This is a genomic window from Nitratiruptor sp. YY08-10 (genome assembly GCF_016629565.1).
Taxonomy (GTDB): Bacteria; Campylobacterota; Campylobacteria; order Campylobacterales; family Nitratiruptoraceae; genus Nitratiruptor.
This window is the reverse complement of record NZ_AP023057.1, coordinates 973,691-1,792,750: the sequence shown is the minus strand read 5'-3', so window position 1 is coordinate 1,792,750 and position 819,060 is coordinate 973,691. Positions and strand designations below refer to the sequence as shown.

Annotated in this window: 835 protein-coding genes, 16 tRNA genes, 3 rRNA genes and 1 other RNA gene (1 of these 855 running past the window's edge); 556 read left to right on the top strand and 299 right to left on the bottom strand. The window is 39.1% G+C overall.

Features of this window, described 5'->3' with window-relative positions; translation table 11 throughout:
• The first annotated feature begins 73 nt into the window (after positions 1–73).
• A complete protein-coding gene (ruvC, locus tag JG735_RS09555; RefSeq protein ID WP_201334832.1) occupies positions 74–550 on the top strand; it encodes a crossover junction endodeoxyribonuclease RuvC in 477 nt (158 codons plus the stop codon).
• Here the strand turns inward: ruvC and JG735_RS09550 are convergent.
• Positions 516–1,511 (bottom strand): tetratricopeptide repeat protein, encoded by a 996-nt coding sequence (locus JG735_RS09550; RefSeq protein WP_201334831.1) that lies wholly within the window; start codon positions 1,509–1,511, stop codon positions 516–518. The genes ruvC and JG735_RS09550 overlap by 35 nt on opposite strands.
• Positions 1,508–2,125 carry an FAD-dependent thymidylate synthase gene (gene thyX / locus JG735_RS09545; protein ID WP_041354085.1) on the bottom strand — a complete coding sequence of 206 codons (618 nt, stop codon included), beginning with the start codon at positions 2,123–2,125 and terminating at the stop codon, positions 1,508–1,510. Before thyX ends, JG735_RS09550 begins: the two co-directional genes overlap by 4 nt.
• Positions 2,126–2,174: 49 nt before the next feature.
• Here thyX and JG735_RS09540 point away from each other — a divergent pair, with 49 nt between their 5' ends.
• On the top strand, positions 2,175–2,729 hold the full coding sequence (locus JG735_RS09540; protein ID WP_201334830.1) for a Uma2 family endonuclease: 555 nt from the start codon (positions 2,175–2,177) through the stop codon (positions 2,727–2,729).
• Complete coding sequence (locus JG735_RS09535) at positions 2,716–3,816, top strand: deoxyguanosinetriphosphate triphosphohydrolase (RefSeq protein ID WP_201334829.1); 1,101 nt, start codon at positions 2,716–2,718, stop codon at positions 3,814–3,816. Before JG735_RS09540 ends, JG735_RS09535 begins: the two co-directional genes overlap by 14 nt.
• Here JG735_RS09535 and JG735_RS09530 read toward each other — a convergent pair.
• Positions 3,806–4,429 carry an HAD family hydrolase gene (locus JG735_RS09530; protein ID WP_201334828.1) on the bottom strand — a complete coding sequence of 208 codons (624 nt, stop codon included), beginning with the start codon at positions 4,427–4,429 and terminating at the stop codon, positions 3,806–3,808. The genes JG735_RS09535 and JG735_RS09530 overlap by 11 nt on opposite strands.
• A 65-nt stretch (positions 4,430–4,494) precedes the next feature.
• Between JG735_RS09530 and typA the strand changes: the two genes are divergently transcribed.
• From typA to JG735_RS09510, 4 genes are read left to right on the top strand one after another with little or no spacing between them, the layout of a single operon-like run.
• Positions 4,495–6,303 (top strand): translational GTPase TypA, encoded by a 1,809-nt coding sequence (typA, locus tag JG735_RS09525; protein WP_201334827.1) that lies wholly within the window; start codon positions 4,495–4,497, stop codon positions 6,301–6,303.
• Positions 6,304–6,315: 12 nt separating this feature from the next.
• Positions 6,316–7,248 (top strand): hypothetical protein, encoded by a 933-nt coding sequence (locus tag JG735_RS09520; protein ID WP_201334826.1) that lies wholly within the window; start codon positions 6,316–6,318, stop codon positions 7,246–7,248.
• Complete coding sequence (locus JG735_RS09515) at positions 7,241–7,849, top strand: NAD(P)H-dependent oxidoreductase (protein WP_201334825.1); 609 nt, start codon at positions 7,241–7,243, stop codon at positions 7,847–7,849. Before JG735_RS09520 ends, JG735_RS09515 begins: the two co-directional genes overlap by 8 nt.
• Before the next feature lie 10 nt (positions 7,850–7,859).
• Positions 7,860–8,033, top strand: a complete 174-nt coding sequence (locus JG735_RS09510) for a helix-turn-helix domain-containing protein (protein ID WP_201334824.1) — start codon at positions 7,860–7,862, stop codon at positions 8,031–8,033.
• Between the two features lies 1 nt (position 8,034).
• Here JG735_RS09510 and JG735_RS09820 read toward each other — a convergent pair whose 3' ends face one another.
• The 7 genes from JG735_RS09820 to secG all read right to left on the bottom strand — a co-directional run bounded on the left by JG735_RS09820 (position 8,035) and on the right by secG (position 13,711).
• Positions 8,035–9,615 (bottom strand): methyl-accepting chemotaxis protein, encoded by a 1,581-nt coding sequence (locus JG735_RS09820; protein ID WP_236584027.1) that lies wholly within the window; start codon positions 9,613–9,615, stop codon positions 8,035–8,037.
• Position 9,616: 1 nt separating this feature from the next.
• Positions 9,617–10,711, bottom strand: coding sequence for an MFS transporter (locus JG735_RS09500; protein ID WP_201334823.1), 1,095 nt, complete (start codon positions 10,709–10,711; stop codon positions 9,617–9,619).
• Positions 10,695–11,171 carry an RDD family protein gene (locus JG735_RS09495; protein WP_201334822.1) on the bottom strand — a complete coding sequence of 159 codons (477 nt, stop codon included), beginning with the start codon at positions 11,169–11,171 and terminating at the stop codon, positions 10,695–10,697. The genes JG735_RS09500 and JG735_RS09495 overlap by 17 nt, the downstream gene beginning before the upstream one ends.
• 7 nt (positions 11,172–11,178) lie before the next feature.
• Entirely contained in the window at positions 11,179–11,787 is a 609-nt protein-coding gene (gene pyrE, locus JG735_RS09490) for an orotate phosphoribosyltransferase (protein WP_201335747.1), read from the bottom strand.
• An 89-nt stretch (positions 11,788–11,876) separates the two neighbouring features.
• On the bottom strand, positions 11,877–12,437 hold the full coding sequence (gene frr / locus JG735_RS09485) for a ribosome recycling factor (RefSeq protein WP_012083210.1): 561 nt from the start codon (positions 12,435–12,437) through the stop codon (positions 11,877–11,879).
• Positions 12,424–13,398 carry a polysaccharide deacetylase family protein gene (locus JG735_RS09480; protein WP_201334821.1) on the bottom strand — a complete coding sequence of 325 codons (975 nt, stop codon included), beginning with the start codon at positions 13,396–13,398 and terminating at the stop codon, positions 12,424–12,426. The genes frr and JG735_RS09480 overlap by 14 nt, the downstream gene beginning before the upstream one ends.
• Positions 13,370–13,711 (bottom strand): preprotein translocase subunit SecG, encoded by a 342-nt coding sequence (secG, locus tag JG735_RS09475; protein WP_201334820.1) that lies wholly within the window; start codon positions 13,709–13,711, stop codon positions 13,370–13,372. The genes JG735_RS09480 and secG overlap by 29 nt, the downstream gene beginning before the upstream one ends.
• 64 nt (positions 13,712–13,775) lie before the next feature.
• On the opposite strand from secG, the gene JG735_RS09470 reads away from it, so the two are divergent.
• Both JG735_RS09470 and JG735_RS09465 read left to right on the top strand, forming a co-directional pair.
• The gene (locus JG735_RS09470) at positions 13,776–14,459 is read left to right on the top strand and encodes a hypothetical protein (protein WP_201334819.1); all 684 of its coding nucleotides are present in this window, start codon (positions 13,776–13,778) and stop codon (positions 14,457–14,459) included.
• Positions 14,447–14,785, top strand: a complete 339-nt coding sequence (locus JG735_RS09465) for a hypothetical protein (RefSeq protein WP_201334818.1) — start codon at positions 14,447–14,449, stop codon at positions 14,783–14,785. Before JG735_RS09470 ends, JG735_RS09465 begins: the two co-directional genes overlap by 13 nt.
• Here JG735_RS09465 and JG735_RS09460 read toward each other — a convergent pair.
• Positions 14,782–15,174 carry a thiamine-phosphate pyrophosphorylase gene (locus tag JG735_RS09460; protein ID WP_201334817.1) on the bottom strand — a complete coding sequence of 131 codons (393 nt, stop codon included), beginning with the start codon at positions 15,172–15,174 and terminating at the stop codon, positions 14,782–14,784. The two genes, JG735_RS09465 and JG735_RS09460, sit on opposite strands and share 4 nt — an antisense overlap.
• Positions 15,167–15,886 (bottom strand): Bax inhibitor-1/YccA family protein, encoded by a 720-nt coding sequence (locus JG735_RS09455; protein ID WP_201334816.1) that lies wholly within the window; start codon positions 15,884–15,886, stop codon positions 15,167–15,169. The genes JG735_RS09460 and JG735_RS09455 overlap by 8 nt, the downstream gene beginning before the upstream one ends.
• Before the next feature lie 367 nt (positions 15,887–16,253).
• Between JG735_RS09455 and JG735_RS09450 the strand changes: the two genes are divergently transcribed.
• From JG735_RS09450 to JG735_RS09365, 18 genes are all read left to right on the top strand, one after another.
• Positions 16,254–17,796: ribosomal RNA gene (locus JG735_RS09450) — 16S ribosomal RNA — on the top strand.
• 173 nt (positions 17,797–17,969) lie between these two features.
• Positions 17,970–18,046: transfer RNA gene (locus JG735_RS09445), tRNA-Ile, on the top strand.
• An 11-nt stretch (positions 18,047–18,057) separates the two neighbouring features.
• A tRNA-Ala gene (locus tag JG735_RS09440) sits at positions 18,058–18,133 on the top strand.
• 174 nt (positions 18,134–18,307) lie between these two features.
• Positions 18,308–21,215: ribosomal RNA gene (locus tag JG735_RS09435) — 23S ribosomal RNA — on the top strand.
• A gap of 128 nt (positions 21,216–21,343) precedes the next feature.
• A 5S ribosomal RNA gene (gene rrf / locus JG735_RS09430) occupies positions 21,344–21,459 on the top strand.
• The 16S, 23S and 5S rRNA genes sit together here with 2 tRNA genes alongside, the layout of an rRNA operon.
• A gap of 284 nt (positions 21,460–21,743) precedes the next feature.
• The gene (locus JG735_RS09425; protein WP_201334815.1) at positions 21,744–23,291 is read left to right on the top strand and encodes a DUF3373 family protein; all 1,548 of its coding nucleotides are present in this window, start codon (positions 21,744–21,746) and stop codon (positions 23,289–23,291) included.
• 41 nt (positions 23,292–23,332) lie between these two features.
• A complete protein-coding gene (locus tag JG735_RS09420) occupies positions 23,333–24,439 on the top strand; it encodes a cache domain-containing protein (RefSeq protein WP_201335746.1) in 1,107 nt (368 codons plus the stop codon).
• 5 nt (positions 24,440–24,444) lie between these two features.
• The gene (locus tag JG735_RS09415) at positions 24,445–25,092 is read left to right on the top strand and encodes a response regulator transcription factor (protein WP_236584431.1); all 648 of its coding nucleotides are present in this window, start codon (positions 24,445–24,447) and stop codon (positions 25,090–25,092) included.
• The gene (locus JG735_RS09410) at positions 25,082–26,236 is read left to right on the top strand and encodes a HAMP domain-containing sensor histidine kinase (protein WP_201334813.1); all 1,155 of its coding nucleotides are present in this window, start codon (positions 25,082–25,084) and stop codon (positions 26,234–26,236) included. The genes JG735_RS09415 and JG735_RS09410 overlap by 11 nt, the downstream gene beginning before the upstream one ends.
• A gap of 73 nt (positions 26,237–26,309) precedes the next feature.
• Positions 26,310–26,861, top strand: a complete 552-nt coding sequence (gene soxX, locus JG735_RS09405) for a sulfur oxidation c-type cytochrome SoxX (protein WP_201334812.1) — start codon at positions 26,310–26,312, stop codon at positions 26,859–26,861.
• On the top strand, positions 26,861–27,331 hold the full coding sequence (gene soxY, locus JG735_RS09400) for a thiosulfate oxidation carrier protein SoxY (RefSeq protein ID WP_201334811.1): 471 nt from the start codon (positions 26,861–26,863) through the stop codon (positions 27,329–27,331). Before soxX ends, soxY begins: the two co-directional genes overlap by 1 nt.
• Positions 27,332–27,349: 18 nt before the next feature.
• The gene (soxZ, locus tag JG735_RS09395) at positions 27,350–27,685 is read left to right on the top strand and encodes a thiosulfate oxidation carrier complex protein SoxZ (RefSeq protein ID WP_012083197.1); all 336 of its coding nucleotides are present in this window, start codon (positions 27,350–27,352) and stop codon (positions 27,683–27,685) included.
• A 3-nt stretch (positions 27,686–27,688) separates the two neighbouring features.
• Positions 27,689–28,459, top strand: a complete 771-nt coding sequence (gene soxA / locus JG735_RS09390; protein ID WP_201334810.1) for a sulfur oxidation c-type cytochrome SoxA — start codon at positions 27,689–27,691, stop codon at positions 28,457–28,459.
• Between the two features lie 3 nt (positions 28,460–28,462).
• Positions 28,463–30,226, top strand: coding sequence for a thiosulfohydrolase SoxB (soxB, locus tag JG735_RS09385; RefSeq protein ID WP_201334809.1), 1,764 nt, complete (start codon positions 28,463–28,465; stop codon positions 30,224–30,226).
• A gap of 15 nt (positions 30,227–30,241) precedes the next feature.
• A complete protein-coding gene (locus JG735_RS09380) occupies positions 30,242–31,750 on the top strand; it encodes an OprD family outer membrane porin (RefSeq protein WP_201334808.1) in 1,509 nt (502 codons plus the stop codon).
• 8 nt (positions 31,751–31,758) lie between these two features.
• On the top strand, positions 31,759–32,502 hold the full coding sequence (locus tag JG735_RS09375; protein ID WP_201334807.1) for a thioredoxin family protein: 744 nt from the start codon (positions 31,759–31,761) through the stop codon (positions 32,500–32,502).
• Positions 32,499–32,930: a DsrE family protein gene (locus JG735_RS09370; RefSeq protein ID WP_012083192.1), complete on the top strand. Its 432-nt coding sequence runs from the start codon at positions 32,499–32,501 to the stop codon at positions 32,928–32,930. Before JG735_RS09375 ends, JG735_RS09370 begins: the two co-directional genes overlap by 4 nt.
• Positions 32,931–32,940: 10 nt before the next feature.
• Entirely contained in the window at positions 32,941–33,846 is a 906-nt protein-coding gene (locus JG735_RS09365) for a DUF302 domain-containing protein (protein ID WP_201334806.1), read from the top strand.
• Here JG735_RS09365 and JG735_RS09360 read toward each other — a convergent pair.
• The 3 genes from JG735_RS09360 to JG735_RS09350 are packed head-to-tail and all read right to left on the bottom strand — an operon-like array spanning position 33,843 to position 35,809.
• Positions 33,843–34,880 (bottom strand): Mrp/NBP35 family ATP-binding protein, encoded by a 1,038-nt coding sequence (locus JG735_RS09360; RefSeq protein ID WP_201334805.1) that lies wholly within the window; start codon positions 34,878–34,880, stop codon positions 33,843–33,845. The two genes, JG735_RS09365 and JG735_RS09360, sit on opposite strands and share 4 nt — an antisense overlap.
• 9 nt (positions 34,881–34,889) lie before the next feature.
• A complete protein-coding gene (locus tag JG735_RS09355; RefSeq protein WP_201334804.1) occupies positions 34,890–35,246 on the bottom strand; it encodes a hypothetical protein in 357 nt (118 codons plus the stop codon).
• Positions 35,243–35,809, bottom strand: coding sequence for a hypothetical protein (locus JG735_RS09350; protein WP_201334803.1), 567 nt, complete (start codon positions 35,807–35,809; stop codon positions 35,243–35,245). The genes JG735_RS09355 and JG735_RS09350 overlap by 4 nt, the downstream gene beginning before the upstream one ends.
• A gap of 271 nt (positions 35,810–36,080) precedes the next feature.
• On the opposite strand from JG735_RS09350, the gene JG735_RS09345 reads away from it, so the two are divergent.
• The 12 genes from JG735_RS09345 to JG735_RS09290 all read left to right on the top strand — a co-directional run bounded on the left by JG735_RS09345 (position 36,081) and on the right by JG735_RS09290 (position 47,279).
• Positions 36,081–37,208, top strand: coding sequence for a sulfurtransferase (locus tag JG735_RS09345; RefSeq protein WP_201334802.1), 1,128 nt, complete (start codon positions 36,081–36,083; stop codon positions 37,206–37,208).
• Positions 37,209–37,220: 12 nt separating this feature from the next.
• Positions 37,221–40,130, top strand: a complete 2,910-nt coding sequence (locus tag JG735_RS09340; RefSeq protein ID WP_201334801.1) for a molybdopterin-dependent oxidoreductase — start codon at positions 37,221–37,223, stop codon at positions 40,128–40,130.
• Positions 40,131–40,141: 11 nt separating this feature from the next.
• The gene (locus tag JG735_RS09335) at positions 40,142–41,269 is read left to right on the top strand and encodes a 4Fe-4S dicluster domain-containing protein (RefSeq protein WP_201334800.1); all 1,128 of its coding nucleotides are present in this window, start codon (positions 40,142–40,144) and stop codon (positions 41,267–41,269) included.
• On the top strand, positions 41,266–42,480 hold the full coding sequence (locus JG735_RS09330) for an ethylbenzene dehydrogenase-related protein (RefSeq protein ID WP_201334799.1): 1,215 nt from the start codon (positions 41,266–41,268) through the stop codon (positions 42,478–42,480). Before JG735_RS09335 ends, JG735_RS09330 begins: the two co-directional genes overlap by 4 nt.
• Positions 42,477–42,881, top strand: a complete 405-nt coding sequence (locus JG735_RS09325) for a hypothetical protein (RefSeq protein ID WP_201334798.1) — start codon at positions 42,477–42,479, stop codon at positions 42,879–42,881. The genes JG735_RS09330 and JG735_RS09325 overlap by 4 nt, the downstream gene beginning before the upstream one ends.
• A gap of 99 nt (positions 42,882–42,980) precedes the next feature.
• A complete protein-coding gene (locus tag JG735_RS09320; RefSeq protein WP_201334797.1) occupies positions 42,981–43,556 on the top strand; it encodes a molecular chaperone in 576 nt (191 codons plus the stop codon).
• Complete coding sequence (locus JG735_RS09315; protein WP_201334796.1) at positions 43,546–44,586, top strand: 4Fe-4S binding protein; 1,041 nt, start codon at positions 43,546–43,548, stop codon at positions 44,584–44,586. Before JG735_RS09320 ends, JG735_RS09315 begins: the two co-directional genes overlap by 11 nt.
• Before the next feature lie 70 nt (positions 44,587–44,656).
• Positions 44,657–45,004, top strand: a complete 348-nt coding sequence (locus tag JG735_RS09310) for a hypothetical protein (RefSeq protein WP_201335745.1) — start codon at positions 44,657–44,659, stop codon at positions 45,002–45,004.
• A gap of 14 nt (positions 45,005–45,018) precedes the next feature.
• Positions 45,019–46,266 carry a hypothetical protein gene (locus tag JG735_RS09305; protein WP_201334795.1) on the top strand — a complete coding sequence of 416 codons (1,248 nt, stop codon included), beginning with the start codon at positions 45,019–45,021 and terminating at the stop codon, positions 46,264–46,266.
• Positions 46,259–46,567 carry a metal-sulfur cluster assembly factor gene (locus JG735_RS09300; protein ID WP_012083179.1) on the top strand — a complete coding sequence of 103 codons (309 nt, stop codon included), beginning with the start codon at positions 46,259–46,261 and terminating at the stop codon, positions 46,565–46,567. The genes JG735_RS09305 and JG735_RS09300 overlap by 8 nt, the downstream gene beginning before the upstream one ends.
• On the top strand, positions 46,564–46,791 hold the full coding sequence (locus tag JG735_RS09295) for a hypothetical protein (protein WP_201334794.1): 228 nt from the start codon (positions 46,564–46,566) through the stop codon (positions 46,789–46,791). Before JG735_RS09300 ends, JG735_RS09295 begins: the two co-directional genes overlap by 4 nt.
• Positions 46,782–47,279, top strand: coding sequence for a DUF1858 domain-containing protein (locus JG735_RS09290; protein WP_201334793.1), 498 nt, complete (start codon positions 46,782–46,784; stop codon positions 47,277–47,279). Before JG735_RS09295 ends, JG735_RS09290 begins: the two co-directional genes overlap by 10 nt.
• Here JG735_RS09290 and JG735_RS09285 read toward each other — a convergent pair.
• Positions 47,276–47,878 carry an FmdE family protein gene (locus JG735_RS09285; RefSeq protein ID WP_201334792.1) on the bottom strand — a complete coding sequence of 201 codons (603 nt, stop codon included), beginning with the start codon at positions 47,876–47,878 and terminating at the stop codon, positions 47,276–47,278. The two genes, JG735_RS09290 and JG735_RS09285, sit on opposite strands and share 4 nt — an antisense overlap.
• 199 nt (positions 47,879–48,077) lie before the next feature.
• Here JG735_RS09285 and napA point away from each other — a divergent pair, with 199 nt between their 5' ends.
• The 9 genes from napA to JG735_RS09240 all read left to right on the top strand — a co-directional run bounded on the left by napA (position 48,078) and on the right by JG735_RS09240 (position 56,717).
• Positions 48,078–50,888, top strand: a complete 2,811-nt coding sequence (napA, locus tag JG735_RS09280) for a nitrate reductase catalytic subunit NapA (RefSeq protein ID WP_201334791.1) — start codon at positions 48,078–48,080, stop codon at positions 50,886–50,888.
• 18 nt (positions 50,889–50,906) lie between these two features.
• Positions 50,907–51,698 (top strand): ferredoxin-type protein NapG, encoded by a 792-nt coding sequence (gene napG, locus JG735_RS09275; protein ID WP_201334790.1) that lies wholly within the window; start codon positions 50,907–50,909, stop codon positions 51,696–51,698.
• Positions 51,691–52,509: a quinol dehydrogenase ferredoxin subunit NapH gene (gene napH / locus JG735_RS09270; protein WP_201334789.1), complete on the top strand. Its 819-nt coding sequence runs from the start codon at positions 51,691–51,693 to the stop codon at positions 52,507–52,509. The genes napG and napH overlap by 8 nt, the downstream gene beginning before the upstream one ends.
• 1 nt (position 52,510) lies before the next feature.
• Entirely contained in the window at positions 52,511–53,092 is a 582-nt protein-coding gene (locus JG735_RS09265) for a nitrate reductase cytochrome c-type subunit (protein WP_201334788.1), read from the top strand.
• The gene (locus JG735_RS09260; protein ID WP_201334787.1) at positions 53,092–53,559 is read left to right on the top strand and encodes a 4Fe-4S dicluster domain-containing protein; all 468 of its coding nucleotides are present in this window, start codon (positions 53,092–53,094) and stop codon (positions 53,557–53,559) included. The genes JG735_RS09265 and JG735_RS09260 overlap by 1 nt, the downstream gene beginning before the upstream one ends.
• 1 nt (position 53,560) lies before the next feature.
• The gene (locus JG735_RS09255) at positions 53,561–54,511 is read left to right on the top strand and encodes a WD40 repeat domain-containing protein (protein ID WP_201334786.1); all 951 of its coding nucleotides are present in this window, start codon (positions 53,561–53,563) and stop codon (positions 54,509–54,511) included.
• Complete coding sequence (locus tag JG735_RS09250) at positions 54,508–54,855, top strand: chaperone NapD (protein WP_201334785.1); 348 nt, start codon at positions 54,508–54,510, stop codon at positions 54,853–54,855. Before JG735_RS09255 ends, JG735_RS09250 begins: the two co-directional genes overlap by 4 nt.
• A 9-nt stretch (positions 54,856–54,864) precedes the next feature.
• Positions 54,865–55,392, top strand: coding sequence for a PAS domain-containing protein (locus tag JG735_RS09245; RefSeq protein WP_201334784.1), 528 nt, complete (start codon positions 54,865–54,867; stop codon positions 55,390–55,392).
• A gap of 89 nt (positions 55,393–55,481) precedes the next feature.
• Positions 55,482–56,717, top strand: a complete 1,236-nt coding sequence (locus tag JG735_RS09240; RefSeq protein ID WP_201334783.1) for a hypothetical protein — start codon at positions 55,482–55,484, stop codon at positions 56,715–56,717.
• A 71-nt stretch (positions 56,718–56,788) separates the two neighbouring features.
• Here the strand turns inward: JG735_RS09240 and JG735_RS09235 are convergent, their stop codons facing one another.
• Both JG735_RS09235 and JG735_RS09230 read right to left on the bottom strand, forming a co-directional pair.
• Positions 56,789–57,337, bottom strand: a complete 549-nt coding sequence (locus JG735_RS09235) for a porin family protein (protein ID WP_201334782.1) — start codon at positions 57,335–57,337, stop codon at positions 56,789–56,791.
• 23 nt (positions 57,338–57,360) lie between these two features.
• Positions 57,361–57,999, bottom strand: a complete 639-nt coding sequence (locus JG735_RS09230) for a Crp/Fnr family transcriptional regulator (protein ID WP_201334781.1) — start codon at positions 57,997–57,999, stop codon at positions 57,361–57,363.
• 153 nt (positions 58,000–58,152) lie between these two features.
• Between JG735_RS09230 and JG735_RS09225 the strand changes: the two genes are divergently transcribed.
• From JG735_RS09225 to JG735_RS09125, 21 genes are all read left to right on the top strand, one after another.
• A complete protein-coding gene (locus JG735_RS09225) occupies positions 58,153–58,485 on the top strand; it encodes a hypothetical protein (protein ID WP_201334780.1) in 333 nt (110 codons plus the stop codon).
• 12 nt (positions 58,486–58,497) lie between these two features.
• On the top strand, positions 58,498–59,175 hold the full coding sequence (locus JG735_RS09220; protein ID WP_201334779.1) for a cytochrome c: 678 nt from the start codon (positions 58,498–58,500) through the stop codon (positions 59,173–59,175).
• Positions 59,162–60,598 (top strand): cbb3-type cytochrome c oxidase subunit I, encoded by a 1,437-nt coding sequence (locus tag JG735_RS09215; RefSeq protein WP_236583991.1) that lies wholly within the window; start codon positions 59,162–59,164, stop codon positions 60,596–60,598. Before JG735_RS09220 ends, JG735_RS09215 begins: the two co-directional genes overlap by 14 nt.
• A gap of 50 nt (positions 60,599–60,648) precedes the next feature.
• Positions 60,649–60,813 (top strand): hypothetical protein, encoded by a 165-nt coding sequence (locus JG735_RS09210; RefSeq protein ID WP_201334777.1) that lies wholly within the window; start codon positions 60,649–60,651, stop codon positions 60,811–60,813.
• 62 nt (positions 60,814–60,875) lie between these two features.
• Positions 60,876–62,537: a nitrite reductase gene (locus JG735_RS09205; RefSeq protein WP_201334776.1), complete on the top strand. Its 1,662-nt coding sequence runs from the start codon at positions 60,876–60,878 to the stop codon at positions 62,535–62,537.
• Positions 62,538–62,641: 104 nt separating this feature from the next.
• The gene (locus JG735_RS09200; RefSeq protein ID WP_201334775.1) at positions 62,642–64,321 is read left to right on the top strand and encodes a cytochrome D1 domain-containing protein; all 1,680 of its coding nucleotides are present in this window, start codon (positions 62,642–62,644) and stop codon (positions 64,319–64,321) included.
• 1 nt (position 64,322) lies between these two features.
• Positions 64,323–65,426: a radical SAM/SPASM domain-containing protein gene (locus JG735_RS09195; protein ID WP_201334774.1), complete on the top strand. Its 1,104-nt coding sequence runs from the start codon at positions 64,323–64,325 to the stop codon at positions 65,424–65,426.
• 9 nt (positions 65,427–65,435) lie between these two features.
• Positions 65,436–65,663: a hypothetical protein gene (locus tag JG735_RS09190; protein ID WP_201334773.1), complete on the top strand. Its 228-nt coding sequence runs from the start codon at positions 65,436–65,438 to the stop codon at positions 65,661–65,663.
• Positions 65,660–66,808, top strand: a complete 1,149-nt coding sequence (locus JG735_RS09185; protein ID WP_201334772.1) for a cytochrome D1 domain-containing protein — start codon at positions 65,660–65,662, stop codon at positions 66,806–66,808. Before JG735_RS09190 ends, JG735_RS09185 begins: the two co-directional genes overlap by 4 nt.
• Positions 66,809–66,825: 17 nt before the next feature.
• On the top strand, positions 66,826–67,557 hold the full coding sequence (gene cobA / locus JG735_RS09180) for a uroporphyrinogen-III C-methyltransferase (RefSeq protein ID WP_201334771.1): 732 nt from the start codon (positions 66,826–66,828) through the stop codon (positions 67,555–67,557).
• A 379-nt stretch (positions 67,558–67,936) separates the two neighbouring features.
• Positions 67,937–70,528 carry a Sec-dependent nitrous-oxide reductase gene (nosZ, locus tag JG735_RS09175; protein WP_370583476.1) on the top strand — a complete coding sequence of 864 codons (2,592 nt, stop codon included), beginning with the start codon at positions 67,937–67,939 and terminating at the stop codon, positions 70,526–70,528.
• A 186-nt stretch (positions 70,529–70,714) separates the two neighbouring features.
• The gene (locus JG735_RS09170) at positions 70,715–71,503 is read left to right on the top strand and encodes a cytochrome C (protein ID WP_201334769.1); all 789 of its coding nucleotides are present in this window, start codon (positions 70,715–70,717) and stop codon (positions 71,501–71,503) included.
• Positions 71,500–72,717, top strand: coding sequence for a nitrous oxide reductase family maturation protein NosD (locus JG735_RS09165; protein ID WP_236583965.1), 1,218 nt, complete (start codon positions 71,500–71,502; stop codon positions 72,715–72,717). The genes JG735_RS09170 and JG735_RS09165 overlap by 4 nt, the downstream gene beginning before the upstream one ends.
• A complete protein-coding gene (locus JG735_RS09160; RefSeq protein ID WP_201334768.1) occupies positions 72,714–73,496 on the top strand; it encodes a 4Fe-4S dicluster domain-containing protein in 783 nt (260 codons plus the stop codon). Before JG735_RS09165 ends, JG735_RS09160 begins: the two co-directional genes overlap by 4 nt.
• 2 nt (positions 73,497–73,498) lie before the next feature.
• Positions 73,499–74,077: a hypothetical protein gene (locus JG735_RS09155; protein ID WP_201334767.1), complete on the top strand. Its 579-nt coding sequence runs from the start codon at positions 73,499–73,501 to the stop codon at positions 74,075–74,077.
• Positions 74,074–74,574, top strand: a complete 501-nt coding sequence (locus JG735_RS09150; RefSeq protein WP_201334766.1) for a c-type cytochrome — start codon at positions 74,074–74,076, stop codon at positions 74,572–74,574. Before JG735_RS09155 ends, JG735_RS09150 begins: the two co-directional genes overlap by 4 nt.
• 9 nt (positions 74,575–74,583) lie before the next feature.
• Positions 74,584–75,495 carry a NapH/MauN family ferredoxin-type protein gene (locus tag JG735_RS09145; RefSeq protein ID WP_201334765.1) on the top strand — a complete coding sequence of 304 codons (912 nt, stop codon included), beginning with the start codon at positions 74,584–74,586 and terminating at the stop codon, positions 75,493–75,495.
• On the top strand, positions 75,492–76,130 hold the full coding sequence (locus tag JG735_RS09140; RefSeq protein WP_201334764.1) for an ABC transporter ATP-binding protein: 639 nt from the start codon (positions 75,492–75,494) through the stop codon (positions 76,128–76,130). Before JG735_RS09145 ends, JG735_RS09140 begins: the two co-directional genes overlap by 4 nt.
• Positions 76,117–76,581: a hypothetical protein gene (locus JG735_RS09135; protein WP_201334763.1), complete on the top strand. Its 465-nt coding sequence runs from the start codon at positions 76,117–76,119 to the stop codon at positions 76,579–76,581. The genes JG735_RS09140 and JG735_RS09135 overlap by 14 nt, the downstream gene beginning before the upstream one ends.
• 2 nt (positions 76,582–76,583) lie before the next feature.
• Positions 76,584–77,411 carry an ABC transporter permease gene (locus JG735_RS09130; RefSeq protein WP_201334762.1) on the top strand — a complete coding sequence of 276 codons (828 nt, stop codon included), beginning with the start codon at positions 76,584–76,586 and terminating at the stop codon, positions 77,409–77,411.
• 11 nt (positions 77,412–77,422) lie between these two features.
• Complete coding sequence (locus JG735_RS09125; RefSeq protein ID WP_201334761.1) at positions 77,423–77,878, top strand: nitrous oxide reductase accessory protein NosL; 456 nt, start codon at positions 77,423–77,425, stop codon at positions 77,876–77,878.
• Here JG735_RS09125 and JG735_RS09120 read toward each other — a convergent pair.
• The gene (locus tag JG735_RS09120; protein ID WP_201334760.1) at positions 77,875–78,249 is read right to left on the bottom strand and encodes a hypothetical protein; all 375 of its coding nucleotides are present in this window, start codon (positions 78,247–78,249) and stop codon (positions 77,875–77,877) included. The two genes, JG735_RS09125 and JG735_RS09120, sit on opposite strands and share 4 nt — an antisense overlap.
• Positions 78,239–78,823 carry a bifunctional precorrin-2 dehydrogenase/sirohydrochlorin ferrochelatase gene (locus JG735_RS09115; protein WP_201334759.1) on the bottom strand — a complete coding sequence of 195 codons (585 nt, stop codon included), beginning with the start codon at positions 78,821–78,823 and terminating at the stop codon, positions 78,239–78,241. Before JG735_RS09115 ends, JG735_RS09120 begins: the two co-directional genes overlap by 11 nt.
• A gap of 107 nt (positions 78,824–78,930) precedes the next feature.
• Here JG735_RS09115 and JG735_RS09110 point away from each other — a divergent pair, with 107 nt between their 5' ends.
• Genes JG735_RS09110 through JG735_RS09100 form a run of 3 tightly spaced genes read left to right on the top strand, consistent with a single transcriptional unit; the run spans position 78,931 to position 80,455 of the window.
• Positions 78,931–79,923: an Lrp/AsnC family transcriptional regulator gene (locus JG735_RS09110; protein ID WP_201334758.1), complete on the top strand. Its 993-nt coding sequence runs from the start codon at positions 78,931–78,933 to the stop codon at positions 79,921–79,923.
• On the top strand, positions 79,913–80,269 hold the full coding sequence (locus JG735_RS09105) for a hypothetical protein (RefSeq protein WP_201334757.1): 357 nt from the start codon (positions 79,913–79,915) through the stop codon (positions 80,267–80,269). Before JG735_RS09110 ends, JG735_RS09105 begins: the two co-directional genes overlap by 11 nt.
• Before the next feature lie 3 nt (positions 80,270–80,272).
• The gene (locus JG735_RS09100) at positions 80,273–80,455 is read left to right on the top strand and encodes a hypothetical protein (protein WP_201334756.1); all 183 of its coding nucleotides are present in this window, start codon (positions 80,273–80,275) and stop codon (positions 80,453–80,455) included.
• On the opposite strand, the gene pyk is transcribed toward JG735_RS09100, so the two are convergent.
• Positions 80,456–81,832 (bottom strand): pyruvate kinase, encoded by a 1,377-nt coding sequence (gene pyk / locus JG735_RS09095; protein WP_201334755.1) that lies wholly within the window; start codon positions 81,830–81,832, stop codon positions 80,456–80,458.
• Between the two features lie 53 nt (positions 81,833–81,885).
• Between pyk and JG735_RS09090 the strand changes: the two genes are divergently transcribed.
• The 7 genes from JG735_RS09090 (at position 81,886) to JG735_RS09060 (ending at position 91,443) form a co-directional block, all read left to right on the top strand.
• Positions 81,886–85,263 carry a hydantoinase B/oxoprolinase family protein gene (locus tag JG735_RS09090; protein ID WP_201334754.1) on the top strand — a complete coding sequence of 1,126 codons (3,378 nt, stop codon included), beginning with the start codon at positions 81,886–81,888 and terminating at the stop codon, positions 85,261–85,263.
• 74 nt (positions 85,264–85,337) lie between these two features.
• Positions 85,338–87,461: a ribonucleoside triphosphate reductase gene (locus JG735_RS09085; protein WP_201334753.1), complete on the top strand. Its 2,124-nt coding sequence runs from the start codon at positions 85,338–85,340 to the stop codon at positions 87,459–87,461.
• Positions 87,458–87,628 (top strand): anaerobic ribonucleoside-triphosphate reductase, encoded by a 171-nt coding sequence (gene nrdD, locus JG735_RS09080; RefSeq protein WP_201334752.1) that lies wholly within the window; start codon positions 87,458–87,460, stop codon positions 87,626–87,628. The genes JG735_RS09085 and nrdD overlap by 4 nt, the downstream gene beginning before the upstream one ends.
• Positions 87,610–88,293 carry an anaerobic ribonucleoside-triphosphate reductase activating protein gene (locus JG735_RS09075; RefSeq protein WP_201334751.1) on the top strand — a complete coding sequence of 228 codons (684 nt, stop codon included), beginning with the start codon at positions 87,610–87,612 and terminating at the stop codon, positions 88,291–88,293. The genes nrdD and JG735_RS09075 overlap by 19 nt, the downstream gene beginning before the upstream one ends.
• A 37-nt stretch (positions 88,294–88,330) precedes the next feature.
• Complete coding sequence (locus JG735_RS09070; protein WP_201334750.1) at positions 88,331–89,536, top strand: M20 family metallopeptidase; 1,206 nt, start codon at positions 88,331–88,333, stop codon at positions 89,534–89,536.
• Positions 89,526–90,983: a GNAT family N-acetyltransferase gene (locus JG735_RS09065; protein ID WP_201334749.1), complete on the top strand. Its 1,458-nt coding sequence runs from the start codon at positions 89,526–89,528 to the stop codon at positions 90,981–90,983. The genes JG735_RS09070 and JG735_RS09065 overlap by 11 nt, the downstream gene beginning before the upstream one ends.
• Before the next feature lie 46 nt (positions 90,984–91,029).
• The gene (locus JG735_RS09060) at positions 91,030–91,443 is read left to right on the top strand and encodes a tetratricopeptide repeat protein (RefSeq protein WP_201334748.1); all 414 of its coding nucleotides are present in this window, start codon (positions 91,030–91,032) and stop codon (positions 91,441–91,443) included.
• A 180-nt stretch (positions 91,444–91,623) separates the two neighbouring features.
• Here the strand turns inward: JG735_RS09060 and upp are convergent, their stop codons facing one another.
• Positions 91,624–92,247: a uracil phosphoribosyltransferase gene (gene upp / locus JG735_RS09055; protein ID WP_201334747.1), complete on the bottom strand. Its 624-nt coding sequence runs from the start codon at positions 92,245–92,247 to the stop codon at positions 91,624–91,626.
• Between the two features lie 100 nt (positions 92,248–92,347).
• On the opposite strand from upp, the gene JG735_RS09050 reads away from it, so the two are divergent.
• From JG735_RS09050 to rgy, 3 genes are all read left to right on the top strand, one after another.
• Complete coding sequence (locus JG735_RS09050; protein WP_201334746.1) at positions 92,348–93,229, top strand: KaiC domain-containing protein; 882 nt, start codon at positions 92,348–92,350, stop codon at positions 93,227–93,229.
• A gap of 61 nt (positions 93,230–93,290) precedes the next feature.
• Positions 93,291–93,956 (top strand): bacterio-opsin activator, encoded by a 666-nt coding sequence (locus tag JG735_RS09045; RefSeq protein ID WP_201334745.1) that lies wholly within the window; start codon positions 93,291–93,293, stop codon positions 93,954–93,956.
• Complete coding sequence (rgy, locus tag JG735_RS09040) at positions 93,953–97,315, top strand: reverse gyrase (RefSeq protein ID WP_201334744.1); 3,363 nt, start codon at positions 93,953–93,955, stop codon at positions 97,313–97,315. Before JG735_RS09045 ends, rgy begins: the two co-directional genes overlap by 4 nt.
• Before the next feature lies 1 nt (position 97,316).
• On the opposite strand, the gene JG735_RS09035 is transcribed toward rgy, so the two are convergent.
• Together JG735_RS09035 and JG735_RS09030 are read right to left on the bottom strand one after the other, a co-directional pair.
• Positions 97,317–99,686, bottom strand: coding sequence for a bifunctional diguanylate cyclase/phosphodiesterase (locus tag JG735_RS09035; RefSeq protein ID WP_201334743.1), 2,370 nt, complete (start codon positions 99,684–99,686; stop codon positions 97,317–97,319).
• Complete coding sequence (locus tag JG735_RS09030; RefSeq protein WP_201334742.1) at positions 99,686–100,624, bottom strand: ABC transporter substrate-binding protein; 939 nt, start codon at positions 100,622–100,624, stop codon at positions 99,686–99,688. Before JG735_RS09030 ends, JG735_RS09035 begins: the two co-directional genes overlap by 1 nt.
• A 197-nt stretch (positions 100,625–100,821) precedes the next feature.
• On the opposite strand from JG735_RS09030, the gene JG735_RS09025 reads away from it, so the two are divergent.
• Genes JG735_RS09025 through JG735_RS09005 form a run of 5 tightly spaced genes read left to right on the top strand, consistent with a single transcriptional unit; the run spans position 100,822 to position 104,680 of the window.
• Positions 100,822–101,511 carry an SDR family NAD(P)-dependent oxidoreductase gene (locus tag JG735_RS09025; protein WP_201334741.1) on the top strand — a complete coding sequence of 230 codons (690 nt, stop codon included), beginning with the start codon at positions 100,822–100,824 and terminating at the stop codon, positions 101,509–101,511.
• Positions 101,512–101,545: 34 nt separating this feature from the next.
• Positions 101,546–102,001 carry a heme-binding domain-containing protein gene (locus JG735_RS09020; RefSeq protein WP_201334740.1) on the top strand — a complete coding sequence of 152 codons (456 nt, stop codon included), beginning with the start codon at positions 101,546–101,548 and terminating at the stop codon, positions 101,999–102,001.
• Complete coding sequence (locus JG735_RS09015; protein WP_201334739.1) at positions 102,001–102,663, top strand: response regulator transcription factor; 663 nt, start codon at positions 102,001–102,003, stop codon at positions 102,661–102,663. Before JG735_RS09020 ends, JG735_RS09015 begins: the two co-directional genes overlap by 1 nt.
• Complete coding sequence (locus JG735_RS09010) at positions 102,657–104,042, top strand: ATP-binding protein (protein WP_201334738.1); 1,386 nt, start codon at positions 102,657–102,659, stop codon at positions 104,040–104,042. Before JG735_RS09015 ends, JG735_RS09010 begins: the two co-directional genes overlap by 7 nt.
• Complete coding sequence (locus tag JG735_RS09005) at positions 104,039–104,680, top strand: lipid-binding SYLF domain-containing protein (RefSeq protein ID WP_201334737.1); 642 nt, start codon at positions 104,039–104,041, stop codon at positions 104,678–104,680. The genes JG735_RS09010 and JG735_RS09005 overlap by 4 nt, the downstream gene beginning before the upstream one ends.
• Here the strand turns inward: JG735_RS09005 and amrS (JG735_RS09000) are convergent, their stop codons facing one another.
• From amrS (JG735_RS09000) to ppk2, 5 genes are all read right to left on the bottom strand, one after another.
• Positions 104,681–105,703, bottom strand: coding sequence for an AmmeMemoRadiSam system radical SAM enzyme (gene amrS, locus JG735_RS09000; protein WP_201334736.1), 1,023 nt, complete (start codon positions 105,701–105,703; stop codon positions 104,681–104,683).
• Positions 105,700–106,722 carry an AmmeMemoRadiSam system radical SAM enzyme gene (gene amrS / locus JG735_RS08995; RefSeq protein WP_201334735.1) on the bottom strand — a complete coding sequence of 341 codons (1,023 nt, stop codon included), beginning with the start codon at positions 106,720–106,722 and terminating at the stop codon, positions 105,700–105,702. Before amrS (JG735_RS08995) ends, amrS (JG735_RS09000) begins: the two co-directional genes overlap by 4 nt.
• A 63-nt stretch (positions 106,723–106,785) precedes the next feature.
• The gene (locus JG735_RS08990; protein WP_201334734.1) at positions 106,786–107,358 is read right to left on the bottom strand and encodes a flavin reductase family protein; all 573 of its coding nucleotides are present in this window, start codon (positions 107,356–107,358) and stop codon (positions 106,786–106,788) included.
• On the bottom strand, positions 107,355–107,672 hold the full coding sequence (locus JG735_RS08985) for a hypothetical protein (protein WP_201334733.1): 318 nt from the start codon (positions 107,670–107,672) through the stop codon (positions 107,355–107,357). Before JG735_RS08985 ends, JG735_RS08990 begins: the two co-directional genes overlap by 4 nt.
• Before the next feature lie 13 nt (positions 107,673–107,685).
• Positions 107,686–108,444: a polyphosphate kinase 2 gene (gene ppk2, locus JG735_RS08980; protein ID WP_201334732.1), complete on the bottom strand. Its 759-nt coding sequence runs from the start codon at positions 108,442–108,444 to the stop codon at positions 107,686–107,688.
• Between the two features lie 63 nt (positions 108,445–108,507).
• On the opposite strand from ppk2, the gene JG735_RS08975 reads away from it, so the two are divergent.
• Together JG735_RS08975 and JG735_RS08970 are read left to right on the top strand one after the other, a co-directional pair.
• On the top strand, positions 108,508–109,848 hold the full coding sequence (locus tag JG735_RS08975; RefSeq protein WP_201334731.1) for an APC family permease: 1,341 nt from the start codon (positions 108,508–108,510) through the stop codon (positions 109,846–109,848).
• A gap of 12 nt (positions 109,849–109,860) precedes the next feature.
• Entirely contained in the window at positions 109,861–110,616 is a 756-nt protein-coding gene (locus tag JG735_RS08970) for a sulfite exporter TauE/SafE family protein (protein ID WP_201334730.1), read from the top strand.
• On the opposite strand, the gene JG735_RS08965 is transcribed toward JG735_RS08970, so the two are convergent.
• The 4 genes from JG735_RS08965 to JG735_RS08950 are packed head-to-tail and all read right to left on the bottom strand — an operon-like array spanning position 110,613 to position 115,146.
• Positions 110,613–111,992, bottom strand: a complete 1,380-nt coding sequence (locus JG735_RS08965) for a chloride channel protein (protein ID WP_201334729.1) — start codon at positions 111,990–111,992, stop codon at positions 110,613–110,615. The genes JG735_RS08970 and JG735_RS08965 overlap by 4 nt on opposite strands.
• On the bottom strand, positions 111,989–112,381 hold the full coding sequence (locus JG735_RS08960; RefSeq protein ID WP_201334728.1) for a hypothetical protein: 393 nt from the start codon (positions 112,379–112,381) through the stop codon (positions 111,989–111,991). Before JG735_RS08960 ends, JG735_RS08965 begins: the two co-directional genes overlap by 4 nt.
• A gap of 9 nt (positions 112,382–112,390) precedes the next feature.
• Positions 112,391–113,845 carry a TrkH family potassium uptake protein gene (locus JG735_RS08955; RefSeq protein WP_201334727.1) on the bottom strand — a complete coding sequence of 485 codons (1,455 nt, stop codon included), beginning with the start codon at positions 113,843–113,845 and terminating at the stop codon, positions 112,391–112,393.
• Positions 113,827–115,146: an NAD-binding protein gene (locus tag JG735_RS08950; RefSeq protein ID WP_201334726.1), complete on the bottom strand. Its 1,320-nt coding sequence runs from the start codon at positions 115,144–115,146 to the stop codon at positions 113,827–113,829. The genes JG735_RS08955 and JG735_RS08950 overlap by 19 nt, the downstream gene beginning before the upstream one ends.
• Before the next feature lie 165 nt (positions 115,147–115,311).
• Here JG735_RS08950 and JG735_RS08945 point away from each other — a divergent pair, with 165 nt between their 5' ends.
• The 5 genes from JG735_RS08945 (at position 115,312) to JG735_RS08925 (ending at position 118,984) form a co-directional block, all read left to right on the top strand.
• Positions 115,312–117,033, top strand: coding sequence for an FIST N-terminal domain-containing protein (locus tag JG735_RS08945; protein ID WP_201334725.1), 1,722 nt, complete (start codon positions 115,312–115,314; stop codon positions 117,031–117,033).
• Between the two features lie 74 nt (positions 117,034–117,107).
• Positions 117,108–117,713, top strand: coding sequence for a TetR/AcrR family transcriptional regulator (locus tag JG735_RS08940; protein ID WP_201334724.1), 606 nt, complete (start codon positions 117,108–117,110; stop codon positions 117,711–117,713).
• Entirely contained in the window at positions 117,714–118,250 is a 537-nt protein-coding gene (locus JG735_RS08935; protein ID WP_201334723.1) for a carboxymuconolactone decarboxylase family protein, read from the top strand.
• A complete protein-coding gene (locus JG735_RS08930) occupies positions 118,251–118,574 on the top strand; it encodes a hypothetical protein (protein ID WP_201334722.1) in 324 nt (107 codons plus the stop codon).
• An 8-nt stretch (positions 118,575–118,582) separates the two neighbouring features.
• Complete coding sequence (locus JG735_RS08925; protein ID WP_201334721.1) at positions 118,583–118,984, top strand: thioredoxin fold domain-containing protein; 402 nt, start codon at positions 118,583–118,585, stop codon at positions 118,982–118,984.
• On the opposite strand, the gene JG735_RS08920 is transcribed toward JG735_RS08925, so the two are convergent.
• Positions 118,985–119,944 carry an NAD(P)-binding domain-containing protein gene (locus JG735_RS08920; protein ID WP_201334720.1) on the bottom strand — a complete coding sequence of 320 codons (960 nt, stop codon included), beginning with the start codon at positions 119,942–119,944 and terminating at the stop codon, positions 118,985–118,987.
• Between the two features lie 97 nt (positions 119,945–120,041).
• Here JG735_RS08920 and JG735_RS08915 point away from each other — a divergent pair, with 97 nt between their 5' ends.
• Entirely contained in the window at positions 120,042–120,899 is an 858-nt protein-coding gene (locus JG735_RS08915) for a hypothetical protein (protein WP_201334719.1), read from the top strand.
• A complete protein-coding gene (locus JG735_RS08910) occupies positions 120,896–123,130 on the top strand; it encodes an EAL domain-containing protein (protein ID WP_201334718.1) in 2,235 nt (744 codons plus the stop codon). The genes JG735_RS08915 and JG735_RS08910 overlap by 4 nt, the downstream gene beginning before the upstream one ends.
• Here the strand turns inward: JG735_RS08910 and JG735_RS09875 are convergent.
• From JG735_RS09875 to JG735_RS08850, 12 genes are read right to left on the bottom strand one after another with little or no spacing between them, the layout of a single operon-like run.
• Complete coding sequence (locus JG735_RS09875; RefSeq protein ID WP_201334717.1) at positions 123,127–123,660, bottom strand: mechanosensitive ion channel family protein; 534 nt, start codon at positions 123,658–123,660, stop codon at positions 123,127–123,129. The genes JG735_RS08910 and JG735_RS09875 overlap by 4 nt on opposite strands.
• Complete coding sequence (locus tag JG735_RS09870) at positions 123,653–124,933, bottom strand: mechanosensitive ion channel family protein (protein ID WP_201334716.1); 1,281 nt, start codon at positions 124,931–124,933, stop codon at positions 123,653–123,655. The genes JG735_RS09875 and JG735_RS09870 overlap by 8 nt, the downstream gene beginning before the upstream one ends.
• On the bottom strand, positions 124,930–125,496 hold the full coding sequence (locus JG735_RS08895) for a DedA family protein (RefSeq protein WP_201334715.1): 567 nt from the start codon (positions 125,494–125,496) through the stop codon (positions 124,930–124,932). Before JG735_RS08895 ends, JG735_RS09870 begins: the two co-directional genes overlap by 4 nt.
• Positions 125,497–126,303, bottom strand: a complete 807-nt coding sequence (locus JG735_RS08890) for a ferritin-like domain-containing protein (RefSeq protein WP_201334714.1) — start codon at positions 126,301–126,303, stop codon at positions 125,497–125,499. It lies immediately after the preceding gene.
• An 11-nt stretch (positions 126,304–126,314) separates the two neighbouring features.
• Positions 126,315–127,238, bottom strand: coding sequence for a DUF3187 family protein (locus JG735_RS08885; protein WP_201334713.1), 924 nt, complete (start codon positions 127,236–127,238; stop codon positions 126,315–126,317).
• A complete protein-coding gene (locus JG735_RS08880) occupies positions 127,239–128,321 on the bottom strand; it encodes an ABC transporter permease (RefSeq protein ID WP_201334712.1) in 1,083 nt (360 codons plus the stop codon).
• Positions 128,318–129,433 carry an ABC transporter permease gene (locus tag JG735_RS08875; protein ID WP_201334711.1) on the bottom strand — a complete coding sequence of 372 codons (1,116 nt, stop codon included), beginning with the start codon at positions 129,431–129,433 and terminating at the stop codon, positions 128,318–128,320. The genes JG735_RS08880 and JG735_RS08875 overlap by 4 nt, the downstream gene beginning before the upstream one ends.
• Positions 129,430–131,046: an ATP-binding cassette domain-containing protein gene (locus tag JG735_RS08870; protein WP_201334710.1), complete on the bottom strand. Its 1,617-nt coding sequence runs from the start codon at positions 131,044–131,046 to the stop codon at positions 129,430–129,432. The genes JG735_RS08875 and JG735_RS08870 overlap by 4 nt, the downstream gene beginning before the upstream one ends.
• Positions 131,033–132,220 (bottom strand): MFS transporter, encoded by a 1,188-nt coding sequence (locus JG735_RS08865; RefSeq protein ID WP_236583962.1) that lies wholly within the window; start codon positions 132,218–132,220, stop codon positions 131,033–131,035. Before JG735_RS08865 ends, JG735_RS08870 begins: the two co-directional genes overlap by 14 nt.
• Positions 132,221–132,240: 20 nt before the next feature.
• Positions 132,241–133,398: an HlyD family secretion protein gene (locus JG735_RS08860; RefSeq protein ID WP_201334709.1), complete on the bottom strand. Its 1,158-nt coding sequence runs from the start codon at positions 133,396–133,398 to the stop codon at positions 132,241–132,243.
• Complete coding sequence (locus JG735_RS08855; RefSeq protein WP_201334708.1) at positions 133,395–134,255, bottom strand: patatin-like phospholipase family protein; 861 nt, start codon at positions 134,253–134,255, stop codon at positions 133,395–133,397. Before JG735_RS08855 ends, JG735_RS08860 begins: the two co-directional genes overlap by 4 nt.
• On the bottom strand, positions 134,252–134,836 hold the full coding sequence (locus JG735_RS08850; protein ID WP_201334707.1) for a TetR/AcrR family transcriptional regulator: 585 nt from the start codon (positions 134,834–134,836) through the stop codon (positions 134,252–134,254). The genes JG735_RS08855 and JG735_RS08850 overlap by 4 nt, the downstream gene beginning before the upstream one ends.
• A 91-nt stretch (positions 134,837–134,927) precedes the next feature.
• On the opposite strand from JG735_RS08850, the gene JG735_RS08845 reads away from it, so the two are divergent.
• The 3 genes from JG735_RS08845 to JG735_RS08835 are packed head-to-tail and all read left to right on the top strand — an operon-like array spanning position 134,928 to position 138,887.
• Positions 134,928–136,043: an HlyD family secretion protein gene (locus JG735_RS08845; protein WP_201334706.1), complete on the top strand. Its 1,116-nt coding sequence runs from the start codon at positions 134,928–134,930 to the stop codon at positions 136,041–136,043.
• A 1-nt stretch (position 136,044) separates the two neighbouring features.
• Positions 136,045–137,601, top strand: coding sequence for a DHA2 family efflux MFS transporter permease subunit (locus JG735_RS08840; protein ID WP_201334705.1), 1,557 nt, complete (start codon positions 136,045–136,047; stop codon positions 137,599–137,601).
• Complete coding sequence (locus JG735_RS08835) at positions 137,598–138,887, top strand: TolC family protein (protein WP_201334704.1); 1,290 nt, start codon at positions 137,598–137,600, stop codon at positions 138,885–138,887. The genes JG735_RS08840 and JG735_RS08835 overlap by 4 nt, the downstream gene beginning before the upstream one ends.
• Before the next feature lie 19 nt (positions 138,888–138,906).
• Here JG735_RS08835 and JG735_RS08830 read toward each other — a convergent pair whose 3' ends face one another.
• Both JG735_RS08830 and JG735_RS08825 read right to left on the bottom strand, forming a co-directional pair.
• The gene (locus tag JG735_RS08830) at positions 138,907–140,622 is read right to left on the bottom strand and encodes a TrkA family potassium uptake protein (protein ID WP_201334703.1); all 1,716 of its coding nucleotides are present in this window, start codon (positions 140,620–140,622) and stop codon (positions 138,907–138,909) included.
• A gap of 2 nt (positions 140,623–140,624) precedes the next feature.
• Entirely contained in the window at positions 140,625–141,005 is a 381-nt protein-coding gene (locus JG735_RS08825; protein WP_012083085.1) for a DUF6394 family protein, read from the bottom strand.
• Positions 141,006–141,066: 61 nt separating this feature from the next.
• Here JG735_RS08825 and JG735_RS08820 point away from each other — a divergent pair, with 61 nt between their 5' ends.
• Positions 141,067–141,501 carry an NUDIX domain-containing protein gene (locus JG735_RS08820; protein WP_201334702.1) on the top strand — a complete coding sequence of 145 codons (435 nt, stop codon included), beginning with the start codon at positions 141,067–141,069 and terminating at the stop codon, positions 141,499–141,501.
• Here JG735_RS08820 and JG735_RS08815 read toward each other — a convergent pair.
• The 3 genes from JG735_RS08815 to JG735_RS08805 are packed head-to-tail and all read right to left on the bottom strand — an operon-like array spanning position 141,493 to position 144,790.
• Positions 141,493–142,716 carry an ArsS family sensor histidine kinase gene (locus JG735_RS08815; RefSeq protein WP_201334701.1) on the bottom strand — a complete coding sequence of 408 codons (1,224 nt, stop codon included), beginning with the start codon at positions 142,714–142,716 and terminating at the stop codon, positions 141,493–141,495. The genes JG735_RS08820 and JG735_RS08815 overlap by 9 nt on opposite strands.
• Positions 142,713–143,375 (bottom strand): response regulator transcription factor, encoded by a 663-nt coding sequence (locus tag JG735_RS08810; protein ID WP_201334700.1) that lies wholly within the window; start codon positions 143,373–143,375, stop codon positions 142,713–142,715. The genes JG735_RS08815 and JG735_RS08810 overlap by 4 nt, the downstream gene beginning before the upstream one ends.
• 8 nt (positions 143,376–143,383) lie before the next feature.
• Entirely contained in the window at positions 143,384–144,790 is a 1,407-nt protein-coding gene (locus tag JG735_RS08805; RefSeq protein WP_201334699.1) for a DegQ family serine endoprotease, read from the bottom strand.
• Positions 144,791–144,872: 82 nt separating this feature from the next.
• On the opposite strand from JG735_RS08805, the gene JG735_RS08800 reads away from it, so the two are divergent.
• A complete protein-coding gene (locus JG735_RS08800) occupies positions 144,873–145,643 on the top strand; it encodes an inositol monophosphatase family protein (protein WP_201334698.1) in 771 nt (256 codons plus the stop codon).
• A 103-nt stretch (positions 145,644–145,746) separates the two neighbouring features.
• Here the strand turns inward: JG735_RS08800 and JG735_RS08795 are convergent, their stop codons facing one another.
• Genes JG735_RS08795 through JG735_RS08785 form a run of 3 tightly spaced genes read right to left on the bottom strand, consistent with a single transcriptional unit; the run spans position 145,747 to position 148,553 of the window.
• Positions 145,747–146,205, bottom strand: coding sequence for a BON domain-containing protein (locus JG735_RS08795; RefSeq protein WP_201334697.1), 459 nt, complete (start codon positions 146,203–146,205; stop codon positions 145,747–145,749).
• Positions 146,189–147,100: a hypothetical protein gene (locus JG735_RS08790; protein ID WP_201334696.1), complete on the bottom strand. Its 912-nt coding sequence runs from the start codon at positions 147,098–147,100 to the stop codon at positions 146,189–146,191. Before JG735_RS08790 ends, JG735_RS08795 begins: the two co-directional genes overlap by 17 nt.
• Positions 147,101–147,137: 37 nt before the next feature.
• Positions 147,138–148,553: a DEAD/DEAH box helicase gene (locus JG735_RS08785; protein ID WP_201334695.1), complete on the bottom strand. Its 1,416-nt coding sequence runs from the start codon at positions 148,551–148,553 to the stop codon at positions 147,138–147,140.
• Positions 148,554–149,000: 447 nt separating this feature from the next.
• On the opposite strand from JG735_RS08785, the gene JG735_RS08780 reads away from it, so the two are divergent.
• The 3 genes from JG735_RS08780 (at position 149,001) to JG735_RS08770 (ending at position 150,611) form a co-directional block, all read left to right on the top strand.
• Positions 149,001–149,207 carry a hypothetical protein gene (locus JG735_RS08780; RefSeq protein WP_201334694.1) on the top strand — a complete coding sequence of 69 codons (207 nt, stop codon included), beginning with the start codon at positions 149,001–149,003 and terminating at the stop codon, positions 149,205–149,207.
• Between the two features lie 439 nt (positions 149,208–149,646).
• Positions 149,647–149,913 carry a YbeD family protein gene (locus tag JG735_RS08775; protein WP_201334693.1) on the top strand — a complete coding sequence of 89 codons (267 nt, stop codon included), beginning with the start codon at positions 149,647–149,649 and terminating at the stop codon, positions 149,911–149,913.
• A 14-nt stretch (positions 149,914–149,927) separates the two neighbouring features.
• Complete coding sequence (locus JG735_RS08770) at positions 149,928–150,611, top strand: SIMPL domain-containing protein (RefSeq protein WP_201334692.1); 684 nt, start codon at positions 149,928–149,930, stop codon at positions 150,609–150,611.
• Here JG735_RS08770 and moaC read toward each other — a convergent pair.
• Together moaC and JG735_RS08760 are read right to left on the bottom strand one after the other, a co-directional pair.
• Positions 150,608–151,084 carry a cyclic pyranopterin monophosphate synthase MoaC gene (gene moaC, locus JG735_RS08765; RefSeq protein ID WP_201334691.1) on the bottom strand — a complete coding sequence of 159 codons (477 nt, stop codon included), beginning with the start codon at positions 151,082–151,084 and terminating at the stop codon, positions 150,608–150,610. The two genes, JG735_RS08770 and moaC, sit on opposite strands and share 4 nt — an antisense overlap.
• Positions 151,074–151,358, bottom strand: coding sequence for a Dabb family protein (locus tag JG735_RS08760; RefSeq protein WP_201334690.1), 285 nt, complete (start codon positions 151,356–151,358; stop codon positions 151,074–151,076). Before JG735_RS08760 ends, moaC begins: the two co-directional genes overlap by 11 nt.
• A 21-nt stretch (positions 151,359–151,379) precedes the next feature.
• On the opposite strand from JG735_RS08760, the gene JG735_RS08755 reads away from it, so the two are divergent.
• On the top strand, positions 151,380–151,832 hold the full coding sequence (locus JG735_RS08755) for a hypothetical protein (RefSeq protein WP_201334689.1): 453 nt from the start codon (positions 151,380–151,382) through the stop codon (positions 151,830–151,832).
• Here the strand turns inward: JG735_RS08755 and JG735_RS08750 are convergent.
• The 15 genes from JG735_RS08750 to leuC all read right to left on the bottom strand — a co-directional run bounded on the left by JG735_RS08750 (position 151,833) and on the right by leuC (position 164,115).
• Positions 151,833–151,908: transfer RNA gene (locus JG735_RS08750), tRNA-Lys, on the bottom strand. It abuts the gene before it with no gap.
• A gap of 11 nt (positions 151,909–151,919) precedes the next feature.
• Complete coding sequence (locus tag JG735_RS08745) at positions 151,920–152,441, bottom strand: NTP transferase domain-containing protein (protein ID WP_201334688.1); 522 nt, start codon at positions 152,439–152,441, stop codon at positions 151,920–151,922.
• Positions 152,442–152,476: 35 nt separating this feature from the next.
• Positions 152,477–153,703, bottom strand: coding sequence for a CsgG/HfaB family protein (locus tag JG735_RS08740; RefSeq protein ID WP_201334687.1), 1,227 nt, complete (start codon positions 153,701–153,703; stop codon positions 152,477–152,479).
• 1 nt (position 153,704) lies between these two features.
• Positions 153,705–155,015 (bottom strand): DUF6844 domain-containing protein, encoded by a 1,311-nt coding sequence (locus tag JG735_RS08735; RefSeq protein WP_201334686.1) that lies wholly within the window; start codon positions 155,013–155,015, stop codon positions 153,705–153,707.
• Positions 155,016–155,036: 21 nt separating this feature from the next.
• Positions 155,037–155,681 (bottom strand): penicillin-binding protein activator LpoB, encoded by a 645-nt coding sequence (gene lpoB, locus JG735_RS08730; RefSeq protein WP_201334685.1) that lies wholly within the window; start codon positions 155,679–155,681, stop codon positions 155,037–155,039.
• A 12-nt stretch (positions 155,682–155,693) separates the two neighbouring features.
• On the bottom strand, positions 155,694–156,071 hold the full coding sequence (locus JG735_RS08725) for a YcfL family protein (protein ID WP_201334684.1): 378 nt from the start codon (positions 156,069–156,071) through the stop codon (positions 155,694–155,696).
• An 11-nt stretch (positions 156,072–156,082) separates the two neighbouring features.
• Positions 156,083–157,471 (bottom strand): COG3014 family protein, encoded by a 1,389-nt coding sequence (locus JG735_RS08720; protein ID WP_201334683.1) that lies wholly within the window; start codon positions 157,469–157,471, stop codon positions 156,083–156,085.
• A gap of 89 nt (positions 157,472–157,560) precedes the next feature.
• Positions 157,561–157,637 (bottom strand) — tRNA-Thr (locus JG735_RS08715).
• Positions 157,638–157,679: 42 nt separating this feature from the next.
• Positions 157,680–157,757: transfer RNA gene (locus JG735_RS08710), tRNA-Pro, on the bottom strand.
• Positions 157,758–157,873: 116 nt separating this feature from the next.
• Positions 157,874–159,067, bottom strand: coding sequence for an ABC transporter permease (locus JG735_RS08705; RefSeq protein WP_201334682.1), 1,194 nt, complete (start codon positions 159,065–159,067; stop codon positions 157,874–157,876).
• Complete coding sequence (locus tag JG735_RS08700) at positions 159,064–160,305, bottom strand: ABC transporter permease (RefSeq protein ID WP_201334681.1); 1,242 nt, start codon at positions 160,303–160,305, stop codon at positions 159,064–159,066. The genes JG735_RS08705 and JG735_RS08700 overlap by 4 nt, the downstream gene beginning before the upstream one ends.
• Positions 160,235–160,897, bottom strand: coding sequence for an ABC transporter ATP-binding protein (locus tag JG735_RS08695; protein WP_201334680.1), 663 nt, complete (start codon positions 160,895–160,897; stop codon positions 160,235–160,237). Before JG735_RS08695 ends, JG735_RS08700 begins: the two co-directional genes overlap by 71 nt.
• Positions 160,887–162,140 carry an efflux RND transporter periplasmic adaptor subunit gene (locus JG735_RS08690; protein WP_201334679.1) on the bottom strand — a complete coding sequence of 418 codons (1,254 nt, stop codon included), beginning with the start codon at positions 162,138–162,140 and terminating at the stop codon, positions 160,887–160,889. The genes JG735_RS08695 and JG735_RS08690 overlap by 11 nt, the downstream gene beginning before the upstream one ends.
• 20 nt (positions 162,141–162,160) lie before the next feature.
• On the bottom strand, positions 162,161–162,853 hold the full coding sequence (gene sfsA, locus JG735_RS08685) for a DNA/RNA nuclease SfsA (protein ID WP_201334678.1): 693 nt from the start codon (positions 162,851–162,853) through the stop codon (positions 162,161–162,163).
• Positions 162,850–164,115, bottom strand: a complete 1,266-nt coding sequence (leuC, locus tag JG735_RS08680; RefSeq protein ID WP_201334677.1) for a 3-isopropylmalate dehydratase large subunit — start codon at positions 164,113–164,115, stop codon at positions 162,850–162,852. The genes sfsA and leuC overlap by 4 nt, the downstream gene beginning before the upstream one ends.
• A gap of 53 nt (positions 164,116–164,168) precedes the next feature.
• On the opposite strand from leuC, the gene JG735_RS08675 reads away from it, so the two are divergent.
• The 7 genes from JG735_RS08675 to tpx all read left to right on the top strand — a co-directional run bounded on the left by JG735_RS08675 (position 164,169) and on the right by tpx (position 170,178).
• The gene (locus JG735_RS08675) at positions 164,169–165,479 is read left to right on the top strand and encodes an NFACT RNA binding domain-containing protein (protein ID WP_201334676.1); all 1,311 of its coding nucleotides are present in this window, start codon (positions 164,169–164,171) and stop codon (positions 165,477–165,479) included.
• A 12-nt stretch (positions 165,480–165,491) separates the two neighbouring features.
• Complete coding sequence (locus tag JG735_RS08670) at positions 165,492–166,241, top strand: phosphatidate cytidylyltransferase (RefSeq protein WP_201334675.1); 750 nt, start codon at positions 165,492–165,494, stop codon at positions 166,239–166,241.
• Positions 166,238–167,302 (top strand): 1-deoxy-D-xylulose-5-phosphate reductoisomerase, encoded by a 1,065-nt coding sequence (dxr, locus tag JG735_RS08665; protein ID WP_201334674.1) that lies wholly within the window; start codon positions 166,238–166,240, stop codon positions 167,300–167,302. Before JG735_RS08670 ends, dxr begins: the two co-directional genes overlap by 4 nt.
• Positions 167,286–168,002, top strand: a complete 717-nt coding sequence (locus JG735_RS08660; RefSeq protein WP_201334673.1) for a hypothetical protein — start codon at positions 167,286–167,288, stop codon at positions 168,000–168,002. The genes dxr and JG735_RS08660 overlap by 17 nt, the downstream gene beginning before the upstream one ends.
• Positions 167,995–168,552, top strand: coding sequence for an alpha/beta hydrolase (locus tag JG735_RS08655; protein WP_201334672.1), 558 nt, complete (start codon positions 167,995–167,997; stop codon positions 168,550–168,552). Before JG735_RS08660 ends, JG735_RS08655 begins: the two co-directional genes overlap by 8 nt.
• The gene (tsaD, locus tag JG735_RS08650; protein WP_201334671.1) at positions 168,549–169,538 is read left to right on the top strand and encodes a tRNA (adenosine(37)-N6)-threonylcarbamoyltransferase complex transferase subunit TsaD; all 990 of its coding nucleotides are present in this window, start codon (positions 168,549–168,551) and stop codon (positions 169,536–169,538) included. Before JG735_RS08655 ends, tsaD begins: the two co-directional genes overlap by 4 nt.
• Before the next feature lie 124 nt (positions 169,539–169,662).
• Positions 169,663–170,178, top strand: coding sequence for a thiol peroxidase (gene tpx / locus JG735_RS08645; protein WP_012083031.1), 516 nt, complete (start codon positions 169,663–169,665; stop codon positions 170,176–170,178).
• Positions 170,179–170,197: 19 nt separating this feature from the next.
• On the opposite strand, the gene JG735_RS08640 is transcribed toward tpx, so the two are convergent.
• Genes JG735_RS08640 through JG735_RS08630 form a run of 3 tightly spaced genes read right to left on the bottom strand, consistent with a single transcriptional unit; the run spans position 170,198 to position 172,864 of the window.
• Positions 170,198–170,971 (bottom strand): UDP-N-acetylmuramate dehydrogenase, encoded by a 774-nt coding sequence (locus JG735_RS08640; protein ID WP_201334670.1) that lies wholly within the window; start codon positions 170,969–170,971, stop codon positions 170,198–170,200.
• Positions 170,955–171,980: a GGDEF domain-containing protein gene (locus JG735_RS08635; protein WP_201334669.1), complete on the bottom strand. Its 1,026-nt coding sequence runs from the start codon at positions 171,978–171,980 to the stop codon at positions 170,955–170,957. The genes JG735_RS08640 and JG735_RS08635 overlap by 17 nt, the downstream gene beginning before the upstream one ends.
• A gap of 20 nt (positions 171,981–172,000) precedes the next feature.
• Positions 172,001–172,864, bottom strand: a complete 864-nt coding sequence (locus JG735_RS08630; protein ID WP_201334668.1) for a menaquinone biosynthesis family protein — start codon at positions 172,862–172,864, stop codon at positions 172,001–172,003.
• Between the two features lie 77 nt (positions 172,865–172,941).
• Here JG735_RS08630 and recA point away from each other — a divergent pair, with 77 nt between their 5' ends.
• Genes recA through JG735_RS08610 form a run of 4 tightly spaced genes read left to right on the top strand, consistent with a single transcriptional unit; the run spans position 172,942 to position 176,010 of the window.
• Positions 172,942–173,976, top strand: coding sequence for a recombinase RecA (gene recA / locus JG735_RS08625; protein WP_201334667.1), 1,035 nt, complete (start codon positions 172,942–172,944; stop codon positions 173,974–173,976).
• Between the two features lie 10 nt (positions 173,977–173,986).
• Positions 173,987–175,252, top strand: a complete 1,266-nt coding sequence (gene eno / locus JG735_RS08620) for a phosphopyruvate hydratase (protein ID WP_201334666.1) — start codon at positions 173,987–173,989, stop codon at positions 175,250–175,252.
• Positions 175,253–175,255: 3 nt separating this feature from the next.
• The gene (locus tag JG735_RS08615; RefSeq protein WP_201334665.1) at positions 175,256–175,525 is read left to right on the top strand and encodes a hypothetical protein; all 270 of its coding nucleotides are present in this window, start codon (positions 175,256–175,258) and stop codon (positions 175,523–175,525) included.
• Positions 175,522–176,010 (top strand): AMIN domain-containing protein, encoded by a 489-nt coding sequence (locus JG735_RS08610; RefSeq protein ID WP_201334664.1) that lies wholly within the window; start codon positions 175,522–175,524, stop codon positions 176,008–176,010. Before JG735_RS08615 ends, JG735_RS08610 begins: the two co-directional genes overlap by 4 nt.
• On the opposite strand, the gene JG735_RS08605 is transcribed toward JG735_RS08610, so the two are convergent.
• Genes JG735_RS08605 through topA form a run of 4 tightly spaced genes read right to left on the bottom strand, consistent with a single transcriptional unit; the run spans position 175,979 to position 180,675 of the window.
• Complete coding sequence (locus JG735_RS08605; RefSeq protein ID WP_201334663.1) at positions 175,979–177,142, bottom strand: cation:proton antiporter; 1,164 nt, start codon at positions 177,140–177,142, stop codon at positions 175,979–175,981. The genes JG735_RS08610 and JG735_RS08605 overlap by 32 nt on opposite strands.
• Complete coding sequence (locus JG735_RS08600; RefSeq protein ID WP_201334662.1) at positions 177,135–177,974, bottom strand: biotin synthase; 840 nt, start codon at positions 177,972–177,974, stop codon at positions 177,135–177,137. The genes JG735_RS08605 and JG735_RS08600 overlap by 8 nt, the downstream gene beginning before the upstream one ends.
• Positions 177,971–178,468 (bottom strand): metallophosphoesterase family protein, encoded by a 498-nt coding sequence (locus tag JG735_RS08595; protein WP_201334661.1) that lies wholly within the window; start codon positions 178,466–178,468, stop codon positions 177,971–177,973. The genes JG735_RS08600 and JG735_RS08595 overlap by 4 nt, the downstream gene beginning before the upstream one ends.
• Complete coding sequence (gene topA, locus JG735_RS08590; RefSeq protein ID WP_201334660.1) at positions 178,465–180,675, bottom strand: type I DNA topoisomerase; 2,211 nt, start codon at positions 180,673–180,675, stop codon at positions 178,465–178,467. Before topA ends, JG735_RS08595 begins: the two co-directional genes overlap by 4 nt.
• Before the next feature lie 65 nt (positions 180,676–180,740).
• On the opposite strand from topA, the gene JG735_RS08585 reads away from it, so the two are divergent.
• The 5 genes from JG735_RS08585 (at position 180,741) to JG735_RS08565 (ending at position 186,772) form a co-directional block, all read left to right on the top strand.
• Positions 180,741–181,535 carry a DegT/DnrJ/EryC1/StrS family aminotransferase gene (locus tag JG735_RS08585; RefSeq protein WP_201334659.1) on the top strand — a complete coding sequence of 265 codons (795 nt, stop codon included), beginning with the start codon at positions 180,741–180,743 and terminating at the stop codon, positions 181,533–181,535.
• The gene (locus JG735_RS08580; RefSeq protein WP_201334658.1) at positions 181,535–182,470 is read left to right on the top strand and encodes a magnesium transporter CorA family protein; all 936 of its coding nucleotides are present in this window, start codon (positions 181,535–181,537) and stop codon (positions 182,468–182,470) included. Before JG735_RS08585 ends, JG735_RS08580 begins: the two co-directional genes overlap by 1 nt.
• A complete protein-coding gene (locus JG735_RS08575; RefSeq protein WP_201334657.1) occupies positions 182,461–182,682 on the top strand; it encodes a hypothetical protein in 222 nt (73 codons plus the stop codon). Before JG735_RS08580 ends, JG735_RS08575 begins: the two co-directional genes overlap by 10 nt.
• Positions 182,682–184,397, top strand: coding sequence for an asparagine synthase (glutamine-hydrolyzing) (gene asnB / locus JG735_RS08570; protein WP_201334656.1), 1,716 nt, complete (start codon positions 182,682–182,684; stop codon positions 184,395–184,397). Before JG735_RS08575 ends, asnB (JG735_RS08570) begins: the two co-directional genes overlap by 1 nt.
• 74 nt (positions 184,398–184,471) lie before the next feature.
• Positions 184,472–186,772 carry a GGDEF and EAL domain-containing protein gene (locus tag JG735_RS08565; RefSeq protein WP_201334655.1) on the top strand — a complete coding sequence of 767 codons (2,301 nt, stop codon included), beginning with the start codon at positions 184,472–184,474 and terminating at the stop codon, positions 186,770–186,772.
• A gap of 18 nt (positions 186,773–186,790) precedes the next feature.
• Here JG735_RS08565 and dcd read toward each other — a convergent pair whose 3' ends face one another.
• Positions 186,791–187,348 (bottom strand): dCTP deaminase, encoded by a 558-nt coding sequence (dcd, locus tag JG735_RS08560; RefSeq protein WP_201334654.1) that lies wholly within the window; start codon positions 187,346–187,348, stop codon positions 186,791–186,793.
• Positions 187,349–187,424: 76 nt separating this feature from the next.
• Between dcd and accB the strand changes: the two genes are divergently transcribed.
• Entirely contained in the window at positions 187,425–187,889 is a 465-nt protein-coding gene (accB, locus tag JG735_RS08555) for an acetyl-CoA carboxylase biotin carboxyl carrier protein (protein ID WP_201334653.1), read from the top strand.
• A complete protein-coding gene (locus tag JG735_RS08550; RefSeq protein WP_201334652.1) occupies positions 187,890–189,233 on the top strand; it encodes an acetyl-CoA carboxylase biotin carboxylase subunit in 1,344 nt (447 codons plus the stop codon).
• 16 nt (positions 189,234–189,249) lie between these two features.
• Here JG735_RS08550 and JG735_RS08545 read toward each other — a convergent pair whose 3' ends face one another.
• From JG735_RS08545 to JG735_RS08535, 3 genes are read right to left on the bottom strand one after another with little or no spacing between them, the layout of a single operon-like run.
• Positions 189,250–189,669 carry a hypothetical protein gene (locus JG735_RS08545; protein WP_201334651.1) on the bottom strand — a complete coding sequence of 140 codons (420 nt, stop codon included), beginning with the start codon at positions 189,667–189,669 and terminating at the stop codon, positions 189,250–189,252.
• Positions 189,653–190,834, bottom strand: a complete 1,182-nt coding sequence (locus tag JG735_RS08540; RefSeq protein WP_201334650.1) for a tetrahydrodipicolinate N-succinyltransferase N-terminal domain-containing protein — start codon at positions 190,832–190,834, stop codon at positions 189,653–189,655. The genes JG735_RS08545 and JG735_RS08540 overlap by 17 nt, the downstream gene beginning before the upstream one ends.
• A 9-nt stretch (positions 190,835–190,843) precedes the next feature.
• Positions 190,844–191,683, bottom strand: a complete 840-nt coding sequence (locus tag JG735_RS08535; RefSeq protein ID WP_201334649.1) for a peptidyl-prolyl cis-trans isomerase — start codon at positions 191,681–191,683, stop codon at positions 190,844–190,846.
• An 88-nt stretch (positions 191,684–191,771) separates the two neighbouring features.
• Between JG735_RS08535 and gltX (JG735_RS08530) the strand changes: the two genes are divergently transcribed.
• Together gltX (JG735_RS08530) and JG735_RS08525 are read left to right on the top strand one after the other, a co-directional pair.
• Positions 191,772–193,160, top strand: coding sequence for a glutamate--tRNA ligase (gene gltX, locus JG735_RS08530; RefSeq protein ID WP_201334648.1), 1,389 nt, complete (start codon positions 191,772–191,774; stop codon positions 193,158–193,160).
• A complete protein-coding gene (locus tag JG735_RS08525) occupies positions 193,157–194,413 on the top strand; it encodes a malic enzyme-like NAD(P)-binding protein (protein ID WP_201334647.1) in 1,257 nt (418 codons plus the stop codon). Before gltX (JG735_RS08530) ends, JG735_RS08525 begins: the two co-directional genes overlap by 4 nt.
• A gap of 46 nt (positions 194,414–194,459) precedes the next feature.
• On the opposite strand, the gene JG735_RS08520 is transcribed toward JG735_RS08525, so the two are convergent.
• From JG735_RS08520 to JG735_RS08510, 3 genes are read right to left on the bottom strand one after another with little or no spacing between them, the layout of a single operon-like run.
• Positions 194,460–196,517 (bottom strand): EAL domain-containing protein, encoded by a 2,058-nt coding sequence (locus tag JG735_RS08520; RefSeq protein ID WP_201334646.1) that lies wholly within the window; start codon positions 196,515–196,517, stop codon positions 194,460–194,462.
• A complete protein-coding gene (locus tag JG735_RS08515; protein ID WP_201334645.1) occupies positions 196,514–197,428 on the bottom strand; it encodes a cytochrome-c peroxidase in 915 nt (304 codons plus the stop codon). Before JG735_RS08515 ends, JG735_RS08520 begins: the two co-directional genes overlap by 4 nt.
• Complete coding sequence (locus tag JG735_RS08510) at positions 197,425–198,075, bottom strand: MqnA/MqnD/SBP family protein (RefSeq protein WP_201334644.1); 651 nt, start codon at positions 198,073–198,075, stop codon at positions 197,425–197,427. The genes JG735_RS08515 and JG735_RS08510 overlap by 4 nt, the downstream gene beginning before the upstream one ends.
• A gap of 49 nt (positions 198,076–198,124) precedes the next feature.
• On the opposite strand from JG735_RS08510, the gene JG735_RS08505 reads away from it, so the two are divergent.
• A complete protein-coding gene (locus JG735_RS08505; protein WP_201334643.1) occupies positions 198,125–198,346 on the top strand; it encodes a MoaD/ThiS family protein in 222 nt (73 codons plus the stop codon).
• Between the two features lies 1 nt (position 198,347).
• Positions 198,348–198,791 (top strand): molybdenum cofactor biosynthesis protein MoaE, encoded by a 444-nt coding sequence (locus JG735_RS08500; RefSeq protein WP_201334642.1) that lies wholly within the window; start codon positions 198,348–198,350, stop codon positions 198,789–198,791.
• On the opposite strand, the gene JG735_RS08495 is transcribed toward JG735_RS08500, so the two are convergent.
• Entirely contained in the window at positions 198,777–201,797 is a 3,021-nt protein-coding gene (locus JG735_RS08495) for an NAD-glutamate dehydrogenase domain-containing protein (protein WP_201334641.1), read from the bottom strand. The genes JG735_RS08500 and JG735_RS08495 overlap by 15 nt on opposite strands.
• A 57-nt stretch (positions 201,798–201,854) precedes the next feature.
• Between JG735_RS08495 and JG735_RS08490 the strand changes: the two genes are divergently transcribed.
• Both JG735_RS08490 and JG735_RS08485 read left to right on the top strand, forming a co-directional pair.
• Complete coding sequence (locus JG735_RS08490) at positions 201,855–203,063, top strand: molybdopterin molybdotransferase MoeA (protein ID WP_201334640.1); 1,209 nt, start codon at positions 201,855–201,857, stop codon at positions 203,061–203,063.
• Positions 203,064–203,073: 10 nt separating this feature from the next.
• On the top strand, positions 203,074–203,634 hold the full coding sequence (locus tag JG735_RS08485) for a TlpA disulfide reductase family protein (protein WP_201334639.1): 561 nt from the start codon (positions 203,074–203,076) through the stop codon (positions 203,632–203,634).
• A 30-nt stretch (positions 203,635–203,664) separates the two neighbouring features.
• Here JG735_RS08485 and JG735_RS08480 read toward each other — a convergent pair whose 3' ends face one another.
• The gene (locus tag JG735_RS08480) at positions 203,665–204,990 is read right to left on the bottom strand and encodes an MFS transporter (protein WP_370583475.1); all 1,326 of its coding nucleotides are present in this window, start codon (positions 204,988–204,990) and stop codon (positions 203,665–203,667) included.
• Positions 204,991–205,067: 77 nt separating this feature from the next.
• On the opposite strand from JG735_RS08480, the gene rdgB reads away from it, so the two are divergent.
• The 36 genes from rdgB to JG735_RS08300 all read left to right on the top strand — a co-directional run bounded on the left by rdgB (position 205,068) and on the right by JG735_RS08300 (position 235,413).
• Positions 205,068–205,655 (top strand): RdgB/HAM1 family non-canonical purine NTP pyrophosphatase, encoded by a 588-nt coding sequence (gene rdgB / locus JG735_RS08475; protein ID WP_201334637.1) that lies wholly within the window; start codon positions 205,068–205,070, stop codon positions 205,653–205,655.
• Positions 205,652–207,487: an invasion protein CiaB gene (gene ciaB / locus JG735_RS08470; RefSeq protein ID WP_201334636.1), complete on the top strand. Its 1,836-nt coding sequence runs from the start codon at positions 205,652–205,654 to the stop codon at positions 207,485–207,487. The genes rdgB and ciaB overlap by 4 nt, the downstream gene beginning before the upstream one ends.
• Before the next feature lie 55 nt (positions 207,488–207,542).
• A complete protein-coding gene (locus tag JG735_RS08465) occupies positions 207,543–207,980 on the top strand; it encodes an Hsp20/alpha crystallin family protein (protein WP_201334635.1) in 438 nt (145 codons plus the stop codon).
• 122 nt (positions 207,981–208,102) lie between these two features.
• The gene (locus tag JG735_RS08460) at positions 208,103–209,209 is read left to right on the top strand and encodes an alanine--glyoxylate aminotransferase family protein (RefSeq protein ID WP_201334634.1); all 1,107 of its coding nucleotides are present in this window, start codon (positions 208,103–208,105) and stop codon (positions 209,207–209,209) included.
• Position 209,210: 1 nt separating this feature from the next.
• Complete coding sequence (locus tag JG735_RS08455) at positions 209,211–210,059, top strand: ATP phosphoribosyltransferase regulatory subunit (protein WP_201334633.1); 849 nt, start codon at positions 209,211–209,213, stop codon at positions 210,057–210,059.
• On the top strand, positions 210,056–211,309 hold the full coding sequence (locus tag JG735_RS08450; RefSeq protein WP_370583474.1) for an adenylosuccinate synthase: 1,254 nt from the start codon (positions 210,056–210,058) through the stop codon (positions 211,307–211,309). The genes JG735_RS08455 and JG735_RS08450 overlap by 4 nt, the downstream gene beginning before the upstream one ends.
• Positions 211,310–211,318: 9 nt before the next feature.
• The gene (locus JG735_RS08445) at positions 211,319–211,879 is read left to right on the top strand and encodes a DUF507 family protein (protein ID WP_201334631.1); all 561 of its coding nucleotides are present in this window, start codon (positions 211,319–211,321) and stop codon (positions 211,877–211,879) included.
• A complete protein-coding gene (gene carA, locus JG735_RS08440) occupies positions 211,876–213,015 on the top strand; it encodes a glutamine-hydrolyzing carbamoyl-phosphate synthase small subunit (protein ID WP_201334630.1) in 1,140 nt (379 codons plus the stop codon). Before JG735_RS08445 ends, carA begins: the two co-directional genes overlap by 4 nt.
• Positions 213,015–213,245: a hypothetical protein gene (locus tag JG735_RS08435; RefSeq protein ID WP_201334629.1), complete on the top strand. Its 231-nt coding sequence runs from the start codon at positions 213,015–213,017 to the stop codon at positions 213,243–213,245. Before carA ends, JG735_RS08435 begins: the two co-directional genes overlap by 1 nt.
• A gap of 151 nt (positions 213,246–213,396) precedes the next feature.
• The gene (locus tag JG735_RS08430; RefSeq protein ID WP_201334628.1) at positions 213,397–215,448 is read left to right on the top strand and encodes a TonB-dependent receptor; all 2,052 of its coding nucleotides are present in this window, start codon (positions 213,397–213,399) and stop codon (positions 215,446–215,448) included.
• A gap of 44 nt (positions 215,449–215,492) precedes the next feature.
• Entirely contained in the window at positions 215,493–217,025 is a 1,533-nt protein-coding gene (locus JG735_RS08425; protein ID WP_201334627.1) for a PAS domain-containing sensor histidine kinase, read from the top strand.
• Position 217,026: 1 nt separating this feature from the next.
• On the top strand, positions 217,027–217,716 hold the full coding sequence (locus JG735_RS08420; protein WP_201334626.1) for a response regulator transcription factor: 690 nt from the start codon (positions 217,027–217,029) through the stop codon (positions 217,714–217,716).
• Positions 217,717–217,827: 111 nt separating this feature from the next.
• Positions 217,828–219,291, top strand: a complete 1,464-nt coding sequence (gene ccoN, locus JG735_RS08415) for a cytochrome-c oxidase, cbb3-type subunit I (protein WP_201334625.1) — start codon at positions 217,828–217,830, stop codon at positions 219,289–219,291.
• 9 nt (positions 219,292–219,300) lie between these two features.
• Positions 219,301–219,984, top strand: a complete 684-nt coding sequence (gene ccoO, locus JG735_RS08410; protein ID WP_201334624.1) for a cytochrome-c oxidase, cbb3-type subunit II — start codon at positions 219,301–219,303, stop codon at positions 219,982–219,984.
• A 3-nt stretch (positions 219,985–219,987) separates the two neighbouring features.
• Positions 219,988–220,197, top strand: a complete 210-nt coding sequence (locus JG735_RS08405; protein WP_201334623.1) for a cytochrome c oxidase, cbb3-type, CcoQ subunit — start codon at positions 219,988–219,990, stop codon at positions 220,195–220,197.
• Positions 220,194–221,039 carry a c-type cytochrome gene (locus JG735_RS08400; RefSeq protein WP_201334622.1) on the top strand — a complete coding sequence of 282 codons (846 nt, stop codon included), beginning with the start codon at positions 220,194–220,196 and terminating at the stop codon, positions 221,037–221,039. The genes JG735_RS08405 and JG735_RS08400 overlap by 4 nt, the downstream gene beginning before the upstream one ends.
• 1 nt (position 221,040) lies before the next feature.
• Complete coding sequence (locus tag JG735_RS08395; protein ID WP_201334621.1) at positions 221,041–221,301, top strand: DUF4006 family protein; 261 nt, start codon at positions 221,041–221,043, stop codon at positions 221,299–221,301.
• A gap of 1 nt (position 221,302) precedes the next feature.
• Positions 221,303–222,739 carry a cytochrome c oxidase accessory protein CcoG gene (ccoG, locus tag JG735_RS08390; RefSeq protein ID WP_201334620.1) on the top strand — a complete coding sequence of 479 codons (1,437 nt, stop codon included), beginning with the start codon at positions 221,303–221,305 and terminating at the stop codon, positions 222,737–222,739.
• A gap of 110 nt (positions 222,740–222,849) precedes the next feature.
• Positions 222,850–223,455, top strand: coding sequence for a TPM domain-containing protein (locus tag JG735_RS08385; RefSeq protein ID WP_201334619.1), 606 nt, complete (start codon positions 222,850–222,852; stop codon positions 223,453–223,455).
• Positions 223,452–223,955 (top strand): FixH family protein, encoded by a 504-nt coding sequence (locus tag JG735_RS08380; RefSeq protein ID WP_201334618.1) that lies wholly within the window; start codon positions 223,452–223,454, stop codon positions 223,953–223,955. The genes JG735_RS08385 and JG735_RS08380 overlap by 4 nt, the downstream gene beginning before the upstream one ends.
• A 69-nt stretch (positions 223,956–224,024) precedes the next feature.
• Positions 224,025–224,444, top strand: a complete 420-nt coding sequence (gene rplM, locus JG735_RS08375; protein WP_012082979.1) for a 50S ribosomal protein L13 — start codon at positions 224,025–224,027, stop codon at positions 224,442–224,444.
• 1 nt (position 224,445) lies between these two features.
• Positions 224,446–224,835: a 30S ribosomal protein S9 gene (rpsI, locus tag JG735_RS08370; RefSeq protein WP_201334617.1), complete on the top strand. Its 390-nt coding sequence runs from the start codon at positions 224,446–224,448 to the stop codon at positions 224,833–224,835.
• A 45-nt stretch (positions 224,836–224,880) separates the two neighbouring features.
• Positions 224,881–225,237, top strand: a complete 357-nt coding sequence (locus JG735_RS08365; protein ID WP_201334616.1) for a rhodanese-like domain-containing protein — start codon at positions 224,881–224,883, stop codon at positions 225,235–225,237.
• Entirely contained in the window at positions 225,234–226,733 is a 1,500-nt protein-coding gene (locus JG735_RS08360) for a peptide-binding protein (RefSeq protein ID WP_201334615.1), read from the top strand. Before JG735_RS08365 ends, JG735_RS08360 begins: the two co-directional genes overlap by 4 nt.
• Positions 226,718–227,377 carry an HAD family hydrolase gene (locus JG735_RS08355; protein ID WP_236583960.1) on the top strand — a complete coding sequence of 220 codons (660 nt, stop codon included), beginning with the start codon at positions 226,718–226,720 and terminating at the stop codon, positions 227,375–227,377. Before JG735_RS08360 ends, JG735_RS08355 begins: the two co-directional genes overlap by 16 nt.
• 144 nt (positions 227,378–227,521) lie before the next feature.
• Entirely contained in the window at positions 227,522–228,079 is a 558-nt protein-coding gene (locus tag JG735_RS08350; RefSeq protein WP_201334614.1) for a pyruvate flavodoxin oxidoreductase subunit gamma, read from the top strand.
• Between the two features lie 10 nt (positions 228,080–228,089).
• Positions 228,090–228,521, top strand: a complete 432-nt coding sequence (locus JG735_RS08345; RefSeq protein WP_201334613.1) for a 4Fe-4S dicluster-binding protein — start codon at positions 228,090–228,092, stop codon at positions 228,519–228,521.
• Between the two features lie 10 nt (positions 228,522–228,531).
• The gene (locus tag JG735_RS08340) at positions 228,532–229,749 is read left to right on the top strand and encodes a 2-oxoacid:ferredoxin oxidoreductase subunit alpha (protein WP_201334612.1); all 1,218 of its coding nucleotides are present in this window, start codon (positions 228,532–228,534) and stop codon (positions 229,747–229,749) included.
• A gap of 12 nt (positions 229,750–229,761) precedes the next feature.
• A complete protein-coding gene (locus JG735_RS08335) occupies positions 229,762–230,760 on the top strand; it encodes a thiamine pyrophosphate-dependent enzyme (RefSeq protein ID WP_201334611.1) in 999 nt (332 codons plus the stop codon).
• 21 nt (positions 230,761–230,781) lie between these two features.
• Complete coding sequence (locus JG735_RS08330) at positions 230,782–231,180, top strand: hypothetical protein (RefSeq protein WP_201334610.1); 399 nt, start codon at positions 230,782–230,784, stop codon at positions 231,178–231,180.
• An 8-nt stretch (positions 231,181–231,188) separates the two neighbouring features.
• A complete protein-coding gene (gene luxS / locus JG735_RS08325; protein ID WP_201334609.1) occupies positions 231,189–231,740 on the top strand; it encodes an S-ribosylhomocysteine lyase in 552 nt (183 codons plus the stop codon).
• The gene (locus tag JG735_RS08320) at positions 231,741–232,037 is read left to right on the top strand and encodes a hypothetical protein (RefSeq protein WP_201334608.1); all 297 of its coding nucleotides are present in this window, start codon (positions 231,741–231,743) and stop codon (positions 232,035–232,037) included.
• Complete coding sequence (locus JG735_RS08315) at positions 232,038–232,778, top strand: tRNA (5-methylaminomethyl-2-thiouridine)(34)-methyltransferase MnmD (protein ID WP_201334607.1); 741 nt, start codon at positions 232,038–232,040, stop codon at positions 232,776–232,778. It begins immediately after the preceding gene.
• Positions 232,762–234,534, top strand: a complete 1,773-nt coding sequence (locus tag JG735_RS08310) for a GGDEF domain-containing protein (RefSeq protein WP_201334606.1) — start codon at positions 232,762–232,764, stop codon at positions 234,532–234,534. Before JG735_RS08315 ends, JG735_RS08310 begins: the two co-directional genes overlap by 17 nt.
• The gene (gene amrA / locus JG735_RS08305; RefSeq protein WP_201334605.1) at positions 234,524–235,108 is read left to right on the top strand and encodes an AmmeMemoRadiSam system protein A; all 585 of its coding nucleotides are present in this window, start codon (positions 234,524–234,526) and stop codon (positions 235,106–235,108) included. The genes JG735_RS08310 and amrA overlap by 11 nt, the downstream gene beginning before the upstream one ends.
• The gene (locus JG735_RS08300) at positions 235,105–235,413 is read left to right on the top strand and encodes a cupin domain-containing protein (RefSeq protein WP_201334604.1); all 309 of its coding nucleotides are present in this window, start codon (positions 235,105–235,107) and stop codon (positions 235,411–235,413) included. The genes amrA and JG735_RS08300 overlap by 4 nt, the downstream gene beginning before the upstream one ends.
• Here the strand turns inward: JG735_RS08300 and thpR are convergent.
• Together thpR and JG735_RS08290 are read right to left on the bottom strand one after the other, a co-directional pair.
• Positions 235,397–235,891 carry an RNA 2',3'-cyclic phosphodiesterase gene (gene thpR / locus JG735_RS08295; protein WP_201334603.1) on the bottom strand — a complete coding sequence of 165 codons (495 nt, stop codon included), beginning with the start codon at positions 235,889–235,891 and terminating at the stop codon, positions 235,397–235,399. The two genes, JG735_RS08300 and thpR, sit on opposite strands and share 17 nt — an antisense overlap.
• A gap of 8 nt (positions 235,892–235,899) precedes the next feature.
• Positions 235,900–236,508 carry a riboflavin synthase gene (locus JG735_RS08290; protein WP_201334602.1) on the bottom strand — a complete coding sequence of 203 codons (609 nt, stop codon included), beginning with the start codon at positions 236,506–236,508 and terminating at the stop codon, positions 235,900–235,902.
• Positions 236,509–236,616: 108 nt separating this feature from the next.
• On the opposite strand from JG735_RS08290, the gene mnmG reads away from it, so the two are divergent.
• The 9 genes from mnmG (at position 236,617) to JG735_RS08245 (ending at position 245,163) form a co-directional block, all read left to right on the top strand.
• Positions 236,617–238,491, top strand: coding sequence for a tRNA uridine-5-carboxymethylaminomethyl(34) synthesis enzyme MnmG (mnmG, locus tag JG735_RS08285; RefSeq protein WP_201334601.1), 1,875 nt, complete (start codon positions 236,617–236,619; stop codon positions 238,489–238,491).
• Positions 238,488–239,366: a hypothetical protein gene (locus JG735_RS08280; protein ID WP_201334600.1), complete on the top strand. Its 879-nt coding sequence runs from the start codon at positions 238,488–238,490 to the stop codon at positions 239,364–239,366. Before mnmG ends, JG735_RS08280 begins: the two co-directional genes overlap by 4 nt.
• 76 nt (positions 239,367–239,442) lie before the next feature.
• Entirely contained in the window at positions 239,443–239,964 is a 522-nt protein-coding gene (gene petA, locus JG735_RS08275; RefSeq protein ID WP_201334599.1) for a ubiquinol-cytochrome c reductase iron-sulfur subunit, read from the top strand.
• Positions 239,965–239,973: 9 nt separating this feature from the next.
• Positions 239,974–241,374 (top strand): cytochrome bc complex cytochrome b subunit, encoded by a 1,401-nt coding sequence (locus tag JG735_RS08270; RefSeq protein ID WP_201334598.1) that lies wholly within the window; start codon positions 239,974–239,976, stop codon positions 241,372–241,374.
• Positions 241,371–242,282: a c-type cytochrome gene (locus JG735_RS08265; protein ID WP_201334597.1), complete on the top strand. Its 912-nt coding sequence runs from the start codon at positions 241,371–241,373 to the stop codon at positions 242,280–242,282. Before JG735_RS08270 ends, JG735_RS08265 begins: the two co-directional genes overlap by 4 nt.
• A gap of 98 nt (positions 242,283–242,380) precedes the next feature.
• Positions 242,381–243,349 carry a GTP 3',8-cyclase MoaA gene (gene moaA, locus JG735_RS08260; RefSeq protein WP_201334596.1) on the top strand — a complete coding sequence of 323 codons (969 nt, stop codon included), beginning with the start codon at positions 242,381–242,383 and terminating at the stop codon, positions 243,347–243,349.
• Positions 243,349–244,107 carry a 7-carboxy-7-deazaguanine synthase QueE gene (locus tag JG735_RS08255; protein ID WP_201334595.1) on the top strand — a complete coding sequence of 253 codons (759 nt, stop codon included), beginning with the start codon at positions 243,349–243,351 and terminating at the stop codon, positions 244,105–244,107. The genes moaA and JG735_RS08255 overlap by 1 nt, the downstream gene beginning before the upstream one ends.
• Complete coding sequence (locus JG735_RS08250; RefSeq protein WP_201334594.1) at positions 244,104–244,685, top strand: 6-carboxytetrahydropterin synthase; 582 nt, start codon at positions 244,104–244,106, stop codon at positions 244,683–244,685. The genes JG735_RS08255 and JG735_RS08250 overlap by 4 nt, the downstream gene beginning before the upstream one ends.
• Before the next feature lie 10 nt (positions 244,686–244,695).
• Positions 244,696–245,163: a c-type cytochrome gene (locus tag JG735_RS08245; RefSeq protein WP_201334593.1), complete on the top strand. Its 468-nt coding sequence runs from the start codon at positions 244,696–244,698 to the stop codon at positions 245,161–245,163.
• Here JG735_RS08245 and glp read toward each other — a convergent pair.
• A complete protein-coding gene (gene glp / locus JG735_RS08240; RefSeq protein WP_201334592.1) occupies positions 245,153–246,370 on the bottom strand; it encodes a gephyrin-like molybdotransferase Glp in 1,218 nt (405 codons plus the stop codon). The two genes, JG735_RS08245 and glp, sit on opposite strands and share 11 nt — an antisense overlap.
• Positions 246,371–246,411: 41 nt before the next feature.
• Between glp and JG735_RS08235 the strand changes: the two genes are divergently transcribed.
• Genes JG735_RS08235 through JG735_RS08155 form a run of 17 tightly spaced genes read left to right on the top strand, consistent with a single transcriptional unit; the run spans position 246,412 to position 262,619 of the window.
• Positions 246,412–246,825 (top strand): hypothetical protein, encoded by a 414-nt coding sequence (locus JG735_RS08235; RefSeq protein ID WP_201334591.1) that lies wholly within the window; start codon positions 246,412–246,414, stop codon positions 246,823–246,825.
• The gene (locus JG735_RS08230) at positions 246,822–247,259 is read left to right on the top strand and encodes a nucleotidyltransferase family protein (RefSeq protein ID WP_201334590.1); all 438 of its coding nucleotides are present in this window, start codon (positions 246,822–246,824) and stop codon (positions 247,257–247,259) included. Before JG735_RS08235 ends, JG735_RS08230 begins: the two co-directional genes overlap by 4 nt.
• Complete coding sequence (locus JG735_RS08225; RefSeq protein WP_201334589.1) at positions 247,207–247,593, top strand: DUF86 domain-containing protein; 387 nt, start codon at positions 247,207–247,209, stop codon at positions 247,591–247,593. The genes JG735_RS08230 and JG735_RS08225 overlap by 53 nt, the downstream gene beginning before the upstream one ends.
• Entirely contained in the window at positions 247,593–248,255 is a 663-nt protein-coding gene (locus JG735_RS08220; protein WP_201334588.1) for a 16S rRNA (uracil(1498)-N(3))-methyltransferase, read from the top strand. Before JG735_RS08225 ends, JG735_RS08220 begins: the two co-directional genes overlap by 1 nt.
• Positions 248,252–251,695, top strand: a complete 3,444-nt coding sequence (locus tag JG735_RS08215) for a LamG domain-containing protein (RefSeq protein WP_201334587.1) — start codon at positions 248,252–248,254, stop codon at positions 251,693–251,695. The genes JG735_RS08220 and JG735_RS08215 overlap by 4 nt, the downstream gene beginning before the upstream one ends.
• Positions 251,692–252,348: a type II secretion system protein gene (locus tag JG735_RS08210; RefSeq protein WP_201334586.1), complete on the top strand. Its 657-nt coding sequence runs from the start codon at positions 251,692–251,694 to the stop codon at positions 252,346–252,348. The genes JG735_RS08215 and JG735_RS08210 overlap by 4 nt, the downstream gene beginning before the upstream one ends.
• Complete coding sequence (locus JG735_RS08205) at positions 252,348–253,250, top strand: prepilin-type N-terminal cleavage/methylation domain-containing protein (protein WP_201334585.1); 903 nt, start codon at positions 252,348–252,350, stop codon at positions 253,248–253,250. Before JG735_RS08210 ends, JG735_RS08205 begins: the two co-directional genes overlap by 1 nt.
• On the top strand, positions 253,247–253,699 hold the full coding sequence (locus JG735_RS08200; protein ID WP_201334584.1) for a hypothetical protein: 453 nt from the start codon (positions 253,247–253,249) through the stop codon (positions 253,697–253,699). The genes JG735_RS08205 and JG735_RS08200 overlap by 4 nt, the downstream gene beginning before the upstream one ends.
• A complete protein-coding gene (locus JG735_RS08195) occupies positions 253,696–254,163 on the top strand; it encodes a prepilin-type N-terminal cleavage/methylation domain-containing protein (RefSeq protein ID WP_201334583.1) in 468 nt (155 codons plus the stop codon). The genes JG735_RS08200 and JG735_RS08195 overlap by 4 nt, the downstream gene beginning before the upstream one ends.
• Positions 254,164–254,167: 4 nt before the next feature.
• Positions 254,168–255,634: a hypothetical protein gene (locus JG735_RS08190; protein WP_201334582.1), complete on the top strand. Its 1,467-nt coding sequence runs from the start codon at positions 254,168–254,170 to the stop codon at positions 255,632–255,634.
• Positions 255,631–256,251, top strand: coding sequence for a hypothetical protein (locus JG735_RS08185; protein WP_201334581.1), 621 nt, complete (start codon positions 255,631–255,633; stop codon positions 256,249–256,251). The genes JG735_RS08190 and JG735_RS08185 overlap by 4 nt, the downstream gene beginning before the upstream one ends.
• A complete protein-coding gene (locus JG735_RS08180) occupies positions 256,248–256,577 on the top strand; it encodes a hypothetical protein (RefSeq protein ID WP_201334580.1) in 330 nt (109 codons plus the stop codon). The genes JG735_RS08185 and JG735_RS08180 overlap by 4 nt, the downstream gene beginning before the upstream one ends.
• Positions 256,574–258,061, top strand: coding sequence for a pilus (MSHA type) biogenesis protein MshL (gene mshL, locus JG735_RS08175; RefSeq protein ID WP_201334579.1), 1,488 nt, complete (start codon positions 256,574–256,576; stop codon positions 258,059–258,061). Before JG735_RS08180 ends, mshL begins: the two co-directional genes overlap by 4 nt.
• The gene (locus JG735_RS08170) at positions 258,061–258,852 is read left to right on the top strand and encodes an ATP-binding protein (protein WP_201334578.1); all 792 of its coding nucleotides are present in this window, start codon (positions 258,061–258,063) and stop codon (positions 258,850–258,852) included. Before mshL ends, JG735_RS08170 begins: the two co-directional genes overlap by 1 nt.
• A 28-nt stretch (positions 258,853–258,880) precedes the next feature.
• Positions 258,881–259,705 carry a tetratricopeptide repeat protein gene (locus JG735_RS08165; protein ID WP_201334577.1) on the top strand — a complete coding sequence of 275 codons (825 nt, stop codon included), beginning with the start codon at positions 258,881–258,883 and terminating at the stop codon, positions 259,703–259,705.
• Complete coding sequence (locus tag JG735_RS08160) at positions 259,702–261,384, top strand: GspE/PulE family protein (protein WP_201334576.1); 1,683 nt, start codon at positions 259,702–259,704, stop codon at positions 261,382–261,384. Before JG735_RS08165 ends, JG735_RS08160 begins: the two co-directional genes overlap by 4 nt.
• Complete coding sequence (locus JG735_RS08155; RefSeq protein WP_201334575.1) at positions 261,381–262,619, top strand: type II secretion system F family protein; 1,239 nt, start codon at positions 261,381–261,383, stop codon at positions 262,617–262,619. Before JG735_RS08160 ends, JG735_RS08155 begins: the two co-directional genes overlap by 4 nt.
• A 91-nt stretch (positions 262,620–262,710) precedes the next feature.
• Here the strand turns inward: JG735_RS08155 and JG735_RS09915 are convergent, their stop codons facing one another.
• Together JG735_RS09915 and JG735_RS09910 are read right to left on the bottom strand one after the other, a co-directional pair.
• Entirely contained in the window at positions 262,711–263,193 is a 483-nt protein-coding gene (locus tag JG735_RS09915; protein ID WP_201334574.1) for a prepilin-type N-terminal cleavage/methylation domain-containing protein, read from the bottom strand.
• A complete protein-coding gene (locus JG735_RS09910) occupies positions 263,193–263,630 on the bottom strand; it encodes a type II secretion system protein (RefSeq protein ID WP_305080208.1) in 438 nt (145 codons plus the stop codon). The genes JG735_RS09915 and JG735_RS09910 overlap by 1 nt, the downstream gene beginning before the upstream one ends.
• Positions 263,631–263,893: 263 nt before the next feature.
• Here JG735_RS09910 and rpmE point away from each other — a divergent pair, with 263 nt between their 5' ends.
• The 14 genes from rpmE to JG735_RS08075 all read left to right on the top strand — a co-directional run bounded on the left by rpmE (position 263,894) and on the right by JG735_RS08075 (position 276,693).
• Positions 263,894–264,094, top strand: a complete 201-nt coding sequence (gene rpmE / locus JG735_RS08140; RefSeq protein ID WP_012082929.1) for a 50S ribosomal protein L31 — start codon at positions 263,894–263,896, stop codon at positions 264,092–264,094.
• Positions 264,094–264,909 carry a 16S rRNA (cytidine(1402)-2'-O)-methyltransferase gene (rsmI, locus tag JG735_RS08135; RefSeq protein ID WP_201334573.1) on the top strand — a complete coding sequence of 272 codons (816 nt, stop codon included), beginning with the start codon at positions 264,094–264,096 and terminating at the stop codon, positions 264,907–264,909. Before rpmE ends, rsmI begins: the two co-directional genes overlap by 1 nt.
• A 24-nt stretch (positions 264,910–264,933) precedes the next feature.
• On the top strand, positions 264,934–265,617 hold the full coding sequence (gene rlmB / locus JG735_RS08130; RefSeq protein WP_201334572.1) for a 23S rRNA (guanosine(2251)-2'-O)-methyltransferase RlmB: 684 nt from the start codon (positions 264,934–264,936) through the stop codon (positions 265,615–265,617).
• Positions 265,610–266,449, top strand: coding sequence for a hypothetical protein (locus JG735_RS08125; protein ID WP_201334571.1), 840 nt, complete (start codon positions 265,610–265,612; stop codon positions 266,447–266,449). The genes rlmB and JG735_RS08125 overlap by 8 nt, the downstream gene beginning before the upstream one ends.
• Positions 266,443–267,240, top strand: a complete 798-nt coding sequence (locus JG735_RS08120; RefSeq protein WP_201334570.1) for a hypothetical protein — start codon at positions 266,443–266,445, stop codon at positions 267,238–267,240. The genes JG735_RS08125 and JG735_RS08120 overlap by 7 nt, the downstream gene beginning before the upstream one ends.
• Positions 267,241–267,250: 10 nt before the next feature.
• On the top strand, positions 267,251–268,462 hold the full coding sequence (locus JG735_RS08115; RefSeq protein WP_201334569.1) for an LL-diaminopimelate aminotransferase: 1,212 nt from the start codon (positions 267,251–267,253) through the stop codon (positions 268,460–268,462).
• Entirely contained in the window at positions 268,459–269,721 is a 1,263-nt protein-coding gene (locus tag JG735_RS08110) for a homoserine dehydrogenase (RefSeq protein WP_201334568.1), read from the top strand. The genes JG735_RS08115 and JG735_RS08110 overlap by 4 nt, the downstream gene beginning before the upstream one ends.
• Before the next feature lie 87 nt (positions 269,722–269,808).
• Positions 269,809–271,851, top strand: a complete 2,043-nt coding sequence (locus JG735_RS08105) for a molybdopterin oxidoreductase family protein (RefSeq protein WP_201334567.1) — start codon at positions 269,809–269,811, stop codon at positions 271,849–271,851.
• Positions 271,851–272,189, top strand: a complete 339-nt coding sequence (locus JG735_RS08100) for a YraN family protein (protein ID WP_201334566.1) — start codon at positions 271,851–271,853, stop codon at positions 272,187–272,189. The genes JG735_RS08105 and JG735_RS08100 overlap by 1 nt, the downstream gene beginning before the upstream one ends.
• Positions 272,190–272,251: 62 nt before the next feature.
• Complete coding sequence (trxA, locus tag JG735_RS08095) at positions 272,252–272,572, top strand: thioredoxin (RefSeq protein WP_012082920.1); 321 nt, start codon at positions 272,252–272,254, stop codon at positions 272,570–272,572.
• 113 nt (positions 272,573–272,685) lie between these two features.
• On the top strand, positions 272,686–273,636 hold the full coding sequence (gene trxB / locus JG735_RS08090; RefSeq protein WP_201334565.1) for a thioredoxin-disulfide reductase: 951 nt from the start codon (positions 272,686–272,688) through the stop codon (positions 273,634–273,636).
• The gene (gene dapB, locus JG735_RS08085; RefSeq protein ID WP_201334564.1) at positions 273,630–274,394 is read left to right on the top strand and encodes a 4-hydroxy-tetrahydrodipicolinate reductase; all 765 of its coding nucleotides are present in this window, start codon (positions 273,630–273,632) and stop codon (positions 274,392–274,394) included. The genes trxB and dapB overlap by 7 nt, the downstream gene beginning before the upstream one ends.
• A 1-nt stretch (position 274,395) precedes the next feature.
• Positions 274,396–275,736: an amidophosphoribosyltransferase gene (purF, locus tag JG735_RS08080; protein ID WP_201334563.1), complete on the top strand. Its 1,341-nt coding sequence runs from the start codon at positions 274,396–274,398 to the stop codon at positions 275,734–275,736.
• Positions 275,737–275,745: 9 nt separating this feature from the next.
• Positions 275,746–276,693: a TIGR01212 family radical SAM protein gene (locus JG735_RS08075; RefSeq protein ID WP_201334562.1), complete on the top strand. Its 948-nt coding sequence runs from the start codon at positions 275,746–275,748 to the stop codon at positions 276,691–276,693.
• Here the strand turns inward: JG735_RS08075 and JG735_RS08070 are convergent.
• From JG735_RS08070 to ilvE, 4 genes are read right to left on the bottom strand one after another with little or no spacing between them, the layout of a single operon-like run.
• Complete coding sequence (locus JG735_RS08070; RefSeq protein ID WP_201334561.1) at positions 276,690–277,346, bottom strand: hypothetical protein; 657 nt, start codon at positions 277,344–277,346, stop codon at positions 276,690–276,692. The two genes, JG735_RS08075 and JG735_RS08070, sit on opposite strands and share 4 nt — an antisense overlap.
• On the bottom strand, positions 277,346–278,020 hold the full coding sequence (gene hisIE, locus JG735_RS08065; RefSeq protein ID WP_201334560.1) for a bifunctional phosphoribosyl-AMP cyclohydrolase/phosphoribosyl-ATP diphosphatase HisIE: 675 nt from the start codon (positions 278,018–278,020) through the stop codon (positions 277,346–277,348). The genes JG735_RS08070 and hisIE overlap by 1 nt, the downstream gene beginning before the upstream one ends.
• A 32-nt stretch (positions 278,021–278,052) precedes the next feature.
• On the bottom strand, positions 278,053–279,105 hold the full coding sequence (locus tag JG735_RS08060; protein WP_201334559.1) for a prohibitin family protein: 1,053 nt from the start codon (positions 279,103–279,105) through the stop codon (positions 278,053–278,055).
• 9 nt (positions 279,106–279,114) lie between these two features.
• Entirely contained in the window at positions 279,115–280,029 is a 915-nt protein-coding gene (gene ilvE / locus JG735_RS08055) for a branched-chain-amino-acid transaminase (protein ID WP_201334558.1), read from the bottom strand.
• 116 nt (positions 280,030–280,145) lie between these two features.
• On the opposite strand from ilvE, the gene JG735_RS08050 reads away from it, so the two are divergent.
• The 7 genes from JG735_RS08050 (at position 280,146) to JG735_RS08020 (ending at position 286,847) form a co-directional block, all read left to right on the top strand.
• On the top strand, positions 280,146–281,567 hold the full coding sequence (locus tag JG735_RS08050) for an aldehyde dehydrogenase family protein (protein WP_201334557.1): 1,422 nt from the start codon (positions 280,146–280,148) through the stop codon (positions 281,565–281,567).
• Between the two features lie 8 nt (positions 281,568–281,575).
• Positions 281,576–282,808: a diguanylate cyclase gene (locus tag JG735_RS08045; protein ID WP_201334556.1), complete on the top strand. Its 1,233-nt coding sequence runs from the start codon at positions 281,576–281,578 to the stop codon at positions 282,806–282,808.
• Complete coding sequence (locus JG735_RS08040; RefSeq protein ID WP_201334555.1) at positions 282,801–283,235, top strand: DUF523 domain-containing protein; 435 nt, start codon at positions 282,801–282,803, stop codon at positions 283,233–283,235. The genes JG735_RS08045 and JG735_RS08040 overlap by 8 nt, the downstream gene beginning before the upstream one ends.
• A gap of 1 nt (position 283,236) precedes the next feature.
• The gene (bcp, locus tag JG735_RS08035; RefSeq protein ID WP_201334554.1) at positions 283,237–283,707 is read left to right on the top strand and encodes a thioredoxin-dependent thiol peroxidase; all 471 of its coding nucleotides are present in this window, start codon (positions 283,237–283,239) and stop codon (positions 283,705–283,707) included.
• A 163-nt stretch (positions 283,708–283,870) separates the two neighbouring features.
• The gene (rpsB, locus tag JG735_RS08030) at positions 283,871–284,671 is read left to right on the top strand and encodes a 30S ribosomal protein S2 (protein ID WP_201334553.1); all 801 of its coding nucleotides are present in this window, start codon (positions 283,871–283,873) and stop codon (positions 284,669–284,671) included.
• Positions 284,671–285,588 (top strand): translation elongation factor Ts, encoded by a 918-nt coding sequence (gene tsf / locus JG735_RS08025; protein ID WP_201334552.1) that lies wholly within the window; start codon positions 284,671–284,673, stop codon positions 285,586–285,588. The genes rpsB and tsf overlap by 1 nt, the downstream gene beginning before the upstream one ends.
• 608 nt (positions 285,589–286,196) lie before the next feature.
• Positions 286,197–286,847, top strand: coding sequence for an ABC transporter ATP-binding protein (locus JG735_RS08020; RefSeq protein ID WP_201334551.1), 651 nt, complete (start codon positions 286,197–286,199; stop codon positions 286,845–286,847).
• Between the two features lie 307 nt (positions 286,848–287,154).
• Here the strand turns inward: JG735_RS08020 and prfB are convergent, their stop codons facing one another.
• Complete coding sequence (prfB, locus tag JG735_RS08015) at positions 287,155–288,261, bottom strand: peptide chain release factor 2 (protein ID WP_201334550.1); 1,107 nt, start codon at positions 288,259–288,261, stop codon at positions 287,155–287,157.
• A 55-nt stretch (positions 288,262–288,316) separates the two neighbouring features.
• Between prfB and panC the strand changes: the two genes are divergently transcribed.
• Complete coding sequence (gene panC, locus JG735_RS08010) at positions 288,317–289,138, top strand: pantoate--beta-alanine ligase (protein WP_201334549.1); 822 nt, start codon at positions 288,317–288,319, stop codon at positions 289,136–289,138.
• Between the two features lie 9 nt (positions 289,139–289,147).
• Complete coding sequence (locus tag JG735_RS08005) at positions 289,148–290,143, top strand: GGDEF domain-containing protein (RefSeq protein ID WP_201334548.1); 996 nt, start codon at positions 289,148–289,150, stop codon at positions 290,141–290,143.
• On the opposite strand, the gene JG735_RS08000 is transcribed toward JG735_RS08005, so the two are convergent.
• Both JG735_RS08000 and JG735_RS07995 read right to left on the bottom strand, forming a co-directional pair.
• The gene (locus JG735_RS08000) at positions 290,140–291,135 is read right to left on the bottom strand and encodes a UDP-N-acetylglucosamine--N-acetylmuramyl-(pentapeptide) pyrophosphoryl-undecaprenol N-acetylglucosamine transferase (RefSeq protein WP_201334547.1); all 996 of its coding nucleotides are present in this window, start codon (positions 291,133–291,135) and stop codon (positions 290,140–290,142) included. The genes JG735_RS08005 and JG735_RS08000 overlap by 4 nt on opposite strands.
• Positions 291,120–292,292 (bottom strand): FtsW/RodA/SpoVE family cell cycle protein, encoded by a 1,173-nt coding sequence (locus JG735_RS07995; RefSeq protein WP_201334546.1) that lies wholly within the window; start codon positions 292,290–292,292, stop codon positions 291,120–291,122. The genes JG735_RS08000 and JG735_RS07995 overlap by 16 nt, the downstream gene beginning before the upstream one ends.
• Before the next feature lie 84 nt (positions 292,293–292,376).
• Here JG735_RS07995 and JG735_RS07990 point away from each other — a divergent pair, with 84 nt between their 5' ends.
• Genes JG735_RS07990 through JG735_RS07950 form a run of 9 tightly spaced genes read left to right on the top strand, consistent with a single transcriptional unit; the run spans position 292,377 to position 302,403 of the window.
• Positions 292,377–294,122, top strand: a complete 1,746-nt coding sequence (locus JG735_RS07990; RefSeq protein WP_201334545.1) for a penicillin-binding protein 2 — start codon at positions 292,377–292,379, stop codon at positions 294,120–294,122.
• A gap of 43 nt (positions 294,123–294,165) precedes the next feature.
• Positions 294,166–296,718, top strand: coding sequence for an alanine--tRNA ligase (gene alaS, locus JG735_RS07985; protein WP_201334544.1), 2,553 nt, complete (start codon positions 294,166–294,168; stop codon positions 296,716–296,718).
• 8 nt (positions 296,719–296,726) lie between these two features.
• Positions 296,727–297,197: a hypothetical protein gene (locus JG735_RS07980; RefSeq protein ID WP_201334543.1), complete on the top strand. Its 471-nt coding sequence runs from the start codon at positions 296,727–296,729 to the stop codon at positions 297,195–297,197.
• An 11-nt stretch (positions 297,198–297,208) separates the two neighbouring features.
• The gene (gene speD / locus JG735_RS07975) at positions 297,209–297,628 is read left to right on the top strand and encodes an adenosylmethionine decarboxylase (protein WP_201334542.1); all 420 of its coding nucleotides are present in this window, start codon (positions 297,209–297,211) and stop codon (positions 297,626–297,628) included.
• Positions 297,625–298,182 (top strand): septum formation inhibitor Maf, encoded by a 558-nt coding sequence (gene maf / locus JG735_RS07970; RefSeq protein ID WP_201334541.1) that lies wholly within the window; start codon positions 297,625–297,627, stop codon positions 298,180–298,182. Before speD ends, maf begins: the two co-directional genes overlap by 4 nt.
• The gene (locus JG735_RS07965) at positions 298,166–298,687 is read left to right on the top strand and encodes an RIO1 family regulatory kinase/ATPase (RefSeq protein WP_201334540.1); all 522 of its coding nucleotides are present in this window, start codon (positions 298,166–298,168) and stop codon (positions 298,685–298,687) included. The genes maf and JG735_RS07965 overlap by 17 nt, the downstream gene beginning before the upstream one ends.
• Positions 298,680–299,738 carry a pyridoxal phosphate-dependent aminotransferase family protein gene (locus JG735_RS07960; RefSeq protein WP_201334539.1) on the top strand — a complete coding sequence of 353 codons (1,059 nt, stop codon included), beginning with the start codon at positions 298,680–298,682 and terminating at the stop codon, positions 299,736–299,738. The genes JG735_RS07965 and JG735_RS07960 overlap by 8 nt, the downstream gene beginning before the upstream one ends.
• Complete coding sequence (locus tag JG735_RS07955; RefSeq protein WP_201334538.1) at positions 299,735–300,439, top strand: ATP-binding cassette domain-containing protein; 705 nt, start codon at positions 299,735–299,737, stop codon at positions 300,437–300,439. The genes JG735_RS07960 and JG735_RS07955 overlap by 4 nt, the downstream gene beginning before the upstream one ends.
• Positions 300,436–302,403: a transglycosylase domain-containing protein gene (locus JG735_RS07950; protein WP_201334537.1), complete on the top strand. Its 1,968-nt coding sequence runs from the start codon at positions 300,436–300,438 to the stop codon at positions 302,401–302,403. The genes JG735_RS07955 and JG735_RS07950 overlap by 4 nt, the downstream gene beginning before the upstream one ends.
• Here the strand turns inward: JG735_RS07950 and JG735_RS07945 are convergent.
• Positions 302,400–303,998 carry a cation:proton antiporter gene (locus JG735_RS07945; protein WP_201334536.1) on the bottom strand — a complete coding sequence of 533 codons (1,599 nt, stop codon included), beginning with the start codon at positions 303,996–303,998 and terminating at the stop codon, positions 302,400–302,402. The genes JG735_RS07950 and JG735_RS07945 overlap by 4 nt on opposite strands.
• 137 nt (positions 303,999–304,135) lie before the next feature.
• Between JG735_RS07945 and glnA the strand changes: the two genes are divergently transcribed.
• On the top strand, positions 304,136–305,581 hold the full coding sequence (gene glnA, locus JG735_RS07940; RefSeq protein WP_201334535.1) for a type I glutamate--ammonia ligase: 1,446 nt from the start codon (positions 304,136–304,138) through the stop codon (positions 305,579–305,581).
• Between the two features lie 22 nt (positions 305,582–305,603).
• Here the strand turns inward: glnA and JG735_RS07935 are convergent, their stop codons facing one another.
• Positions 305,604–306,422 carry a histidinol-phosphatase gene (locus JG735_RS07935; RefSeq protein WP_201334534.1) on the bottom strand — a complete coding sequence of 273 codons (819 nt, stop codon included), beginning with the start codon at positions 306,420–306,422 and terminating at the stop codon, positions 305,604–305,606.
• Positions 306,423–306,483: 61 nt separating this feature from the next.
• On the opposite strand from JG735_RS07935, the gene JG735_RS07930 reads away from it, so the two are divergent.
• The 18 genes from JG735_RS07930 to rplS all read left to right on the top strand — a co-directional run bounded on the left by JG735_RS07930 (position 306,484) and on the right by rplS (position 318,260).
• Positions 306,484–306,966, top strand: coding sequence for an ankyrin repeat domain-containing protein (locus JG735_RS07930; protein ID WP_201334533.1), 483 nt, complete (start codon positions 306,484–306,486; stop codon positions 306,964–306,966).
• Positions 306,953–308,224, top strand: coding sequence for a peptidase U32 family protein (locus JG735_RS07925; protein WP_201334532.1), 1,272 nt, complete (start codon positions 306,953–306,955; stop codon positions 308,222–308,224). The genes JG735_RS07930 and JG735_RS07925 overlap by 14 nt, the downstream gene beginning before the upstream one ends.
• Entirely contained in the window at positions 308,214–308,477 is a 264-nt protein-coding gene (locus JG735_RS07920; RefSeq protein ID WP_201334531.1) for a hypothetical protein, read from the top strand. Before JG735_RS07925 ends, JG735_RS07920 begins: the two co-directional genes overlap by 11 nt.
• 9 nt (positions 308,478–308,486) lie before the next feature.
• Positions 308,487–308,996 (top strand): 5-(carboxyamino)imidazole ribonucleotide mutase, encoded by a 510-nt coding sequence (purE, locus tag JG735_RS07915; protein ID WP_201334530.1) that lies wholly within the window; start codon positions 308,487–308,489, stop codon positions 308,994–308,996.
• Positions 308,980–309,846, top strand: a complete 867-nt coding sequence (locus JG735_RS07910; protein WP_201334529.1) for a DUF89 domain-containing protein — start codon at positions 308,980–308,982, stop codon at positions 309,844–309,846. The genes purE and JG735_RS07910 overlap by 17 nt, the downstream gene beginning before the upstream one ends.
• Before the next feature lie 10 nt (positions 309,847–309,856).
• On the top strand, positions 309,857–310,108 hold the full coding sequence (locus JG735_RS07905; protein ID WP_201334528.1) for a glutaredoxin family protein: 252 nt from the start codon (positions 309,857–309,859) through the stop codon (positions 310,106–310,108).
• Entirely contained in the window at positions 310,105–310,977 is an 873-nt protein-coding gene (gene glyQ, locus JG735_RS07900; protein WP_201334527.1) for a glycine--tRNA ligase subunit alpha, read from the top strand. The genes JG735_RS07905 and glyQ overlap by 4 nt, the downstream gene beginning before the upstream one ends.
• Entirely contained in the window at positions 310,967–311,683 is a 717-nt protein-coding gene (locus tag JG735_RS07895) for a Nif3-like dinuclear metal center hexameric protein (protein WP_201334526.1), read from the top strand. The genes glyQ and JG735_RS07895 overlap by 11 nt, the downstream gene beginning before the upstream one ends.
• Before the next feature lies 1 nt (position 311,684).
• Positions 311,685–312,398 carry a zinc ribbon domain-containing protein gene (locus JG735_RS07890; RefSeq protein ID WP_201334525.1) on the top strand — a complete coding sequence of 238 codons (714 nt, stop codon included), beginning with the start codon at positions 311,685–311,687 and terminating at the stop codon, positions 312,396–312,398.
• A gap of 9 nt (positions 312,399–312,407) precedes the next feature.
• Positions 312,408–313,571, top strand: a complete 1,164-nt coding sequence (gene waaA / locus JG735_RS07885) for a lipid IV(A) 3-deoxy-D-manno-octulosonic acid transferase (protein ID WP_236583952.1) — start codon at positions 312,408–312,410, stop codon at positions 313,569–313,571.
• Positions 313,561–313,848 carry a DUF167 family protein gene (locus JG735_RS07880; RefSeq protein WP_201334524.1) on the top strand — a complete coding sequence of 96 codons (288 nt, stop codon included), beginning with the start codon at positions 313,561–313,563 and terminating at the stop codon, positions 313,846–313,848. The genes waaA and JG735_RS07880 overlap by 11 nt, the downstream gene beginning before the upstream one ends.
• Positions 313,849–314,012: 164 nt before the next feature.
• Complete coding sequence (locus tag JG735_RS07875; protein WP_201334523.1) at positions 314,013–314,741, top strand: RluA family pseudouridine synthase; 729 nt, start codon at positions 314,013–314,015, stop codon at positions 314,739–314,741.
• Between the two features lie 74 nt (positions 314,742–314,815).
• Positions 314,816–316,174, top strand: a complete 1,359-nt coding sequence (gene ffh, locus JG735_RS07870; protein WP_201334522.1) for a signal recognition particle protein — start codon at positions 314,816–314,818, stop codon at positions 316,172–316,174.
• A 70-nt stretch (positions 316,175–316,244) separates the two neighbouring features.
• A complete protein-coding gene (gene rpsP / locus JG735_RS07865) occupies positions 316,245–316,472 on the top strand; it encodes a 30S ribosomal protein S16 (protein WP_012082874.1) in 228 nt (75 codons plus the stop codon).
• 1 nt (position 316,473) lies between these two features.
• Positions 316,474–316,716 (top strand): KH domain-containing protein, encoded by a 243-nt coding sequence (locus JG735_RS07860; RefSeq protein WP_012082873.1) that lies wholly within the window; start codon positions 316,474–316,476, stop codon positions 316,714–316,716.
• A gap of 2 nt (positions 316,717–316,718) precedes the next feature.
• Entirely contained in the window at positions 316,719–317,240 is a 522-nt protein-coding gene (gene rimM / locus JG735_RS07855) for a ribosome maturation factor RimM (protein WP_201334521.1), read from the top strand.
• Complete coding sequence (trmD, locus tag JG735_RS07850) at positions 317,237–317,917, top strand: tRNA (guanosine(37)-N1)-methyltransferase TrmD (protein ID WP_201334520.1); 681 nt, start codon at positions 317,237–317,239, stop codon at positions 317,915–317,917. Before rimM ends, trmD begins: the two co-directional genes overlap by 4 nt.
• Entirely contained in the window at positions 317,907–318,260 is a 354-nt protein-coding gene (gene rplS / locus JG735_RS07845; RefSeq protein ID WP_012082870.1) for a 50S ribosomal protein L19, read from the top strand. The genes trmD and rplS overlap by 11 nt, the downstream gene beginning before the upstream one ends.
• A 2-nt stretch (positions 318,261–318,262) precedes the next feature.
• On the opposite strand, the gene JG735_RS07840 is transcribed toward rplS, so the two are convergent.
• Entirely contained in the window at positions 318,263–318,778 is a 516-nt protein-coding gene (locus tag JG735_RS07840) for a phospholipase D-like domain-containing protein (protein WP_201334519.1), read from the bottom strand.
• A gap of 77 nt (positions 318,779–318,855) precedes the next feature.
• Here JG735_RS07840 and JG735_RS07835 point away from each other — a divergent pair, with 77 nt between their 5' ends.
• The 5 genes from JG735_RS07835 to rsfS all read left to right on the top strand — a co-directional run bounded on the left by JG735_RS07835 (position 318,856) and on the right by rsfS (position 322,664).
• Entirely contained in the window at positions 318,856–319,779 is a 924-nt protein-coding gene (locus JG735_RS07835) for a hypothetical protein (RefSeq protein WP_201334518.1), read from the top strand.
• A 2-nt stretch (positions 319,780–319,781) separates the two neighbouring features.
• Positions 319,782–320,405, top strand: coding sequence for a guanylate kinase (gene gmk / locus JG735_RS07830; RefSeq protein WP_201334517.1), 624 nt, complete (start codon positions 319,782–319,784; stop codon positions 320,403–320,405).
• A 68-nt stretch (positions 320,406–320,473) separates the two neighbouring features.
• Positions 320,474–320,710 carry a twin-arginine translocase TatA/TatE family subunit gene (locus JG735_RS07825; RefSeq protein WP_201334516.1) on the top strand — a complete coding sequence of 79 codons (237 nt, stop codon included), beginning with the start codon at positions 320,474–320,476 and terminating at the stop codon, positions 320,708–320,710.
• 33 nt (positions 320,711–320,743) lie between these two features.
• On the top strand, positions 320,744–322,327 hold the full coding sequence (gene argS / locus JG735_RS07820) for an arginine--tRNA ligase (protein WP_201334515.1): 1,584 nt from the start codon (positions 320,744–320,746) through the stop codon (positions 322,325–322,327).
• 1 nt (position 322,328) lies between these two features.
• On the top strand, positions 322,329–322,664 hold the full coding sequence (gene rsfS, locus JG735_RS07815) for a ribosome silencing factor (protein ID WP_012082864.1): 336 nt from the start codon (positions 322,329–322,331) through the stop codon (positions 322,662–322,664).
• On the opposite strand, the gene nadD is transcribed toward rsfS, so the two are convergent.
• Complete coding sequence (gene nadD, locus JG735_RS07810; RefSeq protein ID WP_201334514.1) at positions 322,642–323,175, bottom strand: nicotinate (nicotinamide) nucleotide adenylyltransferase; 534 nt, start codon at positions 323,173–323,175, stop codon at positions 322,642–322,644. The two genes, rsfS and nadD, sit on opposite strands and share 23 nt — an antisense overlap.
• A 75-nt stretch (positions 323,176–323,250) precedes the next feature.
• Here nadD and gap (JG735_RS07805) point away from each other — a divergent pair, with 75 nt between their 5' ends.
• The 7 genes from gap (JG735_RS07805) to JG735_RS07775 all read left to right on the top strand — a co-directional run bounded on the left by gap (JG735_RS07805) (position 323,251) and on the right by JG735_RS07775 (position 329,821).
• Positions 323,251–324,264: a type I glyceraldehyde-3-phosphate dehydrogenase gene (gene gap / locus JG735_RS07805; protein ID WP_201334513.1), complete on the top strand. Its 1,014-nt coding sequence runs from the start codon at positions 323,251–323,253 to the stop codon at positions 324,262–324,264.
• Positions 324,242–325,444, top strand: a complete 1,203-nt coding sequence (pgk, locus tag JG735_RS07800) for a phosphoglycerate kinase (protein ID WP_370583473.1) — start codon at positions 324,242–324,244, stop codon at positions 325,442–325,444. Before gap (JG735_RS07805) ends, pgk begins: the two co-directional genes overlap by 23 nt.
• The gene (locus tag JG735_RS07795) at positions 325,441–326,139 is read left to right on the top strand and encodes a triose-phosphate isomerase (RefSeq protein ID WP_201334511.1); all 699 of its coding nucleotides are present in this window, start codon (positions 325,441–325,443) and stop codon (positions 326,137–326,139) included. Before pgk ends, JG735_RS07795 begins: the two co-directional genes overlap by 4 nt.
• Positions 326,139–326,960 carry an enoyl-ACP reductase FabI gene (gene fabI / locus JG735_RS07790; RefSeq protein WP_201334510.1) on the top strand — a complete coding sequence of 274 codons (822 nt, stop codon included), beginning with the start codon at positions 326,139–326,141 and terminating at the stop codon, positions 326,958–326,960. The genes JG735_RS07795 and fabI overlap by 1 nt, the downstream gene beginning before the upstream one ends.
• 76 nt (positions 326,961–327,036) lie before the next feature.
• Complete coding sequence (locus tag JG735_RS07785; protein ID WP_201334509.1) at positions 327,037–328,230, top strand: porin; 1,194 nt, start codon at positions 327,037–327,039, stop codon at positions 328,228–328,230.
• A gap of 86 nt (positions 328,231–328,316) precedes the next feature.
• The gene (locus JG735_RS07780) at positions 328,317–328,868 is read left to right on the top strand and encodes a DUF3157 family protein (RefSeq protein ID WP_201334508.1); all 552 of its coding nucleotides are present in this window, start codon (positions 328,317–328,319) and stop codon (positions 328,866–328,868) included.
• Positions 328,865–329,821 carry an ABC transporter permease gene (locus JG735_RS07775; protein ID WP_201334507.1) on the top strand — a complete coding sequence of 319 codons (957 nt, stop codon included), beginning with the start codon at positions 328,865–328,867 and terminating at the stop codon, positions 329,819–329,821. The genes JG735_RS07780 and JG735_RS07775 overlap by 4 nt, the downstream gene beginning before the upstream one ends.
• 3 nt (positions 329,822–329,824) lie before the next feature.
• Here the strand turns inward: JG735_RS07775 and nusA are convergent, their stop codons facing one another.
• Complete coding sequence (nusA, locus tag JG735_RS07770) at positions 329,825–330,940, bottom strand: transcription termination factor NusA (protein WP_201334506.1); 1,116 nt, start codon at positions 330,938–330,940, stop codon at positions 329,825–329,827.
• Positions 330,941–331,098: 158 nt separating this feature from the next.
• Between nusA and JG735_RS07765 the strand changes: the two genes are divergently transcribed.
• From JG735_RS07765 to JG735_RS07745, 5 genes are read left to right on the top strand one after another with little or no spacing between them, the layout of a single operon-like run.
• On the top strand, positions 331,099–331,344 hold the full coding sequence (locus JG735_RS07765; RefSeq protein ID WP_201334505.1) for an HP0268 family nuclease: 246 nt from the start codon (positions 331,099–331,101) through the stop codon (positions 331,342–331,344).
• A complete protein-coding gene (miaB, locus tag JG735_RS07760; protein ID WP_201334504.1) occupies positions 331,341–332,642 on the top strand; it encodes a tRNA (N6-isopentenyl adenosine(37)-C2)-methylthiotransferase MiaB in 1,302 nt (433 codons plus the stop codon). Before JG735_RS07765 ends, miaB begins: the two co-directional genes overlap by 4 nt.
• 5 nt (positions 332,643–332,647) lie before the next feature.
• Complete coding sequence (locus JG735_RS07755) at positions 332,648–333,277, top strand: lysophospholipid acyltransferase family protein (protein ID WP_201334503.1); 630 nt, start codon at positions 332,648–332,650, stop codon at positions 333,275–333,277.
• Between the two features lie 11 nt (positions 333,278–333,288).
• Positions 333,289–334,323: a hypothetical protein gene (locus JG735_RS07750; protein WP_201334502.1), complete on the top strand. Its 1,035-nt coding sequence runs from the start codon at positions 333,289–333,291 to the stop codon at positions 334,321–334,323.
• On the top strand, positions 334,313–334,837 hold the full coding sequence (locus tag JG735_RS07745; protein ID WP_201334501.1) for a hypothetical protein: 525 nt from the start codon (positions 334,313–334,315) through the stop codon (positions 334,835–334,837). The genes JG735_RS07750 and JG735_RS07745 overlap by 11 nt, the downstream gene beginning before the upstream one ends.
• Here JG735_RS07745 and tilS read toward each other — a convergent pair.
• Genes tilS through JG735_RS07710 form a run of 7 tightly spaced genes read right to left on the bottom strand, consistent with a single transcriptional unit; the run spans position 334,788 to position 342,201 of the window.
• Positions 334,788–335,777 carry a tRNA lysidine(34) synthetase TilS gene (tilS, locus tag JG735_RS07740; protein WP_201334500.1) on the bottom strand — a complete coding sequence of 330 codons (990 nt, stop codon included), beginning with the start codon at positions 335,775–335,777 and terminating at the stop codon, positions 334,788–334,790. The genes JG735_RS07745 and tilS overlap by 50 nt on opposite strands.
• A complete protein-coding gene (gene rimO / locus JG735_RS07735; RefSeq protein WP_201334499.1) occupies positions 335,758–337,065 on the bottom strand; it encodes a 30S ribosomal protein S12 methylthiotransferase RimO in 1,308 nt (435 codons plus the stop codon). Before rimO ends, tilS begins: the two co-directional genes overlap by 20 nt.
• Entirely contained in the window at positions 337,062–338,114 is a 1,053-nt protein-coding gene (locus tag JG735_RS07730) for a GGDEF domain-containing protein (protein ID WP_201334498.1), read from the bottom strand. Before JG735_RS07730 ends, rimO begins: the two co-directional genes overlap by 4 nt.
• A 10-nt stretch (positions 338,115–338,124) precedes the next feature.
• Positions 338,125–338,577: an SsrA-binding protein SmpB gene (smpB, locus tag JG735_RS07725; protein WP_201334497.1), complete on the bottom strand. Its 453-nt coding sequence runs from the start codon at positions 338,575–338,577 to the stop codon at positions 338,125–338,127.
• Positions 338,574–339,335: a 4-(cytidine 5'-diphospho)-2-C-methyl-D-erythritol kinase gene (locus JG735_RS07720; RefSeq protein ID WP_201334496.1), complete on the bottom strand. Its 762-nt coding sequence runs from the start codon at positions 339,333–339,335 to the stop codon at positions 338,574–338,576. Before JG735_RS07720 ends, smpB begins: the two co-directional genes overlap by 4 nt.
• Positions 339,332–340,159 carry a tRNA pseudouridine(55) synthase TruB gene (gene truB, locus JG735_RS07715; RefSeq protein ID WP_201334495.1) on the bottom strand — a complete coding sequence of 276 codons (828 nt, stop codon included), beginning with the start codon at positions 340,157–340,159 and terminating at the stop codon, positions 339,332–339,334. Before truB ends, JG735_RS07720 begins: the two co-directional genes overlap by 4 nt.
• Positions 340,156–342,201 carry an ATP-dependent helicase gene (locus JG735_RS07710; RefSeq protein WP_201334494.1) on the bottom strand — a complete coding sequence of 682 codons (2,046 nt, stop codon included), beginning with the start codon at positions 342,199–342,201 and terminating at the stop codon, positions 340,156–340,158. Before JG735_RS07710 ends, truB begins: the two co-directional genes overlap by 4 nt.
• 159 nt (positions 342,202–342,360) lie before the next feature.
• Between JG735_RS07710 and JG735_RS07705 the strand changes: the two genes are divergently transcribed.
• On the top strand, positions 342,361–343,260 hold the full coding sequence (locus tag JG735_RS07705; RefSeq protein WP_201334493.1) for a LysR family transcriptional regulator: 900 nt from the start codon (positions 342,361–342,363) through the stop codon (positions 343,258–343,260).
• Here the strand turns inward: JG735_RS07705 and JG735_RS07700 are convergent.
• The 4 genes from JG735_RS07700 to JG735_RS07685 are packed head-to-tail and all read right to left on the bottom strand — an operon-like array spanning position 343,257 to position 346,432.
• Complete coding sequence (locus JG735_RS07700) at positions 343,257–343,697, bottom strand: hypothetical protein (RefSeq protein ID WP_201334492.1); 441 nt, start codon at positions 343,695–343,697, stop codon at positions 343,257–343,259. The genes JG735_RS07705 and JG735_RS07700 overlap by 4 nt on opposite strands.
• Positions 343,687–344,286 (bottom strand): aminotransferase class IV, encoded by a 600-nt coding sequence (locus tag JG735_RS07695; RefSeq protein WP_201334491.1) that lies wholly within the window; start codon positions 344,284–344,286, stop codon positions 343,687–343,689. Before JG735_RS07695 ends, JG735_RS07700 begins: the two co-directional genes overlap by 11 nt.
• Positions 344,286–345,167 (bottom strand): cysteine synthase A, encoded by an 882-nt coding sequence (gene cysK / locus JG735_RS07690; protein ID WP_201334490.1) that lies wholly within the window; start codon positions 345,165–345,167, stop codon positions 344,286–344,288. Before cysK ends, JG735_RS07695 begins: the two co-directional genes overlap by 1 nt.
• Positions 345,164–346,432 carry an apolipoprotein N-acyltransferase gene (locus JG735_RS07685; protein ID WP_201334489.1) on the bottom strand — a complete coding sequence of 423 codons (1,269 nt, stop codon included), beginning with the start codon at positions 346,430–346,432 and terminating at the stop codon, positions 345,164–345,166. Before JG735_RS07685 ends, cysK begins: the two co-directional genes overlap by 4 nt.
• Here JG735_RS07685 and yajC point away from each other — a divergent pair.
• The 10 genes from yajC to JG735_RS07635 are packed head-to-tail and all read left to right on the top strand — an operon-like array spanning position 346,431 to position 358,286.
• Positions 346,431–346,706 (top strand): preprotein translocase subunit YajC, encoded by a 276-nt coding sequence (gene yajC, locus JG735_RS07680; RefSeq protein WP_201334488.1) that lies wholly within the window; start codon positions 346,431–346,433, stop codon positions 346,704–346,706. The genes JG735_RS07685 and yajC overlap by 2 nt on opposite strands.
• Positions 346,707–346,709: 3 nt before the next feature.
• Positions 346,710–348,272 (top strand): protein translocase subunit SecD, encoded by a 1,563-nt coding sequence (gene secD, locus JG735_RS07675; RefSeq protein WP_201334487.1) that lies wholly within the window; start codon positions 346,710–346,712, stop codon positions 348,270–348,272.
• 1 nt (position 348,273) lies between these two features.
• Positions 348,274–349,248: a protein translocase subunit SecF gene (secF, locus tag JG735_RS07670; protein ID WP_201334486.1), complete on the top strand. Its 975-nt coding sequence runs from the start codon at positions 348,274–348,276 to the stop codon at positions 349,246–349,248.
• The gene (leuS, locus tag JG735_RS07665; RefSeq protein WP_201334485.1) at positions 349,248–351,695 is read left to right on the top strand and encodes a leucine--tRNA ligase; all 2,448 of its coding nucleotides are present in this window, start codon (positions 349,248–349,250) and stop codon (positions 351,693–351,695) included. The genes secF and leuS overlap by 1 nt, the downstream gene beginning before the upstream one ends.
• A 2-nt stretch (positions 351,696–351,697) precedes the next feature.
• Entirely contained in the window at positions 351,698–352,195 is a 498-nt protein-coding gene (gene lptE / locus JG735_RS07660) for an LPS assembly lipoprotein LptE (RefSeq protein WP_201334484.1), read from the top strand.
• Positions 352,192–353,322 carry a folylpolyglutamate synthase/dihydrofolate synthase family protein gene (locus JG735_RS07655; protein WP_201334483.1) on the top strand — a complete coding sequence of 377 codons (1,131 nt, stop codon included), beginning with the start codon at positions 352,192–352,194 and terminating at the stop codon, positions 353,320–353,322. The genes lptE and JG735_RS07655 overlap by 4 nt, the downstream gene beginning before the upstream one ends.
• Positions 353,295–356,213, top strand: a complete 2,919-nt coding sequence (gene mfd / locus JG735_RS07650) for a transcription-repair coupling factor (RefSeq protein WP_201334482.1) — start codon at positions 353,295–353,297, stop codon at positions 356,211–356,213. Before JG735_RS07655 ends, mfd begins: the two co-directional genes overlap by 28 nt.
• A 41-nt stretch (positions 356,214–356,254) precedes the next feature.
• Entirely contained in the window at positions 356,255–356,812 is a 558-nt protein-coding gene (locus JG735_RS07645) for a fumarylacetoacetate hydrolase family protein (RefSeq protein ID WP_201334481.1), read from the top strand.
• Positions 356,809–357,618: a TIGR00282 family metallophosphoesterase gene (locus tag JG735_RS07640; RefSeq protein WP_201334480.1), complete on the top strand. Its 810-nt coding sequence runs from the start codon at positions 356,809–356,811 to the stop codon at positions 357,616–357,618. The genes JG735_RS07645 and JG735_RS07640 overlap by 4 nt, the downstream gene beginning before the upstream one ends.
• The gene (locus JG735_RS07635) at positions 357,615–358,286 is read left to right on the top strand and encodes a 3-methyladenine DNA glycosylase (protein ID WP_201334479.1); all 672 of its coding nucleotides are present in this window, start codon (positions 357,615–357,617) and stop codon (positions 358,284–358,286) included. The genes JG735_RS07640 and JG735_RS07635 overlap by 4 nt, the downstream gene beginning before the upstream one ends.
• On the opposite strand, the gene JG735_RS07630 is transcribed toward JG735_RS07635, so the two are convergent.
• The 4 genes from JG735_RS07630 to JG735_RS07615 all read right to left on the bottom strand — a co-directional run bounded on the left by JG735_RS07630 (position 358,283) and on the right by JG735_RS07615 (position 362,476).
• Positions 358,283–359,827: a DNA polymerase III subunit gamma/tau gene (locus tag JG735_RS07630; RefSeq protein WP_201334478.1), complete on the bottom strand. Its 1,545-nt coding sequence runs from the start codon at positions 359,825–359,827 to the stop codon at positions 358,283–358,285. The two genes, JG735_RS07635 and JG735_RS07630, sit on opposite strands and share 4 nt — an antisense overlap.
• Positions 359,828–359,848: 21 nt before the next feature.
• Positions 359,849–360,610 carry a glutamate racemase gene (murI, locus tag JG735_RS07625; RefSeq protein ID WP_201334477.1) on the bottom strand — a complete coding sequence of 254 codons (762 nt, stop codon included), beginning with the start codon at positions 360,608–360,610 and terminating at the stop codon, positions 359,849–359,851.
• 5 nt (positions 360,611–360,615) lie between these two features.
• The gene (rho, locus tag JG735_RS07620; protein ID WP_201334476.1) at positions 360,616–361,980 is read right to left on the bottom strand and encodes a transcription termination factor Rho; all 1,365 of its coding nucleotides are present in this window, start codon (positions 361,978–361,980) and stop codon (positions 360,616–360,618) included.
• Positions 361,981–362,086: 106 nt separating this feature from the next.
• On the bottom strand, positions 362,087–362,476 hold the full coding sequence (locus tag JG735_RS07615; protein WP_201334475.1) for a hypothetical protein: 390 nt from the start codon (positions 362,474–362,476) through the stop codon (positions 362,087–362,089).
• A gap of 21 nt (positions 362,477–362,497) precedes the next feature.
• Between JG735_RS07615 and JG735_RS07610 the strand changes: the two genes are divergently transcribed.
• The 16 genes from JG735_RS07610 (at position 362,498) to JG735_RS07535 (ending at position 378,193) form a co-directional block, all read left to right on the top strand.
• The gene (locus JG735_RS07610; RefSeq protein ID WP_201334474.1) at positions 362,498–362,980 is read left to right on the top strand and encodes an asparaginase domain-containing protein; all 483 of its coding nucleotides are present in this window, start codon (positions 362,498–362,500) and stop codon (positions 362,978–362,980) included.
• Positions 362,968–365,373, top strand: coding sequence for a heavy metal translocating P-type ATPase (locus JG735_RS07605; protein WP_201334473.1), 2,406 nt, complete (start codon positions 362,968–362,970; stop codon positions 365,371–365,373). Before JG735_RS07610 ends, JG735_RS07605 begins: the two co-directional genes overlap by 13 nt.
• Positions 365,374–365,375: 2 nt before the next feature.
• On the top strand, positions 365,376–365,609 hold the full coding sequence (gene ccoS, locus JG735_RS07600) for a cbb3-type cytochrome oxidase assembly protein CcoS (RefSeq protein WP_201334472.1): 234 nt from the start codon (positions 365,376–365,378) through the stop codon (positions 365,607–365,609).
• A 130-nt stretch (positions 365,610–365,739) separates the two neighbouring features.
• Positions 365,740–366,240 (top strand): D-glycero-beta-D-manno-heptose 1,7-bisphosphate 7-phosphatase, encoded by a 501-nt coding sequence (gene gmhB / locus JG735_RS07595; protein WP_201334471.1) that lies wholly within the window; start codon positions 365,740–365,742, stop codon positions 366,238–366,240.
• A 9-nt stretch (positions 366,241–366,249) separates the two neighbouring features.
• The gene (gene rfaD / locus JG735_RS07590) at positions 366,250–367,245 is read left to right on the top strand and encodes an ADP-glyceromanno-heptose 6-epimerase (RefSeq protein ID WP_201334470.1); all 996 of its coding nucleotides are present in this window, start codon (positions 366,250–366,252) and stop codon (positions 367,243–367,245) included.
• The gene (gene rfaE1, locus JG735_RS07585) at positions 367,242–368,630 is read left to right on the top strand and encodes a D-glycero-beta-D-manno-heptose-7-phosphate kinase (RefSeq protein WP_201334469.1); all 1,389 of its coding nucleotides are present in this window, start codon (positions 367,242–367,244) and stop codon (positions 368,628–368,630) included. The genes rfaD and rfaE1 overlap by 4 nt, the downstream gene beginning before the upstream one ends.
• Positions 368,624–369,187: a D-sedoheptulose 7-phosphate isomerase gene (gene gmhA / locus JG735_RS07580; protein WP_201334468.1), complete on the top strand. Its 564-nt coding sequence runs from the start codon at positions 368,624–368,626 to the stop codon at positions 369,185–369,187. The genes rfaE1 and gmhA overlap by 7 nt, the downstream gene beginning before the upstream one ends.
• A complete protein-coding gene (locus tag JG735_RS07575; protein ID WP_236584420.1) occupies positions 369,187–370,107 on the top strand; it encodes a glycosyltransferase family 9 protein in 921 nt (306 codons plus the stop codon). The genes gmhA and JG735_RS07575 overlap by 1 nt, the downstream gene beginning before the upstream one ends.
• The gene (locus JG735_RS07570) at positions 370,100–370,909 is read left to right on the top strand and encodes a lysophospholipid acyltransferase family protein (RefSeq protein WP_201334466.1); all 810 of its coding nucleotides are present in this window, start codon (positions 370,100–370,102) and stop codon (positions 370,907–370,909) included. Before JG735_RS07575 ends, JG735_RS07570 begins: the two co-directional genes overlap by 8 nt.
• Positions 370,906–371,775, top strand: a complete 870-nt coding sequence (locus JG735_RS07565) for an ELM1/GtrOC1 family putative glycosyltransferase (RefSeq protein ID WP_201334465.1) — start codon at positions 370,906–370,908, stop codon at positions 371,773–371,775. Before JG735_RS07570 ends, JG735_RS07565 begins: the two co-directional genes overlap by 4 nt.
• Positions 371,776–371,780: 5 nt before the next feature.
• Entirely contained in the window at positions 371,781–372,842 is a 1,062-nt protein-coding gene (locus tag JG735_RS07560; RefSeq protein WP_236584410.1) for a glycosyltransferase family 4 protein, read from the top strand.
• A gap of 5 nt (positions 372,843–372,847) precedes the next feature.
• The gene (locus tag JG735_RS07555) at positions 372,848–373,822 is read left to right on the top strand and encodes a glycosyltransferase (RefSeq protein WP_236584408.1); all 975 of its coding nucleotides are present in this window, start codon (positions 372,848–372,850) and stop codon (positions 373,820–373,822) included.
• Positions 373,815–375,518 (top strand): asparagine synthase (glutamine-hydrolyzing), encoded by a 1,704-nt coding sequence (gene asnB / locus JG735_RS07550; RefSeq protein ID WP_201334462.1) that lies wholly within the window; start codon positions 373,815–373,817, stop codon positions 375,516–375,518. The genes JG735_RS07555 and asnB (JG735_RS07550) overlap by 8 nt, the downstream gene beginning before the upstream one ends.
• Entirely contained in the window at positions 375,515–376,147 is a 633-nt protein-coding gene (locus JG735_RS07545) for a GDSL-type esterase/lipase family protein (protein ID WP_201334461.1), read from the top strand. Before asnB (JG735_RS07550) ends, JG735_RS07545 begins: the two co-directional genes overlap by 4 nt.
• Complete coding sequence (locus tag JG735_RS07540) at positions 376,144–377,013, top strand: glycosyltransferase family 9 protein (RefSeq protein WP_201334460.1); 870 nt, start codon at positions 376,144–376,146, stop codon at positions 377,011–377,013. Before JG735_RS07545 ends, JG735_RS07540 begins: the two co-directional genes overlap by 4 nt.
• A 409-nt stretch (positions 377,014–377,422) precedes the next feature.
• A complete protein-coding gene (locus JG735_RS07535; RefSeq protein ID WP_201334459.1) occupies positions 377,423–378,193 on the top strand; it encodes an O-antigen ligase in 771 nt (256 codons plus the stop codon).
• On the opposite strand, the gene JG735_RS07530 is transcribed toward JG735_RS07535, so the two are convergent.
• The gene (locus JG735_RS07530; RefSeq protein ID WP_201334458.1) at positions 378,182–380,689 is read right to left on the bottom strand and encodes an HD domain-containing protein; all 2,508 of its coding nucleotides are present in this window, start codon (positions 380,687–380,689) and stop codon (positions 378,182–378,184) included. The genes JG735_RS07535 and JG735_RS07530 overlap by 12 nt on opposite strands.
• A gap of 94 nt (positions 380,690–380,783) precedes the next feature.
• Between JG735_RS07530 and JG735_RS07525 the strand changes: the two genes are divergently transcribed.
• The 9 genes from JG735_RS07525 to JG735_RS07485 are packed head-to-tail and all read left to right on the top strand — an operon-like array spanning position 380,784 to position 387,789.
• The gene (locus JG735_RS07525; protein ID WP_201334457.1) at positions 380,784–381,122 is read left to right on the top strand and encodes a P-II family nitrogen regulator; all 339 of its coding nucleotides are present in this window, start codon (positions 380,784–380,786) and stop codon (positions 381,120–381,122) included.
• Positions 381,123–381,130: 8 nt separating this feature from the next.
• On the top strand, positions 381,131–382,348 hold the full coding sequence (locus JG735_RS07520) for an ammonium transporter (RefSeq protein ID WP_201334456.1): 1,218 nt from the start codon (positions 381,131–381,133) through the stop codon (positions 382,346–382,348).
• A gap of 8 nt (positions 382,349–382,356) precedes the next feature.
• Positions 382,357–383,730: a phosphomannomutase/phosphoglucomutase gene (locus JG735_RS07515; RefSeq protein WP_201334455.1), complete on the top strand. Its 1,374-nt coding sequence runs from the start codon at positions 382,357–382,359 to the stop codon at positions 383,728–383,730.
• The gene (gene pyrC, locus JG735_RS07510) at positions 383,721–384,728 is read left to right on the top strand and encodes a dihydroorotase (protein ID WP_201334454.1); all 1,008 of its coding nucleotides are present in this window, start codon (positions 383,721–383,723) and stop codon (positions 384,726–384,728) included. Before JG735_RS07515 ends, pyrC begins: the two co-directional genes overlap by 10 nt.
• Complete coding sequence (locus JG735_RS07505; protein WP_201334453.1) at positions 384,718–385,374, top strand: response regulator transcription factor; 657 nt, start codon at positions 384,718–384,720, stop codon at positions 385,372–385,374. The genes pyrC and JG735_RS07505 overlap by 11 nt, the downstream gene beginning before the upstream one ends.
• Positions 385,319–386,191, top strand: coding sequence for a HAMP domain-containing sensor histidine kinase (locus JG735_RS07500; RefSeq protein WP_201334452.1), 873 nt, complete (start codon positions 385,319–385,321; stop codon positions 386,189–386,191). The genes JG735_RS07505 and JG735_RS07500 overlap by 56 nt, the downstream gene beginning before the upstream one ends.
• On the top strand, positions 386,188–386,622 hold the full coding sequence (gene exbB, locus JG735_RS07495; RefSeq protein WP_201334451.1) for a TonB-system energizer ExbB: 435 nt from the start codon (positions 386,188–386,190) through the stop codon (positions 386,620–386,622). The genes JG735_RS07500 and exbB overlap by 4 nt, the downstream gene beginning before the upstream one ends.
• Positions 386,612–386,986 carry a biopolymer transporter ExbD gene (locus JG735_RS07490; RefSeq protein WP_236583939.1) on the top strand — a complete coding sequence of 125 codons (375 nt, stop codon included), beginning with the start codon at positions 386,612–386,614 and terminating at the stop codon, positions 386,984–386,986. The genes exbB and JG735_RS07490 overlap by 11 nt, the downstream gene beginning before the upstream one ends.
• Entirely contained in the window at positions 386,983–387,789 is an 807-nt protein-coding gene (locus JG735_RS07485; RefSeq protein ID WP_201334449.1) for an energy transducer TonB, read from the top strand. Before JG735_RS07490 ends, JG735_RS07485 begins: the two co-directional genes overlap by 4 nt.
• On the opposite strand, the gene JG735_RS07480 is transcribed toward JG735_RS07485, so the two are convergent.
• From JG735_RS07480 to JG735_RS07450, 7 genes are read right to left on the bottom strand one after another with little or no spacing between them, the layout of a single operon-like run.
• The gene (locus JG735_RS07480; RefSeq protein ID WP_201334448.1) at positions 387,761–388,993 is read right to left on the bottom strand and encodes a hypothetical protein; all 1,233 of its coding nucleotides are present in this window, start codon (positions 388,991–388,993) and stop codon (positions 387,761–387,763) included. The two genes, JG735_RS07485 and JG735_RS07480, sit on opposite strands and share 29 nt — an antisense overlap.
• Entirely contained in the window at positions 388,986–389,240 is a 255-nt protein-coding gene (locus JG735_RS07475) for a DUF2249 domain-containing protein (RefSeq protein WP_201334447.1), read from the bottom strand. The genes JG735_RS07480 and JG735_RS07475 overlap by 8 nt, the downstream gene beginning before the upstream one ends.
• Positions 389,240–389,671 carry a hemerythrin domain-containing protein gene (locus JG735_RS07470; protein WP_201334446.1) on the bottom strand — a complete coding sequence of 144 codons (432 nt, stop codon included), beginning with the start codon at positions 389,669–389,671 and terminating at the stop codon, positions 389,240–389,242. Before JG735_RS07470 ends, JG735_RS07475 begins: the two co-directional genes overlap by 1 nt.
• On the bottom strand, positions 389,668–391,182 hold the full coding sequence (locus JG735_RS07465; RefSeq protein ID WP_201334445.1) for a glycosyltransferase family 39 protein: 1,515 nt from the start codon (positions 391,180–391,182) through the stop codon (positions 389,668–389,670). The genes JG735_RS07470 and JG735_RS07465 overlap by 4 nt, the downstream gene beginning before the upstream one ends.
• Positions 391,166–391,735, bottom strand: a complete 570-nt coding sequence (locus JG735_RS07460; protein ID WP_201334444.1) for a phosphatase PAP2 family protein — start codon at positions 391,733–391,735, stop codon at positions 391,166–391,168. The genes JG735_RS07465 and JG735_RS07460 overlap by 17 nt, the downstream gene beginning before the upstream one ends.
• On the bottom strand, positions 391,725–392,777 hold the full coding sequence (locus tag JG735_RS07455; RefSeq protein WP_201334443.1) for an NAD-dependent epimerase: 1,053 nt from the start codon (positions 392,775–392,777) through the stop codon (positions 391,725–391,727). The genes JG735_RS07460 and JG735_RS07455 overlap by 11 nt, the downstream gene beginning before the upstream one ends.
• Entirely contained in the window at positions 392,774–394,324 is a 1,551-nt protein-coding gene (locus tag JG735_RS07450; protein ID WP_201334442.1) for a phosphoethanolamine transferase, read from the bottom strand. Before JG735_RS07450 ends, JG735_RS07455 begins: the two co-directional genes overlap by 4 nt.
• 58 nt (positions 394,325–394,382) lie before the next feature.
• Between JG735_RS07450 and JG735_RS07445 the strand changes: the two genes are divergently transcribed.
• The 8 genes from JG735_RS07445 to JG735_RS07410 all read left to right on the top strand — a co-directional run bounded on the left by JG735_RS07445 (position 394,383) and on the right by JG735_RS07410 (position 402,635).
• Positions 394,383–395,168 (top strand): 3'-5' exonuclease, encoded by a 786-nt coding sequence (locus JG735_RS07445; protein ID WP_201334441.1) that lies wholly within the window; start codon positions 394,383–394,385, stop codon positions 395,166–395,168.
• A complete protein-coding gene (locus JG735_RS07440) occupies positions 395,155–396,063 on the top strand; it encodes a PDC sensor domain-containing protein (RefSeq protein WP_201334440.1) in 909 nt (302 codons plus the stop codon). Before JG735_RS07445 ends, JG735_RS07440 begins: the two co-directional genes overlap by 14 nt.
• On the top strand, positions 396,060–396,674 hold the full coding sequence (gene hisH, locus JG735_RS07435; protein WP_201334439.1) for an imidazole glycerol phosphate synthase subunit HisH: 615 nt from the start codon (positions 396,060–396,062) through the stop codon (positions 396,672–396,674). The genes JG735_RS07440 and hisH overlap by 4 nt, the downstream gene beginning before the upstream one ends.
• Complete coding sequence (gene hisA, locus JG735_RS07430; protein WP_201334438.1) at positions 396,675–397,391, top strand: 1-(5-phosphoribosyl)-5-[(5-phosphoribosylamino)methylideneamino]imidazole-4-carboxamide isomerase; 717 nt, start codon at positions 396,675–396,677, stop codon at positions 397,389–397,391.
• Positions 397,384–398,226 carry a 50S ribosomal protein L11 methyltransferase gene (locus tag JG735_RS07425; protein WP_201334437.1) on the top strand — a complete coding sequence of 281 codons (843 nt, stop codon included), beginning with the start codon at positions 397,384–397,386 and terminating at the stop codon, positions 398,224–398,226. The genes hisA and JG735_RS07425 overlap by 8 nt, the downstream gene beginning before the upstream one ends.
• Complete coding sequence (gene ftsH, locus JG735_RS07420; protein ID WP_236583937.1) at positions 398,216–400,198, top strand: ATP-dependent zinc metalloprotease FtsH; 1,983 nt, start codon at positions 398,216–398,218, stop codon at positions 400,196–400,198. Before JG735_RS07425 ends, ftsH begins: the two co-directional genes overlap by 11 nt.
• A gap of 2 nt (positions 400,199–400,200) precedes the next feature.
• On the top strand, positions 400,201–400,953 hold the full coding sequence (gene pssA / locus JG735_RS07415) for a CDP-diacylglycerol--serine O-phosphatidyltransferase (RefSeq protein WP_201334436.1): 753 nt from the start codon (positions 400,201–400,203) through the stop codon (positions 400,951–400,953).
• 137 nt (positions 400,954–401,090) lie between these two features.
• A complete protein-coding gene (locus tag JG735_RS07410) occupies positions 401,091–402,635 on the top strand; it encodes a 2-isopropylmalate synthase (protein WP_201334435.1) in 1,545 nt (514 codons plus the stop codon).
• Here JG735_RS07410 and JG735_RS07405 read toward each other — a convergent pair.
• From JG735_RS07405 to JG735_RS07395, 3 genes are read right to left on the bottom strand one after another with little or no spacing between them, the layout of a single operon-like run.
• On the bottom strand, positions 402,632–403,558 hold the full coding sequence (locus JG735_RS07405) for an EI24 domain-containing protein (RefSeq protein WP_201334434.1): 927 nt from the start codon (positions 403,556–403,558) through the stop codon (positions 402,632–402,634). The genes JG735_RS07410 and JG735_RS07405 overlap by 4 nt on opposite strands.
• 49 nt (positions 403,559–403,607) lie before the next feature.
• Positions 403,608–404,951, bottom strand: a complete 1,344-nt coding sequence (locus JG735_RS07400; RefSeq protein WP_201334433.1) for an exopolysaccharide biosynthesis polyprenyl glycosylphosphotransferase — start codon at positions 404,949–404,951, stop codon at positions 403,608–403,610.
• Positions 404,948–406,042, bottom strand: coding sequence for a glycosyltransferase (locus JG735_RS07395; RefSeq protein WP_236583927.1), 1,095 nt, complete (start codon positions 406,040–406,042; stop codon positions 404,948–404,950). The genes JG735_RS07400 and JG735_RS07395 overlap by 4 nt, the downstream gene beginning before the upstream one ends.
• 62 nt (positions 406,043–406,104) lie before the next feature.
• Here JG735_RS07395 and JG735_RS07390 point away from each other — a divergent pair, with 62 nt between their 5' ends.
• The 13 genes from JG735_RS07390 to JG735_RS07335 all read left to right on the top strand — a co-directional run bounded on the left by JG735_RS07390 (position 406,105) and on the right by JG735_RS07335 (position 424,194).
• Positions 406,105–407,814 carry a type I secretion system permease/ATPase gene (locus JG735_RS07390; protein ID WP_201334431.1) on the top strand — a complete coding sequence of 570 codons (1,710 nt, stop codon included), beginning with the start codon at positions 406,105–406,107 and terminating at the stop codon, positions 407,812–407,814.
• Positions 407,814–409,100: an HlyD family type I secretion periplasmic adaptor subunit gene (locus JG735_RS07385; RefSeq protein ID WP_201334430.1), complete on the top strand. Its 1,287-nt coding sequence runs from the start codon at positions 407,814–407,816 to the stop codon at positions 409,098–409,100. The genes JG735_RS07390 and JG735_RS07385 overlap by 1 nt, the downstream gene beginning before the upstream one ends.
• The gene (locus tag JG735_RS07380; protein WP_201334429.1) at positions 409,090–410,388 is read left to right on the top strand and encodes a TolC family protein; all 1,299 of its coding nucleotides are present in this window, start codon (positions 409,090–409,092) and stop codon (positions 410,386–410,388) included. The genes JG735_RS07385 and JG735_RS07380 overlap by 11 nt, the downstream gene beginning before the upstream one ends.
• A complete protein-coding gene (locus tag JG735_RS07375) occupies positions 410,369–410,584 on the top strand; it encodes a DUF6447 family protein (protein ID WP_201334428.1) in 216 nt (71 codons plus the stop codon). Before JG735_RS07380 ends, JG735_RS07375 begins: the two co-directional genes overlap by 20 nt.
• Positions 410,559–410,987, top strand: coding sequence for a hypothetical protein (locus JG735_RS07370; RefSeq protein WP_201334427.1), 429 nt, complete (start codon positions 410,559–410,561; stop codon positions 410,985–410,987). The genes JG735_RS07375 and JG735_RS07370 overlap by 26 nt, the downstream gene beginning before the upstream one ends.
• 8 nt (positions 410,988–410,995) lie before the next feature.
• On the top strand, positions 410,996–412,825 hold the full coding sequence (locus JG735_RS07365) for a matrixin family metalloprotease (protein WP_201334426.1): 1,830 nt from the start codon (positions 410,996–410,998) through the stop codon (positions 412,823–412,825).
• Between the two features lie 9 nt (positions 412,826–412,834).
• The gene (locus tag JG735_RS07360) at positions 412,835–414,043 is read left to right on the top strand and encodes an ABC transporter ATP-binding protein (protein ID WP_201335739.1); all 1,209 of its coding nucleotides are present in this window, start codon (positions 412,835–412,837) and stop codon (positions 414,041–414,043) included.
• Positions 414,033–415,268 carry a methyltransferase domain-containing protein gene (locus tag JG735_RS07355; RefSeq protein ID WP_201334425.1) on the top strand — a complete coding sequence of 412 codons (1,236 nt, stop codon included), beginning with the start codon at positions 414,033–414,035 and terminating at the stop codon, positions 415,266–415,268. Before JG735_RS07360 ends, JG735_RS07355 begins: the two co-directional genes overlap by 11 nt.
• Positions 415,265–416,332, top strand: coding sequence for a glycosyltransferase (locus tag JG735_RS07350; RefSeq protein ID WP_201334424.1), 1,068 nt, complete (start codon positions 415,265–415,267; stop codon positions 416,330–416,332). Before JG735_RS07355 ends, JG735_RS07350 begins: the two co-directional genes overlap by 4 nt.
• Positions 416,310–417,404 carry a glycosyltransferase family 4 protein gene (locus JG735_RS07345; protein WP_201334423.1) on the top strand — a complete coding sequence of 365 codons (1,095 nt, stop codon included), beginning with the start codon at positions 416,310–416,312 and terminating at the stop codon, positions 417,402–417,404. Before JG735_RS07350 ends, JG735_RS07345 begins: the two co-directional genes overlap by 23 nt.
• A gap of 164 nt (positions 417,405–417,568) precedes the next feature.
• The gene (locus JG735_RS09805; RefSeq protein ID WP_236583925.1) at positions 417,569–417,715 is read left to right on the top strand and encodes a hypothetical protein; all 147 of its coding nucleotides are present in this window, start codon (positions 417,569–417,571) and stop codon (positions 417,713–417,715) included.
• A complete protein-coding gene (locus JG735_RS07340) occupies positions 417,700–418,665 on the top strand; it encodes a DDE-type integrase/transposase/recombinase (protein ID WP_236583922.1) in 966 nt (321 codons plus the stop codon). Before JG735_RS09805 ends, JG735_RS07340 begins: the two co-directional genes overlap by 16 nt.
• A 39-nt stretch (positions 418,666–418,704) precedes the next feature.
• A complete protein-coding gene (locus tag JG735_RS07335; protein ID WP_201334422.1) occupies positions 418,705–424,194 on the top strand; it encodes an S-layer family protein in 5,490 nt (1,829 codons plus the stop codon).
• A gap of 205 nt (positions 424,195–424,399) precedes the next feature.
• On the opposite strand, the gene JG735_RS07330 is transcribed toward JG735_RS07335, so the two are convergent.
• On the bottom strand, positions 424,400–424,834 hold the full coding sequence (locus JG735_RS07330) for a type II toxin-antitoxin system VapC family toxin (RefSeq protein WP_201334421.1): 435 nt from the start codon (positions 424,832–424,834) through the stop codon (positions 424,400–424,402).
• Positions 424,815–425,096: a hypothetical protein gene (locus JG735_RS07325; protein WP_201334420.1), complete on the bottom strand. Its 282-nt coding sequence runs from the start codon at positions 425,094–425,096 to the stop codon at positions 424,815–424,817. The genes JG735_RS07330 and JG735_RS07325 overlap by 20 nt, the downstream gene beginning before the upstream one ends.
• 266 nt (positions 425,097–425,362) lie before the next feature.
• Here JG735_RS07325 and JG735_RS07320 point away from each other — a divergent pair, with 266 nt between their 5' ends.
• The 7 genes from JG735_RS07320 (at position 425,363) to JG735_RS07290 (ending at position 435,308) form a co-directional block, all read left to right on the top strand.
• Positions 425,363–428,149 (top strand): VWA domain-containing protein, encoded by a 2,787-nt coding sequence (locus JG735_RS07320; protein ID WP_201334419.1) that lies wholly within the window; start codon positions 425,363–425,365, stop codon positions 428,147–428,149.
• Positions 428,150–428,261: 112 nt separating this feature from the next.
• Positions 428,262–429,872 carry a hypothetical protein gene (locus JG735_RS07315; protein WP_201334418.1) on the top strand — a complete coding sequence of 537 codons (1,611 nt, stop codon included), beginning with the start codon at positions 428,262–428,264 and terminating at the stop codon, positions 429,870–429,872.
• Positions 429,873–429,954: 82 nt separating this feature from the next.
• Positions 429,955–430,989, top strand: a complete 1,035-nt coding sequence (gene gmd, locus JG735_RS07310) for a GDP-mannose 4,6-dehydratase (protein ID WP_201334417.1) — start codon at positions 429,955–429,957, stop codon at positions 430,987–430,989.
• Positions 430,989–431,873 (top strand): GDP-mannose 4,6-dehydratase, encoded by an 885-nt coding sequence (locus JG735_RS07305; protein ID WP_201334416.1) that lies wholly within the window; start codon positions 430,989–430,991, stop codon positions 431,871–431,873. The genes gmd and JG735_RS07305 overlap by 1 nt, the downstream gene beginning before the upstream one ends.
• The gene (locus JG735_RS07300; protein ID WP_201334415.1) at positions 431,857–432,963 is read left to right on the top strand and encodes a glycosyltransferase family 1 protein; all 1,107 of its coding nucleotides are present in this window, start codon (positions 431,857–431,859) and stop codon (positions 432,961–432,963) included. The genes JG735_RS07305 and JG735_RS07300 overlap by 17 nt, the downstream gene beginning before the upstream one ends.
• Positions 432,957–433,955: an acyltransferase gene (locus JG735_RS07295; protein WP_201334414.1), complete on the top strand. Its 999-nt coding sequence runs from the start codon at positions 432,957–432,959 to the stop codon at positions 433,953–433,955. The genes JG735_RS07300 and JG735_RS07295 overlap by 7 nt, the downstream gene beginning before the upstream one ends.
• A 42-nt stretch (positions 433,956–433,997) precedes the next feature.
• Positions 433,998–435,308: a hypothetical protein gene (locus JG735_RS07290; RefSeq protein WP_201334413.1), complete on the top strand. Its 1,311-nt coding sequence runs from the start codon at positions 433,998–434,000 to the stop codon at positions 435,306–435,308.
• Between the two features lie 30 nt (positions 435,309–435,338).
• Here the strand turns inward: JG735_RS07290 and JG735_RS07285 are convergent, their stop codons facing one another.
• Genes JG735_RS07285 through serS form a run of 3 tightly spaced genes read right to left on the bottom strand, consistent with a single transcriptional unit; the run spans position 435,339 to position 438,745 of the window.
• Complete coding sequence (locus tag JG735_RS07285) at positions 435,339–436,127, bottom strand: ABC transporter permease (RefSeq protein ID WP_201334412.1); 789 nt, start codon at positions 436,125–436,127, stop codon at positions 435,339–435,341.
• Entirely contained in the window at positions 436,128–437,492 is a 1,365-nt protein-coding gene (locus JG735_RS07280) for a mannose-1-phosphate guanylyltransferase/mannose-6-phosphate isomerase (RefSeq protein WP_201334411.1), read from the bottom strand.
• An 8-nt stretch (positions 437,493–437,500) separates the two neighbouring features.
• Positions 437,501–438,745, bottom strand: a complete 1,245-nt coding sequence (gene serS / locus JG735_RS07275; protein WP_201334410.1) for a serine--tRNA ligase — start codon at positions 438,743–438,745, stop codon at positions 437,501–437,503.
• 128 nt (positions 438,746–438,873) lie between these two features.
• On the opposite strand from serS, the gene JG735_RS07270 reads away from it, so the two are divergent.
• On the top strand, positions 438,874–439,260 hold the full coding sequence (locus JG735_RS07270) for a hypothetical protein (protein ID WP_201334409.1): 387 nt from the start codon (positions 438,874–438,876) through the stop codon (positions 439,258–439,260).
• Positions 439,261–439,291: 31 nt separating this feature from the next.
• Here JG735_RS07270 and JG735_RS07265 read toward each other — a convergent pair whose 3' ends face one another.
• The 10 genes from JG735_RS07265 to JG735_RS09800 are packed head-to-tail and all read right to left on the bottom strand — an operon-like array spanning position 439,292 to position 446,868.
• Positions 439,292–439,945 (bottom strand): gamma-glutamyl-gamma-aminobutyrate hydrolase family protein, encoded by a 654-nt coding sequence (locus JG735_RS07265; protein WP_201334408.1) that lies wholly within the window; start codon positions 439,943–439,945, stop codon positions 439,292–439,294.
• Entirely contained in the window at positions 439,918–440,886 is a 969-nt protein-coding gene (locus tag JG735_RS07260) for an amidoligase family protein (RefSeq protein ID WP_201334407.1), read from the bottom strand. The genes JG735_RS07265 and JG735_RS07260 overlap by 28 nt, the downstream gene beginning before the upstream one ends.
• Entirely contained in the window at positions 440,886–441,116 is a 231-nt protein-coding gene (locus JG735_RS07255; protein WP_201334406.1) for a hypothetical protein, read from the bottom strand. The genes JG735_RS07260 and JG735_RS07255 overlap by 1 nt, the downstream gene beginning before the upstream one ends.
• Positions 441,116–441,502 (bottom strand): fluoride efflux transporter CrcB, encoded by a 387-nt coding sequence (crcB, locus tag JG735_RS07250; RefSeq protein ID WP_201334405.1) that lies wholly within the window; start codon positions 441,500–441,502, stop codon positions 441,116–441,118. The genes JG735_RS07255 and crcB overlap by 1 nt, the downstream gene beginning before the upstream one ends.
• The gene (locus JG735_RS07245; RefSeq protein WP_201334404.1) at positions 441,499–441,846 is read right to left on the bottom strand and encodes a DUF190 domain-containing protein; all 348 of its coding nucleotides are present in this window, start codon (positions 441,844–441,846) and stop codon (positions 441,499–441,501) included. The genes crcB and JG735_RS07245 overlap by 4 nt, the downstream gene beginning before the upstream one ends.
• Positions 441,843–442,226 carry a HEPN domain-containing protein gene (locus JG735_RS07240; protein WP_201334403.1) on the bottom strand — a complete coding sequence of 128 codons (384 nt, stop codon included), beginning with the start codon at positions 442,224–442,226 and terminating at the stop codon, positions 441,843–441,845. Before JG735_RS07240 ends, JG735_RS07245 begins: the two co-directional genes overlap by 4 nt.
• Positions 442,196–442,540: a nucleotidyltransferase domain-containing protein gene (locus JG735_RS07235; RefSeq protein ID WP_201334402.1), complete on the bottom strand. Its 345-nt coding sequence runs from the start codon at positions 442,538–442,540 to the stop codon at positions 442,196–442,198. The genes JG735_RS07240 and JG735_RS07235 overlap by 31 nt, the downstream gene beginning before the upstream one ends.
• A complete protein-coding gene (trpS, locus tag JG735_RS07230; RefSeq protein WP_201334401.1) occupies positions 442,524–443,516 on the bottom strand; it encodes a tryptophan--tRNA ligase in 993 nt (330 codons plus the stop codon). The genes JG735_RS07235 and trpS overlap by 17 nt, the downstream gene beginning before the upstream one ends.
• Before the next feature lie 11 nt (positions 443,517–443,527).
• Positions 443,528–444,913 carry a ribosome biogenesis GTPase Der gene (gene der, locus JG735_RS07225; RefSeq protein ID WP_201334400.1) on the bottom strand — a complete coding sequence of 462 codons (1,386 nt, stop codon included), beginning with the start codon at positions 444,911–444,913 and terminating at the stop codon, positions 443,528–443,530.
• Complete coding sequence (locus JG735_RS09800; protein ID WP_236583920.1) at positions 444,910–446,868, bottom strand: mechanosensitive ion channel family protein; 1,959 nt, start codon at positions 446,866–446,868, stop codon at positions 444,910–444,912. Before JG735_RS09800 ends, der begins: the two co-directional genes overlap by 4 nt.
• Between JG735_RS09800 and JG735_RS07215 the strand changes: the two genes are divergently transcribed.
• From JG735_RS07215 to recG, 12 genes are read left to right on the top strand one after another with little or no spacing between them, the layout of a single operon-like run.
• Entirely contained in the window at positions 446,827–447,660 is an 834-nt protein-coding gene (locus JG735_RS07215; RefSeq protein WP_201334399.1) for a DUF3108 domain-containing protein, read from the top strand. The genes JG735_RS09800 and JG735_RS07215 overlap by 42 nt on opposite strands.
• A gap of 22 nt (positions 447,661–447,682) precedes the next feature.
• Complete coding sequence (locus JG735_RS07210; protein WP_370583472.1) at positions 447,683–448,531, top strand: DMT family transporter; 849 nt, start codon at positions 447,683–447,685, stop codon at positions 448,529–448,531.
• 1 nt (position 448,532) lies between these two features.
• On the top strand, positions 448,533–449,069 hold the full coding sequence (locus JG735_RS07205; RefSeq protein WP_201334397.1) for a Uma2 family endonuclease: 537 nt from the start codon (positions 448,533–448,535) through the stop codon (positions 449,067–449,069).
• Entirely contained in the window at positions 449,066–449,866 is an 801-nt protein-coding gene (gene kdsA / locus JG735_RS07200; protein WP_201334396.1) for a 3-deoxy-8-phosphooctulonate synthase, read from the top strand. Before JG735_RS07205 ends, kdsA begins: the two co-directional genes overlap by 4 nt.
• Positions 449,859–450,230 carry a nucleotidyltransferase domain-containing protein gene (locus JG735_RS07195; protein WP_201334395.1) on the top strand — a complete coding sequence of 124 codons (372 nt, stop codon included), beginning with the start codon at positions 449,859–449,861 and terminating at the stop codon, positions 450,228–450,230. The genes kdsA and JG735_RS07195 overlap by 8 nt, the downstream gene beginning before the upstream one ends.
• Positions 450,220–450,639, top strand: a complete 420-nt coding sequence (locus JG735_RS07190; protein WP_201334394.1) for a DUF86 domain-containing protein — start codon at positions 450,220–450,222, stop codon at positions 450,637–450,639. The genes JG735_RS07195 and JG735_RS07190 overlap by 11 nt, the downstream gene beginning before the upstream one ends.
• Positions 450,640–451,104, top strand: a complete 465-nt coding sequence (gene ribH, locus JG735_RS07185; protein ID WP_201334393.1) for a 6,7-dimethyl-8-ribityllumazine synthase — start codon at positions 450,640–450,642, stop codon at positions 451,102–451,104.
• Positions 451,104–451,523, top strand: coding sequence for a transcription antitermination factor NusB (nusB, locus tag JG735_RS07180; RefSeq protein WP_201334392.1), 420 nt, complete (start codon positions 451,104–451,106; stop codon positions 451,521–451,523). The genes ribH and nusB overlap by 1 nt, the downstream gene beginning before the upstream one ends.
• Positions 451,504–452,046: a Uma2 family endonuclease gene (locus tag JG735_RS07175; protein ID WP_201334391.1), complete on the top strand. Its 543-nt coding sequence runs from the start codon at positions 451,504–451,506 to the stop codon at positions 452,044–452,046. The genes nusB and JG735_RS07175 overlap by 20 nt, the downstream gene beginning before the upstream one ends.
• Positions 452,043–453,089 (top strand): dehypoxanthine futalosine cyclase, encoded by a 1,047-nt coding sequence (locus JG735_RS07170; protein WP_201334390.1) that lies wholly within the window; start codon positions 452,043–452,045, stop codon positions 453,087–453,089. The genes JG735_RS07175 and JG735_RS07170 overlap by 4 nt, the downstream gene beginning before the upstream one ends.
• Positions 453,090–453,130: 41 nt before the next feature.
• The gene (locus JG735_RS07165; RefSeq protein ID WP_201334389.1) at positions 453,131–454,372 is read left to right on the top strand and encodes a pitrilysin family protein; all 1,242 of its coding nucleotides are present in this window, start codon (positions 453,131–453,133) and stop codon (positions 454,370–454,372) included.
• Complete coding sequence (gene recG, locus JG735_RS07160) at positions 454,369–456,162, top strand: ATP-dependent DNA helicase RecG (protein ID WP_201334388.1); 1,794 nt, start codon at positions 454,369–454,371, stop codon at positions 456,160–456,162. The genes JG735_RS07165 and recG overlap by 4 nt, the downstream gene beginning before the upstream one ends.
• Here recG and hpf read toward each other — a convergent pair.
• From hpf to JG735_RS07130, 6 genes are all read right to left on the bottom strand, one after another.
• Positions 456,159–456,701 (bottom strand): ribosome hibernation-promoting factor, HPF/YfiA family, encoded by a 543-nt coding sequence (gene hpf, locus JG735_RS07155; RefSeq protein ID WP_012082726.1) that lies wholly within the window; start codon positions 456,699–456,701, stop codon positions 456,159–456,161. The two genes, recG and hpf, sit on opposite strands and share 4 nt — an antisense overlap.
• A gap of 49 nt (positions 456,702–456,750) precedes the next feature.
• Positions 456,751–457,188, bottom strand: a complete 438-nt coding sequence (locus JG735_RS07150) for a hypothetical protein (protein WP_201334387.1) — start codon at positions 457,186–457,188, stop codon at positions 456,751–456,753.
• Complete coding sequence (locus JG735_RS07145; protein WP_201334386.1) at positions 457,185–458,099, bottom strand: type IV pilin protein; 915 nt, start codon at positions 458,097–458,099, stop codon at positions 457,185–457,187. Before JG735_RS07145 ends, JG735_RS07150 begins: the two co-directional genes overlap by 4 nt.
• Entirely contained in the window at positions 458,096–458,770 is a 675-nt protein-coding gene (locus JG735_RS07140; RefSeq protein ID WP_201334385.1) for a type II secretion system protein, read from the bottom strand. Before JG735_RS07140 ends, JG735_RS07145 begins: the two co-directional genes overlap by 4 nt.
• On the bottom strand, positions 458,767–462,393 hold the full coding sequence (locus JG735_RS07135) for a hypothetical protein (protein ID WP_201334384.1): 3,627 nt from the start codon (positions 462,391–462,393) through the stop codon (positions 458,767–458,769). The genes JG735_RS07140 and JG735_RS07135 overlap by 4 nt, the downstream gene beginning before the upstream one ends.
• A gap of 221 nt (positions 462,394–462,614) precedes the next feature.
• Complete coding sequence (locus tag JG735_RS07130; RefSeq protein WP_201334383.1) at positions 462,615–463,349, bottom strand: pyrroline-5-carboxylate reductase; 735 nt, start codon at positions 463,347–463,349, stop codon at positions 462,615–462,617.
• A 70-nt stretch (positions 463,350–463,419) separates the two neighbouring features.
• Here JG735_RS07130 and JG735_RS07125 point away from each other — a divergent pair, with 70 nt between their 5' ends.
• Both JG735_RS07125 and lon read left to right on the top strand, forming a co-directional pair.
• Positions 463,420–464,058, top strand: a complete 639-nt coding sequence (locus JG735_RS07125) for an outer membrane protein assembly factor BamD (RefSeq protein WP_201334382.1) — start codon at positions 463,420–463,422, stop codon at positions 464,056–464,058.
• A gap of 13 nt (positions 464,059–464,071) precedes the next feature.
• On the top strand, positions 464,072–466,489 hold the full coding sequence (lon, locus tag JG735_RS07120) for an endopeptidase La (RefSeq protein WP_201334381.1): 2,418 nt from the start codon (positions 464,072–464,074) through the stop codon (positions 466,487–466,489).
• 10 nt (positions 466,490–466,499) lie between these two features.
• Here the strand turns inward: lon and JG735_RS07115 are convergent, their stop codons facing one another.
• From JG735_RS07115 to JG735_RS07090, 6 genes are all read right to left on the bottom strand, one after another.
• Complete coding sequence (locus JG735_RS07115; protein WP_201334380.1) at positions 466,500–466,874, bottom strand: PleD family two-component system response regulator; 375 nt, start codon at positions 466,872–466,874, stop codon at positions 466,500–466,502.
• Entirely contained in the window at positions 466,871–470,002 is a 3,132-nt protein-coding gene (locus tag JG735_RS07110) for a nitrate- and nitrite sensing domain-containing protein (RefSeq protein WP_201334379.1), read from the bottom strand. Before JG735_RS07110 ends, JG735_RS07115 begins: the two co-directional genes overlap by 4 nt.
• Before the next feature lie 11 nt (positions 470,003–470,013).
• Entirely contained in the window at positions 470,014–470,421 is a 408-nt protein-coding gene (locus JG735_RS07105; protein WP_201334378.1) for a sel1 repeat family protein, read from the bottom strand.
• Positions 470,418–472,247, bottom strand: coding sequence for an Hpt domain-containing protein (locus JG735_RS07100; protein WP_201334377.1), 1,830 nt, complete (start codon positions 472,245–472,247; stop codon positions 470,418–470,420). Before JG735_RS07100 ends, JG735_RS07105 begins: the two co-directional genes overlap by 4 nt.
• 81 nt (positions 472,248–472,328) lie before the next feature.
• Complete coding sequence (uvrC, locus tag JG735_RS07095) at positions 472,329–474,155, bottom strand: excinuclease ABC subunit UvrC (protein WP_201334376.1); 1,827 nt, start codon at positions 474,153–474,155, stop codon at positions 472,329–472,331.
• On the bottom strand, positions 474,139–474,579 hold the full coding sequence (locus JG735_RS07090; RefSeq protein WP_201334375.1) for a hypothetical protein: 441 nt from the start codon (positions 474,577–474,579) through the stop codon (positions 474,139–474,141). Before JG735_RS07090 ends, uvrC begins: the two co-directional genes overlap by 17 nt.
• Positions 474,580–474,665: 86 nt before the next feature.
• Between JG735_RS07090 and nadB the strand changes: the two genes are divergently transcribed.
• The 11 genes from nadB to JG735_RS07035 all read left to right on the top strand — a co-directional run bounded on the left by nadB (position 474,666) and on the right by JG735_RS07035 (position 487,750).
• The gene (gene nadB / locus JG735_RS07085) at positions 474,666–476,111 is read left to right on the top strand and encodes an L-aspartate oxidase (protein ID WP_201334374.1); all 1,446 of its coding nucleotides are present in this window, start codon (positions 474,666–474,668) and stop codon (positions 476,109–476,111) included.
• Entirely contained in the window at positions 476,112–477,413 is a 1,302-nt protein-coding gene (gene nhaD / locus JG735_RS07080) for a sodium:proton antiporter NhaD (RefSeq protein WP_201334373.1), read from the top strand.
• Positions 477,414–477,422: 9 nt separating this feature from the next.
• Positions 477,423–478,973 (top strand): glutamine-hydrolyzing GMP synthase, encoded by a 1,551-nt coding sequence (gene guaA / locus JG735_RS07075; RefSeq protein ID WP_201334372.1) that lies wholly within the window; start codon positions 477,423–477,425, stop codon positions 478,971–478,973.
• Entirely contained in the window at positions 478,973–479,611 is a 639-nt protein-coding gene (locus JG735_RS07070) for a uroporphyrinogen-III synthase (RefSeq protein WP_201334371.1), read from the top strand. Before guaA ends, JG735_RS07070 begins: the two co-directional genes overlap by 1 nt.
• Positions 479,612–479,917: 306 nt before the next feature.
• Complete coding sequence (gene purD, locus JG735_RS07065; protein WP_201334370.1) at positions 479,918–481,201, top strand: phosphoribosylamine--glycine ligase; 1,284 nt, start codon at positions 479,918–479,920, stop codon at positions 481,199–481,201.
• On the top strand, positions 481,188–483,260 hold the full coding sequence (locus JG735_RS07060; protein WP_201334369.1) for an LPS-assembly protein LptD: 2,073 nt from the start codon (positions 481,188–481,190) through the stop codon (positions 483,258–483,260). The genes purD and JG735_RS07060 overlap by 14 nt, the downstream gene beginning before the upstream one ends.
• The gene (locus JG735_RS07055; RefSeq protein ID WP_201334368.1) at positions 483,260–484,726 is read left to right on the top strand and encodes an MlaD family protein; all 1,467 of its coding nucleotides are present in this window, start codon (positions 483,260–483,262) and stop codon (positions 484,724–484,726) included. Before JG735_RS07060 ends, JG735_RS07055 begins: the two co-directional genes overlap by 1 nt.
• Positions 484,723–484,995, top strand: coding sequence for a J domain-containing protein (locus JG735_RS07050; RefSeq protein WP_201334367.1), 273 nt, complete (start codon positions 484,723–484,725; stop codon positions 484,993–484,995). Before JG735_RS07055 ends, JG735_RS07050 begins: the two co-directional genes overlap by 4 nt.
• A gap of 10 nt (positions 484,996–485,005) precedes the next feature.
• Positions 485,006–487,204 (top strand): polyribonucleotide nucleotidyltransferase, encoded by a 2,199-nt coding sequence (locus tag JG735_RS07045; protein ID WP_201334366.1) that lies wholly within the window; start codon positions 485,006–485,008, stop codon positions 487,202–487,204.
• A gap of 92 nt (positions 487,205–487,296) precedes the next feature.
• On the top strand, positions 487,297–487,602 hold the full coding sequence (locus JG735_RS07040; RefSeq protein ID WP_041354056.1) for a F0F1 ATP synthase subunit C: 306 nt from the start codon (positions 487,297–487,299) through the stop codon (positions 487,600–487,602).
• A gap of 61 nt (positions 487,603–487,663) precedes the next feature.
• Positions 487,664–487,750: transfer RNA gene (locus JG735_RS07035), tRNA-Leu, on the top strand.
• A 295-nt stretch (positions 487,751–488,045) separates the two neighbouring features.
• On the opposite strand, the gene JG735_RS07025 is transcribed toward JG735_RS07035, so the two are convergent.
• Both JG735_RS07025 and JG735_RS07020 read right to left on the bottom strand, forming a co-directional pair.
• On the bottom strand, positions 488,046–488,186 hold the full coding sequence (locus JG735_RS07025) for a hypothetical protein (protein WP_201334365.1): 141 nt from the start codon (positions 488,184–488,186) through the stop codon (positions 488,046–488,048).
• 215 nt (positions 488,187–488,401) lie between these two features.
• The gene (locus JG735_RS07020) at positions 488,402–488,887 is read right to left on the bottom strand and encodes a type II secretion system protein (protein ID WP_201334364.1); all 486 of its coding nucleotides are present in this window, start codon (positions 488,885–488,887) and stop codon (positions 488,402–488,404) included.
• A gap of 51 nt (positions 488,888–488,938) precedes the next feature.
• On the opposite strand from JG735_RS07020, the gene JG735_RS07015 reads away from it, so the two are divergent.
• Positions 488,939–489,241, top strand: a complete 303-nt coding sequence (locus JG735_RS07015) for an SPOR domain-containing protein (protein ID WP_201334363.1) — start codon at positions 488,939–488,941, stop codon at positions 489,239–489,241.
• Here JG735_RS07015 and JG735_RS07010 read toward each other — a convergent pair.
• From JG735_RS07010 to lpxB, 6 genes are read right to left on the bottom strand one after another with little or no spacing between them, the layout of a single operon-like run.
• Complete coding sequence (locus JG735_RS07010) at positions 489,222–489,863, bottom strand: tRNA threonylcarbamoyladenosine dehydratase (protein WP_201334362.1); 642 nt, start codon at positions 489,861–489,863, stop codon at positions 489,222–489,224. The two genes, JG735_RS07015 and JG735_RS07010, sit on opposite strands and share 20 nt — an antisense overlap.
• Complete coding sequence (gene surE / locus JG735_RS07005; RefSeq protein ID WP_201334361.1) at positions 489,860–490,636, bottom strand: 5'/3'-nucleotidase SurE; 777 nt, start codon at positions 490,634–490,636, stop codon at positions 489,860–489,862. The genes JG735_RS07010 and surE overlap by 4 nt, the downstream gene beginning before the upstream one ends.
• 33 nt (positions 490,637–490,669) lie before the next feature.
• On the bottom strand, positions 490,670–491,587 hold the full coding sequence (locus JG735_RS07000) for an AEC family transporter (protein WP_201334360.1): 918 nt from the start codon (positions 491,585–491,587) through the stop codon (positions 490,670–490,672).
• Entirely contained in the window at positions 491,584–492,477 is an 894-nt protein-coding gene (locus JG735_RS06995) for a Gfo/Idh/MocA family protein (protein ID WP_201334359.1), read from the bottom strand. The genes JG735_RS07000 and JG735_RS06995 overlap by 4 nt, the downstream gene beginning before the upstream one ends.
• Entirely contained in the window at positions 492,474–493,580 is a 1,107-nt protein-coding gene (locus tag JG735_RS06990) for a DegT/DnrJ/EryC1/StrS aminotransferase family protein (RefSeq protein WP_201334358.1), read from the bottom strand. Before JG735_RS06990 ends, JG735_RS06995 begins: the two co-directional genes overlap by 4 nt.
• 3 nt (positions 493,581–493,583) lie before the next feature.
• Positions 493,584–494,627, bottom strand: a complete 1,044-nt coding sequence (gene lpxB / locus JG735_RS06985) for a lipid-A-disaccharide synthase (protein WP_201334357.1) — start codon at positions 494,625–494,627, stop codon at positions 493,584–493,586.
• A 47-nt stretch (positions 494,628–494,674) separates the two neighbouring features.
• Between lpxB and greA the strand changes: the two genes are divergently transcribed.
• Genes greA through JG735_RS06970 form a run of 3 tightly spaced genes read left to right on the top strand, consistent with a single transcriptional unit; the run spans position 494,675 to position 496,840 of the window.
• A complete protein-coding gene (gene greA / locus JG735_RS06980) occupies positions 494,675–495,166 on the top strand; it encodes a transcription elongation factor GreA (RefSeq protein WP_012082684.1) in 492 nt (163 codons plus the stop codon).
• On the top strand, positions 495,163–496,170 hold the full coding sequence (gene argC, locus JG735_RS06975) for an N-acetyl-gamma-glutamyl-phosphate reductase (protein ID WP_201334356.1): 1,008 nt from the start codon (positions 495,163–495,165) through the stop codon (positions 496,168–496,170). Before greA ends, argC begins: the two co-directional genes overlap by 4 nt.
• A complete protein-coding gene (locus JG735_RS06970) occupies positions 496,160–496,840 on the top strand; it encodes a UDP-2,3-diacylglucosamine diphosphatase (RefSeq protein ID WP_201334355.1) in 681 nt (226 codons plus the stop codon). Before argC ends, JG735_RS06970 begins: the two co-directional genes overlap by 11 nt.
• On the opposite strand, the gene JG735_RS06965 is transcribed toward JG735_RS06970, so the two are convergent.
• On the bottom strand, positions 496,824–497,717 hold the full coding sequence (locus tag JG735_RS06965) for a hypothetical protein (protein ID WP_201334354.1): 894 nt from the start codon (positions 497,715–497,717) through the stop codon (positions 496,824–496,826). The two genes, JG735_RS06970 and JG735_RS06965, sit on opposite strands and share 17 nt — an antisense overlap.
• Entirely contained in the window at positions 497,701–498,612 is a 912-nt protein-coding gene (locus JG735_RS06960) for a methylenetetrahydrofolate reductase (protein WP_201334353.1), read from the bottom strand. Before JG735_RS06960 ends, JG735_RS06965 begins: the two co-directional genes overlap by 17 nt.
• Before the next feature lie 61 nt (positions 498,613–498,673).
• On the opposite strand from JG735_RS06960, the gene serB reads away from it, so the two are divergent.
• The 3 genes from serB to JG735_RS06945 all read left to right on the top strand — a co-directional run bounded on the left by serB (position 498,674) and on the right by JG735_RS06945 (position 500,538).
• Positions 498,674–499,297 carry a phosphoserine phosphatase SerB gene (gene serB, locus JG735_RS06955; protein ID WP_201334352.1) on the top strand — a complete coding sequence of 208 codons (624 nt, stop codon included), beginning with the start codon at positions 498,674–498,676 and terminating at the stop codon, positions 499,295–499,297.
• A gap of 67 nt (positions 499,298–499,364) precedes the next feature.
• On the top strand, positions 499,365–499,817 hold the full coding sequence (locus JG735_RS06950) for a YbhB/YbcL family Raf kinase inhibitor-like protein (RefSeq protein WP_201334351.1): 453 nt from the start codon (positions 499,365–499,367) through the stop codon (positions 499,815–499,817).
• Positions 499,807–500,538 (top strand): DUF72 domain-containing protein, encoded by a 732-nt coding sequence (locus JG735_RS06945; RefSeq protein WP_201334350.1) that lies wholly within the window; start codon positions 499,807–499,809, stop codon positions 500,536–500,538. Before JG735_RS06950 ends, JG735_RS06945 begins: the two co-directional genes overlap by 11 nt.
• Here the strand turns inward: JG735_RS06945 and JG735_RS06940 are convergent.
• Together JG735_RS06940 and JG735_RS06935 are read right to left on the bottom strand one after the other, a co-directional pair.
• Complete coding sequence (locus JG735_RS06940) at positions 500,515–501,096, bottom strand: class I SAM-dependent methyltransferase (protein WP_201334349.1); 582 nt, start codon at positions 501,094–501,096, stop codon at positions 500,515–500,517. The genes JG735_RS06945 and JG735_RS06940 overlap by 24 nt on opposite strands.
• The gene (locus tag JG735_RS06935; protein WP_201334348.1) at positions 501,089–501,319 is read right to left on the bottom strand and encodes a hypothetical protein; all 231 of its coding nucleotides are present in this window, start codon (positions 501,317–501,319) and stop codon (positions 501,089–501,091) included. The genes JG735_RS06940 and JG735_RS06935 overlap by 8 nt, the downstream gene beginning before the upstream one ends.
• A 134-nt stretch (positions 501,320–501,453) precedes the next feature.
• On the opposite strand from JG735_RS06935, the gene JG735_RS06930 reads away from it, so the two are divergent.
• Genes JG735_RS06930 through JG735_RS06920 form a run of 3 tightly spaced genes read left to right on the top strand, consistent with a single transcriptional unit; the run spans position 501,454 to position 504,814 of the window.
• Complete coding sequence (locus tag JG735_RS06930; RefSeq protein WP_201334347.1) at positions 501,454–501,678, top strand: OadG family protein; 225 nt, start codon at positions 501,454–501,456, stop codon at positions 501,676–501,678.
• A gap of 12 nt (positions 501,679–501,690) precedes the next feature.
• Positions 501,691–503,490, top strand: a complete 1,800-nt coding sequence (locus JG735_RS06925; protein WP_201334346.1) for a biotin/lipoyl-containing protein — start codon at positions 501,691–501,693, stop codon at positions 503,488–503,490.
• A 4-nt stretch (positions 503,491–503,494) separates the two neighbouring features.
• Positions 503,495–504,814, top strand: coding sequence for a sodium ion-translocating decarboxylase subunit beta (locus tag JG735_RS06920; RefSeq protein WP_201334345.1), 1,320 nt, complete (start codon positions 503,495–503,497; stop codon positions 504,812–504,814).
• A gap of 6 nt (positions 504,815–504,820) precedes the next feature.
• Here the strand turns inward: JG735_RS06920 and JG735_RS06915 are convergent, their stop codons facing one another.
• Positions 504,821–505,168 carry a hypothetical protein gene (locus tag JG735_RS06915; protein ID WP_201334344.1) on the bottom strand — a complete coding sequence of 116 codons (348 nt, stop codon included), beginning with the start codon at positions 505,166–505,168 and terminating at the stop codon, positions 504,821–504,823.
• Between the two features lie 48 nt (positions 505,169–505,216).
• Between JG735_RS06915 and JG735_RS06910 the strand changes: the two genes are divergently transcribed.
• Positions 505,217–505,696: an iron-sulfur cluster assembly scaffold protein gene (locus tag JG735_RS06910; RefSeq protein WP_201334343.1), complete on the top strand. Its 480-nt coding sequence runs from the start codon at positions 505,217–505,219 to the stop codon at positions 505,694–505,696.
• A complete protein-coding gene (locus JG735_RS06905; protein ID WP_201334342.1) occupies positions 505,668–506,480 on the top strand; it encodes a hypothetical protein in 813 nt (270 codons plus the stop codon). The genes JG735_RS06910 and JG735_RS06905 overlap by 29 nt, the downstream gene beginning before the upstream one ends.
• Here JG735_RS06905 and JG735_RS06900 read toward each other — a convergent pair.
• From JG735_RS06900 to JG735_RS06875, 6 genes are read right to left on the bottom strand one after another with little or no spacing between them, the layout of a single operon-like run.
• Complete coding sequence (locus tag JG735_RS06900; RefSeq protein WP_201334341.1) at positions 506,446–507,231, bottom strand: alpha/beta hydrolase; 786 nt, start codon at positions 507,229–507,231, stop codon at positions 506,446–506,448. The genes JG735_RS06905 and JG735_RS06900 overlap by 35 nt on opposite strands.
• A complete protein-coding gene (gene nspC, locus JG735_RS06895; protein ID WP_201334340.1) occupies positions 507,204–508,352 on the bottom strand; it encodes a carboxynorspermidine decarboxylase in 1,149 nt (382 codons plus the stop codon). The genes JG735_RS06900 and nspC overlap by 28 nt, the downstream gene beginning before the upstream one ends.
• Positions 508,339–509,112: a DUF4197 domain-containing protein gene (locus JG735_RS06890; RefSeq protein ID WP_201334339.1), complete on the bottom strand. Its 774-nt coding sequence runs from the start codon at positions 509,110–509,112 to the stop codon at positions 508,339–508,341. Before JG735_RS06890 ends, nspC begins: the two co-directional genes overlap by 14 nt.
• Positions 509,109–510,323, bottom strand: a complete 1,215-nt coding sequence (locus JG735_RS06885) for a saccharopine dehydrogenase family protein (RefSeq protein WP_201334338.1) — start codon at positions 510,321–510,323, stop codon at positions 509,109–509,111. The genes JG735_RS06890 and JG735_RS06885 overlap by 4 nt, the downstream gene beginning before the upstream one ends.
• 34 nt (positions 510,324–510,357) lie before the next feature.
• Positions 510,358–510,537 carry a hypothetical protein gene (locus JG735_RS06880; protein ID WP_201334337.1) on the bottom strand — a complete coding sequence of 60 codons (180 nt, stop codon included), beginning with the start codon at positions 510,535–510,537 and terminating at the stop codon, positions 510,358–510,360.
• A gap of 3 nt (positions 510,538–510,540) precedes the next feature.
• Positions 510,541–511,011 (bottom strand): c-type cytochrome, encoded by a 471-nt coding sequence (locus tag JG735_RS06875; RefSeq protein ID WP_201334336.1) that lies wholly within the window; start codon positions 511,009–511,011, stop codon positions 510,541–510,543.
• An 81-nt stretch (positions 511,012–511,092) separates the two neighbouring features.
• Here JG735_RS06875 and trxC point away from each other — a divergent pair, with 81 nt between their 5' ends.
• Positions 511,093–511,524, top strand: a complete 432-nt coding sequence (gene trxC, locus JG735_RS06870; protein ID WP_201334335.1) for a thioredoxin TrxC — start codon at positions 511,093–511,095, stop codon at positions 511,522–511,524.
• A 23-nt stretch (positions 511,525–511,547) separates the two neighbouring features.
• Here trxC and JG735_RS06865 read toward each other — a convergent pair whose 3' ends face one another.
• The 5 genes from JG735_RS06865 to JG735_RS06845 are packed head-to-tail and all read right to left on the bottom strand — an operon-like array spanning position 511,548 to position 514,393.
• The gene (locus JG735_RS06865; RefSeq protein WP_012082663.1) at positions 511,548–511,847 is read right to left on the bottom strand and encodes a c-type cytochrome; all 300 of its coding nucleotides are present in this window, start codon (positions 511,845–511,847) and stop codon (positions 511,548–511,550) included.
• Between the two features lie 30 nt (positions 511,848–511,877).
• The gene (locus JG735_RS06860; protein ID WP_201334334.1) at positions 511,878–512,201 is read right to left on the bottom strand and encodes a cytochrome C; all 324 of its coding nucleotides are present in this window, start codon (positions 512,199–512,201) and stop codon (positions 511,878–511,880) included.
• A gap of 59 nt (positions 512,202–512,260) precedes the next feature.
• Positions 512,261–512,590, bottom strand: coding sequence for a hypothetical protein (locus tag JG735_RS06855; protein WP_201334333.1), 330 nt, complete (start codon positions 512,588–512,590; stop codon positions 512,261–512,263).
• Positions 512,578–513,750, bottom strand: a complete 1,173-nt coding sequence (locus JG735_RS06850) for a HAMP domain-containing sensor histidine kinase (RefSeq protein WP_201334332.1) — start codon at positions 513,748–513,750, stop codon at positions 512,578–512,580. The genes JG735_RS06855 and JG735_RS06850 overlap by 13 nt, the downstream gene beginning before the upstream one ends.
• On the bottom strand, positions 513,728–514,393 hold the full coding sequence (locus JG735_RS06845; protein WP_201334331.1) for a response regulator transcription factor: 666 nt from the start codon (positions 514,391–514,393) through the stop codon (positions 513,728–513,730). Before JG735_RS06845 ends, JG735_RS06850 begins: the two co-directional genes overlap by 23 nt.
• A gap of 44 nt (positions 514,394–514,437) precedes the next feature.
• On the opposite strand from JG735_RS06845, the gene JG735_RS06840 reads away from it, so the two are divergent.
• Genes JG735_RS06840 through JG735_RS06830 form a run of 3 tightly spaced genes read left to right on the top strand, consistent with a single transcriptional unit; the run spans position 514,438 to position 516,760 of the window.
• Complete coding sequence (locus JG735_RS06840) at positions 514,438–514,617, top strand: hypothetical protein (protein ID WP_201334330.1); 180 nt, start codon at positions 514,438–514,440, stop codon at positions 514,615–514,617.
• Positions 514,618–514,620: 3 nt separating this feature from the next.
• Positions 514,621–516,336: a DNA polymerase/3'-5' exonuclease PolX gene (polX, locus tag JG735_RS06835; RefSeq protein ID WP_201334329.1), complete on the top strand. Its 1,716-nt coding sequence runs from the start codon at positions 514,621–514,623 to the stop codon at positions 516,334–516,336.
• Positions 516,308–516,760, top strand: a complete 453-nt coding sequence (locus tag JG735_RS06830; RefSeq protein ID WP_201334328.1) for an NUDIX hydrolase — start codon at positions 516,308–516,310, stop codon at positions 516,758–516,760. Before polX ends, JG735_RS06830 begins: the two co-directional genes overlap by 29 nt.
• Positions 516,761–516,766: 6 nt before the next feature.
• Here the strand turns inward: JG735_RS06830 and JG735_RS06825 are convergent, their stop codons facing one another.
• The 7 genes from JG735_RS06825 to JG735_RS06795 form a co-directional block, all read right to left on the bottom strand.
• Positions 516,767–517,426, bottom strand: a complete 660-nt coding sequence (locus JG735_RS06825) for a PilZ domain-containing protein (protein WP_201334327.1) — start codon at positions 517,424–517,426, stop codon at positions 516,767–516,769.
• Positions 517,401–518,111: a PilZ domain-containing protein gene (locus JG735_RS06820; protein ID WP_201334326.1), complete on the bottom strand. Its 711-nt coding sequence runs from the start codon at positions 518,109–518,111 to the stop codon at positions 517,401–517,403. Before JG735_RS06820 ends, JG735_RS06825 begins: the two co-directional genes overlap by 26 nt.
• A 110-nt stretch (positions 518,112–518,221) precedes the next feature.
• Positions 518,222–518,298 (bottom strand) — tRNA-Asp (locus JG735_RS06815).
• A gap of 3 nt (positions 518,299–518,301) precedes the next feature.
• Positions 518,302–518,377 (bottom strand) — tRNA-Val (locus JG735_RS06810).
• A gap of 6 nt (positions 518,378–518,383) precedes the next feature.
• Positions 518,384–518,459, bottom strand: a tRNA-Glu gene (locus JG735_RS06805).
• Between the two features lie 5 nt (positions 518,460–518,464).
• Positions 518,465–518,540, bottom strand: a tRNA-Lys gene (locus JG735_RS06800).
• A gap of 91 nt (positions 518,541–518,631) precedes the next feature.
• Positions 518,632–519,720 (bottom strand): CinA family protein, encoded by a 1,089-nt coding sequence (locus tag JG735_RS06795; protein WP_201334325.1) that lies wholly within the window; start codon positions 519,718–519,720, stop codon positions 518,632–518,634.
• Between the two features lie 100 nt (positions 519,721–519,820).
• Here JG735_RS06795 and ileS point away from each other — a divergent pair, with 100 nt between their 5' ends.
• The 5 genes from ileS to JG735_RS06770 all read left to right on the top strand — a co-directional run bounded on the left by ileS (position 519,821) and on the right by JG735_RS06770 (position 527,972).
• On the top strand, positions 519,821–522,577 hold the full coding sequence (gene ileS / locus JG735_RS06790; protein ID WP_201334324.1) for an isoleucine--tRNA ligase: 2,757 nt from the start codon (positions 519,821–519,823) through the stop codon (positions 522,575–522,577).
• A gap of 84 nt (positions 522,578–522,661) precedes the next feature.
• The gene (gatA, locus tag JG735_RS06785) at positions 522,662–523,990 is read left to right on the top strand and encodes an Asp-tRNA(Asn)/Glu-tRNA(Gln) amidotransferase subunit GatA (protein WP_201334323.1); all 1,329 of its coding nucleotides are present in this window, start codon (positions 522,662–522,664) and stop codon (positions 523,988–523,990) included.
• Positions 523,991–524,001: 11 nt separating this feature from the next.
• Positions 524,002–525,447: an IMP dehydrogenase gene (gene guaB / locus JG735_RS06780; protein ID WP_201334322.1), complete on the top strand. Its 1,446-nt coding sequence runs from the start codon at positions 524,002–524,004 to the stop codon at positions 525,445–525,447.
• Positions 525,448–525,507: 60 nt separating this feature from the next.
• Positions 525,508–526,716 carry a PLP-dependent aspartate aminotransferase family protein gene (locus tag JG735_RS06775; RefSeq protein ID WP_201334321.1) on the top strand — a complete coding sequence of 403 codons (1,209 nt, stop codon included), beginning with the start codon at positions 525,508–525,510 and terminating at the stop codon, positions 526,714–526,716.
• On the top strand, positions 526,713–527,972 hold the full coding sequence (locus JG735_RS06770) for an O-acetylhomoserine aminocarboxypropyltransferase/cysteine synthase family protein (RefSeq protein WP_201334320.1): 1,260 nt from the start codon (positions 526,713–526,715) through the stop codon (positions 527,970–527,972). Before JG735_RS06775 ends, JG735_RS06770 begins: the two co-directional genes overlap by 4 nt.
• Before the next feature lie 198 nt (positions 527,973–528,170).
• Here JG735_RS06770 and JG735_RS06765 read toward each other — a convergent pair whose 3' ends face one another.
• Complete coding sequence (locus JG735_RS06765; protein WP_201334319.1) at positions 528,171–529,523, bottom strand: cation:proton antiporter; 1,353 nt, start codon at positions 529,521–529,523, stop codon at positions 528,171–528,173.
• Between the two features lie 100 nt (positions 529,524–529,623).
• On the opposite strand from JG735_RS06765, the gene JG735_RS06760 reads away from it, so the two are divergent.
• From JG735_RS06760 to galE, 28 genes are all read left to right on the top strand, one after another.
• Positions 529,624–530,733 (top strand): homoserine O-acetyltransferase, encoded by a 1,110-nt coding sequence (locus JG735_RS06760; RefSeq protein WP_201334318.1) that lies wholly within the window; start codon positions 529,624–529,626, stop codon positions 530,731–530,733.
• A complete protein-coding gene (xseB, locus tag JG735_RS06755) occupies positions 530,730–530,921 on the top strand; it encodes an exodeoxyribonuclease VII small subunit (RefSeq protein WP_201334317.1) in 192 nt (63 codons plus the stop codon). The genes JG735_RS06760 and xseB overlap by 4 nt, the downstream gene beginning before the upstream one ends.
• On the top strand, positions 530,918–531,718 hold the full coding sequence (locus JG735_RS06750) for a carbon-nitrogen hydrolase family protein (RefSeq protein ID WP_201334316.1): 801 nt from the start codon (positions 530,918–530,920) through the stop codon (positions 531,716–531,718). Before xseB ends, JG735_RS06750 begins: the two co-directional genes overlap by 4 nt.
• Positions 531,715–532,389: a ThiF family adenylyltransferase gene (locus JG735_RS06745; protein ID WP_201334315.1), complete on the top strand. Its 675-nt coding sequence runs from the start codon at positions 531,715–531,717 to the stop codon at positions 532,387–532,389. The genes JG735_RS06750 and JG735_RS06745 overlap by 4 nt, the downstream gene beginning before the upstream one ends.
• On the top strand, positions 532,389–533,513 hold the full coding sequence (locus tag JG735_RS06740) for a succinyldiaminopimelate transaminase (RefSeq protein ID WP_201334314.1): 1,125 nt from the start codon (positions 532,389–532,391) through the stop codon (positions 533,511–533,513). Before JG735_RS06745 ends, JG735_RS06740 begins: the two co-directional genes overlap by 1 nt.
• On the top strand, positions 533,495–533,956 hold the full coding sequence (locus tag JG735_RS06735; RefSeq protein ID WP_201334313.1) for a hypothetical protein: 462 nt from the start codon (positions 533,495–533,497) through the stop codon (positions 533,954–533,956). Before JG735_RS06740 ends, JG735_RS06735 begins: the two co-directional genes overlap by 19 nt.
• Positions 533,931–534,248, top strand: coding sequence for a nucleotidyltransferase family protein (locus tag JG735_RS06730; protein ID WP_201334312.1), 318 nt, complete (start codon positions 533,931–533,933; stop codon positions 534,246–534,248). The genes JG735_RS06735 and JG735_RS06730 overlap by 26 nt, the downstream gene beginning before the upstream one ends.
• Positions 534,224–534,793: a hypothetical protein gene (locus tag JG735_RS06725; protein WP_201334311.1), complete on the top strand. Its 570-nt coding sequence runs from the start codon at positions 534,224–534,226 to the stop codon at positions 534,791–534,793. The genes JG735_RS06730 and JG735_RS06725 overlap by 25 nt, the downstream gene beginning before the upstream one ends.
• Positions 534,790–536,100, top strand: coding sequence for a UDP-N-acetylmuramate--L-alanine ligase (gene murC / locus JG735_RS06720; RefSeq protein WP_201334310.1), 1,311 nt, complete (start codon positions 534,790–534,792; stop codon positions 536,098–536,100). Before JG735_RS06725 ends, murC begins: the two co-directional genes overlap by 4 nt.
• Complete coding sequence (locus JG735_RS06715) at positions 536,097–536,372, top strand: nucleotidyltransferase family protein (protein ID WP_201334309.1); 276 nt, start codon at positions 536,097–536,099, stop codon at positions 536,370–536,372. Before murC ends, JG735_RS06715 begins: the two co-directional genes overlap by 4 nt.
• Positions 536,369–536,800, top strand: coding sequence for a hypothetical protein (locus tag JG735_RS06710; protein ID WP_201334308.1), 432 nt, complete (start codon positions 536,369–536,371; stop codon positions 536,798–536,800). Before JG735_RS06715 ends, JG735_RS06710 begins: the two co-directional genes overlap by 4 nt.
• A gap of 2 nt (positions 536,801–536,802) precedes the next feature.
• Positions 536,803–537,171: a hypothetical protein gene (locus JG735_RS06705; RefSeq protein ID WP_201334307.1), complete on the top strand. Its 369-nt coding sequence runs from the start codon at positions 536,803–536,805 to the stop codon at positions 537,169–537,171.
• Positions 537,161–538,021 carry a Dam family site-specific DNA-(adenine-N6)-methyltransferase gene (locus tag JG735_RS06700; RefSeq protein ID WP_201334306.1) on the top strand — a complete coding sequence of 287 codons (861 nt, stop codon included), beginning with the start codon at positions 537,161–537,163 and terminating at the stop codon, positions 538,019–538,021. The genes JG735_RS06705 and JG735_RS06700 overlap by 11 nt, the downstream gene beginning before the upstream one ends.
• Positions 538,012–540,198 (top strand): endonuclease MutS2, encoded by a 2,187-nt coding sequence (locus tag JG735_RS06695; protein ID WP_201334305.1) that lies wholly within the window; start codon positions 538,012–538,014, stop codon positions 540,196–540,198. Before JG735_RS06700 ends, JG735_RS06695 begins: the two co-directional genes overlap by 10 nt.
• A gap of 256 nt (positions 540,199–540,454) precedes the next feature.
• A complete protein-coding gene (wecB, locus tag JG735_RS06690; protein WP_370583451.1) occupies positions 540,455–541,546 on the top strand; it encodes a non-hydrolyzing UDP-N-acetylglucosamine 2-epimerase in 1,092 nt (363 codons plus the stop codon).
• The gene (locus JG735_RS06685) at positions 541,527–543,275 is read left to right on the top strand and encodes a methyltransferase domain-containing protein (protein WP_201334303.1); all 1,749 of its coding nucleotides are present in this window, start codon (positions 541,527–541,529) and stop codon (positions 543,273–543,275) included. Before wecB ends, JG735_RS06685 begins: the two co-directional genes overlap by 20 nt.
• Positions 543,272–543,730 (top strand): adenylyltransferase/cytidyltransferase family protein, encoded by a 459-nt coding sequence (locus JG735_RS06680; protein ID WP_201334302.1) that lies wholly within the window; start codon positions 543,272–543,274, stop codon positions 543,728–543,730. The genes JG735_RS06685 and JG735_RS06680 overlap by 4 nt, the downstream gene beginning before the upstream one ends.
• Positions 543,727–544,314 (top strand): CDP-alcohol phosphatidyltransferase family protein, encoded by a 588-nt coding sequence (locus JG735_RS09945; protein ID WP_201334301.1) that lies wholly within the window; start codon positions 543,727–543,729, stop codon positions 544,312–544,314. The genes JG735_RS06680 and JG735_RS09945 overlap by 4 nt, the downstream gene beginning before the upstream one ends.
• Positions 544,308–544,991, top strand: coding sequence for a CDP-alcohol phosphatidyltransferase family protein (locus JG735_RS06670; protein ID WP_201334300.1), 684 nt, complete (start codon positions 544,308–544,310; stop codon positions 544,989–544,991). The genes JG735_RS09945 and JG735_RS06670 overlap by 7 nt, the downstream gene beginning before the upstream one ends.
• Positions 544,988–546,220: a lipopolysaccharide biosynthesis protein gene (locus JG735_RS06665; protein WP_201334299.1), complete on the top strand. Its 1,233-nt coding sequence runs from the start codon at positions 544,988–544,990 to the stop codon at positions 546,218–546,220. The genes JG735_RS06670 and JG735_RS06665 overlap by 4 nt, the downstream gene beginning before the upstream one ends.
• Positions 546,186–547,247: a glycosyltransferase gene (locus tag JG735_RS06660; protein ID WP_201334298.1), complete on the top strand. Its 1,062-nt coding sequence runs from the start codon at positions 546,186–546,188 to the stop codon at positions 547,245–547,247. The genes JG735_RS06665 and JG735_RS06660 overlap by 35 nt, the downstream gene beginning before the upstream one ends.
• Positions 547,244–548,197, top strand: coding sequence for a glycosyltransferase family 9 protein (locus JG735_RS06655; protein WP_201334297.1), 954 nt, complete (start codon positions 547,244–547,246; stop codon positions 548,195–548,197). The genes JG735_RS06660 and JG735_RS06655 overlap by 4 nt, the downstream gene beginning before the upstream one ends.
• On the top strand, positions 548,194–549,192 hold the full coding sequence (locus JG735_RS06650) for a glycosyltransferase family 2 protein (RefSeq protein WP_201334296.1): 999 nt from the start codon (positions 548,194–548,196) through the stop codon (positions 549,190–549,192). Before JG735_RS06655 ends, JG735_RS06650 begins: the two co-directional genes overlap by 4 nt.
• Positions 549,189–551,318: an STT3 domain-containing protein gene (locus tag JG735_RS06645; protein ID WP_201334295.1), complete on the top strand. Its 2,130-nt coding sequence runs from the start codon at positions 549,189–549,191 to the stop codon at positions 551,316–551,318. The genes JG735_RS06650 and JG735_RS06645 overlap by 4 nt, the downstream gene beginning before the upstream one ends.
• Entirely contained in the window at positions 551,315–551,914 is a 600-nt protein-coding gene (locus tag JG735_RS06640) for a sugar transferase (protein ID WP_201334294.1), read from the top strand. Before JG735_RS06645 ends, JG735_RS06640 begins: the two co-directional genes overlap by 4 nt.
• A complete protein-coding gene (locus JG735_RS06635) occupies positions 551,911–552,981 on the top strand; it encodes an aminotransferase class V-fold PLP-dependent enzyme (protein ID WP_305080207.1) in 1,071 nt (356 codons plus the stop codon). Before JG735_RS06640 ends, JG735_RS06635 begins: the two co-directional genes overlap by 4 nt.
• Positions 552,959–554,704, top strand: coding sequence for a nucleoside-diphosphate sugar epimerase/dehydratase (locus JG735_RS06630; protein ID WP_201334293.1), 1,746 nt, complete (start codon positions 552,959–552,961; stop codon positions 554,702–554,704). Before JG735_RS06635 ends, JG735_RS06630 begins: the two co-directional genes overlap by 23 nt.
• 10 nt (positions 554,705–554,714) lie before the next feature.
• Positions 554,715–555,710, top strand: a complete 996-nt coding sequence (galE, locus tag JG735_RS06625; protein WP_201335736.1) for a UDP-glucose 4-epimerase GalE — start codon at positions 554,715–554,717, stop codon at positions 555,708–555,710.
• Here the strand turns inward: galE and JG735_RS06620 are convergent.
• Entirely contained in the window at positions 555,703–556,440 is a 738-nt protein-coding gene (locus JG735_RS06620) for an EI24 domain-containing protein (RefSeq protein WP_201334292.1), read from the bottom strand. The two genes, galE and JG735_RS06620, sit on opposite strands and share 8 nt — an antisense overlap.
• A gap of 47 nt (positions 556,441–556,487) precedes the next feature.
• On the opposite strand from JG735_RS06620, the gene JG735_RS06615 reads away from it, so the two are divergent.
• Positions 556,488–558,668, top strand: a complete 2,181-nt coding sequence (locus JG735_RS06615) for an IGHMBP2 family helicase (protein WP_201334291.1) — start codon at positions 556,488–556,490, stop codon at positions 558,666–558,668.
• Positions 558,646–558,975 carry a co-chaperone YbbN gene (locus tag JG735_RS06610; RefSeq protein WP_201334290.1) on the top strand — a complete coding sequence of 110 codons (330 nt, stop codon included), beginning with the start codon at positions 558,646–558,648 and terminating at the stop codon, positions 558,973–558,975. Before JG735_RS06615 ends, JG735_RS06610 begins: the two co-directional genes overlap by 23 nt.
• Before the next feature lie 12 nt (positions 558,976–558,987).
• Here JG735_RS06610 and JG735_RS06605 read toward each other — a convergent pair whose 3' ends face one another.
• Positions 558,988–560,076 carry a multiheme c-type cytochrome gene (locus JG735_RS06605; protein WP_201334289.1) on the bottom strand — a complete coding sequence of 363 codons (1,089 nt, stop codon included), beginning with the start codon at positions 560,074–560,076 and terminating at the stop codon, positions 558,988–558,990.
• Positions 560,069–560,260: a hypothetical protein gene (locus JG735_RS06600; protein WP_201334288.1), complete on the bottom strand. Its 192-nt coding sequence runs from the start codon at positions 560,258–560,260 to the stop codon at positions 560,069–560,071. The genes JG735_RS06605 and JG735_RS06600 overlap by 8 nt, the downstream gene beginning before the upstream one ends.
• A 41-nt stretch (positions 560,261–560,301) precedes the next feature.
• Here JG735_RS06600 and JG735_RS06595 point away from each other — a divergent pair, with 41 nt between their 5' ends.
• Genes JG735_RS06595 through dapE form a run of 3 tightly spaced genes read left to right on the top strand, consistent with a single transcriptional unit; the run spans position 560,302 to position 562,275 of the window.
• Complete coding sequence (locus tag JG735_RS06595; RefSeq protein WP_201334287.1) at positions 560,302–560,643, top strand: hypothetical protein; 342 nt, start codon at positions 560,302–560,304, stop codon at positions 560,641–560,643.
• Complete coding sequence (locus tag JG735_RS06590) at positions 560,643–561,194, top strand: YqiA/YcfP family alpha/beta fold hydrolase (protein WP_201334286.1); 552 nt, start codon at positions 560,643–560,645, stop codon at positions 561,192–561,194. Before JG735_RS06595 ends, JG735_RS06590 begins: the two co-directional genes overlap by 1 nt.
• Complete coding sequence (gene dapE, locus JG735_RS06585; RefSeq protein WP_201334285.1) at positions 561,181–562,275, top strand: succinyl-diaminopimelate desuccinylase; 1,095 nt, start codon at positions 561,181–561,183, stop codon at positions 562,273–562,275. The genes JG735_RS06590 and dapE overlap by 14 nt, the downstream gene beginning before the upstream one ends.
• A gap of 9 nt (positions 562,276–562,284) precedes the next feature.
• Here the strand turns inward: dapE and JG735_RS06580 are convergent, their stop codons facing one another.
• A complete protein-coding gene (locus tag JG735_RS06580) occupies positions 562,285–563,118 on the bottom strand; it encodes a DUF2231 domain-containing protein (protein ID WP_201334284.1) in 834 nt (277 codons plus the stop codon).
• 226 nt (positions 563,119–563,344) lie between these two features.
• Here JG735_RS06580 and JG735_RS06575 point away from each other — a divergent pair, with 226 nt between their 5' ends.
• On the top strand, positions 563,345–563,776 hold the full coding sequence (locus JG735_RS06575; protein ID WP_201334283.1) for a hypothetical protein: 432 nt from the start codon (positions 563,345–563,347) through the stop codon (positions 563,774–563,776).
• A 290-nt stretch (positions 563,777–564,066) separates the two neighbouring features.
• Here the strand turns inward: JG735_RS06575 and JG735_RS06570 are convergent.
• The 3 genes from JG735_RS06570 to JG735_RS09905 form a co-directional block, all read right to left on the bottom strand.
• Positions 564,067–564,143, bottom strand: a tRNA-Met gene (locus JG735_RS06570).
• Between the two features lie 7 nt (positions 564,144–564,150).
• Positions 564,151–564,225: transfer RNA gene (locus tag JG735_RS06565), tRNA-Gln, on the bottom strand.
• Between the two features lie 55 nt (positions 564,226–564,280).
• Positions 564,281–565,426: a methyl-accepting chemotaxis protein gene (locus JG735_RS09905; RefSeq protein ID WP_201334282.1), complete on the bottom strand. Its 1,146-nt coding sequence runs from the start codon at positions 565,424–565,426 to the stop codon at positions 564,281–564,283.
• A gap of 178 nt (positions 565,427–565,604) precedes the next feature.
• Here JG735_RS09905 and JG735_RS06555 point away from each other — a divergent pair, with 178 nt between their 5' ends.
• Genes JG735_RS06555 through JG735_RS06535 form a run of 5 tightly spaced genes read left to right on the top strand, consistent with a single transcriptional unit; the run spans position 565,605 to position 569,640 of the window.
• Positions 565,605–566,108: a 3-isopropylmalate dehydratase small subunit gene (locus JG735_RS06555; protein WP_201334281.1), complete on the top strand. Its 504-nt coding sequence runs from the start codon at positions 565,605–565,607 to the stop codon at positions 566,106–566,108.
• Positions 566,105–567,175, top strand: coding sequence for a 3-isopropylmalate dehydrogenase (gene leuB / locus JG735_RS06550; RefSeq protein WP_201334280.1), 1,071 nt, complete (start codon positions 566,105–566,107; stop codon positions 567,173–567,175). The genes JG735_RS06555 and leuB overlap by 4 nt, the downstream gene beginning before the upstream one ends.
• Positions 567,159–568,337: a CCA tRNA nucleotidyltransferase gene (locus JG735_RS06545; protein WP_201334279.1), complete on the top strand. Its 1,179-nt coding sequence runs from the start codon at positions 567,159–567,161 to the stop codon at positions 568,335–568,337. Before leuB ends, JG735_RS06545 begins: the two co-directional genes overlap by 17 nt.
• A complete protein-coding gene (purU, locus tag JG735_RS06540) occupies positions 568,334–569,170 on the top strand; it encodes a formyltetrahydrofolate deformylase (RefSeq protein ID WP_201334278.1) in 837 nt (278 codons plus the stop codon). Before JG735_RS06545 ends, purU begins: the two co-directional genes overlap by 4 nt.
• Entirely contained in the window at positions 569,170–569,640 is a 471-nt protein-coding gene (locus JG735_RS06535; protein WP_201334277.1) for a tRNA (cytidine(34)-2'-O)-methyltransferase, read from the top strand. Before purU ends, JG735_RS06535 begins: the two co-directional genes overlap by 1 nt.
• On the opposite strand, the gene JG735_RS06530 is transcribed toward JG735_RS06535, so the two are convergent.
• Positions 569,621–570,139 (bottom strand): metal-dependent hydrolase, encoded by a 519-nt coding sequence (locus JG735_RS06530; protein ID WP_201334276.1) that lies wholly within the window; start codon positions 570,137–570,139, stop codon positions 569,621–569,623. The genes JG735_RS06535 and JG735_RS06530 overlap by 20 nt on opposite strands.
• Positions 570,140–570,309: 170 nt before the next feature.
• On the opposite strand from JG735_RS06530, the gene glyS reads away from it, so the two are divergent.
• Genes glyS through JG735_RS06495 form a run of 7 tightly spaced genes read left to right on the top strand, consistent with a single transcriptional unit; the run spans position 570,310 to position 578,473 of the window.
• Positions 570,310–572,340, top strand: a complete 2,031-nt coding sequence (gene glyS, locus JG735_RS06525) for a glycine--tRNA ligase subunit beta (RefSeq protein ID WP_236584243.1) — start codon at positions 570,310–570,312, stop codon at positions 572,338–572,340.
• Complete coding sequence (locus JG735_RS06520; protein ID WP_201334274.1) at positions 572,340–573,368, top strand: FAD-binding oxidoreductase; 1,029 nt, start codon at positions 572,340–572,342, stop codon at positions 573,366–573,368. Before glyS ends, JG735_RS06520 begins: the two co-directional genes overlap by 1 nt.
• Positions 573,365–574,294 (top strand): ferrochelatase, encoded by a 930-nt coding sequence (gene hemH, locus JG735_RS06515; RefSeq protein WP_201334273.1) that lies wholly within the window; start codon positions 573,365–573,367, stop codon positions 574,292–574,294. The genes JG735_RS06520 and hemH overlap by 4 nt, the downstream gene beginning before the upstream one ends.
• Before the next feature lies 1 nt (position 574,295).
• Positions 574,296–575,204: a histone deacetylase gene (locus JG735_RS06510; protein ID WP_201334272.1), complete on the top strand. Its 909-nt coding sequence runs from the start codon at positions 574,296–574,298 to the stop codon at positions 575,202–575,204.
• Positions 575,201–576,295, top strand: coding sequence for a multiheme c-type cytochrome (locus JG735_RS06505; protein ID WP_201334271.1), 1,095 nt, complete (start codon positions 575,201–575,203; stop codon positions 576,293–576,295). Before JG735_RS06510 ends, JG735_RS06505 begins: the two co-directional genes overlap by 4 nt.
• A complete protein-coding gene (locus tag JG735_RS06500; protein ID WP_201334270.1) occupies positions 576,288–578,063 on the top strand; it encodes an ABC transporter ATP-binding protein in 1,776 nt (591 codons plus the stop codon). The genes JG735_RS06505 and JG735_RS06500 overlap by 8 nt, the downstream gene beginning before the upstream one ends.
• Positions 578,063–578,473 carry a hypothetical protein gene (locus JG735_RS06495; RefSeq protein ID WP_201334269.1) on the top strand — a complete coding sequence of 137 codons (411 nt, stop codon included), beginning with the start codon at positions 578,063–578,065 and terminating at the stop codon, positions 578,471–578,473. Before JG735_RS06500 ends, JG735_RS06495 begins: the two co-directional genes overlap by 1 nt.
• A gap of 2 nt (positions 578,474–578,475) precedes the next feature.
• Here JG735_RS06495 and JG735_RS06490 read toward each other — a convergent pair.
• Positions 578,476–578,550: transfer RNA gene (locus JG735_RS06490), tRNA-Glu, on the bottom strand.
• Between the two features lie 56 nt (positions 578,551–578,606).
• Here JG735_RS06490 and JG735_RS06485 point away from each other — a divergent pair.
• From JG735_RS06485 to JG735_RS06455, 7 genes are all read left to right on the top strand, one after another.
• Complete coding sequence (locus tag JG735_RS06485; protein WP_201334268.1) at positions 578,607–580,091, top strand: murein L,D-transpeptidase; 1,485 nt, start codon at positions 578,607–578,609, stop codon at positions 580,089–580,091.
• Positions 580,092–580,102: 11 nt separating this feature from the next.
• Positions 580,103–580,642 carry a DUF882 domain-containing protein gene (locus JG735_RS06480; protein WP_201334267.1) on the top strand — a complete coding sequence of 180 codons (540 nt, stop codon included), beginning with the start codon at positions 580,103–580,105 and terminating at the stop codon, positions 580,640–580,642.
• Positions 580,642–581,088: a hypothetical protein gene (locus tag JG735_RS06475; RefSeq protein ID WP_201334266.1), complete on the top strand. Its 447-nt coding sequence runs from the start codon at positions 580,642–580,644 to the stop codon at positions 581,086–581,088. The genes JG735_RS06480 and JG735_RS06475 overlap by 1 nt, the downstream gene beginning before the upstream one ends.
• 10 nt (positions 581,089–581,098) lie before the next feature.
• A complete protein-coding gene (locus JG735_RS06470; protein ID WP_201334265.1) occupies positions 581,099–582,466 on the top strand; it encodes a UDP-glucose/GDP-mannose dehydrogenase family protein in 1,368 nt (455 codons plus the stop codon).
• A 396-nt stretch (positions 582,467–582,862) separates the two neighbouring features.
• The gene (locus JG735_RS06465) at positions 582,863–583,225 is read left to right on the top strand and encodes a hypothetical protein (protein ID WP_201334264.1); all 363 of its coding nucleotides are present in this window, start codon (positions 582,863–582,865) and stop codon (positions 583,223–583,225) included.
• A complete protein-coding gene (locus JG735_RS06460) occupies positions 583,161–583,844 on the top strand; it encodes a nucleotidyl transferase AbiEii/AbiGii toxin family protein (RefSeq protein WP_201334263.1) in 684 nt (227 codons plus the stop codon). The genes JG735_RS06465 and JG735_RS06460 overlap by 65 nt, the downstream gene beginning before the upstream one ends.
• A gap of 89 nt (positions 583,845–583,933) precedes the next feature.
• Positions 583,934–584,140 carry a hypothetical protein gene (locus JG735_RS06455; RefSeq protein WP_201334262.1) on the top strand — a complete coding sequence of 69 codons (207 nt, stop codon included), beginning with the start codon at positions 583,934–583,936 and terminating at the stop codon, positions 584,138–584,140.
• A 58-nt stretch (positions 584,141–584,198) separates the two neighbouring features.
• Here JG735_RS06455 and JG735_RS06450 read toward each other — a convergent pair.
• Both JG735_RS06450 and JG735_RS06445 read right to left on the bottom strand, forming a co-directional pair.
• Positions 584,199–584,275 (bottom strand) — tRNA-Ile (locus tag JG735_RS06450).
• 1 nt (position 584,276) lies between these two features.
• The gene (locus JG735_RS06445; RefSeq protein ID WP_201335735.1) at positions 584,277–585,380 is read right to left on the bottom strand and encodes an FtsW/RodA/SpoVE family cell cycle protein; all 1,104 of its coding nucleotides are present in this window, start codon (positions 585,378–585,380) and stop codon (positions 584,277–584,279) included.
• Between the two features lie 41 nt (positions 585,381–585,421).
• On the opposite strand from JG735_RS06445, the gene JG735_RS06440 reads away from it, so the two are divergent.
• The 12 genes from JG735_RS06440 to JG735_RS06385 all read left to right on the top strand — a co-directional run bounded on the left by JG735_RS06440 (position 585,422) and on the right by JG735_RS06385 (position 598,209).
• On the top strand, positions 585,422–586,381 hold the full coding sequence (locus JG735_RS06440; RefSeq protein ID WP_201334261.1) for an RluA family pseudouridine synthase: 960 nt from the start codon (positions 585,422–585,424) through the stop codon (positions 586,379–586,381).
• Positions 586,332–587,570, top strand: a complete 1,239-nt coding sequence (locus JG735_RS06435) for a fibronectin type III domain-containing protein (protein WP_201334260.1) — start codon at positions 586,332–586,334, stop codon at positions 587,568–587,570. The genes JG735_RS06440 and JG735_RS06435 overlap by 50 nt, the downstream gene beginning before the upstream one ends.
• Positions 587,571–588,749 (top strand): tRNA (guanosine(46)-N7)-methyltransferase TrmB, encoded by a 1,179-nt coding sequence (gene trmB, locus JG735_RS06430; protein ID WP_201334259.1) that lies wholly within the window; start codon positions 587,571–587,573, stop codon positions 588,747–588,749. It abuts the gene before it with no gap.
• Entirely contained in the window at positions 588,742–589,416 is a 675-nt protein-coding gene (locus JG735_RS06425; protein ID WP_201334258.1) for a cell division ATP-binding protein FtsE, read from the top strand. The genes trmB and JG735_RS06425 overlap by 8 nt, the downstream gene beginning before the upstream one ends.
• Positions 589,403–590,218 carry a hypothetical protein gene (locus tag JG735_RS06420; RefSeq protein WP_201334257.1) on the top strand — a complete coding sequence of 272 codons (816 nt, stop codon included), beginning with the start codon at positions 589,403–589,405 and terminating at the stop codon, positions 590,216–590,218. Before JG735_RS06425 ends, JG735_RS06420 begins: the two co-directional genes overlap by 14 nt.
• Positions 590,215–591,384: a murein hydrolase activator EnvC gene (locus JG735_RS06415; RefSeq protein ID WP_201334256.1), complete on the top strand. Its 1,170-nt coding sequence runs from the start codon at positions 590,215–590,217 to the stop codon at positions 591,382–591,384. The genes JG735_RS06420 and JG735_RS06415 overlap by 4 nt, the downstream gene beginning before the upstream one ends.
• Before the next feature lie 73 nt (positions 591,385–591,457).
• On the top strand, positions 591,458–592,186 hold the full coding sequence (gene pyrH / locus JG735_RS06410; protein WP_201334255.1) for a UMP kinase: 729 nt from the start codon (positions 591,458–591,460) through the stop codon (positions 592,184–592,186).
• A complete protein-coding gene (locus JG735_RS06405) occupies positions 592,183–592,395 on the top strand; it encodes a DNA-directed RNA polymerase subunit omega (protein ID WP_201334254.1) in 213 nt (70 codons plus the stop codon). Before pyrH ends, JG735_RS06405 begins: the two co-directional genes overlap by 4 nt.
• A 3-nt stretch (positions 592,396–592,398) precedes the next feature.
• Entirely contained in the window at positions 592,399–594,540 is a 2,142-nt protein-coding gene (locus JG735_RS06400) for a bifunctional (p)ppGpp synthetase/guanosine-3',5'-bis(diphosphate) 3'-pyrophosphohydrolase (protein ID WP_201334253.1), read from the top strand.
• 8 nt (positions 594,541–594,548) lie between these two features.
• Entirely contained in the window at positions 594,549–595,748 is a 1,200-nt protein-coding gene (gene tyrS, locus JG735_RS06395; protein WP_201334252.1) for a tyrosine--tRNA ligase, read from the top strand.
• Positions 595,748–596,842 (top strand): nitronate monooxygenase, encoded by a 1,095-nt coding sequence (locus JG735_RS06390; protein ID WP_305080206.1) that lies wholly within the window; start codon positions 595,748–595,750, stop codon positions 596,840–596,842. The genes tyrS and JG735_RS06390 overlap by 1 nt, the downstream gene beginning before the upstream one ends.
• Before the next feature lie 32 nt (positions 596,843–596,874).
• On the top strand, positions 596,875–598,209 hold the full coding sequence (locus tag JG735_RS06385; RefSeq protein ID WP_201334250.1) for an N-acetylmuramoyl-L-alanine amidase: 1,335 nt from the start codon (positions 596,875–596,877) through the stop codon (positions 598,207–598,209).
• Here JG735_RS06385 and JG735_RS06380 read toward each other — a convergent pair whose 3' ends face one another.
• The 8 genes from JG735_RS06380 to aspS form a co-directional block, all read right to left on the bottom strand.
• Complete coding sequence (locus tag JG735_RS06380; RefSeq protein WP_201334249.1) at positions 598,210–598,626, bottom strand: Rrf2 family transcriptional regulator; 417 nt, start codon at positions 598,624–598,626, stop codon at positions 598,210–598,212.
• Positions 598,626–599,051, bottom strand: a complete 426-nt coding sequence (locus JG735_RS06375; protein ID WP_201334248.1) for a DUF4395 domain-containing protein — start codon at positions 599,049–599,051, stop codon at positions 598,626–598,628. The genes JG735_RS06380 and JG735_RS06375 overlap by 1 nt, the downstream gene beginning before the upstream one ends.
• Before the next feature lie 94 nt (positions 599,052–599,145).
• Entirely contained in the window at positions 599,146–599,664 is a 519-nt protein-coding gene (ppa, locus tag JG735_RS06370; RefSeq protein ID WP_201334247.1) for an inorganic diphosphatase, read from the bottom strand.
• Between the two features lie 50 nt (positions 599,665–599,714).
• Positions 599,715–599,990, bottom strand: coding sequence for a DUF503 family protein (locus JG735_RS06365; protein WP_201334246.1), 276 nt, complete (start codon positions 599,988–599,990; stop codon positions 599,715–599,717).
• Entirely contained in the window at positions 599,981–600,730 is a 750-nt protein-coding gene (locus JG735_RS06360) for a molybdopterin-binding protein (RefSeq protein WP_201334245.1), read from the bottom strand. The genes JG735_RS06365 and JG735_RS06360 overlap by 10 nt, the downstream gene beginning before the upstream one ends.
• Positions 600,717–601,301 carry an adenylate kinase gene (locus tag JG735_RS06355; protein ID WP_012082144.1) on the bottom strand — a complete coding sequence of 195 codons (585 nt, stop codon included), beginning with the start codon at positions 601,299–601,301 and terminating at the stop codon, positions 600,717–600,719. The genes JG735_RS06360 and JG735_RS06355 overlap by 14 nt, the downstream gene beginning before the upstream one ends.
• A 14-nt stretch (positions 601,302–601,315) precedes the next feature.
• Positions 601,316–601,540 carry a FeoA family protein gene (locus tag JG735_RS06350; protein WP_201334244.1) on the bottom strand — a complete coding sequence of 75 codons (225 nt, stop codon included), beginning with the start codon at positions 601,538–601,540 and terminating at the stop codon, positions 601,316–601,318.
• Positions 601,527–603,296 (bottom strand): aspartate--tRNA ligase, encoded by a 1,770-nt coding sequence (gene aspS, locus JG735_RS06345; protein WP_201334243.1) that lies wholly within the window; start codon positions 603,294–603,296, stop codon positions 601,527–601,529. Before aspS ends, JG735_RS06350 begins: the two co-directional genes overlap by 14 nt.
• A 94-nt stretch (positions 603,297–603,390) precedes the next feature.
• Here aspS and JG735_RS06340 point away from each other — a divergent pair, with 94 nt between their 5' ends.
• The 13 genes from JG735_RS06340 to mrdA are packed head-to-tail and all read left to right on the top strand — an operon-like array spanning position 603,391 to position 613,782.
• Positions 603,391–604,233 carry an NAD(+)/NADH kinase gene (locus JG735_RS06340; protein WP_201334242.1) on the top strand — a complete coding sequence of 281 codons (843 nt, stop codon included), beginning with the start codon at positions 603,391–603,393 and terminating at the stop codon, positions 604,231–604,233.
• The gene (locus JG735_RS06335) at positions 604,234–605,757 is read left to right on the top strand and encodes an AAA family ATPase (protein WP_201334241.1); all 1,524 of its coding nucleotides are present in this window, start codon (positions 604,234–604,236) and stop codon (positions 605,755–605,757) included.
• Complete coding sequence (locus JG735_RS06330) at positions 605,754–606,524, top strand: TatD family hydrolase (RefSeq protein WP_201334240.1); 771 nt, start codon at positions 605,754–605,756, stop codon at positions 606,522–606,524. The genes JG735_RS06335 and JG735_RS06330 overlap by 4 nt, the downstream gene beginning before the upstream one ends.
• 19 nt (positions 606,525–606,543) lie before the next feature.
• Positions 606,544–607,755, top strand: a complete 1,212-nt coding sequence (locus tag JG735_RS06325; protein ID WP_201334239.1) for a lytic transglycosylase domain-containing protein — start codon at positions 606,544–606,546, stop codon at positions 607,753–607,755.
• A gap of 22 nt (positions 607,756–607,777) precedes the next feature.
• Entirely contained in the window at positions 607,778–608,521 is a 744-nt protein-coding gene (locus JG735_RS09865; RefSeq protein ID WP_370583468.1) for a septal ring lytic transglycosylase RlpA family protein, read from the top strand.
• Complete coding sequence (gene hisB / locus JG735_RS06315; protein ID WP_201334237.1) at positions 608,514–609,086, top strand: imidazoleglycerol-phosphate dehydratase HisB; 573 nt, start codon at positions 608,514–608,516, stop codon at positions 609,084–609,086. Before JG735_RS09865 ends, hisB begins: the two co-directional genes overlap by 8 nt.
• On the top strand, positions 609,083–609,583 hold the full coding sequence (locus JG735_RS06310; RefSeq protein ID WP_201334236.1) for an HAD family hydrolase: 501 nt from the start codon (positions 609,083–609,085) through the stop codon (positions 609,581–609,583). Before hisB ends, JG735_RS06310 begins: the two co-directional genes overlap by 4 nt.
• Positions 609,584–610,084, top strand: a complete 501-nt coding sequence (lptC, locus tag JG735_RS06305) for an LPS export ABC transporter periplasmic protein LptC (protein WP_201334235.1) — start codon at positions 609,584–609,586, stop codon at positions 610,082–610,084.
• Positions 610,081–610,539: a lipopolysaccharide transport periplasmic protein LptA gene (lptA, locus tag JG735_RS06300; protein ID WP_201334234.1), complete on the top strand. Its 459-nt coding sequence runs from the start codon at positions 610,081–610,083 to the stop codon at positions 610,537–610,539. Before lptC ends, lptA begins: the two co-directional genes overlap by 4 nt.
• Positions 610,536–611,144, top strand: coding sequence for a ribosome biogenesis GTP-binding protein YihA/YsxC (yihA, locus tag JG735_RS06295; protein ID WP_201334233.1), 609 nt, complete (start codon positions 610,536–610,538; stop codon positions 611,142–611,144). Before lptA ends, yihA begins: the two co-directional genes overlap by 4 nt.
• Positions 611,116–611,589, top strand: coding sequence for an N-acetyltransferase (locus tag JG735_RS06290; protein WP_201335734.1), 474 nt, complete (start codon positions 611,116–611,118; stop codon positions 611,587–611,589). Before yihA ends, JG735_RS06290 begins: the two co-directional genes overlap by 29 nt.
• On the top strand, positions 611,535–612,005 hold the full coding sequence (locus JG735_RS06285) for a hypothetical protein (RefSeq protein ID WP_201334232.1): 471 nt from the start codon (positions 611,535–611,537) through the stop codon (positions 612,003–612,005). The genes JG735_RS06290 and JG735_RS06285 overlap by 55 nt, the downstream gene beginning before the upstream one ends.
• A complete protein-coding gene (gene mrdA / locus JG735_RS06280) occupies positions 611,995–613,782 on the top strand; it encodes a penicillin-binding protein 2 (RefSeq protein ID WP_201334231.1) in 1,788 nt (595 codons plus the stop codon). Before JG735_RS06285 ends, mrdA begins: the two co-directional genes overlap by 11 nt.
• On the opposite strand, the gene JG735_RS06275 is transcribed toward mrdA, so the two are convergent.
• Positions 613,760–614,686 carry a calcium/sodium antiporter gene (locus JG735_RS06275; RefSeq protein ID WP_201334230.1) on the bottom strand — a complete coding sequence of 309 codons (927 nt, stop codon included), beginning with the start codon at positions 614,684–614,686 and terminating at the stop codon, positions 613,760–613,762. The two genes, mrdA and JG735_RS06275, sit on opposite strands and share 23 nt — an antisense overlap.
• A 10-nt stretch (positions 614,687–614,696) precedes the next feature.
• Complete coding sequence (ybeY, locus tag JG735_RS06270) at positions 614,697–615,131, bottom strand: rRNA maturation RNase YbeY (protein WP_201334229.1); 435 nt, start codon at positions 615,129–615,131, stop codon at positions 614,697–614,699.
• Between the two features lie 80 nt (positions 615,132–615,211).
• Between ybeY and JG735_RS06265 the strand changes: the two genes are divergently transcribed.
• Genes JG735_RS06265 through queC form a run of 3 tightly spaced genes read left to right on the top strand, consistent with a single transcriptional unit; the run spans position 615,212 to position 618,632 of the window.
• Complete coding sequence (locus JG735_RS06265) at positions 615,212–617,212, top strand: methyl-accepting chemotaxis protein (RefSeq protein ID WP_201334228.1); 2,001 nt, start codon at positions 615,212–615,214, stop codon at positions 617,210–617,212.
• Positions 617,212–617,970 (top strand): protein-glutamate O-methyltransferase CheR, encoded by a 759-nt coding sequence (locus JG735_RS06260; protein ID WP_201334227.1) that lies wholly within the window; start codon positions 617,212–617,214, stop codon positions 617,968–617,970. Before JG735_RS06265 ends, JG735_RS06260 begins: the two co-directional genes overlap by 1 nt.
• Positions 617,970–618,632 carry a 7-cyano-7-deazaguanine synthase QueC gene (gene queC / locus JG735_RS06255; protein ID WP_201334226.1) on the top strand — a complete coding sequence of 221 codons (663 nt, stop codon included), beginning with the start codon at positions 617,970–617,972 and terminating at the stop codon, positions 618,630–618,632. Before JG735_RS06260 ends, queC begins: the two co-directional genes overlap by 1 nt.
• Here the strand turns inward: queC and JG735_RS06250 are convergent.
• From JG735_RS06250 to mobB, 8 genes are read right to left on the bottom strand one after another with little or no spacing between them, the layout of a single operon-like run.
• Entirely contained in the window at positions 618,625–620,196 is a 1,572-nt protein-coding gene (locus tag JG735_RS06250) for an APC family permease (RefSeq protein WP_201334225.1), read from the bottom strand. The genes queC and JG735_RS06250 overlap by 8 nt on opposite strands.
• On the bottom strand, positions 620,189–621,277 hold the full coding sequence (locus JG735_RS06245; protein WP_201334224.1) for a TRAP transporter substrate-binding protein: 1,089 nt from the start codon (positions 621,275–621,277) through the stop codon (positions 620,189–620,191). The genes JG735_RS06250 and JG735_RS06245 overlap by 8 nt, the downstream gene beginning before the upstream one ends.
• 10 nt (positions 621,278–621,287) lie before the next feature.
• The gene (locus JG735_RS06240; RefSeq protein WP_201334223.1) at positions 621,288–622,436 is read right to left on the bottom strand and encodes a calcium:proton antiporter; all 1,149 of its coding nucleotides are present in this window, start codon (positions 622,434–622,436) and stop codon (positions 621,288–621,290) included.
• Between the two features lie 11 nt (positions 622,437–622,447).
• Positions 622,448–623,410 (bottom strand): hypothetical protein, encoded by a 963-nt coding sequence (locus JG735_RS06235; RefSeq protein WP_201334222.1) that lies wholly within the window; start codon positions 623,408–623,410, stop codon positions 622,448–622,450.
• Positions 623,407–625,305, bottom strand: coding sequence for a methionine--tRNA ligase (gene metG / locus JG735_RS06230; protein ID WP_201334221.1), 1,899 nt, complete (start codon positions 625,303–625,305; stop codon positions 623,407–623,409). Before metG ends, JG735_RS06235 begins: the two co-directional genes overlap by 4 nt.
• A 9-nt stretch (positions 625,306–625,314) precedes the next feature.
• On the bottom strand, positions 625,315–625,512 hold the full coding sequence (locus JG735_RS06225) for a hypothetical protein (protein WP_201334220.1): 198 nt from the start codon (positions 625,510–625,512) through the stop codon (positions 625,315–625,317).
• A complete protein-coding gene (locus JG735_RS06220) occupies positions 625,502–626,341 on the bottom strand; it encodes a class 1 fructose-bisphosphatase (protein WP_201334219.1) in 840 nt (279 codons plus the stop codon). The genes JG735_RS06225 and JG735_RS06220 overlap by 11 nt, the downstream gene beginning before the upstream one ends.
• A 1-nt stretch (position 626,342) precedes the next feature.
• A complete protein-coding gene (gene mobB / locus JG735_RS06215; RefSeq protein ID WP_201334218.1) occupies positions 626,343–626,828 on the bottom strand; it encodes a molybdopterin-guanine dinucleotide biosynthesis protein B in 486 nt (161 codons plus the stop codon).
• 78 nt (positions 626,829–626,906) lie between these two features.
• Between mobB and JG735_RS06210 the strand changes: the two genes are divergently transcribed.
• Complete coding sequence (locus tag JG735_RS06210; protein WP_201334217.1) at positions 626,907–627,401, top strand: hypothetical protein; 495 nt, start codon at positions 626,907–626,909, stop codon at positions 627,399–627,401.
• Here the strand turns inward: JG735_RS06210 and JG735_RS06205 are convergent.
• From JG735_RS06205 to gltX (JG735_RS06195), 3 genes are read right to left on the bottom strand one after another with little or no spacing between them, the layout of a single operon-like run.
• Positions 627,340–628,926 (bottom strand): lytic transglycosylase domain-containing protein, encoded by a 1,587-nt coding sequence (locus JG735_RS06205; RefSeq protein ID WP_201334216.1) that lies wholly within the window; start codon positions 628,924–628,926, stop codon positions 627,340–627,342. The two genes, JG735_RS06210 and JG735_RS06205, sit on opposite strands and share 62 nt — an antisense overlap.
• Complete coding sequence (locus JG735_RS06200; RefSeq protein WP_201334215.1) at positions 628,923–629,225, bottom strand: YggT family protein; 303 nt, start codon at positions 629,223–629,225, stop codon at positions 628,923–628,925. The genes JG735_RS06205 and JG735_RS06200 overlap by 4 nt, the downstream gene beginning before the upstream one ends.
• The gene (gltX, locus tag JG735_RS06195) at positions 629,222–630,517 is read right to left on the bottom strand and encodes a glutamate--tRNA ligase (RefSeq protein WP_201334214.1); all 1,296 of its coding nucleotides are present in this window, start codon (positions 630,515–630,517) and stop codon (positions 629,222–629,224) included. Before gltX (JG735_RS06195) ends, JG735_RS06200 begins: the two co-directional genes overlap by 4 nt.
• Before the next feature lie 74 nt (positions 630,518–630,591).
• On the opposite strand from gltX (JG735_RS06195), the gene JG735_RS06190 reads away from it, so the two are divergent.
• The 12 genes from JG735_RS06190 to JG735_RS06135 all read left to right on the top strand — a co-directional run bounded on the left by JG735_RS06190 (position 630,592) and on the right by JG735_RS06135 (position 641,556).
• Complete coding sequence (locus JG735_RS06190; RefSeq protein ID WP_201334213.1) at positions 630,592–631,395, top strand: phosphatidylserine decarboxylase; 804 nt, start codon at positions 630,592–630,594, stop codon at positions 631,393–631,395.
• Entirely contained in the window at positions 631,395–631,673 is a 279-nt protein-coding gene (locus JG735_RS06185; RefSeq protein WP_201334212.1) for a hypothetical protein, read from the top strand. The genes JG735_RS06190 and JG735_RS06185 overlap by 1 nt, the downstream gene beginning before the upstream one ends.
• A gap of 263 nt (positions 631,674–631,936) precedes the next feature.
• On the top strand, positions 631,937–633,100 hold the full coding sequence (locus JG735_RS06180; RefSeq protein WP_201334211.1) for an OprD family outer membrane porin: 1,164 nt from the start codon (positions 631,937–631,939) through the stop codon (positions 633,098–633,100).
• Between the two features lie 8 nt (positions 633,101–633,108).
• Positions 633,109–633,330, top strand: a complete 222-nt coding sequence (locus JG735_RS06175) for a FeoA family protein (RefSeq protein ID WP_201334210.1) — start codon at positions 633,109–633,111, stop codon at positions 633,328–633,330.
• On the top strand, positions 633,327–635,423 hold the full coding sequence (gene feoB, locus JG735_RS06170; protein ID WP_201334209.1) for a ferrous iron transport protein B: 2,097 nt from the start codon (positions 633,327–633,329) through the stop codon (positions 635,421–635,423). The genes JG735_RS06175 and feoB overlap by 4 nt, the downstream gene beginning before the upstream one ends.
• Before the next feature lie 59 nt (positions 635,424–635,482).
• Positions 635,483–635,914 carry a CoA-binding protein gene (locus tag JG735_RS06165; protein ID WP_201334208.1) on the top strand — a complete coding sequence of 144 codons (432 nt, stop codon included), beginning with the start codon at positions 635,483–635,485 and terminating at the stop codon, positions 635,912–635,914.
• Between the two features lie 3 nt (positions 635,915–635,917).
• The gene (gene ilvA / locus JG735_RS06160; protein ID WP_201334207.1) at positions 635,918–637,123 is read left to right on the top strand and encodes a threonine ammonia-lyase; all 1,206 of its coding nucleotides are present in this window, start codon (positions 635,918–635,920) and stop codon (positions 637,121–637,123) included.
• Complete coding sequence (locus JG735_RS06155) at positions 637,123–638,025, top strand: phosphatase (protein ID WP_201334206.1); 903 nt, start codon at positions 637,123–637,125, stop codon at positions 638,023–638,025. Before ilvA ends, JG735_RS06155 begins: the two co-directional genes overlap by 1 nt.
• Positions 638,026–638,064: 39 nt before the next feature.
• Positions 638,065–639,759 carry an acetolactate synthase large subunit gene (locus JG735_RS06150; RefSeq protein ID WP_201334205.1) on the top strand — a complete coding sequence of 565 codons (1,695 nt, stop codon included), beginning with the start codon at positions 638,065–638,067 and terminating at the stop codon, positions 639,757–639,759.
• Positions 639,760–639,761: 2 nt separating this feature from the next.
• Positions 639,762–640,229, top strand: a complete 468-nt coding sequence (gene ilvN, locus JG735_RS06145; protein ID WP_201334204.1) for an acetolactate synthase small subunit — start codon at positions 639,762–639,764, stop codon at positions 640,227–640,229.
• Positions 640,219–641,190: a UDP-3-O-(3-hydroxymyristoyl)glucosamine N-acyltransferase gene (gene lpxD, locus JG735_RS06140; RefSeq protein ID WP_201335733.1), complete on the top strand. Its 972-nt coding sequence runs from the start codon at positions 640,219–640,221 to the stop codon at positions 641,188–641,190. Before ilvN ends, lpxD begins: the two co-directional genes overlap by 11 nt.
• 69 nt (positions 641,191–641,259) lie before the next feature.
• The gene (locus JG735_RS06135) at positions 641,260–641,556 is read left to right on the top strand and encodes a hypothetical protein (protein ID WP_201334203.1); all 297 of its coding nucleotides are present in this window, start codon (positions 641,260–641,262) and stop codon (positions 641,554–641,556) included.
• Here JG735_RS06135 and JG735_RS06130 read toward each other — a convergent pair.
• From JG735_RS06130 to JG735_RS06095, 8 genes are read right to left on the bottom strand one after another with little or no spacing between them, the layout of a single operon-like run.
• Positions 641,529–643,505: a fused protease/ribonucleoside-triphosphate reductase gene (locus tag JG735_RS06130; RefSeq protein WP_201334202.1), complete on the bottom strand. Its 1,977-nt coding sequence runs from the start codon at positions 643,503–643,505 to the stop codon at positions 641,529–641,531. The two genes, JG735_RS06135 and JG735_RS06130, sit on opposite strands and share 28 nt — an antisense overlap.
• 29 nt (positions 643,506–643,534) lie before the next feature.
• The gene (locus JG735_RS06125) at positions 643,535–644,701 is read right to left on the bottom strand and encodes a pyridoxal phosphate-dependent aminotransferase (protein ID WP_201334201.1); all 1,167 of its coding nucleotides are present in this window, start codon (positions 644,699–644,701) and stop codon (positions 643,535–643,537) included.
• A 1-nt stretch (position 644,702) separates the two neighbouring features.
• On the bottom strand, positions 644,703–645,419 hold the full coding sequence (cysE, locus tag JG735_RS06120) for a serine O-acetyltransferase (RefSeq protein WP_201334200.1): 717 nt from the start codon (positions 645,417–645,419) through the stop codon (positions 644,703–644,705).
• The gene (gene speA / locus JG735_RS06115; RefSeq protein WP_201334199.1) at positions 645,412–647,250 is read right to left on the bottom strand and encodes a biosynthetic arginine decarboxylase; all 1,839 of its coding nucleotides are present in this window, start codon (positions 647,248–647,250) and stop codon (positions 645,412–645,414) included. Before speA ends, cysE begins: the two co-directional genes overlap by 8 nt.
• Positions 647,250–648,470 carry a histidine--tRNA ligase gene (gene hisS, locus JG735_RS06110; RefSeq protein WP_201334198.1) on the bottom strand — a complete coding sequence of 407 codons (1,221 nt, stop codon included), beginning with the start codon at positions 648,468–648,470 and terminating at the stop codon, positions 647,250–647,252. Before hisS ends, speA begins: the two co-directional genes overlap by 1 nt.
• 1 nt (position 648,471) lies before the next feature.
• Positions 648,472–649,047 (bottom strand): dTMP kinase, encoded by a 576-nt coding sequence (gene tmk, locus JG735_RS06105; RefSeq protein WP_201334197.1) that lies wholly within the window; start codon positions 649,045–649,047, stop codon positions 648,472–648,474.
• Positions 649,048–649,518: a pantetheine-phosphate adenylyltransferase gene (gene coaD, locus JG735_RS06100; RefSeq protein ID WP_201334196.1), complete on the bottom strand. Its 471-nt coding sequence runs from the start codon at positions 649,516–649,518 to the stop codon at positions 649,048–649,050.
• Positions 649,511–650,035: a UbiX family flavin prenyltransferase gene (locus tag JG735_RS06095; RefSeq protein ID WP_201334195.1), complete on the bottom strand. Its 525-nt coding sequence runs from the start codon at positions 650,033–650,035 to the stop codon at positions 649,511–649,513. The genes coaD and JG735_RS06095 overlap by 8 nt, the downstream gene beginning before the upstream one ends.
• 60 nt (positions 650,036–650,095) lie before the next feature.
• Here JG735_RS06095 and minC point away from each other — a divergent pair, with 60 nt between their 5' ends.
• The 3 genes from minC to minE are packed head-to-tail and all read left to right on the top strand — an operon-like array spanning position 650,096 to position 651,676.
• Positions 650,096–650,623, top strand: a complete 528-nt coding sequence (gene minC / locus JG735_RS06090; RefSeq protein WP_201334194.1) for a septum site-determining protein MinC — start codon at positions 650,096–650,098, stop codon at positions 650,621–650,623.
• Between the two features lies 1 nt (position 650,624).
• Entirely contained in the window at positions 650,625–651,440 is an 816-nt protein-coding gene (gene minD / locus JG735_RS06085; RefSeq protein WP_201334193.1) for a septum site-determining protein MinD, read from the top strand.
• Positions 651,437–651,676, top strand: coding sequence for a cell division topological specificity factor MinE (minE, locus tag JG735_RS06080; RefSeq protein ID WP_201334192.1), 240 nt, complete (start codon positions 651,437–651,439; stop codon positions 651,674–651,676). Before minD ends, minE begins: the two co-directional genes overlap by 4 nt.
• 84 nt (positions 651,677–651,760) lie before the next feature.
• Here minE and JG735_RS06075 read toward each other — a convergent pair.
• The 3 genes from JG735_RS06075 to JG735_RS06065 all read right to left on the bottom strand — a co-directional run bounded on the left by JG735_RS06075 (position 651,761) and on the right by JG735_RS06065 (position 652,287).
• Positions 651,761–651,836: transfer RNA gene (locus JG735_RS06075), tRNA-Gly, on the bottom strand.
• A 2-nt stretch (positions 651,837–651,838) separates the two neighbouring features.
• Positions 651,839–651,925, bottom strand: a tRNA-Leu gene (locus tag JG735_RS06070).
• Positions 651,926–652,011: 86 nt separating this feature from the next.
• Positions 652,012–652,287, bottom strand: a complete 276-nt coding sequence (locus tag JG735_RS06065; protein WP_201334191.1) for an HU family DNA-binding protein — start codon at positions 652,285–652,287, stop codon at positions 652,012–652,014.
• A 191-nt stretch (positions 652,288–652,478) separates the two neighbouring features.
• On the opposite strand from JG735_RS06065, the gene JG735_RS06060 reads away from it, so the two are divergent.
• From JG735_RS06060 to acnB, 3 genes are all read left to right on the top strand, one after another.
• On the top strand, positions 652,479–654,581 hold the full coding sequence (locus JG735_RS06060) for a DNA translocase FtsK (protein ID WP_201334190.1): 2,103 nt from the start codon (positions 652,479–652,481) through the stop codon (positions 654,579–654,581).
• A gap of 109 nt (positions 654,582–654,690) precedes the next feature.
• Positions 654,691–655,197 carry a hypothetical protein gene (locus JG735_RS06055; RefSeq protein ID WP_201334189.1) on the top strand — a complete coding sequence of 169 codons (507 nt, stop codon included), beginning with the start codon at positions 654,691–654,693 and terminating at the stop codon, positions 655,195–655,197.
• A 9-nt stretch (positions 655,198–655,206) separates the two neighbouring features.
• A complete protein-coding gene (gene acnB, locus JG735_RS06050) occupies positions 655,207–657,786 on the top strand; it encodes a bifunctional aconitate hydratase 2/2-methylisocitrate dehydratase (protein ID WP_201334188.1) in 2,580 nt (859 codons plus the stop codon).
• A gap of 27 nt (positions 657,787–657,813) precedes the next feature.
• Here acnB and lolA read toward each other — a convergent pair whose 3' ends face one another.
• Complete coding sequence (gene lolA, locus JG735_RS06045) at positions 657,814–658,326, bottom strand: LolA-like outer membrane lipoprotein chaperone (protein WP_201334187.1); 513 nt, start codon at positions 658,324–658,326, stop codon at positions 657,814–657,816.
• Positions 658,327–658,391: 65 nt separating this feature from the next.
• Here lolA and secA point away from each other — a divergent pair, with 65 nt between their 5' ends.
• The gene (gene secA / locus JG735_RS06040) at positions 658,392–660,983 is read left to right on the top strand and encodes a preprotein translocase subunit SecA (protein ID WP_236584275.1); all 2,592 of its coding nucleotides are present in this window, start codon (positions 658,392–658,394) and stop codon (positions 660,981–660,983) included.
• The gene (locus JG735_RS06035) at positions 660,976–662,175 is read left to right on the top strand and encodes an ABC transporter permease (RefSeq protein ID WP_201334186.1); all 1,200 of its coding nucleotides are present in this window, start codon (positions 660,976–660,978) and stop codon (positions 662,173–662,175) included. The genes secA and JG735_RS06035 overlap by 8 nt, the downstream gene beginning before the upstream one ends.
• Here JG735_RS06035 and JG735_RS06030 read toward each other — a convergent pair whose 3' ends face one another.
• A complete protein-coding gene (locus JG735_RS06030) occupies positions 662,176–664,710 on the bottom strand; it encodes a DUF3971 domain-containing protein (protein ID WP_201334185.1) in 2,535 nt (844 codons plus the stop codon).
• Between JG735_RS06030 and mltG the strand changes: the two genes are divergently transcribed.
• The 12 genes from mltG to JG735_RS05970 all read left to right on the top strand — a co-directional run bounded on the left by mltG (position 664,652) and on the right by JG735_RS05970 (position 675,760).
• Positions 664,652–665,611: an endolytic transglycosylase MltG gene (gene mltG / locus JG735_RS06025; protein ID WP_201334184.1), complete on the top strand. Its 960-nt coding sequence runs from the start codon at positions 664,652–664,654 to the stop codon at positions 665,609–665,611. The genes JG735_RS06030 and mltG overlap by 59 nt on opposite strands.
• Positions 665,612–665,706: 95 nt before the next feature.
• On the top strand, positions 665,707–667,923 hold the full coding sequence (locus JG735_RS06020) for an NADP-dependent isocitrate dehydrogenase (protein ID WP_201334183.1): 2,217 nt from the start codon (positions 665,707–665,709) through the stop codon (positions 667,921–667,923).
• A 40-nt stretch (positions 667,924–667,963) separates the two neighbouring features.
• Positions 667,964–668,920, top strand: a complete 957-nt coding sequence (mdh, locus tag JG735_RS06015) for a malate dehydrogenase (protein WP_201334182.1) — start codon at positions 667,964–667,966, stop codon at positions 668,918–668,920.
• A complete protein-coding gene (locus JG735_RS06010; protein WP_201335731.1) occupies positions 668,920–669,783 on the top strand; it encodes a fumarate hydratase in 864 nt (287 codons plus the stop codon). Before mdh ends, JG735_RS06010 begins: the two co-directional genes overlap by 1 nt.
• 9 nt (positions 669,784–669,792) lie before the next feature.
• On the top strand, positions 669,793–670,347 hold the full coding sequence (locus JG735_RS06005; RefSeq protein WP_201334181.1) for a Fe-S-containing hydro-lyase: 555 nt from the start codon (positions 669,793–669,795) through the stop codon (positions 670,345–670,347).
• A gap of 14 nt (positions 670,348–670,361) precedes the next feature.
• Positions 670,362–671,534 carry an ADP-forming succinate--CoA ligase subunit beta gene (gene sucC, locus JG735_RS06000; protein WP_201334180.1) on the top strand — a complete coding sequence of 391 codons (1,173 nt, stop codon included), beginning with the start codon at positions 670,362–670,364 and terminating at the stop codon, positions 671,532–671,534.
• Positions 671,534–672,406, top strand: coding sequence for a succinate--CoA ligase subunit alpha (gene sucD / locus JG735_RS05995; protein WP_201334179.1), 873 nt, complete (start codon positions 671,534–671,536; stop codon positions 672,404–672,406). The genes sucC and sucD overlap by 1 nt, the downstream gene beginning before the upstream one ends.
• Positions 672,406–672,699: a heavy-metal-associated domain-containing protein gene (locus tag JG735_RS05990; protein ID WP_201334178.1), complete on the top strand. Its 294-nt coding sequence runs from the start codon at positions 672,406–672,408 to the stop codon at positions 672,697–672,699. Before sucD ends, JG735_RS05990 begins: the two co-directional genes overlap by 1 nt.
• 1 nt (position 672,700) lies before the next feature.
• Positions 672,701–673,039, top strand: coding sequence for a 4Fe-4S dicluster domain-containing protein (locus JG735_RS05985; RefSeq protein WP_201334177.1), 339 nt, complete (start codon positions 672,701–672,703; stop codon positions 673,037–673,039).
• Between the two features lie 9 nt (positions 673,040–673,048).
• Entirely contained in the window at positions 673,049–674,197 is a 1,149-nt protein-coding gene (locus JG735_RS05980) for a 2-oxoglutarate synthase subunit alpha (protein ID WP_201334176.1), read from the top strand.
• Between the two features lie 10 nt (positions 674,198–674,207).
• Complete coding sequence (locus JG735_RS05975) at positions 674,208–675,062, top strand: 2-oxoglutarate ferredoxin oxidoreductase subunit beta (RefSeq protein ID WP_201334175.1); 855 nt, start codon at positions 674,208–674,210, stop codon at positions 675,060–675,062.
• A gap of 83 nt (positions 675,063–675,145) precedes the next feature.
• Positions 675,146–675,760, top strand: a complete 615-nt coding sequence (locus tag JG735_RS05970; RefSeq protein ID WP_201334174.1) for a 2-oxoacid:acceptor oxidoreductase family protein — start codon at positions 675,146–675,148, stop codon at positions 675,758–675,760.
• 25 nt (positions 675,761–675,785) lie between these two features.
• On the opposite strand, the gene JG735_RS05965 is transcribed toward JG735_RS05970, so the two are convergent.
• Positions 675,786–676,229: a hypothetical protein gene (locus JG735_RS05965; RefSeq protein WP_201334173.1), complete on the bottom strand. Its 444-nt coding sequence runs from the start codon at positions 676,227–676,229 to the stop codon at positions 675,786–675,788.
• Between the two features lie 89 nt (positions 676,230–676,318).
• Here JG735_RS05965 and rnpB point away from each other — a divergent pair.
• The 21 genes from rnpB to JG735_RS05860 all read left to right on the top strand — a co-directional run bounded on the left by rnpB (position 676,319) and on the right by JG735_RS05860 (position 692,114).
• Positions 676,319–676,665: RNase P RNA component class A (gene rnpB, locus JG735_RS05960), an RNA gene on the top strand.
• A 51-nt stretch (positions 676,666–676,716) separates the two neighbouring features.
• A complete protein-coding gene (locus JG735_RS05955) occupies positions 676,717–678,516 on the top strand; it encodes a menaquinone biosynthesis decarboxylase (protein ID WP_201334172.1) in 1,800 nt (599 codons plus the stop codon).
• Complete coding sequence (locus JG735_RS05950) at positions 678,482–678,967, top strand: methylated-DNA--[protein]-cysteine S-methyltransferase (RefSeq protein ID WP_201334171.1); 486 nt, start codon at positions 678,482–678,484, stop codon at positions 678,965–678,967. Before JG735_RS05955 ends, JG735_RS05950 begins: the two co-directional genes overlap by 35 nt.
• Positions 678,946–679,191, top strand: a complete 246-nt coding sequence (locus JG735_RS05945; protein WP_201332327.1) for an RNA-binding S4 domain-containing protein — start codon at positions 678,946–678,948, stop codon at positions 679,189–679,191. Before JG735_RS05950 ends, JG735_RS05945 begins: the two co-directional genes overlap by 22 nt.
• On the top strand, positions 679,191–680,162 hold the full coding sequence (gene trpD, locus JG735_RS05940; RefSeq protein WP_201334170.1) for an anthranilate phosphoribosyltransferase: 972 nt from the start codon (positions 679,191–679,193) through the stop codon (positions 680,160–680,162). Before JG735_RS05945 ends, trpD begins: the two co-directional genes overlap by 1 nt.
• Complete coding sequence (gene tsaE, locus JG735_RS05935) at positions 680,152–680,550, top strand: tRNA (adenosine(37)-N6)-threonylcarbamoyltransferase complex ATPase subunit type 1 TsaE (protein WP_201334169.1); 399 nt, start codon at positions 680,152–680,154, stop codon at positions 680,548–680,550. The genes trpD and tsaE overlap by 11 nt, the downstream gene beginning before the upstream one ends.
• Positions 680,538–681,260 (top strand): LPS export ABC transporter ATP-binding protein, encoded by a 723-nt coding sequence (lptB, locus tag JG735_RS05930; RefSeq protein ID WP_201334168.1) that lies wholly within the window; start codon positions 680,538–680,540, stop codon positions 681,258–681,260. Before tsaE ends, lptB begins: the two co-directional genes overlap by 13 nt.
• Positions 681,257–681,994, top strand: coding sequence for a TIGR02757 family protein (locus JG735_RS05925; protein WP_201334167.1), 738 nt, complete (start codon positions 681,257–681,259; stop codon positions 681,992–681,994). Before lptB ends, JG735_RS05925 begins: the two co-directional genes overlap by 4 nt.
• 44 nt (positions 681,995–682,038) lie before the next feature.
• A complete protein-coding gene (locus JG735_RS05920; RefSeq protein ID WP_201334166.1) occupies positions 682,039–682,719 on the top strand; it encodes a F0F1 ATP synthase subunit A in 681 nt (226 codons plus the stop codon).
• A 3-nt stretch (positions 682,720–682,722) separates the two neighbouring features.
• Positions 682,723–682,965: a hypothetical protein gene (locus tag JG735_RS05915; RefSeq protein ID WP_201334165.1), complete on the top strand. Its 243-nt coding sequence runs from the start codon at positions 682,723–682,725 to the stop codon at positions 682,963–682,965.
• Positions 682,949–683,512 (top strand): thiamine phosphate synthase, encoded by a 564-nt coding sequence (locus JG735_RS05910; protein WP_201334164.1) that lies wholly within the window; start codon positions 682,949–682,951, stop codon positions 683,510–683,512. Before JG735_RS05915 ends, JG735_RS05910 begins: the two co-directional genes overlap by 17 nt.
• Complete coding sequence (locus tag JG735_RS05905; RefSeq protein ID WP_201334163.1) at positions 683,509–683,886, top strand: YchJ family protein; 378 nt, start codon at positions 683,509–683,511, stop codon at positions 683,884–683,886. The genes JG735_RS05910 and JG735_RS05905 overlap by 4 nt, the downstream gene beginning before the upstream one ends.
• A gap of 54 nt (positions 683,887–683,940) precedes the next feature.
• Positions 683,941–685,371 carry an Asp-tRNA(Asn)/Glu-tRNA(Gln) amidotransferase subunit GatB gene (gatB, locus tag JG735_RS05900; protein ID WP_201334162.1) on the top strand — a complete coding sequence of 477 codons (1,431 nt, stop codon included), beginning with the start codon at positions 683,941–683,943 and terminating at the stop codon, positions 685,369–685,371.
• Complete coding sequence (locus JG735_RS05895; protein ID WP_201334161.1) at positions 685,368–686,948, top strand: potassium channel protein; 1,581 nt, start codon at positions 685,368–685,370, stop codon at positions 686,946–686,948. Before gatB ends, JG735_RS05895 begins: the two co-directional genes overlap by 4 nt.
• Positions 686,941–687,654: a TrkA family potassium uptake protein gene (locus JG735_RS05890; protein WP_201334160.1), complete on the top strand. Its 714-nt coding sequence runs from the start codon at positions 686,941–686,943 to the stop codon at positions 687,652–687,654. The genes JG735_RS05895 and JG735_RS05890 overlap by 8 nt, the downstream gene beginning before the upstream one ends.
• Entirely contained in the window at positions 687,651–688,550 is a 900-nt protein-coding gene (locus JG735_RS05885; RefSeq protein ID WP_201334159.1) for an NAD(P)H-dependent glycerol-3-phosphate dehydrogenase, read from the top strand. Before JG735_RS05890 ends, JG735_RS05885 begins: the two co-directional genes overlap by 4 nt.
• On the top strand, positions 688,543–689,280 hold the full coding sequence (locus JG735_RS05880; protein WP_201334158.1) for an HDOD domain-containing protein: 738 nt from the start codon (positions 688,543–688,545) through the stop codon (positions 689,278–689,280). The genes JG735_RS05885 and JG735_RS05880 overlap by 8 nt, the downstream gene beginning before the upstream one ends.
• A 9-nt stretch (positions 689,281–689,289) precedes the next feature.
• The gene (locus JG735_RS05875; RefSeq protein ID WP_201334157.1) at positions 689,290–690,528 is read left to right on the top strand and encodes a glutamate-5-semialdehyde dehydrogenase; all 1,239 of its coding nucleotides are present in this window, start codon (positions 689,290–689,292) and stop codon (positions 690,526–690,528) included.
• Entirely contained in the window at positions 690,525–691,109 is a 585-nt protein-coding gene (locus JG735_RS05870) for a CheB methylesterase domain-containing protein (protein ID WP_201334156.1), read from the top strand. Before JG735_RS05875 ends, JG735_RS05870 begins: the two co-directional genes overlap by 4 nt.
• 89 nt (positions 691,110–691,198) lie before the next feature.
• Positions 691,199–691,525 carry a zinc ribbon domain-containing protein YjdM gene (locus JG735_RS05865; protein WP_201334155.1) on the top strand — a complete coding sequence of 109 codons (327 nt, stop codon included), beginning with the start codon at positions 691,199–691,201 and terminating at the stop codon, positions 691,523–691,525.
• Positions 691,526–691,532: 7 nt separating this feature from the next.
• On the top strand, positions 691,533–692,114 hold the full coding sequence (locus tag JG735_RS05860) for an ABC transporter ATP-binding protein (RefSeq protein WP_236584285.1): 582 nt from the start codon (positions 691,533–691,535) through the stop codon (positions 692,112–692,114).
• An 8-nt stretch (positions 692,115–692,122) separates the two neighbouring features.
• Here the strand turns inward: JG735_RS05860 and JG735_RS05855 are convergent, their stop codons facing one another.
• From JG735_RS05855 to JG735_RS05830, 6 genes are read right to left on the bottom strand one after another with little or no spacing between them, the layout of a single operon-like run.
• Positions 692,123–692,815, bottom strand: coding sequence for a 1-acyl-sn-glycerol-3-phosphate acyltransferase (locus tag JG735_RS05855; protein ID WP_201334153.1), 693 nt, complete (start codon positions 692,813–692,815; stop codon positions 692,123–692,125).
• Positions 692,796–693,809, bottom strand: a complete 1,014-nt coding sequence (locus JG735_RS05850; RefSeq protein WP_201334152.1) for a hypothetical protein — start codon at positions 693,807–693,809, stop codon at positions 692,796–692,798. Before JG735_RS05850 ends, JG735_RS05855 begins: the two co-directional genes overlap by 20 nt.
• 16 nt (positions 693,810–693,825) lie before the next feature.
• Positions 693,826–694,497, bottom strand: a complete 672-nt coding sequence (purQ, locus tag JG735_RS05845) for a phosphoribosylformylglycinamidine synthase I (RefSeq protein ID WP_201334151.1) — start codon at positions 694,495–694,497, stop codon at positions 693,826–693,828.
• Positions 694,494–694,739 (bottom strand): phosphoribosylformylglycinamidine synthase subunit PurS, encoded by a 246-nt coding sequence (gene purS / locus JG735_RS05840; RefSeq protein WP_201334150.1) that lies wholly within the window; start codon positions 694,737–694,739, stop codon positions 694,494–694,496. Before purS ends, purQ begins: the two co-directional genes overlap by 4 nt.
• Positions 694,736–695,455 carry a phosphoribosylaminoimidazolesuccinocarboxamide synthase gene (gene purC / locus JG735_RS05835; protein ID WP_201334149.1) on the bottom strand — a complete coding sequence of 240 codons (720 nt, stop codon included), beginning with the start codon at positions 695,453–695,455 and terminating at the stop codon, positions 694,736–694,738. Before purC ends, purS begins: the two co-directional genes overlap by 4 nt.
• On the bottom strand, positions 695,452–696,753 hold the full coding sequence (locus JG735_RS05830) for a S41 family peptidase (protein ID WP_201334148.1): 1,302 nt from the start codon (positions 696,751–696,753) through the stop codon (positions 695,452–695,454). The genes purC and JG735_RS05830 overlap by 4 nt, the downstream gene beginning before the upstream one ends.
• 231 nt (positions 696,754–696,984) lie before the next feature.
• Between JG735_RS05830 and JG735_RS09900 the strand changes: the two genes are divergently transcribed.
• Positions 696,985–699,573 carry an ATP-dependent Clp protease ATP-binding subunit gene (locus JG735_RS09900; protein WP_201334147.1) on the top strand — a complete coding sequence of 863 codons (2,589 nt, stop codon included), beginning with the start codon at positions 696,985–696,987 and terminating at the stop codon, positions 699,571–699,573.
• Here the strand turns inward: JG735_RS09900 and JG735_RS05820 are convergent.
• On the bottom strand, positions 699,570–700,865 hold the full coding sequence (locus tag JG735_RS05820; RefSeq protein ID WP_201334146.1) for a GGDEF domain-containing protein: 1,296 nt from the start codon (positions 700,863–700,865) through the stop codon (positions 699,570–699,572). The genes JG735_RS09900 and JG735_RS05820 overlap by 4 nt on opposite strands.
• A gap of 139 nt (positions 700,866–701,004) precedes the next feature.
• Between JG735_RS05820 and rpmH the strand changes: the two genes are divergently transcribed.
• From rpmH to purL, 14 genes are all read left to right on the top strand, one after another.
• Positions 701,005–701,139 (top strand): 50S ribosomal protein L34, encoded by a 135-nt coding sequence (rpmH, locus tag JG735_RS05815; RefSeq protein ID WP_012082253.1) that lies wholly within the window; start codon positions 701,005–701,007, stop codon positions 701,137–701,139.
• Between the two features lie 41 nt (positions 701,140–701,180).
• Positions 701,181–701,465, top strand: coding sequence for a ribonuclease P protein component (gene rnpA / locus JG735_RS05810; protein ID WP_201334145.1), 285 nt, complete (start codon positions 701,181–701,183; stop codon positions 701,463–701,465).
• Complete coding sequence (yidD, locus tag JG735_RS05805) at positions 701,459–701,785, top strand: membrane protein insertion efficiency factor YidD (RefSeq protein ID WP_201334144.1); 327 nt, start codon at positions 701,459–701,461, stop codon at positions 701,783–701,785. The genes rnpA and yidD overlap by 7 nt, the downstream gene beginning before the upstream one ends.
• Positions 701,779–703,365, top strand: a complete 1,587-nt coding sequence (yidC, locus tag JG735_RS05800; RefSeq protein WP_201334143.1) for a membrane protein insertase YidC — start codon at positions 701,779–701,781, stop codon at positions 703,363–703,365. The genes yidD and yidC overlap by 7 nt, the downstream gene beginning before the upstream one ends.
• Complete coding sequence (locus tag JG735_RS05795) at positions 703,362–704,099, top strand: Jag N-terminal domain-containing protein (RefSeq protein ID WP_201334142.1); 738 nt, start codon at positions 703,362–703,364, stop codon at positions 704,097–704,099. Before yidC ends, JG735_RS05795 begins: the two co-directional genes overlap by 4 nt.
• Positions 704,089–705,429 carry a tRNA uridine-5-carboxymethylaminomethyl(34) synthesis GTPase MnmE gene (gene mnmE / locus JG735_RS05790; RefSeq protein WP_370583469.1) on the top strand — a complete coding sequence of 447 codons (1,341 nt, stop codon included), beginning with the start codon at positions 704,089–704,091 and terminating at the stop codon, positions 705,427–705,429. The genes JG735_RS05795 and mnmE overlap by 11 nt, the downstream gene beginning before the upstream one ends.
• Complete coding sequence (gene ruvX / locus JG735_RS05785; RefSeq protein WP_201334140.1) at positions 705,419–705,811, top strand: Holliday junction resolvase RuvX; 393 nt, start codon at positions 705,419–705,421, stop codon at positions 705,809–705,811. The genes mnmE and ruvX overlap by 11 nt, the downstream gene beginning before the upstream one ends.
• Positions 705,801–706,130: a hypothetical protein gene (locus tag JG735_RS05780; RefSeq protein WP_201334139.1), complete on the top strand. Its 330-nt coding sequence runs from the start codon at positions 705,801–705,803 to the stop codon at positions 706,128–706,130. The genes ruvX and JG735_RS05780 overlap by 11 nt, the downstream gene beginning before the upstream one ends.
• Positions 706,131–706,179: 49 nt before the next feature.
• A complete protein-coding gene (gene metE, locus JG735_RS05775; RefSeq protein ID WP_201334138.1) occupies positions 706,180–708,438 on the top strand; it encodes a 5-methyltetrahydropteroyltriglutamate--homocysteine S-methyltransferase in 2,259 nt (752 codons plus the stop codon).
• 37 nt (positions 708,439–708,475) lie between these two features.
• On the top strand, positions 708,476–709,291 hold the full coding sequence (locus JG735_RS05770) for an aspartoacylase (protein ID WP_201334137.1): 816 nt from the start codon (positions 708,476–708,478) through the stop codon (positions 709,289–709,291).
• A 142-nt stretch (positions 709,292–709,433) separates the two neighbouring features.
• Positions 709,434–710,312 carry a protease HtpX gene (gene htpX / locus JG735_RS05765; RefSeq protein ID WP_201334136.1) on the top strand — a complete coding sequence of 293 codons (879 nt, stop codon included), beginning with the start codon at positions 709,434–709,436 and terminating at the stop codon, positions 710,310–710,312.
• A gap of 12 nt (positions 710,313–710,324) precedes the next feature.
• Positions 710,325–710,723, top strand: coding sequence for a hypothetical protein (locus JG735_RS05760; RefSeq protein ID WP_201334135.1), 399 nt, complete (start codon positions 710,325–710,327; stop codon positions 710,721–710,723).
• Between the two features lie 41 nt (positions 710,724–710,764).
• Positions 710,765–711,589 carry a hypothetical protein gene (locus JG735_RS05755; protein ID WP_201334134.1) on the top strand — a complete coding sequence of 275 codons (825 nt, stop codon included), beginning with the start codon at positions 710,765–710,767 and terminating at the stop codon, positions 711,587–711,589.
• 60 nt (positions 711,590–711,649) lie between these two features.
• A complete protein-coding gene (gene purL / locus JG735_RS05750; RefSeq protein ID WP_201334133.1) occupies positions 711,650–713,857 on the top strand; it encodes a phosphoribosylformylglycinamidine synthase subunit PurL in 2,208 nt (735 codons plus the stop codon).
• A gap of 246 nt (positions 713,858–714,103) precedes the next feature.
• Here the strand turns inward: purL and JG735_RS05745 are convergent, their stop codons facing one another.
• From JG735_RS05745 to JG735_RS05725, 5 genes are all read right to left on the bottom strand, one after another.
• Positions 714,104–715,774 (bottom strand): hypothetical protein, encoded by a 1,671-nt coding sequence (locus JG735_RS05745; protein WP_201334132.1) that lies wholly within the window; start codon positions 715,772–715,774, stop codon positions 714,104–714,106.
• Positions 715,758–716,339 carry a hypothetical protein gene (locus JG735_RS05740; protein WP_201334131.1) on the bottom strand — a complete coding sequence of 194 codons (582 nt, stop codon included), beginning with the start codon at positions 716,337–716,339 and terminating at the stop codon, positions 715,758–715,760. The genes JG735_RS05745 and JG735_RS05740 overlap by 17 nt, the downstream gene beginning before the upstream one ends.
• Positions 716,340–716,378: 39 nt before the next feature.
• Complete coding sequence (locus JG735_RS05735; protein ID WP_201334130.1) at positions 716,379–717,014, bottom strand: P-loop NTPase fold protein; 636 nt, start codon at positions 717,012–717,014, stop codon at positions 716,379–716,381.
• Positions 717,015–717,120: 106 nt separating this feature from the next.
• Positions 717,121–717,591 carry a P-loop NTPase fold protein gene (locus JG735_RS05730; protein ID WP_201334129.1) on the bottom strand — a complete coding sequence of 157 codons (471 nt, stop codon included), beginning with the start codon at positions 717,589–717,591 and terminating at the stop codon, positions 717,121–717,123.
• A 77-nt stretch (positions 717,592–717,668) separates the two neighbouring features.
• The gene (locus JG735_RS05725; protein WP_201334128.1) at positions 717,669–719,486 is read right to left on the bottom strand and encodes a TIGR00341 family protein; all 1,818 of its coding nucleotides are present in this window, start codon (positions 719,484–719,486) and stop codon (positions 717,669–717,671) included.
• Positions 719,487–719,525: 39 nt separating this feature from the next.
• Between JG735_RS05725 and JG735_RS05720 the strand changes: the two genes are divergently transcribed.
• Positions 719,526–720,479 carry a 6-phosphofructokinase gene (locus JG735_RS05720; RefSeq protein WP_201334127.1) on the top strand — a complete coding sequence of 318 codons (954 nt, stop codon included), beginning with the start codon at positions 719,526–719,528 and terminating at the stop codon, positions 720,477–720,479.
• Here the strand turns inward: JG735_RS05720 and JG735_RS05715 are convergent.
• The 10 genes from JG735_RS05715 to JG735_RS05670 all read right to left on the bottom strand — a co-directional run bounded on the left by JG735_RS05715 (position 720,464) and on the right by JG735_RS05670 (position 731,590).
• Complete coding sequence (locus JG735_RS05715; protein WP_201334126.1) at positions 720,464–721,612, bottom strand: HAMP domain-containing sensor histidine kinase; 1,149 nt, start codon at positions 721,610–721,612, stop codon at positions 720,464–720,466. The two genes, JG735_RS05720 and JG735_RS05715, sit on opposite strands and share 16 nt — an antisense overlap.
• On the bottom strand, positions 721,593–722,231 hold the full coding sequence (locus tag JG735_RS05710; protein WP_201334125.1) for a response regulator transcription factor: 639 nt from the start codon (positions 722,229–722,231) through the stop codon (positions 721,593–721,595). The genes JG735_RS05715 and JG735_RS05710 overlap by 20 nt, the downstream gene beginning before the upstream one ends.
• Entirely contained in the window at positions 722,206–724,164 is a 1,959-nt protein-coding gene (locus tag JG735_RS05705) for a copper-translocating P-type ATPase (protein WP_201334124.1), read from the bottom strand. The genes JG735_RS05710 and JG735_RS05705 overlap by 26 nt, the downstream gene beginning before the upstream one ends.
• Positions 724,164–724,358, bottom strand: a complete 195-nt coding sequence (locus JG735_RS05700) for an SHOCT domain-containing protein (protein ID WP_201334123.1) — start codon at positions 724,356–724,358, stop codon at positions 724,164–724,166. Before JG735_RS05700 ends, JG735_RS05705 begins: the two co-directional genes overlap by 1 nt.
• A gap of 69 nt (positions 724,359–724,427) precedes the next feature.
• Positions 724,428–727,502 (bottom strand): efflux RND transporter permease subunit, encoded by a 3,075-nt coding sequence (locus JG735_RS05695; protein ID WP_201334122.1) that lies wholly within the window; start codon positions 727,500–727,502, stop codon positions 724,428–724,430.
• On the bottom strand, positions 727,495–728,463 hold the full coding sequence (locus JG735_RS05690) for an efflux RND transporter periplasmic adaptor subunit (protein ID WP_201334121.1): 969 nt from the start codon (positions 728,461–728,463) through the stop codon (positions 727,495–727,497). The genes JG735_RS05695 and JG735_RS05690 overlap by 8 nt, the downstream gene beginning before the upstream one ends.
• Complete coding sequence (locus JG735_RS05685) at positions 728,460–729,632, bottom strand: TolC family protein (protein WP_201334120.1); 1,173 nt, start codon at positions 729,630–729,632, stop codon at positions 728,460–728,462. The genes JG735_RS05690 and JG735_RS05685 overlap by 4 nt, the downstream gene beginning before the upstream one ends.
• 1 nt (position 729,633) lies before the next feature.
• On the bottom strand, positions 729,634–729,993 hold the full coding sequence (locus JG735_RS05680) for a FixH family protein (RefSeq protein WP_201334119.1): 360 nt from the start codon (positions 729,991–729,993) through the stop codon (positions 729,634–729,636).
• A gap of 122 nt (positions 729,994–730,115) precedes the next feature.
• Positions 730,116–731,198 carry an SO_0444 family Cu/Zn efflux transporter gene (locus tag JG735_RS05675; RefSeq protein WP_201334118.1) on the bottom strand — a complete coding sequence of 361 codons (1,083 nt, stop codon included), beginning with the start codon at positions 731,196–731,198 and terminating at the stop codon, positions 730,116–730,118.
• The gene (locus JG735_RS05670) at positions 731,198–731,590 is read right to left on the bottom strand and encodes a cytochrome c (protein ID WP_201334117.1); all 393 of its coding nucleotides are present in this window, start codon (positions 731,588–731,590) and stop codon (positions 731,198–731,200) included. The genes JG735_RS05675 and JG735_RS05670 overlap by 1 nt, the downstream gene beginning before the upstream one ends.
• Before the next feature lie 75 nt (positions 731,591–731,665).
• Here JG735_RS05670 and JG735_RS05665 point away from each other — a divergent pair, with 75 nt between their 5' ends.
• The 5 genes from JG735_RS05665 (at position 731,666) to JG735_RS05645 (ending at position 737,805) form a co-directional block, all read left to right on the top strand.
• Positions 731,666–731,971, top strand: coding sequence for a helix-turn-helix transcriptional regulator (locus tag JG735_RS05665; protein ID WP_201334116.1), 306 nt, complete (start codon positions 731,666–731,668; stop codon positions 731,969–731,971).
• A 347-nt stretch (positions 731,972–732,318) separates the two neighbouring features.
• Positions 732,319–732,615, top strand: a complete 297-nt coding sequence (locus tag JG735_RS05660; protein WP_201334115.1) for a hypothetical protein — start codon at positions 732,319–732,321, stop codon at positions 732,613–732,615.
• Positions 732,612–733,760, top strand: a complete 1,149-nt coding sequence (locus JG735_RS05655) for a TolC family protein (protein WP_201334114.1) — start codon at positions 732,612–732,614, stop codon at positions 733,758–733,760. Before JG735_RS05660 ends, JG735_RS05655 begins: the two co-directional genes overlap by 4 nt.
• Entirely contained in the window at positions 733,753–734,763 is a 1,011-nt protein-coding gene (locus tag JG735_RS05650; protein ID WP_201334113.1) for an efflux RND transporter periplasmic adaptor subunit, read from the top strand. Before JG735_RS05655 ends, JG735_RS05650 begins: the two co-directional genes overlap by 8 nt.
• A gap of 9 nt (positions 734,764–734,772) precedes the next feature.
• A complete protein-coding gene (locus tag JG735_RS05645; protein ID WP_201334112.1) occupies positions 734,773–737,805 on the top strand; it encodes an efflux RND transporter permease subunit in 3,033 nt (1,010 codons plus the stop codon).
• Between the two features lie 18 nt (positions 737,806–737,823).
• Here JG735_RS05645 and JG735_RS05640 read toward each other — a convergent pair whose 3' ends face one another.
• Positions 737,824–738,690, bottom strand: a complete 867-nt coding sequence (locus JG735_RS05640) for a HAMP domain-containing sensor histidine kinase (RefSeq protein WP_201334111.1) — start codon at positions 738,688–738,690, stop codon at positions 737,824–737,826.
• The gene (locus JG735_RS05635; RefSeq protein ID WP_201334110.1) at positions 738,629–739,297 is read right to left on the bottom strand and encodes a response regulator transcription factor; all 669 of its coding nucleotides are present in this window, start codon (positions 739,295–739,297) and stop codon (positions 738,629–738,631) included. The genes JG735_RS05640 and JG735_RS05635 overlap by 62 nt, the downstream gene beginning before the upstream one ends.
• A gap of 155 nt (positions 739,298–739,452) precedes the next feature.
• On the opposite strand from JG735_RS05635, the gene JG735_RS05630 reads away from it, so the two are divergent.
• Genes JG735_RS05630 through JG735_RS05615 form a run of 4 tightly spaced genes read left to right on the top strand, consistent with a single transcriptional unit; the run spans position 739,453 to position 744,909 of the window.
• Positions 739,453–741,501: an EAL domain-containing protein gene (locus JG735_RS05630; RefSeq protein WP_201334109.1), complete on the top strand. Its 2,049-nt coding sequence runs from the start codon at positions 739,453–739,455 to the stop codon at positions 741,499–741,501.
• Positions 741,502–741,514: 13 nt separating this feature from the next.
• A complete protein-coding gene (locus JG735_RS05625) occupies positions 741,515–743,464 on the top strand; it encodes a methyl-accepting chemotaxis protein (protein WP_201334108.1) in 1,950 nt (649 codons plus the stop codon).
• A gap of 18 nt (positions 743,465–743,482) precedes the next feature.
• Positions 743,483–744,064: a CheB methylesterase domain-containing protein gene (locus JG735_RS05620; protein WP_201334107.1), complete on the top strand. Its 582-nt coding sequence runs from the start codon at positions 743,483–743,485 to the stop codon at positions 744,062–744,064.
• A complete protein-coding gene (locus tag JG735_RS05615; RefSeq protein WP_201334106.1) occupies positions 744,058–744,909 on the top strand; it encodes a protein-glutamate O-methyltransferase CheR in 852 nt (283 codons plus the stop codon). The genes JG735_RS05620 and JG735_RS05615 overlap by 7 nt, the downstream gene beginning before the upstream one ends.
• 18 nt (positions 744,910–744,927) lie before the next feature.
• Here JG735_RS05615 and JG735_RS05610 read toward each other — a convergent pair whose 3' ends face one another.
• From JG735_RS05610 to glgP (JG735_RS05470), 29 genes are read right to left on the bottom strand one after another with little or no spacing between them, the layout of a single operon-like run.
• Complete coding sequence (locus tag JG735_RS05610) at positions 744,928–746,205, bottom strand: KamA family radical SAM protein (RefSeq protein WP_201334105.1); 1,278 nt, start codon at positions 746,203–746,205, stop codon at positions 744,928–744,930.
• Positions 746,206–746,255: 50 nt separating this feature from the next.
• Entirely contained in the window at positions 746,256–746,945 is a 690-nt protein-coding gene (locus tag JG735_RS05605) for a 2,3-diphosphoglycerate-dependent phosphoglycerate mutase (RefSeq protein ID WP_201334104.1), read from the bottom strand.
• A complete protein-coding gene (gap, locus tag JG735_RS05600) occupies positions 746,946–747,959 on the bottom strand; it encodes a type I glyceraldehyde-3-phosphate dehydrogenase (protein ID WP_201334103.1) in 1,014 nt (337 codons plus the stop codon).
• Between the two features lie 48 nt (positions 747,960–748,007).
• A complete protein-coding gene (locus JG735_RS05595) occupies positions 748,008–749,396 on the bottom strand; it encodes an MBL fold metallo-hydrolase RNA specificity domain-containing protein (protein WP_201334102.1) in 1,389 nt (462 codons plus the stop codon).
• Positions 749,386–751,785, bottom strand: coding sequence for a phosphoenolpyruvate synthase (gene ppsA, locus JG735_RS05590; RefSeq protein ID WP_201334101.1), 2,400 nt, complete (start codon positions 751,783–751,785; stop codon positions 749,386–749,388). The genes JG735_RS05595 and ppsA overlap by 11 nt, the downstream gene beginning before the upstream one ends.
• A 9-nt stretch (positions 751,786–751,794) precedes the next feature.
• Positions 751,795–753,705 (bottom strand): acetate--CoA ligase family protein, encoded by a 1,911-nt coding sequence (locus JG735_RS05585; protein WP_201334100.1) that lies wholly within the window; start codon positions 753,703–753,705, stop codon positions 751,795–751,797.
• 9 nt (positions 753,706–753,714) lie between these two features.
• Positions 753,715–754,539: a lipoyl synthase gene (locus tag JG735_RS05580; RefSeq protein WP_201334099.1), complete on the bottom strand. Its 825-nt coding sequence runs from the start codon at positions 754,537–754,539 to the stop codon at positions 753,715–753,717.
• On the bottom strand, positions 754,523–755,083 hold the full coding sequence (locus tag JG735_RS05575; RefSeq protein ID WP_201334098.1) for a hypothetical protein: 561 nt from the start codon (positions 755,081–755,083) through the stop codon (positions 754,523–754,525). The genes JG735_RS05580 and JG735_RS05575 overlap by 17 nt, the downstream gene beginning before the upstream one ends.
• Positions 755,083–755,991 carry an aldolase gene (locus JG735_RS05570; RefSeq protein ID WP_201334097.1) on the bottom strand — a complete coding sequence of 303 codons (909 nt, stop codon included), beginning with the start codon at positions 755,989–755,991 and terminating at the stop codon, positions 755,083–755,085. The genes JG735_RS05575 and JG735_RS05570 overlap by 1 nt, the downstream gene beginning before the upstream one ends.
• Entirely contained in the window at positions 755,988–756,908 is a 921-nt protein-coding gene (locus tag JG735_RS05565) for a TIGR00730 family Rossman fold protein (RefSeq protein WP_201335730.1), read from the bottom strand. The genes JG735_RS05570 and JG735_RS05565 overlap by 4 nt, the downstream gene beginning before the upstream one ends.
• Positions 756,908–758,152, bottom strand: a complete 1,245-nt coding sequence (locus JG735_RS05560) for a DUF4010 domain-containing protein (RefSeq protein ID WP_201334096.1) — start codon at positions 758,150–758,152, stop codon at positions 756,908–756,910. The genes JG735_RS05565 and JG735_RS05560 overlap by 1 nt, the downstream gene beginning before the upstream one ends.
• Entirely contained in the window at positions 758,149–760,836 is a 2,688-nt protein-coding gene (locus JG735_RS05555) for a plasma-membrane proton-efflux P-type ATPase (protein ID WP_201334095.1), read from the bottom strand. Before JG735_RS05555 ends, JG735_RS05560 begins: the two co-directional genes overlap by 4 nt.
• Positions 760,836–762,155, bottom strand: a complete 1,320-nt coding sequence (locus tag JG735_RS05550; RefSeq protein ID WP_201334094.1) for an NAD(P)/FAD-dependent oxidoreductase — start codon at positions 762,153–762,155, stop codon at positions 760,836–760,838. The genes JG735_RS05555 and JG735_RS05550 overlap by 1 nt, the downstream gene beginning before the upstream one ends.
• Positions 762,152–763,348 (bottom strand): 2-oxo acid dehydrogenase subunit E2, encoded by a 1,197-nt coding sequence (locus tag JG735_RS05545; RefSeq protein ID WP_201334093.1) that lies wholly within the window; start codon positions 763,346–763,348, stop codon positions 762,152–762,154. The genes JG735_RS05550 and JG735_RS05545 overlap by 4 nt, the downstream gene beginning before the upstream one ends.
• Positions 763,338–764,315, bottom strand: coding sequence for an alpha-ketoacid dehydrogenase subunit beta (locus JG735_RS05540; RefSeq protein WP_201334092.1), 978 nt, complete (start codon positions 764,313–764,315; stop codon positions 763,338–763,340). The genes JG735_RS05545 and JG735_RS05540 overlap by 11 nt, the downstream gene beginning before the upstream one ends.
• A complete protein-coding gene (locus JG735_RS05535) occupies positions 764,302–765,273 on the bottom strand; it encodes a thiamine pyrophosphate-dependent dehydrogenase E1 component subunit alpha (RefSeq protein ID WP_201334091.1) in 972 nt (323 codons plus the stop codon). The genes JG735_RS05540 and JG735_RS05535 overlap by 14 nt, the downstream gene beginning before the upstream one ends.
• Positions 765,266–765,607, bottom strand: coding sequence for a carboxymuconolactone decarboxylase family protein (locus JG735_RS05530; RefSeq protein ID WP_201334090.1), 342 nt, complete (start codon positions 765,605–765,607; stop codon positions 765,266–765,268). The genes JG735_RS05535 and JG735_RS05530 overlap by 8 nt, the downstream gene beginning before the upstream one ends.
• 37 nt (positions 765,608–765,644) lie before the next feature.
• On the bottom strand, positions 765,645–767,543 hold the full coding sequence (glgB, locus tag JG735_RS05525) for a 1,4-alpha-glucan branching protein GlgB (RefSeq protein ID WP_201334089.1): 1,899 nt from the start codon (positions 767,541–767,543) through the stop codon (positions 765,645–765,647).
• On the bottom strand, positions 767,540–768,994 hold the full coding sequence (glgA, locus tag JG735_RS05520; protein ID WP_201334088.1) for a glycogen synthase GlgA: 1,455 nt from the start codon (positions 768,992–768,994) through the stop codon (positions 767,540–767,542). Before glgA ends, glgB begins: the two co-directional genes overlap by 4 nt.
• Positions 768,991–769,767 carry an ROK family protein gene (locus JG735_RS05515; protein ID WP_201334087.1) on the bottom strand — a complete coding sequence of 259 codons (777 nt, stop codon included), beginning with the start codon at positions 769,765–769,767 and terminating at the stop codon, positions 768,991–768,993. The genes glgA and JG735_RS05515 overlap by 4 nt, the downstream gene beginning before the upstream one ends.
• Entirely contained in the window at positions 769,751–770,755 is a 1,005-nt protein-coding gene (locus JG735_RS05510; RefSeq protein ID WP_201334086.1) for a DUF4931 domain-containing protein, read from the bottom strand. Before JG735_RS05510 ends, JG735_RS05515 begins: the two co-directional genes overlap by 17 nt.
• The gene (locus JG735_RS05505) at positions 770,743–772,695 is read right to left on the bottom strand and encodes an alpha-amylase/4-alpha-glucanotransferase domain-containing protein (protein WP_201334085.1); all 1,953 of its coding nucleotides are present in this window, start codon (positions 772,693–772,695) and stop codon (positions 770,743–770,745) included. The genes JG735_RS05510 and JG735_RS05505 overlap by 13 nt, the downstream gene beginning before the upstream one ends.
• A gap of 9 nt (positions 772,696–772,704) precedes the next feature.
• The gene (locus JG735_RS05500) at positions 772,705–774,603 is read right to left on the bottom strand and encodes a glycoside hydrolase family 57 protein (RefSeq protein WP_201334084.1); all 1,899 of its coding nucleotides are present in this window, start codon (positions 774,601–774,603) and stop codon (positions 772,705–772,707) included.
• The gene (locus JG735_RS05495) at positions 774,600–777,125 is read right to left on the bottom strand and encodes a sugar phosphate nucleotidyltransferase (RefSeq protein WP_201334083.1); all 2,526 of its coding nucleotides are present in this window, start codon (positions 777,123–777,125) and stop codon (positions 774,600–774,602) included. The genes JG735_RS05500 and JG735_RS05495 overlap by 4 nt, the downstream gene beginning before the upstream one ends.
• Positions 777,122–777,385, bottom strand: coding sequence for a glycogen-binding domain-containing protein (locus JG735_RS05490; RefSeq protein WP_201334082.1), 264 nt, complete (start codon positions 777,383–777,385; stop codon positions 777,122–777,124). Before JG735_RS05490 ends, JG735_RS05495 begins: the two co-directional genes overlap by 4 nt.
• A 10-nt stretch (positions 777,386–777,395) precedes the next feature.
• Positions 777,396–779,039 carry an alpha-glucan family phosphorylase gene (gene glgP / locus JG735_RS05485; protein WP_201334081.1) on the bottom strand — a complete coding sequence of 548 codons (1,644 nt, stop codon included), beginning with the start codon at positions 779,037–779,039 and terminating at the stop codon, positions 777,396–777,398.
• On the bottom strand, positions 779,036–780,277 hold the full coding sequence (locus JG735_RS05480; RefSeq protein ID WP_201334080.1) for a glucose-6-phosphate isomerase: 1,242 nt from the start codon (positions 780,275–780,277) through the stop codon (positions 779,036–779,038). The genes glgP (JG735_RS05485) and JG735_RS05480 overlap by 4 nt, the downstream gene beginning before the upstream one ends.
• Complete coding sequence (locus JG735_RS05475) at positions 780,274–781,863, bottom strand: phosphoglucomutase (RefSeq protein WP_201334079.1); 1,590 nt, start codon at positions 781,861–781,863, stop codon at positions 780,274–780,276. The genes JG735_RS05480 and JG735_RS05475 overlap by 4 nt, the downstream gene beginning before the upstream one ends.
• Positions 781,860–783,953: an alpha-glucan family phosphorylase gene (glgP, locus tag JG735_RS05470; RefSeq protein ID WP_201334078.1), complete on the bottom strand. Its 2,094-nt coding sequence runs from the start codon at positions 783,951–783,953 to the stop codon at positions 781,860–781,862. The genes JG735_RS05475 and glgP (JG735_RS05470) overlap by 4 nt, the downstream gene beginning before the upstream one ends.
• Positions 783,954–784,082: 129 nt before the next feature.
• Between glgP (JG735_RS05470) and purH the strand changes: the two genes are divergently transcribed.
• The 3 genes from purH to JG735_RS05455 are packed head-to-tail and all read left to right on the top strand — an operon-like array spanning position 784,083 to position 787,967.
• Positions 784,083–785,603 carry a bifunctional phosphoribosylaminoimidazolecarboxamide formyltransferase/IMP cyclohydrolase gene (purH, locus tag JG735_RS05465; protein ID WP_201334077.1) on the top strand — a complete coding sequence of 507 codons (1,521 nt, stop codon included), beginning with the start codon at positions 784,083–784,085 and terminating at the stop codon, positions 785,601–785,603.
• Positions 785,603–786,346: a DUF72 domain-containing protein gene (locus JG735_RS05460; RefSeq protein ID WP_201334076.1), complete on the top strand. Its 744-nt coding sequence runs from the start codon at positions 785,603–785,605 to the stop codon at positions 786,344–786,346. Before purH ends, JG735_RS05460 begins: the two co-directional genes overlap by 1 nt.
• Before the next feature lie 55 nt (positions 786,347–786,401).
• Positions 786,402–787,967, top strand: a complete 1,566-nt coding sequence (locus tag JG735_RS05455; RefSeq protein ID WP_201334075.1) for a nitrite/sulfite reductase — start codon at positions 786,402–786,404, stop codon at positions 787,965–787,967.
• Here the strand turns inward: JG735_RS05455 and JG735_RS05450 are convergent.
• The gene (locus JG735_RS05450) at positions 787,943–789,307 is read right to left on the bottom strand and encodes a dynamin family protein (RefSeq protein ID WP_201334074.1); all 1,365 of its coding nucleotides are present in this window, start codon (positions 789,305–789,307) and stop codon (positions 787,943–787,945) included. The genes JG735_RS05455 and JG735_RS05450 overlap by 25 nt on opposite strands.
• 134 nt (positions 789,308–789,441) lie before the next feature.
• Between JG735_RS05450 and htpG the strand changes: the two genes are divergently transcribed.
• From htpG to JG735_RS05435, 3 genes are all read left to right on the top strand, one after another.
• Positions 789,442–791,247, top strand: a complete 1,806-nt coding sequence (htpG, locus tag JG735_RS05445; RefSeq protein WP_201334073.1) for a molecular chaperone HtpG — start codon at positions 789,442–789,444, stop codon at positions 791,245–791,247.
• 113 nt (positions 791,248–791,360) lie between these two features.
• Positions 791,361–792,260 carry a DnaJ C-terminal domain-containing protein gene (locus JG735_RS05440; protein ID WP_201334072.1) on the top strand — a complete coding sequence of 300 codons (900 nt, stop codon included), beginning with the start codon at positions 791,361–791,363 and terminating at the stop codon, positions 792,258–792,260.
• Positions 792,253–792,633 carry a heat shock protein transcriptional repressor HspR gene (locus JG735_RS05435; RefSeq protein ID WP_201334071.1) on the top strand — a complete coding sequence of 127 codons (381 nt, stop codon included), beginning with the start codon at positions 792,253–792,255 and terminating at the stop codon, positions 792,631–792,633. The genes JG735_RS05440 and JG735_RS05435 overlap by 8 nt, the downstream gene beginning before the upstream one ends.
• A 7-nt stretch (positions 792,634–792,640) precedes the next feature.
• On the opposite strand, the gene murA is transcribed toward JG735_RS05435, so the two are convergent.
• Positions 792,641–793,903 (bottom strand): UDP-N-acetylglucosamine 1-carboxyvinyltransferase, encoded by a 1,263-nt coding sequence (gene murA, locus JG735_RS05430; protein ID WP_201334070.1) that lies wholly within the window; start codon positions 793,901–793,903, stop codon positions 792,641–792,643.
• 70 nt (positions 793,904–793,973) lie between these two features.
• Here murA and JG735_RS05425 point away from each other — a divergent pair, with 70 nt between their 5' ends.
• The 11 genes from JG735_RS05425 (at position 793,974) to hypF (ending at position 805,702) form a co-directional block, all read left to right on the top strand.
• Positions 793,974–794,375 (top strand): hypothetical protein, encoded by a 402-nt coding sequence (locus tag JG735_RS05425; RefSeq protein ID WP_201334069.1) that lies wholly within the window; start codon positions 793,974–793,976, stop codon positions 794,373–794,375.
• Positions 794,372–794,872 carry a bifunctional 2-polyprenyl-6-hydroxyphenol methylase/3-demethylubiquinol 3-O-methyltransferase UbiG gene (locus JG735_RS05420; RefSeq protein WP_201334068.1) on the top strand — a complete coding sequence of 167 codons (501 nt, stop codon included), beginning with the start codon at positions 794,372–794,374 and terminating at the stop codon, positions 794,870–794,872. Before JG735_RS05425 ends, JG735_RS05420 begins: the two co-directional genes overlap by 4 nt.
• 8 nt (positions 794,873–794,880) lie before the next feature.
• Positions 794,881–795,477 carry a TetR/AcrR family transcriptional regulator gene (locus JG735_RS05415; RefSeq protein ID WP_201334067.1) on the top strand — a complete coding sequence of 199 codons (597 nt, stop codon included), beginning with the start codon at positions 794,881–794,883 and terminating at the stop codon, positions 795,475–795,477.
• Positions 795,467–796,324 carry a hydrogenase gene (locus JG735_RS05410; RefSeq protein WP_201334066.1) on the top strand — a complete coding sequence of 286 codons (858 nt, stop codon included), beginning with the start codon at positions 795,467–795,469 and terminating at the stop codon, positions 796,322–796,324. The genes JG735_RS05415 and JG735_RS05410 overlap by 11 nt, the downstream gene beginning before the upstream one ends.
• On the top strand, positions 796,314–797,525 hold the full coding sequence (locus JG735_RS05405; RefSeq protein WP_201334065.1) for a nickel-dependent hydrogenase large subunit: 1,212 nt from the start codon (positions 796,314–796,316) through the stop codon (positions 797,523–797,525). Before JG735_RS05410 ends, JG735_RS05405 begins: the two co-directional genes overlap by 11 nt.
• 109 nt (positions 797,526–797,634) lie before the next feature.
• Positions 797,635–798,861, top strand: coding sequence for a hydrogenase small subunit (locus tag JG735_RS05400; RefSeq protein ID WP_201334064.1), 1,227 nt, complete (start codon positions 797,635–797,637; stop codon positions 798,859–798,861).
• A complete protein-coding gene (locus tag JG735_RS05395) occupies positions 798,861–800,585 on the top strand; it encodes a nickel-dependent hydrogenase large subunit (RefSeq protein WP_201334063.1) in 1,725 nt (574 codons plus the stop codon). The genes JG735_RS05400 and JG735_RS05395 overlap by 1 nt, the downstream gene beginning before the upstream one ends.
• Before the next feature lie 10 nt (positions 800,586–800,595).
• On the top strand, positions 800,596–801,297 hold the full coding sequence (locus tag JG735_RS05390; RefSeq protein ID WP_201334062.1) for a cytochrome b/b6 domain-containing protein: 702 nt from the start codon (positions 800,596–800,598) through the stop codon (positions 801,295–801,297).
• A 1-nt stretch (position 801,298) separates the two neighbouring features.
• Positions 801,299–801,850, top strand: a complete 552-nt coding sequence (locus tag JG735_RS05385; protein ID WP_201334061.1) for a HyaD/HybD family hydrogenase maturation endopeptidase — start codon at positions 801,299–801,301, stop codon at positions 801,848–801,850.
• Positions 801,834–803,591: a hypothetical protein gene (locus tag JG735_RS05380; protein ID WP_201334060.1), complete on the top strand. Its 1,758-nt coding sequence runs from the start codon at positions 801,834–801,836 to the stop codon at positions 803,589–803,591. Before JG735_RS05385 ends, JG735_RS05380 begins: the two co-directional genes overlap by 17 nt.
• Positions 803,591–805,702: a carbamoyltransferase HypF gene (hypF, locus tag JG735_RS05375; protein ID WP_201334059.1), complete on the top strand. Its 2,112-nt coding sequence runs from the start codon at positions 803,591–803,593 to the stop codon at positions 805,700–805,702. Before JG735_RS05380 ends, hypF begins: the two co-directional genes overlap by 1 nt.
• Positions 805,703–805,706: 4 nt before the next feature.
• On the opposite strand, the gene JG735_RS05370 is transcribed toward hypF, so the two are convergent.
• The 3 genes from JG735_RS05370 to JG735_RS05360 all read right to left on the bottom strand — a co-directional run bounded on the left by JG735_RS05370 (position 805,707) and on the right by JG735_RS05360 (position 808,219).
• Positions 805,707–806,402, bottom strand: coding sequence for a YaaA family protein (locus JG735_RS05370; RefSeq protein ID WP_201334058.1), 696 nt, complete (start codon positions 806,400–806,402; stop codon positions 805,707–805,709).
• Positions 806,399–807,586, bottom strand: a complete 1,188-nt coding sequence (locus JG735_RS05365) for an NAD(P)/FAD-dependent oxidoreductase (RefSeq protein WP_201334057.1) — start codon at positions 807,584–807,586, stop codon at positions 806,399–806,401. Before JG735_RS05365 ends, JG735_RS05370 begins: the two co-directional genes overlap by 4 nt.
• Positions 807,587–807,673: 87 nt before the next feature.
• Positions 807,674–808,219 (bottom strand): hypothetical protein, encoded by a 546-nt coding sequence (locus JG735_RS05360; protein ID WP_201334056.1) that lies wholly within the window; start codon positions 808,217–808,219, stop codon positions 807,674–807,676.
• Positions 808,220–808,317: 98 nt separating this feature from the next.
• Here JG735_RS05360 and JG735_RS05355 point away from each other — a divergent pair, with 98 nt between their 5' ends.
• From JG735_RS05355 to hypA, 7 genes are read left to right on the top strand one after another with little or no spacing between them, the layout of a single operon-like run.
• On the top strand, positions 808,318–808,959 hold the full coding sequence (locus JG735_RS05355; RefSeq protein ID WP_201334055.1) for a hypothetical protein: 642 nt from the start codon (positions 808,318–808,320) through the stop codon (positions 808,957–808,959).
• A 9-nt stretch (positions 808,960–808,968) separates the two neighbouring features.
• Positions 808,969–809,706 carry a hydrogenase nickel incorporation protein HypB gene (gene hypB, locus JG735_RS05350; RefSeq protein ID WP_201334054.1) on the top strand — a complete coding sequence of 246 codons (738 nt, stop codon included), beginning with the start codon at positions 808,969–808,971 and terminating at the stop codon, positions 809,704–809,706.
• Entirely contained in the window at positions 809,706–809,999 is a 294-nt protein-coding gene (locus tag JG735_RS05345) for a HypC/HybG/HupF family hydrogenase formation chaperone (protein WP_201334053.1), read from the top strand. Before hypB ends, JG735_RS05345 begins: the two co-directional genes overlap by 1 nt.
• Complete coding sequence (hypD, locus tag JG735_RS05340) at positions 809,983–811,131, top strand: hydrogenase formation protein HypD (protein ID WP_201335729.1); 1,149 nt, start codon at positions 809,983–809,985, stop codon at positions 811,129–811,131. The genes JG735_RS05345 and hypD overlap by 17 nt, the downstream gene beginning before the upstream one ends.
• Positions 811,128–812,120: a hydrogenase expression/formation protein HypE gene (gene hypE, locus JG735_RS05335; RefSeq protein ID WP_201334052.1), complete on the top strand. Its 993-nt coding sequence runs from the start codon at positions 811,128–811,130 to the stop codon at positions 812,118–812,120. The genes hypD and hypE overlap by 4 nt, the downstream gene beginning before the upstream one ends.
• Positions 812,060–813,793: a hydrogenase maturation protein gene (locus JG735_RS05330; protein WP_236583848.1), complete on the top strand. Its 1,734-nt coding sequence runs from the start codon at positions 812,060–812,062 to the stop codon at positions 813,791–813,793. Before hypE ends, JG735_RS05330 begins: the two co-directional genes overlap by 61 nt.
• Positions 813,786–814,133 carry a hydrogenase maturation nickel metallochaperone HypA gene (hypA, locus tag JG735_RS05325; protein WP_201334051.1) on the top strand — a complete coding sequence of 116 codons (348 nt, stop codon included), beginning with the start codon at positions 813,786–813,788 and terminating at the stop codon, positions 814,131–814,133. The genes JG735_RS05330 and hypA overlap by 8 nt, the downstream gene beginning before the upstream one ends.
• Positions 814,134–814,140: 7 nt before the next feature.
• Here hypA and JG735_RS05320 read toward each other — a convergent pair whose 3' ends face one another.
• The gene (locus JG735_RS05320; RefSeq protein ID WP_201334050.1) at positions 814,141–814,764 is read right to left on the bottom strand and encodes a TetR/AcrR family transcriptional regulator; all 624 of its coding nucleotides are present in this window, start codon (positions 814,762–814,764) and stop codon (positions 814,141–814,143) included.
• 203 nt (positions 814,765–814,967) lie between these two features.
• Between JG735_RS05320 and JG735_RS05315 the strand changes: the two genes are divergently transcribed.
• Both JG735_RS05315 and JG735_RS05310 read left to right on the top strand, forming a co-directional pair.
• Positions 814,968–816,026 carry a tyrosine-type recombinase/integrase gene (locus tag JG735_RS05315; RefSeq protein WP_201334049.1) on the top strand — a complete coding sequence of 353 codons (1,059 nt, stop codon included), beginning with the start codon at positions 814,968–814,970 and terminating at the stop codon, positions 816,024–816,026.
• Between the two features lie 2 nt (positions 816,027–816,028).
• Complete coding sequence (locus tag JG735_RS05310) at positions 816,029–816,328, top strand: chorismate mutase (protein ID WP_201334048.1); 300 nt, start codon at positions 816,029–816,031, stop codon at positions 816,326–816,328.
• Here the strand turns inward: JG735_RS05310 and JG735_RS05305 are convergent.
• The 5 genes in view from JG735_RS05305 to dksA are tightly spaced (at most 52 nt apart) and all read right to left on the bottom strand, a layout consistent with a single transcriptional unit that may run on beyond the window.
• Positions 816,322–817,011: a flagellar motor protein MotB gene (locus JG735_RS05305; RefSeq protein ID WP_201334047.1), complete on the bottom strand. Its 690-nt coding sequence runs from the start codon at positions 817,009–817,011 to the stop codon at positions 816,322–816,324. The genes JG735_RS05310 and JG735_RS05305 overlap by 7 nt on opposite strands.
• Before the next feature lie 9 nt (positions 817,012–817,020).
• Entirely contained in the window at positions 817,021–817,725 is a 705-nt protein-coding gene (locus JG735_RS05300; RefSeq protein ID WP_201334046.1) for a flagellar motor protein MotB, read from the bottom strand.
• Positions 817,726–817,728: 3 nt separating this feature from the next.
• Entirely contained in the window at positions 817,729–818,487 is a 759-nt protein-coding gene (locus JG735_RS05295; protein WP_201334045.1) for a motility protein A, read from the bottom strand.
• A 52-nt stretch (positions 818,488–818,539) separates the two neighbouring features.
• Complete coding sequence (locus JG735_RS05290) at positions 818,540–818,794, bottom strand: hypothetical protein (protein ID WP_201334044.1); 255 nt, start codon at positions 818,792–818,794, stop codon at positions 818,540–818,542.
• A protein-coding gene (gene dksA, locus JG735_RS05285; RefSeq protein ID WP_201334043.1) for an RNA polymerase-binding protein DksA crosses the window boundary here: on the bottom strand, positions 818,791–819,060 show its 3' portion. The gene runs 75 nt beyond the window's last position; the window shows 270 of its 345 coding nt (coding positions 76–345); its start codon lies off the right edge, out of view; its stop codon occupies positions 818,791–818,793. The genes JG735_RS05290 and dksA overlap by 4 nt, the downstream gene beginning before the upstream one ends.

Below are 819,060 nucleotides of genomic sequence, written 5' to 3'. Positions count from 1 at the left end.
AAAATATTCTTAAAGTACCGTAAAATCGGGCTTTTTGAAATTTTCACATTTTTTGCTTATGTATGGAGGATATGTGAAAATACTTGGTATCGATCCTGGAAGTCGGAATTTAGGGTATGCAATTATTGAATTGAATAATTCACATATGAAGCTTATTGAGGCAGGACTTGTGAAAATAAAGCCATCAGAATTTCAATATCAGCTTTCCCAGATGATAGAAGGGCTTGATATGGTCTTTTCTTCTCATAGTGTTGATGAAGTAGCGATGGAAGATATCTTTTATGCCTACAACCCTCAAACTGTTTTGAAACTGGCCCAATTTCGAGGAGCTTTAGCTCTTCGAATTATTCAACTGCACGGTAATTTTAGCGAATATACTCCCTTACAGGTCAAAAAAGCCCTGACTGGAAAAGCGAAAGCATCGAAGGAGCAGGTGGCTTTTATGGTAAAAAAGCTTTTGGGAATCAAAAAAGAGATCAAGCCACTTGATATCACAGATGCGATGGCGATCGCTATCACTCACGCTCAGCGTCTTCGTTTGAAGAGATGATGTGGCTGAGCCAAAACTCATTCTTGATGGATTCGATACGAGATTGGCATGCAGGATTTGGATTGATACGACAAGCGTATTGATATTTTTGCAAAGCTTTTTGTTTGTCGCCAAGGGCTTCGAAAATTGCTCCTTGAGCAAAGTATATTTCATAACTGTTGGGATACTTTTTCTTTAGTTGTTGTAACAGTTGCAATGCTTGGGTGTATTTACCCTCATCAGCAAGATCAGCCACTTTTTCCATAGAATCACACTTTTTTCCATTGATTGTCGTTGGAAGCTCGATACTCTTGGAGACAAAATGTGGTGCTATAGCATAATATACTCTTTTCTCGATTCTTTGAAGCAGCTTAGCATAGATTGGATAGGGATCAATACGGTTTTTTGGATAGGAGACTTTATAATTTTTTATCAATACGGTTTCTTTGTTTGGATGAATGGTTTGAATCACTTTTTGTGTATCTAAAATCAGTTTTGGTTCATTGCAAATCTTTTTGGTTTCATACTCAGAAAAATCTCTATCAAACAGTGTTTGTGTAGAACTTAGAAGAACGATATGTACATACGCGGTCAATCGAATAAAAGAGCACTCATAAGGAATATTTTCTGAGGCGATGCATACTTGTTTATTGTTTTTTGTTTTATAAGCAAGGCAGAGATTTTTTGTTCTTGTCTCATTTTTTATGAGTTTTTGTGTTGTGTGAATCGATCCAAGCAGTTTTGTAGGATATGGGCCAATATGAAAAAATGGTTTTCCGTTAATGTATGTCTGTAAAAGATCCTTTTTGAGTTTGGCTCGAAACCCAAATCGATCATTGGCAAAAGGTTTGATATCAAGATATCGTATATCTGGATTTTTTACAGGAACCGAGAGTTCTCGAACGTGAACTTTTTGCGCACAGCCTGTGAGAAAAAGAGGTATGCAAAGGCATAAGAGGTTTGCAATGATTCTTTTATTCATTGGGTATGCATACACTCCTCAAAAAGATATTTATGATCGTTTGGCAAGGCTTCGAAAATTGCTTTTGCAAGATTTCTGATCTCCCAAAGGGCCGATTTACTGCTTCGAAGGTTCAAAAAGTTTTGAAGACTTCTGGCATTGATTGTCCATGTCAGTTCTGTTTTGTAGCACTCTGGCAAGCAGTATTTTGCTATGTCGTTCGAAATCCCTTCTTTCAAAACTTTTTGCAGATTGTTAAGAGCTTTGATGCTCATCGTATCCACTAGCTCATTACCGGTTAAAACGATATATTTACTGGCCCCCTCGAAATCTTTTTCATCGAAAGGCTCTGCATTTTTAAGTTCTTTGAGTGTGTAACGGGTCGATTTTACTGAAAGACTCGCCATACGGTGACGGGCAAGTTCCTGCAGTAAAGCACGACTTATCCCTTGTATGTAAAAGGTGTAGACCAGATGTTCCAATGTGGAAGCGTGTTTATACTTGTTTCCGACTCTGTCGATCAGCTCCTGGTCTTTTGGACCTCCTCCATCGCTTTTGTCAAAACTTTGCCAGCAGGTTCTAATGGCATGAGCTGCCACAGGCAAAGGGGAGTGATGAAGAAGCGTCACTTGCATAGCCATCCTTTTGCTATAATGGTTATAGATTATACCACAAAGGATTCCTATGACAGTCCGCTATATTCCGGAATATACCTATGAGGATTATAAGCAGTGGGAAGGAGAATGGGAACTTATTGATGGTGTGCCAGTTGCAATGGCTCCAAGTCCGGTGAGTGATCATCAGATGTTGCTTTCTCGTATTGCACATGAGTTGGAAAAATCTTTGGAAGAGTGTGATGAGTGTTATGTTTTGGTAGAAGAGGATTGGAAAATAGATGAGAAAAACGTAGTGCGTCCAGATATCAGTGTGGTATGTGGAGAACTTACCGATTTCATCCAAAAAGCCCCCTTAATCATAGCAGAAGTGGTCAGTCCATCAAGCGCTACAAGAGATGAGGATGTAAAATTCGCCATCTATGCTGAGGAGGGAGTGAAGTATTATATCCTTGTTTATCCAAAAGATTACAAAGCGAAAATCTACCGACTTGAAGATGGAAAATATAAAAAAGTTGGCGATTTTTTGAATGAGAAGGCGAAATTGGAAGGAATATGTGCGGTGGAGATAGATTTTGCAAATGTCTTTAGAAAACTCAAAAAGCTTCGCAATGAAGTGCAGTGATCGCTTCTATCCAAGCATCAACGATTTTCGAGACTCTTTTTATAGAGATCGCGATCGAATCATTCACTCCTCCTCTTTTCGCAGGCTTGAATATAAAACACAAGTCTTTATCAACTATGTGGGGGACTATTTCCGGACTCGTCTTACCCACTCTTTGGAGGTAGCTCAGATTTCTAGAACGATTGCGCGAGAACTTGGTCTTAGCGAACCTCTTGCAGAATCCATCGCTCTAGCTCACGATCTTGGTCATACCCCTTTTGGGCATGTAGGTGGGGATGCACTGGATCTTTTGATCAAAAAATCGTTTAGTTCAAACGGATTTGAACACAATTTTCAATCATTTCGAGTAGTTACGAAACTTGAAAAGCGATACAAAGATTTTGATGGACTCAATCTTACTTTTGCTACTCTTGAGGGAATTTTAAAGCACTCCTATCCATACAAAAAGCATTTTTTAAGCAGTTGGTATGATGAGGTATTCAAACTCGATTACCATCCAAGTTTAGAGGCGATGATTGTGGACAAAGCAGATGAAATTGCTTATATCAGTGCTGATATCGATGATGGAATCAAGTATGGATTGATCGATTTTGATACGATTGAGGAAAACGAACTTGTCCAGGAGGTGATGGAGGAAGCACAGAAAGAAGGGTATAAAAAAGAAGAGAAACTGTTTCGATATCGCTTTACTTCACTGCTTATTGCCAAGATGGTTGTCTCTTTGATCAATGAATCCCAAAAGCATATTCCAAGAAGTGATGCGGTATTATGTGCAACGATCCCAGCAAGTGAGCCCCTTCCAATATGCTATCCTTCTTCCATAGCCACACAGATCAAAAAGCTTAAAAAGATTTTGTTTGAAAAGCTCTACAGGCATTCGCAAATATTGCGGAAAATGTATGCAGGCAAAAAGTGTATCGAAGGACTTTTTCAGGCTTTGGTGGAGGAGCCGAGGTTGATGCCGGATGAGTTTTATGAACGGGCAAAAAAAGATAAGGTCTACAGAGTCGTAGCCGATTTTATAGCGGGGATGAGCGATCGGTATGCCATGAGTCTGTATCATGAGATTTATGGCATTAGGCTTTAAGGGATAAAAGAATTTTCCTCAATTCATCCACGCTTTTGATTGCATCCTCGTATTGGCTCCATCCCCAGTTCACTTTTACAAACTCTATTCCAGCAGCTCGTGCTGCCTCTTCATCCGTTTTTCCATCGCCTATAAGCAAAATTTCATCTTTTTTGCATCTAAAAAAATCGATAATTTTTTCTATCATATCTGGAGCCGGTTTTGGATGAGCGACCTCATCACCACAGACGATGATCTCAAAATAGTCATAAATCCCAAGATTTTTAAGAATAAGCTCTGCACTCTCCCTATATGCATTTGTCGCAAGGGAGAAGTGAAAAAATGGTCGTATCTCTTCTAATAGCTCTTTTATTCCGGTATACAAAACTGTCTCTTTGTGATGATTTTTTGCATAGTATTCCCGAAACCACTCCACATGTTCTTTCTTGTATTCTTCTACTCCGTAAAAAAATTTTGGCCGATGAATGGTAGTATCGTTGACCGCTTCTAAAATGACTCTTTTATCCATTGGCGGAAGGCCTAGTTTGCTTCGCACATAGTTGATGGAATTTGAGATGATTGCAGAGCTGTCAATCAGCGTTCCATCCATATCAAAAATCAAGTAGTTGATCATTTAATCTCTCCTTTTGCAAAAGGGTAGTAAAATAAGATAAATTTTAGGTTAAAAAGAGGAAATGGATGCAAAAAATTCGAAATATTGCGGTGATAGCACACGTTGATCATGGAAAAACAACACTAGTTGATGAACTTTTAAAACAATCTGGTACCATCGAAGCGCACAAAGAGTTGGCTGAACGGGCTATGGACAGTAACGATTTGGAGCGAGAGCGTGGTATTACGATTCTTTCAAAAAATACGGCTATTCGTTATGGCGATTTTAAAATCAATATCATCGATACTCCCGGACACGCCGACTTTGGTGGCGAGGTAGAGCGGGTTTTGAAGATGGTAGATGGGGTACTTCTTTTAGTGGATGCACAAGAGGGTGTTATGCCCCAAACAAAGTTTGTTGTGAAAAAAGCGATCAGTTTGGGGCTGAAACCTATCGTGGTAATCAATAAAATCGATAAACCTGCAGCTGAGCCGGAGCGTGTCGTTGATGAGATATTTGATCTTTTTGTGGCGATGGATGCCAACGAAGAGCAGCTCGATTTTCCAATCCTTTATGCAGCGGCAAGAGACGGATACGCCAAATGGAATTTGGATGATGAAAACAAAGATTTAACTCCACTTTTTGAAGCGATCATCGAGCATGTACCTTCTCCAAGCGGAAGTCCTGAAAATCCGACACAGATTCAAGTCTTTACACTCGATTATGACAATTATGTGGGACGCATCGGCATTGCGAGGATTTTTAATGGTCAAGTGAAGCGGGGAGATGAACTGCTTCTTGTCAAAGCCGATGGAGAAGAGCAAAAGGGACGAATCTCCAAACTTATTGGCTTTTTGGGCCTTAATCGAATGGAGATTGACGAGGCTGAAGCTGGCGATATCGTAGCGATTGCCGGGTTTGAGGGAATTGATGTAGGTGATAGTCTTGTGGATCCGGCAAATCCTATGCCACTCGATCCTCTTCATATCGAAGAGCCGACACTCAGTGTCTATTTTAGTGTCAATGATTCACCTTTGGCAGGGCTTGAGGGAAAACATGTGACATCCAACAAGCTTAAAGATCGCCTTTTTAAAGAGACTGAGACAAATATCGCGATGAAGGTCCAAGAGGTTGGGGAAGGACGATTTAAAGTGAGCGGCCGAGGTGAGTTGCAAATCACGATTTTGGCCGAAAATATGCGACGAGAGGGGTATGAGTTCAATATCTCAAGACCCGAAGTGATTATAAAAGAGGAAAACGGCATACGACTCGAACCGTTCGAGTATCTTGTCGTGGATGTTCCGGAAGATTTCAGCGGAACGGTGATCGATAAACTTGGGCGGAGAAAAGCGGTAATGAGTTCTATGACACCAATGGATGAAGGGTATGTGAGAATCGAATTTGAGATACCGGCCCGTGGGCTTATCGGCTTTCGAAGCGAATTTTTGACCGATACGAAAGGAGAAGGTGTTATGAACCACTCCTTTTTGGATTTCCGACCATTTGTGGGAGAGGTGGAACACCGAAAAAATGGTGCACTGATCTCTATGGAGAGTGGAAAAGCTCTCGCTTATGCGCTGTTCAACCTGCAAGAAAGGGGAGTGCTTTTCATTGAACCCGGAACGGAAGTCTATGTCGGGATGATTATAGGAGAGCATTCTCGTCCGAATGACTTGGAAGTCAACCCCATCAAGGGGAAAAACCTGACCAACGTCAGAGCTTCCGGAAGCGATGATGCTATTAAACTGACTCCTCCACGAAAGATGACATTGGAGCGGGCACTGGAATGGATAGAAGAGGATGAGCTTGTGGAAGTGACGCCAAAATCGATTCGGCTTCGTAAACGCTATCTTGATCCCCATGTCCGAAAAAGGATGGCGAAACAGAAGAAATAGAAAGGATGAGCTATGAGTAAAAGTACCAAAATCAAAGAGTTGATCCAAAAGTCAAAAGAGGTTGCCCAAGAGATTCAGCAAAATTTTAATGAAACCGTTGAATCGTATCGATTGGCCAAAGAAAAATTTGAACTATTATTGCAAGAGCTGGAAGTTGGAGTATTGGAGCGAGCAAAAAAGGCTATTGAATCTATAGAGAATATTCCAAAAAGATCTTTTGAAAAAAGTGAGCCTCAAAAACCACAGCTTCCTGATTTTGAGTTTGAGAGTGAATATACGATTGTGGAGCCAAAAAAAGGTAATGCAGGTGCAGTTCTATGGGGCATTATAATATCCATCGTTATTTTTATCGGATTTGGATTGGGTGGTGCTGTATTGAAAGGGCTCAATCTCAGTCCCGATCTATTGGGAAGAACTTTTTTTGAAGAGGCGTACAGCTTTTATAGTTCACTGATCATTGGTTCGTCTCATGCCGCACCAGCTTTAGGTATCGCTGTGAGTGCCACTATTTCTATCTTAATAGGATATGTTGTGTATCTACTTTTGAAACAAAAAGCGGTGTCACAAAATCTTAAAAAAGCACAGCTCATATATGATTCAGCCATGGCGTATACGCAAAACAAGCAAGAGGAAATAGAGAAAATAAGTGCTTTGATGCAGTTTTTAAAAGAGGCTTCTTTTCATTGTGAAGGAGCCAAATGGTTTTTAGAAGAGTATACTGCCAAAGCAAACAGAATCCGGTTTTTTGAAGGGAATGATTTTGCATCATTTTGTGATATCTCCAAGGAAGATGTGAAGACACTTTTGGAATTGATGGAAAAAGTGGATACGACGATTCATACGAATATAATAGACCATGAAGATATATTGCCTGAAGCAAGAAATCAATATGAAGATTTGGGAGATTATGTACTTTCTATAAAAGAGAGGATTTATCATGCATGATCCTTTTTTGGAAGCGATGGAATTTCGCCATGCATGTAAGATATTTGATCATACCAGGAAGATTTCAAAGGAAGATTTTGAGTTCATTTTAGAGTGTGGGCGTTTGAGTCCAAGCTCTTTTGGGATGGAGCCGTGGCGATTTTTGGTTATTGAAGATGAAAAGAAAAAAGAGGCACTTCAGCCTCTTTGCTGGAATCAAAAGCAAATTACCACATGTAGTCATCTTGTTGTTATTAAAGCCAATAAAGCGGTAGTGCAAGATGATACATATATCCAGGCCATGTTTGCAAGAAGGGGATTGGATGAAGCGAGGACAAAAGCTTATATAGAACGTTACAAAAGTTTTTTGGCTGAGCAGGATATAAGTTGCTGGGTGCAAAAACAGTGCTATATAGCAGCGGCAAATATGATGACAGGAGCTGCTTTTCGAAAGATAGACAGCTGTCCGATCGAAGGATTTGAAAAAGCAAAAGTAGAAAATTATTTGGGTCTTGATCCTCAAAAAGAAGAGGTTGCCCTAATTTTGACCTTTGGATACAGACTCAAACCTCAACCACCGAAACATAGATTATCTTTGGATACATTGGTAGAAACCCTATAAAGGAGGCATTATGGAAGAAAAAGTTTTAGAACTTTTAAAAAATTCCGATAAACCGTTAAAAAGCGGTGAAATAGCAGAAGCTTTGGGTGTAGATAAAAAAGAGGTAGATAAAGTGATTAAAAAACTAAAAAGCGAAGGGAAAATCGAGTCTCCAAAACGGTGTTATTACGCTATTAAAGCATGATTTAGACTTTAAATTGCTGGAGAACTTTTTCCAGTTCTTCAGCTATCCCCTCTAGTTCATTGATCATTTTAATGATGGAATCTACACTCTGCAAACTCTTGCTTGAGCTCTCTTTGATTTGATTGATTTTATGGAGTATATTTTCTACTGATTGTGCCAAATTTTTCGATTGTTCATAAGAGGCATTGCTAATCTGGTTGACTTGATCCATAAAGGAGTGGATCTGTGATATATCCTCTTCATTTTTGTGGACTTGATTGTTAATAGCTTGCAATTCTTTGGCATTTTGGGCCATAAGTTTACTCGTTTCCACGATATCTTTCACAATTTCTTCGATAATTTGATAGGACTCTGCAAGACTTCGCTGAGACTGTTCTGCAAGATTGCGTACCTCATCTGCTACAACGGCAAATCCTTTGCCGTGTTCACCGCTTCTTGCTGCCTCAATTGCAGCATTGAGTGCTAAAAGATTGGTTTTTGTTGCAATATCTTCGATCAGATCAAGGACATTACGCACTTCAATGGCTCTTTGTGAGAGTCTTTCGAGACGATTCGCTATTTCAAGACCGTTTTTGGATTGCCTGTTGACCTCTTGGAGAAGATTGGATATCGATTCTTGAACGGCATCGATCCTGTTCTTTGCCTCTTCAACATATTCTTGGGATTTCTTAATGCTTTGCAGACTCTCTTGGAGATCCTTTTGTACTCTATCTCCCTCTTCTACACTTTGATTTACGAGCTCAATATTGTTCAGGAGGGTAGCATGAACTTTTGATGACTCTTTTTTCAATTGATCGGCGATGGTGAAGTTGATATGAGCTTTTTCTTGGATACTTCGAATGATTTGTTGGATTTTTTCGATAAATTTGTCGATCCATTTGCCTACCTGAGCGATCTCATCCTCTTTTTTGAAGTTGAGTCTTTTTGTAAGATCTCCCGATCCTGTGGCAATATCTTTAGCCCTGGCAGCCATAACAGCAAGTGGTTTGAAGACATTTTTGTGAAAAAAGTAGGAAAAAATTCCGATCAACAAAATAATAGCAATGATAATGGCAGTAAAGACGATTTTTGTAAGGCTGTCTATTTTTTCATCAAGATCTTTTTGATCAAGCCCTATCTCAATGACGCCTAGGACGTCACCTGCCTTGGCATTTGTATGGCAGGTTACGCAGCTACTATTTGCAATCAAAGGTTTGTAATAGTCGATTTTACTCTTTCGGGCGAGAATCTTCTTCTTTTTGGTTCGAAAAACTTTTTGAACGATGGGATTGTTACGATTATGTTTTTCAATCTGGCCGAACATTTCATCGATTTTTTGAGAACGATAGATTTCGATATGAGATATTCCTTTTATCTTTTTCAATGAGTGTACCGTTGATTCAATTGCCTCTTTTGAACCTAGATTCATACTTGTACGTAAAGCTATAAATACTGTTTGGGAGAGTGTTTCGATATTTTTGACACCTTGCTGTGTAAAAAGGGACTTTGTATTGTTTAAAAGATAGAGAGAAAAACTTAGCAAAATAAGGACCAACGAGACAATAAGCATAGTAGTAAATTTTGATTTAATAGTTTTGAGCATATCAGTCCTTTTGTGGCCTTTCTAAAATTATAACCAAAAATGATAAAAAAGCGATGCAAGCTGCATATAAGAATAGATATCGTCCATACAAAAGACCTGCTAGAAAGCTTCCTACCATACCTCCAAGACCAAAACTGATTCCTCCAAAAAACTGCTGTGCAAGTGTTTTATTGTTGTAGATATGAAAAAGATAGCTTATTGCTGCAGAGTAATAGAGGGCAAAACTGAATGCATGCAAGGATTGGGAAAAGTATAGAACTGGTAAATTGGTAGGAAAAAGAAAGAGAAGCAACCATCGAAACGCAGTTACAAAGGAGGAGAGTTTCAGTAACGATAAAAGATTTTTTTGCATAAGAGGAGCTTGAAAAAAGAGCATGACAATCTCTGCTAAAACGCCGAACGTCCAAAGATAACTGATTGTTGAATAGTCTAGCCCCTGTTCGCTTTCATAAATCGTAAAAAAGTTATAAAATGGCCCGAAACTCACCTGCATGAAAAAGAGATTGGCCCACAAAGGCCAGTGTTTGAAAAAATCAATGGAGCCTTCACTCATTTTTCTCATCGATTTTTCTTGTAAAAAGAACAAGGAGACCGATACTGTCATGAGAATCGTAACAAAGAGTAGTTTCAAGGCAATATCTGGCTGATGCATGAATTTTGCTAAAATGAGTGCGACTACAATGAAGCCAATGGAGCCAAAAAGCCTGCTTCTGCCATATTTCTCTTTTCCGATTTTTGCAAGAGCGATAGTCTCGACAAAAGGTAGCATCAAGGCAAAAGCGATGCCTATAAAGATGTTTGGAATCAAAAAAAGAAGAAAATGATCGATGGTAATGAAAAAAAGTATCCCAGCAAGGAGTGCCAAAACAAGTGACAAAGCGAATATTTTTTGATCAAGACGAAATTTTTTTAAAAATAAAAAAGGTGTCAAAAACCGCATTAATGGACTCATGGCAAAGACTATCCCAATTTCGTATGAGGAGTATCCTTTGAGCTCCAAAACTTTTGGCATATAGATGACATATACGCCAATAATGGCAAAAAACCAAAAATAAAACGCAGATACAAGGAGAAAGAGCCTATTTTTCGGGAGCATGGATCATTCTGGTTAAAGAGATGAGATCATGAAATGTCGCTTTGTCCTTTCTAAAAAATGCGATTACTACCCCAACTATAGATAATATAGAAAAAGGCATGGCAATGTAGCGGATGGTGGATTGGAAAAAGTTTGGATTTTCTAAACTGTTCCATCTGATGATTTTCATATCGTATGCTCGCATCCCAGGTGTTTCACCCTTAATAGTCCAAAGGAGCGTTACGATGAGATAATGGGGGATGATGATGTAGAGCCATCCTGTCGCCATATGCTCTCGAAAACCTTCACGACTACCCATAATAAGGTAAATAACAATATACATAATAGGCATAGTGATCATAAAAGTATCAGTTAAAAAGGCTTTGAGGCGATCTGAGATAGGCGCAGGGATATAATTTTTTTGTTTTGTTTCGGTTTGTGATTTGTCGATTTTCCCCTGTTTGACATTTCTCCATCTCATATCGGTCTCAATTGCCTCGACTACCAGGTTTGATCGGTTTGCTACCCTCTGCGCACATTGGGCACTCTTGAGATTCATAAATTGGGAATGTGAAATCTGCAAGGGCAAAGAGAGGTTTATTGGATGGGAGTTTGCATTCTGATCTTGATGGAGCATCACTTCCAACTCGTTTACATATTCCTCTATTTGCCAAGGCTGCGAATGCGACAACTTCGGCTCCTCGTTTTTCCATCTCTTTTGCCGCTTCCATAGCACTGCCACCCGTGGTTATGATATCTTCACAGATAAGTACTTTTTCGCCTGGTTCTACTTCAAAACCCCTTCGAAGTGTCATTTTTCCGTCTTTTCTTTCGGTAAAGATAAAACGGACTCCAAGAGCTCGAGCCAGTTCATATCCGGCCAAAAGACCGCCTATGGCAGGAGAGCAGACAGTATCAACTTCAATCCCTGCTGCTTGAATCTGTTTTGCAAGTTCTTTTGCAAGAAGTTCAGCCTTTTTTGGATCTTCTAAAACTTTTGCGCTTTGCAAATAGTTTGGGCTGTGTTTACCAGAAGAGAGCAAGAAGTGTCCTTCTAGCAAAGCACCGCTCTCTTTATATATCTTTTCTATATCCAACATTGCAATCCTTCAACTGTTACAATAGATTTTGATCAAAAAGAGGGCAAGCAAAGCAGTTTGCTTACTCAGCTTATGGCTGGTCTTAGCTACACCTTCATAATCTCTTGCTCTTTTTGTTTGACTAAATCGTCCACTTTTTTGATAAACTCATCGGTAATTTTTTGGACCTCTTCGAGTCCTCGTTTCTCTTCATCTTCTGTGATCGCCTTATCTTTAAAGAGTTTTTTGATCTTGTCATTTGCATCGCGTCGGACATTTCGGATGGCGATTTTTGCTTTTTCACCAAACTGTTTTGCTTTTTTCGCTTCCGCTTCTCTTTGCTCCACTGTCATCGGAGGGAAAAAGAGCTTGATCTGATCGCCGTCATTGTTTGGATTGACACCGATATTTGCTTCTTGAATAGCTCTTTCTATTTCTCCAAGCAGTGATTTGTCCCATGGAGATATAACGATCGTTGTTGCGTCAGCTGCAACCACGCTAGCCGCTTGATTTAGTGGAGTTGGTGCTCCATAATAATCCACTTTGATGTTTTCTACGACAGCTGTCGTTACTCGACCGGTTCGAAGAGTATTGAAATCCTTTTTCAAAACATCCAAACTCTTTTGCATATGATCCCGTGCATATTCATAGATCTCATTCAGTTCCATATCGGCTCCTCACCAAAATTTTTGTACTAATTTTACTATTTTTTACCTTTATTATCACTCTAATACGTTTTTTTGATACCCGAAGGTGCAGTTTTTGATTAATAATGCCATTTGTTACGGCAACTTTTCTCCAACCATATCCTGTCACATAAACAAAAGCGTGTTTATATATCGGATCTATTTGAACATGTACTCTTTCTAAAATCCCATTTTTTGGATAGCTTTTTGGTTCAATCCATACAGCATCCAAATGGTTGAATCGAAGCATTTGAGGGAGAGAGACTTTGCCGACAAGTGCGATTCTGTCAAGATCAAATATACTGCTTGTTTTTGAAATAGCGCCTATGTTTTGGTTGCAAATGGCTGTAAATCCAAAGAATTTGATTACCTTTTTTACCCTCTCATCATATTCGCCATAAGGGTAGGCATAATATTTTGGAGTATATCCAAGCCTTTTTGCAAAAAGCTCCAATCCCATTTTTGTATCGTTTTGAATCTCTTGGTCACTTAAATCCACAAGATAAGGGTGCGCATGGGAGTGAAAAGCGATTTGCCCATATTGAGCTATTTTTTTGAGATCGTTCCAACTCAAATAGTCTGGATAACGGTTTTCTATCGGTTTAGTTGCCAAAAAGAGGGTAAAAGGATAGTGGAACTTACGAAAAAGAGGGAGTGCATTTAAAAAACTTTTAAATCCGTCATCGATTGTCAGTATCACCCAATTTGAAGGTATCTCTTTTCCATTTTGAAGCGCTTGTACCAGCGTTGAAAGAGAAACAACGGTGTAATGGTGCTGTTTAAAATAGGTAAATTGTGCTTCAAGCTCTGCAAGTGATGTGTTTGTGGAAGGATACCTTGGATCGCCGAAACGGTGGTAAACGAAAATATGAGCATCTGCAAAAAGGAATGAACAAGCAAGTAAAAGCGCGGCGCTACTTCGCCGCAGGAGCCTCTGGAACATTCGATTGTGACTTAGTGACAGGAGCTGGTATGGTAGGCACAGGTGCCGTTTTTTGTACTTTGATTGTATCTACCACTGATTTTGTATAATTTTTATTGTACAGATATCCAAGCAAAATGGTATTGAAGACAAAAACGGTTGCCAAAAAGAAAGTCAGTCGTGCCAAAAATCCCTGTGGTCCCTTTGCACCAAAGACAGATTCATTGCTTCCACTGTATGCTCCCAGACCAATGGAAGAACTTTTTTGTAGTAAAATAACAATGGTTAGAATGATGGCAAGAACGATTTGAAGGATAAAAAGAACTTTTATCATCAAGTTTCCTTTTCTATTTTTAGCCCAATTATACCCAAAAAGTTTAAAAATAAGGTAAAGATTTTTGCACCATATCAAAGAGTTCAACCGTTTTGCTTCACAGTATCAGCAATATAAGATTATCCAGTCAAAAGTGGCTCGACATCTCGTTAAAAACTCTAAATATCAAGGAAAGAAAATAGCTGATTTGGGTGCTGGAAGTGGAGAGGTGTACAGGTCTATTTTTTGGGAATTTGAAAAGTTGTATGCATGCGATCTTTCATCTAGTATGTTGGCTTTGCATCCGGAAAAAAGGGTAGAAAAAATTGTTTGTGACTTTGATACGGAAGCGTGTTTTGAAAAGATCAGACAATTAGGTATTGATCAACTATTTGCTTCCTCTTCGCTGCAATGGAGCAAAGATCTGCCAACTCTTTTTTATAGGCTGAGTCAGTTGCAAATACCTCTCTCTTTAGCACTTTTTACAAGTAATACCTTCAAAACGATTCATTCTATGCTCGGAATCGAATCACCTATATATACTGAAGATGAGATTTTGCAACAAGCACGAAACTTTTTTATGCTAAACTATGAGAAAAGGGCGTATAGACTCTTTTTTCCTTCGCCTAAAGCGATGTTTACCTATATTAAAAGAAGTGGAGTAAGTGCAGGAAAAAAAATGGCTTCTGTAGGTGAGTTAAAAAGACTTTTTCGAGAGTATCCTTATTCTTATCTTGAATTTGAAGTGGTGTTTTTATGGGTCGATTGATTGTGCTGCTGATTCCTTTGATGGTATGGGCCAAAGTGATATGTGACCAAGAGGGAGAACGAATTACCTGTGCCTATATGATCAACAGATCGGACAATGCCAAAGGTCTAACTGTTCGATTTCATTGGATTTCGCCAAATGGTAAAGATGATAGAGTTCGAATATTCAAGGTTCCGCCATATTATGGTTCTGTCTATGATTATCGATTTTTACCGGGAAGAGTACCGGGAAAATGGAGAGTAGAAGTAAAGGAGCTGGAGACCAACAAAACTTCTGAAACCACTTTTGATATTAACCAAACTACTGAAGTCTTTTTTGAAGATTAAAGTTTCTTTTCTATATCATAGAGTTCATAACGTATCGTTTTGTATATTTGTGATTGTTTTGTATTAATTAATTTAAAGCACTCTTCTAGAACTCTTGCGGCTTCTTGAGCTCTTTTTATATTTGCTTGCAGCAGAGCTTGAATATTACTTCTTTGTTCTTCACTGGGTATAGATTCTTTTAAAACATCTCCCTTGATATCTCTATATTGTAAAAGTCTTTCATCATCATAAGTGGCTTGATGGCGAAGATTTTTGAGTTGTGAAGCGATATTTTTATTCTCAAATATATACCTTTGGATATCTTCCACAACACGTATACCCTCTTTGAGTCTATTGAGATTTGCATCAATGAGCCGAAAAAGTTTCGGCTCTAAAGCGTTATTATTCATCGCTGCCAAAAATTCCGAGGATTTGTAAGAGAGAAATAAAAAGGTTCAATACATCAAGATAGAGAGCGATTGCTGCTTCTACTGGAGTGGCAAAATTTCCCCGGATGATATTTTGTGTGTCAAACAGTATGAAAATACTAAAGATGATTGCTCCTGCTGCAGCAAGAAGTGTTTGTAATAAAGGACTGCCGAGAAAAATATTGATAAGACCTGCAACAATCATAATAATTAAAGCTATAAAAAGAAACTTGCCCATAGTTGTGAAGTCTTTTTTTGTATTGATAGCAAAAAGGCTCAGCCCTCCAAAAGCAACGCCTGTCAATAAAAGAGCGTTTGTTAAGATATTTGCTCCAGCCGGAAGTGCTAACACAGCGCTGAGCAAAGGTGTCAAGGTAAGTCCTGTCATAAATGTGAAACCAAAAAGCATGAAAAGATTTAAGCCCGGTTTTGACTTTGTCAAATAGACACCAAAGAGCATGATGAACTCTAATATGACAAGCCCCCAGTACCATGTGGCAATAGAGGGTGCCATCTGCATACCGATGTACGCACCTGTTGCCGCAGCCATTAAGCTAGCAGCAAAGAGCTGGTAGGTCTTTTTGATAAAGGTAGCGATATCGAGTTGCTTTGATTGTTCATTGCTAGCAGCGGAAGTTCGTACTTCGTTTGCAACTTTCGTTACAGAGTGAACATTCTTATTGAAATGATCCATCTCCCCTCCTTAATGATTTATCACGGTTAGTATACATAAAAAGTTTTGATATCTGCAATACATTAGCCGCCATCACCCTTGACAACAGGAGAGAAACTTCATATAATTTCGGCCTCAAACAGGGGAGAGTGGACGAGTAGTTCACGAGAGGCTGAGGGGGTTTGGAGAGGCTCTTGACAAGCCTGAAAGATTTTGGCATAATTTCAGTCCTCGAAACGCGGGGAGCTAAAGAGAAAGAATTCAAATGGCTCATCTTGAGTGGAAGATGGGCGAGAGAGTTCTTTAGGGAATTTGATCTTTGACAACTAGACAGAATGAAGAGTCCTTTGAGTTTTAAAGTAGGATTTTAAAACTTCATAAAAGTATTTTTATGGAGAGTTTGATCCTGGCTCAGAGTGAACGCTGGCGGCGTGCCTAACACATGCAAGTCGAGCGAGAACGGCTCAATGATCCCTTCGGGGTGAATTGAGTGTCAGCTAAGCGGCGCACGGGTGAGTAACACGTAGCTAACCTGCCCCATAGCGGGGGATAACAGCCCGAAAGGGCTGCTAATACCCTATACTCCTTCCTGGCACAAGTCAGGTTGTGGAAAGCGTTATGTAGCGCTATGGGATGGGGCTGCGGCCTATCAGCTAGTTGGTGGGGTAACGGCCTACCAAGGCTATGACGGGTAGCTGGTCTGAGAGGATGATCAGCCACACTGGAACTGAGACACGGTCCAGACTCCTACGGGAGGCAGCAGTGGGGAATATTGCGCAATGGGGGCAACCCTGACGCAGCAACGCCGCGTGGAGGATGACGCCCTTCGGGGTGTAAACTCCTTTTGCAGGGGAAGATAATGACGGTACCCTGCGAATAAGCACCGGCTAACTCCGTGCCAGCAGCCGCGGTAATACGGAGGGTGCAAGCGTTACTCGGAATCACTGGGCGTAAAGGGCGCGTAGGCGGCTTAGTAAGTTGGATGTGAAAGCCCACGGCTCAACCGTGGAACTGCGTCCAAAACTGCTAGGCTAGAGTCCGGGAGAGGCAGATGGAATTGGTGGTGTAGGGGTAAAATCCGTAGAGATCACCAGGAATACCCATTGCGAAGGCGATCTGCTGGAACGGTACTGACGCTGAGGCGCGAAAGCGTGGGGAGCAAACAGGATTAGATACCCTGGTAGTCCACGCCCTAAACGATGGATGCTAGTCGTTGTGGTGCTAGTCACTGCAGTGATGCAGCTAACGCATTAAGCATCCCGCCTGGGGAGTACGGCCGCAAGGCTAAAACTCAAAGGAATAGACGGGGACCCGCACAAGCGGTGGAGCATGTGGTTTAATTCGAAGATACGCGAAGAACCTTACCTGGGCTTGACATCCCGAGAACCCTCCAGAGATGGAGGGGTGCCTCCTTTTGGAGGAGCTCGGTGACAGGTGCTGCACGGCTGTCGTCAGCTCGTGTCGTGAGATGTTGGGTTAAGTCCCGCAACGAGCGCAACCCTCGTCCTTAGTTGCCAGCACTTAGGGTGGGCACTCTAAGGAGACTGCCCGGGTAACCGGGAGGAAGGTGAGGATGACGTCAAGTCATCATGGCCCTTATGCCCAGGGCGACACACGTGCTACAATGGCGCGTACAGAGAGAGGCGATACCGCGAGGTGGAGCAAATCTCTAAAGCGCGTCCCAGTTCGGATTGCAGTCTGCAACTCGACTGCATGAAGTCGGAATCGCTAGTAATCGCGGATCAGCCATGCCGCGGTGAATACGTTCCCGGGTCTTGTACTCACCGCCCGTCACACCATGGGAGTTGAGCTCACCCGAAGCCGGGGGACCGACCCGTAAGGGAGGACCCTCGTCGACGGTGGGCTCAGCGACTGGGGTGAAGTCGTAACAAGGTAACCGTAGGAGAACCTGCGGTTGGATCACCTCCTTTCTAGAGTGATGATCCAAAGATTCAATTCTTTGGATGGAAGCCGATGAGACTCACACTCATTGGCTTGAGGGGACTCTTCATTTCTGTCTAGTTGTGAGAGATCGGGTGTTCTTTGAAAGAGAAGGTGGAGGAGAAGAGCTAAGGAGCCCTTATCAGGGGCGAGCTTTAATAATGGGCCTGTAGCTCAGGTGGTTAGAGCGCACCCCTGATAAGGGTGAGGTCAGAGGTTCAAGTCCTCTCAGGCCCACCAGTTTAGTGGATGGGGTCTTAGCTCAGCTGGGAGAGCGCCTGCCTTGCACGCAGGAGGTCACCGGTTCGATCCCGGTAGACTCCACCAGGTTTGGATGAAGTTTAAAATAAGCTCTAAAGGTATTTAGGGTTTATTTTAGACTTTATGGTCTAAGAGATATTTGACAACTCATTGTTCGTAGTAAAAGAGGTAAATACAATAGGCAAGCTGTTTTACTTGACAAAGGTAGTTGAGTAAGGCGGCGGTGCGCTTTAGAAGTAGGTGTAAGCTACAAAGGGCGTACGGTGGATGCCTAGGGTGATGGAGGCGATGAAGGACGTGCTAGGCTGCGAAAAGCCTCGGGGAGCTGCCAAGAAGCGTTGATCCGGGGATTTCCGAATGGGGCAACCCGGCTGGTGGAGACACCAGTCACCTGACTTTGTCAGGGGCGAACCTGGGGAAGTGAAACATCTCAGTACCCAGAGGAAAAGAAATCAACCGAGATTCTCCTAGTAGCGGCGAGCGAACGGGGAGTAGCCCGTCTCTGTGTAGCCTACATTATAGCTGAAGTGTCTGGAAAGGCACACCATAGAGGGTGACAGTCCCGTAAGCGAAATAGTGTAGGTGGGACTAGGCAGAGACCTTGCGAGTAGGTCGGGACACGTGTTATCCTGACTGAAGACGGGGGGACCACCCTCCAAGGCTAAATACTACCATCACACCGATAGTGCACAAGTACCGTGAGGGAAAGGTGAAAAGAACCCCAGTGAGGGGAGTGAAATAGAACCTGAAACCGTATGCCTACAATCATTCGGAGCCCTATGTTCTTCGGAACAGGGTGACGGACTGCCTTTTGCATAATGAGCCTGCGAGTTGTGGTCAGTGGCGAGGTTAAGCGAACGCGAAGCCGTAGCGAAAGCGAGTCTGAACAGGGCGAAATAGTCACTGGCTGCAGACCCGAAGCCGGGTGATCTATCCATGGCCAGGCTGAAGTGGGGGTAAGACCCCATGGAGGGCCGAACCAGTGGAGGTTGAAAACTCCTTGGATGAGCTGTGGATAGGGGTGAAAGGCCAAACAAACTCGGTGATAGCTGGTTCTCTGCGAAATATATTTAGGTATAGCCTCAGGACGTAGCACTAGGGGGTAGAGCACTGATAGGGCTAGGGCCCCACACAGGGGTACCAAACCCTGTCAAACTCCGAATACCTAGTGTGGAATCCTGGGAGTCAGGCGTAGGGTGATAAAATCCTATGTCGAGAGGGGAACAACCCAGACTGCCGACTAAGGTCCCAAAGTTGTGACTAAGTGGAAAACGATGTGGGGCTGCTTAGACAACCAGGAGGTTGGCTTAGAAGCAGCCATCCTTTAAAGAAAGCGTAACAGCTCACTGGTCTAGCGGCCCTGCGCGGAAAATATAACGGGGCTAAGTCACACACCGAAGTCGCAGGTGCATACTGGTGTATGCGCGGTAGCAGAGCGTTCCAGTCAGCGGTGAAGCTGTACCGGTGAGGAGCAGTGGAGCGGCTGGAAGTGAGCATGCAGGCATGAGTAGCGATAAAAGTGGTGAGAATCCACTTCGCCGAAAGCCCAAGGTTTCCTACGCGATGCTCGTCAACGTAGGGTTAGTCGGGTCCTAAGCCGAGTCCGAGAGGGGTAGGCGATGGGAAATCGGTTAATATTCCGATACCTACTTACTACAAGGCGAAGGAGGGACGCTTAGGGCTAGCCGGGGTCACTGATGGAATAGTGGCTCGAAGGGTGTAGGCTGCTGGGTAGGCAAATCCGCCCAGCGATAGGCCGAGACCTGACAGGCCCCCAAAGCCCTTCGGGGCGGCGGGGGAACCGGTGATGCCGTCGAGCCGAGAAAAGCTTCTAAGCCGTTTGAGTAGTAAGTAGCCCGTACCGTAAACCGACACAGGTGGGCGGGATGAGTATTCTAAGGCGCGCGGAAGAACCCTGGTCAAGGAACTCTGCAAACTGGCACCGTATCTTCGGTATAAGGTGTGCCCGTAGTAGGTGAAGGCCCTTGCGGCTGGAGCCGAGGCGGGTCGCAGCGAAGCGCTCCATCCGACTGTTTATCAAAAACACAGCACTATGCTAACTCGTAAGAGGATGTATATGGTGTGACGCCTGCCCGGTGCCGGAAGGTTAAGGGGATTGGTTAGCCCTTTAGGGCGAAGCCATGAACCGAAGCCCCGGTAAACGGCGGCCGTAACTATAACGGTCCTAAGGTAGCGAAATTCCTTGTCGGTTAAATACCGACCTGCATGAATGGCGTAACGAGATGGGGGCTGTCTCGACCAGGGATCCGGTGAAATTGTAGTGGAGGTGAAAATTCCTCCTACCCGCGGAAAGACGGAAAGACCCCGTGGACCTTTACTACAGCTTGGTACTGCCATCGGGATGGGGATGTGCAGGATAGGTGGGAGGCTGAGAAGCCCGGGCGCCAGCTCGGGTGGAGCCGTCCTTGAGATACCACCCTTCCTCATTCTGGTGGCTAACTCGCGTGTGTTATCCACACGGAGGACAATGCCTGGCGGGTAGTTTGACTGGGGCGGTCGCCTCCTAAAGAGTAACGGAGGCTTACAAAGGTTGGCTCAAAGCGGTTGGAAATCGCTTGGAGAGTATAAAGGCATAAGCCAGCCTGACTGCGAGAGAGACAACTCGAGCAGAGACGAAAGTCGGTCTTAGTGATCCGGTGGTTCTGAGTGGAAGGGCCATCGCTCAAAGGATAAAAGGTACCCCGGGGATAACAGGCTGATCTCCCCCAAGAGCTCACATCGACGGGGAGGTTTGGCACCTCGATGTCGGCTCATCGCATCCTGGGGCTGGAGCAGGTCCCAAGGGTATGGCTGTTCGCCATTTAAAGCGGTACGCGAGCTGGGTTCAGAACGTCGTGAGACAGTTCGGTCCCTATCTTCCGTGGGCGTAGGAAGGCTGAGGAGAGCTGACCCTAGTACGAGAGGACCGGGTTGGACGTGCCACTGGTGTACCAGTTGTCCTGCCAAGGGCACCGCTGGGTAGCTATGCACGGAACGGATAACCGCTGAAGGCATCTAAGCGGGAAGCCGACTCCAAGATGAGCCTTCCCTGAAGGACGGTGGAAGACTACCACCTTGATAGGCTGGGTGTGTAAGCGCAGCAATGCGTTTAGCTGACCAGTACTAATAGTCCGTTTGGCTTACACGTTTTATATGCACCGCCGCCTTACTGAGCTACCACTCTTTTGCTGCGAACAATGAGTGATCTTTCAAACAAAACTTGTCAAGAGACAAGAGAATAGAGTCTTTTAACCCCAAAAGCCTCTCTTCTCTTGTCCTGGTGCCTATGGAGCGGAGGAAACGCCCAGATCCATTCCGAACCTGGAAGCTAAGCTCCGCATCGCTGATGATACTGCACCCCTCGGGTGTGGAAAAGTAGGTCGGCGCCAGGCAGAGATTATTTCTCTTCATATTATCTCCAATGTAACTATCATTTTCAATTGTAAAATTCCTAATCAAGTAAAATCATTATACAAATATAATTTTTTTATTAACTCTATTCATATCATATAATTAACAAATCATTAATCTTTCCATGATACAATTTAATGACCAGACTAATAATAAGAATATTTTATAATCACTATTATTTTGTCTTCGCAAAACTTAAGTAATCTTTAAATTCTAATCCACTATAATGTATTTTGTCTTACTCATACTATATAAGGAGAAAAGAATGAAAAAGTGGATTGCCCTGTCTGCTGTTGCTGCGATGGCTACTATGAGTTTTGCAAGTGGTAGTGCAAATAACGATGATCTAAGAGCTGAACTTGAGCAACTCAAACAGCAGATCAATGAATTGAAACAAGCGCAAGCAAAAATCAATCTTAAAGCATTGAAAAAACAGATACGTGAAATCAAAGCACATGATGCTGGTGACAATATCAAATGGAACGTTGATTTCCGTACTGCATATGATGTTATTGGATATAAATACGCATCAGGTACAAGCAGCTGGAATGGCATTTTTACGAACAGGCTTTGGTTAGGTATGGCATTTGCTCCAACAAGTAATTTAGTGTTCAAAGGTCTTATTAGTTATTACAAAATGTACGGTCAATTACCAGCACCTCAGCAAGGATTCAATTACTTTGATTGGATTGTAAATGAGACTCCAAACCCAAGTGGAGAATTGAGACTAAAAGAAGCGTATTGGCTTTACTTTGGCGACAGTTTCCTAGGTGCTGATATTCCATGGACGGCAAGTTTTGGTCGAAGACCGGCTACGGATGGACTATTGGCAAGCTATAGAGAAGATCAAAATCCAAAATCACCACTTGGACATATTATCAATACTGAATTTGATGGAGCAAGTTTCAAGTTTAATCTCGAAAATGTAACAGGTGTTCCTGGTATGTACTTTAAACTTTGCATGGGCCGAGGAATGACAAATGCCAATACGAGATATGCTACTGGTACATTGCCAGATGCTTCATATACAAGAGTGAATGGATGGAGTAATACAGATTTGGCAGGATTTATTTTTGTACCATACGATGATGGACAATATTCCGTTCATACCACAGCTTTTAAAGCATTTAATCTACCAGGATATTTTGCGAATAACTATGTTTGGGATTCTACTTTAAATACTTATATGCCAAACTTTACCAGCATGGGACTTGTACAAGGTGGTGATATGTATGGTGCTGCAGTAAGTCTTTTGGCGCAAGGAATAGGTGATGGTATCAATGATTTTCTAGATGATACAAACGCATTTGTTAGTTTTGCATGGAGCAAAACACTTCCTGGTGGTACACATTCTGCGTCATTTACAGGTGGTCCATATAACGGTGTGACAACAAATGTCTCTAATGCAATGCTTGGATCAACTGATAATAAATCTGGAACATCAATTTATATAGGTGCAAATTTTCCAGTACCTATGATTGATGGCTCACGAATGGGATTGGAATATAATCACGGAAGTAAATACTGGAGAAGCTTTACCTATGCAGAAGATACGCTTGCTGGAAGTAAACTTGCTGCTCGAGGCGATGCATATGAGATTTGGTTTAACAAAGAGTTGATAGGAAGAACATTAACTGCACAACTTCGATATACTTATATTGATTATAAATATGCTGGTTCTCAAGCGTTTTTTGGAGAGGGCGGAATGCCTATGACGATGAATGACATAAGAGGCCTCCAAATGCTAGGATATCCAGTAAATGCTGTTGATAAAGCACAAGATCTTCGACTCTACATACGATATCGATATTAATATCTAGCCGCCTTTGGCGGTTAGTATAAAAGGAAGGAACGATTTTCAAATTTAAAAAATGGCTTATAGCTTCTATCACAATACTTCTTATTGCTTCTTCTATCTTTTTTTATATTTTTTCTCTCAATGTTGAAAAAAACCTACATGAAGAGATAGCAGATACGATCAAGAGCTACTTAGATAAAATCCTCAATAAGCAAAAATCCCAAGCTTTAACGTTAGCAATACTTCTTTCTCAAAATGAAGCTTTGAAGGAAGCCTTACTGGATCTCGATGAAGCAAAGGGGTATGAGATTCTGTCACAATCCCTTCAAACTTTACAACAGTATACCAATATACAAGGGGTGAGGGCTCAAGTCATTGCAAAAGATCTTACCATTTTTGCCAGAAATTGGGATAAAGATTTTGTTGGCATGCCACTAGACGCGTTTCGAAAAGATCTTTCCAGTTTTAAGATCAATAAACCCAAAGTTGCTATTGAGACGGGAAGACTCCTTTCTATTAAAGCAACTGCGCCTATTAAAAAGGGCTATAAAACGATTGGATATATGGAGATTATCTCCCTGTTCGAACCGATGACTACGGAGATGAGGAAATTAGGAATAGAACTTATTGTCTTGATGCATGAGAAGTATCTTGATGTTGCAACACTTATGAGAGACAATCCTGTAATAGGTGCATATGTCATAAGCAATCGAAACTATAACAAATTGATTGCTAATAATTTGACACATAAAAAACTGGAAAAGATCGTGTCACGAGGATATATGTATGATGGGGAGAATCTCTATTTTTATCATCCGATGTTTAATAGCGTTGGTGAAAATCTAGGCATTTTTCTCATTGCCATTAACAAGGAAGGGATAAAGAAATTTCAAAAGTATAAAGACTCTCTTTCATTTTTTCTTGCCTTCGAAAATGATGAATTTAGCGATATTATCGATATATGGGAGCATCCAGAAGGAAGGTTTCGATCGGTGTATGATAGAAGCGTGGCTCTCTTTCTTGGAAAAAATGTGGATGCTAATCTAAAAAAAGATTTCGAAATAGAAATTCGTGATATATTAAAAAATTACAGTAAAGAAGAACTGATCAATATCATTGTTGAAAAATATCGCAGAACGAAAAAACGAGGAGTCATAAAGTGAAAATCATGGTTTTAGAAGATGAGTATGCACTTCGCATGAGTATTGAAGAGTTTTTAATCGATCTTGGGTTTGAAGTGGAGAGTTTTGAACGGGGTGATGAACTTCTCGATGCTTTATACAGTGCAAATTATGACATTTTGTTGTTGGATGTAAAAGTGCCTGGAATCAATGGTTTTGAACTGTTAAAAGAGCTTCGAGAGTCTGGGAATGAAGTGCCTGCAATTTTCATCACCTCCTTAACACATGTGGATGATCTGTCCAAAGGGTTTGAACTCGGTTGTTGTGATTACATCAAAAAGCCATTTGATCTCAAAGAGTTGGAGGTAAGACTGAAAAATGTTCTCAAAAGAGAGTGTTTTGGTGTCAATAAAGAGATAGTTGAACTTCCAAATCACTATACGTATGATTTGGAAAAATTCGAACTGAGGCAAAATAGAGAAGTTGTTTCCCTAACAAAACAGGAAAAAAGGATTTTAGAACTTCTGATCAAACAAAGAGGCAATATTGTAAGCATTGAGCAGTTTTGTGATGAAGTTTGGGGTGAATACGTGGATCCTGCCAATATCCGAGTCCATATAACGAAACTTCGAAAGAAAATAGGTAAAGACATTATTAAAAATGTGCATGGTTTAGGATATAAAATTGATACTTGATGCAAAGAAATACGCCTTTCGATATGCTATTTTATATACTCTCATCATCGGTATTCTTCTTTTCGTTCCACTGTTTGTCTATACCTCTCTTGTTTTAAATATCAATGAAGCAAAAAATGAGCGTGATTTAAAAGAGGTTGCACTTAAAATTGTTGGTAAAATGGAAGAATATAATAATGATGGTATTTTTCAGTATCCACGTTTTGCCGGGTACAAATCAGGATTGTATGATGTTAATTTTCATCCTGTATTTTCTCTTTTAGATTTTACTCCTACCGCTTTTTCAGAAGGATATCATAAACAACGAACAAAGCGATATTATATTGTAGAACTGCCGGAAAATCTTTATTTTGGGGCAAAATATCTGATAGTTTCAAAGGAGTTTGATCCATGGAAGATTTATAGAACGAGCTTTTTGATCGGTTTTGGCATTGTTTTCATTTTGCTTCTTTTTTCCTATATCGTCTTAAAAAATTTCAGTTATCCCTTTGAAAAAGTGAATCAAACTCTTGATAATTTTATCAAGGACTCAATGCATGAAATCAATACACCTCTTTCCATTATCAATGTCAATATCGATCTTTTTACGAGAAAATTTGGTGAGAACAGTTACCTTTCACGTATAAAATCTGCTGCGAAGACTCTGAGCAATATCTACAACGATATGGATTATCTGATCAAAAAGGATAGAATCGAATATAAAAATGAAAAGATCGATTTTAGCTCTTTTTTACAGGAGCGGGTGGACTATTTTCAAGAGATCGCAAACCTTCGAAAAATCTCACTTGTTGCCAAAATCGAAACAGACATTACTATCTACATGAACCGAACAAAACTACAGCGTATTGTAGACAACACATTGTCAAATGCAATTAAATATTCAAAAGAGAGATCTTGCGTAAAAATCTATCTGAAAAAAGTTGGAGATCAAGCGGTTTTAACCATTAAAGACTACGGTATCGGAATAGAGAATCCACAAAAGATATTTGAACGATTTTACCGTGAAGATCATGATAAAGGCGGTTTTGGAATAGGCCTTTGTATCGTTCAAAACATTGTTCAACAAGAAGATATTGGACTTAAAGTTGTTTCCAAACCCGGGAAAGGGACTGCATTTATCTACTACTTCAAACTTTTTGCATAAATCTATAAATTTCTTTTACATTTTTTTTACACTTAATTGTTACCATTTTTTAACCAATCAAGAAGGAGTTGACATGAAAAAGGGTTTGATTGCAGTGGTGCTCTCCTCTTTAGTGCTTACTGGCGTGAGTGCGAAAGATTACAAAAATGCCATTGAGTCGCCTGATGCGACGAAAATTTTAAAGAAGGATAAGTTACCCCCTCCAAAAAAATACACTATGCCAAAGGGCTGTATTACAAAAGATCCTTTGGCAATCGCTCGTGGGAAGTTTATGTTCCATAATCTCAATGGGAAAAAGGCGAAGCAGGCTCCTCCTACTGGACTAACACGATATGTTATCGTCAATGGGAAAAAAAAGCCGAAGCAGTATGGCAACTGTGTCGCTTGTCACAACATCGAAGGTGCTATAGGACCTGGAAATGTCGGTCCAGATTTGCACAACTACAAAAAACTTTTTATCGATACAGGTGTGCGAAGTTATCAACATGTTTACCAGCAGATTGCAGATCCAAGAGTTTTCAATCCAACGACGCATATGACTGTCAATTTGACCACAAAACTTTTTACACCAAAAGAGATTTGTGAAATTACATCCTATGTAGTGAGTGAGAAAAAGGAGAAATAATGGAAAGAAGAAGTTTTTTAAAAGGGTTAGGAGCCGTACCGGCAATAGGTCTTGTGGGCGTTAGCAGTGTCAATCTTTTGGCAGATGCAAAAAAAAGCAAACCAAAAGGAAAGAATGCCATTAATTTTAAAAAAGCGCTTTCTGTGATTACTGATGGAAAGGGAGCCAAAGAGAGTGCAAAAGTAAAACTCACTGTTCCTGAAATCGCGGAAAATGGTGCAGTGGTTCCTGTAAAAGTGAGTGTGGACGAACCTATTGAGAATGTCAAATCGATTCATATTTTATCTACGAAAAACTCAAACGCAAGATGTGCGGATGTTTTCTTGAGTCCAAGAAATGGAAAAGCCTATTTTGCAACACGTATCAAACTGAGTGGAACACAAGAGGTCGTAGCAGTAGCTGTATTGAAAAATGGAAGTGCGATTATGGCAAAAAAACCGGTAAAAGTAACTATCGGTGGATGTGGATAATAAAAAAAGGAGCAACAGATGGCGAAAAGAAAATCAATTATTAAAATCAAACCTAGAAAATATAAAGTTGGCGATATCGTAAAAGTTGATTTTATCGTAATCCATCCAATGGAAACAGGGATGAGAAAAGATAAAAAAACAGGAAAAATCAAACCTTTACACTATATCAATGAGGTGAAGTTCTACTTCAATGATGAGCTATTCACGACAATTCTACCGTGGGAAACTGTTTCGACAAATCCATACTTTTCGATCAATATGAAAGTAACTGGTCCTGGAAAAATCAAAGTGGTGTACAAGGACAATCTTGGTGAAGTACATGAAAAGAGTAAAAAAGTAAAGCCGAAAGGATAAGCCATGAAGAGATTACTATCCTTTGCCCTCTCACTTGCTTTGGCCTCTTCAATGGCCATTGCAGATGAGAAACTGAGTATGACAGAAGCTGATCGCGCCCTTTATCAAGAGATGCTGGAAAACAATCCAGCCGACATTTTCGTGGAAGAGGGTGCAGAAATTTTGGAAGAACTTGGTGGAGAAGAAGCACTCGCGAAGTTTTTGGGTGTGAGTGAAGATGAGCTTCCTAAGTATATCGCCGGATTTCCAAGATATATAGACAAGATAGGAATGGTTGTAAGCATTGATCAAATGCTGCAAGCTTTTATGTATGACCAGGGTAAAAAGCCATATAAACTCAAATCTGCATTGATGGATTCTTTGCAGGCCTATGTAAAATCACTTGCTAATGGAGAGAAGATCAATATCGATGTGAATGCCAATGAGCATATGAAAAAAGCCTATAAACTGGGCAAGCAGATGTTTGAACTCAGACGAGGTAAAAGAGGCCTCTCTTGCTATAGCTGTCATAGCCCAGATGTTGTAGGTTTGCGACTGAGAATGCAGATCCTTCCTGATCTTGGTGCACCAAAAGTGAAAGCTGCTGCCACATGGCCAGCATACAGAATGACAAAAGGCAAGATGTTTACACTGCAAAAGCGATTTCAGCAGTGTATGAAAAACGCTCTTTTGGCCAAAATTCCTCTTGGAAGTCCACAGATGGTAGCGCTTGAGGTATATGTAACAAGCATGGCTCAGGGAGAAGAGATCCATATTCCAGGGTTAAAAAGGTAGATCATGAATATCAATAGACGTGATTTTTTGCATATCGCTGCAGCTTTAGGACTTATGGGTGCAAGTGGTGGGAAACTCCATGCAGCAAAAAGAGCCGATGAGGTGACAGCAAGCGATATTTTAGATTTTGATCCTGTGGGGAAGGTGACACTGCTACATATATGCGATATGCACGCACATTTAAAGCCACTCTACTGGAGGGAGCCATCAACACTTATCAGTGCAAAAAATCTTGTAGGGACTCCGGGCTTTTTATGCGGAAAAGCTTTCATGGACTTTTACGGGATAAAGCCTAATACGTTGGAAGCCTATTTTGATACCTATCTCAATTTTGAAGAGCTTGCGAAAAAATTTGGGAAAATGGGTGGCGTGGCCCACATGAAAACCATCATTGACGAAGTTCGTCGTGACCGAGGCAAAGACAATGTGCTACTTTTAGATAGTGGCGATACCTGGCAAGGTACGGCAGTGGCTTTGAAAACAAAAGGAGAAGCCATCGTAGATGCACAAAACTATCTTGGCGTTGATGTGATGGTTGGACATTGGGAGTTTACCTACGGTAAAGAGCGGGTAATGGAGCTTCTTGATAAACTCAATGCGGATTTTGTATCGCAAAATGTGGTAGATAATGATCCATTTAGTGATACATTTGAAGAAACCGTTTTTAAGCCCTATACCATTAAGGAGGTAGGTGGAGCGAAGATCGGTATTATCGGCCAATCTTTTCCGTTTACATCCACTGCCAATCCAAAACGTTTTACCGAAGGATGGAGTTTTGGTCTGCGGCTTGATTCACTGCAGGGGTATGTGGATGAGCTGAGAAAAGAGAAAAAGGTTGACTGTGTTGTCCTTCTGAGTCACGATGGATTTAGTGTAGATCAGGAGGTGGCCAGGAAAGTGCATGGGATAGATTTTATCCTCAGTGGCCATACGCACGATCCCGGGCCAAAACCGATCACGATTAATGGGACAACGATTATTATAGCAGGAAGCCACGGAAAATTTATAGGAAGACTCGATATCGATATTCAAAAAGGACGCGTGAAGGATTTTCGCTATAAGCTGATTCCTGTTGCATCAAAATTGATTCCAGCAGACAAAAAAGGGATCGAATTGGTTGACAAGTGGTACAGGCCTTACAATAAAGAGCTAAGTCAAGCTATCGGAAAGACAAAGGGAACGCTTTATAAGCGAGACACCTTCTATTCAACATTCGATGCACTCATAGGCGATGCGATTCGTGATACGATGGATTGTGAAATATCTTTTACGCCAGGATATCGATGGGGGACGACACTGTTGCCGGGTGACGATATTTTGGTAGACAATGTCTATGAGATGACTGCGATTACCTATCCGGATGTATACACATTTGAACTCAAGGGTGCAAAAATAGCAACACTTTTGGAAGATATCGCAGATAACGTATTTAATGCCAACCCACTCTACCAGCAAGGCGGTGATATGAGTCGGTTAGGTGGCGTGAGTTATGACATTAAGATATCTGCACCAAGTGGGAAGCGGATACGAAATCTAAAAATTAATGGAAAAGAGCTAGATCCAGACAGAAACTATGTAGTAAGTGCCTGGGGAGGGAACTTACAAAATGCAGGTGAGAACCTAAGAGAAGCAAAAATCAAGCCAGTATACGATGTGGTAGTAGATTATGTCAAAAGAAAAGGGACGGTGGATATTTCCAACAAATCGAATGTGAATATCCTCGATTTTGACTGTGGATGCCCCAAAAAGGGTGGAATCTGTTCATAAATGAAAGGAGAAAATATGAAACTATTGAAATTAAGCTTAGCAGCGGCGGTATGTATAGCAGGAGCGACAGCAACAACTGCAATGGCGAAAGAGAAACGATCTCTCAAAGGAAACATGACACTTAAATACAATGTTTTGCCAGGTGAGGCAAATAGTTTAAGTGAAATGTTTACGAAAGGTGAATGGTACGGAAGATTACGTTTTAACTCTTTTATTTGGGACTGGGATACAGAAGATTATTTAACCGGTGGTAAAAAGAAGGACAACTGGGCAATAGGAATCGGTGGAAGTTTCGAGTATAAAACGGCGTACTGGAACGGATTTGGAGCCACTGCTTCTTTGTATACATCTCAAAACCCATGGCATATGGATAAAAATGAGGTAGGGTATGTTAAAGCTGGAAAAGATACATTTTCAAGGTATAAGGTTAAAACGGAAGGTACATTTGGCATGACGGTTTTGGCCCAAGCATATCTTGAGTATAAGCGAAACAAAACGAGTTTAAAAGTTGGACGCCAAATATTTGAAAGTATGCTTACAAAAAGTAACGATACGAAAATGATCCCAAATACCTTTGAAGGATACAGTCTCACAAGTAAATATTTCAGTGGTACGACTATCAAGTTAGCGTACTTTTTAAAGCAAAAGCTAAGAGATCATACCTCTTTTCACGATGTAATCACTTTTAAAGATGCAAATGGTGAGAGTTGGGCAAACAACGATGACAGTGCAGTGAATAAAGCCTTGAGTTATGCTAATTTCGTTGCTGCTGGAAAAGATCCAAATCATGACTTGATCGTTGCTGAAATTGCAAACAAAAGTCTCATTCCAAATCTAAAACTGAAACTCAACTATACGACTGTTCCAGAAGTTGTAGCACTTGGTGCGATTGAAGCGCACTACAAGATACCTGTAGGTAACTATAACCTTGTACCTGGTTTTCGATATATCAAGCAGTGGGACAGAGGTGCCGATGATGTAGCACGAGCTACTGGTGCGGCTGTTGCAAACTTGAAAGGAAAAAGTGCAGGGTACGATGATCCATACAGTGTCGACAGCTCTGTTTGGATGGCACGCCTTGATCTGAAAGCCAAAAACAAAATCTGGTGGGCAAGGGTTGGTTACTCGAAGGTAGCGGATGATGCAGATATCATCGCTCCATGGAGGGGTTTCCCAACAGGCGGTTTTACAAGAGCGATGGCACAGTACAACTGGTATGCCAATACCAAAACATGGATGGTCCGAGGTGTTGTCAATTTTGACAAAGCGGGTCTCGTTCCTGGACTCAAAGCAAGCCTACGATATGCCATGCAAGATTTTGATGATGACAAGGCAGGAGTACAGGCAGATAGCAACATCGTTCATCTTGATCTTGTTGAGAAAGTCAAATCCATTCCAGGTCTCTATCTCAAGTTTAGAACAGGTATCGTAAATGGAGATGATAATACATATGATATCAATGGAAAACTCAAAGCTGATCCATCCTACAACGAATATCGATTTGAGATCAATTATCTGTTCTAGGGAGTACAATGTTCTACATCGCGCTGTTCTTGTTATCGCTTCCTCTTTTAGCGACTCAAGGGTATGAGGTCTACAAACAAAGATGTGCCTCATGCCATCTTGAACATGTGGATGTAAAAACATTGCAGAAAAATTTTTTACATGACAATGCCATTTTACATCTCAAAGCTCCCTCAATCAACCAGATCTCCTATAGACTCAAAACGAAGGTAGGAGATCCCCATGGGGACAAAGAGTTCCAAAAAATGGAAGCGATAGAGTTTGTCAAAGAGTATGTGAAACATCCTGACAGACAAAACTCTATCTGTTCTAAAACGGTGTTGAAACACTTTGAAACGATGCCAGCTATCAAAGATATCAGCGATGAGGATTTGGAAAAAGTAGCTGCATGGATATATGATCAAAAAAGTGACGTATTGCCGAAAAAAAGAGGATTTGATTTTGACAAAATTTTGCAACAGGCAAAAAAAGAGAATAAAATCATCATTCTTGAAGCGACTTCTCCAACGTGTCACTACTGTAGATGGATGGAGAAGACGACACTCAAAGATAAAGAGGTGCAAGAGAGATTACGTCAACATTTCATATTTATCCCAGTGGATATAACAAAACAGAAACTTCCATTGGGTATAGAGTGGAATCTTACCCCCAGTTTTATCTTCATAACGCCTAAGGGGAAGATTATAAAAACAGTTCCCGGAGCTTGGGAAAAAGAGGATTTTTTGAAGATACTTGATGAGGTGCGAAAATGAGAGCGCTCATGGGCCTATTTCTATTTTTATCTTTTCTGGTTGCAGATACGGAGTTTGCTAAGCCGGAGCCTAGCATTGACAATCCAAGAAAGATTGTCTTTCCTATTACCAAAGGGGATGATGAATCGATCAATCATGTTTTAAGTTCAGCCAATAACGTGATGAAGTTTTATGGACCAGAAAAGGTAATGATAGCGATTATTTGCTATTCAAAAGGTATTCGCACGCTTCTGAAAAAAGAGAAGAAGATTGCTGCAAGAGTGCGAAGTCTCATGACATATGATGTGGAGTTCATCGCCTGTGGCAATACGATGCGAACGAAAAATATAAAAAAAGAGGATCTTATCGAAGGGGTAGAGATCGTGACTGCCGGTATAGTGGAGTTGGTGGAACGAGACCTCAAAGGCTGGATCTATATACGACCATGAAGGAGAATGAATGAAAAAGATAATTGTACTATTGAGTTTTGTCCTTACACTTTTTGCAAATGATCATATCATATTGTTTGCAACAAAGGCAAAAGTGACACCTGCGCACATAGAAGAGGTGTTTCAAAAAGCAGGTTACTCTATACAGCAAAATAGAGATATGAACGGACCATATAAAAAACAGTTTAAACAGACAGATTTCGATATCTACACCTTGATGACTGTCTATTATCCAAAAATTGCAATGGACACAGTGGTACAATATCCAGATAGCGGGATCTTTGCACCCTATAGCATTGTTATTTATAAAAAGAAGGGTGAAGAAAGAACGTATGCGGGCGTACTGAGTGCGAAAGCAAAAGCACATATTTTGGGTACCCATGAACTGGACAGTTATTTTAAGAAACTTGAAAAATTGGATGTTGAAACACTGAAAAAAGCACTGCCCGGAGCAACAAGGGTCACTTTAAATTATCAGCCGCAGCAAGTGAAAGAAAAACTTCTTACGAAATACAGCTTCGAAGTAGATGATGAAGAAGCTTTGGATACAAAAGATGAACTTGAGATGATGATAGAAGATGGCTTGAAACCCATCGGGTTTGTTATGGCGAATTTCAACGATTTCAATTATGACCTCAAAGAGGCAAAAATCAATGATTTCATCTTTTATGATACCTATTCTCTTTGTAAATTGAAAGTGATCTACAATATTTCAAAAGTACGTCCGGAAGCAGGGGTTTTTGCGCCGTGTACAATGGCTGTATATCAAAAAAGAGGAACGAATACAATGAATATAGTTTTTCCAAATATCTATAACTGGATTGCTACACTCAGTCTCAAAGATCCAAAACTGATCAAGATATTAGAAAAAGCGCAAAAGGATATGGTCAATGTGATCGAAAACGCCTTGCCTTAAGAGGCAAGGTTGAATTTTGTGGTTTGCAAAAGGTTGTCTACTATCTCTTGATAATATTTTTTATGTCTTGCTTCTCCCATAGCTACTGGAGGCATACCTTCATCACTTAATTTTCGTATATCCATCTCAAGCGGGATTTGACCAAGGAGTGGGACATTGTATTGAAGGCTTAAAGCTTTGCCTCCATCGCTTCCAAAAATATCGTAGCGTTTTCCAGTATCTGGAGCGATAAAATAGCTCATATTCTCAATCAATCCTCCAATATGCACACCAATATCTTTGAACATCATGATGGCTCTGCTGACATCGTCGGCTGCAACCATTTGAGGAGTGGTTACTAATACTCCTGCTGTAATTGGCAATTCTTGCGCCATAGTGAGCTGAATATCACCGGTACCTGGAGGCATATCAATAACTAAAAAATCAAGCTCTCCCCAGTCGACATCTTCTAAAAATTGAATCAAGGCACTCACAGCCACGCTACTTCTCCATACAAGCGGCGTATCAGGAGATGGGGTGGTGAGGCCGACACTCATGATTTTGATGCCAAAATTCTCACTGGGTATTATCTTGTCATTATCGCCCCAGCGAAGCTTTTCATGCTCGACTCCTACCATCCTAGGGATATCTGGACCGTATACATCTGCATCCAGAAGTCCAACTTTATACCCTTTTTGTGCTAATGAGATGGAAAGATTGGTGCTTACTGTACTTTTGCCAACACCCCCTTTCCCACTGGTAACGGCAATAACATTTTTGGCATATGGCGCTCTGTTGTTTGGTTTTGCAGTTGAGCCGTAATTGATCGATTTTTTTGGTTGAGATTTAAGAGCAACCTCTACATTTTTATCTTTTAAAAGATCTTTGATAGCACCTTCAATGATAGGAAAAGCCTCTTGGTTGGCCATATTGAGTACGATTTTTAGTTTTCCATTTTCCTCTTTGATGGAATCAACGGTACGGAGTTCGACGATATTTTTACTCAGACCTGGATACTGTACATTTTTCAAAAGCTCTAAAATACTTTTCTCCATACTATTCTCCTATTCGTATGGATTTGTGCGAAGTCTTTGCTGAATGAGCATCATTGTACTTCTTGTTTTTTGGATATAGCCGCCGATAATCTCTTTTGACTCTGGAAATTGTTGCAAGAGGTCTTGATATGTTTTTATGCGGTTGTTGAGAAGTTTTGTAAAAGCACCGATGAGTTCCAACTCTTTATTTTTTGCTTTTGCCTGCTGTAAAATCGTTTTGAGCATCTTTTCTCTATCTGCCAAATCCACTTCCAAACCGGCTTCTTTGGCGATTTGCTGAAATTCAAAATTGGTAATATATGTACCATTATAATGCAGTGCCAAAATCTGCTTTTCAAATATGCTGAAACCTTGATCCTGTTTCATGAAAGCTCCTTCAACCGTATCTCAGCCGCTTTGCTTACATCCTTATCCACATCTTCAATCAATTTTTCTAAAATCTCTTTTGGTGTAGATGGATTTTCTGCAACTCTAAGCCGTACCAGTTTATCACTATCTTGGCTGAGTTTTTCTAAAAGTTCTTTTGGTGCATTGGGATTTCCGCTGATGCCATCTCGTACAATTTTTTCATCTTCAAAAAGCGTATAAAGGCATTGTACTGGAGTATTGGGATTGGTTGCAACAAGGGCTCGAACGAGGTTGACGCTGTCTTGAGAGAGTTTTTCCAATATTTCTGCTGGAGTGTGGGGGTTTTTTGCTACAGCCCATCGGCTTCCCATATCCTCAACTTCACTGAGTTCGATAAGTAGTTGTGTCATGATAGGACTTTTTCCTTTTTCTCTATTATAGACACTTGTTCGTAAGCTTAAGTTCATAGCGACCATGCCGACTATTTCCATATCATCCTGGAATGCTTTGAAAATAGCCTGTACCTTTTCTAATGGAAGCTCTTTATTTTCCAATAGTTCCAACGCTTCATCTCTATTCATACAGATTTTCTCCTATTTTTTCTTTATATAGTAGCAAAAAAAAGAAATTTTACAACGTATCATTTTTATTTGGAAATGAGTTAAATTTTTTTGATGCAAAGAGCGAAGTTGCGCAATTATGAGACAGTGATATTTGAAAAGAGCCCTGATATTGGGATATGAAGTATTGTTTAAGTTTCATTTTAACGGTTTGGAAATATAATGGGAATGAGTGCAAGGATGCCCTAAATACGGGTATAAGCGCGTATGATATTATCCATAAGGAGATGCAATGAAGAGGTTGTTGCAAGCCATCTTGATGTTGGCTTTAGTTGCTGGTGCTTCTTTTGCGAAAGAGCAGTTGACAATCAGTGCAAAAGAGGCGTACAAGCTTATAGGCAAACCGGGAGTCATGTTTGTGAGTGGTGACAGTGAAACGGCCTTTGAGAATGGTCATATCAAGGGTTCGGTAGATATGTATGCACACCATTTGCACCACTCCGATATTATGGGGAGAATGCATTGTGCTCCGCTGTTTATGTGTCCGAAAGAGGCAGAACACTATATTGGTGCGCATGGAATTGACAACAATACAATCATAATCGCATACGATAACTATAGAGGTCCAAATGCAACGGGTGTACTGGCATTTTTCAAAAGCTTTGGGCACAAGAAAGTGTATGTTCTTGATGGCGGTGTAGAGCAGATCAAAGCGTTGGATCCAAATCAAAAGAAATATGATGAGCTAAAAGCAGAATCTAGAAAAATTAAAAAAGCATACAAAAAGGCTAAAAAAGCCGGAAATATAGCTGAATACAAAAAATTGAAAGCTGAATACAAAGCTATCAAAAAGAAAATGAAAAAACTTGCAAAGAAACTCATTATCCAAAGAGGTGTGAAAAAAGTTGACCTTGGAAACGGTCACTATGCATACCTCTGCCCAGAAAAAGAGAGAAAAATCAAACCAAAACATTATAGAATCGACCCGAAAAAAGTCGATTTGAGCTGGGTTGCAGGAAAAAACGAAGTGTACCATGCAGTACTTGATAGACTCAAAAAGGGTGATAAAAGTAAATATGTCATTATTGATACAAGAAGTATGATAGAGATCATTGGTGAAAGAAAAATGGATAATGTTGCACGAGGCGGACATATTCCTACGGCAAAATTTATCGAATGGAAAAATATTACCGATTTTAAACGTAAGCTTAGCTTCAGAGACAAAAAAGAGCTGGAAAAGTTGTTTAAAAGAATGGGTGTGACAAAAGACAAAACAATTTATGCATACTGCCAAGTTGGAACCGGACGGGGATCTGATATCATCACAGCCCTTAAATTATTGGGATATCCTAACGCGAAAGTATATAGTGGAAGCTGGGATGAGTGGGGCAACGATATGAATTTACCTATTAGACGATAAGGAGTTGGTCGTATGAGTACAGCAGTGAATAACAAAAGAAGAGACTTTCTGAAAGTATCAGGTGCTACGGCGGCACTGGTAGCAAGCAGCGGAAGCTTGTTTGCAAAAACAGATGTGATTAAAGTAGAAAATGGGAAGCACAACTATCCCAACACGACATATACAGAACAGATGTACAGAAATGAATTCGGGTTTACATACGGAAAAAAAGAGGAACATGGATATGCGTATCACTGTGTAAACTGTCAAGGAAACTGTGCTTGGGAAGTATGGGGTAATAACGGTGTGGTAACTCGTGAAAACCAGAGTGCGCGGTATCCTAGAATCAACCCAAAAATCCCTGACTTCAACCCTCGTGGATGCAACAAAGGGATTCAGCATTCACAAGTAATGTATGAAAAAGACAGAATCCTTTATCCTATGAAAAGAGTGGGCAAACGAGGAGAAGGAAAGTGGAAGAGAATAAGCTGGGATGAAGCGGCTGAAATCGTTGCACAAAAAATTTGGGATGTTATGACGGATCCTAAAAAAGGTCCAGAGAGACTTATGGTTCATGCTGGAACGGGTCTTTTAACAGAAGGTCGACGAGGAGCACCGCTTAGATTCTCTACACAACTTGGTGCATATCGAATCTATCCTGCTTCATACTTAGGAGATATGTTTAGTGGTGCAGCCGTTGCTTATGGCGAGGGTAACCTTGGATGTACGTATGATTTTATGTATACAGTCGATACTGCTGTATTTTGGGGCGGTAACCCAAGTGTCTCAAGAATTCCTGATGCCCATTTCGTTTGGGAAGGAAAATACAACGGAGCAAAAATTATTGTTATTACTCCTGAATTTAACGCTTCTGCAAAATCAGCTGATCTTTGGATTCCTATCAAGCCTGGAACAGACCAGTTCTTGGCAATGAGCGTTATGTATGAGATTTTGAAAAACAAATGGTATAAACCAGGATATATGAAGATCTATACCGATTTACCATTCTTGGTGCGACTAGACAACAAAAAACTTCTTCGAAGAATTGATTTAGAAGAGCCTCATAAAGAAGAGGATCATGAGCATTATGAGGCACAGTTCTATACTATGAACAGAAAAACTGGCAAAATCGCTTTAATGCCTGGAAGCGAAGGTAGCGAACACAAAACTCTTGATATCAGTGAGATGGGCATCGATCCTGAGCTTGAAGGAGAGTGGGAAGTAACACTAAAAGATGGCAAAAAAGTTAAAGTGACAACTGTTTTTGAACTTTTTAAGAAAAATGTAGAGCAGTTTGCACCTGAAAAAACACAAGAAATTACCGGTGTGCATCCTGATACTGTCAAGGTACTTGCAAAAGAGATCGCGCTACCAAAAGTTGTTGAAATCACAACTGGATTTAGCTTGAACAAATACCATAATGGTATCTTGAATATCTGGAATATTGCTTCAATCTGTGGCTTGACAGGTCGACTTGGACCATATGGTGGGCTCAATACCGAAAACGAATTTAGTTTGAGTGGACTCGGTGCACTCTCTGGATTTAGCGGAAAATATAAACCACGATTTGGATCTGGATTTGTCGGTGAGTTTGTATTTGGTGATGGCCTCAAAACATTTGAAGAGTATTTCAGTGATGAAGATGTCAAAAGAGCAACTGGTGGCAAAATCAGTAAGAGCGAATATATCAAAATTATCGAAGAGGCTCTGAAAAACGGAGAAGACGGAAAAGATAGAACAGAAGAAGAGGAGTACTATAAGCCTTGGTGGACTCCAGAAGTGGCACTCATTGTTGCTGATTCTAAATTTAGACGTAACAAAGGAAGCGAGTATAGAAAAGCATTCCTCAAAAAGACGAAATTCTTTGCATATGTTGATTATAAAATGAGTGAGGCAGCAATGTTTGCTGATGTTCTCTTACCTGCGAAATCTCACTATGAAGTGTATGATTTGCGAACAAGTCCGGGATATCACAGATTTACTAACCTTGCTCAGCCAATTGCCAATATGAAGCCAGTTGGTGAAGCAAAAGATGAGTGGAGTCTTTTTGCATTCTTGGCAAAAAAACTTGAAGAAATAGCGAATAGACCAGAAAACAAAGCGAAGGCAAAAGTAAAAGATAGTAAAAAATATGCAAAAACAGGATATAGAGATTTAGCGAACTTTTATAAAGAGTATACGAATACAGACGAAGAGTCTGAAGCGGCGATGGAGCCATACTTGGGAACGGACAAACTTGCCGTTCAAGCTGCACTTGAAAAATGTGAGCAATATGCACCATGGACGATGGAGAAAATGTATGCAGCAGGTGGATTCTTGCAGTTAAATGAAAAAGCTGCAAAAATGAGTCCGCTCTATGCAGATAGGCCATACAACTCTGGTGAATTTACACTATTCAAACTTGAACCGTTCGAGACATTGACAGGTCGACAGACTTTCTATGTTGACCATCCAACATATTTGAAACTTGTAAACGGTACAAACTATGCACTTAAACCGTTGGCACCACAGAACAAAAAGAATCCATTTATGCTGATGACACCGCATGCAAGATGGTCTATCCACTCTAACTGGAAAAACAGTAGAACGCTACAACGACTCCAAAGAGGGGTACCATATGTCGCGGTCAATAAAAAGATTGCCGAAATGAAAGGCATCAAAGATGGTGATACCATCAGAGTTTTTAACGAGCTTGGTGAGTTTTATGCAATGGCAAAGGTGAGCTCATCTGTAGCTCCTGATACGCTGGTTATGGAACATGGTTGGGAACCATACCAATATCTCTTTAACAAAGGGCATAATGAGTGTGTTCCAATGTCATTGAACCTTTTGGAACTCGCTGATGGTTGGGGACATTTGAAGTTTGGTGGTCTTTGGGATGGTAACCAGTATGCGTATGATGGCGCAGTGAATATCGAAAAATCTACGAAGTTTACATATTAATAGGAGTTGGCATGTCTAAAAGACAATTAGCAATGGTAATGGACTTGAACAAATGTATAGGCTGTCAAACCTGTACAGTTGCATGTAAAACTCAATGGACCAACAGAAATGGCCGTGAGTACATGTACTGGAACAATGTTGAAACCTATCCAGGTGACGGATATCCAAAAAAATGGATGGAACTTGGAGGGGGGTTTGATGCCGCTGGCGATCTCCAGCCCGGTATCATTCCAAACATCGAAGCAGATTATGGAGTACCTTGGGATTATAACTATGAGTCACTTGCAGAACAAAACCTGCTAAGTGACAAACCAGAGCCCGGTTTTAGACCTGATCAAAGCCCTACTTGGGGACCAAACTGGGATGAAGATCAAGGTGACGGTAACTTCCCAATGGACAACTATTTCTTTTACCTTCCAAGGATTTGTAACCATTGTTCAAATCCTGGGTGTTTGAGTGCTTGTCCAAGAGATGCTATCTTCAAACGAGAAGAAGATGGTGTTGTTTTGGTTGACCTCGATCGATGTCAGGGATATCGATACTGTATCGCAGGATGTCCTTATAAAAAGATCTATTTCAATCCCAAAATCTCTAAGAGTGAAAAGTGTATTCTCTGTTTCCCAAGGATTGAACAAGGTCTTCCACCAGCTTGTGCGCAAAGCTGTGTCGGGAGAATTCGGTTTGTAGGATTCTTGGATGATGAGGAGAGTCAAGTATATAAACTTGTTCATAAATACAAAGTGGCGTTGCCACTCAGACCGGATTATGGAACACAGCCAAACGTCTACTATGTTCCACCGGTAGATACTCCTCCAAAATTTGATGAGAACGGTAAAATTATTGAAGGAAGTGATCGTATTCCTATGGAGGAGTTGGAAAAACTGTTTGGTCCGGCTGTCCACGATGCGATAAAAACGATTAAAGCTGAAAGAGAAAAACGTAAAAAAACGGGAGAATCTGAACTTATGGATATCTTGATTGCGTATCAACATCAAGATATGTTCAGACTTGACCATAACTATTACGTTGAAGTGGCTAAGAAAAAAGGTATGAAGCCATTACCACTTGTAGATGAACGATATGTGGCTGGTAAACATACAAAACCATCTTCAATATCCCATTTTAAGGTGCACGCATGAAAAGAGTAGTTACGATAGCAGCAGCCCTCAGTCTGGCTGCATCATTCAGTATCGCTGGGAATGTTGTTACTGCGGTTAAAGTGAAAAGTTTGAAACATCTTAAATGTGGTTCCAAACTGATTCGTAAATATGCAAAATTTCAAAAAGTGGTTGTCTATCCTCAAACAACTGTGCATCTTAATGACAAAAAAGCAAACGAGCTGAATAAAGATGCAAAAGCAAAAGTTGTTGAGGTAGCGGCATTTACAGATGGAAAAAATGTAGCCATTGTTACGAGATGGCCAGATAAAACGAAAGATGTCTATAAAGGCTATAAGAGTGATATCTATCCTGATGGCTTTGCCGTCCAATTCGCAAGTGATGCAAGCAAACCTGAAAAACTTCCATATATCGGTATGGGAAGTGATGGAAGACCTGTTGCAATATATCTTAGAAAAGCATATGGACAAGGTGTATACGAGCCAAACGGAAATGGTGACGTTGCGCATCAGGTCAATGAACACAACACAAACAATTTTGGAAAAAATCTCAAAAAATTTAAAAAAGAGGTCAAAAAGTTAGGTGTTCGACCTTACCAAAAAGCATTTGTCAGTGAAGGCTTTCGAAGTATGACAGAGATCAAGGACGACTCTGCCAACTACCGAACCGATATGCACTATGTAAAAAAATATCATAAATGGGGAGGTATGGTAGTACGCCCTATAAAAGATGCATATGCGAAACCTGCAAAAAATGAGTTTGCTGTTGCAATTGCCGTTTGGGATGGTAAAGAGCTACAAAGAGATGGATTGAAAAGACTCTCTAGCTGGATTGCCGTAAAACTGCCAGGTGCAAAAAACAAAGCACTTGAAAAAGTTGTCAGTGAGCGAGTAGGCGGCGATGTGAAGAAGGGAAAAGAGCTTGCTATGACAAACTGTGCAAGCTGCCATAGATGGAAAGGTGCCGAAATGGCTCCAATGTATATGGCTCCAGATTTAAGCAACATTGGTGGCCAAGCAACTGCTGCATACATCAAAGAATCTATTGTTGATCCAAATGCGGTTGTGGTACCTGGATACAATAGAAACTCTCATCCGAACTTTGCATGGTATACAGTGGATGACAAAGGTCACAGAACTTCTGCAATGCCTCCATTCAATTACCTAAAACCACAAGAGATAAATGATTTGGTGGCATATATGCAGACACTCAAAGCGGAGGTTGAAAAATGAAAAAGTTGGTAGTATTGAGCCTCTTTGCTGCTGCAACACTTTTTGCAAGCAGCGGAGAGTTTGAAAAAAAGGGATTTTTGACAACAGAGTGGTGTGCAAAAAATGACCTTTTTGCGGATTGCCGTCTAGAGACGTATCACTGTGGGAGTGAAGGATGCTATAAAAACTGGAATCCAGGGGATCCTGAGAAACGACAAATTGTCCTTTACGTCCACGATGAAAACAAAATCTACTATGTCAAGCCTTCGGGTGTCAATGTAGCAGAATTGATAGAAAAGGGTGGCAATAGAAATGAAGTCACATTGATAGGAACATTGGAAAGTGATAAAAAGACAATCGATGTGAAAGAGTTCAAAGCACCTCCTCCTCCAAAAAAATCTTTCTTTAAAGGTTGTCTCTAATAGAGTTGCCCTTTGGGGCACTCAATTAGTTTTTTTGTATATTTTCTTTTTAGCCTTTGCCTACTATCATAACTCTATCACTATTCGTAAGGATACAACTTGGATAATAAAACCCGTGCATTCGGATACGCTTTTCTTTCGAGAATGTTTGAAAAAGAGCTTGGGGAAAAAGAGATTGAGGACCTTCGAAACAGTCCGGAACTATTAGAAACTATTGGAGAAGATGCCAAAGAATATATCGAAACACACGATCTAGATAAACTTCTTGATGAACTCAATATCGATTTCAATTCTCTTTTTGTCATCAATTCACAACCTGTGGAATCTCTTGTTATAGACAGCACTGGAGAGATTCTTGTAGGTTTGCAAAATCCGGTGATGTTTTTCTACTTTGAAAATGGATATGAAATCGATATGAATCGTACAGAAATTCTTGCTCCAGATCATATCTCTATCGAGTTTGCATTTATGCAAAATCTGGCCTATAGAAACGAAAATAAAACAGCTTTCAAATTTTTGCGAGATCATCTTTTGCAGTGGGTACCACCCTATTTGACGGCAATGAGAGGTGTGGCAAATACTCCTTTTTACAAGGATCTTTGCGACTTTACTATCGATTATATGCTCAACGACTACGAAATGCTCAAGAAGGAGTATCCGATAGATGCACTATAAACAGACAGGGAACCATTTTGAGATAGATTTTTTGAAATGTCTTCGTACCGATTATTACCACAATAACTGCACTGAATGTATAGATATTTGTCCCAAAGAGGCATTTTTTTTCGATAGGGGCAGACTTACCCTTGATGTACAAAAATGTACAAACTGTGGAGTCTGTTTGGGGATTTGTCCAAGTGAAGCTTTGAGTCTTGAATTTTTTGATCCAAATGAATATATCCTCAAACAGCAAGAAAATGAGGTTTTACTCTCCTGCAAAAAAGACATACCTTGTTTGAGTGTTTTTGATACAGAGCATTTTGCAACGTTTCTTCTTAGAAAAGAGAAGGTTTTATGTGATCTGAGTCATTGTGAGGGGTGTGAACTCAATCCAGACAATCGTACATTGCAATCGATTCAAGAACGCATGGATGAAGCGAATGCTTTTATACAAGCCCTTGGTATTACAAAGGAATTGGAAGAAGGGGTCTATCAGGAGGATAGACGAACCTTTTTCAAAACAATTTTCCAAGCTACGAAAGAGATAACGCAAGAAGAACGTTTAAAGGATATGCAAAACGAAAAAGAGCGGCTTCCTATGAAGCAGACTCTTTTAAAAAACAGCCTCAAAACGAAATTGTCCGATATTCCAAATACGATAGTACCTACAACATTCTCTTTTTTAGGAAGCAAGACAATTGATCAAAACTGTACCAACTGTAGAGACTGTGTGCAGTTTTGTCCAACGCAGGCACTTTTTTATGCAAAAGAGGGTACGGCTATCTGGTTTATGAGTGGACGATGTATCGATTGTGATATTTGCAATGATATCTGTAAAGTAAAAGTAGTAAAAGATAAAGAGCAAATCGATATTGTTTCCTGGGCATTTGATAGAGGTGAGGAGCTGATTGAATTTACCTTTGAGACGTGCAGCGAATGTAAGACACCCTTTGTCTATCGTGGTGGTGAGCCTATTTGTGATCGTTGTAAGGATTTTATTGCTAGACGTCAAGATATTTTCAAACTGGCTTGCGATGAGGATTGATATATATCAATGACACACCATTGACACACTGATACAATTCCCCCATATACTTAACAAAGGGGGGGATGTGATGCAACTGATTCCAGAAAATGCCCAAAAAGTAAATGTGGAAGGGGCTACTGTCGATTTTTATAAATTTGAAAAAGATGGTGTAACCTATTATGCCTTTGATACTTCAAGATGTGGACCGCCAGAGCCGATGGTCAATGCAATGGCTGGTTTAAAACTGATTACTTCGCCAAATGTAAAACTTATCATGATCAACCATAAAATGCCAATGGGTTTGCTCAATAAAATAGAAGAAAATTATGATATCGAAAAAGAAGATCTTCCTGATGGACGAGTCAAGCTTGTTTTTAGTTATAAACCAGGAAAGAGCGAAGAAGCGAATTTGAACGATAGTAGCTGTCACGGCTAAAAAGGAGGGGGAGGGTGTTCAATATTTCAAAAGAGTTTGCTCCGCCATTTAAATTGATTGCTCCATTTTTTATATCCGGAGTGCTTTTTTATCTTATTGCTACCGGTGCGCTTCTTTTCTATCCGGCATCCTTTGACTTTTTGGATCTTTCAATTGCCGGATGGGTGCATCTTTTTTTACTTGGATATGTGATGATGGTGATTTTCGGAGCCATGGCACAGTTGGTTCCTGTAGTCTTGGAGACAGGACATTTTAGTGTAGACTGGTTCTATGTGATATTTCCTTTACTGCTTTTGGGGACAATTCTCCTGGTTTTAGGTTTTTGGTTTGATCCTATTTTGATCAGTTTTGGCGGGATTTTGGTACTCGCATCGATGATCATATTTGCTATCGATGTTTTTCTCACTATCAGAAAAACTCAACTCGAAAGTGTTACAGTAAAAGCAGTAAAGCTTTCCAATATCTTTTTACTCGTAGGAATTTTGAGCGGTTTTTTGATGGCATTGACTCTTAGCGGTTTTTGGAGTGTCAATATAGAAAATGTCATAAAAGCTCATGTATTTGCTGTACTTGGTGGATACGTGATGATAACCATTTATGGAATTTCCTTGGTGCTCCTTCCAATGTTTGGTCTTGCCCACGGTTTTGATGAACGACCGGTACATATTGCTCTTACATTGATGGTATGGAGTGTTGCATTTGTATTGATTGGTGCATTTTTGGGATGGACCGTTTTTCGTGTAGTAGGCTACGTTCTTGCTTTCATTTCCGTTGGAGCCTATCTGTATCAGATACTTCTTATTTACAAAGTCAGAATTCGTAAAGAGAGGGATATCTGGTCCAAATCGATGTTTGCAGGGTATGGATTTTTTCTTTATGGTGTTGTGTTGGCTTTTATTTATCTGCTGAGCGGTGGATCGTTATCAAATATTTTGCATACGGCAGTATGGTCCCTCTTTGTCTTTTTTGCTTTTTTGATTAATGGACATCTATATAAAATTATCCCTTTTTTGGTCTGGTTCCATAGATTCAGTGCTTTGGTAGGGAAACAGAAAGTTCCAATGTTGCATGAGATGATTCCAAAAAAACAGGCGGAGTATCAGTTTTGGTTTTCGTTGGCTGGATCCGTTTTTGTTGCATTGGGACTGTTGTTTGAAAATGACATATTGTTGAAGTCGGGAGCCAGTTTTCTGTTTGCAGGGGCTCTCTTTTTGGTAGTAAGTACGCGATGGATGTTGCAATATAGGAGTGAAAATGGCTAAAGTGACGAAAGAACAGGTATATGATGCGATACGAACAGTCATTGATCCAGAAGTTGGTTTCAACCTTGTGGACCTTGGACTTATTTATGATGTGGATATCGATGAAGAGAACAATGTCCATGTAAAAATGACCCTTTCTACAAGAGGATGCCCTCTGCATCAGATGATGCAGCAGTGGGTAAAAGAGGCAGTTGAGAAAATTCCAGGTGTCAAGGATGTGACGGTTGAGATTGTTTGGGATCCACCTTGGAATATCTCTATGGCCAGTGATGTAGTGAAAAAAGCGTTGGGTGCCCAGTGAAAGAGCTCAAAGCTTTTTTCCGACATCTGTATGGGGCAGGCATACTCTTTTTTTACTATCTCAAATGGCCTATTGTCATAGGTCTTCCCATACTCTATTTTTATCTGCATTATCCGCGGAACTGGATCTTGGATATTTTGTGGATCTATTCATTTGTATTGATTATCAAAGATTTTGTCGTGATGTATATACGATATAGGCGAGGAGAGAAGATATGGAGATAACGCTTGATACAAAAATTGCCGATCTTTTAAAGGAGTATCCCTTTTTGGAAGAAGAACTTATCAAAATCAATCCAAAATTTAAAAAGCTGAAAAATCCAATACTTCGAAGAACGGTGGCAAAAATTGCTTCGGTCAAACAGGCTGCTGTAGTCGGTGGCATGGATCCGGTGGATCTTGTCAATCAACTTCGATCTTTGGTGGGTCAGGAACCTTTAGCTGTTGAGGTTCAACGGCAGTCTCAAGAGATTCGGCCTGATTGGAGTTTCGAAACACCATCGATAACCTTGGATGCCGATAAGTTGCTGGATGAAGGGAAAAATCCATTGGCAGAAGTGACAAAGGAGCTGAAGTCTCTACCCAAAGGTTCGGTTCTTGTGCTTACATCAGACTTTAAGCCAGAGCCGCTCATCGATACCCTTAAAGAGAAAGGATATAAAGTTTTTTGTGATGAGTCGACCGATCAAGTGAAGACTTATATCAGCAGTTAATGGACTTGTACGAGTTGACTCCATAACTCCTTACTTAAGAGAATTTTAGCAACCCTTTCTTGCCATAATGTTTGAAATCGTTTTCTCTCTTCTATGCCGCCCCTGCCCATCAAAACTACCTTCATAAGCTCTTTCATTTGGGGATGTGGTGGGATTATAGAAGGGTCATATGAAAGATCAATATGCTCTTTGGTATCTATCCTTTTAAGGCGTACTTGTGCACTAAATCCTTTACCAAAAAAGAGTTTGTTGCTTCGATCGAACTTTGGTCCGATCCCTTTGAAGCCTGATTCATCATTGACACCGCAAATATAGGCAATTGTATTGCCAATGACACCATTAACGCCTTCATCTTTTGCGCCACTAACATGGACTTCTATCTCTCCACGTCTTGGCAAAGTGTCAGGAAAGAGCTTTTGAAGACCGATTTTTGCCATCAGATAGCATCCTGCTACCGTTGGACAAGAGTGTCCTGCGAAAAGGGCGATATCTTTATATTGGATATCTACGACTCCATTTTCAAATGCACCTAAGAAGTCTGCTAATGGGTCATATAACGTGATTGGTTCTACTTGATCAAAAAACTTTGGATATTCCATTTCATTCCTTTGATAAATTTTTTTTATCTTACAAAAATTTCGATTTAAAAAAATTGACCAAAATCAAAATAAGACAAATTTTATCTTAATTTTTTTTATTAATTTTGATTTATATCAATATTCACTTAAGGTTATCGAGGTACAATAGTTATGTTGTGAAATTAATCTTTGCTTATTAGCAAGATAAGAGGAGGCATACATGGCACTGAGTAGAAGGGATTTTCTCAAGAGTAGCGCGGCTGCGGCAGCTGCGAGTGCAGTGGGACTGAGTGTTCCAAAAGAAGTTGAAGCAGCTTCAAATGAAGCGCAAAAGGGATGGCGCTGGGATAAAGCGGTATGCCGTTTCTGTGGTACTGGATGTGGGATTATGATTGCAACGAAAGATGATCGTATCGTTGCAGTAAAAGGGGATCCGCTTGCACCGGTAAATAGAGGACTTAACTGTATTAAAGGGTATTTTACTGCCAAAATCATGTATGGTGCAGATAGACTGAAAACGCCACTCCTTCGAATGAATGACAAAGGTGAATTTGATAAACATGGTAAATTTAGACCAGTTAGCTGGAAACGAGCTTTTGATGAGATGGAGAAACAGTTTAAAAAGGCTTATAACGAACTAGGCCCAACAGGTGTTGCTTTCTTTGGATCCGGTCAGTATACTGTTATGGAAGGATATGCAGCTGCAAAATTGATGAAAGCAGGCTTTAGAAGTAACAACATCGATCCAAACGCAAGACACTGTATGGCAAGTGCAGTTGCGGGATTTATTCAGACATTCGGTATCGATGAGCCTGCTGGATGTTATGATGACATAGAACTTACTGATACCATCGTGCTTTGGGGATCGAATATGGCAGAGATGCACCCGATTTTGTGGGCACGATGTACCGATAGAAAACTCTCCGATCCAAATAAAGTGAAAGTTGTCGTACTTTCAACCTATACACACAGAAGCTGTGACTTGGCAGATGATGTAATCATCTTTAAGCCAAATACAGACTTGGCTATCTGGAACTATATCGCAAGAAGTATCGTTTATGATCATCCAGATGCAATCGACTGGAACTTTGTAAAAGAGTACTGCGTATTTGCTACAGGATATCCAGATATCGGTTATGGAATGCGAAATCCAAAACATGCTGAAGAGCTTGGATACAGCAAAAAAGAGATGGAGACAGTTTGGCATCAAGACCATAAAAAACTTTCAGAAGATGAAAAAAGAGCTCTTGCACCGTTTGGATATGGCAATGCTGATGTTATGAAAATGAAGCATGTCAAAGCTGCCGGAAAGCATTGGGCGATCAGTTTTGAGGAGTTTAAAAAATCACTTGAACCATATACCCTTGATTACGTTGCAAAAGTTGCCAAGGGTGATCCAGATGAAAGTTTAGAGAGCTTCAAAGCGAAACTCCAAAGACTTAAAGACCTTTATGTAGAAAAAGGTAGAAAAGTTGTAAGTTTCTGGACAATGGGTATGAACCAGCATACCAGAGGAACTTGGGATAATGAATTGAGCTATGTTGTACACTTTTTGCTTGGTAAACAAGCGTTGCCTGGAAGCGGAGCATTTTCTCTTACAGGTCAACCAAGTGCATGTGGTACTGCACGTGAGGTTGGTACATTTGCACACAGACTCCCAGCCGACATGGTCGTATTCAATCCAAAACATAGAGCTATTGCAGAAAAGATTTGGAAACTTCCAAAAGGAACAATCAATCCAAAAGTTGGGAGCCATATCGTAAAAATAATGCGAGATCTTGAAGATGGCAAAATAAAATTTGCTTGGGTGCATGTATGTAACCCATGGCAAGATACAGCAAATGCGAACCACTGGATCAAAGCTGCACGCAATATGGACAACTTTATTGTAGTGAGCGACGGGTATCCAGGTATCAGTGCAAAAGTTGCAGATTTGATCTTGCCAAGTGCGATGATCTATGAGAAATGGGGTGCATATGGTAACGCAGAGCGCCGAACTCAACACTGGAGACAGCAAGTAACACCAGTTGGTGATGCGATGCCAGATGTTTGGCAATACACTGAATTCGCAAAACGATTTAAACTCAAAGAGGTATGGAAAGAGTGGAAACTTCCTGATGGCACAGTGCTTCCAAATGTTCTTGATGAAGCGAAAAAAATGGGATATAGTCCAGATGACACACTCTTTGATGTCCTTTTTGCAAATGATTACTACAGAAGCTTCAAATGGCCTGATCCAATTGCTAATGGTCATGGAAATACCACAGCTGAAGGTGATAAACGAAATGTCATCGGTGCCGATGGTAAGCCATGGAAAGGGTATGGATTCTTCCTTGAGAAAGCACTTTGGGAAGAGTATAGAAAATTTGGTGAAGGACGAGGTCACGACTACGCGCCATTTGATGTATACCATAAAGTTCGAGGGCTTCGATGGCCTGTTGTCAACGGTAAAGATACACCATGGCGATTCAATGTCAACTACGATCCATATGCAAAACGAGAAAAAGAGCTTGGTCATGTAAAAGGTGAATTTGCATTCTATGGACATGCACTCAAAGTGATTCCACAAGGATCGCTCACAGGACCTGATAAAAATAAACCAAAAATTCATTTGCCAAACAAAGCAAAAATCTTTGCTAGACCTTACATGGAGCCACCTGAAGTACCTGATAATGAATATGATACATGGCTCTGTACAGGACGTGTGCTTGAACATTGGCATAGTGGTACGATGACTATGAGGGTGCCAGAGCTTTACCGAGCCGTCCCAGAAGCGCTTTGTTACATGCATCCAGAAGATGCGAAAAAACGAGGTGTTAAACGAGGTGATTTGGTTGTTATTGAAAGCCGAAGAGGTAAATGTAAAGCAAGGGTTGAAACACGCGGTCGTAACCGACCACCTCGAGGACTAGTGTTTGTACCTTGGTTTGATGAGCGGGTATATATCAACCTTGTAACATTGGATGCAACCTGTCCAATTTCCAAACAGACTGACTACAAAAAATGTGCGGTGAAAATCTATAAAGCGTGATAGCAAAGGGGAGGGGATATGGATAAAAACCGACGTGCCTTTTTGGTCTCATTAGCACAAAATGTGGCCATCGCTGCAACGGGAGGATTTCTTTGGAGCGCATATGTAGAAGAGGCAAAAGCAGCTCCTCTGATTCTCAGACCTCCCGGTGCAAGAAAAGAGCAAGATTTTATGAGTCTTTGTATCAAGTGCGGGCTTTGTGTAGAAGCTTGTCCGTATGATACATTGATGCTGGCAAAGCCAGGAGACAATAAACCTCTTGGAACGCCATACTATATTCCGAGGAATATCCCTTGCTATATGTGTGATGATATTCCTTGTGTGCCACCTTGTCCGACAGGTGCTTTGGATATAAAAAGCGTAACAAAAGAGCAAGATGGCAAACAGGTCTTTGACATTACGATGATGCGTATGGGTGTTGCCATTGTCGATATAAAAGATTGTATCGCCTACTGGGGAATCCAGTGTGACGCATGTTATAGAGCGTGTCCTTTGCTGGATAAAGCAATCTATATGGAAATGCGTCGCAATGAGAGGACGGGAAAACATGCAAAGCTTTTACCGGTAGTCGATCCAGATTACTGCACAGGATGTGGACTGTGTGAGCATGCATGTGTAACAGAAATTGCGGCTATAAAAGTATTACCACGCGATGTAGCGCTTGGAAAGGTAGGAAACCATTATGTCAAAGGATGGGAAAAGAGCGATGAAGCGAGACTCAAAGGAAGCAGCGGTATTCGAACAACTGTAACACCAAGAAGTGAAAAAAGTGCTGTTGAGTCACTAAATGAAGGATTGAACCTTGAGTAAGATATGGAACAAATACCGCTTTTTGATATTGAGACGCTTCACGCAGATTGCGCTTTTGGTGCTTTATATTGGAGGAAATTATTGGGGTTGGAAGATTTTGCAGGGAAATCTCAGTTCCTCCAAACTGTTTGATACCATCCCTTTGGCAGATCCATATGCGGTTTTACAGATCTTTTCTACTGGTGCAATTGTCGCGATGGATGCACTGATTGGTGCAGTGATTATAGCCGTTTTTTACGCATTGCTGGGAGGGCGAGCTTTTTGCAGTTATGTGTGTCCCGTCAATATGGTAACCGATTTGGCCAACTATTTGAGGCGAAAATGGAATCTTGACAAATTTGAAAAGAAATGGTGGGCAAGTAGAAATATTCGGTACTGGGTTATGGGACTTAGCTTTATCCTTTCCTTTATTCTTGGTACCGCAGTATTTGAGCTTGTCAGCCCTATATCTATGACTCATCGAGGTATCATTTTTGGCATGGGTTTTGGATGGGCAGCGATTGTAACTATATTTTTGTTTGATCTGTTCATCTTGAAAAATGGCTGGTGCGGGCATATCTGTCCTTTGGGAGGTTTCTATTCTCTCATAGGAAGATACAATCTGTTTCGGGTAAAGCATATTCAGCCAAACTGTACACTTTGTATGAAGTGTAAAGAGGTGTGTCCGGAAAAAGAGGTACTTTATATGATAGGGAAAAAGAGCCAGATGGTTGATATGGGGGAATGTACCCTATGTGGTCGATGTGTGGAAGTGTGTGATGATGATGCACTCCACTTTGGAATACGCGATTTTGTGAAAAAAGGAGAGTGAGATGAAATTGAAAAAACTGGTGGGACTATCTGCTACAGTAGCTATCTTTTTAGCAGCTGGATGTGGAGCGGCTTCACAAAAAGTGGTAAGTGAGCATGAATTGAGTTATGGTAGTAGAGGAGTGCCTCCTAAGGTTGAATACAGCAAAGCGGCACCAGGAACAGCAAAGAAATTTCAAAGAAGTTATGAGAACGCACCGCCATTGATTCCACACAGTATTGATGGTTTGGTTCCGATTACGCTCAATAACAATGCGTGTCTTGGATGTCACATGCCAAGTGTTGCAAAAAGTATGGGTGCAACACCATTACCGCCAACACATTTCAAAGATTTCTTCTTTAAAACAAAAGAGAAGTTGATCAAGCAAAAACTCTATGAAGATGTAAAGGCGTATAAACGAAGACTATCGCTTATGGCGAAAAAAGAGGATATTGCACCACAGCGATACAACTGTGTTCAGTGCCATGTTCCGCAAGCAAATGCAAAACCGCTTGTTGCTAATACATTTAAACCGGATTTTCGAGATCCAAATGCGAAACACAGGTCAAAACTGTATAAAAACTTGATGGAAGGCGTCAAATAGTGAAAAGAAGAGAGCTTTTTACTGCTCTATTGGGAAAAAAGAGGGAGCAAAAGGAGCAAAAGCTCCTGTACCCTCCCTATTATAAAGATGTGACCGATTTTGAAAAATGCAAAGAGTGTGGGGCAAAACCTTGTGTTGAAGCATGTGAAGAGAACATTATAGTGATATTCAACAATAAGCCCACTTTGGATTTTTCAGAGTCGGGATGTACATTTTGTGATGCATGTGCCGATGTTTGTGAGAGCGGTGTCTTGGATAGTGAATATAAAAGTACCATCGAGCCACCAAAAATCAATCCTTTGGGATGTTTGGCATGGCAAAAGACAATTTGCAGTATGTGTAAAGACATTTGTGAAGTAAATGCCATCGATTTTATAGCTCTTTTTAATCCTGAAATCAATGAAAAATGTATAGGTTGCGGATTTTGTATTGCAGTATGTCCAACAAAAGCAATGGAGTGGGAGTAAAATGAGATTATTGTTTATTTTTTTAGTGAGTGTCATTACACTGATTGGATCGGATATTCAGCCAATAAAAGGTATCGATATTCAAGCTTCGGTCCTTGATATGGTGATAGATAATTCAAAAATCTACGTTGCAACGGATGCGAGTAAAGTTATTATTTTAGATACGGATCTGAAAATATTGCAAGAATTTAAGGTACGAAAAATCAAAGATTTTATGGGAACTCTCAATGATGCAGATATTTACAGTATTGATGTTTTAAATGGCAATATCCTTTTTCTGGCTCAGGCAGAGGAAGGGTATGCGGAACTGTTTTTGGTGCGGAACGGGAAAGTTGTAAAAGTTCTTGATAAATCATTGAAACTATATGCAAAAGCAGCAAAGTTTGTAGATATGGATCATGCCATTTTGACTTTGATGAGCGATGAGGTAGTGCTTTATGATATAAAAAAACATACTATAGTAAAAAGAGCAAAAGCTGGAGAGTACTTTTATTCTTCCATGGCAATCGATAAACAAAGAGCAAATATTGCTATTGGAGATGAAGGTGGCGAGGTTATTGTTGTTGATGCGAAAACTCTTCAAAGAAAAAAACTGATTAAAGATATTAATAAAGATAAAATTCTCTCTATCGATATTAATGATGGAGTAATAGCAGCGGGAAGTAGAGCAGATAAGACTTTGGCAATATACTATTGGAAAGAGAATCGCCATAAAAAGATACAAAATCCAGACTTTTTCATCTATGTTGTCGGTTTAAGTCCAAAGAATAGATATGTTGTATATGGTGATAATGAAAAATATCATTTGAAAGTATTGGATATTGATCAAATGCGAGTTGTATACCAACTTGTAGGACATAAAAATATAGTGAACGTTGTACGATTCGCTGATGAAAAAACAATTTTTACAGGTAGTGAAACCGGAGAAATCAAAAAATGGAGGTTACCATGAATGTAAGTAGTTGTGTTGTCAGATGTAATCCTAAGGATGTAGAAAATGTTAAAAAACGTATAGAAGAAAGCGGTGTTTGCGATATCCATATTGTGGATGAAAAGGGTTATATCATTGTGACTATCGAAGGTGATGGAATTGAAGAAGAGATTAAGAAACTCAAAACCTTGCAGTTTTTAGAAGGGGTTTTGAGTGCGGAAATGGTTTTTTCTTACAGTGAAGAGGAGTTGGATGCTTTGCGTGATGATCTTGAGATACAAGAGCCTGTACCGGAGATTTTGGAAAAGGATGTACCTGCTGAACAGATCGTATATCATGGCGATTTGAAGAAAAAATATATCTAAAGGTTCAAGATGGATATTACGTGGGATATGTTTATCGAAACGGAGGTACCAAAAGATGAGCTTATCATTTCTAGAACGGATTTAAAAGGGGTTATCACCTACGCAAATGAAACTTTTGCCAAGATAAGTGGCTACACGCCCGAAGAGCTCATCGGAAAACCTCATAATATCCTTAGACATCCAGATATGCCAAAATCTGTATTCCAAGAGCTTTGGCAAACGATACGACAAGAGAAAATATGGAAAGGTTATGTAAAAAATTTACGCAAAGACAAAGGTTTTTACTGGGTGTATGCCGAGGTGAGTGGAGTGTATAAAAATGGTAAATTGGTTGAGTATAAGTCTATGCGAAGCTGGGTTCCAAAAGAAAAACGGATAGAAATGCAAAAGAGATATGATCAGATGCGCTTGGATGCAGGTGAACATGTTCGCTGCGTAAGCTATATCGATAGTGCGACCTATAAAAAATTGTTGGAAAAAGCACAAGAGTTGGGAGAGACTCCAGAAACGCTCATTAAAAATTTGATTTATGCTTGAAAAAATTGATTAAAATCAATTATTTTAAGTATAAATTTAAAATATAATAGGTATCATAAAAAATGATTTACCTCACAAAAGGAGTAAAAATGAAAAAGATTGGATTAAGTATAACTGCTGCAGTATTGTTGGCAGCTGGAATGAGCAGCGCAGCAAGTGCAAGCGCATTGGAAAATATTGTTTCCAATCCAAAGGTCTCTTTGGAAGTGCGACCACGATATGAATATGTGGATCAGGATGGCTTTACTGATGAGGCGAATGCGGTAACGGTTCGAACCGCTCTTGGGCTCAATGCTCAGCTTTTTGGAGTGGATGGTCTTGGAGCACAGTTTCAAGTGATGAATGTGACAGCTTTGGATGATGATTATGCTCCAGAAAACGATTCTGGTAACTATCCAGTGGTTGCCGACCCTGAGCAAACAAGGGTGACACAGGCAAATATCAGCTATTCTGCAAATGGCTTTACTGCGATTGTTGGCCGAAAAATGGTGACTTTGGACAATCACCGATTTATCGGTAATGTTGGCTGGAGACAGATGCCACAAACATATGATTTGGCAGCTGTAATCTATAATGGTATCGAAAACTTGAACCTGCTTGGTGCATATGTTTGGAATGTCAACAGAATCTTCAATAAAAATGGTGATGGTCCAGGAAATAAACATATGAAAACAGGTAGTATTTTACTACATGCATCTTATAAAGTTATGCCAGAATTGACAATTACCGCCTATGACTATATGATTGAAAATCTTATGGATCATATAGGTTTGAGATTGACAGGCAATGTAGATTTCAATGGCGTAAAAGTGAATTATACAGCTGAGTATGCGGTACAAAAAGATCCAAGTTTAGATGATGATGACGACTGGCCATATACAAAATTAAATCAAGATGATCCTACATATTACAATCTTAATGTAACTGCATCATATAATGGATTCATTGGTGGTTTGGGATATGAAGTATTAGGTGATGCGGGAACAGGTGATATGGCCTTCAATACCCCTCTTGCAACTTTACATGCAATGAACGGTTGGGCAGATAAGTTTCTTTCTACTCCTGCTGATGGTTTAGAAGACTTTTCTGTAAAATTGGGATACAATGCAGGAGAGTATGGAAAAATCATAGGTATTTATCATGATTTCAATTCTGATAGAGGAAGCACTGATTATGGTACGGAAGTTGATATAGCATATACCTATAAAATTAATAAGAACATAGGATTGTTACTTAAATATGCTGACTATAATGCTGATCAATATGCAACAGACACAACAAAATATTGGGTACAGCTCGATTACAAATTTAGCGCTGGACTCTAATTTCTCTCCCCTTCGGGGGAAAGAAGCGAAGAGGAGATCAATTTTGCCAGTTTCATTCCCTCCTTCGCTTCTTACAAATCAAAGTTATACATTACACCAAGTGTAATCATATCCCCTTTTGGTCCTTTAATTGTTGATTTTTCATATTCTCCGACTACCTTCCATGTCGAATCTATCGCATATTCGAAACCTGCCGCATAGACCAGTCCAGTATCGTGACTGCTTTCAGTGTCCGTTTTTTCATATTCATACTCATAGCCTACTTTAAATAGGATACCTAAAGACTCGGTTGCTTCGTATGTATAGGCAAAATCAAGAGAGGAGGTCCAGTATTTGATATTTTCACGTACAGATTCTGTCTCTTCGAAAACAGTTACATTTGTCTTTTCATAACTTCCATCAATCTCCACTGCAAAACCGTGACCGAGTCGATAACCCAAGTCTATACCTATTCCGTTACCATGATCACCCTTTTCGTTTCCGTGGTGATCACCATAGTTATGAATACCTTTGATTACGACATAGTACGGTTTTGCAGGTTCATGTACAGGCTCTTGTTTATGTGCGAATGCCGTCATTCCAAGCAATAAACCACTGACAAAGATCGATGCTATTTTCATGATACTCCTTTTGTGTAGATTGGTTATTCAAAGAAAGATCGGAATTCCTCTTTTTTGAGGACTTTGTATTGAGAACGATTTTTTTCAAGAAGTCCCAGCTTTTTAAATTTTGAGATGATGCGAGAAAGGGTTTCTGGCGTGATGTTGAGAAGTGTCGCAATCTCGTTTTTTTTCAGATCCATAAACTCTTCTTCGTGTTCGTAAATAAATTTTGCCACTCTTGCAGTGGAACTTAAGACAAGATCATTGGTGATAACATGTTCAAGATAGCGGATCTTATTGGTTAATGACTTAATTATTGTAAAAGCAATTTCAGGGTTTTTTAAAAATTCTTCTTCAAATATTTTATAATCGATTAATAAAAGTTCACCCTCTGTGAGGAATTCTCCCGATGCGGGATAGGGAATCTGTTCAAAATTGACGATTTCTGCGATTAAATTCGGCGGATAGAAAACATGTAGTACGATTTTATTGCCTTTGTGATCGCTTTTGTAGATCTGTAAAATTCCCTTTGTCAGCAAAATAAGATGTTTAGCGATCTCTCCTTCATAAAAAACGATACTTCCTTTTTTATACTGCTTTAAAACAGAAATCTCTTTCAATCGTTGAAACTGTTTGTCGTCGAGATTGTTAAAGAGATAGAAACTGCGTATTTTTTCCATATATTGGCCTTTTTTATTGGGAGATACAATTATAAATTGCAAAAAATTAAATGGAGCTAAAAAACTAAGTTCAATATTTATTGATCAATATCAAAGTAATGGTTCAAAAAAAGACATACAATAAAAATGTAAATTTATTTTTAGGAGGGATCGATGGAGTATTATATGCACGATATTCCAAGCCAAGACTTTTTACCAATCTTCGTCATTTCTGCCTGGGTCATCCTATTTGGAATGATGTATGCAGGTTTTTTTACATTGGTGAAGCTGAGATTGGTAAAAAAATATTTCATAGTCTTGGCATATCTCTCCTGGGGTGCATTGGTGGCGTGTATATACTATTTAGGTGAGCTGCTACGGGTGGAACCTTATACACAAAAGGTTCTTATAGGTGCGATGGTGGGATATCTTGTATTTCCACACATCGTCTATTTTCTACTCGAAAAGGTCCATAACCGTTTCGAGCATAGTGAAGTTACATCTTAAGAAGGAGGCGATATGGACAATAAGCCATCAGTTTGGACCAGTAACAGGTTCTGGCGGCGATCTGCGACATGGGTAACGGGTGTGTCTGCAGTGCTATTGATACTTTTGACCTTTGATTCAATGGCACAGATGCAGATGGGTACGGCACAAGATATAAAAAATAAAGTCGATAAACGGATACCTTCACCGGTAGTGATTAACTACAAGATCGACTATCAGCTCAATAGAAAAAGAGGGCACGAAGTTCCAATTATAGGTGGAATGGATGCCAATGGCAACAGTAAATATGAGGAAAAAGAGAAATTTTTCGGTCGGGATGATTACAGTGAAAAAGAAGCAAGAGCGCTTATTCACAAAGGAAAGCTCACCATTCAGGCGAAAAACTGTATGGATTGTCATACGCTTCTTGGGAATGGTGCCTATTATGCACCGGATTTAACCAAAGCATGGCTCGATCCAACATGGGAAACTCTTGCTCCTGCATATGGAGGAAAAGAGTATGCAATGGCAAAATTTTTACAAAATCCTCCGGCTATGGCTATGCATGAGCGAAAGATGCCAAATCTTGGTATTACAAAGGATGAAGCAAAAGCGGTTGTTGCGTATCTGAAGTTTATGTCTGCGATCGATACCAACGGATTCCCGAGAAACTTTGGAAAAATCAAAGGAGCGGTCGATGCAAGGAAATAACGGTCAACTCTATGAAGGGCAAAAGTTAGCGCTCAAGTATTTTACAGTTGCGATAGTTTTGTTTGGTGCCCAGCTTCTTTTTGGGCTGATAGCAGCGATACAGTTTTTGTATCCCGGATTTTTGTTTAATACACTTGACTTCTCCATTGCGAGAATTGTGCATATCAATGCACTTGTCGTTTGGCTTTTGTATGCAATGATCGGTGCAGTGTATTGGCTTTTACCAGATGAGGCTGGCAGAGAAGTGGTAGGTGTCAAGCTTGGAAATCTGGCATTTTATGTTTTGACTGCAGCTGTTGCTGTTGTTGTATTGGTCTATCTTTTTATCCAAGTAGGTCCGGGAAATGAGATGACAACATGGCTTATTACGGAAGGCCGTGAATATATCGAAGCACCACGATGGGCGGATATTGGTATCGTTGTCGTAGTACTCATTTTCCTTTATAATGTGTATGCTACTGTTATGAGTGGTAAAAAGACTGGAATATTAGCAGTCTTAATGGCAGACTTGATTGCTTTGGCAGGTTTGTATTTAGCAGGTATGTTCTATACAGACAATATTTCTGTTGATCAATTCTGGTGGTGGTGGGTTGTTCACCTTTGGGTTGAAGCAACATGGGAAGTTTATGTTGCAGCAGTTGGTGGCTATATCCTCATTAAAACGCTCAATGCAAACAGAAAAGTAGTTGAGATGTGGCTATGGATCGAAGTAGCCATGATGTTTGGATCTGGTATCTTGGGTCTTGGTCACCACTACTTCTGGATAGGAACACCAGAATATTGGTGGGAAATTGGAGCGCTCTTTAGTGCACTTGAACCAGTTCCACTCGTAGGTCTTTTTGTTCACGTACTTTATGACTGGGGTAAAGAGCGAGGAAAAGGGAACACTATCAAAAACGTTCCAGCTTTTGCATGGTTGACAGTTGAGACATTTGGAAACTTCCTAGGTGCTGGTGTGTGGGGATTTATGCATACACTCCCTCAAATCAACCTTTATACTCACGGAACTCAGTGGCCAGCAGCTCATGGACACTTGGCATTCTTTGGTGCATATGTAGCGATTATGATTGCTGCTATCTATCTTGGTGTTCAAGGAAAGGCAGGACTCAAAGAGCTTAAAATGACAAAAGCTGGATGGTGGGCGATTACACTTATCACTGTTGGAGTACTTTTGATGACAGTATCTTTAACACTTTCTGCATATGTACAAACGATGGTCGAACGGGGTATGTATGGTGGAACATGGGAAGGATACTTTGTTGCTCAAGCAAATCAATGGTTTGTACAAGGTCTGGGATGGAGACTTGCAACAGGTCTTATGGTAATCGCCGGATATGTTTTCTTAGTATACGACCTTTTGACATGTACAAAAAAACAGCCAGCTGAAGTGTATGAGGCAAGTGGTGCGGCAGCAGCTGCTTAAATAAGAAAATATTAATAATAACTTCAATATAATTGATATAAGGAGCAACTATGTTTGAGCCATGTACCGATGTGGTCTGCAGTTTCTGGTCCATACTCAATCAAGGACCGATGACATTGACCATTACACTCCATACGTTGATCGTCTTACCGATGATCTGGATCTATTTTGATGAGAAGAAAAAGATGGAACATGGAGATATCCCGGAAGAGTAATCCGGGCCTCCTGTGCTCCATGTAATGGAGGGAGAGGGGCAAATCTAGATAAAGGAGTATCAATGAAACTCAAAATTGGAATGAGCGCTGTTCTTGCATTAAGTGCCTTTGCAAGTGGTGCTTTAGCAGCTGGGAATGTTTATCTTAGTCCCGATGAGATGAAAAAAGCGACCCAAATCTATTTCGATCGATGTGCCGGATGTCATGGGATGCTTAGAAAAGGGGCATTGGGTCCTAACTTATTGCCTAAAAAAACAAAACAAATGGGGACTGAAACTTTAGAATATATCATTTATAATGGTACTCCTGGTGGGATGCCAGACTGGGGTGCTTCAGGTGAATTGACAAAAAAAGAGACAGAATTGATGGCTAAGTTTATTCAGCTCCCACCAGTATCGCCACCGGAAAAAAGTATGGCGGATATGAAAAAAACATGGAAAGTTTTAGTACCGCCAGAAAAACGTCCTACAAAGCCTGAAACTAAAAGAAATTGGGAAAACTATTTTGGTATAGTGCTGAGAGATGTTGGCAAGGTGGCAATTGTTGATGGTGATACAAAAGAGCTTGTAAGTATTGTTCCTTCTGGATTTGCTACCCATATCCTAAGAACCTCTAAATCTGGCCGATATATGTATGCAATTGGTCGGGATGGTAAGGCAAGCGTTATCGACTTATGGATGAAAAAACCACAAAATGTTGCAGAAATTAGAGTATGTAACGATGCTCGAAGTATCGATACTTCAAAAGCAAAAGGGTATGAGGATGAGTATGCGGTTGTAGGATGTTACTGGCCTCCTTCAATCGTAACGCTTAAAGGTGATACGCTTGAGCCTATCCAAATCGTCTCAACCGCAAGCTATACCTATGATACAGGTGAATTTACAAGAGAGGCTCGAGTTGCTTCCATCGTTGCGAATCACCATAAACCTGAGTGGGTTATCAACGTCAAAGAGACTGGTCAGGTATGGCTCTATAACTATTCTGATCCAAGAGATCCGAAGATTCATATGCTGATGGCAGAAAGATATCTGCATGATGGTGGTTGGGATTTAACCAAGCGATACTTCCTCGTTGCGGCGAATGCTCGTAACAAAGTAGTTGCAGTGGATACAAAAGATGGTGAAGTTGCTGCAATTATTCCTACTGGTGGTACAAAACCACACCCTGGACGAGGTGCAAATGTAAGCCATCCAAAATATGGTCCAATCTGGTGTACTGGACACATCGGTAGTAACGATGTAGTATGTATCGGAACAGATCCAACATACCATCCGCAATATGCATGGAGAGTGGTTAAAGATATTCATCTACCTGGAGAAGGTGGGGGTAACCTCTTTATCAAAACACATCCAGCATGTAAATATATCATCGCAGATAGACCGGTTAACCCTGACAGAAAACTACAAACACAACTTTACGTAATTGATAAAAATAAACTTAAAGTTGTAAAAACAATTAAAATTCCTAGAAAATATGTAAAAGAACGAACAGTTACAGTTAACGGCAAAAAAATCAAAGTTAAACCAAGAGGACCGGTTCATATCGAATTCAATAAAGACGGTGATGAATTTTGGGTCAGTGTTTGGGGTAACAAGCTTGTACCAAGTGCGATCTTGGTATACGATGCTGAAAAACTCAAACTCAAAAAAGCGATCACAGGAGATTGGGTACGAACTCCGACAGGAAAATTCAACGTCTTCAATACAAAATACGATATCTACTAAGATTGACCGGGCTAAGGCCCGGCTAATCTTTCAGTGTTATAATATCGATGAGTGAGAAGTGCCAAGAGGTCTTGGTAGTTCTTGCTCCTCATAGAGGAGTTATTATGAAACAGGTTGTATTGCTGCTTTTTTTGCTCACTTTTTTACCAGCTTCACCATTGATTCATGAACTAGAAGCAAAGAACTTCAAAAACAAGGGATATGACAGCTATCAGAAATATTGTGCTGTATGCCACGGGAAAGAACGACAAGGCATTTCGGCACCACCCCTTTTACCACAATTTATCAAACGTCTTAATGATAAGAAACTCCATGCCATTATTAAAAACTCTTTACCACAAACACTGATGCCCAAATTCTCATTTTTAAGCGATCAAGAGATCGAAGCCATTGTTCGCTATCTCAGAACACCTGCGAAAAATATTACCTGGTCAAAAGAGGATATCGTACAAAGCAAAAAAGTATTCTCCAATTCTAAAAAAAATCTGGGTATCACAAATATAGAAAATGTCACGTTAGTTGTAGAGCGAGGAGCAAACAGAGTATGGGTGATGGAGAACGAAAAAGTTTTAGACAAATTTACTTTTAAAAATGTGCATGGTGGCCTCAAGTATACATTGGATGGAAAAAACTTCTATATTCCTACACGGGATGGATGGATAGGGCACTATAGCTTGGAACATGGAAGATTGGAAGAAAAAATAAGAGCATGTGTCAACCTTCGCAATATCTCTTTGAGTCGAGACAGTAAATATCTTTTTGCTACCTGTTTGCTTCCTGAGCGGGTGGTCGTATTTGAAAGAAACAATTTAAAACCTGTCAAAATGTATGATGTGAAGGGAAAAATAAGTGCTTTATATGAGTTGTATAGCAAAGATGAAGCGATTTTTACCCTTCGTAACAGTCCAAAGCTTTACAAAGTCGATACGAAATTACTCCGGTTTACTTCTTATAAGCTAGATAAGCCGATCGAAGATTTTTTTATCGATCCCTTTGAAGAGTATATTATCGGTACAACACGACACGGAAAAGATCTTCGGGTTTATGATATTAAAACATTGAAAGAAGTATTTCAAGCACCAATCGAGGGAATGCCACATCTATTTAGCGCAACGTATTGGTATAAAGATGGAAAATTTTACTTTGCTACACCGCATCTTAGAAAACCTTACATTACGATTTGGCAAATGTATGACTGGAAGCTTGTTAAAAAAATCAATGTAGGCGGAGACGGTTTCTTTGTCAAAACCCATCCGCAAAGCGATTATTTGTGGGTTGATAATGGAAGTGATCAGCTTATCCTTGTGGATAAAGCAAAATATACAATTAAAAAAATAGTTCCGAGAAAAAACAAACGATATATCCATACTGAATTTAGCGGAGATGGAAAATATGCCTATTTGAGTATTTATGAACCAAATGGGGATCTGCTTGTATGGCAAACGGATACATTTAAAGAGTTAAAGGATTATAAGGCAAATGTTCCGGTAGGGAAGTACAACTTTATCAATAAAAACAGAAAGTTTTATCCAAGACTTTTTGGGCTCTCCATCTTCAAAGAGAAGTGCTGGGGATGTCATCATCAAACTGCCATGGCTTTTGGGCCGCCATTTGCCCAGATTGCGAAACAAAGAAGTGATGAAGAGATGATGGCACAGATAACAGATCCAGAGCATACTTATAAATATTTGGGATACAAAAGAAATGCGATGCCAGCCTTTCATCTAAGCCCTAAAGAGCTTCGATGCATTGTCGATTACATCAAAAGTTTCAAGGATAAATAAAGTGTTTCGTTTGAGTAATTTGATCAAATCCTCTATTGAAGATCTTCCGCAGCGCTATTTGCATGGTGCCATAGCGATCTGGAATTTCACTAACAGATGCAATCTAAGCTGCTTGCACTGTTACTCAAAAGCCGGACTTGAATCGCAAGACCATCTAACTACCCAAAAGATCATGCAGACGATTCCCCAGCTTAAAAAGGCGGGCGTGAAATTTGTAATATTTAGCGGTGGTGAGCCGTTAACAAGAAAAGACATTTTTGATATAGCTGAAAAAATGAGAGAAGAGGGAATTGCAACCTATCTTTCTACTAACGGACTTTATATCCACCATTCCAATGTAAAGCGTATCATCGATACATTTTCATATATCGGTATCAGTATCGACGGAACACAGGCTATTCATGACAGATTTAGAGGACTTGAGGGAAGTTATACAATGAGCCTCAAAGCGATCGATCTCATTCATGAGCATGGTGGGAGAGTAGGGATCCGTTTTACTATCACAAAAGAGACAGTTGATGCACTTGAACATATTTTTGAGCTGGCTGAGACGAAAGGGATTGACAAGGTGTATATCTCCCATTTGGTCTATAGTGGCAGGGGATTGGATAATCTCAAAATGGATCTGACAAAAGAGCAAAGAAAAAAGGCAGTAGAATATATTATTCAAAAAGCGTTTGAATATTATGAGAGTGGGCAAAATATCGATATTGTAACAGGAAATATGGAGATGGATGCGGTCATGCTTTTGCAGACTTTGGAAAAAAGGGATGCTGATGCTGCAAAAAGACTCATGCAAAGACTGCTTCAATGGGGTGGTAACAGTGCAGGGAGGAATCTGGTCAATATCGACAGTGAAGGAAATGTAAAACCGGATCCATTTTTCCCTGAAACAGTTGGCAACATCTTTGAAAAACCTTTTGATACGATATGGCTAGATGATGGAAATCCACTTTTGCAAAAGCTTCGTCAGTTTCCACGAGGGATCAGCGGAAAGTGCCAAGATTGTGAATGGATAGAGATTTGCAATGGGGGAAGCCGCCCAAGAGCATGGGCGATTCATGGTGATCTGTGGGCGGAAGATCCAAGCTGTTATGTAAAATAGGAATAAGGAATGAGTATTGTTAAGGCAGTAACTAAATACGCTCAACAAGAGTGTAAATTTTATAACGCTACAAAAAAGCTAAAAAGTGCAAACAGCTACGCTGCCCTATGGGTAAAATCCACTTTTTTTAACGCTTTTTCTTCACTAAAATTTACAATTGTTTCGCTTGATTTAGTCAATATCTTTCTTATTCTAATTCCTAATTCCTATTTCCCAGTTCCAAAGGATAAAGTATGAAAATAATTGTAGCTTTTTTATGTATAGTGTTAACGGTTTTTGCTCATGAAAAAGTGTTTGTTGTCGAGCGTGAAAACAGTGCACTGGCTGTGATAGAGAATCATAAGCTAAAAAATGAGATAAAAAACTTGCACAATTTCAATCACGCTGTAGTGAAATTTATTGAAAATGATGGTTATGTCATTACAAGGGATGGATATTTGATCAAATTTGATCCAATTCATGAAAAAAAGATTGCTGAAGTTCAGGCAAGTAAAAGCGCTATCGGCTTTACATTGGCAAAAGATTTTATAGCCGTAGCAAACTATGCAAACAAAACAGTAGAAATCTATGATAGAAATCTTCGACATCTTCAAACTATCGATACTGGTTCAAGAAATGTGGGAATCAAAACCTATAAAGATTATCTTGTTTTTGCCGCAATGGATAGTGATGCAATATGGGTTATGAAAAAGATTGTTGAAAAAATTCCGCTTCGTTGCATCAAACCGGATGGCACACCGATGTATGAGAAAAAAATCCATTTTGAAAAAGTAAAAATCATAAGAAATGCAGGTGAAATGCCCTTTGATGCGATGATTAATAAAAATCTTTATGTAGTAGGGTTTTTCAATTCACCGTTTGTTGGTGTTTTAAATCTTGATACGTTTGAATATAAGCAAGTTCCTTTGAAACTGGAAAAAAGAACGATGGTTCTAAAGGTGCCTCATTTTGGCTTTTGGTCTATTATGAAAGATAAGTTTTTTATACCGGCTGTGGGTGACAATAAGGTTTTTGTATTTGATCAAAACTTCCATTTTCTCAAAGCGATTGAAGTAGAAGGGAATCCTGTTTTTACTTCACTGAGTCCTGATAGACGATATCTGGCTGTGACTTTCAGCGGGAAAAAGTTCCCGATTGTACAGATTGTTGATACGAAAAGCTTACAGGTCATCAAACGGTTTGATTTTGGAGGCATGGTGTTGCATGTGCGATGGAGCAAGGAAGAACCACTCTTATATGTTTCCAATAACGGCCTGAGCAAAGTGATTGGGATGGATATCAAGAATTGGAAAGAGGCTTTTGAAGTAGCCGTGCCAAAACCATCGGGGATTTTTATTTTTGATATGAAGCAAGGAAATAGGCCAAAAGAGGCGCTACAATAAAGAAAAAAAGGCGTAGAATGGGGAAGGTCTATCTAACTGGAGCAGGTCCAGGTGATGTTGAACTGTTAACACTGAAGGCTGCAAGAGTTATCAAAGAAGCGGATATCATCATCTATGACAGACTGGCTAATCCCGAAATTCTGAAAATGGCAAAAGATGGATGCGAATTTATCTATGTGGGGAAAGAGGATGGAAAGCATATTTTGCCCCAAGATCAGATCAATGAGGTGATTTACCAAAGCGCTTTACGGGCTGATGTGGTGGTCCGACTCAAAGGTGGTGATCCTTTTGTTTTTGGCAGAGGAGGCGAAGAGGGTGCCTACCTTCGAGAGCGAGGGATCCAATTTGAGATTATTCCAGGAATAACCTCTTCTATCAGTGTACCAGCGTATGCCGGCATTCCAGTAACGCATAGAGGTATCAGTGTGAGTTTTCGGGTCGTTACAGGCCATGAAGCGCCAAATAAAGAAACGAGTCAGATTCCATGGGAAAATTTTAAAACAGACGATACGATTGTCTTTTTAATGGGATTGCATAATCTTCAAAATATTGCGCAAAAATTGATTGAAATAGGAAAACCGAAGGATTTTCCGGTAGCAGTGATCTCCAAAGGAACCACTCCAGAGCAGAAAACTGTAATTGGTACGCTGGAAAATATCTACGAAAAAGCAAAAAATCTTCCTACCCCTGCACTTATTGTAGTCGGAAAAGTGGTCGAACTTCGAGATAAGCTCAATTGGTTTGAATAAAAATTAAATAACTTTGTATTTTTTGCTTTTTTACAAATTTTAATAATGAGCCCTTTGATTCTTCGAAAAGAGCCAATAAAAAGTGTACCTGTTTCTCTCTAAAATATAATGATAAATTTTAAGTTTTAATCTTGATGAACAACAAAAAAATTTTTTGGCCTTTAAAAAAAATCGTAGCTATCGTCTGTTTTAATTGACAAAAAGTCACAAATTTGCCACGCAAACCTTAAACGAATCCTGTACAACTCATAATCAATACTTCATTTTTTTATAAAATTTTTAAAAAATTAAGCTTCTTTTTAAGTAATGGCTCCTATAATTATTTAATGTTAACCCAGTGTTAATCGCTAATAAAAAGGAGGAACGAATGTATCGAGTCATGAAAAGGCTTATCAGCCTTGTGGCGGCAGCAGGACTGGTTTCTAGCGTTTCACTTGCACAAAGTGAACTAGAAAAGATTATGAAAGAGCGTGGGCTGACGCAAGATGATATTCTTGCAGCTGCTAAAACCTATACCCCATCAGGTGGAAGGGATAAATATATTGTATTTAGCTCCGGTGGACAATCTGGCCAGATAATGGTTTATGGTGTACCATCAATGCGGATTTTGAAATTTATCGGTGTTTTTACACCTGAGCCTTGGCAAGGCTGGGGATATGATGATGATACGAAAAAGGTATTGAAAGAGGGTTGGAGAAACGGTAAAAAAATTACATGGGGGGACACTCACCATCCAGCGCTTTCAGAAACGAATGGTGTATATGATGGAAAATGGCTTGTCATTAACGATAAAGCGAATCCAAGACTTGCCGTTATCGACTTAAAAGACTTTGTAACAAAGCAAATCGTTGTCAACCCTGTTTTTAAGTCGGACCATGGTGGAGCTTTCTTTACACCAAACAGTGAATATATTTTGGAAGCGTGTCAATATGCAGCACCATTTGATAACAACTACCACCCAATGGAAGAGTATGCAGATGTATATAGAGGTGGTGTGACTGTTTGGAAATTTGATCACGAAAATGGACGAATTATTCCAGAAGAGTCTTTTACTATCGAAATGCCGCCTTACATGCAAGATTTGAGCGATGCAGGTAAAGAGCTAAGCTATGGATGGGGATTTACCAACTCATTCAACTCTGAAATGTATACCGGAGGTATTGAAAAAGGGCTTCCACCATTTGAGGCTGGTTGTAGCCGAAACGATACAGACTACTTGCATGTATACAATTGGAGAAAACTAGCTGAGCTTGCAAAAGATCCAAAAAATGTAAAAATTATCAATGGACATAAAGTTATTCCTATCGAAGTAGCGGTAAAAAATGATTGTCTTTTCTTGATTCCAGAGCCAAAATCTCCACACGGAGTGGATGTGAGCCCAGATGGTCGATATATTGTTGTGTGTGGAAAGCTTGATACTCATGCAACTGTATATGACTTTAAAAAGATTATGAAAGCTGTGAAAAATCATGACTTTGCTGGAAAAGATCCATACGGTATTCCAATTATCGATATGAAAAAAGCGATGCATTGTCAAGCAGAACTTGGTTTAGGACCACTACATAACCAATTTGGACCAAAATGGAAAACTGAAGGTGAGATCTATACATCACTCTATGTTGACAGCCAAGTTGTCAAATGGGATTATCTCAATTGTGAAGTCAAAGATAGAGTCAACGTAAACTACAACATCGGTCACCTTTGTGGAATGGAAGGAAAAACAGAAGATCCGCAAGGCGAATATATTATCGCACTTAACAAACTTGCAATCGATAGATTCAACCCAATTGGACCACTTCACCCACAAAACCACCAGCTCATTGATGTTAGCGGTAAGAAAATGAAACTGCTTTATGATATGCCAGTCCCACTTGGTGAACCACACCAAGCAGTAGCGATTCGAGCAAGCAAGCTTCATCCAGAAGTACGCTATCCGATGGGAACAAATCCGTTTACCGGAAAAGTTCATAGAGGAAAAACGCTTGCCGGACAAGAAAAAATTGTTCGAAAAGGGAACCATGTTTATGTCTATGGAACATTGGTGCGAAGCCATATCAATCCTGAGCACGTGACTGTCAATAAGGGCGATATCGTCACATTCTATCTCACAAACCTAGAGCGAGCGGAGGACGAAACACACGGCTTTACAGTAGACTGGTACAATGTACACGCATCACTTGAACCAGGTAAAACTGTGGCTGTAACATTTAAAGCGGATCAAGAAGGGGTATTCCCATACTACTGTACAGAGTTCTGTTCTGCACTTCACCTAGAGATGATGGGTTACTTGCTTGTAAAAGATCCAAATAAAGTTTATAAATCTGTACGTAAAATCAAACTCAAAAAAATGAGCAAAGAAGAGCTCATGAAAGAGTACAAAAAAACAGTTGCTCTCAACGAAGCAACGAAAAAAGTTATTCAAAGTGTTGTGAAATTCCTAAAAGAAAATCACTATGAAAAATTCCCTGTAGTCAAACAGCTTGTTGAAGATGCGATGGATCAATTCAGCAAAGTTCCTGCTGAAGAGAAAAAAGCTGAAGAAGCACTCAAAAAAGGTGATATAGAAACTGCAATCAACTTCCAATACCAAGCATGGCAATATTTGGTTAAAACTGCTGATGTTGGTATCAGAGCTAAAGACCTCCTTGTTAAAAAACTTGCAACTCCTATGAGCGAAGCTGCAAAACGAGGAGAAGTTGCGTTTGCTGAAGGTGGTTGTAACGGATGTCACGTCATCGGTAAAGTAAGTTCTGGACCAGACCTTGTAGGGGTGCTCCAACGACATGAAAATGGTGAAAAATGGGTAGCTGAATTTATCAAAAACCCATCTAAATTCTATAACGATCCATATGTAAAAACATTGATTGACTACTTCAACCTCCGAATGCCGAATCAGCATATGAGTGATCAACAAATCAAAGATATCATCGAATATCTCAAGTGGATCGATCAAAACGCAAACCTCTTCTAATTTTCGAAGCCCTTCTGGGCTTCAACTATAGTTTGGATTATTTTTATTGTTACAAAGTTTGCATTCCTTGTTAAATATAACTATATATAATAATAAAAATAATCCAGACTAATTTTTGATGTAAATCATGTGCTTTTATGCAAAATAGTGTTATGATAAGAATAATTTCTGATGAAGGATGAAACGATGAAAAAATATCAGATCTACGCCCTGATTGCGTTGGCTGTGCTGCTTTATTGGTTCGTTATACCGGCAGTTTTGACACATGATGTTAACTATCTTGCCAAACAGGGGAAAGCAGATAAAATCCCAGAGATCGCTTATAAAGTGTGGGATTATTATATGAAAGGGCGCTATGTGAGTCCAAACACACCTCCCGAAGCGTTGGATAAAAATAAAAATCCTATTTTGAAAAAGATGATAGAGTACAATGCCGAGATAGGCGTTGCAAGTGCACCTATTTGGTATGTATCCTTAGAAGCTCCAAACTATCCAAAAGATGCCTTTCCAGAAGGTATTCCTGTATACTACCATTTTGATGGATTTAGTGGTGATGTGCATGAGATGAATACGATTAATCACTTTATCGGTATGGATCCGATGGAGCGGGGAGCTCCATATCTTAGAATGATGGCTCCGTATGTCCTCGTTCTTTTGGCATTTGCATATGTGCTGTTTATCCTCTATGATTGGAAGTGGTTGAACTATATCATGTGGATTGCTGTAGCGCTGCCACTTATTTTCTTGGGATTTTACGCATACTGGCTCTACTGGTTTGGCCATCATATGCATGACTGGGGAGCATTTAAAATTAAACCATTTATGCCAACGGTATTTGGAGATGGGAAGGTTGCACAGTTTACTACCCACTCCTATCCTACCATCGGTTTTTGGCTGCTATTAGCGATTAGTTTCTTTACGCTTCTAGCCATCATTTCAAAAAACAGATATCTCAAAGAGAGAAATGCTTCATGAAAAAGATGGCCCTTTTGACTCTTTTTGGTTTGATGTTGCAGGCTGGAATCTTGCAAGATGCTATTAATAAAGCAAAACCTGGTTCCAGACTTGATTTACCAAAAGGAGTGTACAAAGGGCCGATTGTTATTGATAAACCGTTGATGCTTGTTGGACATGATACGGTTATCGATGGAGGAGGCGAAGGAACCGTTGTTTCCATCAGAAGTTCAAATGTTATCTTAAAAAAACTTACTATTCGCAATAGCGGTAATGAGCATGAAAAGATAGATGCGGGAATTTCTGTAAAAGATGCTTCTTTTGTGCAAATAGATCACTGTAAAATTGTTAATTGTCTGTTTGGTATAGATTTACAAAATGTAAAAAATTCCGAAATCATACACAACTATATCACTTCAAAACCGTTTCCCTTGGGGATTCGAGGTGATGGTATCCGCCTTTGGTACAGCAACGATAATGTTTTAAAAGAGAACCATCTGTATAAATCGAGAGATTTTGTGGTGTGGTATAGCCATGGCAATAAAATCGTCCATAACAAAGGCGAATATGGCAGATATAGTCTTCATTTTATGTATGCCGGGAGAAATTTTGTAGAAAACAATATTTTCAAACACAACAGTGTCGGGATATTTTTTATGTATTCAAAAGACACTATTGCAAAAAATAATATTATCATGAGTTCCCTTGGAACAACTGGTATCGGAATAGGCCTAAAAGACGCATCCAATTTTACCTTGCAAAACAATACCATTTTGTATTGTGCCAAGGGTTTGTATATCGACCGGAGTCCATTTGAACCGGGACAAATCAACAAAATTGTTGGTAATGAAATCTTATATAACTCTATAGGGATTCATTTTCACTCCCTTAGTACAGATAATCTTATTACGAAAAACGTATTTAAGGGAAATATGGAAAATGTTTATGACGATTCGGGCCAGGGACGAATCCATGCAGTTATGAACAAATGGTATGAAAACTATTGGGACGATTATCAAGGTTTTGATCAAGACGGCGATGGGATTGGCGATGTGCCTTATACGCTTTATTATTATGCGGATAAGTTGTGGCTTCTCAATCCAAATATCAGATTCTTTTATGGATCACCGGTGATTAGCATTTTAAATTTTTTGTATAAGCTGGCACCATTTTCGGAGCCTATTCAACTACTTACCGATCCTAAGCCGCTGATGCATGAAGAGGGGGTATCATGAACGATAAAAAAAGAAGAGATTTTGTGAAGCAGATGGTAGGCCTTGGTGTACTTGGCCTGGCTGCTGCTGGAACGGTGTGGGGAGGAAAAGAGCTTTTACAGCGAGAAGAGTCTCCTCTTCGCCCGCCGGGTGCAATGCCGGAACATCAGTTTTTGGCCCTTTGCATAAAGTGTGGGCAGTGCCTACAAGTATGTCCGTATGATTCGATTATGTTGGAAGATGTAAATGGAAAAGCAGGAGTTGGAACAGCCTATATCGATCCAGATAAAAGGGGCTGTTATCTTTGTAAAGCACTTCCTTGTATTTTAGCCTGTCCAAGCGGGGCGCTTGATCACAGCAAAGCAGACGATGTACGAAAAATACACATGGGAGTGGCTATCATAGCAAACGAGAGTGCATGTTTGGCGCTTTATAATAAGCCAGTTCCCGAAAGTGAAAAAGATCTTATCTATGAACATACGAAAGTTTTGACCCCTGCTGAAAGACGGGAAAAGAAGGTATATGATCTGCCATCACCAAGTGAAAAGAGAGTTTTGCAGACAGAACTTTTGAAAAAAGTAGAAAAGTATGTAGGCAAGCAGTGTACGATATGTGCAGATTTGTGCCCATATCCTGAACCTTCTTTGGCTATAGGAATGGTACGAAAAGGAGCCGGATATATTCCAGAAATCCGAGAAAAATGTGTGGGATGTGGTGCTTGTGTAGAGCTATGTCCTACCGATGTATTAAAAATCATTCCAAGAAAAACCTATGAAGAGGTTTATGGGAAAAAGGCATGAGTATGAAAATAGTAAAGTTGATGATAGCAGTGCTTGTTATTTTAGCTATCGCTGGATGTGGTGAAAAAAAAGAGAAAAAAGAGGCTGAAGTGAATGCTCCAGCAAAGATTACAATTACAGAAGGTGCAGTACAGGAACAAAAAGCAGTCAATAAAAAAAGCGGTGACAATGGGGAGTTCTATTACTCTTACAATAAGGCGCAACAAGCACAAAATCAGGTTGAAGACGAAGGAAAGTATACAGAGCTTGGAGCCTATAGACATATTCTCAACAACTATCAAAAAGTACAAATCTCTTTATGGGCAAATAAATTGAGCAAAGATTTTCTGATCTACTGTTCTGCTTGTCACGATGACTATGCCAATGGAATCATAGGGCCATCTTTGCTCGACAAAGATGGATCCTATATCTATGAACAGCTGCAAAAATTTAAAACAGGAAAACGCAAAAACGTTTTAATGGAGCAGCTTGTGCATAGATTGAGCGATGAAAAACTCAAAGCTTTGTCTGAAGAGATTGCAGCATTCAACAAAAAAGTCAAAAAACTACTCGAGCAACATGGACAAAAGGATAGAAAATGATACGACACATTATTGCAGCAATAGCAGGAGCACTTACGGTGGCAGCCATTTTGTATATGGCAAATCTGGATCGAGAAGTCCATAGACTTCAGATGATTCATGAGATTATCGAAAAAAGCAAGCTCGAAGTTCCTATGAATAAAAAGATACAGGCAGCTTCAAAACAGCAGCAGGTTAAGAAAAAAGAGGAGAATCAGGAAGAGGCTAAGTTAAAAGTACTGAAAGAAAAAGCGGGACGCTTGAGCGCTTTTGAAGTGAGTCCACTGTATCGTAGAAATTGCGCTTCTTGTCATGGTATCAATGGTGAAGGTGCTGTAGGTCCGAAACTCATCGGAAAAAGCAAGGAGTATATCCTTCAAGCGTTGCATGATTTTAAAACAGGTAAACGAAAAAATTATGTGATGTATGGACTTTTGCAAAAACTGGATGATGCGAAACTAGAAGAGTTGGCAACAGAGATCGCCTCTTTTGCACAGAAAATGAATCAATCCAAATAGGGGGGAGTCGTGGATAGATACAACTGGAGTGTACGAGAAATCATAGGTGCTCCCTTATGGTCGACACTCTATTATAAAACAAGAGAAGGAAAGATTCGTCCTACCTGGCGCTTTTGGCGCTGGCTGAGTGTTATCATAATAAATTTAGCATTTTTCCTTTCTTATCATATTGATATACAGTTTCTAGAAGGTACGTTGACAGGCTCAAGACTTTTGGGATTTCATTTGATTGATCCTTTTTCCGCATTGGAAATTTTGGCAGCGGAACACCATGTGCATACCAACATTATCATAGGGGTTTCGACGATTGTGGCTTTTTATTTTTTTGTCGGGGGAAAAGCCTTTTGCGGATGGGTGTGTCCTTATGGGCTTTTAAGTGAAATCGGAGAGTATTTCCATCAAAAGCTTGTGAGCAAACATATCATTAAAGAGCGTAAATTCAATCCAAGAGTGCGCTATATCTTTTGGGCAATTTTTCTAGCGGCTGCAGCCATTGATGGATATATGGTCTTTGAAGTGATCAATCCTGTAGGAATACTCAGCCGTTTCATTGTATATGGGTGGAGTTTGGCAATTGTTTGGGTACTTGTGATTTTACTTATAGAGATTTTCTATTCACGAAGAGCATGGTGTAAATATGTCTGCCCGATTGGTACGACCTACAGCTTTTTGGGATGGGCAAGCCCTATGAAAGTTCAATGGGATATGGACAAGTGCGATCATTGTGCAGCTTGTTTTATCGCTTGTCCTGAAGAGCATGTTCTTGAACGATTCAAAGCGAAATATGATCCAGAGCGTAAAGAAAAAGGGATCACTAAAGAGTTCGTTAAAGATGGCGATTGTATAATGTGTGCAAGATGTTTTGACGTATGCCATGAGGATGCGTATAACTTCGAATTCCGATTGAAGAATCTTGTATGATAGAAGTACGTGGAGCTACAAAACGATTTTTAGATGTCAATGTGCTGGATGGGATAGATTTAACCATCGAAGATGGCGATAAGATTGCTTTGATGGGGCCCAATGGAGCCGGGAAGACAACGCTCGTGCGCTCCATTTTGGGATTTTACCATCTCGATAGCGGATCAATTCGCGTAAACGGATCTGACCCTATCAAAGAGCGGCAAAACGTTTTGCATCATATCAGCTTTATTCCCCAAACTCCTCCTCCCATTAAACTCAGCCTAACAGAATTGATGGAGTATGTCTCAAAAAGTTCGGGTGTGAAGAGAGAGTCTATCGAGCAAGAAGCGAAAAAGATGGATCTGGCTTTGGAGAAAAATCTTTCCAAACCCTTTTTTAAGCTGAGTGGCGGGATGAAGCAAAAGATGCTTATCGCCATTGCTTTGGCGAAGCAGAGTGATATATTGATTTTTGATGAGCCTACGGCAAATCTCGATCCAAAGGCGAGAGAGCGATTTTATAGTTTGCTTCAAGAACTGGATCAAAAGGTGACAACGATCTACATAACGCACCGATTGGAAGAGGTGGAGTCACTGATCAATAGAAAGATTTATATGGATCTTGGAAAGGTGGTGGAAGATGAGAGGGTTTAAAGTTTGGAGTTTTTTTCTGGCACAGTTATTGGTCATAGGAGCTTTTTTTATAACAGGATGTTCAAAAAAAGACTATACCAAAGAGCCACCACCGATTCATTGGGATCGGGATCTATGTGATCGGTGTAAAATGGCTATCAGTGAGCGAAAATTTGCAGTACAGGCTGTAGATGATCATCAAAAGGTGTACAGGTTTGATGATATAGGATGTTATGTGCTTTGGAAGCGGTCTCATCCAGATATCTACATTGTAAAAGTATGGATTACCGATGCGAAAACCGGAAAGTGGATTGATGCGAAAAAAGCTCGCTATGTCAAAGGCTATACTACACCGATGGATTTTGGATATGGTGCACTTTTGCCAAGTGAGGCAGGAGATAAAGGACTTAGCTATGAAGAGATGGAAAAAACGATCAAAAAAAGAAAAATGCACAAAATGCATATGGAGTAACAGTGAAAAATCTGTTTTTGATTTCTAAACTCGATATCAAAGAGTCGACAAGGAGCCGGTGGTTTCTTGTCTATTTGTTGGTTTTTGGCGGTTTGATGGCGCTTTTCTTCATTACAGGTATTACCGATAGCGTTGTGATGGGCTTTACTGGGCTTAGCAGATTATTGCTTGTATATATGCAAGTAACTATTGTAATATTGCCGATTTTTATTCTGATTACAACGGTGAAGTCGATTTCGGGTGACAGAGAGAGTGCGATATTAGAGTATATGCTCTCTTTTCCTGTTTCGTTGAAAGAGTATTACTGGGGGAAAATGCTTGGCAGATTTTTTATCGTTTTCGTTCCAGTCTTTTTGGCACTTATTTTAGGTGTGGTCTGGGGGGTCTTTAAAGGCGGTGAGCTACCATGGAAAATGCTTTTGGTTTACAGTGCTTTTTTGTTTAGCATGTGTGCCGCCTTTTTGGGAATCGCTTTTTTCATCTCTACCATTGTAAAATCACACGATGTGGCCTTGGGGGCTAGTTTTGTGGTCTGGATTACACTTTTGGCCTTTTTAGATATTGCTTTGATTGGACTCATGCTTGCAAATAGATGGAGTGATGAGGTGATTATCTCAATAGCGCTGCTCAATCCTTTAGAAGTGTTCCGGGTAGGGGCTATGAGCCTATTTGATCCGGAACTCACTGTAATGGGGCCAGTAGCGTACTTTTTACTTGATAATTTTGGACATACGCCATTTATTTTGTATGCTTTTTTTTATCCGCTATTTGTAGGTTTTTTCTTTGCAGCTCTTGGATATTACTTTTTCAAAAAGCGAGATCTTTTATAACAGGAGGGGGTATGAAACGTATAGCAGTGCTGATTCTCTTTGTAGTTGCACTTTTTGCCGAGGTTGTTAAAGACCCCGTCTATCACATCGATGTCAACAAATATCCAAAGTTTCAAGCAAAAATAGAGCTTAAAAGTGGCAAAACAGTTCTCTTTTGCTGTCCAAAATCGATGTTTTATTTTTATTTGCGTCCATATGAGTTTCCCGAATACAATGTGACCAAAGAGACTGATTTTAAAAAGTTGATGGTAAAAGACTATATAAGCGGAGATTGGATTAAAGCTGAGGGAGCCATCTATGTCTTTGGAAGCAGATTACAAGGCCCAAAAGGCGATGATTTGATTCCAGTGAGAAACAAAGATGCACTCAATATCTTTCGATTAAAATATGGCGGTACAAAAATTTTGACATTTCCTGAAATCGTACATAAAGGCATAGGGCTTATCAAATATCTTGATATGCCCTAAAATCCAAAAAACTTTCGTACCCACGCAAGCTCTTTTTGGGTATGAAGAGTGATTTGTCCCACCTTCTTACCATTGTCGTCTAAGACAATAAGTTCTGATCCTTTGAGCTGCAGATGTTTCTTTCCCCACTTTTTAAGCAATGCATCATAGGCTAAATAGACCTGGGCGTTTGCGATATCAAGGTCTTTTCCTGTTCGTTTATCCACAATATCAATCCCGCCAAGCTCTTTTTGGATTTTATAGGGAAAGTATTGTAAAAGCTCGGTATAGACTCTTTTATTTTTAGGTTCTGGAAGATTGGAGTAAAAGGCAACGAAACTCACAAACAAAAACGCGAAGAAGAAGGCCCAAACAAGTTTTTTACTGAACATTTTCATCCTTTGTGAAATAGTTTTGAATATACTCTTTTGCTTTGCTATCAAGCAGCTTCATTCGCTCTTTGCCCTTTGGCAGTTTTTGGCGCAAAGCTTTAATCTCTTCCAAAAAACTGCCAATATCTTTTGGCAAAAGCTTTTGTATGGCGCGTCTGAGATATTTTGATAGAGCCGGTGAAGCTCCACTGGTAGAAAAAGCGATAACAAGATCACCCTCTTTGATATAGGAGGGAAAGATGAAATCACAATACTCTATGCTATCGACCGCATTGCACAGTGCGCCTTCTTGATGGCACTCATGAAAAACCTCTTTTTGTACTTCAAGATCATCAACTGCGACAATAACGATAAAAAAACCTTTCACATCCCCTTTTTGATATGCTCTTTGGATGATTTGCAGACCATTTTCTTGCGCCATCTGCAATACTCGAGCTCCAATTTTTGGGGCAATGATGGTGATATTGTGTGTGAAATCCAGAAGATGCGAAATTTTATCACCTGCAATCTTCCCACCGCCGATTACCAAGATACGTCTATTTTGTAGTTTGAGTAAAGCAGGGAAAAAGCTCATATTTCTCCTTTGTGTAATGATAGCCAAACTTGAAATAAAGGATTTTGACAGCTATCAAGGAAACCAAAGTATAAAACAAATACAATTAAAGAAAAAAGAGGCGATGTATGGAAAAAGAGCTGCTGACCCTTATCCAAAAAGAGTTTCCCGTGACAAAACGGCCCTTTGCGCATTTAGCAAATGAGCTCAATTCTACAGAAGAAGAGGTTTTAGATACATATAAAAGACTCAAAGAAAATAGAATCATCCGCCAAACTTCTGCAATTTTTGATACCAAATCTTTGGGATATCGATCCAGCCTTGTTGCATTTCAAGTAGATGATATTGAAAAAGCAGCAGCATTTGTCAATACCCATCCAGGCGTTTCGCACAACTATGAAAGAGATCATGAATTTAATCTTTGGTATACCATAGCTGTAGAGCCAAATAGCCGTTTGGGACTGGAAAAAACAGTTGAACTGATGGCACAGCATGCAAATGCCAAAGAGTATATTATTTTGCCTACAAAGAAGATGTTCAAGATTCAGGTGCAACTCGATATTGCAGGCAAAAAATCCAAAAAGGAAAAAGTAGCAAAAAGGAAAAAAATAGATTTTGAGCTTGAACCAGTCCATTATGAGCTTATAAAAGAGCTGCAAGAAGATATCGAACCGGTTTTTGAGCCATTTGAGAAGGTTGTACAAAAACTTGGGTTAAGTTATGAAGAGCTGCAGCAAGAGGTTAAAAGATTACAAGATGGTGGCTATATGCGCCGTTTTGCTTCGATTTTGTATCATAGAAAAGCGGGATTTAACGCCAATGCCATGGTGGTTTGGAGTGTGGATGAAGAAAGAGCCCAGGAGATTGGACAAAAAGTGGCTGAATTTAGTGCAGTGAGTCACTGTTATCTCAGACCCACCTATCCCAACTGGCCCTATCCGCTTTTCAGTATGATTCATGGAAAAAGCAAAGAGGAAGTAGAAGCTGTTGTAAAAGAGATTGAAGCAGAAATAGCACCAAAAGAGTATCGGTATCTCTATTCTACGAGGGAGTTTAAAAAACAGCGCATCCGATACTTTAGTGATGCATTTAAAGAATGGGAGCAAAAGTATGTTGATTGATTTTTTGAAAGAGGAACTTGTTTACATTTTTGTTTCACTCTTTATCTTTGGGATTGCGGCGTTTGTGGTGACACGACCTTTTGTTCAACTCAATGCGAAAAAAGTTTTGCTTGGTTTGGGAGGCTTTTTGATCGTTGCATTGGTGGCACACTATACCTGGCGTTTACATCATATAGAAAATGTCAAGAAAGCTTTTGCAGCAGGGAAGAACATTTTATGTCTTGATAAAACAAATAAGATAGGATATGTTTTGATCAATAAGGGCGAATGGAAGATTGTTAATGAGGAGTTTGTTCATCCAGAATTCCCACGAGGATACAACATACGACAATGCGTAGTGGAGTAAGCAATGGAGAAAAAAGAGGTTGTAATCACGGGGCTTAAAATCCCGTTTTGGGATCTTGTATGGTTTATGGTGAAATTGGCGTTGGCGTCTTTGCCGGCCATGTTTATTGTATATGCTATTTTTTGGTTTTTTTCGCTTCTATTTGGAGCTCTGTTTGCCGGGTTTATGATGCCCATGCATATGTAACTACACCTCAACCACCCGTATCATATTGGTAGTTCCCTCTTTTCCCACGATACTCCCCATGGTAACGATAACTGTATCGCCTGGTGAGAGAAACTGCTCTCGAAGGGCCGTATCCAAAAACTTTTGGATGAGGTGCTCTGGATTTTTTATTTTTGGCATCTCCAAAATGTTTTGTACTCCCCAAACCAGTGAGAGTTTATGGGAAGTCTTTTTATCGTGTGTAACAGCGATGATAGGAGCACTTGGGCGATATTTGGATATACTTTTGACCGTTGTGCCGCTGCTTGTAAAGGAGACTATGGCTTTTGGATTTATCGAACGGCATAGATCCGCTACACTTCCTGCAATGGCATCAATATCTTTCCCTTCATAGCGTTTGTAAAATGGGTAGATACTCATTGTCTCATTGATTACTTTTCGAAGGGTCTGTACCGCTTCGACCGGATATTTCCCCACCGTTGTTTCATCACTGAGCATCACCGCATCGCTTCCATCCATTACTGCATTGGCTACATCACTGACTTCCGCTCGTGTTGGAAAAGGAGAATTGACCATAGAAAGTAGCATCTGTGTTGCAGTAATCACAGGTTTTGCTAATCGATTGGCCTCTTTGATGATTCGCTTTTGAATTACAGGTACCTTTTCAATTCCAACTTCAATGCCAAGATCTCCTCTTGCCACCATAACCCCATCGCTTGCTTGCAAAATCGATTCAAGGTTTTCCACCGCTTTTTTGGTTTCTATCTTGGCAACAATCCATGGATTTGCTCCCTCTTGGGCTAGAATGGAACGTGCTTTTTGGATATCTTGGGCACTGTTGACAAAACTGATTGCAACGATATCCACACCCTCTTTGGCTCCAAATCGTAAATCTTTCTCATCTTTTGGCGTAATGGCACTAAGACGCAGATTGGAGTGGGGAAAGTTAACCCCTTTTCTGCTTGAAAGGACTCCCGGATTTTTGACAAGGAGTGTAACGCTGTCGCTATCTTTTTCGATCACTTTTGTCCGGATGGTTCCATCGGCGAAGAAGACATACTCGCCAACTTGTAAATCATCAATAATTTGTGGATAACTGAGTGTCAGGTCATATTTTGATTTTGGATGTGTTTTGACAAGGCGAATTTTGTCGCCTTTGCTGAGTTCCAAAATGCCATCAACCTCGCCGATTCGAATTTTAGGACCGCTGATATCTTGTAAAATGGCTGTTTTTGTACCAAGTTTCTTAGCCGTTTTTCGAATTTTTTTGATAGATGCTTTATGGGTTTTGTGATCGGCGTGACTGAAGTTGAGCCGAAAAACATTGACTCCGGCAAGAATGAGTTTGTCTATTTTTTCAATTGAACTTGGTCCAATTGTCGCAACGATTTTTGTCATTTTCACTCCTTCTTGCACTATAATATCCAAAGATTTTAACAAGAAGGTTACAAATGATCAAAATAGCAATCGATAGAGGGGGAACATTTACCGATATCTATGCCATTGTCAATGATGAACAGATTGTAACAAAAAAGATTTTGAGTGAAAGCCCTTTGTATGAAGACTCCAACAGTTACGGAATCAAGCTAATTTTGGATGAGCTGGGAAAAAGTTGGGAAGATATCGAGTGGATACGGCTTGGAACGACGGTAGCGACAAATGCGTTGCTTGAACGAAAAGGAGTGGATCTAACCTTTTTGGTCACGAAAGGGTTTAAAGATATCCTGGAGATTCGTTATCAAAATAGAAGCGATCTTTTTGCACTGGATATCAAAAAGCCAAAGCCGTTATATAAAGAGGTATTGGAAGTTGATGAGAGAATAGCTTTACAAAATGGCGAACCAGTGGTTGCAATACCTTTACAGCATATACCGACTCCAACATATAAGCATGTAGCGGTGATGCTGCTGCATAGCTACTTACATCCAATCCATGAACAAAAGATAAAAGAGCAATTGAGTGGCTATGAGGTAACACTTTCAAGTGCAGTGATTCCTTTGCAAAAAGCGATCGATAGAGCCGATACAACGGTAGTTGATGCCTATTTGACTCCGGTTGTTCGAAAGTATGTCCAGAAAATCTTAAAAGGTGTGGAGATTGATCAAAAACGAATCCTTTTCATAAAAAGCGATGGAGGACTTTGCGCTCCCGAGGAGTTTCGCGGCGTCAACGCTCTTTTGAGTGGTCCTGCAGGTGGCGTGGTAGCACTCTCCAGTATCTATAAAGGGGAGCCTTTGATAGGCTTTGATATGGGTGGGACCAGTACCGATGTGAGCCGTTATGACGGAAAAATTGAACTTAAAATGAGCGATGAAGTGGCAGGATGCAATATTTTTTATCCGATGGTGGATATCCACACGGTAGCTGCCGGTGGAGGAAGCAGGCTCTTTGAAAAGGAAGGGATGTTCGTTGTAGGTCCCGAGAGCAGTGGAAGTGATCCCGGACCTGTGTGTTACGGAAAAAATGGGTTTTTGAGCGTAAGTGACGCCAATGCCGTTACCGGAAGACTTAATCCAGAGTTTTTGCCAAAAATCTTTGGCAAAAGTGGCAAAGAACCGTTGGATGTGGAGGCTGCGAAAGAAGCTTTTATACCTTTGGCAAAGAAACTTGGCAAATCGATCGAAGAAGTGTCTTTGGGATTTATCGACGTGGCCAATGAGCATATGGCAAATGCCATTAAAGAGATCACCATCAAAAAAGGGTATGATCCAAAAGAGCATACGTTGTGTGTTTTTGGTGGGGCTGGAGCGCAGCATGCTGTAGGGGTTGCTAGAAAACTTGGTATACGGAAGGTTTTCATTCACAGACATAGCGGGATTTTGTCTGCTGTGGGGATAGCGTATGCCGATGTCAAAAAAGAGCTTGTCGCAATGGCCGGTGCGGATATAGACAAAACATTTGAAATATTGGAACAAGGCTATGAGGATTTTCAAAAACAGCGATCTGTTTTTGTTCGCTTTAAAGGAACAAACAACTCCATCGAGGTTCCCTATGAAAACTATGAAGAGCATTTTAAAAAGCGTTATCAAGAGATTTTTGGGTTTTTGCCAACATCGGATATAGAGATAGAAAGCGTAAAGGTCACATTGATAAAACCCTCGCAAAAGCCAAAACGTCCGACAATTTCTCAAGGAGTAATGAAGCCGGTGCAATATACAAAGGTCTATTTTGATGAGGGATGGCAAGATGTACCAGTTTTTAACGAACTCAAAGCAGACAACAATATTACCGGTCCGGCACTCATAGCTTTGGAACACTCTACTATCGTTCTTGATGCAAAAAGCAAGGCATTGATTGATGCATATGGGGATATTATGATCGATGTTGAGAGCAAAGAGACACGAGTGATTGAAGCAGCAAAAGTTGCTCTGTTTGCCAATAGGTTGGAGTTTATTGCCAAAAAGATGGGGGATATTTTGCAAAAGAGTGCTAGAAGTGTCAATATCAAAGAACGGGCCGATTTTAGCTGCGCTATTTTTGATGAAAAAGGCGATTTGATCGTTAACGCCCCGCATATCCCGGTTCATCTAGGTTCTATGAGCAGCGTAGTCAAATCTATCATCGCTAAAGGTTACAAAAATGCTACCTACATCACCAATGCTCCCTATGAAGGAGGATCGCATCTGCCAGATATCACCATTGTGACGCCTTATATGGAAAATGGGAAAACCCTTTTTTGGGTGGCAAGCAGGGGCCATCATGCAGATATTGGAGGCAAAGTTCCTGGTAGTATGCCCGCTTTTTCAAAATTTTTGCATGAAGAGGGTGCGATTATTGAAAGTTTGCCCATTGTAGAAAATGGTGTATTTTATGAGCAGATTTTGCGCTCCATTTTTGAGAGTGCTGGGGCTAGGAATATTGAAGACAATATCAGCGATATCAAAGCACAGATTGCCGCCAATATCGAAGGAATCAAGAGTTTAGTGGAGTTAAAAGAGGAACTTCCTTGGTTTTTTGAGGCGATTAAAGCAATCAGCAAAAAAAGCGTAGAAGAATTTTTTGACTCGATTGACACAGTAGAGGCCGAGGATTATTTGGACAGTGGAGCTAAGATTGCTTTGAAAGTCTATAAAGCAGAAAAGATTGTATTTGATTTTAGCGCTTCAAGTCCACAGCTTCTTGGCAACCAAAATGCTCCTTTTGCGGTACTAAGAAGTGCTGTGCTCTATGCAATTCGTGTGATGCTGCAAAGAGAGATTCCGCTCAATGACGGATTGCTGCAAGAGATTGAGATCATTGCACCAACAGGAACTCTTCTAAATCCAGATAAAGAACTGGCTGTAGTTGGCGGCAATGTGACTACCAGTCAGCGAATTGTCGATGTGATTTTCAAAGCATTTAAGGTAGCTGCTGCGAGTCAAGGATGTATGAACAATGTGATCATTGGAAATGAGCGCTTTGGATATTATGAAACTATTGCTGGAGGAGCTGGAGCGACGCCAAATGGCGACGGGGCGAGCGGAGTGCATACCCATATGACCAATACGAAAATTACCGATGTTGAGGTGATTGAGAGTCGGTTTCCTATGATGATAGAAGAGTTTAGCTTACGAGCTGGTAGTGGTGGAGATGGAAAGTATAAAGGTGGAGATGGAGTGAAACGAGTCTATCGATTTTTGGAGCCAGTTGAGTTGAGCTTGCTAACTGAAAGGCGTGCTTTTGCTCCATATGGACTTGCAGGTGGCCAAGAGGGAAAAAGAGGAGAAAACTATCTTATTCGTGAGAGTAGAACCTATACTCTTGGAGGAAAGATCCACTTTTTTGCAAAAACTGGCGATAGACTCATCATCCAAACCCCCGGGGGAGGGGGCTGGGGGAAAAGAGACTAAACGCCACAAAATAGCCATAGTTTTGCCTCTTTTTTGACATTCTCCTTCGCTACAATCCTTTCAAAGGAGTAGCGATGGAGCTTAACTTTCCTAAAGCGATCATCAAACGAGATGGAAGTGTTGAATCGTTTAAACCATACAAAATAGAAGATGCCATCAAAGCGGCATTTGACAGTGTCTTGGTTCCGTACGACAGAAAAGTGTATGAAGCAGTACTTATTCGTATCAGCTTCGATACTGTAAAAGCCGTAGAAGAGATTCAGGATATTATCGAATACGAACTGCATCGAGCAGGCTATTTTGATGTGATGAAATCTTTCATCACCTACCGCTTTTTGCACAAGATGCAAAGAGAGCGTATTTTAGGACTTACACCAGATACCACATTTGTCGATACCACCCATGCAGTGGAAGAGTATATCAACAAAAGTGATTGGCGGATCAATGCCAATGCCAATACCGGTTACTCCAATGCGGGACTTGTGAATAATTTGGCCGGAAAAGTAATCGCAAACTACTGGCTTGATAAAGTGTATAGTCCCGAAGAGGGAGCCGCGCACAGAAATGCCGATATCCACATCCACGATTTAGACTGTTTGACAGGATACTGTGCCGGTTGGAGCTTGAGGGTCCTGCTTAATGAAGGATTTAATGGTGTACGAGGTAGAGTTGAGAGCAAACCACCAAACCATTTTCGAACGGCTCTTGGACAGATGGCAAACTTTTTGGGGATTTTACAGAGTGAATGGGCAGGAGCGCAGGCTTTTAGTTCCTTTGATACCTACCTTGCTCCCTATGTTTTCAAAGATGATCTGAGTTACGAAGAGATAAAAGAGGCGATACGGAGCTTTGTTTACAACCTCAATGTCCCGGCACGATGGGGTCAAAGCCCATTTACCAACATCACGATTGACTGGACCGTTCCAAAAGATTTGGCCGATCAGATCCCAACAAAAAATGACAGGCATCTTTTTGAAGATGTTGCGGATGATCCAAAAATGGTTGCCAAAGCGAAAGAGAGGGGAGCAGACAGGCCAACCTCTTTGACATATAAACATTTTCAAAAAGAGATGAATCTCATTAACAGAGCCTTTTATGAGGTGATGACCGAAGGAGACAAATCGGGGCAACCCTTTACCTTTCCGATTCCAACAGTCAATATCACAGAGGATTTTGACTGGTATGGAGAAAATACCGATATTTTGTTCGAAAATACTGCAAAAATAGGTAGCAGCTATTTTCAAAACTTTATCGGCAGCCAATATATTATCGATCCTGTAACAGGCGAGAGAAAAGAGAACCCTGACAGCTACAAACCCAATGCCGTACGCAGTATGTGCTGCAGGTTGCAACTGGATTTAAGAGAGCTTCTGCGAAGAGGGAACGGTCTTTTTGGCAGTGCAGAGATGACCGGAAGTATCGGAGTTGTGACGATCAATATGGCAAGGCTTGGATATCGCTTTAAAGGAGATAAAGAAGCGCTTTTCAAAGAGCTTGCGAGACTCATGGATATTGCAAAAAGCACGTTGGAGAAAAAGCGAGCTTTTATCACGATGCTATTTGAAAGAGGGCTGTATCCCTATACAAAACGGTATCTTAAAAATTTTGATAATCACTTTTCTACCATAGGTGTCAATGGCATGAATGAGATGATACGAAATTTTACTGATGATAAGTATGATATCACTGATGAGCGTGGAATCCAGTTTGCAATAGAGATTTTGGATTTCATGCGAGAGCGGTTGAAATATTATCAAGAAGAGACAGGCAATCTGTATAACCTTGAAGCAACGCCTGCCGAAGGAACAACCTATCGTTTTGCTAAAGAGGATAAAAAACGTTATCCAGACATCATTCAAGCAGGGTTTGGTGAGCATATCTACTATACAAACTCCTCTCAGATCCCGGTAGGTTACACGGATGATCCGTTTGAAGCCCTAGAGTTACAAGATGAATTGCAGTGTAAATATACAGGTGGAACGGTGCTGCATCTGTATATGAGTGAAAAGGTAAGCAGCGCTGAGGCTGCAAGAAAACTTGTAAAAGCTGTGATAACAAACTATCGTTTGCCTTATATTACGGTTACGCCTTTGTTCAGCGTCTGTCCGAAACATGGGTATTTGAGTGGAGAGCATGAGTATTGTCCAAAATGTGATGAAGAACTGATTCAAGAGTATCTACAAAAGGAGGTTTCATGAGACGAGAAGAGATTTTAAAACACCTAGAACACAAAAGAACAAAATGTATGGTCTATACAAGGGTGATGGGATACCACAGACCAGTAGAGAGTTTCAATATCGGAAAGAAAGGTGAGCATAAAGAGAGAAAGCAGTTTAAAGAGAAGCGATGTCTAGAAGTGGTATAAACATCTATGATATTACTCCATTTACTCTTTTAGATTTTCCCGATACGCCGGCTGCCATTTTTTGGTTGGCTGGCTGTAATATGTACTGTCCCTATTGTCACAATGCCGAAATCGTTCAAGGAAAGAACCGATACCCTTTCCAAAAGGCTTTGGAATTTTTACAAAAAAGAAGAGGTCTTTTGGAAGGGGTTGTGATTAGTGGAGGAGAACCGACGTTGCATCCAGATCTGCAAACTATGTGTGCTTCGATCAAAGAGCTTGGATTTTTGATCAAGCTTGATACAAATGGAAGCAGGCCTGAAGTTGTACAGAGTCTCCTGGATGCCGATCTCCTTGATTTTGTTGCCTTGGATCTTAAAGCTCCCCCCTATAAACAGACTCTTTTTGCCAGTTTCAATCTGTATGACCGAGTGCTTCAGACTCTCCGCTTTCTTCTTCGCTCCTCCACCCCCTTCGAAGTACGCACGACGGTTCATACAGATTTGTTAGAGGAAGGGGATATCCAATATCTTGCAACACTCCTTGAGAAAGAGGGGTATAAAGGACCCTACTACATTCAAAACTTCCGAAACGCTCCAAAGACTCTTCAACCTATTCCCGAACAAAACAGAATCTTGTCAACGGATATCCCCTTTTCTATCGATGTTCGATATAGAAACTTTTAAACATTTTTGATTTATTATAGAAAAAAAAAGGCTTTCTATGAAGCATTCAGAGATAGAAAAAAAGCTTTTCAAAATCATTGATGGCCTCAAAGATAAAGTGATCCATGTACGAAGGGACATCCACAAACATCCTGAACTCTCCCATCATGAAGAGCATACCAAATATCTGGTTAAAGGGATTTTGGAGATTGAAGGGTATGGTATCAAAGAATTCGAAACGCATCATGGTGTAGTAGCCGATTTGGTGGTGGATGAAAATAAACCATTTGTTGCGATTCGAGCCGATATGGATGCTCTGCCGATTCAAGAGCAAAATGAAAAGCCATATGCTAGTGAAGTGCCAGGAGTGATGCATGCATGTGGGCATGATGCCCATACGGCGATAGCAGTGGGAGCCGCCATTGCGTTTGCACATGTAAAAGATGAGCTTCCTTGCAATATCCGCTTTATCTTTCAGCCCTCTGAAGAGGTAAGTGACGGTGGGGCAGAAGAGATGATACGAGACGGTGCATTAGAAAATGTCAAAGCAATTTTTGGTCTCCATGTTTATCCTTATCTCATGACGGGGCAAATAGGCTACAAATATGGGGTTATGATGGCGAGTGCCGATACCTTTGAGATCGAGGTTTTTGGGAAAAGCGCCCATGGAGCGAGACCCCATGAAGGAGTGGATGCGATTTTGGTAGCTTCGATGTGTGTCAATTCGCTCAATCATATCATCTCCAGGCGTATCGATCCTTTGCATCCAGCAGTTATAAGTCTAGGAACGATTGAAGGTGGAACGGCACCAAATATCATTTGCGATCATGTAAAGCTAACGGGAACTGTTCGAACAGTCAACGAAAAGGTAAGAAAAAAGATTCCAGCGATGATGGAAGATACCATTTATGGAATATGCCATTCGATGGGAGCAAAATACAACTTTCATTATGACTATGGCAATCCTGAACTCATCAATGATGACAGAGCAGTTGATATTATCGTTGAGGTGGCAAAAGAGATTATTGGTGAAACAAACGTGATCGATTTGAAAGACCCTGTCATGGGAGGAGAGGATTTTAGCAGATACCTTGAGATTGTTCCGGGGGCGTTTTTTCGCCTAGGGGTATGTAATCCTAAAAAAGGGACTTGTGTAGCCCAGCACAATCCAAAATTTGATGTGGATGAGGATGCTTTGCCGATTGGTATGAAGATTTTAAGTGTAGCAGCCCTAAGGGCAATGGGAGAATTTTGTGAAAAATAGATTTTTGATTCGAACCTATAATGATATAGAGTTTTTTAAACCGGTTCAAAGTTTTTTGGAAAAGCTTTGCGAAATAGTCTCTTTTCCAAGAAAAGAGCGTGATGAATTGATTGAGGCGGTTTGGGAGCTTTTTGAAAATGCGGTTGAACATGCCTATGAGAAAGATGAAGAGGGTATTATCGAGATTGAATGTGAGCTCTTTCATAATGGTATCAAAGTGGATGTCAAAGATAAAGGCCTTCCTTTTGATCCAAAAATTTTACAGCAGGTACCATTAGATCTCAAAGAGAAAAATAGAGGTCTTAACCGCGTCTATTTGCTTGTGGATAGCTTTAAATATTTTAATTTGGGGCTTGGTGGGAAAAAGTTTTCTGTTATTAAATATGTCCCATTGCATCTGCGCCTTCAAGAGGATATCCCTTTTTATAGCGATATAGGAGACGATCTTGACAGAATAGCAAAAGAGCATCTCAAAGATAGACTCGTTGTAAGAAGTTTTCAAGAAGGGGATGAAGTAGGTATTGCTAGGCTTATTTATAAAAATTATGGCTATACATACTTTAAAGATATTTTCTATTTTCCCGAAAAGATTGTACAAAAAGAGCGAAGCGGTGCAATCCATTCAATTGTCGCGCAAGTTGAGGACAAGATCGTTGGTCATTTTGCCCTTGTCATAGTGCCAAACTCAAATACGGCTGAAATCGGCATTGCAGTTGTGGACCCAAAATTTAAGGGAATGGGGATCATGAAGGCGATGTTTGAGAAACTCATTCAAAAGGCAAAAGAGCTTCATCTTAGTGCCCTCTTTGGAGAGGCTATCACCTTTCATCCTTACAGCCAAAAAGCAAACGCCAGGTTTGGTTTTGTCCCTACCGCTTTGCAGCTTGGAGAACTGCACCAGATGGTGCGCTTAAAAGGGCACAAATACCCGTTTCGAGATACAAGAGGTGCAGCGGTTGTCGAGTATCTGGTTTTTAATAGAGCAAAACGAAAAATATTTATCCCAAAACGATATAAAGATTGGATAGAAAAGACCTATGCATTGTGTCAGGTACCTTTTGAAATTGCAAAGAAGGCAAAAGAAAAAGAGCAGATTGCTGTTGAACACAATCCCGCCTTTAATATTGCAACGATTGTGATTGATGGTGCAAAAGGATTTGAAAAAAGAGCTACTGTTATCTTTGAAGAGGCAGTGAAGAAGCATCCTGATATGGTATACGCTGATATCTGTTTGGCAAGTGTGGCAAATATTGATGAGGTAGTCGAGGCATTACGAAAGCTTGGATTTTTTTATTGTGGTGTTTTGTTTTTACGCAGGAACGAAAAAGATTATTTGAGGATGCAGCTGGAGCTTGCTGAAAATATCGAAGAGCAAAATATCGTCTGTTATAGTGACTTTTGCAAAGCGTTGCATCAGTTTATCTTACTGGATAAAAGAGATGTTTAAAATAGCCATTTTTTGTCTTTTTGGCTTACTGTTAGAGGCTTCTGAATTGAAAAAACTGTTACAACAGTGTCAAGAAGGTGTAGCTTCTGCATGCACGCAAATAGGCTATATGTATGATAAAGCTGTTAACTTGCCAAAAGATGATTATCAAGCGGTCAAGTATTATTCACTTAGTTGTGCACTTGGCGATCAAAGAGGTTGTGTCAATCTGGGTGTAATGTGGGAGAAGGAGCAGGCCAATTTAAAACGAGATCCCAAAAAAATCATGCAGCTTTTTAATGATGCCTGTGAAGAAGAGTATGGAATCGGATGCTATTTTCTTGGTTTATCTTATGAAGAGGGAAAACTTGTCAAAAAAGATCTTACAAAAGCGTACCTTTACTACCATCAAGCCTGCAATCTAGGAGTCGAGGATGCATGTGTGAAAGAAGAGGAACTCAACTTTAAAAGTCATAAATGATTTATATCTATGAGCTGTTTTTGTTCTTCTTAAAGTATATTTAATCCGTGACTAGAAGATATCTAGGCAAAATTTTATAGTTTTTCGATTTTCCCCGGTTGCGGGATCTTTTCGAGACCCTGCTCACGGAGATCGAGATAGTATCGTTTAAGCTTCATAACCTCTTGAAAACTGTTTCCATCACTCTTCTGTATTGTACGCTCTATCACCTGCATCGCCAAGACCCGGGATGATATATTTTTTATCATTGAGATGATCGTCGATCTGTGCGATATAGATATCTACATTTTCATTAGCACTTTGGGCATATTCCAGACCTTCTTGGACGCCAACGATATTGAGTGTTATGATTTTAGCGGGATTTTCTTTACCAACTATCTTGATGGCATCATGCAGCGACCCGCCTGTTGCCACCATAGGATCACAGAGGAAGACGGTTTTGTTTTCAAGTTTTGGAAATCGCTCATAGTAGACAATCGGCTCAAATGTGTTTTCGTCTCTTTTCATTGCCAAAAATCCGGTTTTTGCCTTTGGAAAAAGAGGCAATACCCCTTCCATCATAGGAATGCCTGCTCGAAGAATTGGAATAAAAACAAAGTTTTCCTCTTTCAAAAAGCCAAACTCCTTTGAACCGATCCATGTGGAGATGGTTTTTGGGATAAGCTGCTGATTACGCAGGGCTTCGAAAAGAAGAAACTGAGCAATAATGCCGATATACTCTCGCATCCGCTGTGCGTCAATGGAGATGTCGCGAATGGAATTGACAAGATGTTTGATAAGTGGATTGGCAGATTGATAAATCATCATATACTCTTTAATTTTTTTAAGATATTATAGTGCAAGTTTGGTTGCATTTCTTTGAACTGCTTTTCGTTATAATTGTCTAAAACCCAAGGAGGTCGCTATGGCCGAAACAAATAGCTACCCAAGCTACTATCATGAACCAGAAGTTGTTAAAGAGAGTATTTTCAAAGGCTCCGAAGCGCTGCAAAAAGCTCCGGAAATTACAGGAGTGCCAACAGGAATTGAAGGGTTGGATGATCTTTTTTTCACCCTCAAAGAAGAAAAAGGAAAATTGAAGCAGGTTCCACTTGGAGGTATTCCAAAATATAGTGTTTTTAATCTAACAGGCGTAAATGATACGGGAAAAAGTTTAATGGTGGAGCAGTTTGCTGTAGAGCAGGCTAGGAAGGGAGAGAAAGTTGCTTTCATTACAGTGGAGACCCCTGCAAATTTCGTGATCTCTTCTATCAAATACAGAGCCCTTGCCATGGGATATAAGTTTGAGGATTTTGAAGACAATATCATTTTGATCGATGCGGCAAGTCATTCGAAACTGAGAGAAAATATCCCTGATCTTTTGGCAACCCTTGCCTATGCCATCAAAGAGTTTAAAATCAACTATACGGTGATTGACTCCGTAACAGGTCTTTTTGAAAATAAAGAGATGATGGCACGAGCAATTGTCAGACGAGTCTATAACTTCTTGAAAAAGTGGTACCAAACAGCCATTTTGATCTCGCAAAAAAGAAGTGGTCATGAAGAGCTGAGCAGTGAAGCGGCAGGTGGATATGCAGTTGGCCATATCGTTGATGGAACGATGGTAGTGGCAAAGGAGCTGATTGCCAGCCAATATGCCGCTAGGATGTATAAGGCAAAATTGGGTGATCTTGTGCGCCTGTTTCGAATTGACGGATGTCGAATGAGCGGACATGATACGAAAACGCATTTTATGGAGATCACTGAAACAGGACTTGTTAGAATTTTAGGACCATTGGGAGAATAAGAAAGGAACTAAATAGGCTCGATTTTGATTGAATGAGTCACTACAATAAAGGAGGAGAACAATGATTATTTTGACAGCGAGTGGATTTAATATTGATGAGAAAGAGTTGGATAGATTGGTTGAGCGTGTCTTTTTCAAAGCCATCGATCTTTTGGGCGGTCTAAAAAAATTAGCAGAATTTCGTACACTCACATGGCTACCGAGTCTGGCTCGTGCGGCATTTGCTATTGTTTTACGGGAGGAGTATCTCAAACCTGAAGATGAGATTGCGGAGTATGTGGGTCTTACAAGAAATACAGTGAGAAATATCTTAAGAGCTGATCCGGATCAAGCGATGTATAAAATCGAGCATCTTGAAGAACTCAGTGAAGAGGAGAAAAAAGAGCTCAAAGTTCATACAGCCGGTGGTGTGGCAAAGTTAGCCTACAAGCTAGTCAAAGAGGGGCAAGATTCACAAACGATGCTTGATTTTTGTCACGCAGTGGCGGCTGAATCACTCAAAGCGGCAAGTTGTGAAAGTCCATGGGCCTATCTTGTGCTTAAAAAAAGCAAAGGTATCAGTTACCCTGTTGTAGATAGCAAAGAACTTGAAAACAGGCTTGCCGGTGTTCAGATCAAAGGTATTGATGGAAGTGAAGTGGCAAAAAATATTGCTTATCCTATCAAAACGCCTGCTGAAATGCTTCATGCCATAAAAGAGTATTTGCAAAGTCAAGGTCAAGCGTGATAGAACTTGTCTACAAGGGGCTTTGCCCCAACTGTGGGGGTGATATTTGTAGCGAGCGCCTTGGCAAAGGATTGATGTGCAAGCGCTGTATGCAAAAAGAGGGTGATCCGTGCGATATACTGCAAGAGGGCGATTTTTTAGCCATTTGTGCAGTAGAGCAAAGAAGTGCTTTGTTTGAAACGTTTTTCAAAGAAAAAAATGGATTTAGTCTTCGTCAAATCCAAAAAAGCTGGGCAAAACGATTTTTCCTTGGACACTCTTTTGCTCTACTTGCACCTACAGGTGTTGGAAAAACAACATTTGGATTATCGCTTGCTGCATTTTTAGACCAAAAAAGTTATCTCCTTTTCCCGACACAGCTTCTGGTAAATCAGGCAGTGGAAAGGTTAAGGCAACTTGGGGTTGAGCCTCTTTTTTATGACTCTTCATTTTCTAAAAAGAAAAAAGATGAAACAAAAGCAAAAATTCGTGCGGGTGAGTTTCAGATATTAGTAACCACAACCGCTTTTTTTTACAAAAATTTTGAATCCATCCCAAAAGCGTTTGGTTTTGTGTTTATCGATGATGTGGACAGTATCTTAAAGAGTGCCAGACATATCGATAAGGTGATGCTTCTTTTGGGTTTTAGTCAAGAAGATATCGATGAGGCGATGTGCTTTATCGATTTAAAAATAAAAGGTAGTCTCACTTACGAAGAGTTTGAGCAGTGGCAAGCAAAGATGCGTTTTATTCGCTCTCATGCAAAAGCAAAACTCATAGTCTCTAGTGCAACGGCAAATCCAAGAAGCAGGCGAGTAGGGCTCTTTCGGGAGCTTTTGGGATTTGAGGTGAGCCGACCATCCATTACGGTGAGAAATGTAGAGGATGTGTATGAAGAGCCAAAGGATCTTTGGCAGCGAAGTGTAGAGCTTGTCAACGAGCTTGGCACAGGCGGGCTTCTTTTTTTGCCAGGAAATGAGACAAAAGAGCGGCTACAGGAGTTTTTGGCCTTTTTGGAGCAAAAAGGGATCAAAGCGCAAAGTTATGAGGAGTTTGATGAAGAGGCTTTTAGAAAAGGAGATGCCCAGGTTTTAGTTGGATTTGCCAGCTATCGAAATCCATTAGCCCGTGGAATCGACATGCCAGATGTCATTCGGTATGCGTTGTTTGTGGGTGTGCCAAAACTGGAGTTTACGTTAGATATTACAAAACATACCTCTTTATACTTTTTTTTGGTATCGCTATTACAATTTTTCAAAAACCATCCAAATTTTGAACAATTTATACAGTATCTCAATTATTTAAAAAGGGTGTTGCGTATCCCTTATGAGAAACTAAGCCAAAAGGCAAAGGCAAAAGTTGAAACGATATACCATGAGATAACAAATCTTTTAGATGATAAGCAGATCGAAAAAATCAATAAAACTCCCGATGTGGCCATTGTGAAAGAAGATGATCATTTTAAACTTGTCACCGCTGATGTCACAGGTTATATCCAAGCAAGTGGTAGAACAAGCAGGCTCTATGTAGGAGGACTTTCAAAGGGGCTTAGCTATCTTTTAGTCGATAATCAAAAAGCCTTTGTAAGTTTGCAAAAAAAGGTGCGATGGTTTAATGAGGAGATTGTTTTTAAAGATGCAAAAGATGTGGATCTAAAAGCGATTTTACAAATCATTGATGAAGATCGACAAAAAATTGCTTTAGCGATGCAGGGAGAACTACATGAACAGAAGGAGTTTTTTACAACCTCTTTAGTCATCGTAGAATCCCCAAATAAAGCAAGAACTATTGCAAACTTTTATGGAAAGCCTATGGTGCGAGACCTTGGTGGTGTTCGAGTTTACGAAGTAGCAAAAGAGGGGAAAATCCTCTCTATCGCTGCATCCAAAGGGCATGTTGTGGATCTAACAAAGCAAGAAGGGATATATGGCATTTTGCATGAGGAACGTTTTATCCCTCTTTTTGAGCCGATAGATGAAGACAAAAAAGATATTATCGGGGCTTTGCGAAGATTGGGAGTTGAGGTACAAGATCTTTTTATCGCTACCGATCCGGATGTGGAAGGAGAGAAAATCAGCTACGACTTGCAGCTTTTGGTGAAGCCTTACAACAAAAAAGTTCAAAGAGCCGAATTTCATGAAGTGACCAAAAGGGCTTTTGATGAGGCTCTGAGTCATCCGAGGGAGTTTGATGAAGATCTGGTCAAAGCCCAGTTGGTTCGTCGAATTGCCGATCGTTGGATAGGCTTTAGTCTCTCACAGATGCTGCAAAAGAGATTTCAAAAGAGCTGGCTCAGTGCCGGACGGGTACAGAGTGCCGTGCTTGAATGGATTGTACTGAGAGACAATGAAGCAAAAGAGAAGATTTTTGTTGTGCAGACTTTTGTTGATGATGTAGTGGCAGAGTTTGTTTTTGATGAGAAACAAACAGCAAAAGAGTTTTATGAAAAACTTCATGAAGTTGAAATTCGGTTTATTCAAAAAGAAACAAAAGAGCTTTTCAAAACACCTTTTACTACCGATGCGATGCTCTATGCAGCTTCAAAAGAGCTGCATTTTTCTCCACAAAAGACGATGCAGCTGGCACAAGATCTGTTTGAATCTGGATTTATCACCTATCACAGAACCGATTCAACGAGAATTAGCAGTGTGGGTATCGCTATAGCAAAAGAGTATATCCAAACCCATTTTGGCGAAAACTATTTTGTGCCAAGAAGTCATAGTAAAGCCGGAGGTGCTCATGAGGCGATCAGGCCTACAAAGGCTATGGACGCACAGGAACTTGAGCAGTTTTTACAGCTGCAAAACAGCTCTTTGACCCAAGAGCACGTGAAGCTATACGATCTTATTTTTCGTACCTTTATCGCTTCACAGATGAAAAGTGCAAAAGTAGAGGAGATTGCGGCTCAAGTAGAGGCATTTGACCAAAAAACCACGATCCGTTTTTATGATGACATAGTTGAACACGGTATCGACTTGATCCTTCCTGTGCAGTTACACCAATTGCAAGAGGGCAGGTACGCTGTACAAAAAGAGCTTTTAACCAGATCCAAAGTTCCAAGATACGGCTATGCCGATGTTATTCGACTGATGAAAGAGCGAGGAATAGGAAGACCGTCTACCTATGCTATAACGATTCAAAAACTTCAAGAGCGTCATTATATTGTTCAGCGGCAAGGTATTTTATATCCAACCAAATTGGGACAAGAAGTGTATGAAGAGCTCAGGAAAAATCCTGAAGTGTATACATTTGTCAATGAACATTATACAAAAGAGCTTGAGGCTTTGATGGATCAAATAGAACAAGGTGAAATCTCTTATCAAAAAGTAATACAAGATCTCTATCTGCAAATGAAAAAGCGGTTAAAGTTTTTCAAGTGAGCTATTTTTTTAAAAATTGAAGCACCTCTTCAAAAGGCATTGGTTTAGCATAGTAATAGCCTTGAATATAATCGATTCCAATTTGCTCTAAAAATTGGGCTTGCTCTTTTGTTTCTACCCCTTCGGCAACGGTATCCATTCCAAGTTTGTCTGCCATCTCAATAGTGCTTTCTACTATTGCTTGATCTTTATTGTCGTCTATAATGTGATCAATAAAAATTTTATCGATTTTGATAGTATCGATTGGCAGTTTTTTGAGATATTGCAGTGACGAGTATCCGGTTCCAAAATCATCAAGTGAGACTTTGATACCAAAAGAGTGGAGTTCTTGAAGATAATGCATTGCTTTGTTGATATCCTCCATGACTGCACTCTCTGTAACTTCAAGCTCAATAAGCCCTCTTTGAATATACTCTTTTTTTATATTTGTAGTAATTTGCTTTATGAGTTGTTTAGTTGCAAAATGTCGTGCTGAGATATTGATGGCAATTGAGGCTTGGATATTTTCTTGTTGGAATTTATCAAGTATACTGTTTACTTCTTGAAAGATCCACTCTGTAAGAGGAATTATCAATGTACTCTCTTCTGCCAAAGGAATAAACTTAAAGGGTGGGATAAAACCTTTTTTAGGATGAATCCAGCGAATCAAAGCTTCAAAACCCTTTACTTGATGAGTTTGTTTGGATATTTTTGGTTGTAGATAAAGAATAAGTTCATTATTAGCTATTGCTTGTTGAAGCTCTTTTTTGAGTATCAGTTTCTCAAGAGCCTCACTTTGCATCTTCTCTTGAAATAAAATGCAGTTATTTCTCTTCTCTTTTGCCTTATACATGGCAATATCAGCCGCTTTTAAAAGTTCAATTGCATTTTTGGCATCTTGAGGAAAAAGAGCGATACCAATGCTAAAACTAATAGTAAGAGAGTGACTACTGATGGCAACAGGCTCTTCAAAACTGTTTTTTAATCGACAGGCGACCTCTAACGCAGCTTCACCAGAAGAGACATTGGGAAGCAAAATTACAAACTCATCTCCACCTTGTCTTGCTGCAATATCTTCTTCGCGTAATTCATTTTTGATGCGTTTAGCAAATTCTTGTAAGAGTTTATCCCCTATATCATGCCCTAAAGTATCATTAATTTCTTTAAAATTATCCAAATCAATAAAAAGAATAGCAAAATGAAACTCTTTTCTTTTTCCAAGTGCTATAAACTCTTCTAATGTATGTAAAAATTTTGCCCTATTGGCAAGATTTGTTAGAGGGTCGTAAAAGGCAAGATTTTGAATAATCTCTTGTTTTTTGGCTAACTCAGTAATATCTTTGATAACAGCTGCGTAATTGGTAATTGTACCGGTGATTGGATCTTTGATAGAGAAGATATGAATTAAGGCGTAAAGTTTGTTTCCATTTTTGCGTTTATCGATAATTTCTCCAGACCACTTTCCTCTTTTTGTTAAATTTCTCCATAAATGCTCATAAAAAGCTTCATTTTGCAAACCAGATTTTAAAATTTCTTCCGGTTTTTTCCCTAAAACTTCCTCTTTTTTATAGCCGCTTATTTTTTCAAAAGCAGGATTAACAGTAATGATTCTTTTTTGACCATCGGTGATTAAGATTGCATCCTCGCTGTTTTGGAAAACTTTTTCCATTATGGCTATTTTCTCAATCGATTCTTTTAGGGTTTGAATAAACTTATTGATAGGGATAGTGGTATATAGATCAGTATGAAAAAGAAGTTTTCCTAATTCATAATAGTTTTTTAGCAAAAATTTATATACAAATAGAGAAAAGAGAAGGAAAAGAAAAGTAATGGCAAGAAAAAGCAGGAGAAAAGTTTTTTGTGCCATATAGATTTGTTGCTCTATAAGAGAGGAAAAATCGTATTCAATAACGAGATAGCCCTTTTCGAGCTTTTTTGTTACCGGATTGAAGAAAAACTCCAAAGGTTGAATTACATTGAGAAAAAGCTCTTTGTTGAATTGTATATTAAAATGTTTAGTATGCATTATTTTTGCTAGGGAAATTTTTTCTTTGGAATTCAGAACATGATCAAGTTTTTCATCTCTATATTTTGCTCTATTCGTGTAATGAATCGTATGGTTTAGGTCTATGAGAAATACTTTATGAACATACTTTTTTGTAGCAAAGCGAACAATTTCTCGCTGTATGAGCTCAGGTTTCTTTTGAAAGGAGTATTCATCGATCATGCTTTTAAGCAAAAATATATCCTCTTTTGCGTGTTGGATCTCTTGCTGTACGAGATTGTGTTTAATGTTATGTATGGTCATTGTATAGATTGCAAATAAAGAGCCAAAAAGAAGTAAAAAAGCAATAAGTGGATAGATAAAAAGCGATTGAAGCCATGTTTTCATTAAAAAACCTTACAGTTTTTAATCAATTCAAATGAAAAAATCTCTTCAATATGGGGAATTGTAGCTAAAACACCCCGTTTTTTTAAAATCGTTGCAACTTGTGAAAAGTTGTGGGAGAGTTTTTCTTTGATAATGGTTTTATTTTCTTTACAACCAAGAAGTTGTACTTCTTGTAAAGCTTTTTTGACCTCTTTAGACGACATATGGAGGTATTTACCAATAATAGCAAAACTTTGCTCAGGTTCTTTTTGAATCATTGAAAGAGCCTTATTGTACGCATTAATAAGCTTTTGTAAAGATGGATCACCGATAAACGCTTTTTTTACGATAAGAAGATCGATAATTTCATACGGGATTTGGCTGCTATCAAAAAGTGTATGCATACCAAGCCTGATAAGTTCGCTTTTTGTCGGTTCGAACGTAGCTGCTGCATCGATCTCTTTTTTTTTCCATGCAGTTACTGTAGAGTCAGATTTCATGGGTTTTAAATGTATATCCTCTCTTGCTAGTCCCCCCTTTTGTAAAGTGCGATCTAATAGATACGCTTGAACACTTTTGGGTTCGAATGCAACTCTTTTGTTTTTCAAATCGCTTAATGTTTTGATAGAAGGAGCACTCATAAGGCTATCAGCTCCATTAGAGTAGTCGATGAACCATACAGCTTTGTAGTCCGGAAGTTTTTGATAATGCAGAAGCATCTCATCTAACGTTAAAGCACCCATTTCTATTGTACCGATTTGCATTGCCTCGATAACATCATAATTGGCTGGATAATCTTCTATCTCTATATTTTTGGGCAGCCACCCCTTTGCATCTGCAATATATAAAGGTGCGTAGCCAATCCAGTCTACTAAACCGATACGGATAGATTGTTGAGGTTTATGGGAACATCCATTGAAAAAAAGAAAAATACATATAATAAAAAATGTCTTTCTCATATTTCCTCTTTATAAAGTTATTATTAAAACATTATTATAATATAATCTTTGTGAAAAACATTTGATCATATCTATTTAAACTTTGACTAAAATGCTTATCAGCATACATTTTGAACTTTCTATATAATGCAAAAGTTAAAAAACATACGTTGCTGTAAAGATGTTGTTATAAAAATACTTCCAACTAAGGAGCTTTGATGAAGATTTTTATCACAGGGATAGGAAGTGGCCTTGGAGAGGCGTTGGCGAAGCTCTACTTGGAAGCTGGTGAAGAGGTGTATGCACTGAGCAGAACACTTCCAAGAAGCCTACGAAACTTTTCCAATCTGCACTTTGTATCGTTAAATCTTCATGCTCATGAGAAGATTGAGTTGGCACTAGTGAAGCTTTTGGATGGAGTAGAGCTTGATCTTGCCATTTTAAATGCAGGTATTGTCGGTGAGCTCAAGGATATGAGTGATACATCTTTACATGAGATTTTGGCGGTCATGGATCTTAATGTATGGGCCAACAAAGTGATACTGGATATATTGAAACGCTACACTGTCAAGCAGGTTGTTGCAATCAGTAGTGGAGCGAGTGTTAGCGGAGCAAGAGGATGGAACGTCTATGCATTGAGCAAAGCCACGCTCAATATGCTCATCAAACTCTATGCAGCTGAGATGCCAAATACGCATTTGACTGCTTTGGCTCCCGGTCTCATTGATACACCGATGATGGAGCATATTTTGCAGTATGGAGATCAAGAGAAATTCCCTGTCGTTAAAAGACTGGCCGAATCGCCTAAAATGAGTCCCGAAGAGGCAGCTGTTCTTTTGAGTGACAATTTTAAAAGACTCTTGGAGTATCCAAGTGGCGAGTTTATCGATATAAGAAATTTACCTTGATGTGATACAATTGCCTCAAAAAAGAGGAGGGGGAATGAGAAGTTTTTTGATGTATTTGGGCGTGTTGGCTGTTATCGTAGCTCTTCTACAGTTTATTCCAACCTATGAGAAAAAGAATTTACCAACCGATCCAAAATTGGAAATCAAAGCTCCAAAAAAAGTGATGGCAATCTTTAAAAGAAGCTGCTATGACTGCCATTCCAACAAAACAAACTGGCCATGGTATGCGGATGTGGCTCCAATGAGTTGGATGGTGCGAAGAGATGTAGTTGAAGGAAGAAAAGCGCTCAATTTCAGTGTCTGGAATAGTTACAGCAAGCAAAAGAAAAAAGAGCTTAAAAAGCAGATTTACAGAAGTGTGGTTCTTGCAATGCCGCTTCCTCAATATCTTTGGCTCCATCCTGAAGCGAAACTTTCCAAAGAGGATAAAAAAATCGTACAAAATTGGGCGAGTGACGGGAAAGGATATATCGATATAGAAGTTCGATAATGAAACCAAAAATTGTCCTTATCGAGGATGAGAGAGATCTGTTGGAGCTTTTAGAGTATAAACTCTCCAAAGATTTTGAGGTGGAGGGATTTTTGTCCACGAAAAAGGTACGCGAGTTTCTGGACGAAGAGGGAGCAGATCTTCTCATCGTCGATCGAAATCTTCCTACCGAGGAAGGGAGCGAGTTTGTTCACTCCCTTCGCAAGGAGGGATATGACATCCCCGTGATTTTCTTGACGGCCAAAGATCAGGAAAAAGATATTGAAGAGGGTTTTTTCCGTGGAGCCGATGATTACATCACGAAGCCTTTCAATTTGAATGAACTGATTTTACGAATAAAGGCGGTTCTTCGCCGCTCTAAACCCCAGTTGCAAGATCGCGTAGAGTATAAAAATATTACATTGATTCCATCTTCAAGCGAAGTGTTTATCGATGGGGAGCCTATTCATTTGACAAAGCTTGAATTTCGCCTTTTGATGGAGTTTGTGACAAATGCAAAACAAGTTTTGAGTCGTGAGTATCTTTTGGAGCATGTCTGGGAAGATTTCAAGCAAGAGCGCAGTGTCAATGTCGCCATCAAGCGCCTCAAAGAAAAGATCGATCCGCAGAAGAAACACGGCTATATTGTGTCGGTTCGGGGTGTCGGATATAAGTTATGTTAAGACTGCATAAAATTTTTTTCAATCATCTACTGCTGCTGTTGAGTCTTCTTTTTGTCGTGCTCTCTTTTGTGAGCTACTATGGTATTAAAAATATCGAGCTGGATAATTTCAAAAAACTATTGGAAAATGAGATCATTTTAACAGAAGAGGTCCTTGCTTCCAAAGGGGTTAAAGATGATCTCGTTCGCCAACTTGATCAAAAAATAAAGAGCAGAATTACCGTTATCGGACTTGATGGCAAAGTATTGGCAGAAAGCAGACACGATAAAAGCGAAATGGAGAATCATAGATTACGACCTGAGGTGCAAGAGGCTTTGAAAAAGGGATGGGGCTGGAGTGAACGCTACTCCTCAACCATTCATCAAAATCTTTTGTATGTTGCGCACAGATTTGGAGATATGATTGTACGTGTAGCTTATCCTGTCGATGAAATCAAAAAGCATTTTCTTGCATTGTGGATACGATTTTTACTTCTTTTTTTGGGGCTTATACTTTTTGCTTTGGTAGTTTCTTATCTTTTAAGCCAAAAAGTGAAACAGGAGATTGATGGAATTGTAGAGTATGTGAAAAAACTCTCGCACAAAGAGTATGATGTTTTTTATAAAGCAAAATTTGCCCAAGAGTTTGAAACAATCACAAAACATTTGCAAAAACTGGCTCAAAAACTGAAAAAGAGAGAAGAAAAAAAGAAAAAATTTACCCAAAAGATCAAAGAGATCTCCAAACAGCGTAATGAACTTATATCCGCGGTAAGCCACGAATTCAAAAATCCGGTGGCCATTATTCATGGATATGCCGAGTCTTTGTTGGATGAACCGGATATGCCACAGGCTTTGCAGCAGCGTTTTATCCAAAAAATCTATCAAGCCAGTGAAAAGATAACCTATATGATAGATAGACTCGCTTTGGCTATGAAATTTGAAAGCAGTTCGATAGAGTTGCAAAAAAGCAGATTCGATCTGTGTGAACTGGTTAAAGAGTCTGCTGCCTTTTTGAAACAAAAATATAAAAACAGAAGCTTTGTTTTTGACTGTGAAATATGCACAATTTATGCGGATAAAGCGTTGATAGAGACAGTTGTTCTCAACCTTTTGGATAATGCTTTGAAATATTCCGAATCGGATGTAAAGATCATATGCAAAGATGGCCTTTTTTGCGTTGAAGATAGAGGTATCGGGATACAGGAGGAGCATTTAGAAAAAATCACCAAAAAGTTTTACCGCATCAAACACAGTTTTGATAATTCCATGGGACTGGGACTTTATATAGTATCATATATTCTCGATCTGCATGGCGCAAAACTGCATATTGAAAGTACATATAAAAAGGGGAGCCGATTCTGTTTTGATACAAAATTACTGCAAGAGGAGAAGAGATGAGAAAACTATTTTTGATGTTGCTTTTTGTTGGTTCTATATTTGCTGCTTCACCGGATGCAATATTGCAAGATAGCTATTATGCGTTGAAAGAGTTTTTGCATATGCCAGAAAAAAAGATCCCCAAAAAGCTTTTAGCCAATGCAAAAGCCATAGCCATCATACCTGGTGTTATCCGTGGAGGATTTGTCATAGGAGGAAGATACGGGGAAGGGATCTTGATGGTGAGACATGGCCGAACCTGGAGTGATCCCGTTTTTGTTAAACTTGCAGGTGGAAGCTTTGGCTGGCAGATCGGGCTTGAGAGTATCGATGTGATGCTTGTTTTTGAAACACATGAGAGTGTGGATAGACTGGTAAGCGGAAAATTTACACTCGGAGCCGATGCCTCGGTGGCAGCCGGTCCGGTTGGAAGAGCCGGCGAGGCAAGCACCGATATCAAATTCAAAAGCGAAATATACTCTTACTCTAAAAGTCGGGGAATTTTTGCTGGGCTTACGCTCAAAGGTGCTGTTTTGGATATAGATTATGAAAAGACAAGAAGGTTCTATCATGCTTCACCCCGAAGGGTGATTGCAGGAAACGTACATAAGGCAAACAGATACATTCAAAAGATAAAAGCCCTTTTGAGTCAATACTAGTTATTTCCAAACTCCTGGGATAAATGTATTGCATTTTGGACAGCGTCCATCTACAAGATGGTTTTGCACCTGCTGTCCGATATGTCCGCTTCGCTCTATCACTGCATACCCACATGATGGGCAGTATGTAGTTTCAAATTCGGGTGCGTTGAAATTGCCTACATAGACAAACTTGAGTCCTTCCTCCTTGCCGATTTTGTAGGCTTTTAGCAGCGTTTCGGGTGGTGTTGGATGGGTATCGGTCATCTTGTACGTTGGATAAAATCCGCTTACATGCCATGGAATTGCCGTATCAAGCGAAGCGATAAAGTTTGCAATTTGGCGCATCTCTTTTTCACTGTCATTTTGGTCCGGAATGAAAAGCGTCGTGATTTCTATCCAGATATCTTTTTTATAAGCATACTCTATCGCTTCAAGGACAGGTTTTAGTCTAGCACCACACAGTTCTTTGTAAAATCTATCTGTGAAGGCTTTGAGATCGATATTCATTCCATCAATGACACCAGCCAACTGATCTAGTGCCTTTCTTGTCTCATACCCGCTGGTAACGTAAATATTTTTTAAACCCTTTTCATGGGCAAGTTTTGCTGTATCGTAGCTATATTCAAACCAGACAATCGGTTCGTTGTAGGTATAAGCGATGGAGCTGCATCCATGCTGCAAGGCAAGCTCCACCGCTTGCTGGGGCATGAGATCGTGGCCAAAGATTTTATGTTCATGTTCCTGAGGAAATTGGCTGATCTCAAAATTTTGACAAAAAGAGCAGCTGAGATTACATCCAACTGTTCCAAAGCTGAATACTTTTGTATTGGGCAAAAAATGAAACATCGGCTTTTTTTCAACTGGATCCACATTGACTGCGGCTGCTTTGCCATACACTAAAAGCTTCAGCTCTCCATCTTCTACTTTTCTAACACCGCAGATCCCATACTCGCCCTCACTCAGTTTACAGGCTTGTGCGCATGCTTCACATAAAATTTTCCCCGAAGGAAGTTTTTTGCTCAACCACGCATGCACTTTCATTTCCAAACTCCCGCTATTGTTTCACCGCATTTTGGACATTTTCCATCTATGAGATGGTTTTTGACCTGCTCTCCAAGATAGCCTGCTCGCTCGATCACTTTCAATCCACATTTTGGACAGTAGGTGGATTCTAAATCCTCATCTGGATAGTTACCTATATAGACGTAGTTTAATCCCTCCTCTTTGCCTATATCATAGGCACGTTTGAGGGTTTCATATGGAGTGACTGGGCGATCGAGCATTTTGTAGTCTGGGTGAAAACGGCTCACATGCCAAGGCATATTGGGGTCGATATCTACCATAAATTTTGCGATATCTCTTAGCTCTTGGTCGCTGTCGTTTATGCCAGGGATGATAAGCGTTGTGGTTTCTATCCAGATTCCCTTTTGATGGGCATATTTGATGGCTTCAAGCACCGGTTTGAGTCTGGCACAGCTGATTTTTTGATAGCTTTCATCTTTAAAAAATTTGATATCGATATTCATTCCATCAATATAGGGAGCCAACTCGTCAATTGCGCGTCTTGTCTCAAATCCACTGGTGACATAGACATTTTTCAGTCCCTTTTCGTGAGCAAGTTTTGCCGTATCATAGGTGTATTCGAAATAGACGATTGGCTCATTGTAGGTGTAGGCGACCGATTTGCATCCATATTGTAATGCAATCTTAACAATCTCTTGCGGCATCAGCTCCTGACCAAAAACTTTGTAGCCATTTGTCTGTGGATATTGGCTAATCTCCCAGTTTTGGCAAAATTGACAGCAAAAGTTGCACCCGACAGTTCCAATACTCATAATAGTCGAGCCTGGCAAAAAATGAAACATCGGCTTTTTTTCAATCGGGTCGATATGTGCAGCAGCTGCAAGACCATAGACAGTCGACTTGAGTTTGCCGTTTTCGTTGACTCGAACCCCACATTTTCCAAATTCACCGGGTTCAAGTTTACAAGCATGAGCACATGCAAGACAGAGAACTTTACCATCTTTCAGCTCTTTAGAGAGCCAGGCGTCCGCTACCATGTTTTGCTCCTTGTTTTTTTCCATCATATCAAAAATAGAGAAAAAAACAAGGACAAAAGTAGCTTATGGTTCTATTCTCTTCTCACAGAGTCGATACTCTTTTCCGACTCTTGCAACGGTTTGAAACTCTATATCGAAATTTTCATTCGCGTATCGATCATCCACATAGTAAGATTCTATTTCCAAAATAAGTGGAATAGTTTTGCTTCCTTTAAGATCTACTTTTTGGTAGAAGTGACAAAAAAAGGCACTTGGAGCCCCTTTGATGATAGGAGGAAATCCATCAAGAATCTTTTGTGTAGCAATATTAAACTTTTCGGCTTCACTCTCTTCTTCTGCCAACATTTCACTGCTTTGGTGCATTTTTGTGATATGTTCGGGTGCTACGCTACAAATGGTACACTTTTTCGTTTCTAAAATATTTTTAAGCGTATCTTTTGGCGAGCCATCTTTTTTGTGTCCGATTGAGACGATCAGGGTAGCGGGGTTGGAACTCAAAGCCATAAAGTAGCTAAAAGGTGCGATATTGAGAGTTTTGCCTTCTGTGACGATCCATGCGATGGGTCTTGGAATGATCGATCTACTCATAATTTTATACCGATTCTTCAGTTCCAACGAATCAAATTCTATAATCATATGATCCTCTCTATCTCTTCTTTAGTGTTTTCCAAAATAAGTGTTGTCTCTAAAAGAAGCGCATAGTGTCTGTTTTGCGGCATCAAAAATTTTTTGGACTCTTCATAGGCATTCCACAGTGCCTCTACTTCATCGAAATCTCCCATTTTCAAAGCCTCTAAACAAGTTGCTGCACTCAATAGTCCCTCTATTACAGGAGCACTCTCATCTTCACATATCTCAAGCATTTGACGGGCTAATTCCATTGCCTCTTTAAACTGTCGTTCGCTGATAGTGTCCATGTAATAAAACATATATTTTTCCAGTTGAGCCATTGTTTCCTCCTTGTTATGGTGCTATGAGCCCTTTTTCATAGCAGACTTTGTCAAATTCACACACGATATTTGGATCGTAGAGTAAAAGAGATTCATCTTTGCCTTCATACTCCACTTTACTTAAAAAGTGTTTTATCGCATTGATGCGAGCCACTCTTTTGTCATCTGCTCGAACGATATACCACGGAGCATAGGTAAAATGGGTTCTAGCAAACATCTCATCACGAGCAAGTGAGTATGCATCCCAAAGCTCTTGGGCTTTTTGATCAATGGGACTGAGTTTCCACTGTTTTAGGGGATCTTTTTTTCGCTCTTCAAGCCGTCTTTTTTGCTCCTCTTTTGTGATATCAAGCCAATATTTTGTAAAGATAAAACCGTCATGAACCAGAAGGTGTTCGAAATTCGGTACCTCTTGCATAAACTTTTCATACTCTTCATTTGTGCAAAATCCCATCACTTTTTCAACACCTGCACGGTTATACCAGCTTCTGTTGAAAAAGACCATCTCTCCTCCTCGGGGAAGATGGTGGATATAACGCTGGAAATACCAGTATTTTTTATCAAGCTCGGATGGTTTGGGAAGAGCTACCACTCTTGTGTCACGAGGACTCAAGTGTTCGGTAAATCGTTTGATTGTTCCATCTTTTCCCGCTGCGTCGCGTCCTTCAAAAATAGTGCATACTTTAAGATCTTTTTCGATGACAGTACGTTGAAATTTGACAAGTTCCACTTGAAGCCGATACAGCTCTTTTTTATACGCTTTTTTATCCATTTTTCACCTTTGTTTCACTATAGTATAGTTCTAAAGAGATTAAAGAAGATTTAAAGAGGTTTTGTGGAATCTAAAAAAGCTTTTGGACTTTGGAGCGCAGCCTTTTTGGGAATTGGCTCTATGGTAGGTATTGGGATTTTTATTGTCATAGGAGAGGCTGGAGCGATTGCTGGCAATATGGTCATCTATACCTTTTTGATTGGTGGATTCATCGCTCTTTTGTCAGGGTATTCCCTGGCCAAGCTTGCTCTTCGCTATCCAAGCCGTGGAGGCGTGATAGAGTATTTGGTTCATGAATATGGTGAAGGCTTTTTTAGTGGTGCATTGGGAGTTCTTTTTTATCTTGCCCAGCTCATAGGACTAGCGGCAGTGACAAAATCTTTTGGTATTTATGCAGCTACGTATACATCATCTGGTATTACTCCTTTTACTGTCAATCTTTTTGCTATCGGGATATTAGCCTTTTTTACTTTTGTTAATTTATTGGGTGCTTCCATAGTAGCAAAGAGTGAGAATTATATTGTCGTTTTTAAACTCAGTGCCATTACACTGTTTGTAGTTGCGGCTCTTTTTTATATCGAACCGCAAAGACTTCTTCCTGACAAAGCCCACGGTTGGCTTGATATGCTGTATGCTTTAGGACTGGTCTTTTTCGCCTATCAAGGCTTTAGTGTAATTACAAACAGTGTAGAAGATATGGAAAATCCTCATAAAACGATGTTAAAGGCGATGCTGCTTTCCATTGGTATCGTTGTTGTTTTGTATGTAGCAACATCAGTAGCTGTTATAGGCAATCTCCCTCTCTCAAAAGTGATCAAAGCAAAAGATTACGCCTTGGCGGAAGCTGCAAAGCCTATATTTGGTGAGTTGGGATTTAAAATAATGGCAGCCGTTGCTCTTATTAGTGCGACCAGTGCCATCAATGCGTCATTGTATGCAGCGACACAGATCAGTTACGACTTGGCAAAAAAGGGAGAACTTCCTAAAGTGTATGAGTATAATGTCTTTAAATCGACTGAAGGATTGATTGTCTCGGCTCTTTTGATTGTTCCAATGGTTCTTTTTTTACATCTTGAAGAGATTGCTACAGTTGCAGCTATAGTGGTTTTGTTGATTCAAGGCTTTGTACATACTGGACATTTTTTGAAACTCAAAAAGACTGGAGCCAATCCGTTTTTTGTACTCCTTGCCTCTATTGGTACATTTGCATCTGCCGGTTTTGCATTGGCGTATACGCAACAAAAGCTTCCTTTGGTCGGATGGTATGTGTTGCTGGCTTTTTTTGGAGCATACTTTTTAGAGATAATCCTTCGACTTGCTACTAATCGAACTATTAAAAAACAGATTCTTTGGGAGCCAGAAGAGATTGAATTAAAACTCAAAAAGATATTGTATGATACGTGATAAAGGGTTTATATGAACAGTATCGATCTTGGAACACTTTTTTTAGTTGCATTTTTGGGAAGTATCGGGCACTGCATTGGGATGTGTGGAGGATTTGTGATGGCGTACAGTGCCGCAAAGGTAGATAACCAATGGAACCGATCCCACCAGGCAATGGCCCATCTGCTGTACAATCTTGGACGGATTACCGCTTATGTGATCATTGGAATGATTTTTGGTTTTTTTGGAAAAGTATTTTCTTTTAGCATGACTAGTAAAGGTATTTTGTTTCTGCTCGTAGGTGTTTTGATGGTACTGATGGGGCTTTCTTTGATGGGACAGATTCGGTTTTTAAGCAGTGTAGAGTGCTCTACAACAAACATCGGCTTTTTTCGCTTGGCTTTTCGCAAACTCATAGCCTCCAAGACATTACCTAGTTTTTACTTTCTTGGAATGCTCAATGGGCTGATCCCATGTGGGTTTGTCTACTTCTTTGCCGCTTTTGCGGCAGCTACTGCATCGCCGTTTTGGGGTGGTGTGGTGATGCTCGTTTTCGGACTGGCTACAATTCCAGTACTTTTTTTGCTTGGATATTTTTCTTCACTCATGCAGCAGATGAAATTTCGCCATGTTGCCTTACAGATTGCAGGTATTTTAGTTGTTTTGTACGGTATCTATACAGGGTATAAAGGATATATGTTTCTTGAGCATCCCGAAATGGTACAAAAGAAGATGATACATATGAAACAAAAACTTCATGAAAAAATAGAAAAGGTACAGGGACGTTAGAGTCCCCGCTCTTTTTTCTTTCTCAAAATTCTTCTTCGAATCCGTTGAAATTTGCTAAACTGTTTCTTTTCCAGTTCTACTTCAGCCTTTTCAATCTCTTCGCCGATTTTGATCTCGAGCATTTCGCTCTTTCGCATTGCAAGGATTTGAGAAGGAAAGATACTTCTATGTCCTGTAAGCAAGAAACTGATCACTGCACTTAACGCTGCATAGTGGGCGATCTCAAGACCAAAGAGTTCTACTGCCATGATAGTAGCTGCAATGGGGGTATTGGTAGCTCCTGCTAAAACACTTACAAAACCGAGTGCCGCAAATAAAGCGATATGTTGATAATCAAACCACATTCCAAAAGCATGTCCGCTGGTTGCACCTATATAAAAGACCGGGGTGATTACACCACCGCTTCCGCCCCCTCCTAAAGTGAGTGCTGAGGTAATTGTTTTGAGTAAAAAGGCATACCAGGGAAGATCTTTGGCAAAATAGGGATCTGGATTGAGGGTATCTTTGATCGTATCCATGCCGAGTCCCAGATACTGGTCCCCAAAAAGTATGCCGATCAGCACCACTATGATACCTGCAATAAATGCTTTTATATAAAGATTGAGAGGAATTTTTTCAATTCCTTTGTGGATGAGATTCATGAAGGTGACGATAATATCGCTTACAAGTCCAAAAAAGATTCCGGCTCCAATCACTTTTAAAATAAGCGGAATATCGAGCGAGACACTTTGATAGTAATGGAAATCAAAATAGGTATATTGGATGCCAAGAAACTGTGCGGTGGTAAAAGCTGCAAAACCTGCGATGAAAGAGGGTAGCAGCACATCATACAAGATAACGCCTATGATAAGGACTTCTACTCCAAAAATAGCTCCGGCAATGGGGGTGCCAAAAACGGATGCAAAGCCGGCACTAATCCCACAAATAACAATCTTTTTGCGATCGGTGTCGCTAAATCGCAAAAGATCGCTGAGTCCACTTGCAGAAGCAGCACCGATTTGGCCTGCGGGCCCCTCTTTTCCTACTGAACCACCAGAGACCAGTGTCAAAACGGTAGCGATAAGTTTAATAGGCACCACTTTGAGATCAATTTTGCCATGTTTTTTGTGAACCGCCTCGATCACTTTTTCCGTTCCGTGTCCTTCGGCACTGGGAGCAAATGTTTTGATAAGCCATACCACAAAAACAAGAACGAAGGGCAGAGTATAGTAGTAGGGAAAAGGGAGTTGGGAACGTAGTCCTTCGCCTAAATGGATTGTTTTAAGAAAAAGTGTGACGATAGTACCGATGATGATTCCCGTTACGGTAGAGAGAATCATCCATTTTAAAAAGGAGAGAAATATGGCTGTCTGTTCTGTAATGTGTCGTCGTATCATGATGGAAGCTCCAACAAGGTTTCAAATAGTTTTTTACAGCACTTCCCGCTTGGATTGCGAATACTACATGCACAAAAGTGTGATTTTTTGATCAAATACTCTTCAAAATGTTTTTGATCTGCATCTTTGACTTTGTATCCAAAGCAGTAGCAAATCGTAGCGTCCGGATCTTTGGATTTATAGGCAGTTTTACGAAAAAGATCATTGTTGGTAAAAATTTCCAAACCGCTAAAATAGATAACCTCGCATGCTGGATTTTTACAGAAATAGTAGGTTTTGTTTCTATTGAGTGTGGAGATATCTTTGAGATTACATAAAAGATTTTCAAATTTTATCTTTTTGCCTTCACTATGACAATTAGGGCAGTGGTTTGGTACAAAAAACTGCATATTGATCCTTTAAAATTTTTTCCAAAACTCACGGGAGAAGAGGATGATAAATGTATAAAACTCTAACCTTCCTATGATCATGAAAATTGCCAAAACCACTTTATCAAATTCACTGAAAATGGTAAAGTTATCTGCCGGTCCCACATGTCCAAAACCGGGACCGATATTGCCAATGACCGCTATTGCAGCGCTCATTGCAGTGAGATAATCATATCCTTTTGCATAGAGATAAAAAGAAAGCAGTAATGTTGTTAAAAAATAGATAAAGAAAAAACCGCTGACGCTTCCAAGGACCTTGCTGCCGATACGTTTTTGATCAATGTAGACACCTATAACTGCATTTGGATGAAGAATTTGTTTGATTTGGGCTCCAAGATTTTTCAGTAGTACCACATAGCGGATGACTTTGACACCCCCAGCGGTACTGCCGGCATTGGCGCCGATGAACATCGGAATAAAAATGATGGCGATAGCAGCTGCTGACCATTGCCCATAGTCGGTGGATGCAAATCCAGTGGTAGTGATAATGGAAGAGATGGTGAAAAAAGAGTGGGTAAATGCATGAAACGTTGTGTCATGTCCTATAAAGATATGAACAAAGCTCAATGCAAAAGAGAGGATCAAAAAAATAGCTGTATACCATAAGACCTCTTCGCTTCTGTATCCACTGAAATCTTTTGAAAATGCTTTTAAATGGGCGATGAAGTTGATACCGCTTACAAACATAAAAAATGTTGTAACCCACAAAATGAATGCGTTGTTTTCCCAGTATCCGAGACTCGCGTTTTTTGTAGAGAACCCTCCTGTCGAGATGGTGGAAAATGCGTGATTGATGGCATCGAAAAGATTCATACCCCCAGCGTAGAGTAAAAGAGTATCGAGCAGTGTCAAAGCGATGTAGACAGCCCAGAGTCTTTTTGCCGTATCTTTGATTTTTGGTGTCAGTTTTTCCAGTGTTACACCGGTCGACTCGGCTTTAAAAAGTGTCAATGAACCGGTGGGATTGATGATGGTCAAAAGGCCGACACCCAAAACAATGATTCCCATTCCGCCAAGCCAGTGGTAGAGACTTCGAAGCATCAAAGTGGTGTGAGAAAGGGATTCGATATCACTGTAAATTGTTGCTCCTGTCGTGGTAAAACCACTGATCGCTTCGAAAAAAGCCTTAGCGAATGTGACATTGGAGGTGAGATATAAGCCGATACCGCCACCGATACCAAGTAGTATCCAGACAAGATTGACAGCAAAGATTCCCTCTTTGATACTCATTTGTGCCGGATGTTTCCAAAGAAGGGAAAAGAGCAGATAATGAAACAGAAAAAAGATGAGATTAAATATAAGATAGGGTTTGATAGATTCATGGTAAATGATACCTGTAAGTGACGGAATGGCAAGAAACAGAGAGAGAACAAGTCCTATTGTGGATAGAAATTTTGCAATATTTTTTATAGAGCGTAGATCCACTTTTTGACCCTCTCTTCTAAGTAAGATTTGGAAAATACGACAATGACATCTAGGGCTTTGAGTGCTGTTTTTTGTTGCAAGGGCTGAATTTTACCATTTCGGATGATGAAAGAGATGATATCTTCTTGCAAGAGTGGTTTGATTTTTTTGTCGATAAGAGGAGAATTTGGAAAGATTTTTCGCATGAATATCGTTCCTCGACCGCCACAATAATGCCGCTCTGTGATGACTGCACTCGAAGCTATCTTTTCCAAGATGGAGTAGTATGCACTCATTTTGGGACCACGGACGGCTACGATACCGAGTTTGTGCATCAAAGAGTAAAACTCCATATCGTTGTTCACGGCCACTGTCTTTTTCACGCCATACTCTTTTGCTTCCAAACACCGTATGATATTGTCTTCATCGTCGTTGCTAGTGGAGATGACCATATCGGCGTTTTTGACATTTTCCTCTTCAAAGATCGTATGTTCTACATAACGGCTATTGATGATCGTTGCTCTGTTTTGTAAAATCTCTGAAGCTCTTTTGCAAAGTTCGGGATCTTTTTCGATGATCTTGAGTTCTACTTTTTGCTCCAAAAACGCTTTTGCAATCTCAAGTCCAAGAAGTTCGGCTCCAAAAATGGCGATTTTTCGAATCTGTTTTGGAGCATTCCGGTTGAGTCTGTCACACAACCTCTTGATCTCCTCTTTTTGCCCAAAAAGATAGAGCAGATCCTTTTGTTGAATTACTTCATTATCCGTAGGGATATAAAATTTTTTGTCTCTCTCGATTCCTACTACGACGATATCTTGTGACTCGATCTCTTTTATTGAATGGATGTCACTTCCTTCAACCAAAACAGATACGAGAGTCTGGGGTGTAAAGATGAAGTTTTTTACATTGTTCGCTTTTGGAAAATCAAGAAGCAGTTTGATAGATCTTGCTGCGGCGATGAAAGGGAAAACCGCTTCATAAATACCGATCTTATGTGCAATTGAGCTTTTTGCGAAAAAGGGATTTCGAAGACGGATGATCTTTTTTTTCACATCAATCACATCATCGGCAATCAAAGTAGAGATGATATTGGCTTCATCGTTATCCGTTACGGCGATAAAAATATCGTAGGGCCTTTCCGTTAACGCTTTAAAGGTATCCGGATCTTCAATATTGCCATATATCGGCATAACATCGATCGATTCGGTAAGGCGTGAGAGTGCATCTTTGTTTTTGTCTATGATGATGATATTGTGTTTGACAGAGAGTGTTTGAGCCAGTTTGAATCCGACCCTACCGGCTCCGGCGATAATGATATCCATGCTATATTGGCCTTCTTGAATAAATTTCATAACAGTTTCACACAATTATAACTATAAATTTTTAATGAATTTTGAGTTGATAAAAATTATTTATTGATAATTCAGTTTTTTCAAAGAATCCTCTCTTTATAATTGGTGTAGGAATTGCCATAATGGGGAGCGCCGATGAAGTCTTTCAATACTGTTTTTCACGATGAAAAACAGTTGCGATCATTTATCAAAGAAAAAGGAATCAAAAACAGCAATCGGCTTTTGGTACAAGTCTATTCAGGTATCGTACACAAAGTGTTTATGCAAAATCTCCTTGATCTTCTTGTTTCGCTTTTACCTGATGCAACGATCGTGGGTTCTACCACTGCAGGAGAAATAGTCGATTCAAAGATTTATGAGAAGAATGTGGCACTCTCTTTTACCAATATGGAACATACGTTTATAAAATCGGACATTGTGACATATGACCAATTCTCCTCAGATAATCCCCATTATGAAGGTGGTATGTACTTCAAAAAGCGCTTAGTCACTTCTGATACAAAATTCATTTTGCTTTTGGCCGACGGGATGAGAACCAATGGAGAAGAGCTGGTAAAAGGTTTTGGAAATGAGACAAAGGTCGTGATAGGTGGTGGACTGGCTGGGGATTACGGTCAGCTTCAAAATACTTATGTGTTTTGTAAAAACAGAGTGATAGAAAACGGTGCGGTAGCAGTAGCCTTCGATTCGAAGGAGCTTCAGGTATTCAACTACTATACGACTGGATGGAAACCGATAGGTCGTAGTTTCGTTGTAACAAAATCGACAGGAAATATTGTATACGAGCTTGATGGAGAACCGATTTATGAAATTTATGAGCGATATCTTGGAAAGGAGATAGCAAAGAATCTTCCGGACAGCGCCATTGAATTTCCTTTGATGGTAGAAAAGGACGGGAAATATATTGCAAGAGCTGCCCTTGCAATGAATGAAGATGGAACACTTGTTTTTGCAGGGAATGTCCCGGAAGGCTCTTGTGTTCGGTTTGGATTTGGAAATACACTGTTGATTTTGGATACTGCCGGAAAACTGTTCCATAATGAGATGTTCCAAAAACGGTTCGAATCTCTTTTTATATTTTCGTGTGTTGCAAGGAAACGTTATTTGGGTGATCTAGTCCATGAAGAAATCATACCTTTTAAAAGAGTATCGCCAAATATTGGATTTTTTACGTACGGAGAGTTCGTCACTATGAAGGATGGGCATGAACTGCTCAATGAAAGCCTCACTTTAATCGCTGCTTCGGAACGGGAAGAAAGTATACAAGATCTTGACTTGTACAATAAAGAGTATGTCGATGACAATAGTACTATTCGAGCTATCAATGCATTGATCAATCTTGTAGAGAAAACAACCCAGGAGTTGGAACGAGAAAAGAGTGAGTTGCAAAGTGAAGTGCAAAAAGATGGTTTGACAGGACTCTTGAATAAAAAAAGTCTTTTAAATCTACTGCAAACACACCTCAATAAGAAAAATATTTCTCTTTTGCTGATTGATATTGATAATTTTAAAAAAATCAATGATACAAAAGGGCATCTTTTTGGAGATGAAGTTTTAAAAGCTTTTGCGCAGATCCTCATAAAAAATTCAAGAAAATCCGATATTGTCGGTCGATTTGGTGGAGAAGAATTTGTTGTTGTCTATTTTGATCTGGATGAAGAGATGGCAAAGGAAAAAGCAGAACGTATCCGCTTCGAATTTGAGGCATTGAGTCAACGTTTCGGATATCCATTGAGCGTGAGTATAGGCATGACAAACAAAAGAGACGGCGATACACTTCCTACTTTATTGGAACGAGCGGATGAAGCCCTCTACTTCTCGAAAAGAAACGGTAAAAACAGAGTAAGCTATCTATAATTTTTTCTTCTATTTGACAAAGCATATCAATTTGTTCTACAATGTGATTAGAGTAATTACTCTAAAGGTGGGGTTTGGAAACAAAAGAGAAAATTTTATCAGTGGCACTGGAGCTTTTCAATCGGTTCGGAACAAAAGATGTGACGACAAATCATATTGCCAAAGCGGCTGGTATCAGTCCGGGAAATCTTTATTATCATTTCCGAAATAAAGAGGAGATTATCCGTCTTTTGTATCAGAAGATGCGAGAGGAGGTGGGATTTGAGAATCAAGCTTTGCCTGAGACTCTATGTGAAATGATGGAGTATTGCGAATATGTCGCAGCTATTTGGTGGCGATACCGCTTTTTAAAAAAGGAGTTGGTTATTTTGATGCAAAAAGATCCTCTTTTGCAACAGGAGGTGGAGCACGATACAAAAGTGCAGTATGAAAAGCTTGTCCATCTTATAGATCATCTTATCAAAAAAGAGTGTATGGTTACACTGACAGAAGAGATGAAACGACATATAGCGAATACGGTTGCGCTATACAGCAACTTTTGGATCCTTTTTTTACAGATATTTGGAGACAAGATTTCTCAAACAATGGCTTTAGAGGTTTCCAAGGAGGTTTCCAAAGCTTTAATGCCCTATCTTACTGAAAAAGCTGTACAAGCATTAAAAAAATGTAAAGGAGTGTAGATGGCGCATATAAACTTGCCGGAATTTGAACAGATGAGTCCTGCAATTCAAGAAAAAGCTCGTCCTATTTTGGAAAAAACCGGAAAACTTGGAGAGATTTTCAAACTTTTGGCAATAGATGAGAATATCTACAATGCAACGGATATGATGGTGCAAAACTATCTTTTAAAACAGACACATCTTCCCTATTTTATCAAAGAGGCTATCGCACTTTTGATATCGAAAGAAAACAGCTGCAAGATGTGTGTGGATGTACATAAAAATATTGCCAGAATGCTGGGTCTTGATGAAAAAGAGATTGAATCGATTTTACAAGGAGTTGATGCAATAGAAGCGGAAGAGAGGACAAAAGAGCTGCTTCGATTTTGTATTCGAGCAAGCAAAAAAGACAACTACAAAATCACAAAAGAAGATATTGAGTATCTTAAAAGTCTTGGTTGGAGTGATAAGGAGATTTTGGAAGCCGTAGCGATTACAGGCTATTTTAACTATATCAATACTTTGTCCAATGTATTTGGCCTGGGAGAGGAGGCTTAGATGATACGTTTTATGGTGTTTTTTGTACCAATTTTTGTTTTTGGATATGGTGCAAAAGGGTTGAATGCCTACAAAAAATTGTGTGTTCATTGTCATGGACCGGCTTTTAAAGGTGCAGCTATGCTCTATAGTGACGAATGGACACAGATGTTTGCAGAGAATGCAAAGAGACTTCGCAAGGTGCATAAAGATAATCCAAAAGCGATGAAGTATATCGATTCGAACTATTTTATAAGGCGCGCGAAATATCTGAAGCGTTTTTTAAAAAACAATGCCAGAGATATGGGTGTTGTGCGTAGCTGTGATGGTCTGAATTGCGGATAGGAATGGTGATGAGAGTTTTTGTAAGTTTAGTGGTGCCTTTGATGCTGTTTGCCGGGATTCTTTGGCAAAAAGATTTCAAAACGGCACAAAAAGTAGCAAAAAAAAGAGATCTTCCCATTATGGTCTTTTATGAGAGCCACAACTGCTCCTGGTGCAAGAAGATGCTCGAAACTACTTTTGAAGATCCCTCGATTATACACCGAATGCGAAATATCGTAGCGGTCAGAGTTTTTAAAGAGGAGAAAAATTTTCCTTCGTGGATACGTTCAAGATATACTCCTACGATCTTTTTCCTCACGCCAGATGGCAAAGAGATCATCAGACCGATTCTTGGCTATCAAAACAGTGAGTATTTTCACTCCTATCTTGATGATGTGCAAAGAAGGAAAAAGCGGTTTATGGGAGAGTGATCACTCTCCTAATCGCTCTTTGATATGTTTGGCTATATGGTAGCCGTGATTGAGTGCGATGGCGATGGACCCTCCTGTTGGTGTGACAATATCCCCGGCTGCAAAGAGTCCCGGCGTTTTAGTCTCATAGTTTTCATCCACTTCGACTCTATTGTCTACCACTTCAATTCCACATTTTTTCAAAAATTCCGTTGGTGTCGTGCCACCTATGGCATAGATGATACGATCATACACTTCACTGGATCCATCGGTAAAATTGACCTTTGGTTTGCCGTGTTCGCTCTCAAGGGCTGTTATATCAACACCAAGTTTGAGTTTCAATTTGCCTTTGTTCGCATATTCAGTGATGATTCGCTCATTTTCGGGATTGAGTCTTGTGAACTTTTCTCGTCGGTAATTGAGGGTGACATCATTCGTATCGGCTAAAAAATAGGCATATTCTGCTGCAGAGTTTCCACCGCCAACCACTAAAATCTTCTCACCCTTTTGGCATTTATCCAGATTGAAGTTGATGAACTGTCGGATACTTGGTGGGATTTTGTAGGATGGTTTGTTTGGTTTACCCATTTTTCCGATGGCAATAACCACATTCTTTGCTTGAAATGTATCGTTGTTTGTAGTCGATATAATGAATATATCTTCCTTTTTTTCCACTTTTTCTACTTCGGTATTGAATTGTGTCTCGATTTTGTGTTTATCAAGAAGTTTATCAAAAAGATCAAGAGTGGTCTCTTTGGTCCCATCCATAAAGATAATTCGTCCTTCGCACTCCACCTTTTGCCCCATCCAGTCTTTGTCCACTCTTTTGTTGTCTTTATAGAATGTTCTAATGGTGGCTGAGTGGTTTTCGGCCTTTTCGATCAATAAAATATTTTTGATACCAAAGATAAAACTCTCTATTGCTGTTCCAATACCTGCCGGACCAGCTCCTATAATTGCGATATTGTAGATCTTTTTCATATATTACCTTTACAAATTCAAACATTTTACTATCTATTGTAATGTTTCGTTGTTAAAATATAAGTAAAATTGAAAAAGTTTTTGATAAAATTTAATTATGAGATACGTAAGTATTATATTTATAGTTCTTTTTTTCGGTTTTATGGGCGGATGTACGACAAAACCGGAAAAAGAAACTGTTATTTCAGCAAATAGTTGGATCGGTTATCTACCTATTGCTTATGCATATGAAGAGGGCTGGCTGGAACCGATGAACATTCGTCTTAAGTGGACGAATTCTTTAAGCGAGAGTGTGGTTTTGTGTAAAAGTAATCTTTGTGATGGTTTTTTTGCTACACAGTTTGAGTTACTTTCCCAAAAAGAGTTGAAAAATATGTATAAACCCTGTTTTTTTGTAGATATCTCATACGGTGCAGACAAGATACTTTCAAATGTACCGTTACAGCAGTTGTACAAGCTTCATGATATTGATGCATATCTTGAAGTATCCAGTGTGAATCAGGCTCTTCTGGAAGCTTTCGTGAGAGAGCATAACCTCACTTTACATCTTGAACTGATAGATGGTGTGCAAGATGGTTTTATAAAGGAGAAGTTTAATCGTCCTTCACTGGTAGTTACTTATGAACCGTATGCAACTATTTTAAAAAAAAAGGGATTTATAGAGGTTGCTTCATCAAAAACTTTACACACTGTAAAAATAATTGATCTCTTTTTTTCCAATCTTGATAAAAAATATACTGAGTTTATTTTCCGACAATTTGAAAGGGCAGTTTCTGTTTTGAAAAAAAATCCAAGAAAATTTTATAAAGTTGTTAAACCATATATGGATGATGGTGTTACGTATCAGGATTTTTTGGCTTCTCTTAAAGAGGTTAAATGGATTTTGCATCCATCACGAGAACTGGTTGAATATATTCAGCGCCAAGGTTTTGATACAAAGAGTTTACTGTTATGAAAAAACTACGTTTTAAGCATTTTGCACTTCTTATCTTGATTGGAGGCTTTTTTCTTACTGCTTCTTCCATAGTGATTTATGCAAATACAATTCAAAAATCTCTTTATAAACATTATTACAATGATATAAAAGATAAATTGCTGGAAATTAAAATCTTTTTAGAAGATCCTTTGATGGATAGAGCAAAAATTTCTACCTATTTGGATCGCATTAAAAACAGTTCACAGCATATCGAAGCGATTTATATACTTGATTTAAATGGTCATATTGTGTTTAAGAGTAGCGGTAATACACAGAAATTTTTGTCTTTACAATCAGTTCCATTGGATCAAATGCATGTCAACATTTTTCAAAATAGCCAGTGGGTGAAGGTAGAAATGCCATTAACGATGTTTGACGAAAAAAAGCAACAAAATCAAAATATGAAATTATTTGTTGTTTTTCGAACAGATTTTGTAAAACAAGTTGTTGTCCAAGCTATGCAAAAACAGCTTTTTGTATTGATAGGTCTTATTTTAATGGTTTTTTTAATTTTGGGGTTTGGATTTTACTATTTTTATACAAAAGTTTTGCAGTTATATTTGTGGACGAAACAACCTGAGAAGATAGACAATTTGCATTTTGTCGAGCTTAATGAAATTGAACATACTATCTATGAAAAAATTGAAAAAATCAAAAGTCTGAATAAAAAAATTCAAGAGGCATATCAAAAAGAGAAGTATTTACGAACATTAATGGAGTTGGTTTCAAAGATAAATGAGACAATGGTCCGGGAAGAAAATTTTGAAATGTTTTTGCAAGAGTGTATTCAATATTTTAAAGAGTACATCTATTTTCAAAAGGTTTATATAGTCATTGGACAATATGGCATTGGAGATAGGAATATTGATGTGACAAAAGCGTTATGTGTCCAATTGTCTGCTTTTCAAGAAGTATATGGAAATTTGTATATTGAAAAAGATGGTTCTTTTTTGCAAGAAGAGGTACAAATTTTAGAAGAATTGGGTGGTGATATTGCCTTTGCGTATCACGCCTTTTTGCAAAGGCAGGAGAAAGAGAGTATCCTCCTCTTCGATAGAATTACCAATTTACCCAATCTTAGTTATTTTTTTCTTTATAAAAGCAAGTTTACATATCAGAATTTCATCTATATAGATATATATCATTTTAGGCTATTCAATGAACTTTTTGGTATAGAATTTGGCGATAAACTCTTAAAAAAGTTTTCTGAAGAGTTGAAGCGGTTTAATGTACCTATTTTTCATGCTGTGACAGATCAATTTTTTACGCTTTTTAATGGTTCATTAGAAGAAGCAAAAGAGTTTAGTACAAATTTAGTCGAGTATTTTGATGCTATCAGTCTAAATGTGGATGGGGTAGATATAGATATCCATATTCACTGTGCCATTATTGATGCAAATGTTGAAAATGCATTGCAAAAGGCCTATTTTGCTGTCAAAATAGCAACACTCAACAATCCCGTGGCGATATATGATCCGAATCAAATAGAAAAACAGCACGAAAATTTCAAACAAAAATATATTACATTGAAACAATTGATTAAAAATAAAAAGGTTCGTGCATTTAAGCAATATGTCATAGATAACAAAACGCAGCAAAGAGTCTATTGTGAAATATTGGCACGAATAGATAATGATGGGACCATAATAACACCATATTATTTCATGGATATTGCAAAAACGAGCGGTCTTTATTTTGAACTAGTAAAACAGATGTATGAATACATATTTTCCTATTTACAACACAATAAAACAAATATCTCCATCAATATCTCTTTTCAAGATATAGAAAATGAGAAAATTCGGATATATCTATTGAAACATCTAAAAAAATATGGCGAATATATTACGATCGAAATATTAGAAACGGAATATATCGAAACTGAGAGTATCATAAAAAGTTTTCTTCAAGAAGCGAAACGATATGGAGTGAAAATTGCGATTGATGATTTTGGAAGCGGGTATGCAAATTTCGATTATGTTTTGAAGTTGGGCGCTGATTATATTAAAATTGATGGAAGTTTGATCAAGAATCTTTCAAATGAAGTGAACTATACTATTGTAAAGCATATCGTCAGTCTTGCAAAAGATTTAGGGATTAAGACAGTTGCAGAGTTTGTTGAGAATGAGGAAATTTTTGAGCTTGTAAAAGAATTGGGAATAGATTATTCTCAAGGATACTATTTTCATAAACCAGATCCTCTTGTTTAGTTTGCTTTACGGGTTGTTACAGGAATGGTTGCATCAATTGATTTTATATGCAAGTCACGTTGTGGAAAAGGGATTTCGATACCATGTCTGTTGAGCGTTTCATAGATAAGGATCAAAAATCGTGAGGTCGTCCGTCTTGGATAGAGAGCCTCTTTCCCCTTGATCCAGACAAGGAGCTCAAAATTGACGCTACTGTCGCCCATACTTGTCATAATCACTCTTGTTTTCCTTTTGGAATCTTCGTAAATATCTCCAAATCCACTGTTTTTGACCGCATCTTTGATCACTTGAATCACCTTTTTGGCATCCGTTCCATAAGCGACTCCAAAAGGGATACGAAATCGGCGAATATCATCGTTCATCGTCCAGTTAATGACTCTGTTTTGGATGAGGTCCTGGTTCGGAACGATTACATCGATATTGTCATTTGTCGTTATTGTGGTCGAGCGCATACGGATATCGGAAATTCTTCCCCGAAGATTCTCATCTATTTCTACAAAATCGCCAATTTTGATGCTTCTTTCAAACATCAAAAATAAGTCCGGAGACAAAATTGGATACGATATTTTGCAATCCAAAACCGATACCCACCGAAAGGGCTCCGGCAATTAAAGCGATGGAGGAAAGATCGATGCCTAATACATTGAGTGTAATAACAAAGGCGACAATGACTATTGTATAGTAACCGATATTGCTCAGGAGTGTTTTGGTAGATGGTGTGATAGAATGAGAGTTTTGTGCCAGTTTTTGAATACTTTTTTTATACAAAACACCAAGGAGATACCCAAAAATGAGGATAAGCAGAGTGATAAAAAGCTTCAAAGTGCTTATAGGCGTCTGATTGATCATAAAAAGGGGGCTGTTGAGTTTATCCCATAGAAGGTTAGCCGCCTCTTTGATATGTTGAAGAGTGGCTCCTTTGATGGTTTCACCTTTTCCCAAGATTTGTACATTAAGTTTTGTCAAAAGAGTTTTTAGGCGCTTTACTGTGTGAGGGTCATTGAGAATTTTCGCGAGATCGAGAATTTTTTTCTGCAAGTTAAAAACGGTTTTGGTCTCTTTTTTTTGTAGGGCGATTGTGTAGAGGTCAAAAAGGGTGATTAATTTTTTTTCCAAAAGCTTTCTTTTCTCTTTTTGCAAAAGCGCCAGGGACTGTTCTATATTTTTAACTCTATCTTTTCTGCCAAGAAGTTCCAGACGTTCTTTTTCTACCTCTTTTGCCTCAATCTTTTTCTGAACGGAATCTAAATCCTGCTCTATTTGAGAAACTCTTTTTTGCAGTTTGTTTTGATCAAAAGAGATTGTTTGTATGCTACGAAGAAGAAGAGGAGTAATCTGTTTTCCAAAAATTGTTTCTCTTTTGTTGAGTTCTTCTTTTAAAGTACGAAGCGCTTTTGTATAAAATGTATATTGCAGTTGTAGTGTAAAAAGTTTTGAGTTATTGTTTTCACCCAAAATTTCCTCTTTTAAAGTTTGCTGTTTTTGCTGAAGATGCTGCAATGTGCTCTTTTTTTCAAAAGATTCATTGATAAACTGTATTGTTTTTTGCACCAGTTGCTCAAAATCTTCTTGATTTTGCACTCGTATATCGAAAGAGGGTGGTTTTGGAGGATATTTGGTTATATTGATAATCTTGTATAAAAGAGCTTTTTGTAAAGCTGTTTCGTCATTATGAATTTGCGATTTTTTCAGTGTAGCCAAGAGTGACTCATATGTTTTGGCATCGGCATGAACCAAAGTGCTATTGATATCGGCTCCAAAAAGAAACAGCGTCATCATGCATAGGAGAATCAGCTGTTTCATGTTTCGCCTTTTTGGGTACGGAGAATAAAAAGGAAAAGAAGAATAAAAAAGAGAACGACCAGTATATTTTTCTGGATAAGCAAAATGATATTAATGGCGCTTTGCCCAAAAAAATAGCCGATAGATACAAAAGTAAAAGCCCATAAAATAATGCCTATAATATCAAAGAAAATAAATTTCAAGAAGGGATAGCCACTCATGCCAAAGGATAAAAGAACGGGGATATGGGTGCCATAGATAAATCTTTCAAAAACAATAACTGCCGCTCCCCAATTTTTGATCCAACGATCCACCATCTTTTTTTTATTAGGATGGGCATTCAGATAACTAAGGGCTTTTTTTTCAAAGAGCCTGCCGAAACTAAAGGTAAAGAGGTCTCCAAGAAATGCTCCGCAGATGGCTACAAGAACTACTTTTTCGTAGGAAAACAGTTGATGCATCGAAGCTAGCCAGCCTGCTAGCATAAGTCCTATCTCGCCTTCCAGAATACTCCAGATAAAAAGTGCCAAGTATCCATGTGCAAGCAGAAGATGGGCGGGATAGGCAAAAAGGTGCAAAAGCATCTAAATTCCTAAAATTTTCAAAGCTCCTCTGACCATAGGAACGGTCACCTTTTCGACGGTTTTATTGAGATTGAGCGGTTGCAAAAGCATTTTTATCGCCATATTGTATGGATAGTACTTTTTGGCAAATTTGGCCACATTTTTTTTATGCTGCTCATAGATTTCATCACGAAATGGTGTATCGTGCGTACTTTCATAGATTGCTTTGAACGCGATTCTTCCATCTTCTCCATCGACCATTTTGAGTCTGTCGTATTCGACTTTGATGACCTCGTCACGGCCTAGTTTTTCTGTTTTATTGTACTCTTTGTATGTATCATAGAAAACATCATAGTGATAGACCTCATCTTTGGAAATATTGTGAGCAATTTCTCCCAAAACCGGTGCGTCAAGATCTTTGGAAAATCTTTCAATCGCTTTATAAAAGGTGCTTGTCCCTGTTTCTACCACCATTCTTGCCAGCATCTCTTTTGCTTTTGTGGGTTGAAACTCATCTAAGGTACATAGCGGCAGATATTCATTCTTAAACCGCTCATATGCAGCGTCCCAGTCAAAGTCGGGCCAGGCAGATTGAACATATTTTCGCAATGCACGTCCATGTTGCAGCTCTTCTGGCTCCCACACATTCTCAAGCCAATCGACAACTTTCTTGTTGTCTGCATAAAAGATGGCAAGATTTTTTTCGTACACATCCGAAGTGATTTCGATGAAAGAGGCACTAGTGATGAGAAAAAAGAGAAAGTCATATTCTCGTACTTCTTTGGAATTTACCTTGGAATAGTCTATATCTTCATAATGCCATCGCATTGTTAATCCTTTTATAATGAGATATTGATCCCTATTGTGATATCGGGTGCTCCTCGAAACGGAGCAAGATTTTCGTTAAGAAAAATGATCGTTTGTTTACCAAACCAGTGGGTAGCGAGTCCTAAAGTGACGATATTGGAGCAGCTGTCGATACTTGCATATGGTGAATCGTAGGCACTTGAAAGAAAACGATATCCAAGCAAAACTTTTCCAAATGAAACGGGTTTTTGCCATTGTGCATACAGTGTATAGAGATACTTTTTGCTCTTGGCGATATTTCCTTGTGTGTATTTTCCTATTTTTGCTGCTTGGATATTGAGAAGTAGTGATGATTTTGTAAATTTTTTATATCCCAACCAGCCTATCATCGTATCTGTTTTGCCGGAGCCGAAACCGCTGTTCTTTTTGGCAGTAGGCAACTTGATCCCAAAATGGAGTGCCTGTTGTACGCCCTTAATGGTCCAAGGCAATCGGTGGGTGTATTCAAGCTGGACATTGCCAAATGTTGCGTAAGAAGAGGTTTTATGGATAGAGCCAAAGAAAAAATGGACTTTGTTGTTTCCGTATTGATTGTGTGCAGAGGGCAAAGTGGCGGTGGCTCGATGGAACCAGTTTAAAAATGAGTCCAGAAAACCGCCATTTATAGAATAGGCGGGAAGAATGATACGAAATTGTGCATTGCCATTTGTATTTTTGGAAAATGCAAGTGTCAAAGTGGTTATTTCATAATCGATCAAATAGGCTTTCTCTTCATCATAATCGTTTGTTTCACTAAGGCTCAGTTGGGTATGCCATTTCTCATCTTGCCAAATCTGCGGGTTTTGCGGATAGAAAGAGTAAAAAGCGAGTCTGAAAGGATGCATCGTTGTTGTGAGTAAAGGTTGTGCAGCAAAAAGAGTAATTGATAGCAAAAAAAGAGTAAAAAATTTTTTCACTTAAAACAACCTTCCAATTTTTTTATAACCATACCAAAAAGTTAGTATACCCAAAAGAATAACCCCGGCAAAATAGGGCCAAAGATCTGTAAATGCAGTGCCTCGAAAAAAGATACTCTCGCTTCCTTCTATATAGTAGCGAAGTGGAGAGAGCAGTGAGAGTTTTTGTAAAATCGGATGCATTGCATAAATTGGCGTCCAAGCACCGCTTAAAAAGATTATTGGCATCATGATTAAAATGGCAAGCTGTGCTACTTGCATCGTATCTTTGGCTACGGCTGCAATAAAAAGCCCAATACCGGCACTGCTAAGAATATAAAAAAAGCTTAGCAGTACAAAAGCCCAAAAAGAGCCATTAATAGGTGTATGAAAAGCTCCTAAAATCACAAATCCGACAGATATTAATGTCCCTATAAGGATGATAATCACTTGGGAGAGACTTTTTGCCAAAATAGTGATTTTTGCATCAACTGGCATCAAAAGCATCAAATCCCATGTTCCATCCTCTTTTTCCTTTACAAAGACCATTGCTGTAAGAATCACGCTCAGCAGCGTGATGACTGATAGAAGCTCAGCCAAAGAGATGAACATATGGGTATCGGCATTTTGATTGAAGAGTTTATGGGTTTTGAGTTTTAGCGGTAAAGGCAGTTTTTGAAACTCAAGGATAATATTTTGTAGATAGCTCAGCGTAATGAAACTTTGCGCAGCGGCTGTGGAGTCAAGAAGAACGTTGATCGTGGCTTTTTTGCCTTGCGCATAGTTTACTGCAAATGTTCTGTCAAAAATAATTCCAACCATTATCTCTTTATTAAAAATTGCTTTTTTTAGATGCTCTTCATCCAAAAAAGGTTTTGGCTTTTTAAATTCCGGAGCATGGAAATGAGAAAGAATCTTTTGACTTACTCTTCCGCCGGTATAATCGACATACCCAATCGTTACATTTCTAGGTTTGACCGCAATTCCAGCTCCTGCAATGTACACATCAAGAGTAAAAAAGTAAAGTACAGCAAGTACTAGTAAAGGAGAGCGTAAAAAGGTTACAATCTCTTTGATAAATGTAGCTGCAAGGAAGCGTATCATCGCATCTCCTTTTTTAAAAGAGACAAACCAATGAGAAAATAAAACAGGAAAAATCCCACTAAAATCCCTAAATAGAAAATATTTTTTTGTGAATGAAAGCTCTGACCGATCAAAAAGGTATCGTATACGATATGGTTGTAGTACATTACAGGAAAAAGATGGGCTTCTATGTAAGACTCTGCTTTCATGGACGAAATTGGCATCAAGATTCCAGAGTATAAAAATCCGGGGATCACAGTAACAATGACGGTAAGCACCACTGCAACGATCTGTCTTTTGGTGATGATGGATATTAAAAGCCCAATGGAGAGACTAATAAGCACATAAACTTCACTTGCTATCCAAAAAAGCAAAAAATTTCCTCGAAAGGGTACTTCAAAAATATAAAGCGCCAAAAGAAAAAGCAAAAAGATGGTGATGGAGTGCAAAAGAAAGACAGGTATCAATTTTGCTGCCAAAAATTCAGATTTTGAAAGAGGTGAAGCGTAGAAATTGAAAATCGTTCCTTTTTCCTTTTCCTTGACAATCAAAAGCGTTGAAAGCAGTGCCGGAGCAACAAGCAAAACAAGTCCTATGAGTCCTGGGACTATTGCATCCTCATCTCGCATAGCCTGATTAAAAAGTGTTCTTTGGTTGATTAAAATTTTTAGGTTTAATCCCCTTTTTGCGCCAAAATCTTGAGCTGCTTGTAAAATCGTGCCTTCTATGTAGCTTTGAATAGTGAGTGCTCGCATAGGAAAGGAACCGTCTATGAAGATACCAATTTCACTTTTTTGCCCGTGTAAAAGGCGCTTTTCAAAGGAGCTTGGAATAATGATGATGGCATCGATTTTTGCTTGTTTCATAAGGCGCAGAGCTTTTTGTTCGCTTATATGAGAGATAGTTGGAGTAAAATATTTTGAGTGTTCAAACTTGCTTATAAGATGAATTGAGAGTTTGCTTGTATCATTGTCAAGTAAAAGTACTCTTGCATGGGTTACTTCAAGCCGTATTCCATAGCCAAAAAGAAGTAAAATCATTGTTGGGACCAGATACACTAGATAGATGAGCTTTGATCGCGCAAGTTCGGTAAACTCTTTGCGCATATAGGCTAAAATGACTCTTGCTTTCATTGGTTTGTCCTGTAATAGTAAAGAAAAATATCTTTAAAACTTTTTGCATCAGGGTGTTTTGCATGCAGGTTTTGAACGGTCTCATCGACAATCTTTTTCCCCCGTTTTAAAAGCACAACTCTATCGCAAAATTCAGCTTCACTCATGTAGTGGGTGGTTATCAAGATAGAGATTCCCCATTTTCGTTTCAATAGTTTCAAAAGCTCCCAAAACTGAGCCCTGGCAATCGCATCCACTCCGCTTGTCGGTTCGTCCAAAAAGAGAACCACCGGCTCATGGAGCAGTGCTGCTGCTACAGAGAAGCGCTGGTTCACTCCAAGTGGAAGTGAATTTGGAAAATCATCTAAAAACTCCTCAAATCCAAGCTCTTTTGCATATTTATTGATCTTTTTAAGAGCTTTCAGGGGAGGAAGTTTATGCATATTGGCAAAATAGATGAGGTTTTCTCGCACCGTCATATCTTTATACAGAGCAAATCTTTGAGAGACATAGCCGATTTTCGATTTCAGCTCTTGCCTGTCTTTACCACTTTTTATCGGTTTGCCAAGCAAAATCAACTCCCCCTCATCGATTGGATAGAGTCCCAAAAGCATTTTGATAAAAGTGGTTTTTCCGGCTCCATTGGCTCCCAAAAGTCCTAAAATCTCTCCTCTTTTCAACACCATATCGATATGATCGTCTGCTATAAAGGAGCCAAATCTCTTGGTAAGACCTTTGGCTTCCATCACGATTTGGGGGAGATCGATTTTTTTTGATCGCTCTTCAATTTCGATTTTTGGTGGTATCTTGCCAGCTTTGAGGGCACTGACAAAAAAGATGTCTTCCAGCTTTGCCTCTTTATGAGGAGTGCTCAGCGGTTTAAGGGAGTAGGTTGTACCATGAAGAGTGAAACACTCCTTTTCACACTCTGTCTCTTCATAGACATAATTTTTTATCGAATCTATAAGCTCTTTTGCTTTGCCTCTGGCAATAATTTGCCCCTCTTCAAATAAAAGTACTCTGTCCATACGCTCAGCTTCTTGCATATAGGCAGTACTTACAAGGGCAATTGTACCTTCTTCTTTGCGAATATTATCGAGTATCTCCCAGAGCTCCAGTCGGCTCAGAGGATCGACACCAGTAGTTGGCTCATCAAGCAGTAAAAGCTTTGGTTTATGCAAAAGAGTGCAGATAAGGGAGAGTTTTTGGCGCATTCCGCCACTTAAATTGCCAGCAAGCCGGTCACAAAACTCAGAAAGTCCAGCCATTTCAAGGAGTTTTTGGCGATATTCATAAAACTTTGTATCTTTTTTTAAGGCTCTAATATCTGCAAAAAAATCCAGATGCTCTCCAACACTTAATGTATCATACAAAACCAGTCCCAGGCCTTGAGGCATTAAGCCTATATCCTTTTTCACTGGTTCCGCTTCTTTTGGGGAGTGGTAGGTTGTATCTTCAAAGCGAATTGCTCCTTCAAAGGAGATGACTCCGGCAATCGCATGCATCAATGAGCTTTTTCCGGCACCATCTGCTCCGATAAATCCTACAATCTCTCCTTTGTTGGCTTGAAGACTAGCGTTTTGGATGCCTATGCGATTTTTATAGCGCACCGTTACATTGTTAACTTCTAGCATACATTTTTCCTAAAAAGAGCAAAAAAAGCAGAGTCGTTCCAGCCAAAGAAAAACTGATTGCTGCTTCCATTCCAAAAGAGTGCCAAATTGTTCCACACACATACGCTCCCAATGCGCCAAAAAGTGCCACACCGGCGTAAAAGACTCCATAAACAGAGCCTTTGTTATCACTCTTTGTTGCGATATAGGTTCGAATGGCATTGAGTGTTGAAACGCTAAAGAGTCCCAAAAGAGCATAAGCAAACCAGATAAAAAGAGGATTTTTCATCCATAGCATTATCAAAGCAAGTATGGCGTTTAGGTAACCAAAGCTCATTACCTTTATCGATCCAACTCTGTCTATCCAAATACCCAGTAGATAGCTTGTGAGCGTCTGCGTGCCTGTTGAGACGGCAAAAAGTAAAGGAATAAGCATCACCGCAATTCCTACGCTTTTTGCCTTTATTGCAAAAAAGGCATCACTCCACATAAAAAAGACAAACCAAAAGTAAAAGAGCAAAACCCCCATGACCTTTTTGTCTTTTACAGTAAGAGTAAATCGTTCTTTTTTAGGCTTTTTAGGAATATCTTTGACAAAAAATGCCACTAAAATAAAACCGATGAGCCCCGGAATGATGGTAAAGAGAAAGATGGATCTAAAAATATGTTCATTTTCTCCCAAATTCCAAAGCACAAAAAAGGCAATAAGCGTGCCTGTTAGCTCTCCGGCAATATCCAATGTTTTATGAAAACCAAAGGTCTTTCCGGCAGCTCTTTTTTTGCTGTAACTTGCTATCAACAGATCTTTTGGCGCACTTCTTAGCGCTTTTCCAAGGCGCTCTAGTCCTTTTAGAGCCGCTACACTTTTGTAGGAGTGAGAAAATCCGATAAGAGGTTTGCTTAAGGCAGACAGTGCATATCCGCTCACAACCAAAGGTTTGACGATGCCGTATCGATCCGAGATATAGCCTGAAAGAAGCCGCAGAGCATAAGAGACAAAAGTAGCGACTGCTACGATAATGCCAAGCTTGTCTACTCCCTCATGAAGGATTACTACTACAAAAATTGGTAAAATGGGATTGATCATAGCTGTAGCCATATCAGTAAAAAAACTGACCCAGCCAAGAACCACAACATTTTTGTCTATTTTGTGGACATTGGACCTTGAAGATTGGATATTTGAATTTTTATTCATTTTTTACCAATTCCAAATTCCTAAATCTGCGGTATTTCATCAAGACTCTTTGGCAAACCTTTGCCATCCAAAGAGATCACGCCAATGGCAGGAAGCCCAAGTTTTAACAAAGGATTTGGCTTGATTGGTTTTAGATGTACAGCATAGACCCTTTGGATTCGATCACTTCGTACAGCTACCTCTTTTGGGGTAAATTCCGCTTTTTGCGCAATTCTCACTACCTCAGCCGGAATCGGTTTGTTGGGATAGGCGTCCAAAAAAATCACTGCTTTATCGTGCAGTTTTATTTTGCCATTGGAGATTGTATCCACATAGATTTTTAGATAGAGCGTTTTTGGATCGATAAGGGTGGCTACCGGCATTCCAGCACCCAACACTTCACCGGCATTTGCTATTTTTTCGACTACATATCCATCAAGGGAGCTTTTGATGGTAAGCTCATTTATAACTGCTTCAATCTGCGCCTTTTGCGCCTGCAAAGCAGCGATCGCCTTTTTCAACGCCTCGATTCCATCCTCAATGGCCTGTAGACTCCTTTGCGCCGCTTTTGCATCTTCCACATCCCGTCTGGCAATGGCAATCGCTTCTTGGAGCTGATCCTTTTTGGCCAAAAGTGCTTTTAGGCGGTTTTTATCCGTTTTGTATTTTAAAGTAATCTCTTCAAGTTTATGTTTTTGGAGCAGTTTTTTACGATAGAGATCTTGAATACGAAGGAAATCCCGTCTATCTTGTGCCACCACCTCTTTTTGGGACGAAATGGCGCTTAATAGTTCTTGAAGAACTTTTTGTTTTGCTTCATATGCAGATTTAGCCTTTTGCAGTATATTGGGAATTTTCGTCTTCTCAACGGCAAACTCATTCTCTTTTGCTCTCAGCTCTTTTTGTTTGGCTTCTATCTGCTTTTGGAGTGCTTCTTTTTGTTTTTCATACTCAATGCTGCCTAAAACAGCTACAACATCTCCTTTTTTTATTCTATCACCATCATCAAAAAATATCTTTTGCACTCGTCCCGGATATTTGGTGTTGAGATTGACAAGGTCCCCGTCAAATCTTCCAACTCCTTCAATAAGGTTTGGCGGAAGCTCTTTTGGGTGGAGTTTGATATAGATAAGCGCTGAAGCAATGACAAAAAGAGCCAATGCAAAAAAGCCGATCCAATATTTTTGTACTATTTTCATGCAATATCCTTTAAAACCTCTTTTGCTTTTTTTCGACCTATCTCTATAATCTCATATGCTTTATGAAAATCGAGTGTTCCTCCTATATTCTGTGGAATCTCTATTAAAATATCGGGAGGATATCCGCCTATGCGGTAATTGAGCAGCGTTTTTTGCATTGTCTCTATGGTCATATCCATAATATCGAAAAGATGATACTCTTTTTGTCGATCTGCAAAGAGTGAGCGAGCTTTTTCTATTGCCTCATTTACCAAACCTTCAAGTTCAGACTCTTTTTGCTCGACTTTTTTGGGAACCTTTATTTTTATATCTTTTTCTTCCCCAAGAAGCGATATGGCGATGGTCAAATCAGCCGGTGTAGCCATTGTAGGAGCTACGGGTAGAGGATTGAGGACTCCGCCGTCGACCAACAGCATTTCATCTTGTTCTATGGGAGTAAAAAAGGATGGAATCGAAATAGAAGCTCTGATGGCTTCCAAAAGATCGCCCTTTTGAAACCAGACTTCTCTATTTTTATTCAAATCTGTGGCTACGGCCGTATAAGTGACAGGAAGTTCTTCGATTTTGATATCTCCCAAAATTTGACGAAGCTTTTTCATAACCCTTTCTCCTCCAACAAGCCCTCGCTTGTCAAAGGAAAAATCGAGCAGTTTCATCACTTCAAATGCGCTCAGTCCCAAAACCCACTTTTTATATTCATCCAGTTTCCCAGCAGCCCAAAGACCTCCAATAAGTGCACCCATAGATGCCCCGCTGATAGCTATGATTTCAAAATGCTTTTGTAGTTCTTCGATAGCTCCTATATGGGCATATCCTCTTGCACCTCCGCTTCCAAGTACCAAGGCTATCTTTTTCATTGTTGCACACCCTGTAAAAAAAGTTCTACAACCTGTTTTGGGTCAAGTTCGTCTCCTTGAACAATCCAATATTCCACATAACCATTGGTATAGGAGTTAAACAGATATGCAATTTTTAAAAAATTCTTCTCTTTCAAAGGATGCTTTGTATGGAGTCTTTCAAACCATGAAGCAAGGAGTTTGTGAATAGGTTCTATCAGCATATACTGTTTTTTACCCATTTTCAAAAAGAAGAGAGGATCTCCCATCAAGGGATCTTCTATTGCTCTTCTTTTTTGTCTGAAAACTTCAAATTTAAGATTGACATAGTGTTGGAGACAAAAAAAGGGGTCGTTTATGTTCTTTGTCTGGTTTCGTAGCATCCTATAAAATTTTTGTATCTCGAACTCTATATAGGCTAATAGAAGATCCTCTTTTGAAGCAAAAATCTTATAGAGAGCCCCTACGGATATACCAAGATACTTGGCTATATCTTGCATTTTAAGATTTGCAAATCCCTGTTGCTCAAAAAGATTTGAAACCGCTTCAAGTAGGATCTCTTTTTTTGTCTCTACAATTTTCTGTTTTATGAGCTCTTTCATATGCACCTCTTGTTCCTAGCCATTATAACTCAGCACATCTTAATGAAAAATTATATATCATTTTTGTGAATCTCGTTCACAAAGGGAAGGTATGAGCAAGAAAATTGGCTCAATTATTATCATTTTGCTTGTTATTGTTTTTGGTTGGTTTGGATTTGATTATCTGCATTTTAGAAAAATCAATGCTGTCAGTGATGCAGCGTTTATCAAAAGTGATGAACTTGTGATGCTTGGTTTTAAAGTTGGTGGAAAAGTCATACAAATGAATAAAAATGAGCACGATATAGTTAAAAAAGGTGAACTTTTAGCTGTAATTGATGATAAGGACTTTTTAAAAGCAAAGCAGAAGCTTCAAAATAAAAAGAATGCTTTACAAAAAAAGATAGAGGCGTTGCAACTAAAGAAAAAAAGGCTTCAAAAAAATCTTGTTTTACAAAGCAAGATTGCTACTCAAGAAATTGTAGCTTTGCAAAAAGAGATTGAAGCCAAAAAAGCACAGTTGGCAGCATTTGGTGCAAAGCTAAAAAAGATACAAAAAGATGAAAAGCGCTTTAAAACTCTCCTTCAAAAAAGACTCATTGCAAAAGATCGCTATGAAAGAGTCCAGACGCAAAAAGTAGCGATGCAAAAAGAGCTTCAAGCGATGCAAAAAGGGATAGCTGCTCTTTTAATAAAACGAAAAGAGTTAAAAGAGAGAGCCAAAATAGCAAAAAATCAAGAAAAATCTATTTTTGAGCTAAAAAAAGAGATTGAATCGCTTCAAAAAGAAAAAGATGCTTTAAAAAGTGCAATTGATGAGATAGAGCTAAAAATATCTTACACAAAACTCTATGCTCCTTTTGATGGAGTAGTTGCCAAAAAGTTTTTCGACGCACCAAAGGTGATTAAAAAAGGTAGCCCCGTTTATGCCATAACAAATCCGAAGAAGCTCTACTGTGAAGTGTTGCTCTCAGAAAAAAAGATGCACGGGGTAAAACCGGGAAACAGCGTAAAAATTGAGGTAGATGCAATTCCTGATAGAGTTTACACTGGAGTGGTGGAGTCTATCGCACCGACATCTGCAGCCACTTTTAGCCTCGTACCTCGCGATATAGCAAGCGGAGAATTCACTAAGCTCGACCAGCGCTTCAAAGTGCGCATAAAGTTGGATAATATCGAAGGACTTCGTGCAGGTATGGGCGCCACTGTGGCAATCGAGAGGAGATAGCATGGCAATACCAGCTGAAGATGCCATCTTGGATGAGGGAAAAAAGCCCTGGAATATAACTTCCGCAGAACGCGCCATATACTCTGTTATTGTTATGGCAGGTGCTTTTATGGCAATATTAGATACGACTGTAGTAGATGTCATAGTTCCCAAACTTACCGGTCCTCTTGCTACTGATCTGTATGGTGTGCAATGGATCATCACAAGCTACATGATAGCTGCTGCAATTGGCTTACTTATTACTGAGTGGCTTATCAAAAATTTTGGCTCCAAAAAGATCTTTTTGGCAGGCGTGGCTCTCTTTACAGTTGCTTCCTTTGCTTGCGGTATCTCCAATGCACTTGAAGAGATGATTCTTTTTCGGGTATTGCAAGGAGTTGGCGAAGCCTTTATTATGGTAACAAGCCATATTATGATCTTTAGCTATTTTCCGCCGCATCAAAAGGGCTTGGCGATGGGGATTTTTGCTCTTGGAGTCAGTTTTGCACCATCGTTGGGTCCTACGATTGGTGGGTATTTGACAGAATTTTATAATTGGAGGATGGTCTTTTTTATCAATGTGCCGGTAGGTATTTTGCTCTTCATCTCAGGAGCTATCTTTTTGCCAAAAGAGAAGCTTTTTGAAAAACTAAGATTTAATTTTGTTAGTTTTATTCTGCTGAGCTTTGCTACGGTTTCTTTGCTAATAATGCTTTCAAAAGGGCAGCAGTACGGATGGTTTAGCAGCTCTTTGATAGGTTTGCTTCTTGTATGTACGATTATTGGATTTTTGCTCTATGCATTGAGTGAAATCAATTCAAAATATCAGCTTATCGATTTTTCGCTCTTTAAAAATTTTGACTTTTTTAATGGAATGATGATCTACTTTTTTATTCTTGGCTTTTCGATGTATCAATATTTTTATTTGCTACCTGTTTACTATGAGCGCATCAAAATGCTTCCTACACTAAACGCCGGAATTGCCGTTTTTGCCTTTGCGGTGTTTATCGGGATCTTTTCGCCAATTGCCGGGATTTTGTCCGACAAAATTGGGGCAAAAAAGGCGGTTGCCATTGCGGCATTTTTTTATGTTGTAACTTCCATCATTCTTTTGCCAAAGCTCAACTACTATACGCCAATGCATCAAGCAATGCTTCTAACAATTCCTTTTGGTATAGGAATGGGGCTCTTTTTTGCACCGGTTACGGTTATGGTGCTTCAAAGTGCGCCCCAAAACAAAGGGGAGCTTGCCATAGTGCTCATGGACTATTTTCGTTTTGTAGGCGGAAGCTTTGGCACGGCTTTGGCTACAAACAATATGGAGTATTTTAAAAATATGCACTTTTTGCGGATGAATGAACTGCAAAATTATGAGTATGTTCACAATTTTCTTCACAATATACAAAATCTGCTTGGTATGAGTTGGAATCAAGTCAAAATCATTTTTGGAAATTATGAAGAGTTTATGAGCTTTAACTATGGATTTTACAATACCTTTATGCACGCAGGATACTGGGGTATACTTGGGGTACTTTTTGTGGTGTTGCTGTTTATTAAAATACCAAAGGGGAATAGATGAAAAAAATAGTACTGCTTGCATCCGCTTTGTCTCTTTTTGCGCAAAGCTATTTGCAGATTATAAAAAGTGTTGATAATTCACTTCTTTTAAAACAGGCTCAAAAAATGACACAAGCATCAAAGAATATGGTAGAGGCTGCTAAAGGGAAAGCTTTGCCATCGCTTGATCTGAGTTTGCAAGGAGTCCATCTTAAAGATACCCCCACAATGTATCTGCATATGCCTCTGACTCCCGTAATGGGAGTTCCAATGGGTAAAAAGGAGCAGTGGCAAGGAGAGCTGAGGCTTACATATCCACTCTTTAGCGGTTTTGCTATTACCGCTTCAATCGATAAAGCAAAACTGGAGTATGAAAAAGCAAAACTGAAAAAAAAGGATCTAAAAAGAAATCTTTACATGCAAACGACGATACTTTATAGCTCTATTTTTGCTCTAAATCAAAAACAAAAAGCACTTCAAAAGGCAAAGGAGGCAATAGAGCTTGCCTACAAAAAGGCAAAAGGCTTTTATGATAATGGTCTGTTAGCTCCTAGTGAATTGTACAATCTTGAAGCTAAAAAGTATGAGATAGAGGCTGCATTAACAGAAGTAAAAAGCCAAGTAGATACTCTTTTCAATAAGCTTTCTTATCTTCTAGATACGAAAATAACTTCTATTGATGGTGTTGTAGCGTTTCCTGAGCCAAACGAAGAGACAATATTACAGACTGCATTGCACCAAAGAGAGGATCTGTTGGCGTTACAAAAATCACTGCACATCGATGAAAAAGATATCGTTTTGGCAAAAAGCAGATTTTATCCAAATGTTGCTTTGATAGCGGCACTCAAAAAACATGGAGACAGCCTTGCTCTTAATGGTGATGGCTATACCAACGCAGATCAAAGTTATGCGGGAGTAGCTTTGCAGTGGAATCTTTTTGCTGGAGGAAGTGATAAAAATAGCGTTGAAGTAGCAAAAATAAAAAAAGCAGCTACTGCTTTGCAAATAGTCCAGTATCAAAAACAGATCATAACAAATGTTAAAAATGCTTTTGTCAAACTCAAGGCTTTAAAAAAGAAGCTTAGAAGCGCTCAAGCAAGAGTCAAAGCTCAAGAAGAGTATTACAGACTCACGCAAGGACGATTTGACAATCAGCTTGCCAGTGCGGATGAGCTTGGTCGCTCTATCGCAGATTTATCGGCAGCCCGGGCACAAAAAGAGGCTATAAAAGCAAAAATTTTTGATCAAAAAGTCTATATCTATCTACTTGGGGGAGTTAAAAAATTTGAAAGTTTTGTAATGAAATAGTTATTGGAAAAGAGGTGGTCTATTGATGATTATTTGATGCTGTTTGTGTTAAAAGGTTGAAAATACCTACTCTTTGCTCACGTCCTGTCAAGACGTAGTAGAGTTCATAATAGTTATTCAAAATGTATTCAAAATCCGATTTTGCCTCTTCGTCACATGCTACCAGCAAAGAACAGCCTATTTTGACCTCTACGTCGTCTGAAGGAACCAGGATCGTCTCTTTGTGCTCTTCCTCCTCATAATGGTAGAGCAAAAAGAGTATTTTGTTTTTCACTCTGTAATCTCTTCTGGATCGTCTAAGAACATCTAAAGTGATTTTTTGGCCTTGCTGTATAAAATTACAGAGTGCGTATGCGTTTTCTTCAGTGATCTGGATCTCAAAAAGGATAGGATTTTTTCCTATTGTTGCGCTCAATTTTCCTACAACGTTCATAGCCCACAGATTATCTTTTCTGTGGATGAGTCGGATGAATCGATTGGCTAAAGGTTTTGCAATGAAATTGTAGGTATATTTGGCCAAAATACGTTCAAGAATGTAGATTTTGTCGATTCGTGCCGATTTAAAGATACTGATATCTTCAAGAGAGTTCTCTCTGGCTATCGTATAGATTCCCGGATTGAGTTTTTTTGCAGTTGATAAAATGGTGAGATTGATCATATCATCTTTTGTTGCAGCAATAATACACGAAGCCGACTGTATTCCCGCATCAAGCAGTATCTTGATATCCTCTGCATCACCATATATGGCGCTTTGCTTCATCTTTTTATATTCACTCGATTTGATGTCGATGAAGACATACTCGATACCGGCTCTTTGCAACCCTTCGGCCAACGCTTTTCCCATACGACCGGCCCCGCAGATGATATATTTTCCTTTTGGCAAAAATTCTCTTTTGCGGATGCGTAAAATATGACCGAAAATCCACATCTCCAAAAGCCAGATATAGGGGGCGGTGATTTCAAAATAGAGTCTGTCAGAGATGATTTTAAAAGGATTTTCTATATGACGGATTCCGATATTTCGGAGGTGCTCTGTGTTTTCTTTGGTGGTAGATTTGACAATGATATCGATCTTTTTATTGAGAAGCCGGCACATAAGAGCAATTTTGGCGTTTTTGATATCATCTTCAAAAAGTACCACGACCGCTTTACAGTTTTTTTGGTGTATGCCTGCAAGTTTAAGAGTTTGTGGTTTTGTGGTGTCTGCGCTGATGGCCGGGACTTCCGGGATGAAGTTTTCAAGTTCTATTTCTTCTATTTTACTCTCATCCTTGTCCACAACGACGATCCGAATACCTTCTTGACTAAGCCTTTGAATGATCTCTTTTGTAACATTGTTGTAACCAAGGACGATGATGAAGGGCTCGGTTAGTTTAGCAACTTTAGATCGAAATCTGGCGATTGCCAGTTCTCGTGCCAGTTTTTTGTCCTGAATAAGCGCGATGATATTACCGATACCATAAAACCATCCGATAACAGTTAAATAGATGCAAAAACTGACCCAAAGTCGTTGCGGATAGGTAAATGTATAGGGTGCTTCACCAAAGCCGATAGTGGTAGCCATGTAGCTGACAAAGTAGAATGCATCAAAGAAACTCATATGGTATGGACGACCTTGGTCGTCAACACCGGGAATGAGTGTAAGCCCGATGATGGAGATGGCAAATGTGAGTATGATAACAAGCAGAGGAATCCTCATCCTGTGGATGATGATCCATGCACTGTTGCTTTCCATGATTACCTTTTGGATTTGAGTGTATCGCCTACAAACAGTAAAACAGAGACGATATTGGCAAGAAGCGCTCCACCGCTCATGGAAATGATAGCGACAGTAGATTCGGTATTGAGACCCCCTAGAACATAGACTGCCAATGCCCACACGCTGGCTGCTCCAATAAGTTGTATATCTGCAACAAGGCTTGTTGCAAGCAAAACGGAGCCGAGTTGCGTCTTATCGCCCAGTTTCAAAATAGTTGCGATGAGGTTGACTATAATCGCTGCAAAAAGCTCATATTTGCTATGAAATTCAATATCGGCAGGGTTGCCGTAAAAAAATCCGAAATTTGTCGTCATTGCCAAAATGAAAAAGAATCCTGACAGCACTTTTTGTAGATTCATCGCACTCCTTTTGAGATAAGTGTAAAATGTTATAACTTAACATCTCATTAAAGGTTGCATGATGAAAAAGAGTGCCGGTATCTTGCCATATAAAACGGAAAATGGGGAGCTGTATGTCTATTTGGGACATCTTGGAGGCCCTTTTTGGAAGAGAAAGAGAAGAAGCTGGGGGATTATCAAAGGGGAGGTGGAAGAGGGGGAAAATGATTTGGAGGCAGCAAAGCGGGAGTTTTTCGAAGAGACTGGCAAGCGGTTGGATGGAGAATTTTTGGATCTTGGAGAGACGAAAACCTCTAATAAGATCTTGCATATTTTTGCTCTGCAGACAGACCTGGATACCGATATTCGATCCAATATGGTTCATATGGAGTATAAAGGAAGGATATTGGAGTTTCCGGAGATTGATGCAGCCAAATGGTTCACGATTGAAGAAGCGAAAGAGGTGATTCTTGAGGCACAAAAAGTTTTTTTGGAAAGACTTCAGCAGTTAGTGTGAAGGTTTCAAAGAGATGATGAATTTGTTGTGATTATCTTCATAGTGGTATTGAAGTGTATATCCATGGAGTTTCAAAATATTGTCCACTAGATACAGCCCAAGCCCAAAACCGCTTCTTTTCCCCTCTTTATTGAAAGCCTCGATATAGAAAGAGAGTTCTTTTTGTAAAGGTTTGCCTCTATTTTGAACGATCAATGCATCTTGAGTTAGGACGATTGTCGCTTTTGCGTCCAATGAGTATTTCAGTGCATTATCGATAAGGTTTTTGACTGCAATGGCTAAGAGTTTGTAATCTGCTTTTATTGTCGGATTTTGCTTTTCGATAATTTCAATATCCTGTTTGTCGAACATACCGATATGGATCGCTTCCTCGACGATATCTTTGAGCGTAATGGTTTCAAGGCTCGGTTTGATTTTTGAGTTCACCGCTTCCAAAGCTGCCAGCTCGTTGATGAGAGAATTGAGTTTTTCAAAAATCTGTATGAGTCGCTTTTTCTGTTTCTCGTCCTCTACCATCTCTGCTTGGATACGTCCTTTCGCAATTGGGGTTTTGAGTTCATGCATAATATTTCTCAAAAGCAGTTTTCTTGAATTTTGAATCGCTTTTAAGGAGTCTGCAGCGTTTTGTAAGGCGTTGGCCACCTCATTGATCTCTTTGAATCCTTCCACATTGAGATCGATATCGAGATCGCCTTTTGAGAAGCGCTGTAACTCTTTTGTGATGCTTTTGAGAGGTCGCAGTTTCAAGATGATAAGAATATACAAGATCAAAAGCAAAATAAGTGTTACTGCAAAGATCGCCGTATAGAGAATACGGCTTTGCTGGATATCCATGGAAATATCTTTGAGAAGAAGCATGTTTCCATAACTTTGAACCCAGATATAGTAATCACCTTTATATTTGAGGATAATGACCTCACCAACAGGATATTTTGTTCGTTTGATTATAGTGGAGTGCTTGGCGATTTTGACAATCTCTTTGGGATGGGTTATGGGTACAAATTCCAATTTTTGCAGCTCTTGTATGAGTTTATTGTAATCGACCGAGCTGAGTTGCCAAAGGAGGGATTGGGAGACAAATTCGAATCGTTTTTGATATCGGTTTTGAGCGCTCTCCTTGAGATGTTGCAAAGATAGCCAGTAGGCTCCTCCCACAGCTACGAAACCAAGTAAAAAAATGAGAGTGATCCATAAAAAGATGGAACTTTTTTTCATGGAGTAAACTTATATCCCACACCACGGACAGATTGGATATGTTTGGGTTGCTTTGGATTTTCCCCCAGTTTGTGGCGTATACGACTGATAATGACATCCACTGTTTTATCAGATGCATTTTCGCTCAGGTGTTCACAGTTGTAAAGGAGATCTTCTCTTGATATTGGTTGATTGGGACGTTCTATGAGATAGGATAATATCTCAAATTCTGCAGGTGTAAGCTGAAGAGGTTTTCCATGAAAATGGATCTCTCGTCTATTGGGGTAGAGAGTAAAACTCTGCTCTTTTGTTTGGGGTTTTGCACGTCTTCTCAAAATTGCTTTGAGTCTTGCCTCCAGCTCTTTTGGATCATAGGGTTTGGGAAGATAATCGTCCGCTCCAAGCTCCAAACCGATCACTTTATCACTGAGATCGCTTCGCGCACTGCTTATGATGATGGGTATGTCACTAAATTCACGCAACTTTTTTAAAATCTCAAGTCCATCCATACCGGGAAGGGTAAGGTCAAGTATCAAAGCATCATACGTGTTGTTGAGATGCAGTGCAGAAAGTGCGATGAAGGGATCTTCGTAGTTTTCTACTTCGATCCCGTATCGCTCAAGAAATTCGCTCAGGATTTCGGCAAGCTCTACATCATCTTCTATCATCGCTACTTTCATACAACTCCTTATCGAAGCACGAGAATCAGAGGTATTCCTTGTCTTTTAACAAATATTTTTTTCGGACCTTTATATTTTTTGAAAGCGTGTTTGAGATCCTCGACATTTTTGATGTTCATATCTTCAACACCGATTATAACATCTCCCGGTTTGATACCCGCTTTTTCTGCAGCTGACTTCTCTTTGACATTGGAGACAAAAACCCCTTCTACATTTTGTGGGATGTTGTACATTCTTCGAATCTGGTCGTTGAGCGTTTGTACCTCCAAACCTTTGAGTGTCTCTTCCGCTGCAGAACTATTGGTTCCTGGACGCTCGCCGAGTTTGACTTTTGTGGTATAGAGCTTTTTGTTTCGTTCATATTTTATCGTTACCTCTTTTCCTGGAGGATACGACCCTATAATCGTTTTGAGTTTATTGGAATCCTCAATCTTTTCTCCATTGACTTCAATGATGAGATCGCCTCGTTTGAGACCCGCTTTTTGGGCTGCACTATCTTTTGTCACATCGACAATAACCGCACCATATTGGTGCTTGTAAACATCTTTGAGATCGCCTTTGAGATCTTCGATCATGACACCGAGATAGCCTCGTTCAATTTTGCCTTTTTCGATCAGTTTTTTCACGACATTTTTCATCATATTGGATGGTATCGCAAAACCTATACCGTTGTTTCCACCGCTTCTTGTGATAATGGCGCTGTTGATACCTATTAGAGCTCCACGGCTGTCTACCAAAGCGCCACCGCTGTTGCCCGGATTGATAGCAGCGTCTGTTTGAATAAAGTTTTCGTACGTGTTGATACCGACATTGTTTCGGTTTGTGGCACTGACAATTCCCTGTGTGACGGTCTCACCGATACCAAAAGGGTTTCCAATAGCAAAGACGATATCTCCTGGTTTGATTTTTGATGAATCAGCAATTTTAATCGCTTTGAGACCTTTTTTGTCGATTTTGATAACAGCAATATCTGTTAAAGAGTCTTTTCCAATCACTTTCGCTTTGTATTCCGTGTCGTCTCCTGGAAGGGTGACAGTGATCTCGTCGGCATTGTTTATCACATGGTTGTTGGTAACGATATAACCGTCGCTGCTGATGATAACGCCACTTCCAAGGCTTCTTTGGATTCTGCTTCTAGGGACCTGATTGCGAAACATTGGACCAAAGAACTGTTTGAAAAAAGGGTCATTGAAAAATGGCATCTGACTCATAGCAGGCATCTTGATGCGTTTCTTCGTTGAGATGTTGACCACGCTCTCTTTGGCATCCTTAATAGCATCATAAAAGGAAAGGACGACATTGTTACCTTTTCCTGGCATGACTCGTTGAACGTTGTTTGGCGCTTCATTGAAATGAATAGTTGCGGCACTCAGCATCAATGCTGTTGCTACAGATAGAAAAACGGCTTTTTTCATTTTTCCTCCTCGATATTTAATTTGTGAAATGATAAGATATGATGGCAAACAAAAAGTAACAAATATTAAACAGAAGGTAAACATGAATAGAGATTTACAAAATAAGATTTTGGAAGCAGGCGCGATTTTAAAAGAGGGCTATTTTGGCAAAAAAGAGGTGCATAAAAAAGGTAGTGTGGATCTTGTCACACAGTATGACACAAAAATAGAAAATTTTTTAAAAGAGAAAATGCAAATAATCTATCCAGGTGTGGAAATTGTAGGAGAAGAGAGTTTCGAGGGGGAAATACCCAATGATGGGATTTATATCGATCCCATCGATGGAACCACAAACTTTGTTCACTCCATCGCCTATACCTGTATCTCTGTCGGTGTTTGGCAAGAGGGAGAGCCTTTGGAAGCAGTGATTTATAATCCGATACTCAATGAGTTGTTTTATGCCAAAAAAGGTGCAGGTGCATATTTAAATGATCAAAAGATAGCAGTTAACGACACTGAAAATTTGATAGATGCCCTTTTGGCTACGGGGTTTCCTTACACGAAAGTGCAGATGGGAAAAGATTATCGCTTTGTAATTGAGAGTATGCAAAAGATTCTTCCAAAAACAAGAGATATTAGGCGTCTAGGAAGTGCGGCGATCGATCTCGCCTATGTGGCGTGTGGCAGATTTGCCGGGTTTTATGAAGTGAATCTCAAGCCTTGGGATGTGGCTGCCGGGATTTTGCTTGTGCAGGAAGCTGGGGGTATTGTGACAAATCACTTGGGAGAGCCCTATAAATTTGGGGATATTATCGTAGCTTCCAATGGAAAGATCCATGAAGAGTTACTCAAAAATCTGGGAGCATATAATTAATTGGGTCTATCGCCAAAAATCTCTATAAGTACGATTGAAACAACAAGAATGACAAAAAACCATTCTGGAGTATTTTGAAGATATTCGACAACGGCATTCATGGTTACAAGACTACTCTTTTGAGCTTTTTGACGATAAGATAGGAGGTGACTGAGCGAACCCCTTTGGTGTGTAGTGTCGTATTTATAATGTCTTCGGCCTCTTTTTCGGAGTGAACTTTTCCGTACAATTCAACGTTTTGATTGTGAACTACAATAAGAAGGGAGTTGAATGAAACATTTTTTGCTCTTAGTAGTCTGTACTGGATTTGGGCTTTGATCAAAAAATCGTTTCTTTTTTCGACTTTGGCTCCGTTTTGAACCTGTTTATAGTAAAGTTGGAAACTAGATTGCTCTTCCGGAGTTGCAGGTTGTCTGTTTTGTGTAAAATCTTTTATAGTGGAAGCAGATTTCTCCATAAGAATCATAAGGTTTTGTAGTGCTTTTTCTACCTCATCCTCTGTTTGAGCCTGTAGATGAAAAGTAAACAGAGGAATAAGAAGCAATCTACTTGCCCAATGCATCTTTAGCCCCTTTAATGGCGTTTTCGATAGTCTCTTTCGCTTTCGAAAAGGCTCTTAAACCAAGTTTTTTTGCTTCTTGGACATCCAGTTTTACAGATGGTATGTGGGTGAGATCCTCAAAACGTGATTTAAGAAGATTGGCAGCTATTTCTGCTTCATTTTTGATTTTTTCTATCAAAGTTTCACTGTTTTTGGCAATTATTTCGATCTTTTCTTTGATACCCGGTTCACTCTGGTTTGCTACTTTATGAATAGTCTGCATATAGATTTCATCCATATGGGGTAAATTTTCAATGATAGATGCATAGTTTTCTATAATCAGTGTACGCGCTTCGTCGGGTGTATATTGAATTGTTTGGTAGAATTTTTTGATACTGAGACGAATTCCCTTTTTTACCCCAAGAATTGTTCCTCTTAAAATCTCATCTGCATAGTTGATGCTGGCTTCGGACAAATTGGCGGCAACTTGCAAGATCGTTTGGCTGACATCTTGTATATGTCGTGTATCTACGTTGATATCGATCGTCTGATGGGCAAGATCTTTGGTGATTTCAAAGACTGTTTCTTCTACATTCTGAGCCTTTTCCAAAGCCGTGATGATGGCAGCTTCTGTAGTTTCGGCAAGGATCCCCAAAAGTTCCAGTGATTTGAGTTTGTACTCGTCTAAGATCTTTTGGGCTTCTGTGCGCTGATCTTTGGGAAGGGAGGCGATAGCTTTTTCAAGAATCTCAAATGTTTCGATAAGTTCGGATTTCAGTTCGCTTTTTTCTGCTTCGATTTCACTGCGAAGCTTGTCGATTTGCTGAAGAAGGTCATGGATCTTTTGGGTTCTGGGTCTTTTTTTCTCTTCGATTGTTTTACGAATCGTTTCAATGGGATTTGGGCCTAGTTGCATAGTCCAACCTTGTGTGAAGTTGGACTATTATAGCAAATTATCGTCTATGGGCGTTACGGCCTCTTCGGTTGCCTCGATATCCTCTATTGTTGCGTCCGCCGCTTCTTTGGGGTCTGGAAAGTTCTCTTTTTGCCTGTTCAAGCATCTTTTCGATCTCTTTGAGACTTTTGCCGATTCTTTCGTTCCCACTGACAGTATCGTTTTTGATAACCATGGAAGCCAGTTTGAGTGCAGCTGTGGAGATATCTATTTGTGATTCGAGAAGTTCAACAAGTTCTATCGCTTCTTTGGATACTTCTTGAGAAAGAATCATATCCAGCATCGATTTTTGCTTTTCGTTTTTTACTTCCGCAGAGGTTGGAATCTCTTTATTGATTAAAGAGCTTCCAACCTCTTTTTGGATGCGTAAAAGTTGCTTAAATTCATGAGGAGTTACTAAACTGATCGCTATTCCTTCTTTTCCGGCTCTTCCCGTTCGTCCGATTCTATGAACATAGCTTTCAGGGTCAAAAGGAATATGGTAGTTAAAAACATGGCTGACATCGCTAATGTCTAGTCCTCTCGCGGCTACATCTGTGGCGATTAAAATTTCAATTTGACCTCGTTTAAACGCTTTGATGGTCTCTTCTCTTTGACGCTGCTGCATATCGCCGTGCAGTCCTTTTGCGCTGTAGCCTTGTGCTTCAAGAAATTGTGCAAGGCGATCTACTTCTATTTTCATACGGCAAAAGATGATTGATTTTGTTGGGTTTTTATAGTCGAGTAAACGAATAAGTGCTTCGTCTCTTTCATGCTCATCTACAACATAGTAAAACTGTTTGATATTTACATTTGTTACCTCTTTTTTTGTGATAGAGATAAACTCGGGTGAGTGGAGAATCTGTTGAGCCAACTCTTTGATGGCCTGTGGCATTGTTGCACTAAACAAAAGAGTTTGTCTATTGGTCGGAAGATAGTTAAAAATGGCTTTTATATCGTCTAAAAAGCCCATATCAAGCATCTCATCCGCTTCGTCCAAAACGACAAATTTTGGATTGAGTTCGATTTTGCCGCTTTTTAAAAGATCCAATAGTCTTCCAGGAGTAGCCACAACCACTGCTGCATTGGCTATATGATTGAGCTGTCTTGAATAGGAGCTTCCTCCATAGACTGTGGCTGTTTTGATGCCAAGATATTTTCCAAGGCGAAAAATCTCGTCGCTAACCTGAGTAGCTAACTCTCTCGTTGGAACGATCACAAGGGCTTCTACTTCGCCATCGAGCTCTAACATATTTAAAATTGGAAGCGCAAAAGCAGCCGTTTTACCGGTACCTGTGTGGGCTTGGCCCACCATATCTTTTCCAGCTAATACGACAGGAATCGCCTCTTTTTGGATAGGACTTGGCTCTTTGAAGCCAGCTTGATCTATCGCTTTCATTATTTGGGGTTTCAGATTGAAATCAGTAAAAGTCATTATGCCTCTTTAAAAAATATTAACCTTCAATGAGCGAATCACAGACGATTCAATCAAAGGTCACTTCTAAGTTTTTTAGGGATTGTAGAGGTGATAAGGGGATCGAATCGTAAATAGTCGCCTATCAAAGGCTTGGAGCGTATTGTAGCTGTTTATCCTTAAAATCAAATTAATATTTAATATAAATAAAAAGAGAGTTTTGAGCAAAGCTTATTCAAAGCTGCTGATTGATTGCTGACTAAACTGGCTCTTTTAAATTTCTCAAACTCTTCCAAAGAGTATTCAAATTTAATTGCGAATATTAGTGCACTCTATTATCTAATATGATAACAATCATCAAAAAATAAAAAAATACAAAAAAATAAGATCTACTATGTAAAAATAAAGATTTTGATAATTATTATTAGTATAATATCAGCTCCAACAAAATACTTTAAAGGAGCATCAATGAAAAAAACATTAACAATAATGGCATTATTGACTATTGCTGTTTTTGGAAATACTGGAAGTCAAAATGACAAAATAGATGAGGAAATGCAAATTATGGCTGTTGAAATCGAACAGGTTAATCCTTACTGGTTTGAAGAAGAAGATAGTGCAAAATACCAAATAAAAAAAGAGGTTTTATTAAAAACAGTTCCTTATTCTTCATAATTTTTTAGCCACTGAAAAGTGGCTTTTTTATACTTCTTAATATAAAATTCTCTAATGATTTATCTTTTGAGGATTGAGTCAAAAAGGTACACCTCTTATTGAAGAAAATCCTCACATGTTTGAGGAAAATAAATACTTCCATCAAAATCATCACGAATAGACATTGATTTTTGAAAAATATCCCTTCAGATTGCCTTGTTCTCAAAAATTTAAAGAAAATACGACAATAAACTGGACTATCAGGGAAAATACAAGAACAAAAATAAAAATTATTATTTAAAATGGATATCTGCCCAATATGCAAAAGTTAGCAATCCAGACAGTTTTAGAGCAAGCCAAAATATTGGCAAATGAGTTGATCGAAGTATAAGCTTAATTGTAACTTAAGTAGCAGTAGTTTTTGTTTCTTTTTGCTATGATAAGCAAAAAAGGAGTTTTGATGAAAGAGCTTAAAGATTTTGATCAAAAAGTAAAAATTGAGTATCCAACCATTTGGCGGTATAAAGTGATTGGCGAAAATGCCAAAAAGACACGAGAAGCTATTGAAAGCGTAACAAATCGTCCAACAACGATTACCTTTTCAAAGCAGAGCAATCGTGGAAAATATCAAAGTTTCAATGCGGATATCATGGTACACTCTGAAGAGGAGAGGGAAAATATCTATCAAGAACTCAAGGCCCATAAAGATGTGAAAATGGTCCTTTGAGATAAAGGCTTAAAATGAAACAGATCCTTTTGGTCATGCTTATTGCCTTTTCGAGTCTGTTTGCCTCTTCTAAAGAGGCGACAGATGTACATGTTACGCTCAATGCATCCGCAAATATCGAGCCAGATATCTATAGTTTTGGTTTGTTTGTCTTTATGACAAACTTGAGTGAAAAAACCATCATAAACAGTTTGGGAATCGTGGATAAAACCATTCGTTCTTTAGGGCTTCGTTATGAAGGAGGAAGATATTCGCTCTATCAAAATTGCCACTGGGAAAAAGATAAAAGGGTATGTGAAGGATATAAAGGGGAGGTTGGTTATCAATTTTTTATCCAAGACCCAAAAACGCAAAATAGAGTTTTACAAGCAATAGATGAGCTAAAAAGCAGAATACATAAAGGTTTTGGATTTAGTATACGTTATCCTCATTGGGAAGTTTCACGAAGCAGACGCGAGAGTGTTATGCAAGATCTGCAGTTACGGCTTATAGACAAGGCCAAGACTTTTGGAAAAAAAGCTGGTGAAAAACTTTCGAAACAGTGTCATATTACAAGTATCGATTATACTACCAGATATTTCCCTGTGGTACGAATGCTCAAGAGCATGACCGTAAAATCAGATATCCAAGCTCCCGAACCTGCTAAGACTAAACAGCGTGTCGAGGTGAAGGCGAAAGTGAAGTATGTGTGCCGTTAGCGCACAAAATCGCCGCTTTTGCCTCCGCTCTTTCGTTCAAGCTGGATATTTTTAATCACCATCCCTTTGTCGATCGCTTTGAGCATATCATAAATGGTTAAAAGTCCGATGCTCACACCAGTCAAAGCTTCCATCTCCACGCCGGTTCTGCCTTTTAGCTTACAAGTGACCACCAGTTTAAATCCGGGAAGCTCTGGAAGCTCGTCCACGTCACAGTTGATAGAGGTTAAAAGCAGCGGATGGCACATAGGGATGAGATCCGGTGTCTTTTTGGCTCCCATGATGGCAGCTATAACGGCTGTGTGAAGAACCGCCCCTTTTTTAGTCGTTTCGTTTTTTACCGCGTCAAATGCCTCGGGGGTAACTTCGATAATTCCGCTGGCAACGGCGATGCGCTCCGTCTCATCTTTGACCCCCACATCTACCATTTTGGGACGTTTTTTTTCATCTAAATGGGTTAAATCAGAGTTCATAATCAACCACCTTCGTTTCGGTTCCTATCTCTTTGAGCCATGCCACTATTTCATCTTGGTGATAGGGATGGACTCTATATGTTTCAAGATCCTCTTTTGATTCAAATGTTGTTACAAGGGCTAGATCATAACTTCTTTGGCTTCTACTAAAATCGATACCGACTTCGATCTCTTTGAGTACGTCAATATGCTCTTTCATACCCAGAAGCTTCTCTTTGGCTTTTTTTGCTAAACTAAAATCAGGAAACTTCATAAAGACAATATGTCGAACCATTGTAATCCTTTAGGAGGTGTTATGAAAAAACTTTTACTTATTCTACCACTTTTGCTCTTTGGTGCCGATAAGCCATGTACGAAATGTAATCTCAATAAATCACAGATGAAATGTGAATACTATCTCATTCAAAAGGGAGATACGAGCAAAGCGAAAGAGTGTGTTTTTTATGCGGATTATCTCGATCAAACGAAAGTGTATGGGAAGGCCAGCTGGTATTATCTCTTGGCGTTAAAGCCTAAAAAAGCGATAGAAGCGGCAAAAAAAGCGATACAGATGGGAGAGAATTTTGCATATGAATATTTGGGAGATGCCTATTTGATTTTGGGCGATGAGGAGGCCGCTAAGAAAAGCTACCAACTCTTTAAGCAAAAAGTTGGAAACACTCACTTTTTTGTAATGCACAATTTCAAAATTTTAAGAAGGATTTATAACAATTTTGATGCTAAAAAAGCGGAAAAGATGCTACAGTAGTGGTGACCCGTGTTGGATTCGAACCAACGGCCCACTCCTTAAAAGGGAGTTGCTCTACCAACTGAGCTAACGGGTCAAGAGTCGAAATTATAGCAAAACTTTTTTGAGTTGCAAAGCTTTTTTGTATTCATCGGGATAGTTGAGATTTAAAAATCTTTCATCCTCTTGAAAGTCCACATAATGGGTATTTGCTTCTTTTAAAATAGAGTTGAGCTTAAGATTGTTTGTTTCGAGAGCATTTTCTATCTTTGATTGAATCGATTTGCGGTAGATTCCTATAAGAGGATGGGGGAAATTGGTTTTTGCGATAATGGCGTCTTTATTTGGATATTTTTTTGCTTCTTCAATCAGTTTTTCTATGATCGGTTTATCGATAAAAGGAGCATCGACACTTATGGCGAAAAACTCTTCAAGATTTTGAAAAATATCCAAAAATGCGGGAGTTGGCGCGTAAATATCGCTGCTGTCAAGAATGAGTGGAGCGGTGAAGTTGAATTTCTCGCTCTTTGAGGAGATGTAAACCTCATCAAAAAGAGGAAGCAGACGCTCAAACTGATACTGAATAAGTGGTTTGTCTCCAAATGAGAGAAGGGATTTGTCCCTTCCCATTCGTGAGCTTTTCCCGCCAGCAAATATAACGCAGATCACTTGTGGAACATCTCCTCAAACATGGACTCTTTGCCTACATTTTGATTTTCATTGTAATTGCTTGCTGCCGGTCTGATAATTGCTCCTTTTTTTGCTTTTCCTTCTATAACTTTTGCATAGGAAAATTTAGGTAAAACCTTTGTTATTTCCAGCTCTCCTATCTTTATCTCTTCACGTCCTAAAGACTCTTTTGTATAGGGATCATATATTTTTTTGCCCAGAGCATATATTTCAAATCTATCTCCCGGATGGAGGGTGTTGCCTCCCATATTAAGAATGATATGTTTACCAGAAGAGCGAACGATACGTGGCGGATAAATATTGAACATTATTTGATCAACTAAAACTTGAGCTATTTTATCTCCTGCTTTTACGGTAAGACTTTCAGCTCTTTTGGTAGGAGGCACTTCAAATGCTATATCGATAGTATCGGACCACTTGATCTGTTGTCTTGGAACATAAAGAACGCGATAGGCTATTGTGGCATAAGCCTCCTCTGTAGTCTCATCGGGACCTAATAGATAGTTGCCTTCCTTTTCATCAGTCCCAAAGTCTAATATCTGACCAATGATAAAGTAGTCTGCCCCAAGTCGCTTACCGATACGAACCAGTTCAACAGGATCCGTTCCTGGGGAGAGTAAGAAACTTTTCTCGAATTCATAATATTTACTATTTTGTCTATCCAAAATGGTAAATTTTCTTGTTTGGGTTAACTTATTGATGATCGATTGTGTAAGCCGGCGACTCAGCTCTCTTCCATCGATAGTTATTCCATGTAGCGAATAAGTTGGCTTATATTCAAAAGGGAGTACCGCCAAAGTACGGCGATTATGGGGATTGTAACCCACATCTTTATAATTGTATCTGGTAGTGCGTTTTGTTACTTCAACGATGGCTTTATAATGGTGCGGTTCAATTTCCATCACCTCAACAACTTTATAGCTATTTACTTTTCCATGTGTTATCTTTTTGATTTTGCTGCTGTAAAGATAAGCCGATTTTGATGATGTGTCTGTTTCTATGAGTTGGTCTTTGGAAAAAGCGGTTTTCGACAATCGGACTCCCTGAAGTTGTCCAAGGGCATCGACTAAGGCTTCCGTGATGGCTTCGGATCGCGTTGTTCCTTCTCCTACTCCTTGTACTACACGGGTGGAGACAACTTTGTGCGCTCCAGCCCATAGGAAACTATTCAATAGAACAAGACAAAGAAGCAATCGTTTCATATTAGAAATCCTCTACATCGTTGATGACTTTTGATTCTCTTTCAATTGTAACAGACGATTTTGTTTTGGCTTGAGTCTTTGTTGTTTTGGCAGTATTGTGTTTTTGATGAATATATCTTTTGACATTGTTGAGCTGGTTATAGTTCCATGTCACCACAGAACCCACGTATATCATACCTGTTTTAGGCTCTTTATAATCCCAGTTATAGGCCTCACTTGTTCCTTGAAGACTAAAGTTCGAGGAGGATTTGAATTTTTTGAAGTAACTATCCAATGTCTCTTTAATGTTGTCTCTTATTTTTTGACTGCTGTTGCCTGCAGCATCGACCGTAGTGATTTTCTTTGCTACCTCTTCCTCTAAAGAGGATGCATCTTGGCTTTCAATTGCTTGTATATTGGTTTTTATAAAATCACCAATATAAGATTCTGCACGCATTCTCGCTTTTCTTTTGGCCAGATCGATCTTTTTGAGATAGCGCGATGGGGAGGTGACTTTTTGCGAGACAGACCACATACCATAAGAGATGAGCAGCGGTCGGCCCTGTTCATCATAGCTGTATCGTAGTCCTATTTCATTGAGATAATCCTCTTTTGCCTTCGGAAGAAGATCGCTTAACATATGTGGTTTTCCGCGAACTTGCGTTGGTCGCTGTCGAGCGATATCTTTGGCAAACTGGATTGTTTTAGGTGATGTTATAGCAATGATAGCAACTTTTGTCGCTTTTCCTACCGGTGTAATTATAGTACCTATTTTTACTTGATATGGCACGAGTCCTTCCATACTGCTAAATGCTTTTTTGACAATTTGAGAGCTCAATTTATCTTTAAAAAGCGTCTTTTGTTGCTCAACGGTCATTTTTTGTAGTTGTTGAGGAGGAACGCCCAATTTTTCTAACTCTTTGTCAAGTTTTTTGTCGATAACATCCAAGGCCTTGTTGAAAATGGTAGCGATTTTTCCCTGCTGAGCCATTTTTTGGGCTTCCGGTAAAGGAGGAAATTGATCAGCGTTCGTAGAGTCGTTTTCTACGATTTCTGCAAGTCTTTGAACAGTCTCTCGTCCAAATGTCTGGAGGATAAAGTCAGATTGCAGATTGAGCATCGCCTTTTCATAAGCTAGAACCAACTCTTTTACATAGGCTGGATCAAGGGGTGTTACATTGATTGTAGCCTCACCATAGTAAAATGTTCTTCCATGATCATCTGTTTGACCAAAATTGCCATGTGCTTTGATAAAATCGTTTTTCCAGCTCTCTATATCTGTGGCATAGAGGAAACTTATACAAACGATCAATAGTGTTACCAGTTTTTTCATTCTTACTCCTTTTATTCAATTTTACCATGGTGCAGCTTTGCTGCTGCCGGCTTTACTGATAACCTCTTCACCTTCCCAGAAAGCGAGTCCGCTTGTAACATCTGTAAGGCTCATCTGGATATAGTAATCCACTCGCTGCTCCCCATTTGGCAAAGGAGTGGTTCGTTGGATGATTTTGCCAGAAAGACTCAAATCTGGTGCAATAACCGTTCCTTGTTTTGCAATCGTTTTTTGATTAAACTCTTTATTTTTTCTTAACTTTCTAAGTTCCATTGTCGCTCTATCTTCCGGGCCTCCAGCTCTTAGTGCAGTAGTGACAATAAATTTTCCACTGTTTAAAAGCGCAATTCTTATTTTTTTGACAATTTGATCTATGTCGAGTCTTTGTGTGGTATCATTGGTAAAGTCACTGATCATCAAAACAAGTGGTTTTCCCTCTTTTCTCATTTTAATCCTATACATTCTATCAAGGTAGGGAGATTTGAGCATAGAGTTGACAAGTTTTTGTGCTGCTCTATTGATATCTTCATAGTCGAGTCCTAGGGAAACGGGTGCTGATGTACCAGCCTTTTCATGATTGATATAACGCACTTGCGACGAGGAAGTCGCGCATCCACTAAAAAAAAGCATAGCGGCAGTGGTTGAGAGTAGTACCAATTTTTTCATATAAAAACTCCTTTACTGTTTTTGACGAATTTCGAACTTAAAATCAACAACATTTGGTGAATGGGCAATGGAACTCACCTGTGTCGTTTCAAGGCCATTGAGCGTAAGAGGTTGCCACGGCTCTTTTTCTACTACAAATCCATCACTATCAAGCCAGATAAATCGGTATTCCAAATCTTGAAAATCTTTTGTCTTGTTGTGAAGCCGAACCATTGCTTCTAAAAGACCGTTTGTATATCGTGTATGATGATCAAGAATCTCTACTTTTTGTTCTAGGTAACTATTTTTTATGATATTTCTATCTGGATTTGAAACAGCTTCGTTGCTGACACTTTTGGCGCATCCTGTGAGTAAAAATAGAACACTCAATGCTATGAGCCATCTTTTCATTTTTGATCCTTTTAAAGTTTTTGCCATGAGATAATCGGCTCACTGTGTGGTGTCTGGATTGTAACAAATACAAGAAAATCATGATTTGCATCAGTTGGGATTCTTGCTATTTCACCATTGGGTGAATAGATAGCCACTTCCGATGAACTTTGTATTCTTGCAACTTGAAACTCTTTTGGGAGTCTCTCCCACATTCTTGTATCTGCTCTGTTCATTATACCTTGATATACAGCTCCAGCAAGTCCTCCTAGAAAACCTGCTCTGTCATGAAGCTGTTTTTGGATGATGGTTTGAGTGATCGTTCTTGTCAAAGCCCGTGTCATAATTATAGGAAACCGTTTTTTGAATTCTAGTTTGATAACTCTATCCATTGTTGCTACAGTTTTTGTTTTCTTTTGTTCCGTTGGTGTTTTGACTTCAAGAGCATCGAAAGCCCGTGGTCTCATTTTCAGCGTTGGAAGTGCAATACCAGTATATAAAACTTTATTGGATACTAGAAAAACGGGGACATTGATTTTCAACTCCTCTTTTTTTGGAGCGAGGCCGTTCATGAAAATCACCCAAGTATAATGTTGTTTTCGAGCCAATACTGAGCCTTTCATTTTGTCGGCGAGTTCAAAATCAGCCTTAACATACTCAGCTCCACTATCCATTCCTTTTACCATACCGTAGCACTCTTTTAAAAGATTTGTTGCTTTTCCATAATCCCCGATGCTTAGAAAGTAGATGCCTGCAAGATAGTTGGTAAATGGGTTGGTAAAATCTCTGTATGGCTTGAAAGCGAATAGGTTGGAGTATTTTTTCTCTATCGGACTTGTGGTCTGTTTTTTTATTTGGACATTTTGCAGTTTTTTCTTTTTTTCTTTTTGAAGTTTCTCTTTCTCATTCCCTATTTCTTTTGCAAAAAACTCTTTTGCTCTGTCTTCTCGGACTAACGCTCTGTTAAACTCAATTCTGGCATTTTGGAAATCACCTTTGTTGATAAAGTCGATTGCTTTATAGGTATTGACCATGATTTTTTCATAGATTCTAGGACGATAATCCATGAACGTATCGTTGGTCAGAACCGCTCCTACGTTACTGAGAACTTTTGAAGCTAAAATCTCTTCATCATACTTTTTGATCAATTCTTCTGCTTTGTCGAAATAAAAGATACTGTCTTTATAGTGTTGTACATAGTAGCCAACAGTTCCTGCCTCGTAATCCCATAATAAATCATCGGTTTTGTTTTCTTCTTTGTATTTATGAAAAAGATTTTGATACTGTGCTTTTGTAGAAGCTTGCCGAGCTTCTTGCATGTGCGCTGATGATTTTCCAAGATTTTTCAGTCCCGGTCCACATCCGGTAAAAAGAAGTAGAATAATAGAAGTAGCGATGAAAGCGACTCTTTTTTGAACCATGGATTTCCTTTATTTTTAATTTTACATTAATTTTACAAAATAATCAAAAGATATGGTAGCTGAAAAGTGTTTCAAAAACGTTTCAAAAGTGGAGCCAACGACGGGACTCGAACCCGTGACCTCCTGATTACGAATCAGGTGCTCTCGCCAGCTGAGCTACGTTGGCTTAAAGTATAGATGAAAGGATTGCATAGGAGGAAAGAAATAATGGTCGGAGTGGCGGGATTTGAACCCGCGACCTCTACCACCCCAAGGTAGCACGCTAACCAGGCTGCGCCACACCCCGAAATTTTTATGGAAATTATAAATCGATTCTTTTGCGAAGTCAATATGTGTACAAAATCCGTTGGTTTTATACCAAACATTCTATCTTTTTAATGTGAGATGAAGAGCTATTATGCCTTAGCCCTCTTCATAGAGTTTGAGAATTTTCAGAGGTTCCAATGAGATGGCTTTGAAGGCCGGATAGAGGCTGGCAATGATACCAATAATTATAGAGAGCATCGTTGCTATAATCAATGTTTGAATAGGAATAAACCATGGCCAATGGGCGATATATTCGATAAGAAAAAGAAGAATCAGAGCAACTCCTGTGCCCAGTACCGCTCCTGCCATACTGAGTATCGTTGACTCTAGTAGAAATTGCCCAAAAATATCTGTTTTCCTGGCACCAACAACCCGCTTAATGGCTATCTCTATCACCCTTTCATAGACTGAAAGTGCCATTATGGCAATGATACCAAGGATACCTACACTATAGGCGATCGTGGCAACAATGATACTGAGGATAGAAAAAAGTTGTTCCATCTTTGTCGAAGTTGTACTGGCTACTTCGTATTCCATAACGCTAAAATCTTTTTTGCCGTGTCTTTTTTGTAAAAGATCGCTGATCTGCTTGATGAGAAATCTGTTTTGATCACTGCTTTTCGAGAGCACAAAAATACCATCGAGCCAGTTGCTTTTTGTAAGAAGCCTTTGCATTACACGTATAGGGATAAAAAGAGTGCTATCATAATCTTCCATACCGATATTGCCACGAGGAGCCAAGACTCCTCGAATCGCAAAAGGGATTTTTGCTATACATATATGTTGGCCAAGGGGACAGGAGGTGTCGAAAAAATCTTTTGTTGTTTGCGACCCTATCACAGCTACTTTTTGAAAGTCTGTAAAAGTTCCTCCGCATAAAAATGTAAAATCCAAAAGAGAAAAAAAAGCACTATCGACGCCTATGATCTCCCTTGGTTCCAGGCGCTTTTTGGTACTGACAGGCAACATCGCATTTTTCATCAAGGCTATACCTTCTACGCTTTCAATCTTGTCTCGGATCGCAACAGCATCACTTATTGTGAGTGTCTGAACATTGCCCAATGTAGCACTTTTATGGCCAAAAACGATTAAATCACCCGGTGCAATGACAATGAGCCGACTCCCAAATGTCCCAAGTTCTTGCAATGTCTTTTGTCGCATCGCTCCGCTGATACCACTCATGAGAACCAATGTCAGTACTCCAAGTGCAATGCCTGCGATGGCAATAGCGGTCCTTTTTTTGTTTCTTGCAAGATAAGCGTACAGTTCTTCTATGTAAAGCCATTTCATAGGCGTTGCCTCAATGCTTCTATCGGATTAAGTGATGCAGCCTCTTTGGCTGGAGATAAAGCGGCTAAAAACGCGGTGACAATAGAAAAAATAGTTGCTATGAAAAACGCTTTTATGGGATAGAGTACAGGAATTTGCAACAGAGGCAAGATATAATGCACACTCAAAAATCCAAAGAGTGTTCCAAGGAGTGCTCCCATCAGTGCGATTATAGAGGCTTCAAAAACAATACGAAGGAAAATATCTTTTTTGGTTGCACCGATTGCTCGCCGCAAACCAAGTTCCCACGCTCGTGTTTTGTTGTTGATAAGAAAGATATTGGAAAGGACAAAACCACTTACGAACAGTGCTGTGAAAGATGCTATGCCCAAAAAGAGCGTCAAAGATGTACTGAGCATCGAGAGAAACTTCATGATTTTTTGGGGTGTGATGAGAAAATAGTCATCGGGTTTGAGCGTTTTGTTTAAAATTGTCTGAATATCTTTCAAAACTCTTTTATAGTTGGCGTCACGGGAGACTTTTGCCACCATCGCAAATATTTTATGATATTCGTGCTGGATAAATTTTCTATATGTAGAGACAGGCATCATGATACGTTCATCCATGCTGTTGCCTCTGGGACTTTTCCCTCTTTTTTGATAGACACCAATAACCCAAAATGGCTCTTTCCCGATCAATAGGCTTTTTCCTAAAGGGTTTTTTCCTTGAAAAAACTCCTGGACAATGTCTTGTCCAACGACGACTACTTTGGAAAAATTTTGAAAATCTTTTGGCAAGAAAAACCGTCCCCATTTTGGCCTATATCCAAAATGTTCAAGCGTGCCCAGTGTAAAGCCTTCGACAAGTAGTTTTTTCCCAAAACTCTTCCGTTTTACGTTCACTTTTTTGACGTAGAAGTAGTCAAGACTTTTGATTCCATCTATTTTTTTGATGAGATTGTATTGATGAATGTCCAGTTTCATGGGAATGTGTCGAAAAGAGACGCGACTTCCAAAGCTCGAGCGTATCAAAATAGTGTCGCTCCCAAGCATGTCGATGATCTTTTTTGCTTTGAGTTGGCTGCCTTCGATGGCTGCTACAATGAAAACGAGTGAAGCAATGCCAAGAATAATTCCAAGCAGTGCAAAGAGTGTGCGCCCTTTATAGAAAAGAAGAAACGCGAAAAGATCACGTAGATAGAATCTGACCATCTTGTATCCGAATGATCCGTTGTGCATATCTGGCCATATTTTCATCATGGGTGACTACTATAACGGTACGCCCCTCTTTGTTGAGGTTTTTGAGAATCTCCATGACGATTGTGGCATTTTTGGTGTCCAGCTGACCCGTTGGCTCATCAGCGAGGATGATTTGGGGGTTGTTGATCAGTGCTCTTGCGATGGCGACGCGCTGTTTTTGACCTCCCGAGAGCTGTTCCGGATAAAAATCGATTCTATCGAGGAGTTGCAGTTTTTCAAGGAGTGCTTTTGCATCCTCTTTTGACTTAGAGGTTTTGGCGTAGAGTGTTGGTACCAGAACATTATCGAGAATAGTGAGATATGGAATGAGATAAAAAGCTTGAAAAATAAATCCAAACATGCTGTTTCGAAGATGTGAAAGTTCATCGTCGCTCAAGTTGGCTACATCTTGTCCATTGATACGATACTCTCCCATAGAGGGCTTATCGAGGCATCCTAAGATATAGAGCAGAGTTGATTTGCCACTTCCGCTGCTTCCCATGATGGCTACGAATTCGCCTTGTTCGACACAGAAACTTACATCCTTTAAAACCGTTGTTTCGATATCACCTGTGCGGTACTTTTTTATGATATGTTTACACTCAATGAGCACTCTTTGACTCCATCAAAACGATATCGCCTTCTTTGAGACCGGAAAGGATTTGTGTATAGTGTTCATCGGAAATCCCGGGTTGTACGCTCTGTTCTACCACTTTGCTATCCTTTTTGAGATAGACGAAAAAGTGTCCATTTTTGAATTTGACTGCTTGATTTGGGAGGCGAAGAACATTTTTAATGATTTGTACGATGATTTTGTTGTGTGTTGTCATTTCTGGCCGCAGCAACGAAGCATCGTTAAATGATTTGACAACACCTACATAGTAGACAACCCCGTTTTGAATCTCTGGTTGAGGATAGATTTGATCGATCTTTCCTTGAAAATCTTTTTTTCCAAAACTATCCACGTGAAAGAGGACATGCATACCTTTTTTTATTTTTGCTATGACAGTTTCGTCGATATAGATGCGATTTTCCAATCGATTTGGATCAAGAATCTTCGCAAACTGTGGAGCATTGAGTCCTGCGACTACCGTTTCGCCTTTTTGTGTAGAGATATAGGTGATGATTCCGTCAAAAGGGGCTTTGATTGTAGCGTAGCTGAGGCGGATTTTCGCTTGCTCCATTTTTGCTTTGGCAATTGCCGAATCGTGGATGAAGCTTTTTTGCATCTTTTCCAGGGCCAGTTGTGCTGCTTGGGCGTTGAGTTTGGCTTGTTGTAGGGCATTGAGAGCCTCTTCATAGTTTTTTTGTTTTCTGTATGCTTCGGTACAGACAGTTTTGTACTCTTTTTCGCTTATACTTTTTCTTTTTCGAAGTTGTTTTTTATTTTTGCATAGCCAGTTAGCCGTTTTGGCATCTGCTTTGGCAGCATCAAGTACAAGCTTTGCATTTTTGACAGAGAGTTTTGCTTTTTCAACCTCTTTTTGGAGACGTTCTATCTCTTTTGGATAGGTATCGAGTATTTTTTGTAGCTCCTCTTGAGCAATTTCAAGAGCTTTTTGGAGCTCTAGGTCATCGATTTTGGCGATAATGGTTCCTTTTTTGACAAAGTCTCCCACTTTGATCGGTTCATTTGTGACCATTCCAGTCACTCGTGCCCCAATTTTAACTTCCGCTCCCACTGAAGGTTTGATGACCCCTGTGGCTTCAACGCTTTGGATTACATCCCCTTTTGTAACCGTTACTTCAACGGTATGAAGGAGCTTGTTTCGATCTTTTTTATGTTGCCAAAGAAAAAGAAGTCCTACAAATAGTAGAATTGAGATAAAGAGTGCAAAGAGGATTTTTTTCATCATACCCATCCATTTTGTCTCAATTATATCTTATCATGACACAGTGTCAAAGGTCCATCAAAAACGAGATGCAAGGATGTATCGATTCGTATAAAAAAGCCTTTGAAACGAACACCTTTTTGGAGCGCTTCAAAAAATATTGTTTGAAATTCTAGATCCCGTGTCGGATGCGGTTTAAAGCATGCACATTTTCTCACGGCCATGATGAGGATATAGGCGTTGAAACCTTTTTCTTTTGCTTTGATGAGATCTTGTATATGCTTGACGCCTCTTGACGTTGGAGCATTGGGGAAGAGACAAAGATTGTCTTGGACGAGGCTGCATCCTTTGAGTTCGATGAACGCATCGTCTGCTTTGAAATCGAGCCTGCTGTTTTCAAAAAGTACTTCTGCTTGGAGTGTTTTTGGAATAAATCCCAAAACACCCTGCTTAATCGCTTTTTGTGCGATTGGGCGATGAAGTTTTGTGTTGATCAAAACCCATCCCTCTTCCATTTTGGCGGCTATCAAAGTGTAGTCGGACTTGAGACCTGGGCGGTTTTTGAGTAGAAGGAGGTCTCTGTTTGGTGTGAGGATCTCTTCAAGCCTTCCAGTATCGGCGATATGGACTTTTTTGACTTGATTATCAACAAAAGCAGTTGCCAAGAAGCGGTTTTGGCGCTTTATCAGCGAGCCGGTTGTCAGCTCGCCCAAGGTTGCAAGATCAAAGAGGATCACAGCTCTCTAGGATCTGCGATCTTGCCGGCTACGGCACTTGCAGCTGCAACTGCTGAGTTTGCTAAGTAAATTTCACTCGTTCTTGCGCCCATTCGTCCAACGAAGTTCCTGTTTGTAGTACTTACACACCGCTCGTTGTCAGCCAAAATTCCCATATATCCCCCAAGGCATGCTCCACATGTAGGATTACTTACAACTGCTCCGGCGTCAATAAGTATATCGATATAACCTCGTTTTTCTGCTTCTTTAAGGATCTTTTGCGTTGCAGGAGTGACGATCATTCGTGTATGGCGTGCTACTTTGCGTCCCTTTAAGATCTCAGCCGCTATTGCAATATCACTTAATCTACCATTGGTACAGCTTCCGATAAAGACTTGATCCACTTTGAGATCCATCTTTGCGGCTTCACTGATAGGACGGCCGTTGCTTGGAAGGTGCGGAAAGGCGATCACTGGCTCAAGATTGTTCACATCGATTTCGATTACTTGCTCATATTCAGCATCCTCGTCGCTATAGTGGATTTTTGGTTCGCGCGCGAGGGGCTTATCGGCCAAGAAGGCTTTTGTTACTTCATCAACGGCAATGATTCCGTTTTTCGCTCCCGCTTCGATGGCCATATTGCAAAGACTAAATCGTCCATCCATATCGAGATTTTCTATCGTGTCACCTGTAAATTCAAGTGCTTTATAAAGCGCTCCATCTACGCCGATTCTACGGATAAGCTCCAAAATGAGGTCTTTTCCGTATACATACTTACCAAGTTTTCCGGTGTAGACTACTTTGATTGATGGTGGTACTTTAAACCAGTTTTTGCCCGTGATCATCCCATATGCCAGGTCCGTACTTCCCATTCCAGTAGCAAAGGCTCCAAGAGCTCCATGGGTACAGGTATGCGAGTCTGCGCCGATGATCACATCACCCGGAACCACAAGTCCTTTTTCAGGCAAAAGGGCGTGTTCGATCCCCATGTCCTTTTCATCAAAAAAGTGTTTGAGGTTATGCTCATAGGCAAACTCTCGGCTTATTTTTGCCTGGTTTGCGCTCGCGATATCTTTTGCCGGGATAAAATGGTCAAGCACAATGGCAAAATTGTCCGGTTTTGCTAGTTTTTTAGCACCACTTTCACGAAACGCTTTGATGGAAATTGGCGTAGTGATATCGTTTCCGATGATCATATCAAGTTCACATTCGACTATCTCTCCCGCTTTGACCTTTCGTCCTACATGTTCGCTAAAGATTTTTTCTGTAATCGTTTGACCCATTATGCGCCTTTAAAAGAGTTTTTGCTATTTTATCAAAAAAGATTGAGGCGGCAATGAAATATAAAGAGTTACGGGAGATCGTAAAGTATCTCAAGCATTTTCGACATCTCAATGATATCGCTCGGGTTGATGATAATGTTTTGCGGGCTGTTTTTGATAAAGAGGAGATCTTTTTTGATCTCAATCGCAGTAAAAATCTTATTTATATGCGGGATGACTTTGTAAAAACAAGGTTTTACAACGCTCCTTTTGACAAAATGCTTGCGAAAAAGTGCAAAAAAAGTCTCATTGAAAGAATAGAACTTGACGAGAATGATAAAATTGTTCGCATATACTGCAGGAAAAAAGGTTCCTATAAAGAAGAGTCAGCCATTTTACAGCTTGAATTTACCGGGCGCCATGCAAATGCGATCATTTTGGATGAAAAAGAAAATGTTTTAGAAGCGCTGCATCATGATTTTCATCGAGATATCAAGCCCGGTCGTCCACTTTTACCTTTGACGCCACCCAAAAAGCTTGATAGAAGTGAACTGCATATCGAAGATATGAAAAACTATTTGCTGGACATTTATAAAGAGGCGCTGGCAAAACGTCTGCAGATTGCAAAAACATCGAAACTCTTGCAGCTTCAAAAGCAAAAAGAAAAACTCCAACAGCTTCTACAAAATCTTGATCAAGAAAGTACACTTTTGCATGAAGCGAATGAAGAGGAGAAAAAAGGGCAGATTGTACTGGCAAATCTTCATACAATCAAACCATATCAACGGGTATATGAAGGAAGCGATTTTGAAGGCAATGCCATACGCTTTGAACTGCCCCAAGAAGCAAAAAGTGCTGCAATGATGAGTGATCTCTTTTTCAAGCGTGCAAAGAAGCTTCGTCAAAAAGCGCAAAATATCCATATCCAAAGAGAAAATATCCAAGAAAAGCTGGACTTTTTGGAAAAGAAAGCCAATCTTGTGAGAAATGCCAAAAAAGTGGAAGATATAGAACTGCTTTTTAGCAAAAGTGCCAAAAAAGAGTCCAAAAAGGATAAAAACTACGAAAGGTTCAATATTGCTGGCTATGATGTCTATATAGGCAAAAATAAAAAAGGTAATATAGAGCTTTTGAAAAAAGCAAAAGCGAGTGATGTTTGGATGCATCTCAAAGATATGCCATCTGCCCATGTGATTATCTCGACAAACAAACAAAACGTACCTATGGAAGTGCTGGAGCAAGCGGCGAAACTGTGTGCGAGTTTCAGTGTCAAACATCCCGGCAGTTACAATATAGACTATACCCAAAGGCGAAACGTCAAGCCAAAAGAGGGAGCAAACGTGGAGTATGTGAAATATAAGACGATCCGTGTTACAATTGAATAAAAAAGGGATTGAATGAGTGAATTTGCCAAACGAATGGTAACGGGAGCGGTTTTAATCGCTGTTGTCGCTCTTGTTGCCTGGATCGATAGTTTTTTTCTCACATGGCTCTTTTTTGGCATAATCTTTTTGCTTGCATTTTATGAAGCGATGCGACTGTATGGAATGCAAAACTACAATTCTCTCTATTTTTGGGCATTTTTTACCTGGATTGTCGCATCATTCTACCCCAACCCTGATGATCTCTTCTTTTTGGTTGCACTTGTTTTTGCCGGCTACGAAGCCTTTACGCAGGACAGGGATCCAAAGAAGTTTTTGCCTTTTCTCTATCCAATGGCCTCCTTTCTATTTTTGCTCTCTTTGTACCACGATTTTGGCATGGAAGCGCTTGTATGGCTTGTCATCGTTGTGGCTTTGACCGATGTAGGAGCCTACTTTACAGGCCGTGCTATCGGCAAACACCCTTTTTGCAAAACCTCTCCCAAAAAGACATGGGAGGGTGTCTTTGGTGGGGTAGTCATCGCCACAATTTTTGGAAGCTGGTATGGAGTACAACTGGTGGAGTTGTGGCAATCTATCGTGATATCGCTCTTGGCTTCATTTGCTGGCGTTTTTGGGGATCTTTTTGAGAGCTATCTCAAAAGAAGAGCCGGTGTCAAAGATAGTGGCAATATTTTGCCGGGTCATGGGGGGATCCTTGATCGAGTGGATGGATATCTGTTTGCAGCACCGACAATGGTGATACTGCTTCGAGGACTGCTATGAAAATTGCACTTTTAGGCTCTACTGGTTCAATTGGAACAAATACACTAAAAATTTGTGAGCAGTTTGGAATAGATGTTGAAGTACTGGTTGCCGGAAACAATATTGAGCTTTTGAAAAAGCAAGTAAATGCATTTCATCCAAAAATCGTTGTAACTGCCAAGCCTTGCGATATAGAAGCTCCTGTCGTTTTGCGTGGAGAAGAGGGTATCATAGAGGCCATTGAAAGAAGTGACAGTGAGCTGGTAGTCAATGCACTGGTTGGATTTTTGGGACTTCGACCCACACTCAAAGCTATCGAACTTGGCAAACGAGTGGCCTTGGCCAACAAAGAGTCGCTTGTTGTGGCGGGAAAATTTATCGATACCTCCAAAATCACGCCGATCGATAGTGAGCATTTTGGACTCTGGTACCTTTTGCAAAACAGTTTCAAACCAAAACGACTCATTTTGACGGCCAGCGGCGGGGCTTTTCGCGACTGGAAGATAGAAAAGATTGCGAGCGCTACACTGCAGGATGCCTTGAAACATCCCAACTGGAGTATGGGAACGAAAATCACCATCGACAGCGCTACGATGGCCAACAAGCTTTTTGAAGTTTTGGAAGCCTACTGGCTTTTTGGATGTGACAATATTGATGGCGTAATTGAGCCGAGCTCGATTGTTCATGGAATTGTGGAATTTATAGACGGCAGCACCACGTTTCATGCGAGCATACCCGATATGAAACTCCCCATTGCCTATGCTCTTGGTATCAGCAATCAGCCAATCTTGGAATCTGTAGATATTTTTAAGATAAAGACAGCCTTTGAGCCAATTGACCAAAAACGTTATCCTATATGGCAGATAAAAGAGCAGCTTCTCAAGCGCCCTGAACTTGGTGTTGTAGTCAATGCAGCGAACGAAGCGGCAATCGAACAGTTTATCGAAGGTAAGAAAGCGTTTGGATTTATTGCAGAGGCTGTTTTGCGAAGTATGGACAAATTTTTCGATGTGCAAACAGAAAATATCGATGCCATATTTACAATCGATTCAGAGGTACGAAACTATGTTCAGACTCTTTAATCTTGTATTGATCGTTTTGTTATTTGGTGGTTGTATGGAGAGTACGCAAAAACTTGATCAAAAAAAAGATGAGCTTTTGGAAAGGAAAGCGAGAATTGAAGCTAGGCTTGAAAAGGCTAGAGAAGAAGCGGATAAGCAAAAAGAGCTGGCACTCACAAAGATGCAGCAAGAGATAGAAAAACTGGCGCTGCAAAGAAGCAAAAATGAAGCCCAAAAAGAGGTGGAAATAGCAAGAATCAAAGCAAAACAGGCTCTGGAACTCCAAAAAATTGAGCAAGCCTATAAACTCAAAGAGCTTGAACTCAAAAAGCAAAAAGAGCTTTTGGAACTGCAAAATCAAAAGATTATCGCACAAAAAGAGCTTGAACTCAAAAAGCAGTTTTTGCTTTTTTCTTTGATCGCACTGGTGATCATATTAGTTGTAGTTTTAATCGTGCTGTACTTTTACAAAAAGAGAAAAGACAAACTTATCGCCTATCACGACAATTTGGAAAAATATTTTCGTCTCAAAGAGAACGAAGCGAAAGTGGCAATCGCCAATAAGATCATTGATACGATCGCAGAAGGAAAACTCACACCCGAGCAAGAGCAACGCTTGCTTGGCGTACTCAAAGGAGAGACGAAAGAGCTTCCAAAAGAGATAGAGAACAAAAAAGAGGAACCGATAGAGGCAGAAGTTGAGGAGAAAAAGGATGGATAGGTTTTTGATTTTACACGGATGGGGAGGAAGCGACTATCCCCACTGGCAAAGCTGGCTGGCTGGTGAACTGGCCAAAGAGTATGGAACGGTTAGTTTTCCCCTTATCCATCATCCTCACCATCCTAATAAAAGCAAATGGATGAGCCAGTTCAAGAAACATGTACAAAATTTTAAGCCAACAACCGTAATATGTCATTCACTTGCGTGTACCGTATGGATGGCGCTGTGCGAAGAGGGAGAGATTGAAGAGGTTGAGCGGTTACTCCTTGTGGCACCTCCAAGCAAGCATACCGATATAAAACTTCTAGAGCAGTTTTTCCCACACGTTTTACCTAAAAACCTTTTTGCAAAAGAGGTACAGTTGGTGGTTTCGACGAACGACCCATACCTACGCCTTGAAGAGGCCCACCATTTGCAAAACCATTTCGGTTGCGAGATGCTCATTTTGCAAGATGCAGGGCATATCAATGAAAAAAGCGGTTATGGCAAGTGGCCATGGGTACTGGAGTGGGCCAAAAGAGACCCCAGTATTGTATCGGAGCCGATATGATTTTGAGTATCGAAAGCAGTTGTGACGATAGCTCTATCGCTATAACAAGGATTAAAGATTATAAACTTCTATTTCACAAAAAAATATCCCAGGAACTTGCACACAGCGAGTATGGAGGAGTAGTCCCAGAGCTTGCAAGCAGGCTCCATGCCGAGGCATTGCCGAAAATTTTGGAAGAGGCAAAAGAGTTTTTACCGCACATCAAAGCGATTGCTGTTACCAATGAGCCTGGACTTTCTGTGACACTACTTGAGGGGATCATAATGGCAAAGGCGCTTCATTTGGCCCTGAATGTGCCGCTTATTAGCGTCAATCACCTCATCGGTCACGTCTATTCGCTTTTTATCGAAAAAGAGGCTGTTTTGCCAAAAATGGTACTCCTTGTCAGTGGAGGCCATACGATGATACTTGATGTCAAAGGGTATAAAGATATCAAGGTTTTGGCAACGACACTGGATGACAGTTTTGGAGAGAGTTTCGATAAGGTGGCGAAGATGATGGGGCTTGGATACCCTGGAGGGCCTGTCATCGAAAAACTGGCTCAAAAGGGTGATGCAAATAGATTTGATTTCCCAATTCCACTCAAAAATGCAAAAGAGTTGGCCTTTAGCTATTCAGGTTTGAAAAATGCCGTGCGCCTGGCACTGAGTGAGATGGAAAATCTCAGTCAACAAGATATGGCGGATATCGCTGCCTCTTTTCAAAAAGCGGCAATTGCCCATCTTTTGCAAAAAACGAAAAAAGCGTGTGAAATCTACAAACCTTCTGATTTTGCCATTGTTGGAGGAGCCAGTGCAAATATGGCACTTCGCCAAACTTTTGAGAAAGAGTGCGAAAAAAGGGGTATTCCTATCACTTTTGCAAAACTTGAATTTTGCAGTGATAACGCTGCGATGATTGGAAGAGCGGCAGTGGAAGCGTTTTTGATGAACGATTTTACCGATATGGATGCTCTTGTTGCCATTCCAAGAAGCTGCTTTGTGTAAAAAGGTAACATATTGGCCGCCATTCTCTCTTCAAAGAAAAAATGAGAGAAAATTTGTCTTATTTGAGCTATAATTTCTTTATGAGCATCTGCTCCAAAATAAAAAATGAAAAAGGAGGTTGCATATGGCAACTGTTACACTAAAAGGAAATCCAGTAAATTTGGAAGGAAATGAAGTAAACGTAGGAGATAAAGCTCCTGAGGCTACTGTTGTTACAACAGGTCTTGAAGAGAAAAAAGTGGGTGGTGCACAAGGGAACGTACAGATGATCGTTGTAGTTCCATCTCTTGACACTCCAGTGTGTGCTACTGAAACAAGAAAATTCAACGAAGAAGCTTCAAACATTGAAGGCGTTGATGTTACTGTAGTATCCATGGACCTTCCGTTCGCAAGCAAAAGATTCTGTTCGACTGAAGGTGTTGAAAACCTAACTGTTGCAAGTGACTATAGAAACAGAGATTTTGGTGAAAAATATGGCGTTGTGATTGCAGAAGGGCCACTCAAAGGAATCCTTGCAAGAGCAATTTTCATTATCGATAAAGACGGAAATGTTGTGTATAAACAGCTTGTTCCAGAAATCACTGAAGAGCCAAACTACGAAGAGGCTTTGGAAGCTGCAAAAAAAGCGGCAGCTGCATAAAACTTTAGGGGTTTTTCCCCTAAACGATGATCACTTCTTCTTCTAAAACAATTCCATATTTTTGTAAAACTTTCTCTTTTGCGATCGTGATGAGTTTCACTGCTTCTGCAAAGGTACCTTTGCCGTAATTGATCAAAAAATTGGCATGTACAGGACTAAAAGCCATATCACCGATCCGCTTGCCTTTAAGACCTACAGCTTCAATAAGCCTTCCAGCATATTCACCAGGTGGATTTTTAAAAACACTTCCAGCACTTGGCTCCTTTGGCTGATTGGATCGAAGTGACAGCAGTTTTTGGCGAAGAGCTTCATCATAGCCTTTTTCGATATGAAACACCGCTTCATAGATAATGGTGTTGATACTACTTTTTCGGTAGCTTAAACCAAGAGCCTTTGCTGGAAGAAAGCCTTTAGCTGTTTCGATACCTAGCAAAAGGTTTTTTATTTCATACTCCTTGACACCCGCATTCATCTTCACGGCACCCCCGATGGTTCCGGGAAGCTTGCTCAAAAACTCAAATCCGCCAATATCATGTTTTTTGCAAAAAGAGACTACTTTTCCGGTTGGTGTTGCAGCACCAATTTTGAGTTTGTCCCCATCGATTCGGATATAGTCGAAAGCTTTTGAGAGACTGGCGAGTCTTGGAGGATTTTGTGAGACTAAAAGATTGTTGGCTCCGCCGATCAAAAAGTACTCTTCAAATTTTGGATCGATCTGTTCAATCAGCTCGACATCTGCTATGGGGCCTATTTTAATGGAACTATACTTGGCAAAATCAATTTTTTTCTTCATAAACCTCGATCCGATCTCGTCCACGCTCTTTAGCACGATACAGTGCTTTATCCGCTTGTACCAGTAGCTGTTGCAAATTGGTGTCTTCATGGGGTTTTGAAAAAGCTATGCCAATGCTGACACTGAGGTTGTTTGATGGAGCGACCTCAATTTTTCGAATATTTTCTAAAATTTTGTTGGCTATGAATCGTACGTTGTTCAAATTTTCATCGATGATACATACGGCAAACTCTTCGCCACCCATACGTGCGACGATGTCGTACCCCCGCAAACTCTTTTGTAAAATTTTGGCGAAACTGGTAAGAATCTCATCACCTTTGGCATGACCAAATTGGTCATTGATCTGCTTAAAATGGTCTAAGTCTATGGAAAGCAGGGCGATTGGAAGAGATTTGCGTTTTGCCAGATTGATCTTTTTCGTGCACTCTTCGAAAAAAAAACGGCGATTATAGAGCTGAGTCAAGGGATCTGTTGTAGAGAGTTTGTAAAGATTTTCAGTAATTTGTTGATATTTTTGTGCAAATTCGAATAGTTTCTGTTCTATAATCCATCCAAAAAGAGCTGCAGCAATAATAGAAAGATATATGGAAGCTTGTATGTACGGAATAGTGGTGTGAAAAAGTGATATTGCAGCAGCCAAAGTGATGAAAGTGATGAGTGTACCAATTTTCAACCTGGCAAGAATCATGGCTGACATGGCGATAGGAGGATACCAAACAATAGCATAAGGATTAAACTCATACTTGGTGACAAAATAGACAAGCGAGATTAAAATTATATAGTTGCCGATCAAAAAAAGTGACAAAAACTCTAATTTCTTTTCGAAAAGAAAAAGCGTTATACCAAGAGTTATAAGAGCGAAAAAATCGAATACTAGAAAGGAACTAAGATGTTTAGAGTGTGATAGTGTGTGGATAAAAATACTGGTGATGATAACGACGATAGTAAGAATGATAGAAAATTTAATTATTTTGTTACGAAAATCTTTTAGTAAATCATATTGTTTCATATTATGCATTGTAAAGTGTCTCAACTGAATCTAAGCTTTTTATACTCGGTGGGAATGAGAAAATCTTTTGTGCGAATGGGACAGTCATACAACCCATGTTCATACCCTATGGCAAAGAGGGTATCAAGCGCTTCATATTGCGTTTCATTCATTTCGATAGAGTGTTCATTGGCATAAAGGCTCAGATATTTTTCGAGCTGCTTGTCATCCACGCGAACGAGATTTCTCTCTAGAAGCATACGGGAAAGGAGTTTGCCGTGATTATGGGCGACTTCCACGGCTTTGATAAGCATCCTTTCGCTTTCAATCGCTTTATTGAGGGGGATGGAACGTCTTAAAGCCATACCGCCAAGAGGCAATGGCAGCTCCTTTTTGGCTAGCTCTATCCAGATATCCCAAATTTCCCTTTCTACTTCCAGGCTCTCATCAAAATCCAAAATCGACTCGTGAATAAGTACGCCCGCATCTACTTTTCCATCCAAAACAGCTTGTTCAATCTCTAAAAAATTCATATAAACCGGTCTTGCTTCAGGATAGGCGATACGAAAGAGCATGGCGTTGGTGGTGTATCGGCCGCTCAAGGCCACCTTGAAATTTTTTTTGAGTCGTTTGCCCTTTTTTTTGATTAGTTTCGGTCCATACTCTTGTCCGAAGCTAACCGCTGTTTTCAAAAGAGCATATTCGTTTCTGATTTTTGGATAGAGCGCAAAGCTGATAGCGGTAATATCGTAAAAATTTTCCAAGGCTTTTTCATTGAGGGTTTCAATATCGAGGGCTATGTTTTCAAACCTGATCTCTTTGGAGCTGATCCAGCCAAATTTGATGGCATAGAACATAAAGATATCATCTGCATCGGGTGAGTGGGCGACGGTATAGGTGGACATTAGAGCCTTTCTAAAATTTTTATGGATATTTTACTTAAAAAAAGCTAAAATGTTCAAAAATATTTCAAGAGGGGTCTATGGATACGAATAAACAAAAAGCATTGGATCTTGCTATCAAACAGATCGATAAAGCTTTTGGCAAAGGAGCGCTTGTCAAGCTTGGTGACAAGCAGATTGAGCCGATCGAATCGATCTCAACCGGTTCGCTGGGGCTTGATCTTGCACTTGGAATAGGAGGTGTTCCAAAGGGTAGGATCGTCGAGATATATGGGCCCGAGAGTTCTGGGAAGACCACATTGGCTCTTCAAATCATCGCAGAAGCGCAGAAAAAAGGCGGTGTAACCGCTTTCATCGATGCAGAGCACGCTCTTGATGTTTTATATGCGAAAAATCTTGGTGTCGATATCGACAATCTTTTAGTTTCGCAACCAGATTTTGGAGAGCAAGCTCTCGATATCGTAGAAACCATTGCACGAAGTGGAGCAGTGGATGTGATCGTTATCGACTCCGTAGCGGCTTTGACACCAAAAGCGGAGATCGAAGGGGAGATGGGAGATTCCCATATGGGTCTTCAGGCAAGACTCATGAGCCAGGCACTTCGAAAACTCACCGGCGTTGTTCATAAGATGGATACAACCGTTATATTCATCAACCAGATTCGTATGAAAATAGGTGCTATGGGGTATGGTACGCCTGAAACAACAACAGGTGGGAATGCCCTCAAATTCTATGCTTCTGTGCGAATCGATGTACGTAGAATTGCCACTTTGAAACAGGGTGAAAGTCAAATAGGAAATAGGGTACGTGCAAAAGTGGTGAAAAACAAGGTAGCCCCACCATTTAGACAGGCAGAATTTGACATCATGTTTGGTGAAGGCATTAGCAAAGAAGGGGAGCTCATCGATTATGGTGTGAAGATGGACATCATCGATAAAAGCGGAAGCTGGTTCAGTTATAAAGATATGAAACTGGGGCAAGGTAGAGAAAACGCTAAAGCCTATCTCAAAGAGCATCCCGAAGTTGCGCAGGAGATCGAAAATGAGATCAGGCGGGCCATGGGGATGGATGATAGCGTCATGATGGTTCCAGAAAATGAAATGAGTGAAGAATAAAGGAGAATCGATGGTTTATATTGACAATATTGCGGCACAAGAAGTTTTGGACAGCAGAGGAAATCCTACGGTAAAAGCAACGGTGATTTTGAGTGATGGAACGGTAGCGAGTGCCATTGTACCAAGTGGTGCGAGTACGGGGAAACGTGAAGCGTTGGAGCTTCGAGACGGTGATGATCGATTCGGTGGCAAGGGCGTTTTGAAAGCGTGTGAAAATGTGGAAGTGACTATTGCAGATGAACTTGTAGGTCTTAGTCCATACAATCAAGCCGAGATCGATGCCATCATGAAAGAGCTTGATGGCACAAACAACTACTCAAAACTTGGCGCGAATGCCGTGCTTGGTGTCTCCATGGCGGTAGCTAGAGCGGCAGCAAAGAGTCTTCATATGCCACTGTATCGCTATCTTGGTGGTGCCAACGGTGTTATCGTACCAACACCTATGCTCAATATCATCAATGGTGGGGCGCATGCGGATAACGATGTAGACCTGCAAGAGTATATGATCATGCCGACGGGATTTGACAGTTTCAAAGAGGCTCTTCGAGCAAGCGCTGAAATCTATCATACGCTCAAAAAACTTTTGGCTGAAGATGGTCACCCAACGGCTCTTGGTGATGAGGGTGGATTTGCACCAAATTTTAAAAACAACGAAGAGCCGATCGAGTATATTTTAAAAGCGATCGAGAAAGCGGGATATAAACCAGGCGAAGAGGTAAACATCGCACTCGATGCAGCAAGCAGTGAATTTTACAAAGATGGCAAGTATGAACTCAAAGGCGATAACAAGGTGCTCAGTGCTGAGGAGCTGGCTGAATTCTATGCTGACTTGGTAGCAAAATACCCTATCGTTTCACTAGAAGATGGTATGGCGGAAGATGACTGGGAAGGATGGAAGATCCTTACAGAAAAACTTGGTGATACAATCCAGTTAGTGGGTGATGATCTTTTTGTTACCAATAAGGCAATTTTGGCTGAGGGTATCGAAAAGGGAATCGCAAATGCCATTTTGATCAAACCAAACCAGATCGGAAGCGTGAGTGAGACGATGCAAACAGTACGGCTTGCACAAAGAAACGGATACAACTGCGTCATGAGCCACAGAAGCGGTGAGAGCGAAGATGCGTTTATTGCCGATTTTGCAGTGGCCCTCAATACGGCTCAGATCAAAACGGGTGCACCGGCTAGAGGGGAGCGAACAGCAAAATACAACAGGCTTCTTGAGATCGAGAGAGATCTTTTGTATCCTGAATATATAGGAAAAGAGCTTTTCTAACCGATGGCCAAACGACATGAGGAGCTCATCGACTCCTTAAACGGCAAAGGCCTTCTGGCCGCAATTGGCCGATATTTGCTGATACTTGGCATTGTCAGTGCAGTTGCGGTGTATATCGGATTTTTGCTTTTTGGGACGAACTCTTTGGAAGTGCTGTTTCAGCTCAATGTAACGCAAAAAAACCTGGAGAGAAGCATCAAATATCTAAAGGCCGAAAATGCGAGACTACAAAAAGAGTATTTCGAACTAAAAGAGTTGGAGCCTACCGAATGAAACGTCTACTTCTTTTGATTCCTGTGATGCTGTTGGCTCGGGAAAACCCCTTTTTTCTACCCAATGAATTGCCCAAAAAAACTTCTGAAATACCAAGGAGTGTTGACCAGACTCCCAACGCTGTGAAAAAGAATCTTCCAAAAAAAGTGCTCCACTCTTCCAAGCAAAAAAGCGTTCAAAAAGAGCTGCTCAAGCTCGTCATCAAACCTGCAACCATCTATATCTATACCGATCATTTGCTAATCAAAACCCAATCAAAACTGATTCGATCCTTTTTTACGACAAAACCGAAAAAACTGGTCCTTGATTTTGCCGGTAACAAAAGTTTTCGTACTGTCAAACAAAAGGTAAAAACATCCGATCTTTTTGTAGACATAGCTGCCGGGTCGCACAAAGACTATTTTCGTATAGCATTGCAACTCAAAAAAGCGTGTGCTAAAAAGATTGTAAAAACTAATGAGGGGTATCTGGTTTCTTGTAAGTAAATTTGACGATCCAGCGAATTGCTATCATGACAATCAAAACTTCGATGATACTTGCCAAGATGAGCGTCAAATAGGCCTCTTTTCCTAAAACTTTCGTATGCAACGCTATCGTAGCGATCGCAACAAGAAGTGTGAGAGGCATAGAGTGTGAAAGTGCGTAGAGTATGCCTTCTTTTAGTGAAAAAAAGCGATAAAAAGCAATGGAGCCAAGAAATCGTACCCCTATCATCGCAAGAGTGATAAAAAGTGCGTTGACAACCATTCCTTTCATGAATAGAGCTTCGATTTTGAAACTGCTGCCAGTAAAGATAAAAAATATCGGTACCAAAAATCCAAATCCAAAAGAAGAGAGTTTATGGGGCAGTGTCTTTTTGTGCTCGAAAAAGGTGGCGATGATGATACCGGCGATAAACGCTCCAAAAGCAACTTCAAGATGCAGATAGATCATAATGGCGATAAAAGTAAAAAGAAGTGCCATAGAGAGTCGAATATCCTGCTCTTCTGTATCGATGCGGGGCATGAGTGTGGTTTTGAGTTCAGGATACCACCAAAAAAGAACTTGAAGCAGTTTAAAAGTAAGCATTGTAAGCAGGAGAAAAAGCGACAAGATAAAAATACTTTCATAAAACTGTTTTCCCAGTCCAAACTCCATCACAGCACTCATAATGGTTAAAACGGTAATGGAGACAACTTCTCCAAGGCTTCCGATGGCCATGGAGAGATTGAGCCAGGAGACCCCTTTGCCATACTCTTTTTTCAAAGCGGCGATCAATCCTACAGAGATCAATGGAAATATGGCAATATAGATATCCGCAAGACCGCTGTATCGAACGAGCAAAAAGGAGAAAAGATAGAGTAGAGCGATATAGACAATACCACGTTTGATGATGGATTTTTCTAAGGAAAAGAGCTCTTTGAGATCCACTTCAAGCCCGGCCAAAAACATAAGATACAAAAAGCCAAACTCTGCGACCAGTTCAAACAGTGCTACATGCGATAGCAGTCCCAATGCTCCAAAAATGGTGCCAAGAGCGATCTCTACGACCGAGGTCGGGAGTCTTGTTATTTTGGATATAAAAGGGGATGTAAAAATAATTAAGGAGACGACAAGGATAATGTGAATTTCATTCATGACAGCTGGTGGCTATTTCAATTCCGAGTTTTTGCAACGTTTGGATATCTTTATCCGGACGTTCACCTTTCGTTGTGAGGTAGTCACCGATGACGATGGCGTTTGCCCCGGCATCTAAGATTTCTGGCCACCGTTCGCCAAAAACCAACTCTCTTCCACCTGCCACCATAATCATAGCATCTGGAACTCTTTTTCTCATAGTCTGGATAATAGAAAGTGCTTCAGATGGCTCAACAACTCTCTGTGGCAGAGGAAGCGCTGTATTGGGATGATAAAAATTGATGGGAATACTCATAGGCTTCAGGCTTGCTATTTGCTCTATAAATTCTTCCCTTTGTTTATCTGTCTCTCCCAGACCGAAGATACCTCCTGTACAAAGATTGAGTCCTGCTTCTTTTGCATTGAGACAGGTTTGATATCGCTCCTCCCAGCTGTGCGTTGAGCAGATAGAAGAGTAGTGGCTTTTTGCCGTTTCGAGGTTGTGGTTGTAGTTGTCGATGCCGGCACGTTTGAGCTCTTTGAGCTGCCATACCTCAGCCGTACCGTTGCAGCCTATAAGACTGATATCGGGTACCTCTTTTTTAACGGCGCTGGCCACTTGTGTAACGAAATCGAGAATTTTGTCATCGATGCCTTTCCCAGCCGTTACCAAACAAAATCCAATAGCCTTTGCCGCTTTTGCTTTTTTTGCCTCCTCGACGATCATTTCGATTGGTTTATATTTATATCTTGGGATATCGGCTCTATACTTGGTGCTTTGGGTACAAAACTTGCAATCCTCAGCACACACACCACTGCTGATATTGCTAATAGCACACAAATAGACTTTCATGCACAAACCCTCTCTTCCATCCAGCTATTTTTTTCCAAATCTTTGTATATATAAAAAACATTTCGTGACTCAAGCTCCAAAAGAGCCGATTCGATACGGGGTTTCTCCCTTGCACACACTTCTCCTGGATTGAGAAAGAGCGCTTTTGCCTTCTGGCATTCGAATTCGTGCAGATGACCATAAATGACTATATCACTATCCGGGGTGAGATAGTATGGCTGGTGCATCAGTTTGAATGTGGTATTTTCAATTGTAAAATAGTAGGGCTGTTTTTGAAGATTGACGTGTGGATACATTTCAAATAGATGCGCCGAGTCTGTATTGCCATAAACAGCGATGACAGGAATATCTAAGCCATCAAGGTATTGACACACCTCTTCGCCAATATCGCCTGCATGAATGAGATAAGCAATCTCAAAGCTTTTCAACTTTTCTACTGCTTCTTTTGTAAAATCCACTCTATTATGCGTATCTGAGATAATTCCTATTTTCATTTTTCCTCGTGCCCAATCTCTTCTCTGTGTTTACATTTGATGCACTCATATACCTCTTTATTGCGGTATGTGCGTTTTGCCATCATATATCCACATTCGCTGCACTGCTTGTCGACCGGCTCAAATTTTGAGACGAATGTACATTTTGGATAATTGGAGCATCCATAAAATTTTCCGCGTCTGCTGAATCGCTCAACGATCTCTCCACCGCACTCAGGACATTTCACATCCAGTTTTTTGGGTTCATTTTTCGCTAACGGTTTGGTATTTTTACATTTTGGATAGGCGCTGCAAGCCAAAAACGATCCTCGAGGTCCTTGCTTGACAACCATCGGTGAACCGCACTTTTCACACACTTCGTTGCTCTCTTGGGGCTCTTTTTCTTCAGATTCTATCTGTTCGGTATATTTGCATTTCGGAAAGGCGCTGCAAGCGATAAACTCTCCAAAACGCCCCTTTCTTTTAACAAGCTCTGCTCCGCATTCTGGGCATGATCTTCCTACCGGAATGGCAACTTTTTGGCTTTTGATCTCTTTTTTGCCTTTTTCGACCAGTTCTATGAAAGGATCATAAAAGGCTTTCAATACTTTTTGCCAATCTTTTTTTGCCTGGGCTATTTCATCCAGTTCCTCTTCCATTTTTGCAGTAAATGAGCTATCTACGATTTCCGGGAAATGCTTTTCCAGTACTTCGATCACCTTAAAAGCGGTTTCAGTAGGCTTGATAGCTCGTTTTTCAAGCTCGATATAGTTACGTGCCTGCAAAAGAGCAATAGTCGGTGCATAGGTAGATGGTCGTCCGATACCAAGAGACTCGAGCATTTTGATAAGACTTGCTTCTGTGAATCTGGCAGGGGGTTCTGTGAAGTGTTGGTTGGCTTCTATTTTGGTGAGTGTGGCAGGTTCTCCTTCTTTAAGGTCTGGAAGGAGTCTGTCTTTATCCTCATTGCCCAAAACTTTGTAAAAGCCATCAAAAATGAGTTTTCTTCCGGTTGCTTTAAAAGTGGCGCTTGGGCTTTTGAAATAGATCGTTTGAGTTTCAAAGATTGCATCTTCCATCTGAGAAGCAAGAAAGCGGTTGTAGATGAGGGTATAGAGTTTGAGTTCATCGGTGCTCAAATAGTTTTTGGCCACTTCAGGGGTAAAATCGAGCATCGTTGGACGAATCGCCTCATGAGCCTCTTGTGCCCCTTTGCTTTTTGTTGCGTACACCTTTGGTGTTTTTGGCAGATACTCTTCTCCAAACTGCTTTTTAATGAGCTCTCTTGCTGCCTCTTGCGCCTCTTTTGCGATATTGAGACTGTCTGTTCGCATATAGGTGATGACTCCCGTAACACCTTTTGGTGTCTGGACACCTTCATAAAGCTTTTGGGCTATCATCATCGTCTTTTTAGGACTAAATCCGAGCTTTGAGGAAGCGGTTTGTTGCAATGTTGAAGTCATAAAAGGAGCAGGCGATTTGGTGATGCGTTTTTTCTTTTCGATTTTGGCAACGACGAAAGATTCGTTTTTGACTCTTTCAACAATCTCTTTTGCCTCGTTTTCGTTTTTGATATCCATCTTGCCGATTTTTTTGTTCATATATTCATGCAAAGCAGCTTCGATGGTATCATTGAAAACAGCATCAATGCTCCAGTATTCTTGCGGTTTGAAAGCTTGTATCTCACGTTCTCGATCAACCACGAGTTTGAGCGCTGCACTCTGAACCCGTCCGGCACTCAGACCTCTTTGGATTTTGGATGAAAGAAGCGGACTGAGCTTGTAACCTACAATTCGGTCCAAAAGCCTTCTTGTTTGCTGGGCGTTGACCCTGTTCATATCGATTGTTCTTGGATTTTGCAGAGCCTTTTGGATAGCTGACTTGGTGATTTCGTGAAAGACGATACGAGGAAGTTCTTGGGGCTTTTTCCCGATTGCTTCGGCGATATGGTACCCGATAGCCTCTCCTTCTCGATCCTCATCCGTTGCGATATAGACTCTATCTGCCTTTTTTGCCAGCTCTTTGAGCTGTTTTGTGATTTGAGAATGCTCTTTGTCCACACGGTATTGCGGGATGAACTTATCCTCTTCTATCTTGATGCCGAAACTGCTTTTGGGTAAATCCCGAATATGGCCTTTAGAGGCGATAACTTCATACTCTTTGCCTAAAAAATTTTTGATGGTTCTTGCTTTTGCCGGTGATTCGACGATAATTAGATTCTTTCCCATTGAGTAACCTGAATTGTTTTTTTCGCTATTCTAACATATAATTAGGAAAAAAATAGAGGAGCCCTATGCACGTTTTATATGCCAAAAACAGCTCTATCATTTACTGTGCGCTTTTACATGCATACGGGTTTGATAGGCTCAAAATTCCGGCGATTGCTCCCACATTTTTTGCCAATATCGCCAAGATGATGGGGATAGAAATTTCGTTTAGGGATGTGAAGCTCGATTTTTCAAGTGATGCGGATGTGGTACACAACTTTTTTGAAAGTTTCACACCAAAAGCAAAAATCGTTTTTCAAAACTGGGGCGAGTGTGTGGGAGATGCAGAAGTTTTTGTGATGAAAAGAGCAGATTGTGTGAAGCTGGTTATCAAGAATGAGAAAATTGCGAAAAAAGTGGAGCTTTTTTTAGATGGCGGTGTGCAAAGAGGACGGCTTTGGAACTATGATGTTGTCGATGTGGGTATCAAAAACCTTCGCAGACCTTGCGAAGAAGATGGACAACAGGCGATTGAAGAGAGTAACGAAGTAGTGGAGTTTTTTGAAGAAAAATTTAGGGGCAGCCCATACTTCGATATCTTGAAAATTGGACAAAAAACGCTCAAAACTCAGTATCCCATCCTTTTGAAACCGTCACTGTATTGCCCGAAAGAGGATATTTTTGCTGAACTACGAGAAAAAGGTGTGCATGTGGAAGTGCGTTTCAAGCCTTTGTATCGCATGAGTTTTTTTCAAGGTGATTTTTTACCGGGAGCAGAGGAGCTGTATAAGGCTTTGTTGCTTTTGCCGATGAAAAAAGATGTTGTAAAGCCGCTTTTTGAGGTTTTGGATAAATACAGATATAGAGGGTGCAGTTTTTAATGTATGTTATATCAGATGAACTGGAAAAAAAAGAGCAGATAGAGTTAGAAGAGAACAAAAAGCAGATAGTCTTTACCTCTTCACACAACGAAAAGATCATTCAGTGGCTTTTGACCCACGGTTTTCATGAGAGCTTCATAGAAGATATTCAAAACGAAGACCAAAGTGTCGCTTTTGAGGAGGGGGATCGTTTCCAATTTATCGTTTTGAAATATTTCAAGCGAAGTGACGAACATCCTTTGATGTATGAAGATGCAAACATTATGATCATTTTGACAGGCCAGAAAATGATTTTTTTGTGTGAAGACAGAGAGATTATCCAGCGTGTTGTGGCAAGATTTCGAAAACGGTATCGCATCGGTGACCGGCTGGAGTATGCAACGTATGTTTTACTAGATATTTTGATCGATTTTAAGATGAATATCATTGATCTCATTGATGATAAACTCGAAATTATAGAAGATCGAATATTCAGTGAAGATGTGGATGAAAAAGAGATCCAAAAGAGTCTCTATTTTGCGAGAAGAAGTCTCAATAAAATTTCTAAGATAAGTGTGCTTGAAAACGACGTGATCAACAAAATCTACAATCACTTTCCCCCAACCATCCGAAAAAAACTCAAATATGAGTTTATCGATCTCAAAGAGCACCTCTCCTTTTTGATCAATGAATCCAAAGCGTACTTGGATAGAACAGGGTATTTGCAAAATCTCTTGATGGGATTTATGAGCAATCAGATGAACAAAACGATGCAGCGGCTCACTGGAATTACGCTTATCTTCTTGCCTTTGACCTTTATTGTGGGCAATTACGGGATGAACTTTCGTTATATGCCAGAACTGGACTGGAAATATGGCTATGCTGCCGTATGGGTTGTCAATATCCTCATTGCAGCGGGAATATACTGGTGGTTAAGGAAGAAGAAATGGATTTAAAAGAGATTAAAAAGCTTCATGAAAAGTGCCAAGAGGGAGAGTGCGATCTGTATAGCTTTTTAGAAGAGGCTTTACCGGAACTCTCTATCGAAGAGCGATTACAGGTAATGGCTGAAATACTCAACGACTTTTTGGAAGAGTACGAGTATGATATAGAGGACAAACTCAAACGTGAAGCCTATTCCATCACCAAGTTTTTTCCCAAAAAGTAATGTGTGCCATTTTTGGAATCGTCGGATCGTTTAATCCCCTAAAAGCAAAAAAAGCTTTTGAAACGCTTTCTCACAGAGGTGACGACGATATCGGATACTATGAAAAAAAGAATCTCCTTTTAGCCCACAGAAGACTCTATATTGTGGATAAAAACGCAAAACAGCCCTATATCCATGATGGCAAAGTGATACTTTTCAATGGAGAGATTTATAATTTTCATGATCTTGGTGCACAAAGCGAAGCGCAGGCGATAGCTAAGTCGCTTCAAGATTTTTCACAGCTTCAAGGGATGTTTGCACTGGCAGTGCTCGACGGAGAAAAGCTTTACTTAGCAAAAGATCCTTTTGGGAAAAAACCGCTTTACTACTATGTTGGTCACAATTTTTTTATCTTTGCAAGCGAAATAAAAGCGATCACAGCCTATCTGGGGAGCGTGGGGTACAATCACAAAGCACTGAGTTGCTATCTCTCTTTTGGCTCCATCCCAAATGAACATACCTTTTATAAAGGCATATACAAGCTCCTAGGTGGCCAAGAACTGATTTTGGATTGTCAGAGTCGAAAGTTTCAAATACGCAAGTTTACCACCCTTTTGCAAAAACGAAAAGCTGCTTTGGAAGAGGTGTTGCTGCAGAGTGTGCAAAAAAGACTGCAAGGCGATTTTAAGGTTGCTTCTTTGCTCAGTGGAGGGGTAGATAGCTCTTTTGTCAGTGCGGTAGCAAAAGCAATGCAAGGGCATCTTGCAACTTATTCTATCGGGTATGAAGAGGAGCGCTACAGTGAACTGCCTTATGCCAGAGTCGTAGCGAGCCATATCGGAAGCGAACATACCGAAATGGTAATGACAAAAGAGGATTTTTTTGAAACGTTGCATACCGTTATAGAGCATTTTGACGAGCCTGTTGGAGACAGCGCTTCTGTACCGCTCTTTTTTTTAATGGAGCGGATAAAAAAAGATGGGTTTCGGGTTGTACTGAGCGGAGAAGGAGGCGATGAGATCTTTTTAGGTTATCGGCAATATTTTGAGATGTTTGATCTATATAGGGCGAAAGATCTCAAATATAAAAACTGGCTCAAAAACTATTTCAGATCCCATTTTAGTCCGAACAAGGAGTGGGAGTGGTACAAGAGAGTCTTTGAAGATGAGGTGATTTTCAGATCCAGCTGTGAAGTCTTTACCGATCTGCAAAAAAACCTTTTTATGAAGCGCAATGTCAAAGATGGGGAATCTTTGGAGTGTATGGATGAGATTTTGCAGCAGTGGTGGCAGAGCGGATGGGAAGATTCATTTGAATTTTTTACTTTTGTGGATCTGAAAATCCGTCTAGAGAGTCTCTATCTGCATAAACTGGATATGGTGAGTATGGCACATACCATTGAAGCACGAACGCCCCTTTTGGATCGCACTATCTTGCAGGCGGCATTCGCACATGAAGAGAGAAACAAGACATCCAAATATCTTTTAAAAGAGGTTGCCAAATCCTATATCCCGCAAGAGATCATCCAACGAAAGAAGAAAGGGTTTAGCTATCCTTATATGCAGTGGATGAAACAGAGTGAACTTTTTGAAAAGATTCCAAAACTAAATGAGCAATACGATATTTTTAAAAAGGATCAGGTCGAGTTTTTGATGGAGAATGCCAAAAGAAACAGGTTTTCAAGACATTTTTGGCTCGTATTTGCCCACCTGCTTTGGCTTGATGAAAATTTTTAATTATATTTTTAATAAATAAATTGGTTATGATAGAATATTTATAGGGAATGAGAAATCCAACTAATTGGAAGACGATGTCAATCAAACGAGTGCTTATTTTTGTTCCATTTTTAGTAATTGTTACTTTTATGATTTTTTTTTATTTTTTTTCTTTAGACTTGCAAAAACTTGAAGATAAGAATATAAAAGCCTCGTTGTCTAATCAAATTATTAAACTGATGTATGAAGCAAGAATCAAAGAAAAAGATTTTATTCTGACTGGAAATATAAATGATGCAAAAGAGGTACAAAATATTGTAAAAAAGGCAATAGCCATCACGAACAAGCTTCAAAAAAATTTTACTAATCCTCAGAACATCCAGCTTGTTTCAAGAGTAATTACAAATATCAAACAATATTTTGCAATTTTTGAAAAATATACTTTGATTTATAAAGATTTATTAGATATACAAAAAGACTTAGAAAAACATGTAAATATTCTCCAGCGTATTGTATTTCACATATATATTATTCAAGAAAAGCAAAAGAGTATTGTTTTACATCAATTCTTAGGGGATCTTAATTATTTAACGGATGAGGTCCAGGAAGCAACTTTGTCAGAAAGAATATTAACTGAGCTCTTATTTCTCATCATCAACGAGTTAAAACTGAGGACAAATTATGACAAAAATCAGGTGCAACTTATAGAAAAACACATCCAATCTCTTAAAAGATATGCTACAAAATTACGAGACTCAGTAGAAAAAGTACAAAATAAAAAAATGGTTGATAACTTATTACAAAAACTACAAGAATTTGAAACAGTATTTTATCGCTATTTAGATCTACAAAATAGAGCATTCAATGTTTTTCATAGCATGCAAGAAGCAGCGACAGAAGTTATCCAATCTGTTATTAAGTTACGAGAGGATCAAAAACTTGAAAGAAATAGATTAATCGATACATTAACAAAAAGATATTTCTATCTAGTTTTATCAATAGGTGTATTATTGAGTGTAATCATACTATTTGTTAGTAAATTGATAATTGAGGATCTTAATAAAATTAATGAGTCAGCGAAAAAAATAACAGTAAAAAAATTTCATTTTCGAGAATTCAAAAAATTGGCAGCCAAAATTGTATCTATTCTAAAAGAAGAGTTGCAGCTTTTGAGACAATTAGAATACAAAACATATTATGATTTGTTAACTAATTTACCCAACAAGCTTAAGTTGGAAGAAGATTTAAATAATATCCATGAAAGATTTTTAGTAAATGCCTATCTATTTGATATAAAAAATTTCTCATTAATCAATGAATACTACTCTACAGAAATAGGTGATAGAGTTTTACAGGAGTTCGCAAAGCAATTAAGAGCATTGATACCAAAAGGTTGTAGTTTGTATCGATATAGTGCTGATGAGTTTATAGTTGTGGATTTTAAAAGAATTCTAAGTAGAGATATTGGAGAACATGTTTATAACGTTTTTCAAGAAAAAATCTTGAGAGTCAAATTTAATAATGATATTTTGCCTATTAATTTAGAATTACAAGTTGTTTGTGTTCAAGAAACCCAAGCAAAAGATCTGATAAGAAAACTTTATCTTGCTTTGATGTATGCAAAGAAAAAAGATTTAAATTATGTTGAATATAGTGATAGTATGGATGTTGAAAAAGATGTGGCAAGAAAATTTGAAGCCATTCATTTTGTTAAAAAAGCTTTACAAGAAGATAATGTAGTTCCAGTTTTTCAAAAAATTGTAAAACCTGATAGTGTGAGTTATGAATGCCTTATACGCATAAAAGAGAAGGGTCGACTTTTGACTCCTGGCTTATTTATGGATAGCATCAAAAATACGGCTTTTTATTATGAACTTACAAAGGTGATAATACGAAAAAGTTGTGAAACCTTCTATAATAGGGACGAGGAGTTTTCGATAAATTTTTCATATAGGGATATCGTCAGGGAAGATATTAAAAAATATCTTGTTGAATGTATTGATAGATATAAAGTACAAAATAGAATTATAATAGAATTGTTAGAAACAGATGTAATAGAAGATTTCAAAGATGTCATTCAATTCGTTAATCATATTAAACAGTATGGAGCGAAAATAGCAATTGATGATTTTGGTTCAGGGTATAACAATTTTAGCAATTTGATAGAAATAAAACCACATTATCTAAAAATTGATGGCAGTTTGATTAAAAATTTAGATAAAAATAAAGATGCATACATTATAGTCAAGCATATCAATGCATTTGCTAAAGACTTAGGTATTCCAACGATTGCTGAATATGTATGTAATGAGACAATATATAAAATTGTTGTTGATTTAGGAATAGATGGATATCAAGGATATTACATTGACAAGCCCAAGGAAATAATTTCATAAATTTTATTTAAATTTTATTTACAATATTTTAGGTAGTGTAATACCTCTTTGTTTTTGATATTTGCCCTGTTTATCTTTATAGCTTATTTCACACTCCTCATCTCCTTCAAAAAAGAGCACTTGGGCAATTCCTTCGTTTGCGTAAATTTTAGCTGGTAGAGGTGTGGTATTGGATATTTCAATAGTGATGTGTCCTTCAAACTCTGGCTCAAAAGGTGTGACATTGACAATGATGCCACATCGTGCATAGGTGCTTTTTCCAACACAGATTGCCAAGACGTTTCTTGGAATTCGAAAATATTCCACTGTTCTGGCCAGCGCAAAAGAGTTTGGAGGGACGATACAGATATCGCCTTTAAAATCTACAACATTTCTCTCATCAAAATGTTTTGGATCGACCACTTCTGCATTGACATTGGTAAAGATCTTAAACTCATCACTCACCCTGATGTCGTATCCGTAACTGCTAAGCCCATAACTGACGACACCTTTACCCACCTGATCTTCGCAAAAAGGCTCTATCATTCCCTCTTCTATTGCCTTTTGTCGTATCCAGCAATCTGCTTTGAGTCCCATCGATTTCCTTACTCTTTTCTTTAACAATTTTATGATATTATAGCATACTAACTATACCCATATTTTAGGAGTGATAATGGATTTTAAGCAGATAAAAGAACTTATAAAAATTTTCGATAAAAGTGGTCTAAGCAGACTGAAAATCAAAGAGGAAAATTTTGAGATTGCAATGCAAAAAGGAGCAGAAGTGGCAGTTGTGCAAGGAGAAGGCACAGCTCCTCAGCCTCAAGTGGCTTCTGCACCAGTTGCTGCCACAACTTCTGAGACTACTGCTACTGAACAACCTGTTCACAGTGCAAAAGGTGAATATATCACTTCTCCTATGGTAGGAACTTTCTACCGCGCACCGAGTCCGGACAGTCCCCCATTTGTGAAGGTTGGCGATGTGGTAAGCAAAGGGCAGACGATCGGTATTATTGAAGCGATGAAGATTTTTAACGAAATTGAAGCGGAGTTTGATTGTAAGATTCTGGATATTTTAGTGGAAGATGGCCAACCTGTCGAATATGACATGCCTCTTTTTCTCGTTGAAAGGGTCTAAATGGCAAAACTTGAAAAGATATTGATTGCAAACAGAGGCGAAATTGCCCTCAGAGCCATTCGAACCATCAAAGAGATGGGGAAACAGGCCATTGCTGTCTATTCCACTGCCGATAAAGATGCACACTACCTCAAGCTAGCCGATGCGGCTATCTGTATAGGGGGTGAAAAGAGTAGTGAAAGCTATCTCAATATCCCCGCTATTATCAGTGCCGCAGAGATTGCTGAAGCCGACGCCATCTTTCCGGGATACGGCTTTTTGAGCGAAAATCAGCAGTTTGTAGAGATATGTACCCTTCACGGTATCAAATTTATCGGTCCAAGCATCGAAGTGATGCAGCTCATGAGTGACAAAAGCAAAGCCAAAGAAGTTATGAAAAGTGCCGGAGTGCCAGTCGTTCCTGGAAGCGAAGGGGCTATCAAAAACGTAGAAGAGGCAAAAAAGATAGCAAAAGAGATCGGCTATCCTGTAATTTTAAAAGCGGCAAGCGGCGGTGGCGGAAAAGGGATGCGTGTTGTTGAGGATGAAAGCTACATAGAAAATGCCTTTTTGGCAGCTGAAAGCGAAGCAATCAGTGCTTTTGGCGACGGCACCATCTATATGGAAAAATTTATCAAAAACCCCCGCCATATAGAAGTGCAACTGCTTGGTGACAGCCATGGGAATGTGGTGCATCTTGGCGAGCGAGACTGTTCACTGCAAAGAAGACACCAGAAGATGCTGGAAGAGTCTCCAGCGATTTTTTTAAGTGAAGAGACGCGACAAAAGCTCTTGGATGTTGCGGTAAAAGCGGCGAAAGCGATTGGGTATGAAAATGCAGGTACCATAGAGTTTTTGGTAGACAGTGATCAAAACTTCTATTTTATGGAGATGAACACAAGACTCCAGGTTGAGCATCCAGTGAGCGAAATGGTCAGCGGTATCGATATCGTTGAGTGGATGATACGAATAGCCGAGGGTGAGACGCTTTTTGATCAAAGTGCTGTTCAGCTCAAAGGACATGCAATTGAGTGTCGAATCAATGCAGAGGATCCTGTGAAATTTATTCCGAGTCCCGGAAAAATTAAAACATGGATAACACCAGGCGGGAAAGATGTTCGCATGGATACCCATGTGTACTGCAACTATATCGTTCCTCCGTATTATGACTCAATGATTGCCAAGCTGATTGTCTGGGGTGAAGATAGAACAAAAGCCATTGCAAAAATGAAGAGAAGTCTGGAGGAGTTTGAAGTAGGTGGCATCAAAACCACTATCGATTTTCATAAAAAGATGATGGACAATCCCGATTTTATCTCCAACAACTACGATACGAAATATATCGATGAGAAGTATTTAAAATAGAAGGTTTTTCTACCTTCTATTTTTTGATCAAAATAACATTTCCTTGTATGAGTGTTCCCATGGTGTTTTCTGTCTCTTTATACTCTACTTGGAAATGATCGACAAGAAGTAGATACTGCTTCGGGTTGAAGTTTGGATGAGTCAATCTCATATATGCTGAGGCGTATCCTGTGGCGTAATCTTTTGCATTTTTATCTGCTCGTTGTATCAGTGTCTGCGCATCAATTTTGTTTTTATAGGCATACAGTTTTCCCACCCATTCATAAAAACTGAAACCTCGAACGATGATGATTCTGTTTTTATATGAGGCAGGATAGTAGTCAAGATAGCTTCCTTTAAAAACGTTTTGAGTTACTATCTTCTTCTCTTTTGCGTAAGCCAGGGAAAAAAGCCCCGCTAAAAGAGCGAGGATGATGATTTTAGTGAAGTTCTTCATTGAGCTTCACTTCTTTGTTGCTTCTAAACACTTTCATCTGACCACTTGTAGAGTCTTGTCTGAAATGGAGTCCATTCAACCCAGCAAGTTCTCTGCCTTTGAAAAACTCTTTATATTCAGCATCCCACTCAGGGTTCGCCTCTTTGATTTTTTCATAGTCCGCTTCACTCATGAAAAATTTTGTTCCTTCCAGTACCGCAATACCGGCATCTACAATGCAGCCGTCGCCCAAAGGGATGCCAGTAACGGAGTTTGCTCCCAGCAAGCAGTTTTCGCCGATGCTGATAGGATTGCCACTGGTGCCGCTAAGAACTCCTAAAATACTTGCTCCTCCGCCTACGTCGCTGCCTTTGCCAACCACTGCACTGGAACTGATTCTTCCTTCCACCATGACCGGTCCCAATGTTCCGGCATTGAAATTGATGTAGCTTGCCCCAGGCATGACAGTGGTTCCTGCCGCAAGCTGCGCTCCCATACGTACTTTCGCAGCATCAAGTATTCTTGTGTTGTCAGCCGGGATGATATGCTGTAAAAATCTTGGGAATTTATCGACTGAGTCGATAACGGGATACTGCCCACTCATTTTGAGTTCAAGCTCGTTTTCGCGTAGCCAATCAAGTTCGATTGGGGTAGTCCCGCTCCAGGCAACATTGTGCAAAATGCCAAACGCACCGTTGAGATTGACGCTTCGAAGAGCTGCTTTGCCAGTAGAGAGTGCATAGAGTTTGAGATAAACCGCTTCGACGCTTTTTGGTGCCGCATCTTCAAAAAGAAAAACGATTTTGAAATTTGCAAGTTCTTCTTCATCCAGGGTGCTTAAATATTTGATAACTTGTACATTTTTGTGTGCGTCGCCTATTGCCTCTTCGATCCAAGGATTGCAGTAACTAAGAGCTTCGGCAACAAAATTTTTCGTTACATTGTAAACCGCTTCACTCTCATCATTAAGCAGTTTTCCTGTCTCATGCAGCGCTTTTTGAAAGATTGCTGCACTGCCGTAGTTCTCCTTCCAGTTGATAAACGGGAATGTTGCTTGCAAGATTTTTTCAGGGTTTTTTTGCCCTCTGTCAACTCTTGCGATACCAAAAGCCAAAGGCTCTTTGTAGTATGCGCTGGATTGGATCTCGTTAACGAGTGCGAAAAAATCGTCTTTTGTTTGAATCATTGTTACTCCTTATGGTAATCGTATCACTTTGATGTTTGCTGCGGCTTTGAGTTTATCGAAATACTCTTTAACATTTTTTACGCCGCTAGTTTTAGAGAGTTTGTTTAATATATACCCTTTCGCTTCTTCAAAAGGGATATACTCTTTTCCATATTTATGTTTGACATAGATGAGAAGGTATTTGTCGCCCATAGGCAGGATCTTGGTGAACGAGCCCTCAGGGGTTTGATTGAGAAGATATGCAAATTGTGGATTGACCTTTTGAAGATCGATTTTCTCTTCCCCTTTTTGTACCAGTGCTGTGTTGCTTGGTTGATAGAGAGGATTTTGCGCAATTTTTGCCAAAACCTCTTTGGATGGAGAGATGTATTTAACGATATCTGCTTCTTTCGCTATTTCAAACTCATTTTTGTGTGTTTGATAATAGGCTTTGAGATCTTTTTCACTCATTTTTTGCGTCTGCTGTCTTGTCAAAGCGGCATAGAGTTTTTTTCGAAGAAGTTGCTTGCGAAGTCCCTCTTTGAACTTTTCCCAATCTCCTCCTCGAGATATGATTGCTTCTTGAAGTCCGAAAAGATCGGTTCCTTTTTGTTTTGCGATTTTTTCAAGGGCTTGATCCAGTTCGATGTCGTCCACTTTGATACCGAGTTTCTTGATCTGCTCTTCTTCCAATTTTTCTCGAATCAAAAGCTGAATCGCTTCTCTTTTTGACAGTCCTGTTGTGTTCATTACTGTATTGATTTCATACAGGGTTATCGGTTCATCATTGACAATAACTGCGATTCCATCGATGATTTTTCCATACGAAAGAGAGAGGAGCAACATAGCTGCCAAGGCGATCTTTTTCATTGATTTCCCTTATCTTGTTCAGTTTGTTCGATTTTACCACTTTCTTACTAAGAGTTGGGTAAAATACCGAAAAAAACAAAGGGCACAAATGATCGTTACACGTTTCGCTCCAAGTCCTACAGGGTACCTGCATATCGGGGGTCTTCGAACGGCTCTTTTTAACTGGCTGTGGGCAAGGAAAAATGGCGGCAGATTCATTTTGCGTATTGAAGATACTGATCTTGCACGAAACAGTGAAGAGGCAACAAAAGCGATTTTAGAGGCTTTCGATTGGGTTGGGCTCGATTACGATGGTGAGGTCGCTTATCAATCAAAAAGATTTGATATCTACAAACGTTATATCCAAAAACTGCTGGATGAGGGCAAGGCGTACTATTGTTATATGAGCAAAGAGGAGCTGGATCGTCTTCGAGAAGAGCAGATGAAAAGGGGAGAAAGACCACGATATGATCGAAGGTATAGAGACTTTACAGGAACGCCTCCCCAAGGGATACAACCAGTTGTGCGTATCAAAGCGCCATTGGAAGGGGATATCGTTTTTGAAGATGGGATCAAAGGTGTTGTTACGATAAAAGCCCAGGAGCTCGATGATTTTATCATTGCTCGAAGCGATGGTACGCCGACATACAACTTTGTCGTGGCGATTGACGATGCTTTGATGGGTGTCACAGACGTGATACGAGGAGATGATCATCTGTACAATACGCCAAAGCAGATTATTGTGTATGAAGCTTTGGGTCTAGCGATTCCAAGATTCTACCATGTACCGATGATTTTGAACGAAGAGGGCAAAAAACTGAGCAAGCGCGATGGTGCTATGGATGTGATGGAGTATAAAAAAATGGGATATCTGCCAGAAGCTCTTTTAAACTTTTTGGTACGCCTTGGGTGGAGTCATGGGGATCAGGAGATTTTTAGTTTACAAGAGATGAAAGAGCTTTTTGACCCCAAAGATATCAACAAATCGGCTTCTGCGTATAATCTTTCCAAACTGCAATGGCTCAATGCACATTACATCAAAAATACGCCAAATAAGAAGCTCGTGAAGCTTCTTGAAGAGTTTGGACTTTTCTTGGCTGATCACGATAAAAAAGAGATTTTACTCGATGCTTTGAAAGAGCGTGCAAAGACCTTGCAAGAGCTAGCAGATATGGCAAAAGAGATTTTGGAAGCGCCGCAAAACTATAATGAAAAGGGAGTAAAAAAAGCGCTCAAAGGGGAGTGGCAAGCGATTTTGGAGCTCTTTTTGCAAAAACTCAAAGCAAGCGAAGCCCACTTGCCATCAGATTTTCATGCCATTATCGAAGCAGTTGTCCAGGAAAAAGGGATTGGTTTTGGTAAAATCGGACAGCCGTTACGCCTTGCACTTTTGGGAAAAATGGCTGGGCCTGATCTGTCAGATGTGATGGCAATCATCGGAAAAGAAGAAACAATAAAACGAGTTGAGAAATTGATCGAAGAAAAAGGAAATAGTTGAAAACGAAAGCGTTGCAATACCATAAAAAAGGAAAAAGTGGAAAATTTGAGATCTGTGTTACAAAACCGTTTGCAACGCAAGAAGATTTGAGCCTCGCGTATACGCCGGGCGTGGGTGAAGTATGCAAAGAGATAGCCAAGCATCCAGAGAGTGCGTACGAGTATACGACAAAAGGAAATCTGGTTGCAGTAATATCCAATGGTACAGCCGTCCTAGGGCTTGGTGACATCGGAGCGCTTGCCAGCAAACCTGTCATGGAAGGCAAAGCGATTTTATTTAAGAAGTTTGCCGGAATTGACAGTATTGATCTGGAAGTGGATGAGAAAGATCCCCAAAAGTTTATAGAAATTGTACGAGCATTAACCCCCACTTTTGGTGGAATCAATCTTGAAGATATCAAAGCGCCGGAGTGCTTCGAGATTGAAGAACAACTCAAAAAGAGTACCGAAATTCCTATAATGCATGATGATCAGCACGGTACCGCTATTGTAACGACGGCTGGGTTGATCAATGCGTGCAGATTGACAGGCCGTGATATTGCATCTTTGAAAGTGGTGATCGTAGGAAGTGGCGCCGCTGCGATAGCCAGTGCGAAGATGTATCGATATTTTGGAATCAAAGAGATAATTCTCATCGATTCCAAAGGTGTTGTGCATAAAGAGCGAAAAGATTTGAACGAATATAAGGCCCAATTTGCATATCCAAAAGCAATTTCAAGAGAGGAAGCATTCAAAGATGCAGATATGGTATTAGGCCTTAGCCGCCCGGGAACTGTGCAAAAAGAGGATTTGGCTTTGATGAAAGAGGAGCCCTTTGTTTTTGTCTGCTCCAATCCAGTTCCTGAAATTATGCCAGATGAGATCAAACAGGTACGCCCAGGTGCTATTATCGCTACCGGAAGAAGCGATTTTCCTAACCAAGTGAATAACGTCTTGGGTTTTCCGTATCTTTTTCGAGGGGCTTTGGATACGAGAAGTAGTGCAATTAACTATGAGATGATGTTGGCGGCTGCCCATGCATTGGCTGATTTGGCAACCAAGGAAGTTCCTGAAATGGTACAAACGATTTATCATAGAAGGCTTGCTTTTTCTAAAGAGTATATTATTCCGACACCCTTTGATCCAAGACTGATCGTTGAAGTGAGCATGGCAGTAGCAAAGGCGGCAGTCAAAAGCGGCGTAGCAAGAAAAGAGCCAAACTGGAATGAATATAGAGTATGGCTCGAAGAGCTTCGAGACAGAAGTGTAGAATAAATATGCTATAAAAAGCTCAAAAGTACAAACAGCTATGCTATGAGCATCACTCATCTATCGTGGGTGAGGGTTTATGCAAGAAAAAGCCTTGTGCATAGTCGATGCCAATATCCTTGATCGCTTCATAGACCTCCTGAGAGTGGACAAATTCTGCTACTGTTTTGATATCGGCTGCCTGGGTAAAGTTGACAATCATCCATACAATTAATTTGGCATTTTTGTCTTTGTGAATGTTTTTGATGAGGCTGCCGTCGATTTTGATATAGTCAATCTGAAGATTGAGCAGGTGTTCAAAGTTGGAATATCCGCTACCAAAATCGTCAATAGCGATTTTTGCGCCAAAACGTTTCACTTTTTTAATGAACTCTTTGACGATTTCATAATCTGCTATAGAAGCAGATTCCAGGATTTCAAAGGTGATTTTATCTTGTAGATTTGGATAGAGTCTAAAAAGCTCATCAATCATTTTTGTAAAATCGGGATCGATAATATCATCTATTGAGATATTGAGACTAAAAGCTATATTTTTTTTACTCATCATTGCAAAACTTTGCAAAAAGATCATTTTTGTAATGGATTTATACAGTTTGATCTCTTTTGCCAATTTCAAGTAAGGGTAGATCGACTCGACTCCTCTGTCTGTTTTGATACGGGCCAAGACTTCATATTTTATTTTTTGGTTATTGCGAATATCTACAATGGCCTGATAGAATGGGATAATATTCTTGTTTTTAATCGCATCGATTAACATATTTGTCATTTTGAGGTTTGTATCGACTTTGTTTAAAAGATTTTGGGATGAAGTGTAGTATAAGCATGTTTTTTGTGGATTTTTCTTTACCTCTTTGAGAGCGATATCTGCCGTTTCAAGCAAAGGTTTGGAAGTGGAGATGCCTATACTCACCGTTATGAATACTTCAAGATTATGGCAAAAAATCGGTTTTGTTTGGAAAAGATGAGTGATTGCGCATGCAATCTTTTCCAGATCCATAGTATCTTTTTCTGTAAGGATTGCGAAGTCATCACCTCCAATCCGAAACAGTTGAGCGTTGGGTATAATGGTTTTGATATGCTCTTTAATCGTATTGGCTACCGATTTTAAAATACAGTCTCCTACCTCTGTACCGTAGATATCGTTGAAGTGTTTGAATCTGTCGATATTGATCAAAATAAGAGCCGGATGTTTGTATTTTTCTTTTTCGAGAAAAAAGCTGTTTCTGTTATACAGACCGGTTAATGTATCTTTTCTTGCCAATCGATCCAATTCCCGATTCTCTTTGTCCAGCAATAAAATCAGATAGATATTGTACGCAATAGTAAAAAGAAAAAGAGTAGTAAATATTGCATATAAAAATGTGATGGTCTGAAGTTTTTTGTGAGATACTTTTTCGAAATCTTTTCTAAAAGCTTCTAAAGAGTTTTGGGGAAGTTTTTGAAGAATAGTGTTGAGATATTTTGTGTATGTGGGGAAATTTTGTAAAAATATATTGAGATGAGCAAGCAAGACTACATGGAATCTTTGCAGTTTTTGATTGGAAAAATGGTACTTTTGTAGTTTTACATAATCTTTTTGGATCTCTTGTAAAAAATCCTTATCAAAACTGCTTTTTGCCAAAATGACATTTGCTATCGCACTGATTACGGTTTTCTCATACCTGTTGAAATGGGGATATGTTGTCTCAAAGTCGGGTATTTTGTTCATTAAGGTAGTCAGCAAGGCAAGGGAGTTTTTGATCGTTGAATTGACCGTTTCAAAATCAAAAATCGTGCTACGAACTTTCTGACTTATTTTTTTGTAAGCAAGATAATCTCTTTTGAGTAATTGGGGCAGATGTGGCAGATGGTCTTGTTCAAATTCTACTTGCTGTGACTCTATCTCTTTCGCTGTTTGGACGATTTTGTCAAAATTTTTATAAAGAAAAAAAGACGTTTCCAAAACATCATACTGCAAGACAGTTTCGAGTGTTTGAAAACGGTCTAGGTGATATAAAATATCACTTCGTTCTTCAAAGTATTGTTTGGAGAAATATCGAAAATAGAAAAAAAGTCCTATGATGGAGAGTCCAAGCAGAATGGAAAAAAGAACTCTTTTTTTCGTGCTCATTGTTCTAAAATCTTCGGTTTTTTACCCGTTAACGTTTTTAAAAAAGCGACGATCGCCCTTTTTTCCTCGGATGTCAGCTGGAATCCAAGATTGTGATAGGCCATTTTCTCCACCGCTTCGTCCAGTGTTTTCACTGATCCATCATGAAAATAGGGAGCAGTAAGAGCAATGTTTCGAAGTGTTGGTACTTTGTATCTGTAACGATCAAATGCTCTTTTGGTTATTTCGTATCTGTCCCCGACAGCTGGTTTGTCATAGGGTTTGACGGCTCCTATTTTTTGATAGGAGTTTCCTCCGATATTGATGCCGTTGCGGCACGTGATACATCCCAATTGTTTGAAAAGTATGTATCCTTTCTTTTCCAATGGTGTGAGCTTTGCTTTTCCTTTGAGGTATAGGTCAAATTTTGAATTTGGTGTGATCAGAGCTTTTTCAATTTCGGCGATTGCGTCCAGTACCATCCAGTATTTAATATGATCTGTATGATAGACTTGTTTGAACAGTTTCTTATACAATGGGTTGGCATTGAGACGTTTTTCGATAATTTTTTCATCCATAGCCATCTCATTTGGAGCGTGAACCGGTCCGTTTGCCTGATCTTTGAGATCTTTTGCCCGTCCGTTCCAAAACTGTCTGAAATTAAAATATGCGTTATAAACGGTTGGGGCATTGACTTTTCCTTTTGCTCCTCCAACACCAATAGAGACTGGTCTTGGATCTGCTCCGCCATGGTTAAAATCGTGACAACTTGCACAGCTTATTGTTTTATCTTTAGAAAGAATAGGATCGAAAAAAAGATATTTTCCTAAAAGCGCTTTTTGTTTGTTGTAAGGAATATGTTCCGGTATGGGCTTGATAGGTTCAAATGCCAAGAGGATGACAGGAATTAGAAAAAAAAATAATTTTTTCATTTGTGAATCTTTTTTGCCAGTTTTAGGAATTTTTTAAGTGATTGTTTCTCCCGTATTCCTACATTATAGCGAATCAACGTTAAATATTCGTTAATCTCGCGAGAGCTTAGGCCGGAGCGTTTCTTGTAGGTTCGCATGATGTATGTTGGTATTTTGATACGGCTTTGTAAAAAGGCTTTGGCTAGTTTCTCATACTGTTTGCCTTTTTTCCTGTAGCAAAATCTGGCAAAGACGAAAGGTAGACCAAATTTTTCATACCAAAGTGCTGCCAGGTCTTGGCACTTTTGCTTTTTCCTCCTTTGCAGGGCTCTGTCTCCTATAACCACTTCTCCTTGCATTTTCAGAATCTTTGCAAGAATATTGGATGTATCTGAAGCTTGGTCTGGGAGTGTTTTGCCCGGGCAGACAAGAACGCTTAAGACCTTTTTATCTGCTACGATACCAAAATCGCTGCACCGATATTTTTTTGAGACAATACTGGACACCATGGCCGCTTCCACTTTTCCTTTTTGAAATTTCTTATTGATTGCGGAAGGGACCCCTTGATGATACATCCACGCTTTCTTATCTGCCGGAGTACGTAATCTTTTTTTGAGAAATACATGGAAGGGCAAAAGATTGATATATTCGATTTTTCCTATTATCATGAGGGTAATTATATGATAAAATTAACGAAACACATAACGAGGAAAAGCTATGGTGACAGTAGAATTTTTGGGTCCAATAAAACGTGAACCTATGAAAATAGAGGCGAAAACCCTTGCAGATGTAGCAAAAGAGCTCAAAAAAGATCCAAAACTGCAAAAATGGCTCAGCGAATGTGCAGTAGCTGTGAATGATACGTTGGTTGAAAAGAGTGATATAGTGCTTAAAGAGGGAGATCGTATATCTCTTCTCCCTCCGGTTTGTGGAGGCTGAGATGCTTGAACTCTATCCCGGACAGTTGGATGTGGACAAAATCTTTTCTCGTTGGAGAAAATGGGGAGAGACGAAAAACTATGGCGCTTTCATCACTTTTGTTGGTATCGTTCGGGAAGAAAATGGCATAGAGGCGCTCAGTTTCGATATCTATGAGCCTATTTTAAAAAAGTGGTTCGATACTTGGCAAGAAAGAGCGAAGCAAAAAGGGGCCTATGTGTGTATGGCACACTCCATAGGCAATGTTCCCGTGCATACCTCCAGTTATATGTCTGCAGTTTTTAGTCCAAAACGAAGAGTAGCCCTGGAACTCATCGATGAGTTTGTGGAAGATTTTAAAGCGAATGCTCCCATTTGGAAATATGACGTAAAGCAGGGCGAACGAATCTATGCAAGGGACCGCTCCCAAAAAATCAAAGGAAGCGGACTTTTAGACAGCCTCTAAAAGAAGTTTGTGCAAAATATATGTCAGGCGCATCAGATCTGATGATGCGTTTGATTTCATTGTTTCTATCATGGTGTTGAAACGGTTTGGATCGATCATCTTCTCTTCCATATAGTGTTTGAGTCCATCTTCAAGCGTTTCGGTTGCTCTGGTATACAGTACGACATCTTTTGCCACTACCGTTACGAAGTAGTTAAGCAGTTCAACAAGTTGATTTTGGATCTCTTTTCCGATACTATCTTTTGGAACGAATTCTCCCAGAAGCTGCAACAGTTCATCGATCTTAAATGTAGAGATGATAAGCATCAAAAGCTGCAATATTTCTGAAAGCGTATACTCTTTCAATTCTTTGATGCGGATAGCCAGCATAATGAATTTGATCAGATCGATATATTTGAAAAAGTTTTCGCTCCGCCCTTTTTCGAACGAGAGGAATTGAGCAATTTCATTTTTGTAGCTTAAGATGTGGAATGGCTCTAAATTGATCTGATGGTAGTTGCGTACGATCCATTTGAGACTAAATTCGATAGAGTGCTCAATCTCCAAGAGGATTGGGTAGAGATTTTGTTTGAGTTGCAGCTCTTTTTCGTAATACTCTTTTTTGACTTTTGCAATAGAGAGAAGTGAATAAAGTAAAAGATAGGATTTCACTTTTATGGCAAATCGCTCTTTGCCTATCTCGTCAAAATCGGCTAAAAAAGTTACTCCTGCATTATCGATGATGATATTAGCAGCAACTGTTGCGATGATGTGTTCTCTGAGTGGTTGTTTGAGGACCTCTTGTTCAAAAAGAGGATAGAGTGATTTTGGAAAGTATTTATATAAGAAGTGCTCAAAAAATGGTTGTTCGCACAATCCGCTTTCTAAAATAAACTGTTTGAGAAAGATTTTACTAAATGAGAGGATAATGCCAAGGACAGGACGCACCACTTTTCCCTCTTGGTCTATGACTTCGGAAAAATCTTTGTTTTTTGGAATCTCAAAGTCTCTTCGTTTGAAAAACTCCACCTCTCGTTCAAGGGTTTCAATCACTTTCATAATCTCTTCAAGCATCGTTTTTGACCGAATGGCATCCAAAGTGATAGCGAGAGGCTGGTGATGATTTGTTGCAAACACCTTTTGTAAAACCTCTTTGGTGACGCTTTTTAATACCTCATTTCTTTGTTCAATATCGATCTTCCCCGATTCCATTGCCTGGTTAAGAACAATTTTGAGATTGACTTCATGGTCACTTGTATCGACTCCGGCAGAGTTGTCGATGCTATCGAGATTGATTTTCCCGCCGTTTTTGGCATATTCTATACGAGCTTTTTGCGTAAAACCGAGATTCCCCCCTTCACATACCGCATAGGCTCTGAGGTCACTTGCATCCACCCGTACAGGTTCGTTTATCTTGTCTGCAATATAGATATTGAGCTCTTCGCTGGATTTGACATAGGTACCAATACCACCGATATAGAGAAGATCCACTTTTGCACAAAGGAGTCTCTTTGCAAGCTCTTCTCCGCTGATTATGTTCTTTTTGATGCCAAGCAGTTTTTTGATCTGCGGAGAGAGTCGAATCTCTTTATCGTATCTGGAAAAAACACCTCCGCCCTCGCTCATTTTTTCGGGGTCATATTCGCTCCAGCTTTTGGATAGTTCAAAAAGTCTTTTACGCTCTTCATAGGCTATTTGGGGGTCTGGATCAGGATCGATAAAAATTTCATGAGAGCTGATAGCACCGATAAGGCGAATATTGGGATTGATAAGCATACCGTTGCCAAATACATCACCCCGCATAGAACCAGTACCGACTACCGTGATGGAGTCGTTGAAAATGTCGATGCCCTTGTCAATGAAATGTCTTGCAGCACTGATCCATGCCCCGTTCGCGGTAACCCCCAGCTTTTTGTGGTTGTAGCCATATTTGCCACCACTTGCAAAGGCATCTTTGAGCCAAAATCCTCGTTTGAGTGCAATTTCGTTTGCCACGTCGCTCATATCCGAAGTTCCCTTGTCGGCGGCAACAACAAAGTAAAAATCCCCACCTTCTACCGGTTTTTTGTCGATCAAATCCAAAAGTGCGTCAATATACATCGAATAGAATTTTGTGAACTGTGCTTTACTGATCCTTCTTTCTATAAATAGACCTCCTTTGCCTCCGGAAGGGACGATAATGGCATTTTTGGCCTCTTGCGTAATCATCAATGATTTTATCTCTTCTCTGAAATCTTCCCTGTCACTCCATCGTATGCCTCCTCTGGATACTTTTGAGACCCGCAAATGGACACCGAGAAATTCGGGGTGATATACGAACATTTCGATATTTGGCTGCAGTGAGGGCAGAAGATGTTTGAAATTTTGCACTTCGATTTTAAAAGATTTGGCCTCTTTTGATTGAAAAAAATTTGTTTCGGTAATGTTTTGAACAACGGCATAGAACGTTCGTAGAAGCTTGTCTTCTTCAAAATTTTTGACCGATTTGAAACTCTCTTCAATGGATTTATCAATATTTCGTATCCCTTTTTTTGCAAAAAATCTATTGGTGATGAGAGCGATTGTTTCTCCATGCTGCAAGAAAGTTTTGATGATGCTCTCTTCCCGCTTTTCGATGAGAAGTTGATCAAGATATTTGATCATTGCCCTGAGAAAGAGGATTTTTTCTATAGTGAAGCGTTGTGTGACAGCGAGCCTGTACAGTTTGCAATGTTCAAAGATTTGGCCTTGCAGCGCTTTTTTTATAATCGCCGTCACAATATCTTCACTATTTTGTAGCAGTTGGGTTTCTGTCTGGATGGTGAGTTGGTTGACATAAACATCCTCAATCTCATAAGAGATATCTTCTATCGTTTCGATTCCGAAATCATTGAGCAGTCTCACAATTTTTGAGATAGAGTATCTTGTTTTGGAATAGAGTTTGAGATAGGTGGTATCGTTGTAGAAAAATTTCAGCTCTATATCTTTCAGTTTTTTTGCTATTTGAATGTCTTCTTGTGTAATCGCTTGCTGGCAGAGAGTTCTCATATTCGCCTTTCTTGGGGAGTAGGTGAATATTGTATAATAGCACAAAAAAGGAGATTGATGATTAGTTTTGAAGAGTCGATGCAGCGATTACAAGCTCTTGATATAGAGCCTGTAGGTGTTGAGAAACGATTTGTCACCGATGCACTGCACAGAATTCTTGCCCAAGACATCATCGCCCAGGAAAACAATCCGGAGTATCCAACCGCAGCGATGGATGGCTATGCGATACGTGGGAAAGATCAAGCCTTAAAGCGTCTTCGCATCGTAGATGAAAACCCGGCAGGCACAAATGTTCAAAGAGAGGTCGGAGAAAAAGAAGCGATCAAAACCTTTACAGGGGCATTGATGCCAAAAGGTGCCGATACTCTCATTCCTATAGAAAACGTGCGAGTAGATGGGGAGTATATAGAGATTGTCGAGCCGGTTGCTGAGGGTTTTAGCGTCCGTCCTGTCGGAGAAAATTATCAAAAAGGCGAAAAGCTGATTGCTAAGGGTTCTAAAATCGGTTTTGCCGAAATCGGTGTCATGGCAAGCCTTAACGTTGTTATGCCTAAACTCTATCAAAAACCAAAAGTAGCTATCCTGGCAACAGGAAGCGAAGTATTGGAAATCGGGCAGACACAAACCTCATCAGCTCAACTTCGAAGCTCCAACAACTATACGTTAGAAGCGATTACCAAAGCTCACGGAGGCGAGCCGATACAGCTGGGTGCAGTCAAAGATGACAAACACTCCATCACTGAGGCGATGCAGGAAGCTTTGCACAGTGCAGATATCGTTGTGACAACCGGAGGAGTGAGTGTCGGAGATTACGATTTTGTCAAAGATGTAGTCAAAGAGGAGCTTGGGGCTGAAGTAGTCTTCAAGGGCGTGGTGATCAAACCCGGGCAGCATGTGATGGTGGCACAAAAAGGCAAAAAGTTCATTGTGGCACTTCCGGGATTTGCATTTTCAAGTACCGTGACATTTTTGATCTATGTCCTTCCGATTCTGTATCGAATGCAAGGAAGCGAATATCATCCAAAAATTGTCTATGCGACACTCAAAGAGCCTTTTGTAAAAAGAAGCAAAAAGACGGAGTTTACTCCATGTAATGTGATAAACGAAGATGGAGAATTTTTTGTCGATTTTGCCGGAAACAAGATAGGAAGCAGCGCTATTTTGACGAATATGCTTGGCCAAAATAAAGCTCTTGTCATTACTGCACCCAATAAAGGCGACAAAGAGGCGGGAGAACGCGTTCGCGTATGGTTAATCAATCAATAAAGGAGAGAATGTGAAAAAACTGTTTTTGTTAGTATTGAGTGTTGGTTGGCTTCTTGCAGCTTCCCAAACTCCAAAAGCTGCGTATAAAGATTTCACACTGACAACAGTGGAAAATAAAAAGATTCATATCAGGGTCAAACCTGAAGGAATCGAGGTCAAAGAGTATCCGCAAAAAGTGATCATCCTTGATTTTTTTGGTAAACATTGTCCGCCGTGTCGAGCGGAGATTCCAATTTTGGGAAAATTGCAAAGTGCAAAAAAGAGCAAACTGCAAATTATCGGCCTGCACGTCCAAGAGCTTTTAACGATGGATGATATCAAAGAGCTTCGTACAATGGGAATAAACTATCCTATTGTCGATTATACAGCGAATGAAGAGAATAGAAATTTTGTCGGATTCATGGCACAGCTGACCCGCTGGCAAGGATCAATCCCTTTTATGCTCTTTTTTGATAAAAATGGTGTTTACAACGGATATCATTTGGGAATGGCGAATGAAGAGAGTTTACAGAAATTTATCGATAAACTGGCCAATCCTTCGCAAAAAGATTCACAAAAAAATGCAAAGTAATCGAAGGGAATCCTTCGATTACAAAACCTCTTATCGATCCTTTTTCAAAAATGTTTTGATGGTCTCTTCATCTAACTTCTCTTTGTCATATTTTACAACGATAATTTTTTCTGTTTCATTGATGTAGAAATCGGTGATGCCATCCATCACTTTAAGGCCTGGAAGCTTCTCTTTGTCATATTCCTCGAAGTTTAAAAAGAGATTTGCCCGAACTCCCGGATTTCTCATGCCAACAATCCAGTAGATCCAAACCACACATACAAGCAGAACAAAAATAGCCACTGCTTTTTCATGGCCGTACTGATATAAAAGACCCCCGATGGCACCGCCAAGAAAAATACCGATATAGGCAAACGTATTTGCGACTCCTAAGGCTGCGCCTTTTTGATGTACTCGTGCGAATTTACTCACAAAACTTTGTAAAAGAGGTTCAAACATATTAAATCCGATGAAGAAAAAGACGGCTCCGATCGTAAAAAGAAGAAAAGAGCTGCTAAAACCCATGAGTGCAAAAGAAGCCGCGATAAAGAGGATAGAGATGATGAAAACCTCTTTTCCTTTGTGGTACTTTTCTCCAAAGACGGCTGCAGGTCCCATAGAGAGGATACCGAAAATGACTGCTGGCAGATAGACTTTCCAGTAGTGTTGCGGTCCTAAGCCGAATTTTTGCTTCATGAGGATCGGAATGATAAAAAATGCAATCGCCATGGTTGAAGAGTGAAACAAAAAGGTGATATACATTCGAACCAAATCCTTGTCTTTGAAAACCTCTTTGATCTTCGCTTCCTCTTCACTGTAGTGATGCACTATTTTTGGAGGTTCGGGAACGGCTGTAAAAAGAATCCCAAGAGCCAGAATCGCCAAGATTGCCGTGAGCCAAAAGAGCGCTTTGACACTATACAGACCACCGATGATCGGTCCGATGATCATTGCTGCTGCAAAACTCATGGCGATCACCATACCCATAACGGCCATGGCGTGGGCTCGCTCATCCTCACGGACATAATCGGCGATCATTGCAGTAACGACACTTCCGATAGCGCCAGAACCTTGTAAAAACCGACCAAGTAACAGCACATAGATGTTATCGGCAACGGCACAAATAACAGAGCCCGCAGCAAAGAGCAAAAGACCGATCAAAATCGTCTTTTTGCGGCCTATTTTGTCACTCAAAACGCCAAACGGCACCTGCAAAAGAGCTTGCGTAAAAGCGTAACCACCTACTGCAACCCCGGCTAAAAATGCGGTTCCTCCTTTGAGCTGCAACGCATACTGGCTGAGTACTGCCAAGACGATGAAAAGACCAAAAAACCGTAATGCCACGATAAGACTGAGTGGCAATACCTTTTTGACGATCGCTTTCAATTACAATCCTTTATGATAAAATTTTTCAACTCTTATTGTAGTCTTAAAAAACTTGAAAAAGGAATAATATGAAAGTTATATTAGCCTCTTCAAATAAGGGAAAGATCAAAGAAATAGAGCAGATGATACATATGGATGTGATTCCTTATAAAGAGCTTCTTGGAGATCTTGAAATTGTAGAAGATGGGAAAAGTTTCAAAGAGAATGCCATCATCAAAGCCAAAACCATTTATGATGCACTTGGAGATGAAAATGCGGTGGTGATATCTGATGACAGCGGTATTACGGTACCTATTTTGGGAGGTGAGCCCGGAATCTACTCTGCACGGTATGCAGGTGTTGGAGCCAGTGACAAGGAGAATCTAAACAAACTGATACAGAGGCTCAAAGAAAAAGGAATCAAACGAACCCCTGCCTACTATACTGCCGCTATTGCCATTGCCTCCAAATATGGCATAAATACGGTTCATGGATGGATGTGGGGTGAGGTGATTGATGAAGCAAGAGGGGAAAAGGGGTTTGGGTATGATCCGATGTTTATCCCGCAAGGTTTTGATAAGACATTGGGGGAACTGGATGAGGAGATCAAAAAGAGTATCAGTCACAGAGCGAAAGCTCTTGAGTTAGCGAAAATTATTTTGAAGAGGTGGGAATGAAAACAAAAAGTGATCTAAAAAGGCTGTACAACAAGCTAGCATTGCAGCAGCAAGAGCTCCAAAAATTTTTTGAGCTTGTACAACCCTATCAAGCTCCTATGGATAGGAGTCTGGAATATTACGAAGAGCTGATCGACGATTTTTTATCTTTTGTTGGGCTTTCAAAAAACGATGAAACACTCCTTGCTGCAATAAATCGCATTGTCAATTTGCGAGAAGATGCATTTTTACAGGTTATTGCATCTTATGATAAAGAGCAGCAGATTCAGATGAAGGAAAAAGCTTTTCTTTGGGTGAGTAGATTTTATATCAAGCGTTTTGAAGAGCTTCTTGAATGGATCGAACAAGAGCAGCTCTTTGATCTGTTTTATAGGAGACTTTTACGTCATGCTCATGCTATCGGCAAAGTTATGAGCAGTTGGCAAAGCAGCTGGATGGCCCAGATTATTTACGGTATCAACGAGGAGTTGTACAGACTCTTTGAGGGAGATGAAGGAAAAATTTTTGAGATGTTGCTCCAAAAGGGGCTTTTGGATAAGGGCCATAACGGTGAAACTGCTGATCGGTGCTATTCTGTTTTGCGGATGAAAGAGGATGGCTCTTTCGAGCGGCTTGCTTACAAGGAAGCGTTTCATGAAGAGGTTGCAGAGGTACTCGCAAAATTGGCAGAAGCAATTGATGAACTTGACAAAATTGAAGATACGCTTTTTGATCAAAAAGCGGCATGGCTTCAGTACTTTCAGGCATTATATAATGCACTGCAACAGAGTGATCCAGACAAACTCGTTCCGGCCTGGGCCGATGTGGACAGGGCGTGGATGAAAATAACGACCCCTTTGCAGATAGGCCATCCACTGGAATATTATGAAGATATCTACAGAAAAGCTGTGGCGCTGGAGTGGGATGTCCGCATTGCCAATCCTGATTATCCCTCAGGAGAGCGGGCGAAAAAAATCGAACGGATGTTTACAAAAGTCTATCAAGATATAGGTATTGAAGCCCCCTCTCTTTTTCAACGATGCATCCAAAATATTCAACGGGTCCAGCTCTATGTGGGCAGACCTATGCTCTTTTACGGCAGTGAATTCAATGGGCTTTTCAGTGCGCAGGTTGTTCCAAACGATGAGGTGGTGAGCAAAGAGTTTGGCAAGAAGATTTTTGCCTATCCGGATATGATCTTGTCCAGTCAAAAAGCAAAACCGAAAATGCGTTTGAGCAAGGTGGTATTTGGAGAAGAGCTTGCTGAAGCCATTCGAGGACTTCTGTATCAAGAGGAGCAATGGCATAAAATCTACGATATCACAACGATCGGACACGAATATGGTCATATCCTGTGGATGGATGAGGATACGGAAGTTGTGATGAATAAAAGCGGCATGTTCAAACTGACCGAAGAGTTCAAGGCCACTTCCGGAGGACTGATGGCCTTTTTTTGTTGTGAAAGGGAGGATCTATGGTATGAACTTCTTTTGGATCACATCAATCGCAGTGTCTCACTGATTGGATGGATGGAAGTATTGGAAGTGCTCCCCTATTACGTGGAGGGGCTATTGCACCTACAAGCACTTTTTGAAACCGGTATTTTTCGTTTTTGTGGAAGACTCCATATACAAATCAACAAAGAAAAGTATGAAGCATGGAAATCGTGGTATGAGCAAACCTATAAGGAGCTTGCTAAACATTATATAAAAAAATTGGATAGCGCACTCTTTCTTGAGCCTTTTATTATGAAAAACGGGCAATCCTATCTTCCGAAAGATGAGGAAATTAAGGATTTTGTCGAGTATTATTATGATCTATATAAGAAAATAGGAAGAGAAATTGATAGATAACTTGACAAAGATAGACTAAAATGATATAATTTCGAAAAACGTAAAGGAGGTGAGCATGGTACCAGTAATGTTCGATCCATTCAAAGAGCTCAGAGAGATTGAAAAAAGAATTTCTACTATGCTTGATCTTGAAAAAAATATGGTTCCATCTACTCAGTCTGAAACAATCTGGATGCCAGCTGTGAATGAAAGAGAAGATGAGAAGGCCTACTATGTGGAAGTGGATCTTCCAGGCGTGAAAAAAGAGGATATCAATGTTGAAGTGAAAGACAATGTTTTGGTCTTGAGTGGAGAAAGAAAATTTAAAAAAGAGGAAGAGGATAAAGGGTATAAGCGAGTAGAGAGCTTCTTCGGAAAATTTGAAAGAAGATTTACGCTTCCGGCGGATGCCGATGCTGAGAAGATTGAAGCAAAAGTAGAAGATGGTGTTTTAACTATTGTCATTCCAAAAGTTGAACAAAAAGAGAATACGAAAAAAATTGAGATCAAATAAGCGAAGGAGGTTTTTTTCCCCTTCTTCGCAACACTTCTGCTTCTTAATCTCTTCCTAATCCCTCTTTTGTTATACTCTTTCTAACTAATAGTCACTTAGTCACTTTGACAAAAGGAAAGAGGATGTTACTTTTTACTCCCGGACCAACTCCTGTTTTGGAACGAGTTCGCCAGGCTATGGCAATGCCTACTTTGCATCATCGAACTCCGGAATTTAGTGCTGTTTTCAAAGAGGCCCGCATCCTGTTAAAAAAACTTTTGGATATGGAAGATGCGGTTATGTTGGCTTCTACAGGGACAGGGGCTATGGAGGCGTGCGTAACGAATCTGTGCAGAGAAAAAATGCTCGTTGTCAATGCCGGTAAATTTGGTGAACGTTTTGTCAAGATTGGTCAGGCATTTGGAAAAGATGTGGTGGAACTCAAGTATGAGTGGGATACACCGGCACAAAAAAGTGATGTTTTGGAAGCTATCGAGACACATCCCGATATTGATACTTTCTGTATCCAAATTTGTGAAAGCGCAGGTGGTCTTAGACATCCGGTTGAAGATATAGCGGCTGCTATTAAAGCTGTCAATCCTGACATTATGGTGATTGCCGATGGGATAACGGCTGTAGGCGTTGAGCCGATTGATACGGAAAATATCGATGCTTTGATTACTGGAAGCCAAAAGGCTTTGATGCTGCCTCCTGGTCTTGCAATGGTAGGACTCAGTCAAGATGCCATCAATCGTCTTGGAAACGGAGCTGGGTTTTATTTCAACCTGGCCAGTGAGCTGAAAAAACAGCGAGAGGGGACAACCGCCTATACTGCAGCTACAACTTTGGTGATAGGTCTCAAAGAGATGCTTACGATCATGCTTAAAGAGATTGGCATGGATGAGGTGTATGATCAAACAGATAGACGAGCCACGGCAACCAGAGTTGCGATGGAAGCTCTTGGTTTGCAGATCTATCCAAAATCACCAGCCAATGCAATGACTGCTGTATATGATGAACAGGCTGAAGAGATCCGAAAAATTTTGAAAAACAGATATGGTGTTCAGGTGGCCGGAGGGCAAGAGCATCTCAAAGGAAAACTCTTCCGAATCAATCATATGGGGATTATCGAGCCAAACGAGGCTGCATGGGTGGTCAATGCAGTAGAAAAGGCACTCAGTGATCTTGGCAGAATCGAATACAGAGGTGAAGCCAATAGAATCTTCAATACAATCTATTTTGAGGAATGATATGGTACAGGATCACGAAATACCAAAAGGGGCTAGGCTCTATTTTGGTCAGACGGCAAAGATAAAAAGAGATATCGAAAAGATAGCCAGCGAGATTTTATATGCTGAAGGGTTTGAAGAGATAGCCACACCGCTTTTTTCGTACCATCAGCATAAATTCATCGAAGATGAAAAAGCGTTGATTCGTTTAAGTGACGATAAAAATAGAGAACTTTCTTTACGAGCAGATAGCACCATAGATGTGGTGCGGCTCATTACAAATCGTTTGGGTAGAAGCACAGAACACAAAAAGTGGTTCTATATCCAGCCGGTGTATCGCTATCCTACCGAGGAGTTTCATCAAATTGGCGCCGAAGTTTTGGAAAGCAAAGATGTAGCAGCTATCTTGAAAATATTGATCAAATTTTTTGACAAACTCCAAATAACTCCAAATCTACAAATTTCAAATATTAAAATACCGGAAATTTTGGCCCAAAATTATGGCCTTGGGTATGAAGAACTCAAAAATGGCGATATTCATACTATCTTGCAGACACAGCATCCTTGGATTGAAAAGCTTCTGTATCTACAAAGTGTTGAAGAGATTGATGAATGTATCGCAGAAGTTCCTGAGGAGATTGAGCAAGAACTTCTGAAGATGAAAGAGCTTGCTTTGAGTATTCAATATGACAAACTTTTATTAGCACCTTTGTATTATGCCAAAATGCGCTATTATAAAGATCTTTTTTTCCGATTTTTTGAAAAAAACAGCACGCTGGCCATGGGCGGAGAGTATGAGGCCGCAGGAGTGGAAGCGAACGGTTTTTCTCTATATACAGATTATTTGATACATGTGGTAAAAGGTGAATAATGGCAGCAGATTTGATCGTTGGAATACAGTGGGGCGATGAAGGGAAAGGGAAGATTGTTGATCTTTTGGCCCAGGAGTATAATGTTGTATGTCGGTACCAGGGTGGTCACAACGCAGGACATACGATTGTCGTAGATGGCAAGACCATCGCTTTGCATCTAATTCCTTCCGGTATTTTAAATCCGAAGGCTGTCAATATTATAGGCAACGGTGTCGTCGTCAGTCCAGCAGCTCTTTTAAAAGAGATGGAGCAGTTTGACAATCTTGACGGAAGACTGCTTATCAGTGATAAAGCGCATTTGATTTTCAAATATCATGAAGAGATCGACAGAGCCAAAGAGCGACTTCGCGGGAAAAATGCTATCGGAACGACGGGACGAGGTATTGGACCTGCATACAGTGACAAAGTGAGTCGTCAGGGTCATAGAATAGGAGAGCTGAAAGATATTGATGCTCTTCTTCAAAAAATCTTGGACTATTTTGAAACAAACAAAATCTATTTCGAAGCATTGGGAGTCTCTTTTCCGAGTGAAAAGGAACTCAGATCCGAGCTACAACGGTATCAAGAAGCTTTGATGCCCTATGTTGTGGATACCACCAATTATTTGTGGGATCTTTTGGAACTTGGTGAAGCAAAAATTTTATTGGAGGGCGCGCAAGGGACAATGCTCGATATTGATCATGGGACCTATCCGTATGTTACAAGTTCGAACACAATTGCTGCGGGAGCATGCACCGGACTCGGGCTTGCGCCAAAAGATATCGGGAAAGTCATCGGTATCGCAAAAGCATATTGTACAAGAGTAGGTAATGGGCCATTTCCTACCGAAGACAATGGTGCAGATGGCGAGAGACTCCGAAAGCAGGGGCATGAGTTTGGAACAACGACTGGAAGACCGCGACGATGCGGATGGTTTGATGCAGTGGCTGCAAAATATGCTTCAAGAATCAATGGATGTGATGAGATGGCATTGATGAAGCTTGATGTGCTTGACGGATTTGAGAAGATAAAAGTGGCGAGCAAATATCTGTATGAGGGTGAAGAGATCGATTATGTGGTAAGTGATCTAGAGAATGTAGAACCTATTTATCTAGAGTTTGAAGGTTGGGAAAAAGTGGAAGGCATCCGATCATGGAAAGATCTTCCACTCAACGCACAACGCTACATCGAAGCGATAGAGGAGTTGATAGAGACAAAGATTGCTTTGATCTCTACAAGTCCTGATCGAGCCGATACGATCAAACGGTAAGGAGAAACAATGAGATTACGTGTGGCGCATGCCCCTTATGTAGCCAATAAAATAGCGATCGATTTAGTGAAAAGCGGCTTTGTGATGTTAACGAGCGGTGTAGAACCGGTTGTGCGAGCAGCGCAAGAGATATTGGAAGAGGAGCTCAAAAAGGAGGCTGCTCTGGATGAACGAGTCCGAGAACTCATTGAAGCGAAAGAGGAGGAAGAGGATCCGGACTTGATGCTTGCGGACAGAAAACAGCTCTTTTGGATGATCAAAAAGAAATTGGCCCCCGAATATGGAGTCATTTTAAATTATGAAGACAAATATAACGATATTGCGCACAAGATTTTGAAGAAATTGTACGAAGAGGATTTGATCAACTACTCCGTTCCGGACAATAAAGTAAAAAATGTTATTTATGACGCAATTACAGGATATATCAAAACATATGACGAGATTGAAGATATTGTTTTGGAAAAGATTTCCAACTACAAAAGAAAACTCATTCCGGGAAGTGAAGAGTTTGAACTTGTCTTTAAAAAGATGTTTGAAGATGAATTGAAACGTCGGGGGATGCTTGTATGAAAAAGGTATGGATCTATCTTGAAAACGGGCTTTTCCTTGAGGGAAGAAGTTTTGGAAGTGAAGGAACGAAAACTGGCGAAATTGTCTTCAATACCTCTATGACGGGATATCAAGAGATCGTAACCGATCCAAGTTATGCTGGACAGTTTGTCACCTTCACCATGCCGGAAATCGGCAATGTTGGTGTCAATGAAGAGGATATGGAGAGCAAAAGAGCCTGGGCAAAGGGGATCATTGTTCGTTCCTACCAAAAAAGATACTCCAATTTTAGAGCGCAAAAAGCACTGGATGAGCTTTTGAAAGCGTATGATGTCATGGGGATATGTGATATCGATACAAGAACACTTACAAAACATGTTCGTGACAATGGTGCGTGTATGATGATCGCTTCAACAGAGATTGATGATCGAGATGAACTTGCAAAACTTTTGGCTGCAGCACCAAGAATCGAGGAGATTGACTATATCAAAGCGGTTTCTACGAAAGAACCTTATCAGCATACACAAGCAACATATGATGCGAAGGTTTTTTGTTACAAACCGGCTCCTGAACCAAAAGTAAAAATCTATGTGCTCGACTTTGGCGTAAAAAGAAATATTTTGAACCATCTCGTGGAGGCGGGGTTGGAGACCCATGTGCTTCCTCATACTTTCGATCCACAAAAAATTATAGAAGAGTACAATGAGGGAAAAGTAGATGGTGTATTTCTCTCCAATGGGCCAGGTGATCCGCTTATTTTGGAAGATGTGCATGAAAAGATTCAAAAATTGATCAAAGCAAAAATACCGATGTTTGGTATCTGCCTTGGACACCAGCTTCTCTCTATCGCCCATGGCTATCCTACCTATAAACTCAAATTTGGTCATCACGGAGGCAACCATCCGGTCCGTAACGAAAAGACAAAACGGGTGGAAATCACTGCACAAAACCACAACTACAATGTACCAGTCGGGATCGAAACCATTGCAGAAGTAACACACAAAAACCTTTTCGATGGCACAATCGAAGGGATTAAGTATCAAGACGAGCCGATTTTCAGTGTACAGCACCATCCAGAAGCGAGTCCCGGGCCACATGATAGTGCGTATATTTTCGAAGAGTTTATGAAATTGATCTTAGAAGAAAGGAAGAGATAATGTTGGAATTTTTAAAAAAGATGACAGAGTGGGTGCTTCAAAAAGAGGAAGAAGCGGCAAAAAACTGCAAAGTCTCCATTGAAGACATTGAAAAGCAGATTGCAATAGTCAAAGAAAAACGAGAAAAGCTCCAACAAGAGTGTCAGCAAAATATCGAAGAGCTCAACAAAATAATAGGACGGCTCGAAAGCATTAAAAATATCGAACTGGTCAAATGCAATAAAAACTGAGCTATTTACAATTAATTAACAATTATTGTTTATAATCAAAATGCCAGTCTTCATTCTTACTCCTTGAAGCTTTTGCTTCAAGGACCTCCGATTAACATCCGCTTAACACTTCTTTGTCATAATAACTAAAACTATATATTAAGGATAGAATATGACAAAGCCTATAGTTCTGTGTTTTTCACTTGCTACGCTTTTGTGCGCCCAAACATTACAGGTTCAAACGGTGACAGTTGAATCAAGTGCCGAAACAGAGAAACTGAGCTCTGATCAGGTACAGTTTACAAGACAGCAGGATTTAAGCGAAATTTTAAGCTCCACCAATCCTGAGATCAACATGGTACGTGCCAGTGCGATCGGCAATGATATCGTTTTACGCGGGTTTAAAAGAGATGATGTGAATGTTTTGATCGATGGGGCAAAAATCTATGGCGCATGTCCAAACAGAATGGATCCGCCTGCTATGCATATCTCTATTTCTCAAATTGATAAGGTGATCGTCAAAGAGGGTCCCTTTGATGTAGAAAATTTTGGCAGTATGGGTGGGATGATCAATGTTGTGACAAAAGATCCACAACCTGGATTTTCTGGTTCACTTCAAGCGACAATAGGGAGCTTTGATTATAAAAAAGGTGCGGTGAATTTCAATGGTGGCGATGAAAAGTTCAAATTTTCCCTTGGACTTGTGAGAGAATCAAGCGGACAGTATGAAGATGGCTCTGGCAAAACGTTAGTTGAGCAAAACTGGGCAGTTCTTGGAAAAAGTAATCCAAATGCGTATAAAGAGCAGTATAAAGATATGGATGCGTATAAACGAGGAGTTATTCGAGGAAAATTCATCTATGATATTGATGACAATCAACAATTAAAAGTGAGACTATATAGTGATAAAGCAAACGATGTTCTTTATCCAGCGTTTCAAATGGATGCACAGTTAGATGAGACAATCATGCTCAATGCCGATTACACCATCAAACACCTTTCTGCATATTCGGATAAATTGGTGCTAAGTATCTACTATGATCGAGTCAAACACGATATGGGAACAAAGTTTAGAAATGCACCTGGAATGCTGTATCGAACCCATAGAGCCAAAAGCGAGACGAAAGGAGTCAAGCTTAAAAATATATTTTTGATTGGTGCTTGGAATGTAGAAACAGGAATCGATGTGAGTAAGAGAGGGTGGAACGGAATGTGCCTGAATGAACCTTCCAAAACACCAAGACAGGTGCGTATTCCTGATGTCGATACGATCAATCGTGGAATTTTTTTCAAAGGATCAAGAAAATATGGTGCATGGGATCTGAAAGCTGGCATCCGGTATGACTGGACCGATATCGATACCAACGTACAGTGGAACAACAATCCATTGATCCCTACACCTGTAGCAAATTATTATAAAAACAAAACTTCAAGAGATTTTCATGATCTCAGTGCAAACGTCGTTGCAAAATACCATCTCAATGATACAGATGCACTTTTTGTTGCATTGGGACAAGGTGTGAGAGTACCTGATGCAAACGAACTCTATTTCATAGCATATAACAAAAATTTATCAAATCCATGGGTTCGTAGAGGAAATCCGGATCTGAATGAGGTGAAAAACAGAGAACTGGATTTGGGATACGAAGGAAGTATCGGTGAAGATGGCAGTTACAGAGTGACGCTTTTTTACAGTGACCTCAAAGACTATATTTATGCGTACAAAGATAGTGCAGGGACACTGACCTATGCAAATATCGATGCCCATATCTATGGAGCGGCCTTTGATTCAGCCTATGCAGTAGGAGAGTATGGCCTTTTTGAAGCGAAAATGGCGTATCAACGAGGGAAAAAAGATGATCAAATACCTGGGCAGAGTGATGATGATATGGCGATGGTCCCTCCATTTCATGCAAGTGTAAGCTACTCATACGATACTGGAGACTATTTTGCATCAGCTGAGATTCGTTACAGTGCCAAATGGAACAATTACGACAGTGACAATGGCGAACAGGCTATCAAAAGCTGGACAGTGGTAAATTTGAAAGCTTCGAAACAAATTACTCCGAAATTTTCTATCGATGTAGGTGTAGACAATCTCTTTGATCAAGATTATGCCACAAACAATACCTATGTGGGTCGTGCTCTTGTTACAGGGGCGGTGCCACTACTCATTCATGAGCCAGGACGATATCTCTATACGAATCTGCGATACACCTTTTGATATAGAGCAAACCGTTTGGTTTGCTTCTTTGCTACAATATCTCTATGAAAATAGTCGCCGTTGTTCAACATCCAAACAATTTTGAACCCTTTTTCCGAGCATGTGGATGTGAATATATTTTTGTCACTGCCGAAGAGTTTCAAAATCTTTCTGCATTGGAAGCTGATGTGATCTTTTTGGACACGGATCCAAAGCTTGCCCACTCTTTTCGCAACATACACACTGTATTTATTGGGAAAAAAGATGCCGATCAGCTCTATGAAGCCTATCGATATGGTGTTCGACATTTTATAGCATTTGAAGATCTTTCGGACCGCCTTCCAAAACTGTTGCATTATCTCAAAAGCGAGATTGCAGCAAAAAAAGAGGCACAGCATAAGATTTTTATGCTCAAGCAGTACCAAAAAGCGATTGACAGCAGCAATATTCTTTCAAAGACAGATATCAACGGCATTATCACCTATGTGAATGAAGAGTTTTGCAAGATATCGGGTTATGCCAAAGAGGAGCTGATTGGATCAAATCACAATATTGTCCGACATCCAGATGTGCCGAAATCGAAATTCAAAGAGTTTTGGGATACGATTTTGGCGAAGAAAATTTGGAAAGGGACGGTAAAGAATCTGGATAAATCTGGAAATACGTTTTATGTCAATACAACAGTCATACCCATCTTGGACCAAAAAGGAGAGATCGCCGAATTCGTTGCAATCCGATACGATGTCACAGAGAGTGTCAAGCTGCAAGAGAGATTGCAAAAAAAAGAGCGGGAGCTGGAGCTGCTCAACAAAGAGTTGGAAAAAAGGGTGGAAGAGAAGACAAAAGAGTTGCGAATTCTCAATGCAACACTGGAAAAGAGAGTTGAAGAGGAGGTGGAAAAAAATAGGGAAAAAGATCGTTTGATGTTTCAACAGGCCCGTTTTGCATCCATGGGAGAGATGATGGCAAATATCGCCCACCAATGGAGACAGCCGTTGATGGAATTGGGCCTACTTTTATATAAAATGGTTTATGCAAACGAAAACGAGAAACAAGCGTGTTACGAAAAAGGGAAAAAACTCCTATCGCAAATGTCTCAGACTATTCATGATTTTCAAAACTTTTTCAGACCAAACAAGAAAAAAGAGCCTTTTGATCCAAATGAAGCGATTTTGCAGGCAGTTTCTATTTTAGAAGGTTCTATAAAGAAAAAAGAAATTCGGCTCGATCTTGATTTGGGAAACAATCTTTCATGCTATGGATATCCCAATGAGTTTTCCCAAGTGATTTTAAATATTTTGTCCAATGCGATAGAAGCTTTCGATGATCGATTACGAAAAGAGAAAAAGATTGAAATAAGGTGCCGAAAAATCAACGATATTATCGAAATTGTAATACAAGACAATGCCGGTGGCATTGAAGCGAAATATTTGGATAAAATATTCGAACCCTATTTCACAACCAAAAAGAGCAAAAAAGGTACAGGTCTAGGACTCTATATGTCCAAAATGATCATAGAAGAGAGTATGGAAGGGGAGCTTTTTGTGCAAAACCAAGATGGTGGTGCACGCTTTGTGATCCATTTGAAAAAGGAATAAAATGATTTGTGAATCGTTATTAAAAGGAGTAAAAGCTCTTTACATCGAGGATGAAGAGACGATTAGAAATCTTATGAAAGAGATATTGACAGGGACATTCCAAAGATTTGATACTGCATCCAATCTTAATGAAGCGAAAAAGCTTCTTGAAGAACATAGATATGATCTGGTTATTAGCGATATTGAACTTGGTGAAAAAAGAGACGGACTCGATTTTGTTCAAAAACTTAAAGAAAAGTATGAACAGATAATTGTCATTATGCTGACAGCATATAGTGAAAAAGAGAGACTTTTAAAAGCGATAGAGGCCGGAGTGAATAAATATTTAATCAAACCGGTTGATCCAGAAGAGCTAAAGAAAAACATTTGCGAACTCCTCGAAAAAAAGTATTCAAAAAAAGTATATGATCTTGGCCAAGGTTTTCGTTACATCGCATCAGAAGCGAAAATAGTACATAAAAATAATGTAAGCAAATTAACAAAGAAAGAGAAAAAACTGTTAGATCTTTTACTCGATCATGCTGGACAGATCGTCCCTACCCAGACAATCGAAGAAGCCATCTGGGAAGATGAAGAGTGTTCGAATAATGCTTTAAGAACCCTTGTTAAAAGAGTTCGACAAAAAACCTATAAAGAGTTGATCAAAAACTATTCGGGGTTGGGATACAGTTTATTATTAGACAAAACTTAATTAAATATAGTAAATAAAAAATTCTATCATTTAAGCTTCATCATAACTTCTTTTTCCTATAATTTCTTTGTGTAATGTCAAAATAGTGACAAATCTATTAGGAGGTATTAGATGCAAAATCCTGCAATCGAGTACGATTATACCGTTGCGAAATGGTTTAGTTATCTAGCCATTTTGTTCGGTATATTGGGGATGGGAATTGGCGTATGGATCGCCTTTGAGTTGGCGTTTCCAGAATTAAACTATGTGGCTGGGCAGTATACCCTTTTTAGCCGGCTTCGACCAATCCACACAAACGTAGTGGCATATGGTTTTACACTGAGCGGTATCTGGGCTACATGGTACTATGTTGGTCAAAGAGTGTTAAAAGTTAGTCTTGCCGAAAGCAAGTTTTTGATGGCTGTTGGTAAGCTACATTTTTGGCTCTATTTCATCACTGCACTTTTGGCAGTTGTTTCTTTGCTTGCACGATATACAACATCAAAAGAGTATGCACAGTTTGAGTGGCCTCTTGATATTTTGGTTGTACTAATCTGGGTACTTTGGGGAATCAGTATTTTTGGTCTCATTGGTATCAGAAGAGAGAAAACACTCTATATCTCTATGTGGTACTACATCGCAACGTTTCTTGGTGTTGCCATGCTTTACCTATTTAATAATATGGAAGTTCCAACATATCTTATAACTGGTATGGGAGATCCGCTCCACTCAGTAAGTATGTATGCTGGAACCAATGATGCGATGGTGCAATGGTGGTTTGGACACAATGCGGTTGCGTTTGTTTTCACAGTACCTATTATTGCTATGATCTATTACTATCTTCCAAAAGAGTCTGGTCAGCCAGTGTACTCATATAAACTTTCGCTATTGTCTTTCTGGGGATTGATGTTTGTATACCTTTGGGCTGGTGGTCACCATTTGATCTACTCTACTGTGCCTGACTGGATGCAAACAATGGGTTCGATCTTCTCAGTTATTCTTATTTTGCCATCTTGGGGAAGTGCACTCAACATGCTTCTAACAATGAAAGGTGAATGGGGACAACTTAAAGAGAACCCACTTATCAAATTCATGGTTCTTGCATCTACATTCTATATGCTTTCAACTCTTGAAGGTCCAATTCAATCAATCAAATCTGTAAACGCACTCGCGCACTTTACAGACTGGATTCCTGGACACGTACACGATGGTACTCTTGGATGGGTTGGATTCATGATTATTGCAGCAATTATGCATATGGCTCCAAGATTTTTCAAACGAGAAATTTACAGCAAAAAACTTCTTGAAATGCAGTTCTGGCTTCAAACAACAGGTATCGTGCTTTATTTCTCAAGCATGTGGATTGCTGGTATTACACAAGGTATGATGTGGCGAGCAGTTGACCAGTATGGTAACCTTGCGTACTCATTTATCGATACAGTAACAGTACTTCACCCATACTATACACTCAGAGGTATTGGAGGTCTGTTCTATTTCATAGGTCTATTTATGTGGGCTTATAACTTCTATAAAACTATGACAGCGGCAAAAGCGATCGAGAAAGAACCTCAGTTCGCTTCACCGATGGCAGCATAAGGAGGCAGCATGTTTGGATGGTTAGAAAGAAACCCGTTCTTCTTCGCCGTTGGCGTATTTGTAGTGATCGCATTTGCTGGGCTTATCGAAATCGTTCCAGATTTCGCTCAGCAATCTCGCCCCGTTGCGGGAGCAAAACCATATGATCTGCTCCAATTAGCAGGTCGACAAGTCTATATCAAAGATAGTTGTAACGCGTGTCATTCACAGCTTATTCGACCATTTAAAAGTGAAACAGACCGATACGGTATGTACAGCCTCAACGGTGAATATGCATACGATAGACCATTCCTTTGGGGTTCCAAAAGAACTGGTCCAGACCTTCACCGTGTAGGAAACTACCGAACAAGTGACTGGCATGCAAACCATATGTGGGATCCGACAAGCGTTGTTCCAGGTTCTATCATGCCAGCATATAAACATATGTTTACAAATGTAGCTGATTTAGAGACAGCATATGCAGAAGCGTTGACTGTGAAAAAAGTATTTAATGTTCCTTATGACAAAGACTTGGATGGTGACGGAAAAGTAGATGTTCCACTTGGCAGTTTTGAAGAAGCAAAACAAAGAGCTTTGAAAGAGGCTTTACAAATAGCTAAAGATACAAAACGACAAGATCTTGTGGATATGGTGAAACAGGGAAAAATCCCTGAAATCGTTGCTTTGATTGCATATCTTAACAGGTTGCAGTAAGCGATGGATGCACGACTCATACAGGGCGTACTCTATCTTGCCCTTATTATCTTTTTGACATTCGTCCTGTATGGATACATTGTTCATCTGTATCGCAGCGAAAAAAAGGGGGAGAGGGATTACGAAAAGTATGGGAAGATGGCGCTCGATGACGAGCTTACATCCAAGCCTGTAGAGCCTATAGAAGAAGAAAACAAGAAGGAGTCACAATGAATTGGTTAAGTGATAATGTCAACCAGCTGGCTCTGCTTGGTGCTGCCGCAATTTTGATCTTGACTATCGGTGTTGCAGCAAAATACTTCAAGCAGATCAAAGAGGGTAAGAGTGAAGGGGTTCTCAAGGAAGAGAACTGGGATGGTATCGGTGAATATAAAAACAATTCTCCAATCGGTTGGTCTTTGGCGTTCATGGGGACAATCATTTGGGGTGCATGGTATTGGCTTGTTGGATATCCTCTCAATGCCTATTCACAAATCGGTGAATACAACAAAGAGGTAAAAACATACAACGCAAAATTTGAAAGTAAATGGGCTAATCCAACGAAAGAAGATCTTCTTGGAATGGGTGAAGGTGTCTTTTTGGTTCAATGTTCTCCATGTCACGGAATTGATGGAACAGGAATTGAAGGAAAAGCGCAAGATTTGACACGAAGACTTTTGAAAAAATCTGTATTAAGTGTTATCGAACAAGGCTCAGCCGCGCTTGGTAATCCAAATGGACAGTTTGGCTATCCTATGGGCATGATGCCTCCGGGACTTCTAAGCGGAGCAGACGCTGAAGCAGTTGCAGAATATGTAGCAAATGGCTTTAAAGGAAATGACAAGGGTGCAGAACTTTTCCAAAGTACATGTGCAAGTTGTCATGGGCCAGATGGAAAAGGGATGAACGGCATGGCACCAAACTTGAGAGAATATGATGATACAATCATTACTCATGTACTTGAGCATGGAAAACATGGAGTAATTGGAAAAATGCCGGCATTCAAAGGCAGACTCACTCCTGTTCAAGAAAAAGCAGTGGCTACATATATTCGGTCACTAAGTGAAGGAGCGTAAGATGGAAAATAGAAGCATTTGGTCATTCCACGGTCTCACAGGCTATTTTATCGCGGTAGCATTGCTCCTGAGCATTCTTGCATTTTTGAGTGCTGCGGCTATAAAAACACAAAATGCGACTGCGCAGCAATATTATGAAGTGAAAGATCCGTTTGGGATAAAAATGTTTGGTCCCGATCTTGAAAATGAAAAACATATCATTGTTCATGGTACTCCTGTTGGCGGAGACGTAAAACATAAATATCAGTTTGTAGAGAAGTAATATGGCAGTAACAGGTGCAGCACCAAAAAACAAGGCCAAAGAGTACCTCAAGAACTGGGTACCATATCGATATAAGCGGTATATAATGTTTGCGATTGTGACAATCGTAAGCTTGGTGCTGCCCTGGATACGAATCAACGGCAACCACTTTTTTCTATTAAACTTCGATCATATGCAACTGCATCTGTTTTTCGTACGGTTCGATATGCAAGAGCTGTACCTGATGCCGTTTTTGCTCTGGATTTTGTTTTTCGGGATATTTTTCATCACGACCCTTGGCGGTCGAGTATGGTGCGGATGGAGCTGTCCACAGACTATTTTTCGAGTGATCTATAGAGATTTGATTGAGACAAAACTGCTGCACTTGAGAAAACGGATCAGCAATAAACAGATCGAACCGGATATGAGTAAACCGGAAAATAAAGTGAAAAAAGCAATAGCGATTCTCATCTGGTCCGTTCTTGCTTTCATCGCAGCGGCAGATTTTCTGTGGTACTTCGTTCCACCAGAAGATTTCATAAAATATATCCAAGATCCGGCCAACCATACGATCTTGATGGGATTTTGGGTAGGGATCGCTCTGTTCTTGATTGCAGATGTGGTCTTTATCAAAGAGAACTTCTGTATCTACATCTGTCCATACGCAAGAGTACAGTCCGTTTTATACGATGAAGATACCTTCCAGACAGTGTATGACTATAAACGGGGCGGACGCATCTACGATGAACATGGCAACCTGATCGTCCATAACAAAAAAGAGCTCAAAGCCCAAAGCGAAAACGCAGAGTGTACCTTGTGTGAATCCTGCGTCAAAGTGTGCCCGACCCATATCGATATACGAAAAGGGATGCAGCTAGAATGCATCAACTGCCTTGAGTGCGCAGACGCCTGTACAAAAGTGATGGGGGCCCTAGGAAAAGAGAGCCTGGTCCGCTGGACAAGCTACTACGCACTGGAAAGCGGTAAACCTACACGCGTCTTTCGATTTCGAATTATCGCATACATCGTGATGCTCACCATCGCATTCGTGGCGCTCTTTTGGATGGGAAGCAAAAAAGAGCATATGCTCTTAAACATCAACAGAACAAGCCAGCTCTATAAAATAGAACCAGACGGAAGAGTGAAAAACACCTACGTCTTCTTGTTCCAAAATACAGAGCGACAAAAACATAAATACTATTTCGAAATCGTAAACAATAAAGATATCAAGATAGAACGGCCAAAAAAACCATTTACCGTCATTCCAGGTAAAAAAGTGAAAAAAGTGGTAGTACTGTATACAGACAAAGTGCTGATCAAAAACAGTAAAAAAGATACACCAATACCAATCAAGATCAAAGCCTATGCGGTGGATGATCCGAAAAAGATTGTAGTGTACAGAAACACCATCTTTGTCTTCCCGCGTTGGGATATCTATCAAAATCATCTGAAAAAATAGGAGGATATCATGGTTGATAAGTTTGAAGCGATTATTGCATGGATGCTGCTTGGTATGGCAGCACTCTCTCTTTGGGCAGTAGCAACTCCATTTCACGCCTATGTTGGCTGATGGGTCTTAATCATACTTTGTTGAGGGCATTTGCCCTCCTGTTGCTTTTGAATCTTGCTGCATTTGCTTCACGAAACTTTGTTCTTGTGAATGAAGATATACTTCCTCAAAAAACCGTCAAGAAAATCAACGAGATAGGCAATGAGGTTTTTGAAAAGAGTGGTATAAAAATATATTTGGCTGCTGTAAAAGAGATGCATGAAAAGAAGATAAAAGATTTTGAGAAAACTTTGGCTTCTAAGTTGAAAGATCCATTCATTCTTCTTACGTTATCACTCAAAGACCATAAAGTTGACATCATCAATTCACCTTCACTATCGAATAAATTCAATAAAGAGGAGATATTGAGTCCTCTGCCGTGGAAAGGGACGATTATTCCGATTTTGACGTCTCATATGAAAAATCCTGATGCTGCAGTGGAAGCCGCACTTTTGAATGGGTATGCGGAGATTGCGGATCAAATTGCAAAAAGCTATGGAGTCAAATTGAAATCAAGCATAGGAAATACAAATAGAGAAATTTATTATTGGCTGCGTGTGGTGTTTTATTCTATACTTGCACTGATTTTTTTCAATTTTATCTATAGGAGATTTATAAGACGATGAATAAAAACTATTGGCCACATTTCATAATTGCGCTCGTTGTTTTTGCTATTACTCTTGGTGTTTGGACTGTTAAAACCGCGATAGACAACCCGGTTGAACTGGATGAATCTTTTATGATGAAATATCAAGACGTGGATAAAAACTACTACAAAATAGAAAAGATGAAACGAGAATTTCATAAAAAATATGATGTCATGCCTGTCACGCAGAAGCTGTCCTATCCCAATACGACTTTTGAATTTAAAATAGTAGACAAAACGGGAAATCCAGTAAAGGATGCAAAAGTCACAGTTCTTTTTACCAGGCCAGATACATCAAAATATGATAAAAAAGTTTTTGCACAGTATAAAGATGGTGTATATATTGCCAGGGCATCACTCCCTTTGGAGGGACGATGGAATATTGAATTGAAAATAGAATTACAAGGCCTAGTAGATTATGAACTCTACAAACTCTCTACAAGACGTGTGATCGAACAGAAAAAACTTAAAAAAAGCTAAATTTAAGCAAAAATTAATAAAACGATGTGTACAATCACACTCATCAAATACGTAAAAGGGTAGTGCACGATGAAGTTTACACGAATGGTAAAACCCAATGAGGTTGAAAGAAAATGGCACGTTATCGATGCTGAAGGGAAGACTTTCGGTCGACTCGTTACAGAAATAGCAACGCTTTTAAGAGGAAAACATAAACCAAACTATACACCACATGTGGATTGTGGAGATTACGTTGTCGTAATCAATGCTTCGAAAGTAAAAGTGAGCGGTAACAAAGAGAGCAAAGAGTATCACAGACATACCGGATATTTTGGTGGCGTAAAAAGTGAAAAGCTCGCTGAACTTCGAGAAAAAAATCCGGAAAAACTTTTTAAACTTGCAACAAGAGGGATGCTTCCAAAAACAAAACTCGGCCGGGCAATGCTTAAAAAACTCAAAGTATATCCAGGAAGTGAACATCCTCATACAGCACAAGTAAAGGGAAACTAAGATGAGTAGAATTTATGCAACAGGGAAGAGAAAAACGGCTGTAGCGAAAGTATGGCTTACAAAAGGTAGCGGGAAAATTACAGTAAACGGTATGAGCCTCGATGAGTGGCTTGGTGGACATGAAGCTTTGAAACTCAGAGTACGCCTTCCGTTGGCCTTGACTAAAATGATCGATAGCGTTGATATCGTTGCTACAACGCTCGGCGGTGGCTACTCTGCACAAGCTGATGCATTAAAGCATGGTATCTCCAAAGCGCTTTGTGCATTGGATGAAAATTTGCGATCTGTGCTAAAACCACACGGTCTTTTGACCAGAGATGCTCGTGTTGTGGAAAGAAAAAAATACGGAAAACACAAAGCAAGAAGATCTCCTCAGTTCTCAAAACGTTAATATACTTTTGGGACCTTTGGTCCCGATACTTTCAAAAGGGGCACTATGCTCAAAGATATTTCTCCTGAACAACTAAAAAAACTAAAAGACGAGGGTGTAGTCCTAATCGACATACGCACACCCATGGAGTGGCAGCAAACGGGCGTAGTTCCAGGGTCGAAACTGCTCACATTTTTCGATGAATTCGGTCGATACGATACCGATGCATTTATGGATGCGTTCCAAAAGTTGGTGCCAACAAAAGAGACGCCATTTGTTCTCATTTGTCGTACAGGAAGCAGAACTGCGACTGTCGGGAACTTTTTAGCCAATCAGATGGGCTATACCAATGCGATGCATCTCGCAGGTGGTATCTACTCATGGCATGCCGACGGTAATGAGTTTGAACCCGTTTCTCAATGAGATCGATTTTTTTCCTTCTCTTTTCTCTCATTGTTCTTAACGCATCTACACTTCACATGGCACTTGGTGCCAACCCGAGCCGTATCAATCCTATTTTAGCGACAGACAGTGCAAGTGGCGAGATTGCGGGATGGATATTTAACGGTCTTTTCAAATATGACAAAAATGGAAACATTGTCGGTGATTTGGCAAAATCGTGGAAGTTTCTTACTCCCACAAAATTATGGATCGAGCTGAGAAAAAATGTCGTATGGCATGATGGTAAGCCATTTACGGCGCAAGATGTTCTGTTTACCTACCAAACGATTACTTCTCCACAGGTCTTTACTCCTTATTCGAGCGAGTTCCGGTATGTAGAGGATGTGAAAATAGTCGATCCGTATCATGTTTTGGTCACATATAAAAAACCATACTATAAAGCACTACAGACATGGATGATAGGTATGCTTCCTTATCATCTGCTGCAGCAAGAAAAAAACCTTATGACGAGCCGATTCAACCAACATCCTATAGGTACAGGTCCATATAGACTTGAAAAGTTTGAACATTCTGGTGAGATAGTGCTTACAGCAAACAAAGACTATTTTGAACACAAGCCCTATATCGATACAATCTATTACCATTTTGTTCCCGATCCTTCAACACAATTTTTAATGCTCAAATCGAAAAAGCTTGATGTAGGTTCACTTTCGCCTCTGCAACTGGAGCGACAGATAGATCGTGATTTCAAACAATATTACAATATTTACGAACAGCCGAGTCACGGGTATACCTATTTGGGATTTAATCTCAAAAGAAAGAAATTTCAAGACGCGAGGGTTCGCAAAGCGATCAGTTTAGCCATTGATAGACAAGAACTTATCGATATTCTCTTCTTTTCGCATGGCAAAGTGTGTACGGGTCCCTTTATGCCAGGAACATTTGCTTTCAATGCCCGTATCAAACCTCCAAAAGTTGATCTTACATTGGCAAAAAAGCTGCTCAAAGAGGCGGGATACGATGAAAACCATCCTCTTACTTTTGAAATAGCGACCAATTCGAACAATTCCATACGACTCTATGCAGCCCAGATTATACAGTATCAGTTGGCCAAGATAGGAGTGAAGGTTTATATCAGGGCGATGGAGTGGCAAGCCTTTTTAAATACCGTGGTTATTCCGAGAAAGTTTGATACGATTTTGCTTGGATGGGGATTGGGTTTGACTCCGGATGCCTACTCTATCTGGCATAGTGATTCAGCAAAGATCGGAGGATTCAATCTCGTATCGTATAAAAATCCTATTGTCGATGCATTGATCAAAAAAGCTGAGAGTACAGTTGATCGTGCAAAATTATCACAACTGTATCAAAAAATCTTTGCTCTTATTGTACAGGACAATCCTTATATCTTTTTATATATTCCAAATTCCATTACCGCGGTGAATGCTTCCATTCAAAATGTAGAGCCCTCGATTGTTGGCATTATGCACAATGAGATCGATTGGATAAAGCCGTGAAAAAATGTGCAATTTTATTTGATTTGGATGGCACGCTCATCGATTCGACTGAAGCAATTTTAGAGAGTTTTCATTATGCACTTCGAAAATGTAGCGGCGTACCTGCAACTGATAAAGATATTATCAAACTGATTGGCCATCCTCTTGATTTTATGTTTGCCCATCTCGGTGTCAAAAAAAATGTTGATCAATGTGTTCAGAGATATAAAGAGCATTATCATACAATTTTTACACAAAAAACCAAGCTGCTTCCGAATGCTAAAGAGGCGATCCTTTTAGCACATTCCTTTGCAAACTTGGCAATTGTAACGACAAAAACGGGGAAATATTCAAAAGAGCTGATGGCATATTTTGGGTTAGAGCAATACTTTTCCTGTATTATTGGCAGAGAAGATGTCGTTTATCCAAAACCACATCCAGAACCTCTTATCAAAGCAATCAAAAAAATTGATGCTTTGAAAGAGTATACTTGGATGGTAGGTGATACCTGTTTGGATATGGAAGCAGCCTACAAAGCAAATATTTCTTCCATCGGTCTCACTTGTGGATATGCTTCCTATACGCAGTTGCAAAGATGTTCTTCCCACATTGCGTCAACGCCCTTGGAAGCTGTTGAGCTGATCCAAAAAATCTGCGCAAGTTAAGTGTATATCTTGCAAAATTATGGAATGTAACTCTTTAAGAGCCATTTTATCTTATATTGGAGATAATAGACTCTAATATTGATTTAAGATGTGCTTGATTACAATTTGGTAACTAATCTAAAATAAGCAAAAATAGGAGCTACTATGTTAGAAATCAGATGGCACAGCCGAGCGGGACAGGGAGCTGTTACTGGAGCAAAAGGGCTGGCTGATGTTGTGGCAAATACGGGAAAATTTGTTCAAGCTTTTGCCTTTTATGGCTCAGCAAAACGGGGTGCTGCTATGACGGCATACAACAGAGTCGATGATGAACCGATTTTGAATCATGAAAAATTCATGCGACCAGATTATGTTTTGGTTATCGATCCGGGTCTTACATACACTGCAGATATTACAGCAAATGAAAAAGAGACTACAAAATATATCATTACAACGCACCTTTCTAAAGAGGAGCTTATCAAGTCTCAACCAAAACTGGAAGGAAAAGATGTATACGTGGTTGACTGTATGCAGATCTCTCTCGATACGATTGGTAGAGCGATTCCAAATGCACCAATGCTTGGAGCGTTGATGAAAGTTTCTGGAATGTTTGAACTTGATTACTTCCAAGAAGCGATGAAGAGAGTACTTGCTAAATTCCCTCAAAAAATCATTGATGCAAACATGGCTGCTATTGAGCGAGCTTATAACGAAGTACATTAAAGGATAGGCAATGGCAAAAGATTTAAAAGAGGTTAAAAATATAGATGAGATAAAAGATCTTGGATGGGATGAGCTAATTCCCGGAGCGGCACTTTTTTCTTTCACTGAGCCAGTAGAAGATGTTGTGGAAGTGCCTGCAGAGGAAAGACCGTATGCACCGACAAACTCACATGAATGGCAAGTAGGGGATTGGCGAGTTGAAAAACCTGTGTACAACAGAGATCTCTGTATTGATTGTCAGTTTTGCTGGGTATTTTGTCCGGACATCTCCATTTTGAGTCGTGATAAAAAGATGATCGGAGTGATTTATGAGCATTGTAAGGGATGTGGTATTTGTGTGGAAGTGTGTCCAACCAATCCTAAATCACTTTTGATGTTTCCTGAACATATGGAAAATGAAGAGGCTCTGTCTCAATGGCCGAAAAAAGAAGAGAAGAAGTAAAGGATAGCAAATGGCGAAAAAGTATGAATTAAATGAAATAGAGGTTTGGGATGGGAATATGGCAGCTGCCCATGCGCTACGACAAGCGCAAGTAGATATCGTAGCTGCATATCCAATTACTCCATCAACTCCAATTGTACAAAATTACTCCAAATTTTTAGCAGATGGATACGTGGATGGTGAATTTATTATGGTTGAGTCCGAACACTCTGCAATGAGTGGCTGTGTGGCTGCAAGTGCTGCAGGTGTTCGGGCAGCTACAGCTACGAGTTCACAAGGTTTTGCATTGATGGCGGAAGTGCTCTATCAAGCAAGTGGGATGAGACTTCCTATCGTTTTGACAGTAGTCAACCGTGCTCTTGCAGCTCCTTTGAACGTAAACGGAGACCATTCTGATATGTATCTGGGACGAGATGCAGGCTGGATCAATCTATGCTCATACAATCCGCAAGAAGCGTATGATCTAACTTTGATGGCTTTTAAAATTGGTGAAGATCTCAATGTCAGACTTCCAGTAATGGTGCATCAAGATGGATTTATCTGTTCTCACACGGCACAAAACGTACGACCGCTTCAAGATGAAGAGGCTCATGAGTTTGTAGGCGAATACAAACCGGTCAATACGATGCTTGATGTGGCAAATCCGGTAACACACGGTGTACAAACGGAAGAGGATTGGCACTTTGAGCATAAAGCAAGGCAGCATAATGATTTGATGAATTCATTCGGTACGATTAAAAAAATTTTTAATGAATTTAAAGAGCGAACCGGCAGAACGTATGATCTTGTATATACCTATAAAATGGATGATGCGGATGTGGCTATTTTTGCACTTGGAACGACAGTTGAGAGTGCAAGGATCGCAGCAGATAAGATGAGAGAAAAAGGTGTCAAAGCAGGTGTTGTGAGCTTGAGAGTTTTTCGACCATTTCCATTTAAAGAAGTCGCAGAAGCTCTGAGCAATGTCAAGGCTGTCGCAGCGATGGATCGAAGTGCTCCTGGTGGAACATTTGGTGCACTTTTCAATGAAATTAGTGCTGCTATGCTTGCACATGGAAAATCGCCGATAGTGCTCAACTACATCTATGGGCTTGGCGGGCGAGATACGACGATTGATATGCTCAAAGGTGTATATGAAGATCTTGACAAATGCGCGAAAGCCGGCGAGGCAGTTGTGCCAATGCAACAGTTCTTGGGACTTAGAGGTCCGAAGCTATCGTTTTATTAAGAGGGGGAAGAGATGGTAAAAAAGATTAAGAACTTAAAAGAGTTTTCACTCTCAAATGACAGGTTTGAAGGTGCAAACCTGATGTGTCCAGGATGTTCACACAACATCATCGTTCGAGAAGTTTTGAATGCGACAGATGATCCTGTGATCGTAGCGACTGCTACAGGTTGCTTGGAAGTATGTACAGCAGTCTATCCTAAAACGAGTTGGGATGTGAGCTGGATCCATATCGGTTTTGAAAATGCAGCAGTTGCGGCGGCAACGGTGAGTGCAGCCTATGAAGTGATGAAGAAAAAAGGCAAACTACCACCAGCGACGCAGAAGATGGTAGAAGAGGGAAGAGAACCAAAGATTGTAGCATTTGCTGGTGACGGTGGAACCTACGATATCGGTTTTCAATCTTTAAGCGGCGCATTTGAGCGAGGTCATAATTTTATGTATGTCTGTCTCGATAACGAAGTGTATGCAAATACGGGTGGACAAAGAAGCTCATCAACGCCAATAGGAGCGAGCACTACTACAAGTCCAGCTGGCAGTGTGAGTTATGGTGAAAAGATGATGAAAAAGAGTATGGTAGAGATCATGGCCGATCATGGTGCACCCTATGTTGCGCAGGTGAGCCCAAGCAAATGGAAAGATTTGGTCAAGAAAGTGCAAAAAGGTTTCGAGGTTTATGGACCAGTCTATATCAATGCACAAAGTGCATGTACGACAGAGTGGAAACATGCTCCAGAAGATACGATTGAAGTAAGTGATCTTGGAGTTGAGAGCTGTGTATGGCCACTCTATGAGATCATCAATGAGCGAGATGAGCATGGGATCATCTATAGTACAAAACTGAACATCACATACAGACCAAAAAACAAGATACCAGTAGAAGAGTATCTTGCAGCACAACCAAGATTTCGGCACCTTTTCAAACCAGAAAACAGACACATTATCGATCTATGGCAAAAAGCTGTGGATGCGAGATGGGAATATCTACAAAGAAGAGAAGAGGCGGGAGTATAATTTCCTCCTCTTTTATTGACAATGAATAGCGAAAATTTTTTTCAGCATGTGAAAGCCTCTTTGGAAAAAGAGGTAAAGCGGTTTGAATGTATCGGTTCGCGATACAATATGTCCTACTGTATTTTACTTATCTATCATGAATCACAAGACGATGTATCCCATCTTGTCCTTTCCAATATCCGTTGTGCAGACAGTTTTATGAAAATTGATGAACATCATTATGCTGTAGTTTTCTTTTCCAATCGGGAAGACTCCTACTCTATTCTGTCAAATAAACTGATGTACTCTATCGAGAGTGAATCAAAAGGGAAAACTTCTATAGGGGCTGCTTGCAGCAATTTTGAAGACAATGTTGTGTTGGCAGCAGTTCAAAATCTTTTGGAAGCGAAAAGCTTGGATTATAATATCATTATTGATTAAGGAGCAATATGCCATTACTTGAAAGTTTCACCGTGGATCATACCAAAATGCCTGCACCAGCTGTTCGGCTAGCCAAAGAGATGCAGACACCAAAAGGTGATGAGATTACTGTTTATGACCTTCGATTTTGTCATCCCAATAAAGAGATTATGAGTGTTAAAGGAACACACACCTTAGAGCATCTGTTTGCCGGTTTTATGCGAGACCACCTCAATTCTGATACAGTTGAAATTATCGATATTTCACCGATGGGATGTCGGACCGGATTTTATATGAGTGTCATCGGTAGACCCATTGAGTTGGATGTAGCACAAGCGTGGGAAAAAAGTATGCGCGATATTTTGGCGCTCAAAAGCATAGAAGAGATACCGGAACTCAATGTCTATCAATGTGGCAGCTGCTATATGCACTCACTCAATGAAGCTCAAAAAATTGCTAAACATGTCGTAGAGAGTGGAATAGGTATCATGAATAATGAAGAGCTGAAGCTCGATGTACATTCTATCGATATTCATAAATGTGATGTTGACCCAAGCGGTGTTCGCGTTATAGGAGAGTAGATGCTGATCGTTGTTCCAACAAAGGAGTTTGCAGGAGAAGACTCAAAAATCTCTACCGTGACAGAGGCGCAAACCTTTGTTTTCGTACAACTGGGTGAAGGTATGCAGATCGAAGAGATCCACGAGAAACCTTCTTTTGAGAATGAGCTGTTTGACTATATTGTTTCTCCAGATAAAAGCGATAATTTGGAGGAAGCCTTTAATCTGGGAGCAAGAGCGTTGCTTGCAAGAAATGGCATGAGTGTCGAAGAGATTGTGGAAGCATTGATGTTCCGGGAACTGGATGAGATTGTGTAGATGGATTATGAATTAAAAAAAACCGCCGATGGCAGTTATACACTCTATTCCAAGCAGTATGATGAGTGCTATCACAATATCCAAGATGGAGCACTTACAGAAGCGCTTCAAAAACATATTATCCCTGCATTTTCCTATTCGAAAAAAAAGCATCTCAATATTGTAGATATCTGTTTTGGCCTTGGTATCAATACATTGGCTACGATTGACTATTTTTTACATCAAAACGAAGTTGAATCTATCGCCATATACTCTCCGGAGCTGGATGAAAATCTTTTGGAATCTCTTCCCTCTTTTCAATACCCAAAACAGCTTGAAAACTATAAAGATATTTTAGAAAGATTGATCCAACATGGAAAGGTCGAATTGCCTACTATACAGATAGAATTGTTTAAAGGGGATGCAAGGTCCTATATTAAAAAACTCAAAGATATCGATGTAGTTTATCAAGATGCGTTCAGTCCGAAAAAGAATCCTGAGTTATGGACCCTGGAATATTTTCAAGAATTGTATCAAGTGATGAGTGAAGACGGTATCCTTACTACATATTCCATTGCCACTCCGGTTCGTCTTGGTTTGTGGGAGGCTGGATTTATTATCTATGAGAAACGTTTTGAAAATATTAAAAAGATGACAATTGGCAGCAAAAAAGAGCTTGATTTGCCAAAAGTGGATATGGCTTTGAAACAAAAGCGCTCCACTTCACAACCTTTGCGAGATGCCGATGTGGAAAAAGCATAGACTCTATTATCTTTTTTTGATCCTTTTTGTTGCGCTCATCGTTTTGAATACCTTTTCGTTTCAAGAGTTTTTTGTCAAAAGGTTTACCAGTGAAATTGCAAAAACCATTGATGCTGAGATAGAAAATAAACTGAATGCCACTGCTGCGATGGCTATCACGATAGCTCACAGCAGCGATGCGAAGACCTATATCCGCACCAGAAAAAATTCCCTCTATTTTCAGCGGCTTCCCTTCTATTATCGAAAATATACCAAATTTAAAAATATAAAAATTTATATTCTTGATCGTAGTGGAAACATTATCTTTTTTCCTGTTCCTAATAAGCGGTATAAAAAAATGACCGAACCACTTTATGTAAAACTTCCTGTATTCAATGATACCTGGATTGATTGTAGAGGTCTGCATCTTATCTCATACGCTGCAGTGACAGCAGAGAATAAAAATCAAAAAAAATTGGGCTTTATCGCTATTGAGAGTCAATTCAATTCCATCAGCAAAAATTTGGAAAAAATCGGTGTTGAGTCGATTGCAGTGTTAGACAAAGATCTTGCTGGTAAATCGATGCAGGTAAAACATCATATCCAAAACTATAAAATTTTAAATCTTGAATGGAATGAGGAGCTTGTCGATGATCTGAAAGAGATCGGAGTAAAAAAAATTATAGTATCCAAAACCCCTATCATTGACCATTTTAAGATCTATTATCGCTATCCTATCAAAGACAGGACAGGTATAGTCAATGGCTGGATTCTTTTTTCTACCTCTATAAAGAAGCTCTTTTTGGATTTTGTAACCCCCAAACTCGCAATCGAAAATATTTTACTGGTTCTCTCTTTTATTCTTTTGATCTATTTCAACGAAAAATCGAAATATTTTATTATCAAAGATCAAGTAGATTATTATCATGAGATTTTAGATAATTTCAAAGAGATGATTCTCATTTTTGAAGGATACCAAGTCAAATATATCAATCGTGCAGTTTTTGAGTATCTTGGAAAAAGCGATCCGGAAGATATTGAAAAGAGTTTTGGCGATGAATGGCGGGTATACATTCTTAAAGATGGAAAAAGAAAGATGATGAGTTGGAAGCATTTCATCGATACAATATGCCAAACGAAAGAGTGTATCCTGCAGGTTGATATTATGGATAAACGCTACTTTTTTCAAGTAATTGGCAAAAAGATAAAAGAGAATGATTGCGTAGCCGTTTTTCTTGATATAACCGATACGTACAGGAGTATGGAGGAGTTACAGGAGATTGCCTATAAAGATCCTTTGACCGGACTGTACAATCGTACTCTTTTACAAGATATTGTACACAATCTACTCCGACTCAAAAGAAAAGATGAACATCTCGTACTTGCTTTGGTGGATATCGATCATTTCAAAAGCATCAATGATGAGTTTGGTCACGATACGGGTGATGAAGTTTTACGGTATGTGGCTCAGCTGATAAAAAAACGATTGCGTAGTGAAGATTATGTTTTTCGAATAGGTGGAGAGGAGTTTTTAATTGTAATGAAGACTAGAAGTATTGAAAAAGTATTGCGGATATTGCAGTCTATTCGAAAATATTTTGCATCACACCCTATGAAAAAACTGAAAAAACCTGTTACAATCAGTATAGGTGTAACAGAATTTAAACCATATGAGAGTTTCAAACAGGCGTTTAAACGTGTGGATGAGGCACTGTATGAAGCAAAAAGAAGTGGAAGAAACCGACTGATTTATAAAGGAGTGGAAGATGATCAGTGAAGAGCTCAAGCGTATTATGCTCAATATCGCACGAATAGCGATCAAAGAGGAGTTTTTAGGGCATAAAGAGTTGAATGACGATGTAAAACAACGGCTTATCGCCATGCATCCAGAGCTCGCAAAACCTGGAGCCGTGTTTGTTACGATAAACGAAAGAAGTTCACTACGAGGATGTATAGGCTCTCTTGTAGCCCATAGACCACTTATCGATGATTTGATCGAAAATGCAAAAGCTGCAGCGTTTGGCGATCCGAGATTTCCACCTTTGAGTCCGGAAGAGTTTGACAAAATCACCATCGAGATTTCTGTACTCAGTGAGCCAAAACCGCTTGAATATCGAGATATTGAGGATTTACGGGCAAAAATCAGACCAGGAATCGATGGAGTTGTTTTAAAGCTTGATGGCAGACAAGCCACCTTTTTGCCTCAGGTATGGGAGGATTTGAGTGATTTTGATCAATTTTTTGCTCATTTATGTATGAAAGCTGGACTTCCTGCAAATTGCCTTGCCTATCATCCTGAAATTTTTGTTTATCAAGTAGAAAAATTTAGTGAAGAGGATTTTCAAGGGTGAATCTGTTTGAATACGAGCTTCCCAAGGAGGATGAAACATTTACGACTCTCTATAAACGGGGTTCTTTGGAAATAGTCCGTATTGTGAGTGCTTCTTTGAAAGAAGAGAAAACATTCTGTGATGCAAGGGACGAGTGGGTTGTCCTTTTGCAAGGTGAAGCAACCTTGCGTATGCAAGGAAAACTCTTTCAATTAAAGGCCGGAGATATCCTTCTGATCCCGGCAAACACTTTGCATACATTGATAAGCGTGAGCAAAGGAGCGCTGTGGCTTGCAGTCCATTTTGACCCTAAAAAGTGTGAATGATTTTGTACACAGGACCTTTGGGGGTTAGGATGCTTTTAATAAGACGGAGTTGTGGTTCGATTGAACCGATGGCTTTTCCTTCTAGAAAACGGATGTTTTGAATGAATCTATCGAAATTATGCACTTTTTTGATTCTGCATAGCGTTACATGCGGGATGAACGCTTTGTCTGGCTTGATCTGAAGTTTTGAGACAATTGCCTGGTGCAGTCGAAATAAAGATTCATCGGAAGCTTTTGCAAACAAAACTTTGGGTGGATGACCAAAAAATCCAAGATGATTCATACCTATCTTTTTTTCAGGTTTGGCAATATCTTCAAGTCTCTCTATGATAGGTTGCGGTGTAGGCATATCTCCCAAAAAAAGGTAGGTTAGATGAATATTATGCTTCTCAACCCATTTGCCCTCTAAAAATGAAAATTTTTCCTTGATGAGTCCGTAATAGTTGATTGTTGCAAAAGAGCCTAAAAAAAGTCTCATAATTTTCCTTAAAAAAGAGCCTGTATCTTTTCGACTGTTTCCCAGTCGATTTTCTTTTCTTTTTTAAAAAGATAGAAAAGATACCTTGCAAACATATCTGTTTCGATATTGACTCTCCGCCCCACCCTATACGAGCCAAAAAGTGTCTCTTTGAGGGTAATTGGTATGATGGTGAGCCTGAAAGAATCCTCATAAACTTCGTTGACTGTGAGGCTGACGCCATCGATCGCGATACTTCCTTTTGGAATAACAAATTTGATGTACTCTTTTGGAATTTTGATCAAAAAATCGGTTGAGTTGATTCCTGGTTTAATAGCAATGATTGTACCAAGAGAGTCAATATGTCCCTGGACGATATGTCCCTCTATCCTGTCGCTAAGTCGCATCGCTGGTTCGATATGGACGCGATCTTTGTAGTTTTCCAAAGCGATAACGTTTCTTGTTTCATCGCTGAGTTCCACTTCAAAACCATCATTATAGAGCTTCGTTACACTCAAACATGCACCGTTGACGGCAATGGAGTCACCGATATTAGGTCTATGTTTTGCTTTGAGTCTCAGATGTTTGCCGTCAAATTGTGAGACGGTTGCTATTTCTCGAATGAGGCCTGTGAACATCGCATCTCTTTTGGTTTGAATTCTTGAAGATTTTTGATACTATCTTGTCGCAAGTTTAATCTTTCTTAAGTTTTGTATAATTATAACAAAGATAAAACGGAGCAATCTATGAAATTTGACGTTATTGTCATTGGTGGAGGACACGCCGGTATCGAGGCGGCACTGGCCAGTGCCCGCATGGGTATGAAAACGTTGATGATTACCATTTTAGCTGAGCAAATCGGTGCCGCTAGCTGTAATCCGGCGATCGGAGGTCTGGCAAAAGGACATCTTGTCAAAGAGATCGATGCCCTTGGAGGGCAGATGGGACTGACGACTGATAAAACAGGGATACAGTTTCGCATCCTCAACGCCTCCAAAGGTCCAGCCGTGCGAGGAAGCAGAGCGCAAATCGATATGGACAGGTACCGCATTATGATGCGAACCATAGTACTCAATACGCCAAATTTGGAAGTGCGACAAGAGATGGCGGACAGGCTCCTCGTCAAAGGGGATGCGGTTGTTGGTGTAGAGACCAATTTGAAAAATATTTACCATGCAAAAAAGGTGATTGTAACTACAGGGACTTTTTTAAGAGGCCTCATTCACATAGGAGAAATCAAACAAGAAGCTGGACGAGCAGGAGAGTTCGCTTCCAATGCACTCAGTGATTCGCTCAAAAGTCTTGGACTTAAACTTGGGCGACTGAAAACTGGAACATGTGCAAGAATCGATGCAAAGACGATCGATTTTAGCAAAATGGAAGTGCAACCGGGCGATGAAAATCCTATTCCGTTTAGTTTCAGAACCGATCGAAAACATTTCAATCCTACCCAGCTTTCATGCTACATCACCTATACCAATGAACGAACCCATGAGATCATTGAATCCAATTTTCATAGAGCCCCTCTCTTTACAGGGCAGATAGAAGGAGTTGGGCCAAGGTACTGTCCAAGCATAGAAGATAAAGTCTATCGATTCAGAGACAAAGAGCGCCACCATATCTTTGTAGAACCCCAAACACTGGAAGCGACAGAGTATTACATCAATGGTATGAGTACATCACTTCCACCTGATGTTCAGCTGGAGATGATACGCAGTGTCAAAGGATTGGAGCACGCTGAGGTTGTTCGGTACGGATACGCGATTGAGTACGATTTTGTTGAACCTACCCAACTCAAACATACATTGGAAACCAAATCGATCAAAAACCTCTACTGTGCGGGACAGATCAACGGAACTACAGGATATGAAGAGGCAGCGGCCCAAGGATTGATGGCAGGCATCAATGCGGCTTTGGCTATCAAAGGGGAGGAGCCTTTGATTTTAGGCAGAGATGAAGCCTATATAGGCGTATTGATCGATGATCTGGTCACAAAAGGGACAAAAGAGCCTTATCGTATGTTTACAAGCAGGGCCGAGTTTCGACTGCTACTTCGAGAAGACAACGCCGATCTTCGTCTTATGCCATATGGTCATAAACTTGGCCTTGTGGATGAAGAGACCTATATGAAAATGATCAGGAAAAAAGAGCAGATTGAAAAAGGATTGGATCTGTTGAAAAACAGTTTCATCACACCAAACAAAGAGACATTAGAGCTTTTAAACAATCTAGAAGAGGGGAAAATCACCGATAAAACGGCTCTTATCAATGTGGTGGCTCGTCCAACTTTCACCATGGAAAAACTTGAGGCATTGGTACCCGAGTTAAGAGAGTTCAGTGAAGAGGCAAAAGAGCAGATTTTGATAGAGGCAAAATATCATCAGTATATTCAGATGCAAAAAGAGCAGATTGCAAAGATGCATGAACTGATGAATGTAATAATACCTGAAGACCTCGATATCGATGCAATCAGTGGACTAAGCAATGAAGTCAAAGAGAAACTCAAAGCCCATAAACCGCCAACCCTTTTTGCGGCAAGTCAAATCAGTGGTATCACACCGGCGGCGATCGAGATTTTACATATCTATATCAAGATGTATCAAAAAGGAAAAAAATCATGACAATCTATTTTTATGCCCATACCGACAACCGAACGGGACTTGATCGACTTCGAAGAAGTGCCGCATTGGCAAAAGAGCTGCAAAAAGAATATGAGGTCTATTTCATGACGACAGAGTTTCGTTCAGCTACCTATGCGAAACAACATCTTGGCATCAAGAAAGCCGTCGGAATAGAGGATTTCCGAAATGTGGGAACAATTTGCGAAAGAGGAGATATCCTTGTTTATGACAGTAATGAGCACAACGAGACGATCCATCAAGAGATGATCGATTTTTTTGGTGCGTTTATTCGTATCTCCTATGATCCAAAAGATCTCCCAAAAGAGAAAGAAATACTCATCTCTCCTTATATCGTAGGAGAAAACGTCATCAACGGCATCTTGGTTGATATGGACTATTTTAAAGACAGGGAGAAATCGATCGATAAACTTTTCTTTTACGGTGATAGCGACTATGAAAAGAGAATGCTTGAAATCGCTCCTCAATTAAAAGATTTTCAGATGGAGTTTTTGGAAGGATTTTACTTTTTTGTCGATATGGAAGAGAAGTTAACACCATTTTTTACTACATACCATCCCTATGAGGAGTATCAAGAATCCATACGATCAGCACGAACATTTCTCTCATTTTCTCCCCAAAGTGCATTGGAGGCCGTTGCAGCAGGTGCTAAAACAATCTATATCCAGTCAAAAGAGGAGGATGAATATCTCTCCGTACTCGAACGAGCTGGTGTAAAAAATCTTGGATACTTCGATGCTACCCATCTTCAAGAGGCACTTTTGAACCCATCTGTTCCAAACAAAGAGTATCTTCAAAGCCTTAGTGTCGAAAAAGTGGCAAAGAGACTATCAGAGTATCTTAAAAGCAGCTCTTAAGTAAAAGATAACTTAATTTTATATTTTCTTAAATGTTTGTGTATTAAAATAACTTGACCAAAAATCTATAAAAGGATTGTCTATGGCAAACAGCAGACGTGACTTCCTTGGAATGGTGTTCGGCGGATTCGCTGGAGCTGGCGGTTTGGCTGCTCTATATGCGATGAAGCGTACATGGGACCCATTGCCAAGCGTTATGGCAGCAGGATTTACTACAGTAGACCTCTCTCCTATGAAGGCGGGAGAACTACGAACAGTGACATGGCGAGGAAAGCCTATCTTCATTCTCAAAAAGCCACCTGAAGAGAACTGTAATCATATACCGGACGAGACAAAAAAACGTCTTGTCAAAGTGGGAGACAGCGAGTATCTTGTGATGATCGGGCTTTGTACGCATCTTGGATGTATCCCTTCCTGGGAGCCAGACAAGAAAACTTTCCATTGTGCATGTCACGGTGGCGAATATGATGCGTGTGGTGTCAATACGTTCGGTCCTCCTCCAAGACCTATGGATATTCCTCCTTTCAAAATTGAAGGAACTAAATTGGTGCTTGGCGAAGAGGGTCCAGAGTATAAAAAAATGGTCGGTAAAGCGTAAGGAGCGGATATGGCACATTTTACGAAAGCAAATAGCGTTTACGAGTGGCTCGACCAGAGATTGGCACTTGACAAGTTGTGGAAAGTCCTGGCAGCCGAATATTGGATTCCAAAAAATATCAACTTTCTATGGGCGATGGGTGTGGTCTTGATGACCATGTTTACGATCCTTCTTATCAGTGGTATTTTTCTTTTGATGTACTACAAACCAGATACGAAACTTGCCTTTGACAGTGTGAACTATACGATTATGCAAGAGGTATGGTTCGGATGGCTGTGGCGACATATGCATGCAGTTGCTGCATCTGTTGTTTTCTTGGTGATCTACATCCACATGTTTACCGGTATCTACTACGCCTCTTATAAGCGAGGCCGGGAGATGATCTGGATTTCCGGTATGCTTTTGTTTGTTACATTCAGTGCAGAAGCATTCAGTGGATATATGCTTCCATGGGGACAGATGAGCTACTGGGCAGCTCAGGTTATCACAAACCTTTTTGGCGGTATTCCGTTTATCGGTGATGACTTGGTTGTTTGGATTCGAGGAAACTTTTATGTATCTGATCCGACACTTACAAGATTTTTCATGTTGCATGTTCTTTTGATGCCACTTATTATCATGGCGATCATAGGGCTTCACTTCTACACTCTTCGAATTCCTCACGTGAACAACCAAGATGGGGAAGAGATCGATTTTGATGCTGAAGCGGAAAAATATAAAGCAGGACTCAAAAAAGAGTCAAAAGTGATTCCATTTTGGCCAGTTTTCTTGAGTAAAGACTTTTTTGTACTTGGCGTCTTTATGATCTTTTACTTCTATTTGGTGTTCTATCATTACGATTTTGCGATGGATCCGATCAACTTTGATCCAGCAAACCCTATGAAAACACCACCACATATATATCCAGAGTGGTACTTTTTGTGGAGTTATGAGGTTCTGAGAGGATTCTTCTTTAATGTTGGACCATTGAGTGCGATGGATATGGGTCTGATCGCTTTTGGTATCGCAAACGTGATCTTCTTCTTCTTGCCATGGTTCGATAAAAACGATGAGGTTGCACCAGCTTCAAGAAGAGGCGGTTTTAAAGTATGGTTCTGGCTTTTAGTGATCGATATGATTGTATTGACCATTTGGGGAAAACTTCCTCCAACAGGGTTTAATGCATATATCGGTTATGTAGCAGCAGTCGGTTTCTTGGCTCTTTGGGCTGCACTTCCAGCTGTGACAGCGAGAAAAACAGGACTTCTATGGTTTGTGATTTTAGTAACTTTGGCTCTTTATGTTGCAGGATATATGGAGTATACAAAAGCACTTGGAAACGGATTTTTGATCGTTTCACTCTTTGTGATTTTCTACTTGCTCTTTTTCCTTAATCCTGTGATGGTACGAAATAGAGGGGGTGCACGATGAATAAAGAACTCAAAATACTAGCGATTATCATCGTTCTTGTAGGGATTACATATTGGGGAATCGAGCCGTACGCTCACTCCAAAATGCACCCTCATCACGAACCAGCAACGTTTAAGTATGAGGATCTCAAAGCACCGAATCTCAAAGGTGATCCAAAAAAAGGTGCGCAAGCGATTATGAATAACGGGTGTACCGGATGTCACTCCATCAAAGCTGCTGGAATTCCAGCACCAATGGATCCGGTGAGTGCAAGTGCTAGTTATGGTGTCAATCCACCAGATCTTAGCAATATCGCTGCTGTAACAGATGAGAAGTTTTTGGCGGCATTCATCAAACATCCGGTTCATGCTTTCAAACTTGATCACAAATATAAAAATAAAGCGTTTCCAATGCCTGACTTTTTCGGAAGTGATCAAGATTTGGCAGATATTGTAGCGTATCTAAAGTCTATCGCGAAACCACAGACTCCAAAAGGAGCGTTTGAGGTTGCGTGTGGACGATGCCACAATCTCAAATATGACGGTTGGACAGTTATCGGTGAAAAACCGAAATTTAAAAACGATGTAGAAAAAGCCGATTTTGAGTTGAAATTGGCTAAATATGAAGCGAACTTGAAAAAATATCTCGGAACGACTCCTCCGGATCTTTCTATGTATATTCGAAGTAGAGGACATGAGTATATCCGAGATTTTGTTGAAGATCCGCAAAAGATCCTTCATGGTACGGCAATGCCTCGTGTGGGTTTGACTGAGGAAGCTACTATGAAAGTGATCGAGCATCTTGAAAAAGTAGGGGATCGCAAAAAAGAGAAACGAAATAAACTCGGTATCTGGGTTCTTGGATACTTTGTGATTTTTGCTATCCTCGCATATCTCTGGAAACAAAAAATCTGGAGAGAACTCCACTAATTCCCTGGAAGGCTTAGGCCTTCCACAAACTCTTTGTTTTAAACTCCTTTTTCGAAAATTACGATACAATCTACAAAAAACTATCAAAGTATGGGACTATGCTTATTGACGGACATGGACGAAAAGTAGATTATCTTCGAATTTCACTGACGGAGCGATGCAATTTCAGATGTCAGTACTGTATGCCTGAAAAGCCTTTTTCGTGGGTACCAAAAGAAAATCTTTTAAATTTCGAAGATCTCTTTAAATTTGTAAAAGCTGCAATCGATGAAGGAATTACCAAAATTCGTTTGACTGGTGGGGAGCCGACATTAAGAGCAGATTTGGATAAATTTATCAAGATGATTTATGATTACAAACCAGATATCGATCTTGCTATGACCACTAACGGATATCTTTTGAAAGATATCGCAAAAGACTTGAAAAAGGCTGGACTCAAACGGCTCAATATCTCACTAGACAGTCTCAAACCGGAAGTTGCAGCCAAAATTGCGGGTAAAGATGTACTCAAAAATGTTCTGGAAGGTATCGACGCGGCGTTGGAAGCCGGACTGAAAGTAAAAATCAATATGGTACCACTGAAAGGCGTCAATGAAGATGAGATTGTCGATGTGATGGAATACTGCAAAGAAAAAGGCATGCAGATTCGATTTATCGAATATATGGAAAATGTTCATGCGCACAGCGAGCTTAAAGGAATGCATGGTAAAGAGATTCTGGAAAAAATCAAGCAAAAATATGAAATAGAAAAAATTGGCAGACAGGGAAGCAGTCCAGCCTTTTTGTATAAACTCAAAGAGGATGGATACGTTTTTGGACTGATCGATCCTCACAAACACGATTTTTGTGAAACATGCAACAGAATTCGTTTGACAGCCGAAGGATATTTGATACCGTGTCTTTACTTTGATGAGGCTATGAGTATCAAAGAGGCTGTACAGGTTGGCGATATCGATAGAGCGGTGGAAATTTTAAAAACGGTTTTAGCCAATAAACCAAAAGAGAATCGCTGGAGCGAAGATGCGAACGAAGCATCCAACAGAGCCTTTTATGAGACGGGGGGATAATGCTTTATCTTGTTGAAGATTTTTACTCCATTCAAGGAGAAGGAAAGTTTATAGGAACTCCTTCGGTTTTTTTTCGTTTTGGCGGATGCAATCTCAAATGCCCAAGTTTTGGAGAATATTTTATTCAAGGACGTATTGTACATGGATGTGACTCTATCCGTGCTGTCAACAGAGAGCTTTTCCAGTCCAAATGGAAAGAAATAGACACAAAAAATGAACTTATTGAGATTTTGCACAGTCATGTAGAGTATCTTGATTTCAAGCCCCATATCGTGATAACTGGCGGTGAGCCGCTTATTTATTGGAATGATCCGGTTTTTTATGGATTTTTAGAGTATCTTGTCGAGGAAGGTTATATCGTAACGATTGAGACGAATGCGACGATCATGATCGATTTTGAAAAATATCCTGTATTTAAAGATGTTATCTTTGCCATGGCTGTAAAACTGGCAAATAGTGGCGAAAAGTATGAAAAAAGGGTCAATAAAAAAGCAATAGAAGCGATTGCTCTCAATACCGGTTACAGTTTTTTTAAATTCACGCTTGATAGAGGCAGTGTGCAGATGAGGGCATACGAGGAGATTGTGGATATCGCTGGTGCATACCCTGAAATAGAAGTGTTTTGTATGCCGCTTGGCGATAGGATAGATGAACTGAAAAAACACGATAAGGCTGTTGTAGAATTTTGTATGATACACGGATTTATCTATAGCGACAGACTGCAGGTGAGACTCTGGAACAGGGAAAAACGAAGATGATCATCCGAAAACTGTTTAAGTTTGAAAACGCCCATATTGTCCGCAACTGTACCTCAAGGCGGTGCAGCGAATCGATTCATGGACACTCCTATAAAGTAGAGCTTCTTTTTGCTTCCGATACTCTTGATCGAGGGCAGATGGTCTATGATTTTGGATTGACAAAATTGACGATCAAAGAGCTTATCGATTCGTTTGATCATGCGATTACGCTGTGGAGCGGAGATAATCCGGAATATTTGAAAGATATGAAGCGATGGAGCAGGCGGTGGGTGGAACTGCCTGTAAGTCCAAGTGCCGAACAGTATGCACGTGTAATCTTTCTGATGACGGATTTGGTACTTCGGCAAACGAAAATGGTCAATGAAGAGAAAAACGTCCATTTAGAAGGTGTTATCGTCCATGAAACAGATACAGGATATGCAAAGTGTGGCAAAGAAGATGCTTATTCTGAAAAAATGGGAAGAATAGACCTTGCCTCTATCATCTTTTCTGAAGGTGTCAAGGAGGAGTGGAGCGATCCACACATGTGGGATAAACTCCTTCGTGGAGAAAAAATAATCAACCCCAAGAAAATATAAGGAGAAAAGAATGAAAAAGATCACATTGGTTTCAATAGTTGCTGCAACGCTGCTTTTAGTTGGATGCAGTGGGAAAAAAGAGGAGCAAAAGCATGAAGCTGTTGCTCAGCATACGGAGCACAATAAAGAAATAAAAAAAGCTGAGCCGGTCCAACAAACACAAAAAAGTGAGCCAGTAAAACAGCAAGTACAAGCACCAGTAAAAAAAGAAGAACCTAAACAAGCTAATAGCATTTCAGCAAAAGATTTGTTTGGTAAATGCGCTTCATGTCACGGCACTGATGGGAAAAGAAAAGCACTCGGGAAATCTGGCATCATTGCTGGTATGAGCAAAGATGAGGTGCTGAAAAAATTAAAAGAGTATAAATCAGGTACACTCAATAAATATGGTATGGGCCCTCTGATGAAGGCTCAAGTAGCAGGACTCAGCGACAAAGAGCTGGAAGCTCTTGCGGAGTATATCGCCTCTATGAAGTGATGATCTGCAACATCATGTCGGAACCTCTGTGTTCAAAAAGGGGAAGCATCAAAACTTTTTTCCCCTTTTTAAGTATCTCCACATCTTTATCAAGGATGATATATCCATCCATCAAACTGGCAGGCCGTACCATTCCTGGACCCCGTTTATCTAACGGATAAAAAGCCTCTCCGTCAAATCTTCCAGGTATGGCCGTATCACGGCCAGGCTTGTTTTTGATCTCTTGTGCTAATGGTATATGGAATGGTTGATGATAAGCATCGATTCTGCCCTGCAGCTTTTTGATCAAAAACCGCCCAAAAATTTCAAAATTGATAATGGCTGCCAAAGGATTGCCAGGAAGATTGAGCACATAGGTATTGCCGATTTTTCCTAATGTGGTAGGTTTGCCGGGTTTTATGTCGATTTTGCTAAAGAGGATCTCCATGCCAAGTTGTTTGAAAGCATCTTTGGTAAAATCTGCCTCTCCTACACTGACACCGCCGCTTGTAATGATAATATCAGCATGGAGTCCGTTTTTGATAGCTTCAACGATTGCCTCGATGGAGTCTTCCACTTTTCCCAAAAAACTCACATCACATCCAAGCTCTTTGCACCGTGCATACAAAGATGGCGTGTTGGAATTATAGATCTGCCCCTCTTCAAGTGTTTCATAAGCCATTTTGAGTTCATGCCCTGTAGCAAATATAGCTATGTGTATTCTTTTATAAACCTGGATATGGGATATTCCCTGGCTTGCAAGGAGTCCTATCTTGTATGCATTTAAATATTCGCCCTTTTGGATGAGCTTTTCACCTTGTTCGATATCTTCACCCGCTTTTCGTATATGGTTATAAAGTTTTATCTTTTTAGGTAGATGGATCATATTACCTTCAAACGTTACATCTTCGATAGGAACAATAGCTTCTGTACCTTCCGGGATCTTGGCTCCAGTCATAATCTTGATGCATTCGCCGCTTTGGAGGGTAAAACTTTTGTCTTCACCGGCCAAAACTGTTCCGGCAAGTTTCACCTGTTTACCAGCATCCTCCACTTTGACCGCAAAGCCATCCATTGCAGAGTTGTCAAAGAGTGGCAGATTGAGCGAAGCATAGACATCTTGTGTTGCGATCCGTCCAACGGCATCTTCGATACAAAGAAGTTCCTGTTTTGTTCTTATGGGGAGGGCGTCTATTATGTTCAGCGCTTCAATGATAGAGATAGCCATAATCTTCCTTTTGCTATAATGGTTGTAAAAAAGGAGGCCCTTTGGACCAACTCTTTACGATGTCTAAACATCTGCATATGACGACAGTTTTTTTGCTCATTGTAGCACAAATCGCTTTTTTTTGGATTGCGAAAGAGGATGATTTTATCAGTTTCGTACGACGTGTTAAAAAACTCTATCTTGTACAAACCGTACTTTTTGCCATGGTTGTCTTTACAGGTCTTTTGATGCTGACGGTTTTGAAGTTTTCCGTGTGGAATGTTGAGATTGTTTTGATGATATTTGTTTCGATTGCAATTTTGGTACATCAAATCTTGCTATATAAAAAGCTCAGACCAATTCGAAGCGATGAAACCGGACTGCAAAATGCATATAAAACTTGGGCAAAAAAGGTGATGGGTGCCGAGATATTGGCTGAAATCGTTGTTTTTGTCTTGGCGGTGATACTCAAGTGAAAGCAAATCTCAAAAGATATTTTTGTCAAAAAGAGATCGCTTTTGTACTTTTGTTTGGCTCATTTGCCAAAAATGAAGCGCATCATCTAAGCGATGTGGATATAGGTGTCTATTTTTTAAAAGAGCCTGATATTTTGGATATTGGTGAAATGGTGCTGGATTTGGAAGAGATAACCGGAAAAAGGGCGGATTTGGTTGTTTTGAATGATTTGTACAAGAAAAATCCGCTTTTGAGTTTTAACATCATACAAAATCATGAAGTTTTATGTGTAAAAGATAAAGAAAAATATGTAGATTTTAAAGCAAATTTATATCTATGGTATTTTGATCATGAACCACTCTTTAGAATACAAAAAGAGGCGTTTTACGAAAGGCTGAAAAATGGAGATTTGGCAAAAACTTTTGAGATTGGAAGAAAATATAAAAATTCTTGAAGAAATAAGACAAGAATTTAAAAATTTGGATATACGAAAAGAGTGGGAGATCAGATACGGCCTTTTTGAATCGATTCAAATTGTTATCGATATCTCTTGTAAGATTGTATCTAAATTTAATCTTGGACAGCCAAAAAACTATCGAGAATGTATTGAAAAATTGGTGGAAAACAGGATAGTAAATAGCTATTTAGGGGAAAAATTAATAAAGATGGTAGGACTTCGAAATCTTTTGATCCAGGAATATTGTGAGATTGATAACAGTAGATTGGTTTCATATTTAGAGAATTTAGAGGATTTTAAACAATTTATTGAAGCTGTGAAAGAGATCTGATGCAATTTATCTACCACCCTGAAGCCGGAGTTCAGAGTTTACAGATTGAAGGAGAGATTTATAACTATATTTTCAAAGTCCGACGCCACAGGAAAGGTGAGACGATCGCTTTTCGAAACATGAAAGATGGTAAGCTGCATTGCTATGAGATTGTAGAAGTGAGCCGAAGAGAAGCCGTTTTGGAGCTAAGAAAAAGTGAGAAAAATGAAATTGAGCCAAAGCGTTTTTTTCATCTGATTTGGTGTATCATCGATCCCAAAACCATCGAAAAGACACTACCAATGCTCAACGAGATAGGTGTGAGTAAAATCACCTTCGTTTACTGTGATAGAAGCCAAAAAAACTTCAAACTGAAACTTGAAAAACTGCAAAAAATTTTAATCAATTCCTCTCAACAGTGCGGACGAAGCCGTTTGATGGAGTTGGAGATACTTTTAAGTCTTGATGAAGTTATAAAGAAATATAATAATATAGTACTCATCGATTTTTGTGAAGAAAAACTCAGTTGTACCGATAATGTAGAAAGAGTGTTAATTGGACCGGAAGGCGGTGTGACAAAAGAAGAGAGAACGATGTTTGAGAAAGTGAAGGGGTTGGATACCCCGATGGTTTTGAGAAGTGAGAGTGCAGCAGTTGTCACAGTTTCGAAGGTGATGTTATGAAAAAATTTATAATTCTTTTTTTGCTTTTGACATCGTCTCTTTTTGCAGATATCATATTGCAGGGCTCTTTGCATGTAGGAGATGGGTTTAGAAGTGGTTGGCAATATGAAGAACCTCTTACAAAAAAACGATTGTACAGTATATATGGAGAAGAGGATGGGGAACATACCTATCAATATTACCTTGATAACCCTTCCTATTTTTATCTTTCGCAAGATACTACAATTACGGGTTTCGAACTTATAAATGCTATAGGATTGACTACTAATACTAATATACGGCTTTATATCGATAGTAACCTTGTTGCAACGGGAAGCGATGGAAGTGACACTGTTACAATTGATCCTCCTTTGGCTTTATCTAAAGGGTTTCATACAATTGCAGTAATTGGAAGCTGTTATCGTAATGGAAGAGAAAGAGATTGCTCAAGTAGAAGAATAGATGATATAGATGATTTTACATTTGATGCGATAAAACTTTATAGCGATGTCAACACTACTGCAGTTGTCCACCTTGATCATTTGCATACAGGAAATACAGATGATTATGATGATTGGTATGATATTGAAAATAGTTCAATTGCTTATTATCCTGACGCTCCATTAGGAAACTCTTATACTTTTGATATTAATATTACAGATAATCTAGTGGGTTTTGAAGTTCTCATACCGAATATGAGGGATGTTCATCAAAACAATGTCAATACTATAAAAGTTTATGATAAAAATAATAATTTGATAACAACTTTTTATATCAATCATAATAATACAGATAAATTTAATTTTGATGTTATTTATGATCAAAATGTATCAGGGATTAAACAAGTTGTAATAAATTCGAATTATGCATCCAATATTGATGATATAGACGATCTCTCTTTTGATGGAATTGTGGTAGTTCCATATTACTCTTTTCAAGAATTATACAATGTAAAAATAGATTATCATTTTGATGAGTGTAGTTGGGACAATGATCCAAATACATATGAAATTAAAAATTATGGCTTATTAGGAAATGAATATAATTTAACAGCTTTTGAACAAGCTTCTCAAAATGAAGGACAAGTGTGTAGAGGAGGGAACTTTATTTCGGATGATACTCATGATAAAGCTCTGCTACCAAAAAATAATATCCCGCTTCCAAGCGAATATACTTTAAATTTATGGATTAAGTTTCCATTAGATGAAAATGGACATAAAGAAATAGATTCAGATTTTTATTATTTTAATATTGCTGATAGACCTGGTCAAGGTGGACAAGGAGATTATATATTTTTCGCACATCAGTTATCTAATAATATTTGGAGTTTAAATATCAATGATGATAATGGTAAAGATTCAATAAACTTTAATCCTCAACATTTAAATGGTTGGCATATGTTGACCTTTGTTGTGACATCAAATGGAACAAAGTTTTACTTAGATGGAGAGTATAACGACTCACTTTATACACATCCTTCGGGAGAAATTGGGTTACTGTTCAATAGTGACTATCAAACAGGTAATAATCAGCCTAATTGGCAGTCATTGGGGGCTTTGGCAGATGAATTTAAAATCTTCGGAAGAGTTCTTTCACAAAGTCAAATTCAAACTATTTATGACAATGAAAGCAATGGCAAAAACTACGATGGTTCTCCGAGGATCTGTCCCGTATGTGGAGGACCTATCATTCGATCCGGTCTATTCAACGCAGTCGATATTGTTACGGGGAGCTGCAGTGCCGAGAATCACTGGGATGACAATATCACCACAAAAATTGTTAACAAAGATTTCAACCTGACAGTCTTAGCGAAAGCGGCGGATGGATCGAGCGGCTTTGAAGCAAATATTACAAAAGTTTCCCTCTATCTATTTGACAGTAGCAGCAGTGGCGCATGTAGTGGCTCTTATACAGAAGTTTCTGTATGTACCGATTGCGGTACCACGAAAAACGGTTGCCTTCCCGTAGGACCTATGCAAGTAGATCGAGCAAAAAAATGTGTTTTGGTTCATATCGAGGGTAAGGATATCAACTCAACCTCCAATGATGTGAACGAGTCCAATTCTACCGACAATTTTGCTATCCGTCCGGACCATTTTTCCCTCACTGCTCCAGCCTCGATGGTTGCAGGAAAAGATACTGCGATTCTTGTCGATGCTTTGGATGAAGCCAACCAAAAAGTGATCGATTACAACGAGACTCTCCATGTACGAGGAGCAAGCGTAGATATTGAATATAATGAGACGAAAATAGGGTGTAAAACCGGTACTTTTGAGATAGTATCGGGTGATCAGTTTCAAAACGGCGAAGCGAATATGAGTGTGCGATACAGTGAAGTAGGTGAAATCAATGTAACTGTGCAAGAGGTGAATGGCACTGAATTTGCAAGTATCGATAGCGATGATACGTCGTTGTCACAAAGGCTCATCACTCCTGTATCAACGACACTCTCTTTCAAGCCTGATCACTTTGACATCAATGGATCGTTGCACAATTTTCAAGACCATGATTTTACCTATCTTTCCGATGACCTCAATATGAGTGCCTATCTGCCTTTAGTGATTACGGCTAAAAATGCTCTTGGAGATACTACAACAAATTACAATACCAACTGCTATGCTAAAGATATCGATATCAATATCTCACATACATCTGTACCTTCAAACAACCTCAATTCACTGCTCTATCTGTACGAAGACGCCAATGATCAAAACAGCTCTGTCACATGGATCGATAAAAACGCTACGATAACCATCCAAAACTATCCGGCTTCCAATTTCACCACCGATCATAATGGAAGCGCATATATTACGCTCTATTGTAACTTCGATAGAAACAGCTCAAAACCGGTCGATCCGTTTGAACTGAATATCACAGGTACCAACGTTGTAGATACAGATAGGGTAGAAGGAAGCAGTAGCGATATCAACGGAACCGCAAATTTTTACTATGCCCGTTTTCGAACGGACGATCTTGCGACTTCAGAGAGTGAAGACAACACGACTGCCCAGGTTTTGGTCTATGACAGCTCCGATACGAAATTCGATACAAACCAGACGCTCATGCACTGGTATGTCAACGCTTTTCATAGCCAAAGTGACGGAGATATACGAGAAAGCAATGTTTCCTCTTCGACCACGTTGCAAGCAAGCGATATCGACGACTCTTTTTCACTCAACTGGAGCCAGGAGAACGGCATATTTACTATAACTATCAACAATACCTCCAAAACCAAAGAGACGCGCTACATTCATCTTGATATCCCTTCTTGGCTCTGGTTTAGTTATGGAGGAGGTTCATATAGCTATGACATCGGTTCAGATTGTACACAGCATCCTTGTATCAAGTACAACTACATTCCGCCTACGCAGACCAAAGGTGTGAAGAGCGGAACGGTAAGCGGAGTCGATTTTGATCAAAATGTCACCTCTTCCAAAAGAGGCGTGAAGGTCTATCGATGAGAAAGGCTCTTACGCTTTTGGAGCTCATTTTTTCTATGGTGATCATTGCTATCGCTTTTACCGTTTTTCCTAAAATTTTACAGGTAAGTTCCAAAACCTCTGTCCATGCTTTGAAAGAGGAAGCGCTCTATCAAGCAGTTGCAATGATGGGACTTGTAAAAACTCTTCCATGGGATGAGAGAAATACACTGTTCGATGATTATTTGTTCACAGATCAAGGGAGCAGCGATTATGAGTGTTCCACCTCTTTTGGCGGTGCTCCTATCTATCGCAAAGGAGGATTTGTAGGAAGTCGTAACTGCAAGCATCACCAAAACGCCACATCTGCACTTGGTATGGAAGCAAATGATCATAATATTCCTGATGATGTGGATGATTTTGTTACGCTCTCTCCTGTAACGGTGCAAAACTTTAATGCAAGTAGACAGTATGAACTCAACATTTCGATAAATTATGTCGATGATCTTTCTTTGAGTGATACCAATTTTACAACGGGTAGCTCTGGTGGTTCAACCAATACAAAATATATCACCATTTCCGTTTCTCCTTTGACAAAAAGCAGCGCATTTGCTGGCAAAACGCTCGCTCAAGTATGGTACTTTTCTGAAAATATCGGGCAAATTCGTATCAATCGTTTGCCATGGAGACGATAATGAGACGATCTTTTACTCTACTTGAGATTGTCGTAGTATTGGTGATCGTCTCTTTTCTTTCTGTAGCAACTTTCAAAGCCATATCCAAAATCGTTCAAAAAAGTTTCAAAGCAAAAGAGACGACGAAACTCTCTTTGGAGAGTCAAATCGTTCTTGATCAAATCAGCAATCTTTTAGCAGATAGGATTCCGGCTGCAACGATCGGTTACGATCCTGTAAGCGGAGACTACAAACCATTAAACAGAATCGATTCAGACAACTATAAGATCCTTGAGTGGTATATTCGTGCGATGGATGACTATATGGATGGGCATTACAGTGGATTTTGTGACATGATACCGAGTATCAACACCAACAACTATGTCATCAGTTACGGTTTTGATCCCTCAAACATGTACTACACTTCATACAATCTCATCTTTGCAGGAAGTTTCGATCGGGCAACGAGCGATATCTCCGATTTTCAAAACGCTTTTGGGTGGCACGGGGGAGGAAGTTTGGTAACGTATGATATCAATTTGAGTGATTCCAATAGTTCAGCTATCGCATTGAGTGACTCTCAGTTGCCCGATTTTGTGTATGAGAAGTATTTTTTAACGATAGGAGCACACGCTGTAGCAAGGGGTGCCGATATAGATAAGAGTGCCTCTTGTTTGAATGGATTGAACGTAGATGACAATACGCTGCTTCTTTTTTACGATTACTATCCTTGGCAGGGTCAGACCTTCTGTGCTGATCCAAATGGAACCGGACAGTCCGGAAAAGCTGCCGTTTTGATGAGGTATGTACAAGGTTTTTTCGCCGCTGAACAGGATTATACTGTGCGATTGAAAATAGATATCAACAGAACCATAAGGGGACTTGGTTCTGTTCATTTCAGTAAGCAAAAGGTTGTTTTTTGAGACGGGGTTTCAATCTTCTTATGGCTATTTTTATGCTCTTGCTGCTTTCTGGATTAGGGGTTTTGACGCTTAAGTATGCAAGAATTTCAGCAAAACATACAGCCGATAGCTACGTAAGAGAGCAGGCACAGCTTTTTTTGGACAGCGTCATAGAGTATACCATTATGAAAATAGAAGGGCATGACAGAAGTGCAGGGTGTTTGGAAACCTTGCAGTATGACTCTGCTGATGGACGGTTTCATGCGGATGTGGATATCGTACATTACTATTTGTACCAAGGAAAAGATAATCAAGGAGAAACAATTTCTTGTCCAAGCGGTAAAATAGTCTCTATTCAGACACCGGAGAGTCACGGTTATGTCATGTTGGATATCACTGTAACGTCAAAAGAGGGTGCTCGGGTAGCTACGCCGGTACGGATTACAAGAAGGGTATTGCAAAGACCATGAGAAAAGCTGTTACACTCATAGAGCTGATCTTTGTGTTGATCATTATCGGTATTTTGGTGGGAATAGGTTTTTATGCATTCAAGCCAAAATATCTTGACAATGATGCAAATTTTATCTACGCAGAAATACTTCAAGCCAAATATCAAGGCGTTAACTATGATAAACGGTTTGCTGTAAATGGAATAGAAGCAGATATCGGATGTCTTGAATTGAGTGAAGCTTCCATTTTAGAAAGAGCATCACAAGCACACTACACATTCAAAAGCCAAATTACTGTCAATGATCCTTCAAATAGCATTACGCTTTGCTTTGACAGTTACGGAAGACCCCATCTTAATGACAACAATACATCATTTTCTTCAATTTTAAATAATAAAAAAACATTAATTACGCTACAATATAATCAAAAAGAAGCCAATATTACGATATTTCCAAAAACGGGATATGTGGTGATAGAAAAGTAGGGAGATGGTGCAGGCAGCTTTTATTGAAAACGATAAGCTTTATACATTCCAAAATGGCAAATTTGAGACACTCAAGCCAAAAACCTATAAAAATTTTCGCATCGGCGCTCTCATCAATTCCAAAAAGCTGATCACTTTTACAACCAAACTGCCCCTCACTTTGCAAAAAGAGCAGCTCGATATTCAAGTTGAACTGAAAATGTATCAAGAAGGGGGGCTCGATCCAAATAGAAACTATGTCATCGACTATCTTGCTTTTCCTATTCAGCAAGATAACATCTATCTCATAGAAGCGTATGCGCTGCCACAAGAAGTAATAGAGGAGCAGTTTGGGAAAATCGCAAAGAAGATCGGTTTTATCGATGTCCTTTTTCCTCGATTTTTGATCTATAAATCCTTATATGCCCAAGAATTTACTGTTACGAAAAATCATCTGTTTTTATATCTTGGTGAAGAGGAGGCGTATGCGGCTATTTATAAAGAGGGAAAATATATCGCCTTTCGAAGTATCGAGTCTTTGGCAGATCTTGCCAGTCAATGCGGTATCGAAACAGCCAAGCTCAAGTCACTTCTGAGTGAAAAAGGGCTAAAACAGGAAAATTATGCTCCTGAAGAGATGAACATCTTCGATGTTTTGCAGGAGAGATTTTATAAAAATGCGGAAAAAATCGTTTACGCTATCAACTATAAACGTTCCTATTTTGGTATTGAACAGATTGATGCAATCTATCTCGATTTTGAAGGGGAACGAATTGAAGGGCTGGAAGCTGTTATGATGGCAGCGGGAATGATCGGAGATATAGTCGTGCAGCCATTGAAATACCGTGATCTTTCTCCAAAACAGAGTGCTCTTGCTTTAGCTATCGAATATATCGAAAACTTCGAAAAAATTGATCAAAAACTAAATTTCACCATTTATGAAAGAAAAAAACCGATATACCATTACCGCTCTTTTCAGCTTCTCGTTTTTGCAGCTGCAATACTTATACTTTTTGGTGCAGGAACACTTTTTTTGTATCAGCAGGTACACCATTTTGATGAACTGATTGCACAAAAAGAGGGTGAAATTTCTAAACTTCGCAAAAAAAATCAAAAACTGATGGAAAAACTCAAACAGCTTCGGGATCAAAAAAAGCAAATCTTGAAGCGTAAAAAAGAGATGCTTCATGAAAATGAGCTTGCACAGCTCACTCTTTCAGCGATACCGATGGTTGAAGAGGGGAAAAAAGAGCGACAGAAAATGATGAACGATATCATTGAAGCACTTTATCGCTACAAACTCACAACAAAATCTATCGATCAAAATGGAACATCCAGTATCGATGTGGACCTTGTATCAAAATATGAACAAAGAGAGAAAATAGGAGCATTTATCAGATACCTTTTGGAAAAAGGGTATTCTGATATATCGACCAAAGAGATCGTCAGGGATAACTCTTTTTATGAGAGTCTTGTGAAGGTAAAAAAATGAGAGAGATTTTCGACAGGCTCGAAGAGCGTTTTGAATCACTGGATAGTAAAACTTTGATGATGATTTATGCTCTCGTTTTTTTATTGGCACTTTTTTTATTCTATTTTTTCTCCTATGAACCGCTTGAGCAGCAGTTGCAAAGCAAATCGCAAAAACTGCAACATCTTATCCAAAAGGCTCGTAAACTTTCTAAAACCAGTATTGTTCAAAAAATAAAACGGGAACAAAACGAGATCGCTCAGCTTAATCTTGATATCGAACAGTTAAAAACACAGCGATTTCAACTGATGCAGCAGTTGCAACAGAAGCATTACCAGTTGATGATGCCAAAAAACTTTTATGCTTTTTTGACAGATTTTCTTTCGAAAAGTGTCATATACGGAGTAGATCTTCAAAAGATCGATTTTAATCCGACTGTTAAAAAATTTGTTGCAAAACTCTATATCGTTCAAGAGATGGAGCTGACTGGAAGTGGCAGATTTTTGGATATCGTCAAGCTTTTGAGATATGCAGAGTCCAACAGGTTGCTTTTTAGGATTAGTTCTTTGCATATAGAGCTATCTGATGAATATCCAACATTTCATGCAACACTGCAGTTTTTCGGAGATCGGTTATGAAAAAGATTCTCCTGAGTACTTTGGCGATATCTCTTTTTGCACTGGAACTTCCTGTACAATACGATCCTTTTCAAAAAGCTTCTGTTATTATCAAACATGCACCAAAAAAAAGGATCAAACCTGTCAAAAGAAAGATCGCTTTTTCTTTGCAGGCGATATTGAACGATAAAGCTTTCATCAATGGACGTTTGGTTCCTCTTGGTGGCAAAATTTTTGGATACAAATTGATATTGATCGGTGAAAATTATGTTGTTTTGCAAAAAGGGAAACGAAGAAAGGTTGTATCCTTTCGGAAAAAAGATATTTTAAAAATGGAGCGACAATGAAAAAAATATGGATGATGTTGCTTGTTACTGCTTTTTTATTTGCAAATAATTGTGATAACAGACTTTTTAATCTTAAGGCATATGGAGAGAGTGTCACGATTCGGGATGTTTTAAAAGATCTCTCTTTGGAGTGCGATATAAGCATACTTTTTCAAGACAAAGAGGCAAAAAAGAAAATCTACAAACGACTCGATTTTATCAATGTCAAAAACTATACGCTCAATGAGCTTTTGGATTTGCTTCTTGGTCAAAACAACCTTTTTTATACTTACGAGCCAAATAAAAATCTGCTAAAAATCGCCTATCGACAAACGAAAAGCTTCAATATCGACTATATCAATCTTGCTTCGATGAAAACGGAAAGCAGAAAATCGGTGACACTTGGGAATGTTTCTGGAACAGGAACGACTACAGGAGGATATGGGACAGGATATAGTGGTTCAAGTGGATACGGTACCTATGGAACGAATGGGTCATATGGAAGTTTTGGCCCTACACAGGGAGGGCAGTCCTCCGATTATACCTCTATCGTCACGACTTCAGAGTTCAAGTTTTGGGACAGTTTAAAGCAGCAGTTGCAGACCTTTTTACACGATTCTCGTTCCAATGTCTTTTTAAATAAAGATGCATCCATTGTGACTGTAACGGGAACAAAAAAGGAACTCGATAAAATTGAGAGATTTTTGAAAAAACTGCAGGATCGGATGCACAAACAGGTAATGATAGAAGCGAAAATCATAGAGGTACAGTACAACGATAATCAAACGGTTGGAATCGATTGGAGTAAATTTTCATTGGATGTGACGGGAAGCCGATCGGCTCAGCAAAGCCGCTCAGGTTCAACAAAATTCAGCAATTTCGGTACACCCGATTATTTTATCGGATACAACTTTTCTATGCAAGGACTTCTGGACTTTTTGAAAAAATATGGCAAAGTCAAAATTCTTTCCAATCCTAAAGTGATGACACTCAACAATCAGCCGGCAATCATCAATGTGGGCGATCAGCTCTCATACCGGTATGAAAATGGTGTTGTCGTTACTGGAGGCAATGCGGTAGCGACACAAACATATGAGATTGGACAGACATTTGTTGGTATCTCATTGTATGTGATACCCGAAATCACTGAAAACAATAATATCATCATGAAAATCAATCCGGTAACAAGTGCATTGAAAAATGAGAATATAGGGTATGAAACAAATAGAACGTTGCCACCTGATATCAGGCTCAAACAGGTTACCTCTATCGTAAAAGTAAAAGATGGACAAAAGATTCTCATAGGGGGACTGATCAGCAAAAATTACTCGAAACAGTTCAATAAAGTGCCAGTACTGGGAGATATTCCGATTATCGGGTATGCATTTAAAAGCAAAAACAACAGTGTCAAAAAGAGCGAACTCTTTGTGCTTATCATTCCAAAAATTGTGAAAGAAGAGCATTTTCCAACGATCGATGAGACAAAAATCTTTGGAGAGCAGTAGTGTCTCGCTTTAAAAAGATCGCTCAGAAGTTTGAAGACAGGGTGGAGAATATAGATTTTTTCGAAACCTCTGCCATAGCGAAAATCCAAAACGATCTTTTGAAAATAGTCGATGAAGAGACGAAACAGATTCTTTTTTTGATTGGAGAGCCAGGAAGCGGGAAATCGGTCTTTTTAGATAGACTCCCATCGTTTTTGCAAGGGTATGAAACCATCAAATTCGATACTCCTTTTTTTGAACCGGTGGATTTTATCAAAACGCTTATTACAAGAAGTGGCGAAAAAGTAGAGGATTTTTCTTTGGAATCTATGATACAACAAGCGATTGCTATCTACAAAGCATCCAATCTCTTTATCGCTATTGATGAAGCACAACTTCTGAGCAAGCCGATGGTGGAGCTCATTAGAATACTAGCAGACAGCAAAGCATTTTGGTTTTTGCTTGCGATGCATAGGCATGAATCGGAGGCTATCCTCAAAGAGCCGCAATTTGCCTCCAGACCTCACAAAGTGCTTGACATGGGAGGTCTGACATTGGATGAGTTGTTCGATTTCATACAGCAAGAGCTTCGGTTGGCACATGAAGAGAGTATCGCCCGAGATTTTACAAAAAAATATGTCAAGAGCATCCATAAACTTTGTAAAGGCAACTTCAGAGAGAGCAAAAAGCTGCTGAATAAACTGTTTTTATTGATGGATGAGGCACAGAAAAAGGGAAAAAAGAGATGGACAAAACCAAGCAGGTGTCTTTTGACTATGGCAGCGATTGATGGGGGACTGATACGTGTATAGCTTGGAAGAGTTAGAAAAAAAGTGTCGTATGTATCATTTTAAACGGTTTATTTTAGTTGTTTTGTCTCTTTTTTTGGTTAGTGGAGGAGTGTGGTATTTTTATAATAAAACAATGTACAAAGAACAAAAGAATATCAAAAGGGTGACAAGTTTCAAACCTAAAAAATCTAAAAAAGTAAAGAAACAGGAGAAATATTGTTACGCATTGCAAACCTATTTTGGCTATGGTAAATCACAATTTGCAATCAATCGTGTAAAAAAACTAAAAAAAACGTATGAAGCAAAAGGGTTAGATTGCAACATTATTCAACTTGATACCCAGCAAAGGCCTATATTGAAGCTTCATTGCAATATAGCACCTACAAAAGAGGAGTTGCTTCCGTGGTTGAAGTATGCCAAAAGCAAAGGTATAGATGCTGTTATAGTTCATGGTGACTGCTCTTTGGCAAAGAAGCAGTCTCTACCCCCTTCAAAAAAAGCATCAAAAAAGAAGGTGGTTACAAAGAAGCAAAAAATCATAGAAAATCAAACTGCTGAAAATGAAAAAGAAGCGCTTTTGCAAACCAAACCCACCACATTAAAAGAACTCATTACAACCTATCAAACAAGGCCAAACTATACATTGGCTTTGGAGATTGCACAAGCATTTTATAAGCAAAAGAGGTATGATAAAGCAATTTTTTGGGCCAAAAGAGCCAATAAACTCGATCGATATAAAGATGATGCCTGGATTGTTTATGCAAAAGCTCTCTATGCAAAGGGCAAGAAACAAAAAGCTAAAGATATTTTACGCTTTTTTCTCAAATTTCAAGATTCACCAAAAATCAGAAATCTTTTGAAAGAGTGGTCATGATACAGCAAAAGGTCCGATTGGGAGATCTTCTTGTCAAAGAGGGGCTTATTACCAAGGAGCAGCTTGAAGAAGCTCTGAAGCTGCAAAAAGAATATGGCTATACCAAAAAACTTGGGCAGATACTCTTAGAAGAGGGATATGTTACACAAAAAGATCTTCTCAAAGCTCTCTCAAAGCAGTTGAATTTGGATTTTGTCGATCTTTACGGGGAAAAAATCGATTTTGAAAAGCTTTCGCGCTATCCTCTTAATACCTTAAAGGCGGCCAAAGCGATTCCTTTCAAAGAGGATGAAGATTATCTGTATGTTGCAACTTCAGATCCTCTCAATTATGAAGCATTGGAGCTTCTAGAGCGAACGATTGCCATGAAGCCTATCAAGCTCTATCTGGCTTTTGAAGATGATATTGAGGCAATTTTTCACAGGCTCGAAATTTTGGAAAAGACCAAAGAGATTGTAGAAGAGGTTAGAAAAGAGCTCAAATCGGAAGGCTTAAAAAAAGAGGGCGAAGAGAGTGCAGTAGAGAGGCTTATTCATCTGATCATAGAAGATTCCATTCACAGAAGAGCCAGCGATATCCATATCGAACCGGATGAGAAGAGATCGAGTGTAAGGGTACGTGTAGATGGTGTGCTCTATGAGACGTTTGTTTTTGACCACGAAATATACAATGCTTTAGATACCAGAATCAAGTTGTTGGGTGGTATGGATATCAGTGAGCGAAGAAAACCGCAAGATGGGCGTTTTTCATTGACGATCGATGGAAAACCATTCGATTTTAGGCTTTCGTCCACTCCTACGATCTATGGCGAATCCCTTGTGATGAGGATTTTGGATAGAGAAAAAGTGTTATTGAAGCTTGAAGAGCTTGGATTTTCACCCAAAAATCTGGACAAATTTCTTGATATCATACATGCTCCATATGGAATTGTTCTTATTACCGGACCGACAGGAAGCGGTAAAACGACTACTTTATATGCTGCGCTCAATGAGATCAAAAGTATCCACAACAAAATCATGACAGTGGAAGATCCGGTCGAGTATAGGCTGCCTCTTGTACAGCAGGTTCAGGTTAACGAAAAGGCGGGACTCACGTTTGCAGTAGCGGTAAAATCTTTTTTGAGGCAGGATCCGGATGTTATGCTGATCGGTGAGATTCGCGATTTTGAAACACTCAATGCCTCAGCCCAGGCGGCATTGACTGGACACTTGGTTTTTGCGACACTGCATACCAACGATGCTCCAGGAGCCATTCCAAGACTCGTTCAGATGGGATTGAAACCCTATATGATTGCTGATGCGCTCATCGGGATCGTAGCCCAAAGATTGGTTCGAAAAATTTGTCCTTATTGCAAAACAGAATACAAACCTCCACTTTCACTGCTCAAAAAGATCGAACAGTATCTGCCAAAAGATAAAGAAGTACATTTCTATCACGGAAAAGGGTGTGCAAAATGTGATTTTACAGGATATTACGGTCGCACCATGATAGCAGAGATTTTAGTTGTCGACGAGGAGATTGCTCGACTGATCAGTGAAGGAGCGACGAAATTTGAGATTTTGCACTATGCATTGGAACATACAGATTTTGAGCCGATGGTGCAAGATGGGGTTGAAAAGGCTTTGAAAGGTATAACGACGATTGATGAAGTATTGCGAGTAGCGAAGGAAAATAGGTGAAATACTTCAAAATCAGATACAAAATAGGCAAGAAAAAAGACTCCATTATCATTGAGGCTGAAAATCGTATCAATGCGATTGAACAGTTCATGCAGATGCAAAAGGGAGTGATGCTGGAGATCAAAGAGATTCCAGAATCCCTGTGGATGAAGCTGAAAAAATGGATACAAAGCCATCAAAGTCCCATAAAAAACAGGCCGGTCAATTTGGAAAGGTATATCGCACTGCTTGATCAGTTGGCTATCATGCTCGATGCCGGTTTGCCTCTTAATTTTTCGTTGGAAGAAATTGTGAAAAATGAGAAAGATCCCATGCTTAAAGCCATTTTTACCCAAATCCTTGAAGATATCGAAAGTGGGATGAGTCTGTATGCTTCTGTAGAGCGTTTTAAAAGGCAGCTCGGTACCCTCTCTTTATCTCTGTTTCGGCTTGGGGAAGAGACGGGAACGCTTTCAGAACAGGTGGCGCATTTATCGAAGATATATCAAGAAATTTTAGATAATAGAAGAAAATTTCGAAAAGCGACCCGTTATCCTATTTTTATCATAGTAGCGATGTCCATAGCTTTTGCCATAGTTACTGTGATGGTTATCCCTCAGTTTGAGGAGTTTTTTAAAGAGTCCGGCATGCAGTTGCCGCTGCCGACCAGATTTTTACTATGGTTCGAACACTCTTTGATCGATTTTGGTCCCTATATCTTGGCAGGAGCCGTGGGAATCTCTGTGTTTTTGGGTATTTTGTATAGGAAAAATTATAAAGCGCAGCTTTTTATGGATAAAATGCTACTTAAAATCATGATAATCGGTAAAGCAACACTCTATGCAATGGTAAGCAGATTTATCTATATCTTTAAAGTACTGCACGATGCGGGAATTCCTATGATTGAAGCGATGGATATTGCGCTTCAGATTGTAGAGAACAGATTTTTGCAAGAGAGAATGCGAAGAATCGCCATGGCAATAGAAGAGGGACGGAGTCTGTATCAAGGTTTTATGGAGTCCGGGATTTTTGAAAATATGGTTGTAGAGATGATCAAAGCCGGAGAGGTTGGCGGTGGACTTGGTAAGATGCTGCAAAAGGTCAATAAGATATATAAAGATAGATTTGATTACATCGTCGATAATATCGCGGTTTTGATAGAGCCTATATTGATTGCGGCAATTGCTGGGTTTGTTTTGACGTTGGCACTCGGTATATTTTTACCGATGTGGAATCTAACTGAGGTGGCCGGATAATGGAAGTTGAAAGCGGAAGTATCGTTATCGCAATCATCAGTATGATTATTTTGGGGATTGGACTTTGGATTATGAAGAAGATGGAAGATATTTAACTGCAATCCTCTTTGAGCTGAAACGTTCCTGCTGTGTTATTGTATTCCCAGCAGTCATTACTGTCTGGTTTTCCAGCCCCATTTTCAGTAACACCGCTGTTACTTTGTGATGCAGGACCTCTATATGTGTAGGTTCCATCGCCGTTATCTTGGCAAGTCCATTTGCTATCGACAACAGATGAGTTTTTCAAAATCCAGTTAAATGGATGGTTAGGACAATCACCAAGTTTTTGTGGATATCCGGTTGACGTAAGTTCACTGGAGCTTCTGCCATTTCCCCATGTGAAGCTTCCTTCATTTGTCACCCACTCATCATGCACATCTTCGATGGCACTTTGTATCGTAGAAGCTGTAGCCAGTTCGCTGGCAATCTTGGAGTTTGCAGTAAGACCTTTGAATTTTGGTATCGCCATCGCGGCAAGGATGCCTATGATGACGATGACGAAGATAAGTTCTATAAGGGTGAAGGCTTTACGCATTAGAATTCTATAGTTTCACTAACTGCTGAATTTCCACCTAATAGATCTTGACATTTTGTTTGGGTAGTTGTATCGTCAAATTTTGAACAGTTGATCTCATATGTAACATTTCTGTTGGTTGGATCTAAAATAATTTTAGCTACAATTTGACTGTTTTTAGGATCGGTATAATCGTATTCATTATTACCATTATTTGTCCAGCCATTTCCTTTTAATTTGACAATATCCGTCAGATTGACATCAGTGTTTTCAAGGTCTTTGGAATTAACATAAGCACTGGCCGCAGACTCGGCAGCATCAATCGTCGTTTTTACAACACTTCTAGCTTCAGCATTTTGCTTCAAGTTTTTATACTTTGGTATGGCCACTGCTGCCAATATCCCTATGATGACGATCACGAAGATCAATTCGATCAGTGTAAATCCGCCTCTTCTCATCTGTTCTCCTTTATTTTTTTGCTTGGAAATTATATATAATGTTACCTTAAATAACTATTGTCTTTAAAAACCTTAAAACAAGTTGTTTAATCAAATATAAAGCAAAGAGTGTGATATAATTTTAACTCCCCTCCCCCTATGTAGCAGCGAGGCGAAAGCCTTGCTGTGAATTAATTACCAAGATTAATCAAAAATCAAAAAAAGTTAGGGTAATATTTCGCTCCTAAAAGAGCAATCGATTCATAACATAAAAAGGCAGAGCAATGAGAAAAGATATCCATCCAGAATACGTTGAGTGCGAAGTGACATGTGCGTGTGGAAACCATTTTGTCGTAATGTCCAATAAACCGCAGCTAAAAATCGACATATGCAACAAGTGCCATCCGTTCTTTACCGGAAGTGAAAAAATCGTAGATACGACTGGACGAGTCGACAAGTTCAAGAAAAAATACAACCTCAAGTAGTGCTTACTCTCGTTCCTACTCCTATAGGAAACATAGAAGATATCACTTTTCGGGCTCTTCGGGCCCTTAAACAAGCCCACATCATTCTTTGCGAAGACACCAGAGTTACAAAAAAGCTTCTTACACTTTTATCTGACCGTTTTGGTGAAACATTTCAAGCAAAACTTCTCTCTTTCCACGAACACAATCAAGATGCATTTTTGCAAAAAATCGATCCAGCCTTTTTTGATCAAAATATTGTGTATGTCAGTGATGCAGGCATGCCAGGGATCAGTGATCCTGGCACCTCCCTTGTCCGATATGCGCAAGCCCAAGGAATACAATATGAAGTTTTGCCGGGTTCCAGTGCTTTTGTGACTGCCTATGTAGCCAGTGGATTTGAAGAAAAAGAGTTCTGTTTTTTTGCATTTTTACCCCATAAAGGAAAAGCGAGAGAAGAAAAACTGCGAGATGTTCTTCAATCTTCAAAGAATGCGATTTTGTATGAATCTCCTCACAGACTCGTAAAACTTTTAGAGCAAATCGCATCGATCGATCCAGATAGAGAACTCTTTTTGGCCAAAGAACTGACAAAAAAGTATGAAACATTTTTCAAAGGGAGTGCAAAAGAGTTGAGCGAAAAACTCTCTTGTGAATCAATCAAAGGAGAGTGGGTAGTTGTAATACAAGGCTCACAGCAAAAAAGCTCTGCATTATCGCTGGAAATAAACGATATTATGGCTTTGCCACTGCCAAAAAAAGAGAAAGCGAAACTTTTATCCAAAATAAGCGATAAAAGTATCAAAGAGTGGTACTCCATCCTTAATAATTCTTAAGTAAGAAATAGTTACAATCATCTCATGATAGTCTATGGTAAGCAGATATTTCATTATATTCTCGATCATCATCCAGATATCGTTCGGCGGATATTGCTGAATAAGAATGTAGATGCGGGTATTTGGAAAAAGCTTCAGCGATTGGGCATAAAGATAGAACGCATTGACAATAAAAAGGCACAGGCACTCGCAAAGGGTGGCAACCATCAAGGCTTTTTACTGGAAATTGAAGATTTTGTATTTACCCCTTTTGAGGATTTGAAAAGTTACAAATTTTTAGTTCTTTTATACAATGTAACGGATGTGGGAAATATAGGTTCCATTATAAGAAGTGCCTATGCATTGGGAGCCGACGGATTGGTGATCAGCGGTTTGAGAGATTTGAAGATGGAAGGAGTGGTTCGAAGAAGCAGCGGTGCGGCTCTTGATCTGCCCATCGCTTTACAATTCAATCTTCATGAAGTGATTAAAGAGCTTCAAGACAGAAGTTTTTTGGTTTATGCAGCCGATATGGAAGGCACAGATGTACGAAACAAGAAATTTCATGGCAAAAGAGCAATACTGCTTGGAAGCGAAGGAGAGGGTATTCCGAAAAAAGCGGTACAAAAATGCGATGAAACTTTGAAAATTGTAATGAAACGGGAGTTTGACTCTTTGAATGTGGCAGCTGCCGCAGCAATCTTTATCGACAGGATGAGAGATGAGTGATGCAGATAAACTAAAACACCTTGATCCCGAAGAGGTATTTCAAAAAACCTATATTCCCCACAAAGTTTTTAAAAAACTTATCGAACAAGATTTTGAAGGATTAGGGAACAGAACGAAAGTTTTTGGACTTATAAAGATTTTGGAGGATCGTTTTGATCTGGATCTGAGTGAACTCAAGGAGAGTGCCCAAAACTACTTTCAAACGCATCAAGAAAATCATCATACAGCTTTTCAAGAAGAGATACAAAGCAAAAACAAGTTTCCTGTAGGTTTGATAATTGCTGCAATCGTTGTATTTTCCGGAGTACTTTTTTGGTTTGCAAGTCAAAAAAACGGTATCCAAAACAGTGAGTTAAAATCGATGCAAACCGCTTTTCTGGACAAGAATGTGACAGCGCAGATAAGTACTGAAAAGGAGATACAGCAAGAGGAGACACAAAAAGAGCGAAATGAAACGTTTGTAGGACATCAAGAAGAAAATGAAACAAAAACGGCAATTTCTGAAACAAATGCATCAAAAAATTTGGAAGAAAAAGAGCAAAAGCTCTCTTTGCCAACGGTTACGTTCATTCCCAAGAAAAAACTTTGGATCGGTATCATGTATCTTGATAACTACAAAAGAAAAAACTATATAACATCCAAGCCGGTTGAGATCGATACTTCAAGAGATCAACTTATCATGACAGGACATGGATTGTTTCGAGTCGATATAGACGGGAATATAACCGATTACAAAGAACGCTTGAAAATGCGTTTTTTGTACAGAGCAGGAGAACTTGAAAAAATAGATAAAAAAACATTTGATCTCTACAGCAAAGGGCATAAGTGGTAAGAGTACTTCTGCTTCTTCTTGTTGCATATTCTTTGATGGCTTCAACACTGGAAGATGAGATCATTTCCATTATTGGTCAGGAAAAATTTGATCAAAACAGAGCCATATTGCATGCGGTTTTTCTCAAAAGAGACCGGTATGTACAAAACGAAATGGTAGATATCTCCAAAGTCGTTCAGGTGCTCAAAAGAATCGGACTCATTGAAGAGCAGTTTGACAGACCCACCGAACAGACACTACTTTTTCGTTCATTCAGTGAACCCAATCTCTTTTTTAAAAACGCATTTGATGCGATGCAAAAAGTGGATATTTTTGACTATACGGTTTCACAGATAAAAAAAAGTGAAGAGGAGTATCAAATTGCTTTTCATTATGCTTCCACAAAAATTGCAGATCCCGTTGCTATAACGAGGTTTTTACGTAAAAACGGCATGAATGTTGTACATTTGCAAAAAGTGGATACTCGATGGGAATACACTATTGCTCCTACACTTCCTACAATTGATGCGATGAAGCTGGATAACAAGTTATATATCAAGCAGATTCGTAAGCCTATATGGATCGATGTTTCACGATATCAAACATTGATCTTCTACCCGTCTCCAAGAAATCATTGGTTTGCGAAAATATTTATCTACGATAATCATCTCTATCCGTTAGCCGTTATTAAAAAAGATGAAAGAGTAAAAAAACTGACAGTACAATTGCCAAAAGGGAGCTATTATATTAAAATTTCAGACATCTATACTATGAAAAATATGAAATATAGTTTGAAGATCGTGGGACGATAAAAGGAAAATAATGTTTGATGAAATACGGTTTAATAAGATAGAGCGCCTTCCAAAATATGTTTTTGCCGCTGTGAATGAACTTAAAATGGCGGCAAGGCGTGCTGGGGAAGATATTATCGATTTTAGTATGGGAAATCCAGACGGTCCGGCTCCCAAACATATCATTGATAAACTCATCGAAGCGGCACAAAAACCAAAAAATCACGGCTATAGTGCAAGTAAAGGAATCTATAAACTCCGTCTTGCCATATGCAACTGGTATGAAAGGCGCTATGGTGTGGCACTGGATCCGGAAACCGAAGCAGTGGCTACGATGGGGAGCAAAGAGGGGTATGTCCATCTTGTGCAGGCTGTGACAAATCCTGGGGATGTGGCGATTGTGCCCGATCCAACCTATCCTATCCACTCTTATGCTTTTATTTTGGCTGGTGGGAGCGTGCATAAGACCTATTTGAAATTTAACGAGCACTATGAAGTGGATGAAGAACAGTTTTTCAAAGATCTGCATAAAGCGCTCAATGACGCTTTCCCAAGACCAAAATATCTTGTAGTGAATTTTCCCCACAACCCCTCTACCGCAACTGTTACGCCAGAGTTTTATAAAGAGCTTGTTAGGATTGCAAAAAAAGAGCGCTTTTATATTTTAAGCGATATTGCCTATGCAGATCTGACATATGATGGATATAAAACGCCAAGTGTTTTGGAAGTGGATGGGGCCAAAGATGTAGCTGTTGAGAGTTTTACCCTTTCTAAAAGTTACAACATGGCCGGATGGCGTGTAGGTTTTGTGGTAGGAAACAAAAAGCTTGTGGGGGCATTGCAAAAGATCAAAAGCTGGATCGATTATGGTATGTTTACGCCGATTCAGGTAGCGGCCACCGTGGCTTTGGATGGTCCACAAGACTGTGTGGAAGAGATACGGAAAAAGTATGAACACAGACGGGATGTATTGATCGACTCTTTTGGAAGAGCCGGATGGGAGATCGAAAAACCAAGAGCAACGATGTTTGTCTGGGCAAGAATTCCTGAGCAGTTTCGAGATATGGGAAGTTTAGAGTTTTCCAAAGAGCTTTTGACAAAAGCCAAGGTTGCGGTAAGTCCTGGTATCGGATTTGGTGAAGGCGGAGAAGAGTATGTGCGAATTGCGCTGATCGAAAATGAAAAGCGAATCCGACAGGCGGCAAAAAATATCAAAAAATTTTTGAAAGAGGCTCAGCAATGATCAAAGTAGGAATCATCGGCGTAGGAACGGTAGGAACCAGTGTCGTTCAAGTTTTAGAGAAAAATAGAGACATTATCAGTGCAAGAGCCGGGAAAGAGATCCAGGTAGTCAAAGGAGTTGTTCGAAATCTGGAAAAAAAACGAAATATCAACATTCCTTTGACCACAGATCCCTTTGAAGTGACAGATGATCCAAATATCGATATCGTTGTAGAACTCATGGGAGGGGTGGAGGAAGCGTACGAGGTTGTCCAAAGAGCATTGAAAAACAAAAAAGCTGTCGTAACGGCAAACAAAGCTCTTTTGGCATATCATCGCTATGAACTGCAGCAACTTGCTGGCGATATCCCTTTTGAGTTCGAAGCGAGTGTGGCAGGTGGCATTCCTATTATCAAAGCACTGCGAGAGGGTCTAAGTGCCAACCATATCGATGCAATTCGAGGCATCATGAATGGAACCTGCAACTATATTTTGACAAAAATGGCAAATGAAGGAGCCGAGTTTTCCACTATTTTAAAAGAGTCTCAAGAGCTTGGCTATGCAGAGGCCGATCCGACTTTTGATATAGAAGGATACGATGCAGCCCACAAACTGCTCATTCTGGCAAGCATTGCCTACGGGATTGACGCAAAACCTGAAGATATTTTGATCGAGGGTATTACGAAAATCAATACACTCGATTTTGAATTTGCCAATGAGTTTGGCTACTCCATCAAGTTGTTGACGATTGCCAAAAAAAGAGGCAACGAAGTGGAGCTTCGAGTCCATCCGACACTGGTTCCCAATGAACAGATGATCGCAAAAGTAGATGGTGTAATGAATGGAGTGAGCGTAATCGGTGACGTAGTCGGTGAGACGATGTATTATGGACCAGGTGCCGGTGGCGATGCGACTGCCAGCGCGGTTGTTTCCAATATCATCGATATCGCAAGAGGCGGGAAATGCTCACCGATGCTTGGTTTCAAGCGACCACTCGAATCTGGCATGATACTTGCCTCGAAAGACTCTATCCTTTCGAACTATTATCTGCGGCTTCTTGTGGAAGATAGACCTGGAATTTTGGCAAAGATCGCTTCTATTTTTGGAGAGTACAATATCTCAATCGAATCGATGCTTCAAAAACCTGGACCTGACAAATTGGCTCATCTTTTACTCTCAACCCACCAGTGTAAAGAGAGTGAGATACATAAAGCTTTGAATGAGCTCAAACAACAGGCCTTTTTGAAAGAAGAGCCTGCTATGATTCGCATAGAGGTTTAAAGTAAACTATTAAATAAAAGTTATATTGGTCGCTGCGATAAAATTAAAACGAGATAGGATAAGATAAAGCAAAAAAGCGGAGCGAGAATGGATGTGATAAGTGTTTGCACCTACTGTGGCGTAGGATGTGATATTGCAGCGACGATAGAAGATGGGCGTATCGTAAAAGTAAACGCGGACCCCCAAGGTGTAGTGAGCCAGGGGAAACTATGTATCAAAGGCAAATATGGATGGGAGTATCTGTATCACCCAAATCGCCTTCGCCACGCCTATATCAAAAAGAGTTTCGTTCAAAAAAATCTAGATCTTTTTGAAAATGTCGAACTGACTCCATTTGATAGCGATTTTTATACCACTTCCTATAAATCTGCCTACAGTGTCGTTGCAAAGAAGCTTCAATCCATCATCGATAGACATTCTCCATATTCCTTTGCTGCCATTGGGGGTGCGAGAACTAGTTGCGAAAGTGGATATCTTTTTCAAAAATTTGCAAGAGAAGTGATCAAAAGCCCCCATGTGGATAATTGTGCCCGTGTTTGCCACTCGCCGAGCCTCAAAGGGATGCGTGCGACCATCGGAGAAGGTGCTGCGACAAATCCATTTGATGATATCTATAAAACGCAAAATATTCTTGTTATTGGTTCTAATACAACTGAAGCCCATCCGATTGTTGCCAACAGAATCTTGGATGTGGTGAAAGATGGGGTAGATTTGAGTGTTATCGATGTTCGAGAGATTCAGCTGAGCAAATTTGCCAAAAACCACTGTTCCATACCTTTTGAGACAAATCTTTTAATCCTCAACATGATTGCCCGCATCATTTTGGAAAACGGATGGGAAAATAGAGAGTTTATCCAAAAACGGTGTAAAAATTTTGAGGAGTACAGAGCATTAATTTTAAATGATGAGTTTGCTGATCCTTCTTTATTTGAGCATATCAGAGGATATGAGGATCTACCGCAAAAGCTTACCTCCATTGCCTATGATCTAGCGCACAAAAAAACTCTTATTTTTTGGGGACTTGGAATTACGGAGCATCTGGATGGTTCTTATGCAGTGATGGCGATCACCCATCTGGCAATGCTTACAGGAAATATCGGAAAAGAGGGGGGCGGACTAATGCCTCTTCGAGGACAAAACAATGTCCAGGGCACCTGCGATATGGGTATGCTGCCATACTATTTGCCAGACTACCAAAAGCCTCAAGTTGAAGGGTTGATGACGCCGGATTTGATAGATGCGATGCTTGAGGGCAAGATAAAGGCGCTTTTCAATATGGGCGAAGATATCGCACATATCCATCCAAACCAAAACAAGATCAAAAAAGCTCTCAAAAACCTGGAACTTTTGGTTGTCAATGAGATCTTTTTCAACGAAATCACAAAGTATGCTGATGTGGTTTTTGGTGTCAAAAGTGCCTATGAAAAAGAAGGAGTCTATGTGAATGCCGAAAGAAGACTCCATCTTTCTCAACCTCTCATCCAGTGCAATCTTCCAGATGACTGGGAGGTATTGGTCGGAATAGGCAAATTTTTTGATCAAAGTTTTGCGTATGAAAATCCAGAATCTATTTGGAATGAAGTACGTAAGGTGGCGCATAGGAGGTTTAAAGGTGCAAGTTATGAAAAGCTTGCCAAAAATCGCTTGCGTGGTTTACAATGGCCTGTTTTTGAAGAGGATACTCCTATTTTGCATAAAGATACTTTTCGAACAAAAGACGGATATGGAACATTTCGTTATAAACAGTATGAGCTTCGAGGTATGATGAAAGAGTTGATGCAAAAAAAAGATCCCCATTTTTATCTGACGACCGGACGAATCATCGTTCATTATAACAATGCAGCACAAACGAAAGCGTGTGAAAAGCTGGCAAAGAGACATGAAGAGGATATTTTATTGGTGAGTGAGAAAGATAGAGAGTTTTTTGAAGGGAAAGACAGGGTTGTACTGGAAAGCAAATATGGAAGGTCCCATCCTTTGAAGATCAAATTTTCTAAAACGATCAAGCGAGGGACACTGTATGTTTCTTTTCATCATGCAAAAAGCCATATCAATTACCTTTTTGGAGATGAAGCGGATACGTTTGTCAAAACGGCCCGTTTTAAAAGTGTCAAAGTAAAAGTTTTGTAATGGGACTCAAAAGCTATCTGCTGGGACAAAGAGGCGAAAAGAAAGCGGAAGCGTTTTTGATCAAAAATGGTTTTACCATTCGAGAGAAAAACTTTCATTCCCGATTTGGAGAGATAGATATCATTGCACAAAAGGATGGAGTGCTCCATTTTATCGAAGTGAAATCGAGTGATAAAGATGATCCTGTTCATAGAATTACCCACAAAAAGATGGAAAAACTTCTTTTGGCAATCGAGTTTTATATGATGAAAAATGGTCTTGATTTGCCGTATCAAATTGATGGTGTTCTTATCAAAAAGAATACTTTGGAGATGATAGAGAATCTCACAATTATGTGAGGTTAAGAAAAAAAGAGTATAATAAAATCTCTTGATAAAATTTATTAGTTAAGGAGAAAAAAATGGGAAAATATATTGAATTAAATGCATCCAATTTTGATGATACGATCAAAGAAGGTGTTGTAATGGTAGATTTCTGGGCACCTTGGTGTGGGCCTTGTAGAATGATCGCTCCAATCATAGACGAGCTTGCTGAGGAGTATGAAGGAAAAGCGAAAATTGCAAAAGTCAATACTGATGAAGAACAAGATATCGCTATTCGATACGGTATTCGATCAATTCCTACAATTCTTTTCTTTAAAGATGGACAGCTTGTTGATCAAATGGTTGGTGCAGCAAGCAAGGATGTATATAAACAAAAACTTGATGCACTTCTTTCTTAATCTTTCAGGGGCTTTGCCCCGATCTTTCGACTCTTTCATTCTGCTGAAAAATCTGTTGCTAAATTTGGAATATACCAAGGTATATTGCAGATTTAGCAATAAAGGATCCTAAAATGCTCGATCTTGCAATAATTGGTGGTGGACCCGCGGGATTGACTGCAGGTCTTTATGCCACAAGAGGTGGACTATCCAATGTAGTCATGTTTGAAAAGGGACTTCCCGGAGGAGCAATTACACAAAGCAGTGAAGTGGAGAACTACCCGGGAGTCTGTGAAGTGGTAACAGGAATGGAACTTATGGAGTGCTGGCCAAAACAGGCTATGCGATTTGGTCTGAAGCATGAGATGGAAGAGGTTCATAGAATTACAAGAGAGTGTAACGGAACCTTTACTATCCATTGCGGATCCCAAAAAACGTTTCAGGCAAAAGCGGTTATCGTCTGTACAGGCAGTACTCCAAAAAGAGCCGGTTTTGAAGGAGAAGAGGAGTTTTTCGGCAAAGGTGTGAGTACTTGTGCAACATGTGACGGCTTTTTTTATAAAGATAAAGAGGTGGCTGTTCTTGGTGGCGGGGATACCGCTTTGGAAGAGGCACTTTATCTATCCAAGATAGCTTCGAAAGTCTATCTGATTCATAGACGTGATGCCTTTAGAGCAGCTCCTGCCACAGTGGATCGAGTATTGAAAAATCCAAAAATTGAACTCATTTTGAATGCGACGGTCAAAAGAGCCTATGGCGATCAGATGGGTTTGCAAGGTGTGATTATCGATCAGCAGGGCAAAGAGATCGATTTGAAAGTTCCTGGTATTTTTGTATTTGTAGGTATGAATGTCAACAACGAGGTCCTTAAGCAAGAGGACGGTAGCTTTTTATGCAGCGTCAATCACTGGGGTGAAGTGATTGTTGATCTTCGAATGCGAACGGACATTCCGGGACTGTTCGCAGCCGGAGATATCCGAGCAGATGCATCGAAACAGGTTGTGTGTGCTGCCGGAGATGGAGCAACGGCAGCTATCAGTGCAATCGATTATATCGAAAAAATTGGGGAGTTGAAACCATGCTAAATGTCGGAATATATGGGGGAAGTGGAAGAGTAGGTTCACTGCTTATTAAAAATCTTCAAAACGATGAAATTGCAAGAGTTTGTGTTGTTCATGTTCTCAAAGGCATAGAGCTTGAGGTACCGGGTGCGACAGTGACGAACGATATCGATACACTCATTCAAAAAAGCGATGTGATTATCGATTTTACATTGCCTGAAGGGACGGAAGCTCTTTTGGAGAGACTTTTGAATCATCCAAAACCATTGGTAAGCGGGACAACGGGACTAAGTAAACATCAGCAAAATCTGATGCAAACACTTGCTCAAAAAGCTCCGGTATTATATGCGACAAACATGAGCCTTGGTATTGCTTTGCTCAAAAGACTTGTGGCGATGACCAGTGAAAAACTGAGAGATTTTGATATCGAGATCGTTGAGATGCATCACAGATACAAAAAAGATGCGCCTAGTGGCACTGCTTTAACGCTTGCAGAGTATGCAGCAAAAGCGAGAGAACTCGATCTTGAAAAGGTACGAGTGAGCGGAAGAGACGGGAATATCGGTGAACGAAGCAAAGATGAAATCGGTGTATTTGCTCTTCGAGGCGGTGATATTGTGGGCCGTCATACTGTTGGGTTTTATAATGATGGCGAATATATCGAACTCAACCACACAGCAACGAGCCGCGACACTTTTGCAAAAGGGGCTATCAAAGCCGCCAAATGGCTTGTTGCACAAGAGCCGGGCTTATATACTATCGATGACTGTTTAGGATTGTAAGATGTGTTCAGTAATTGGACTTTTCAATGTTCCAGAGGCTGCAAAATATGCCTTTTACGGTCTTTTTTCTTTACAGCACAGAGGTCAAGAAGCTGCCGGAATAGCGAGCAGTGATGGCGAGCGTATCCATATCTCCAAAGGACGGGGACTTGTAACGCAAGTTTTTGATGAAAAAAAACTTTCTTTGCTTGAAGGAAACAGTGCAGTAGGCCATACGAGATACTCAACTGCCGGGGATGATTCCGTGCTTGATGCCCAACCCATTTTTGCAAGGTACGATCTTGGTCAAATAGCTGTCGTGCATAACGGTAATTTGACCAATGCAAAACCAGTACGAAAAGAGCTGATCAAAGAGGGGGCGATTTTTCAGACATTTATGGATACGGAAAATATCATCCATCTGATCGCCAGGAGCCAAAAAGAGCATCTGTATGATCGAATCATCGAAGCTCTGCATAAAATCGAGGGTGCCTATTCGATGATTCTTTTGAGTAGAAAGAAGATGTTTGCAATGCGAGATCCCTATGGATTTCGTCCGCTGGTACTTGGAAGACTCGGTGAAGGCTGGGTTGTAGCTAGCGAGACATGTGCCTTTGATCTTATAGGGGCTGAATATGTACGAGATGTGAAACCGGGCGAACTCCTTGTTTTCGAAGAGGGTATAGAGCCAAAAAGTATTCAGGTTTTTGATCCGACTCCGGCAAAATGTATCTTTGAATATATCTATTTTGCACGACCTGACAGTAATGTTTTTGGGAAAAATGTGTATGAACTGCGCAAAAAAATGGGTCGGGAGCTTGCAAAGGAGTATCCAGTAGAGGCAGATATGGTCGTTCCTGTCCCAGATAGCGGTGTAGCATCTGCTATAGGGTACAGTGAAGAGAGTGGAATTCCTTTTGAGCTTGGTATCATACGAAACCACTATGTGGGAAGAACTTTCATTGAACCGACACAAGAGATTAGAGATTTAAAAGTAAAAATGAAACTCAATCCGATCAAAAACGTGATTCAGGGAAAAAGGCTTATCGTTATCGATGACAGTATCGTACGAGGAACTACAAGCAAAAAAATTGTTTCTATTTTAAAAGAGTTTGGTGCCAAAGAGGTGCATATGAGAATCTCCGCACCTCCTACTACGGGCCCATGCTATTATGGAGTCGATACGCCTACGAAAGAGGAGCTTATCAGTTCGAGACTCAGTGTTGAAGAGACACGAAAATATATCGGTGCAGATACCTTAGCGTATCTTTCTATTCCCGGATTAATTCGAAGTGTCGGAAACGATCAAAGCTATTGTATGGCATGTTTTGATGGCAATTATCCAGTGCCAAACAAAAACTAGAGGATCGGATTGAGACGACTACTGACATTTGGAAGATACTGTAAAAAACGTTTTGGAACAAGAGTGAAGAAGGTTCCCCTGGGGCTCTCAGGTTTTACCTGTCCAAATATCGATGGGCGGGTGGCCAAAGGGGGATGTACCTTCTGTGAAAATGAATCTTTCAGTCCAAATTTAGCAAAAACCAAAAAGATCTTTTTGTCACCTGAGAGCACAACCAATCCGCTCTTGCAAAAACAGCTGCAAGAGATTCGTTTCCAATACATTGGAACGAAAGCACATTATGAAAAATTTGGTTATGAGAAGTTTTTAGCCTATTTTCAAGCTTTTACCAATACGTATGCTCCCTTGGAAACTCTTAAAATCCTCTACACAGAAGCGCTCAAGCAGCCACAATGTATCGGGTTGAGCATCGGGACAAGAAGCGACAGTGTTACAGAAGAGATTTTGGATTTTTTAGCCGATCTTTCACAAAAATATGAGATCTGGATCGAATATGGCATCCAATCGGTTTTTGATGAAACTTTGCAAAAGATAAATAGAGGCCATGATGTAGCCAATGTGGAGGAATGGATCAAAAAAAGCAAAGCAAAAGGGCTGAAAGTTTGCGGTCATGTGATCTTTGGACTGCCTGACGAAACGCCCGATATGATGTTGCAAACTATCAAGAAGTCGATCGAATGGGGTATTGATTCCATTAAGATCCATCCATTGTATGTGGTGAAAAATACTGCCTTGGCAGTTGATTATATGAAGGGAAAATTTACTCCTATTTCACAAGAGACCTATATCGAAACCCTTGTTGAAGCGATAAAGATGCTTCCAAAAGAGATGATAATACAACGGGTGAGTGCGGGTATAGGTGATGAAACCCTATTGGCACCTGAATGGTGCAAAAATAAAAATGAGCAATTGAAAGCTATAAGGGAGGCATTGGCAAAAGAGGGATATCTCTATTAGCGCCCAATTTTACCGATTGTACACCCTCGTTTTATCGGTTTTGCCTCTCGCAAAAGATCACACAGATAGCTTTGCGGTGAAATCTCTCCAGCAAGATTAATCCGCATCTCTGTCAAATACCCTTTTTCACATATAAATCGAACTCGCTTTCCTGCTCCTTTGAAAAAGGCCTTATCAAAAAGCTTTGCAATTTTTGCTGTTTGAACACGTTTCCCCCTATTTTTTAAGAAGAAAAAACGCATAGGAGTATTGTTGAGTTGGGAAAGCAATGAGAATGATGTGAGAAAATAAAAGTCTGGGCTTGGACTCAAGCAACTTCCATGTTTGACATACTCATGTTTGTGTAGTCCTATAACAGCCCCTGGCATATATGTAAAGAGCAGTTCTGTCATTGATGGATTAATGAGTTTTGGAAGTGATCCCCAATCTCCTTTTTTATCGAGCATTTTTGCTCTTGCTGGAACATTGCAGTACTCTTTTTTCGTAGGCCACAGTCCATGAAGGGTAAAATGTGTCTGCCAGTACTCTATCGGTTTTTTGCAAGTTTTGTAATGCTTTACCTTGCACACAGAGGGAAACCATTGGACTGCCAAAATGGCATTTTGTGCTAAAAGTGTAGAAGCAAGAAGGAGAAGTGTAAATAGCTTTTTCATCATTTACTCCTTGAAGCTTTTTCTTCTATACCGCTTATTCCAAATCGCCTTTTTAGCTCTTTTCTAATTAATTCTGGAGAAATATCTTTGCTCGCAAGCGCCACTAATGTATGGTAGACGAGGTCGGCACATTCATAGATGATTTGTTCTTTGTCATCATCTTTGACGGCAAAACAGAACTCTCCGGCTTCTTCTACCACTTTTTTGAGGATGCTGTTTTCACCTTTGCTAAAGAGCTTGGCTGTCCATGATTGTGAAGGATCGGCCTCTTTTTTCTCCTGGATAATATGATAGAGTCTATCGACAACATCCTCATACATTTCATCAGGATTTTGGATAGGTTCGCTGGTGATATGTCCAAGCAGCAGATCTTTATAGAAACAGCTCTTTCTTCCTGTATGACACGCTGGACCTTGCTGTTTGACTTCAAGCAAGATTGTGTCACTGTCACAATCAAGCTTCACACTTTCCACTTTTTGTACATTGCCACTGCTTTCACCCTTTTTCCACAGTTTCTGTCGGCTTCTTGAGTAGTAGTGTGCAAATCCGGTGGAAAGCGTTTTTTGTAAAGCCTCTTCATTCATGTATGCAAGCATTAAAACTTCTTTTGTATCCACATCTTGAACGATGGCCGGAATAAGTGGATGTTTTTCCCAGTCGATGGAAAATTGCATAGTTTTCCTTTATAAAGCGGGAAGTCCCGCCGTTATCGAGAAATGGAGATTGCTTTTTGATGATCTTTGCTATCGATCCAGATATTTGGTACAGCACCGCCTGGTGTTAAGAAAAGTTTTGCATCTTTGTTGACTTTCAATGCTTCATTGAATTTCCCTTGGATCTCTATCTGTTTGAGACGAAGAAGCTCAGGTGTTACGCTTTTTGCGATCACCGTATTTGCCTGAGCCTTGGCTTTTGCTTCGATCATGATCCGCTCAGCTTCCCCTTGTGCCCGGATCTTTTTCGCCTCTGCTTCTCCTCGTGCCTGAGCGGCTCTTTTTTCGGCCTCTTGTCTTGCTTTTTCTACTTCATATTTCATTCTCTCGGCTTCTTGCTTAGCGATTTGAACCCGTTCAATCTGTTCTTTGATTTTTGGTGGGAGGTTAATTTCTCGAAGCTGTACGGACTCTAAAAACACAGGCTTGTTTTTGAAACTATCGATCTTTTTTCGTATCTCTTGTTCGATAAGTGCTGCTATTTCGTTTCGCTTCACTGGAAGCTCTTCTGCTTTGTATCGTCCGATGACATTTCGTACCACTTCTCGAACCACTGCATTGATCAACTTCTCTTCCCAACTTAGGCCCCACGTGGCGATTGTTTGTGGAGCGTTTGCTGGATTGAGTCGATACTGTACTGTCAAATCGATACTGACGGGAAGCCCTCTGGCATCCAAAACCGTTATAGCGGGTTTTTCGATGATTCCTTCGTTGACATTGCCAAAAGCAGTATCGTGCTCGCTTTTGTAGTTTATGATTCGTACTTTCGTATCGACTTTGATGATCTTTTGAATACCAGGGATAAAAAAGTGGATACCTGGAGCCAAAGGAATGGGATCAAACTTTCCTGCAGTTACTTTGATTCCCACTTCACCAGATTGTATAATCGTATAGGGTTTTGCGATGATCAAAAGGACCGCTATGGCTAAAATAACATAAAGAATTGTTGCTTTTTTGCTAAAATCTTTCAAAAACTGTGGAGCTCTGTTGTCTCCACCATTATCATCCATCTTATTTTTAAAATAATCATTCAGATCTGCTGGCATCATGCCTCCTTAAATATATGTCAGCATATGTTCATATGCTGGATTTCGTCCATAAACGATATCGAAATAGGCTGTTTGGAGTTCTTGGGTTATTGGGCCTCGTTTTCCGTTGCCAATGATTCGGCCATCTACCTCTTTGATCGGCGTAACTTCTGCAGCGGTTCCTGTAAAAAAGGCTTCATCGCAGATATAGACTTCATCTCTTGTTATACGTCTTCTCTCAATCGGCAACCCTTTTTCTTTTGCAATTTTTAAAACGGTATCTTGTGTAATGGATTCAAGGGAATTGTCATTTGGAGGAGAGATGAGCACGCCGTCTCGGACAATAAACAGGCACTCTCCACTCCCTTCAGCTACAAACCCTTCATCATCAAGAAGCAGCGCCTCTTCATAGCCCGCTTCTAATGCCTCAAATTTCGCCATTTGGGAGTTGAGGTAATTGGCTACCGCTTTGGCTTTGCCCATGGTCGATTTGACACTGTTTCGTGCAAAAGAGCTAATTTTGACGCGGATCCCATGTTCAAGCCCTTCATCACCCAAATAGCTTCCCCATTTCCAAGCTGCAATTGCTACTTCTACCGGGGCATTAACATGGTAAAGTCCCATGACACCATATCCAAGGTAGATGAGAGGGCGGATGTATACGTTGCCGTCGAAACTGTTTTTTCGCAAAAGCTCGATCTGAGCCTCCTCCAGCTCTTCGAGTGTATAAGGGCATTGGATTGCCGTGATTTTTGCTGAATTGAGCAGACGTTTCGTGTGATCACGAAGCCTGAAAATCGCAAGTCCCTTTTCAGTTTTATATGCTCTTGTCCCTTCAAAAACGCCATTTCCGTAATGAAGAGTATGCGTAAGAACGTGCACTTTTGCATCATCCCAATTGACGAAAGCTCCATTCATCCAGATGTATCGTGCTTTTTCCATGAAAACTGTTCCCTTTTGTTAAAAATCTTAATAGTAAATTAGGCCCAAGTCTATCAAAATAATGTTTAAAAAGAAATAGGTTATAATCAGCCTAAAAGTATGCTTAAGGAGTCGTTATGGAAGAGGCAAAAATATATTTTGGATCAACCCCCGCACATAAAGAGGAGTGGGAAGAGCATCGTAGCCCGTTTAACGACAAAGTAGTTGCAAAATTTCCAAAGTGTGATGCCGAAGATGCAAAAAAGGCATTGCAAATCGCTCAAAAAGCTTTTCAAAAATATAAAAACATCATTCCACTTTCTCAAAGGGTTGCTTGGTTAAGAGATGTGGCGGCAAAACTGAAAGAGCAAAAGGAGGAGTTTGCTCTAACCATTACAAAAGAGGTGGGTAAACCTATCGCTTTTAGCCGAGTGGAAGTACAGCGTGCTATTGAGACGATAGAACTTAGTGCCGATTTTGCAGTAAGCCTTAATGGAGAGACGATCAATACCGATGCAACGCAAAGCGGAAGAAAAACGATGAGCTATTATAAAAGGGTTCCTCTTGGTGTGGTTGTCGCCATTACGCCTTTTAACTTCCCTCTCAATCTTTCAGTCCATAAGCTGGCTCCTGCATTGGTTACTGGCAATTCCGTAGTATACAAACCGACTCCTGAAGCACCGTTAACTGGATATAAACTGGCAAAACTGTTTATCGAAAGCGAATATGCCGTACCGGATATGCTCAGTCTTGTCTATGGGGATGCTGAAGTGGGAAATGCTCTGGTAACGAATGAGATCCCAAGAAAAATCAGTTTTACCGGAAGTGTTCCAGTTGGAAAGATTATCATGAAAAACGCGGGTATCAAAAAAGTGAGTCTGGAGCTTGGCGGAAATGCGGCTACTTTTATCGATAAAGATGCTGATATCAAGATGGCCGCAAGCAGATGTGCCGTGGGAGCTTTTGTTAACAGCGGGCAGGTGTGTATTAGTTTGCAGCGAATCTATGTCCATGAAGCAGTCTATGAAGAGTTTGCACAAGCTTTAGCTAATGATACGAAAAAGCTCAAAGTGGGTGATCCGTATGAACCAGATACTTTCATGGGTCCGCTGATCAATGAAGAAGCGGCAATGAGGGCTGAACGTTGGGTGCAAAGTGCTATTAAGGCAGGAGCTAGAGCTATTTTGGAAGGAAAAAGGGAAGGAAAATATTTTTATCCAGCCATTTTGGCGGATGTGACGGATGATATGGAGATTGTGTGCGAAGAGGTGTTTGCTCCGATCGTTTCTCTTGTGAAAGTTCAAAGTTATGAAGAAGCGATCGAAAAAATGAACGACTCTCCATATGGTTTGCAGTTTTCGATTTTTACAAAAGATATCGAAGTGATTAAGCGATTTGTCGATGATGCCGAAGCTGGAGGCGTTGTTGTTAACGATATTCCAACTTTGCGGTTCGATATTCAACCCTATGGGGGCGTGAAATATTCCGGTATTGGCCGGGAAGGACCAAAGTTTGCATTAGAAGAGTATACAGAACTCAAATCGGTGGTTATTGTATGAATAAAATTTTGCTGATCGAAGATGATAGATTCTATGCAAAAAATATTAAAAATGTCTTAGAATCGCAATTATCATACGAAGTCACTCATATTTCAAGTTATGCGGAGTTCAAGCAATTACCATCGTTGGACGAGTATAAGTTTGTTTTGCTTGATATCTATCTACCAGATTGTAACGAGTGCGAACTTATCGACAAATTAATTGCTAACAACAAACCTGTTATCGTAATTACTGCTTCAGAATCTTTAGAAGTTTTTGATAAATATACAAAAAAAAGGGTGATTGATTTTATCATTAAGCGGGATATGGTCCGGTTGGATTATCTCATTACAAAGTTGACAATTTTAGAATTTATGGATGAACATGAGGTTCTGATACTTGATGACTCACCTTCCTTTCAAAAATTTTTACAACATTTTTTTGCTATATACTATCCTTATACAAAAGTTTATTTGGCAGATACCATTAAAGCGGCGAAACAGATGATAGAAATGCACAATATTAAATTATTAATCGTTGATTATATGTTGAAAAACAATGAAACAGGCCTAGAATTTGTTCGCTATGTTCGAGAGAGATATTTTTATGAGGATTTTGGCATAGTAGCTTTAACAGCATCAGATGATAGTAATGTTATTACACGTTTTTTGAAAAGTGGTGCTAATGATTTTTTGAAAAAAAATTTTTTTAATGCTGAATTTGTATGTCGTATCGACAATGTGGTGAAATCTATGGTGCAATTTCATAAAATCAAAGAATTGGCTATTAAAGATGCTTTAACTGGATGTTATAACCGGTATTATCTCTTTGATGCCGGTCATAAACTTTTGGAAAATTTCAAACGTCAAAAAAAGCCTGTTTCTATAGCTATTTTAGATTTGGACCATTTTAAACAGATAAACGATACATATGGACATAGTATCGGAGATGAAGTGTTACGTCATTTTGGGACTATTTTGCAAAATTCTTTACGTACAGGAGATTTTGTTGTTCGATATGGTGGTGAAGAATTTGTGATATTTTTTGGAAATTGTTCAAAAGAGGAAGCGAAGAAAATTATAGAAGAACGGATTCGAAAAAAAGTTCATGAAGATTGTATTGTGACTGATGATGGTAAAAACGTACATTACAATTTTTCGTGTGGAATTTGTGATAGTGAAACAGAGTTAAAAGAATTAATCAAAAAAGCAGATGAGAAACTCTATCTTGCAAAACGAACAAGAGGGGTTTGCGTTGTCTAAAAAGGTAAAAGTTGCTGTGAGTGCCTGTTTGCTTGGGCAAAACTGTCGATACGACGGGAGCAACAAAAAAGATGAATCACTGCAATCTGTCTTGAAAGGGTGTGATGAGGTCATCGCTTTTTGCCCTGAAGATGCGATTTTAGGAACGCCCCGAGAAACGATAGATATTGTCAATGGACGCGCTATAGGCAACGAATCTGGTGAGGATTACACAGAATGGATAGAAAAATATGCTTCGGATTTGTGCCAAAAACATCCAGACATCGATATGTTTGTTGTCAAATCGAAATCACCTAGTTGTGCACTGAGCAGTGCAAAACATTTTGATGAAGAAAAAAATTTGATCAAAAAAGGTGAAGGCATTTTTACAAAAACAGTCCAGAAAATAAAGCCAAATACAACAATCTTTGAAAGGGAGGGAAAATAAAATGATAGAAGTTGGACAAAAAGCACCTCAGTTTTGTTTGCCAAATCAAGATGAAGTAGAAATCTGTTTACAAGATCTCATAGGAAAATGGATAGTTCTCTATTTTTATCCAAAGGACAATACTCCAGGATGTACTACAGAAGCGCTTGATTTTACGGCACACTTGAAAGAGTTTGAAAAGCTTGGAGCAGTTGTTTTGGGAGTCAGTCCTGACAGTTGTGAAAGTCACAGAAAATTCAGCGAAAAGAAACAGCTGCAAGTGACACTGCTATGCGATACACAAAAAGAGGTTCTCAAAGCGTATGGTGCCTGGGGAATAAAAAAGATGTATGGCAAAGAGTATGAAGGGGTTATTCGTACAACATATTTAATAGATCCGGAAGGCAATGTGGCTGCAGTGTGGCCTAAAGTTCGTGTCAAAGGGCATGTTGAAAAGGTTCTTCAAACTCTTAAAGAGCTACAAGAAAAGTAGGTTCTCCTACTTTTCTTACTAAACCATTTCCTCAACGCAATTTAAGTATTTTTTTTATATAATCACTCGCCTTTTAGTACACACGCAGTAATCCTTGACGGGTTGCGGCAAGAGCCGTTGATGACTGCGGAGGCAAAAACCTAAAATCATACAAGGAGCAATCATGGTAACAATGAAAGACCTACTCGAGTGCGGTGTGCACTTTGGACATCAAACACGCAGATGGAATCCAAAGATGAAACCATTTATCTTTGGTGTTAGAAAAAATATCCACATTATCGACTTGCAAAAAACGCTTCGATATTTCAGATATACATATAATATCGTTCGAGATGCGGCAAAAGAGGGAAAAACGATTCTTTTCGTTGGAACAAAAAAACAGGCGAAAAATGCAATCGAAGAGTATGCAAAAAAATGCGGTATGCCATATGTAAATTCACGATGGCTTGGTGGAACTCTTACTAACTTTAATACTATTCGAAAATCAATCAGAAAACTTGAAATCATTGAAGAGATGGAAAAAACTGGTCAGATGGACCTATTGACCAAGAAAGAAGCGTTGATGCTTCGAAGAAAGAAAGAGAAACTTGAAAACTTTCTTGGTGGTATTCGGGATATGAAAAAACTTCCTGATATGCTTTTCATTATCGATGCCGTTCGAGAGCATATCGCAGTAAAAGAGGGAAACAAACTTGGTATTCCTATCGTAGCGCCTTTGGATACAAACTGTGATCCAGATCTTATTGACTATCCAATTCCAGGAAATGATGATGCTATCCGAAGTATTCAACTCTTTTGTAAAGAGATGGCTGAAGCGATCATCGAAGGAAAAGAGCTTCGAGAGCAAGAGTTAGAAGGTGAAGAGGAAGAAGCCGCACCAGCAACAGAAGAAGAGAAAAAAGAGCTTATCGAAGAAGCGGTAGCAGAAGGTGAAGCAGAAGAAACTGAAGAGGAGGAGAAGTAATGGCAATCAGCGCAGCACAAGTAAAAGAACTCAGAGAGCGCACAGGCGCTGGTATGATGGATTGTAAAAAGGCGCTTCAAGAAGCAAATGGAGATATGGACAAAGCGATCGAAATCTTGAGAAAAAAAGGGATTGCAAAAGCAGCAAAAAAAGCAGACAGAGTGGCAAGTGAAGGAACAATTGCCGTTCAAGTAAGCGATGATTTTAAATGTGCGACAATCGTAGAAGTAAACTCTGAGACAGATTTCGTTGCGCAAAACGAAAACTTTAAATCACTCGTTGAAAAAGTAAAAGGACATATTGCCCAGAGTGCAGTAGAAAGTGTAGAAGAGCTTTACAAAACACCAATTGATAACGTGATTTTCGAAGAGTATATGAAAGCAGAGATTGCGAAAATTGGTGAAAATATCGTAGTAAGACGATTTGACAAAATCTGCGTAGATGGACCTGGCGTTGTCAACGGTTATCTTCATATGGGTGGAAAGATAGGTGTTATCGTTGCTGCAAGCTGTGACAAAGAAGAGGTATGTGCTTCAATCAAAGATTTATTAAAAGATGTAGCAATGCATATTGCAGCGATGAATCCAAAATATCTTGATGAAGAATCCATTCCTGCTGAAGTGATTGAAAAAGAGAAAGAGATTGCTAAAGCGCAACTTGAAAAAGAGGGCAAACCTGCTAATATCATCGAAAAAATCATTCCAGGAAAAATCAAAAAATTTGTTGAAGAAAACACCCTTCTTGGACAAAAATTTGTAAAAGATGACAAAAAGAGCGTCAAACAAGTAATTGATGAAGCTGCTAAAGCTGCGGGTGGCAGCGCGAAAATTATCGGTTTTATCCGATATGAGCTTGGTGAAGGTATCGAGAAAAAAGAGGAGGATTTTGCTGCAGAAGTCGCTGCTCAGATGAAGTGAGGTAAAAAAAAGCCAAAGGCTTTTTTTTTAGAAGGACAACTGCTTGTCCTTCGTGCCTCACTGAAAGCAACGACTATATGCGAATCCGAAATTCAAGGAATTTCGTGATGAGCATAGGAGTTGCTAAGTTACCTTGAAGCAAAGCAAATGAGCAAAGTGAATGAAGCTTTGCGGTTAGTTTAAGCCAAAGGCTTTTTTTTTAGAAGGACAACTGCTTGTCCTTCGTGCCTCACTGAAAGCAACGACTATATGCGAATCCGAAATTCAAGGAATTTCGTGATGAGCATAGGAGTTGCTAAGTTACCTTGAAGCAAAGCAAATGAGCAAAGTGAATGAAGCTTTGCGGTTAGTTTAAGCCAAAGGCTTTTTTTTAGAAGGACAACTGCTTGTCCTTCGTGCCTTACTGAAACCTGCGACTAAAGAGAAGCCCGAAATTCAAGGAATTTCGTGAGCGAGCATAGGAGCAGGTAGATTACTGAATAATAAATATTTCAAAAATACTTTTTTCACCTAAAATCTTTATGAAGGACTTTCCTTCCTTCTTCGTATCTCAATTTTCCGCATTTTTGTATTACTGCTATAATACTCCCTAAAAGAAAAGGGAAATCATGCATCTATTGGAAGCGAAAAACATTGCTCATTCATTTGATTATCCTCTTTTTAAAAATATTGATGTATCATTGAGTCCAAAAGAGTCACTGGCCATTGTCGGAGTCAGTGGCAGTGGCAAATCGACACTTTTGCATATCTGCTCAACTTTGCTTGAACCGCAACATGGTGAAGTGAAACTTTTTGGCAATCTCATCTATCACAAAAAAAACAGAAAAACACTTCAAGATATACGTCGCAACCATATAGGCATTGTTTTTCAATTTCACTATCTTTTTAAGGGTTTTACAGCATTGGAAAATATAGAGGTGGCTTCCCTTTTAAGTCGACAGCCGATCGATGAAAATCTTATTCAAGCTTTTGGGATAGGGCATGTGATTGAAAAAAAAGTTACCGAACTGAGTGGAGGAGAACAGCAGCGAGTAAGTATTGCAAGGGTTTTAACCAAAAAGCCAAAAATTGTATTTGCCGACGAGCCGACAGGCAATCTGGACCAAAAAACGGCACAAGAGGTTATGGACAGAGTTTTTGAATATATCAAGACTTATGATGCCGGACTTTTCTTGGTCACGCATGATATGGATTTGGCGATGCGATGCGATGCAGTGTACAAGTTGGAAGAAAGAAAGTTGAAAAAGGTTAAAGGCTAAGAATTCTTAGCCTTATTTTTTTAGGTTGAATCCCAACCAAGTTACAGCAGAAACGCTCATAAGACCTGCATAAACAATACCAAGAATCTCAGATGGTGCCATTACATCTCCTTATATTTAATATGATAAATGATTATGCAATTGATTGCATAACTGTTACACCATTCATGGTAACTACGAGAAGATTAAACAAAACTGAAAACCGACCAAATTGAATACATTTTGTTGTAAATGTTGGAAATATTTTTAAAAGAAGAGAAGTTGATGAAATGAGTTGATGAGAAAGATAAATAAAACCGAAAAAGAGTTACTTACTCTCTTTCTCGGCTTCGGCGATCAACACATCTTCGATAATTTTATCGATATCGCCATCAAGAATCGCTTCTACATTGGAGTAGGCTTTGTTGCTTCTGTTGTCTTTGATTTGTTGATACGGTGCCAAAACGTAACTTCGTATCTGATGGCCCCAGCCGATATCACTCTTTTCGATGCCCTCTTGCTCTGCACGTTTCTTTTCAAGTTCGAGTTCATACAGTCTGGATTTAAGCATTTTCATTGCGGTAGCTCTGTTTTTATGCTGACTTCTGTCGTTTTGGCATTGGACTACTATTCCTGTAGGGATATGGGTTATCCGAATGGCCGAGTCCGTTTTATTCACATGCTGTCCTCCAGCGCCACTGGCCCGGTACGTATCCACGCGGATATCTTTATCTTCAATGACAATGTTGATGTCGTCATCGATTTCTGGACTGACCATCACTGAAGCAAAGGAGGTATGACGTCTTGCGTTCGAATCAAACGGACTGATACGGACCAGTCGATGTATACCGTTTTCGGCTTTCAGATATCCGTAGGCATTTTCACCTTTGATGATAAAACTGACATCCTTGATACCCGCTTCTTCTCCTTCTTGATAATCCAGAACCTCTACTTTGAAGCCGTGACGCTCCGCCCATCTGAGGTACATTCTGTATAAAATGCTGGCCCAGTCCTGCGACTCGGTTCCGCCGGCACCCGGATGGATGGTAACAATTGCATTTTTATCGTCGTTTTCGCCGCTGAGCATCGTTTCTATTTCTATCTTATTGACTTTTTCTTCAAGTGTTGGTGCCTCTTCAAAGAGCATATTGAGTGTCTCTGTATCCTCTTCTTCTGAAGCCATCTCAAAAAGATCTTTTGCATCTTCGACACTGCTACGTGCTTCTTCATATTTTTCCAAGATGCGAGAGAGTCTGTTTTTCTCTTTTTGAATCTCCCCCGCTTTTTTTGCATCATTCCAAAAGTCTGGAGAGTTTTCCAGCTGTTCTATCTCTTCCAAACGCTTTTGAATCTGGTCCGGTTTAATGATGTTTTTGATATTTTCAATTTTTTGTTCCAGTTTTTTGAGTAGTTCAGAATATTCGTAGCTGTCCAATTGTTTGCTCCTAATTTGGGTAAAATTTTATAAGAATTATATCAAAAGGGTATAGATGCAGATTGTCCGCACTCCAAAAGAACTGAAAGAAGCTAGAACATCGCTGAAAGGGAGCGTTGGATTTGTTCCAACGATGGGCGCGCTTCATCAAGGGCACCTGTCACTGATAGAAAAGAGCAAAGAACAAAATGACTATACGATCGTATCTGTTTTTGTCAATCCGACGCAATTCTTGCCAGGAGAAGATTTTGAGAAATACCCCAGACGGTATGAAGCGGATAAGAAAATTTGTGAACTTGCCGGAGTAGACATTCTTTTTATGCCTCAGCCAGATACAATTTACTTTCAAGACGAGGTCCTTGTAAAAGCTCCCCATCAAAAAGGATATATTCTTGAAGGTCACTTTCGACTGGGACATTTTGACGGTGTTTTACAAGTTGTCAACAAACTCTTTCATATTGTATCGCCGACCAGAGCCTATTTCGGAAAAAAGGATGCTCAGCAACTCTATCTCATTCAAAAAATGGTACACGATTTTTTTATGGATATTGAGATAGTACCATGTGAAATAGTCCGTGACACTGACGGACTTGCTTTAAGCAGTCGTAATGTTTATCTAAGCGATGAAGAGAGGAAAAAGGCTCTATTGATCTCGAAGTCTTTGAAAAAAGCGGCTAAAATGGTGCAAAGCGGGATACTGGATATCCAAGAAATTCAAAAAGAGATGCAAAAGATTTTGCAAGATTTGAGAGTCGAATATATCGCTTTTGTTGATAGAGAGTTTCGTCCAATTCAAAAGGTTCAGATAGGAAAGAGTATTATCTTGGTTGCTGCATATGTTGGCTCGACACGGTTGATTGATAATATTTGGCTATAGGATGTGACCATGAAATGTGAAGAATTGATAGCAAAAACGGATGTAAATCAAGATGAAACAGAGTTTGTCAAACAAGTGGCAAAAGAGACGATCCATTTTTTGAGTCAACAAAAGATCCCTTTTACACCGGCTAATTATCGAGACTGGTTTTTGACAATTTGTAAAGCACTCAAAAACAAGCATCTTTTGACTCCAAACAACGTTTTGGCTTTGCATGAGCATCAAAAAAGTACTCCAGAAACAATGTCCAGTGAAGATTTAGAAAAACTGGCCGATGATCTTTATGCGATAAATGACCATTCCAAGAGGTCTTTAGAAAAATTTCAAAAAAATATCGAAAAGCACAACGGTTACCTTCATGAAAGTGTTGATGCTATCAAAAGTCATGACAATAAGAAGATTGAGGATATGAAGCAAAAAGTGGCTCGACTAGAAAAAGAGAATGAAAAATTGAAAAAAGAGATAGAGGAGAATAGAAAGAAACTCATTGTGATAGAGAAAGCTTTTAAGAAACAGGAAAAAGAAGCAGAAATTGATCAATTAACGCAAGTATTAAACCGAAACAGTCTGGAAAAATATGTTCCATTAATCGACAACTCCGATCTTCCATATAGTCTCATCGTAATAGATATCGATAATTTCAAAAAGGTCAATGACACGTTCGGTCATATAGCAGGTGACAAGGTTTTGCAAGAGTTTGGTGAAATATTACGAACATATGTTCGAAAAGATACCAAAGTGTATCGGTATGGGGGAGAGGAGTTTTTGATTTTTCTAATGAATACGAATATAGATGGAGCGAAAAAATTGGCCGAAAGGCTCAAAGAGGTGATTGAACACCATTCGATTGTTTTGGAGGATGGAGAAAATATTCGTGTATCTGCAAGTTTCGGTGTAACGCAAAAACATGATGACGAAAATTTTATAGAAGTTCTTCAAAGAGCTGACAAAGCACTCTACGAAGCGAAAAAGAAAGGAAAAAACAGAGTGGAAGTGATAGATTAAACTCTGTCCATTATCTCTTTTGTTATTTTTTGTGCTCCATCGGGTTTGGAAAAAGGCAAGAGCTTTTCACTCATACGAGTGATATCAAGAGTTACAATATCTTCTACATTCTGCCCTTCAAATAAGATGGATGCGTCATGTCTCTGTAAAAAAAGCGCGTTATGTTTTTGGTGATCACCTGCTGCATAAGGGTAGGGGATATAAAGAGCTGGCAGCAGATTGGTGGCAAGTTCCCATAAAGTGCTGGCGCCACTTCTTGATACCGCGAAATCGGCTTGGACAATTTTTTGTGCTATGTTTTGATCGAAGGCAAACACATCAGCGTTTATGTGCTCTTTTTCATAAAAAGAGCGTACTCTTTCATAATCTTTAAAACCGGTTTGATGAATGATTCTGATATTGTATTTTTGGAGCTCTTTCGTCCATTTCATAGCAAGATCGTTGATCTGTCTCGCTCCTTGGCTGCCTCCTAAAAAGATGATAGTTTGAAGCTCTTTTCTGATTCGTCTGGTTTCGTAAAAGATGCTTTGTACGGGGTAGGGGTCGTAGGGTGGAGTAAATGAACAAAATACTCTTTTGGCAAAAGGTGAAAGGAGTTTATTTAATTTTCCTTTGACGGCATTTTGTTCATGTATAAAAAGAGGAACGTTCAGTTGCAGTGCCGCGAAACTTGCCGCTGCAGCAGAGTAGCCTCCTACACTCACAACAGCATCGATCGATTCGTTTTTGATCAATTTTTTTGCTGTGAAACTTGCGCGCACTATATCTGTTAATGCTCCTATCTTTTTGATTCCCTTTTTATTGACAACACCTTTAACATCGAAAAAGAGCGTTTTTTGAAAATCTTTGTCTTCTTCAAACCATATCTTGTCTTGCCCATAGGTAGAACCGATATAGTAGAGCAAAATATCTTTTTTTTTGAAAGCTTCCTTGAGACTTTTGGCGACAGAGAGATGGCCGCCTGTACCGCCACCTGTTATGAGGATACGCATGCTCTGCTCTTTTTACTAAGCATCAGTACCATACCAAGAGCCATTCCGTTTGCAAGCATGGAACTTCCTCCGTAACTGAGCATCGGAACTGCAAGACCTTTGATAGGCAAGATACTGCTGATACCGTATGAGTTGATAAGTAAAGAAAATCCTATCAACATGGCAACGCCTACACTGAAAAGATAGGTGATCGTGTCTTTGTTTCTGTGTGCTATTTTGAAAAGTCTATGGATCAAGAGAATATACAGAAACATCAACAGTCCAACACCGATAAACCCTATCTCTTCACTGAGACCCGCCAAGATGAAGTCTGTATGCACTTCACTCAAAAACCCCAGTTTCAGTGTGCCGTTTCCGACGCCCTGGCCTAGAATGCCTCCATGGTGAATTGCATGTAGTGAATTAACAATCTGGTAAGACTCCTTAGCATCATCGAGTTTCAACTCCTGAGCCATCCAGCCAGGCAGATAGGAAAGGATATAGTTTTGTGCGCTGGCCCACCACATTTTGATACGGGCAATCCTGTGTTCGGAGATAGAGACAAACAGCACAAAAAGCACGGCAGCCAATGAAATAAGCATGAAAAAAAGTTTCAGGCTGCGTCCTGCAAAGACCAGCATAAACGAGAGTGTCAGCCCCAGAACCATAACCTGTCCGATATCATTTTGGAAAATGGCAATGGAGACAACGGCAATCAGGAAGATGACGAGATAGGGTACGATCAGTTTTAGTTCGCTCCAAAGGGGATGAGTTGAGGTTTGCTGAAATTTTCGTGAAAAACTCCATGCTAAAAAAAAGACAAAACCTACTTTGAAGAACTCAACCGGAGCGATGGAGATAAAGGGCAGCTTTATCCACCGCTTTGCTCCTCCTACGGCGGTGACGATAGAGGATGGCAAAAAGTGCATCGTAAGCATGAGGATAAAAAAGAGGAAAAAGACTCCGAGACCGAATGGAACAGCATGTTTATCGGGATCAAACTGGGCCAATATCCACATGATAAAAATGGCTGCGAGTCCAAAAAGGGTCTGGCGTATGAAAAAGTGAAACTGTGAATAGCCAAAAAAGAGTGTCGTGTATGTTGTCATACTGTATGAAGCCAACATGCTGACGACGATGATGGCTGTAGCGATGTAAAATAGTCGTTTATCGATCATAAGGCTCTTTTAAGTCAATCTTTATAGCATTAAGAGTATTATTCTACCTATATTTACCCAAAAAAAGATTTAAGAACGCCACACATGGACCAAACTACGAAACTCTATAAAATAGTCTCCATCTTCTTACTTTTTGTTTTTGGTATTGCGATTTTCTTGGCGGTCCTTTTTAAGATTGTTGTAGAAGACAGGAGACTGCCACGATTGATTGTGGAAGAGAAAAATCGTGCCATTCGTGGATCTATCGTCAGCAGTGACGGATATCAGGTGGCCTACTCCAACAAACTCTATAAGGTGGCTGTCAATACACGATGTATCGATCCCAATAAAAAAGAGCTTTTTGTAAAGCTATTTTCCATATTTAGCGGAATGAATCCAAAAATCATACGAAAAAAGCTCAGAAAAAAAGGGTATGTAGTCCTTTCATACAACATCGATACAAAAACGGCTTATCAGTTGAAATCCTTGGCAAGAAAACTCTATCGAATGGATATGTTTGTTCCCTATAAAGTAGGTAACAGAGTTATCAAGCAAGGTCTGACCATTTTGGAAAGTGGCGAGAGTCGTGCTTTTCCATACAAGGACACTCTGACGCCGGTCCTTGGATATGTACGCAAATATGAAGATCATCAATACACCAAAATTGCAGGTGTCAAAGGGATTGAAAAGTATTATGAAGCCAAAATCCGACCCAGACAAGACGGTATTATCCGGGGAAAGCGGGATATTGGAAACAATATCATCTTCAATAAAGAGACCTTTGTCAAAAAACGTATAGATGGCTATAACGTCCATCTCAATATCAATATGCTGTTTCAAAAAAATCTGGAAAAGATTCTAGATACCCATAAAAAAGACCTTGAAGCAAAAGAGATTATTGCAGCGGTTATGGAGAGTGACAGCGGAAAAATATTGGCAATCGCCTCTTCCAATCGATTCTATCCCAAACATATCCGAAAGAAAGATTACAATGCCCTCAATGCAAAAGTGATAGAGTACGAGTTTGAACCCGGCTCCGTTATGAAACCAATCACTTTTGCATTGCTCCTGCAAAACAGACATATATCGTTATACGATATCGTGTTTGGCTACAACGGTCGTTACAAACTGGGCCGTAAAATAATCACCGACGAACATAAGATGGGCTGGATGGGTGTGGAAGATGTCATTGTCTATTCAAGCAATATCGGTATCGCCCAGCTTGCGCAAAAACTTTCGCAAACGGAGTTTTACAACGGTCTAAAAAAATTTGGTTTTTCCCAAAAAACGGGAATCGATTTGCCGTATGAACATAGCGGCTATCTCATACCCGTACATAAGTTTCGAAGTGAGATTTATAAAGCGACGGTAGGGTATGGATATGGAATCAAAACCACGTTTATGCAGCTTTTGAATGCCTATAATGTTTTTAATAACGACGGTGTACGTATCACTCCAAGAATTGCCTCCTTTTTAACGACACCAAGCGGTAAAAGAGTGGCTTTAAAACCTCCCAAAAGAGTACGTGTTATTGATGAAAAGACAGCAGCAATGGTTCGAAATGTTTTGCGAAAAGTTGTGGAAAAAGGGACGGGGACTGTTGCTAAAGTAGAAGGCCTATTTATAGGGGGGAAAACAGGAACTGCCCATAGAGTCAAACATGGCCGATATGTGCATTTGTATAACAGCTCCTTTTTCGGTTTTGCCGATGATCGCACCCACAGATATACGATAGGGGTAACAGTCATAGAACCCCATACCAGACATTTTGCTTCACAAACTGCTGTTCCCGTTTTTCGCGATATTGTGCTGGAGATGGTGAACGAAGGCTATCTTATTCCAAAGCAGTAATTTGGTAAAATAACCCATTAAAAATTATGAAATGAGGCTTCATATGGATATTCGAAAAGAGTTTTTGGACTATTTTGCCAGCAAAGCGCATACGATCTATCCAAGTGCACCCCTTGTACCAGAAGATCCTACCCTTCTTTTTACCAATGCAGGGATGGTGCCATTCAAAAAGATCTTCACTGGTGAAATGCCGGCTGAAGTTCCAAGAGCGACGAGCTGCCAAACCTGTATCAGAGCAGGCGGAAAACACAACGATCTCGAAAATGTAGGCTATACCGCAAGGCATCACACCTTTTTTGAGATGCTTGGCAATTTTAGTTTCGGAGACTATTTTAAAGAGGAAGCCATAGCCTATGCGTGGGAGTTTGTAACGAAAGTTTTAGAACTTCCTGTTGAAAAGCTCTGGGTAACGGTCCATGAGAGCGATGATGAAGCCGAAAAGATATGGCAAAAATTCGTGAAAAAAGATCGGATAAAACGATTTGGTGACAAAGACAATTTTTGGCAGATGGGCGATACGGGTCCATGTGGGCCGTGTAGTGAAATCTTCTATGATCAGGGTGAAGAGCATTTCAAAGGGCCCGAAGATTACCTTGGCGGAGATGGCGATCGTTTTTTGGAGATATGGAACCTTGTTTTTATGCAGTATGAAAGAAATGAAGCGGGTGAATTGCTGCCGCTTCCAAAACCGAGTATCGATACGGGAATGGGATTGGAGCGTATTACCGCTATTAAAGAGGGAGTTTTGAGCAATTACGACAGCTCCCTCTTCATGCCTCTTATCGATGCTATCAGTGATCTTGCGAAGAAAAAATACATCTATGAAGAGGGCGCGAGCTTTCGTGTCATTGCCGATCATATCAGAGCAGTAACCTTTTTGCTTAGTCAAGGTGTGATGTTTAGCAATGAAGGTCGAGGCTATGTTCTTCGAAGAATTCTCAGACGAGGAGTCCGCCACGGCTATCTGCTTGGGCTTAAAGAGCCGTTTATGTATCGGTTGGCAGACAAAGTGGCTGAAATAATGGGAACACACTACAGCTACTTGCATGAAAAACTTCCGACTGTCAAAGAGCAGATTCGTGCGGAAGAGGATCGCTTTTATCAAACGATCGAAGCTGGAATGAAACTGTTTGAAGAGGAACTTGCCAAAACAAAAGAGGTTTTTAGCGGGGATGTGGCATTTAAACTCTATGATACCTACGGATTTCCACTCGATTTGACAGAAGATATGCTGAGAGAAAAGGGACTGAGCCTTGATAAGAGCCGCTTTGAAGCGCTGATGCAAGAGCAACGCCAAAGAGCAAAAGCTGCTTGGAAAGGAAGCGGCGATGCGGTACTCAGTGGTGATTTCAAAGAACTATTGGGCCTTAAAAACGAATTTGTGGGGTATGAAAAACTCAAAGCCCATACGATTATTACGGGGTTGCTGGATGAGAATTTTAAAAAGAGTGAGTTTTTGAAGCCAGGACAAAAGGGGTGGATTTTACTTGAAGAAACACCTTTTTATGCCGAAAGTGGAGGACAGGTCGGCGATAGAGGCGAGATCCGCCTGTATGAAGGTGAGATAATTGCCAAAGTCCTTGATACGAAGAAATTTTTCGAACTCAATATGAGTCTTGTTGAAGCGATAAAAGAGGTTAAAAAAGATGAGGCAGTTGAAGCGATTGTCGATAAAAGCAGACGAGAAATTGCCAAACACCATTCGGCAACCCATATATTGCATGCAGCACTGAGAAAAATTTTAGGGGAGCACGTGACGCAGCAGGGAAGTTTGGTTGAAGCGAATAGGCTTCGATTTGACTTTTCCCATCCAAAGCCTCTTACAAGTGAAGAGCTAAAAAGCGTTGAAAATTTTGTCAATGAAGTGATTGCGCAAGGAATTGAAGCAAAAGTGGAGGAGATGCCGATAGAGAGGACAAAAGAAAAAGGTGCCATGGCGCTATTTGGCGAAAAATATGGCGATGTGGTGAGGGTTGTTGAATTTGGTGATGTGAGTGTGGAACTGTGTGGCGGTACGCACGTAAAAAATAGTGCGGAGATAGGTTCCTTTTTCATCACCAAAGAGTCAGGGGTTAGCAGTGGAGTGAGACGAATTGAGGCTGTATGTGGTATGAGTGCGGTACATTTGGCAAAATCGTGGCGAGAAGAACTGGTACATGCAAGCGAGGAAGTTAAAAATAAAGATGTTGTACTTGGTATCAAAAAGCTTAAAGAGGAGATAAAAAATCTCAAGCAAGAGCTCAAAAATATGAGCAGTATGAGTGCAAAGGAACTGGCATCTTGGGAGATCAACGGTGTCAAAGTAGTGGTTGATGAGGTAGATGCTGGAGATATCAAAAAAATCATAGATGATTTGAAAAATGCACACGAAAAATTGGCAGTGATGCTTTTTCAAAAAAAGGGTGAAAAAGTTTTGATTGCTGCTGGTGCAAAAGGAGTGAAACTGAAAGCTGGTGATTGGGTCAAAACCGTCGCTCCGGTTGTCGGCGGTGGTGGCGGAGGACGTCCCGATTTTGCACAAGCTGGTGGAAAGAACCCACAAAAAATTGATGAAGCAAAGAAAGCGGCGCTTGAGTATGCAAAAGAGCACGTGTAGGAGGGGACATGGGTGAGATGATGAAATACATTATTTTCTTCCATGTTCTTGGAGCTATTATATGGGTTGGTGGCATGATTGCTATTCGCTTTGCAGTACATCCGTCTATGCAGCATATCGATGATGACCATATTCGGCTTGCAAGACTCCTTGAAATTACGGGAAGGCTTTTTGGTTTAGTGCTTCCTTTTATTGTAATTATTTTGATAACTGGACTCTATATGGCCCATGTCTTTGGATTTAGTGGACATACCGATTTGAGTACAATTGTACATGTAAAAGAGGCCATATGGCTTGTTATGACGCTTAATTACGCTGGTATGGTCTGGTTGCGGTTTAAAGCGCAAAGTTACTATCTTGCAAGCAACTACTTGATGGCGAAGAAAATGTTAGCGCCGATTGCGAAATATATGTTGCCGCTCAATATCTTTTTGGGTGTTATGGCTCTCTATTTTGGATTGGTTTTAAGAGGATTTTAGAAAGGAATGCGATGAAATCTTTGGGGAAGCATCTTTTAGCAGAGTATTATAGATGTGATGAGAATGCGATCAATGATGTGCAGAAAGTGGAAGAGGCGCTTGTGAAAGCTGCAGAAATTGCAGGAGCGACAGTGATCGGAAAATCGTTTCATAGGTTTGAGCCTTACGGCGTGAGTGGTGTTGTGGTCATCAGTGAGTCGCATCTGACGATCCATACCTGGCCGGAATATGGGTTTGCCGCAGTGGATGTGTTTACGTGTGGTGATCATGTGGATCCCATGAAAGCGCATGAATATCTTAAACAAGTTTTTAAAACCCAAAATGCTACGGTAGAGACAATTTTACGAGGTGTTTTGAACATTCCAGATCTTCGCCATAAACCGGGTGGCAGTTGTATTACAGGAAATTGCGGAGATAAAAAAATCGGATGATACGCCTTGCAAGCGGAAGTGAGACACGGGCAAAACTTTTACAAAATGCTGGAATTGATTTCATTCAAAGTCCCATCGATTTTGATGAAGAGAAACTTCTAAAACAATATAAAAAACCCAAAGATTTTGTCTGTGCAGCAGCCAGAGGGAAAATGGAGGCAGCTGTACAAAAATATGGCCTTGATATCCCAATCGTAGTTGCTGATACGGTTGTGGCTGTTGGCGATGAGATACTTCGAAAAGCCAAAAATGAAAAAGAGGCAAAAGAGATTTTACAAAAGCAAAGCGGAAACAAAGTAGATATCATCACCTGCATGATCTACAAAGATAAAGAAAAAACGGTAGAGGATTTAGATATTACAAGTTACATTTTTGCTCCATTTGATGACAAGGATTTACAAAATTATCTTCAAAGTGGCGACTGGAGAGGAAAAGCTGGGGCTTGTATGGTGGAGGGATTTTGCAAAAAGTATATCAAAGAGGTTCGGGGCAGAGAATCGACAGCCATGGGACTTCAGGTGGAAAGGCTGGCTGAAATTGCAAAAGATCTTTGAAGGCAATCGCGGCGAAATCTTTCTCATTGACTATTTTGATCAAAAAGCGATTCTCAAAAAGCAAAAGAGAGACAAACCCAATACGATTCACAATGAGATCAAGATGCTGCAAAAGCTTCAACCTCTTGGTATCGTTCCGAAAATCTATGAATATGGTTCAGATTATATCGTCATGGAATACATCGAGGGGATTTCCATGAAAGAGGCCTTGAAGCGTAATAAAAAACGAGCTTTGCGTTTAGCTTTGGAGATTGGCTACATCTTGGATAAAGCGCATATCTGGCATACAGAGCTTGGACGATATTATCATCTTATATTTGATCAAAAACTAAAAAAGTGCAAAGTGATCGATTTTGAAAGAGCCAAAGAGAGTTCCAGACCCCGCAATCTTTTGCAAATTGTTGGATTTTACTGTAAAGAGTACGATCTAAAAGAGGCAATCGAACTGTACAAAAAAGAGAAAAGTGCAGGTTATAAAAAAATGATTGAGGCTTTGGATGTATGAAAAAGAGCTGAAGGCTTTACAGCGTGCAGGCCGATTTCGTAAACGTCAAATTTTTCCCCTGGATGTGAAAGATTTTGCTTCTAACGATTATTTGGGGCTCGCTCATGATAAAGAGCTTTTAAAAAGAGCGTATGAGAAAGTATCGCAATTTCCTTACAATACATCCAAAGCTTCTGCACTGATTAACGGATATACACCTATTCATCAGGCCTTTGAGAAAGCGTTGTGTCAGCTCAACGGGTTTGAGAGTTGTATTACGGTGGGAAGCGGATTTTTGGCAAACCTGGCACTGATCGAATCTCTTGTGAGGAAAAAAGATCGCCTTTTTATAGATGAAGAGTTTCATGCAAGCGGTATTTTGGCTTCAAGGCTTGTCGATCAGGTGGAGTTTTTTGCTCATAATGATGCAAAGGATTTGCAAAAAAGGCTCCAAAAAGGCGGTTACAATAGAGCTGTGGTTGCCGTAGAAGGTATCTACTCCATGAGTGGAGATATTCTTGATCCTGAAATTTTTGAAGTTGCCAAAGAGTCTCTTTTGATTGTTGATGAAGCCCATAGCAGCGGAGTGATTGGAAAAAATCTTTTAGGTGTTTTTGATCATTATGGGATTGAGCCGACACCTATGCATATCAAAATGGGTACCCTTGGAAAAGCCTATGCAAGTTATGGGGCGTATATTTTGGCAAATAGTGAGGTTGTATCCTATCTTGAAAATCGGGCAAAAAGTATCATTTATACGACAGCTCTTTCTTTGATGGATGTTGCACTGGCTCATGAAGCTCTTGAAAAGATTGTCCAGCAAAAAGAGTTTTTTTATAGAGCGATTCAAACAAGACAGTCTATCGCAAAAGAGTTTGGATACGAAACGCCCGGACTTATTGTGGATATTCCTAAAAAGGATGTTCTACACATCCAAAAAGAGTTGCTGGATAGAGGCTATCTTGTGGGTGCTATTCGTCCTCCGACTGTTCCAAAATCTATGATTCGTGTCATTGCAAGGCTTGGGGAGAGCGAAGAAGACTTTGTGAAAGTATTGGAGATGCTTTCATGAAGCCTTTTGTATGTAAAACGTTGCAGATTATCGATAAGAAGAAACAAAAAAAGCTTGTTGATATCTCTTTTGAGATACGTCATTCTTTGGCATTGGTAGGACAGAGCGGCAGCGGTAAGAGTTTGACTCTTAAAGCGTTACTTGGGTTGCTGCCGAAAAATCTACATTCTCAAATAGCGTATGAGTGGGAATATGAGCTTGTTCGAGGGCAGACACTCTCTCTTGTACCACAAAATCCTTTTACCTCATTGAGTCCACTGACAAAAATAAAAGATCAATTTTTTGCTCCGGTACAAAAAGCGGCTCATATGCTGACGATGGTTGGACTTGACGGCTCCTTTTTGGATAGATATCCTCCTCAGCTCAGTGGAGGGCAGATACAGCGAGTCGTTATCGCTATGGCTCTTGTGCAAGAACCGAAACTGCTACTGCTTGACGAGCCTACAACTGCCCTTGATCCAAAAACGAAATCGATGGTGTTGGAGCTTCTGCGACATTTACAAGATCAGATGCGGTTTTTGATGCTTTTTGTGACCCATGACATACAAAGTGCTGTGAAACTGTGCAAGGAAGCCGCAGTGATCAAAGATGGTACAATTTTGGAAACGGGTTTGATGGATTCGGTTATTTCTCATCCCAAAACAGAATATACGAAAATATTGATCGAGTCCAATTTTGCCAATAGAGAGTTTCGAAAATGAACATATTGAAAAAAATCATCTCTTTTTTCTTCAAGATACTATTGATCTTATCAATAGTTGGTATCGGTTTTGGGGTTTATTATGCAGCGACACTGTATAAAGAGGTAGCTCCCAAAGCGGATAGAATCGTCAACTACCATCCTCAACTGACGACAAAGATATACGATAGAAACGGGAAGCTGATTGCCAATATATTTTTGGATCAAAATCGAGAATATGTGCGATATGAAGAGATACCTCCACGTGTCATTGAGGCACTTTTAGCTATTGAAGATACGAAATTTTTCGAGCATCCCGGTATCAATTTTGATGCGATTTTTAGAGCTTTGCTCAAAGATATCAAAGCAAGAAAATTTGTAGAAGGAGCCAGTACCATAACACAGCAGTTGGTTAAAAATATGGTGCTCTCACGTGAAAAGAAACTGCAAAGAAAGATAAAAGAGGCTCTTATTGCACTGGAGGTGGAGCGAAGACTGAGCAAAGAGCAGATTTTGGAGCGCTATTTGAATCAGGTTTTTTTCGGGCATGGTTATTATGGCATCAAAACGGCTGCGAAGGGATATTTTCATAAAAATCTCTCACAATTGACACTCAAAGAGATCGCTATGCTTGTCGGACTTCCAAGAGCACCAAGCTATTATGATCCTACAAAACATTATCATGAGGCACTCAAAAGAGCCAATCGGGTTATTACCCGTATGCATGAGCTCGGTTGGATCAACGAAGCGATGTTTACTGAAGCAATTCAAGAAAAGCCAAAAGTCTATAACGATACTTTGACAAAAAACAGTGCGCCATATATTGTCGATGAAGTGCTTCGAAGATTCAGACCTCTGTTTCCGGATATCAAAACAGGCGGATATACAATCTATACAACCATCGATCTGCGACTGCAAAAGATCGCCAAAAAGAAGCTAAAAGCAGGATATGAAGCGATCAAGCAAAGAGGCCAAGATTATAACTACTCCAATCTCAACGGAGCATTGGTCGCGCTCAAGCCAAAAACAGGGGAAGTTTTGGCACTTGTCGGGGGAGTGGATTATATGAAAAGTTCATTCAATAGAGCCACCCAGGCAAAGCGGCAACCAGGAAGTGCCATTAAACCGTTTATTTATCAAATTGCTCTCAATCACGGCTATTCTCAAATCACGAAAATACCAGATATCGCAAGAAGCTATGAATTTGAGGTTGACGGGGAAAAACAGATATGGAAACCGAAAAATTATGAAAAGAATTTCGAAGGAGAGATCCCGCTACGTGAAGCGCTCATTCATTCGAGAAATCTTGCTACAATCAATTTGGTAGAAGATTTGGGCTTAGCAAATGTCTACAAAGGTTTGAAGGCGTTCGGTTTCAAAAATATACCAAAAGATCTCTCAATCGCTTTGGGAAGTGTAGTAGTTTCTCCTTTGGAACTGGCCGGTCTCTATTCTGTATTTCCAAATTACGGTATACGTGTTGTACCAAGAATTGTCCTCACTATTCTGGATAAAAATGGAAAAATCGTTTTTGAATCACAGCCTCGATCCAAAAAGATTGAAGAGCCCAAACAGGCCTTTTTGATTGTGGATATCTTACGAGATGTGGTCAAAAGGGGTACCGGTACACGAGCAAGAGTACCAGGTGTAGAAGTGGCGGGGAAAACAGGAACGACAAATAATTATGTGGATGCCTGGTTTTGTGGGTTTACACCGGATATCGAAACGATTGTCTGGTTCGGTCAAGATGATAATTCCCCGCTCAAAAAAAGAGAGGCGGGAGGAAGAGCTTCTGCACCGGTTGTCGGGGCTATGATCAAGGAAATCTATAAGCTCAATCCTCAGCTTCGAAGAAAATTTGTAGTTCCAGAGGGAGTCAAAACAATGATCGTCGATGGGAAAAAGATCTATTATACCGATATCTCCAAGCCATCAAAAGAGGATCTTGTAAAAGATAATCAGGAGCAGGAACAGCTTCTTTTTTAGATGTGACAGTAAAAGAGTCTATCCATCATCTCTTTGGATAGGACCTGTGTACCCACTACAATATCTGCGATGGAGAGATCTTCCAAGACTTGTTTCTCTTTTTCATCTCGTACTCTTGCAACAAGATGGGCCTTTGGTGCCATATCCAAAACAGCCTGGGCAACGAGTCTGATTTTTTCAAGATTGTGAAATGTGATTACCACGGCGCAAGCCTCTTTGATATCAAGACTTTGTAACACATTTCGCTGTGCGGCGTTTCCAAAAAAGATAGGTTCATTGTTTTGAATACCCTCTTCATAGAGTTTTAAATCGTGCTCGACAATGATATATTGAAAGGATTTCTCTTTTAACGCTTTGGCTATCTCTTTGCCAAGAGGTCCATATCCGCAGACGATGATATGGTTTTGAAAATGTCCTCCTTCGATAATGAGCTCTCTCTCAGGCTCTTTAAAAAGCGTATCAGCCATACGTTTGAGATTTTTGAGGATAAAAGGTGTTGCAATCATGGAAAGAACCACAACGCTGACAACAATTTGCAAAGTCGTTTCATCGATAAATCTGTTTCCATAGGCCATCACAAAAAGAGCCAGAGCAAATTCCCCTACTTGTGATATAGTTAGAGCTGTTTTAAAAGCGGTTCGTTTTTGTTCCCAGAGTATTAAAATCCCATAGGCAATGAGAGCTTTCAGTAGCATAATTCCAAACAGTAAAAGCGCAATGAGGACAAAATGATTGGCTATGATAGAAAGATCGATCCGGTTTCCGACAGAAAAGAAAAAGATTCCCAGCAACAGATCCCGGAAGGGAGAAAGATCGGCTTCTATTTGGTATTTGTAGTGGGATTCTGCAAGAAGCATACCAGCGAAAAAGGCTCCAAGAGAGTAGGAAAAGCCGAAATAGTGTGCTACTGCAGCGCTAAGCAGTATGACAAAAAATACTGCTAACAAAAAGATCTCTTGGGTTTTTGTGGCAACGGCGTATTGAAGAAATGTATCGATAAAATATTTTCCTAAAATATACAAGAGTAAGAAAAAGAGAATCATGTTTAAAAGTGTCTGGATAAGAAGGGTGTGAAGTGGCACATCTTTTGTAAAGATTTCGATCATCAAAAGAAGCGGAATAACCGCTATATCTTGAAACAAAAGGATTCCAAGGGCTTTTCGTCCATATCCTGCATGTATCTCTCCGTTTTCATTCAAAATTTTGAGAATAATGGCCGTGGAAGAGAGAGCCAGTGCAAATCCTATGATGATAGCGGATCGAACGGGTAAAGAAAAAAGCAAAGAAGCCAGAAGCGAGAACAATAAACCGGTAATGGTAACTTGCAGTGTTCCGTAAAGAAACACCTCTTTTTTCATAATTTTGAGTTCTCTGAAGCTAAATTCCAGACCGATAGTGAACATCAAAAGTACGATTCCAAATTCGGAAATATATTCAAGAATTTCTGTATTATGGACGTTGAGATGAAAAAACTCCGCTACGATGACTCCCGTGAAGATATAGCCGATAATAGTAGGGAAATCAAAACGTTTAATAATAATATTGATTACTGAAGCAATAAAAATAGCTCCTAAAATAATTGCAATTTGTTGCATAAAAATCCTTCAGTTTCTATTGATACAATTATACATTATAGGAGGAAATTGCATATTTTTTGAGCATTGCGCGAACATTTGTTTAAACTTTATTACGATATAATTTATGCGAAATCAAATAAAACAAAGGAGAATCAATGTTTCAAGTTGATGAGGCCAAGCTACAAAAACTCTTCGATACGATTAAAGAAGAGGAGATCGAGTTTGTCGACTTTCGGTTTACCGATATCAAAGGAACTTGGCACCACGTAACATACAATGTTAAAGCTATCAGCGAAGATACGTTTAAAAATGGTCTTCCTTTTGATGGGAGTTCCCTCCCAGCATGGCAGCCAATCAATAAATCAGATATGGTTTTGGTCCCAGAAGCTGGTACTGAGTTTGTAGATCCGTTTACTGCTGATCCAACGTTGGTAGTTATTTGTGATGTGTATGATATCTATAAAAATCAACCATATGAGAAGTGTCCAAGAAGTATTGCAAAAAAAGCACTCAAATATCTTCAAGAAAGCGGTATCGGTGATGTTGCTTACTTTGGTCCAGAAAATGAGTTTTTCGTATTTGACAATGTCAAAGTACGAGATGAAATCAACTGCCAATATTATGAAGTAGATACAAGCGAAGGGGAGTGGAATCGAGGCGTTGACAGTCCAGAGTATGATGTGTACAACATTGGACACAGACCTGGCACAAAAGGCGGATATTTCCCAGTACCTCCAGTTGACTCTATGATGGATTTAAGAGCTGAGATGAGCCAAGTGATGGAAGAGGTGGGATTAGAAACTTATGTTATCCACCACGAAGTTGCACAGGGACAAGGTGAAATTGGGGTAAAATTTGGAACACTCATCGAAGCAGCTGACAATGTACAAAAACTAAAATATGTGGTTAAAAATGTAGCACATATCAATGGTAAAACTGCAACTTTTATGCCAAAACCACTCTATGGCGACAATGGTAACGGTATGCATACGCATATCTCTATCTGGAAAGATGGCAAAAACCTCTTTTATGATCCAAACGGATATGCAAACCTGAGCCAGTTTGGTAAATACTTCATCGGTGGCGTTTTGAAGCATGCTAAAGCGGTTGCTGCATTTACAAACGCTTCTACAAATTCTTACAAACGACTCATCCCTGGATTTGAAGCACCATCAATCCTAGCCTATTCTGCGCAAAACAGAAGTGCAAGCTGTCGGATTCCTTGGGGAGCAGGTGAGAAAAGTGTACGAGCGGAGTTTCGATTCCCGGATAGCTCTGGTAACCCATATCTTGCGTTTACTGCACTTTTACTTGCTGGAATCGACGGTATTAAAAACAAAATCGATCCAGGTGATCCTATGGAAATGGATCTCTTTGAGCTTACTTTGGATGAGATTCGAGAAAAAGGTATCCAGCAGATGCCGCATACATTAAGAGAAGCGATCGAACATATGCTTGCGAATAAAGATCTATTTAAAGTTGGTGATGTTATGACAGAAGAGTTTATCCAAACATATCAGCACTACAAATTTGAAACATCCATCTGGCCTTGGGAAGGTAGACCACACCCATACGAATTCATTACTACATACTCTTGCTAATTATTGGGGCTTTGCCCCAATGTTAAAACTCTACAAACCCCCGCTCTTTATTTTTAAAAATAGCACATTTTGTATAGCCAACCTCTTTTGCTAATTCCATAACTTCATCAAGCTTGAAGCCTACCTGATCAGGTGCATGTGCATCGGAAGCAAAAGTGATAGGGATATCAAATGAAAAAGCCTCTTCTAAAAGCTCTTTACTTGGATAGGGTTCACCTACCGGTTTACGTAATCCAGCACTACTGATCTCAAGTACCAAATCATTCTCTTTAATGGCCTTGAGAGCATTTTTGGCAATGAGGCGTATATCCTTTTTAGGCTTGAAATTAAAAACTTTGATAAGATCCAAATGGCCTACAATTTGAAAATACCCACTTTTGGCCATTGCTTCGATAGCGTTGAAATAATCTTTCCAGATGGTATCGATGTCTTGGTTTTTATATTCACCAATAAATTCTGGATTATCAAATCCCCAAAGATCTTGGTGGATAAGCACTTCATTATGCCCTCTTTTTTTAGGTAAAAAATGGACAGATCCTATAAGATAGTCTACATCGGCTTGGAGGATTCGATCCTCTATCAGTCCTGGCAAAAAGTCGACTTCATATCCTAAAAGAATCTCAATTTGATCTTTATATTTTTCTTTTGCTTCTAGTACATGTTTTTCATATTGATCGGCTTGTTCTAAACTCATGCGATATTTTTGATCAAAATTCATTGGGGCATGATCGCTAAAGCCATAAATTTCTATACCTTTGTCGATTGCTTTTTCGATATACTCTTCAATTTCACCTGTTGCATGGTTGCAAAGTTTTGTGTGATTATGCAAGTCTACTCGCAAGCTATTCCTTTTGCTATAATTAAGTTGATTTTAATTATATAGTATTTTTGAGGGGCGGGGAATGGATATTTTTGAAGCGATAAAAAAAGATAGCCTGTTTAGCGTAAAAAAGGCACTTGAATCGATTGATGACATCAAAAACATAAAAAACGAAAATGGTGACAGTCTCCTTCGATTGGCAATCAAACATAAAGCTAGTCTCGATATTTTTCAAACGCTTGTTGCACATGGAGCTGACATATATGAAATTGACGAAGAGGGTGTAGGATTGATTGATGATGCGATCAAAAAGGGAAGACTTGATATTGTCCAATTTTTGGTTGAATCCGGAATCGATCCCAACACGACAAAAAGAAAGTCGGGATTTACCCCTTTGATGGCGGCAATGGCATATGGGGATGAACCGATTGCGAGGTATTTGATCAAAGAGTGCAAAGTCGATACTGATGTGAAAGACAGTTTTGAAAAAACAGCGAGTGATTATGCGAAAATGACAGGGTATAAACAATTATTGAGATTATTGGAGGAAAATGAAGAAGAGTAAAAAAGTAGAGCTTTTAAGCCCAGCGGGAAATCTTAAAAAACTAAAAATCGCTTTTGCCTATGGAGCTGATGCGGTATATGGAGGGGTAAGCCACTATAGTCTAAGAATTCGAAGCGGCAAAGAGTTTGATATGGATAGTTTTGCTGAGGGCATTGAGTATGCCCACAGTCTTGGCAAAAAAGTGTATGCAACAATCAATGGTTTTCCATTTAACTCCCAAATCAAACTTTTTGCCAAACATATCGAAGCAATGGCTAGGCTTAGTCCAGACGCTTTTATCGTCAGTACCCCAGGAGTGATCAAACTGTGTAAAGAGATAGCGCCACATATCCCCCTTCATCTTTCAACGCAGGCGAATGTTATGAACTATCTCGATGCCGAGGTTTATTATGAATTGGGCGTGAGTCGTATCATAGCAGCGCGTGAAATTAGCCTCAAAGACTTGGTGGAAATCAAAAAACGCGTACCTGAACTTGAACTTGAAATCTTTGTACATGGTAGTATGTGCTTTGCCTATAGCGGTAGATGCCTTATAAGTTCCGTGCAAAGTGGACGTGTGCCAAACAGGGGAAGTTGTGCAAATGATTGTCGATTTGAATATACCCTCTATGCCCAAAATCCAGAAACGGGGACTCTATTTAAACTGGAAGAGGTTGAGGGTGAAGGTACTTATATTATGAATGCAAAAGATCTCAATCTTGCAAGTCATATTAAAGAGATACTAGATAGCGGTGTAATCGACAGCCTCAAGATTGAAGGAAGAACCAAAAGCGACTACTACGCAGCCATTACCACAAAAGCGTACCGTATGGCAATCGATGATTACTATAAAGGTGTATTTGAGCCCGAGAAGTATCAAGCGGAACTTCATACCACCAAACATCGAGGTTTTACTGATGGCTACCTTGTGAGCAGGCCTTATGAAAAGGGTGGAACCCAAAAACTTGATTCTTCTATCAGTGAAGGAACCCACCAGGTCAAAGCAGAAGTGATGGAAGATGGTCTTCATTTTTTGACAAAAGATAAGATTTGTAAAGGCGATATACTGGAAATCGTTGCGCCTGAAGGGGCAAAGCTGGAGCCATGTTCCAATGAAATCGGCTCTGTTTTTGAAAAGGATGGGAGATGGTGGTTGAAACTAGAAAAAATTGAAGCCAATAAAGAGTATGAGTGTATCCATAGTGGCAATGTCAATCCTGTGAAACTACCTTGTCCGCTTCCGGCATACACTTTTTTAAGGAAAAAAATTGATTCTTAAGATATGGTGGTCATGGCAGTGGCGCGTTCTTGTTGCAGTGATGCTTGCAAACATTTTGATCGATTTTTTGATGGGGCTTTTTGGAGGGTTGCTTGCACTTTCGCAAAAAAGTGTAATTATTGGTACCAATCTTCTTTCATTTAGCATAACAATTTATGCTTCTATCTATTTTTTAGGATTTGTTATGCGAAAATATCGTGTCTATATACCAAATGAAAAGCTCGATGTGTACAAAAAAGCGGCAATCAAATAAGGAGTAAAAATGCGATTTATTTCTATCATTATGGGAAGCAAAAGCGATTATGAGGTAATGAAAGAGTGTGCGAACGTACTGGATAAATTTGGCGTACAGTATGAACTGATCATCTCCAGTGCCCACAGAAGTCCTCACAGAACGAAAACCTATGTAACAGAAGCAGAAAAAAAGGGAGCAAAAGTATTTATTTGTGCAGCAGGAATGGCAGCGCATTTGGCAGGTGTTGTAGCTTCACTTACAGTCAAGCCAGTCATCGGCGTGCCAATGAAAGGTGGTTTTATGGATGGAATGGATGCATTGCTTTCTACTGTGCAGATGCCAGCAGGAATGCCAGTAGCCACAGTTGCGGTGGGCAAAGCCGGTGCTGTGAATGCAGCATATCTAGCGATGCAGATCTTGGCGATTGATGATGAGGAGCTTCGGGCGAAACTGGAAGAGGATCGACTCAGTAAAGCGAAAAAAGTGGAAGCAGATTCAAGCGAAGTGGAAGTGATCATCGATGCGACTCAGGCCTGATTGTCTGGTATGTCTTTTCAATCAGGCCCTTCGGGTTACAAAAGTTTTGAAGTGTGATGAGGGATGTGCAAAAGAGGTTTTAGATCGCTCAGCTTTGGAGATTGCAAACTTTGATTTTTCTTTGACCCCACCTGAGGCTGCAGCGATTCTTTATCCGAAGATTTCTCAGCTTCTACATAAAGAGGATCTTTACAAAGAGGTAAAAATAGAATCTACTCAAAAAGCCAAGGCACTCCTGACTTTTGCAAAAGAGCAAATTCGAAATAGCAGTGATCCGCTGGATGCAGCTTTACGAGCCAGTGTTGTAGGGAATGTGATCGATTTTGCCACGCAATATGCTTTTGATTTGGAAGAAGAGATCAAAAAGAGATTTCATATCCCTTTTGCCATTGATCATAAAAGAATTTTTTTACAAAAACTGAAAAAAGCATCATCTCTTGTTGTATTGGGAGACAATGCAGGAGAGCATCTTTTTGATAAAATTATGATTGAAATTTTTAAAGAGCATTTTGGGAATCTAAAAATTTACTATTTTGTTCGAGGCAGACCCATAATCAACGATGTAACAATCGATGAAGCATTGAAAGCTGGATTGGATACGGTTTGTGAAGTAGTAGATAGCGGTGTCGATACACCTGGTTTTTGCATGGAACGAGCCAGTGATGAAGCAAAAGAGATATTTAAAAATGTGGATTTGATCCTATCGAAAGGGATGGGAAATTTTGAGTGTTTAGATAATGTACAAGATCTAAGACTCTTTTTCCTGTTTAAGATCAAATGTGATGTGGTAGCAAACAGAGTTGGAAAAAGTGTGGGAGATCTTGTTTGCATTCAAGGAAATGCTATTTAAAGGAGGAGGAATGAGTGAGAAAAAGACGCAAAAACGGGTAGTACTTTTTACAAGCCCAGGATGTGTCTGGTGTACAAGAGCGAAACAATTTTTTAAAAAACATCAGATTCGTTTTAAAGAGATCGATATTAGTAAAGATCAAAAAGCGGCACAAGATTGTCAGCGACATGGATGTAGAGGTGTGCCGGTAGTGTTGGTTGGCAGTCGATGGATTTGCGGATTTGATCAAGCAAAGATAGAAAAAGAATTGGGGTTTTCATGATAACTTTTAGTGAACTACTTTTAAAATTGCAAGATTTCTGGGCAAAACAGGGTTGTACAATCGTTCAACCATACGACTTTCCAAGCGGTGCGGGGACATTTCATCCAGCCACTTTTTTAAAATCACTCGATTCCAAGCCATGGGCCACCGCGTATGTAGCGCCTTCAAGACGTCCCACAGACGGAAGATACGGAGAAAATCCAAACAGACTAGGGGCGTATTATCAGTTTCAAGTTCTTATAAAGCCAAGTCCAGACAATATCCAAAATCTCTATTTACAAAGTCTTGAAGCTTTGGGTTTGGATTGGCGAAAGCATGATATCCGATTTGTGGAAGACAATTGGGAGAGTCCGACTTTGGGAGCTTGGGGACTTGGTTGGGAAGTGTGGCTCGATGGCATGGAAGTGACACAGTTTACCTATTTTCAGCAAGTTGGTGGATTTGAGTGTGATCCGGTTGCAGTAGAGATCACATACGGAACAGAGCGTCTTGCGATGTATCTGCAAGAGGTGGAGAGCGTTTTTGATATTGTCTGGAGCAAAAACGGTGACCATATTGTTACCTATGCAGATGTCCATAAAAGAGGCGAGTTTGAGTATAGTCGCTATAACTTTGAAGTAGCTGATACAAAGATGCTTTTTAACTGGTTTGAGGATGCAAGCAAAGAGTGCAAAAGATGCCTTGCAGAAAAACTGCCTCTTCCAGCCTATGACTACTGTTTGTTGGCAAGCCATATTTTCAATACACTGGATGCGAGAAAAGCGATCAGTGTGACTGAGCGTCAAAATTTTATCTTGAAAGTAAGAGAATTAGCAAAAGGGTGTGCTGAGGTGTACAAAGAGAGTCTTGGAGAGCTCAGTGAAGCTTAAAGAGATCTATACCATCCTTGATAGAATTTCTCCTTTTGAGCTTCAGGAGAAGTGGGATAATTCCGGTTTGCAGGTGGGAGATTTTGATCAAAAAATAGAACATATCTATCTTTGTATCGATTTGGATGAAGAGCTTATTGATAGTCTTCCTCCAAAGAGTCTGCTCATTACTCATCATCCGCTGATTTTTGGCAAGCTTACATCTATCGAGTATAACGCCTATCCTGCAAAATTGCTTGTAAGGCTCATCAAAAAAGATATCGCTTTGATATCGATGCATACCAATTTTGATAAAACCCATCTCAACAGATATGTAGCACAGCATGTTTTGCAGGTAGAGCCACAATGTGAAGAGTTTATCTGCTATTTTGAAAGAGAAGAAAGTTTTGAAGCAATTTTTGCATGGGTGAAAGAGCGTTTTGGGCTTACATGCCCAAGATATGTGCAGGCAAAAGAAAATATAAAAAAAATAGCTTTAACCACCGGAAGTGGTGGAGGACTTTTGGATATGGTGGATGCAGATCTGTTTTTAACCGGTGATATCAAGTATCACGATGCCATGAAGGCGAATATTTTGGGAATCAGTATGATCGATATAGGTCACTTTGAAAGCGAACACTATTTTGCTCAGTGTCTGCAGGACGAATTGAAAAAAGCACAAATTAAAGCTATAATTGCGTCAATAAAAAATCCGCTAAAGGCGTAGAATGGAACAATACATAAAGCAGCTTGTGCAGCTTTCGAAGATCGATAAAGCGATCGATGATTTCGGACCAAAAATAGAAGCGGTCAAAGATAGACTTAAACAAGTCGAAGATGAGAAAAATCAGATTGAAACCGCAATCGCATCAATAGATGAAGAGATCAAAGAGTGTGAGCTCAAAAAGAGAAAAAATGAGTTGCATCTAAAAGAACTGAGTGAAAAACTGGAAGAATTAGAGAAAAAGAGTACTCAGGTAAAAACAGAAAAAGAGCTTAAAGCGATCCAGCTGGAAGAGGATATTGCAAAAGAGCAGATCAACTTTGCCAATGAAGAGATCGCAAGACTTGAGAATGTTTGTGAAACAAAAGAGGAAGAAAAAGCCTCTTTACAAGAGCAGCTTAAAGAGGTTGAAGAGCGCCTTGTAAAAGTAAAAGAAGAAGTGGATGCAGAGCTTGTAGAACTGGAAAAAGAGCAGCAGGCTCTTTTTGAACAAAAAAGTGAACTCGTTTCCAAAATCCCTCAGCAGATTCTTGTTTTTTATGAAAAAATCAGACGATGGGCTGGTAATACGGCAGTGGTTCCGGTACGCAAACAGGCATGTATGGGCTGCTTTATGAAAATAAACGACAAAACTTATGCCAGTGTTATCAAAGGTGAAGAGATTACCAGCTGTCCACATTGTGGAAGAATTTTGTATTTAGAAGAGGAAGAAGAGTAAAAAGGGCCTTTGGCTCTTTTTTGTGCAATGTTTGCTTATATCTATACGTTCATTACTATCATCCTTTATCTTCTTGCATTGCCATTTTTACTTTTTTTACAGTTCAAAGATAAATACCACCGCTCCATTCCAGCTCGCTTTTTTTTAAGAAGTAATCCCCCTTTTTCCAAAAAAGCAGTCCATTTTCATTCATGTAGCTATGGTGAGACAAAAGCATTGGAGCCTTTGGTACGAGAGTTTGACAAAGCAAATATCAGCGTCATTACGCAAACAGGATTTGAAGCAGCAAAGAGTTATACAAATGCAGATGTCAGATATCTCCCTTTTGAACCGCTACTTTGGTTTTGGCTCAAATCGATGCCGGCACTTGTAGTGATGGAGGCAGAGCTTTGGTATCTGCTTTTTTATCTCAGTAAGAAAAGAGATGCAGTAACATTCTTGATCAACGCCAGAATCAGTGAGCGAAGTTTTCCCAAATACAAGCGATTTGCCTGGTTTTATAAAAAGATTTTTGAAAATATTGACTATGTGTATGCGCAAAGTGATGAAGATGCTCAAAGATTACGTCAACTTGGAGCAAAACATATTGAGATACTTGGAAATATCAAACTGTTGCAAAAACCGAAAGTGACGAAAAACTTTACCAAGCAAAAGCCAGTTGTTGTTGCAGCAAGTACACACGATCCGGAAGAGGAGATTATTGCAACTGAGTGGGTGATGCATCTTAAAGACAAAACGACATTGGTAGTTGTTCCTAGACATCCGGAGCGTTTTGAAGAGGTGGATGAGCTGCTTGAACATATCGCAAAAAGAGAGGGACTTGCATATCACAGATTCAGTGAAAATCCAACATTGACGGGGGATATAGTACTAGTAGATACTCTGGGAGAACTTGTCAATATCTATGCAGTGAGTGATTTAGTTATCCTTGGAGGCAGTTTCGTTCAAGGCATTGGAGGGCACAATCCACTGGAGCCTGCCTTTTTTCATAAACCTATCATTAGCGGTCCCTATTTCCACAACCATATCCAAAGTTACAGTTATGTTGACGGTATAAAAATTGTTGAGCCAAACGATCTGGGAGATGCTTTAAAGCAGAACTGGGAGCCTACAGCGGTCAATGCAAAAATAGATCTGAAGCCTCTTGTGGAAAGGATCAAAAGTGTGGTATAAGATAGAAGATGATCAGGTTCATCTGTTTATTAAAGCGCAGCCAAATGCTTCAAAAAACAAAATTGCAGGAATTTTGGGAGATTCCCTCAAAATTGCCATAAAAGCACCGGCAGTAGAGGGGGCTGCAAACAAAGAGCTTGTGAAGTTTTTAAGTAAAACATTTAAAGTAGCAAAGAGCGATATCGTTTTTGCAAGTGGTGAAACGAGTAAGCGAAAGCATATTGTAATGCCATATAATAAAAAAATAGACGATTTTATAAAAGAACTGACTCAATGAGTTCTCAACAGAAGAACAAATTTTTGACACTTCACAAGAGTGTAAAATTACAAATGCCAAATCACCCTTTTGGGTTGAGTGCAGTTTTTTAACACTCTTGATTCGTTAAAATTTATTACAGTTTCGCTCTAATGAATCAGTACTATTTAGTATAAAGGAAATGGATGAAAGAGAAAGCCTATAAGGTCTTGGCCGAGCAGCTTGGTATTTCGAATAAAAAAGCAAAAGAGCTTATCGATCGAGGCCTTGTATATGTGGGAGATAAAAAGGTTGTTATCGCAAGAGGCCTTATCGATACCGATACAAAGTTTCGTGTTAAAAGAATAGAAAAACCGGAAATTTTGTTTGAAGATGAGAAAATTTTGGCTATCAACAAGCCTGCCCACATCACAAGCGAAGAGATCAAAGAGGATAGCGGATATGAGTTGTTGCATCGCCTTGATAAAGAGACTAGTGGAGTGCTTTTGCTAGTAAAAGATGAAGCTTTTCGAAAAAAAGCGATCGAAGAGTTTCGCAAAAACAGAGTCTATAAAGAGTATGTTGCATGGGTAGAAGGTATTGTCGCAGAACCGTATGAGATTGACTATCCGATACTAACCATTAAAAAAAATGGCAAGGCAAAATCAAGACTCTCTGCCTCCAAAGGAAAACCTGCAAAAACATATATAGAACCATTGGAAATTCATGGCAAAAAAAGCAAAGTCAAAGCGGTTATTGAAACTGGAAGAACGCATCAGATTCGCGTGCATTTAGCAAGGACTGATCATCCTATTTTGGGAGACACCCTCTATGGTGGAAAACCATGGAAAAGAATGATGCTTCATGCAAAGCGGATAAAGCTTCTTGATTATGAGTTTGAAGCGCCTGAACCGAAAGATTTTGATATCCAATAACTTTTATTAAATTTAGCTAAAATTAATCTATTTTTAAGTAAAATTGCACACTCAAATAGACAAAGGGGTTAGATTTGTTTGAAACGCTTTCAAACTCGTTTACCAGTGCCATCAAAAAGATACGTTTTAAAGATGATGAGAAAGCACTGAAAAAAGCGCTTACTGAGCTGAAAAAGAGCTTACTGAAATCCGATGTGCACCATAAAGTCGTCAAAGAGTTGTTGCAAAAAGTCGAACTCGATACAAAAGCGGCTGGGATTGGGCGAGATACCTTTTTGCAAGCGCTTCAAAAAAATCTAACTGAAATTCTCACAGCACCTGGTGGAAAACAGGGGTTTGTCTATGCATCAAAACCGCCAACTGTTGTTTTGATGACAGGGCTTCAAGGAAGTGGGAAGACCACGACTTCCGGAAAGCTTGCAAACTATCTCAAACTTCGTGGGAAAAAAGTTCTTTTGGTGGCTGCAGATTTGCAACGGCTTGCAGCTGTGGAGCAGCTTCGACAGATTGCATCCCAGATTGAAGTGGATTTTTTTGGTGAAGATGACCAGAAAGATCCGGTTCAAGTTGTTCAGGATGCTTTGAAGCTGGCACGCGAAAAACTCTATGATGTCGTTATCATCGACACTGCCGGTCGTCTTGCGATCGATGAAGCGCTCATGGAGGAGCTTAAAAAGGTTAAAGAAGCGGCTCATCCTGATGAGGTCTTTTATGTAGCAGACTCATTAACGGGGCAAGATGCCGTTCGAAGTGCAGCAAAATTCAATGAAGACATTGGTATAACCGGTGTTATTTTGACCAAGTATGATGGGGATGCAAAAGGTGGCGTAGCACTTTCACTTGCCCATCAAATTGGCGTACCTCTACGATTTATCGGGACTGGCGAGAAGATGCCAGACTTGGAAGTGTTCATTCCTGAACGTATCACAAATCGATTGATGGGGGCCGGCGACATCGAATCTTTGGCAGAAAAAACTGCCGCCGTTATCGATGAGAAACAGGCGAAAAAGATCAGTAAAAAGATCGCAAAAGGGAAGTTCAATTTCGAAGATTTCCTTGAGCAGCTAGAATCGATTAAAAAGATGGGAAGTCTCAAAAGCCTTATCTCAATGATCCCCGGCATGGGGAATATGGCAAAAGCCATTAAAGATTTGGATCTTGAAAACTCAAAAGAGATCAAAAAGATCAAAGCGATGATCAACTCCATGACCCCAAAAGAGCGTAAAGATCCAGATCTCATTTTGAAAAACAACTCAAGAAAAAAACGAATTGCCCAAGGAGCAGGATTAAGTCCGCAAGAAGTGAACAAAATCTTGAAACAGTTCAACAACGCAGCGAAATTTGCCAAAAAGTTTGCTGGGAAAAAGGGAATGCAAGATATTCAAAACATGATGAAACAGATGGGTAGCGGAGGCATGCCGCCAATTCGGTGATGTTTTATCCACTTTACATCACGGTGTGAAGTGGTTAAAATATACCAATCAAAAAAAGGAGAAAAAGTAGATGGTAGTTATTAGACTAGCTCGTTTTGGAAGAAAAAAACGACCTTTTTACAGAATCGTTGTAACAGACAGCAGAAAAAGACGAGACAGTGGCTGGATCGAAAGTATCGGGTATTACAATCCATTGACAGATCCTGTAACTGTAAAAATCGATGAAGAGAGACTCAACTATTGGCTTGGCGTAGGTGCCAAAATGAGTGAACGGGTTAAAAAACTTTCTGGAAAGTAAGATGGTACAAGATTTTATTCGGGAGTATGCCAAGCTCTTGGCAAACCATCCCGAGGATATAGAAGTGGTTGTAGATCAGGTAAACGAAACATATGCCCAGATTACTATCTATGCCAATAAAGCCGATGCCGGTAAAATTATCGGGAAAGAGGGCAAAATGATCGGTGCCATCAAAACGGTAATATCCGGCTGCAAAGCAAAAGATGGAGTAAGCTACAAAGTCAACGTTCAACCCAAGGAGTAAACGTGAAAAAACTCACGGTTGCACGACTGGGAAGAACCGTTGGCCTCCATGGTGATATGAAACTCCATATATTGACCGATTTTCCTGAACAGTTTCAAAAAGGTTCCACTTTTGAAAGTGATCGGGGCTCTTTAACGATTGAATCTGTCAATCCCGCTCGAGGTACCGTAAAATTTCAAGGTATTGACTCGGTCGATGAAGCAAAAAAATATACCAACGCCTATCTTTACAGTGACGAAGAGACAACGAAAAAAAATTTTTCTCTGAATGAAGATGAATACTTCTGGTTTGATGTTTTAGGATGTGATGTGTTTGAAGAGGAAAAAAAGCTTGGTAAAGTAGTTGATATCCAAAGACTGCCTGCAGGAGATTATCTCGTTGTTCAGACGGATAGAGCATTGGTAGATATAAATAAAGCAAAAACTTTTTTAATACCCTTTTTAGATAGGTTCATTGAAAATGTAGATATCGATCAAAAAAGGATCGATACCAAAGGTGCTCAGGATATTTTAGAAGCTTCATGAAGATTACCTATCTTACACTTTTCCCGAATCTTATGCGTTGCTATTTTGAAGATTCCATTTTAAAGCGGGCTTTAGAAAAAAAGCTTTTTGAAATAGAATTTATCGATTATAGAGCATTTAGCCATGATAAACATAAAAAAGTGGATCGTTATAAAATAGGTGGTGGTGCGGGAATGCTGCTTGAGCCCCGACCCATTGCCGATGCTTTGGAATCTGTTAAGAATGAAGAGAGTTGGGTTATCTTTACTACTCCCGTAGCCAAAAGATTTACCCAAAAAGATGCAAAGCGGCTGGCGCAAAAAAAACATATCGTTTTTGTCAATGGGCGGTATGAAGGATTTGATGAGCGGCTTATCGAAATTTATGCGGATGAGGTTTTTAGTATCGGTGATTTTATACTGACCGGTGGTGAGCTGGCTTCTTTGGTGATGAGTGATGCGATAGTCCGCAATATCCCTGGAGTCCTGGGCAATAGTGCATCTTTGGAAGAGGAGAGCTTTGAGGGGGATCTTTTGGAAGCGCCTTCGTTCACGAAGCCAGATGTTTTCAAAGGTAAAGCAGTCATTAAAGAGTTTTTAAAGGGAAACCATAGTAAAATTAGCGCCTTAAAATACCAGTTGGCACGTCTGAGAACGAAATACTACAGACCCGATAAAAGGATAGAGGATGAGAAATAGATATATCGAGCATTTCGAGAAAGCTCAGCTTGAGCAAAAGAGCGTACCTGAATTCAAAGCGGGTGACACAGTACGAGTAGCGGTAGAGATCAAAGAGGGTGACAAGACAAGAATCCAGAACTTTGAAGGCGTTTGTATCGCGATTCGAGGAGAAGGAACAGGAAAAACATTCACTGTTCGAAAAATTGGAGCGAACAATATCGGCGTTGAGAGAATTTTTCCTCTGTACAGCGATAGTATCAAAGATATCAAAGTTGTTCGAAGAGGACGTGTTCGAAGAAGCAAACTCTACTATTTGCGAGAAAGAAAAGGAAAAGCGGCTCGAATCAAAGAACTTCGCTAATCTCAATAGGGCTTCGCTTTGCGAAGCATTCTCGCAAACATCTTCTTGGCTTTTTTTGCCATGGCATAATCTTTCACAAAATAGAGTGTCTCATAATTTTTTCCAAATGCGGAATAGCTCCAGTTGGCTGAACCAAATATGAGCCATTTATTATCTATGATGGCAAGCTTCATATGCATCTTTCCGTAATATTCTCTTTTTTTGTTATATCTGCCTTTCAATGTAAATACCTCGATATTTTTATATTTTTGCAGACAGCCTATTTGAGAATAGGGGTTGTTTCTGTTTTGTTCTTCATCGGCAATGATAAGAACATGTACGCCTCGCTTAGCGGCATTTTTGAGATGTTTAGCTATGGTTTTGTGCGTAAAACTGTATATAGCGACGGCAATTTCATGATTGGCATGATCAATTTTTTGTAAGAGTTCTGTCTTGGCTGCTTTTGCTTCGAAAGGAAGAAGATAGAGCGATTGAGCATAGAGCGACAGACCCAAAAACAGAATGATCAAAAAACGCATAACGATCCTTTGCGAAAATTAATAATATTAAAGCAAAAAGATTATAAAATTATGCAAAAGCCTGTCTGGGAGAGAGAATGAAGCTTCTACTTATCAATAACAATCCCGTCGTCAACAGAATGATGAACATCGGTGTTCCAAAAGCCGGTTACGAACTCGAAAGTATAGAAAATGTCAATGAGATTCCCAGCGGAACATATGAAGTTGTCATTATTGATGACGATCTGTATGATGAAAATCTTTTGGAACTTATCAAAGAGAAGATTGATTACAAAAAGATCGGTATTATTGCTTCCAATGCGAAAAATTTTGAAGATCAGTTCGACTTCGTTCTACCCAAACCTTTCTTGCCGACAGATCTTGTAGAGTTGCTTCGCAAAGTTCAGCAAGAGATTATGCATACAGGCGAACAAGAGCAAGAAGCACCTCTATCCGAAGAAGAGGTTTTGGAGGCGCAAACTTCTGAAGAAGAGAAGCCTGAAGAGGTATCTGTAGAGGAAGAAGTCCAAGAGGAAAAACCTGCAGAAGAGTCAATGCAAGGAGAGGAAGAAGTTTCTGAAATCCCGACAATACAGCCAGTTGAGCGTGAAGAGCCGTTAGTGGAAGTAGAAGAGGAGGAAGAGGAGCCCCCATTTGTAGAAGAGACAATGGAAAAAAGCGGTGTTTTGGATGAGGAAGAAGTTAAAAAGGTGAGCGAGCTTTTGGAAGAAGAACCGGAAAATGAAACCGCTACTGATGAAAGTAGTGCTGAAGAGATATTGACACATTTTGATGAGGAACCGAGTGAGGAGCTTGAGGAGAGTCCAGCCTTACTAGAAGAATCAGAGCATATGCCAAAAGCCGATTCGTCTACTGCTGAAAAGATGGAAGACAAGAGCAAAGAGGAGAGTGTTCAAGCAGTAGCACAAGGGCTAGAAAAATTGGATATTCATGCTTTGAAAACTTTGCTTGATGGTATGCAGCTCGATATCACGATCAAAATATCCTTTCCAAAAGAGTGAGTATGTTTCAAAAAGGTGCATTGCTCGTTATTTCGGGTCCAAGTGGAGCAGGAAAAAGTACGCTTATCAAAACGATTCTAGAGCATATTCCAGATGTCTATTTTAGTATTTCCACTACAACGAGGCCCAAACGGCCAAGTGAAGTGGATGGGAAAGACTACTATTTTGTCTCGAAAGAGGAGTTTGAAAAAGAGATAGAACTCGGCATGTTTTTGGAATGGGCCAATGTGCACGGCAACTACTACGGTACCTCTTTGCGACCCGTAAAACATGCGGTAGAAGAGGGAAAACTTGTTCTTTTTGATATCGACGTCCAAGGATTTGATTCGATCAAAAAAAGCCAATTTTCTTCTTTGGTGACATCGGTGTTTGTGACGACGCCTACAATGAAAGAACTTCGCTCTCGTCTTGAATCTCGAGGGACAGATGATGAAGCGACGATACAAAAACGTTTGCAAAACGCTCTCAAAGAGATGGAGTGGATGCCTCAATTTGATTTTATCTTGATCAATGAAGAGTTAGAACAATCCAAAGAGCACATTTTGGCTATTGCAAAAGCAGCCAGACTCAGGCGGGACAAAGAGGAGATTGAGGCCTTTATCGAGCAGTGGAGAAAAACTGATTAGCCAAGCCTTTAAACCTCATATTAAGAAAGTTTGTGTATTATTTTACATAATCTATTGAAGGAGTACGTATGGGTATGCCAAGTATGCCGGAACTTCTGATCATATTGTTGATCGTTGTACTACTGTTTGGAGCAAAAAAGATTCCAGAACTGGCAAAAGGGTTGGGAAGCGGAATCAAAAATTTCAAAAAAGCGATGAAAGAGGATGACGAGGAGATCGTTACAGAGAATAAAAAAGAGATTGAAGAGAAAACTACTGCTTCTGCTACAAAAACGACCGCAGATCAAGACACTACAAAAGCATAAGAGGGAACTCCCTCTTATTCAAAGGACTTGCCATTGAAAAAAAGAGTTCAGTCAGAACTGTCTAAATTGAGTGATAAGAGTATTATCCTTGAAAAGCCACGAGACAGGCAGTTTGGACACTATGCAACGCCGATCGCTTTTTCTTTAGCCAAAGAGCTTCGAAAGTCTCCTATGCAGATTGCTGACGAATTGGCCAAATCCTTTGAAAGTAGTTCCATCTTTGAGAAAGTGGAGCCGATCAAGGGGTATGTCAATTTCAAATTGAGTGAACCCTTTTTAGATGAGTATGCAACATGGGCGCTTAAAAATGAATCGGAATTTGGCAAAGATGAGCAGGGAGAATCGATTCTGCTCGAATTTGTCAGTGCAAATCCAACGGGACCTTTGCATATAGGTCATGCCAGAGGTGCGGTTCTTGGAGAAGCCCTTGCAAGATTGGGAAAACATCTTGGCAATGAGATTGTCAAAGAGTACTATATCAATGACGCCGGTAATCAGATCTATCTTCTTGGTCTTTCAATCTATCTTGCCGCCAAAGAGGAGCTGGGTCAAGATGTGCAGTGGCCCCAGGAGTACTATAGGGGTGACTACATCAAGGATTTGGCAAAAGAGGCGATTGAAGAGTTTGGCAAAGAGGCTTTCACTGACGAAGCTTTGATAGAAAAGCTCAGTGAATGGGGCAAAGAGAAGATGATGGAACTGATCGTCTCCAACTTGGCTGCTGTCGATATTGAATTTGACCACTTTGTAAGTGAGAAAGCGTTGTATGAGAAGTGGGATGAAGTGTTTGCTATACTCAAAGAGCATGATGCCGTGTATGAAAAGGATGGCAAAGTATGGCTCAAGTCGAGCGAGTATGGAGATGAAAAAGATAGAGTTGTCGTGCGTGAAGATGGCAGGCCAACCTATCTAGCCGGAGATATCATCTATCACTATGACAAATTCAAACGGGGCTTTGATCGCTATATCAATATTTGGGGAGCAGATCATCACGGATATATCGCAAGAGTAAAAGCGGCTATAAAATTTTTGGGATTTGATCCTGACAAGTTGGAAGTATTGCTGGCGCAGATGGTCTCTTTGCTTAAAGGTGGAGAGCCATATAAGATGAGCAAGCGTGCCGGAAACTTTATCCTGATGAGTGAAGTAGTGGAAGAGATTGGGGCGGATGCCTTGAAATTTATGTTTTTAAGCAAAAAGGCCGATACCCATCTGGAGTTTGATGTGGATATGCTCAAAAAAGAGGATGCATCCAATCCTGTCTACTACATCAATTACGCTCATGCGAGAATCAATTCTGTTTTGGAAAAAGCCGGGAAAAGTGCAGAGGAAGTGATCGATACATCTTTGACAGATCTCAATGAGGATGCAAAAGATCTTTTGTTCGAAGCGTTGATTTTGCCAGAAATCATTGAAGATGCCTTTGCAAAGAGGGAGCTGCAACGTCTAACCGATTACCTCAAAGCTCTTGCAGCCCAATTTCACAGTTTTTACAACAAGCATAAAGTGATCGGTTCAGAATATGAAGATCGCTATCTCAAACTCTTTTTGGTGGTGGCTCTTTCCATACGGGTCGGATTGAGACTGCTTGGAATCGAAGCGAAAAAAAGGATGTAGCGTGGGAATTGAAAAAAGAGCGAAACGTATTAAAGAGGTGATCGAAGATAAAAAAGGAGAGAATGTCGAGATTATCGATACTTCCAAAGGGGACTACTTCGTCGATCGGGTGATTGTGGGAACCTCTCTAAGCGACAGACACACTGCAGCTCTTCTGGATCACCTCAAAGAGAAGCTCAAACCCGAAGGTGAGGAGTTTTTGAAGGTGCAAGAGGGGGAAGAGTGGATTGTAATTGATTTAGGAGATATCCTCATTCATCTTATGACCGATGCGTATAGGCAAAAATATCGCATTGAAGATTTTTTAAAAGAGCTTATGAGCGGTAAAAACGAATAATCTCTTCTGCCACAATTGGTGGCAGATAGCGCTTTTTTGGATGAATTCTCAGTTCAGTTGAACTGATATCTACATGGACCTCTATTACTTTATATTTCTTTGATACTTTGTACCCTTTTCTCGTAGCGACGACGAACTCTACAAGGTGAGATAGTTTTTGATACTTGTACCATTTGTGAAGTGTCGGAATATTGTCGCTTCCTATGATGTAATAAAGCTTTTTTGGAGCATATTTTTTGCGTAAAAACTCTACCGTCTCTATAGCATAGGTCGGTCGACCTTTTCGGACTTCATAGTCGCATATTTTGACTCGCTCATATGGCAAAAATATCTTTCTTAGCCATCGTAAACGAAGCGATGGGGAAGCTTGAAAAGATGTTTTGAAAGGATTGAGATAGGTTGGAACAATGATCACATAGTCTGTATCCAGTTCTTTAAGGGCTTTTTTTACAATTGCGATATGACCCTTATGGGGTGGGTCGAAACTGCCGCCAAAAATTGCAATTTTCATTTTTTAACCTTATTCATTTAACCCAAATTATAGTTAATTTTCGTTAAAATCTATCAAATTTTTTGAAGGCGGTGAATGGCTGTACGCATTGGGATCAACGGTTTTGGGCGTATCGGAAGAGCGGTAGCGAGGAATCTTTTCCAAAGAGATGGGTTTGAACTCGTGGCTATCAACGATTTGATGGATACATCAATGATGGCATATCTTCTGCGATACGACTCTGTCCATGGTCCATTCCCAGATGCCGTAGAGACTTTGGATGAAGATAAGTTGAAGATTGATGGGAAAGAGGTTTATGTTTCTCACGCTTCATCACCAAAAGAGATCCCCTTGCCGCAGGTAGATGTCTTGATCGAATCGACTGGACGATTTTTAAGTAGCGATCTTGCATCCGGCCATCTTCGCTATGCCAAAAAAGTGATTATTTCAGCTCCTGCAACAGATGAAACGGTAACCTTTGTATATGGAGTCAATCATTCAGACTACAAGGGCGAAGAGATCATCTCCAACGCAAGCTGCACCACCAATTGCCTCGCTCCGATTGCCAAATTGATCGATGAAGCCTATGGCATTGAAAAAGGGCTTATGACCACAATCCATAGCTACACAATTGATCAAAATCTTCTTGACAGCGACCATCAACGAGATATTAGAAGATCTCGTGCCGCTGCGGTGAATATGGTGCCAACAACGACAGGGGCAGCAAAAGCGATCCATAGGGTTTTGCCAAATTTACAAGGCAAACTCCATGGCAGAAGCGTTCGGGTCCCGGTGCCTGATGTTTCACTGATGGATCTGGATCTTCATCTGAAAAAGAGTACAACAAAAGAGGAGCTAAACGAGCTTTTTATCGAAGCTTCAAATGGAACGATGAAAGGGATACTGGGAGTCGATGACTCTTTCATGGTTTCGCAAGATGTGGTGGGAAAAAGCTTTAGCAGTATTGTAGCCCTTGATTTGACCCAGGTGATAGGCGGTGACATGGTGAAAGTCATGAGCTGGTATGACAATGAATGGGGATATGCCAACCGTCTTTTGGATATGGCGCACTTTATAACAAAGGAGTATCATGAACATAAAATCGATTAAAGATCTTGATCTCAAACCCGGAAACTCGGTATTTATCCGTTGCGATTTTAATGTCCCGTTGGATGAGTATGGCAACATTACAGACGATCGAAGAATCAGAGAAGCCCTACCGACAATTCGCTACTGCCTCGATCATGACTGTAAAATAGTTCTTGGAAGCCATCTTGGACGACCGAAAGGATTTGATGAAAAGTATTCTTTGAAACCTGTTGCCAAAAGACTCCATACACTTTTGAAACAAGATATTATAATGGCCCAAGATGTAGTGGGTGAAGATGCAAAAGCGAAATTTTCCAATCTTCAGCCCGGTGAAATTTTGCTCCTTGAAAATCTTCGATTTGAGCCGGGTGAGACGAAAAATGATGAACATTTTGCAAAAGAGCTGAGTCAGTTTGGCGAATTTTATGTCAATGATGCCTTTGGTGTCAGCCATAGAGCTCACGCTTCAGTTGAGGCAATTACACGATTTTATGATCAAGATCATAAAGCGGCTGGATTTTTGCTTTTAAAAGAGATCAAATATCTCTATAAAATATTGGAAAATCCGACAAGACCATTTATGGCCATTGTTGGCGGAAGCAAGGTTTCAGGAAAACTTGGTGCTTTGATCAATCTTTTACCAAAAGTGGATAAACTGATTATTGGTGGAGCGATGGCCTTTACCTTTTTGAAAGCTTTGGGATACGAGGTTGGAAAAAGTTTGGTAGAAGATGATTTGATAGAAGAAGCAAAAAATATTTTAAATCAAGCCAGAAATAATGGCGTGAAGCTTTACCTTCCGGTGGATTTTGTCGTTGCACCCGAACTTGATCCAAATGCGCCGGTTAAGTATGTTACTTTCCAAGAGATTCCAAAAACATGGATGGGACTCGATATTGGTCCGGCCTCTACGAGGCTCTTTAAAGAGGCACTCGATGAGGTGCAAACAATTATATGGAATGGTCCAATGGGGGTTTTTGAGATCGATAAATTTGCGCGAGGCAGTATAAAGCTGGCCAACTTTGTAGCAGAAAGTTTTGCAACAAAGATCATTGGGGGTGGAGATACCGCAAGTTTGATCAGCAAAGCGGGTGTGGTAGACGAGATGACATTTATCTCGACTGGTGGTGGAGCGAGCCTTGAACTTTTGGAAGGAAAAGAGCTTCCAGGTATCAAAGCGTTGGAAGTAGGTGCGTCATGATACTTGCAGCCAACTTCAAGATGAACCACACACGAGCTTCTACGAAAGAGTATATCCAGAGGCTCAATGCATATGGAAAACAATCCGGCATTGATATTGCCCTCTTTCCACCAGCAACTGCTCTTGATCAGTATGAAACATTTGTCACTATCGGGGCACAAAATGCCTATGCTGCTGAGCATGGCTCTTTTACAGGCGAAATAGGTTTGGAGCAACTTCAAGAATTTGGCATAACAACGCTTCTTTTGGGACATAGTGAGCGAAGGCATATATTTAATGAATCACAAGAGCTTATTGCCAAAAAGTTTGCATTCTATAAAGAAAGAGGCTTTACGATCTACTACTGTCTTGGAGAGACGCTACAAACCAGGCAAAAAGGTTTTTTGGCAATTCAAGAGCTTTTACAAAGTCAGCTTGAAGGTATCGATACAAACTATGAAAATCTCGTAATCGCCTATGAGCCCGTATGGGCTATTGGTACGGGAGTTGCTGCAAAACCGGAAGAGATAGAGGAGGTTTTGGCTTATCTTGCATCACTTACAGATGCTCCACTCCTTTATGGCGGTAGTGTGAAGCCAGTGAATATCAAAGAGGTGCTTTCCATACCAAAATGTGATGGAGCGCTCATTGGTACAGCAAGTTGGGATGTAGAGAATTTTATAAAGATGATAGAAATAGCAAAGGAGATGAGATAATGGGGTTGATGGAAGGGAAAAAGGGACTGATTGTAGGAGTTGCAAATAATAAATCGATTGCCTATGGCATCGCGAAAGCGTGTCATCGAGAGGGTGCGGAACTTGCCTTTACCTATCTTAATGATGCCATCAAAAAAAGGGTAGAACCGATTGCAAAAGAGTTTGGCAGCGATAAAATCTATGAACTTGATGTAAGCAAGCCGGAGCATTTTGAGAATCTTCAAAAGTCTATAGAGAAAGATTTAGGTAAGATTGATTTCTTGGTACATTCTGTAGCGTTCGCGCCAAGAGAAGCTCTTGATGGTCGATTTGTCAATACAACCAAAGAGGCTTTTGAAATAGCGATGAATATCTCTGTCTATTCCCTTTTGGAACTTACTCGAACAGTGCTTCCGTATATGAATGAAGGGGGAAGCGTCCTTACACTGAGTTATCTTGGAGCTGTACGATACATTCCCCACTATAATGTGATGGGTGTAGCAAAAGCGGCACTGGAGGCGAGTGTACGGTATCTTGCGGCAGATCTTGGCCCACAAGGCATTCGAGTCAATGCAGTAAGTGCTGGGCCTATCAAGACGCTGGCTGCAAGCGGAATAGGCGATTTTCGAACGATTCTAAAGTGGAACGAAGTTAACGCACCCCTTCGAAAAAACGTTACTATCGATGAAGTGGGCAACAGTGCTATGTATCTGCTCAGTGATCTTGCCAGCGGAGTGACAGGGGAAGTACACTATGTAGATGCCGGATATCACATCATGGGCTTGGCTGAAGTAGAAGAGATTGATGGCAAAACCTGTATACTTTGGGATCGCTTAAAGTAAAGATAAGATAATTTAAATTTAAGGATAAGGGCGCTATAATACCCTTTGACAAATCAAACTTGAAAAAGGAGTACGAATGAAACTGGCAAAATTGAGTCTTGCTGCGATCGTAGCACTAGGCGTAAGTGCATTCGCTGATGTACAAAATGTAAAATTTAGTGGAGATGCAAAACTTTACTATGGAACTGATGATAGTGGAAATAATGATCTATTTGATCAAGCAAATTCTGCAGGTCAAGTTGCTCTTGATTTAGCAGCTACAGCTGATGTTGGTGATGGAGCTAAAGCCAAGTTGGCTATCACTATGCTCGATACCCTTGGCCTTGAAAATAATCTCGTTTCTAATGTTTGGGAAGGTAATGCTCAAAATCAATGGTGGGTAAGTGAAGCTTGGCTAGCAAAAACTATCGGCAACACTACAGTAAAACTAGGACGGCAAGAAATTGATACACCTTTGGCATTTACTGAAAAATGGTCAATAGCTAAAAATACTTTTGATGCTGCTGTCGTTTTGAACAATGATCTTCCTCAAACAACTTTGGTAGCTGCTTGGATTGGACAAGGAAACAATGCAGGAAGCTTAGGCACAACTACATCTGGTGCATATGCTGGCATAGTAAATACTGCAAATGCATCTACAGATCCTTTTACAACATTTGCAACTGAAGGAGCATATGCAGTAGGTGCTATTACAAAAGCAATTCCAAATACGACTGCACAAGTATGGTATTACAATGTAGCAGAAGTAGCAACTGCATGGTGGCTTCAGGCTGATGTAGATCTTAAAGAAGTTGCGTCTGGTCTTACATTCGGTGTACAGTACGCAAATATTGACCCAGAAGCAACAGGGGCTGATAATGCTTCAGCATGGGCAGTTAAAGTAGGTTATGGTATGGAAAACCTCAATGTTTCAGCATCTTATTCATCAGCAGACGAAGATGGAGCTGTACAAGTTGCAAATGTTGCAGGACAACAGACAAAACTATATACAGAAGCATGGTGGAACTATGGATGGGTAGGACGAGCAGGTGCTGATTCTTTCCATATCGATGCTTCTTACAATATGGAAAATATAGCTGATTTTGCTGCTTACTACACATATGCTGATGTAGATACAGCTACTGTTGATGATAGTATGACAGAATTTACTGTAACAGCAAGCAAATCTTTCGGTAGCCTAGATGCAACAGTTGCATACATCTATACTGACATCGATTCTGCAACTGATGATGTAAACACTATCCAAGTATACCTTACTTACAACTTCTAATTAACTTTCGGGCTTTGCCCGAAATATTTCAAAAACGTTTAAACTCCTCTTGTGTATAATCTTTAAAATTTACTCAAAGGCTTCCAATGAAAAAAATAGCCTCGACTTTATTAATTGCAGCAACATTGTTTGCAGGAAACTACATTACCCTTGATAATGGAAAAGTGATCGAACTCAAACCTGATGGTACATGGCAAGAAGTCAAGGTTGTCAAAAAAGGCTCTGAAACTATTGCCATCAAACCAAACGGAACCTGGGAGAAAGTAGAAGCGAACAAAATAGAAGCAGCAAATAAATTGCAAACGGCAGTGGATAAAAAGTATAAAGATGAGCCGCTTGTAAAAACATTGCTTGGGAAATGGTCCGGTGATGGTATAAGCTACAGTTTTTCATCCGATACTGCAGTACTTAAAATGAAAGTCGGCCACAACTACAAAACGATTACAGGAAAGTGGATCGTTGAAAACGTTGACAAAAACAAAAATATTGTTACCGTCAATATTGGTGAGGGTGCAAGACTCGGATTCTTGACGTTCGGTGGAGATATTCGAAAATTGAGAGTTGTTGATTCTAATACTATCGAAGATATCACAGACAGATTTGATGGAAAAGTCTATACGCTCCACAAAGTTCGATGAAAAAACTTCTTATCAGTAAGCTCTTCTACCTTGTGTGGATGATGCTTCTGATATCACTCATCTCATTTTTTGCCATACATCTTGCACCCAACTCTTTTTTCAGTGCAGGTGAACTCAATCCAAACATCACAAAAGAGACTTTAGAGCATCTTAAATCTATTTATGGCCTTGATAAGCCTCTTTGGCAGCAATATCTCTCATGGCTTGGTGCGATGCTTCATTTTGATTTTGGCGTCTCTTTTGCTTCGGGAAAACCAGTTATCGATGAAATATTGGATCGAATCGGTGTGACACTTGGGATCAATCTCACGGCAATGGTCTGTATCTTTTTTTTGTCACTCTATTTGGGTATTCAATCCGCTTTGAAAAACGATTCATGGTTCGATAGATTTGTGCAACAGCTCTCACTACTTTCATTTTCTATGCCTTCTTTTTATTTAGCACTCTTGCTCATTATCTTTTTTTCCGTCAAATTTCATATCTTTCCATTGACCGGACTTCACTCTATGGAGCCAAAAGAGGGACTAGCATACTATCTCGATATCGCCTGGCATCTGGTATTGCCTGTATTTGTGGTTGTCTTTGTGGGATTTGGGACATTGACGCAGTATGTACGTTCGCTTGTTATTGAGATTTTAAAAAGCGATTATATCTATTTTGCAAAAGCGCGTGGCGCAACGCAAAAAACAATCATCAAAAATTTTATTTTGCCAAATCTGAAACCTCCCATCATTACCGTTTTAGGCTTGTCCCTGCCAGGTATTATCGGAGGAAGCGTTATTTTGGAATCGATCTTTTCCATCAATGGAATGGGCCTTCTTTTTTATCAGGCTGCACTTTCAAGGGACTATCCGGTTATTATGGGTATCATGATTATCACCGCTTTTTTGACACTGCTTGGAAATATTTTGGCCGATATTGCGTTATGGAAACTCAATCCCTACGCAAAGTAGGGATCACTCTTTGAAAAGATCTTGTAGGGTAATCGTAGGCTCCTCTTTTTGCTCTTTGGTTTCATTTGCTTTTTCAGTTGTGCTTTCTGTTTCTATAAGTTCTATGTCGAAACCGGTAAGCATGGAAGCGAGGCGTATATTGATACCGCTTTTCCCGATAGCTTTGCTTTTTTGATCGCTAGGCAAGGTAACGATAGCTTTTTCGCCCTCGATCTTTACGGATGTGATAATTGCGGGTGAGAGGCTGCGAGCGACAAATATTTCAGGAATTGGTGAATACTCTATACAGTCTATATTTTCGCCTCGAAGCTCCTTGCTCACTGCGTTGATTCGAACCCCTCTGACACCTACACAGGCTCCGACTGGATCGATTTTCGGGCTGTGGGAGTTCACTGCAACTTTTGCCCTTTCACCCGGGATTCTTGCTACTTTTTCGATGGTAACAAGACCATCTTTGATTTCAGGGACTTCCAGTTTCAAAAGCTCTTCCAAAAATTTTGGTGTTGTTCGTGAAAGTTCCAAGTAGATGCCGTTGATTTTGTCGAATACCACACGTTTCAATATCGCTTTGACCACATCTCCCGGTTTAAAAAATTCACCTTTAATGCGATATCTTTTAGGAAGTATTCCTTTGACTTCATCAATTTCTACATAAGTATTCTCTTCCTCATCCACGCGTGTTACAGTTCCGCTGATGATGGTACCTATTCTTTGCTTATATTTTTCAAAAAGCTGCTGCTCCATAAGACGTTGGATATGGAACTCTATCTCATTATGTAAGCGCATGGCTGCTGTTCTGCCAAGTTTTTCAAATTCGACAGGATAACGCAGCTCATCACCCACTTCAACGTTTGGATTGATCTCTTTGGCTTCTGAAAGGGTGATGTAACGCTCTGGCTCTTGCGTTGCGCGTTCATCTCCATCTTCTACGACCAAAATTTTTTGAAAAACCTGAATCGATTTTGTAGCTGGATCTATTTCTGCTTCGAATTCCAGATCTTCTCCAAGAACTTTTTTCGCCGTATTTTCAAAAGCTTTTTGAATCGCCTCTTTGACTTGTTCTACAGGTAGCCCTTTTTCAAGGGCAATAGAATCTATAATATCGACTATTTTTTCCATATGATTTCTAACCTTTTGTGATTTTTTTTTGCAGAGGATAATTTGAAGTTACGGTATTCTACTGAAATATAACTTTAGAAACCATTAAGGTTATCTTATAATAGAAGAAAATTTTGATATAATATCTAACTTCATTATAACAGAACAAAAGGGATAGGATGGAACTCAAACTTGCACGTCAGGAGCTGAGTAGCAAACCAAAAACGATCAGTGTGGAAAAAATAGAAGAGGCAGTACAAAAAGAGGGAAATAAGATATTCTATTTTGATAGAGAAAATTCACATAAAGATCTTGTAGAACTTGTTGAGTATTTTGAAGAAAAAGGCTATAGTGTCTATTTTCGAGAAGTCAAGTATGGTTTGGATGAGAATGACTATATCTATGAGGTGCATATCTTAGCATGAAAAAAAGACTCTATATCGAAACTCTTGGATGTGCGATGAATGTTCGTGACAGCGAACATATCATTGCGGAGCTGACTCAAAAAGAGGATTATGAATTAACTCAAAACCTGCAAGAAGCCGATCTTATTTTGATCAATACCTGTTCAGTCAGAGAGAAACCGGTTCATAAGCTCTTTAGCGAAATAGGTTATTTCAACAAAAAGAAAAAAGAGAGTGCAAAAATCGGTGTTTGCGGCTGTACAGCAAGCCATCTGGGAGATGAGATTATCAAAAAAGCACCATATGTCAGTTTTGTTTTGGGTGCGAGGAATGTCTCTAAGATCCGTGATGTCATAAAACGGGAAAAGGCAGTTGAAGTTGATATAGATTATGACGAGAGTACATACGCGTTTAGCGATTTTCGAACGTCTCCTTACAAAGCGTTTATCAATATCTCCATAGGATGCGATAAAAAATGTACATTTTGCATTGTTCCAAATACAAGAGGAGAGGAGATTTCCATCCCGCCCGAACTTATACTTCAAGAAGTTCAACGAGCAGTTGATACAGGGGCAAAAGAGATCTTTTTATTAGGACAAAACGTCAACAACTACGGAAGAAGATTTAGTGACAAAGCAAGAAAAATAGATTTTACTGACCTTTTGCGAATGGTAAGCGAAATAGAAGGTGTACGAAGGATACGCTTTACTTCGCCGCACCCCTTGCATATGGATGATAAATTTTTACAAGAGTTTGCGAAAAACCCAAAAATTTGCAAATCGATGCATATGCCATTGCAAAGTGGCAGTACAAAGGTATTAAGGGATATGAAGCGCGGATATACTAAAGAGTGGTTTTTGGACAGGGCTATGAAACTGCGTGAAATGGTTCCGGACGTTCATATCTCAACGGATATCATCGTCGGTTTTCCGGGAGAGAGCGAAGAGGATTTTGCAGAAACGATTGATGTGGTTCAAAAGGTTCGGTTTGAGCAGATTTTTAGTTTCAAGTATTCCCCAAGACCATTGACACCTGCAAAAGATTACGAAAATCAGGTCCCAGCAGAAGTAGCGAGCAAAAGGCTTTCTTACTTGCAAGATCTCCATCTGCAGATGCTTGATGATATCAGCGAACAAGAAAAAGGCAAAGTGTACGAAGTTTATTTTGAAGAGCTCAAACCCGGAGGATATGTGGCTGGACGGACAGATAACAACTGGATTGTAAAGGTGAAAGGAAGTGAAGAGCTATTGGGAGAATTTAAGAATGTACGGATTACAAAACCTGGAAGATTGTCTCTTGAAGGAGAGCTTGTAGGCTAGAATGTATGAAAAAAGAGACAAAAAGAAAAATCCTCTCTCTCCTTCTCCCTCCAATAGGCGCATTTTTTATACGTTTGCTCTATCTCACATGTAAAAAAGAGTTTATTTTAGAAGGCGACATTCCAACGAAGCCCTTCATTGTTGCATTTTGGCATGGTGAACTTTTAATGATGCCTTTTTTGTATAAAAAAATACGACATAATCATCCTATTGCTGTTATGATCAGTGAACATTTCGATGGAGAGCTGATTGCAAAAACGATACGCCATTTTGGTTTGGAATCCATACGAGGCTCTACAAAAAAAGGTGGTGCGAGAGTTTTGATATCTGCCATGAAAAAAATGAAAGCAGGATATGATATCGCCATTACTCCGGATGGACCCAGAGGGCCAAGACACAGTGTAGCTCCAGGAATCGTTGTGCTGGCACAAAAGATGCAAGCTCCTATCGTTGTCTTTCACTATAGTACTGATCGGTTTTGGCAACTTGGCAGTTGGGATCGATTTATGATTCCAAAACCTTTTTCAAGACTGACTTTTTATGTCCGACAACCATTAACGATAGAGAATATGAGCGAAGAAGAAGCTAAAGCGTATATAAAGAAGCAAATGTTACAATATAGCAACGAGCTGTAAAAGGGAGGCGGGTGGAGCCAACATGTATCCTCATCGATAGCGCCAATCAAAAGCCGATTCATGAGATCTCTTCACAAGATCTTACAACGGTTTCCCACGGCTCATGGGGTGTTTCCATCCCAAAAGAAGTCCTTGAATCCCTTCATACTCCTGTTGTCTCTCCTTTTAGTGCGTTGTGGTACTACTATAAACAATCAAAAGAGAAAAATACGCTCTATCTCGCTCTTTTGGAAAATTATAACTATTATGCAGTTTTTGATGATGAGAATCTGTTGTATTATGAGATTCGCGATGCTACAGAACATCTGCAAGAGGGTATTGAAGAGTTTTTGCACCATTTTTATGAACAGGAGGGCAGTTTCTTTGTCGAACGGATTAAAATTGTTTCCTTTGTGGAAAACAATATTGATAAAGAACAGCTTCAAGAAGCAGTGCTGTTAGATATTGAAGAGATCGAACCAGATGCAAACGAGATCTGCAAGAATGAAGATTTTCTCTTTAAACCTTTGGAGAGTGAAATCAAACAAGAGGTCAGTGAAGAGAGTGAAATTGAGAAAACGGAAGAAGAGCCAAAAAAGAAGAGTCGATGGAATCTCTATTTTTCAATCGTTACCATTTTGATCATAGCTTCATTGGCACTCTATGAGTGGTATCTTCGCAGTTCAATTGCAAACTATTCCAAAAAAGTACAAAATGTTATAGCTCAAGAAGAGAAGATAGGAAATAAAAACAATGAATTGAAAGTAAAACTGATGCAATTGACAAAAATTGCTCCTGTTGTAAAAACGCTGAATGAGCACAATAAAATGGTTATAGAAAGGGTGCGAGAGGTTTTTAATCTTGTAGGAGACCATACCTATCTGCTTCGAGCCGAGTTTGGGAAAGACTCCTTGATCCTTGAGGGTGTCAGTACATCTGCAATAGAAATCAAAAGAATGGATGTCAAACTTAGAAGCCGCTTTATAGAGGGAAAAGTCATACAAAGTAAGAAAGGAAAAAAGATCTTCTTCAAAGCAGTATACAAAGGAGGGGTTTATGCTCGATAAAATAAGCACCTCCTTACTGACTAAACTGTTGATGGTATTGGCGCTCTTAGTGGGGTTGTATATTGCGATTGCTTTTTTCATTACGCCGGATTTGGATACCTTGGTTCATCTGAAAGAGAAATACAAAACGCACAAAGTGCTTTTGGATTATGCCGAGCAAAATAGAGCATATCTGGAGAGTGAACTGAAAAAGTATAAAGAGATGGAAGGATATCTCGAGCCTGTGACGAAAGAAAGAGCTATTGCTTCTATCAAGAAAAAAGTGCATCTTGTAAATATGACGAAAATCGGTACCAATCAGTATGAAGAGTACAATATAACGCGATATGCGGTGACTGCAAAAATAATTTCTCCAAAAGTGCTTTATAGTCTTGTTGATTCTTGGCAAAAGCAACATCTCCCTATTATGATAGATTATCCGCTCTCTTTTCAACGAGTGGATAGCGCGATAGAGACCTCGTTCGTTATTGGTCTGTATACGTTTGGAAAAAATCGGCAGGAATCGAAGCGCTAAGGATATATCCCCGAAGAGGTTTAGGGATTCTTGCTCTTCTCAATGCTTCTTTACTTTTTTTGTCCATCTTTCTTTGCACAAAAGGCGCAACGATAATCCACTCTTGTGTAATAGCAAATGCATATTTTGAAGCGATGACGCCCTCTTTTTGCCGTAGAATCTCCTCTTTTTGTGCACTACTGAGGAGATATCCGAGTTTTTTGAAAAGTCGATCAAGAATTCTTTTATTCATATAGTCATTGTGTGAGTTGGCGGCGAAATAGAGCTCTTTATAGTTGTGGATTTGTATCTTCTCTTCCAAGATTTTCTTATCTTCCAAAAGGTAACGAAAGCTTTTTTTGACGCCATCACCGAAATGCTTCATGAAAGGATCACTGAAATTGTGCCGTATATAATTTCGAAAAAAAGTGTCTTGCAAGTTACTCTCATCTATAAAATAGGGGATTTTTTTGGCTTCAAGATAGCTTTGCAATTCAGATTTTTCAACAAAGAGCAGAGGTCTTACAATGGTATAATCTTTTCTGCTCGTGGTAACATCCATACCGACAAGTTCGTATAGACCAGCACCTTTGCCAAGCTGCATCAAAAACCATTCCAGTTGATCATTGAGCTGGTGGGCTGTGATGAGATTGTGATATCCCTCTTTTTGAATGATCTCATCGAAAAACCGGTATCGAATATTACGTGCCTTTTCTTCGATAGATGGAGGCTCTATAGTGACCTGCTTTGCAAAGATCTTTTTTTTATATTTTTTAGCCAGTTCAACGGCATATACCACTTCATCCTTGCTTTGGGATCGAAGTCCATAATCGACGATAGCAATATCAAAATCGATATTTTTTTCTAAAAGAAGGAAAAAAAGAGCAGTAGAATCGACTCCTGCTGAAAAAGCGAGGAGGTTTTTTTTATTTTTGAGTAGATCAAGCCCTGATAGTTCCAACCAGCTTGTCTCCTACCCGTTCATGTACATGAACTTTATACAGATTGCCGATTTGAAGATCGTCAATGTCGCTGTCATTGATCAAAATCTCCCCGTCAACTTCCGGAGCCCATATCTTTTGACGTCCGCTCAAAAGCAGTTCGCTCTCTTCACTCGTTCCATCAAGATAGCACTCAACCGTTTTGCCAAGATCCTTTTCAAGACTTTTTATCTGCTGTTTGTTTACTATTGCATCTAATATTGCGAGGCGCTCTTCCACAATTTCCTGTGGAATTTTTTCTTCCATTTCAAACGCTTTTGTCCCCTCCTCATCACTGTAGGCAAAAAGATTGATTCTATCAAATTCAAAATTTTCCAAAAATTCCACAAGTTCGTGAAAATTTTCTTCGCTCTCTCCCGGATGGCCGACGATAAGACTTGTTCGAAGGAAACTTCCCTGAATTGTACGCATTCTATAAAGAAGCTCTTTTGTTTTTTGTGCTCCTATGCCTCTTTTCATTTTCTTTAACAAAGAATCACTGATATGTTGTATTGGCATCTCATAGTAGTTGACAAAAACAGGGGAGTTTGCAATGGCGTCGATCATTTTTGGTGTTGTTGTAGATGGGTAGAGGTAAAGAATTCTTGCACTTATAATCCCCTCTATTTTTTCCACTGCCTGGATCAAATCTACCAACCCCTCTTGGATACCGAAATCCCTTAAATAGGAACTACTATCTTGCGAGACGAAAGTGAAGTCTTTATATCCTTTTGCCACAAGATTTTTGATTTCTTGGACGATATTTTCGATAGGGCGTGATTGGAGTTTACCCTTGAATGAAGGAATGGCACAGAAGCTGCATTGCTGGTTGCACCCTTCGCTCAGCTTGATGTAGGCATGATAATTTGATCCGGTAATGATTCGCTCTTCTGATCGGATCAGATAAACCTGATCGCTAAAACTGCTTTTTCGTTGCCGAATCAATTCATCAATCTTAGCATAGTCGCCAACGCCTGTAAAAATATCCACTTCTGGCATCTCTTTTTGGAGTTCCTCTTTGTACCGTTCACTGAGGCATCCTGCCATAACGAGGATAGAGTCTTTTTTCCTTTTGCTGTGCAGATCAAAAACGGTTTGCAGGCTCTCCTCTTTTGCCGGACCTATAAAACCACAAGTATTGACGATGATAAGATCAGCTTCTTCAGGGATTTGCGTCATCTCATATTCTGGCAACCGTCCGAGCATAACCTCGGTATCCACAAGATTTTTCGTACAGCCTAAGGATACTACATAAAGCTTTTTACTCATTTGGCTATCACCATATTCTTTCCATTTCTTTTTGCCGCATACAATGCTTCATCTGCACGTTGTATGAGCGAATCCATCGTATCTCCTTTTTGGACCTGCGCAACACCGATACTTACAGTGAAATTCAGATCCCCTTCTGCTATGGGTATAGTTCTGTTTTCGACCGTTTTTCGTAGCCGCTCAGCAATGATTTTTGCTTCATCTAAAGAAGTTTCAGGAAGTAAGATGGCAAACTCTTCTCCACCGATACGTGCAGGGATATGGGCAGAGTGTAAAAATGTTTTAATAAGGCTTGAGAGATTTTTCAATACTTCATCTCCCAATAGATGGCCATATGTGTCATTTATCTTTTTAAAGTTATCGATATCCAGAATAATAAGAGAAAAGGGTTTTCCATCTGTTTCATTGAATTCTTGAAGAAGTTTTTGAAAATACTCTTCAAATTTTCGTCTGTTGAAAAGTTCTGTCAAATAATCAAATTCGGCTTTGTTTTTCGTATCTCTGAGTTCCCTTCGTAGATGATTGATCTCTTCATAATATTTTTTGAGCTGGTCGTTGAGTTTGGAGTTTTCCTTCCTGAGTTCTTCGACGTTTTGAAGAATCTCTTTGAGATATTGTACGATCTGGGGATCTGCTGCTTGATTCTCTTTTTCTTGTAACGCTTCCGTACGATCTTGTAATGTGTTGTTATGTGTATCGATGGTAGATATGATTTGAGAAAGCTTCTCTTCGAGACCGCTGGCAATTTTTTTGAGTTTGATACGGATCTCTTCATCCTCTATTTCATGTACCTTTTTTGGTGTTTTTTGAAAAAGCTGTTTATAGTACTGAAGAATTTCGCTGTCACTCAAGGTCAGATCGTTCTCCTGGACATAGCAAAAAAGTTCAAACCATCGAGCATAATTTTCAGGAGTCATCAAGATATCGTTTTTGACCATAAAGCTGACAACTTTTTTGACAATGAATCCGATCTCTTTGAGATCCTCTTTTGTTAAGCGGATATCATGCTGTAATTTTTCAAGAATCTGACATTTCTTCTGATTTTCCATATACTCTCCGTTACCTGAACTCTTTCATTGCAGCTTTGGCTTCTCTATCCATGATTTTTTTCTTTAGACTTTCGCGTTTATCGTGTAGCGTTTTTCCTTTTGCAAGGCCAATTTCCAGTTTGGCAATATTTTTCTTATTGAAATAGAGCTTCAAAGGTACTATAGTATACCCTTTTTCGCTTGTTTTTCCTATAAGTTTATCGATCTCTTTTTTGTGCAAAAGAAGTTTTCTCGGTCTCTTTTCATCTGGTCTAAAATGAGGATTGGCCGAATCGAGATAGGAGATGTGCATCCCGAAAACAAACGGTTCTCCTTTGACAAATTTAACGAAACTATCTTTGAGATTGACGCGTCCTGCTCGAATTGCTTTGACTTCACTCCCCTGTAGAACGAGGCCGGCTTCATATCTTTCAATGATTTCAAAATCGTGAAAGGCTTTTTTGTTGGTGGCTATGACTTTCATTGCTTCTCCCTAAATAGGCTGCTTCCACTACCGCTGAGAAAATATTCTTCTTGATATTTTTGCAATACAGGGCAAAGATGCGCCGCGCTTTTGTACAGATCGTTTGCCTGCAATGGTGTATACTCTCGTACAATCTCTTTGGATGTTTGGTGTAGCATCGTTTCAGCTACTTTTTTTTGGATAGTATGGTAAAAATGTTGTCTAAAATGTGTATAAACTGCAGCAGTGTCACAGTACACAGAAGGTGTAAAAAGTTCAATTTCAGGAATCTCATCTTCAAAGGGTTCGATCACCTCTCCGATTCCTTTTACATTTGCCGCTGGCAGTTTCGAAATGAAAAAAGGAACATCTGCGCCTATGCTTGCACCTATTTGCATCAAATCTTTTTGATCGATTCCCAAAGAGAGTATTTCATTGGTCATTAGTAAAAAGGTTGCCGCATCACTGCTTCCTCCACCTAGACCAGCGCCTTGGGGTATATTTTTGTTTACGACTACTTTATGTGACTGAAAAAACGCATCCAATTGTCTGTTTTGTGTAAACTCTTTGAGTTTTTGATAGGTTTTGTAGATGAGATTGGATTGCAAAGGAATATTCATTCCTTCAATTGTAAACTTTTTTTGTTGACAAGCAACGAAAGTGATCTCATCAAAAAGCTTTTCATAGCGGATAAAACGTGAGACGATTTCGTGATACATGCCTCTTGTACCAACAATTTTTAAAAAAATATTGATTTTTGCTACCGCTTTTCGTTTCATTGCCACTTTCTTGGAATCTGATTGAGCAGGTATCGCACTTTTGCCTTCTCAACGCGAATAATAGCAAAAAAATCGTCGAAGAGAATGTGGTATTCCCCTTCTTCTTTATATTCAAGATCATCGAGGGTGAGTTTTACACCATGAAAAATCTCCTCTTTGCTTTTTTTGACAAAGTTTTGTTTTGTACGAAGATACTGCACCGGATCGAGGGGCTTTTCGTTCTCATAGACAAATTTTCCTTCTGCAAGCCTCTCGAGATAAGAAAGAGTGCCAGAAAATCCGAGTTTTTGGGCAATTGCTTCAGCCAGACTTCTGATGTATGTCCCCTCGCTCACAGTTGCCTCAAATGTGACAAATGGATGACGATAATGCACAAAGGTAATCTTTTCGATGGTGGATGTAACGGGTTTGAGGTCGATCTGTTTGCCTCTTGCTGCGAATTGATACGCTCTTTTTCCGCCAATCTTTTTGGCACTGAAAAGAGGTGGAATATAGGTGAATTTGCCTACAAAGGAGTTGATGACATCTTTGATTGTTTCTTCATCAAGTGGTGGAACATCCTGGATCGATTCTATTTTTTCGATATCCAGGCTCGGACTTGAAGCTCCAAGCCAGATGGTGGCCCGATAACGTTTAGGGTATTTTTGCAAAAAGCGAAAAAGTTTTGTATACGCCCCAAAAGCGATGATGAGCGTGCCACAAGCAAAGGGATCGAGTGTACCGGAAAATCCTGCCTTTTTAACTCTATACCTTTTTTTTATCTTGTGCAAGAAGGCATTAGAGGATACAAAAGGGGGTTTGTAGGCTACAAAAAGTCGGTTCATGCCCGCTCCACAAAAGAGCTTAAAATATCACGCTGTTGGCCCGAAAAGTTGATTGTTAGTTTAAATTCTCGTCCTGCTTTGCTGACTCCGATGACACGTCCTATACCAAAAATTTTATGTTTGACAAGATCGCCTTTTTTAAATCCGACACTTTTTTCTATTTTTACGCTCGATTTGCATAGACCGGCTTCGCCCAAAAATCTGCTCTTTTCCAGATACGCCCTTCGTCCTTTGTAAAATCTGCTTTTTACGTGGGAGAGGACAAGACCTTTTTTAGCCCTCGTGATTGCTACGTAGCCAAGTCTGCGCTCCTCTTCGATATCGCACCCATCACCGGTCAAAGGGAAAAATCCCTCTTCCATCCCGATGACAAACAGATGTTCGAATTCAAGCCCTTTGCTTGCATGGACGCTCATAATGGAGACTGCTTCGCCGCCAATTTGGTCCTGGTCTGATTGTAAAGAGATATCATTGATGAAATCATCAAGAGAATTTTGAGGATTTTGTTTGATGTAGTCTCGAAACATTCCGTAAAACTCGTCAATATTTGCCACCCTTTCAAAGCCGTCAGGCAGTGCTCGATAGTACTCTTTGATACCAAGGGTTCTATCAAACTCTTCCAAAAAATTGTATAGACTCTCTTGGCTGAGTTCTTTGAGATATTTGATATTGTGAACGAATGTGAGGATGGTTTTTGCACTCTTTTTCCCGATGATTTGGGTCAGATCTTCCTCACTTGAATGCATAAGCATCTCTAAGATACATTCATGCTTTTCATTCGCTTTTTGTAAAAGCTTCTCATAGGTTGCTTTTCCGATACCCCGTTTGGGTCTATTGATAATGCGTTTGAGGGAAAACTCGTCGCACGGATTGGTAATGATGCGAAGGTAGCTAATGATATCTTTTACTTCTGCACGCTCATAGAAGCGGATTGCTCCAACAAGTTTGAAGTTGATTTTGAGTTTATTGAAAGCCTCTTCGATAGAACGTGAGAGTGCATTAATGCGGAAAAGAACGGCAATTTCACTTGGTCTTACACCCGCATCGATGAGCTTTTGCACTCTTTTGCCCACTTCCATCGCCTCTTCTTGCTCATCATGCAAAGCCAATATTTCGATATCGTTACCATCCTCCATGGTTGAGACAAGTTTTTTGCCGAGTCTGTTTCTGTTGTGCTGGATTAAACTGTTGGCTGCCTCAAGTATCTTTTTGGTGGACCGATAATTGTTTTCCAGTTTGATGATTTTGACATTGTCAAATTGGTTTGGGAACTCCAAAATGTTTTTGACATTTGCGCCCCGCCATCCATAGATGCTTTGGTCGTCATCTCCCACGACGCAGATATTGTTATGTTGGCTGCAAAGTTTTTGCACCAGTCTGTTTTGCAGCTCATTTGTATCTTGATATTCATCAATCATAATAAACTGATATTTGTTGCTGATTGTTTTGCACAGCTCTTCATCCTGCTCCAAAATGGTATAGGTTAGCACCAAAAGATCATCGAAATCTACAAGATTGTTTTCCAGTAAATATTCTTGATATCTTTTGTAAAAATTGGAAATTTTTTTAAAGTTTGGAAGTCTTGCACTTGCTATCGCTTCTTCAGGAGTGATAAGAGAGTTTTTGTATTTTGAGATCTCACTTGCAACCAAAGAGACGGGAAGGTCCGGTTTGAATGATTTAATAATTCTTTTTTTATCATCCGTATCAATGATCACGAAGTTGTTGTCACGTCCCAGTTTATCGATATGAAGCTTTAAAAAGAGCAGACCAAATTTGTGAAATGTACATAAAAGAGGTGGATAGAGAGGGTCATCTAACATAGAAAGAGCCCGTTCTCGCATCTCTTTTGCCGCTTTATTGGTAAAGGTGAGTGTGAGAATGGAAGCAGGATCGACACCGAGGCTGATCAGATAAGCGAGTCTAGTTGTGATAGTTTTTGTTTTTCCGCTTCCCGCTCCGGCAAGAATCAGTATGGGGCCGTCTACCGTTTGAGCAGCTTCTCTTTGTGCATCATTGAGATGTTTCAAAATTTTTTCCATTATGCTTCTTTGACTGTTTATTGTTTTATTAATTATTATATCAAATAACCACCTTAATCTGATTTGAGGAAAATTATAGGAAAAGGTTATTATTTTGAAATTTCTATAAAATGTTGTTATAATAACGATAAGTAAAAAATCTCTACAAAGAGGATCGAAATGATAAAGGATTTTACGAAATTAGAAACCTTTTTGGTGGTTGTAAAAGAGCGCAGTTTTTCAAAAGCTAGTGCAAAACTTGGTATCAGTCAGCCAGCAGTCACCCAGCAGATCAAGTTTTTGGAAGAACAGCTTGATGCAAAGCTGATTGAGCGGAAAAAAAATGGGGTGCGATTGACAAAAGAGGGTGAAGAGGTTTATAAGATCGTACAAAGAATATCCAAATGTATTCAAAATGCTGAGCAAGAACTTCTTAAGATTATCAATAAAGAGATTACGTTCATTATTGGCGCTTCTTTTACGATAGGCAATTACATTTTGCCTCAGATACTGCCCGAGCTCAAAAAGATCATACAAAATGATATTTTGCTCCAAGTAGATGTAAGTAAAAATATCGTTGATAACGTTTTAGAGAAAAAATATGATCTTGGGCTTATAGAATCTCCCGTTATGAAAGAAGGGCTTATATATAGGGAGTGGATGGATGATGAGTTAGTGCTTTTTAGCAATACAAAACTACCAAAATATATCCGTCCCGAAGAGCTTTACAAATTCAACTGGATCTGTCGAGAAGAGGGAAGCCATACAAGAAAAATGGTGGCAGAAGTATTTGAAAATCTAGGCCTCAGCTGTAAAAAGTTCAATGTCATCAGTGAGGTGAGTTCTTCTACTGCAGTGGTCAATTCTATTTTACGTAGTCCTGTAGACAAGGAGCATCCGACTGTTTCCATCATTTCACGATATGCGATAGAAGATGAGGTGAAACAGGGGCGACTCTTCGAAGCCAAAATCAAAGGCGTCAAAATCAAAAGAAAACTCTATATTTGCTATCTCAAAGAACGAAAGAACGATCCATATTTAATGAATATTGTGGATCACCTTTTCAAACTCCGCCACTAATCCTCTTTTTTTAAAAATCGCCTGTTTTCCGGATTGGAAAGCAGGGCTTCCATAGAGGATTTCGGTTTTTCCTTTTTTGCAATAGAAGCAGTCAAGTTGACAAAGATCGGTGTTTCATCCACAATAATCTGTATGATAGCTTCAACAGGTACTGTGACTTTTGATCCAAAATTCTGGGGACCAAATCCTGCTTCAAAAGTGAGTTGTCCGTTTTCGAGATAAGCGCTTTCATACGTATAGTTCATCAAAAGAAAGAGCGTAAATTCTGGAAGATTTTTATAAATATCTTCTGGTAGCATCGGCTCGAAAGTGACTCTCTTCAAATCAACCAATACGCCAAATTCCTGATTTTTTTCAAAAAGATACTGAATGATATCGATAGCATGGTTTTTCAAGATAACGCTAAACTCTTCATCCTGCAATAGATCATAGAGCATAGATTCTCCTTTGGGATTGTATGGTAACACTAGGTAAGGGAACAAAGTCTATCATAGCATTCATTATCGCCATTTGTTCAAATTTTTCAAGGTCATCTACTTCAATATCGGCTTCTTGCAATTTTCTTGCTTCAATAAAACGCATTCGGGTTGTTCCGAAAAGCAGAGGTTTTTTGGGTGTTATCCAGCTCTTTTTATACAAAAATGCGATATTGGCGATGGAGGTGTCCGTTAAAAGGCCGTCTTTGACAAAAATAGCATCATCCGTAGATACCATAGCTATTGCTTTTTCGATGTTTTTGCGATCAAGATATTTAAAAGAGTACTCAAAATCGATGGGAATGATGGTAAACGAACGAATGCTTTTTGGTATATAAGGAAAATATTCGACTGAAAGGATAGTGTTGGAATAGGTAATTTTACAGCGGTAGAGTCCCTCTTTTGGAGGATCGATATAGTTTCTGAGATCCACAGGATCATGACCTGGAAAATGGCACTGCATTGTTGTATTGAGACGAAGGTTATGGTAGTGGATATGATATATCTCTCCATCCTTGATGCGAACCGTTTCAAAAAAGAGAGGTGCCACTACCCAAACAGCTCCGTTGAGAGATATCGTTCAGCCGTATCACACAAAACGGTAACGATTTTTTTATGTGGATATTTTTTTGCAAGTTTCATAGCTGCAGCAACATTGGCGCCACTGCTGATACCTACAAGGATTCCTTTTGTTTTTGCCAATTCCTGACTTGTCAAAATCGCCTCTTCATCCTCTATCTGGATAATTTCACTAAAAAGGGATGTATCGACAATCTTTGGGATAAATCCTGCGCCAATACCCTGGATTTTATGTGCTCCTGGATGTCCCCCACTTAAAACGGGACTCTTTTTTGGTTCCACCGCAACGAGATTTACATTTGGATTGTGTTTTTTTAAAGCGCGCCCCACACCCGTGATTGTACCGCCGGTTCCGACCCCTGCTACAAATATTCCTACATCGGGACACTCTTGTATGATTTCTGGTCCTGTCGTTTTTTCATGCATTGTAGGATTGTCTGGATTTTCGAACTGATTGAGCATGAAAGCTCCTTGGCGTTTGAGCTCCAATGCTTTTTCGATGGCGCCTTTCATCCCTTCTTCGGCCGGGGTCAAAATCAGTTTTGCACCAAGAAACTGCATCAGTTTTCTTCTTTCGATACTCATCGATTCTGGCATGACGATGATGGCTTGTAAGCCAAGAGCGGCTGCGATCATGGCTATCGCTATTCCTGTATTGCCACTTGTAGGTTCGACTATGGGTGTTTTTGGCGATATTTCACCGCGGCTCATGGCCTCTTGGATCATATTGAGAGCAATCCTGTCCTTTACGCTTCCACCCGGATTTTTAAATTCGCATTTTGCATAGATGTTGTTTGCTATCTTTAAAAGTGGTGTTTTGCCTATGAGTTCAGTGATATTGTTTGCAATCATCGAATAACCTCTGTTTTAGCGATATTGGTAGCGTGGTAGACCACTTTTTTGTGTATTGTAGCATAATATTTGATTATAAGATTTTGTAAATTTGGTTCATAGGAAGGCAAAAACCAGGCGTTGTTCGAGATAGCGATGATATAGTGCGTGGGCGTGGAATAAATAAGCGGATGCGTCGCTTCATAGCAGATGGCATTTGTAAAAGCGACACCCTTGAGGGTAAAAATGTGAGGTTTTTTTGCATGTTCATAGTCACTGGCTCCATCGAAAAAGAGATCATTAATCCATTTTGCAAAGGGCTGAGGCAGAGGGATCTCTTCACCAAAGGGAACTAAAACCACTTTATCGATTATGGTATAGCGTCCTTTTTCAAAGATATAGGTGGAGTTGTAGTTTTTTCCGTTTTTAAAAGAAAGGGCCCCCGTGACGATAGCTATTTTGTGACTGAGTGTAAGCAGACGATCCAGTAACATGGGCTCGTGGTCCAAAAAAAGCGGAAATGCACTTTCGGGTAGTACTACCAGGTCATATTTTTTTCTGATGGCTTGGTGGATTGCTTTGAAGTTTTTTGCAATGATTGTATCTTTATATTTTGGATTCCATTTGATGGATTGAGGAATATGAGTGGTTACAAGATCGATCTTCAAAGGAGCAAGCGGTGCGGGGTTATGTGATTGTACGATCAAAAGAAGTCCAAGGAGAGTGAAATAGCGGTACCATTTTTTCATATGGATAAAAAGGACCAACACAAGAAGCAGTAGGGCAAAAGAGAGTTTATCAAATGCAAAATAGGTTGACACAAGTGTGATTTCTGGAATGAACCAGTTAAAGCCAAAGGGATGAATGTAGCTTGCCGTTAGCAAAAAAGATGCTCGAAGGAGCGTTTGCAAGTGCGTAGAAAATTTCGGAAAAAAAGAAGCAAAGCAGTCTGCTAAAAAAAATCCTGATAAAAAAATGACTCCATACACGAGACCTACAAAAAAAATGATGATTGGTATCATCCAGTGCAGTTCATAGTAGCGAAAACTGAGTCCTATCCACCAAAACCAAAAGATGCCTATGAAAAATCCACTCCAAAAAATTTTTCTTTGTTTGAGTAGGAGATAAAAAGCCATCAAAGCAAAAAGTGACGCTAAGAACTTGCTGTGCATTTCGAAATAGTCCAAGAAAAGAAAAAGGGAAAAAAGGAGTGCTGTAAGAAAGGATTTTATTAACAAAGTAATGGTAAAATATCCCCTAAATTTTTGAAACAAAGGATCTTTCATGCAGCAACAAGGTGCGAACATTCTCGGATCACTCCTTCCCCTTATCATAATCTTTGCGATCTTTTACTTTTTGATCATCAGACCGCAGCAACAGCAGGCAAAAAAGCATAAAGAGATGGTAAACAGTCTCAAAAAAGGTGATAAGATCGTCACCTCTGGTGGTATTATAGCTGAAGTGGTGAAAAATGAAGAGGATTTTATCAAAGCAAAAATCGATGACAATACCGAAGTAAAAATTGATAAAAGCTTCATTGCAAAAAAACTGGAAAGTTGATCCATGCGTTGGACGAATTGGCGCTTTGTACTTTTTGTAGCCGTTTTTATCGTTGGTATCGCTTTATCTGTTCCATCTATACTGGGACTCAAAACCGGTCCCAAAATCACACTTGGTCTTGATCTGCAAGGTGGTCTCCATATGCTTCTTGGCGTCGATACAAAAAAGGCGATCGAATCAAAAATCAAAAGCATCGCTTCGAGTATCAAATATTTTTCTGAACAAAACGATATTTTGCTCGAAGATCTGAAAATTGGTGATAAAAAAATAGAATTTACCCTTTTGGATAAAGATGATGCGCCAAAGATAGAAGAATTCATTCAAAAAGAGCCAGGAATCGTGATAAAAAAAGAGGGGTTGCACTATACGTTGACTCTGACGCCAAAAGAGATCGAGTCGATCAAAGCGTATGCGATTAAACAGGCAGTCGATACTATACGAAACAGACTCGATCAGTTCGGTTTGGCTGAGCCAACTGTAGCAAAACAGGGAAAAGATAAGATTTTGGTGGAGCTTCCCGGTATCAAAACTCCTGAGCAGGAGCAACGGGTTCGAAAACTTATCGCAAAAGCCGCCCATCTGCAGTTGATGGCTGTAGATGAAGCAAGACAAGCTCGAGCAGATACGATGACTCCAGAAGAAGCAGCAGAATATGGCGATGTGATTCTCAAAGACAGGCACGGCAGAAAATATCTTGTCAAAGAGATTCCGATTCTTGATGGAAGTATGATCAAGGATGCCAGAGTGGCATTCGATCAAAACAATCAGCCGGTTATCAACTTTACCCTTAACAGCGAAGGGGCAAGAATTTTTGGCGATTTTACGGCAAAAAATGTTGGCAAAAGATTGGCTGTCGTTTTGGATAATGTGATCTACTCTGCACCTGTGATTCGAGAGCGAATCGGTGGTGGAAGCGGTCAGATCAGTGGCGGTTTTACAGTGGCTGAAGCGCACGATGTGGCTATCGCTCTTCGAAGTGGTGCCCTTTTGGCTCCTGTATATATGGAAGAAAAAAGAAGTATCGGTCCAAGTCTTGGGGCTGACAGTATCAGACAAAGTCTTATCGCTTTGGTGAGTGGTTTTGTGCTGGTGGTTCTTTTTATGATCTTTTACTATGGCATTGCTGGAATCATTGCCGATATCGCATTGGTGGCAAACCTCTTTTTGATTATCGGTGTGATGGCCCTTTTTGGAGCGACGCTGACGCTGCCTGGAATGGCCGGTATCGTTTTGACAGTCGGTATGGCAGTGGATGCAAACGTTATTATCAATGAGCGTATACGAGAGCTGCTGAGAGAGGGTGTGAGTATCAAAAAGGCGATTGAACAAGGATATAAAAATGCGATGAGTGCTATTTTGGATGCAAATATCACGACTCTCATCGCAGCGGTAGTGCTCTATGCATATGGTACAGGACCTATCAAAGGTTTTGCGATTACCATGAGTATTGGGATTTTGGCATCAATGATTACTGCAATTATCGGTACACATGGAATTTATGAGGCGCTTTTACCAAAAATAGAAAGAAGTAAAAACCTCAAAACCTGGTTTGGAATAAAGGTTTAAGATGGAATTTTTTAAAACGGACAAAATTTACAATTTTATGGGAAAAGCCAAGCTTTTTATGGCGATTTCTGCGATTTTGGTCTTGGGTTCATGGGCGCTTGTTGCTTTCAAGGGACTTAATTTTGGTATCGATTTTGCCGGTGGGACTATCGTCCAGGTTCGGTACGATAAACCGGTGGATATCGCTGCTATTCGAAAAGCATTGAAAAAAAGCGAGATTTTCCAGGACGCTACGGTGACGAAATTTGGCAGCGATAATGAGATCGTCATCCGTATCAAAAGTTCTACAAAAAATTTGAAAAAAGATATCGGCGATGAAGCAAGAGCGGTACTCAAAGGAACCGGAAACTTTGAGATTAGGCGGGTCGATATGGTCGGTCCAAAAGTTGGTGGAGAGCTCCGTGAAAAAGGATTGATGGCTACAGTTATCGCAATTCTTGGTATATTGATCTATGTTTCCATCCGGTTTGAGTGGCGATTTGCCTTGGCATCTGTTTTGGCACTCGTACATGATGTGAGCATTGCGATGGGTGCCATCAGCCTCTTTAACGTTCCTGTCAATCTTGATATATTGGCAGCAATACTTACCATTTTAGGATACTCTCTCAACGATACCATCATCGTATTCGATAGAATCCGAGAAGGAATTGTTGAGTCTGTAAAACTGAAAGATCTCAATGCAGTCATCAACGAATCGATCACAAAAACCCTTTCAAGAACAACGCTTACTTCACTAACTACCTTTTTTGTTGTTTTGACACTCTATCTTTTTGGCGGAGAGATCATCAAAGGTTTTAGTTTTACACTTTTGGTAGGCATTGTTGTCGGAACATACAGTTCTATTTTTATCGCTTCGCCAATGCTTACGATTTTAGGTTTTGATCTCCAAAAATATCGGGCGAAACTTGCTGAAAAACGAAAAAAACAGCAAGAGAAAGAGCGTATGAGAGCAATGTATGAACAAGGAATGGTGTAATGCAGTATGATCCAAAAGCGATAGAACAAAAATGGCAAAAAGAGTGGAAAAAACAGAATGCTTTTGAGCCAAAAGAGGATTACAGCAAAGAAAAAATGTATGTGCTATCCATGTTCCCCTATCCAAGCGGCCGGATCCATATGGGGCATGTGCGAAACTACACCATAGGGGATGCGATAGCGAGGTATTACAGAAAAACGGGAGCCAATGTCTTGCATCCAATTGGATGGGATGCCTTTGGAATGCCGGCGGAAAATGCTGCTATCAAACATAAAGTCCATCCAAAGAAGTGGACTTACGAAAATATCGACTATATGCGAAAAGAGCTGGATGCTTTGGGTCTCAGTTTTTCCCATGACAGAGAGTTCGCTACTTGCGATCCACTTTATAGCAAATGGGAGCAAAGCTTCATTATCGATATGTGGAACAGAGGGCTTTTATATCGAAAAAAGGCTGCGGTCAACTGGTGTCCGCATGACAAGACAGTGCTTGCCAATGAACAGGTCATTGAAGGGCGATGCTGGCGCTGCGATACGGAGGTGGTACAAAAAGAGATTGAGCAGTACTTTTTGAAAATCACTGATTATGCCCAGGAGCTGCTGGAAGATCTCAAAAAACTGGAAGGAAACTGGCCCAACCAAGTTATCGCTATGCAGCGCAACTGGATAGGTCGAAGTGAAGGTCTGGAATTTCGGCTCCATTTTGATGAAGTATCGGCTCAAAAAGCTGGGACGGATGGGTTTGAAGTTTTTACTACACGACCCGATACCATCTATGGGGTAACCTATACGGCTCTTGCACCAGAGCATCCAGTTGTCAAACATCTGATCGAAACAAAACAGCTCAGTGATGAAGCGATCCAAAAAATTTGTGCGATGCAAAACCAAAATGCAAGAACCCGCCAGCAGGCCGAAAAAGAGGGACTCTTTTTGGATCTATATGTTATTCATCCCTTGACAAAGCAAAAGATTCCAGTATGGGTGGCAAACTTTGTTTTGGCTGAATATGGAAGCGGTGCTGTGATGGCTGTACCGGCTCACGATGAGAGAGATTACGAGTTTGCCAGCAAATATCATCTGCCGATAAAATATGTCATCAAACCAAAAGAAGGGGAACTCGATACCACAAAAGCTTACACTGAGCCTGGCATTTTATTTGACAGCGGAGAGTTTAGTGGACTTGAAAGTAGTGAGGCAAAACAAAAAATTATCGAATATTTTGAAGAAAATGGGATAGGCAAGCGTTCTGTCAACTACAAACTCAAAGATTGGCTCGTTTCTCGTCAGCGATATTGGGGTACGCCGATTCCATTAATCAAATGTCCAAAATGTGGAATTGTTCCCGAGAAAAAAGAGAACCTTCCAGTCACCTTGCCTGAAGATGTAGAAATCACCGGTGAAGGCAATCCACTTGAACTTCACCCTACTTGGAAAAAGACAACGTGTCCAAAGTGTGGTGGTGAGGCTGAAAGAGAAACAGACACCCTTGATACCTTTGTAGAGTCAAGCTGGTATTTCTTGCGATATACGACTCCAAGAAAATATTGGGAAGAGGTGCCTTTTCGAAAAGAAGATACAGACTACTGGATGCCGGTGGATCAATATATTGGCGGAATCGAGCATGCGATACTGCATCTATTGTATGCGCGATTTTTTACGAAAGTGTTACGAGATTTGGGGTATGTGAATCTTGATGAGCCGTTTAAAAGACTTCTAACGCAGGGGATGGTGCTCAAAGATGGAGCCAAGATGAGCAAATCCAAAGGCAATACCGTTGATCCTGATGAAATCGTAGCAAACTTTGGAGCAGATACCGCAAGGCTTTTTATCCTTTTTGCCGCACCTCCAGCCAAAGAGCTGGAATGGAGCGACAGTGCGGTTGAGGGTGCCTACCGCTTCATCAAACGGTTTTTCGAGCGAAGCCAAAATGCCTATAAAACGGAGAGTTTGCCTAAAATTGATCAAAAGAGTCTGTCGAAAGAAGAGAAAGAGGCAAGGAAGAAAGTGTACGAAGCCCTTCAAAAATCAACAGATGTCTATACCAAAAGTTTTTCTTTCAATACATTAATCGCTGCATCTATGGAAGCACTCAATGCACTGAATGCCCAAAACAACTCTGATATCTGGACTGAAGGATACTGGGTTTTAACAAATATCTTAGAGCCGATTATTCCACATACCTGTTGGGAAATCAGTCACAATCTCTTTGAAAGAAACAATTTTACAACATTGCAAGTCGATCCGGCGGCCCTCGAAGAAGATAGCGTAACGTTGGCTGTGACTGTCAATGGAAAAAGAAGAGCGGAGATCGAAGTGCCAAAAGATGCAAGCAAAGAGGAGATTTTGGCCAAAGCGAAAGAGATCGCCAAAAAATGGATCGATGGCAAAACCATAATCAAAGAGATCGTAGTACCCGGGCGTCTTGTCAATATTGTAGTGAAAGGGTAGATGTGCGAAAATTTTTATGGCTTGTAGTGATACTCTTTTTTACCGGATGTGGCTACAAGCCTGCAAGCCATTATACGAAAAGGGTATTTGGCCAAAAAATCTATACGCAAGTCTCGGTCTATCTACGAGATCCAGAAAATGCGGTTTTAGTTAAAGATGCGGTGAATGAGGCGATACTTAAGCGTCTTTCAGGTAGCCTCGTTGCTAAAAGCCGTGCCGACACGATTATGCGAGTGGCCATTGCATCTGTTTCCTTTACACCACTTCAATATGATGAAAACGGCTATGTGATCTACTACCGAACAAAAGTTCTTTTAAAAACGGATATCACCGATAAAAGTGGCCAAACGAGGCATATCAAAGCAACCGGAGTCTACGATTTTCCAATAGAGCCAAACTCAGTAATAACCGATAATTTACGCTATGTGGCTATTAAAGAAGCATCTGCCAAAGCCATTGATGCCATTATATCCCGACTAGCTTATCTGGGAAGCAGGTGAACGTTCACGCCTTTTTGAACCAAAAACCTCTTTACTATACAAAATTCGATCCATCAAGGATGCAAAGAGCATATGAATATCTCCAAAGTTCTTTGTATCTTCCCCCAATCATTCATATCATCGGGACCAACGGGAAAGGAACTACGGGAAGATTTCTTGCTGGTATGCTCAAAGAATCTGGAAAAAAAGTGGGTCATTATACGTCACCCCACATCCTTCATTTTCATGAGCGGATATGGATCGATGGTGAAGCCGTAAGTGATGAGAAGTTGGAATCGGTCCATCAAAAAGTGCAATCGCTATTGCCAAGAAATTTAGCAAAAGAGCTTAGCTATTTTGAATATACAACCCTTTTGGCCGCTTTTGCTTTTGAAGAGTGTGATTATGTGGTTATGGAAGCAGGACTTGGGGGAGAGTATGATGCAACGAGCGTTTTTGAAAATTGTTTAACTCTTGTGACTCCTATCGATTATGACCATCAAGCCTTTTTAGGTGATACGATCCAATCCATTGCCGCTACGAAGCTCAAAGCTGTGCAAAAAGAGGCAATTTTTGCAAAACAGCTTCACAATGAAGTCTATCAAGTGGCAAAAAGTCTAGGTATTTTATATCAAAGAGCTGAAAATTTAGCCGATAAGGAAGCTTGTCAAAAAGCTTGTAAAAATATCCCTTCCTTTTTTTCTCAAAACCTTATGCTTGCCCAAGCCGCTGCGAAATTTTTGGGATTTGATCCAGATTTGCAAAAAGCGGTATCTTATCGGATGCCAGCGCGTTTTGAAAAGCGCGGCAATATCATTTTGGATGTGGGGCACAATCCCCTTTCAGCCAAAGCCATCCTCCAAGCTCTTGACAAAAAGGTAGTTTTGGTCTATAACAGCTTCGAAGATAAAGAGTATGAGAAGATTTTATCCATTTTACAACCAAAGATTGAATCAGTTGAGATCGTACCGATGGAGCATCCAAGATTGATTGATCAGACTAAACTCAAACAGATTCTTGAGAAACTTTCTATTCCCTATTGTCAATTTACGGGGTTTACAGAAGATAAAGAGTATTTGGTGTATGGATCGTTTAGTGTTATAGAGGAGATATACCGAAAATGGTTGCCAGATTCTATGAATATCTGAAAACAAACATTCCGCAGATTTTGGTTGTTGCAGACGAAAAGGAAGCACAACAAGCAAGCAGCGCAGCAAAAGTACTTGGAATCGATCATTACATTTTGCCAGACTTTAGAGCCCAATATGGTGATGATCTGCGTGTTTTCAAAGAGGAGCTTGATGAGCTGTTTGCGGTATTGAACGATTACTACCATACGCCAAAGATGCTCATAGCCCCTGTACATACCATTGCCAAGCCGATGCCAGTGCAACGCTACTTTGCGAGAAAAAAAATCGAGTTTGGGGATGAATTTGAGCTTGAATCATTAAAGGAACTGCTTTATCAATGGGGATATACCTTTGTGGATATTGTAGAGAGCAAGGGTGAGGCCAGTTTTCGAGGCGATATCGTCGATATCTTCGTACCAAATCTTGATAAGCCGATCCGTCTTAGTTTTTTTGATACCCAAATAGAATCGATCCGCTATTTTGATCCCCAAACCCAAAAAAGTATCAAAGAGGAGCTTGAAGCATTTACCCTCTATCCAGCCTTTTTAATCCAGGATGAGGCTTTGCAAGAAGCGATTGAACAAAGCGATTTTGATGTTTTTGATAAGGATCTATTGAGTGTAGGATTTTGGGTGGCCGAGCGGGCTTCTTTGCTTGAAGGAAAAGAGGCAGTACGTAGTGGCAGTTTTGATCTAGAAGAGCTGTACAGCTATGAAGGTCTCATCCCAAAAGAGCAGCTTATAGCACTTCCAATCGTACCTGAAGCGAAAGAATATCACGAGATAGAAGTTCTTGATATCAATAGAGTCATCCAGACAAAGCAGAATAAAAAGATCAAAGTGCTTGTAAAATCCCAAGAGTTTGCCAGAAGAAGCAGTATCAAAGAGCTTGAAAAGATTGAATTTATCTATACCGATGCGATTTTAAATATCGAAGGACCCAATGAGGTTATACTCTCTCTCAATAAACCAAAAAAGAGAAGAGCCAAACCTCCTTCTATCGTTATCGATGAACTGCAACCAGGAAGTTATGTAGTGCATGAGCAGCATGGTATCGGGATTTTCAAAGGACTCAAAGCGATTGAAATTTTGGGAGCTAAAAGAGATTTTGTGGAACTCGAATATGCTGGAGGAGACAAGCTTTTGGTTCCAGTGGAAAACCTCGATGTTCTCAGCAGGTATATTGCCGATAGTGGTAGTGTAGCAGTTGTGGATAAGCTTGGCAGCCAATCTTTTGCGAAACTCAAAGCAAAAGTAAAAGAGAGACTTTTTGAAATCGCTGCAGATATTGTAAAAATTGCTGCACAGCGTGAACTTACTCCTGGTAAAAAGATCATTACACCACCAGATATCGCTCTTTTTCAATCCCACGCTGGTTTTGAGTATACCGAGGATCAAAAAAAAGCGATTGATACGATCTTGCAAAGGCTCTCCAGCGGGAAAGTGATGGATATGCTTCTAAGCGGAGATGTGGGATTTGGCAAGACAGAAGTTGCCATGAACGCTATCTATGCCGTAGTGAAAAATGGCTATCAAGCGGCTGTAGTTGTACCAACGACACTTCTATCGGCCCAACATTATGAGAGTCTTGTAAAACGATTGGAGCCATTTAATATTTCAGTAACCAAGATCGATCGATTTGTCACTGCTAAAGAGAAAAAAGAGCGCTTGCAAGCCTTGAAAGAGGGAACGATCGATGTTGTGGTGGGAACTCATGCGCTTTTTGGAGCAGAATTTAAAAATTTGGGGCTTGTTGTTATCGATGAGGAGCACAAGTTTGGCGTGAAGCAAAAAGAGAAACTCAAAGCTTTCAGTAAAGATGTGCATCTATTGAGTATGAGTGCAACGCCGATTCCAAGAAGTCTCAATATGGCCCTTTCCCAGCTCAAGGATCTCAGCGAAATCAGAACACCACCTCAAAACAGAAAGCCCGTTCGAACCTATGTAAAAGAGTATCAAGACAAACTTGTCAAAGAGGTGATTTTGCGAGAGCTTCGTAGAGGAGGGCAGGTCTTTTATATCTACAACTCCATCGCTGGAATTGAGGAGAAAAAAGAGGATCTTCAGCAGCTCCTGCCCGGTAAAAAGATTCTTGTACTGCACTCAAAAATAGCGGCGGCTACAACGGAAAAAGAGCTTCTTCGCTTTTCCCGGGGCGAATATGATATCTTACTTTCCACTTCCATTGTGGAAAGTGGCATACATATGCCAAATGTCAATACTATCATCGTAGAAGGAGCCGATCGATTCGGAATTGCTGATCTGCATCAGTTGCGGGGGCGTGTAGGACGAGGCGGAAAAGAGGGGTTTTGCTACTATCTGGTAGAGGATAAACAAAAACTGACCGAAGAAGCAAAAAAACGGCTCATTGCATTAGAATCCAACTCCTATCTTGGAAGTGGAGCGGCTTTGGCCTATTACGATTTGGAGATTCGAGGAGGAGGGAATATCATAGGAGCTCAGCAAAGCGGACATATCAAAAATATCGGGTACAGCCTCTATCTGCAGATGCTTGAAGAGACGATCACGAAACTGACAAAAGGGGAGATCGAAGAGGAGCCCCAAGTGGAGCTTAAACTGAGCGTTAATGCCTATATTTCGAGTGAAGTGGTACGTGAGGATCGACTCAAGCTGGAACTATACAGACGGCTTGCCCAAGTCAAAGAGCCTGAAGAAATCGCCCAGATCCAAGAGGAGATCGAAGATCGTTTCGGAAAACTGGACAGCTTTACCAAAAACTTTTTGGATCTTATCCATATCAAGCTTTTGGCATTGGAACATGGAATCAAAAAAATTTCAAACTACAACCAAAATATCACATTTGATTTTGGTGATAAAAAAGAGATGATCAAAGCAAGAAGCAAAGATGATGATGACATTTTAAAAGCGGTATTGCAGTATTTGAGATAATTGGAAATTAGGAATTTGAAATTGGGTGAGAGGGACTTAGAATGAAGATAGTTTGTGTTGGAAGAAACTATGTTGAGCATATTGAAGAGCTTAATAACGAGATTCCAACAGAACCGGTCTATTTTATAAAGCCGCAGAGCGCTATAACTAATGAGATCCATTATCAAGAGGATCTGCATTATGAAGGAGAGATCTGCTTTTTGATTGGAAATCCTATCAAAGTCGGTGTAGGATTGGATCTGACAAAAAGAGCGTTGCAAAGCAGACTCAAAGAAAAAGGGCTTCCTTGGGAACGGGCGAAAGCCTTTAAAGGAAGTGCTCTTTTTAGTGATTTTGTTTCTGTCAAAAATTTTGAAGGATTACGAATAGAGCTTTTTAAAAATGGTACACTGGTACAAAGCGGCGATGTGGATTTGATGATCTACAAGCCAGCCTTTCTTATGCAAGATATTGATGCTATTTTTGGTTTGGAAGAGGGTGATATATTGATGACTGGAACACCGAAGGGTGTTGGAAAAGTAGATCGAAATGATACTTTTGAAGCAAAGCTTTGGCAAGGCGATACACTTTTGATACAAAAGATTTGGAGGGTTGTGTGAAAATCGGTTTTATAGGAGATATTGTAGGAAGACCCGGTAGGAAGATGATCAAACGTTATTTGCAAGATATTCGCAAAAAAGAGGATCTCGATTTTGTCATAGCCAACTATGAAAACGCAAGTCACGGGTTTGGCCTCACTCCCAAAAATGCAAAAGAGCTTTTTAATGCTGGAATCGATCTAATGACGGGAGGTAATCATACCTGGGATAAAAAGGAGATAGTGGCTCTTTTAGAGGAGATGCCCCTTCTTCGACCTATCAACTATCCTGAAGGTGTTCCTGGACGAGGCTATAAAATAGTTTACATTGACGAGGAGCCATTGGCCATTATCAACATTATGGGGCACTTCACGATGCCGATGGTGGATAATCCCTTTTTGGCTGCGAAAAAAATTGTTGCAGTATTGAAAGATGAAGGAATCAAAAACATCTTTATCGATTTTCATGCCGAAGCAACCAGTGAAAAAAGAGCGATGTTTTTGATGCTCAAAGAGGACATCAGCGTACAGGTAGGCACCCATACCCATATAGGAACAGATGATTTGAGTATCGTAGATGGAGCTGCGTACGTGACAGATGTGGGACTCACAGGATGCAGAGACAATGTCATAGGGATGAAGGCAGATGTGCCGATAAAACGATTTTTAACGGGACTTCCAGGACACTTTGATGTTCCAGATAAGTGCAAATCGATTTTGCAGATGGTGGTTTTTGAGTTAGAAAATGGACGATGCAAAGATGCATACAAGATCAAAGCCTACGATGATGAAGGATGGCAGGTCGTTCAGCGAGCGAGGGTGGAATGATTGCATACGATTTAATGAAACGGCTTAAAGAGCTTGGGTACATCAAAGAGGAAAGAGATCCATACTGGTGGCCAAAGAGTGGAAGTTTTGAGGTAGTGGTAGGAGCGGTGCTTACCCAAAACACCAAATGGGAAAATGTGGAAAAGGCTTTAGAGAACTTAAAAAATGAATTGGGATCGATAGAACCCCAAAAGATTGTAGAGATGGATCAAAAGAGGTTGGCTGCACTCATAAAACCGGCTGGATTTTATAATACAAAAGCATTTCGCATTCAAAAGCTTGTACACAACATGCTTGATGAGTATGGCTCTTTTGAAGCGTTTCAAAAAAGACCCTCTCGCAGCTGGCTCTTGGCACAAAAGGGAATTGGCTTTGAAACAGCAGATAGTATTCTCAACTATGCCTGCTATAAAGATTTTTTAGTTGTTGATGCCTATACCGCAAGGATTTTGAACTTTTTGGGGTATGAGCTGCAAACCTATCAAGAGATTCAAGAGTTCTTGAGCGATTCCATTTTGGAAAATCTAGATAGAATTTATGAATTATATGGGCAAGAGATGCCACTATCTCAAATCTATGCACGGTTTCATGGCAAAATAGTCGAATTTTGCAAAGAGCATTGTAAAGGAAGAGATCAAGCAGAAAAAATCAAAGAGCTGCTTGTTTAAATTTTTGGTTTAATAACTACTTTTTTTGCTTTGAAAAGCTCTTTAGCTTTTTGTATGAAAGGGTCTTCCAAAATATTGGTCCCATCCATCTCTTTTGCAGAGAGTCCGACTTCTTTTTGGATACAGCTTCCACCAAACTCTGCCTCTTCTATCATGGAAGAGGGCTCATCGCAGCTTTTTGGGGGATTGACCTTGACGATTTTCGTATCGATACCAAAAATCTCTTGTACAAAATGCCGAATGGTGGGATAGGAGTGTTTGAGTTTCTCTTTGCATTCTGCCGGGGGATTGCTTTCCCATCGTAAAATATTGTCACTAAAATCGATAAATTTCACACTTTTTTCAAAACACTCTCCAAGTTCATAGTTTCGTTCATAGAGTTTGTCGATCAAACGTTGGAAAGGATCTTTTTGTACCGGTTTGGATATTTTTGGTTTTATTTGCTCAGCTGTTTGGGTAGATAGAGGAGCGTGTGAAATCGTTGGAGTCTCTTTTGATTCGAACTCTTCTATAAGTTCTTCAACTGTTTTTATTTTTGTTGCTTCCATCAGTTTCATAAGGGTAATGATCAAAACAAACTCATCATCACCGCTGACAAAAAGAAGATTTTTCCCATCACTCAAAATTTTAAAAAAGCGTTCATATAGCATCATGGAAAAGTGCATGTTTTTGCTAAAGAGCTGATTTTTAAGGTAAATGAGCATTTCATCAAGCACCATTTGCGCTTCATAATCTCTGAGTTCTTGTACAGCTTGCAAAATTGCTTCTTTCTCCTGACGTAGGATCATATCAAAAAGAGCTTCTATCTTTTTAGGGTCAACCAGTCCCAGCATCTTTGTGACTGCGTCAACGCTGACGTTATTTTTTCCAAAGGTTATTGCTTGATCAAGAAGTGTCAAAGTGTCGCGTAGACTGCCACTTCCGCTTCGTGCGAGGATTTCTAGAGCCTCTGTTTCATACTCCACATTTTCTAGATGTAAGATATGTTCCAAATGGTGGATGATATCTTTTTGTGCAATCTTTTTGAATCGAAAATGTTGAGTACGGCTCAGAATCGTCGCAGGAAGTTTCAATGGGTCGGTGGTGGCAAGAATGAATTTTACAAATTCAGGTGGCTCTTCAAGTGTTTTTAAAAGAGCATTGAAAGCCTCTTTTGTCAGCATATGGACTTCATCGATTATGAATATTTTGTATCTGGCACTGGAGGGTTTGTATTTCGTATGTTCGATGAGGTCTCTAATATCATCAATCTTACGGTTGCTTGCTGCATCCATTTCGATAATGTCGATATGTCTTCCCTCATTGGCTGCCTGGCAATTTTCACACACTTCACATGGTGAGCTTGTGGGACCCTCATCGCAAATGAGCGCTTTGCTAAAGATCCTTGCCGTACTTGTTTTTCCGCTTCCACGAAGGCCGCTGAACAGATAGGCATGGGAGAGATTTTTTGTATCCAAAGCCCTCTGGAGTGTCTGAGTCACGGCTTCTTGACCGATGAGGTCTTCAAAACGTTTTGGACGATATTTGAGTGCCAGCGCCAAGATTCATCCTTTTTTGATCAATTATAGCTCATTTGTCTTAAATGCATCTCTAAGCCAGTGGGCTGCGATTTTTTTGAGCTTTTCCGGATTTTCTGAAGCAAAAAGTTTGAGATTTGGCATGCTTTTTTTTGTTTTAATACCAAGCTCTTTTTGAAGATGCTCTACAATGGCTTCACCAGAGTGGATAAGTACTGCTTCATTGTTAAAATAGTTTGCAATGGCATCTTGTATCAAAGGAAAATGGGTACAGCCCAAAATAACGGCATCTGGATGAAGGTCATTGAAATAGTGTTGGAGTGCTGCTTGTAAAACGGGTCCTTCAAAAATCTCTTCTTCTACAATTGGAACAAACAGTGGTGTGGCTTTTGCCAAAATATTGTTGTATCCACGCTCTTGTAACAGCTTTTGATATTTTCCGCTATTGATCGTTGCTTGTGTTCCAATGACTAAAATCTGGCTATTGGGATCTAAACCTCTGTTTTGCAGCGCCAAAACACCTGGTTCGATTACGCCGATTACAGGGAAATGTGCATTGCTTCGAAGCTCTTCGATGGCGTAGGCACTGACGGAGTTGCAAGCGGTAATGAGGATATCTACGTCAAAATTTTTAAAAAATTCCTGGGCTTCCAGAGAATATCGAATGATAGTATTTTTATCTTTTGGCCCGTAAGGGACCCTTGCGGTATCGCCAAAGTAGATGATTTCATCAAAAAGACCGTGCTTAATGAGACTCTTGACGACGGTGAGGCCTCCTACACCGCTATCGAAAACGCCAGCTCGCAAAAGTGTTAGGCCCCTTCATTCATGATAGAGAGAAACTCTTCGTTATTTTTGGTCTTTAACATTTTTGAATATAAAAATTTCAATGCCTCTACCTCATCCATGGACTGCATTGCATTGCGAAGAGCCCAGATTTTTGGCAATGTATTTGGATCGACAAGAAGCTCCTCTTTTCTGGTGCCAGATTTGAGCACGTCGATTGCTGGATAGATACGCCGATCTGCAATGCGGCGATCGAGAACAATTTCGCAGTTTCCTGTTCCTTTGAACTCTTCAAAAATTACTTCATCCATACGTGAACCGGTATCGATCAGGGCAGTTGAGATGATGGTGAGACTTCCACCCTCTTCGATGTTTCTTGCAGCCCCAAAAAATCGTTTTGGTTTATGCAAAGCGTTGGCGTCGACCCCACCGCTAAGCACTTTCCCGCTTGATGGTGTTACGGTATTGTATGCTCTTGCAAGGCGAGTGATGGAATCAAGCAAGATCACCACATCTTTGCCCATCTCTACACGTCGTTTTGCTTTTTCGATGACGAGTTCAGCTACGCGGACATGGTTTTTTGCTGGCATGTCGAATGTGGAACTGTAGACTTCTCCTTTGACGCTTCGCTCCATATCGGTCACTTCTTCTGGTCTTTCGTCAACCAAAAGGACAATGAGTTCCACTTCTGGATGATTTTTTGCGATACCGTGGGCAAGCTCTTTCATAAGCTCCGTTTTTCCACTTCTTGGTGGTGCGACTATGAGAGCCCGCTGCCCTTTTCCTATGGGAGTAAAAAGATCAAGCACTCTGCCTGTAAGACGTGTTGGGTCGTATTCTAGTTTGAGCCGCTCTGTTGGATAGAGTGGTGTGAGGTTATCAAAAAGTGGTCTTCTTTTGGACTCTTCCGGTGGCAGATAGTTGATTGCTTCAATTTTCAAAAGAGCGTAGTAGCGCTCCTGATCTTTTGGAGGCCGGACTTGACCTGTGACGATATCTCCCGTTCGAAGGGCAAATCTTCGTATCTGCGTAGCACTGACATACGCATCGTTGGCACTGTTGGAGAAGTTTTCGTTGATGGCTCGTAAAAATCCATACCCTTCAGGAGTGATCTCCAAAATGCCGGTAAAGAGGATATACCCGCCTTTGCTCACCTGGTTTTTTAAAATTTCAAACATCAAATCTTGACGTTTAAGCTCTTGCGGGTTTTCGATGCCGAGTTCACCGGCAATTGCTAAAAGATCGTCGATCGTCTTTGTTCGTAGTTCTTCTATCGTGTAACCTTCCACAGGTATGTGGGTTCGTTTGTGATTGTTCTTTTGCTCTGTATTTTGAGTAGAAGTGGAGTTTTCTTCGCTCAATTCATTTTGGTTGCTATTTTTTTCGCTCATGCTTTCCTTCTTTGTTGAACTTGCCAATGGGTGAGTTTAGAAGTTTGATGAAGTTGTATATTTGGCAATTTCGCTTGGCTAATTTTATAACAACTGCTATATGAAGTCAAGTTACAAAAGCAAGATAAAGAAAAAGCGGGTATAAAATAACGTTGAGATACATCATCCATGGCTGGATAGGCATATCAAGGGGAATAGGCAAAACTTCAGCTAAACGATGCTCTTCAATTTTTTTGGCTAAAACCAGTTTGTAACTTATATCAAGAAACTTCAAAAAAAGAATACTTAAAAACCAAAAGTTTGTTAAATCGTAGGCTACACCAAGATAGAGACAAAAGATAAACGCTGGATGAGAAAGTATGAGATAAAACACACTTCTTTTGTATCGTGCATAGATATTGTTGATAATGGCGCCAAATGTGGACCCACGTTGCCAGCTTGATTCATAGAGTTCAAAAAGGGCTAAAGTAAAAACATATATAATAGTCTCGTTCATTTTACTCCTTAAAGGTGTGGTGTGATTATACTCAATACCGGTGGAACATTTAATAAAATCTATGATCCTATCAAAGGGGAACTAATCGTTCCTCAAAACAATGATATAGTTCATGATTTTTTGAAGAAAAATTTTTTACAGATAGAAATCCAAGGTCTCATATATAAAGATAGTTTGGAATTTAGTGATGAAGATAGGGAACTGTTGCTGCAAGCAATCAAAAATTGTAATAGAAAACGGATCGTTATTGTACATGGGACCGATACAATGGATAAAAGTGCAGCATTCGTTGCACCGTATATTCATAACCAATGTGTGGTATTTACAGGAGCGATGGTGCCATATAGTATCGATCCAGTAGAAGCCTCAGCCAATTTGGCATTGGCAATCGCCAAAGTCCGATACACCTATGAGGATGGTGTATTTATTGCGATGCATGGTATTGTAGATAGGTATGATCGAGTCTACAAAGATCGAGCAAGGGGAGTCTTTTGTCAAAAATAAAGTGCGATCATTGCCATTTGGAGTTTGATGAAAAGGTGATGATCGAAGATGAAATAGATGGTGAAAAGAGGTACTTTTGCTGCAAGGGGTGTCAAGGAGTTTATCATCTTTTACGAAGTGAAGGACTTGATAGTTTCTATGACAAGCTTGGTGATACGAAGCTGACACCTGCTCAGCAAAAAAAAGAGGATTTGGAAAAGTTTGATCTAGAGGGTTTTACCAAAAAGTATGTGAAAAAACGTTCGGATGGTTTGAATGAAATTTACTTAATTATTGAGGGAATCCACTGTTCAGCCTGTGTCTGGCTCAATGAAAAGGTCCTTCACAAAACTCCTGGAATTATCGAAGCCTCTATCAACTACACCAACAATAAAGCAAAAATCGTCTGGGATCCAGAGGAGATAAAGCTCTCAAAGATCATAGAGACGATTCGATCCATCGGTTATAACGCTTATCCATACGATCCAAAACTCCAAGAAGAAAGAGCTGTCAAAACAAGGCGCGATTACTATGCAAGAATTTTGCTAGCCGTATTTGCTACGATGAATATCATGTGGATCGCTATTGCGAAATATGTGGGTTTTTTTACCGGAATGCGTGGCGATGTCAAACAGATTTTAGACATTGCAGAATTTGCTTTGGCGACACCTACGCTTTTTTACAGTGGCTGGGTATTTTTCAAAGGGGCTTACTATGGCCTGAAAAACCGCTTTATCAATATGGACTTTTTGGTAGCTACTGGAGCACTGCTAACTTACATCTACTCAATCTATGCAATGGTGACGCGTAGTGGCGAAGTCTATTTTGATTCAGTGACGATGATCATCACTTTTGTGCTTGTTGGGAAATATTTGGAGGTATTAAGCAAAAAACAAGCTGTCGATACGATCGACTCACTTCTTGGTTCGGTACCAACAGAAGTTGTTGTGGTGAAAAACAACGAAAAGAGCCTGGTGTCTGTAGAAAATGTGGAAGTTGGCGATACTATCGAGATTAAAGCTGGCGATAAAGTGGTGATAGATGGTGTCATTATCAGTGGAGAAGGAAGCTTTGATGAAAGCAGCCTAACCGGAGAGAGTGAACCGGTCTATAAAAAAGAGGGAGATGAGGTTTTAAGTGGCTCTATCTTGCTTGATAGTGTGATTCGCTACAAAGCAACAAAAGATTTTTCTACTTCACTGCTTTCAAATATCGCAGATCTGCTGGAAGACTCCATCGCAAAAAAACCGAAACTTGAGCAACTTGCCAATCAGATCAGCGGTTATTTCAGTCTGATCATTTTAACCCTTGCCGTTCTTACTTTTGCTGGATGGTTTTGGTATACAGCAGAGTTTGAAAAATCGCTTATTATTGCCGTAAGTGTAATTGTGATAGCGTGTCCTTGCGCTTTAGGGCTTGCAACACCGATGGCGACCCTTGTTGGTATCTCGGAAGCCCTAAAAAAAGGGGTACTTTTCAAAGAAGCTTCTTTTTTGGAAACCATGTCCAAAGCCGATACATTGGTTCTGGATAAAACGGGCACCATCACCAAAGGCAAACCAAGCGTTGTTGGAGTGGAGCTTTTTGATCCACAATTTGATCAAAATATCGCCTATACATTGACAGAACACTCCAACCACCCAATCAGCAAGGGAGTGTGGGAGTATTGTAAAGCAAAAGGATATGAGAGGCTTTTGCCTATTAAAGATATCAAAGAGATAAAAGCAAAAGGTCTGGAAGCTGTTATTGAAGGAAAAAAAATTATTGCTGGAAGTATCCACTTTTTACAAGAGCATGGGATAGAGATAGCGTATGAAGGGGAAAACTCCCTTTTTGCTATAGCAGTGGATGGAAAATTGATGGCACTGTATGAACTGAGCGATAAGCTTCGAGAGGGTGCTGCGGAGGCGATAGCAAAGATAAAAGAGATGGGGCTTGATGTTTGGATGCTTACAGGAGATAACGAAAAGACGGCTCAAAAGGTGGCAAAACTGGTAGGGATCGAACATGTCAAAGCCAAACTTTTACCGCAGGATAAAAGTGCGTTTATCGAAAAACTTCATAGCGAAGGTAGAGTTGTTATCATGGCAGGCGATGGTATCAACGATGCTATCGCTCTTGCATGCAGTGATATAGCCATTGCTATGGGAAGTGGGGCTGATATCGCGATGAGTGTGAGTGATGTGGTGCTTTTGGATGAAAAACCTATGAAAATCTATGAGTCCCTTCGTCTGCGCCGCCGTGTTTTCCTTGCTGTCAAAGAGAATCTGGCTTTATCTTTGTTGTATAATGTAGTCACTATTCCTTTGGCGATGCTTGGATACATCAATCCGCTCTTTGCGGCACTTTTTATGTCACTCAGTTCATTGACGGTTGTTGGAAATAGTATGCGGATAAAATTTTTTAAGGTGTGAGAATGGATGCTTGGGTAATAGGCATGATGATATTTATCTCAACTTTGCTGGGAGCGTTTGGACTCTTTGCTTTGATTTGGGGACTGAAAACCGGACAATTTGATGATACGGGAAAATTTTTGGATGGTGCGAGATTTGATGGTGAAGAGGAACTTAAAGATGCTGTTATGATGGAAGAAAAAAAGAAAAAAGCTCTTGAGAAACGGCGTCAAGACAGACGTATTATGCCAAACTAAAGGTCACGTTTGTTCTGTTTATCAAGCAGATACCAAAGCACTCCAAGCAGTATCGGCAAAGCAAACCAAACAGCAATTTGCGGTAATGCGGGGTTGGTTAAAATCTTTTCCATAAGGTCATTATAACATAATGAAAGCGGTTTTTTTGGATCGAGACGGTGTAATCAACGAAGATAGTGGATATGTTCATACGATCCGAGATTTCCGATTTTTACCAGGTGTTTTTGAAGCATTGAAGCACTTTCAAAATCTTGGATACCATCTTTTTATCGTAACCAACCAATCTGGAATCGGTCGTGGGTACTATACACAGAATGATTTTTATGCTTTGAGTGCCTGGATGGTGAATGAATTCAAAAAAAGAGGCATAACAATCGACAAGATCTATCACTGCCCCCACCATCCCGATATGGAGTGTGCATGTAGAAAACCGATGCCTGGGATGCTACTCAAAGCGATCGATGAATTTGGAATCGATCCGAAAAAATCTTGGATGATTGGCGATAAACCAAGTGATATCGAAGCAGCCAAAAGAACCGGTATAGAAAATACCATTATCATAGGTTCAGATAAAGATGCGAAATATCAGGCAACTTCTCTTTTTGATACAATTAACATAATTAAGCAGTGAAGGGAACGGATGCGATATAGCGATATCGATTTTAATACAAAAACGATTTTGATAACGGGTGGAGCCGGATTCATTGGAAGTAATCTGGCTCTTTATTTTCAAGAAAACTACCCAAATGCGAAGGTTGTGGTTTTCGATCGATTTAGAGATGAAACGAAGCTAGATAATGGCAATCTTCTCAGTTTTGGACATTTCAAGAATCTACAAGATTTCACGGGAGAGATCATCACTGGAGATATCAACTCCAAAGAGGATTTGGAAAAGCTGAGTGCGTTTCGCTTTGACTATATCTTTCACCAAGCCGCTATCAGCGATACTACCGTGCAAAACCAAAAGCTTGTTATGCAAACCAACCTGGAGGCTTTCAAAGATCTGCTGCAAAAAGCCAAAATCGATGGTGCGAAGATGATCTATGCCAGCAGCGGGGCAGTCTATGGCAAACTTCCAGGGCCCCATAAAGTTGGCCAAGAGGCTCCGGCCAATGTCTATGGCTATAGCAAACTGATGATGGATCATTTGGCAAGAAAACAAAAAGATGTTGTTGCTGTTGGGCTTCGCTATTTCAATGTCTATGGTCCAAGGGAGTATTTTAAACAAAAAACGGCCTCCATGGTATTGCAGTTTGGTTTGCAGCTTCTAAGCGGTCAAAAACCAAGACTCTTTGAAGGAAGCGAAAAGATAAAAAGAGATTTTATTTTTGTAGAAGATGTGATTCAGGCCAACATCAAAGCGTGTGAGGCGAAAAAAAACAGCGTTTACAATATAGGCACAGGAGTTGCAAGAAGCTTCAAAGAAATAGTCGATATTTTATGCAAAGAGCTCGGTATCGAAACGGAGTATGAGTATATTCCAAATCCCTATGTAAAGCAATATCAATTCTTTACCCAAGCAGATATTGAGCCAACAAAGCAAGAGCTTGGATACGAACCTCGTTACAGTCTGGAGGAGGGCATAAAAGCCGATATCCCTTATATCAAAAAAATTTTTGAAGAAGAGATTGAATGAAACCAAAGATTTTAGTGATTGGTGATGTAATGATCGATCACTATCTTTTTGGAACGTGTGAGCGCATCAGTCCTGAAGCACCTGTGCAGGTGGTGGATGTACAAAAAGAAGAACTGGTTCTTGGTGGGGCCGGCAATGTGGTAAACAATCTTTTGGCATTTGGTGCTGAAGTGGGGATTCTAAGTGTTGTGGGCGAGGATGCGAATGGGACATGGTTGGAGCAAAGATTTCAGGAAAAGGGTGTGCAAACATATTTGCTCAAAGAGAATCGCCCTACCACAAAAAAGAGCCGTATCATTGCTTCCAATCAGCAAATTGTCAGAGTAGACAGAGAAGAGAAAAAAGAGATCGAAAGCCAGACGCAACAAAAAATCCTTAATGTTTTTAATCGTGTCATAAAAGAGTATGATTTGGTACTTTTGTCCGATTATGACAAAGGTGTATTGACGAAGGAGGTAACGCAGGCAGTCATTCAAAGAAGCAGTGTTCCTGTGTTTGTAGACCCCAAAAACGATTTTGAAAAATATCGAGGTGCTACGCTCATTAAGCCCAACAAAAAAGAGGCTTCCAAAGCTGTAGGATTTTTGATCAAAAATGAAGAGGATTTGGTAAGAGCTGGATGGAAACTAAAAAAAGAGCTTGATTTGCAAAGTCTCATTATAACGCTTTCAGAAGAGGGAATGGCTATCTTTGAAGAGCAAATGATGCGTATTGCTACTGTAGCCAAAGAGGTGTATGATGTCACAGGAGCAGGAGATACGGTTTTAGCAGCCCTTGGCTATGCGGTTGCCAAAGGAAAAAACCTCAAAGAGGCTGCGGCATTTGCAAACTTGGCAGCTGGAGTGGTTGTTGGCAAAGTTGGAGCAGCAACAGCAACAATTGAAGAGATAGAAGAGTATGAAAGATCTATTCATAAAGCGCCTATAGAAGAGTTTATAAAAAATTTTGAAGAGATTGAATCAATTAGCAAAGATTTACATAAGAGAGGCAAAAGAATTGTTTTTACCAATGGATGTTTTGATATTTTGCATCTTGGACACGTACAGTATCTGCAAAAGGCAAAAGAGCTAGGAGATGTTTTGATCGTTGGGGTCAATTCAGATGCAAGTGTAAAGCGGCTCAAAGGAGATGATCGCCCTATTAACCCCGAGTTTGATAGAGCCTATCTGTTGGCTAGTTTGGAAGCCGTCGATTATGTGGTGATTTTTGAAGAAGATACTCCCTATGAGCTCATTAAAAGAATTGAGCCGGATATTTTGGTAAAAGGCGGTGATTACAGAGGAAAAGAGGTGGTAGGCAGTGATATTGCCAAAGAGGTACGGCTGATAGATTTTGTGGAGGGAAAAAGTACGACGGCGATTGTAGAAAGGATGAAAAGTTGTTAGAACATATCGAGAAAGAGCTACTTGAGCATCAAAAAACATTTGAAAGAGTCTGGGAGGAGCTTCGGTTTCATATCTATACTGCAAGCATCATATGTATCGAAGCGCTCAAAAACCAAAAAAAGATTATGCTTTGCGGCAACGGAGGAAGCGCAGCCGATGCGCAGCATATTGCGGCCGAGCTTGTAGGAAGATTTAAAAAAGAGCGAAGATCGTTGCCTGCAATTGCCCTGAGCACAGATACGTCAGCATTGACTGCTATCGGGAATGATTATGGATTTGAACAAGTTTTTGCTAGACAAGTAGAAGGTTTGGCACAGAAAGGGGATGTGCTTATTGGCATATCGACAAGTGGCGAAAGTGAAAATGTGCTAAGAGCCATGGAAGAGGCAAAAAGAAGAGGATGTAAAACGATCGGTCTGCTTGGAAAAGATGGAGGACGGATCAAAGATTTGTGTGATGCCGCTATCGTTGTGCCTTCATCCCAGACGCCGAGAATTCAGGAGATGCACATCATGATAGGGCATATTCTGTGCAGTTTGATAGATGAGAGTTTTTGATGAACATTTTGGCTATTCGCTATTCTGGACTTGGCGATATTGTTATGTTGCTGCCGACACTGAAAGCTTTGAAAAAGAGGCATCCAGATAGCAAAGTAACGCTTTTGTGCGATAAAACCAATGCGCAAATCAAAGAGCTTTCATGCGGGATCATAGATGATGTAGTTGCTCTTGATAGAAACGCCTTTCGTCAAAAAAGAGTGACGGATATGTTGCGAGAGATAAAAAAAATCATTTCCCTTCGAGGAAAATATGATGTGGTGTATGATTTTCAAAGTTTTGGTGAAACAGCAATGCTTGCATGGTTGGTTGGAGCGAAGGAGCGAATCGGAGCCTTAAAAAAAGAGAAATACCGAAAATTTTATACAAAGCTTCGTCCATATGATACTTCTATTCATAGAAGCAAACATTTTGCACGTATCGCTGAAGTTGAGATGGAAGGGGCCCCTGAAGTCTGTATTCCCAAAAATGTTACATTGTCTTTGCCTTTGCAATCATCCAAAAAGACCATTGGACTCAATATCGGCTCTACCCAAGAAAGCAGACGATGGAGTGAAGAGAATTTTAAAAAACTGGGCGAATATTTTTTATCCCACTATAATGTCATGGTCTTTTTCGGGCCTTTAGAGAAGCGGTTTTTAACCTCTTTTGATGATCGTTTTATAAAAATCTATGATCAAGATCTTGTTCACTTGGCGTATGCGATCAAGCAGTGTGATCTTTTTATCAGTAACGATACAGGCCCGGTACACTTGGCTGCAGCTTTGCATGTGCCAACAGTGACGCTCTTTTCCACTGGAGAAGATTGGCAGGTTGGATGTATGAATGAGAAAAAAGAGTTCATACGAAAAAATCCAATTTCTGCAATCACAGTTGAAGAAGTGATAGAAAAAAGCGAAAGGTTATTGGATATTGCGTGAGCAGTTAGAATATGCGATAGTTTCTTCTTTATTCGCTATTGCTAAAAGGACGCCTAAAAAAGTAGTTTATGGACTCTTTTCTTTGTTGGCTGGGATTTTGTATATAGCCGACAAGAGAAGAAGGAATCTAACGAAAGAGAATCTCAGACAAGCTGGGCTATCCCCAAGACTGGCTTGGCCAATATATCAAAATTTTGCCAAAACGACTGCAGAAATACTTTTTATATTTCATAATAGATTCGATTTTTCATCAATTGAAGGTTCGTTTACTCCAAAAACTGAGAAGCCAAAAATCTTTGTAACTGCCCATTTTGGCAACTGGGAAGCGCTGGCCCACTTTTTGGCTCAAAGTGGCTATCCGATGGCTGTTGTTGCAAGAGAAGGAAATAATACATTGATTGAAAGAAATTTTTCTAAGCCATTTCGGCAAAAATATGGGAACAAAGTGATCTATAAACATGGTGCTATGCGGGGACTGTTTAAGGAATTGAAATCCAAAAACAATATAGGACTCTTGATTGATCAAAAAGCAGGGCGTGATGGAATTTCTATGACCTTTTTGGGTAGAAAATGTATGACACTTCCAACAGTAGCACTCCTAGCAAAAAAGTTTGATGTAGAAGTCGTTCCAGTTTTCTTGGTTCGAGAAGGGGGTAAACTGAAATTGATTCAAAAAGATTTTTCCTGTAAGGGATGCAGCGTAGAAGAGTATACGCAAAAACTCAATGATATATTGGAAGAGGTGGTACGAGCGTATCCAGAGCAGTGGTTCTGGATGCATAATAGGTGGAAAGTTGGATGAAGGCACTGATTATAAGTGATGGAAAAAAGGGGCACGAAAATCAATCCGTTGCCTATTGCGAACTTCTTGGAGTTCCTTATGAGATTATAAAGGTGCAATTTCGATCAAAATTTCATAAGGCCCTTTCTTATTTTTTTGATTGGATGGGTTTGTACACAAAAAAGCTTTTTCTCCCTTTTGAAGAGAAAAAAGCCGATATTGTTGTGAGTGCTGGAAGTTCGACTTATTATGCAAATAAATGGATTGCAAAGCAAAATAGAGCACAAAGCATTGCTTTAATGTATCCAAAAGGCTATAGAAAAAATTTTTCCAAAATCTATGCACAAATGCATGATGAGGTAAAAGATCCAAATGCAAAGCAGATACCTATCAACTTTTCTATCTCTACACGAGCTAACATTGCGCCTTGTCAAAATGGCAGTGTTGCACTTATTGTTGGAGGCAGCAATAGTGTATATACGATGGATGTTGAAAGTATCAAGCCAGTGGTGGAGTATATATTTAAGCATTTTAAAGACAGACCAATCTTTCTTACAACTTCACCTAGAACACCAAAAGAGATAGAGAAGTATTTAGAGGAGTTTGCGTTTACATATAAAGTGATCTATTCAAAAAATCCCATCAATCCAATAGGTGACTTTTTACATTGCTGTGAAAGAGTATTTATTACAATTGATTCAACTTCTATGATTTCTGAAGCTGTAAGTAGTGGCAAAGCGGCTATTGAAGTGATTTCATTGCCAAGTAAAAAAGCAAACAAGTATGAGAAAATGGTGCAATATTTAGAAAAAGAGGGGTGCTTGCATATTTTTGATGGCAAGCTTGGTAGTGCAAGAAAAAAGATCGATTTAAGGAAATATCTTTGAGAGTTGTGCAACTGCTTCCAGAACTGAATGAAGGAGGGGTTGAGCGAGGTGTTGTTGAGCTGAACCGGGAGCTTGTAAAAAGAGGAATTGAGAGTTTTGTGATAAGCAGAGGTGGCAGACTTGTAGAACGAATAGAAAAAGAGGGTGGGAAGCATATAGCTTTTGATGTGTGTAGCAAAAATCCTTTAATTGCGCCTTATCGTATAGCACAGCTTAAAACAATTTTCCAAAAAATCAAGCCAGATATTATTCATGCTAGAAGCAGAGTCCCAGCGTGGCTAAGCTATTTTGCTAAAAGAGATACTCCATTTGTTACAACGGTTCATGGATTTAACAGTGTCAATGCCTACAGCGCCATTATGACAAAAGGGGATAGAATCATTTGCGTGAGTAATCCGGTGAAAGAGTATATTTTAAAAAATTACAGAATAGATGAGTCAAAAGTGCAAGTGATTCATAGAGGTGTCGATTTTTCAAATTTTGATCTCAATCGAATCGATCAAAAGTTTATAGAAGAATTTAAAAATAAATATAATCTGCATAATCGATTTATTGTCACTTCTGTTGGCAGAATTACTCAGTTAAAAGATTATGAGACGTTTATTGAAGCTATAGCTATTGTAAAGAAGCAAAAGCCCGATATTGCAGGATTGATTGTAGGAGGAGTGAGAGAAGATAAAAAAGAGTATTTTAAGAGGTTGCAAGAGCTGATGAAAGCGTTGAAGCTAGATAAAAATATCATTTTTACCGGCTCTATTTCTAAGATTGCTGAAATTTATGCTTTGAGTGATGTGGTGGTCAGTAGCTCCAAAAAGCCGGAGAGTTTTGGAAGAAGCATTGTTGAAGCAATGGCTATGAATACTCCGGTAGTTGCTTCCAATCATGGAGGAGCTTTGGATCTTATCAAAGATGGATATGGAGAATTGTTTGAAGTAGGAGATGCTAAAGATTTGGCACAAAAAATTGAAAAAGTAGAGCAAAAAGATTTTGTTGAATATGTCAAAAAGCATTTTTCACTTACACAGATGGTAGAAAAGACGCTAGCAGTGTATAGGGAGCTTCTTTGAAGATAATGCAGTTTATGGCAAGTGCCAAGTTTGTTGGGGCTGAGCGAAGTTTTGTAGAGCTTTGTAATGAACTTGGTAAAAGTGATGAGGTAGTGGCGATTGTAGTAAAGGGGTGCGAATATAAAGAGAAGTTTTTGCCAAGTGTGAAAGTGATTGAGCTTGCATCCAATCCATCAAGAAACAATCCGTTTTTATATCTTGAAATTGCAAAGATTATAAAAAAAGAGCGTCCCGATATTGTCCATACCCACTCAGCAAAAGCGACACAAATAGTCTATAAGCTTTGGAAGTTTATGCAATTTCTTTTTGTTGCAACAAAGAGAAACTCTTCATTAAAAACGACTATTTTTAATAAAGTTCCTTTAGTGGTTGGAGTGAGTAAAGATGTGTTAAAAAGCATCGATAATCCAAACAAAGTGCTTGTTTACAATGGAATTGAGCCAAAACAAGTAGAAAATATTGAAAAAGAGCCGATTTTTACGATGGTTGCCATTGGGATATTGCAGCCAAGGAAGGGGTTTATTGAGCTAATTGAAGCAGTAAAAGATTTACCGTTTGAGTATCGGCTTTGGATTGTAGGAGAGGGTGAGCAGCGTAAAGAGTTAGAAAGTCTGATCAAAAAATATAGTCTTGAAGAGAAAGTGCATCTTTTGGGGCAAAGAGAGGATACACCTATCTTACAAGCTAGATCACATCTGCAAATTATCAATTCAAAGCGAGAAGGATTTAGCAGAGTCTTGATTGAGGGTTTTTTTTACAGCGATGTAGTCATTTCAACAAAAGTGGCAGGAAGTGTTGAGGTATTGCCCAAGAAGTTTTTGTTTGAAGATGCAAAGAGTAAAATTATTGAAGTATATAACAGTTATGAAAGATATAAACAAGAGTTTTTTGCATTAAAAGAAAAATACCAAAACATCTTTACCCTTTCCAATGTAGCAAAAAAATATAAAAAGCTTTATAAAAGTATAGTCGATGTGTAGAATCTTTGGATTTAATGGTCAAGATAAAGATGTGTTAGACAAAATGGGCGCTGTATTGGCTCCGGGTGGACCGGATAATTACGGTTCTTTTGAATCGCCTGAATTTTCTTTGGGACATCGCAGACTTTCTATCATTGATTTAAGCGCTGAAGCAAACCAGCCGATGCAGTTTGAAAACTTGATTATCAGCTACAATGGGGAGGTCTATAACTATAAAAAGATACAAAAAGAGCTGAGTGAATATATTTTTACAACCTCCAGTGATACAGAGGTGATTTTAAAAGCGTTTCATAAATGGGGCATTGAAGCGGTTCAAAAATTTCATGGAATGTTTGCGATAGCGCTCTATGATAAAACTACAAAAAAATTGACTCTTATTCGTGATCGAGCAGGAGTGAAACCGCTTTATTACTACTTTGATGGTAAAAACTTTATTTTTGCCAGCGAGTTAAAAGCACTACTTTTGCACCCAAGGTTTCAAAAACGAATCGATCCAAAAGCAGCTGCTCTTTATTTGCAGTTTGGATTTGTTCCTACTCCCTATTCTATTTTCAAAAATTGCCATAAATTGCCGGCTGCGCACTACTTAGAGTTTTGTGATCAAAAGGTAACTTTGAAGCAATATTGGGACCTTCCAAAACAAAAGATGAATATCGGTTTTGAAGAAGCAAAAGAGAAAACGAGAGTGCTTTTGCAAAGAAGCTTTGAATATCGAATGGTCAGTGATGTGGAGGTTGGAGTATTTTTAAGCGGTGGGATCGATAGTTCACTACTAGTTAGCTTCTTATCCAAAAAGTATCCGCTCAAAACGTTTACCATTGGATTTGAAGATAAGAGGTTCAATGAAGCAAAAATAGCAAAAGAGACGGCAAAAAGACTAAAAACCCAGCATTATGAGCTCTATTTTGGTATTGATGAACTATTAAACTTGCTTCCAACAATTGCCAATATCTTTGATGAGCCTTTTGGAGACAGTTCTGCGCTTCCAACACTCTTGGTAGCAAAACTGGCAAAAGAGCATGTCAAAGTAGCGCTTTCAGCTGATGGCGCAGATGAGCTTTTTGGTGGCTATCCTATTAATTTTAAAAACTACAGACGATTTTCTTTGTATAAGAATTTGCGCTTCATTCGGTTTTTATTGCAGGGTAAGCGAAAATATATGACTACAGATGACTATTTAGAGTTTAAATTGGCAACAAGGTATCGAATCTATCCGGATGAATTAAAAGAAGAGATTTTTTTTGATGAACTAAAGTGTCATGAACTGCTAGAGTGTATGTTTTTGTTTGATTTTAAACACTTTTTAGCTGATGATGTATTGGTTAAAGTGGATCGAGTCACCATGGCAAACTCTTTGGAAGCAAGAGAACCCTATTTGGATCATGCGCTTATAGAATTTGCCTTTTCTTTGCCAGATAATTTGAGGTGGCATAAAAAGATTTTACGAGCACTTTTGCAAGAAGAACTTCCTGAAATTTCTAAACTGCCAAAACAGGGCTTTTCCGTACCTATCAAATATTGGCTCCGAAATCAACTCAAAGAGCAGGTTTTAGATACTTTAGAGCAAAACTCTTTTTTAGATGATGTTGTAAACAAAGATAAAATAGTAAAACAGTTTTACAAAAATGGAAAAAGAACCAATGCCATCTGGCTGATGTATATGTTTCGTCTTTGGGAAGAGAGGTATATAAAATGATACTTGCTTTGGGTGACTGCAATATAAAAGGGGCGGATCGATACAATGGCCCCACCTATGCTGAAATTGTAGCTAAAAAACTACATCAGCCCCTTATCAATGCTGGTATAACGATGAGTACAGTAAGAGAGGGCAGAATACTTTTTGATACTTATAAAAATAAACAACCCCAGATTGTTCTTTTGGGATACGGTCTTGTGGACAGCTGGAAAACTTTTCGCTACGCTCCATATGTTCTTTATTATCCTGATAATTTTTTGAGAAAGATTGCTAGAAAAATTGTTAAAAAATATAAAAAAATTGCACGAAATTTTGGTTTGAATGAACTTTTCGGACAAAAATATGTGGTACCACCCGAAGAATATGAAGATACAATACGACAAATCATACAAGAGAGTCCAAAAATCATTCTCATCGAAACACCCCCGCATCGTACAGAGCAGTTTCGTAATCCAGATATTAAAAAATATAACCAGATATTAAGAAAATTGGCCAAAGAATATGAGCAGTGCGAATATGTTGCGATTTATGATATTTTTGAAAAAAATCCAGGGCTTTATTTTGATGAAATCCATTTCAACGAAAAAGGGTATCGTCTGATAGCCGAAAGAATTTTGGAAAAAATATGAAAATCGGGGTATATCGATTCAGTGCACTGGGAGACATTGCCGCTTCTATTCCTGTTTTACGTGCATTTGAACATAAGCCTCTTATTTTGACATCTGTAGTGGGAAGAGAACTTCTAAAAGATGAATTTGAAAATATCATCGTATTGGAAGGAAAAGGTTTTAAAGATATTGTACGATTTATTTATCGATTGAAAAAAGAGAAGATATCACTTTTTGTCGATTTGCAAAATAACGATCGTAGTAAATTTATAAGATTTTTTTTCGATAACGTAACCAATGATGGAGTCTCGTTCGAACAAAGTGTGACACATATCTTTTATGATATTGCAAAAAAGACGAAGATGGTACAACCTTTGGATATAACATATATAAAAAAAGAACCTACATACATAGTACTCAATACCGGTTCAAGTCCTAAATGGATTTCAAAAAGATTGCCTCTGTATAAATGGAAAGAGTTTAGTGAAGTGTTATATGAGAGATTTCATTTGCCTTTTATTTTGACGGGTGATAGCAATGAGAAAGAGTATGTTCAAGAGGTTGCAAAGCATATTGTTGGAAAAAAAGAGGTGATTGCAGGAAAAACCTCGATTCAAGATCTAAAACAAGTGTTAAAAGATGCCTACTTATGCATTTCAACAGATTCTGCTCCTATGCATATAGCAGCAGTACAAAAAACGCCGACTATTGGGATATTTGGAGCAACAAATTGGATCATTTCTGCTCCCTTTGGACCTTGGAGTACAGCGCTGTGGGATGAGCAACGGTTTCAATCCCCTCCCAAAAAAAATCTTTTAAAAGTTGGGAACTATTATGATAACATCGATATAGAGAAAGGATTGAAAAAAATTGAAAACTTTCTTTAAAATAAATAGATTTGATTTGTTAACCTATCTTTTTCCAACTATTCTTATCATGGCTTTTTTGGGAAGGGGACTCTTTAATATCGCTTTTTTTCTCTCCCTTTTTATCTTTCTTTCACTTCTCAAAGGGGATGAGTTTAAAAAGCTTATAAAACATCCACTTGTAAAAGGCTGGTCCATATTTGTTGCATTTGTAGCAATTTCACAGATATTTGCCGAATTTCCTTTATATTCATGGAAAAAATTTGGTGTTTTTCTTTTTTATTCCTATACAGCTCTTTTCATAGGTCTGTTTTTATATACTCTTTCTAAACAAAGAATACTTGCAATAAGGCGTGCACTCTATATATTGGCTTTTTCGCTCGTGTTCACAGAACTTATTACTATTTCCAATGTTGTTTGTGGATGTGATGTGTTGCACTATATCAAAAAAGGTGAAATTATCCCACAAGCTGCAAATTATCATTTAAGAGAGGTTTTTGTCGCAATAAGCTTTTTTTTAGTATACGATTTTTTCTCTCGTAAAAGTAGTTTATTGATTCAACTCTTCTTTTTTGTCATTCCTGTTCTTGGTATTCTTGCATCTACTTCACGTACCGCAATACTTTCTTTTTTAGCAGCTTTATTTGTTTATATTGGACTGAAGGTAAGAAAAATCTTTTCCAAAGAGATATTGTTCACTCTATTGGTTATCGCTGGTGTATCCAGTATAGCATACATAACATTTCCAGAAATCAAACAGCGTATCGATAGTTTCAAAACCACTTTTTCTCTACATGGCGATAGAATGACTGGGCGATATGACATTTATCTAGATACATTCCTAAGAATTAAAAAAAGAGTTTTCACTGGATATGGTGTAAAATCATCAGTTGTTTTTGCTCAAAAGAAGAAAATGTTAGGAGGAATTGCAAAACATCCTCACAATATTTTTCTTGAAGTTCTCCTGGACAGTGGATTGATAGGATTTATAGGTTTTCTTATTTTTTTGTGGTTTATAAAAAATCTTTTTGATTTTTCCATGCCAGTGGTATCGGCTGTCTTTATCGCAATATTTATGACATCTCTGGTAAGTTGGTCCATTTGGAGCGCAAATCATATTTCGATAATTCTTTTTATACTAACTCTCTTATTTGGATACACTGAAACAAAAAATATGAGAATATTACCTTCAACTAGATAGTTGTTGAATAATGGCATCTTTGTTGACACAAAAATTTCCATTTTTTTCTATTAAAAAGAGATCTCTTGCCCGATTTTTGATAGTATGTACTTTTGCTGTGGCAATATCGATACCGTATTGGTCAAAAATATGGGCGATATAGGCGAGCAGTCCTTTTTGGTTTTTGACATTGAGATGCATAGATGCATAGCTTTTGGAGTGGTGACAGTCGATAGTGATCTCATGAGGTTCAATGACCGGTTTTTTGAGTCGAATCTGTTTATCCATATCGAATGAAGCCTCGACAATTTTGTAAATGTAAGGAACTTCTTCATCATGTACTTTTTCCAAGAACTCGATTTTAAAATATTTCACACTGTCAAAAAGCTTGAAAACTTCCATCGAAGCGATATCAAGATAGGAGAGTTTTCCAAGGAGATACCCAAGATTCAAAGGAACCTTTCTCCAGATTTCAATGCTCAGATACTCTTTATTGTGTACTTCTACCACAAACTCTTTCACTTCTACCGCTTTTTGACAGATTCGTAGAATTTCTTCTGTCCTGTTTTTGATGAAAAAGAGGTTTGATTCAATAGAGAGAATCTTTTTTTGCAGCGTTTTTGGAAGATTTTGAAAATGTGTACTTCGTCGTAATGCATTCTCTTTTTTGATCCGTTTTGCACTCTCTTCCAAAATTTCCGTATTGGAAAAACTCTCTTTTGCGATTTTATAGAGTTCATGCAAAAGATGGGCATTGTAGGAGGTGTAAATCGTTTTGCCTACACCATTGATATCTGCATATGTCAATATATAGAGCATATCGAGAATGATCGGCTTTTGCAGCTTGGCAATGAAGGAGAAGACTACTTTTTCACTGTGAATATCTTCTCGAAAAGCGGTATTGCTCATTAGGATATGGTACTTGATCAAAGTAGCTCCTATCTCTGCCATCTCTTCATCAAAGCCTAAGGACAAAGCGAAGGAGCGCATCAGTTTCGCTCCAACAAGACTATGCTCGCTTCGCCGTCCTTTTCCGGCATCATGGAGAAGGACCGCGAGCTTGAGTAAAGCTTTATGCTCTTTATCCAGTGTTTCATAAACTTCGGCTACTTTGGGGTCTTTGATGTTTTCTAACGCTTTGATGCACATGAGAGAGTGGATATCCACCGGGTAGGTATGGTATCCGTCAAATTGGGGTAAGAACATCACTTTTTTTAAAGGCGGTATGACAATTGGCAACAGATTGCTTTTGAAAAAAGCATCCAAAATGGGGAAAAGATCGGGTTTGTAGAAAAGTTTTTTGATAAGTTTCAGGTGGTTTCTCTCAAGATTGTGTGGAACATGGATCGATTTGGCATAGTGGAGAAAACTTGGATCGAACTCTTTTATCTTCAATTGCAAAAGAGTGAGCAACTCTTTTAATGAAGAGCCTGTCTTGAAAAAAGATGCATAGACTACATCGTCACAGATATAGATATCTTTGGTAACTCGTGTACTTTTCAAAACAGTGACATTATGAGGCGCAAACAGAAATCTTCTGATAATTTTTTTGATAAAGATGCTTGTAAAAGTATCTATAGTGTGCAGGGCTTGCAGTGTCCTGGATACCAGTACGCTTTGCGCTTTTTTATCATTTGAGCCAAGAAGCTTTTGGGCAACATCTGGAATGTACTGCATAAGGAGACGATCCTCTTTTTTTTTGCAAACAAGATGTAAAGCGCCTCGCAGACGAAAGAGCCACTCGAGTGCGACGCGAAACTCATTGTACTCTTCTTCGCTGTATATTTTGTTTTGTAGCTCTTTAAGAGAGTGGATACTATACACCACATTGGCGATCCAAAAGAGCAGGTTTGCATCACGAAGGGAACCGATCCCCTCCTTGATATTTGGCTCCATAGATATGGGATTTTTTGTTCTTCGCTTTTGAGCTTCCTCAATTTTTGTGAAAATAAACTCTTTTTGGTTTGATTGACGCACTTTTTTGAGAGCATTTTCTATATTGACCCACAGATATTTAGACCCACATATAAATCGTGATTCAATCAACGCTGTTTTGATTGTGTCATCTTCATTGGCTACTTTATTAAGTTCACTCAGTTTATGAACCCTGTGGCCAAGTTTCAGCTTGGTATCCCAGATGATATAAAGAATTTTTTCGATAAGAGCTTGTATGTTGTAGCCCTCGACCTCCTCATACACAATCATCAAGTCGATATCCGAATAGGGCGCCATTTGTTCTCTGCCGTAGCTTCCAAGAGCAACGAGTGTAACCGGAACAGAGTTACTCATAGGCAGATAAAAACCAAAAGTTTTTCGCATGGCGACTTTATAGATAGAGGTGATAATGGAGTCGATATAACGCGTGTGTTTAACAAAAAAATCTTTTCCCTGCGTCTTTTCAAAAAGCTTGTCCAAAGAGGAAAAATAGTTTTTTATATATTCGCGTATTGTTTGGGAGATTTCATATTCGCTTGCATCAGAATATAGAAGTTCTTCGATTTTTTGTTTTAGCTCCATCACAAGCCTTTTTTCTTCTCATATTATCAAATTTTTAATTTTTTTGAACAAAGATGTAGGCTATAATCCAGATATATAAAAGGAGGAGAGAGGCATGAAAAAAATAGAAGCAATTATTAAGCCATTTAAACTGGATGATGTGAAAGAGGGTCTTAGTGAAATTGGTATTACTGGTATGACAGTAACGGAAGTAAAAGGATATGGAAGGCAGCAAGGACATAGTGAGCTGTACCGTGGGGCAGAGTATGTTGTGGATTTTTTGCCTAAAGTGAAAATTGAAGTGATTGTTGCAGCAGACATGGTTGACAGTGTTGTAGAAACGATTATGCAAAATGCGAGGACAGGCAAGATTGGGGATGGTAAGATTTTTGTGAGCGATATCGAAAAAGTGGTTCGTATCCGAACGGGCGAAACGGATGAAGAAGCGATTTAGGAGCGTTCATGAAAATAGTATTGGCAGATAATGTATTTATCTTTGTTGCTACGGCCTTTGTTCTTTTAATGAGTATTCCGGCCCTTGCTCTTTTTTATGGTGGACTTACCAGAGTCAAGAGTATGCTCAATACCATGATGATGGTGATGGTGGCCTTTTGTTTGGTGAGTTTTTTGTGGATAGCCTTTGGATACTCCTTGACATTTGGCGACGGAGCAGTCATAGGAGATTTGAAGCATATTTTTTTATCTGGTATCAAATTTGATGAACCCGCACCTGCAGCACCAAATCTTTATCACTATCTTTTTATCTTTTTTCAGATGACTTTTGCGGCGATTACTGTAGCGCTTATGGCTGGTGCTTTTGTGGAAAGACTGAAATTCAGCGCTTGGATTTTGATAAGCGTGCTATGGGCAACTTTTGTCTATTTTCCGGTTGCACACTGGATCTGGGGCGGCGGATGGCTTAGCGATTTGCATGTTGTCGATTTTGCTGGGGGAATTGTTGTACATGAAACCAGCGGTTTGGCTGCGTTACTTGGAGCTATTATGCTTGGTCGAAGAAAAGAGCCAATTATGCTCCCTTCATCCCTTCCGCTTGTAGCGATCGGTACAGGACTTTTATGGTTTGGATGGTTCGGATTTAATGGTGGCAGTGCTCTTGGGATGAACGCTCAGGCCATCAGTGCGGCTTTTAACTCTACCATCGCAGCCTTCATTGCAGGATTTCTTTGGATGGGTTTTGAATGGATAAAGTATAAAAAGGCTACGTCTTTAGGGTTGTTTACAGGAATCATTGCCGGTCTTGCTACGATTACTCCAGCGAGTGGATATGTCGATATTGGTGGCAGCATCCTGATAGGAATCCTTGGTGCCATTGTCTGTTTTTGGGCTGTGGTATATGCAAAAAAGCGATTTAAATATGATGATAGCTTGGATGTTTTCGGTGTGCATGGAGTGGGAGGAATCGTCGGAGCATTGATGATAGGGATTTTGGCGGTACCTGAGATTGGAGGTGTCAAAGGTCTTATTTATGGTGGGGGGTTCAGTCAGCTTGGATATCAGATCGTAGGACTTTTGGTTGTAGGGGTTTATACACTTTTGGTTACATTTGTTGTCTTTAAAGTAGTCGGCATGATTACAGGTCTTCGAGTAAGCAAAGAAGAAGAGATTATGGGATTGGATGAGTATATTCATGGTGAAAAAGCCTATATCAAAGAGTATTAAGGAGATTGATGAAATCGATTTTTAGAGAATACGATATAAGAGGCATTTTCCAAAAAGAGCTGAATGTTGATATTGTCAAAAAAATCGGCTATTTCCTTGCACAAGAGATAAAAGGAGAGTATATTGCAGTAGGATATGATGCAAGACTCTCTTCACCAACGCTTTTTTCGTGGCTTGCAAGTGGAATCAATAAGGCTGGGAAAAAAGTTCTTGGTATGGGGATGGTACCAACAGGTGTGAACTATTTTAGTAATTTTACAAGCTTTGAGATCGAAGGGAAAAAGGTAACGCCCTCTGCATCAGTGATGATTACCGGATCTCACAATCCTCCCGAATACAATGGGTTTAAAATAACAGTGGATAAAAAGCCCTTTTTTGCAAAGCAGATCAAAGAGCTTGGACAAAAGGTATTAAGCAGCGATATTTCGATAGAAGACAACGATGCATACTATGCAATTCCAGCTAAAGAGCAGTATATCGATTTTATGCTCAAAGAGTTTGACCATCTCAAAGGATTTGATCAAAAAATAGCACTTGATTGTGGCAACGGTGTTGCGGGGATTGTATTAGAGCCGATTTTGAATGCATTGGAGTTTGACTATTTTGGACTTTACTGTGAGCCAGATGGAACCTTTCCAAACCACCATCCTGATCCAAGTGAAGAGAAGAATCTGAAAGATCTCAAAAAAGCTTTGAAGTATGCAGATATCGGTTTTGCTTATGATGGTGATGCGGACAGAATAGCGGTGCTGACCAAAAAGCACAATTTCAAAGGGGATGAACTTGCCATTATTTTTGCCAGATATATGGAAAACCCCATAGTTATCGGCGAAGTGAAGTGTTCGCAAGTGATGTATGACGAGATTAACAAAAGAGGTCGAGCGATTATGTATAAAACGGGTCATAGCAACCTTAAAGAGAAGATTGCTGAGGTGGGTGCCGATTTTGCCGCAGAAGTGAGTGGACATCTCTTTTTCAATGACAGGTATTTTGGATATGATGATGCAATCTATGCGACGTTTCGAGTCATTGAACTGATTCATCAAGGCACCGATCTTGATAAAGAGATTGAAAGTCTGCCGCGAGTATATAATACACCGGAGATCAAAGTAGGAACGACAGAAGAGTGTAAATTTAAAATTATAGAAGCATTGAAGCAAGCTTTGCAAAATCCCCCTGCCGGTTTTCCATCTATTAAAGAGATTATAGATGTGGATGGACTGCGCATTGTTTTTGAAGATGGATGGGCACTCGTTCGAGCCAGCAACACAACGCCGATTTTGGTTACACGGTTTGAAGCAAAGAGTGAAGAAGAGGCAAAAGAGTATGAAGAAAAAGTAATGGAACTGGTTGAAAAGATAAAGGATAAAATATGCAAATAACTCTGCAATCCCCCCTGGATATGCATCTGCATGTAAGAGACGGTGCAATGCTTCAAACGGTGGCACCACTTTCAGCAAAAAGTTTCAGCGGCGCAATCATTATGCCAAATCTTGTACCGCCTGTAACCGATATAGAGATGGCAAAGTCCTACAAAAAAAGGATTGAAGAAGCTATTGGCGAAGAGCGGTTTGAAGCCTATATGACCCTTTTTTTCAAACCCTCGTATGATTATCAATTTTTACAAGAGGCAAAACCATATATTACTGCGATCAAACTCTATCCTGCTGGAATTACCACCAACAGTCAAGATGGCGTGGATAATTTCAGTATCGAAGCCTTGGCACCTACACTGGAAGCGATGAGCGAACTCGGGATTCCCCTTTGTGTGCATGGTGAGACAAATGGTTTTGTGATGGATAGAGAAGCGGAGTTCATCCCGATCTATGAAAAAATTGCTCGAAGATTTCCGAATCTAAAAATCATTATGGAGCATATCACGACGAAAGAGGCGGTTGATGCCTTGATGAGGTATGAAAATCTCTATGCCACTATAACGTTGCATCATCTTTATATCACTCTTGATGATGTTGCAGGAGGACTATTACGGCCGCATCTGTTTTGCAAGCCTATCGCGAAACGTCCTGAAGATAGAATGGCTCTCAGAAAAGTAGCCTTTATGGCCCATCCGAAAGTGATGTTTGGCAGTGACAGTGCTCCTCATCCAAGAGACAAGAAAGAGGCTCCAGGATGCGCAGCGGGAGTTTTTACAGCGCCGATCGCTTTGCAAGCGCTTGCTCAAATCTTTGAGGAGGCTGGTGTTTTGGAAAACTTACAAGCTTTTGTGAGTGACAATGCACGAAAGATTTATGATATTCAACCACCGAAAAAAAATGTGGTTCTTGAAAAGGAGCCTTTTGAGGTGCCATCAAGTTATAATGATGTGGTTCCTATGTTTGCAGGAGAGCGACTTTCTTGGAGGATAGCGAGTGTCCAATAAAATCCTGCTTGTAGAGGATGACAGGCTCTTTAGCGAAACGCTGCAGGAGTTTTTGGAAGAGGAGGGCTTTGCTGTCGATGTGGCTCGTACAATGCAAGATGCGATAGAGTTGCACTATGCCAATCGGTATGATCTGCTTTTATTGGATGTGATGCTTCCGGATGGAGACGGGTTTACGCTGTTGAAAGAACTGCGAAGTATAGAGGATATGACGCCAGCCATATTTATTACTTCAAAAAAGCAAAAAAACGATATCAAAGAGGGTTTTTTGTTGGGAGGCGATGATTATTTGACAAAGCCCATTGACCTGGAGGAACTGCTATGGCGAATCGGGGCAATTTTACGAAGGGTGCATCATGATGCAGTCATAGAAATTGACGGATATTACTTTTATCCGGAGCAGTTTGTGTTGAAAAAAGGGAACGAGATTATTGACTTGAAGCAAAAAGAGCTGCAGCTTCTGCATCTTTTTTTGAAAAACAGAAAAAAAGTGGTGACCAAAGAGCAGATCTTTCAAACACTATGGAGTCATGAAGAGATTATCAGTGAAGGTTCTTTGCGGGTGTATATATCGACACTGAAAAAGATTTTTGGCAAGGATTCGATACAAAATATTCGATCTATTGGATACCGTTTTGAAAAATAGCGAGTTTTACGCCTTTTGGTTACTTTACATTATATCGGTCGTCATTTTATTCGTTGTTGGATACTTTGGACTCAATCTTGTGCCACTGCCACTGCTTATCGGTTTTCTATTGCTGTTGGCACTGCTGTTTGGTTTTTTTTTGATTAAATACTCTTTTGTTCCTCTCAAAAAGAGAAATCTTCATCTTGAAAAGATGCTTGAGGAGACGCTTCATGAACTCAATATCCCAATCGCAACTATCAAAGCCAATTGTTCTATGCTTGAGAAGAGTTGTCATGAGGAAAAAGCAGGGCGAAGAATAAAGAGGATTGAGAAGGCTTTGGTACAGTTAATGGAACTGTATGAAGAGGTGGAGTATTTGATCAAAAAAGAGATTTTACAGCCTAAACCACAGGTTTTTGATGCAAAGGAGGTGATTGAAGAACGCATAGAGTTTTTTGAAGATCTCCTTCGTCACAAAAATCTTCAGATAGAGCTGCATCCACTCAAAATATCAATCGCCAAGGTGGGATTTAAGAAGATGTTTGATAATCTTTTATCAAATGCTATAAAATATAGTCCTAAAGGCTCAGTGATAAAGATCGTTCTCAAAGATTCTCTTTTACAGATTGAAGATGAGGGAAAAGGAATCGATGAAAAGGATCTCATTAAAATATTCGAGCGTTACTATCAGGAAAATGAGGAACAAGAGGGTTTTGGTATCGGTTTGGCCATGGTAAAAGAGTTTTGTGATGAAAATGGTATAGGTGTCTATATTGATTCTAAGCCTGGACATGGAACAAAAATAACATTGGATCTAAAAAAGGTTTGTTTATGAGTATTATGCAGCATCTCAAAGAGATTATTGATTATGGCATTATAGGTACACTGGCAGTGATGAGTTTTGTGAGTGTTTGGTTGACGATCGAACGCTGGTTTTTTTACAGAGGTGTCGATGTGAGCAAATATGAAAATAAAGAGGCATTAGAGATCGATATAACCAACAATCTCTCGACAATAGCGACAATTGCCTCTTCCGCTCCCTATATTGGCCTGCTTGGAACGGTTCTAGGTATTATTTTGACTTTTTATACCATGGGACAAAGTGGCATTGTCAATACAAAGGAGATCATGATAGGACTGGCATTGGCACTCAAAGCGACAGCCATGGGATTGGTTGTTGCTATTCCGGCAACTATGTTTTACAACTATCTCGTGCGAAGAGTAGAAGTGCTCCTTGCAAAATGGGATATCGTCCATGAGGATTAAACGCTTTGATCAAATCAATGTCATTCCTTTTATCGATATCATGCTCGTGCTATTGGTGATTGTTCTGACCACGGCTACATTCATCGCAAAAGGTGTTATTCCTATCGATTTGCCAAAAGCGGGAAGTGCCAAGGAACTGCCGGTAAAAAAGATAGATATCTCCATTACCAAAGACGGGACCATTTATTTAGAAAAAGAGAAAGTTGATACACGTTTGCTTGTACAAAAACTAAAAACGTACAATACCAAGAGTTCCATTTTGATACGGAGTGACAAAAATGCAAAGTTTGAAACGTTTATTGAAGTACTGGATCTTTTAAAAAGTAACGGATATAACAATATCGCTGTTGAAACAGTCAAATGAGACGCTCTTTTTTTATAACACTTTTTTTGTATTTTGTTTTCTTCTCTTTCCTCTACGCTTTTTTTGATACATTTTTGGAAATTCCCAAAAGCAAGATAGTCAGTGTTACAAAATTGCAGATCGTTCATCCTCCAAAACCTGCATCAAAATGTCAATGCGCTATGATGAAAGCAAAAGTGCAAAAACAGATACAAAAAAAGAGCCGGCCAAAGAAGAGAGTAGAAGAGAAAAAAAAGCCGAAAAAAAGGGTCATACAGAAAAAAATCAAGAAAAAACCGATTCGTAAAATTGTGAAAAAACCTGTAAAAAAGAGAAAAGTACAAAAAAGAGCCTCTCTTATCAAAAAATGCAGCACCAAAAAGAAACAACCAACTGCGTCAGTTGTGAAAAAGAAACTATTACCTTCTAAAATTGTGAAACAAGAGAGTTTCAAGAAAAAAGAGATCAAGATTTGTAAAAATGATACAGTATTGCAGGCAGATAAAATAAAAAAAGAGAAGCTTGTGAAACCTTCCTATAATCAACGATATATTGACCAATATTTGAGCAAAATTCGTCAAATTATCCTTGAATATCGCTACTATCCGAGGATCGCACGGAGAACGAGAAAAGAGGGGTTGGTAAAAGTTTCATTGAAACTCTTCCCCGATGGCTCAGTCAAGGAGATGCACATCATCCAATCAAGTGGTCACTCCATTTTGGATCGCGCGGCACTGCAAACAGTTCAAAAAGCATCTGTTCATTTTCCAAAGCCATCTCAGCCAGTGAAACTGACTATCCCTTTGGAATACCGCCTCCGTTGAGATTTTCAAAAGGGGAAGGCTTTTTCTTATAAGAAAAATAGATCATAACTGGTTTTTTGAGAATGTAAGCAAAAAGAAGATTGCTCGCTATCCAAAAAATGCCGGCAATCTGAGGTGAAAACATAAGAGCGGCAATACCAAAAACATGGAATCCAAGCTGCCAGTAGGCCAATCTTTCATCCAGCATCTCTTTCATGGTTGGCATATCGAAAAACCCCCGTGCGCTGATATGGAACCAGGCTAGAAAAGGGATGATTTTATAGAGCATCCCATACATTACAGTCACTGCAAATCCAAACAGAAAAAGGGTTGAGAAGATTTTTGTATTTACGAAAAAAAGAAGTGGAAGAAGAAAGAGTGAACTAAGGGCAATATACCACGCCACAATACTTGGTTCTATGATTTTTCTTTTTCTGCTTTTTAACTGCTTGAGCGTAATGGCACCAAAAAGGATATAGGCAAACAGAAGTGTGACAAAAAAAATGAGCGCCAATTTTGTCAAAGTGATGCTTGCTGCTGTTGAGAGAATGAGGGCAAAGATGGAAAAAGTCAAACCCATTCGTATTGGGTTGGAGAGTTCAGGTGTAACGTAAAACATCGGAATAACCTGAAAACTGACTCCAATAATCAACAGCCCTACCCATCCAAATCCAGCAAACAGTGCATGTTCAAGAAGCAGATGGTTAAAATATGGTTCTATCTTCCCCATTGCCAACTGCCACATCATAAAGATTCCAATGCAAGCAGCTATCAAAAAGCTAACGAGTGATAGTCGCATTGCCCATACTGTCGCAGTTACTGTAGGAGCTGTGAAAAGTTTGTATAGTGTAAAAAGGATAAAGAAAATCACTGCTGTACCAATGAAAAAAGATGCAAAATACAGCAAGAAGAGCTTTGAAAAGGTAAAAGCTGTAAAAAACAAAACGATCCCCAAAACAAAAGGGATAAAAAAAGCGATGGAGAGTAAGAGAGGTTTTTCATAGCGAACACCAACGACAACGGGTAGCATCTGTTGCAAAGCTCCTATCATAATCTGCGTCATGAAACCGAGTGTTACAAGATGCAAAATGGAAAGATTATCGAGTATATTGCTATCAAAAAGGAGCATCGCTGCAGCTACGATAAACCATACTGGAGCTGTTAGGAAGAAAAGAAGGGGGGCTTCAAAAGGGGGAGCCTGATCGAGGGAGAGTCCCTTAAACATCGATTAGCTCCACTACTTTTGCTTTGTCTTCGGGATAAAAATAGTAGATATGATAATCTGAATCTCTCTTTTTGACAATATACTCGATCCCCATAGGTTTGATACGATTGAAGACCATTTGTGGTTCGAGTCTGTGGATTTGATGGAGAAAGCTCTCCCCTGGCAATACCGTTTGCAGTTCACTTAAAACCATCTGCATAGGTGCTGGGGGTTCAAATTCCCTCGTATCCAATACGATCTCTCGCATTAGACTTTCACCTTCTGCATATCATGCATGATAGCCTCTTTGTCTAAGGGCAGATTTTCTGCCATAGTATAGAGAATCTGCTCCTCTTTCATATTATGTTGCTGAGTCATGATCATAAAAGTTTCACCAAAACCAAGCGCCTTTTGCTTATCTTTTGCACTGATGGCTTCTCCCATCTGATCAAGGATACTTCTGATTTGGTTATGCTCCATTTTCATCACATAAATTGGACCTTCACCACCTCCGATAAACTCTTCCATCTTTGGAAAAAGGACCTCTTCTTCCATAGCGAAGTGTCTGAGCATCGCTTTTTTAAATGGTGTAAAAAGCTCCAAGGCTTTTTCGAAATCCCCTTGGCTGATTGCTTCTTCCACAGGGGCATAGAGGTTGTCACAGGCTCTATGATCTTCGGTCATATACTCTTTTATCATTTGTTCTCCTTGATTTGTAGGAGTGCGACTCCATTTTTTTCGAAAAGTATATCGAAATTTTTGTAGGCTTTCATATGGTTTCGTTTTGTAAACACAATCTCCCCATTTTTTGGAGCTCTTTTTGGTGTAATTTTGTAGAGATAAAAGGCAAAAGAAGGGGCATTGATACCATCCATCACTACACTGAATCCTTGTTTTTTTGCAAAAAGAGCAGCCTCTTTGATGGGATTCTCAGCTGCATCGGCATACACTTTTGCGACAAAAAAATTGAGACCGATTACAGTTAAAAACGCTGCAATAATGGTCGCTTTCTCTTTTGAAGTGCGAAGCAAGAAAATACCCGTAAGCAAGGATAGGCCAAAAAAGAGAATGTAATCCCAGCCAAAATGGAGTCCTTGGACGATGTAATATTCATACGAACCACGTTTTATTGTACTAAGAATCTCTTTTCGAAAAAATGGCAGAGAAAAAAAGAGGAGATTGAAAAGATTGAATGGAAACAAAAGCCAAAAGTTGGATTGCATTTTTTGAAAAAAAAGAGCCATCAAGATAAAAAGAGGCGTATATCCATAGATGATATAGTGAGGCAGTTTCGTATGAGAAAAGGAAAAAAAGATAAAAACAAATAGAAACCAGATGGCAAGATACCGTTTTACAGGCGAATCGAGCCAGTTTTTGATATATTGTAAAGATTTAATAAAAATTGATGTAAAGGGTAAAAGCCCTATGAGCATAATAGGGATGTAATAGAATATACTTCCTGCGTGTCCCTCCATCGCTTTTCCGGCAAATCTGCTGAGATTATGCTTGAGGAGAAAGCCCTGGATAAATTTTTCTCCTTGATCAAAATACTCTGCCAAATACCACGGTGCAGCTATCAGCACAAAGATAACGATTCCCACTGGATTGAACACGCTTTTGAGCCAAAATCGCACATTTTTGATCAAAAAAAGAAAGCTGACTGCCAAGGGAATCAAGATGGCAACAGGTCCTTTCGTCAGTGTTCCAAATCCTATGAAAGCAAATGTCGCATAAAGATATTTTTTCTCTTTGGTGGAGGAGTAGAGATAGAAACAAAACATACTCGAAGCGATGAACATATTCAGCAATGCATCGGCAATTGCTGCTTTTGCGATGATGGAGATTTGCAAAGATCCGACCATGAAAAGTGTAGCCCAAAAGGCTGTCTGCTCATCAAAAAATCTTTTTGAAAAACGATAGATAAGCAGAGCCCATATCGTTGCAGCTATGGCACTTGGCAGGCGCATGGCGAATTCATTGAGACCAAACAACGAAGCACTTACAGCCTGTAGCCAGTAGATCAAAATCGGTTTATCAAATCGGAGATCCCCATTGAGATAGGTCGTGATGAAGTTTCCCGATGCCAGCATCTCTCTGGTCGCTTCGCTAAAAGCCCCTTCATCGAGATTAAATAAAGGATAATAGCCAAGAGTGGCGTAAAAGCTTACAAAAATAATTGCTATTAATATCCAGCTACTGCGTTTGGGCATCAAACATCCTTGTATGAAGCCAAATGGCACACAGTGAGCCAATAAGTGCTCCGACAATCACATCGCTGAGAAAATGTTGTGTAAGAACAACGCGACTGAGACCTACCAAAATTGCAACAATCCAAAAAAAGTAACGATATCTTGGATAGATGAATCCTAACGCAACCATTGCAGCGAAAATAGTTGTAGTATGACCAGATGGCATAGACCAGTAGGCAGCTTTAAATTGAAACAATTGAGGATTGTACAGATGTTCGTGAAAATAGATTTTTGGTCTTGGCCTTCCGATTGTGATTTTTAAAAGTGTCGTAACGATTCCAGACAAAATGATGGCAAAGATCAAAAAAAGACCCTTTTTTGCAAATAGCGGATCCTTTTTCCGATACAGAAGATAGATTCCTAAACCAAAAAGCAGGTAGGGTACGGCATTGCCAAGGTAGGTGATTGTTTTGAAAAAGGCAAAAGAGTGGGTATGAAAATATTGCGCGATCACAATATCGAAAAAGAAATAGCTTAGAAGCGCTGCAAAAAGCGCTAAAAGACTATATACCATAAAAGTTTCGATACCATTCAATAAACTTTTTCACTCCCTCTTCTATAGGAGTAGAGGGTTTATAGCCAAGATCGTGTTCCAGTGCGTATGTATCTGCCCAGGTTGCCGGTACATCACCTGGTTGAATCGGCAACAGATTTTTTTTCGCTTTCTTTCCAAGAGTCTTTTCAATTGCTTCTATAAAATCCATAAGCTCCACAGGGCTGCCATTACCGATATTGTAGACTCTGTACGGTGCTTTGGAGCTTGCAGGATTTGGACGTCGCGCACTCCAGCATGGATCCGGTTTTGGAGGATTGTCGATGACTCGTACGACACCTTCAACGATATCATCGATATAGGTAAAATCTCTTTTCATTTTTCCATAGTTAAATACATCGATCGGTTTATCCTCCAAAATCGCTTTTGTAAAGAGGAACAGAGCCATATCGGGTCTTCCCCATGGACCATATACGGTAAAAAAGCGTAAGCCCGTCGTTGGGATATTGAAAAGATGGCTGTAGGTATGGGCCATGAGTTCGTTGCTTTTTTTGCTCGCTGCATACAAACTGATAGGATGGTCTACATTGTCTTCAACGCTAAAAGGCATACGTTCATTGAGACCATAGACGCTGGAGCTGCTTGCATAGGCTAGATGCTCCACTTCATGATGCCTGCAGCATTCTAGGATATTTGCAAATCCGACAAAGTTACTTTGAATGTAAGCATCGGGATTTGTAAGAGAGTAGCGTACGCCGGCCTGAGCTGCCAAATGGCATACCTTTTGAGGATATTCGTCTTCAAAGACCTTTTCAAGCGCCGCTTTGTCAGCTAAATCTATTCGGTAAAAGGTGTGCTTAGGATATTTGGAGTTTACATATTTTTTGCCAAACGCAAACTCTTCTTCTTCAAATCCCAATTCCTTGAGTCTCCCATATTTGACTCGTACATCATAGTAGTCGTTAATATTGTCAATTCCTACAACTTCATCACCTCGCTCAAGTAATCTTTTTGCCAGATGGAAGCCTATAAATCCTGCCGTTCCTGTAACCAAAATTTTCATGGATGCCTCTTTTTGTATGAGATAAATCCAGCGTTGCCGCTTATATCGATACCATTTATATAGTAGGTAACATCTTCATTGGGATTGATTATCTCATATCCCAAAGCTTTTGCAATCATTTTACCAAATTGATAGTGTGAAATGACACGGGAGAGGTTGAACTCTTTATGAAACTGTTTGACATTACACCCTTTACTTGCATAGATGATCATCGGAACTTTCGTATCTTCAAAACCCAAATAGACATGTCCGTAGCGTCCATGCTCACTCTTTTCTCCCATCATTTCGCCATGATCTGACGTGAAAAAGACGAGCGTACATCCTGGCATAGCATCAGCTTTTTTAAAAATGGAGTGCAATACAAAATCGGTATAGCGGATGGAATTGAGATAGCTGCCTAACATATACTCATGAAAAGGGAGATTTTTGAAAGGATAGTAATAAAAGGATGGTGGTGTATAGTGTTCATACGCCGAATGGGAGTTTCTTTGGTGCAAAACAATAAAGTTTTTTTTCTTTTTTGTTATCGTATCCAAATAGTGAGCAAGTTTTTCGTCATATCCATGTAGTACTTTTGTGGTATCACTAAAATCAGATAGAACGCCTCCGATGACGTATAAAGACTGCATTGTAATAAAAGAGGTAGAGTAGTTTTGGTCTTTGGCCAGTTTTAGAAGATTGGTACTGTTTGTAATAAGAGGTTGAATGTTTTGCGGTTCTCTTTTTAAGGTGAAAAATGTAGGAATAGATACATCGGTAGTCACTCCGCCAGAATGTCCCCATGTATACAAAAATCTGGGACTATTTTTGAGTTTATCCAGATACGGCGTAGTCTCTTTTGGATAGCCATAGAGACTCATTTTGTCTTTGGTGAGACTCTCTCCCATTACGACGATGATATTGTCTGCAAGAGGTTTGCTCATTTTTTTGACAATGTATGGCTTGAATGTTTTATACTGGGGTTTTTGATGCTGAAAAATATTTTTTGCTATGTACCAAGAGATGGCAGTAAAACTGTTTTTAAAAGACAATGATGTGGTTTTTGGCATATAGTTATATACTTTTTTCCGTTTTAAAGCCGAAACCGGACCGATTGCCAAAAGCAGAACAAGAATAAGGGATGCATATCGCATAGAAATAGTGTGCAGTTTTTTTAATGCATATAATAAAAGAGCCGCTTGGGCAAAAAAGATAATTAGGGGAAGTTTTACGTAGGGGATTACGGTATTGAGTGTATCCAACATTTCCGGAATCTGATTTGACAGGCCAACTTCATAAGGCAAAATGTATGAGTGAAAGTAGCTAAAATGCATAAGCTGCACAAAACTCAATGCAGCTATAAAAAGTGCAAAACCAACTCTTATCCAATAATTTCTTATCAGTAAAATTAAAAAAGAAATCAAATAAAGAGCGCTATACTCTTTTATGAAAGAAGGGAGGCGAAATGTATAGTAGTTTGGATGGAACAGAGCATAAACAAGATCCGGTAATAAAAAAATAAGTGAAAGATAAAAACTATACAGAAAATGTTTTGCTATCTTCTTCATGAGGCCTCTTTAGAAAAAATTCTTGATTTGAAGTATAATAAATCCTTAAAGGAGTGCAATGATTTGCGTTTTTGATTGTGAAACTATACCAGATATTGAACTGATTCGCAAAAATTTTGAGGTTGAAGGCGAAGACTTTGAAGCCATCCATCAAGCTTTGCAGCAGTATGAAGCCAAAGCCGGTACGACATTTTTGCCCCATCCTTATCATAAAGTCGTGGCGATCAGTGCAGTGTTCGCAGATGATTTTGGAAGATTTAAAAAGGTGGGGACATTTCCGGGAGATGATGAAAAAGAGATCATTGAGTCCTTTTTATCCTACATTGACAGTAAAAATCCAAAACTTGTCTCATTTAACGGAAGAAATTTTGATATACCGATGCTGCTTTTGCGGGCCATGAAATACAATCTTTCCTGTTCGGCCTATTTTGAACAGGATAATCAAATGCTCAATAAATCAAAGTGGGAAAATTATAGAAGCAGGTACTCTGAAAGTTTTCATCTTGATCTCATGGATGTGCTGAGCAACTTTGGAGCAGCCAGAGGGCTGAAACTTGATACTCTTTGTCAAATGGCTGGAATTCCTGGAAAGTTTGATGTAGATGGCTCGCAGGTTTTACAACTGTACTATAATAACGATTTGGATAAAATTCAAGAGTATTGTGAAAGCGACGTTATTAACACCTATCTTCTTTTTTTGAAATATGAGCTTCTAAAAGGGGGACTGAGCAAAGAGGAGTATCGAGATATTTTGTATCGGATGCAGGAGATCTTTCCAAAAGAGAAGAGCTATAGCGAAATCTTTATGAATTATATGAAAAAGGAAAGTCATGGTAGTGAGTGAAATCGAAGAGTTTTCGGAGATACGGACCAAAGCCAGGGCGTATCTTTGCTTTTTGTTGCAGCGATATATTCCAAACTACGTGCCCGATCCATCGCTTGACAATATCATCAATGCATTGAAGATTTTGAAAAAGGAGCTCCCTTTAGCAGATGCTTTCTATGTTCTGGATAAGACTGGAACACAGATTATTGATGCTGTTTCAAACAACCCTGAGTATCGGCGAGGAAAAGGAATCAACCGAAGTATGCGTGCTTACTACTATAGAGCCGTTCGCGAAAAGCGCTGTATTCTGACCGATCCCTATCCCTCGTTATTGACTCATGAACTGACCGTTACTGCATCTTATCCGATTTATGACGAAAGAAAACAGCTTGTGTATATCGTTTGTGTAGATATATCTTTGAAAAATCTTCTCAAAATGTTCCATCCATCTTCAATAGACTCCCATTTTGGCCAGTTTTCAAAAGTTATTTATGGATTCTTTTCTTTTGCATTGCTCGTCGTTGCTCTGCTTCTTTTGGCAAAGGGGATGGGAAGCATTATTGCCGAAAGTTTGGTGTTTCAGGATGTAGAGATAAAGGAGATTTTTGAATCGACCATTTTGATTACACTCTCTCTTGCTATTTTTGATCTGGTCAAAACCTTGTTTGAAGAGGAAGTGCTTGGTCATCATAAAAAAAGACGTACAAACGACATTCACAAAACAATGATACGGTTTTTGGGTTCTATCGTTATAGCGCTTTCTATTGAGGCATTGATGCTTGTCTTTAAATTTGCTATTATCGGACCGGAAAAAATCTTGTACGCAGTCTATTTGATAGGTGCGGTGACTCTGCTTTTATTGGCACTTTCGTACTATCTCAAATCGACTGCCGATTTGAAAGAGGATGAATGAAGATAGCGATTATTGATTACAATATGGGAAATCTTCGAAGCGTGTCGAACGCTTTTGAAAAAATCGGTTATCCGGCCATCATCGAAAAAGATCCTGGAAAACTGCAAAACTATGACAAAATTATCCTTCCCGGTGTCGGTGCATTTGGAGATGCGGTGGAACACCTTGAAAAGAGCGGGCTTAAAGAAGCGATTTGTGATTTTGCCCAAAGTGGTCGTCCTATGCTAGGTATCTGTCTAGGGATGCAGCTATTGTTTGAGAAAAGTTATGAATTTGGAGAGCATAAGGGGTTGGGCCTCATCAAAGGAGAGGTGGTCCCTTTTGACAAAAATCGCTTTGATCATAGACTCAAAGTCCCTCATATGGGTTGGAACGAGCTTTTTGTACAAAAAGAGACCCCCCTTTTTGCTGGGCTTCCAAAGGCATTTTATCTCTATTTTGTCCATAGCTATCATGCCGTTTGCGATGAAGAGTATGTGATCGGAAAGACGCTCTATGGGTATGAATTTGTCAGTGCCGTTCAAAACGGCAATGTTTTTGGTCTTCAGCCTCATCCTGAAAAATCGCATGAGAATGGTTTGAGAATCTTGAAAAATTTTGTGGAGTTGTAGATGGAAATTTTACCGGCAATTGATCTCAAAGACGGGAAAGCGGTTCGTTTAACAAAAGGTCTGATGGAGAGTGCCAAGATATATAGCGACGAACCGTGGCAAGTGGCCAAAAGATTTGAAGAGATGGGTTCGCGCTGGCTCCATCTTGTGGATTTAAACGGTGCTTTTGCAGGGGAACCGAAAAACCTTGAGCAAATCGAAAAGATTCGAGCCAATACAAATCTCAAAATCGAACTGGGCGGTGGTATTCGCGACGAAGAGACGATTCAAAAATATGTCGATCTTGGGATTAATCGGCTTATATTAGGTTCAATTGCGGTGAAAAATCCACAATTTGTCAAAGCAATGGCTGTAAAGTACCCTATAGCTGTGGGTATTGATGCCATCGATGGGTATGTGGCTGTAGAAGGATGGGCAAAAACCTCTACGATGAGAGCAACCGATTTGGCAAAAGAGTTTGCGAAAAGCGGTGTGCAAGCGATTATCTGTACTGATGTCGGCAAAGACGGGACGTTAAGTGGCGTCAATGTGGAATTTACCGTCTCTATCGCTGAAGCAAGTGGGATCGATACCATTGCAAGTGGAGGTGTACGCGATATTGAGGATATAAAAAAACTTCAAGCAACAGGCAAGGTTGCCGGCGTCATAGTTGGAAAAGCATTTTATGAAGGAACATTGGATTTGGAAAAAGCATTTAGGTTGGTACAAAATGGATAGATACTATTACCAGTATACAGTTCAGGTAGACAAGTTCAAAGATGAAATCGAATCTTTTTTGATGGACAGATTTTATAATGGGATAGAGGAGAGTGATGGGAAGCTGATACTGCGAAGCGAAAAACCGCTTGATGATATTATGGATGAGCTTCGTGCCTATGTCGACTCTTTGATAGAGCTTTTTGATACGGATATCCATCTTGAAATCACAAAAGAAAAAAAAGAGAACATCAACTGGATCGAAAAATATAAAAAAAGTATTACTCCTGTGGAAGTGGGAGAGTTTTACATCTATCCTAGTTGGTATGAGCCAAAGGAAGGTAAGGTAAACATCAAAATCGATCCGGCTTTGGCATTTGGCAGCGGACACCATGAAACGACAAGAGGATGTTTAAGTGCAATCCAAAAATATGTACAGCCTGGAATGGAACTTTTGGATGTCGGATGCGGCAGCGGGATTTTATCGATTGCGGCGGCAAAAAAAGGAGCTGTCGTAGATATTTGTGATACCGATACACTGGCTTTGGAAGAGTCCCAAAAGAACTTTTCCTTAAACAAAGTTGAATTTCAAAATGGCTGGGTGGGAAGTGCAGCCAACGCTAAAAAGAAGTATGATATAGTTATAGCCAATATTGTTGCCGATGTTTTAACGATGATAGCGTTTGACTTGCAAAAAGCGACAAAAGAGGGAGGGATTTTGATCCTTTCTGGCATCATCGAAAAATATCGCAACAAGGTACAAAACAGATTTGATTTTTCTATCCTTGAAGAGGTACAAGAAGGAGAATGGATAACAATGATATTACGAAACGATAGGGGAACCGATGGCAAATAACAAACAAAAAAAACCGCAAAACGATAACTTTTTCAATAAAAATCCACTGCTTACATTTGCGATCTTTTCCGTTATTTTGATTTTACTGTTCAAGTCGATTTTACAGCCAGCGAACAATATGGGGCAGGGTGCGATGCAACATATGGCTGGTGCACCGATTCAGAAAACAAAAGAGATCAGTTACAGTGAACTGAAAAAGTTGATCAAAGAGGGACGTGTTCAGTATGTTGCAATAGGCCAAAAAACGATTAAAGCGATAGCCAATGAAGGCGGCTTTAAAGTGATCTACTTTGCAAACAAGGTACCCGGTGATACGACGCTCATTCCACTTCTTGAAAAGAAAGGTATCGATTACGGTGGTTTTAGCGAGAGCAATTGGGTAACGGAGATGCTTTTTGGCTGGATTATCCCGATTCTCATCTTTTTTGCTATCTGGATGTTTCTTGCAAGCCGTATGCAAAAGAGTATGGGCAGCGGCATCCTTGGCATGGGGAGCGCCAAAAAGCTTATCAATTCCGAGCGACCAAAGGTGAAGTTTGACGATGTGGCTGGAGTGGAAGAGGCGAAAGAGGAAGTGAAAGAGATTGTCGATTTTCTCAAGCATCCGCAGCGATATATCCGACTTGGAGCGAAGATTCCAAAAGGGGTTTTGCTTGTGGGACCTCCAGGGACTGGTAAAACGCTTCTTGCAAAAGCAGTTGCCGGAGAGGCAGATGTACCATTTTTTGCAGTGAGCGGAAGTAGTTTTATCGAAATGTTTGTGGGTGTGGGCGCAGCTCGCGTTCGGGATCTCTTTGAACAGGCAAAAAAAGAGGCACCAAGTATCATTTTTATCGATGAGATCGATGCTATTGGAAAAAGTCGTGCTGCTGCAGGTCCGATCGGCGGGAACGATGAAAGAGAACAGACCCTTAACCAACTTTTGGCAGAGATGGATGGATTTGACAGCTCTGAGTCTCCTGTCATTGTTTTGGCAGCTACCAACAGACCTGAAGTGCTGGATCCTGCACTTCTTCGACCAGGACGATTTGATAGAACGGTTGTTGTGGACAAACCAGATTTTGAAGGTCGTTTAGCTATATTAAAGGTACATGTCAAGCACATCAAACTTTCGCCAAATGTCGATCTTGAAGAGATTGCGAGACTTACAGCCGGACTTGCAGGAGCTGATCTGGCCAATATAGTCAATGAAGCGGCGCTTTTGGCTGGACGAAAAAACAAAGAACAAGTTGAACAAGAAGATCTTTTGGAAGCGGTCGAAAGAGCGATTGCGGGTCTAGAGAAGAAAAGTAGACGAATCAGCCCCGAAGAGAAGCGTATCGTTGCATACCATGAGAGCGGTCACGCATTGATTGCCGAAACGACACCGGGGGCAAGAAAGGTGACGAAAGTCTCCATCATCCCAAGAGGGCTTGCGGCACTTGGCTATACGCTCAATACCCCAGAAGAGAATAAATATCTTATGAAAAAGAGCGAGCTTGTTGCAGAAATTGATACACTACTTGGCGGGAGAGCGGCTGAAGAGATCTTTATCGGCGAGATTACAACGGGAGCATCGAACGATCTTGAAAGAGCGACAGACATTGTCAAAGCGATGATCAGCATGTATGGGATGAGTGATGTCGCCGGACTCATGGTCCTTGAAAAGAGACAAAACCTCTTTTTAGGAGGACCTGCACAGCCAGTGAAAGAGTACAGTGAGAAACTGGCTGAAGAGATCGATGAATTTATCAAAGCCTTTTTGAACGATCGCTATACCCATGTGAAAAATAGACTGCAAGAGTACAGTGAGGCGATCGAAAAAATGGTCAAGGTTCTTTTTGAAAAAGAGGTGATAGAAGGCAAAGAGGTTCGTCAGATCATCAAAGAGTTTGAAGAGAAACATGGAAAAAAATCACTGCTTGTGGAAGAGCTGCAAAGCGATATAGAACAAGCGAAACATTTGAGTGAGCAAAAGAGTGAAAGTGAGTAGTTGTGGAAAAACCGTCTTTTGATATACGCTATATCTTTCCAAATTTTTTTACGGCACTTTCAGCCTTTTTGGGGGTTATCAGTGTCATAGCCTCCATTAAAGGCGATTTTGAAAAAGCAGCATGGCTTATTTTTATCTCATTGATCTTGGATGGTATCGATGGCAGAGTGGCGCGCCTTACCAATGCCACAAGTAAATTTGGTGTAGAGTTTGATTCTTTGGCCGATTTGGTTGCTTTTGGCGTTGCTCCAGCAATTCTTCTGTATCAAACGATGGGCTCTTCATTTGGAAAGTATGGCTCCATGGTTGCAGCTTTGTTTGTGGTATTTGGAGCAATTCGGCTTGCTAGATTTAATGTGATGTCTCCAGCCAATGAACCTTCGGTATTCATTGGAGTACCTATTCCAAGTGCCGCAGTTTTTGTCGCAGGCTGGACGATGCTGTATCTAAAATACCATCTTCTTCATGCGAAATTTTTTATTCTTACAGGTGCGCTTCTTGTCGCTTTTTTGATGGTGAGCAATATACGATATCCAAGCTTTAAAAAAATCGATTTGCATAAAAACCAGGTAATCAAAGTTCTTGTACTTATGATAATTCTTCTGGCCCTTTTGTATCTTTTTCCAGCTGAAGTTGTGACATTTGGCATCACGCTTTATATATTGGCCGGTGTGATCAGAGCTGGATACTACCTCTTTACAAAGAAAATTCGATATAATAATGGAAAAAAATTATTAGGAGAAAAAGATGAGTGAAATAGGTATTATAAAAGCTCAAAAATATCTCCCAAAAATTGAGATAAAAAATCTCCTTCTGCATCTTCTTTAATCCTCTTTGTTACACTTATTGTATACTTCTTACAACATTTTCATGATTTTTAAAGGATGAAAAAATGGCTGAAATAGTAAAAATTTTTGATACCACATTGAGAGACGGAGAACAGAGTCCCGGTGCTTCGATGAATACAGAAGAGAAGATTCAGATCGCCAAACAGCTTGAAAAATTGGGTGTGGATATCATAGAAGCTGGATTTGCTGCTGCAAGTCCCGGGGATTTTGAAGCGATACGGAAAATCAGCGAGGTCGTACAAAAAAGCACTGTCTGCTCATTGGCCAGGGCTCTTGAAAAAGATATCAAAGCGGCAGGTGAGGCGATTGCGCCGGCAAAGCATAAAAGGATCCATACATTTATCGCAACCAGTCCTATTCATATGAAATATAAACTTCGAATGGAACCGGATGAAGTGATAAAGCGGGCCGTAGATGCAGTACAGTATGCGAAAACTTTTGTCGAGGATGTAGAGTTTAGCTGCGAAGATGCAGGTCGTAGTGAGATGAGCTTTTTGAAAGAGATCATTTTGGCTGTTATTGAAGCAGGAGCCGGTACGATCAACATCCCTGATACTGTTGGGTACCGATTTCCTCATGAAATGGGAGAGATGATCAAGGAGCTTCATGAAACGATTCAAGATAGAGCGGTTATCTCTGTGCATTGTCACAATGATCTTGGATTGGCGGTAGCCAACTCGCTTTATAGTGTTTTGAATGGTGCGAGACAGGTGGAATGTACGATCAATGGACTAGGTGAGAGAGCTGGCAATGCTGCTTTGGAAGAGATCGTAATGGCGATAAAAACACGAAAAGATATTTTTGGTGATATTGATACCAATATTAATACAAAAGAGATCTATCCTACAAGCCGTTTAGTTGCAGCTATAACTGGAATCGAACCGCAGCCAAACAAAGCGATTGTAGGTAAAAATGCTTTTGCCCATGAAAGCGGAATTCATCAAGATGGTGTTTTAAAACATCAAGAGACCTATGAAATCATGCGGGCTGAAGATATCGGTTTGGATAAAAACGCGATCGTTCTTGGAAAGCATTCGGGCCGTCATGCCTTTAAAAAGAAAATTGAAGAGCTTGGATTTAGTTTGAGTGAAGAGGAAATCAACAAGGCATTCGAGCGTTTTAAGATGCTGGCGGATAAGAAAAAAGAGGTGACAGATGATGATATTCGTATGCTTATCACCAATGAAATTTCCAGTGCACCAGAGGTTTACAAACTGAAAAAGCTCCAGATCAACGATTGCAGTGAAGGGGTACCGAGTGCTGCAGTTACCGTAGAATATGAAGGAAAAGAGATTACAGATGCTGGAATTGGTGACGGTACCATCGATGCTATCTTTAAAACGATAGACAGAATTACCGGTGTACAGGGAAAACTGAACGATTATCAGGTGATTGCTGTGAGTAAAGGAAAAGATGCGCTGGCCAAAGTGGTGGTGAAAGTGGTATTTGATGAAAACAAGCCAGCCGTAATCGGACATGGTCTTAGTATCGATACGATGATAGCAAGCGCAAAAGCCTATGTGGGAGCGCTCAACAGCTATATCTCCATGAAAGATATGTTACGTACTAAAAAGGATGAAGAGATTTAAAGCTCTTCATTCCTTGTCTCGATAATCCAATGAAAATAGAGATCCATAATAAAAAATGGTGTAAAAATATTGATAATAGGGATAAAATTTAAAAGAGCCGAGACCAAAGAGGCTGAGAGAAGATAGGCTTTGTGCTCTTTAAATTTTTCATACTCGTTTTGCGTACATAGATAGGAACAGACCCCTAAAAAGGCGGACTCTTTGTAAAGCCATGCCCAGATAAACCATACGGCTAGAAAATTTGCTATAGGGATAAAAAGAATTGGTAAGATTGCAATGGATGCTAAGAAAAACCAAAAAATATCCCAATACAACCTAGCATACGCTTTGGTTTGGGAGATGTCTGTTTGAGCAAGTTCCATATCTCCTAAGTGCTTTTCCATCATTGCCCGCAAAAAAGCTTCTCGAAAAACAAAAATTGTGAAATATTCGGTGATCAAAAAGAGATTGTAAAAAAGGTAGAAAGCCAGCAACCATGAAAGGCCTTGGGCCACTGTATCAAAGGGTAAAATGGTAAGAAATCTTTGTATTTCATGATTCAGCCATGGCCATTTCACAAGAATAAAAAGTGCCCAGACAACAGCAAATATCATAATAAGCGTAAAGTTGATCGCTTCAAACCGGCTCTCTTTTTTGCCTCCCAGTAAAAAACCGCTAAAAAGCCCTATAAAAAAAGCATAACTAACCAGTACAGCGATAAACCAAAGAAAAAAGGTGATGATAAATGCACCATTTGCTCTAACGATAGAAAACGGTATCCAAGTGATAATCTCTGTTGTAAAATGTGTTACAGGAGCCCAAAATATCCAAGCCAATCCCAGCCATACCAAAAGCAGTGGTACTCCGGTGATTAAAGCGAGTTTTATTGTATCGAGGCTCAGCATATCGTTGATGGTTTTGATGATAAATTTGTTGATTTTCATGACACAATCTCCTTTGAGCCATTATAGTTCGTATTCGGTAAAAAACTTCTTAGTAGCTTCCTTTCCGGGAAAGTACAATAACAACAGTTTTTAACAGTATCAATATATCTATCTCCAAAGACCAGTTGCGTACATACCATACATCAAGTTTGACCCGTTCGTCAAAATCTAGCTCATTTCTACCACTCACTTGCCATAGTCCCGTAACGCCTGGACGAACAGAACAGTAGTAGGAGAAAAACTCTCCAAAAAGCTCTGCTTCTTGTGGAAGAATTGGGCGTGGACCTATAAGTGACATATCACCTTTGAGAATATTCACAAGTTGTGGCAACTCATCCAAAGAGCTTTTTCTCAAGAATTTTCCTATCGATGTAATTCTTGGATCATTTTTGAGTTTTCTATAGCGTTCATACTCCTCTTTGGCTTCGGGATGGGTTTGAAGATACTCTTCAAGCACTTTCTCGGCATTGTCTACCATGGTTTTAAATTTGTATATTGTAAAGGGTTTTCCATCCTTGCCGATTCTTGTTTGGGTAAATATCGGATTTTTCTTCGTTTGTATCCATATAGCAAGATAGATTCCGCTCATTACAGGCAACGAAACCAGAAACAAAACTGAGGCAAAAGAGAGGTCGAAAAATCGTTTTATTGTTTTATCGACAGGATTGAGAAGTCTGTTTTGGATAAAAAAAGCAAGACCTTTATGGTGGATGGAATTGATGATCTCTGCATGAAACAGCGGCATCGTAGATATTTTGGGAAGCACTATGATACGGCTAATTTTTGGTTGGATAATGTCAATCAGATAGAAAACTTTTGATAATTTGTTTGAAGCGATAACGACTGCATAAAAACGATTATTGCTGATTATATTTTTGATGAGATCATTTTGCCTATGGAGCGGTTTTTCGCCAAGAAGTACTATATCTTTTATGCGAAAACCAAAACCGTTCTCTTTGGAAAACCATTTTTCTATCTGTTTTTTTCCATCTTGATCGCAAATAGCTAAAACATCTACTTGAAACCATCTGTTGATGAGCAGTTTTTTTATGAGATACAGAGGTATCGGAATGAAAAGATTGAGGAGAAAATAGATAAGGACGATATTTTTTGAATGATTCTGGATAGAACCTGATAAAAAAAGAAGAGAAAATATAGTAATAAGTGCCAAAATATTGGCTTTGAAGATGAGATAGGTCTCTGAAAGACTGACCATCCTTCTGTTAAGGAGTTTAAAAAGAGCATAATAGAGCAGATATATTGCTATCATCCAACTATACGTATGCCATGGACAGTCACATCCTTTCCATACTCGTACTATCAAAAAGGTGAGTTCCAAATTGATGAGTAACAATATCAAAAATGAGAGTGTTCTAAACAGGACAAATTTCAATGATACGCCTTTTCTTTGATAAAAGTTTGCATTTCATGTAAGAAACGCTCTTTAGAAAAACTTTTTGCATGCTTCGCAATAGTTGCAAAATCAAATGTATCATATATCGATTCAAAATGTTCGACCGCCTCTTGTAAAGCTTCGATGCTCTGCTTGTGGAAGTGGACTCCGGTGATACCGTCGATTACGCTTTCTGCCGTTCCTCCCATACCCAAAGCGATGACCGGTGTTCCGCAGGCTTGTGCCTCCACAGGTGCTATGCCAAAATCTTCGATTGCAGCGTATACAAACCCTTTTGCTTTTTGAAGAGTGGCGATCACTTTTGCTTTTTGTATCCATCCCCGAAACTCGATATTTTTTGTTGCCATAGCTTCAAGCCGTTTTCGCTCTTCTCCATCTCCTATGACAATCAACCTTTCCCCATTTTTCGCAAAAGCCTGGATGATCAAATCTACTCTTTTATAAGGAACCAGTCGACTCATAGTCACATAATAATCCTCTTTTTCTTTACATAAGGTAAAAGATGTAGTATCGACCGGCGGATAGATGACCGTTGCATCGCGATTGTAAATATTTTGGATACGTTTTTTGACAAAGTGTGAATTGGCTATAAAGTGATCCACGCTTTTGGATGTTTGAATGTCCCACTGTTGGAGATATTTTGCAGCTATTTGAGCCAGAGGATAAAAAGGGCTTGGAATATTGCGAAAGTATTCCTCTTTCAAATCCCAGACATACCGAATGGGTGTATGGCAGTAGCATATATGGATTTGATTTTCATCTTTTTTAATCCCTTTGGCAAAAGCCCAGGAACTGCTGAGGATCAGATCATATTTTCTAAGATCAAAAGATGCGACTGCTTGTGGAAAAAGTGGAAGATATTTTCGAAAATGTTTTTTGGAAAATGGCAGATGTTGTATAAATGAAGTGGTGACGTGAATATCCTGCAAAAACTCTTTTTTGGATGGTTCGTCCAAAAATTCGACAATGGAAAAAAGATCTGCATTTGGAAAAAGTTCTATCAATGCAGACAAAACCTTTTCCGCTCCTGCATTTGTTACAAGCCAGTCATGTACTATCGCCACGTTCATCATTAACTTTTCTCATAGGTTTTGGTGCTATAATATCAAAAAATTTTCCAAGGACACACAAATTGCAACAAATCAACGTCTCTTCTACGAAAAAAGAGCCTCGTGACGAAATACGAAAAGTTCTGTCAAAATTCCGCTCTATATTCATCCAAGTTGGAATTTTCAGCTTTTTTATAAATATTTTGGTATTGGCGGCACCTATCTACATGCTTGCAGTCTACGATATCGTTATGCCCGCTAAAAGTCTGGATACCTTGATGGTGGTAACTGCCGTTATCATCATGTTTTTTATTGCAATGGGACTTTTGGAGTATGTTCGAAACAAGATTATGATTATAGTCTCGAACAAGTTGGATGCTGCGATGAACCAGCGTGTCTATCATGCAGCCTTTGAGATGGCGCTCAAATACCCCGGTAAAGGAACAGCAGAGCCTATCAACGATCTCAACACCATTAAAAACTTTTTGCATGGTCCCGGACTTCTCTCCTTCTTCGACGCACCCTGGTTTCCCATCTATCTTGGGATCATGTTTGCCTTCGATCCGATCTATGGCATTTATGGTGTCATAGCAACGCTGATTATTATTTTGTTTACAGTAGTTAATGACAAAGTAACAAAAAAGGGATTGCAAGAGTCGATCAGAGCGCAAAAAAAAGCCCAGCAACACTTGACAAACCAGCTGCAAAATGCAGAAGTAGTTGAAGCGATGGGGATGCGTAAGCCCCTTTTCAAACGGTGGATGAAAGAGTATTACCATTTTATCTCTACCCATACAGAAGCCAATGCAAAATCAGCTCTTTATACAAATCTTTCCAAATCTTTTCGTATGATGTCCTCTTCACTAATGTATGGGGTAGGGGCGCTATTGGCAATTTCTGGGCATATCAGTCCCGGGATGATCATCGCCGGAGCTGTTCTTCTTGGCCGGGCACTTGCTCCCATATCTCAAATGGTTGCTACCTGGAAGAGCTTTACTGCAGCCAAAACGTCCTATAAAAAACTCAATGAACTTTTGAACGAATTTGAAGAGACACCCAAAAAAATAGAACTGCCTGAGCCAAAAGGTAATGTTACGCTGGTCAATGTTGTGACTATACCACCACTGAGCAAACAGCCTGTTTTGAAAAATGTATCCTTGCATATCAACGCGGGTGAAATGGTGGGTGTCATTGGGCCAAGCGGCGCTGGAAAATCGAGCCTTGCAAAAACGATGCTAGGTGTTTGGAAAGTGGCAGCCGGCGAGGTGAGACTTGATGGAGCCGAGATGAGTCAGTATGATAGAGACACTCTTGGAAAATATATCGGCTATCTTCCCCAAGATATCGAACTGTTTGAAGGAACGATTGCCGAAAATATCGCACGATTTACTGATGCAGATGATGCAAAAATCATTGAAGCGGCACAGATGGCAGGTGTGCATGAGATGATTTTGAAAATGCCGGATGGATACAATACAAAAATAGGTCCAGGCGGTGCAACACTTTCAGGTGGACAAAGACAGCGTATAGGGCTAGCCCGTGCAATTTTTGGAGATCCCAAACTGGTAATTTTGGATGAGCCAAACTCCAATCTGGATGATGCCGGAGAAAAGGCACTAATGCAAGCATTGATGACTCTTAAGGAAAAAGGAACTACGGTTATATTTATCACCCACAAAATTCCTCTACTCAATCTTGCAGACAAAATTGCGCTGCTTCGTGACGGTATGCTTGCAATGTATGGACCGAAAAATGAGGTATTCGCCAAACTCAATCAAAAAGGCCGAAAATAATGGAAGATCTCAATCAAAAACTAACCCATAAACATGTTTCGCTTTTTGGTTTAATCATAATTTTTTTGATATTTGGGCTTTTCGGTCTCTGGGCGGCATTAGCAAAGATCGATCTTTCTGTCAATGCTCCTGGAGAAGTGATTGTTCAAAGCTATAAAAAGACGGTAATGCATCCAAAAGGTGGTATTGTAAGCAAGATAGAAGTCCATGAAGGGGATGCAGTACAAAAAAATCAGACACTCATCCAACTCGATACAAATCAGCTCACATCTCGTCTTCAAGAAGCCAAGTCTAATTATGAGCATCTATTAGCCCAAAAAGCACGCATAGAGGCCGAGCTTCACAACAAAAAAGATATCGAGTTTCCAAACGATATTTCAGAGGATATAAAAAAGGCTGAGCGTACGATCTTTCAAAACAGACGAACCAATCTTCAAAATAGACTCGATGATCTAAAATATCAGATCAAAGAACTCAAGGAAGCAATACAGTCATATCAAACCTCACTTCAGTACAAACAAAAACTGCTTGATTCTTACAGACAGGAGCTTCAAAAGTGGCAAAATCTCTTTAAAGAGGGTTTGGTTGATGAACTAAAAATCTATGATTTGAAGCGAAAAATCAACCAGGTCCAGGGCGAAATAGAAGCGCTTCAGTCACAAATCCAGCAAAAAAAAGCGACGATCGAAGAGCTGCAAAACAAAATGAAACTTACGATCAGCGAATACAGAAAAGAGCTTCTTGATACCTTGAAAAAAGATGAGATGCAGCTGGCATCCTTGAAAAGTAAAATAGCCATTTACAAAGATGAGTTAGAGAAAAGCTCCATCAAAGCCCCTGGTAACGGAGTCGTAGTTGATATGCAGGTACATTCTCCCGGGGAAGTGATTTTACCAAACAGGCCGATTCTCTATATCGTTCCAAAAAATGAAAAATTGATTGTAGAAGCAAAAATATCTCCTATGGATATAGACAAAGTGCATGTGGGACAAAAGGCTGAGATCCATTTTGCTTCCTATGTGGATCCTTCTGCAAAACCTGTGTATGGCAAAGTGATCTATGTCTCGGCGGATGTCATCAAAGATCCAAGAGATCCAAGAATCCAGTACTACAAAGCTCTTATCGAAATAACACCCGAAGGGATGAGAGCCATTAGGGAAAACGGTTTCAAAGTGGTTCCGGGCATGCCTGTGACTGTCTTTATCAAAGCGGGACAAAGAACATTTCTCTCTTATATCTTGACGCCGTTGCAGCAGCTTCTCAAGGGAGCATTCCATGCGAATTAGCCTTTTGCTTCTTTTTCTCATCGCTTTTACATGGGCTGAAACGCTCGAAGATGTTGCCTTGAAAGCAACGCAGCACAATTTCAAATTAAAAAGTCTTGAGCACTCTATCAAAGCTTCCAAATATAGAAAAAAAGGAGCATATAGCAACTTATTTCCTTCTATAAATGCATCAGGGAGCTATGGAAAAGACAAATACCATTACGAGTATCCTACTAGAAAGATCAACTACGACTCTACCGTAACCTCTTATACAATCTCTGTGAAACAGCCGGTATATGAGCCAAAAATCTATGCGATGATCCATGAAACCAAGCTCAAAGAAAAATATGCAAGTGTGCAAAAAGAGGCTTTTACCAACGATCTTTTACAAGAGATCACAAATACCTATATAGAGGTGGTATCCCTTCGCTCCCTCATCGCACTTGCGCAAAAAAAGAGCTTTAATTACCAAAAGATGGTACGGGATATCAAAAAGAAGATGGATCTGCATCTTGCGGCTAAAAGTGACTATCTTTATGCGGTCGCAAAATATGAACAGGCAAAAAGCGATGTGGCACAGTTTCGACTGGCTTTGCAAAACCAGCTTCAAAAACTCTCTTTTCTTGCGAATGATGCAGTTACTGAAATCTCTTTTTCCGCTATTAGTGATAGTGTACTCAATATCAAGCTTCCCGACATCGATATAGCAAACAATCCAGAATTGATGCTCTACGCGCTCAATACAAAGATTGCCAAAAACGAGGTGCAAAAGAGAAAATATGGGCGATATCCCTCTTTGGATCTTGCACTCTCATACGGCGATACAGTGAGTGATGACTCCATCACGAGACGTGGTAATTCAAGGGCCTTTTTGGAACTCACTCTTCCTATATTCAATGCAGCCCTCAACAACTCCATCAAAGAGGCGATAGAACTTTACAATGCAGCCAAATATGACTATCTGGACAGAAAAAACAGTTTTTCTATCCAAAAAGAAAAAAGTGCAACAAATATCAAGTCCTATCAGAAGCTGCTTGAAGCGGACAACCAAAGTATCCAAAGCTATGCCATCTATTTGCAAAAAGCGAAACTCTCCTATGAAAACCGTCTTATTTCTGTTATCGATCTGTACAAAGCACAAAACGATTACTACGATGCAGTGATACAAAAGATCAAACATAAAAAAGCTCTTTTGCAAGAGTTTGTGAACTACCTTTCTGTAGGTGGCAAACTGGATATGCATGAGGTGGTTATGATACAATTTCTCTACCTAAAAAAAAGGAGTGTATATGGCGACAGTCACGATTGATGGCAAAGAGTATGCGATCGAAGAGCTTCCCGATGCAGCAAAAGCACAGATCATGAACATTCAGTATGTGGATCAAAAGATAGCCGATCTCAAATCCCAAATCGCTGTGATGACAGCTGCACGAGAGTACTACTCTGCACTTTTAAAAGCCAATTTGCCAAAAGAGGGTGATGACACTGTCAAGTATGAAGAGTAAAGAGCAGCTGATTGCCAAGCAGTTTACTTCCGTTTATGACGAGCGGGAGGACAGACTGCGCCTCATTGTCAATCTCAACTATCCAACCCGGTATGATCTCTGGATCACGAGAGCTTTTTTGATAAAACTGTTGGATGAGTTATCGAAATTTTCGTTGCCTGAGATTGAAGAAGAACCACCTTCGACAAATCAATCAGATGCAAAAGAGCCTGCGATATATCCAAGCATAAATACTCCCCACCTTGTAGAGTCTGTGAACATTACAACAACGAAGGATGGCTTTACTATCACGATAGAAGATGGCTCTACCCAGATTGTAACGACATTGAGTGCACAGGAACTCAAAAAGCTCATTTCACTCATCCTTCGTACTGTCCGTTTTGCCTGGGGACTCTACTTTTAGGAAATGGCATGAATCTTGATCAGGTTATAAAACTCTACATTGCGCTTTTTGACAGAGCTCCTGAAAAAGAGGGAGTGCACAACTGGTACGAAGCTGCTGTTCTGAATGGATGGGATGAAGGGCAGCTGGCCCAAAACATGATCTATGCAGCCCAGGAGGTGGTAAACTCCAATCCAGACTACCTCACGATCTATCCTCGGTATGCACATGTAGATACGAATGATCCAAGTGTTGTTCGTTCTATTATCGAATCCGTTTATGTTTCCCTATTTGACAAAACCTATCAAGATGACCCGAGAGGGATTGACGGATGGGTAGAAGCAGTTTTAAAAGGCCAAAATATCGGAAACATTATCGCAAGTATTGTCTACGTGGCTGATGGAATAGCCGATGGTACTATATCGGCGGATACGCAAACGATAGCGCACGCTTTGGCTTATAAAAATAAGATAGAAGTAGGAAAATATGTTGCACAAAAATCACCTACTTTTTTGGGTGATTTTGATATATACCAGTCCTTTATCAAACATGTGACAGATGATGCTGAGAGTGTTGCAGATGCTGTTTTTGCCATTAACGACTATTTTGACTCATCAGTAACTTCCTATGATGCATTGCCTCTTGAAGTACGCTCCCTGCTAATCGATCAGGGAGCAAAAATCGATGAAGATATTATCACATACAGTTTCCCACAGGTAATGCCTTTTGAGTATCAAGATGAAATTTCCTATTCAAACCATTGGCAACCTTTGAATCTCATCGATCAGTCAAGGGTTCGGGAAGCGTTTCATGAACTTGGTTCTGTTTTGGGTGTCCGTTTCGAAGAGGTTGATAGCAATGGCGATATACGATTTTCCAAAGTGACTCCTTTTTCCCAGAACGAGGCCGGTTTTACGGTACAGGAGGTTTTTGATGGCAAGATGGTGACAGCAGGTGTGGGAAGCGATATCTTTTTGTCCAATGACTATGATACGAATGCTGCACCGAAAGATGTCATTTTACACGAGATCGGACATGCTCTTGGTCTCAAACACCCGTTTGAAGGCACACCGGTTATGCCTGCTACATTTGACAATATACTCTATACCATTATGAGCTATACGCAGACAGAGACTGCCTTGCCAAAAATTTCCCTTCAAAACTATGGCAGCAGTTATGAATACACTGTAGAAACAGAACCTCTTGGGAGAAAAAATATCGGTTATTTTGATCTGTTGGCTTTGCGATACCTGTATGGCCGGGCCGAACACAATCTAACAAATGAAACCTATGATATATCCGATCTGTACAACCAGCATGCTTTTGCCCATATCGTCGATGACGGGGGGATCGATACATTAGTGCTTGATAGCCGGGAGCCGGCTTGTATCGATCTTCGAGGAGGAGAGTTTCTATCAAGCATTGGCGATCATTTGCCGTTCAACTACATCAAGCAGCAGATTCAAGAGCAGATGAGTTTGGAAGATATTCCAAGTTCCTATTTTGATGCTATCTATGCAGGCGTTTTGGATATCATCCAACAAAATCCATCCTTTAAAGCGCAAATCTATCAAGGTGAAAATGTTGTCACTTTACCCGAAAATTCCATAGAAAACATTGTAGCTACAGGCGCAGATGAGATCATCTACGATAACGCCCTGGACAATCGCATCATAACCGGATCAGGCAATGACATTATCTATGTCTCACAAGGAGACGATACAATCGATGGAGGGGATGGGATTGATACAGTCTATCTTCCCGATAAACAGTATCAAGAAATTCAAACAGATGGGATACTCTATCTTGTTTCCGATGATCAGGTCATCGCTTTGCAAAATATTGAGCATATCGTATAAGGAGTTGTCATAAACGCTCTTGAAGTTAGAAATCTTACAAAAATCTATAAACTCTACAAAAAACCTTCCGATCGGCTTGTAGAGATCTTTTTCAAAACGAAAAAACACCGTCTCTTTTATGCAAACAAAGATATCTCCTTTGACCTTCACCAAGGTGAAACCCTTGGTATCATCGGTATCAATGGTGCAGGCAAGTCAACGCTTCTAAAGCAGATAGCCGGTGTCATATCTCCCACGTCTGGAGAGATTCGCTCATTTGGACGCATTACGGCACTGCTGGAACTTGGCACAGGATTTAATCCCGAATTTAGCGGAAAAGAAAATATCTATCTCAATGGTATGCTCATAGGCTTAAGCAAAGCCGAAATTGATGAAAGAGTACACGATATCATAGACTTTAGCGAACTGGGAGACTTTATCGATGAGCCACTGAAGACATACTCTTCCGGTATGGTGATGCGTCTAGCATTTTCCATAGCCATCCATTCAAATCCTTCTATCTTGATCGTGGATGAAGCCCTTTCTGTTGGAGATGCACACTTCAGTGCCAAATGTACCAAAGCCCTTAAAGAACTCAAAGAGAAAAACCTAAGTATCATCTATGTCTCCCATGATCTAAACTCTTTAAAGCTTCTTTGTGACAGGCTTATATTGTTGCACAAAGGAGAGATAGTCTATGAAGGCGATCCTGAAAGTGTTATCAATAAGTATAATTTCCTCATAGCAAAGCTTAACAAAACACAAGATAATATCAAGCAAATGGACAATTCTTCATATGGAACACTTGATGCGTATATAGAAAAAGTAGCAGTTTCGGGTACAAAATCTCATTCAGATATACTCTCATCAGGTGAAGAGGGGGTTATAGAGGTTGTGATAAAGGCAAAAAAAGATCTAAAAAACAAAACAGTAGGTATTTTGATAAGAGACAAATTTGCCCAAGACATCTTTGGTACAAATACTTACTATTTTGATAAATTTCTTGATTTGAAAAAAGGTAAAAGGTATAAAATAAGCTTCAAAATGCCTTTTAATATAGGTGCTGGTAAATATACAGTCTCTGCTGCAATCCACTCAGGAGAAAGGCACAGTGAAGAGTGTCTGCATTGGGTAGATAATGCAGCTGATTTTGAGATAGCAGGCATAGAAGGAAAATTTTTCATAGGTGTTTGTAGATTAACTCCAGTTATAGATATAAAGGCAGAAGATGATAGATAAAATAATACAAGATAGCCAAAAAAATAGACTAAATATCAAAGAGCTTTTACGACAAAAAGATAAAAAAGATTTTATTCTTTTTGCCTATTATGCTCTTTATAACACTTTGCCTCCGCAAAGTTCATTAAAAAAATTAAAGAAAAAAATTTTTATAAAACTGTTAGAGCTAGATGATGAAGAGTTTTTAGAGTATGCCTATCTTTTAATACTAAAAAGAGAAATAGATGATGCAGGGAAAAGATACTATTTACAAAAACTAAATTATCACTTAAAAGAGCAAATATTAGACGAAATATCATCTTCCAAAGAGGCATGGCAAAAAAATGGTCTTACTTTTAAACTCAATCTCTTACAAAAGCTGGCTTTTAAATTTTTGCCAGTAGAATATAAAGTTACCCTAAATAAACAAAAAAAGCAAAATAAAGAGCAGCAAAAGTATATAAAAGCATTAGAGCAAAATCTACACCAACTTTCCAATCTCAATGCTCAAACCAAACAGCAACTATCATCTCTTCAACAAAAACTAAATCAGCTTTCAACTTCATTGGAGTTTGATGACGTCTTTATTGAAGAGTGTGAGTATCTAAAGCATGCCCACAATGAGTGTAAAAGACTCTTTAACCAAGATTGCAAAGACTATTACATCCTTTTTGAAAATATCTTTTACAACTCCGAAGCTGTCAAAAATCTTCAAAAAAACTACTTACCATATATAAAATCAGGTAAAATTGTCGATATTGGCTGCGGTAGAGGCGAGTTTTTAGAGATACTGAAAAACAACAACTACCAAGCAATAGGTGTAGAAATCAACGATGAGCTAGTTAAGCTGCTTAAGAAAAAAGGCTTTCACATATTTAAACAGGATGCAAATACCTTTTTAAAAGAGCATCAAGGATTTGATACTATCGTAGCCCTTGAGGTGATAGAGCATTTTGAAACAGACTATTTAAAAGAGTTTTTGCATCTCTCATTCCAAACACTCAATAAAAAGGGTATTGTTATTTTAGAGACAGTCAATCCTCTTGCCAATACGGGTCTAGGGAATTTTTATATGGATATAACACATAAAAAACCACTTCCTGCAAAAATGATGGCTTTTTGGATGGAGTATGTGGGATTTAAAAATATCAAAATTCTCTACTCCTCTTTAGTTCCAGTCGAATATAGAACAACATTTATTGAAAAAAACTATCAAACCTATGCCATTATCGGAGAAAAGATATGAAAGCCATCATTTTAACGCCGGCACTTGTACCTTTTGATGCGGTGAGCAATGATGTAAGACAACAACACAAAGTCTTAAATGAGATAATTCCAACCTATATCTACACAGATTCTTTTAGCGAAGATGGCTACTCCTCCTCTTTTTTAATTGATCGAGCCAAACTTGAAAAGCTTAGTGGTGATAAAGAAAATATCTTAATCTACCACCATTCAGTCTATTGGGGTTTGGCAGATGAGCTTTTGCCAAGTGCCAAAGCAAAAATTTTCATCAAATACCACAACATTACGCCCCCTCAGTTTTTTGCCCCCTACAATAAAACCTATGAACATATCTGCAGAATGGGGATTTTGCAAAATGAGAGACTGAAAAGACTCAATGCCAGATATTTGGCGGACTCTTCTTTCAATGCAAAAGATTTTCCTAACGCCGAAGTTGTACCGGTTTTTACACTGCTCGATGATTTTGAAAAAAAGATAGATACGGAGTTCGCAGATAAACTCCTAAACAATCAACTCAATATTCTTTTTGTCGGAAGATTCGCTCCAAACAAAGGACATACCCATCTTGTAAAAACGGTATATTTTCTAAAAGAGTATGGATTGAACCCAATGCTTCATATCGCAGGTGGTATCGATGAAGGTCTTGAAACATATTACCAGGAGATTAAGGACCTTATATCTTTCTACTATCTTAAATCCAATATCAAAATATACGACAAACTTCCTTTTACAAAACTGATTACTCTTTTTAAAACATCCGATATCTTTTTGCTTCTCTCCGAACATGAAGGATTTTGTGTGCCTATATTGGAATCGCAAAAGAGCTCTTTGCCAATTGTTTGCGTTGATAGAACTGCAATCAAAGAGACCATAGGAAAAGGACAGATCGTTTTGGAAGATTTCGAGTACAACACTATTGCGGCGACTATATACACTTTGCATAAAAATCCATCTTTCCAAACCTTTCTTACGGCAAAAGGCAGAGAAAATCTAAAGAGATTTAGTTATGAACATATAAAAAAACTTTTCTTAGGAGCCATCTTTGATTGCGTTGATCATTCATAGATTTGATAAAGACATAGTAGGAGGTGCGGAACAATACGCATATGAGCTGGCAAAGATCATTGCTTTGCAAAAAGAGATAGAGATCATTACCACAACAGCAGTGGATCATACAACCTGGGAGAATTTTTATGAACCGGGAGTTTATGAAGATGATTTTATTATAAGAAGATTCCAGGTCGACATCCAACGCTCACTCTATTGGGAAAGGCTGCATTCCCTTGCCCTTACGAAAAATCCATCCACTCTTCCCGTCTCTTTTTGCGAAGAGTGGATAAAAAGACAGGGGCCTTACTCCAGTTCATTGTTGAATTTTTTAAAAAAATCACACTATGAAAAATATATCTTTGTCACATACCTCTATCCGACCACCTATTTTGGTATCGATCTTGTGGAAAACGCCTATTTATTATCCACATATCACGATGAAGTACCGTTTTACTTCCCGATATTTAAAAAGTACGCCAGATACAAACATCTCTTTTTGACAAGCGAAGAGAAAAGTCTGGCGATTGAACATATAAAACCAACCAGTTATGAGATTTTGGGTTTTGGTATCAAAGAAAAATGTCTTCCTTTGAGTTCCCAAGAAAAATATTTTCTTTATGCAGGAAGGATCGAGCCGTCCAAAGGCATAGACGTCTTGGCAAAGTTTTATGAAAGGTTTTATAAAAAACATAAAATCCCACTGTACGTCATAGGAAAAGGAGATGAGAGTCTTATAAAAAAAAGGGGGATCGTCTACAAAGGCTTTGTCACTGAAGAAGAGAAACTAAACTATATGAAAAACGCCATAGCTTTCATCCATCCTTCTCCCCACGAAAGCCTTGGAATTGTTTTGTTGGAGAGCTTCAGTCAGTCCACTCCCGCTCTTGTAACATCAAAAAGTAGAGTGCTCACAGATCATATCACTCTCTCAAAGGGAGGAAAAAGTTATACCAATTATGAAGAATTTGAAAAAAATCTTCTCGAAATTAAAAAAAACAGAAGCTTCTATGCCAACAACGCCTATAGATACTTCAAAAAAAATTATGACTATGAAATATTTAAAAATAAAATACTTCATATTTTTTAAAAAATTTTTAATTTTTATATCCATGTTTAATTTTTATATCCATATTACAGAAAGCCGTCGAAAATGTCGTAAGTATTAAAAATATAAATAAAATCACCTTATTGTAATATGCAAGGTATGCATAAGTTCATTCAGATCTGGCACTCTTTAAAGGAGAGAGAGGAGTGCAAATCAGATACACATTTCCAGGGCTCAAAGGGTATAACAGATTAGAGAAAATCTATTACAATAGTCTCATGATAAGCGAAGAGGCAAAAGAAGAAAAAATATACTGGAGTTTTGGCAAAAGTATGGATTGGAAGCTACAATAGATGCTTTTGGAGTAAGTAGAAGAACGCTTTTTCGATGGAAAAAAAGTTTCAATGATGCAAATGGTGATATCAAAGCCTTAAATCCAAAATCACGCAAACTAAAAAGAGTAAGAGAGTCAAAAGTACCAATAGAAGTCATAAAAGAGATAAAACGATTAAGAAAAGCATATCCCAACATCGGTAAAGCAAAACTCTATCACCTTTTAAAACCCTTTTGTGAAGAAAGAGGTCTTAAAACTCCCTCAGAATCAACAATAGGACGAATAATCGCAAAAGCACCAGATAAAATGAGAATATTTCCTTATCGCATCGATACAAAAGGAAAAGTCAAACCAAAAAAGAGAGTTCAAAAAAATAGAAAACCAAAAAACCTCAAATCCAAACCATTTGAACTCTGGGCAGTAGATACCATCCAAATAGTCTCAAACGGTATAAAACGATATATCCTTACGATGATAGATCCTCTCACACGTATTGCATTTGCAGTAGCAATTCCTTCTAAACATACAAAACATACTGCATACGCCCTTGAAGCTCTCATCGATGGAATAACTTCCATCAAACATAAACGTACACTTGCAATTCTTTCTGATAATGGCAGTGAATTTAAAAAAGAGTTTGACGCTCTGCTTGAACAAAAAGGCTTTACACACTACTGGACCTATCCAAGAAGCCCTAAAATGAATGCACACAATGAACGATTTAATAGAACAATTCAAGAACAGTTTATTCAATACTATGAAGATGTACTCTTTACAGACTTACAAGAATTCAATAAAAAATTAGCAAAATGGCTCATCGATTACAATACCAAAATACTACACTCTTCTCTTAATTTTAAATCTCCGGTACAATACCTCCTTGAAAACTATCATGAGTGCCATATGTATTGGACTTATACAAGATATTGCATTCTTTATTTTTTTTGTGGTACAATTTGCTGGGTATAGGAGAATAACCTAAATAACCAAAATCAAAGGAGAAAGATAATGGCGATAACAAAGAGAGACGTAGCGAAGCTATATGTAGCTATGTTTAACCGAGCTCCAGAGGGAGAGGGGTTAAATAACTGGTATTACGCGGCAATAGAGAATGGATGGGACTTGGGGCAGTTGGCTCAAAGTATGCTCAATGCTGCCCAGCAAGTAGTTGAAAGCGATCCTGCTTACGAGACTATTTATCCGCAATACGTAAACGTTGATACAACAGATGCGGCAAGCGTAAGAGCGATTATTGAAACAGTATATAAGATTCTTTTCAACAAAGACTACAATACAGATCCACAGGGAATCGATGGTTGGGTAAAAAGTGTTGTAGAAGATGGACAGCCACTAGGAAACGCTATAGCAAGTATCACACTTGCAGCAGAGCAGATCTTGAATGATCCAAATGCAGATGCTGCTGCGAAAGCTGCTGCGCAGGCATTTGAGAATAAAATAGATGTGGCGGAGTATACTGCTCAGAAGTTTCCAACATTTACAGGGGATTTTGAAAAATTTCAAAAATTTGTGGAAGTAGTAAATGATGATCCAGGTTCCATTGATGCTGCAAAAGATTTAGTGGAAGCATACACTCCTAAAATAGTCAATCTAACGACAACTGTTGATCAGGCGTTTGGCGGTTTGGGTAAGGATACATTCTATGGCGCAGTTATCGGGAACAATGAGAGTGGCTCAACGCTCAATCCTGGAGATATGATTGACGGCAAAGATGATATAGATACGTTGAATGTGACTATAAGCACAGGTGTTGCTGCTACAAACCTACCTCTCAATATGAAAAATGTAGAGATCATGAACATTGGTATGTACAATAACAATGGAGCTACGTTCGATATGAATGCAGTTGAGGGACTGCAGAAAGTGACAATAAAAGGTGGGGCATCTAGTGGAACAGGCTACGATCTTGCTCTTAACAACTTAAACAATCTTGTTGATGTACAAATCAGCGGAATGGAAGGGAATGCTAATGGCAACAACTTTGATTTGAGTGAGATTGCGGTGGATTACTCTTCCAATACAGTATCCGGAAATGAAGATGAGCAAAAGATTATCCTCAAAGATGCTGGGCTTTATGGAACAAATCAAGATGGATCTTTTAGCCTTGCAAAGACAGACGGTTCGGTTTTTGATGCAAGCGGTATAGAAAAGCTTGCTATTGAGTTGCAAGGAAACTCCAACGCATTGGATATCGCCAATAGAGCAGGTACTACTGCTTATACCGCCTCTGATCTTAGCCAAAATGTTACTTCTCTTACAGTAACGGGTGATGCAAAGAGCGCTATCAATATTAGTGGGTTCAATAATCTTGCGACTGTTGATGCAAGTGGAGTGAGCGCTGATTTAAACCTTATTGGCTCGTTTGGTCAGGGACAAAATGTTGATGTAAAACTTGGTTCTGGAAACGATTCACTTGAAATAGACGATATTGATCAAAATGACAAAGTTGACGGCGGTGATGGAGAGGATACGCTTGCTGTTGCCTCTAATGTTGCTTTGAGTGCTACCAACTTCAAAAATGTTACAAACATTGAGATATTAAAATATGATGAAAATGGCGGGGCTGGCAGTTTGACACTTGCGGAAAATCCGAGCTTTACAACTGTGGATATGACAGTTGATTCAGACGCCAATGCGGAGTCTTTGACTTTAGACAGCGGTTTGACACAGGCTATGACCGTCAAGGTGAGTGCTGGCGACACTATAGTTAACACAGGTGCAGACATTGTTATGACGGTAGAGGCGAAAGCTTCAGATTTAGAAAGTGGAGACAATACTACAATTACTGGAAGCGATAAAGCTGGTGTAGAGAACACATTGAAGGTTACTGCCGATACTGCTACTGTTGATATGACTGCAACTACAGGTGCGATCAAGAATATCGATAAGGTTATTGTTGTAGATGGTGGGGACAATACAAGCGGAACGACTCAACTTGCCGGTGGCGATGTGAGTGTCAACGTTTCAGGAGTAAGCACGACACAAAACGTAGATGGCAAGATTACAATCGATGCTTCAGCGCTCGATGCGGCTGTAAAAGATGATAACGCAGATGGAAAGATAAACGACAGTGATGCATCAGCGGAGAGACTTACTGTAACGGCTGATGGTAACACGACAGTGAAACTTGATATCACAGGCGGTGCTGCAGGTGATGTTCTCACAGGCGGTGCGGGAGACGATACCGTTAATGGCGGTGAAGGCAACGATACTATCGATATAACAAACGGTGGAAACGATACAGTCAATGCAGGTTCGGGTGATGACACTATTACAGCGACTGCAGGACTGGATGCGAATGACACTATCGATGGTGGAGAGGGAGATGATACGATCGTTGTCGCAAATCTGAGCGATGTAAATGCTCTCAACGGTGTAAGTAATGTGGAAAATCTCCAACTCGACGGTACTGCCGAACTTTCAAGCAATCTTGGATTTACAACTGTCGATTTGACCGATTTGTCTACTGGTGATCAGGGGGCTGATTCTATCACTTTCAAAAGCGGCTATACAAATGCTACAACAGTGAAAGTTGATGCTGGCGACACTGTAGTTAACACAGGTGCAGACATTGTTATGACGGTAGAGGCGAAAGCTTCAGATTTAGAAAGTGGAGACAATACTACAATTACTGGAAGCGATAAAGCTGGTGTAGAGAACACATTGAAGGTTACTGCCGATACTGCTACTGTTGATATGACTGCAACTACAGGTGCGATCAAGAATATCGATAAGGTTATTGTTGTAGATGGTGGGGACAATACAAGCGGAACGACTCAACTTGCCGGTGGCGATGTGAGTGTCAACGTTTCAGGAGTAAGCACGACACAAAACGTAGATGGCAAGATTACAATCGATGCTTCAGCGCTCGATGCGGCTGTAAAAGATGATAACGCAGATGGAAAGATAAACGACAGTGATGCATCAGCGGAGAGACTTACTGTAACGGCTGATGGTAACACGACAGTGAAACTTGATATCACAGGCGGTGCTGCAGGTGATGTTGTTGATATGTCTACAGTTCTTGACTACCAAGATAAAATCGATGGAGGTGAAGGCAAAGACGAGCTTAAGATAACTGAGAGCTCAAATGCAAATACAGATCAAAGCGATGTTTCATTTATGAATGTGAAAAATATGGAGACGTTGACATTGACTGCAGACGCTACTGCAGCCAATAAGCTTATTCTAGGAAGCTACTTTGATAAAACTGGTATCAACACCATCAATCTTGCAGGAACAAATACATATGCGGTTGATGCAAGCGCTACACAAAACGGGTATACCTATGTAGCGAATGCTACTGATGCAGCTGAAGATGTTAAAGCGGGCTTTGGTAACGATACATTCAAGTTTGTTGGAAGCACATTAACTACTGCTGACACTATCGATGGGGGAGAGGGAACAGATACAATCGTTCTCGATAATAGCACTGCAGGAGTTACAGCAATTGTCGATTTGACAAATATTACAAAAGTTGAAAAATATACCGCATCAACAAAAGATGGCGGCAGCAATACTACTGCTCAAAATTTGAGTTTGACATTTAGTGGTGTGGCTACAGACAACGGAACGGATGACAGTGACGTAGTAAGCGATGTTGATTTCTCTAACGTTACAGATAGCAACGATGCAGCGACTGTAAATGCAAGTGCTATAGCAGACAGCGATTACATCTTCAATATCAAAGGTGGTGCCGGAGATGACACGCTAAAAGGCGGAGCAGGAAACGACACTATCGATGGTGGCGCCGGAGATGATGAAATTACTGGTGGAAAAGGTGCGGATACAATCACTGGTGGAACAGGTAAAGATACTTTCTATTACGATGGAGCCGAATCTACAACTGCAGCTACTGATGTGATCAAGGATTTCTCAAGTGCCGATGATCAACTAAACATCAAGCTCGATTACAGCAATGAGACAGCTGGAATTACTGTAAATCTTGCAGACAAGGGAGATGCTGCGTCTCTTACCGATGGAGCTACATTGCTTGCAGATGGTGAGAGAGGGCAATTCTTCTTCGATACGACAGGTAAAAAACTGGCAATAGATATCAATGGAAACGGATTGGTTCAATCAGACGATCTTGTCATCCAGCTTGACGGACTAAGCGGGTTTGACGGTAAAGATATCGACTTTGCAGTTCAAGGTGGTGCTGGTGATGATACAATCACTGGTGGTGCTGGCGCGGATGTAATTCGTGGTGGCAAGGGTGTGGATAATGTTACAGCTGGTGATGGTGATGATATTATTGTTGTGATTGGTAACTCAACAGCTGGTACATATACAACTGATCCTGCATCAAATACTGGTGCAGGTAAACTTGGTCTTACTGCATCAGATATTGATGGCCTTTCTTCTACCAATGATGATGACGATAGCGGTGAAACATATAATGGTGGAAATGGCAGTGATACATTAGAAATTTGGGGCAATGTGGATTTGACGGATGATACCGTAATGGGTTTTGAATCTACAAATGTTCATTCAACATTGGATATAGATGCAAGCCAGTTGAAAGATTTGGTTAGTGCAATTGGATCCGGTCAATTTGATATGAATTTATTGGACAGTACTTCTACGGTCAATATTGATCTAAATGCACTCACGATAACTGAAGCACAAAATCTATATATGGCATTGATAGGTACAGACTTCTCAAGTGGATCAGATTCATTTGCAACGATTAATGCAACTCTTTTAGGTACAACGTATACTACTACAGTTAATAATTTCGCTACACATGTGGTATCAGGTACTTTGGGTAATGATCTCATTTGGGGAGCGGATACTGATGAAACCATTTCTGGTAATGCAGGGGGTGATCTGATTATATCCAATGGTGGTGCTGATACTATTACAGGTAGTGCAGGTAATGATATCATCGCATTATTTGAAAATATTTCCGCTGTCGATACATTGAAATATAGTGAATCAGGTGCTGCCAATGAAGATACTGTATTTGGTTTTAGTGCGGGTATAGATGTAGTTTCTTTTGATAGTGGCGATACATCTTTTGATTATGATAATGATGGTACAAATGAAACTCTTTCAGATGCGACCGGAGCGGATATTAGTTCAGCAGTTGCGGCAGGTAGTGCATCGGTAATTACGCTTGATGGCGATGCAAACTCAACTGCTGATTCTCATACAGGTGCATCTGGTGAAAATCTTCTTATCCTTACTGATATTACAGCAACTTCATTTTCAACAGCTATAGATAGTGACAGTATTGCAATTCCAAATGGTGGTACTGCCGGTGCAGGGGATTCTGCTTTTGGAGCAAATGAGGGTCTTGCTACTGTGTATTATGATTCAAATAACGGCCAAGCAGTTTTTGGATATCTCTTAAATACCGATACTGGTACAGCAGATACGTTAAATAGTGATGATACATTTGTTGAAGTTACACGTGTCGATATGTTGGCAAGTGATTTTACAGTTGCCAATATTACTAATGATTTTGCAATATTCTAAGTAAATTCAATTATCCGTAGGTTTTTTCCTGCGGATAAAGACAAAGAAGCAATAGATCTGGATTAAAAATTGAAATCCATTAAGGGTAATTCTTACGAAGATTTTTCAATACAAAAATCCAAAGATCTTAACGGTATTTTTTCAAAATGAAGGGGGATCGTGGCCTGAAAAGTTAAATTGAAATTCATCATTCAGCATCAAAAATTCAATATTTTGTCAAGAGATGTATTGCTTCGTTATAATTGGCTATTTTTATTCCATAGTCAATAAACTTTTTATCGCAGGTGATTAATGCCATGCAGTTATATTTTTTTGCACATAGACATTGCAAAACATTTTCAAAATCAACGCTTTTTTCCAACGAGATTTTTATGGCTTTTTTTATAATCTCTTTTTCAAAAGGGACAACTATCCAATCATTTAAAATAACTTCAAAAAATTTTAAAACTTTTTCTTTATCTTTAACTAAATAGTAAATAGTGCTTAACATATCTTCATTTATTAAAATTTTGATATTTTTTGAGAACAACAGTTCCAACAGTTTAAATACATCTCGATGTCCCGTTCTTTTGTTATCAAGAATATCCATTAATATATTTGTATCAAAATATACGGTATTGCTAAACTTTTGATTTTGCATGATTCTCTCTCATCTCTTTTTCATTCATATTATCTGTATCACCGCTTGCTATTCCAGCAAATTTCATAATTTTATTTAATTCTTTTTCTTTTTTTTTTTTTATTTTTTGTTCAATAAACTCTTTTACATCATCCATAAACTCAGACGAAATAAATAATCCTTTGAGCTTATGACTCTTTTTATCTACTATTTCAATATAGTCATAATTATCTAAAATAGTGAAATTTCTTACTATCTCCCGTATTCCAAGCTTTTGTGTCATTTTATATCCTTTGAGCCCTGGTAATGTGTATCTGATTTGCACTCCTCTCTCCTCTTTGAAGAGTGCCAGATCTGAATGAACTTATGCATTTCAAAAAACAATCTTTTTGATTCTTAAAAATCTTCAAAAAAATCTACAAACTAAACTGCTTACATTGCAAGATAAATGGCTCAGTACTTGAAAGATAGCAAAAAAACCAAATGAAACGTTTTTGAAACGCGTTTTTTGTATTATAGGAGATATAATTCCAAATCTAAGGATCGTGGATGCTGACAAGAGAGGATATAGCAAAACTGTATCTAGGTCTATTTCAAAGAGCCCCTGAGGGGAAGGGGCTGGATGAATGGTATACACAAGCCCGGCAAAATGGATGGGATTATGCGACCGTGGCAGAAAAGATGTTGGAAGCAGCACAAAATATCATCAAGGCAAACCCACAATATTCGTCCAAATACCCTCACTATATAGACGTAGATGCAAATGATTTTTTATCTACAAAATCTGTCATAACTGAAGTTTACAAGTCACTTTTTAACAAAGATTATATAGATGATCCAAATGGTATAGACAGTTGGGCAAACTATGCTTTGCAAAATGGATTGGGAAATACCATAGCAAATATTACACAAGTGGCTACGCAGATTGCAAATGGCGCTATTCCTGCATCGGCACAAACGGTTGCTCATGCAAAAGCCTTTCTCAATAAAGTGCAAGTGGCACTTGATGCCGCCCAAAAAATTCCGGAAGCTGATATCAATGGCGATGGTCTTTTTGATTTTGATGATTTCAAAGCATTGATAGATGGGGTCGATGATAGACCGGAGAGTATTGATCAGGCTCGACAAAAGATTCTTGAAAAAGAAGATCTGTACAATCAGAGTCACAATCAAGGAGGAACGAAAAAGATAGTTCAGGCTCCTGTAGATGGAGGTGATGTGAGTGCAACTGATCTTGATGAGATAATTTATGGCAGTGATAACAACGATATCATACGCCCTGGAAAGGGTCAAGATGAGGTACATGCGGGAAAAGGTGATGATGATATAGTATTGCTGGGTGATTTAACGGGACTTTCTGCAAAAGATAGACCCGAAGATGCACAGTTGATAGGAAAGCCACTAAAGGATATCCTGGGACGAGACTTTGCAGAAGATGCCAATGGAGCGGAGATCATAGATGGAGGAGAGGGCAGCGATACGCTGCATGTATACGGAAATGCCGACTTGAGTGATTATGATATAAAGAATATTGAAAATATCGATTTTCTTGGTGATTTGACATTACCGGCAGATTTGGTCAACAAGCTTCAAAAAATCAATGGAAACGGCATGGGCAGTCTCCATCTTGCCGATAACGGCAACAAAATTCCTGTTGATCTATCAGCTACAGATATCGAGGGAATCAATCAATTACATCTCGATGATGGTGTCGAAGCCCAAATCTCTTCTCTAGATAATCTTGGTGGCGCCCATATTTTAACAGGAGATGGGAAAGTTGTCGGAAAACCGGGAACCAATTTTTCGCTCAATGACACCTATACGGTTGAGCCAACTTTGCAGGTTTTGAGGGATGGTGGAACCCAAGATGCAAAGGGTGATGCTGTTACGATGGATAATGTCGTTGCAGATCAGGCTGGTATGATCGTCGGTACCGATGGTGATGATTATCTTATCGGAAGCGATGGTGACGATACGCTGTATTCCAAAGCCGGAGACGATATCTTAGTGGGTAAGAACGGAAGTGACACATATGTGATTGATGGAGTAGGAAAGAAAGTAATTATCGATGGTTCTCAAAGTGATAACGGAGTGGGTGATACGTTGGATCTCTCCATGGTTCCAACAAGCAGCGGTGCCGATATCGATCTTGCTTCGGGTGGAAATGTAGGTCAGGATATTCAAGTCCAGCTTGGTGCAAACGATACAAAAGGAGCTTTGATCGTACCAAAATTTAACATTATGCTGATCTTGGATGTATCTGGAAGTATGGGATGGGACACTTATGATGGAACGACAAGGCTCTCTAAAGAGGTGGAAGCTGCGCAAAAACTGCTTCAAGAATATAGTAAACTAGGAGATGTGGCTGTTAAACTAGTACTTTTTAGTAGCGATATAAGCAATCAAGCACAAAATGTTCCTCAAAACTGGATGAGTGTTGATAAGGCTATCGGTATGCTCAATAATCTTTATGCTGATGGTACGACAAATTATGTTAGTGCGATTAATGGTGCCATGCAGCTTTTTGATCAAAAAGATGGGACTTTTTTCGATAATGGGGCAAATCGTGTCTATTTTATGTCTGATGGAGAGCCGAGTCTTGGCGAAGAAATCGATGAAATACTTCAGCATCAGTGGGAAAATTTTCTGATACAACACGATATCATTGCCAACGCAATCGGCTTTGGGGATATCCAAGAACTTTACAATCTTGAACCAATAGCATTTGATGGTACGAGATTAGACGATATCAATGCCGATCATAGTATCGGGCAGATAGCTCCTGCTTTGCAACCAGATATAAGTAAGCTGGAACAATCCTTACTTAATCAAGCAAAAATCGACTTTATCGAAAATGTCGTCGGAACGCCAAACGATGATATTTTACATGGTAATACTCTAGATAATACGATCAATGGTAACGATGGGGATGATATTTTGTATGGGGGATACGGAAAAGATATTCTCATTGGAGGAAACGGAGTAGATACGGTGATGATATCTCCTGAGCAAACACTCAATGTAGATCAGTTTATGGACCCACAAAAAGGTGAAAAAATCAAATGGAAAGTTGCCAATGGCACGGAGCAGTTTGTATCCACACCTGTGCAATGGCAAGGTTCTCTTGAAACTACTTTGAATATGGCCGCACAAGGAAATGGCTCGCAAAACAGTATCGTTTTATGGTTTACAGATGGAAAGAATGCTTATGTGGTTGTGGATAACTCATCAGCAAATTCTTTTGATCCTTTGAGTGATGAGGTGGCGCAACTTGTTGGTATAACGGATCTATCGACTGCACAGCTCGATGAACAAAATGATCTTCTTGTCATTTGATCTTAGACGTTGGCAGCCGTTTGGTTGTCAAAGGAAAAAGAGAAAGAGGACATCAGGAAAAATGAAATAATTTTTTATTATAATTTAAAAAATATTTTCTCAAGGAGTGTATATGTTGACAAGAGAAGATGTGGCGGGTCTTTATATCGCTCTTTTTCAAAGAGCACCTTCCAAGTCGGAGCTGGATACCTGGTACAACGATGTGGTAGCAAACAACAGAGATTTGGCAGACACTGCAGAGACGATGCTTCAGGCTGCCCAACTGGCTGTCAACGGATTTGGCCTTCAAGATCTCTATCCTCAGTATGCTAATGTGGATCCTTCCAATCCTGAAAGTGTACGTACCATCATTTCTACTGTATATGAAACGCTGTTTAACAAGACATATCAAGATGATCCAGAAGGAATCGACGGTTGGGTCGACATGGTTACAAGCGGTCAACAGTCATTGGGAGAGGCGATAGCTTCCATTGAATATATCGGGGAGGGAATTGCAACAAGGCCGGATGAGTATAGACCATATTTTGCAACGGATGATGATTTTAACAAAGCATATGCAGCAGCAAAAGCCTTTGAAGCAAAAAAAGATGCTGCCTTAGAAGTTGCCGATACCATCGAAAGTGTCAAGGTTGATAAAGATACTTTGCAAAAGATGCAAGAGATCATAGAAGATGTCAAAGATGAGACAGACCTGGATGAAGTGAAAAACATAGCCGAGTATCTCAAAGATATAGTGGAAGATCCAAACACTGTTTCTACAAACGATTTGCATGATCAAGATAACTCACAAACACAAAACAATTTATCTGATGATACCTATAATGATGCCTATGATTATAACTTTGATACCGATTCTTGGCCATCAATCATGATGGAACTCCAGATGCTTCCTGTAGATGGGAGGATAGAACTGGTCAATCTAATGAAAGAAGCGGTAGATAAGTATCTTTCTTTGGCTCAAGCAAACGTACCTGTTACAAAAGAGTATCTGGAGCAATGGGCTGCATTGGATAACGAATATGAACATAAACTAGCAGATATATACCAAAAACATGGTTTGCCTTATATCATAGAGGAATCTGTTGTCGATGAATCCTTTTTAAACTTACATCCTAGTACACAAAGAGCCTATTTCCAGTTGGAGAAAGATTACTTACCTAAGTTGAAACAAGAGTTGCAATATGTCGATCCAATGAATGTTGATTCATTCTATACTTTGTTTAAATTGGAAGATGAGATGACCGAGAATCAGGATAAACTGACATCGGGAGTAGGACCTACCTATATTCCAGAAGAAAATTATTATGATTTTGATAACGTGCAAAATAGTATGGATAATTACCATAATGATCAAATAAGTTATGACAATTTGGCTACGGCTGACAATAATTTAGATAATGATTTGATAACGACGACCCAAACCGATAATGATAATGCAAATGCCATGAGTGCATTGGAAAGTATGATGGCGAGTTATTATGCCCAAGGCGGAGCCTATTGTGACAATATCATTGCATCTAAATTGACTAGTACACTTTCACAAGACCAGCTCGTGTCTCTTGCCAACGATATCCAAAACTATGTTTTTACTTCTTCATATTTTCAAGATGGACAAATTACATATGATGAGTATCAACCTATCGCAAATGACGTGATTCAAATTTATAATAAATATGGCATAGATCTGATGGATCTTGTATCGGATTGTTACGCCATTATGTGAAGCCTTTGGCTTCACTATTATTTTTGCTACAACTTCCCTCTTTTGCTACAATTACACAAAAATAATAAAAAGGCATCAATGGATGAAAAAAGCGCTCATTACCGGCATAACAGGACAAGATGGTGCCTATTTGGCGCAACTATTGTTAGAAAAAGGGTATGAAGTATTTGGAACATACAGAAGAACAAGTTCATCAAATTTTTGGAGGATTGAGGAGCTTGGCATCGAAAAACATCCAAATTTACACTTGATAGAGTATGATCTGACCGATGCATCACAAAACATTCGGCTTCTTGATTCGATAGAACCAGATGAAGTGTACAACCTCGCAGCACAAAGCTTTGTAGGTGTAAGTTTTGAACAGCCTCTGACTACCGCAGAAATAACTGGTTTAGGTACGCTCAATCTTTTGGAAGCAATCCGTATCGTCAATCCGAAGATAAAATTTTATCAAGCATCCACTTCGGAGATGTACGGGAAAGTGCAGGAGATTCCACAAACAGAATCTACACCTTTTTATCCAAGAAGTCCTTATGCTGTCGCAAAACTTTATGCGCATTGGATAACGATCAACTATAGAGAGAGTTATGATATCTTCGGATGCAGTGGAATACTGTTCAATCATGAGTCTCCTTTGAGAGGCAAAGAGTTTGTAACAAGGAAAATCACTGACAGTGTAGCAAAAATAGTTCATGGAAAACTTGATGTTTTGGAGCTTGGCAATCTTGATGCAAAACGGGACTGGGGATATGCAAAAGAGTATGTCGAGGGGATGTATCTTATGATGCAAGTTTCTCAACCTGAGACTTATGTTTTGGCTACAAATCGTACCCAGAGTGTAAGAGATTTTGTGCGACTTGCTTTTCAAGCTGCTGGAATTGAGCTGATTTTTGAGGGAGAAGGAGTAGATGAAGTTGGAAGAGATGTGAAAAGTGGCAAAATTTTAGTACGAGTAAATCCTGCATACTTCCGCCCGGCAGAAGTGGATATTTTGATAGGGGACTACACAAAAGCGAAAAACGATCTTGGATGGGAGCCTAAAACTTCTTTGGAAGAGATTTGTCAGATGATGGTGGAAGCAGATATCAGACGTAACGCAACAGGGTGGAGTTTTTAGTGCAGACAGCATTGATAACAGGGATAGATGGTTTTACCGGCAATCATCTCTCTCATTATCTGCAAAAGAGGGATTATGAAGTTTTTGGAACATCAATAGAGCAAAATGGAAAAAATATTTTTTCTTGTGATATAACCAAAAAAGAGCAAATACGCCAAATTTTTCAAAAAAAAAGTTTTGATTATATCATACATCTTGCAGCAATATCTTTTGTAGGATATGCCGATCAAGTTAAGATGTATGAAGTGAATGCTTTTGGTGTACAAAATCTTTTAAGCGCACTTGAGGAGCAGGCGTGGACTGCAAAAAAAGTTATTATTACAAGTAGTGCAACCGTATATGGTATGCAAAGTACCAATAAACTCCATGAAAAACTTTGTCCCAATCCAAACAATCATTATGCCTACAGTAAATATATTAGCGAGCAGATTGCAAAGACATATTTTGATAAGATACCTATCATCATAACTCGTCCATTTAATTACACAGGGTGTGGACAGAGAGAAGAGTTCATTGTCCCAAAACTTGTCAGGGCTTTTCAAAGAAAAGACAGCATCATAGAAATTGGCAATCTACATACAAAAAGAGAAATGAATGATGTAATATTTGTCTGTAACGTGTATGAAAAGTTACTGCAAAGTGATGCAAAATCTGAAATAGTCAATATTTGTAGTGGAAAAGTATATGACGTAGCCTATTTTTTGAATATTTTAGAAAAAATAAGTGGTTATACACCCACAGTCCGACAAAATCCAAAATTTATAAGAAGTAACGATATAGAAGTATTGTGCGGGGATCCTTCTAAACTTCATAGTCTAATCGGAAAAATAGAACCAAAACCGATAGAACAGACAATAAAAGAGATGTATGAAAATTGTCGTTGATGCGCTTCCCTTGACAAAATCTCTTACAGGTGTGGGAAAATATATCTACGAAATAGCCAAAAGAGCAGATCAAGACCTTCTTTTTTGGTATGGCGGGATTGTTGCACAAAAATTGCATGAACCAAAAGAGGGTGGAGTATTTGCACATGTGATCGAGTCTGCTGTAACGGTCAGAGCTGTGAAAAAAGCTTTGCGTTTTATGGTTGGTATGCTAAAAAGCAAAGAGGTATATGATCTGTACTGGGAACCAAACTATATATTTCAAAAAGGTATTCGATCCAAAAAAAAAGTTGTTACGATCCATGATATGTCCATCATTCGTTATCCTCAATGGCATCCCAAAGAGAGGGTAGAGTATTTCTGCAAACATCTTTTTTCATCGATACATGAAGCGGATATGATTATCACGGATTCCTATTTTTCCAAACGGGAGATTGTTGAACTGAGCGGATGTGAAGAGAGCAAGATAGAGGTTATCCATCTTGGAGTTGATTACAATCTGTATAAACCTCTGGCAAAAGAAAAGGTGAAACATTTAAAGGATCGTTTTGCTTTGGAAGATGAGTTTGTGCTTTTTGTGGGAAGTATCGAGCCAAGGAAAAATCTTTTGAATCTGCTCAAAGCATATATGAAACTTCCTAAACCACTGAAAAAGCGATATCCATTGGTTCTTGCTGGGTTTAAGGGATGGGAAAATAACGAAATTATGCAGATAATTGAAAAAGAGCATATCCGATATCTTGGATATGTCAGTGAGAGTGATCTTGTCGGATTGTACAACCTTGCATCTGCTTTTGTCTATCCCTCCTTTTATGAAGGATTTGGTTTGCCTCCATTGGAAGCGATGAGCTGTCAAACAGCTGCGATTGTATCCGATGCGGCTTCGTTGCCTGAAGTATGTGGGGACGCCGCATTGTATGTCGATCCATATGATGTAGATGATATTGCATTGAAGGTACAGTTGTTGCTTGAAGATCGAAAAAAACGTGCATCTTTGGCCGAGGCTGGACGAAAAAGAGCGCTGCAGTTTGATTGGGAAAAAACAGCAGACAAGCATATGAAACTTTTTGAAAGAGTAGTGAAGTGTTAGGCACGTTTCGTTTTTTTCTTGCATGGGTAGTGATGCTTTCACACTTGCCAAACTCTCCTTTTCCTCTTGGTTTTAATCCAGCAGTAAGCGCTGTTATCTGTTTTTACTTTATCAGCGGATATTTGATGTATTTTTCCTTTTACAAGGAGGTGAGAAAAGGGCTCTCTTTTCAAAAACAGATACTCTTTTTTTATATAAAAAGGGTTTTGAGACTTTTTCCTCTTTATCTTATCGTTCTTTTTTTGACCATGCTTGTGATAGCGATATGGGGACCATCACAGATGGTGCCTCTTTTGCATCAGGAACTGGGTTTTAGCAAGATTTTTCTTAATGTACTGCTTATTTTCAACAACTATGTTTTTGATCCATTTATCATAAAGCCTTTACTCCCGCATCCACTGATTCCTCCTACCTGGTCTCTATCGACAGAGTGGCATTTTTATCTGTTGGTTCCGTTTTTTTTCTATCTGTTTGCAAGAAAACCGCTTGTTTTTGTATCTATTTTGCTTATATCGATGGGATTTGAGTTTTTTGCATTTTCCCACCAAACAGGAGTCCATTTGAACTCCGACAATTTTGGATATCGTTATATTTTTGGGGTTTTGTGGATATTTATGGTGGGTTTTTTCTATGCTGCCGGGAAATATAGAGTTGTTTTGAAGATTTTGTATGTTTTTGTTTTTCTATTCTTTTTGTCTGTTGCATTTACATGGAGTACGCATCCCTTTGTGAGAGAGATTTTCTTGGCAATACTTTTTCTTCCCTTCATTCCAAAAATCATGAGGATACCTTTTCGATATGACCCATTTTTCGGACATCTTTCCTATCCGATCTTTTTATCGCATTTTTTTATTTTCTTGGCATTGGAAAAACTTGGATTTACACATCCTGGTTTAGGGTATTACTGGATAGTATTTGGCTTAGTTTTACTGTTTTCATATGGGTTAAGTCTTGTTCAAAAGCGTATCGATAGGATACGAAAAAAGTTTTAAAACAATTTTTTAGTATAATTTTTAAAAAATAAAGGAGAGTGTATGCTAAGCAGAGACGATGTAGCAGCATTGTATATAGCGATGTTTCAAAGAGCTCCGTCAAAGTCAGAGCTTGATTCTTGGTATAATGATGCAATAGAACACAGGCGAGACCTGGGTAGCACAGCAGAAGCAATGCTTCAAGCAGCCCAATTAGCTGTTAATGGTTTTGGATTGCAAAAGATGTATCCTCAATATATAAATGTTGATCCTACAAATCCAGAGAGTGTACGAAACATAATTTCTACTGTGTATGAGACTCTTTTTAACAAATCATATCAAGATGATCCAAATGGAATTGATACTTGGGTTAATCAAGTTATTAGTGGGCAACAATCTATTGGTGAAGCAATAGCTTCAATTAAAATTATTGGAGAAGGAATTGCAACAAAACCAGATGACTATAGAGCGTTTTTTAAAACAGATATAGATTTTAATAACGCTTTTCATGCAGCAAAAGCGTTTGAGGCAAAAGTAGATGCAGCTATGGAAGTTGCAAATACCATAGAAAATGTAAAAGTGGATGAAAATACGCTCAAAAAAATGCAAGACTTGATTAAAAGTGTGGCATCTGAAGCAGATGTTTCAATTGTTAAAAATATGGCACAATATATGAAAAATGAAGTAGAAGATCACAGCGATAACAACCAGCAACAAAATAATGGATCATCCCAATCCTATGATTGGTGGGCAGAAGATAAAGCGGAACTTGAAAAAATGCCAGTTCCAATGAGACAGGAGTATCTCAATTTTCTTAAGCAAGCTGTTCAAGATCATTTGGCTCTATACAATACCCATTCAAACTATGATGCACAGATGCTTCAACAATTGGCAAATCTTGAAACAAGTTTTGATCTCCAGGAAAAACAGCTATATCAAAAATATCATATTCCGTATGATTATGATAATGAGACCTTTTTACCAAATTATGATATTCTCAATAACCCTCAATTGGCTCAGGAATATTTCAATATTGAAAAAAGTTATCTCCAAAAATCGGCTCAAGCATTAAATTCAGTAAATGTTTACGATGTGGAAAGTTTTCATCCAGTTTTTGCTTTAATCCAAGAGATGGATGAAAAAGAGGATGCATTGGGAATAGATATTCTTACAAGTGCAAATGCTTCGAATGATTATGATTTTCATGGTTCCTCAAGTGATATGGTTCATTTTGAAGAGAGCTTGAGTGGAGTTATCGTCGTTTCGCAAGATACGGAGGAAAATGTATATCTTCATCAAGATCAAACAGATACTGATGAAACAGTAGATCAAGTTGATTCACTCAATATTAATGATGATATGTTACACAGTTAATCCAGTGTGAGGCTTTTGCCTCGCATGCTTTTAGATGATATCTTTTATCTCTTTAATCATCTTCTTGTATAACCACATAGCCAACAAAGATGTCATGAAAACAGAAGATAGAGCAATTGCTACATCAATATCTCTTTTTAGATCTCCGAACAAAAATATATTTTGCATCGGTTCTATAAAATAGTATATGGGGTTGTAATCCACCAAAAAGGGATATTTATTATAGATCATTTCTTTAACATAGATGATAGGTGTCATCCAGAACCAAAGCTGCAAAATGATTGGAATGACCTCTTTGAGATCTTTGAAAAAAGGATTGAAAAGAGAAAAAATGATTCCGAGACTCATTCCAAACAGAGATACTAAAATCATCATACAAGGTAAAAGGGTGAAAAACTGCCAGGTAATAGGTTGATGGACGAGGAGTAAAAAAAGGATCCCCAAAACCATGGATATGGCATAGATGATAAATTCTGTCAGTGTAATAGAAAGATAAAAAACATACATGGGGATTGGTATTTTTTTGATGATATGGGCTTTTTCAAAGATAGAGTTGGAAAGTCGTGCCACAAGTGCAGAAAAAAAATTCCATGTCAGAAGTCCTGGAATGAGATAGATACTGTATGCATATTTACTCTCTATGATGCCAAGTTTCATTTTCATAAAATCTGAAAAGATGATGGTATAGATAAATATGCTGATCAAAGGAGAGATAAGCAGCCACAGCTGACCAAAGCTGGTTCCTGCATAGCGCTCTTTAAGATCTCTTCTGGCAAATTCTATGCTCAATTTGAAGTTATGAGCGACAGCTCGTATCAATCAGGCTCTCCTAAAATCATCTTCAATTCTTACAATATCATCCTCTCCCGTATATTCGCCAACCTGTGCTTCAATGAGTATAACAGGAATTTTCCCGGGATTGGCAAGTCTATGGACTTCACCAAGTTTGATATAGGTTGATTCGTTTGAACGCACAAGGTATGTTTTGTCACCAACAGTGACTTCAGCAGTGCCGCTAACTACGATCCAGTGTTCGCTCCTATGGTAATGCTTTTGCAATGAGAGCCTTTTCCCAGGTTTGACGATGATTTTTTTGAGTTTGTAGTTGTCCTCTTCGATAAGCACCTCATATGTACCCCATGGCCTGTGTACTTCGATGTGGTGGGAAGCGAGATGGGGGAAGTTTTTTTGTATTTTGGGAATAAGTTCTTTGATTTTTTGGCTCGAGCCTTTTTTTGTCACAAGTAAAGCATCTTTTGTATCGATGATAATCAGATCTTCCACGTCCACCAACGCTACAGGTTTATCTGCAAGAGCAAAATTGTTTTTGCTTTGTAGTTCGATTGTTTCGCTTCCCGAAAGCTCTTGGGAAAGAGCATCGAAACTCCCTACATCATTCCATCCAATATCGGCTGGAACCATTGCAATATTATCACTTTTTTCCATCACTGCATAGTCTATAGAAATGTCTGGGATTGTATTCATAAAGTGCTCTTTTATGGAAAGCATATTGTGCTGATTTATAGCATTTTCATACGCTTTGAGAGCATTTTCATATACTTTTGGAGCATATTGTTGAAGTTCACTGAGATAAGTGCCTGCTTGAAAGAGAAACATCCCGGCATTCCAAAAATATCGCAAGTTCTGTTTATTTGTTTCAAGATATCTTTGTGCTGTTGCCATGTCCGGTTTTTCATGAAATCGCTTAACACTGTTTCCATCTGCTTCTATGTAGCCGTATCCTGTATTGGCTTCATCGGGAACGATACCGAAAGTAACGAGTTTTCCATCTTTGGCAAGTTTTTTGGCCGTCTCAATTGTCTTTTTATATGAGTGTACATCTTTGATCAGATGATCTGATGGTGTAACAAATACCAACTCTTCTGGGTCTAGATCGAAACAGGCAAATGCAATAGCGGGAGCAGTGTTTTTTCCAAAAGGCTCGAGGATGAATCTATGTTTCTTATGTAAAAAGTCTATCTCTTCTATCTGATCCAAAGCGATAAAATAGTGCTCTTTGTTTGTAATGATATGTGCCTCTTTGCAAAAAGGTGCATTTCTTTGAAGCGTTTTTTGAAACAGTGAGTGATTGTCAAACAGTTTGACAAACTGTTTTGGCATCAATTTCCTGCTTAATGGCCACAGTCTTGTCCCGCTCCCGCCACATAAAATGATGTTATGCACACTTTCTCCTATAGATACGCTTGAAGAACTTTTGGCACTGCAATAGTACCATCTTTTTGTTGATAATTTTCCATAATGGCGATGAGTGTCCGGCCAACTGCAAGGCTTGAACCGTTGAGGGTATGGACGAGTCTGTTTTTTTTGCCATCTTTAAAACGGATCTGTGCCCGGCGAGCTTGAAAATCTCGTGTATTTGAGATAGAACTGATTTCTCGATATTTTCCTTGTCCTGGTAGCCACACTTCAAGATCGATCGTTTTGGCCGCGCTAAAACCAAGATCACCTGTACAAAGCATTACATGGCGGTGCGGAAGCCCAAGTTTTGTAAGTAAACTACTTGCGCATTCTACCATCTCCTCAAAGACTTTGTCGCTCTCTTCAGGTCTTGTTATGGCAACGAGTTCCACTTTGTCAAATTGGTGTTGACGTATCATTCCCCGCACATCGCGTCCGCCGCTTCCAGCCTCTTTTCGAAAACATGGCGTATAGGCTGTGAGCTTGATAGGATCTTCCAAATCCTTGATGATCTCATCTCTATAGAGATTTGTCAGCGGGACCTCAGCTGTTGGAATCATGTAGAGATCTTCATCGCAAATTTTGAAAAGATCCTCTTCAAATTTCGGAAGTTGGCCCGTTCCAAGAAGGGTTGCACTGTTTGCCATAAAAGGGACGCAGACCTCTTCAAAGCCATATTCTTTGTTATGATCAAGCATGAAATTGATCAGGGCTCGCTCCAATCTAGCTGCCTCTTTTTTCAGTACGCTAAAGCGGCTTTTAGCAAGTTTTACGCCTCTTTCAAAATCGATCCATCCGAGCTTTTCACCTAGCTCCCAGTGCTCTTTTGGTTCAAAATCAAATTTTTTTGGCTCAAGAATCTTTTTGAGAACCACATTGTCCTCTTCATCTTCGCCAACAGGAACATCGGGATCGGGAGGATTTGGTATGGTAAGAGCGATATTTTTGAGTTTTTCTTCAAGATCTCTTACTACTTCTTGATGTGCTGCAATTTTGCCTTTATTGATCTCAAGTTCATTTTTCAGTTCATTGATATCTTTACCCTCTCTTTTATACTGGCCAAACATTTTAGAAAGAGAGTTTTGTTTGGTTTGAAGCTCTTGCAGGAAAGTTTTTTCTTTTTTGTACTCTTCAAAAAGTTCTTTGAGTTCAGCCAAAACTTTCTCTTCTACACCTTTTGTCTGCAGTCTTTTTGCAATCGTGTCAAAATCTTTTTCCAATGCTTTTAGATCGATCAAAATCGCCTCCAAAACTGTTTTTGTAATTATAGTGCAAATATGCTTTTAAAGGTTTGAACTAGAATCATAAAAAATTCAGAATTTTGATTTTGCTATAATAAATTGAAATTATCTTAAAAGAGGCAAAAATGCACTACACTATACCAAGAGAGCTTTTTGAGGAGTTAGCGAAAAATGTGGGAAAAGAGAGTGCAGAAAAGTTAGTCAATACCATCGAGAAGTTTTTAGATATTATCCAACAAGAAAGTCAAAAAGAGATAACACAAAAAAAAGAGAGTCTTAAGGCTGAACTCTATAATGAATTAAGAAATGAACTTGCTACAAAAGAGTTTGTTCGAGCGGAGATTAATGAGGTCAGAGCTGAGATTAATGAAGTCCGGGCCGAGATCAATGAAGTTCGTGCCGAGATTAGACAAAACACTCTGCTTTTAAAAGTACTTATAGGTATATCGATATTCGCATTGACTCTGTTTAATCCAAATTTTATAGCTTTGATTGAAAAGATAGTGAAGTAAAAAATAGGCAAAAATTGTACATTGATAGTCTTTATTTTAAAGTATTAACAATATACTTAAAAAACTTTCTATGTGGATGCATATAAGGAAGATATTCTGGATGCCACTGTATTCCTAAAATCGGAAGTTTTTCATGCTCAATTGCTTGGATGATGCCGTTTCGATCTTTTGCAGCTATACGAAGATCCTTGCCAAGGACGTTGATGGCCTGATGATGCAAAGCATTGGCTTTTATAGTGGAGGTTTGTAGAATGGAATAGAGTTTTGTATGAGGAAGTATCGTGATAGTTTGTAAAGGAAATGGTGTATAAGGGTGTTGATACTCTAGATCCAGGTCCTCAACATTTGGATGAAGCGAACCTCCCAGCGCGACATTGATGAGTTGCATTCCTCTACATATTCCAAAGATTGGTAGCTTTTTATCAAAGGCCTGGTGAAACAGCTCCAGTTCTATTTTGTCTCTTTTTTCTTCACATGGCCATTCTTGGTGAAGGCCGTACTCTTTTGGGCAGATATCCGTTCCGCCGCCAATCAATAGAGCATCGAAATCTTTTGGTAGAGTACTATCTGGATGGATAAAGATTGGTTTTGCATGGAAGAGTTTGAGTAAAAAATGGATAAAAAGCCAGCTGTTTCGGTTTTTATATCTGCTTCCTGTTACGACAATCTGTTTTTTGCGAGCCAATTTCGTACTTTCTCAATCCATAGATCTGTAATAAACCACAGTGGTGTGTGTTGAAACTCCCAATATTCGTGCATCAGATCATACAATTTTTGTTTTTCAAATGCTACATTTTCCACAAGACTCCACTGATTGAACTCAAATGCAATACTCCAGTTCGGTTCATCTACTTTTGAATTGGGCAAACGGTAGTGAAAAGCGGGTCTTGGATCCAGCTTTTGTTCAGGAAGCTGCTTTTTGATATCAGGATTGATATATACAAGCAGCGGCAAAAGATCCAAAGCTCTATTTCTTGTAGGATTGTAGAAGATGTAATCTTGGATAAATTCTTCTAAAGAGGGATTGTATGCAAAATCAAGAATAAGATCGATATACTCTTTGTCAAACGGCTCGATAAACCAGGTAAGTTTTCTGGTCAGATCTACATCGATTGTTTGCATGATGTAATCTTGAAGCAAAACAAAACTTCGTAAAATGTTTAAAATGGATACCACTTCAAAAGAGGGTGTTTCGATATTGATATGCATGCCAAAAGCATAGAGTGCGGAGGCACTCGTTCCTAATGCCCCGTTCTTTCGAAGAGACTCTTTGAGCTCTTCCATAGAACGTAACTTGTCAAAAGGGATAGGAGGAGTAACAATTTCATAAGGAATGACCAATTCTGAAAGGGAATAGATCAACTCTTTGAAAAGATCGAAATCTTTGAAAAGATAGTGACTGCTTGTTTTTCTCAAATAGATAGAATCGAGATAGATAGAAAAGTTGCCAAATTTTGTCTCTTTGATACGGGTTTCATATTCATCGATTACCTCTATTTTACCGTCAAAAAGCTTTTGGATGATGTGTGCCGTTTGGACCGGTTTGAGACCGGTATATTCAATCTCAAACCCGGCTCTTCTGATATTTCCATCAGATGTTTTTACAATGGGAGGCAGTTGAAACATCAAATCTCTTTGGGACAGCTCATCTCCACTGAGATTCTAATCTCATCTCCCTCTTCATAGGCATAAAATCTGTGCTTTTTGCACCAGTTGGCATTGGCGTGATTTGCAAGTCTCAGCGCTTCTAACTCAGCTTCCTCTTTTGTCGCAAAGCTCTTATCAAGCCACTTTTCATGTAACGTCTCATCTTTTTTCGCACATCCACACATCTTATCCATAACGATTTTATACATTACAATCCTCCGTATATTTTTTTGAAAAGTATTATAGCAGCAAATGTACTTGATATTGTCAATGTTACATTTAAAAGAATATTGAGTAAAGCCCTAATCCATAGCCCATCTTGGATCATCAAAAAGGTTTCTAAACTAAAGGTACTAAATGTTGTTAGTGCTCCTAAAAATCCAGTGATGAGCATTGCTTTATAGAGCGGATTGATGGATTGTTCAAAGTACATATACAAAAAACCGATGATAAAACTTCCGAGAACATTGACAGTAAGGGTGCCAACTGGAAAAAGAGAATGGGTGATTTTTTGCATCCAGGTGGCAATGAGAAACCTGGAAATTGCTCCAAAAAAGCCTCCTATGCCCACCGCAAAAATGACTGAGAAGTTCATTGCTCAAACTTTGGATGTTTATAAAGAAGCACTTCTACATCTTGCAGCGTGACGAGTGCTTCTTGCAAATGAGGCTCTATCGAAGTCAAAAAACCTCTTATTTTCGCTTCTGTATCGATACATTCGATGATCAACGGAAGAGTTTGGCTCATACTCCAGACATTGAAAGAGTGGAGTTCACTATGTGCTCCCATTCCAGCTGCTGCTTTATACACCGTGGCACCGGCAAGGCCATACTCTTTGGCATCTTTAAGGAGCATTTCCCATAAAGGCTTTCCGTCAAGTCTGTCATCATTATCGATGTAGATTTTCAGTACTTTTCTGTTTCCAAGATAGCGCTTCATGAATGAATCCTTTGTGAAATTGTTTGAAGGGTATTTTTAGCATACTGATAAAATCTTTTTGCTTCTTCCAAAGATGGTTTTCCGGTAGGCAATAGTCCCAGATCTCCTGGATATCTAGCTTCTATGTATAATGCGTCTAAAAGTTCTATTGTCTCTTGGTCATAGGGTATATCAGTTCTTTGGAAAAGAGTTTCAAGTTTATGTATTTTAGGGACTTCCATTTTTTTCGCTTCTAAATAAGCCTTGAGACACTTTTCGATAGCTTGTTGTGCATGGAATGCCACCATATGAGTTAAATGTGGATTGCTGATGATCTCTTCTATCACTAAGATATCATCTTGTGCAGCATTTAGCCATTCCTGAGCGACATTTTGTCCCATAAAACAATGCCTTCATTCAATATTTTTTTGCTAAAAGAGCTTTGAAGTTCGACAAATTTTTTATACATTGGTTGTGTATGGACAATCAGATCTATTGGAACAATTTTTTGAAGATCGCTTACTTTCTTGGCAACTTGCAAATATATCTTACTTTTTTCCTGCCAAGTTGTTGGAAATTGTTTATCATTTGTTACGATATAAAGATCAATATCGCTATGTGAATGTTGAGTGTTGGTTGCGTATGAACCAAAAAGGATGATTAGTACGGTATCCTTTTGTAATCTTTGTACAATTTGTTTAACTATTTTGTTCACAACGTACCTCAAAAATAGCTTTGTTGACTGCTTGCATCTTTTTTGCTGCTTCTTCTTTGGCTTTTTGCTCACCTTTTTGAAGTATTATAGCGATATCTTCATCACTGATACTCTCCCTTCGCTCGCGCATCGGTTCTAGTACCTTTTCGATCGCTGCAGCGCACCATTTTTTGCACTCCACGCAGCCAATACCTGCAGTTTTGCACCCTTCTTCCACTTTTTTTATCGTTTCTTCATCGCTGAAGGCTTTATGATAATCGTAAATGAGGCAGACTTCAGGATTTCCTGGGTCAGTTCGTTTGACTCGTTGTGGATCAGTTTTTGCAACTCTTAGTTTGCTCCATACTTCATCTGGTGTATCGCTTAAAAAGATGGCGTTATTGTAGCTTTTGCTCATTTTTCTGCCATCAAGTCCAGGGAGTCTTGGAGTAGGGCTTAAAAGCTCTTTTGGTTCAGTAAAAACCTTACATTCAAAAAGGTGATGAAAACGTCGTACGATTTCTCTAGCGATTTCAAGATGTGGTCTTTGATCCTCTCCGATGGGAACCGCCTGGGCATCATAAAGGATGATATCTGCCGTTTGTAGAACTGGGTAGGTCAAAAATCCTGCTGTATGAATATCTTTGTTTTTGATCTGGGCAAGTTGGTCTTTGTAGGTTGGATTTCGCTCTAGCCATCCAAGGGGTGTGATCATATTGAGCAGTACATACAGCTCAGCATGTTCTTTGATTGCACTTTGGATAAAGATAATGCTTTTTTGCGGGTCGATCCCAGCTGCTATCCAGTCTCTTACCAGTTCTATACTTAAATGTTTTAGATTCAATTTATCCTCATAACTGGTAGAAAGGGCATGCCAATCTGCAACAAAAAAGAAACATTCATTTTTCTTTTGCAATTTTACCCAGTTTTTTAAAACACCTAGATAGTGTCCGAGGTGCAGTTTCCCAGTCGGTCTCATTCCACTGACAATTCGCAAAATAGTCTCCTTTAGTAGCTTTCTTCTTCATATTCTTCTCGTTCACCCCGTTTTCTTGGACGAAGGATAATCGGGGTGCCTTCAAGATCGAAATTCTCTCTCAAAACATTTGCCAAATAGCGTTTGTAGCTAAAATGCAGACCCTCCGGTCTATTCATAATGAGGGCGATTTTGGGTGGTTTTGTGTCATACTGCGTAGCGTATAAAATCTTAACCGGTTTTCCTTTGTATGATGGAATTTGATGGCGAATCTGGGCTTCTTTGATAACTCGGTTGAGTTGTCCTGTTGGAATCCATGTGGAGTAGTTTTGGTAGACTTTTACAATTAAATCATACAATCTGTCTACCCGTTTCCTTGTTTTGGCGCTGAGCGTAATGATGGGTGCATAGCTTAAAAACTTGAATCTGTCGCGAACCTCTTTGACAGCTTCTTCATAGCTCTTTTTTGCAATATCCCATTTATTGAGAACGATGATGCACGCAAGTTTATATTTATCGATATAGCCTGCAATTCTTTCGTCCTGTTCTGTTATTCCTTCACTCGCATCCAGTACCAAAAGTGCCACATCGGCTCGTTCTAGCATCTTCTGGGTTCGGTTCAGGGCATACTTTTCGATGCCAACAATCTTGCCTCTTCTTCTAATTCCTGCAGTATCGATAAAAGTGATCACTTTATCGTTATAAATCGTACTTTCATCGATGGTATCGATGGTTGTACCGGCAATATCACTCACGATAGAACGTTCTTCTTTGAGTAAAGCATTTAGCAAAGAACTTTTTCCAACATTGACGCGTCCAAGAATCGCTACATTGATTTCATTCGATTCTTCTTGCTTTTTTTCTCCCTCATTGATGGCTAAAAGCTCATCAAAATCCGGCTCTTCATCGATTTGTAACTCAATAGTCTCTTTTTTAGGAAGCTGCTTTTCCACCCACTCAAGAAGTCTTTTTACTTTTCTATTGTGACTGACTGAAATAGGGAAAATCTCTTGCGTGCCAAACTCGTAAAAATTCCAGACATTCTCTTCTTCTTTGTCATTGTCTATTTTATTGACAACAAGGGCAATTGTTTTGCCAAGTTTTTGCAAGGATCTAAAAATTTGCTTATCTTCTTCATCAGGGAGTTTCTTCCCATCAACCATGTACAGGATGATATCGGCATCTTTGGCAGCTTCAAGGCTTTTTTGCTTCACCTTTTCAAACAGCTCATCCCTATCTTCGATTCCCCCAGTATCCAAAATTTCAGCCTCTTTTTCACCAATTTGCGCAATACGCCTTTTTACGTCTCTTGTAGTGCCTTCCGTTTCGCTTACAATGGCGTCACGCTGCTTGAGGATTCTATTAAAAAGGCTGCTTTTGCCAACGTTTGGTTTTCCTATGATTGCTATTTTTTTCATTCTTTTTCCGCTATCTTTTCTATGTATATCGATTCGCTCGGAAATGCAAAGTCGCTACCGTTTCGTTGAACGATTTCCATGATTTTTAGGTTGATATCTTCTTTGATTTCTAAATATTTTGCCCAATCAGCCGTATTGGTAAAACAGTAGATGAAGATGCTCAGACTGCTATCTTCAAATTCGTCAAAATTGACAAGCAAAGTAGCTTTTTTTGCAATTCCTGGATGGGATTTTAGCATATTTCGAATATCTGTTAAAATATTATGCATCTGCTCGTGTGTTGTAGAGTAGACAAGGCCTATTCGCATTTTGATGCGTCTGATATTGCGCCTTGAAAAGTTTTCTATCGGGTTGTTGGCAATCATCTGGTTTGGAACGGTTACCAGGGATTTTTCAAAGGTTCTTACTTTTGTGGTGCGCAGGCCAATATCTTCTACCGTTCCTTCCACGTCGCCTACTTTGATCCAATCATCGATTTTTAAAGCTCGATCGGCCAAGATGCTAAGGCCTCCAAAGAGATTGGCTGCCGTATCTTTGGCTGCTAGTGCAAATGCCAAACCACCAAGTCCGAGTGAAGCCAAGAATGCACTGACGTTGATATTCCAAACCTGTAAAATGGAGACCAAGCCAATGGCAAGGATGAAAATTTTCAATGTTTTTATAAAAAATGCGCCGATTTCACGATAGAGTTCTCTTCCGAACCGCTTGGCGAATTTATAGATTGTTTCATCCAGGACATGTACCATATTGTAAAAAATCCAAAAAATTTCAAAAATGATTAAAGATTTAAGTGTCTTATCGAAAACTTCATTTTCTATATCCATAACCAAGAAGGCAAAGTACAAACCAAGAATGATGAAAGCAAACTTGAGTGGTCCTTCAATAATTTCCAAGAGTTTGTCATCGAAGGTTGTTGTAGTGAGTTTGGCGATTTTGTGGATAATTTTGAGAACAAAAAAGGTAAAGACTTTTCTAAGAAGCAAAAAAAGCAGGAAAATTCCCAAGCCTTCGGCAAATTTATACAGAGGCATACCTAAAAATGTGTTGGTAGTAGCAAAGAGAGTGACCTCCTTTTTGATCTGAGCGAACTGTATTTTCCAGTTGCCTATCTGTTTGTTGAGCATATACAGCATAGATGTATCAAGGGAAACCGGTATATAGGGATTGGAAGAGTGTTTTTGGACATAGCTTTTGATCGTTTGTGATATGTGCAGTGCTTTTGAAGAGCGCTTTTTCAAATAGGAAAAAAACGTTTCAAACTCTAATCTGAGCCAATCGTGAATGAGTTTCTCTTTCTTTTTGAATTGCGCCAAAAGAAGTTTTTGGAGATACGATACTTTGTTGCTGTTTTCCAAGATTTCCCAGCGCTCTTTTTCAATGGAGAGCTTTTTGATCTTTTTTTCTAAATATGCGATCTTTTTTTCGATTTTTTCTACCGCTTTTTTAGGTGGAAGCTTGAAATCGATGAATCGCAGTTTTGCAAGAAGTCTGTCGAGCCACTGGGGATAGTGCTTGAAAACGGCGTCGATAAAAGCTTGATGGGCCAAGAGCAGTTTTTTGTAATAGATCTTTTCCAGTTTTAACGTGACATTTGTAGGATCTTTTTGTATGTTTTCTTCAATATCGTCAAGTTGGTCCTTAAGATGCTTTATTGCATCCTTTTTTTCATATGCTTTTGCTAAAAGATCGTTAATCTTTTGATAGGTAGCGATAAATTGTGTATCGTTTTTTATGGAAAAATCTTTTTCATGGACCAGAGTCGGTTTGGATTGGAGTGTATCGATGATTTTTTTGATAAGAGTTTGCTGCAGTTTGTAATCTGGTGATGATTGATTGAGATCTTTCAAAAGAGTTTCAAAAACTTTTGGATTGTTTTGCTGTTCCAAAGAAGCATTGATGTCCAAAGCAAAAAGATGAACAAAAAAAAGAAGGCATATGAAGATAATTTTCGGCATCGCTGCTCTTTCAAAAGTTTTGTTACAATTTTATCAAAAAAAGCTGGGGATATGCGTTATTTTTATACCGTTCTTTTTTGCACTGTCATACTCTTTGCAAAAACAATCGATGCCGAATATAAAGTGACTTTTGGTCTGTTTGGAACTGTGGGAAAAGTGTATGCCCATTATGAAAGCAATGCCACTAATTATAAGATTTTGATCAAAGCCAAAGCTGTCGGTATGGCCAAGCTCTTTTCTCACAAAAGAGTGGAAGAGTATGGAAGTGAAGGAACTATTGTGCAAAATGGACTTCTTCGACCAAAAATCTTTTATCGCATCAGACAGACAACAAAAAGAAGAGACTATAAGAAATATACATTTGATTACAAAAACAAGAAAATCGTTCTTTATACCGATAAAAACAAGTACGGCAAATTTCATGTTAAACATAAAGAATTACTGCCTTATTTTACGGACAATGATGTGCTGACACTCTATTTCAATCTGCAAAAATATCTCAAGCCAAATCAACTCCATTACAAATTTCAAGCGGTAGGGGGTTCAGAACAGGAAGGGAAAATCGACGTCGATATCTTGCAGGGCAAATCAAAAAGAAAAATAGAAAAGCTTTTAAAGGTTGACGGGCTCTATCTTGCGGTGAAACTCTATCAAAAAATATTCGCGAGTAAAGAGGGGCTTTTGTATATCGTTTTGAACAAAGATGGCATCGCAAAACGAGGACTTTTGAAAGATGTGATCTTTTTTGGAGATGTAAAAGGTATTTTAGTCAAAAAGGAGGTGCGTGAGTAGACTCGACAAAGGTGTTTTGTATATGCTCATCGCCTCTGTGTTGTTTGCGGGGATGGGGGTCTTTGCAAAGCTTCTGAGCCAAAATCTTCCAAGCCTTGAAGTGGTGTTTTTCAGGAACGTTTTTGGAGTATTGTTGGTCGGTGCTTCGCTGCTTCATACACCGATGACGCATGAAGGTGGGAGGCCATGGCTGCTTTTTTTTCGTGGATTTATCGGTTTTTTGGCGCTTTTGATGTTTTTTTACGATATTGCCCATATTCCTTTGGGTGAAGCGATGACCTATTCAAAAACTTCTCCTATCTGGACAGCTATCTTTGCGTTTATCTTTTTGCATGAAGCATTGAGCCCACGTCAGTGGGCAGCGGTTTTTTTAGGTTTTTTTGGCATTGTTTTCATTACCGATCCTTTTCGTACCCCCTTTGATAAATATGATCTTTTAGGAATTTTGAGTGGCATGGGTGCGGCTTTGGCGTATACGAGTGTGCGTGAACTCAAACGCTACTATGACACACGGGCTATCGTTCTTTCCTTTATGGGAGTTGGGACGATAGGTCCCGTGGTACTGATGCTGTTAGCTCCATATATTGAGAGTCAAGAACTCGATTTTATGTTTGCTTCATTTGTGATGCCAAAAGGAGTGCTTTGGATCCAGATCGTTGCAATGGGAGTTTTGGCAACGTTTGCACAAATTTTCATGACCAAAGCTTATGGTGTGACAAAAGCCGGTATTGTTGGGGCGGTGAGTTATAGCAACATCGCTTTTTCTATCCTGTTTGGCCTGTTGTTTTTAGGGGATCCGATCCCAGAGTTTGTCAAGATTTTGGGTATAATCTTGATAGTTATCAGTGGAATACTTGTAGCAAGGAAATAGGATGGCGGCATTGGAGCTTTTGGATAGATACACTTATGAAGATTATAAAAAGTGGGAGGGACGATGGGAACTGATTGATGGTATCCCGTATGCGATGAGTCCAGCGCCGTATCCAAAGCATCAACGGTTATTACTTAGAACAGCAAAAGAGTTGATGGAAACGATGGAGTGTAAGGAGTGTGAGGTTTTTATTTCTCCTATCGATTGGAAGGTGAATGAAGATACTGTTGTGCAGCCCGATGTCGCTATCTTTTGCGAAGAGACGCAAGAACAGTACTTTACGAAAACACCTCCGGTGGCAGTAGAAGTGCTCAGTGAAGCGACAGCATATAAAGATTTGACGACCAAGTTTGAGTTGTATGAAAGAACCGGTGTGCACTATTATGTGGTGATCAATCCGAAACGAGAGGTTGCAGAAGTGTTTTACAACAAAGGCAAAAAATTTGAGCTTTTGGGATATTTTGAGAAGGAAGGGAAAGTGGATATGCAGTGGAATGGGTGTGAAGCTTCAATTGATTTTAAAAGGGTGTTTACATGATTTTGATAGCGGGACCGTGCGTTATAGAGAGTCAGGAGCAGCTGGAGATCATTGCAGCAGATTTGAAAAAATATCATAAATCAAAGCAGATTGATTTTTATTTTAAAGCCAGTTTCGATAAGGCCAACAGAACAAGTCTTGATAGCTATCGGGGGCCAGGTCTGGAAAAGGGGCTAGAGATGTTAGCCAAAATCAAGGCCGATTTTGGATATAAGATCCTAACAGATGTGCATGAGAGCTATCAGGTAGAGGCAGTGGCTGAGGTGGCCGATGTGATTCAGATCCCAGCCTTTTTATGTCGCCAAACGGATCTGCTTGTAGCGGCTGCAAAAACAGATAAAATTGTAAACATTAAAAAGGGGCAGTTTATGCATCCTGAAGATATGAAATATAGTGTTTTGAAAGTTTTAAAAACAAGAGGGGTAGAAACTGCTGATTATGAAACAAGTAAAGAGGCCGGTGTATGGTTGACTGAGAGGGGAACCAGTTTTGGGTATAGAAATTTGGTAGTTGATATGCGAAGTTTGGTCATCATGAGAGATTTTGCTCCAGTGATTTTTGACGCAACCCATGCGGTGCAGATGCCAGGAGGCGCAGGTGGTAAAAGCAGCGGTAACAAGGAGTTTGTTGCTCCACTTTCACGAGCAGCAGCTGCAGTGGGAGTGGATGGGTTTTTCTTTGAGACGCACTATGATCCAAGCTGCGCTTTGAGTGATGGACCAAATATGGTAACGCCAAATGAGCTTGAAGCAATAGTAGATGATATTTTCAAAATACAAAGAGCATTGCATGTTTGATAAGAGTACAATTGTAGAAAAATTGAAAAGCTATTTTTCGACAAAACAAGAAATCAAATTTGCATACCTTTTTGGATCTGTTGCTAGCGATAAAGCATTTTCATTGAGTGATATAGATATTGCTGTGATGTGTTCAAAAAAGTGTAATGTCATGGAACTCATGGCACAATTGAGTTATCTTTTGAAGTTCGATGAGGTTGAAGTTGTGGATTTGTCACAAACACATAATCTTAGATTGATCAAAGAGATTATTCAAAAAGGGATAGTATTGAAAGATAGTCCAACAAGAGAAGAATGGGAACTACAAAAATATCACCAGGCTCTCGATTTTATCAATCATACGAAAGTGATTTATGGGTATTGATCTACAAAATATTAGTGAACGAATCTATAAAATCAGAGAAAATCTGAAATTTTTAGAAGAATATAAAGAGAGATGTCATGAAGCAATGCAAAGTAAAATTATAGGTGATGCCTTGTTGTATAATCTCTATTTACTAAGTGATAGAGTATTGCGATTGGCTGAAGTAGTATGCAGATATAAAAATGCTGGATATCCAGATAGTTACAGCGGTTTTATTTATCGTCTTGGTGATATTGGCGTTCTTGAAAAGGAGTTCGCCTATAAATTTGCTGCTATTGCAAAATTTAGAAATTTTCTTGCTCCTCAATATGAAGAGGTTGATAAAATCAGAGTTTGTGAAGCGATGAAAGAAAATCTTGATGATGTGAAAATATTTCTTGAGCAAATAGAACACAAAATAGGAGTGTAGATGCGAATCATAGAAGGAAAATTAAAACTTGATGGTAGTGAGAAAGTTGCGATCATAGCTAGCAGATTCAATCATATTATTACCGACAGACTCGTTGAAGGGGCAAAAGATGCCTTTTTACGGCATGGTGGCAATGAAGAGAATTTAGATCTTATTTTGGTTCCTGGAGCTTTCGAGCTTCCTTTTGCATTGGATAAGGTACTTTCAGCACAAAAATATGACGGTGTCTGCTGTTTGGGGGCGATTATACGAGGCTCGACGCCTCATTTTGACTATGTGGCGGCTGAAGCAACAAAAGGAATAGCGAATACCACTTTAAAATATCAAAAACCGGTGACGTTTGGTGTCTTGACAACCGATACGATCGAACAGGCCATTGAGCGAGCCGGGAGCAAAGCCGGTAACAAAGGGTTTGAAGCGATGACGGGGCTTATTGAGCTGATTGATCTATATAAAGGGTTGTAATGGCAACACGACATCAGGCACGAGAAGCGGTTATTGGACTTTTATATGCTTATGATTTGGGCAATCCTGAGATCAAAAAATTTGCCGAAGATATTTTGGAAGAAAAAAAGATTCGAAACAAGCAACGAGAATTTGCTTTAGGGCTTTTTAAAGGAACAGTTGAGCATCTTGAAACGATAGATCAAGCGATCAAAAAACATCTTGAATCGTGGGATATGGAAAGAGTAGGGCATATAGAACGAGCAATTTTGCGTTTGGGGGTATATGAGCTGCTTTATACCGACCTTGATCCCGCTATCGTTATAAACGAAGCGGTAGAACTTGCCAAACAACTGGGGACTGACCAAAGTCCAAAATTTATCAACGGCGTTTTGGATGCAATCGCAAAAGAGGTGAAACGTGGAAGCCAGGAAGCTTGAAAACTATACCTACCAAGACTATTTGGAGATTGACAAAACGACAAAAGAGCGTGTTGAGCTTATCTTTGGCCGCATCTATATGATGGCAGGAGCTAGTGCCAAGCATCAAGATGTAGTTTTGAATATAGCTATTACTCTTAAAAATGAGAGCCAATGTAAGCCAAGAGTTGCACCATACGATTTGAAACTTCGATGCAGTTTCGATCCAAGTGTAGAATCGGTGAATGTAGTGCAGCCCGATGTCATGCTCTTTTGTGAAGATGAGAAGCTTCCATGCGCGATTTTTGAAGTTTTAAGTCCATCAACCGCATCCAAAGACAAAACTGACAAACTAGCTTTATATGAGTGTGCCAGGATAAAGGAGTATTTTATCGTTGAGCCTGAGTATAAGGTAGTGGAGCGGTTTGTTTTGAAGGGGAAAAAGTATCAATTTGCTGGAAACTATGCTGAAAATATGCAAATGAAGGTTGAATGTATCGGCAAAGAGGTGGATGTAAGTGCATTTTTCGAAGGAGTGGAATGAGACTGAGTAAACGTGAGGCGTTGGATCTCATCAAAAATGCTGATTTGATTGAGCTAGGGCAGATGGCTTTAGCAAAAAAAAGAGAACTGCATCCAAAAAAAATTACAACATTTATCGTCGATCGCAATATCAACTATACCAATATCTGCTGGGTAGATTGCGATTTTTGTGCATTTTACAGAAAGCCAAAAGATGAGGATGCATATGTTTTGAGTTATGATGAGATTGATCAAAAAATAGAGGAGCTTTTGGAGATTGGAGGAACGCAGATTTTGTTTCAGGGAGGTGTCCATCCAAAACTCAAAATTGATTATTATGAAGATTTGGTTGAGCATATTCATACAAAGTATCCACAAATTACCATTCATGGATTTAGCGCAGTGGAGATTAGCTACATTGCCAAAGTAAGCAGGCTCAGTTACAAAGAGGTTTTAGAGCGTCTCAAGGCAAAGGGACTGAGCTCCATTCCTGGAGCAGGAGCCGAAATTTTAAGCGATCGCGTCAGAGAGATTATCAGTCCAAAAAAACTCTCCAGCCAAGAGTGGCTCGATATCCATAAGGCTGCTCATGAAGTTGGGATGAAAACAACGGCAACGATGATGTATGGAACGGTGGAAAGCGATGAAGAGATAGTTGAACACTGGGAGAAGATACGTGATCTTCAAGATGAGACGGGCGGATTTCGTGCCTTTATCATGTGGAGTTTTCAACCTTATAATACCGCTTTGCAAAAAAGTGGCGTTGTAACGCATAAAACAAGTTCAAACCGTTATCTGAGACTTCTTGCAGTCAGTAGACTCTTTTTGGATAATTTTAAAAATATTCAGTCTTCCTGGGTAACGCAAGGAAGCTACATCGGTCAATTAGCTCTGTTATATGGGGCGAATGATTTAGGATCCACGATGATGGAAGAGAATGTGGTCAAAGCTGCAGGTGCACAAAATCGAATGAACCAGGAAGAAATGATTCGACTTATCAAAGATGTAGGGGAGATTCCTGCAAAAAGAAATACGGCCTACGAGATTTTGGAGGTCTATGAATGAGAACTGTTTTATTTGTGATTTTATTACTACAAGGGGTATTGATGAGTGCAGAACTTCGCCATATAGAAGTAAACAATGTTCAAATTCCAGTGATTTTTGAAAAAGATACAAGTTTGCCGATAGCATCGATGCAGATTGTTTTTTTAAAAAGCGGAAGCATTGAAGATGGTGATTTACCAGGTCTTTCCAAAATGAGTGCAAGAATGCTCTCTCAAGGGACAAAAACACTTGGCAATGTTGGCTTTGCACAAAAGTTGGAAAATAGAGCCCTTCGATTTGGTGTCCATGCCGGTACGGAAACGCTTGTGATGGAACTCAGTGGTCTCAAAGAGCAGCTGGGTTATGGCTTGAACTTGGCTCAAAAGCTTTTGAGCGAGCCAAATCTTACAGAAGAGACACTTGCTAAAGTCAAGACAAATACACTTGGCTATCTTGCGCGAAAAAAGAGTGATTACGACTACATTGCCAGCGTCAATCTCAAAAAACTTCTTTTTGAGGGTACCCCTTTGCAAAATCCCAGTGACGGCACCGAAGAGAGTATACAGAAGATGCAATTAGCCGATATTGAGCAATTCATACAAAAACATCTTGTATTGAAGCGAGTGATTATTGTTGCGGGTGGAGATATCGAGTTTGAGAAGTTGCAAAAAGAGTTGCAAACGCTTTTGAAAGTGCTTCCAACGGGATCGATTGAGCCTTTGCCATTTTATGAAGCAAGTGATAAGCAAAAAGAGAAAATCCAGCATGAAAAAGAGATTCAGCAAGCCTATATCTATTTTGGAGCTCCATATCATGAAAAAATAGACAGCAAAGATCTTTATATCAGCAAAGTGGCTATGTTTATTTTGGGAAGTGGCGGTTTTGGCAGTCGTATGATGGAAGAGATTCGTGTGAAAAGAGGCTTGGCGTATTCGGCATACTCTTTGGCCAGAATCAACAAAAGCAACAGCTACTTTACAGGATATTTGCAAACTAAGCTCGAAAGTGCCGGTGAAGCCAAGGAACTTGTCAAAGAGGTCGTAAAAGATTTTGTTGAAAAAGGTGTCACTCAAAAAGAGTTAGAGAGTGCAAAAAAGTTTATTTTAGGAAGCGAGCCTTTGCGCAATGAGACACTCTCACAAAGACTCTCTAGAGCCTTTGGCGAATTTTATGCAGGCAAACCCCTTGGAAGTTCCCAAGAAGATCTTGAAAAAATCAAAAATCTTGATCTTAAAACCCTCAATACCTTTATCCACAACCATCCAGAGATAGAAAAACTCAGCTTTTCCATTGTAACCAAATGACCATACATGAAGAGCGACTCCGTAAAGTTGGCATCTATGATGCCATCTCTTTCGCTTTGCAGGCCCCTTTTTCCTATCGTGACTATAGATTAGAAAATCTTTTTGATGTGACGATACGCTCTTGGCAAAAACATCCAAAGTTTGTAAAAATGATAGCGTATGCGCATAATCGTAATCAAGACATTGAACTCATCTTTTTTCACACAACTTCCTATCATAAGCAGACGTTTCAGAGTGGAAACAGATTATATATCGAAGGCAAAGTGCAAAAGAGTTACGGAAAACTTCAAATCATCCAACCCAAAAAAGTGGCAAATTACAAAATAGGCAGGATTTTTCCTCAGTATCGGATTGCAATACGTGGTGATATCTTTGAAAAATTGAAAGAGAAGTATCTTATTAAAGAGAATCTTTTGCAAGAAGGATTGCCTGAAGAGATCGTTCAACTGCTTTTACAGATTCACTATCCAGACGCAGCATTTTATGAGGCTTGGAGACAAGAAGGAACTATAACTGGAAAATATCTCGATGCATTAAAATATGCCGAGAGTTTTTCCTACATGAAAAATCTCAAACAAAAAAGAGTTTATCAAAAAAGTATCGCGCAATATGCTCAAGATCCTGAACCTTTTTTATCTACTTTGCCATTTGAGCCGACAAACGATCAAAAAAAAGCTATATATGATATCTATAACGATTTGAAAAAAGAGGTAGCTGCTAGAAGAGTTATAGTAGGTGATGTGGGCAGTGGAAAAAGTCTAGTGATGTTTGCGACGGCTTTTATGAACTATCCCAACAAAACCTTTCTTATGGCCCCTACGACGATTTTGGCAGATCAGCTCTACCAGGAAGCCAAAAAGTTTTTGCCAAAAGAGATGAACATAGCATTGGTCACTTCAACGAACAAGGATTTTGATCACAATGCCCATTTTTTTATCGGTACTCACGCACTTTTGTATACCGATTTGCCACAGGCAACAGTGGTAATGGTGGATGAACAGCATCGATTTGGCACAAATCAGAGAAATCTTTTAAAAAAGATGGTGGAATGCAATGAGGGATCACCACACTTTTTCCAGTTTTCTGCTACGCCTATTCCTCGAACAAAAGCGATGATGCAAAGCGCTTTGGTGGATTATTCTTTGATCAAAGAGATGCCTTTTCAAAAGGAAATCACAACAAAAGTGATTTCCAAAGACTCTTTTAAAGAGCTTTTAGGACATATCAAGTCTGAAGTGCAAAAAGGGCATCAAGTACTTGTTGTATATCCACTGGTAGAAGAGAGTGAAAAGTACGGGTATAAATCATTGCAAGAGGCAAAAGATTTTTGGATGCGCTATTTCGATGGAGTTTATGTGACGCATGGAAAAGATAAAGAGAAAGAGGAGGTGTTGAAAGAATTTAGAGAACATGGGAACATTCTTTTAGCGACAACAGTGATAGAGGTGGGGATATCTCTGCCAAGACTGAGTACCATTGTGATTGTTGGAGCTGAAAATCTTGGACTTGCGACGCTTCATCAGCTTCGTGGCCGTGTATCACGAACCGGACTCAAAGGCTACTGCTTTTTATACACAAACGATGCTAAGAATGAGAGGCTTCAAAAATTTGCTTCGATCACGAATGGTTTTGAGATTGCAGAACTTGATCTGATGTATCGAAAAAGCGGAGATATCATTCATGGACGCGAGCAGAGTGGAAAAACCTTCAAATGGCTCCATATGGCCTTGGATAAGGCGATAGTAGAAGAGGCGAAAAAGAGGCTGGAGGAGTTATCCTCATCCTCTTAGTATAGACCTAGTTTTCCGTCTGTTCGTTTATAAAGGACTCTTGTCTTTCCGGATTTGTCCTCAAAAACAATGAAATGTTTGTTAGAGTTTTTCAAAATCTCAGCCGCTTCTTCGATGGTAACAGGTTTATCGATATCAAACGGTGTCGGAACGATTTCATCAGTGTAGTTGAGCGCTTCTTGAATCTCTTCTTCAATCATAGGCGCTGCCATGATCTCTTCCAAGGAGATATTTTTGTGGTTTTTGATTTTGTCTGCGTATCGTCGAAGTACTTTTTTTGCACGTGCAAGAGCAAGGTCGATAGCAGCGTAGACATCTTTGTCTTTTTGTGTGATAACTACATTTCCTTTTTTTGCCACATGAATGTCAAATTCAAAGGTAAAGCCTTTTTTCCCGTTTCGCTCGTCAGCCGAAACGGTTGCATTGATGCCTGTAATATCGAGATTGAGCTTCATCAATGAATCTGCTGCGTCTTGAATGTATGTTTTGATAGGATCGGTGAGATCAAAATTTTTGCCATAGATATGCAAATAGTCCATTGTTACTTCCTTTTGGAATTTTTCGAAATTATATAACAGTTAACTTAAATTAGAGCTTTTGCAATGTTCGTTTGACATATCGAATAGGCACTCCATTGTTTAAATTGGGATCTTTTAGTTGGACGATGGTGTCAACGAGGACGGATGCATTGCTCTCATCGAACGCTACGCTATTGTCAAGGATATTACAATTGGCGGTGGGTAATCCGTTCCCGATATAGTGAAGCGTGATGTTGATATCGAATGTATCGTTATAATTGAGATTGATCTGATTCAAACATCCGGTTGTGGAATTGATTTCATGTCCTTGAATTGCTAAAATGGCATACTCCGTTCCACTTTTTGCCAAAAGTTCGGCCTGTTCATACAGATATCTGTTAGCGACTTTTGCTTTCGTCGTTCCTAGTAAAGAGATAGCTAGGCTCATCAGTACAGCGATGAGTAGCATAAATATAATAGCCGTTAACATTGATATAGCTTTTCTCAAAAGACAACCTTTTTCCCACAGATATTTGCTTCGATTTCAGAGGTATTGAGATCAGAATGCGCGCAAAGTCGAAGCTCTATAGCCTTTCCGTCTCGGCGAAAATTGAAAATAGTTGCTTTGTCGATTAAAACCGAACTGTCTCCATCCTGATAGGTTTCTCCTTTCCACGGACGGAAATTGTAGTAGAGTCTTACAGTATAGGTGCCATCTCCGTTATCTTCAGGAACCACTGCATAGGCACTCCATGCAAGATAGTAGTGCTCATAGATTCTATCTCGTTTTGGCCCATAAGGATAAAAAGTAAATTCATTCATTCCTGTGACGTTGACAGGAAAAATATGTGTAGGATTTTCTCCTTGTGGCATTTTCCAACCATAAGCAGTAACTATATCTACATTGTATGGTATTGTAGGAAAAATTATGCCACCATTGTAATCTTTTGAAAGATTTACATCCCCATTAGAAAGATCAAAAATAATATTTGTTGCCTGTATAAGATTATCGCCTTTTGTAAAAAGTTTTGTTTCATTGCTATCTTTTAAATCAATAAAGCCGCTCCATCCGGGCTTGTTTATGTATCCATTCCATGAGCCACGTCTTGCTTCATACGCTTTTCCTATCCAGGCAAGGATTTGATATTTTAAAGACATATTTGTATCGCTTGTTAATGAAATGATATCGTTACTATGGGTTTCATCTTTTATAGCAACTCCGCTAAATGGTATGCGGTGCTCAAGTCTTTTGGCAATCTGTTCCAATGCAACATCCGTTTTATAGGTTGCTGCTGAAATCTCTTTTGAAAGGATATAGTTTTCATATGCCTTAAAAACAATATCTGAACCTATCGAGGCTATGATACCGACAATTACAAGTACAAGAATGAGTTCAATGAGAGTGAAAGCTTTTTTCAATGTGTTAAATCCTTATAAGCAATCTTTGGCTCACCAATATTACAACTAAAAGCGCGGAGAATAATATATTCGTTATTAACATCGGGTAAAGAAGCATTAACCTCAATAAGTTTGATATTTGTTGAGTTATTTTCTATTGATAGAGGAGAGATAGTTATTGAAAGAGATCTTGTCGAATAATTAGCTGAATCTCTGATATAATAAACACTATAATTAAGATCGATATTTAAAATCATTCCCATTCTATTCGATACCTTAGAGATTTGTTCAAGATGTCCGTTATAGTCATCCAGATCATCTATTTTACTCTCTCCAATTTCTTTACCTAACGTGGCATATGTTTTTGTAGGATAAAAAATTCTTGTGACTTTTTCATTGAAGTTCCCTCTTCTATACCGGGAGGTGTTGGTCTCTCTTGCAAGTTCTGGATCTGCAAAATTGCTCACATCCAAAATGAGTGATCGAGAGAGATTCTCGTCACGGCTGTGTTCGTCCCACGGATAGCTAAGGGCCGTTCCGATACTTCGATAGGCTTGCGTAACGGCTTCGAGTTTCAATGTTTCTTGCGCCTGATTTGCCGTCTGTTTAAAGAGTCCGGGAATGCCAAGCATCACAATGGAAATGACGACAAGGGCAAAAATGAGTTCTAGGAGCGTAAACCCTTGTCTCACCACTCGATCCTTTGCAGAGGTTCTTTATTTAATCTATTTTCTTCATTGTCATCATTACCTTGCCAATTACCAATACCTTGCCAATCTGTTTTACCTATGAAAGTAATTTCAAAAGAAACTGTATCATTGTTATCAAAACTATTATAAAATTTTTTATAAATAAGCCAAGGAGAAGCATAAATATTAATCAAAACATGATATGGAAAAATATTACCAGAATAAAATATAGGTATTTCAATTTTACCTTTATTGGGAATAGGAATGATATTTTTATTATCAATTGGTAAATTGGTCAGATTTTTACTTGGATTACCAAATAATTTTAGTTTATTTACTTCTCCTGTCACTTTTTTATTGTGTTGATTATTGATATACCAATGAGGAGTAGCTATACTTTCATTTCCTTCAATATTATTAGGATCACTATTATTATAATCGTATACTTCAAAATATATTGAAGCGGTTATGGATTTTTTATCAGTAATATAATCTGGTGCAAAGACTCTGCCATAATAAAATGTAGCATTAGATTCTATAGACCTATTGAAATCAGCTCCTGTAACATTGACATCCCAGCCATTGGATTCTTGTACCGAGATATTAAAATCGGTATTTTTGATCTGGAATGGACTAACGGGTTGTGAAACGTTTCGTTCAAAATTGAAATCGACGGTTACGTTGGCTATTCCGTTTGCGAAAACGGATTCATTTGAATCAAACTTTCCAATACCGGAGCCGTCATTACTATTTGTCATGTTGGCATCGCTCGTTGAAAAATAGCGGATTTTACTCATGATTGTTCCAAGTGTCTTTATGCCATCAGTAAGTTGGTTGGTATTGTTCATCTCAAGCGTAAAGTTGATATCTCTTGCAAAACATCCTGCCGTATAGTTATAAGCTCGTTCTCCATTTGCCAAAGCAGCGGTGAAAGTCAGATTGATTTTTGCACTCATATTTTGTTCATTGGAGAGATATGTAAAGTTTGTATCAAAATTATTCACTGTAAAATCGATATCGAATTTTTCCGGAATGAAACGTTTTTGGATCGTCGTTTTAAGAACACAGCCTATTTTTCCGCTATTTGGTATATTCGTGTCACTGTTTGGGATGCAGTCGATCGAACCATCACTTTTGGGTTCCTGGTCCACTTTTGTCCATTCATTATCGGTTATAGTGATATTAACTTCTCCAACGTCTGGATAGCTAAAGAGAATATTTGGTGCTTGTCCATCATTGAAAGAGATTGAAGATGAAGATGATAGATCCATGTTTTTATTACGGATTTGAGATGCATTACAATCTGATGGGAGATTGAGTGCCACTGTAATATTTTTATCTATACCCACCAAAGGTATGGATTGATTATAATCATGGGTAATATTTCCATCGATGGTTGTTGCATTAATATCCATCATATACCATCTTCCACCTCTCAAAATAGACTCATTTGTATCAGCTACATAATGGTCCGGTCGTATAGCAAACCGGTCTCTTGCACATACAGAAGTGGATAGATTACTATCAAAAATACAATCAAGACATTCTTGGCTTGCTTGATTATCCCCTGTTCCATTTCCTGGACGGCATACATCAGCACATGGACAATTGGAATTAAAGTTCCGCGTTCTTCCCATTCCATTGTTTCCATGCATTCCGTTCTTATTGCCTTTGTTGCATTGATTGCTCTCATATACAGTACTTTCTAGCATACCCCAGATACATTCTAATGTATTATTTGCACAAGTCCACTCAACTGGTCCATTGCTATTGGGGTCTTTGACATAGGTTATTTTGAAGGTTGCATCTTTGATCGCTGATGAGTAAGTGAAATTTGTTTTATTATATTCACTTCCACTAAATGAGATGATTTTGCTAGACAATGGAGTTGCATTTGTACATATTTCTTGTTTTTCACTGTCGCTACTTGTCGATGAAAAATCTGGAGTTTCTATAAGATCAAGTCGTACCAGTCCTGTGAATTTTTCAGGTGTTTTGAAGTCGCTGCCCAATTTAACAACTGTTATATTGAATTCTTTATTTGCTATTTGCGTATATAAAGAGTTGATACTGGAATTGGTTTCCCATGGTATTTCAGTAGTATCTTCAGTGTAGTTTTCATTGACAACATTAAAGCTTCCCAGATGTGGTAAATATGCAGAAATCGTTCTTGTAAGATCACTACACCTTGGCATTATACTATCGACAAGGAAAGTTTGTCCTGCAATATTGAAAATATATTTTGTTTCATATTCAAATGTGATGTTTCCCTCATTTTGAACTGTCATATTGTATTCTATTTCAGCAATACTATTGTCTTCAGAATATGGTTTGAAAAGAGCAGGATCGTTGCCTTCTCCTAGATATCCTATCGCTAACGTTTTATTAGCATCATCATAAAATACCTGGTCGTTGTCAACTGCATAGTCTGTTCTTGGAGTGAGATCTGTGTCATCGACATCTTTTAAAAGTGTGGAATTTGGAACATATGCAGTTGTGTTGTTGTCAAATTTTCTATAGACCATAACATTTTGTGCCGTTTCATTATCATCATTTCGAATCACGAGATGGGTTCTTATTGTCTGACCAACTTGAAGCTGGACATTGGTGCCTAATTCATTCCCATTTTCGTCATACAATGTGTCTTCATAGCAGATTTTTGGTTGATAGAGTTGGACGGAAAATGCTATCATGCTTGGAAAATATGCATCCCATTTGGTATCGAGCGAAAGTGTTACTGTATTCGTTGAAGGATCACTGTTTCTGACTTTGGTCATAATAGTTGAGACATCATATACGTCAATATCGATACCGTTGGTGTTGCTGACAGCATTGTTACCAATATTTGGTCTTTCTACATTTGCAAGTCTGGCGTCAAATATATTGTCCGGATCCCTCGCCCCTGGCATGTTTTGATTTTCAAGTTTCATATGGTCAGGAGAGTAAGGCTCTTCACCTTCGCCTGCGAATGAGGCAAAAGATGCTTTTACTTCACCAGAAGGGGGAAGATATAGATTGGTAATATCAATAGATTTCTTTGAATTTCCTGGATATGCAATATAATCATACCCATTATAAACCAGCACTCGTTTAAATGTACTTTGAGAGCCACCTTTGTAGACAACCACCAAAGTCCATGCCCCATAGTCTCCTAGGGAATACTCTAAACCTTCATTGGTTGTTACATTAGCAACGGTAATAGTTAGTTTTTCTCCAGGCTGAAATTGACTGAACTTTTCTTTTAAAAGTTGGGTGATATCGGCAAATGCTGAATAGACTGCACCATAATCACCATACCATTTGTAATAATCAAGATTTTGTGCAACTATTTCTTCATAATTGCTAATTCCATCAATTTTAAACAATATTCTGTTTGCATCTGTTGAAGGTATGTCTACAAGGTAATTATAATAGTAGCTGTTATAGATATATCGCCAGCTTGTATCGCTAATTTTGACTGCCCGCCTTTGATGTCTGTAGTATCTACCATTTGCTACTCCATTGACATTTCCCTGCCAAAAGAGCCCGGCCCATAGTATCTCTTGATAATCATTTGGAAGTTGCAGATAAGCGCTTGAAGAGTTGAAAGTAGACTCGTTACCATCTATATCGATATACTTAACCATAAAATTATTATCATTATAATCATGGTTATCAGTGCAAGTGCCATCAAAATTCCAAGTTTCAGTTGTGACACACTCTATGGTATTTCCTGTTACTAAAAAATCTCCTGTAATATTTCTTGTATCTTCTGGATTGACGATTGTAAATTCTCTTTTACCTTCATGGTAGTTGGTGCTCTCAGCCCATATCATTAGTGGTAGGAGTAAAAGAAAAAATATCTTTTTCATTGCTGAGTCCTCTTAAATGCTTGAAGAATGGCTTCCATAAACCCATTTCTCACTCCATTTTCCTCCAACGCTTTGTATCCAGCTGCAGTTGTGCCGGCTGGACTCATGACCTTGTCTTTGATCAAAGCTGGATGCTTTTCGCTGATAGCAGCATAACTTTGAAAAAGTCCAGAGACCAGTTCATAAGCGATATCTCGCTTGAGTCCGCACAGAACCCCTCCATCCGCCATGGCTTCAGCTGCAAGAGCCAAAAATGCCGGGCCGCTTCCGGCAATTGCTGTAGCGATATCAAGTTCCTTTTCATTTTCAACCCAGACGACTTTTCCTATTTTTTCGATGAGTTCAATAGCTCTTTTGTCTCTGTCTCCTGTAATTGCCGTAATGGAGGCTTGTTTGATTGCCGCAAGATTTGGCATAGCCCGAACATATTTTTGCGCCGGGATTTTATAGAGTTTGTTTAAAGATATACCAGCGAGTATGGATATAAGAAGTTCCGCTTTTCCTTTCACTTGGTTTGCCACATCTTTCAAAGCATACGGTTTGACGGCTAGGATGATTGTTTTGTCAGTGATATCGTAGTTTTGAAGAGATTGTACGGATATATGAAACTCTTTTTGTATTTTTTGTAGTTTCTCTTCATCTCTTCCTACTACTTCAACTTCGATGCCATGACGCAAGAGGCCTTGCAAAATAGCTTTTGCCATAGCCCCATAACCGATGATCGAAACCATACAGACTCCTTTAAATATATTGTAACATACTCTTACTTTTTTGTTATAATTGGGGCAAAAAAGAGGGTTTATGAAGAAACAAGTTGTTTGCATTGCTACATTGGCGCTTCTTTTCGCTGGGTGTTCATCTAAAAATATAAGTGAATATAATAAACCAGATATCTACTGGTATCAAAAGATGGTTCGTTATGTCAGCAGTTCTGACCTTGACAAAGCAGATGAGTATTTTACGTCACTGCAAAGCGAACACTTTTCCTCTCCGCTTCTCAAAGAAGCGATGCTTATTATGGCGCAGGCTCATATGGATAATGAAGAATATCTGATGGCGAAATACTATCTTGATGAGTTCATCAAACGTTACGGCAATGATAGAAATGTTGCGTTTGCTAAGTTTTTGAAAATCAAAGCCTCTTTTTTGGCCTTTAAAAACATAAATCGTGACCAAAAACTTCTTCAAGATACCATAGCTGAAGCCGAAAGCTACAAAAAAGAGTATATACAAAACGAGTATATGCCGATGGTGGATACCATGCTAACAAAACTTTATATGGCCCAATATGTTTTGAATGAAGAGATTGCGGCGCTTTATGAAAGAAGAGGGAAAATGAAAGCAGCGAAAATATACCGAGAACGGGTTAAACACTCATGGTTGAAAAAAGATGAGATTGACGTGCCGACAAACTGGTATGATTATCTCATAAACTGGTAAGGGGAGGGTAGAAATGAATTTAAGTGATTACAGCTCTTTTCCGACAACTCTTCCTATTATAGTCGAAGATGATATCTTTTTATATCCATTCATGATTTCACCGATATTTATTAATGACGAAGCAAACATAGCTGCAGCCGAAAAAGCGCTGCAAGAGAATAGCTTGATTCTTGTCGCACCCTCAAAAGAGGGACACGAAGGAGAAAGAAATTTCGATGCGATCTACCCGGTAGGGGTTATCGGATCCATTATGAGAAAAGTGAGTTTGCCTGATGGCAGAGTGAAACTTCTTTTTCAAGGACTTGCAAGAGGGAAAATTTTAGAACCTGTTTCCAAAGCTCCTATGCAAGCCGTTGTAGATATCATCGAATCAAAACCCTACAACGAAATCAAGGTAGATGCGCTTCTTGAGGTTCTTCGAGAAAAGATTAAGACATTGGCTCATGTTAATAGCTCTTTCCCGCAAGATCTTGTAAAAACCATTGAAGAGAATCATGAACCAAACCGTATCGCCGATCTTGTGAGTTCTGTTTTGAAACTGAAAAAAGAGCGTGCATACGAGATGTTTGTGGAAGAGGATGTGGAGAAGCGTTTGATGCTTCTTATCGATGCTATCACAGAAGAGATCGAACAGAGTAAGTTGCAGCGTGAAATTAAAAGCAAAGTGAGTTCACGACTCGAGCAGGCCAACAGAGAATATTTTTTGAAGGAGCAGCTCAAGCAGATTCAAAAAGAGCTGGGTGTAGATACGCAAAAAGAGGAAGAGGTCGAGGAGTATCGCAAAAAGCTGGAAAAAATAAAAGATTTTTTGACTCAAGAAGCCTTTAAAGAGATCAAAAAGCAGATTGACAGATATGCCAGGATGCATCCGGACAGTGCCGAAGCTGTCGTAATTCAGACCTATCTGGACTGGGTATTGGAAGTTCCTTTTGGAAAGTACTCCAAGAAAAAACTCGATATCAAAGATGTGGAGCGAGAGCTTGATAAAGACCATTACGGGCTTGAAAAACCGAAAGAACGGATTGTAGAATATTTTGCTGTTAAAGAGCTTATGGAACTAAGAGGGATAAAGAAAGAGAAGGGCAGCGGTGCGATTCTTTGTTTTGCGGGACCTCCTGGGATTGGGAAAACAAGTCTTGCGAATTCCATTGCAACTGCATTGAAACGTCCATTGGTTCGAATCGCCCTTGGTGGTTTGGAAGATGTGAGCGAACTTCGAGGACATAGGAGGACATATATCGGTGCAATGCCCGGACGGATTGTACAAGGATTGATCGATGCAAAAGAGATGGATCCGGTGATGGTTCTCGATGAGATCGACAAAGTGGGGCGCAGTATGAGAGGAGATCCCACATCGGTTCTTCTTGAGATTTTGGACCCCGAACAAAATACGCACTTTAGAGACTATTATCTCAATTTCAGTATTGATCTAAGCAATGTCATATTTATCGCGACGGCCAATGATATCGGCTATATACCGGCGCCGCTTCGAGACAGAATGGAGTTCATTTTTCTTAGTTCCTATACGCCAAATGAGAAACTAGAAATCGCAAAAAGATATCTCATACCTCAAGAGATCAAAAAACATGGTCTGAAGCGAAGTGAACTTTCCATTTCCAAGCCGGCTCTTGAAGCGATCATAGAAAAATATACAAGAGAAGCCGGAGTGAGGAACTTGCGAAGAAGAATAGCCGATATCGTTCGTAAAGCGGCAAAAGAGTTGTTGGAAAATCCGGATCTCCATAAGGTTTCGGTCTCATTGAAAAATCTCAATAAATATCTGGAAAAACCGGTTTTTGAAATCGAAGCGATAGAAAAAGAACCGCAAATCGGTGTTGTCAACGGTCTTGCATGGACCGCTGTCGGAGGCGATGTTTTGAAAATAGAATCCATAAAAATAAAAGGCAAAGGCGGTCTGCAGCTCACAGGGAGCTTGGGTGATGTGATGAAAGAGTCGGCTCGTATTGCCTATAGCGTTGTCAAAGTGCTCATCGATCAGGGGAAAATCGAGATTGATCAAGAAGTGATACCAAAAACGGCAAAAGAGAGAGAAGAGAAGGTAAAAGTCGATCCAAGCGAAGTGTACAGACGCTATGATATCCATCTTCATATTCCAGAGGGTGCAACGCCAAAAGATGGACCAAGTGCCGGCATTACCATGGCTACTTCGATTGCTTCACTTTTGAGTGAAAGAAGAGTAAGAAACGATGTGGCAATGACAGGTGAGCTTACATTGACAGGAAAAGTTCTCCCTATCGGAGGGCTTAAGGAAAAGTTGATTGCTGCCTATAAAGCGAAAATCAAAAAAGTTTTGATTCCAAGAAAAAATTACGATAGAGATTTAGATGAGATTCCGGCTGAAGTTCTGAGCAGCATGGATATAGTTCCTGTTTCAAATATAGAAGAGGTTTTAAAAGAGGCGATTATTTAAATGCCTCTTTTTAAAGCTGGGTAAATGTTTTTATCTTTTCAACAAGCTGATTTTCCCGTATAGGTTTGTTCAAAAAGTCGTTTGCGCCTAAACTCAACGCTTCGCTTTTTTTCGTTTCGTCTGTTGTCAGAACGATGACGGGAATATGTTTTAGTTCCTCGTCTGAACGCATGATTTTCAATGTTTCCAAGCCGTCCATCATCGGCATAATGATATCGAGCAAAACGATGTCGATATCTTTTTTGTCTCGTAATGTATCAATCGCTTCGATACCATTTTTTGCTTCATACACCTCTTCAACGAAATCTTGTTTCATCATCATGGTTTTCAAAAGTTTTAAGTTGATGAAGTCATCATCAACAACGAGTATTTTTATCTTTTTCATGCAGTTACACCTTTGATCAGATCAAGTTTTTCTAAAATATTAGCAACTTTTGCTTTATTGACGATATCATCGTAAATGATATCAAAAATCTGTTCTGGATCCTGTACTGCCTCATGATCCTCGGCAAAAAGGACAAGCTTGATGCCGGTTTGGTTTTTCAATGATTTCAGTTTTTCATAATCGAAATTTTCAAAATCATAATCGATCATTGCAACGGCAAAGTCTCCACTTTGCATCTTTTCATAGCAACTCTCAAAGTCAGATGCAGTGACAGCTTCAAAATCTAGGTCTTCAACAAATTTGCTAAGAAGTTTTGCTTCGAGATTTGTCTTTTTGCATACAAGAATCGGTTGTTTTTCTGCTTGGACGATTTCTAACTTCTCTTCTTTGGGAGCTGTTTGGGACTTTGGCTTTTGTTCTGGTTTTTTCTCGGTTACGATTTTGTCTTTGAGAAATTTTTTCAAAATAGCCACCAGTTCATTTTTAATGAGAGGTTTTGTGATGTATTCGTCCATACCTTCATTGATATAGCGTTCGCGATCCCCTTTGAGTGCGTGGGCAGTAAGTGCTATGATCGGAATATGTGGTTGATTGCTCTCCTCTTCATATTCCAAAATTTCATGTGTTGCCTCTACTCCATCCATGATAGGCATTTGGATATCCATGAAGATGATGTCGTAGTTTCCATTTTTTCTTTTTTCAAATGCTTCCAGCCCGTTATTTGCCAGATCCACTGTCAAACCGAGATCTTCCAATGTTTTTTTGATGAGCTTTTGATTGATGGTGTTATCCTCGGCTACAAGTGCTTTTGCCGCAAATTTTTCATTGCCGGTAAATTCTAGAGTCTCTTGCTCACCAGATTGCAGTTTGGACTTATAGTTTTCGATATATTCTTTCAAAGTCTGAACCGTTTTTGTGTAGTTGACCGGTTCAAACAGCAACTTCATAAGCTGATTCTCGAAACTTTCCACTTTTTTCTTGTATGTTACCTTCGTGACCAAAGCGACAGGTATGTCTCGTACAAAGAAATTTTTCAGACTATTTTCATTGATATAGTCAAAATCGATCATTGTAAAATCATAATTTGTTTTGTGGTTGATCAACTCTTTAAGATTTTCAAACACAACAAATTTCGCTCCAAGGTATTGCAAATACTCTTTGATGAAAAGATCATGATCTTTTGGCATGCTGTTTTTGATATAGTATGCTACTCGTACTCCATTGAATCTGTTTTCCAACGACTCTGTCAGTGCGGGGACCTCCTCAAGGACAAGCGTGAAGAAGAATTTAGTTCCTTTTCCAACTTCACTTTCAAGATTGAGCTGTCCCCCCATAAGTTTGACAAACTCACTGGAGATAGTGAGACCAAGCCCCGTTCCACCAAATTTCCTTGTCACACTTGAATCGGCTTGTGAAAACGCTTCGAATATCTGTTTTTGTTTCTCTTCAGGAATACCTATTCCTGTATCGCGTACTTCAAAATAGATCTCGGCACGTTCATTGTACTCTTTGAGTTTTCGTATCTCTACTGTAACGTTGCCGCCACGATCGGTAAACTTGATGGCGTTACTGATGAGGTTGATCAAAACCTCTTTGATTTTTGTCGGATCTCCTTTGAGAGGTTTGTTTAGATGAGGATCGACAAAAAGTGCGAAGTTGATATCTTTTTCCGCGGCTCTTGGAGCATATACTTCGATCGCGTTTTCAAACTCTTCAATCGGGTTAAAGACAATATTTTCGATTTCAATTTTTTTGCTTTCAATTTTTGAGAGATCCAAGATTGCATTGATGATCTCAAGTAAGTTTTCAGAACTTTTCTCAATAATATTGACAAACTCTCGTTGTTCCGGAGTCAGTTCTGTATTTTTCAAAAGGTCGGTGAAACCTATGATACCATTTAAAGGTGTTCTGATTTCATGCGACATATTGGCAAGAAACATACTTTTTGCATGGCTTGCCTCTTCTGCTGCCGTTTTTGCGTCTTGCGCTTTCTTGAGTGCTGTTTCCAAAAGTTCGTAAGCAGCATTGATACCCTGAGTCGTGTCGAGGTTGATTTTTGATTCGACATCGGAGTTTTCATCTTTGATGGTTTCTGCTTCAGCAACTTTTCGCAAAATGGATTCGAGCCGTTTGATGTTTCCGGTGATGTCTCTAGCAAACAAAAATCCAATGATTGCCAAGATGAGTGAAAGTATCCAGACTCCGGCGGCAATAAGAAGGGTTAAGAGATTTTGTTCGGAAACATTTTCTATAGTTGCATACATATGTTTTTTGAGAATGTTTTCTAACTGCTGGATCGTATCGATTTTTTCTGATAAAAGGTTGAACCATAATGTCGGGTCAACAGGATAGAGACCGTCGTTTACGGCTCTGTCGATTTCAACACGACTTTGCATAACATCATCCAAAATCTCTTGTACATCTTCGGATCGTACTATCTTTTCCAGCTGCTTCTGCACATTCTGATTTGCAACGTTGAAACTGAGAAATCCATCCGCTTTCCCCAACAGTTTCATCCACTCTTTCAGATACTCGTCATTCATTGGAATGTATTTGGTGAGTACATAGGAAAGAAATCCGCGTTCTAAACCCGAATACTCTTTGGAATTTACAAATAGAAGATAATTGGAGATATATGAAGTTATCTCTGGATTCAATGAATAGTTGTTTACTTTAGAAATCAGATAGTAGATAGATTGATTGAGCGTTTTGGTATAAAAATCAAAAAAGGCTTTCTTGTAATCGATTTTAAGAGAATCTATCTGTTTTCTAATGTGTGGCAACATTTTTGCAGCTGCAAATATAGGTTTGAGTTCTTTTGACAATTGAGGGTAAGCTGCTGCAACGGTATGGAGTTCTGCAAATTTTTTATCAACAACTTTTCGCTGTGCTTTGAGCGAGGATTTGAGCTTTTTCCCGTTGCTTCCCAAAAAAATGGAAGTCATACCACGTTCTTTTGCAATCTCTTTCATTAATGATTCGAGCGATTTATTGATGGTGATGCGAGTTTTTAGCTGCTTTGTTTGATTGTATTGTTCATATGAAGTGTATACGACATACGATGATAGAATCAAAAGAAGCAAGATTGGTATCAAACTGATCAGTCTGAGTCTGTTTTTCAATCCCATACCATTATCCTTTATTCATTGTTTTTATTTTTTTTCATGTTTTGAAGCCTCTGGGCTACTTCTTTGCAGTCAGGCACGCTGTTTCCTTTGATAATCTTTTCAGCTTTTTCCAAATTGTTGTATTTTTCTGCATACACTTGTGCCATGAGGCACTGGGCGCGAACATTGCCCGAATCGGCTGCAGCTTTTAAGAATGTTTCTGCCATGTTGATATCTGGTTTGATTCCTCCCAGGCCATTGAGATATATTTTTCCCAAAAAATATCCAGCATTAACAGCGTCATCATCATAGTAAGCCTCTTTCAAAAGTTCGAGTGCTTCTTGATAGTTTTGCTGTTTGAATGCCTGAATACCTTCGGAAAAACTCGAAGCATACGCTAACGACAATGCTATCATTAAACCAAAAAATTCCTTTCTCACTGTTCATCCTTCAAAAGACTATGAATTTGCGTACGTATATGATCAATCTTTTCGGGACTGATACTCTGTGTTTGTATCATCTGTTCGATTTGATATTCGATAGAGGGTAAATAGAGCTGTTTGGCTATCTTCTGTAATCTTTTTAGTTTATTGAGCGCTTCGTTATGAGGGTGATTGTGCAGGTCTTGGAATTCGTTGTAGAAATCTGTTAAAAGTTCTTTATATGTCTCTATGTCTAGGCCAAGAGTGTCTGCGTTTATTTTCACGATTAGTTTAGATATATTCATGCCAAGTTTTTTTCCTATTGTTGCAACTCTGTCAAAAAAATCTATTAAAAGCTGTTTCATTGAGTCAATATTTTCTTCTTGCATGAGTTTGGCGAGTAATTTTTCTATCTTTTGCAATCTCAAATTGGCTGCAGTGCCTTTGAGTTTGTGGATATTTTTTTTGAACTCTTCGGTATTGCTTTTTAAAAGGTTGTAAAGTGTGGCTTCTTGCCGGATGACCTCTTGGATATACTCTTCGATAAACTGTTGTACTTCCTCTTTATCAAGACCGAGGTCAGCTGCTGCAATGGCTATTTCTAAATCCACATCATCATCTTCAATTGTTAGATTCTGTGCTTCAATGGATTTTTGAACTGTAGAAGCCACCTCTTCGTTTTTGCTCTCTTCCCTCGTAAGAAGGTTTTGTTGCGTATTTTCATGCAGAACTTCAGGTTCATTGAATTTTTTGTAAATTGCAGGATTGAATTGTTGCGCGAATTTATCCAAAAATGCATAAAAGTTGTCGATTTGTTCGGTGATCTTTTCAATATCTTCATCATCTTTTGTATATTGGAGATACTGAGCAGCTTCACGTATACGCAAATTGTTTGCAGCGCCTCTTATTTTATGAAGCAGTTGTGAGAGTTTTTCAAAATCGTAATTTTGAATAGATTTATAGATTTCCAAACGGAGTTCATATGCCTGTTCGATAAACTCATCGATCAATTCTTTCAATAAAGCTTCATCAATCTCTAATTCATTGGCGATATTGTGGATATTATATGCTTGAAAAGTCTTATCTTTTGGGGATGGGACAAGCTCTATATGTTCTTCTTCCTTTTGGGTTTTCTCTGCCTCTTCATCCAAAAGAGTATAGTGCTCTTCCATAGATGGATGCAAAATTGGTTGTTCATCTTTGTCGATGCGTGTTTCGCTTTCAGCAGGAGATGGTTTTGGAGCCGTTGCATGGATGAGATCTTCGTTGGAGAGAATGTGAAAATGCTCATCCTCATCTTCACTCAAAAGTTCGATTTTCTCTTCTTGAATAGGTGCAGGTTCGATTTTTGTACCAAAAATATCCTCGGTTTCGAGTAAAGAGGATTCATCTTTGTCAAACTCTTGTGGCTCAAGAGTTGCCATCGCTTCAATCGAATCCACTGTCGTCTCGTTTTCAAGACTCATTTGTGCAGGAAATGCAGCAATACTGGATTGTGGCGTATGAAAATCTCCAAATTCTTCACTGAACTGTTCAGGAATCAAATCGACGCAAAAAAAAGCTATATCACCTGATTTACTGACGAGGGTATGGATTTCTATTTTTACTTCGATTCCGCCTCTGTTGGTTTCGATGATTGCAAGATGAGTTTTAGCAGGATTGTACAGTACATAGTCGATCCATGAAAAATTTTGAAACTTGTAAACATATCCTGGCCTATTCACAAAAAGTTCTGCAATATCGTCAACTCTGTTGAAAAGATCTTTTGTTGATTCAAAGCCGGTTACTTCCAATATTTTTTCATCAATTGCTACCAATTGCCTTTTGCTGTCGTACAAAAGCACGTACAATCCTTTAAAATGTTTTATGAAACCGCATGAGATGTCATTATTGGGTTACTTGATGCAAATATTCAACAAACTTTATCATAACAAATTTAAATCATGCTTAGATAGATGTTCCAAAATCTTTTGGGCTGCTTTTTCCCCGACAAGATGTTGCAATTCTTCAAAGCTGCCTTCTTTGATCTTTTCGAATGAACCATAAAAACGAAGCAACTTTTTCAGTTTCCCCTCACCAATACCTTTCACTTTTAACAGTTCAACAATCATCGACTCTTTTTGTCGTTTTTTTCTATGAAAATTTAGAGCAAAACGGTGGACTTCGTCTCTGATTTTTTGAAAAAAGAGCAACTTTTCATCGGCAGGTGAAAGCTTGTGGATTCCTTTACTGCTATAGAGAATATCTTTTGCTTTTCCTTTGGCACGGTGTGTCTTCGCATCCGATTTTTCTTTTGCTATTGCAATAACGTCAATAACGACACCGTGGCTTTGCAGAATATCTTCGGCAAGCTGACGCAGTGTTTCGCCGCCGTCAATCAGCCATAGATCGGGTGGAGGATTGCTTGCAAAACTCTCACATCTTCGTGTCAGCAGTTCTTTCATCTGTGCATACTCATCTTTGTGGTGGAGCGAATAGTGCCTATAATCGGATTTTACAAATTTCCCGTTTTCGTATACTACCATTGCACCGACAGGATTGGATCCGCTGATGTGAGAGTTGTCAAATGCTTCGATTCTGTATGGAGAATGTCGAAGCTGAAAATAGGTTTTGATCACATCTTCAATTTGGTTTTGTGTGGTACTCTTTTTCAATAATTCTTGAGCGTTGAGCAGCGCCAAATTGGCTATTTTTCGTTTTTCTCCTCGCAATGGGTGTTGAACAGTGATTTTTTTACCAAATTTTTCACTTAAATAGTTTTGGATAGAGTCTCTTTCGCTAAAATCGTGCGCCACAATGATCCGAGATGCTGTGAGAGGTGTTTGGGTTTGATAAAACTCCAAAAGAGCTCTTTTGTACGCTTCGGATTTATCAAATCCTTTCTCTTTGTCGATACGGTAGAGTGTCGAACTGCTTGAAATGACTTTTCCTTCCCGCATAAAAAGCCGTACAAGTACCGCCTGCTTTTCATTCTCTTCGATCGCAAAAATATCGAGATTTTCCATTTTTGCAAAATCGATACCGCTTTGAATCTGTACGGATTCGATTTTTTTTATTCTGTCTCTAAGACTGGCTGCTTCTTCAAAACGGAGCTGTTCGGCATATTCGTGCATCTTATTTTGCAGTTTTTCGATGAGTCTTTGTTTATCCTTGAGATGAAAAATCGCTTTATCTAAGATTTGTGCATACTCCTTTGGAGTGACATAGCCTTCACAAGGTGCCAAACACCTTTTCATCTGATAAAAAAGGCATGCTTTTTTTCCTTTGATACAGCTCTCTTTTTGAACGAGAGGAAAAAGTTCGTACAAAGAGTCCAAAATCTCTTTTGCTGCAGATGGAAAAGGGCCAAAATATCTGATATTGCTTCCTTGGACAACTTTTCTTGTCAGTTTGATTCTTGGAAATATTTCGTTGAAATCTACATACAGGTAGGGATATGTTTTATCGTCTCGAAGTAGAATATTGTATTTTGGTTTGAGTTGTTTGATAAGCGAGTTTTCCAAAATGAGTGCATCGTTCTCACTCTCTACGACAATATACTCCAAATTTTTTGTTTCATGTATCATTTTAAAGATTCTTGGAGAGAGATTTGGCGCAGGGGTTAGCGTAGGCGAAAATCGAAAGTAGCTTTTGACCCTTTTTTTGAGACTTTTCGCCTTTCCGACATACAGCAGCCTTCCATTTTGATCAAAATATTGATACACACCGGGAGCATCCGGTAAAGAACGTAATTTTTTAGCGAGTTCTTGCATGTTCTTGTATCTTTTTTTGGATCTCAGCGAGTATTTTTTGAAGTTCTGGATTTTCTATTTTGATTTCAAATATTCCTTTGGCACGCTCTTGGTATTGCTGTATCGGTTTGATTTTTGGCTCTCTTTTTGGAAAAAACTTTGCATAGGATTTTATGGTTCGAAAATGGATATCTTGGCATAAACTTTGATGTGTTCGGATCATATTTAATAGTGCATTTATATCTTTTTTAATATAATTGAACTCCATTACAATGCCCTGATGATTGAAAACGAAATAGAGGGTATCTCCCTTTTTATAGATGTATATCAGGGTGTCTTGAAACCGTTTTGGCAGCAGTTTTCTCAGTTTTTCAAAACACTGCTGCTCTTGAAGTTTGTTGGAATTGGAAAAAAGATGTGGAATAAGAGAATTTGGCTGTTTCATTTTATTATTATAGCACTTCTTGCAGTTCTTTTTCAGGGATGCGGATATAAAGCACCTCCACAATATGAAGAGAAAGAGGTCCGCTCTTGAAACGTTACGATTATCTGATTGTTGGAGCGGGTATTGCCGGGTTGTATGCCGCATTGAATGTTCCAAAAGAGTGTTCTGTTCTAATTTTGTCGAAAGATCCCATCTGGGAGTGTAATACCTTCTATGCCCAAGGCGGCGTGGCAACTGCGGTCAACGAAGAGGATATCCCGTTACATATACAAGATACGTTGCAATCAGGGGCAGGGCTTTGCAATGAAGAGGCTGTTGAGATTTTGAGCCGCAACTCCATGCTGGTGATCGAAGATTTGATAGCCAGAGGTTTTGCCTTTGATACAGATGAACATGGAAATCTCCTTTTTACCAAAGAAGCTGCCCACTCAAGAGCAAGAATTTTACATGCCGGAGGCGATGCAACGGGAAGAGAACTGCATCGATTTTTACTTTCGCAAGTTCAAGCAAAAGTGTTGGAAGGTGTTTTTGTACTGGATCTATTGATAGAAGATAATATTGTTTATGGTGTTACAGTACAAAATGGAGAAAATCGACATAACATCTATGCGAAAAACATCATCATAGCGAGTGGTGGCATAGGGTCACTCTATGAATATCACACGAATGCGAAAAGAATAAGTGCCGATATACAGGGGCTTGCATCACTCAAGGGCTTGCCTTTGAAAGATATGGAGTTTACCCAGTTTCATCCGACAGTATTTGTATACAACGTGCGGGCGAGGAAACTGCTCTTGACTGAAGCGTTACGGGGAGAAGGCGCTACCGTTGTGGATGAAACGGGCAGACGCTTTTTGTTTGAATATGACGAACGAGGAGAACTTGCCCCAAGGGACATTGTCAGCAGAGCCATCTATCGCCATCAAAAAGAGGGGCACTCTGTCTATTTGGATTTTTCCAATTTCACGGAAAAATTTTTCCAAAAAAGATTTCCAAATATCTATCGAGTTTTTCGCAATATCGGTTATAATGTACCGTATGACAGAGTTCCTATCTCACCAGCCTTTCATTTTATGATGGGCGGTATCGAGACAGATACCTGGGGAAAAGTGAAGGGGTATGAAAACCTGTATGCAGTTGGCGAAGTTGCATGTACGGGAGTTCATGGTGCAAACAGATTGGCGTCGAATTCTTTGCTTGAGGGATTGGTCTTTTCCAAAAGGGCTATCGAAGATACACTTTTTCGAGAACAGGTATTTGCACACAAAGAGTTTCCCGTCTTCTCAGATATTTTAGTCCAATCCAATGACAAAGAGATAAAGCAGCAGTTGCGACATTTGATGTGGCATAATGTTGGGATTATACGAAAACGAAAAGAGTTGCAAGAGGCGAAAGAGCAGATTGACTCGATGAAGCAAAAAGATATTGGCTATCTGCTTCGTTTGCGAATCAGTTGTGCCGAAGCGATAGTGGATGCCGCTTTGGCAAGGCGAAAAAGTGTTGGAGCCCATTATATTGAAGAAGGAGAATAAATGCATGGTATCGATTTGACCCACTCTTGGATAGGGTGGATAAATCTGGTAATTTTTATTGTCGGTTATTACTTTATAGCAGCTGAAGAGAAATTTCATATGAACAAAGCGAAGCCTGCTTTGTTGATTGGGACACTGATGTTCATGCTGCTTGGAGTCTATTTTGCGTTCAATCATCTCGATCCGACTCCGCTTCATGATGAGATGGAGAAGCTCATTTTAGAGATTGCAGAGATTTTCTTTTTCCTTTTTGTAGCGATGACCTATATAGAGACGCTCATAGAACGAAAAGTATTTGATGTATTGAAATATAAGCTCACATCCAAAGGATATAGCTACAAGAAACTTTTTTGGATTACAGGAACCTTGGCTTTTTGGATATCACCGGTTGCTGACAACCTGACAACAGCTTTGATCCTTTCTACGGTTCTTTATACGATTGATAAGACGAAAACGCAGTTTTTGGTTCCGGGTGCAATCAACATCGTTGTAGCTGCAAATGCAGGTGGTGCTTGGAGCCCGTTTGGTGATATTACGACACTTATGGCGTGGACCGCTGGAAAAGGTGAGTTTGTTGACTTTCTTTATCTTTTCGTGCCTTCTTTTGCTGGATGGGTGCTTACTGCTTGGCTTTTGTCCCTTTTTGTACCGAAAGGCGAACCCCATTTCGATGCTTCTTTGCCAAAAGCTGAACTCAAACCAGGAGCAAAAGTGGTTATATGGCTCGGTGCCTTTACGATTTTCATAGCAGTTGTCGGGCACCAGTTTTTTCATTTTCCTGCGATGTGGGGTATGATGTTTGGTTTGGCTTTGCTAAAAATGTATTCTTATTTGCATAAAAGAAAAAATCAACACGACCATTTTGATGTCTATGTGAATATGAAAAATGTGGAAAATGATACGCTTCTTTTCTTTTTTGGTATTTTGAGTGCTGTAGGAGCCCTTCATTTTATGGGATTTTTGGAGTACATTGTCAAACTCTATGACCATATTGGTCCGACAGCAGGAAATATCGGCGTCGGCTTTATCTCTGCTATCATTGACAACGTTCCTGTTATGAGTGCAATCTTGAAAGCAAATCCGCCAATGGGCATTGATCAGTGGCTTCTTGTCACCATGACTGCTGGAATTGGTGGAAGCTTGATCAGTTTCGGAAGCGCAGCCGGTGTGGGTGTAATGGGAAGAATGAGAGGTGTATATACATTCGGTGCCCATATGAAATATGCATGGACTGTATTGGCAGGATACATTCTTTCCATCGTATTATGGTATATTCAGTTTGAAATTTTGGGATTATATTAAGGATAGACGATGCAAGAAGTACCAATAGTTATATTAGATTTCGGGAGTCAATATACACAACTTATAGCAAGACGCCTGAGAGAGGTTGGGGTATATTGTGAAATATATCCTTTTTTTGAACCGATTGAAAACATCCGGGCAAAAAAGCCTCAAGGTATCATTCTCAGCGGCGGACCGGCAAGTGTTTATGAACCGGAAGCTCCGAGGGTAGACAAAAAGATTTATGAATTGGGCGTTCCTGTACTTGGAATATGCTATGGGATGCAGCTTATTACAGTTGACTTTGGCGGTCAGGTGGTACGGGCTTTGGAACACGAGTACGGGAAAGCAAAACTCTACTTTGATCCTGTACATGGCAAAATCTGTCCACTTTTTGAAGGGACAAAGGACGGGCAGATTGTCTGGATGAGTCACGGGGATAAAGTAATAGAACTACCGCAAGGGTTTGTACGAGTTGCTCATACCGATAACTCTCCATATGCTGCCATTGCAAATGAAGAGAAAAAAATCTATGCATTGCAGTTTCATCCGGAGGTGTCTCACTCCCAAGAGGGACAGAAAATCTTGGAAAATTTTGCAAGAAAGATATGTGGCGTCACAAACAAATGGGATATGGGCCATTTTGCAAAAGAGCAGATTGAGAAAATACGCCAAAGAGTGGGAGAAGATAAAGTACTTTGTGCTTTAAGCGGTGGAGTGGACAGTTCTGTTGTTACAGCTCTTTTGTATGAAGCGATAGGAGAGAAACTCATTCCCGTTTTTGTAGACAACGGACTGTTGCGAGAGGGTGAGAGAGAGAAAGTGGAGTATGTGTTCAAAAATATGCTCAAAGTCCCGCTCATTGTTGTTGATGCCAAGGAACGGTTTTTAAATGCTTTACAAGGTGTAACAGATCCGGAGCAGAAGCGAAAGATTATCGGTCATACATTTATCGAAGTCTTCGAAGAAGAGGCAAAAAAGCATACCGACGTAAAATATCTTGCTCAAGGAACGTTGTATCCAGACGTGATCGAATCTGTTTCGGTTAAAGGTCCAAGTGAAACAATAAAATCGCATCATAATGTCGGGGGACTTCCGGAATGGATGCAATTTGAACTTATTGAGCCTTTGAGAGAACTGTTCAAAGACGAGGTTCGAAAACTTGGTCTTGAACTGGGTCTTCCAAGAGAGATGGTCTATCGTCATCCATTCCCTGGACCAGGACTTGCGATCAGAATTCTAGGAGAGGTGAACGAAGAGGCTTTGGAGCTTGTTCGAAAAGCAGATACGATTTTACTTGAAGAGATCAAAGCCCATGGCCTTTATGAAAAATTGTGGCAGAGTTTTGCTGTGCTGCTCAATGTCAAAAGTGTCGGCGTCATGGGAGATAAAAGAACTTACGAAAATACCGTTGCACTTCGTATCGTAGAAAGTAGTGACGGTATGACGGCAACATTTGCCCATATCCCTCACGATTTATTGGAGCTCATTTCCAATAGAATCATCAATGAAGTTGACGGGATTAACAGAGTTGTGTATGACATCACTTCCAAACCACCAGGAACCATTGAGTGGGAATAATGCCCATCTATATTCTCTCAAATACGAAGATTGAGGGAGCGAAGACGCTCCCTCTCATAGAACAAAAATTTTTACCCATCTCCATCGACTTTTCTTTATATGACTATCTCATCTTTACATCCAAAAATGGGGTCCGCGCAATCGAACAAATTTCTCATACGTGGCGCTTGAAACCTGTTATCTCGATCGGTTCGGCCACGACAAAAGCTATAAAGAAAAAGGGTGGTAAAGTGGTATGGCAAGGAAGCGAGGGATATGGCGATACCCTTGCCAATGAGATTGTCGCACATTTTTCAAACGACAAAAAGTATCTTTACATAAGGCCTAAAAAAGTTGTATCTAATCTTGTGCCCATTTTGCGGCAAAATGGGTTTGAGATTGATGAGGTTATAGCGTATGAAACTGTATGTCGGGCATGTGATACTGTGCAAAAACCGGAACCCGGTTCTGTCATCATCTTCTCTTCTCCTTCGACGGTAGAGTGTTTTTTTCGCTGTTTTGCATGGGATGATAGCTATAAAGCAGTGGTAATTGGCAAGCAGACGGCCCAGGCTTTGCCAAAAGAGATCTCATATGTAATGGCTGAAAAAAAGAGTTTGGTTTCTTGTGTGGAGACTGCAAAAACTCTTCTTTCATAGGAAAGCTCTTTTATTGTATTTTCGAGTCGTTTGGTGTATAATTCATTGAAAGCCTGAGCGGTGCGCTACCCGCAGTATGGGGGTCCGACAATAATCCGTTGAGGGAGGCCTGTAGATTTTGGTGTGTGTCGGTGACTCCGTTTGAGCCAGGGACGCCTGGCGAGGAGCCGCCGCCTAATCCAAAACTCGCTCCCTCTTCTTATGGTCTTAGGGACCATGGCATTGCGCGAACGCCCGCTCGGGCTTTTTTATTTGTTTTTGAAAAGGATGTCTCTTTTTCAAAGATAAATAGAGAAGGAAACTGGTATGAATGTAATGGTTGTCGGAAGCGGGGGGAGAGAATACGCTATAGGGTATGCCCTCAAAAAAGATCCAAACGTTGAAAATATCTATTTTGCTCCGGGTAACGGTGCTACACTACAACTCGGGAAAAATGTCGAGATTTCTGATTTTCGTGAACTTGCAGCTTTTGCAAAAGAGCAGGGTATTGATCTTACGATTGTCGGTCCAGAGGCCCCACTGGTGGAAGGAATCGTCGATGTTTTTAAAGAAGAAGGGCTTACTATTTTTGGACCTTCTCAAAAAGCGGCTTTGCTTGAGGGTTCAAAAATCTATATGAAAAATTTTCTCAAACGGTACAATATTCCCACGGCACGATACATTGAAACGGAGATAATGGATGAGGCCGCGGAATTTATAGATGAACTTGAACCGCCTATTGTGGTAAAGGCTGACGGTTTATGTGCAGGAAAGGGTGTTATCATCGCCCAATCTCGCGAAGAAGCAAAAGAGGCTGCGGCGAACATGCTCAGTGGGGAAGCTTTTGGTCCGGCTGGTCAGCGAGTGGTGATTGAAGAGTACCTCGATGGTTATGAACTCAGCATCTTTGCTATCAGTGATGGAGAAAACTACGTCATTTTACCGGCCGCACAGGATCATAAAAGACTTCTTGATGGAGATAAAGGGCCCAATACAGGTGGAATGGGAGCTTACGCACCAACTCCCCTTATCAATGATGAACTTTCCAAAAAAATAGAGGATCGAATCATTGCCCCTACGATTGCTGGTATGGCAAAGGATGGGACACCGTTTGAAGGGGTTCTGTTCGCGGGTCTTATGATTGTGGATGGAGAACCGTATGTTTTAGAATTTAATGTTCGCTTCGGGGATCCAGAGTGCGAAGTGCTGATGCCACTTCTCAAAACTCCGGCATCTGAACTGTTTTATAAAGCGGCTACGAAGCGTTTAGATGAATTGAAGGTAGAATTTTACGATAAATATGCAGTTGGGGTAGTTTTAGCCAGTGAGAACTATCCTTACGGAAAATCGAAGCCGAGTGAAATTATCGTTGATGATATTGTCCACAGTGAACTCAAAGAACACTCTTTGATCTGTTATGCAGGAGTGAGTCTCATAGAAGGGAAGCTCTTTGCAACCGGTGGCCGGGTACTGGTATGCGTGGGTCTCGGTGATACGATCAAAGAAGCGAGAGATTATGCCTATATGTTGACCGGTCAAGTCCATTTTGCCGGTAAAAAGTTTCGTAAAGATATTGCATATCAGGCATTGCAAATAGATGAGTCTGCGTAAGATCATTCTGCCATCCTTAGCGGCTTCGCTGGTGATGGCTTCCTCGGCTCATGTCAAAATATATACCCTCGAAGCCACTGCATCACAAAACAGTTTCAAACTCCAGTCCAGGTCTGCAGTTGAATATAAAAACTACTATTTGGAAGCGGATAAAATTGTATATGACAAAAAAAACGGTTTTGTGAAACTGTATGGCCATATTTTTATGTTGGACGGCGAGAAATATAGCGCATTAAGTGATTTTGCTATTCTTGATCTCAAAACGGATCATATCTATGCGAAACCTTTTTTCTTTTCCGAAAATGGAACGAATATCTGGATTAAGGGAAGCGAATACTCTGCGGATAGGAAAAAGATAGTCGCAAAAAACGCTTTTACTTCCAGTTGTGATTCAAGATGTAGTGATTGGAAAATCTATTTTGAAAAAGGTATTTACGATAAGGAAAAAGACTGGGTTGATCTGTATCATGCCAAGCTTTATATCGGAAATTTTCCTATTCTCTATACTCCCTATCTCAGTTTTTCAACGAATAAAAAAAGGCGTTCGGGACTGCTCCGCCCTGTCTTTGGCATTTCGAAAGAACAGGGTTTCACCTATATTCAACCTATTTATATAGCACCCCAAAAATGGTGGGATATAGAGTTCGATCCCCAAATACGAACAAAAAGAGGGTATGGTCTGTATACAACCTACAGAGTGGCAAATGACAAAGATGCGTATGGTGAAGTTACTGCGGGAATTTTCCAAGAGAAGAAGTCCTACCGGATTCAAAACAATCTTAAAAATGACAAACATTATGGTCTGGAACTGTTTTATAAAGACGAGTCCTTATTCGTACAGCCGGATGATTCCCATAAAGATGGTCTCTTTATCGATTGGAAAGCGTATAATGATGTAGACTATTTTAACCTTAAAGAGCAACAAAACCAATATGTAAGTGTTTCAACACTCGTGATTTCAAGGTTAAACTACTATTACAATCTAGACAACCACTATTTCGGTATCTATGCGAAATATTTCAAAGACAATACCAAAGTGTCCAATGCTGATACGTTGCAGTTGTTACCGGCACTCCACTATCATCATTATACAACTTCTTTGATTCCGCATATCTATTATAATGCCAATTTCAGGATCAACAATTTTTACAGGCAAGAGGGACTTAATGCCACTGAAATGCAGTTAAATTTTCCAATTACATGGTATACACGTTTTTGGGATGACTATTTTGGAATATCGGTCAGTGAGCAACTGTTTGGAAATTACACATTCTATACCAATGAATCAGCCACGCAAGATTATGATAAAAGCTACACATTTCGCAATGAACACAAAATTTCTGTGTTTAGTGATCTTATCAAACCATACAGTACAGGTACTCATACACTGCATTTCAATGCTTCTTTGTATTTGCCGAGTTTTGAGAAAAACGGTGGAACAAAAGCCGATTTTATCAATATAGGTCAGACACATAAACGGCTTGAATTGAGTATGAAAGAGTATTTTTACGATTTAGAGGGTTCTGAAATACTCTATCACTATATTTCCCAGCCTATCAATTATAACGAACCCCAAAAACTACAAAATCTAGAAAATGAGATTGGACTCCATATCCGGAAGAACTGGTATTTATATACAGATATTTTTTATTCTCATCAATATTCTGATCTTGATTCTATCTCATCGACTGTTTCTTATCAAGATGAGAAGTATCGGCTTTTCCTTTCGCATCTTTACAAAAAGGGGCGAGAAAATAGGGATGAATCAAATTATATTCAATTTTCGGGCAGCAAACATTTATCAAAAAAACATCAACTCTTTGCTACAATAAACTATGATATCAAAAAAAGTGTAACCAACAGTTGGAGCCTTGGTTGGCTGATGCAGAAAAACTGTTGGAATATGAAGCTTTCCTATAAAAGGGAGACGTTGCCTCTTTTAAGTAACAAAGGTGTCGATTATTATCATATCAACTCGTTTTATATACAGTTTATGTTGTATCCTTTGGGAGGGTTTTCCCAAAGGTTTACGCAGTCGGATCTGAAAGGAAATATCTAATGAAAACGGAAACGAAAGTAGGGATTTTTGTAGCAATTGGATTGCTGTTTCTTTTTTTACTCAGCACACAGGTAAACAAATTTTCTCATATCGGTAAAAAAGGGTATACTGTCTATGCGATCGTAGACAATGCTTCAGGCCTTGAGAACAATTCCAAAGTCAAAGAGAAAGGTGTCGATATAGGCTATGTACAGTCCAAAGCTTTGGAAGGCAACCGAGTAAAACTGAAACTCTATATCTATCAAAATGCCAAAATACCAAAAGATTCTTCTGTCGCACTAAGACAAGAGAGTATGCTGGGAGGCAAATATCTTGAAATTGAGCCTGGAAACGCTAAAGAATACTTAAAACCTGGTGAAACGATCCAAAAAGAACTTCCATATGCCTCTTTGGACCAAACAACGACGACAATCAATGAAGCAGCCGGTGAATTTAAAGCATTCATAAAAGAATTACGTCGATCGATTGCAGGAAGTAGCGGTGAAGATTTGAAAAAGAGTATCGAAAATCTACAACAACTCACTGCAAATCTTAAAGAGTTGGTTCAAAGTAATAAAGAAAATATCAACAAAAGTATTGAAAATATTCGCATTATGGGTGAAAAATTGGCATTGGCTGGCGAGAAGCTTGGACGTATGAGTGACAAGTTTGCGTTTACCGCAGATAATATCAATACTAAGCTTCCTCAAATTATGGATAGAATCGATGATATTACGAAATATCTCCGATCTTCGAGCAAAGAGCTGGACAAAAAACTCCCCACACTTATGGATAAGTTTGCCGCATTGGAAAACGATTTGCATGAAGTGGTTCAAAATAACAAAAAACCTCTTAGTCGGGCCATCCGTTCAGCAGACAAGTTTTTTACAAGTGGAGGCAACTCATTCCAAAAGTTGGACAAGTATCTCTCAAGTATCGGAAAAAGTCAAATTGGTGTCAATTTTAGGTCGTACTATATGAGTGATGATAACTATATGAAAAGTACGTTTGGTATTCAATATCTGCCGGTTCCAAGTAAAGCGTATATTTTAGAAATAACATCAATGGATGATTATAGTAAAACGGATGCAAATAGAAAGTTTGTTCCCCCATCTGATCATGAAGATGCAAAATATCTAGTAAGTGCAGAATATGCAAAACGCTACGGAAATTTTCGATACCGCCTTGGTTTAATCGAAAGTACGGGGGGATTGGGAGCCGACTATTATCTTTTCAATGATCAGGGAAAAGTGAGTGTGGATTTGTATGATTTCAATGCAGTTAATGATGTCCGTGGAGATAAAGCCCATTTAACTATTACCTACAGACAACGATTTTTGAAACATTTGGATGCTTATATAGGAGCGGATAATATCTTGAACGATGAAGCGAGGAATTTCTTTTTCGGGCTTGGTTTGCAATTTATTGATCAAGATATGAAGTATCTTTTAGGGACAGCTTCTGGAGCTGGGACATATATCAAATGAGTGAAGATCCTGTACAATTGATTCATGAAGCCTTGGAAACTTTGGGTCTTCCTACGATGGTTTCATATAAAGAGATCAAAGATCGTTATAGAATGCTCTCGAAAAGATTTCATCCAGACAAGGGTGGCGATGAGGAGGAAATGGCGAAAATCAATAGAGCCTATACTATATTAAAAAACTATATCGAAAACTACCGTTTTTCATTTACGGAGGAGGAGATTTTAAAGCAGTTTCCTCATAAAGAGTATATAAAAAAATTTCGGTTTTGAAAGGGTATGAATGAAGTGTCGATTTGAATTTGAGATGAACAATCTTAAAGAGATCTATGAATTTGGTGAAGTCGCGAAACAGACAAATGGTTCGGTGCTCCTAAAAAGTGGAAAAACGGTTATGCTGGCTACCGTAGTAATGGAAAAAGAGATGGTTGATGAGGATTTTTTGCCATTGACGGTACAGTATATAGAAAAAAGCTATGCAGCGGGGAAGATTCCCGGAGGATTTGTCAAAAGAGAGCAAAAACCCGGTGATTTTGAAACATTGACAGCAAGAATCGTTGATAGAGCATTGCGGCCACTTTTCCCAAAAGGTTATCTCTACCCAACGGTCATTACTGTTATGGTTCTTAGTGCAGATCCAGAGAGCGACCTCCAAGTTTTGGCCTTGAATGCCGCTAGTGCGGCACTCTTTGTGAGTGACATCCCTGTTCGAAAAGCGGTTAGTGGACTTCGAGTTGCAAAAATCGATGGAGAAATTATTTTCAATCCTCCATTGTCAAAACTCAAAGAGAGTACATTGGATCTCTATTTGGCAGGAACGAAAGAAGAGCTGTTGATGATCGAAATGGCTGCGATCGGAAGCTACAAAACAGAGGTAGTGCCAACGACAGTTGATCCATTGATGGACCCGACACTCGCTGAAGAAGTGATCACCATAAAAGAGCCCAATGCTATGAAAGAGGAGGAACTTGCTTCTATCATCGCTCAGGGGAAAGATGTTATTCAGATAGCATGCAACGAGTATGAGAAATATTTTATCGAGAGTGCAAAAGAGCATTTGGAACTGGAACTGCTCCCGCAAACAATTGATGAAGATATCTGGACCTATGTAGAAGAGATTTATGCATCCGATATCAAAGAAGCGGTGCAAGCTATGGCGAAAAGTGAGCGAAACGAACTTTTAAAAGAGATTGCCAAAAAAATCAGTGAAGATACCGTTGCCAAAGAGCAGGGATGGGAGTATGAAACCATCTATAAAGTCGTTGAAAAATATAAAAGAAAAATTGTTCGCGAGATGATATTGAATGAGAAGAAAAGGGCCGATGGAAGGGGATTAAAAGATGTTCGACCTATCGACATCAAAACGAATATCTTGCCTTCGGCTCACGGATCGTGTCTTTTTACAAGAGGTGAAACCCAGGCACTGGTTGTGTGTACCATCGGTGAGAAGACAGATGCCCAGATGTATGAGATGCTCACAAGCAAGGGTCCAGAGTATGAGCATTTTATGGTTCATTACAATTTTCCACCATTCAGTGTAGGAGAAGCGAAACCTATCAGTGCTCCAGGAAGAAGAGAGCTCGGTCACGGGAATTTGGCCCGAAGGGCATTAGAACCAGTGGTAGATGTTCCAGAAGACAAAACTTATAGACTCGTGTCAGAAATCTTGGAATCCAACGGTTCATCCTCCATGGCTACTGTATGCGGAGGTGCTTTGGCCCTCAAAGCTGCAAATATAGAACTAGCTGATTTAGTTGCGGGAGTTGCTATGGGACTGGTTGTGGAGGAGGACAAATATGCAATTCTCACAGATATCATGGGACTAGAAGATCATGACGGGGATATGGATTTCAAAGTGGCCGGTACCCATGATGGGGTAACAGCAATGCAGATGGATATCAAACTTGGTGGTGTTCGGCATGAGATTTTGGAACAAGCATTGCAGCAAGCAAAAGAGGCACGATTACATATTTTAAAAATTATGGAAGAGGCTGCTGAAAAGATCGAAATTAATGAAGAAAATCTTCCATCCTCTCACACTATTACCGTACATCCAAGTAAAATAGTTGATATTATTGGTCAAGCAGGAAAAACAATAAAAGAAATCATAGAGAAATTTGAAGTAAGTATCGATATAGATAGAGATAAAGGAAAAGTGAAAGTTACCGGTAAAAATAGACCAAAAGTCATAGCTGCCTGTGACTACATACATGAGATTACGAACAAACCAAAACCAGAACCTATCAAATTCCAAGAGGGTGAGATTATTCAAGGTAAAGTCAAGAGAACAACCAATTTTGGAGCTTTTGTGGAACTTCCTGGAGGAGTGGACGGGCTATTACACATTTCGAAACTCTCCAATGGTAGAGTAGAAAGAGTAGAAGATGTTGTCAATGTGGGAGATGAAGTAGAAGTAGAGGTACTCAGTCAAAAAGGACACAAAATAGAACTTGCTTTGCGGCAAGTGATCAAAAAAGCGTAATTTAAAAATTAATTTTGTACAATTGCACTGCAAAGTGACAAGTAGGGACACGCAAGCCGAACGGACTTTGCAAAATATATTAGGAGGATTTTATGAAAAAGTTGATGCTTTTGTTGGTTGCATTCGCAGGATTCGCTTTCGCTGGAGATGGTGAAAGCATGATTCAAGCATACAGTGTACTTGCTGCTGGTGTTGGTCTTGGTATTGCTGCAGCAGGTGGTGGTATCGGTATGGGACATACTGCAGCTGCTACAATCGCTGGTACTGCTAGAAACCCAGGACTTGGTGGTAAACTTATGACTACAATGTTCATCGCATTGGCGATGATTGAAGCGCAAGTTATCTATACACTTGTTATTGCTCTTATTGCACTTTACGCAAATCCTTTCTTGGGTTAATTGCAAAGCCGGAGGTCTTGCCTTCGGCAAACTTTTTTGATATACTTTCACCACTTCAAACGCGGCAGTGGCGGAACTGGTAGACGCGCAAGGTTGAGGGCCTTGTGGGAGTTATCCCGTGGAGGTTCGAGTCCTCTCTGCCGCACCACGGAATCCTGTCATTTTACATAAATCTTTTTCAATACATCTTATCAAGACTTCCGATATCAAGCAAGATTATCTCTTTATCGGTGATAACTAAATTTAATAAGGATTTATAGCTTATGAAAATTGAAACGGAGCAGTATTCTTTACGTTTGCCTTTGAATTTGTGAAGTCTTAGGCTTAGGTGGCAGGGGTTATCTTCTCATAGATGAAGAGTTTTGTCGATTTTATCCTTCATAGAAGGGTTATTCTTTATGACTTTTGCAGCCTTTTTGATGAATGCATCATCGTAAATAAATTTATAGCTCATTTTCGATTCTTTCCATTAGTTTATCTACACTGCTTACATGGACTTTTCCAGCTTTTCTTTTTTCCATAAGCTCTTGATATGCAGCGTCCAGCTCAGCTGCTCTCATCTGATAATATCTCTCAAAATCCACAACGATATACTTTGGCTTCTCTCTAAATGTGATAACTGTTTCATCTTTGGCTTGCAGCTCACTTTCAATTGCTTTAATTTCTTTGACTTACAGCTCATTTGCAGTAATCATTATCAGTTCTTTTAATTTTATGTAGTCCAAAACGCAAAGCTGCTTTTTCATTATTCTTAAAAAGTTTTGTTTAGTTTTATGTGGTAAAGCAGATTAGTAGCATATTATTGAAAAGAGACAAATCCTGTTTCAGGATGGATAGAGATATTTAATTCTTCTCCTTCAAAACTTGCCGTAATATTGAGTTCGTTATGTAATAGATTTGAGTAACTGAAACTGCTGTCATAAGGCCTACCAAGTTCATCAAAGCAGATTGTTTTGGTTGGAGACAAAGTAATTTTGAATTTTTTTTCTTGAATATTAGATTGGTCTAACGGATCCTTTGCATAAGTACTTCCACTAAAAATTGAGAGATTATTTTCATTGATCTGTACGCACCAGGCATTTTGTTGCCAGTTGGCACTTTTAGGGTCATATTTGTCATCAACCATAGCCAAATGCTGTGTGTATCGGATATAATCCACAACTTTCAATGTTTCTTCTTGCAAAGTGTTTGTCTTAAGTCTTGGAAGTGCCACTGCAGCCAATATGCCAATTGTTACAATGACGATAATAAGTTCGTACAACGTAAATGCATCTCTTTTAATCATAATTTAAATATAGCCAAAATATACTTAAGATACAAAATAAGGTGAGGTTAGATGCGTTTTATCATTATCATTTGTTTGTTGTTATTAGAAAGTTGGGGAGGGTGGTGTATTGTCCACTCTACGCAGAAAAAAATTCATGGCAATGAGGATAAAGTTTTTTTCGAGCATTTTCCGTTGGGTGTGATTTATAAAAATAAAAAATGGTATCGATTTGTTTCAGGTCCCTATGAAAATCTTCAAGAAGCAAAAAAGTTTCTACATCAAACCAGGCACTATTATCCCACAGCCTATTTACGAAGATGCAAAGAGATAGAAGGGAACGATGTAAAAAAGATTATTTTTTTGAATCGATGATTTTTTCTATTGCTTTTGAACATATCGTAAGGCCGAAGCTTCCGGTAACACCGACAAAACTTCCTTTCTCTTTGCATTTCGGCTCTTCTGAGCTGAAAATGACTGGATAGTTTCCTTTGAATCCTGCTTTTTTTAATTCATAACGAATTTTTCTTGCAAAAGGGTCTCCATGTGTCTTCCATATAGACGTTGCTTCTATTTTGGTGGGATCGCTTCTTTTGGCACTTCCCATGGATGAGATGAGTTTTGGCCATACCTTTAGAGCCAGTGCCACTTTTGCATGTCTATCATCGATCGCATCGATCACAAGATCATATGGCTCAAAATCAAAATCTTCGATCCACTTTTGATCAATTTTTGCTTCTATCGCTTTGATTCCAGGATAGAGTTTTTTAAGAACATCTACTTTGACTTCTCCAACATGTTCAGAGCCTATTTGTCTATTTTGATTGGTAGGGTCATATCGGTCAAAATCAACTATTGTTATATCATGTACGCCACTTCGATAAAGACAATCGAGCGCGAAACTTCCTACGCCTCCAACACCTAAAATGAGTATTTTTGCTTTTTGTAGTTTTTCAAAATCTTTGCCAAAAAGCATGCGGCATCGCTCAAATCTCATAGCCAACTCTTTAATTTTGGAATCTCTTCATATGCTGTGAGATCGGCTTTGATCGGCGTGATAGAGACATAACCATTTTTCACTGCTTCAAAGTCACAATCTCTCTTTTTTCCTGGTATCCAATCCAACGGATGAAGTCCCAGCCACCAGTACTCGATCCCTCTAGGGTTTCTGTGCAGGTGAGCCTGATTGAAGTAGACTCGATATCCTGCTCTTGTAATTTTGTACCCTTTAAACTCTTTTGTTGAGGGGACATTGACATTAAGACATTTTCTATGACCTGCAGGCCATCCTTCTTGGAAAATTTTTTGAACAAGATCGCGAGCGACATGTTTTGCCTGTTCATATCCTACTTCCATTTCTGTCTCTTCGCAGTTGGAGTTGCACACTTGAGAGATAGCAATCGAAGGAATATCGTAAATCGCGCCTTCCATTGCACCAGCCACAGTTCCGGAATAGGTGATATCTTCTCCCATATTGGCGCCTCTGTTGATGCCGCTTACGATAATATCCGGTTTTTCATTTTCAGGATAGAGTGCACTCAGAGCTAAATAGACGCAATCGGTAGGAGTGCCATCTTCAAGTTTATAAAAATTGTCCTCGATTTCAACAAATCGAAGGGGTTTAGTGAGTGTCAAACTGTGACCACATGCACTCTTTTCATTCGCTGGTACAACGATGGTAAGTTGCGCGATATCTTGCAGGGCTTCTATGAGTGCACGAAGTCCGAGAGATTCGAATCCATCATCGTTGGTGATTAAAATCCTTTTCATTTCCTCTCAACTTTTTGGGCAATTATAACACACTCACTGTTGCCATAAATGGTGCAAAAGGGGCAAATAGAAAAAGATCAGAAGTAAAAAGAGCAGTGATGTTACGAAAACGGCTGCAGTGACTTGAGTCGGTTTACATTCATAAAGAGCTGCCAGATTGACATTGGCAACTGCCAAAGGCATCATAAGTTCCATAAAAAGCACTGCTTTGGTAAACGGTTCGATAGATAATGATGACAAAATGAGAAAGGCTATCAGTGGAATGAAAACGAATTTGATCAAAGCAATAGAGCCTATCAGTTTTGCATCAATGGCTTTGAGATGTACAGAATAAAGATAGATCCCAAAAATGAGAAGCTGTACGACCATACTCGTATATGCTCCCATTTGCAAAGATTTATCGATTGATGGAGATGGTTGATAATGCAAAAGGTTGAGTATGATAGCAAGGAGAGTAAACCAAAGCACAGGAAGTTTAATGATATTGAGAATGGAGTCTTTGACACTAAAATTTCCTCGTGAATAGAAGTAGACTCCAAAGGTGTAGACAATGATCACATTGGCAAGATTTATGAGTGTTGTATAAGGGACGGAAGCCTCGCCAAATATGGCAATACCAAGAGGAACTCCAAGGTTGCCTGTATTTCCTATGACACTTGCTACTGTGAAGATCGATCGGTCTTGCAAAGATTGGAAGAGCTTTTTTGCTAAAAGCGTATTAAAGAAAATGATACCTAAAGAGATGGTAAAAAAGAGAACAGGTGCCATTGCCAAGTCAAAATCGATCGGTTTTTGCAATATCCCCCATAGGGCGAGGAAAGGCTGGAAAATATAGACAGAAAAAATCACGAGGGTTTTATCGTGAATTTTCTCTTTGAAAAAGTATTTTGCAAAATATCCTAAAAGGATAAAGATATAGATAGCGCCGATAGAAACCAGTGTTGCAATCATTTGGCCTGTGTGATACGGAGCGTTTCGATACTATCTTCGATAGAAGCGAGATTTCCTCTGTCACCTGATTGAAGATAATGAATAAAGGCTTCTAACTCCTTATAGAGAGGCTCATCTTTTTTGATATGGATGTCTCGTGTCCGGTAGGAGTTGTCTGTTTGAAAATCGCTATAGGCATGCAAGGTTTGACCAATCAAGTCTGCTTCATAGTACACTTCTTTGCAGGCAACTTCCACTTTTCTACGCTTAAATGGTGTGAGCCAGTTTGTTGTTATATTTGCGACAATTTCATCTTCTAATAACAGGCTCAATACCGCATTGTCTTCATGGTGATTATGGATTTTTCTCGATTTGTAGATGGAAGTTTGCAAAATATCTTTGCCTGTAATGAACCGAATGAGGTCGATATCGTGTACGGCAAGATCTGTTAAAACTCCAACATCGCTGATGCGGGGAGGAAACGGACCAATCCTCGTGATCTCTATAGTATAGATAATTTTGTTTTTGAGTTCATTTTTGAGGTGCGTAATTGCCGGATTAAATCGCTCCACATGCCCAACGCAGCTTTTGACGCCTTTTTGATTAGCAGCGTGTAAAATTTCATATGCATCTTCGATAGTCGATGCAGCAGGTTTTTCTATAAAAACATCTTTGCCGTATTCAATGGCTTTGAGAGCTATCTCTTTGTGTAAAAAAGTGGGCACTGCAATGATAAGCGCATCGATAGGTTCGTTTTTGAGCATTGTATCCAAATCAGTGTAAAAAGGTTCGTAAAAATCTTCATTTTTTTGAATATCGCACAGCGCAGTAACAGTGACATTATCCATGCGTTTGAGAACTCTATAGTGATTTTTTCCCATGGATCCAAGTCCAACAATCGCTAAATTCATCGAGCTTCCTTTACAATTTCAATGAGAGAATCGATAATATAGTCTTGTTGCTCTTTTTGCAGAAAAGGGCTCATAGGCAAACTCATAATATGTTGACTCACCTTTTCCGCGACGGGAAAATCTCCGAGTTTGTAGCCAAGATTGGAAAAAGCTTTTTGCAAATGTAGCGGTTTGGGGTAGTGGATGGCTGTCGGAATCCCTTTTTCATTGAGTTTTTTACAAACCTCATCTCTGTTTTGCACCTGGATGGAGTACTGGGCATACACACTTGTTCTATCCGCTTTGACCAATGGTGTGACGACGTATTCTTGTAAAGCTTTCGTGTATCTGGTGGCAATTGTGATTCTATCTTCGATTTCTTGAGGGAAATGTTTGAGTTTGATACGAAGAATTGCCGCTTGAATTGCATCGAGTCTGGCATTGAGACCTATGAGCTCATGTTCGTATCGCTTTGTTTGGCCATGATTTTTTAAGATATCTATTTTCTTGGCGATTCTTTCATCATTTGTAAAAACAGCGCCTCCATCTCCATAGCATCCCAAAGGCTTGGAAGGAAAAAAACTGGTACATCCTATGTGCGAGAGATTGCAGCTCTTTTTTCCTTTGTACTCAGCACCGAAACTTTGTGCCCCATCTTCTATAACGATCAAACCATATCTTTGGGCTATTTTGTTGATTTCGTCCATATCGGCCGGTTGGCCGTAGAGACTGACTGGAATGATCGCTTTTGTTTTTGAGGTAATTTTTTCTTCGATTTTTGTGGGATCGATATTGTATGTCTTTTCATCGATATCGACAAAAACAGGAATTGCACCCAAAAATGCGATAACTTCTGCAGTAGCGATGAACGTGAATGGTGTAGTGATAACCTCATCACCCGGTTTCACATCAATCGCCATGAGTGCTAGGAGCAAAGCATCCGTACCGCTGCTACACCCAATGGCATGGGCCGAGCCACTATATTGGGCCAATTCCTTTTCAAGCGAACTCACTTCCGGCCCACCAATAAACTGGGCCGATGCCATCACACTCAAGACAGCCTGATCAATTTCATTTTGATATTGTTTGTACTGGGTTTTGAGGTCGATAAAATCAATTTTCATATATTATACCTTTTGGATAATTTCCGCTACATTTTTGGCGCTGCCATATTTTAACAGTGAGCGGATTTGTGAAGATTTTTCATAAAAACGTATCGTATTATACTCATTATAGGCTTTGAGAAGGTTTTGAGGGGTCACCTCATTTTGTAAATATTCTGGATGAATGGGATCTATTGTGATAGATTCGGCAAGAATATTGGCTATACCGGCATATCGCAAATGAACAAAAAGCTTTGCAATGGCAAAGTCAATACTGTTGGCGATATAGGAGAGGATAAAGGGTGTGCCGATAAGAGTGCTTTCGAGTGTCGCTGTGCCGCTGCATATGAAAGCAAATTCTGCTTTGTATAACGCTTTGTGCGTATTATGGACGATTGTAAAGCTTCTTGTATCACCATACAACTCATGCAAATTTTCTTTGGCAAAATGTTTCGGTACCACTAAAAGAGCCTCTTTGTTACTCAGCCTTTTTCGAACCTCTTGAAATACAGGCATCAATCTTTTGATTTCACTGCGTCTGCTACCGGGTAAAAATGCAATGATATCGCTTTGGATAGGCTCTTTTTTGAACTCTTTGATTTGATCAAGGAGAGGATGCCCGGCAAAGCGAATAGGTGCATCGCAGGAGTAAAATTTTGACTCAAATGGCCATATGGCACACAGTTGATCGATATATTTTTCAAGCACCTCTGCTCTTTTTGGCCTCCATGCCCAAACTTGAGGAAGTATGTAGTAGATGATCGGTTTATTTGGATAGGCTTTTTTGATTTTTTTTGCAAGAGGAATATTGAATCCTGATGAATCCATAAGCAGGACTTTGTCGGCATCTGCTGCCATTGTGACCAGGTCTTTTTGCAAGTTTTGAAAAAGAGAAATTTTTTTGACAGCATCCACAAAACCCATAACAGCCAAAGATTGCAAATCCATTACTGGATTTCCAAGCTCTTTATCGAAAATCCCTTGGATCTCTACATCGTCGAGATGAGGAAGAAGCGAGGCCAAATGGATATTTGCGGAACGCTCTAAAACACTGACAAGTAGTTTCATCTGCTCCCTTGAAAATTGGTATAATTATAGCAAAAAAGGGTAATTTGATGGAACAAAAAGAGCCGATGACGCAATATGGATATGAGAAAATTCAAAAAGAGTTTGAAGCGTTGAAAGAGGAGCGTCCAAAGGTTGTCGAAGAGATAGAACGGGCAAAAGAGCATGGAGATTTACGAGAAAATGCCGAATATCATGCTGCAAAAGAGCGACTCGCGTTTATCGATGCAAGGTTGACGGAGCTTTCAGACCTGTTGGCAAGAGCGCAAGTGATCGATCCAAGCAAACTTCCTCACGACAAAGTGGGATTTGGATCAACGGTGAAGCTTCTTGACATTGAGGAAGAAGAAGAGATTGAATACACGATTGTCGGTTCAACAGAAAGCAACCCCGAACATGGTCTCATCTCTTACAATACACCTCTTGCAAGACAGCTCATCGGCAAAGAGGAGGGAGATGAGATAACGGTGAAACTTCCAAAAGGGGAGATCGATTTTGAGGTTTTAGAAGTCTATTATAAACCGATAAAGTTTGAAGAATGATTCAGTGTGCAATTGTTGGAGCAACCGGTTATACGGGGCTGGAGCTTATCAAAATATTGTTGAATCATCCCCATTTTGAATTGACATATCTTTCCAGTAGTGAAGGGGGAGAACGGATTGAAGAGCTCTATCCAGCACTGCAAGGAGTATATGAAAAAGAGCTTGAAAAAACAGATATTAAAACAATAGCCGATAACTGCAGCCTTGCTTTTTTGGCACTTCCGCATAAAACAGCAATGGAAGTTGCAAAACCGCTCTTGGAAGCAGGCGTACGCGTGGTCGATCTTTCAGCAGATTATCGGTTGCATTTGGAAAACTATGAAGCCTACTATACAAAACATACCGATACAGAGCATCTTAAAAATGCAGTATACGGTTTACCAGAAATCTTTCGAGACAAAATAGAGCATGCCCAGCTCATAGCAAATCCGGGATGCTACCCAACAGCTACCCTTCTATCACTTATTCCATTTTTGCCTTTTATCGATGCAGATGCTCCAATTTTCATCGATGCGAAAAGCGGTGTGAGCGGGGCAGGGAAGAAATGCTCATCCAAAACCCATTATATTACTATCAATGAGAATATCTTCGCCTACAATCCCATCAGACACCGACACTCTGTTGAAATAAAAGAAAAGCTTGAACTGTTTGGAAAAGAGATCTACCATATCAATTTTGTTCCTCATCTCTTGCCGATAACTAGGGGAATGCTTGTCAGCAGTTATGTGACCTTGAAAAAGTCGATTGATCCGATAGAGGTTCTACGTGATTTTTATGCAGATGAGCCATTTGTTCGAATCAAAGAGATACCGGTCGATGTAAAGAGTGTTGCGGGAACCCATTTTTGCGACATTTACGCCCAGTGTCATGAAAATGCGCTTTTTGTAAGCAGCGCAATAGATAATCTCTTACGTGGCGCCTCTTCCCAGGCAGTCGCCAATGCGAATATCATGATGGGCTTACCTGAATCTACCGGATTACCAACAATTGCCTATGTTCCTTAAAGAAGGTGCTGTTTTCATCGCAGATGCCCATTACCATCGTGGGATTCGTGAAGAGTTTATTCAATTTGTCCAACAAATCGATACCCCCCAACTCTTTTTGATGGGGGATATCTTCGATCTGTTGGTAGGTGGAATAAAAGCTACATTGGAGGAAAACCGAGATGTTATTGCTTTGTTGAATGCTGTTTCAAAAAAGATTGAATGCATCTACCTTGAAGGGAACCACGATTTTCACTTGAACGAAGTTTTCCCTTTCATGAAAGTTATACCTCTTTCCTTGCAGCCTTTGTATCTCCAAAGCCCAAAGGGATGCATTGCCCTGTCTCATGGAGATACCTTCATAGCCGGAACGTATGCATACTATGCAAAAATAATTCGCAATCCCATTGTCATCACAATATTAAATGCCATCAATGTCGGCAATTGGCTCTCAAACAAGATTCAAACATATAACAGAGCAAAAAAATTGTGCAAAAAAATAGAAGATTTTGAAACAATCGCTTGCAAAAGAGTGCTTTTATATCAATGCGACACTGTTATAGAAGGGCACTATCATCAAAATCTCGATATAGAGTGCGACAAAAAACGATATATCAATCTGCCCTCTTTTGCCTGTTCCAAAGAGTTTATGCAGTATAAAAACGGTGCGTTCATCACTTTGAAAATGTGATACCTACTGTAAAATCAACTCTGTAACTTGCTTGAAAATTGTTGATTTCTCTAAAAAGTACAGCAGGTGTCAACTCATAAAAAATCCATTTTCTCCAGATCGTATCGTGATATTTAATGCCCAGATAGAGGTAGTCGACATGATAGGACCGTTTTTGATTTGTCGTGGAGTAGAACTGAAAACTTGGAATAGTAAATCTATTTGCGTCTAAAACAGTATAAAGCTTGAAGCTATTGAGAATTTGATGTTCATTCTCTTGGTCTTGTATATAGCGATAACTGTTTTCAAAGGCAAAATTTTGTGTAGCATTGAACTGATGAATGTAGTTGGCATAAAAAGTATTGTCCAGTTTTCTGTCAAGGTAGTAGTACAAACTATTTCCAAACTCGATACGATTTTTTTGATCAAATGGATAGGTATGAGTAAACGTCGCTCCTACAAACGGATCCGGTGTGATTGTGTGAAAGCGAACCCCCGCTCGAAATTTCAGCTTTGATTTTGTGTTGTAAAAGAGACCGAGCAGATAGGAGTTGTTGTCTATCGAATCACGGATATTGTTTCCCGATTGTTCATCGATGGAGGTGGTACGTTTGAAATCTTGCAAGAAAAGATAGAGTCTTTTTTGTGTTCTTGGCAGGGGGATTTTGGATGTGATATTGAATTTGTATCCACTCCCTATCTTTTTTGATTCTGTAAAGACTCTCAGGGATGTTTCAAGACTGTACTTTTGAGGAACAGATGCGTTGCTTTCACTTAAAAATTTGTCCAATTTTTCTATGGTGTTTCCAAAAAAATCTTCTATTTTTTTATGCCATGTATCTAAAACGCCTGCATATAAAACCGATACAGTAAAGATAAAGCTAAGTAAGTATTTCATGTGCAACCTCAAATCTGTTGGCTGTCATAATATGGACTTTGGGATGCATTTTTAGCATCGTTTCGAAAAGATCCCGGCTCAATGCCATACCCACTTCATACTCTTTTTTCTCTCCATCTTTATGGGCTTTATAGAGTTCATCGATCCAGAATCTTGGGACATTGATTCCTGGAACATGAGAAGCAAGAAACTGGGCGGTTTTGAGTTTTGTGATAGGAAAAAGGCCAAGAATAAGCTGCGATTTTGCTTTGTCATTTTGAAAGTGTGATCGTGTCTCTTCAAAAAGTTCCAGAAGCAAAGTGATATTTTCCTTGTCGAAAACCGGCTGGGTGATGATGGCAATTGCACCGTGTTCAATTTTTTTAGCAAATTTTCGTTGCAACGTTTTTGAATTTTTGGCGTAAGAATTGGATACGGCAAACGGGTAGATCTTTTTTGGTTTTATGGAAAACTCTTTGCCCGCATAATCGATACCTGCATTGAAACATTTGATGATATCCAGAAGCAGTGTACTGTCTCCTTCAAAGCATCCTTTGGTATTCGGCTGATCACTGATTTTTGCCGGATCACCAGTGAGGGCCAAAATGGCTCGTATATCAAAATCATTGGCTCCCAAAAGATCGGATTGCAAAGCGATTTTATTGCGATCGCGCATACTCATAGTGGCGATCACTGGTTTATGAAACTTCGTTTGCAAGCGGATAGCCGCCAAGATCGCGTTATATTTAAGTTTTGCAAGAGGATTATCTGTTGTTGTAAAAGCGTCTACTTTTTCATGTAGATGGTATTGTCCAATTTTTTGGATGATATTTTCTACCGTTGGCAGATGGCCAGGCGTTGTCTCAAGAGAGATGTAGCGACCATTTCGCAGCTTTTCAACGAGCGCTTCGAACATCCATACCCTTTTTGTTCTATTTTAATCTAATCTTGGTTAAACTAATGTAAAAAGGAGAGTGATGAAGCTTTGTGTTTTTGATTTTGATTCTACATTGATGGATGGTGAAACGATCGATTTTTTGGCCGGAGCTTTAGGTTTACAGGAAAAGGTAGCTGAAATTACCGAAATGGCTATGCGGGGAGAGCTCGATTTTTTTGAAAGTCTTATTACACGGGTGAAACTCCTTGAGGGTCTGGAAGAGAAAAAGGTGAATGAGATTTGTCACAGCCTCCCTTTTATGCCAGGGGCAAAAGAGACGATTGATACGCTCAAAAAAAGAGGGTATCGAGTCGTGGTTTTTAGCGGCGGTTTTCGCAATGCCACAAGCTATGCAAAAGATGTATTGGGATTGGATGGAGATTTTAGTAACATCTTGCACGCCAAAAATGGCTATTTGACTGGACTTGTTGGTGGAGAGATGATGTTTGATTTCAGTAAAGGGGACATGCTGCAGCGTTTGCAGACAATTTTAAATATTTCTCCTGACGATACGGTTGTTGTAGGTGACGGGGCCAATGACAGAAGTATGTTTGCCCATGCAAAAACAAAAATCGCTTTTTGCGCCAAAGAGGTTCTGAAAAAAGAAGCAAATGTGATTGTTGATCAAAAAGATCTTCGTTTGGTTTTAGAGTATGCAGAGTAATCTTATAAAAAGAGTGGTTATTTTGTGTATGATTGTTACTGCGCTTATTGCAGCGAAAGGAGAAAAAATGCAATTACTGTCGCCAGCTTTTGAAAATGGGGGATTGATTCCTGCTAAGTATACCTGTGACGGAGCCGATATTTCAGTGCCTCTTATTTTTCGCAATGTTCCGCAAGAGGCAAAGAGTCTAGCGATTATCATGGATGATCCAGATGCTCCAATGGGCGTTTTCGTTCACTGGGTAATCTATGACATTCCATCTACCATTGAAGGTTTGCCTGAAGGAATCCCAAATGCACCAGAACTTGAATATGGGATCAAACAGGGTATCAACGACTTTGGCAAAATCGGCTATGGAGGACCATGCCCACCAAACGGGGCTCATAGATACTTTATAAAACTCTATGCCCTCGATCGGGTTCTTAATGTACAACCAGGACTTTCAAAACAGGATCTTTTGGAGATAATAAAGCCTTTTGTGATCGATGAAGCAATATTGATGGGCGTTTATGAGCGCTGAGGCCTATATCGGCACAAGCGGATTTTACTATGAACACTGGAAAGGGGTGTTTTATCCCGAGGAGCTACCGAAAAAAGAGTATTTGCGGTTTTATATGCACCATTTCAATACAGTTGAAATGAATGCCACCTTCTATCATCTTCCAAAAGCAAAGACCGTCCAGCATTGGCTGGAGGTGGCACAAGAAGGATTTTACTACACCATCAAAGCTTACAGAGGCATTACGCATTATAAAAAACTCAAAGATGCAAAAGATGAACTCTTTCGTTTTATGCATTTGATTAAACCGCTCAAGGCCCATCTTGGTGTCATTCTTTTTCAATTGCCACCATCTTTGCACAAAGATCTTGAACTTTTGGCCTCCTTTTTACATATTTTGCCGCATGGGTATCGGTACGCTTTTGAATTTCGGCATAACAGTTGGTATGAAGAGGAGTTGTTTGAGTTGCTACGAAGATATGGAGTCGCTTTTTGCATACATGACTTTGGGAAAAAGAGTACCCCTATTGTTCAAACTGCTCATTTTGTCTATATTCGCTTTCACGGAACCAATGGAAGGTATGTGGGTTCATATGATGATGCGACACTTCTTTGGTGGGCAAAAAGAATAGAAAGTTTTTTGCATAATAACAGTGACGTATATGCCTATTTCAATAACGACTTTGGAGGAGCTGCGGTACAGGATGCAAAAAGATTACTATCCTTTTTGCATGCAGAGTAGAAAAACATCAAACGCTTTATGTTTTTGAATTGTGTGAACAATCTTTTGACAAACTTTCGTAAACCCTTGCTTTTGCAACTGGTCTTCAAGCCACTTTGGATCGAAGCCAAAATGATGAACTCCTCTGTTATCACTATGAAATGTTCCATCTTCTGTGACCAAATCTGCGATGCATATAATCCCATCAGATTTTAGTTTTGCATAGAGTTTACCGATGATTTCGTGGATATCCTCGATGTGATGAAATGTCATAGAACTGACAATAAGATCGAATGGGGGTTCAATTGCATCGATATCTTTGCAATATGCTTTGATGGAAGGGGATGGGGATTTTGCATTGAACATCTCCACCATTTTCGGTGCAGTGTCGACACCGGTGATGGAATTGGCAATATCTGTGAGTTCATAACTGACCAGCCCGGTTCCACAGCCAAAATCGAGAATATCCAAACTCTTTTTTCGCACGCACTCTTTGATAGCTTTCGCAACCTTTTGTGCAGTCTGGACTCTTCGGCTGTTCTTATCCCACTCTTTTGCCCTCTCGTCGAAACTACTCACCTTTGAGTCCTAGACAGTTGACTGCAATACCACGGATCTTTCTCGCTTGGTAATCGAGCGCAAACCATCTGTCAAAAACTTCATTGGCTGGGATACATCCGGCTTTTGAAAAATCGAGCTGACCGTTTTCATCTTTTGGAATATAGCGCTCCAAAAAGTCATACATTTCAAGTCTCATCTTTTCGTATGTTTTGAATTCCGCCATTGCTTTCTCTTTGTCCACAAGAACCTCCTGTTTTTTGGATATTCTATTACATTTGTAACAAAATGGAAAGAAAAATTTATTCAAAATATAATTATAAGCTTTTGTAAGCTACATTTTATTACAATAAACCAAATCCTAATATTGGAGCGATCATGATATTGGAAGCCGTAAAGTATATGATCCTTGGAATGGGGGTCGTGTATCTATTTTTAATGTTGATGATATGGGTGTTGGATTGGCAGCACAAGCTTTTGTTGAAATACTTTCCTGAAAGTTTTGAAGAACCCAAAGCCGAGGAAAGCGTTACTTCAAAACGAGAAAAATTGAAAAAAGTAGCTGCCATAACCGCTGCTTTACATCATATGAAAAACTCATAAAAAGAGGGGAACATGGCAAAAAAGAAGTATATTGATGTGATGGATACCACCTTCAGAGACGGGTTTCAATCCGTTTTTGGTGGACGAGTTTTGATGAAAGATTTTTTGCCGGCACTTGATGCGGCAAAAGAGGTTGGCATTACCCATTTCGAGTTTGGTGGAGGAGCGAGATTTCAAAGCCTCTTTTTCTATTTACGAGAAAATGCATTTGATATGATGGATGCTTTTAGGGAAAAGGTCGGACCTGAAGCAAATCTCCAGATTTTGGCTCGCGGGATCAACACAGTGATGCTTGATACGGGAAGCCGAGAGTTGATTGATCTCTTTGCGAAAATGTTTGCTAAGCATGGAACGACGACAGTACGAAATTTCGATGCACTCAATGATGTGGACAATCTTGAATACTCCGCAAAATGCATCAAAAAATATGGCATGAAGCATGAAGCGGTTATTACTATCATGGATCTTCCTCCTGGCTGCACCGGTGCACATACTCCAGAGTTTTATGAAAAAAAGTTACGAGAAATTTTAGATAGAGGTATCGAGTTTGACAGTCTCGCTTTCAAAGACGCAAGCGGTACCAGCAGTCCGGAGAAAGTGTATCAGACTATCAAAATGGCTCGAAAACTTTTGGGAAAAGATGTACATATCCGTCTTCATACCCACGAGACTGCCGGTGTAAGCGTGGCATGTTATCTAGCGGCTCTTGAAGCGGGAGTTGATGGTATAGATTTGGCAGCTGCTCCTGTAAGTGGCGGAACGAGCCAACCAGATATCATCACGATGCTTCATGCTGTCAAAGGCAAACCGTATGACCTAGGTGGACTCGATATGGAAAAAGTATTAGATTATGAAGAGGTACTCAAAGAGTGCTTGGCAGACTATTTTATCCCACCAGAAGCAACGCAAGTGAGTCCACTTATTCCATTCTCTCCAATGCCTGGCGGTGCATTGACAGCCAATACCCAGATGATGCGAGACAATAAAATATTGCATAAATATCCGGAAGTTATCAAGGCGATGCGAGAAGTAGTAGAAAAGGGTGGTTTTGGAACGAGTGTGACTCCTGTGAGCCAATTTTACTGGCAGCAAGCATTCAATAATGTGATGTTTGGTCCTTGGAAGAAAATAGCTCCGGGATATGGCCGAATGGTGCTTGGATATTTTGGAAAAACGCCAGTTGAACCAGACCAGGAGGTTGTAAAACTAGCAAGCGAGCAGCTTGGACTTGAACCAACAAAAGAGAATCCACTCGATATTGCGGATAGAGACGAAACGAAATCGATCGCATACTGGAAGAAAAAACTGGAAGATGAAAAAATCGAAACGACAGAAGAGAATATCTTTATAGCGGCTGCTTGTGGCGAGAAGGGGATCGCATTCTTAAAAGGCGAAAGTCCATTAATGGTGAGAAAAATAAGCGAAATGGAGGAAGAAAAAGTGGGTAAAACGAGCGGAATCTATACAGTGATCGTTGATGGTGAGAAATTTGTCGTTGAAGTTGCCGAAGGAAACGTTGAGGTAAAACCGGAAGCGGAAGCGAAAAAAGAGGTTGAGATCGTTGAAGAACAGGCGAGTAAAGGAGAAGCAGCAGGGGGCATGGTCGAGATAAAATCGGCTGTTCCTGGAAATGTCTGGAAAATTCTTGTCAATCCAGGTGATAAAGTAAAAGCTGGAGATAAGATTATGATTTTGGAATCGATGAAGATGGAGATCGATATCCCAGCTCCTCAAGATGGTGTCATAGCGCATATCGCTGTTAAAGTGAACGATAGTGTTGAAGAGGGCCAAGTTCTGGCAACGATGGAGTAGGGCGATGAAAAAAAGACTTGTTACCTTTTTTCTGGCACTCTCGTTTTTTCTTATTCCATTGGGTGCTTTGGCGACAGTGAACCATATCGCATCCAATGAGACGCACAAAGAGGTGCAAACAGAAAACAAAAGTTTTGGCTCTTTACTTCTTAACTTTTATAAACAGACTGGGATCTATGCGTTTTTAAGTCCTAAAGATGGTGTTAAAAATGCTAAAGGTGATGAAGTTAGTAAATTTCAGCAAAGTTTTGGCCGTCTTATAATGATTGCCATCTGTTTTGTTCTTTTTTACTTGGCTATTGCGAAAGGATTTGAGCCACTTTTATTGATTCCTATCGGTTTTGGTGGGCTTTTAGCCAATATTCCTCTTGCTAACATCATAGGTGACGGTGGGTTTATTGGTGAGCTTTTCAAAGCAGGTATCGCCAATGAGCTCTTTCCGATTCTCATCTTCATGGGTGTTGGAGCAATGACCGATTTTGGACCACTCTTGGCAAACCCAAAAACAGCACTTTTGGGTGCGGCTGCACAGTTTGGTATCTTTGGAACACTCGTTGGTGCTGTAGCATTAAGCCAGCTTGGAATATTTGATTTTAGTATGCAGGATGCTGCAGCTATCTCTATCATTGGTGGGGCAGACGGTCCGACAACCATTTTTATAGCAAGTAAACTCGCTCCTGATCTTTTGGGTGCGATGGCTGTAGCGGCATATAGTTACATGGCACTTGTTCCAGTTATTCAGCCACCAATCATGAAAGCTTTAACAAGTGAAGAGGAACGAAAGATCAAAATGACTACAAGACGAAAAGTGAGTAAACTTGAAAAAATGCTCTTTCCTTTGACTGTGTTGATTTTAACGCTTTTGATCTTACCAGAGTCTTCTCCACTTATCGGAGCTCTTACTTTTGGTAACTTTGTACGGGAATCCGGAGTGGTAGAACGACTTTCAAAAACATTACAAAATGAACTTATCAACATCGTAACAATCTTTTTGGGACTTTCTGTAGGAAGTAAGCTTGTTGCAGAATATTTTTTGGTTCCTGAAACACTTGGTATTTTACTTTTGGGTCTTGTAGCTTTCTCTATCGGTACTGCTGCTGGCGTTATCATGGGTAAAATCATGAATAAAATGTCCAAAGAACCGATCAACCCACTTATCGGTGCAGCAGGTGTGAGCGCTGTACCTATGGCAGCACGTGTAGCCAATAGGGTAGGGATGGAGAGTGATCCTACAAATGTTCTTTTGATGCATGCAATGGGACCAAATGTTGCTGGAGTTATCGGTTCTGCTGTGGCAGCAGGGGTACTGCTATCGATCTTCTAAGAGGCTTTATGCCTCTTCCCAATCTTTTTTATGTTTTTCTTTAGTAAATCTTCTTTTTCTTTTGAGTTTCCGTAAGAGATTTGCCTCTTTCAAAACATCCTCTCTGAGTTCTTGTGCGCTTTTGTCACTTCTTCCTATATTGGCGTTTTTTTCAACAAATTTCTCTAACGATTTGAGGTACTCACTGGAGAGATAGGTTTTCTCTATTGTTTCCAATGGTTTGAAGATTGTATCCAAAAAGGATACGATCTCCTGTTTTGTTGGTTCCTTTTTGTTGAAAAAGTCGACGATTCTGTTGACAAATCGTTCCAATTCACGTATATATTTGCTCCTTGTGAATTTCTCTTTTTTCACTCCACACCTTTGGATATAATCTATTTAGATTTTAGCAAAAGGAGCATTATGGAGCAAACTAATATCCCAATTGATCCAAAATATCTTGAACTTATGCTCAATCCTACCAATTATGGTGAAATGGAAGAGTATGATGCAAAAGGATTTGGAAAAAATGTCCAGACAGGGGAGATGGTAGTGATCTATCTCAAAATCGATCCCATTAGTACGATTATCAAAGAGATCAAGTGGCAAACCAATGGATGTGGTACGACGCTTGTCAGTGGTGCTTTGTTCAGTGAGGAGTATAAAGGCAAAACATTGCAAAGCGGTATCGAATTTACTGAAGATGTTTTTGAAAAGATCAAAGACAATCCTCCAGAAGATGCTGCGTGTGGCGAAGTGGTTGCAAGAGCGTTTATGGCTGCAGTACAAGATTATGAAGCAAGAAAACGAGGGGAAGAGAAAGAGCACATCGAATATGTGACGCTCAGTTGCCCAATACCCCAAGGAGGAGAAATTGAACAATCTGTTTCGAAAAAAGCATGAATTGTGGCTCAAGGTTTTGTTCGGCGCTTTCAGTCTCCCAAAAGGGGAGTGGTTTGATACGCTGCTCGATTTTGCAAATATGCAGTATCGCCATCTCAAATGGATTGCGAAAGCTATTGTTGAAAATGGAAGTGATTTTGACTGGGACAGGGAACATATTCAGCTTGGTTTTGACAACTCTACTCTTTTATTTAAAGATATCATCGATTCCATCGAAGCAATACAAAAAGAGTATCCAGAAAGCAAACTGTTTGAGAGAATACAAAGTGATGAATCCTTTATGCTCTATATGTTGGAAAAGTTTTCCAAGCAAGAGCCTATCGATATCCACAGTTTTGACAGACATCTCAGTTATAAAAGTCTTGACCAAGAGAGTCTATCCAGTCTTGTGCAGTTTCTGTTTGAAGAGATCTATAAAGAGTATGAACTGATCGTGACCTATACTTACTCTCAGATTCATACTAAACAAAGTGAGCTTTCTTTGATTTTCGAAGATCTTATCTATGAGTCTTTTTATCATCTAAAATCTTTTTGTGTCATCGCTGCAAAACTTGGTATCTTGGCGGTTCCGAGAGTTGTAATGAAAGAAGTGTATAAATTTGATGACATGAAGCAGTTTTTGAAAGATGGTATAGAAGAGGAGTTGGCTGCAAAAGAGCAGTGCAAGGCATTAAGTGCTGCTGTAAAAGATGAGGAATTAAGCAAATTTTTTGATTGCATCAATAATCAAGAAGATTATCATATCGAACTTATGAAGAGAGCTCTTGGACAGATTGGAGGATAAATTTTCGTAATACCTCTTTTGTCCTGGAATGCTCTAAGATATCTGCGTGTGTAGAGTCTGGGATAACAATCTCTTCTTTGAGATTATGCATAAAAGGTCTTAAAGCTTCATAACTTTTTGGAGGTGTCAAGGTGTCATGTTGGGCCAAAAGGACATAGATAGGTGCTTTGACTTTTTGGATATATCTGTACGTAGGGAATGGATGTTTTAAAATGAAAGATACGGGGAATATGGGATAGCGCATTTTTGCTAGATATTCGATAGAGTGAAACGGTGTGACAAGAATGAGGCTTATTGGATTGGTACGGGAAGCCACATAGGCTGCCACGCTTGTTCCAAGACTTCTTCCTACGATGATATTATGTTTTGTATGAAATTTTTGAAAAAGCATCAATGCTGATTGATAAAGAGTTTGCTGGGAAGGTTTTCCCTTAGAATTTCCGTATCCCGGATAGTTGTATGTCGCCACGTTGATAGGAAGATCTTCAAAAAGTGAAAGAGCCTGCAACGCATTATCCGCATTTCCGCCAAAATAAAATACCGTCACATCGCTGTTTCGATTCAAAATTCCCACTTCCAGGCCATCAATCATAATGACTTTTGCTTCTTTTGGAATGTCTATTTTTTTAGGAGCAAGATAGGGACGAAAGATGATTTTTTCTTGAAAAAGATAGAGATACAGAGCAAAAGCACTATAGATGAAAAGAATAAGAAGAAGGAGTTTCATGAGAGTCTGTGTTTGTAGTCGCAATAGTCAAACTTTTTTACGATTTCAAAACGTCCATCCTCTTTCAGTAAGGCTAAAGAGGGGAGTCTGATGCCGTTGAATGTAGTATTTTTGACAAACGTATAGTGAATCATATCTTCAAAAATGAGTTTTTGACCTCTTTGCAGTGGTTCATCGAAGCTGTAATCGCCTATGATATCACCTGCTAAGCAGCTGTTGCCTCCAAGGCGGTAGGTGTAGAGCTTTTCTCCAGGTTTTCCGGCTCCTCTAACATTCGGTCGGTAGGGCATTGCGAGGACATCTGGCATGTGGGTTTCTGCTGAGGTATCCAAAATAGCGATATCCATTCCATTGCGGACAATATCCACAACAGTTGCCACCAAAACGCCCGTTTGCCAGCCGACAGCTTCTCCCGGTTCAAGATAGACCTCTACATTGTAACAATTTTTAAAATCTCGGATAAGTTTGATCAAGAGTTCTTTGTTGTAGCCCTCTTTTGTGATATGGTGGCCTCCGCCGAAATTGATCCATTTGCATTTGGGTATAAATTCTCCAAAGCGCTCTTCAAATACTTTGAGTACACTTTCCAGACTCTCGGCACTCTCTTCACACAATGCATGAAAATGAAGTCCATCTATTGCATCATCCCAGCTAAACTCGCTCCTCACCACCCCCAGTCGGCTAAAAGCTCCACAGGGGTTATATAAATCTACCGGGGCTGCAGAGTATTCGGGATTGACACGCATTCCAATGGAGATATCTGGATTTGTTTTTTTGACTATATTCTTGAAAGTACTGAGTTGATGCATGGAGTTAAAAACGATATGATCGCTCATTTTTGCTATGAGCTCGATCTCATCTGCTTTGAATGCCGGAGAGTAGGTGTGCACCTCTTTGCCAAATTCTTCGAAAGCGAGTTTTGCCTCCCAAAGACCACTTGCAGTGGCACCATATAAATACTTTTTAACAAGATCAAAGGTGCTCCACATAGCAAAGCCTTTGAGGGCCAAAATAATCTTTGCACCGCTTTTTTGTTGTACCTCATCTAAAATTTCAAGGTTTCTTTGTAAAAGTGCCTCTTCACAGACATAACAGGGAGTCGGAATTTTGTCTAAAACTGTTTCTATTTGACTAGTGTAGTGCACCGAAAACCTCTTGTAGCGTTCTTGTTGTTCGAGCAATTGGTGATGTGCGTATCGCTTTTTCTTTTTGCGCAAGCATAGTAAAAAGACCTTGTAAAGTTCGGTTTGTCACATAGCTGGTAAGATCTTTTTCTTTTATTGGCTCATTGGATTTTCCTATAAATTGCATTGCATTGTTTATGAAGCTATTTTGTCCATATTGATTGTAGTACTTGACAATCGTTTGATAATACTTTGTTACTTGCTCTTTTTCCACATGTTTTTTAATGATTGGAGCAATTTTTTGTGCAAGCTGTTTACCGGCATGCTCTTTGAAATAGTCTGTAATAGCATCCTCTTTTTGTGAGAAAATCAGCTCTTTAGCCTTTTTTGTGTCTATGTTTTTGAGTGTATCGTAAAGAATGGAGGCCGTTTCAGGTATCGCTTCTTCTGCGGCTCGGTTCATTGAGCGTTCAAATGCATCGACATACTTGCCCAATCCTACTTTTTTTAAGGTATTGCTCATCAATTGCATATTGGATGGGATAGGGATTTTTACGAGAGAGTTTTTATAAAAACCATCCTCTTTTCCAAGCTGTTTGATTGCCTCTTGAATACCAACTTTTAAGGCATCCTTCATCGCACTTTGCGCTTTTGCATCATCGATATTTTGTTTTGAACTGTTTTTTTTATTTACGGGAGTCGTAAATGATTGCAGTGTTTCCAACCATCCGGCATGTGCCAGGAGTGCACAGCAAAGTGCACTGAAAATAAATTTTCTCATTGAACTTCTCTTGTTTCATCTGGATCCAACTCCATCACATGCCAAGGCAGTCCTTGTTTGTTGAGTTCCTCCATAAATGGATCGGGATCAAATTGCTCCATATTCCATACTCCCGGCTGATACCATTTCTTCTCCAACATCATTTTGGCTCCGATCATCGCAGGAACCCCGGTAGTGTAGCTTACGCACTGGCTGTAAACTTCTTTATAGGCTTCTTGGTGGTCGCAAATGTTGTAGATATAGATTTTTCTGCGTTTGCCGTCTTTGATGCCTTCACAAACGACACCAATATTGGTTTTTCCTTTTGTGCGGGGACCAAGAGATGCTGGATCTGGAAGTAAGGCTTTTACCACATGGAGTGGTACAACTTTGCATCCATCCACTTCTATAGGGTCGATTCGTGTAAGTCCGATATTGTCCAAAACTTTCAGATGTGTCAGGTAGCTTTGGCTAAAGGTCATCCAAAATCGGATTCGTTTCAGTCCTTTGATATGTTTGACCAAAGACTCTTCCTCTTCATGATAAAGCAGGTAGCTATCCTTTGGGCCAATTTCGGGATAGTCCCAAACCATTTTATATTCCATAGGTTCTGTTTCGATCCATTTTCCCTCTTCCCAGTAGCGACCTTTGGAATTTACTTCACGGATATTGATCTCGGGATTGAAATTCGTAGCAAAAGGATAGCCGTGATCACCTGCATTGCAATCAAGAATATCGATGTAATGAATTTCATCAAAATAGTGTTTTTGGGCATATGCACAAAAGACGTTAGTCACTCCTGGATCGAATCCGCTTCCAAGGAGTCCCATGATGCCTCGTTCCTTGAATGGTTCATTTAGTGCCCATTGCGGTCCGTACTCAAATTTTGCAGTGTCGGGATGCTCATAGTTTGCTGTATCTAGATAGTCTGTTTTTGTCTCCATACAGGCTTCCATAATGGAGAGATCTTGGTAAGGCAAAGCAACATTGATCACTACATCCGGTTTGACAAGATGAATGAGATCGATGAGTTCATTGACATTATCTGCATCGACTTTTGCGACATCGATGTCTCGGTTCCATCTATTTTTGATCTCTTGTTGGATCTCTTCACATTTTGCGAGTGTTCTGCTTGCCAGTGTAATATGCTCAAAGGTATCTGGATTGAGAGCGCATTTATGTGCCACGACTCTTCCAACGCCACCGGCTCCTATGATGAGGACTTTTCCCATAGAGTTTCCTTTTTTTGAAAAAATTATAGCAAAGCTATACGTAGAGATCTATATGCCCGTTTTTACCTCTTTTTTTGTAATTTTTTCTATTTTTTTTATATGTTTCATACTTTCTTTTTGCATTTTTTTGACTCTTTTTCCAGATGCGAATCACAGGATGAGGGCGTAGGGGTGTAACCGGGAAAGATTCTTCTACGCTGAAGTCTTCAGGCATGCTCTACCTTTGCCTTTTTTCTATTGTACCATATCCTTTTTGACTGAGCATCTCGATTCCCAGTAGAGGTTTTCGGGTCAAATCGGGAAAGTATCCCTTTTGACCTTTGCCACCATTGCTGTGGCACCCGATGCAGTTGCCATAGAAAAGGTATTTGCCCTCTTGGACCCATTCGGGATGGCTTGGTTTAAAGCCTTGCAGGGTTGCTAGAAATGCGGCTATTTTTTTCGCATCTTCAGCAGATACGGTGCCTCCTGGCATAGGGCCTGAAGGGTAGTGAAAGATGTTTGATCCTTCATTGATTACTTTTTCTATATATTTTTCAAAGCAACTTGTACAGTTTGGATCGATACGTACATGGGTATCTTTTTGCTGTCGTTTTACGATGATTTTATCGCTACTTTTATAGGTTCGTAGACTATACGCTATGGCGAAAAACAGAATCGGAAGTAATAAAAGAACCATTTTTTTCATGTTTTTATCATATCAAAAGTGACTTATGTCGCACATAAATCTTTTTTCTTAAGTTACAATGCAAGAAAAAAAGGAGGAGATATGGAGACGATAAATGTTGTTTGTCCAAACTGTCTGAGTGTCAATAGGCTGCCTAAAAAAGAGCACTACAATAAAGCAAAATGTGGAAAGTGTGGATTTGATCTTTTAGACACCCACCCAATTGAGCTTAATCAGGCCAACTTCGAAACTATGATCACAAAAAACGATATTCCCGTTATTGTGGATTTTTGGGCTCCTTGGTGTGGTCCCTGTCGCATGATGGCGCCAAATTTTGAAGCAGCTGCTAGCAATTTTGCTTTGAAAGCCAGATTTGCAAAACTCAATACCGAAGAGTATCCGCAGCTTGCAGCTCCGTTTGGTATACGGGGAATTCCTACGATGATCGCATTTTTACATGGGAAAGAGTTAGATAGAGTCTCAGGCGCTTTGTCAGCCCCGCAGATTGTACAGTGGGTACAAAGATTTATATAAAACCGGCAAGAGCCGGTTTTTACTTACTGCTTAGAGAGATAATCAGCGATAGCTTCGATATCTGCATCGCTGAGCGCAGCAACTTGAGCTTTCATAAGACCGCCCATTCCATGAACGTTTCTTGTTCCAGCTTTGTAGCCTTTAAGTGCTTCAACAACTTTCGCTTTTGGCCAACCTTTGATCACTTCAGATTTACCAAGTGCTTTTCGCTCACCATGTGCTCCATGGCATCCTGCACATTTTTTATAAAGTGCCGCTCCGTCTGCTGCCATTAGTGTTACTGCTGTTGCTGCCGCAAGTCCTAGTACTGCCAATTTTTTCATGTTTTCCTCCTTTGGTTAAGATTGGTTTGATTAACAGCTTGGTACGTTACCGCTGTCGCTTGCATACTCGTATGCAAAATCGTATACATTTTCAAGTTGAGATTTTTTCAAATACCCTTTTTTATATTTAGGGCACAGTTTTTGGATCTCATCTTCAAATTTTCCTGCATCGTGGATCTCTTCCCACTCATCTTGCGTATGTTTTGCAGCAAATTTTGCTCCGTTGAATCCACACACTTTTTTAAGTTTCTTTTGGTAGATTCTCTGTCCTTTCTCTGGACTTGCAAATGCTGCGGTACTGACAAAGCTTGCTCCGAGCATTGCTGCGAAGATAATGCTTGCGATTTTTTTCATTCTCGCCTCCTTCATGAATGTATTGGTATTGTAAAACACAATTGTGAGTCAATTGTGAACTATCTGATTTTACCAATAACAGTATATCGAGTCCAATAGATTTCTAATGCCTTTTCGAGCTCTTTTTCTTTTATTTTGTGCTTGTATACACCTTTAGTTCTTTTTTTATAATCATAAGGAAGTAGCGATTTTTTGGGGTCTGGATGAAGAAGAAACTTTCGTATGGCTTTTAGGGTTCTTGATTTGCTTGAGTGATATAAAATATAATTAAAATAAATAGCTTTAAGATCAATGTGTTTCTTTTGGTGACAAGGTATGCACCGTTTATCAAAGAGCGTTTGTGAAAAAAGTGCGATTTGTATCAAAAAAATAAAAACTATTTTTGCCATCGTACGGTTATCCTTGTAAATTGATCCGGTTTTGATTGGATATCGAGTGTGAGGTGAAACTCTTTGGCGATCATATCAACGATATTGAGGCCAAGACCAAAGCCGCCTTCACTACTTTGGAGCCTGCTGTAACGTTCAAATATATAATGGAGTTTGTCTGGTGGTATGCCGATTCCAGTATCTTCGATCGTAAAACTGTTGGGAGTTGTAGTGATAAAGATTTTTCCACCTATTTTATTGTATTTGATAGCATTGGAGAGCAGATTATCGATCAGTCTTGCTATCTTTTTTTTATCTGCATTTAGGAAACATTGCTGGACAGGATTAAATACAATATTAATTTTTTTTGAATCGGCCAATGTTTTAAAGTAGTCGATGCGTTGCTGTAACAGTTCATTCATATTGATTTTTTCTATTGTTGATGGAATTTTATCTCGCAGCAAGAGATAGGAGAGATCTTCATAAATGGTGGATATCGTCCGTGCCGCTATATCAATACGTTCTATCTTGCGTTTCATCTTTTGATCAAATGAACTATCTTTGAGTGTTTCTATATTGGTCAATATGGTGCTGACAGGAGTGTTCAATTCATGTGTTGTATCTTTGATGAAATTGTTTAAAAGCATGATGGAGTCTTTCATCGGTTTTAAAAAGAGTTTTACCAGATAATATCCGAGTCCAGCCATAAAAAGAAGAAAGAGTAAACCAAACAGCGTTATGTTCCTATATACCGAAAAGAGCCACGCTTCATCATCTTTCATTTCTATAATCACGTATTTTGCTCCAAGATAGTAGAGTTCTGGCTCTTTTATAAAATAGATATATTTTCCCTTTTTATAAAGCATATGTTTGAAATCGATCGATTCATTTTTCAGCAAGGAAAAGATCTTTTCATAATCCGCATCGTAGATTGCGGAGTTGAAGTTGGAGTATCTTGGATAGTAGTTGTCCTCCAGAAGACTTTTGTGCATCTGTCTGATACGGGTGATGACATATTTGGCGTAGGTATGCAGTTTGGGAAGATGGGAATTGAGCATCAACTCTTTTTCAAATCGATAGTAGGTAAAAGAAGCCAATGTCAAAATGATAATAGTCAAAAATATATAAAGCAGCAGAAAGTTCCAAAGACTTTTTTTCTCACTTGATAAATTTGTAACCATGTCGTTTGATGCTTTCTATCCGCTCTTTTCCTATATATTTTCGAAGATTTTTTATATAGGTTCGAAGTGCCATGTCGCTCGGCGTCTCTTCATAATCCCAAAGATGTTCATAGATTGTATCATGGCTGAGTACTTCATTTGGATGTTGCAAAAAAAGTTTTAATAAACGCAGTTCCTTTTGGTTGAGGTTTGCAGACTGATCGTTGATGAAAAGTTGATTTGATTTGATATCATAGAAGATGTTTTTGTCGATTGGTATGCGATCGTTTTTGGTTTCGAAACTTCTTTTTAAGAGTGTTTCCATTCTGATTTTCAGCTCTTTCAAAGCAAAAGGTTTTCTGATATAGTCATCGGCTCCGCTTTCGAACCCTTTTTCGAGGTTTTCCACACTGTCGAGCGAAGTGATGAAGATTGCCGGAGTCTCTTCTTTTTCTCTTATCTTTTTTAGAAGCTCAAAACCGTCAATTCCAGGAACCATGACATCGAAAAGCAAAATATCATAATGTTTTTCATAGATATTGTCCATTGCATCACTCGATGTATGAACCACATCTACGTTATATCCCTCATCTTCAAGATACTCTTTGATGGTTTCGGCAAGGTTGATATCATCTTCGAGCAGTAAAACAGACGCTTTTTGCAAATCCTCTCCTTTAACAATATAATAATACAAAAAAGCGGGTGAAAATGAAATGTAAAGTATGTCGAAAAGGTGAGCTGTTCTATCTGTTTGGATGGGGACTGATGGTGACAGCTTTCAATGCTTTTACCGTCGGATGCGTACAGCTGACGAGTGGCGGAGCATACGGTATGATGATAGCGGGAACGGCTATCATGATTTTTGGCGCATATTTGAAATCGAGGTAGATCATGGCTATAACCAACAGTGAAATTGCAAAGATTTTTAGTGAGTATGCGGATCTTTTGGAGATAAAGGGGGAAAATCCTTTTAAAGTCAGGGCGTACAGAAATGCGGCAAGAACGGTAGAAAATATTGGAAAGAGCTTGGAAGAGCTCGTCAACGAAGGGTATGACCTGACAAAGCTTCCGGGAATCGGAACCGATTTGTCGCTCTATATCAAAGAGATTGTCAAAACGGGAAAGTTTTCCAAACTGGAACAGATCAAAGAGGAGATCCCTCCAACTCTTGTGGAGATGCTCTCCATTGAAGGGCTTGGTCCCAAACGGATCAAAACATTGTATGAGAAACTCCATATCCAGTCTATGGAAGATTTACGAAGAGCTGCCGAGAGTGGGGAGATAGAAAAACTTCCAGGGTTTGGTCCAACATTGGTACAAAAGATTTTGAAAGGAGTCAGATTAGCCAAAAAAGCGGGTCACCGCTTTAAATGGAGTGAGGCGAAAGAGTACGTGGATGATCTGTTGGAGTATCTGCATCAAATAGAGCTTACCCATTTGGAGGTGGCCGGCAGTTTTCGAAGAAAAAAAGAGACTGTAGGAGATCTTGATATTTTGGCAACTGCGAAAGATTTTAGCAAGGTGATCCGCCATTTCGTCAAATATCCGAAAATTAAAGAGGTGGTCTCTGCCGGTTCTACCAGATCGACCGTAATTCTCAACAATGATCTTCAAGTGGATTTAAGAAGCGTAGAGGATGAAAGTTACGGATCGGCTCTGCACTATTTTACAGGCTCGAAAGCACACAATATCGAGGTGAGAAAACTTGCTATTGAACTTGGTTTGAAGGTAAATGAGTATGGTGTTTTTAAAGGAAACGAACGCATTGCCGGAAAAACGGAAGAGGAGGTCTATAAGGCGGTAGGACTTTGTTATATCGAGCCAGAACTCAGAGAAAACAGAGGGGAGATCGAAGCTTGTAAAGCCGGAAAGCTTCCTAAGCTTGTGGAGCTTTCCGATATCAAAGGCGATCTTCACATGCATACCGTCTATAGCGATGGAAAACATACCATTGAAGATATGGCCAAAGCGGCGAAAGAGATGGGATATGAGTATATCGCTATTACAGATCATTCAAAACGGCTTACTGTAGCGCATGGTTTGGATGAGAAAAGAGCGCTCAAAGAGTTTGAAGAGATCGATAAAATCAATGAAACAATCGATGGGATAACTATTTTGAAAGGGATGGAAGTCGATATACTGGAAGATGGCTCGCTTGACATGAGTGACGAAGTTTTGGCACAAATGGATGTGGTATTGGCTGCTGTGCATTATAAATTTAATCTTGATCAAAAAAAACAGACAGATCGGATTTTAAGAGCATTGGACAATCCTTATGTTAACATCATCGCCCATCCCACAGGAAGAATGATCAATATGCGTCAGCCAATCGCTCTTGATATGACAAAGATTTTACAAAGGGCGAAAGAAAACGGTGTGTTTATGGAGATCAATGCCCAACCGGACCGTTTGGATTTGAATGATGTCCATGCAAAAATGGCAAAAGAGTTGGGAGTGAAAATGGCCATCAATACAGATACCCACAATATCTACTCCCTATTTTATATGCAGTATGGCGTCAATCAGGCAAGGAGAGGTTGGTGCGAAAAAGAGGATATCATCAACACAAGGAGCTTAGATGAGCTTAGAAAACTTCTCAAACGTTAAATACAGCTATCCGTTTCAACCAAAAACGCCCTATGTAGCAGTCGATGGTATCATCAAAATCTTTATAAAAGAGCAGTTTCAAGGTATTGTCCTCATTGAGAGAAAAAATGAACCGAAAGGGTTTGCTTTGCCTGGGGGGTTTGTCGAAATTGGAGAAAAGGTTGAGGATGCATTACGCCGAGAGATGAAAGAGGAGACCGGACTAGATGTGGAAAGCCCCAGACTTTTTCATGTCTTTAGCGATCCGTTGCGAGATCCAAGATTTCATACTGTTTCTATTACATTTGAATGTATCGCATATAAAGAGCCAAAAAGTGGCGATGATGCAAAAGCGGCCCATATTGTGAAGCTGGAAGAGATCCCTTGGGACAGACTCGTTTTTGATCATGCAGACATATTGCAAAAATTTTTAAAAAGAGAATAAAAAAATCTATTTGTTGGATTTGATCTCTTTATGCATATATGTTTGGATAAACTTGTCGATCAAAAATTGCCCGTAGGGGTCTATTTTTGTAATAACTACGCTATAGAAACACCCATCCTCAAATTTCTCCTGTGAAACGATTTTCCCTGTAAATTCGATTGATGAATTATCTAGCTTAAAGCGTAACAAAATTGGATAGTTTGCGTCCAGTATGGAGTCATCAAGGAAGATTTTGATTCCTTTATAGGAAATATCTACGATAGTGACACAATAGAGTGTTTTAAGCACTCTATCCGTTCTTTCTAGAAGGGCTGAAATATCCACTTCGACTCTGGGATAGCTTCTTTGTGAAAGATATTCTATGGTACTAGTGTGAGGGATTTTTATAATCTTGTCTTTTCCCAATTTATATATATTTTTGATAGTAGCAGAAATTGCGGTAGCCGATAAAGGTGATAAGTGGATAATTATTCTTCCAAATGTATTGATTCCAATAGCGTGGTTCTCTTTGTGATATAAGATTTTCCAAAAATTGTGATGTTCATTTTTTTTGCAAAGTTGTACGGGAATAAAATGATGGGAATCTAAATAAAATTTTGCTTTTGTACTGATGGGTATATTTTTCGAATTGTGTATTGTATTAATATTTGTTGGGTATAAACTCATGGTACGGTACCTCATATAAAGTTAGCCAGGAAGGTAAGCCACCATGTGTATCTGCTTTCAATCTACTGTATACTAGTTTTTCTAAAAAGAGTTTGTCCATCTGTCGTATGTTGGTAAATGCAATATTGTAATATCTATGGTCATTTATCGTAGTGGAGCCTAAAACGTAGCCATCCAAAGATATTTTTTTATCTAAAACTCGAAATGAGAGATTAATATTCTTTGCTGTAATTGGTTCATCTATTTTTATTTTTGCTCCACCTTCGGATATATCGATAATATCCACGACGTACATAGGATGAACGCCATTTTGTGAAAGTATTTTCAAAAGCCCTTTGGACCCAAGAAAAACTCTAGGAGTTTTTCTGTGATACAGATATTCTATGGTGTCTGTATGCGGCAAACGGATATAACGGATATCACCAAACTCCCAGACCATTTCGATCTTGGCTGTGAAAGAAAGGGCGATTGTAGATTGCACTTCAATTACAACCGTTCTGCAGATGTTTTGCTGAAGAAACTTTGCATTGGAGTGTGGAAGAACCTTCCATATAGCGTATTTGTCATGCTGCTCATGAAGCTGTATTGGTGCAAAGTCGTTATGCGTAAAGAAAAATTTCCCTATTTGCTCTATCTGGAGTTCTCGTGTTGATTCGATTGTATATATCGGCAAATTTTCTTGCATTACAACCCTTGTATTGGTCTAATGCAATTGTAATACAAGAACGTTCCAAAAATGTTCCAATGGATTGATACGTTGTGCAAGATTGTGATATGGGAGAGATGATATAGAAGTGGCGGAGCCGACGGGACTCGAACCCGCGACCTCCGGCGTGACAGGCCGGCATTCTAACCAACTGAACTACGGCTCCAAATGGTGGTCGCTAGTGGACTCGAACCACTGACCACTTGCTTGTAAGGCAAGCGCTCTACCAACTGAGCTAAGCGACCTTCAAATGGCGACCCCTAGGGGATTTGAACCCCTGTGACCACCGTGAAAGGGTGGCATCCTTGGCCACTAGATGAAGGGGTCTGAAGTGGTGACCCGTGTTGGATTCGAACCAACGGCCCACTCCTTAAAAGGGAGTTGCTCTACCAGCTGAGCTAACGGGTCAAAACTTCCTTCGCTTCGGGCTTTCTTAGTTGTTTCCCTCAACGAATGTGGGTGAAATTATAAGCAAAATTTTTTTGCTTGTCAAGAGTTTTCAAAAAAGATCATCAGAAGCTATTTCAAAAAGCAGTTTTACACCATACATCGCCGCTTGATACTGGACGTAGTTGCGATCCCCTTCAAAGTGCATTTTGTGGATGATGGATTGATTAGTATCACCGCAACCCACAAAAACCGTTCCTACAGGTTTTTCTTTACTGCCGCCACCTGGTCCTGCGATTCCACTGATAGCGATAGCATAATCACTTTCACTGCTTTTCAGTGCACCTTCAATCATCTCTTCCACTGTTTCATGACTGACCGCTCCATATTTCATCAGCGTTTCATTTCGAACGCCAAGCCAAGCGTGTTTTATTTCATTCGCATAGGTGACCAGTGATCCATCGAATATATTGGATGCGCCTGGAATTTTTGTAAGCATCGAAGCCAAAAGACCTCCGGTGCAACTTTCGGCGAATGTGATCTTTTTATGAGCGATAGTGAAGCGATCTATTAGATACTCAAACAGATTGTGTGCGATGATCATATTGTTTGGGAAAAGAAGTTTTGCGTTTTGTACAAACATGGGCAAATCGCCAAATTTTTTGTTGATGGCAAGAATTTTATAAAGATTGTGTGTCAGTTTTGTTGTTTGTATCTCGATTTCGAATGTTCTTGCAAGCGGCGAGAGCTTTTCAATAAACTCTTCATATTCAAGATCGAAAATATGCAAAATGGCCGATTCGATTCCGTTTTCAAGTAAAATCTTTGGTACTTTTTTACAGACTTCTGCTTGAATGACATTGATCTGTTTGTCCTGGGCATAAAGTATGTAACTGTCTTTTTCAATCTCGGAAACTTTTGATGGGACGAGCATCCCTTCTTTTGCTATCAGGTTGTCTTCATACAGTGTCGATAAAATTTTGCTTACTATTGGAAAACTTTGGCTCGTTGTGGCTATCAAGATGGTGTCAAAGTTTTCTATCGTTTTTGATACGTGCAAAATGAGATCTTTGTCTTTGTCGTGAAAAAACTCTTTGGCATGGATATTGATGAATTGCTTGTACATCGTTCTTTCGATGGAGGCGACAAAGGCATCATTGATCAAAAAGTCTTGACCGATAAAAAGAATCGCGTTTTTCATGGGCGTTCCTTGCTATTTCTAATGATTATAGCAAATATTCAGAAGCTTTTAACCACATTTTTTATACAATATTAACCAAAAATTGAATAAAAGAGGGTTCATGGATTATAAAGAGACGCTGCTTTTACCCAAGACCACATTCCCGATGCGGGGAAATCTCCCTCAAAACGAGCCAAAACGGTTTGCGAAATGGTTTGAAAAAGATGTGTATGAAAAGATGAAAAAAAATCGTGAAGGCAAAGAGCTTTTCACCCTTCACGACGGTCCTCCCTATGCAAACGGACACATTCACATCGGTCATGCCCTCAACAAAATCTTGAAAGATATCATCGTCAAATTCAACTATTTTGAAGGTAAAGCGGTTCGCTTTACTCCGGGGTGGGACTGTCATGGTCTGCCGATTGAGCAGCAGGTAGAGAAGAAACTCGGAACTGCGAAAAAAGAGGAGCTTCCAAAAACAAAGATTCGAGAACTTTGCCGAGAACACGCTGCCAAGTTTGTGGGTATTCAAAAAGAGGAGTTCAAAAACCTTGGTGTCATAGCTGACTGGGAAAAGCCCTATCTGACGATGGACTACGCCTTTGAAGCCGATATCTATAGAGCCCTTTGTGAAATAGCAAAAGAGGGGCTTTTGGTTGAGCGAAGTAAACCGGTGTACTGGAGCTGGGCTGCAAAAACGGCACTCGCTGAAGCGGAAGTGGAGTATGAAGACAAAGTTTCACCATCGATTTATGTGGCTTTCAAACTGGATAAAGAAGCTGTCCAAGAGATAGGCAAAGATGCAAGTATCATCATCTGGACTACCACTCCATGGACGCTTCCTGCCAATACTGGAATCGCTCTCAATCCTGACATCGAGTATGTTTTGACAAATGACGGCTATGTCGTGGCGGCAGACTTACTTGATGAACTCAAAGAAAAAGGTATCGTCAAAGGCAATGTTGAAAAGAGTATTTCGCCAAAAGAGCTGGAAAATCTTCACGCAATCAATCCATTAAATGGTAGAAGAAGCCGCATCGTTCTTGGTGAGCATGTTACGACCGAGAGTGGAACAGGGGCTGTCCATACGGCTCCAGGACATGGAGAAGACGATTATAGAGTAGGGCTGAAGTACGACCTTGAGGTACTGATGCCAGTTGATGATTCTGGGCGCTATGATGAGACGATCGTTCGAGAGAAGCTGTTGCCTGAAGAGTTTGTTGGTATGAACGTTTTTGAAGCAAATGAGAAAATTTGCGAACTATTGGGCGATGCGCTTTTGAAAAAAGAGGATATCAAGCACTCCTATCCACACTGCTGGCGAACCCATAAACCGATCATTTTCCGTGCAACAAAGCAGTGGTTTATCGCAGTAGACAAAGCGCCAAAAGATCTGCAAAAGACGCTGCGCCAGATCGCTTTGCAAGAAGTTGAAAAAACCACTTTTTATCCGGAATGGGGAAGAAACCGTCTAAAAAGCATGATCGAAAACAGGCCCGATTGGTGTATCTCAAGACAAAGAGACTGGGGAGTCCCTATCGCCTTTTTTAGAAACAAAAAAACGGGTGAAGTGATTTATGACGAGAAGGTTTTGAACTATATCGCCATGATTTTTGAGCGAATGGGGACAGATGCTTGGTATAGCTTGAGTGTCGAAGAACTTTTGTATCCAGGAAGCGGGTACGATCCAAATGATCTTGAAAAAGTGATGGATATCCTCGATGTCTGGTTTGACAGTGGTTCCACATGGTATGCGGTTCTTAAAAGCAGACGTTATGATGCAGGAGAGTACCCAGCAGATCTATACCTGGAAGGAAGCGATCAGCACAGAGGATGGTTCCAAAGCTCTTTACTGGTCAGTGGTGCTATCGAAAAACGGGCACCATTCAAAGCGATTCTCACCCACGGCTTTACAGTGGATGAGAAGGGTGAGAAGATGAGCAAATCCAAAGGCAATGTGGTAGCGCCTATGGATGTTGCCAAAAAATTTGGTGTTGAGATTTTACGTCTATGGGTTGCCATGAGCGACTATCAAAGCGATCTGAAAATCAGTGACAACATCTTGAAACAGATTGCCGAGCAGTACCGAAAACTGAGAAACACTTTCCGTTTCATGCTGGCAAACATCAATGACCTAGAAACAATCCAAAGCGATTTTGGAGTACTGGATCGATGGATTTTGGCAAAAGCGAAATCGGTTTTTGAAGAGGTGGAGAAACAGTTCAAAAACTATCAGTTTGCCAAAGGATTCTCTGCTCTCAATAACTTTATCGTCAACGAATTTAGCGGAATCTATCTTGATGTGTGCAAAGATAGACTCTATTGCGATGCATTAAACGATCCGCATCGAAGAGCGAGTCAGAGCGCCATGGCGCTCATCGCAAAAAGCATGCTCGGGCTCATTGCGCCGGTTCTGACCTATACAGCCGATGAGATTGTGGAACATGCACCAAGTGTCCTTCGAAACGATGCGGAAGATATTTTTGATTTTTCTATAGAGCCGCTGCCTATGATTCAAAGTGATTTTGATGAAGAGTATATGATCGAAGCGAGAAGCAAGTTCAATGAAATTGTGGATCAACTCAAAAAAGAGAAGATTGTCAAATCCTCTTTGGAGCTTGTCATTGAAACCACTTCGTCAAAGGTACTCGCGTTGGATGCAACGGAGAGAGAAGATTGGTTTATTGTGAGTGGCGTTGAAGAACAGATCGAATCCGAAGATCTTGGTGATTTCAAAGTAGAAGGGGATCAGTTCATCATCAAAAAAGCTATTTTGCATAAATGTCCAAGATGTTGGAAGTATAAAGCCAAAGAAGAGGGTGCGCTTTGCGAGAGATGTCAAAAGGTAGTCGATGGACTTGAGCAAGCCGGTTCCTGATAGCGCTATCGTTATAGCGATACTCTTTTTCATTCTATTGACCGCAACGGGTATAATAATGATACAAAAAGCAAGGAGAAAAGATTGATAACACTTAAAGAGGCTCTGTCAAAATCAAAAGGTGAGTTACAAGATATAAAAGATGAGCTTAAAAAAAGAGCACTAGAGCAACGTGAAATCAATGCATATATTGCTCTTGATGAGAGCGGCGAGGGCGTGCCTATCGCTATCAAAGACAACATCCAAGTAGTTGGATGGGAAGTAACCTGTGCCAGTAAGATTTTAAAAGGCTACATAGCCCCTTATGATGCGACAGTCATACAGAAACTGCGTTCGAACGGACTTGTTCCTTTTGGGCGAACCAATATGGATGAGTTTGCCATGGGAAGTACCACGGAGACCAGCTGCTATGGGAAGACGCTCAATCCAAAAGATCCTTCACGGGTTCCCGGTGGAAGCAGTGGAGGAAGTGCAGCTGCAGTTGCAGCAGGAATCGCCATTGCGGCTCTTGGAAGTGATACTGGTGGAAGTATCCGTCAACCTGCGGCATTTTGCGGGGTTGTAGGGATGAAGCCAACCTATGGAAGAGTAAGCCGATACGGGCTTGCAGCATACGGAAGCAGCCTCGATCAAATTGGTCCCATGACACAGAATGTGGAAGATGCGGCGATTTTATACAACATTATCGCTGGGCCAGATGCCAAAGATAGCACCAGTGCGAGGATTGAATGCAAACCAGTGGTACCAGACCCAAAAAGAAAACTAAAAATAGGCGTTGTTCCAAATTATGTCAAAGATGCAAGTGGTGCAGTTCAAAAGGCGTACGATAAGGCGATTGAAGCATTGAAGCAAGAGGGGCATGAAATCGTTGAAGTTTCTTTAATGGATGCAAAATATGATATCGCCTCTTACTATATCACTGCCATGGCAGAAGCAAGTACGAACTTGAGCCGATACGATGGTGTACGTTACGGCTATCGGGCTGAAGCCAAAAATCTCAAGGAGATGTACCTCAAAACAAGAAGCGAGGGATTTGGCGAAGAGGTAAAAAGAAGAATATTGCTTGGAACCTTTGTTCTTTCCAGCGGATACTACGATGCATACTATATCAAAGCGCAAAAAGCGCGCCATATCATCAAGGATGAATACAATAAAGTGTTTGAAAAGGTAGATCTCATTTTAAGCCCTGTGGCTCCCGATGTTGCTTATGAGTTTGGTGCTATGAAGACTCCACTTGAGATGTACCTAAGTGATGTGTACACAATAGGGGTCAATTTAGCAGGATTGCCGGCCATTTCATTGCCAGTTGATGAACATGAAGGACTTCCTGTAGGATTGCAGCTTATTGGAAAAGCTTTCGATGAGCAGACAGTTTTTGATGGGGCGATGAGCCTTGAAAACGCTTTGAAATAGAGGAGAAGAGAATGAAACTACGTGGAAAAGCTCTTACGTTTGAAGATGTCCTTTTGGTACCGAAACACTCCCAAGTACTTCCAAAAGAGGTCAATGTCAAAACGATGCTTACAAGAAATGTACCGCTAAACATCCCTTTGGTCTCAGCTGCCATGGATACAGTGACTGAGCATAGAGCTGCCATTGCCATGGCACGACTTGGCGGTATAGGGATTATCCATAAAAATATGGATATTGCTTCCCAGGTTGCTGAGATCAAGAGAGTCAAAAAGAGTGAGAGCGGTGTCATAATGGATCCGATTTTCATCCATCCAGATGCTACCATCGGCGAAGCTGAAAAGATCATGAGCGAATACCGCATCAGCGGTGTACCTGTTGTGGATGAAGATATGCATCTTCTTGGGATTTTGACTAACAGAGACCTGAGATTTGAGAAAGATTTCAGTAAAAAAGTTTCAGAAGTGATGACAAAGATGCCGCTTGTGACTGCAAAACCGGGCATTACCTTGGAAGAAGCCGCAGAAAAGATGAATGAACACAAAATTGAAAAACTTCCTATCATTGATGCAGAAGGAAGACTCAAAGGACTTGTGACAATCAAAGACATCAAGAAAAAGATAGAGTATCCAAACGCTAACAAGGATGAGTATGGAAGACTTCGTGTGGGAGCCGCAATAGGTGTTAACCAACTCGATCGTGCACGTGCCTTGGTAGAAGCTGGTGTCGATGTTTTGGTTCTTGATAGTGCTCACGGGCACTCTCAAGGTATCATCGATACTCTCAAAGCGATCAAAGATGAGCTTGATATCGATGTTGTAGCCGGTAATGTTGCGACACCTGAAGCGACAGAAGATTTGATCAAAGCTGGAGCCGATGCGGTGAAAGTGGGTATAGGACCAGGGAGTATCTGTACAACAAGAATCGTTGCAGGTGTGGGAGTACCTCAAATCACCGCGATCGATACCTGTGCCCAGGTGGCAAGGGAGTATGGCGTACCCATCATCGCTGACGGCGGTATCAAATATTCTGGTGATGTGGCGAAAGCTTTGGCTGTTGGAGCAAGCAGTGTGATGATAGGAAGCTTACTTGCAGGCACAGAAGAGAGTCCGGGCGAAGTGGTCATGTATCAAGGGCGTCAGTACAAGACATACCGAGGCATGGGAAGTATCGGTGCGATGACAAAAGGAAGTACCGATCGATATTTTCAAGAAGGAACAGCTGCGGACAAACTTGTGCCCGAAGGAATTGAGGGAATGGTGCCTTACAGAGGAAAGATAGCCAATGTAGTTCATCAACTTATCGGAGGTCTAAGAAGCTCCATGGGATATCTTGGCGCAAAAGATATTCCGACTTTCCAAGAAAGAGCGGAATTTGTAGAGATTACCAGCGCTGGGCTTAAAGAGTCCCATGTTCATGATGTAACAATTACGAAAGAAGCTCCCAACTACCACGTATAAGATTGGCTTTGCCAATCTTTTTCTTGCTATAATTGCTCCAAATCAATATAGGAAATCGTTATGGATAAGTTTGAACGTTTCCAGACCGCTGTTGTGCAGATGATCGGTTCAAAAGAGGGAGCGATATCGCCTCCCATTGTAGGATCAGCTTCTTTTGCCTACGGTTCGCCTCAAAACGGGGAAGCTATCTTTAGCGGAGATCTTCCAAAGCCTCTGTATGCCAGGATGGGAAATCCGACCAATGCAAAACTTGAAAGCATTTTAGCAATGATGGATGAAGCCGAGGGAGCGGTAGTCACAGCAAGTGGTATGGGAGCTATCGCGATGACGGTAACCTCGATGCTGGAGTCCGGCGATGAAGTTGCTTGCATTGGGGGGCTTTTTGGAGGCAGTTACGCCTTTTTTAAAGAGACCGCTGCAAGACTAGGTATTCGAGCCAATTTCTACAAGGCCGATGAACTGCCAAAGATTTCTCCAAAGACGAAGATGATCTATTGCGAAAGCATCGGCAATCCAAATATGCAGATCGTTGATTTTGAAGCGCTTGGCATGTTGGCCAAGGAGCATAACATTTTGTATGTAGTGGACAATACTTTAACACCTTTACTTTTCAATCCTTTTGAGTACGGAGCCGATCTTGTTCTTTACTCCACCACAAAAATCATCGCCGGATTTTCCCAGGCACTTGGTGGAGCTGTGGTATTTAGAAGCGTTCGAGAAGAGTTGGTGCAAAACTATCCTTTTATGGAAAAATTTATTGAAAAACTTGGAAATAAAGCTTATATGGGGATGCTGAAAAAAAGAGCTTTGAGGGATTTTGGTATGAGTCAAGATGCCTTTGGAAGCTATTTGACTATGCTTGGACTAGAAACCCTTGCATGGCGCGTCCAAAGAGTGAGTCAAAGTGCGAAGGAAGTAGCCTTGGCACTTCAAAGTTATGTAAAAGTAATCCATCCAGCAGTAAGCAACGATCCAAAATATGAGCGCTATTTTCCATACTCTTGTGGACAGATGTTGGGGCTTGATTTTGGAAGCAAAGAGAGAGCCTTTGCCTTTTTACAAAAAGCAAAACTTCCCTTTATCACGGCAAATCTTGGCGATAGCCGGACACTGGCCCTTCACATGGCAAGTACGATCTATCGAGATTTTAGTGAAGATGAGAGAAAATTTTTGGGTGTAAGCGATGGATTTGTGAGAGTTTCCATAGGACTGGAGCACCCCGAAGCGATCATAGATGATTTTACAAATGCTATAAAGGAAATAGGATGAAAAAAGAGACGATAGCACTGCACGCAGGATATGAGAAAGATGAACAAAAGACGATGGCCGTTCCTATCTATATGACCACTGCTTATGCCTTTGACAGTGCAGAACATGCAGCCAATCTTTTTGCACTCAAAGAGCTTGGAAACATTTACACCCGTATCGGTAATCCGACGACAGATGTCTTTGAAAAGCGTTTCGCCGCACTTGAGGGGGGCGTAGCGGCATTGGCGACTTCCAGTGGAATGGCAGCCATCAACTACAGTGTACTCAATCTATGTGAAGCGGGAGACAATATTGTTGCAGCCCATCAGCTCTATGGCGGAACGGTAACGCTTTTTACCCACACGCTCAAGCGTCTTGGAATTGAAGCGAGAATGTTTGATGTGCACGAGCCACAGCAGATAGAAAAACTGATCGATGAAAAAACGAAAGTGATCTTTTTTGAAAGTATCACAAATCCGAGTATTGATGTGCCGGATTTTGAACAGATTGTACAGATCGCCAATAAACACGATATCATCACCATCATAGACAATACTGTCGCTACGCCGATACTGTGTAACCCTATAGAGTATGGTGTGGATGTGGTGGTCCACAGCACCAGTAAATATACAACAGGCCAGGGACTGGCACTTGGCGGTATCATCGTGGAAGGAGAGAGTGCAAAAGAAAAAATCAAAAACAATCCAAGATATACCCATTTCAACGAACCAGATACAAGTTATCACGGTCTTATCTATACCGATAGCCCTTTTCCTCCATTTATATTGAGAGCCAGACTGAGTCTGCTTCGGGATATGGGGTCAGCGCCAAGTCCGTTTAACAGCTGGCTCTTTATCCAGGGACTTGAGCATCTGAGTCTAAGAGTCAAACAGCATAGCCAAAGTGCTTTGGAAATAGCCAAATGGCTACAAAAACATCCAAAAGTAAAAAAGGTCAACTATCCACTCCTGGAAGGAGATAAAAACTATGAAAATGCCAAAAAGTATCTAAGAGGAGGTGCCAGCGGGCTTTTGAGTTTTGAAGTGGGAAGTTTTGACGAGGCAAAAAAGATAGCTGACAGCGTGAAGATCTTTAGCAGGGTCGTCAATATCGGTGATAGCAAATCGATCATTACCCATCCTGCATCCACAACTCATCAACAGTTGAGCGCAGAAGAGCTCGTAGCTGCAGGTGTGAGTGAAGGGCTTATTCGACTAAGTATAGGCTTGGAAGCGACCCGAGATTTGATCGAAGATCTGAATCAGGCGTTATCATAAAATAAAATTATAAAATAACTAAATAGATTCAACAATAATGTAAATTTTTAAATGTTACGTAAAAGCTAAAAAGTGCAAAAGCAAGCGCCCATATGGGTCAAGTGCACTTTTTTAACGCTTTTACTAAAATTTGCAAAATTATTTCGCTTTCTTTAGTCATTGTTTCTTTGAATTTGATGATAATTGTAATAACCAAGTTTACCTGGAAAGTTTAGCACCAAAAATTTTAAACTCCTTTTCCCCTTCATAGTAGGGTTTCCACCAGTTGATCACGAGGGGTACCGAGATATTGAGCAAAAATGTTGCAAAGATAAGCGTTTGAAACTGTGCATCATCGAAAATTTTGTTTTCTGTATAGGCGATATTGATAACGATAAAGGCAAGCTCTGCTCGCCCAAGCATTCCTAATCCTATCATTACCGATTCATGCCATTTGTAGCCGCCAGTATATTTTGCTGCTAAAGCAGCCGAGAGAATTTGAAAAATAAATACAAGACCAAAGAGTACCAGAACCTGCCACCAGATCGAGTCCAAAATATCAAAGTCAAAAATGATTTTGCTTCCGAGGTTGACAAAGAAAATCGGTCCAAAAATGGTAAATGCGATATGATCCATCACAAATTTTGACTCTTTAAATATCTTATCCGGTCTTGGCGCTTTCTCAAATAAGAAGTACTCTTTTTTCATAAAAAGTCCGGCGATATATGCACCAATTGCTGGGTGGAAACCAAAAAGATCGGCTATTGCACCCATGCCCATTGCCACAAAGACCATGATAAGCGGCGTAAACTCGCCTCCATACATAATCAGAAGCTTTTTGATGCTAACAGGTACAAACAGTTTTGTCAAATGGTAGTCCAGTTTTTGTAAAAATGTGGCGTTTTTTGGAAGTTTTTTGGGAACTTTTTCAGGAAATGCAAAAAGCCCTATAATTAGAGTAATGGCAAAAAAGAGAATGACTTTGATGGTGATCCATCCGATATTTTCAAAGTTGATCTCCAGACTTCCTCCAGATTTCGTTGCAGCAAGTGCCAAAGGGATGATAATGGCCACGCCGATGAGGGACAGGACATCATCAACCACTGCAGCTGTCATGATACCGGTAGTGGCAGTTGATTTGTGCATATTTTTTGCTTTCAAGCTCACCATTGTCAAACTCACTGCCGTTGCGGTCATGGTAAGGCCCCATAGCAGTGCAACGGAGTCGTTGTAGCCAAACATTTTTGCACTTAAAAACCCAGCTAAAAAAGGAAAAATTGCTCCTATGATTGCAATGCCCAAACTTCTTTTGAGTCCCTCTTTGAAATGGTTCAGATCCTCGTCAAATCCAAGAGCAAACATGATAAATACAATACCCCATTCGCCGATATACTCCAAAACTTCATGATGTTGAGGTATTATCCCAAGATTGGCAAACAGAGCACCAAAAACGATAAGCCACAAGACATCAACTGTCGCCGTTTTTTTGGCAATGGTCTTGGAAAGGATTACAATGCCCAATATGACACTGCTTATCAACCAAATGTTGTGCTGTAACATCTCCTGGATCATAAAATTTCCTTACAAAAATTGACTCTATTATATCTATTTTAGCTCTTTTCAACGCAACTTTAAGTATAATGATTCCAATTTTTAGGACAGGGTGCAGCAATTGGAAATAGTTACCAAAACCGCTAAATTCACAAATCCTTTATATCTTGAAAGCGGACGTATATTAGAGCCTTACGAGATTATCTATGAAACATACGGAGAACTCAACGAAGACAGATCCAATGTTATCGTCATTTGCCATGCGCTAAGTGGTTCGCACCATGCAGCGGGCAGATATGAGGGAGACAGGAAGCCTGGTTGGTGGGATGGACTCATAGGGGATGGAAAAGCGATTGATACCAAAAAATGGTTTGTCATATGTACCAACACCATCGGAAGCTGCTTTGGCTCCACCGGTCCAATGAGCCCGATGTATCCAAGCGATGAACCGTATCGGTTCAAGTTTCCGGTCATCACCATCAAGGATATGGTCAAAGCCCAAAAGATTCTTTTTGCAAAACTTGGAATCGACAGAGTCCATGCCGTCGTAGGCGGCAGTATGGGTGGGATGCAGGCTCTACGTTTTGCCGTAGATTTTCCGGGATTTGCCAAAAAGATCGTTGCACTTGCTGCTACATATGCTACAAGACCTTGGGTGATTGCCTTTAACGAGATTGCAAAAGAGGCGATTATCAAAGACCCTGATTTCAAAAACGGCAACTACGATGCGAATGATTTGAAAGAAAAAGGGCTCACTGGACTTGCGGTTGGCCGAATGGCTGGGCATATCAGTTTTTTGAGCCACTATTCGATGGATAGAAAATTTGGACGAGACTACGTGCCAAACGAGGGACTGTATGAGCTGTTCGGTCATTTTCAAGTGGAGCGCTACCTTGAATATAACGGATACAACTTCAGTAAATGGTTTGATCCTTTGAGTTATCTATATATCACAAAAGCGATCAATCTTTTTGATCTCTCAACAGGCTATGAGAGTCTGGAAGAGGCTTTGATGCGAGTCAAATCGAAGCTCTATTTGATCGGATTTGAAAAGGATATGCTCTTTTTACCCGAAGAGATGGAGTATATCGATCAAAAAATGCGACAGATTGGAAAAGAAGATCTCAGCGAATATTATGAAGTCAAAAGTGATTATGGACATGACGCTTTTTTGGTAGAATTAGATAAGTTTAACGAATATATCAATGATGTGATAGAGGATAGAAGATGAGTGAAAGTTTTGAAGAGAAACTCAAAAAAGCGAAAATAATTTTAGATGAGTTGATGAAGCAAGATATCCCTTTGGCTAAAAGTGTGGAGTTGTATAAAGAGGGGATGAAATTGCTTCAAGATGCCCAGAAACTTTTGGAAGAAGCAAAAGTTCAGATCGAAATTATTCAGCAAGAAGAGCGTCAATGAAGATTGCGGCTTTGCAGATAGCCTCTGTTGGTATGAGCCCAAACAGACTTGATTATTATATGCGTATCGCAAAAGAGAACGGGGTTCGTCTTTTTGCATTGCCTGAATATGCTCTTAATCCCTTTTTCCATGAGTTGCGCTCTATTCCCAAATCAATGATCCAGCAGCAGTCAAAAACCCAGCTGGAACATCTCAAACAGTTTGCCAAAACGTATGATATGACGATCGTAGCTCCCATCGTACGTGTAGATAGAGAAGGTATAAAAAAGAGTGTTGCTATTGTGCGTCCAGAGCGTATACACTACTATGACCAGCAGATTTTGATCAATTATCCCCACTGGAACGAAGAGACTTTTTTTGCAAATGAAAAAGAGATCCTTCAAAGCACTCCTGTCATACGCATCAATGAGATAAAGATAGCTGTATTGTCTGGATTCGAAGTTCATTTTGATAGATTTTGGCAAGAGTTTCTAAAAAGAAGAGTGGATGTAGTGATAGTTCCTTCTGTCTCTACCTTCGAGTCAAAAGAGCGCTGGAACAATCTTCTTAAAATGCGGGCCTTTACCAATCACTGTTATGTGATTCGTGTCAATAGAATCGGTGAATATAAAGATGAAAAGAACAATCGTTGGCGATTTTATGGTGGAAGCGTTAGTTTTGATCCAGAAGGAAACCTTTCAGTGGAACTAGGAGAGAATGAGGAACTTCTTATAGAAGATATCGAAAAGCCAAAAATCAAAGAGGCGAGAAAAATGTGGGGATTTCGATCTGCACTACAAAAGAGGAGCGCGTTATGATGGACTATTTTGCAAGACAGGTGAAGCTTTGGGGAGAAGAGAGACAAAAGCTACTGCAAAAAAAGAGTGTGGCGATTATCGGATGCGGTGGTCTTGGAAGCAGTCTTGCACTGGCACTGGGGGCAACGGGCATAGGCAAAATCTATCTTGTAGATTTTGATCACGTCAGTGTGCATAATATCCACAGGCAGATTACCTTTAAAGTGCAAGATGAGGGGAAAAACAAAGCGGAAGTGAATGCTTGCGTCATCGAAGATCGATGTCCCTATGTTGAGGTGGAAAGCTTTGTGGAGAGTTTTGATGAATTTGCAAAGCGCGATATTCAAGTTGATCTCATTCTTGACGCTACGGACAACCTTCCGGTACGTGCAAAAATCGACGAGTACGCAAAAGCAACACATACCCCTTGGGTCTATGCTAGTGTAGAAGAGTTTCACGGGCAAGTCTGTTTTATGGACAAAACAAGTTTTACAACCTTTACCATTACAGATAGAAAGCCTGGAGGGATCGCAGCGCCTATCGTGATGCATGTGGCAAGCCTTGAAGCAAATCTTGCTTTACGGTATTTAGCCGAGTTACCGGTGAAAAAGGATCTTTTATACTATCTTTTCTTTGATGAAGAGGGGGAGTATCATGTGCAACATTTTAAAATGCCAACGGAAGGTTCATAATGCAGTTTGAAAAATATCCTTTTGAAAAATTGAATGAACTTTTAGAAGGCATCCAGCCAAATGAGAAGTTTGCATCTTTGACGCTAACCATTGGCGAACCACAGTTTGAAACGCCAAAATGTATCCAAGATGAATTTTGCAACAAGGCCCATTTATTCAACAAATATCCAAAAACAGCGGGCGAAGAGGAGCTTCATGAGGCGGTGCGAGGATTTGTGCAAAAGAGATTCAATATCTCTTTAAAGCCAGAGCAGCTGATACTCACTTTTGGGACACGAGAGGTTCTGTTTAATTTTCCTCAGTTTCTGCTTGCTACAAAAGAGGCTCCTGTCATGGCGTTTACCAATCCTTTCTATCAGATCTATGAAGGAGCGGCGATTGCTAGTGGAGCAAAAGTGTTCTATCTTGATTTGACCGAGCAAAATGGCTTCAAACCCCAAATCGATGAGCGTTTGAGACTAGCTGATCTTGTGATCATCAACTCGCCGAACAATCCTACCGCTGCTGTGATGGATATGGAGGAGTTGAAGCGTTGGGTGGAAGCAGCTTTGGAGTATGATTTTGTCTTGATCAATGATGAGTGCTATAGCGAAATCTACACCGATGTGCCGCCACCATCTCTTTTAGAGGCAAGCCTGGCGGTAGGCAATGAGAGTTTTGAAAACATTTTGGTTGTAAACTCCATCTCTAAACGAAGTAGTGCTCCTGGGCTTCGAAGCGGATTTATTGCCGGAGATGAGAAAATTTTACAAGGCTACAAAAGATACAGAACCTATGTAGGGTGTGCTTCGCCTTTGCCACTGCAAAAGGCGGCAGTAAAGGCCTGGAGCGATGAAGCGCATGTGGTGCATTTTCGAGATGCATACAGGAAAAATTTCAAGCTGGCCAAAGAGATATTAGGCATAGATGCTCCAGAAGCGACTTTTTATCTTTGGTTGAAGGTCGAAGATGATCTGGAATTTACAAAAAAAGCGTACAAAGAGTACAATATCAAAGTCCTTCCAGGATCATTTTTGGGAAGAAACGGTATCGGAAAGGGATATGTTCGTATAGCGCTTGTGTATGATGAAGCAAAAACAAAAGAGGCTTTGGATAGGTTGAAAGCATGCTTGCAAAACGATTAAAGCACTACTTTTATGAAGCCGATATCCATATAGACAAAATTCAGAGGGCAAAAAAAGTTTTAGAACCTGTAATGCCTTTAAAGAGTTTGAAACTTGAGGAAAAATATCTTGACAAATTGGATATCTTAGCTTTTCGTTTTGCCAAATTACAAGATCTTTTGGGAGAAAAGATTTTTCGAAATATCCTGGAATATAGTGGATATCCCGTTGATGGAAAAAGGTTTGTTGAGATTTTAGCCGAATTGGAAAAAGAGAAATTTTTGGATGTTGATAGTTGGATAGAATTGAGAAAATATCGAAATTTTTTGGCCCATGAGTATCCTCATGAAGAGGAATTGCGTATAGAAGCGATTAATTTTATTTTCGAAAACAGTGACTATTTGATAGAAATAACAAAAAAGTTGGAAAAATACTATCATGAGATTGAAAGCTCAGGAAATTAACACAATTCAAAAAGTTGTCAACCAGATTTTTGGAGAAACGCAAATATATCTGTTTGGAAGTAGATTAGACGATATGAAAAGGGGAGGAGATATCGACATTTTTGTTATTCCGAAAAAGAGAGACAAACTTTTATCAAAAAAGGTAAAAGCGGAGTTCATTTTGGAAGAAAAACTGATGAAACCTGTTGATATCGTTATCCATACAGATTTTCAAAGGCCCATTGAACAGGAAGCCTTGAAGGGAATAGAACTGAACAAAGGAAGTGAATGGACGCGAACCTCACACGACTAAAAACTGATAAAGAGTTTTTGGAAAATCTTGAAAAAGAGAGACAAAAAGCGCTTAAAGAGCATGACATTGTAAAACTGTACGATGTTCTTGATACGATGCTGGCTCTGGATATGGAGGATGAAAAGATTGATGAGCTGTATCAGGAGATTTTGCGAACGGCATTTGACGATCTTGCACAGATGCTCAGTGTAGGAGAGAGATTCGATTTTACAAAAGAGCATGATGTCTACAATGCAAGAGCTATTTATGAACATGCGTTGGAACGTTGGGACAGTAAGGACTATAAAGGAGCGAATGAACTCTTTTTGGTGTTAAGTTATATCATGCCGGACAAATATCAAAAAGCGATGCTTTTGCCCCTTGGTTTGACTGCTCAAAAGGAGTCTTTGGATAGATTTATAACAGAGTTTGTAGATCAAGCAAGAGTCGATGAAGAGAGTTTCTTTTTCGATGCATTTACGAAAAATGCAGAAGAGTTTTTGGCTCGTCACAGTGACTTGATCGAAGAAGAGCTCAAAAAAATTGAAAAGTTGGCGCAAAGATGAAGATCCATTTCATAGGAATCGGAGGAATAGGTCTCAGCGGCCTTGCCAGGTTTTTGCAATACGAAGGATATCGTGTGAGCGGTTCAGATATGAGTGAGACACCTTTGGTGCAAAAGCTTCGAGAAGAAGGGATCACAGTCGATGTCCCGCAAAAAAGGGAGAATATCACTTCCGATATTGATGTCGTGATCTACAGTGCAGCGGTGAAAAGCAAAAATCCCGAACTTCAAGCTGCCAAATCTTTGGGCATCAAAACGATTCCAAGACGTGAAGCTTTGCCGATTGTGCTTGGAGGCAAAAAAGTGTATGCCGTTGCAGGCGCGCACGGCAAAAGTACCACTAGCGCTATTTTAGCTTCTATCTTGAATGAAGCAAGCGCCATTATCGGAGCTGAGAGCAAAGAGTTTGGCTCCAATGTCCGATATACTGGAAGTGAGACGGTGGTATTTGAAGCTGATGAGAGTGATGCCAGCTTTTTGAACTCCAACCCATATTGTGCCATTGTGACGAATGCAGAACCTGAACATATGGAGTATTACAATCACGATTTGGAGCTGTTTTATGATGCGTACCGATCCTTTTTGAAGCAGGCAAAGGTGCGAGTGATTAATGCTGAAGATCCCTTCCTCGCTTCACTTGATCTAGAAGCGATCAGGCTCTATCCAAGCCAGGATATCAAGAATATAACCCACTTTTTAAAAGATGACGAACCCCATATCCGGTTTGAACTGCGAGATTTTGGTGCATTTGAAGTGTGGGGATTTGGAAAGCATATAGCGATCGATGCAAGTTTGGCCATCTTGGCTGCCATGCGAGAGCTGGGACTCGATGAGATCAAAAAAAATCTTCAAAACTACAAAGGTATCAAAAAACGATTTGATATCGTTGAAAAAAGAGAGGATCTTATCGTTATCGACGATTATGCGCACCATCCGACAGAGATCAAAGCGACACTGGCTTCTTTGTTGGAGTATGCAAGACTCAAGAACATCAAAGATATTACGATCATTTGGCAGCCCCATAAATATTCACGGGTTTTGGACAACCTTGAAGAGTTTGTGCGTTGTTTTCATAAAGGGGCGAAGCTAGTGATTTTGCCTGTATGGAGTGCAGGAGAGGATCCCGTGGAGATCGATTTTGAAAATCTTTTCAAAGAGTACGCGCCGCTGTTTGCCGATAGAATCAAAAAAGATGGAAAAAGTGTTTGGTTGATCAAAGACAAAAAGGCATTAGAGTCGATTGAAAAGGGATTGGTCATTGGATTTGGAGCGGGCGATATCACCTATCAGTTAAGAGGATTGAGATGAGGCTTAAACCGGAAGAGATCGCAGCGATCAAAGAGGCTATCCATGCTTTTGATCCGGATGCAAAGATCTATCTTTTTGGCAGCAGAACAGACGATACCAAAAAGGGAGGAGACATCGATCTTTTGATAGAGAGTACTGTGATCGATTTTGCTCACATTATCAAAATAAAAACAAATCTCTTTTTGAGTTTGGGTGACAGAACCGTTGATATCGTTTTGAAAAAAGATACTCCTTTTGTACACCATATTCAAAAAGAGGCTATAAAATTATGAAAGATCTCCTTTGCGAGCACTACAAAAATCTTGTACAAAGTATACAATGGCTGGAAAAATCTTTTCGACGCTGTCAAGGAATTGTTCCCGATAGCGAAGAGAATATCGAAAAACTAGAGACATTTGCCGCAAGATTTTCAAGAAGTGTTGATATTTTGATCAACAAATTTTTACGAAGTCTTGATCTTGCCGAATTGGAATCAGTTGAAAGAAGGCTCGATTCTGTTATACGAGCAGAAAAACGAGGTTTTGTAGAAAATTATGAAGAGCTTATTGAATTGAAAAACTTGAGAAATGAACTTGCTCATGAATATTTGGAAGAGCTTTTTTTACAAAAGATTACACTAGTAGAAGAGTACTCAAAAAAGCTTTTTGTCATTGTACAAAGAATCGATCACTATATGAAAAATTCAAACTTTTGTGAGTAGTGATGGCGTTACTCTATTTTTTACTCTTTTTACTGCTCATTTTTGCTATTATTGCAGCGGTGATCTATTTTTTTGGGACATTCACTTCCCGTATAAAATATGTTTTGCTTTTTGCTTTGCTTGTTGGATGGATCGCAATAGCAGGATATAGCTACTATCAACATAAAAAGAGGATCTTCCGGGACCAGATTTATTATGAGTATCTTCATGGCAAAACGTTACATTGCCGAGATACATTTGGTATACAGCGAAAAGTCAATAAAAAGAGCTTCAATTTTATCAGTGGAACGCTTGTTTTCATGGGAAAAGAGGGGACGCAGTATGAAGGGCTTGTTGTCCCGATAGATAGTTGCAAGGTTGATGGGAAGTAGAGCAAAGCCGTTTGTAAAATGGGCTGGTGGCAAAAAAACGATTGCCAAAAAACTTGCACAAATGGTTCCTATCGATTTTTGTGAGTACCATGAGCCCTTTTTAGGAGGAGGGGCACTCTTTTTTGAGTTATACAACCAAGGCATTCTTGAAGGGAAAAGAGTCTTTTTAAGCGATCAAAACAGTGAACTGGTCAATGCATTTCAAGTTGTTCAAAAAGGGATCGATCCTCTTATCGATACATTAAAAGATTTTTCGAAAATGCACAACGAAGCTTTTTATTATGAGATCCGGTCATGGGATCGATCGGCAGATTTTTTTTCTATCGATCCAGTAATGCGAGCTGTCCGTTTTATCTATCTCAATAAAACCTGCTACAACGGGCTTTATCGAGTCAATAGCAAAGGATTTTTCAATGTTCCTATGGGAAAACACAGCAATCCAAATATCTGTGATGAAAAGACGCTTCATTGTGCCCATGAGGCTTTGCAGGGTGTTGTGATTGAGTGTTGTGACTTTACAAAGGCTTTAGAAAAAGTTGGGTCTAACAGCTTTGTCTATCTTGATCCTCCCTACCTTTCACAAGGCCATAATGCCGGATTTGCCTCCTATACCAAACAGCTTTTTTTGTATGAAAGTCATCAAAAACTGGCACATATCTGTCAAACACTGGATTCCAAAAATGTTTACTGGATGCAAAGTAACATTGCTCATCCCAAGATTATCTCTCTCTATGAAAAATATGGTATAACGATGATTGAAAAATCACATATCATCAACGCCAATGCAAAAAAAAGAGAGAAAATTCAAGAAATTGTGATAACAAACTACAAGGAAAAAGCGTGGATTTAGAAAAGAAGCTCGATCTTACAGATTTTTTGGATCAATTGCGAGACTTTTTTGCAAGGCCAAAACCTCTATCTATGGAGGGTGATGTCCATATCCATTATGAATTTTTGATGCAGCTGTGCTCTTATACATTCAAAGAGCCTCCAAAAGTGCAAGTTCTCGATGATGCACTGATGAGGTTGAAAAAACAGGGGGTTTTAACACTATCTGAAATTTTTGAGTTTGTCAAAATCGTACGCTATTTTACGTATCTCAAATCTTTGGAGTTTGAAGGAAGTTTAGGAGCGTGGCTGCAAAGCATAGAGATTCCTGAACAGATTGATGAGATTACAAACTATTTTGATGAAAAAGGAAACATAAAAAGTGAAATTGATGAGCGACTTGTGGTTTTAGATAATGCTTTATCCCACACCAAAACCCAGATTAGGCAAAAACTGCAAGCTTTGATCAACGCCAAAAAACTGCAAAGCTATTTGGTGGACAGACAGATCCATTTTGTAGGTGGCGAAGAGGCTCTACTTGTTCGAGGAGGATTCAACCATGTCCTCAAAGCCACTGTCATTGGCAGAAGCAGCGGCGGATTTTTCTACGTCTTGCCTCAAGAAATCAAAGAGCTCAAATCCAAAGAAGCCGATCTTCTGAGCCAGATGGAGGAGATCCACTATGAGATTAAAAAAAGTATCAGTGCTTTGTTTAATAAACATCTCAAATTTTTACAATTTATCAACCGGGCATTTGATAGGTTCGATCACTATCAAGCCAGAGTTCGTTTCGCTAAGGCCAAAAATCTTCATATTATCCTTCCAAAAAGCGATAACAAGATCATCTTAAAAAGCTTTGCCCATCCTGCCATAGAGCATCCAAAACCTGTAGACCTTGTGTTTGACAAAAAGGTGCTTATCGTCACGGGTGTCAATGCGGGTGGAAAAACGATGCTTTTAAAATCGATCCTCGCTTCAGCCTATATGGCCAAATATTTGATACCTATGCAGTGTGATCCAAAAAGCCATATCGGCAGATTCAAAGAGATCGTACCAATCATCGAAGATCCTCAAAATGTCAAAAACGATATCTCCACATTTGCCGGAAGAATGCTTGAGTTTTCAAGGCTATTTTCAAAAAATCATCTTTTGGTAGGCGTGGATGAGATAGAGCTTGGAACAGACAGTGACGAAGCGGCGACACTGTTTAAAGTGATTATCGAAGAGCTGATGAAAAAAGATATCAAAATAGCCATCACTACCCACCATAAACGGCTTGCCTCCTTGATGGCAGCACATGAAGATGTGGAATTGGTGGCTGCGATGTATGATGAAGAAAAAGGAGTACCTACGTATGAGTTTTTGCAAGGAATCATCGGCAAAAGCTATGCTTTCGAGACGGCAAGACGATACGGTATTCCTCTAGGTATCGTCCAAAGGGCGAAAAAAGAGTATGGGGAAGATCAGGAAAAACTGAGTGAACTGATCGAGCGGGGCAGTGAACTTGAACGTGCTTTGAAAGAGAAAAATCAAAAACTCGACCTCGAACTCTCACGTGTTACACGAGAGAGGATGCTTTTGCAAGAAGAGCGTGAAAAATTTCATGAGATGCTCAAAAACGAAAAAAGAAAACTTGAACAGATCTATCAAGAGGCGGTGAGTGAGGCAAAAAAAGCCCTCAGAGCAAAAGAGGAAAAAGAGCTGCACAGGCACCTTACAAAGGCTGCTCAAATTGCTAAATCAGCTAAACTTAAAGAAAAAGAGCCAGAAGAGTTGAAAGTAGGTGATAGTGTAAAGTATAGAAAAACAAAAGGTGTGATTCTCTCTATCCGGGGAAAAGAGGCAATGATCGAAGCTGATGGGATGAAACTAAGAGTTCCTCTCAGCGAACTGAAACGATCATCTGCGCCACAAAAGAAAAAGAGCACTTCAAAAGTTCGTGTAAATAAACCAAAAGCACTTTCTGTGAAACTGGATCTGCATGGTTTAAGGGTTGAAGAGGCTTTGGAAAAAACGGACAAATTTCTCAGTGATGCTTTGCTTGCCGGGTTTGATGAGGTACTGATCTATCATGGAGTAGGAAGCGGAAAACTGGCCCGTGCGGTAAGAGAGTTTTTGAAAAAACATCCAAGAGTTGTAAGCTATGAAGACGCTCCACCTCAAATGGGAGGATTTGGAGCAACTGTTGTGAAGTTATAATACAATATCATTTAAAAAAGGCATTGATGAATGACTCTTTGCATCATTGACCTCGGCTACTTTGGTTTACCAATAGTTGTAGAGTTTGGCAAAAGGTATGAGACGATCAGATTTGATATAAGCGTTAAATGATTTAAATAATGAATAATGTCTTTATAAAAAGTCTTTATAAAAATTAGGATTATCGGTAATTAAGACTATGACAAAAAAGAAAAAAATTTTAGTGGTTTTCGGCACACGCCCAGAGGCCATAAAAATGGCACCTGTGGTAAAAGCTTTGCAAAGCCAAAAGAGTTTTACTACAAAAGTTTGCGTCACAGCACAGCACCGCCAAATGCTCGATCAAGTACTTAAACTCTTTGAAATAGCACCAGAATATGATCTTAATATTATGAAGAGTGGACAAGATCTCTATGATGTTACATCAAATGTGCTTTTTGGTTTAAAGAATGTACTTAGTGACTTTCAACCAGATATTGTTTTAGTACATGGAGATACAACAACAACATTTGCAGCGAGCCTTGCAGCATTCTATCAAAAAATAAGAGTTGGGCATGTAGAAGCAGGTCTGAGGACATATAATCTCTACACTCCCTGGCCAGAAGAGGCAAATAGAGAGCTTACAGGAGTACTGGCTACCTATCACTTTGCACCAACAAAGAGTGCTAAAGAAAATCTCATAAGAGAAAATAGAGATCCAAAAAGTATTATAGTAACTGGTAATACTGTGATTGATGCACTATTTTTGGTACTTAAAAAAATAGAAAATGATAAAAATCTTCAAAATAAAATCATCGATGCTATTAATAGACAATACAAATTGCAAGATAATAAAAAGATCATTCTTGTTACAGGACATAGAAGAGAAAATTTTGGAGAGGGATTTAAAAATATTTGTGAAGCTTTAAAAACTATTGCTCTGCAAAATCCAGATGTCGATATAGTCTATCCTGTTCACCTCAATCCAAATGTACAAAAACCAGTAAAAGAGATACTCTCTAATACCCCAAATATCCATCTCATTGAGCCACTAACTTATGAAGAGTTTGTCTATTTTATGGATAGATCATACTTTATCATTACAGATAGTGGAGGAATACAAGAAGAGGCTCCATCTCTTGGAAAACCAGTGCTAGTTATGCGTGAGACAACAGAGAGACCAGAAGCTGTAGCAGCGGGAACTGTGAAACTAGTGGGAACTGATAAAGAAAAGATAGTCAAAGAGGCACAAAAGCTCATAGAAAAGAAACAAGAATATGAAAAAATGGCAAAGGCTCACAATCCTTATGGAGATGGAGGAGCAAGTGAGAGAATCAAGGAGTTTTTGATTGAAGCAGAAATTGTATAAAATTTATGGATTTTTACATACCTTAAAATATCCAGATATTTTAAAAGCTTCTATAAAATCTTTGTTTGATGAAACTGTTTTTGATAATGCAACCCATCTCAAAATAGCTGCTGATTGGCTACTTTTTATGCAAAATGAAGATAGCGGATATAGTAGGAAATTTTCATTTTTAAGTGGAAGAGATAAGAGCTATATTGAAACCACGGGGTATATCATACCATCGATGTGGAGAGTTGGGGAGTATGTAAAAGAAGATAGCTATATAAAATCTGCTAAAAAAGCAGGAGAGTGGTTGTTAAAAGTACAAAACGAAGATGGAAGTTTTAGTGAAATTGATTATAACAAACCTTTTGCTTTTGATACTGGTCAATGTTTAATAGGGCTTAATTTTTTGTATGAAAAAACAAAAGATTCTCAATATTTTGAAGCAGCGAAAAAAGCAGCATACTGGCTAGCGAATAACCAAGAAGCCGATGGCAGATGGGAAAGAGTTGCTTACAACAAACAGCCTCATACCTACTATTCACGTGTAGCTGCTGCGATGTATATGTATGGAAATTTAGCAAATGATGAGGAGATTAAAAAAGCAGCTTTAAAAAATATTGAGTGGGTTTTAAGTAGACAGGATAAAAACGGTTTTTTTCAACTTTCTTCTTTTTTAGAGGGTGTACCACCTTTTTTGCATACTCTCATTTATGTTTTAGAAGGGTTGCTAGATATTTATGCAATAAATAGAGATAAAAAGATTTTAGAAGCAGTTTTGAAAAATGCGAATCGATTCAAAGAGATTAATCTCCATCGAGATTTGATATTATGTTCTCAATATGATAGTAATTTCACTTGTGTAAACAAAGAAAGATGTGTGACAGGTCTTGCTCAATGGGCTGGAGTCGCTATGAGGCTTTTTAAAATAACTAATGATGAGGATTATAAAAAGTGCGCGATCAATACTCTTTTTTATCTTAAAGCAAAGCAGCTTAAAAGCTCAATTATGCAAGGCGGATTTAGTGCTTCTATTCCTTTTTGGGGAAAATACGGGGGCTTTGATTTTGTCAATTGGACGAATAAGTTTTTTATAGATGCTTTGTTGGAATATGAAAATTTAAGTAGAGAAATTGAACAAGAAAATTTTGTAAAAACTGCTTTCAATATTTCCTCTGATGTAGTAACGAATAATTTATCTTATATGGATAAAGAGTATATCAAAAGATTAAAGAATATTTTGCCAAAAGATAAAAAGGTAAAAGTGCTTGATGTTGGATGTGGGAAGGGAGTGATTATAAATGAATTAAGAAAAGGGTTTAAAAATATTGAGTTTTTTGGAATAGACCCTATCTTTGAAGAAAAATATATTTTAAAAGGTAGTGTCTATAATATTCCATTTAAAGAAAATTTTTTTGATATGGTTATGGCTTTTGAAGTATTACAACATACTTATATTGATAGTGCTTTAAAAGAGATTAAAAGAGTATTAAAAAATAATGGTGAGATAATTATAGGAGAAAGAAATCCTTATTCTATTTTAGGAATATTAAAGCCTATTTTGGAATTCAAAGGCAAATGGATGTATTCTTTTGATTCTCCTTTTAGAGAAAAATGGTATAGTAAAAATGAGTGGGAAAAAATTTTAAAAGAAAATGGATTTAAAGTAGAAAATATTGAAGTTATTGAAGGAAATGGAAAGAGATTTGTAAATAGATATTATTGTATAAGAGGGATAGTTTTATGAAACGGGTGATAACATATGGAACATTTGATATGTTTCATATAGGTCATTTAAATCTATTAAAAAGAGCTAAAGCTTTAGGGGATGAGCTATATGTTGGAGTATCAACAGATGAGTTTAATAAATTAAAAAATAAAGATATCTTTATTCCATATGAGGATAGAGCAGAAATTGTTAAAAGTATTAAATATGTCGATTTTATATTTCCTGAGATTAGTTGGGAGCAAAAAATTGAAGATATAAAAAAATATAATATTGATATTTTTGTGATGGGAAGTGATTGGAAAGGGAAATTTGATTATTTACAGCAATATTGTCAGGTAATATATTTAGACAGAACAGATAATATTTCAACAACTCTATTAAAAGATAGGTTGAAAAAATATTTAGATATTAATGTAGAAAATTTGAAAAAACTTCAATGTGAAGTTGAAAAACTTATAAAGCATTTTGAATGATAATTAAGTATACAGATATCTTATCATATTATGTTTATCAAAAATTAGCGTATCAATTGACATTATTCATATCAAAAACTAAAATAACTCCAAATCAAATAACGATAGTAAGTTTATTACTAGGTATATTTGCTGCAATATCTTTTTATTATGAGTGTAAACTTTTATCATTTTTATTGTTGCATCTATCTTTTTTATTCGATTGTGTAGATGGACAGCTAGCCCGTGCTACAAAGCAATTTTCTAAAAAAGGTACTTTTTTAGATAATATCTCTGATAGAATTGTAGAAAATGGAATACTGTTAGTATTTGTTTATAAATATAATCTTTCTCCAGGTAGTTTATTAATATTTTTAAATATGTTGTATTCATATATTCAAGATATTTTAATTTATTCTCAGGTGCAATTTGAAAAATTGAGTAAAAGGGAAAAAATTGTATTTTCACCTATCTATTTTTTGAATAGGAGTTTTGTTATTTTATTTTTAAGTATGAGTCTGTTTTATTCAAAAATATTACTGTTTCTGTTGTTTTTATATGCATTTGGGATAGTTTTCTATTTTTATAGGATATTTAAATGGTGATAGAGAAAAAACATATTGAGCAAGTCTTTAAACAGCGTAACTGGTGGGATTTGATAATAAATTTGAAAATATCATCAATTATTACTCAATACCTTGCTAATAAGACAACAATTACTCCAAATCAAGTAACTTTATTGAGTTTTATAGTAGCTATTTTTGCAGGAGTTGCTTTTTGGAAAGAGTATTATATTTTAGGTGCTTTTTTATATCAATTTAGCTATATTTTAGATATAGTAGATGGTGCATTGGCAAGAGTTACGCATCAAACATCAAAATTCGGTGCTTTTTTTGATGTTTTTACAGATTGGATAAAAGCTCCCATTTTATATGTGGTTTTGTTTCTTAAATTTAATCAAGTTTACTTGTTGATTGTGCTTCTATTGCTACTATTTTTTAATTGCTTGGTAAATAAATATAACGATATGCTCTATTATCAAGGAAGTAAAAGTATTACAAAAGATTTAGAAAATGCTCATGAGAAAAATTTGCTAAAAAGATATCTTCTTTTTATGAAAGAAAAACACATACAGCCATTTCCATCTACAATTGAAGTAGAAGCACTGCTATTATTTTTCTATCCAATATTTCAACATGTGATTTTTGTTTATATGGCTTTTGCAATTTTGATTTTCCAATTTGTTCTTAAGTTTTATGCGATAATCAAAAAAATACAATGAAAAAACTTTTACTCTCTTCATCTTTTATCACTGTTTTAGTTATGGGTATAAATTTTTTATTTAAGATATATCTCTCTTATAAAATATCAAAACATGAGTTAGGTCTATTTTATACTTTTATGGATCTCATTGCTATTGGGGTAATGGCTTTTAGTGGATTTAAAGATAGTCTAGTTAAAACTTTCGATGAAGAATATTTCAGAGGTGTTGTTTATTGGTATTTAATCTCTTTTTGGGGACTTTTTATTATAGTTTGTTGTTTTGAGGTTGTTTATTATACATACTTTTTTGAATATAAAATATTTCCTCTTTATTATTTAATAATTATGCTATTTGCAAATGGTTTGGCGATATTTTTTTCCTATTTCAATGCTTCTTGGAAGCAGTATAGGGTTATGCTATTTGAAAATCTATTTATGGTATTGGGACTGGTTGGATCTTTTTTTATTTTCAACTTTTTTTTAGATGATTTACGTAGTCTCTTTATTGCATTTGTTTTTTCCTATCTTATAAAAGTTATTTTTATAAATAAATTTTCTCAATTTCAATTTAATTATGAAAAAATTGCCTTATATAAAGTAAGATATTTTTTCAAAAACAATATCTTAACGGCATTGATGTACTTTTTTAGTGGATTGGGAATAAGCCTGGCATCACTAATCATTATCAAACTTTTCCATGATATAGATTTTTTATCAGAATATCAAGTTGTCATTAGAAGTATCTTCTTTTCACTGGTTGCTATATTTGTTTTTCCCCTCAACAGTTTTACGTTTCCTGAGATATCCAGGCTTGTTGCTCAAGGTATGAGAAAAGAGATCAAAAGAATTGATAAAAAATTGATTGTTTATTTGAGCATCTTTTTTCTTGTAATTGTAGTAAGTCTTCCTCTTACACCATATATGGTACAATATATTTTTCCAAAAGAGTATGAAAAGAGTTACAAAATGCTAAATCTTCTTTTACCTACCCTTCCTTTTTTAGCATATACGACCTTTTCATTAAATATCCTTAAAGGATTTAATAGATTCGACTTGGCATTGAAAGTAAGAGTTTTTGGTTTTTTACTTTTTTTGTCTGTAGTAGGGCTGTTTTGTATATTACATTTTGATGCGAAAAGTGTGATTTACAGTTTTATTATAAGTTTTTTGGGAATGTTTTTATTAGCACTCAAATACAAAAAAAGACTGCTCGATGAAAATACTTTTTATCCCCCACGTACCAAATAAAAAAGTCATCAATAGGGTGTATGAATTGGCAAAAAATAGTAGAGGAATTGTTTTAGATTGGCATATAGACAATAGCTCTTTAAAAGATAAGATATTTTCCCAAATAAGTACACTTTTAAACACTATATCTTTAACAGATAGTAAACTTTCTATGCCACTTCTTTTTAAACCAGATTCTTTGGCCTCAAAAATCAACACTTTGTTGTTAAATAAAGTGATCAAAAAATATAATATAGATGTTGTGGTTAATGCCAATGCCCTTTTATTTGATGTGCAAAATATTGAAGTTCCTGTAATTTATGATCTGGTCGATGATCATTTAACCCAAAATATTTCTATTGGTTTGACTGAGACAAGAGTCAAAAAGATTGAAAAAGATATAAAGTACGCAAAAGGTGTTGTGTGTGTTACCGAAGCTATAGAAGAGAAAGTAAAGAAAATTCATTCAAAAACAATAACAATCGACAATGGCGTTTATATAGAAAAGTTTGAAAAAGCACGATCCTTAAAAAAAAAGTTTGGACTCGAAAACAAAAAAGTTTTTGGCTATATAGGAGGTGTCGAAGAGTGGACCGGGATAGAAAAAGCGTGTGAAGCGTATATACAAATAAAAAATTCTCAAACAGCAATGATGGTAGTTGGTGATTCCAAAAGTGGTTTTTTCCAAAATATTAAAAAAAAATTTCAAAACGATATTATTTTTACCGAAACTATTGCTCCAGATGAAGTAGCAAACTACTTTAAAACTTTGGATATTGGTTTGATTCCATTTGAGCTCAACGATTTTACAAATAATGCCTTTCCTATCAAAGCATTGGAATATGGATTAGGTGGAGCGCAAGTCATTGCGACTCCTCTAAAAGTTTTAGAGCAAAAAAGACTTCCTTACATTCAATTTTGTCCAATAGAAGATTTTCCCAATTGGATGCAAAAAATTGAGAAAAAAGAGTTCTCTTATGATTTTACTCCCTATAGTTGGCAAAATCAGGCACAAAAACTTGTACGATTTATCAAGGATGTTTTGTGAAGCGGGTAATAATTTTTCATAACGGCGGTATTGGTGATACCATTATGGCTACGCCTATGATGCAGATGCTTTATGATAATGGTTATACCATTGATCTTTTATTGCACTCTTCGCTTAATAAAACAATCATTACTGGACTCAATATATTTGAAAATATTTATGTAATTGATAAAAAGAGTCATTTATTCTTTTTTGCGTTAAGAAATTTTAAAAAATATGACTATCTCATAGGGACTGTAGGAGCAGATGTCAAAAAACTTCAAAAGCTTTCACTTTTGATAGGTGCAAAAAAGTGGTTTGGCAAATATAATGAAAAAAATCGACATAGAATCGATGAAAATATAGATGTTGTTAGAGATTTACTTCAAAAAAATCAAATCAAAAGAGATCCTTATGTCTATTTGCAAGAAAATGAGAAAATAATCGAAAAATATATTGAAAAATATAGAAAAAATATAGGTTTTGCAATAGGAAGTGGAAAGAATCAGAAATTTAAAAGATGGGACATTGAAAACTATAAAAAGTTATTTGAAAAGTATCAAGATGAAAATATCTTGGTCTTTATCGGCCCAGACGAGACAGATTTAAAAAAGCAGTTAAAAGAGTGTAAAAATATTACAGTTGTTGATGAATCTTTAATCAATACCATAGCGATAATCAACCATCTGGATCTTCTTGTGGGAAATGACAATGGATTGATGCATATCGGATATGCATTGAAAAAAAAGACGTTGACTCTTTATGGGATGACCAATAGATTGGAAATTGGCGGTTACGATGAGAGGATCAACCACTCTATCGATTTAGAGCTTCCTTGCCGAGAGAGTGGATGTTTTGATTCAAAGATTTGGGGAATTCGGTGTATTAAAGCCTCTTTTGAGTGTCTTGATAAGATCACTCCAAAAATGGTCGAGAATAAAATAGAAGCTATTTTAAAGGAAAATGTGTGAGTGATATCTCTGTGATCATTCCTATATTCAACGAAGAAAAATATATCGCTAAATGTCTGGATTCCATTATCGAGCAAGAGTATCCCAAGGAGAAAATGGAAGTTTTACTCATCGATGGCGGAAGCAGCGATAAGACGATCGATATCATCAAACAATATCAAGAAAAATATCCATTTTTTAGACTTTTGCACAATTCCAAAAAAATTGTCCCAACTGCTATGAACATAGGCATAAAAAATGCAAAAGGAGAGTATATTATCCGACTTGATGCACACTCTTCTTATCCAAAAGATTACTTACGAAAACTCATCTACTGGCATAAAAAATTAGGTGCGGACAATGTTGGCGGGATAGTCGTCACCAAAGTCAAAAACAAAACAAAAACATCCAACGCCATAAAAAATGTCTTAAGCGACAGACTTGGTGTAGGAAGCACCTTTCGAAGCGGAGTGGATGCAATTAAAGAAGTAGATACTGTTCCCTTTGGGTGTTATAAAAAAGAGATTTTCAATAAAATTGGACTTTATGATGAGCGTCTTGTGCGCAATCAAGATATAGAGCTTAACAAGCGACTCAAAAAAATGGGTGGTAAAATCTATTTAATTCCTGATATAAAGGCCACCTATTATGCGAGGGAGACTTTTAAAGATTTGGCCAAAAACAGTTTTGAGAATGGAAAATGGAATATTTTAACGGCATATTACACAAAAACGCTCTCCTCTTTATCTTTGCGCCACTTTATCCCTCTTCTTTTTGTTTTGGCGTTACTTATGAGTGCGGTTTTGAGCTTTTTTTTCTCATGGTTGGGCTATCTATTTTTATTTTTACTCGCTTTTTATTTGACTATAATTACACTACGAAGTTTGCAAATCAAAAAAGATACCTCGCTTTTGCATCAGGTGCTAGCTTTTTTGGTGCTGCATTTTAGTTATGGATTTGGAAGTTTGGCGGGATTGTTGGATGTTTTGGAAATGAACATAAAAGGACAAAAATGAGTAGAGAAAAAAAGAGCCTGTGGACACTATTAGTTGTTGTTGTAGCTTACCTCTTTTCTTACGTGTTGCATCTCTACTGGATTGGATGGGCAAGCCACAATCCCGAATTTTTTTGGAACGGCCAGTTGATGATCAACAACGTGGATGGATACTTTTTTGGAAGCGGAACGCAAAAGATTTTGTACCACATACATCTAGACAATCCAAGACTTCTTGACGTATGGCGTTACGGCACGGCGGTTATTACCGCCTATATCGTCAAACTCTTGCCAATTTCACTCGATACGGCGATGCTCTATCTGCCTCCTGTCATCAGTTCCCTTGTGGTCATACCTGTTATTTTGATAAGCAGGCTCTACGGCAATCTTTTATGGGGATTTTTGAGTGCACTCATCGCTTCGATTGGCTGGAGTTACTACAATCGGACACTGGCCGGATACTATGATACCGATATGTTTAGTGCAATGCTGCCTATGTTTATTCTCTTCTTTTTACTCGCAGCTATAAAATATCGATCTCTACACTACATTTTAGCAGCCTCTTTGACCGTTATTCTCTATCCCTGGCTTTATGATCAAGGGCTTTCCATCGTTTATGCGATGGGCATCATGATGTTTTTATATCTAGCTTTTTTATATCGTAACGAGAAGTTTACTTATCAAGCAATCATCATTTTCTCTTTTGCCCTAATGCCTATCTTTTGGGTACTCAAACTTTTGCTTGTGCTCATTCTTTGGTATCTGCTCAAAACCTATGAGACGGAGCTTAGAAAACTCCAAATAGCTGCTGGTGTGAGTGTTTTGGCCTTTTTGCTGTTGGGAAACGTTTTTGGAATTATTTTACATAAAGTCTTCTCTTATACCTCCAAAACGGAGCAAGTGGCAGGTCTTCATTTTCTCAATGTCAATGAAACGGTAAGAGAAGCAGGAAGGATCCCTTTTGAATTGGTTGCTAATAGGATCGTTGGCTCTCTTTTAGGACTTGTGCTTGCCGTTGTCGGATATATTTTACTGCTTATACGCAATAAAGAGTTTATTATTGCGCTTCCTTTGTGGGGAATCGGCTTTTTTGCCTATTTTGGAGGGCTTCGTTTTACCGTTTACGCTGTACCGATTGCTGCACTGAGTGCGGTCTATCTCTTTTTTTGGTTGGCTAAGCGTTTCGAGGCCCAAAAGGCCCGTTTGGCTATCGTGAGCTTAGGCACCCTCTTTATCCTAGCACCCAATATCAGCCATATTACGGGATGTTGCGAAAAGGTAAGCTGGCTTGATAGCATCAAAGGGTTTTATCCACTCAAAAGCTATCCCTATTTGACGCCAACAACATTTTTAAATAGTGAAGTAGCATTGCTTAATGAATTCAACAAAAAAAGTTCTTCCAAAGATTATGCGATCACCTGGTGGGATTATGGGTATCCTATCTGGTACTACGGGGATGTCAATACCCTCATTGATGGGGGAAAACACAACGAAGACAACTTTTTGGTCTCCAAGATTTTGACCACCTCCAATCAGCGGCTTGCTGCCAATTTGGCCAAACTCTCCATCAAAGTCTATACCGATACCAATAAAACGGTTGCGCCACAACTTTTTATTAAAAATGGAAAAGCTATAAATGTAGATGAATTTTTTACCAAAATTTCTTCTAAAGAGTATAAAGCACCAAATTTAAAAAGAAACGTTTATTTGATTTTACCTCATAGGATGTTTGATATTTTCCCGACAGTTGCATATTTTTCCCAACGCAATCTTAATACTGGAGAGCTTTATCCAAGACATTTCTTTTACAAAAACAGGATCGTCCAAAGAGGAAATAGGCTCTATATAGGGCGTTTTATCGTAGATCTTAAAAGGGCACTTATACTTATTGGTAATCAGCAAGTTCCTGTCAAGAGTGTTTATATTGTAGGTATTGATAAAGAAGGAAAAAGTCATTATAAAGAACAACAGATTAGAGAGAGAGGAGTTAATCTTATTATCAATAGAAGTTTTGGTGAAGCAATATTAGCCGATGACTATTATCTAAAATCTATCTTTTTTCAATTATATCTTTTCGATAAGTATAATCCTAAGCTTTTTGAGCCTGTTGTCATGAGTCCTTGGATGAAAATATATAAAATCAAATGAGTCCAAAACAAAAAAAAATAAAAAGAGCTTTTGATGTGATAGGAGCCTCTATAGGGCTCCTTATAATGTGGCCAATTATTCTTATTGCTTGGCTGATAGCCTCTATCGAAACAAAAAGTAATGGATTTTTTTTACAAAAAAGGGTAGGTGAAGGGGGAAAGCTTTTTACTATTATCAAAATTAAAACTATGTATCCATATATGAAAGGCTCTAGTGTAACTACTGCAAAAGATAAACGCATCACAAAAAGTGGGAGATTTTTTCGTCGGTATAAAATAGATGAGCTTCCTCAGCTTATTAATATCCTTAAAGGGGATATGAGTTTTGTAGGGCCAAGACCGGATGTGCCGGGATATATGGATAGGCTTGAAGGTGAAGATAAAGTACTTCTTTCTATGAAACCTGGCATGACTGGCCCAGCTACATTAAAATATAGAAATGAAGAAGAAATTTTAGCTAATGTTGATGATCCACAAAAGTATAATGATGAAGTGATTTGGCCTGATAAGGTGCGTATTAATAAAGAGTATTTGCAAAATTGGTCGCTGAAAAAAGATATTGAATATATTTTACAAACATTTAAAGGAAACAGGTGATTTATCTTTCCCCTCCTCATATGAGCGGAAAAGAGCTTGAATATGTAAAAGAGGCTTTTAAAAGCAATTATATAGCTCCTATTGGAGAATTTATTGATCGGTTTGAAACATCTATAAAAAGTTTTACAGGTGCAAAAAGTGCAGTTGCTTTATGTAATGCAACAAGTGCTTTGCATTTGGCTTTAAAAGTTTTAGGGATACAAAATTCAAAAGTAGCAGTCTCAACATTTACGTTTATTGGCTCAGTTAATCCTCTTCTTTATGAAAGTAATAAGCCAATTTTTATCGATGTGGATGAGTATTGGCATATGGATGTAGAACTTTTAGAAAGAGCAATTAGAGAAAATGATATAAAAGTAGTAATTTTACCTCATATTTATGGTCAAGTAGCCGATATTGAGCCAATTTTAGAGCTTTGTCAAAAAAATGGTATTCATTTAATAGAAGATTCGGCTGAGAGTTTGGGAGCTTTTTATAAAGGCAAGCATGCTGGAACTTTTGGAGTTTTTGGGATATTTAGTTTTAATGGAAATAAGCTTTTAACAACTGGTGGAGGAGGGGTTTTAGTAAGCAATGATGAAGAACTTATAAAAAAAGCAAAATTCCTTGCAACTCAGGCAAAAGAGCCAGAATTTATTGAATATGTCCACAAAGAAGTTGGTTATAACTATCGAATGAGCAATATTTTAGCCGCAATTGGTGTAGGACAGATGGAGGTTATTGAAGAAAGAGTAGCTAAAAAAAGAGAGATTTTTAACTGGTATAAAGAGTTTTTGGATGAAGAGTTTATGCCTGAACTTCCTTATACAAGAGGAACAAGATGGCTTACGACTGTTATTTTTAAAAACAAAAATCCATGGCAAGTGATGAAAAAGTTACAACAATACAATATTGAAAGTCGTCCACTTTGGAACCCTATGCATTTACAGCCTTTATTTAGTGGAGCCAAAAGTTATCTCAATGGAAGAAGTGAAGAGCTTTTTAAAAAGGGTTTATGTTTGCCTAGTGGAACGACACTTACGAAGGATCTAGTAAAGGAGATTTGTGAAATTATCAAATCTTCTTAGACCTACAAATTTTAAAAGAGCTTTATTCTTTTTAATTGGGGATATTGTAATATCTTTTTTAACACTTTTTATATCATATCTATTACGATTTAATTTTTCAATTCCAAATGCATATTTGAATAATTTTTTTGATATTGCTTTTGTTTTGATACTTTTCAAGATAATTTTTTATTTTTATTTTAAATTTTATTTTATTAGTTGGCGATTTTTTTCTTTAAAAGAGCTCAAATCTCTTGTCATTGCTACAACACTTGCGTATATAGCTGCAGGAAGTATACTTTTATTTTTTAGAGATTTTTTTATTCCATATCCAAGAAGCGTCATTATTATAGATTATTTTTTGTCTATACTTTTTATTGGATTTTTTAGAGTATCGAAGAGATTAGTTTTAGAAAAAATTTCAACAGATAAAACACCTGCTATTATAATCGGAGCAAATGAAAAAGCAATTTCACTCTTTAAACAAAATATTCCATACTCAATTGTTGCAATTTATGATAATGAGCCACGTATAGTCGGAACATATCTATATGGTTACAAGATTAATCCTATAAAAACATTAGAAACTAATATTAAGACGGCAATTATAACCAAAGAATTATCACGAAAAGAACTCGATAAATTAGTTGAGTTTTTACAAACTAAAGGTATTAATAATATTAAAATCTATAATCCTTTTGAAAATAAGATAAAAGATGTTTCTATTGAAGATTTATTAGCTAGAAAACCAAAAGATTTGGATAAAAAAGCGATTGAAAGATTTGTTAAAAATAAAAAGATTTTAATTACAGGAGCGGGTGGGAGTATTGGAAGTGAATTGTGCAGGCAGTGTGAAAAATATGGGGCTAAAGAGTTGATTTTAGTTGATAGTTGTGAATATAACTTATATGCAATAAATGAAGAACTCAATATTTCTAGAAAGCCTTATCTTGTCAATGTAATAAATATAAAGATGCTTGAAGAAATATTTGCAAAAGAAAAACCTCAAATTGTAATACACGCAGCAGCTTATAAACATGTGCCATTATGTGAAATAAATCCAAAAAATGCTGTTATAAACAATATTTTAGGTACAAAAAATACGTTAGATTTAGCAATAAAATATGAAACACAAGATTTTATATTGATTTCTACCGATAAAGCAGTTCGTCCAACAAGTGTTATGGGAGCTACCAAAAGGGTATGTGAGCTTTATGCGCAAAATATTGATGCTAAAAATACAAAAGTTTGTGCTGTACGATTTGGTAATGTATTAGGCAGCAGTGGGAGTGTCGTACCTAAATTTAAAAAACTGATTGAACAAGACAAACCTTTACCAGTAACACATCCAGAAATTACGAGATATTTTATGCTTATACCAGAAGCATGTCAACTTGTATTGCAAGCTGGAAGTTTAGCTGAATGTGGAGAAATATTTATTTTAGATATGGGAGAACCTGTAAAGATAGTGGATTTAGCTAAAAAAATGCTCAAGCTTTATGGAAAGGATGAAAATGCTTTAGAATTTATTGGACTAAGACCCGGAGAAAAGCTATATGAGGAACTATTACTAGATGAGGCTCAGAAAGAGACCAAATATAAAGACATTTTTGTAGCAAAAACTACTTTTTATGATATTAATAAGTTGCATGATCAGATTAAAGAGTTACTGGAACTTTCTAATAAACAAGAAATCATAAAAAAATTAAAAGAGATAGTTCAAGAATTTAACCCAAAAGGGTAATTGTGCAAAAATACTAACTGGCGGTGCAGGGTATATAGGCTCACATGTAGTCAAAGAGCTGCTAAAAAAAGGAAAATATGAAGTTACCGTCATAGACAATCTCTCGACAGGCTTTCAAGAGACGATTGATCGCTTGAAACAGCACTATGGCGATTTTGTTTTTGAAAGGCTTGATCTATCTGATTGGGATGCTTTACATATATTTATGCAAAAAAACAGGTTTGATGCCATCATCCATTTTGCAGCAGCTCTCATTGTTCCAGAGTCTGTAGAAAACCCTTTGAAATATTATCTAAATAATACCGCAAATACCGCCAATTTAATACAAGAAGCTATGGAAAACGGAGTGAAAAAGTTTATCTTCTCTTCTACAGCTGCAGTCTATGGAGAGCCAGAATGCGTACCGATGGGTGGAATCAAGGAAGAGGCTCCCACATATCCTATCAATCCTTACGGCCAAAGTAAACTGATGAGCGAGCAAATTTTAAAAGATACTGCGAATGCTTACAGTGATTTCAAATATGTGGCTCTGCGCTATTTCAATGTTGCCGGAGCTGATATCGAGGGAAAAATCGGGCAGTCTACCAAAGATGCTACGCATTTGATCAAAGTGGCTGCTGAAGCTGCGCTTGGAAAACGAGAAAAGATGTATATTTTCGGAGATGACTATCCAACTCCTGATGGATCGTGTATACGTGACTATATTCATGTAGATGATTTGTCACAAGCACATCTTGATGCTTTAGAGTATTTGGATAAAGAGAAAAGCGACGTTTTTAATGTAGGCTATGGCAGAGGATACAGTGTCAAAGAGGTGATCGAGATGATGAAAAAAGTGAGCGGCGTTGATTTTCCGGTGGAAATTACTGGCAGAAGAGCTGGAGATCCAGCCATACTTATAGCAAATTCCCAAAAAATTCAACAAAAAATGGGATGGAAACCAAAATACGATGATCTGGAGCTTATCTGTAAAACGGCGCTTGAGTGGGAGAAGAAGCTCACTTGAGCCGAAAGAATAGGTGTGCCATGACGCTGACAAAATAGACCTGCAGCATCATACCCGCCATCGGTACGAGGGTGATGAGATAGAGTACTCCTGTTGTTCCCATGATCTTGAATTGATACTTTTTCACAAGATTTTCTAACTCCTCTTTGCTCATGATCTCTCCTCCCACATCGAGACTCAAAAAAGAGTGAAAAAGATAGTAAAAAGGGATATTGAGTGCAATAGCGTTGAACAGCGGTATGAAGTAGAGCACAAAAGAGAGCAAAAAGAGTCCGATACTTTTTACAATGATCTTTGCCATCAGGATCATATATTCAAAGATTGTGAGTCCTTTGCCAAGATCGATATAGCTGTAGTGACGTTTATGAATCTCTTTAATGATATATGGGGTAAAAAATCCCATGATGATCGTAGCGGTGGCAGTGGAGAGCAAAATGACAAAAAGCGCTCCAAGTACGGTTAACAGAGTGGCTATGACAAAGTGTGTCACGGAATTGCTTGCAAGCCATGCAAGGATAGGATGCTCTTTTGCAAACAATGCGATGGCAGGATCCTTAATGGCTTCAGGACTTTGTGCAAGCTGTTCAAGCATGTGAAGGATTTCCTGTCCACCGCCATAAAAAAGAGCTGCGAAAAGCATCAGTGTCAGAATAAACGGAACGAAAGTGATAGCCAAAAATTTTTTTGTCATAAAATCTTCCCATCCGGCTACAAAGACAGATTTTTGCATATTCTTTTCCTTTGTACTAAAATGCGTTTAAAAATCAAGGAGGCTCATTGAGCTGTTTCATTGTACCAAAAGTTTTGAGTGGGAGTGACCTGCAAAAAGCTTTGAAAAAGATAGGCATCAAGCTTTCCGATATCAAAAAGAGCTACTATGCAAACGGTAAAACGCTGCTGTGCCTAAAAAAACGGGTCAAAAAGAGGCTGGATAAATCCCTTTTTCCTTCACGCGATGAAGAAGCTGAGATCAAAGAGATTTATGAGTTTTGCGAGCGGTACCGCTATTTGATCAATACTGAAAGAAGAGCGGAGATCGAAGCGACTATAGGGGAGATAAAGGCATTAAGCGGGGTTGAGCGAGAAATCTACGGCAGAGCGATTTTGGGATTAAAAGGCTCCAAAGAGCCAAGTCGGCTCAATCTCTATTTTGTCAAATTTGGAAGAAGCCGTATTATCGATACGGAGATCAGTTCTGGTGATATCGTTCTTATTTCACGGGGAGAGCCTCTTAAAAGTGATGTGACTGGTACGGTGAGTGAAGTAAGAAAAAACTTTATCACAGTAGCGTTTGAAGAGAAACCTCCAAAGTGGGTTCATGGAGATGGCATTCGAATCGATCTGTATATCAATGATGTAACATTTAAAAGGATGGAAGAAAATCTTCATATTTTGCAGCATGCTACTGGTGTGCAGCGTCGCATGCGAAATTACGCTCTTGGCATATGGGAGCTAAAAGAGCCAAAAGAGCAGAGTTTTCAAGCAGTGACAAAACTTAACGATTCACAAAGTGAGGCAGTGCAAAAGGCTTTGGGAAGTGAAGTTTTTTTGGTCCATGGACCTCCTGGAACAGGAAAAACGTCAACTTTGATCGAACTTATTTTGCAAGAGGTAAAGCGGGGCAACAAAGTTTTAGCTACGGCGGATTCCAATACAGCCGTTGACAATATGCTGCAGCGCCTTGCCAGATACGACGTCAGCCTTGTCCGTATCGGCCATCCAGCTAGGATCCTGTATGAGTTGGAAGAGTTCAGCATCCATGCAAAGTATGAAAAGAGTCTGGAAGCCGAGGCGATAAAAAAGGGGTGGGAAGAGATAGGAGTGTTGGTAAAAGAGCGAGAACAACACTCCAAACCAACCCAGGCAAGAGCGAGAGGAATGAGTCATGATCGCATCATGACATTGGCAGCAAGAGGCAAAAGCATGCGAGGAGTCAGTGTAGCGACGATGCAGTCTATGGCCAAATGGATAAAACTAGATCGAAAGATCGATTCGCTTATCAAAAACTTGCGGTTTGAAGAGGAACAGGTCTATAAAAACATTATCGAAAATGCAGACGTGGTTCTTTCGACCAATGGGATGATCATGTCCGATATGCTCAAAAATTTTCATTTCGATGTGGCGGTGATCGATGAAGGAAGTCAGCAGATCATCCCATCTACCTTGATTCCCATTATGCATGCCAATCGATTTATTATAGCCGGAGATCACAAGCAGCTTCCACCAACTGTTGTGAGTGACTCAAAAGAGCTGAAAGAGTCTTTGTTTGAAAAGTTGATTGACCAAAATCCAAAAAATGCTTCTATGCTTCGAATACAGTACAGAATGCATGAAAAGATTATGCATTTTAGCAATGAGCAGTTTTATGAGGGAAAACTGATAGCCGATGCAAGTGTCAAACGCCACACCATTTGTGATTTTGAGCTAAAAGAGCCTAAAAGGTCCGAAGCCATACTGGGTTGCGAGCCTTTGGTATTTGTGGATACAAAAGGAGTGGAAGCCAAAGAGATGTTGGCCCAGCGCAGTACCAGCTATGAGAATGAAAAAGAGGCAAAAATCGTTAGTGTATTGAGTGAAGAGCTTTTGGCGATGGGGATGGAGCCTAAAGATATCGGCATTATCTCTCCTTATGCGGCACAGGTAAAAAGGATCAAGAAACTTGTGGAAACAGATGAGCGTATTATTGAAGTCAAAACAGTCGATGGCTTTCAAGGCAGAGAAAAAGAGGTGATTATCATCAGTTTTGTTCGATCCAACGAAGATGGGAAAATAGGCTTTTTAAAAGATCTCAGGCGTCTTAATGTCGCGATCACAAGGGCTAAACGAAAACTTATCTGCATAGGGGATGCCTCAACTTTGATACACGATGAAACTTATAAAGCTTTTTTGGAGTATGTAAAAAAAGAGGGTAAATATGTTGAATGGGAGGAGAGCGATGAAGAGACTGCAACGAATTGAGGAAGTACAAAACGCCATCAAGTCAAATGAAGCCGTGCTTTTGTACATCAGTGCGCCAAACTGTAATGTTTGTGATGTATTGAAAGAGAAAGTGAAAGAGCTTTTTTCCCAAAAATTTCCAAAAGTTGTTTTGGTAGAGGTAAATGTTGCCGAAATTCCTGAAATTTCTGGTACATTCAATATCTTTTCAGCTCCGGCAATGCTGCTCTTTTTTGATGGAAAGGAGTTTTTGCGTGAGGGACGCAATGTGAGTTTGCAGCGTATGCAAGAAAAGGTGCAAAAGGTGTATGATCTTTATTTTTCGTGAAGAAGGCTGAGCCTACTTCACTGTAAAGACCGCTTTTTTGAAAATGATCGGTTTTGTTGCTTCAGGAGCTTTGATTCCAAGTTTTTTGGCAAGTGGTGGTTTCACCAGCCTGTATCCAAGGATTACGATGACTTTGTCTGCTTTTTTGAGCGCAAAGCCATATTTGAAGACTTTTTTTTCATTTGCTTTGAGCATCGTGTCTTTGACTACCTCTTGTGCTAGCCACGGTGGTGTTGGTTTGCCGTCTTTTCCCAAAATGCGAACAAGGATCTCTGTTTTTTGAAATACTGTTTTTTTATCTCTTTTTACGACTGTTTTTACAAAGGCTACTCGTGCCGGATGAAGTAAAAGGTCATGAGGAAGTTTAGAGTTGATGGCGATTTCAAAACCTTTGAGATGTGGTAAAAACTCGATATCCACATATTGTGCAAGCATTTTGTTATGTGAATGAGCTCCTGCAAATCCGTGGAATGCGTGTGTTTTTCTTTTTTTAAGTGTTGAGACACTTCCTGCTATTTTTGGCATATGGCAGCTGACGCAGTTGGCGTTTTCTATCTCCCTGTGAGGATTGGTTGAGCAGACGTTGAGACCAAATTTGTTTCGTTTGTGAGAGTGGCATCCCATACAGACGTTTCCTTGCAAGAAACGTTTATTGGATGTGTCGATTTCATGAAACGGTGATTTGATGTGATCTTTTCTTGTGCCAAAATATTTTTTTGGTGTTTTGCTGATGATATTGTGATTCGTTTTGAGATCCTCTTTGATCGCTTTAATTCGGTGGCAGTACGCGCAGGCTACTGCGTCATTTTGTGTTGGATCTTTTGGATCAGGGCCAATCCCGTTTGGCTGAATGAGCTGTTTGAAATTTTTCGCAGCTGGAGTGTGACATTTGGCACATTTGTAGGCCCCTTTTTTGTGCAGTGGATTTTTCTTCCAGACTGCAGCGTGGATAGGATCTTTAAAGATCGTGGCATTGGCATGTTGACTGGTTTGATACTCTTTGTAAATCAACGGATGGCACTCTTTACAGGCACTGTTTGGTGCGAAATGGGAAGCAAAAAGGGCGCAAGCCGTAGCCACTAACAACCATACTCTATTCATATCCACGCTCCTTCCGTTTTTTGGCGATCTCTTCTCTTCGTTTCAACGCTTCGTTACTCGGTGTCTGGGGATTGCTAAAAAGCGCTTTTCCATACAGCACACACCCTTTGTCTCCCGGATCGCACGGCTTTTTCAAAAGATCACAATATTCCCCGATTTGGTGAGAACAGGTCCAACTACCCATGCAACTCCTTTTTGCTATAATTCAAAGAAAAAGGACAACGAATGAAAAAGCTCTTGCTCTTGGTGCCAATTATAGCATTTTTCTTGACCGGCTGTACTCAGGAGACGCAAAACAAGCTCGGACGCGCTATCGTCAACTGGACGGGAACAAATGGGGTACTTGAGATATACAGCGGGGGGAAAGTGGTAAAAAGAATTATGCATATCGATAAAATCTCCACTGCCTATGGAACAGACGACAGTCGTCCAAGACCTTACCGATATGGCTACGGTTATCTTGATGCAAATTTAGATGGGATTTTGCAAAAAGAGGAGAAACGCAAAAAGATCTATTTTGAATTTAGCGACTACTCCACTCAATACCTTTTTTATGAGCATCCTTGATGATTTTGTATATACACGGATTCAAAAGTTGCGGTTGGGGAAATAAATCAAGGGGCTTACAAAGCTATTTTGGTGATGTGTTGGCGCCAGATCTTCCTCCATCGCCATCCAAAGCGATACATAACCTTGAAAAAATTATCCAATCAAATGAAGTGGATCTTTTAGTAGGATCTTCCTTAGGAGGATACTACGCTACATATCTAGCACAAAAGTATGTCATCAAAGCGGTTTTGATCAATCCATCAACGAGACCTTTTGAGACATTAAAGCCATACATTGGATGGCAGGAGCGATTTTGCGATGAAGATATGTTTGAATGGAAAGAGGAGTATATAAAAGAGCTTTTCAACTACGATACGAATAATCTCAAAAAGCACCTCTTTTTGGTTTTACTGCAAACGGGTGATGAGGTGTTGGATTATCGTGTTGCGTTAAAAAAATATGCAAATCAGCGTCGAATAGTAGAATATGGAGGCAACCACCGTTTTGAAAATATAGAAGATTATTTATGTATGATAAAACGATTTAGGGAGGGAAATGGAAGTCATTGAGCTATTTAAAAAGCTGCTCTCTTTTCCCAGCATCACTCCTGATGATGCTGGGAGTCTAGAGTTTATTAGAGAATATCTTTCAGACTTTCATGCTTTGTGGTTCAATAAACATGGCGTGAAAAATCTCTTTTTATACAAAAAGTTTGGCGAAGGGGAGCATCTCTGTTTTGCAGGCCACGTAGATGTGGTTCCGCCAGGGGATGGTTGGGAGAGTGATCCATTTGAACCGTTAGAAAAAGATGGTTTTATCTATGCACGAGGCGCGCAGGATATGAAAAGTGGTGTTGCCGCTTTTGTACAGGCAGTCAAAGAGGCAACGGCGTTTCATGGTACCCTTTCGTTGCTGTTAACAAGTGATGAAGAGGGTGAGGCGAAGTGGGGTACGAAATATGCTTTGGAAGAGCTTGATCGAATGCAAATGATTCCTGAATATACAATCGTCGCTGAGCCAACATGTGAGGAACGTTTTGGTGATGCGATAAAGATTGGACGTAGAGGTTCGATCAATGGAGTGATAGAAAAGATAGGAAAGCAAGGTCATGCAGCTTACCCTGAAAAAGCGGTCAATCCAATCCACAAAGTGGCTCAAGTTTTACCAAAAATGGCTGGGGTTGATCTTGACAGTGGCGATGAGTATTTTGCGCCAAGCAAATTTGTCATTACCGATATCAGAGCCGGGATGGAAGTGACAAACGTGACACCCGGCAGACTGAAGATGATGTTCAATGTACGAAACAATACAAAAATAACGATGCAAGACGTGGAACGTTTTGTGCATCGATATTTTGACGGGATGAATTACACATTGAAGCTCAGTCAAAGTGCAAAACCGTTTTTAACTGATCCCCATTCAAAAGTAGTACAAGTGATCGATCAGGCGATCAAAAAAGTAACCGGATTAACTCCAAAACACTCTACTGCCGGCGGGACAAGCGATGCAAGATTTTTCGCTGAATATGGTGTAAAAACGATTGAGTTTGGTGTGAAAAACGATACGATCCATGCGCCAAATGAGAGAACTTCAAAAGAAGAAGTAGAAAAGCTGTATCTTGTTTTTAAAGAAGTGATACGAAGTTTTTAACAAGAGGGATCAATGTCCCTCATGCTCAGTTGTGTTATTTTCTTGTGCATTCTCTGTACTGTTTTCTTCAGTTGTTTTTTCGATCTCACCTTTGATCTGTTTGAGTGCCTCTTGCGCTTTTTCTTCAATTGTTGAGGGTTCACTTTGCGTTGTTGGTGCCGGTGCTGCTGCCTTTGGTTCTGCAGGAGTCGATGCTGTCTCCTTTTGTTCTACCGGTTCAGTTTGTTCAGGTGCATTTTCTTCAGCTTTTGGTACAGTTGTTGTTGACTGTGCAGGAGCGGGTTTTGTCTCTTTGGCTTTTTTGAGCTCACTTTTACAGCTATCAAGCTCATCTTCAAGTTCCATGATCTTGTCATCCATAGTACTGACAGCTTGAACATTTGCGCCATATTTGTAAACAAGCTCACCGCCATCTTTTCCCTGTTTCAAAGCAAAACCTACAAATATCGCGACAAGAAGCGTGAAGACAATTTTGGCGATTTTGTTGTTAATGGCAGCAATGATCAATTTTAGGATAAAAAGTAAAGAAATTCCGTATACCAGATAAAGTCCCAGAAGTTTATGCTCTTTGAGTTCAGCTTGTCCATCGTGCGAAAGCAAGGCATACGCTTCTGATCCGTCTGTTTTTCCCGTAAAAAAGGCTGCAAAATAGATGAGCGTTGCCAATAACAGAAGTAAAGATGAAATCACACCTACGCATTTTCGTTTGACAATGAGATTTGCGATTTCAAGCAGCAATACAATAACCGGGATTGCTATGGCAAAATGCACGATCGGTGGGTGCAACAACAGTGGTATTTCAAAAGGAAGTTTTATCGAGTTGAGCAGTTCGACTGGTCCCATGCTTTATCCTTATATGGTGTTTTGCAAAGATTGTATCATAATGAAATTTGAAGAAAGTTTAATCGAAAAGGATGAATTGTGGCAAAATTGTGGGGATTTTGGTTGCGGAGGCAGGATTTGAACCTCTGATTTTCTAGCATAGGATTCCTGGATAATATTATAAGAGAAATAAATATATAGACCTTATGTGATATAATCTAAGTAAAGTATTTTATAGGAGTTTGTTATGAGTGTTATCTATTTTCCATCAAATTTTACTGATCTGTATTTAAATGTCTTAGATGCATTAAAAGATTCATATTTTCAAACGAAAAAAGTTGTATATGAAAAGATAATGGATTCGTTGATTTTTCAATTAATCAATAATAAAAACGATATGCAAAAAATACTAAATAATTTGGATGATTATATAGCAAAAGAGGATTTTTCAATTATAGATGATGTAAATTTAGAAGAGTTTTATTCGTATATTGATACTTCAAAAGAAAACTTGTTTAATCTTTTAAAATATTTGGAAAATAAAAAGAGCATAGATAAATATTTCAAAAGACTCTATGATATTGTGGATGACTTATATACTCTTACACTACAAATCGATGATAGAATCAGTACTTTAGAGTCATATAGAGATATATTTACATTGAAAAAGGCTGTTTAATTTAAAATTTCTTTTTTCCACCAGATATAAAAGAGATTATAAAAAGCTTATTCAAAAAAATCCCCAATTAAAAAAACTCATAGAAGAAACTTTATCAATTTTACAAAATGATCCAACGGATTATAGGCTTCATTATAAAAAATTGCAAAAAAGATAAATATCGATATTCAGTAAGAGTATTAAATACGCAATATCGGATTTTACTTACTGTTATTGAAGAAATATATGAATTGCGTCACATACTCACTCATGATGAATATGATCGAATAAATAAAGATTGTTAGGGGATTTGGTTGCGGAGGCAGGATTTGAACCTGCGACCTTCGGGTTATGAGCCCGACGAGCTACCAGGCTGCTCTACTCCGCGACAGAAGTGGCTGGGGTGGGAGGATTCGAACCCCCGAATGGCGGGACCAAAACCCGCTGCCTTACCGCTTGGCGACACCCCAATAAATTCAGGCGAAATTATAATATGCAACTTAAAAATTGTCAAGATTTGACCAGCTATTTAGCTTTGATTTGCAACAGATTGTTTTTAATTTGATGAATATCGCCATTGAGATCTTGAAAATAGTTCAACATTTGATAGAAAGACTCTGTGTTCATTTTCATTTCTTCCTTGATTGTTGTTGAAATTTGTGTTATTTCGTCAAGCGTTTTTTCTATAAGTTCAGAATTTTGGATATCATTGGCACTCATAGATACTATAGTTGCAATACTCTTTTCAAGGTTATCAAGGTGTTCTTCTACAACTTTGGAAGTTTGAACAATATTAATCGAGTCATTCGCGATAGCTTCAATCTCTTTTGTTGTACTGAAAATAGATTGAACGATGGAATTGATTGTTCTGTTGATATCTTCCAAATTCTTTTGGGTATGTTCAGCTAATTTTCTGACTTCATCTGCAACCACGGCAAATCCTTTGCCTTGCTCACCTACTCGGGCTGCTTCAATGGAAGCATTGAGTGCAAGAAGATTTGTATGATCGGCAATATCAGCTATTATTTTTAAAACTTCTTTGATTTCATTAGTTTGTTTGGATAAAGATTCGAGTTTATGACTGGCATTAAGCTGTTTTTTGCTTGATTTGTCAATTTTTTCGTTGAGATTTTCTAAACTCTCCTTTGTGGTAAGGATATTGTCGATGGAATGATCAAGAGTAGTTTGAATCTGTTTGGAAAATTCCAAATTGTTGTCACTTTCTTTTTTAGTAAATTTGATTTTTTCAGTCATTTTTGTAAAGTTCTCTTCCATAGAGGTTGTATTAGTTTCGACTGATTGAACAAGATTTTCTATCTTTAACGTTAGGTCTTCACTTTTTTTGACAATCGTCTCAATGTCAAGAAGTTTGGAGAGTTTTTGAACAAAATTATTGATTAAATTTTTCATCTGGTCGAATTCAAGGGAAAAGGGGAGTGAGAAATTGAGAGTGGATCCAAGTTTGAGTTCAGACAAAAAAGTTATCATTTTTTTAGCAGGCTCAACTCCGTTGAATTTCTCATCTAAATCATGGAGTAAAATAACGAAAGCAATGAGAAATTGTATAATTTTACCGATTATATTAGGTGTGAAAAAAAGAGCATTGGTAATCAGCAACGCAATTCCAATCCAATGTACAAGACGCATGCGCAGAAACAAAGATCGTAACATTCCGGCACCTTTTACATTAAATAATAAATAATTTGTTTTATTAATTTTGGACTATTGTAACATAAATTAGAATATTTTATTCAATTTTTTTTTATAAATATGATATTTGATTTGTATGCTTTTTGCTTTTTGGAAATCTTTTTTGATAAAATCAGCAAAAATTTATTGAGGAGCTTTGATGAATATGATTACCGGAAAGGTCTGGAAGTTTGGAGACAATATCGACACCGACCTGATAATTGCTGCACGCTACCTTAATACATCAGATCCTCACGAGCTTGCAAAACATGTGATGGAGGATGCGGATCCAGATTTTGTGAAGAAGTTACAACCTGGAGATATTATTGTCGCAGGAGAAAACTTTGGATGCGGAAGTAGTCGAGAGCACGCTCCTATCGCACTGAAAGCCGCGGGTGTCGCAGCTGTGGTCGCAAAAAGTTTTGCACGAATCTTTTATCGAAATGCATTCAATATGGGGCTACCAATATTTGAGCTAAGTGAGACGGATAAAATCAATGAAGGGGATCTTATCTCTATCGACATGGAGAAAGGTGTGATTAAAGATCTCAATAAACATGTTGAGTATAAATTTGCTCCCATTCCTCCGTTTATGCAAGAGCTTTTGGCTTGTGGAGGACTCATGAATTATGCCAAAGCGCAAATTTTGGAGGAAAACAAATGAGAAAATACAAAGTAGCCCTTATTAAAGGGGACGGAATTGGACCAGAAATCATCGATGAAGCGGTGAAAGTTTTAGATGCTGTCAGTGTGAAAGAGGGGTTTGAGATCACGTATAAAGAGGCTCTTCTTGGTGGTGCTGCTATCGATGTAACAGGAGAACCTATTCCAACGGAAACTATAGAGATAGCAAAATCGTGCGATGCAGTGCTTTTTGGCGCAATTGGAGGACCAAAATGGGATGAATTGCCAAGAGATAAGCGCCCAGAAACTGGACTACTCAAACTTCGAAAAGCCTTGGAAGTGTTTGCAAACTTACGACCTGTAACGGTATATGATGAACTGGTAAACGCATCAACTTTAAAACCAGAAGTGATAAAAGGCACCGATCTTATGGTTGTTCGTGAACTAATTGGCGGAATCTATTTTGGCCAGCCAAGAGCCCTTGAAGAAGATCGAGCCTACAACACGATGGTCTATACGAAAGCAGAGGTAAAAAGAATTGCTAAAAAAGCCTTTGAAATTGCAATGAAACGAAAAAAGAAGGTGACTTCTGTTGATAAAGCAAATGTGCTTGAAGTAAGTCAGCTTTGGAGAGATACAGTGAATGAAGTAGCAAAAGAGTATCCAGAAGTCGTTGTTGAACATATGTATGTGGACAATGCAGCAATGCAGCTCATTCGAGATCCAAAGCAGTTTGATGTTATTTTGACCGGTAATATCTTTGGAGATATTTTGAGCGATGAAGCGAGTATGCTCAGCGGTTCTATCGGACTGCTTCCAAGTGCAAGTATAGGTGAACAGTATGGGCTTTATGAGCCTATTCACGGAAGTGCACCGGATATCGCAGGACAAGGCATAGCAAATCCGATTGCTACGATTGCCAGTGCAGCGATGATGCTAAGGTATCAGTTTGGGGAGATAGATGCTGCCAATCGCATAGAAAATGCTATCAAAAAGGTTTTAAAAGAGGGATATAGAACAAAAGATATTGCCTCATTTGATGCCAAAGAGGTAATCACAACCAGCGAGATGGGTTCACTTATTGCTCAATATGCAAGTGAACTTTAAACATCGGGGATACTACCCCGAGCTTTTTACTCTTCTTCCTGAAGATTTACAATCAGAACTTCAAAAACTAAGAATCTTTTTCCAAGAAAAAACAACTCGCGTCTATATGGTGGGTGGAGCTGTTCGAGATTTGATCCGAATCGTTTTAGAAAAGCAACCTATTGACATAATTGACCTTGATATTGAAGTATACGGTATCAAACCAAAAGAGTTTGATGCATTGATGCATGAGCTTGGTGCAAAAGGGGTCGGAAAGAGCTTTTTTGTTTATAAATATAAAGAAAATATCGATCTTTCATTGCCTCGAATCGAATCAAAAATTGGCAAAGGCCATAAAGCATTTGCTGTGGAACTGGCCAAAGATGAAAAGAGTGCCAGTATTCGAAGAGATTTTAAAATGAATGCGCTGATGCTTAATATCTTTACTGGTGAACTGCTCGATTTTTGGGGTGGGATTGAAGATATAGCGCACAAGCGTATTTCTATTATCGATGAAGAGAAATTCAAAGAAGATAGTTTGCGAGTGCTTAGGGCCATGCAGTTTAGTGCCAGATTTAAATATAAAATTGAGAAAAGAAGCTGCGAAGTGATGCGAGAAATTGCTTTGGATGATCTGAGTCATGAGCGTATTTTTTGGGAATTTGAAAAGATGTTTAAAGCTTCATTCTTACATTTTGGTCTTTATGCGTTTACTGCCTTGAATATTGATCAAAAACTGTTTGGATTGCGAATTTCAAGAAAAAATTTTTTTCAAATTGCCAAAGAAATGATGAGAAACAGAATATACTTTCAAGAGCATCTATATAAATTTGAATTTTTGTATATTTTGAGTATGAGACTTCATAAAAATGTTTTTCGCTTTTTAGAGGTTTTACAAACACCGAAAGAATATTATAAAGCTTTTAAAAAGCAAAAAGCTATTCCAACATATCGCAGTGATCGTTTCCTTGCAGGACTTGCCACCAACTATCCTATCAAAAACTGGCTTGGGAATTACAAACAAGATGTTACAATACGGGCAAAAAAGTTTGGTATTTGGGAAGAAAAGTTTCAGCCAGTGCAGGCAAAAGAGTTGATGCAAGAAGGTTTTTTTGGGGCTGAACTAGGAAAAGAGCTGCGTAAGCGGACGCTTCAAATAATCAGACAAAGGTTTGCCAAATGAAAACGTATCGCGTTTTAATCGATTGTAAAGATCAAAAGGGACTTGTTTTTCATATCTCAAAAATCTTTTATGAGAATGATTTGAATATTGAAAAAAATGACGAATTTGTGGATATTGAAAACAATAAATTTTTCATGCGAAGTGTGGTAAAAGGAAAGATTGAAAGAGAAGAGCTGTTGCGACTTTTGCTAGAGGCTTTGCCAGAAGAGTCCAATGTAAGAGTCATTACTCCGAGAAAAAAGAAAGTTGTTCTGATGGCCACGAAGGAAAGCCATGTTTTGGGAGATATTCTTATCCGACATTTTGATGGAGAACTTCCTATAGATATCGTGGCGGTCATCAGTAACTATGATCTTTTGCGTCCTTTAGTAGAAAAGTTTGGAATAGACTATTTTCATGTTCCCCATGGGGATCTGTCTCGAAGCGAACATGAAGAGAAAATTTTGTCTCTTTTGGAGATGTTTGAACATATTGACTATATTGTCTTGGCCAAATATATGCGAATTTTAACGCCGGATTTTGTCAAAAAGTATGAAAATAAAATCATCAATATTCACCATTCATTCTTACCTGCGTTTATTGGAGCAAATCCATATAAGCAGGCATATGATAGGGGGGTGAAGATTATTGGAGCAACTGCTCATTTTGTCAATGACAATTTGGATGAAGGGCCGATTATCGCACAAGATGTGTTGCCAGTCGATCACACGTTCAGCTGGCAGGAGATGCGAAAAGCCGGACGTGATATCGAGAAGATTGTTTTGGCAAGGGCATTGAAGTTGGCTGTGGAAGATCGAATCTTTGTTTATGCCAATAAAACGGTTATTTTTTAATGTTCAATATTGTTCTTGTCCATCCGCAAATTCCACCCAATACTGGTAATATCGGAAGGCTTTGTGTCAATACAGGTTCAACTTTGCATCTTGTCAAACCCCTTGGGTTTGATATTAGCGAAAAAGCAGTGAAAAGAGCTGGACTTGATTACTGGGACAAGCTTGAGTTGAAGGTGTGGGATTCTCTTGATAAGTTATTGCACAATTGTAATCTTTCAAGAGCATTTTTTGCAACCACAAAAAGTAGTAAGCCCTATTTTCAAGTCAAATACCAACCGGGAGATTTTCTTTTTTTTGGGAATGAAACAAAGGGTTTACCGATGGAACTCTTGGAAAAACATTGGGAGCATGCAGTAACTATCCCGATGACAAAAGAGGGACGAAGTCTGAATTTAGCAGTGAGTGTCGGCATTGTCGTATATGAAGGGATACGGCAAAATTTTGAAGCGTTTACAAAAGAGATGGATTAATCAACCAAATTTCTAAACCTATGAGTCCTGAGAAAAAAAGAAAATAGAGATGCTCTTTGAATGACCCTGTGGAGAAGCGAAGGGGTTTTGGAAGAATAAGAAGTTTTTTACCGCAACAAAAGTTGCTGATACCTCGAGTTGTCATGGCATCTCCCAAAATATGTAAAGGGTATCCAATCATGATGCCTGCAGCAATGCTAAGAGGTATGATATGAGGTATGAATGCAAGCATCGTCAGAATATAGACAGAAATTATTCCTTTGAGAGAGTGTGTGAATCCTCTATGCTTTGCAAACAGCGTGATAATAAACGGTAGAATAGGTATCTTTTTGGAAATGTATGAGTGTAAATGATCTAGATCTGGCAAAAGTGCCGCTACAGCAACGGCTATAATGAAATTTTGTAAGTCAAAATAGGAAATTGCATTTTGTGTGTACAATACCAGTATTGGTGGTACCGCTACCGATTCGGCAAATGCGATATGGGTTTTATACGTCATGGCGACATTATAACAAAGGGGATCTATGAAAGAGATTGTAGATGGTATCATGACAGTGGCGTTTGTTCTTTTTATGATATGGCTTATTGTGGGTTATCATCATCAAAAGGGGCATCATAAGCGAGATGAAAACTAATTTAGTATACAATAGCAGCTAAAAAAGGGTGATGATGACAGAGCCTTTACTGATCGAAATAGGCGTCGAAGAGCTTCCTGCAATTCCTTTTTTGAAAGAGCTTCCAAATATTGAGAAAAAATGGGAAAAGATCCTCGAAGCCAATGGTCTTTTATGTGAATTTGAATTTTTCTATACTCCAAGAAGATTGGTTTTGTGGCATCGAAATTTTAAAACGAAACAAGATACTACCTATCAGGAATTTTTTGGAGCCCCGCTTCACATAGCTTTTAAAGATGGTCAGCCGACGCTTGCTGCAACCGGTTTTGCGAGAAAATGCGGTGTACGTGTGGAAGAGTTGTCAACAACAAAACGTGGTTCAACTGAGATTTTATATTATAAAAAAGAGATAGCTGGTAAGCCATCTGTCGAAATACTTCCAGGGATGGTCTATGAGTGGCTCAAATCCCTCGATTTTGGCAAATCTATGCGATGGGGAAATTTGAAAGATTCTTTTATTAGACCTATTCGGTGGGGGATTATCAATCTTGGTGAAAGTTTTATCAAAGCTGAACTTTTTGGCATTACTACCGCCAACTATACCTATTTGCATAGAAGCGTATCTACTGAACCGGTCCAAGTGGCGAATGCAAAAGAGTATTTTGAGAAGCTGAAGAATGGCGGTGTGCTTCTCTTTCCTGAGGCTCGATATGAAAAGATAGATGCAGAATTTGCAAATATTGAGAAAGAGGGAGTTGTTATAGAAAAAGATGAAAACCTTCTTGCTGAGGTTGTTGCTATCACAGAGTTTCCGACGGCTTTGAAAGGAAGTTTTGAAGAGAAGTTTTTGCAACTTCCTCCTGAGGTTATCGTAACCAGTATGAAAGAGCATCAGCGCTATTTCCCTGTGTATAAAGAGGGGAAATTGCAAAATGGATTCGTTTTTGTTAGCAATGCCTATACAGATGATTTTTCGCTGATTGTTAAAGGAAACGAGCGGGTACTAAAAGCCAGACTTTCCGATGCCCTCTTTTTTTGGGAAAATGATCTCAAAAAAGGACTCAATTTCGAAGAGCTTGAAAATGTAGTGTTTATGGATGGGCTTGGAACACTTTTTGATAAAGAGGTACGTGAACTCAAAATTGCTAACCATCTTTTAGAACACTATAATGCGCTTTTTAGCGAACCAGGTGTTACAAAGGCACTATTGGAACGTGCTATCATGCTCAGTTACGCAGATCTGCTTACAGAAATGGTCTATGAATTTACAGAGCTTCAAGGGATTATGGGCTATTACTACGCTCTCGCGCAGGGTGAAGATGAAGTGGTAGCGCTTGCTATCAAAGAGCAGTACCTGCCGAGCGGGGAAGAGAGTGAGCTTCCTTCAACGCTTTTTAGTGCGATCGTTGCTTTATCAAAAAAACTTGATACGTTGATGGCTCTATTTAGTGTAGGAAAAATTCCAACAGGATCAAGAGATCCTTTTGGATTGCGACGTGCAGCAAATGGCGTGATTCGAATTGTGTTAGCCTATAATCTTGATTTTGATATTTCAAAGATTTTTGATGAGATTAAGAGTGAGTACAAAGATTTTGATACGAAAAAGTTAGAAAACTTCTTTATTGAGCGGATTAATCAATTTTATGATGTCAATCCATCTGTGATCAAAGCAGTTATTGAGAGTGGTGAAAGAGATCTTGTTCAAATAGACAAGAAAATTAAAGCATTGGCCGCAATTGTAGAAAGCAGCGATTTTAAAGATATTTTTACCACTTTCAAGAGAGTTGCGAACATTGTCAAAGATGTGGATGTATCAAAAGAGACTCCAGTAGATGAAAATCTTTTTGAAAGCGATTATGAAAAAAGGCTTTGGGATCGGTTTCAAGAAGTATACGAAAAATCATATCCAGATTATGAATCCCGTTTAGATGCACTTTTTGGCCTCAAGCATGATATCGATCTTTTCTTTGACAATGTTTTGGTCAATGCTGAAGATGAACGTTTGCGTCAAAACAGAAAAAATCTGATTGCCTCAATCTATAAAGCTTTTAAAGAGATAGCTGACATTAAAGAGATCAGCGTGTAATGTACGATTTTCTTATCATAGGGGCGGGGAGTGCCGGCGCACATACTGCCTATTTTTTAAAAAAAGCTGGTGTAAAAGTTGCAGTTGTAGAGCAAAGCGATATAGCTGCCGGGGGCAGTGGTGCTGCAGGGGCGTTTATCACGCCTCGCATTGGCAAAGGTGGTCCTATTCAGCGATGGACAAATGAGGCTTTTCGGTTTACTGTAAAACGATATGAACAATCACGCTATTTTTATCAAACTGGACTTCTAAGACTTCCTAAGGAAAATGAGACATTTGAAGGATTAGAGCGCTATTTAGATATTGAATATGAGAAAAAAGCAAATGGCTTTTTCTTTCCAAAAGCCGGTATACTTAAAGCAAAACCTTATTTAGAACACCTTTTACATAATATCGATACATTTTTTTTTGAAGCATCAATTGAGAAAAAAGGAGATTTTTTCCAAGTCGGCGCTTTGCAAGCAAAAAAGGTTATCTTGGCTACCGGGGCATGGGATCAGCTGATCGATGAGCCCTATGTAACGATTGGGAAAACAAGTGGCGTGCGATTCGATGTTCGCACCAAGCTAGCTTTACCATATTCGATCCATCAAAAGGTTTCAGTCTCGGCCAATATCGATGGTATCGTTGCAATTGGGGCAACGCATCAAAGGCTTGAATCTCCATCCAAGCCTCAACCCCCATCTTTTTTGTTTGATGAGGCGAAAAAAGTAGTAGGAGAGTTTTCCTATGAAATTGAACAGATGTATTGCGGCATACGCAGTAGCGTCAACGATCATCTCCCAATCATTGGGGAATTGATTGATACAAAAAAAGTACCCCGTATAACCAATTTTAAAAGATTGGATCTATCTCAAATGCCACGCAAAGGTATCTATATTATCAATGGTCTTGGTGGCAGAGGTTTTGTTTTTGGTCCCTTTGTGGCTAAAATACTGAGTGATCATTTGATCGGAAACTGTCCCATTCCTTGGGAACTTGATGTGGATCGATATTTCATACGCTACTTGAAAAAAGGAAAGAGATGAAAGCGATAGTTTTACTCAATATGGGTGGTCCAAACAATTTAGATGAGGTAGAGCTTTTTTTAAAAAATATGTTCAATGACCAAAATATTTTACCGATTCGAAATGATCTTCTAAGAAAATTTGTCGCGTATATGATTACGCAAAGTAGAAAAAAAGAAGCAAAAAGCAACTATGAAAAACTTGGTGGAAAGAGTCCACTTAATTACTATACCGATAGATTGATAGAAAAACTGCAAAAACGTTTACCTAATGTATATGTAACTAAAGCGATGCGCTATACCCCTCCATTTGCAAAAGAAGCGATAAAAGAGCTTATGTATCATAATGTACATGAGGTTTTTTTGATACCGCTTTATCCTCATTATTCTACAACTACTACAAAATCGAGTCTGGAAGATTTTTACAACACGGCAAAAGGGCTAGGATTTCATGCCAGATTTCACGATATAACAAAATTTTATGAAAATAGAGTTTATAACCAAGCGATAATAGATAAAATTGAAGAGGCTTTGGATGGTGAGGATGCAAATGAGTATGAACTTATTTTTAGTGCCCATTCACTGCCCCAAAAAATCATCGAAAAGGGTGATCCCTATTTGCAAGAGGTGCAAGAACATGTAAAGATTTTATCTTCGATGCTTGGAAATAGATTTTCAGATTATCATCTTGCATTTCAATCCAAACTCGGACCTGTAAAATGGTTAGAGCCTGGACTCGATGAAAAGCTTAAAGAGATGAAAGGGAAAAAAGTTCTTGTTTATCCGATCTCTTTTACCCTCGACAACAGTGAAACAGAGTTTGAACTCCATATCGAATATAAAGAGATAGCAAAAGTGCTTGGTATCAAAGAGTATAGAGTTGCCCAGTGTGTCAATGATAGCGATCTTTTTGTGGAGGCTTTAGTAGATATTTATCAAAGGATGTAAAATGGTAGGCTACGTCTACGATCCAATATTTACTGAACATGGAAGCGATGAGCATATTGAGCGGCCTGCACGTGTAGAAGTGATTGATGAAGTAGCGCGTAATTTTCCTTTAAAGCGTTTTCCTATAAAAAAAGCCAGCAAAGAGGATCTGAAAAAGATACATGAAGCGCACTATGTAGAGTGGGTTGAGAGAGCCTATGAAGAAGGGTACCGTTTTATCTTAAACGAAGATACGCTTTTAACTCCAAAAAGCTTTGAGGTTGCAAGCTATGCAGCAGGATCGACGATGCCAATTATCGATGCTTTTACAAGTGATGAAATCAAAAGAGCATTTCTCAATATTCGCCCTCCAGGTCATCATGCCGAAAGAAGAACGGGACAAGGGTTTTGCATCTTTAACAATGTTGCGTTGATGGCGAGGTATGCGCAAAGCAAAGGATTTAGAAAGGTGATGATAATAGACTTTGATGTGCATCATGGAAATGGCACGCAAGATATCTTTTATAGCGATGATACAGTGTGTTATTTTAGCACGCATGAGCACAACAATTATCCCTATTTTACCGGAAGCGTAGAAGAAAAAGGAGAAGGAAAAGGCGAGGGTTTTAATATCAACAGGCCATATGGGGATTACTGCAAAGATGAAGAGCTTTTGAAGCTTTATGAAGATCTTCCAAAATGGTTTGATTTTGATATAGTGCTAGTGAGTGCCGGATATGATTTGATGAGGGATGAAGCGATATCAACTGCACAGATTACATTTGAGGGTTTGCGGGCATTAGTGCAAAAAATCTTGCAATTTGCAGGTGATAAGCCAGTGGCTTTTTTATTAGAGGGTGGGTATAACCTTGATTCTTTAGCGACAAGTGTAGCTGTCACACTGGAAGAACTTACAAAGGATGAGCTATGAGACGTCTGATTCTTTTGGGAGTTGCCGTATGGGCTTATGCCAATATCTTTGCAGGAAGTACTACCAAACACTCAATGGATATCAAAGGGGACTTCGCCAAAACCCATCAATGTATTCGTTGCCATCTTGATATCTATGATGAGTATAAAACATCTCCTCACTTTAACTCCACAATTTACAGAGATCCTGTCCATAAAAAGATTTTTGAGTTACACGCAAAAGCAAGTAAAGCAAAAGAGTATGTATGTGCGAAATGCCACACTCCGACTCTCAAAGATAAAAGAATCGCTTCTATGGATCCAAAAAAATTTGGATATGAGCAGGCAATTTCTTGTGCCTATTGTCATAGAATCAAATCTATTGAAAAGCATGCCAAAGCAAATAAAAATGAGATACTACCTAAAAAAGGGGTTTATTATGGAACGCGCAATCCGGAAGTAAGAAGTGAATACCATAAAATCATCAATACCAATCCAATCCACAAAAATGGCGAAACTTGCATGGGCTGCCACTCCCATAAACAAAATGAGCATGGGTTTGTTGTATGCCAAACTGAGAATAACAATACTCTGAAGCAAAACTGCATAACCTGCCATATGCCCCAAGTTGAAGGGAACCTTAGCGATCGCGTTGAGACACCAACGCACGCATTTCATGGATTTGCAGGAGTAAGTATAAAGCCAGAATTTTTAGCAAAATATCTTCATATAGATTTAATAAAAAAAGATCCTCTTCAAATTCGCCTAACAAACGACGCACCGCATGCGTTTTTACTCCATCCATTGCGTTTGGCAAAGCTTATTGTAAAACATAAGCGAGGAGGCAAGCTTTTAAAAGAGCAAGAGCTTACATTTGTACGAATTATTGGAAAAGATGGCAAACCAACTCCTCCTTGGGTAGCAACTGAGGTGGTAAAAGACACGATGCTAAAAGCAGGCGAGAAAAGAGTAGTAACTTTTGATTTGCATCCTAAAAAAGGATATACCATAGAGATAATATTTGGTTTTTATAAAGTGAATCCAAAGATGGCTAAAAAGTTTGGACTCCCAACAAAATTTATAGTCTTTAAGAAAAAAGAGTTCCATGTATAGTTGGCAAACTATTTATAAACAGATTGTAAAACATAAAAAAGCCTTTTTGCTAGGGCAGATTTTTGCCCTTTTAGCTGTTATTGCCAGTGTGCCAACGCCTCTTTTGATGCCTTTGCTTGTGGATGAGGTATTGCTTCATAAACCAGGTAAACTTATTGCTTTTATTGATGTAACTTTTGGCAGTGGATCACCGCTATATTACACACTCATTGTTTTGGCATTGACGCTTATTTTGCGGGGAATGTATGTTTTTTTGCAAGTGATGCAAATAAGAGTGTTTCAAACAATATCCAAAACGATTAGTTACAATCTAAGAAAGAGGGTTTTAGAGCATTTAGAAAAGGTGGCACTGAAAGAGTTTGAGCTTCTTGGAAGCGGTAAAGTTGTTTCAAGGCTTATTACAGATATTGAAACGATTGATACCTTTTTAAGTTCTGGAATTAGCAAGTTTTTGATAAGTCTTTTAACGCTTGTTGGAGTTTGTATAGTTTTAGTTTGGATTCATTGGCAGTTAGCGCTGTTTATAATTTTTTTAAATCCTTTAGTAGTTGTTTTTTCAAGCAAACTTGCAAGAAATGTGGCAAAACTGAAAAAACAAGAAAATCTCTCTATCGAGATATTTCAAAATGCTCTAACAGAGACGTTGGAGCTTTTTGATCAAATCCGAGCTGTCAATAAAGAGCGATACTTTTTTCAAAATCTTTTTTTCTTGGCAAAAGAGATTAAAAACAAATCAATTGCTTTTTCCTATAAAAGCGAAGCAGGTGCTAGAGTAAGTTTTTTACTCTTTGTAGCTGGCTTTGAAATCTTTCGAGCTGCTGGTATTATTGCAGTTGCATACAGTAATCTTTCTATCGGACTGATGTTAGCTGTATTTGGGTATTTGTGGTTTATGATGATACCAATTCAAGATTTAATTAATATCATTTATACAAAAAAGAGTGCCGATATAGCTCTTCAAAGAATTAATGAGCTTTTGATGCTAAAAAATGAGCCAAATTATCCTCATATAAATAATCCATTTAAAAAAACACCAGTTCAAATTGAACTCAAAGATGTGTGGTTTGAGTATTATGAAAATAAGCCTGTGCTAAAAGGGATTGATTTAAAAATTGAAGCCGAAAAAATAACAGCGATAGTTGGTGCAAGTGGCAGTGGCAAAACGACACTTAGTAGGCTTTTGGTAGGCTTTTATGAGCCAGATAGAGGAGATATTTTTTATAATGACATCTCTTATAAAAGAATCGGTCTAGATGTTATTAGAGAAAATGTGATGTTAGTGCTTCAAACGCCAGTGCTATTTAATGATACCATCTGGTTTAATGTAACTCTTGGAAGAGATTTTAAAGAAGAAGAGGTCACAAAAGCTTTAAAACTAGCTCAAATTTATGATGTAGTAGCAAAACTGCCTGATGGATTACAGACAGTTGTTGGCAAAGGTGGGGTGAGACTGAGTGGGGGAGAGAGACAAAGAATAGCAATTGCTAGGATGATTTTGCAAGATCCAGCAGTCGTGATTTTGGATGAGGCAACGTCTGCTATTGATATGGAGACGGAAAAACTTCTTTTTTGTGCATTAAAAGATTTTTTCAGCCGTCGGACCACGCTTTTAATTGCTCATAGGCCAAGCACCATTCAAGAAGCTGACGAAATATTTTTTATGGAACATGGCCAAATTGTCCGTCATATGGATTTTCATAAATATAAAGAGGAATTAGAAAGAAATTTGTGTATACTATCTGAAGAACAACATAAAAAGGATGAATGATGAAAATACCAGGAAATATCGCCGAATTAAAGGCATATGTGGCTGAGAGTTTTGGGAAATTGGGTACAGAAGCACAACTTGAGGTTTTAAAACTCCTTCATAAATATATGCAAAATGAAGAGATTGTCAAAAAAGAGTTGGAATTGGAACAAAAGCTCCTCGATGAAGAGAAAGCGACAAAAATATGTGCTATTGACGATGAGGAAGCAGCTATTCAAGAAGAGATTTTGGAAGAGATACGACGCCATAATCATATCGATGTACATATGTTCAAAGATGCAAGTAGTGATCCTCGGGACGAAGATGCAAAATATGTAGATAAAACAATGGATAAGGCAATTAAAGATCCAAACGATCCAATGGCAGAATATCTCGATGATCTTGAAGAGCAGGAAAAGCCAGAAAGCTGAAGTGGCGACCCCAGGGGGACTCGAACCCCCGTCACCGCCGTGAAAGGGCGGTGTCCTAACCGCTAGACGATGGGGCCACGATTTATGGTTCCGAAATATTAATCAAATTTGCCTTAAAGGAATATAAAATTTTATGAGATTTTTTTTTCTTTTCCTGATTCCACTTATTTTGTTTTCTCAAAACAGTGAAATGAATGTAGTGAACAACGATTCAGATCCAACTCCCATCTTTCAATCGGTCTGGTTTTATGACAATGGAGCGGAAAAAGAGGAACTTTATACGCTTATGCAGCAAATTAAAAACGATAATACTCTTTTATGTAAAGATCGTTTGAACAAACCTTTACAAAAACTAGAAAGATTATTACGAACGTATAGAGTCGATGCAAATGAAGTTTTAAAAAAAGATATTGAGAAGTTGGCTTATACCCTTCAGTTACAATATCTTTATGTCCGGAACAATGGATGTTATCGTCCGGAAATGATCTTGCAAGACCATTACTTGCCTCCAAAGAAAAAATTGTACGATCATATTTTGCGAAATCCCTATCTTGAAATGCAGTATGATATTTTAAACAAATATGAGAGTATTAAAAAACGTGGGGGCTGGGGTGTGATAATCCTGAGTAACAATTATGCGTACTTGCTTCCTGGCAAAAAATATGACGAAGTTATCCAACTGAGATGGCGGCTTATTCAAGAGGGATATTTAAAAGATGATAATAATCTTGCAAATACCTTGTATGATGAAAATCTTAAATCAGCTGTGGAAGCGTTTCAAAAAAGGCACTTTCTTAAACCTGATGGGATTGTAGGACCTGCTACGTTAAAAGCGTTAAACGAGAGTGTAGAGAGTATTATTGAAAAGATTTTGATCAATATCGAACGTTTGAGATGGTATTTGCAAGAGGATAAGGAATATGTATTTGTTAATATTCCACAATTTAGGCTTTTTTTGTGGCATGACGGGGATATGGTTTTTGACTCGAAGGTTATTGTGGGTAGAAAAGAGAGACCGACTCCATTAATGAGGCAAAAGATCTCCTATGCGGTTCTTAATCCATACTGGAGGGCTCCAAAAACGATTATTGCTGAAGATATTTTGCCAAAACTCAAAGTTGGCAAATTTGAAGAGCTTGAAAAAGAGGGAATAATAGCTTCTTTGGATCGATATGCAAATGAGACAATCCCTTTTGATTCAATTGATTGGAATGCGATAGATTTGTCCACTTTTCCTATTGTTTTTTTGCAAAAACCTGGACCAAAAAACTTTCTTGGTTTTGTGAAACTGATGTTTCCGAATAAATATGATGTCTATTTGCATGATACCAATGCAAGAGATCTGTTTCGATACTCATATCGCGCACTGAGTTCTGGATGCGTTCGAGTAGAGAAACCTATCGAACTGTTCCATCTTGTTGAAGGAACTTTAAGTTACCGAGAAATTTTTGATAGATTGTGGGACCATCAAACAAAAAAAGTACGGATCCGTCCAAAATTTCCTGTTTATTTGATGTATATGACTATTATGAAAGAAGATGATGGTAATATCTATTTTTATCCAGACATCTATCAACTGGATAGAAAAATGAAAGAATATGCTACAATTTTGCGCTGAGAGGAGGGTTGATGAAAAGAAGAGATTTTTTGAAAAAAAGTTCACTTTTGAGTATTTCAATACTTATCCCTTCTTTTGCGAAAACAGCCCAATATGAAAAAGAACTTTATTTGTATCATGTTCATACAGGTGAAAGACGGAAAGTGACTTTTTGGATTGATGGAGAATATATTCCAGAAGAGATAGAAAGCTTACAATATTTTCTTCGAGATTTCAGAAATGATGAGATACATCCGATCGATGTAAAAGTTATTGAATATCTTTATGAAATATCAAAAAAATGCTCTCATAATCGCGAAATACATATACTCTCTGCATATCGATCTCCCTCCACAAACGAGTACCTACGCCACCATGGTGGAGGTGTTGCAAAACGTAGTTATCATCTTTTTGGAAAAGCGATCGATTTTAGAATTCCGGGAATTTCAATACATCACATTCGAAATGCTGCTCTATCACTACATAAAGGAGGTGTTGGATACTATCCAAAATCTGGGTTTATCCATATTGATAGCGGAAGACCAAGATCTTGGAGATATCCAAAATCATAATGTTTGATCTCGTCTTATATCTTCATCTATTGGCTGCCACTGTTTGGATTGGAGGAAGTGTATTTCTCTTTGCACTTGGGATATTTTTACGTGATAAAGAAGCACAAAAAAAGGTCTATTTTCATGTTGGTCCTATCTATGGATATGTTGAGAGTATATGGTTAACAATCCTGATAATTACTGGCTTATGGATGTTTTTCCATTTGGGATTGCAAAACATATTCAATGGTGAAGTGAAGAGACTCGCATTTTTACTTCAATATAAACTTATACTTGTTGCTCTCATTACGATTGCAACTATTGTCCATATGTATATTGCATTTAAAACCAACGGAAAAGAGCGAACAAAACTTCAACTCCTCCTTTCTCGAGGAAGCAGTATGGCTATTTTTATACTCAATCTTATAATATTGTGGTTTGCTATGCAGATTCGAACACTCTTATAGAAAGGAAATTATGCGATTATCAATTATTGGTACAGGATATGTGGGACTTGTAACCGGAGCTTGTATGGCACAAATGGGAAACAGTGTCATTTGTGTCGATATCGATGAAGAAAAAATTGAAAAACTCAAAAAAGGGATCATTCCCATTTATGAACCGGGTCTTGAAGAGATAGTTAAAGAAAATTTTAAAATAGGGACACTTCATTTTACGACAGATATCAAGGAGGCTTTGCAAAGAAGCGATATAGTATTTATCGCGGTGGGAACACCGCAAGGAGAGGATGGAAGTGCTGATCTACAGTATGTTTTAGTAGTAGCAAAAGATATTGGAAAATATATGACCCATCCGTTGATTGTAGTGGATAAATCTACCGTCCCTGTAGGAACTGCCGATAAAGTACGAGCAACGATCCAAAATGAACTCAAAAAACGTCTTGAAAACGGCGAGATTACAGAGGGCGAATATCAGGAACTTATGGAATTTGATGTAGTAAGCAATCCTGAGTTTTTAAAAGAGGGTGATGCGGTCAATGATTTTATGAAACCGGATCGTGTGGTCATTGGAGCAGATAAAGAGAAGAGCATGCAGATTCTTAAAGAGTTATATGCTCCATTTACAAGAAATCATGAGCGATTTATTGCTATGGATATACGAAGCGCAGAACTCACAAAATATGCAGCAAATGCCATGCTTGCTACAAAAATCAGCTTTATGAACGAGATGGCTAAAATAGCTGAAGCGGTAGGTGCTGATATCAACAAAGTGCGTGTCGGCATAGGAAGCGATAGCCGTATCGGTTATAGCTTTATCTACCCAGGTGTCGGATATGGCGGAAGTTGCTTTCCAAAAGATGTGAAAGCGCTTGAGAAGATTGCTATAGATGCTGGAGTGGAGCCAAAAATCATCAAAGCTGTAGAGGCTGTCAACAAAGAGCAAAGAGTTTATTTTCTAAACAAAATTCTTCAAAGATTTGGAGAAGATTTGCGAGGGAAATCCTTTGCGTTATGGGGTCTCAGTTTTAAACCGGAAACGGATGATATGAGAGAAGCTCCATCGATAACGATTGTTAAAGAGTTGACAAGCCGTGGTGCCAAAATCAAAGCCTATGATCCAAAAGCGATGGAAGAAGCAAAAAATTTTTGGCTTAAAGATGTTTCTAATATCGAATATTGCGATAATAAATATGATGCATTAAATGATGCAGATGCAATGATTCTTGTTACTGAATGGAAAGAGTTTCGAAGTCCAGACTTTATAGAGATGCAAAAACGACTCAAAAATCCTCTCATTTTTGATGGAAGAAACCAATATAACAAAGAAAAACTCAAAGAGTATGGTTTCGAGTACCACCAAGTGGGTGTGCAAGCCGCAATATAAAAAATAGGATCAAGATGTCACGTTTATATGAGTTTGTATAATCGTGATATCTTTTTACTATATCGCCTCTAAAGTAAATTAAGAAACAGTCATCGAACGAAATGTGACAACGATCATGATCATTAAATAAAACGAATTGCATAATCTAAGTTAGCCGACAAAAGTCGCAAGTGGAAGAGAAAAAGGGCTTATAAGAGATAGAAAAAAAGCTAAAAGAGCTTTATGAATTTGATAAAAACTATCTTGAAAAATATGCCAATAACTTAATAGAGATAGATTTGGATGATGGAGTAAAGGTAAATTATTGTAAATTTAAAGATATTTTGTATCCAACAGTGGGCTTTGCAAAGGGAAATAACGTATATGTTATAATGTAAAAAAATAATGGTAAAAAAAATGAGATATACAGTTTTTAATCCTAAAGATTATGAGATAAACTATTTTTGGCAAAGCAAAAACTCTTCAGTGCAAAGCAAAAGGTCTCTTATAAGGGCTGTACTAAAGGGGTTAAAGAAAGAAGATATTTTTACTATTTGTAAAGTATATGGAATAAAAACTGTTCAAAATGAGCTTGATGCCTATTATAAAGAGTTATATAAAAAAGGATTTTATGATTTTAGAGGATTAAAAGTGCCTCTAAAACAAAGAAATTATAAAAAAGATCCTCTCTATAAAGAGATAAAAGGTTATATATGTGACTTTGCAAGTCAAAGAGATTTTAGACATTTTCGCAAAAAAAGAGTTTTTAAAAGAAAATGATCTCTATTTTATAGGTGGAACTGCTTTAAGTTACTACTTAAATCATAGAATTTCTGAGGATATAGATTTTATATCTTCACTCCCCCTCAACCATCGCTTGATAAAAAAAGAGATGTCCTCCCTCAATGCCAAATTTATAGAAGATGAAAATGCCAGTAGATTAAGAATTGCCGGTTTATTTCCAGATGAATGGATATTGAAGTTTTTTATAGATGGTGTAAAAATAGAATTTTTTCAAGCCTCTACACCTCTTATGAAAAAAATCATAAAATCATCTCGAATAGAATATATCGGTAATATAAAAATATTGGATATTAAAACTATTTCCAAGTTAAAAACCATAGCTTTTTTTCAAAGAGGAAAAAGCAGAGATATTTTTGATGTAAATGAAATTTTAAAAAACAGCATATTAACTATTAATGAAACTGTTGATATTGCTCAAAATATTCATTTTGCAATAATCGATAAAGAAAATCTTCTCAATTTTATAAGAAATATGTCTGAACCGATTGAAGATGAGACGGTATATCTAAAAGAAAATTCAAATGAATATTTATTGTTTGAAGATTTGAAAGAAATGTTGATAAAAACAATTAAAGGGCTTTACAAAGGGAAATAACGGATATATAAAGCAGGCTAAATAAACCATTTGATGAGGAAAGAACTGTTTTTCAGATAAATCATCTTCAAATGGTGATTTGAGGAAGCATGAGTATAGGTGGAGCAATTATTGGAAGTCAAAATCTTGCTGATTTTATGCAAATTGCGAGTGATAGTGGGGCCAAGCGTATTTTGATTCCAGCGATTGATATGGCTCAAATGGGAAAAGTACCAGCTGATTTGTTAAGTAGATTTCAGTTGATTATATATTCTGATCCAATTGATGCTGTTTTTAAAGCTTTGGGGATAGAATAAGTGATAAGTTTGGCAGGATCCAGACCTGGCAACCAACCGGTTTTGTCCTCAGAATGCTTGGTGGGCTCGGCAGGACTCGAACCTGCGACCAACCGGTTATGAGCCGGTTGCTCTAACCAACTGAGCTACGAGCCCTTCAAAGTTGTCTGGAATTATACAAAAATCTAAATCTGAATGCAAGAAGATGCTCTAAAATACCGAATAAAATCATAAAATTGATAAAACTGCTTCCCCCATAACTCATAAATGGCAACGGAACTCCTACAACCGGAGCCAAACCCACTGTCATGGCGATATTGACGCTCATATAGGTAAAAATCAAAAGAGCAATACTGGCAGCCACGACCTGTGTAAAAAAGTCCCCTTTTAATTTGACATAGATACTAAAAAGATGCAGTATAAGGAGCCCATAGAGAAAAAGAAGCAGCAGTGCACCAAAAAAACCGAAACGTTCGATAAAGTATGCGAAAATAAAATCACTTGTTGCAATTGGTAAGAATTTAAGTTGCGTCTGTGTAGCCTCTTGAGAGGGCTTGCCTGTTAAACCTCCCGAACCTATTGCAATGATTGATTGTTGGACGTGATAACTTGGTTTTTCACTTAAAAAATCTTCAATTCTTTTTTTCTGGTAGTCATGTAAGAGATATTGATATGAGATAGGAACCATGAAAGAAAAAATAATAAACAAAGTTGCCCATATTTTCCAATGGACTCCAATGATAAAGAGTACGCCATACCCAATGATGAGCAAAATCAAGGCAGTTCCAAGATCAGGCTCTTTTGCGATAAGAAGAAATGGAAACAAGATATAAAAAGAGATTTTAAAAAACTCTTTCCAGCCATAACCGGATTTTGGTGGCGGATTGTTTTGAACAAGGTAGGCAAGCATGAGGATGAAAGCCGGTTTGAAAAGTTCCGATGGTTGAAGGGTAAAATGTGTAAAAGGGATTTCAAGCCATCTTTTGGCACCGAGTTTACTCACACCAAAAAGATCTACACTAATAAGCAAGACAATCATAAACCAATACATTGATGGGATGAGCCACTTATACTCTCTAATAGGAGAGAGGAATGCGATAACGAAGCTTGCAAATCCGAGAGCATAGTAGATCATCTGTTTGTGGGCCAAAACGGGATTGACATCTTTTATGAGATAGTGCGAAATGATAAGAAATGGTATAATCAAAACTAAAAGTACAGTGTCAAAATGCAAAAAAATCCGTCTGTCGATTCCTATCATGGAGCTACTTTTTTCATGCAATTATATCTTAAAGGATATTATTGGAAAAAATAACATTTACAAATATAGGTAAAGAGAGACTTGATAAAGCACTTGCTAAGAAATTGCAACAACCAAGAAATCAGATCGAACAATTGATCAAACAAGGGTATGTTCGTATCAATGGCAAAGTGGAGAAAAAGACCGGATATAAACTCAAAAGTGGTGATATGGTAGAGGCAACGATTCCTGAACCAAAGGTTTCACAGCCAAAAGATGTCCATTTCGATGTAGAAAGAATTTATGAAGATGAGGATATTTTGGTATTGAACAAACCTGCTGGTCTCGTTGTCCACCCGGCTCCAAGTGTCAAAGAGCCAACGCTTGTGGATTGGCTCAAGGCAAATGATATATCTCTTTCTACACTCAGTGGAGAAGAGCGCCATGGTATAGTACATAGACTTGACAAGGAAACGAGCGGATTGATTGTAATTGCTAAAAATAATGAGACCCATCAGGCTCTATCGAAGCAGTTACAGGATAAAAGTATGGGGAGATACTACCTAGCAATTGTCGAGCCGCCTTTAAAAGAGGACCTCATAATAGAAAAACCGATTGCAAGAAATCCCAAAAATAGATTGAAAATGGGAGTAGTGGAAGGCGGAAGATATGCTAAATCTGCTTTTATAAAACTAACGACGAGTAAAAATAATAAATATGAATTAATCGGAGCAAAACTTTTTACCGGTAGGACACATCAAATAAGAGTACATTTGGCTTCGATAAACCGCCATATTCTGGGTGATAGTTTATATGGCTTTAAGAGCAAAAGCGTTACAATACCTAGAGTTTTTTTACATGCTTATATACTCTATCTCAAGCATCCAAAGAGTGGGGAAAAGATGCGTTTTTTGGTACCTGTTCCGGAAGATATGCTTGACTTTTTGCAAAAATATTTCGAGGAGAATATTGATGAAACGATTCATGTGGATAGCTTTATTCAGCGTTTTGCTTCTTTTTAGCGGATGTGCCGTTCAACCTCAGCCATCCAAACCGAAAATCGATCCAAATTTACCAACTGTTTCAAAGATTCGTAGTCTATCAGATATGACTTCTATTGCTTTAGAATGGAATCCAGTATATGATGATAGAGTTGCCGGATATAATATTTATCGCTCCATTAACGGAAAAAAATATAAACGCATTGCAATTATAAAAGATCGATACAGCTCTCACTATCTCGACAAAAAACTCAAACCTGCAACGAAATATTTTTATACAATGAGTACTTATAACAAAGACAAAAGAGAATCTAGACTGAGTCAGCCTCACGAAGTTTCAACAGCTCCATATCCAGAACCTATCGCATTTGCGGAAGCGATCGATCATTTGCCAAGAGAAGTAAAATTGATCTGGCGCCCTCATCCAAACCCGCGAGTCCAGTGGTATGTGATTGAACGCAGTACCCCTGAAAATGAAAAATGGAAAGAAGTTGCCAGACTACAAGGCAGACTCAATGCCGAATATATCGACAGAGGACTTGAGGATAAGAAAATATATCTGTATCGTATCAAAGCAATTACATGTGATGGGGTAGAGTCCAAACCGACACTTCCTATCAAAGCCTCTACGAAGCCAAGACCGAAAGTAGTACAAGGTTTAAAAGCTACAACGAATTTGCCTAAAAAGATTGTGGTGACCTGGCAGCCAAATAGTGAACCAGATTTACAATATTACAAAGTCTACAAAAGTATTTTCCAAATCGGACCATATCTTGTGGTTGCCAAAACAAAAAGTACGAAGTATGTTGATCTTTTGGATGAGGATGGCGTAAAACGGTACTACAAAGTAACTGCAGTGGATGCAGATGGTTTGGAAAGCTTCAAGCAAGATGTTCCTGCTGTGGGACAAACACTCCCAAAACCATTGCCACCTGTTGTAATGGAACACAAGTTGGAAAATGGAACGCTGTTTATACGATGGGCTTCTCCTGATCAAAGAGCAGTGAGCTATATCGTAGATAAAAAAGAGATTGATGGTATTTTGAATGTAAAAGAGTTTGAATATAAAAATATCAAAAGCACTTCATTTACTGATGCAGGTTTGAGACCAGGCGTTACATATGTGTATAAAATCTATGCTGTGGATAAATATGGGCTTGTTTCCAAACCGAGTGAAAAGATTGAGATCAAAATACCGGAACAAGAGTAGATGCCGCATATCGTAGCGAAGCATTTTCACCATTTCGATACGCCCGTTACGAAAGAGGGGTATCGATTTTTATGGTTTGCAAGGCCTTTGGTCAATGCCAAAGATGAACTGGTTGCTGTCGAATATGATAAAAAACCTTTTTTACTTACGATAAAACCCAAAAGGGATGGTACTTTTGTCATAAAGGGTGATAAGATAACAAGACTCTCTCCTACTGTCTTAATGAAAATGGCTCTGAAAAATTTTTGTGATCTGGCACAGTGTGATGTGTTGCACGACAATCTTTCAACGATTAAAACTTCTCATGCACAAAAAGCAAGAGAGTTTCTGAAAGAGATAGACTTTTTCATTGAACAGTTTCCCAAAAACAAAGAGGTTTGGATAGAGATAGGATTTGGCAGTGGAAGACATCTACTGTATCAAGCACAGCAGCATCCCGATACGATATTTATCGGAATTGAAATCCACAAACCTTCCATTGAACAAACCCTTAAGCAAATAGCGTTGAAAGATCTCAAAAATCTCTATATTATCGATTACGATGCGAGGCTTTTTTTGGAATTTGTTCCTTCGAATGTGGTGGGAAAGATATTTGTTCATTTCCCCGTACCTTGGGATAAAAAACCCCATAGAAGAGTTTTCTCCAAACCTTTTATTGAAGAAGCTAAGCGAGTCTTGAAAGTAGATGGGGTCTTGGAGTTGCGTACAGACAGTATCAACTATTTTGAGTATGCATTGGATCTTTTGTTGCAGGAAAAAAGGGTCAGATTTGAAGTAACGAAAAATATCGAGCCTCCAATCAGTAGCAAATACGAAGATCGATGGACTAGACTGGGGAAAGATATCTATGATATCCGTATGTTTAATCTGGAGTTTTCTGAACAGCCGGTTTTGGAATGTGATTTTTCGTTTAATACCTTTTCGTATGATGAAGACAAACTTGAACAAGTAAGTTTTGCCCCTAAAGTGTTTGATGGATATTTTGTCCACTTTGAAAAGTTGTATGCCATTGAGAATGGTGGACGATTGATGCGTCTCTCTTTTGGAAGTTTTGATCGTCCGGAACATAAGTACTTGCTCTTCAAAGATGGCAAGGTTTCCTATTTTCCTAAAAAGCCGGTTTTGTCCAAAGCAAACGTAGCAGCACATAAAAAGATTTTGGAGCTGCTCCATGGCTAAAAGTGTCATCATCGCAAAAGATCTCACTTTAGCGTATAAAAAAGATAAGCCCGTGATAAAAAATAGCTCGTTTGATATAAAAAGCGGCAGTTTTGTTTTGATAACAGGTGCGAGCGGGAGCGGAAAATCGACACTTTTGAAATCTTTTTACGGGGAGATGAAGCCTTTACAAGGTCTTTTGAAGATTGGGGGGATCTCTTTACATGATATCAGCTCTTCAAAGCTCTCACTGTTGAGAAGAAATCTGGGGATTATCTTTCAAGATTACAGGCTCATCAACGAATGGAATGTCAAACGTAATGTCATGCTGCCATTGATTATAGCGGGTTTTCCCAAAGAGGTTTGTGAAGAGCAGACCAAAAAACTGCTCAAACATGTGAAATTAAGTGGAAAGGAGTTTGCCTATCCACTTGAATTAAGCGGTGGAGAGCAGCAAAGAGTTGCTATGGCTCGAGCCCTGGCACACAATCCTTTTATCATTTTAGCTGATGAGCCCACTGGTAATCTTGATGAGTACTCTTCCAAAGTGATTTGGGGGTTATTAGAAGGCGCAAATGTACAACTGGGAACAACAGTTGTGGTTGTAACACACTCTATCCCAAAATATCTTGGAATCCACTTCAAACATTATCATATAGAAAACGGGATGGTGCATGCGATCTCTTAAAAATCATCTCTCTTTGATTATTCCTCTTTTTGCAATACTATTTGCTGTGGAGTTTTATCTCCTGATAGAGCGCTCTATCCATTCTTATGAGAGAAAATTGGCTCAAGACTATTCCATTATTCTTGTTGCAAAAAAACCATTGGATATGGAAAATGTTAAGAAAAAATTTTCTCTTATAGAAACTATTGAAAGCATTGATCGTAAACAAGTGGTAAAGAGATTGAAAATGAGAGGGATAGAAGTTGATTTCCAATCCTTAGAAAACTTTTTACCCTATTTTTACAAAATCACTTTACGAAAATTTCTTTCCAATGATGAAGTTGAAAAAATGAAAGAGGATCTGTTGCATCTTCCTGAAGTGACAAGAGTAGAAATCTTTAGTCAGGCGCACCATACAATGTATCAATTTTTGCTTTTTGTGAAAAATATAACCCAACTATTTTTAGTGATTATTGTTCTAACGAGTGGTATGCTTGTTTTCAAGCAGATCGAGATATGGTTTTTGGAACACAAAGAGCGAATGTATATTATGTCACTATTTGGTGCATCTTGGTGGATGCGCAATGCCGTTTTGTTTAAACTTGCAATAACAGATACCATTGTGAGTGTAGCATTGGTTGCAGGAGTAGTTTGGTATCTGCTTCATACGCATCTTTTTCAATCTTTTTTGGGATTGGATTTAACATTAGATCCAAATACGATTTTGCTGAAAGATTCCGGCTGGTTGTTTTTGATAGGATTCATTGTTTCTTTTATTACGATAGTGATTATCTCTTTGAAAGAGCCTAGTTCGAATAGATGAGAGTCCTTGTTATTTTTCTTTCGATTGTAATTGGCGTTTTTGGTACGCAAATAGAAAAGAAAATCACTGCTTCAAAATCGAAACTTATACAAACATCGAAAAAAATTTCTGGTGTCAATATCACTCTTGCAAAATTGGCTCGCTCTATTCGAAAACTCAAAAGTGATCTTAGTTCGATTGATACACAGTTATCTACTCTTTCTAAAAAGTATGAGAAACTATCCAAACAGTATCAAGAAAAACAAAAAGCTTCTCAAGATTTAAACCAATCTATTCATGCATTACGTGAAAAAGAGATGCTTTTACGACAAAATCTGGTTTTGCTCATTTCACAAAATTTTTCAAAATCTCTTTTGCTCTCTTCAATCAATCAGCCAACGCAGGAGGACATTTTAGATGAGGAGGCCTTAAAAGCTATAGATAAAATAGAAAAGGGCCGAATTGAACAGATGGGTTCAGAATATGAAAAAACGAAGCGAAAACTGCAAGAACAACAAGAGAAACTCACCCGACTTCAACAAGAAATTCAACAAATCATCGCTTTGCAAATGGATCTTAAAAGGCTAAAAAAACAAAAACAGGAAAAAATCAAAGCACTCTCAAAGAAAAAGCAGCGTTACGATGAAGAGCTTCAAGCTCTGATGGAACAGAAACGCTCTTTGGCAAAAACATTGTCGAGATTGCAGATCCTTCAAAGAAAAAGGAGTTCAAAAGCGAAAAATGTAACGGTAAAAAAATATGGTTCGAATTCGTATAAAAAGATAAAAACAGTGCGGTATCGTGGACCAAAAACAATTCCACCTCTAAAACATTTTGTGATTGTCAAAAAATTTGGTGTATACAAAGACCCAATTTACAATATCGAAATACCCAATGAAAATATTGAGCTCAAACCTTTGAAGCCAAATGCAAAAGTACGAAATGTCCTCAGTGGTAAAATCGTTTTGGCAAAATGGACACCCCATTTAAAAAATGTGGTTATTGTCCAAAATAGAAATAACATCTATACGATTTATGCTTATTTGGATAAATTGGCTCCTTATATCAAAAAGGGCAGAAGAATAAAAAAAGGGTATATTCTTGGAAGAGTCAATACAAAGTTGATATTTGAAGTGACGAAAAACGATGCCCATATCAATCCCTTACAGCTGATTAAAATACGATAAAATTAGCATTAAAATTAATCGATTTCTTAACTCTTTTTCGATAAAATTGGCAAACTTCAAAAAGAGGTCTGCAATGGCAAAACGAGTATTGATCAAATTCTCCGGGGAAGCTTTGGCCAATGAAGATGGTCATGGTATCAACTCTAACACGCTTAAATATATAGCATCTGAAATCAAACCGTTAGTGGATAGTGGTGTTGAAGTCGGTTTGGTTGTCGGTGGAGGCAATATTATTCGAGGTGTAAATGCATCAAAAGAGGGAATTATTCGAAGGTCAAGTGGCGACTATATGGGAATGCTTGCAACAGTCATCAATGCAGTTGCTTTGCAAGAGGCACTTGAATACTTCGGTCTTACGGCAAGAGTGCAGAGTGCAATCGAGATGAATGAAATCTGTGAGCCCTTCATTGTAAGGCGTGCCATGCGACATCTTGAGAAGGGCAGAATTGTCATATTTGCTGCCGGAACGGGCAATCCATTCTTTACTACAGATACTGCTGCAACACTGAGAGCCGTAGAAATCGGGGCAAATATGATCATAAAAGCTACAAAAGTGGATGGGGTGTATGATAAAGATCCGCACAAATATCGTGATGCAAAAAAACTGGATAGACTTACATACGACGAAGCGTTACAGGACAATATTAAAGTGATGGATGATACAGCTATTGCTTTGGCAAAAGATAATGCCCTGCCAATCATCGTTTGCAATATGTTCGAAGAGGGCAATCTATATGACATTATTGTCAATAACAATTTGGAAAAATGTTCTATTGTGACAGAGAAAAAGGAGAATGAATGAGATTAGAAAAAATTGCTGCGAGGGCATTGGAGAATGTTGGATTTGATCGATATCTTCTCTCTATTGCGGTAGCAAAAAGAGCGAATGAACTTGCAACCGGCAAAGAGCCTTTGGTTGATGTGGATGTAAAAAAATATAAATATACCGATATTGCATTGATGGAAATTGCAGAAGGGAAGCTGAAAATCGAGGTAGAAAAAGAATCGTGATAGATGAATGAGTTTTTAGAAAAAGTAAAGAGTATACACAATGTAGAAGAGGCGCAAAAACTTCTACTTCAAATCGCTCCAAAATCGGACAGACTTCCTCAAGCAATCGAGTTTGCGAAAATGGCCCATGCGGGCCAGAAACGAAAAAGTGGTGAACCATATGTGATCCACCCACTGCTAGTAGCTGCTATCACAGCATTTGTAACAAATGATCCCGATATGGTTCTTGCTGCTTTATTGCACGATGTGGTAGAAGATACTCCACATACAATCGAAGAGATTGAAGAGCATTTTGGCAAGGATGTGGCTCATTTGGTGGAAGGGATGACGAAAATTGTTGCGATACGCAGTGAAGAGTTGTTGCCTTCCACATCCAATGAAAAACTCATCACTTCTGCGCTCTCTTTTCGTAAAATGCTCATTGCCTCCATCAAGGATGTGAGAGTTTTGATCGTGAAACTGTGTGATCGGTTGCACAATATGCTCACTCTTGATGCATTGCCAAAGAAGAAACAGCTCAGAATTGCTGAAGAGACTCTTGTTGTTTATGCGCCTATTGCACATAGATTAGGTATTGCCTCACTGAAAAATGTTTTGGAGGATTTGAGCTTTTACTATCTTTTTCCAAAAGAGTATGAAAAAATTGATCAATTCATCAGCTCGCACAAAGTCGAGCTTCAAATGAAACTCAACGAATTTATCGATAAAGTAAAAAAACTGCTTGTCAAAAACGGATTTGCAAGCAACTCATTTGAAGTGATCGGACGTATCAAACACTATTACTCCATATATCTGAAAATGCAGCGAAAAGGGATCTCGATCGAAGAGGTTTTGGACCTGTTGGCTATCAGAATACTTGTACACCAAAAACTGGATTGCTACAAAGTTTTGGGGATTGTCCATACCCATTTCAAACCACTCATTATGCGGTTTAAAGATTATATAGCCGTTCCAAAAGAGAATGGCTACCAAACGATACATACGACGGTATTTGATCAAACAAGTATTTTTGAGGTGCAGATCCGTACCTTTGATATGCATCACACTGCTGAATATGGTGTGGCCGCACACTGGAAGTATAAGATCGGACATGTAGGGGTCAATCTTGCATGGCTGGAAAATCTTCAGTACCAAAATGAAAATATCGAAGAGTTTTATGAACTTGTGAAAAATGATCTGTTTAGTGAAGATATATCGGTTTTTTCTCCAAAAGGGGATATTTTTACATTGCCAAGAGGAGCAGTGGCCCTCGATTTTGCCTATGCGGTCCATACCGATGTAGGGAATAGAGCAAAAGCGGCCTATATCAATAAGCAAAAAAGTACACTATTAACAGAACTGAAAAATGGAGACATTGTCCGGATAGAAGTTGCAGATGAGCCCATTTTACGTTGCAGTTGGATTGATGCAGTGAAAACCTCCAAAGCCAAAGATCAGATGCGGCTGTTATGCCGACATAAATATAAAGAGGTCAGTGCAAAAGCCGCAATAAACATTTTAGCAAGTGAGTTGAAAGAAGAGCCGCAAAAAATCAAAGAGTGGCTTGAAAGTCATGAAATTACGGCACTTCATAGAATCTCGACGGAAATCAACTATTTGCAAGAGATTAAGAATAGATTTTTGAGCGAATATCGAAAGAAAAAAGGGGTTCTTTATCTTCTATCGCCTAAACAGATAAAACTGGAAAAAAAGGCGGTGGACAATTTTGTCTTCTATACCCACTATACAATTAACAGAGTGGAGTTTGACTATTGTTGTCATCCCAAAAGGGGTGATGAGATTGTTGCTTTTCGTATGGATCATCATGCTGTTGTCCATCATAAAATGTGCCAAAAGGCGCAAAAACTTATCGAAGAGGGCAAGCCGATGCTCTATGTAGAGTGGAAAGAGGATACATTGCCCCATTACAAGCTTATTGCTCTGCTTCCGGATAAAAAGGGGGCTTTGGCGGATTTTTTACAGTTTTTGTCAAAACTGGGCATCAATCTTGTTTCTATTGAGCTTGGAAAAAATGTGGAGCAGACGAACTTATGTGAAATGGAGATTGAAGCACCCGTTTTCGATCTGGAGCAGTTAAGGAAAAAAATAGCTCAAAAGGTTAAAATTATAGAATTTATTAAAACAAGCGATGCGTACAATCAATAGGAGAGGGAATGTTACAAGAAGCGTTGGCTGAAATTGCACGAGGAACAGCTGAAATTATTGATCAAGAAAGAATAGAAGCTCTTTTGAAAGACTATTTTGAACATGGCAAAAACTACTATGTCAAAGCCGGGTTTGATCCGACGGCTCCGGATTTGCACTTGGGGCATACGGTACTTTTGCAAAAACTGGCTACATTTCAAAAGTATGGAGGAATCGTTCAGTTTATTATCGGTGATTTTACTGCGATGATAGGTGATCCTACGGGAAAAAGTGAAACACGAAAGAAACTGGACCGTGAAACTGTTTTAAAAAATGCGCAAAGTTATAAAGATCAAGTTTTTAAAGTGTTGGACCCCGCAAAAACAGAGGTCGTTTTCAACTCCTCTTGGCTTGATGCCTTGGGAGCAAGCGGACTGGTTGAGCTGACAACGCTCTTTAGTGTTGCGAGGATGCTTGAAAGAGATGATTTTGAAAAGCGATATAAAGCGGGTCGACCGATTGCAATTAGCGAATTTATCTATCCATTATTGCAAGGATACGACAGTGTTCACTTAAAAAGTGATATCGAAATAGGTGGAACAGATCAAAAATTCAATCTTTTGATGGGTAGACATCTGCAACGAAGTTTTGGTATAGGCAAAGAACAGGCTGTATTGATGATGCCGATACTTGAGGGACTTGATGGTGTGCAGAAGATGAGCAAATCTCTTGGAAACTATGTGGGAGTCACGGAAGAGCCCAATGAGATGTTTGCAAAGCTGATGAGCATCAGCGATGAATTGATGTGGCGGTATTATGAACTTTTGAGCAGCAAATCCCTTGAAGAGATACAAGCATTGAAAGAGGGTGTTGAAAAAGGGGAGATTCATCCAAAATTTGTCAAAGAACTTCTTGCGATGGAGATTGTAGAACGCTATCATAATGCTGAAGCCGCAAAAGCAGCGAAAGAGGAGTTCGACAGAATTCATAAGAAAAACGATATTCCTACTGATATCAAAGAGGTGGAGATGCAAGGACCTGTTTGGATAGCAAAAGCGCTTGTAGAAGCTGGATTGGAGCCTTCAACTTCACAGGCAAGGCGAGACATTCAAGCAGGTGCTGTTCGAGTGAATAAAGAGAAAGTAATGGATAAAGATTTTCATCTCCAACCGGGAGAGTATATCGTACAAGTCGGAAAAAGAAAATTTGCAAAAGTAAAGGTAGGATGATGGAGACACTTCCACCACTCAAAATTGGAAAATACACGATTCCCTATCCAATTGTACAAGGGGGTATGGGAGTAGGGATAAGCTGGGACAGGCTTGCTGGCAATGTCAGCAAAGAGGGAGGACTTGGAGTTATCAGCAGTGTTGGTACGGGATACTATGAAAACAAAAAATATATCGAAAAAGAGGTTGCCGGAAGGCCTTTAGAGACAGCAAACTTCTATTCAAAAAAAGCACTTTTTAAAATTTTTGAAAATGCGAGAAAAATTTGTGGCGACGCGCCTCTTGGTGCGAATGTTTTATATGCTATCAACGATTATGGAAGAGTTGTACGAGACTCATGTGAAGCGGGTGCAAATATCATCATAACCGGTGCAGGACTTCCGACAAATATGCCGGAATTTACAAAAGATTTTCCAGATGTAGCACTTGTTCCCATCGTATCAAGTGCAAAAGCTTTAAAAATCATCTGTAAACGTTGGAGTCAGCGATATAACAAAATCCCGGATGCCGTTGTTGTGGAAGGCCCTTTAAGCGGAGGGCATCAAGGCTTTACCTATGAGCAGTGTTTTATGGAAGAATTTCAGCTCGAAAATATCGTTCCGCAAGTGGTGGAAGAGGCCAAAAAATGGGGAGATATACCAATCATTGCAGCAGGCGGTATCTGGGACCATAATGATATCAAAAAGTTTTTAAATCTTGGAGCAAGCGGTGTACAGATAGGAACAAGATTTATTGGGACGTATGAGTGTGATGCAAGCGAGACATTTAAAAAGATTTTGATCAATGCAAAAAAAGAGGATATTTTGCTTTTAAAATCTCCTGTGGGATATCCTGCTCGTGGCATTCGAACCAATCTGATAGAGCTTGTAGAAAAACGGGAAGGGCCACCTATCAAATGTATCAGCAACTGTGTGGCTCCATGTCATAGAGGGGTGGAAGCCAAGGCCGTTGGATACTGCATTGCCGATAGGCTCAGTGATGCGTATGAAGGAAAAGCCGATACCGGCCTGTTTTTTAGTGGAGCCAACGGGTATCGAGTCAATAAGATTATCAGTGTTAAAGAGTTGATGCAAAAACTGGTTCACGGAGAGTAGTCATTCGTTTTTTTATTATCATTGTATTGGCATTGACACTGTTTGCTAAGAACGTTCAGTTAGAAAAGGCAAAATATTATTGCCAGCTTTCTTCCAAAAATGCCCAGTTAAAAGCCTATAATCTCTATAAGTCTATTTATATAAAGTCGCTAATTGACAATAATAAAAAAGAGAAGATTGAGGCTTTACAAGGATTGATAGAGTGCTCGAAGAAACTTCGTCTCAAATATGACGATTATAAACGGGAGCTCTCCTATCTCACAGGTAGCAAAATCTATAAACCCAAGTTGGCAAAAAATAAAACGACTACACAAAACAGCACCTTAACGAGCTATCGATTGAGATCTGGATATGTACAATTTTTCTTTAATCGGTCTATAGATACAAAGGATATCCATCATTTTACGCTCAAAAAAGGAAGTTTTTATAAAGATATCTACGATATCAAGGCTCGTCTTGGATTTACAAAGGTCATAAAAAAACTGCGTACTGTAAAAAAAATGAAAATAGCACAATACAAACAAAATATAGTCCGTATAGTATTTGAAAACAGCACTCCCATAAACTCACACTTTACACTTACAAATAATAGACTCGATATATATTTGAAAAAAAACGGTTCATGGAGTACTTTTAAAAAATATAGAAAAAAGGTCCAGGTAATTCCACAGGTAATAAAAAATAGCAGTTATACTATTGTGATTGATCCCGGACATGGCGGTAAAGACAGTGGTGCTATAGGCTATAAAAGGAAAAAAGAAAAAGATATTGTTTTAGCTATTGCCAAAAAAGTGTATAAGGCCTTGAAAAATGAGGGCTATAAGGTCTATCTTACAAGAAGAGGTGACTATTTTATCACTCTTCGAAATAGAACAAAATTTGCTAACAAGGTCCGGGCAAATCTTTTTATCTCCATCCATGCCAATGCGGCTCCAAAACGAAGCAAGTATTTGGCAATGCACGGTCTGGAGACATTTTATCTCTCGCCTGCAAGAAGTGCAAGAGCAAAGAGAATTGCGGCTTTGGAAAACAGAGTGGATATGCAAGGGATGAACTATTATAGTAAAAATGTCTATCTTGACTTTTTAAATCGGGAAAAAACGATACTTTCCAATAAATTGGCGATCGATATACAAAAAAATATCTTATATAATCTTCGAAAAAGATACAGAGTTAAAGATGGTGGTGTTCGTCCAGGTCCCTTTTGGGTTCTTGTGGGGGCACAGATGCCATCGATTTTGATAGAGGTAGGCTATATCACCAATCCAACCGAAGCGACGCGTTTGAGCAATCCTGTGTATCAAAAATTGATAGCCAAAGGCGTTGTAGAAGGGGTACGGAGTTATTTTCACAATATTGAGAAGTGATCAGATGCAGTAATCTATCTGTGATCTTGCTTTGAGGCTGTATTCATCAAAAATGGTAATAGGTCTTGCAAGAAAATTGTGAATGGTTTTATTGAAATCACTCCATAGTGCTTCTAATGCAGGATTTCGCGTTCTACAAATACCGGTACAGCATTCTGGCTCAACACTGTTTATGATATCTATCAATAGGATGTCTTGTGGAGGTTTTGCTAGTATATATCCTCCTTTGGCTCCTCGGATGGATTGAACGATACCGCTTTTCTTCAGATCCAACAAAATCTGCTCCAGAAAATTTTTAGGGATAGAGCCAAGTTTTGCTATCAATTCTGTCTTGAGTGGCTTGTTTTCATTGTGATGTTCATACAGGACAAAAATTGCTGCAATCGCATAGGATCCTTTTGCTGAAACGAGTGCCATCAATTACTCCATTTTTGTATTTGCTGATATACAACACAACCTACACAAAATCCAAAGAGTGTTTCAAGCATTATACATAAAAGTAAAATGGTCGCAAACATATTTGATACCACTGGAATTGAAAAACTCATTATAATACATATTGCAATAAGAAGTCCTAGTTTTAAAGCAAAATTTTTGGAAGCTCCATCTTCTATTTTTGGTTGTATTGCGAAGAGGTTTTGTATCCATCTGGCAGTAAGCAAGAAAGGAGCCAATCTTTTATCAAAAAGTCTCAAAGTCATTTCAAGCGCAACAGGAAGGAAAAAGAGAATATTGTGTGAAAATAGATACAAAAGCGTAAAAAAAATGAAAAAAAGTCCACTGATACGAAGCTGTATGACGTCGACTCTTTCTGATGAAATAGGGCAGGAATTGAAATGCATACGTCTCTCCAAATAGATATATTGCCATTATAATGAAGAGAGATAAAAAAGTCAAGTAAATAGATTGAAATTGTAGAATATGAAGAGAGGAGGCCTATTTGTAGTTTTTAATGGCCTCTTCCAATATTTTTGCTGCTTCTTCTTTTCCTTTGTACTCTTTTACTTTCACCCATTTATTTGGTTCAAGGATTTTATATGTTTCAAAAAAGTTTTTGATTTTATCAAGAGTATGTTTCGGAAGATCTTCGATTGTATTGATATTGTCATATGTCGGATCGACTTTTGATACAGGTACAGCCAGGAGTTTTTCGTCCATTCCGCTTTCATCTTCCATAACAAGAACACCAATGAGTCTACATTTTATAACACTTCCAGGAATGACAGGATAGTCGCATAACACCATGATATCGGCAGGATCGCCGTCTGCTGCAAGGGTGTTTGGAACAAAACCGTAGTTTGCCGGATAAAACATCGCACTGTACATGACTCGATCTACCCATACGGCTCCACTCTCTTTGTCCAGTTCATACTTTATGTTTGATCCGTAAGGAATCTCAATGAGTGCGTGTACTTTATCTGGAGACTCTCCATGTCCGATTTTTTCTAGATTCATATGCTCTCCTCTTGATGGTTTTGCGTATTATATTGAAAAATAGTTGTAAATTAGATTAGTTCATATTGAAGGGATATTTCTATGTCGGGGAAATTGGTTTCCAACATCTTTTCGAGATTTTCTATTTTTTCATTGGCATCTTGCGGACTGTTTGCAAAAAAGAGTAACTCTAGGTGGCCCTCTTTGGCATATTCTCCACTGATGTCGGCAACGCACATATTTTTGTTTTTAAGCTTATCTTTGATTGAATGCAGGATTTTGCGTCGACCTTTGAGAGATTGGACGAATGGAAGATCGATGGTTATAAAGACATGAACTATCTGCAATTATCTACCTTGTAGGAAAATCCTCTTTTTTCAACTTCATGGATAATGTAATCAAACCACTCCTTTGCCACTTCCTTGTCATAGGAAGCGATGGAGAGTACATCCATATATTGTCCATTTTTTATAGAAGGGAGAGAGGAGAACTCGAGTTCTTTTGGGATCTTTTTCATAATATCCAACAGATCGTTTTCACTCGCCTTGATACAGACGGTGTAACGAAATTTTTTGCTGTTTTTGGGAAAGAAAAGATCGAGTGCCTGTCGTACCATAGGATGGGCCATTTGGGGAAAACCAGGAACAAAGAAGAACCTGTTTTGAAGATAAAAACCAGGCACATTGTTGATGGGATTATCCAAAAGATTTGCTCCTATTGGAAGTTTTGCCATGTTGATACGATAAGGATAGGCATCCTCTTTAAATTGATCAATTATGCGCCTTTTAGCCTCTGGATGTTCATACAGCTTTCCATCTCCAAAAACTTTCGCTGCTACCATTCTTGTATAATCATCGGGTGTAGCTCCTATGCCACCAAAACTAAAAAGAACGCTATGAGGATCATCTTTAATAAGGCTATAGACAGACTCCATCAATGATGGATCATCTTCAATAATCATGGAGGCTTTGAGAGTGAAACCGCGTCTGAGCAGTTCCTCTCTCAAAAAAGGGAAATGTTTATCTTCTCTTCTGCCGTTGAGGATTTCTGTACCGATGATGAGGGCATAGAAATTAGGCGTTTTCATCGATTTTTTGCAGGATAAAGCTTTCCATATCTGCTACGATCTCTTCAATGGTTCGCTCACCATCTATTTTTTTCAGTAGCCCTTTTTTTTCATAGAACTCTTCTATCTGATTGAGTGGTTCAAGATAGAGTTTCATTCGGTTATTGAAGACTTCTACATTGTCATCGGCACCTCTTGCTCGACCAAGTACTCGTTCACGTGCTGTTTCTTCGCTTACAACCACTTCGATAACGGCTTCTAGTTTGATAGAAGGGTTTTCTTGAAGCATCTTGTCCAAAGCTTCCATCTGCTCGACACTTCTTGGAAAACCGTCGATGATAATAACCTCTTTATCGCTGTTTAAAATAGCGTTTTTGATAGTATCCATGACAATTTCAAGAGGCACAAGTTGGCCGTTGTCGATAAAACTTGCGATAGTCGCTCCAAGTGGTGTTCCTTTTTTAACCTCTTCTCGTAAAAGATCGCCTGTAGAGTAGTGGGCAATCAAATCACTATGCTTTTTCGCAATAATTTCAGCATCTGTCGTTTTTCCACTTCCCGGTGCACCTATAATTAAAAACAGTTTTTTCATACTATCGTCTCCTTTTAGATATATTCGACTCTGATTTTGTCTGCCTGTCCACGGCATAAAGCTATTTTTGTCCCGTTGACTTCTATTTGGATAGGCCCAAAAAAACTTTTATTTTGGACAAAAACAACGTCACCTCTTCTTAAACCCATCGATTCGAGTTTGCATTTGAACTCGTCGCAATCTTTCTCGAAACCCAAAACTCGTACCTGACTTCCCTGTCTGGCCTCACTGAGCTTCATACTTTTTCGGTTCTCTTATTCTAATATGGAGCTCTTTGAGTTGTTCTGGATCAACTTTACTTGGTGCCTGGGTCAACAGACACTGCGCTTTTTGTGTTTTTGGAAAAGCGATCACGTCACGGATATTGTCCCGTTTTGTCAGAAGCATCACGAGTCTGTCAAATCCAAGTGCAAATCCTCCGTGAGGAGGTGCCCCAAATTTGAGTGCATCGAGTAAGAAGCCAAACTTCTCTTTTGCCTCTTCATCACCAATTCCCAAAATTTCAAAAATTTTCTTTTGAATTTCAGGCTTGTGGATACGGATACTTCCCCCACCAAGCTCAACACCATTGAGTACAATATCGTATGCCTGGCTTGTCATGGCTTCATAATCTTCTGTATCGATATTTTTTGGCATAGTAAAAGGGTGGTGCAGGGCTTTTATCTTCACTTCGCCCTCTTCAATTTCAAACATCGGAAAATCGACAATCCAGACAAATTCGAATCTGTCATGATCGATGAGTCCAAGTTTTTTTGCCACTTCGTTTCTCAATCTTCCCATATAGTCAAGTACGATCTTTTTGGGGCCTGCACCGAAGAATATGAGATCGCCAGTTTCTACTGCACATCGTTCAACAAGCGCTCTTTTCTCTTCATCGCTTAAAAATTTTACGATAGGACCTTGCAACTCACCACCTTCTTTTACTTTTACCCAAGCAAGACCCTTCGCTCCAAATTTTGCCACGAAATTTGTCAATGCATCGATATCTTTTCGCGTTAATGCATCCGCTCCGCCTTTGACTGGAAGTGCTTTGATGCGGTTGAGCTTTTTGTACTGGGCGATATCTCGAAAGACTTTGAGTTCGGTGTTTTCAAAAATGTCGATAACATCGACAAGCTCAAGGCCAAATCGTAGATCGGGTTTGTCACTCCCATATTTTTCCATAGCCTCTTTGTATGGCATTCGTCGTATGGGTGTCTTTACTTCTATACCTGCAGCTTCGAAAATTGATTTGATAAGTCCTTCTGCTACTTCGATAACTTCATCTTCTGTACAGAAACTCATCTCAACATCTATTTGTGTAAATTCAGGCTGTCTATCGGCCCGGAGGTCTTCATCCCGGAAACATTTTGCAATCTGAAAGTAGCGATCAAATCCTGCAACCATCAAAAGCTGTTTGAAAAGTTGCGGTGATTGTGGCAAGGCATAAAACTCTCCAGGATAGAGTCTGCTTGGAACAAGATAGTCCCTTGCCCCTTCAGGAGTCGATTTAGTCAAGATTGGCGTTTCTACTTCCAAGAAGCCGTTTTTATCCAAAAAGTTTCTGGCCGCAATGGCGACTTTGCTTCGAAGCTCAAAGGTGTTGAAAGCCTCTTTTGTCCGAAGATCGAGATACCGGTATTTGAGCCGAATCTCTTCATTCACGGTGTTGTCGCCAATCAAAAATGGCAGTGGTTCACTCTCGTTTTCTATTACAAGCTCATCGACAATGACTTCTATTTTTCCAGTCTTTAGTTTCGGATTTTCAAGGCCTTCGCCTCTGAGGCGGACTTTTCCTTTTGCAATCAACACATATTCGTCCCGTACACGCGTGGCAACTTTGTGTGCCTCTTCACTATCTGCTGGATCACAGACAAGCTGTACAAGGCCTGTTTTGTCTCTGAGGTCAATGAAGATGACCCCACCATGGTCTCTATAACTGTTGGCCCATCCACAAAGTACTACCTCTTTCCCTACATCTTTTTCATTCAGTTCTGCGCAATAGTCGGTTCTCAACCCTTTTCCTTTGAACAATTTTGGGGCAATTATACAAAAAAACCTCTTATGTTAAAATACATATAGAAAATGTAACGAATGGAAGTGAGAAGATATGAAACTCGATTGTGTAGGAGTGGTGATAAAACCAGGCGGATCTGATCTGAAGGGTGTTTATAAAAAGATAAAAAAGATTTTCGAAAAAGAGCAGATTCGTGTGGAAATTGATAAAGCAAGTGCCCAGATTATCGGTGAAAAAGATGGACACAGTTTTGATGAGCTGTGCAAAAAGTGCGATATGCTTTTGTCTTTAGGAGGAGATGGAACGCTTATTTCAGTGGCAAGAAGGAGTTACGCATACCACAAACCCGTTCTTGGGGTCAATGTGGGTACTTTAGGGTTTTTGACAGACATCCAACCAGATCAGGTAGAGGATTTTGTCAAAAAACTCAAAAAAGGTGAATACAGAATCGATGAACGGATGATGATAGAGGTCTCGATATTGGGAAAAAGAGAGAAAATTGTCGCGTTTAATGATGTTGTTGTCACGAGGCCTGCTGTTTCAAAAATGATCTATATCGATGCGGTGAGTAACGATGTACTGCTCAATAGTTACTATGGAGATGGTTTGATCATTTCTACACCTACCGGATCGACTGCGTATAATCTCTCTGCTGGAGGGCCAGTGGTGTATCCATTTACAGAAGCGATCGTTTTCACTCCCATTTGTCCCCATTCATTGACACAAAGACCTCTTGTCTTGCCAAGTGATTTTGAGATTAAGGTGACGACAAAAAGCAAATCAGCACTTTTGGTAATAGATGGTCAAGATATGTATGAGTTTACGCCCGAAGATATCGTATTGGTTCGAAAAGCACCCATAGGAGCGAAATTGATACATAGGGTGGAGAGAAACTACTTCAATGTATTGAGAGAAAAACTGGGTTGGGGCATATAGGTGATAGAGCGTTTATATATCAAAAATTATCTTACCTTTGAAGAGGAGACGCTGGAGTTTTCTCAAGGCTTGATGGTTTTTACGGGTCCCAGTGGGGCAGGAAAAAGTCTTATAATCAATGCCTTGCTTTCTCTTTTTGGGCTTGCTCCTTTGGAAGCAAAAGTTGCAGAAGCAGTTTTGGATACGGAGATAGAGAGTGAAGCTTTGGATATCGATCCGGATGAGAATATCGTAATACGGGGAATAAAAAAGGAGAAGATCCGTTTTTTTCTCAATGATCAAACAATATCGAAAAAGAGCCTGCAGCAAATTTTCCAAGATTATATAGCCTATCTCAATCCGAAAGATTCCAATTTTTTCTCAAGTGCGCATGTCTTGCAGATGATAGATGATTATGTTCAAGAACCAAACTTTTTGTCATTGAAGCAAACGCTTGCTCAGCAGGTAAAAGAGCTCTTTGATTTGAAAACGGAGCTTTCATTGATTGAAGAGAATGAGAAAAAGCGTGAAGAACTCAAGGAGTTTTTGGAGTTCGAGATACAAAAAATAGATTCTATCGCTCCAGAACCTGGCGAGTATGAACGTTTGATGGAGATTAAAAAAGAGCTTTCTAAAAAAGAGAAAATTACGGAAGCCATTCAAAAGGCGCAACTCATTTTTGAATATGAAGGATATGTGAACGAGGCTTTGGAGCTGTTAGATGAAGAGAGCCAACTGTTTGATGAAGTGATGAATTGGCTCAAAGAGACTTTTGCGACAGCTTTAGATCATCTCGAAGAGTTGGACGAGCTTGATATCGAGTCGATTTTGGAGCGTATTGAGGCGCTTTCCTCACTGAAACGGCGATATGGAAGTATCGAAGAGGCATTGAATGTCCGCCAAGAAAAGCAAAAAGAGCTTGAAAAGATAATGAACCTGGAGTTTGAAAAAGAGCATCTTCACAAAGAAATAGCACAATTGGAACAATCGTGCAAGCAACTGGCTCAAAAAATTTCGAAGATGAGAAAAGATGCGGCAATAAGATTTACAAAAAAGATCAATGAATATCTCAAACCTCTAAAGCTCTCTAATGTTTCTATTCGATTTTTTGAACAAGAGATCGATAAAACGGGTATCGACAAAGTCGAGGTCGCTCTTGAATCTGTGCCTTTTGAAAAAATAAGTTCAGGAGAGTATAACAGGCTCAGGCTTGCTTTTATGGCGGCTTGGAGCGATGTGAAATCCAAAAGCGGTGTTTTGGTTTTAGATGAGATCGATGCCAATGTAAGTGGCGAGGAGTCTATGGCCGTAGCAAAAATTTTAAAAAAACTTTCCAAAGATTATCAGATTTTTGCTATCAGTCACCAAGCCCAATTGGCAAGTCTGGCCGATAGGCACTTTTTAGTGACAAAAAGTGACAAAAGCAGCGTGAAAGAACTCAATGAAAATGAACGTATCCGTGAGATAGCAAGAATCATCAGTGGAGAAAAGATAACGCCTGAAGCGATAGAGTTTGCCAAAAAGATGCGAAAGGAGAGTCGTTGATTATCGAGACGCATACACATCTGGACCATCAGATGTTCCAAGAAGATGTGGATGAAGTTATACAAAGAGCGAAAGAAGTAGGAGTGAAACGTTTCATCATTCCAGGAGCCGATCCCAAAGATTTACCAAGAGCAGTAGAACTTGCTCAAAAATATGATGAGGTCTTTTTTGCAGTCGGTGTTCATCCATATGATATTGACTATTTTGATGAATCTTTGTTTGCAACCTATGCGACACATGAAAAGTGTGTTGCGATTGGTGAGTGTGGGCTTGATTACTACCGACTTCCAAAGGAGAATGAAGACAAAGAACGTATCAAAAAACAGCAAAAAGAGATTTTTATCCGGCAAATAGAGATAGCAAACGAACTCGATCTTCCTTTGATTGTCCATATCCGTGAAGCGAGCAATGATGCAAAAGAGATTTTGGAACAAAAAAGCGGTCCTCGAGGAGGCGTGCTTCACTGCTATAATGCAAGTCCGATTTTGTTAGAACTCAGCGATCGATTCTATTATGGAATCGGTGGTGTTGTGACATTCAAAAATGCAAAAAAATTGGTGCAAATCCTGCCAGATATTCCTCGAAACAGAATCGTCTTAGAAACAGATGCTCCCTATCTGACGCCGGAACCGTATCGAGGAAAGAGAAACGAACCTGCCTATCTGCGATTTGTTGTACAGAAGATGGCGCAGATTTTAGATGTGTTGCCGCAAGAGATAGAAGAGAGGACTACACAAAATGCAAAAAAACTCTTTCATATAGTATAATAGCGCTAAAAGGAGAAGAATGCGTTTTGTTTTCACACTTTTTTTCATACTGAGTATCAGTTTCGCCTCTTTGAATTTCAACAAAAATACAGCTATTTACAGTCATGTACTGCAAAGTCTCGATATTCCTCAACACTTTATCTATACAAAAAATTTTCATGCAATCCAACAGGAGTTCAAACGGTATCGAAATTCCCATTTTTTTGATGTTTCCAGAGTAGAAACCTACTTTGTGCCGGACCTTATCAAAATTATCAATGCACAAAACATTCCCGATGTATTTTTATTTATGGCTCTGGCAGAATCGGGTTTTGCCATTCATGCAAAATCGAGAAAGAAAGCGATAGGGTTATGGCAGTTTATGCCGGCAACAGCTAAAAAATTTGGACTCAGAGTCGATGAGTTTGTTGATGAGAGAAAAGATCCTTACAAATCAACGAATGCGGCCATCAAATATCTCAAACATCTCCATACGATATTTGGAAAATGGTATCTTGCCGCATTGGCATACAATTGTGGCGAAGGTCGGGTTTTAAGAGCGATAAAAAGAGCCGGGACGGATGATATTGTAACCTTGATCGATCCGAAAAAGCGCTATCTTCCAAAAGAGAGTAGGCGTTATATCTACAAAATAGTCATGTTGGCATTGATGGCAAACGATGCGAGATATCAGCTCAATGCTGATTTGGCCTATATTTTGCTTCGAGGTGAAGAGTATGATGTGATTCCCGTACAAGTAAAAGGTGCAGAACTTCTTGGATATATCAGCGACTCCATACGACTCAATTACAACTATCTTAAAGAGCTCAACCCCCATCTTAAAAGAGCTTTTACTCCACCCGATGTTCAAAAATACACCATTTACATTCCACGAATGAAATATAACGATTTTAAGCGCTATTATAAACCGTCCAATTTCACAGAGGGATTTTTGACCCATCGGGTGAAAAAAGGGGAATCGCTCTATAAAATTGCAAGAACATATGGGGTGAAAGTATCGATGTTGAAGCGTTTTAACAATTTAAAACGAAGTATTATCCGAATTGGACAAAAGCTGATAGTGCCGATTCCTAAGAAAATTGTCAAAAAAAGAGTATACAGAGTCAAAAAGGGTGATACATTGAGTTTCATTGCAAAAAAGTTTGGTGTGACCGCACATAAAATAAAGCAGTGGAATAAAAAAAGAGATAGCAGACTTCGCATAGGAGAGACACTTGTCATTTATAATTAAATACCTTTTTTTCTTCATTTTTATGCTTTTGTTTGCAGGGTGCGGTGAGAGTGTTTCCAATCTGTCCTATACAACCTATCATACCAGTTACGGTAAAATCAATAATTCTCCTTCTGTGCATCGGGCGACAATGCGTCCCTATGTCGTTAATGGTGTGCGGTACTATCCCACTGTCGTAGAAGTTGGGACAAAATATCGAGGGATTGCAAGTTGGTATGGTCCAAATTTTCATGGGAAAAAAACAAGTAATGGTGAAACCTATAACATGTATGAGTATACAGCAGCCCATAAGACACTTCCTATGAATACGATGGTACGAGTGACAAATCTCAATAACGGGAAAAGCACAGTGGTACGCATCAACGATAGAGGTCCATTTGTCGGCAATAGAATCATTGATCTTTCTTACAGTGCGGCGAAAAAAATAGACATGATCAAAACCGGTACGGCTCCGGTAGAACTGGAGGTCCTTGGATTTGGCGGGAAAGTGGAAAATTTGCCAGGTATCCCGAAAAGAAAGGTTGTTTTAAACAATTTTGCAGTGCAGATCGGATCGTTTAGACGATATCAAGGTGCAAAAATCACACGGGATCGCAATATATTGGTACAAGGAAGATACAAAGCGGTGATCAAAAAATTTTATGTGGATGGCTTACCACTCTATCGGGTATGGCTTACAGGATTTCGTAGTGAAAAAGAGGCACGAGATTTCATTGCACAAGGGTTGTATCCAGGTGCATTCATCATAAGGAATGGAAATGATTAAAATACAGAGGCAGACAAAAGAGACAGATATTGTCGTTGAATTGGAAGTGAACGGAACAGGTATAGCAAATATTGAAACTGGTATTGGCTTTTTCGATCACATGCTCGAATCCTTTGCAAAACATGCACGTTTTGACATTAATCTTGTCTGCAAAGGGGATATTCATGTCGATTTCCACCACAGCGTGGAAGATGTTGGGATTGTTCTTGGACAGGCCTTCCACCAGTCTGTTTTTCCTATCCAGAACAAAGAGCGTTTTGGTGATGCGGTGATTGTCATGGATGAGAGTGCGGTAGAGTGTGCAATAGACCTTTCCAATAGGCCTTTTTTGGTCTATGAGGTTGATATTGATGGAACAATTGGCCGGTTTGATGCAGAACTTATTGAAGAGTTTTTCCGAGCTTTTGTCTTTAATGCTAGGATAACTGCCCATATCGTCCAAAAAAGAGGCAAAAACAGGCACCATCTTGCCGAAGCTTCTTTCAAAGCATTAGCTGTTGCTCTTAGACGTGCACTTGCAGAAGACAAAAGAGCGGGTATGCCGAGTACGAAGGGCGTTTTATGATTGAGCTTTTGGTGCTCGATGTAGACGGATGCATGACAGATGGCTCGATCACCTATACAAATGCATTGGATGAAGCTAAAAGCTTTAACGTCAAAGACGGTTTTGCGATCGTTCAATGGCTGAGACTTGGGAAAAAAGTTGCAATTATTACAGGAAGAACATCAAAAATAGTAGAGTATAGGGCGAAAGAACTTGGTATACCGTATCTCTATCAACGAGTACAGCGTAAAGAAGAGAAGCTTTTTGAATTGTGTCAAAAACTTTCTATTCCACTTGAGAATGTTGCTGCAATAGGAGATGATCTGAATGATTATAGATTGTTGAAACTAACAGGGCTTTCTTTCGCACCTGTAGATGCAATCGATTTTATTAAAGAAAATGTAGATGTGGTCCTGTCAAAAGGCGGTGGAAAAGGTGCTGTGCGTGAAATGATCGAATATCTGCTTCAACAGGAGGGACTGTATGAGGAGTATCTCTCTTTTTGGATAGGAGAGTGATTGCGATACTTTTTGTTTCTAGGCTTCATCGTTGGTTATCTTTTTATATGGTTCATTTTTTTTAAACCTTTTACCTATGAGGTGCGACCAAGCACACAGGAAAGTGTGGTTTTTTATGACTTTTTGTATCGCTCTTTTGCAACAGATGGAAGCTCATTTGTTTTATATGGTAAAAAAGGTATCAAAAGACCAAAAGAGATAGAGGTGTTACAACCGGTAGCACATCGCAATGGGGAAAAGATAACGGCTCTTAAAGGTATATTTCACCAAGACACAAACAGTATCGATCTTTTTGAAAAAATCGTTTATCAGGGAAAAGAGTATACTTTGAAAAGTTCAAAAGCCCATTATGATATACAAAAAGAGATTTTGAACGTTGATGCACCGTTTGTGATAGTGTCACAAAAATATACGATTTTTGGAAAAGAACTTAAAGTTAATAAAAAACTTGGTAGAATTTGGTCAAAGAAAGTAAAAGCGATTATAAAGAGTGAAGAATGAAAAAGATCTTATTAGTACTGTCTGTTTCTCTTATCCTGTTTGCTCAAGAGATAGAGATTACTTCACAGAAATTTGAAGCAAGTGAAAACGAACTGATATCGAAATTTCTCGGGAATGTACAGGTCAAAAGAGGAAAAAATCGACTGTGGGCTGAAAAGCTTTTTGTCTATTTTAATAAACAGAAAAAACCTATAAAATTTGTCGCTATCGATAATGTACGTTTTGATCTTTTTGATCAAAAGAATAAAGAGTATAAAGGGAAATGTAAAAAACTGGTTTATTATCCAAATAAAAAGGTATATCAATTTTTTGACAATGTCCATGTAGTTACCTATCCGGATAAAAAAGAGGTGTATGGAGACAAAATTTATCTCGATCTCATTGCATCAAAAGTCAATGTAGCAGGAACAAAAAAGAGACCTGTGAAGATGATCCTGAATATTGAGGAAAAATGATTCGTCCCGTTGCTTCCAAGTTTGTAACTTCTGCGCCGACAATCAAGCAGGCCCCACCTGCCAGTATGAGTGAAGTGGCGTTTCTTGGAAGAAGCAATGTAGGGAAAAGTTCTTTACTGAATGCTTTGACTGATAGAAAAAATCTTGCAAAAAGTTCTGCTACACCGGGAAAAACAAAATTAATTAACTTTTTTGATGTTGAATACAAAATAGATGAGCAACGGTTTCCTCTTCGGTTTGTGGATCTGCCAGGTTACGGTTATGCGAAAGCCAGTAAAAGTTTAAAGAATGAGTGGCAAAAACATCTGACGCAGTTTCTGGCCAATAGAGATGCTATTCGAGTATTTGTTCATCTGATTGATGCGAGACATCCATCAATGAGTATAGATGATCAAACTAGAGCGTTTTTGCAAAGCATCAAAAAAAAAGATCAAATTGTTATTGAAGTTTTTACAAAAGCGGATAAATTGAAGCAAAAAGAGTTGGCGGCGTTAAAAAAGCGATATCCCGACGCACTTTTGATTTCTAATGTGACAAAAAAAGGGATAGAAGAGCTAAAACGCAAAATTTTGGAGCATATATTTGGAAAAGATTCACTACTGTAAACCGACGCTTTTAGATATTGACGATATGCAAAAGCTGGTGGAACCATATGTAAAAGAGGGGATTATTCTTCCAAGAAGCGATGATGAGATAGCTACAAATATTCGTTCATATACTGTTGCAAAGACCGACAAGAATATCATAGGATATGTGGCTTTGCATATTCATAGTAAAACATTGGCTGAAATCAGAAGTTTAGTGGTTTCAAGAGTGTATCAAGGAAAAGGTATTGGAAAAGCACTGGTTGAAAAGGCGATCAAAGAAGGCAAATTTCTAAAAGTCAAAAAGATACTTTCACTTACGTACAATAAAGAGTTTTTTCAAAAAATAGGTTTTTATGAAATTAACAAAGAGGATGTTCCCGAACACAAAATATGGCAAGATTGTATAAAATGCAAACATTTTCCTATATGCAACGAAGTGGCAATGATGATCGATCTTGGTTGATACATCTTGTTGTTTCTTTCTTTCTTCTCTTTTTATATGAGCCCTTTACCACCATTTACGTCTATCTTCCACCTTTTTTAGCATTGGCGTTTTGGAAAATATACAGCAGTGATACAAATTTGGAGCGGTGGCTATGGGCTATCTATATCTATATTTTTGAGATAGATCATAATTTGCCTGTTTTAAGTCTGTTTGGAATATTTTTTATAATCTATCTTTTCGTCCGTTTTTTTGCAAAATTTATTTTATGCCAAATTTGTCAAAAAGTGTTGGCAACGACCTTATTGTATGGATCTATTTTTCTTATGCTTCGTGTTATGCATACGCCATTACATATGGATGGCACAATATTTCCAAATCTCATCGTTTACTACTATTTTGTAGATTTGATTTTGGTGGTTTTATATGAGGATTAAAATCGTTCTTTTTCTCTTCTTCTCAATTATCGCTTTACTACTTGTGCGTGTCTATTATCTTGCTATTAAATCAAACAGCTATTATGAGACGTTGGCGAAACAGAATATGATCAAAACGGAATGGACATTACCAGTTCGTGGAGAAATTTATGACCGTAACGGTATTCCTCTTGCTATCAATAAAATCGGTTTTAAAATTCTTCTCGATCCCCATCTTGATAAAGCATCAAGAACAAAATTGATGCAAACTATTGCCCATTTTTTTCCTGATAAAGATCCAATAAAGATGGAAAAACGATACAAACGATACAATTCTGCATACAATCATGATCCCATCACCGTCGTTCCTTTTATCGAGTATCAAAGAATGCTCCCTTTTTTTACGAAACTCTCCTTTTATGAACATATTTTGATCAAACCCTCTTTTCAACGATACTATCCACTAAAAAGCGTGGCATCTCACATTATCGGATATGTCTCAAGAACCAATACAAAGGAGGCAAAAAAAGATCGTGTTGCAAAAATGACCGGCATTATCGGCAAAAGTGGTATCGAGCGATACTATAACGACTATCTTGAGGGAGAACTTGGATATAAAAAGCTTAAAGTAACAGCATTTAATGAAGAGATAGGCGTTTTGGAAGAAAAAAAGCCTGTGCAAAACAGAAATCTCTACCTCAGTATTGATGTTCGCTTACAAAAAGATATCCAAAAGATATTTCATGACAAAGCCGGTGCAGTGGTTGTAATGAAAACCGATGGAGAGATTTTAGCAGCGGGGAGCTATCCAGAGTACGATCTTAATCTTTTTGTCAATGGTATCAGTAGAAAAGCGTGGCGTGATTTGATAACAGATTTCAATCATCCGTTCACAAATAAATTGGTGAATGGTTTGTATCCTCCTGGTTCAACAATCAAAATGGGCGTAGCCCTTTCGTTTTTGGATACAGGAAAAATTTCTCCTTATACGCCCTTTTATTGTAGTGGTGCTATTGAACTTGGCAAAAGACAGTTTCGATGCTGGAAGTTGACCGGACATGGGGAAGTGCGTCTTATCGATGCTATTAGAGAAAGTTGTGATGTCTATTTTTATGAAGGAAGTTTGAGAGTTGGTATCAATAAGATAGCAAAAGATTTGAGAAAAATGGGCTTTTCAAAAAAGACAGGAATCGATTTGCCCAATGAATTTATCGGAGTCATACCTGACAAAGATTGGAAAAAGAGAAAATATCATCTGCCTTGGTATACGGGAGAGACCGTTGTCTCTGCAATAGGTCAGGGGTATGATCTTGTAACCCCTATGCAGATTGCCCGGTATACCGCTTTGCTGGCAACTTCCAAACTTCCCAAACCCTATCTTGGGAAAAGGTTTCAAGATCATATTGTAAAACCACAATATGAAGATGTGCTGACAAAAAGGCAAAAGAGGCTTTTGCCATATGTGCAAAGAGGAATGTATGAGGTGTGCAATGCACCACACGGGACGGCATTTCACGCACTGAAAACCAGGGTGGTTGTTGCAGGTAAAACTGGTACGGCTCAGATCGTTTCCATTCCTCAAGATGAAAAGAAACGCATGAAAGAGGAAGAGCTTAAATATTTTTCAAGGTCTCATGCCTGGTTGACAACATATGCACCATATAAAGATCCGAAAATCGTTGTGACGGTGCTTGTAGAACATGGCGGACACGGAGGATCCGCTGCAGGTCCAATTGTTTCAAAAATTTATGATAAGTTGATTGAGCTTGGATATCTCAAGGCAGATGGGCGACGATAAATACCCCCAATGTGGCCAAAAGAACTATACCAGCGGATTTGTTGTAGAGTTTCGAAGCTGTGATAAAGATGAGCATAACAGATGCGATGATGGCAGTAAGGATATCAAAAGCATAGGTATGGATGTCGATATGAAGTGGATTGACTAGGGCAGCGCTTCCAAGAACGACACTGAAGTTTGCCACATTTGATCCGATAATATTTCCAATGCTCATATCGGCTTTATCGTTCATTGCTGCTACGATACTTACAACAAGTTCGGGCAGACTCGTTCCAAAGGCGATTAAAAACAGCCCTATAAGCCACTCAGAAACTCCTAATGATCTTGCGATACGGCTTGCACTTCCGACTGCAAAGTCTGCGCCATATACGACCATAACAAAGCCAACAAAAAGGAGAATCAGCGTAGGAATCCAGGCAAATTTTTCTTTGACGATGTCTTCATCTATCTCTTCTGCTACCAAAGAGGGCTCTTGGGATAGAAAAAGCAGATACCCTCCCATGAGTACAAGAAAAAAGAGCCCTTCAACAAAGGAGATTGTCCCATCAAAAGAGACCATTAGGAACATAAAAAGTGGAAAAAGTGCCCATGCGCTATCTTTTTGAAAAATATCACGTTTTGGAACCACTTTTTTTGCAAAAAGGAAAACGATGCCCAATACGAGAGTGATATTGATGATGACACTTCCTATAACGTTGGATATGGCAAGATCGCTTTTATGGTTGTAGCTGGCTGCTATACTAGCAGCCATTTCGGGTAGACTCGTGCCTAAAGCAACGAGCGTAGCTCCGATGACGAATTCGGAAATATCAAAATGTAGGGCAATCTTTTCAGACTCTTTGATAATAAAATCGGCTCCTTTGATCAAGGCAGCCATAGAAATAATGAAGATAATATAATCCAAACAAACTCCTTCATTCCTGTGTTCGAATAATCAAACTTTTTGGAAGATTATACTCAATGATGAGTTCTTCTTCCATTGCACGCATCTCTCCATTGTCGGTTTCATGATCATAGCCCAGTAGATGGAGCAGCCCGTGGATATATAAAAGCGTGAATTCATCTTTTGCAGAATGCCCCAATTCTTGCGCCGTTTGTAAAACTTTGTCGGCATTTATGACAATGGATCCAAGGGGAGCATGAGGTGTTTCTTGCATCGGAAAACTAAGAACATCAGTAGTTTTGTCAATATTTCTATATGTTTTATTGAATATCTGCATTTTTTTATTATCTACTATGATCAACTCTATATTTCTATCTGTAAACCTAGCTGTAATTGTTTCTAAAAGATTTTGATCAAAATCGTGAAAATCTGTTTCGTTTATAAATTCGATTAGAGGCTTTTGCATTGTATATTTTCCCTTAATATGTGATTAATCGTTGATATTATAAAATAGATTAGATAACAAAAAGATTTAAGGAGCTTTTGGTGACAACATTTTTGAACAAATTAACAATAAAGACGAAAATTTTGATTCTTATTTTTATTTCGGTATTTGCACTTGCAATTATATCTGGAAATATGGTGCTTAAAGATTATAGAGTATATAAGGAAGATCAGATTTTATCTCATGATGTAATTTTGGCGATTCATATCAGTAATCTTGTCCATGAGTTGCAAAAAGAGCGAGGTATGACAGCTGGTTACTTGGGTTCAGGTGGAAAAAAATTTGTCGATATGCTACCAAAACAGAGGCGTTTGACAGATGAAAAAAAGAGTGTTTTACTTCAAAATATTGCAAAATTGCGGCAAGAAATTGAAAAACAAAAAATTTTAAAAAAAAGGTTGGATGAAGCATTAAATTTTTTGAAAAACTTATCAGAAATTCGTTCACAAGTGGATCATATGCAGATTGTTCCAAAAAAAGCAATAGGGTACTATACTGCACTCAATGGAAAACTGCTTGATACCATAGCACTTTTAGCTAGCATCTCAACAGATGCAAAGATTGCTAAAAAACTTATTTCCTATGTAAGTTTTTTATATGCAAAAGAGCGAATGGGAATAGAGAGAGCCGTTCTTTCGGCTGTTTTTGCAAAAAATTATTTTCAAAAAGGTATGTATGAGAAATTCTTGAAACTTTTAAGTGAACAACAATCTTTTCTGAAAATTTTTGAAGTGACTGCTGAACCAAAACTTGTGAGAGAGCTTAGAGAGATAATGAATAGTTCAAGTATCAAAGAAGTTTCAAGAATGGAACAGGTGGCAGTCAAAAAAACAAATGAAGGCAATTTTAATATAGAACCAACATATTGGTTTACGACAATTACGAAGAAAATCAATCTTATGAAAAAGTTTGAAACGATTATGCAAAAAAGTTTAATCAAAGATATTCAAACTTTACAAAATAAAGCTAAAACTGAGATGATTGAATCTTCTTTATTTGCTTTGACAATAATAATTTTTGAACTTCTATTTGGATTTTTTATTAGCCGAAATATCATCAGAGAAATAAATACTATTTCTGATACATTACGAGAAATTGCAAAAACCAAAGATTTGACTAAAGAGATCAATATTAAAGTTGAAGATGAAATTGGAACGATTGTTGATAGTGTGAATGAACTCTTACGATCTACAAAAGTGGCGATAGAACATGCAAAAAATGCAACACAAGAAAATGCTTCTATTGCCGCAGAGCTCAATTCCACAGTCTTGGAAATCGGAAAGCGGGCAGAAGATGAAGCACAGATAGTAGCAAATACAACTGAACAGGCAAGTAGTGTTCAAGTTCCATTGACAGAGTCTGTGCAAAATCTTGAAAATGCCCAAGAAGAGTTGCAAATAGCTAATAAAAAACTTGATCAAACAAAAAAGAGTATCGATAATCTTTTACATACATTGAAAAATAATGCAGAAAACGAAAAGAGAGTTGTAGAGGAGCTTAGAGCACTTGTACAAGCAACGGATGAGACAAAAGAAGCTTTGAATCTGATTGAAGACATTGCCAATCAGACCAATCTGTTAGCACTCAATGCAGCTATAGAGGCGGCAAGGGCCGGTGAACAGGGAAAAGGTTTTGCTGTCGTTGCTGATGAAGTCAGAAATTTAGCAGAAAAATCACGAAAATATGTTGAAGAAATCCATGGGACAATCGGAAATTTGATTCACGCAATCAATGTAATAACTGAAAAAATTTCTAAAAATGTTGATGATATTAATACATTAGCGCAAAACTCTGAAGAAGTTGAAAATAACGTAGAAGATGTTACTGATGCTATGAAAATTGGAGTTGAAAAGTCTACAGAGTCTTCAGAAAAAATCAAATCCATTGTACAAAATATAGAAGATATCATTGAAGAAATTAAAAAAATCAATACAATATCATCATCAAATGCAAGAAGTGTAGAAGAGATTGCAACTGCAACGGAACATCTGTATAAACAGATTGAAGATTTGACAGAAATTTTAGGTGAATTTAAGACCTAATGGAGTGTTATGAAAAGATAAAAGACTACTTTTATCAAACTACAGGAATCATTTTTGATTCCAAAGAAGATATTGTACAGAAAAAAATTGAAAAATTTTTTCGTACTTATGGATATCAAGAATGTGAGAAGTTTCAACGAGACGTACGACAAAACGTACATCTTTTGCAACAGTTGATTGATTTTTTAACAGTCTCTTTAAGTTTTTTTTACCGTGAAATAGAACATTTTGAATTTATTGCCCAAAATATAACCCCAAATAGCAACACAATATTATCAATCCCTTGTGCAACTGGAGAAGAACCATATTCACTGACAATCTATCTTTTGGAGCATGGAATTGATAATTTTTTCATCGATGCAGTAGATATAAGTACACAAGCTATCATGGAAGCGAAAAAAGGATGTTATCCCGAGATAAAGTTTCGTTATATGCCAAAGAACTTAATAGAAAAATATTTTACTAAGAATGACAACAAATATTGTATAAAAGAACAGATAAAAGAGTATACGCATTTTTTCTCAAAGAATATTTTTCATATGAATGGCTACAGTAAACGGTATGATTTTATATTGTGTAGAAATCTTTTTATCTATTTCGATCAAAAGAAAAAACTGGAAGCTCTGCACATATTAGAGAAAATGCTCAAGAGAGGGGGATATCTTATTATAGGGAAAACGGATTATATAGATGGTAATATTGCATCTATGAAAAAAATAGAATATAAACATTTAAAAATTTTTCAAAAAGAGGAGTAATGAAAGCGGTTGTAATACTGAGTGGAGGAATGGATAGCAGCGTTACGGCATATATGGCAAAAAAAGATGGATATGATGTAATAGCTGTACATTTCAACTATGGACAAAGGACAGAGCAAAAAGAGTTGGAGGCCTTTCGTGCTATTGCAGCTGGGCTTAATGCCAAAACATATGAGATAGATCTCCCCTTTTTTGAACAGATTGGAGCGTCTGCTTTAATCGATACCAGTATCGCTATTCCTAAAGAGGGGATTCAACCAGGTATACCAGTGACTTATGTTCCTTTTAGAAATGGCATTTTTTTAAGTATTGCTGCAGCCATCGCAGAAAAAGAGGGTGCCAATGCTCTTTATATAGGTGTTGTAGAAGAGGATAGCAGCGGTTATCCTGATTGTCGTGAGGATTTTATCAAAAAAATGGAGTCAGCTATCAATGCGGGTACAAGGCCACAGACCAATATACGGATAAAAACTCCTCTTATTCATATGAAAAAAGAGGATATCGTACAACTTGGTCTCTCTCTCGGTGTTCCTCTTGAAAAGACATGGAGCTGCTACGAAAGCGAAGAGAAGGCTTGTGGAGAGTGTGACAGCTGTCGACTTCGGCTCAAAGGGTTTGAAAAAGCGGGTGCAAAAGATAAAATCCCTTATAAGACTACATAATTTTTTGTGCATTTTTTGGGATTTTCTCATTATTGTTTTGTATACGAAGTGTGACAAATTGTTCGCTGTCGTGTTTAATCTCGTTATTGAGCCTTGTATAAAACTCTTTTTGTATCGCATTATGGTCGGCATTGCTTACAAAGAGTAGATTGATTTTGGAGATACTTTCAGGAAGTTTGTATATATGTAAATCCTGATATTTGTGTTTCATTTGCTTAAAAATTGGCAAAAGATAGTTCATATGTGACTGCAAAAATGTGACTCTTTTTTTTAGTTTTGGATCGATAAATGTTTGTAGGCGCACTTTTGTCAATGATCTATAGATGAGTTCAAAAAGGAAGGTGGCTATCAATACGAGGAAAGAGGATTTGAGATTTTCTGGATTATGCTGATAGTTGTATCCAATCAGAACAAAAATGGAAGTTATACTCAAAACAAATCCTATAAAACTTATCCAACGGTTTGAATGCGTTTCTCGGTGTAGTTTGAAATTGACAAAATTGACAGATGCAAAAATGATCAAAAATCCAAGGCTCCCGGCTATAGATATGTTTTCAAGATTGAAAAAGGTGGCAAAAATGATGGAAAGTAGAGCCAATATGAGTAGTCCTTCGCTACCATTTTTCCACACTTTTTTTGTAATCCCTTTAGGTAATCCCCCTGTTTTAGCGATAAGATAGCTCACCCTCGCTCCACCGTAGAGTGTCGCATTGATAGCTGAGGATGTTGAGAGAAGCGCTGCGATACCAATAAGAATGAAACCAAAATCTCCCAAAAAAGGTTTTGCAGCGACTGCAAGGGCAAAATCGCTATATTTTTGCACCTCTTCATACGTCAGATTTGCAACCGCTACAGTAGCTACAAGTACGTAGATAAAGATAGTAGTAATAACTGAAGCGTAGTAGGCTTTTGGCAGATTTTTTTCAGGCTCTTCGATATCGGCGGCAGTATTTGCAATGAGCTCGAATCCTTCGTAAGCCAAAAAAATGATCAATCCACCGGTTAAAATCTTAAAAAAACTCTCATAGTGATCTGGGGAGAGTTTGGAAAAATCGCCACTAAAAAATCCGAAAATACTGAAAAGAAGCAAAATGGCGACTTTCAAAAAAACCATCAAATCTTCTGTTTTGCCACTAACGTATGCGCCAAGGAAATTTAAAAATGTAAAGAAAACGATAACGAAAATAATAAATATTTTCTTATAAATTGCAATTTCGTGACCAAAAAATAGCGCATTGGCATAACTGCCAAAAGCATAGGAGTAAAGAGCCAACATGATAATGTAGCTTGCAAGGAGCAAAGTATTGAGATAAGCGCTAAAAAGAGAGTTGCCAAATCCCTGAACGAGAAACTCGACCGTACCCCCTTCACTTGGGAATTTGACGGAAAGTTTTGCATAGGAGTATGAAGTGATGAGGGCGATGATACCGGCAAATAGAAAGGAGATGGGTGCAGCGCCTTTTGCCAAAAGTATTGTAAGCCCAAGAACGGCGAATATTCCCCCGCCGATCATACCTCCTACGCCAATGGAGTAGGCTTCCCAAAAACCGATCTTTTTATCCATCTCTCATTTCCAGATACCGTTTGAGTCCCAAACTTGTCCACGCTCTATTTTGCATCCAGTATGGCTCTATATCTGCCCATACCTTTTTGAAATCTTCACTTTTTTGAGACTGCTCATGTATCACCTCCATCAAGGCTTTTTTAGCAGACTCCACAATCTCAGAAGGCCAGGATCTCAGTTCTACGCCAAGAGATTTGAGTTTTGTAAGAGCTTTAGCGTTTTCATGCTGAAACCTGTAGACCATTTTGGCATTGAGTTCTTGTGAAAGCGAATCGATAAGCTGTTGGATATCCTTTGGTAAAGAGTCCCAAAATTTTTTATTGAATGTGAGCTCAAGAACACTTCCAGGCTCATGAAAACCGCTATAGTAATATTTTGCAACTTTGTAAAACCCCATCTTTATATCGAGTGCTGGACCCACCCATTCCGTGGCGTCGATTGTACCACGATCGAGGGCGGTGAAGATTTCACCAGCTGGTAATAAAATAGGGTTGATACCAAGTTTTGCCATCACCTCTCCACCAAGTCCGGGAATACGCATTTTAAGACCTTTGAGGTCTTTTAAAGAGGTAATCTCTTTTCGAAACCATCCCCCCATCTGTACATCGGTATTGCCGCCAATAAGAGGGTAGAGATTATATCTTGCATAAAGTTTTCTCCACAGATGTAAACCGTTTCCATAATTCATCCACGCATTCATCTCTGTGGAGGTAAAACCGAAAGGAAAACCGCCAAACAGGCTGAATGCGCTGTTTTTTCCCTTCCAGTAGTAGGGGCCTGAATGGAACGCTTCGATCTGTCCGGCACTGCATGCATCAAATACCTGTAAAGCAGGGACTAAAAGATTTTTGGCAAAGACTTTAATCTGGACTTCACCATCACTGGCCTGTTCAACTCTTTTTGCAAACTCCTCTACGCCTTCTCCCATAATGGGAAAATGTGCAGGCCAGCTTGTAGCAAGCTTTATTTTTATCTTTCTTTTTTTCGATATGGAAAAATTTTTTACCTCTTCACGTTTGCATCCGCTCATCATTGCAGCAGTTGTCACTGCTCCAGTGAGTAGGAATGTTCTTCTTTTCATATGTATCCTTTTAATACATTGCTGCAATCACTGCAAAACAGGCAAAAAACATGAGATGCGAAACGCCCTCTATGTAGTTCGTCTCACCGTTGTCTGTCGTTTTCCAAGCCAAAATAACCGTTAACAGCAAAGCACCGATTTGCAGTGCGTTGAAATTGAGAGTAAATGGAATACCTTTGACGTAAGCAAGGCCCATCAGGATTGGAACTGTAAGCAAAATGGAGACGGTTGAAGCTCCCATTGCGATATTGACAACTCTTTGGATTTGGTCATTCTTTGCTGCCTTGATAGCTGTAATAAGTTCGGGAGAGACACTGATGATAGCGATGATAAGCCCTGCTAGTCCCGCATTGATTCCCAAACTTTGAAAAACATGTGCGGAGTCATGAGCGAATATTTCAGCCATAATCCCTACAGCAAAAATCAATGAAAAAATGACGATAAGATTTGCCCAGTTGGGAAATTTTTCAAAAATATAATCGTCTTCATGTTCCTCATTTTCTTGAATTTTCTTTCTTTTTTTCAGCCGCAAAATCCTACTTCTTGCGGTGGATTTGAAAAAATGGGAATGGGTTTTTGTTTGAAAAACATAAATGATTAAATAATAGGTAAAAAGCATTATTGAGATTATGATGCTTGCTTTGAGCAGCTTTTGTTCGCCATGAGGCGTGTAGACCAAAAGGCTAGGGACTAAAAGTGCGATAGAGGAAATGAATAATATAGTCGTATAGGTACTGGATGTATCTTCATTGTGCTCTTGCTCTGCAAATGCGAGCCCCCCGATAAAAACGGCAAGTCCCAATAGAACGTTCATATCTACGATTACGGCTGAAATGATACCACTTTTGACGGTTTCAAGCGCTCTTGTGTTGTTGTCTGCAGTAAGTATCATAAAAAGAAGGATAATCTCAACAGCAACTGCACTGAAAGTCAGGACGAAACTTCCGTAGGGTTCTCCTAAGCGTTCCGCTAAAATTTCAGCCACTTCGCTTACGGTGACAGAAAGTGCTACGATAGAAAGGGCTGATACCACAGCAGAGAGTACATCATAATGGTTCAGATGCAGAATGTAGGCTAAAATCCCAAAGAAGATACCAAATGCTATATCCCAATAATCCTCAGCAAAATCTAAAAATTCCGATGAACTGTCACTTTGCAATCAAAGACTCCTTAAAAAAGTGTTGCAGTCTGAGGACTGCGTTGCAGCCGATCAATGTCGAATTGTTCGGCTTGGACAAGTGCCACATGATAGAAGCAATTATACAAAATCTTTTGTGCTTCATCAAATGATTGAAAAGTTTGGCACTGGCAGCTATTCGGGTTTTGGCAAAGAAACAGTTTTGTACTCCATGGAGCTTTTTTTTGCAGGTAGTCCCAAAATGCCGAGGCGACCTCACAAGATATTTCGTGAATTATTACACGCTCACTTTTCCCAAATTCCGTCTCTTGAAATTGATGATCGACAAAATAGGGTCGACATTTTTGAAAATGCTCAATTTTTGAAAAATCGATATTGAGAAGATACTCTGCGGCTATAGCGAGGATATATGCCAACTCTTTTTGAAAAAAAGGAGATATCCTTACTCTTTCATAAAATCTGTTTTCAAAGATAAAACTGGTTTCGAAAAGATACTCCTGAACTATTTTGAAGTGTTCATTTTCTGTGATTTTGATTATATCCAAAGCAAGTTTTTTGGCTAAGGCTGCGGGAAGGAGAACAACTTTGACTTTTTCATGTTGAATGTTTCGCAAGAGTGTAGAAAAATCTTGAGTGATGATTGCATCTTTATCTTGGATGATGGTATTTGCAAGTTCAAATAATATCTCGTCACACGATACGAGGTCCACGCTATTTTGTATCATGAAAAAGCGAATAAGTCTAATGATAGTCTCTTGTAAATTATCCACGCGTATCCATGCCGCTTCACTATCGCTTATTTGAACAGGACCTTCGTGTAAAATGCCGTACGCCCCTTTTTGGATCGCATTATCAACATCTTTTTTTGAAAGCGCTACAAAAAGATCACCTCTTTTCAATTCTTCCAAAGAGGTAGATATGGCATTAAATTTTGATATAGGAGGTGTATTGAGAAGTTTCCCACCGGTGAGGCTGAGGATGCTTTGCAGCCTCATTTCACAGGTGTTCCCTCTTTTTTTGGTTCCATTGGTGCTACAAGCGTCAAGCCTTTTTCATCTTTTGCCGCCAAAATCATTCCTTCGCTTATGTGGCCCATTAGTTTTGCCGGCTTGAGATTGGCTACAACACATACCTGTTTTCCTACCAGTTCTTGTGGTGTGTAGTACTCTTTGATGCCTGCAATAATCTGTCTTGGTCTTTCCTCGCCAAGGTCTACTTGCAATTTCAAAAGTTTCTTACTTTTAGGAAGATCTTCGGCTTTGATGACAGTACCTACTTTGATGGAGACTTTGAAAAAGTCCTCTATAGTGATGTATTCCTCACGCTTTTGAGGAGTTTCCTCTTTTTTTTCCTCTTTCATGAGAGGCTCTTCAATCTTTGGAAAGAGTGGAGGAACTTTTTTGATGGTGAATGTTTCTAAAAGAGCAGATTGGTGAATATATTTTTCAAAACTGGATGGGTCAATGGTAAAACCGAGAGAATCAGCGATTTTTTGGGTCGTTTTTGGCATGACTGGATGCAAAAGGAGTGCCACTTTTGCAAGAATATTGCTTACAAGGGCAATGAGAGTCATCGCTTCATTTTCCTTGCCCTCTTTCATTTTAGCCCATGGGGCATAGGTATCGATCGCTTTGTTGGCAATATGGAGCATCTTCCAGATCTCTTCAAGATATCTGTTCCATTTCATTTCGTTGACAAGAGCATCCAGATTTTCGATAATAGATTGGATCTCTTGCAACTCTTTTTGATGGAATTGCTGTAAATCTTTACTGTTGACAGTATAACCGAAATATTTTCCACTCATTCCGATGATTCGATTGAGAAGATTGCCCAGATCATTTCCAAGATCGTTGTTGATTCGATCGATCAACGCTTTTTGACTGAAATCGCCATCTTGTCCAAAAGGCACTTCACGCAGCAAAAAATATCGAAAATTTTCAAGTCCATAGGCATCGGCCACTTTTTTTGGATCGATGACGTTTCCTTTGGATTTGCTCATCTTTTCGCCATTTCTTGTCCACCAACCGTGTGTTGCGATATGCTGAGGCATCGGTAGATCAAGACTCATTAAAAAAGCCGGCCAGTAAACAGCATGAAAACGCAGAATATCTTTTCCGACAAGATGAAAATCTGCTGGCCAGTAATACATCAGTTTTTCATCGCTTCCATATCCAAGAGCTGTGATATAGTTCAAAAGGGCGTCAAGCCACACATACATGACGTGTTTTGGATCATTGATTGAATCTGGAAGTTTGATCCCCCAATCAAAACTTGTACGGGTGATGGAGAGATCCTGAAGTCCGCTTTCGACAAAGCGGATCACTTCATTCTTTTTGTTTTTGGGAAGCACGAAAGCATCGTTGGTTCTATAGAGCTCCAACAGCTTATCTTGATATTTGGAAAGTTTGAAAAAATAGCTCTCTTCCTTGACGATGCTTGTTTGTTTGCCACAGTCTGGACAAAACTCCTCATCGATTAGTTGTGATTCGGGAAAGAATGCTTCACAGCTGATACAGTAGTGCCCCTCATATTCACCTTTGTAGATATCCCCCTTTTCATACATCTTTTCAAAAGCTTTTTGCACACCTATGATATGTTGCGGGTCCGTTGTCCGTATGAATTTATCGTAACTGATTTCAAATGCATCCCACAAAGCTTTAAATTTTGCACTGATCTCATCGGCGTACTCTTTTGGGGATTTTCCTCGTTTTTTTGCAGCCTCTTCTATTTTTTGTCCATGTTCGTCGGTTCCGGTAAGGAAAAAAGTATCAAATCCGTTGAGACGAAAATATCGTGCGGCACTGTCTGCAATGATCGTTGTATAGGCATGGCCAATATGGGGTACATCGTTGACATAATAGATAGGGGTAGTAATATAACGTTTTTTCATAAACTCTCCTTAAAATTCAAATCCTCCGCCTTTTCCTTTGTTCATACTTTCATAAACTGCTTGAACATATCGATTGCGTATTTTGCAACCGATAATCTCCTTGCATGCAAGGCAGCTTGTTGTTTGTTTTTCTTGTTGGCACTTTTTAAGCTCTTTTGCTGCCTCTTCCAAAGCCTGCTCATAACGGTCCAACTCTCTATTTTTCATAATATTCTCTCACTTTTCCTATCTCATACCGTGAACCAAAAAAGCAGGGTGTCGTATCATGTATGGCTTGTGTTGTAAGATCCAGTAAACGGTTTCCTTGATCATCGATCGCTTCGCCTCCGGCTTTTTCATAAACATGGGCAAAAGGAAACACTTCAAATACTTTTCTCAGTTTCCCCTTCGGTTTGTCTTCAGTGCCAGGATAGCTGAACAGCCCTCCCTTTTTGACTAAAATCTGATGCAAATCAGGAACCATTCCGCCGGAATATCGAAGACGGTACCCTTGTGAAAAGAGATTTTCTATGAGTGCTTTATGGTGTGGATACCAATATTGTTGGGTGCCACCCGGAGCATTCAGCTTTCCTTTCTTGTCAAGTTGCAGCTCTTCCATAAAGTGAAATGCACCGTTTTGCAAAATAAATCGTTCCGCTTTGATCGTAGAGATGACCATCTCCACTCTTGGACCATACACTACATACACAGCCGCCTTCAAATTTTTTCCATGAAAACCGTTTTCATATATTCCAAAAATGGATCCGACACTCAGGTTGACATCTACAAGACTGCTGCCATCGAGAGGATCGTATCCGACGAGATATTTTCCTTGTTCATTGATCGTGACAGGTTCACTTTTTTCTTCACTGGCCAATACTTTTACGGAGCTTGTTTTACTTAGTTGCTCTTCAATGATAAGGTCGCTTTGTACATCCAGTTTGAGCTGTTGATCTCCAGATTCGTTCGCACTGTCACTATATCCAAAATCGGTTGTTTGGATTGTTTGGGCAATCCGTATGGCGCTCTTTTGTATCGCTTCAATAATCTCTGTCATGTTACACCTCTTGTGCGTTGTTCAAAATCCACTGTATGATCTGGTCTGTATCGTTGAGATCCAAAATATCTAAATGTTCAGGGACTTGGGATGCATCAATGGTATGGTCTATTGCGACCGCTTTGATAAAGCCGAAATAGGATGGATCGAGCTCTCCTCGAAAGACTCCAATTCGCGGCAATGGGAGGTATTTGAGCCCTTCAACGAGCAAAATATCGAAATCATGGATCATCTCTATAATCTCATCAATACTTTTTCGTCTATGGGAAAAATAGGTGGTCCTTGTAGGAGAAGTGACGACAACTTCCGCACCCGTTTGAAAAAATCGGTAGCTATCTTTCCCCTCTGTATCGAACTGTGCTTTATCCTTTGGATCGTTTTTGACAATGGCTACTTTGTATGTATTGATCAATTTTTGTGCTACTTTTTCTATAATGGTTGTTTTACCGCTGTTGGAAGGACCTGTAAAGGCGACTGCTACCCTCAATACACTACCTTTTTTTGTTGATATTTTATCCAATGAAAAGTTAAGCTAAGATATAATTGAAAGAAAAAAGAGGTTTTCATGAATTGGAAAAAAATCGTATGTATCATTGTGCTTTCATTTTCTTTTGTGGGATGTCACAATGCTTTGCCTTCCATCATCTCAAAGGATACAAAATATACCGAAGCATTGAGGTATACGAAAAAAACGACTTTTGATATTTCATTGGAAGAGAAAGCTCTTTTTATCGCAACATATCTCAATCCTTTGGAAAAAAAGGGGGATGGAGAATATTTTTTCATTCGGACTTTCATAGATAACGATTTCGAGGATGCCGCAAAAGCGGGACTGCACCATCCGGGTGTGCAGATAACGCTCAACGGGGAAGCTCCTGTACAAATACGAGAACTGAAAAATGAGGATATTTTAGTAAAACAGATGCCTTTTACACAGCAATGGTATCGGTACTACCTCGTTCGTTTTCCAAAACAGAAACAGAGCCAGTTGAAACTCACTATCGCTTTTGATGGGTACGGAGAAAAAGTGTTGCTCTTTTCAAAACCGATCGAAGAGTGATCGGTTTTTGCAAAAGATATCGATATACATAGTAATTTGCTAACACCTTTTTCCCATACTCTTTCGTCTCTTCATAGCTAATGAGTTCCATTGCAAGCATTGCATCATATTTTTGAAAGAGAGGGAAAATCTTTCTTTTTGTATAACCATATCCTCCGTTATAAGCATATGCTATGAGTAAAGGATTTTGATCAAGCCTTTTTTGCAAATATCGTATATGATCCAGTGCAAAAGAGACGGCGATCTTTTCATTGAACATCATATCAAGATCGAAATTTTTTATCCGCCGTTTTTTGGCTGTTGCCTTGGCCAAAAAGGGCATAAACTGCAATGGTCCCAAAGCAAAAGACCTGGAGATACTTCCTGGATAAAATTTGCTCTCTTGTTTTGCGAGGGCATAGAGCAATGCCTTTGTATTTGTATCGGTGTTTTGCAACAGATTTTCATAGGGCATTACAAAAGGATGTATTCTGTATCGGCTCTCTTTTTCGACGATATTTGCATAGATAAAGTCGATATTATCGCATTGAAACCTCTTTTTTAATTTTGTGAGATTGCCTTCTTTTAATCTTTTATCTATTTGCCAAACAACAAAGGGATCGCTTGCATTGATATCACATATTGTTCCAAAGGTTTTGACAGTACAAAAATCTCTATACGGCTTGTGAACCATTTCATATGCGAGCAAAGTATAGATGTTTAGATCCCATGAGTTGAGGAGTCGATCAAGATAGGTTCTATTTTTTGTGATGTGATAAAGCCAGTAGGCTGCTCTGTCTTTATGTGATTGATAGTAAGCTTTTTTCAAAGCTCTTTGCAAATAGGGAATTGCGAAAGCGTTTCTGTGATATTTGAGTGCAATGAGCGCTACTTTGAAACTATCAGACGCGTTGAGGTATTGTGGGGGGAGCTTCAACAAGGAGAGTTCAATATTTTTGAGATCTTCTGTGAGAGCCAAATGAAGAAATGTTGAAAATCCTTTTTCATCGGAAAGTTTTTTTAAAAAATTTTGTGGTAGCCAGAAATTGAACTTTGATTTTCTATAGTATGATCCGCAGCGAGTGAACAGCCATAGATATTTTTGCGGTTCTTTCATTGAAAGAGCTACGGGGTGTTTTGAGAGTAAAAACCGATACTCTTTTTCTATTTTTGGAAAATGTCTCAATTTGTTGTAGAGCTTTTTCTGTTCATTTTTTGGCAGTTGTAAAAATGTATAAGGAGAAAGAGATGCTGCAATACAGGAGGGTTCTTGTTTGCAAAGCTTTTGTGCATCCATTCTCAGACATTGGGCTATGCGTTCAATTTCAGGATTCTTGATCTTTTTTGCGTATCGAAAAAAGATTTTCTTATTTACATATCGTGTCTGTTCAATGGCTTTTTGCGCTTCCACCGGAGTGATGTTTTGATCAAGAAATCGCCAGATGTAGTAATCTTTTGGAATGGATCGAGGTTTGGATGTAAGATAGTCTAGTGTGATTTCTTTAGAAAAAAGGAGAAAGGGCAAGAAAAAAAGAAGTTTTTTCAAGCCCCAAGCCTCACAGAAATCTGCATCAGAAGCCGTACGAAAAAGAGATCGATGAACTGAAGGGCTATGATGACAATAAGGGGTGCCAAGTCGATGCCGCCTATGATAGTAGGAATATATCGCCGAATCCATGCATAAACTGGCTCGGTCAGTCGATAGAGCGTCTGTACGATGGGATTGTATGGATCGGGTCGAACCCAGCTAATGAGAGCGGCAATGATGATGACCCATATATAGATATTGATAACCATGTGCAGTATTTGGGCCAAAGCCTGTAACAGTGTTCCGATTACGATCATTGTATCACCTCTTTGATATGGTTTTTTATTGCCGGATAGAGCTCTGAAAGCTCCGGTCCATGTTCCGCACCTGTTAATAGGATTCGAAGCGGTTTAAAAAATTTCTTGCCTTTGAGACCACTTTTTTGCATAAGCTCTTTTTTGAATTCGTCAAAACTTTCAGGAAGCTCCATCGATGATAAGAGACTCCGCAATGTCTCGATCTCCTCGTGAAATGCTTCGTTTTCTCTTTTGGCATTGAAGATTAAATCTATTTTACTTTTGAGTTCTTTTAATGTGCTGGCTTCTTCGAGGTAAAGTTTGGCCAAAGCTCCAAACTCTTCATCAATTCCGAGTATCTGTGCGAGCTCTCTTTCATTCTTCATCTGTAGATGCATCCGGTTGATAAATCGCAATTTTTCGATATCAAACTTTGCAGGTGCTTTTGAGATATTTTTAAGATCAAACCACTCAATCGCCTCTTGTACTGTAAATATCTCTTTCGGTGTTTTGTTTCCGAGCAAAATGAGATAGTTTGCAATCGCTTCAGGTAAAAATCCTTCCTCCAAGAGCCATTTGACGCTGGAAGCTTTGTCTCGTTTACTCATCTTCTTGCCATCTTCATTGAGGATAATGGGCAGATGAGCATACTCTATTTTTTTATCGTATCCAAGAGCATTTCGTATATGGATCTGCTTAGGCGTGTTGCTGACATGATCTTCACCCCGTATGACAAGGGTGATATCATAGAGCATATCGTCTATTGCACATGCGAAGTTATATGTGGGTCTTGCATCCGCCCGTAAAATGACAAAACTATCCACTTCATTTGGTGCAAAAGTGATATGACCTTTGATAATGTCGTCAAATTCTATCGGTTGTGCTGGTTTTTTGATACGCACAACAAATGGTTCACCTCTTTGACTTGCTTCATCCAATGTTATATTTTCACATTTTCCACTATATCTGTAGGCACGTTTTTCCTTTTTTGCCTCTTCTCGCTCCTTTTCAAGCTCTTCGGGTGTGCAAAAACAGGCAAACGCTTTGCCTTCATTGAGCAGTTTATAAGCGAAATTTTGATGAAAAGAGAAGTTCTTGCTCTGATAGACAACGTCATCATAGTGCAGACCGAAAGTATTAAGAATTTCTAAAATCTCTTTATCTTTTCCTTCGATATTTCTCTCAATATCGGTATCCTCAATTCGTATTAAAAACCGTTCGTTGCGTTTTTTTGCTTCGATATAGTTAAAGATGGCAACTCGCAGATTGCCGATATGCATATCTCCTGTGGGACTTGGAGCAAAACGTATCATACTACTCCTTACGTAGGTAAATTTTGCCAAAGTTTATACGATTTTTGTTAAAATTCCAAATAAAAAGGGCCACATTGAAAAAGCGGGTCGTTACGAATATTGTCTCACGCGGTTTCGGCAAATTTGCCAGTCACAAATTCCACCCTGTGATTCAAAAATATATCAATCGTGCCTATGTACGTCTTCTGCATCTTGATATGAGTGAATTTCGCTCTCCTGAATCCTATGAGAGTCTCAATGCACTCTTTACAAGGAAGCTTGAAAAGAAACGAAATCTTCAAGAGGGTGTAATATCTCCGACAGACTCATTAATTACGGAGTGCGGCAGACTCAACGGGGATAAAGCATTGCAAATCAAAGGGATGAGCTATAGTGTTTCAGAGCTTTTACAAGAGTGCGATGAAAGTAAAATTGTCGATGGTCAATATATCAATCTCTATCTCTCTCCACGAGACTATCATAGATACCATATGCCCTACGACTTACAGGTAAAAAGAGTTGTGCATGTTCCGGGGAAACTCTATCCTGTCAATCTTCGCTATTTAAGAAAAAAAATCGATCTCTTTATCGAAAATGAGCGTGTTGTTTTGGAGTGTTATACAAAAAGTGGTATCCAGATGTTTATAGTGTTGGTGGGTGCGTTGAATGTCGGAAAGATGACGCTTGTTTTTGAAAAAAGAGTCGAAACCAATAAACCAAAAGAGATACAGATATTTGAGTATGAAGACCTGTGGCTAAAAAAAGGGGAGCTGCTTGGCTATTTTAAAATGGGCTCAACGGTTTTGCTCTTCTTTCAAAGAGAAAGAAGTGAGCTTTTGATACAATCTGGAGAGTATGTACGATTTGGTCAACAAATAGCAAAATTAAAGGAAAAGTGATGGAAAATGTGAACCCAGAAGATGTTTTGATTGTGGAAGCGGAGATTGTACCTGATGGGATGGGAGGATGGATGATTCGCTGTCTCAATACCGAAACCAACGAGGAACGCTACTGTAAAACGATAGAAGAGTACAGCGCTTTTTTGAACGAGTGTGTCTATACTACCTCAAAAGAGAATTTCCAAGCAGTGTGGCTAGAGTCTCCAAAAGCGACTCCTAAAATGATAGCAGATGTCCGTAAGAAGCTAATGGATTTTTATAATCAAATGGGAGAGTGAATCACTCTCCGAGATATGGCTGCTTTGTCTTTTCCAACCAAAAATAAATTTATTTTAGAGTTTCTCAATTCTGTCAAGTCTAATTAGCTTGGAAGCTTATCGTAAAAAATGATTTTTAGAATCTTTTTGAAATATTATTGCAGTGTATGCATTGTTGCCAAGAATGAACCGTTCCGCTTCTTAAATGATAGTGATTATCAATATAAGAAAAAAGTAAGCTTTATTTGTATATTATTTTGAAAATCATTTTCAAGGAGATGTTTGTGAAAGCAGGTTTTCTTATTTCTGTCCTAGCAGCTAGCGCTCTTTTTGCACAAAATAGCTTCATCGATTATTCGATGGAAATTAGAAGTGGATATATCCATCTTGAAAATAAAAATGCAATTGATCAAAAAGCATTCGGACTTGGAGGAAACATCCATATAGAAACAAAAGAGTATAAAGGTTTGAAAGCAGGAGCAACTTTTTATACCTTACAAGACTTGGGTCTTAATCCCAACAATAAAGATAAAGTAGCACAGGAGTTTTACGGTCCGAAAACCAAGAGTCTTAGTTTTGTAAGTGAAGTCTATGTATCTTATCATGCATATGATACGTCGCTTCAGATTGGGCGCTTCTTATTTGATTCACCACATGCGGACAGCGATGATATTATGATGGTACCAAACTATTTTGAAGGAGTTCTTGTAACAAACAACAGTCTGGAAAATATCTCATTTACTGTTGGACATCTCAATAAAATGGCTGGCTGGGAGAATGGTGTTGATACCAAAAAATTTGTTCGACTCGATGAAGTAATGGGTCTTGATAAAAAAACAGACGGTATGAGTATTGCTGCAATTGAGTATGAAAAGGGACCTTTGACAGTAGGTGTTTGGGGATATAAACTCTATGATGTGGCCGATATTATCTATACTGAATTGTCATACGGTTTTACCTTTAATGATATAGAGACGACAGTTTCAGTACAATTGGACAAAGCGGATGATTGTGGGGATGCACTTGCAGGAAAAATTGAAGCAAAAACTTTTGGTGCGATGATAGAGAGTAGCTATGAAAATGTAACTCTCCTTTTTGCTTATAACAAAGATTTTGGTGATACTGGAAGTATGTTTAGTTTTGGTGGAGGACCTTTCTTTACATCTATGGAGGTTCAGACAATTGATGCAGTTGCAGATAAAGATGCAAGAAGCTATCTTGTTGGTGCAGATTATGGTGTAGAAGATGAGTACAATGTAGGATGTATGTTTGGAAAGTTTGTCGCAGGTGATTCGGATAGTTATGATACACAGGAGATTGATGTTTATATATCGGCAAAACTGCCATTTGATATTGATGCACAGTTGGTATATGCCAACATAAATGATAGGACGCAAACGAATGCAGATCAAAACTATTTTAAAGTCATACTCAAAAGAAGTTTTTAGGAGGAGCAATGAGAGTAAGTGATATGAAAATAGGAGATGAAGCAGTTATCAAAAAAGTAACTGCTGAAGAACCTATTCGAAGTAGATTATATGCAATGGGAATAACAAGAGGAAACCGAATAAAACTTCTTGATCATACCCTCAAAAAGCAGACCTGGGAAGTAGAGATTGAAGGTACAAGAGTAGCACTGAGGGACGAAGAAGCAAAATCGATAGAGGTGGAAAAATGAAAAAAATCAAAGCTGTAATGGTCGGACAGCCCAATGTGGGAAAATCTTCAATTATCAATGCCATTTCCAATGCCCGGCTTCATGTAGGAAACTTCGCAGGTGTTACGGTTGAAAAAAAAGAGGTTGAAATCACAAAAAATGAGTATGAACTTGATATAGTCGATCTTCCTGGTATCTACTCTTTGCATGCATATACACCTGAAGAGCATGTAACGAAAAAATATCTATTGCAAGAAGAGTATGATGTCATCATTAACGTTGTGGATGCCAATGTTCTACAAAGGAACCTCATTTTTACGTTGCAACTTCTTGATATGCAAAAGAAGATGATCTTGGTTGTGAATATGATCGATGAGGTGGAGGAAAAAGGCGGCTCTATCGATGCACAAAAGCTGTCTGAACTTCTTGGAATTCCAGTAATTTTGACAAGTGCAAAACAAAAAAGAGGTGTTGAAGAGATTCCAGATAAGCTTATAGAAATCTATGAAAGCACACGATGCGATTGTAAAATCTACTACAACGAAAAAATTGAAGAAGAGATCGAAAAACTCTCCACCATACTTTTAAAATCCCCTCATATCCAAGACTCTAAAATTGCACGTTTTTATACGATTCGGCTTTTAGAAAAAGATGAGGATGTCTATAAGATTATTCACGATCTTCCGATATTTCTTGAGCTTCATGAAGCTCTTGGAGAATCGATGAAGCGCCTAGAATTGGAGTTTGACATTGATGATGTTCGAGATCTTTTTGCGCAAGAAAGAAATGCTTTGGCAAAAAGTATTGTTATGCAGGTCATGCAGCTGCCTCGAAAAGAGAGCTTGACAGATAAAATTGATAAAATCTTGATCCATCCAATTTTTGGTTTGCCAATATTTCTGTTTTTCATGTGGGCATTGTTTCAGCTTACATTTGAGATTGGCTCCATTCCGATGGATTATATTGATCAAACGGTGAGCAACTTTGCCGATTGGCTCAAAGGGATTTTGCCTCCGGGAGATCTCAATTCCGTAATTACTGATGGTGTCATTCCGGCAGTTGGTGCGATTATCATGTTTTTGCCAAATATTTTGATCCTGTTTTTGGGGATCAATCTGCTTGAACAGACGGGTTATATGTCACGAGCCGCCTTTTTGCTCGATGGATTTTTGAAAAAGTTTGGTCTTCAAGGAAAAGCCTTTATTCCGCTTGTGAGCGGTTTTGGTTGTACAGTTCCAGCATACATGGCGGCAAGGACACTCAAAAATCCAAAAGATAGACTTATTACGATGCTTATTTTGGGATTTATGAACTGTAGTGCGAGGCTGCCAGTGTATGTTCTTTTCATTGCGGCATTTTTCCCAACACATAGTGCCGGAAATGTGCTTTTTGCAATCTATATTTTAGGTGCAATTCTTGGTCTTATTGTTGCAAAGATTTTACGAATTGTTCTATTTAAAGGTGAGCCTGAGCCGTTCGTTATGGAGATGCCACCATACCGTTTTCCATCACTCAAAGCGCTTGCGATGGAGCTATGGATTAAAACGAAACTGTTTATTAAAAAAGCGGGAACATTTATTGCGGGTACTGCAATGATTATCTGGTTTTTGAGCAGTTATCCTGTTGATCAAAAATTAATACATATATATGAACAAAAAATTGAATTTGCAAAGAGTGAGCAGGAAAAGACAAAGTTGCAAAATGAACTTGCAGCAAAAAGTTTGGAAAATAGTTATCTTGGTCAATTTGGAAAAGCGATCGAACCGATTTTTGCACCACTTGGATTTGATTGGAGAATGAGTGTTGCAACAATAAGTGGACTTGCTGCAAAAGAGGTTGTTGTTTCAACACTCGCTACACTTTATGCAGTAGGAGAAGCCGATGAAAACAACTCTACATTTATTCAAAAGTTACGAGAAAACATAGATTTTAAAGCTGCTATTGCACTCATTATCATCATAATGATCTATAGCCCTTGTGTTGCTGCGATGAGTACATTTTATGCAGAAGTACCACAATGGGCTTGGCGAACATTTTATACCATCTATCCAAATGTCTTGGCTTGGATTATGGCCTTTTTGGCATATAATATTCTCTCGGTAGCTGGTTTTTAATCTATTCGATCCTAAGGTAAAGTTTGGTAAAATCGGGCAACTTTACCGAAAGGATCGTTATGGAGTGTGAATTCCCTACTATCAATGCCAATACAGAGGAAATCAAACAGATTTTTGAAAATGTCAAAACGATTGCTGTCGTAGGTTTGTCTCCAAATCCTCAAAAAGATAGCCACAAAGTGGCACAATATCTCCAAAGTGTAGGTTATAAAATAGTGCCAATCTATCCTAAAGAGGAGAAAATACTTGGAGAAAAGGTATACCGGTCATTGAAAGAGGTTCCTTTTGCCATAGATATGATCGATGTTTTTAGAAAACCGGCTGCTGTTGGCCCTATAGTCGATGCGGCACTTGAAAGAGGGGATATCAAAGTTGTATGGCTGCAAAAAGGGATTGTGAATAACGAAGCAGCGCACAAAGCAAGAGAAGCCGGATTGAAAGTGGTACAAAACAGATGTACTATGGTAGATCACCGAGCGATTTTTGGATAAGCGATGATTGAACTTAAAAAAATAGAAGAGGCAAGAAAACGGATAGAGCCTGTCATCAGCCGTACTCCGTATGCATACGCTCCGATACTGAGCAAGCGAAGTGGAAAAAATGTCTATCTGAAAAAAGAGAATCTACAGGTTACGGGAGCTTTCAAACTCAGAGGTGCATTCAATAAAATCGCCTCTTTGGAGAATAAAGAGATAGGTGTAGTGGCTGCAAGTGCAGGCAACCACGCCCAAGGCGTTGCTTTTAGTGCGAACTACTTTGCTATCCCTGCTACCATTGTAATGCCGGAAAACACCCCTTTGACAAAAGTCAATGGTGTGAAAGCGTATGGTGCTGAAGTTATCTTACACGGCTCCAATTATGATGAAGCATATCTTTTTGCAGTAGAGTATGCAAAACAGAAAGAGAAAATCTTTGTCCATCCTTTTGCCGACTATGAAGTGATGGCAGGACAGGGGACGATTGCATTGGAGATTTTGGAGGAGGCGCACGAACTAGATGCTATTGTTGTGCCTATTGGCGGGGGAGGTTTGATCGCCGGGATTGCAAGTGCTGTACAACAGATCAATCCTTCTATCCAGGTTATCGGTGTCACTGCTGCTGGAGCTCCAGCGATGCGAAACTCTTACCAGCTTGGAAAACCGGTTGATTCAACGGAAGTAAAAACGATCGCAGACGGTATAGCGGTCCGAGATACATCAAAGATGACCCTCGATATCATTTTGGAAACCGTTGATGATATTGTGGAAGTAGACGATGAAGAGATAGCCGATGCTATTTTACTGCTCTTGGAAAAACAGAAACTTCTTGTTGAAGGTGCCGGTGCAGTAGGAGTTGCCGCATTGTTATATGACAAGGTGGATTTGCCGGAAGGTGCAAATGTTGCGGTGCTTTTGAGTGGAGGCAATATTGATGTAACGATGCTCAATGTCATTATAGAAAAAGGTTTGATCAAATCCTATAGAAAAATGAAGCTCATTGTTACGCTAGTGGATAAGCCGGGCTCTTTGATGAAGCTGACTGAATTGCTGGCAAAAGCCAATGCCAATATCGTTCAGATCGGGTATGACAGGACATCTGCAAAGCTTGCTTTTGGTGATGCAAATGTCTCTATAGGACTTGAGACAAAAGGAAAAGAGCATCAAGAGGAGATACGTACGCTTCTTAGTGAACATGGATATCGATTTTATGAGGAGCGGTAATGGCTGTTGGAATTGATATAGGCTCCAACTCCTTACGAATGATCCAGATCGATTGTACGACATTGAAGAAAAAACATTCATTTGAAAGGGTTGTTCGTACAGCGGAAGAACTCGAGTCTACGGGTCGTATCTCGGAAGCTGCACAGCAAAGAATCATAGAAGCTCTGCTAGAAATTAAAGAGATTATCGCAGATGATAGATATAAAGCAGTAGCTACGGCGGCATTTCGAAAAGCGAAAAATGCAAAAGAGGTCTGCAAAACAATATTCGATCAAACCGGTATCCAAGTGGAAATTATCGATACTGCTCAAGAGTCGCTCTACAGTGTCAAAGGTGTAGAGTACGGGTTGCAGCTTCGAAAAATTCCTTCCCAGAAATTTTTGATGGTCGATATTGGAGGAGGATCCACTGAAATCATTTTAAAAAACAAAAGAGATCTCATTTTTGAAAGCTTTGGTATAGGGATTTTGACTACAATACAAAAATACCATACCAAAGAGGAGATTCTTTTTGGTATCAAAAAAAAGATGCAAGAGGTCAAGCTCTTTTTGCACGATATATTTGAGCATTTCGGAAAGCCAAAGATTTTTGTGGGCACCGGCGGTACACCAACGACTGTTGCGGCATTGAAAGCGGGAATGAGTTACGAGACATTCGATGCCGAGAAGATAAGTGGAACTGCCATAGAAATCAAAGATATCGAAGAAGCCTATAAGCGTTTGATCAAACTTCCTCCGAAAGAGCGGGCAAAACTGGTAGGAACAGGACGAGAAGACGCGATCATTGCAGGGCTTGTGATATTGGAAGAGATTATGAAACAAGTTGGATTGCGCTCGATGATTGTAAGTGATGAAGGAGTCCGCGAAGGTGTGGCCCTTTGGCTTTGTGAAATGAAACGATAATTGGATACAATAACAAAAAACATGAGCTTAGGAGATACAATGGCGAAAATGACCGGCGCTCAGATGGTTGTAGAAGCAATGCGAGAAGAGGGAGTCGAAGTAGTTTTTGGCTACCCTGGCGGCGCCATAATGAATGTGTATGACGAAATTTACAAACATAAATATTTTCAACATATTCTTACAAGGCATGAACAAGCTGCAGTTCATGCAGCGGATGGATATGCGAGAGCGACTGGAAAAGTGGGAGTTGCTTTTGTAACAAGTGGACCTGGGTTTACGAATGCAGTAACCGGTTTGGCGACAGCCTATATGGATTCAATCCCAATGGTTGTGATCAGTGGGCAGGTACCCCTGAGCATGATAGGAACGGATGCTTTTCAAGAAATTGATGCAGTAGGTATCAGCAGGCCGTGTACAAAACATAATTTCCTTGTCAAAAGTGCTGAAGAACTGCCAGAAATTTTAGCCGAAGCATTCTATATCGCACGATCTGGCCGACCTGGGCCCGTACATGTGGATATACCAAAAGATGTAACCGCACAATTGGCAGACTTTAATTATCCCAAAGAGGTGAAGTTAGAGACATACAAACCCACCATCAAGGGAAATGCACGACAGATTAAAAAAGCGGTTGAGGCGATCGCAAATGCCAAAAAGCCTGTTTTTTATCTGGGTGGAGGGATTATCCATTCAAATAGCGCGGAGCTTGTCCGTGAGCTTGTAGATTTTACTCAGATTCCTGCAGTTGAGACATTGATGGCACGGGGAACCCTTCGCTATGATGACCCGATGCTTCTTGGCATGGTTGGCATGCACGGGACGTATGCAGCCAATATGGCGATGAGTGAGGCTGATCTGCTCATTGCTCTTGGACCGAGATTTGATGACAGAGTGACAGGGAAGCTTTCTGAATTTGCAAAATATGCAAAAATTATCCATGTAGATATAGATCCAAGCAGTATCGGAAAACTTGTGCATGTGGATTATCCGATCGTAGGAGATCTCAAAGCGGTGCTTGAAGAGCTTGTCCCACAGGCAAAAGCAAAAGTGGATCCAAGCAGGTATGAAGCGTGGCGAGAGATTTTAAACAGATACAATGAGCTCCATCCACTTACATATGAGGATAGTGATGAAGTGTTGAAACCGGAATGGGTCATTCAAAGAGTCGGAGAGAAACTCAAAGGCAAAGCGAGAATCTCCACTGATGTGGGACAGCATCAGATGTGGACTGCACAGTATTATCCGTTTACAAGACCAAGAGAGTTTATTACAAGTGGTGGTCTTGGAACAATGGGATTTGGATTTCCAGCGGCTATGGGGGTAAAACGGGGAGTACCTGATGAGATCAGTATCAATATCAGTGGTGATGGATCGATATTGATGAATATTCAAGAGCTGATGACGGCTGTAGAACATCGCCTTCCTGTTATCAACATCATTTTAAACAACAACTACCTTGGTATGGTGCGTCAATGGCAGACATTTTTTTACGATAAACGCTATGCCGAAACGGATCTGTCGATGCAACCAGATTTCGTTAGACTTGCCGAGAGCTTTGGTGGCGTTGGATATCGAGTAAAGACAAAAGAGGAGTTTGACAAAGCTTTGGATGATGCAATCAGCAAAGGTGTGGTAGCCTTGATCGATGTTGTTGTGGACCGGTACGAAAACGTTCTTCCAATGGTACCTGCTGGTGGAAGTCTATACAATATGCTTTTGGAATATAAGGATTGATCATGATTGAAAGAAGAGTAATATCTGTAATTGTTTTGAACGAGCATGGTGTATTGACGCGAATAACAGGACTTTTTGCAGCCAGAGGATACAACATCGAATCGCTTACGGTGGCTCCTATACCGGGGAGTAAGTATTCCCGTTTGACGATCGTAACAAGTGGTAGCTTGAGAGTGATTGAGCAGATTATCAAACAGTTGCATAAATTGATTCCTGTGTATAAAGTTATCGAGCACACCGATTTGATAGAAAAAGAGATGGTTATGGCAAAAATTCCACTTGAAGAACGTTTGGCGGATGTAGAGGCTCTTTGTAGAGCCTATAACGGGAATATCGTTAATATTGGACAAGACAGTGCCATCATCATGGCTGCGGATGAACCCAGCAGAATTGCAAATTTTGTCTCGGCCTTGAAGCGTTTTAATCCTAAAGAGATTGTTCGAAGCGGAGTTGTTGCAATTGAGCGCTAATATCGATCTTCAATCCATAGCCGATCGATTCGGTTATGAGTTGATAGGAGAAAATAAGACAATTACAAGACTTCAATCTTTGGACAAAGCACAAGAGGATGAACTCTCCTTTTTGGAGAATGAAAAATATATACCTTTATTACAACGCACAAGAGCGGGTGCTGTTATTGTCAAAAAAGAGCACCTCTCCTATCTTCCACAAGGTGTGAGCGCACTTTTAAGCGATGAACCTTACCTGGCTCTCGCTTTTGTTTCCAAACTTTTTGCAAAGCCTCCTATGCAAACAAGTGGCAATCCTCCCAAAATCGGAAAAAACTGTCAAATAGCCAAAAATGTCTCCATTGGATATGACAGTGTTATCGGCGACAATGTCACATTGATGCCGGGCGTTGTCATAGGAGATAACGTTACGATAGGTTCTGATACGATTTTATATCCAAATGTAACAGTATATCGAGACTGTGTAATCGGAAACAATTGCATTATCCATGCAGGAACTGTCATAGGGAGTGACGGATACGGATTTGCCCATACAAAAGAGGGCAAACACATCAAAATCTATCAAAATGGCAATGTTGTCATTGAGGATGATGTAGAAATTGGAGCAAACTGCACAATCGATCGAGCCGTTTTTGACACTACCCTTATCAAATCGGGAACAAAACTGGATAATCTCATCCAGATAGGACACAACTGTGAAATAGGTGAAAATGTTCTCATGGCTTCCCAAGTTGGAATATCTGGTTCTTCCAAGCTTGGTAGAAATGTTGTCATGGGAGGCCAAAGTGCCACGGCAGGGCATCTTGAAATCGGTGACTTTGCTGTTATCGCCGCTCGTGGAGGCGTGACGAAATCGATTCCTGGTGGCAAAACTTATGCGGGCTTTCCTTTGATGCTGCATAAAGAGTGGCTCAAATTGCAAGCTCTTTTGGCGAGACTTATTAAAAAAGGAAAACTTTAGCGATAAAAGTTGCAAATATCTTTTGCCTCCTATGTTATAATCTTTGTAAACAGCAAAAGGAGGCTGAAGATGGCAAAAACACATAGTGAAATCAAGCTTTTTAATCTCTACGGGACAAAAGAGGGTGTCGTAAGTGTTGCACACATAACCGAACCATATGGTCCAGACAGTGAACCTGTTGTGAGTATCGGTATCTCACTGAAAGGAAACGCACTCAATCCAGAGTGGAAAGTTCATATCCCTTATGAAAATATCGATGATTTGATTGAAGCTTTGGAACTTGCAAAAAAAGAGTATGGAAAAGATTATATTCCAGACGAATCAGCAAAACCACTTGATCAAGATGAGAGTATCGGTGGGGACTGATTTATTTCACAACTTCGGGCGCTGCAAAAGCGCTCAGAGTCAGCATGGTGTCCACTTAATTGATTCCATTTGATAGTTGGAAGTTGCGAAACTTTTTCTTTATACTCCATTTCACTTATAGATTCAAAAGGCATTTGTGGATAAACCGTTTCTTCTTTTGGCAAGAGGGTTAACGATTTTATCATAGGTAAAAAATATTTAATAATTTGGCTAAGATCTTTTGCATTGTAACGGGAAGGGTCAAATTGTATGGTATTGGATACCATATTGTCTGCCCATTCTCTTTGTAGCATAGAGAGTACCAGCATCTGTTCATAGATCTCTACTTCTTTTATTGATCGAGGATTTTCGTAACGGATGGGAAATGAAAATACATAGGAATTTGTATCATACAGATCCTCTTCATACGAAAGACCGGATTCTATCAAAAGTTTTGCTAGTTTTGATGTTTTGCCGATTCGAATACGTCTCAGAGCATATGTGGCGAGAGGATAGTGCATTCCTGGACTCGTTCCAGCCAGTATGCTGATGGTACCGGAAGGCTTGACACATGTTACTTTCAGTGATACGGGAATTCCGGCTTCCTTTGCCAATCTTTCATTGACAGCGCGTACCTTTTTATACCCTTTACGCAGCCATTTGATGAGGGTTTCCAGTCCAAATTTTTCGATAGCATCTGCTACACCTGAAACGCTGACACCAATTCTTCTATTTCTTGCAATGATTTCATTCGTTTCTGCTCTGTGAGTCGGTAAAAGATTGACGGTGGAAGCGTAGAATGTCGCATACTCAATAAGCTGCAAAAACTCTTTTTCGTTTTTACATTTTGATACGAAAATTTCGCTTAGGTTGCACAGCTCATATCCTTCAAGAGCAATCTCTCCACAAGGATTGCTGAGCCATGCCTTATCTGGAACGATCTCTCCAAAGCGTCCAAACTTTTGCATATTTTCAAGGTGCAAGAGACCTGGCTCGCCATTGGTCGCGATCAATGGTGTTATTGCATCTATGAAGTGAAAATCATCCAGATTTTCAATGACTACAGAATTGTTGGATATCCATCCAAACTCTTTTCTATCAGGAAATTTTTCATAATCTTTAAGATATAAAAATGTCTCATCCTCTGGCTTTCCTATTGCAATCTCAGCTGATCGCCTGATGTTTCCAGAAACGACGCAAAGACCGATATTATTAAATAGATCAACAACACATCTTGTCTTGTCAATTTTTTTATCTACATAATCATCTAGAATCTTTTCTATATTTTTATGCAGTCTTTTCAGAGGCTCGGGACCTGGTGCGACTCCACCGAAAGTTTTCAAAGGAGATCCGGCAGGACGGATTTTGGAATAATCAAACCTGTAGAATGGAGCATTGTCGGTATAGCTCTGTATCAACAAACGAACCGATTTGACCCATCCCTCTTTGCTGTCATCTATTACATACATCTTAGGATGAGTTTTATCGGGTCTGGTTGCTTTGCCACTCCATGCTGTATTGAAGCCAACACCTGCTCCTACCATCAGCATATCCATGGCCCAGTCTGCTGCATGTGCTAAATCAGCTGTATCGACGGCGGCACAATTATATAAACCCGCACTTCCTCTTTCATACATGTAACGAGTACCCATCATCCACAATCCTCGTCCGGGAGGAAGCCATTTGAATTGCAGCATACTTAAGGCAAAATATTTTGCAAATTCTTGGGCCTCATTTTCGTTCCAGGGAAGATGATAATTGAGTGCGTGATTTTTTCGTATAGAAAAGATACCTTCTGTGACACGTATGACTGTATCTGGCCAATGTTCATTCGTACCATCCTCTTTAATCCGGCTGTAGCTTCTGTAGAAAGTCACTTCTCCCAGTAGTCCAAATCCAAACTGATAGGGTGTGTTTTGCAGAAGCTCTTTCGTTTGAGAGGAGAGTGTAAAAAAATGCTCTACATACATGGTTGGCCTTTACAAGGGCCAAAGAGCCCTTAATAGTTGGAGACAAAATTTTTGATGCGCTGAATTCCTTCTCGAATTGTATCGATATCGGTTGCGAAACTGAATCGAAAATAACCTTCACTCCCAAACCCGATGCCAGGCACGACGGCAACGCCCTCTTTTTCGAGAAGATCTTTGGCAAATTTCATGCTATCTTGTTCTACGGCACTATGGTTGACAAACAGATAGAATGCCCCTTGTGGTTTTAAAACGGAAAGACCATCTATGTCATTGAGAAGTTGTACCGCTTCGTCTCTTCTTTGCTCAAAGGCTTTTCGCATCATCTCGATTTCATCATCGATCGTACCATCAAGTCCAGGAATGGCAGCTTTTTGCGTAATGGAGCAGATGTTGGAAGTACTTTGGCTTTGTAGTTTCTTCATTGCTTTTATAAGCTCCGTATTGGTTGAAGCGAGATAGCCAAATCTCCAGCCAGTCATCGCTGCTGACTTACTGAGGCCATTGATCGTTATCGTTCTTTTGTGCATATCTTCACTAATTGATGCCGCACTTGTAAATGCAAGATTATCATAAACAAGCTTTTCATACATTTCGTCACTTGCTACATATACATTCGTTCCTTCAAGTACTGTTGCAAGGGCTTCTAGCTCCTCTTTTGAGTAGACCGCTCCCGTTGGATTGGATGGTGTAGTGAGAATAAGTAGTTTTGTTTTGGGTGTAATTGCTTCTTGGAGTTGTTCTGGTGTGATTTTAAAACCTGTTTTCTCATCTGTTTCGATGATCACAGGTTTGCCTCCGGCATATTTGACAAGCTCGGGGTAGGTCACCCAATAAGGTGAAGGAATGACAACTTCGTCTCCCTCGTCAATGAGAGCTTGAGTGAGATTGAAAAGGCTCTGTTTTGCGCCGTTGCTTACGATGATGTGTTCTGGTTTATACGTAAGATTATTGTCTCTTTTGAGCTTATCAACGATAGCGGCTTTGAGCTCCGGAATGCCGTCTACGGCTGTGTATTTTGTAAAACCCTCTTTGATTGCATTGATTGCAGCCTCTTTGACAGCCTTTGGAGTATCAAAATCGGGCTCTCCTGCAGAGAAACTCAACACATCTTTTCCGTTTGCCTTGAGTTCCTTTGCCAAGGCTGTTATGGCCATAGTAAGAGATTCTGAAAGTTGATTGATTCTATGGGATAACATTTCAATCCTTTAGCTTCATAGATTTCAAAAATTCTTGGTATATTGTATCCAATTCTTCCTCTTTTTTAAGCAAATTCTTATCACCACTCATGTAAGCATGCTCCAAAAGTGCGAAACGTTTCAAAAGGTACTCAAAGAGCTCCTTGTCAATATCTGGAAGTTTATTGTGCGATAGTTTTCCTTTATCAAGTCCTTTGCTGACAACCCGTGCCGGGATTCCGACAGCGGTAGATTCAGCCGGAACATCCTTGACGACCACGGAGTTGGCTCCTATCTTGGCATTTTTTCCTATGGTTATATTGCCCAAGACTTTTGCCCCGGCACCTATAACGACACCATCTTCTATGGTTGGGTGGCGTTTCCCATGACTCAGACTCACGCCTCCTAGTGTGACTTGCTGGTAGATCAGAACATCATTGCCTATCTCCGTCGTCTCTCCTATGACCACTCCTATACCATGGTCGATAAAGACGCGTCTACCGATTTTTGCTGCTGGATGGATATCGATTCCTGTAAAAACTTGATTGATTCCCATGATCATTCTGGCAAAGAGTTTCCATCCTTTTTGGTAGAGTCGATGCGCGATGCGATACCAAAAGATACTCCAAACACCCGGATAGTTTGTAAAGAGTTCAAACTTGGAATGGATCGCTGGGTCTCGCTCCCATACGATAGAGAAGTCCTCTTTGATCTGTTCAAAGAGAGAGAGTTTACGCATCGCTTTCCTTTTTTTGAGAAATTTTCAGATAATTGTTTTCATGCAGAAGAATACTCAAAATTTCTAACAGTTTCTCTTTATTCTCACAATTACTTTGTGCAATAAGCTGTTTGAGATTGGACTGGATTTCGTTGATGTCGTAGTCTAAATCATACAGGATATCGAGAATACTTTGGGCTTCTACCATATTTTCTAAACTATACCCATTGTGATCAAAACGAACGGTTACTTCTGTAGGATGGGTGAAGAGATTATGTTTCATACCAAGAATTTCCTGATAGGCTCCAACAAGGAAAAAAGCAAGAAAATACTCCTCTTGTGAAAGATCCACATCGTGCAAGAAAAGAGGATAATCCACATTGAAATCGATTTCTCCGTCACTATCGCAGGTGATATCCCATAGTGAGGCACTTCTCGTAGGCGTTTGATCAAGTTTATTCAAAGGCATAACCGGAAAGCGCTGTCCCAAACCCCAAAAGTCTGGCAGGGACTGGAAAAGGGAGAAGTTGAGCAGATATCGCTCTTGGACCCTGTCTTGGATTCGTTTGAGTTCGTAGCGATCTTTGTCTTTTGTTAGCTCTATCGCTTTTTTGATGATAAGGTGCACCAAAATTTCAGTGTTGCTTCTATCTTGTAAATCGATATAGCCAAGATCAAATAGTGTCAGAAGCGATTCCATATGATCGAGGCTATCGTGAAAATATTCAATAGCATTGGATGGATTGATCGAGGTGTACAGGTCATAAAGCTCTTGTACCAATGGAGGATTTTTTTCTTTGAGTCGTAATCCCTTTTCCGTATACTCTTGGCTAAAGAGTTCAAGGACCGGTGCAATGAGTACTGCATGACTTGCTGCGATAAATCTGCCAGACTCAGTAAAGATATTTGGCTCTTCAACACCTTTTTGCTGGGCTATCTCTTTGAGAAGGAAAACGACATCGTTGGTAAATTCTGTCAAGGTATAGTTTCTTTGATGAACATTTTCATGCTGGGAGTATTCAACGGCAAGGCCTCCGCCAAGATTGATGTTTCTGAGATTCATGGCTCCCATTTTTTTGAGTTCAGCATAGATGTTTCCTGCTTCTCGCAAAGCTTTCTTGACAGGATTGATCTCGCCAATCTGGCTGCCAATATGAAAGTGGATCATGGTGAATTTTTCTAAAAGATCGTTCCTTTTTAGAAGCTCCATTGCTTCTAACAGTTCTGTTGCCGTTAGACCAAACTTTGAGTTGATACCTCCGCTTTTGGCCCAAATGCCGATACCTGAACTGTGCAAACGGATACGAAGACCGATATTTGGAATCGGGTCTTTATACTCTTTTGCCGCTTCAATGATGTTTTCCAGTTCACCGAGCCCTTCGATTGTAAGTGTGGTGTCGTATCCCATCTTCGCAGCCAAAAAGCCAAGAGTGATCATCCCTTTGTCTTTGAAGCCATTGACGGTAATAGGTGCATTTTTGTTGTTGTATGCCATAGCTATGATGAGCTCTGCTTTGCTTCCAGCTTCCAGTCCGTAGTTGTACTCTTTTGCTATTTCTACCAAGGAAGAGACAAAATTGGGAAACTGGTTCACTTTCAGAGGAAAAACGGCGTTGAAATTTCCTTTATAGTTGAATTGGTCGATCGATTTTTGAAACTCCTTGAAAAGATTGTCGATCTGTTTTTTGATTAAGTGAGGAAACCGAAGAAGAACGGGCCCTCGGATTCCGGTATCTCTGATCTGCTTTGTAATCTCATACAAGGAGGGTTTATTGGCATAATTGACTTTAACCACACCATCTTCGATAACAAAATCACCATTGGACCACAGATGGATACCGTAATTTTTCATTATTGCTCCAAAAAGTTTTGTAGATCGATTCTTTTTTCCTCTTTCTTTTCAAGATCTTTAATCCAGACAAGACCTTCATTGAACTCATCTTCTCCTATAATCAGAGCGTATTTTGCATTATGCTTATCTGCGCCTTTGAGCAGTGCTTTGAGGCTTTTTGGTTTGTATTCCATAATGACCCGATTGCTTTTTCGAAGCTTGGTTGCAATGTCAAAAGCGATATTGAGCGCTTCAGGAAGCATAACACCGATAAAGTATCCTTCTCTTTGGATAGGTCTTTCTTCGATTAGATCTAAAATTCTCTCAATGCCTATGGCAAAACCGACTGCCGGTGTAGGTTTTCCGCCGAGCATTTCGACAAGATTGTCGTATCGTCCTCCGCCTGCCACGGCATTTTGAGCCCCAAGAGCGTTACTGACAAACTCAAAAGCAGTTCTTGTATAGTAGTCGAGTCCCCGGACCAGGTTTTCATCCACTTCATAGTCTATACCTTCATTGTCTAAAATCGTTTGCAATGCCTTGAACTCTTGATCACACTCATGGCACAGATGATTGAGAAGTTTTGGAGCGTTTTCATAGATTTTTTGGCACTGTTCGTTTTTACAATCAAGAACGCGGATAGGATTGAGTTTGCGTCTTCGTTTGCAATCATCACATATATGCTCCTGATCTTGCAAAAATTTGATCAACTCCTCTCGATACGGTTTGAGGCATACCGGACATCCAAGAGAGTTTATTTTGAGTCTGTAATCGATTTTGAAATGATCAAGAATGGTTTTGGCCAAAAGGATGATGGCGGCATCTTCATACACGCTTGGCTCTCCAAAACTCTCTACCCCAAACTGATGGAACTGACGAAAACGTCCCTTTTGTGGCCTTTCATATCGAAACATAGACCCATAGTAAAAAAATCTATGGATACCACCTTGACGGTCCAGTTTGTGTTCGATGAAACTACGAACGACGCCGGCTGTACCTTCAGGTCGTAGTACTATGTCATTTCCCCCTTTATCAATGAACTGATACATCTCTTTGCCGACAATATCGCTCGATTCGCCGACGCTTCTTTTAAAAAGAGCGGTCTCTTCCAGTAAGGGGGTCTCAATATATGAAAAACCGTAGTTATGTGCATAGTGCGAAGCGGTTTGCAAAAAATCGATATATTTATCGCTGAGCGGTGGTAAGATATCTTTCATTCCTCGTAACGCTTTTATCGCCATTTCATTCCTTTATAAATGTCAAAATTTTATGAAAAATAGTCTCTTCATCCAAAGAGGCATCGATGATGAGAGAAGGTATTGGTTCATTTTCGATGATTTGTTTCATGATCGATTGCACATGTAAAAGATACTGCACACCTCTTTGCTCAATGGAATCAAGTGGTAAAGCATCCATTCTGTTTCGAAGTTCTTGTTCACTGAGTTCCAAAAATATGATTTTATCAGGATAAATATTTTTCATTGCAATTGCATTGAGATTGTGCAGTGTAGTCAGATCCAGACCAGTTTTGACGGCTGCATATGCGATCCCTGAAATGTATCCTCTGTCACTGATGATACGTTTTTGCAAATTTGGCACTATCACCTTTTCGATATGTTCAGCCCGGTCAGCCAAAAAAAGAAAGAGTTCAGCCAATGAAGATGGATTGTGCGTATGAAGTACGATGTCACGTATTTTTTCACCAAGAGGTGTAGCACCAGGTTCTTTCGTATACAGGGCGTCAGGATACAACATTTTCAATTTTTCTATCTGGGTACTTTTCCCGGCACGGTCGATTCCCTCAAACAGAATATACACTTAACGGCTCTCCAGATAAGGAATAATATTTTGCGGTACCAGATGTGAGACGTTTCCTTTGTATTTCAGGATTGTTCGTACTACGCTTGAACTGATGAAAGCGTTTTGCAGACTTGGCATGAGATAAAGTGTTTCAATATTTTTATCCAAAGAGCGATTGGCATATCCCATTTGCAATTCATATTCAAAATCGCTCACAGCTCGGAGTCCACGTATGACAATGAATGCATCTTCTTGCTGGCAAAAATTGACCAAGAGCGTATCGAACTCTTTGATAGTAACATTTGGCAGATCGGATGTAGCAATATGAGCCATTTTCACTCTGGTTGCTATATCGAACATAGGTCGTTTCTCTTGCGACCGAGCCACAGCAACGATAACATGATCAAATATAGAGCTGGCTCTTTTGATGATATCCAGATGTCCATTGGTTATAGGATCGAAAGTACCGGGATAGATAACTTTACGCATTACTCCATCTTTTATAAAGATTGTGTTTGATTCCTAATAGATCAAACCACTTTCCGATGATGAAATTTTCCATCGATTCAAGTGTCTGCTGATTGCTGTAATATGCCATGACAGGCGGTGCAATTATAACATTTAATCTGGAGAGCTTGAGCATATTTTCAAGTGCTATCGGACTAAACGGCAATTCTCTAGGAGCTAACAGGAGTTTTTTTTGTTCTTTGATCATAACGCCTGCTGCCCTTGTTGTGAGATTGTCTGCTATCCCAACAGCGATTTTCGCCAAAGTGTTCATGGAACAAGGAGCAACTATCAAAGCATCCAGACCGAAGCTTCCACTGGCAGGTCCTTCCCAAATAGCTTTATCATCCAATATAGAATAATCGTTCTCTTTTTCTAAAACAGTTTTTGCATTTTGGGTACATATAAGATATTTTTCAATATATTCTGGAAGGAGTTCGTATGTTTTTAGTCCCAATTGAGCTCCACTGGCTCCGCTAACGGCTACGGCTACTTTCAATTTATCACTTTTTCAATAATTTTTCATATAATTATACAACATTGTTTTTGGGAGGTTTTGGTGCAAATCAACCAATACAACGTTTCTGTTATGGAAATCGAGATAAAGAATGAAGAGGAGTTTTTGCAGTTTATCAAACCGAAAATCCCTCTATTAAAAGACTATCTGCTTCATCTCAAAGGAGACGTTTCAAGAAAAATTGAGAACTTTCTGGATATGAATAGAGTACAGTATGTCAAAAATCTTCATTTGACCCAATTGAAGCGGGTAAAGAAACAGGAATTGCCGATTGGTGTGGAAGTCTGTGACCGCGTAGTGAGAAGCGGTGAAGAGATTGTGACCCGAAATACTGTTTTGTGCTTGAAAAGAGTCAATGATGGCGCATCGATCAAAACATCAGGTAACTTTATAGCACTGGATAGTATGGATGGGACTGCAGAATGCAGTGGTAATTTTATGCTTTTCAAAAAGGGACCAAAATCGAAAATCATCTTTCACAATCATGTATTGGACAATTTTATCGATGGGTGTTTGTATAAAGTAAGCCTCGATGAAGAGGGTATAGTAATAGAAAAAATAAAGGAATGAAATGGGCATAATATTTTCTGTTATCAGCGGTAAAGGTGGAGTCGGTAAAACGACAACCTCTGCAAATTTGGCCATTGGGACGGCACTACATGGAAAAAAAACGGTAGTGGTTGACTTTGATATCGGCCAAAGAAACCTTGATATGATATTGGGGCTTGAAAACAGAGTGGTGTATGATATCACCCATGTGATGGATGAAGATGTGAAATTGCATCAAGCATTGATACCTTTTAAAAAGAGTAAAAACCTCTCCTTTTTAGCGGCCTCCCAGACAAAAGACAAAACAGTGCTTTCCAAAGAGAAAGTCCAAAAATTGTTGGAGCAGTTGAAAAAGGAGTTTGACTATATTTTTATCGATGCACCAGCTGGAATTGAGAGTGGCTTTGAACACGCTGTTCATTTTGCAGATGCGGTAATCGTTGTCGTTAACCCAGAGGTTTCTTCTATTCGAGATTCAGATAGAGCAATTGGAATAGTGGATGCGAAAAGCAAAAAGGCACAGGAAGGAAAAGAAGTTCCCAAATATCTTGTGATAAATCGGATCAATCCTGAACTTGTCCAAAAAGGTGAAATGCTCTCAAGTGAAGATATTTTGGACATTTTGGAAATTGATTTAATAGGAAAAGTTCCAGAAGATCAATATATTATCGAAGCATCCAATACAGGACATCCTGTTATATTAAACAGTGAAAGTGAAGCGGGCAAAGCCTTTGATCGGATCAGCAGAAGACTATGCGGGGAAGATGTTGCGTTTGAAGATGTGGAGACTCCTAAAAAAGGCGGTCTTTTGAAATCATTGAAAAAGATCTTCTTATGAGCTTGTTCGATTTCTTTAAGAAAAAAAAGAGTGCCCAAAAAGCAAAGGACCGCCTCAGTGTGGCGATAGCTCTGGATCGCGACAGCAACATCTACCCCCACCTTGACCAGATGAAACAAGAGATTATGGAAGTGGTCAAAAAGTATAGCCAAATCAAAGATGTAAGTATAACCAAAGACAAAGTAGGTGATAAAGATATACTCGACATTGAGATTGTTTTGGAGGAGGGTCGATAGAGAGTTCTCCTCTTTTATTTTGATTTCTAAAAAGAATTATTAATATAAATAGAGTATTCAAAAGAATTGTGCAAGAAGTTGTAATGGAGCGGGAGACGGGATTCGAACCCGCGACCCCCTCCTTGGCAAGGAGGTGCTCTAGCCTCTGAGCTACTCCCGCAATGGTGCCGGGGGTGGGACTCGAACCCACACGGGCAAATGCCCACGAGATTTTGAGTCTCGCGTGTCTACCAGTTTCACCACCCCGGCGACCATTTGGACTGAAATAATAGCGAAATAAATCTTACATTAAATTTAAACTTGAAATTTAAACTTGGGGTTGACCCCAAGTTTAATTATTCCGCTACCGCTTCTTTGAGTTTTTTACCTACTTTGAATTTTACCACTCTTGTTGCCGGAACTTTTACAACTCGGTTTGTGCCAGGAACTTTTGCTTCTCTTGCAGCTCTTTGTGCTGTAGTAAATGTACCGAACCCGATGAATGCTACTTCGTCACCTTTTTTCAAAGCATCAGTGATTACTTCCAATGCCGCATCGATCACTTTTTGTGTGTCTTTTTTGGAAAGGCCAGCTTTTTCAGCTACGATCTGTACGAACTCCGCTTTTTTCATCGCTCTTCCTTTATTATAATTTTTCATTACACTACAATTCTACAAATATTTTTTAAAAATTTCAAGGAATTTAAAGCAATTTATACGGTTTTTGTTACATTTCATGGCAAAATGTTTAATTTTATACTTTAAGTTATGATATTTTTTCTGTTTGGATTATAATTTCATTAAAAAGAAAATAAAGGATATGTGTGAAGCAAATTCTATTTCTTATCGTTGCCGTTTTATTTGTCTATTTGGGTGTATCGACTATTTTTAGTGATTTTCATTTTGTAGGCAAATTGGGTGCTACGTTTGGAAAATATAACAGATTCTATTTCGGACTCCTTTCCTATATTTACCCTTTTGTTTTTTTACTGCCATTGTGGGTTATCTACAGGCAAAAAGTTCTTGATAGGAAAAAGATTGCTTACATTATCATGGGAACATTCATTCTTTTCTTTTCGCTGGTTTTATTGCAAGCTCTTTTGTTGCCACACACATATAATGGTGCATTTGGTCGTGCAATTGTAGATATGTTAACTCCATATATTGGGAGTGTGGGAGTATGGTTGTTATTGATTGTTTTTCTTGCCATTGCATATATCGCTTTGATCAAAGACTTTTTTGAAGATTACATTGAACAAAAATTACAAACGGACAGCGCCATTTCGATACAGAAAACCGAAAGAGCAAAAAAGACAAAAAGTACGAAAAAAACAGACGTCAAAAAAGAGGAGAAGTCACTTGAAAATGTAAAACATAAAGAGACTAAAAAAAGTTCTAAGGGCGAACAAAAAAATGAAAAAGAGGAAAACACCCCCGATACCAATGTCAAGATCGTTCAGGAATTGGAAGAGAATAAAAAGCTTCTTGAAGATATTGAACTGGGCGATGGTGTCGAAAAACCGAAAGGCTTTCGACTCCCTTCAATAGATTTTTTACAAAAAGCACCAAAAACAAAAAATGAGATCAATGAAGCTGAAATCGATAAAAAAGTCAAAGAACTTATAGATAAACTCAAAAAATTTAAAATTGAGGGAGATGTTGTTCGAACATATACCGGTCCGTTGGTGACAACCTTTGAATTCAAACCAGCCCCACATATCAAAGTTTCAAAAATTTTAAATCTTGCAGATGACTTGGCAATGGCTTTGAAAGCGCAAACTATTCGTATTCAAGCACCAATTCCGGGAAAAGATGTCGTAGGAATAGAGATACCAAATAAAGAGTTCCAGACAATATATCTAAGAGAAATAATCGAGAGTGACCTTTTCAAAAAAGCAGCATCTCCGCTTACTTTGGCTTTAGGAAAAGATATTGTTGGAAAACCATTTATTACTGATCTGAAAAAACTGCCGCATCTACTGATTGCTGGTACTACGGGAAGCGGGAAGAGTGTGGGAATCAATGCTATGGTTATCAGCCTGCTTTATAGGAATGCTCCGGAGAAACTCAAACTGATGATGATCGATCCAAAGATGCTTGAATTCAGCATCTACAACGATATTCCACATCTTTTAACTCCTGTCATAACCAGTTCGAAGCAGGCAGTAGTTGCATTGAGCAATATGGTAGGAGAAATGGAGAGACGCTATCAGCTTATGAGCCAGTATAAAACAAAGAATATTGAGAGTTTTAACAAAAAGGCAAAAAAAGAGGGAATTTCTGAACTCCCATATATAGTCGTAATAATTGATGAGTTAGCTGATTTAATGATGACAAGCGGGAAAGATGTGGAGTATTCTATTGCAAGACTTGCACAGATGGCACGGGCGAGTGGGATACACTTGATTGTCGCGACACAAAGGCCAAGCGTTGACGTGGTTACAGGTCTTATCAAAGCGAATCTTCCGGCAAGAATCAGTTTTCGTGTAGGACAAAAGATAGATAGTAAAGTTATTCTTGATAGTATTGGAGCCGAATCCCTCCTTGGACGTGGTGATATGCTTTTCACGCCGCCAGGATCGGCTGGACTTATCCGGTTGCATGCGCCGTGGATCAGTGAGCAAGAGATTGAAACCATTGTTCAATATCTCAAAGAGCAACAAGAACCTGAGTATGATGAGAAGTTTTTGGCCGAGAATATTGGAAGTGGCGATTCAAGTTCAGGAAAAACAGGATCGGAGGATTTGGATGAACTGTTTGAAGAGGCAAAACAGATTGTATTAAGCGAGAGAAAAACTTCCATTAGCTATCTTCAAAGAAGGTTACAAATAGGATACAACAGGGCTGCAAGAATCGTAGAACAGTTAGAAAATATGGGAGTTCTCTCTTCGCCCAATGCGAAGGGGAATCGAGATATTTTGATTTAGTGTTACGAAAATAAACAGTAAAGAATAGCATATGATACATAATGTAACACATTTGTTTTGTGTTGAGAGATGTTTGATACAATATTTATTACAATTATAAGGAGGAACAATGGAAGAGTTCTTAAAGAAGATGGCGCAAAAGGTTGAGCATTTTGAAAAGCTCGTTGAAAAAGAGAAAGAAGAGATTCGAGCAGTTGATGCTAAGCTCAAAGAAGTAAAAGAGGAGTTGGCAAGAATCGAATCTGAAATTCTTCAGGTTTCAAGAGAGTTAAGAGAGCATGAACACAGAGTTCATGATATTTTGAACCATTTGAAACGGATTCAGCAAGCAACTTTGAAAGCTGAAACAGAGCGAGAGATTGAGATGCTCGAAAGAGATCGAGCAAGACTTATGAAAGAACTTGATCAACATAAGCAAATTATCAACGAGCTTAAAGAAAAATATGAAGATTTGACAAATAAAGAGATGAAGCTTTTGGACAAAGAGATGGAGCTAGAAGAGGAGAAGTCTCGGCTCATTCATGAAAAAGAGGTAAATCTTAAAAGACTGGAGCACATCTTGAACCAGTTCCAAAAAAGAATCGATCAATTCAGACACAACTATAATTTACGATAAGGAGAATAGATGGGATTTATTGAAGAGTATAAAAAAGCGGCTGAAGAGCGGGCAAAACTTGGTATTCCTCCAAAACCGTTGACTGCTGAGCAAGTCAATGAAGTCATCAAACTATTGAAGCAGATGCCAATCGTTGAAGAAGAGTTTTTGATGGATCTTTTGCTCAATCGCGTTCCTCCTGGCGTTGATGAAGCGGCATATGTAAAAGCGGCATTTTTGCGTGATATCGTACAAGGACATGCAAAAACAGCAGCCATCAGTCCTAAACATGCAGTTGAAATTTTAGGAACTATGCTTGGAGGATACAACGTTGGTCCTCTTGTAGAGGCTCTTGATCATGAAGATCCTGAAGTTGCGCAGGCTGCTGCCGATGCACTGAAAAAGACGCTTCTTGTATACAATGCATTCAATGATGTTGTTGAAAAGGCAAAAACGAACAAATATGCAAAAGAGGTTTTGGAGTCTTGGGCAAATGCAGAGTGGTTTTTCAGCAGAGATCCACTTCCAGAATCCATCAAAGCGGTAGTCTTCAAAGTACCTGGTGAAACAAACACAGATGATCTTTCTCCTGCAAGTGAAGCTTGGAGTAGAAGTGATATTCCGTTGCATGCACTCTCAATGCTAAAAGCAAAAATGCCGGATGCGCAAGAAACTATCAAAAAACTCAAAGAAAAAGGACTTCCTGTAGCATTTGTTGGGGATGTTGTAGGAACAGGGTCTAGCCGAAAATCTGGTATCAACTCAGTGCAGTGGTGGATCGGTGAAGATATTCCACACGTTCCAAATAAACGAACTGGTGGGATTATCATAGGTGGGATTATCGCTCCGATTTTCTTTAACACAGCAGAGGACTCTGGTGCACTTCCAATTGAAGCTCCAGTTGATAAACTTGAAACTGGTGACGTTATTGAGATCAGACCATATGAAGGAAAAATCCTTAAAAACGGTGAAGTTGTCAGTGAATTCAAACTAAAGCCAAATACGCTTCCTGATGAGTACCGAGCAGGTGGACGAATACCGATGATTATCGGGCGAGGCTTAACACGAAAAGCAAGAGCTGCGCTTGGTATGCCAGAAGAAGATTTCTTCACAAGACCAGAACAGCCAGAAGGCAAAGAGGGCGTAGGATATACATTGGCTCAAAAGATGGTAGGAAAAGCCTGTGGTATGGAAGGTGTTCGTCCAGGAATGTATGTAGAGCCTGAGACTTTAACAGTTGGTAGCCAAGATACCACTGGTGCAATGACCAGAGATGAGATTAAAGAGCTTGCAGCCCTAAGCTTTGGAGCAGATTTCGTATTGCAAAGTTTCTGTCACACAGCTGCGTATCCAAAGCCAGCTGATATTGAGCTACAACACACTCTTCCAGAATTCATTACAAGCCGAGGTGGTGTAAGCTTGAAACCAGGTGACGGGGTTATCCACTCATGGCTCAACAGAATGGTATTACCTGATACTGTTGGAACAGGTGGGGACTCTCATACACGATTTCCGATAGGTATCAGTTTCCCAGCTGGATCAGGTCTTGTGGCATTTGCAGCTGTTACTGGAACGATGCCACTGAATATGCCAGAATCTGTTCTTGTTCGATTTAAAGGTGAGCTTCAACCTGGAATTACTTTAAGAGACCTTGTAAATGCTATTCCATACTATGCAATTAAACAAGGTCTATTGACTGTAGAGAAGAAGGGTAAGAAAAACATCTTTGCAGGAAGGATCCTAGAGATCGAGGGACTTCCTTTCTTGAAAGTTGAGCAGGCATTTGAACTCAGTGATGCAAGTGCTGAACGAAGTGCAGCAGCATGTACGGTACAACTGGATGAAGAGCCGGTGATTGAATATATCAAATCAAATATTGTTTTGATCGAGAAAATGATCGATGCGGGATATCAAGATGCAAAAACCCTTGAGAGACGTAAGAAGAAAATGGAAGAGTGGCTTAAAAACCCAACCCTTATGAAAGCGGACAAAAATGCAGAGTATGCTGCAGTGATCGAAATCGATCTTAATGAAATCACTGAGCCAATCGTTGCGTGTCCAAACGATCCGGATGATGTGGCAACAATTTCTGAAGTACTTGCCGATCCAAACAGGCCACACAAAATCGATGAAGTCTTTGTTGGAAGCTGTATGACAAATATTGGTCATTATCGAGCTTTAGGAGAGATTTTAAAAGGTGAAGGTCAGGTGCCAACAAGACTTTGGATTGCACCTCCGACAAAAATGGATGAGGAAGAGCTTATCGAAGAAGGATACTACTCAATCTTTGGAACAGCGGGTGCACGAACAGAGCTTCCTGGATGTAGTTTGTGTATGGGGAACCAGGCACGAGTTCGAGATGGAGCAACTGTATTTAGTACAAGTACAAGAAACTTTGACAACCGAATGGGTAAAGATGCAAAAGTGTATCTAGGAAGTGCAGAACTCGCAGCAGTAACTGCAATGCTTGGTCGCATTCCAACCAAAGAGGAGTATTTGGATATCGTGACCAAAAAACTAGCCGGTAAAGAGGAGAATGTTTACAGATATCTCAACTTTAATGAACTTGATCAAGATATGCTTGAAGAGATGATTCACAAATATCTCTAATTCTTCGCCGCCTTTTGGCGGCAAAAACTACTCATAAATCACGTCATACGCTGGATCGATTTTGTATATGAACAAAGATGGATCAATCTGTATATTTTGCTTTGGATCGATGAATTGTATGCTAACACGATTTCCAAGATTATCTGTATACTCTATTTTATAAAGTTTGGAATTTTCCAACAAAAGAGTAAAATTTTTGTTTTTATAGACCCCTTCATATCGATTTTTTGAAATCTTTTTTGCATTTTGCAACATTGTATCAAGTGAGAGTGTGTTACCGAGCCGTTTTATAACTGCCTGTTCAATTTCTGGTTCTATAATAACAGCTTTTTTACCGTTTATATAAATCTTTTTTTGGATTGGTGATTCATATTTCCAATAAATATGGTTTGGTGCTTTATACACCACTTCACCTTCATAGGTGATTGTTTTGTTTTGATCATTTGTAATTTGTTGGATAAAATGGCTTTGAAGAGATTCTATCTTGATATCTGCCACAATAGAGATTGCTGAAACAAAAATAATGAGCAATTTTTTCATACTATTCCTTCAGGTTTATTAATTTGTGATAAAATGACACAACGATTTTAAAAAGGAACGCATCGATGATCAAAGGTGTTGTAAATAAGATTTTTGGTACGAAAAATGATCGTGAAATTAAACGATACCAAAAAAGAGTTGCCAAAATCAATGCACTTGAACCAAAATATGAAAAACTAACGGACGAAGAACTCAAAAAAGCTTTCAATGAACTCAGGCAAAAGGTAAAATCGGGCCAAATGAGTATGGACGAAGCGTTAGAGGACTCTTTTGCCATTACACGAGAAGCGAGTAAGCGAGTCCTTGGTATGCGCCATTATGATGTACAGCTAATCGGTGGAATGGTATTGCATGAGGGAAAAATTGCCGAGATGAAAACAGGAGAGGGAAAAACACTCGTTGCCACTCTTGCCGTTGCCCTCAATGCAATGACAGATGAAGGGGTCCACGTAGTAACCGTCAATGACTATCTGGCGAAACGCGACGCAACGGAAATGGGAAAGCTTTACGAATTTTTGGGTTATTCCACGGGGTGTATTACTTCAGAGATACAAGATGACCAAGAGAGAAAAAAGCAGTATCAGTGTGACATCACCTATGGAACCAACAATGAGTTTGGGTTTGATTATTTGCGGGACAATATGAAATACTCACTCGATGAGATTGTTCAAAGAGGACACAATTTTGCGATAGTAGATGAAGTGGACTCCATTTTGATCGACGAGGCAAGAACACCGCTTATCATTTCGGGCCCAACCAATAGAAAACTTGATAATTATGTGAAAGCTGATCAGATCGCCAAACAACTAGAAAAAGATAAACACTTTACCGTTGATGAAAAAGATCGAGTGATTTTATTGACGCAAGAGGGTATTGCAAAAGCTGAAGAGCTTTTTGGTGTGGAAAATCTTTACAGTCTCGAAAACGCTATTTTGGCACACCATCTGGATCAAGCTTTAAAAGCCAACTATCTTTTTCAAAAAGATGTTGATTATGTTGTGAGAGATGGTGAAGTCATCATTGTAGATGAATTTACTGGAAGACTGAGTGAAGGGAGACGATTTAGCGAAGGATTGCACCAAGCTCTTGAGGCGAAAGAGGGCGTTCCCATTCAAGAAGAGAGTCAGACTTTGGCCGATATCACGTTCCAAAACTATTTTCGCCTGTATAAAAAACTAGCCGGTATGACAGGAACCGCACAGACAGAAGCGACTGAGTTCGCAGAAATCTATGGGCTTGAAGTTATATCGATTCCTACCAATAGACCTGTGATTCGAAAAGATCTTGATGATCTCATTTTCAAAACGGAGAAAGAGAAGTTTGATGCGGTCGTTAAAAAGATAAAAGAGTTGCATCAAAAAGGGCAGCCTGTTCTTGTTGGAACAACTTCGATTGAGAAAAATGAGCTTTTGCACAAGCTACTGAAAAAAGAGAAAATTCCTCATGCGGTGCTCAATGCAAAACATCATGAGAAAGAGGCGGAAATCATTGCCCAAGCCGGTCGAAAAGGCGCAGTAACCGTTGCTACCAATATGGCTGGACGTGGGGTTGATATCAAAATCGATGATGAAGTGAGGGAACTTGGCGGTCTTTTTATTTTAGGAACCGAACGCCATGAGAGCAGACGGATTGATAATCAGCTCAGAGGTCGTGCAGGACGTCAAGGAGATCCGGGTGCCAGCCAATTTTTCTTGAGTCTTGAAGATAATCTTCTTCGCATCTTTGGAGGAGATCGAATCAAAAATATCATGAACCGTTTGGGGATTGAAGAGGGTGAGCATATTGAATCCAAAATGGTAACCCGTGCAGTAGAAAAGGCACAAAAACGGGTCGAGAATATGCATTTTGAGTCTCGAAAACATATTTTGGAATATGATGATGTGGCAAACGAGCAGCGAAAAACGATCTACAAGTTTCGTCAAGAGCTTTTGAATCCTGACTACGATATAGCTTCTAAGATTAAAGAGAATAGGGCGGAAGTAGTCGAAGAGCTTTTATCTGTAAGTGAAATTTTTCCTGAGACTCCGAAAGATGATTTTAATCTTGAAAAACTGTCGAAGGTTATCCAAGAGGAACTCGGAACGAAAATTGGTGTTGAGGAAATGAAAGACAAAGAGTATGATGAGCTTAAAAATTTCTTGATAGAGCGTCTTGAAAAAGAGTATGAAGAGAAGATGGGCCAGCTTGAAGAGCAGCAAAGAAGGGAAATTGAGAGAATTCTCTATCTCCAAGTCCTCGACAATGCTTGGCGAGAGCATCTGTACCAGATGGATATTTTAAAAACGGGAATTGGTCTGAGAGGATACAATCAAAAAGATCCTCTTGTTGAATATAAGAAAGAGTCATTCAATCTTTTTATGGAGCTTGTCAACAGAATCAAAAAAGAGGCTATAAAAACGCTTCATCTCATTGAATTGAGAAACGAACAAGAGGAAGAAGAGATACGAAGACTTGAAGAAGAGCTTGCTAAAATGGAAGCACAAATTGCACAAGAAGCTGTCATGCAACATGGAGAAGAGGTAAAGACAGAGCCGGTTGTTACAAAGAAAAAGCCAGCGAGAAATGAACCGTGTCCTTGTGGAAGCGGGAAAAAATATAAGCATTGCTGTGGCAAGAGTGGTCCTAAAAAAGGTATTTTAGCTGCAGCAAATGGATAAACGTTTTGTCAACTATATAGTCCGAAGATATCTACGGTTTGATAAAGAGCAGCCGTTTATTTTTCTTTCTGCTCTTCTTGCATTTTTAGGCATAGCAATAGGCGTCATGGTCCTCATTGTGGCTATGGGTATTATGAATGGAATGGATAAAGAGTTTGAAAAAAAGCTCTTTACTATGAATTATCCCCTCACTATTCTCCCCAAATTCAGCTTAAAAATCGATGAAACAGTTGTACAACAGTTGCATGACAGATTTCCGAATCTCTTGATGAGTCCTTATGTAACGGCCCAAGTTATTTATAAAAAAGGCAATAACTTGGAAGGCGGAGTCATTTTTGGAGTCGATTTTGACAAAGAGCGCCAAATAAATGATGTTTTGAAACAATTTGTCAAGCAACCACCAAAAAAATATGAGATTATTGTCGGGAAAGAGCTATATAAAGAGTTTTATCTCACTCCAAATGAGAAAATTTTTGTTATTTTTCCCAAAAGTGAGCCCAGCGGATTTTCTGTAACGCCGATTTTCAAGCGTTTTAGGGTAAAAGGGTATTTTCATTCGGGTTTGATTGCATACGATAAAGCCTACTCCTATACAACGCTGGAATCGTTACGAAAAATTCTCCATATGAAAAAGAGCGATTTTAGCGGTATCCATATCTACTCTTCTCATCCAAGAGTGGACAAGAAAGAACTCGAATTATTTTTGGGGGATGCATACTCGGTTATAGGATGGTGGCAACTGAACGGAAATTTCTTTTCGGCCCTCGCTATGGAAAAGCGTGCATTGTTTATCGTTCTTATGCTCATTATTCTTGTAGCGTCACTCAACATTGTCAGTTCTCTTTTGATGATGGTAATGAATAGAAGAAAAGAGATAGCGTTACAACTCTCTTTGGGCGCTACGCCAAAAGAGATTGAATCGATTTTTTTTAGACTCGGTTCTATAATAGGAGGATTCGGTATCGTTACAGGTGCTATTCTGGGACTTATTGGAATTTATATTTTGAGCCATTTTGATATTATTCATCTTCCGGCTGATGTCTATGGAACTTCTAGACTTCCGATTGATTTGAGCATTGTTGATTTTTTTTCTGTTATCGCAGGAGCTATCTGTATAACTATCATATCTTCGATCTATCCTGCTAAAAAATCTGTAAAAATCAATATCATTGATGTCTTACGAAATGAGTAGCTAATCAAAGAGTTTGAACGGCAAAAGTAGTGTTCTTTTGATAATATTGAGCGGTGCGTGCAGCGTATCTTTTAATGTTTGGGTTTTGATCTTTGGATTGTCCAGATCGCCTGTGATTTTAATGGTAGTAGAGACACTTCCGTCTTTCCCAAGCAATATATATCCTGCTACGGGGATTTTATTTACAATGTTTGTAACGGATTTCAAAGTTTTTAATTGTAAAACCATGCCAATCTTATTTGCTTTGAGATCAATGATACCTTCTCCGTCAAACGTAGTCGAATTTGAAACAAGATGAAGTTTTTTGATGTATAACAGATCTTTTGAATAGATAAAATTGACATAACCATTTTTTATAAAGAGCCCTTTTGTACTAAATCCAGGATTTTGAAATGTGATGAGAGCGGGGACAGAATTGATAAAAGCAAAAAGATTGTTAAATGCTTTGAGATTTTTAATGTAGGCTCTTTGAATGAGAAAGTGACCTTTTATTTTATTTAAAGGTCCGCGTAATGTAAGTTCATATTCTCCTTGAGACAGAAATTTCATTCCAAAAAGTTTATGGAGTATTTCATCGTGCATAGTTTTTATGGAAAGATTGAAATGATTGTTTTGATAGACAAGTGCATATCGAGTAGGTCCATAATTGCCAGTAAAATGAATCTTTTTCCGATATATCAGATGACCAAATTCGATAGGAAGAATTCTTTTTTTATAAAGAATTTTGGTATTGAATAGTTTCAAAGAGGCTCGAATATCATTGAAGGATGGCTGATTTATCTCTTTTTTCTTTTCAAAAAGTAGATCGAGTCGGAGATCGAGGTTTTTAAGTGATCCATCGATTTTTTTATTTTTGAAAGAGAGTGATATTTTGTGATTGATGTTTATGCTCAATCCCGCATTTCCAACCCTGCCACGGATGAAAAAGTGATCGATGTTTTTCCCATTTTCATAAAAAATACTATTTTTTTTCACCAATTTTGCTTCAAATCGAACGGGTTCGTCGATCGTGATTTTCGTCCATCCTCTTTGTGGATCTATTTTTTGAAGGATTGGCGAATAGGGCTTTATGAGGGTAAGGTCATTCATTTGCACCATAGTATGTCTGTAAAAATAGATGTCCGTATTGAATTTTTTCAAATGTGCTTTGGCGCGTTTGAGATCCAATAGAAGTTCTTCGGTAAGGTTGTCGGCCATAAGGATAATTTGATTTTTTTTCTTGATAGAAACTTCCGCTTCGTTCAAATTGAGTTTGGCATATTCCTTATAAAGATCGATTGTTCCATGGATCTTTGCTTGTACTATAGGTGTAAGTGAGACAAGGGAAGGATGAATGGTGATCAGTTTGTTGTGCAAACTGAAATTTGCAGTGTGTAAAAACAGATCAAAGTTTTGAATATGAATTAAAGAGTTTTTCGTTGTGAACGATCCTTGTATATCTGTAGAGTAGTCATGAAAATAGAGTTTTATCTCTACTTTGCTATCCAAAACTCCTTTTTTATGAATAATAGGGACATGGACATTGTATGAAACAAGGACTTTTTTTATCTCTTTATCAAACTTTGTCTTCATCTTGATAAATATATCAATATAACTACCGGTTTTTCCAAGATGATATATCGTGACTTTTGAACCTTGTAAGGATCTTTTTTGAAATGTGGGTTTATGCAATGTAAAATAGAGATTGTTGTTTTTATAATCAAGTATGATTTTTTTGACAAGTACCGGTTTAATGCCTTTTTGAAAATCAATGATGCCATTGTAGGCTACTGCTCTGCCTTGAAAAAGATTTGGATCGAACCCTTTTTTCAAATCTATTATACCTTTGAAAAATTCCAGGCGATATTTTTGAGCACGTATCTTTTTGCAACTCCACGCTTCGATCTCTTTGTTCACGGGGATTTGCGCAAAAAGATTCTGTAGTTGTCTATTCGTAAAAGGTTTGCTTTTAAGATATATTTTTATAATATCACCAATTTTTGAAAGATGTAGATTTCCTTCGATATTATGTGTATTGAATCTACCTTTGAAGAGAAAATCTTTCGTTGTTGCAATAGCCCGCCCTTGGATTGCTGTTTTATATTTTTGGAAAACAAGGCGTTTGATGTTTGCATATATTCTGTTTTTATCATATTTCAATGTGGTGTCAAGTTTAAATTTTGGTGTGATAAGGGTAAAAAGATTGTGAGCAAAATAGAATTGTATCTTTTGTTTGTGAAGTACAAGTGCTTCTAATTCGATATATTCAAAATATTTGGGGATAAGATTAATGAGATAGAGATTTTTTTTGATGCTTTGAAGAGAAACGTTTGTTTTTGATCGTTCGTCGGATACAAATTCAATTTTTTGGGCTTTGAGAATCAGTTTTTTATCCAGTTTCAGATACAATTTCTTTATATGAACCGGATGGAGATCGAGACGCTCAATATAGATCCCTTTTTTAAGAAAAAAGTAGGTACCTCCTAAAAGGATTAGAGTGGCAAAAAGAGTGCTTAATATTACTTTTGTTATTGTCGAGCTTGTTTTAGTGAGCATTATTGTGTTTCTTTATTATTTTGCAAAGCCTGTGCATATTGAAAGTTCTCAAATACGAATTCCTCCGGGCAATGTGGCTACAACTATATTATATCTAAACAAAGCTATTGTACCCGTAACAAAATTGGATGCGTTAGTGATACGATATTTTGGTTATCCCCAAAAGGGGTGGATTGATATAAAACAGACACATCTTTCAAGACTCGATTTTCTTTATAGACTAACAACATCAAAAGCTGCTCTCTTTTCTGTAAAAGTGATACCAGGAGAAACAACTATTTGGTTTTTTCACCTTTTATCTAATAGGTATAGCTATGATGAAAAAATGTTACAAAAAGTCTATAACAAAGTTGCTCCCTATCCAGAAGGAGTCCTTTTTGCCGATACCTACTATCTGCCGAAAGGGATCGATGAAGAGCATCTTGTGCGTTATCTTGTGCGATATGGACTGAAAAAACATCGAAATATTTCGATGAAAGTTTTTGGGAAATTTGATCAAAAACAGTGGTTCGAAAAAGTGGTAACAATAGCTTCAATAATACAAAAAGAGGCTGCCAACAGGGAAGAGATGCCTATAATTGCCTCTGTTATATATAATAGATTGAGAAAAAAGATGCCGCTTCAAATGGATGGTGCACTTAATTACGGTATCTACTCTCATGTAAAAGTAACGCATCAAAGAATTGCAACCGATACAACGAAATTCAATACATATAAAAATGTGGGGTTGCCGCCTTATCCTGTTTGTATAGTCGGATTGGATGTGATAAAAGCTGCACTCAAACCTGCCAAGACCGATTATCTCTATTTTGTCAAAGGCAAGAATGGAAAGCATCTTTTTTCAAGAAGTTATAAAAACCATTTGAAGCATATACAGAATGTGAAAAAAAGAAACAGATAGACTCCTTTATTTCTATGTCTCCTACAATTTGATGATTCTTATAAGAAGAAGTTGTTACTATTATAGAGTAAATAAATAAAAAAAGAGGAGAAGAAATGAGCAAGGCAAAAATCGTTTGGACAAAAATAGATGAAGCGCCAGCGCTTGCAACATATTCACTACTGCCTATCGTAAAGGCTTTTACAAAAGATTCCGGTGTTGATATCGAGCTTCGAGATATTTCACTGGCAGGAAGGGTGATCGCTGAATTTAGCGATAGACTTCCAGAAGATAAAAAGCAGGCTGATGAACTTGCATATCTTGGTGAACTCGTACTTAAGCCAGAAGCTAATATTATTAAACTTCCTAATATTTCTGCTTCTATTCCACAACTTGTAGCAACTATTAAAGAACTTCAGTCTCAAGGATATGATATTCCAGATTTTCCTGAAGAGCCTAAAACGGCTGAAGAGGTAGAACTGAGAAATCGTTTCGCAAAACTTTTGGGATCTGCGGTAAACCCGGTTCTCAGACAAGGAAACTCTGACAGACGTCTCAGCAAAGCGGTCAAAGAGTATGCGAAAAAATTCCCACATAAAATGAGACCAGTAAGTCCGGATAGCAAAAGCTATGTAGCACATATGGACAAAAACGACTTTTATCAAAATGAACAATCTTTCATCAGCGATAAAGATCAAACAGTCAAACTTGTTTTCGAAGGAAAAGATGGAAAAACTGAAGTACTAAAAGAGGTGGAAGTTAAAAAAGGTGAAGTATTTAGTGCAGCTTCACTGAATAGAAAAACATTGAGAGAATTTTATGAGTGTGTAATTAATGATGCAAAAGAGAAAGATATTCTCTTTTCATTGCATGTAAAAGCTACAATGATGAAAGTATCAGATCCTGTGCTATTTGGTGATGCGATTCGAGTCTATTTTAAAGAACTTTTTGATGAGTTTGGAAAAGAGCTTGAAGAGATCGGATTTAATCCAAACAACGGTCTTGTTGATCTTGAAAACAAACTCTCCAAACTTCCTGAAGGTGTACAAAAAGATATCAAAGATAAAATCCAAGAGATTCTACAAAAAAATGCCAGAATGTATATGGTTGATAGTGATGCGGGAATCACCAACCTCCACGCTCCAAACGATGTGATTATCGATGCATCCATTCCAGCAGTTATCAAGAACGGACTTCAAGGCTGGGGACCGGATGGCAATACAGCCGATACAGTAATCACTGTGCCAGACAGAACCTATGCGAGAATGTATAAAGAAATTGTGTCTGACATTGTTAAAAATGGACAATTTGATCCTGCAAAAGTTGGAACTGTACAAAATATTGGTCTTATGGCGAAAAAAGCAGAAGAGTATGGAAGCCACGATAAGACTTTCTTCCCACCTGAAGATGGATACATCAAAACTATCGATGAAGATGGTAATACGTTGATGTGTCATGAAGTGGAAGAAGGAGATATCTGGAGAGCATACAGTGCAAAAGATGAGGCGATTGTCGACTGGGCCAAATTGGCTGTAAGACGAGCAAAAGAGAGCGGATATCCGATAGTTTTCTGGCTTGACAGCAACAGAGCGCACGATGCGAACTTGATCAAAAAAGTGGTTAGTGTATTGAAAGATGAAGATTTAAATGGTGTGGAATTCCATATTATGGCTCCAGAAAAAGCGATGCGATATACGCTTAGAAGATTTAGAGCTGGACTAGGAACTATCAGTGTAACTGGAAATGTTTTAAGAGATTACTTAACTGACCTTTTCCCAATTATCGAAGTTGGTACCAGTGCAAGAACTCTTTCAATCGTTCCACTTCTAGCTGGTGGTGGTGTATTTGAAACTGGAGCTGGTGGTAGTGCACCAAAACATGTTGAGCAATTCTTGAAAGAGGGTCATCTCAGATGGGACAGCCTTGGTGAATTTATGGCGTTAGTTGAATCACTCAAACTTGCAGTGAAACAAGGAGCAAGTGAGAAAACAACAATCATTGCTGATGCACTCGATAGAGCCGTTGGAAAATATCTCAATAATGACAAAACTCCAAAACGAAAAGTTGGCGAGCTTGATAACAGAGGAAGTCACTATTATCTAGCGACATACTGGGCAGAAGAGCTTGCGACATGTGGAGATAGTGAGCTTGAAGCAAAATTTGCTCCAGTTGCTGAAAAATTAAAAGCAAATGAAGAGCAAATCCTTTCTGAGATTAAAGCAGCAGAAGGCAAGCCAACCGATATAGGTGGTTACTATCATCCAGACGATGCAAAAGCTGAAGCTGCAATGAGACCAAGCAAAATTTTCAATGAAATTATCGACAATATTTAATCATCAGAGGCTTTTGGCCTCTGAAACTAAAGGAGTGTGAATGGCTAAAAGTTCAAAAGTATCTATTGTTGGTGCTGGTGGAAATGTAGGGAGCATCGTAGCGTATTCAGTTGCAATGCAAGGTCTTGCACATGAAGTAATTTTAGTAGATAGAGACAAAGATAGAGCGGAAGGAAAAGCGCTTGATATGAATCAGGCAGCAGCTGCTATGAGAACCCACTCAATAGTTCGAGCTGCAAAAGATTATAGCGACATTGAGGGAAGCAAAGTTGTTGTTATTACGGCAGGATTCCCTAGAAAACCAGGAATGAGCAGAGACGATCTACTGTTTGCAAATGCCGATATTGTAAGCGAAGTAGTAGAAAACGTTGTAAAGCATGCTCCCGATTCAATTATTATCGTTGTAACAAATCCACTCGATACAATGACCTATGTTGCATTAAAAAAGAGTGGCTTTCCAAAAAATAGAGTTATTGGAATGGCTGGGATTTTGGATGGTGCAAGGATGACGCACTTCATATATGAAAAACTTGGATTTGGTGCTGGTCAAATTCGTGCAACTGTCATTGGAGGGCACGGAGACTATATGGTTCCTCTTCCAAGATATTCTACAGTCGCAGGCATTCCAATAACTGACCTTTTAACACCAATTGAGCTTGAAGAGGTTGTAGAGGCAACGAAAAAGGGTGGGGCACAAATTGTACAGCTGATGGGAACGAGTGCCTATTTTGCCCCTGGAAAAGCGACTGCAATTATGGTGGAAGCTATTTTGCAAGATTCTAAAAAAATTTACCCTTGTTCAACTTTGCTTGAGGGTGAGTATGGCGTACATGGTATACCAAATGGTGTGCCAGTAACTCTTGGCGCAAATGGTGTTGAAGAAATTATCGAGCTTCAACTCACACCACGTGAGAAAAAAGAGTTTCAACGAAGTGTCGATTCAGTCAAAGAGCTTATAGATGTGCTTGAAAACCAAAACTATTTTGGAGATAAATGATGCGTACAGTTGCATATGAAGATATTGTAAAAGCGATACGAGATACCATTATCTATTCAACGACGCATCTTAGTGAAGATATGCACAAAGCTTTACAAGAAGCTCTTGAAAAAGAAGAGAGCTTGGTGAGTAAAGCTGTCTTGGAACAGCTTTTAGAAAATGCCGAAATAGCAGCAAAAGAGAACAAGCCACTTTGCCAAGATACAGGACTTGCCATCTTTTTTGTCAAAATGGGTGAAGATGTACGAGTTGAGGGTGGCAGCCTCAAAGATGCGATTTTTGAAGGAACGAAAAAGGGGTATGAAGAGGGATACCTGAGAGCTTCAACGTGTGACTGTTTTACAAGAGCAAATCTCAAAGACAAAATTGGTTACAACCTGCCTCCTGTTATCTATTTTGATATTGTTCCAGGGGATAAAATCGAGATTGAGTTTGCGGCAAAAGGCGGTGGAAGTGAAAATGGAAGCCGGGCTAGAGTTTTGGCTCCTGCACAGGGAAAAGAAGGCATCAAAGAGTTTGTCAAACAAGTTGTCAGTGATGCTGGACCAAATGTGTGTCCTCCGATTGTTGTAGGTGTGGGAATAGGAGGTAGCTTTGATTATGCAGCGGTAATGAGCAAACACGCACTTTTCCGTGATATTGGAACACCAAATCCAGATCCAGAGCTTGATGCATTCGAAAAAGAGATTTTGGAAGAGCTCAATAAACTCGGAATTGGTGCTATGGGTATGGGCGGTACACAAACAGCTTTGGCTGTTCATATCGAAACATATAAACCGGGTCGTATGTGTCATATTGCTTCACTACCTGTCGCGGTTAACATTCAGTGTCACAGTTCTCGACATGCACATATAACCATTTAAGGATGAGCAATGGCAGAGTATAAACTAAAGACACCATTGAGTGATGAAGATGTTGAAAAACTAAAGGCCGGAGATATTGTATATCTTACAGGAACACTCTACACTGCGAGAGATGCAGCGCATAAAAGACTTGTTGATCTGATTTTTGAAGGGAAAGAGCTTCCTTTTGATCTGCACGGTGCAGTGATCTACTATGTCGGTCCAACTCCTCCGAAACCGGGAGAAGTTATCGGAAGTGCAGGACCTACTACAAGTTACAGAATGGACAGTTATGCACCTATTTTAATAGAACATGGCCTTAAAGGAATGATAGGCAAGGGAAAAAGGAATGATGCTGTAAAAGAGGCTTGTAAAAAGCATAAAGCAGTTTACTTCGGTGCAGTCGGTGGTGCAGGAGCACTTTTGGCTAAACGGATTAAAGATGCTGAAGTCATAGCCTATCCTGAACTAGGACCAGAGGCAGTACGTCGAATTGTAGTTGAAGATTTTCCTGTTGTCGTAGTCAATGATACCTATGGAAACGACCTATATGAAGAGGGTCGAAAACAGTGGGCAAAAGTTTAAGAAAGGAGTTTTAAATGAATATACATGAATATCAAGCAAAAGAGATTTTTCGTGAATATGGCGTACCGGTTCCAAGAGGCGAGGTAGCGTTTACTGGACCAGAAGCGAGAGAAGTTGCTCAATGCCTCGGTGGCGATCTCTGGGTTGTAAAAGCGCAAATCCATGCAGGAGGACGAGGAAAGGCAGGTGGTGTTAAGCTTGCTAGAAGCCTTGATGAAGTGGAAAAAATTGCCGAAGAGATGCTTGGTATGACATTGGTGACACACCAAACAGGACCTGAAGGCAAAAAAGTAGAAAAAGTGTATGTAGAAGAGGGTGCAGATATCCAAAAAGAGTACTATCTTGGAATGGTACTTGATAGAAGCTCAGAGATGCCTGTTATGATGGCCTCGACTGAGGGCGGTATGGAGATTGAAGAGGTAGCTGCCAAAACTCCAGAAAAAATTATCAAAGTTGCAATCGATCCAACTATCGGTTTTCAAGGATTTCATGGAAGAAAACTGGCTTTTGGTCTGGGTCTAGCAAAAGAGGAGATTCGACCTTTTATACAGTTTGCTGAAGCGCTCTATAAAGTTTATATGGATAAAGATGCAAACTTGATCGAGATCAATCCATTGATCAAAACAGGAGATGGACGATTCCTGGCTCTTGATGCAAAGATGGGATTTGATGACAACGCACTTTATAAACATCCAGATATTCATGAGATGAGAGATTTGAGCGAAGAGGATCCTGTAGAAGTAGAAGCAGCGAAGTATGGTCTAAGCTATGTGAACTTGGATGGAAATGTTGGTTGTATGGTAAACGGTGCAGGGCTTGCGATGGCAACTATGGATATTATCAAGCATGAAGGCGGAGAGCCTGCAAACTTTTTGGATGTGGGTGGTGGCGCAAATCCTGATACCGTTGCAAAAGGATTTGAGCTTATTTTAAGTGATGAGAATGTTAAAAGTATCTTTGTTAATATCTTTGGGGGTATCGTTCGATGTGACCGAATTGCAAATGGAATCTTGCAGGCTACCAAACAAGTAGAAGTCAACGTACCAGTTGTTGTTCGACTCGATGGAACAAATGCTGAGCAAGCCGCTGAAATTTTGAAAAACGCAAATATAAAAAACATTATCCCTGCTACAGATTTGGCTGATGGTGCAAGAAAAGCAGTAGCTGCAGCGAAAGGAGAACTGTAATGAGTATTTTGGTCAATAAAGATACAAAAGTAATTGTGCAAGGTTTTACTGGAAAAGAGGGAACGTTTCATAGCGAGCAGTGTATAGAGTATGGGACACAGATTGTAGGAGGTGTTACACCTGGTAAAGGTGGTCAGACACATCTTGATAGACCAGTGTTTAATACTGTAAAAGAGGCAGTTGATGCAACTGGGGCAACTGTCAGTATGATTTTTGTTCCGCCTGCCTTTACTGCAGATGCCGTAATGGAAGCAGCAGATGCTGGGATTGAATTGGCCGTTATCATTACTGAAGGAGCTCCAGTTAAAGATATGATGTATGCAAAGATGTATGCAACAAAAAAAGGAATGAAGACAATTGGACCAAACTGTCCTGGAATCATTACTGCTGAAGAGTGCAAGATAGGTATCATGCCAGGATTTATCTTCAAAAAAGGACCAGTGGGACTCATTTCCAAGTCAGGTACACTGACGTATGAGGCGAGTAACCAGGTTGTAAAAGAGGGACTTGGAATTACAACAGCTGTTGGTATCGGAGGAGACCCAATTATCGGTTTAAGTTACAAACAACTCCTTCCTATGTTTGAAGCGGATCCTGAAACGGAAGCGATTGTTATGATAGGTGAAATTGGTGGAACGTTAGAAATAGAGGCTGCTGAATTTATCAAAGAAAATATTACAAAACCGGTTGTAGCCTTTATTGCAGGCCAAACTGCTCCAAAAGGCAAACGAATGGGGCATGCCGGAGCGATAATCAGTGGTGGTCAAGGAACGGCACAGGAAAAAATGGATGCACTTGCCGCAGCTGGTGTACATGTTGTGAAATCTCCTGCAGATATTGGCAAAACAGTTGCAAAGGCACTTGGTAAATAATGAGAAAAAGCTTTTCTGTAGCAAATATTAGATGTGAAGGGTGCGCAAATAGTATCAAAAAAGCGCTTTCTCCATATTTTGGCTTTGTAGATGTAGATCTGACAAAAGAGCCTCGAATTGTAACAGTTGAGTTACAAAATGAGGAAGATGAAAAAAAATTCAAAGAGATATTAATAGGTCTAGGTTATCCTTTATATGACCAGGACTTATCCACCATGGATAAATTGGGCCTAAAAACAAAAAGCTTTGTTAGTTGTGCTGTAGGCAAATTTACTTTAGATAAAGGAGAATGAAATGGGATTGATAAAAGCCCCTGAAAACACACCTGTATGGGTAGAAGAAAACAACTGTAAGGCGTGTGACCTTTGTGTTGCGTACTGCCCTGCAGGTGTTTTGGCAATGGTTCCTGAACCGAAAACGATTCTTGGTGCTATGGTAAAGGTTGTTTATCCAGATAGCTGTATCGGTTGTAACGACTGTGAACTTGAGTGTCCGGATTTTGCAATCATGGTAGCTGACCGAAAAGAGTATAAATTTGCAAAACTCAGCAAAGAAGCAAAAGAGCGAGCCGAAGCAATTAAGAAAAATCACTATATGGCTCGTGAAGAAGATATTAAAGCACTTTGTGCGTAAGGAGAGGTAATGGCAAGAGAAGTAATATCTAGTGGTAACGAATTGGCTGCAAAAGCGGCAATTGATGCAGGCTGTAGATTTTTTGGAGGATATCCGATTACACCTTCGAGTGAAGTTGCACATGAGATGAGTGTATTGCTTCCAAAAGTTGGTGGAAAGTTTATCCAAATGGAAGATGAGATCGGTGGTATTGCTGTTGCACTTGGTGCTAGCATGAGTGGTGTAAAGTCTATGACAAATACTTCAGGTCCCGGTATCAGCCTCAAAGCTGAGCAGATTGGTCTTGGGTTCATGACCGAGACTCCGCTTGTAATCACTAATGTTATGCGCGGTGGTCCATCGACTGGTCTCCCTACACGTGTACAGCAAGGTGATATCAACCAGGCAAAATCACCAACGCATGGTGATTATAAATCTATCACTTTTTGTCCTGGAAGTCTTGAAGAGTGCTACACAGAAGTCGTTCGAGCTTTCAATGTAGCTGAAGAGCTTATGACTCCGGTATTTGTTCTTTTGGATGAAACACTTGGACACATGCACGGAAAAGCTGTTTTGCCTAATCTTGAAGAGGTACAAGCATCCATTGTAAATCGCGCCAAACCTGATCCATCTATTCCAAAAGAGGAATTCAAACCATTTGATGTGCCTCAGGATAAACCAGCAGTCATTCCACCAATGTTCCAAGGATATAGATTCCATTTGACTGGACTTCATCATGGACCTACAGGATTTCCAACAGAAGATGCCGAAATTTGTCAAAACTTGATTGAGAGACTTCATAGAAAGATAGATTCTCGAAGAAAAGATCTTCTTGATAGCTATGAAGAGTATATGCTTGATGATGCTGAGTGGCTTATTGTTGCGTACGGAAGCGTTAGCAGAAGTGCAAGAGAAGCGATTAACCGCCTAAGAGAGCAAGGTGTAAAAATTGGTATGTTTCGACCAATTACACTTTGGCCAAGTCCAGAAGAGAAGATGAAAGAGATTGGCGAGAGGTTTCCAGCAGAGAAAATCTTGATGCCAGAACTTAATATGGGTCAATATATCGATGAAGTCGAACGAGTTATGAAAAAGCGACCTGTGGCTCTCAACAAAGCGAACGGTCGACCAATCAGTCCAGCTGAAATCATAGAAAAACTCAAAGCAATGGGTATATAAGGGGGAGAATATGGCTTTTAATTACAATGAATATTTACGAACGGACAAGATGCCAACGCTTTGGTGTTGGGGATGTGGCGATGGAATTATTCTTAAAGCAGTTATCCGAGCGATTGACAGCCTTGGTTGGAATATGGATGATGTATGTGTGGTTTCTGGGATTGGATGTAGTGGACGATTTAGCTCATATCTCAATTGTAATACAGTGCACACCACACACGGACGGACTGTTGCCTATGCGACGGGGATCAAGTTAGCTAATCCTGATAAACACGTTATTGTAGTAGCAGGTGATGGTGACGGGCTTGCAATCGGTGGGAACCATACAATACATGGATGTAGAAGAAATATCGATCTTAATTTCATTTTGATCAATAACTTCATCTATGGTCTGACAAACTCACAAGTAAGTCCTACAACACCAAAAGGAATGTGGGCTGTTACTACTCAATATGGGAACGTTGATCCAACATTTGATGCGTGTGAACTTGCGAAAGGTGCGGGGGCTACTTTTATTGCACGTGAAACTGTCACGGATCCAAAGAAATTGGAAAAGATGTTCATTAAAGGTTTCCAACACAGAGGATTCAGCTTCTTTGATGTATTTAGTAACTGTCACGTAAACTTGGGACGAAAAAACAAAATGGGTGAGGCAATCCAAAATCAAGAATGGATTGATAGCATCACAATGTCAAAAGCAAAATATGACAAGCTCCCTGAAGAGGAAAAAATCAACTACTTTCCAACAGGAATCTTACATCACGTAACAGATCAGATGGAATACTGTGATGCGTATGACTTAGTTATCGAAGCGGCACAGAATAAGAAAAAAGTGGATATTCCTGTTCAGGTTAAACCATTCTAATCTGGGGCTTCGCCCCTTTGAATTGCTACACTCATAGTAGTTATTCAAAGAAATAACAAAAACAAACTCAAAGGAAGTTGACTATGAGACATCAATTACGATTTACAGGAGTTGGCGGTCAGGGTGTTTTGCTTGCAGGCGAAATTTTGGCTGCTGCAAAGATTAAAGCAGGCGGATATGGTGTAAAAGCTGCAACATATACCTCACAAGTACGAGGCGGCCCTACAAAAGTGGATATCATCTTGGATGATGAAGAGATTTTATATCCTTATGCAAATGAAGGTGAGATAGAGTATATGCTCTCAACTGCACAGGTTAGTTACAATCAGTTCAAAAGCGGTGTAAAAGATGGTGGTATTATTGTATTCGAGCCAAATCTCGTAACACCAACACAAGAAGACCTTGACAGGTGGGAAATGTATGCCATTCCTATCATATCTATTGCAAAAGAGGAAGTTGGAAACGTTGTTACTCAGTCCGTCGTTGCTCTTGGTGTAACTATCGAGATGACAAAAGTTCTTCCTGAAGAGCTTGTATATGAGACAATGATCTCCAAAGTTCCACCGAAATTTGTTGAACTCAATAAAACGGCATACAATCTTGGTGTAAAATATGCGAAAGAAGCAAAAGAAAAAGGTAGAATCAAAACGGTAGCAGAAGCAGAAGCTTTAAAAGCAAAGGACGTATGTTCCGCATAATCGTTAGCCACTTGGCTAACGAATTTTAACTTCTTAGTTTTTCGACTTTGATCAGATCCTTTTTACCCACTCTCAAATAGCAAAATGTATCCGGTAATACTTTATGCAACAATGTATAACTTTGACAAAGAAGCTCTTTTTGTTCTTTTTTGAGTCTGTTTTTGTATTTTTTCCAGTCATTCATTGAAATGATAAATCTAGTACCACTTTTTTGATCAATAACGACATTTTGTGAAAGTTTTATTTCTTGAGAAACATACTGTTCATGGTCTAGCATAGCAATTACGCCTCCATATAAAAAGACGGCAAAAACAGTGGAAAGAGCCAAGGATTTGTAATTTGTAATGATGAAAAACCCCATTGCAACCAGTGATAGAATAAGTATCCAGCCGATATTGATCTTAAATGTCAAAAATACCTGTATAGCCAGTATAACAAATGTCATCAATGCTATAAAGAATTTATTCATGCTCATTCCTTTTTGTTTATATATCAGCTAACATTTATTTTTAATATCATAACATCTTTACATTAAGATAAAATTAAGCTATAATTCATTTGGCGCAATGGATAGCTGCTTGGGAAACCAAGAGGAAAGTCCGAGCTGCAGTGAGGCAGGGTTCCACCTAACCGGTGGCCAGCGAAGCCCGTTTGGGATAAGCTGAGGGAAAGTGCAACAGAGAGCAAACCGCCGATGGCCTTAAAGGCTCAGGCAAGGGTGAAAGGGTGAGGTAAGAGCTCACCGCTTCTGTGGTAACACAGAAGGCAGTGTAAACCCAACCCGCAGCAAGTCGCACCTGGTTAAAGCCTCACATTTTGAGTGCGACGCTAGAGCTTAGTGGTGACACTAAGCGTAGATAAATAGCTATCCACGACAGAACTCGGCTTACAGTTGCGCCACCTCTTATTTTCTTCACATTTCTGCTTTGTTACAATACAATCAAAAAGGCTTTTGTATGGATGTTATCGAATTTCTCAAACGAAAAGGCGATCTGAAAATCATTGATGAAGAACTCGATGTCAATCTCGAAATTCCTCATATCGCCTATATAGAGGTGAAAAAAGAAGATTCAAGACCGATTCTTTTTACAAATCCTGTAGATCGAAAACTGGACAAAAAATATGATTTTCCGGTATTGATGAATATTTTTGCTAATTTTGAGCTTACTACAAAAATTCTTGGAAAGCACCCTGATGAAATTGCCAAAGAGATAGAAGAGCTTTTACACCTTAAACCTCCCTCAACATGGAAAGAAAAACTGGATCTTCTCTCAACTCTTTTTAGAATGAAAAATGTTTTTCCAAAAAGGCTTGATCAAAAGGGGGAGTGCCAAGAGATTGAAATCGATTCACTCCATGAACTACCGATTTTAAAAACATGGCCTGAAGATGGTGGAAAATTTATAACTACTGGCCAAGTTTATACCAAAGATTTGCACTCAAATGTGCAAAACGTTGGGATGTACCGCTTGCAAGTCTATGATGATATGCGCCTTGGAATGCACTGGCAGATCCACAAAGATGGGGCACACTTTTTTCATGAATATAAAAAAGCTAGGAAAAAGATGCCGGTTACCGTCGCAATTGGTGGAGATCCTCTTTATATATGGTGTGGACAAGCTCCTATGCCTCCAAAGGTTTTTGAACTATTACTTTATGGTTTCATTCGCAATCAAAATCCCGAGCTTGTAAAATCTTTAACAAATGATATATGGATTCCAAAAGATGTAGATTTCGTGATTGAAGGATATGTAGATCCAAATAATTTTGAGATTGAAGGCCCTTTTGGAGACCATACAGGTTACTATACATTGCCTGAACCATTTCCTGTTATGGAAGTAACAAAAATTACAGCCAAGAAAAATCCAGTCTTTACTGCAACCGTCGTTGGAAAACCGCCTTTGGAAGATAAATATATGGGATGGGGAACAGAGCGGATTTTTTTACCGCTTCTCAAAACCACTGCTAGCGACTTAATGGATTATCATATGCCAGAAAATGGGGTATTTCACAATCTCATCTTAGCAAAAATGGATGTACGTTATCCAGCCCATGCGAAGCAGTTTATGCACGCTTTTTGGGGAGTGGGGCAGATGAGTTTTGTAAAACACGCAATTTTTATGGACAAAGATGCTCCAGATTTGACAGACTATGAAGCAGTTACCTGCTATATCTGCAATCATCTTGCACCAAAAAATATTTTAATCAGTGAAGGGGTAGTGGATCATCTTGATCACTCCAGCCCAAGACAGTTTGAGGGTGGAAAACTTGGGATTGATGCAACTGGTGAAGAGGTAAAAGAGGGAGTGGAAGAGCTTTTAAGCGATAAAGAACTTCTTGAGAAATTGCAAAGCATTGATGGCAACTTCTTGGATGTAAAACAGTATATGACAAATACCAAAAATCCTCTTGCCATTGCGGTGTATAAAAAAGAAAAAAGTCTTCAAACTCTTTTTGAAAAACTTGGTGCTTTGCAACAGCATTGTAAAGTATTGATTGTTGTAAATGATTGTGACGATCTTGATAACCCTTATATGCTAGTGTGGCGAGTTGTGAATAATATCGACGCACAAAGAGATGTGGTTTTGGAACCGTTTATCATCGTTGATGGGACAAATAAAGATCCCAAGATCGATACGTTTGATAGAGAATGGCCCCCTGATGTTGTGTGTGACAAAGAGGTTATTAAGAGTTTAAGAGAAAGAGGGATATTAGATATAGATGAAGAATTCATTAAAAAATATGGAATTGTATAGCGGTTATTATGTTTCGCCAATAGGTATCATTGAAATTGTCGCGAATGATCAAAATCTTATGCAGATTCATTTTGTGCAGGAGCAAAATGAAGAAAAGATAAATGAACTTATTTGGGACACGAAAGAGTGGCTTAGGAACTATTTTTCGAAAAAAATAGTCCCCTTTCATGTGCCACTGGTAAAAGCAAAAAGCGATTTCTCACAAAGAGTGAGAGAAGTCGTACAAGATATTCCATTTGGTTCTTGTTTGACATATCAAGAAGTGGCAAGACAAAGTGGAAATGCAAAAGCTGCCCAAGCTGTAGGTCAGATTATGAAACACAACCCTTATGCTATCGTAGTACCTTGTCATAGAGTTATTTCAAAACAAGGAATTGGTGGCTATAATGGTGGCATTGAAATCAAAAAAGCATTATTGGAGTTTGAAGGGTGCGAATCGATAAGTTTATGAATGCGGTCAATATAGTAAAAAGAAGAAGCGTTGCACAGGATATGATCAAAAATGAGGTTGTTTTACTCAATGGCCTGGTGGCAAAAGCGAGCAAAGATGTCAAAATAGGTGATATCATTACCATTAAGTATCTCAAAGGAGATAAAAGCTACAAAGTTTTAGCGATTCCTACCACAAAAAATGTTCCAAAAGCAAGAATGCATGAATATGTAGAGGAGCTTTAATGTTTGAAAAACTGTTTAACAATGAACTCAGTGAACAAGAAGCAAGAGCATTTTTAATTGAACTCTATAAAAAAGGTGAGAGGGCCGAAGATATTGCAGAGGCTGCTAAAATTATGCGAGAGCACTCTATCAAACTTCCTATTTCTAAAAATTTACAGGAAAAACTTATCGATGTAGTTGGGACAGGTGGCGATAAAAGTGGCAGTTTCAATGTTTCAAGCACTGTGGCTTTGCTGTTGCCGTCACTTGGCAGTTATGTTGCCAAACATGGCAATAGAAGCATCACCAGTAAAAGTGGCAGTGCAGATATGCTTGAAGCGCTTGGAATTGAACTTGATTTAACTCCGGAAAAACAGGTGGAAATATTACAAAAATGCGGTTTTTGTTTTATTTTTGCCAAAAATCATCATCCTGTAATGAAACATATTATGCCGATTCGAAAAAGCATTCCTCATCGAACTATTTTTAACATTTTAGGACCTCTTACCAATCCAGCTGGAGCGAAAAAGTATCTGTTGGGTGTTTTTGATAAAGAGTTCGTACCAAAACTGGCTGAAGCCTTAAAGGAGCTTGGAGCCAAAAAGGCACTTGTCGTATCAAGCGAAGAGGGTATGGATGAGATCAGTATCAGCGGAAAAACGTACGTTGCAGAGCTAAATAACGGTCATATTACATACTATGAAATCGCTCCTGAGGATTATGGCCTCCAAAGGGCTTCTTTTGAATCGATTCTTGGTGGCGACGCAATTGAAAATGCCGAAATTACGAGAGCAATATTGAGTGGAGAAGAGTCAGGGCCCAAAAGAGATATGGTGCTTCTGAATGCTGGAGCGGCACTCTATGTCGATGGAAAAGCTTCATCGATAAGGGAAGGGGTAGAAATGGCAATGGAAGCGATAAAGTCTGGCAAAGCGCAAGAAAAGCTCAATCAGATCATACAGGTTTCGAAAGAGTTGCTCCATGAAGTTTGAACTCGATCAACATCATTTGGAACCTGTTGTTTCATGTATTCAAAACAGCAAAAAAAATATAATTTTGCTTGAAGGCGATCTTGGTGCAGGAAAAACGACTCTCGTCAAAGCATTTGCAAAAAGTCTCGGACAAGAGGGTGTAACATCTCCCACCTTTTCCATACAGCAAGTATATGGAGACAAGATTTATCATTATGATCTGTATAATGCAGGATTTGCAAAGTTTATGGAATTGGGACTTTTTGAAGAGCTTGAAAAACCGGGATACCATTTCATAGAGTGGCCCGATGAGAATCTCAAAAATTTTTTAAAAGAACTGGGATATGAATATTTAGAGATTGAGATTGTTCCAAAAAACGAGAAAAGAGAGTATCGATGCATCGATTAGTTGCAAAAGGTCTCTATAAAGAGATTAAGAAAAAACCGATAGTCAGGGGGGTAACCCTTGAAGTGCAAAGCTCTGAAGTAGTAGGACTTTTAGGTCCCAACGGAGCTGGTAAAACTACAACTTTTTATATGATATGTGGACTGATTCATCCCACGAAAGGTTCAGTTATACTGGATGATGAAGAGATAACCAAGCTCCCTTTGCATGAAAAGGCAAAAAAAGGGATCGGATATCTTCCACAAGAATCGAGTGTTTTTAAAGATTTGACTGTCGAAGAGAATCTCTATATAGCCGCAGAATCTGCATATGGCTCGGTTCAGGAGCGTGATAAAGTAGTAGAAGACCTGCTGGAGCTTTTTGGAATTGAGCCGATACGTCACAGAAAAGGGATCGCTCTGAGTGGAGGTGAACGCAGAAGATGCGAAATAGCAAGATCACTTGTGATGAAGCCAAAATTTTTACTACTCGATGAGCCATTTGCAGGAGTAGATCCTATAGCCGTAGCAGATATTCAAAAAGTGATCGGGGAACTGAAAAAAGCCGGTATTGGTATTCTGATAACCGACCATAACGTTCGAGAAACTCTTTCAGTATGTGATAGGGCATATGTACTCAAAGATGGCGAAATTTTGGCTAGTGGTAGTTCAGAAGAAGTAGCCGAAGATCCTATGGTACGAAAGTTCTATTTGGGAGAAAATTTCAAATTTTGAATCTTAAAAGAATTTTAGAACAAGAGTATCAAAAAAGAGATGTAACCGGTGAACTCTCATATGAAAAGCCAGATCCACTCCTAATTGCTTCACGGTATAAAGATGAAAAAATAGCTCTCATATGCGCTCTTTTTTCCTATGGGAATGCAAAACAGATTGTCTCTTTTTTGGATAAACTCGATTTTTCAATATTGCAAGAGTCTCATTTTGAACAAATACGTTTCCCATATTATCGTTTTCAAACTTCGCAGGATGTGGCAAATCTGTTTCTTGCACTTCGATCCATTGATTCTTTGGAAAAAATTTTTATGGATGCATATAAAAAAAGAAAGAGTGTCATGGATGGAATTGCTGCACTCATCCAAAAAATTTATGAAGCCAATCCCTATCGCTCCAAAGGATACCGATTTTTAGTGGGATCAATTCCGCCACCAAATCGTATGAAAGGTGTAGGCGCGTATAAGCGATGGCACATGTTTCTACGCTGGATGGTTCGAAAAGATAGACTGGATATGGGATTATGGAAAGAGGTTGATACAGGTGATCTCATTATACCTTTGGATACGCATACGTTTCGTGTCGGACAAAAACTTGGCTTACTCCACAGAAAAACACAGGATCTTTATGCTGCCTATCTCTTGACACAATCGTTAAAAAAGTTTGATCCTAAAGATCCATTGAAATATGACTTTGTCTTGTATCGACTCGGACAGGAGCATTTAGTCGTTTCTTAAGGTAGATTTGGGTAGAATTAGCAAAACTTTAAACAGGAGAAAGAATGGAAGGGATCTTTACGTTCTTGGGTGTGATTTCGGAAAACCACACCTTTTTGTTTGTTTCTCATATGCTGCTTGCGGCACTTTTAACATTGGTTGTAGCAAAGCTTGCTACAAAAAGATTGCAGGTCGTTCCGGCAGGCTGTCAAAATGTTATGGAAGCCTATTTGGAAGGTGTTGTGGCAATGGGCCGGGATGTAATCGGTGAGAGTTATGCGAAAAAGTATCTGCCTCTTGTAGCTACATTGGGTCTTTTTATCTTTTTTGCAAACTTGATGGAGATCATTCCTGGATTTGAACCACCTTCAGGCAACATCAACTTTACGCTTGCCCTCGCTCTAATCGTTTTTATTTTTTACAATTTCGAAGGTATACGAAAAAATGGTGTTATCCACTATTTTGCACATTTTGCAGGTCCGGTAAAACTTTTGGCACCACTTATGTTTCCTATCGAAATCGTTTCTCATATCTCAAGAATCATCTCTTTGTCGTTCCGACTTTTTGGGAACATCAAAGGGGATGACCTTTTTGTATGGGTACTCTTGATGCTTGCTCCTTGGATTGTGCCGTTGCCGGGATTTGCATTGATGACATTTTCAGCATTTTTACAAACATTCATTTTTATGATTTTGACATATGTCTATTTGGCAGGAGCAGTCCTTCTTCACGAAGAGTCTTTATAATTGATGAGTAGAAAGCTCCTTCGAGCCGCTGTACATTTTCTGATGGGCGTCTTTTGGGCGCTCATGTTTCTCTCTTTGCTCATTGTTTTTACCGCTTTGTATTCCGTAGATCTTCCAACAGCCTTAATCGGCTCTTTACTTGTTTTTTGTTTTTGGCTTTTTTGGATCGTTATGTTGGAGTTGGTTCTTATTGCCTTAGATATTCTCCAAAAATTGGAATACCAAAAGAATGAAAAAGCATCTTAATGGATTTTCCTATTTCATAACAGATCCATCACAATATGGAAGCAGCCCCGTCGCCTTCAAAGTCTATTTACTTAAAGTGTTGCGAAAGCATTCTGTGAAGTATATCCTCTATCGGGACAAAAAAAGTTTTCAAAAAAGAAAAGCACTTGCACTTTTACAGATAGCAAAAAAAGGTGGTGCTATCCCTGTTATACATTCTGATCTAAAACTTGCAAGAAGATATCGGTTTTTTGGTATTCACATTCCATCAAATGAATTTGAAAAGATTGTGCGTGCCAAAAGAGCCGGTCTTATGACTTTTGTCAGTACCCATTCCCAAGAAGAGATTGAAAAAGCTCTCCACCTTGGAGCTGATTTTGTCACATTCAGTCCAATTTTTTCTACACCAGGCAAAGGCAAACCAAAAGGGCTCCGAGCCCTTAGGAACGTATGCAAAAAATTTCCAAAAAGAGTTATTGCCCTTGGTGGAATTGTAGGCTATAAACAGATACGAAAAGTGTTGAGAGCAAAAGCAGTTGGGTTTGCTTCAATCAGGTATTTTTCATGAAAAGTTTTGCAAATAAACCTTGTCCTTGTGGCAGCAAGAAAAAATATAAAAAGTGCTGTATGCGATTGCATAAAGGCAAATGTGCAGAATCGGCGATAGAGCTTATGAAAAGCCGATACAGTGCATATGCGACAAAAAATTATATATACATTGTAAAAACAGAGTATCCATCAAAACAGACAAATAGTGAAGAGATCAAAAAATTTTGCGAATACAGTTTCAATAAACTCGAAATAATCGATTTTGTGCAAAATGACCAAGAAGCCTTTGTAGAGTTCAAAGCATACATAAATGATTTTATATTGCATGAAAGAAGTAGGTTTGTAAAAGAGGATGGCATCTGGTATTACGTCGATGGTGTTATCTTTGATTAATGCCCATTTTATGAACTTTTCAGTACAATTTAAAGAAAAAATCAAAGGATTTTTATGGAATTTGAGGTAGTTATAGGCCTTGAAGTACACGTTCAACTCAATACAAAAACAAAAATGTTTTGCTCTTGTCCGACAAGTTTTGCAGATGAACAGAATAAAAACACATGTCCAACCTGTCTGGCACTGCCCGGCGCACTGCCTGTAATCAATGAAGAGGCTGTAAAAAAGGCAATGATGTTTGGATGGGCAATCAACGCAACGATCAACAAAAAATCTGTTTTCAATCGAAAAAACTATTTTTATCCGGATCTTCCAAAAGGGTATCAAATCAGCCAATTTGAAATACCGATTGTTGAAAATGGATACCTTTTTATCGACAAAGAGGATGGAACAAAGCGAAAAATAGGTATCACAAGAGCGCATCTCGAAGAGGATGCCGGGAAAAACATTCATGAAGGGGATCATAGTAAGGTAGATCTCAATCGCGCTGGTACTCCTCTTTTGGAAATCGTAAGTGAACCAGATATCCGAAGCAGTGAAGAGGCGGTACAGTATCTGAAAAAGCTCCACGCCATCGTTCGCTATCTTGATATCAGTGATGCAAACATGCAAGAAGGATCATTCAGATGCGATGCAAATGTCTCTATAAGGCCAAAGGGGGATGAGAAGCTTTATACCCGTGTAGAGATAAAAAACTTAAACTCCTTTCGATTTATCCAAAGAGCTATCGAGTATGAAGTTGAACGACACATTGAAGCGTGGGAAGATGGTGTATATGATCAAGAAGTGGTACAAGAAACTAGACTATTTGATTCGCAAAAAGGCGTAACACGAAGTATGCGAGGAAAAGAAGAGAGTGCAGATTATCGGTACTTTCCTGATCCAGATCTTTTGCCACTTGTTATTCCGGATAGCTTTTTTGAAGAGACAAAAGATATTCCGGAGCTTCCTGATGAGAAAGAGGAGCGGTTTATCAAAGAGTATGGAATAAAACCGTACGATGCTGCGCTTATTGCTTCATCTTTGGAGACGGCTCAATTTTTTGAATCGATGCTGGAAGAGGGGATTGAAGCGAAAAATGCAGTAACATGGCTCACCGTAGAACTCGCAGCACGTTTAAACAAAGCAGGATTGGATATTACAGCATCACCGGTAGATGCGAAAAAGTTAGCAAAACTGGTTCAACGTATCGAAGATAAAACGATCAGTGGAAAAGCTGCAAAAGATGTGCTTGATTTCTTGATGGAAAACAGCGCTGATGTGGACGAAGCCATCGAGAAACTCGGATTAAAACAGATTAGTGACGCTGGTGCAATTGAAGCGATGATTGATGAAATCTTAGCTAAAAACGAGGACAAGGTTGCCGAATACAAAGCCGGTAAGGAAAAACTTTTTGGCTTCTTTGTGGGGCAGGTCATGAAAGCGAGCAAAGGAAAAGCCGATCCGAAGCTCGTCAATGAACTTTTGAGGAAGAAGCTCTCTTGAGTTTCTCCAAGTTCCTTATCGATCTGGCATTCTTGCTGGATAACTCTCCGCGATATAAAAAAATAAAGCTCTTTTTTTGGAATCTTCTAAACAATGATGATTACAAATACAAAAAATATTTTGACATTTTTATGATCTTTTTGATCATAAGCAGTGTCATCATTCTAATAGAAGAGGTTACGACGCCTATTTCAAAGATTTTATACTACTATGATGTGTATGTGGTTACAGGGGTCTTTTTGGTTGAGTATATCCTACGGTTTTGGGTGTATAACGATATTCATAAAATTATTCTTGATGAGTACGAAGAATCCCTCTTTCTTGATAAAAAATTTGATACGAAAAAGGTGATCAAACAGATTGTAAAATCAAAACTTGAATATATCTTCTCTCCACTGGCGATCATCGATCTTTTGGCTATCTTGCCAAGTTACAGAGAACTGAGAATCTTAAGAGTATTTATCCTGTTCCGTGTTTTCAAACTCCTACGATATTCTCACAATCTGACCCACTTTTTTCAAGTCATCGCCACGAAAAAAATTGAACTCTATACGCTTTTTATGTTGATGGCTTTTGTCATTTTGGTTTCGGGTATCAGTCTGTATGTATTCGAAGATCGCATCAATCCAAATATCAACTCATTATTTGATGCTTTTTATTGGGCCCTTGTGACGATATCAACGGTCGGTTTTGGTGATATCACCCCTGTAACGCATGAGGGGCGAAGTATTACGATGATCATTATTTTAATCGGTGTCGGAATGATCTCTTTTGCGACATCCATTATCGTCTCTGCTTTCAGTGAACAGCTGGAACAGGTTCGCAATAACAGAGTACGACATACAATAAGAAAACTAACAGATTTTTATATCATATGTGGATATACCAACATGGCACAGCTTTTTATCAAACGGCTCGAAGCTGAAAAGCAGCCTTTTATCGTTATTGATCAAGATAAAAAAATAGTAGAGTCGTTACTCTTGGAAGGAAAATTGGCAGTAGCCGAGGATGCAACAAAAAAAAGTGCCTTCAAAAATATAGATTTTGATAAAGTTAAAGCGGTTTTGCTGCTGACAAACAGCGATATGCACAATATCTATATCGCATTGAATGTAAGAAGTTTCAGTAAAAAAGTCTATTTGCTTTCAAGAACAATCGATAACAACTCCTATAAAAAACTCAAACTTGCCGGTGTTGACGAGGTGATATCACCCTACTTGACATCGGGTTATTTTGCTTCGTTGATACTAGAACAGCCAATAGCTCTTCAAGCTATCAATGATATCTTGACGGCGCGGAAAAATGCACTTTGTGACCAGATTGAAGTTACGGAAGGGTCTTTCCTGGAGAACAAACCAATCCGTGATATTGAAGTGAATAGATTTAAAATATTAATATTGGGTGTTGTTCGCTTCCATCCTGAAAAGAAGATAAAGTATTTGCAATCTGAGTTTATTTTCAATCCTCAAGAGGATTTTGTTTTACGTGCCAATGATGTTTTAGTTATTATGGGGTATAGTATAAGTATCAGCAGTTTCAAATCCTATATCATAGAAAGTAGTCTCAAACATGTCTGAAAAACAAGAGAAGATTCTTCTGTTTGGATATGGTCGTTATGGCGAACAGATAACGCAGAGTCTTTTATCCGGAGGGTATGAGGTTTATGTCGTCGATGAGAGTAAAGAGGCATTGAAAAGAGCCTCCATTCATAATATAGAAAACATTTTTCTTATTGATATTGACGATGATGAAAAGTTGACTGATCTTCTTTTTGATTATGGATTTGAAAAAATCTTTTGTGCTTATGATGATGAAGAAAAAAATATCTATTTGACGATTACATTTAAAGCGCTTTTTCATAATATCCAAGTTTTTGCACTCTGTGAATCGAAAGAGAGTGAGCGAAAGCTCCATCTTGCAGGTGCAGATAGGGTGATCGATACGATGGAAGCGGCAGCGAACAGGATGTTCTTTTTGGTTGAAAAACCGGCTGTTGCGGAGGCTTTCGATCATATCCTCCTGAAAGATCCCAATATCATATTTAAAGAGATTGTCGTACCGAAAGGCTCTTTTTTGGATGGAGTCAATATCAAAGATATCAATTTTTCGAAAGAGTATGATATTTTGGTTATCGGTATCGTGGATAAAGAGCTTGGTGATCATTTTACATTCGTCACAAGAGGAATCAATCACAAAATTGATGCGGAGGATATACTGGTAGTCATTGGTAAACGGGAGAATATCGAGCGATTTGAACACACACTTGAGGAGAGCAAAGTATGAAATTAGGCATCATAGGAGCTGGTAAATGGGGGAGCGCTCTGCATTTTGCTCTTTCAAAGAAGAATGATGTCTATATCACAAGCAGACATCACCACAATTTGAAAAATTTTGTATCGTTAGAAGAGATTTTAAATCTTGAATACCTTATACTTGTTTTGCCTGCCCAAGTTATCGGCCCATGGTTGGAAAAACATCCCTTGAAAAAAGATCATAAAGTTTTATTGGCTTCCAAGGGAATTGATATTCGACAAAAGAAATTTTTAAATGAGATTTTGCAGCAATTTCTTCCCCAAGAGCATATAGCAGTTCTTTCTGGTCCCTCTTTTGCGGCTGAGGTGCAAAAGGGGCTTCCTACGGCTGTCGTGGTAAGTTCATGTAATGAGGCTTTGGCAAAAACGTATGCACAGACTTTTCCTGATTTTATGAAAGCATATGTGGACGATGATGTTATCGGTGCGGAAATTGCGGGTGCATACAAGAATGTGATCGCAATAGCCAGCGGTATATGTGACGGATTACAACTTGGCAACAATGCAAGAGCCGCTTTATTGGCGAGGGGTCTGGTAGAAATGGAACGTTTCGCTAGCCGCTTTGGTGCAAAAATGAGAACTTTTTTGGGATTGAGCGGTGCAGGAGATCTCTTTTTGACTGCCAGCAGTACCCTTTCGAGAAATTATAGAGTCGGCTTGGGTCTTGCTTCAAGAAAAGATCTTGATATGATACTTCATGATCTTGGTGAAGTTGCCGAAGGCGTTTATACCGTCGAGGCCATCATAGAGATAGCAAAAGAGCACTCCATCTATGTTCCCATAGCGCATGAAGTATATGAAATTTTGCATGGAAAAGATCCCAAATTAAGCATTATTCACCTTTTGGAAAGGAATAGCGATGATTGAAGAGATTTTGCAAAAGATTGAACAACTTCCACCTATCCCGAATGTCGTTACTGAATTGCAGAATCTGTACTATTCGGACATGTACAACGCGAGTGATATTGAACAGGTTATTAACAAAGATCCTAATTTGGTTGTCGATATTTTAAAAACGGCAAATTCCCCATATTACGGATTTCCAAGAGAAATTCACGATATTAGACAAGCAGTAGTTCTATTTGGTCTTGATCAAATCATCGAATTTGCCCTTGCATCGACAGTAGAACATATGCTGCAGTTTAATCTTGATTTCTATGGTATCAATGCAAATCAATTTATGAAAATGTCTGTATTGAAAAGCAATATTGCAAAAGAGCTTGTTCCGGTCAAAAAGGATAAATTTTTAGTTGCGACCACCGCATTTTTGTGCGATGTTTCAAAAATTGTGCTATCAAATTATGCCTTAGAACATAAAATAGAACCGATATCAGACCCGGAACGGTTAAATGTGTTGGATACTATAGAAAAAGAACGAATCGGTGATGATTCTATTGAGGTTGCTGTTGTCATGTTCGAAAAATGGAATTTCAGTGTTGAGATGATTACATTGTTGAAACAGTTCAAAACAGGGCAAAAAACAAACGAAAGAGCGCTTTTTGTAGCAAGAGATATTGTAAAAATTGATGGAACAGTTGATAAAGAGTATGCCCAAACCTTGCTAGAATATTCAAAAATACAGAAGGTGCTTGCTTAAGGAGGGATTATGGAAAATTTTTTGAAAAAGGCAAAAGCATCTGCAGCTGAGCTCCTCCGAATTGATGGGGCAAAAAAGAAATCTGTATTGATGCAAATTGCCGACCAGCTTGAAAAAAACAGTAATAGAATATTGGCTGCAAATCAAAAAGATATGGCACTTGCTGAAAAAATGAATCTCTCTAGTGCCTTGATCGACAGACTTTTCTTGGATGAAAAGAGAGTCCAAGCCATGGCAGAGTCGGTTCGGGAAATCGCGATGCTCAAAGAACCTGTAGGAAGAGTCCTAGATGGATGGGTTTTGGATAATGGTCTTCGAATCGAGAAGGTCTCCATTCCGATAGGAGTAATAGGAATCATTTACGAGTCTAGGCCAAATGTGACCAGTGACGCTGCAGCTTTGTGTTTCAAGTCCGGTAATGTTTCTATATTGAAAGGAGGGAAAGAGGCACAGAACTCCAATGAAGCAATAGCAGAAATTATTCAAGAGGTTCTTGAATCAAACGATCTTCCAAAAGAGCTTGTTTCACTCCTTCCAGATTACAGCAGAGAGGGTGTTGATACATTGATCAAGATGGATAAATATGTTGATCTTATTATCCCAAGGGGAGGAGAAGGTCTTATTCGATATGTAAGCGAAAATGCAACTGTACCTGTGGTAAAACACGATAAAGGATTATGCCATACATACATTGACAAAGATGCTGATTTTGAGAAAGCCATAGCTATCGCAGTGAATGCCAAGGTACAACGACCAGGAGTGTGCAATGCTATGGAGACTCTTTTGGTAGATTATGCTATTAAAGATGAGATACTTTTGAAGCTTTATGATGCATTTAAGCCTCATATGACGACACTCAAGGGGTGTACATTAACAAAAGAAGTACTGCCCGATATTGAAATGGCCAGTGAGGATGATTACCATACAGAGTATCTTGAAAATATCCTTTCAATAAAAGTAGTTGATGGGGTGGATGAAGCGATAGAGCATATCAGGAAATATGGCAGTGGACACAGCGAAGCGATCGTGACGGAGAACTATTCTACAGCTGAAAAATTTTTAAATGAAATAGATGCTGCATGTGTCTATGTGAATGCTTCTACAAGATTTACTGATGGTGGTGTATTTGGTTTTGGAGCCGAAGTCGGAATTTCAACGAACAAACTTCATGCAAGAGGTCCTATGGGTATCAATGATTTAACGACATACAAATATAAAATTTACGGTGAAGGCCAAATACGTCAATGACACCACATAAGTGTGTGCTCATTGGCGCTTCTACAGGAGGTCCCGAGCTTATAGAGAAAATTGCCAAGATATTGCCTAAAAAATATCCGTTTCCAGTCTGCGTTGTTGTACATTTTCCTTTGCATTTTTCCGCTTCTTTTGCAAAAAGATTGAATGAACACAGCGCAATACAGGTTTTAGAAGCGGTAGAAGGTATGAAATTACAATCAGGAACGATGTATATAGCAAAGAGCGGCCAGCATATGTGTTTTGAAAAGAACAAGGATGCTATTGTGATACGGTTGCAAGACAAAAGAGAAAATGAGGTTTTCATCCCCAGTGTGGATGAGATGTTTTTGAGTGCAAAAAATGTTTTTGATCCCGAAAATATATTGGCTGTACTGCTGACTGGCATCGGAAATGATGGAGCTTCGGGAATGGTTGAACTGAAAAAGGCGGGAGCGGTGACGATTGCCCAAGATGAAAAGAGTTCTACAGTGTATGGCATGCCTAAGGAAGCCTATTTGAGAGGGGGTGTTATGAAAGTTCTCCCTTTTGATGGGATAATGCATGAGATATTGCGTTACGGAGAGAAGATGTAAAGAGGTATAAAAGTGTGCAACAATAAAAAATTACTATTTTCTTCTCAAGAATCTTAGTAAAATAGAAAAACTAAATTGAAGGAGATTGTATGAATATACCAAACTGTCCAAAATGTCAGAGTGCATATGTCTATGAAGATGGAGAACTCTTTATTTGTCCTGAGTGTGGATTCGAATTTGACAAAGAATACAAAGAGGAGGGACTCATTGTCAAAGACGCGCATGGCAATATTTTGCAAGATGGTGATACGATTGTAGTGATGAAAGATTTGAAGGTAAAAGGAGCCAGTGGTTCTGTCAAAGCCGGTACGAAGGTAAAAAATATCAGACTTTGCGAGGGTGATCACAACATCGATTGTAAAATTCCTGGTTTTGGTGCAATGAAGTTAAAAAGCGAATTTGTCAAAAAAGCCTGAATGGCTCATGGAAAAAGTTTTAGAAATTGTGAATCTTACTTTTGGTTATACCAAAAGTAAGCCACTTTTTACCAATTTTTCAATCACAGTTCATAAAGGTGAAGTAGTTGCAATAGTGGGGCCAAGCGGGATTGGAAAGAGTACACTTTTTGAACTGATTAGCGGTTTTTTAAAACCATGGAGTGGGAGTATTCAGGCTCAGAAACTGTCGACAATATTCCAAGACCCCTACAGTTCTTTCCATCCTACTTATACCATTATCGAACAAATTAAAGATGTAGCTTCACTGGAAGGTCTGGAAGAGTTGGCAAAAAGCATGGATATTGAACAAGAGATTTTATATAAATATCCTCATGAAGTATCAGGCGGGCAGTTACAGCGATGTTCCATCCTCAGAGCAGTGCAGATGAAACCGAAACTGTTACTTGCCGACGAACCGACAAGTGCTTTGGATAATGTTACGCAACTTAAAGTCATGAAAACGCTTTTGCAATTTCTCGATCGAGTGGGTATTTTATTGATTACGCATGATCTCGATTTGGCAAAATGGTGCAGTGATAGGATTATAGAGATCGGAGATCAAAATTAATGAGCTATTTATGGGCAAAGTCGAGATTTTTCTTTATCTACTGTTTCTTGCATTTTGACTCGAAGCTCTTTGAACCACTCATCATTTGGATTTGGATAGAAGCTTGGCATATAGATCACTTTGATGGTGCCTGGATTGAGTTCAAGTGTTTTACTGTCAAAACGTTTTCTTGCACAAACGATAACAATAGGTTGAACTTTTAGTTTCAGCTTTTCTGCTATAATTTTTGCTCCCGGTTTGAACGGAAGCAGTTTGTCACCCCTGGCACGGGTTCCTTCCGGAAAAATCGCAATTGTCTTTTTTTGGGTTTTCTCTTTCGATTCTTTCAGAAGATGTATCAGAGATTTTCTATCTTCACGATCCAGGCGAATATTATCCGGAAGTTTAAGAAGTAAACCAAAAAAGGGTGTATCAAAAAGTTCTTTTTTGGCGATCCATACCATATCCCACGGATAGACAGATTCAATGACTGGAATATCGATAAGGCTCGAATGATTCATGATAATCATTTTTGCTTCGGGATCTGGTTTTCCTTCGGTAATGACATGAATACCAAGAAGAAAAAGGATCGCTTTTGTATAGAATCGTTTTATAGATTTGTACTGTTTTTTTGGGAAAATTAAAAATGTAAATATATTGAGAGTGACCAGTATTACAATTACGAAAGCAGCATATAAACCTCTAATTTTTGCAAATATCATCTTTTCTTACCCATCCTATCTTTTTATCTGGTAGCATTATCTTAATATAACCGTTTGCTTCATTGAGTTTAAAAAAACTGTTTTGTTTGCGATTGATTTTAAAAATGGTACTCTGTTTAGTAGGTAGTATATAGATTTTGCTTCCCTTTTTTACACATACTTTTTTTGCTGGGATCAACAAATATCCCGCATATCCCAGCATTATAACAGCTATAAAAATCCACAAATAACCTCTTTTCCATATTCCATAGAGTAAAAAAAGTATGCCTAAAAATGCAAAGATGCCGATTTTCGTGTAGCGGCTTTTGTCTTCAGTGGGATTAATATCTGATTGGGTGCTGACAATCTCATCTTTCACAATGATAGGAATACTTACCAGTTTAAACTCTCTTGTGTCGGGGTCAAAGTAGCTAAATCTGAGCTGGGAAAAATGTGAAGGCAATATAGCATAATAAAGAATATCTGTAACAGGAAAGGACTCATTAGTCTCTTTGATTTTTTGAAGTTTTGCAAAAGGAAGCTTAAAATCTTCAAGATTTGCGTACAATCCGACGATGCGCATCAAAACGAGATTAGATGTACTGTCATACTGAACAGAATCAAACTCCTTTATCTCGAGTCTTTTGGCTAACACTTGGCAAAAATTTTCCGGTGCATTGAGCTGTTTGACTTGGAGAGGTAAACCTGTAAGTCTTTGTTGAATCTCCTCAAATGAGAAAAGGATATCAGGCAGTTTTGCAGGCATGCCGGTGACTTTGAAAAAGATTTTTTTAACAGCATATCCATCAACTATCTGTAAAGGTTCACCGGCATAACGAACTTGGAGATTGAGTCCGTTTTCAAATGTTATCGGAATTTGATCTTCTGCTGTCAATCCCGGAATAAAAAACTTGATCGTGACTGGAAAGATCTCCCCGATAAACAGGGAGTCAGGAATTTTATCCCATTTTGCCAATGAGGTGGCGGCATGAAGATGAAAGAAAAGAAGACCCAAAATAATAATGAGTCGTTTAATGGAGAAATCCTTCTATCATTTTTATTCCATCATCACTTCCGAGAATTTTTTCGCAAGCGCGTTCCGGATGGGGCATAAGTCCAAAAACGTTTTTCGTTTCGTTACAGATACCAGCAATTGCGTCAATACTGCCATTTGGATTGTCATAATTACCATCTTTATCGCAATATTGCAAAAGTACCTGTTGATTATCATACATTCGTTTCAGTCTTTCAGGCTCAACATAATAGTTTCCTTCAGCATGCGCGATTGGAATGTTGAGTATATCGCCTTTTTTGAGCTTTTTTAAAAATGCATTGTTGTTTTCGATAACTTTAATATGTTGAAATTTGGATATGAAATGCAGATTTTCATTTCGCTTCATCGCTCCAGGCAAAAGATGAGACTCCAAAAGGATTTGAAATCCGTTGCAAATTCCAAGAACATAACCACCTCTTTTTACGAATTCAACTACTGCTTTCATAATAGGGCTGAATCGTGCAATCGCACCACTTCTTAGATAGTCTCCATAACTAAATCCACCCGGTAGAACAACAAGATCACTGTTTTTGGGCAGTGCATCATTTTTATGCCAGACGATGTGAGTCTGTGCACCGATTCTTGAGAATGCATAATCTGTATCAAACTCGCAGTTGGTTCCCGGAAATCGTATGATCGCAACTTTCATCGTACAATCTCTATATTGTAATCTTCTATAACAGTATTCGCGAGCAGTTTTTCACACATCTGCTCAACCTCTTTCTTTGCCTCCTCTTCACTCATTGCACCTGAGAGCTGTAATACGATCTGTTTTCCCACACGAACATCCTCCACATTTTGAAAACCGAGCTGTTGCAGCGCATGATGAACAGCTTTTCCTTGAGGATCAAGAACACCTTCTTTAAGATAGATATTAACTACTGCTTTCATTGCATCACCTTTGTTATTCTATTTAGTACCTCTTCATATGCGACTTTCACATTGCCAAGATCGTGTCTGAAAAGATCCTTGTCCAGTTTTTCACCGCTTGTTTTGTCCCAGAATCGACAACTGTCCGGACTGATCTCATCTGCGAGAATAATATTGCCTTCGCTATCTTTTCCAAACTCTACTTTAAAATCGACAAGATTGAGATTTGCTTTATCAAAAAAACTTTTGAGAACCACATTGATCTCTCGACCGAGCCGTTTTAACTCTTCCAGTTCACTTTCGTGCTCCACAAGTTCCAAAATGAGCGCATGCTCATCATTGATCAATGGATCATGTAAAGCATCATTTTTGTAATAAAATTCTACTAAAGCAAAAGGTAGTTTTGTACCATCAGCAATCCCGAGTCTTTTTGTCAACGATCCGGTAGCAATGTTACGAACAACCACTTCAATCATAATCATTTCTGCTTTTTTAATGACCATTTCATTTTCACTTATGCATTCAACGAAATGGGTTTTGATGCCTTGCTCTTCTAACAATTTAAAAAGATTGGCGCTAATTTTGCAATTGAGTGCACCTTTGCCGGCTTCTTCCGATTTTTTTTGTGCATCAAATGCAGTCAATGAGTCTTTAAATTCGGCAATCAAAAGATTTTCATCATCTGTTTTCCAGATCTTTTTTGCTTTGCCTTCGTATAAGAGTTGGGTTTTTTTCATCTATGCTCCTTAGCGATAATCAGTGCTTTTAAAATATCATATCCCTCTTTTAGCTGTGCGTCATCGTACAATGCTTTTTCATCAATGAGATTTTTTTGCTCTTTTTTTGTCTCTTTTTTTGGTTTTTTCCCTTCTATCTTTTCTAGTTCACTCTTGAGATGTGCTTTGAGTTCAGCCTCTTTGATCATAAACTCGTCTTCTTTTTTCTCCACTTTTCCAGGATATACGGTCACATCTGGTGTGATGCCTTTTGCCTGAATGGTTCTTCCACTCGGGAGGTAGTATCTTGCTATGGTAAGTTTGATCGCCTCATCTTTATCGATTGGCAAGATAACCTGCACGCTTCCTTTTCCAAATGTTTTTTCACCGACGATTACAGCCCTGTGGTGATCCTGTAACGCACCGCTGACGATTTCGCTGGCACTGGCACTTCCACCATTGACAAGAACGACAATGGGTATATTTTTTATTGTTCCCGCAGAGTGTGCTTTATAGACTCTGTTTTCGGATTGAATACGTCCCTTTTGTGATACGATCACTCCTTTGTCTATAAAAAGATCGGACAGTCCTACCGCTTGATCAAGGAGACCACCCGGATTGTTTCGTAGATCAATCACTATCCCTTTAGTTTGTGGATTAGCTTTGAGATGTTTTTTGACATCATGTACCACTTTTTTATCAAAATTTGTGATTCGAAGATAGAGATATTCGGGCTTTATGATGTGCTTTGCATAAACTGATTGCACTTTGATAATAGCTCGGGTGATTTCAACGACAAAAGGCTTCGCAGCTCCTTTTCGAAAGATCGTGAGTTTGATTTTTGTTCCAGGTTTGCCCCGCATGAGATTGACAGCTTCATCGAGTGTCATATCCAACGTGGATTTATCGTTGATTTTTAAAATGATGTCACCGGCTTTGAGTCCGGCTTTATCTGCGGGAGTTCCCTCAAGTGGAGCTATAACGGTAAGTGCTCCGTCTCTCATGCCAACTGTAATGCCAAGTCCACCAAATTCTCCCCGTGTTTGGATCTGGAGTTCTTTATAATGTTTTTTGTCCAGATATGCTGAATGAGCGTCGAGATTGCTCAAAAGACCGGCAATCGCTTTGTTGATGATCTCTTCGATATTGAGCGGATCGACATAGTATCGTTCTACAGTATTGACGACTTTTGTGAATTTGGCAACAGCTTGCAGTTTTGCTGTCAAGTTGTCATCGTAACTGCTTTTTGCAAGCATGGAGCTTGTACTTAGCAAAAGAGCCACACAGAGACCTGCGTAAAATGATTTGCTTTTTTTCATCTATTCCCTTGTATAGGCTGATATAATGGTGCAATATTATAAGGAATCATTACTAAAAGTTGGCTAAATAACAAATGCAACTTTAGTATCACTATTGATAGAAAAAGTTTGCTATGATTGGAGTGTATAAAAGCGGTTTTAAACAATATATGTCAACAATAATCAATTTATTTGACAATAATTGACTAAGATTATATAATTAAATGAGAATAAATTTTGAAAGGAGAAAATATGAGCAATATTTTCGAAAAATTGACACATAAAATGACGGAGACTTTAGATAGTGCTGTCAGTCTTGCTTTGCACAACAAAAACCCTGAAGTTGATGTCGTTCATGTACTATGGGCACTTCTGACAGATTCAGGTTCAATTCTTAATCAAGCGCTCAACAAAATGGGAGTGGATAAAACTCCGATGGAGCTTGAAGTAAAAAGTGTAGCTGATAGACTGCCTAAAGTCTCTTCTATCACAAAAGAGAGCATAAAAATTTCTAGGAACCTTGCTGAAAGCCTTCAAAAAGCCGAAGGTTTGATGGTTCGAAATGGCGATCAGTACCTAGCCGTTGATACCTGGATAGAAGCCAATACGGATGATCCGGTATTTAAAGAAGTCCTTGGAAAGTATGTAGATCTTTTTGAGCTTAAAAAGACACTTGAATCCATTCGTGGTGGTAAAAAAATCGAATCCCAAACAGCAGATGAAACTCTTGAGGCTTTAGAAAAGTATGGAATTGATTTGACGAAAAAAGCTGCTGAAGGTGAACTTGATCCAGTTATTGGGCGGGATGAAGAGATCCATAGAGTAATGCAGATTTTGATTCGAAAAACAAAAAACAACCCAATCTTGCTAGGTGAGCCTGGTGTTGGTAAAACTGCTATTGTAGAGGGACTAGCTCAAAGAATTATCAACCATGAAGTTCCTTTGAGTTTGCAAAACAAACGAGTTATAGCTCTTGATATGACTTCCCTTGTAGCTGGTGCAAAATATCGAGGTGAATTTGAAGATCGACTCAAAGCTGTGATTGATGAAGTGAAAAATGCAGGGAATATTATCCTATTTATTGATGAGATTCATACAATAGTTGGAGCGGGTGCTAGTGAAGGAAGTATGGATGCTGCAAACATCCTAAAGCCAGCCCTGGCACGAGGTGAACTCCATACAATTGGTGCGACAACACTCAAAGAGTATAGAAAATATTTTGAAAAAGATGCAGCGCTGCAAAGAAGGTTTCAACCGGTCAAAGTTGAAGAACCGAGTATCAATGAAGCGTTGCAGATTTTAAGAGGACTGAGAGAGCGACTCGAAGCGCATCACAATGTACAGATCTTAGATAGTGCTTTAGTAGCTGCTGTGAAACTTTCAAGCAGATATATTACAGACAGATATTTACCGGATAAGGCAATCGACTTGATCGATGAAGCAGCGGCAGAACTAAAAATGCAAATCGAATCTGAACCTTTTGAACTAAGCAAAGTAAAACGAGAAATTCAACAACTTCTTGTTGAAAAAGAAGCGCTTTTGATGGAAAAAAGCAAGAAAAATGAAGAGCGTCTTGCAGAAATAGAAAAAGAATTGGCTGATTTGGAAGAGAAAAAACGAGCGCTTGAATCACAATTTGAAACAGAGAAAAAGATTTTCAAAGAGATTGCCGAAATTAAAGAGAAAATCGAGCGACTCAAAGCAGAAGCCGAAAAAGCAAAACGAGAAGGTGACTATAACAAAGCAGCTGAAATCGAATATGGTCAGATTCCACAAATGGAGCAAAAGCTAGCTGAGCTTAATGAGCAGTGGAATCGAATGCAAGAAGCTGGAACGCTTTTGAAAAATGCCGTTGATGAAGAGATGATCGCCAAGATCGTGAGCAAATGGACTGGTATTCCGGTTACAAAAATGCTTCAAAGCGAAAAAGAGAAAATCTTGCATGTTGAAGATGAACTTAAAAAATATGTGGTTGGACAAGATGCAGCCATCAAAGCGGTGGCAAGAGCGATCAAGCGAAACAAAGCGGGGCTGTCTGATACCAACAGACCGATTGGCAGTTTTATGTTCTTGGGACCTACCGGAGTTGGTAAGACCGAGACAGCTAAAACACTGGCGAGATTCCTGTTCGATACAGAAAAATCGCTTATACGAATTGATATGAGTGAATATATGGAAAAACATGCGGTGAGCCGACTTGTTGGTGCGCCTCCTGGATATGTTGGATATGAAGAGGGTGGTCAACTTACTGAAGCGGTTCGAAGAAAACCATACAGCGTCGTGCTTTTTGACGAGATCGAAAAAGCGCATCCAGATGTATTTAACATTCTTTTACAAGTGCTTGATGATGGACGACTTACTGACAATAAAGGTGTAACAGTCGATTTTAGAAACACTATCATCATCATGACAAGCAACATTGCTAGTGATAAAATTATGGAATTTAAAGATCCTGAAGATAGAGAAAAAGCGGTCAAAGATGAATTGAAACGCTATTTTAAACCTGAATTCTTGAACCGACTTGATGATATCGTGATATTCAATCCTCTTGGTGAGCAAGAAATTGTCAAAATTGTGGATATCATGTTTGCTCGTATTCAAGAGAAACTTAAAGAGCGAGATATCAAAATCGAGCTTACCGAGAGTGCGAAAAAACTTGTGGCAAAAGCTGGTTTTGATCCTGTTTATGGAGCTAGACCACTTAAACGAGCACTATATGAAATCGTTGAAGATACATTGGCTGAGCTTATCTTGGAAGATAAAGTCAAAGAGGGCGATAACGTCAAGTTTGATGCCGAAGGCGATCAAGTTGTCGTCTATGTGAATGGTCAAAGAGTCTAATCTCTTTGGCCTTTCAAACTCTTTTTGTTTTCATACATCCTCTTATCTGTAATTTCAATCAGTTTTTCGATATTTTCCCCGTCATCTGGAAACAGTGATACACCTATTGCTGCACTCACTGAAAACTCTCTATTTCTATAATGGATCGGTTTTGATAGGAGAGTGTCGATTTTTTTTGTGATTGTATAAAGATTCTTTTTTTCTACATTTTTAATGCACAAAATAAATTCATCTCCTCCATATCGGCAAACGAAGTCATCTTGGCGAATGATGTTTTGTAATCGCTTTGAGATAATCTGCAGACAGTAATCTCCAAATTGATGCCCATAGGTATCGTTGATCGGTTTAAAATCATTGAGATCAACGAAAAATATGGCAAATTTTTTCCGATTTTCCAAACATTCATTTAATGTCCGATCTAAAAAGGAAAAACAGGCGGCTCTGTTATATGTTTTTGTCAGTTCATCAAGCTGTGCCTGTTCTTTGAGAAACGCTTTTTGTTTTTCATATTCGGTTATCTCTTTGATTAAAATACTGGTCATATCATCCAAAACAATGATTTGAATATCAAACAACCTATTTTTTACACCCAAATGATCCTGAAAAGCAATTTTTCTTTTCTTTGATAGAAGCTTAGGTCGATTATCTGTATGGATATAGTCTAAAAAGTTGTTTCTGTTTTTTTGTTCTATTTTTTTCCAATATGCTGAACTTTCCAAAATAGTAAAATGAAGATCTGTTATGAGGACAATATCTTTTTTTAGGTAGGAAAAGAGATCAAACAGTGATTGTTCTATTTTTCTTTTATGCATATTCTCTTGCATAAGGTGAAGAAGGTGGGATGACATTATTTGAATATCATCTTTATCTCCATCAAGTTTTTTAAGATATTCTTCATTCAAAGAGTTTGTTTGCAAAAAATCTTGTAAAAAAGCTCCTAAAACATTGACCCGTTTTAAAAATCGATCAATGAGTCTATAAATCATCAGGTATATTATGAAAAACAGAGAAACCAATAAGATATTTGGCGTGATAATAAAACGATAATAGGAGAAAGAAGGTCTGTATCGTACGGTATTATCTTGTAAATGAACCTCTATAGGGATGTTGCGAAGTGCATGCCAGATAGTGTCTAAAAAAGGAAGAGATTCCAAATGGGAATATTTTAAATTGAGTTCTTGCTGTACTATGGAGTAGTATTGATAATTTGCAGCTATTATAAAAAAGAGGTATATAATCAAAAAAGTGAGTACAATCCGTTTATGAAAGGTTGTGAGGAGATGCTTTCTCATAATTAATCCTTATCTTTAACCATTATATCATGTTCATATTCCTGCTATTATTTCATCATTGTTCTATTTTCGGAACTAATCTCGAATTAAGTTCAGTTTTAGTAAACTTAGGCTCAAAATTTTATGGAAAAGGACGTGTATGAAACGAACATACCAACCGCACAATACGAGACGAAAAAGAACCCACGGATTTAGAGCGCGGATGAAAACGAAAAATGGGCGAAAAGTAATCAACGCAAGAAGAAGAAAAGGTAGAAAAAGATTGGCAGTATAAAAGGAATCCAGACTCTCAAAACAAAAAGAGAGTTTGATTATGTGTATAAAAGGGGAATCGCTTTCCATTCCCCATATTTTGTCCTATTTTACATACCAGATAAAGATATGCGGATAGGATTTGTTGCCAGTAAGAAAGTTGGCAAGGCGGTTCAAAGAAACAGAGCGAAACGAATTCTCAAAGCTCTTTTCATACAATTTTTTGATCATTTTCCGACAGGACGATATGTCTTTGTCGCTAAACCGAAATTATTGGAAACAGAATACAAAAGAGTTTGCCAGGAGATGGAAAAAACCCTGGAGCGTATAAAGAGACGAAAATGGTAAAAAAGAGTCTTCTTATCTTGCTGAAAATCTATCAAAAGATTTTTACGCTTCTCTCTTATGGTAGCTGCAGATACTATCCGACTTGTTCGGAATATGCCGTTTGGAAGTTAGAGCAAGACAATCTGTTTCGTGCTCTTTTTCATACAACATTTCGCATTCTTCGATGCAACCAACTCTTCCCGGGAGGAATAGAGTATCCTACTGTTCGAAAAAAATTTTGTAATGTCTCATACAAAAAGATCAGAGTACAATACTGGTTCATTCCAAAAAGTGAATCGGAATATTTTCTTATAAAAAATTTTAAAGGTAGCCAATGTTAGAAAAGATGAGTACAAACCAACGCGTATTACTTGCAACAATAATCTCTTTAGTTGTATTTTTTGCATACGATTTCTTCTTTATGCCGCAAAAGCCAAAACAGCCTCTTGAGAGCAACACATCAACCAAAACCGAAGCTCCAGCCAAAACTGCATCAGCTGCACCTGTGAGCGGACAAAATATGAAAGCACCGGTAAGCAAGGAAGAAAGTAGTGAGCAAACTCAACAGCTGGTCAAAATCAGATTTGCGAAATTCGATCTGCTTATCGATAATCTGGGAAGAGTTTCACAAGTGATTTTGGAGGAGAAAAAGTATAAAAATGAGTCCGGTTCCCAAATAAAACTTTTTGATCAAAACAAACTTCCCAAACCTTTGGAGCTTCGATTTAGCGACAGTTCTTTGAATGAAAAAGCTTTTAAGATACCGTATCGTTACAATGGTCCAAAAGAGATCTCTTTATCAGAACCCACTACGATTACACTCAAACAAGATTTAGGGATAACGGAAATTACGAAAAAGATTACCGTCTATCCCGATGGACATTACGAAGCGACGATCACCCTTACAAAAAATAGTCCATACTATATATCACCTGGATACCGACCCAATGTTCGTATTGACGGATACACGCTTCATGGAGCGTTGATCAAAGAGGCTGATGGGACAATCACGATCATCGAAGATGGCGATGCAAAAGGAACGGAAGTTTTTAAAAAGGCAAAAATTGCTGCGGCTTTCGATAGATACTATGCTACACTCTTTTACGATCTGAAAAATGGTCTTGATGTGGTAGTGTCAAAAGACAGTGAAGAAAATCCGATTCTTTTTGTCCAGGGCTCTCCAAATTTTCATGTTGGCGGCTATTTCGGTCCAAAAGAGTATGAAACCCTTAAAGCGATCAATCCTGAACTCACTGATGTTATAGAGTATGGGTTCTTTACATTCATTGCCAAACCGATGTTTAAAGCGCTTTTGGCACTCTACCATTTTATAGGCAACTGGGGCTGGGCTATTGTTGTATTGACTATCATCATACGAATCATTCTTTTCCCGCTGACGCTCAAGGGAATGCTCTCTATGCAAAAGCTTAAAGACCTTGCACCGAAAATCAAAGAGCTTCAGCAAAAATATAAAGGCGATCCGCAAAAACTCAATGCCCACATGATGCAGCTTTATAAAAAACATGGTGCCAATCCTATGGGTGGTTGTCTTCCTATGCTTTTGCAAATCCCAGTCTTTTTTGCAATCTATCGGGTTTTACTCAATGCGATTGAACTCAAAGGTGCACCTTGGATCTTGTGGATAACGGATCTTAGTAGCAAAGACCCATACTTTATCTTGCCTGTTTTGATGGGTGCTACGATGTATATCCATCAAAAAATCACCCCAACCACTATTACAGATCCTATGCAGAAGAAAATTTTTGAATGGTTGCCGATTGTCTTTACGTTCTTTTTCTTGACATTCCCAGCCGGTTTGACTCTGTACTGGTTTGTCAACAATATCCTCTCAATCATTCAGCAGCTTATTGTCAATAAGATTTTTGAAGCCAGAAAAGTGGCGCAAAAGGAAAAAGCATGAGCGAACAGATGAAATTTGAAGCACCGACACTGGAAGAAGCATATAAAAAAGCTTCAGAAGCTTTTGGAAAGTCTATTACAGAACTTGATGTGAAGATTTTGCAGCATCCGTCCAAAGGGATTTTGGGTATCGGCAAGAAAAATGCCATTGTTTTGGTCTGTGAAAAATCAAAAGAGCCCGAAATTCCGGCAGCAGTAGAAAAACCGTTGCCACAAATAGAGACTGATACAGAAGAGAAAGAGATTTTTGACAATTTTTACAAAGAAGAAAAAAATATCAATGAAATCGCGAAAGAAGTACAAAAAGATATCAACAGACTCTTTCAAAATGCCTGCTTTGAAATTGACACAATTGAAGTAAAACCCTATGATAAAGAGACACTTTTGGTAGAGTTTAACGGAAATGATGCGGCACTGCTTATCGGGAAAGAGGGATATCGCTACAAAGCCCTTTCCTATATGCTTTTTAACTGGATCAATCCAAAATACGGTCTTCAGCTTCGCCTTGAAATTGCTGAGTTTCTCAAAACGCAAGAAGAGATGATTGCAAACTACCTTGCACCTATCATTGAACGTATCAAAGAAGAGGGCAAAGGACAGACAAAACCGCTCGATGGTGTTCTTGTGCAGATAGCACTCAAACAGCTTCGAGAAGCCTTCCCTGACAAATATGTTGCCATGCGAGAAAACAGATACGGACAAAAATACGTTATCGTCAATGAATATCGTAAATAGTTCAACCATTGCAGCCATCGCTACTGCTCACGGCGTTGGCTCTATCGCTATTGTACGCCTCAGTGGTCCAGAAGCTCTGAGTATTGCTCAAAAACTCTCCAAAAGAAAGAGTATCCAAACAAGAAGAGCCCATCTCGTAACACTTTATGATGAACATGATGAACCGATTGATCAAGCCATTTTGATCTATTTTCAAGCTCCAAAAAGCTTTACGGGAGAAGACGTCATCGAATTTCAATGTCATGGCGGGATTGTGGTTGCGAATATGATTTTGCAAGAGGTACTCAAATCTGGTGCCAGACTCGCAAATCCGGGAGAATTTAGCAAACGGGCTTTTTTAAATGGTAAGATAGATTTAAGTGAAGCTGAAGCAATTGCGAAAATGATTGAGGCTAAAAGCGAAGATGCCGCCAAAATTTTGGCAAAACAGATAAAAGGGGAGCTTAAAAACTATATAGAAAATCTGCGAGAAAAACTGATTCGAATCTTAGCCTATGTAGAGGTCAATATCGACTATGCAGAAGAGGATCTTCCCCATGATCTACAAAAGCAGATAGAACAGCAGCTGAACGATATCCAAAAAGAGCTCCAAAAAATCGTTGCATCAAGTAAGCGCAGAGCCGGACTGATCGAAGGATTTAAGATAGCAATAATCGGGAAACCGAATACCGGAAAAAGTTCCCTTTTGAATGCATTGCTCGACTATGAAAGAGCAATAGTCAGTGATATAGCAGGAACCACAAGAGATACTATCGAAGAGAGTGTGCGGATTGGAACGCATCTTGTGAGGTTTGTTGATACTGCCGGTATCAGAGAAGCGCACGATGCGATAGAAAAAATAGGAATTGAGCGAAGTATTCAAGCAATCGAAGAGAGTGATATCGTTATAGCGATGTTTGATGCTTCGAAGCCATTGGATGCGGAGGATCGAAAGATCATAGAATTGATTCAAAAATATCAAGGCCAAAAAGAGTTCATTGTTGTAGCAAACAAAGTAGACCAGGGCAAAGCGATAGATTTAGCAGATTTTGATGCTCTTTATATGAGTGTCAAAAAAGATATCACACCATTGACTCAAAAACTTCAGACTCTGCTTGATAGTTTCGCAAATACCCAAGAGATTATGCTTGTAACCAACAGACAGATAGAAGCTGTAACTGCTGCGTTAGACAATATTATCCAGGCACAAACGCCTTTGCAAATGGGAGAACTTGAGATATTCGCTTTTCATATCAATAAAGCGATCGAGGCGATAGGCTCCATTACCAGACCGATGCAAAGCAGTGAACTACTCGATAAGATGTTTGGGGAGTTTTGTCTTGGCAAATAGAGTTGCAGCGATCGATGTGGGTTTAAAGCGAATAGGTACCGCTATCTGTCTCGATGGCAAAATCGTATTGCCCCAAAATCCAATTTTACGTAAAAACAGAAACCAGGCAGCCCGTGATGTGAGCACTTTTTTACGAGAGTGGAACGTCGATACGCTGATTGTCGGCATACCCGATGGCAGCTCAAAAGAGGAGATGCAAAGACGAATACGTCATTTTGTCTCTTTATTGGATTTTAACGGCAATATCGAGTATATCGATGAAGGGTTCACTTCGCATGAAGCAAAAGAGGCAACAAAAGGTGTCATAAAGCACAAAAAAGACGGCAAGATTGATTCCATTGCCGCACAAAAAATCCTTGAGAGGTGGCTGCTTGGTCGCTAAAGGTTTTGGAAAGAACTATTTTCGGCTTACTGCCATTACAGCCACTGTGAATGCCGTAACGCTGCAAAAAGAGGCTATTCGTTGCAAATATTTTTTTCTCGTGCGTCTATTTGATCAAAAATGTGATTCTCCTCCAGATGAGATAGTGGATGAACAACTTATAGAAAACGAATCTACAGAAGAGGGTTCGAAACCTTGCTATTGTAATCTCTTCTTTGCATGTCTGGCCCATAAAGTTTTACGACTCTCTCGTATAAAAAAACCTCCGCTTTGCAAATGTCGCTACACCAAAACTGGTATCGCTCCTCCTTCTTTTTAGTTCTACCAACTTAAAATCACTACAAACTATAAGAAAAGAAGGAGAAGATATGACATATGTAACAGGATTTCCAAGAATTGGCGAAAAAAGAGAGCTAAAGTTTGCTTTGGAAAAGTATTGGAATAAAGAGATTTCATTGGATGAGTTGCAAAATGTTGCCAAAATGCTTAGAAAACGGCACTGGAGTTATCAGAAAGAGGCGGGAATTGAATTTATCAGCTCAAACGATTTTAGTTTTTATGATCAGATGATTGATACGATCGTTATGGTTGGGGCAGAACCTGAAGAGTACAAAGATTTAAATGGGTTGGATCGCTATTTTGCGATGGCTCGAGGTGACAAAAATCATAAAGCACTTGCAATGACGAAATGGTTCAATACAAACTACCACTATTTTGTGCCGATTCTCCATAAAGATCAAAATTTTTCTTTGAATCTAGACAAAGTCATAAGCGAATATCAAGAGGCTAAAAATTTGGGAATAGAGACAAAGGTTAACCTGATAGGACCGGTGACATTCTTGGCACTTTCTAGAACCAGTGATGGTTCCAATTCACTTGATCTTTTGGATAGGCTCCTGCCAATCTATCAAGAGGCGTTAAATCGATTTGAAAAGATTGGTGCTAAAAACGTTCAACTCGATGAACCGGCATTGGTAAGAGATCCTGATGAAAAAATGCTCAATGCATTACAAAAATCGTATGAAACCTTAAAGGCAGATAACCTCGAACTTTTTGTCGTGACCTATTTTGAGCATGCAAATGAAGCTGTCCAAATACTCGTTGATACCTCCATTGATGGAATTGGTCTCGATTTTGTACATGGTCCTAAAAATATCGAATCTGTTGAAAAAATCGCAAAAAGTGGAAAAAAACTCATTGCCGGTGTAGTTGATGGCAGAAACATCTGGGTGAGTGATATAGAGAAAAAAGTAGAGTTTTTGGATTCGCTGCCAATTGAGAAAGATCAATTGATTGTTTCTACTAGTTGTTCACTATTACATGTTCCATATACTTTGGAATATGAAGAAAAATTGGACAGTAATATAAAAACATGGCTTGCTTTTGCAAAAGAGAAACTCAATGAACTTAGAATCATTGATAAGCTTTATAGAGGCAAAGAGCTTGGAGATGATGAAGCGCTTTTGGAAGCCAATAAAAAAGCAAATGCAACAAGAAAAAGCTCTACTCAGATTCACAACAAGGATGTTCAAAGTAGACTCGCAAATTTGACAAAAGAGGATTGTGAGCGATCACTGCCTGCAACAAAGAGACTCCAGCTTCAGCATGAAATCTTGAAATATCCGATCTTGCCGACTACGACAATCGGAAGTTTTCCACAAACGAAAGAGGTTAGAGCCATCAGAAAAGCTTACAAAGATGGTGTGATGAGTGAAGAGGAGTACAAAGAGAAGATCAAAGAGCAGATTCGCTATTGCGTCAAAGTGCAAGAAGATATCGGTCTTGATGTTTTGGTGCATGGCGAGTTTGAGAGAAACGATATGGTGGAGTATTTCGGAGAATTTCTTGAAGGGGTGACATTCAGCCAAAATGGATGGGTGCAAAGCTATGGAAGCAGATGCGTCAAACCTCCTATCATTTTCGGGGATGTTAGCAGACCAAAACCGATGACAGTAGAGTGGATTACCTATGCACAAAGTCTCACGGACAAACCGATGAAAGGGATGTTAACCGGTCCTGTGACGATGCTCAACTGGAGTTTTGTACGAGATGATCTTAAAAGGGAGTCGGTCTATAAGCAGATGGCGTTGGCGATTGCCGATGAAGTGAAAGATTTGCAAGAAGCTGGTATTAAGATTATCCAAGTAGATGAAGCGGCTTTCAAAGAGGGGTATCCTTTACGCGATGAAAACAAAAACGAGTATGAAAGAGTTGCTGTTGAGAGTTTTAAAATCGCAACCGCCGTGGCTAAACCCGAAACACAAATCCACACCCATATGTGTTACAGCGACTTTAACGATATCATGCCGACAATTGATGCGATGGATGCAGATGTGATTTCCATCGAGACAGCACGAAACGGAAATAGACTCTTGGAGGCTTTTAAAAACTACAACTACCAAAAAGAGGTTGGTGCGGGCGTTTACGATATTCACTCTCCGAGAATTCCGAGTAAAGAGGAACTTATTAAAGAGATTGAACAAAGAATGCAGGTTTTCCCAGCCAGCAAACTTTGGATCAATCCGGACTGCGGGCTTAAAACCAGAAAATGGGAAGAGGTGATTCCGGCTTTGACAAATATGGTAGAAGCAACGAAAGAGGTGCGAAAACGTATCGTTAAGCTATAATTTCAAAAGGGCCTCAAGCCCTTTTGAAAGGAGCGATATGAAAGTGACGATCAGTGGTGGTGTCCATGGCAATGAGCTTACAGGGGTTTATATTGTTAAAAAACTAATGCATGATGACTTTCAAGTTAAAAATCTTCAACTCGATTTTCTCCTAGCCAATCCAAAAGCTATAAAAGAGTGTAGACGTTACATTGACAAAGACCTCAATCGATCTTTTAGCAAGGAAGCTTTGCAAAGCGATGAGCCAATATATGAGTATGAACGGGCAAAAGTGATTACTCAAAAATTACAAGATTGTGATTTTTTGATAGATCTGCATACCACAACAGCCAATATGGGTATTACTATCGTACTTAGCAACCAGGACAGCTTGAGTGAAAATGTGGCTAAAATCTTGGCAAGTGAATATGAGAATGTCCGAATATTGCAATGGCTCAGTAACGATGAAGGTGCTTTTATCAACTCTGTCGTTCCATCTTCCATTACGATCGAGGTAGGGCCTGTGTGTCAGGGAGTTTTGGATGCGAATCTCTATTTTCAAACATTGAAAGTTATAAAAAGGGTAGTGGACATTTTGCAGAAAGAGGAAATATTCCATGAAAAAGTTCAAGCTTTTCGTATCTATGATACCTTTGATTTTCCAAGAAAAGATGGGGATTTACATGGCATGATTCATCCGGAGCTTGTAGGCAAAGACTATCAGCTGATCCATCCCGGAGACCCAATTTTTCTGACCTTTGATGAACAAGAAATTTTTTATAAAGGACAAGAAGGGTATCCTGTATTTATCAATGAAGCGGCCTATTATGAAAAAGGCATAGCATTTTGTTTGAGTGATGCGGTTCTTCTTTAGTGCACTTGACTCCAATTAAAAATATGGTATATTTAGCATACTTTGATATAAGAAATTGAAATTTCTGATTATATGGGTTTTTTTATAGTTTTGAAAAGCTATTTTTTTACAATTGAGGAAAAAAAATGAAGAAGGAGTGTTGATGGGTATTATCCTTTTTTTGTTAATGAACCTAGCCGTTATGGCTTCGATCTATCTTACCATTTTTCTACTCGAGCTTTTTTTTGGGATTAGACTTGATCACAATACAGTTTCTGGACTTTTGATACTCTCTTTCATTGTAGGGTTCAGTGGTGCGCTTATTTCTCTCTTTTTGTCTAAATGGATGGCAAAAATGCATATGGGAGTGCAAGTAATAGAGCATCCAAGCAATTCAACTGAAGAGTGGCTTGTAAAGACTGTTTACAAGCTTGCAGATGAAGCCGGTATAGGCAGACCAGAAGTTGGAATTTTCAATGGTCCTCCTAACGCTTTTGCCACTGGATGGGATAGAAACAATGCACTTGTTGCCGTTTCGACCTCTTTGCTTGAGATGATGAGTCCAGAAGAAGTAGAAGGGGTATTGGCTCATGAAATCAGTCACGTTAAACATGGAGATATGATTACGATGACTTTATTGCAAGGTGTACTCAATACCTTTGTGTTTTTCTTTTCAAGACTTCTAGCGAATATCCTTGCTCCAAAAGATGAGGAGGGCAATCCTTCCCCAATGGCCTATATGGCAATCAGTTTTGCTTTAGAGATAGCTTTGACCATATTTGCATCAATGTTAGCAATGTGGTTTAGCCGATATAGAGAGTATAAAGCAGATGAAGGAGCAGTAAAACTCGATGGTCCAAGAGGTATCTACTATGCTTTGGCAAAACTAGGACAGATTCCAAAAGAGCAGGTTGCACTTCCTAGCGATATGAAAGCCTTTGGAATTGTAGGGTTTTTGGATCTTTTTGCTTCGCATCCACCGATCGAAAAACGACTTGCTCATATCAAAGAGGTAGCTCGGGAAATGGGTTATAGCCTTTAATTAAGGATTACAATGCATCCAGTTGGCTTTATAAAACTCCCTTCTTCGGGAGTTGATCAAACGCTCTATATTTCTCTCATTGTTTTTGTCTGTTTTGTCTTTTTTGTTCTTCTGCTTGTCCTTATCTACAAAAATAAAACAATGCACTCCCATTATAAACATTTTCACCATGTTCTTGCACAACGAGGCTTAGATGACAGAACAATCAAACGACTTTTTAAATTTATCAATAAACACAATTACACACTGGAATTGCTCTTAAGCAATGAACAGCTTGTCCATAAAGCTTGTCAGGAGTATGGATTGGATGAGGATGAGGTTAAAAAGAAACTCGGTTATGATAGAAAAGCTCTTTTGGAAGAGTATATGAAGCGTATGGAACAGATGCGAAAAAGGTGGAACAGACGATAAATTAGTGCTACAATTGCAAAAATTTTTTTCAAAGGAACAGTATGAAAAAATTGCTTTTACCGATTGTAACATTATCTGCTCTCTATGCAGGCAGTATAGAGTACGGCCATGGTAATTTCAAAATCAAGTATAAACTATATAACAAACAAGCTTCTGCCTCAACAAATATCAAAACCTATTCACTTGTGGAACAGCACAAGAATATTTTTCAAACCAGCTACTATTATAGATATAATCTCAGCTGGATGAAGCTAGATCGTTTCACAACACCTGAGCAATCGATCCAACCCCCTTTTCCAACTATCAATATGCCTTCCATTTCTCATGATATTGAAGGTTTTGATGCCACCGTCGGTATTGGGAAGGATCTTTATCATAAAACTGAACATGACTATGTGGGAGTAGGGATTGATCTAGGTATTTCTATTCCTTACAGTAATTCAAAACAAAAAAGTAATGGCAGTTTCGATCTCAAAAATTTCAAAATAGATATCACAACTTATAAAATAGGGCCACATATAACGTTTTCAAAGTCTTTTAATAGTTATTTGAGTTTCTTTGGCACAGCAAATTATTGTTTTCAAACTTTTCGTTTCAAAAGTAGTGTTTTGCGTTCATCTATTGATGTAAATGGCCAGTCTTACAGTTTAGATGTAGGAATACGGCTAGATCTACTTCATAAAGATTACGAAACGAAATTATTGACAATAAAACCTCGTCTTTATGGTGTTATTGGTTATCGCTATCAAAAATGGGATGTTGATGATATAACTGTCAAACTCTTGACGTTTTCAGAACCTTTACAATTTGAAGATATGAATTTTAGAAGCAGCTATTTGTATGGAGGGATCGGGTACTCTTTTTAATTTACCTAATTCAAAAATAAATTTGGATAAAATCAAAAGAAAATTGATCAAGGGAAATAGATGGAAAATATTGAGGAGATTCTCAAGGCACATAAATTGACCACAGAGGACTATGAACATATAAAAAAAATTTTAGGGCGTGAGCCAAATTTAGTTGAAATTGGAATTTTCAGTGCTATGTGGAGTGAGCACTGTTCATATAAATCCTCTAAAAAATATCTCAAAGGCTTTCCTACTGAAGCTCCATGGGTGATTCAAGGTCCCGGAGAAAATGCGGGTGTTATCGATATAGGTGAGGGAATGGCAGCCGTTTTTAAAATGGAAAGCCACAACCATCCAAGTTTTATCGAGCCATATCAAGGAGCAGCAACAGGAGTTGGTGGAATTTTACGAGATGTTTTTACTATGGGTGCGCGTCCGGTAGCAAATCTCAATGCCCTTCGATTTGGGGATGTAAAAAGAGATGATGAAGTTGGAGCACATCAGCGCTATTTGGTTCGAGGGGTGGTTGCCGGAATTGGCGGATACGGCAATTGTGTGGGAGTTCCGACAATCGGTGGTGAAGTGAGTTTTGATGAGTGCTACAACGGCAACATTTTAGTCAATGCATTTAGTCTTGGAATTTGTAAAAAAGATGAAATTTTTTACGGAAGAGCTGAAGGAGTAGGCAATCCGGTTATTTATGTTGGAAGCAAAACCGGACGAGACGGTCTTGGCGGGGCTGTAATGAGTAGTGATAGCTTCACAGAAGAGACCAAAAAGTTAAGACCTACTGTGCAAGTGGGTGACCCGTTTACGGAAAAACTCCTTTTGGAAGCTTGCTTGGAGCTTTTTAAAACAGACTATGTTGTCGGTATCCAGGATATGGGTGCAGCTGGACTTACTTCAAGTAGCTTTGAGATGGCAGGTCGTGCTGGAAGCGGAATGAAGATGTATCTTGATAAAGTTCCAATGCGAGAAGAGGGGATGACACCATATGAGTTGATGCTCTCTGAATCGCAAGAGCGAATGCTGATATGCGCAAAAAAAGGTACAGAAGAGAAAGTCCTGGAAATTTTTAGAAAATGGGATCTTGATGCTGAAATTATCGGTGAAGTGACCGATACCGGAGTAATGGAACTTTATTGGCACGGTGAGAAGGTTGCAGAAGTGCCGGTAGCACCTGTGAGCGAAGAAGCACCTGAACTTGATCGTCCTACAAAAAGGCCAGAATATCTTGAGTATATAAAAGAGACAAGTATCGATACTGTACCGCATGTAAACGATCAAGAAGCGTTTGAAAAGCTTTTGGGAAGCCTTGAAGTAGTCAACAAAGCTTGGGTGTATGAACAGTATGACTCTATGGTTCAGACCAATACCGTAAAGCATCCAGGAACCCTCGATGCAAGCGTGATCCGTGTCAAAGAGAATGGCAAAGCCATAGCTATGAGCAGCAAATGCAATCCAAGATACTGCTATATCGATCCAAAAGGCGGGGCTGCGGCTGCGGTGATGGCGGCTGGGCGCAATGTGGCGATGAGTGGGGCTAGACCTTTGGCTATTACGGACTGCCTCAACTACGGAAATCCAGAAAATCCTGAAGTGATGTGGCAGTTTGCCCAAGGAACAGAAGGAATCAAAGAGGCATGCCGCGCACTGAATACCCCAGTTGTCAGTGGAAACGTATCATTGTACAACGAAACAAACGGTGTAAGTGTCTATCCTACACCAACAATTGCTATGGTAGGACTCAATGAGGATGCAAACAAGGTTTTGCCATCCTATTTTCAAGCAGAAAATGATATCGTCTATATCATAGGAGATACCGAAAAAGAGTTTGGAGGAAGTCTCTATCTTAAAGAGCTATTTGGGAAAGTTGCAGGTGAGCTTCCAAAAATCGATTATGAAAAAGAGCTTAAACTTTGGAATTTTGTCATAGAGGCAAATAATCGAGGACTCCTTAAAGCTGCCAAAGATGTAGGGGTAGGGGGTATTGCAATAGCATTAGCTAAAATGGCTGCAATTGGAGACAAAGGATTTTTGGGCAATTTTTGCTTTGAAGACAGCAGAGAAATTTTCAGTGAAACATTTAGTAGGGCACTTGTTGAGATTGATCCAAAAAATATGCATGCACTTGAAGAGTTGGCAAATGAGATTGGTATCCATGCGATACCACTTGGAACTATCGGTGGCAATAGATTCCAGCTTTGTGATATCGATATGGATATGGAGAAACTTAAGGATATTTATTTTAATACTTTCAAGAAAGAGATAGAAAGGGATCTATAGAAATCTTTTAGATAAATAGATATGAGTGACTATACTGAAATCTGCACTAGATATTGCAATTTATTCGGGATATTTCAATCTAAGAGCACTAAATAAGATTTATTTACTACAACTTGGAAGATTTTGGCCTTTGACACGATCTTCCAAGTAACGAGTTTTTAAACGTAATTAGTAATAATTATTTATTTTTGTTTAAAAAGTTGGAGACGACTAGCAATTATTTATGTTAAAAGTGTATAAGTAATTTTAATTATTTGTAATGCAATTATTTATAATTTCATTTATAATTTTTTTCATTTCATCTGTTTCTATTTTTTCTCTAATTTCTTCTAATTTCTCTTTAAATTCTTTCTTGATCTCTTTGTCTAATTTATTATTGCACAAGATTAAATTTAGTAGAGAAAAGACATTTTTATTAGTACGCTCATCAATTACTTTTCGGAATAGTTCTTTGATTTTAGATTCTTCGATATTTTGTAATATAAATTTGCTATTGTTTAATATATTTATTTGACTTTCACTTATATTTCTTAAATTTAAGATGGTTTTATCAAGCAAATTAGGTATAAAATAATCTTTCAAATCTTTTTCTTTGTATATTCTTTCTATATTTTTGAAAATATAATCAATTTTTTCATCTTCGTTTTCTAAGTTTATAAACTTATCAATTAAAACTCTTCCTAAAATTGTATAGTTAATCTTAAGTTCTTCACCTTTTTCCACAAATATTTTTAATAAATTATAAACTTCATCACTATTAAAAATTTTATCTATATTCTTTTTTAAAAATCCTTTTAAGATTTCTCTTAGCTCTTTGTCTTCATACCAATTATTTACAAATAAGAGGAATTCAATAGCTTTATTATGTAAAATTTCGTTATCGCTTAAAATGTTATTTAATATAAGTTCTTTATACCAATGTTTGTTTTCCTCGAGTTTTTTATTTATTACTTCTTCATAATCTTCTTTAACATTATTTGAAAATAAAGTATTAAAATTTATTAATAATTTATTATCATATAAGCTTTGTTCTATAATGTTTTTTAATATCTTAATTGTAAAACTCTTATCTACTTGCTTTTCTTCTAAGTCTATTAAAAGATCATAAATAAGATTTAGTTCCTTTAATTCTTTTAGATTTTCTATTATATATATATTTAGGCTTTCATTTTGAAATATTATTTGAAACATCTGAACAATATTGATTCGTCCAATTCTATTAATTTGTATACTTTGATTATATAGATCAGCAAATATAGAAATTATAGAAAAAGGAATTAAAAGTTTCTTTACTTGAGAAACTCTTTGTGAAATTGAAATATAAAGAGCTATAGAAATTTTAAGACTATTTTGAATTTGATTTATATAGCGTTCTTCTTGATTTTCATATAAATTTAAAAAATGTATAAAAAATAAACTAACTAAATTATCTTCAGTAAAGAAAGCATTGTAAAGACGATATTGATATTTTTGATTTCCCGGATTGTTATAATAGTTCCAAAAATTACTGTCATTTTGAAAATTTACAACTGTATTTAACATTTTATCAATATAAGTCTCTGAGACTTCCTTATCTAAAATTCCTTCCTTTGCTAAAAATTTAATTAAATTGTAGTGTTTTTGGTTTATATCATCAGTTATATTTAGATTTGCAGATGGGTTTTGAGGTAATTTTTCATTAAATTTTTTTACAATATCATTTATTTTTATGTTTTCTAAATTGATTACTTCTTTTAAAAGATTCTCATTACTTTCCAAACCTTCAAATAAATCAAAAACAATCTTTTCAATTTCTTCTATATTTTTATCTTGTAATTTTTCATTTACTTTATCTAAGACTTCTTTTTTTATATCTGCTCTTTTTAAGAGTACAGAAGATAAACTTTTTAGAAAATTGATTTTATCTCTGTTCTTCATTATTTTCATCCTCTGGAATAGTTGTTATTATCTCTGCAGATTTTTCAATAAATAGATTTTTAAGTTCATTACTGCTATCTAAAATCTCTATTGAATCTTTTATATTGTATACTTCTAATTTAGAAAGAGATTCTATATCTTCTATATTTTTTCTTAAACTGCTTATAATTTTTTGTCTAAATAGATTATATTTATTAATTTCTTTTAATGCCTTATAAAACTTTATTAACCTATTTATATCTTTCTGGAATCTATCTTTTTGCTCCCATATTTCGTCTAACAATTGGTCAACTTTGTTTTTATCGTCAAACAAACCAACTATACCTTTTAATTTTTCTATTTCTTCATTCTCTATAGCCTGAATTACAGAATCAACGAACAAAAGATAAATTTCTTCTACTTTATAACACTGCTTTAAAAGAGCTTCTTTAATTTCATTTTCAGCAAATTCTTCTTTTGCAATATCAATTATTTGGTAAATTTTGTTTGATTTACTACAAGTATTTTTATTTCCGTTTTCTATACATTCAACCCAATCTTTGAAATCATCAAAATAATTATTCAAAGATACATAAAGTGCTTGAAGTTTTATATCTGGCTGATTTTAAGAGTTTTCCCAATATAAATAGTTCTCAACTAAGCTGTTTATAAAGTTTTTTATTTCTCTTGGTGTTAAATTTTTTTCTTGAGATTTACTTATACTTTTTTCAAAAACTCTTCTTATAAAGAATACATCTTCTTCTTTTATAATAGAGCCAAAAGCTTCTTTAATCTTATTAACAAAGAATTTTCTCCAATTTGAATGCTTAATATCTGGAACATTTACTTTATAAGGGAAAATTTTCACTAAGAAATCTTTTGCAAATTTTTTTTCTTCATCATCATTGTTACCAGTTATTATAGTTTTTACAGTTTTTTCAAGTCGTTCCATATCAATAGGAATTATAAAATATATTTTTTTGAACTTGCTTTTTTCTAAAATTTCATTTGTCAATTGAATTAAAGATAAGGTATTTAAAACTGTGTCATTGTCTACTCTATCTAAATTGTCAAAAACTATAATAAATGGCTTTTTTTCTTCTATCTGTGCTTTTTCCAATATATATTTTAGATAATTTTCATAATCATAATTTGTAAACTCTAAATCTTCTTTTGTTGTATGGGATTCAGTAATATCTGCTTTTTTTAAAAAATAAAAATTAATAAAAGGAGTTAAAACATAGTAAGAAAAACCAAACATTATAAATACTAAGATCCACAGTATTATCTTATTTTCTAAAAGAAAACTACTTAATAAATTTATTAGTGATAGAGGAACATAGTCTATTAGAAATTCTAAAATATTATCAATAGATAAAAATAATATAGATAATAGTTATTACTAATGAAAAAGTTTTTGTGATAAAGTCAATTTCTATCTTTGGCTCTACAAATTTTTCGATAACCTTTCTTGTTAATGCTTTTGAGATAGTTAATTTAGAATCCTCATTTTTCTCTTTATATTCTTTTTTCTCGACTTTTAATTTTCTTGCCAACTCTAATAGAAAAGCTCTTTTTAGGAAATCTCCTTTATGGAACCATGAATCAAATATAAAAACTTTATTTTCTCCAATATCATTTTTTAAAATTTCTATAATTGTCGATTTACCAGAACCCCATGACCCAAAAAGTCCTATAGTTTTTTTATTTTTATCTTTAGTTAAATTTAAAATTTCCTTTATCGTTTTAGCTATATTTTCATGCAGTTTTAATTCATCTTTTGTAAATGGAATATCATCCAAAAATTTAACTTGTGATTCCCGTTGATTTTTATCCAAGTGTCTTTCCTTAAAATAATCTATGATAATTTTTTATATTTCATGTATTTCATATGAAAATATTTTACTTTGTAATTTTATAATATTTGTTTAAATGATATTATGAGTATTTCTTCTCCAAACCTTTTCTTGATTTGTTGCATTATCTCTTCTTTTTCTTTTGCATTTAATTCTTTCTTGCTTAGAACCGATATAAAGAGTGTTGCTCCCTTTTTATGATATTGAATGGTATCAAGTTGCAGTGTTACATTTTTAAATTGTAAGTATTTGATCTGCTCATAAATTTGCTCTTCTTTAAGGACTGTCTGTGTGGCAACATAGAGAGGGAAAAAGATTGATGCAAGGAGTAATAATTTAATAATAAGTGCAGCAGAGGCGTATCTTTTGGATGCATAGCCAAGAAGATAAAACATTATCCCTGCTGCAAAGACAATTCCTATGATATTTGCAAGATAAAGCAAAAATGCTTTGTAAAAGATATCCAAATTTTCCCATCCAAGACCAATGCCTGCAACACAAAGAGGCGGTACAAGTGCCACCGCAATAGCCACACCAGCCAAACTCTCTCCAACTTTAGAATTTGCATACCCATAAGCGGCTGCAAGACCTGCAAGGATTGCTACGCCAAGATCAAGAAGAGTAGGGTTTGTTCGAATAGACATCTGCTGTGTCATATGCTCTATCGGGAATAGATTGGTAAATCCGAGAGCTAGCAAAAGGGCGAGAAATGTAGAAATAAGTATAGTTTTCATACTATTTTTTACAAGATTCTCTTCAAAACGGATGATCCCCATAGCAAGAGATATGACAGGAGCCATAAGAGGAGCTAAAATCATCGCACCGATAATTGTAGGAGATGAGTTTTGAAAAAGACCGAAAGTTGCCATCAAAACACTAATAAGAAGTAAAACTGTATATTCTATGCTTATTTTGGCATTATCTTTGATTTTTTTAAAAAGATCTGCAAAGGCCTCTTCTGGAGCTATGGGTAAAAATGGCAAAGTTCTTTTGGTATACAAAGTAATAAGTTCTTCATCTTTGGGAAGACGGTCGATTCGAATATTGTCGCTTTCATCTTTTGGGCAGGATGGATATCCGGTAATAATTGTAAGATTGACAGGAATACTCTTTATTGTTATTTTTTTGGATATTACAGGTGATGTGTTGTCACGAATAAGAGTAAGCTCTTGGTCCGTGGATATAGTAAAGTTATCTGATTTTAGTATTCCGATGCCGTTTGGTAAAAATCTTTTATCTCTTTTAAAGAGAAAATAACGTAATTTGAGAGCTTCAATTATGCTTATTGGCGCAAAAATAAGTGCAGCTATTTTGAAACATCCCGGCGGAATATCTGAAAAAAATGTTTGTCGTTTTTCTTTAATGTAGATTTCATTCCCGGCTTCTATCAATAACGATGCGGTGAGAATTTTTTGGTTTTTAATTTCTAAAAAAGTTTTAAAGAGATGAATATTATAAAAATTTTTGATAAGTGAGAGAAAAAGACTTTGATTGGTAATCCAACGTTTATCCCCAATGATCGCAGAAGTGAAAAGAATCTCTTGATTGCAATAGGTTAAATGATGAAAAGTCATAGTTTGCATGGATAAAAGTTCATCAAAAGATGAAGGAAGATGGAAACATTTCTGTGCTAAGGGATTGGAAGGGTTTGGAATAATATAGATAGTGAAATCTTTTGCTTTTGCAAAATGGAGCCAGGATTTGAGCTCTTTATCTCCAGTAAGCAAAAAAATAGTTGATGATGGAGGAAAATCCACTATTCTTTCATAAAATTCTTTTTTTATCGGATGCGTATGAAAATGTTTATATATAAGAAGTGAATACTGCTTTATAATTTGAGGTTCAATGTTTTTGTCGTACAATAAATAGTAATGCATTTATCTACTTTTTGTTAATTATATAAAAAAGGCTTTTAAATGAAAATAGCGATTATGGGAAGTGGCGGTGATGCACCAGGAATGAATCCTGCGATCAAAAGATTTGTAGAAGCAGGATATGAAATGGGACATGAGCCATATTTTATTTTTGATGGTCTTGAAGGGCTGATCGATGGAAAAATAAGAAAAGCCAGCTATAAAGATGTTGCAGGTATTATCCATAGAGGTGGCGCAATTATCGGCTCTTCTCGCTCAAAGAGATGGTATGAAAAAAAGTACAGAAAAAAAGCCTATGAAAATTTAAAAGAAGAAGGAATTGATGCGATTGTTGTTATGGGCGGAGATGGAAGTTTTAGGGCACTCGATCTATTTAAAAAAGAGTTTGCCATCAATTTTGTTGGTATCCCAACAACAATAGATAACGATATTCATGGGACTGATCTGTGTTTAGGCGTTGATACTGCTTTAAATGTTATTCGAGATGCAATAGACAAAATTCGCGATACTGCCTCCACTTTTTCACGAGCTTTCGTTGTTGAGACAATGGGAAGAGAGTGTGGATATTTGGCAGCTGTAAGTGCAATAACGAGTGGTGCTGAAGTGTGTGTTATACCGGAAGTGGAGTTTGACAAACCACTTGCAACAAAGATTTTAAAAAAAGAGTTGCAAGGAGGAAGGCGCTATATTTTGGCAATTGTTGCTGAAGGTACGAAAAGAACAGCTGAGATCGCACAATGGTTAGAAGATGATATAGGGATGGAGACAAGAGTAACGGTATTAGGGCATATCCAAAGAGGAGGCAATCCGACAGTAAAAGATAGACTCCTTGGGTCCGGTTTTGCTTTGAGGGCTTTGGAAACGTTAGATGCTGGTAAAGAGGGAAAAGTAGTAGTTTATAGAGATGGAGATTTTAAGATTGAGAGCTTGGAAGATGCCCTCAAACCATATGAAATTGATCCAGAAATTTTGTCTTTGCTTCATTTTTTGGATTGATTGAATGTTACAGTAAATGTTGTTTTTTTCTCGTTCGATTCAACACCGATTAAAAATTTATATTTTTTGCAGATACGCTGTACTATGTGCAGACCTATTCCATATCCTCCTTGGTCGCTTTCGGCTCTCTGATAACGCTCAAAAATTGTTTTGAGTTTCTCATTTGGTATCGGTTTTGACCTATTGATGATACTCAAGCGGCACTTATGAAGAACTATTTTGATTGTGGAATTTTTAAATGCATACTTAATGGCATTGTCTATAAGGTTTTTTACGAGTAGTTTTATCTCATCAGGATCAGCTTGAATGGTACAAGCGTGTAGCTCTTTTGAGACAGTCAAACCTTTTTGATCGATCAAAACGTCAAAAAATCGAAGAATATCATTAATGATGGGTACTATATCGATCGGTTGTATATGATTGTCTCTTCTTTTTGCAAGTGTTGCATAAGTAAGATCTTGATGGATACTGCTTAAGAGTCTTGCGCTCATTATGATAATATCAAGATATTTTGGATTATTTGTTTTTTTAAGTTTTTGGGTAGCTAAAAGAAGTGTTGTAACGGGAGTATTGAGTTCATGCGTGCTGTCTTTGATGAATCTATCAAGGGTCTCAAGGCTTTCTCGCATAGGCTGAAGAAAGAGTCTGCCAAGATACCATCCGATACCAAGAAGAAAAAGAAAATAAAGAAGACTTAATAATATAATATTTTTCAGTATTTTTTGATATTTTGCATGTATACCACACTCTTTGACGACAATATACTCTATGCCAAGATGTCCTTTTGCACTTTTATCGATATAATAGATACAATCATTGCTATGATACAAAGGGTGATCAAGCGGTATTTTTTCTTTGAAAGTTCCTTTTATGAACTTTTTGTTTTTATCTAACAGTAAAAAATCTACTCCTTTGGGAGTTGCAAATCTCTTTCCTTGCATCTGTGCATCGATAGCACTGGAAGCTATGTCAAAAGCTTCTTTTTGCAATTTTGCGACAATTTTATCTTTTAAGGACTCTTTTTTTATATTGTATTGCAAATAGGCAAAAGAGGTGATCACTATGCCTACCGCAATGATATAGGTGAGAAAAAATCGAAAAAGTGCTTTTTGTTCAGAGCGGCTCAAACTCATAGCCACTTCCTCGAATCGTTTTTATATTTGGAAAAATTTTTCGCAACGTTTTGATGTAGCTTCGAATAGTTGCTTCACTTGGAACTTCATCATAGCTCCATATATTTGCGATAAGATCCTCTTTCGTGACTACTTTATGGGTATAGAGGTAGTGTAGGATTTCACTTGCTTTTGGTGTAAGATGAATCGTTTCATTCTCTTTGAGAAGTATATGCCTTGTAGGATCAAAAAGAAAATAGCCGATCTTTATCTTTTCTTCCAATCCATAAATACGTTTTACATGCTCGATTCTAGCATCAAGTTCTTCAAATTCAAAAGGCTTTTTGATGTAATCATCGCACCCTAGATCAAAACCTTTTTTGACATCGGATGAGCTGTCGTTTGAGGTGATGAAAATGACTGGAGTTGTATTACGCTCTTTGCGTAAAATTTTGAGCAGTTCATCGCCTTTAAGTCCAGGGACATTAATATCAAGAAGTGCGAGGTCTACTCTGTTTTCATACAGATACTCCAAAGCATCCTCACCATTGTCAAAAGTGACTGTCTCATGTTTTTCATTCAAATGTTCGACCATTAATTCTCTAAGCAGAGTATCATCTTCCAAAAGCAGTATTTTCATCGAATCGAAACCTTTTTAAAAATTGTGCGTTGATTGCAACTATGACAGTACTCAAAGACATCATCAATGCTCCTATCTCAGGTGTTATAGCAACACCTACGCCTCTTGCTACTCCGGCTGCCAAAGGGATTGCTATGATATTGTAGCCGCTTGCCCACCATAGATTTTGAATGATTTTGGAATATGTCGCATATGAGAGTGCAATAGCCTTTGCAATGTCAAATATAGAGTTATTTGTTAGAATAATATCTGCACTTTGAGCGGCGATATCGGTTCCAGCACCTATGGCAATTCCCACGTTTGCACTCAGTAAAGAAGGAGCATCATTGATCCCATCGCCGACCATGGCAACCTTTTTTCCACTCTTTTTTAACTCTTCTATTATAGCTACTTTTTGATCCGGTAGAAGATGAGCAAAATATCGTTTCATTTGGAGTTCATCTGCAACCGCTTTTGCTGTTATCTCATTATCGCCCGTAAGCATTACCGTTTCTATATGCATGGAATGTAAAAGTGCAATCGCTTTTTTTGTTTCTGTACGAATCGTATCCATTAAAAGAATGTATCCAAGGATTTTTTTTCCTACGCCAACCCACACTTTAGTTCCGACTTCATCGCTGTTTTGTTCAGGAAGCTCAAATCCTTGCTCAGTCAAAGCTGTATCGTTTCCGATGACAACTTTTTCTCCTTTAATGAGACCCAGTGCTCCTTTTCCAGGAATTATTTTAAATTTATCTACCGATAAAAGTGGCAGTTTGGCTTTTTTTGCCTCTTCTACAATGGCTTTTGCGATGGAATGCTCAGAAAGTTTTTCCAAAGAAGCAGAAAAAGCAAGAAGTTTTTTTGGATCGTCTGCAACGATATTTTTGACTTTTAATTTTCCCTCTGTTAATGTACCGGTTTTATCGAAACATATCGCATCTATATTTCTTAAATTTTCAAAAGCTTCCCGGTTGCGTATCAAGATACCATAATGAGCAGCTTTTGTTGTTGATATCGCTACTACAAGAGGCACTGCCAGCCCAAGAGCATGGGGACAGGCAATAATAAGAACGGTGACACTTATTAACAGTGCTTCATTTGCACTAAGTATCGGCATCCAATATATAAAAGTCGATCCTCCTGCAAAAAGAGCAATAAAAAAGAGCCATTTTGCTGCTTTGTTTGCAGTATCTTGCAGCTTGGATCGACTCATTTGCGCCTCTTTTACTAGATTGATAACTTGGTATAAGTAGCTCTTACCACCCGGTTTTTGGACAATGATTTTGAGACTGCTATCAAGATTTGTACTACCCATATAAACATGACTATTTTTTCGTTTTGAGACAGGCTTGGATTCTCCGCTTAAAAAGGATTCATCCACGAGTGCCTCTCCTTCAAGAACAGTTCCGTCTATAGGAATCTTTTCGCCCGGTTTTACAAGAATGATATCTCCTGGTTTTAGCTGCCCAATACTGATATCTTTCATTTTGTTGTCCTGTATTACATGTGCCTTTTTGGGAATCAACTGCACAAGACTTTGCAGTGCCTGTGAAGCACCTGCAACGCTCTTTGATTCGATATAGTGTCCAATGAGCATGATATCGATCAGTGTCGCTAACTCCCAGAAAAACTCTTTTGCGTTTTCAAGAAAAAGAGCGTATGTAGAGTAGATATATGCTACGCTTATAGCCATCGCTATAAGAGTCATCATTCCGGGATTTTTTTGTTTTATTTCATGAAGTGATCCCAAAAGAAACGGTTTGCCTCCATAAAAATAGATGATAGAGCTAAGGATAAAAATAATCTCTTTTCTAAACGCAATATCCAATCTAAAACCAAACCAGTCCCAAATCATCGGAGAGAGAAGAAGTACCGGAATGGTGAGAATAAGCGATACGATAAAGCGCTTTTTAAAATCTTCGAGATGATGGGTATGATTACTGTGATGCATCAGTGATCCTTTAAAGTTTTCAGTACCTCTTCATACTCCTCTTTGCTGATTTCTCCTTTTGCAAACCGCTCATCAAGAATCGATTTTGCATCTTTCTTGTCAGAGTTTCTCTTGGCAAAATAAAAAACGATAGCAAAGAGTATCACAATACAAATCCATCCAAATCCCATGAAATGACCTTGTATCCAATGCATAATGACTCCTTTTTTCTTATTGTAAGCAAAAGGGTGTGGAAAAAGTGTGTAAAGTAAGGGGAGATTCCCTTAGCGAATTTTTTTTGAAATTTGGATGTAGATCATATATAAAAGCGGGATAATGATTAGACTCAAAACGGCAGATGTAGCAACTCCACCGATCATTGGTGCAGCAATTCGTTGCATCACTTCACTGCCTGTTTTGTTTGTGTACATAATGGGAAGCAGACCAGCTAAAATTGCAAAAACGGTCATCAGTTTAGGACGAACTCTTTGAACAGCGCCTTCATATATCGCTTCAACGAGTAGTTTTTTATCCAGTTTCTCATATTTTTCCACGCTCTCTTTGAGATAGATGATCATAACGATCGCAGTCTCAGCCGCAATTCCAAGCAGTGCCAAAAATCCGACAACCACTGCAACACTCATATTAAAACCCAAGTAATCGATATAAAGAAGTCCTCCCAAAAAAGCAAAAGGTAAAGATAAGAAGACAAATAGCGTTGGTACAATTTCACCAAGAGCAAAATAGATGAGTATCAAAATAATGAGAAGCACCGATGGAACGATCCATTTGAACGTATTCATGGCACTTTGTAGATATTCACTGCTACCGGCCCACTCATAGAAGTATCCTTTTGGAAGAGTCAAACTTTGCAAGGCGTTTTGTGCAACTTTTTTATACTCTGATGCACTCACTCCTTGCATTGGAGTGATATAGATGTAGGTGACCGGTTTTGCTTTTTCACTTTTAAGTACAGAAGCACTTTGTTCATAATGGACATTGGCTATCTCTTTTAGAGGAATATAGCCATATTTTGTTTTAATACGAAGCTCTTTGATCGATTCAAGACTGTTTCTTTGCTCCTCTTCAAGCTGGATCGAAATAGGGTATCGTTCAATGTTTTTTAGTTTTGTTGTAATTTTTTTTCCACCTATTGCGAAGCTTACAAAATCCAATACATCCGATCGTTTTAATCCGTATAAAGCAAGTTTTTTGGGATCTGTATCGATATCGATGTAGTATCCCGTATCGCTTCTATCGGCAAAAACAGACTCTGTTTGTTCTAAAGCGGCAAGTTTCGTTTCAATTTTTTTGGCTAATATTTGCAGCTTTTTTATATCATCTCCATAGAGTTTGATGCCAAGGGGTGTTCTGATACCACTTAAAAGCATGTCGATGCGGCCCCGAATAGGGTATGTCCAAGAGTTGACTAGTCCCGGAACTTGCACTGCCTCATCGAGTTCTTGCAACAGCTTTTTCATATCAATTTTTTCATTCTTTAGCGTTATGATTGTCTCTATCATGGAAATTGGAGCCGGATCGGTTGCAGTATCGGCACGTCCCGCTTTTCCAAAGACAGTCTCTACTTCATCAAAACTGGCTATCACTTTGTCTGTCATTTGTGTAAGCATCTTTGCTTGATCGATGCTAATGCCATAGGGAGTAACCGGCATATACATCAAAACGCCCTCATTGAGTGGTGGCATAAACTCCCATTTGAGCTTTTTGTAAAGCGGATAGGAAAAAAGAAGCAAAGCTACTGAAAGGGGGATAAGAATGTAGCGAAGTTTCAATCCAATAACGATAAATGGATGATAGAGCCAGATAAAAAATCTATTGATTGGATTTCTCTTTTCATCTGGGACATCTTTAATAAACCAGATCATAAGAGCCGGCACTATCGTAATAGCCAAGATTGCTCCTACACTCATAGCAAAGGTTTTTGTAAAGGCAAGTGGCGTAAAAAGCTTTCCCTCTTGTCCTTGCATAGCAAAAATCGGTAGAAAGGAAACGACGACAAGGGCTAAGGCGAAAAAGATTGGACGACCGACTTGTTGACACGATTCAATGATGAGCGAAACTCTCTTGCTTGGCGTCAAGGAGTTTTTATCTTTAATGCTATCCAGTTTTTTGTGGGCATTCTCTATCATGACAATACTCGCATCCACCATAGCCCCAATAGCGATAGCGATACCCCCAAGGCTCATGATATTGGAGCCAATGCCAAAAATTTTCATAAGCAAAAACGTTAGACCGATAGTCAATGGCAAAACGATCAATACGATCAATGTGCTTCTAAAATGAAAAAGAAAAAAACCGATTACGACAAGAACGATGATACTCTCTTCAATGAGTGTATCTTTAAGTGTGCTTACAGCATCTTCTATGAGTTTGCTTCGATCGTATGTAGGGATAATTTTGATATCTTTGGTTTGGAGTTGTGAAAGTTTTTCTTTTACTTTTTTGATGGTTGCATAGACATTTGCACCATATTTTGCAATAACGATTCCTCCAACCACTTCTCCTTGACCGTTCAGATCTGCTAGACCTCGTCTTGGCATGGCAGTCCATTCGACTCTTGCTATATCTTTGATTTTCAGTGGAATCTTTCGTTTCGTTTTAATGGATAGCTCTTCAATTTCTTGCAAGGATTTGATGTAGCCACGTGCTTGAATCATCCATTCATACCCGTTTTGTATCGTTATACCGCCGCCAACATCGTTGTTGTTAAGTTCTAGCGTTTTAACTATATCTTTGACTGAAATTCCATATTCTATGAGTTTGTGATTATCGATTGTCACTTGATAATTTGGAATAAATCCGCCAACGCCGGCAACTTCACTTACACCATCAATACCTAAGAGTGCATATTTGAGAGTATAATCTTGGTATGTGCGAAGCTGGGCCAAATCTTTTGTATTGCTAACCAGTGCATACTCATACACCCATCCAACACCACTTGCATCTGGCCCAAGGCTTACCTCTGCATTTTTGGGAAGGGTAGGTGCAACTTTGCTCAGTTCCTCTAACACTCTCGTTCTTGCATCATAAAGATTGGTTCCATCTTTAAAGATGATGTAAATCAGCGCATTTTCGTAAGTTGAGAAGCCTCGAACCGTATCGATATCAGATATTGCCAAAAAAGAGCTTGTAAGGGGATAGGTAACTTGATCTTCTATGATTTTTGGGCTTTGTCCAGGAAATTTGACCTGTATGATGACTTGAGGTGGGGTTAGATCAGGTATAGCATCAAGAGGTGTTTTCTTTATGGCCCAATAGGATGCTCCTGCAAAAATGAGGGCAAATAAAAGAATCAAGAATCTATTTTTTGCGCTCAATTCTATAATTTTTTCAATCATTGTAGAGTCCATTTATCTGGGCATCGCTATCAAGCAAGAACATTGCGCTATCGGCAATCGTCTCACCTTCTTTAAGCCCAGAGATAAGTTGATAGTATCTGTTATCAAGTGGCTTTATTTGAACGACAACCGGTTCATATTCCCCTTCATATTCGCCAACTCTAAAGGCGTACCATTTGCCATTTTTGCGAATAACGGCCGTTTTTGGTATAACGAGAATCGATTTTTTATGCTCTCTTATGGTAACTTTGGCATATTCTCCTGCAAGAATACCTTTTGCCTCAACAAAAAGACGCACTATTGCAAGAGCACTGTTTGAATTTATGAGAGGAAGTAGTTTATGTTTTTTTACTTGTAACTTTTCATTTCGTATTTGGGCAATTATCGAGTCAGATTGTTTATAAAAATTGATATCTTTATTTGGAATTTGAGCCTCTATCCAATAATAAGTATTTGATGCGAGACGAAAAATTGTTTTTCCTTTTTGAAAGAAACTTCCCAGGTAAACATCTTTTTTGAGCAAAAATCCATCAATAGGCGCTAATATTTTTGTAATAGTTAAAGTTTTTGTAGGATTTTTGAGTTCATCTTTTGGAATATTTAGAAGTTTTAGTTTTAGATAAGAAGCTGTTGTCATTCTCTTGTCAAGACCAAATTTCAAAGAGTTTTTGTACTCCTCTTTTGCGTTATAGACTTCAGGGCTATAGACAAGTGCTAAAATATCGCCTCTTTTGATATGTTGCAATGGTTCTTTTGCATACAGCTTTTCTATATATCCAGAAAATCGTGGAGCGATATCGACGATTTTGCTCTCATCGAGTTTCACTATGGCAGGATAGGTTTTTTGCACAAAAAGATCTTTTTTTTCAACTGTTGTCGTTTTAACATTGAAAAGCTGCTCTATGCTCAGCCTTTCTGCACACAACAAAAAAGGCACAAGAAACATAAGTAATAGTCTCATTTATAAGCTCCATTTAAATAATTGATCTTTGCTTTTGTTAGAAGTTTTTGGATTTTAAAATCGATAAGTTTTAGTTCAATCGCAAATTTGCTTTTGAGCGTATCAAGATATTTGTAAAGCATATCTCCAGAGCTTATGCGAGAACGAACGAGATCTAAAGAGTGGTCAACCTCTTTTAAAGATCTCTGTTGCAAAAGTGCAATTTGTGTTTGAAGGGTTTTTAGTTGTTCATATAGTGCGGCAATTTCCTCTTGCACATAGATTTGCACATCTTGTTTTTTCGACTCAATTGACATCGCCTCAATTTTTGCTTCTTGAGATCGCAGTTTTTCCGTTCCATATAGCGGCAAAGAGATGGAAATACCGATGGAGATATAATCATCAAAGTTTGCTCTTTGAAAGTAGCCTACATTGAGGTTTATATCACTTTTTTCATCTAAAAGATATCTTTTTGCTAAAAGCTGTTTATAGCGCTTTTTTTCTTGGAGTTTTTCAATATGTGGAAAAGTTTTTTTATCTATTTTGATATCTTGAATTGGATCGATACGAGTAATTTTTTGTGAAGTAAGATACGAGAGTGTGTGCATGGCTTTTGTTTGTGAAAAAATAAGCTCTTCTTGCGTGGTTTTTAGATCAGATAAAAATATTTTGCTCTGCATCAAAGCCAAATGATAGCTGCTATCCACAATCAGCATTTTGCTGTATAGATCAATACTTTGTTTAACAAGATGAATATAGTTATTTACTATTTTTTGCTTTTGGACTGCTTTTTGATAAAAAAGTGCATTTTTAAAAATCTCAAATGCAAGCCTATTTTTTGCAACCTCAAGATCTTTAAAAATGACTTGCTTTTTTTGTTTGACCAGTTTTGCATCGAACTCTTTTTTCCCAAATGTTGGAATTTTTTGTGTGATGCTAATCTGTTGCGTTTGCATAGGCTCGAGATCTCGTGAAAATGGCCTATCTAAACGAAGATCATTTATAGATATCTTTAAAGTCGGATTTTTCCAATTTTTTGCTTTCTTATACTCAATATCCATTTTTTTCAATAGTTTTTGAATGGCATGTAAAGAGTTGTTTTTTTGTAAAGCGATTTTGACAATTGTTTCGATGTTTTGAGCTTGCAGCAGCGAACCAAAAATCGCTGCTATTATGAAATGTCTTTTCATTTTAGATATTTACCGAAGTTTTTATGCGATACTTTTTACCGCTATTTGTCGTGATAAAAATATGGACTTGCCATGTTCCTCCCATAGGTAATTTGACATTAGCTTGATAGCCATTGTCATTTTTTATAATATTTGCCCAGCTTTCCATATATGGCATACCAGGCATTGCTGGCATGAAAAACTTGACTCTTACATCTTTAATATTTTTTTTGTTTATATGAAGCAAAAAGGAATTTGCTCCTACACTCAAAGGTTTGGTAGAGATTATATCGATCTTGAAGCCTCTGTATTTGACATGCTTTTGAAAGCCGGCTGCAAAAAGAAGCATTGCACCGAGTGCTAAAATTGCAAGTTTTTTCATGATTCATCCTTTATAGTATTTTTTTCATAGAGAATGGTAACGAATGAAATGTGGAATAAATGTGGAAAATGTAGAGGTTGGAATATGAGTAAGACTCATATTCCAACCTTGTTCTTTAACCATTATGTGGTGCAGCAGCGCTTTTTAACAAGTTTCTCTTTTGCCAAAAAATAGAGAATAAAACCCCATAAGATAACGGAGGATGCGATTGCAAAAATGGAAGCTTCTTTTTGGATATGGACTATGGTTCTTACATCCACCCCACTAAAAATGAAATCGAGTCCTATCCCAAAAAGAATGGAACCTACCGCAATAGTCGCAAGGTAGACGATGACGGATTTTGTTCCAAGCATCTTTTTGACTACACCTATGGTAACGGTATTTGTAGCTGGACCTGCGCTCAAAAAAACAAATGCAGCTCCAGCACTTACACCATTTAACATTAAAGCTGCTGCTATTGGCAGGGAGGCAGTGGCACACACATACATAGGCACTGCGATAACTACTGCTAAAAGATAAGAAAGCCAAGCATATTGTGCTAGGATGTTTGCTAAATTTCCTGGTATCGCTACACTGATAGCCGCTCCAATAATAAGACCCCAAAAGAGAGGTTTTGCGATATCTCCAAGCAAGGTTACAAATCCATACTCCAAAGCTCGTTTGAGTGAGAAACTTTTCTTTGTTGATTCACTGCATCCACAGTCACTGCAGCCACAACTTTCCTCTTGCTTTATTGCAAAGGTTGTAGGTTTCTTTTGATTTGGCGTTTGCATACTGAATTTTGGAGCATTTTGTGTAGTGTTTTGGGTATCAAAAAGATTGACAAAAATACCAGCAGCTATGGCTATCAGGAATGATGTAACGATGCGATAGATGGTAAAAACCCATCCAAACATACCAAAGGTAGCTAAGATTGAATCAATTCCGGTAATTGGAGTAGAGATTAAAAAACTTAGTATACTTCCTTTGCTTGCGCCACTTTTTTGCAATGCCTGTGCCAAAGGTATGACGCCGCAAGAACAGACCGGAATGGGAATACCAAACAGTGTCGCTTTTATGACTGAAGCGATATTATCTTTACCAAGATGTTTTTTGATGAACTCTTCAGGGATTAATTCATGTAATATACCTGCCATCACAAGACCAAAAAGTATATAGATAGCCATGGCGTTGGTGAGTTCCCAGAGTGCTTGTACAAATGCCATTATTTGCCTCCATTTGTAGGGCACATTCCTCTGTTTTTACTGAGATTGTAGAGATATTCAGCGACCGCTTTTTTCTCTTCATCGCTCATATTTTTTCCGATTGGCGGCATTGTGCCAAATCTTTTAAACGCCATTGGCATGCATAAACCTTTCTCACGCGATGGATTTTGGATGTAATCGATAACAAATCGAAGAAAATCTTTTTTTTGTGGATAGTGCATTTTCACTCTATTGGCAACTTCCAAAAAGGGTGGTGCTTTCATCGTTGCCATATTGACTGATTCCATAGAAATGTTATGACAACTGGCACAATATTGTTGATAAACCTCTTTGCCATTTGATGCATAAAGCATTCCAACTAAAACTATCGATATAGCTACAATCTTTTTCATACTTCCTCCTTGACTTGAATAACAAAAACGTTATATAATGAAAGTGTGATATAAATAAGCTTTAAAGAAGGTTAAATGGATCGTTTAGAAAAGTTAGCAATAGTAGCAAAAGGTTTAAGCGATATAAATAGACTAAAAGTTGTTGCATTTATCGATCGCTATAAAGAGGTGTGTGTATGTGAAGTAAGTGATACACTTGGCTTTTCGCAACCGCTTACTTCCAAATATCTCAAACAACTCAAAGATGCAGGAATTGTAAAAAGTAGAAAGTCAGGAAAATGGAGTATTTTTTCTATAGCTGATAATTATCTTATCCAGCCTTTTTTGGAAGAATTACGAAAAGTTGAAATACCAAATATCAAAAAGTGTATAAGATGCTAAAAAGATCAATTCTTTTCCTTTTACTCTTATCTTTAATTTTTAACAGTGCTCATGCATTCTTTTTTGATTGCAATGATAATCACTATGTTCAAGAGTACGTTTATGAGATGGATCACCCAACTCAAAAAGGAGATATTTGCGATAATCATTTTGTTTTTCATATGCCTCTATTTCTTTCAACAAAGATTACAATAGATTTTCCAAAACAAAATTCTAAGATAGATCTACCTCTGTCTTATCATTTTCAACAACACTTTTTCTCTTTGTTAAAACCTCCCAAAAACTCCTTATAATCTAAATATTTTATTTTCATTATTTAAAAAAACAGATTCAATAAGGGGTTTCTTATGAAAACAATACTTATGAGTTTTCTATTGGCGATAGTTTCTTTCGCAAAAGTAGAGCACTATGAGATCCATAAATATAACCAAAAGCCATCCATCCGGATACAACAACAAAAGCTATTGAAACAATATGTAAAAATCGATCCGGAAAAAACAACAAAACAGATAACTGGTGAAAAAATAGAATACAAACGTCTAAAACATCAAAACACTACGATCTATTTTGAAATTTGGACAAAACATTACTATCTCTGGATCGATGCACAAAGTGGAAGAGTGCTTAAAAAGGAGAAACGATGAAACGAGCGTTTTTGCTCACAAGTGTTGCTGTCTGCTTTGTTTTTGGAGCCGATTTTCAGGCTTTCAAACAAGAAGCTTTGGAACATTTTCCAAAGCTTCTACAACAAAAAGGAAAAATTGCGATTGCAAGAGAGAACCAAGTAAGACTTTTGCGTTCCCTCAACCCACAATTGGAACTTTTAGGAAGCAGGTATGAAGATGGTAGTGGATTTGAGACAACATTGCAGATACCCTACAGGCTGCCAGACTATCTGAGAGATCTTAAAAAAAGAGCAGTGAGTGAAGTAGAAGTGCAAAAAGCGTATGAAGCGGTTTTAAAAGCAAGATTTATAAAAAATTTGGAGCTTCTCTATACGAGCTATGTATATCAAAACAAATTACTTAAGCCTATTCATTCTCAGATAGCTATCTATAAACGACTACTTTCTATAGCAGAAGAGAAATATGCCAAAGGATATGGCAAAAAAATAGATGTGCTCAAACTTCAAACAAAATTGTTGACACTCCAAAAAAAACTTATTGATACACAAAACAATGTAGTCAAAGCTAAAATGCAATTACAAAGGTATGCCGGATTTTCTGGCAATATTGAGCCAAATTGGTTTTTGTATGAGCGTTTCGATTTTTCAGGTCAGATCAATCCAGCAGAATTTGCATGGTATGAAAAAAATAAGAAGCGCTTTTTATATTTAGCAAAAGAGCAGAGTCATTCCATAAAAAAAATAAATTTCACGGTCAATTATGAAAAAGAACCGAACTCCGGGATCCTTCGCGCTGGCATATCCATTCCTCTTCCAATCAATAAACCCAAACAAGAGGTTGTAATCGCAAAAATGAAAGCAAACAATGCTGCTTTAGATTTAGAGCTTCTAAAAAAACGCTTTGAAGTCGAGTTGCAGGGGCTTCAAAAGCAGGCCCGAATGATTCAAAAGAGTTTGGATTTGCTTCAAAAAACAAAAAAGAAGCAAAAAGAGCTTTTAGATCTTTATATTGAAAGTTACAAAATTGATCAAAGTACACTCCTTGATATTTTGGATGCTCAAAAAGCGTATATTTCTATCGAAAAAGAGATCGTGAAAAAACTCTTCATGCTCAATATCAATCAAATCCAGATAAATTACATAAAAGGACGATACAATGGCTAGACTTATACTATTTCTCATTACAGCAGTCTCACTCTTTGCCAATGCAAAAGTGCAGTATATCAATCTTGGCAAACTCTATAACACTAGTGCCCAGGTTGTGACGCTTAAAAATCTTACACAAAATATCGTCACCCAAATTCCTGGGCATATCGAAGAATATTTTGTCAAAGAGGGCGACAGTGTCAAAAAAGGGCAAAAAATAGCACGTATAAAGTCTTTCATCTTGAGCGAAATGACATCACGCTATTTGACTCTTCAAAATGAAGTAGCAGTTTTGAAAAAACGATACGAGAATGCAAAGGCTCTGTATCAAAAAGGGATCATGAGCTATAACGATCTAGCGAAACTCAAAACTACTCTCAAAGATAAAGAAAATGATCTTACTTCACTGGGGCTTCAACTCAAAATTCTTGGTATCACAAAGGTTACAAAACCGGTGGAGTACTATACGATTACTTCTCATGCCGATGGAACAGTGCAAAAGATTTTGGTTCCGGTGCATACCAATGTCAAAAGCACTACTCCATTGGTAGAGATTTTGAGTCAATCCCGCTACTATCTTGTAGCATTCTTAAGCGTTGAGGATGCACTGCGTCTAAAAGACGTTAGGGCGATTTTTCATCTCGGACCCTACAGTTTCAAAGCGAGTTTTATAAAAATATTACCAAGAGTGGATGAAGAGACGGCACAAGCAAAACTTCTGTTTGAACTTCCACAAACCAATAAAGAGCTTCTCATCGGAGCATTTGGCGATATTCAGATAGAGTCAGCTCCATATAAAAAAGTGCTTGCAGTTAAAAAGAGTGCGCTTACAATGTTAAATGGCGAGTGGGTTGTATTTCTTCCATCCAAAGAGCCTGAGCCACATGTTGTGAAACTTATCGATTTTGTAGGGGAGTATGCAGTAATTGAGGGATTAAAGCCAAATCAAGAGTATATCGATAAAGATATTTATCTTTACAAATCACGGCTTTTGAAAGAAAGCATCGGCGATGAGGATTAAGGAGAGAGTATGAAATTTTTTGAAACCTTTATCAAATATCGCTTTTTAGTATTGGCTCTTTTTATCCTTGTAGGGGTATTGGGATATAGGGCGTACAAAGAAATTCCGGTAGATGCATTTCCTGATATTACCCCCAAACAGGTGATTATCTATACTGAAAGCCCGGGCAACAGCCCAGAAATCATCGAAAGACTCATCACCTATCCTATCGAATCGGCTATGGCTGGACTTCCCGGAGTAAAACTTATTATGTCCAATTCCATTTTTGGTCTCAGTTACGTAAGCATCTTTTTTGAAGACAAATACGATATCTACTTTTTACGTCAGCTTGTGAGCGAAAGACTGGCAACCGTCGATATACCAAAAGGGTTTGGAAAGCCTGTTATGGGACCAAACACCACTGGACTGGGCCAGGTGTTTTGGTACCAGCTAAAAGGCGATGGTGTTTCATTAACGAAGCTTAGAGAGTTGCAAGACTTTTTGGTACGTCCAATGTTCAAAACAGTTGATGGAGTAGAAGAGGTTATCGGTTGGGGCGGATTTGAAAAGCAGATTGAAGTTGTGATTGATCCTAAAAAACTGCAAGCTTTGAAAGTGACATATGAAGATGTGATTGATGCACTGCAAAGAACAAACAAAAGTGCAGGGGGACAATATTTAGAATTCAACAAAGAGCAGTATATCATTCGAGGTAGCGGCTTTTATGAAAATCTTGATCAAATACGCAAGAGTGTCATCAAATCTTCGGGTATCAAGGCTATCAAAATTGAAAATGTGGCAGTTGTCAAAGAGGGCAAAAGAATGCGTTTTGGTGCGGTGACTCTCAATGGAAAAGAGACGATGTTTGGAATGGTACTGCAAAGAACCGGTACTAATGCAGCCAAAGTAGTGGACAGACTCAAAGAGAAAGTCAAAGAGATCAACGCCGCACTTCCCAAAAATGTAAGAGTCCAGACAATTTATGATAGAAGTGAAATTACCAAAAAAGCAGTCCACACAATGACCTCTTCTTTAATTATGGGTGCGGTACTTGTGAGTGTTATTTTGTTTTTGTTCTTGTTTGAAGTCAGAAGCGCTTTTATTGTTGTATTATCGCTTCCTATCTCCTTGCTTATCGCTTTTTTGATGATGGACTATTTTGGTATGAGCGCAAATCTTATGAGTCTTAGTGGACTTGCCATTGCAATCGGTATGATTGTCGATGGAACGATAGTTGTCGTAGAAAACTCTTTTAGACTTATTCAAGAGCATCCAAATGAATCCAAACTGAAGCTCATAGCAGAGGCTGCAGCGCAGGTGACAAAACCTGTTATTTTTGCCATTTTCATCATAGCTGCAACCTTTATTCCGCTTTTGAGTCTTGGAGGGCTTACAGGAAAGCTCTATGCACCTATGGCTATTAATATCGTATTTGTGATGCTTGCTTCCATTGTTGTAGCTCTTGTGTTAGTTCCCGTTTTGAACTACTATCTTTTAAAACCGGTAAAGTTTAGCGAATCGCCACTTGTGGTTTGGATCAAAAAGCTTTATACGCCACTGCTTGTAGGTGCTTTGAAATATTCAAAGAGTGTCGTGGCAGTTGCATTCATACTCTTTGCGGTATTGGCATATCTACTTACGCAACAAGGGCGCGAATTTATGCCAAAACTCAATGAAGAGTCTATCATGTATCGTGTCATCGCCATCCCCGGGACGGCTCTGTCTCAAACGGTGAGTCTTAGTAAAGATATAGAAAACTTCATAAAAAAAGAGTATCCTGAGTATGTGGATTTTGTTTTGGCAATGATAGGTAGAAGCGAAAAAGGCGAAACTGCCGGTCCAAATTATATGGAAATTTTGGTAGGACTTAAGAAAAAAGAGTTTGATATCAAAGCGTTAGAGGCAAAAATGAGCGAAGAGCTTGAAAAACGGTACGATTTTGTACAATTTGTTCCAACTCAACCTATTGCTATGCGTATAGAAGAGCTGCTAGAGGGGGTCAAAGCAGAACTTGCGGTAAAAATCTTTGGAGAAGATCAAAAAATTCTTGCATATCTTGCATCAAAAATCAAAGATATTCTTTCGCATATCGATGGACTTAGATCTATTGAGATTGAATCACAGCTTGGACAAGCTCAAATCGTGATCAAACCAAACTACTTAGCGATGGCCAGATACTCATTGACTGCTGAAGATATTATGGATGTGGTGCGCTATTTGCTGGGTGAAGATGCGATAACCGATAAATTTGAAGGGATTAAGAGGTTCCCTATCATTATCAAGCCAAAAGGGGAGCGTGATATTGAAAGTTTACAAAATATTTTGCTTAGAGCCCCAGACGGCAAAGTGGCTCGTCTCAAAGAAGTAGCAGATATCCAGATTATTCAAGGACCATCCTTTATAAAACGAGAAAATCTTTCTCGCTATATGCTCATATCCTTTGATGTGGAAGGGCGCGATATCGCCTCTTTTGTGAAAGAGGCCAATGAAAAGATTCATAAAAACCTGCATTTTCCGGCAGGATACTATATTCAGTGGGCAGGTGATTTTAAAAACATGCAAGAGGCAACAAAAAAACTAGCTGTTATCATTCCTGCAGTACTGCTGTTGATACTCCTTTTACTCTACACAGCTTTCAACAGCTTCAAGAAAGCGACGATCATCTTGCTTGGCGTTCCTCTTGGTATTATTGGCTCCATCGTTGCGGTATTAATTGCCGATATCTACCTCTCCATTGCTGCAATTATCGGCTTTATCGTCATCATCGCAATTGCGGTACTCAATGGTATCGTGCTTGTGAGTTTCATAGAAGAGCTACAAAAACGTTTTCCTGATGTGAAGATGCAAACTTTAGTTAAAGATGCAACGCTTCTTAGACTCAGACCAGTACTAATGACGGCAATGACAACGCTTTTTGGTATTTTACCTCTTCTGTATGCAACGGGTGTTGGAAGTGAGATCGAGTATCCGCTCGCTGTGGTTGTTGTAGGTGGTATTGTTACTTCAACCCTTGTAACACTTCTAATTTTACCAAGTTTATACTATCTTTTGTACAAGAAGTAGGCGTATGCCTACTTCGATTTAAAATATGATCTTAACTCTTGTCCCATAACCTTTTTTGCTATAAATTTTTATAGCCAAGCCATGATAATCAAATATCCATTTTGCGAGGGCTAATCCTATACCATATCCTTGGTTGAAACTACTCTCTTGATAAGAAAAATGAAATATTTTTTTGCAATTAGATTTTTGAATTCCAACTCCCCAATCTCTAATTATTAAGAAGTTTTTTTTATTTGAATGTAAAACAATTAAGATCTTATTTTTCTTTGTTGAATATTTTATGGCATTTTCTATCATATTTTGAAGTGCTATTTTTATCAAATCTTTATCTCCATGAATATGTATCAAGCCATTTTGCAAAAATGTAATTTCAATATCTGATTGTAAAGAGTGGATAATATCTTGAATAACTTCATTAATACAAATACGATTTATTGTATTTAAATTATAGCTATTTGAAAGATAAAGGAGTCTATCAATGATTTTAATAGTTTGAAGCAAATCATTATGTAAATGGTCTAATTCAAGATTGCTTATATGTTCTATGCTCATTACTATACGAGTTAATGGTCTTTTTATTTCATGAGCCAAATAGAGATTAAACTGTTTTAATATATCATTTTGGAGTTGCAAATCAAATAACTTTTTATTGCACATAAATATTAGGGTTTTTAATTCACTTGGAAAGCTTTGATAAGATAAATAGTTTCTATTTTCAATAGCATATTTATATCTATTTAGTGCTCTTAATACAATGAAATATCTTATTGTGATTCCAACTAAAATAAAAAAAAATATTGCTATTATGAAAGTTATAGTAGTTTCATATATCATTGATAACATATCCGACTCTTTTAACATTTTGAATAAAATCTTTTTTCCCAAGTTTTTTTCTTAATCTATAGATTAAAACATCGACAAGATTAGACTCAATACTTTTTTCTTCATTCTCTATTAATCGTTCTAAAATTTCAGACTTTCCTATAATCCTATTTTTATTAACCATGAGTAACTTCAAGATTTTGAACTCCTGAGGAGTTAGTTTTACTCTTTTGTCTCCTACATAAACATTTCTTGAAAAAATATTTAAACATACATCATCAATACGAATAATATTTGTTGTTAAATTATATTTTATTTTAACAATGTTTTTAAGTTTCATTATAAGTTCTCTCGTATCGAAAGGTTTTGGAAGATAATCATATGCACCCAGTTGTAACCCTTCCATTCTATGATCTATATCCCCTAAAATACTAATGATTAAACATGGAATATTAATTTTTTTCCGATTCATGTATTGAAGAAAATTGATACCATCTCCATCAGGTAAGATTCTATCAAGAATAATTACATCATACACTCTCTTTATTTCAAGTTTGTATATGCTTTCTTCAATTGAGTCTGTGAATTCTACATCGATTTTTTCATGTGCAAGACTATCTTTAATAATTTTTTTAATATTTTCATCATCTTCAATACATAAAACATACATTTTTTGGCTCCTATTATTCATTTTTTTTTCATTTTTAAAATGTAAAATTATTTTAAATTCTGACTTTTGCTTGAAGGGTTATCACAAATATGCTACATAATATTATATTTAAAAAAAATTCAATCTATCTAAAACTCTATACTGTTTTAGGAATATTGGGTTTGATCATATTAATCGAAGGAGTTACTTCTTTATATTTAGCCAAACAGATGCAGGAGCGAATTGATAATATTTTTACTCAAGAAATTGTCTCTCTTGAACTGTTAAGCGATCTAAAAGGCGCTCTTTATAGAATTCGTGACAGAACATTGCGGCTTGTTGATGCAGAGTCAGAACAAGAGCTGTTACGTCACCAAAGAGAAATTAAAAAACAGTTAAAAAGGATTACTGAAAAGATTGATCTATATGATAATACACGATTATCGGAAAAAGAGAGACAACTTCTGCAGCAATTTAAAGAAAATTTAACTCAATATGTTCAAATCATTCAAAAAAAAATTTATCCTTTGGTAAAAACGGTCAATCTATCACAAAAGCAAAAACAAAAACTTATAAATGATCTTTTATATCACGTAGCATTAAAAGAGTTTCGCGAAACAAGAGCTGCTTTAAATCAACTTTTAGATTACCAGATTCAGCGTGCGCATTTGCGGCAACAACATAGCCAAAATTTATATTTTAAACAAAAGACAATAATCATAGTTGCTCTTATTTTTTTAAGTATAATAGTAATACTTTTAATAAAAAGCCTCATCCAATCAATTGTAACTCCTCTTCATAGAATCAATGAAGCGCTGCAAAAGATAGCAAATAATGATTTGGATACAAGAATTTTGATCAATACTGACGATGAGTTTTCTTTAATTGCTGAAGAGATCAATAGAAACATTATGCGCTTACAACAGACACTAAAAAATCTTGAAAATCTTAGCAAATATGATATATTGACAAAACTGCCAAATCGGAAATATTTTCAAGATTTTTTAAATAAAACTATCAAAGAATATAATCAAAAATCAATCAAATTTGCTCTCATTCTTATTGATTTAGACAATTTTAAATTTATTAATGATAATTTTGGACATTCAGCTGGAGACAAACTGCTAAAAATTGTTGCAACTAGACTTCACAATACACTAAGAAAAAAAGATTTTGTAGCAAGATTGGGCGGGGATGAATTTGGCGTTATTATAAAAGATGTAAAAAATCCTATATATGTTGGAAATATTGCAAATAAAATCATAGATTCTTTACAAGAGCCAATAAAGATTGATGATACTATCGTATATATTACTGCTTCTTTAGGTATTTTTGTGCCTACTGATAAAAAAACAGATCCTAAGAAAGCTTTATCCTATGCCGATATTGCCATGTATAAAGCAAAAAAGAGCGGAAAAAATAGTTACCAATTTTTTGATGATTCAATGCTTGAAGAGTTAAAGAATCTACATATGCTTGAACATGATATTCGTCAGGCTATAGATAATTATGAATTTGTTCCCTATTTTCAAGCGATAATCGATTTAAAAACGGAAAATATTGTAGGGTATGAGACACTGCTTCGGTGGAAAAAAGAAGATAAAATTTTGCCTCCCTCTTACTTTATCCATGTTTTAGAAAGTAAAGGATATATCGTAGAGGTTACATATCAGATCATAGAAAAGGTTTTTCAGTTTATTACGCATAATAGATATAAAGGTTTTATTACAATCAACCTCTCTTTACTGCAATTTTATGATAGAAATTTTTTAAATTTTTTATATGAAATGCAAAAGAAATATCCAGAAATTTCACCAAATCAAATCATTTTTGAACTGACAGAGACTATCTTTGCCGAAAACATATCTGTGATACAAGAACTAATGCAGATGATTGAAAAAGAGGGATATAGATTTGCACTTGATGATTTTGGGACAGGATATTCGTCGCTATTTTATATTAAAGATTATAATTTAGCTACGATCAAAATCGATAAATCCTTCATACAAAACATCTTTTCCAATCAAAAATTAAGAAAACTTCTGGATGTAATTATCTCTATGTCAGATTCATTAGAGATACCATTGGTTATAGAAGGTGTTGAAGATCAAAAGACTATTGATTACTTAAAGCGATACAGAAATTATCAAATAAAAATCCAAGGGTACTACTATTTTCCTCCTCTTCCTATGGAGGAGGTAGAAGCAATGATACAAACCAGATAATAAGGGAGTTTAAATGCAAAATATTTCTATCAAAAAGGTGTTAATGGCTATTCCGGCCATTTTGATCATAGCTTTTGTATTTTTATATTTTACCATTGCATCTAGCATCGATTCCATTCAGGATAAAAGCCAAAAAGCCTCACTTGCCAACAAGATCATCAAACTGATGCTTGAAGCAAGAGTGGCAGAAAAAAACTATATCCGAAGAAAAGATGAAAAATACGCCAAGGAAGTTATGAGACTCATTGAACAAAATATAAAAATAGCAAAAAAGCTAAAAGCAATTTTTACACAAAAAGAGAACCAAAAGCTTGTAGAAAGAGCCATTCAAAGGCTTTTAGAATATAAAAAACTTTTTTATAGATATGCCCGAATCCGAAATGAAGCTATCAAAAAAGAACACAAATTGGTTGAGTTAGCAAACAGGGTAGAAGAGATCGCTAGAAAAATTGAAATCATACAAAATGGTCAAAGAGATAGTGTCATACGCTCTCATAAAGCTTCTGCTCAAGAAATTATTGATGAAGTAGAGGAAGCAGCGCTTTCCAATAAGATTATAATAGGCTTGATGCGTATCCGAATTGCAGAAAAAAATTATTTACGTAGAAAAAACGACAAATATATCAAAGAAATATCTACTGAAATTGCAAAAATAAAACAATTGGCAAATCAACTAAGAACATCACTGGATAGTATAATAAATAAAAAAATGGTTAACTCCATGATGTTGGCATTACAAAAATATGAAAATACGTTAGAAGAGTTGATAAAAATTAGAAACTCCATGAATACAATTTCATATAAAATGAAAAATGCAGCGAGAAAAACTATAGATTCACTCGTTAAATTGCGTGAAGATCAGAAAAAAGAGAAAGAGGCATTGATACAAGCATTGAAGATCAAACTTACGATCATTTTCATTATAGTCGGTTTAATTATAAGTGCTCTTCTTATATTTGTAGCTTTAATGATCGGTAAAAATCTAGACAATATACGAAATGCAGCGCAAAACTTGGCCAGTGGAGAAGGAGATCTTACGAAACGAATCGATATAGAGGGAAAAAATGAGATCTCCCAAGTTGCATTTTATATCAATAAGTTTATAGAAAAAGTTCAAAGTGCAATTGGTGAAGCAAAAAATGTAAGTAATGAAGCCTCTTCTATCTCTAATGAACTCTCAGCTACGTCTTTGGAAATAGGTAAAAGAGTAGAAGATGAATCTTCTTTGGTCAAAGTTATCGATACTAATGCAAAAAACACGGCAAAAGATGCGACTTTCGTTGAGAGTAAAGTTCGAGAGATGACAGAAATTTCTGAAAGTTCATATCAAGCTCTCAATGATGCAGTAGAACATATCAATACTCTTGTGGAAAAGATCAAATATACAAGTATTGAAGAAGGAAAACTTTCCAATCAAATGAAAAAACTGCAAGAAAGTGCTTTTGCAATCAAAGATATTCTAAAACTCATTGGAGATATCGCCGATCAGACAAATCTGCTTTCGCTCAATGCTTCCATCGAAGCTTCTCGTGCGGGAGAACATGGAAAAGGTTTTGCAGTGGTTGCTGAAGAGGTCAGAAAATTGGCAGAGAAAACGCAAAAAAATTTAGAGGAGATTAATAAAACGATTAATAGTATTACCACTGCCATCGAAATGACGAGTAAACATATGCAAAGCAACGCAAATGAGGTAATGCAAACCGTCGAAATAGCCAATGTCGTAGAAACCAATATCGGCAATGTGATTCATTTGATGGAAGATTCAAAAGAAAAAGCGAAAGAGAGTTCGATTTCTGTGGATAATCTCAAAGAAAAAGTTGCTGAAATTGCCCAAAAAATCAACCAACTCAATGAGGTATCGATGTCAAATGCAAGAAGTGTCGAGGAGATTGCCTCAGCTGCCGAACATTTAAATAACATTATCGAAAAACTTGATTCCCATCTTTTCAAATTTAAAAGTTGATGATAGGTGTTTAGAGTGTTGCAAAATAAACTCCCCACAAAGCTTATACTGATAGGGGCTTCAACAGGTGGACCGGGACTCATTGCAAAAATTATCAGCTCCCTTTGTCCACCCAAAAAAGAGAGTATTGTCATCGCTTTACATATGGATCCCTTGGGACTTTCTTCATATGCAAAAAGGCTTTCTGAACTTTGTGGTTATTCAGTTAATCTTGTAACGAAAGATCATTGTGCATTAACAAGTGGAAAACTTTATCTCTTAAGTGCAACATTTTCTATTGAAGAAAAAAAGGGGTCGCTCTTTTTTAAAAAAACTGATAGGAACAAAAGTTTTTACAATCCTACCATTGATACACTTTTTGCTTCTGCTAATTCTTTGTCCAGTGTTAAAATAGCTGCATATCTGTTAAGTGGAATTGGTGAAGATGGTGCCAAAGGTTTGTCAACACTGCAAAATGCTGGACATAAAGCAATAGCTCAAGATGAACACAGTTCCATCGTATATGGTATGCCAAAAAAAGCCTATGAATTAAATAATGATATTCAAGTATTGAGTATCGATGAAATCATACAAGACATTCAAAGAGAACTTAAATGTTAAGATGGCTGTTTCCTAAAAAGAATGAAAATCAAAAAAATGAAATCAAAAAAATTCAAGAGAAAAAGTTTGATAACAATGATGCGAAAATTATTTTACGTGAGATAAGGGAAGAGTTTGGATTGGATTTTTCAAATAAAAAGGAAATTACCATTGAAAAAATGAAAAATTTTGCAATACAGCACGATATTTACTCATTTACAGATTTAAGAGAGCAACTCTTGCATTCGCATCATTTTAAAAATGATCTTATCAATAAACTAACAGTAGGAGAGACATATTTTTTCCGAGAAACAGCACAATTTGAGATACTTGTAAAACTAATGAAGAAAAAAAGAATACGAAGAATCCTTTGTATTCCATGCTCAAGCGGTGAAGAGGTATATACAATCGTCTTATATATCTTGGCCCATCAAACAGATCTATCCGGGATGGAAATTGTAGGTGTAGATATTAATTCCGATAGAATAGAGCAAGCAAAGAGGGGATGTTACTCAAGCCGATCTATTCAACAAGTGCCTACTCTTCTAAAAGAGAAATATTTTTATCAAGAAGATGTATTCCATTGTGTAGATGATATATTAAAACAACATGTATCCTTTAAACAGATGAATATTTTTAACAGTGAAATTTTTTCTTTAGGAAAATTTGATGTTATATTTTGTAGAAATCTATTATATTATTTTGATGAGGAACATAAGAGTAAAGCAATCGAAATATTTGATCGACTGCTAAGAGATTCTGGAGTTCTATTTTTAGGACATGCTGATTTGATTTCTGAAAATAAATTGTTCACAAAAGTTACAGAAAACGATGGAAAAACATATTATATAAAAGCTTCTAAGTAAAACGGATCAACCAACCATTTACTTTTTCTCAAACAAAAACTTTTCACTAAATGCCGGTTTAAGTTCATCGATCCATTGAGCATTTTCATCATACCTTGCAAAAAACGGAATATCAACAAGCGCTGGATTTTTGGCTTGAAGCATATTCAATACAATTACTTTTTCTCCGTTAATCTCACTGACTCCACTAACTGCAATTTTCCCAGGAGCCGCACTCATACTTGGTCCACGAACAGTTCTACCAAGTCCACTGACATTTGAGAGGGCATCTTTATAGATTTGCCAAGCCTTTACGAGAGGAACACCAAAGTAATGTTGTGCTCCTGTGTCTCTTGCGATAAACATGTAGTAAGGAATCATTCCCATCTTCACTTGCATTTTCCACATAGTTTGCCAAACTTTGCTACTATCATTGATATGGCGTAAAATTGGAGCTTGGGTTCTTATAATTGCTCCAGTTTGTTGGATCCGTTTTACTGCCTCCTTTACTTCATCCGTTTCAAGTTCTCGGTAATGGTTGAAGTGAGCCATAAACGCCAAGTGGTATCCATGTACAACGATTTCTTCAAATAGTTTGAGTAAATCATCCGCATCACTATCAGTTAAAAATCTGTATGGCCAAAAACCTAGTGTTTTTGTACCAAAACGAATATTTTGTAGATGAGGGATTTTTGCATTTAAAATAGGCTCAATATAGCTGCGAAGCAGTTTTGTACTCATAATGAGCGGATCGCCACCGGTAAATATAAGATCCGTTATGCTAGGGTGCGCTTTGATATACTCGATTAAAAGATCCACCTCTTTCATAGCAAATTTTAGCTCATTGATTCCAGTAAACTGTGGCCATCTGAAACAGAAACTACAATATGCATGGCAAGTTTGCCCCTGTTTCGGGAAAAAGAGGATGGTTTCTTTATATTTATGTTGTGAACCGGTTAGTTCTTTTCCATTAATGGTTGGGACATTGCTTTTTTGATCAGCCGGATGCGGATTCATCCGCATGCGTATCTCATATATAGCTTTATTAAGGGCTTTTTGATCTCCTTTTTTATACAACGTTTTAAGTCTTTCAAAATCTTGTGGCAGGAGCATATCTTTATGAGGAAATACTAAGCGGAAAATAGGGTCATTTTGATAATTTTCCCAATTAATCAGTTTATCAATGAGATAATTGTTGACTTTAAACGGAAAAACGAGCGCTGCAATTTCGATATTTTCGATATCTTCTGAAGATAAAAACTGCTGAACTTGTGGTATTTTTTTAAAACTTTTTGCGTTATACGCCCTGTATTCCAAAAATGCTCCTTTTTTAGGGCGTATTATAGCAAAAGAGGGAACAGACCCTCTTAATGGTTATAGATAGTTTTGTTTTTGATTTTGAGTTCTTTTGTCAGTTCGTAGACAATTGGTGTTCCGGTTGGTACTTCAATCTTTGCAATATCTTTTGGATCGATATCTTCAAGGTACATGATAAGTGCTCTGAGTGAATTTCCATGAGCAGCTATCAAGATAGTATCATACAGCATAAGCGAAGGAACCAACTCTTCATACCAATATTCAATTACCCGCTCTCTCGTATCTTTGAGGGATTCACTCTTTGGAATCTCGATTCCTTCAAATTTTGGATCAACAGGAAGCCGCTCTTCAAAATCTGGTTCACTCTCTTCAATTGGTGGAGGAGGGGTATCGTAGCCTCTTCGAACAGCTAAAAAGAGTTCTTCGCCATATTTGGCTTTTACCTCATCTTTGTTTTTGCCTTGCCAGTCTCCATAGTGACGCTCATTAAGTTTCCAGCTGCGAATCACATCGATATGCTCCCAGCCCAGTTCATTCAATGCAATTTGAGCTGTATGAATGGCTCGTTTAAGATATGATGTGTAGCAAATTCCTGGATAGATGCAGGCCTCTTTAAGAAGCTCACCAGCTTTTTTTGCTTCAGCTTTTCCTTTTTCACTGAGCTCTACATCAATCCAGCCGGTAAATAGATTTTTAGCGTTCCATTCACTTTGACCATGTCGTATTAAAACCAGTTTCATCTACATCCTTTCTGCAATAAAATCAGCAAGTTCAAGAAGGCGGCCAGAATATCCGTACTCGTTGTCATACCATGCGAATACTTTTACTTTGTTTCCATCGACTACCATCGTAGATAGACCATCAATAATGGATGAGTGGGGATTGTTGACAATGTCAGTAGAGACGACTTCATCATATGTAATTTCCAAAATACCTTTCAATTCACCATTCATCGCTTCTTCAAATGCTTTATTAACCTCTTCGGCAGTTACCTCTTTTTTGAGTGTTGCGCTTATATCGGTAATAGCTACATCTGGTACCGGTACGCGAAGCGCCAATGCATTCATTTTTCCCTGAAGTTCTGGAATCACTTTTGTTGTTGCTATGGCAGCTCCGGTAGTTGTAGGGATGATGTTGGCAGCTGCTGTTCTTCCCCGTCTGTGTTTTCCCGGATTTTTTCTATCAACAACAGCTTGAGAGGAAGTATAGGCATGCACCGTTGTCACAAGAGCATTCTCTATTCCAAAAGCATCATGGAGCACTTTGATGGCAGGTGCCAGTGAGTTTGTCGTACAGCTCGCATTAGAAATGACATCATGTTTGCTTGGATCATACCAGTCTTGATTCACACCCATTACGATGGTGAGTTCTGCATCTTTACTTGGTGCAGAGATAATCACTTTTTTTGCACCTGCTTTTAAGTGTTTTGCGGCATCATCTCTTTTTGTAAAGTGGCCTGTACACTCCAGGACGATATCGACACCAAGTTCACTCCAAGGAAGCTTTTCAGGATCTCTTCCTGTTACAAGCTGAATCTTTTGATCTCCAACTTTCAGATAATCTTCACCATATTCGATTTTGGTTGGAAATTTTCCATGAACAGAATCGTATTTGAGCATATATGCCAAATCTTCAGCTGTTCCGCTTCCGCCATTTGCTACTGTTATCTCGATATTTTTAGGTTTGTTGACACTATAATGCCACAGCACCATCTTTCCGATTCGTCCAAGTCCGTTGATTGCTACCTTTTTCATAAAAACTCCTGACTCTTTTATTTTGTAAATATTTTAGCTATAAATTGATTAAAGATGAATTATTTCACCCTGTTTGACGATATGAACCTTTTTGTGTAGCGTTTTAATGAGATGTTTTTTGAAAATACGTTGTTTGTCTTCCTCGCCATGGATCAAAAAAATTTTCTCAAGACCATGAATTTTTTGCGCCCAAGAGGTGAGTTCATGCTGATCGGCATGGGCTGAAAAACCGTTGATGGTAAAAATTTGGGCACGAATTGCGATACGTTCTCCATAAATTTCGATAAATCTTGCTCCTTCTATGATCTCTCTTCCAAGTGTGCCTTCAGCTTGGTACCCTACAAATATGACACTGTTTTTTGGATCCCAGATTCGATGTTTGAAATGGTGTAAAATCCTTCCGCCGTTACACATACCGCTTCCAGCAATAATAACGTTTCCGCTTCTTTTTGCGTTGATACGCTTAGAAGCATTTGTACTTGTAGCAAATCTTAGTTGCGGAAAATCGAAAGGCGCTGGTTGATGTTTGCAATAATTGGATAACAGGTGTCGATACTTTTGATATACATGTGTTGTTTTGATTGCCATGGGACTGTCTAGATAGACATTACAGTGGTTTGGCAATTCGTGTCGGTCACTCATCTCTTTTAAAATACATAAAATCTGTTGGGTTCTCTCGATTGCAAAAGAGGGAATCAGTACATTTCCACCTCTTTGGAGAGTGGCCATTATGACTTCTTTGAACTCCTTGACACTCTCATCATAATTTTTATGGAGCCTGTCTCCATAGGTGCTCTCTATAAAAAGATGTCTTGCAGATGAGGGATCGGTTGGAGGCGGATTGAGATGGACCTGACGATTACCAAGGTCTCCGCTAAATATCACCTTTTTATGTGCTCCGTCATCTTTATATTCAATCTCCAAAAATGCTGAACCGATTATATGCCCTGCATCTTTGTAGCGTACAGTAATATTTTTTGAAAGTTTGATATTTTGCCCATATTTTACAATACGCCTGGGGAGTTTCAATGCCGCTTTGACATCGTGTTTGGTATAGAGCGGCTTTTTAACCTGTTCCTCTTCACCTCTTCGTTGGGCTTTTCTGAAAGCTGTCTCGAAATCTTCTTGCATCAAGTGGGCCGTATCAAGAAGAACGATTTTCATAAGCTCAAACGTGGCAGCGGTTGCGATGATTTTTCCACGAAACCCCTCTTTATAGAGAAGGGGGATTCTTCCTACATGATCGAGGTGCCCGTGGGTAACAAGCAGATAATCAATCTCTTTTGCATTAAAACCTAATGGCTCATAGTTTTTCCACTCATCCAATCCCTGAAACATGCCACAATCGACTAAAACTTTCGTGCCATCATCAAATTTGACAAAATGGCATGAACCCGTTACTACTTCGGCTGCACCATAACTAATCTCAATTGTCATTTTCCATCTCCGCCACATCTTTGATGATTTTAAGGACGCTGTCAGGATTGAGACTCATGGACTCAATTCCTATTTTGACTAAAAACTCGGCAAACTCCGGATAGTCTGAAGGAGCTTGTCCGCAAAGCCCGGAGTATTTACCATTTCTTTTTGCACCTTCCACTGCCATTTGTACCATCTTTTTGACACCTTCATCTCTTTCATCATAATCAAATGAAACTATTTCACTATCTCTATCAACTCCGAGTGTGAGTTGAGTCAGGTCATTGGTTCCGATACTGATACCATCATAAATTTGCAAAAATGCATCAATCTGGATAACGTTGTTTGGAATTTCGCACATCATATAGATTGATACATCTGTCAATCCGTGCTCAATCATTGCCTTTTTAACCCGTTTTGCTTCATCGACTCTACGGCAAAATGGTATCATCAAGACAATATTGTCAAATCCCATCTCCTGGGTAGCTCGCTTCATCGCTTTGCACTCTAACTCAAACCCCTCAGCATAGCTTGGATGAGTATAGCGTGCTGCACCCCTGAATCCTAGCATCGGGTTATCTTCAATCGGCTCAAAATGGCGGCCTCCAAGAAGATTTGCATATTCATTGGATTTAAAATCACTCATTCTGACAATACATTTTTTTGGATAAACACAGCTTGCGATTGTCGCCACCCCTTCACTGAGAGTCTTTATGAAAAAGTCCTCTGCATCGCCTTCAAAAGGAAATGCAAGCTCATCGATTAAAGCACGTTCCGTGTCGCTTAGCATCTCTGGATGTCTTATTGCCATTGGGTGTGCTTTGATGTAGTTGTTTATGATAAATTCCATTCGTGCTAGACCTATACCATCTACTGGTAGTTTCGCTAAGCTAAAGGCAAGCTCGGGATTGCCTAAATTCATCATGATTTTTGTTTTTGGTCGAGGCAGTTTGGAAATATCTACTTTTTCTACTTCAAATGGAAGTATTCCTTCATAAATTTTTCCGATTTCACCTTCAGCACAGCTTACCGTTACGGGCTGATTGTCATGGAGTACTTTTGTAGCATTCTTTGCTCCAACCACTGCCGGCTTTCCAAGCTCACGGCTTACAATCGCCGCATGACAAGTTCTTCCTCCCGTCTCAGTAATGATGGCACTTGCCTTTTTCATTACAGGTTCCCAATCCGGGCTTGTAGTAGGTGCTACAAGAACATCGCCTTCTTCAAACTTATCCGCTTCAGCCATAGAGTACATTATTTTTACTTTTCCAGCTCCTATTTTTTCTCCTACGGCATTGCCAGTTAGAAGGACCTTGCCTTTTTCTTTGAGTCGGTAAATTTCAAACTGGGTAAGTTTCTCTTGGGAGTGGACCGTCTCAGGTCTGGCTTGCACCATGTAAAGCTCTCCATCCATTCCATCTTTCGCCCATTCCATATCCATAGGGGTATACCGATTGTTCACTTCACTGTAGTGCTCCTCAATCTTCATTGCCCAGTCTGCCAGCTTTAAAATCTCATCATCACGAATTGCAAATTTCATTCTTTTTTCAATTGGAGTAGGGATATTTTTCGTAAACTGCTCAGCCAGATTTGCTCTCTCAAGTGTTTCGCTAAAGACCATCATTTTCTCTTTAGCACCTCTTTTTCGTTTAAGAACTGCCCTATAGCCCTTTTTAAAGGTAGGTTTGTGTACATAGAAAGCATCCGGATCGATGGTTCCTTGTACCACGTTTTCTCCAAGCCCCCAGGCAGCGTTGATGAAAACCACATCGCGAAATCCGGTCTCTGTATCGATACTAAACATTACGCCACTGCTTCCAAGATCGCTTCGTACCATCTTCATAATCACAACAGAAAGATAGACTTTCATTGGATCAAAATGGTGGACATGTTTATAGTTGATAGATCTATCGGTAAAATTGGAAGCGAGACACATTTTGTACGCCCATAAAAGATTTTTATCTCCTTTGATATTGAGATAGGTCTCATTTTGTCCTGCAAAGGAGGCAGTAGGGGAGTCTTCGGCCGTTGCTGAGCTTCTTACAGCCAAACTGACATCTTTTCCATACTCATTTTTTAGCTCTTCATATCCTTTGAGAATCTCCTTTTCAAGATCCTTTGGAACTTCCCCTTTCATAATCATCTCTCTGGCAGTTTTGCCAACTTTTTTGAGCTGGTCAATATCGTCTGGATCGAAATCTTCAAAAAGTTTTTGGAGAGGCTCCCATAAATTATTTGCATCAAGATAGTGTCTATAGGCGGTTGCAGTCACTGCAAAACCGTTTGGCACCTTCACTCCAAGTGGACTCAAATGATTGTACATCTCTCCCAAACTTGCATTTTTCCCTCCAACTTCAGCAACATCTTTTACACCAATCTCTTTAAACCATTTGATATATTTGCTCATATCAACTCCTTATAATATATTTGCCACATTTTCCAAATCGTTAAAATAGAGGATTTTTTCATGCTTAAAGTACTCAAAAGCCTCTTGAAAAGAGTCCTCACCAAAAAACACCGGGACAATATTTGCTTTTTTGCCAATAGCCTTCGCAATCGCCAATCCATCTGTCATCAATTGTGGTGTTGCAAGGATAAAAATAAGAATGTCAGGCTTATACAAAATATCAAGTACTGCTTTGTAACGCTTTGCTGTGGCATCGCCTATGATGTCTACAGGATTGTTATGGGACCAGGTAGGCGGTAAAACCATATCCAGCTTCTTTATCTCTTCGTCTGAAAGCTCATACATTTTTTTGCCTTGCTGTACTACTATATCGGTCAAAATAGTTCCGGGACCTCCAGCATTGGTTATGATGAGCACTTCTGTAAACTGCTCAAATCGTGAAGCAAAGATCAGCTCATCGATATCTTTTTTAATGACAGCACCTGCTGCATAACTAAGCCCGACCAATATCTCATAGCTTCCGCTGATGTTGCCGGTATGGGAAAATGCTGCTTTTTTTGCCTCTTTCGTTTTGCCGGCTTTATAAACAAAGATGGGCTTTTTTGATGCTCGGATGGCTTGAAGGTAGTTTTTGCCGTCCTTTAGTCCTTCAGCGTAAATGTTGATAAAACGACACTCCTCTTTGGTATTGAGCTCTTCTATCGCATCTGCAAAATCAAAATCGGCCATATTGCCCAGCGAAATAATATGAGAAAAACCGATAGAGTGAGAGGTGGCTTTATCGATGAGAGCAGCCAAAACTGCTCCTGATTGAGAAACGAGAGCAATGTCTCCAGGCAAAATATCGGTTTTTGCAAAGGTGAGATTAAGCCTTTTGGAAGCGTTGTAGATCCCAAGACAATTTGGACCGACAATATTCATCCCATATTTTTTTGCAATCTGGCGCATCTGTTTCTCGGCTTCAATATTGCCACTCTCTTTGAAACCTGCTGAGATGACAACAGCGTTTTTTACGCCTTTTTTGCCAAGTTGTTCCAGTAAATCCAAAACATACTTAGATGGAATAGCAATGACAGCAGTATCGATGTTTGGAAGCTCATCGACAGAGTGGTACACTTTTTGATCAAAAAGACTCTCAAGGCGGGGGTTGACAAAGAAGATATTGGCGCTGCTTTTTAATGCATTTTTGGCAAGTGCGTATCCAACTTTTTGAGGCTTATCAGTAGCGCCGAATATTGCAATGTTTTCATTTTCAAATAGATCATTGCTTCTTTCTCTTTTTTGATGAGGATTTTTATCTCCTTTTTTGATTCTTGCATCTACCGCTACAAATCCTCTCTCTGTGTAGATAAGAGGATTGATGTCAAATTCGCTGATGTTTTCAGCCAAAAAGAGACGTTGAAATTTTTGAATAACATCAACAAGATACTCTATCTTATACTCTTTTCCTCTGAAATTTGGAAACATTTTGGAAACTTTTGTAGTTTTAAAGCTGCGTATAATCTCTTGAACATTTGCATACACATCGATATAGCAGATATCTTTGAGGACTTCAAGCATCACGCCGCCTTTGCCAAAAAGCAGCACCTCCTCAAAAATCGGGTCATAAATACCACCTATATAAAACTCTTCCCCATGCAGCTCTTCTTCTACGATAAACCGGTCATTAAGATCCAAAAAGATACCATGACTTTGCAAATTGTTGACGATTTCTCTTTTTGCTTCTTGCAGCTCTTCCATCGAATGAATACCTGTACGAATACCTCCCACATCGCTTTTGTGAATCACCTTGTCACTGGCTATTTTTAAAACGGCCGGAAATTTATCAAAACTGAGCATCTGATCAATTTCAAAAACCGCATATTTAGGTACTTTTATTCCATATTTTTGCAGTAGCCCATACACTTCAAACTCTTTCATTCTCGCCCTTTAATAGATTTCTGCATAGTAGCTGCTTCGAACCAGTATGCCACTTACAACATGTTTGATACCATACTCTTTGGCAAGTTGCGCCAATTCATCATATTCTGCTTGTGTGTAATATTTTTGAACGCTATAGTTTGTAGGTGAAGGCTGCAAATATTGTCCGATAGTGAGTTGCGAAACACCGGCGTTTGCCAAATCTTGAAAACTTTGAAGAAGCTCTTGTTTTGTTTCACCAAGCCCAACCATTACAGAGCTTTTTGTTTTTATACCAGATTTTGCATACGTCTCAAGCACACTCAAACTTCTTTTGTAGCTTCCGGCACTTTTGATTGTTTTAAAGAGGCGCTCCACCGTTTCGATATTGTGCGCCAATTTGTAGGGTCTTGCAGCAATAACTCTTTGCAAAGCTCCATTGTGACCTTGAAAATCTGGTGTAAGCAGTTCGATTTTTGTATTTGGGGTATATTTTTGTATCTTCTTGGTTACGTTGAAAAACTGCTTTGAGCCAAAATCACTCAAATCGTCTCTATCCACAGAGGTTATCACTACATAGCTAAGCTCCATCTCTTTGACAGCTTGTGCTATTCGTTTTGGCTCTGTTTCATCTATTTCAAACGGTTTTCCATAAAAGACATTGCAAAATTTGCATCTTCTTGTGCAGATATTGCCTAGAATCAAAAATGTAGCTGTCCCTCTTGCATAACACTCTGCGATATTGGGACATTTTGCAGCAATACAGATGGTATTGAGTGAGTGCCGATTCAATATCGTTTGCGTTTTACCGATGAGTTCCGGTGAGGGGGCTTTGACTTTAGGCTTTAAAACCATACTCTACTGCCTTCACAGCTAACGCTTTTGCTTGTTCCATGTTCACATTATATCCCTCATTTATTAACGAAGTTGCTTTGATGCCACTCAAACCGCAAGGATTGATTTTATTAAATTCTTTAAGATTTGGATTGACATGGATAGAAACACCATGTTTGCTATACCCTTTTTTGTATCGAAAGCCAAGAGAGGCTATTTTCCTATTTTCAATGTAGTAGCCGGGTTTATTCTTGTCATATCTGATATTTTTGTCAAAGTGATGAAAAAAGAAGTCCAAAGAGCGAAGGACTTTCGCATAAAATCTTGGCGGATTTGGAACACGGAATGCAAAATAGAGCATCAAACATCCCTCATCAAAATAGGTAATGGAACCTCCTCTGTCTGTATGAATAACCGGTAGATCAGTCTCATAAGGCTCACTTCCTATGGTATAGACGGGAGGATGCACACAAAGTATGAGATGATCTTCATCTTGTAGGATAAAGTTCTCTAAAACATCATTGCATTTTTCATACGCAAGCAGTCCCAAATCCACAATTTTCATCACTCTTCCAAAATCTTCACGGCTTCCTCTACGCTTTTATCTTCACATGTAACGGCATAGATGGCATTTGCCATTTTGATAGCCTCGTGAAGGGGTCTTTGATGGATGTTTCTACCAGTTCCGTTTCCTCTGGCTCCTCCTATATGGATCTGCTCATAAAGCTCTTGTAAAAAGGTTTTTTCATCTATTTTTTTACCCCCTTCGCATAGCACTCCACAATTACCTGCTGCAACCGTTGCTTCTATCAGAAGTTCCGGTATAAATTTTCCATCTTTGTATGGAACTTTCACTTTGGCAAAATCGGCTCCCAGACATAGAGCCACTCCGGCTGCTCCGGCAATTAAATGAGGATCATGCTCATCTTTTACAAAATTTCCTTTTGGATACATCCATAAAACGGCCAGGTATCCATGTTTGTGGGCTGTATGGACGATATTGGCAGCTTCCGTGAGCATACTGTGCTCATGCTCGCTTCCAAGATAAACAGTATATCCAAAGCCTTTGAGATTGATGCCACTGTAATTTGCAAACTCTATCGCCTCTTCTACATCGATCCACTGCTGGGAGTATGGATCTTTGGCAGAGTAGGGGATAAGGTTTGTTTTTGAGTTGAGTTTTATAAGATAGGGAATCTCTTTGAAATCGGGCGCATATCTGCTAATAAGTCCAAACTGAGTGGCAAATACTCCGATTTTTGCTTTGGAAGCGATTTGAAAAAGATGCTCTGGGTTGTTGTCTTCAAGTGAGATTTTGGGACCATAAAAGTCGTTGTTCAGGTGTTCTACCTTTTGATCCCCTGCAAAAAGCATGAGTCTGCCAGTTCCATTTGTCGTCTCTTGCAAATGTGCTAAAAACTCTCCTTTTTTGTCCGGAGGGACATCTGCTGGGATCAGTCTTTCCAGATTCATGATTTCTCCTTTGTATTATTAAATAGATCCAATCCTCTTTTATCGTACCACTCTAAGATATATTCCCACGCCTCTTTGGCATTCTCTTTGAAGGTAAAAATGTGCAGATCTTCAGGTTCAATTGTTCCTTCATCTACCAAGAATTTAAAATTGATCAGTCTGTGCCAATACTCTTTGCCGATCAAAACGACGGGAATAGGTCTGTTTTTGTGGGTTTGTATGAGAGTGAGTGTCTCAAATAGCTCATCTAGTGTTCCAAACCCACCGGGAAAAACCACCAGTGCACATGCTCTATGTAAAAAATGAAGCTTTCTAATAGCAAAATAGTGAAACTGAAAACAGAGCTCAGGTGAAATATAGGGGTTTGGAAACTGCTCATGCGGAAGCTGGATATTGAGACCTATGCTTTTTGCACCGACATCATAGGCTCCCCTGTTGGCAGCCTCCATAATACCCGGCCCTCCACCAGTCATCAGTGTCAATGTATTGTCCGAAGGTCCTTTTCCTGCTTTGCCGACAAGTTGACCAAACTTTCTCGCTTCTTCGTAATAGATACTCTTTTCCACCATCTTTTCAGCAATCCGAAGTTCTCGCAGAAGCTGTTTGGAATCTGGCTCTTTATCGACAAGTTTTTGAATTTTATCCAGTTCTTTCAAAGCAGTTTTCGGCTCTTTGATGCGTGCGCTTCCAAAAACAACGATAGTATGTTTGATACCGTACTTTTTCATCATGAGTTCGGGTTTGAGATAGTCGAGTTCCAGTCGTACGCCTCTTGTATCATCACTCATTAAAAATTCCACATCCTCCATTGCCAATTTATAAGAAGGAGAATTGAAAATTCTTTGCAATAACTCATCGACCTTTGGCTCTTCTAATTTTGATTTTGGTTTTTGCCAAGGAAAAGATCTTTTTTTCATCATTGTGCTCCTACGATATTCATTATTTCTGGGCTAATCATAGTTAAAACTCCTAAAATAAAAAGCCATATTGCGGCAACTTTTGGTCTGTTTTTCCCAAAAACAAGAGCATACACCGCTTTTAAAAAATCGTTTGATCCGCTTGCTATCAAAATAGCAGTTGCTATATGCTGGGTTGTGACTGCATATTTTCCTGTAAGAAGCGAGAGGACAAACGGATCGATATCGGTAAAGCCAACAATAAAAGAGAGAAACTGAAGTCCCAAATTACCGTAGTTGTGTACAACAAAATTGGTCAAAAGAATCATTAATATAAAAAGGGCTGCAAAAACAAAAGCAGTACCGAGTTCGAGGGGGTTTCTGTCATCAAAAGGTGCATCGTTGTTTTCCGGCTCTTTTTTGTGAAGATACAGAGCCACTGCTGATCCTAAAGCAAAAAGTCCAAACATTGGGACAGCTAGATTTTGAGCAACTTCCATATTGAAAATAGCGGCAATAAGCAAAAGTCTTATATACATCATAGCAGTAGCCATGATGATGGAAGCGTTGACAATCCCTACAGCTATCTCACTCTTTTTGGCAAGCACGACTGTTGTTGCGGTTGAAGAGTAAAGACCACCCAAAATCCCGGTAATAAGATAGCCTTTTTGTCTGAAAATATATTTTTGCGCAATATAGCTGCCATAACTGATACCCGAAATTATAACGACGACAAGCCAAATTTTAAAAGCGGAAATATTGAGATAAGGGATTTTTGTATGAGGTAAAATTGGCAATATTACAGCACTGAGCAGTAAAAATTTTCCAAGAGTTTCAAACTCTTTAATATTGAGCTTTTCAAAAAGAAATTGGAGCGATCTGTTTGCATTGAGCAAAAAGACGATTAAAACAAAAACGAGAGTAGGGAGCCAAATATCAAAACGTTCGATTTCAGGGCCAAAGCTGTACACTAAAGCGATAAGCAAAAAGGAGATGATGGAAGCCCGTTCTTCATTGAGTTTATGATAATAGTAGATTGCATAAATACCAAAAAGTGTCACAAAGGTTATGATATAGAGCATCATATCAATTTTAAAAAAAAGATATCCCAATAAGCCTATAAAAGTGAATGTCCTTGTAGAACCAATGTGGGTCTTTTTCTCTATGCCTTTATTGATTCTATATGTTTTAAGCTCCAGCCCTACCAAGAAGGAGAGGGCTGTAACATAGAGTAGATGTATCAATTCATTGGGAACAAAACTCATAGAACTTCAATACCTTTTACTTTTCTGTAATATTTAAGTACTGCCATTTTCACTGCATCATTGAAAACGAACCAGGTCAGTGCATACGCCCACATAAAGATAGCCCAATCCCATCCTATAGGCATCATCAAACCAAAACCATATACAGCGATAATTGTTCCAAGTACCCTTGTGGAAAAAGTGGCTCCAAACAAAATCCATGATGGCCAGGGACGCTTGAAAAACCAGTCGTCAATACGCGTGTTGTAAATTGTTCCATGTCCTGCGATAACCATTTTTGCAAAAAAGATGGATTGAACGAAACTGAGCCAAGAGTCACTATCATTCATATTGACCCAGATTGGAACATCTGGTAAAAATTGTGCGGACTCAGGATGGGTTTTTAGATAGACCATGACGATATAAAAGATTAGAAAAGAGCTTATAACACCCGCAATTCCCAGCCAGCTTGAAAGTACCAACATCTCATGCATATCCCAGCGGACCGGCATTTTCCTCACCTTCGTATTGTCATAGGCGATCGCCAGGATTGGAATGTCATTGAGAAGGGCCAAAACGATGATCATAATTGCAGTCAATGGATAGAAATTAAATACCACAATGGCTAGCGTCATAAAGACTATGATTCGAATCGTTTCAGCAATTCTAAAAATAGTGTAGCTTTTCATTCGCTCAAAAATGATACGAGCCTCTTTGATAGCATCCACAATGATTTTTAAACCTGGTGCCATCAAGATGATATCAGCAGCTGCCCTTGCTGCATCTGTTGCACCGCTTACCGCAATTCCAGTATCTGCTTTTCTAAGTGCTGGAGCATCATTAACTCCGTCTCCAGTCATACCAACAATATGATCTGCTTTTTGCAGCTCATCGACGATAAAATATTTATCTTCCGGAAAAACCTGCGCAAAACCGTTTGCCTGTTCTATGAGAGCTATGATTTCACTCTCATGTTTTTTGACTGTTCCACGAAGAAGCTCTTTTTCATGGAGCTCTTTTCGTACCTCTTTGACAATCTGTTTTGATAAAAGTTCAATTTTGTCTTTACTGATATCTGGATTGGTAACCTTTAAAAGCGCTTTTGAGATAACTTCAGCTAATATCTCATACTCTCGTGTACTTTGCCCACGAAGCTCTTGGATATCTAATATGTTTTCACCAATTCCCAAAATTTTAGCGATATATCTGGCTACGGCGATGTTGTCGCCTGTAACCATTTTCACTTCTACCCCTTTTGCTTTTGCCTCTTCTACAGCCTCTTTGGAATCTTCTCGAGGCGGGTCATACAGAGGTATGAGACCTACAAAATGGAATTTCTCCTCATCACATGCCTTGTAAGCAACACCGAGTGTTCTAAACCCATTTTCAGCAAACTCTTCAATTTTAAGATTGATTTTGTCTTCATTTATTTCTTGTGAACCACAAAGAGCGATAATGACCTGTGGTGCCCCTTTTACAGCTACGATACAGTTGCCCTCCTTATCTTCTGCTACAGCTTCTGTTCTTTTTCTGACCGGATCAAATGGAACAAACTTGGAAACGTTATATTTTTGAGCCAGTTTGCTTATTCCATGCTCATCTGCATACTCAAAAATCGGTTTTTCAATCGGGTCGTTGTTTTCACGTCTACTAGCAAGCACAGCATATAAGAAAAGCTCACTTACATTATGATCATCTGCAATGTATGGATCGGCTATAGTCATCTGATTTTTTGTAAGGGTTCCAGTTTTATCGGAACACAATACATCCATTCCAGCCAGTTCTTCAATGGCGGCGAGTCGGCTAACAATCGCTTGCTTTCTTGCCAAATTCAAAGCACCAATCGCCATAGTAACAGTCAGTACCGTTGGAAGTGCTACAGGAATGGCAGATATGGTAAGAACTAAAGAAAAAACAAGAAGCTCATAGGGGTTTTCATGCCGTGTAAAACCAAAATAGAGAATTATGGCAATCATTATAATGGTAATAGCAATAAGAAAATTCCCGACACGGATTACCATCTGTTGAAAATGGCTACGTTGTTCTCTCTCAGCCTTTGCAACAAGTCCAACGGTTTTTCCAAAGTAGGTATTAAGACCTGTATTGACGACAATTCCCACCATCTCGCCCTGTTTGACGATGGTATTGGAATAAGCCACATCCTCATTTTTTTTGTGCACTGGCAGTGATTCTCCCGTCAAAGCAGATTGATCCACCAAAGCATATTCGCCGGCATCGACGATTTTCATATCAGCTGGAATAATATCGCCGATTTTTACTTTGATGATATCTCCGGGAACCAGCTCCTTTGCAGGAATCTCTTTCCACCGCCCATCTCTTAAAACAGTTGCCTTTCTAGCCAACTTTTGCTTGAGGACTTTAATAGCGTTCAAAGCCTTTGATTCTTGGTAAAAGTCCAAGAAGGCGTTCATAAAAAGCATAATGAGGATGATATAAAACTCTTCCCAATGCTTGACTGCTGCAGCTAAGATTGCAGCAACCTCTATCATCCAAGGAATCGGTCCCCAAAATCTTCGAAAGATTCGATGCCAAAGCGGCTCCTCTTTTTCAGGAATTTCATTGGGACCATATTTTTGGAGTCTCTTTTTTGCTTCCTCTTCACTCAGACCTTTTTTTACATCTGCATCAAGTTCGGCAGCCACTTGTAAAGAGCTTAGTTTTTCATAATATTTTGTTTCTTTCATTAAAATCTCCTCAAAGCTCTATCTATTGCTTCAGAAAAAGTTGGATGTGCATAGACCGATTGTAACGCACGTTTTACATCCATTTCAGCTACTAGTGTTGCACTCAAAATCCCAATGAGCTCCTCGGCATGAGGAGCCAAAATTTCAGCTCCTATCAAAAAATTTTCTTTGTCAGCATACAAAACTATCCCGCCTTCTGTAGCATCTGTTAGGTGTGAAAGAGCAAGGGCTGATAAAGGAAAAAAGGATTCTTTATATTCGATATCTCTTTTTTGCAATGAAGTTTTTGTTAAGCCGATAGCTGCATATTGTAAGGGTAGGGTGTAGAAAAATTTTGGAATATTATTGAGATTTAGCCGCTCTTTTTTTCCAAGAATATTTTGCACTACATTCAGAGCCTGCGCTCTTGCGGAATGTGCAAGCATCAGTTTGGCGTTACAGTCGCCTATAGCAAAATGGTTTGGCAGGTTCGTTTGAAAATACTCATCAGTAACAATCCCTTTTTCTATTTTTACCGCATCCGTTTTAATCACATCAACATTTGGTCGACGCCCTGTAGCAACGAGCAGTTTATCAAATTCATAGACATCTTTGTCAGTGACTATTTTAGCTTTTTTATTGTGTGCTTTTGCTTCTAGTACTGAGGTGTTTCTCATCAATGTTACACCCAGTTTTTCCAGACCTTTTTCAAGATTTTCCAAGAGTGTTGGGTGGATTTTATTGGAGATATGTTCATGCCTAAAAATAAGCGTCGTTTCAACTCCGCATGCTGCAAAAAAGCTTGCCATCTCTACGCCAATTGCACCACTTCCATAAATGGCGATAGAAGAGGGGAACTCTTTTAAGTTGAGCACCTCATCGCTTGTAATGATCGCTTCTTTATCATATTCGATCCCTTCGGGAATAAAAGGTAATGAGCCAGTACCGATGACTATATATTTTGCGCTGTAGGTTTGATTATCAACCTCAACTTTGCCAGGAGCCACAAGATAACCTTTTCCCTCAATCAGCTCCACTCCGGCACTGCTGCATTGCATCTGGATCGATTTGTGCGCTTTTTGGACAATTTCGTCTTTTTCTTCCACGGCAATTTTGAGATTGAGTCTATCTTTGTGTCTTGTAAATGGTTTTTGTCTGAGTTTCACTTCCGTCTCAGCCAGATGTAAAAGATGTTTGGATGGAATACATCCGTTATTAAGGCATGTTCCTCCGATATGTTCTAAATTTTGCTCAATCAGCATCACATTAAGTCCATTTTTTGCCGCAACCACGGCTCCGGCGTAATTGAGTCCTCCTCCTATAAATATAATGTCTTTCATCCGTTTCCTTTAAAGCTATTTTTGAGATCACTCACAAATTTTGCTGCATCAACCCCATTTAGGATTCTATGATCAAATGTAAAGGTGACATCTATTTTTCCATCGTAGAGTGTTCCAAAAGCTGCAATGCCAGAGTCTTTTTTATTGATCATTGCACTAAATCTTTTGATTCCAAACATTCCAAGATTGCTGATTCCAAAAGTGGAACCGCTCAGCTCTTCTGCACTATAATCTCTATTTTTCAAATTTCGTACCCACTCATCGATTGCTTCGAGACTTTTTTGCTGGGCATCTTTACATACCACCATAAAGAGATCATCACCCTTTGCCACTGCTACGCTGATATTGGATGAAGGATAAATGAGATATCTGTCTCCCTCTAGTATGGCTCTGGTTAAAGGATGGCGCTGCATCACATCAGCAATGGTTTTAATGAGAATTGAAGTGAGTTTGACGTTTTTATATGGTTTAATATCAAATGTCTCCATAACCAGATAGGTTGGTTTTTTGGCAGATTCTTCCACATTTTTTATAACAGCTTTTCGGTTAGAGGAGAGGGGAAATGGTTTTGGAATATTGTTTTTCATGATAAAATCTTGAACCTCTTCTTCATCGATTTTATGATCGAGTGTAAAGCTGTTTGCTTCGATTCCATATTCCTTCAATAAATGCAATGCTTTTGGCGTAAAGTATCGCTTCAGAAGCTCTTCGCTAATATCTTTTAGATGTGCAGGCTTTGGTAAAACTCCCTCTTTTTGTAGAGTCTCTATATCAATATTTGCTTTTGCTGCCGCTTTTTTTGCCGCTGGTGAAGCGTATCCTTCCACAGGCGGTGCCGAAGTGGGCATCAATTCTTGAAGAATTGAGGGAATTTCGCTTTTTTGAACAACTTTGGACTCCTCTTTGGATGGCTCTTCTTTTGCCTGCTCTTTTTTTGTAGGAGCTTGGGGCTTTGTCTCCGTATCGAGGATTGCTATAGGCTCTTTAACCGGGACCTCATCTCCTTCTTTGACAAGCAGTTTTTTTACCACTCCATCTTTAAAGGTTTGTACTTCCATAATTGCCTTATCACTCTCCACTTCTGCTATTACATCGCCTTTATGAACTGTGTCTCCTTCGTGAACGTGCCATTTAATGAGTTTTCCTTTATCCATCGTATCAGATAGAACCGGCATCACAATTTTATAGTCCATGGTTTTGTCCCCAAAGCTTGATTTGTGCTGCAATTTTGTCTGGTGTTGGAATAGAGGCAAGTTCAAGAGTTCTGTTATAAGGAATTGGCACGTCTTCTCCTGCAATTCTAAGAGGAGGAGCATCTAGTTCATAAAAGAGTTCTTCTGTGATTCTTGCTATCACTTCAGCACCATAGCCTCCGGTTTTATGATCTTCTTCTACTAACACAACTCTTTTTGTTTTTTTGATAGAGTTTGAAATCGTTTTCATATCAAGAGGTCTGAGAGAATTAAGATCGATCACTTCTACTGAAATCCCTAGCTCTTTTTCGATTGTAGGAACTGCTTCAAGCACATCGTATCGCATTTTTAAATATGTAAGGATTGTTAAATCATCTCCTTCTTTGACAACTTCGGCTTTGAATGGGTCGAAATTTGCTTTTTCTTCAAACTCCATCTCCATAGGATAGAGCAGTTCATGCTCCAAAAAGATGACCGGATCATTGAGAAAAATCGCGTGCTTTAGGGCATGGTAGGCATAAGTTGCATTACTTGCTGCCAAGACTATAAGACCAGGAATGGAGGCATAGAGCGTCTCATAACTTTCGCTGTGCTGCGCTGCGAGCTGGCGTGAAACACCTCCTGGCATTCTAACAGTGAGTGGAATCGTCATTTTTCCACCGCTCATATAGCGAAACTTGGCAGCATGATTGACAATTTGATCCATAGCAAGGAGTGAAAAGTTGACTGTCATAATTTCGGCTATTGGTCTAAGTCCCCCAATCGCCATTCCTATGGCATTTCCAACGATACTAAGCTCCGCAATCGGCGTATCAATTACCCTTTTTGCTCCATACTTTGCAAAGAGTCCTTCACTGACACGATAACTTCCACCATAGCGTCCAACATCCTCACCTAAAATGACAACACTTTCATCTGCTGCCATCGCTTCATCAATGGCCCTGTTTAGCGCTTCACGATACAACATTTGTGCACTCCTTGCAGTATACATCTTCATAGAGTTCATTTAGTTCTGGCTCAGGAGAGTTTGCAGCAAACTCTATTGCCTCATTAATCTCTTGTTCGATCTTTTTATCCGTTTCATCAAAATAACTCTCTTCCACAATACCTAGAGCAATAGCTTCTCTTTTAAGCTTTTCTATCGGATCTCGAGATTTGAAAATCTCCATCTCCTCTTCACTGCGATACTTTCCGTTGTCACTCATTGAGTGTCCCTCATAGCGGTAAGTTTCAGCTTCAATGAAATAAGGCCCCAAACCATTTTCAAGATACTCTTTGGCCTCCGTTACAGCTTTATATACTTCACACACATCCATACCATCGATTCTTTTAGCAGGCATATAGTTTTTTGCCTTGTTAAAAAGCTCTTCAAAAGGACTCACCCATCCGATACGTGTACCTATTGCGTAATAGTTATTTTCACAAAAAAAGATGAGTGGCAGTTTCCAGGCAGCTGCTATGTTGATGCTTTCAAAAAAGGCTCCTGCATTGGTGGCACCATCACCAAAGATGGCAAAGACGCCGGCTTTTTCTCCTTGCACTTTTCTCGCATACGCACACCCTGTAGCAATCGGCAGATGCCCGGCAACTATCGCATCGCCTCCATAAAAACTGAGCGTAGGATCAAAAAGGTGCATCGAGCCACCTTTGCCTTTGCTCACTCCCGTTGCCTTTCCAAAAAGCTCTGCCATAACTACTTTTGGATCCATACCTCTGGCAATTGCCAAAACATGCTCTCTATAGTGAGTAAAGACATCGCCTTTGTCAAAGGCTTGCATACTTCCAACACTGCAGGCTTCCTGCCCTATATCGAGATGCAAAAAGCCTGCAATGTTGCCTTTCATGTATTCTTGCTTTGCAGCCAATTCAAATTCTCGACCAAGTTTCATCAGATAATAAAAGGTTTTGACTCTTGCACTATTCATGGCTAAACTCCTCTAAAGCTTCTTCTACTGGTGTCATATACATGAGAGCCGGTCCTCCATGCATTAAAACCGCCTGCATAGCAGCTTCCAAAATCTCATCTTTACTGGCTCCTGCATCCAAAGCTCCCTTGACATGGAGCGCTATACACCATTCGCACTGTGCAGCAACTGCAAGAGCTACATTGACAAGCTCCTTTTGCTTGGTAGAAAGCGCTCCCTCTTTTTCTACGCTTGTCATGAAACCCAGAAAATTTTTGATATTCTCAGGTTGCTGCTGCTGCAGTTTGCCGATGAGTCTTTTGATATCTTCTAGTTTTTGTGCCATTTTGCCCATAGCTGCCTCCTTTTTGCGCTTTAGTTCTATTATACTCCTATGAAGTTAATCGTAAATAAATCACACTTAAGGCTGGAAGAGTTATAGTGATGGAATTTTCAAATCCACAGCACTCCATTGGCTCGCTTTGCAAAAATCTGTCTGGATAGCAGTCCCATCCCAGATATTTTGGATGTTGGGAATTAAAAATCTCTTTGTATTCTCCTTTCTTTGGAACGGGCAGAATATAGTTTTCATACTGGGTATCGGCAAAATTGCACACAACAACGATGGTCCCATCTTTTGCTACTCTTGCAAAACTCAAAACACTTCGTTCCCAATCCTTTTCATTGAGCCAGATAAACCCCTCTCTTTTTTCATCCCATTGATACAGAGCCGGAGTAGTTTTGTAAAGGGTGTTGAGATCTTGTAACATCCTTTGCAAAGCTTTATGTTTGGGATCTTGCAAAAGTTCCCACTGAAGCTCTCCATCAAAATTCCACTCCTTGAACTGGGCAAACTCTCCTCCCATAAAAAGAAGTTTTTTGCCTGGATGGGCTGCCATATATCCAAAAAGAGCTTTTAAGTTTGCCAGTTTTTGATTGATGTCTCCTGGCATTTTGTTGATGAGCGAGCCTTTCATATGGACTACTTCATCATGGCTCAGAGGCAAAATAAAGTTCTCATCATAGGCGTACCACATGGAAAAAGTGATCTGGTTGTGATGATATTTGCGAAAGAGGGGATCGGTTTTGAAGTATTTGAGAGTATCATGCATCCAGCCCATATTCCATTTATATCCAAAGCCAAGTCCTCCTGCAAAGACTGGTTTTGTAACACCAGGAAATGCAGTGGATTCTTCTGCAATCATTGTAATGCCTTCAAATGTGCCGTAACAACTCTCGTTAAGCTGCTTTAAAAACGAGATCGCTTCTAAATTTTCATTGCCCCCATAGATGTTTGGCTCCCACTCCCCTTCTTTTCTTCCATAATCAAGATAGAGCATACTTGCTACTGCATCTACTCGGATACCATCGATATGATACTTTTCAAGCCAAAAATGCGCTGATGAGATCAAGAAAGCTCGTACTTCGTTTTTGCCATAATCGAAAACGGCGCTTTTCCACTCTGGATGATAGCCTTTTTTAGGATCAGCGTACTCATACAGAGCCGTTCCATCAAAAGCGATGAGTCCGTGCCCATCCGTGACAAAGTGCGAGGGCACCCAATCCAGTATGACACCAATTCCATGAGAATGCATAATATCCACAAACTCCATAAACTCTTGCGGTGTGCCATACCTTGCAGTTGGAGCATAGTAACCGCTTACCTGATAGCCCCAGGACCCTTTGAAAGGATATTCGGTAATGGGCAGTAGCTCCACATGGGTATATCCCAACTTTACTAGATACTGGGCTAATTCTTTTGCAGCTTCCGTGTAGCTTAGATAACTTCCATCATCTTTTCTTCTCCAAGAGCCCAAATGTACTTCGTAGATGTTCATTGGTGATTCGTGAATGTTTGTTTTGGCTCTTTTTTGCATCCATTGGCTATCTTTCCAGCCATATCCCTTTAAAGACCAGATCCTTGAAGCCGACTTTGGAGGCTTTTCTGCATAAAATGCGTAGGGGTCTGCTTTGAGCAAAACAGTGTCATAGGGAGTGATGATATGGTATTTGTAGGTTTGACCAATCTTTGCTTCAATCGTAAAGCCTTCCCATATTCCGCTTTCATCCTCTCTTTTTTTAAGAGGATGAGCGGTAGCGTTGTAACCGTTAAAATCCCCCACAACGCTTACATATTTTGCATGAGGCGCCCATACGGCAAAATAGACCCCATTTTCCCCTTGATATTGCATAATATGAGCACCAAATTTTTCATACAGTTTCGTATGAGTTCCCTCTTTGAATAGATATATATCAAAATCGCTAAAACGCGTTACATCATGGCAAATCATTGTTTTGTCTCCATTGCCAGTTCATAGACTCTTTCATATTCTTTAGCGCTTCTTTGCCAGTCGAACCGCTTGCTCATAGCGGTATGGATCATTGTATGTACTCCCTCTTTGTCATGCAGCCACGTATCGACAGCCCAGCGAACAGTTCCGATGAGAGCCTCTTTGGTCGCATCGTAAAACTTGAAACCATCTCCCGTTTTTGTGTGGGGTTCATAGTTTTGGATCGTATCATCAAGTCCGCCGACAGCACGCACAATTGGAAGTGTTCCATAGCGAAGAGAGTAGATCTGATTGAGTCCACATGGCTCAAAGAGACTTGGCATCAAGAAAAGATCACTTCCTGCTTCAATCTTGTGGGCAAGCTCATTGGAGTATCCCACATAGCAGCCAACATTTTCATATCGACTTGCAATATCTTGGAAAAAACCTTCCGCCCATTTTTCTCCGCTGCCTAAAAAGACCATCTGCAAAGGCAGATGTACCAATTCATGCATGGCTGCAGCTATCAGCTCTATTCCTTTTTGCTGTGCAAATCGTCCCACGAAACCAATAAGTGGAATATCATCTTTTTGGGCAAGATGAAAGCTTTTTTGCAAATCTATCTTACACACTTTTTTACCGCTAAGATCGTCGATATCGTAGTTTTTTGCTATAAAGGGATCCGTTTTTGGATTCCACTCATCATAGTCGACCCCGTTTAATATTCCAAAAAGCTTATATGCATGGGCTTTGATATGCTCTTGCAAACCAAAACCAAACTGGGGCGTCTGTATCTCTTGGGCATACTTGGGGCTTACTGTTGTGATTTTGTCTGCATGATAGATTGCGCCTTTCATGAGATTAAGCGCTCCAAGGGCCTCCATTTCGTACATATTAAAGTGTTCCCAGCCAATTCCCAGATATTCAAAAGCACTTTTAGCAAAGACGCCTTGATGCTGGAGATTGTGTATCGTAAAAACAGAAGCGGTTTTTTGAAAGAAAGGGTCATTTCGCAAAAGAGTATTGAGCAGTATCGGTTGGGCTGCAGTGTGCCAATCATTCGCATGGACAATGTCTGGCTTGAAATCCAAAGCTCTTGCAAGTTCCAGTGCCGCTTTGGAAAAGAAGATAAAACGCGCATCATTGTCCGGATAAGAGTAACCATTATAGTCTGTATAGAGATTAGCTCTACCAAAAAAGATCTCATAATCGATAAAATAGACTTCTACTTCTTCATAGATAGTCTTGTATGCACCGCACCACAACGTGCCAAGTGGTCCCATATCCACACCGATATTTCCAATAACAAACTCCAAATCATTTTTATTAATCGTGTAGTATCGCGGCAGGACAACTTTAACGTTGTGTCCCAGTTTCTTCAGATATTTTGGCAGAGCCGAAGCTACATCGGCCAAGCCACCGGTTTTAGCAAATGGTGTCATCTCTGAAGCGCAAAAGAGAATCTGTTTCATGGAAGCCTTTCTAATAAAATTTTTATTCCCTCCAAAGAGGCATCTTCAAGTTGCGTAAGTTTGATTTGCACATCTTTCAAAGAAAATGGGGGAGAAAAACTCTCAATCTTTTCTTGTATCACACCGATTATATCAGGACTGTTTTTTATGACACCCCCTCCCAGAACCAAAACAGAAGGATTAAAAAGTGTCAAAACAGTTGCAGTTGCATACAAAAGTGCTTCAGTATAGAGCGCATAGAGCACTTTGTTTTTTAGCGTCGCCTCTGTTTTTAGATAGTTTGCCCACTTTTGCAAGCCGCTGCCTGATGCAAAAAGCTCAATACAGTTATCTTTTCCACACCCACAACGAAAAGGAGCCTTTTTATACGGAATATGACCGATTTCACCTGCTAAATTTCTAAAACCCCGAACAATTCTATTTTGATCGATTGTAGCGCTGCCAAGACCTGTGCCGGAATAGAGAGCTGTAATGCAGGAGGCGTTAAAAAATTGAGCTTCAGCTAAAACGGCACATTTGAGATCATTTTCTATAACATATGGTATACCCATTTTTTTTGGATCAAAAGTGGCATGGATATTGGGAGCAGATAAAATCTCATTCCTGAAAACCTGTCCGGCATAGGAAATCCCCATATGAGTAATTTTCCCTTTTTTGATCAAATCTTGAATAAATGTTTGCAAATCAATTTTATCGAGCCGTTCTTTCCCCTTTATGCCGTTTGCCATCTCCCACCTGATGTATGTACCTCCTATATCAAGAGCCAGTTTCATACCATCTCCTAAGAAGCTGTGCCGCCATCTCCGGAACTACAGGATTGATCATCGATCCAGTTGCCATTTCAAATCCCGCAAGTGTGTACATTCTTGGCGTAACACGAACGTAGAAACGAAAAATATTGTTTACTTCATGAAAAAAGGAGCTGTTTTCAAAGTTTTCATTGAGTGGTGGCAAATAGAAAAGTAGATTAAAAGGAAAATCGCCAAGCTCTCTTGATAAAGCAAAAAAAAGTAAGCGAATATGCTCTGCCAATTCTTGCAGCTGCATGTTTGAACACTCCCCAAATCTTACATTTTTTGCGATGATTGCTGTTTCAAAGGCAAAAGAGGAGGCATACGGAGTGTAGGTAAAAAAGTGTTCACTCTCTTTAAGGGATCTTTGTCCATTTTGCTCAAAAGCAACAATATCTTCATGCAAGGATCTTCCGTGATGATGATAATACCTTTGGCAGTGCTCAAAAAGAGCGAGATGCGTTTTTGTCATGAGCGGCAAAGCGATAATTTGTGTATGTGGATGGGGTTGGGTGGCTCCCGCCCTGAGCCCATGATTTTTAAATATCTGTACAGTTATCAACTTTTTATCCTTGCATAAATCGATATAACGCTCTTGTAAAGTCGAAAGCCACAAAAAAATCTCCTCTTGGCTTAAAGTATGCAAATTTGCGTAATGATTTGGCGTATCGATGACAATCTCATGGGCACCATATCCGCCCCACATCTCATTTAAACCATCTCTTTTAGATTCATAAGGGGTCTCTATCTGAACCGCTTTATACAGATTTGGTATGACTCTTGTTCGCCAAGATCCATTTGTTTTGATTGAGAAAATCTCTTGAGGTGTCAATTTCTCATTACCCGGACAAAAAGGGCAGTTTTGCACAGAATCCAAAGGAGATGTTGGCTGAGGCATAGGTCTATGGAGCCGCTCTGGTGCAATGATAATATATTCGTTATGGAGTAGATCGTATCTTATTTCAGACATAGTTGTAAATCCCATCGGAATGTTTTTGCAAAAGCAAACGAAAAAGCGATACTGATGCCTTGCTGAGTGCGTTCGAAACCTTTTTCGCTTTGGGATACGGTACAAAGCGGTACGACATAAATCCGTACTGCTTCGTCAAATGAGAAATGAAGCGTTTTTTGCGTAAACGGATCAACAATCTCAAGCTTTTTTGAGTAGAATTCCAATTCGTCACAGCAGAATTTTGCATTGATGAGAAGTGACTCATAATGGGCAAAATGGAGATTCCACTCATTGATATAGAAAAGCTCCTTTGTATACGTTGAGTGAAAATCGATGGACATTTTCAAGCAATTTGCAGCGATAAAATATGTTTTTTTCATGGATGCCGGATATTTTTGATCAAGATAGAGCCCTCCTTGACGCTCAAAGGTAGTTGGCTCTTTTAATGTAAAAGGCTGATTGGCGAAATCTCCATACTCCTTGAAACTGTTTTGTAAAAACGTTTGGATATTGAAGGATGTATCACTGAAATGATCAATGGCTGAATTTTTCACATACCAGTCAAAAAAGAGATTTTTTCTGACTTCTTCGTCTATTTTTGGAGCCATTTCATGAATGGTTGTGATGCCTTTTTCACCTTTCTGTTTCTTTGGATGAAGAATTGTTTCATGATAGGCTTCGTATCTTCTTGTTAAGGTATTTTGAAAGTTGAAAGCCGAATCGATATCCAATATTTCAATAATCTGACCCCCCGACTTTTCATAGAATCGCCACACAAAATTCTCTTGTTTAACCTCAAGCTCTTTATACCCATCCATATCTTTATCAGCAACATCCATCCGATCATCAAGGGTTTTTTCACACTCGGCAACAAAACGGTAAGCATTGTCTCTTAAGTTTGGCAGATACAATCCTCCAAAAATACCATGCCAGTAGACATCGTTTGTCTGGAGTTTGTACAAAGATTCACTTTTTTGCCTTTTTGAGATATCAAGCATTCGTTTATGAAGTCTGTTCGACTCTTCATATTTGACAAAAAAGTTTCTCCAGATACCTCCCCGTATAAATTTGATACCGATCGTTTCAAAGTACTCTTTGCCCACTTTTTCTTTGAGTTTCTCAAGTTCAAGAATATCTTTAGCCTTCAGGCTCCACTCTCCCATCTCATAATAGGAGACATTTGCCAAATAGGCAAGTCCCCTCGGTTTTTGTCTCAGCATCGATTCAAAATGTTTGGTTTCAATATCACTTTGTAAAATTTTTTGGATAAACGATTCGAGCCACCCTTTTTCATAGACCCACTCATAGGTATTCGGCCACAAACCAAATTTCTCCGCATCATCAAACAAAATGGCATTTTCAAAAGAAGCAATAGTCTGCAACGCCTCATCCACAGGATAAAAAGGGATAGCATAGCGAAGATCTTGTGATATAGGAAAAAGAGTAAACCTGTGACCATTCTCTTCACTGAAAAAGTAGCCTTCAAGCTCCTCTTTGTCAAATCCGCTGGCTAGAAAATGGTAATCATCCACCACCACATACTCAATACCGCAATCTATAAAATCGGATGCGATGGAGCTCTCCCATACTCTCTCTGTTAACCAAAGTCCTTTTGGTGTTTTTGAAAAATGGTTCTGAATAAAATGATTGAGTTTTTCAATCTGTACTATACGATCCTCTCTTGGAATACTGGCAAGTACCGGTTCATAAAATCCTCCGGTGAAAAATTCGATACTGCCTTGATCACTGAGATACAAAATATCCTCAAACACATCGCTGTAACGCTCTTTGAGCTCTTCAAACAGCCATCCACTGCAGTGCAGTGCAAAACAAAACTCGGGATATTTGCGCAGAATTTGAAAAAGAGGTCTATAGCACCTTTGTACTGCATTCTCTACCGCTTCCGGCAAATTTTGCGTAGGCTGATGCATATGCAGCCCAAAATAGAGACGACTCATACATCCACCTCATACAAACCAGTAACGGGTATAGTCATTATCAATCCTTATATAGAGTCTTGTGGTCGATGGAAGAATTTGAAGAAGTCTCTTTTCTTTGAATATCTCGATTCGGACTTCAAACTCCTTTTTTTGGCAACTCTTTTTATCGATTTCAATTTCAATGATTTCATCTTTTGCTACTCGTTTGATTTGGACTTCATCCTCATCAAAAAAGCATCGACAATCAAGTAGTGCCACACCATCTCCATCCATCCTAAAAAAGATAGAGCTTTCATTTTCTCCCCAAAAAAGCTTTTGAATGACAAAATTACTCTGCATCGTAGAAGATTTCTCATCCAGATACCCGCTATCGAGCCATTCGAAAAAGGAGGTGACTTTTCCATCAATAATAGGATATATATATCCTCGAGGCTCATTGATAATTGCTTGCATCGAATGTGCCCCAACAATCGGAATCCTTATATCTTGTGGAGGGTTTATGCCAAGATGCTTGTATATTGCCATAAGGTGGCTTCGAAAAAGGGTGTCGAACTCTTGTGCAAATTCCGTATAGTGTCCATATCCATACCACCAGAACCAGTCAGAGGTCTCGGCAAGTAAAAATTGATGTTGAACAAATGTGTCCTGTGCATGATGCATCGAATCTCTTTTGGTTTGAAACAGAAGTTCCCATGCTCTGTTTTTCTCTTCATCACCGATCCATGTATCAAAATTTCCATAAATCCATGACCCGGGTGCCAATCTTTTTAATGGTTTTGCTTGTAACGTAGCGGCTTCATCATAAGTAAGAGTATCTTTTTCTTCAAGCATTGCATACAAAGCGTTTAGAAAATCCCAGCCATTTTTGGGATAGTACTCCCAGGCATTTTCACCATCCAAGATGATAAAAACAGAGCCTTTTTGAGGAAGTCTTTGTGAAAAATCCTCAACGGCTTTATCTGCTGGAAAATCTTTATAGACAAATCCCAAAAGATCGCTCAGTTCATGGTCTCGAAAAAAGATTTTTACACCTTCAAAAGCGTAGGGACTATATTTATCGCTTTCTTCACTCTTATACAAGATCGCCTCATCTGTCGCTATCCATGCGATGTTTTCCTGTTTATACAGCGTTACACTTTTTTCGTCCACTGCTCCTTCAGCCGGCCAAAACCCTTTTGGTTCTTTGCCAAAAACAGTTTTATAAAGCTCTTTTGCTTTTTGTATATGTAAAATGGCGTCATCTTGCAATGAGAGTGGTTGTTTTGGCAATGTGATAGAGGGATTTGCCTCTTTCGCTACATTGATATCCAAAAGCAAGGGCAAAATCGGATGGGAATAAGGAGTCGTCGAAACAGCTATTTTCCCATCATCTTGCAATTTCCTATAAAATGGAAGAATAGAGGGTAAAAAGGAAAAAAGATTTTGGATGAGATGCTCTTTTTCTTCTTGGGTATAACCGCTTTTTCGTAGAAGGGATTGGATAAAACTGTTTGTATTTCTTAGATAGTTGCCACACCAGCTTAAAAGAAAATAGACTTCCAAATCATTGAGCTCTTCATCATCAAGATCCTCTTTTTCAATCAATGTAAAAAATCGATGGTTCAGACCATAACCCATAGTTTGAGGATGCACTGTTTTACACACTTTTTGGAGGGTATTTTTTTCCTCTTTCGTTAAAAAGTCCGTTTTTTTAAGAAACAGCTGTAATATCCTGTCGCAAGAAGGGCCTTTTTGAATGTAATCTCGAAGCTGCTCTATGAGAATTGGCGTAAGGTTGAAACTCACCTTGACATTATATTGTGCTGCAATATAAGGCATATCATAATAATCTTTGATTGCATGCAAAAAGACCCAGGGGAGAGTAAAAACCCCTTTTTCATCCCTGTAATCTGGCTGATGCATATGCCAAAGTATCGCTATTTTCACTCGTTCATCCACTCACTTATCAATTTTTTGTATTTGTCATGAAGCAGCTTTCCTTCTTCTTCGTCACTCGCTTGCAAGAAAAGATTGAGATCTTCGGTATACTGGTCAGGAATCATCAAAACCCAATCCGTATCATTTTCCCAGATTTTTACACCATCGATAGTGGAATGGGGTTTATCATGGGCGTATTCGATAAACTTTCGCATCATTTTTCCCTTTTTGCTTTGCGGACAAGGGATTTTGCACTTTTTATAATAAAAATGCTTCATCTCTTTTTCTATCTGCGAAAGAAGAATATTGTGACGACTTAAAAGCTCCATGATTTTGAGCGTCGCATAGATCGCATCTCGATGATATGCAAACTCTGTAAAGGCAAAGTTGCCATCTACTGTGGCAATAAGATCATATTGTTTAAAATCTTCTCTTTTAAAATTGAAATATTTCCCTCTGTCAATTTCAATGTTTGTAAAATCTCCATCCATCATATCCGGTGCCCAGGATGGAAGGAAAACTCTATATTTTTTCCCTTTTTGGGCCGCATCTATATCCATAAGTCGAAGTACTGCTATGAGTGTATCGACTCTATCCAACACCTCTCCATCGTCACTAATGAGCGTCAAACGCTGACCGTGCGGATAGATGAGTACTCCAAGCTGGAAATGCAACGCGGTAACGATACGTGACAATTCATACCGGGACTCTTTTGCATAATGGGTGATATTTTCAAGTTTCAATCTGTCATAATAGGCATTGAGCAAAATATTTTCTATCTGTATTTCAGAAAGAATACGCGGAAAAATCTCTTTTGTGATACCAAACATCAAATCGATCACTACTTTGAAATTGCTTCCTCTTATAATTTTGTGATCGATCAGTTCTTCAATTTTTTGCAGATACATTCTACATGCATTCTTTCTTAAACGTTCGTCATCGATCAGCTTGCCCATAGCTTTATAATCAACTTTTCGAAACTTTTCCGTAAAGTAGTTTTTCTCCACATTCTTTGCCATATCCGTATCGAGTCTGTGGCCTTCGTTGGTATACAAAATGATTTCCACACTGGAAGGATCTTGGATGCTTTTGCGAAAATAGGCCCCAGCATCGATATGCTCATTGGCACGAATATAGTATCGCAATATTGATGGTGGAATCTCTTGTAAATCCTCAATATTGACTCCCGTAGCGAGAGTCCCACCATCAAAGGCACGTTTAAGCATTCTGGATGAGTCTTCGAAATCACGACCAATAGCTATGGTGCTTCCTTCCGGTAGCAAAGATGCAAAGGCTTCGGCGATTTTGCACGACATCTCACATCCGATTGCGATGTTTGCTTTGCCACGGATAATACCTTCGTGAAAGATGGCATTTTTGTATTTTGTTCCCCAGACCACATTGTTCGTTACAATAGCGGCAGGTTCTATCTCTTTGTTCGGCCAGACAGTCACATCTTGATCAAAAGTGGCCAATTTTCCGACGCGACATCCTTCTGCTAAAATAACACCTGCTTTTGCGGTAACCATATCTTCGATAACATTGTCGTTACATATAACGGCGTTATCAAATGTACACTTTTTCCCTATGGTAATACCATTCCAAAGAATGGAGTTTCTCAGTCTACACTCCTCACCTATAGAAACATTATCTCCAATGGTTACATTGTGCAGTCTTGTATTTTTTCCAATCGTTACATTATTGCCAATCACTACCGTATCGATAATCTCAACACTTTTATCTATTTCGCTGTCGCCTTGCAGATAGAGCGTTCCTTCAGGATATTTGATCACTTTGCCAGGAATTTCAAATTTTACTTTTTGCAAAAAGATATCTTTGTGTACTTCCCGATAGCTCTCTGGATTGCCAACATCTCTCCAGTATCCATGGGCGGTATACCCCAAAAGATCAATCCCCTCTTTCATCAACAAAGGAAAAAGATCTTTGGCAAAATCGAAGGATTCGCCTTTGGGAATAAAGTTTAGAATCTCGGGTTCAATGACATAGATTCCTGTGTTTATCGTATCGCTAAATACCTCGCCCCAGCTTGGTTTTTCCAAAAATTTCTCGATTTTCCCCTCTTCATTGACAATAACCACCCCAAACTGCAAAGGATTATCCACAGAAGTCAATGTAATAGTAAGTTTTGAGTCTCTTTTTTCATGGAATTGCAAAATTTTTTGAAAATCAAAATCGGTTACCAAATCACCACTGATGATTATAAATGTTGTATCCAGATACTCTCTTGCCATACCGACGGCACCCGCTGTTCCATAATCTGCATCGGGCAAGACGTAATGGATTTTTACGCCCCATTCACTCCCATCTTTGAAATGGTCTTTGATGATTTGTGGTTTGTAATATAGAAGAATCACTACTTCGTCGATACCGACATTGACAAGCTGCTTTAAAACATTCTCCATCATAGGAACGTTCATAACAGGAAGCATCGGCTTTGGCAGAGAGTGGGTGAGAGGTTGGATACGGGTTCCAAACCCGCCAGCCATAATAACCGCTTTGACCTTTTTCATGGCTCTACCTTCAAAACAGAATTGAAGCTGCCATAAGGAGAAGGAGCAGTTGGGAGTGTCTCTTCTATCGTCCAAACTCCGTCGATAAGATATCCAAATTCATACGTGCCCGGTTTCAGACGTTTTGTTTTTGAAAAAGAGCCATCTTTGTTCTTTTTCATTGGCTCTTCTTCCCAGCCGTTCCAGCTTCCTTTAAGGATCACCTCATTTGCATCTGTGTGCACGATGAATGTAACACTTTTTGGGTTTCTTTTAATCATCATTTACTCCTTATGGGATATACATTTTTTGATAATACTCATCCGCCATTCTTGTGCTGTCAAAGAAATGCAAAATATCTCGCATACCGTTTTTGGCAATCTGAATCCATTTTTTAGGATTGTTGTAATACATCGGTAAAATAAGGTCTTCAAGCTTTTGCATCATATGTTCATAATCGATCCTGTCGATCTCTTCTATAGGCAGATTCGGATCTGCGTGGGGAATGACAAAAGCGTTTTGGCCATCCTTTGCAAACTCTGCAATCCATCCGTCGTCTATCGAAAAATTGATGCTTGCATTGACTCCTGCACTCATACCACTCGTTCCGCTTGCCTCTCTTCCCCACCTTGGCGTATTGAGCCACAGATCGCTTCCTTGTTTTAAAAGTTTAGAAAGACGCAGTTCATATCCAATCAATACGGCCACATTTTTAAACTCTTTGCTCATCAAAACAAGTTCATTAAAGGTTTCGATCGCATTCGTATCGAAAGGATAGGGCTTGCCAGCCCAAATAATTTGGATCGGATATTCACTATTTTGAATCAGCTTTCGAAAGCGCTCTATATCCCGGATAAGCAGTTTTGGACGTTTATACTCAGCAAATCGTCTTGCCCAAACGAGTGTACATACATCTGGATCAAAAAGTTTTCCTGTCTGATCAGCTACCTCTTCGAACAGTTTATGTTTAAGATGTTTCTTTCTGCCAATGAGCTGATAATCTTCATGTTCTTGCATCCATCTTAACAGCTGTTTATCGGCCCAGTAGTTCATGTCTTGTGCATTGGTGATACTGATAATCTCACTTCTATCCTTCACATGAGACCACATCTGATTGGAAACCGTTTCATGAATCTTCGATACTGCGTTTGATCGCTTGGAGAGTTTCAAGGCACCCACTGTCAAAGAGAAATTTTGTTCATGATAATGAAGCAGTTCTTGTACTTCCTGAGCACTCAATCCTGCAAAAAAACCCATTTTTGCCAAAAGATTGATATCATGCTCTTCATTTCCCGCCATTTCGGGAGTATGTGTCGTAAAAACGAGCCGCTTTTGTACCTCTTGGATATCTTTATATGTTTGATACAGTTCAAATGCCAACGGCAAGGAGTGCCCTTCGTTCATATGATAGATTTCGATCTCTTGTCCAAGAGCTTTGAGTACTTTTAAACCTCCTATGCCTAAAACAATCTCTTGAGCAATTCTGGTCTCCTCATTGATATCGTATAATCGATGGGTTATTGTCTGACTGAGATAATCGTTTTCAAAAATATCGGTGGATAGTAAAACAACAGGGGCCGTACCAAAGACTGAGCCAGGAAGAAGATAGGCTTTGACTTTGACAGGTTTATTGTTGATCATAACTTCGACAACAACACCTGTCTCTTGTAAAAAGTAGTAGAATTTTCTTCGAAAATCGACCTTGAGCGTATTATCCTCATATCTGTTTTGATCATAGTATCCGTAGCTCCAAAGCATGCCTATACCGATAATATTTTGACGAAGTTCACAAGCACTTCGCATATGCGAACCTGCCAAAAATCCAAGACCTCCGGAGTAGGTTTTGAGTGCTTGGTCAATGGCAAACTCCATAGAAAAATAGGCAACACTCGTTTGATATTTTGGATTGATTGAGTAGTGGTGCAATCTTCTCATTTGTTTGCAAACCTCTCTTTAAGGATCTTTTTGCCAAGCTCAACTCCTGGTTGATTATAGGTATTGATACCGAACATCTCTCCGACAACGGAGGTAAGCAGCTCATAATAGGCCATCAATTCACCAATACTCTCTTCATTCATAAAGGGAAGAACAATTTTATCGACGGGAATATTTTGCGCTTTGACACTTTGCATTGTTGCTTTGCACTCTTCATTGATGAGTCTGTTGAATGTGGAGCCATTGACAAAATCTGTTTTGGAAAGATGCGGCAACGAGATATCTGGGATTGTAAGCTCTTCCTCAAAATCATCGATACAGATAAAAGTGAGCGTTTTGTCCTGCGGACCTTCCATGACAAGCTGCAAGAAGGAGTGCTGATCCACCGAACCTATGTGTGCGATGGGGGTAGGGCCTACACGGTTACCTTTTCGGTCTTTTTTGCCAAGGGACTCTCCCCAAAGCTGAACATACCATTTATTGAAATCTTCCAATTCATCCGCATAGGAAAAAAGAACGTTCATTCTATGCTTCTGCCAATTTTTATAGATAAAAGCAGCTTTTATAAGAATATGCTCTTCATGAAGCATGAAAAAGCGATCGAACATACCCCTGGCACCTTCCAAAAAGCTCTGCGTATCGTATCCTGCTATCGTCAAGGGTACGATTCCCACTGCACTCATCACAGAAAATCGTCCGCCTACATTTTTGGGGATTGCAAAACTCTCGATTCCATACTCATTTGCAAAAGCGTGAAGAGGTGAATCGATATCGGTTATCACCAAAATCTGCTCTGTATCCTTTTGTAAATCGATGTTGAAATATGCAATCGCAGCTTTGAATATAGAGAGGGTTTCAATGGTCCCTCCCGATTTTGAAATGACTATAAAAAGGGTTTTGTTTTTTTTGATCTGTTCAAACTGGTGTCGTATCGCTACAGGGTCGGGGTTTTCCAAAAAAAAGATCGGTTTATGTTCTTTTTTGTATCGCAAAAAGTGATCCACAGCCTTCGTACCAAGTGATGAACCCCCGATCCCGATAACGGCAATCGCTTCAAACTTTTGAGAAAGTTCTCTTTTCATGATCTCTTCAACAATCAACATCGATTCTTGGGGAAGGTTGAAATATCCCGTAACACCGTTCTCTTTTTCATGCAACACAGCGCCGTAAGCGTTTGCCATGAGGTTTTTTATCTCATTGTCCATTTCTAGTGGATAGTCTAAATGGTAGGCATTCATAGAAGATTCCTTACAATGGTTTGTGCTTCTTCTTGCAGTGCATGAAGATGTTCATTGGATAGAAAACTTTCGGCATAGATTTTGTAGATATCTTCGGTCCCCGATGGTCGCATGGCGATCCAGCCATTTTTTGTAACGATTTTTACACCACCAACGCTCATACCATTGACTTGTGTGAAAACAGTTTCAACAGGCTCACCTGCCAATGTTTTTAAACCAAGTTTCTTTGGATCAATCGCCTTTATTTTCATCCGTATCTGTTCGTTTGCCGGGACATCGATCCTTTCATAATAGCTTTTGCCAAATTTAGCTTCAAACTCTTGATATATAAGAGCCGGATCTTTCAATTTTGCCTTGATCTCTGCTGCCAAAAGCGCCATGATGATGCCATCCTTATCTGTTGTCCAGACAGTTCCATCCTTTCTTAAAAAACTCGCCCCCGCACTCTCTTCACCGGCAAATCCTAGCCACCCTTCATACAGACCCTTAGCAAACCATTTGAAACCGACTGGCGTCTCATATACTTCAACGCCCAAATCTTTTGCCACTCGATCGATCATGGAGCTGGAAACAAACGTTTTTCCGATTTTGAGATTTTTGGGCCATTTTCTGTGTGTAAAGAGATACCAGATAGCCACACTCAAAAAATGGTTGGGATTCATTAATCCCCCAACAGGCGTAACGATGCCGTGGCGGTCTCCATCGGTATCGTTTGCAAAGGCCAGGTCATATCTCTCTTTGATTTCCAGCAAAGAGGCCATTGCATAAGGACTTGAGCAATCCATCCGGATCTTTCCGTCATGATCGATCGTCATAAAGGAGAAACGGTAATCAAGATAGTTGTGACGGATATGAAGAGACAGATCATACACCTCATTTATTTTTTCATACACCTGCATTGTCGATCCGCCAAGTGCATCTGCACAGAGCTTAAGTCCGCTTTTTTGGATCGACTCCATATCAACAATTTCATTCAATGACTCAACATAAGGAGTGATGAAATCCTCTTTTTTGATATGTTTTTTTTCCAAAGCCTCTTCATAATCGATCACTGTATAGTTTCTGTTTTGCAATATCTCATTTGCTTCTTTTTCGATAATGGAGGTGACATCCGTATCGGCTGGGCCTCCATTGGGCGGATTGTATTTGTATCCTCCATCTTCTGGTGGATTGTGTGAAGGAGTCAAAACGATTCCATCACACTTTCTACCTTTTCTGTTTTTTTCCAATATTGTAAAAGAGACTAATGGAGTTGGTGTGAATTTGTCAGTATGGATTACCTCTATCCCATTTGCTCCAAAAACCCGTAACGCACTCATCTTTGCAGGAGTGGATAGGGCATGGGTATCGATTCCGATGATGATCTCTTGCGTACCGCTTCTTTTTTTGTAGTTACAGAGTGCCTGAGATATGGCAAAAATATGCTCTTCATTGAAACTTCTTCTTTGAGCACTTCCCCTGTGACCACTTGTACCAAATTTTACAGGAGCAAGATCTTTTTTGATATAAAAATATTCGCTCACCAGTTTTGCCGTATCTATCAAAATATCCTTTGGGGCTTTTTTGCCAGGTATCAATCTATTCATTTTTCTCCTATCCTCTCATAAAATCTGTTTTTGTACTCTTTCATCATACGCCTGGCACTAAAATGGGGAGCAACACTTTTGATAGCCTCCTTCATCATTTTCGTCCAACTTGATGGAATCCCATTTTCATCCTGATCATAATAGAGTGGAACAATCTCGTTTTCCAAAAGATCGTACAATTCATTTGCGTCTTTCAAATCATCGCTTGGATCCACGCCAAATGCCCAGCCATTTTTGCCGTTAAATCCTTCAAGCCACCAACCATCTTTGGTCGAACAGTGTAAAACACCGTTTATGGAGGCTTTCATACCACTTGTCCCACACGCTTCCAAAGGAAGTTTTGGATTATTGAGCCAAATATCGCAACCTTTGACCATATATTTTGCAAGCTCTTCACCGTAATCTTCTATAAAAGCAATTCGACCTTGAAACTTTGGATTTTTTGCCACATTGAATATCTTTTGGATAATTTTTTTACCGGGAATATCTGCTGGATGCGCTTTTCCGGCAAAAATAATCTGCATAGGTTTAGAAGGGTCATTGACTATTTTTTCAAGTCTGTCAAGATCGTACAAAATGAGATCTGGGCGTTTGTATTCGGTCATTCGTCTTGCAAAACCGATAGTGAGGACTTCTGGATCGAGCATCACACCTTCTGCTAAGAGCACCATTGGATCGGTTGTTCCTCCAGCCCATTTTTTGCGACCTTTCTCTTTGATGAAATTAAAAAGATCATATTTGTTTTGTATATGCATCTGCCATAAGAACTTTTCATCGATGTCATCAACTTTAAACCAGATATCGGGATCATCTTGAAAATCCAACCACTCACTGCCAAGAGTTCTATCGAGTTCTTTTTCCAAATCACCATCGATCCATGTACTTAGATGCACCCCATTAGTAATCGCATCAATTTTGGAATTTTGCTCTTTTAAAACTTGTTGCCAGATCTTTGATGCTACTTGCTGGTGCTTTTTGCTGACACCATTTTTGTATTCACACAATTTCAAAGCCAGTACGGTCATATTGAAACCATTTGATGGGTTCGCTGGATCGATACCAAAGGAAAGCAGATCGTTTATATCAATGTCGAGTTTTTTTGCATACTCGCCAAAATATTTTCCCACCATATCAAATCCATACACATCCGTTGCAGCCATTAACGGTGTATGGGTTGTAAAGATGGAACTTTTTTTGACCTTTTCTACTGCATCGTTAAACTTCAAATTTTTATTTTCTACAAAATATCGAAGTCTCTCAAACAGAGCAAATGCAGGATGGCCTTCATTGAGATGCAGGATGGAAAACTCAATTCCTAGTCTTTCCAAAACCGCATGGCCACCGATACCCAAAACAATTTGCTGTCTAAGTCTTTGATGCATATCGGATGTATAGAGACGATAACTTATCATCCTGTCCCATGGATCGTTTTGATCTATATCGGTATCGAGAAGATAGAGGCTCACCCGTCCGACATTGACCCTCCATACAGAAACGTAGACTGCCGGAGTGATCAATGGAACTTGAATGGTAAGATGATTCCCTTTTTCATCAAGTACTTTTTCAATGGGAGCGATCTCTTTTTCGATTGTCTCATTCTCACCCTTTTGCCATCCGTCACTCCCAATCACCTGATGCACATATCCACCCGGATACATAAAGCCTATGCCTACCATCGAAAGATTCATATCGCTTGCTTCTTTTAAAATGTCTCCAGCTAAAAAGCCTAGACCTCCCGAGTAGATAGGAAGGGATCGGTGCAGGCCATACTCTGCACAAAAATAGGCAACAGTTTTTGAATCTTTGCAAGAAGAGGGCTGCATATACTGTTTAAAGAGTGCATAGACATAATGGTACTCTTTAAGAAAATCCTTGTTAAGCAGAAGTTTTTCATACTCCTTTTTTGAAAGGGAACGCAAAAGTTTGATGGGATTATGGACGCTCTCTTTCCAACGATAGGGATCTATCGTTCGAAAAAGTCGTCTGGCCCTTGCATTCCAGCTCCACCACAGATTAAGAGCAATCTCTTGCAGTCCTTCCAATTCTTTGGGAAGATTTGGAATTCGAATAGATCGTGCGGGATCATTCATTTCATTTCCTTTAAAAATCATATCCATTATACATCACGAATTTTAAATTAAAATTAACGAAAAATCCCGCATATAGGGAACTATAAGTATGAAATGGATATAATATAATCAAAAAAGCAAAGGACAAAGATGAGAGCACTGTTAAGTGTCAGCGACAAAACAGGGATAGTTGATTTTGCAAAAGGGCTAGTAGAACTGGGATACGAGATTGTAAGTACCGGTGGAACCTGGAGAGTTTTAAAAGATGCAGGGATTGAAGTGACAGAAATCAGCGAAATAACGAATTTTCCAGAGTGTTTTGAAGGAAGGGTAAAAACGCTCAATCCATATGTACATGGAGGAATTTTATATAGAAGAAACAAGCCGGACCATGTCGAAGAAGCTAAAAAACTTGGCATTGAGCCAATTGATCTGGTTTGCGTCAATCTCTATCCCTTCAAAGAGACAATTGAAAGAACAGATGATTTTGAAGAGATTATAGAAAATATCGATATTGGCGGACCAACGATGGTACGAAGTGCGGCAAAAAACTTTGAAAGCGTAATCATCGTAACGGATCCTAACGATTATGACAAAGTTTTAATGGCTTTGAAAGAGAATAAAAACACGCTTGAATTTCGAAGAGAGCTCATGATTAAGGCGTATGAACATACTGCCCAGTACGACGCTACCATTGCAAACTATATGAATGAACGATTTCACGAAGGATTTGGCAACAAGCAGTTTATCGTAGGGAAAAAAGTTTTCAATACCCGTTATGGAGAAAACCCGCATCAAAAGGGAGCTCTGTATGAGTTTGAAGATTTTTACAATGAGCTTAATATTTTGAAAGGTGAGCCTAGCTTCAATAACCTCACAGACATCAATGCAGCGACCAAGATCGCTGTAAGCCTTGGAAAAGGAAGTGTCGTTATCGTCAAACATGGCAATCCTTGCGGAGCGGCTCTCAAAGAGGATCTCGTAACTTCATGGCAAAAAGCGCTTGCAGCAGATCCAGTAAGTGCATTTGGCGGGGTAGTAGCAGTCAATGGCGTGGTGACAAAAGAGCTTGCTGAAGAGATCAATAAAATTTTCGTAGAAGTATTGATTGCTGGAAAGATAACCCAAGAGGCGCAAGAGGTATTCGCAAACAAAAAACGCATCAAGCTGTTTGATCTTGGACAGGCTGAACTGGAAATCAGCGGTGATATGTATGATTTCAAACATATCGAAGGGGGATTTGTCTATCAAACAGCCGACTTTGTCAAAGATGAAGAGGTGCTGGAAGCAAAACAGGTGAGCAAAGTAGGGGTAGAGGATAAAAAAGATCTTTTGATGGCATACAAAATCGCGGCTCTTACCAAATCAAACTGCGTAGCATACGTGAAAGATGGAGCGCTTGTAGCAATCGGTATGGGAATGACGAGCAGAGTCGACGCGGCAAAATGCGCACTCAAAAAAGCTGAGGAGCTTGGTATTGATGTGAAAGGTGCTGCAATGGCGAGCGAAGCTTTTTTTCCATTTAGAGACAGTGTAGATGAGGCGGCAAAAGCCGGAATCAAAGCAATCGTTGAGCCTGGTGGAAGCATCAGAGATGATGAGGTGATAGAAGCAGCCAATGAACATGGCATCGCCCTTTACTTTACAGGTGTGAGACACTTTTTGCACTGATGATTTACATAGGCACTGCTGGATGGAGCATACCGAAAACGTATGCCCATCTTTTCCCAAAAGAGGGAACACATTTGGAGCGCTACGCTCAAGTTTTTAATATTACTGAAATCAACAAGACATTCTATCAACTCCCAAGAGCTTCAACCCTCCAAAAATGGAGCCAAAGCACTCCCGATCATTTTCGGTTCAGTGTGAAGATGCACCGTTCATTCACTCATATTCACAAACTCCGATCGACCGAAAATTTGCATGATTTTATAAAACATTTGCAAAACCTTGGAAATAAATGGCTTGCTCTTTTGATTCAGCTTCCACCAAAATTGACTTTTGAATCAGAAATCGCAATACCATTTTTTTCTACTCTTCGCTCAATCTATCAAGGCCATATCGCTTTGGAAGCGAGAAACGAGACATGGCTGGAAGCGAAAGAGGTTTTACACCAGTTTGATATATCGTTGGTTGCAGCGGATCCTCCAAGATTTGAAGGAAACGACAAGCCACTTTTTTATACTGATTTAATCTACTATAGACTCCACGGCTCTCCAAAAATATACTACTCAAAATATGATGAGAAGTTTTTAAGGAACATTGCCGACAATATTATACGCTTGGAGGCAAAAGATACTCTTGTCATTTTTGACAATACCGCCAGCGGGGCAGCTATAGAAAATGCCTACGAATTACGGCAAATTATCACATCTTTGCAATCCAACATAGAAAATTACGATGAAAAAAAATAAAAAATAGTTGATATTACATTAGAGATTAATACAAAATTTTAGTACCATTACTGTTATGAAAAAAAATAAAATAGAAAAATTAAAAGAGCAGTTGTCTCCTTGGGAGTACTATCAGCACCGTCTGCCAAACCTAAAAGCTGATGAGATAAAAGATGCAGATATCTTCTATCTCAAAAATTTTGGTATCTATACAACAAAACAAAATCCAAAAAATTTTATGCTTCGTTTACGTTTCGATCAAAAAGAGATGTCTCTTGATACTGCCGAGTTGATATTGGATAATATCAACGAGAATACAAAGATTTTACTCACTGCAAGAGGGCAGTTGGAACTGCATGGATTTACTTTTGAAGAGGTACTATCACTGCACTATCTTTTTAAAAAACATGGACTAACAAGTTGCCAAACATTGACAGACAATGCCCGCGCCATTGTGACCGATCCACTCTATGACATTGCTGAAGATTCCATTGTTCACGTCACACCACTTATAGAAAAGATGCAAAAACTCTTTTTGGAAAAAAAAGAGTGGTGCGGAATGCTTCCAAGAAAATTTAATACGGCAATTGCTGCAAATAAAACACTCATCACACCTTTTTGGGGGAATGACTGCTATTTTGCATTGGCAAAAAAGGATGATACGTACGGTTTTCACCTCTATGTGGGAGGGAAAAACACCCACTTTGCACAAGAGTGTGACATTTTCGTTTTTTATGAAGATGTCGTCGCGTTGTATGAAGCGGTTTTGCAGACCTATCTTGTTCACGGACTTCGTGCCAGCAGGACAAAAGCAAGACTTTACCATCTTATTGAGGAAGTGGGTCTAGAAAAATTTAAAGAACTATTGCAAACCTATTATCCAAAAAAGTGGCAAAGCGGTGGGAAAACCGTGGTACATTTTCATGAGCCATCAAAGCAGTGGTTCAAACTCAAAGATGGAGGCTGGGCATATCGATATTTTACAAAATTTGGAGAGATGACAAAAGCGGAATTTGCCCTTATTATAGATTTCGCACAAAAACATAACGCAACGGTTCGCTTAGGAATTGATCAAAATCTGTATATCATCAATCTTACTGAACCAAACATCGAAATCGATTCTCAACCCCACACCATTTTAGCCTGTGCCGGAAGCAAATACTGTATTTACTCTTTGTTCGATACAAAAGAGGGCGCTGCAACTCTTCCAATTGCAAGACTCAATAGGCACAACATCACAGTAGGCTATAGCGGCTGTTTGAAAGGGTGTGGAAGACATATTGTAGCCGACATCGGTTTTGTTGGGATACGTTTAAATCAATATGGAAAAGTAGAGCGGGGTGTTCGACTCTATATGGGAGCATTGCATTCCAAAGGCACTTTTCCGGCAAGATTGATTTTCTGGGCAGTCCCCCTTCGCAAACTCAACGCTTTAATAGAAACCATTCTCGATATCTTCGAAAAAAGTGGTTATGATTCGTTTGAGGCATTTTGTGAAAATGAAATAAACCAGTATGAAGAGGAGAAGGTGGCTTACTTTTTATTACTTCGTATGAAAGGAGAAGATGTAAAAATATCCGAGCTTGATCTTCCCTCTCATGAAACGTTTTTGGCACTTCAAAAAGAGCTTTTCTCTTCTTGAGAAGATTCGCTCTTTTTCATTGTAATAAACTGGTCGTTAAGCTTTTGGATAAAAGATTTTGATTTATTGATCAATCGTTCAAGTTCTTCTTGCATCAATTTTTTAAGTGGATTTGTAGAAAATATGGATCGGAACCATCGTGTCTGCTTTGTAAAAGCTTGCATGATTTGCATATCATCTATTTTCTGGGCCATTCTTTTGGAAAGCCAACTTTTCGTTTTCAAATGGAGTATAAAAAAAGCAACAATACTTACAGCCGCTATAATCGTCCACACTGTCGCATCCTGAAACTGCATCGAAATCCAACCGCCAAGAAGCGCCAGAAGAAGAATATACACAATATCAAAAAATAGAACTCTATTTCGAAAAGTAATCAACAACTCTTGCAATTTTGGAGCGAGACTCATAATCTCTTTGGCTCTATATTCCACATTTTTAACTATTCGATAGGCTCTGTCTATCAAAACCTTGTCCATTTTATGCTTGATTTCGGCTATATCATGATCTTTTTTCTTTTTGAGTCTCTCTTCAATGGCTGGATGCTCGATGGAAGCTGCAGCTTCGTTGTAAATGGCATAAAACCTGCCGCTCACGATCCCTTTTTGACTGAGTGCCCTTTGCCATGCTCCTATAATCTCTTCTAGATTATCTTCTTTGGCGCAGGTATCGATCTGGTTTAAAATATAGAGCACCTTATCGGAATCCGCATGATTTTTTGCAACTTCTACCAAATGATTAAGAGTATCTCGCATCGCACCAGGTTCAGGATGCCTTGCATCAAAAAAGATAAGCACGAGGTCGCTTAGATCGATGATATGGCGTGTGATTCGAAGAGTTGCATCTCTTTGGATATCTGCATCAAATCCGGGAGAGTCTATGAGAATTTTTCCTTTAATATTTTCACTGTTAACAGCTTTGAGTTGAAGGTATCTGTTGATGTTTTTCTCTTTGGGATCGAGTTTCTCGATCTCTTTTGAGATATTGTAAAATGGAAATCTAGGATCTGCATCAAGGGCGACACCTGGAAGAGTTGTTACCTCTTCATTTTTGCTGTAACAAATCACGGTAAATTTGTCATCGACTGCCTGATTGCCCGTATCTTGCACTTTTTTGCCAAGATATTCGTTGATAAAGCTTGACTTTCCTGCACTAAAGGTTCCAAGAATGGAGATAAGCGGCCACCAAGAAATCGATTCCGTAAAAGTCTGCTTGTCGTTTAAAAAACCGATTTTTCGCGCAATTGCATCAAGCTCTTTATACTCATCGATAACTTCCATTAAAATAGGATTTTCCTCTTTGAGGTGCTCTTTGAGTTTTGCATATCGCTCTTTTGGCGTCATAGAATCCCTTTTTTAAAAATACTTTTTCATTAATTATAGTAAAAATTTCTAATTTTAAGAATTAGTCATAATACTAATGATAATTGATATGAATTTTTGATATAATTTTATAAAAATATACTCAAGGAGGTTGCATGGCAAAACATCATTTTGAAGCAGAGATATCGAAACTGTTGAAACTCATGATCCATTCACTCTATACCAACAAAGAGATCTTCTTACGCGAACTGATCTCCAATGCTAACGACGCGATCGATAAACTCCATCTTTTGACACTGACAGATGAGAAGTTTAAAAATTTTTCCTTTGATCCAAAAATCACCATTACTCTTGATGAAGTGGAAAATAGACTTATTGTTTCAGACAACGGTATCGGTATGGACGATGTAGATATGATAGAAAATCTTGGAACCATCGCAAAAAGTGGAACAAAAAACTTTTTGGAAAAATTGAGCGGCGACGCGAAAAAAGATGCCCATTTGATAGGTCAGTTTGGTGTTGGATTTTACAGTGCTTTTATGGTGGCAAACCGTGTGGAAGTGGTAAGTAAAAAGGCTGGAGATGAGAAAGCTTGGATCTGGAGTAGTGAAGCAAACGGAGAATTTGAAATCGATGAAGCTCAAAGAAGTGAGCAAGGAACAGATGTCATTTTGTATCTTACCGAAGAGAACAAAGAGTTTTTGCAAGAGTGGAGAATAAAAGAGATTGTTAAAAAATATAGCGATCATATCCCATACAAAATCTATCTCAAAATTGGTGACAAAGAAGAGCAGATCAACAGTGCAAAAGCACTATGGCGAATGAGTAAAAGCGAAATAAAAGAGGAAGAATATAAGGAGTTTTATAAAACTCTTTCTCATGACAACAACGATCCGCTCCACTGGATTCACACAAAAGCAGAAGGAACCCTTGAATATACTACGCTATTTTACATTCCATCTGTGCAACCCTTCGATCTCTTTAGAGCAGACTATGAACCTGGAGTGAAACTGTATGTAAAAAATGTTTTTATTATGCAAGATAGAGAACTCCTTCCTACATATCTGCGATTTATTCGAGGAATCATCGATTCAGAGGATTTACCGCTTAATATCTCAAGGGAGATGCTCCAGCACAATATAGTCCTTGAAAAGATCAAAAAAGCTTCGGTGAAAAAGATATTGAGTGAACTTAAAAAGCTCAAAGAAAAAGAGAGAAAAAAGTATGTCAAAATTTGGGAACTCTTTGGAAAAGTGATCAAAGAGGGACTTATGAGCGATTTTGAAAATAAAGAGCTTCTCAAAGATCTCATTTTGTTTAAAACATCTAAAAGTGATGAGTATATCGATTTTGAGACCTATGTAAAAAATATGAAAGAAAATCAAAAATCGATCTATTATCTCATAGGCGAAAAAGAACTGAAAGATTCTCCACTGCTTGATAGGTTCAAAAAAGAGGATTTTGAAGTCATTTTCTTTACAGATGAAGTAGACTCATTCATTGTGCCAGCAATTGGCGAATATAACGAGAAAAAACTCAAATCCATTGCAAGTACAGAAGTAGATGAGGATTTCGAAACACCGGAAATTGATGAGAGTAAATATAAAGATCTCCTAGAAGCGATAAAAGAGGCTCTAAAAGATGAAGTCAAAGATGTCAAAATAACAACCAGACTTCAAGATTCACCTGCATGTTTGGTGCACGACAAAAACGATCCAGAGTTTCAAACATATGAACTGCTAAAACAAATGGGACAATATGCTACCCAGCCAAAACCAATCCTTGAGATAAATCCAGAACACTCAATCTTTACAAAGTTGTTACTCAAAAACGACTTTTCAATGGCAAAAGATATTGCCCTTGTGATTTATAATGAAGCAAGACTGCTTGAAGGAATGGAGATAAAAGATCCAGGAGAGTTTGCGAAAAGTCTGAACAGTTTAATTGAAAAAGCCCTCTGATGGGCTTTTTCGGTTCCAACTTCCAATTGCTAATTCTTAAAATATAAAATAAGTTGATTGACTTTGACTAAGATTTTATGCTATAATTAAAATAAAAAATTTGGAGGTCAAAATTGAGCAAAAGTCTGTATGAAACATTGGGAGTCAGTCCAAACGCCTCTGCTGATGAAATAAAAAAAGCGTATAGAAAATTAGCCAGAAAATACCACCCGGACATCTGCAAAGAACCTGAATGTGAAGAAAAATTCAAAGAGATCAATGCCGCTTATGAAATACTAAGTGATCCAGAAAAACGAAAGCAATATGATCAATTTGGTGACAGCATGTTTGGTGGACAAAACTTCCACGATTTTGCACAGCAAAATTTCCAAGGTGGTGTGGATTTAGATGAGATTTTACGCAGTATCTTCGGTGGCGGCGGTTTTGGAGGCTTTTCTGGCGGTGCAAGTTACAGCAGAGGCGGCTTTGGCGGTTTTGGAGGATTTGAAGAATTCGCTCAACCTGATCTTGATCTCCATGCAAAAATCACTATTCCTTTTAGAACGGCTGTACTTGGAGGAACCCATTCACTAACGATCAATGGGGAAACATTCGATGTTCGCATTCCACCGGGACTCAAAAATGGCGATACTTTGCGTATTAGAGGAAAAGGAAAAAGCTATAACGGAAAAAGAGGTGATCTACTGCTCAAAGTAGAAGTTGCACCGGACCCAGAGTACGAGCGAGTCGGAAACGATTTGTATAAGACAATTGACATTCCGCTTAAAATCGCTATGTTTGGTGGTAAAGTCAAAGTTCCTACGTTAGAAAAAGAGATTACACTCAAAGTACCTAAAAATACAAAATGTGGTGCAAAATTTCGTGTCAAAGGGCTTGGTGTAATGGATAGAAAAACAAAACAAAAAGGGGATTTGTATCTCAAAGCAAATATTGTTATACCAAAAGTGGAAGAACTCGATCCAGAACTTGCTAAAATGATGGAAGAAAAACTGCCAGGAGGCGAAAATGCATAGATATGACGAACCGGTCTATCTTATCAGTGTTGTTGCAAAAGTGCTCAATATCCATCCCCAGACTTTGCGACAATATGAAAGAGAAGGGCTTATTTCCCCATCACGTACGCAAGGGAAAACAAGACTCTATTCACAAAAAGATATTGATCGCATTAAAACAATTTTACGCCTGACAAGAGATCTTGGTGTAAATCTCGCAGGGGTCGATATCATACTTCGACTCAAAGAGCAGATGGCAGAAATGGAAAAAGAGATCGAGTATTTACGCTCAGAACTTGAGAAATATGAAAATCAGATGTGCGTTCCAAAAAGTAGGGCAGTTGTAAAAAAAGATTATAATACGGATATCATCATTTTTGAGGAAGAGGAGTGATTTTTTATCACTCACTCAAACGTTGAACAGATGCGCCAAGAGCATTGAGCTTTTCTTCAAGCTTTTCATAGCCCCGATCCAAATGGTATATTCGATGGACGTTTGTCGTTCCTTTCGCTGCAAGTCCAGCCAAAACCAATGCACTGCTCGCTCTTAAATCGGTTGCCATGACATCTGCACCCCAAAGTTCCGTCGGTCCAATTACTGTAGCAATATTGCCTTTGAGCTGGATATTGGCTCCAAATCTTTTGAGTTCACTCACATGCATAAACCGATTTTCAAAAAGCCGCTCTTCGATGATAGATGCTCCATTGGCCAAGAGAGCCAGGGCCATAAATTGAGCTTGCATATCGGTAGGAAAACCGGGATATTCAGAGGTGATGATCTCCACCGGTTCAATTTTTGATGCCGGATGAATTGTAATTGTTGTATCTTCTATATCGAGTGGGAATCCCATTTGGCGTAATTTCACTAAAACTGAATCGAGATGATGGGGAATGACATTGTTGATAGAAAGCGTGGAGTTGGTCATTGCTCCTGCACATAAATAGGTTCCAGCTTCTATACGATCGGGTATAACATGTATGGATTTCATCTCTAAAGACTCTCTGTTCGTTCCATGTATCACCAACTCATCACTCCCAATTCCATCAATCTCAACACCTGCATCTTTTAAAACTTCACACAGTTGTACAACTTCCGGTTCTTTCGCTGCATTGATGATAGTTGTTTTTCCTTTTGCAAGAGCAGCTGCCATTACAATATTTTCTGTCCCTGTGACAGTGATCTTATCGAAAATGATTGTAGAGCCTTGAAGCCCACGGGGCGCTTCCGCTATCACGTAACCGGCCTTAATGGTAATTTTTGCTCCCATCTGTTCTAATGCCTGTAAATGTAAGTCAATCGGTCTTTGACCGATGGCACACCCTCCGGGAAGACTCACTTCACATCGTCCGTACTTCGCCAGTATCGGCCCTAAAACCAAGATAGAAGCTCGCATTGTTCGAACGATATCATACGTTGCAACAGTCGATGTCAGTTTTGAAGCGTCGATCGTTGCCAAACCATCTTCATACTGATAAGAAGCCCCAAGGTTTTGGAGTAACCGAAGTAGTGTTTTGATATCTTGAACATCGGGGAGATTGTCTATTTGTACGCTCTGTTTCGACAAAATCGTTGAAGCAATCAATGGTAGTGCCGCGTTTTTTGCACCAGAGATTGGAACAGAACCTTTTAAAGTCTTTCCACCTTCAATACGAAGGAAATCCATCAAGATCCTTTTTTAAGGTAGATTATACTAAAATCTGCATTGATATTATTTAATATTTACAAGGTTATTCATGACCAACAATATTGAAAGACTCCATAAACTCGTAGAAAATTTTGTGAGTTACGAAAAGCTCAGACGAGAGAATAGTCGAAAACTCCGTTCACTATTTCAAGAGCTACAAATCGATCAGAAAGTCAATAACCTAGATACGTTGCTTAGTTTCTCCGCGATTAATGTTACAGGATTTTCTTTGCAAGAAGATAGTTTTTTAGCTATTCATCCAAAACGTTATATTCAAATTATTGGTATAGCAAGCGGCAAAAATGTTAATTTGCGCTATTTTGGCAGGAGTGAACAGGTAGATGAGCACTTACGAGAAAAAATAGCCGAATTTGTTCTCAGATGGCGCCTCGAAAAGAGCTTTTTAGGAGTAGACCGATACAAAAATCTTCTCAAAAGAGTCGAATCGTGAAAGGAAAATGGGACAGAAAATATCTTGCAATGCAAGAGCCCGATATCAACGAAAATGTTCAACAGTTCTTTTCTTTAGCTAAAAAAGGTAAAGCACTTGATATCGCCTGCGGGCTTGGACAAAATGCCAAATTTTTGGCACAAAACGGTTTCGAAGTGGATGCAGTGGATATATCAGAAGTAGCGATTGAAAAACTACAAAACCTTTCTAACATTCATGCATTTTGTCAAGATATTGATGCATTTGAGTTTAAAAAAGAGTATTATAATCTCATCATATGTACAAACTTTTTCGATAGATCCATTGCACAGAAAATTATTGATTCCTTGAAAAAGGATGGGATTTTCATTTGTGAGGTTTTTACCTATAAATCATCAATGAATCCAGCATTTGTTGCCCAAAAGAATGAACTGTGCCAACTTTTTTGTAAACTTGAAATTATCCATTATAATTTGACTCAAAATGAAACGAAAGCAATATTAGTAGGAAAAAAGTGAGGTAAAAATTGGCAAAAATCAACAAAGAGGATCGTAAAAAACAGATTATGGATACAGCTTTAAAACTCTTCAGCAAAGAGGGCTTTTTTGAAGTAACAATGGCCGATATCGCAAAGGAACTCCATATGAGTGTAGGCAATCTCTATAACTATTTCAATTCAAAAGACGCTTTGGCAAAAGAACTCATATTATACATTTCCAAACATTTAGCAGAAGAGATTCGAAAAATCAATATGATGCAGATCACTTCCAAAGAGAAAATCAGAAAAATCGTAGATTTCTATTTTCATACGGCTAAAGAACGACCAGAGTTTATAGAGTATTTCTTACGCATATATCTTTCCAATCGGGAAGTCTTTAAACATGGATGCGAAGGTATGATATGCGTCAGTCCATTTGTAACAGAGATTATGGTCTTTTTTGAGGAGGGCGTTCGTAATGGAGAGTTGAGAAATCAAGATTTTTTCAGTGCATTTGGACTTTTCATGGGATATCTCGGCGGCATGGTCTTTTTGATGGGGGAAGGACTTCTACCCAACGATATAGAGTTTTATTCGCAAGAAATCAGTGAAAATATTTATCGATCATTAAAAAATGAAAGCTAAAATAATATGGCTGCAAGGAGTTACCTGCAACGGCAACTCCCACTCATTTCTCAATCTACCTTCTCTAGCTTCGCTACTGCAACAGTTTGAATTCTTGTACCATCCTCTTTTTCCATCACCACTGCAACTTATGGATCTACATACAGCCGATTTTGATATTTTAGTTGTTGAGGGTGGCTTAAAACAGGGGTGGAAAAAAGGAGATAAAGATCTTTATGAACTCTTTTTTCATTTGGCACAAAAAGCAAAAAAAATCGTTGCGGTAGGAAGCTGCGCAGTATTTGGAGGAGTCTTTAAAGAGTTTGACCCAACAATTACTGGAGTCTTATTTGATAAAACCAAAAAAAGTAAACTATATGAACACTTTTTTAATAAAACCGTCAATATTCCAGGCTGCCCGGCTCATCCGGAATGGATCGCTTTTGCAATTGAAAATGACTCTTTTTCCTTAGATGAATACCATAGGCCAAAAGAGATTTTTGCCTTTACTGTCCATAGCGGCTGCACAAGAAACGAATATTTTGAATGGAAAGTAGATGCAAAATCCTTTGGAACAAAAGAGGGATGCCTGTTTTACGAGCAAGGATGCCAAGCTCCTTTTACACACGGTAGCTGCAATAGGATCTTATGGAATGAGATAAATTCCAAAACTAGGTCTGGAACGCCCTGTTTTGGTTGTACTGAGCCAACTTTTCCAAAAACCGGACTTTTCCATACAAAAACCTATATGGGGATTCCGGCCAATATGCCTTTAGGAGTTCCCAAAAGAGCCTATCTTACAATCACTGGTATAGCAAAAAGTTTTCAGATTCCAAGACTTACCAGAAAGCTCATCGATGAGAATTGAACTTTTGGAAAAGATAGAAGGTGAAGCTTTTTTAAAATTCCAAAAAGATAAAAAGATTATTACTGATGTAAAAGTCATTTTTCCCCATTATAGAGGAATTGAAGAGATTTTACGAGGACGAAATCCATGGGATGCACTTGTGATTAATCCTAGAATTTGTGGAATTTGCGGACATGCCCATCTACAAGCAACTGCCATGGTTTTAGAATCTATTTTTCAAATTACTATCACTCAAAAAGCCCAAAAAATTAGAGAGATTACAAGATTTTGCGAAATTATACAAAATCATATCAAATGGTTCTACCTTGTCATTTTTCATGAGCTTGGTATCCTATACGATTTTACAAAAGTACATCATCTTATTATTACGATCAACAAACTTTTAGCACTCTTTAGCGGGCAGTGGCCTCACTCATCCTATTGCGTAATTGGAGGAGTAACATGCGATCCTACCTCTTTTGAAATCTATCAAGCAAAAACGCTCATTCGACAGATCAAAGATCAATTCATACAACTTATTGGAGAGTTACATGATCCCCTCAATCTCACCAATGATTTGCAAAAACTCTATCATACACTTCAAGAAAAAGAGCTGCTCTTGGTTGGGAAGAGTCATGATCGTTTCATTACCTTTTCCCAAGACTCTCATGTATCAAATATTAAACTGCTACATGGACAAAAAAGAAAGACAAAGCTCACACTCATAGAAGAAAATGAGCAAAAAAGAAGTTATGCAAAAAATGTTACATACAACGGTAAATATTATGAAACCGGACCACTTGCCAGACTCATGCAGCAAACTGACCCATTTATTCGCTATTTTCATAGAAGATTCAAAGACAGCATCACTACAAGAATCATTGCTAGAATTTATGAAGTTTCCCTCCTTATAGAAAAAATTATCGATCATTTAGCAACGATCGATCTTTCTCAGCCAAGTGTCGTTGAATCCAAAATGCAAGATGGTACAGCAATCATAAGCATCGAAGCAGCTCGTGGTTCATTGATTCATCAAGCAACTATCCATCAAGGAAAAATTGAAACCTATAACATCATTACTCCCACTCAGTGGAATCTTTCCAATGGAACTTCCCAAAATCCTTCTGTCATACAAAAAGCAATCATTGGTACTTCAGATGAAAAGATTGCAAATCTCATTTTTCGAAGCTTTGATATATGTAGCGTTTGTACAACGCACTGAATTGGTCCCATTTTTATATAAGATCGAGAGAGAACAGCTCATTATTTAAAATTGTTATAAGTCCAATACGCTACAATTAAATGAATGAGTATTCAATCAAGGAGTGATAATGAATAGAGAACACCTTCGCTCGCTCTTTACAACTAAGAGTGCCCGGGTTGAGACAAACAGAGGTGAAGCCTACTATGCAAGACTCTATGAGCAATGCAAAGCAAGACTTGAAGAGCTTAAAAAAATTGAGCCACTTCGAAAAATCTCTATTAAAGAGATTTTGGAAGATGAGGGCGTTTCTAGAAGAGATTTTTTAAAATGGGCTAGTGCAACTACTGCAATGCTAATGCTTCCTAGCTCTTTTACCCCTCTTGTAGCAGAAGCTGCTGAACTTATGACGAGAGTACCTGTAATTTGGATAGAACTGCAAGATTGTGCCGGTAACTCGGAAGCTTTTATACGAAGTGATGGACCTAAGGTGGACGATATCATTCTAGAAATTATCTCACTAGAATTTCAAGAGACACTTATGGCTGCAGCTGGACATCAAGCAGAAGCGCAGCTTGAAGATGCGATGGAACATTTTAAAGGAAAATATCTTCTTTTTGTTGAAGGCGCTATTCCGGTAGGTCCTGGTAGGGAGTGGTGTACGATTGGGGCAAGTGGTGAAACTTTTGAAGAGCACCTAAAAAGAGTAGCCAAAGATGCAGCAGCGATAGTTGCAGTTGGAACATGTGCAACTTTTGGTGGTGTTCCAGCAGCTGCTCCAAATCCAACCGGTGCAGTGGGCGTCATGGATATCGTTAATGACAAACCAATCATCAATATTCCAGCATGTCCAGCAAATCCTGCAAATATGGTCGGAGTAATCTTACACTATGTACTTACTGGTCAAATTCCAGAGCTCGATTCACTGCTTCGACCAAAATTTGCTTTTGGATACAGAATCCACGATAACTGTGAAAGAAGGGCGCACTTTGATGCAGGAGAGTTCGTCGAAGAGTGGGGCGATGAAGGTGCGAAAAACAACTTCTGCCTTTACAAAATGGGATGTAAAGGTCCTATGACATTCAACAACTGTTCGATTGTTCGCTATAACGAATCCGTAAACTGGCCAATTGGTTCAGGACATGGATGTATAGGGTGCAGCGAGCCTGGATTTTGGGACAAATATGCATACGAACGACCAATGGCAGACGCAAATATAAAAATGGCTCCTGGTGGGGGAGTTGAAAAGAGTGTGGATGAGTTTGGACTGGGTCTTTTGACTGCTGCTGGTGTGGGCATTGCAATTCATGCGGCAGCAAGTGCAATTGCAGGTAAGAAAAGTGAAGGAGAAGAGTAATGGGTACTAAACATATTGTCGTTGATCCTATAACAAGAATAGAAGGGCACTTGCGTATTGAAGCTGTTATCAATGAGAATAATACAATAGTAGACGCTTATAGCTCTTCAACAATGTTTCGAGGAATTGAAGAGATTTTAAAAGGGCGCGATCCAAGAGACTGTGGTTTACTTGCTATGCGAATATGCGGGGTATGTACAGGAACGCATTATCAAAGAAGTATCGAGGCAGTAGAGCACGCTTTTGGTGTGACCATTCCAAAAAACGCGAGGCTTGTAAGAAACCTTATCCAAGGGGCACTCTATCTACATGACCATGTGGTGCACTTTTACCATCTTCATGCCCTTGACTGGGTCGATATCACAAAAGCATTGGAAGCTGATCCAACCAAGACAGTAAATGAAGCAAAAAAATGGGCAAATGCTGCTGGAACCACTCCATATGTTGCAGATAGTGCAAAGTTTAAGGAGGTGCAAGATCGACTCAAAAAATTTGTCAAACAGGGTCGGCTAGGTCTTTTTGCCAAAGGATACTGGGGCAATCCCCACTATAAACTAACTCCTGAGCAAAATCTCTTGGCAGTTACGCATTATCTGCAAGCTCTTGATTTGCAAAGAGACGCTGCAAAGATGATGGCTATTTTTGGTGGAAAAAACCCACACCCACAAAGTATTGTAGTTGGTGGGGTAACATGTGTACAAGATATTCAAAATCCTGCGCGAATTGCTCTGTATAAAGACTTGCTTAAAGGTTTCACTCGATTTATCAAAGGCGCATACCTTCCTGATATCTATATGGCTGGAACGATGTATGGTGATGAAGCACTCGATGGAACAGGAGCAGGACTTAAGAACTATCTTGTCTATGGAGGATTTAGACTACAAGACAATGGATTTTATAAATCTGAGCTTCTTTTCCCAAGTGGACTTGTGATTGATGGAAAATATCAAGAGTTTGATCAAGAAAAAGTGGCTGAAGATGTGACGCACTCTTGGTATAATGGCGATAAGCCGCTTCATCCTTTTGATGGGCAAACTATTCCAAACTATACAGGATTTGGTAAAAAGGAAAAAGGAATTGCCTATCTTGATACCAAAGGAAAATATTCTTGGATAAAATCACCTATATATGATGATACAAGGGTGGAGGTTGGTCCGCTTGCAAGAATGGTTGTAGGATATGTAAAAGGAGATAAAAGAATCAGCGAATATGTCAATAAATTCTTAAAAAATGCAAATCTTCCTGCAAAAGTGCTCTTCTCAACCGTTGGTCGAACTGCAGCAAGAGCGATTGAGACTGAAATGATGGCAGATATTATGTTTAATTGGGTTGATGAGCTTGCAGCCAATGTTGCAGCAGGAGACCTTTCAACATGGACAGAATTTGATTTTGATTATGTAAGTAAAGATGCTAAAGGGTATGGTCTTGAAGAAGCTCCAAGGGGTGCACTTGGTCACTGGGTAAAAATCAAAGATGGAAAAGTGGAAAACTATCAAGCGGTTGTGCCATCCACTTGGAATGCTGCGCCAAGAGACTATAAAAATAGAATGGGAGCTTATGAAGCAAGCTTAATCGGTACAAAAGTGGCAAAACCTGAGGAACCGTTGGAGATTTTAAGAACCATTCACAGCTTTGATCCATGTATTGCATGTGCAGTTCATATCGTAGATACAAAGGGGAAAAGCCTAGGTGAATTCAAAGTGAACACCTCTTGCTCAATTTAAGGGGGCAGCGATGAAAAAACAAAAGTATCAAAAAGTTAAAAGAATGACGCTCTTTATGCGTCTCAATCACTGGGTAGTGGCTCTGTGTATGGTAGCGGCAGTCATCACTGGCCTTTATATCGGCCATCCCTATTATCAAACACTGATCAGTGAACCGGCAGTACAAAAGTTTGTAATGGCATGGAATAGGTGGATTCACTTTTATGCGGCAATCATCTTTGATGTAAGCTCTATCGTCATTGCATATCTCTATTTTTTCAGCAGATTTGAAAAACCTGTTAAAAGACTCATTCCTAACGCTCAAAACATAAAAGAGTTTTGGGAGGTTTTTATCAATCTCATCACCCTCAATCGTGTAAAAAGATTTGACAGCAGTCATGAAGATAGTTTTCATGTGGTCTATTTCACTATTTTTCATCTACTTTTAGCCTGGATGCTCCTAACGGGACTTCAACTCTATGTACATGGTCTGGAATCTGGAATGAGTAGTATAGGATCCTGGTGGCCATGGATGCTTCATTTGGTCACTGATTGGACAGTACCTGTCTGTGGAGGTACGAAAATGGATGTGCGGTATGTGCATCATTTGACAATGTATTTTATTTTGGTTTGGATCATATTTCATATCTACTATGTGGTATGGAGAACGATCTTTTGGAGAGAGGGAGATATCGCTATAGTATTTAGCGGATACAAATTCAAAAGAGGTTGAGTTGAAAACGGCAATTATAGGTATTGGCAATATTTTGTTTATGGATGAGGGTATTGGAGTGTACGCTTCAAAATATCTCGAGGAAAATTTTGTTTTTGATGAGGATGTTGAAATCGTCGATGGGGGGACACTGGGATTTAAACTTATGCGCTACTATCAAGAGTATGATAAAGTGATTATAATGGATACGGTCTCCATCGAGGATACTCCAGGCTCCATATACAATCTCCCAAGCGAGGTTTTACTGGGGCTTGGAGAGTATAGAAAAACTGCGCATGAGGTGGAAGTTGTAGAGATGCTTGAGATTTGTAGCATGCTTGAATCTATTGCACAAGTAAACATCATAGGCATTGTGCCAAAAGATATCGAAAGTGTAGGTATTGGTTTAACCGATACCATGCGAAAATCTTTCGATCACTACATACAAACGCTTTTACAAGAGCTAGAAAGAAGCGGTATTCAATATCAAAAAAGAGCCAGTAAAACAGTTGACTCGATTATCTATGAGTATGCAAACCCCTCAATGAAAGAGTACAATGACCTTACGGTTTGAGTATCATTCCCATACAACATACTTTTTAAAACGCATCCAATCAATTGCAGATGCAACAGCTACACCAATTGCATACTCTATCGTTTTTCCTAATATTTTTGTAGATTTTAATGAAAATGTTGATGAGTTTACAAAAGCTTTGGACCAGTATCTTTATAATTCCATCTTTTTTAAAAATATCCAAATTTATGAAGAAAGCCCTTCCTCACAAGGCTCAATTGCACATATCCCATCCTCTATCGCTCTTTGTCCAAACTGCATCAAAGAGATGTTAGATCCATCTTCAAGAAGATTTTACTATCCATTTACCAGCTGCAACTCTTGTGGCTATCAAAGTAGCCTCCTTATCCACTATCCATTTGAAAGACCAAATACGCTGTTAAATTTTTTCAAACCCTGCAACGAGTGCCAAGAAGAGCTTAAAACTAATCCTTTTCGCAAAAACTATCCGCTTATTACCTGCATAGAGTGCAATATCCCTATCAAGCTTACCGATAAAAAAGGCTTAAAAGTTTTATTTGCCAATGAAAAAGAGGAGTTTAAACAAATTTTTGATATTGCCGCAAATGCACTCAAAGATGGGAAGAGGGTTCGCATAAAAACATTTAGAGGATATAAGCGATTCTATTTGGAAAAAGACAACAAAAGCTATCTGCTTATCAATCGTCTAAATGAAGAGTTTTTGGTTTTACCAATGGAAAAAAGAGCTCTTTTTAGCATTGAAAGACCGCAAATGTATCTTACTACAAGTAGCGGCGAAATAGTAGAAGCTGTGGGCGTATGGGACGGTTTTACAACCCTTTTTATGGCATCACTGGATGCGGATTACTGCTATTTTGATGAGAAAGAGGATGCGGATCTTTTTATTGATTTTGATCTTCCAATTACATTTTACGGAGCACCAAAATACTTTATCAATAAACACTTCTCCTTTTTTCGCCCCAATAGTGAATCTTTGTTTCCAAAATATTGCAACAGTTCCAAAACGGCTCTTATAGGATCTTTTTTACTCCATAACGGTATCATCGATAAAGTAGAACATTTTAAGGAAGTAGAAACAGACTCTATCACAGTATTTCAAGAAGAGCCCATAGAACACTCCTCCATAAGGGTACAAAACTTGGCAAGAGCCGTTTTTGAAAGCGTTCTCAAAGAGCATGGGATAACTGAGCCAACTGTTGGGGTCTATTTTTCCGATACAGTCAAGTTCTTCTATAAAAAACAAACTATAAAAGAGATCTTCGATTTTGGCGAGATAAAATTTGAAGCAAAACGAAAAGTAGTCGAGCAGTTCCAAAAGAGATTTCCCGAGCGTTACGAAGCTTTTGAAAAAGAGAATGATTTCATTTTAAAAGCAGCAAGAGTTATCGGATTTGATGGTGATTTTGACTCATTTAATAAACTAAGCCTCTCATTTGGAGGAAAAGGCGGAGTAAGTATTGACTGCAGGGTAGAGGAGAGTAGTTTTGATTACTCAAGTTTTTATGCATCTATCATGAGTTTCGTTTTGGCTGATGCTGATTCTAAACTCATAGCCTACTCCATTTTTGAATCATTAGGTGATTTTCTCAGTAATCAAGCTGTCTCAATCTATAGAGAAACAAAAGCCAGCCATATTGTTCTATGTGGAGCCTATATTGCAAACAGTGCATTTTTTAGCAGGTTTACAAGAAATGCCCCTATGACCAAGGTAAATATCGAGTATCCGATTGATAATGAAAGTGCTCTTTTGGGAGTGTAATGAGAATATTTGTCAAAGGGATCGTCCAAGGAGTGGGCTTTCGTCCCTTTGTCTACAAACTGGCCAATGAACTTGGACTCACAGGATTCATCCGTAACTGCAGCGATGGTGTAGAGATTGTTATAGAGGGTAAGAATGAGGAGCTTTTTCTAGAGCATCTTCAATCAAAACTTCCACCACTTGCCAAAATCTTTTCGTTGCATATCCAAAATACTCCAAAACAAAATTTCCAACAATTTACTATTATACAAAGCCAAGAGGGGCAAAAAGAGACTTTTTTATCCCCAGATATCTCTATTTGTGATGCGTGTTTACAAGATCTTTTTGATCCTCAAAGCAGACGTTACCGTTATCCTCTCATAAACTGCACCAATTGCGGTCCAAGATTTACTATCATAAAAGATCTTCCCTATGACCGAAAGAACACATCCATGGCCAAGTTTCCTATGTGCCAAGAGTGTCAAAAGGAGTACAATGATCCAAATAGTCGCTTTTTTCATGCACAACCGATTGGATGTAACAGTTGTGGTCCTAAACTCTTTTATGAATCATCGAGCGGATATGAAGCAATCGAAGCAGTTGCAAAGGATATTCTAATTGGCAATATTGTTGCTATCAAAGGAGTAGGGGGATACCATCTTGTCTGTTTGCCAAAATCTGCTCACAAACTCCGACAAATCAAAAAAAGACCTAAAAAACCGTTTGCTCTTATGTTTAAATCGATCGGGAAAATAAAAGAGGTCTGTCATATTAATGAATATGAAGAAAATCTTATTACATCCAAAGAGCGCCCTATTGTCATCGTCAAAGCAAAAAAATGTTTTAAAGATGTAGCGCCTGATATCGATAGGCTTGGCGTTTTTTTACCCTATTCACCTATTTACTATCTCCTTTTTTCTTTAATTGATTCGCCTCTTGTGGTCACAAGTGCAAATATTTCGGATGAGCCAATTGTTAAAGATGAAGAGAATATTAAAAGATTTACACAAAAGGTTTTATATTACGATCGAGAGATTATTCGAAGTTGCGATGATAGCGTAGTAGTCAGCGTAGATAAAAAACCTCTTTTTTACAGACTCTCTCGTGGATATGCTCCTAAAAGCTTTTTTGTTGATAAGAAACTTCCTTCCATCTTAGCTGTAGGTGCACGTCAGAAAAACACCATTGCTCTTAGTTTTGCAAACAGTATAATTCTTTCTCCTCACATAGGAGATATTAAAAATATTCAAAGTTATGAGTATTTTTTACAAGTGATTGAAGATTTTAAAACGATATACGATTTTTCACCGGAAGTTGTCATATGCGACAAACACCCGGGATATGAGACGACGCAATATGCAAAATCTTTGGATATTACAACTATCGAGATGCAACACCATTTGGCTCATATCTATGCTGCGAAGGCAGAGATGGAGCTTACACATCATCCTCTGTCACAAAATCTCTTTTTGGGCTTTAGCTGGGATGGAACCGGATATGGTGATGATGGAAAAGTGTGGGGAGGGGAGGTATTTGTAGGTGATGAAAGAAAATACCATTTTGACTATCTAAAGATTGCTGGTGGCGAAAAGGCTATTAAAGATATCAGGCTTATTGCTTGGAGTTTATTAAAAAAATATGGTTTTGAAATAGAAGACAAGCTCTTTCATCTTGCTTATGAAAAAAATATCAACTGCTTTGAAACGAGCTCCGTTGGAAGACTCTTTGATGCGGTTGCTTTTCTTGCAGGGCTTTGTACATACCAAGAGTATGAAGGCTATACTGGACTCTTGGTAGAAAAAGCATATCAGGCCAGAGAGGATCAATATGAGTTTTATATTCACGATGGAATCATTACAATAGATTTTCTATCCCTCATCAAGGATAAAAAAGCAGATATTCCTACGAAATTTTTAAATACTCTCACTGCAATTGTTGTCGAAATTGCAAAAAGAGAAAAACTCCCAGTTATTTTAAGTGGAGGCGTCTTTCAAAACAAAACGTTACTGGAAAATACGATCAAAAAACTGCAACAAAACAGCATCCCATACTTCTTTCCAATACAAATCCCTATAAATGATGGGGGAATCAGCCTAGGGCAACTCTGGTATGCTCTCGAAAACTATAAATGAACGATCAATGCTCCTCTATCTTCATTACCCATATCTCTTCACTTTTTTTGCTGATAATCTCTTTGAGCCGCAATCCTTCAAAAGAAAAATCTCTTAGTTTTTTAAAGCTATCGATTTGATTTTCGGCAATTTGACGAAGAATTTTCCCCCTGTATGCCTTTGCCCAGTGGCTTACCACTTTGCCATTTTTGATAAATTTCATCTTCAAAGAAAAGTTTGGTTTGTAAAATTTTTCATAATATCCAGCCCTCAAATCTAAAATCTCTTCATCTTGTAGCAAGTTTTTGCAAAGTGGGGCGTACAATTTCTCTGGTTTTATATCCCCAACTGCTTCGCCTTGTTTTAATTTGTAAAAGGGAATCAAATCCTTTGCACATAGTGGACCAAAAAGATTTGAAAAAATAATAAGGTGCTCATCAATGAATTCTTGATAGAGCGGATGGAGAGAGTCGTAATCAAGATACTCATACGCAACACCGATGTATCTTCGAACAGCTTTGAGGGTAGGGGTATGAAAAATATCAACATCCAACAACTCTTTTGTACCGAAAAGTTTCAATACCGCCTCTTTGCTTCCATGTTTTACAATTTCATCATATTTTTGCAAAATCGTTTCTCTATCGATATTAAAACAAAACTGCATCTTTTGATGATCACCACCTGATCGTTTCGCTTCACTTGGAGCAAAAAGAATCTTCATTTTTCTCCTTTACACGCCGTTAATTTTTCAAACCCCTGCTTGGCTTTCAATTTAAGAGGCCATTTATATCCTTTTTCTATCGCTTTTTTGCCAATCCAACCCAGAATCCCACTGATTTGAAAACCAAAAGGAGTTACTATTATCGCATATTTTCCACCTAGAGCAATGGCTAGTCCACGCAGTCTGATATCGGCTCTTTGCAAAGGTTGGTTGGAAATGGCCTGAAGGATATTTTTAGCGGCAATTACTCCACTTTGCTCAGCACTTTGTGCTGTGGGAGGAATAAGATTTCCTTCTTTATCTTTTAAAACTGCCACATCACCTACAGCAAAGATATTTTTTTCTACTCGCAAATACTCATCAACGACCAAAAATCCTCTCGCATCTTTTGTATATTCAAGATTTTGAATAAAAGGTGAGGGCTCAATTCCTCCGGCAAATATGGCAAAATCAAAATCTATCGTTTCTCCACCACTAAGTATCGCCTTTTGTTCTGTAATTTCATTGACATATTGAGGAACTAAAGAAACACCTAATTGTCGCAACCTTTTTACAGCCTTATCGCGTGTTTTCTGATCAACTCCTTTTAGAATATGTTTCGAAAGAAGTTGGATTTCGATATTTCCACAACTCAGAGCATTTTCTTTTACATATTGGTTGAAATAACATCGCATTTCGGCTGCTATCTCTACCCCACTCAAACCCCCACCAATGACAATGACTCGAAAACTTCTTTTCGCTCTTTTTGGTTCAAGTCTTGCAAAGAGTTCCTCTTCAAAATACTGTTTTATATGAAGAGCCGCACGCAGACTTTTGACACCCAAAGAGTGTTTTCCTTTTTTCTCAAATCCTTGCAAAAACTTTGTCACGCTTCCAGTTGCAATAACGCAATAATCAAAAGGATAAGTCCCTTCTTTGCATACAACTTGATCTTCTTTGATAGCAACCGCTTCATCGTGGATAAAATGAAAATTTTTACCAAAACTGGCAACCAATGTTGGCAAATAGATAAAACTCTCTTGAATTGGGATTTTCGAAGCAACAAGATCGTAACTCTCCGTTTGAAGATAGTGATAGGTGTGTTGATCAATAAGTGTTACTTCAATATTTTGATCATTTCTTGCAAACTCTTCCAAAGCCTTTATCCCTCCGTATCCACCGCCTATGACAACCACTTTTCTCATACTATTTCCTTTAATTTTTCACAATCAAAATTGAACTTAAACTCAGCCTCTTTGAGATAATAGAAAAAGTTTTCCCTTTTTATCCCTCTATATTTTGGCAATAAATCTTCCAATATAGCTCCAAAAATCGTAAATAAGTCCGTTTTGACTATTTTTTTGTAACTTCGAGATCCGTAAAAAATTTTTAAACTCTTTGTAGTAAACTTCATTGAGTCCATCTTCTCTGAAATAGGGTTTAAATCTTGAAAGATCCGGCATTAAAAGATTATATATTTTTCCTCCATAATCGAATGTTAAAAAATTGTATCCATCAAAAATATCTTTTTTTGGATCTTTTGAGCTTTCCAAGTAGATATACTCTTCATATGCTTTTGTCTCTTGACGGTTCAAGTACTCCTCTTCCATAAAAGCCGCAATTTTCTTTCTAAACATTTCATAATAACTTTTAATAGTAACATAATTGTAACCGCTTCGTCTCATACATTCATTGACAGAGAGATCTTTGCAAAAACACTCAATTATTTTCTCTTTTCTTGCTATTTTTGCTGGACTAAACTTTCTTTTACATATTTTGCATTTTCTATTGCCATTACCAAGAAGATAAGTGGGTGCATTACAATAGATACATCGCATGTAGTCCCATTTTTATAGAAGATAATACCATTTTTATTTTTATTTTACCAAACTATCATATAATGATGAATAACTATTCACTTACAAAGGATAGAACAATGGATTCTTTGCCGCTTCTATTAATCTTTTGGTATGGGATATTACACGCTTTCGGTCCAGATCATCTTACAGCCATTACCGATTTTAGTATTGGTAAAAGCAAAAAGAAAACGATGCTAATCACACTCGCTTTTGCCGTAGGACATGGAGTATCTCTTTTTATCTTTGCAAAAATTTTACAGCATATCGATATCAGCGAAACTATTCTTGCATGGGGTGATTACGCCAGCTCAAGCGTAATTATTGCAATTGGTCTTTTCTTGCTTTTTATGGCATTGAGCGGTCGTATCAATGTAGGGTGGCACGAACATGACGGCAAAAAGCATATTCATATATGGTATGGCAAAAAACATAAGCATAGTGAGAAAAAACAAGTAACATCCGCTTTGACAGTTGGTACACTTATGGGTATAGGTGGTGTGCGAGGTATGCTGGTCACGCTGAGTGCTATCGCTCATCATGAAGTGAACTTGATGATGGTCGCTAGTTTTACGATTGGTGTAATGCTGGTCTTTTTAATGTTTGGGTATTTTATATCTTTAATCAATGAGAATCTACTTAAAACACAAAAAAATATACGGGTAGCGTTTGCTACGGCGGGAGTAATCTCGTTGATAGTTGGAACAAATATGTTTATCTAAGGAGTCAAAATGTGCAAAGATTGCGGATGTAGTATAACTGAACACCATCACCATCATGATCACAAACATGAGCTTCATACAAATCCCCAGTTGAGTGATACAAAAACGATTGAAGTGATTACAAAAATCTTGGATAAAAATGATCATGAAGCAGCCCACAACAGGGCTCATTTTGATAGAGCCGATGTTTTGGCAATCAATCTTATGAGTAGTCCAGGAAGTGGTAAGACAACCCTTCTAGAGAAGTTGGCTGAAATAGATAGATTCAAATTTGCAGTGATTGAAGGAGATTTGGAAACAAACAGGGATGCAGATCGCATCAGAGCAAAAGGGATTCAGGCTTACCAAATCACTACGGGAAGTGCATGTCATCTGGATGCTTTCATGGTGCATGATGGATTACATCATATAGATCTAAGTGATATTGATGTCTGCTTTATCGAAAATGTTGGCAATTTGGTTTGTCCTGCAAGTTATGATGTAGGGGCACATCTCAATATCGTTTTAGTCAGTGTTCCCGAAGGAGATGACAAGATAGAAAAGTATCCGGTGATGTTTCGACAAGCAGATCTTGTACTCATTACAAAAACCGATCTTTTGCCATACTTTGATTTTGACGTGCAAAAAGCCAAAGAGAGAGCAAGAAGACTCAAACCAAATGTTGATATTTTGGAAGTCTCTACAAAAGATGAAGAGTCTATAAAAAGAATGGCTCAGTGGATTATGTTTAAAAAGGAGATGCGCTGATGTGTCTATCCATTCCAAGCAAAGTTGTAAGCATCGATCAAAAAAAGTGTACGGCGATTGTGGATACATTGGGTGTGCAAAGAGAAGTTGGAATAGATTTTATCGCCGATGAAGTCAAAGTGGGTGATTTCGTACTTATTCATATCGGTTATGCTATGAATATCATCGATGAGGAGTATGCAAAAGAGTCCATAGCTTTGTATCAAGAGATTATTGAGAAGATGGAAGAGGCTGAAAAGAATCAGCTTATCAAGGAGAGTGACAACTGTCCAGGAGATGGTAGTGGAACTTAAAGATTTTTATGAAAAATTTCGTGACCCCAAAGCCATCAAAGCTTTATCAAAAGCAATCAATCAAGAAGCGCAAAAACTTGATCATCCTATCAATATCATGGAAGTATGCGGAGGACATACCCATACGATTATGAAGTATGGTCTCTTGCAGCTTTTGCCCAAAAATATTCGCTTCATCCATGGTCCAGGATGTCCGGTCTGCATCATGCCGAAAGAGCGGATCGATCATGCCTATATTTTGGCTATGCAAGAGGATGTAATTTTATGCACTCTTGGAGACATGATTAAAGTGCCAGGAAGCAGGGGGAGCTTGCAAGATGCAAGAAGCAAAGGAGCAGATGTCCGATTTGTATATAGCCCATTAGATGTATTGAAGATTGCAAAAGAGAATCCTACGAAAAAGATTATCTTTTTTGCTATCGGTTTTGAGACCACAACACCGATGACGGCAGCACTCATCGAGAATGCTTTAAAACAAAATATAAAAAATATTTTCTATCATATCAATCATGTTACGGTTCCAGAAGTGATGAGAGAACTAATTGATAGCCGTGATGAGCATATCGACAGCTACAACAACCAAATCGACGCGTTTTTGGGACCAAGCCATGTAAGCGTCATTACGGGAAGCAAGATCTATGAAGAGTTTCCAACGAAATACAAACGTCCTGTGGTTGTCGCTGGGTTTGAGCCAGTGGATGTAATGGAAGGCGTCTTGATGATTATTCGTCAATTTTTGGAAGATCGCTGTGAAGTAGAGATCCAATATAAAAGAAGTGTGAACCGTGATGGAAATCTCAATGCCCAAAAGTTGATTGAAAAATATTTTGAAAAAAGAGAACTTTTCAAGTGGCGGGGACTTGGAAATATCCCAAAAAGTGCGTGGAGATTAAAAGATGAGTATGAACATTTGGATGCTGAAAAGCTTTATAGCCTTCCTAAAGAGGAGATTGAGGATCACAAACTCTGTATCTGTGGTGATATTTTGCGTGGAATGGCAAAACCGACTGAGTGTCAGGTCTTTGGCACTGCCTGTACGCCACAAAAACCGCTTGGCAGTTGCATGGTAAGCAGTGAAGGAGCATGTGCTGCATACTATAAATATGGCAATCTTTTGCAGGAGGTACAATGAAAAAAGTTGTTACCCTTGCTATGGGCAATGGCGGGATAGAGAATATGGAACTCATTCAAAAAACGATTCAACGCCATTTAAAAAATGAATATCTTACAAAAGCTGAAGATGCCACACCTTTACCACCACTCGAAAACCCTGTTTTTACGACAGATTCATTTACCATTTCTCCTCTCTTTTTCCCTGGTGGAGATATCGGAAAACTAGCCATTGCCGGAGCTTGTAACGACTTGGCTATGATGGGAGCAAAACCAAAATTTCTAAGCCTTTCCTTTATCATAGAAGAGGGGTTTTTGCTGCGCGATTTGGAAAAAATCGTACGAAGTATGAAAAAAGAGCTTTCCATCAACGGTGCATGGATCGTAACGGGTGATACGAAGGTGGTTCCAAAAGGAAGTTGCGATGGAGTCTATATAAACGTCTCTGCCATTGGAGAAAGAGTCATCCACTCTTCACAAGAAAATATTGCAGTAGGAGACAAACTTTTAGTAAGCGGTGACATTGCAAGACATGGAGCTGCCATTTTTGCAGGTCGTGAAGGAATTGAGCTTTCGAACAGTATTGAAAGTGACTGTAAATCGTTGTGGCCAATTGTAGAAGAACTTATTGAAGCAGACATTGAGATTAAAGCTATGCGTGATGCAACGCGAGGAGGAGTTGCTGCAGTTTTGAACGAGTGGGCCATGGCAACCAATACAACAATGGAAATAGAAGAGGGCAGATTTAGTATTGATGAAGGGGTACGAGGAATATGCGAGATACTTGGTTTTGAGCCATTTGTTTTGGCAAATGAGGGAACTTTTGTATTGGTAGTTGAACAAAAAGATGCAAGAAAGGCTCAAGAGATTTTACAAAAACATAATCCTCATGCTGCGATCGTCGGAGAGGTGAGAGATTCCTATCCTGGGCGCGTAATTTTAGAAAGTGAATGGGGAACAAAACGGTTTTTGGATATGCCAACCGGGGAAATTTTGCCACGAATATGCTAAGAATACTTTTACTGTGTAACACATTTAATAGTTTGACGCAAAAAGTTTTTTGTCATCTTAAAGAGATAGGGTATGATGTAAGTGTAGAGTATGCTATTAATGACAAAACAGTAATAGAAGGTGCAAATCTTTTTGCTCCAGATCTCATTTTAGCCACCTATCTTACAAAAAAGATCCCAAAAGAAATTTTTACCAAATACCCGACCTTTATTATCCATCCTGGTCCCTTCGGAGATAGAGGTGCCTATGCACTCGATAATGCCATATTAAATAATATGAAAGAATGGGGCGTATCTATTTTGGAAGCTGATGAGGAGTTTGATGCAGGAGCCGTATGGGGACACAGAAACTTCTCTTTGCCCGAACATGCAACGAAAGGGTATCTCTATCGAACAGTAGTGAGCGATTTGGCTATCGAGCTAGTTGATGAGCTGATTGAGAAACTAAAATGTGAAAAAAAACCTTTGACAAATCCGAAAAAACCTTTGCATCCAAAAGTGACACAAAGCTCAAGAGCGATTGAATGGAACAAAGACTCTAGCGAAACGATCATACAAAAACTCAATGCATCCGATAACTATCCAGGTGTCAAAGATCGATTTTTTGATTGTGAAGTTTATCTTTTTGGAGCAGTAAAAGAGCAAACCGGGCTTGAGAAAAAAGAGGCAAAACCGAAAGAGATTTTGGCAAAAAGAGATGGTGCAGTTTTGGTTAAAACGATCGATGGTGCCGTTTGGATCCAGCAAATGACAGAGATAACAAATGGTATTCGACAAATCAAACTCCCCTCAACCTATGTCCTAAAAGATCGTCTTAAAGGGATCAAAGAAGAGCGCATTTCTTTGTATGTGGATCCAGATTTGCCGACATTTAAAGAGATTACCTTTTATCAAAAGCAAAATGTGGGCTTTTTGGCATTTGATTTCTATAATGGTGCCATGAGTAGCGAGCAGTGTATCCGTCTGAAATATGCGATAGAAACATTAAAAGATGAAATGGATGTTCTTGTTTTAATGGGTGGCGAGCAGTTTTTTAGCAATGGGATTCATTTGACGATTTTGGAAGATAGCAAAAAACAAGGTGAAGATGGCTGGAGCAACATCAACGCTATGAATAATCTCATTAAGACGATCCTTTTTAGCGATGATATCCTAACCATTACGGCATTTAGGGCAAATGCAGGCGCAGGGGGCGTATTTTTAGGGCTTGTGGGAGACTTTGTTTTTGCTAAAAGCGGCATCGTACTCAATCCCCACTATAAAACGATAGGCCTTAGCGGCAGTGAATATCATACTTATACACTACCACGAAGAGTTGGGAAAGAGACAGCACAGAAGCTTTTGGATGAAGCCTTGCCTATCAATGCTCAAGAAGCCAAAAGTATTGGTCTTATTGATGAAGTTTTCAAAGATTTTCAAGAGGTTGAATCTTTTGCTCTGCAACTAGCACAAGATGAAGAGAGATTTTATGAACTACGTGATCAAAAGAGAGACCGGCTAGAGCAGGATGAAGAGTATATTCAAGAGTGCGTAGAAAATGAACTTGAGAAAATGTATCCTCAGTTTCGGGATCCAAAAAGTGATTTTCACAAACTGCGCCACAATTTTGTCTATAAAATATGCCCAACCAAAACGCCTCTAAGAATTGCAAAACATAGGAGAAAAAATGCATGAGTATTCCATAGTGCAAAGCATGCTGGATTTAATTGAAGAGAACGCGAAAAAACATAACGCCACGAAAGTAGAAAGAGTCGTTATGAAAATTGGTGTCATGAGTGGCGTAGAAGCTCATCTTTTAAAAATTGCATTTGATACATTCAAAGAGGGTACACTTTGCAGCGATGCAGAGCTTGAGATGATCATTCAGCCAATTATTGCAAAATGCCGTACATGCAAAAAAGAGAGCCGGTTTGAAAAAAATGAGATATTTTATGAATGCAAACAATGTGGAGATGTAGATTTAGAGATTATCGATGGAGAAGATATGATTCTCATGCAACTTGACATGAGCTAAATTGAGACTACAACATAATACTTTCCCAAAAAAAATCGACATGTTTTTCAAAGATGGATGACAAAGCATTCGTCGGCATATTTTCCAAGCGAAAGAGGGTGATTTGCAGCCTATAGTAAAACAGTGGAGCGAAAAACTCTTGAGCAGTTACAATGGGATCGTTTGATCGTATAAGACCTTCTTGCATCATAATAAAAAAAGCGCTTGAGAGATTCTTGATATTCTCTTTAAAAAAGTGTTCAATGAATCCTTTACGTATTTCGCTACTTTTCATTAACTCTTGTAAAATAATTCGAAACAACTTTTCATGTTTTTGATCGAAACTGATCAGTTTGACTGTCGATACATACTCCAAAAGATATTTTTTTCCTTTTTTAGCATATTCACTTGGAGGCTTTTTTTCAAAAAAATCATCAAAAGGAGTAGTGAACAATTGTTTTACAATGGCTGAAAAGATCTCATTTTTGTTCGAAAAGTGGTTGTAAATCGCACTTTCTCGAATTCCGACCGCTTTTGCAATCATACGAACAGAAGCTTTTGAATAACCATGTTCTGCTATTAGATCAAGTGCTGCATCTAATATTTTTTGCTTGGTGTTTTTTTCTTTAATTTCCAAAGATTGCGTATTCATAGGCTCTCCGAAAGGTTAGTTAACAGTTGTTCATAACAAAATGAACAACTGTTAATATGATGATTAACAGATGTTCATATATATATTAACATATGTTCACTGAGAAATTTGATAGAATAGTATCGCACAAAACAAAAATAAAAGTTTGAAAATTATAGTTTTCAATACTAAATTAGTATTTCAACCGAAAATGGAATAGATAGATGAAATATCCACTTGATTTTAAAGACAATTTTGAAAATTCTCTTCGTTTTTGGATAGAACGCTATATCCGTTTCAAACTCACAACACTATCCAATCGACAAGTCAAGGATCAACAAAAACTTGCCAATATCATCCATTCACTGACCACAGGAACAAATTCTATTGAAAAACTTGGAGAGTTAGTAAAAGAAGCAAGAAACATAGGTCTTATTGGTGTCAATACATACTACAAACCTTTAGAAAAACTGTACAAACATCTACATACTTTGGGACTCGCATCTATGAAAGAGATAGATGAAGAGATGATAGTCGATTTTCTGGCCTCTTCTACTGCAGGTCTCAGTGATGCAACCAAAAAAAACTATCGTATTGCAATGATCAATTTTTTCGGTTACATTAATAAAAACAATGAAGACAAACATCTGTATGAAATTGAACTCAAAAACTGGGGCGGTCTGAGAGGAAAAGCGGGTCAAAAACTTCCTGTTTTTTTAAGTGAAGATGAGATAGTAAAGTTTTTGCATGCTATCGACACTTATCCCTTTCGACCTGATGTAGCTGCAAGAAACAGAGCGATCATTAAAATGATTCTTTATACTGGTATCCGTGTCTCAGAAGCCATTCATCTTCCTATAAAAAATGTGATTTTACAACATGATGTTTATCTACTAAAAATTATTGGCAAAGGGAATAAATCAAGAGTTGTCATGATAAAAGCGCAGAAAATTCAAAAGGATCTCGAAGAGTGGCTTGAAAAAAGAAACTGTGAAAAAGGGCTCCTCTTTTGCAATAAAAAAGGCGCTCCTCTCACCCAAGCTTATGTCAGTAGAATGGTTGAAAAGATCCTTTTAAGCTGCGGTATACGCAAAGAGAAAAACGGTGCGCACATGCTCAGGCATACTTTTGCTACACTATTGTACAATAAGAGTAAAGATTTGGTTTTGGTACAAGAGACATTGGGCCATGCCAGTTTGGATACATCAAGAATCTATACCCATTTTGATGAAGATAAACTTTACAAAGCCGCAAGTATTATGGACGAGTTAGAAAAGGAGTGATGATGGATATAAAAGAGTGCAGAAGTCTTGATGAAGTTCGAAAAGAAATCGATTCAATTGATGAAGAAATTGTACGATTAATTGCCAAGCGAAGCAAATATGTCAAAGAGGCTGCAAAATTTAAAGAGAGTGTTGAAGAGATCAAAAGCGATGAGAGAATCAATGATGTACTAAGTCATGTTCGCCATTTAGCAGGAAGTCTTGGCATATCGCCCAATCTTGTTGCAGATATCTTTCGAATCCTCATCGATAAAATGGTAGAAATGGAGATAGAAGAGTTCAAAAATGGTGGAGCCTACTGAGTCCCCTTTTTTTGATCAACTTCGATAAAGATCTCTACTCTATCATTTCGTCTGTTCAAAAGAGGATTATTCCATGTATAAATAGGCCTTGTATCTCCGTAACCTGCAATAAAAAAACGGGATGGATCGATCCCTTGCTTCATCAAATAAAAAGCAACCGCCTCGGCTCGTTTTATACTTAGATCCCAAGCATCGACGATATCTGGAGGAAGCTGTGAAGTATCTTTTATAGTTGCATACCCATGGACTTTTATGTAGAATTTTTGATTCTTGGGCAATTTTTTCAAAACTTGAGCAATCTCCTTGAGAGTCTGCTTTGCTTTTTCTGTCAATTGATAGGATGTATCTTTAAAAACGATATCATTAAAAAGCCGTATCATCACATATTTTGTTGTAATACTCAGCTGATATGCATGTGGAGGAAGGATTCGTTTGATCCTTTTTTTGACTTTTTTGACAACATTGGTTGAAAAGGGAACGATTGGAGGAACAACACTGATACGGATAGGTTTATAATTTGGCTCTCCTTGAAAATAGGAGAGAAATTTTAACGCTTTTGTCACATCCACTGTACTCATTGCATACAGCAATATAAAAAAAGTCAACAGCAGTGACATTAAATCACCGAAGCTTACAAGCCAACCGGGGATACTTGGACACTCTTCTGGCTTTTTCTTCGGCATATTCCTCTCCTATATTCCGACTAAATCAACGATAAATTCTACACGCCTGTTTTTCGCTCTGCCCTGAGGTGTATTATTTGGGGCAATTGGATCATACTCCCCTCTTCCTTCAGCAGTCAAAAAACGCTTATCGTACCCGCAACTGACAAAGAGACGTAAAATATTGATCGCTCTATAGATAGAAAGTTCCCAATTGTTTTTGAATTCAGCAGAATGAATAGGTTGGTTATCCGTATAGCCTATGATTTTTATCCGAAAACCACTCTCTTTGAATCGTTTGCAAAACTCCATGAAATATTGAGCGGCCTCTTTTGTCGGATAGGCACTTCCTGGCAAAAAAAGATTATCTGCATTGACTCGAAGAAGTACCTTATTGCCATGATCAACGACTTCAGCTGCGATTCCTGCTTTTTGGAGCAAAGCTTTGATCTCATTCAAAGCTTTTATCACACGTTTTTTCTTTTTGAGTTTAGGGTACATATGTGGAAAATTGAGTTCAACTTTATTTTTTATCAAGGATCTTGCTTCTTTGGTCAAGGATCTTCCACCAAAAGCCTCTGTGAGGCCTCGTATGGATTGATAAAATTTTTCAACCGATACAGTACTCATAGAGTATAGAAGAATAAAAAAGGTAAGCAGCAAAGACATCAAGTCACCGAAACTCACCAACCATCCAGGAATACTGGCGCATTCCTGTTTTTTCTTCTTAGCCATTTCTTATCCTGTTACTTCAACACCAAACAAAGCAGCAAGTTGCTGTTGCAGTGTATTGGGATTGACTCCTTTTTCAATGCTTTTGATTGTCAGAATATAAGACTCTTTATAGAGTAAAAGTAGATCTTTATAATACTTCAGTTTTTTTGCCACAGGAATACATAAAATGTTTGCCAAAATCGCACCATACAATGTTGTAATCATCGCAACAGCCATACCTGGACCAAGTGCAGCAGGATCTGAAAGGTTTTGAAGCATCTGAATAAGTCCGATTAGTGTTCCAATCATACCAAGTGCTGGGAAAAGTTCGCCAAGGGAATCCCATACTTTTATCTCTGTGTCAAGTTGAGAATCCTCTTGTGCTATCGCATTTTCGAAATTGGCCTCAATATCTTCAATATTTTGACCATCGATGAGCATTCTCATGAGGTTTCCCAAGATCTTGTCTCGTTCATAAAATTGTTCAATATCTCCTTCTAAGGCCAAAATCCCTTCTTTTCTTGCCTTTTTCGTCGCATCTACCAAAAAATCGATCAAATCGAGAGGCTCAGGAGTTGTTGGTTTAAATACTTTTTTTATCGCTTTGACGCCATTGAGAAAATCTTTTAAAGGAAAGGCTGCTAATGCTGCGGCAAATCCACCACCGATAACGATTAAAATAGAAGGACCGTTGATAAAAGCACCGGGACTTCCACCTAGTACTATCGAGATAATAACAAGAGCCCAAGCACCGCCAAGACCAATCAGTGTACCTAAATCCATGGATTGCGTCCTATTGTTTATTATTCTATGAACGTTACTATATTATCGGATTTTAGGTAGATTCTTTTAGCAAGAGATATATTTTTTCAAGAGCTTGCATCATCTCTTCGAAGTCTGGGAAAAAAATTCCCTTTCTTTGACCACTTTTTGAAATAAAAATGAGTTCATAACCTTTCAGTTGTACTTCATTTTTCTTCTCTTCAAACCACTCTAACGATACAGAGGTCTCTATACCTTCATGCTCTATGACGGCACTTGGATATACTCTGGCAATATCTTTGAGTTCGATACCTTCAGGAAGAATCAATTTGGTTCTTTCTCTATAATCTCTCTACAGGTAATACAATATTTCGCAAATGGTTTAATTTTGAGCCGAAGCGGTTTAATATTTTCACCACACATTTCACAAATTCCATATTCGCCGTTTTCGATCTTTTTCAAAGCATACTCTATCTCTTCAAGTTCCTTTTGCTGCTGCTCTTGAATAGCCTGTTCGATGAGATTGTCCGTACACAAAGCAGCATAATCTCCTTCATCATTGATCTCTATATTTTTCAAATCTTCAATATCTTC

What these genes read in the sequence shown, in the direction of transcription:
- JG735_RS09550 (WP_201334831.1), bottom strand. Translation starts at nt 1,511, where the DNA reads ATGAATAAAAGAATCATTGCAAACCTCTTATGCCTTTGCATACCTCTT.
- thyX (WP_041354085.1), bottom strand. Translation starts at nt 2,125, where the DNA reads ATGCAAGTGACGCTTCTTCATCACTCCCCTTTGCCTGTGGCAGCTCAT.
- JG735_RS09540 (WP_201334830.1), top strand. Translation starts at nt 2,175, where the DNA reads ATGACAGTCCGCTATATTCCGGAATATACCTATGAGGATTATAAGCAG.
- JG735_RS09535 (WP_201334829.1), top strand. Translation starts at nt 2,716, where the DNA reads ATGAAGTGCAGTGATCGCTTCTATCCAAGCATCAACGATTTTCGAGAC.
- JG735_RS09530 (WP_201334828.1), bottom strand. Translation starts at nt 4,429, where the DNA reads ATGATCAACTACTTGATTTTTGATATGGATGGAACGCTGATTGACAGC.
- typA (WP_201334827.1), top strand. Translation starts at nt 4,495, where the DNA reads ATGCAAAAAATTCGAAATATTGCGGTGATAGCACACGTTGATCATGGA.
- JG735_RS09520 (WP_201334826.1), top strand. Translation starts at nt 6,316, where the DNA reads ATGAGTAAAAGTACCAAAATCAAAGAGTTGATCCAAAAGTCAAAAGAG.
- JG735_RS09515 (WP_201334825.1), top strand. Translation starts at nt 7,241, where the DNA reads ATGCATGATCCTTTTTTGGAAGCGATGGAATTTCGCCATGCATGTAAG.
- JG735_RS09510 (WP_201334824.1), top strand. Translation starts at nt 7,860, where the DNA reads ATGGAAGAAAAAGTTTTAGAACTTTTAAAAAATTCCGATAAACCGTTA.
- JG735_RS09820 (WP_236584027.1), bottom strand. Translation starts at nt 9,615, where the DNA reads ATGCTCAAAACTATTAAATCAAAATTTACTACTATGCTTATTGTCTCG.
- JG735_RS09500 (WP_201334823.1), bottom strand. Translation starts at nt 10,711, where the DNA reads ATGCTCCCGAAAAATAGGCTCTTTCTCCTTGTATCTGCGTTTTATTTT.
- JG735_RS09495 (WP_201334822.1), bottom strand. Translation starts at nt 11,171, where the DNA reads ATGAGATGGAGAAATGTCAAACAGGGGAAAATCGACAAATCACAAACC.
- frr (WP_012083210.1), bottom strand. Translation starts at nt 12,437, where the DNA reads ATGGAACTGAATGAGATCTATGAATATGCACGGGATCATATGCAAAAG.
- JG735_RS09480 (WP_201334821.1), bottom strand. Translation starts at nt 13,398, where the DNA reads ATGTTCCAGAGGCTCCTGCGGCGAAGTAGCGCCGCGCTTTTACTTGCT.
- secG (WP_201334820.1), bottom strand. Translation starts at nt 13,711, where the DNA reads ATGATAAAAGTTCTTTTTATCCTTCAAATCGTTCTTGCCATCATTCTA.
- JG735_RS09465 (WP_201334818.1), top strand. Translation starts at nt 14,447, where the DNA reads ATGGGTCGATTGATTGTGCTGCTGATTCCTTTGATGGTATGGGCCAAA.
- JG735_RS09460 (WP_201334817.1), bottom strand. Translation starts at nt 15,174, where the DNA reads ATGAATAATAACGCTTTAGAGCCGAAACTTTTTCGGCTCATTGATGCA.
- JG735_RS09455 (WP_201334816.1), bottom strand. Translation starts at nt 15,886, where the DNA reads ATGGATCATTTCAATAAGAATGTTCACTCTGTAACGAAAGTTGCAAAC.
- JG735_RS09425 (WP_201334815.1), top strand. Translation starts at nt 21,744, where the DNA reads ATGAAAAAGTGGATTGCCCTGTCTGCTGTTGCTGCGATGGCTACTATG.
- JG735_RS09415 (WP_236584431.1), top strand. Translation starts at nt 24,445, where the DNA reads ATGGTTTTAGAAGATGAGTATGCACTTCGCATGAGTATTGAAGAGTTT.
- soxX (WP_201334812.1), top strand. Translation starts at nt 26,310, where the DNA reads ATGAAAAAGGGTTTGATTGCAGTGGTGCTCTCCTCTTTAGTGCTTACT.
- soxY (WP_201334811.1), top strand. Translation starts at nt 26,861, where the DNA reads ATGGAAAGAAGAAGTTTTTTAAAAGGGTTAGGAGCCGTACCGGCAATA.
- soxZ (WP_012083197.1), top strand. Translation starts at nt 27,350, where the DNA reads ATGGCGAAAAGAAAATCAATTATTAAAATCAAACCTAGAAAATATAAA.
- soxA (WP_201334810.1), top strand. Translation starts at nt 27,689, where the DNA reads ATGAAGAGATTACTATCCTTTGCCCTCTCACTTGCTTTGGCCTCTTCA.
- soxB (WP_201334809.1), top strand. Translation starts at nt 28,463, where the DNA reads ATGAATATCAATAGACGTGATTTTTTGCATATCGCTGCAGCTTTAGGA.
- JG735_RS09380 (WP_201334808.1), top strand. Translation starts at nt 30,242, where the DNA reads ATGAAACTATTGAAATTAAGCTTAGCAGCGGCGGTATGTATAGCAGGA.
- JG735_RS09375 (WP_201334807.1), top strand. Translation starts at nt 31,759, where the DNA reads ATGTTCTACATCGCGCTGTTCTTGTTATCGCTTCCTCTTTTAGCGACT.
- JG735_RS09370 (WP_012083192.1), top strand. Translation starts at nt 32,499, where the DNA reads ATGAGAGCGCTCATGGGCCTATTTCTATTTTTATCTTTTCTGGTTGCA.
- JG735_RS09365 (WP_201334806.1), top strand. Translation starts at nt 32,941, where the DNA reads ATGAAAAAGATAATTGTACTATTGAGTTTTGTCCTTACACTTTTTGCA.
- JG735_RS09360 (WP_201334805.1), bottom strand. Translation starts at nt 34,880, where the DNA reads ATGGAGAAAAGTATTTTAGAGCTTTTGAAAAATGTACAGTATCCAGGT.
- JG735_RS09355 (WP_201334804.1), bottom strand. Translation starts at nt 35,246, where the DNA reads ATGAAACAGGATCAAGGTTTCAGCATATTTGAAAAGCAGATTTTGGCA.
- JG735_RS09350 (WP_201334803.1), bottom strand. Translation starts at nt 35,809, where the DNA reads ATGAATAGAGATGAAGCGTTGGAACTATTGGAAAATAAAGAGCTTCCA.
- JG735_RS09345 (WP_201334802.1), top strand. Translation starts at nt 36,081, where the DNA reads ATGAAGAGGTTGTTGCAAGCCATCTTGATGTTGGCTTTAGTTGCTGGT.
- JG735_RS09340 (WP_201334801.1), top strand. Translation starts at nt 37,221, where the DNA reads ATGAGTACAGCAGTGAATAACAAAAGAAGAGACTTTCTGAAAGTATCA.
- JG735_RS09335 (WP_201334800.1), top strand. Translation starts at nt 40,142, where the DNA reads ATGTCTAAAAGACAATTAGCAATGGTAATGGACTTGAACAAATGTATA.
- JG735_RS09330 (WP_201334799.1), top strand. Translation starts at nt 41,266, where the DNA reads ATGAAAAGAGTAGTTACGATAGCAGCAGCCCTCAGTCTGGCTGCATCA.
- JG735_RS09325 (WP_201334798.1), top strand. Translation starts at nt 42,477, where the DNA reads ATGAAAAAGTTGGTAGTATTGAGCCTCTTTGCTGCTGCAACACTTTTT.
- JG735_RS09315 (WP_201334796.1), top strand. Translation starts at nt 43,546, where the DNA reads ATGCACTATAAACAGACAGGGAACCATTTTGAGATAGATTTTTTGAAA.
- JG735_RS09310 (WP_201335745.1), top strand. Translation starts at nt 44,657, where the DNA reads ATGCAACTGATTCCAGAAAATGCCCAAAAAGTAAATGTGGAAGGGGCT.
- JG735_RS09300 (WP_012083179.1), top strand. Translation starts at nt 46,259, where the DNA reads ATGGCTAAAGTGACGAAAGAACAGGTATATGATGCGATACGAACAGTC.
- JG735_RS09290 (WP_201334793.1), top strand. Translation starts at nt 46,782, where the DNA reads ATGGAGATAACGCTTGATACAAAAATTGCCGATCTTTTAAAGGAGTAT.
- JG735_RS09285 (WP_201334792.1), bottom strand. Translation starts at nt 47,878, where the DNA reads ATGGAATATCCAAAGTTTTTTGATCAAGTAGAACCAATCACGTTATAT.
- napA (WP_201334791.1), top strand. Translation starts at nt 48,078, where the DNA reads ATGGCACTGAGTAGAAGGGATTTTCTCAAGAGTAGCGCGGCTGCGGCA.
- napG (WP_201334790.1), top strand. Translation starts at nt 50,907, where the DNA reads ATGGATAAAAACCGACGTGCCTTTTTGGTCTCATTAGCACAAAATGTG.
- JG735_RS09265 (WP_201334788.1), top strand. Translation starts at nt 52,511, where the DNA reads ATGAAATTGAAAAAACTGGTGGGACTATCTGCTACAGTAGCTATCTTT.
- JG735_RS09255 (WP_201334786.1), top strand. Translation starts at nt 53,561, where the DNA reads ATGAGATTATTGTTTATTTTTTTAGTGAGTGTCATTACACTGATTGGA.
- JG735_RS09250 (WP_201334785.1), top strand. Translation starts at nt 54,508, where the DNA reads ATGAATGTAAGTAGTTGTGTTGTCAGATGTAATCCTAAGGATGTAGAA.
- JG735_RS09245 (WP_201334784.1), top strand. Translation starts at nt 54,865, where the DNA reads ATGGATATTACGTGGGATATGTTTATCGAAACGGAGGTACCAAAAGAT.
- JG735_RS09240 (WP_201334783.1), top strand. Translation starts at nt 55,482, where the DNA reads ATGAAAAAGATTGGATTAAGTATAACTGCTGCAGTATTGTTGGCAGCT.
- JG735_RS09235 (WP_201334782.1), bottom strand. Translation starts at nt 57,337, where the DNA reads ATGAAAATAGCATCGATCTTTGTCAGTGGTTTATTGCTTGGAATGACG.
- JG735_RS09230 (WP_201334781.1), bottom strand. Translation starts at nt 57,999, where the DNA reads ATGGAAAAAATACGCAGTTTCTATCTCTTTAACAATCTCGACGACAAA.
- JG735_RS09225 (WP_201334780.1), top strand. Translation starts at nt 58,153, where the DNA reads ATGGAGTATTATATGCACGATATTCCAAGCCAAGACTTTTTACCAATC.
- JG735_RS09220 (WP_201334779.1), top strand. Translation starts at nt 58,498, where the DNA reads ATGGACAATAAGCCATCAGTTTGGACCAGTAACAGGTTCTGGCGGCGA.
- JG735_RS09215 (WP_236583991.1), top strand. Translation starts at nt 59,162, where the DNA reads ATGCAAGGAAATAACGGTCAACTCTATGAAGGGCAAAAGTTAGCGCTC.
- JG735_RS09210 (WP_201334777.1), top strand. Translation starts at nt 60,649, where the DNA reads ATGTTTGAGCCATGTACCGATGTGGTCTGCAGTTTCTGGTCCATACTC.
- JG735_RS09205 (WP_201334776.1), top strand. Translation starts at nt 60,876, where the DNA reads ATGAAACTCAAAATTGGAATGAGCGCTGTTCTTGCATTAAGTGCCTTT.
- JG735_RS09200 (WP_201334775.1), top strand. Translation starts at nt 62,642, where the DNA reads ATGAAACAGGTTGTATTGCTGCTTTTTTTGCTCACTTTTTTACCAGCT.
- JG735_RS09190 (WP_201334773.1), top strand. Translation starts at nt 65,436, where the DNA reads ATGAGTATTGTTAAGGCAGTAACTAAATACGCTCAACAAGAGTGTAAA.
- JG735_RS09185 (WP_201334772.1), top strand. Translation starts at nt 65,660, where the DNA reads ATGAAAATAATTGTAGCTTTTTTATGTATAGTGTTAACGGTTTTTGCT.
- cobA (WP_201334771.1), top strand. Translation starts at nt 66,826, where the DNA reads ATGGGGAAGGTCTATCTAACTGGAGCAGGTCCAGGTGATGTTGAACTG.
- nosZ (WP_370583476.1), top strand. Translation starts at nt 67,937, where the DNA reads ATGAAAAGGCTTATCAGCCTTGTGGCGGCAGCAGGACTGGTTTCTAGC.
- JG735_RS09170 (WP_201334769.1), top strand. Translation starts at nt 70,715, where the DNA reads ATGAAAAAATATCAGATCTACGCCCTGATTGCGTTGGCTGTGCTGCTT.
- JG735_RS09165 (WP_236583965.1), top strand. Translation starts at nt 71,500, where the DNA reads ATGAAAAAGATGGCCCTTTTGACTCTTTTTGGTTTGATGTTGCAGGCT.
- JG735_RS09160 (WP_201334768.1), top strand. Translation starts at nt 72,714, where the DNA reads ATGAACGATAAAAAAAGAAGAGATTTTGTGAAGCAGATGGTAGGCCTT.
- JG735_RS09155 (WP_201334767.1), top strand. Translation starts at nt 73,499, where the DNA reads ATGAAAATAGTAAAGTTGATGATAGCAGTGCTTGTTATTTTAGCTATC.
- JG735_RS09150 (WP_201334766.1), top strand. Translation starts at nt 74,074, where the DNA reads ATGATACGACACATTATTGCAGCAATAGCAGGAGCACTTACGGTGGCA.
- JG735_RS09140 (WP_201334764.1), top strand. Translation starts at nt 75,492, where the DNA reads ATGATAGAAGTACGTGGAGCTACAAAACGATTTTTAGATGTCAATGTG.
- JG735_RS09135 (WP_201334763.1), top strand. Translation starts at nt 76,117, where the DNA reads ATGAGAGGGTTTAAAGTTTGGAGTTTTTTTCTGGCACAGTTATTGGTC.
- JG735_RS09125 (WP_201334761.1), top strand. Translation starts at nt 77,423, where the DNA reads ATGAAACGTATAGCAGTGCTGATTCTCTTTGTAGTTGCACTTTTTGCC.
- JG735_RS09120 (WP_201334760.1), bottom strand. Translation starts at nt 78,249, where the DNA reads ATGTTCAGTAAAAAACTTGTTTGGGCCTTCTTCTTCGCGTTTTTGTTT.
- JG735_RS09115 (WP_201334759.1), bottom strand. Translation starts at nt 78,823, where the DNA reads ATGAGCTTTTTCCCTGCTTTACTCAAACTACAAAATAGACGTATCTTG.
- JG735_RS09110 (WP_201334758.1), top strand. Translation starts at nt 78,931, where the DNA reads ATGGAAAAAGAGCTGCTGACCCTTATCCAAAAAGAGTTTCCCGTGACA.
- JG735_RS09105 (WP_201334757.1), top strand. Translation starts at nt 79,913, where the DNA reads ATGTTGATTGATTTTTTGAAAGAGGAACTTGTTTACATTTTTGTTTCA.
- JG735_RS09100 (WP_201334756.1), top strand. Translation starts at nt 80,273, where the DNA reads ATGGAGAAAAAAGAGGTTGTAATCACGGGGCTTAAAATCCCGTTTTGG.
- pyk (WP_201334755.1), bottom strand. Translation starts at nt 81,832, where the DNA reads ATGACAAAAATCGTTGCGACAATTGGACCAAGTTCAATTGAAAAAATA.
- JG735_RS09090 (WP_201334754.1), top strand. Translation starts at nt 81,886, where the DNA reads ATGATCAAAATAGCAATCGATAGAGGGGGAACATTTACCGATATCTAT.
- JG735_RS09085 (WP_201334753.1), top strand. Translation starts at nt 85,338, where the DNA reads ATGGAGCTTAACTTTCCTAAAGCGATCATCAAACGAGATGGAAGTGTT.
- nrdD (WP_201334752.1), top strand. Translation starts at nt 87,458, where the DNA reads ATGAGACGAGAAGAGATTTTAAAACACCTAGAACACAAAAGAACAAAA.
- JG735_RS09075 (WP_201334751.1), top strand. Translation starts at nt 87,610, where the DNA reads ATGTCTAGAAGTGGTATAAACATCTATGATATTACTCCATTTACTCTT.
- JG735_RS09070 (WP_201334750.1), top strand. Translation starts at nt 88,331, where the DNA reads ATGAAGCATTCAGAGATAGAAAAAAAGCTTTTCAAAATCATTGATGGC.
- upp (WP_201334747.1), bottom strand. Translation starts at nt 92,247, where the DNA reads ATGATTTATCAATCTGCCAATCCACTTATCAAACATCTTGTCAATTCC.
- JG735_RS09050 (WP_201334746.1), top strand. Translation starts at nt 92,348, where the DNA reads ATGGCCGAAACAAATAGCTACCCAAGCTACTATCATGAACCAGAAGTT.
- JG735_RS09045 (WP_201334745.1), top strand. Translation starts at nt 93,291, where the DNA reads ATGATTATTTTGACAGCGAGTGGATTTAATATTGATGAGAAAGAGTTG.
- JG735_RS09035 (WP_201334743.1), bottom strand. Translation starts at nt 99,686, where the DNA reads ATGAAAACATGGCTTCAATCGCTTTTTATCTATCCACTTATTGCTTTT.
- JG735_RS09030 (WP_201334742.1), bottom strand. Translation starts at nt 100,624, where the DNA reads ATGAGAAAGACATTTTTTATTATATGTATTTTTCTTTTTTTCAATGGA.
- JG735_RS09025 (WP_201334741.1), top strand. Translation starts at nt 100,822, where the DNA reads ATGAAGATTTTTATCACAGGGATAGGAAGTGGCCTTGGAGAGGCGTTG.
- JG735_RS09020 (WP_201334740.1), top strand. Translation starts at nt 101,546, where the DNA reads ATGAGAAGTTTTTTGATGTATTTGGGCGTGTTGGCTGTTATCGTAGCT.
- JG735_RS09015 (WP_201334739.1), top strand. Translation starts at nt 102,001, where the DNA reads ATGAAACCAAAAATTGTCCTTATCGAGGATGAGAGAGATCTGTTGGAG.
- JG735_RS09010 (WP_201334738.1), top strand. Translation starts at nt 102,657, where the DNA reads ATGTTAAGACTGCATAAAATTTTTTTCAATCATCTACTGCTGCTGTTG.
- JG735_RS09005 (WP_201334737.1), top strand. Translation starts at nt 104,039, where the DNA reads ATGAGAAAACTATTTTTGATGTTGCTTTTTGTTGGTTCTATATTTGCT.
- amrS (WP_201334736.1), bottom strand. Translation starts at nt 105,703, where the DNA reads ATGAAAGTGCATGCGTGGTTGAGCAAAAAACTTCCTTCGGGGAAAATT.
- amrS (WP_201334735.1), bottom strand. Translation starts at nt 106,722, where the DNA reads ATGGTAGCGGACGCCTGGCTCTCTAAAGAGCTGAAAGATGGTAAAGTT.
- JG735_RS08990 (WP_201334734.1), bottom strand. Translation starts at nt 107,358, where the DNA reads ATGATTATAGAATTTGATTCGTTGGAACTGAAGAATCGGTATAAAATT.
- JG735_RS08985 (WP_201334733.1), bottom strand. Translation starts at nt 107,672, where the DNA reads ATGGCTCAACTGGAAAAATATATGTTTTATTACATGGACACTATCAGC.
- ppk2 (WP_201334732.1), bottom strand. Translation starts at nt 108,444, where the DNA reads ATGGATAAAAAAGCGTATAAAAAAGAGCTGTATCGGCTTCAAGTGGAA.
- JG735_RS08970 (WP_201334730.1), top strand. Translation starts at nt 109,861, where the DNA reads ATGAACAGTATCGATCTTGGAACACTTTTTTTAGTTGCATTTTTGGGA.
- JG735_RS08965 (WP_201334729.1), bottom strand. Translation starts at nt 111,992, where the DNA reads ATGATACGACGACACATTACAGAACAGACAGCCATATTTCTCTCCTTT.
- JG735_RS08960 (WP_201334728.1), bottom strand. Translation starts at nt 112,381, where the DNA reads ATGCAGTTTTTTGTACCAAACCACTGCCCTAATTGTCATAGTGAAGGC.
- JG735_RS08950 (WP_201334726.1), bottom strand. Translation starts at nt 115,146, where the DNA reads ATGGATATCATTATCGCCGGAGCCGGTAGGGTCGGATTCAAACTGGCT.
- JG735_RS08945 (WP_201334725.1), top strand. Translation starts at nt 115,312, where the DNA reads ATGAAGTCTTTCAATACTGTTTTTCACGATGAAAAACAGTTGCGATCA.
- JG735_RS08935 (WP_201334723.1), top strand. Translation starts at nt 117,714, where the DNA reads ATGGCGCATATAAACTTGCCGGAATTTGAACAGATGAGTCCTGCAATT.
- JG735_RS08930 (WP_201334722.1), top strand. Translation starts at nt 118,251, where the DNA reads ATGATACGTTTTATGGTGTTTTTTGTACCAATTTTTGTTTTTGGATAT.
- JG735_RS08925 (WP_201334721.1), top strand. Translation starts at nt 118,583, where the DNA reads ATGAGAGTTTTTGTAAGTTTAGTGGTGCCTTTGATGCTGTTTGCCGGG.
- JG735_RS08920 (WP_201334720.1), bottom strand. Translation starts at nt 119,944, where the DNA reads ATGAAAAAGATCTACAATATCGCAATTATAGGAGCTGGTCCGGCAGGT.
- JG735_RS08915 (WP_201334719.1), top strand. Translation starts at nt 120,042, where the DNA reads ATGAGATACGTAAGTATTATATTTATAGTTCTTTTTTTCGGTTTTATG.
- JG735_RS08910 (WP_201334718.1), top strand. Translation starts at nt 120,896, where the DNA reads ATGAAAAAACTACGTTTTAAGCATTTTGCACTTCTTATCTTGATTGGA.
- JG735_RS09875 (WP_201334717.1), bottom strand. Translation starts at nt 123,660, where the DNA reads ATGTTTGAAAGAAGCATCAAAATTGGCGATTTTGTAGAAATAGATGAG.
- JG735_RS09870 (WP_201334716.1), bottom strand. Translation starts at nt 124,933, where the DNA reads ATGAAACAGCTGATTCTCCTATGCATGATGACGCTGTTTCTTTTTGGA.
- JG735_RS08895 (WP_201334715.1), bottom strand. Translation starts at nt 125,496, where the DNA reads ATGCTTTTGCACCTTTTTGCCTATCCCGCCCATCTTCTGCTTGCACAT.
- JG735_RS08890 (WP_201334714.1), bottom strand. Translation starts at nt 126,303, where the DNA reads ATGCGATGGCATTATGAAGATATAGACTATTCCAAGGTAAATTCCAAA.
- JG735_RS08880 (WP_201334712.1), bottom strand. Translation starts at nt 128,321, where the DNA reads ATGATACGCTTCCTTGCAGCTACATTTATCAAAGAGATTGTAACCTTT.
- JG735_RS08875 (WP_201334711.1), bottom strand. Translation starts at nt 129,433, where the DNA reads ATGAAAGCAAGAGTCATTTTAGCCTATATGCGCAAAGAGTTTACCGAA.
- JG735_RS08870 (WP_201334710.1), bottom strand. Translation starts at nt 131,046, where the DNA reads ATGCTAGAAGTTAACAATGTAACGGTGCGCTATAAAAATCGCATAGGC.
- JG735_RS08865 (WP_236583962.1), bottom strand. Translation starts at nt 132,220, where the DNA reads ATGAATAAAAATTCAAATATCCAATCTTCAAGGTCCAATGTCCACAAA.
- JG735_RS08860 (WP_201334709.1), bottom strand. Translation starts at nt 133,398, where the DNA reads ATGAAAATAGTACAAAAATATTGGATCGGCTTTTTTGCATTGGCTCTT.
- JG735_RS08855 (WP_201334708.1), bottom strand. Translation starts at nt 134,255, where the DNA reads ATGAAAAAGATAGCCTTGGTACTTGGAAGCGGAGGTGCAAGAGGATAT.
- JG735_RS08850 (WP_201334707.1), bottom strand. Translation starts at nt 134,836, where the DNA reads ATGAAAGAGCTCATAAAACAGAAAATTGTAGAGACAAAAAAAGAGATC.
- JG735_RS08845 (WP_201334706.1), top strand. Translation starts at nt 134,928, where the DNA reads ATGAGCAAGAAAATTGGCTCAATTATTATCATTTTGCTTGTTATTGTT.
- JG735_RS08840 (WP_201334705.1), top strand. Translation starts at nt 136,045, where the DNA reads ATGGCAATACCAGCTGAAGATGCCATCTTGGATGAGGGAAAAAAGCCC.
- JG735_RS08835 (WP_201334704.1), top strand. Translation starts at nt 137,598, where the DNA reads ATGAAAAAAATAGTACTGCTTGCATCCGCTTTGTCTCTTTTTGCGCAA.
- JG735_RS08830 (WP_201334703.1), bottom strand. Translation starts at nt 140,622, where the DNA reads ATGGAAAGCAACAGTGCATGGATCATCATCCACAGGATGAGGATTCCT.
- JG735_RS08825 (WP_012083085.1), bottom strand. Translation starts at nt 141,005, where the DNA reads ATGAATCTACAAAAAGTGCTGTCAGGATTCTTTTTCATTTTGGCAATG.
- JG735_RS08820 (WP_201334702.1), top strand. Translation starts at nt 141,067, where the DNA reads ATGAAAAAGAGTGCCGGTATCTTGCCATATAAAACGGAAAATGGGGAG.
- JG735_RS08815 (WP_201334701.1), bottom strand. Translation starts at nt 142,716, where the DNA reads ATGAAAAAAAGTTCCATCTTTTTATGGATCACTCTCATTTTTTTACTT.
- JG735_RS08810 (WP_201334700.1), bottom strand. Translation starts at nt 143,375, where the DNA reads ATGAAAGTAGCGATGATAGAAGATGATGTAGAGCTTGCCGAAATCCTG.
- JG735_RS08805 (WP_201334699.1), bottom strand. Translation starts at nt 144,790, where the DNA reads ATGAAAAAAGCCGTTTTTCTATCTGTAGCAACAGCATTGATGCTGAGT.
- JG735_RS08800 (WP_201334698.1), top strand. Translation starts at nt 144,873, where the DNA reads ATGAATAGAGATTTACAAAATAAGATTTTGGAAGCAGGCGCGATTTTA.
- JG735_RS08795 (WP_201334697.1), bottom strand. Translation starts at nt 146,205, where the DNA reads ATGCATTGGGCAAGTAGATTGCTTCTTATTCCTCTGTTTACTTTTCAT.
- JG735_RS08790 (WP_201334696.1), bottom strand. Translation starts at nt 147,100, where the DNA reads ATGCAACTAGGCCCAAATCCCATTGAAACGATTCGTAAAACAATCGAA.
- JG735_RS08785 (WP_201334695.1), bottom strand. Translation starts at nt 148,553, where the DNA reads ATGACTTTTACTGATTTCAATCTGAAACCCCAAATAATGAAAGCGATA.
- JG735_RS08780 (WP_201334694.1), top strand. Translation starts at nt 149,001, where the DNA reads ATGAAAAAAACATTAACAATAATGGCATTATTGACTATTGCTGTTTTT.
- JG735_RS08775 (WP_201334693.1), top strand. Translation starts at nt 149,647, where the DNA reads ATGAAAGAGCTTAAAGATTTTGATCAAAAAGTAAAAATTGAGTATCCA.
- JG735_RS08770 (WP_201334692.1), top strand. Translation starts at nt 149,928, where the DNA reads ATGAAACAGATCCTTTTGGTCATGCTTATTGCCTTTTCGAGTCTGTTT.
- moaC (WP_201334691.1), bottom strand. Translation starts at nt 151,084, where the DNA reads ATGAACTCTGATTTAACCCATTTAGATGAAAAAAAACGTCCCAAAATG.
- JG735_RS08760 (WP_201334690.1), bottom strand. Translation starts at nt 151,358, where the DNA reads ATGGTTCGACATATTGTCTTTATGAAGTTTCCTGATTTTAGTTTAGCA.
- JG735_RS08755 (WP_201334689.1), top strand. Translation starts at nt 151,380, where the DNA reads ATGAAAAAACTTTTACTTATTCTACCACTTTTGCTCTTTGGTGCCGAT.
- JG735_RS08745 (WP_201334688.1), bottom strand. Translation starts at nt 152,441, where the DNA reads ATGGGAAGGGACAAATCCCTTCTCTCATTTGGAGACAAACCACTTATT.
- JG735_RS08740 (WP_201334687.1), bottom strand. Translation starts at nt 153,703, where the DNA reads ATGAAACGATTGCTTCTTTGTCTTGTTCTATTGAATAGTTTCCTATGG.
- JG735_RS08735 (WP_201334686.1), bottom strand. Translation starts at nt 155,015, where the DNA reads ATGAAAAAACTGGTAACACTATTGATCGTTTGTATAAGTTTCCTCTAT.
- lpoB (WP_201334685.1), bottom strand. Translation starts at nt 155,681, where the DNA reads ATGAAAAAATTGGTACTACTCTCAACCACTGCCGCTATGCTTTTTTTT.
- JG735_RS08725 (WP_201334684.1), bottom strand. Translation starts at nt 156,071, where the DNA reads ATGAAAAGATGGCTCATAGCATTGAGTGTTCTATTTTTACTCACAGGA.
- JG735_RS08720 (WP_201334683.1), bottom strand. Translation starts at nt 157,471, where the DNA reads ATGGTTCAAAAAAGAGTCGCTTTCATCGCTACTTCTATTATTCTACTT.
- JG735_RS08705 (WP_201334682.1), bottom strand. Translation starts at nt 159,067, where the DNA reads ATGAAATGGCTTTACATAGAAGAACTGTACGCTTATCTTGCAAGAAAC.
- JG735_RS08700 (WP_201334681.1), bottom strand. Translation starts at nt 160,305, where the DNA reads ATGATGAAAATATGGCCAGATATGCACAACGGATCATTCGGATACAAG.
- JG735_RS08690 (WP_201334679.1), bottom strand. Translation starts at nt 162,140, where the DNA reads ATGATGAAAAAAATCCTCTTTGCACTCTTTATCTCAATTCTACTATTT.
- leuC (WP_201334677.1), bottom strand. Translation starts at nt 164,115, where the DNA reads ATGGGTCAAACGATTACAGAAAAAATCTTTAGCGAACATGTAGGACGA.
- JG735_RS08675 (WP_201334676.1), top strand. Translation starts at nt 164,169, where the DNA reads ATGAAATATAAAGAGTTACGGGAGATCGTAAAGTATCTCAAGCATTTT.
- JG735_RS08670 (WP_201334675.1), top strand. Translation starts at nt 165,492, where the DNA reads ATGAGTGAATTTGCCAAACGAATGGTAACGGGAGCGGTTTTAATCGCT.
- dxr (WP_201334674.1), top strand. Translation starts at nt 166,238, where the DNA reads ATGAAAATTGCACTTTTAGGCTCTACTGGTTCAATTGGAACAAATACA.
- JG735_RS08660 (WP_201334673.1), top strand. Translation starts at nt 167,286, where the DNA reads ATGTTCAGACTCTTTAATCTTGTATTGATCGTTTTGTTATTTGGTGGT.
- JG735_RS08655 (WP_201334672.1), top strand. Translation starts at nt 167,995, where the DNA reads ATGGATAGGTTTTTGATTTTACACGGATGGGGAGGAAGCGACTATCCC.
- tsaD (WP_201334671.1), top strand. Translation starts at nt 168,549, where the DNA reads ATGATTTTGAGTATCGAAAGCAGTTGTGACGATAGCTCTATCGCTATA.
- tpx (WP_012083031.1), top strand. Translation starts at nt 169,663, where the DNA reads ATGGCAACTGTTACACTAAAAGGAAATCCAGTAAATTTGGAAGGAAAT.
- JG735_RS08640 (WP_201334670.1), bottom strand. Translation starts at nt 170,971, where the DNA reads ATGAAGAAAAAAATTGATTTTGCCAAGTATAGTTCCATTAAAATAGGC.
- JG735_RS08635 (WP_201334669.1), bottom strand. Translation starts at nt 171,980, where the DNA reads ATGAAACAATATGATTTACTAAAAGATTTTCGTAACAAAATAATTAAA.
- JG735_RS08630 (WP_201334668.1), bottom strand. Translation starts at nt 172,864, where the DNA reads ATGTCCACCTATACCGTCGCCCACTCACCCGATGCAGATGATATCTTT.
- recA (WP_201334667.1), top strand. Translation starts at nt 172,942, where the DNA reads ATGGATACGAATAAACAAAAAGCATTGGATCTTGCTATCAAACAGATC.
- eno (WP_201334666.1), top strand. Translation starts at nt 173,987, where the DNA reads ATGGTTTATATTGACAATATTGCGGCACAAGAAGTTTTGGACAGCAGA.
- JG735_RS08615 (WP_201334665.1), top strand. Translation starts at nt 175,256, where the DNA reads ATGGCCAAACGACATGAGGAGCTCATCGACTCCTTAAACGGCAAAGGC.
- JG735_RS08610 (WP_201334664.1), top strand. Translation starts at nt 175,522, where the DNA reads ATGAAACGTCTACTTCTTTTGATTCCTGTGATGCTGTTGGCTCGGGAA.
- JG735_RS08605 (WP_201334663.1), bottom strand. Translation starts at nt 177,142, where the DNA reads ATGAATGAAATTCACATTATCCTTGTCGTCTCCTTAATTATTTTTACA.
- JG735_RS08600 (WP_201334662.1), bottom strand. Translation starts at nt 177,974, where the DNA reads ATGAAAGTCTATTTGTGTGCTATTAGCAATATCAGCAGTGGTGTGTGT.
- JG735_RS08595 (WP_201334661.1), bottom strand. Translation starts at nt 178,468, where the DNA reads ATGAAAATAGGAATTATCTCAGATACGCATAATAGAGTGGATTTTACA.
- topA (WP_201334660.1), bottom strand. Translation starts at nt 180,675, where the DNA reads ATGGGAAAGAATCTAATTATCGTCGAATCACCGGCAAAAGCAAGAACC.
- JG735_RS08585 (WP_201334659.1), top strand. Translation starts at nt 180,741, where the DNA reads ATGCACGTTTTATATGCCAAAAACAGCTCTATCATTTACTGTGCGCTT.
- JG735_RS08580 (WP_201334658.1), top strand. Translation starts at nt 181,535, where the DNA reads ATGTATGTTATATCAGATGAACTGGAAAAAAAAGAGCAGATAGAGTTA.
- JG735_RS08575 (WP_201334657.1), top strand. Translation starts at nt 182,461, where the DNA reads ATGGATTTAAAAGAGATTAAAAAGCTTCATGAAAAGTGCCAAGAGGGA.
- asnB (WP_201334656.1), top strand. Translation starts at nt 182,682, where the DNA reads ATGTGTGCCATTTTTGGAATCGTCGGATCGTTTAATCCCCTAAAAGCA.
- JG735_RS08565 (WP_201334655.1), top strand. Translation starts at nt 184,472, where the DNA reads ATGTCAATCAAACGAGTGCTTATTTTTGTTCCATTTTTAGTAATTGTT.
- dcd (WP_201334654.1), bottom strand. Translation starts at nt 187,348, where the DNA reads ATGGGACTCAAAGCAGATTGCTGGATACGACAAAAGGCAATAGAAGAG.
- accB (WP_201334653.1), top strand. Translation starts at nt 187,425, where the DNA reads ATGGATTTTAAGCAGATAAAAGAACTTATAAAAATTTTCGATAAAAGT.
- JG735_RS08550 (WP_201334652.1), top strand. Translation starts at nt 187,890, where the DNA reads ATGGCAAAACTTGAAAAGATATTGATTGCAAACAGAGGCGAAATTGCC.
- JG735_RS08545 (WP_201334651.1), bottom strand. Translation starts at nt 189,669, where the DNA reads ATGAAGAACTTCACTAAAATCATCATCCTCGCTCTTTTAGCGGGGCTT.
- JG735_RS08540 (WP_201334650.1), bottom strand. Translation starts at nt 190,834, where the DNA reads ATGATTCAAACAAAAGACGATTTTTTCGCACTCGTTAACGAGATCCAA.
- JG735_RS08535 (WP_201334649.1), bottom strand. Translation starts at nt 191,683, where the DNA reads ATGAAAAAGATCGCCTTGGCAGCTATGTTGCTCCTCTCTCTTTCGTAT.
- gltX (WP_201334648.1), top strand. Translation starts at nt 191,772, where the DNA reads ATGATCGTTACACGTTTCGCTCCAAGTCCTACAGGGTACCTGCATATC.
- JG735_RS08520 (WP_201334646.1), bottom strand. Translation starts at nt 196,517, where the DNA reads ATGAGCACGAAAAAAAGAGTTCTTTTTTCCATTCTGCTTGGACTCTCC.
- JG735_RS08515 (WP_201334645.1), bottom strand. Translation starts at nt 197,428, where the DNA reads ATGAAAAAATTATTTTTTTTTCTAATTCCTGTCATCCTCTTGGCATTT.
- JG735_RS08510 (WP_201334644.1), bottom strand. Translation starts at nt 198,075, where the DNA reads ATGATAATAGGAAAAATCGAATATATCAATCTTTTGCCCTTCCATGTA.
- JG735_RS08505 (WP_201334643.1), top strand. Translation starts at nt 198,125, where the DNA reads ATGGTGACAGTAGAATTTTTGGGTCCAATAAAACGTGAACCTATGAAA.
- JG735_RS08500 (WP_201334642.1), top strand. Translation starts at nt 198,348, where the DNA reads ATGCTTGAACTCTATCCCGGACAGTTGGATGTGGACAAAATCTTTTCT.
- JG735_RS08495 (WP_201334641.1), bottom strand. Translation starts at nt 201,797, where the DNA reads ATGAGAACTCTCTGCCAGCAAGCGATTACACAAGAAGACATTCAAATA.
- JG735_RS08490 (WP_201334640.1), top strand. Translation starts at nt 201,855, where the DNA reads ATGATTAGTTTTGAAGAGTCGATGCAGCGATTACAAGCTCTTGATATA.
- rdgB (WP_201334637.1), top strand. Translation starts at nt 205,068, where the DNA reads ATGAAAGTTATATTAGCCTCTTCAAATAAGGGAAAGATCAAAGAAATA.
- ciaB (WP_201334636.1), top strand. Translation starts at nt 205,652, where the DNA reads ATGAAAACAAAAAGTGATCTAAAAAGGCTGTACAACAAGCTAGCATTG.
- JG735_RS08465 (WP_201334635.1), top strand. Translation starts at nt 207,543, where the DNA reads ATGGTACCAGTAATGTTCGATCCATTCAAAGAGCTCAGAGAGATTGAA.
- JG735_RS08460 (WP_201334634.1), top strand. Translation starts at nt 208,103, where the DNA reads ATGTTACTTTTTACTCCCGGACCAACTCCTGTTTTGGAACGAGTTCGC.
- JG735_RS08455 (WP_201334633.1), top strand. Translation starts at nt 209,211, where the DNA reads ATGGTACAGGATCACGAAATACCAAAAGGGGCTAGGCTCTATTTTGGT.
- JG735_RS08445 (WP_201334631.1), top strand. Translation starts at nt 211,319, where the DNA reads ATGAGATTACGTGTGGCGCATGCCCCTTATGTAGCCAATAAAATAGCG.
- carA (WP_201334630.1), top strand. Translation starts at nt 211,876, where the DNA reads ATGAAAAAGGTATGGATCTATCTTGAAAACGGGCTTTTCCTTGAGGGA.
- JG735_RS08435 (WP_201334629.1), top strand. Translation starts at nt 213,015, where the DNA reads ATGTTGGAATTTTTAAAAAAGATGACAGAGTGGGTGCTTCAAAAAGAG.
- JG735_RS08430 (WP_201334628.1), top strand. Translation starts at nt 213,397, where the DNA reads ATGACAAAGCCTATAGTTCTGTGTTTTTCACTTGCTACGCTTTTGTGC.
- JG735_RS08425 (WP_201334627.1), top strand. Translation starts at nt 215,493, where the DNA reads ATGAAAATAGTCGCCGTTGTTCAACATCCAAACAATTTTGAACCCTTT.
- JG735_RS08420 (WP_201334626.1), top strand. Translation starts at nt 217,027, where the DNA reads ATGATTTGTGAATCGTTATTAAAAGGAGTAAAAGCTCTTTACATCGAG.
- ccoN (WP_201334625.1), top strand. Translation starts at nt 217,828, where the DNA reads ATGCAAAATCCTGCAATCGAGTACGATTATACCGTTGCGAAATGGTTT.
- ccoO (WP_201334624.1), top strand. Translation starts at nt 219,301, where the DNA reads ATGTTTGGATGGTTAGAAAGAAACCCGTTCTTCTTCGCCGTTGGCGTA.
- JG735_RS08405 (WP_201334623.1), top strand. Translation starts at nt 219,988, where the DNA reads ATGGATGCACGACTCATACAGGGCGTACTCTATCTTGCCCTTATTATC.
- JG735_RS08400 (WP_201334622.1), top strand. Translation starts at nt 220,194, where the DNA reads ATGAATTGGTTAAGTGATAATGTCAACCAGCTGGCTCTGCTTGGTGCT.
- JG735_RS08395 (WP_201334621.1), top strand. Translation starts at nt 221,041, where the DNA reads ATGGAAAATAGAAGCATTTGGTCATTCCACGGTCTCACAGGCTATTTT.
- ccoG (WP_201334620.1), top strand. Translation starts at nt 221,303, where the DNA reads ATGGCAGTAACAGGTGCAGCACCAAAAAACAAGGCCAAAGAGTACCTC.
- JG735_RS08385 (WP_201334619.1), top strand. Translation starts at nt 222,850, where the DNA reads ATGGGTCTTAATCATACTTTGTTGAGGGCATTTGCCCTCCTGTTGCTT.
- JG735_RS08380 (WP_201334618.1), top strand. Translation starts at nt 223,452, where the DNA reads ATGAATAAAAACTATTGGCCACATTTCATAATTGCGCTCGTTGTTTTT.
- rplM (WP_012082979.1), top strand. Translation starts at nt 224,025, where the DNA reads ATGAAGTTTACACGAATGGTAAAACCCAATGAGGTTGAAAGAAAATGG.
- rpsI (WP_201334617.1), top strand. Translation starts at nt 224,446, where the DNA reads ATGAGTAGAATTTATGCAACAGGGAAGAGAAAAACGGCTGTAGCGAAA.
- JG735_RS08365 (WP_201334616.1), top strand. Translation starts at nt 224,881, where the DNA reads ATGCTCAAAGATATTTCTCCTGAACAACTAAAAAAACTAAAAGACGAG.
- JG735_RS08360 (WP_201334615.1), top strand. Translation starts at nt 225,234, where the DNA reads ATGAGATCGATTTTTTTCCTTCTCTTTTCTCTCATTGTTCTTAACGCA.
- JG735_RS08350 (WP_201334614.1), top strand. Translation starts at nt 227,522, where the DNA reads ATGTTAGAAATCAGATGGCACAGCCGAGCGGGACAGGGAGCTGTTACT.
- JG735_RS08345 (WP_201334613.1), top strand. Translation starts at nt 228,090, where the DNA reads ATGGCAAAAGATTTAAAAGAGGTTAAAAATATAGATGAGATAAAAGAT.
- JG735_RS08340 (WP_201334612.1), top strand. Translation starts at nt 228,532, where the DNA reads ATGGCGAAAAAGTATGAATTAAATGAAATAGAGGTTTGGGATGGGAAT.
- JG735_RS08335 (WP_201334611.1), top strand. Translation starts at nt 229,762, where the DNA reads ATGGTAAAAAAGATTAAGAACTTAAAAGAGTTTTCACTCTCAAATGAC.
- JG735_RS08330 (WP_201334610.1), top strand. Translation starts at nt 230,782, where the DNA reads ATGAATAGCGAAAATTTTTTTCAGCATGTGAAAGCCTCTTTGGAAAAA.
- luxS (WP_201334609.1), top strand. Translation starts at nt 231,189, where the DNA reads ATGCCATTACTTGAAAGTTTCACCGTGGATCATACCAAAATGCCTGCA.
- JG735_RS08320 (WP_201334608.1), top strand. Translation starts at nt 231,741, where the DNA reads ATGCTGATCGTTGTTCCAACAAAGGAGTTTGCAGGAGAAGACTCAAAA.
- JG735_RS08315 (WP_201334607.1), top strand. Translation starts at nt 232,038, where the DNA reads ATGGATTATGAATTAAAAAAAACCGCCGATGGCAGTTATACACTCTAT.
- JG735_RS08310 (WP_201334606.1), top strand. Translation starts at nt 232,762, where the DNA reads ATGTGGAAAAAGCATAGACTCTATTATCTTTTTTTGATCCTTTTTGTT.
- amrA (WP_201334605.1), top strand. Translation starts at nt 234,524, where the DNA reads ATGATCAGTGAAGAGCTCAAGCGTATTATGCTCAATATCGCACGAATA.
- thpR (WP_201334603.1), bottom strand. Translation starts at nt 235,891, where the DNA reads ATGAGACTTTTTTTAGGCTCTTTTGCAACAATCAACTATTACGGACTC.
- JG735_RS08290 (WP_201334602.1), bottom strand. Translation starts at nt 236,508, where the DNA reads ATGTTCACAGGCCTCATTCGAGAAATAGCAACCGTCTCACAATTTGAC.
- mnmG (WP_201334601.1), top strand. Translation starts at nt 236,617, where the DNA reads ATGAAATTTGACGTTATTGTCATTGGTGGAGGACACGCCGGTATCGAG.
- JG735_RS08280 (WP_201334600.1), top strand. Translation starts at nt 238,488, where the DNA reads ATGACAATCTATTTTTATGCCCATACCGACAACCGAACGGGACTTGAT.
- JG735_RS08270 (WP_201334598.1), top strand. Translation starts at nt 239,974, where the DNA reads ATGGCACATTTTACGAAAGCAAATAGCGTTTACGAGTGGCTCGACCAG.
- JG735_RS08265 (WP_201334597.1), top strand. Translation starts at nt 241,371, where the DNA reads ATGAATAAAGAACTCAAAATACTAGCGATTATCATCGTTCTTGTAGGG.
- moaA (WP_201334596.1), top strand. Translation starts at nt 242,381, where the DNA reads ATGCTTATTGACGGACATGGACGAAAAGTAGATTATCTTCGAATTTCA.
- JG735_RS08255 (WP_201334595.1), top strand. Translation starts at nt 243,349, where the DNA reads ATGCTTTATCTTGTTGAAGATTTTTACTCCATTCAAGGAGAAGGAAAG.
- JG735_RS08250 (WP_201334594.1), top strand. Translation starts at nt 244,104, where the DNA reads ATGATCATCCGAAAACTGTTTAAGTTTGAAAACGCCCATATTGTCCGC.
- JG735_RS08245 (WP_201334593.1), top strand. Translation starts at nt 244,696, where the DNA reads ATGAAAAAGATCACATTGGTTTCAATAGTTGCTGCAACGCTGCTTTTA.
- glp (WP_201334592.1), bottom strand. Translation starts at nt 246,370, where the DNA reads ATGGCTATCTCTATCATTGAAGCGCTGAACATAATAGACGCCCTCCCC.
- JG735_RS08225 (WP_201334589.1), top strand. Translation starts at nt 247,207, where the DNA reads ATGGAGATTTGGCAAAAACTTTTGAGATTGGAAGAAAATATAAAAATT.
- JG735_RS08220 (WP_201334588.1), top strand. Translation starts at nt 247,593, where the DNA reads ATGCAATTTATCTACCACCCTGAAGCCGGAGTTCAGAGTTTACAGATT.
- JG735_RS08215 (WP_201334587.1), top strand. Translation starts at nt 248,252, where the DNA reads ATGAAAAAATTTATAATTCTTTTTTTGCTTTTGACATCGTCTCTTTTT.
- JG735_RS08210 (WP_201334586.1), top strand. Translation starts at nt 251,692, where the DNA reads ATGAGAAAGGCTCTTACGCTTTTGGAGCTCATTTTTTCTATGGTGATC.
- JG735_RS08205 (WP_201334585.1), top strand. Translation starts at nt 252,348, where the DNA reads ATGAGACGATCTTTTACTCTACTTGAGATTGTCGTAGTATTGGTGATC.
- JG735_RS08195 (WP_201334583.1), top strand. Translation starts at nt 253,696, where the DNA reads ATGAGAAAAGCTGTTACACTCATAGAGCTGATCTTTGTGTTGATCATT.
- JG735_RS08190 (WP_201334582.1), top strand. Translation starts at nt 254,168, where the DNA reads ATGGTGCAGGCAGCTTTTATTGAAAACGATAAGCTTTATACATTCCAA.
- JG735_RS08185 (WP_201334581.1), top strand. Translation starts at nt 255,631, where the DNA reads ATGAGAGAGATTTTCGACAGGCTCGAAGAGCGTTTTGAATCACTGGAT.
- JG735_RS08180 (WP_201334580.1), top strand. Translation starts at nt 256,248, where the DNA reads ATGAAAAAGATTCTCCTGAGTACTTTGGCGATATCTCTTTTTGCACTG.
- mshL (WP_201334579.1), top strand. Translation starts at nt 256,574, where the DNA reads ATGAAAAAAATATGGATGATGTTGCTTGTTACTGCTTTTTTATTTGCA.
- JG735_RS08165 (WP_201334577.1), top strand. Translation starts at nt 258,881, where the DNA reads ATGTATCATTTTAAACGGTTTATTTTAGTTGTTTTGTCTCTTTTTTTG.
- JG735_RS08160 (WP_201334576.1), top strand. Translation starts at nt 259,702, where the DNA reads ATGATACAGCAAAAGGTCCGATTGGGAGATCTTCTTGTCAAAGAGGGG.
- JG735_RS09915 (WP_201334574.1), bottom strand. Translation starts at nt 263,193, where the DNA reads ATGCGTAAAGCCTTCACCCTTATAGAACTTATCTTCGTCATCGTCATC.
- JG735_RS09910 (WP_305080208.1), bottom strand. Translation starts at nt 263,630, where the DNA reads ATGAGAAGAGGCGGATTTACACTGATCGAATTGATCTTCGTGATCGTC.
- rpmE (WP_012082929.1), top strand. Translation starts at nt 263,894, where the DNA reads ATGAGAAAAGATATCCATCCAGAATACGTTGAGTGCGAAGTGACATGT.
- rlmB (WP_201334572.1), top strand. Translation starts at nt 264,934, where the DNA reads ATGATAGTCTATGGTAAGCAGATATTTCATTATATTCTCGATCATCAT.
- JG735_RS08125 (WP_201334571.1), top strand. Translation starts at nt 265,610, where the DNA reads ATGAGTGATGCAGATAAACTAAAACACCTTGATCCCGAAGAGGTATTT.
- JG735_RS08115 (WP_201334569.1), top strand. Translation starts at nt 267,251, where the DNA reads ATGTTTGATGAAATACGGTTTAATAAGATAGAGCGCCTTCCAAAATAT.
- JG735_RS08110 (WP_201334568.1), top strand. Translation starts at nt 268,459, where the DNA reads ATGATCAAAGTAGGAATCATCGGCGTAGGAACGGTAGGAACCAGTGTC.
- JG735_RS08105 (WP_201334567.1), top strand. Translation starts at nt 269,809, where the DNA reads ATGGATGTGATAAGTGTTTGCACCTACTGTGGCGTAGGATGTGATATT.
- JG735_RS08100 (WP_201334566.1), top strand. Translation starts at nt 271,851, where the DNA reads ATGGGACTCAAAAGCTATCTGCTGGGACAAAGAGGCGAAAAGAAAGCG.
- trxA (WP_012082920.1), top strand. Translation starts at nt 272,252, where the DNA reads ATGGGAAAATATATTGAATTAAATGCATCCAATTTTGATGATACGATC.
- trxB (WP_201334565.1), top strand. Translation starts at nt 272,686, where the DNA reads ATGCTCGATCTTGCAATAATTGGTGGTGGACCCGCGGGATTGACTGCA.
- dapB (WP_201334564.1), top strand. Translation starts at nt 273,630, where the DNA reads ATGCTAAATGTCGGAATATATGGGGGAAGTGGAAGAGTAGGTTCACTG.
- purF (WP_201334563.1), top strand. Translation starts at nt 274,396, where the DNA reads ATGTGTTCAGTAATTGGACTTTTCAATGTTCCAGAGGCTGCAAAATAT.
- JG735_RS08070 (WP_201334561.1), bottom strand. Translation starts at nt 277,346, where the DNA reads ATGAAAAAGCTATTTACACTTCTCCTTCTTGCTTCTACACTTTTAGCA.
- hisIE (WP_201334560.1), bottom strand. Translation starts at nt 278,020, where the DNA reads ATGCAATTTTCCATCGACTGGGAAAAACATCCACTTATTCCGGCCATC.
- JG735_RS08060 (WP_201334559.1), bottom strand. Translation starts at nt 279,105, where the DNA reads ATGCCAGCAGATCTGAATGATTATTTTAAAAATAAGATGGATGATAAT.
- ilvE (WP_201334558.1), bottom strand. Translation starts at nt 280,029, where the DNA reads ATGGAAAAAGCACGATACATCTGGATGAATGGAGCTTTCGTCAATTGG.
- JG735_RS08050 (WP_201334557.1), top strand. Translation starts at nt 280,146, where the DNA reads ATGGAAGAGGCAAAAATATATTTTGGATCAACCCCCGCACATAAAGAG.
- bcp (WP_201334554.1), top strand. Translation starts at nt 283,237, where the DNA reads ATGATAGAAGTTGGACAAAAAGCACCTCAGTTTTGTTTGCCAAATCAA.
- rpsB (WP_201334553.1), top strand. Translation starts at nt 283,871, where the DNA reads ATGGTAACAATGAAAGACCTACTCGAGTGCGGTGTGCACTTTGGACAT.
- tsf (WP_201334552.1), top strand. Translation starts at nt 284,671, where the DNA reads ATGGCAATCAGCGCAGCACAAGTAAAAGAACTCAGAGAGCGCACAGGC.
- JG735_RS08020 (WP_201334551.1), top strand. Translation starts at nt 286,197, where the DNA reads ATGCATCTATTGGAAGCGAAAAACATTGCTCATTCATTTGATTATCCT.
- panC (WP_201334549.1), top strand. Translation starts at nt 288,317, where the DNA reads ATGCAGATTGTCCGCACTCCAAAAGAACTGAAAGAAGCTAGAACATCG.
- JG735_RS08005 (WP_201334548.1), top strand. Translation starts at nt 289,148, where the DNA reads ATGAAATGTGAAGAATTGATAGCAAAAACGGATGTAAATCAAGATGAA.
- JG735_RS08000 (WP_201334547.1), bottom strand. Translation starts at nt 291,135, where the DNA reads ATGCGTATCCTCATAACAGGTGGCGGTACAGGCGGCCATCTCTCTGTC.
- JG735_RS07995 (WP_201334546.1), bottom strand. Translation starts at nt 292,292, where the DNA reads ATGATCGATAAACGACTATTTTACATCGCTACAGCCATCATCGTCGTC.
- JG735_RS07990 (WP_201334545.1), top strand. Translation starts at nt 292,377, where the DNA reads ATGGACCAAACTACGAAACTCTATAAAATAGTCTCCATCTTCTTACTT.
- alaS (WP_201334544.1), top strand. Translation starts at nt 294,166, where the DNA reads ATGGATATTCGAAAAGAGTTTTTGGACTATTTTGCCAGCAAAGCGCAT.
- JG735_RS07980 (WP_201334543.1), top strand. Translation starts at nt 296,727, where the DNA reads ATGGGTGAGATGATGAAATACATTATTTTCTTCCATGTTCTTGGAGCT.
- speD (WP_201334542.1), top strand. Translation starts at nt 297,209, where the DNA reads ATGAAATCTTTGGGGAAGCATCTTTTAGCAGAGTATTATAGATGTGAT.
- maf (WP_201334541.1), top strand. Translation starts at nt 297,625, where the DNA reads ATGATACGCCTTGCAAGCGGAAGTGAGACACGGGCAAAACTTTTACAA.
- JG735_RS07960 (WP_201334539.1), top strand. Translation starts at nt 298,680, where the DNA reads ATGTATGAAAAAGAGCTGAAGGCTTTACAGCGTGCAGGCCGATTTCGT.
- JG735_RS07955 (WP_201334538.1), top strand. Translation starts at nt 299,735, where the DNA reads ATGAAGCCTTTTGTATGTAAAACGTTGCAGATTATCGATAAGAAGAAA.
- JG735_RS07950 (WP_201334537.1), top strand. Translation starts at nt 300,436, where the DNA reads ATGAACATATTGAAAAAAATCATCTCTTTTTTCTTCAAGATACTATTG.
- JG735_RS07945 (WP_201334536.1), bottom strand. Translation starts at nt 303,998, where the DNA reads ATGCAACAAATTGCAATTATTTTAGGAGCTATTTTTATTGCTTCAGTA.
- glnA (WP_201334535.1), top strand. Translation starts at nt 304,136, where the DNA reads ATGTTTCAAGTTGATGAGGCCAAGCTACAAAAACTCTTCGATACGATT.
- JG735_RS07930 (WP_201334533.1), top strand. Translation starts at nt 306,484, where the DNA reads ATGGATATTTTTGAAGCGATAAAAAAAGATAGCCTGTTTAGCGTAAAA.
- JG735_RS07925 (WP_201334532.1), top strand. Translation starts at nt 306,953, where the DNA reads ATGAAGAAGAGTAAAAAAGTAGAGCTTTTAAGCCCAGCGGGAAATCTT.
- purE (WP_201334530.1), top strand. Translation starts at nt 308,487, where the DNA reads ATGCGATTTATTTCTATCATTATGGGAAGCAAAAGCGATTATGAGGTA.
- JG735_RS07910 (WP_201334529.1), top strand. Translation starts at nt 308,980, where the DNA reads ATGCGACTCAGGCCTGATTGTCTGGTATGTCTTTTCAATCAGGCCCTT.
- JG735_RS07905 (WP_201334528.1), top strand. Translation starts at nt 309,857, where the DNA reads ATGAGTGAGAAAAAGACGCAAAAACGGGTAGTACTTTTTACAAGCCCA.
- glyQ (WP_201334527.1), top strand. Translation starts at nt 310,105, where the DNA reads ATGATAACTTTTAGTGAACTACTTTTAAAATTGCAAGATTTCTGGGCA.
- JG735_RS07890 (WP_201334525.1), top strand. Translation starts at nt 311,685, where the DNA reads ATGGAACAATACATAAAGCAGCTTGTGCAGCTTTCGAAGATCGATAAA.
- JG735_RS07875 (WP_201334523.1), top strand. Translation starts at nt 314,013, where the DNA reads ATGAAAGAGAAAGCCTATAAGGTCTTGGCCGAGCAGCTTGGTATTTCG.
- rpsP (WP_012082874.1), top strand. Translation starts at nt 316,245, where the DNA reads ATGGTAGTTATTAGACTAGCTCGTTTTGGAAGAAAAAAACGACCTTTT.
- JG735_RS07860 (WP_012082873.1), top strand. Translation starts at nt 316,474, where the DNA reads ATGGTACAAGATTTTATTCGGGAGTATGCCAAGCTCTTGGCAAACCAT.
- trmD (WP_201334520.1), top strand. Translation starts at nt 317,237, where the DNA reads ATGAAGATTACCTATCTTACACTTTTCCCGAATCTTATGCGTTGCTAT.
- rplS (WP_012082870.1), top strand. Translation starts at nt 317,907, where the DNA reads ATGAGAAATAGATATATCGAGCATTTCGAGAAAGCTCAGCTTGAGCAA.
- JG735_RS07840 (WP_201334519.1), bottom strand. Translation starts at nt 318,778, where the DNA reads ATGCGTTTTTTGATCATTCTGTTTTTGGGTCTGTCGCTCTATGCTCAA.
- JG735_RS07835 (WP_201334518.1), top strand. Translation starts at nt 318,856, where the DNA reads ATGAAGCTTCTACTTATCAATAACAATCCCGTCGTCAACAGAATGATG.
- gmk (WP_201334517.1), top strand. Translation starts at nt 319,782, where the DNA reads ATGTTTCAAAAAGGTGCATTGCTCGTTATTTCGGGTCCAAGTGGAGCA.
- JG735_RS07825 (WP_201334516.1), top strand. Translation starts at nt 320,474, where the DNA reads ATGGGTATGCCAAGTATGCCGGAACTTCTGATCATATTGTTGATCGTT.
- nadD (WP_201334514.1), bottom strand. Translation starts at nt 323,175, where the DNA reads ATGAAAATTGCAATTTTTGGCGGCAGTTTCGACCCACCCCATAAGGGT.
- gap (WP_201334513.1), top strand. Translation starts at nt 323,251, where the DNA reads ATGGCTGTACGCATTGGGATCAACGGTTTTGGGCGTATCGGAAGAGCG.
- JG735_RS07795 (WP_201334511.1), top strand. Translation starts at nt 325,441, where the DNA reads ATGATACTTGCAGCCAACTTCAAGATGAACCACACACGAGCTTCTACG.
- fabI (WP_201334510.1), top strand. Translation starts at nt 326,139, where the DNA reads ATGGGGTTGATGGAAGGGAAAAAGGGACTGATTGTAGGAGTTGCAAAT.
- JG735_RS07785 (WP_201334509.1), top strand. Translation starts at nt 327,037, where the DNA reads ATGAAACTGGCAAAATTGAGTCTTGCTGCGATCGTAGCACTAGGCGTA.
- JG735_RS07780 (WP_201334508.1), top strand. Translation starts at nt 328,317, where the DNA reads ATGAAAAAAATAGCCTCGACTTTATTAATTGCAGCAACATTGTTTGCA.
- JG735_RS07775 (WP_201334507.1), top strand. Translation starts at nt 328,865, where the DNA reads ATGAAAAAACTTCTTATCAGTAAGCTCTTCTACCTTGTGTGGATGATG.
- nusA (WP_201334506.1), bottom strand. Translation starts at nt 330,940, where the DNA reads ATGGAAAAAATAGTCGATATTATAGATTCTATTGCCCTTGAAAAAGGG.
- JG735_RS07765 (WP_201334505.1), top strand. Translation starts at nt 331,099, where the DNA reads ATGGAACTCAAACTTGCACGTCAGGAGCTGAGTAGCAAACCAAAAACG.
- miaB (WP_201334504.1), top strand. Translation starts at nt 331,341, where the DNA reads ATGAAAAAAAGACTCTATATCGAAACTCTTGGATGTGCGATGAATGTT.
- JG735_RS07755 (WP_201334503.1), top strand. Translation starts at nt 332,648, where the DNA reads ATGAAAAAAGAGACAAAAAGAAAAATCCTCTCTCTCCTTCTCCCTCCA.
- JG735_RS07745 (WP_201334501.1), top strand. Translation starts at nt 334,313, where the DNA reads ATGCTCGATAAAATAAGCACCTCCTTACTGACTAAACTGTTGATGGTA.
- rimO (WP_201334499.1), bottom strand. Translation starts at nt 337,065, where the DNA reads ATGAGTAAAAAGCTTTATGTAGTATCCTTAGGCTGTACGAAAAATCTT.
- JG735_RS07730 (WP_201334498.1), bottom strand. Translation starts at nt 338,114, where the DNA reads ATGGAAAATCAGAAGAAATGTCAGATTCTTGAAAAATTACAGCATGAT.
- smpB (WP_201334497.1), bottom strand. Translation starts at nt 338,577, where the DNA reads ATGAAAGTCATAGCCACCAACAAAAAAGCCTTTCACGATTTTGAAATC.
- JG735_RS07720 (WP_201334496.1), bottom strand. Translation starts at nt 339,335, where the DNA reads ATGAAACGAAAAGCGGTAGCAAAAATCAATATTTTTTTAAAAATTGTT.
- truB (WP_201334495.1), bottom strand. Translation starts at nt 340,159, where the DNA reads ATGAACCGACTTTTTGTAGCCTACAAACCCCCTTTTGTATCCTCTAAT.
- JG735_RS07710 (WP_201334494.1), bottom strand. Translation starts at nt 342,201, where the DNA reads ATGGAAAAAATTTTGAAACATCTCAATGATGCACAAAGAGAAGCTGCT.
- JG735_RS07705 (WP_201334493.1), top strand. Translation starts at nt 342,361, where the DNA reads ATGATAAAGGATTTTACGAAATTAGAAACCTTTTTGGTGGTTGTAAAA.
- JG735_RS07700 (WP_201334492.1), bottom strand. Translation starts at nt 343,697, where the DNA reads ATGCTCTATGATCTATTGCAGGATGAAGAGTTTAGCGTTATCTTGAAA.
- cysK (WP_201334490.1), bottom strand. Translation starts at nt 345,167, where the DNA reads ATGATTGCAAACAATATCACTGAACTCATAGGCAAAACACCACTTTTA.
- yajC (WP_201334488.1), top strand. Translation starts at nt 346,431, where the DNA reads ATGCAGCAACAAGGTGCGAACATTCTCGGATCACTCCTTCCCCTTATC.
- JG735_RS07685 (WP_201334489.1), bottom strand. Translation starts at nt 346,432, where the DNA reads ATGAAAGATCCTTTGTTTCAAAAATTTAGGGGATATTTTACCATTACT.
- secD (WP_201334487.1), top strand. Translation starts at nt 346,710, where the DNA reads ATGCGTTGGACGAATTGGCGCTTTGTACTTTTTGTAGCCGTTTTTATC.
- secF (WP_201334486.1), top strand. Translation starts at nt 348,274, where the DNA reads ATGGAATTTTTTAAAACGGACAAAATTTACAATTTTATGGGAAAAGCC.
- leuS (WP_201334485.1), top strand. Translation starts at nt 349,248, where the DNA reads ATGCAGTATGATCCAAAAGCGATAGAACAAAAATGGCAAAAAGAGTGG.
- mfd (WP_201334482.1), top strand. Translation starts at nt 353,295, where the DNA reads ATGGTTGCCAGATTCTATGAATATCTGAAAACAAACATTCCGCAGATT.
- JG735_RS07645 (WP_201334481.1), top strand. Translation starts at nt 356,255, where the DNA reads ATGAAGATAGTTTGTGTTGGAAGAAACTATGTTGAGCATATTGAAGAG.
- JG735_RS07635 (WP_201334479.1), top strand. Translation starts at nt 357,615, where the DNA reads ATGATTGCATACGATTTAATGAAACGGCTTAAAGAGCTTGGGTACATC.
- rho (WP_201334476.1), bottom strand. Translation starts at nt 361,980, where the DNA reads ATGAGCGAAAAAAATAGCAACCAAAATGAATTGAGCGAAGAAAACTCC.
- JG735_RS07615 (WP_201334475.1), bottom strand. Translation starts at nt 362,476, where the DNA reads ATGAACGAGACTATTATATATGTTTTTACTTTAGCCCTTTTTGAACTC.
- ccoS (WP_201334472.1), top strand. Translation starts at nt 365,376, where the DNA reads ATGGATGCTTGGGTAATAGGCATGATGATATTTATCTCAACTTTGCTG.
- gmhB (WP_201334471.1), top strand. Translation starts at nt 365,740, where the DNA reads ATGAAAGCGGTTTTTTTGGATCGAGACGGTGTAATCAACGAAGATAGT.
- rfaD (WP_201334470.1), top strand. Translation starts at nt 366,250, where the DNA reads ATGCGATATAGCGATATCGATTTTAATACAAAAACGATTTTGATAACG.
- rfaE1 (WP_201334469.1), top strand. Translation starts at nt 367,242, where the DNA reads ATGAAACCAAAGATTTTAGTGATTGGTGATGTAATGATCGATCACTAT.
- JG735_RS07575 (WP_236584420.1), top strand. Translation starts at nt 369,187, where the DNA reads ATGAACATTTTGGCTATTCGCTATTCTGGACTTGGCGATATTGTTATG.
- JG735_RS07565 (WP_201334465.1), top strand. Translation starts at nt 370,906, where the DNA reads ATGAAGGCACTGATTATAAGTGATGGAAAAAAGGGGCACGAAAATCAA.
- JG735_RS07555 (WP_236584408.1), top strand. Translation starts at nt 372,848, where the DNA reads ATGCAGTTTATGGCAAGTGCCAAGTTTGTTGGGGCTGAGCGAAGTTTT.
- asnB (WP_201334462.1), top strand. Translation starts at nt 373,815, where the DNA reads ATGTGTAGAATCTTTGGATTTAATGGTCAAGATAAAGATGTGTTAGAC.
- JG735_RS07545 (WP_201334461.1), top strand. Translation starts at nt 375,515, where the DNA reads ATGATACTTGCTTTGGGTGACTGCAATATAAAAGGGGCGGATCGATAC.
- JG735_RS07540 (WP_201334460.1), top strand. Translation starts at nt 376,144, where the DNA reads ATGAAAATCGGGGTATATCGATTCAGTGCACTGGGAGACATTGCCGCT.
- JG735_RS07530 (WP_201334458.1), bottom strand. Translation starts at nt 380,689, where the DNA reads ATGGAGCTAAAACAAAAAATCGAAGAACTTCTATATTCTGATGCAAGC.
- JG735_RS07525 (WP_201334457.1), top strand. Translation starts at nt 380,784, where the DNA reads ATGAAAAAAATAGAAGCAATTATTAAGCCATTTAAACTGGATGATGTG.
- JG735_RS07520 (WP_201334456.1), top strand. Translation starts at nt 381,131, where the DNA reads ATGAAAATAGTATTGGCAGATAATGTATTTATCTTTGTTGCTACGGCC.
- JG735_RS07515 (WP_201334455.1), top strand. Translation starts at nt 382,357, where the DNA reads ATGAAATCGATTTTTAGAGAATACGATATAAGAGGCATTTTCCAAAAA.
- pyrC (WP_201334454.1), top strand. Translation starts at nt 383,721, where the DNA reads ATGCAAATAACTCTGCAATCCCCCCTGGATATGCATCTGCATGTAAGA.
- exbB (WP_201334451.1), top strand. Translation starts at nt 386,188, where the DNA reads ATGAGTATTATGCAGCATCTCAAAGAGATTATTGATTATGGCATTATA.
- JG735_RS07490 (WP_236583939.1), top strand. Translation starts at nt 386,612, where the DNA reads ATGAGGATTAAACGCTTTGATCAAATCAATGTCATTCCTTTTATCGAT.
- JG735_RS07485 (WP_201334449.1), top strand. Translation starts at nt 386,983, where the DNA reads ATGAGACGCTCTTTTTTTATAACACTTTTTTTGTATTTTGTTTTCTTC.
- JG735_RS07480 (WP_201334448.1), bottom strand. Translation starts at nt 388,993, where the DNA reads ATGTTTAAGGGACTCTCCCTCGATCAGGCTCCCCCTTTTGAAGCCCCC.
- JG735_RS07475 (WP_201334447.1), bottom strand. Translation starts at nt 389,240, where the DNA reads ATGCGAGAGATCGTATTGGATACGAGGGAATTTGAACCCCCAGCACCT.
- JG735_RS07470 (WP_201334446.1), bottom strand. Translation starts at nt 389,671, where the DNA reads ATGATAAAAGAGTATATGACCGAAGATCATAGAGCCTGTGACAACCTC.
- JG735_RS07465 (WP_201334445.1), bottom strand. Translation starts at nt 391,182, where the DNA reads ATGCCCAAACGCAGTAGCTGGATATTAATAGCAATTATTTTTGTAAGC.
- JG735_RS07460 (WP_201334444.1), bottom strand. Translation starts at nt 391,735, where the DNA reads ATGGTATATAGTCTTTTAGCGCTTTTTGCAGCGCTTCTAAGCTATTTC.
- JG735_RS07455 (WP_201334443.1), bottom strand. Translation starts at nt 392,777, where the DNA reads ATGAAAATTTTGGTTACAGGAACGGCAGGATTTATAGGCTTCCATCTG.
- JG735_RS07450 (WP_201334442.1), bottom strand. Translation starts at nt 394,324, where the DNA reads ATGAAGAAGATAGCAAAACATTTTCTGTATAGTTTTTATCTTTCACTT.
- JG735_RS07445 (WP_201334441.1), top strand. Translation starts at nt 394,383, where the DNA reads ATGATTTGCGTTTTTGATTGTGAAACTATACCAGATATTGAACTGATT.
- JG735_RS07440 (WP_201334440.1), top strand. Translation starts at nt 395,155, where the DNA reads ATGGTAGTGAGTGAAATCGAAGAGTTTTCGGAGATACGGACCAAAGCC.
- hisH (WP_201334439.1), top strand. Translation starts at nt 396,060, where the DNA reads ATGAAGATAGCGATTATTGATTACAATATGGGAAATCTTCGAAGCGTG.
- hisA (WP_201334438.1), top strand. Translation starts at nt 396,675, where the DNA reads ATGGAAATTTTACCGGCAATTGATCTCAAAGACGGGAAAGCGGTTCGT.
- JG735_RS07425 (WP_201334437.1), top strand. Translation starts at nt 397,384, where the DNA reads ATGGATAGATACTATTACCAGTATACAGTTCAGGTAGACAAGTTCAAA.
- ftsH (WP_236583937.1), top strand. Translation starts at nt 398,216, where the DNA reads ATGGCAAATAACAAACAAAAAAAACCGCAAAACGATAACTTTTTCAAT.
- JG735_RS07410 (WP_201334435.1), top strand. Translation starts at nt 401,091, where the DNA reads ATGGCTGAAATAGTAAAAATTTTTGATACCACATTGAGAGACGGAGAA.
- JG735_RS07405 (WP_201334434.1), bottom strand. Translation starts at nt 403,558, where the DNA reads ATGAAAATCAACAAATTTATCATCAAAACCATCAACGATATGCTGAGC.
- JG735_RS07395 (WP_236583927.1), bottom strand. Translation starts at nt 406,042, where the DNA reads ATGAACGTGGCGATAGTACATGACTGGCTTGTAACAAATGCAGGAGCG.
- JG735_RS07385 (WP_201334430.1), top strand. Translation starts at nt 407,814, where the DNA reads ATGGAAGATCTCAATCAAAAACTAACCCATAAACATGTTTCGCTTTTT.
- JG735_RS07380 (WP_201334429.1), top strand. Translation starts at nt 409,090, where the DNA reads ATGCGAATTAGCCTTTTGCTTCTTTTTCTCATCGCTTTTACATGGGCT.
- JG735_RS07375 (WP_201334428.1), top strand. Translation starts at nt 410,369, where the DNA reads ATGGCGACAGTCACGATTGATGGCAAAGAGTATGCGATCGAAGAGCTT.
- JG735_RS07370 (WP_201334427.1), top strand. Translation starts at nt 410,559, where the DNA reads ATGACACTGTCAAGTATGAAGAGTAAAGAGCAGCTGATTGCCAAGCAG.
- JG735_RS07365 (WP_201334426.1), top strand. Translation starts at nt 410,996, where the DNA reads ATGAATCTTGATCAGGTTATAAAACTCTACATTGCGCTTTTTGACAGA.
- JG735_RS07355 (WP_201334425.1), top strand. Translation starts at nt 414,033, where the DNA reads ATGATAGATAAAATAATACAAGATAGCCAAAAAAATAGACTAAATATC.
- JG735_RS07350 (WP_201334424.1), top strand. Translation starts at nt 415,265, where the DNA reads ATGAAAGCCATCATTTTAACGCCGGCACTTGTACCTTTTGATGCGGTG.
- JG735_RS07335 (WP_201334422.1), top strand. Translation starts at nt 418,705, where the DNA reads ATGGCGATAACAAAGAGAGACGTAGCGAAGCTATATGTAGCTATGTTT.
- JG735_RS07330 (WP_201334421.1), bottom strand. Translation starts at nt 424,834, where the DNA reads ATGCAAAATCAAAAGTTTAGCAATACCGTATATTTTGATACAAATATA.
- JG735_RS07325 (WP_201334420.1), bottom strand. Translation starts at nt 425,096, where the DNA reads ATGACACAAAAGCTTGGAATACGGGAGATAGTAAGAAATTTCACTATT.
- JG735_RS07320 (WP_201334419.1), top strand. Translation starts at nt 425,363, where the DNA reads ATGCTGACAAGAGAGGATATAGCAAAACTGTATCTAGGTCTATTTCAA.
- JG735_RS07315 (WP_201334418.1), top strand. Translation starts at nt 428,262, where the DNA reads ATGTTGACAAGAGAAGATGTGGCGGGTCTTTATATCGCTCTTTTTCAA.
- gmd (WP_201334417.1), top strand. Translation starts at nt 429,955, where the DNA reads ATGAAAAAAGCGCTCATTACCGGCATAACAGGACAAGATGGTGCCTAT.
- JG735_RS07300 (WP_201334415.1), top strand. Translation starts at nt 431,857, where the DNA reads ATGAAAATTGTCGTTGATGCGCTTCCCTTGACAAAATCTCTTACAGGT.
- JG735_RS07290 (WP_201334413.1), top strand. Translation starts at nt 433,998, where the DNA reads ATGCTAAGCAGAGACGATGTAGCAGCATTGTATATAGCGATGTTTCAA.
- JG735_RS07270 (WP_201334409.1), top strand. Translation starts at nt 438,874, where the DNA reads ATGCACTACACTATACCAAGAGAGCTTTTTGAGGAGTTAGCGAAAAAT.
- JG735_RS07260 (WP_201334407.1), bottom strand. Translation starts at nt 440,886, where the DNA reads ATGTTTCAACTGCCTCCCATTGTAAAAACATCTGATGGAAATATCAGA.
- JG735_RS07255 (WP_201334406.1), bottom strand. Translation starts at nt 441,116, where the DNA reads ATGTATAAAATCGTTATGGATAAGATGTGTGGATGTGCGAAAAAAGAT.
- crcB (WP_201334405.1), bottom strand. Translation starts at nt 441,502, where the DNA reads ATGAACTTCTCAGTCATTTTTGCGGTGGGCATAGGAGGCTTTTTTGGA.
- JG735_RS07245 (WP_201334404.1), bottom strand. Translation starts at nt 441,846, where the DNA reads ATGAAGCGCTATCTTGGAAACAGAAAAGTACTGAAAATCTACATCGAT.
- JG735_RS07240 (WP_201334403.1), bottom strand. Translation starts at nt 442,226, where the DNA reads ATGGGACAAAATGTCGCTCAGGAATGGCTAAATGCTGCACAAGATGAT.
- der (WP_201334400.1), bottom strand. Translation starts at nt 444,913, where the DNA reads ATGAAAAAAATAGCAATCATAGGAAAACCAAACGTTGGCAAAAGCAGC.
- JG735_RS07215 (WP_201334399.1), top strand. Translation starts at nt 446,827, where the DNA reads ATGAACAAAAAAAAGAAGGCATATGAAGATAATTTTCGGCATCGCTGC.
- JG735_RS09800 (WP_236583920.1), bottom strand. Translation starts at nt 446,868, where the DNA reads ATGCCGAAAATTATCTTCATATGCCTTCTTTTTTTTGTTCATCTTTTT.
- JG735_RS07210 (WP_370583472.1), top strand. Translation starts at nt 447,683, where the DNA reads ATGCTCATCGCCTCTGTGTTGTTTGCGGGGATGGGGGTCTTTGCAAAG.
- JG735_RS07205 (WP_201334397.1), top strand. Translation starts at nt 448,533, where the DNA reads ATGGCGGCATTGGAGCTTTTGGATAGATACACTTATGAAGATTATAAA.
- kdsA (WP_201334396.1), top strand. Translation starts at nt 449,066, where the DNA reads ATGATTTTGATAGCGGGACCGTGCGTTATAGAGAGTCAGGAGCAGCTG.
- JG735_RS07195 (WP_201334395.1), top strand. Translation starts at nt 449,859, where the DNA reads ATGTTTGATAAGAGTACAATTGTAGAAAAATTGAAAAGCTATTTTTCG.
- JG735_RS07190 (WP_201334394.1), top strand. Translation starts at nt 450,220, where the DNA reads ATGGGTATTGATCTACAAAATATTAGTGAACGAATCTATAAAATCAGA.
- ribH (WP_201334393.1), top strand. Translation starts at nt 450,640, where the DNA reads ATGCGAATCATAGAAGGAAAATTAAAACTTGATGGTAGTGAGAAAGTT.
- nusB (WP_201334392.1), top strand. Translation starts at nt 451,104, where the DNA reads ATGGCAACACGACATCAGGCACGAGAAGCGGTTATTGGACTTTTATAT.
- JG735_RS07170 (WP_201334390.1), top strand. Translation starts at nt 452,043, where the DNA reads ATGAGACTGAGTAAACGTGAGGCGTTGGATCTCATCAAAAATGCTGAT.
- JG735_RS07165 (WP_201334389.1), top strand. Translation starts at nt 453,131, where the DNA reads ATGAGTGCAGAACTTCGCCATATAGAAGTAAACAATGTTCAAATTCCA.
- recG (WP_201334388.1), top strand. Translation starts at nt 454,369, where the DNA reads ATGACCATACATGAAGAGCGACTCCGTAAAGTTGGCATCTATGATGCC.
- hpf (WP_012082726.1), bottom strand. Translation starts at nt 456,701, where the DNA reads ATGGACTATTTGCATATCTATGGCAAAAATTTTGATCTCACCGATCCT.
- JG735_RS07135 (WP_201334384.1), bottom strand. Translation starts at nt 462,393, where the DNA reads ATGGTTAAGTATATCGATATAGATGGTAACGAGTCTACTTTCAACTCT.
- JG735_RS07130 (WP_201334383.1), bottom strand. Translation starts at nt 463,349, where the DNA reads ATGGTTTCGATCATCGGTTATGGGGCTATGGCAAAAGCTATTTTGCAA.
- JG735_RS07125 (WP_201334382.1), top strand. Translation starts at nt 463,420, where the DNA reads ATGAAGAAACAAGTTGTTTGCATTGCTACATTGGCGCTTCTTTTCGCT.
- lon (WP_201334381.1), top strand. Translation starts at nt 464,072, where the DNA reads ATGAATTTAAGTGATTACAGCTCTTTTCCGACAACTCTTCCTATTATA.
- JG735_RS07115 (WP_201334380.1), bottom strand. Translation starts at nt 466,874, where the DNA reads ATGAAAAAGATAAAAATACTCGTTGTTGATGATGACTTCATCAACTTA.
- JG735_RS07110 (WP_201334379.1), bottom strand. Translation starts at nt 470,002, where the DNA reads ATGGGATTGAAAAACAGACTCAGACTGATCAGTTTGATACCAATCTTG.
- uvrC (WP_201334376.1), bottom strand. Translation starts at nt 474,155, where the DNA reads ATGCAAGAACTCGCTAAAAAATTACGTTCTTTACCGGATGCTCCCGGT.
- JG735_RS07090 (WP_201334375.1), bottom strand. Translation starts at nt 474,579, where the DNA reads ATGAAACAGCCAAATTCTCTTATTCCACATCTTTTTTCCAATTCCAAC.
- nhaD (WP_201334373.1), top strand. Translation starts at nt 476,112, where the DNA reads ATGCATGGTATCGATTTGACCCACTCTTGGATAGGGTGGATAAATCTG.
- guaA (WP_201334372.1), top strand. Translation starts at nt 477,423, where the DNA reads ATGCAAGAAGTACCAATAGTTATATTAGATTTCGGGAGTCAATATACA.
- JG735_RS07070 (WP_201334371.1), top strand. Translation starts at nt 478,973, where the DNA reads ATGCCCATCTATATTCTCTCAAATACGAAGATTGAGGGAGCGAAGACG.
- purD (WP_201334370.1), top strand. Translation starts at nt 479,918, where the DNA reads ATGAATGTAATGGTTGTCGGAAGCGGGGGGAGAGAATACGCTATAGGG.
- JG735_RS07060 (WP_201334369.1), top strand. Translation starts at nt 481,188, where the DNA reads ATGAGTCTGCGTAAGATCATTCTGCCATCCTTAGCGGCTTCGCTGGTG.
- JG735_RS07055 (WP_201334368.1), top strand. Translation starts at nt 483,260, where the DNA reads ATGAAAACGGAAACGAAAGTAGGGATTTTTGTAGCAATTGGATTGCTG.
- JG735_RS07050 (WP_201334367.1), top strand. Translation starts at nt 484,723, where the DNA reads ATGAGTGAAGATCCTGTACAATTGATTCATGAAGCCTTGGAAACTTTG.
- JG735_RS07045 (WP_201334366.1), top strand. Translation starts at nt 485,006, where the DNA reads ATGAAGTGTCGATTTGAATTTGAGATGAACAATCTTAAAGAGATCTAT.
- JG735_RS07040 (WP_041354056.1), top strand. Translation starts at nt 487,297, where the DNA reads ATGAAAAAGTTGATGCTTTTGTTGGTTGCATTCGCAGGATTCGCTTTC.
- JG735_RS07020 (WP_201334364.1), bottom strand. Translation starts at nt 488,887, where the DNA reads ATGATTAAAAGAGATGCATTTACGTTGTACGAACTTATTATCGTCATT.
- JG735_RS07015 (WP_201334363.1), top strand. Translation starts at nt 488,939, where the DNA reads ATGCGTTTTATCATTATCATTTGTTTGTTGTTATTAGAAAGTTGGGGA.
- JG735_RS07010 (WP_201334362.1), bottom strand. Translation starts at nt 489,863, where the DNA reads ATGAGATTTGAGCGATGCCGCATGCTTTTTGGCAAAGATTTTGAAAAA.
- surE (WP_201334361.1), bottom strand. Translation starts at nt 490,636, where the DNA reads ATGAAAAGGATTTTAATCACCAACGATGATGGATTCGAATCTCTCGGA.
- JG735_RS07000 (WP_201334360.1), bottom strand. Translation starts at nt 491,587, where the DNA reads ATGATTGCAACACTGGTTTCTATCGGCGCTATCTATATCTTTATCCTT.
- JG735_RS06995 (WP_201334359.1), bottom strand. Translation starts at nt 492,477, where the DNA reads ATGAATTTAGCGATTGTTGGACTTGGATCCATGGGAAAAAATCACTAT.
- JG735_RS06990 (WP_201334358.1), bottom strand. Translation starts at nt 493,580, where the DNA reads ATGAAAATTGATTTTATCGACCTCAAAACCCAGTACAAACAATATCAA.
- lpxB (WP_201334357.1), bottom strand. Translation starts at nt 494,627, where the DNA reads ATGAAACTACTTGTCAGTGTTTTAGAGCGTTCCGCAAATATCCATTTG.
- greA (WP_012082684.1), top strand. Translation starts at nt 494,675, where the DNA reads ATGGAACAAAAAGAGCCGATGACGCAATATGGATATGAGAAAATTCAA.
- argC (WP_201334356.1), top strand. Translation starts at nt 495,163, where the DNA reads ATGATTCAGTGTGCAATTGTTGGAGCAACCGGTTATACGGGGCTGGAG.
- JG735_RS06970 (WP_201334355.1), top strand. Translation starts at nt 496,160, where the DNA reads ATGTTCCTTAAAGAAGGTGCTGTTTTCATCGCAGATGCCCATTACCAT.
- JG735_RS06965 (WP_201334354.1), bottom strand. Translation starts at nt 497,717, where the DNA reads ATGAAATACTTACTTAGCTTTATCTTTACTGTATCGGTTTTATATGCA.
- JG735_RS06960 (WP_201334353.1), bottom strand. Translation starts at nt 498,612, where the DNA reads ATGTTCGAAGCGCTCGTTGAAAAGCTGCGAAATGGTCGCTACATCTCT.
- serB (WP_201334352.1), top strand. Translation starts at nt 498,674, where the DNA reads ATGAAGCTTTGTGTTTTTGATTTTGATTCTACATTGATGGATGGTGAA.
- JG735_RS06950 (WP_201334351.1), top strand. Translation starts at nt 499,365, where the DNA reads ATGCAATTACTGTCGCCAGCTTTTGAAAATGGGGGATTGATTCCTGCT.
- JG735_RS06945 (WP_201334350.1), top strand. Translation starts at nt 499,807, where the DNA reads ATGAGCGCTGAGGCCTATATCGGCACAAGCGGATTTTACTATGAACAC.
- JG735_RS06930 (WP_201334347.1), top strand. Translation starts at nt 501,454, where the DNA reads ATGATATTGGAAGCCGTAAAGTATATGATCCTTGGAATGGGGGTCGTG.
- JG735_RS06925 (WP_201334346.1), top strand. Translation starts at nt 501,691, where the DNA reads ATGGCAAAAAAGAAGTATATTGATGTGATGGATACCACCTTCAGAGAC.
- JG735_RS06920 (WP_201334345.1), top strand. Translation starts at nt 503,495, where the DNA reads ATGAAAAAAAGACTTGTTACCTTTTTTCTGGCACTCTCGTTTTTTCTT.
- JG735_RS06910 (WP_201334343.1), top strand. Translation starts at nt 505,217, where the DNA reads ATGGAGCAAACTAATATCCCAATTGATCCAAAATATCTTGAACTTATG.
- JG735_RS06890 (WP_201334339.1), bottom strand. Translation starts at nt 509,112, where the DNA reads ATGAGAAAATTTATTTTCAGTGCACTTTGCTGTGCACTCCTGGCACAT.
- JG735_RS06885 (WP_201334338.1), bottom strand. Translation starts at nt 510,323, where the DNA reads ATGGGAAAAGTCCTCATCATAGGAGCCGGTGGCGTTGGAAGAGTCGTG.
- JG735_RS06880 (WP_201334337.1), bottom strand. Translation starts at nt 510,537, where the DNA reads ATGCCTGAAGACTTCAGCGTAGAAGAATCTTTCCCGGTTACACCCCTA.
- JG735_RS06875 (WP_201334336.1), bottom strand. Translation starts at nt 511,011, where the DNA reads ATGAAAAAAATGGTTCTTTTATTACTTCCGATTCTGTTTTTCGCCATA.
- trxC (WP_201334335.1), top strand. Translation starts at nt 511,093, where the DNA reads ATGGAGACGATAAATGTTGTTTGTCCAAACTGTCTGAGTGTCAATAGG.
- JG735_RS06865 (WP_012082663.1), bottom strand. Translation starts at nt 511,847, where the DNA reads ATGAAAAAATTGGCAGTACTAGGACTTGCGGCAGCAACAGCAGTAACA.
- JG735_RS06860 (WP_201334334.1), bottom strand. Translation starts at nt 512,201, where the DNA reads ATGAAAAAAATCGCAAGCATTATCTTCGCAGCAATGCTCGGAGCAAGC.
- JG735_RS06855 (WP_201334333.1), bottom strand. Translation starts at nt 512,590, where the DNA reads ATGGCAAAAATAGTTTTTATTTTTTTGATACAAATCGCACTTTTTTCA.
- JG735_RS06850 (WP_201334332.1), bottom strand. Translation starts at nt 513,750, where the DNA reads ATGGTTACAAATTTATCAAGTGAGAAAAAAAGTCTTTGGAACTTTCTG.
- JG735_RS06840 (WP_201334330.1), top strand. Translation starts at nt 514,438, where the DNA reads ATGAAATGTAAAGTATGTCGAAAAGGTGAGCTGTTCTATCTGTTTGGA.
- polX (WP_201334329.1), top strand. Translation starts at nt 514,621, where the DNA reads ATGGCTATAACCAACAGTGAAATTGCAAAGATTTTTAGTGAGTATGCG.
- JG735_RS06830 (WP_201334328.1), top strand. Translation starts at nt 516,308, where the DNA reads ATGAGCTTAGAAAACTTCTCAAACGTTAAATACAGCTATCCGTTTCAA.
- JG735_RS06825 (WP_201334327.1), bottom strand. Translation starts at nt 517,426, where the DNA reads ATGAGTTTATACCCAACAAATATTAATACAATACACAATTCGAAAAAT.
- JG735_RS06820 (WP_201334326.1), bottom strand. Translation starts at nt 518,111, where the DNA reads ATGCAAGAAAATTTGCCGATATATACAATCGAATCAACACGAGAACTC.
- JG735_RS06795 (WP_201334325.1), bottom strand. Translation starts at nt 519,720, where the DNA reads ATGAAAAACGCGATTCTTTTTATCGGTCAAGACTTTTTGATCAATGAT.
- ileS (WP_201334324.1), top strand. Translation starts at nt 519,821, where the DNA reads ATGGATTATAAAGAGACGCTGCTTTTACCCAAGACCACATTCCCGATG.
- guaB (WP_201334322.1), top strand. Translation starts at nt 524,002, where the DNA reads ATGAAACTACGTGGAAAAGCTCTTACGTTTGAAGATGTCCTTTTGGTA.
- JG735_RS06775 (WP_201334321.1), top strand. Translation starts at nt 525,508, where the DNA reads ATGGATAAGTTTGAACGTTTCCAGACCGCTGTTGTGCAGATGATCGGT.
- JG735_RS06770 (WP_201334320.1), top strand. Translation starts at nt 526,713, where the DNA reads ATGAAAAAAGAGACGATAGCACTGCACGCAGGATATGAGAAAGATGAA.
- JG735_RS06765 (WP_201334319.1), bottom strand. Translation starts at nt 529,523, where the DNA reads ATGATCCAGGAGATGTTACAGCACAACATTTGGTTGATAAGCAGTGTC.
- xseB (WP_201334317.1), top strand. Translation starts at nt 530,730, where the DNA reads ATGAGTGAAAGTTTTGAAGAGAAACTCAAAAAAGCGAAAATAATTTTA.
- JG735_RS06750 (WP_201334316.1), top strand. Translation starts at nt 530,918, where the DNA reads ATGAAGATTGCGGCTTTGCAGATAGCCTCTGTTGGTATGAGCCCAAAC.
- JG735_RS06745 (WP_201334315.1), top strand. Translation starts at nt 531,715, where the DNA reads ATGATGGACTATTTTGCAAGACAGGTGAAGCTTTGGGGAGAAGAGAGA.
- JG735_RS06740 (WP_201334314.1), top strand. Translation starts at nt 532,389, where the DNA reads ATGCAGTTTGAAAAATATCCTTTTGAAAAATTGAATGAACTTTTAGAA.
- JG735_RS06735 (WP_201334313.1), top strand. Translation starts at nt 533,495, where the DNA reads ATGCTTGCAAAACGATTAAAGCACTACTTTTATGAAGCCGATATCCAT.
- JG735_RS06730 (WP_201334312.1), top strand. Translation starts at nt 533,931, where the DNA reads ATGAGATTGAAAGCTCAGGAAATTAACACAATTCAAAAAGTTGTCAAC.
- JG735_RS06725 (WP_201334311.1), top strand. Translation starts at nt 534,224, where the DNA reads ATGGACGCGAACCTCACACGACTAAAAACTGATAAAGAGTTTTTGGAA.
- murC (WP_201334310.1), top strand. Translation starts at nt 534,790, where the DNA reads ATGAAGATCCATTTCATAGGAATCGGAGGAATAGGTCTCAGCGGCCTT.
- JG735_RS06715 (WP_201334309.1), top strand. Translation starts at nt 536,097, where the DNA reads ATGAGGCTTAAACCGGAAGAGATCGCAGCGATCAAAGAGGCTATCCAT.
- JG735_RS06710 (WP_201334308.1), top strand. Translation starts at nt 536,369, where the DNA reads ATGAAAGATCTCCTTTGCGAGCACTACAAAAATCTTGTACAAAGTATA.
- JG735_RS06705 (WP_201334307.1), top strand. Translation starts at nt 536,803, where the DNA reads ATGGCGTTACTCTATTTTTTACTCTTTTTACTGCTCATTTTTGCTATT.
- JG735_RS06700 (WP_201334306.1), top strand. Translation starts at nt 537,161, where the DNA reads ATGGGAAGTAGAGCAAAGCCGTTTGTAAAATGGGCTGGTGGCAAAAAA.
- wecB (WP_370583451.1), top strand. Translation starts at nt 540,455, where the DNA reads ATGGCACCTGTGGTAAAAGCTTTGCAAAGCCAAAAGAGTTTTACTACA.
- JG735_RS06680 (WP_201334302.1), top strand. Translation starts at nt 543,272, where the DNA reads ATGAAACGGGTGATAACATATGGAACATTTGATATGTTTCATATAGGT.
- JG735_RS09945 (WP_201334301.1), top strand. Translation starts at nt 543,727, where the DNA reads ATGATAATTAAGTATACAGATATCTTATCATATTATGTTTATCAAAAA.
- JG735_RS06670 (WP_201334300.1), top strand. Translation starts at nt 544,308, where the DNA reads ATGGTGATAGAGAAAAAACATATTGAGCAAGTCTTTAAACAGCGTAAC.
- JG735_RS06665 (WP_201334299.1), top strand. Translation starts at nt 544,988, where the DNA reads ATGAAAAAACTTTTACTCTCTTCATCTTTTATCACTGTTTTAGTTATG.
- JG735_RS06660 (WP_201334298.1), top strand. Translation starts at nt 546,186, where the DNA reads ATGAAAATACTTTTTATCCCCCACGTACCAAATAAAAAAGTCATCAAT.
- JG735_RS06645 (WP_201334295.1), top strand. Translation starts at nt 549,189, where the DNA reads ATGAGTAGAGAAAAAAAGAGCCTGTGGACACTATTAGTTGTTGTTGTA.
- JG735_RS06640 (WP_201334294.1), top strand. Translation starts at nt 551,315, where the DNA reads ATGAGTCCAAAACAAAAAAAAATAAAAAGAGCTTTTGATGTGATAGGA.
- JG735_RS06620 (WP_201334292.1), bottom strand. Translation starts at nt 556,440, where the DNA reads ATGCAAAAATCTGTCTTTGTAGCCGGATGGGAAGATTTTATGACAAAA.
- JG735_RS06610 (WP_201334290.1), top strand. Translation starts at nt 558,646, where the DNA reads ATGAAGAGACTGCAACGAATTGAGGAAGTACAAAACGCCATCAAGTCA.
- JG735_RS06605 (WP_201334289.1), bottom strand. Translation starts at nt 560,076, where the DNA reads ATGAATAGAGTATGGTTGTTAGTGGCTACGGCTTGCGCCCTTTTTGCT.
- JG735_RS06600 (WP_201334288.1), bottom strand. Translation starts at nt 560,260, where the DNA reads ATGGGTAGTTGGACCTGTTCTCACCAAATCGGGGAATATTGTGATCTT.
- JG735_RS06595 (WP_201334287.1), top strand. Translation starts at nt 560,302, where the DNA reads ATGAAAAAGCTCTTGCTCTTGGTGCCAATTATAGCATTTTTCTTGACC.
- JG735_RS06590 (WP_201334286.1), top strand. Translation starts at nt 560,643, where the DNA reads ATGATTTTGTATATACACGGATTCAAAAGTTGCGGTTGGGGAAATAAA.
- dapE (WP_201334285.1), top strand. Translation starts at nt 561,181, where the DNA reads ATGGAAGTCATTGAGCTATTTAAAAAGCTGCTCTCTTTTCCCAGCATC.
- JG735_RS06580 (WP_201334284.1), bottom strand. Translation starts at nt 563,118, where the DNA reads ATGGGACCAGTCGAACTGCTCAACTCGATAAAACTTCCTTTTGAAATA.
- JG735_RS06575 (WP_201334283.1), top strand. Translation starts at nt 563,345, where the DNA reads ATGAGTGTTATCTATTTTCCATCAAATTTTACTGATCTGTATTTAAAT.
- JG735_RS09905 (WP_201334282.1), bottom strand. Translation starts at nt 565,426, where the DNA reads ATGTTACGATCTTTGTTTCTGCGCATGCGTCTTGTACATTGGATTGGA.
- JG735_RS06555 (WP_201334281.1), top strand. Translation starts at nt 565,605, where the DNA reads ATGAATATGATTACCGGAAAGGTCTGGAAGTTTGGAGACAATATCGAC.
- leuB (WP_201334280.1), top strand. Translation starts at nt 566,105, where the DNA reads ATGAGAAAATACAAAGTAGCCCTTATTAAAGGGGACGGAATTGGACCA.
- JG735_RS06545 (WP_201334279.1), top strand. Translation starts at nt 567,159, where the DNA reads ATGCAAGTGAACTTTAAACATCGGGGATACTACCCCGAGCTTTTTACT.
- purU (WP_201334278.1), top strand. Translation starts at nt 568,334, where the DNA reads ATGAAAACGTATCGCGTTTTAATCGATTGTAAAGATCAAAAGGGACTT.
- JG735_RS06535 (WP_201334277.1), top strand. Translation starts at nt 569,170, where the DNA reads ATGTTCAATATTGTTCTTGTCCATCCGCAAATTCCACCCAATACTGGT.
- JG735_RS06530 (WP_201334276.1), bottom strand. Translation starts at nt 570,139, where the DNA reads ATGACGTATAAAACCCATATCGCATTTGCCGAATCGGTAGCGGTACCA.
- glyS (WP_236584243.1), top strand. Translation starts at nt 570,310, where the DNA reads ATGACAGAGCCTTTACTGATCGAAATAGGCGTCGAAGAGCTTCCTGCA.
- JG735_RS06520 (WP_201334274.1), top strand. Translation starts at nt 572,340, where the DNA reads ATGTACGATTTTCTTATCATAGGGGCGGGGAGTGCCGGCGCACATACT.
- hemH (WP_201334273.1), top strand. Translation starts at nt 573,365, where the DNA reads ATGAAAGCGATAGTTTTACTCAATATGGGTGGTCCAAACAATTTAGAT.
- JG735_RS06510 (WP_201334272.1), top strand. Translation starts at nt 574,296, where the DNA reads ATGGTAGGCTACGTCTACGATCCAATATTTACTGAACATGGAAGCGAT.
- JG735_RS06505 (WP_201334271.1), top strand. Translation starts at nt 575,201, where the DNA reads ATGAGACGTCTGATTCTTTTGGGAGTTGCCGTATGGGCTTATGCCAAT.
- JG735_RS06500 (WP_201334270.1), top strand. Translation starts at nt 576,288, where the DNA reads ATGTATAGTTGGCAAACTATTTATAAACAGATTGTAAAACATAAAAAA.
- JG735_RS06495 (WP_201334269.1), top strand. Translation starts at nt 578,063, where the DNA reads ATGAAAATACCAGGAAATATCGCCGAATTAAAGGCATATGTGGCTGAG.
- JG735_RS06485 (WP_201334268.1), top strand. Translation starts at nt 578,607, where the DNA reads ATGAGATTTTTTTTTCTTTTCCTGATTCCACTTATTTTGTTTTCTCAA.
- JG735_RS06480 (WP_201334267.1), top strand. Translation starts at nt 580,103, where the DNA reads ATGAAAAGAAGAGATTTTTTGAAAAAAAGTTCACTTTTGAGTATTTCA.
- JG735_RS06475 (WP_201334266.1), top strand. Translation starts at nt 580,642, where the DNA reads ATGTTTGATCTCGTCTTATATCTTCATCTATTGGCTGCCACTGTTTGG.
- JG735_RS06470 (WP_201334265.1), top strand. Translation starts at nt 581,099, where the DNA reads ATGCGATTATCAATTATTGGTACAGGATATGTGGGACTTGTAACCGGA.
- JG735_RS06465 (WP_201334264.1), top strand. Translation starts at nt 582,863, where the DNA reads ATGAGATATACAGTTTTTAATCCTAAAGATTATGAGATAAACTATTTT.
- JG735_RS06455 (WP_201334262.1), top strand. Translation starts at nt 583,934, where the DNA reads ATGAGTATAGGTGGAGCAATTATTGGAAGTCAAAATCTTGCTGATTTT.
- JG735_RS06445 (WP_201335735.1), bottom strand. Translation starts at nt 585,380, where the DNA reads ATGATAGGAATCGACAGACGGATTTTTTTGCATTTTGACACTGTACTT.
- JG735_RS06435 (WP_201334260.1), top strand. Translation starts at nt 586,332, where the DNA reads ATGAAACGATTCATGTGGATAGCTTTATTCAGCGTTTTGCTTCTTTTT.
- trmB (WP_201334259.1), top strand. Translation starts at nt 587,571, where the DNA reads ATGCCGCATATCGTAGCGAAGCATTTTCACCATTTCGATACGCCCGTT.
- JG735_RS06425 (WP_201334258.1), top strand. Translation starts at nt 588,742, where the DNA reads ATGGCTAAAAGTGTCATCATCGCAAAAGATCTCACTTTAGCGTATAAA.
- JG735_RS06420 (WP_201334257.1), top strand. Translation starts at nt 589,403, where the DNA reads ATGCGATCTCTTAAAAATCATCTCTCTTTGATTATTCCTCTTTTTGCA.
- JG735_RS06415 (WP_201334256.1), top strand. Translation starts at nt 590,215, where the DNA reads ATGAGAGTCCTTGTTATTTTTCTTTCGATTGTAATTGGCGTTTTTGGT.
- pyrH (WP_201334255.1), top strand. Translation starts at nt 591,458, where the DNA reads ATGGCAAAACGAGTATTGATCAAATTCTCCGGGGAAGCTTTGGCCAAT.
- JG735_RS06405 (WP_201334254.1), top strand. Translation starts at nt 592,183, where the DNA reads ATGAGATTAGAAAAAATTGCTGCGAGGGCATTGGAGAATGTTGGATTT.
- JG735_RS06400 (WP_201334253.1), top strand. Translation starts at nt 592,399, where the DNA reads ATGAATGAGTTTTTAGAAAAAGTAAAGAGTATACACAATGTAGAAGAG.
- tyrS (WP_201334252.1), top strand. Translation starts at nt 594,549, where the DNA reads ATGTTACAAGAAGCGTTGGCTGAAATTGCACGAGGAACAGCTGAAATT.
- JG735_RS06390 (WP_305080206.1), top strand. Translation starts at nt 595,748, where the DNA reads ATGGAGACACTTCCACCACTCAAAATTGGAAAATACACGATTCCCTAT.
- JG735_RS06380 (WP_201334249.1), bottom strand. Translation starts at nt 598,626, where the DNA reads ATGGCACTCGTTTCAGCAAAAGGATCCTATGCGATTGCAGCAATTTTT.
- JG735_RS06375 (WP_201334248.1), bottom strand. Translation starts at nt 599,051, where the DNA reads ATGCATTTCAATTCCTGCCCTATTTCATCAGAAAGAGTCGACGTCATA.
- ppa (WP_201334247.1), bottom strand. Translation starts at nt 599,664, where the DNA reads ATGAATCTAGAAAAAATCGGACATGGAGAGTCTCCAGATAAAGTACAC.
- JG735_RS06360 (WP_201334245.1), bottom strand. Translation starts at nt 600,730, where the DNA reads ATGAAAACGCCTAATTTCTATGCCCTCATCATCGGTACAGAAATCCTC.
- JG735_RS06355 (WP_012082144.1), bottom strand. Translation starts at nt 601,301, where the DNA reads ATGAAAAAACTGTTTTTAATTATAGGTGCACCGGGAAGTGGAAAAACG.
- JG735_RS06350 (WP_201334244.1), bottom strand. Translation starts at nt 601,540, where the DNA reads ATGAAGCTCAGTGAGGCCAGACAGGGAAGTCAGGTACGAGTTTTGGGT.
- JG735_RS06340 (WP_201334242.1), top strand. Translation starts at nt 603,391, where the DNA reads ATGAAACTCGATTGTGTAGGAGTGGTGATAAAACCAGGCGGATCTGAT.
- JG735_RS06325 (WP_201334239.1), top strand. Translation starts at nt 606,544, where the DNA reads ATGCGTTTTGTTTTCACACTTTTTTTCATACTGAGTATCAGTTTCGCC.
- JG735_RS09865 (WP_370583468.1), top strand. Translation starts at nt 607,778, where the DNA reads ATGCTTTTGTTTGCAGGGTGCGGTGAGAGTGTTTCCAATCTGTCCTAT.
- hisB (WP_201334237.1), top strand. Translation starts at nt 608,514, where the DNA reads ATGATTAAAATACAGAGGCAGACAAAAGAGACAGATATTGTCGTTGAA.
- JG735_RS06310 (WP_201334236.1), top strand. Translation starts at nt 609,083, where the DNA reads ATGATTGAGCTTTTGGTGCTCGATGTAGACGGATGCATGACAGATGGC.
- lptA (WP_201334234.1), top strand. Translation starts at nt 610,081, where the DNA reads ATGAAAAAGATCTTATTAGTACTGTCTGTTTCTCTTATCCTGTTTGCT.
- yihA (WP_201334233.1), top strand. Translation starts at nt 610,536, where the DNA reads ATGATTCGTCCCGTTGCTTCCAAGTTTGTAACTTCTGCGCCGACAATC.
- JG735_RS06285 (WP_201334232.1), top strand. Translation starts at nt 611,535, where the DNA reads ATGCAAACATTTTCCTATATGCAACGAAGTGGCAATGATGATCGATCT.
- mrdA (WP_201334231.1), top strand. Translation starts at nt 611,995, where the DNA reads ATGAGGATTAAAATCGTTCTTTTTCTCTTCTTCTCAATTATCGCTTTA.
- ybeY (WP_201334229.1), bottom strand. Translation starts at nt 615,131, where the DNA reads ATGCAAAAGCCTCTAATCGAATTTATAAACGAAACAGATTTTCACGAT.
- JG735_RS06260 (WP_201334227.1), top strand. Translation starts at nt 617,212, where the DNA reads ATGGAGTGTTATGAAAAGATAAAAGACTACTTTTATCAAACTACAGGA.
- queC (WP_201334226.1), top strand. Translation starts at nt 617,970, where the DNA reads ATGAAAGCGGTTGTAATACTGAGTGGAGGAATGGATAGCAGCGTTACG.
- JG735_RS06250 (WP_201334225.1), bottom strand. Translation starts at nt 620,196, where the DNA reads ATGGATAAAAAGATCGGTTTTTGGGAAGCCTACTCCATTGGCGTAGGA.
- JG735_RS06245 (WP_201334224.1), bottom strand. Translation starts at nt 621,277, where the DNA reads ATGAAAAGAAGAACATTCCTACTCACTGGAGCAGTGACAACTGCTGCA.
- JG735_RS06235 (WP_201334222.1), bottom strand. Translation starts at nt 623,410, where the DNA reads ATGAGGCTGCAAAGCATCCTCAGCCTCACCGGTGGGAAACTTCTCAAT.
- metG (WP_201334221.1), bottom strand. Translation starts at nt 625,305, where the DNA reads ATGAAAAAACGTTATATTACTACCCCTATCTATTATGTCAACGATGTA.
- JG735_RS06225 (WP_201334220.1), bottom strand. Translation starts at nt 625,512, where the DNA reads ATGAAAAATAGAGAGTTGGACCGTTATGAGCAGGCTTTGGAAGAGGCA.
- JG735_RS06220 (WP_201334219.1), bottom strand. Translation starts at nt 626,341, where the DNA reads ATGACAGAGATTATTGAAGCGATACAAAAGAGCGCCATACGGATTGCC.
- JG735_RS06210 (WP_201334217.1), top strand. Translation starts at nt 626,907, where the DNA reads ATGAATTGGAAAAAAATCGTATGTATCATTGTGCTTTCATTTTCTTTT.
- JG735_RS06200 (WP_201334215.1), bottom strand. Translation starts at nt 629,225, where the DNA reads ATGATCGTAATCGGAACACTGTTACAGGCTTTGGCCCAAATACTGCAC.
- gltX (WP_201334214.1), bottom strand. Translation starts at nt 630,517, where the DNA reads ATGATACGTTTTGCTCCAAGTCCCACAGGAGATATGCATATCGGCAAT.
- JG735_RS06185 (WP_201334212.1), top strand. Translation starts at nt 631,395, where the DNA reads ATGGAAAATGTGAACCCAGAAGATGTTTTGATTGTGGAAGCGGAGATT.
- JG735_RS06175 (WP_201334210.1), top strand. Translation starts at nt 633,109, where the DNA reads ATGAGAGTAAGTGATATGAAAATAGGAGATGAAGCAGTTATCAAAAAA.
- feoB (WP_201334209.1), top strand. Translation starts at nt 633,327, where the DNA reads ATGAAAAAAATCAAAGCTGTAATGGTCGGACAGCCCAATGTGGGAAAA.
- JG735_RS06165 (WP_201334208.1), top strand. Translation starts at nt 635,483, where the DNA reads ATGGAGTGTGAATTCCCTACTATCAATGCCAATACAGAGGAAATCAAA.
- ilvA (WP_201334207.1), top strand. Translation starts at nt 635,918, where the DNA reads ATGATTGAACTTAAAAAAATAGAAGAGGCAAGAAAACGGATAGAGCCT.
- JG735_RS06155 (WP_201334206.1), top strand. Translation starts at nt 637,123, where the DNA reads ATGGCTGTTGGAATTGATATAGGCTCCAACTCCTTACGAATGATCCAG.
- JG735_RS06150 (WP_201334205.1), top strand. Translation starts at nt 638,065, where the DNA reads ATGGCGAAAATGACCGGCGCTCAGATGGTTGTAGAAGCAATGCGAGAA.
- ilvN (WP_201334204.1), top strand. Translation starts at nt 639,762, where the DNA reads ATGATTGAAAGAAGAGTAATATCTGTAATTGTTTTGAACGAGCATGGT.
- JG735_RS06135 (WP_201334203.1), top strand. Translation starts at nt 641,260, where the DNA reads ATGGCAAAAACACATAGTGAAATCAAGCTTTTTAATCTCTACGGGACA.
- JG735_RS06130 (WP_201334202.1), bottom strand. Translation starts at nt 643,505, where the DNA reads ATGTATGTAGAGCATTTTTTTACACTCTCCTCTCAAACGAAAGAGCTT.
- JG735_RS06125 (WP_201334201.1), bottom strand. Translation starts at nt 644,701, where the DNA reads ATGTTATCCCATAGAATCAATCAACTTTCAGAATCTCTTACTATGGCC.
- cysE (WP_201334200.1), bottom strand. Translation starts at nt 645,419, where the DNA reads ATGCGTAAACTCTCTCTCTTTGAACAGATCAAAGAGGACTTCTCTATC.
- speA (WP_201334199.1), bottom strand. Translation starts at nt 647,250, where the DNA reads ATGAAAAATTACGGTATCCATCTGTGGTCCAATGGTGATTTTGTTATC.
- hisS (WP_201334198.1), bottom strand. Translation starts at nt 648,470, where the DNA reads ATGGCGATAAAAGCGTTACGAGGAATGAAAGATATCTTACCACCGCTC.
- coaD (WP_201334196.1), bottom strand. Translation starts at nt 649,518, where the DNA reads ATGCGTAAAGTTATCTATCCCGGTACTTTCGATCCTATAACCAATGGA.
- minD (WP_201334193.1), top strand. Translation starts at nt 650,625, where the DNA reads ATGGGCATAATATTTTCTGTTATCAGCGGTAAAGGTGGAGTCGGTAAA.
- minE (WP_201334192.1), top strand. Translation starts at nt 651,437, where the DNA reads ATGAGCTTGTTCGATTTCTTTAAGAAAAAAAAGAGTGCCCAAAAAGCA.
- JG735_RS06065 (WP_201334191.1), bottom strand. Translation starts at nt 652,287, where the DNA reads ATGAAAAAAGCGGAGTTCGTACAGATCGTAGCTGAAAAAGCTGGCCTT.
- JG735_RS06055 (WP_201334189.1), top strand. Translation starts at nt 654,691, where the DNA reads ATGGAAGAGTTCTTAAAGAAGATGGCGCAAAAGGTTGAGCATTTTGAA.
- acnB (WP_201334188.1), top strand. Translation starts at nt 655,207, where the DNA reads ATGGGATTTATTGAAGAGTATAAAAAAGCGGCTGAAGAGCGGGCAAAA.
- lolA (WP_201334187.1), bottom strand. Translation starts at nt 658,326, where the DNA reads ATGAAAAAATTGCTCATTATTTTTGTTTCAGCAATCTCTATTGTGGCA.
- secA (WP_236584275.1), top strand. Translation starts at nt 658,392, where the DNA reads ATGATCAAAGGTGTTGTAAATAAGATTTTTGGTACGAAAAATGATCGT.
- JG735_RS06035 (WP_201334186.1), top strand. Translation starts at nt 660,976, where the DNA reads ATGGATAAACGTTTTGTCAACTATATAGTCCGAAGATATCTACGGTTT.
- JG735_RS06030 (WP_201334185.1), bottom strand. Translation starts at nt 664,710, where the DNA reads ATGCTCACTAAAACAAGCTCGACAATAACAAAAGTAATATTAAGCACT.
- JG735_RS06020 (WP_201334183.1), top strand. Translation starts at nt 665,707, where the DNA reads ATGAGCAAGGCAAAAATCGTTTGGACAAAAATAGATGAAGCGCCAGCG.
- mdh (WP_201334182.1), top strand. Translation starts at nt 667,964, where the DNA reads ATGGCTAAAAGTTCAAAAGTATCTATTGTTGGTGCTGGTGGAAATGTA.
- JG735_RS06010 (WP_201335731.1), top strand. Translation starts at nt 668,920, where the DNA reads ATGCGTACAGTTGCATATGAAGATATTGTAAAAGCGATACGAGATACC.
- JG735_RS06005 (WP_201334181.1), top strand. Translation starts at nt 669,793, where the DNA reads ATGGCAGAGTATAAACTAAAGACACCATTGAGTGATGAAGATGTTGAA.
- sucC (WP_201334180.1), top strand. Translation starts at nt 670,362, where the DNA reads ATGAATATACATGAATATCAAGCAAAAGAGATTTTTCGTGAATATGGC.
- sucD (WP_201334179.1), top strand. Translation starts at nt 671,534, where the DNA reads ATGAGTATTTTGGTCAATAAAGATACAAAAGTAATTGTGCAAGGTTTT.
- JG735_RS05990 (WP_201334178.1), top strand. Translation starts at nt 672,406, where the DNA reads ATGAGAAAAAGCTTTTCTGTAGCAAATATTAGATGTGAAGGGTGCGCA.
- JG735_RS05985 (WP_201334177.1), top strand. Translation starts at nt 672,701, where the DNA reads ATGGGATTGATAAAAGCCCCTGAAAACACACCTGTATGGGTAGAAGAA.
- JG735_RS05980 (WP_201334176.1), top strand. Translation starts at nt 673,049, where the DNA reads ATGGCAAGAGAAGTAATATCTAGTGGTAACGAATTGGCTGCAAAAGCG.
- JG735_RS05975 (WP_201334175.1), top strand. Translation starts at nt 674,208, where the DNA reads ATGGCTTTTAATTACAATGAATATTTACGAACGGACAAGATGCCAACG.
- JG735_RS05970 (WP_201334174.1), top strand. Translation starts at nt 675,146, where the DNA reads ATGAGACATCAATTACGATTTACAGGAGTTGGCGGTCAGGGTGTTTTG.
- JG735_RS05965 (WP_201334173.1), bottom strand. Translation starts at nt 676,229, where the DNA reads ATGAATAAATTCTTTATAGCATTGATGACATTTGTTATACTGGCTATA.
- JG735_RS05955 (WP_201334172.1), top strand. Translation starts at nt 676,717, where the DNA reads ATGGATGTTATCGAATTTCTCAAACGAAAAGGCGATCTGAAAATCATT.
- JG735_RS05950 (WP_201334171.1), top strand. Translation starts at nt 678,482, where the DNA reads ATGAAGAATTCATTAAAAAATATGGAATTGTATAGCGGTTATTATGTT.
- trpD (WP_201334170.1), top strand. Translation starts at nt 679,191, where the DNA reads ATGTTTGAAAAACTGTTTAACAATGAACTCAGTGAACAAGAAGCAAGA.
- tsaE (WP_201334169.1), top strand. Translation starts at nt 680,152, where the DNA reads ATGAAGTTTGAACTCGATCAACATCATTTGGAACCTGTTGTTTCATGT.
- lptB (WP_201334168.1), top strand. Translation starts at nt 680,538, where the DNA reads ATGCATCGATTAGTTGCAAAAGGTCTCTATAAAGAGATTAAGAAAAAA.
- JG735_RS05920 (WP_201334166.1), top strand. Translation starts at nt 682,039, where the DNA reads ATGGAAGGGATCTTTACGTTCTTGGGTGTGATTTCGGAAAACCACACC.
- JG735_RS05915 (WP_201334165.1), top strand. Translation starts at nt 682,723, where the DNA reads ATGAGTAGAAAGCTCCTTCGAGCCGCTGTACATTTTCTGATGGGCGTC.
- JG735_RS05910 (WP_201334164.1), top strand. Translation starts at nt 682,949, where the DNA reads ATGAAAAAGCATCTTAATGGATTTTCCTATTTCATAACAGATCCATCA.
- JG735_RS05905 (WP_201334163.1), top strand. Translation starts at nt 683,509, where the DNA reads ATGAAAAGTTTTGCAAATAAACCTTGTCCTTGTGGCAGCAAGAAAAAA.
- gatB (WP_201334162.1), top strand. Translation starts at nt 683,941, where the DNA reads ATGGAATTTGAGGTAGTTATAGGCCTTGAAGTACACGTTCAACTCAAT.
- JG735_RS05890 (WP_201334160.1), top strand. Translation starts at nt 686,941, where the DNA reads ATGTCTGAAAAACAAGAGAAGATTCTTCTGTTTGGATATGGTCGTTAT.
- JG735_RS05885 (WP_201334159.1), top strand. Translation starts at nt 687,651, where the DNA reads ATGAAATTAGGCATCATAGGAGCTGGTAAATGGGGGAGCGCTCTGCAT.
- JG735_RS05880 (WP_201334158.1), top strand. Translation starts at nt 688,543, where the DNA reads ATGATTGAAGAGATTTTGCAAAAGATTGAACAACTTCCACCTATCCCG.
- JG735_RS05875 (WP_201334157.1), top strand. Translation starts at nt 689,290, where the DNA reads ATGGAAAATTTTTTGAAAAAGGCAAAAGCATCTGCAGCTGAGCTCCTC.
- JG735_RS05870 (WP_201334156.1), top strand. Translation starts at nt 690,525, where the DNA reads ATGACACCACATAAGTGTGTGCTCATTGGCGCTTCTACAGGAGGTCCC.
- JG735_RS05865 (WP_201334155.1), top strand. Translation starts at nt 691,199, where the DNA reads ATGAATATACCAAACTGTCCAAAATGTCAGAGTGCATATGTCTATGAA.
- JG735_RS05860 (WP_236584285.1), top strand. Translation starts at nt 691,533, where the DNA reads ATGGAAAAAGTTTTAGAAATTGTGAATCTTACTTTTGGTTATACCAAA.
- JG735_RS05855 (WP_201334153.1), bottom strand. Translation starts at nt 692,815, where the DNA reads ATGATATTTGCAAAAATTAGAGGTTTATATGCTGCTTTCGTAATTGTA.
- purQ (WP_201334151.1), bottom strand. Translation starts at nt 694,497, where the DNA reads ATGAAAGTTGCGATCATACGATTTCCGGGAACCAACTGCGAGTTTGAT.
- purS (WP_201334150.1), bottom strand. Translation starts at nt 694,739, where the DNA reads ATGAAAGCAGTAGTTAATATCTATCTTAAAGAAGGTGTTCTTGATCCT.
- purC (WP_201334149.1), bottom strand. Translation starts at nt 695,455, where the DNA reads ATGAAAAAAACCCAACTCTTATACGAAGGCAAAGCAAAAAAGATCTGG.
- JG735_RS05830 (WP_201334148.1), bottom strand. Translation starts at nt 696,753, where the DNA reads ATGAAAAAAAGCAAATCATTTTACGCAGGTCTCTGTGTGGCTCTTTTG.
- JG735_RS09900 (WP_201334147.1), top strand. Translation starts at nt 696,985, where the DNA reads ATGAGCAATATTTTCGAAAAATTGACACATAAAATGACGGAGACTTTA.
- JG735_RS05820 (WP_201334146.1), bottom strand. Translation starts at nt 700,865, where the DNA reads ATGAGAAAGCATCTCCTCACAACCTTTCATAAACGGATTGTACTCACT.
- rpmH (WP_012082253.1), top strand. Translation starts at nt 701,005, where the DNA reads ATGAAACGAACATACCAACCGCACAATACGAGACGAAAAAGAACCCAC.
- yidD (WP_201334144.1), top strand. Translation starts at nt 701,459, where the DNA reads ATGGTAAAAAAGAGTCTTCTTATCTTGCTGAAAATCTATCAAAAGATT.
- yidC (WP_201334143.1), top strand. Translation starts at nt 701,779, where the DNA reads ATGTTAGAAAAGATGAGTACAAACCAACGCGTATTACTTGCAACAATA.
- JG735_RS05795 (WP_201334142.1), top strand. Translation starts at nt 703,362, where the DNA reads ATGAGCGAACAGATGAAATTTGAAGCACCGACACTGGAAGAAGCATAT.
- metE (WP_201334138.1), top strand. Translation starts at nt 706,180, where the DNA reads ATGACATATGTAACAGGATTTCCAAGAATTGGCGAAAAAAGAGAGCTA.
- JG735_RS05770 (WP_201334137.1), top strand. Translation starts at nt 708,476, where the DNA reads ATGAAAGTGACGATCAGTGGTGGTGTCCATGGCAATGAGCTTACAGGG.
- htpX (WP_201334136.1), top strand. Translation starts at nt 709,434, where the DNA reads ATGGGTATTATCCTTTTTTTGTTAATGAACCTAGCCGTTATGGCTTCG.
- JG735_RS05760 (WP_201334135.1), top strand. Translation starts at nt 710,325, where the DNA reads ATGCATCCAGTTGGCTTTATAAAACTCCCTTCTTCGGGAGTTGATCAA.
- JG735_RS05755 (WP_201334134.1), top strand. Translation starts at nt 710,765, where the DNA reads ATGAAAAAATTGCTTTTACCGATTGTAACATTATCTGCTCTCTATGCA.
- purL (WP_201334133.1), top strand. Translation starts at nt 711,650, where the DNA reads ATGGAAAATATTGAGGAGATTCTCAAGGCACATAAATTGACCACAGAG.
- JG735_RS05745 (WP_201334132.1), bottom strand. Translation starts at nt 715,774, where the DNA reads ATGAAGAACAGAGATAAAATCAATTTTCTAAAAAGTTTATCTTCTGTA.
- JG735_RS05735 (WP_201334130.1), bottom strand. Translation starts at nt 717,014, where the DNA reads ATGTTTGGTTTTTCTTACTATGTTTTAACTCCTTTTATTAATTTTTAT.
- JG735_RS05725 (WP_201334128.1), bottom strand. Translation starts at nt 719,486, where the DNA reads ATGCATTACTATTTATTGTACGACAAAAACATTGAACCTCAAATTATA.
- JG735_RS05720 (WP_201334127.1), top strand. Translation starts at nt 719,526, where the DNA reads ATGAAAATAGCGATTATGGGAAGTGGCGGTGATGCACCAGGAATGAAT.
- JG735_RS05715 (WP_201334126.1), bottom strand. Translation starts at nt 721,612, where the DNA reads ATGAGTTTGAGCCGCTCTGAACAAAAAGCACTTTTTCGATTTTTTCTC.
- JG735_RS05710 (WP_201334125.1), bottom strand. Translation starts at nt 722,231, where the DNA reads ATGAAAATACTGCTTTTGGAAGATGATACTCTGCTTAGAGAATTAATG.
- JG735_RS05705 (WP_201334124.1), bottom strand. Translation starts at nt 724,164, where the DNA reads ATGCATCACAGTAATCATACCCATCATCTCGAAGATTTTAAAAAGCGC.
- JG735_RS05700 (WP_201334123.1), bottom strand. Translation starts at nt 724,358, where the DNA reads ATGCATTGGATACAAGGTCATTTCATGGGATTTGGATGGATTTGTATT.
- JG735_RS05695 (WP_201334122.1), bottom strand. Translation starts at nt 727,502, where the DNA reads ATGATTGAAAAAATTATAGAATTGAGCGCAAAAAATAGATTCTTGATT.
- JG735_RS05690 (WP_201334121.1), bottom strand. Translation starts at nt 728,463, where the DNA reads ATGAGACTATTACTTATGTTTCTTGTGCCTTTTTTGTTGTGTGCAGAA.
- JG735_RS05685 (WP_201334120.1), bottom strand. Translation starts at nt 729,632, where the DNA reads ATGAAAAGACATTTCATAATAGCAGCGATTTTTGGTTCGCTGCTGCAA.
- JG735_RS05680 (WP_201334119.1), bottom strand. Translation starts at nt 729,993, where the DNA reads ATGAAAAAACTTGCAATTTTAGCACTCGGTGCAATGCTTCTTTTTGCA.
- JG735_RS05675 (WP_201334118.1), bottom strand. Translation starts at nt 731,198, where the DNA reads ATGGCATTTGTACAAGCACTCTGGGAACTCACCAACGCCATGGCTATC.
- JG735_RS05670 (WP_201334117.1), bottom strand. Translation starts at nt 731,590, where the DNA reads ATGAAAAAGATTGTAGCTATATCGATAGTTTTAGTTGGAATGCTTTAT.
- JG735_RS05665 (WP_201334116.1), top strand. Translation starts at nt 731,666, where the DNA reads ATGGATCGTTTAGAAAAGTTAGCAATAGTAGCAAAAGGTTTAAGCGAT.
- JG735_RS05660 (WP_201334115.1), top strand. Translation starts at nt 732,319, where the DNA reads ATGAAAACAATACTTATGAGTTTTCTATTGGCGATAGTTTCTTTCGCA.
- JG735_RS05655 (WP_201334114.1), top strand. Translation starts at nt 732,612, where the DNA reads ATGAAACGAGCGTTTTTGCTCACAAGTGTTGCTGTCTGCTTTGTTTTT.
- JG735_RS05650 (WP_201334113.1), top strand. Translation starts at nt 733,753, where the DNA reads ATGGCTAGACTTATACTATTTCTCATTACAGCAGTCTCACTCTTTGCC.
- JG735_RS05645 (WP_201334112.1), top strand. Translation starts at nt 734,773, where the DNA reads ATGAAATTTTTTGAAACCTTTATCAAATATCGCTTTTTAGTATTGGCT.
- JG735_RS05635 (WP_201334110.1), bottom strand. Translation starts at nt 739,297, where the DNA reads ATGTATGTTTTATGTATTGAAGATGATGAAAATATTAAAAAAATTATT.
- JG735_RS05625 (WP_201334108.1), top strand. Translation starts at nt 741,515, where the DNA reads ATGCAAAATATTTCTATCAAAAAGGTGTTAATGGCTATTCCGGCCATT.
- JG735_RS05615 (WP_201334106.1), top strand. Translation starts at nt 744,058, where the DNA reads ATGTTAAGATGGCTGTTTCCTAAAAAGAATGAAAATCAAAAAAATGAA.
- JG735_RS05605 (WP_201334104.1), bottom strand. Translation starts at nt 746,945, where the DNA reads ATGAAACTGGTTTTAATACGACATGGTCAAAGTGAATGGAACGCTAAA.
- gap (WP_201334103.1), bottom strand. Translation starts at nt 747,959, where the DNA reads ATGAAAAAGGTAGCAATCAACGGACTTGGACGAATCGGAAAGATGGTG.
- JG735_RS05595 (WP_201334102.1), bottom strand. Translation starts at nt 749,396, where the DNA reads ATGACAATTGAGATTAGTTATGGTGCAGCCGAAGTAGTAACGGGTTCA.
- ppsA (WP_201334101.1), bottom strand. Translation starts at nt 751,785, where the DNA reads ATGAGCAAATATATCAAATGGTTTAAAGAGATTGGTGTAAAAGATGTT.
- JG735_RS05585 (WP_201334100.1), bottom strand. Translation starts at nt 753,705, where the DNA reads ATGAAAGAGTTTGAAGTGTATGGGCTACTGCAAAAATATGGAATAAAA.
- JG735_RS05580 (WP_201334099.1), bottom strand. Translation starts at nt 754,539, where the DNA reads ATGGTTTTAAAGCCTAAAGTCAAAGCCCCCTCACCGGAACTCATCGGT.
- JG735_RS05575 (WP_201334098.1), bottom strand. Translation starts at nt 755,083, where the DNA reads ATGAAAATTGTGGATTTGGGACTGCTTGCGTATGAAAAATGCAATGAT.
- JG735_RS05570 (WP_201334097.1), bottom strand. Translation starts at nt 755,991, where the DNA reads ATGAATCTGGAAAGACTGATCCCAGCAGATGTCCCTCCGGACAAAAAA.
- JG735_RS05565 (WP_201335730.1), bottom strand. Translation starts at nt 756,908, where the DNA reads ATGAAAAAAAGATCTTTTCCTTGGCAAAAACCAAAATCAAAATTAGAA.
- JG735_RS05560 (WP_201334096.1), bottom strand. Translation starts at nt 758,152, where the DNA reads ATGAGTTTTGTTCCCAATGAATTGATACATCTACTCTATGTTACAGCC.
- JG735_RS05555 (WP_201334095.1), bottom strand. Translation starts at nt 760,836, where the DNA reads ATGAAAGAAACAAAATATTATGAAAAACTAAGCTCTTTACAAGTGGCT.
- JG735_RS05550 (WP_201334094.1), bottom strand. Translation starts at nt 762,155, where the DNA reads ATGAAAGACATTATATTTATAGGAGGAGGACTCAATTACGCCGGAGCC.
- JG735_RS05545 (WP_201334093.1), bottom strand. Translation starts at nt 763,348, where the DNA reads ATGGACTATAAAATTGTGATGCCGGTTCTATCTGATACGATGGATAAA.
- JG735_RS05540 (WP_201334092.1), bottom strand. Translation starts at nt 764,315, where the DNA reads ATGTTGTATCGTGAAGCGCTAAACAGGGCCATTGATGAAGCGATGGCA.
- JG735_RS05535 (WP_201334091.1), bottom strand. Translation starts at nt 765,273, where the DNA reads ATGAATAGTGCAAGAGTCAAAACCTTTTATTATCTGATGAAACTTGGT.
- JG735_RS05530 (WP_201334090.1), bottom strand. Translation starts at nt 765,607, where the DNA reads ATGGGCAAAATGGCACAAAAACTAGAAGATATCAAAAGACTCATCGGC.
- glgB (WP_201334089.1), bottom strand. Translation starts at nt 767,543, where the DNA reads ATGATTTGCCATGATGTAACGCGTTTTAGCGATTTTGATATATATCTA.
- glgA (WP_201334088.1), bottom strand. Translation starts at nt 768,994, where the DNA reads ATGAAACAGATTCTCTTTTGCGCTTCAGAGATGACACCATTTGCTAAA.
- JG735_RS05515 (WP_201334087.1), bottom strand. Translation starts at nt 769,767, where the DNA reads ATGAAACTGGCTCTTGATATAGGAGGTACATACATCAGGTGGGAGATG.
- JG735_RS05510 (WP_201334086.1), bottom strand. Translation starts at nt 770,755, where the DNA reads ATGTCTGAAATAAGATACGATCTACTCCATAACGAATATATTATCATT.
- JG735_RS05505 (WP_201334085.1), bottom strand. Translation starts at nt 772,695, where the DNA reads ATGAGTCGTCTCTATTTTGGGCTGCATATGCATCAGCCTACGCAAAAT.
- JG735_RS05495 (WP_201334083.1), bottom strand. Translation starts at nt 777,125, where the DNA reads ATGAAAAAGGTCAAAGCGGTTATTATGGCTGGCGGGTTTGGAACCCGT.
- JG735_RS05490 (WP_201334082.1), bottom strand. Translation starts at nt 777,385, where the DNA reads ATGATTAAAAGAAACCCAAAAAGTGTTACATTCATCGTGCACACAGAT.
- glgP (WP_201334081.1), bottom strand. Translation starts at nt 779,039, where the DNA reads ATGAGAAGATTGCACCACTACTCAATCAATCCAAAATATCAAACGAGT.
- JG735_RS05480 (WP_201334080.1), bottom strand. Translation starts at nt 780,277, where the DNA reads ATGAATGCCTACCATTTAGACTATCCACTAGAAATGGACAATGAGATA.
- JG735_RS05475 (WP_201334079.1), bottom strand. Translation starts at nt 781,863, where the DNA reads ATGAATAGATTGATACCTGGCAAAAAAGCCCCAAAGGATATTTTGATA.
- glgP (WP_201334078.1), bottom strand. Translation starts at nt 783,953, where the DNA reads ATGAATGATCCCGCACGATCTATTCGAATTCCAAATCTTCCCAAAGAA.
- purH (WP_201334077.1), top strand. Translation starts at nt 784,083, where the DNA reads ATGAGAGCACTGTTAAGTGTCAGCGACAAAACAGGGATAGTTGATTTT.
- JG735_RS05460 (WP_201334076.1), top strand. Translation starts at nt 785,603, where the DNA reads ATGATTTACATAGGCACTGCTGGATGGAGCATACCGAAAACGTATGCC.
- JG735_RS05455 (WP_201334075.1), top strand. Translation starts at nt 786,402, where the DNA reads ATGAAAAAAAATAAAATAGAAAAATTAAAAGAGCAGTTGTCTCCTTGG.
- JG735_RS05450 (WP_201334074.1), bottom strand. Translation starts at nt 789,307, where the DNA reads ATGACGCCAAAAGAGCGATATGCAAAACTCAAAGAGCACCTCAAAGAG.
- htpG (WP_201334073.1), top strand. Translation starts at nt 789,442, where the DNA reads ATGGCAAAACATCATTTTGAAGCAGAGATATCGAAACTGTTGAAACTC.
- JG735_RS05435 (WP_201334071.1), top strand. Translation starts at nt 792,253, where the DNA reads ATGCATAGATATGACGAACCGGTCTATCTTATCAGTGTTGTTGCAAAA.
- murA (WP_201334070.1), bottom strand. Translation starts at nt 793,903, where the DNA reads ATGGATTTCCTTCGTATTGAAGGTGGAAAGACTTTAAAAGGTTCTGTT.
- JG735_RS05425 (WP_201334069.1), top strand. Translation starts at nt 793,974, where the DNA reads ATGACCAACAATATTGAAAGACTCCATAAACTCGTAGAAAATTTTGTG.
- JG735_RS05410 (WP_201334066.1), top strand. Translation starts at nt 795,467, where the DNA reads ATGAAAGCTAAAATAATATGGCTGCAAGGAGTTACCTGCAACGGCAAC.
- JG735_RS05405 (WP_201334065.1), top strand. Translation starts at nt 796,314, where the DNA reads ATGAGAATTGAACTTTTGGAAAAGATAGAAGGTGAAGCTTTTTTAAAA.
- JG735_RS05400 (WP_201334064.1), top strand. Translation starts at nt 797,635, where the DNA reads ATGAATAGAGAACACCTTCGCTCGCTCTTTACAACTAAGAGTGCCCGG.
- JG735_RS05395 (WP_201334063.1), top strand. Translation starts at nt 798,861, where the DNA reads ATGGGTACTAAACATATTGTCGTTGATCCTATAACAAGAATAGAAGGG.
- JG735_RS05390 (WP_201334062.1), top strand. Translation starts at nt 800,596, where the DNA reads ATGAAAAAACAAAAGTATCAAAAAGTTAAAAGAATGACGCTCTTTATG.
- JG735_RS05380 (WP_201334060.1), top strand. Translation starts at nt 801,834, where the DNA reads ATGACCTTACGGTTTGAGTATCATTCCCATACAACATACTTTTTAAAA.
- hypF (WP_201334059.1), top strand. Translation starts at nt 803,591, where the DNA reads ATGAGAATATTTGTCAAAGGGATCGTCCAAGGAGTGGGCTTTCGTCCC.
- JG735_RS05370 (WP_201334058.1), bottom strand. Translation starts at nt 806,402, where the DNA reads ATGAAGATTCTTTTTGCTCCAAGTGAAGCGAAACGATCAGGTGGTGAT.
- JG735_RS05365 (WP_201334057.1), bottom strand. Translation starts at nt 807,586, where the DNA reads ATGAGAAAAGTGGTTGTCATAGGCGGTGGATACGGAGGGATAAAGGCT.
- JG735_RS05360 (WP_201334056.1), bottom strand. Translation starts at nt 808,219, where the DNA reads ATGCGATGTATCTATTGTAATGCACCCACTTATCTTCTTGGTAATGGC.
- JG735_RS05355 (WP_201334055.1), top strand. Translation starts at nt 808,318, where the DNA reads ATGGATTCTTTGCCGCTTCTATTAATCTTTTGGTATGGGATATTACAC.
- hypB (WP_201334054.1), top strand. Translation starts at nt 808,969, where the DNA reads ATGTGCAAAGATTGCGGATGTAGTATAACTGAACACCATCACCATCAT.
- JG735_RS05345 (WP_201334053.1), top strand. Translation starts at nt 809,706, where the DNA reads ATGTGTCTATCCATTCCAAGCAAAGTTGTAAGCATCGATCAAAAAAAG.
- hypD (WP_201335729.1), top strand. Translation starts at nt 809,983, where the DNA reads ATGGTAGTGGAACTTAAAGATTTTTATGAAAAATTTCGTGACCCCAAA.
- hypE (WP_201334052.1), top strand. Translation starts at nt 811,128, where the DNA reads ATGAAAAAAGTTGTTACCCTTGCTATGGGCAATGGCGGGATAGAGAAT.
- JG735_RS05330 (WP_236583848.1), top strand. Translation starts at nt 812,060, where the DNA reads ATGGGGAACAAAACGGTTTTTGGATATGCCAACCGGGGAAATTTTGCC.
- hypA (WP_201334051.1), top strand. Translation starts at nt 813,786, where the DNA reads ATGCATGAGTATTCCATAGTGCAAAGCATGCTGGATTTAATTGAAGAG.
- JG735_RS05320 (WP_201334050.1), bottom strand. Translation starts at nt 814,764, where the DNA reads ATGAATACGCAATCTTTGGAAATTAAAGAAAAAAACACCAAGCAAAAA.
- JG735_RS05315 (WP_201334049.1), top strand. Translation starts at nt 814,968, where the DNA reads ATGAAATATCCACTTGATTTTAAAGACAATTTTGAAAATTCTCTTCGT.
- JG735_RS05310 (WP_201334048.1), top strand. Translation starts at nt 816,029, where the DNA reads ATGGATATAAAAGAGTGCAGAAGTCTTGATGAAGTTCGAAAAGAAATC.
- JG735_RS05305 (WP_201334047.1), bottom strand. Translation starts at nt 817,011, where the DNA reads ATGCCGAAGAAAAAGCCAGAAGAGTGTCCAAGTATCCCCGGTTGGCTT.
- JG735_RS05300 (WP_201334046.1), bottom strand. Translation starts at nt 817,725, where the DNA reads ATGGCTAAGAAGAAAAAACAGGAATGCGCCAGTATTCCTGGATGGTTG.
- JG735_RS05295 (WP_201334045.1), bottom strand. Translation starts at nt 818,487, where the DNA reads ATGGATTTAGGTACACTGATTGGTCTTGGCGGTGCTTGGGCTCTTGTT.